Origin of the sequence: Mycobacterium avium subsp. avium, assembly GCF_009741445.1 — a bacterium.
In the GTDB taxonomy this organism is placed as follows: Bacteria; Actinomycetota; Actinomycetes; order Mycobacteriales; family Mycobacteriaceae; genus Mycobacterium; species Mycobacterium avium.
In genome coordinates this window covers 223,892-1,132,148 of sequence record NZ_CP046507.1, presented here as the reverse complement: position 1 = coordinate 1,132,148, position 908,257 = coordinate 223,892, and the positions used below count along the sequence as shown (strand labels likewise).

Genomic DNA, 908,257 nt, shown 5'->3' with positions numbered 1-908,257 from the left:
AGGTGCCACGCATCCACCAGGCCGTCGAATTCGGCAACCGGATGATCACCTTCGCGGTCGTCGTCGCCGCGGCGCTGGCCGTGCTGGCGGTGACCCGGGCGCGGCGACGGCCCGAGGTGCTCGTCTACGCCTGGCTGATGCCGGTGTCCACCGTCGTGCAGGCGGTCATCGGCGGCATCACCGTGCGCACCGGGCTGCTCTGGTGGACGGTGGCCATCCACCTGCTGACCTCGATGACGATGGTGTGGCTGTCGGTGCTGCTGTACGTGAAGATCGGCGAGCCCGACGACGGGGTGGATCAGCCGCGGGTGCCCACCCCGCTGCGGGTGCTCACGGCGTTGTCCGGCGTCAATCTGGCCGCGGTGCTGGTCACCGGCACGCTGGTGACGGCCGCCGGGCCGCACGCCGGTGACCGCAGCCCGACCCGGACGGTGCCGCGGCTCAAGGTGCAGGTCGACACCCTGGTGCACCTGCACTCCTCGCTGCTGGTCGCCTACCTGGCGCTGATCGTCGGGCTGGGTTTCGGCCTGCTGGCCGTGCGCGCCGCGCGGCCCATCCTGCTGCGGCTCGGCGTGCTGCTGGTGCTGCTGTGCACGCAGGCCGCCGTCGGCACCGCGCAGTACTACACGGGGGTGCCCGCCGCGCTGGTGGCCGTGCACGTGGCGGGGGCGGCCGCGTGCACCGCGGCCACCGCCGCGCTATGGGCGTCGATGCGACAGCGGGCCCAGGCCGAGCCGCTCACAGGCTGACTCGACCGCCAGCGCGAACCGGCGCTGCGCGGCCTCGCGGCCCGGGGTGTCGAGGTGTCGCCAGCCCAGTTCCGGCGCGACCAGGTCCAGCCGCACCAGCCGGTCCCCGGCCAGGTCGGCGCGCGCGAACAGCAACTCCGGCACGCCGATCCCGGTATGGTCGGCGGCCAGGGCGAGCGCGGCGTGGCCGAGGTCCCAGGACTCGAATTCCGGCTCGGCCGGCCAGGCGTGCGACTGCGCGCCGCCCAGGAAGATCAACGATGTCTCGGGCTGAGCGCCCGGCCGCGTCGGCACACCGCCGTCGCGCAGGTCGCGCAGATAATGCGCGTCGAGGTTCCACGCCAGCGCCGCGGGCGGGTTGAGCAGGTGGCGCGGGCGGCCGGTCCAGGCCAGGAACTCGTCGCGCCGCGCGGCATCCGGGCCGGCCCGCACGATCACCAGGTCGGCGTGCAGCGTCTCCGGATCCTCCCAGGGCAGCCGGCGCGCGTGCAGGCCACGCCGGCGCAGCGCGGACACCAGCCCGGGATCGTCGCGGCGACCCGCCAGCACGATGCGGGGATGGAAGACGTCCGGACGGGCGAGTTTCATGCCCGGGCATGATAAGCACATGCACGCAATCGAAGTCAGCGAAACCGGCGGCCCCGAGGTGCTGCGCTACGTCGAAACCCCCACGCCCACGGCCGGGCCGGGGCAGGTGCTGATCAAGGCCGAGGCCATCGGCGTCAACTACATCGACACCTATTTCCGCTCCGGGCAGTACCCGCGCGAGCTGCCGTTCATCATCGGCCAGGAACTGTGCGGCACCGTCGCCGCCGCCGGTGACGGCGTCGACGGCTTCAACGTCGGCGACCGGGTGGTCAGTGCCGCGGCGACCGGAGGCTACGCCGAATATGCAACGGCCCCAGCATCTTTGACCGCACACGTGCCGGACGGGGTGGCCGCCGACGTGGCGGCCTCGGCGCTGCTGAAGGGGCTGACCGCGCACTACCTGCTGAAGTCGGTGTATCCGGTGCAGGCCGGCGACACGGTGCTGGTGCACGCCGGCGCCGGCGGGGTCGGGCTGATCCTGACGCAGTGGGCGCACCTGCTGGGCGCGCGGGTGATCACCACGGTGTCGACGCCGGAGAAGGCGCGCCGGTCGGCGCAGGCGGGTGCCGACGAGGTGCTCTCCTACCCCGACGACGCCGACGAATTCGGCAGCCGGATCCGCGCGTTGACCGACGGCGCCGGGGTGGCCGCGGTGTACGACGGCGTGGGCGCGAGCACGTTCGACGCCAGCCTGGCCAGCCTGGCGGTGCGGGGCACCCTGGCGCTGTTCGGGGCGGCCAGCGGCCCGGTTCCGCCGTTCGATCCGCAACGCCTCAACGCCGCCGGCTCGGTGTTCCTGACCCGGCCGTCGCTGGCGCACTTCATCCGCACCGGCCAGGAATTCAGTTGGCGCGCAGAGGAATTGTTCGTGGCGATCGCCGCCGGCGACATCACCGTCGAAGTGGGCGGACGCTATCCGTTGGCCGACGCGGCCCGCGCCCACCGCGACCTGCAGGGCCGCAAAACCACCGGCTCGATCGTGCTGCTCCCCTAGGCATTTCACTCAGGCCACATGGGCCACGGCGCGAGGACGATGGACGAAGTGCCCGCCTTTGAGCGACAACCGTTGAGGCGAGCCGATTGTCGCTGCGAGGCGGGCACACGCGGTCCACTTCCGCGCAGGGACGGGCGTGACGGATGTGACGCGGGACCGGGCCCGGCGCCAACAACTCAGAACAGGTGCGGCAGCCCGATCGCCGAGTCGATCGCCAGCGCGCAGAACACCACCGCCAGGTAGTTGTTCGACTGCAGGAACAACCGCAGCGGCTTGACCGGCTCGCCGGCGCGCACCCCGGCATAGAGCTGGTGGGCCATCGCCAGGAACCACACCCCGGCCACCAGGGCGACCGCCGCGTACAGCCAGCCGGTCGCCAGCGCCAGCGCCAGCGTGGCCAGCACCGTCAGCCAGGTGTAGACCAGGATCTGCTTGGTCACCTGACGCTCGGTCGCCACGGCCGGCAGCATCGGGACGCCCGCCGCCTTGTAGTCGTCCTTGTACCGCATCGCCAGCGCCCAGGTGTGCGGCGGCGTCCAGAAGAAGATGATGGCGAACATCACCAGCGCCGGCCACTGAATCGTGCCGGTGACCGCCGACCAGCCGATCATCACCGGCATGCAGCCGGCCGCGCCGCCCCACACCACGTTCTGCGAGGTGCGCCGCTTGAGCAGCAGTGTGTAAACGAACACGTAAAACGCGATCGTCGCCAGCGCCAGCAGCCCCGACAGCAGATTCGTCGTCCACCACAGCCACAAGAACGAGCCGGCCGTCAGCACCAGCCCGAACACCAAGGCGTTGCGGGTGGGCACCGCCGCTCGGGCCAGCGGCCGGCGTGCGGTGCGCTTCATCACCTTGTCGATATCCGCGTCGGCCACGCAGTTCAGCGCGTTGGCGCCGCCCGCGGCCAGCATCCCGCCGATCAGCGTGTTGACGATCAACAGCGGGTTCACGGTGCCGCGCTGGGCGAGCAGCATCGCCGGAATCGCGGTCACCAGCAGCAGTTCGATGACCCGCGGCTTGGTCAGCGCCAGATACGCCAGCACGGTGCCTGGTATCCGGCTTGGCGTTTGGCTCGGCGCGACGCGCCCGCGAACGCTCACGCAATAACTCCTTGGGGTCGCAGCGGCGCGCAGCATCTACTACACACGATGGTAGACCGGGTGGCGGCGATGCCGGGCCCGTGGGTCCCTTCCCGGCCGACTTTTCCCGGATTCCCGAACTGAATGTTAAGGCCTGACGACGGGCGCGTAATTTTCACTCCTACCGGCCGCGGGTACCCGAAAACCTGCACTACACCAGCCGGCCCTCCCGCACTAGGGTGGGATCGATCAGCTCGATGACCCAAGGACTGAGTCTGTGACGACACTTGAAGAGATCTCTGCGCTGACCCAACCGCACCTTCCCGACGACTGGTCCGAGCTGGACTCGGCCGCCGTCGACACCATTCGGGTGCTGGCCGCCGACGCGGTGCAAAAGGTGGGCAACGGACATCCCGGGACGGCGATGAGCCTGGCTCCCCTGGCCTACACGCTGTTTCAGCGGGTGATGCGGCACGACCCCAGCGACACCCACTGGCTGGGCCGGGACCGGTTCGTGCTGTCGGCCGGGCACAGCAGCCTGACGCTGTACCTGCAGCTGTACCTGGGTGGCTTCGGTCTGGAGCTGTCCGACATCGAGTCGCTGCGCACCTGGGGCTCCAAGACGCCCGGGCACCCGGAGTTCCGGCACACCAAGGGTGTGGAGATCACCACCGGCCCGCTGGGCCAGGGCCTGGCCTCCGCGGTGGGCATGGCGATGGCCTCCCGCTACGAGCGCGGGCTGTTCGACCCGGACGCCGCCGCCGGCACCAGCCCGTTCGACCACTTCATCTACGTGATCGCCTCCGACGGCGACATCGAGGAGGGCGTCACGTCGGAGGCCTCGTCGCTGGCGGCCGTGCAGCAACTGGGCAACCTGATCGTGTTCTACGACCACAACCAGATCTCCATCGAGGACGACACCAACATCGCCCTGTGCGAGGACACCGCCGCCCGCTACGAGGCCTACGGCTGGCACGTGCAGCGCGTCGAGGGTGGCGAGAACGTCGTCGCCATCGAGGAGGCCATCGCCGCGGCCAAGGCCGTCACCGACCGGCCGTCGTTCATCGAGCTGCGCACCATCATCGGCTATCCGGCGCCCAACGCGATGAACACCGGCAAGGCGCACGGCGCGGCGCTGGGCGAGGAGGAGGTGGCCGCGGTCAAGAAGATCCTCGGCTTCGACCCGGACAAGACGTTCCAGGTGCGCGACGAGGTGATCGCCCACACCCGCAAGCTGGTCGACCGCGGCCGGGAGGCACACCAGAAGTGGCAGACCGATTTCGACGCCTGGGCGCAGCGCGAGCCCGAGCGCAAGGCGCTGCTGGAGCGGTTGACGGCCGAGAAGCTGCCCGACGGGTGGGACGCCGACCTGCCGCACTGGGAGCCGGGTTCCGACGCGATCGCCACCCGCAAGGCCTCCGGCGCGGTGCTCAACGCCGTGGCGCCGAAACTGCCCGAGCTCTGGGGCGGCTCGGCCGACCTGGCCGAGAGCAACCTCACCACCATCAACAACGCGGATTCCTTTGGGCCCCCGTCGATTTCCACCAAGGAGTTCACCGCCTCCTGGTATGGCCGGGTGCTGCATTTCGGTGTCCGCGAACACGCCATGGGGGCGATCCTGTCCGGCATCGTGCTGCACGGCCCGACCCGCGCCTACGGCGGCACCTTCCTGCAGTTCTCGGACTACATGCGTCCGGCGGTGCGGCTGGCCTCGCTGATGGACATCGACACCATCTACGTGTGGACGCACGATTCCATCGGGCTGGGTGAGGACGGGCCGACGCACCAGCCGATCGAGCACCTGGCGGTGTTGCGCGCCATCCCCAAGCTGTCGGTGGTGCGTCCGGCCGACGCCAACGAGACCGCCTACGCCTGGCGCACCATCCTGGCCCGCGGCAACGGCAGCGGCCCGGTCGGATTGGTCCTGACCCGCCAGGGCCTGCCGGTGCTCGAGGGCACCGACGCCGACGGTGTCGCCCGGGGCGGCTACATCCTGGGCTCGGACGGCGAGGAGGCCGGCCAGGAGCCCGACGTCATCCTGATCGCCACCGGCTCGGAGGTACAGCTGGCCGTCGAGGCGCAGAAGTTGTTGGCGGACAAGGACATTGTGGCGCGGGTGGTGTCCATGCCGTGCGTGGAATGGTTCGAGTCCCAGCCCGACGACTACCGCGACAGTGTGCTGCCGCCGTCGGTGTCGGCCCGGGTGGCCGTCGAGGCCGGGGTGGCGCAGAGCTGGCACAAGCTGGTCGGCGACACCGGGAAGATCATCTCGATCGAGCACTACGGCGAATCCGCCGACTACAAAACGTTGTTCCGTGAATTCGGCTTCACTGCCGAAGCCGTCGCTGCCGCCGCGGAAGAAGTCGTGGACAACTGAGGAAAGGGTAATTCACATGACCGCTCAGAACCCTAACCTCGCGGCACTGAGCGCCGCGGGGGTTTCCGTGTGGCTGGACGACCTGTCCCGGGACCGGCTGCGGTCGGGCAACCTGCAAGAGCTGATCGACACCAAATGCGTTGTCGGCGTGACCACCAACCCGTCGATCTTCCAGAAGGCGTTCGCCGAGGGCCACGCCTACGACAGCCAGATCGCCGAACTGGCCGCGCGGGGCGCCGACGTCGACGCCACCATCCGCACGGTCACCACGGACGACGTGCGCAACGCCTGCGACGTGTTGACCCGCGAGTGGGAGAACTCCGACGGTGTCGACGGCCGGGTGTCCATCGAGGTGGACCCGCGGCTGGCCGGCGACACCGACAAGACCATCGCCCAGGCCGTCGAGTTGTGGAAGATCGTCGACCGGCCCAACCTGTTCATCAAAATCCCGGCGACCCAGGCCGGGCTGCCGGCCATCACCGCCGTTCTGGCCGAAGGGATTTCGGTCAACGTCACGCTGATCTTCTCCGTCGAGCGGTACCGCGCCGTGATGGACGCCTACCTTGCCGGCATGGAGAAGGCGCGCGAAGCCGGCCACGACCTGTCCAAGATCCATTCGGTGGCTTCGTTTTTCGTGTCCCGGGTGGACACCGAGATCGACAAGCGGCTGGAGAAGATCGGCGGCGAGCGGGCGCTGGCGCTGCGCGGGCAGGCCGGCGTGGCCAACGCCCGGCTGGCCTACGCGGCCTACCAGGAGGTGTTCGAGGGCGGCCAGCGCTACCAGGCGCTCAAGGCCGACGGGGCCCGCGTGCAGCGCCCGCTGTGGGCGTCGACGGGGGTGAAGAACCCGGACTACTCCGACACCCTCTACGTCACCGAACTGGTCGCTCCCAACACGGTGAACACCATGCCGGAGAAGACGATTGACGCGGTCGCCGATCACGGCGTGATCCGCGGCGACACCGTCACCGGCACCGGTCCGGACGTCCAGCGGGTGTTCGACGAACTGGCCGCGGTCGGCGTCGACCTGCCGGACGTCTTCGTGGTGCTGGAGAACGAGGGCGTGGAGAAGTTCGTGGATTCCTGGACCGAGCTGATGGAGGAAACGCAGAAGCAGCTGGGCTCCGCCTCCAAATGAGCCCGGCTCGCACCGCGCAGCAATGGCATAACCCGTTACGCGACAAGCGCGACAAGCGGCTCCCGCGCATCGCCGGGCCGTGCGGAATGGTGATCTTCGGCGTCACCGGCGATCTGGCCCGCAAGAAGGTCATGCCCGCCATCTACGACCTGGCCAACCGCGGGCTGCTGCCGCCCAGCTTCTCGCTGGTCGGCTTCGCCCGAAGGGATTGGAGCACCCAGGATTTCGGCAAGGTGGTATACGAGGCCGTCAAGGAGCACTGCCGCACCCCGTTCCGGCAGGAGAACTGGGATCGGCTGGCCGAGGGATTCCGTTTCGTGCCAGGCGCTTTCGACGACGACGAGGCGTTCGGCCGGCTCGCCGAGACGCTGGACAAACTCGACGCCGAGCGGGGCACCGGCGGTAATCACGCCTTCTACCTGGCCATCCCGCCCAAGTCCTTCCCCGTCGTGTGCGAACAACTGCACAAGTCCGGGCTGGCCCGCCCGCAGGGCGACCGCTGGAGCCGAGTTGTCATCGAGAAGCCGTTCGGCCACGACTTGGAGAGCGCGCAGAGCCTGAACAAGGCCGTCAACGCCGTCTTTCCCGAGGAGTCGGTCTTCCGCATCGACCACTACCTGGGCAAGGAGACGGTCCGCAACATCCTGGCGCTGCGGTTCGCCAACCAGTTGTTCGACCCGATCTGGAACTCGCACTACGTCGACCACGTGCAGATCACCATGGCCGAGGACATCGGCTTGGGCGGGCGGGCCGGCTACTACGACGGCATCGGCGCCGCGCGCGACGTCATCCAGAACCACCTGATGCAGCTGCTGGCGCTGACCGCGATGGAAGAGCCGGTCAGCTTCAGCCCGTTGGCGCTGCAGGCCGAGAAGATCAAGGTGCTCTCGGCCACCCACCTCGCCCACCCGCTCGACGAGACCACCAGCCGCGGCCAGTACACCGCGGGCTGGCAGGGCGGCGAGAAGGTGGTCGGGCTGCTCGACGAGGAGGGCTTCGCCAAGGACTCGATCACCGAGACGTTCGCCGCCATCACCCTCGAGGTGGACACCCGCCGCTGGGCCGGGGTGCCGTTCTACCTGCGGACCGGAAAACGCTTGGGCCGCAGGGTGACCGAGATAGCCCTGGTGTTCAAACGCGCGCCGCATCTGCCGTTCGACGCGACGATGACCGATGAGCTGGGCGCCAACGCCATGGTGATCCGGGTGCAGCCCGACGAGGGTGTCACGCTGCGGTTCGGTTCCAAGGTGCCGGGCACCGCGATGGAGGTCCGCGACGTCAACATGGACTTCTCCTACGGGTCGGCGTTCGCCGAGGAATCACCGGAGGCCTACGAGCAGTTGATCCTCGACGTGCTGCTGGGTGAGCCGTCCCTGTTCCCGGTCAACGCCGAAGTCGAATTGGCTTGGCACATCCTCGATCCCGTGCTCGACAACTGGGCGAGCGGCGGCAGGCCCGAGCCCTACGAGGCCGGCACCTGGGGCCCGGATTCGGCGTTCGAGATGCTGCACCGGACGGGCCGCGAATGGCGGCGGCCATGACTCCTGGCGATGAAAAGGAGTGGCGCAATTGATACGCGCCACGACGATGCAGAGCGCAGCGATGAGGAGGAGTGGCGCAATTGATAATTGACATGCCGGACGCCACTACCACCGCGGTCAACAAGAAGCTGGACGAACTGCGGGAAAGGGTCGGCGCCGTCGCCATGGGCCGGGTGCTGACCCTGATCATCGCGCCCGACAGCGAGGAGATCCTCGAGGAGTCGCTGAAGGCGGCCAACGACGCCAGCCATGAACACCCCAGCCGGATCATCGTCACGCTGCGGGGCAACCCGTACGCCGACAAACCCCGCCTGGACGCGCAGCTGCGCGCCGGCGGCGACACCGGCGCCAGCGAGGTCGTGGTGCTGTGGCTGTCCGGGGCACTGTCCGGGCACGCCGCCAGCGTGGTCACCCCGTTCCTGCTCCCCGACATCCCGGTGGTGGTCTGGTGGCCGGACGTGGCGCCCGCGGTGCCCGCGCAGGATCCGTTGGGCCGGTTGGCGATTCGCCGCATCACGGACGCGACCAACGGGGCCGACCCGCTGGCGGCGATCAAGAGCCGGCTGCCCGGCTACACCGCGGGCGACACCGATCTGGCCTGGGCGCGCATCACCTATTGGCGGGCGTTGCTGGCCGCGGCCGTCGACTTGGCGCCGCACGAGCCGATCGAATCGGCGCTGGTGTCGGGTTTGAAGACCGAGCCGGCGCTCGACGTCCTGGCCGGCTGGCTGGCCAGCCGCATCGACGGCCCGGTGCGCCGGGCGGTGGGCGAGCTCAAGGTCGAACTGGCGCGCAGCAGCGAAACCATCGTGTTGAGCCGCCCGCAGGAGGGCCGCACCGCCACGCTGAGCCGCACGTCCCGCCCGGATGCCCTACTTCCGTTGGCGCGCAGGGAAACCGGCGAGTGTCTGGCCGAAGACCTGCGCCGGCTGGACGCCGACGAGATTTATCAATCAGCGCTGGAAGGCATCGAGAAAGTGCAATACGTGTGAGCACCCGCATCGAAATTTTCCCGGACAGCCAGGCCCTGGTCACCGCCGCCGCGGCGCGACTGGCCGACACCATCGCCGACGCCGTGGCGGCCCGGGGCCGGGCGCTGATCGTGCTGACCGGCGGCGGCAACGGCATCGGGCTGCTGAAGTCGCTGGCGGGGCGGCCGATCGACTGGTCGGCCGTGCACCTGTTCTGGGGCGACGAACGCTACGTCCCCGAGGACGACGACGAGCGCAACGAGAAGCAGGCGCGTGAGGCGCTGCTGTCCCATGTCGACATTCCGTCCAGCCAGGTGCACCCGATGCCGGCCAGCGACGGCGAATTCGGCAGCGACCTGGCCGCGGCGGCGCTGGCCTACGAGCAGCTGCTGGCCGCCAACGCCGCGCCCGGGCAGCCGGTCCCGAATTTCGATGTGCACCTGCTGGGCATGGGCCCGGAGGGCCACATCAATTCGCTGTTCCCGGACACCCCCGCGGTGCTGGAGTCCACCCGCATGGTGGTGCCGGTCGAGGACTCCCCCAAGCCGCCCCCACAGCGAATCACGTTGACGCTGCCCGCGATTGCGCGCTCCCGCGAGGTGTGGCTGATGGTGTCGGGCGCCGGCAAGGCCGACGCGGTGGCCGCGGCCATCAACGGCGCCGCCCCGGTCTCGGTGCCCGCAGCCGGGGCGGTCGGGCTGGACACCACGCTGTGGCTGCTCGACCGGGAGGCCGCCGCCAAGCTGCCGCCCGGCACCGCCGTCCAGGGCTAGCCGCACCGTCGGGGCCTGCCGCGGCCCGGGGCGGGTGATAATGACGGGCATGGCAGACAGAACCGTGCGCGGGGGCCAAGAGCGAAGCCGGATCAAGACGCTCACCCAGGCCGCGCTGAACGCCGACAAAACGGTCGAGCAGGTCGAAGACGTCCTCGACGGTTTGAGCAGCACGCTCAAGGAGCTCAGCAGTTCCCTCGCGGCGCTGAACGCCACGGTGGAGCGGATGGAGACCGGCCTGGACCACCTGGACGGCACCCTGGCCAGCCTGGACGATCTGGCCAAGCGGCTGATCGTGCTGGTCGAGCCGGTGGAGGCGATCGTCGCGCGGGTCGACGACTTGGTGAAGGTGGGCGAGACCGTGATGTCGCCGCTGTCGGTCACCGAGCACGCGGTGCGCGGCCTGGTGGATCGGCTGCGCAACCGGACCGCACAGTAGCCGCCCGGCGGAACCTCGATGGCCACCCTGCTGCTGCACCATCCCGACTTCGCCGCCCACCGGACCGCACCCGGCCATCCGGAGCGCCCTGATCGGTACCGCGCCGTGGCGGCCGCGCTGAGCCGGCCCGGGTTCGACGCGCTGGTGCGCGAGACGGCCGAGCCGGCCGAGTTGGCGGCCACGCGCTACGTGCATTCCAACCGCTACGTCGACGCGCTGGAAGCGGCGCGGCCGCAACACGGTTACGTCTACCTCGACGGCGGCGACACCATGATGGAGCCCTCGACCTGGGAGACGGCGCTGCGCGGGGTGGGCGCCACGCTGCAGGCCGTGGACCGGGTGCTGGCCGGTGACGTGCAGAACGCGTTCGTGGCGTGCCGTCCGCCGGGGCATCACGCCGAAACCGAACGGGCCATGGGCTTCTGCTTGTTCAACAACATCAGCATCGGCGCGCGGCACGCTCAGCGCAAGCACGGGCTGATGCGGGTGGCCATCGTCGACTTCGACGTGCACCACGGCAACGGCACGCAGCAGATCTTCTACTCCGACCCCAGCGTGCTGTACGCGTCCACCCACCAGATGCCGCTGTTTCCCGGCACCGGCGCGGCGGCCGAAACCGGGGTGGGCAACATCTTCAACTCTCCGCTGGCACCCGGGGACGGCGGCGCCGAATTGCGGGCCGCCTTCACCGATCGGATTGTGCCTGCGCTGCAAGCCTTCTCACCCGAGTTGATCATCGTGTCCGCCGGCTTCGACGCCCACGAACGCGATCCGCTCGGCTCACTGACCATGACGACCGACGACTTCGGCTGGGTCACAAGGGAATTGATGAAGTCGGCGGAAAAGCTCTGCGACGGCCGGCTGGTGGCGGTGCTGGAAGGCGGTTATGACCTGCAGGCCCTTGCCGATTCCGTCACCGCGCATGTCGGTGAGCTGCTGAAGGGCTGACTCAGCTCGCCTTCTGGTGCATCTCGGGATAGGGCCCGCCGACCGGTGTCGCCGCCGCCAGGATGTTGTCGACGGCGGCCAGGTCGGCATCCGACAGCGTGACGTCGGCCGCGCGGGCGCTCTCCTGCAGGTAGTGCAGGTGCTGGGCGCCCACGATGGCGACGTGCACACCCGGCTGCGCCAGCACCCGCGCGATCGCCAGCTGGCTGATCGTCACCCCCAGGTCGGACGCCAATTCCTGAAGCTGCGCAACGACTTCCAGGTTGCGCAGGAAGCCGTCACCGCTGAAGATGTCGCTCTTGGCGCGCCAATCCTGCGGGGCGAACCGGGTGTCCGGCTTGACCGTCCCGGTCAGCAAACCGTGCGCCAGCGGGCCGTACACCATCACCCCGATGTCGTGCTCGCGGGCATACGGCAGCAGTGTGTCCTCGATGTCACGCCGAAACAGGTGATACGGCGGCTGCACGACCTCCACCGGCAGCGTGGCCGAAAACTCCTCCACCTGCGCGGTGTCGTAGTTGGACACCCCGACATGCCGAATCTTGCCCTCCGACACCAATTCCGCGAGAGCCCCGGCGGTTTCGGCGGCCGGCATCCGGGGGTCGGGCCAGTGCACCAGGTACACGTCGATGTGGTCGATGCCCAGCGCGGTCAGGCTGGACTCCACGCCCTTGCGCAGCCATTGTGGGCTGGCATCGCGGACCAGTCCGCTGTCGGTGGCGCGCAGTCCACCCTTGGTGGCGATCACCACCTCGTCGCGCGCGCGGGCGAGGTCGTCGCGCAAAGCCTTGCCCAGCAGGCGTTCAGACGCCCCGAAGCCGTACTGCTGGGCGGTGTCGAAGAAGTTGATCCCGAGGTCGCGGGCGCTGCGGATCATGGTGATCGCGGCGTCCTCGTCGGCATGGCCCCAGTCACTGCAGAACTCCCAGGTGCCGAACGCCAACCGGGAAACCTCGAGCCCCGTCTTGCCGAATGTGATGGTCTTCAAATGCCAACCTCCCCCGTTGGTGTAGGCGCCCCCGGCACGCGGGCGGCGCGGCCAACTCAACCATAACGACGCCGCAGCGCGGTGACGCAACGCCAACGCTCAGCGCGGGAAGTAGCGGCTGTCGTTGTCGACGGCGTCGAAAATGTCCAGGGCGTGCTGGAACGGCCCGGACGTGATGCGCTGATCGGTGGCATACGAGTGGTCGAGTTCGAACACGGTGCACAGCAGCAGCGCAAGCAGCGCCGCGACGGTGCCGGACACCACGACGTGGCCGACGGTGCTGCCCAGCCGCAGGAAACCGGTGAAGGCGACCAGCACCACCGCGCCGAAGATCAGGCCCGCCCACAGCAGCGGGGGTATGCGCGGTTTGGTGCCGACGATCCGCTCGTTGCGGTCGGATGCCAGCTCGCTCAGCTGGTTGAGGAATTGCTGATTGATCGGCCGGGCGGCGATGTTGGGCTGCTGGCGACCGACGGTGCGATACATCCGGGTGATCGCGGCGCGGGCGCCCTCGTTGCGCTGCTTGTTCCACTCCGGACCGGCCACCGCGCCGGCGTATTTGCGCAGCAGCTCCTGGATTTCGGTGCGTTCCGGTTCCGGCATGGCCACGCTCTGGCGGTACATGGTGGTCAGCGCCGACGCCTCGGCGGACACCACGACCTGGGTGGACGAGAAGTGCTCCCAGGTGGCCACCACGGTGAAGCCCAGCAGCGCACCGTAGACGAACCCGACGACGGTGAGAGACGACGCGATCGCCGGGTTCTGTTGCCGGCCGTGCAGCAGCCGGCGCCCCAGCCAGATGGCACCCACCGCGACCGCGATCGCGGCGGCGACCGCGCACACCAGCAGCAGCCACAGGGGAAGGCCGGGTCCGCTCACGGGTCTCCTTGGTCGAGGTCGCGTCGGCTCAGCGTATGCGCGACCGGGCCGCCGGGGTGAGCAATTCGCGTGTCGTCAGCCGCTGTTTCGCAGCGCGCTGGCCAGTCCGTTCATCGTCAGCAGGATGCCGCGCTGCACCAGTTCGTCGTCGTCGCCGCTGCGGTAGCGGCGCAGCAGCTCCACCTGCAGGTGGTTGAGCGGCTCGAGGTAGGGGAAGCGGTTGAACACCGAACGCGCCAGCGCGGGGTTGTCGGCGAGCAGGTTGTCCTGGCCGGTGATCAGCTTGTGCATGGCGATGGTGCGGCGGTGCTCGTCGGCGATCTTGCCGAACACCCGCTGCCGCAGTGCCGCGTCGTCGACCAGCTCGGCGTACTGCGCGGCCAGGCCCAGGTCGCTTTTGGCCAGCACCTGGGCCAGGTTCGACAGCACGCTGCGGAAGAACGGCCAGCGACGGTACAGGTCGTGCAGGATGTCGACCCGCTCGGCCCGGCTCTGCGGGCCGGCCGCGATCCACTGCTCGAACGCTGAACCGGTGCCGTACCAACCGGGCAGCATCACCCGGGACTGACTCCAGGCCAGCACCCAGGGAATGGCGCGCAAATCCGCGATGGACTCGGTGGGCTTGCGTGAGGTGGGCCGGCTGCCGATGTTCAGCGAGCCGATCTCGCTGACCGGGGTGGAGGCCATGAAGTAGTCCACGAAACCCGGTGTCTCGTGCACCAATTCGGCGTAGGCGCGCTGCGCCAGCACCGCCACCTCGTCGAGCACGGCATACGCGGGTTCGGCGGTGTCGCCCAGGCCCTCGACGTCGAGCAGCGTCGACTCCAGCGTGGCGGCCACCAGGCTTTCCAGATTGCGTTGCGCCACTTGAGGTTCGGCGTATTTGGCGGCGATCACCTCGCCCTGCTCGGTGAGCCGCAGCGAGCCGTTCACCGCGCCGGGGGGCTGCGCCAGGATCGCTTCGTAGCTCGGTCCGCCGCCGCGCCCGACGGTGCCGCCACGACCGTGGAAGAGCCGCAACCGGATTCCGGTTTTGCGGGCCACCTCGACCAGCGCCAGCTCGGCGCGGTACACCGCCCAGCTCGACGCCAGGTACCCGCCGTCCTTGTTGGAGTCGGAGTAGCCCAGCATCACCTCCTGGCTCTGTCCGCGGGCGGCCACCAACGCCCGGTACAGCGGGAGCTCGAGCATCGCGTGCAGGATCGCCGCGCCGTTGTGCAGGTCCTCGATGGTCTCGAACAGCGGCGAGATGCCCACCGGGCAATAGGGTTCGGGGCCCGACGCGTCGATCAGCCCCGCCTCCTTGAGCAGGATCGCGGCCTCGAGCACATCGGAGACCGAGCGGCACATCGAGATGACGTAGTTGGGCACGGCGGCCGGGCCGTACCGCCGGATGGCGTGCGCCGCCGCGCGCACCACACCCAGCTCCTTGTCGGCCAGCTCGGACAGTTCCGCGCGGTCCCCGACCAGCGGCCGGCGGGTGCCCAGCTCGGCCGCCAGCAGCTCCACCCGCTCGTCCTCGGGCAGCGACCGGTAGTCCGGGTGCACGCCCGCCCAGGCCAGCAGCTCGGCCACCACTTCCTCGTGCACGTCGGAGTTCTGCCGCATGTCCAGGCCACACAGGTGAAACCCGAAGACCCGCACGCCTTCTCGCAGCAGGGCCAGGCGGTCGTCGGCCAGCAGCGCGCTGCCGTGCGCGCGCAACGACGCGTCGACGGTGTCGAGGTCGGCCCGCAGTTCGGCCGGCGTGGCGTACGGCGGCAAACCCAGGTCCAGCTCGTGTTGCGGTCGGCGGTCCAGGATCTCGCCGGCGGTGGCGGTGAGCCGGCCGCGGATCACCCGCAGCGCCCGCCGGTACGGCTCGTCGGCGCGGGCCTTCTCGGCGCAGTCCTCGGCCAGCGCGGCCAGCTCGGGGGTGACCGCGACCAGGCGCGCCGACATCGACAGCTCCTGCTCGCAGGCGGTCAGCTCGGCCAGATAGTGCGCCAGCGCGGTGTAGGCGGCGTCGCCGGTGGCCCGGCGCACCACGTCGGCCGTCACGTTGGGGTTGCCGTCGCGGTCGCCGCCGATCCAGGAGCCGGGTGCCACGATCGGCTCGTCGAGCAGGTCGGCGCCGGGCCAGCGGGCCCGCAGCGCGTTGCGGACCTCGGCGTTGACCTGCGGGATGACCTTGAAGAAGGCGGCGGCGTAGTAACGCAGCCCCACCTCGATCTCGTCGGTGATCTGCAGGCGGGACAGCCGGATCAGCGCGGTCTGCCACAGCGTGAGGACCTGGCGGCGCAACTCCAGCTCGATGTTGCGGCCGTCGTCGGTTTCGGTGTGCCCCTCGGCGTGCAGCCGCATCAGCTCGGTGATCCGGTGCTGGGTGACGAAGACGGTGCGCCGCCGGGTCTCGGTGGGGTGGGCGGTGATCACCGGGGACACCACCGCGCCCCGCAGCGCCTCGGCCACCGTGGCCGAATCGAGTTGTGCGCGATCGAGTTTGGCGTAGGTGGCGGCCAGGCTGCTGTCCTGCGGCGGTTCGCCGGCGGCGACGTGGATCGCCCGGCGGCGCTCCCGGTGGATGTCCTCGGCGACGTTGGCCAGCAGCGCGAAATGGCTGAAGGCGCGGATGACCGGGATGGCCTGGTGGATGTCGATGCCCGCGAACATCCGGGCCAGCTCGGCCCGGTCGATCTCGGAGCGCCGCACCCGGAACGATTCCACCCGGGCGCGTTCGACGAGCTCGAACACCTGCTGGCCGTTCTGCTCGCGCACCGTGTCGCCCAGGATGGCGCCGAGCAGCCGGATGTCGGCCCGCATCGGCTCGGTGGCCTCGCGCCCCACCAGGGTGCGCTGGACGGCGCCGATCGGTTCCAGCGTGCCCTCGGATGCCTCAACCATGGAACCCAGTATCGGTGCCGGCGCCGGCGGCCGCCCGTCGGCGCAATCGCGGCGCCCGGGGCCGCCCGGAATTGTCGCGCGGGCGCCCGCGTTGGTTGACGACATGTCCGCCGGAATCATTCTCATGGCCCACCCCGACGCCGCCAATCTGGTCGACGACGTGATCGCCCAGGCCCGACGCGCCCACGAGTTCGGGGTCGAGCAGGTGTGGCTGGCCCAGCAGCAGAGCTATGACGCGATCGCGCTGGCCGCGCTGGTGGGGACCGCGGTGCCCGGGCTCGGCGTCGGCACGTCGGTGGTGCCGATCAACCCGCGTCACCCGCTGATCGTGGCCTCGTTGGCGCAGACGGCGCAGGCCGCCGCGCACGGCAACTTCAGCCTCGGGCTGGGGCTGGGCGCGGCCGACCTGGAACGCCGGACGTTCGGCACCGAATGGCCCAACACGATCACGCGGCTGCGCGAGCACCTGACCATCCTGGGGTCGGTCTTTCACAGCGGCGCCGTCGACTTTCACGGCAGCGAACTGTGCGCCGCCCCCAGCTTTCCGGTGCGGGTCCCCGGCGGCACCCCGATCCCGGTGTACGTGGCGGCGATGGGACCCAAGGCGCTGCAGGTCACCGGCGAACTGGCCGACGGGACGCTGCCCTATCTGGCGGGGCCCCGGACCATCGAGGAGTTCATCGTGCCCCGGATCACCAAGGCGGCCGCCGAGGCGGCCCGCCCGGCGCCGCGCATCATCGCCGCGGTGCCGGTGCTGCTGTCCGACGACGTGGAGGGCGCCCGCGCCGCCGCCGCGCAGCAGCTGAGCTTCTACGAGACCATCCCGTCGTATCGCAATGTGATTGCCCGAGAAGGACTTTCCAATGCTGTTGAGCTCGCCGCGATCGGGCCGGAGGAGTCGGTGCTGCGCCAGGTGCGCCGCTATTTCGACGCCGGAGCAACCGATGTGGTGCTGAGCCCGCTGGACCGCTCGGCCTCCGTCGACCGCGAGGCGCTGTGGCGGCTCACCGCCGCGCTGTGAGCCGCGCGGGCAGCCGGTCAGCGGTACTTGATCAGCAGGGCCATGCCGATGATGCAGACCAGCCAAATGCCGGTGATGAACAGCGTCAGCCGGTCCAGGTTCTTCTCCACCACCGTGGACCCGGACAGGCTGGACTGCACGCCGCCCCCGAACAGCGTGGACAGCCCGCCACCCTTGGCGCGGTGCAGCAGCACCAGCAACACCACCAGGATGCTGGTGACGACCAGGGTGATCTGCAAAGCCAACTGCATGACGGCCAGCCTACCGGGGCGGGCTCGTTCTCACGGCAGCGGCCCGCCGGCGGCGATGGCGGCCAGCGTGGCGAACTGCTCGCCGTCCAGCGACGCGCCGCCCACCAGGCCGCCGTCGATGTCGTCCTGGGCGATCAGCTCCCCGACGTTCTTCGCGTTCACCGAGCCGCCGTAGAGCACCCGCACCGAGTCGGCGATCTGCGCTGAGGCGAGTGACGCCAACTCTTTCCGGATCGCCGCGCACACCTCTTGAGCATCGGACGCACTGGCCACCCGTCCGGTTCCAATCGCCCACACCGGCTCGTAGGCGATGACGACCTTGCCGATCTGCTCGGCGGACAGCCCGGCCAGCGAGCCGCGCAGCTGCTCCTCGCAGTGGATGACGTGGTTGCCCGCCTCGCGGACCTCGAGGTGCTCGCCGATGCAGATGATCGGGGTCAGCTCGTGCTTGAGCGCGGCCGCGGCCTTGGCGGCCACCAGCGCGTCGTCCTCGTTGTGGTAGGTGCGCCGCTCCGAGTGCCCGACGACGACGAACGTGCAGCCCAGCTTGGCCAGAAAGGCCCCGCTGATGTCGCCGGTGTAGGCGCCCGAGTCGTGCTGGGACAGGTCCTGGGCGCCGTAGCTGAGCCGCAGCTTGTCGCCGTCGACCAGGGTCTGCACGCTGCGCAGGTCGGTGAACGGCGGCAGCACCGTGACGTCCACCTTGTCGTAGTACTTGTCCGGCAGCGCGAACGCGATCTTTTGCACCAGCGCGATGGCCTCGAAGTGGTTGAGGTTCATCTTCCAGTTGCCGGCGATCAGTGGCTTGCGGCTCACGCGGCGCCTCCCGTCGGCTGCGGACGTCCCAGCACCTCGATGCCCGGAAGTGCCTTGCCCTCAAGGTATTCCAGCGACGCCCCGCCGCCGGTGGAAATGTGCGAGAAGCCGCTCTCCGGGATGCCCAGCGCGCGCACCGCGGCCGCCGAGTCGCCGCCGCCGACCACGGAGAAGGCGCCCTTGCCGGTCGCCGCCGCGATCGCTTCGGCCAGGCCCTTAGTGCCCGCGGCGAACGCCGGGAACTCGAACACGCCCATCGGGCCGTTCCAGAAGATCGTCTCGGCGTTGGACAGCAGCGCGGTGAACCGCTTGACCGATCCCGGCCCGATGTCCAGGCCCATCAGGTCGTCGGGGATGGCGTCGGCCGGCACGGTCTGCGGCGCCGCGTCGGCGGCGAACCTGTCGGCCGCCACGATGTCCACCGGCAGCCGCAGCACGTCGACGTAGGTGTCCAGCAGCCGGCGGCAGGTGTCCACCATCTCGGTTTCCAGCAGCGACTTACCGACCGAAAACCCTTGCGCGGCAAGGAAGGTGAAGCACATGCCGCCGCCGATGACGATGCTGTCGGCCTTGGTGGCCAGCGACTCGATGACGCCGAGCTTGTCGGACACCTTGGACCCGCCGAGCACCACCGCGTAGGGGCGTTTGGTGGAGCCGGTCAGCTGCTCCAGCACGGCGATCTCCTCGGCCACCAACGTGCCGGCGTAGTGCGGCAGCAGCGTGGCGACGTCGTACACCGAGGCCTGCTTGCGGTGCACCACGCCGAAACCGTCGGAGACGAAAGCGCCTGTGGGACCGACCAATTCGGCCAGCTGCCGGGCCAGCGCGAGCCGCTCGGCGTCGTCCTTGGACGTTTCGCGGGCGTCGAACCGGATGTTTTCCAGCAGCAGGACGTCGCCGTCGGTCAACCCCTCGGCGCGGGCCAGGGCGTCGGTGCCCACCACGTCCGAGGCCAGCTGCACGTGCCGGCCCAGCTGCTCGCCGAGCGCGGCGGCCACCGGGGCCAGCGACAACGCCGGGTCCGGCCCGTTCTTGGGACGCCCGAGGTGCGCGGCGACCACCACCTTGGCGCCCGCCTCGACCAGTGCGCTCAACGTCGGCACCGACGCGGTGATCCGGCCGGGGTCGGTGATCCGGCCTTGCTCACCATCGGAGTCCAGCGGCACGTTCAGGTCCGAACGCACCAGCACACCGCGTCCGGAAACACCTTCGGCGAGAAGGTCTTCGAGATTGTGGACAGCCACGGCTTACAGCGACTTGCCGACCAGGGCGACCAGGTCGACGAGGCGGTTGGAGTAGCCCCACTCGTTGTCGTACCAGGACACCACCTTGGCTTGGTTGTCGATCACCTTGGTCAGCCCGGAGTCGAAGATCGAGCTGTGCGGGTCGGTGACGATGTCGCTGGAGACGATCGGCGCGTCGTAGTACTTCAGGATGCCCTTGAGCCGGCCCTCGGCGGCGGCCTTGAACGCCGCGTTGATGTCCTCGACGCTGGCCGGCTTCTTCAGCTCGGCGGTCAGGTCGGTGACCGAGCCGGTGGGGATCGGCACCCGCAGCGCGTAGCCGTCCAGCTTGCCCTTGAGGTTGGGCATGACCAGCCCGATCGCCTTGGCCGCGCCGGTGGAGGTGGGCACGATGTTCAGCGCGGCGGCGCGCGCCCGGCGCAGGTCCTTGTGCGGCCCGTCCTGCAGGTTCTGGTCCTGGGTGTAGGCGTGGATCGTGGTCATCAGGCCGCGGACGATGCCGAACTCGTCGTCGAGCACCTTGGTCAGCGGCGCCAGGCAGTTGGTGGTGCACGACGCGTTGGAGATGATGTTCTGGCTGCCGTCGTACTTGTCGTCGTTGACGCCCAGCACCACGGTGATGTCCTCGTCGGTGGCCGGCGCGGAGATGATCACCTTCTTGGCGCCGGCGTCCAGGTGGCCCTTGGCCTTGGCCGCGTTGGTGAACAGCCCGGTGGATTCGACGACGACGTCGACGCCCAGGTCGCCCCAGGGCAGCGCGGCCGGGCCCTCGCGCACCTCCAGCGCCTTGATCTTGGCCGGGCCCACCACGATGGTGTCCTCGCCCTCCAGGCTGACGTCGTAGGGCAGCCGGCCCAGGATGGAGTCGAATTTCAGCAGGTGAGCCAGGGTGCTGTTGTCGGTGATGTCGTTGACCGCGACCACCTCGATGTCGGCGGTGCCCTGCTCCTGTTGAGCCAGCAAGGCCCGGTAGAAGTTGCGCCCGATTCGACCGAAGCCGTTGATGCCTACCCGGACCGTCACTTGTCTCTCCTCCGTCTTCTTTCCTGTGTCGGCTGATTTGCGCTCGTCGCCAGCCTAGATCAGTGCCGCGGCCGGTTGCCGCTCCGGTATCGCCCCGGTGACCTCGGCCACAGCCTGCGCAAGCTAGCCGCCGCGGCGGCGCAGCCAGCCCAGCGCGGCCTCGGCGGCGTGATAGCCACACAGCCCGTGGATGCCCGGTCCCGGCGGCGTGGACTGCGAACACAGATAGACACCGGGGACGCCGGTGGCGTACGGGCTGACCGAGACGCGCGGCCGCAGGATGACCTGCAGCCCGTCGTTGGCGCCGCCGAGGATATCGCCGCCGATGTAGTTGGCGTTGTAGGCGGCCAGGTCGGCGGTGCCCCTGCTGACGGTGGCGACGACGCGGTCGCGGAATCCGGGCGCGAACCGCTCGATCTGATCGACGACGAGGGCGGTGGCGTCGCCGGTGTAGCCGAACGGCACGTGCGCGTAGGCCCAGATCGGGTTGATGCCGCCGGCCGAGCGGGACGGGTCGGCCAGGTATTGCTGTCCCACCAGGACGAACGGGCGCGGCGCCAGCTTGCCCTGCGCGCGTTGGCGTTCGGTGTCGGCGATCTCGGCGAAGCTCCCGCCCAGGTGCACGCTGCCGGCCCGGGCGCAGTGCGGGTTGGTCCACGGGATGTCGCCCTCGACGGCGAAGTCGACCTTGAACGCCGAGGAGCCCTGCCGGTAGCGGCGGTAGGACCGCGCGATGCGCGCCGGCATCAGCTCGCCGTAGAGCCGCAGCGCCGCGGCGGGGGTCAGGTCGAGCATGACGATGTCGGCGTCCGGGATGTCGCGCCGGTCGCTGACCGTGACGCCGGTGGCGACGTCGCCGCCGTGCGCGCGCAGGGCGGCGACCAGGGCATGGATGATCGAGCCCGATCCCCCTTCGGCGACCGGCCAGCCGTACCGGTGCCCGCTGGCCAAAAACAGCAGGCCCAGCGAGGCGGTCAGCGGACGGTCCAGCCGGGTGTAGATGTGCGCGGCGGCGCCGCCGAACAGCGCCCGGGCCTGCTCGGTGCGAAACCAGCGGGCCAGCACGGTGGCCGGCAGCAGCGCGCGAGGCCCGAACTGGGCGAGGCGCACCGGATGGCGCGGGACGCGCAGCACCGGGCGCATCAAATCGCTTGCCAGCTGGTCGAATCCGGCCGCCAGGTCCCCGACGGCGCGCCGCCACCGGGTGGCGTCGGGCCCCATGCCGGCCGTCGTCTGCTCGATCGACCGGTACAGCACACCGGCGCTGCCGTCGTCGAGCGGATGGGCGCAGTCGATCTGCGGCCACTTCCACACCAGCCCGTAGCTCGGCAGGTCGATCTCCTTCCAGAACGGCGAGCCGACCCCGAACGGGTGGGTGGCCGAGCACAGGTCGTGGATGACCCCGGGCACCGTCAGCTCACCCGACCGCGCTCCCCCGCCGGGCGTCTCGCCGGCCTCGAGCACCTGCACCTCGACGCCGCGGCGGGCCAGCTGGATCGCCGCGGCCAGCCCGTTGGGCCCGGCCCCGACCACCACCGCCCTAGCCATGGACGTGGACGGGGTATTCGTCGCCGGGCTCGGGCCAGGGCTGCCGGCTCAGCATGCTCGCGACGTCGACGTGGCCCGCTTCGATCAGCCCGGTCTTGGCGTCGACGATGCGGTAGGCCTGCGTCTGGCGCTGGATGGGTTGGGCTTCCAGGATGATCACCCGCACCTCGCCCTCGTCGAAGTTGCAGCGGCGCTGCACGGCGGCCAGCAGCTGTTCGTTGTGCAGGTGGCCCTCGCCGAAGTTCCAGCCGATCAGCGGGCCGGCGACGATCTCGCCGTCGCGCAGCAGGTAGTCGGCCTCGTCGGCACCGCCGGGCAGGGCGCGCGGCACCAGCCCGCCCAGCGCCCGCCCGTGCGTGTGCATCGACCGCCAGCCCATCAACTTGTCGATCATCAGTTCGGCGGATTGCGGATCATAAAGGCGGGCAAGCTGATTGGGCACCAGCGCCGATGCCTTGGTGATGTTGGCCTCGATCTTGTCTTCGGCGCCCGTGCGGAAGCACCAGGTGCTGGTGGCCCAGTTGCCCGCGTAGTAGCGCATCGCCGGCAGGAACGAGATCTGTTGCGGGAAAAGGTTTCCCAGGATCGGCACCACGGCCAGCGCGGCGATCAGGATGACCAGCAGCAGCGGTGAGCTCAGCCCGGTGGCTGTGACGCCGGCGTAGTGCCCGAACAGGTAGAACAGCGAGAAGATGAAGAAGACGTTCCACTCCAGCGGGACTCCCATCGGAATGGTGGAGGCGATGTTGAGGTGGAACAGCACCATGAAGGCGATCAGGAACCAGGCCCAGCGGTGTCCGTCGGCGACGAACACCAGCACCAGCGGGACCAGGAATTCGGCGGTGGTGCCGCCGACGTGGGCCATCACCTTCGGGATCCAGGACGGCCGCAGGTCGTCGACGGGGTCGAGATAGAACCGGCGTTTGAACCAGTTGAACGCGCGGGCGCGCAGCAGCGGGCTGTTGCTCATCATGACCGCCACCACGTAGGGGAAGTGGTGGTTGAGCTTGGAGGTCGCCGCGCCCCACCACAGCGCCAGCATGATGATCTTGAAGGCGGCGATCTGGTCGGTGAAGCCGAAAAAGAAGACCAGCAGCGTCAATCCGTAGTGTTCGCCCCGCGCGGCCAGAAAGATCATCTTGTCCCGCAACCCCAGCAGTGCCAGCGCGACGATGGCCGGTACCACGAGGATGGGATCGATCAGGCCGACGTCGCCGGCCGCGGTGACCGGCCCGCCCCGCCCCGGCGACAGCAGCGCCGCGACGCCCGAGCCCAGCACCACCAGATACAGCGCGACGTCGACGACGGTGCGGCTGTCCCCGGCGGTGAACGGGACCTTGTCCGGCCACGGCGGCAGCCGAATCGTGTTGGGCCGCAACCAGTACAGGAAGCCGCCGAACGGCGGCCAGAACCGCGCGGTCAGCGGCCCCGATCCGCAGCCCAGGCCCAGGATCTCGAACAGCAGCGTGAAGACGACCAGCTTCTGGTACACGATGGGCTGCGTCCACCAGTCGGCGATGCGCCCGAGCCCGCCCAGGCCCGGCGTCAGCGAGATCACCGCGGCCGCGCCGGCGACGTAGCCGGCGATCTTGAACACGTAGAACAGGTACACCGCATACGGGGAGCCGAAGCCGTGCTCGACCCAGTGCCGGGTCATGATCTGCCGCCGGGTCGACCGCGGCAGGCCGGTCCAGGTTTGGGGGTCGACGTCGGGAAACTCCGGGGTCATGAATCCCATGGGAGGCCTCGTTCCTCTGCACCGAACAGCTGGCCCATCGAATGTATCGGCACCGCCGGGCGGGTGTGTCGATTCGGTGGGTGCCGGTCGCGGCCGCGCCCGCAATTGGTCGGCGACTGGTGGGCCGGCGGTGGCCGGGTGGTGGCGAAAAGCGCTGCGGGAGCGGCGGTTTCAGGCCCGCCGGGCGAATCGCCGGCGCAGCTTGTCGATCAGGCCGTCCACCGCCTGCCGATCCTGCTCGGCGATGCGGGTCAGGCGCCGCAATCCGGCCACCGCGTCGGCGTCGCCTTTTGCCTCGGCTTTCGCGATCTTCTGCCGATACCCGTCCAGGCGCTGGTCGATCAGGCCGCGCCGCCCGGTGAGCAGGCGCATGAAGTAGTCGGCCTGCTGCTGGTCCGCGGTGTCCGGCACGGTGTGCGGCTGGGTGACCGGCTTGGTGATCGGCACGGCGTCCGGCTTGGTGGCCGGCCGGCGCCCGCGCCGGTCGGGGGTGCCGGCCGTGCGGTGCGGAGCGCTCGAGCGCGCGCGGCGCTCGGGGGACAGACCGGCTACGTCCATCGCATTCCGTTTCTCCGGGGGTCAGTCGGGGCGTCGTAACAGTAACCTCCCGGCCGGGGCCGCGCCACGCGCCGGAACGAAAAAGGCGAAACACCATGACAGCGGCCCGCCGCCGGTCGCTACCATCGAGGGACTCGACGCGGCCCCGGCGGCCTCGGGCGAGCGTCAAGGGAGGAACGTGACCGACAGCGACAACGCCGACGGCGGGGACATCGGCAAATTCGACCCCGTCCTGACCCAGCGCCTGATGACGGTGATGCGCCCGGTCCTCAAGGCCTACTTCCGGTCGGAGGTGCACGGCCTGGAGTCGTTCCCGCCCGGCGGGGCGTTGGTGGTCGGCAACCACTCCGGCGGCATGTTCCCGATGGACGTGCCGATCTTTTCCGTGCACTTCTACGACAAATACGGCTACGACCGGCCGATCTACACGCTCAGCCACGACATCCTGATGACCGGGCCCACCGGGGACTTCTTCCGGCGCACCGGCTACATCCGGGCCAACCGGGAGAACGCGGCCGAGGCGTTGCGGTCCGGCGGCGTGGTGATCGTGTTCCCCGGCGGCGACTACGACGCCTACCGTCCCACCCTGGCCGAGAACGTCATCGACTTCGACGGCCGGAAGGGGTACGTGCGCACCGCGATCGAGGCCGGCGTGCCGATCGTGCCGGCGGTGTCCATCGGCGGGCAGGAGACCCAGCTGTACCTGACCCGCGGCACCTGGCTGGCCGAGCGGCTGGGCATCAAACGCCTACTGCGTAGCGCGATCCTGCCGGTGTCGTTCGGCTTCCCGTTCGGGCTGAGCGCGGTCATCCCGCCGAACCTGCCGCTGCCGGCCAAGATCGTGACCCGGGTGCTCGACCCCATCGACATCGCCAAGCAGTTCGGCGAGGACCCGGACGTCGACGAGGTCGACGAGTACGTGCGCTCGGTGATGCAGCAGGCGCTGAACGAGCTCGCCGCCGAGCGCCGGTTCCCGATCCTGGGCTGAGCCATGCCGAATCCTGTGCGCGAGACCCTGGGCCTGATCGCCACCATGCGCCGCGCCCGGCTGCTCGCACCCATGCGGCCGGACCGCTATCTGCGGATCGCCGCGGCCATGCGCCGCGAGGGCATGGGCATGACGTCCGGATTCGCCGCCGCCGCGCAACGCTGCCCGGACCGGCCCGGGCTGGTCGACGAGCGGGGCAGCCTGACCTGGCGGCAGCTCGACGAGCGGTGCGACGCGCTGGCGGCCGCGCTGCAGGCGCTGCCGTCCGGTGCGCCGGCGGTGATCGGGATCATGTGCCGCAATCACCGCGGCTTCGTCGAGGCGCTGGTGGCCGCCGACCGGATCGGCGCGGACATCGTGTTGCTCAACACCTCGTTCGCCGGGCCCGCGCTGGCCGACGTGATCACCCGCGAGGGTGTGGACGCCGTCATCTACGACGAGGAGTTCACCGCGACGGTGGACCGCGCGCTGGCCGGCAGGCCCGACGCGATCCGCATCGTGGCGTGGACCGACACCGAGCACCAGCACACCGTCGACAAGCTGATCGCTTCGAAGGCCGGGGCGCAGCCCATCCGCACCGGGCGCAAGGGCAAGATGATTCTGCTCACCTCCGGCACCACCGGAACTCCCAAGGGCGCCAAGCAATCCGGCGGCAACGCCGGCATCGGCACGCTCAAGGCGATCCTGGACCGCACGCCGTGGCGGGCCGAGGAGCCCGTCGTGATCGTGGCGCCGATGTTTCACGCCTGGGGCTTTTCCCAACTGCTGCTGGCCGCGTCGTTCGCCTGCCCGGTGATCACCCGGCGCAAATTCGACCCGGAGGCCACCCTGGACCTCATCGACCGGCACCGGGCCACCGGCCTGGTGGTGGTGCCGGTGATGTTCGACCGGATCATGGATCTGCCCGCCGGGGTGCGCCGCCGTTACGAGTGCCGGTCGCTGCGCTTCGCGGCGGCCTCGGGGTCGCGGATGCGTCCCGACGTCGTCGTCGCGTTCATGGACGAGTTCGGCGACGTGATCTACAACAACTACAACGCCACCGAGGCCGGCATGATCGCCACCGCCACCCCGGCCGACCTGCGGGCCGCCCCCGACACCGCCGGCCGGCCCGCCGGCGGCACCGAAATCCGGATCCTGGACCCGGAATTCAACGAGCTGCCCGCCGGCGAGGTGGGCACCATCTACGTCCGCAACAACACCCAGTTCGACGGCTACACCTCGGGCAGCAGCAAGGACTTCCACGAAGGCTTCATGTCCTCGGGCGACCTCGGGTACCTGGACTCCGCGGGCCGGTTGTTCGTGGTCGGCCGCGACGACGAGATGATCGTCTCCGGCGGCGAGAACGTCTACCCGATCGAGGTGGAGAAGACGTTGGCGACACATCCCGACGTGGCCGAGGCGGCGGTGATCGGCGTGGACGACGAGCAGTACGGGCAGCGGCTGGCGGCGTTCGTGGTGCTGGCACCGGAGGCGCGGGCGACGCCCGAGGCGCTCAAGCAACACGTGCGCGACAACCTGGCCAACTACAAGGTGCCCCGCGAAATTTCGGTCCTCGACGAGCTGCCCCGCAGCAGCACCGGCAAGATCCTGCGCGCCGATTTGCGGGCCCGGGTGGGCGGCTGATGCGGCTGATGCGAACGCTCCGCAAGCCCCGGCCGCTGGCGCGCGCCACACTGGAATTGGCCAACGCCGCCAATGGATTTCGGCCATTGGCCCGCAAGGGCTACAGCACCGTGCTGGTCTTCTGGTTCGGCTGGCCGGCCTCCGAGGTGCCGGGCATCTACTTCTCCGCCTCGCTGCTCGATGCGCTGCGGCGCGGGCGCCGGGGCGACTTCGCCGGCCGGCGCGGTAAGGCGGCGCTGGCCCTGACCGCGGCGTCCTGGGCGATCCTGGGCGTGATCAAGTATCGGGGCATCACCACCCCGGGCCCGGTGCTGGAGGCGGGGTTGCGCGACCAACTCGGTGACGACTACACCGAGGCGCTGAACAAGCTCCCCCAGTCCCGCCCGACCCGCAGCGGGCGGCGCACCCTGCCGCTCGGCAACATCGTGGCTCGGCGGCGCTATGTCGAGAAGACGAACGTGGTGTCCTACGGTCCGCACGGCCGCGCCAACCTGGCCGACATCTGGCGGCGCCGTGATCTGCCGCGCGACGGCAAGGCCCCGGTGCTGCTGCAGGTGCCCGGCGGCGCCTGGGCGATCGGAATGCGCCGGCCGCAGGCCTATCCGCTGATGAGCCATTTGGCCGCACGTGGTTGGGTGTGCGTGTCGATCGGCTACCGGGTGTCGCCGCGGCACACCTGGCCCGACCACATCGTCGACGTCAAGCGCGCGCTGGCCTGGGTGAAGGAGAACATCGCCCGCTACGGTGGTGATCCGAATTTCGTGGCGATCACCGGCGGGTCGGCCGGCGGGCATCTGTGTTCGCTGGCGGCGCTGACCCCCAACGACCCGAAGTACCAGCCGGGCTTCGAGGATGCCGACACCTCGGTGGTGGCCGCGGTGCCGGTGTACGGCCGCTACGACTGGTTCACCACCGAAGGCGAGGGGCGGCGCGAATTCGTCCAGCTGCTCGAAAAGTTCGTCGTCAAAAAGAAATTCGCCACCCACCGCGACATCTACGTCGACGCCTCGCCGATCCGGCGGCTGCGGGCCGACGCGCCGCCGTTCTTCGTCCTGCACGGCCGCGACGATTCCCTGATCCCGGTCGGCGAAGCGCAGGAGTTCGTCGAGGAGCTGCGCGCGGTGTCGAAGTCGCCGGTCGCCTACGCCGAATTGCCGCACGCCCAACACGCTTTCGACATCTTCAGCTCGCCGCGGGCGCATCGGTCTGCGGAGGCCGTGGCGCGGTTTTTGTCCTGGGTGTACGCGACAAATCCGCCCGAGCGCGACTGAGTCTCGTCGCCGGGGCATCGCACTTGTCACCGGCCCGGGTTTCTCTGGGGCTCGAGCGTCACGCCAGAGTGGCTCCCGGGCTCGAGCGTCACGCTGGCGTGACGCCCGGGGGTGTGGACAGGCGGGCCGCACTGAACTGTCGTTCGTTGCGGTTTATGCGACGCTGCCGCGATGGTGGAGCCATTCATCGGCAGTGAGGCCGTCGCGGACGGAGAAGTAGTCAAGAGCGCGTTGCGAACGCGCTACAAGAGATTGTTCCGCGATGTGTATATCCACCCCGGCGCCGAACTCTCGGCGCTGACTCGCGCCCGCGCCGGATGGCTGTGGTCGCGTCGGCGCGGCGTCATCGCTGGCCTGTCGGCTGCCGCCGTTCACGGCGCCCGGTGGGTGGACGCGACGGCACCGCTGGAGATTCTGCATAGCAACAGAAACCCGTTGCCGGGATTGCGGATTCACAGTGACCGTCTTGAAAGCGACGAATACGCCCTGATCGACGGTGTTCCCGTGACGACGCCGGCCCGGACGGCCGTCGACCTGGGATGCTGGCATCGGGTCAACGACGCGGTGGCCGTGATCGACGACCTGCTTCGCGCAACCGACTGCAAGGTAGCGGAGTGTCAGCTGCTCGCCGATCGGTATCCGGGCCGACGCGGCATGCAGTCGGCGCGCGCGGCGATTGGGCTCGCGGATGCCGGCGCGCAGTCGCCAAAGGAAACGTGGTTGCGACTGTTGCTGATTCGGGCGGGGCTTCCCCGACCACAAACGCAGATCCCGGTCAGTGACGAGTTTGGCGGCGTGACGTACTACCTCGACATGGGTTGGGAGGATCTCATGGTCGCTGCCGAGTACGACGGTGAGCAACATCGCCGGGACCGCTGGCAATACACGTGGGACATCAGGCGCCGCGAAACGCTCGAGCGCCTGGGCTGGATCGTCATTCAAGTGGTCGCTGGGGATCGCCCCGCCGACATTGTCAGCCGGGTCAGCGCCGCCTTGGCCCGGCGCGGCGTCACGCCAGCGTGACGCTCGCTTGCGGCGGTCACACTAGCGTGACGCTCGCCGAAGAGACTTCCGCTCGCTGAAGCAGACTCGCGCTCAGCCGGTCTCGCCCGCGGCGGCCTTCTCCAGATCGGTCAGGGCCGGCTCGATCCGATCGGCCATGTCGTCGATGTCATTGGCCACCTCCGGGGTGGTGACGAAACCGAAGTCCAGGTAGTCGGTGTAGGAGAAGCAGGTGATGTTCAGCGCGACGTCCATGACCGGCGGCCCCAGCGGCACCAGCGAGTCCAGCTTGGCGCCGGCCATGTACAACGGGAACGGCGGGCCGGGCACATTGGACACAACCAGGTTGATGGGAGCCAGGTTTCGCGACAACCCGCTGGCCGTGTAGGCCCGCGCGGCCAGGTGCAACAGCCCCGGCGGGGTGGTCTCCGTCAGCCCCATGATCTGATGCGCCGACAACGCCTTGGCCATCAGCTTGGCGCTCTGGGTGCTGTCGTGGATGGCCCGCAGCCGCTCGCCGGGATCCTCGATGTGGGTGGCCAACGACACCGTCATCGAGCTGACCTTGTTGCCGATGTCGTCCTTGTTCTCGTCGGTGCGGGTGGAGACCGGGATCTGCGCGATGAGCGGCTTGGCCGGCAGCTCACCGCGCTTCTGCAGATAGTCGCGGACGGCGCCGGCCACCAGGGCCAGCACCACGTCGTTGAGCTTGACGTCGTAGGCGTCCTTGATCGCCTTGGCGCGGGCCAGTTCCACCCGGCAGCCGGTGACCCGGCGGTGCGGCGAAACCGGCGCATTGAAGCGGGTTTTCGGCGCTTCGAAGTAGCGTGGCGGCCGGCTGCGCACGCCGAGCGTGGCAACCTGCTGGCGCACGGTCTGCTCCAGCAGCCGCGCGATGCGGAACGGCGTCTTGACGCCGACGTTGATCAGCGCCCCCACCGCGCGCCGCTCCAGCCCGGGCAGCTGGAACCCGACCAGCGATCCCACCGTCTCCTGTTGCGGCGGCCGGGGTTCCGGCGTGGCGTCCAACAGGATCTCGCCCAGCCCGGCGCCGGAGACACCGTCGACGATGGCGTGATGCATCTTGGTGAGCGTCGCGAACCGGCCGCCCGCGTTGCCGTCCAGGCCCTCGATCACCCACATCTCCCACAACGGCCGCGAGCGATCCAGCTTGTAGGACATCAACCGGCCCACCAGCTCCTCGAGCTCGCGGCGACCGCCCGGAGCCGGAACACCGATGCGGCGGAGGTGGAAATCGACGTCCAGCTCCTCGTCTTCGACGAACCACGGCCGGTCCAGTCCCAGCGGCGCGCCGGTGACCCGCCATCGCAACTGCGGCACCTCCGGCAGTCGCTCGATCAGTAATTGACGGAGTCGTTCAAAGCTGTACTCCGCGGACCCTTTCGGGTCGCAGATCGCCAACGCCCCCACATGCATATGCCAGCCGGCGGTTTCCGCCGACCAAAACGCCGCATCGACACTCGAAAGCCGTTTCATCACCCGACCGTAGCCCCCCAACCCCCGTCGCGACCAGCAATGGCAAACAAACTACCCGCCGCCTCGGCGCTGGAAGCGTCCACATGGCCAGCGGTCCGACGCGGCTACCGGCGGGCATCCGTACGGTCGGTAGCGGGCGGGTAGCTCACTGGCTCCGATCGAGGGGAGCCGCCGGCGAATTCGGCGACGCCGGGCTCGGCATCGATCTGGTCCACGCCGGTGGGACCGACAAGATCCCGATCGCCGCGCCCCGCCCGACGCTCACCCGGAGCGCCGCGGAATTCGTGCCGCCGCCCGCGCCGGGCCGCGGCGAGCACATCACCGCGGCCCTGCCCAGCGCGGCGGCCTTATTGAGGGCACTGAGGTGGTTGAGCGCGAAGTCCAGCGGCGCCGACAGCGAACTCAACTTGGACAGCGCCCCCGTCGCCGACAGCAAAGACGTATCGAAGGTGGCCAGCGGCGAGACGGACAGCGCGCCGAGCGCGTCGGAGATGGTCGAGATCACTTGTCGGCCAGTCGTTATGACCTCCGGCGCGGCGGTCAGAGCCCAGTTGCGCGACGGTGAGGTGACCCCGGCGGGCGCGGGGTCGGCGGCGGGTGGCGGCGAATCGAACGGTGTCAGCTTCCAGAAGCCGGCCGAGGCGCGGGCGTAGGCATACATGGCGGCGGCGTCTTGCGCCCACATCCGTTCGTAGTCGGCGTCGGCGTCGGCGACCGCCGGGCTGAGCTGGCCCAGACAGTTCGCCTCGGCCAGCGAGATCCGCCGTAGCCGGTTGGCAGCGATCACATGGGGTGCCACCACCGCCGCGAGCGCCAAGCCGTAGGCACCCGCGGCCGCCGTGGCCTGGGTGGCCGTCTGCCGGGCCCGCGCGGCGGTGGCGTCCAGCCAGGCCAGATAGGGCGCGACGGCCTGGGTGATCGCGCTGGTCGACGCGCGCTGGTCTCGCCGATCCAGCTCCGCGATCACCGCCCGGTAGGTCAGCGCCGTGTCCGCGAGTTGGGCGCCCAGCACACCCCAGGCCTTGGCGGCGTCCATCAGCGATCCGGCGCCGGGGCCCGAATGCATCCGCCCCGAATTGCTTTCCGGCGCACGGGTGCCGAAATCCATCACTGGCCCCAGTTCAAGGGCAGGCGTTTGGTGCTGCAACATCAGGCTTTTCTTTTCAACGGTGATGGATACGCCGCGGCAGTGGGTGTTGATCAGCCGCCGCCCTTACCGGCCTCGGCGGACTCGAGTTGACGTGGGCAGTACGACTTGGCCGACGCGAACTGGGCGGCGCCGTTGGTGGTCAGTGCGGGGTTGTTGTCCCGCAGGTCGTTGAGGAGTTGAAGGCCGGAGACGCCGCGAGCGAGCAAGCCGCACACCGCTTTTCCGGCGCTCACGGCTTGGCCCGGGTCCTGAAAGCTGATCCCCACCTTGTGCAGATCGGCGATGAAGACCTCATTGTTGTCATCGGCGGCCGCCTCGTCCTCTCCCGGGACGGCGTGCGCGGGTACCGCGGTGACGATGCCCAGCGCTACACCGAGAAGCGCTAGCAGCAGTTTCATGCATCCTCCTTCGATGCTCTATGGCGGTGTGCGGCGGCGACGCGGAAACCGTTGCGCTACCCCAGTTTCGATGCGGGCGATCCGACCGCGACTTGCTCTCCGTCCGTCACGTGCACGGCGTGCACGCCCGGCGTCGTCCTGAGCCTGGCGACCAGGTCGTCGAGGCCGGCCTCGTCGACGTTCCAGTGCTGCACCTGCTCGGGCATCTGCTGCAGTTGAGCGATGATGCGGTCGAGCTTGACCGGTCCCTGCCGGCGCTCGCCGGTGATCGCGCGGGTTGGGATGCCCGTTGTGCTGACGACGCGCGCCGCCGGGCTGCCCAGCGCGCCGCCCGCCAGGCTGCCCAGGGTCGCCTCGTTCACCACGCCCGAGAAATCCGTCGCCGCGGCCGCGGCCAGGCTGGTGGCCGGCAGCGCGGTGGAGGCCAGCCTGATCGCCGGGGCGGCCGTCGCCCAGCCGGCCGGCACCGACAGCTCGCCCACTGTCGGCGCATTACCCAGCACGGCCGATACCGGCTTTGCCGCGATGCCGGAAGCGATGTGGCCGGGCGACGCCAGCCCGGCGCCCAACGACGATTTGGCCATCGCGGCACTCCACGGCGCATAGATGAAGAAGTTCTTCCACTGCGAAACCCCAAGGCCGATGGTGGCATTGACGACGTTGGTCCACGTCGCCTGAGTGCCGACCTGCGAAATGCTCGAATACAGCGTCTCCCAGAACGGTGCTATCTCCGTGCTCCCCGTGGCACCGCCGATCAAGTTCTGCCAGAACTGGGTGTATTGACCGGTGAGCGAGGTGATGTAGGCCTCTAGCTGTTTCAGCCAGGACGACAGCGACGTTGACTCCGCCGCGGCCGCGGCGGCCGCCTGGGTCGCCGGTCCGGCGTCATTGGTGGTGGCCGGCGCCTGCTCGAACGGCGTCAGCTCACCGGCCGATTCCGACGCGGCGGCATAACTGAACATGGCGGCGACGTCTTGGGCCCACATCTGGCCGTACTCGTCCTCGGTCGCCGCGATCGCCGCGTCGTTCTGCCCCAGGATGTTGGTCTGCAACAGCGTGGCAAGCAGGCTGCGGTTCGCCGCCACCACCGCCGGCGGCACGGTGGCCGCGACGGCCGACTCGTAGGCCGCGGCCGCGGCCCGGGCCTGAGCGGCAGTCTGCTCGGCCAGGCCTGCCGTGGCCGACAGCCACGCCACGTAGGGCGCCGCCGCGGCGGCCATGGACTCCGACGACGAGCCCTGCCACGATTCGCCGACGAGTTCCGAGATCACCGAGGCGTAGGAAGCCGCGGTGCCGTGCAATTCGGCGGCCAGCCCGTCCCATGCCGCCGCGGCGGCCAGCAGCGGAACGGCGCCCGGGCCGACATGGATCTGGGTGGAGATGACCTCCGGTGGCAGCGTCGCGAAATCGCTGAAAACCATTGCTGTATCTCCTATTTCGCGTTCGGCGGAATGACGATGACGGTGGACGTGGTCGCGAGGTCGTCGACGGCCACGGCACCGGGCACACGCACGGTCGACCCGGCGACGGCGCGGGTCGCGGTCCCGCCGACCGCGCGTCCGGCCAGGCTCGACAGGGCCGTCGGGCCGAACATGCCCTGCTGACCGTTGACGGCCATCGCCGGGGCGGCGTCCAGCATGGTCTCCGGCAGCTCGGCGGCCACCGTCCGGACCGCCGGGACCGCCGAGGCCCAATTCGCCGGCACCGACAACGCTCCGACCAACCCGGCACGGCCCGCCGACGCCGAAACCGTGCCCGCACTCGACAGCGCGGTCGAGCCCGTCAGCAGATCGCTGCGCAGCAGCGGCGCCAACACCCCGGTGAGCGCTTTGGGGTGCAACAGGGGTCCGATTCCTTGGATGCCCGTCCCCACGCTCGGGATGCTGAGCGCGATCTGGTACCAGTTCTTCGCCAGATTGGCCACGCCGAGCGGCGTGTACGGCCCGGAGATGGTGCCCATGACGCTGTTGAAGGTCTTCAGAATCCCGGTGATGTCCGTCAGGCTCAGCGGGAGTTGAGCCGCCGCCGTCACCGCGGTCGCGTTCACCTGCGCCGCGACGGGGACTTGCGAAACGGCTTGTGACAGTGCGGATTCCACGCTGGATGCGGTCGACGACTGCAGCGCGGAGGCAGCCGCGGCCGATTGGTCGGCCGCCGCGTTGGCGTCGGCGGTCTGTGGTGGTGCGCCGAACGGGGTGAGCCGGGTCGCGACCGCCGACGCGCCGGCATAGGCGTACATCGCGGCGGCGTCTTGGGCCCACATCTCGGCGTAGTGGGCCTCCGTGGCCGCGATCGCCGGGGTGTTCTGGCCCAGCACGTTGGTCGCGATCAGCGACGCCAACAACGCCCGGTTGGCGGCGATCACCGGCGGCGGGACGGTGGCCGCGAAAACCGAGTCATAGGCCGCCGCCGCCGCCGTTGCCTGGGCGGCGGTCTGCTCGGCCTGCACCGCGGTGCCGTCGAGCCAGGCGATGAAGGGCGCCGCCGCGGCGGCCATCGCCGTCGACGAAGGCCCATGCCACAAGGTGCGCAGCTCCGCGATCGCCGAACCGTACGACGCTGCGGCCGAATGCATTTCGGCCGCCAGCCCGTGCCAGGCCGCCGCCGCTGCCAGCAACGGCGCCGACCCCGGTCCTGAGTAGATCCTGCCCGAGTTGATCTCCGGCGGTAACGACCCGAAATCCATGCATTCCTCCGCCTCCGGCCGTGTCGCCACGTCCGGCCCAATCCGTGCCGCCGCCAGCGCATCACCATGAGTTTGCTGGGCGGCGGTCATGTCCGCGTGTAGCCGAGACACTAGCCAGGGGTTACGGAATCGCCCTTCGCCACGATCGGCCGGCATCGCCGGCGCCGCCGGGCCGCGCCGCGAGCGCTGGGAGTCGGCGCTTCGGCGAACAAGTCGCCGATATACCTCTTTACCTCGGGCAAATCCGGCACGGCGAGGCGGTGAATGGGTGTCGCAAAGCCGGAGCGGGCGTTCCCCGGGCGGCTATCGGTGAATAAAAATCTCGATACCACAAATTGTGTTGGCCGCGGATTTGTTTAGCCAGCGCACCCGCACGGCGGCGCGCGACCGCCCATCGGAACGAGCCCGCCAGCGCGGCGTCAGCGGAAAAATGGGTGGTGGAGCACGTAATCCGACGTGGTGCAGCCGATATGCCCGTGACTCATATCGATTTCAAAGAAATTATGTCATCGCTATGAAATTTGCTGTCCAGGAGACTCGCCTTTAATCGGCACTTGACCGGACCGGCACGCCAAGTTACGCGCGGGAATTTACCCGATCAGCACACTATCGAATACGCCGACCCATATTCAATTCATAGAATTCGGCGCGGCAGGGACACGGCAGGGGCGAAAGGCGGACTCGGGGCGGCGTGCCCGCGGCCACGCACGCCGACATTCTCGGCGAATCGAGCACCGCGAGCCACGGTCGCCCGACGACTCCGCGCCGCGCCCCGGGCTTTGCCAGCGCGACGACGCGCCGTCGGCGCGCATCGCCACCGCGCTAGGCGTCCTCGAGCAGGTCCGGCGTCACCGCCGACTCGGTGTCGGGAATGCCCTCGATCTTGGCCTTGCGGTCGGCCATCGACAACAACCGCCGAATACGGCCCGCCACAGCGTCTTTCGTCATCGGCGGGTCGGCGAGGCGTCCCAGCTCCTCCAGCGAGGCCTGCCGGTGCTCGACGCGCAGCTTGCCGGCCGAGGCCAGATGGTCGGGCACGGTGTCGCCGAGGATCTCCAGCGCCCGCTCCACCCGAGCCGCCGCCGCCACCGCCGCCCGCGCCGAGCGGCGCAGGTTGGCGTCGTCGAAGTTGGCCAACCGGTTGGCCGTCGCGCGCACCTCGCGCCGCATCCGGCGCTCCTCCCAGATGAGCCGGGTGTCCTGGGCGCCCATCCGGGTCAGCAGCGCGCCGATAGCCTCGCCGTCGCGCACCACCACCCGGTCGGCGCCGCGCACCTCGCGGGCCTTGGCGCTGACCCCCAGCCGGCGCGCCGCGCCCACCAACGCCAGCGCGGCCTCCGGCCCGGGGCAGCTGACCTCCAGCGCCGACGAGCGGCCCGGCTCGGTCAGCGACCCGTGCGCCAAGAACGCTCCGCGCCAGGCGGCTTCGGCGTCGGCGATGCTGCCGCCCACCACCTGGGCGGGCAGCCCGCGCACCGGGCGGCCCCGGTTGTCCAACAGGCCGGTCTGGCGGGCCAGCGCCTCACCGTCGTTGGCCACCCGGAGCACGTACCGGGTGCTCTTGCGAATCCCGCTGGCGGACAACACATGCACGACCGCGTTGTAGCCGTAGAGCTCGAAAATGTCCTTGCGCAGCCGCCGCGCCACGTTGCCCAGATCCACCTCGGCCTCGACCACGACGCGACCGCCGACGATGTGTAGGCCGCCGGCGAACCGCAGCAGGGACGTGACCTCCGCCCGGCGCGCACTGACCGATTTCACGACCAGGCGGCTCAGTTCGTCCTTGACTTCGGTCGTCATCGCCACGCGTCGTCACCCCTTGGTCCGCTGCCGGCCGGTCCGTTGCCACCTGCCGGTGGGCTTGCACCGTCAACCCGAATATCCGCGGTGGCCGTGACCGGGGATGCGCCCGGGGCCTTGCGGGCCGCCCGGACCCCGTCCAGGGCCGCCGCGAGCTTGCCTGGATCATGTAAAGGTGTACCAGGTCTGGCCACGTCGGCGAAGTGGACCTCGGCCGAAAGCAGTGTGGCGGTGCGGCGCAATTGCTCGCGTTCCCGCTCGCTGGGCACCCGTTCGGCGTCGATGATGATGTCGTGCACGGTGAATCCCGGTGCGTGCTGGGCGAGTACGTGCAGATGACGCTCGACGGAGAAGCCCGCCGTCTCCCCCGGCTCGGCCACCAGGTTGAGCACCAGCGCGCGGCGGGCGGTGGTCGCCCGTAGCGCCGCCGCCAGCCCGGGCACCATCACGTGCGGAATGACGCTGGTGAACCACGAGCCCGGGCCGAGCACCACCAGGTCGGCGGCCATGATGGCGTCGACGGCCTGCCGGGTCGCCGGCGGGTTGTCCGGCAGCAGCCGCACCCGACGCACCTTGCCGGGCGTGGTCGCGATTGCCACCTGCCCGCGGATGACCCGGAACATCCGCGGATCGGCCTCCAGGCCCGACACGTCGGCCTCGATCTGCAGCGCGATCGGGCACATCGGCAACACCCGGCCCTTGACGCCGAGGATGCGGCCCAGCTCGTCGAGGGCGGCCACCGGGTCGGCCAGCACCTCCGAGAGCCCGGCCAGCATCAGGTTGCCGATCGGGTGCCCGGCCAGCGCGCCGCTGCCGCCGAACCGGTGCTGCAGGATGGTCGCCCACAGTCGGCCGTGCGGGCTGTCAGAAGCCAAGGCCGCCAACGCCATTCGCAGATCGCCCGGCGGCACCACGCCCAGCTCGCTGCGCAGCCGGCCCGAAGACCCGCCGTCGTCGGCGACGGTCACCACGGCGGTGACATAGGGGGTGAGCCGGCGGGCCGCCGAGAGCGTCGCGTACAGGCCGTGTCCGCCGCCCAGCGCGACGATGCCCCGGTTGATCGGCTCGCTCATTCGCGGCCCAGATCCCGGTGCAACACCCGCACCGACAGTTGGGCCTCACCGTGCTGGGCCTGCAGCCGTTGCATCAGCGCCTCGGCGATCGCCACGCTGCGATGCTTGCCGCCGGTGCAGCCGATGGCGACCGTCATGTAGCGCTTGCCCTCCCGGCGGTAGCCGTCGACGACCAGAGACAGCAACCGATGGTAGGCGTCGAGAAACTCGGCCGCGCCGGGCTGGCCCAACACGTAGTCGCGCACGGCGGGATCCTGCCCGGTGCGGGGCCGCAATTCGTCGACCCAGTGCGGGTTCGGCAGGAAGCGCACGTCCATCACCATGTCGGCGTCCATCGGCAGGCCGTACTTGAAGCCGAACGACTCGACGGTGACGCTGATGGTCGCGCTGGCGCCGCCGCCGAACGCCCGCTCGATGGTCTCGCGCAGGGCCCGCACCGACAGCGTCGAGGTGTCGATGATCAGATCCGCGGTGGCCCGCACCGGCGCCAGCATCCGCCGCTCGGCGGCGATGCCCTCGGCCAGCGTCTGATCGCCCTGCAGCGGATGGCTGCGGCGGTTCTGCTCGTAGCGGCGCACCAACATGTCGTCGGATGCTTCCATGAACACCACCCGCGGAGCGATGTTGCGGGTGGCCAGTTCGGTGCGCACCGAGTCCAGATCGCCGGTGAAACCGCGCGACCGCACGTCCATCACCACCGCCAGCTGGGTGATCCGCGAGCCGGCGTCCATGCCCAGGTCGACCATCCGGGTGATCAGCTGCGGGGGCAGGTTGTCGGCCACATACCAGCCCAGGTCCTCGAGCACCTTGGCCGCGGTACCCCGTCCGGCGCCGGACAATCCGGTCACCAGCACGACGTCGATGCCGGCCCCGTTTTCCAGGTGCGCGTCCACCGGCCGGCTCCCCGCGAGCTCACCCGGGCCCGTCACGGCGCGGCCTTGGACTCGTCGGGCCGCAACGCCTCCAGGACGGCGGTCGCGGTGGCCACCCCGATGCCGGGCACGGCGGTGATCTGGTCGACGGTGGCCTCCTTGAGGCGGGCTATCGATCCGAAATGGCTTACCAACGCCTTGCGGCGATGTTCTCCCAATCCTGGCACCGAATCCAGCACCGATGCCGTCATTCGCTTGGATCGCTTGCTGCGATGGTAGGTGATGGCGAACCGGTGCGCCTCGTCACGGACGCGTTGCAGCAGGTACAATTCCTCGCTGTTGCGCGGCATGATGACCGGATCGGGCTCCGAGGGCACCCACACCTCTTCCAGCCGCTTGGCCAGGCCGATCACCGCGACGTCGGTGATGCCGAGCTCCTCCAGCACCGCGCTGGCCGCATTGACCTGCGGCGCGCCGCCGTCGACCACGTACAGGTTGGGCGGGTAGGCGAACCGGCGCGATTTCCCTTCCGGCGAAAGCATATTCGGGTCGTTCTGCTCGCTCAGGTGTCGCGCGAACCGGCGCCGGGTCACCTCGGCGATGGAGGCGACGTCGTCGGAGCGCCCCTGCCCGGCGGCTTCCCGGATCGCGAAGTGGCGGTAGTCCGATTTGCGCGGCAGGCCGTCCTCGAACACCACCAACGACCCCACCACGTCGGTGCCCTGCACGTGGCTGATGTCCACGCACTCGATGCGTAGCGGCGCCTCGGACAGGCCGAGGGCCTCCTGAATGTTCTGCAAGGCAGCCGATCTGGCGTTGAAGTCGCCGGCCCGCTTCAGCTTGTGTTGCTGCAGAGCCTCTTTCGCGTTGCGCTGCACGGTTTCGGCCAGCGCCCGTTTGTCGCCGCGGCGCGGCACCCGCAACGCCACCCGCGACCCGCGCAGCCCGGACAGCCAGCTGGTCAGCTCGTCGGCGTTGGACGGCAGGCAGGGCACCAGCACCTCGCGCGGCACCGGGTTCACCGATTCGTCTGCGGCGCCACCCAATTCGGCCTGCTCGCCGTAGAACTGGGTCAGGAACTGCTCCACCAGCTGTTCCTCGCCGGAATCGCCGGGGTCGGCGGACTTCTCCACGATCCAGCCGCGCTGACCGCGCACCCGGCCGCCCCGCACATGGAACACCTGCACCGCGGCCTCGAGTTCGTCGTCGGCGAAGGCCACCACGTCGGCGTCGGTGCCGTCGCCGAGCACCACGGCCTGTTTCTCCATCGCCCGCTTGAGCGCGCCCAGGTCGTCGCGCAGCCGGGCGGCCCGCTCGAAATCGAGTTCGGCGGCCGCGGCGTTCATCTGCTGTTCCAGCTCCCGGGCGAACCGGTCGGTCTTGCCGGACAGGAAGTCGCAGAAGTCGTCCACGATCTGGCGGTGCTGCTCGGCGCTGACCCGACCGATGCACGGCGCCGAGCACTTGTCGATGTAGCCGAGCAGGCAGGGTCGGTCAATCTGCTTGTGCCGCTTGAACACTCCCGCGGAGCAGGTGCGGGCCGGAAACACCCGGGTGAGCAGGTCCAGCGTCTCGCGGATGGCCCAGGCGTGCGAGTACGGCCCGAAATAGCGCACCCCCTTGCGGCGCGGGCCGCGATAGACTATCAGCCGCGGGAACTCCTCGTTGAGGGTGACGGCCAGCACCGGGTAGGACTTGTCGTCGCGGTAGCGGACGTTGAAGCGCGGGTCGAATTCCTTGATCCAGTTGTATTCGAGCTGCAGCGCCTCGACCTCGGTGTTGACCACCGTCCACTCGACCTTGGCCGCGGTGGTCACCATCTGCCGGGTGCGCGGGTGCAGGTTGGCGACGTCGGCGAAGTAGGACGTCAGCCGGCTGCGCAGGCTCTTGGCCTTGCCGACGTAGATGACCCGCCCGTGCGGATCCCGGAATCGGTACACGCCGGGCTCGACCGGGATGGACCCGGGTGCGGGGCGATAGGTGGCGGGATCTGGCACAGATCCAGGCTAGTAGCCGGCGGCGACGCGGCCGGCACGGTGCGGCGGCCGGTCTACTGTGGGGCATACCGCTCGCCACGGGCGACCCGTTGCGACTGAGGGGTTGGGAGGGAATTGGCCGTCGAGTCCTCGCTTGCCTGGTTGCTGCGGCCCCTTGGGGTCGACGCCTTCCTGAACGAGATCTGGGCGACCCGGCACCATCACATCGACCGATGCCGGCCCGGCTACTTCGACGGGCTGTTGCCGGGACCCTCGGCCGTCGACGGGCTGCTGGAGCAGGTGCGGCCGGACCCCGCCGCGGTGCGGCTGGTCAAGGACGGCGAGGACCGGGATCCGGCCGGTTACCGTCGCGGCGACGGCACGCTGAACGCCGGCGGCGCCCGCGACGGCCTGGCCGACGGTTACACCCTGGTGCTCAATGGGCTGGAGCGGTATCTGCGCACGGTCGCCTCGCTGTCGCACGCGATCGAGGTCGAGCTGAACTTCCTCACCCGGGTCAACGCCTACGTCACTCCCCCGCACTCCACCGGGTTCGTCCCGCACTACGACCCGCACGACGTGTTGGTGCTGCAGATCGAGGGCTGCAAGACGTGGCGGGTGTCCGACGGGCCGGCCGTGCCACCGCAGCAGATCCAAAGCCGCAAGGGCGTCGGCGCCGACGGCCCGGCGTCGTGGACCGATGTGTGCCTGCGACCCGGCGACGTGCTGTATCTGCCGCGCGGCCAAGTGCATTCGGCCCGAACACATTCCGAGCCGTCGGTGCATCTCACCGTGGGGCTGCACGCACCGACGGTGCTCACCCTCGTCACCAGCGCGCTGCACGCGCTGAGCCTGCGCGATCCCCGGGTGCACGACCGGCTGCCGCCGCGTCATCTGGACGACGCGCGGGTTCGCGCCGGCTTGGGCGAGGCCGTGCGCGACGCGGTGCGGGCCCTGGACGACGACGCCGTCATCGCCGACGGTCTCGGCGCGATGGAGGAGGTGTTGGTGCGGCGCGGCCGGTGCCCACCGGTCGGGTCGGTGCGCGACACGGTCGGGGTGGACGGGCACACGCTGGTGCGCAAACACCAGCCGCTGTATGCCCGGGTGACGCGCGCCGGCGACGGCGTGGTGCTGCAGTTCGCTCAACTGTCGGTGAGCGCCGGATCCGACCACGAGGCCGCGATGCTGTTCCTGGCCGGCCGCGCCGAGCCGTTCCGGGTGGCCGAGCTGCCCGGGCTGAGCGCCGCGCAGCAGATCGGGCTGGCGCAGACGCTGATCCTGAACGGGTTTCTGGCCCGGCTGTCCGACGACTGACAGTTAGCTTCGCATTTCCGGTGAATCCGCCGGAATCTATCCGTATCTGCGGATCTACTCGGGTTACCCTCCATTACCTACGGGTCGCCTCGTTCGTCGGGGAGGAGCGCGTCATGGCAGCAGGGTCCGCCGCGGGCAGGCGCCGATGACCATGCCGATCTGGGCCGCCTTCCCGCCGGAGGTGCATTCGGCGGCGCTGTCCAGCGGACCCGGCCCCGGGTCGTTGCTCGCGGCCGAGCAGGCCTGGCAGGCGCTGAGCGCCGAATACGCCTCGGCCGCCGCCGAACTCGGCGACCTGCTGGCGGCGGTGCAGGCCGGCACCTGGCAGGGCCCCAGCGCCGAGGCGTTCGTGGCCGCCCACGTGCCCTATCTGGCATGGCTGTTGCAGAACAGCACCAACAGCACGGCCGCGGCCCGGGAGGCCGAGACGGTGGCCGCGGCCTACACCGCCGCGCTGTCGGCGATGCCGACGCTGGAGCAGCTGGCCACCAACCACGCCGTCTTCGCGCAGTTGGTGGCGACGAACTTCTTTGGCGTCAACACGATTCCGATCGCGCAGAACGAGATCGAGTATCTGCAGATGTGGCTGCAGGCGGCCACCACGATGGCGATCTACGAGGCGGTGTCGGAGACCGCGATGACGTGGAAACCGCCCACCGCCCCGCCGCCGCAGATCCAGAAAACCGGCGTCGCCAACCAGGACGCCGGCGGCGGCCCCACCCAGCTGAGCTGGTGGGTGACGCGGGTGCAGGAGGTGGCCAGGGCCATCAGCGGCGACCTGAGCCAGTCGCCGTCGAACCCGTCCGCGACGCTGTCGGACCTGATGAGCGATCCGCTGCTGGCCACCGAGGTGCCGCACTGGGCGGGCGAGTCGCTGCTGTACTTCACTCCGCAGGTGCCGCAGTTGACCCAGCTCTCGTTCGGTCTGATCGCGCCCTTCATCCCCGCCGCGGGGGCGCCGGGTGTGGCCGGACTGGCCGGACTGGCCGGGGGCACCCCCGCGCCCGTCCTGCCCGGGGTGGCGGCCGCGCCGTCCGGCGGTGGAGCCGCTGCCGTGCTGGCCCCCGGCCCGGGCGCCTCCGCCGCGACCGTGTCGCCGGCCCCGGCGCCCGCGGGCACGCCGGCCACCGCACCGGCCCCGGTCGGACCACCCACGCCGCCGCCGGCCACCGGCGTTCCCGGCTTCAGCGCCCCGTACGCGGTCGGACCGCCCGGCCTCGGGGCCGGCGGAAACCTGTCCGCCGGGACCCGCGCCGGACAGACGTCACCCGATTTCGCGACGGCGGCGGCGCCGGCCGCGGCGGACCGGCGCGAACAGGTCCGCCGCCGGCGGCGCCCGCGGCCGGGTCGGATCGACCCCGGATACCGCCACGAATACCTCGACACCGACCCCGGCGGGGACGCCGAATCCGTGACCGCCTCGGACCGGGGCGCCGGCCCGATCGGGTTCGCCGGCACCACCGGCGCGACCGGTTCGGCACCCGTGGGGTTGACCACAGTCGCCGGTGATGCGCTGGACGACGGCCCGCGAATGCCGCTGCTGCCCGGCAGCTGGAGCGCCGAAACCGAGGACCCGGAAAACGGGCAGGTCGGGGGCGGCTGAGCGGGCCGCGGGGCGGGGCGGCCGGTTTGGCCGGCCTCAGTTCCGGCTACCAAGCTTCTAGCTCAACGTAGAGTGGGTGCGAAGCGATGGAGGGAGTCCGTAAATGATGAAGCGCTCGTTGGCCAAACTGGCCGTCACCGTCGGCGGCCTGGCATTGGCGTCGACCGCTGGGGCCGGGGTCGCGTCGGCCGACCCCGATTACGGTCCGATGATCAACACCACCTGTAGCTACGACCAGGCGATGCGCGCGGTCCACGCGGAAAACCCGATGGCCGCGCAGTACCTCGACCAATCGCCGCCCAACCAGCAGTTCCTGCAGCAGTATCTGGCGTCGTCGCCCGATCAGCGGGTGAACCTGCTGCATGCGATCGAGCACAACCAGGGCGCCCAGCAGGCGCTGCCGATCTTCCAGCAGATGATGACGGACTGCACCCGGTACTGAGCGTCCGCTGACCCGGCCCCCTGCGCGGCCGGGTCAGCCCTGCAGGTCGGGGCGATAACGCGCCAGCAGTGAGCGCACGGTGTCCATGGCGTCCACGGCACGGCCCTTGTCGACGGCCTGGATGGCCATCACCGGGATGTACTCGTCGTCGGGCAGGTCGATGCGCGCCCACCGGTGACCCACCGGGAACGAGACGCCGACGACGTCGGGCCATTCGATCAGCTTGTCGCCCAACAGGTTTCGGACCGACACACCGGCCGGACCGATCCGCAGCCGGGGCCGCGCGAACAACAGCACCACGCCGGCGATCACCAGGCCCAACACCGCGATGGCCACCTGGTCGGAGGTGCGGAACACCACGCCGGTGGATCCGACCTTGAGCAGCAGGCCCAGGGCGATGTGCGCGGCGGCGATGAGAACCGCTGCCCCGTAGACGAATAACGGGGTGCGGTGCGGGCGCAGTACCACATCCCAGCGTTCGGGTTCCGGCGGGGTCACGACCGAGCGCGCAACTCACGCAGGGTGAGCGCGGCGGACAGCGCCGCCCCGGCCGCCTGCGCCCCCTTGTCCTCGGCCGAGTCCGGCAGCCCGGCCCGGTCCAGCGCCTGCTGCTCGTTGTCGGTGGTCAGCACGCCGTTGGCGACCGGCGTCGACGCGTCCAGCGAAACCCGGGTGATGCCCTGGGTGACGGCGTCGCAGACGTACTCGAAATGCGGTGTCTGCCCGCGGATCACGACGCCCAACGCGACGACGGCGTCGTGGTTGCGGGCGAGTTCCTGTGCGACCACCGGGATTTCGATGGCACCGAGCACGCGGACCACCGTGGGGTTCTCGACTCCCGAGTCGGCGGCGACTTTGCGGGCACCGGCCAGCAGCGCGTCACAGATCCGACTGTGCCAGGTGCTCGCCACGATGCCCAGCCGCACGCCGGACGCGTCGAGCGCCGGCATCTCCGGCACGCCGGCGGCTGGGCTCATGGGCGCCACTCCTCCTCATCGCTTCGCTCTGCATCGTCGCCGGCGCGACTCACAGGGCGCCGCCGAATTCGCCTGGCAGATGGACCGATTCGTGAAAATCATCCAGGCCGGCCAGATCGTGGCCCATCTTATCGCGCTTGGTCATCAGGTAACGAATGTTCTCGGCGTTGGCGCGCACCGGCAGCGGCACCCGCTCGATGATGTGCAGACCGTAGCCGTCCAGCCCCACCCGCTTGGCGGGGTTGTTGGTCAGCAGCCGCATCGAACGCACCCCCAGGTCGACCAGGATCTGCGCACCGATTCCGTAATCCCTTGCGTCAGCAGGCAATCCGAGTTTGAGGTTGGCGTCGACGGTGTCCTCGCCGGCGTCCTGCAGCTGGTAGGCCTGCAGCTTGTGCATCAGCCCGATGCCGCGGCCCTCGTGCCCGCGCATGTACAGCACGATGCCGCGCCCCTCGCGGGCCACCATGGCCATGGCGGCGTCGAGCTGGGGTCCGCAATCGCAACGGCGCGAACCGAACACGTCACCGGTCAGGCACTCCGAGTGCACCCGCACCAGCACGTCGTCGCCGTCGGAGTTGGGGCCGGCGATCTCGCCGCGAACCAGCGCGACGTGTTCGACCTCCTCGTAGATGCTGGTGTAACCGATGGCGCGAAACTCGCCGTGCCGAGTCGGGATCCGGGCCTCCGCGATGCGCTCGATGTGCTTCTCGTGCTTGCGGCGCCACTCGATCAGGTCGGCGATGGTGATCATGGCGAGGTCGTGTTCGTCGGCGAACACCCGCAGCTCGTCGGTCTGCGCCATCGAGCCCTCGTCCTTCTGGCTGACGATCTCGCAGATGGCGCCGGCCGGCTGCAGGCCGGCCATCCGGGCCAGGTCCACGGCGGCCTCGGTGTGACCGGGCCGGCGCAGCACGCCACCGTCCTTGGCGCGCAACGGAACCACATGACCGGGCCGGGTGAAATCCTCGGCGATGCTGGTGGGATCGGCCAGCAGGCGCATGGTGGTGGCCCGGTCCGAGGCCGAAATCCCGGTGCCCACACCGTTTCTCGCGTCGACCGTGACCGTGTAAGCGGTCCCGTGCTTGTCCTGGTTGACCGCGTACATCGGCAGCAGGCCCAGGCGGTCGCAGATCGCCCCGTCCAGCGGCACACACAGGTAGCCCGAGGTGTAGCGCACCATGAATGCCACCATCTCCGGCGTCGCCTTCTCGGCGGCGAAGATCAGATCGCCCTCGTTCTCCCGGTCTTCGTCGTCGATGACGATGACGGCCTTGCCGGCCGCAATGTCGGCAACCGCCCTTTCGACGGAGTCCAACCTCGTCATCTCTGCTACCTCGCCGTCCCCGCTTGGCGGCGGGAACACTGTAGAAACGGCTCACACGAGAAGCCCACGTGTTGCATTCAGTATGAACCACGGCGGCGCCGCGGTTATTGCCATGGCTTGATCAGCGGGACATCAGCCGCTCGACGTACTTGGCGATCACGTCGACCTCGAGATTGACCTGCGTCCCCACCGGGGCGCCGCCCAGCGTGGTCAGCTCCCGGGTGGTGGGGATCAGCGACACCTCGAACCAGTCGCGGGGCTCGCCGCCCAGCCCGGACACCGTCAGCGAGATGCCGTCGACCGTGATCGACCCCTTCTCCACCACGTAGCGGGCCACCTCCGGCGGCACCTCGATGCGCACCACCTCCCAGTGCTCGGACGGGGTGCGCGCCACGATCCGCCCGGTGCCGTCGACGTGGCCCTGCACGATGTGCCCGCCCAGCCGGCTGTTGAGGGCGGCCGCGCGTTCCAGGTTCACCCGGCTGCCGACCTGCAGCGCGCCCAGGTTGGACCGGTTCAACGTCTCGCCCATCACATCGGCGGTGAACCGGCCGTCGGGCAGCAGCTCGGCGACGGTCAGGCAGACACCGTTGACGGCGATCGAATCGCCGTGCCCGGCGTCGGCGGTCACCACGGCCCCGCGGATGGTCAGCCGCGCCGCATCGGCGAGCACGTCGCGGGCGGTCACCTCGCCGAGCTCCTCGACAATTCCGGTAAACATCCCCCCAGGCTAATTCGCCCCCGCGCAGGCTGGTGAGCAGGGCAAACACCGCCGCCTGTGAGACACCGGCCCCCCGCGTTCACCAGGGCAGTCACCGGCACCCTCTACGATGCTGGGTATGCAGACCCGCCGCCGCCTATCGGCCGTTTTCGCATCCCTGACCCTCGCCACCGCCTTGATCGCCGGCTGCTCGTCGGGCTCGAAGCAGAGCGGTGCGCCGCTGCCCGACCCCACCAGCCTGGTCAAGCAGTCGGCCGACGCGACCAAGAACGTCAAGAGCGTGCACCTGGTGCTGAGCATCCAGGGCAAGATCTCCGGGCTGCCCATCAAGACGCTGACCGGTGACCTCACCACCACGCCGGCCACCGCCGCGAAGGGCAACGCCACGATCACCCTGGGCGGCTCGGACATCGACGCCAACTTCGTCGTCGTCGACGGCACCCTGTACGCCACCCTCACCCCGAACAAGTGGAGCGACTTCGGCAAGGCGTCCGACATCTACGACGTGTCGGTGCTGCTCAACCCCGACAACGGGCTGGGCAACGCGCTGGCGAACTTCAGCAACGCCAAGGCCGAGGGCCGCGAAACCATCAACGGTCAGAGCACCATCCGGATCAGCGGGAACGTCTCGGCGGACGCGGTGAACAAGATCATGCCGCAGTTCAACGCCACCCAGCCGGTGCCGAGCACCGTGTGGGTCCAGGAGACCGGCGACCACCAGCTGGTTCAGGCCAACCTGCAGAAGAGCTCCGGGAATTCCGTGCAGGTGACGCTGTCGAATTGGGGCGAGCAGGTCCAGGTCACCAAGCCCCCGGTGAGCTCGTGACCGCTCAAACCGGGCGTCGCGTCGCGATCAGCGCGGGCAGTCTGGCGGTGCTGCTGGGCGCCCTGGACGCCTACGTGGTCGTGACGATCATGCGCGACATCATGACCGACGTCCACATCCCGATCAATCAGCTGCAGCGCATCACCTGGATCATCACGATGTACCTGCTGGGCTACATCGCCGCCATGCCGCTGCTGGGCCGGGCGTCCGACCGGTTCGGCCGCAAGCTGGTGCTGCAGGTCAGCCTGGCGCTGTTCATGGTCGGCTCGGTGGTCACCGCGCTGGCCGGGCACTGGGGCGACTTCCACCTGCTGATCGGCGGCCGCACCATCCAGGGTGTGGCCAGCGGCGCGCTGCTGCCGGTCACGCTTGCGCTGGGCGCCGACCTGTGGGCGCAGCGTAACCGGGCCGGCGTGCTCGGCGGCATCGGCGCCGCCCAGGAACTCGGCAGCGTGCTCGGCCCGCTGTACGGGATCTTCATCGTCTTCCTGTTCCACGACTGGCGCTACGTGTTCTGGATCAACGTGCCGCTGACCCTGATCGCCATGGTGATGATCCAGTTCAGCCTGCCCTCGCACGAAAAGGTGGAGCAGCCCGAGAAGGTCGACCTGGTCGGCGGCGTGCTGCTGGCGGTCGCGCTGGGCCTGGCGGTGATCGGCCTGTACAACCCGGAGCCCGACGGCAAGCAGATCCTGCCCAGCTACGGGTTGCCGCTGGTGCTCGGCGCGGTCGTGGTGGGGATACTGTTTCTGCTCTGGGAGCGCTTCGCCCGTACGCGGCTGATCGAGCCGGCCGGGGTGCACTTCCGCCCGTTTTTGGCCGCGCTGGGCGCGTCCCTGTTCGCCGGCGCGGCGCTGATGGTGACGCTGGTGGACGTGGAGCTGTTCGGCCAGGGAGTGCTGGGCCAGGACCAAACCCAGGCCGCCGGGCTGCTGCTGTGGTTCTTGATCGCGTTGCCGATCGGCGCTGTACTGGGCGGGTGGATCGCCACCCGGGTCGGCGACCGGGCGATGACGTTCGTCGGGCTGCTCATCGCCGCCTACGGCTACTGGCTGATCCACTACTGGCGCCAGGACGTGTTGAGCCAGAAGCACAACGTGCTCGGGCTGTTCAGCGTCCCCGTGCTGCACGCCGACCTGTTGGTGGCCGGCGTCGGCCTGGGCCTGGTGATCGGGCCGCTGACCTCCGCCGCGCTGCGGGTGGTTCCGTCCGCCCAGCACGGCATCGCCTCGGCGGCCGTGGTGGTGGCCCGGATGACCGGCATGCTGATCGGTGTGGCCGCGCTGAGCGCGTGGGGCCTGTACCGGTTCAACCAGATCGTGGCGAACCTGACCGCCGCGATCCCGCCCAACGCCAGCCTGCTGGAGCGCATCGCCGCGCAGGGAACGATGTACCTCAAGGCGTTCGCCATGATGTACGGCGACATCTTCGCGGCCACCGTGGTGATCTGCATCGCCGGTGCACTGCTGGGCCTGTTGATCGGCGGCCGCAAGGAACACGCCGAGGAACCGGAAATCGTTGAGCCGCAAGCGGTCTCGCTGGGTGAGCGTTAGCCGCTGCGCGGCACCAGGCTGAGCAGCAGGTCGGGGCCCACCCGGTCGACCCCGTCGAACTGCCAGCGCAGCGCCTTCGCGATCGCCGGCACCCCGACGTCGTCGACCGCGGTGACCGGGCCACCCAGCAGGGTGGGCGCGAGGTAGACCAGGATCCGGTTCACCAGCCCGGCCCGCACGAACGCGCCGGCCAGGGTAGGGCCGCCCTCCAGCAGCACGTCGGTGCGGTCCGACACCGCCTTGAGCACCTCGGCGGGATCATGCGTGCGGATCACCATGGTCCGCGAATCGTCGTTGAGAACCTTTGCCTCCGAAGGTATTTCGCGCATCCCGACGACCACTCGCAGCGGCTGCCGGTCGGCCAGCGTGCCGTCGGGCAGCCGGGCGGTCAACGCCGGGTCGTCGGCCAGCACCGTGCCGGTCCCCACCACGATCGCGTCGGCGGCCGCGCGGCGGCGGTGCAGGTCCAGCCGCGAGACTTCGCTGGAAATCCATCGGCTGGACCCGTCGGCGGCCGCGCTGCGCCCGTCGACGCTGCTGGCGTATTTCCAGGTCAGATGCGGCAGCCCGGTGCGCTGCTTGTGCAGCCACTCCCGCAGCGGGCCGCCGGACACCTCGTCGGCCAGCAGCCCCGAGCGCACCGTCACGCCCGCCTCCTGGAGCCGACCGGCGCCGCCGGCGGCCTGCGGGTTCGGGTCGGCGATGGCGTAGACCACCGTGCTCACCCCGGCCTCCAGCAGCGCGTCCACGCACGGCGGCGTCTTGCCGTGGTGGTTGCACGGCTCGAGGGTGACGACGACGGTTCCGCCGGCGGCCAGGTCGCCGGCGCGGCGCAGCGCCAGGATCTCGGCGTGGTCGCCACCGGCCGGTTCGGTGCCGCCGACGCCGACCACCTCGCCGCGGCCGTCCAGGACGACGGCCCCCACCGGCGGGTTGGGATAGGTGTTGCCCTTGACCTGATTGGACTGTTCGATCGCCAGGCGCATCGCGGCGTCCAGGCGGTCGCCCAGCGACGCGGTCATCGACGCAGGTGCTGGGACGCGCCCAGGGCCTGCCGGCGCAGCGCCTCGACCGCTGCGGCCGGGTCGTCGGCGCCGTACACGGCCGACCCGGCGACGAAGCAGTCGACGCCGGCCTCGGCGGCCTGCTCGATGGTGTCGGCGTTGATGCCGCCGTCGATCTCGACCAGGATGGTCAGCTCCCCCGCGTCGATCAGCTTGCGGGCGGTGCGCACCTTGCCGAGGACTTCGGGGATGAAGCTCTGGCCGCCGAAGCCGGGCTCCACCGACATGATCAGCAGGGTGTCGAACTGCGGCAGGATCTCCAGGTACGGCTCCAGCGGGGTGCCCGGCTTCACGCTGATCCCCGCCTTGGCGCCGGCGGCGCGGATGTCGCGGGCGACGCCGATCGGGTTGTCGGTGGCCTCGGCGTGGAAGGTGACGTTGTGGGCGCCGGCCTCGGCGTAGGGCGGCGCCCAGCGGTCCGGGTTCTCGATCATCAGATGGCAGTCCATCGGGATGGTGGTGGTGGCCAGCAGGCTCTGGACCACCGGCAGCCCGATCGTGAGATTCGGCACGAAGTGGTTGTCCATCACGTCGACGTGCAACCAGTCGGCGCCGGTCACGGCGGCGGCTTCGTCGGCCAGCCGGGAGAAGTCGGCGGACAGGATCGACGGCGCGATCAGCGGTCCCCGCGGCTGTCCCGTGTTGCAAGGCATGAGCGCCAGACTACTGAAGCGGCGCCGCTCGGTTCACATCCGGAGACCGCGCTACTCCGCTTCGCGGCGCAGCGCGGACGCGGCCAGGTCCATTTGTGTCGCATCCGCGCTACTCCGCTTCGCGGCGCAGCGCGGACGCGGCCAGGTCCATTTGTGTCGCGGCCGCCCTACCCCGCTTCGCGGCGTAGCGCGGCCGCGAACATTGCGTCGGTGCCGTGTCGGTGCGGCCAGAGCTGAACATGCGGCCCGTCGCCCAGGTCGGCGACCGGCTCGAACAGCGGCCGGGCGTCCAGCGCGCTGACCGGGTGGCGGCGCAACGCGTCGGCGACCACGCCGACCGTCTCGGCCAGGTGCGGCGAGCAGGTCGCATAGAGCACCACCCCGCCCGGCCGGGTCAGCGCGATCGCGGCGCCCAGCAACTCGCGCTGCAGCTTGGTCAGCGTCGGCACGTCGCCGGGCTGCCGCCGCCACCGGGCCTCCGGCCGGCGGCGCAGCGCCCCCAGCCCGGTGCACGGCGCGTCGACGAGCACCCGGTCGAACGCCGGCTGCAGGCCGGTGTGCCGCCCGTCCACCCGCAGCACCTCGACCGGCAATCCGCGGGTGTTCTCGACCACCAGGTCCGCGCGACGCGGCGCCGGCTCGACCGCGGTGACCCGGAACTGTGGCCCCGAAAACCTTTGGGCGCCAAGGGAAGCCAGCAGAGCCGTCTTGCCGCCCGGCCCGGCGCACAGGTCCAGCCACCGTCCGCAGTCGCCGTCCACCGGGGCCAGCGTCAGCGCCCGGGCCACCAGTTGGCTGCCCTCGTCCTGGACCAGGGCCAGCCCGTCGCGCACCGGCGCCAGCCGGCCGGGGTCGCCGCCGGCCAGATACACCGCGAAGGGCGAGTGGCGGCCGACCGTGCCGCCCACCGCGTCGGCCAGCTCGGCGGCGGTCAGCGCGCCCGGTCGCGCCGCCAGATGCACCTGCGGTCGTTCGTCGTCGCTGGCCAGCACCGCGTCGAGTTCGGCCGCGGCGGCGCCCAGCGCGTCGGCGAAGGCCTGGGCGATCCACCGGGGATGGGCGTGCACGAACGCGGCGTGTCCGATCGGATCGCGGGCCGGGTCCGGGGCTAGCTCCTGCACCCAGGACCGCTCGTCGCGGCCGGCGATCCTGCGCAGCACCCCGTTGACGAAACCTGCTCGCGCCGAGCCGAATTCGATGGCGGCCTGCTCGACGGTGGTGGACACCGCGGCGTGGGCATCCACCCTGGTGCGCAGCAACTGGTAGGTGCCCAGGCGCAGCAGGTCGAGCAGCACCGGGTCGATGGCTTCCGGCGGGCGCCCGGCCGCCGCGCCGATGACCGCGTCCAGCAGGCCCCGGGTGCGGCAGGTGCCGTAGGTCAGCTCGGTGGCGAATGCGGCGTCACGGCCGGTGATTCCGCGCTCGCGCAGCAGTGCGGGCAGCGCCAGGTTCGCATACGCGTCGCGCTCGCTGACCGCCCTCAACACCTCGAAGGCCGCACCCCGGGCCGGGTCCAGCGGCCGGCGCCTCTTGCCGCGCCCCCGCTGCTGTGGCCGGCTCATGTGGCCCGCGCCGCGGGATCGAGCCGGGCGCCGCGCGCCCAGTCCACGGCGTTCATGAATTTCTTTCCGGGCGGCTGGATTTGACCCAACCGCACCGGATCGGATGCGGTGCCCACCCAGACGCTCTTGCGGTCGACGTGAATGGCGCCGGGCGGCAACGGTTCCGGCGGAGCGGGCAGGTCGGAGGCCGCGCCGAGCCGCACGGGTCCGAGTTTGATGCGCAGGTCGCCGATCACCGTCCAGGCGCCCGGGTTGGGCGTGACGGCGCGGATGCGGCGCTCCACCACCGGGGCCGGCAGGTCCCAGCGCACCCTGGCCTGCTCGACGGTGATCTTGGGCGCGATGCTGACGCCCTCGGCTGGTTGCGGTCGCGGCGTCAGCGTCGAGTCGGCGATGCCGTCCAGGGTGGCGGACAGCAGCTCCGCACCCGAAACCGCCAGTCGCGCAAGCAGTTCCCCGGCGGTGTCGGTAGGGCGGATCGCCTCGGTCACGACCCCGTAGATCGGGCCCGAGTCCAGGGCCGGCTCGATTCGGAACGTCGACGCCCCGGTGATGGTGTCCCCCGCCGCGATGGCCGCCTGCACCGGCGCCGCGCCGCGCCAGGCCGGCAGCAGCGAGAAGTGCAGGTTGATCCACCCGTGCGGGGGAACCGCCAGCAGCTCGTCGCGCAGCAGCGCGCCGTAGGCCACCACCGCGCAGCAGTCCGGCGCCAACTGCGCCAGTTCGGCGACGAATTCGGGCGAGTTTGGCCGCGCCGGCCGCAGCACCGGGATCCCGCGGTCGAGCGCCTCGCGGGCCACCGGCGACGGCTCGGGCTTGCCGCGCCGGCCGGAAGCGGCGTCGGGCCGGGTCAGCACGGCGATCACCTCGTGGCGCGGCGAGTCGAGGAGGCGACGCAGCGCCGGCAGCGCGGGTTCGGGCGTACCGGCGAAGACGAGGCGCACCAGCACAGTCTAGAAAGCCCCGGCGAAGCACGGCCGCGGCGCCGCCCAGAAATTGCGTGCGTACACTATTGCTTGTGGCTACTATTGCTCAGAGCAATTGTTTGTCCTCGCGACATCGCCTTTCCGTCCCACCAGGAGGCCAGATGACCCTCGACACCACCACTGCCGACGCTTCGGTGGCCGCCCGCCATCGCACGGTATGGGCGCTGGGCGACTACGCCCTGATGGCCGAGGAGGTGATGGCCCCGCTGGGTCCCACCCTGGTCGAGGCCGCCGGGATCGGGCCGGGCGTGCGGATCCTCGACGTCGCCGCCGGCTCGGGCAACATCACGTTGCCGGCCGCCGCCGCCGGCGCGTCCGTCGTATCCACCGACCTCACCCCCGAGCTGCTGCAGCGGTCGCGGGCCAGGGCCGCCGGCTTGGGGCTGACGATCGACTACCGGGAGGCCAATGCGCAGGCGCTGCCGTTCGGCGACGGCGAGTTCGACGCGGTCGTCTCCGCGATCGGCGTGCAGTTCGCCCCCGACCACCAGCGCGCCGCCGACGAGCTGGTCCGGGTGTGCCGGCCGGGCGGACGGATCGGGCTGATCAGCTGGACCCCGGAAGGCTTCTTCGGCCGGATGCTGGCCACCATTCGGCCCTACCGTCCCAGCCTGTCGCATCCGGTGCCGCCGGCGGCGCTGTGGGGCCGCCCGGGTTATGTGCGCGCGCTGCTGGGCGAGCGGATCGGCGAGATCACCACCGCGCGGGGCATGTTGCCAGTGAACCGGTTTGGCAGCGCCGAGGACGTGCACGCCTACTTCAAGCAGCACTACGGCCCGACGATCGAGGCGTACGCGAACATCGGCCACAACCGGGTGCTGGCCGCCGAACTTGACGCCCAGCTCGTCGAACTCGCCGCGCAGCACCTTACCGACGGCACCATGGGCTGGGAGTACCTGCTCGTCACCGCCGAAAAGCGAAGCGGCTGAACGGTTTACAGGTCGATCTCGGCGTCCAGGTGGACGTCGGGCTCGCCCCCGGCAGCGGTGAAGGCGGTCAGCGCGCGCACCAGGCCGTGCCGCTCCGCGGGCGGCATCTTCGCCACGATGGCCGCGATCTCGGCGCGCCGGTGCGCGGTGACCTGGTGCACGACGTCGCGGCCGCGGGTGGTCAGCGCGGCGAGCAGCTCGCGCCGCGAGGTCGGGTGCGGCAGGCGATCGATCAGCCCCGCGGCCACCAACCGGTCGACCATCCGCCCGGTGGCCGACGGTTGCACACCCAGCAGCCCGGCCAGGGTGGCCAGGTTGACCGGGCCGCGGTTGGACAGGATGACCAGGGTCCGGAACTGCGGGATGGTGATGGTCTCGTCGACCTGCCCGACCGAGCGGGCCGAGATGGCCATCAGCAAACGGGAGGCCGTCAGCAAAGCGTCGGTGATCGCGTCCAGCGACTCGTCAACCGTGGTGTGGTCCGCGGCCATATCGCCCCTCTCGGGATGGTCTCCGGCCTGTCGGCGGCGAAGGAAAGAAAGTGTAGCAACCTTCTAATGTCGTAAACAGTGATTATTGCATGCGCATACTATCGCCTAGGTTAACGGTTTGTGGCGGTCAGCCGATGTGCAGCGGGTCGATCTGCACCCGGGCCGGTTCGTGGGTTTGCCGGGCGCTGAGCACGCCGACGCCGCGGCGCAGCGCCGCCGCCAGCGCCAGGCCGTCGCGGCGCGGCACCCGCACCAGCATCCGCGTCACCGGGGCGCCGGGCGGGGTTCCCGCCGGGCGGCGCGCCCCGGGCGGCAGGTCCACCGGCCCGAGCAGGTCGGCGTGCAGGGTTTGCCCGCCGGTCAGTCCGGCCTCATCCAGCAGCGCGTTCACCGCGGCCGGGGTTCCGTCGACGGCGGCCATGTGCACGCTGGGCGGCAGCCCGACCTCGGCCCGCGCGGTCAGCTCGGATTCCGCGTGGCCCACCGGATCCCAGCGGATCAGCGATTGCACGGTGGGAAGCGACGATTCGGCGACCACCATCACCACCCCGCCGTCCCCGCGGGGCCGCACCAGCGCGGCGGCGGTCATCCAGCGCCACAACGCGTCCTCGGCCGCGCGCAGGTCCTGCCGGCCCAGCAGCGCCCAGGTGTCCAACAGCAACGCCGCCCCGTAGTCGCCGCGCGCCCGCGGTTCGGCCCCCGGCGTGGCGACCACCAGCGCGGGCCCGTCGGCGACCTCGGGCACGACGGCGTCGCCCGACGAGGTGATCACCGTCGTGCCCGCAAACGCGCGGCCGAGCTCCTCGGCGGTGCGGCGGGCGCCGACGACGACGGCGCGCACCGCGTCGGAGCCGCACCGCGCGCACCGCCGCGTCGGGTCGACGCGCCCGCACCAGCGGCAGACCAGCCCCGCGTCGCCCTCCCCCGGCGACTCGGCCAGCGAGAGCGGCCCCGTGCAGTGCCGGCAGCGGGCGATGGTGCGGCAGCGCGCGCAGGCCAGCGACGGGACGTAGCCCCGACGCGGCACTTGCACCAGCACCGGCGCCCCGTCCTGCAGCGCCGAGCGGGCCGCGCGCAGCGCGACGGACGGGATGCGCGCGGTGCGCGCCGCCGGGTCGCGCTCGTCGGCGTAACCCGTGTCGTCGAGCGCGATCACCCGCGGGGTGCGGGCCCGCACCACCGGCCGGGCGGCGACGATGTCGTGCGCCCAGCCGCTGCGCACCAGCGCCTGGGCCTCCGCGGTGCGCGCGTAACCGCCGATCAGCGCGGCGCAGCGGGCCTGGTGCGCACGCAGCATCGCCACCTCGCGGGCGTGCGGATAGGGCGCCCGCGGCTCGGCCAGGCTGTCGTCGGCGTCGGCCCACACCATCACCAGGCCCAGGTCGCTCAGCGGCGCGAACACCGCGCTGCGGGTGCCGATCACCACCCGCGCGCTGCCGCGCAGCGCCGCCAGCCAGCGCCGGTACCGGGCGGCCGGGCCCAGCCCGGCCGACAGGGCGACCACGCCGGCCGCGTCGATGCGGGTCGTCACGGCGTGGCTGAGCGCGTCCAGATCGCGCTGGTCGGGGACGATCGCCAGCACCGACCGGCCGGCGCGCACGGTCTGGGCGGCGGCCTCGGCGAATCGGTCCGTCCACGGCTCGCCCGGCAGCGCCTGCCAGACCCCCCGGGCGGCCCGCGACTCGGCCAGCGCGGCCAGGAACTGGACGCCGCGGCCGTAGCCGTCCCAGCCGGACGGGTCGACCGGCGCCGGCATCGGTATGCCGGCCGCAGCCCGGGCCTCCCGCTCCACCCTGGCGTGCCGGGCCGGCACCGCCAGCCGCAACACGTCGGGGCGGGTCCCCGCGTAGCGGGCCGCCACCGCGTCGACCAGCCGGCGGATCTCCGCCGTCAGCACCGGCTCAGGCGACACCACCCGATCCAGCCAACCCAGCTTGCCCTGGTGGTCGGTGTCGTGGCGGCGCTCCAGCAGGAACCCGTCGACCAGCCGGCCGTGGAAGCGCACCCGCACCCGCACGCCCGGCTGGGCGTCGTCGGACTGCTCGGCCGACACCAGGTAGTCGAATTCGCGGTCCAGATGCGGCACCGACAGCATCGGCAGGACCCGGGCGATGGGTTCCACCTCGACCGGCGTGCGCGGACCCGGGCTCACGGCTTCCCTGGGCCGCGAAACACGTTGCTACTCAACGGGTTCCGCGGCATCACCGGTCGCGTCGCCGGTCGCTTCACCGGCCGCGTCGCCGGCCGCTTCGCGACCGAAGAAGAATCCCGCCGTGATCAGGATCTGGGCCGCCGCGTACGCCCACCAGATCGGCACCGCCAGCGCCTCGTTGCCCAGGATGAACCGGCCGATGGCGATCATCGAGTCCGACGCCGCGAAACACACCGCGCCCACCGCCGTCCAGATCGTCGGCAGTTTCGCCAGCAGCGCCGCGCACACCATGGCGGTCAGCACCACGATGTACAGCGTGACCGGCAGCGTCAGCTTGTCCGGGCCCAGACGCGGCCAGAACCAGACCAGCAACCCGATCGACGCCAGGCACATCAGGACCGCCGCGGCGATCCGCGGCGTCGACGGCCGACCGGGCCCGGACGCGCCGGAGGGCAGCGGGACCAGCGGCAGCAGGACGCCGATGAAACACATGTGCGCGAACAGAAACGCCGCCAGGCCGACCAGGAAGGACAGCGTCCACCACGGCAGGGCGAGCACCCAGTCGCCGACCGCCGACAGCAGCAGCGCCGGCATCAGCCAGCGCCGCTCCCGCACCTGTCCGTGCCCGGCGGCGGCCAGCGTCAGCAGCAACGCCATCGAGGCCTTGAACGCCGGCTGCAACACCCAGTGCCCGGTCAGCTCCACCCCCGGCGGGGAGCGCAGCGCCAGCACGGTCAGATAGATGCCGTAAGCCAGGGCCACCCAGCCGGCCACCACCCAGGCGCCGGCGACCAGACGGGGTGCGTACGGTACCTCCATGCCCCGCTTGGACAACCCTGCCGACGAGAAACCCGGGATCGACCCCATCCTGCAGAAGGTACTGGATGCGGTTCCCTTCCGGCTATCCACCGAGGACGGAATCGACGCAGCCCGGCAGCAGTTCCGCGACCTGCCGCGCCGGCCGCTGCATCCCGAGCTGCGGGTCGAGGACCGCATCATCCCCGGCCCGCAGGGCCCGATCGCGGTCCGGATCTATTGGCCGCCAAGCCATTCCGAGAACCGCCCGGCGCCGGTGGTGCTGTACTTCCACGGCGGCGGTTTCGTCATCGGCGACCTGGACACCCACGACGGCACGGCCCGCCAGCACGCGGTCGGCGCCGGGGCGATCGTGGTGTCGGTGGACTACCGGCTGGCCCCCGAACACCCCTACCCCGCCGCGGTCGAAGATGCTTGGGCCGCAACGCTTTGGGCGGCCGAGAACGCGGCCGGGCTGCACGGCGACCCGGGCCGGATCGCCGTGGCCGGGGATTCGGCCGGCGGCACCCTCGCCGCCGTGACGGCGCAGCGGGCCCGCGACTGCGGGGGGCCGCCGGTGCGGTTCCAGCTGCTGTGGTACCCGTCGACCATGTGGGACGCCTCGCTGCCCTCCTTCGCCGAAAACGCCACCGCGCCGATCCTCGACGTCAAGGCCGTCGCCGAGTTCTCCCGGTGGTACGCGGGCGATGTCGACCTGTCCGACCCGCCGGCCGACATGGCGCCGGGACGGGCGACGGACCTGAGCAATCTGCCACCGGCCTACATCGGGGTGGCCGGGTATGACCCGCTGCGCGACGACGGCATCCGCTACGGCGAGCGGCTGGCGGCCGCCGGTGTCGCCGCGCAGGTGCACAACGCCGAGACGCTGGTGCACGGCTACCTGGGCTATGCCGGTGTGGTGCCGGCGGCCACCGCCGCGATGGAGCGCGGCCTGGTCGCGCTGCGAACCGCCCTGCAGGGCTGAGGCCCGGGCGTACGGTGGATCCATGACACAGCCAGGCGGGCACCGATGAGCTCACCAGCAGTTCCCGACCACCACACGCTGATCATCGGCGCGGGATTCTCCGGCATCGGCGCGGCCATCAAGCTGGACAAGGCGGGGCTGCCCGACTACCGGGTGATCGAGGCCGGCGACGGGGTGGGCGGCACCTGGCACTGGAACACCTATCCCGGTATCGCCGTGGATATTCCGTCGTTCTCCTACCAGTTCTCCTTCGAGCAGAGCCGGCACTGGTCGCGCACCTACGCGCACGGCCGCGAGCTCAAGGCCTACGCCGAGCACTGCGCCGACAAGTACGGCATCCGCTCGCGAATCCGGTTCAACACCAAGGTGTTAGCCGCCGAGTTCGACGACGAACAGCGGCTGTGGCGGGTGCACACCGATCCCGGCGGCACTGTCACCGCCCGGTTCCTGATCAGCGCCTGCGGCGTGCTGACCGTGCCGAATCTGCCCGACATCGACGGGGTGGACTCGTTCGGCGGCATCACGATGCACACCGCGCGGTGGGACCACGGCCAGGACCTGTCCGGCAAGCGCGTCGCGGTGATCGGCACCGGGGCCTCGGCCGTGCAGGTGATCCCCGAGATCGCGCCAATCGTCAAGTCGCTCACCGTGTTTCAGCGCACCCCGATCTGGTGCTTCCCGAAACTGGACGTCCCGCTGCCGGCGCCGGCGCGCTGGGCGATGCGCATTCCCGGCGGCAAGTCCGTGCAGCGGCTGCTCAGCCAGGCCTACGTGGAGGTCACCTTCCCGATCTCGGCGCACTATTTCACGGTGCTTCCGCTGGCCAAGCGGATGGCCACGCTGGGGAAGTCGTATCTGCGCCAACAGGTTCGCGACCCGGAGGTGCGCGAGAAGCTCACCCCGAAATACGCGGTCGGCTGCAAGCGCCCCGGCTTCCACAACGGCTACCTGGCCACCTTCAACCGGGACAACGTGCGGCTGGTCACTGACAAGATCACGCCCGACGCGGTGGCCACCACCGACGGCGAACACCACCGGATCGACGTGCTGATCCTGGCCACCGGCTTCAAGGTGATGGACCCCGACAACGTGCCCACCTTCGCGGTGACCGGGCCCGGTGGGCGCTCGCTCAGCCGGTTCTGGGACGAGCACCGGTTGCAGGCCTACGAAGGGGTATCGGTTCCGGGTTTTCCCAACCTGTTCACGGTGTTCGGGCCGTACGGTTACGTCGGCTCGTCGTATTTCGCGCTGATCGAGGCGCAGACCCATCACATCGTGCGCTGCCTGAGGCGGGCCGAGCGCCTCGGCGCGGCCCGTGTCGAGGTCAGCGAGGAAGCCAACGCCCGCTACTTCGCCGAGATGATGCGCCGGCGGCACCGGCAGATCTTCTGGCAGGACAGCTGCAAGCTGGCCAACAGCTACTACTTCGACAAGAACGGCGACGTGCCGCTGCGACCCGGCACCACGCCCGAAGTGTATTGGCGCAGTAGGCGATTCAGCCTCGACGACTACCGGTTCAGCGCTTAGCGTCCGGCGCTTGACGAGCGTGCCTTGCTCGCCGTGCTCGACGAGCGTGAAGTTAAGTTCACGCTCGGAGCCGAGCGTGAAGCTAGCTTCACGCTCGGCACGATGCGGCAAGACGCGGCAGGGCGCGACGCGGCGCGACTCGGCGGAAGCCCGAGACGGGTCAGACGGCGCGCTTGAGCTCGTCGACCTTGTTCAGCTGTTCCCAGGGCAGTTCGACGTCGGTGCGGCCGAAGTGCCCGTAGGCGGCGGTCTGCGCGTAGATCGGGCGCAGCAGGTCCAGGTCGCGGATGATCGCGCCGGGCCGCAGGTCGAACACCTCGGGCACGATCTTCTCGATCTTGACCGGGTCGACGGTCGCGGTGCCGAAGGTCTCCACGAACAGGCCCACCGGGGCGGCCTTGCCGATGGCGTAGGCCACCTGCACCTCCACCCGCTCCGCCAGCCCGGCGGCGACGATGTTCTTGGCCACCCAGCGCATCGCGTACGCCGCGGACCGGTCCACCTTCGACGGGTCCTTGCCGGAGAAGGCGCCGCCGCCGTGGCGGGCCCAGCCGCCGTAGGTGTCGACGATGATCTTGCGGCCGGTCAGCCCCGCGTCGCCCATCGGGCCGCCGACGACGAACTTGCCGGTCGGGTTGACCAGCAACCGCGTCGAGGAGGTGTCCAGGGTGTCGTGCGCCAGGTCGTCGAGCACAGTGTTGAGCACCTTTTCCCGGATGTCGGGGGTCAGGGTGTTCTCCAGGTCGATGTCGGCCGCGTGCTGGGTGGACACCACCACGGTGTCCAGCCGGACGGGAACGTCGTCCTCGTATTCGATGGTGACCTGCGTCTTGCCGTCCGGGCGCAGGTAAGGCAGCACGCCGCTCTTGCGGACCTCGGTCAGCCGGCGCGACAGCCGGTGCGCCAGCGCGATCGGCAGCGGCATCATCTCCGGGGTGTCCTTGATGGCGTAGCCGAACATCAGGCCCTGGTCGCCGGCGCCCTGGGCGTCCAGCGGGTCGGCCGCGCCCTCGACGCGGGTCTCGTGGGCGGTGTCGACGCCCTGGGCGATGTCGGGTGATTGCGCGCCGATGCCGATGTTCACCCCGCAGGAGGCGCCGTCGAAGCCCTTGTCCGAGGAGTCGTAGCCGATGTCGAGGATGCGCTCGCGCACCGTGTTGGTGATGTCGGCGAACGCCTCCTTGGCCGTCGTCGTCACCTCGCCGACCACGTGCACCTGCCCGGTGGTGACCAGGGTCTCGACCGCGACACGTGAGCGGGGGTCCTGCGCCAGCAGCGCGTCGAGCACCGAGTCGCTGATCGCGTCACAGATCTTGTCGGGATGTCCCTCCGTCACCGACTCACTGGTAAACAGGCGACCCTTTTCGCTCACAATCCCAATCCTTCCAAATAGTTAGGTAGCCGAATTATATCGGCTGGCGTCGGCCCGGCCCACAGCGGTCCCGGCGCCGAGAAGCACTCGACCGTGTTATCCGCCGTCCCCGCGCAGAAAGGCGGCGATCGCATCCACGATACGACTGGCCATCAGCGTCTTGGAGCCGTGCTGCAGCGCCGACTCGGTCCCATCGGCCGCCAGCAGCCAGCCGTCGTTGCTGTCCACCTCGAAGGCCCGGCCCTCGCCCACCGCGTTGACCACCAACAGGTCACAGCCCTTGTTGCGCAGCTTGGCGCGGGCGTGAAACAGCACGTCCCCGTTGGCGTCTCCGGTCTCGGCGGCGAATCCCACGATGGCCCGCAGGTTGGGCAGCTCGCCGTGGGCGCGCGCCCGCACCGCGCCGGCCAGCACGTCGTCGTTGCGGACCAACTCGATCGTCGGTGCCTCGACACCCTTTTTGATCTTGGCGGCGGCAACCCGGGCGGGCCGGAAGTCGGCGACGGCGGCGGCCATCACCAGCACGTCGGCGTCGGCCGCGTGCTTGGACACCGCGTTGCCCAGCTGCTCCGCCGAGCTGACGTGCACCACCTCGACCCCGGCGGGGTCGATCAGTCCGGCGGTGTGCCCGGCGATCAGCGTGACCTCGGCGCCGCGCTGGGCGGCCACCCGGGCCACCGCGTAGCCCTGCTTGCCGGAGCTGCGGTTGCCGATGAAGCGGACCGGGTCGACGGGTTCGCGGGTGCCGCCGGCGGTGACCACCATCTTGCAGCCGGCCAGGTCGTAGGGCAGCGCGTCGTGGCGTTCCAGCAGCAGCTGGGCCAGGGTGGTGATCTCCTCGGCCTCGGGCAGCCGGCCCGACCCGCTGTCGGTGCCGGTGAGCCGCCCGGCGGCGGGCTCGAGCACCACCGCCCCGCGGCGGCGCAGCGTGGCCACGTTGTCGACGGTGGCCGGGTGCAGCCACATCTCGGTGTGCATCGCCGGCGCGAACAGCACCGGACATCGGGCGGTGAGCAGGGTGGCGGTCAGCAGGTCGTCGGCCCGGCCGTGCACCGCCCGCGCCAGCAGGTCGGCGGTGGCCGGTGCCACCACCACCAGGTCGGCCTGCTTGCCCAGCTGCACGTGCGGCACCTCGGGCACGTCGTCGAAGACGCCGGTGTGCACCGGCTGGCCGGACAGCGCCTCGAAGGTGGCGGCGCCGACGAAGCGCAGCGCGGACTCGGTGGGGATGACCCGGACCGAATGACCGGCCTCAGACAGCTGGCGGACGACGGTGCACGCCTTGTAGGCGGCGATGCCGCCGGAGACGCCGACGACGATCCTCGCGGCCCGTGTAAAAGCCCGATTGCGGTCGTACACAGCGCGCCCGGCCCGGCCCCGTTACTCGCCCTCGGTGTGCTCGAGCAGGTCGCCGTGGATCTCGCGCAGCGCGATCGAAAGCGGCTTCTCCTGCAGCCCCGGCTCGACGAGCGGGCCCACGTATTCGAGGATGCCCTCGCCGAGCTGGTTGTAGTAGTCGTTGATCTGGCGGGCCCGCTTGGCCGCGTAGATGACCAGCGCGTACTTGCTCGAGACGCGGTCCAGCAGCTCGTCGATGGGCGGGTTGGTGATGCCCAGCGGGGTGTCGTAGGCGCCCGGGCCCCCGGCGGACGGATCGAACCGGTCGGGGACGGCGGCCAGCGCCGCGTCGGACTGCGAGTTAGTCACGTAGGTCAATCTCCTGGCGGATTGGAGCGGCTCGTCGCTACCGGAAAGCCACTGAAAAATATTGAGGATTCGGTGCTCAATCGGGATGGGAGGTGGTCTGGCGCCCGGTCCGGCCAGACGTATCGTGCCGGTCCGGCGCAGTTCCCACCAGCAAGGATACCAATTCGGCGCAGGCAGACTCCAATCGACTGTTGACCACCACCCGGTCGAAGTCGTGTTGGGCCGCCATTTCGACGCGGGCGGTCTGCAGGCGCCGGGCGATGACCTCCGGGGTTTCGGTGCCCCGGCCGATCAGCCTGGCCTCCAGGTCCTCCCAGCTGGGCGGGGCCAGGAACACGGTGAGCGCCTCGGGCATCGCCTTCTTCACCGCCCGGGCGCCGGCCAGGTCGACCTCGATCAGCACCGGGCAGCCCCGCGCGACGGCGGCCCGCACCGGCGCGGCCAGGGTGCCCGACCGGTGCAGCCCGGAGTGGATTTCGGCCCACTCCAGCAGCGCGCCCTCGTCGATGAGCTGCTGGAATCGGGCGGGGCTGACGAAGTGGTAGTCGACGCCGTCGACCTCGCCCGGCCGCGGTGCCCGCGTCGTGGCCGAGACGGAGAAATGCAGGTTGGGGACCCGCTCGCGCAGGCACCGAACCACTGTCGATTTGCCGACCGCGGAGGGACCGGACAGCACGACCACACGTCCGTCACCTGATGGTTCGGGACGCGTCTCATGCCGGACGTCCGGTCCCCCGTCGGCAGTCACGGGCGCCCCCGGTCGGATGCGCCCACGGCTCGGGTCCGATGGCCCGCCTCCTCAGGCCGTGCGGCCTGCATCGTCGGCGGGCGGGTTAGGAGCCGAACTTTTCCAGCAGAGCCTTGCGCTGACGATCGCCGAGACCGCGCAGGCGGCGGGTGGGGGCGATCTCCAACTCAGTCATGATTTCCTGCGCCTTGACTTTGCCCACCTTGGGCAACGCCTCGAGAAGCGCCGAAACCTTCATCTTGCCCAAGACTTCGTCGGTCTCGGCGTCCTTGAGCACCTGACTGAGGTTGGTGCCGCCGCGCTTCAGCCGGTCTTTGAGCTCGGCTCGGGCTCGACGTGCGGCAGCCGCCTTCTCCAACGCGGCCGCGCGCTGCTCGTCGGTCAACTGGGGAAGGGCCACGATTCCTCCGTATCTGATCAATCAATCTCAATCGATCTCTTTGTGTCTCTGCCGGGTACTTCAGCCAGCGGAGACGACCGTACTCAGGCCTCCTGACGAAATCTAACCCGCCCCCCTGCTTAACGGGGCAAACTCCCAGCATGTACCGGCGTGTGGGGGGCCGCGGCGACGTGGCGTGCGACGTCGATCGAGGTTGCGCGCGGCGCCGCCGGGGCGGCTCCCGCATGGTCGTTTCGGGCCGCCGCCGCGCCCGCGACCTGCGGCTTTGACGTTTCCCGGCGGCGTGGGCCCGCGGCGCCGGGGTGGTTGCGCGACGCGGCACCGGCTGCTGCGGGCGCCCGGTGCGACGGATCACGCATTCGTCACGGCGTGTCGCGCGTGTCGCGCTGCTGGTCGATAGCGGGTCGATCGCCGGTCACGGCGGGTCTCGGCTTCGCTTGCGGCCGATCCGGGGGCCGCGATCGGATACCATCGGGGCGTGTCGAACCTGCGAATTCGCCAGGCGGCTGAGCTGCTCGGCGTCAGCGACGACACGGTGCGCCGCTGGATCAACCAGGGCGCATTGGAGGTCGGTCACGACGCCGCCGGCCGCAAGGTGATCGCCAGCGAGGACCTGGCCCATTTCTCCCGCACCAACGCCCCCGCCCCGCCGGCCGACCCGCTCAGCATCGGCAGTTCGGCCCGCAACCGGTTCGTGGGCCTGGTCACCTCTGTGGTCAGCGACAAGGTGATGACCCAGGTGGAGATGCAGTGCGGCCCGTTCACCGTGGTGTCGCTGATGAGCACCGAGGCCGCCGAGGAGCTGCAGCTGCGCCCCGGCAGCGTCGCGGTGGCCGTCGTCAAGGCCACCACCGTCATCGTGGAAACCGCCCGGCCCAGCACGACCGTCGCGTCGGACTGAGGCCGCTACACGTCCAGGTAGGCGACGGCGTCCAGCATCCGGTCGGCCGCCGCGCGCAGCTCCGCCACGTCGGGGCCGGCCCGCAGCACCTCGCGGGCCACCGCGGGCAGCAGCTGCCCCGGTTCCGCCCCGCCCAGCCCGGCCAGCGCCTCGGGCCGCCCGCCCTGCACGCCGAGCCCGGGCACCAGCACCGGGCCGCCCAGCGCGCTCAGATCGGGCGGCTGCAGCACCGTCGCCCCCACCACGACGCCGACGTAGCCGGGCCCGGCCGGGTTCGTCGACCGATTCACCACCGCCGCCTGGTCGACCACCAGCTGGGCCACCGTGCGGCCGTCGAAGGCGGCCCGCTGCACGGTGGCGCCCTCCGGGTTGGAGGTGGCCGCCAGCACGAACACCCCGCGGTCGTGCGCGGCGGCGGCTTCCAGCAGCGGCCGCAGCGAGCCGAACCCCAGGTAGGGCGAGGCCGTCACCGCGTCGGCGGCCAGCGGCGAGTCACCGGCCCAGGCGGCGGCGTAGGCGGCCATGGTGGTGCCGATGTCGCCGCGCTTGGCGTCGGCCAGCACCAGCACCCCGGCCGACCGCAGCGCGGCGATGGTGCGTTCGAGCACCGCGAATCCGGCCGCGCCGTAGGCCTCGAAGAACGCCACCTGCGGCTTGACGACCGCGAATCCGGCGAACGCCTCGACGCAGATGTCGCAGAAGGCGGCCAGCCCGTCGGCCGTGGTCGGCAGGTCCCACGCCCGCAGCAGCTCGGGGTGCGGGTCGATGCCCACGCACAGCGGCCCGCGTTGCGCTTTCGCGGCGGCCAGCCGGGCGCCGAACCCGGTCACCGCGGCCCCTTGTCCGAGGCGATCTGGCTGTGCAGTTCCTGCAGGCTGCGCACCCCGATGTCGCCGCGGATGCCGGCCTCGATGCCCTGCACGGCGGCCGAGGCGCCCTGCACGGTGGTCACGCAGGGAATGTTGACCGACACTGCGGCGGAACGGATTTCGTAGCCGTCGATGCGTGGGCCGGAGTTGCCGTAGGGCGTGTTGATCACCATGTCGACCTCGCCGGCCTTGATCGCGTCGACGGCCGACATCTCGGGGCGGCCGGGCTGCGGGTCCTCGAAGTGCTTGCGCACCTCGTCGCAGGGAATCCCGTTGCGGCGCAACATCTCCGCGGTGCCCTCGGTGGCCAGCACCCGGAAACCCAGGTCGGCCAGCCGTTTGACCGGGAACACCAGTGAGCGCTTGTCCCGGTTGGCGACCGACACGAACACGGTGCCCTGGGCCGGCAGCGACCCGTAGGCGGCGGTCTGGCTCTTGGCGAAGGCGCTGCCGAAGTCGCGGTCGATCCCCATCACCTCGCCGGTGGACTTCATCTCCGGTCCGAGCAGCGAGTCGATGCCGGCACCCTCCACGGTGCGGAACCGGTGGAAGGGCAGCACCGCCTCCTTGACCGCGATCGGGGCGTTCAGCGCGGCGTGCGCGCCGTCCCCGGACGCGGCCAGCATGCCCTCCGCGCGAAGCTGGGATATGGTGGCGCCCAACATGATCCGCGCACACGCCTTGGCCAGCGGGATGGCGGTGGCCTTCGACACGAACGGCACCGTGCGGCTGGCCCGCGGGTTGGCTTCCAGCACGTAGAGCACGTCGTCCTTGAGCGCGTACTGCACGTTGAGCAGCCCCACCACCCCGATGCCGTGCGCGATGGCCTCGGTGGCGCGGCGCACCTTCTCGATGTCGCTGCGGCCCAACGTCACCGGCGGCAGGGCGCACGCCGAGTCGCCGGAGTGGATGCCGGCCTCCTCGATGTGCTCCATGATGCCGCCGATGTACACCTCGGTGCCGTCGCACAGCGCGTCCACGTCGATCTCGACCGCGTCCTCGAGGAAGCGGTCGACCAGAACCGGGTGCTCGGGTGAGAGCTCGGTGGCGCGGGTGATGTAGTCGCGCAGCGTCTCCTCGTCGTAGACGATCTCCATGCCCCGGCCGCCCAGCACGTAGGACGGCCGCACCAGCACCGGGTAGCCGATGTCCTCGGCGATCCGGCGGGCCTGGGCGAAAGTCGTTGCGGTGCCGTACTTCGGCGCGGGCAGGCCGGCCGCGGTCAGCACGTCGCCGAAGGAGCCGCGGTCCTCGGCCAGGTCGATGGCCTCCGGCGGGGTGCCCACGATCGGCACGCCCGCGTCGGCGAGGCGTTGCGCCAGCCCGAGCGGGGTCTGCCCGCCGAGCTGCACGATGACGCCCACCACGCCCGGACCGCCGGCGCCGGACTGCTGCTCGGCCCGGAACACCTCGAGGACGTCCTCGAAGGTCAGCGGCTCGAAATACAGCCGGTCGGCGGTGTCGTAGTCGGTGGACACCGTCTCGGGGTTGCAGTTGACCATCACGGTCTCGAAACCGGCCTGGCTCAACGTCGTCGCGGCATGCACGCAGCTGTAGTCGAATTCGATGCCCTGGCCGATCCGGTTGGGGCCCGAGCCGAGGATGAGCACCTTCGGCCGCTGCGGCTGCGGGGCGACCTCGGTCTCGGCGGCCGGGTCGAGTTCGTAGCTGCTGTAGTGGTAGGGGGTCTTGGCCTCGAACTCGGCCGCGCAGGTGTCGACCGTCTTGTACACCGGGTGCACCCCGAGGCGTTCGCGCAGCGACCGCACCCCGTTCTCGCCGGCCAATTCCGGTCGCAGCGCGGCGATCTGGCGGTCCGACAGGCCGTGGTGCTTGGCCCGCCGCAGCAGGTCGGCGTCCAGCACGGGGGCGCCGATCAGCTCGCCGCGCAGCGCGACGAGTTCGCCGATCTGCGCGATGAACCACGGGTCCACGCCGCTGGCCTGCGCGACCCGTTCCACCGGGGCGCCCAGCCGCAGCGCCAGCTCGAGGTCGTAGAGCCGGCCCTCGGTGGGCGTCTGCAGCCGGGCCAGCACGTCGTCGAGGCCGCCGTCGGGGTCGGGCTTGGTCCAGAATCCGGCGCGGCTGGTCTCCAGCGAGCGCATCACCTTGCCCAGCGCCTCGATGAAGTTGCGGCCCAACGACATTGCCTCGCCGACGGATTTCATGGTGGTGGTCAGCGTGGGGTCGGCGCCGGGGAACTTCTCGAACGCGAACCGCGGCGCCTTGACCACCACGTAGTCCAGGGTGGGCTCGAAGCAGGCCGGCGTCTCCTTGGTGATGTCGTTGACGATCTCGTCCAGGGTGTAACCGATGGCCAGCTTGGCGGCGATCTTGGCGATCGGGAATCCGGTGGCCTTGGAGGCCAGCGCGCTCGAGCGCGACACCCGGGGATTCATCTCGATGACGATCAGCCGGCCGTCTTTGGGGTTCACCGCGAACTGGATGTTGCAGCCGCCGGTGTCCACCCCGACCTCGCGCAGGATCGCGATGCCCAGGTCGCGCATCCGCTGGTATTCGCGGTCGGTGAGCGTCATCGCCGGGGCGACGGTGACCGAGTCGCCGGTGTGCACGCCCATCGGGTCGACGTTCTCGATCGAGCACACCACGACGACGTTGTCGTTGCCGTCGCGCATCAGCTCGAGCTCGAATTCCTTCCAGCCGTAGATGGATTCCTCGATCAGCACGTTGGCGCTGGGGCTTTCGGCCAGCCCGGCGCCGGCCATCCGGTCGACCTCCTCGACGGAGCGCGCCATCCCCGAGCCCAGGCCGCCCATGGTGAAGCTGGGCCGCACCACCACCGGCAGGCCCAGCTCGGCGACGGTCTCGCGCACCTCGTCCATGGTGAAACACACTCGGCTGCGGGCGGATTCACCGCCGACCTTGGCGACGATGTCCTTGAACCGCTGCCGGTCCTCGCCGCGCTGGATGGCGTCGAAGTCGGCGCCGATCAGTTCCACCCCGTAGCGGTCCAGCGCCCCGTTCTCGTACAGCGCGACGGCGGTGTTCAGCGCGGTCTGCCCGCCCAGGGTGGCCAGCAGCGCGTCGATCTTGTTGCCCCGCTCGGCCTGCTGCGCGATCACCCGTTCGACGAAGGCCGGCGTGATGGGCTCGACGTAGGTGTGGTCGGCGTACTCCGGATCGGTCATGATCGTGGCCGGGTTGGAGTTGACCAGGCTGACCTGCAGGCCCTCGGCCTTGAGCACCCGGCAGGCCTGGGTGCCGGAATAGTCGAACTCGCAGGCCTGCCCGATCACGATCGGGCCCGAGCCGATCACCAGGACGTGGTTGAGGTCGGTGCGCCGGGGCACTAGCGGTCCCCTTCCATCAGCTCGATGAATTGGTCGAAGAGGTAGTTCGCGTCGTGCGGGCCGGCCGCCGCCTCCGGGTGGTACTGCACCGAAAATGCCCGTCCGTCAGCGAGTTTCACGCCCTCCACCACCCCGTCGTTGGCGCAGGTGTGGCTGACCACCGCCGCGCCGAACGGCGTGTCGAAGGCCTGGCCGGCCTCGCCCTGCAGCGCGAAGCCGTGGTTCTGCGCGGTCACCGCCACCCGCCCGGTGGCGTGGTCGATCACCGGGATGTTGATGCCGCGGTGACCGAACACCATCTTGTAGGTGGACAGGCCCAGCGCCCGGCCCAGGATCTGGTTGCCGAAACAGATGCCGAACAATGGGATTCCGGCGCCCAGCACCTCGCGGGTGACCGCCACGATGTGGTCGGCGGTGGCGGGGTCGCCGGGCCCGTTGGACAGGAACACGCCGTCCGGCCTGAGGTCGGCGATCTGCTCGAAGGTCGCCGACGAGGGCAGCACGTGGCTGCGGATGCCGCGACGGGCGAAGTTGCGCGGCGTGTTGGTTTTGATGCCCAGGTCCAGGGCGGCGACGGTAAACCGCGGCGGCCCTTCGGGTTCCACGATGTAGGCGTCCGGCGTGCTGACCTCGCCGGCCAGGTCGGCGCCCAGCATGGACTGCTGGCCGCGCACCCGCTGCACCAGTTCGTCCGGATCGGCCAGGGCGTCACCGGAGAACACCCCCGCCTTCATCGAACCGCGGGTCCGCAGGTGGCGCACCACCGCGCGGGTGTCGATGCGAGCGATGCCCACGATGCGCTGGCGGATCAGCTCGTCCTCCAGGCTTCCGGTGGCGCGCCAGTTGGACACGCGCGGCGACGGGTCGCGCACCGCGTAGCCGGCCACCCAGATCTTGTCGCCGCGGCTCTCGGCGTCCTCGCCGTTCCAGCCGGTATTGCCGATCTGCGGCGCGGTGGCCACCACGATCTGGCGGTGGTAGCTGGGGTCGGTCAACGTCTCCTGGTAGCCGGACATGCCGGTGGAAAACACGGCCTCGCCCAGGGTTTGGCCGATCGCCCCGAACGGTGTGCCGGTGAAGACGCGGCCGTCCTCGAGCACCAGTTGCGCCTTGCCACTCACGAACGCCGCTCCTCCCGCCCCGGCTGCAGCCAGCCGTCGTATTCGCCCCGGTTGTTGGCCCGGAAGCCGGTGTCGATCTCCACGCCCGACGGCAGCCGCCACCGGATCGCCAGAATCGAGTTGCGGGCCGCGACCTTTCCGGCCATGCCCCGCTCGGTGCGGACCGCGCTGATCGACTGCTGGGGGATCCAAATCGGGGTGGCGCGAATGCGTTCCAGCAGGATCCCCTCCGGGTAGCGGGTCAGCGCCGCCTTGCTCCGGTAGCCCAGATCGCCGGCCGTCACCCGGTCGTTCCAGGCCGGCGACAGGGTGCACCCGACATAGACGCCCTGCAGGGTGGCCGTCGCGGTGCCGACCTTGTCGGGCACCCCGGGCAGCTCGCCGATCAGCTCGGCCTGCCGCCGGGCGCGGCGCACCCAGCCGCGCATCATCAGCTGGATCACGACCGCGATCACCACCACCAGCACGGCCGCGAAGATCAGCGAGCCCACCAGCGTGCCGGAATTCATTGGCCCCGCTCCTCCTCAGTGCCGCCGCTCATGCGGCGCACCGCATCCTCGCCGGCGCGGTTCATACCGGGCACTTCCCATCGCGGGCGGTGACCTTGCCGCGCAGCAGGGTCGCGGTCACGGTGGCCGGCAGCGTCATCGCCTCGTAGGGGGTGTTGGCCGACCGGCTGGCCAGGTCCGACCCGGCCACCGTCCAGCTGGCGTCGGGGTCCACCACCGTCAGGTTGGCCGGCTCCCCCACCTCCAGCGGGCGGCCGTGATCGGGCAGATTTGCGATGCGCGCGGGGTTTTCGCTCATCACCTTGGCGACGTCCCGCCAGGTCAGCAGCCCTGGGCGGACCATCGTGTGGACCACGATCGACAGCGCCGTCTGCAGCCCCAGCATGCCGGGGCGGGCCGCAGAGAACTCCACGCACTTCTCGTGCTCGGCGTGCGGCGCGTGATCGGTGGCCACACAGTCGATCACGCCGTCGGCCAGCGCCCGGCGCAGCGCGGCCGCGTCGGCCGCCTCGCGCAGCGGCGGGTTGACCCGGTTGCGCCCGTCGTAACTGGCCAGCCGGGAGTCGTCCAGCATCAGGTGGTGCGGGGTGACCTCGGCGGTGATCGAGATGCCTTGCTGCTTGGCCCATTTCACGATCTCGACGGTGCCCGCGGTGGAGGCGTGGCAGATGTGCACCCGGGCGCCGGCGTCGCGGGCCAGCAGCGCGTCGCGGGCGACGATCGATTCCTCGGCCGCCCGCGGCCAGCCCGCGAGTCCCAGCCGGGCGGCGGTGGGCCCCTCGTGGGCGACCGCGCCGACGGTCAGCCGCGGCTCCTCGGCGTGCTGGGCGATGAGCACGCCCAGGCCGGTGGCGTATTCCAGGGCGCGGCGCATCACCAGCGGGTCGTGCACGCAGACGCCGTCGTCGGAGAACATCCGCACCTGCGCGGCCCCCGCCGCCATCATGCCCATCTCGGTGAGTTCCTTGCCGGCCAGACCCATGGTGACCGCGCCCACCGGGTGCACGTCGACCAGGCCGACCTGCTGGCCCCGGTGCCATACGTGGTCGGTGACCACCGGGCTGTCGGCGACCGGGTTGGTGTTGGCCATCGCGAACACCGCGGTGTAGCCACCCAAAGCCGCAGCGGCCGAACCGGTTTCGATGTCCTCGGCGTATTCGCGGCCCGGCTCGCGCAGGTGGGTGTGCAGGTCGACGAACCCGGGCAGCAGCACCTGGCCGGTGGCGTCGATGACGTCGGCGGTGTCGGGGATGTCGAGCCCGGCGCCGATGTCGGCGATCTGCCCGTCGTCGACCAGGACATCGACCCGGTCGCCCTCGCCGTACAACCGGACTCCGCGCAGCAACACGCTCATGCGGCGATCTCCTCCGCGCCCACCAGCACGTGGAACAGCACCGCCATCCGCACGTGCACACCGTTGGAAACCTGTTGCAGCACAGCAGATTGCGACGAGTCCGCCACCGAGGAGGCGATCTCCATGCCGCGCAGCATCGGGCCCGGGTGCAGCACCACGGCGTGGCCGGGCAGCATCGCCTGGCGGCGATCGGACAGCCCGTACAGGGACGAGTACTCGCGCACCGACGGGAAGAAGCCACCGTTCATCCGCTCGGCCTGCACGCGCAGCATGAGCACCGCATCGGCGGCGGGCAGCTCGGCGTCGAAGTCGTTCGACACGGTCACCGGCCAGCCCTCGACGCCGACCGGCAACAGCGTCGGCGGGGCGACCAGCACCACCTCGGCGCCCAGGGTGGACAGCAGCATCACGTTGGAGCGGGCCACCCGGCTGTGCAGGACGTCGCCGACGATCACCACGCGCCGGCCCTCGATGCCGCCGAGCCGCTGGCGGATGGTCAGCGCGTCCAGCAGCGCCTGCGTCGGGTGCTCGTGGGTGCCGTCGCCGGCGTTGATCACCGACGGCCCGGCGTCGCTGGAATCGCCGTTGCCGCAAGTCCATTCGGCAAGCAGGTGCGCGGCGCCGGAGGCCGGGTGCCGGATGATCAGCGCGTCGGCGCCGGCCGCCCGCAGCGTCAGGGCGGTGTCGCGCAGCGACTCCCCCTTGCCCACCGAGGACCCGGCGGCGCTGACGTTGATCACGTCGGCGCTCATCCACTTGCCGGCCACCTCGAAGGACACCCGGGTGCGGGTGGAGTTCTCGTAGAACATGGTGACGACGGTGCGGCCACGCAGCGTCGGCAGTTTCTTGATCTCGCGGCCCACCAGCGCCTGGGCGAACCGGTCGGCGTCGTCGAGGATGGCGGTGGCGTCGTCGCGGCTCAGGTCGCCGGCGGCGAGCAGGTGGCGGGTCATCGCGAGATCACCACCCCGTCGGCGCCGTCGTGCTCGGCCAGCAGCACGTGCACGCTCTCGCTGCGCGAGGTGGGGACGTTCTTGCCGACGTAGTCGGCGCGCAGCGGCAGCTCGCGGTGACCGCGGTCGACCAGCACCGCCAGTTGCACCACCCGGGGGCGGCCCACGTCGCGCAGCGCGTCCAGTGCCGAGCGCACCGAGCGGCCGGAGTAGAGCACGTCGTCGACCAGGATCACCAGCGCGTCGTCGATGCCGCCGGCCGGGATCGAGGTGGCCTCCAGCGGCCGCGGGGGTTTTTGCATCAGGTCGTCGCGATACAGGGTGATGTCCAGGGCGCCGTGGCCGACCTCGACCCCGCTGTATTCGCCGATGTTGCGGGCCAGCCGGTCGGCCAGGGTGACGCCGCGGGTCGGGATGCCCAGCAGCACCACCCGCGGCCCGTCCGGACCGTCCAGCGCGGTCTTTTCGATGATCTGATGCGCGATGCGGGAAACGGTGCGGCCGACGTCGGCCGCCGACATCAACTCCCGGGAATCACCGGACGAGCCGGTGTTGCCCGCAGCACCCATGCGAAACTTGACCTCCTTCTCCGCCTCACCGGACGGATCGTTAAAGGATGTCGACTGCACGGCAGCGTAGCACTAATTTCGCGGGCGACCGCGCGCGGCGGCCGTGGCGGCCCGCCCGCTAACCTGACCAGGTGAATCGCGTGACCCTCGACGCCAACAGCGTCTCCATCCGCGAAGTGTGCGACGCCGGCCTGCTGGCCGGGGCGGTGACGATGGTCTGGCAGCGCGGAGAACTGCTGCAGGTCAACGAGATCGGCTACCGGGACGTGGAGGCGGGGCTGCCGATGCGCCGCGACACCCTGTTTCGCATCGCGTCGATGACCAAACCGGTGACCGTCGCGGCGGTGATGAGCCTGGTCGACGCGGGCAAGCTGAGCCTGAAGGATCCGGTCACGCGCTGGGCGCCGGAGCTGGCCGGCGTGCGGGTCCTCGACGACCCGCACGGCCCGCTGGACCGCACCCACCCGCTCGACCGCGCCATCCTGATCGAGGACCTGCTCACCCACACCAGCGGGCTGGCCTACGGATTCTCGGTGTCCGGGCCGATCTCCAAGGCCTACATGCGGCTGCCGTTCCAGCACGGGCCGGACGCCTGGCTGGCCGAGCTGGCCAAGCTGCCGTTGGTGCACCAACCCGGCGAGAAGGTCACCTACAGCCACTCGATCGACCTGCTGGGTGTCATCGCCGCCCGCATCGAGGACAAGCCGTTCCACCAGGTTCTCGACGAACGGGTGCTGGGCCCGGCGGGCATGACCGACACCGGGTTCTTCGTCTCGCCGCAGGCGCGGCACCGGGCGGCGACCATGTACTCCCTCGACGAGCACAGCCGGCTGCAGCACGGCGTGATGGGCCCGCCGCACGTCACGCCGCCCGCGTTCTGCAACGCCGGCGGCGGGTTGTGGTCGAGCGCCGACGACTACCTGCGCTTCGTGCGAATGTTGCTGGGCGACGGGACGATCGACGGGGTGCGGGTGCTCTCGGAAGAGTCGGTCCGGCTGATGCGGACCGACCGGCTCACCGAGGCGCAGAAGCGGCACAATTTCCTGGGCGCGCCGTACTGGGTGGGCCGCGGCTTCGGGCTGAACCTGTCGGTGGTCACCGACCCGGCAAGGAGCATACCGCTTTTCGGCCCGGGCGGGGTCGGCACGTTCAGCTGGCCCGGCGCCTACGGGACGTGGTGGCAGGCCGACCCGACGGCCGAGCTGATCCTGATCTATCTGATCCAGAACCTTCCCGACCTCACCGTCGACGCCGCCACCGCCGTCGCCGGCAACACGTCGCTGGCCAAACTGCGCACCGCCCAGCCCCGGTTCGTCCGCACCACCTATCGCGCGCTCGGCCTTTGAACCGCACCGCCATGCCCGAATACCCTCCCGACCGCATCACCGGGCCCCGGCTGTCGCTGCGGCTGCCGGTGCTCGACGACGCCGGCCCGCTGTTCCAGCGGGTCGCCCGCGATCCGCAGGTCACCAAATACCTGCTGTGGGCGCCGCATCCGGACGTGGCGGCCACCCGGCGGGTGATCACCGAGAAGCTCAACGCCAGCGCGGACGAGAAGACCTGGGTGATCGAGCTGCGGCACCGCGGGGAGGTGGTCGGGCTGCTCAGCTGCCGGCGCACCGCGCCGCACTCGGTGGAGATCGGCTACTGCCTGGGCCGGCGGTGGTGGGGCAAGGGCCTGATGTCGGAGGTGCTCGGCATGCTGCTCACCGCGCTGGACGCCGACCGTGAGGTCTATCGCGTGTGGGCCACCTGCAGCGTCGACAACCAGCGCTCGGCGCGCCTGCTGGAGCACGCCGGGTTCTTCCTGGAGGGCCGGCTGGCCCGGCACGCCGTCTATCCCACCATGGGGCCCGAACCGCAGGACAGCCTGCTGTATGCAAAGATCCTGCGCTGACTAGCTTTTCACGGCCCGCTCGGGGTGTTCCAGCGCCCGGCGCGCGTACGCGCGCACGTCGGCGTCGGTGTCCTTGAGCGCGATCCCCAGGGCGTCGCGGGCGTCCGGCTCGCCGGCCCACCGGGTCAGGGCGAGCACCGCGGCCTTGCGCACGTCCAGGTGCGCGTCGCCCAGCGCCTCGCCTAGCAGCGGCACCGCGACCTCGGCGGCCGCACCGGCCAGCGCCCGCGCCGCGCCTTCGCGCACCTGCCACGCCGACGCGCGCAGCGCCTGCGTGATGGCCCCGTAATCGTCTGGGCCGCAGCCCAATTCGCCGAGCACGGCCAGCCCGGCGGCACGCACCAGCGGGTCGGGGTCGGCGACCAGCGCGCGCACCGCCCCGCCGGCCGGGCCCGTCCCGTCGCGCAGCGTCGCCAGCCCGGCGGCGGCCGCGATGCGCACCTCCCGGTTCTCGTCGCCGGCGGCGTCGACCACCCCGTCCACGTCGTCGACGGACACCAGCGCCCGCACCGCCTCGATGCGCACCCGGTGATCGGGATCGCCCAGGGCGCGCCGGTACCGGGCGGCGTCGCCGGCGCGGCGCGCGGCCAGCACGTACAGCGCGGCTGCCCGAACCACCCGGTCGAACGAATCCAGGTGGGCGCGAACCGATTCCGGTTCGGGCAGCACCTCGACCAGCTCCCGGACGCCCTCGGCGGCGGCGGCGCGCACCGCGGCGGCGTCGTCGCCCAGCGCGGCCAGCAGGGCGGGGGCGTATCCCTCGGGGGTGTTCTCGGTCAGCGTCGCCACCGCGGTGCGGCGTACCCCGGGATCCGGGTCACCCAGGTAGGGCGCCAGGTCGGCCACACTCGGCTCGTCGAGTGCCAGCACCGCGGCGATGCGCGGCGACGGCGGCTCGAAACCCGTTGCGGGGGAAGCGATGCGGGAGACAGCGCTGGCCGGGGCCTGGCCGCCGATCAGCGGCGGCTGCTGCACCGGGTGCACGGTCCGGTCGACCGGCGGCAGCCCGTCCAGCTCCGGAACCGGCACGAAATACGGTGCCACCGGCCGTTTGAGGAACACCATCCGGCCGTCGTCGCCCTTGCGCAGGTTGAGGTGATAGCCCCATTGATTGTCGTCGCGGCCGGGCAGGTCGGCCCGGTCGTGGTAGAGGCCCCAGCGCGATTCGGTGCGGGTGTGCGAGGACCGGGCGGCCATCTCGGCGCAGTCCCGGATGAACGACACCTCCACCGCGCGCATCAGCTCGTGCGGGTTGCGGGCGCCCATCTCGGCGATCTCGGCGCTCATCCGCTCGAAGGTGCGGATCGCGATGGACAGCTTGGCCGCCGTCTTGGGCGGCGCGACGTAGTCGTTGACGAACCGGCGCAGCTTGTACTCCACCTGCGGCTGCGGCGGCCCGTCCGGGTGGCGCAGCGGCCGGTAGATCAGCTCGTGCGCCTCGCGCAGCTGGTCGGCCGGAAGCTGTTGCGGCGCGGCCACATCGGCCAGGGTCGAGGCGGCATGGGTGCCGGCCAGGTCGCCGAACACGAACGCCCCGATCATGTAGTTGTGCGGGACGCAGGCCAGGTCGCCCGCGGCGTACAGCCCGGGCACCGTGGTGCGGGCATGCTCGTCGACCCACACACCTGACGCGGAATGCCCGCTGCACAAACCGATTTCGGAGATGTGCATCTCGATGTCGTGGGTGCGGTAGTCGTGGCCGCGGTTGGCGTGGAAGGTGCCCCGGGTGGGCCGTTCCGTGGTGTGCAGGATGTTCTCCAACGCGGTCAGCGTCTCGTCGGGCAGGTGCGACACCTTGAGATAGATCGGTCCGCGCGCGGAGTCGATCTCGCGTTTCACCTCGGCCATCATCTGGCCGGACCAGTAGTCGGAGTCCACGAACCGCTCGCCCTGCGCGTTGACCTGATACCCGCCGAACGGATTGGCGACGTAGGCGCACGCCGGGCCGTTGTAGTCCTTGATCAGCGGGTTGACTTGGAAGCACTCGATGCCCGAGAGCTCCGCGCCGGCGTGGTAGGCCATCGAGTAGCCGTCGCCGGCGTTGGTCGGGTTCTCGTAGGTGCCGTACAGGTAGCCCGACGCGGGCAGCCCGAGCCGGCCGCACGCCCCGGTCGCCAGGATGACCGCCTTGGCGCCGACCGTGACGAATTCGCCGGTGCGGGTGTGCAACGCGGCGGCGCCGACGGCGCGGCCACCGCTGTCGGGGTCGACCAACACCCGCACCGGCATCAGCCGGTTCTCGATGCGGATCCGCTCGCGCATCGAGCGTTGCCGCAGCACCCGGTACAGCGCCTTCTTGACGTCCTTGCCCTCGGGCATGGGCAGCACGTACGACCCGGAGCGGTGCACGCGGCGCACGGCGTATTCGCCGTGCTCGTTCTTTTCGAACTTCACCCCGTAGCGCTCCAGCCGCTGCACCATGGCGAAGCCGCGGGTGGCGGTCTGATAGATGGTGCGCTGGTTGACGATTCCGTCGTTGGCGCGGGTGATCTCGGCGACATAGTCCTCGGGTTCGGCCTTGCCCGGGATCACCGCGTTGTTGACGCCGTCCATGCCCATCGCCAGCGCGCCGGAGTGCCGCACGTGCGCCTTCTCCAGCAGCAGCACCTGCGCCCCGTGCTCGGCGGCCGACAGCGCGGCCATGGTGCCCGCGGTGCCGCCGCCGATCACCAGGACGTCACAGTCCAGCCGGAGCGGCGCGGTGGGGTCGGGTATCTGCATCAGGCGGCCTCCGCGTGGTTGAGTGCGTCGATGATCTGCGCCCGCAACTCGGCGTGCGGGCGGTCGCTGCGCGGCTCGGGCACCTCGACCGACGCCCGCGGCGGCTCGCCGGCGCGGCCCAGCACCACGATGCGGTCGCCCAGGGCCAGCGCCTCGTCGACGTCGTGGGTGACGAACACGATGGTGGTCGGGTGGGTGCGCCAGGTGTCGATCAGCAGCCGCTGCATGGCCGCGCGGGTCCGGGTGTCCAGCGCGCCGAACGGCTCGTCCATCATCACCGCGCGCGGCGCCCCGGCCAGGCCGCGGGCGAGCTGGACGCGCTGGCGCATCCCCCCGGACAGGCTCTTGGGCAGGTAGTCGCCGAACCCGGCCAGCCCCAGCTCGGAGATCCACCGCTCGGCGGCCGCGCGCCGGCCGGCCCGCGGCTGGCCACGCAGCCGCAGCGCCAGTTCGATGTTGGACCGCACCGTGCGCCACGGCAGTAAGGCGTTGTCCTGGAACACCATTGCGCGATCACCCGAGGTACCGGTGACCGGCACGCCGTCGGCCAGCACCCGGCCGCCGTCGGGGGTCAGCAGGCCGGCCAGGGCCCGCAGTACCGTCGACTTGCCGCAGCCCGACGGCCCGGTCAGCACCAGGATCTCCCCCGGGCGCACCACCAGGCTCAGCTCGTTGATCACCGCGGGGCCGTTGTAGGACAACCGAACTCGGTCCAGCTCGAGGCGCATGGCGGTCATCGCGCACCGTCCTGGGCGCGCGGCAGCCACCGGGTCACCCGCCGGCCCACCAGTTCGACGGCCGCCGACGTGGCGAACCCCAGCACGCCGATGGTGATGATGCCGACGAACACCTGCGGGTAGGCCAGCACGGTGTAGTCCTGCCAGGTGCGGTAACCGACCCCGAGACGGCCCGAGATCATCTCGGCGGAGATCACGCAGATCCAGGCCACGCCCATGCCGACGGACAGGCCGCCGAACACCCCCGGCAGGATGCCGGGCAACACCACCTGGGTCAGCACCTGCCAGCGGCCGCCGCCCAGCGTGCGCACCGAGTCCTCCCACAGCGTGGGCAGCGCCCGCACGGCGTGCCGGGTGGAGACCATGATCGGGAAGTAGGCCGCCAGGAAGGTGATGAACACGATGCCGGCCTCGTCGGTGGGGAACAACAGGATGGCCACCGGCACCATCGCGATGGCCGGGATGGGCCGGGCCAGTTCGGCCAGCGGCCCGAACACGTCGGCGAACAACCGCGAACGGCCCAGCAGCACACCGGTCGCCACCCCGATGACGGCGGCCAGCCCGAAGCCGGTCAGGATCCGCAGCAGCGACTGCGCCAGATCCAGCCAGTACTCGCCGGCCGCCAGCCGGCGGTGCAACGCGCCGACGATCTCGGTGACGGTGGGCAGCGTGTCGAAGCGCAGCAGCAGCCGCACCTTGTCGGCGGTGAGCAGCTGCCACAACCCGATGGCGGCGGCCACCGAGACCACCCGCAGCACCCGCGACTGCCACCGCAGCGTGCCGCGGCGGGGGCGGGCCAGCGGGGGCGCCGAAATCACGCCGCCCACCACCTGATCGGCCACCACTTGGGCTGTCATACCGAACCTCCCAGTGCCTGTTGGTAATTCACGGCGATGCCGCCGGGGTGCGCGGCCAGGTAGCGGCCCGCCCCGGCTGCAGTGCCGAACGGCAGATAGTTCTGCCCGTCTTTGACCCAGAACGCCTTGTCGGCGAACCAGCGGGTGCCGAACTCGGTGTCGGGGACGTAGGCCGCGCGGACCCGCGCGCCGCGGCCGAGCGCGTCGCGCACCGCCCGCAGCAGGCTCGCCGGGTCGGCGGTGGTCTGCGTCGTGTCGGCGCCGTCCAGCCACAGCTCGCCGGCCAGCGCCGGGTCGCCGCGCAGCGTGGACGGGTTGGTGGTGCGCGCCCGGGCGGCTTGGTAGTCGAGCCCGCGCGCAGTGAACACCGCCCGCAGTGGCTCGTCCACGACGAACTTGTCCACGTCCAGGTCGGCGAAGTCGCCGATCGACTTCAGGTAGGGCACATCGCTTTTCAGCGCTTCGGTCAGCGACGGCTTCAGCGTGGTGTCGAACGAGGTGCCGCCCGGGCCGTTGTAGAGGTACACCACCTCCGGGGGCAGCCCGCTGGCGTCGGCGACGATGCGGGCAGCCTGCAGCGGGTGCGCGTTGAGGAAATCGGTGGCGTCCAGTTGCGCCTGCAGGAAGGCGGCCAGCACCTCCGGGTGGGCCGCCGCGTAGGAGCGGCGCACCACCACACCGTGCAGGGTGGGCAGGTTCAGCTCGGCCCCGTCGTAGAGCAGTTTGGCCTTGCCCTGGAACACCAGCAGACCGGGCCAGGCCACGAACTGCGAAAGCGCTTGCACCTGACCGGATTCCAGCGCCGACGCCCCGACCTGGGGCTGCTGGTTGAGCACCTCGACACCGTTGACGCCGGCCCGGCTCAGGGCCCGCACCAGGGTGCCGTGGCCGGCCGAGCCCACGCTGGCCGAGACCTTGGCGCCGGCCAGGTCGGCCAGGTCCTTGGCCCGCGAATCCGGGCTGACCACCACCATGTTCAGCGCGCCCTTGGGGTTGTAGCCGGTGATGGAGACCATCTCGGTGCGGGCCAGCGGGTTGGCCTGCGTCTTGGAGCCGTTGATCAGCATCGGGTAGTCGCCCATCGAGCCGATGTCGATCTTTTCGGCGAGCATCTGCGCGGTGATCGGCGCCCCGGTGTCGTAATCCTGCCAGCGCACCGCGTATTTGGTGCCGGTGCGGGTGGTGATGTCGGCCAGGCGACGCTCCAGGTAGCCCTGGGCGCGCAGCAGCGTGCCCGCGGTGACGGTGTTGATGGTCTTGGACTGGTAGCCCACCACCACGTTGACCACCCCGGCCGACTGGGACAGGGATTCCAGCGAGCACCCGGTGCCCAGCGCGGCGACCGCGATCAGCACCGACGCCAGCAGGGCGGCATGTCTTCTCATGGAAGTTCCTGGGGGTGAACGCTTTTCAGCGAAGCAGGTAGGGCATGTTGACGGTGACCGCGCCGGTCGGGCAGCGGGCGGCGCACGGGCCGCAGTACCAGCATTCGTCGACGTGCATGTAGGCCTTGCCGGTGTCGGGGTCGATGGCCAGGGCGTCGAGCGGGCAGACCTCGACGCACAGCGTGCAGCCCTCGATGCACAGCGACTCGTCGATGGTCACCGGCACGTCGACGCGGGTGTTGTGGATCAGCGTCATGAGTTGCTCCTCATCGGCTCGGCTCTGAACAGGTTGCCGCGCATGGTGATTCGATCGCCCCGCATCCGGATGTACTCGAGGTCGACGGGAGTGCCGTCGGCCAGGCTGGTGAGCCGCTCCAGCATCAGCAGCGCCGCGCCGTCGGGCACCTGCAGCGTGGCCGCCGAATGCGCGTCGGCGGGGATGGCCTCGAGCGCCAGCGCCGCCGAGCCCAGCCGCTGCCCGCTGACCTGTTCGATGAGGGCGAACACGTCGTTGGTCTCCAGCGAATGCTCCAGCACCTGGCGGCCGATCGCGGGGGCCAGGTAGGTGAGGTCCAGGCTGAGCGGCAGCTCGCCGAGGTAGCGCAGCCGCTCGATGAACACCGCCTGCTCCCCCGGCGCCAGCCGCAGTCGGCGGGCCACCGACGGCGGCGCCGTGACCGGCATCGCCGCGCGCACCTCGTTGCGCACCTCGCCGAGGCCCTTGAACGTCTCCTTCAGCCCCAGCAGCGCGTCCAGGGCGTGGTCGTATTTGCGCTGCGCGACATGGGTGCCCACCCTGGGCCCGCGGTCGATCAGGCCTTCGCGCTTGAGCACGGCCAGCGCCTCGCGAATCGTGTTGCGCGACACCGAGAATTCGGCGGCCAGCTCCAGTTCGGTGGGCAGGCCGTCCGGGTAGGCGTCGGCGTGGATCTGCTGGCGCAACACGTCGGCCACCCGTCGGGCCCGGTCGGCCCGCGGTCCCCCGATCGGTACTGGATGCGCCACGACGGTCACGCTAACGCAGCTCAGGGGCGTTTTCCGGGCCGGCGACCGGGGTCGCAGCCGGCGACCGACGGCATTGCGCCGGGTGGCGTTCGGGCCCGACCAGCCAAAACCGCGGCGCGCCGGGTCATTGCGCCACCCGCGGCCACCGGGCGGGTTTGTGATCCGGATGAGCAGAACTGCCGGCCCGGTCACGCTACGGTGGGCATGCTGAACATCCCGATGACGGAGGATGACCGCACATGAGCGCAGCTGACGGGGTGTCGAGCCAGACCTGGACCAAGGTGCCCGCGATCACGCTGGGCTTCTGGGTGATCAAGGTGTTGGCGACGACGCTGGGCGAAACCGGCGGCGACACCGTCACGATGACGCTGGATTGGGGCTACGCGGCCGGGGTGGCGCTCTTCGGTGTCACGCTGGTGCTGCTGGTGGCGGCGCAGATCCTGGCCGCGCGCTTTCACCCCGTCCTCTACTGGGCGACGATCGTGGCGTCGACCACGTTCGGCACCGTGCTGGCCGACTTCGCCGACCGTTCGCTGGGCATCGGCTACACCGGCGGGTCGCTGCTGCTGTTGGCTTGTCTGCTGGCCACTTTGGGTCTGTGGCGCTGGTCGCAGGGCACGGTGTCGGTCGCGACCGTGCACACGCCGAAGGTCGAGGCCTTCTACTGGGCGACCATCACGTTCTCCCAGACGCTGGGCACCGCGCTGGGCGACTGGCTGGCCGACACCCGCGACTTCGGCTACCGGCGCGGCGCCCTGGTCTTCGCGGCGGGCCTGCTCGTGGTCGCCGGCCTGTACTTCTGGACGGGCGTGTCGCGGGTCACCCTGTTCTGGGTCGCGTTCATCCTCACCCGGCCGCTGGGGGCGACCGTCGGCGATTTCATCGACAAGCCCGTCGCCCAGGGTGGCCTGGCGTGGAGCCGCCCGCTGGCCACGGCGGTGCTGGCGGCGCTGATCGCCGTGCTGCTCATCGTGATACCGCAGCGGCCGGGCCGGCACCCCGGAAGGCCGGAAACCGGTGCGGCGCAATCCCCCACTGCGACCTGACTCTCAACGATTTCACAGCGAATTCTGCGTACCGTCGTCGGCGGCGAGACCAAATCAGGACCGGACGAAGGAGCGGGCATGCCACCCGTGCCACGGCAGCGGGTCGGGGCGCCGCTGATGATGCTTCCCCCGATGGGCTTGCGGGAACAGCCGATCCACGAATGCCCCACCATGTGGTTCAACCGCGATTTCTTCGAATCCCCTTGGCCCGGCTGGACGGTCGACGTCGATCTGACCCGGCCGACGACGTTCGTCAGCCACACCGATCCCGGCGAGACACTGCGCGGCCACCCGGTGCGCATCAGGCTGGAGCATCCGGGCGTGCTGTGGGTGGCGACGAACCGGTTCGCCCGGATGGGCGGCCCGTTCGCCGAGGTGCTCATCGAGGCCCGCTGGCCCGACTAGCGGGGGTCGACGTAGCGTGAACGCATGAAAGTCCTGCTCGTCGAGGACGAGCCCCGGCTGGCGGCGACGGTGGCGCGGGGACTCAAGGCGGAGGGATTCGTGGTGGTGACCGTCGGCAACGGCGTCGACGGCCTGGCCGAGGCCACCGAAAACCCTTTCGACGTCGTCATTCTCGACATCATGCTGCCCGGCCGCAGCGGGTACGAGGTGCTGCGGCGGATGCGGTCGAACAACGTGTGGACACCGGTGCTCATGCTGACCGCCAAGGACGGCGAGTACGACGAGACCGACGCCTTCGATCTGGGTGCGGATGACTATCTGACCAAACCGTTTTCGTTCCGGGTGCTGGTGGCGCGGCTGCGGGCGCTGGTGCGCCGCGGCGCGCCGGAGCGGCCGGTGGTGCTAACGGCCGGGTCGCTGTCGCTGGATCCGGCCCGGCACACCGTCCAGCGCGGCTCCACGCCGATCGCGCTGACGCCGCGCGAGTACGGGGTGCTGGAGTTCCTGATGCGCAACAAGGACGTGGTGGTGACCAAGGCCGACATCCTGGCGAACGTGTGGGACGCGCATCACCACGGGCCGGACAACGTGGTCGAGGTGTACGTGGGCTACCTGCGCCGCAAGATCGATGTTCCGTTCGGCACCAACACCATTGAGACGATCCGGGGGGTCGGTTACCGGCTGCTGTGCTGAGCCGGGTGTTGCGGCAGGGCCACCGTCAGGGTGGTGCCCCCGCCCGGCCGGTCCCCGATGGTGACGGTGCCGCCGTGCGCCGCGACCACCTCGGCGACGATGGCCAGGCCCAGCCCGGCCCCACCGCCGCTGCGCGCGCGATCGGTGTCCAGCCGCACGAACCGCTCGAACACCCGGCTCCGCTGCGCCGGCGGTATGCCCGGGCCGTCATCGCCGACGGTGAGCACCGCCGTCCCGTCACGGCTGCCGACCTCGATGGCGACGCACGAAACCGCGTGGCGCACAGCGTTATCCACCAGGTTGCGGATCATGCGCGTCATGGCTGCCGGGTCGGCGAGCAGCCGCGCGGGGCGGATATCGGTGTGGACCGCGCAGTCGGCGTCGCGGCGCACCCGGGCGGCTTCCGCCTCGGCGAGATCGTCGAGGGCCACCGGCTCCTTGCGCCGCAACAGGTTTCGCTCGTCGGCGCGGGCCAGCAGCAGCAGGTCGTCGATCAGGGCGCGCATCCGGTGCGCCTCGGGCAGCAGGGTGTTGACCGCCAGCTCGGCGTCCAGCAGCTCGGGGTGCGCCTCGGCCACCTCCAGCCCGGAGATGATGGTGGTCAGCGGGCTGCGCAGCTCGTGCGACGCGTCGCCGACAAAGCGTTGCTGCGCACGGTGTCCCGCTTCCAGCCGGGACAGCATCTCGTTCATGGTGACCGCCAGGGCCGCGATCTCGTCGCGGCCGTCCGGGACCGGCACCCGCTCGGCCAGGTCCGACGCCGAGATGTCGGTCACCCGGGCGCGGATCGCGTCCACCGACTTCAGCGATCGGCGCACCAGCCAGTACGTCGCGCCGGCCGCCACCGCGACGATGACCGGCGCGGTGGTGGCCAACAGGATCCCCAGGGTGCGTGCGGTCGCCTCGACCGCCTCGCTGCCCCCGCCGACCAGCACCGTGTACACCCCCGACCGTGTGGCGACCTTCTGGCCGCTGACCCGCATGTCGTCGCCGGACACCGCGTCGTCGGGCAGGCCGCGGCGCAGGGTGAAGTCGAAATCGGCGGTCGGCACCAACGGGGTGGCCGGCGCGGAGCCGGACCGCTTGACCACGCTGCCGTCCGGACCGATCAACTGGGTGGCCACCACCCGCTGGTCGGTGGTCAGGAGGGCGTTGTCGAGTTCCTCGCGCGAATCCGACTGCAGCGCCTTGGCGATGTCGCGAACCCGTTCGGCCGCAGCGTAATCCACGCCGGACAGCAACGACCGGTACAGGATGGCGTCCAATCCCGCGCCGGCCACCGTCAGCGCGCAGAAGACGACGATCGCCGCGACCGCCGCCGAGCGGGCGGAGATACCCAGGTGCACGCCTTCGATTCTGCAGGCCCGCGGCCCGCCGGAGAACACCGAGAACGGTGCGCTTCTCAGCGGCCTCTCAGCGGCCCCGTCCTAGGCTGGCACCGACATGGTTGGTACTGCACGCCCGCCGCGCCGTGAGCATCGAGCGATGGCCCGGATGCTGGTCGCCGCCGTCGTCGCGGTGGGCTCCGGGGTGCTGGTGGCGGCGCCGGCCGGCGCCGACCCGAGCCCGTTCGGCACGCTGAGTTCGAGTTGCCGGGACCAGGCCGCGGCCGGCCGGGACGCCCTCATCCGGGGCATCCACCGCGGCGTGGCCGACTGGCGGTGAGCGCCCCGCACACCTCGGCCCGCACCACCTGCCCCGCCGGGCCGACCCCGGCCACCGGCTGAGAGCTCAGCCTCCGTCGGCGACCGACGGCACCGCGCCGGCGCCGTTGTGCGCGCCGTTGCCGCCGGAGGCGTCCGCGGGCAACTCGAAGGCCGCGGTCACCGAACCCACCGCGGCGGTCGCGGCGTTGCGCTGCGCCTCCATCCGCGCCAGCGCGGTGTCGGTGAACACCGACAGCCCCAAATCCGGGTTGTAGCCGTGGATTTCCTTCACGTCGAGCTGGGCCAGGAAGTAGACGATCTCCTTGGACACCACCTGGCCGGGCACCAGCACCGGGAAACCCGGCGGGTAGGGCACCACGAAGGTGGTCGACACCAGGTTCTTGCCCTCGGCCAGCCGCCGCCCGGCCGTGCCGATCAGCACGTGCTCGCGGTCGGACTCCTCGTACCCGGCGTAGAACGCCGACCGCATGTCGCCGAAGTTGCATTCGTCGACCGGCCGGAAGGCGACGTCGAATTCGCTGAAGTCGGGCAGGTGCGGCAGGTCCTCGGTGATCTCCTCGACGTGGCGTCGTTGCAGCGCCCGGTCGGCGGCGCTGGCCTCCTTCTGGATGCGATCGAAATCCGTTGCCACCCTTCGTAACACGTCGAGCAGATAGTGGACGCTGGACCAGGTGACGCCGATGGTGAAGATCAGCAGCACGCTGTTGATCGAGGTCTTGTTGATCTGGATGCCGAAGCGCTCCATCAGGATCTTCTCCCGGAAGTCGTACCCGTTCATGCCGGTGGCGCCGACGAACAGGGTGACCCGGGTGGCGTCCAGCACGAACTGGTCGGAGCGCCACGCCTCGTTCCACTCGGCCAGCGCCCCCTGCCGAACCTCGCGGTAGGAGCTCACCGACGACGCCCGGAACTCCTCGGGCACCAGGTCGGACTCGTCGAGGATGCGGAACCACTTGCTGATCAACCGGTCCTTGCGGACCCGGTGCCGGAACACCAGCGCCATGTCGTAGACCTGCCGGACCAGCTGGAAGCCCTCGATGTCGACCTGGCGGCGGGCCAGATCCAGCGACGCCAGCAGCTGCTGGTTGGGCGAGGTCGAGGTGTGGGTCAAAAACGCCTCACCGAACGCGTCGCGGGTGAGCGCGTTGAAATCCTGGTCCCGCACGTGGATCATCGACGCCTGGCGCAGCGCCGAGAGCGACTTGTGCGTGGAATGGGTGGCGTAGACCCGCACCCGGGCGGTGGCCGGGTCGGGCAGCAGCTCCCGCTCGATCCACTCCGAACGGTCCACGCCCTGCATCGACGCGGCCCATTTCCGGTACTGCTCAACGTAATCCGGCGAGGCCAGCATCTGCTCGAGCCGCTCGGCGGCCACCATCGCGGTGCGCTGCCGGGCCCACGGCACGGCGGTGGCGAACGCGTACCACGCCTCGTCCCACAAAAAGCAGATGTCCGGCTTGATCGCCAGCACCTCCTGCATGACCTGCAGCGGGTTGTAGACCACGCCGTCGAAGGTGCAGTTGGTCAGCAGCAGCATCCGCACCCGGTGCAGCTGCCCGGCCGCCTCCAGGTCCAGCAGGGTCTGCTTGATGGTGCGCAGCGACACCGCCCCGTAGATCGCGAACTGCGGCAACGGATAGGCGTCCAGGTACAGCGGGTACGCCCCGGCCAGCACCAGCCCGTAGTGGTGCGATTTGTGGCAGTTGCGGTCGATCAGCACGATGTCGCCGGGCCGGGTCAGTGACTGCACGACGATCTTGTTGGCGGTCGACGTGCCGTTGGTGACGAAGTAGGTGTGGTCGGCGTTCCACGTCTTGGCCGCCTTGTCCATCGCCTTCTTGATGTTGCCGTGCGGGTCCAGCAGCGAGTCCAGGCCGCCGGAGGTGGTGGAGGTTTCGGCCATGAAGATGTTGCGGCCGTAGAACTCCCCCATGTCCTGCAGCGAGCGGGAGTTGAAGATGCTGGCCCCGCGCGCCACCGGCAGCGCGTGGAACTGGCCGACCGGGGCCGCCGCGTACGCCCGCAGCGCGTCGAAAAACGGTGTGGCATAACGGTTCCGCAGCCCGGCGAGCACCGTGCTGTGCAGGTCGGTGACGTCGTTGAGCCGGTAGAAGGTGCGGTCGTAGACGTCGGGTTCGGTGTCGTCGCCCGCCGCGATCGACTCGTCGGTGAGCAGATACAGGTCGATGTGCGGGCGCAGCTCGCGGATCCACTCGCCGCACTCCACCCAGTCGTTGGCGCGGTCGGGGATGACGCCGTCCGCGTCCTCGTTGGGCCCGAGCAGGGTGTTCATCAGCGGCAGCCGGTCGCGGGAGCGCAGCGGCAGGTCGTCGCGGATGATCGCGGCCTGGATCTCGCCGTTCAGCGCGACCGCGGTGATGGCGTCCTCGACGCTGGGCACCACCAGGATCTCGAACTGCACGTCGTCGGACGGGTTGCGCAGCGCCCGCAGGCATTCGGCCAGGCTGTCCGGTGCGGTGCTCGGGGCGTCGTCGGCCAGCAGCACGGTGTAGAAATGCTGCTGCTTGGCCTGGGCCACCAGCTCCTGGTCGTCCAGCGGCGCCGACGTGTCGAAAAGCCCTGCGCGATCGCCGTATTCGCTCAACAGCCGCACCGCCAGGGAGACCTCCTCGGTGAGCCGCACCGTGGACAGGCTCTCCAGGTGGGCGCGGAAGATCGCCAGGTTCTCCGCGCCGGGGTACAGCCAGTAGCGCTCGTAGGCGGCGATGCGGTCCAGCAGGCGCTTCACCCGGGCCACGTCGTGCGTCTTGTCCAGCCCGGCCAGGTCGACCTCGGCGAGGTGCCGGCAGGCGTCGTCGAGCAGGTTCCAGGTGTCCACCCGGGCGTACGACGGGTTGGCCACGGCCGCCAGCGCGGACACCCGCAGCCGTCGCGGCTGGGTGCTGTATCGGATCATGACCTCACCTGCTCTTCTCGCATCGCCGCCGCTGCAGTCCAGCTCGTATTGTCATCCCGCCGCGCCCCCGCCCGTGGTCGTTTCACCTCAGCTTGGTCAGCGATCCGGCTCGTCGTCACCGTCGATCACCCGCCGGTTACCCCGGCCGCCGTCCACCCAGCGCAGCACGGGCAGCTCCCAGCGGCGGGCCGGCAGCTCGGTGACGTCGGACAGTGAGCGCACCACGCCCTGGGTCAGGCCCATGATCGCGGCCATCACCGGCAGCAGCGGCCGCAGCGGCGTGGCCGCCGAGCGCACGGTGCTGATCCGGCGGGCCACCGCCACCCGTTCGACGCAGTGATACAGCCAGGCGCCCACGCCCAGGGCGTGGATCGCCAGCACCGAGGCGACGATGCTCAGGTGGTAGGCGGCGCACACCACCGCGCCCACCACCACCGTCGCCGCCAGCACGGCCGCGACGACCAGGCGCAGCTCCAACCGGGTCACGTGTCCCGGGGACCCCGCACCGCCCGGGCGGCCGCCCTGATCTGCGGCGTCACCAGCATGACCTGGCCCAGCACGCCGTTGACGAAGCCCGGCGAGTCGTCGGTGGACAGCTCCTTGGCCAGCTGGACGGCCTCGTCGACGGCGACCGGCTCGGGCACGTCGTCGGCGTACAGCAGCTCCCACACCGCCACCCGCAGGATGGCGCGGTCCACGGCGGGCAGCCGGTCCAGCGTCCAGCCCTGCAGGTGCGAGCTGATCAGGTCGTCGATGTGGGCGGCGTGGTCGCCCACCCCGCGGGCCACCGCGGCCGTGTACGGCTGCAGGGGCGCCACTTCGGGGTTGGTGTCGGCCAGGCCGGTCCGGACGTCGACCACCTCGGCCGGGCTCAACCCCCGCGCCTCGGCCTCGAACAGCAGGTCGACCGCGCGCTTGCGGGCCTGATGGCGTCCCCTCAGGGGTTTGCTCACGCGTTGACGCGCCCCAGGTAGCTGCCGTCGCGGGTGTCCACCTTCAGCTTGTCGCCGGTGTTGATGAACAGCGGCACCTGGATCTCCGCGCCGGTTTCCACGGTGGCGGGTTTGGTGCCCGCGCTGGACCGGTCGCCCTGCAGGCCGGGCTCGGTGTGGGTGACCTCCATCTCGACCGACACCGGCAACTCGATGTACAGCGGCGACCCGTTGTGGAACGCCACCTGCACCGGCATGCCCTCCAGCAGGAACCGGGCCGCGTCACCCACCAGCGACTCGGGCAGCGGGTGCTGCTCGTAGTCCTGGCTGTCCATGAAGACGAAGTCGCTGCCGTCGCGGTACAGGTAGGTGGTGTCGCGGCGGTCGACGGTGGCGGTCTCCACCTTCACCCCCGCGTTGTAGGTCTTGTCGACGACCTTGCCGGACAGCACGTTCTTCAGCTTGGTCCGCACGAACGCCGGGCCCTTGCCGGGTTTGACGTGCTGGAACTCGACGATCTGCCACAGCTGGCCGTCGATCACCAGGACCAGTCCATTCTTGAAATCGGCAGTGCTTGCCACGGTGCGCCTATATCTCCTCGGGGATGGACGGCCGGCGGTGCGGCCGTCGTGGGACTTGTCGGCCAGTTTAGAGGGCGCCGGCGGGCGTCAGGCCAGGACGGCCAGCTCCTTGGGGAACCTGGTCAGCAGCTCGGGGGGCTTGCCGGCGGTCTCCGGCGGCACCACCAACGTGTCCTCGATGCGCACGCCGCCGCGGCCGGGCAGATAGACGCCGGGCTCCACGGTCACCACCGATTCGGCGCGCAGCGTGCCGGTGGAGGTGGCGCCGATGCCCGGCGCCTCGTGGATCTCCAACCCGACGCCGTGGCCCAGGCTGTGGCTGAACTGCTCGCCGTAGCCGGCGTCGGCGATCACCCGGCGGGCCGCGGCGTCCACCTCGCGCAGGTCGGCGCCGGCCCGCAGCGCCTCCCGGCCGGCCCGCTGCGCGTCGGCGACCAGCCGGTAGATCTCCAGCTGCCAGTCGGCCGCCTTGGTCAGCACGAAGGTGCGGGTCATGTCGGAGTGGTAGCCGCCGACCAGCGCCCCGAAGTCGATCTTGACGAAGTCGCCGTCGGCCAGCACCGCGTCGGTGGGGCGGTGATGCGGGATCGCCGAGTTGGCGCCGGTCGCCACGATGGTCTCGAAGGAGATCCCGTCGGCGCCGTGGTCGAGCATCAGCGCCTCCAGCTCCCGGCTGACCTCGCGTTCGGTCCGGCCGGGCCGCAGCCCGCCGCCGTCCACCAGCGCGGTGAGCGCGGCGTCGGCCGCCTCGCAGGCCAGCCGCAGCAGCGCGACCTCGCCGGCGTCCTTGACCTCGCGCAACGCCTCGACGGTGCCGGCGGCCTTGACCAGCTCGGTGGCCGCCTTGCGGCCGTCCAGCTCACCCGTCAGGGCGTCGAATCCGTCGACGGTGACCACGTTGCTCTCGAAGCCCAGGGTGCGTGCGCCCGCCTCGGCGGCGCGGCCGGCCAGATAGCGGCCCAGCGCGCGTTCGATGGCGACGTCGAGGTCGGGGGCCTGCTCGGCGGCCTGGGTCCGGTACCGGCCGTCGGTCGCCAGCACCGGGGGCCGGTCGTCGGCGAACACCAGCAACGCGCCGTTGGAGCCGGTGAATCCGGACAGGTAGCGGACGTTGATCAGGTCCGTGACCAGCAGCGCATCCAGTCCGTCGGCCTCGAGTCGTGCCCTGAGCCGGTCCCGGCGTTGAGAATGTGTCACGGGTCTTGACGGTACTCGCTACGCTTTTGGGCCATGAGTAACTGGATGCTGCGCGGATTGGTGTACGCCGCGGCGATGGTCGTCGTCCGATTGTTCCAGGGTGCGCTGATCAACGCGTGGCAGACGCAGGCCGGGCTGTTCAGCGTGGTGCTGCTGCTGTTGTTCGTCATCGCGGTGGCGGTCTGGGGCGTGTTCGACGGCCGGGCCGACGCGATCGCCAACCCCGACCCGGACCGCCGCGGCGACCTGGCGATGACCTGGCTGCTGGCCGGCCTGGTCGCGGGCGTGCTCAGCGGCGCCGTCTCCTGGCTGATCGCCCTGGTGTACAAGGGCCTCTACACCGGCGGGCTGATCAACGAGGTGACGACGTTCGCGGCGTTCACCGCGCTGTGCGTCTTTCTGCCCGGCATCATCGGCGTGACCATCGGCCGCTGGCGGGTGGACCGCAACCCGCCGCCGCGCCGGCCCGGCCACGACGACGAGCGCGCCGACACCGACGTTTTCTCCGCGGTGCGCGGCGACGACGCGCCCACCGGCGAGATTCCCGCGGCCGGCGCCCAGACCGAGGCGCACACCGCGGCGGTCGCCACCGCCGAGCGGGAGGCCGAATCGCCCACCGAGACGATCCCCAGCGCCGGGGACGACCCGAAGACCGAGGTGATCCGCACCGAGCCCGAACCGGGCGGCGAACCCGGCAAGGCCTAGGCGGGCCGGCCGGCCAGGTAGCGCAGGGCGAGCAGATAGCCCTGCACCCCTAGCCCGACGATCACCCCGGTGGCCACCGGGCTCAGGTAGGAATGCCGCCGAAACTCTTCGCGCGCATGCACATTCGAGATGTGCACCTCGATCAGCGGGGCGCTCAGCTCCGCGCACGCATCACGCAACGCCACCGAGGTGTGGGTCAGACCGCCGGCGTTGAGGATCACCGGCTGGTTCGCGTCGGCCGCCCCGTGGATCCAGTCCAGCAGTTCGGCTTCGCTGTCGCTTTGCCGCACAATGGCTTTCAGCCCCAGCGCGGCGGCCTCGGCCTCGATCAGCGCGGCCAGCTGGTCGTGCGTGGTGTCGCCGTACACGTCGGGCTCGCGCCGGCCCAGCCGGCCCAGGTTCGGGCCGTTGATCACCTGCACGATCATGAGGCGTCCTCGTCGGCCAGGGCGGCATACGCCGCCGCCAGCAGCGACGGGTCCGGGCCGGCCAGCCGGCCCGGCTTGGCCAATCCGTCCAACACCACGAACCGCAGCACCCCGGCGCGGGACTTCTTGTCCCCGGCCATGTATTCCAGCAGCTGCGGCAGCGCGTCGGCGTCGTAGCTGACCGGCAGGCCGAGCGCGGACAAGATGGTGCGGTGCCGCCGCGCGGTGGCGTCGTCGAGCCGCCCGGCCAACCGGGCCAGCTCGGCGGCGAAGACCAGGCCCACCGACACTGCCGCGCCGTGCCGCCACCGGTAGCGCTCGCGGCGCTCGATCGCATGCCCCAACGTGTGCCCGTAGTTGAGGATTTCGCGCAGCTCCGACTCCTTCTCGTCGGCGGCGACGACGTCGGCCTTGACCGCGATGGCGCGCTGGACCAGCTCGGCCAGCACCTCGCCGGACGGGTCCACCGCGGCCCGCGGATCGGCCTCGATGAGGTCGAGGATCGCCGGATCGGCGATGAAGCCGGCCTTGACGACTTCGGCCATGCCGGCCACCAACTCGTTGGGCGGCAACGTGTGTAGCGTCGCGAGGTCGACCAGCACCGCGAGCGGCTGGTGGAAGGCGCCGACCAGGTTCTTGCCGGCGTCGGTGTTGATGCCGGTCTTGCCGCCGACGGCGGCGTCGACCATGCCGAGCAGGGTGGTGGGCACGTGCACGATGTCGACGCCGCGCAGCCAGGTGGCCGCCGCGAAACCGGCGACGTCGGTGGCCGCGCCACCGCCCAGGCTGACCAACGCGTCCTTGCGGCCGATTCCGATGCGGCCCAACACTTCCCACAAAAAGCCGACGACCGGGAGGTCCTTGCCGTCCTCGGCGTCCGGGATCTCGATGCGGTGCGCGTCAACACCTTTGTCCGCCAACCGCTTTCGGATCACCTCGGCGGTCTCGGCGAGTACGGGCTGGTGCACGACGGCGACCTTGTGCCGGGCGCCGAGCAGTTCGTCCAGCTCGCCCAGCAGCCCGGTGCCGATGATCACCGGGTAAGGCGGGTCGACGGCCACCTGCACGGTCACCGGTTCGCGGGTGGTTCTCATGTGGCGGCCCGGCAGGCATCGGTGGCGGGCAGCCGCGACACGATGTAGCGCACCACCGCGCCGGGGTTGCGCCGGTTGGTGTCGACCCGGATGGTGGCGGCCCGCCGGTACAGCGGGCTGCGCTCGGCCAGCAGCGCGCGGTACTTCTCGGCGCGATCCGGCCCGGCCAGCAGCGGGCGCACCGTGTTGCCCCCGGTGCGCCGCACCCCCTCGGTGGCGCTGATCTCCAGGTAGACGACGGTGTGGCCGGCCAGCGCCTCGCGCACCCCGGGGCTGGTGACCGCGCCGCCGCCCAGCGACAGCACGCCGTCGTGCTCGGTCAGCGCCGCGCGCACCACCTCCTCCTCGATGCGGCGGAACTCCCGCTCGCCGTCGGTGGCGAAGATCTCGGCGATGGGCCGGCCGGTGCGCTGCTCGATGGCCGCATCGGTGTCCAGGAAACCCACCCCGAGCGCCTTGGCCAGCCGCCGCCCGATGGTGGACTTGCCGGAGCCCGGCAGCCCGATCAGCACCGCTTTGGGCGCCATCACGCGGTTCCCCGGGCGGCCGGCGCCTCGCGCTCGGCGACCGCCCGCCGGTAGGCGTCGATGTTGCGGCGGGTCTCGGCCAGCGAGTCGCCGCCGAACTTCTGCAGCGCCGCGCGGGCCAGCACCAGCGCCACCATGGCCTCGACCACCACCCCGGCGGCCGGCACCGCGCACACGTCCGAGCGCTGGTGGATGGCGACGGCCTCGTCGCCGGTGGCCATGTCGACGGTGGCCAGCGCGCGCGGCACGGTGGAGATCGGCTTCATCGCGGCGCGCACCCGCAGCGGCTGGCCGTTGGTCATGCCGCCCTCCAGCCCGCCGGCCCGGTTGGTCGAGCGGACCACGCCGTCGGGGCCGGGGTACATCTCGTCGTGGGCCTGGCTGCCGCGGCGGCGGGCGGTGGCGAAACCGTCGCCGATCTCCACCCCCTTGATCGCCTGGATGCCCATCACCGCGGCGGCCAGCTGGCCGTCCAGCCGGTTGTCGCCGCTGGTGAACGAGCCCAGCCCGACGGGCAGCCCCAGCGCCACCACCTCGACCACGCCGCCCAGGGTGTCGCCGTCCTTCTTGGCGGCCTCGATCTCGGCGATCATCGCCTGTTCCGCCGCCTTGTCGTAGGCGCGCACCGGGCTGGCGTCGATCGCGGGCAGGTCGCCCGGGCCCGGGGGCGGCCCTTCGTACGGCGCCGACGGGCCGATCGCGATCACGTGCGAGAGCACCTCGACGCCGAGCGCCTGGCGCAGGAACGACCGGGCGATGGTGCCCGCGGCCACCCGCGCCGCGGTCTCGCGGGCGCTGGCCCGCTCCAGCACCGGCCGGGCGTCGTCGAACCCGTACTTGAGCATGCCGGCGTAGTCGGCGTGGCCAGGCCGCGGCCGGGTCAGCGGGGCGTTGCGGGCGCTGTCGGCCAGCTGCGCCGGGTCGACCGGGTCGGTGGCCATCACGGTTTCCCACTTGGGCCATTCGGTGTTGCCGATCTCGACGGCGATCGGTCCGCCCAGGGTGAGGCCGTGCCGCACCCCGGACAGCACGCTCACCGCGTCCCGCTCGAAGCTCATCCGGGCGCCGCGGCCGTACCCGAGGCGGCGCCGGGCCAACTGTTCGGAGATGTCGGTGGAGGTGATCTCCACCCCGGCGACCATGCCTTCCAGCACGGCCACCAGCGCGCGGCCATGCGACTCCCCGGCGGTGATCCAACGCAACACGGGTCCCATCTTCCCATGTCGAGTTCCGAAAGGCCGATTCGCGCAGGCCCCCCACGTTCAGGAGGGGGACAGCGCCGGATGCGCCAGCCGCCGGCCCGGGACCGCGTCGAGCAGCGCGCGGGTGTAGTCCGCGGCCGGCGCGGCGAACACCGCCGCGGTGTCCCCGGTTTCCACGACGCGCCCGGCGCGCAGCACCACGACGCGGTGCGCCAGTCGCCGCACCACCGACAGATCGTGCGAGACGAACAGATAGGTCAGCCCCAGCTGCCGCTGCAGCCGCAGCAGCAGGCCGACGATCTGGTCCTTGGTGACGACGTCGAGCGCGGACAGCGGTTCGTCGAGCACCACGATCTGCGGGCGCAGCACCAGGGCGCGGGCGATCGCGACCCGCTGGCATTCACCGCCGGAGAGCTCGCCCGGCCGCCGGTCCAGCTTGTCGTCACTCAAGCCGACACTGGCCAGGGCCTCGGCGATGCGCTGCGCGCGGCGGGCCCGGTCGTCCACCCGGTAGGACCGCAGCGGGCCGTCCAGGATCTGGCGCACCGTCCAGCGCGGGTCCAGCGCCGACCCCGGGTTCTGGTAGACGAACTGGATGTCTTGCCAGTGCCGGCGCCGGGCCCGCGCCGGCAGCGCGGCGACATCGCGGCCCAGCACCCGCACCGTGCCCCGGGTGGGGGTGAGCAGGCCGACGACCATTTTCGCCGTCGTCGACTTGCCCGACCCGGACTCCCCCACCAGCGCCAGCGTCTCGCCCCGCCGGACGGTGAAGGCCACCTCCGCCACGGCGGTGTGCCGGGCCCGGGCACCGAGCCGGAACTCCTTGGCGACGCCGGCGACCTCGATGACGTCCTCGGAGCCGGCGGGCGCGGCGGCCGGCGCCGGAGCCGTGAGCCGGCGGACGAGATGCGCGGCGTACTCGGTGCGCGGGGCCGCGACGATGGCCTCGGCCGGCGCGTCCTCGACGACGACGCCGCCGCGCATCACCACGATGCGCGACGCGTGATCGGTGGCCACCCCGATGTCGTGGGTGATGAAGACGACGGTGGTGCGCTGCTCGGCGACCAGCCGATCGAACACGGCCAGCACGTGCCGCTGGACGGTCACGTCGAGGGCGGACGTCGGCTCGTCGGCGATCAACAGCCCGGGGTTGAGGGCGAACGCGATCGCGATGAGCACGCGCTGGCGCATGCCGCCGGAGAGCTCGCCCGGATACTGTTTCAGGCGCTGCGCGGGGCGGTCGATCTCCACCCGGTCCAGCAGCTCGATGCAGCGCCGCCGCGCCTCGCGCCGGGACAACCGCTCGCCCTTCAGGGGGAAGATCTCGGCGATCTGGGATCCAATGCTGCGCACCGGGTTCAACGACGTGGCGGGATCCTGCGGCACCAATCCCACGGTGCTGCCGCGCAGCCGGCACCACTGCCGTTCGCTCAGGCCCAGCACGTCGCGACCGGCGATGGTTAACGACCCCGCGGTGATCCTCGCGGCCGCCGGCAGCAATCCGACCACCGCGTTGGCCAAAGTCGTTTTGCCCGAACCGGATTCACCGACCACGGCGACGAATTCGCCCGACGACACCGCCAGGTCGACGCGGTCCAGCGCCACCCTGGGCACCGCACCGGGATAGGTCACGGTCAGACCGGACACGTCGAGCAGCGGTGGACCCATTGTGCGTTCTCTTCTCGTTCAGATGCGGTGCGACGTCAGCGCCCGGCGGCTGAGCACGCCGAGCGCCAGGATCACCGACAGGACCACGGCGCCGGGCAGGGTGGACAGCCACCACGCGGTGGCCAGATAGCGGCGGCCCTCGGCGACTAGCAGTCCCCACTCCGGTGTCGGCGGCGGGGCGCTGTAGCCGAGGTAACCCAACGCCGAGATCAGTAGGATCGCACCGCTGAGATCGATCACCGCCAGCGCGATCACGGCGCCGGCGGCGTTGGGAACGATATGGCGGCGGATGACCGACCAGCGGGTCTCGCCGGACAGAAAGGCGGCCTCGACGTAGTCCAGCGCCCGCACCCGCAGCACTTCGGCGCGAAACACCCGCGCGAAGACGGCGATCGATCCGATGCCCACACCGATGCCGACCGACAGCGGTCCGGGGCCGTAGGCGGTGACGATCCACACCGACGTCAGGAACCCCGGCAGCGCCAGCAACACGTCGGACGCTCGCATGGCGACGGCATCGACCACGGGCCCGCTGACGCCGGCGGCGATGCCGACGGAACTGCCGAGCAGCAGCCCCACCGCCACCGCCAGCCCCGCGGTGGCGACGGTGTGCGAGGTTCCGTAGATGACCCGGGTCAGCACGTCGCGGCCCAGGTGGTCGGTGCCGAACCAGTGCGCCGCGCTCGGCGGCTGGAACTTGTCAACCGGCCTGCCCTTCAACGGGTTTCGATCGGTGAACAGCCCTGGAGCCGCCGCCCAGGCGGCGGTCAGGATCAGCACCGCCGCGGAGATCCGCACCGGCCAGGACGCCGTGCGCGCGCTCATCCGAACCTGCCCAGCCGGGTGGTGAACCCGCGGCGCTGCACCCGGGTGACCCGCGGGTCGAGCAGCGGATAGATCAGGTCCACCGCCAGGTTGGCCGCCACGATCGCCACCGCCGTCAGCAGCACCAGGCCCTGGATCAGCGAGATGTCCTGGCTGGACACCGCCTGCAGCAGCACCGCACCCACTCCGGAGCGGGAGAACACCGTTTCGGTGACCACCGAGCCGCCCAGCAGTGCACCGACGGTCGTCGCGGTCACCGTCAGCGCCGGCCCGGCGGCGTTCTTCACGACGTGCTTGCGGATCACCCAGCCCGGGGTGCCGCCCTTGGCCCGCGCGGTGTTGACGTGCGGCAGCGCCAGCGTGGCGTCGATGTTCTTGCCCAGCACCTGCGCGATCGGCGCCGAAACGGGCACCGCGAGCACCAGCGCGGCGACCAGCAGCGACGTCACGGATCCGTCCGGGAACAACGAGATCAGGCCGAGCTGCACCGAAAACACTTGCAGCACAACCAATCCGAGCCAAAACGTGGGGACCGCGCCGAACAGCGGCGGGATCGCGCGCAGCACCGACCGCACCGGCGCGCAGGTGGTCGCCAGCGCGGTGACCGACACCGCGAACAGCACCGCGAACGCGGTGGCGGTGGCCGCCAGTTTCAGCGTCTCGCCGATCACCCCGCCGATCCGGTCGGTGACGGCCTGACCGCTGGACAGCGAGAAGCCGAAATGCCCGTGCAGCACCTGGTTCAGCTGCGCGAAGTACTGCACCCACAGCGGCCGGTCGTAGCCGTAGAACGCCTTGACCTGCGCGACGATGTCGGGGTTGAAGTAGCCCTCCCCCTTGGCCACGAAGATCGCCGCCGGATCGGCCGGCAGGATGCTGACGCCCCAGAACACCAGGCTGAAGACCGCCAGCAGCACGATGGCCGACTGGCCGATCCGGGCGAGAACGTAGCCGAGCATCCCCCTCACGCCTTCCAGGCGCTCTGCAGCAGCGGCTCGGTGTAGCGGGTGAATTCCACGTGCACGTTGGGTGCGGCGGCGTGCACCTGCACCTCATCCCACAGCACCAACGCCAGCTGGTCGTCGATGATCCTGCGCTGCTCGCGGGCGACGACGTCTTTGAGCCGCGTCGGGTCGGTCTGCCGCAGTTCCTCCTCGGACAGCGCGAGCAACGCGTCGTTCTGCGCGAACGTCAGGTTGCTTTTCGGGCGGCCGAACAGCAGGCCCAGCCCGATGTTGTACTGAATCCTGGTGCCGAACAACGGGGTTGACGATTGACTGCTGGAGGCATTGAAGAACGTCGTGTCGCCTGCCCGGTTCTGCAGCACCACGCCCAGCTCCCGCCACTGCTGTTCGATGAACTCGAACGCCGGGCGGAACACCACGCTCTGGTTGGACGCCGCCAGCGTCAGAACAAGTTTCTTGCCGTCCTTTTCGCGCACCCCGTCACCGCCCGGCTTCCACCCGGCCGCATCGAGCAGGCCGGCCGCCCGCTGCGGCCGATACCCGATGTCGGCGCTCACATCGGCGAATAACGGATCGTCGTGTCCCAGCACGGAATCGGCCGCGCGATAGCTGTCGGAGAGCACGGTGTCCACCACCGCCCGACGGTCGATGCCCAGTTGCAGCGCCCGGCGCACCCTTACGTCGTCGACGACCTGGTTGTTGATCCGGAACCCGACCAGGTTCGCGGTCTCGGCGGGAGCCGCCACCGGGATCACCTGCAGGCCACCCTGTTTGAGCGCGGGTTCGTCGGTGGGCTGGATTCCGCGGGCCACATCCACCTGATGGGATTGGACCGCGCCCGCGCGCAGGCCCGGCTCGCCGATCACCCGGAAGACGACCTTGTCGACGTAGGCCGGCCCCTGGTTGGGCCACGACGACGGCGGCCACGCGTAGTCCGGGCGCCTGGTGAGCACCACCTGCTGGTCGGGGATCTGCGACTGGTACACGAAAGGGCCTGAGCCGATGACGTTTTCGACCTTGGCCTGGTGCTGGTAGTCGAGCGCCAGCGTGGCCGGTGCACGGATGCCCGCGCGGCTGTAGGACAGCACCTTGTAGAAGTTGGTGTTGGGCCGGTCGAGGAACACGGTGACGACGTTGCCGCTGACCTCGCTGTGGTCGTAGCCGACGAAATCGGCGAAGGCCGGCATCTTCTTGGCCGGGTCACCCTTGCCGAGCTGGTCGAAATTCGCCTTGACCACCTCGGCGGTCAGCGGTGTGTGGTCGCTGAAGCTCACCCCGTCGCGGATGGTGAAGGTGTACCGGGTGGCGTTCTGGTTGCGGGAGAAGGTTTTTGCCAGCCACCCGCGCACCGCGTCGGTTTTCGGGTCGACGTAGACCACCCGGTCGAGCAGCTGGAACATCAGGTTGTTGGCGCTGTAGTTGGCGGCCATGGTGTCGGTGACGAACTGCACGCCAGAGTAGGTCAGGGTGCCGCCGCGCACCGGCGGACCCGTGGGTCCGGTGCTCGCGGTGTGCCGATGGCCGGAACACCCCGCCGCCAGGACGCACAACACCGCGCCCAGCGCCGCGGTGCGCGTCGCTACCTTCGCCATCCGAGCGGGTCAGAAGAAGCTGGTGTCGGGCAGGGCGGCGCCGTTGACGGCGACATCGCCGAGCACCCGCGCCTTGTAGACCGTCGGGTTGTGCGAGAACAGCGTCCGCAGATTACGCCAGTGCCGGTCCAGCAGCGCCGACGCCTGGACGGCGGACGCGCCGCCGGCGTCGAACACGCGTGACGCCGCCCGCAGCGCGGGCTCCTGGATCGCCACCTTGACGCGGGCGGCGGCGATCGATGCCGCGGCTTCCAGTTCCGGATCGATCCCGGTGTCGCGGGCGGCCTGCAGCGCCGGGGCGAGCTCGGCCGCCGCGTTGCGCACCAGGGCGTGCGCGGTGTAGGCCACCGCGTCGATCTCGCCGACGATCTGCAGCAGTTGCGGGTCGGCGGTCGGGGTGTCGGCGCTGGCGAACGTGTAGGTCCGGCGCCGCCCGCGCACCAGCGCCGCGGCGTCCTCGGTCAGGCTGCGCAGGATTCCGGCGGCCACCGCGTGCAGGTAAAGCTGGACCAGCGCGCCGCGGGCCCGGTTGACGCCGATGGTCGAACCGAGCGGGAACACTTCGTCGTCGGCGACCGCAACGTCGTTGAATACCGTTGTGCCGCTTCCTGTCTGGCGCTGACCGATGCCGTCCCAGTCGTCGAGGTGCTCGACCCCGGCCCGGTCGACCGGAATCACCACGGCGGTCGGCGCGCCGTCGTCGTCCTGCGCGGTGATCCGCAGGTAGTCGGAGAACTGCGCGCCGGTGCTGTAGAACTTCCTGCCGCGCAACCGCAACCCGTCGGGAGTGGTGACCAGCCGGGTGTCACGGTGGTTGCCGCCCACCGACTTCTGGCTCTGTTCGGCGTTAGCGCCGCCGATCAACCCGCCCTCGGCGACCACCGCGATCCACCGGTCGCTGCCCGGGCGTCGCGGCGTGACTTGCAGCTCCTCGACCAGTGCGTAGTGGATCCGCAGGATGTGCGCCAGGTCGGGGTCGGCGGCGGCCAGCGCGACGAGGTAGTCGAAGAACTCCGGCGCCGTGTAGCCGGCGCCGCCCAGCTCGCGGGCCAACCGCAGCGCGCCGAGCCGATGGTCGCGAACGAGTTTGAGCCCACGCAGCGGCGGTTCGGTGCCCCCGTCGGCCAACCGCAGGCGGTAGTCCGCGGCGATCTCGGCCAGCACGGGCTGCACCGCCGCCGCGCCCGCGGGTGTGTCCTGCCGGTGAAATGCAACGGGCATACGTGTCAGAGCCTTCCGGATGCGTCCGCGCCGCGGCGGTCCGCGGCAACAGCGACCAAACCTAGGCGCCGCCGCGCAATGCCGGCAACGGTTTACCGCGTCACAATTTTTAAGCGGAACACGCTGTGGTCAGCCATCTTTCGGCCCGCGACGATCGCGGGAGTTGCATCGCGCAGGCGGCCACGTAGCGTCCTGGTTCATGGCTGTTGCGCTGTCCGTCGGGATCGAGCTGGCCGGCGACGGAATCGGGGAACGCTCGCCCGCTTCGGGTATCGCCGGTCTGGCGCACCGCCTGGAGTCCGCCGGCGTGCACTACTGGGTGATCGGCGCCGACCGGACCGAACCGCCCGCCGCGCCCAGCCTCGACGCGTCGGTGATCGCCACCGTCGCGGCCCGGCACAGCAGCCATCTGGGCCTGGTCGTCGCGGCGGCACCGCACCGCGACCACCCCTACAACCTGGCCCGCCGTCTGGTGTCGGTCGACCACGCGGCGCGCGGGCGGGTCGGGTGGTTCGCCCTGGACGCCGACCGGCGCATCGCCCTGGGCGCCGGCGCCGACACCTGGACCGGCGCCGCCCTGGGTCCGGCGCACACCGCGGAGGCGATCGCGGCCGTGCGAACGCTATGGCGCACTTGGCCTTTCGCGTCGGTGCTGGGCGACCACTCGACCGGCGTCTTCACCGACACCACCCGGCTCCGCCGGGCCGACGTGCGCGGTGCCTATCGCATCGCCGGGCCGCTGAACGTGCCCGGCTCGCGGCAGGGCGACCTGCCGGTGTGGCAGCACGCCGGTGCGGCCACAGCGGATGCGGACGTGGTCGTCGTCCAGGACGGCGCCCCGGTGCCCGACGGCGCCGTGGTCCGGGTCCGCTCGGTCGATCACGCCGCGCTCGACCGGGTGGCGGGCACGCCGGGCGCCGCCGGCGTGCTGCTGCGGGTGCCGGCCGACGCGCTGACCGCGGTGCTGGACGACGTCGTGGCGGCCGCGTACCGCCGCGGCGTGCTGGCCGCGCCGGGTGCGGGCACACTGCGGCAACGACTTTCGCTACCCGTCCCGGCCGCCCCCGACCTGTCGCATCATCCCCGCGCCTTCGACGGTGCGCCGAACGCGGGGGCCCGGCTGTGAGCCGCCGCGAGCGCGGCCTGACGCTCAACGTCAACGTGTTGAACCTGGGCATCCACACCGCGTCGTGGCGGCGATCGGCCGAGCCGCCGACCGCGTTCACCGATCCCGGCTACTACGTGCGGATGGCCCGGATCGCCGAACGCGGAACGCTGGATGCGCTGTTTTTGGCCGACGGGCCGGCGGTGCGCGATCATCCGGCGCTGCGCCCGTCGCAGGCCCTGGAGCCGAGCGTGATCCTGGCGGCCGTCGCCGCCGAAACCGAGCATCTCGGGCTGATCGGCACGTTCTCGTCGACGTTCAACGACCCTGTGGAGCTGGCGCACCGGCTGCTCAGCCTCGACCAGCTCTCCGGTGGTCGCCTGGCGTGGAACGTCGTCACCACGTATTCGGAGGCGGCGGGCGGCAACTTCGGCCTGGCTGATCTCCCGGACCGCTCGACGCGGTACCGGCGCGCCGCGGAGTTCGTCGACGTGGTGCTGGCGCTGTGGCGCGACGCCGCGACCGGCGGCGGCGTCGATCACCGCGGCGAATTCTTCGCCGTCACCGGCTCGTTGCCGCAGGGCCCGTCCCCGCAGGGGCATCCGCTGCTGGTCCAGGCCGGCGGGTCGCCGCAGGGCCGGGAACTGGCCGGCCGCGTCGCCGACGCCGTGTTCAGCGCCGAACTCGACCTGGACGCCGCGATCGAGCACTACCGCTACGTCAAGGACGCCGCCGTGGCGCACGGCCGCGGTCGCGACGCGGTGCGCATCCTGCCGGGACTGATCACCACCATCGGCAGCAGCCGCGCCGAGGCGCAGCGGCGCTACGAGGAGCAGAACGCGCTGCTGCCCGCCGGCCACGACGTCGAGCGGTTGTCACAGACCCTGGGCGCCGACCTGTCCGGGCTGCCGCTGGACGAACCCATCCCCGCCCGGCTGCTCGGCAGTGTGCCGGATCCGTCGAAATTCGTTGGCTCCCTGGGTTTTCGGGAGTCGGTGGTGCGTCTGGTCGTCAGCGGCGGGCTCACGCTGCGCCAGACGCTGCGGGCGTTCAGCGGGTCGGGTCACCGAGTGATCGTGGGATCGCCGGTCGACGTGGCCGATACCATCGAGCAGTGGTTCGGCGCCGGCGCCGCGGACGGCTTCAACCTGATGCCCGACGTCTTCCCCGACGGTCTGGAGGTGTTCGTCGACGAGGTGGTGCCGATTCTGCGGTCGCGAGGGCTGTTTCGCGCGTCGTACGCCGAGGCGACGCTGCGCGAAAGGCTCACCGGCGACCGGCACGTCGTCGCGGCATGAACGCAAGAAGGAAGGTGCGCGGTGCCCGCCGAGGCTAGCCGATTTCTCTGGTACATCCCGAACACCGTCGAGCCGGGCCATCGCGGTGACGACACCGTCGACGGCTGGGGCAGCCTGGACTACTCGGTGGACCTGGCGTCGCGCGCCGAGCAACACGGTTGGGAGGGCGCGCTGATCGGCACCGGCTGGGGACGGCCGGACACCTTCACGGTCGCCACCGCGATCGCCGCGCGCACCACCGCCTTCGCGCCGCTGGTGGCGGTCCGGCCCGGCTACTGGCATCCGGCGCATTTCGCCAGCGCGGCCGCCACCCTGGACCGGCTCAACGGCGGCCGGCTGTTGGTCAACATCGTCAGCGGGGCCGACGACGTCGCCGCCTACGGCGACACCGAGGTCGACAAGTCCCGCCGGTACGACCGCACCCGCGAATTCATCCGGCTGCTCCGCCGGTTGTGGACGCAGGACGACGTCACCTTCCACGGCGAGTTCTTCCGCGTCGAGCACTCGACGCTGAGGCCGCGCCCGCTCGGTGCCGAGCAGGGCCGGCACCCGAAGCTGTATTTCGGTGGGGCCTCGCCGGCCGCCGAGCAGGTCGCCGCGACCGACGCCGACGTCCAGCTGTTCTGGGGCGAGTCGCTGGACGGCATCGCCGAACGCATCGACCGGCTGAAGTCGTTGTCGGACAAGCTCGGTCGCGAGCACCCGCCGCTGGAGTTCGGCCTGCGGGTGACCACCCTGGTGCGCGACACCTCCGAGCAGGCCTGGCGCGACGCCGAGGCGAAGGTCGCCAAGCTGGCCGGCACGCCGACCATGATGCTGCTGCACGACCCGGCGGGCTCCGAGGGGCAGCGGCGGCTCAACGACCTGGCCGCGCGCGGCGAGGTGATCGATTCCTGCCTGTACACCACGCCGAGCAAGTACGGCGGCGAGGGCGCCGGGACGACCTGGCTGGTCGGCTCGGCCGCCGAGGTCGCCGCCGCGCTGCGCGCCTACGCCGACCTGGGGGTGAGCCATTTCGTGCTGTCGGATACCCCGTACCAGTCGGAGGTGGTCCGGCTCGGCGATCAGCTGTTGCCGCTGCTGCGCCATACCGCCCTGGCGAACTGAGGCCGATCAGAACAGGGCCAGCCCGGCGCCGGCCGCGGCGGCCAGGCACAGCGAGGGCCCGTGCGGCACCGCCGGGCCGGCCCGGCGCACCCGGGCGAGCACCCCGACCAGCGCGGTGAGCAGCGGCGCGGCCAGGGCAGCCAGAAACCACACGCCCACCCCGCCGCAGCCGGTCAGCGCGCCCACTCCGAGCGCCAGCTTGACGTCCCCGGCGCCCATCCCGCCCGGCGCCACCGCATGGACCAGCAGATAAATCGCGGCCAGCGCGGCGGCTCCGGCCAGCGCCGACGGCCCGCGCCCGGCCAGGCCGGCGGCCGCCAGGATCGCGGCGGCCCCGGTCAGGGTCAGTGCGTTGGGCAGCCGGTGTTGCCGGATGTCGTAGCAGCTCAACACCGCCAGCCAGGTCAGCACCGCGCCCGCGGCCGCAATCCGCATGCGCGGCAGCCTAATCCGCGTCGGCCGCCGCGCAAGTCATCGCTTCGCGCGGGGCGGGCAGCCCGGTGAACTGTTCCACCTGGGCGAAGGCCTGGTGCAGCAGCATCTGCATGCCGCTGATCACCCGGCCGCCGGCGGCGCTCACCGCGGCGGCCAGCGGGGTGGGCCAGGGGTCGTAGACGGCGTCGAGCAGCACGCCGACGCGCGCCAAGGTGCCGGCATAGCGTTCGGCCACCTCCGCCGGCAGGGTGCTGACCAGCACCTCGGCCGCGGCCACCTCGTCGGCCAGCCCCGCGCCGTCCAGGGCGCAGAACCGGGTCGGCACGCCCAGCTCGTCGCCGAGGCGCACCAGCCGGGCCGCCTTGTCGGGGTTGCGGGACACCACGGTGATGCCGGCGACGCCCAGCTGGGCCAGGCCCGCGACGGCCGCCGGCGCGGTGCCGCCCGATCCACAGACCAGCGCCCATCCCGAAGCGGCGCCCAGCGCGCCGGCGACGCCGTCGATGTCGGTGTTGTCGGCCCGCCAGCCCGTCGCGGTGCGCACCAGGGTGTTGGCCGATCCCACCCGCCGCGCCCGCTCGGTGCGCTCGTCGGCGAAGCGCAGCGCGGCGAATTTGCCGGGCATGGTCACCGACACCCCGACCCACTCGGGGCCGAACCCGCCGACCACGCCGGGCAGCTGGTCGGCGTCGCATTCGATGCGCTCGTAGGTCCAGTCGTGCAGGCCCAGCGCGCGGTAGGCGGCCAGGTGCAGCTGCGGGGATTTCGAGTGGGCGATCGGCTTGCCCAGCACGGCCGCCCTGCGGGGCCCGCCGCTAGCGGGGGGTGCTGTCGAGGACACCGTTGTGCTTAGCCAGCTCGATGTTGGCCAGGTGCTGCTGATAGTCCTTGGTGAACAGCGTCGTCCCGGCGGCGTCGATGGTGACGAAGTAGAGCCAGTCCCCCGGCGCGGGGTGCTCGGCGGCGTGCAGCGCGTCGATGCCGGGCGAACAGATCGCGGTGGCCGGCAGGCCCTGCGACACGTAGGTGTTCCACGGCGTCTTCTGGCCCCGGTCGGCGTCGCTGGTGGCCACCTCGCGGCGGTCCAGCGGGTAGTTGACCGTCGAGTCGAATTCCAGCGTGTGGTGGGCGTGCAGCCGGTTGTAGATCACCTGCGCGACCTTGGCGAAGTCCGGGGTGTTGGATTCCTGCTGCACCAGCGACGCCACCACCAGGATGTCGTAGGGCGACAGGCCCATCGCCTGGGCGGTGTCCACCAGCCCGGACTTCAGGTACTCCTCGGCCCCGGCGCTGATCAGCCCGGCCAGGATGCTCTCCGGGGACGCCGACGGGTCGACGTTGAAGGTACCCGGCGCGATCAGCCCCTCGATCCGGCGGTGGTCCCTGCCCAGCTCGTTGACCGGTTCCAGCGCCCACGGCGGCACCGACAGCGCCGCGGTGGTGCTGTTGGTCGCGGCCGCGCGCAGCTGCTGCACCGGCACGCAGCGCCGGTTGCCGTCCAGGTCCACGCAGGTGGCCTGGGAGATCAGGGTGAAGATGCCGGGGTTGACCTTGTTGGTCTTCATGTCGGTGGTGTCGTCGAGCTGACGGCCCTCCGGGATGACCAGCCGGCCCACCCGGCTGTTGGGGTCGGCCAGCCGGGCGACGGCGTCGGAGGCCGGGATCTCGGTGCGCATCCGGTAGAAGCCGGGCTGGATGGAGTCGATCTTGCTGTTGCCGTGCGCGGCGTTGACGAACGCCCGCACCGTCTTGACCACGTGCTGGTTGTGCAGCGTCTCGCCGACCATGGTGGTGGAGTCGCCGGCCTGGATCTGGATCACCAGGTCGCGCTTGCCGCTGCCGCTGTAGTCGTCGCCCGGCCCGAACACGGTGTGCCACAGCTTGCCGCCGGCGAACACCCCGGCCAGCACCACCACGACCAGCAGCGCCAGGGCGGCGCGCAGGGCGAAGCGCCGCCGGCGCCGGCCCCGCTCGGCCCTGTTCCGGGCCATCCGGCTGGACCTGCGCCGCGGCGGTCCCACCGCCTCGGGCTCGGCGCGCTCGCGGCGGGCGCTGTCAACCATCGCCGGCCTCCCGGGTCGCCGCGCGGCGCTGGTCCAGCCAGCTCTGCAGGATGGCCACCGCCGCCGCCTGGTCGATCACCGCACGCTGTTCCTTGGCGCGCACCCCGGCCGCGCGCAGCGAGCGCTGCGCGGCCACGGTGGTCAGCCGCTCGTCGGCCAGCCGCACCGGGGTGGGCGCGATCCGCCGGGCCAACTGGTCGGCCAGGTCGATGGCGTCCAGCGCCGACGTGCCGGTGCGGTCGGCCAGGGTGCGCGGCAGCCCGACGACGACCTCGACGGCCCCGAGCTCGGTGACCAGCGCAGCCAGCCGGCGCAGGTGTTTGCCGGAGCGGTCGCGGCGCACGGTCTCCACCGGGGTGGCCAGCACGGCGTCGGGGTCGCTGCAGGCCACCCCGATGCGCACGCTGCCCACGTCGATGCCGAGCCGCCGGCCCCGGCCGGGGTCCTGGTCAGGGTCGCCGGGCCGGTCGGGGACGCGGTGCTGTGTCAAGACCACTCAACCGACCCGCGCTATCGCGGCGATCTCGGAACGCACGGCGTCCAGCGCCGCGTCGATGCCGGCCGGATCCTTGCCCGATCCCTGCGCCAGGTCCGCCTTGCCGCCGCCGCGCCCGTCGACCGGCGCCGCCAGCTGCTTGACCAGATCGTTGGCCCGGATGCCGAGATCCTGGGCGGCGGGGTTGGCGGCGACGGCGTACGGCACCGACCCGCCCTCACCCTCGGCGATCAGCGCGACCACCGCGGGATCGCTGCCCAGCTTGCCGCGGATGTCGCCGACCAGCGAGCGCAGGTCGGCCGCCGTCATCCCGCCGGACATCCGCTGCGCCACCACGCGGACGTTACCGATCCGCTCCGCGCCCGCGGCGGCGTTGCCGGCCGCGGCCCGCGCGGAGGCCAGCCGCATCCGCTCGAGTTCCTTCTCCGCGGCCCGCAGCCGCTCCACCAGGTTGGCCACCCGGGCCGGCACCTCCTCCGACGGCACCTTCAGCGACGACGCCAGCCCCGCCATCAGCGCGCGTTCCTTGGCCAGGTGCCGGAACGAGTCCAGCCCGACGTAGGCCTCCACCCGGCGCACCCCGGAGCCGACCGAGGATTCGCCCAGGATGGTCACCGGCCCGATCTGCGCGGAGTTGTGCACGTGCGTGCCGCCGCAGAGCTCCAGCGAGAACGGGCCGCCGATCTCCACCACCCGCACCTGCTCGGGGTAGCTCTCGCCGAACAGCGCGATGGCCCCCATCGCCTTGGCCTTCTCCAGCTGCTCGGTGAAGGTGTGCACCTCGAAGTCGGCCTGCACGGCCTGGTTGGTCACCTCTTCGATCTGGGTGCGCTGCTCCTCGGTCAGCGGGCCCTGCCAGTTGAAGTCGAAACGCAGGTAGCCCGGGCGGTTCAGGGAGCCCGCCTGAACGGCGTTGGGCCCCAGCACTTGTCGCAGCGCGGCGTGCACCATGTGGGTGCCCGAGTGGCCCTGGGTGGCGCCGCGGCGCCACTGCGGGTCGACCGCGGCGATCACGGTGTCGCCCTCGACGAATTCACCGGACTCGACGTTGACCCGGTGCACCCACAGGGTTTTGGCGATCTTCTGCACGTCGGTGACGGCGGCCCGGGCGCTCTCGCCGGCGCCGGTGCCGCTGATGGTGCCCTCGTCGGCGATCTGCCCGCCGGACTCGGCGTAGAGCGGGGTGCGGTCCAGCACCAGCTCGACCCGGTCCGCGCCGTCGCCGCCGTGGGTGACCACCGGCACCCGTTTACCGTCCACGAAGATCCCCAGAATCCTTGCCTCCGAGGACAATTCGTCGAAGCCGGTGAACTCGGTGGGGCCGGCGTCGACCAGTTCGCGATACGCGGTCAGGTCGGCGTGCGCGTGCTTGCGGGCGGCGGCGTCGGCCTTGGCCCGGCGGCGCTGCTCGGCCATCAGCTCGCGGAAGCCTACCTCGTCCACCTGCAGCCCGGCCTCGGACGCCATCTCCAGCGTGAGTTCGATCGGGAACCCGTAGGTGTCGTGCAACGTGAACGCGTCGGAGCCCGAAATCGATTTCGCCCCAGTGGCTTTGGTGGTGCTGGCCACTTCGTCGAACAGTTTGGAGCCGGCCGCCAGGGTGCGGTTGAACGCGGTCTCCTCGGCGACGGCGATGCGGGCGATCCGGTCGAAGTCGGTGACCAGTTCGGGATACGACGGGCCCATCGCGTCGCGCACGGTGGCCATCAGGTCACCGACAATGGGCCCCTCGATGTCGAGCAGCCTGGCCGAGCGGATGACCCGGCGCAGCAGCCGGCGCAGCACGTAGCCGCGGCCGTCGTTGCCCGGGGTGACGCCGTCGCCGATCAGGATGGCCGCGGTGCGGCTGTGGTCGGCGATGATCCGGTAGCGCACGTCGTCGTCGTGGTTGCCGGCGTCGTAGGGCCGCGGGGCGCGGGCGGCGACCGCGTCGATGACGGGCCGCAGCAGGTCGGTCTCGTAGACGTTGTGCACGCCCTGCAGCACGAACGCGACCCGCTCCACACCCATGCCGGTGTCGATGTTCTTGCGCGGCAACGGCCCCAGGATCTCGAAGTCGGTCTTGGAGGTGCCCTCGCCGCGCTCGCTCTGCATGAACACCAGGTTCCACAGCTCGACGTAGCGGTCCTCGTTGGCGATCGGCCCGCCGCCCACGCCGAACTTCTCGCCGCGGTCGTAGTAGATCTCCGAGGACGGGCCGCACGGGCCGGGGATGCCCATCGACCAGTAGTTGTCCTCCATGCCGCGGCGCTGGATGCGCTCCGCGGGCAGCCCGGCGATCTCCTGCCACAGCCGCACGGCCTCGTCGTCGTCGAAATAGACCGTCGTCCAGATGCGTTCGGGGTCAAGGCCGTAGCCGCCCTGCTCGACGCTGCCCGTCAGCAGCGTCCACGCCAGTTCGATGGCCTCGCGCTTGAAGTAGTCGCCGAACGAGAAGTTGCCGGCCATCTGGAAGAAGGTGTTGTGCCGGGTGGTGATGCCGACCTCGTCGATGTCGGGGGTGCGGATGCACTTCTGGATGCTGGTGGCCGTCGGGTACGGCGGCGTGCGCGCGCCCAGGAAGTAGGGCACGAACTGGACCATGCCCGCGTTGACGAACAGCAGGTTGGGGTCGTCGAGGATCACCGACGCGCTCGGCACCTCGGTGTGGCCCGCCTTCACGAAGTGATCAAGAAATCGCTTCCTGATCTCGTGTGTCTGCACTTTCCAGCCCGCTTCTTCCCGTTGCTTTTCTGCGTTGACGTGTAATCCCAGCCTATTCGCTGGAATATTGGACCACCGCGCCGCTAGCCCTCCAAAAAGCTCAGCCGCACGGAGCGTTGCGGGTTGTCGCGGTTGAGGTCGACCAGCACGATGCTCTGCCAGGTGCCCAGCATCGGCTCCCCCGCCGAAACCGGGACCGTCGCCGACGGCGCGACCAGGGCCGGCAGCACGTGGTCGGCGCCGTGGCCCGGGGAGCCGTGCGCGTGCCGGTACCGGTCGTCGCGGGGCAGCAGCCGCTCCAGCGTGTCGACCAGGTCGTCGTCGGAGCCGGCGCCCGTCTCGATGACGGCCACCCCGGCCGTCGCGTGCGGGACGAACACGTTGCACAGGCCGTCACCGCGGGACCAGCAGAACCCGCGCACCGCCTCGGTGAGATCGACGATGCGGCGACGGGAGGTGTCCACGTCCAACATATCGGTATGCATTCGAACCAGCCTACGGCGCGGGCGTCGCGACCAGCCAATCGTTTGTGAGCGCGACCACATTTGGGCATTGCGGGCCGCCACCGGTGAGAGGAAGGTAACTGGTGGGACCGGTGGCGCCACCGGGGTGCCACCCCGACACGGAAGGGGTCGACCGTGTACGCACGCTCTACCACCATCCAGGCGCAACCCCTGTCGATCGACATCGGAATTGCGCACGTTCGCGATGTCGTCATGCCCGCCCTGACCGAGATCGACGGGTGCGTGGGGCTGTCGCTGTTGGTGGACCGGCAGTCCGGCACCTGCATCGCGACCAGCTCGTGGGAGTCGATCGACGCCATGCGGGGCAGCGCCGCGCGGGTGGCGCCCATCCGGGACCGGGCCGCGCTGATGTTCGACGGCAGCGCGCGGGTCGAGGAGTGGGACATCGCGCTGCTGCACCGTGACCACCCGTCCCGCGACGGCGCCTGCGTGCGCGCCACCTGGCTCAAGGTGGTGCCCGACCAGCTCAGCCGGTCGCTGGAGTTCTACCGGTCCTCGGTGCTGCCCGAGCTCGAGCAGCTCGACGGGTTCTGCAGCGCCAGCCTGATGGTCGACCACCCGGCCTGCCGCCGGGCCGTGGCCTGCTCGACGTTCGACTCGATGGACGCGATGGCCCGCAACCGCGACCGGGCCACCGAGCTGCGCAGCAGGCGGGTGCGCGAGCTGGGCGCGGAGGTGATCGACGTCGCCGAGTTCGAGCTGGCGATCGCCCACCTGCGGGTGCCCGAGCTGGTCTAGGGGGCGCGCTCGCGAGCGTCACGCCAGCGTGGCGGCGGCGGTCGAGCGTCACGCCAGCGTGACGCTCGGCGCGCTTAGGGCAAGGCGTCGCCGGGGAACCCGCGGCAGGCGTGCACCTCGTAGGTGAAGACGCCCGCCGCGACCCCGGGGTCCTCGCTCATGATCCGGGTGGTCTCGTCGACCGTCGCCGCGAACACCCCGACGCCGCAGACGTCGGACCCGTCGCTGACCGGCAGCACCACCGCGAGCACGCCGTCGTCGCGCAGCCCGAAATTGCGCCGGCCGTGCTCCCAGATCACGCCGGCCGCTGACTCGTCGCCGAACCCGGGGCCGCGCTTGAGGATGACGACGCTGTAGGGCTTGGCGGTGGTCAGCAGCCGGCCCATCTCCTCGTCAGTGAAGACTTTCATGACCGTCCCCTCTTGTTGCGGATGATCGCGCGCAGCCGGTCCAGCCGCCCGGCCATCTCCCGCTCGGCGCCGCGGCCGGTGGGCCGGTAGTAGTCCACACCGACCAGCTCGTCCGGCGGATACTGTTGTGCCACAACACCATCCGGGTGGTCGTGGGAGTACTGGTAGCCCTGGGCGTGGCCCAGCGCCGCCGCACCCGAATAGTGTCCGTCGCGCAGGTGAGCGGGCACCAGGCCGGCCTTGCCGGCCTTGATGTCGCTCATCGCCGCGCCCAGCGCGGTGGTGACCGCGTTCGACTTCGGCGCGGTGGCCAGATAGACGGTGCAGTGCGCCAGGGTGAGCTGCGCCTCGGGCATGCCGATCAGCGCCACCGTCTGCGCGGCCGCCACCGCCACCTGCAGCGCGGCCGAGTCGGCCATGCCGATGTCCTCGCTGGCCAGGATCATCAGCCGGCGCGCGATGAAGCGCGGGTCCTCCCCCGCCACCAGCATGCGGGCCAGATAGTGCAGCGCGGCGTCCACGTCCGAGCCGCGGACCGATTTGATGAAGGCGCTGATCACGTCGTAGTGCTGGTCGCCGTCGCGGTCGTAGCGCACCGCGGCCTCGTCCAGGGACTGCTCGACGGTCTGCACGGTGACCGATTCGCCGGCCTCGGCGGCCACCTCCAGCGCCGTCAGCGCCCGCCGGGCATCGCCTGCGGCCAGCCGCACCAGCAGGTCGACGGCCTCGGGCGCGACCGGAACCCGCCCGCCCAGGCCGCGCGGGTCGTCGATCGCGCGGCGCACCACGGTGCGGATGTCGTCGGCGCTCAGCGGCCGCAGCTGCAGGATCAGCGACCGGGACAGCAGCGGCGCCACCACCGAGAAGGACGGGTTCTCGGTGGTGGCCGCCACCAGCAGCACCACCCGGTTCTCCACCGCGGACAGCAGGGCGTCCTGCTGGGTCTTGGAGAACCGGTGCACCTCGTCGATGAACAGCACGGTCTGCTCGCCGCGCAACAGCGCGGTGCGCGCGCTCTCGATCACCGCGCGCACGTCCTTGACACCCGCCGACAGCGCCGAGAGCGCCTCGAACCGGCGGCCGGTCGCCTGGGAGATCAGCGCGGCCAGCGTGGTCTTGCCGCTGCCCGGCGGCCCGTACAGGATGGCCGATGCCACGCCCGAGCCCTCCACCAGGCGGCGCAGCGGCGACCCGGGGGCCAGCAGGTGGTCCTGCCCTACCACCTCGTCCAGCGACGTCGGGCGCATCCGGACCGCCAGCGGCGCACCGGCCGGCACGCCCAGGCCGTGGTCGCCCGGCGGCGGCGCGCCGGGCAGGTCGAACAGACCGTCGGACACGGCTTCAGGCATACCACGCGGCGGCGACGCGCAAGCCGGCTCGCGGCCGTCAACCCGCGCGCGCCGGCGTCATCTTTGCTAAGTTCCGGTTTGCCGAATCCGGTGCGCGTTCGCTCCCGGTAAGTCGAGCCGGCGGAAATCCAACAGCAAGGACGGACATGAGCCAGCCCCCCGAATATCCAGGCACGCCGCCCGACCCGCCGCCGGGGTACGGCCCGCCGCCGGGCTACGGCACGCCTCCCCCGCCGCCGCCGGGCTATGGCCCGCCGCCCGGCTACGGGGCACCCCCGCCCGGCTACGGCCCGCCCCGGGCTACGGCCCCCCACCCGGGTTCGGCGGCCCGCCCAAGCCCGCGTTCAGCGTGGGCGAGGCGTTCGGCTGGGCGTGGAACGCTTTCACCAAAAACCCTGTGGCGCTGATCGTTCCGACGCTGGTCTACCTGGTGGTGCTGGGCGGTGCCTCCACGCTGATCGGGCTGAGCCAGGACGTCGGCACCTCCGGCGGCGGCTCCGGCGACGACTACTTCACCTTCACCGCGAACCTCAACGGCGGCGGGATGGCGCTGCTGGTGCTGGGCTACCTGGTCGCCTACCTGGTGGGCGCGTTCGCCCAATCCGCCTACCTGTCCGGCTGCCTCGACCTGGCCGACGGCCGCCCGGTGACCATCGGGTCGTTCTTCAAGCCGCGCAACTTCGGCATGGTGTTCCTGGCCGCGCTGCTGGTCGGCATTCTCACCTCGATCGCCTCGGCGCTGTGCTTCCTGCCCGGCCTGATCCTGGGCCTCTTCGCCCAGTTCACCATCCCGTACGCCATCGACCGGTCGGAGTCGGCCGTCAAGGCACTCAGCTCCAGCTTCTCCACCGTCACCGCGAACTTCGCCAACGCCCTGCTGGTGTGGCTGGCCGAGTTCGCGCTGGTGGTGGTCGGCGCCCTGGCGTGTGGAGTCGGGCTGCTGCTGGCCGCGCCGGTCGCCGCCCTGGTCGGGATCTACGCCTACCGCAAGCTGTCCGGCGGCCAGGTGGCGCCGCCGCCGGGCTACCAGCCCGGCCCGCCGCCCGGCTATCAGCCCGGCCCGCCGCCGGGGGCCCCGCCGGCGTAGCGGCCGGCCGCGGCCACTCCCGGCGCGCCGGGCTCCCCCGGCCGCGCCGCGTGCGTACCGTGCAGCTGTAATGGCGTTTGCGGACAAGACATTCGGCACCGGTGGACCCTCGGCGGTCGCCGGCGGCTCCTACGACGCCGACCGCCTGCTGGCCGGGTACCGGGCGGCACGGGCCCAGCAGGCGCTGTTCGACCTGCGGCAGGGCCCGGCGAGCGGCTACGACGAATTCGTCGGCCCCGACGGCAAGGTGCGCCCGGCCTGGACCGAGCTGGCCGACGCCATCGGCGAACGCGGCCGCGCCGGGCTGGACCGGCTGCGCTCGGTAGTCCGCGGCCTGATCGACCACGACGGCATCACCTACACCGACGTCGAGCCCGGCGGCCGCGGCCAGGAGCCGCGGCCCTGGCAGCTGGACACCCTGCCGATCGTGCTGTCGGCGGCCGACTGGGAGCCGCTGGAGGCCGGGCTGCTGCAGCGGTCGCGGGTGCTCGACGCGGTGCTGGCCGACCTGTACGGGCCGCGCAGCCTGCTCACCGAGGGCGTGCTGCCCCCGGAGCTGCTGTTCGGCCATCCCGGCTACCTGCGCGCCGCCAACGGCATCGAAATCCCGGGCCGTCACCAGCTTTTCATGCACGCCTGCGATGTCAGCCGGCGCCCGGACGGCGGCTTCGCCGTCAACGCCGACCGCACCCAGGCGCCCTCGGGCGCCGGCTACGCGCTGGCCGATCGGCGGGTGGTGGCGCACGCGATTCCCGACCTGTACGAGCGGATCGCGCCACGGCCCACCACACCGTTCGCGCAGGCTCTGCGGCTGGCGCTGATCGACGCGGCGCCCGACGTCGCCCAGGACCCGGTGGTAGTGGTGCTGTCGCCGGGCATCTACTCCGAGACGGCGTTCGACCAGGCCTATCTGGCCACCCTGCTGGGTTTCCCGCTGGTGGAGAGCGCCGACCTGGTGGTGCGCGACGGCATGGTGTGGATGCGTTCGCTGGGCACCCTGAAACGCGTCGACGTGGTGCTGCGCCGGGTCGACGCCGAGTATTGCGATCCGCTGGACCTGCGCGCCGACTCCCGGCTCGGGGTGGCCGGCCTGGTGGAGGCGCAGCATCGCGGGACGGTGACCGTCGTCAACACCCTGGGCAGCGGAATTCTGGAAAACCCTGGGCTGCAACGTTTTCTGCCGGCGATGGCGCGGCACCTGCTGTCCGAAACGCTGCTACTGCCCAGCGCGCCGGTCTACTGGCGCGGCATCGACACCGAACGTTCACACCTGCTGGCCAATCTGGCTTCGCTGCTGGTGAAGTCCACGGTGGGCGGGAAAACGCTTGTCGGGCCGGCGCTTTCGTCGCGGCAGCTGGCCCAGCTGGCGGCCCGGATCGAGACGGCGCCGTGGCAGTGGATCGGCCAGGAGCTGCCGCAGTTCTCCTCGGCGCCGACCGACCACGCCGGCGTGTTGTCGTCGGCCGGGGTCGGCATCCGGCTGTTCACCGTGGCCCAGCGCGGCGGCTACGCGCCGATGATCGGCGGCATCGGCTACCTGCTGGCCGCAGGACCGGCGGCGTACACGTTGAAAAGCGTTGCGGCCAAGGATGTCTGGGTGCGTCCGACCGAGCGGGCCCGGGCCGAGGCGGTCGGCGTGCCCGCCGTGGAGCCGCCGGCGAAGACGGCCGCGGGCACCTGGGCCGTCAGCTCCCCGCGGGTGCTGTCCGAGCTGTTCTGGATCGGGCGGTACGGCGAGCGCGCGGAGAGCATGGCCCGGCTGCTCATCGTCACCCGCGACCGCTTCCACGTCTACCGCCATCACCAGCACAGCGAGGAAAGCGAGTGCGTGCCGGTGCTGATGGCCGCGCTGGGCCGCATCACGGGCACCGACACCGGCACCGGCGCCGCGGCCGGTGGCGATGCGGCCGAGACGATCGCCGTCGCGCCCTCCACGCTGTGGTCGCTGACCGTCGACCCGCAGCGGCCCGGCTCGCTGGTGCAGTCGGTGGAGGGGCTGGCGCTGGCCGCGCGGGCGGTGCGCGACCAGATGTCCAACGACACCTGGATGGTGCTGGCCGGGGTGGAGCGGGCGCTGGCGCTGGACAGCGAACCGCCGGACTCGCTGGCCGAGGCCGACGCGCTGCTCACCGCGGCGCAGACCCAGACGCTGGCCGGGATGCTGACCCTGTCCGGGGTGGCCGGCGAGTCGATGGTGCGCGACGCCGGCTGGACCATGATGGACATCGGCAAGCGGATCGAACGCGGCCTGTGGCTGACGGCGCTGCTGCGGGCCACGCTCACCGTGGTGCGCGGCGCGGCCGCCGAACAGACCATCCTCGAATCGACGCTGGTGGCCTGCGAGTCCTCGGTCAGCTACCGGCGCCGCACGGCGGGCAAGGTGAGCGTGGCCGCGATGGCCGAGCTGATGCTGTTCGACGCGCAGAACCCGCGGTCGCTGCTCTACCAGGTGGAGCGGCTGCGCGCCGACCTCAAGGGCCTGCCCGGCGCATCCGGGTCGTCGCGCCCGGAACGGCTGGTCGACGAGATCGGCACCCGGCTGCGCCGGTCGCATCCCGCTGAGCTGGAACGCATCAGCGATGACGGGCGGCGCGCCGAGCTCGCCGAGCTGCTCGATTCGGTGCACGCCGAGCTGCGCAGCCTGGCCGAGGTGCTCACCACCACCCAGCTGGCGCTGCCCGGCGGCATGCAGCCGCTGTGGGGTCCCGATGTGCGCCGCGTGATGCCGGCCTAACCGGCCCCGTCGACCACGGCGTGGATGAACTGCATCTTCTCCAGCACCGCGGCCGGCAGCACGAATGGGTACAGGTCGTCGTGGCCCATGGACCGGTTCACCATGTTCAGTGACCACGACAACGGCAGCCACGTGTCGATGATCGTCTGAAAAGCGCTGGGCCCCAACGCCGGACGATCGATGGTGGCCGACGCCGGGGCCAGCCCGCACCACGCCGAGGTGTCCAGCGTGTCGCGGATGTGCAGGTAGTGGGCAAACGTCTCGGCCCAGTCCTCGCTGGCGTGCATGGTGGCATACGACGAGACGAAGTTCTCCTGCCATCCCTCCGGCGCGCCCTCGCTGTAGTGCCGGTCCAGCGCCTGCTGGTAGTCGGCGTCGGGATCGCCGAACAGCTCGTTGAACCGGCGCAGGTGGTCGGGGTGCGGGGCGATCAGCCGGTAGAAGTAGTAGTGCCCGATCTCGTGCCGGAAGTGCCCGAGCAGCGTCCGGTACGGCTCGTCCATCTCGACCCGCAGCTGTTCGCGGTGCACGTCGTCGCCCTCGGCCAAATCCAGTGTGATGACCCCGTTCTGGTGACCGGTCAGCACGTTCTCGTGCGCGCTGGACAGCAGCCGGAAGGCCAGGCCGTAGTCGGGGTCCTGATCACGCCCGACGATCGGCAGCCGCAGCTCGTGCAGCTCGGCGATCAGCCGGCGTTTGGCCGCCTCGGCGCGGGCGAACTCGGCCAGCCCCACGGAGTCGGCGTCGTTGGGCCGCTCGGTGGTCAGCACGCAGGACGCGCACAGCAACCGCGGCTCGTTCACCGGGACCAGCCAATTGCATTCGGCGAGAAGCAGATTGGCGCACAACTGGTATTCGCTGGCGGGCACGAAGCCGGCGTGCCCGCTCGTCTCGTCCTCCGAGATCACCAGCAGTGCCATCTGCTCGATCGAAAACCCCAGCGCGCTACCGCAATTCAGGCAGGTGGAGTTCTCGAAGGTCAGGCGCTGGCCGCACTTGGGGCAGGTGAAGTCACGCATAGGGCACCACGTCGACGGACACGTCGATCACGCTGTGCTGTGAGTTGGTGTAGATGATGCCCCGCAGCGGCGGGACGTCGGCGTAGTCGCGGCCGCGTCCCACCACGATGTAGCGCTCGTCGATCATCTGGTCGTTGGTGGGATCCACTCCCAGCCACTCGAATTGACCGGGCTCGTGCGGGGTCCACACGGCGGCCCAGGCGTGGGTGGCGTCGATGCCGATCATCCGGTCCTTTCCGGGGGGGGTCGGTGGCCAGATACCCGGACACGTAGCTGGCCGCCAACCCGTGGGCGCGCAGGCAGGCGATCGCCAGCCGCGCGAAGTCCTGGCATACCCCTTCGCGGGCCGCCAGAACCTCGGCGACCCCGGTGGAGATCGTCGTCGACCCGGACCGGTAGGTGAAGTCGGTGAAGATCCGCGACGCCAGGTCCCGCAGCACCTCGATCAGCGGCCGCCCGGGCGCGAAACTGGGTGCGGCGTAGTCGCGCACCTCGTCGGTGATCTCCGGCGGGTCGAGGTCGAGGGTGAATTCGGTGGCCACCGCCCCGCGGCGGCCGGCCGGGCGGGCCGCCTCCCAGGGCTGTACCGCCGGCCCGGTGGTGTACAGGCCCGGCGCCGGCGGGTTGACGTCGACGATGGAATCGCTGGTCACCGTCAGGCTGTGGTGCGGTTGGGTGACGTGGAAATAGGAGCTGATGTTGCCGTAGCAGTCGGTGCTGGTGGAGCTGTCGGCCGGGGCCGGGTCGATGGTCAGCCGATGGGCGACGCAGCGCTGCCGCAGCGAGTCCCGCGGCGTCAGGAAACCCCGGCCGTAGGAGCTGGTCACCACGTCGGAGTAGCGGTACTCGGTGCGGTGGGTGACGCGGTGGCGGCGGGCGGCCCCGCCGTCGGCCTGCTGATCGGCTTCGGGCACAAGGCTGATCACATCACACCGGGGCCGCCTCCGCGGTCGCGATGCCGCCGCGTTTGCCGATCCGGCGGCGGCCGCGCCGAAACGGGAGCACAATCGAGAGCGTGGCCACGTGGTACGACGTCGCCCGCATCGTGGGTGAGCTGGCCCTCACCTCCGAGCCGTCACCGCACGACTGGCGGGTCGGCAAGAAGTTGCTGGCCTGGGAGCGCCCGCTGCGGCCCTCCGAGCGGGAAGCGCTGGCCCGCACCGGCGCCGAGCCCACCCCGGGCGACGTCCTCGGTGTCCGGGTGGCCGACGAGGGCGTCAAGTTCGCGCTGATCGACGACGCGCCGCAGACCTTCTTCACCACCCCGCATTTCGACGGCTATCCCGCGGTGCTGGTCAACCTGGACGCCATCTCGGTGCGCGACCTCGAGGAGCTGATCACCGAGGCGTGGCTGACCCAGGCGCCGCGGAAACTGGTGCAGGAGTTCCTGGCCGACTCGCGGTGAGCCCCTCACCCCGGCCGCAGGTCGATCACCCGTTGCAGGTCGTCGACGCAGGCGCCGACGGCGTCGGCCAGCGCGACGTGCGGCTCCCGGTCGCCGCCGTCGCCCGAGCGCAGCCGCGCGGCGTGCCGGCGCGCCGAGCCGAGGTACACGCACGCGCCGGCCGGATCGCGGTCGGCCAGCGCGGTCGCCGCCGCCAGCACCAGCAGTACCGTCGACACCGGCTGCCCCTGCCGGTCGCCGGGGCCGGGGGCCACCGCGCGGGCCAGCTGCAGCACCGAGCCGGCCAGCAGCGCGACGTGCACGGCCTGATGGTCGGCGGCGCGCACGGCGTCGCGCAGGCCCCAGCGTCGCGGCGCGATGGCGACGACGTGCCGGGCGGTGGTGCGCGCTTCCAGCAGGCCGCTGAGCTGTTCGTGCACCCGGTCGACGGCGCTCAGCGGCCAGTCGGGCGGGGCCGCCCGGCGGCCGGAGGAAACGTCGGCGGCCCGGGACAGCACGTCGTGCAGCACCGCCAGCACGCCGGCCCGGGCGGCGCCCAGCACGGTGCGCGGGTCGGCGGGGAACAGCAGCACGGCGACGACGATGGCCACCGCGCCGCCGATCAGCGCGTCGAAGATGCGTTCCGGCCCGGCGCCGCCGCGGTACAGGGCCAGCACCAACAGCGCCGAGACCACGGTCTGGTTGGCGAACATCATCCCGTGCCCAATGAAGCCGCCCCCGATGAACACCGCGGCGCCCAGCGCGACCAGCGCGGCGACCGCGATGGGCAGCGCGCCGGGACCGAGCATCCCCTGCACCACGGTGCCCAGCCCGATGCCCAGCGTCACCCCGATCATCATCTGGACGGCCCGTTGGGCGCGCAGCACGTTGCTGGTCGACAACGACACCGCGGCGGCGATCGGCGCGAAGAACGGTTGCGGATGGTCCAGCACGTCGTGGGCCAGGTACCAGGACAGGCCGGCGGCCAGCGACGTCTGCAGCAGGTTGAACCACACCGCACCCAGCCGCTTGCCGCCCGCCCGCACGGCGGTGCGCACCAACGAGGGCACCGCCGAGCCGCGCATCGGTCAGGTCCGGATCAGCTCGAACAGGGGGATCACCCGGCTGGTCTTGGCCTGGTACTCGGCGAAGCCGGGGGCAGCCGCGGCGACCTGGGCGAACAGCGCGTCGCGCTCCTCGCGGGGCAGCTCGCGCGCGGTCACGTCGAAGCTGTCGGTGCCGATCTCCACCCGCGCGGCGGGGTTGGCCCGCAGGTTGTGCACCCAGGCCGGGCTGACCGGGGCGCCGGCGAACGAGCCGATCACCAGGAGCTTGCCGTCGATGCGGAAGTAGGCCAGCGGCGACACCCGGGGCTGACCCGACTTGGCGCCGGTGGTGTGCAGCAGCAGCAGGTCGGCACCCTCGAACTGGCCGCCCACTTTGCCGTCGTTGGCCCGGAATTCGTCGATGATGCTCTGGTTGAACGCGTTGATGGTGCCGGTGTCCGGAATATCAGTCATGCCTGCTCAACCCGGTCCGGCTTGACGTCTATTCCGGACTCCTTGCGCTGCTGTTCGGTGATGGGCGCCGGCGCGTCGGTGAGCGGGTCGACGCCGCCGCCGGTCTTGGGGAAGGCGATCACCTCGCGGATGGAGTCGACCCGGGACAGCAGCGCGTTGATCCGGTCCCAGCCGAACGCGATTCCGCCGTGCGGGGGCGCGCCAAAGGTGAACGCCTCCAACAGGAATCCGAACTTCTCCCGAGCCTCGGCGTGGTCCAGGCCCATCACCGCGAACACCCGCTCCTGGATGTCGCGGCGGTGGATACGGATCGAGCCGCCGCCGATCTCGTTGCCGTTGCAGACGATGTCGTACGCGTCGGCGAGCACGTTGCCGGTGTCGGTCTCGATCGCGTCCTCGTATCCCGGCTTGGGTGCGGTGAACGCGTGGTGCACCGCGGTCCACGCCCCGGAGCCGACGGCGACGTCACCGGCGGCGGTGGCGTCGTCGGCGGGCTCGAACAGCGGCGGGTCCACCACCCAGACGAACGCCCACGCCTGCGGGTCGATCAGGCCCAGCCGGTGGGCGATCTCGCTGCGGGCCGCGCCCAGCAGCGCCCGCGACGGCTTGGCCGGCCCGGCCGCGAAGAAGATGCAGTCCCCCGGTGCGGCGCCGACGTGCCCGGCCAGCCCGGCGCGCTCGGCGTCGGAGAGGTTCTTGGCCACCGGCCCGCCCAGCTCGCCGTCCTCGCCGACCAGCACGTAGGCCAGGCCCTTGGCGCCGCGCTGCTTGGCCCACTCCTGCCAGCCGTCCAGGGTGCGGCGCGGCTGCGAGGCCCCGCCGGGCATCACCACCGCACCCACGTACGGCGCCTGGAAGACGCGAAATGTGGTGTCTTTAAAGAACTCCGAGCACTCGACGAGCTCGAGTCCGAACCGCAGGTCGGGCTTGTCGGAGCCGTAGCGGGCCATCGCGTCGGCGTAGCTGATCCGCGGGATCGGCCGGGGGATCTCGTAGCCGATCAGCGCCCACAGCGCGGCCAGGATCTCCTCGGAGATCGCGATGACGTCCTCGGCGTCGACGAAGCTCATCTCCATGTCGAGCTGGGTGAACTCGGGCTGGCGGTCGGCGCGGAAATCCTCGTCGCGGTAGCAGCGGGCGATCTGGTAGTAGCGCTCCATCCCGGCCACCATCAGCAACTGCTTGAACAGCTGCGGGCTCTGCGGCAGCGCGTAGAACGAGCCGGGATGCAGCCGGGCCGGCACCAGGAAGTCGCGCGCCCCCTCCGGGGTGGAGCGGGTGATGGTCGGGGTCTCGATCTCGACGAAGTCGTGCCGCGCCAGCACTTCGCGCGCGGCGGCATTCACCTTGGAGCGCAACCGGATTGCCGCGGCCGGCGCGTCGCGGCGCAGGTCCAGGTAGCGGTATTTCAGCCGCAGCTCCTCGCCGGCGGGCTCGTCGAGCTGGAACGGCAGCGGCGCGCTTTCGCCCAGCACGGTCAGCGACGACGCGTTGACCTCGATGTCGCCGGTGGCGATCTCGGGGTTGGCGTTGCCTTCCGGGCGGATCTCGACCAGCCCGGTCACCGCGACGCAGAACTCGGCGCGCAGCCGGTGCGCCTGCTTGAGGACGTCCGGGTCGCGGAACACCACCTGGGTAATTCCGGAGGCGTCGCGCAGGTCGATGAAGATGACGCCGCCGTGGTCGCGCCGGCGCGCGACCCAGCCCGCCAGCGTCACCTGCTGCCCGGCGTCGCTACTTCTCAGCGAACCGGCGGCGTGGCTGCGCAGCACAAAAACACTCCCCTTGGTCTGAAACGAAAGCCAAGTCTAGAGGAGGTAACTTTGGTCCTATTGCCACCACCATCGCACTCGTCGGTCCCGGCGCCGTCGGTACGACGGCGGCCGCGCTGCTGCACCGGGCCGGTCATTCGGTGGTGGTGTGCGGCCGCACCCCGCGCGAGCGCATCGAGCTGCGCCCCGACGGCGCCGACCCGATCGTCGTCCCCGGCCCGGTGCACACCGATCCCGGTCGGGTGAGCGGCCCGGTGGACGTGGTGCTGCTGGCGGTCAAGGCCACCCAGAACGCCGGCGCCGCCGGCTGGCTGGCCCGGCTGTGCGGCGAACACACCGTCGTCGTGGTGCTGCAGAACGGCGTCGAGCAGGTCGAGCAGGTGCGGCCGCTCTGCCCGGTCTCGCCGGTGATCCCGGGCATCGTCTGGTATTCGGCGACGACCCAGCCGCAGGGCTGGGTGAGGCTGCGGACCGAGCCCGCCCTGGTGCTGCCCAGCGGGCCGTCGGCGCAGGCGGTGGCCGCCCTGCTGCGCGACGCCGGCTGCCGGGTGGACTGCGACCCCGACATCATCACCGCGGCCTGGCGCAAGCTTCTCACCAACGCGCTGGCCGGGTTCATGGCGCTGTCGCGGCGCCGGTCCGGGATGTTCCGCCGCGACGACGTCGCCGCCCTGTCCCGGCGCTACGTCGCCGAATGCCTGGCGGTCGCGCGGGCCGAGGGCGCCCGGCTGTCCGACGACGTCGTCGACGAGCTGGTCGAGCTGTTCCGCAGGGCTCCCGAGGACATGGGCACCTCGATCCTGTCCGACGCGGAGGCTCACCGGCCGATGGAGTGGGACGTCCGCAACGGGGTGATCGCCCGCAAGGGACGCGCCCACGGGCTGCCCACCCCGATCAGCGACGTGCTGGTGCCGTTACTGGCCGCGGCCAGCGACGGCCCCGGCTAGATTGATCCCATGTTCGATTGCGAGCGCGTCGGCCTCGACTTCATCGACTCGGCGCCCGTGGTGTTCCGCAACAGTGTCGATTTGGCCATCACCCCCGAGCAGCTGTTCGAGGTGCTGTCCGACGCCGCGGCCTGGCCGCGCTGGGCGACGGTGATCACCAAGGTCACCTGGACCAGCCCCGAGCCGCGGGGCGTGGGCACCACCCGGGTCGTCGAGATGCGCGGCGGTATCGTCGGCAACGAGGAGTTCCTGGCCTGGGAACCGTTCACGCACATGGCATTTCGGTTCAACGAGTGCTCGACCCGGTCGGTGGCCGCGTTCGCCGAGGACTACCGGGTGCAGGTCATCCCCGGCGGTTGCCGGCTGACCTGGACCATGGCCCAGAAACCCGCCGGGCCGGCGAAACTGGCGATGGCGGTGGTCGGGCCGCTGCTGAACCTGGCCCTGCGCCGCTTTCTGCGCAACCTGCGCAGCTACACCGACTCCCTAGCGACCCGGCAACCTTAGGAGCGTGTCATGACCTTCAACGAGGGCATGCAGATCGACACCAGCACCGCGTCCTCGTCCGGCGGCGGCGGGATGGGAATGGCCGTCGGGGGCGGCGGCCTCGGGCTGATCATCCTGCTCGGCGCGTTGTTCCTCGGCGTCGACCCGGGCCGCGTCATGCCCCAGCAGCAGACCAACACCGGCGGCTACTCGGCGCCCGGGTTCGACCTGAGCCAGTGCAAGACGGGCGCCGACGCCAACAAGTACGTGCAGTGCCGCGTGGTCGCCACCGGGAACTCGGTGGACGCGGTGTGGCATCAGCTGATGCCGCGCTACACCCGACCGCACGTGCGGTTGTTCACCGGCCGGGTGAACACCGGCTGCGGCCCTGCCACCACCGCGGTCGGGCCGTTCTACTGCCCGGTGGACCAGACGGCGTACTTCGACACCGACTTCTTCCAGGAGCTGGTCGACCGATTTGGTTCCAGCGGTGGGCCTTTCGCGCAGGAGTACGTGGTGGCCCACGAGTACGGTCACCACGTGCAGAACCTGCAGGGCGTGTTGGGCCGCTCCCAGCAGGGCGCGCAGGGCGCCGGCGGCAACGGGGTGCGCACCGAGCTGCAGGCCGACTGCTACGCCGGCATCTGGGCGCACTACGCCTCCACGGTCAAGCAGGAGAGCACCGGTGTGCCCTACCTGGAGCCGTTGAGCGACAAGGACATCGCCGACGCGCTGTCGGCCGCCGCGTCGGTGGGCGACGACCGCATCCAGAAGCAGGCGACCGGCCGGGTCAACCCCGAGTCCTGGACGCACGGTTCCTCCGAGCAGCGCCAGAAGTGGTTCACCATCGGGTACCAGACCGGCGACCCGAAGCAGTGCGACACCTTCTCCGCGCCCGACTTGGGTTAGGCCGCAAGCAGTTTGCGCAACTCGGCGCGGCCCTGCTCGTCGAGCGGCAGCAACGGCGCGCGCGGGTCGCCGACTTTGAAATCGAGCAACTCCAGGCCGGCCTTGACGGTGGTGGCCAGCCCGCCGGCCACGATGAAGGTGAGCAGTGGCTTGAGGTCGTCGTAGAGTCGCTGCGCGGTGTCGAGGTCGTTCGCGCGCACCGCGTCGTACAGGTCGATGCATGGTTGCGGTCGCAAACACGGTGCGGCCGTGCACCATCCGGACGCCCCGGCCTTCAGCGCGTCGAGCACCAGCGGGTTGCTGCCGTTGTAGAAGGGCAGCCGGTTGCCGGACAGCTCGGCGATGCGCCGCATCCGGGTCAGGTCGCCGGTGGACTCCTTGACCATGGCCACGTTGTCGATGGATTCGAACATCCGCACCAGCAGCTCCGGTGGCATGTCCACGCCGCTGGTGGCCGGGTTGTTGTAGGCCATGATCGGAATCGAGATGGCGTCGCTGATGCTGCGGTAGTGATGGAAGATCTCCCGCTCGGTGAGCTTCCAGTAGGACACCGGCAGGATCATCACCGCGTCCGCCCCGGCTCGCTGCGCGTATTGGGCGCGCCGAATCGTCTTGGCGGTGGTCACATCCGACACTCCCACGATCACCGGCACCCGGCCGGCGACGGCGCTCAGGGTGGTGTCGATCACGGCGTCGACTTCGGGCTCCTCCAGGTAGGCCAGCTCGCCGGTGCTGCCCAGCGGCGCGATCGCGTGCACGCCGGCGGACACCAGCCGCTCGACCAATGCGGCCAGCCGCTGCGTGTCAATCCCGTTGTCGGCGAAGGGCGTAACCGGGTAGGCGATGATGCCGTGGATCTTGGGTTCGGTCAAGGGTTGGCTCCTCAGCTGGTCAGCGCGTCGGGATGGCGGGCCAGGGCCCGGCGGGCGTAGTAGGCGAAGTTGGCCCGGCTGCGCTGCGGCGACAGCGTCCAGTCGTGGGCCTCGCGGGCCAGCTCCTCGGGCAGCTGCTTGACGGTGCCGGCGGCCATCGCGGCCAGCTGCAGCTTGGCGGCGCGCTCGATGAGGATTCCCAACGAGCACGCCTCCTCGATGCTGGCGCCGGCGATGACGTGGCCGTGGTGGGCCAGCAGCACCGCCTTCTTGTCGCCCAGCGCGGCGGTGATGATCTCCCCCTCCTCGTTGCCGACGGGCACGCCCGGCCAGTCGGCCAGAAACGCGCAGTCGTCGTACAGCGGGGTGGTGTCCATGTGAGATACCACCAGCGGGACCTCCAGCATGGACAGCGCCGCCACGTGGAACGCATGGGTGTGCACGATGCACTGCACGTCGGGGCGGGCGCGATAGATCCAGCTGTGAAAGCGGTTGGCGGGGTTGGCCATTCCGTCACCCTCGAGGACATTGAGGTCCTCGTCGACCAGCAGCAGATTGCCGTCGGTGATCTCGTCGAAGCCCAGGCCGAGCCGCTGGGTGTAGTAGGTGCCGTCGGCCTCGGCGCGGGCGGTGATCTGCCCGGCCAGCCCGGAGTCGTGCCCGGCGTCGAACAGCGCCCGGCAGGTCAGGGCCAGCTTCTGGCGGGTGGTCAACGGCGATTCGGCGGCGTCCCGGCCCTGCAACGCCGTCAACTGCTCGGCAGCCCGGCGCATCAATTCCGATTTCGAATCGGTGAACGTGCTGGCCATGTGACACAATGTAGCAGGTTAGGAAACCTTGTGTCATAGGAGCCTCGTGACAGCACTGCTGCGTCCCGTCCGCAGGCAACGCGGCCTCACCCTGGAGGCGCTGGCTGCGCAGACCGGCCTAACCAAGAGCTACCTGTCCAAAATCGAACGCGGCCAGAGCACCCCGTCGATCGCGGTCGCGCTGAAGGTCGCGCGAGCCCTCGACGTCGACGTCGGGCGGCTGTTCTCCGACGAAGCGGCCCGGGAGAAGATCGCCGTCGAGCGCGCCGGTGGCCCCGGGGGCCGGCGCTACCGGGTATTGGCCTCGTCGATGCTGGGAAAGACCATGTCGCCGTTCGTGATTCGCCCCACCGAACAGCTGGCCGACGACCCGCACCCCGAGCACGCCGGCCAGGAGTTCCTGTTCGTGCACGCCGGCAGGGTCGAGCTCGACTACGGCGACCAGACGTTCACGCTCGGGCCCGGCGACAGCGCGTATTTCGACGCGTCGGTCAGCCACAAGGTCCGCTCGGTCGGGCCGGAACCCGCCGAGGTCGTCGCGGTGGCGCACGCCGAACCGGGAAGCGCGGCGTTCGCCGGCTGACTAGCTGGGCCGGCAGGTGACGGTGGTCGTTGCGTCCTGTTGCACGACCACCTGGCCGTCCACGGCGATCTCGCAGTGGAACTGGGCGGGGCCGTTGCCCGAGTCCGGCCAGTGCAGCATGCCGCTGGCCGTGATGCTGGCGAACTGGTTCGGGTTTGCCAACGTGGCGGTGTAGGTGACCGGCGTTCCGCCGCTGAGCGGGGCCTGCACGCTGGTCGAGAACTTCGACGGGTCGGCGTTGAAGGCGGCCTGGCTGGGCGGGTCGGCGTTCACGTAGGAGACGTTGGCGGTCACATTGTTGGGGCTCGTCACGGTGTAGGTCACCTGGTGGCCGTCCGCATGCGCCGCCGCCGGCGTGAGCACCGCCGCCACGGCCATCGTCACCGCTGAGATCGCGCTCGCTGTCCTGTGCACGTTCGTCATATCGAAAACGCTACCGGATTCGTTAGCGACGGTTCGCTGTTTACCGGCGGCTGCGGCCGCGCTCACCCGGCTCGGGTATGAAGCAGACATGAGCGATGAGCCCACCCAGCCCCCGAACCCGGCCGGCGCCGCGGCGCCCGGCGTCACCCGCCGCCGGTTGCTGACCACCGGCGCCGTGTCGGCGGCGTTGGGGGTGGGCATCGGCGGCGGCGCCACGCTGCTGTGGTCGCAGTCCGCGCGCTCGAGAGGGCCCTGGCCGTGGCTGCAGCCCGACCGCAACGGCGCACCGCCGGTGGCCGGGCTGCACCTGCAGTTCGGAAAGAATGCCGGCACCGAGGTGGTGGTGTCCTGGCACAGCACCGACGCCGTCCGCAATCCGCGCGTCGTGTTCGGAACTCCGGTGTCCGGGTTCGGCCGCACGGTGGCCGCCGACACCCGCACGTACCGGGATGCGAAGTCGGGCATCGAAGTTCGGGTCAACCATGCCCGGCTGACCGGCCTGACGCCGGACACCGACTATGTCTACGCCGCGCTGCACGACGGCGCGCAGCCCCAGCAGGGCACCGTGCGGACCGCGCCGATGGGCCGAAAACCCTTGCGCTTCACTAGCTTCGGTGATCAGTCGACGCCCGCGCTGGCCAAGATGCCCAACGGGCGGTACGCCACCGACAACATCGGCTCACCGGCCGCCGCGGACACCACCATGGCCATCGAGCGGATCGGCCCGCTGTTCAACCTGGTCAACGGCGACCTGTGTTACGCCAACCTGGCGCAAAACCGGATCCGCACCTGGTCCGACTGGTTCGAGAACAACTCACGCTCGGCGCGGTTTCGGCCGTGGATGCCGGCGGCGGGCAATCACGAGAACGAATTGGGCAACGGCCCAATCGGTTACGGCGCGTATCAGGCCTACTTCGCGGTGCCCGATTCCGGGTCGAGCCCCGAGACCCGCGGCCTGTGGTATTCGTTCACCGCCGGCTCGGTGCGGGTGGTCAGCCTGAGCAACGACGACGTAGCCTTTCAGGACGGCGGCAACTTCTACGTGCACGGCTATTCGGGCGGGGAGCAGAAGCGTTGGCTGGCAACCGAACTCGCCGCGGCCCGGCGCGACCCGGACGTCGACTGGCTGGTGGTTTGCATGCACCAGACGGCGATCTCCACCGCGGACCGGACCAACGGCGCCGACCTGGGCATCCGCGAAGAATGGCTGCCGCTGTTCGACCAGTATCAGGTCGATCTGGTGCTGTGCGGCCACGAGCATCACTACGAGCGCTCGCACCCGTTGCGCGGCGCGCTGGGCACCGACACCCGTACCCCGATACCGGTGGACACCCGCGGCGACCTCATCGACGCCACGCGCGGCACGGTGCACCTGGTCATCGGCGGCGGCGGCACGTCGGCGCCGAGCAACGCGATGTTCTTCCCCGAGCCCCGCTGCCGGGTGCTGACCGGCGTGGGCACGTTCGACCCCGGGCTGGGGCGCAAGGCGCCGATCTATGTCATCGAGGACGCGCCGTGGTCGGCGTTCCGTGACCGCGACAACCCTTACGGCTTCGTGGCTTTCGACGTCGACCCCGGCCCGGCCGGCGGCAACACCTCGATCAGGGCGACGCATTACGCGCTGACCGGCCCGCTCGGCGAGATGTCGGTGATCGACCGATTCACGCTGACCAAGCCGCGCGGCGACGGGGCGCGATGAGTTTTCGGAGTGTTCGGGTTTTCCGGCTTGTCAGAACAGCGTCGGCTGAGCGGGTTCGGGCGCCGGCGCGGCCGCAACCGCTCGGGCGAACGGGCGGTGATCGCCGCCCAGCCGGTACTTGGCGATCAGCGGGGCGGCGCGGTGCCGCAGCATGTCGCGATAGCTCGGCGGCAGGTAGGCGCGGCGGCTGTACAGCTCCCGGTAGCGGCCGACCAGCTCGGGATGCGAGCGGGCCAGCCATTCCATGAACCAGCCCCGCGTCGAGCCGCGCAGGTGCAGGCCGAAGACCGTGACGCTGCCCGCGCCGGCGGCCGCGATCTGGCCGAGCAGGTCGTCGAGGTGCTCGACGGAATCGGTGAGGTAGGGCAGCACCGGCGCGACCATCACGTGGCAGTCCAGCCCGGCGGCGCGGATCGCGCTGATCAGACCCAGGCGCGCCTGCGGCGTCGGGGTGCCCGGCTCGACGTCGCGGTGCAGGTCCGCGTCGCCCACCGCCAGCGACACCGCCACCGAAACCGGAACCTGCGCCGCGGCGTTCGCGATCAGCGGCAGGTCCCGGCGCAGCAGCGTGCCCTTGGTCAGGATCGACAGCGGGGTGCCCGATTCGGCCAGCGCGCCGATGATGCCGGGCATCAGCGCATACCGGCCCTCGGCCCGCTGGTAGGGATCGGTGTTGGTGCCCAGCGCGACGGTCTCGCGCCGCCACGACGGCCGCCGCAGTTCCCGGCGCAGCACCTGTGCGACGTTGGTCTTGACGACGACCTGGGTGTCAAAGTCATTGCCGCAGTTCAACTCCAGGTATTCGTGGCTGGGCCGGGCGAAGCAGTACCGGCAGGCGTGCGAGCAGCCTCGGTAGCCGTTGACGGTGTAGCGGAACAGCAGCGCCGAGGCATTCGGCACCTTGTTCAGCGCGGACTTGCACAGCACCTCGTGGAAGGTGATGCCCTCGAACTGGGGCGCGCGCACGCTGCGCACCAGACCGAGGCGTTGCAGCCCCGGCAGCGCCCCATCCTCGACGGGTTTCCCGTTGACCGCGACGGCCTGACTCGCCCACCGCATGCCAGTAATTCGAACACCAGTTCGAGATCGAGTCAAGGGCCTCTGCGGTCAGAAGGGTGGCGGCTCGTCGTCGGGGTCGGGTGGTGGTGCGGGTCCGGGTGTCGCGGGGTGGGTGGTGAGTCGGGTGCGGCGGTTGTGGTTGCGTTCGGTGGTGATGCGGTGGGCGCGGTTGTGGGCGCGGGTATGGCGGCGCAGCGGCATCATGGCGGTGCGCTCGCCGCAGCGGTGCTCGGTGTCGGGCTTGGCCGGCGACACGGCCCCGGTGGGTGTACATAGGGTGGGGAACAGCAGCGCGCTGCCCGGGGTGGTGACGTAGGTGTCGCCGTCGGGCAGGGTCCAGATCACCGTGCCGTCGGGCAGTTGCCGGTCGCGCCAGCCCCAGAACGTTTTCAGCAAATGATGGCCACGGCACAGGCATTTGAGGTTCGACGGGTGGGTGGGCCCGCCCTGGGCGTACGGGATCGTATGGTCCACATCGCAGTCGACGGCGGGGCGATCACACCCGGGCGCCCGACAGGTCAGGTCCCGGCAGCGGATGAAGTCGGCCAGCCGGGCCGACGGGGTGTAGCCGGGTTCGGGCCCGCCCTCGGGCACCGCCACCGGCACCAGCCGCGCCGAGGCGGCCAGCTCGGCGATGACCTGCGCCGGGATCAGCCCGTCGGGCCCGGCCACCACAGCGGGCGTAGCCCCGCGGCCGGCGACGGTGGCCTGTTCGGCGACCACGTGGATCACCACAGTGCTGCGCGGCGCCGGCGCGGCTGCGCTCGGGCAGTCCGGTGATCCGCAGCCACACGCCAGCCGCCCGGCACCGGCGGCCAGCGCCCCCAACGCGTCGGCGCGCCGCTGGGCGCGGCTGCGCGGATCCCCCGCACACACTCCACTGGCCAGCTCGTCGAGCCGGCGATCCAGGGCATGCCCGTCGGGCCCGAGGACGTTGCCTTCCACCCAGGCCATCCCCGACTCGTTGGCCCGCACATCCAGATACCGGCCGGTCAGCGCGTCGCGTGCCCGGCGCACCGCATCGGCATCCACGGCCGCCACCACCCGATCCACCGCGGCGGCCAGCCCACCGCGGGTCAGCGACGGCCGCCGCGACACCAACACGGCCAGCGTGGCGTCCACCCGGGCCAACGCCTGCGCATCGGTGATCAAATCGGTGCGAAACACCAGGGTCTGAAACGCCCGGTAATCGATGCCCCCGGCCGCGAACACCGCCCCGACCTGCGGCAACCGTTCCCGCATCGCCATCGCATAACGCAGATAGCTGTGCCCCATCGCCACGCTGCAGCCCAGCGCCGCCCCCACCTGCGCGGCCACCGCCTCCCAGGCATCGGCGGCCCAATCCGCCCGCTCCCCCGTCTCCCGGCAACGCAACACCAACAACTCGGCAACCGCCACCAGCCGGGCCGCGGCGGCCCGCGCCTCGGCCCGGGCCGCCTCCCACGCCCGATCCAGCAGCGCCACCGCCTCCGGCGTGGACCGCGACGCCACCACATACTCGAACATGTGTTCGACCATAGCACGGTCCACCGACCGCGTTGACTCGTCAGAAATGCGCGCGTATGGGTGGGTCGTTGCCTCATTGGAAATGCGCGCGTACGCCCAGTGGATGGGGTTGACGTTGGCACAGCGCAGAGCAATCACCGAGGCGGCTGCGACCCGCTACCAGCAGGCGAGCAAGCGCGGGAAGGGCCGGATTCTTGACGAGGTGTGCGCCAATACCGGGTGGCACCGAAATCACGCGCGCAAGGCGTTTAAAGCGGTGCTGCAGCCCAAGAGCATTCAGGAGCCTCAACCCACCCAGGAAGGTCAGGAAGCGGGTGTTGTATCGCTCCGGCTCACAAGTGATTACGAACGCTTGTTGTACGTCGTTTTGCCGGCGTTTCATCTGATGACCGACGTGCTCAAACTGTTCGATCAACTCTCAAAGACGCCGACATGAGATTAGGTCAAGTCCCGGGAAGTGGTGTAGTGCTGTGTGATCCGGTGGGTTAGGCGGTGAGTGCGGGCATGTCGTTGGCTCCTATGTCGGGGTTGTCGTCGGTGATGGTGGTCAGGCGGCAGCGGGTGAGGATGTCGAGGCCGAGGTAACGGCGGCCTTCGGCCCATTCGTCGTTCTGTTCGGCCAACACGGCGCCGACGAGACGGACGATGGCGTCGCGGTTGGGGAAGATCCCGACGGCGTCGGTGCGGCGGCGGATCTCTTTGTTGAGCCGTTCACTGGTTATCTGGAGCACTGTGTGCGATAGCTGTTGTGACCTGCAGGTTTGTGTCGTGGAGGGTGTCCATGACGCGGCTGGAGATCGATATCGGTTGGCGGTCAGCATGGCCCGATCGTTACCGAATCGCGATGCGTCCGTTCATGGTGTCTTCCGGTGTCGTCGCGGAGTTGGCCAAGGGCGCACGCGAGTTGGCGGCGTAGCCGCCGGTTCTCATCGGCGAGTTCGTGGTTGCGGCGGTTGGCGATTTCGAGGCGCTGCCGCAGGGAGTCGTCGCTGGCGCGTTGTCGGGCAGGTAACGGTGTGCTTGGCTCGGGCCGGTGCTGGGCGCGGAGCCGGCAGATCTCGTCTTTGAGGTCGATTTGGGTGTAGATCCACGAGCGGGAGACACCGGCATGGCGGGCGACGGATTCGAAGGTGAGCACGGCGCCGGTCCGGTCGAGTTCGTGCATCGCCGCGATCGCCTTGGCGCGGGTGTGTTCGTGCCGCTGCTGGGCCGCCCGGATGAGGTTGATGCTGTTGTCAGCCCGCATGTTTGGCCTTCCCTGGTTCTGAATCGTTGAGGGCGGTGATGATGGTGTCCAGGTTGTGCAGGACTTGACGGTTCATCTCGGCCAGACGTTGTTGGCCGCGGGCTTCGGCGGCGGTGATCAGCTGCAGAGTCTGTTGCCGCTGCTGGTGGTGCTGGGGCAGGAACTCGGCGGTGGTGAGGAACATCGGGCAGGTCAGGCAGGCGTTGGCGTGCGGGCAGCTCTGCTGCACCGGCAGTCCGCAGTAGCCGTTGGGTAGGGCCTGGGTGGCTCGGCCGAGGCGCTGTTTGGCCCAGGCGGCCTCCGCGATCGGCCCGGACGGGTCGAAAATGATTGTGGCGCCGTGGATGTCGACCTTTCGAGCTGCCTCCCACTGACGGCGCACGGTGGTGTCGTGCAGGCGGGCGTAGTGCCCGGTCATCTGCGCGGAGTCATGGTCGAGGATGCGTCGCACGACCTCTTGCGGGACGTCGCGGTTGATCAGCCGGGTGCCCAGGGTATGGCGCCACTGGTGCGGGGTGAGGTGCACCGGCTGGCCGTGCTCGTCGCGGATGTCGCAGACGGACAGCCAGCGCAACAGCGCCATCCGGTAGGTGGGACTCGCGATCGGGTGGGTGCCGTCAATGTTCTTCGTCGGCCGTGGGAACAACACCGGCGTGCCTGCCGGCCAACGCTGGGAGGTGTGGTTGCGATGTTCGGCGATGAGTTCGCGCAACTGCTCGTCGATGGGCACCAACGCGTCGCGTTTCATCTTGTGGTTGAGGTAGCGCAGATACGGTGCGCCTTCGGCATCGGCGACCACACAATCGCTGCGCAGCCGCAGCGCATCAGTGATCCGTAGCCCGCAACGCATCAAGATGATCGTGATCAACCGGTGAGCGGGGTCGGCGTATCGGGCAAGGTTGTCGGGATCCTCGAGCTGGGTCATGACCTGTTCGGCCAGTGCCCGAGGCAACCGTTCATCGCGTTTGGGGTAGTCCTCGGCGAAGAACATCGCGTCTGCGGGAAGGTCTGTGTCCCAACGGTGTTGGCGGACGGTAGCGAAGAATCGGTTGAGCAGCCCGATATGGGTCCCGCGGCGTTGGGCACCGATGGAGTCGCTGCGCAGGTTGGCCAAATAGCGCTCCAGCACCGGCCGGTTGATCCGGTCGATGCTCTCGACGCCGATGTCGGCGAGGTACCCGGCGAAGCGGGTGAGCGCAACGACCGGCCTGCCGCCGCCGGCTTCCAGACCCAATCCGGTCGATAGCCGCCACCGGACCCACCGCTTGGCCAGATCCCGCAGCCACGGCTGCGGAATACCGTCGAAGCGCAGCGTGCGGTCTCCGTCGTAGCCGAGCCGGCGCATGCGCCAGACTTCGCGCGGGTATTCGGCGTCCCAGCCGCCGGCCTCGGCCAGGTCGGCGATCACCCGGGATGCGTAGCTGAGGAATCCACGGGAGCGAGTGTCGTTGATCGTCGACCGAGCCCAGTCATGCCAGGTGTCCTCGTCGTGGTGGAGCAGGGAGCCCACGCCTGCGGCGGCCAGTGCCTTCACCACGCGCATGACCACGTCCGGGGTGAGCTTGCCCTGCCGATCGTCGTGGCGGCGTTGCAGCACGTACTGCAGTTCCAGCTTCAGCTGACCGATCAGCCGGTCGAGCCGTATCTGCTCACTGGCCAACGGGGCTTCGGCGGCGAAGCGGTCGGCGAACACGTCGATGTCGGGTCTGCCGTTGACCTTCCAGGTGTTGGTGTGGGTTTGGCAGAACGCAGACGTGCCCTGCGGCCAGAGCTCGCAGTGCGGAATCCGGCAGGTCACCCCGGCCGCTGGTTGCTTGAACGGCTGCGGTTCGGCCAGCCATCCGGCCAGGCTGGGGCGCCCGGCGCGTTCCCATCGTTGCGCGTGCAGCCCGCACATGCCGCCACGGGCAGAGCCGTAACCGCAACCGGGCACCCGGCAGCGCTGGTTGGGTTGTCGCCGCCGCCACCGCGGATCGGTCGACACGACAAACTGCTCCACCGACGGGCGTCCTTCGTCGTCCCACCGTTGCCGATGTCCTTCACACAGGCCGCGTCCGCGGGCGGTTCGCCCGCACCCCTCAACCCGGCACTCGGCTCCACCAAACACCGGATCATCGGCACCGAATTCCAGTACATCGCTGCGGAATTCGCTGCGGACCTCGGCCATCAGCTTGCCGATTAGCCCCGACGGGCCGGCGGGCTTCAGCGACGGCGTGCTCATAGCCGCACCTGCCCATCGGTGAACCAGCCTGCCTGTTCCATGACCCGCCGAGCGTCCTCCACGGTGAGGTGCCCATACGTCGTGGTCGTCGTCGCCACGTGCGCATGTCCGAGCAGGTGCGCGACCACCTCGATGCTGACTCCGTCGCGCAGCAGCCGGGTTGCGGCCGTGTGTCGCAGCCAGTGCGGGTCGAAGTCGATCCCGGTCCGCCGGCGCAGCCTCCGCACCAGGTCGTAGACCGCAGCGTAGGTCAGCGGATGCCCCTGCGGGCGGCCCCACAGGTTGACGAACACGTAGTCGCTGTCCAGATCGCCGTACTCGCTGTGAAGGTAGTCGGCGAACAATCGGATCAACGCGCTGCTGACTGGGATCGTGCGGACGGTCTGTGACTTGGCGCGCGCGCCATTGGCGTTATCGCGTCGCCGCACCGTCACCTCATGCTCGGCAGCGGCGATGTCGTTGTGCCGCAAACCAAGTGCCTCACCGATCCGCATCCCGGTGTCGTAGAGCACGGCGAACAGCAATCGGTCCCGCAGCCGACCGCAACCATCCAGGATCGCCTGCACCTCGTCCGGTGAGAGCACCCGCGGCAGCTTCTTCGGCGCCTTCAACGCGATCACCCGCCGCGACCTCGGCGCGCCCTTGCTGATGTGGTGCAAAAACGGCTTCCAACCACCGCGCGCGCCGCCGACCTGCCACGAGGTCAGCAGAGCGCTGACATCCAGCCCATCTCGTGCGGCGTGGGTGTAAAACGCCCCGACCGCCGAAAGCTTGCGGTTCACAGTAGATTCCGTGCAGTGATGCGGCACCGACGGCAACACCGCAACCTGCCCATGCCGGGCCCGCAGCGGCAGCCGCAGCCAGGCCACGAACTCACCTACGTCATCAAGCCGCACCGCCCGCCAGTCCAGCCCACGCTCGGCGAGAAAACCGAACCAGTCCTTGAGATCGTGCGCGTACGCCTTGACCGTGTTCGGTGATCGCTCGATATCGGTCAGATACGCCAGATACCGGTCAACCGCTGCTACCGGAGCGTCGTCGTCGCCGAGAACGGTCCACGACTCACGCAACGAGACCGGCGAGATAACTCGTGCAATCTGCATCGCCCCTCCGCAGGCTCTTGCCTCCTGGACGACTGCAGATAAACACGTCCACCACGCAGAACCTGGGACCTCAACGCCTCGTGTCGGACATCAAGGACACCGCCTGCAGGACTCCAGATAACTGCGGGGTTGTTGGACCAGATCTGGGACCAGACATCTTTGGGGAATGCAGTGAAGGCCAGGATATCTTCGCGGGCGGTGGCCAGGTGGTCGGCCACGGCGGGCAGTTTGTCGGTGACGTAGTCGATGAGCCGGTCGAACTGCGCGGCCACCGCGGGGGCATCGGGTTGGTCGTAGACGCTGTGCAGCATCGCTTTGACCGCCGGCCACATGCTCTTGGGGCAGATGCTCATCAGGTTGGCCGCGTAGTGTGTGCGACACCGCTGCCAGGCCGCTCCGGGCAGGTTGGCCGCGATCGCCTCGCGCAGCCCGGCGTGGGCGTCGCTGGTGACCAGGCGTACGCCGGCCAGCCCGCGGGCGACGAGGTCGGCGAAGAACTCGTTCCAGGCCGGGCCGGTCTCGCTGGTGACCACCCGCATGCCCAGGACTTCGCGGTGTCCGTCACCGTTGACGCCAGTGGCCAGCAGCACGACCCCGTTGACCACGCGGCCGCCTTCGCGGACCTTCATCGTCAACGCATCAGCGGCGACGAAGGTGAACGGGCCAGCAGAATCGAGTGGGCGGTGACGGAACGCCTCGACGTGCTCGTCGAGGTCGGTGGCCATGCGGCTGACCTGCGATTTACTCAGTGAGTCGATGCCCAGGGTCTTGACCAGCTTGTCCATCCGCCGCGTGGAGACGCCGGCCAGGTAGCAGTCGGCGACCACGGTGATCAGCGCGGATTCGGCCCGCTTGCGGCGTTCGAGCAGCCAGTCGGGAAAGTAGGTTCCCTTGCGCAGCTTCGGGACTGCGACATCGATGGTGCCCACCCTGGTGTCCAGGCCGCGGTGGCGATACCCGTTGCGCTGCGCTCGCCGTCCCGGGGTGGGCTGGCCCCATTCGGCGCCCACGACGGCATCAGCATCCGCCGACAGCAGAGCGTTGATCACGGTCTGCAGCAGGGAGCGCATCAGATCAGGTGAGGCTTCGGCCAGGGCCTCGCCAAGAAGGCCGGCAGGGTCGACAATGTGGGGTGCGGTCATCGTGGGACTCCTCGAGGATTCTGTGGAAGGTTGACTCGAAGGATCACGCGGTGGCCGCTTTACGTCCATCACCGACACGATGACGAACCCAGCAACCGCGCTACACCACTATGCGGGACTCAACTTGAGATTAGCGAATTCGGTACTCAGCCATGCGATCCGAGTGGCACCATTCCGGTATGACTTACTCGTTTCGCAACTGATTCAGGCTGGACGCTAGCCGGGTCGATTCCAAAGAGTCTGAGCTTGAACCGGATGGCGACGGCGGGGAAAAGATCGTTATCGGGAGAAACTACCGACTGCCCGCGAGGTTATGATCCGGATGGAAACTGTCCCTAACCTGCGGCGATGAGTTTTAAATCTGCTGGGGGCAACGCAATTCGTGGTCAGCTCAACGTGTGTTCCGAAGGGTCGAGAGGGTCAGGAATTCATAGCGATTGGTCGGCGCTCAGCCTTGGGCCACAACGTGTTTCGTCAGATCGCGGTGAGAGACGCTCGCCGAATCCCTACTCGGGAGTCGTGCTCGTGCGCGATCTATTTCTTGTCGCGCGGTAGTCGGCAGCCCGTGTAGCCCGACACAACGAGGTTTCCCCGGTAACCCACTTTGATGAAGATGCCGGTGGGGCCGTAGAAGCCGACGTCGTGGTTTCCGGGGTTGTTCTGCATCACCTGGATTTCAGTGGCGTCGATCTTGGCCGCGGCCTGTTTGGCGGCCTCTTGGATTGTTGCCCACTGCTGCTCGGAGACCGACACGTTGGCGGCAACTTGATCCGGCAGGAAGTAGCCTCGCCCGTCCGTTTGTTCATACGGTTTTTCGCAGCCTAAGCCTGATCCCTCGTGCGGTGTTTCCCACGTAACCGAGGGGACCACTTTGCCTGCTGCCGCAGTGATTTCGTTCATGGCGGCCTGGACCTGAGCTTGGGTGTCCTCGAACGACGGCAGAGATTTCAGCACTTGCAGGGCCTTGGCGGCGTCGTTGGGTGGTGTCGGCGCATCGGGTTGGTTCACGTGGCATCCTCCTGCGGCTAGTGCAATTGCGGCCACGGCCGTGCACAGGATCCGGTGGCGTTGTTGGTTCTGGCGTCGTGTCATCTGGTGGTCGCTCACTTCGTGGTAACCGCCTTGTCTCCCAGGCCAGCGAGGACGGCGGCGATGTTGTAGTTGGTCGTCCTGGTCCCGCCGTTGCCGGGGAAGCGCGGGTAGTCGCTGTGGCCGTGGGCGTCTTGGAGGGTGATGGTGCCGCCGTGGCCATCGGGCACGGTGGCCACGCCGGTGGCCAGGTGGGTGAAGTTGGGATTGGTGGCCGGGTTGTCACCGAAGTTGCCGAACTCTTCGTTGGCGTAGGAGCCCACGATTGGAATGCCTTGGGTGACGGCCCTGAGGTCATAGACACCCTGGATGGGGTCGTCGGGGGTCTCCATGGCGTAGACGTGGCCGGGCTGCAGGTGAAGTTGTTGGGGAGTGGAGGCTTCGATGCCCGGAGACCCGTAGAACAGTGCCCGTGAGACGCCGTGATCGCCCGGCTCTTGCAAGGCCAGCCCGGTGGTCAGTGACCCGTACGAGTGCCCGATCGCGGTGAGATCGGCGGGGCCTCCGTGGTGGGCTGCTTGTATCCCGTCGTAGAAGCGGGCCAAGTCGTGGGCACCGGCTCGGGCGACGGCGTCGTGAGTGACATCCCACCCACCGGTCAGTGATTTGCCGATGTCGTCGAAGCCGGGCACCTGCGGGGGGTCATAACCGATCCAGGCAATCGCTGAAGCTGTGTCGTGCTCGTGGCCGGGGGTGAGGCTCAGCTGTCGAAGGGCTTCGCTTCTGACTCGGGTTGCTTCATCGGCCATGCTTCCGATCGCGCCGTGCACGGTGGTGTTAAGGCCGGGCGCGGTGACCGATACGTGGGTGGAGGTATCGGGATCGCCGACCGCGATCGCCGCGCGGGCCTGCTTGCCAGTCTTGGTGTCTAGCAGCATAAGTTTGCGGTCGGGGCTCATCTTGACGGCCTTGTCGACAGCTTGTAGGTCGGGTAGGTATTTGGACCCGTCACGGGCGGCGTCGTATTGGCTTTTCCAGGATTCGTAGGCTTGGCGATCGGCGAAGATCGCTCCCGGCTCGTTGGGAGGCGGGATGTTTTTGCCGTCTGCCCAATCAGGGTGCTGGGCCTTCAATGCGTCGGCTTGGGCGGCCGCTGTCTGCGCGCTACTCAGTTCGCTGGCAAGTTCGAGTCGGTTGTAGTGGTCGCTATCCACCGCGGGCATCCCAGGATGGTTGCCGATCAGCGGGTTTCGCCGGAACTCCTCATCCTTCTGCGCAGGCGTAAGAGTGCTCCACACCTGCGTGAATTGCTTGGGATTATCCGGTAGGTCCGGCAGCGGCGAGAGCGGACCCTCCGCCGCCTGGATACCCGCCTGGTCGTACCCGTCGCCGTGCAGGCTAGCCAATGATTTCTGCAGCGTGTCTGAGTAGCCGTCGCGGATTGAATGCAGATCGTGCAGAGCATCCCTTGTGTCGTCGGCGGCGTCGGCTTTGGCATCGTTGATCAACTTCTCCAGAAAGGCCGTCTCCTGCGCGTTGGGGTGGCCGTGCTGCAGATCGTGTTCGGCCGCGTCAATGATGTTGTCGAGCCCCTCCAACGCATGTTCCAACGTAGAGATTCGTTGTGCTCCCGCTTTCTGCGCCTCGGCCAAGGCGGCGGCGATATTCTCGAGGTCAGCACCAATCTTGGGCAGCTGGAGAGATTGTGCCCCAAGCGATTTGACAGTGCGTTGCACCTCGGCGGAGTCGTTGATCGGGTGGTCGCCATTCTGGTGGTTCCAGGCCGCGTTGAAGCGGTCGCGGGCTTGTTGGAACGCGTCGTCGGCCTCCTCAGTACATCTGCCCGCGATATGAAATCGCTCCGCCAATTTAGAAATCTGGAATGGGCTACCCGCCTGCAGGCTTCGGTTGATCTCCCACGGATCACCACCGGCCTGGCCGACCAGTTCGGCAACGCTAAGCCATCTCAGCTGCATCGCACCGCCTGCAAATCCACACCCTGTTCTTCTAGAGCAGCTACGACGCTACCCCGCTGATCACCTCCACAAGCCGGTTCCACCGACGCTGCCGTGCAATTTACCGCCACGCGCTCATCCAGAAGCTGATCGATCAATGTCGTACTTGGCACGCTGCCTCTGAGTTGCCGAGCCCCGGCACGCACGGGTCACTAGCCGGGGTTCGCCGTCGATGGTTTGGTTGTCTCGCATAGCTGGTCAGCGTATGTGTAAGCATGTCCGGCCTCGGTGCAGTCTTCCGGCGGATTTATCGGGTTCCGCTGAATACGCGCCCTCGGTGGTTCATCGCGGGCGAAGTGACGCACGGGCCCGACATCATCGTGGCGATCGACTCGTCCTGGATGCTTCAGGACGCCGAGGGCGATCCGGTGCGCGCCGCCGGTGACCAGTTCGTCGTCCACATGGACCGCGAATCATTAAATGATTTCCCGGAATTGGGCAAATACGACGTCACCGTCGACATCAAGGAGTTCGAGCAGGATCGGCTGATTTCCTGGACGGTTCTCGGCCAGATTCAGCCGCCGATCGGCCATGTCTACGGTTACGCGCTCACCCCCACCGAGAATGGCTCGGCCACGATCGTCACGTCGTTCTACGACTGGTCGAACATCGACCCGAAGTGGCGGGAAGCCGGAATTTTCCCGATCCTCTCCGAGGGCGCGTTGCGCGCCACCCTCGGAATTCTCGACCGCATGGTGCGCCGCGCCTATCCGCACGGATAAATCACCCTCCGTGCGGGTATTACCCCGGGGCCCCTCACGAAAGGAATCTCAATGAGCGTGTCAAGCGGTGAGGACGCCCGGTGAGTGCGTCAGGCAGCTGCCACGGTTGGTTGCTGGGGTTGCCAGGTTCTGTTGTCGCGCAGCAGTGCCCACAGGACGTCGACGTGGCGGCGTGCCAGGGCAAGCAGGGCCTGGGTGTGGATATGGTTCTCGGATCGTTTGCGGTCGTAGAAAGCCCGCGAGGGACCTTCGATCTTGAGGCTGGACAGGGCGGCGAGGTAGAACACGCGGCGCAGGCGCCGGTTGTAGCGCTTGGGCCGATGCAGATTGCCGGTGATACGGCCGGAATCGCGTGGGACGGGTACCAATCCGGCGAACGATGCCAGTCGGCCGGGGTTGGTGAAGGCGGCCATGTTGCCGCCGGTGATTACGAGGAACTCAGCGCCCAGGTGTGGCCCCATGCCGGGCATCGACTCGATGATGGCGGCGCTGGGATGCTCACGAAATTTGTTGGTGATTTGCTTATCGATGTCCTTGATCTGCCGATCCAAGTCCAGCAGCCGTGCTGCGAGTTGCTTGATGAGCGCGGCGGTTCCGGCTTCGCCGGGAAGGGTGATTATCTGGCCTGCTGCCGCGGCGAGCGCCTTGTCGGCGATCGTGTCGATGTTGTTGGGCCATGCCCGGTTTTTCCGAAGGTGCTTGATCACGCCAGCTCTTTTTGCCGACCGGATTTCGCCCGGAGTGCACATAGCGGATACCAGGATCAACGGCGCGCGGGTGGAGTAGTCGAACGCAGCTTCCAGAGCAGGGAAGATGGCGGTGAGCATCGAGCGCAGCCGGTTCACGCCTCGCACCCAGTCAGCCATCAGATCCGACCGGTATGCGGTCAGCGACCGCAATTCGGCAACCAGGTCTTCGCCGGGTACGACCGGGGACAGATCTCGTCGGTGCCGAGCGGTTTCGGCGATTACCCGCGCGTCTTTGGCGTCGGTCTTGCCTTCGCCGCGGAACGCATGACTCATCGTGTTAACCGTGCGGCCCGGCACATACACCACCTCGGCTTTCGCGCTCAGCAGTACGGCGATCAGCAGCGCCGCCGGCGGCGAGGTCAAATCGATCGCCCACACCACGTGGTTAGCAATCCGGCCGCCCTGGGCGATCAGGTCTTCGATCGCGGCCTGTTCGTTCGGGATTTTCTTCGACCACACCACCTTTCCGGTGTCATCGATCGCGCACGCATGATGAGTGGACTTACCGACGTCGATACCCACCCACACTCGGTCGGGTTCGGCCATACCGCTACTCCTGTCGTCGCAGTCCCCGCGGACAACCCCGCCAACAGGTCCTTAGAGCAGCGTCATCGAGTACGCGTCAGATCTCAATCAGTGGCCAGGACCGTCCAAAACGGCAGGGCGGCCATTCCTTTCAAGCAACAACCGTTGCAACAACACATTAGCCACACCCCACCGTCCTGGGCATCCAGGACATCCAATCCCAGACCCCTTCAACCCTAAGGACCTGTCATGTTGCACTCGGTGATCTTGGCGAGTTCGGACCCCGTCGCGGCCGGCTTCATCCTCCGCGGCATCAAGGGAATTTTCGTCGCCATCGGCAGCATCATCGCCGCGATAATCTGCGGGGTCATCGCGATGATGAAGGGACGCAATCCGCTGGGCTGGGGAATCCTGGGGCTGTTCTTCTCGATCCTGACCCTGATCGTCGTCATCGTCATCCCCAGCAAGAAATGACGCGACGGCCGCAGCTAAGGCTAGCGGCTCAGTTGTGAAAGAACTTCGGCGACAACGGAATCCAGTTCCACCGACACCTGCGAGCCGGTCTGCAGATCCTTCACGCCCACCGTGCCGGCGTCGATGTCGCGATCGCCGAGAACCAGGGCGATGCGGGCACCGGAGCGGTCGGCCGCGCGCATCGCGCCCTTGAGCCCCCGCGCGCCGTAGGCCATGTCGACGCGCACGCCGGCGGCGCGCAGCCCGGCGGCCAGCACGGCCAGCCGCAGCTTGGCCTGATCGCTCAGCGGGACGCCGAAGACGTCGCAGCGCGCCGCCGAGCCCACGCTCTTGCCCTCGGCGCGCAGCGCCAGCAGGGTACGGTCCACGCCGAGCCCAAATCCGATGCCGGACAAGTCTTGTCCGCCGAGCTGACGCATCAGCCCGTCGTAGCGGCCACCGCCGCCGATGCCGGACTGGGCGCCGAGACCGTCGTGCACGAACTCGAACGTGGTCTTGGTGTAGTAGTCGAGCCCGCGCACCATGCGCGGGTTGATCACGTAGGGCACCCCGAGCGCGTCCAGGTGCGCCAGCACGGTGTCGAAGTGTTGTTTGGCCGCATCGGAGAGGTGATCGAGCAGCACCGGCGCGTCGGCCGTCATCGCCCGCACCTCGGGCCGTTTGTCGTCGAGGACGCGCAATGGATTCAGCCGAGCGCGCCGCCGGGTTTCTTCGTCGAGGTCGAGACCGAACAGGAAGTCCTGCAACAGTTCCCGGTATTGCGGACGGCAGCTGTCGTCGCCCAGCGAGGTGATCTCCAAGCGGAACCCGTCCAGCCCCAGCGAGCGGAACCCGGCGTCGGCGACGGCGATCACCTCGGCGTCCAGCGCCGGGTCGTCCACCCCGATCGCCTCCACACCGACCTGCTGCAGCTGGCGGTAGCGACCCGCCTGGGGGCGCTCGTAGCGGAAAAACGGTCCCGCATAACACAATTTCACCGGCAACGTGCCCCGGTCCAGGCCGTGCTCGATCACCGCGCGCACCACTCCGGCCGTACCCTCGGGCCGCAGCGTCACCGAGCGGTCGCCGCGGTCGGCGAAGGTGTACATCTCCTTGGACACCACGTCGGTGGATTCGCCGACGCCGCGGGCGAACAGCGCGGTGTCCTCGAAGATGGGCAACTCGATGTCGCCGTACCCGGCGCCGCGGGCGGCGTCCAGTAGGCCGGAGCGGACCGCGACGAACTGCGCCGAGTCCGGCGGCACGTAGTCGGGCACACCCTTGGGAGCGCTGAATTCCGGCACGGGCTACAGGCCTTCGAGGAACGGGTTGAGGCGCCGTTCGGCGCCGATGGTGGTGGCGTTGCCGTGCCCGGGCAGCACCACGGTGTCGTCGTCGAGCACCAGGAGTTTGTCGACGATCGACGTCAGCAGGTCGCGTCCGCTGCCGCCGAACAGGTCGGTGCGTCCCACCGAACGTTCGAACAGGGTGTCGCCGGTGAACACGACCTGCTTGTCCGACGACACCCGGAAGCACATCGATCCGCGGGTGTGCCCCGGCGTGTGGTCGACGTTGACGGTGACGCTGCCCAGGTCGAGCTTGTCGCCGTCCCGGTCCAGCTCGACCACCTGCCTGGGCTCCCGGAAGAAGGCGCCCGCCGCCAGCTGCGCCAGCCGCGGACCCAGGCCGTGGATGGGGTCTTTCAGCATGAACCTGTCCTCGGGATGGATGTAGGTCGGGCAGCCGTAGGTGTCGGACACCTTCTGCGCCGACCAGATGTGGTCGATGTGCCCGTGGGTCAGCAACACCGCCGCCGGGGTCAGCCGGTGCCGGTCCAGGATGCGCCGCAACGGGCCCATCGCCCGCTGCCCCGGGTCCACGATCACGGCGTCCGTCCCCGGCCGCTGCGCCAGCACATAGCAGTTGCACGCCAACATGCCGGCGGGAAATCCGGTGATCAACACGGTTCCCAGTTTCCCACGGGGCCCACTTGACACGGCTCGCGGCGCCCACATTAGCCTGAGCTGGCCAGCTGGGGCAGCAAGATTAACCGACCATGGAGGCATAGCGGCCGTGCCGACCAACGAACAACGACGCGCCAACGCCAAACGCAAGCTGGAACGGCAGCTGGAGCGCCGCGCCAAGCAGGCCAGGACGCGACGGATCCTGCTGATCGCGGCCGGCTCGATCGTGGCGGTGGCGGTGATCGCGGCGGTGGTCGTCACGGTCCTCAACAACAGGCACGAACACAAGGCCAGCACCGCGGCACCGTCCACCAGCACCAGCGCGCCGGAGACCACGACGCCCGGGCAGCCGAGCCAGGTTCCGCCGCTGCCGCCGTTCAAGCCGTCGGCCGACGTGGGCGCCAACTGTCAGTACCCGCCGTCGCCGGAGCCGGCGGCCAAGCAGGTCAAGCCGCCCCGCACCGGCAAGGTGCCCACCGATCCCGCACAGGTGAGCGCCAGCATGGTGACCAACCAGGGCCACATCGGCCTGATGCTGGCCAACAACGAATCCCCTTGCACCGTAAACAGTTTCGCGAGCCTGATCGGCCAGAAGTACTTCGACAACACCAAATGCCACCGGCTCACCACCTCGCCGTCCCTGGGCGTCCTGCAGTGCGGCGATCCCAAGGGCGAGGGCACGGGCGGACCGGGCTACCAGTTCGCCAACGAATACCCGACTGACCAGTACCCGCCCAACGACCCCAAGGCGCAGCAGCCCGTCCTCTACCCGCGCGGCACCCTGGCCATGGCCAACGCCAGGCCCGGCACCAACGGCAGCCAATTCTTCATGGTGTACAAGGACTCCCAACTGCCGCCGCAGTACACCGTTTTCGGCAAGATCCAGGACGACGGGCTGGCCACGCTGGACAAGATCGCCAAAGCCGGTGTCGCCGGGGGCGGCGAGGACGGGGCCCCCGCCACCGAGGTCACCATCACCTCGGTGCTGCTCGACTGATTCGCGCCGTCGACGGCTTATGGTCATGGGGTGACGCTGGATCCGGACTCGTTCGGTCACTACCGAATCCTGGAGTTGCTGGGTCGCGGCGGGATGGGGCGGGTGTACCGCGCCTACGACGCGACGACGGACCGGGTGGTCGCGCTGAAGGTGCTGCCGCCGCATCTGGCCGAAGACCAGGACTTCCAGCAGCGTTTCCGCCGGGAGGCACGCATCGCCGCCGGTCTCAACGACCCGCACGTGGTGCCGATCCACGGCTACGGCGAGATCGACGGCCAGCTCTATGTCGACATGCGGCTGATCGAGGGCCGCGACCTGGCGCACTACATCACCGAGAACGGTGGCCGGCTCAGCCCGCAGCGGGCGGTCGCGGTGATCGAACAGGTTGCGGCGGCGCTGGATAGCGCGCACCGGGCGGGGTTGATCCACCGCGATGTCAAGCCGATGAACGTCTTGGTCACCACCGCACGCGATTTCGTCTATCTGATCGACTTCGGCCTCGCCCGCGCGCAGGCCGACACGGCGCTCACCCAGACCGGCGCCACCATGGGCACCGTCGCCTACATGGCCCCCGAGCGCTTCACCGGCACCACCGATCACCGCGCCGACGTCTACTCGCTGGCCTGCGTCTTGCACGAATGCCTGACCGGGAAGCGCCCGTTCGCCGGCGACAGCCTCGAAGAACAGCTCAACGCGCATCTGAACACGGCGCCGCCGCGGCCGTCGGCAACCGCGCCGGAGGTGCCAGCGGCCTTCGACGCGGTGATCGCCCGCGGCATGGCCAAGGACCCCGAGCGGCGGTACCAATCGGTGACCGAGCTGGCCGAGGCGGCCAGGGCCGCCCTGGCGTCGGGGGCGGTCGAAAAGCCTTCCGCGCCAACGACGCAACCCCGGGCTGCGCGCCGGGTGCGGGCGGCCGTCGTCGGCGCGTCGGCCCTGACGCTGGCCGTGGTGGCGGCGGTGGTCGTCGCGATGGTGACGCACGGCCACGGCTCGCGCGGGGCGGCGCCGAAGACGCCCGGCTCCCCGGCACCCGGCCGACCCGCGCCGCCGCTGCCGGCCTTCGTGGCGCCGCCGGACCTGGGCGCCAATTGCCAATACCGGGCGGTGCCGGATCCGTCCTCGCGGCCGGTCAGCCCGCCCCCGTCCGGCCGGGTGCCGACCACGCCGGGACAGATCGGCGCGGTCATCGCCACCAACCTCGGCGACATCGGCATCAGCCTGGCCAACTCCGAATCACCCTGCGCTGTCAACAGTTTCATCAGCCTGGCCCGGCAGCGGTTCTTCGACAACACCCAGTGCGCCCGGCTGGTCGACTCCCCCGACGGCGGATCGCTGTTGTGCGGCGGCCCCGACGTGGACGGCTCCGGCGGCCCCGGCTACGAATTCGCCGACGAGTATCCCGCCAACCAGTACCGGCCCGACGACCCCGCGCTGCGGGCGACGCTGCTGTACCCGCGCGGCACCGTCGTGATGGCCACCGAGGGCCCCAACACCAACGGCAGCCAATTCGCATTGGTCTTCCACGATTCCGAGATGGACCCGCAGAGCACGGTTTTGGGCACCATCGACCCGGCCGGGCTGGCGACGCTGGACAAGATCGCCCGGGCCGGCATCGCCGGTAACCGGCCGAGCGGCCCGCCGGCCAACCCGGTGACCATCACCTCGGTGCGAATCGGCTAGGGGTCAGGCGGCGGAGGTCACCCGGTAGACGTCGTAGACGCCTTCGACGTTGCGCACCACGTTGAGCAGGTGGCCGAGGTGCTTGGGGTCGCCCATCTCAAAGGTGAAGCGGCTGATGGCAACCCGGTCACCGGAGGTGGTGACCGACGCGGACAGGATGTTGACCTTCTCGTCGGCCAGCACCCGGGTGACGTCGGACAACAGCCGGTGCCGGTCGAGCGCCTCGACCTGAATGGCCACCAGGAACACCGACGACGGCGACGGCGCCCAGTGCACCTCGATGATGCGCTCGGACTGCTGCTGCAGCGAGGCGGCGTTGGTGCAGTCGGTGCGGTGCACGCTCACCCCGCCGCCGCGGGTGACGAACCCCATGATCTGGTCCCCAGGCACCGGCGTGCAGCATTTGGCCAGCTTGGTCAGCACGCCCGGGGCGCCGGGCACCGACACGCCGACGTCGTCGCTGCTGCGCGGGCGGCGCAGCATGGTGGTCGGGGTGGACCGCTCGGCGAGGTCCTCCTCGGCCTGGTCGATGCCGCCGAGCTCGGCCAGCAGCCGCTGCACCACGTGCCGGGCCGACACATGCCCCTCACCGATCGCGGTGTAGAGGGCCGACACGTCGGCGTAGTGCAGTTCGCGGGCCACCGCGCTCATGGATTCGGCATTGACCAAGCGCTGCAACGGAAGTCCGCCGCGGCGCACCTCGCGGGCCATCGCGTCCTTGCCGGCCTCCAGGGCCTCCTCGCGCCGCTCCTTGGCGAACCACTGCCGGATCTTGGCCTTGGCCCGCGGCGATACCACGAACTGCTGCCAGTCCCGCGACGGGCCGGCATTGGCCGCCTTGGAGGTGAAAACCTCGACGACTTCCCCGTTTTCCAGCTTGCGCTCCAGCGCCACCAGCCGGCCGTTGACCCGGGCACCGATGCAGCGGTGCCCGACCTCGGTGTGCACGGCGTAGGCGAAGTCGATCGGCGTCGACCCGGTGGGCAGGGTGATCACGTCGCCCTTGGGGGTGAACACGAAGATCTCTTGTACCGCAAGGTCATAGCGCAGCGACTCGAGGAATTCGCCCGGGTCGGCGGCTTCCCGCTGCCAGTCGAGCAGCTGGCGCATCCAGGCCATGTCGTCGATCTCGGCGGCGGCGTGCGGGTGCGGAACGCCGTTGCGGCCCTTGGCTTCCTTGTAGCGCCAGTGCGCGGCGATGCCGTACTCGGCGGTGCGGTGCATGTCGCGGGTGCGGATCTGCACCTCCAGCGGCTTGCCCTCCGGCCCGACGACGGTGGTGTGCAGCGACTGGTAGACGCCGTAGCGCGGCTGGGCGATGTAGTCCTTGAACCGCCCGGCCATCGGCTGCCACAGTGAATGCACCACGCCCACAGCGGCATAGCAGTCCCGGATCTCGTCGCACAGGATGCGGATGCCGACCAGGTCGTGGATGTCGTCGAAGTCGCGGCCCTTGACGATCATCTTCTGGTAGATCGACCAGTAGTGCTTGGGCCGGCCCTCCACCGTGGCCTTGATCTTCGACGCGTTCAGCGTGTTGATGATCTCGGCCCGCACCTTGGCCAGGTAGGTGTCCCGCGACGGGGCCCGGCCGGCGACCAGCCGGACGATCTCGTCGTACTTCTTGGGATGCAGGATGGCGAACGATAGGTCCTCCAACTCCCACTTGACGCTGGCCATGCCCAGCCGATGGGCAAGGGGCGCAATGACTTCCAGCGTCTCGCGGGCCTTGCGGGCCTGCTTCTCCGGCGGCAGGAACCGCATGGTGCGCATGTTGTGCAGCCGGTCGGCGACCTTGATCACCAGCACCCGCGGGTCGCGGGCCATCGCGGTGATCATCTTGCGGATGGTCTCGCCCTCGGCGGCGCTGCCCAGCACCACCCGGTCCAGCTTGGTCACCCCGTCGACCAGATGACCGACCTCTTCGCCGAATTCCTCGGACAGCTGGGCCAGGGTGTAGCCGGTGTCCTCGACGGTGTCGTGCAACAGCGCGGCCACCAAAGTGGTGGTGTCCATGCCCAATTCGGCCAGGATGGTGGCGACGGCCAGCGGATGGGTGATGTAGGGGTCGCCGGAGTGGCGCAACTGGCTGGCGTGCCGCTGGTCGGCGACCTCGAAGGCGCGCTGCAGCAGCTGCACGTTGGCCTTGGGGTAGATCTCGCGGTGCATCGCCACCAGCGGCTCCAGCACCGGGTTGAGCGTGCTGCGCTGGGCGGTCATCCGCCGGGCCAGCCGGGCCCGGACCCGGCGCGACGCGCTGCTGGACGTCTTGAGCGATTCGGTCGGCGGCTCGGGAGTCTCGATCACCGGGTTGGGCGGCGACTCCGCCGGCGCGTCAAGCGCTTGCGCCGCGCTGTTTTCCTCCGCCACGATGCTCACCTCCGAATTCGAGGATATCTCCGATGTCGCGGGGCTACTGGCAAGTCAGGCTGTACACCGGCAACGGCGCCAGCGCCGCCCGCCCGCCCAGCGCACCGAGTTCGAACACCACCGCCGCCGCGGTCACGGTGGCGCCGGTGCGCCGCAGCAGTCGGGCCGCCGCGGCCAGGGTACCGCCGGTGGCCAGCACGTCGTCGATGATCACGATGCGCCGCCCACGCAGGTCGATGCCGTCGGCGGGGATCTCCAGGGTGGCGCTGCCGTATTCCAGGTCGTAGCGCTCGGCGTGCACCGGCGGCGGCAGTTTGCCGCCCTTGCGGATGGCCAGCACCCCGGTGTGCAGCCGGTCGGCCACGGCCGCCGCGACCAGGAACCCGCGCGAGTCGATGCCGGCCACCAGGTCGGCGCCGGACGCGTGCCGGGCCAGCGCGCCGGTGACGGCGGTCATCGCCGTCGCGTCGGCGAACAGCGGGGTGAGGTCCTTGAACTGGATGCCGGGCTTGGGGAAATCGGGCACCTGCCGGGTCAGCGACGCGATGAGCTCCGCGACCGGCGTCGCTTCGCCGGCGTCCGTCATGCCGACCTCACTGCACCAGGGCCCATCGGTCCATGTTCCACCCCGCGCCCCACCGGGTGGGGTTCTTGCTCACCGCGTACATCTTCTTGGAGATCAGCAGGGTGCGCTGCTGCCGGTACAGCGGCAGCGTGGGCAGGTCGCCCCACAGCACCGGGGCGGTCTCGGCCAGCAGCCGGACCCGCTCGGCGGGGTCGGCCGACACCGCCAGCGCCCCGATCGCGTTGTCCACCTGCGGATTGGAGTAGCCGGACAGGTTGTTGCCGTTGCCGGTGTGCAGGGCGTAGGCGTCCATGGCCGACGACCCGCTCGATCCGCTGCCGGTCGCGCCGCCGGTGCTGGCCAGCAGGGCGTCGATCTTGCCGTCCCGCAGCGCCTGCGGGCCCGCGCTGTCCAGGGTGACCCCGGAGACGGTGATGCCGGCCGGGGCGCAGGCCTTGGTGATGACGCCGACGTTGACCGCGAGCCGGGCGTTGGGCCCCTGGTAGCCGATGCGCACCGCGAGCGGCGCGCCGCCCAGCGCCTCGCGGGCGGCGACCGGGTCGGCCTTGCCGAACGGGGCGGCCTCGGCGGCGCCGTCGCCCGCGGAGACGGCGTCGTCGACGGCCGGGTCCAGGCGGGAGTTGGCGATCGGCGTCCCGGCGTCCTTGGCCAGCACGTCGCGGGGGGTGCACAGCGCGAACGCGCGGCGGGCCTTGGGCGCCGACAGCGGCCCCTGCGGGGCGAAGATCAGCTGCTCGATGCCGTCGGAGGGGGCGTCGGAGCGGTCGTAGTTGTCCGGCGTGGCCAGCGTGCCCGAGGAGCCGGCGGCCACGTCGACCACGTCGACGCTGCGGTTGTTGACCCGGTCCTGGATGTCGGGGCCCTGCGGCCACACGGTGATCCGCTTGGTGATGGCCTTGGGGCCCCACCAGCGGTCGTTGGCGACCAGCACCACCGCGCCGCCGTCCAGTACGGCCTGCAGCTTGTAGGGCCCCGACGACGGGAAGCGCTTGACGATCTCCTCACCCTTCAGCCCGGGTTTGAGGTCCCAGATGGTGTTCCACAGCCTGGCGATCTGCGCCACCAGCGGCGCGTTGTGGCTGAGCAGGGCCGCGGTGACGTCGACGTTGAGCTGGTCGGCGATGACGTGCGACGGCATCAGCGTGGTCGCGGTGAACAGCTGGTTGTAGTCGACGATGCCGCGGTCGGGGATGAAGGACACCCGGGCCTTCTTCTGCCCGGGCATGCATTCGACGTTGGCGATGTCGAGGTAGCCGGCCTGGGTGGCGGCGTTGAACTCCGGGTACCGGCCGGACTGGGCGGCCCAGGCCAGCACGATGTCGTCGCAGGTCACCGGCTTGCCGTCGGAGTAGACGGCGTTGTCGGCGATCTGGTAGTCGAGCACCAGCGGGGTGCCGCCGACCACCGATACGGTGCCGAAGTCGCGGTCGGGGACGGTTTGCCCGTCGGGGCCGTGATAGCTGAACCCGACGAGGGTGCGGGCGAACGCCTGCGCTCCGGCCGAGGCGGCGCCGACGACGGTGTTGGGGTTGTAGCTGCTCAGCGGCCCGTCGACGACGTAGTCGATCTCGGCCGCGGCGCTGCCCGCGCAGCCGGCCAGGGTGACGCCCGCGACGACCAGCACGGCCACACCGATGCCCACCCACCCCGTCAGGCCGCGACGGCCGATGCGGATGGCCACGTGTCTACCGCCGGCCGACGTTCCGCTTGCCGGTCGGACGCCGGGCCCCGGTGGGCCGCACCGGGCGGGCGCCCGGCGCCGGCTTGCTCGGCGCGGGCCGGGACGACGGCGACTCCCGCTCGGCCTCGGTGGCCTCGTCCCCGGACCCGGCGGGAGTCTCGGCGGCGTCGTCGGCGGTGCTCTCGGCGCTCGCCCGCGCGCCGCCGGCGCGCCGCTTGAGCACCCGGCGGGTGTGGGTGCGCACCAGCTCGGTGCGCTCGCGCAGCGTGACCAGCAGCGGGGTGGCGACGAAGATCGACGAGTAGGTGCCCACCAGGATGCCGACCAGCTGCACCAGCGCCAGGTCCTTCAGCGTGCCGACGCCCAGCAGCCAGACCGCCACCACCATCAGCGCCAGCACCGGCAGCACGCCGATCAGGCTGGTGTTGATGGAGCGCATGAACGTCTGGTTGATCGCCAGGTTGGCCTGCTCGGCGAAGGTGCGCCGGTTGGTGTGCTGGAAGTCGCGGGTGTTCTCCTCGACCTTGTCGAACACGATGACGGTGTCGTAGAGCGAGAAGCCCAGGATCGTCAGCAGGCCGATGACGGTGGCCGGGGTGACCTCGAAGCCCACCAGCGAGTACACGCCGGCCGTCACGGTCAGGTCGAAGAACATCGCCGCGATGGCGGCCAGCGTCATGTACCGCTCGTAGCGGACGGTTATGTAGAGCCCGACCAGCGCCAGGAACACCACCAGCGCGATCAGCGCCTTGTCGGTGATCTGGTCGCCCCAGGTCTCCGAGACCGCCGAGTCGCTGATGGCCTGCTTGCTGGGCTTGCCGTCGGCACCCTTGGGTCCGAACGCGTCGAACAGCGCGTTGCGCAGCTTGGTCGTCTGGTCGTTGGTCAGCGTCTCGGAGCGGATCTGCACGGTGGCCGCGGCGCCGTTGCCGACCACGACCACCGACTCCGGGTCGGTGCCGAGGGTCTTGCGGAACACCTCCTGCACCTGCGCGGTGTGCACCGTGCCGTGCGTCCCGGCGGCGGGCATCGACACCGTGGTGCCGCCGTTGAAGTCGATGCCGAAGGTGAAGCCGCGCAGCGCGATGGACAGGATCGCGACCGCGACGATCGCGCCGCTGATGCCGAACCACAGCCGGCGCCGCCCGACCACCTCGAACGCGCCGGTGCCGGTGTAGAGGCGGGACAGGAAGCTGTGCCGCGGCAGCCCGGCCGCGGCGGCGTCGCTGTCAGTCAATTCCGAAGCACCCGAAGAGGTTTCGGTGATCTCGGTCGCGCCCTTGGCGGCTTTGGAGGCCTTGGAGGAAGTCATCGCTATCCCTGTCCCGTGCTCACGTGCGCCGCCGCCCGGCGTTCGCGGGCGACCTGCTGAACAGCGCCCAGGCCGTTGTAGGCCGGCTTGGCCAGCGTCGGCGACTTGGACGCCAGGTATACCAGCGGCCAGGTCACCAGGAACACCACCACCAGGTCCAGGATCGTGGTGAGGCCCAGCGTGAACGCGAAGCCCTTCACCTGGCCGATGGCCAGGAAGTACAGCACGGCCGCGGCCAGGAAGGTGACTGCGTTGCCCGAGACGATCGTCTTACGCGCCCGCGTCCAACCGCGGGGCACTGCCGAGCGGAAGGTGCGGCCTTCGCGGATCTCGTCCTTGATGCGCTCGAAGAAGACCACGAAGGAGTCGGCGGTGGTGCCGATGCCGATGATCAGACCGGCGATGCCGGCCAGGTCCAGGGTGTAGTTGATGTACCTGCCCAGCAGGATCAGGATCGCGAAAACCATTGCGCCCGAAGCGGCCAACGACAGCGCGGTGAGCAGGCCCAGCACCCGGTAGTACAGCAGCGAATACAGCAACACCAGCAGCAGGCCGATGGCACCGGCGATCAGCCCGGCGCGCAGCGAGGTCAATCCCAGTGTGGCCGAGACGGTTTGGGCCTCCGATGACTGGAAGGACAGTGGCAACGACCCGTACTTGAGGACGTTGGCCAGCTGCTTGGCGGTGGCCGCGGTGAAGGGCGGGTCGCCGCCGCTGATCTGGGTGCGCCCGCCCGGGATCGCTTCCTGGATCATCGGGGCGCTGACGACCTGGGAGTCCAGGGTGAACGCGGTCTGGGTGCCGATATGGGCGGCGGTGAAGTCCGCCCAGGTGTTGGCGGCGGCGGGTTTGAACTGCAGGTCGACGACGAAGCCGATGCCGCGCTGGTTCTGGCTCGCGCTGGCGTCCTTGATCTGGTCGCCGCTGATGATCGACGGGCCGAGCAGGTAGGCCACCTTGTGGTCGGTCGAGCAGGTGATCAACGGCTGGGCGGGGTCGTCGTTGCCGGCCAGGATGTCGTCCTTGTCGCAGCGGGTGGCCTGGAATTGCAGGGCCAGGAACTGGATGCCCTGACGGGTGCTCTGCCGCCACTTCTTCTCCTCGGCGATGCGCTCGGCGAGGTCCTTGCGCGGATCCGGCGGGGCGGGTTGCTCGCCGGGCGGCGCCTCCCCTGGAGAGGGGGCCGGAGCGGGCGCCGGGGCCGGAGCGGGCGCCGGGCTGGGCGACGGCGGCGGGTCCTGCGGGTAGGGCCGCGGCTGAGCGGGTGCGGCGCCCGGCTGGGCGGGCGCGGGTACGGGCTGGCCGGGGGCCGGCTGCCCCGGCGCGGGCGCGGGCTGGCCCGGTGCGGGTGCGGGCTGGCCCGGTGCGGGCTGGCCGGGCGCGGGTTGCGCGGGCTGGCGCGGCGCGGGCTTGGGCTCGCCGCTTTGCGCCGGCATCGAGTTGAGCACCGGGCGGATGTAGAGGCGGGCGGTCTGGCCCAGGTTGCGGGCCTCGTTGCCGTCGTTGCCGGGGACCGTGATGATCAGGTTGTCGCCGTCGACCACCACCTCCGAACCCGACACGCCCAGCCCGTTGACCCGGGCGCTGATGATCTGCTGCGCCTGGGCCAGCGCCTCACGGCTGGGCGCCGAACCGTCGGGCGTGCGCGCGGTCAGCGTGACGCGGGTGCCGCCCTGCAGATCGATGCCGAGCTTGGGCGCGGCCCGCTTGTCCCCGGTGAGGAACACCAGCAGGTAGACGCCCACGAGCAGCAGCAAGAAGACCGAGAGGTAGCGGGCGGGGTGCACCGGCACGGACGACGATGCCACGTTCCTTCAATCTCCTCGAGAATCGGTTCCTTGCCCCGGACAGAGCCTAGAAAAGACTACGTGGCCGCGGCCCGACGGTTGCGCGAGCGGTCCGCCGGCGCGGCATTCTGCGCGGGATGACCGTCAGGAATCCTTGCTGACCGAGCCCTCGCCGGCGGAATCGTCGCCGTCGACCAGGTCGTCCTCGTCGTCGGGCACGATCCGGTCGCGGATCGCCAGCTTCATCCAGGTGGTCACCACACCCGGCGCGATCTCCAGGTCGACGGTGTCGTCGGTCAGCCCGACGACGGTGGCCTGCAGCCCGGACGTGGTGTGCACCCGGTCCCCCGGCCGCAACGACTCGTGCAGCTCGATGGTGGCCTGCATGGCGCGCCGCTGCCGGCGCGACGCGAAGTACATGAACCCGCCCATGATGAGCAGGAACGGCAGGAACAGGATCAGACTCTCCATGGACACGCCTGTCTTTCGTCGGGATTCTCGGGGCAATCGGGGGTCCAGTGTGCCCGTTCAGTCTGGCAGGCCGCGGGTCGCGCGCGGCCGCGGTGCCCGCCGGCGCCAAGCTCGATAGGCTTTGGACGCGACGTGACACGCGCGCCGCGGGGAGGAGCAACTGGTGGCCAGGCTCGAGCAGACTCGCCGACTGGTCACCGAGATCCCCGGCCCGGCGTCGCTGGAACTGAGCAAACGCCGCGCGGCCGCGGTGTCGCACGCGGTGAACGTCTCGGTGCCGGTGTTCGTCGCCCGCGCCGGCGGCGGCATCGTCGAGGACGTCGACGGCAACCGGCTCATCGACCTCGGCTCCGGCATCGCGGTGACCACCATCGGCAATTCGGCGCCCCGGGTGGTCGACGCGGTGCGCGCCCAGGTGGCCGAGTTCACCCACACCTGCTTCATGGTGACGCCGTACGAGTCCTACGTCGCCGTCGCCGAAACGCTCAACCGGATCACCCCCGGGGCCGGTGAAAAGCGCTCGGTGCTGTTCAACTCCGGCGCCGAGGCCGTCGAGAACGCCGTCAAGGTCGCCCGCGCCTACACCCGTAAGCCGGCCGTGGTGGCCTTCGACCACGCCTACCACGGCCGCACCAACCTGGCGATGGCGCTGACCGCGAAGTCGATGCCCTACAAGGGCGGCTTCGGCCCGTTCGCGCCGGAGATCTACCGGGCGCCGCTGTCCTACCCCTACCGGGACGGGCTGCTCGACAAGGAACTGGCCACCGACGGGGAGAAGGCCGCCGCGCGGGCCATCAACATCATCGACGGCCAGATCGGCGCCGACAGCCTGGCCGCGGTGATCATCGAACCGATCCAGGGCGAGGGCGGGTTCATCGTTCCCGCCGAGGGATTCCTGCCCACCCTGCTGGACTGGTGCCGCCGCAACGACGTGCTGTTCATCGCCGACGAGGTGCAGACCGGGTTCGCGCGGTCCGGCGCCATGTTCGCCTGCGAGCACGAGGGCCCGAATGGTTTAGAGCCGGACCTGATCTGCACCGCCAAGGCCATCGCCGACGGGCTGCCGCTGTCGGCGGTCACCGGCCGCGCCCAGATCATGGACGCCCCGCACGTCGGGGGCCTGGGCGGCACCTTCGGCGGCAACCCGCTGGCGTGCGCGGCGGCGCTGGCCACCATCGAGACGATCGAGAGCGACGGCCTGATCGAACGGGCCCGGCAGCTGGAACGCCTGATCACCGAACCGCTGCTGCGCCTGCAGGCCCGCGACGACCGGATCGGCGACGTCCGCGGCCGGGGCGCCATGATCGCCATCGAACTGGTGAAGTCCGGCACCGCCGAGCCGGACAAGGACCTGACCCAGCGGCTGTCCGTCGCCGCGCACGCGGCCGGCGTCATCGTGCTCACCTGCGGCATGTTCGGCAACATCATCCGGCTGCTGCCGCCGCTGACCATCAGCGACGAGCTGCTCGCCGAGGGCATCGACATTCTCGGCGGGTTGTTGGCCGACCTGTGAACCCCGTCGGGTCTCCGGCTCGGGTGCGCAATCTCACAGACACCACGGCGGCCGGGTCATGGTGGAATACCGTTACTTTAGCTAACGTTCTATACATCAGCGCCATGTCAATGCCGACAGCGCTCATTTGACTCGTTATTTTTCATTCGCAAGGGATCTGTTATGTCGACTGCCACCCATGACGAACGACTCGACCGTCGCGTCCACGAACTCATCGCCACCGACCCGCAATTCGCCGCCGCCCAACCCGACCCGGCGATCACCGCCGCCCTCGAACAGCCCGGGCTGCGGCTGCCGCAGATCATCCGCACCGTGCTCGACGGCTACGCCGACCGGCCGGCGCTGGGACAGCGCGTGGTGGAGTTCGTCACGGACGCCAAGACCGGGCGCACGTCGGCGCAGCTGCTCCCCCGCTTCGAGACCATCACGTACGGCGAAGTGGCGCAGCGTGTTTCGGCGCTGGGCCGCGCCCTGTCCGACGACGCGGTGCACCCCGGCGACCGGGTGTGCGTGCTGGGCTTCAACAGCGTCGACTACGCCACCATCGACATGGCGCTGGGCGCCATCGGCGCCGTCTCGGTGCCGCTGCAGACCAGCGCGGCAATCAGCTCGCTGCAGCCGATCGTGGCCGAGACCGAGCCCACCCTGATCGCGTCCAGCGTGAACCAGCTGTCCGACGCGGTGCAGCTGATCACCGGCGCCGAGCAGGCGCCCACCCGGCTGGTGGTGTTCGACTACCACCCGCAGGTCGACGACCAGCGCGAGGCCGTCCAGGACGCCGCGGCGCGGCTGTCCAGCACCGGCGTGGCCGTCCAGACGCTGGCCGAGCTGCTGGAGCGCGGCAAGGACCTGCCCGCCGTCGGGGAGCCGCCCGCCGACGAGGACTCGCTGGCCCTGCTGATCTACACCTCCGGGTCCACCGGCGCCCCCAAGGGCGCGATGTACCCGCAGAGCAACGTCGGCAAGATGTGGCGCCGCGGCAGCAAGAACTGGTTCGGCGAGAGCGCCGCGTCGATCACCCTGAACTTCATGCCGATGAGCCACGTGATGGGCCGAAGCATCCTCTACGGCACGCTGGGCAACGGCGGCACCGCCTACTTCGCCGCCCGCAGCGACCTGTCCACCCTGCTCGAGGACCTCGAGCTGGTGCGGCCCACCGAGCTCAACTTCGTCCCGCGGATCTGGGAGACGCTGTACGGCGAATTCCAGCGTCAGGTCGAGCGGCGGCTCTCCGAGTCCGGGGACGCCGGCGAACGTCGCGCCGTCGAGGCCGAGGTGCTGGCCGAGCAGCGCCAGTACCTGCTGGGCGGGCGGTTCACCTTCGCGATGACGGGCTCGGCGCCCATCTCGCCGGAGCTGCGCAACTGGGTCGAGTCGCTGCTCGAAATGCACCTGATGGACGGCTACGGCTCCACCGAGGCCGGAATGGTGTTGTTCGACGGGGAGATTCAGCGCCCGCCGGTGATCGACTACAAGCTGGTCGACGTGCCGGACCTGGGCTACTTCAGCACCGACCGGCCGCATCCGCGCGGCGAGCTGCTGCTGCGCACCGAGAACATGTTCCCGGGCTACTACAAGCGGGCCGAAACCACCGCGGGCGTCTTCGACGAGGACGGCTACTACCGCACCGGCGACGTGTTCGCCGAGATCGCCCCGGACCGGCTGGTCTACGTCGACCGCCGCAACAACGTGCTCAAGCTGGCGCAGGGCGAATTCGTCACGCTGGCCAAGCTGGAGGCGGTGTTCGGCAACAGCCCGCTGATCCGCCAGATCTACGTCTACGGCAACAGCGCCCAGCCCTACCTGCTGGCGGTCGTGGTGCCCACCGAGGAGGCGCTGGCCTCGGGTGACCCCGAGACGCTCAAGCCCAAGATCGCCGACTCGCTGCAGCAGGTCGCCAAGGAGGCCGGCCTGCAGTCCTACGAGGTGCCGCGCGACTTCATCATCGAGACCACCCCGTTCAGCCTGGAAAACGGTCTGCTGACCGGGATCCGGAAGCTGGCGTGGCCGAAACTGAAGCAGCACTACGGGGAACGGCTGGAGCAGATGTACGCCGACCTGGCCGCCGGACAGGCCAACGAGCTGGCCGAGCTGCGCCGCAACGGTGCCCAGGCGCCGGTGCTGCAGACCGTGAGCCGCGCCGCGGGCGCCATGCTGGGTTCGGCCGCCTCCGACCTGTCCCCCGACGCCCACTTCACCGATCTGGGCGGAGACTCGTTGTCGGCGTTGACATTCGGCAACCTGCTGCGCGAGATCTTCGACGTCGACGTGCCGGTGGGCGTCATCGTCAGCCCGGCCAACGACCTGGCGGCCATCGCGAGCTACATCGAGGCCGAGCGGCAGGGCAGCAAGCGCCCGACGTTCGCCTCGGTGCACGGCCGGGACGCGACCGTGGTGCGCGCCGCCGACCTGACGCTGGACAAGTTCCTCGACGCCGAGACGCTGGCCGCCGCGCCGAACCTGCCCAAGCCGGCCACCGAGGTGCGCACCGTGCTGCTGACCGGCGCCACCGGCTTCCTGGGCCGCTACCTGGCCCTGGAATGGCTGGAGCGGATGGACATGGTGGACGGCAAGGTCATCGCCCTGGTCCGGGCCCGCTCCGACGAGGAGGCACGCGCCCGGCTGGACAAGACCTTCGACAGCGGCGACCCGAAGCTGCTCGCGCACTACCAGCAGCTGGCCGCCGATCACCTGGAGGTCATCGCCGGCGACAAGGGCGAGGCCAATCTGGGCCTGGGCCAAGACGTTTGGCAACGACTGGCCGACACGGTCGACGTGATCGTCGACCCCGCCGCGCTGGTCAACCACGTGTTGCCGTACAGCGAGCTGTTCGGGCCCAACGCCCTGGGCACCGCGGAGCTGATCCGGCTGGCGCTGACGTCCAAGCAGAAGCCGTACACCTACGTGTCCACCATCGGCGTGGGCGACCAGATCGAGCCGGGCAAGTTCGTCGAGAACGCCGACATCCGGCAGATGAGCGCCACCCGGGCGATCAACGACAGCTACGCCAACGGCTACGGCAACAGCAAGTGGGCCGGCGAGGTGCTGCTGCGCGAGGCGCACGACCTGTGCGGGCTGCCCGTCGCGGTGTTCCGCTGCGACATGATCCTGGCCGACACCACGTATGCCGGGCAGCTCAACCTGCCGGACATGTTCACCCGGCTGATGCTGAGCCTGGTGGCCACCGGGATCGCGCCCGGCTCGTTCTACGAGCTCGACGCCGACGGCAACCGGCAGCGGGCGCACTACGACGGCCTGCCGGTCGAGTTCATCGCCGCGGCGATCTCGACGCTGGGTTCGCAGATCACCGACAGCGACACCGGCTTCCAGACCTACCACGTGATGAACCCCTACGATGACGGCATCGGTCTGGACGAGTACGTCGATTGGCTGGTGGACGCCGGCTATTCGATCGAGCGGATTGCCGACTACTCCGAATGGCTGCGGCGGTTCGAGACCTCGCTGCGGGCCCTGCCGGACCGGCAGCGCCAGTACTCGCTGCTGCCGCTGCTGCACAACTACCGCACGCCGGAGAAGCCGATCAACGGGTCGATAGCTCCCACCGACGTGTTCCGGGCAGCGGTGCAGGAGGCGAAAATCGGCCCCGACAAAGACATTCCGCACGTGTCGCCGCCGGTCATCGTCAAGTACATCACCGACCTGCAGCTGCTCGGGCTGCTCTGACGGTCAAGAACGCAATCGCCCAGTCCCGTTGCGGGACTGGGCGATTGGCGTTGATCGACGGATAACTACTGCTGCGGGTGCGGCCAGCGCAGGTACGCGGCGTTGCCGCCGGCGCGGTTCTTGCGCCATCCCCGCTTCGGCTCGGGGTCGGCCGAGGTCCGCGGTTTGGTCAGCGCCCCCGAGGAGACGTCGGCCGGGTCGTAGGCCGGATCCCGGTACGGCTCAACTGCCGGCGCCGCCGGGGCGTCGGACGCCAGTGGCTGCACGTCACGGGCCAGGCGCGCGCTGGTGCGGGCCAGCACGACGCCGCCCACGAAGATGATCAGCGCGCCCAGGCCCGAGAAATAGGTGACCTCGAGCAGCGCGCGCTTGCGCTCGGTCGCGGCGATCGGGTCACCGGCCGAGCCGATGCCCAGCAGCGGGGCGAGCTGGCCGCCCACCACGAACCAGGCGCCGGCCAGCACGGCCAGCCAGCCGCCCAGCATCGCCGCGACCCGGTTGCCGGCGACGATCAGCAACAGCCCACCCAGCGCGGTGGCCGCGCCCGGCGCCACCTCCAGCCAGCCGCGGGCCGAGCTCCAGGCCCAGTCTCTGTCCGGCGTGTAGGCGAAATTGAAGTGTGGACCCACAAACGGTATTAACGCCCCCCAAGCTCCCAGGATCACCAGGAGCAGTCCGCTGACCGCGCCGCGCGAGCGGGGCATGCTCAGCCCGCGGGTGTCGCCGTCCTCTGCGTATTTCATGACATCCCCTCGTTGAATACCGGCGTATTTCCGGCTGGACATGGGTACCCGGCGGTTTCCACTAGTAACCCACGCGGCGGGGTCAAAGCCACCGCCCCCGGTGGCCATTGAGGCTGGTGAGGCTGCTGTTACTGGTGAAGCCCGGCGACCCGCGGCCCTCGTCGGGGCCGCCGCGCAGCCGCCCGGGGACGGTACGGCCCGCGCCCCGCTCCGCGCAGACCCACCGGCGGCACCGCCGCCGCGGCCCTCGACCCGACACCGGCGCACACACCAATGGCCTTGTGCCCCAAGAGGATTGCGGCGGTTCCCGAGGCGCCGACGGCGGCCGGGGAACGGGTTGGTGGAAGCCGGGCGCCGCGGTGGTCTCGGTCCCCGCCGGCGGTGGCGCCGACGGCAGCCCGGGCGCGCGGCAAGGTCCAGGCCAACGATTCCATCACAAAGATGTGGAGGGGCAGTAACACCGCCGGGTGGTCGAGCCGGTCAGTCGAACAGACCGGGTTGACCCAGGCCGGCGGCCCCGGCCGGGGGGACCATGCCCAAGTGTGTCCAGGCCTGGGCGGTGGCCACCCGGCCGCGCGGCGTGCGGGCCACCATGCCGGCGCGGACCAGGAACGGTTCGCACACCTCCTCGACCGTGGCGGCCTCCTCGCCCACCGCCACCGCGAGCGTCGACACCCCGACCGGGCCGCCGCCGAAGCTGCGGGTCAGCGCGGTGAGCACGGCGCGGTCCAGCCGGTCCAGGCCGAGTTCGTCGACGTCGTAGACGGCCAGCGCGGCCTTGGCGACGTCACGGGTGATCACCCCGTCGGCGCGCACCTCGGCGAAGTCGCGGACCCGGCGCAGCAGCCGGTTGGCGATCCGCGGTGTGCCGCGCGAGCGCCGGGCGATCTCCTCGGCCGCCTCGGCGCCCAGCTCGATGCCCAGGATGCCGGCCGAGCGGGCCAGCACCTGCTGCAGCTCGGCCGGCTCGTAGAAGTCCATGTGCGCGGTGAAGCCGAACCGGTCCCGCAGCGGGCCGGTCAGCGCGCCGGACCGGGTGGTGGCGCCGACCAGGGTGAACGGCGCCACCTCCAGCGGGATCGACGTCGCCCCCGGGCCCTTGCCGACCACCACGTCGACCCGGAAGTCCTCCATCGCCAGGTAGAGCATCTCCTCGGCCGGCCGGGCGATGCGGTGGATCTCGTCGATGAACAGCACGTCGTGCTCGACCAGGTTGGACAGCATGGCCGCCAGGTCGCCCGCGCGTTCCAGCGCCGGGCCGGACGTCACCCGCAGCGACGAGCCCAGCTCGGCGGCGATGATCATGGCCAGCGACGTCTTGCCCAGCCCCGGCGGGCCCGACAGAAGGATGTGATCGGGGGTGCCGCCGCGGTTCTTGGCGCCCTCGATGACCAGCTGCAGCTGTTCGCGCACCCGCGGCTGGCCGATGAATTCCCGCAGCGAGCGGGGCCGCAGGCTGACGTCGATGTCGCCTTCACCGGGAACCAGGGCGCCCGAGACGTCGCGGTCCGACCAGTCGGCGTCATGGGCGGTCATCTGCGCCGCTCCTCCTCATCGCTTCGCTCTGCATCGTCGTCGGCGGCGGTCATCTGGACTTCCCGAGCAGCGACAGGGCGGCGCGCAGCGCGCCTGAGGTGCCGGCTTCGGGCTCGGCGGCCAGCACCTTGTCGGTGGCCTCCTCGGCCTGCTTGGCGGCGAAGCCGAGGCCGACCAGCGCCTCGACCACCGGGCCGCGCACCGCGTGGCCGTTGCGGGCCGCGCCCGCCGGCGCGCCCGCGGCCCCGGCCGCGCCGATCTTGTCGCGCAGCTCCAGCACCATCCGCTCGGCGCCGCGCTTGCCGATCCCGGGCACCCGGGTCAGCGCGGCGACGTCGCCGTCGTGCAGGGCCTGGCGCAGCGCGCCGGCGTCGTGCACGGCCAGCGTCGCCATCGCCAGCCGCGGGCCGACGCCCGACACCGACAGCAGGGTCAGGAACAGGTCGCGGGTCTCGGCGTCGGTGAAGCCGTACAACGTCATCGAATCCTCGCGGACGATCATCGCGGTGATCAGCCGGGCCTGCGTCCCGGTGCGCAGCGTGGACAGCGTCGAGGGCGTCGCGTTGACCCGGTAGCCGACCCCGGCGGCCTCGATCACCGCATGGTCGAGCGCCACCTCGAGCACCTCGCCGCGCACCGAGGCGATCATCGCGCGGCCCTCAGCGTGGCGTCCACCTTGTCCTTGTATTTCTGCCGCTGCTGGGCCGCCAGCGCCTCGGCCCGCGCCATCCGGGCGATCATCGGCGCCCGCCAGCAGTGGCAGATGGCCAGCGCCAGCGCGTCGGCGGCGTCTGCGGGTGTCGGTTTGGCTTGCAGCGCAAGGATTCTGGTGACCATCGCGGTGACTTGGGCCTTGTTGGCGGCGCCGTTGCCGGTCACCGCGGCCTTGACCTCGCTGGGGGTGTGGAAGTGCACGCCGATGCCGCGTTTGGCCGCCGCCAGCGCCACCACGCCGCCGGCCTGGGCGGTGCCCATCACGGTCGTCACATTCAGCTGGGAGAACACCCGCTCGATGGCCACCACGTCCGGCTGATGGGTGGCCAGCCAATGCTCGACCGCGTCGCTGATGCTCAGCAGCCGCTCGGCCAGCGGCGCTTCCGACGGGGTGCGCACCACGTCGACGTCCAGCGCGACGACGGTGCGACCGCGCCCGCTTTCCACCACCGACAGCCCGCACCGGGTCAGGCCGGGGTCGACGCCCATCACCCGCATTACCCGCTCCCACCTAGTAGAACAGCTGTTCGATAGCCTAGCGGCCGGCGCCGACCGGCCCGGGTAGGACACGCGGCGCGGGCGCCGATTCCCGGTCGAGACGTTACGGCGCCGCGGCCACCGAAAAGCTGTTAGCTTTAGCCCACGTTCGCTCGAGCAAGGTGGCAACGGAGGGGTTGGCGTGGGATCTCTGCTGGTCATGCTCGCCATCGTGCTGTTCATCGCGTCGATCGTGGTGCTCGTGGTGGCTTTGCGACGGCCCAAGCAACCCGCGCGCCCGGCCGGGCGGCCCGATCCGCTCGCCGCGGACGCGCTGCCGCAGTTCGGTCCGCGCCAACTCGGGCCGGGCGCCGTCGTCAGCTACGGCGGCACCGACTACATCGTGCGCGGCTCGGTCACCTACCGCGAGGGCCCGTTCGTGTGGTGGGAACACCTGTTGGAAGGCGGTGACCAGCCGCTGTGGTTCAGCATCGAAGAAGACGACGGGCGGCTGCAATTGGCCCTGTGGGTGACCCGCAAGGACCTCTCGCTGCGGCCCGGCGACAACTACGTGGTCGACGGCGTGACGTTTCACGAGTCCGAGCGCGGCCGCGCCTCCTACACCACCGAGGGCACCACCGGGCTGCCGGCCGGCGGCGAGATGGAATTCGTCGACTGCACCAACGCCGACGAGACGGCGCTGCTGTCGTTCGAGCGCTGGGCCCCGGACATGCCCTGGGAGGTGTCGACGGGCAGGCCGGTGTCGCCCGGCGAGATCACCGTGTATGCCGCGCCGCCACCGAGTTCGGCCTGACGCGCAGAAGGTCAACCCGGTGCCCCTTCATCAGCTCGCCGTGACCCCCGCGGACGTGTCCGGGGAGAAGCTGGGCCTGGCGCTCAACGCGCCGGTGCCGGCGCCGCTGGTCAGCCACCGGCTGGACCATCCCGGCGGCGGCGCGCTGTTGCTCGGGGTGCTGGGCGCGTCGCACGTCGTCGCGGTCGAGCATGCGTTCTCCGAGGAAATCTCGTGTACCGCACGCAGTTTCGGCGCCGACCTGCCCGAGCGCGCCGAGGCGCCCGGCTACCGCCTGCGCTCCCGCTCCGACGCCCGTGACGAGGCGAGCTTTCGCCGGCTCGCCGACGACCTTCGCGACCGGTGCGCGCGCCGGCCGGGCTGGCTGGGCGGCAGCTTCCCCGGCGACGGCGCCGCGCTGACCGTGCTGGCCGCCCGGCCCGACGGCGCCGGCTGGCGCTGGCGGACCTGGCACCTGTATCCCGACCGCCCCGCCGGCCGCGGCGGGACCGTCGTTCGCACCGCCAGCCGGTGGCATCCGTGAGCCGCAACCGCCTGTTCGTCATCGCCGGCGCCCTGGCCGTCGCCGCGGTGGTGTGCCTGGTGACCGGAATTATCTTGCTGCAGAAGAACATTGCGTCCTATGTGGCCGGCCACTACCACGAGTACGCCCGCGACGTGAACGGCACCCGCTACCAGTGCACCGGCTCGCCCGAGCAGGTGGCCGACACGCTGTCCGAGTACGCCGAGCCCGCGGCGCGGGCCGACGACAACAAGACCGAATACCTGCGCTACAGCAACGACATCGTGATCGTCGGCCCGGACGGCAACTACCCGTGCAGCATTCGCGTCGAGCCGCTGAGCGCCGGATACAGCCACGGCGCCTTCGTCTTCCTCGGCCCGGGCTTCTTCCCCGGGTCGCCGTCCGGCGGCGCCGGAGGCACCCCCGGCGGGCCGGGCGGCACCAAGTGACGGCCCGGCCGTAGCAGCGGATCCACAACGCAAAGGAGACAACCATGTACCTCGCCGTCGAGATCGGCACCGTCGACCTCAATCCCGTCCTCAAGGGCGCGGTCGCGACCATCCTGTACTTCGCGGTCGGCATGGCCGTGCTGCTGGTCGGGTTCTACGCGGTCGACCTGCTGACCCCGGGCAAGCTGCGCCAACTGGTGTTCATCGACCGCCGGCCCAACGCCGTCGTCGTCGCGGGCGCGATGTACATCGCGCTGACCGTGGTGATCATCACCGCCATCGCCAACAGCTACAGCCAGCTGGGCCAGGGCCTGGTCGGGGTGGCGGTGTACGGGCTGATGGGCGTCATCCTGCTCGGGGTGGCGCTGCTGGCGATGCACCTGCTGATCCCGGGCAGCTTCCACGAGCACGTCGAGGAGCCGCAGCTGCACCCGGGATCGTTCGCGGTGGCGCTGATCCTGCTCGCGGTGGGAGGAGTGACCGCCGCGGCGGTGTCATGAGCACCGTCGAGGTCAGCGCGCCCGAGGCGGCGCCGCCGTCGCCGGGGCGGTGGCGGGTGCTGCTGCTGGCCGCCGTCGCGGCGTGCGCGGCCTGCGGCATCATCTACGAACTCGCGCTGCTGACGCTGTCGGCCAGCCTGGACGGCGGCGGCATCGTCGCCACCTCGCTGATCGTGGCCGGCTACATCGCCGCGCTGGGGGTGGGCGCGCTGCTGGCCAAACCGCTGCTGGCGCACGCCGCGCTCGGCTTCATCGCGGTCGAGGCGCTGCTGGGCGTGGTGGGCGGGCTGTCGGCGGCCGCGCTGTACGTGGTGTTCGCGTTCCTGGACGGCTCGGTCGGGTCGACCTGGGTGCTGGCGGTCAGCACGGCGCTGATCGGTGGCCTGGTCGGCGCCGAGGTGCCGCTGCTGATGACGCTGCTGCAGCGCGGACGGACGGCCGGGCCCGCCGACGCCGGCCGCACGCTGGCCAACCTCAACGCCGCCGACTACCTCGGCGCGTTGCTCGGCGGGCTGGTGTGGCCGTTCCTGCTGCTGCCGCAGCTGGGCATGATCCGGGGCGCGGCCGCCACCGGCATGATCAACCTGGCGGCGGCGGCCGTGGTAGCGATTTTCCTGCTGCGGCAAGTGGTTTCGGCGCGGCAACTGGCGCTGGCGCTGTGCGCGCTGGCCGCCGCGCTGGCGCTGCTGGCCGGCCTGCTGCTGCGCTCGGCGGACGTCGAAACCACCAGCAGGCAAAGGCTTTACGCCGACCCGATCATCGCCTACCGGCACACGCCCTACCAGGAGATCGTGGTGACCCGCCGCGGTGACGACACCCGGCTGTACCTGGACGGCGGGCTGCAGTTCTCCACCCGCGACGAGTACCGCTACACCGAGAGCCTGGTCTACCCCGCACTCGGCAACGGCGCCCGGTCGGTGCTGGTGCTCGGCGGCGGCGACGGCCTGGCCGCGCGCGAATTACTGCGCCAGCCCGGCATTTCCAGGATCGTGCAGGTCGAACTCGACCCCGCCGTCATCGAGATCGCCCGCACCACGCTGCGCGCCGCCAACGGCGGTTCGCTGGACAACCCGCGGGTGCGGGTGCTGACCGGGGACGCGATGGCCTGGCTGCGCGGGCCGAACCCGGATCGGTTCGACGCGGTCATCGTCGACCTGCCCGACCCCGACACCCCGGTGCTGGGGCGGCTGTACTCCACCGAGTTCTACGCGCTGGCCGCCCGCGCGCTGGCGCCCGGCGGGCTGCTGGTGGTGCAGGCGGGCAGCCCGTTCTCCACCCCGACGGCGTACTGGCGCACGGTGTCGACCATCCGGGCGGCCGGCTACGCCGTCACGCCCTACCACGTGCACGTGCCCACGTTCGGCGACTGGGGCTTCGTGCTGGCCCAGCGCGGCGACACCCCGCCCGCGCCCAAGGTGCCGCCCGACGCGCCGCCACTGCGCTTCCTCGATCAGCGGGTGCTGCAGGCCGCGGTGGTGTTCTCCGGCGACGTCGGGCCGCGACCGCTGGAACCCTCGACGCTGGACAATCCGCGCATCGTCGGCGACATGCGGCACGGCTACGACTGATCGGCCTGCGTCACTCCTCGATCTGGGCCAGGATCTCGTCGGGAATGTCGGCGTTGGTCCACACGTCCTGGACGTCGTCGCTGTCCTCGAGCGCGTCGACCAGCCGCATCACCTTCTGCGCGCCGTCGGCGTCCAGCGGCACCGTCACGGACGGCTGGAATCCCGCCTCGGCGGAGTCGTAGTCGATGCCCGCGTCCTGCAGCGCCGTCCGCACCGCGACGAGATCGGTTGGCTCGCAGATGATTTCGAAGCTGTCGCCGAGGTCCTCGACCTCTTCGGCGCCGGCATCCAGCACGGCCGCCAGGATGTCGTCCTCGGTCAGGCCGTTCTTCTCACAGGTGACGACGCCCTTGCGGGAGAACAGGTAGGACACCGAACCCGGGTCGGCCATGGTGCCGCCGTTGCGGGTCATCGCCACCCGCACCTCGCTGGCGGCGCGGTTGCGGTTGTCGGTCAGGCACTCGATCAGCACCGCCACGCCGTTGGGCGCATACCCCTCGTAGGTGATGGTCTGCCAGTCGGCGCCGCCGGCCTCCTCGCCGGCGCCGCGCTTGCGGGCCCGCTCGATGTTCTCGTTGGGCACCGAGCTCTTCTTCGCCTTCTGGATCGCGTCGTAGAGCGTCGGGTTGCCCGCCGGATCACCGCCACCGACGCGGGCCGCGACCTCGATGTTCTTGATCAGCCGGGCGAACATCTTGCCGCGGCGTGCGTCGATGACGGCCTTCTTGTGCTTGGTGGTGGCCCACTTGGAATGGCCGCTCATCGGTGTGTCGTACCTCTTCTATCTCGTCGAAAGTCGCCAGACGAGTCTACGTGGGCGCCGAAAGCGCCAAGCGCCGAGCGTCACGCCAGCGTGACCGTCGTCGCCGAGCGTCACGCCAGCGTGACCGCCGGCGCTCAGACCACCCCGGTGACCAGGTCGACGAACAGCCGGTGGATGCGCCGGTCGCCGGTCATCTCGGGGTGAAACGCCGTGGCCAGCCTGGCACCCTGGCGCACCGCGACGACGTGACCGGCGGCGCGGGCCAGCACCTCGACGCCGTCGCCGGCGCGCTCCACCCAGGGCGCGCGGATGAACACCGCGCGCACCGGCCCGTCCAGGCCCGCGAACGCGATGTCACCCTCGAACGAGTCGACCTGGCGTCCAAAAGCATTGCGGCGCACCGTCATATCGATCGCCCGCAGCGGCAGCGCCTCCCGCCCGCCGGCGCCGGCGTCCAGGATCTCGCTGGCCAGCAGGATCATCCCGGCGCAGGCGCCGTAGGCGGGCAGCCCGTCGGCCAGCAGCCCCCGCAGCGGCTCCAGCAGGTCGAGGTCTTTGAGCAGGTGGCTCATGGTGGTCGATTCCCCGCCGGGGATGACCAGCCCGTCGACCGCCTCGAGCTCGCCACGCCGGCGCACCGGCATCGACTCGGCCCCGGCCTCGCGCAGCGCGGCCAGATGCTCGCGGGTGTCGCCCTGCAGCGCCAGCACCCCGATCCGCGGGGCGCTCACTGCCGATATCCCCGCTGGAAGCGGGTCAGCCCCTCCTGCATGACCGCGGCCACCATCTCGCCGGACTGGGTGAAGATCTTGCCCTGGCACAGCGAGCGGCCGCCGTTGGCCGACGGCGAGGACTGGTCGTAGAGCAGCCACTCGTCGGCGCGGAACGCCCGCATGAACCACATGGCGTGGTCCAGCGACGCCACCTGCAGGTGCTCGCGCACGTCGAGGTGGGTAACCTGCGCCGAGCCCAGCAGCGTCAGGTCGCTCATGTAGGCCAGCGCGCAGATGTGCAGCACCGGGTCGTCGGGCAACGGGTCGCGGTGGCGGAACCACACCTGCTGCTGGGACGCCTTGCCCGGGGTCAGCTGCAGCTTCTCCCGCGGCACGATGCAGACGTCCCACTCCTCGAACTGCTTGAACCCGGCGTCGTCGAACACCTTGATCGAGTCCAGCCCGGGCAGGCCGTCCGGGGGCGGCGCAGCCGGCATGGCGTCCTGGTGGTGGATGCCCTCCTGGTCGGTCTGGAACGACGCGCCCATGGAGAAGATGATCTCGCCGTGCTGAATGGCGTTGACCCGCCGGGTGGCAAACGAGCCGCCGTCGCGGGTGCGCTCGACGATGAACACCGTGCGCTCCTTGGCGTCCCCGGGCCGCAGGAAGTACCCGTGCAGCGAGTGCACCTGGTAGCGCGGGTCGACCGTGCGCACCGCCGACACCAGCGACTGGCCGGCCACATGGCCGCCGAAGGTGCGCTGGAAATATCCGGAATCCGGGCTGAAGACGCCCCCGCGGTAGATGTTGACCTCGAGTTGCTCGAGATCAAGGATCTGCTCGATCGACACGGATTGTTCTTACCAGCCGCGTTCCGCCAGGCGCTCGGGCTGCGCGATCTGCTCGACGTTGATGCCGACCATCGCCTCGTCCAGCCCGCGTGACACCTTGGCCAGCACGTCGGGGTCGTCGTAGAAGGTGGTGGCCTTGACGATCGCGGCGGCGCGCTGGGCGGGGTCGCCGGACTTGAAGATGCCGGAGCCGACGAACACGCCCTCGGCGCCGAGCTGCATCATCATCGCCGCGTCGGCCGGGGTGGCGATGCCGCCGGCGGTGAACAGGGTGACCGGCAGCTTGCCGGCCCGGGCCACCTCCACGACCAGTTCGTAGGGGGCCTGCAATTCCTTTGCGGCGACATACAACTCGTCTTCCGACAGCGACATCAGGCGGCGGATCTCGCCGCCGATCGCCCGCATGTGGGTGGTGGCGTTGGAGACGTCGCCGGTGCCGGCCTCACCCTTGGAGCGGATCATCGCCGCGCCCTCGTTGATGCGTCTTAACGCCTCGCCCAGGTTGGTCGCCCCGCACACGAACGGCACGGTGAACTTCCACTTGTCGATGTGGTGGGTGTAGTCGGCGGGGGTGAGCACCTCGGACTCGTCGATGTAGTCCACGCCCAGGCTCTGCAGGATCTGCGCCTCGACGAAATGCCCGATGCGGGCCTTGGCCATCACCGGGATGGTGACCGCGGAGATGATGCCCTCGATCATGTCCGGGTCGCTCATCCGCGACACCCCGCCCTGGGCGCGGATGTCGGCGGGCACCCGCTCGAGGGCCATCACGGCGACGGCGCCGGCGCCCTCGGCGATCTTGGCCTGCTCGGGGGTGACGACGTCCATGATGACGCCGCCCTTGAGCATTTCGGCCATGCCGCGCTTGACCCGCGCGGTCCCGGTTCGCCCGCTGCCGTCCGGTGAATGGGCGGTGTTCACTGCTCGATCTCCTTCAACGTTGTCGACCCAGTCTAGTGAGGCGACCCGGCCCCGCGTTGACCGGCGGAGTCAGCGGATCGACAGCAGCGGGCCGGGGGTGCGGCCGCTGGCCAGCGCGGCCGCGTCGGTGAGCAGCCCGGACAGCTGCAGCGGGTACACCGTCTCCCCCGCGGCGACGAGCTGGGCGATGTCGGCAGCGTCACACCAGCGGTGGCCGTGGATGTAGCTGCGTTCCAGTTCGGTTCGGCCCGTCCGGGACGGCTCGAAGCGCTGCGTGCGGTAGACGAAGTAGAACTCCTCGCTGTCGATCAGCGAGCCGTTGAACTCGAACACCTCGTCGCGCCGCCACACCGGTCCGACCAGCTCGGACGGCGCGACCCGCAGGCCGGTCTCCTCGGCCAGCTCCCGCGCGGCGGCCTCGGCCAGCCGTTCGCCCGGCTGCACCTCGCCGCCCACGGTGAACCACCACTTCGGTGCCGGCTGGCCGGCCAGCGCCGGGTCCGACCCGCGCAGCAGCAGCACGGCGCCGCGGTCGTCGAGCAGCACCACCCGGGCCGAGGTGCGGTGGTTGAGCACGCCGTGATCGCCGTGCGCCAGCGCGTGCGGCCGCTCCACGATCTCGAAATAGCTGGGCAGCGCGGCGGTTCCACCGAGATGCAGCAGCCGCACCAGGCGCCGCTCGGCCAGGGCCAGGGTGTCGCGGACCGCGTCGTTGTGGAAGCGGCGGGCCAGCAGCACCCGGGCCTCGGCGTCGGCCAGCTCGGCGATCAGCCCGGCCGGCAGCGACGCCGGGTCGACGGCGGCCAGCGCGGCCGACAGCTCGTTCTCGCGCGCCTCGCGGGCGGCCCGGGGCGCGGCCTCGGCGGCGTCGGCCAGCGCCGCCAGCCGGCGCCCCTCGGAGGCACCGCCGTAGGCGTCGATGGCCACCGCGCGCGCCACCACCGCGCGCCGGGCCAGCGCGCCATCCAGCGCCTGCCAGGACAGGTCGTAGCGCACGTGCAGCCGGTCCAGTCGGTTGGCGGTCCGATACGCCCAGACGCCGACCACCGCCAGCACCGCGACCAGGATCGCGATGCCGACCATCAGCCATGTCATCAACTGGCCACCTCAACCTTGGCGCCCGTCGCGGCGACCGTCTCGTACACCCGCATGATCTGGCTGGCCACCACCGACCAGTCGTAGCGCTGGACGGCCGCCTGCCCGGCGGCCACGTAGCCGTCCCGCAGCACATCATCCTCCAGCACCGCGATCAGCGCATCGGCGAGCGCGTCGCCGTCGCCGACGGGCACCAGAGCGCCCACCTCGCCGTCGCGCAGCACCCGCCGGAAGGCGTCCAGGTCGCTGGCCACCACCGGGGTGCCGGCGGCCATCGCCTCGACCAGCACGATGCCGAAGCTCTCCCCGCCCAGGTTGGGTGCGCAGTACACGTCGGCGCTGCGCATGGCCGACGCCTTGCCGGCGTCGTCGACCTGGCCGAGGAAGCGGATGTGCTTCACCAATTCGCCTGCCTGCGTGCGCAATTGGTCCTCGTCGCCGCGACCGACCACCAGCAGCTGCACGTCGGCGAACCGCTCGACCAGCCGCGGCAGCGCGTCGAGCAGCACCGCCATGCCCTTGCGCGGCTCGTCGTAGCGCCCCAAAAACAGCACCGTCTTGCCGGCCCGCGGGTAACCGTCCAGCCGCGGCGCCGAGGCGAACGAGGCGACGTCGACGCCGTTGGGGATCTCCACCGCGTCGGTGCCCAGCGCCTCCATCTGCCAGCGCCGGGCCAGGTCGGAGACCGCGATCCGGCCGACGATCTTCTCGTGCATCGGGCGCAGGATGCCCTGGAACACGGTCAGGGTCAGCGATTTGGTGGTCGAGGTGTGAAACGTCGCCACGATCGGCCCCTCGGCGATGTTCAGCGCCAGCATCGACAGGCTCGGCGCGTTGGGCTCGTGCAGGTGCAGCACGTCGAAATCGCCGTCCACGAGCCACTTTTTCACCTTGCGGTGGGTGGCCGGGCCGAACCGCAGCCGGGCCACCGAGCCGTTGTAGGGAATCGGGACGGCCTTGCCCGCCGAGACGACGTAGCCGGGCAGCACGGCGTGCGGCGAGGCCGGCGCCAGCACGCTGACGTCGTGCCCGCGGCGCCGCATCACCTCGGCCAGCTGCAGGACGTGCGACTGCACCCCGCCCGGAACGTCGAACGAGTAGGGGCAGACCATCCCGATCCGCATCAGCTGTCCCTCAACCGGGCCCGGGTGGAGTCGGGGAGGTCGGCCAGCCACTGCGGCTGCATCATGTGCCAATCCTCGGGGTGGGCGGCGATGTTCTTCTCGAAATGATCGGCCAGCACCTGGGTGATGGCGCCGACGTCGCCGCTGCTGCAGTCCAGCGCCGGGTAGATCAAAAACCGCCAGCCCTCGCCCTCGAAATGCACGTGCACCGGCAGCAGCGCCGCGCCGGTCGCGATGGCCAGCTTCGCGGGCCCGGCCGGCATCCGGGTGGCCTCGCCGAAGAAGTCGACCTGCACACCGGTGCGGGTCAGGTCGCGGTCGGCCATCAGGCACACCACCCGGTTGGCCCGCAGCCGGTCGCACAGCACCTCGAAGGGCGGCCGCTCGCCCCCGGACAGCGGCAGCACCTCGAACCCGAGCCGTTCGCGGTAGGCGATGAACCGCCGGTACAGCGACTCGGGTTTGAGACGTTCGGCGACGGTGGTGAAGGTGCCGTGCGATTGGGCCAGCCAGACGCCGGCCATGTCCCAGTTTCCGCTGTGCGGCAACGCGATCACCGCGCCGCGTCCCGCGCGCAGCGCGGCGTCCAGGTTGTCCTCGCCGCGCACCGAGTCCTGTAGCCGGCGGCCCAGCTCGGTCAGGTCCATGCTGGGCAGCCGGAATGCCTCGCGCCAGTAGCGGGCGTAGGAGGCCAGCGAGGCCCGCATCAGCGCGTCGGGGACGTCGGTGGGCGGCACCCGCAGCACCCGGGCCAGGTTCTTGCGCAGCTGGTCGGGGCCGCCGCCGCGGGCCGCGTAGCGCGCGGCGGCGTCAAAGGCGTTGCGGGCGGCGAACTCCGGCATCGCCCGCACCGCCATCCAGCCCGTCGCGTACGCCCAGTCGGCGCCGACGCCGCCCACCAGCCGGCCGGCCAGCCGGCCCGGCGCGGTGATCGCCCTCATCCCCGGCGGGGTGGGCATCACGGCGCGTCCGATCCTCGGTCGGTGGCGCCCGGCGAGGTCCGGACGGTGTGCAGCCGCTGCGCGCAGGTGACCAGGCTGGCCGCCGCCAGCGCCCACATCGCCACCGGCAGCGCCCACGGCAGCGGGTAGCCGGGAAGATCGGACAGCCCGGCGCCGACCAGCACGATGATCAGCCGCTCGGGCCGCTCGATGATGCCGCCGTCGCCGCGCAGGCCGCTGGCCTCGGCCCGGGCCTTGATGTAGGAGATCACCTGGGAGGTGACCAGGCAGATCAGCGTGGCCGCCGCCAACGGTTCGTCGTGCAGGCCGAAGGCCACCCACCACAGCAGCCCGCCGAACACCGCGCCGTCGCTGACCCGGTCACAGGTGGCGTCCAGCACCGCGCCGAACCGGGTGCCCCCGCCGCGCTCCCGGGCCATCGCCCCGTCGAGCATGTCGAACAGCACGAAGAACCAGACCACCAGCGTGCCGACGAACAGCTCGCCGATCGGGAACAGGATCAGCGCCCCGGCCACCGCCACGATGGTGCCCGCGACGGTGACGACGTCGGGGGTCAGGCCCAGCCGCAGGCAGGCCCGGGCGGTGGGAGTTGTCAGCCGCGCGAACGCCGCGCGGGATAAAAACGGCACCTTACTCATGGCGGTGTGGGCTCACGACTGCTTGGCCCACTCGGTGGCCAGCAGCTGGCGGGTTTCGCGCAGCAACTGCGGGATCACCTTCGACCCGCCGATGATGGTGATGAAGTTCGCGTCCCCACCCCAGCGCGGCACGACGTGCACGTGCAGATGCTCGGCCAGCGACCCGCCGGCCGAGGTGCCCAGGTTCAGCCCGACGTTGAACCCGTGCGGGCGCGACACGTTCTTGATGACGCGAATCGCCTTCTGTATGAACGACATCAGCTCCGCGCTCTCCGCGTCGGTCAGGTCCTCGAGCTCGGAGACCCGCCGGTAGGGCACCACCATCAGATGCCCCGGGTTGTAGGGGTAGAGGTTGAGCACGGCGTAGACCAGTTCGCCGCGCGCGACCACCAGGCCGTCCTCGTCGGTCAGCTGCGGAATGTCGGTGAACGGCTGCTCGCTCTTGCCCGACGAGTTGGGGCCGCGCTTCATCGGCGCCTCGGCCAGATAGGTCATCCGGTACGGCGTCCACAACCGCTGCAGGTGGTCCTGCTCGCCGACACCGCGGTCCAGGATGGTGCGCTCGGCGTCCTGCTCGGCCTGTTCGGGATCACTCACCACTGGACACTTTCACGAGTTCGGCGCTGGGGACGGAATTCTCGCGGTCGGCGATCCACTTGACGATCGCGTCGACCGCGCTGTCGCGGGGCACGCCGTTGATCTGGGTGCGGTCGCCGAACCGGAAGCTGACCGCCCCCGCGGCCACGTCCCGGTCGCCGGCCAGCAGCATGAACGGCACCTTCTGCGCGGTGTGGTGCACGATCTTTTTGGCCATCCGGTCGTCGCTGGCGTCCACCTCCACCCGCACCCCGTGCGACTTCAGCTGTGCGGCAACGCTTTCCAGGTACGGCACGTGCTCGTCGGCGACCGGAATGCCCACCGCCTGCACCGGCGCCAGCCAGGCCGGGAACGCGCCCGCGTAGTGCTCGGTCAGGATGCCGAAGAACCGCTCGATCGACCCGAACAGCGCGCGGTGGATCATCACCGGCCGCTGCCGGGTGCCGTCGGAGGCGGTGTATTCCAGCTCGAATCGCTCCGGGAAGTTGAAGTCCACCTGAATCGTCGACATCTGCCAGCTGCGGCCCAGCGCGTCGCGGGCCTGCACCGAGATCTTCGGGCCGTAGAACGCCGCCCCGCCCGGATCGGGCACCAGCTCCAGGCCGGACTCGGCGGCCACGTCGGCCAGCGAAGTGGTGGCCTGCTCCCACATTTCGTCGGAGCCGACGAACTTGTCCGGGTCCTTGGTGGACAGCTCCAGGTAGAAGTCGGTCAACCCGTAGTCGCCCAGCAGCTCGAGCACGAACCGCAGCAGCGACGCCAGCTCGCCGTGCAGCTGCTCGCGGGTGCAGAAGATGTGCGAGTCGTCCATGGTGAACCCGCGCGCCCGGGTCAGCCCGTGCACCACGCCGGACTTCTCGTAGCGGTACACGGTGCCGAATTCGAAGAGCCGCAACGGCAATTCGCGGTAGGACCGGCCGCGGGACCGGTAGATCAGCGTGTGCATCGGGCAGTTCATCGGCTTGAGGTAGTAGTCCTGCCCGGGCTTGCGCACCGTCCCGTCGTCGTCGTATTCGGCGTCGAGGTGCATGGGCGGGAACATCCCGTCGGCGTACCAGTCCAGGTGCCCGGAGGTGTGGAACAGCTGCGCCTTGGTGATGTGCGGGGTGTTGACGAACTCGTAGCCGGCCTCGATGTGCTTGCGCCGCGAATACTCCTCCAGCTCCCGGCGCACCACCCCGCCCCTGGGGTGGAAAACCGCCAAGCCCGAACCGATTTCGTCGGGGAAGCTGAACAGGTCCAGCTCGCTGCCCAGCTTGCGGTGGTCGCGCCGCTGGGCTTCCTCGATCAGCCGCAGGTGGTCGTCCAGCGCCTCCTGCGACTCCCACGCGGTGCCGTAGATGCGTTGCAGGCTGGCGTTGTTCTGATCGCCCCGCCAGTAGGCCGCCGAGCTGCGGGTCAGCTTGAAGGCCGGGATGTGGCGGGTGGTCGGGATGTGCGGCCCGCGGCACAAATCACCCCAAACCCGTTCCCGGGTACGGGGATTGAGGTTGTCGTAGGCGGTGAGCTCGTCGCCGCCGACCTCCATGATGTCGGGGTCACCGGACTTGTCGTCGACCAGCTCCAGCTTGTAGGGCTCGCCGGCCAGCTCGGCACGCGCCTGCTCCTTGGACTCGTACACCCGCCGCGAGAACAGCTGGCCCTCCTTGACGATCTGGCGCATCCGCTTTTCCAGCTTGTCCAGATCCTCCGGCGTGAACGGCTCGGGCACGTCGAAGTCGTAGTAGAAGCCGTCGGTGATGGGCGGGCCGATGCCCAGCTTGGCCTGCGGGAACAACTCCTGCACGGCCTGGGCCAGCACGTGTGCCGCCGAGTGCCGGATGACGCTGCGGCCCTCGTCGGTGTTGGCCGCGACGGGGACGACCTCGGCGTCGGTGTCGGGCACCCAGCTCAGGTCGCGCAGCGTGCCCGAGGCGTCGCGCACCACCACGACGGCGTCGGGCGCTCCCCGGCCCGGCAGCCCCGCGTCGCGCACCGCGGCGGCGGCGGTGGTCCCGGCCGGCACCCGGATCGGGGCTGGCCAGGAATCGGTTGCGGGGACGGTCATTGTGGCGGTCTCCAAGGCTCGCAGGGTCGACGACCATGCTATCGGGGCGGCCGAACGGCGAGCAGGGCCGTCGAGTAGCCACCGTCCGGTCCGGCACAATGAGGTCGATGGGCGCGCAGACGGCTTTGACCTTGCTGCTCGCCGCCATCGCGGTCATCGTGCTGGTCGACTGGATCAGCGAGCGCACCCGCCTGCCCAGCGCGACGCTGCTGGTCCTGGTCGGCATCGGGCAGGCGCTGCTGCCGGGGCCGACCATCGGCCTCGAGCCCGACGTGGTGATGACGTGCATCCTGCCGCCCCTGCTCTACCACGCGGCGCTGGAATCGTCGCTGGTCGGCATCCGCCGCAATCTGCGCACGGTGGTCAGCCTGTCGGTCGTCCTCGTGCTGCTGACCGCTGCGTCGGTCGGTGTCGCGTTCAGCCTGCTCGCGGGCGGCGCGACGCTCGCGGTGGGCATGGTGCTGGGCGCGGCGGTGGCGCCAACCGATCCGGTGGCCGCGCTCGCCGTCGCCCGCAAGGAGGGCCTGCCGCTCAACATCGTCACGCTGATCGAGGGCGAGGGACTGCTCAACGACGCGACCGCGCTGACCACGCTCGCGGTCGCCGTCACCGTGGCGCGCGGGGCCGCGTTCTCGGCGCCGTCGGCGATCCGGAAGTTCGTGCTGGCGGCCGTCGGCGGCCTGGTGGTGGGCCAGGTGTTCGCCTACGCCCGGCGCCTGCTGCGCCGGTGGCGGCACGACGTGCTGACCGCCAACGCCATCTCGCTGGCCACGCCGTTTCTCACCTATCTGGTCGCCGAAAAGCTGTCCGCCTCCGGCGTGCTGGCCGTCGTGGTGTGCGGGCTGATCGTCGGCCACGACTCGCCGCGGGTGGAATCCGGGGCGAGCCGCCTGCAGACCCGCGCCGTCTGGCGGCTGGTCAACTTCCTGCTCGAGGGCGTGGTGTTCCTGCTGATCGGCCATCAGGTGCCGGTGATCCTGGACGAGCTGGGCGGCTACGCGTTGTCGACGATCCTGGTGGCGGTCGGGGTGACCGTCGCGGTGGTTCTGCTGGTCCGGCCGCTGTGGCTGCTGCTCACCCAGTCGCTGCCCCGGTCGCTGCACACCCGGCTGGGCAACGTTGACGATTCGGCGACCGACGACGCCGAGCCGCGGCCCGAGCGCACCCGCGAGCGGCTCAGCGGCCGCGAGATCGTCGTGCTGAGCTGGGCCGGCACCCGCGGCGTGGTCAGCCTCGCCGCGATCTTCGCGGTGCCGGTGCTGACCGAGGGCAACGCGCCGTTTCCCGACCGCGACCTGCTGCTGTTCTGCACCCTGGTGGTGGTGCTGGTGACGCTGATCGGACAGGGTGTCACCTTCGGTCCGCTGGTGCGCGCCCTGGGCCTGCGCGCCAAGACCACCGACGAGCTGCGGCTGCGCAACCGGGCCCGGGCGGCCGCGCTGCGGGCCGCCCTGGACCGGCTCGACTCGCTGGACCCCGAGGACGGCGCCGACGTCGATCCCCGGGTGATCGACGGTGTGCGCCAACAGTTGTCGGCGCAGCTGGAGCGCTACGAACACCGGCTCACCCTGTTGTCGGACGTCGACGAGTTGCCCGCCGCCCCCGCCTACGAGGCCGCCGTGGGGCTGCGCCGGGTGGCCATCGACGCCCAGCGCGACGAACTCGTGCGCTGGCGCGACGCGGGCATGCTGCCCGACCAGAGCCTGCGCGCGATCGAACGCGAACTTGACCACGAGGAGAGCATGCTGCCGATGGGGTTGCCGCGATCCCCCCGACGCAGTCAAAAGCGTTGAGCCCCAGTTGATTTCAGGACGCGCTAGGGGCCAGCCAGGCCAGCGCGGCGACGGTCAGCGCCTCGGTGCCGGTGTCGAGGGTGGGCTGGATGACGGGGGCGAACCTCCCGGAGTGGTTGACGGGGATGTCCTCGGCCAGCCGGCCCGCCGCCTCGGCGCGCCGATACGCGCCGGGGTCGGCTCCCCCGAAACCCCAATAGCTGTACGGCGCGTCGAGCCCGGTGGCGATGTTGCTGAAGTCTTCGCTTCCGGTCTGCGCGGGAATCTCCGTCGCCCGGTCGCCGAAATGCTCGGCGAACACCGCCCGCACCCGCGCGGTGACCGCGGGGTCGTTGTCGGTGGCCGGGAAGTGGTTCATCATCTCGAACTCGGGGTCCCGCGGAGACCCGGACGCCTGGCATTCGGCGGTGACGATGCGCCGGACCGCGTCGAGCATCCGGTCGCGGGTCCGGCCGCTGAAGGTGCGCAGGTTCAGCTCCAGCACCGCGTGGTCGCCGATCACGTTGCTCTTGGCGCCCGACTCGATCCTGCCGATCGTCAGCACCGCGGTCTCGGTGGGCGCCACCTCGCGCGAGACGACGGTCTGCAACCGGATCACGATCATGGCGGCGAGCACGACGGGATCGACGGTCGTCTGCGGCATCGACCCGTGGCCGCCCCGGCCGTACACCGTGACCCGCATGCTGTCGGCGGTGGCCATGAAGGGCCCCGATCGGGTGACGATCTGGCCGGCCGGAAACGGCAGCACGTGCTGGGCCAGGGCGACGTCGACGTGACCGACCAGCCTCGCCAGCCCGTCGTCGACCATGCGGCGCGCGCCGTCGCCGAGCTCCTCGGCGGGCTGGAAGACCGCGACCAGGCTGCCGCGCCAGTGTTCGCGCGCCCCGGCGAGCAGCGACGCGGCGCCCAGCAGGCAGGTGACGTGGACGTCGTGCCCGCAGGCGTGCATGACGGGCCGTTCGTCGCCGCGCGGGTCGGTGGCGGTGACGGCGCTGGCGTACGGCAGGCCGGTGTCTTCGCGCACCGGCAGCGCGTCCATGTCGGCGCGCAGCAGGACGGCCGGGCCGGTGCCGTTGCGCAGCACCCCGACCACGCCGGTGCCTCCGACGCCCTCGTGCACGTCGTAACCGAAGCCGCGCAGCCGCTCGGCCACCACCGCCGCGGTGCGGTGTTCCTGGTGTGACAGTTCCGGATGCCGGTGCAGGTCGCGGTACAGGTCCTCCTGCCAGCCACGGATCCCGGGCAAACCCGCGAGCACCGGGCCGCGGGGCGATGCGGATCCAGTCATGCGGGGTGGGTACCCACTCGGATCACGGTTGGCCGGGTTTGAGCCGCACGAACAGCGCGTCGGCCTCGGTCAGCAACCGCTCGCCGTGGGTCAGCCGGCCGGACACGAAGATCTTGCGCCCGTCCACCCGGTCGACGCCGGCGTCGAACTGCAGCTCGGTCTCGATCGGGACGATGCTGCGGTAGTCGATCTTGAGGTAGGCGGTGCGCTGGCGCCGGCTGCCGGTGAGCACCGAGGCGGTCAGGCCCAGCACGGTGTCGAACAGCATCCCCAGCGACCCGCCGTGCACGGCGCCGTTGCGGCCCAAGTGAAAGCGGGCGAAGCGGGCCCGGCCGTGCATGCGGCCGTCCGCACCCTTCTGGGCCGACATCGGGATGGTCAGGATGTTGCCGCGCATCGGCAGATCCATCCGCCGGCCCGACGGCGACGCCCACTCGTCGGCGTCGAACGGCGCCAGCAGCGCCGACACCTTCTCCAGCTGGTCGGCGGCCTGGGTGATCACCTCGTCGGGGGCGTCGACGGCGCGAGCGTGATCCTGCAGCGCGCGCACGGCGTCGATGAACCGGCCGTAGTCGGGCCCGCCCTTGGTGGTCGGTTCGGGCGGATTGAACCCACCGCCGGGGTGTCGTTGATGTTCGGCCACCACCACACCGTATTGCCCGGCGGGCGCGGTTTCGCGCGCCGGCTACACCGTCTGCTGGGTCCCGGCCGTCGACAGCGCCTCGAATTCCTCGTCGGACAGCGTGATCCGGGCGGCGGCCACGTTCTCCTCCAGGTGCGCCACCTTGGAGGTCCCCGGAATGGGCAGCATCACCGGCGAGCGTTTCAGCAACCAGGCCAACGCCAGCTGCGACGGCGTCGCGTCGTGCTCGGCGGCGATGCGCTGCAGCGGGCCGTCGGGCGCGGCCAGCGGCCCGGCCGCCAACGGGAACCACGGGATGAAGGCGATGCCCTGCCGGGTCGCGGCGTCCAGCAGCGGCTCGGCGCGCCGGGCCGTCACGTTGTACATGTTCTGCACCGACACGATCTCGGTGATCTGCTGGGCCGCGGCGAGCTGATCGGGCGTGATCTCCGACAGCCCGATGTGGCGGATCTTGCCCTCGTTTTTCAGGGTGAGCAGCTCGCCCACCTGATCCTGCAGCGGGAAGTTGGGGTCGATGCGGTGCAGCTGGAACAGGTCGATGGTGTCGGTGCCCAGCCGGCGCAGGCTCATCTCGCATTCCTGGCGCAGATAACTGGGGTTGCCCAACGGGATCCAGATGTCGGGGCCGGTGCGCAGCAGCCCCGCCTTGGTCGCGATCACCAGGCCGTCGTACGGGTGCAGCGCCTCGCGGATGATCTCCTCGGACACGTACGGGCCGTAGGAGTCGGCGGTGTCGATGAAGTTCACCCCGAGTTCGACGGCCCGCCGCAACACCCGGACGCACTCGTCGCGGTCCGCGGGCGGGCCCCACACCCCCGCGCCGGTCAACCGCATCGCCCCAAAGCCGAGGCGGTTGACGGTCAGGTCGCCGCCGAGGGTCAACGTTCCGGATGCCTGGGTAATAGTCTGTGGCGCGCTCACCCCTCCGACCGTACCCGCCGAACCTCGCCGCGCGCCCCGGCGTGGCAAGCTGGCCGGGTGGACCTACGAGCGCTCGAGGAACTGCCGCTGACCTACTCCGAGGTGGGGGCGACGGCCTCCGGCGACCTGCCCGCCGGATATCACCAGCAACACGTCGAGCGCCAAATCGGTACGGGTGCAGCGCGTTTCGAGCAGGCCGCCGGGGCGGTGCTGCATTGGGGCATGCAGCGCGGCTCGGGGCTGCGGGTGCAGGCCAGCTCCGAGGTGGCCGTCGTCGACGCCGTGGTGGTGGTGCGGCTGGGGTTTGTGCCCGCCCCCTGCCGCGTCGTCTACGTCGTCGACGAACCCGACATCCGCGGCTTCGGCTATGGCACGCTGCCGGGCCATCCGGAGTCCGGCGAGGAACGCTTCGTGGTCCGCCACGACCCGGCCACGTCCGCGGTGTACGCGGAGGTGACGGCGTTCTCCCGGCCCGCAACCTGGTGGGCCAGGGCCGGCGGGCCGGTGCTGCGGGTCGGTCAGCGCGTCATCGCCCGGCGCTACCTGCGCGCGGTGTAGCCACCGCGGTTTCGTCGCCGAGCGTCACGCCAGCGTGGCGACCGCCGCCGAGCGTCACGCCAGCGTGACAACGGAGGCGGCGATCGCCGCCGAGGGTCACGAGCCCCAGCGGGACAGCAATTGCTCTGCGCCACTGCACATTTCGTCGATGACCTCCGCGACCGTCGCGTCATTGCGGATCATCCCCACCCCCTGGCCGGCATCCACCGGCGCGACCCGGCAGTCCCCGGCGGCGATCGCGGCGGCCAACTCCTCGCAGGCCCCGGCGTCCAGCGTTTCCTCCCGGCCGGTCCACCGCTCGACGAAGTCGTTGGCCAGCACCCGGGACGGGAACCGGGCCGGCCAGGGCAACCCCTTGGCGACGTCGAAGGCCCGGGTGACGGCGGTGTCGGTCTCGGCGGCCTCGACCAGGGCCCGCCGGTTGCCGTCGGCGGTCAGCGCCTCCGGGCAGGCCGACAGCCGGGTGCCCACCCACGCCCCGCTGGCGCCGGCGGCCAGCACCGCGGCCAGGCTGCGCGCCGAGGCGACGCCGCCGCCGGCCAGCACCGGCACCGAGACGGCGTCCAGCACGGCGTCGAGCAGCGGCAGCAGCCCCAGCTTGACCTCGCCGTGCCCGCCGCCCTCCGAGCCGCGCGCCACCAGGATGTCGACGCCGGCGTCGACCGCCTGCCGCGCGCCGAGGCTGTCGTAAACCTGTGTGACGGTGGGGATTCCGGCGTCGTGCGCCTTGGCGACCCAGGACCAGTCGGTGCCGAAACTGACCGACAGCAGGGCGGGCCGGGCGGCCAGGGCGTCCTCGAGCAGTCCCGCCTCGTTGCGCATCACCCAGTCGACCAGCCCGATCCCGAACCGGCCGTCGACGTATTGCAACTGCTCGGCCAGCAGCCGCCGGGTGGCCACGCTGCCCATCCCGACCATGCCCAGGCCACCGGCGGCGGTGACCGCCGCGGCCAGCCGGCCGCCGGCGACCCCGCCCATCGGGGCGTTGACGATGGGTACCCGCAGGCCGAAACCCGCGGACCAGGGTGTGGACAACATGGCCGGCTAGTGCGCCGACGGGATGGTTTTCAGCACGGTCAGCAGGACCACCGAGTCCTCCACCGCGTGCAGGGCGTGCCGTTCGGCCGGGATGGCGACATACTCGCCGGCCCTGCCCTCCCAAGCGTCGCCGCCGGTGGTCAGCCGCACATGACCCTGCAGCACCTGCAGCGTGGCCTCGCCCGGGCTGTCGTGTTCGGACAGGTCGTGGTCGGCCAGCAGCGCGAGCACGGTTTGCCGCAGCTCGTGGGTGTGCCCGCCGTGGATGGTGTGCGCGGCACGCCCGCTGTGCGATTGTTTTGCCTCGGCGAGCTTTTCGGCCGCAAGGTCGGTCAACGAGACGGAATCCATAATCGGGTCCTTCGAAGTCGCAAGGCCTTCGCCTTGAGGGTTGGCCGTCAACCGCTCAGTAGCAGTATCCCCGCCGCGATCAGCGCGACCACCTTGACCGCCTCCAGCGCGACGTAGCCGTAGTGGGCCCGGGAGCGAGGTCCGTCGTCCCCGGCCAGCACCCGGTCGGACCGGCGGGTCAGGGCGGGCCGGACCGCCACCAGCTGGACGGCCAGGGCGGCGACGGCCACGCCGATGGCCACCGCGACGCCCGCCCGGGTGGGGCCGGCCACCACGATCGCGCCGATGACGAGGGCGAAGACCACCTCGACGGTGTTGAGCGCGCGAAAGACCAAGCGCCCGATGCCCAGCCCGATCTGCAGAGTCACGTTGGGCGCCCGGAACTTCAGCGGCGCCTCCAGGAACGATATGGCCAGCACCATGCCGAGCCAGACGAAGGTGAGCGCGACGGCGATCGCGGTTCCGGTGCTCATCTGTCCGCCCCTTGCAGCGTCAGGTGAGCCAGACACAGGTCCGGCTCGACGAACGGGTCGAGCCGGTCCACCGAGACCGGCGCGCCCCAGCTTTCCATGGCCCCCTGCATCAGGCCCAGATGCACCGGGCACACCACATTCGAGGAGTTCTCGGCCAATTCCAGGAACGGGCAGTGCCGCAGGCCGACCTGCTGCTCTCCGTCGATCACCCGGCGCTCGGGTGCGAAGCCGAGCTCGTCGAGCACGTCGACCAGCTGGGCGATGGCCTGCTCGGCGCCGGCCGCGTCCCGCGGCAGCCGACGCCGTTCGGCGTCCAGCTGCTGCCCCCAGGCCCGGCCGGCGGCCAGCGCCTTGGGCGCGGGATCGGTTTCGGCGGCGAAGGCCTTCGCCAGGATTTCGGCCAGCAGCCGGTAGTGCCGCGTCCCGCCGCGGTCCATCTGCCGCACCGCCCGGAACATCAGCGGTGGGCGGCCCGGCCCCTTGCGGTCCAGCTCGACGTGCTCGACCTGGCCGTCGGCGACGAGGCTGTCCAGATGGAAGCGCACCGTGTTGGGGTGCACGCCCAGCACGTCGGCGATCCCGGCGATGCTCATCGGCTCGGGCGAGGCGCGCAGCAACCGCAGCACCGCGCGGCGGCGGCCGGCCGATTCCCCGGCCGAGGGGGCCAGCAACTTCCGTGACTTGGTCAACGGGTCCCCCACGCTCCTCGTCGGTCAGGAGCCGTCCGAATGGGCGGCACTGGGCTGGCTTGCCACCAGCGGGGTGTCGACGCCGAGCGGGCCCAGCTTGGCCGCCCCGCCCGGGGATCCCAGGGGCGCGTCGCGGCCCGGCAGCGGTTCGGCGAAGAACGCTTCATTGTCGGCCAGGTGCGGTTTGAGGTCCTCGGGCAGGTCATCTTCGTAGTAAATCGCCTCCACCGGACACACCGGCTCGCACGCGCCGCAGTCGACGCACTCGTCGGGATGAATGTAGAGCGCCCGGCCGCCCTCGTAAATGCAATCCACCGGACACTCGTCGACGCAAGCGCGGTCCATCACATCGATGCATGGCTTCCCGATCACGTAGGTCATGCGCTAGAGTTTACACAATCAATCTTGTAAAAACTAGCCTCAGCGTCGGAGAATCCATGGCCGCCAACGAACTTCGCACAGGTTCCGAACCTCCGCTCCCCGGGTCGCACCGCGCCGACGAGGCGGTGGCCGGGCATTGGCTGCTGGCGCGGCTCGGCAAACGGGTACTGCGGCCCGGCGGTGTCGAGCTGACCCGCACCCTGCTGTCCCACGCCCAACTGACCGGCGCCGACGTCGTCGAGCTGGCGCCGGGCCTGGGCCGCACCGCCACCGAGATCGTGGCCCGGGCGCCGCGCTCCTACGTGGGCGCCGAGGCCGACCCCGATGCGGCCAACGTGGTGCGCGGCGTGCTCGGCGATCTCGGTGCGCACAACGCCGCCGTGCGGGTCGCCGACGCGGCCGACACCGGATTGCCCGACGCCAGCGGCGATGTCGTCATCGGCGAGGCGATGCTGACCATGCAGGGCGATGCGGCCAAGCGGGCGATCGTCGCCGAGGCGGCGCGCGTGCTGCGCCCGGGCGGCCGCTACGCCATCCACGAACTCGCGCTGACGCCGGACACCGTCTCCGCGGAGGTCAGCACCGACATCCGCCGGGCGCTGGCCCGGGCCATCAAGGTGAACGCCCGTCCGTTGACCGTCGCGGAATGGTCGGCGCTGCTGGCCGAGCACGGATTGGTGGTCGATCACGTCGCGACCGCGCCGATGGCGCTGCTGCAGCCGCGCCGGCTGGTCTCCGACGAGGGGTTGTTCGGGGCGCTGCGGTTCGCCCGCAACGTGCTGGTGCACCGCGACGCCCGCAAGCGGGTGCTGACCATGCGCCGCACGTTCCGCAAACATCGCAGGCAACTGGCCGCCGTCGCGATCGTCGCCCACAAGCCGACGGCGTCGCAGACCGGCTGACCGCGGCCGACTTTGGGCCCTTTCCGCAATCGCGGCGTGACGAATTAGTGACGCCCCCTGACGTAACTTGGCTGCGGCGGTCGCGGGAGAACAAAGGAGCATGCCGGTTATGGGGGCCAGTCCAATGACGGAGTCCGACCTCGACGCGTTGGCGTCGGATTTCCTGCAGTCGCACTACCTCGGCTCGACGTACGCGGATTGGTCGCCCGATCGCCGGCTCGACATGTTCTTGCGGCGGCGGGGCCTGGCGCGGGTGGCCAACGACGGCGACCTGTCGCACAACGTGTTGCAACGCATCATGGCCCGAGCGGGCCGTGCCTCGTTGGCGCGGCACTGATCGGCCCGCTCGTCGCGACGGGAGAACCAGGTGGGCGATCACGATGACCGAAGAGCGGAAAAATCGGGATATTTCACGGCCAAAACAACGACCGGCGCAATGGTACACACGTACTATTGTGCTCGAGAGCTGGACGTGCCGCCGGAGTCGAATGAGTCGTTGAGGCTAGCGGGGAGGGGACGATGAATTCACCCAAATGGATGGTTCATTGGCCGCAGCGCAAACCGACGGCCACCATCTACCAGCTGACCGACCGACTGCACCGCGGGCATGTCGCCCGGGTGCCCGCCCACCAGATCACGGCGACGGTGTCGGCGTGGCTGGCCGATCTGGGCGCCGACAGCCCGCTGGTCGACGAACTCGAACGCGCGGTGCGTGGCGGCGACTGGGCGGCCGCGCACGCCCTGGGCGAGTGCCTGTCCATCGAGATCGCGGTGGCCGACTGAGGCGCCGGATCGCTCACCGCTCGGGACGCACCCGCGCGGCGCGGCGCAGCGTCTCGTCGATCACCCGGTCGACGGCGCCGAAGTAGGTCGGTGACGGTGCGCCGCCGGCCAGCTCGGCGATCGCCCGCTGTTCACCCAAAACGTCTGCGGCTGCGAGGTTTTCGGCTATCCGCGCGGCGTGCACGCTCAGCCCGGCCAGCAGTTCCGTGCACTGGGATGCGGCCACGGCGGTGCGCCGGCCCAGGGTGCGCAGCGTGTCCCACTCGGCATGCCAGGCGCCGTCCGGGCGTTCGTCGCCGGCCAGCGCGGCGGCGGTGTGCAGCGTCGCGGCCAGTGGCGGGCCCGCGATGGCCGCCCGGCGAATCAGGACGGACAACACCGGGTTTCGCTTGTGCGGCATCGACGACGAGCCGCCGCGGGTGGCGGTCGCCGGCTCACCGAGTTCGCCGATCTCCGGACGGGCCAGGGTGACGACGTCCGCGGCGATACGGCCCCAGCTGTCGGTGCAGCCGACGAGAGCGTCGGCGGCCGCGGTGATCGGTGCACGGGCGGTGTGCCAGGGCGGCCGCGGCGCCAGGCCCAGCGCGGCCGCTGCCGCGAGCGAGCTCGACGGAGACCGCCGCCGGGTCGACGGTACCGGTGCGCAGCGCCGCGAGTTCGGTGCTGGCGGCCAATGTTCCTGCCGCGCCGCCGATTTGGACCGGGGTGACCAGGGCTATCACGTTGTCGAAGGCGTCGATGACCCCGTTCAGCCAGCCGGCGGCCTTGGCGCCGAAGGTGGTGGGGGCGGCGTGCTGGGTGAGGGTGCGGGCCACCATGGGGGTGGCCCGGTGCCGGTCGGTCAGCGCGGACAGCACCCGGATCTGCTCTCGCAGTTCGGCGATCAGGTCGTCGGCGAGCGCGCGCACGCCCAGCATCAGGGCGGTGTCCAGCACGTCCTGGCTGGTGAGCCCGCGGTGAATCCACGGCGCGACGGCTGGGTCGGCGCGCTCCCGCAGCAGGCGCACCAGCCCGATGACGGGGTTGCCGCCGTCCTCGGCGCCGACCGCTAATGTCTCGGAGTCGTTGTCCGCCAACAGGTTCCGCAGGTCTGCCGCCGCGTAGTCGGCCGGTGCCAGTCCGGCGCCCGTCAGCGCGGCCAGCCACGCCGATTCCACCGCCACCATCGCATCCAGCAGCGCGGCGTCGGTCATGTGCTCACCGGCGCGGTGGTCCCCCGGCCACAACAGGTTGGTCATCGCTCGTCCGTCCGGTAGGCCAGGAACACCGTCTCGCCAGGTCCCTGCAGGCGGATATCGAATCGGTAAGCGCGGCCGCCGTTTTCGGCGACGCACAGCAGCGTGGTGCGGCGCTCGGGGGCGACACGGGCCAGCAGCGGGTCGGTGTCCGGTCCCGCGCCGGGCAGGTAGGCGCGGGTGAACAGCCGGTTCAGCAGCCCGCGGGCGAACACGGTGAGCGCGAAGAACGGCGCGCGGCCGTCGATCACCGATCCCGGCGCGAGCGTGGTGAACCCGTATCCCCCGTCCTCGCCGGTCGCGCACCGGCCCCATCCGGTGAACACCGCGGGATCGCGGCGCAGCGAACCGGCTTGGCGCACAATGCGTCCCGCGCCGTCGGGCTGCCACAGCTCCACCAGCGCGTCGGGAACGGCCGCGCCGACGCCGTCGTACACCGTGCCGTGCAGCCGGACGGCCCGCGGATCGCCGTCGTCGACCAACCGGGCGTCGCCGGGATACGGCAATCCCAGGTCCAAAAAGGGGCCGACGGTTTGCCCTGGCGTGCAGGCTGTTTCAGTCATTCCCGGCCCCGGTCGGGGTTCGCCCGCCGCCGGCCAGCACGATGTCCCACCGGTATCCGGTGGCGTATTCCGGCTGGGTGAGGTCGTGGTCGTAGTGGGCGATCAGCCGCCGGCGCGCCGCGGGGTCCAGGATGGACTGAAAGATCGGATCCAGTTCGAACATCGGGTCGCCGGGAAAATACATCTGGGTGATCAGCCGCTGGGTGAAGGCGGTTCCGAAGACCGAGAAATGGATGTGGGCGGGCCGCCAGGCGTTGTGGTGGTTGCGCCACGGGTAGGGGCCGGGCTTGATGGTCAGGAAGCGATACCAGCCGTCCGGCCCGGTCAAACAGCGCCCGGCGCCGGTGAAGTTGGGGTCCAGCGGGGCGGGGTGGCGGTCGCGCTGGTGGCGGTAGCGGCCGGCGGCGTTGGCCTGCCAGATCTCGACCAGCTGACCGGCCAGCGGCCGGCCGGCCTCGTCGACGACCCGCCCGGCGACGACGACCCGCTCCCCGATCGGCTCGCCGCGATGGCCGGCGGTCAGGTCGGCGTCCAGCGGGTCGACGTCGTCGCGGCCGAAGCACGGCGCCCACAGCTCGGCCGCCTCGGGATCGACCGCGACGAGCGGTTGCTTGGGGTGGCGCAGGATGGTGGCCCGGTACGGCGGATAGTCCAGCAGCGGCTGGCCGGCGCCCCCGTCGTCGGCGCGGTATTGCGCTGCGATGCGGGCGATCTCCGCGGTGATGTCGCCCTGAGAAGCGACACACTCGGGGTCCATGAGCCGTGAGGCTACTCCCGATCGGTCGCCGAACCCGGCAGGCGGGCGGTGTGGTCGACCGTCGGCCTCAGAGCGAACGCACCAGCGCCGCGCGTCCCTTGGTGCGCATCTTGTACAGCGCCGAGCCGCGGTACTGCTCCATCTTGGCGGCCATCTTGTTGCCCAGCTCCTCGAGCTCCGCGTCGGTGATGTGCACCTGCGGCGGGGCCGGGATCATGTCGCGTTCCTCCTCGTCGGCGTGCGCCTCGAGCACCGTCTTGAAGGAGTTCCATTCGTCCTCGTAGTTCGGCGCGCTCTGCGGGGTGCGCAGCAGCACCGAAAGCTGGTCGACGACCTGGCGATGCTCGGCATGGGCGACGGCGATCAGCTTGCTGGCCTCCTTGAGGGCCGGGTAGTACAGGTCATCCTCGATGCGGAAGTGGATGTCGAGCTCGATCAGCAGGTCGTCGAAAAGGGCATGGCGCTCTTCGGAATTCACCGGCGCCTCGCTGATCTTGCGGCCGAGGCCCTTGATCACGATGTGGTGTTCCTTCAAGACGTCGTAGGCGTTCAACTGGCTCCTCCTTTTGCGATTCCGACCGCGCCGCCGGGAGCGGGCTGCTGCTCGCCGCGGACCTCGACCACTCCGTCGACCACTCGGGCCTGGTAGCACGGCAGCGGCGCCGCCGCCGGCCCGCGCACCACCTCGCCGGACTCGGCGGCGAACCACGAGCCGTGCCACGGGCAGACCAACCGGCCCCGGTCCAGCCAGCCGTCGGCCATCGGGGCGGCCAGGTGCGGACAGAACTCCCCGTACGCGGCGACCTCGCCCGGCTTGGTCTGGCACACGACCAGGCCGACGCCGTCGACCTCGACGCGCACCGGTTTGCCGTTGAGCGAACTGGCCGGCAGCACCGGCGTCCAGGCCGAGGTGCGCAGCCGCGGGCCGGACTGGTCGATGCCGATGCCGGACTCGAAGACCAGCGCCCCGCCCAGATAGCTGCCGGCCACCGTGATGCCGTAGCCCAGCGCGGTGAGCAGGATGCCGCGTCCGTGCCGGCCCCGGCGCCGGTCGAACCACGACTGCACGTACAGCGCGGTGGCGGCCACGTTGAGCAGGCCGTGCACGGCGCCGACCCGGCGGTCCTCCTCGTGGGTGTGCTGCCAGTCGGTGACGCCGGTGACGGCCGAACCAAGGCTGGCCAGGATGCCCACCCCGAGCGCGCGGGTGGCGAACCGGGAGGCGTCGACGACCTCGGAGGCGGGTTGCCCGGGCAGCACGCTCAGCGCGTCCAGCGCCACCGTGGTGCCGAGCGCGCCGCTGGTCAGCGACGCCAGCGGCGGGTGCACCGGGTGACCGAGCCAGACCCCGTTGAGCGCGTTGGTGACGGTGTTGCGGGCGCTGCCCAGCCCGTTGTAGGCGAAGCTGAGCAGGTGTTCGAACCGGTAACTCGGCCGGTCCATCCACTCCTGGCGGCCGATCGCCGCCACCACCTTCGATCCGACCTTCTGCAATCGACCCGCTCGTGGTCGACCCACCATGACACCAGTCCTTTCTCACGCCGGCAGGCAGACGGCGATCATCACGCCGAACCGAACGGATACCCCTTAACGCGCCGCGCTCACATGCGCGGGATGGCTGACGTGAACAACCGTAACTGCGGCGTTGCGGCTTTCGATTGCGTGCAACCTGTGAATTAGCACCAAGCATTCTGGCGGAAAGCTGGTGGCGCGCGGGCCCGGAGATTGACCAGCGCTACCGACTGCGGGATTCTACTGAGCGGAAAGTATTTCTGTAGAACAGAGGCAGCGATGGCTGGGCCGGACGGCGGGTTGCTCGGGGTGCTCGAGAACGTGCGCCGCGGGATGATCCCCGCGCACATCTACAACGACCCCGAACTGTTCGCGCTGGAGAAGCGGCGGCTGTTCGCCCGGGCGTGGACGTTCGTGGGGCACGAGTCCGAGATTCCGCACGACGGCGACTACATGGTGCGCCGGGTGCTCGACGATTCGTTCATCATCACCCGCGGATCCGACGGCCGGGTGCGGGCCCTGTTCAACATGTGCCTGCACCGCGGGATGCAGGTGTGCCGCGCGGAGCTGGGCAACGCCTCCAATTTCCGCTGCCCGTATCACGGCTGGACCTACCGCAACGACGGCCGGCTCACCGGATTGCCGTTCCACCGGGAGGCCTACGGCGGCGACGACGGGTTCGTCAAGGACCAAACCCTTTTGCCCGCACCGAATTTCGCCGGCTACAACGGGCTGCTGTTCATCAGCCTGGATCCGGCCGCACCACCGCTGCAGGATTTTCTCGGCGACTTCCGGTTCTACCTGGACTACTACACCCGCCAAAGCGCGGGCGGCGTGGAGCTGCGCGGGCCGCAGCGCTGGCGGATCCGGGCGAACTGGAAGATCGGGGCGGAGAATTTCGCCGGCGACATGTACCACACCCCGCACACCCACGCCTCGATCGTCGATATCGGGCTGTTCCGCGAGCCGAAGGCCCAGAAGCGCAAGGACGGCGCTACCTATTGGGCGCACCGCGGCGGCGGCACCACCTACAAGCTTCCGCCGGGCGGCTTCGAGGAGCGGATGCACTACGTCGGCTACCCCGACGAGATGATCGGGCGGATCAAACAGGTGTGGACGCCGCGGCAGCAGCGGGTGGTCGGCGAGGACGGGTTCATGGTTTCGGCGGCGACCTGCTTTCCCAATCTGAGTTTCGTGCACAACTGGCCCAAGGTGCGCGACGGGCGCGACGACGAGACGCTGCCGTTCATCTCGATCCGGTTGTGGCAGCCGATCAGCGAGAACGAGACCGAGGTGTGTTCGTGGTTCGCGGTGGACTCCGCGGCTCCCGCGCACTACAAACAGGATTCGTACAAGGCGTATCTGATGTGCTTCGGGTCCACCGGCATGTTCGAGCAGGACGATGTGGAGAACTGGGTGTCGCTGACCACCACCGCGGGCGGGTCGATGGCGCGGCGGCTGCTGCTGAACAGCCGGATGGGCCTGTACGACGACGGCCGCCCGGTCGTCGAGGCGCTGGCGCCCAGCGCTTTCCACGGCCCCGGACGCGCGCAGGTCGGCTACAACGAGCACAACCAGCGGGCGCTGCTGGCCATGTGGGCCGACTATCTGCAGGAAGGCGACGCATGCGAAAACCGTTGACCTGCCTGCCCTTTGACGATGCCCGGCACCTGCAGGCGCACCAGTTCCTGGTGGACGAGGCCTACCTGCTCGACGCCCAGCACTACCAGGCGTGGCTGGACACGCTGACCGACGACGTCCGCTACGTCATGCCGGTGCGGGTGACCACCGCGCGCGGCGCGGGGTTCGACACCAGCCCGGGGATGGCGCACTTCGACGAGGACAAGTACTCGCTGAGCCAGCGGGTCGCGCGGTTCGCCACCGAGCACGCCTGGACCGAGGATCCGCCGTCGCGGCTGCGGCATTTCGTCACCAACGTGCGCACCTTCGTCGAGGACGACCGGCACCTGCTGGTCGAGTCCGCCGAGCTGCTGTTCCGCAGCCGCGGCGACGTCAACGAGAGCGCCCTGGTGTCCTGCGGCCGCGAGGACGTGCTGCGCTGGTGTGAGGATCGCTGGAAGTTGGCCCGCCGCAGCATCTTCGTCGACGAGTCGGTGCTGAGGATGCAGAACCTGGCGGTGTTTTTGTGAATCCCGCCGGCGAACCCATCATCCTCGGCAACGAATTCACCGAGGTGCGGCTGCAGCGGGTCGAGACCCGCAACGGGTCGCGGCTGCTGATCAGCGCCCCCAAGACCGGGCGCTCGATCACCCTGGACCCGCTGGAGGTCGAGGCGCTGACCTGGCAGAACCCCCGCACGCTGGCCGCCATGGTGGGCAACGGCCAGGCGCCGCTGCTGCCCGACGAACCGGAGGACGGCGATGACCGGCTGGCTTGACGGCAAGCGCGCCCTCGTCGTCGGCGCGGGGTCGGGAATCGGGCGCGCCGTCGTCGACGCCTTCGCCGCCGAGGGCGCGAAAGTCGCTGCGCTGGAACGCGATAGCGACAAGTGCGACCGGCTGCGCCGGCAGCTGCCCGAGGTGGCCGTCGCCGAGGGCGACGCCACCACCCGCGAGGCCAACGAACGGGCGGTGGCGCTCGCGGTGGACACCTTCGGCGGGCTGGACACCCTGGTCAACTGCGTCGGGGTGTTCGACTTCTACCGCGGGGTGGCCGACATCGACGCGGGCGCGCTCGCCGACGCGTTCGACGAGATGTTTCGCACCAACGTGCTGAGCCACCTGCAGTCGGTCAAGGCGGCGCTGCCCGCGCTGCGGGCCGCCGGTGCCTCCTCGATCGTGCTGACCGAGTCCGCGTCGTCGTTCTATCCGGGCCGCGGCGGGGTGCTCTACGTGTCGTCCAAATTCGCGGTGCGCGGGCTGGTTTCGGCGTTGGCGCACGAGCTGGCGCCGGGGATCCGGGTCAACGGCGTGGCCCCGGGCGGCACGCTGGGCACCGACCTGCGCGGCCTGGCCAGCCTGGGGCTGCAGGGCACCCGCCTGGACGACGCCCCGGACCGGGCGGCCGAGGTGGCCGCCCGCACTCCCCTGCGGGTCGCGCTGTCCGGCGCCGACCATGCCTGGAGTTTCGTGTTCCTGGCCTCCGACCGGTCCCGCGGCATCACCGGCGAAACCGTAAGGCCCGACGGCGGATTCGGGCTGGGGACGCCGCGGTGAGCGGCCGGCTGGACGAGCAGCGCGCCCTGGTGGCGCAGGGCTGCCGGGTGGCGGCGGCCCGCGGCCTGGTCGACGGCATCCTCGGGCATGTGAGCCTGCGGATCGACGACGAGCGCCTGCTGGTGCGCTGCCGCAGCGACACCGACGACGGGGTGGCGTTCACCCGGCCCGGTGACATCCGGCTGGTCCGGTTCGACGGAACCGCCGGCGCCCCAGGCGAACTCGACGGCTACCGGGTGCCCAACGAACTGCCGATCCATGTCGAGACCATGCTGGCCGACCCGCGGCACACCGCCGTCGCGCACCTGCACCCACCGGCCGTGGTCGCCGCCGACCTGGCCGGCATCACCCTGCGGCCGATCTACGGCGCCCACGACATTCCCGGCGCCCGGCTGGCCCGCGGCGGCGTGCCGGTGTACGAACGCGCCGTGCTGATCCACGATTCGCGGCTGGCCCGGGACATGGTGGCGGCGATGCGCGGCCGGCCGGTGGTGATCTGCCGCGGGCACGGCATCACCAGCGCCGCCGCCACCGTGCCCCAGGCGGTGCTGCAGGCGATCAGCGTCGACGCGCTGGCCCGGATGTCGTTGCGGGTGCGCGCGGCCGGCGGCACGCTGCGCGACATCGCCGACGCCGACTGGGACGACCTGCCGGACCTGGGGCCGGCGTTCACCGCCGAGGCGGCCTGGCGACACGAGGTGGCGCGGATCGGAGGCTAGCCGAGCTGATCGCCGATCTCCTTGGCGGCGGCCACAAGTGCGGCGGCCACCGCGGGGTAGCGGGCGGCGTCCAGCCGGTTCTGCGGGGCGGCGGCGTTCAGGGCCAGCCGCAGCCCGGGCGCCCGGGTGGGGATCGGCACGGCAACCGACGCGACACCCTCCTCGCTCTCCTCCCGGTTGGTGGCGTAGCCGCGCTCGCGGATCGCGGCCAGCTCGGCCTCCAGCGCGGCGCGGCTGCCGAGGGAATGCGCGGTGATGCGCTTGAGCCGCTCGCGCGGCAGCAGCGCCCGCAGTTCGGCCGCGGACAACTGGGCCAGCATCACCTTGCCCGTCGAGGTGCAATGCGCCGGCAAGGCGCGGCCCAGCCGGGAGGCCACCCGCACCGCGGCCGGGCCCTCGACGGCGGCGACGAACCGCACGCTGGCCCCGTCGAGCATGCCGACGTGCACCGTCTCGCGCAGCTGCTCGCTGAGCGCGCGCATGATGGGCGCGGCCGATCGCGCGATGTCGAGGCGGCCGAAGATGGCGAACGCCACCCCGGTCAGCGACGGGCCGGGCAGATACGCCTTGGACACCGGATCCTGCCGGACGAATCCGCGGTAGGCCAGCATCGCCAGCAGCCGGTGCGCCGTCGAGGACGCCACACCCAGATAGCGGGTGGCCTCGCTCAACCGGATCTCGGGTTGCTCGCCCAGCAGCAGCAACAGCTTGAGCGCGTTGTCGACCGATTCGATCGGATACTGCGGCGCAAGCGAATCGGCGGCCGGCGCGCCCGCGGCTGGCCCGGCGACTCGCGCACGCTTGGCTGGCATGGCTCCACGGTAACCAGTCGGCGGCCCGGCTTCGCGTTATTCTCGGCTTCGTGAGCGGGGCCATTCACCCTGGATACCGCCGTTACGTCGCCATCGGCGACAGCCAGACCGAGGGCCTGTGGGACGGCGACGACAGCACGGGCCTGCTCGGATTCGCCGACCGCCTCGCCGCGATGCTCGATTCGGCGTATCCCGGGCTGCAATACGCCAACCTCGCGATCCGCGGCAAACGGATAGGCCACGTGCTGGCCGAGCAGGTCCCGGCGGCCCTGGCGATGCGGCCGGACCTGATCACGGTGTGCGCCGGCATGAACGACGTCATCCAGCCCGGGCGCTCGTTCGGCCCGGCCCTGACCGACCTGGACCACATCTACGCCGCGCTGGCCGGATCGGGCGCGACGGTGGTGACGACGACCTTTCCGAACGTCGCGCAGTTCCTGCCGCTGGGCCGGCTGGTGGCCGGGCGGCTGACCCGGATCAACGCGGCCATCCGGGCGGCCGCGAACCGGCACGGGTTCCGGCTGGTCGACCTGTACAGCGCACCGTCGATGCGGGAGTTGGACACCTGGGCCGTCGACCGGGTGCACGCCTCGACCAAGGGGCACATCTTGTTCGCGGCCGCGGCCGCCGAGGCGCTGAATCTGCCTGACAGCAGCCATGATTGGGCCCTGGGCGGGCAGCAGCGGGCCCGGCGTTCGGTCGCGGCCGGCGCCTACGAGCAGTGGCGCTGGACGCAGGACAGCTTCGTCCCGTGGGTCTGGCGGCGGCTGCGCGGCCTCTCGTCGTACGACGGGCGCGAACCCAAACGTCCGCGGCTGCAGGGCGTGGGCAGCGCATCAGGCATCCTTGACGCATGAACGTGGAGCCCTTGCTGCACTCGATCCCGCCGCTCGCGGTTTATCTGGTGGTCGGCGGCGTGGTCGGGATCGAGAGCCTGGGCATTCCGCTGCCCGGCGAGATCGTGCTGGTCACCGCGGCGCTGATGTCGTCGCATCACGACCTGGCCGTCAATCCGCTCGGTGTCGGCGTCGCCGCGGTGATCGGGGCGGTGATCGGCGATTCGATCGGCTACGCGGTGGGGCGGCGGTTCGGCATGCCGCTGTTCGAGCGGCTCGGCCGGCGGTTTCCCAAACACTTCGGCCCCGGACACGTCGCGCTGGCCGAGAAGTTGTTCAACCGGTGGGGCGCGCGGGCCGTCTTCCTGGGCCGCTTCATCGCGCTGCTGCGGATCCTGGCCGGGCCGCTGGCCGGCGCGCTGAAGATGCACTACCCGCGGTTCCTGACGGCCAACGTCTCCGGCGCCATCTGCTGGGCGGGCGGCACCACCGCGCTGGTCTATTTCGCCGGGGTGGCCGCCGAGCGCTGGCTGGAGCGGTTCTCCTGGATCGGGCTGGTGGTCGCCGTGGTGGCCGGGCTGACGGCGGCAATCCTGTTGCGGGAGCGCACCTCCCGGGCGATCGCCGAGCTGGAGGCCGAGCACTACCGCAAGACCGGCAACACCGCGACCGACCCGGTCTGACTACACCGCCTCGCCGGTGTCGGACACCAGCGGCGGCCGGTGTTCCTCGATCAGGGTGCGGGCCATCCGGCGGGCGCGCCGCGCGGCGTCGAGGTCGCCGACGGCGGCCAGCACGATGGCGCCCTTCATCAGGATGTGCCAGGACGACGCGAAGTCCTCGACGTCGGTCAAACCCGCCGCCACCGCGCGGCGGCGCACGATGTCGCGGACGCGGTCGATGTGGGCGATGCAGGCCTTTCCGGCCGGATGCTCCGGGCCCAGCTCGAGCAGCACGTTGATGAACGAGCAGCCCTCGTACCGGTCGCCCTGCCGGAACCACTCGTCCATCACGTCGAAGATCGCCAGCAGCTGCTCCTCCGGCGTGGCGCCGCGCAGCCGGGACTGCTCCTCGATCAGCCCGTACGTCCACAGCTCCTCGCGACGCTGCAGCACGGCCAGCACCAGGTCGTTCTTCGTCGCGAAATGGCGGTACAGCGTCGCCCGGGCGACACCGGCCCGGGCGATCACTTCGTCGGTGCCCACCGCGCGGATCCCACGCCGGCTGAACAGCTCATATGCCGCGGTCAGGACGCGTTCACGTGCCGAGGCGCCGGACGATCCGGCATCCGGAGTTGTCATACGAGCCTTACCGTACTCTTAGGTCAGGACCCGTAGACAGACCGCCCTGTCTCGTTATACAAAAGAAATTCGCCTGCGAACAGTCTGTCTTCAGACAGAAGGACGGGCATCCATTCGAGGCGCTCCCGCGCCTGTCGATTAGGGGGTCCATCATGAATTCAGTCATTGTGGAACCGATGTCCGCCACGCACCTGACGCTGAGCACCAAACTCGTCTACGAACTGGGCGACCCCAACAGCACACTGCGGGCGACGACCGCGCGCAGCGGCTCCGCGGTGCTGATCTATGCGGGCGGCGAGATCGACGCGTGCAACGAGGACACCTGGCGCCACCTGGTCAGCGAGGCCGCCGGCGTCGTCACCACCCCTGGGCCGTTCGTGGTCGACGTCACCGGCCTGGAGTTCATGGGGTGCTGCGCGTTCGCCGTGCTCACCGACGAGGCGAAACGCTGCCGACAGCGCGGCATCGACCTGCGGCTGGTGAGCTGCGAGCCGATCGTCGGCCGCATCATCGACGCGTGCGGGCTGTCGGACATCCTGCCGATCTACCCCACGGTCGACTCCGCGCTGTCCGGCGCCGACCGCTGGTGAGCACCGGGTAGCACCAAAACCGTTGCCGCAGCGGCTGTTTCGTCATGCCACCGCGAGCAGGCGGTAGAGCCCGATCAGCCCCACCACCACGATGATGGCCCGCAGCGCGCCGCCGGACAGCCGGCGCCCGTACCGGGCGCCGAGCAGCCCGCCGACCAGCGAGCCCGCCGCGATCAGTCCGGCCGCCGCCCAGCTGATCCGGCCGAACGCCACCGACGTATAGGCAACCGCCGCAACCACATTCACCACCAGGGCCAGCAGATTCTTGGCGGCGTTCATCCGCTGCACCGATTCGGGCAGCAGTGCCCCCATCAGGCCGACCAGCAAAATGCCCTGGGCGGCAGTGAAATAGCCGCCGTAGACGCCGACGGCGAAGGTGCCGAACACCAGCGTCGCCATCCGCCCGGGTGGCACGTGTTCGGGTGAGCGGCCCGCCAGCTCGGCGCGCCGGGCCGTCCACGCCTGGATCCGCGGCCCGGTCACCACCAGGACCAGCGCCGCCACCAGCAGCACCGGCACGATCTCGGCGAACACCTTCTCCGGCAGATGCAGCAGCAGATAGGCGCCCAGCCCGGCGCCGGCAAGCGAGGCCGGCAGCTGCCAGCGCAGCCGGTCCCACTGACCGCGCAGCTCGGCGCGATAGCCCCAGGTGCCCGAGACGCTGCCGGCGACCAGGCCGGTGGCGTTGGACATGGTGGCCGTCACCGGCGGATAGCCGAGCGCCACCAGCGTCGGGAAGGTGATCAGGGTGCCGGACCCGACCAGCGCGTTGATCGCACCGGCGGCCAGCCCGGCCAGGCATATGACGAACATCTGAAATGGCGACACCGGAGAAAAACCTTAGCCTGCCGCCGATTTCGGCGGCAGGCTAAGGGGCCAAGGTCACACCGGCGGGGCTTGCGCGCCGCGGTCCACCCCGGTCCGCAACTTGACCGACGCCGAGTACACCAGGGTCCGGAACCGCAGCACCGGATCGTCGGAGGGCTCGATGCCGTCGGTGACGCGCATCGGGTCGAAGACGACGATGTCGCCGCCGTGCTCGCGTTCGGTGTCGGGGCCGGTGATCGTCACGGTGCCGACGGTGACGATCTGCGTGCTCTGCCAGGCCGACGAGGGGTCCACCGTCGAGTCCGTGGGCCCGGCGATCTGCACCCGGAAGTCGAACCGCACCGGCCCGTCCTGCAGTCGCGCCGCCAGCTCGTCGGTGAGAAAGTCCGGGTCCTTGCCGCGGGCGTCGGAGGCCGACAGGTATTCCTCGGCCGCGGTCGGAACCAGGTGGTAGCGAACGAATCTCGCGCTGCCGTCGGCGGCGATCCAGCGGAAGGCGTGCAGGCCGTGGTACTCGGTGGTGGCGTAGCTCGCCGGGATCCGGTTGGCCTCCCGCAGCAGGGGCAGCGCCCCGAGCAGCCGCGGATGGGTGAGCAGGTGGGTGGCCAACCGCAGCGGCGTGGTCAGGCCGGGCCGCATCGCCTTGAGCAGATCGATGAACCCCTCCGGGGTGCTGGAGACGAACAGCCGCGCGGTCTGTGCCGAGACGTCGGTGGTGGAGCCGTCCGGCAGGGTGAACTTGACCGCCATCCCGCGCACCCCGGGCGCGCCGTCGCGTTGCTTCGGGTTGCCCGATCCGTTGGAGAAGCGGATCAGCGCCGGGACCGTCGAGCCGTCGAGATGCGGTGCGGCCGAAAGCATCACCGCGTCCCGGGTGGCGGTGAACGTGCCGCGGTACAGCGTGCCCTTGGCGTGCAGTGCGCGGCAGCCGGGCTGGGCTCCCCCGGTCCCCCGGATCGCCTCGATCGCCTGGTCGGGAGTTAATCCACCGCTCATGGACGGATCTTAGTGGTAATTGAATCCAATTGGTATCAGCTGGGAAAGCCGAACAGTTCCACCACGCCGTGATCGCGGCCGGCGGTGTAGCCGCCGTCGACGGCGATGGCCTGGCCGCTGACGAACGAGGCGTCGGTGGACAGCAGGAAGGCGGCCATCGCGGCGATCTCTTCGGGCCGCCCCAGCCGCTGCAGGGCGTGCTCCCTGGTGATCGAGGCCAGCGGCGCCTCCATGCCGGGAATGCTGAACACGTTGTGCGCCATGGGCGTTTCGATGAAGCCGGGGCAGATGACGTTGGCGCGGATCCCGCTGGGCCCGTAGTCGAGCGCGATGTTCTTGGTCAGCAGCACGACACCGCCCTTGGCCGCGTTGTAGGAGCTGCCCCCGGCGGTGCCCTCCAGGCCCTCGACGCTGGCGACCGTGACGAGCGAACCGCGCTCGCCGTCGACGCGGGGCTGGTCGATCATCCGCGCCAGGGCCGCCTTGGCCACCAGGAAGGTGCCGGTGAGGTTGACCCCGATCACCCGGTCCCATTCGGAGCGGTCCAGCAGGTGCACCGGGCCTCCCCCGGCGACACCGGCGGCGTGAAAGACGCCGTCGAGGCGGCCCGGCACGGCGGCCAGCACCGCGGCGACGGCGGATTCGTCGGTCACGTCGGCGGGCACGAAGGTGAACCGGGGGCCCAGGCCGCCGGGCGGGTCGGCCAGGTCGGCGCCGACCACGGTGCCGCCCTCGGCCAGCAGCCGCCGCGCGGTGGCCAGGCCGATGCCGGAGGCGGCGCCGGTCACGACAAAGGTGCGGGAACGGGCACGATCGGGGTTCACCATGCCCGTCATGGTGGCACACCGCGCCGGTCCCGGGGTTGCCGATGGCTGGTTTCTGCTGAAATACGTTGGCGCACTGAGGTTTACCCGACCAGCGGCGGCGCCCTATCGAGCGTCCTTGGACATCGAGGCCCGGGCGGGGCACGATGAGGCCATCGGTGAAACCCGCACCGCCCGAGCGAGTTAGGAACAACGATGTCATCGACTCGACCTCCCCGCGCCCCGTCGCGCTCCGGCGGACGGCGGCTCGCTACCGCCGGCCTCGCCGCCCTGGCCGTGGCCGTCGTCTGGGCCGGCGCCGCGCCTCCCGGCGCGCCCAGGGTGGCGCTGGTTTCCGGCGAGGCGATCGCCATCGCCCAGGGCGTCTCGGTCACCCCCGCGCCCGGCTGGACGCTGGGCAACCGCGGCCCGAACTGGGTGGCGCTGAACAACTCCGACACCACCGCGCAGCTGCGGATCACGGTCAAACCCGGGGCCGGCACCGACGCCGCCGCGCTGCTGCAGGCCGACGTCGACCAGTACACCGGCGGCGCCTCGGCCATCCTGACCGATGTGAACCGGCTGGGCCCGCCGGAGACCACGCCGCTGCAAGGCCCCAACTTTCAGCAGCAAGCCTCGCTCAACTACACGGCCACGGTGGTGCATCCGCAGGGCTCGATCCCGGTGATCGGCACCTTCACCGAGCTGCTCAACACCTCGACCGGCCGCTCGGCGTTCGTCGACTTCCGGCAGGACAGCAGCGCGACCACCCAGGCCGCCGGCGAGGGTGCGGCGATGATCGCGTCTTTGCAATAGCGGCCGGCGCTCGCCGGGGCCGCCGTCGCGGGCCCGGGCCCGACCGCGTAGGAAGAACGGGGACAAACCGAACGCGGAGGGGTTCATGCCAGCAGCCGAGACCAGGGAGACGCTCGCCGGAATCGTGGAACGGCACGCGCAGCGCCGGCCCGACGCGATCGCCATCCGCTACGGCGAACGGCAGTGGTCCTGGGCGGAGTGGAGCTCGCGGATCCGGCGCGCGGCGGGGGCGCTGCGCGGCGCCGGCATCGAGCGCGGCCAGTGCGTGGCGTTCCTGGACAAGAATCACCCCGCCTGCCTGGAGGTGCTCATCGGCGGCGCGTCCGTCGGCGCGGTGACCACGGTGGTCAATTGGCGGGTGATCGGCGACGAGCTGGTGCACGTGCTGGCCGACAGCGGCGCCCGCGTGCTGGTGGTCGGCGCCGAGCTGCGTCCGGCGGCCGAGGCGGCCGCCCGTCGGGTGCCGAGCCTGGAACGCATCATCGAGGTCGGTGACGAGTACGAATCCTTACTCGCCGCAGCCGAACCGGCGCCGAGCGATGCGGGCGTAGACACCGACGAGACGGCGTTGGTGATCTACAGCTCCGGCACCACCGGGCGGCCCAAGGGCGTGCTGCTGAGCCAGTGCGCGCTGGTCAATCACGCGGCGAACCTGGCGCCTGCGTTCCCGTTCGGCGACGGGGACGCGAATCTTGTTGCGATGCCGCTGTTTCACGTCGGCGGAATCGGCTACGCGCTGTTCGGGATCCGGGCCGGGGCGCCGACCATCATGACCCGCGAGCCCGACGCGGCGGCGCTGATCGGGGCGGTGCGCGCCGGCGCCACCCACGCGTTCTTCGTCCCGCCGGTGATCGCCCGGTTCCTGGACGCGGGCGAGGCGGCGCGCGCCAGCATCGCCGGTCTGCGCTACATCGTGTACGGGGCGGCGCCGATGCCGCTGCCGCTGCTGCACCGGGCGCTGTCGACGTGGCCGGGCACCAAATTCGTCCAGGTGTACGGGCAGACCGAGTTGTGCGGTGCGGTCACCGCGCTGTCCGACGACGATCACCGCGATGCGGCGCGCCCCCAGCTGCAGCTCTCGGCCGGAAAAGCGGTGCAGGGCTGCGAGATTCGCATCGTCGACCCGGGCAGCGGCGCCGAGTTGCCGGCCGGGCGGTCCGGCGAGGTGTGGGTGCGCAGCAACCAGAACATGAGCGGATACCTCAACCGTGCCGAAGCGACGGCCGAGACGATCACCGCCGATGGCTGGGTGCGCACCGGGGATGTGGGACGTCTGGACGCCGACGGCTACGTGTACATCGAAGACCGGTTGAAGGACATGATCATCACCGGCGGCGAGAACGTGTACGGCCCCGAGGTGGAGAGCGTTCTCATCGAGCACCCCGCCGTCGTCGACGCCGCGGTGATCGGGGTGCCCGACGACTTCTGGGGCGAATCGGTCAAGGCGATCGTGGTGGCCGACGGTGACGTCGATGCCGCCGACGTCATCGAGTTCTGTCGCCGGCACCTGGCCGGGTTCAAATGCCCGCGCACGGTGGATTTCGTGGCGGAGCTGCCCCGCAACGCCAGCGGCAAGATTCTGAAAACCCAGCTGCGGGAACCGTTTTGGCGCGACCGGGACAGGCGGGTGTGAGCCTGCTACAGCCGTCCGTCGACCCGCAGATCCGGGTGCACCCAGTCGGGTGAGCGGCGTTGTTTGAACGCGCGGAAGCCCTCGATGGCCTCGGCGTCGGACAGGCTGGCGGTCATGCCGATGCGGTCGTACAGGCCCAGGTAGTTGTCCAGGCTGGACTTGATGACGCCGCGGGCGCGCGGCGCGGTCCGGCAGCATTGCGCCAGTAGGTCTTTGGCCGCGTCCAGCAGGTTCTCGTGCGGCACCACCCGGGTGACCAGGCCCCAGTCGAGCGCTTCGACGGCGGTGAGCACCCGGCCGGTGAACATCAGGTCGCGGGTGCGCACCGGCCCGATGACCCGGGCCAGCATCTGGCTGTAGTAGGTGTCGGCGTAGCCGCGGAACAACTCGGGCACCCGGAAGGTAGCGCGATCGCTGACCACCGACAGGTCGCTGCACAGCGCGATCTGGAATCCGCCGCCCTGGCACAGCCCGTTGACCGCGGAGACGATCGACTTGGCCGAGGTGCGCACCGCGTCGAACGGGGTCACGTCCATGCCCAGCGCGGAGCCGAAGGTGATCCAGTTGTCCTCGCCGCCCCCGCCGCCCATGTCGCCACCGGGGGCGAAGACGTCGCCGGTTCCGGTGAGCACCAGCCCGGCCAGATCCGGGTCCTCGTTGAGACGTCCGACGGCGTAACGGATTCCGAAGTACATCGCCGGGCTCAGCGCATTGCGCGCCTGGGGCCGGTCGATGGTGCACAGCGCGATGGGTCCGTAGCGCTCGAAGCGCAGGTACGGCGTGCCCAGCCAATCGCCTTCGGGCGGACGGGGGGTGTCGGGCGGTGTGGGGTTCTGCGCCACGGGGCTCCTTTCGGGTCGGCGCCGCCGCGGATGCGTCGCGCCGCAACGCAGCTACGGTAGCTCTTACAGTATCTGCGGGGGCCGGCGGCTACACATACGGCAGGGCGGCCGTCGCGGCGGTGGCGGCGGCGTCGGCGACCACCTCGGCGAGTTGGGCCTGCAGGGTGGCGGTGGCCTCACCCACCGGCTGGTCGCAGAACCGGCAGCGGGTGGTGAAGTTCGGTTGCTCGTCTTCGTCGGGCCAGAACCGGCGCGGCCCCACCTGGGCGCCGGGGTCGAACTGGACGGCCTGATGCGGGGCGTCCTTGAGGATCCTGCCGACGGGATGGTGTTGCGGGCATTCGAGTTTCAGCATGCCGATGCCTTCTTGATTGCCGGCCATGGTTCACCGTCCTCTCGCTGTCAGTGCAGGATCCGCGCGAGCCTGCGCCACCGCCGGTGCCGGTGGCGGAACATGACCCGGGCGAAGGCGCGGGTCGGCAGGCCGCGCAGGCCGTCGTCGGTTTCGATCTCGTCGGTGTAGCGGCAGCTGCCCTCGTCGATGGGCTCGAAGGTCAGGCGGTGGTTCCAGGTGCGGACGGGTCCGCCGTGCTCGTTGGTGTAGATCTCGGTCGGGTCGAGCCGCTCTATGGTGAGGTGATGCGTCCAGGCGGGGATCACTCCGAACAACCAGAATCGCGCTGATCCCTGGGTGCCGACCTCGATGCGCTCGGGGACGTCGAGGCGGTAGATCCGCAGCACCGGGCTGAGCACGTGGCGCATCATCTCGGGCTTGCGGGCCAGCGCCGACGCGGTTTCCACCGGGATCGCACCGACAGGTCGCGTTCGGCGGCGCCGACGAACATGCGCGGGATCAGGCCCCAGCGGTCGAACGCCTCCCGGTTGGCCCGCTGGGTGCGTTCGTCGCCGGCGCCGCCGGTGACGTAGGACCACACCGACGGCGACATGGCCCGCTCGGCGCGGGCCTCCAGCTCGGCGAAGGCCATCGGCAGCGACGGCGCCACCCCGCCCAGGCCGCGGAAGTAGATCTCGTTCTGGTAGTCGCCGAACGCCATGAGATAGAGGATGCCAGTCGGGCCGTCAGGCTTGCGCCGACTCCGCCTGGGCCAGTTCCTTCTTCCACTGCCGGAACGTCTCTTCGGTGCGGCCGCGGCGCCAGTAGCCCGAGATCGACGCCGCCCATTTCGCGTCGACGCCGCGCTCCTTGCGGATGTAGGGCCGCAGGTTGTGCATGACGGCTTGGGCCTCGCCGTGGATGAAGACGTGCACCTGCCCGGGCAGCCAGGGGGCGCTGGTGACGGCCTCGATCAGCGGCGCGTGATCGCCGGCGCGGTCCTCGGGAACCAGGTCGGCGCGGCCGCCGCGGTACACCCAGTGCACCTCGACACCGTCGGGCGCGGTCAGCGGGATCTCGTCCTCGTGGCCGGCGACCTCGATGAAGGCCTTCCCGACCGCGCTGGGCGGCAACGCCTCCAGGGCCGCGGCGATGGCCGGCAGCGCCGATTCGTCGCCGGCCAGCAGATGCCAGTCGGCGGCCGGGTCGGGGGTGTAGGCGCCGCCGGGACCCATCAGGTAGATCGGCTGGCCGGGCTGGGCCGTGGCCGCCCACTGCCCGGCGATCCCGTGTTCGCCGTGCACGACGACGTCCAGGGCGATCTGGCGGGACGCGGCGTCGACGTGGCGGACCGTCAGGGTGCGCACCGAAGGCTTCTTCTCGGCCGGTAGCTCGGCGAAGCTGTCCAGGGTCAACGGCTGGGGCAGCCCGGCCACGTCCACGTCGTCGGCGACGAAGGCCAGCTTGACGTAGGAGTCGGTGAACTTGCTCGGCACGAAGGCGTCGAAATCCTTGCCCCTCAGCACGACCCGCACCATATGCGGGGTGAGTTGTTCGGTCCTGACAACCTCGAAGCTTTGCAGTGGTCGGCCCGCCACGTGTCCTCCTGTCCAAACCTCGACCCGCCGTCGACTATACGAGTCACGCCGGTGGCGGGGCCGGGCCCGCGGCGGTCCGCACGATCCTCCAGCGCCCGTCCTGGCGGCGCACCAGCCCGGCCAGCTCGAGCATCGCCAGCGGCCCCAGCGCCTGCTCGGGCAGCAACCCGCAGCCGACCGCGAGCTGCTCGACGGTGGCCGCGCCGCGGCCCGGCAACGCCTCGTACACCCGGCGTTCGGCCTCGCCCAGGCCGTCCAGCGGCGTGACCGGGTGCGGCTCCTCGGCGGCCAATTCGCCGATGTGGCCGATGAGCTCGACGACGTGCTCGACGCGGGTGATCAGCTCGGCGCCGTTGCGGAGCAGCGCGTGGCAGCCCGCCGAGGCCGACGACGTCACCGGCCCCGGCACCGCCGCCACCACCCGGCCCAGCGCGCGCGCCCAGGCCGCGGTGTTGGCCGCGCCGCTGCGCAGCCCGGCCTCCACCACGACGGTGGCCCCCGCCATCGCGGCCACCAGCCGATTGCGGGTTAGGAAGCGGTAGCGGGCCGGGCGGACACCGGGCGCATATTCGGTGAACAGCAGGCCGTGCTGCCCGATCCGGTGCAGCAGCGCGGAGTGACCGCTCGGGTAGGCGACGTCGAGCCCGCCGGCCAGCACCGCCACCGTGACGCCGTCGCAGTCCAGCGCGGCGCGGTGCGCCGCGCCGTCGATGCCGTAGGCGCCGCCGGAGACGACCGCGACGTCGCGCTGCACCAACCCGGCCACCAGGTCGCCGGCGACCTGCTCGCCGTAGGCGGTCGCGGCGCGGGTGCCGACCACGGCGGCCGCGCGGTGGGCGACCTCGTCGAGCCGGGCGGGGCCCTGCGCCCACAGCACCAGCGGCGCCAGCATCGGCGCGGTGCCGGGCGGGCGGGGTGTCGCCGCGCCGAACGCGGCGAAGGCCAGCACCGGCCACTCGTCGTCGTCGGGGGTGACCAACCGCCCGCCGCGCCGGGCGATCAGCTCGAGATCGGCCGCCGCGCGGTCGATCTCGCGCCGGGCTTCGGTGTGTTTGGCCAGCGCGTCGTCGACCGCTGCGCGCCGGACCCGCTCGGCCGCCTCCACCGGCCCGACCCGGCGCACCAGGGCGCCCAGCCCGGGGCAGGGCGGTTCGGCGACCCGGGACAGGTAGGCCCAGGCGCGCAACGCCCGGGGGTCGGCGGCCGTCATCGCCGTGCTCCCGGTTCCAAGAATCCGCCAAGAATCCGTCCAGCCTCGCCCGCGACTGTGGTGTGGTCCGCCGACGGCCGCCCGCCGGCCCGCACCGAACGGAGCGAACGATGATCCTCGACCTGCCGCTGGGCTACGCCGCGTCGCAACGTCCCAAAAACCCGTGGGCGGTCGCGGCGTTCGCGCTGAGCCTGGTCGCCTGGCTCGGTTTTCCCATCCCGGTGATCGCCATCGTGCTGGCCTGCATCGCGCTGCGCGAGATCCAAACGCGCGGCGAAAGCGGCCGCGCCATGGCGCAATTCGCCCGCGCGTTCGCGATCCTGGTGACCGTCGCGATCGCGCTGCGCGGCGGGCACACCGACTGGCTGACCCTGCTGCGCTGGTGACCCGGCCCGTCGGCGCGCCGCCGCGTTCATCGCTGCGCCCCCGCCTGGCGAAAGCTCAGCGCGGCGGCGACCTCCTCGGGTCCCGGCGATGTGCGCCCGGCCAGGTCGGCCACGCTCCACGCGACCCGCAGGGTGCGGTCCAGGCCCCGGATGCTGAGCAGTCCGCGGTCCAGCGCCTTCTGCAGCGGATCCATCGCCGCGCTGCCCAGCCGGAACTTGCGGCGCAGCAGCGGCCCGCTCACCTCGGCGTTGGTGCGAAACCCGTACGGCAGCCAGCGCTGCGCCGCGGCTTGCCGCGCCTGCGCGACCCGCCGGCGGACCTGCGCGGTGGATTCGCCGTCGCCGCCGCCGAACGCGCCGGCCCGCACCGGATGCATCTGCACCCGCAGGTCCACCCGGTCCAGCAGCGGCCCGGACAGCTTGCCCAGGTAGCGCCGCTTGGCGACCGCCGCGCAGACGCAGTCCTGCGGATCGGCCGGCGCGCACGGGCACAGGTTGGCGGCCAGCACCAGCTGGAAGCGGGCCGGGTAGCAGGCCACGCCGTCGCGGCGGGCCAGCCGAATCTCGCCGTCCTCCAACGGTGTTCGCAGCGCCTCCAGCGCGCTGAGCCGGATCTCGGCGCACTCGTCGAGGAACAGCACCCCGCGATGGGCCCGGCTGACCGCGCCCGGGCGGGCCATCCCGGAGCCGCCGCCGACCAGCGCCGCGACGCTGGAGCTGTGATGCGGCGCCACGAACGGCGGCCGGGTGATCAACGGCGTGTCCCCCGACAGCAGCCCGGCCACCGAGTGAATCGCGGTGACTTCCAGCGACTCGCTCTCCGTCAGCGGCGGCAGCAGCCCCGGAAGGCGTTGCGCGAGCATCGTTTTGCCCACCCCCGGCGGGCCGGTGAGCATCAGGTGGTGGGCCCCGGCCGCGGCCAACTCCACCGCGAACCGGGCCTGCGTCTGCCCGACCACGTCGACCAGATCCGCCGTCGGCTCCGGGACGGTGGTGTCCGGCTCGATCCGGCCGTCCAGGGCGCCGATGCCGCTCAGCCAGTCCTGCAGCTGGCCCAGCGTGCGCACGCCCCACACGTCGATGCCGTCGACCAGGCTGGCCTCGGCCAGGTTGTCGGCCGGGACCACCACGGCCGGCCAGCCGTCGCGCTTGGCGGCCAGCACCGCGGGCAGCACCCCGCGCACCGGCCGGACCCGCCCGTCCAGCGACAGCTCGCCCAGCAGCACCGTCTTGTCCAGCCGGTGCCACGGGTTCTTCCGCTGCGCCGACAGCACCGCCGACGCCAGAGCGATGTCGTAGACGCTGCCCATTTTCGGCAGCGTCGCCGGCGACAGCGCCAGCGTCAGCCGCGCCTGCGGCCAGTTGTTGGTGCAGTTGCTGACCGCCGCCCGGACCCGGTCGCGCGACTCCTGCAGCGCGGCGTCCGGCAACCCCACCAGATGCACGCCGGGCAGACCGGACGTGATGTCGGCCTCGATCTCCACGATCTGTCCGTCCACGCCGCGCACCGCGACGGAGAACGCGCGTCCCAGCGCCATCAGCCGATCCCCTGCAGATGCGTGATCTCCGGGGTGCGGCGGCGCCCCACCCGCACGCCGATCACGTCGATGCGGATGGCCGCCCAGCCCCGGTCCTGGCCGGCCAGCCACAGCCCGGCCAGCCGGCGCAGCCGGCGGACCTTGCGCGGCGTGACGGCCTGCGGCAGCCCGCCGTAGCCGTCGCCGGTGCGGGTCTTGACCTCGACGAACACCACCGTGGACGTGGCGTCGTCGCAGGCGATGATGTCGAGTTCTCCGTAGCGGCAGCGCCAGTTGCGGTGCAGCACGCGCAGCCCCATCCGGGTCAGGTGGTCCACGGCGAGCGCCTCACCCATCGCGCCCAGCTGGATCCGGGTCATCGTCGTTTCGGTCGTCATGGCGGCCACCCTGCCCGGCGCCGCCGACGGGCGAGGCCGGGCCGCCGGGCGCGGCCGCCCGCACCGGCCGGTTATCCCCAGTGCGGCGCGCATCCACAGCCGCGCCGTGCCACCGGTGCGGTTCAGCCGATCCGGTCGGCCCGGGTGTAGATGTTCATCGAGTCCTCCCGCAGAAAGGCCACCAACGTGACTCCGGACTCCTCGGCCAGCGACACCGCCAGTGACGACGGCGCGGACACCGCCGCCAGCACCGGGATGCCGGCCATCACCGCCTTCTGGGCCAGCTCGAACGACGCCCGCCCGCTGACCAGCAACACCGTGGCGCGCAGTGGCAGCCGCTGCTGCTCCAGCGCCCAGCCGATCACCTTGTCGACTGCGTTGTGCCGACCGACATCCTCGCGCACCACCAGCATGGTGCCGTCGGCGCGGAACAACGCGGCCGCATGCAGACCCCCGGTGCTGTCGAAAACCTTTTGCGCCGAACGCAATTGGTGTGGCATCGCCTGCAGGGTGGCGGCCGCGACGGTGGCGGGGTCGGCGGCCGGCGAAAACCGGCTGACCGATCGCACCGCCTCGAGCGACGCCTTGCCGCACACCCCGCACGAGGAGGTGGTGTAGAAGTTGCGGGTGATGTCGAGCTCGGGGCGGCCGAGGCCGGCCGCCAGCGTGACGTCCAGCACGTTGTAGCTGTTCGCGCCGTCCTCGCCGCGCCCGGCGCAGTAGCGGATGCTGTGCACGTCCTCGCGGGCCCCGATGATGCCCTCGGTCAGCAGAAAGCCTTGGGCCAGTTCGAAATCCGAGCCCGGCGTGCGCATCGTCACGGTGACCGCGGCGCCGCCCACCCGGATCTCCAACGGCTCCTCGACGACCAGGGTCTCCGGCCGGGTGATCGCCTGCCCGGCGGTCAGATGCGTGACCCGCCGGCGCGACGTTACCTGCACCGCCTCAAACTACCGCGACCGGTGGGTCAGCGAGCCGCGGCAGACCCACGAGCCGATCACACCGCCGACGCCAGCGCCGCCAGCGCCTGCGCCGAGGTGTGCACAGGCCGCCAGCCCAGGTGGGTTTTGGCCTTGGTGGTGTCCATCACCATCGACGTGCGCGCGGTGTGCAGCCATTCCAGCATCGAGGGCACCAGCGGCGCCTTGGATATCGCCGCCGAGGCCGCCGTCGCCGCCACGGCCGGCACCCGCACCGGCCGCCCGCCCAGCGCCTTGGCTACGTCGGCCACCGTCACCACCCCGTCGCCGGCGATGTTGTACGCCCCCGGGGGCGCCGGCGCGGTGGCGGCCAGCGCGATGGCCGACGCCACGTCGTCGTGGTGGACCAACTGCAGCGGATAACCGGGGTCCGGCACCACCGGCTTGAGCACCGGGATCGCCTGCACCGCTTTGACGATGGCGCGCAGCGGGCCGGGCAGCTGGTTCCACGGCATCGCGTCGGCCAGCGCGGTCGCGCCCGGCCCGGCCACGATGCAGGGCCGCAGCACGAACACCTCCAGCGGCGAATCCTTGGTGATCTCGGCGAGCATCGCCTCGGACGCGGCCTTCTGCGCGGAGTAGTAATGCTCGGCGGACCCGCGGGCCGGCACGTCCTCGGTCAGCGGGACGGGGTTGTCGGAGTGGTAGCCGTAGGCCGCCACCGACGACGTGTACACCAGGCGCCTCGGCCGCCCGGCCGCCACCGTCGCCTCGAAGACGTTGCGGGTGCCCTGCAGGTTGACGCGGGCGCTCTCGTCGCGCGAACCCATGATGATGAAGGCCAGGTGGATCACCACGTCGGCCTGCGCGACCACCGCGTCGACGGCCTCCCGGTCCAGGATGTCGCCCTGCTGGTAGGTGGTCTTCTGCCAGCCGCGCGAGGACGGGGAGAACGGCCGGCGAGCCATCCCGATGATCGCGTCCACGCCCGGTTCGCGCTCCAGTGCCGTCACCGCGGAGCGGCCGATCTCCCCCGTCGGTCCGGTCACCGCGACGGTCACACCCACTCGGTCACCCCCATTCAGACGTCCTTCCCCCCGGCGGCCGGCCGAAACCGTGCGAGGCCGGCGTCGCGCACGCCCGCTCGGCGCGTGGTAGAACCATCATTCCAACCCGCGCGCGATCGCGCCCGCCGCCCACGGGCGGGCATCGCACCTCGTCGACGACCGGCGGTGACGGCGGATGCCGTCGGCAACCCGGCCAAACGGCATGTAAGGCTGGTGTCGGCGAGGAGATAATTTACGGCGTTGGGGAGCGGGTCATCCCGCCGGCACCGCAGGAAACGAGGCAGCAGCATGGCGGAACAATCGGAAGCCGGCGCGGTGGCATCCGCGGCGGGCGGGGAGAAAGCCGACCCCGCGACGGTTTTCGCGGCGCTGGCCGAGATCATCTACCAGGGCTCGGACGCCAACGAGATGTATGCCGCCATCTGCATCGCCGCCACCCTGACGGTGCGCGGCTGCGACCACGCCAGCCTGTTGGTGCGCGAGAACGACCGCTACGTCACCGTCGGCGCCAGCGACCAGCTGGCCCGGCACATCGACGAGCTGGAACGCCGGGCCGGCGACGGCCCCTGCATCGACGCGATCGAGGAGGAGACGCCGCAGATCGACCCCGACCTGACCACGCCGTCGCTGTGGCCCAAGCTGGCCTCCGTGCTGGTCGCCGAGACCCCGGTGCGCGGTGCGATGGGCTTTCGGCTGCTGGTCGACAAGCGCAAGGGCGCGGCGCTCAACCTGTTCAGCGACACCCCCAACATGTTCGACGCCGAGTCGGCCGGCCGGGCGGCGGTGCTGGCCGCCTTCGCCAGCGTCGCCATCAACGCCGTCGCCAAGGGCGAGGACGCCGCGAGCCTGCGCCGCGGGCTGCTGTCCAACCGCGAGATCGGCAAGGCGGTCGGCATGTTGATGCTGTTGCACGAGATGACCGAGGACGAGGCGTTCGACCTGCTGCGCCGCCACTCCCAGGCGCTCAACATCAAGCTGGCCGAGGTGGCGCGCGCCGTGATCGACAACCGCGGTCAGCTGCCACCCGAGATCGAGAACCAGCTGCCGCCCAACACCTAGGCCGGGCTATTCGGGCAGCCGCAGCTCGGGCTTTTCGACCTCTTCGATGTTGACGTCCTTGAAGGTGACCACCCGCACCTGCTTGACGAACCGCGCCGGCCGGTACATGTCCCACACCCAGGCGTCGGAGAGCCGCAGCTCGAAGTAGACCTCGCCGTCGGCGTTGCGCGGTGTCATCTCCACGCTGTTGGCCAGGTAGAAGCGCCGTTCGGTTTCCACGACGTAGCTGAACTGTCCGACGATGTCCTTGTATTCGCGGTACAGCGAGAGCTCCATCTCGGTTTCATACTTTTCGAGATCTTCTGCGCTCATCTGCCACTCATCTGCTCAGACGTCCTTCTTCGGAGACACTGCCCTCGCCATCCCATCTTTCCTCACCGGCCCTCGTCGCGCTGCAGCGGTAGGTCCGGTTTGCAGTCGGCCACCACCCGGCCGCCCGAGCCGTTGGCCACCCGCCGCACGTTGATGAACGAATGACGATGCTGCGGGCACGGGCCCAGCCGGGCCAGCGCCGCGCTGTGCGCCGGCGTGCTGTAGCCCTTGTGGTCGGCGAAGCCGTAGCCGGGGTGCTCGGCGTCCATCGCCACCATCAACCGGTCCCGGCTGACCTTGGCCAGCACGCTGGCGGCCGCGATGCACGCCGCGACGGCGTCGCCCCCGATCACCGGCAGCGACGGCACCGCCAACCCGGGCACCCGGAAGCCGTCGCTGAGCACGTAGCCGGGCCGCAGCGACAGCCCGGCCACGGCACGGCGCATCCCCTCGATGTTGGCGACGTGCACGCCGCGGCGGTCCACCTCCGCCGGCGGAATGAACACCACGTGGTAGGCCAGCGCATAGCGGCGGATCACCGGGAACAGCCGCTCCCGCACGCTCTCCGTCAGCTTTTTCGAATCATCAAGGGCAGCAAGGCTTTCCAGCTTCGCCGGGCCGAGCACGCAGGCCGCCACCACCAGCGGTCCGGCGCAGGCGCCGCGGCCCACCTCGTCGACGCCGGCCACCGGCCCCAGCCCGCTGCGGTACAGCGCCGACTCCAGGGTGCGCAGACCCGACGATTTACGAATCACCGTCCGGGGCGGCCACGTCGTGGCCATGGTTACTGCCCCTGTTGCGGGTTCACCGATCCCACCCCGCCCCAGCGGGACGGCGGCCACACGATGAACCTGGCCTTGCCGATCACGTTGGACACCGGCACGGTTCCCGACGCCGGATCCCCGGTGCACAACACGCCCTTGAGCGCCTCGGCCGGCACGCTGGTGCAGTGCGCGCGTGAATCCGCGGAGTGGGTCCGGTTGTCGCCCATCACCCACAGCCGCCCGGCCGGCACGGTGACCGGGCCGAACTCACTGCCCAGGCACGGGTACACCGACGGGTCGGCGGCCATGGTGTTGCGATCCAGGTAGGGCTCGCGCAGCGGCTTGCCGTTGACCGTCAGCCCCGTCTCGGCCCGGCACTGCACGGTCTGCCCCCCGACCGCGATCACCCTTTTGACCAGGTCGTTCTCGTCCGGTGGGACGAAGCCGACGAAGGACAGCGCGTTCTGCGCCCAGCGCAGCGCGGTGTTGTTGGACCGGATCGACTTGTAGCCGAGGTTCCACGACGGCGGGCCCTTGAAGACGATGACGTCGCCGGGGCGCGGGGCGCCGAAGCCGTAGCTGACCTTGTCGACCATGATCCGGTCGCCCACACAGCCGGTGCAGCCGTGCAGCGTGGGCTCCATGGACTCCGACGGAATCAGGTACGGCCGCGCCACGAAGGTCAGCATGACGTAGTAGAGCAGCACGGCGATCACCGCCAGGATGGCGAATTCGCGCAGCGTCGAACGCTTGGAGCCCTCGGTGGGAGCGGCTGCGTCGGGCTTGGTCCCCGGTTCGGGAACCGGTGCGGGCGCGCCAGCGTCGTCGTCGGGGCGGGTATCCGGGTTGCGGGTGGAGACCTTCGGATCTGCGTCGCCAGCGTGGGACTGGGGGTTAGAGGAATCCGCGGTGTCGGTCACGAGATCAGCGTAGCCAGCGCACGTTACGGCCCGGCAAGCGGCGAGCGGTCGGGCCGCTCAGCGCTTCTCCTTGATCTTGGCCTTCTTGCCGCGCAGTTCACGCAGGTAGTACAGCTTGGCGCGGCGCACGTCTCCGCGGGTCACCACCTGGATGTGGTCGATGTTGGGCGAGTGCACCGGGAAGGTCCGCTCGACGCCGACGCCGTAGCTTTCCTTGCGCACGGTGAAGGTCTCGCGCACGCCGCCGCCCTGGCGGCGGATCACCACGCCCTTGAACACCTGGATCCGCTCCTTGGCGCCCTCGATGACCTTGACGTGCACGTTGACGGTGTCGCCCGGGCCGAAAACCGGGATGTCGTCGCGCAGCGACGCCTGATCGACGAAGTCCAGCCGGTTCATGTGAGAGACACTTCCTTGAGGTCGCGGCCGGCGGCAGCCACCCACACGCGGGTGTGAGGCGGTCGCCCGGCCGATGGTTTCGGGCTTTCTGGCGCATCTCGCAGCAGGCGGGAAGTGGCCCAGCCGGCCTGCAACCGCTGGAGACAACTGGTCAATTGTGCCAGACGGGGTCCCTGGCGCGGAAATCACAGCGCGTCGGCGGTTCACAACGAGCCGAACTCGCTGGTGAATGGTACATATGACTGGGGTCAGAACGCGCTACCCGCACCACGGCGTGATGGCCGGTGCGAGTGCCGCGAGCGGGCCGCCGTAGGCACTGTGTCGAGTCGCGCGCAAGGAGACGAATGCGGGTACGGCCGCTGACGCTGTTCACCGCCACCGCGGCGGTGACGTTGCTGATCGCCGCCGGTTCCGAGGCGCTGGTCCAGGCCAAGGTGTACCACCTGCCCGTCGCCGCGCCGGTGCGGGTGCTCACCCAGCCGCCGCCCCCGCAGTCGGCCGCCCTGATGCTCGAGGCCGCCACCCCGCCGCAGCCGCCGCAGGCGCTGCCGAACGCCGGGTTCGCCCAGCTGCCGCCCCGCATCCAGCAGGCCGCCGACCAGGCCGCGGCCAGCGGCGCCGCGCTGTCGGTGGCCATCCTCGACCGCGGCACCCACCAGCTGGTGTCCAACGGCAACGGCCAGATCGTGGGCACCGCGTCGGTGGCCAAGCTCTTCATCGCCGACGATCTGCTGCTGCACCAGGCCGAGGGCAAGGCCGCGCTGAGCGCCGACGACCGCCAGGCGCTGGACATCATGCTGCAGTCCTCCGACGACGGCGCCGCCGAGCGGTTCTGGGGCCAGGGCGGCGGCGCGGCCATCATCTCCGAGGTGGCGAGCCGCTACGGCCTGACGTCCACCACCCCGCCCGGCGACGGCCGCTGGTGGAACACCATGAGCTCGGTGACCGACCTGATCCGCTACTACGACATGCTGCTGGACGGGTCGGGCGGCCTGCCGGCCGACCAGGCCAGGATCATCGTCAGCGACCTGGCCCAGTCGACCCCCAACGGCGTGGACGGTTATCCGCAGCGATTCGGCATCCCCGACGGCCTGTACGCCGAGCCCGTCGCGGTCAAGCAGGGCTGGATGTGCTGCATCGGCGCCGACTGGATGCACCTGTCCACCGGCGTGATCGGCGCCGACCGCCGCTACATCATGGTGGTCCAGTCGCTGCAGCCCGCCGACGACGCGACCGCCCGGGAGACCATCACCCGGGCGGTCAAGACGATCTTTCCCGACGGCCGCATCGAGGCCCCGCCGCACGGGCTCTAAAGGCCCGGATCGTCTTGCGGCCCAACCGGATCGGCTAGCAGGTCCGGTCGGCGCTCGCGGGTGCGCTGCAGCGAGACCTCCCGGCGCCACGCCGCGATCCGGGCATGGTCACCGGAGAGCAACACCTCCGGCACGTCCAGCCCGCGCCAGCTCGGCGGCCGGGTGTAGCTGGGCCCCTCCAGCCGCCGGTCCAGCGCCGGCGAGTGCGAATCATCGTGGCGCGACGCGGGATTGCCGAGCACCCCGTCGAGCAGCCGCAACACGGCCTCGATCATCACCACCGCCGCCGACTCCCCGCCCGGCAACACGTAGTCGCCGATGGAGACCTCTTCGACCCGCATCCGCCGGGCGGCGTCCTCGACCACCCGCTGGTCGATGCCCTCGTAGCGGCCGCATGCGAACACCAGATGCCGCTCGGCGCTCCAGCGGGCGGCGGTGGCCTGGTCGAACAGCACGCCGGCCGGCGTGGGAACCACCAAAAGTGTTTCCGCGGAGGAGATTTCGTCGAGCGCCTCACCCCACACCGGCGCCTTCATCACCATGCCCGGGCCGCCGCCATAGGGGGCGTCGTCGACCGAGCGGTGCACGTCGTGCGTCCAGCGCCGCAGGTCGTGCACCCGCAGATCGACCAGGCCGGACTGAATCGCCTTGCCCGGCAACGACTGCCGCAGCGGGTCCAGGTAGGCCGGAAAGATGGTGACGACGTCGATTCTCATGCCGGCCTACAGGTCCAGCAGGCCGTCGGGCGGATCGATCTCGATGAGCCCGTCTTCCAGCGACACCGCGGTGACGATCGCGCTGACGAACGGCACCAACACTTCTCGCGGCGCACCGTCCGCGTCGTCACGCACCGCCAGCAGCTCGCCGGCGGCGGTGTGCAGCACCTCGGCGACCGCACCGACCCGCCGGCCGCCGGTGGTGCGCACCTGCAGGCCCTCGAGTTGATGGTCGTAGTAGGTGTCAGGCTCGTCGATGTCGGGCAACTCGGCGGAGTCGACGACGAACAGGGTGCCGCGCAGCGCGTCGGCGGCGTCCCGGTCGGTGACGCCGGCCAGCCGCACCAGCAGCCGCCCGCCGTGCTCACGCGCGCTCTCGATGACGCAGCTGCGTTCCGGGCCGCCACGGGAAGGCTTGGCGCGCAACGTGTTACCCGGTGCGAGTCGGGCGGCGGGATCGTCGGTGCGGATCTCGACGACGATCTCACCGCTGATGCCGTGCGCTTTGACCACGCGCCCGACGGTCAACTCCAAGGGAGTTCCCTACTGGTCGGTGTCCACCACGTCGACGCGGATCCCGCGTCCGCCGATGCCGGCGACCAGCGTGCGCAACGCCGTCGCGGTGCGACCGCCGCGGCCGATCACCTTGCCCAGGTCGTCGGGGTGGACGTGGACTTCCACGGTCCGCCCGCGGCGGCTGGTCACCATGTCCACCCGGACGTCGTCGGGGTTGTCGACAATCCCGCGAACCAGATGCTCAACAGCGTGAACGACAACCGTGCTCATGACCGCGGTCAGCTCTCGGTGCTCGACTCGGCCTGCTCGCCACCCTCGGCCGGCGCGGCGGCCTCAGGCTCGGCTGCTTCCGGCGCGGCGGCTTCCGGCTCGGCGGCCTTCGCGGCCTTCTTGGCCCCCGACGTCGCGGCCTTCTTCTTCGGCTTGGCGGCCTCGGTGGTCGGTCCGCCCTCGGCCTCGGCCAGCGCGGCGTTGAACAGCTCCAGCTTGCTGGGCTTGGGCGGGGCGACCTTCAAGCGGCCCTCGGCGCCCGGCAGACCCTTGAACTTCTGCCAGTCGCCGGTGATCTTCAGCAGCTTGAGGACGGGCTCGGTGGGCTGAGCACCCACAGACAACCAGTACTGCGCGCGCTCGGAGTTGATCTCGATCAGGCTCGGGTCTTCCTTGGCGTGGTAGCGGCCGATGATCTCGATGGAGCGGCCGTCGCGCCGGGTGCGGGCGTCGGCGACGGCGATGCGGTACTGGGGATTGCGGATTTTGCCAAGCCGGGTGAGCTTGATCTTCACAGCCATGGTTAAGCGAATTCTCCTGTGTGGATCACGCTGCAATTCAGCAATCGGGGCGGGCTGCCCGGATCCGGTTTTGCCTCGCGTGCAGCCGCCTATTGTGCCAGAACGGCCGCGGCGATCAGAAATCGCGCGCGGTCACATCACCTTCTGGAACACCTTCGTCTCCACCCGCCGGGTCATCCGCCAGCCCCCGGGCGTGCGTACGAACTCGTCGTCGTACCAGAGCCCGCAGAACAGCACTTGATCGGTGTCGCCGCCCAGCACCATCGGGTTGAAGCAGATCACCCGCGACGAGGCGGTGTCGCCGTCGATGCGCACCGAGAAGTTGCCCAGCATGTGCGCGTATACCGGGAAGTTGGGCAGCACCTCGGCCAGCCACTTCTTCACCTCCGGGTACCGACCCTCGATGCCGCCCAGCGCCGTGTAGTCGATGTAGGCGTCCGGCGTGAAGACGTCGTCCAGGTCGTCGAATCGCCGGTTGTCGATCGCGGTCGAGTAGTCCACCAGCAGCTGCTGGATCTCCAGGCGGTCGGAGATCTCCTCCAGGCTCAACATGCATCGGACAGTAGACGAAAATCCCCTCCGAAATGGACCGGAAGTTAGACTTTGCGGCCATGCGCAAGCTCTGGACCGCGGCCGCGGCGCTGCTGCTCGTCGGCGCCTGCGGTGCCCCCACCGCCGCGGCGGACAGCACCCAGCCGGCCGGCTCGATCCCGATTCCCGACGGCCCGGCGCAGACCTGGATCATCGCCGACCTGGACAGCGGTCAGGTGCTGGCCGGCCGCGACCCCAACGTCGCGCATCCGCCGGCCAGCACCATCAAGACGCTGCTGGCCCAGGTGGTGCTGGACGAGGTGAGCCTGGACGCCACCGTGGTGGCCGACGCCGCCGACACCCAGGTCGAATGCAACTGCGTCGGCATCAAGCCGGGCCGCAGCTACACCGCGCGCCAACTGCTCGACGCCCTGCTGCTGGTGTCGGGCAACGACGCCGCCAACACGCTGGCGCACATGCTGGGCGGGCCGGAGGCGACGGTGGCCAAGATGAACGCCAAGGCGGCGGCGCTCGGCGCCACCAACACGCACGCGTCGACGCCGTCCGGCCTGGACGGGCCCAACGGGTCGGGGTCGTCGACGGCGCACGACCTGGCCGTCATCTTCCGCGCGGCAATGGCCAACCCGGTGTTCGCGCAAATCACCGCCGAGCCCTCGGCGATGTTCCCTGGCGACAACGGTCTGCAGCCGATCACCAACCAGGACGAGCTGCTGCAGCGCTACCCCGGCGCGATCGGCGGCAAGACCGGGTTCACCAACGCGGCCCGCAAGACCTTCGTCGGCGCCGCCGCGCGCGGGGGCCGGCGGCTGGTGATCGCCATGATGTACGGGCTGATCAAGGAGGGCGGGCCGTCGTACTGGGATCAGGCGGCGACGTTGTTCGACTGGGGATTCGCCCAGAGCCCGCAGGCCAGCATCGGCTCGCTGTAACACCGACGCTCGCCACCCCGCGCCACCGCCGCCACCCCGCGAGCAGACACAAAAGCGCCCGTTTCCCCGGCGTGTCGCGTGCTTTTGCGTCTGCTCGCCAGACTCACTGCGGCAGCGCGGCGTTCAGCAGCGCGGTCAACACCGGGATCCGCTGCGCCGCGATTTCCGGTTGCGGCAGCACACCTTCCACCACCGCGGCGCCGTCGAACACGTTGCGCATCAGCGCCACCAGCACCGGGAAGGTGTCGGCCGGGAAACCCTCGACGCCGGGCAGCGCGCGAGACACCTCGTCGATCTTCGCGGCGTACTGCGCGAGCTCGTGTTGCAAAGTCTCCCTGAGCTTTTCGTCGGTGCGCGCCGCAACCGTCAGTTCGTAGATCACGGCGTTGACTGGGCCGCTGGTAAGGTCGCGCAGGATGCCTAGCACCGCTTCCAGCACCGGCTGGTCGGCGGGTATCTCGGCGACCCGCTTGGTGAAGGACTCCAGTTGACGGCGCAACACCTCCGAGGCGGTGGCCGCCATGAAGTCGCCCATGGTGTCGAAGTGCCGGAACAGCGCACCCACCGACACCCCGGCCCGCTTGGTGATCACCGCCGCCGAGGCGCGGGCGTAGCCGACCTCGATGATGGTGGCGATGGACGCGTCCAGCAGCCGCGCGACGGTTTCCTCGCGGCGCTGTTGCTGGGTTCTGGCCATCTCAGGCGGTCACCCTCGGGGCGCCGCCTTTGGCCCGGACCCGCTGGCCGGCCCGCAGGTAGCGGCCCGACTTCACGGTGTGCCCGTAGCCGTCCCGGAATTCGCCCTTGCGGTGGCTGCCGCCGAAGACGACGACGCCGCCCACGCCGGTGGCGACGACGGCGTCGTCGTTGCGGTTGATCATGCGGCGTAGGCCGCCGTAGAAGGGCACCGCCTCCTCGTGGTAGGCGTCCACCGACTCGTCGAGGCCGGCCGGGTCGATCACCACGAAGTCGGCCCGGTCGCCCGGGCGCAGGGTGCCGGCGTCGATGCCGAACCAGTCCGCCAGTTCGCCGGTGAGGCGGTGCACGGCCCGCTCGATCGTCAAGAAGGGCGCGCCGGCGGCCTGCGCGTCGCGGGTGCGCTTGAGCATGCGCAGCGCGAAGTTGTAGAAGGCCATGTTGCGTAGGTGCGCGCCGGCGTCGGAGAAGCCCATGTGGATGCTGGGGTCGGCGGCGAGTTTGTCCAGCTGCTTGGGCCGGTGGTTGGCCACGGTGGTGGTCCACCGGACGTTGCGCTCACCGTTTTCCACCAGCACGTCGAGGAACGCGTCCAGCGGGTGCAGGCCACGCTCGTCGGCGATCGCGCCAAAGCTCTTTCCTATCAACGACTTATCCGGGCATTCGACGATGACCGCATCGTGGAAATCGCGGTGCCACAGCGACGGGCCGAGCTTGACCCGGTCGAATTCGCGGCGGAACCGCCGACGGTAATCGGTGTCGGCCAGAAGTTCGTTGCGCTGCAACTGATCCCGCAGATGCAGCGCGGCGGTCCCCGCGCCGAACTCCTCGAAGACCGGCAGATCGATTCCGTCGGAATACAATTCGAACGGCACGGGCAGGTGCTGGAAGCGCACGCTGGAGCGCAGCAGTTTGTTGAGGATGCGGGTGCCCAGCCCGAAGGTGTGCACGGCCAGCGGCATGGACTTGGCGTCGGCCGACACCAGCATGCTCATCCGGACTCCCCTGCCGCGACCGAAGATCCGGCTGCTGGTCAGAAAGAACATCAGCGCCAGCGCGGGGTTGTCCAGATCCGGTGCGCTCTGCAGGATCCGGCCGCGGCGGCGCAGCACCTCGATCAGCTTGCGCCGTTCCCGCCAGGTGGCGAAGGTGGACGGCAGCGCGCGGGACCGGAAGCGTTCCCCGTCGAGCTTGTCGATGGCCGCATCCATCCCGGACATGCCGAGCAGCCCGGCGTCCAGCGCCTCGTCCAGCAGCGCCGCCATTTTCTCCAGTTCGGCATCGGTGGGCCTGACGGTGGCGTCGGTGGCGCGATCGAGCCCCAGCACCGCGGCGCGCAGATCCGAATGACCAAGCAGCGAGCCGACATTGGGCCCCAGCGGTAATGCGTCGACGGCCTTGACGTAGTCGGCGGCCGTCGACCAGGTCCGGTTGGAACTCAGTGCGCCGTAAACGTATTCGCGCGGCACCGCCTCCACCCGGCTGAACAGGTCGGCGGCGTCCTGCGAATCGGCGTAGACGGTGGACAGCGAGCAGTTGCCCAGCAGCACCGTGGTGACGCCGTGCCGCACCGACTCGCGCAGGCCGGGATCGAGCAGCACCTCGGCGTCGTAGTGGGTGTGCACGTCGATAAATCCGGGCAGCACCCACTTCCCGGCGGCGTCGATCACCTCGGGGCAGCCGGCCTCGTCCAGCGACTCGGCCACGTCCACCAGCACGCCGTCCCGGATGCCGAGCGTGCGGGTCAGCGCCGCGCCGCCGGTGCCGTCGAACCACAATCCGTCGCGAATGATCACGTCGTAGGGCATGGCGTCCTCCAAGTCGCGGGCTGCCGGAACGCTAACATAGATAGCAAGCACTCGCAATCTTTTGCGCCGAGATCCGCCCGCCGCCGACCGGTCTGCCCCGGCGGGTGCGACGCGCCGGGTTAGGCAGGTGAACGAAAGATGTTGCCGCGCAACATGATCAGATCGGGATTTCGAAGTACGGCCGGCCCGGAGCGCGGATCCTCGGCGAAGCACAACAGGTCGGCCGACGCGCCGTGCTCGAGTCCGGGCCGGCCCAGCCAGCGCCGCGCGTCCCAGCACGCCGCCCCCAGCGCCTGCGTCGCCGTCATCCCGATGCCCTTGAGCGCTTCCACCTCGTCGGCGATGCGCCCGGGGGCGACCATGGTGCCGGCGTCGCTGCCGGCGTAGATCGGCACGCCCGCCTCGCGGGCCGCGGCGATCCGGGACGGGCCGCGCGCATACAGGTCGCGCATGTGGGCGGCATACGTCGGGTACTTGGCGGCGGCCTGGGCGATGCCGGGGAAATTCTCGACGACGTTGACCAGGGTGGGCACCAGCGCGGTGCCGCGGGACACCATCAGCTCGATGGTGTCGTCGGTCAGCCCGGTGCCGTGCTCGATGCAGTCGATGCCGGCGTTGATCAGCCCGGGCAGCGCGTCCTCGCTGAAGACGTGCGCGGTGACCCGGGCGCCGTGCGCGTGGGCGGTGTCGATGGCGGCCTTGAGCACCTCATCGGACCACAACGGCGCCAGGTCGCCGACGCTGCGGTCGATCCAGTCGCCGACCAGCTTGATCCAGCCGTCGCCCCGTTTGGCCTCCTGCGCGACCGCGTCGGGCAGCTGCCACTCGTCGTCCAGCTCGCGGGAGAAGCCCGCCGCGTACCGCTTGGGCCGGGCCAGGTGTTTGCCGGCCCGGATGATGCGGGGCAGGTCGTCGCGATCGTCGAGGCTGCGGGTGTCGGTGGGCGAGCCGCAGTCGCGCAACAGCAGCGCGCCGACGTCGCGTTCGATCTCGGCCTGGGCGATCGCCTCGTCGAGCGGGATCTCACCGTGCTCACCGAGCCCGACGTGACAGTGGGCGTCGACCAGCCCGGGCACGATCCAGCCGCCTCCGGAAGCCCCGAAGACGGTGTCGGCGCCGGCCACCGGTTCGGTGCTGATCCGCCCGTCGACGACCCAGAGTTCGATCGGGCCCTCGTCGGGCAGACTCCGACCGCGTAGGTGCCAGCGCACGGCGGCTACTTGTTGCCCGGGAACTTCAGCTTGGACAGGTCGAAGTCGGCCAGCCCGGGTGGCAGCTCGTTGAGGCCCTCGGGCAGCTGCGACAGGTCGGGGTACCCGGCCGGCATCCCGGGCCCCAGCGGGCTGCGCACCTTCGGCGGGGTGGGGCCGCGCGCGCCCTTCTTGCCCTTCTTGGCTTTACCCTTGGCGCCCTTGGCTTTTCGCGTCGCCGACTTGCGGCCCAGCCCGGGAATCCCCATGCCGCCGAGCATCGACGACATCATCTTGCGGGCCTCGAAGAAGCGGTCCACCAGCTGGTTGACCTCCGACACCGTCACGCCGGAGCCGTTGGCGATGCGCAGCCGCCGCGACGCGTTGATGATCTTCGGGTCGGCCCGCTCTTCGGGGGTCATGCCGCGGATGATGGCCTGCAGCCGGTCCAGCTGCTTGTCGTCGACGGCGGCCAGCGCGTCCTTCATCTGCCCGGCGCCGGGCAGCATGCCCAGCAGGTTGCCGATCGGCCCCATCTTGCGGATGGCGAGCATCTGTTCCAGGAAGTCCTCGAGGGTGAGCTCGCCGCTGCCGATCTTGACCGCGGCGGCCTCGGCCTGTTCGGCGTCGAAGACCTGCTCGGCCTGCTCGATCAGGCTCAGCACGTCGCCCATGCCCAGGATGCGGCTGGACATCCGGTCGGGGTGGAAGACGTCGAAGTCCTCCAGCTTCTCGCCGGTGGAGGCGAACAGGATCGGGACCCCGGTGACCTCGCGCACCGACAGCGCCGCGCCGCCACGGGCGTCGCCGTCGAGTTTGGTCAGCACCACGCCGGTGAAGCCGACGCCCTCGCGGAAGGCCTCGGCGGTGGTGACGGCGTCCTGGCCGATCATCGCGTCCAGCACGAACAGGATCTCGTCGGGGTCGATGGCGTCGCGGATGGCCGCGGCCTGGGCCATCAGCTCGTCGTCGATGCCCAGCCGGCCGGCGGTGTCGACGATGACGACGTCGTGGTGCTTGGCCCGGGCCTCGGCGAGGCCCTGTGCGGCCACCGCCACCGGGTCGCCGGGCCCGGACTCGGGCGAGGCTCCCGGATGCGGCGCGAACACCGGGACGCCGGCGCGCTCGCCGACGACCTGCAGCTGGTTCACCGCGGCGGGGCGCTGCAGGTCGCAGGCCACCAGCAGCGGGGTGTGGCCCTGCCCGCGCAGCCAGGCGGCCAGCTTGCCGGCCAGCGACGTCTTACCGGAACCCTGCAGACCGGCGAGCATGATCACGGTCGGTGGAGTCTTGGCGAACGCCAGCTGGCGGGTCTCGCCGCCCAGGATGCCGATGAGCTCTTCGTTGACGATCTTGACGACCTGCTGCGCCGGGTTCAGCGCGCCGGACACCTCGGCGCCCTTGGCGCGCTCCTTGATCCGGGTGACGAACGCGCGCACGACGGGCAGCGACACGTCGGCTTCCAGCAGCGCCAGCCGGATTTCGCGGGTGGTGGCCTCGATGTCGGCGTCGGTCAGTCGACCCTTGCCGCGCAGTCCCGCAAGGGCACCGGTCAATCGGTCGGACAGCGATTCAAACACGACGCCAGCCTAGTGGCACTGCAAGCGCCGCGAAGCGGGGCGCAGCAGGTGCCACGCAACCAGGCCTAGTGGCACTGCAAGCGCCGCGAAGCGGGGCGCAGCAGGTGCCGTTCGGCGCGAGCGTCACGCTGGCGTGACCCTCGGCGTCGAGCGCCACGCCGGCGTGACGCTCGACGGGGGTTGACGGCGCGACGCCGGCACAGAACAGTCAGCTCATGCTCGAGGTGATCGAGAAGGGGTCCGGCAGCGCCGAGCACCCGACGCCGCTGCTCTTCGTGCACGGCGGCTGGCACGCCGCGTGGTGCTGGGAGAACTTCCTGGACTTCTTCGCCGACGCCGGCTACCGCGCGGTCGCGCTCAGCCTGCGCGGGCACGGCGCCAGCCCCACGTCCAAGCCGCTGCACAGGGTCTCCATCGCCGACTACCTGGACGACGTCGCCGCGGTGGCCGGCGAGCTGGGCGGCGCGCCGATCCTCATCGGCCATTCGCTGGGCGGCTTCGTCATCCAGCGCTACCTGGAAACCCACCGGGTTCCCGCCGCGGTGCTGGTGGGGTCGGTGCCGCCGCAGGGCGTGCTCAGGCTGGCGCTGCGGGTCTGGCGCCGCCGGCCGTCGATGACCATGGAAGCCTGGAACGCCCCCACCCTGCTGAAATTCCTCGCCACCCCGGCGCTGGCCCGCGAGTACCTGTTCTGCGCCGCCACCCCCGAGGCGATCGTCGAATCCTGCCGGCAACGCGCCGGAGCCGAAAGCGTGCGCGCCGCCATGACCGATCCGATGCTGCGCCGGGTCAGGACCCGACGGGTCAGCACGCCGATCCTGGTGCTGGGCGCGACGCACGACGGCTTCGTCAGCGCCGCGGACGTGCGCGCCACCGCGCGGGCCTACCGCACCGATCCGGAGTTCTTTGACATGGGCCACAACATGATGCTGGAACCGGGATGGGTCGCGGTCGCCGAACGCATCCGCGACTGGCTGCAGGCCCCGACGGCGGCCCGTCACCGCTAGCCCGGTCGAGTCGCTCCCGCACCGAAAACCGTTGGCGTGCTAGATTTCACAGCCGCCGCTCAATCGAGCTGGCCGCGTCGAGGAGCAACGATTGGGGGCCTGTGTCGGTGCCGGTCAGCAGCTTGGATCCGCGCGCCGGCAACGACCACAGCGACCGCTCCGGTGCGCTGCGCGGCTGGCAGCGCCGGGCGCTGGTGAAATATCTCGCGGGGCAGCCCCGCGATTTCCTGGCGGTGGCGACCCCGGGCTCGGGCAAGACGACGTTCGCGCTGCGGGTGGCCGCCGAACTGCTCGGCCAGCGCGCCGTCGAGCAGGTCACCGTCGTGGTGCCCACCGAGCACCTCAAGGTGCAGTGGGCGCAGGCCGCGGAGCGGCACGGCCTGGCGCTGGACCCGCGGTTCTCCAACAGCAACCCGCGGATCGCGCCGGAGTACCACGGCGTGATGGTGACCTACGCTCAGGTCGCCGCGCACCCCACGCTGCACCGGGTGCGCACCGAGCAGCGCAGGACGCTGGTCATCTTCGACGAGATCCATCACGGCGGCGACGCCAAGACGTGGGGCGATGCCATCCGCGAGGCGTTCGGCGACGCCACCCGCCGGCTCGCGTTGACGGGCACGCCGTTTCGCAGCGACGACAGCCCCATCCCGTTCGTGCGGTACGAGGCCGGACCCGACGGGGTGCGCCGCTCGCAGGCCGACCACACCTACGGCTATCCCGAGGCGCTGGCCGACGGCGTGGTCCGGCCGGTGGTCTTTCTGGCCTACTCCGGGGAGGCACGCTGGCGCGACAGCGCCGGCGAGGAGCACGCGGCGCGGCTGGGCGAGCCGCTGTCGGCCGAGCAGACCGCCCGGGCCTGGCGCACCGCGCTGGACCCGGCCGGGGAATGGATGCCCGCGGTCATCGCGGCCGCCGATCAACGGCTGCGCCAGCTGCGTGCCCACATTCCCGACGCCGGCGGCATGATCATCGCCTCCGACCGGGTCGCGGCCCGCGCCTACGCGACCCTGCTGACCGAGATCACGTCTGAGACGCCGACCGTGGTGCTCTCCGACGACCCCGGATCCTCGGCGCGCATCAGCGAATTCGCGGCGAGCACCAGCCGGTGGCTGGTGGCGGTGCGGATGGTCTCCGAGGGCGTCGACGTGCCGCGGCTGTCGGTCGGCATCTACGCCACCAGCGCCTCCACGCCGCTGTTCTTCGCCCAGGCGGTCGGCCGGTTCGTGCGGTCGCGCCGCCCGGGCGAGACCGCGAGCATCTTCCTGCCGTCGGTGCCCAACCTGCTGCAACTGGCCAGCGAGCTGGAGGCCCAGCGCAACCACGTGCTGGGCGAGCCGCACCGCGTCTCCGAGGGCGACCCCCTCGACGGCGACCCGGCCACCCGCACGCAGAACGAGAAGAGCGAACTCGACAACGGCTTCACCTCGCTGGGGGCCGACGCGGAACTCGATCAGGTCATCTTCGACGGCTCGTCGTTCGGTACCGCCGCCCCGGCCCGCAGCGAGGAGGAGGCCGACTACCTCGGCATCCCGGGTTTGCTGGACGCCGAGCAGATGCGCGCCCTGCTGCACCAGCGCCAGGACCAGCAGCTGCAGCGGCGGGCCGGGCAGCCGTCGGCGGGCGACGCCCCGCCGGCCACGGTGCACGGCCAGCTGCGCGAGCTGCGCCGCGAGCTCAACACGCTGGTGTCGATCGCTCATCATCGAACGGGCAAGCCGCACGGCTGGATTCACAACGAGCTGCGGCGCCGCTGCGGCGGACCGCCGATCGCCGCGGCCAGCCGCGAACAGTTGCGGGCCCGCATCGACGCGGTGCGCCGGCTCAACGCCGAGCACTCCTGACGGCCCATCACGGCCGCTAGTCGCCGACCGGTTCCTCGAGCACTTCCACGGCCGGACCGCCCAGCACCGTGAGCAGGCTTTGCTCGACGGCGTCGCGGGCGCCGGCGTCGCCGGCCGTGACGCAGAAGGCGTCGGCCGCGGTCGAGCCGAAGGTGTTGACCTTCGCCCAGACGATGTCGGTGCCGGCCCGCTCCAGCGCCCGGGTCAGCAGGGCGAGCAGCCCGAGTCGGTCCATGGCGCGGACTTCGACGATCAGCTGGTCGGCCGCGGCGGTGTCGACCCACAGGATGCGCGGCGGCGCGGTCGAGCGGGTGACGGGCACCCCGACCTGGACCTCGCCGGCCCGCCTGGTGGCCGCGCCGACGGCGTCGCTGTCCCGCTTCTCCAGCGTGCCCAGCACGTCGACGTCGCCACCCAGCGCGCCGGTGAACTGCTGGCGCAGCAGGCCCGCCTCCGGCGGCGAACCGAACAGCGGCGACACCACGAATTCGACGACCGCGAATCCCTCGTGCGTGCTGGCCGAGGCCGAGTGGATCCGCAGCGAGTTCAGCGCCAGCACCGCGGCGGCCTTGGAGACCAGTCCGCGTTGATCCGGCGCGGCCATCACCACGTCCAGCCGCTCGCCGCCGCCGGGCTTGATCTGCACATGCACGCCGCGGTCGGCGGCGAGCGAAAGGTATTGGGGCGCAGCAGGTTCGACCTTCGGAAGCGGCTCCCCCGCCATCACCATCCGGCAGCGCCGAACCAGATCGTCGATCAGCGACGCCTTCCAGTCGCTCCACACGCCGGGCCCGGTGGCCTTGGAGTCCGCCTCGGTCAGCGCGTGCAGCACTTCCAGCAGCAGCGGGTCCTCACCGAGGGTTTTCGACACCCGCTCAATGGTTTTCGGGTCGTTGAGGTCGCTTCTGGTGGCGGCCACCGGCAGCAGCAGGTGGTGGCGGACCAGCTGCGCGAGCAGCTCGACATCGGCGGGCGCCATCCCCAGCCGCGGCCCGATCTCGAGGGCCAGCCCGGCCCCGAGCACGCTGTGGTCCACACCGCGGCCCTTGCCGATGTCGTGCAGCAGGGCCCCCAGCGCGAGCAGGTCGGGCCGGGCCACCCGGGTGGCCAGCGGCGCGGCGTTGACCGTGGTCTCGATGACGTGGCGGTCCACCGTCCACTTGTGCGCGACGTCGCGGGGTGGCAGGTCGCGGATGGCGTCCCACTCCGGCAACAGCCGGCCCCACAGCCCGGTGCGGTCGAGCGCCTCGATGGTCGCCACCGTGGTCGGCCCCGCCGACAGCAGCACCAGCAGGTCGTCCAGCGCCTCCCGCGGCCAGGGCTCCGGCATCTCGGGCGCGGCGGCGGCCAGCCGGCTCAGCGTGGCCGCGCCGATCGGTAAACCGGTGCTGGCCGACGCGGCGGCCACCCGCAGCACCAGGCCCACGTCGGTATCCGGGCGGGCGTCGCGGGCCAGCACGATCTCGCCGGCGTACTCCACCACGCCCTCGTCCAGGGGACGGCGCTTGGGCCGGCGCACCAGGGCCGACACCCCGCGGCGCGGCAGCGCGTTCTCCGCGGTGCGCAGCCCGGTCTCGGCGTGATAGGCGATGGTGCGGCTGGCGTCGGACAGCTTGCGGGCCAAGTCGAATCGGTCACCGATGTGCAGGGCCGCGCTCAGTTCGTCGCCGTACTGGGCCAGCAGCTGGTCCAGCCCGCGGCCGGACACCCGGTGCAGCTCGGTGCGCACGTCGAGCAACGTCAGATGCGCGTCGTCCAGCGAGCCCCCCGGCGACTCGGGCCGAGCCATGCCGTGCCGGTCGATCAGCTGCGCCACGCCCAGCGCGTCCAGCAGCTGCACATCGCGCAGGCCGCCGCGGCCCGACTTCAGATCCGGCTCGGCGCGCTGCGCGATCCGGCCGCACCGGTCCCAGCGGGCCTGGGTCATCTCCACCAGCTCGTCCATCCGGGAGCGAATTGCGCTGCGCCACTGGCGTCTTGCGCCGGCGATCAACTCGTCGCTCAACCGCGCGTCGCCGGCGACGTGCCGGGCGTCCAGCATGCCCAGCGCCGCGATCATGTCGCCGTTGGCGACACCGAGCGCCCCGGACACGGTTCGCACGCTGTGGTCGAGCCGAACGTTGGCGTCCCACAACGGATACCACAGCGCGTCGGCGACCCGCTGCAGCACCTCGTCGGACTTGTTGTCGTGCAACAGCATCAGGTCCAGATCGGAATACGGCAGCAGCTCGTGGCGGCCCAGGCCGCCGATGCCCACCAGGGCGAAGCCGCTGTCGTCGGCGATACCGATCTGGGCCGCCTTGGCGGCCAACCACGATTCGTGCAGATCCAGCCAGGCGTGCCGCAGTTCGGCGGCGTGCAGCTTGCCGCCCTCGGAGAGAAGCTGACGCCGCGAGGCAGCCAAATCGACTGCCCCGCAAGCGTTTTGGTGCCCGGACGGATCGGGGCCGGTCGGGGTCATGCCGCCGGCGCCCGCCCGGGGTGTATCAGCAATTGGCGAAAGGCGTCACAGCGCATCGGTTCCGCGCTCGCCGGTGCGCACCCGCACGATGGTTTCCACCGGACTCACCCACACTTTGCCGTCACCGATCTTGCCGGTGCGCGCCGCCCGGACGATGCTGTCCACCACCTTGTCGACGATCGAGTCGTCGACGACGACCTCGATGCGCACCTTGGGCACGAAGTCGACCGAGTACTCGGCACCGCGGTAGACCTCGGTGTGACCCTTCTGCCGTCCGTAGCCCTGGATTTCGCTGACCGTCATACCCAGGACGCCCGCGTCCTCGAGGCTGGTCTTCACGTCATCGAGCGTGAACGGCTTTACGATCGCGGTGATCAACTTCATGACTGCTCTGCCTCCACTTTGTCGCCCACTCGCTGCTCCTCCAGGCCGTTGCGGGTATCCGCCACAGCGACCCGGGGCGGGAGAACCGAGCCGGTAGCCACGGCGAAATCGTAACCACTCTCGGCGTGCTCAGCCTCGTCGATACCCGAGGCTTCGGCCTCCGGGTTGAGACGAAGCCCCATCGTGTACTTCAGGATCAACGCCAGGATCAGCGTAACCACACCAGAGTAGATGAGGACGCTGAACGCGCCGACCGCCTGCCGTTCCAGCTGCGCCCAGCCGCCACCGTAGAACAGTCCCTTGGAGACGCCGGTGACGCCGCTGATGGCCGGGCTCTCCGGGGCGGCCAGCAGGCCCACCAGCAGGGTGCCGGCCAGCCCGCCGACCAGGTGCACCCCGACCACGTCGAGCGAGTCGTCAAAGCCCAGCTTGAATTTCAGGCCGACCGCCAGCGCGCACACCACGCCGGCCACCAGGCCCACCACCAGCGCGCCCAGCACGTTGACCGACGAGCAGGACGGGGTGATGGCGACCAGCCCGGCGACGATCCCGGACGCCGCGCCCAACGTGGTGGCCTTGCCGTCGCGGATGCGTTCGGTGAGCATCCAGGCCAGCATCGCGGTGGCGGTCGCGATCGTCGTCGTCATGAACGTCGACCCCGCCGCGCCGTTGGAGCTGGTGGCCGATCCGGCGTTGAACCCGTACCAGCCGAACCACAGCAGCCCGGCGCCCAGCATCACGAACGGCAGGTTGTGCGGCCGGAACAACGTGGTGGGCCAGCCGCGGCGCTTGCCCAGCACGATCGCCAGCATCAGGCCCGCCACACCGGAATTGATGTGCACCGCCGTCCCGCCGGCGAAGTCGATCGCGTGCAGCTTGTTGGCGATCCAGCCGCCGTGCTCGGAGGCGAAGCCGTCGAATGCGAACACCCAGTGCGCCACCGGGAAATAGACGAACGTCGCCCACAGGCCGGCGAACACCAGCCAGGCGGCGAACTTCAGCCGGTCGGACACCGCGCCGGAGATCAGAGCGACGGTGATGATCGCGAACATCAGCTGGAAGGCCACGAACACGGTGGCCGGCAGCGTACCGGCCAGCGGAATGTCCGTTGCCGCAGTGCCTTTGCTCGGGTCGGCGGCCACCGCGTTGACGCCGATGAGACCCTTGAGGCCCCAGTAGGACGTCGGCTTGCCCATGAAGTTGCCGACGTCGTCGCCGAAGGCGACCGAATAGCCGTAAAGCACCCACAGCACGGTGACCACGCCCATCGCGCTGATGCTCATCATGAGCATGTTCAGCACGCTTCTGGCGCGCACCATCCCGCCGTAGAAAAACGCCAGACCCGGCGTCATCAACAGCACCAGCGCGGAACTGGCCAGCATCCAGGCGGTATCGCCGGTATTGGGCTGGCCCAGTATCGGGTATGTCACTCGCAATCTCCTCCGGTCGGCCCGCTTCTGGCCATCAGACATGCGTCCGATGACCTGATCCAGAACATTGCGCAATGGTTGTTTCGGCGATAGTGCCGCTGTGTTTCGGCGGGATTAACGTCCCGCCGGGGCCGCGGAGGGGTTTTCAGCCGAGCAGCGCGTCGACGAAGGCGGCCGGCTCGAACGGCGCCAGATCGTCGGGGCCCTCGCCGAGGCCGACCAGTTTCACCGGCACCCCGAGTTCCTGCTGAACGCGGAAGACGATGCCGCCCTTGGCCGTTCCGTCCAGTTTGGTCAGCACGGCGCCGGTGATCTCGACGACCTCGGCGAACACCCGGGCCTGGGCCAGCCCGTTCTGCCCGATGGTGGCGTCGAGCACCAGCAGCACCTCGTCGACGGCGGCGCGGCGGGTGACAACCCGCTTGACCTTGTCGAGCTCGTCCATCAGCCCGACCTTGGTGTGCAGCCGGCCCGCGGTGTCGATGAGCACCACGTCGGCGCCGGCGGCGATGCCCTGGTCGACGGCGTCGAACGCCACCGAGGCCGGGTCGGCGCCCTCGGCGCCGCGCACCACCTCCGCGCCCACCCGCGACGCCCAGGTCTGCAGCTGGTCGGCCGCGGCGGCGCGGAAGGTGTCGGCCGCGCCCAGCACGACGCGCCGCCCGTCGGCGACCAGCACCCGGGCCAGTTTGCCGACGGTGGTGGTCTTTCCGGTGCCGTTGACGCCGACGATCAGCAGCACCGACGGGTGGTCGGCGTGCGGCAGCGCCCGGATCGAGCGGTCCAGGTCGGGCCGCAGCTCGTTGATCAGCACGTCGCGCAGCACGGCCTTGGCGTCCGCCTCGGTGCGCACGTCGCTGCTGGCCAGCCGGCCGCGCAGCTGGGCGATGACCGATTCGGTGACCACCGGGCCCAGGTCGGCGACCAGCAGGGTGTCCTCGACGTCCTGCCAGGCGTCTTCGTCCAGGTCGCCGCCGCCGATCAGGCCCAGCAGGCTGCGGCCGAGCGCGTTCTGGGAGCGGGCCAGCCGGCCGCGCAGCCGCTCCAGCCGGCCCTCGGTGGGCGCGATCTCCTCGATCTCGGGAGCGGGGGCCTCCGGAGCCGGCGCCGCCGGCGTCTCGGGTTCGGGAAGCTCGACCTCGGAGATGGTGCGTCGCGGCGCGTCCCGGGGGACGGTGGCGTCGTCGCCTACCGCCGGCAAGCCGGTGGTGTCGAGCCGCTCAGCCGGCTGGGCGGTCGGTGCCTGGCTGAACGTGATGCCCGAGGACGCGGTGTATCCGCCGGACCGGTCGATCGCCCCGGGTTCGGGGCGGGTCGAGAAGCTGATCCGGCGCCGGCGGTACCGCGCCAGGCCCAGGACCAGTGCGGCGATGACGACCAGGACGGCGATGACGACGAGGACCGCGACGGCGATCCAAAGACCTTGGGACACGCTGACATTGTTTCAAGCGGACCCGTGCGCCCGGCCACCGGGCCTCGACCGCCCGCCATCCGCGCTGCTCAGGTGGTGACCAGCTGGTCCACCTGCTGACCGCGCATCCGCTGCGAGATCACCGCGGTGATGCCGTCGCCCTGCATGGTGACGCCGTAGAGTGCGTCGGCGACCTCCATGGTCGGCTTCTGGTGCGTGATGATGATCAGCTGCGAGCGCGCCCGCAGCAGCTCGAACAGGCTGATCAGCCGCCGCAGGTTGGTGTCGTCGAGGGCGGCCTCGACCTCGTCCATGATGTAGAACGGCGACGGGCGGGCCCGGAAGATGGCCACCAGCATGGCCACCGCGGTCAGCGCCTTCTCGCCGCCGGACAGCAGCGAGAGCCGGGTGATCTTCTTGCCCGGCGGGCGGGCCTCCACCTCGATGCCCGTGGTCAGCATGTTGCTCGGATCGGTCAGCCGCAGCCGGCCCTCGCCGCCGGGGAACAGCACGCCGAACACGTCGGAGAATTCCCGTTCGACGTCGGTGTAGGCCTCACTGAACACCTGCAGGATGCGGGCGTCGACCTCGTCCACCACGCCGAGCAGGTCCTTGCGGGCGGCCTTGACGTCCTCGAGCTGGGTGGACAGGAAGTTGTAGCGCTCCTCGAGCGCCGCGAACTCCTCCAGCGCCAGCGGGTTGACCCGACCCAGCTCGGCCAGCTCCCGCTCGGCCCGCTTGGCCCGCCGCTCCTGGGTGGGCCGGTCGAAAGGAATCGGTGCGGGCGCGAAGACCTGTTCGCCGCGCTCCTTGGCCTGCTCGTATTCGGCCATCTCCAGCTCGCTGGGCGGCAGCGCGATGTGCGGGCCGTACTCGGCGATCAGATCGGCCGGCGCCATGCCGAACTGCTCGAGCACCATCTGCTCGAGCTGCTCGATGCGCAGCGCCGCCTGGGCGTTGGCCACCTCGTCGCGGTGCAGCGAGTCGGTCAGGGCGGCCACCCGGGCGCTCAGCGCGTTCACCTCGTCGCGCACCGCCGTCATCGCCGTGGCGCGCTGCTGGCGTTCGGCGGCCAGCGCGTCGCGGATCCGCGACGCGGCGGCCACCACCGCGTTCAACCGCGTTGCTAGCAACCGCCCCGAATCGGCCACCGCCGCCGCGACCGCCGCGGCGCGCAGCCGCGCCTCGCGGGCCTGCTGGGCGCGCACCCGGGCCTCCCGTTCGGCGGCGGCGGCCCGGCGCAGCGAATCCGCCCGCCCGCGCACCGCGTTGGCCCGCTCTTCGGCGGTGCGCACCGCGAGCCGGGCCTCCACCTCGGCGCTGCGCGCGGCGTCGGTGGCCGCGGCGATCTGCTGGCGGTTCACCGGTTCCGCGGCCGGCTCCTGCGGGGTTTCCTGCGCGTTGCGCAGCCGGTTTTCCAGCTCGGTGACCTCGGCGACGGTCTGGGTGCGGCCCGCCTCGAGCTCCTCGCGCTGGCGCAGCAACCGGCTCCACTCGTCCTCGGAGGTCCGGGCTTCCTGCCCCAGCCGGCCCAGCTGCTCGTACATCCCGGAGATCGCGCTGTCGGACTCGTTCAGCGCGGCCAGCGCCTGCTCGGCCGAATCCTGCCGGGCGGCCTGTTCGGCCAGCGCGCCGGACAGCGCCGCACTGAGCTGGGCCACCTGGGCCTCGGCCGCGGCCAGCTCCGCGCTGGCCTTGTCGATCTCCGAGGTCACCTCCAGCGTGGACAGTTTTCGGTCGGAGCCGCCGCTCACCCAGCCGGCGCCCACCAGGTCGCCGTCGAGCGTGACCGCTCGCAACCGGGGGTGCTCCGCCACCAGCGCCAGCGCCCGGTCCAGGTCGTCGACCACCGCGACGCCGGAGAGCATGGCCGTGATCGCCCCGCGCAGCCGCTCGGGCGCGTCGATGAGGTCGAGCGCCCACAGCGCGCCCGCCGGGGCCGGCTGCGGTGCGGGCGGATCGGCGGGCCAGTCGCCCAGCACCAGCGCGGCCCGTCCACCGTCGGCCTGCTTGAGCGCACCCAGCGCCGAGCGGGCCGCGCCCAGCCCGTCGGCGGCCAGCGCGTCGGCCGCCGAGCCCAGCACCGCGGCCACCGCGGCTTCGTAGCCGGAGCGGACCTTGACCAGCTTGGCCATCGGTCCCAAAATCCCTGCGCCGGAATGGTTTTCGGTCAGCCAGGCGGTGCCGTCCTTGCGCTCGAGCCCCACCGCCAGCGCGTCGATGCGGGCCCGCAGCGAGGCCACCTTGCGTTCGGCGTCACGCTCGGCGGCCTGCAGTTCGGCCACCCGCTCGTCGGCCAGACGCAGCGCGGCGACGGTGCGCTCGTGGTGCTCGTCGAGGCCCACCTCGCCCTGGTCGAGCTCGCCGACCCGGCCCTGCACGGTTTCGAACTCCGCCTTGGCCTGCTGCGCGCGGGCGGCGGCCGCCTCGATGCGCTCGGACAGCCGCGCCACGCTGTCGTCGATCGACTCGACGCGGGCGCGCATCGTCTCGACCTGACCGGCCAGCCGGGCCAGTCCCTCGCGCCGGTCGGCCTCGGCCCGCACCGCCGCCATGTGCGCCCGATCGGCCTCGGCGGCTTCGCGTTCCCGCTCGGCGAGTTCGGCGCGCGCGGTTTCCAGCCGGCTGCGCGCCGCGGCCAGCTCGGCCAGCAGCTGCTGCTCGGCGGCCGCGACCCGCTCGGCCTCGGCGTCCAGCGCGTCGGGGTCGGTGTCGCCGGCAGTCACCGGCCCCAGGTCGAGGTGCTGGGCCCGCTCGCTGGCGATGCGGACCGTCGCCGCCACCCGTTCGGCCAGGGCGGACAGCGCGAACCAGGTCTGCTGGACCGACTCGGCCCGGCCGGACAGCTCGCCGAGCGCCTTCTCGTGCGCGGCGAGCTCCTCGGAGGCCACCGCCAGCCGCGCCGAGGCCTCGTCGTGCTCGCGGCGCATGGCGGCCTCGGCCTCGAAGATGGCCTCGCGCTCGCCCCGCCGGTTGACCAGGTCGTCGGCGGCCAGCCGCAGCCGGGCGTCGCGCAGATCGGCCTGGATGGTCTGCGCGCGACGGGCCACCTCGGCCTGACGGCCCAGCGGTTTGAGCTGGCGGCGCAGCTCGGTGGTCAGGTCGGTGAGCCGGGCCAGGTTGGCCGACATCGCGTCGAGTTTGCGCAGCGCCTTTTCCTTGCGCTTGCGGTGCTTGAGCACCCCCGCGGCTTCCTCGATGAACGCGCGACGGTCCTCGGGCCGCGACTGCAGGATCTCGTCGAGCTTGCCCTGCCCGACGATGACGTGCATCTCCCGGCCGATCCCGGAGTCGCTGAGCAGCTCCTGCACGTCCATCAAACGGCAACTGCTGCCGTTGATTTCGTACTCGCTGGCGCCGTCGCGGAACATCCGCCGGGTGATCGACACCTCGGAGTACTCGATGGGCAACGCGTTGTCGGAGTTGTCGATGGTGACGGTGACCTCGGCGCGGCCCAGCGGCGCGCGCGAGCTGGTCCCGGCGAAGATGACGTCTTCCATCTTGCCGCCGCGCAGCGTCTTGGCCCCCTGCTCGCCCATCACCCAGGCCAGCGCGTCGACGACGTTGGACTTGCCCGAGCCGTTGGGCCCGACGACCGCGGTGATGCCCGGCTCGAAACGCAGAGTCGTCGGCGAGGCAAAGGACTTGAAGCCCTTCAGCGTCAGACTCTTGAGGTACACGGCCAGCCAGACTACCGCTCAAATCGGCCCGCACCGCCGCAGCGCGGGGTGTCGGCCGGCTCGAAATCGGGCGGCGTTCCGCACATTCGACGCACTGGTCACAATGGTCACATCAGCCACCGCTTGGGTGCACGCTCGCCCTCCGAAACGCGCTGGTGCCGGCGCTAGCAGGGTTTCGAACTCGGCCGGGCGCGGAGCCTCAGCGCTCGACGAATCCCTCGAACCGCTCCTGCGGCGCCGACCAGTCGGCGACCACCTTGTCCACCCGCCCGGGCCGCGACGGCCACGTCGTGCCGCCCCGCAGCAGCTCCAGCAACTTCTCGCCGGCCGGCCGCGGCCCCTGGGCGACCACCAGCACCCGCCCGTCGGGCTGGTTGGCCGCGTAGCCGGTCAGCCCCAATTCCAGCGCCCGGCACCGCGTCCACCAGCGAAAACCCACGCCCTGGACGTGCCCGTGCACCCAGGCGGTGAGCCGGGCGTCAGGCTCCGGCATGGCCGGCCCCGGCGGCGATCTCGAAGTTGACCGTGGTGCCCGAGGTGAGCGTGCGCCCGACCGTGCACACCTGGTCGACGGCCCGGTGGACCACCAGCAGCAGGCGCTGCCTGTCCTCGTCGCTCAACCCCGACAGGTCCAGCTCCAGCGTCTCCTCGAGCAGTGGATAGCGCTCCTGCTCGCGGTCGGCGGCGCCGGAGACCCGGATGACCGCCCGGTAGTCGTCGCCCAGCCGACGGGCCAGCGGGGCATCGCTGGCCATCCCGCTGCAGGCCGCCAGCGCGATCTTGAGCAGCTCGCCGGGGGTGAACACGCCGTCGACGTCCTCGGAGCCGATCAGCACCCGGGCTCCGCGCGAGCTGTGTCCCGTGTAGCGGCGAGTTCCGGTGCGCTCCACCCAAAGTTCGGCCATGGCTCTTTTCTACCGGGCACCCGCCCGGCCACGCACGGGCATACTGCTGTGCATGGCCACCGTCGTCGCGTTCCACGCCCACCCGGACGACGAGGTCGTGCTCACCGGCGGCACCATCGCGCGGGCGGTGGCGGCCGGACACCGCGTCGTCGTGGTGACGGCCACCGACGGGCGGGTGCACAACGAGGACACCGACCACCGGCTCGACGAATTACGTTCGAGCGCAAGGATTCTCGGTGCACAGCGGGTGGAATGCCTCGGCTACGCCGACAGCGGCTACGGCCCGCTGTTCTACCCGGACCCGCCGGGGCGCACCCGGTTCGGGCGGGCCGACCTCGACGAGGCGGCCGGAAAGCTGGCCGGCATCCTCCGCGACGAGCATGCCGACCTGCTGCTCAGCTACCAGGCCAACGGCGGTTACGGCCACCGCGATCACGTCCGGGTGCATCACGTCGGCAAGCGGGCCGCCGAACTCGCCGCCGTCCCGCGGGTGCTCGAGGTGACGATGCCGCGCGAAATGCTGTTGCGCATCAGCGATCTGGCGCACCTGCTGCGGCTTCCCGGGCCGTACGAAGCCGACATCGTCGGCAGCGCGTACGCCCCGCGGGCCGCGATCACCCATCGCATCAACGTCTTTCGCTTCGCCCGCCAGAAGCGGGATGCCTTCGCCGCGCACCGATCCCAGATCGGGCGTTCCGGCCCGGCCGCCCGGCTGTTCGGGCTGCTGCTGCGACTGCCGCCGCAGGTGTTCGGCGCGCTGTTCAGCCACGAATGGTTCGTGGACCCGGCGTTGCCGACGGGCACCGTGCGCCGCGATATCTTCGACTGATCGTCCTCAAAGCCGCGGGCGCGGTTGGCATTTCGGGCAGTAGAACGACGAGCGGTTCATGAACTTCTCCCGGCGCATCACCGCGCCGCAGCGCCGGCAGCTTTCGCCCTCCCGGCCGTAGGCGTCCAGCGATCGGTCGAAGTACCCGGATTCGCCGTTGACGTTGACGTACAGCGAATCGAACGAGGTCCCGCCCTTGGCCAGCGCGTCACGCATCACGTCGGCGGCCGCGTCGAGCACGGCGGTCAACTGCTTGCGGGTCAGCGCGTCGGCGATCCGCGCCCCGTGCACCTTGGCCCGCCACAGCGCCTCGTCGGCATAGATGTTGCCGATGCCCGACACCACCTGCTGATCGAGCAGTTGGCGCTTGATTTCGGAGTGCTTGCGCCGCAAGACTTTTACGACGGCGTCGGCGTCGAAGCGGGGATCGAGCGGGTCGCGCGCCAGGTGCGCGACGGGTTCGGGCACCACGCTGCCGTCCACCTCGAGAAGGTCGGCGAGCATCCAGCCGCCGAAGGTGCGTTGGTCGGCGAAGCTGAGCACGGTGCCGTCGTCGAGCAGTGCCGAGATGCGGACGTGCTCGGCGCGCGGCACCGCGCCGAGCAGCATCTGCCCGCTCATGCCCAGGTGCACCACCAGCGCGGTATCGCGGCCGTCCAGCAGCAGCCACAGGTACTTGCCGCGCCGGTCGGTGCCGGTGATCCGCGCGCCCAGCAGCCGGGCGGTGAGGTCGGCGGGGCCGGCTTCGTGGCGGCGCACCGCGCGGGGGTGGTGCACCCGCACCGCGCCGATCGTCTTGCCCACCACGTGCGAGTGCAGGCCGCGGCGCACCACCTCGACTTCGGGCAGTTCGGGCATCGATCCGGGGCGGGCGCCGGCTAGGCGGACGTCTGCGCGGCGGGGTCGAGCACGTCGAGCGCCTTCCAGGTCGCCGCCGCGGCCTTCTGCTCGGCCTCCTTCTTGGAGCGGCCCACCCCGGTCCCGTATTCGGTGTCGGCGACGACGACGACCGCGGTGAACTCCTTGTCGTGATCGGGGCCGGTGGAGGTGACCAGGTAGGACGGGGCGCCCATGCCGCGCGCCGCGGTCAGCTCCTGCAGGCTGGTCTTCCAGTCCAGCCCGGCCCCCAGCGTGGGCGCGGCGTCGAGCAGCGCGCCGAACAACCGGAGGATCACCTCGCGCGCGGTGTCGATGCCGTGCTGCAGGTAGATCGCGCCCAGCAGCGACTCCATGCCGTCGGCCAGGATGCTCGACTTGTCCGCGCCGCCGGTGTTGGCCTCCCCGCGCCCCAGCAGCAGATGCGCCCCCAGGCCGCCGTCGCACAGCTTGCGGGCGACGTCGGCCAGCGCCTGGGTGTTGACCACGCTGGCCCGCAGCTTGGCCAGGTCTCCCTCGGTGCGGTCGGGGTGGCGGTGGTAGAGCGCGTCGGTGATGGTCAGGCCCAGCACGGCGTCGCCCAGGAATTCCAGCCGCTCGTTGGTGGGCAGCCCGCCGTGTTCGTAGGCGTAGCTGCGATGCGTCAGGGCCAACGACAGCAGCTCGTCGGGCAGCTCGACCCCGAGGGCGTCGAGCAGCGGCTGCCGTGAGCTCACCGCTCGTCCCGGGCTTCGTCGGAGGCGAACATGCCCGCCAGCTTCGCCCAGCGCGGGTCGATGCGGTCGTGCTGATGGCCGGGCTCGGCAGCCAGCGACACGCCGCATTCCGGGCACAGCCCCGGGCAGTCCGGCCGGCACACGGGCGAGAAGGGCAGCTCGAGGCCCACCGCGTCGATGATGGACTGCTCGAGGTCGACGGTGTCGTCGACGATGTGGCCGACCTCGTCCTCCTCGGTGGTCGCTTCGGTGGTGCTGTCCGGGTAGGCGAACAGTTCGGTCAGCCGCACCCGCACCTCGCCGTCCAGTGCGGTCAGGCAGCGCGCGCATTCGCCGACGGTGGGCCCGGTCACCGAGCCGGTCACCAGGACGCCCTCGGACACCGACTGGACCTGCAGGTCCAGATCCAGCGGGGCTCCCGCCTCGATCGCGATCATGTCCAGCCCGATGCGCGCCGGGCTGGGCACGGTCGTGCGCAGGGTGACCATCGCCCCGGGCCGCCGCCCCAGCCGGGTGATGTCGAACGTCATCGGGGAGGCTGGCCGGGGCGCTGCGCCGCGGACCGACGATGTGCTGTGCTGCCGCGTCATATCAGAAATCCTACGGCGCCGACCGCACAATTCCAGGGCGCGTCCGCCCCGCCAGGGTGGTGCTACCGCACCGCGTAGTCGTGCGTGCCGGCCGCCGTCCGCAGCTGGTGACGGCCGCGGCCCACCGAGCGCAGCGTGCCGTTGAGGAATTCCTCGAACTCGGCGAGCTTGTTGTCGACGTAGATATCGCATTCGCCGCGCAGCCGGTCGGCCTCGGCGTGCGCCGAGTCGATGAGCCGGGTGGCCTCGGCGTGGGCGGCCTCCACCACGCTGTTCTGCGACACCAGGCGTTGCTGTTCCTTGATGCCCTCCTGGACGGCCTTCTCGTAGGAGATGTTGCCGTTCTCCAGCAGCCGGTCGGCCTCGGCCTGGGCCCGGCTGACGCTGGCCTCGTACTCGCGCTTGGCGGCGGTGGCGATGCGGACCGCCTCCTCCCGGGCCTCGGCGACCATCCGCTCGCTGTGCTGACGCGCTTCGCTGACCATCCGGTCGGCCTGGGCCTTGGCGTCGGAGAGCACCCGGTCGGCCTCGGCGCGGGCGTGGTTGAGCATCGACTCGGACTCGGTGGTCGCCGAGGACACCATGGATTCGGCGTGCGTCTTGGCGTCGGACAGCATCGAGTCCCGCGCGTCCAGCACGTCCTGGGCGTCGTCCAGCTCGCCCGGGATGGCGTCCTTGATGTCGTCGATCAGCTCCAGCACGTCGCCGCGGGGCACCACGCAACCGGCCGTCATCGGGACGCCACGGGCTTCTTCGACGATCGCGCTCAATTCGTCCAGCGCTTCAAACACTCGATACACGGCCGTACCCTCCTGGCGTCTGCAAAGATCCTGTTGTTACCAGTGTGCCTGGTGTTGTCTCTGTGACAGCGGTGGCGACGCCGGTGTGTCGGGGATTTGCCCGTTCGGCACCCGTTAAACGCCGGAACGCACCCGCTTCTTTGCCGGCGATTCTATGTTCGGCGGGTCAGGAGTGAACTCCGCGGCGGGCAGTGGCTCTCGAGAGCCCTCACTTCGGTCACTAGCTGGCCGGCGATGGTGGCGTAGTCGTTTCGGCGCCGTTGCTGCCGCGGATCCTGCCAGTCGGCCGGATCGGCCCTTGCCTCCCGGACCACCGCTGTAGCCCGAGCCGACAGGGCGGCGGCGCTGCGGAGGCCCGGAGCGACGTCGCCGCCCGACAATGCCGCGTAACGGTCGAGTTGCTCGCTCCACAACTGGTAGTCGGCCAGGGTCGGTCCGCCGCTGTTCGCCGGAATGAACGCGGGGTCGAGCATATCGGGATGCGAGGCAACGAAGCGCGCCATGTCGTTGGCGGTGCGGCAGTCCGGCGACTGCCGGTGAGCCAGGTAGACCGCCGCCAGCGCCCCGGTCGTCACCAGCACCACGGCGGTCAATAACGCCACCGTCGTGCGCCAGCGCGGTGAGGCGGGTTCGGTGCGCGGCGCCGCGCGCAGGGCTGCCGCCGCGCCCGGCAAGCGCTGTGAGGCGTCCTGCAACAGGATGATTCGCCGTTCGACTCGCCGGGCAACGAGCCAGCCGCGAACCCCGGTAACCGCGAGGAACGCGGCGACCACGCCTTTCAGCGCCATGCGCCCGGGACCGTCGGCGTTGGTGGCTGTCAGCGCCAGCCAGCTGACCGTCAGCAGGCCGTAGCTGACGGCGATGCGGTTCGGAGTCGACCGGCCGAAGCCGAGCCGGAGGTGGGCGATGCGGATCGCCGCCACCAGAACGGCCGCCGACGCGGGGACGTCGCCGCGCACGCTCGCCGCGATCGCCTGCGCCCGCTCGGCGCGGTCGAGGCCGCGCGTCGCGGCCACGTACTCGTGTGACGCCCGCCGGCCGACGATTACCGCCTGCTGGGCGAACAGGGCGCTGACGCCCACCAGGAAGACCAGCCGCCACGGCCAGGCCATCCCGGCCATCAGGTCAGGCATGAGAAGAGGGGCCAACAGCCCGAACGTGACGGCGGCGACGCAGCAGTGCACCAGCCACCGCTGCCACCGCGGCGCCCCGAGAAGTCGGATCCACACGGGGTGGAGTCTGACAAACGCGTCGCCGATCCGCCTCACTTATACCCTCCCGGGGTATACTACGCCGGGAGGGTCAGCGCAGGAGGAATCGCCATGACGACGGTACTGTCGGCGGTCGGGCACGCCCTGGCCGTCGCCGGGTCGATGACCTGGGAAATCCTGTGGGCGCTGATTCTGGGGTTCGCCCTGTCGGCGGTGGTGCAGGCGGTGGTGCGCCGGACCACCATCGTGGCCCTGATGGGCGACGCGCGCCCGCGCACGCTTGCGGTGTCGGCGGGACTGGGCGCGGCCTCGTCGTCGTGCTCGTACGCCGCGGTGGCGTTGGCCCGTGCGCTGTTCCGCAAGGGCGCCGACTTCACCGCCGCGATGGCCTTCGAGATCGGTTCCACCAACCTGGTGGTGGAGTTGGGCATCATCCTGGCGCTGCTGATGGGATGGCAGTTCACCGCCGCCGAGTTCGTCGGCGGGCCGTTGATGATCGTAGTGCTGGCGCTGCTGTTCCGGCTGTTCGTGCGCCCGCGGCTGGTCGACGCCGCCCGCGCGCAGGCGCAGCGCGGCATCGCCGGGTCGATGGAAGGCCATGCCGCCATGGACATGTCGGTGGCCGGCGACGGCCCGTTCTGGCGACGGCTGCTCTCCCCCGCCGGCTTCACCGCGGTGTCGCACGTGTTCGTGATGGAGTGGCTGGCGATCCTGCGCGACCTGGTGCTGGGCTTGCTGATCGCCGGCGCGGTCGCGGCGTGGGTGCCCGAAAAGTTTTGGCAGAGCTTCTTTTTGGTGGACCACCCCGGCTGGTCGGTGCTGTGGGGACCGATCGTGGGCCCGCTGGTGGCGATCGTGTCGTTCGTGTGCTCGATCGGCAATGTGCCGCTGGCCGCGGTGTTGTGGAACGGCGGCATCAGCTTCGGCGGCGTGATCGCGTTTATCTACGCCGACCTGCTGATCCTGCCGATCCTGAACATCTACCGCAAGTACTACGGCACCCGGATGATGCTGACCCTGCTGGGCACGTTCTACGCCGCGATGGTCGCCGCCGGGTATCTCGTCGAATTGATCTTCGGCACAAGCGGTCTCATTCCGGCCGAGCGCGCCGCGACGGTGGCCGAGGCGTCCGTCTCGTGGAATTACACCACCTGGCTCAACGTGGCCTTCCTGGTGCTCGCGCTGGTCCTGATCGTTCGGTTCGTCCGCACGAACGGGCTGGCGATGGTGCGGATGATGGGCGGCTCCCCCGACCCCGCCGAGCATCGGCACTGAGTGCTTCAGCCGTGCCGGGCCGCTTCCCGGGCCGGGCGTCCCTAGGTTTGCGGCAGCCGTACGTCGAGCACCGCGCACCGGCCCTGGCCCGCCTCGTCCAGCGCCCACCCGATGGCCTCGCGCATCTGCGCCGGGGTGTGCACGTCGCGTCCGCTGCCCCCGCAGGCCCGGGCCAGCACGGCATAGTCGGTCTCCGGGGTCAGCCGAGTTTCGGGAAAGTCATTGTCGCGCACGGAGATTCCCTGCGGGTACAGCTCCGTCACCGGTGTCTTGGAGGCCAGGTAGGAGTGGTTGTTCAACACGACGGTCACGAACGGCGCGCCGTAGCGATGCGCGGACCACAGCGCAGCGGTGGGCACTCCGAAGTTGAACGAACCGTCGCCGCAGATCGCGACGACGGGTGCGTGCGGCCGGGCCAGTTTGATCCCGAAGGCGCCGCCCAGCGCCCAGCCCAAAGCCGGTGCGCCGGTGTCGAAGAGCTGCCCGGGCGGCCGCCGCACCTGGCGGGCCACCGCGGGCCGGTTGGTCACGGCCTCCTGGACGACGACAGCGTCGTCGGGCAGCGCGCCGCCGAGCGCGGCCAGCATCGCGTCGGGGGCATCGGCGTCGCTGTCGGACTCGGCCCGGCGCGCCGCTTCCCGGCGGCGTTGCGCCACTTGGGATTCCACCGCGCCGCGGCGGGTGCTCCACTTTTCGCGCAGCTCGTCGTTGGCCAGCCGCAGCAGGGTCTGCTCGAGCAGCAGCAGCGCGACCCGGGTGTCGGCGGTCAACGCGATTTCGACCGGGTAGGACCACAGCGGCATGCTCGGCTTGACCGGGTCGGCGTCGATCTGCACCACCCGGGCCGTCGCGGGCGGGGCCAACTGTGCGGGCACCCACGGCACTTCGCTGTCCAGCAGCAGCACCGTGTCGGCGTCCTGCAGCGGGGCCGCGTCGCCGGTGACGTGCAGCGGATGCCCGGGCGGCAGGTTGGCGCGGTCGCCCTGGTCGATCACCGGCGCTCCGAGGATCTCGGCGATGCGGGCCAGCACGGTCGCGGCGGCGGGGTCGGCGGCGGTGCGGGCGGTGACGATGACCACCCGCTGCCCGGCGACCAGGATCCCGGCCAGCCGGCCCAGCGCGGCGGGGTCGGGGCCGGGCGGAACGGCCGGCGGCAGCCGTCGCTGCAACGCCCGGCCGCCGGGCTCCATCAGGGCTTCGCGCGGCAGCATGACGTAGGCCGGTCCGGGCGGGCTGGACTGGGCGACCTGGAATGCCCGGCGGACGATGGGGGCCAGCTCACGCCCGCGCGGAACCTCCATGTGCCACTTGGCGTAATTGCGCATCACGGCGGGCTGGTCGAGTTGTTCCTGCTGCCAATGGATGTGGGTGTCGCGGTGGCCGCGGACGTCGGGCGCCGAGCTGTAGGGGGTGCGCCCGGCGAATACCACCACCGGGGTTCCGTTGCGCTGCGCGTTGTGCAGCTGGCAGCCCAGGTTCAGCGTCCCGGCGTCGACGTGCACCATGACCGCCTGCGGCCGGGCGCTGGCCATGTGGTGGCCGATGGCTGCCGCCAGGGCGACGCTTTCGTGCACGCACAGCACCGCCCGCGGGCTGGGCGTACCGGCGGCGCGCGCCGCCGCGAGCGCTTCCTGGATGGGCGCCGAGTCGGTTCCGGGGTTGATGAAGAAGTCCGCGACTCCCTCGTCGGCCAGGAGCGCGATCAGGTCCGCCGCCGCCTCGGGTCCGTCGAGTGGATTGTCTAGCGTCATGGCTGCCGTTCTCCTATCGACGTCGCCGACCTCGCAAATCCCCCTCGTGTCTCGGATGAGATCTTCAAGATACGTTCCGCGTCGGCGTTGTTGATCCTTTTTCGACGGGGCTCGGCGGTGCGGGGTCGAAGCCAACGGGTACCCCGGCAGCGGCCGGCTACTCCATACGGTGGTTGCCATGTCAAGGAGCTTGCCGCTTAACGGTTTCGATGTTGGATGGCGGGCTTTCGCGGGGCGGTCGGGCACCGCCGCGGTTTGACGGCCGAAACTTGTCGGACCCCGCTGTCATGATGTTGTCATGTCCTCGAGCGTGCTGGCAGCTGAGGTGGAGGTGCGTCCTTGCGATCGGTTGGCGGTGCTGTTTGACGAGTTGGCGGAGTTGACCGGGCAGCGTAATGCAATTGATGGGCGCATCGTGGAGATCGTCGCGCAGATCGAGCGCGAGCAGCTGTGGGGAGCCACCGGGGCGCGGTCTCTTGGCGCGCTGGTGGCCTGGAAGACGGGCTGCTCACCGGGCAATGCCGAGACGATCGCGGCCGTGGCCCGCCGGCTGGACTCGTTTCCCCGCTGCGCGGCCGGTCTGCGGGAGGGCCGGTTGTCGCTGGACCAGCTCGGAGTCATCGCGCAGCGTGCCGGGGAGGGATCCGATGAGCATTACGCGCAGCTGGCCGCGGTGGCCACGGTCAACCAGCTGCGCACCGCGGTCAAGCTGGAACCGCGGCCCCAACCCGAGGCCAAGCCGGCACCGCAGCCCGGCCTCACCAAGACCTCCGACGAGGAGCTCAGCTGCTGGCGGATCACGCTCGACCGCCTCGATGCCGCCACATTCGACGCCGCCCTGGCCGCGCACCGCGAAGCGCTGATCGCCGAATGGAAACGCGACCACAACCACCGGGCCGGCGAGCAGGTCCGGCCGTTGCCGGGCACGCTGGAGGCGTTTATCCGCCTGATCGAAACCGGCTGGGACGCCGAGGCGCACCGCCGCCCCCACGGCCACCACACCACCGTGGTGGTCCACCTCGACGCCGCCCAACGCGTCGCCGGCCTGCATTTGGGCCCGCTGCTAAGCGACGCCGAGCGCCGCTATCTGACCTGTGATGCCACCTGCGAGGTGTGGGTCGAACGCGACGGCCAACCCATCGGTGCGGGCCGCTCGACCCGGGTGATCAACCGGCGGCTACGCCGCGCCCTCGAACACCGCCACCGCGGCTGCGCGATCCCCGGCTGTGGCGCCACCCGCGGACTGCACGCCCACCACCTGCGGCACTAGGAAGACGGCGGCCCCACCGAACTGTCCAACCTGGTCCTGGTCTGCCCCTATCACCACCGCGCCCACCACCGCGGCGAGATCACCATCACCGGCCCCGCCGACACCCTCCTCGTCACCGACAGCTCCGGGCGCCACCTGAAACCAGGATCACTGGCCCGCAAACCGACCAGACCCCCACCCGCCGTCCCACCCTGTCCCGGACCCCTCGGCCAACGCGCCGACTGGTGGTGGTACGACCCCTTCCAACCCCAACCACCACCGGCGACGAATTAGGCGCGTAGCGTCTAACCGAAACCCTTGCGGGCCAATGCTTTACGTGTCGACCGAGCCGATTCAGGAACGCCCGGAAAGCTTTTCGCGCAAGCGGCGGTTGACCGGTTCGGGCAGCAGCTCCGACACGTCACCGCCGAGCATGGCGACCTCCTTGGCCAGCGACGACGACACGAACGAATAGCGCGGCGCGGTCGCGACGAAAAACGTGTCCACACCGGCGATGTGCTTGTTCATCTGCGCCATCTGCAGCTCGTATTCGAAGTCGGTGCCGGTGCGCAGGCCCTTGACGATGGCGGTCATGCCGCGCGACCTGACGAAGTCGACCACCAGCCCCTGTCCGGCCTCTACCCGCAGGTTGCTCAGATGCGTGGTCGATTCCTCGATCATCGCGATCCGCTCGTCGAGGTCGAACATGCCCTTCTTGGCGGGGTTGGTCAGGATCGCGACCACCACCTCGTCGAATTGGGCCGACGCGCGCTCGAAGACGTCGACGTGGCCCAGCGTCACCGGGTCGAACGACCCGGGGCACACGGCGCCGGTCATGCGGGCCGTCCCGGCCTGGCGGGAGAGTTCGCAGCGGCGCCCATGACGCGCGCCGACGACGAGGCAGAGCGAAAGCGATGCTGAGGAGCGGCGCCCATGACGAACGACGGTACACGCCCGCTCACAGCCGCTCGGCCAGCTCCAAACGAGTGTCGCCGTATACCCGTTGCGGCCAACCGGACCAGCCGGCGGGCCAGCTCAGCGGCGCGCTGCCGGCGGGGCGCTCCACCACCGCGACGCTGCCCGCGCGCACCCAGCCGTGCGCGGCCAGCGCCGCCAGCACGGCGTCGACCCCGGCGGCGCCGACGTCGTAGGGCGGATCGGCGAGCACCAGATCGACCGCGGTCGCGGCGCCGCCGGCCAGCACGGCCGCGACCGCGCCGCGGCGCAGCGTCGCACCGGGCAGCCCCAGGGTGTCGATGTTGCGGGCGATCACCGCCGCGGCGCGCGGGTCGGACTCGACGAACAGCGCGGTCGCTGCGCCGCGGGAGAGCGCCTCCAGACCCAGGGCGCCCGAACCGGCATAGAGGTCCAGCACCGCCAGGCCGGTCAGCTCGCGGCGCGCGGCCAGGATGTTGAACAGCGATTCGCGGACCCGGTCGGTGGTGGGCCGGGTGCCCCGGGGCGGCACGGCGAGGCGGCGCCCCCCGGCCACGCCGCCGATGATCCGGGTCATCCGCGCGCCCCTACAGCAGCGTCGACCAATAGTCCCAGAACCGGACCATGATCAGCAGAAACACCGCGGTGAACCACAGCGCGACGATCGACCACCGCCACTGGAACAGCAGCCAGCCCGGGCCGGACCGGCGGTCCCCCAGCGCGGGGCGGTAGGCGATCGAGGCGACCACCACCAGCAGCGCGATGGTCACCACCCACACCACCATGCAATACGGGCACAGCGCGCCGATGCGATACAGGCTCTGGAAGATCAGCCAGTGCACGAACACCGCGCCGACCACCAGACCCGCCGTCAGTCCCATCCAATACCATTGCGGCAGAACAACTTTCGTCACCGCCAGCAGGCCGGTGACCACCACCACGGTGAACGCCACCAGGCCGAGCAGCGGGTTGGGGAAGCCCAGCAGCGACGCCTGCGGCGTGATCATCACCGACCCGCAGGACAGGATCGGGTTGATGTTGCAGGACGGCACATACGCCGGGTCGAGCAGGATGTCGATCTTCTCCAGCGTCAGCGTCACCGACGCGACCAGGCCGATCACCCCGGCGACCAGCACCGACCAGGCGCTCAGCGCCGGCACCGCCGGCCCGGCCGGCGAATCCGGGGTCAGGCCGGTCGCTTCCGTCGCCACCGCACCGGTCACATGGCGGCCGGCGCGACCGCGCCGTCCAGCCCCGGGATGTCGCCCACGATCTCCTTGATCTTGCCGACCAGGGCATCGGGCGTGGACGGGTCGTAGTCCTCGCCGTTGATCTTGATCGTCGGCGTGGCGCGGATCTTGGCGGCCGCCGCCTCGCCGGTGACCTTGGCGATGTACTTGCCGCTGTTGATGCAGTCCGGAACCTTGCCCACCACGCCGGATTCGCGGGCGAGCTCGATCAGCCGCGCGTTGTCCGGGAACGTCTTGCCGGTCTCGCTGGGCTGGATGGCGGTGCTGAACAAAGCGGTGTGGAACCGCCGGAACGCGTCCAGGGACTCGTCGGCGACGCACAGCGCCGCGGCGCCGGCCCGCGACGAATAGTTCTGGTTTCGCGGGCTGTCGAGGATCGACACCATGGAGTAGTCGGCCGCGATGGCGCCGAGGTCGATCAGCTTGGACACCGTGGGGCCGAAGGTGCGCTCGAAGTTGCCGCAGGCCGGGCACAGGAAGTCCTCGTACAGGGTCACGACGGCCTTGGGGTTGCTGCTGCCGGGCTGGGTGATCAGCTTGCTCGACGTCACCCGCACCGTGTCGCCGGCGCCGGTGGGCCCGGCCTTCTTGTGGTGCGAGGTCACGATGTAGAAGACCAGGGCGACGGCGAAGATGACGACGAACGCGGTGCCGCCGATCTGGACGAGTCGCCCGGACTTACCGCCGGAGGCCGACTTCATGTCGAATCGCGGGGGACGTTTGGGGTTGTCGGCCACGGGTTCCCTGATCTTTCGTCACTCGAGTTGTCGGTCTGCCGACAAAGCGATCGGACAAGGCGCCTCTAGATTACCGGCGCCGCCCGTCGCACGGATCAGACCCGGCTCAGGTGCGCGCGCAGCGCCGAGATCAACTCGCTGGTGGCCACCATGCTGTCGCCGCCGAGCTGGAACAGGTTGGCGAAGCCGTGCGTCAGCGAACCCAGGTACCGCAGGTCCACCGGGGTGCCGGCGGCGCGCAGCGCCTCGGCGTAGCTCTGGCCCTCGTCGCGCAGCGGGTCGAAGCCGGCCACCGCGATCAGCGCCGGGGCCAGGCCGGCCAGCGATTCGGCCAGCGCCGGCGACACCCGCGGGTCCGTCCGGTCCAGCCCCGAGTTCCGCAGATACTGCGATTCGAACCAGTCGATGTCGCGCTTGGTCAGCAGGAAGCCGCGGGAGAACAGGCTCAGCGACCGGGTCCGGGCGGTGAAGTCGGTGCGCGGGTAGATCAGCCACTGCAGCACCGGTGCCGGGCCGCCCGCGTCGCGGGCCAGCTGGCTGACGACGGCGGCCAGGTTGCCGCCGGCGCTGTCGCCGCCGACCGCCACTCGCCCGGGGGCCGCGCCCAGCTCGCCGGCGTGCTCATGCGCCCAGGTGAAGGCGGCGTACGCGTCGTCGATGGCGGCCGGCGCGGGATGCTCGGGCGCCAGCCGGTAGTCGATCGAGAGCACGTGGATGCCGGCGTCGCGGCAGGTCAGCCGGCACAGCGAGTCGTGGGTGTCCAGGTCGCCGATCGACCAGCCGCCGCCGTGGTAGAAGACCAGCAGCGGGGCCTGGGTCTCGCCGCCGGCGGGCCGATAGTGCCGCGCCGGGATGTCGCCGGCCGGGCCGGGCAGCGCCAGTTCGGCGACGTCGACGTGGATCTGCGGGCCGGGGAACCCCACCGTGGACTCGTGCATCTGGGCGCGGGACAGCTCGGGGTCGTCGTCGACCACCAGGCCGTCGATGCCGACGGCGCGCAGACCGGACAGCATCAGCTGCAGGGTCGGGTCGAGCGTGTTGCCGTCGATGATGACCGAGCGGCCGCGCACCAGGCCGCGGCGCACGGCGGTCGGGATCCACGGGATGACCTTGACCCCGACGCTGGTGACCGCGCCCTGGATGCGGTTGGTCAGCGGCATCGACCCGCGCTGCGCGCCGGGGTCGACGGGTGCGGTGTCGGTCAGCGGCTTGGTCATGGAGCTACTCCCCCTCGCACGAACGTGGTACCGCCCGACGACGAACGGTTGTTCACTGCCGCGTCGTCGCCGTCGTCACGGAGGCTAACTGTACGTGGTGGCCCGCCCAGTGCTGAAGGGCGCGGATGGACACCTGCCCAGGTCGTGGTGAGGAGACATTTGCTCACTCGGTAAGATCGTGATCCCAAAGTCGGTGAAGCCTTCACGGATTGCGAGCAACTTCGACGTGTTCGATTTCGATTTCGGCGCCGAAACGGCGTTGACCTCCTCGCGCGATGACGGCCCCCGGCTCGATGCACACGAACGTTTGACTTCACAGGCAGGTGAATGAATTGACTGGCGAGTCGGGCTCCGCCGCACCCTCGATTGCTCTCAACGACGAAAACACGATGCCGGTGCTGGGCCTCGGTGTCGCGGAGTTGTCGGATGACGAGACCGAACGCGCGGTGTCGGCGGCGCTGGAGGTCGGCTGCCGGCTCATCGACACCGCCGCGGCCTACGGCAACGAGGCCGCCGTCGGGCGCGCCATCGCCGCCTCGGGGATCCCGCGCGCCGAGCTGTTCGTCACCACCAAGCTGGCCACCTCCGACCAGGGCTTCAAAGGGGCCATGGACGCCTGCGAGGCCAGCCTGGAGCGGCTCGGGCTGGACTACGTCGACCTGTACCTGATTCACTGGCCGGCCCCCGCGCTGGGCACCTACGTGAACTCCTTCGGCGGCATGATCCAGTCCCGCGGCAACGGCCACGCCCGCTCGATCGGCGTCTCCAACTTCACCGAGGAGTACCTGACGACGGTCATCGACCTCACGTTCGTCACCCCGGCGGTCAACCAGATCGAGCTGCACCCGCTGCTCAACCAGGAAGCGCTGCGCAAGACCAACGCCGAGCACAACGTGGTCACCCAGTCCTATACGCCACTGGCGCTGGGCAAGCTGAACGACCACCCGACGGTGAACTCGGTGGCCGCCGAATACGGCAAGACCGCGTCGCAGGTGCTGCTGCGGTGGAACCTGCAGTTGGGCAACGCGGTGATCTTCCGGTCGGCCAACGCCGAGCACATCGCCAGCGACTTCGACGTATTCGACTTCGAGCTGGCCGCCGAGCACATGGACGCCATCAACGCGCTCAACGACGGCACCCGGCTGCGCCCGGACCCCGACACCTACGAGGGCTCCTAACCGCTACCCCGTGGGGCAGGTGGCCGCGGCCTGACGCAGCACACCGGTGGACGCCTGGTCCACCGGCAGAGCATAGCCGCGCAGCACCGCGATGAACTGCATGGCGTACTGGCAGTGGAACGCCGCGTTCGGCGGCATCCACTGCGCGGGCGCCGCATCGCCCTTGTCCTGGTTGGCCTGCCCGTCGACGGCCAGCAGGTTGGCCGGATCGTTGGCGAACCGCAGCCGCTCGGGCCCCGGCCACGCGTAGGCGCCCATGTCCCAGGCGTAGGCGAGCGGGACGATGTGGTCGATCTGGACGGACTCGCCGACCTTGGGGCCGCGCTGGAAGGCGATGGTCTTGTTGGTGTACGGGTCGTGCAGCGTGCCGGTGGCCACCGCGTCCGGACACCGCTTGACCGACACATACGTCTTGTCGACGAGATCGCGGTTGAGGATGTCGTCGCGGGTGTCACATCCGTTGTGCCCCATGGGCGCATCGTTGTCGTCGTCCCAGGCGTCGCCGAACGCCGAGCGCAGGTAGTCGTAGCGATGCTGGCGCACCGGCAGCACCGCGATGCCGGCCAGCACGTCGGTGCCCGGCTGCACGGTCGGAACGTCCGCGCGCGCAGCGTATTCGGCGGCATGCCGGGTCGAGGAGCCGACGGCCTGGTAGGCGACCAGCACGGCCAGCGCGGCGGCCGCGGCCAGCCACAGCAGCACCTTGCGGTTGACGTTCATGACTTGTCCAGGTATTCGATGCGGTCGGTGTCGGTGAATCGTGCGGCCAGCACCGACAATCCGGGGTCGAAGCGGTTACCGGCGTAAGCCTGGACGCAGAAGTCGCGGGCGGCCTCGATGTACTCCTGGTGGTCGGCCAGACTCAGCAGCCGCAGCGTGACCGCCCTGCCGGACTGGTTGCGGCCCAACACATCTCCCTCCCGTCGCTCCTTGAGGTCGAGGTCGGCCAGCGCGAAGCCGTCCATCGTCTCGGCCACCGCGGTCAGCCGCCGGCCGGCCGGCGAGTCCGGCGCGGCCCAGCTGGCGAACAGGCACAGGCTGGGATGCTCGCCGCGCCCGATCCGCCCGCGCAGCTGGTGCAGCTGGCTGATGCCGAACCGGTCGGCGTCCATCACCAGCATGACGGTGGCGTTGGGGACGTCCACGCCCACCTCGATCACGGTGGTACACACCAGCACATCGATGTCGCCGGCGCGGAACGCGGCCATCACGGCGTCCTTCTCCTCGGCCGAGAGCCGGCCGTGCATCAGTCCGAGCCGCAGCTGCGCCAGCTCCTGGGAGCGCAGCCGGGCGTAGAGCCCCTCGGCGGTTTCGGGCGCCTTGGCGTTCTGGTCCGCCGCCCCGTCGTCGTCGCTCTCGTCGATGCGCGCCGCCACCACGTAGGCCTGACGCCCGGCGGCCACCTCTTCGCCGATGCGCCGCCACGCCCGACCCAACCAGGCGGGCTTGTCCTTGACGAAGATGACGTTGCTGGTGATGGGCTGGCGCCCGCGCGGAAGTTCGCGCAGCGTCGAGGTTTCCAGGTCTCCGTACACGGTGAGCGCCACGGTGCGCGGTATCGGCGTCGCCGTCATCACCAGCAGATGCGGCGTCACCCCGGGACGGGCCTTGGCGCGCAACCGATCTCGCTGCTCGACACCGAAGCGGTGCTGTTCGTCGACCACCACCATGCCCAGGTTGTGGAACTCCACCGCGTCCTGCAGCAACGCGTGGGTACCGACGACGATCCCCACCTGGCCGCCGGCCACCTCGTCGCGCACCTGTTTCTTCTGCGCCGCGGTCATCGACCCGCTGAGCAACGCCAACCTTGTGGCGTTGTCAGCCCCACCCAGCTGGCCGGCCATCGCCAACGGGCCGAGCACGTCGCGGATCGACCGAAGATGTTGCGCAGCAAGCACTTCCGTCGGCGCCAGCAGCGCGCACTGGTAGCCGGCGTCGACCATCTGCAGCATCGCCAGCACCGAGACGATGGTCTTGCCGGAGCCCACCTCGCCCTGCAGCAGCCGATTCAGCGGCCGGGTCGACGCGAGCCCGTCGGACAGCACGTCCAGCACCTCCCGCTGTCCGGCGGTCAACTCGAAGGGCAAGCGCCGCAACAGTTCCGCGGCCAGCCCGTCCGGGCGGGGCGGGGCCGGCGGCCCGGATTCGGAGAGCTCGCCGTGCCGGCGGGCCACCAGCGCCCACTGCAAACCCACGGCCTCGTCGAAGGTCAGGCGCTCGCGTGCCCGCTGCCGGCGGGCCTCGCTCTCGGCGAGATGGATGTCGCGCAGCGCCTGGTCCTCGCACACCAGGTCGAATTTCGCGCGCAGCGGCTCGGGCAGCGGGTCGGGCACCGGGTCGAGCACGTCGAGCACCAGGCGCACGCACGAAAAGATGTCCCAGCTCTGCATTTTCGTGCTGGCCGGATAGATCGGGAAGAAGTGGCGTTCGTAGGCGTCCAGCACCTCTTCGCCGCTGGCGCCGGAGGCGTTGGCGATGTTCATCAGGGATCGGGTGCCCTTGTTGCGGCCGTCCGGGGAGTCGAGGATGAGGAAGGCCGGGTGCGTGAGCTGCATGACGTTCTTGAAGAAGCCCACCTCGCCGGAGAGCATCACCTTGGTGCCCTCGGTGAGGCCCTTTTTCAGGTAGTTCGCGTTGAAGAAGGTGGCGGTCACCTTGTTGCGGCCCGCACCCAGCGTGATGCGGTGGCACACCTTCTTCGGGGTTTTCTTCATCGGCCACGTCTTGGTTTCGGTGATCGTGTCGATGATGGTGATGTGCTCGCCGGCCGGCGGCCGCTCGTCGTCGGCGCCCCAGCGGCTCGCCCCCTCGGTGTAGCTGCGCGGGTAGTGGCGCAGCAGGTCGTCGACGGTGCGGATGCCGAACAACTCCTCGAGCTGTTCGGCGGCCTTGGCTCCCACCACGAAGTCCAGCCGGTCGGTCAGCGAGGCCATCGCTATTCGACCCCGATCAGCAGCACGTCGCCGTGGTGGCCGGTGCGGTAGGTGACCAGCTCGGTGCCCGGGTGATGGTCGTGCATGTGTTCTTCCAGGATGTCGACGACCGCGCCGGCATGAGCATCCGAGCCGTCGGCGTCGAGGCCGGCGCCCAGCAACACCGTCACCAGGTCGCCGCCCGAGGCCAGCAGCAGATCGAGCAGGCCGATCGCCGCCCCGACCGCGTCGGCGGCCACGATCAGCACCTCACCGCCGGCGATGCCCAGGCCGTCGCCGGGCCGGCAGCTCCCCGCCCAGGTCAACGCGGTCTCGGTGGCGATGCGCACCGAGCCGTGCCGCGCCGCCCCGGCGGCGCGGGCCATGGTGTAGCCGTCGTCGACGGCCTGCCGGCCGGTGTCGTGCACGGCCAGCGCGGCCAGCCCCTGCACCATCGACTCGGTCGGGATGGGCACCACGTCGATGCCCCAGCCGATGGCCGCGGTGCAGCCGGCGACCAGCTCCTCGGCGGCCACATAACCGTTGGGCAGCACCATCACCTGCGCGGCGCCGGTGTCGACGACGGCCCGCATCAGCTGGTGCGCGCTGATCGTGGTCACCGGGTCGGCCGCGGCCGGGTCACGCTGCAGCACGCAGGCGCCCTCACCGGAGAACAGGCCGGCCGCGCCGTCGCCGTCGACGACGGCCAGCACCGCGCGTTCCCGCGTCCAGCCGCCCGCGGGCAGCCCGGGGCCGCCGGAGCTCAACGCCGAGATCACGATGCGGCTGAGCCGTCCGGCCGCCAGCCCGGCTTCCACGGCGGCGCCGGCATCGTCGGTATGCACGTGCACCGAATAGGTGTGCTGGGCCGACGACGGCGCCGAGGCGATGCCGACCGAATCGCCCAGCTCGGTGAGCCGGTCGCGCAGCGCGTCGGCCGCCGCGGGCGCGCAGTCGTCCAGCCGGTACATCACCTCGAACTGCGGCGCCGGGCGGGGCGCGGCGGCCTCCGGTGCGGCCGTCCGCGGCGCGAGCCGGTAGACGGTGCGGGCCGGCGCCTGCCCGGTGATGGTGGTGCGCAGGGCGTCCAGCAGCACCAGCAGCCCCCGCCCGCCTGCGTCCACGGCGCCGGCGTCGGCCAGCACGTCGAGCTGCTCGGGCGTCTTCTCCAGGGCGATCACCGCCGCGTCGCCGGCGGCGATGACCGCCGCGGTGACTCCCTCGCCGGCCCGTGCGCACTGCGCCACGGCGGTGGCGGCCGCGCGCAGCACCGAGACGATGGTCCCCGGGATCTCCTCACCACCCATCGAGGCGATGACCAGCTCCACGCCGCGCTGCAGCGCCGCACCCAGCACGGCCGCCTCGATGTGCGCCAGCTGACCGCCGGCCCGGGCGGCGGCCGTCGCGGTGACGTCGGCGACGCCGCGCAGGATCTGCGACAGGATCACCCCGGAGTTGCCGCGGGCGCCGTTCAGCGCGCCGGTGGACAGCGCCGCGGCGGCCCGGGCGACGCAGCCGGGGCCGCCGGCCGCCTGCAGCTCGGCCAGCGCCGAGCGCATGGTGAACAGCATGTTGGCGCCGGTGTCGGAGTCGGCGACGGGGAAGACGTTGAGCCGGTTGATCTCGTCGATGTGGGTGATCAGGTCACTGACGGCGGTGTGCGCCCAGTCCCGCAGGGCCGCCGCGTCCAGCGGACGATCGTGCGAGGTCCACGAACTGCCCAGGGTTACCCACCTCCTCTGCGCCGCCACCCGGTGGGCGCCAGCGTAGCCCGGCGACGCGGGCGCTGCGCCCGGTTACTCCCCGCCGGTGAGGAAGATCGGGTACCGCGGGCGCGGCTAATAACCCTGCCGGATACCGGGATTGGCCTGCCCCACCAGCAGCCGCTGATTGCTGCCGTCGGGGCTGACGCCGTAGCGGCTCATCTGATAGTTCATCGACGCGCACGCGGCGGCCACCGGATCCCACGCCGAATTCGACGTCCCCGGCTGGTGGAAGGCCGCGAACGTGTCCGGCATCAGCTGCCACGGGCCCCGCGTGGCGTGCAGCGGGCCGCCGTCGAGCTGGGCCGGCCCATACGCGTTGCTGTCGGCCAGGTTGATCGCCGCCGAGTGAAACTGGGATTCGTGGTCGGCGATCGTCATCATGCCGTCGATCCAGCGGCCACGGGCCGACGCGTCGGTGACCCCGATCCGCGTCAGCGCCTCCTCGAGGTAGCCGCGGATCGCCTCGGGGCCGTCCGCCCACGCTCCGCGACCGTCGAACGCGACCTGGCGCAGCTGGATACCGCCACGCACGGCGGCCACCTCGTGCACCGCGGGACGGGGCTCCGCGGGCGGCCACCACCATGTCGGCGCGGCCCGAGGGGCTCGCGATGCTCTCGGGCCGGGGCCGCCCTGGCCGATGTCGGACTGCCCGCCCACCGCCGTCGGGCAATTGACCGACTCGCTACCGATGGCGAGACTGCCCAGGGCCGCCACCACCGCGTAGGCCGTCGCCATTCGGCGCAGCCTCAAAACCCACCGTCGTACGTCCACCGGAGAGCCACGCCGGGTTTCGGCGCGGGCTGGACCGGCGGTGTTTTCGGCGCGCGCAACCACCCCGCGCACTCCCCTCGAACTGCCGATATTTGCTTCCCAGCCTCATCCGCAGCTCCGCGCGGGCCGGCACCGCCGGGAAGAAGACTTCAGCCCAACCGGCGCGCCGTCCGCGCCTGGTACAGGCAGCGACCGCGCCGACCATCGGCGGCGCCGCCATCCTAACGACCGCGCGCGCCGGCAACCTCGCTGCGAGCCGGTATTGTGATCGACTCCATGTCCGCGGCGGGCATGGCTCCAGCGCACAGTGACCGCACGTCAGCGTTTTGGTGGTTGCCCCGACAGTCGGTATCCTCGGTTGGGCCCGGGCGAACCCGGGCCGTCCCGGCCGCGGAGGCAGACCGCCGAGCCGGACCCCCGAGATTTGAGGAGCTTGAACCATGGCCGCTGTGTGCGACATCTGCGGGAAAGGCCCCGGCTTCGGCAAGTCGGTGTCGCACTCCCACCGCCGCACCAGCCGCCGGTGGAACCCCAACGTCCAGACGGTGCACGCGGTCGCCCGTCCGGGCGGCAACAAGCAGCGCCTCAACGTGTGCACCTCGTGCATCAAGGCCGGCAAGGTCGTCCGGGGCTGACCAGTCCCGTCGCTCACATGACGACGTGGCCGGCGTCCACCGGGATGGCCACCCCCGTCACGTAGCGTGACCGCGGCCCGGCCAGCCACAGCACCGCCTCGGTGACGTCGCGCGACTCGACCAGCGGCACCTCGGGCAGCAGGGTCTGCGACAGCGCCGGGTTCGGATTCTCCAGCATCCGGTTCACCACGAAATCGTTGAGGATCATCGGCGTCGCGACCCCGCCCGGGTGTACCGAGTTCACCCGAATCTTGTGCGGCGCATAGGCATTCGCCGCCGAGCGCATCAGGCCGACCACACCGTGTTTGGACGCGGCGTAGGCGAACATCGCCGCGCTGCCGTCGCCGCCGCGCCCGGTCAGACCCTGCGACGAACTGACCAGCACCACCGGGCCGCCGCGGCCCTTGCGCACGATCGAGGGCACCGTCGCCAGCATGGTGTGCCACACGCCCTTGAGGTTGGTGTCCACGATCGTGTTGAACACCGGTTCGGACTCGGCCTCGGTGACGCCGATGGCCACCACCCCGGCGTTGGCGACGACGACGTCGATGTCGCCGAGCCGGTCGATGCCCGCCTGCACCCCGGCCCGCAACGCCTGCAGGTCGCGGACGTCGGCGATCACCGGAACCGCTGCGCGGCCCCCGGATTCGACCAGCCGCACGGTTTCGGCGAGCTCGGCGTCGGTGCCCAGGGCGTAGGGAATGGCCGGCAGGTCGGCGCAGATATCGACGACGATGACGTCGGCGCCCTGCTGCGCCAGCGCGACGGCGTGGCTGCGGCCCTGCCCGCGCGCGGCGCCGGTGACGACGGCGACCGTGTTGTCGAATTCGCCCATGGCCGACCTCCCTAGACCCTCAGTTCCGTGCCGGTCTCGCGCTCGGCGAAGGCCACCAGCCGCGCGGCCGTGTCGTAATCGCAGGCCAGCGGGGTGCGCCCGATCAGCACCGGGCCGCCGCGCAGCCCGAACCTGCCGCTGACCCCGACGTAGCTGCCGGGCGGGATCGGCTCGCTGATGCAGTACAGGGTGGGCGCCGCGCCCTCGTCGATGTCGTTGGCCAGCCGGTCGGCCACCACTTTGACCGCCTTGTGCGCCGCCGCCTTCAGCGGCGCGTCGCCCAGGTTGGACAGGTTCGACGCCACCCAACCCGGGTGGGTCAGCTGAGTCACGATCGGCGACCCCGCCGCGCGCAGCCGGCGGTCCAGCTCGAGCCCCCACAGCATGACCGCGAGCTTGGACTGCGCGTAGGCGCCCAGCCGGGTCCACTTGTGCCGGCGCAGATGCAGGTCGTCGAGGTGCAGCGTCGCCGAGCGGTGCGCGTCGGAGCCGACGTTGATGATCTGGCTGCGCACCTTGGGCAGCAGCAGGTTGGTCAGCGCGAACGGCCCGAGCAGGTTGGTGCCCAGCGTCATCTCGAAGCCGTCGACCGTCTCGGTGCGCCGGTCGGTCAGGGCGCCGGCGTTGTTGATCAGGATGTCCACCGGCGCCTCGATCCGGTCGGCGAAGGCGCGCACCGACGACAGGTCGGCCAGGTCGAGCTTTTCCACGGCGGTCGACCCGCCCATCTGGGCCGCGCGTTGCTTCCCGAGTTCGGTGTTGCGCACGGCCAGGATCACCTCGGCGCCGGCCTTGGCCAGGGCACGGGCGGTGCCCAGCCCGACGCCGTTGGTGGCTCCTGTCACGATCACGCGTTTGCCGGTGAGGTCGCCCAGCCGGTCCGGGGTCCACGGTATGGTCACGGCGAACCAGAGTAATGGTCGGTTCTATGTAAGTTGGGCCGGTTCTGCCAACATAAGAGCCGACGACTCCCGAGGCGGTTCGACATGACTGACAGCGCCACCGAGATCACCAACCTCATCTACACCTACGCGCAGCTGCTCGACGGCGGCGACCTGGACGGGGTGGCCCGGCTCTTCGAACACGGCCGGATCTGCGGCGTGCAGGACGGCCCGCCGGAAACGGTGTTCGCCGGCTCGGCCCGGGTGCGCCAGATGTACGAGATGGCCACCCGCATCTACGAGGACGGCACCCCGAAGACCAAACACAACACCACCAACGTGCAGCTCGACATCGACGAGGAGCGGGGCACCGCGCGCAGCACCTCCTACTACTGCGTCACCCAGGCCACGCCCGAGCTGCCGTTGCAGGTCATCGTCACCGGGCATTACCAGGACACGTTCCACCGGGTGGACGGCGCCTGGTGCTTCGAGAGCCGGACCATGTTCGTCGACCAGGTCGGCGACGTCAGCCACCATCTGAAGTTCTGACCAGGTGAAGCCCTTCGACCCGGACGCCGTGCTGGCCGACTACGGGCTGCGGCCCGAGCAGGTGGACGAGCCATTTACCTTGTACCGCAAGCGTTTTGGTGAATATATTGGAGGAACAGCGGATGCCTGAGCACCCGGTCGCGACCCGCTCCCAGCACGAGCAGGAACTCGCCGCGCTCGATTTGATCGAGCACCCGACCGTCAGGGCCGCCTACCGGTCGGTGGCGCAGACCTGGCTGGGCCGGGCCAACGCGTCGGACGCGATGCGCGCACGGTTCGACGACGCGTTCGCCGAGGTGATGTTCTCGGCGGCGATCTGGTCGTCCAATCAGGACAAGCTGCGGCCGAAGGTCAGCTGCATCACCCGGCTGGCGCATCCCGTGGACGGCCGCCGGGTTCCCGGATCACGTTGGGGCATCGACAATCCCGACAGCGTGTACCGGGTAATCCCGATCTCCGGTGAGGAGCGCTACGAGATCCACGGGCGGGTCGGCGAACACCGGATGACCGAGAACTACTTCACGCTGTGGGACGCCCGGATGGGCACCATCGACGTGCTCAACGGCCGCACCATGCGGGTCGAGCCGGACGGCAGCTTCACCATCACCGTGGACGCGCAACCCGCCAACGGCCGCCCCAATCATGTGCGGACGTCGGCTGCGGCGCACGAGTTCTACATCCGCGACGTGCTGCTGGACTGGGACCGCGACGACCCCAATTACTTCGAGGTGCAACGGCTCGGTGGCCCGCCGGCGACACCGGCGCGCACCCTCGACGAGCAGGCCGAGGCGACCGCGGCGATGATGGCCTACTTCGCCGATTTCACCGGCAAGCTCAGCCACGGCGTGTACAAGATGCCGGCCAACCGTTTCGATCTGGCCTGGTCGGCGGAGAAGGCCGGCGCGATGCGCAACCAGGCGTACGTGATGGGCCGCTTCGACCTCGCACCGGACGAGGCGTTCGTCGTCGAGGTGAATGATGGTGGCGCGGAATACTTCACGGTGCCGCTGAGCAACATCTGGGGCACCACCCTGGACATCGTCGACCGCACCGGCAGCCTCAACAAGGCGCAGTCGGTCGCCAACGAGGACGGCAGCTACACCTACGTGATCGCGCCCACCGATCCGGGCGTGGCCAACTGGATCGACTCCGACGGCCTGCGCGAGGCCATCCTGACGCTGCGGATGGCCGAGTTCGGCGAGCACGGCCCCCGCGAAGACCTCGGCGCCCGCGGCCGCGTCGTCAAGCTGGACCGGCTCGACACCGAGGTGGCGCACCTGCCGCGGGTGAGCCCGCAGCAGCGGGCCGCCGAACTCGCGCAGCGCCGGGCCGGCTATCTGCGCCGCCTACCCGAAGGGACGATCTAGCGATGGCACGCTGGCTGATCACGGGATGCTCCACCGGCTTCGGCCGCGAAATCGCCGGTGCGGCACTGCAAGCCGGCCACCGCGTGGTGGTGACGGCACGACGGGCCGACGCCGTTCGGGGTTTTGCCGAGGAATTCGGCGAGCTGGCGCTGCCGGTCGCGCTCGACGTGACCGACCGCGACCAGATCGCCGCCGCGGTGGCCGCGGCCGACGCGGCGTTCGGCGGCATCGACGTGCTGGTGAACAACGCCGGGCACGGCTACCTGTCGGCGGTGGAAGAGGGCGAGGACGCCGAGGTGCGAAAGCTGTTCGACGTCAACTACTTCGGTGCGGTCGACATGATCAAGGCGGTGCTCCCGGGCATGCGCGCCCGCGGCTGCGGGCACATCGTCAACATCTCGTCGATGACCGGCCTGGTGGCCAACCCGCCCAACGCCTACTACTCGTCGACCAAGTTCGCGCTGGAGGCCGTCACCGAGGCGCTCGCCGCCGAGGTCCGCCCGTTGGGTATCAAGGTGACCGCGATCGAGCCGGGGGCCTTCCGCACCGATTGGGCCACCCGATCGATGAAGGAGTCCGGCACGCCGATCGCCGACTACACCGACGTCGCGGCGCGCAAGGACCTGATCAAGCAGTTCGCCGACCACCTGCCCGGCGACCCGCGCAAGGTGGCCGAGGCGGTGCTGATGGTGACCGGGCTGGACGAGCCGCCGCTGCGGCTGCTGCTCGGACGCGACGTGCTCAAGGCCATGCGGGACAAGATCGCCGCGATGTCGGCGTCGATCGACGAGTGGGAGGCCGTCACCAAGGACGTGAACTTCCCGGGCGCGTAGGCCGCTGTCGCCGCTGCGGCCCGCGAGCGTCACGCCAGCGTGACGGCCGCCGGCCCAGCGTCACGCCAGCGTGACGGCCACGGCCGCGCGTCACGCCAGCGTGACGGGCGCCGGCCCAACCGCGAGCGTCAGGGCAGCCGCCAGTCGATCTCGTCGGCGCCCATCTCGGCCAGCAGCTTGTTGGCCCGGCTGAACGGCCGTGACCCGAAGAACCCCCGCGACGCCGACAGCGGAGACGGGTGCGGCGACTCGATGGCCACGCAATTACCTTGGGCCAGAATCGGTTTCAGGGTCGAGGCGTCACGGCCCCACAGGATGGCGACCAGGGGCTGCTGGCGCGCGGTCAGCGCCCGGATGGCACACTCGGTCACCGGCTCCCAGCCCTTGCCCCGGTGCGACGCCGGGTTGCTGGGGCGCACGGTGAGCACCCTGTTCAGCAGCAGCACGCCGCGCTGCGCCCAGGGCGTCAGGTCGCCGCACGAGGGCGGGGGGTGGCCCAGGTCCGCGGTGTACTCCTGGAAGATGTTGGCCAGGCTGCGCGGCAGCGGCGACACGCCGGGTGCCACCGAAAAGCTCAGCCCCACAGCGTGTCCCGGCGTCGGATAGGGATCCTGCCCGACGATGAGCACCTTGACCTCGTCGAAGGGATAGGTGAACGCGCGCAACACGTTTGGGCCGGCCGGCAGGTACCGGCGCCCGGCCGCGATCTCGGCCCGCAGAAACTGCCCCATCCGGGCGACCTGCTCGGCCACCGGCTGCAACGCACGCGCCCAGCCGGGCTCGACGAGTTCACTCAGCGGGCGCGCCGTCATCGCCGGCCCCCGCCGGCCGCGGGATCGGTCACTTTGAGATCACCGGGCCACCCTAGTACGACTGCCAGCCGGCGGGGCCGCTCCACTCCCGCTCGTCGACCAGCACCCGGGCCGGGCCGTCGAGAACCCGCCCGATGATGCGCCAGCCGGCCGGCGCGGGCCCGGGGAAACAGGCCACCAGGGCGTGGTCCTCACCGCCGGTCAGCACCCACGGCCAGGCGTCGACGCCCACCGCGGCCGCCGCGGCCGCCACCGCGTCACGGTCGGCGGCCAGCGCCGCGGTGGATACGTCCATGCCCACCCCGGACGCCTCGGCGACGTGCCGCAGGTCGGCGATCAGGCCGTCGGAGACGTCGATCATCGCCTGCGCTCCCCCGGCCGCGGCCACCGCACCCTGGCCGTAGGGCGGCTGCGGCACCGCATGCCGGCGGCGCAGCTCGTCGAACCCGCCAATCTGATTGCGCCACAGGTCAAATCCCGCCGCGGATCGGCCCAGGTCGCCGACCACGGCGATCAGCGAGCCGGGTTCGGCGCCGGCGCGGCGCACCGGGGAGCGTCCGTCCAGCTCGCCGAGCGCGGTGACCGAGATGACCCACTGCGGGCAGCTGACCAGATCGCCGCCGGCGATGCCGGCCCCCACCCGCTGTGCCTCGTCCCACATGCCGTCCACCAGCGCGTCCACCTGCTCCGCCGCGGTCTGACCGGGAGCGCCGAAGCCCACCACGAACGCCGTGGGCCGCGCGCCCATCGCCTCGATGTCCGCGGCGTTCTGCGCGATCGCCTTGCGGCCGATGTCGTGCGGCGTCGACCAGTCGAGCCGGAAATGCCGGTCCTGCACCAGCATGTCGGTCGACACCACCACGCGGCCGTCGCCGGTCGTCACCAGCGCGGCGTCGTCGCCGGGCCCGAGGGTCACCGCGGCCGGCTGCCGGCGCCCGGCCACCAGCCGGTCGATGACGGCGAATTCGCCGAGTTGCCGCAGCGTCGATTCGTCCCGCACGCCACCACCATAGGGCTGTCGCCCGGGCGGGCCGACCGCCAATACTGGGAAGCCGGGTAACAGTGGCCCGACAGACAAGGAGGTGCGCGGGCGGTGGCAACCGAATCGGAGGCCGACGGCGGGCCCCCGCGGGCGGTGATCATGGTCGCGGTCGCGCTGGCGGTGACGACGATCGGGGTGATCCTGGCGATCGCGGCGACCCGTGAGGCGCCGCCGCAACCCGTTGCCGTAGCGGCCTTTCCGGCGCCGCACGCCGGGGACGCCGCCTGCCGGGCGTTGCTGGACGCGCTGCCGCAGCGGCTCGGCGACTATCAGCGCGCCCCGCTCGAGCAGCCGGCCCCGGCGGGCGCCGCGGCCTGGCGGACCGGGCCGGACAGCGAGCCGGTGGTGCTGCGCTGCGGCCTGGACCGCCCGGCCGAGTTCGTCGCCGGATCCCCCATCCAGGTCGTCGACCGGGTGCAGTGGTTCGCGGTGCGCCCCGACCCGCAATCCGCCGGGGACGCCGGCAGATCCACCTGGTACACGGTGGACCGCACGGTGTATGTGGCGCTCACGCTGCCGTCGGGCTCGGGCCCGGCGCCCATCCAGCGGCTCTCCGACGTGATCGCGCAGCGCATCGCGGCGGCGCCGGTCAACCCCGGGCCGCCCGCCGGCTAGCGCAGCCCGACGCCGCGGGCCAGGGCCGTCTCCACCATGGTGGCCAGCAGACTCGGGTAGTCCACGCCGCTGGCCGCCCACATCCGCGGGTACATCGAGATGGTGGTGAAGCCGGGCATCGTGTTGATCTCGTTGAGCACCGGCCCGGTCTCGGTGAGGAAGAAGTCCACCCGGGCCAGCCCTTGGCAGTCAACGGCCTTGAATGCGCGGATCGCCAATTCGCGTACCGCGTCGGCGATTTCGTCGTCGACCTTGGCGGGCACGTCCAATTCGGCTGTGTCGTCGAGGTATTTGGTCGCGAAGTCGTAGAACGAGTCCTCACGCCCCCGTACCCCGGCCACCCGGATCTCGCCGACCGTGCTGGCTTGCACTGTGCCGTCGGGCATTTCGAGCACCCCGCACTCCAGCTCCCGGCCGGCGATGGCCGCCTCGACGATGACCTTGGGATCGTGGTCGCGGGCGGCGGCCACGGCGGCGTCCAGCTCGTCCCAGCTCGAGACCCGGCTGACGCCGATCGAGGAGCCGCCCCGGGCGGGTTTGACGAACACCGGCAAGCCCAGCCGCTCGCGGTCCTGCAGCGACAATGTGGACTGCGACGGGCGCAGCACCGCGTAGTCGCCGATCGGCAATCCCTCGGCGGCGAACAGCTTCTTGGTGAATTCCTTGTCCATGCCCGCGGCGCTGGCGAACACGCCGGCCCCGACGTAGGGCACCCCGGCGAGTTCGAGCAGCCCCTGGATCGTGCCGTCCTCCCCGTACGGGCCGTGCAGCACCGGGAACACCACGTCGACGGAGGCCAACACCTCACTGGCGCCGGGGGGAAGGGAAACCAGTTGGCCGCTGCGCCCCGGATCCGCCGGCAGCGCCAGCTCGGTCCCCGACGCGGACGTCACCTCGGGCAGTTGCCGGTCGCTGATCGCCAGCGCGGCCGGGTCGCCGTCGGTGAGCACCCACGAGCCTTGCGGGGTGATGCCGATCGCGACGACCTCGAACCGCCGCGGGTCGAGGTTGCGCAGGATGCTGCCGGCCGAGACGCACGAGATGGCGTGCTCGTTGCTGCGCCCGCCGAAGACGACGGCGACGCGGACCCGCTGGCTGGCATTCACAATCTGAACAGGCTACCGGGTGGCGGCCAGGTCATTCGGGCTTGGTGCGCCGGCCCAGCAACAGCGCCATCGCCTCGTCGACGGACAGCCCCTTGTGACAGACCCGGTGCACCGCGTCGGTGAGCGGCATTTCCACGTCGTAGCTGGCGGCCAGCGCCAGCACCGACTGGCAGGACGTCACGCCCTCGACGACGTGCCCGTCGCCGCCGTCGGGGCTACCGGCGAGCACCGAACCGATGGTTGCCCCGCGGCCGAGCCGCTCGCCCAGCGAACGGTTGCGGGAGTGCGGCGAGCTGCAGGTGGCGACCAGGTCGCCCACCCCGGCCAGCCCGGCCAGCGTCGCGCCCTTGGCGCCGAGCGCGATGCCCAGCCGCATGATCTCGGCCAGCCCCCGGGTGATGATGGCCGCCGCGGTGTTCTCGCCGAGGCCCACGCCGGCGGCCATCCCGCAGGCCAGCGCGATCACGTTCTTGCACGCCCCGCCGATCTCGGTGCCGACCACATCGCTGTTGGTGTAGGGCCGGAAGTATCCGCTGTTGAGCATGCGCTGCAGGGCGACGGCGCGGCCGGAGTCGCTGCACGCCACCACCGTCGCGGCGGGCTGGGACGCGGCGATCTCGCTGGCCAGGTTCGGTCCCGAGATCACCGCGACCTGAGCCGGGTCGACGCCGGTCACCGAGACGATGACCTGGCTCATCCGCATCAGGGTGCCCAACTCGATGCCCTTGGCCAGGCTGACCAGGGTCGCCCCGTCCCGCAGCAGCGGCGCCCAGCGCTCGAGGTTGGCGCGCATCGCCTGCGCCGGCACGCCCAGCAGCACCGTCGTCGCGTCCCGCAGCGCCTCGCCGGCGTCCGCGGTGGCGTGGATGCCCGGCGGCAACGACGTCCCGGGCAGGTAGTCGGGGTTGGATCGGGTCGCGTTGATCCGTTCGGCGAGCTCGGGCCTGCGGGCCCACAGCGTGACCTCTGTTCCGGGGCCGCCGGCGTCGACGAGCACCTTGGCCAGCGCGGTGCCCCACGCCCCGGCGCCCATGACCGCGACGGCGCCGGCCGCACCGGCCTTCGGACCGCCCCCTGGGCCGGCCATGTACCACCCCCTGTCCGTGGTCGATGTAGCTCACGCGGCACTTGCAGCCGCTACACCCTAGATCAGCGGCCGACCGGGCGTCACGCAAGCCGGCTGCGCGCCGGCGCTGGCAGGATGACATCTCATGAGCGGCACACGAGCCGACGGCGGGCACGACGGTGCGGGCGATGTCGCCCTGATCATTGCGGTCAAGAGGCTGGCCGCGGCCAAGACCAGGCTGGCCCCGGTGTTCTCGGCGCGCACCCGCGAAAGCGTGGTGCTGGCCATGTTGACCGACACCCTGACCGCCGCCACACGGGTCCGGTCGCTGGGTTCGATCACCGTGATCACGCCCGACGAGGCCGCCGCGGCGGCGGCCGCCGGGCTGGGTGCCGACGTGCTGGCCGACCCGACCCCGGAGGGGCATCCGGATCCGCTCAACAACGCCATCGCCACCGCGGAGCGCGCGGTGAGCGGTTCCTTTACCAATATCGTTGCGCTGCAAGGGGATCTGCCGGCGCTGCAGTCCCAGGAGCTGGCCGAGGCGGTGGCCGCCGCGCGTGCGCACCGGCGCAGCTTCGTCGCCGACCGGCTGGCCACCGGCACCGCGGCGCTGTTCGCGTTCGGCACCCGGCTCGATCCCCGGTTCGGCTCCGATTCGTCGGCGCGGCACCGCAGTTCGGGCGCGATCGAGCTGACCGGCGCCTGGCCCGGCCTGCGCTGTGACGTCGATACCCCCACCGATCTGGCCGCCGCCCGCCGCCTCGGGGTGGGGGCCGCGACGGCCCGGGCCGTCGCCGCGCATTGATTTTCGCTCACCGCGGCAGAATCTGTCCGGCCGGTGAACGGCGGCCCAACGGCGAATGGATGTCCCGCGGGCGCTAGCAGCAGCCGCGCGTGATGCGCCATGATCGCAATGTGACTGAAATCGACGCTGAGACTCGACCCGACGAGAACCTGTGGCATTCGGGCGACTCGGCCGTGGGGGCGCCACCCGCGGCGACCCCGGCCGCGATGACCGACCTGCCGGAGGACCGTTATCTCAACCGGGAACTGAGCTGGCTGGATTTCAACGCCCGGGTGCTGGCGCTGGCCGACGACAACTCGCTGCCGCTGCTGGAACGGGCCAAGTTCCTGGCCATTTTCGCCTCCAACCTCGACGAGTTCTACATGGTGCGGGTCGCCGGGCTGAAGCGGCGCGACGAGATGGGCTTGTCGGTGCGCTCGGCCGACGGGTTGACGCCGCGCAAACAACTCGCCCTGATCGGCGAGCACACCCAGCGGATCGCGACCCGGCACGCGCGGGTGTTCCTCGACTCGGTGCGCCCGGCGCTGGCCGAGGAGGGCATTCACATCGTCACGTGGGCCGATCTCGATCAGGCCGAGCGCGACGAATTGTCGACCTATTTCACCGAACAGGTCTTTCCCGTCCTGACGCCCCTGGCCGTCGATCCCGCGCACCCGTTCCCCTTCGTCAGCGGGCTGAGCCTGAACCTGGCGGTGATGGTGCGCCAGACCGAGGACGGCGGCCAGCACTTCGCCCGCGTCAAGGTGCCCAACAACGTCGATCGCTTCGTTGAACTCGCGGCGCCGAGAGCGGGCGCCGAGGGCGAAAACCGCGGCGTCGTCCGGTTTCTGCCGATGGAGGAACTGATCGCGGCGTTCCTGCCGCTGCTGTTCCCGGGCATGGAGATCGTCGAACACCACGCGTTCCGCATCACCCGCAACGCCGACATGGAGGTCGAGGAGGACCGCGACGAAGATCTGCTGCAGGCGCTGGAACGGGAGTTGGCGCGGCGGCGCTTCGGCCCGCCGGTGCGGCTCGAGATCGCCGACGACATGACCGAGGGCATGCTGGAACTGCTGCTTCGCGAACTCGACGTGCATCCCGGCGACGTCATCGAAGTGCCCGGCCTGCTCGACCTTTCGTCGCTGTGGCAGATCTACGATTTGGATCGCCCCGCGCTCAAGGATCCGGCGTTCGTCCCGGACACCCACCCCGCCTTCGCCGACCGCGAATCCCCCAAGAGCATCTTCGCGACGCTGCGCGAGGGCGACGTGCTGGTGCACCACCCCTACGACTCGTTCTCCACCAGCGTGCAGCGCTTCATCCAGCAGGCCGCCGCCGACCCCAACGTGCTGGCGATCAAGCAGACGCTGTACCGCACCTCCGGTGATTCGCCGATCGTTCGGGCGCTGATCGAAGCGGCCGAGGCCGGCAAGCAGGCGGTGGCACTGGTCGAGATCAAGGCGCGCTTCGACGAGCAGGCCAACATCCGCTGGGCGCGCGCCCTCGAACAAGCGGGCGTGCACGTGGTTTACGGGCTCGTCGGCCTCAAGACGCATTGCAAGACATGCCTGGTGGTGCGCCGCGAAGGTTCGGCGATCCGCCGGTACTGCCACATCGGAACCGGCAACTACAACAGCAAGACCGCTCGCCTGTACGAGGATGTCGGTCTGCTGACGGCGGCGCCGGACATCGGCGCCGACCTCACCGATTTGTTCAATTCGCTTACCGGCTATTCGCGTAAGGTCTCCTACCGCAATCTGTTGGTGGCGCCGCACGGGATTCGCACCGGCATCATCGAACGCGTCGAACGCGAGATCGCCGCGCACCGCGAACGCGGGCAGGGCCGAATTCGGTTGAAGATGAACGCGTTGGTGGACGAGCAGGTGATCGACTCCCTGTACCGGGCGTCGCAGGCGGGGGTGCGGGTCGAGGTCGTGGTGCGCGGCATCTGCGCGCTGCGCCCGGGCGTGCAGGGTTACTCCGAAAACATCTTCGTGCGCTCGATTCTGGGACGTTTCCTGGAGCACTCGCGGATCATCCACTTCCGCAACATCAACGAATTCTGGATCGGCAGCGCCGATATGATGCACCGCAATCTCGATCGCCGCGTCGAAGTGCTGGCGCAGGTCAAGGATCCCAAACTCACCGCGCAGCTGGACGAGTTGTTCGAATCCGCGCTGGATCCGTCCACCCGGTGCTGGGAATTGGGACCCGACGGGCAGTGGACCCCGTCGCCGCAAGAGGGCCATACCGTGCGTGATCACCAAGTATCGTTGATGGAGCGGCATCGCAGTCCCTAGCCCTGCGGGTGAGTTCGGAGTTGTTTTTCCGGCCGCAGCGTGATCCAGCGTGCGACTTCACCGAATTGACCTGCAGGAGTTGAGGTGCCGACCCAGAATTCGTCGACTGCTCGACGCGCCGGAACCCGGGTGGTCTACGCCGCCGGCGCGGTGCTGTGGCGACCCGGCGACGCCGAGCCGGACGGCGGTGACGTCGAGGTCGCGATCATCCATCGCCCGCGCTATGACGACTGGTCACTGCCCAAGGGCAAGGTGGACCCCGGCGAGACGGCGCCGGTGGCGGCGGTGCGCGAAGTGCGTGAGGAGACGGGCCAGTGCGCCGTGCTCGGCAGAAGGCTCGACACGGTGCGCTATCCGATCGAACAGGGCGTCAAGAAGGTCTACTACTGGTCGGCGCGCGCCACCGGCGGCGAATTCGTACCCGGCGACGAGGTCGACCAGTTGCTCTGGTTGCCGGTGGCCGAGGCGATGCAGCGGCTCAATTACACACAAGACCGAAAAGTGTTGCGGCACTTCAGCAAAAAGCCCGCGGACACGCACACCGTGCTGGTGGTGCGGCACGGCACGGCCGGGCGCAAATCTCGTTTCTCCGGCGACGACGCCAAGCGGCCGCTGGACAAGCGGGGCCGGGCGCAGGCCGAGGCGCTGGTCCCGCAGCTGCTGGCGTTCGGTGCCTCGCAGGTGCACGCGGCCGACCGGGTCCGCTGCCACCAGACCGTGCAACCGCTGGCCGAGGAGCTCGACGTGCCGGTGCACAACGAGACCACGCTCACCGAGGAGGCGTACGCCAAGAACCCCAAGCGCGCTCGGCACCGGATGCTCGAGATCGCCGGGGAGCCAGGCACACCGGTTGTCTGCACGCAGGGCAAGGTGATTCCGGACCTGATCGCGTGGTGGTGTGATCGCGACGGGGTGCGGCCCGACAAGTCGCGCAATCACAAGGGCAGCACCTGGGTGCTGTCGTTGTCGGCCGGCCGGCTGGTGGCCGCCGATCACATCGGCGGCGCGCTGGCCGCCAACGTGCGCGCCTGAGTTCGCGGCGGCGTGCCCGCTCGCTAGCACACGAATACCCTCCGGGCGGCACCGCTGCCGGCCGAAGGGTATTCGTGTCTAGGACGTGCTCTGCCTACTTGCGGCCGCGACGCGCGGTCGTCTTCTTGGCCGCGGCCTTGCGAGCCGGAGCCTTGCTGGCGGCCTTCTTGGCCGGAGCCTTGGTCGCGGCCTTCTTGGCCGGAGCCTTCTTCGCCGCAACCTTCTTGGCCGGAGCCTTGGTCGCGGCCTTGCGCACCGGAGCCTTGGTCGCGGCCTTGCGGGCCGGAGCCTTCTTGACCGCAGCCTTCTTCGCCGGGGCCTTCTTGGCGGCGGCCTTCTTGGCCGGAGCCTTCTTCGCCGCAGCCTTCTTGGCGGGCGCCTTCTTGGCGGCGGTCTTCTTGGCCGCGCCGCCGACCACGCCGCGCTTGACGGCCGGGCCCTCGGACGGGAGACGCTGTGCCCCAGAGACAACCGCTTTGAATTGAGCGCCGGGGCGGAACGCCGGGACGGACGTCGGCTTCACCTTCACCGTCTCACCGGTACGCGGGTTGCGGGCCACCCGTGCGGCGCGCCGCCGCTGTTCGAATACACCGAACCCGGTGATCGTGACGCTGTCGCCCTTGTGTACCGCACGCACAATGGTGTCGACGACATTCTCGACCGCTGCGGTCGCCTGCCGACGGTCCGTGTTCAATTTCTGTGTGAGCACATCAATGAGCTCTGCCTTGTTCATCACTCCCTCCGACACTAGTGGTCCTCGATTTGAACCGACTAGTGGACACGGTAAACCCTCACCCAGCAAATTTCCAAGAGCCACGCGCAATTTCACGGCGGGGCGGGCGGCGTTTTCGCAATCCGGTTGCCGCCCTTGACCGGTGGAGGGCGTCGCAAATCGGGCCGGTTTAGTTAGCCCATCGAGCAGAAATTCGGCCCGGCTCAGCGGTTCACGCGACGGGCGAAGTGCGCGGTTTCCAATCGGGATACGCCGCTTCGTAGGATTCGATTCTGTCGAGTTTCCGCAGCGTAAGGGCTATATCGTCGAGCCCTTCGAGTAGTCGCCACGCGGTGTGGTCGTCAATCTTGAACGGCAGCACCGTCGTTCCCGCGGTGATATTTCGATCTTGAAGATTGGCAGTGATTTCCAAGCCGGGGCTCTGCTCGATGAGCTTCCAGAGCAGCTCCACCCCGTCCTGGGAAACTTCGGCCGCCAGCAGACCCGCCTTGCCGGCGTTGCCCCGGAAAATGTCGCCGAATCGAGACGAGATGACCACCCGGAACCCGTAGTCCATCAGTGCCCACACGGCGTGCTCGCGCGACGACCCCGTCCCGAAATCCGGTCCGGCGACTAGGACTGAGCCACGGTCAAAGGGGCTGAGGTTGAGCACGAATGACGGATCCGACCGCCAGCTGGCGAACAAGCCGTCCTCGAAACCGGTTCGGGTTACGCGCTTCAAATACACCGCCGGAATGATCTGGTCGGTGTCGACATTGGAGCGCCGCAGCGGCACACCGATGCCGGCGTGGGTGTGAAATGCTTCCATGCTCATCCCTTCACGGTCGAATACGTCAGTCCAAATCGGCCGGAGCGGACAATGTGCCGCGCACCGCCGTGGCCGCGGCGACGGCCGGAGACACCAAATGCGTGCGGCCGCCTTTGCCCTGGCGCCCTTCGAAGTTGCGGTTCGAGGTCGCCGCGCACCGCTCCCCCGGCGCCAGCTGATCGGGATTCATTCCCAAACACATCGAGCAGCCCGCCTGCCGCCATTCGGCGCCCGCGGCGGTGAAAACCTCGCCCAGCCCTTCGGCTTCGGCCTGCGCGCGCACCCGCATCGAGCCGGGCACCACGAGCATCCGCACCCCCGGCGCGACCTTGCGGCCGCGCAGCACGTCGGCGACGACCCGCAGATCCTCGATACGACCGTTGGTACAAGAGCCGACGAACACCGCGTCGACCGCGATGTCGCGCATCGGCGTGCCCGGTCGAAGGTCCATGTATGCCAACGCTTTCTCGGCGGCCTGGCGCTCGGCATCGTCGGTCATCAGTTCGGGATCCGGTACCGCGGCGGCCAACGGCACACCCTGCCCCGGGTTTGTGCCCCACGTCACGAACGGGCTCAGCGACGCGGCATCCAGATAGACCTCGGTGTCGAACACCGCGCCGGGATCGGTGCGCAGCTGCTGCCAATAGCGCATGGCCGCATCCCATTGCGCGCCCTTGGGGGCGTGCGGGCGGTCCCGCAGGAACTCGTAGGTGGTGTCGTCGGGAGCGATCATCCCTGCCCGGGCACCGGCCTCGATGCTCATGTTGCACACGGTCATCCGGCCTTCCATCGACAGCGATTCGATGGCGCTGCCGCGGTATTCGATGACGTGCCCCTGCCCGCCGCCGGTGCCGATCTTGGCGATCAGCGCCAGGATGATGTCCTTGGCCGTCACGCCGGCCGGCAACTCGCCGTCGACGTTGACCGCCATCGTCTTGAACGGCCGCAGCGGCAACGTCTGGGTGGCCAGCACGTGCTCGACCTCCGAGGTGCCAATTCCCATGGCCAGTGCGCCGAATGCGCCGTGCGTCGAGGTGTGACTATCCCCACACACCACCGTCATTCCCGGTTGGGTCAGGCCCAGCTGCGGCCCGACGACATGCACGATGCCCTGCTCCGCGTCGCCCATCGGGTACAGCCGGACGCCGAATTCGGCACAATTTCGGCGCAATGTCTCGACCTGGGTGCGCGACACCGGGTCGGCGATCGGCTTGTCGATGTCGATGGTGGGCACGTTGTGGTCCTCGGTGGCCAGCGTCAGATCGGGCCGCCGCACCGGCCGGCCGGCCAGCCGCAGGCCGTCGAACGCCTGCGGGCTGGTGACCTCGTGCACCAGGTGCAGATCGATGTAGATCAGGTCCGGCTCGTTGGCCCCGCCGGACACCACAACGTGGTCGTCCCAGACTTTTTCGGCCAGCGTGCGCGGCGTGGCCGTCGTCCCCGCGTCGATTCCCATCTCGAACTCGCCTCAATTCGCTTTGTCCGCGGCTCGCCGATCCGTCGGGCTGGTGATCTCATAATGCGAGACGCTAGTATCTCCTTGTGAGACAGCATAGCGGCATCGGCGTCCTGGACAAAGCGGTGGGTGTGCTGCACACCGTCGCCCAATCACCCTGTGGGTTGGCCGAACTGTGCGAGCGGACCGAGCTGCCCCGGGCCACCGCCTACCGGTTGGCGGCCGCGCTCGAGGTGCATCGCCTGCTGGCGCGCGGCGACGACGGGCGCTGGCGGCTGGGCCCGGCGGTCACCGAACTGGCGGCACACGTCAACGATCCGCTGCTGGCCGCCGGCAGCGCGGTGCTGCCGCTGTTGCGCGAGACCACCGGCGAGAGCGTGCAGCTGTACCGGCGCGAGGGCACCGACCGGGTGTGTGTGGCCGCACTGGAACCCGCTGCGGGCCTTAGGGATACGGTTCCGGTCGGGGCGCGGCTGCCGATGACCGCGGGGTCGGGCGCCAAGGTGTTGCTCGCCCACAGCGACGCCGCCACCCAGAAGGCGGTGCTGGCAAACGCGAAATTCACCGAGCGCACGCTGGCCGAGGTGCGGCGGCGCGGCTGGGCGCAAAGCGTGGCCGAACGCGAGCCCGGGGTGGCCAGCGTGTCGGCGCCGGTGCGCGACAGCCGCGGTGCTGTCATCGCGGCCATCTCGGTGTCGGGCCCCATCGACCGGATCGGCCGGCGCCCCGGAGCGCGCTGGGCCGCCGATCTGGTGTCCGCCGCCGAAGCGCTCACCCGCCGCCTCTAGTTCTTTCTCGCGAGCAGACACAAAAGTCCCCTTTTCGGACGACTTTCGCGTGCTTTTGCGTCTGCTCGCGAGGGGACACAGCGGACCTGACAGACTGACCGGCATGGGAACCAATCAGCGCGCGAGCATCGTCATGTCCGACGATGAGATCGCCGACTTCGTCGTCAAGAGCCGCACCGGCACGCTGGCCACCATCGGCCGGGACGGGCAGCCTCATCTGACCGCCATGTGGTACGCCGTCGTCGACGGCGAGATCTGGCTGGAGACCAAGGCCAAGTCGCAGAAGGCCATCAACCTCAAGCGCGACCCGCGGGTGAGCTTCCTCATCGAGGACGGCGACACCTACGACACCCTGCGCGGCGTGTCGTTCGAAGGGGTGGCGGAACTCGTCGACGATCCCGACGTCGCCCACCGGGTGGGGGTCAGCGTCTTCGAGCGCTACACCGGTCCCTACACCGACGAGATGAAGCCGTTCGTTGAGCAGATGATGAACAAGCGGGTGTGTGTTCGCATCGTGGCCCGCCGGGCGCGTTCCTGGGATCACCGCAAACTCGGCTTGCCACCCATGCCGGTGGGTGGATCGACGGCGCCGGCGGTGCTGGGCACCGACCGGTGACCGCGGTCTTGGTTTTGTAGCCCCGATGGGATTCGAACCCACGCTACCGCCGTGAGAGGGCGGCGTCCTAGGCCGCTAGACGACGGGGCCAGACACGATCCACAGACGATCCGAGGTGTCAGCATAGCTCACCCCGCTAAGCCCACCTAATCGCTTGGAACGGCGGGGTTTTGCTGGGGTACCAGGACTCGAACCTAGAACGGCTGAACCAGAATCAGCTGTGTTGCCAATTACACCATACCCCATTGGCTGCCTAAAACAGCTGGTCAGCGTCGATCTCAGGCTTTTGTTAGCGCTTCGGGGACCGCCGCCGCCAGTCGTTCTTCGGCCTTTGTGAACCGCAGTGCAGACTACCAAAGACTCGCCGGGGCCATCCGCACGTGTGGTGCTCGTCGCTCAGGCGCTGTGCTGACCGGCCCGCTCCCGCGCCGCGCGCAACCTCCGCAAGCTGCGGTCGCGGCCCAGCAGCTGCAGCGATTCGAACAGCGGCGGGCTGATCGTCGTCCCGGTGGCGCCCACCCGGATCGGCCCGAACGCCTTGCGCGGTTTGAGGCCCAGGCCGTCGATGAGCGCGGTCTTCAGCGCGGCCTCGATCTGCGGCGCCGCCCAGTCCGTCACGGCGTCCAGCGCGGGCAGCGCCGCGTCCAGCACCGCGGCGCCGTCGGGCCCCAGCTCCTTGGCGGCGGCCTTCGGGTCGATCGCGTACTCGTCGTCGTTGAGGAACTTCAACAGGTCCCACGCGTCGCCGAGCACCACGATGCGGGTCTGCACCAACTCGGCGGCGGTGGCGAACGCCGCGTCGTCGAGCGCGAGGCGATGCCCGTGGACGTCGAGGTAGTCGCGCAGCCTGGCGGCGAAGTCCGCGGCGGTCAGCATCCGGATGTGCTCGGCGTTGAGCGCGTCGGCCTTCTTCTGGTCGAAGCGGGCCGGATTGGAGTTGACGTCGACGACGTCGAAGGCGGCCACCATCTCGTCCAGGCTGAACACGTCGCGGTCGTCGGCGATGGCCCAGCCCAGCAGCGCAAGGTAATTGAGCAGCCCTTCGGGGATGAAGCCGCGGTCGCGGTGGGCGAACAGGTTGGACTGTGGGTCGCGCTTGGAGAGCTTTTTGGTGCCCTCCCCCAATACCGTTGGCAGGTGGGCGAACTGCGGGATGCGCTCGGCCACTCCGATCCGGATCAGCGCCTGATACAGCGCGAGCTGACGCGGTGTCGAGGGCAGCAGGTCCTCGCCGCGCAGCACGTGGGTGATCTTCATCAGCGCGTCGTCGCACGGGTTGACCAACGTGTACAAGGGATCTCCGTTGGCGCGGGTCAACGCGAAGTCGGGCACGGAGCCGGCGGCGAAGACGGTGCTGCCGCGGACCAGGTCGTCCCAGCCGAGATCTTCGTCGGGCATCCGCAGCCGCACCACCGGTTGGCGGCCCTCCGCCAGGAAGGCGGCGCGCTGCGAATCGGTGAGGTGGCGATCGAAGTTGTCGTAGCCCAGCTTGGGATTACGGCCGGCGGCGATGTGCCGCGCCTCGACCTCCTCCGGGGTGGAGAAGGCGTAATACGCCTCGCCCGCCTCGACCAGTTTGGCCACCACGTCGCGGTAGATCTCGCCGCGCTGTGACTGCCGGTAGGGGCCGTACGGGCCGCCCACCTCCGGCCCCTCGTCCCAGTCCAGGCCGAGCCAGCGCAGCGCGTCCAGCAGCGCCAAGTAGCTTTCCTCGCTGTCGCGCGCCGCGTCGGTGTCCTCGATGCGAAACACGAAGGTGCCGCCGGTGTGTCGGGCGTATGCCCAGTTGAACAGCGCCGTGCGGACCATGCCGACGTGCGGGGTGCCGGTGGGCGACGGGCAGAATCGGACCCGGACGTTTGCGGGTGCAGTCACGATTTTCCTTTGCGGACCACGGGATTGGTCAGGGTACCGATGCCCTCGATGGTGATGGAGACGGTGTCGCCGTCCTCGATGGGACCCACGCCCGCCGGTGTTCCGGTGAGGATGAGATCACCGGGCAGCAGGGTCATCACGGCCGAGATCCATTCGACGATGGAGCCGATGTCGTGGATCAGCAGCGACGTGCGGCTGCGTTGTTTGACCTCGCCGTTGACCTCGGTGCGCAATTCCAGGTCGCCCGGGTCCAGCGGATTGAGGTCAGTGACGATCCACGGCCCGACCGGGCAGAAGGTGTCATGGCCCTTGGCCCGCGTCCACTGACCATCGGATCGTTGTTGGTCGCGCGCCGACACGTCGTTGCCGATGGTGTAGCCGAGGATGTTCTCGGCGGCCTGGGCGGCCGAGACGTCCTTGCAGGGCCGGCCGATCACCACCGCCAGCTCGCCCTCGAAGTGCACGGGTGATGCGTTGGCCGGCAACCGAATCGGCACGTTCGGTCCGATGATGGCGGTGTTGGGTTTGAGGAAGATCACCGGGTCGGCCGGCACGGGGCCGGTCGCCTCGCCCATCTCGGCGATGTGGTCGGCGTAGTTCTTGCCGACGCACACCACCTTGCTGGCCAGTATCGGGGCGAGCAGCCGGACGTCGGCGAGCGGCCACGACCGGCCGGTGAAGTTGGGGGTGCCGAATGGATGCTCGGCGATTTCGCGGGCGATCATCTCGGCGGGGTTGTCGAGTTCGCCCTCGATACTGACGAAGGCGACACCGTCGGGGCTGGCGATTCGACCAAGGCGCATTTGGCTCAGCCTAGTGAGGGCCGCGAGCGCGGCGTAGCCGGGCGTGGCGGGCCGTCACCATCGAGCCCCGTGACGGCCGCGAGCGCGGCGTAGCCGGGCGTGGCGGGCCGTCGACCCCAAGCACCGATGACCGGCAACGGCACACGTCCTACCCCTAAATATCCCGGCGGTATGCAAGCATGGGGAATGCAGACCGACCCCGTCGCCACGCCCGACGTCGGCGCCGGCACCCGCTGGTCGATCATGGTCGTTTCGCTGCTGGCGACGGCGAGTTCCTTTCTGTTCATCAACGGCGTCGCATTCTTGATCCCGTCGCTGCAAGGCGCGCGCGGGATTCGGCTCGACGAAGCCGGTCTGCTGGCCTCGATGCCCAGCTGGGGAATGGTGGTCACGCTCGTGGCGTGGGGCTACGTGCTGGACCGGGTCGGCGAGCGGGTGGTGATGACCACCGGCTCGGCGCTGACCGCACTGGCCGCCTACGCCGCGTCGTCGGCACACTCCATGGTACTGATCGCGGTGTACCTGTTTCTCGGCGGCATGGCGGCGGCCAGCTGCAACACGGCCGGCGGCCGACTGGTGTCGGCCTGGTTCCCCCCGCACCAGCGCGGGCTGGCGATGGGCATCCGCCAAACCGCGCAACCGTTGGGAATCGCGTTGGGCGCCATGGTCATTCCCGAGCTGGCCGAACACGGTCCGCAGGCGGGACTGCGCTTCACCGCGCTGGCATGCGTGTTCGGCGCGGTCGCCAGCGTGATCGGTATCGTCGACCCGCCGCGCAAGCCCCGCGCCAGCGCCAGCGATCAGGAACTCGCCAGCCCGTATCGAGGGTCGTTGACGCTGTGGCGAATTCACGCGGTGGCGGGCCTGATGATGATGCCGCAGACGGTGACGGTGACGTTCATGCTGGTGTGGTTGATCCGGAACCTGCACTGGTCCGTCGCGGCCGCCGGCGCATTGGTGACGCTCTCCCAGCTGCTCGGTGCGCTCGGCCGGGTCGCGGTGGGTCGCTGGTCGGACCGGCTCGGCTCGCGGATGCGGCCCGTCCGCTACATCGCGGCCGCGGCGGTGCTGGTTCTGCTGCTGTTGGCCTGGGCCGACTACCTCAATTCGCGGTGGCAGGCCGGCCTGATGGTGGCCATCTCGGTGATCGCGGTGCTCGACAACGGGCTGGAGGCCACCGCGATCACCGAATTCGCCGGGCCGTATTGGAGTGGACGCGCCCTGGGCATCCAGAACACCACCCAGCGGATGATGGCGGCCGCCGGTCCGCCGTTGTTCGGCGCGTTGATTTCGGCCGCGAAATATCCACCGGCATGGCTGTTGCGCGCGTTGTTCCCCTTGGCGGCGATGCCGCTGGTGCCGACGCGGCTGCTGCCGCCCGGCTTGGAAACTAGAGCGCGGCGGCAATCCGTTCGCCGACTTCGGTGGTGGCGGGCCGTTCGTTCCCACGCGTTGCCAGATATCGTTCGACGGCCCGGTCAACCCGGGTAGCGGCGGCGTCCTCGCCGAGGTGGGCGAGCAGCAGCGCCACCGACATGATCGCGGCCGTGGGATCGGCGACGCCTTGGCCGGCGATGTCGGGCGCGCTGCCGTGCACGGGCTCGAACATCGACGGATTGGTCCGGGTGCCGTCGATATTTCCACTGGCGGCCAAGCCAATTCCGCCGCACACCGCGGCCGACAGGTCGGTGATGATGTCGCCGAACAGGTTGTCGGTGACGATCACGTCGAAGCGGCCCGGATCGGTGACCATGAAGATGGTGGCGGCGTCGATGTGCTGATATGCCACCTCGACATCGGGGTAGTCCCGGCCGACCTCGGCCACGATGCGTGACCACAACTTGCCGGCGAAGGTCAGCACGTTCGTCTTGTGCACCAGCGTCAAATGCTTGCGGCGCCGCCGGGCGCGCTCGAAGGCGTCAACGACCACCCGGCGCACCCCGAAAGCGGTGTTCTGACTGACCTCGGTCGCGACTTCGTTGGGCGTGCCGACGCGGATGGCGCCGCCGGTCCCCGTGTAGGGGCCTTCGGTGCCCTCGCGCACCACCACGAAATCGATGTCGGGGTTTCCGGCCAGTGGGCTGCTCACTCCCGGATACAGCCGGCCGGGTCGCAAGTTGATGTGATGGTCCAGCTCAAAACGCAAGCGCAGCAACAGACCTCGCTCCAGCACGCCGCTGGGCACCGACGGATCGCCGATGGCGCCGAGCAGGATCGCGTCATGCGCGCGCAACTCGTCGATCACCGAGTCCGGCAGCAGCTCACCGGTGGCGTGGTAACGCCTTGCGCCCAGGTCGTATTCGGTCTTGTCCACACCGGGCAGCACCGCGTCGAGCACCTTGAGCGCCTCGGCCGTCACCTCCGGGCCGATCCCGTCGCCGCCGATCACCGCGAGTTTCATCGGCGCCGCTCCTCCTCATCGCTACCCTCTGCATCGTCGCCGGGGCGGTTCACGAGAGATCAACCACCTCAAGCTTGTTCGCGCCGACCGCCGCGCCGATGGCCGACCGCACATCGGCCGGCACGTCTTGATCCAGCCGCAGCAGAATCGTCGCGCCTGGGCCCTCGGCGTCCTCGGACAGCTGCGCGGCTTGGATGTTCACCCCGGCCGAGCCCAACAGGGTGCCGATCTTGCCCAGCGCACCGGGCTGGTCGACATAGTTGATCACCAGGTTGATGCCGCGGGCGCGCAGGTCGAAGTTGCGGCCGTTGATCTGCACGATCTTCTCGACCAGCTGCGGCCCGGACAGCGTTCCCGCGACGTTGACGACGGTGCCGTCGTGCGACACCGCGCGGACGTCGACCACGCTGCGGTGGTTGGGGCTTTCCGAGGCGGTGCTGATCTCGGCGGTGACGCCGCGCTCTTCGGCCAGCGCCGGCGCGTTCACGAACGTCACGGGCCCCTCCACGACGGCGGAGAACAACCCCCGCAGAGCCGAAAGTTTCAGCACCTCAACGTCTTCCGACGCCAACTCGCCGCGCACCTGCACCGACAGCGACACCGGCGGGCCGTCGGACAGCGTGGCGGCCAGCAGGCCGAGCTTGCGCACCAGGTCCAGCCAGGGCGCCACCTCCTCGTTCACCGTGCCCCCGGCGACGTTGACCGCGTCGGGAACGAATTCCCCGGCCAGAGCGAGCTTTACGCTCGCGGCGACGTCGGTGCCCGCCCGATCCTGCGCCTCGGTGGTGGACGCACCCAGATGCGGCGTGACCACCACCTGCGGCAGCTCGAACAGCGGGCTGTCGGTGCACGGCTCCTTGGAGAACACGTCCAGGCCGGCCGCGCGCACGTGGCCGCTGCGCACCGCGTCGGCCAGCGCCGCCTCGTCGACCAGGCCACCGCGGGCGGCGTTGACGATGATGACGCCCGGCTTGGTCTTGGCCAGCGCGTCCTTGTCGATCAGCCCCGCCGTCTCGGGGGTCTTGGGCAGGTGCACGGAGATGAAGTCGGCGCGGGCCAGCAGCTCGTCCAACGACAACAGCTCGATACCCAGCTGCGCGGCGCGGGCCGGCGACACGTACGGGTCGTAGGCGATGAGGTGAGTGCCGAAGGCGCTGAGCCGCTGGGCAACCAGCTGCCCGATCCGGCCCAGCCCGACGACGCCGACCGTCTTGCCGAAGATCTCGGTGCCCGAGAAGGACGACCGCTTCCAGGTGTGCTCGCGCAGCGAGGCGTCGGCCGCCGGGATCTCGCGCGCGGCGGCCAGCAGCAGCGCCAGCGCGTGCTCGGCGGCGCTGTGGATGTTCGAGGTCGGCGCGTTGACCACCAGCACCCCGCGCTCGGTGGCGGCGTCCACGTCGACGTTGTCCAGGCCCACCCCGGCGCGCGCGACGATCTTCAGCTTGGGCGCGGCCGCCAGCACCTCGGCGTCGACGGTGGTGGCCGAGCGCACCAGCAGCGCGTCGGCCTCCGGCACGGCCGCCAGCAGCTTCTCCCGGTCGGGCCCGTCTACCCAGCGCACTTCGACCTGGTCACCCAGGGCCGCGACGGTTGATTCGGCGAGTTTGTCGGCAATGAGTACAACTGGCAGATTCACCCGGCCAGCCTATCGGCTGTAATTGACGGGTGGACGTCACCATCGTCGGCAGCGGACCCAACGGGCTGACCGCTGCGCTCATCTGCGCCCGGGCCGGCCTGAAAGTGCAGGTCGTGGAAGCTCAACCGACCTTCGGTGGCGGCGCGCGCACCGCGGCCGACCCCGACTCAGCGGGAGTTTTGCACGACATCTGCTCGGCGGTGCATCCGCTGGCACTGGCCTCGCCGTTCTTCGCCGAGTTCGACCTGCCCGCCCGCGGCGTGCAACTGGCGGTGCCGGAGATCTCCTACGCCAACCCGCTGCCGGGCCGCCCGGCGGCGATCGCCTACCGCGATCTGGACCGCACCTGCGCCGAACTGGAGCACGGCGCGTCCTTCCGGCGGTTGCTCGGCCCGTTGGTCGCCCGCTCCGAGGACGTGGTGGCCCTGCTGCTGGGCGACAAGCGTTCGCTGCCGAACTCGCCGACGTCGGCGTTGCGGCTCGGGCTGCGGATGCTCGCCCAGGGCACGCCCGCCTGGGGGACGCTGGCCGGCGAGGACGCCCGCGCGCTGTTCACCGGCGTTGCCGCCCATATCATTTCGCGGATGCCGTCGTTGACGGCGGCCGGCGCCGGGTTGATGCTGGCCACGCTGGCGCATTCGGTCGGCTGGCCGATCCCGGTCGGCGGCAGCCAGGCGATCACCGACGCGCTGATCGCCGACCTGCGCGCGCACGGCGGCGAACTCACCGCGGGCGCCGAGGTCACCAAACCTCCGGGCGGTGTGGTCGCCTACGACACAGCGCCGACCGCCCTGCTGCGGATCTACGGTGACGCTCTGCCACCCCGGTACGCGAAAGCGTTGCAGCGCTACACCTTTGGGCCCGGCGTCGCGAAGGTCGACTTCGTGCTTTCCGACGAGATCCCGTGGTCGGACCCGCGGCTGCGGCAGGCCCCCACCCTGCACCTGGGCGGCACCCGGGAGCAGATGGCCCGCGCCGAAGCCGACATCGCCGCCGGCCGGCACGCGCAGTGGCCGATGGTGCTGGCCGCCTCCCCGCACGTCGCCGACCCCGGCCGCATCGACGCCGCCGGCCGTCGCCCGTTCTGGACCTACGCCCACGTGCCGGCGGGGTCCACACTCGACGCCACCGAGGCCGTCACCGCGGTGGTCGAGCGGTTCGCGCCCGGTTTCCACGACGTCGTGGTCGCGGCGCGCGCGATACCGGCCGCCCGGTTGTGCGATCACAACGCCAACTACGTGGGCGGCGACATCGGGATCGGCGGCAACTCCGCGTGGCGGGCGATCGCGGGGCCCACGCCACGGGTAAACCCTTGGAGCACACCGATTCCCAAGGTGTATCTGTGCTCCGCGGCCACCCCGCCCGGCGGGGGCGTGCACGGCATGGCCGGCTACTACGCCGCCCGCACGCTGTTGCGCCGCGAGTTCGGCCTCGACATGCCTAGGCTGGCTCCATGACCAAACTCGCGATCATCTACTACTCGGCCACCGGACATGGCACCACGATGGCGCGACGCGTCGCCGCGGCCGCCGAGTCGGCCGGGGCGCAGGTCCGGCTGCGGCACGTCGCCGAAACCCAGGACCCGGAATCGTTCGCCCACAATCCGGCCTGGACGGCCAATTACCAAGCGACGAAAGACCTTCCGGCGGCCACCGGCGACGACATCGTCTGGGCCGACGCGGTGATCTTCGGCTCCCCGACCCGCTTCGGCTCGCCCGCCGCGCAACTGCGCGCGTTTCTCGACTCGCTGGGCGGACTGTGGGCGCAAGGCAAGCTCGCCGACAAGGTGTATGCGGCGTTCACCTCGTCCAACACCCTGCACGGCGGCCAGGAAACCACGCTGCTGTCGCTGTACATCACGCTGATGCATTTCGGGGGCATCATCGTGGCGCCGGGCTACACCGATCCGTCCAAGTTCGTCGACGGCAACCCGTACGGGGCAAGCCTGGTCACCACCCACGACAACATCCACGAGTTCGACGAGCCCACCGCGAACGCCCTCGACCATCTGGCCCGCCGGGTGGTCGAGACGGCGGGACGGCTGGCTTCCTAGCTGACGAACGTCACGCCAGCGTGACACCGGTGACCGAGTGTCACGCCAGCGTGACGGTCGACGAAAGCGCTAGGCCGTCTCGGTGATCGGCCGGTCGACCCAGCTCATCAGGTCGCGCAGCCGCTTGCCGACCACCTCGATCGGGTGCTCGGCGTTCTCCTTGCGCAGCTGCTCGAGTTGCTTGTTGCCGCCCTCGACGTTGGCGACCAGCTTCTTGACGAAGTCGCCGTTCTGGATGTCGCGCAGGATCTCCCGCATCCGGTCCTTGGTCCCGGCGTCGATGACGCGGGGCCCGGACAGATAGCCACCGAACTCCGCGGTGTCGGACACCGAGTAGTTCATCCGCGCGATGCCGCCCTCGTACATCAGGTCGACGATCAGCTTGAGCTCGTGCAGCACCTCGAAGTACGCCATCTCCGGCGGGTAGCCCGCCTCGACCATCACGTCGAAACCGGCCTTCACCAATTCCTCTGTGCCACCGCACAACACGGCCTGCTCACCGAACAGGTCGGTCTCGGTCTCGTCCTTGAAGGTGGTCTTGATGACGCCGGCCCGGGTGCCGCCGATGGCCTTGGCGTAGGACAGCGCCAGCGCCTCGCCCTTGCCGGTCGGGTCCTGGTCGACGGCGATCAGGCAGGGCACGCCCTTGCCGTCGACGAACTGGCGGCGCACCAGGTGGCCGGGCCCCTTGGGGGCGACCATCGCGACGGTGACCTCGGCGGGCGGCTTGATCAGGCCGAAGTGGATGTTGAGCCCGTGACCGAAAAACAATGCGTCGCCGTCCGACAGGTTCGGCTCGATGTCGTTTTTGAAGATGTCGGCCTGCGCGGTGTCGGGGGCCAGCAGCATGATGACGTCGGCCCACTTGGCCACCGCGGCCGGGGTGTCGACGTCGAGGCCCTGCTCGGAAACCTTGGCGCGCGACTTCGAACCCTCCTTCAGGCCCACCTTCACCTGCACGCCGGAGTCGCGCAGGCTCAGCGAGTGCGCATGCCCCTGGCTGCCGTATCCGATGACGCCGACCTTGCGACCCTGGATGATGGTCAGGTCCGCATCGTCGTCGTAGAACATCGGCAATGTCTCCCCGGACGGGTTAGCCACTTCACTATCTCCTTCTCGTTGCAGCTGAAAACTTACTTGGCCGTGCCGATTCCGCGCGGACCGCGGGACAGCGACACCACTCCCGATTGGACGATCTCACGGATGCCGAAGGGCTCCAGCACCCGCAGCAGCGCCTCGATCTTGCCGCGGTCACCGGTGGCCTCGATCGTCAGCGCCTCCGGCGAAACGTCAATCACCTTGGCGCGGAACAGGTTCACCGCCTCGATCACCTGACTGCGGGTGCCGGCGTCGGCGCGCACCTTGATCAACGCCAATTCCCGCGACACCGAGTTGCCGTCCTCCAGCTCAACGATCTTGATGACGTTGATCAGCTTGTTGAGCTGCTTGGTGATCTGCTCGAGCGGGGTCTCCTCGGCGGAGACCACGATCGTCATCCGCGACATGTCCTTCTGCTCGGTGGCACCGACCGCAAGCGATTCGATGTTGAAACCGCGCCGGCTGAACAGCGCCGCCACCCGGGCGAGCACACCCGGTTTGTCTTCGACCAGCACCGACAGCGTGTGCGTCTGCGGACTCATCAGGCGTGCCCTTCGGTCTCGTCGTCGAACAGCGGGCGGATCCCGCGGGCGGCCTGGATCTCGTCGTTGCTGGTGCCGGCGGCCACCATCGGCCACACCTGCGCGTCGGCGCCGACGATGAAGTCGATCACCACCGGCCGGTCGTTGATCGCCCGGGCAGCGTTGATCACGTCGACGACGTCTTCCTCACGCTCGCAACGCAATCCGACGCAGCCCAGCGCCTCGGCGAGCTTGACGAAGTCCGGGATGCGGTGCGAGTGGGTGGCCAGATCCGTTTGCGAATACCGCTCTTCGTAGAACAGGGTCTGCCACTGGCGCACCATGCCCAGGTTGCCGTTGTTGATCAGCGCCACCTTGATCGGGATGCCCTCGACGGCGCAGGTGGCCAGCTCCTGGTTGGTCATCTGGAAACAACCGTCGCCGTCGATCGCCCACACCTCGGCCTCCGGACGGCCCATCTTGGCGCCCATCGCGGCCGGAATGGCGAACCCCATGGTGCCCAGGCCGCCGGAATTGAGCCAGGTGCGCGGCTTCTCGTAGGAGATGAATTGGGCCGCCCACATCTGATGCTGACCCACGCCCGCCACGTACAGGGCGTCCGGCCCGGCGATCTGGCCCAGCTTCTCGATGACGTACTCGGGCCCGAGGCTGCCGTCGCTCTGCGGGCCGTAGCTCAGCGGATAGGTGGACTGGACGTCGTCGAGGTAGGCCCACCAGTCGGCGATGTCGAGATTGCCGGGCGCCCCGTCGTGGCGCAGCATCTCGACCAGTTCGGCGATGACGGCCTTGACGTCGCCGACGATCGGCACGTCGGCATGCCGGTTCTTGCCGATCTCGGCCGGGTCGATGTCGGCGTGGATGACCTTGGCTTCCGGGGCGAAGGTGTCCAGCTTGCCGGTCACCCGGTCATCGAACCGCGTACCCAGCGCGATCAGCAGGTCGCTGCGCTGCAGGGCCGCCACCGCCGCGACGGTGCCGTGCATCCCGGGCATGCCCAGGTGCTGACGGTGGCTGTCCGGGAACGCGCCGCGGGCCATCAGCGTGGTCACCACCGGGATGCCGGTCAGCTCGGCCAGTTCGCGCAGCTGCTCGCTGGCCTCCCCGCGGATGACACCGCCGCCTACGTACAGCACCGGTTTGCGGGCGGCCGCGATCAGCTTGGCGGCTTCCCGGATCTGCCGGCTGTGCGGTTTGGTGGTCGGCTTGTACCCGGGCAGGTGGATGCGCGGCGGCCAGCTGAACGTGCACTGGCCCTGCAGCACGTCCTTGGGGATGTCGACGAGCACCGCGCCGGGGCGGCCGGAGGCGGCGATGTGGAACGCCTCGGCAAGCACCTGCGGGATTTCGTTGCCGGAGCGGACCAGGAAGTTGTGCTTGGTGATCGGCATGGTGATGCCGGAGATGTCGGCCTCCTGGAAGGCGTCGGTGCCGATCAGCGTGCGTCCCACCTGGCCGGTGACGGCGACGACGGGGATCGAGTCCATCTGGGCATCGGCCAACGCCGTGACCAGGTTGGTGGCGCCCGGACCGGAGGTGGCCATGCAGACACCGACCTTGCCGGTGGCGTGCGCGTAGCCGCTGGCGGCGTGACCGGCGCCCTGCTCGTGGCGGACCAGCACGTGCCGCAGCTTCTTGGAGTCGAACAGCGGGTCATAGACCGGCAGCACCGCGCCGCCGGGAATGCCGAAGATCACCTCGACGCCGAGCTCCTCCAGCGATCGGATCACCGATTGCGCGCCGGTAACTTGTTCGGGCCCAATGCGTTTCGGCTTGCCGGCGGCGGGCTTCGCGGCCGGGGCCGGCGGGGCCGGGGCGATGCCGGCAGCGCCGGGTGCGTCGGGGGCGGGCCGCCTGGTGGGAGCGCTCACTGTCGATCAGTCCTTATTCACTCTGGGAGTCTCGCGGGGCAACAAAAAACCCCCGACAGCTTGTGCTGCACGAGGGTTGCGCGTTGGTGCTGGATTGCTTCACATGCTGACGGGCAACTCAGGCACCAACGCGCCTAATTACTACGAGCATCCCGGGCTTTCCGGCGGTATCCATAGCGCTCGACGGTAGTCTTCGCACAGCTCAGCAGTCAAATCCGTGGCCGTGGGCGCCCCGCTGCTCAGGGTGAAATGATGGTCGGGTGGCCCGTGGTTCGTCGTCCCCAGTACCGTCCCCACCGCCCGCTGCGGCCCCGGTGGTGATCAAGGTGTCACCCGTCGCGCACCTGGCCGTCGGGTTTTTGACCTTGGGCCTGCTGATACCGGTGATGCTCTGGCCGCCGTCGGCGCCGTTGCTGCTGCTGCCGGTGCTGCTTTCGGCGCTGATCGTGCGGTTGCGGACCGTCGCCGACGATCACGGCGTGACCGTGCGCACGCTGCTGGACAGCCGGACGGTGCGCTGGGACGACATCGACGGGCTGCGTTTCCATCGTGGTTCCTGGGCGCGCGCCCGCCTGAAAAGCGGCGACGAGCTGCGCCTGCCGGCGGTCACGTTCGCGACGCTGCCGGAGCTGACCCGGGCCAGCGCCGGCCGGGTGCCCAACCCGTACCAGTGAAACCGGTGAAAACGCCGCTCAGCCGATCGGATTCACGCCGTTGAGCGCCACCCACACCCCGACACCGGCGGCGATGCCGGCCAGCAGGGCGACGAACGACCCGATGAAGGGCCGGTGCGCCCAGCCGCGCCGCGCGTCCAGGCCGTAGCGGCCCGGTCCGCACAGGATGACCGCGGTCGCCATCACGATGAGGGTGATCTGGTATTCGTGCCCCTGGGGCAGGAAGAACGAGAAGGTGTGCGCGTGCGGCCGCGCCGAGATCGTCGCCAACAGGCCGTTGATCAAGAACGCCAGCGCGCCCGCCGCGGCCAGCGGGGTGAACAGGCCCAGCACCAGCAGCACCCCGGCCACCAGCTCGCCGCCGGCACTGACGTAGGCCAGGATGTCGGCGTGCTGGTAGCCGACGTCGGACAGTGAGTTCCGGAGTCCCGTCACGCCCGAGCCGCCCCACCAGCCGAACAGCTTCTGCAGCCCGTGGGCGCCCAGCACCACGCCCAGCCCGGCCCGCAACACCAGCAAACCCAGGTGCTGGGTTCCGCGCCGGCCGACGTCGAGCAACCGGTCGTGGTGCTCGTCGTCGTCGTCGGTGGGCTCGGGGGCCGCGTGCCGGGCCGCCGAATGCGGCTGGACGTAGGGCAACGGCTCCTGCTGTTCGAGCAGGTGGTAGCCCGCGGCCCCGGAGCCGGCGACCGCTGCGGCGCCGCCGTAGGGGATGACGGTGGTGGTCCCGGTGGACGGATTGAAGTCGCCGGGGTATCCGACCGGGGTCAGGTCATCTTCGGGATCGACCAGCCGTGCCGAGGCGGGGCGTCCCGGGGTTGGCTCCGGGGATTCGCCGGGCCGCTGCCAATGTGCGTCATTCGGTTGACTGGTCACGGGTGTCAGGGTAAGGGCAGTTGGCCCCGAATTGGGGATTTGAGCGGCGCTTTCGCCAGGCAATCGGCGGTTTGCCCGCCAAATGGGCCCGCCGGGGCCCGAAATCGGCCCGCCGGCCCGTTTTGAGGGCCGGTGCCGGGCGGGCCGAACGCGCTCTCAATGCCGCTTTCGGGGCCGGACATGCGGGACGCGTGTGGCGGCGGGGTCGGCAATGTCCGTAGCCTGACGGTCATGCGAGGAGGGCGATCAGGGCGGTCGGTGCGGCGCGGGCTCGCTGCGCTGTGCGGCCTCGTGCTGCTGACGAGCGGGTGCGCACGCTTCAACGACGCGCAGTCGCAGCCGTTCACCACGGCCCCCGAGCTCAAGCCGCAGCCGAGCTCGACGCCTCCCCCGCCGCCGCCGCTGCCGCCCACCCCGTTCCCCAAGGCCTGTCCGGCTCCCGGGGTGATGCAGGGCTGCCTGGAGAGCACCAGCGGCCTGATCATGGGCCCCGACAGCAAAACCGCCCTGGTCGCCGAGCGCACCACCGGCGCGGTCAAAGAGATCTCGGTCAGCGCGGAGCCGAAGGTGAAGACGGTCATCCCGGTCGATCCGTCCGGGGACGGCGGGTTGATGGACATCGTGCTGTCGCCGACGTATCAGCAGGACCGCCTGATGTACGCCTACGTCAGCACGCCGACCGACAATCGGGTCATCCGGGTGGCCGACGGCGACATCCCCAAGGACATCCTGACCGGGATTCCCAAGGGCGCCACCGGCAACACCGGCGCGCTGATGTTCACCAGCCCCACCACGCTGGTGGTGCTGACCGGCGATGCGGGCAATCCCGCGCTGGCCGCCGATCCCAAGTCGCTGGCCGGCAAGGTGCTGCGCATCGAGCAGCCCACCACCGTCGGGCAGGCGCCGCCGACCACCGCGCTGTCCGGGGTCGGCTCCGGCGGCAGCCTGTGCACGGACCCGGTCGACGGCTCGCTGTACGTCGCCGACCGCACCCCGACGGCGGACCGGTTGCAGCGCATCACCAAGACCTCGGACGTCTCCACGGTGTGGACCTGGCCGGACAAACCCGGCGTGGCCGGGTGCGCGGCGATGGACGGGACCGTGCTGGTGAACCTGATCAACACCAAGATGACGGTCGCGGTGCGGCTGGCGCCGAACACCGGCGCGGTCACCGGCGAACCCGACGTGGTGCGCAAGGACACCCACGCGCACGCCTGGGCGCTGCGCATGTCGCCGGACGGAAACGTCTGGGGCGCAACGGTCAACAAGACGGCCGGGGACGCCGAGAAGCTGGACGACGTGGTGTTCCCGCTGTTCCCGCAGGGCGGCGGCTTCCCGCGCAACAACGACGACAAGACCTAACTGTCGACGCGTCGAGCGTGGGCCCTGGGTACGAAATTTGTTGATTAGTGGGCCTTTTCCCACACGCTCGGCGAGCTGCGGGTGCTCAGCCTAGCCTTGGCCGCAGGCGGCCAGCACCAGTTCGCGCACCCGCGCGGCGTCGGCCTGCCCGCGGGTGGCCTTCATCACCGCCCCGACGATCGCGCCGGCCGCCGCGATCTTGCCGCCGCGGATCTTCTCCGCCACATCGGGATTGGCGGCCAACGCCTCGTCGACCGCGGCCTGGGTGACCGAGTCGTCGCGCACCAGCTCGAGGCCTCGGGCGTTCATCACCTGGTCGGGTTCGCCCTCCCCGGCCAGCACGCCTTCCACGACCTGGCGGGCCAGCTTGTTCGAGAGTTTGCCCTCGTCGACCAGGGCGATCACCGCGGCCACCTGGGCGGGGCTGATGTTCAGTTCGTCCAGCCCGATGTTGGCCTCATTGGCCTTTTGCACCAAGAAGTTTCCCCACCAGGCGCGGGCCTGCTCACTGGGTGCGCCGTGCTTGACGGTCTCGATGACCAGGTCCACCGCGCCGGCGTTGACCAGATCGCGCATCACCTCGTCGGAAACGCCCCACTCCTGCTGAATCCGCTTGCGGCTCAACCACGGTAGCTCGGGGATGGTCAGCCGCAGCCGCTCCACCAGTTCGCGGCTGGGCGCAACGGGCTCCAGGTCGGGCTCGGGGAAGTAGCGGTAGTCCTCGGCGGTCTCCTTGACGCGCCCGGGGCTGGTGTAGCCCGCTTCGTGAAAGTGGCGGGTTTCCTGGGTGATCCGGCCGCCCGAGGCCAGAACCGCGGCCTGGCGCTGCATTTCGTAACGCACCGCCACTTCGACGCTCTTGAGCGAGTTGACGTTCTTGGTTTCGGTGCGGGTTCCGAACTCGGCGGTGCCGATCGGTTTCAGCGACACGTTGGCGTCGCAGCGCATGGAGCCCTGATCCATCCGGACGTCGGATACACCCAAGGCGCGCAACAGGTCTCGTAAAGCCGTCACATACGCCCGGGCGATCTGCGGTGCGCGCTCTCCCGCGCCGACGATGGGTTTGGTGACGATCTCGATCAACGGCACACCGGCACGGTTGTAGTCGATCAGCGACGTCGTCGCGCCGTGAATGCGGCCCGTCTCGCTGCCGATGTGGGTGAGCTTGCCGGTGTCCTCCTCCATGTGCGCGCGTTCGATGTCCACCCGCCAGGTGGTGCCGTCGTCCAGCGGCGCCTCCAGGTAGCCGTTGATGGCGATGGGCTCGTCGTACTGCGAAATCTGGTAGTTCTTCGGCATGTCCGGGTAGAAGTAGTTCTTCCGGGCGAACCGGCACCAGGGCACGATCTCGCAATTGAGTGCCAGCCCGATCCGGATGGCCGACTCGACCGCGGCCTGGTTGAGCACCGGCAGCGAGCCGGGCAGCCCCAGGCACACGGGGCACACCTGGGTGTTGGGTTCGGCGCCGAACGCGGTGGTGCAGCCGCAGAACATCTTGGTCACCGTGGACAGCTCGACGTGCACCTCGAGCCCGAGCACCGGATCGAAACGCGCGATGACGTCGTCGTAGTCCATAAGCTCGGCGTTGGCGGCAACACTCATGGCGTCGATCCTAGTGGGGACCGCGACCGCGCTGCTCTCCCCTGCCCGGGAACATATCGGCCAGTGCGGCCGCCATCTCGAGGTAGCTGCGCCGGCTTTCCTTGCTCAACCGGTCCAGCGCGATCTTTCTGCCCTCGTGCACGTGCCGGTCGAACGGCAACACCACGGTGGCGCCGACCCGGGCGGACAGCCGGTCGAGTTCGGTGACGGCCACCGCGTCCACCTTGGCCGGCTCGACATGGTTGACGGCCAGCACGGTCGAGCGCATCAGTTGCTGATACCCGTTGTGGCGCAACCACTCCAGCGTGGTCTGGGTCTTGCGGATGGCGTCGATCGCCGGGCTGGTGACCACCACCAGCGCTCGCGACTCCGGCAGGACCGCTTCCATCACACTGGAATTGAGCGCCTTGACACAATCGACCAACACCACCGAGTAGTGGTTGCGCAGCATCGAAAACGCCTTGACGACGTCCTGGCGCTCCAGCCGCCAGTCGGTGCGCGCATAGTCCGGCAACCCGAGCACTTCCAGCCCGAAGCCGTTCATGTAGGTCAGCGCCCGGATGTCCTCGTACCGGGTCGCCGGGCCGTCGCGCAGCAGGTCGGCCATGCTGTGCGGGTTGTGCCGGCCGTGCCGCTCCGCGAGATCTCCGGCGTCGATGTCCAGGGCGAGCACCCGGTCGTCGCGCACGGCGGCGAAGGTGGAACCGAGCGCCTCCACCACCGCCGTCTTGCCGACCCCGCCCTTGAGGTTGAGCACGGCGATGGGAAAGGCGGCGCCGACTGCCGCCCGAATGCGGGCCCGGAGTTCGTTTTCGTAGGTGGCTTCCTTGCCCGGGCCGAGGTCGATTCCGGTGAGGCGATGCACCAGGCCCCGCCAGTCGAACCGGGCCGCCTCGTCCTCCCGCTGGTCGAAGCGGTCCAGCGCGGTGGCGCCCAGCGTCGGCGTCGGCCGAGCGGGCGGCGAAACCCGCTGGGACGGCGCGGGCGGCCGGCGACCGGCCGGGCCGTGCGGTTGCGGGACGGTGGCGGCCGCCGGGTCGTTGCCGGGGCGCCATCCGGGCGAGCGCGGCACGCCCGGCGGCCCCGCCGATGCAGCGGGCTGCTGAACGGCTCCGCGAATCGCACCGCGGTTGCGCATACCCCCGGTATAACCCTTATGACCGGGTCCGGAAACCACAAATAGGCGGTCAGTGCGTCAACCTGGACCGTTCGCCGGCGAATTCAGGCCGCGGTTGACTCGCCGCCACCGATTGTTTGCCCGGACCGCCTAACCGAAGAACGCGGCGGCGTCGTCGTAGCGGCTTTCGGGCACCAGCTTGAGCTGACGCACCGCGTCGGCCAGCGGCACCCGTCCGATGTCCTGCCCGCGCAGCGACACCATCTGGCCGTACTCCCCGGCGTGCGCGGCGTCGGCCGCGTTCACACCGAACCGGGTGGCCAGCACCCGGTCGTAGGCGGTCGGGGTGCCGCCGCGCTGCACGTGGCCCAGCACCGTCACCCGGACCTCCTTGTTGATCCGCTTCTCCACCTCGGCACCCAGCTGCGCGGCCACCCCGGTGAAGCGCTCATGGCCGAATTCGTCAATCCCGCCTTCCCGCAAGGAAATCGAACCGGGGATGGGTTTGGCACCCTCGGCGACGACGCAGATGAAATGCGAATCCCCGCGCTGGAAGCGACGTTTGACGAGCCGGCAGACTTCTTCGACGTCGAAGGGCTGCTCGGGGATCAGGGTCATGTGTGCGCCGGAGGCCAGTCCGGCGTTGAGCGCGATCCAGCCGGCGTGCCGGCCCATCACCTCCACCAGCATCACGCGTTGATGCGATTCGGCCGTGCTGTGCAGGCGGTCGATCGCGTCGGTGGCGACGGTCAAGGCGGTGTCGTGGCCGAAAGTCACGTCAGTGCAATCGATGTCGTTGTCGATGGTCTTCGGCACCCCGACCACGGGAACGTTCTCCTCGGAGAGCCAGTGCGCGGCCGTCAGCGTCCCTTCGCCGCCGATCGGGATGAGGACGTCGATCCCGTTGTCGTCGAGGGTCTGCTTGATCTGGTTCAGCCCGGCCCGCAATTTGTCCGGGTGCACGCGGGCGGTGCCCAGCATGGTCCCGCCCTTGGCCAGCAGCCGGTCGTTGCGGTCGTCGTTGTGCAACTGGATGCGCCGGTTCTCCAGCAACCCGCGCCAGCCGTCCTGGAATCCGACCACCGACGAGCCGTACCGGGAGTCGCAGGTCCGCACCACCGCCCGGATGACGGCGTTGAGCCCGGGGCAGTCGCCGCCTCCGGTGAGCACTCCGATCCGCATGACCTCATCTTGCCTGGGGCGGCGGCTTCATGGCGAGCGGCTTAGATCGCGCTGCGCAGCGGGCCGCGCGCGGCCTCGTAGGCGGCGCCGACCCGGTACAACCGGTCGTCGGCCAGCGCGGGCGCCATGATCTGCAACCCCACCGGCAGGTCGTCGTCGGGCGACAATCCGGATGGCACCGACATGCCGCAGTGCCCGGCCAGGTTCAGCGGCAGCGTGCACAGGTCGAACAGATACATGGCCAGCGGGTCGTCGACCTTCTCCCCCAGCCCGAACGCGGTGGTCGGGGTGGCCGGCGAGACCACCACGTCGACGGACTCGTACGCGGCGTCGAGATCGCGGGCGATCAGGGTGCGCACCTTCTGGGCCTGGTTGTAGTAGGCGTCGTAGTAGCCCGCGGACAGCGCGTAGGTGCCGATCATGATGCGCCGCTTGACCTCCGGGCCGAACCCGGCGGCCCGGGTCAGCGCCATCACCTCCTCGGCGCTGTGGCTGCCGTCGTCGCCGATGCGCAGCCCGTAGCGCATCGCGTCGAAGCGGGCCAGGTTGCTGGACACCTCCGAGGGCAAAATCAGGTAGTAGGCGGCCAGCGCGTACTCGAAGTGCGGGCAGTCGACCTCGCTGACCTCGGCGCCCAGCGCGGTCAACTGCTCGACGGCGGCCTCGAAGGAGGCCAGCACGCCGGGCTGATATCCCTCGCCGCGCAGCTGCTTGACCACCCCGACCCGAACACCCTTGAGGTCACCGGCCGCGCCGGCCCGGGCGGCGCCGACGACGTCGGGCACCGGCGCGTCGACGGAGGTGGAGTCGCGGATGTCGTGGCCGGCGATCACCTGGTGCAGCAGCGCGGTGTCGAGCACGGTGCGCGCGCACGGGCCGCCCTGATCCAGCGATGACGCGCAGGCCACCAGGCCGTACCGGGACACCGTGCCGTAGGTGGGCTTGACCCCGACGGTCGCGGTCAGCGCGGCGGGCTGCCGGATCGAGCCGCCGGTGTCGGAGCCGATCGCCAGCGGCGCCTGGAACGCCGCCAGCGCGGCCGCGCTGCCGCCGCCGGAACCGCCGGGCACCCGCTCGACATTCCACGGGTTGCGGGTCGGGCCGTAGGCCGAGTTCTCGGTCGAGGAGCCCATCGCGAACTCGTCCATGTTGGTCTTGCCCAGGATCGGGATGCCCGCGGCCCGCAGCTTCGTGGTGACGGTGGCGTCGTACGGCGAACGCCAGCCCTGCAGAATCTTGGACCCGCAGGTGGTGGGCATGTCGACGGTGGTGAAGACGTCCTTGAGCGCCAGCGGCACCCCGGCCAGCGGCGAGGGCAGCCGCTCGCCCGCCGCCACCGCCTCGTCGACGACCGCGGCCGCGCCCAGCGCCTCATCGGCGGCGACGTGCAAAAAGGCGTGGTAGCGCTCGTCGGTCGCCGCGATCTGGTCCAAACAGGCCTGGGTGGCCTCGACCGAGGACAGCTCCTTGGCGGCGATGCGGGCGGCCAGCGTCGCGGCGTCCGACCGGATGATCTCGTTCACTCGTCCCCCAGGATCTGCGGGACGGCGAACCGGCCGTCGACGGCTTCGGGCGCTTCGGCCAGCGCTTCGGCCTGCGTCAGGCAGGGCATCGGCTCGTCCGGGCGGGTGACGTTGAGGTCCTTCAGCGGGTTGTCGGTCGGTTCGACGCCGGTGACGTCGACCGCCTGCACCTGGCTGACGTGGGTGAGGATGGCGTCGAGCTGGCCGGCGAAGCTGTCGAGCTCGGCGTCCGTCAGCGCCAGCCGGGACAGCCGGGCCAGGTGCGCCACCTCATCGCGGGAGATCTGGGACACGATCGGAAAGCCTAGCCCGCCGCGTCCGCCGCGCTGGCGTGACGTTCGGCGGCCACCGCCACGCTGGCGTTACGCCCGGTTACGCCCGGCGGGCAGAACACCCCGGGCTGTGCAACAGTGTTGGCCGTGCCGTCCTATCTGTTGCGCATCGAGCTCCTCGACCGTCCGGGCAGCCTGGGATCGCTGGCAGTGGCGCTCGGTTCGGTGGGAGCCGACATCCTCTCGCTGGACGTGGTGGACCGCAGCTCGGGTTATGCGATCGACGACCTGGTGATCGAGCTGCCGGCCGGGGCCATGCCCGACACGTTGATCACCGCCGCCGAGTCACTGTCGGGGGTGCGGGTGGACAGTGTGCGTCCGCACACCGGTCTGCTGGAGGCCCACCGCGAGCTGGAACTGCTCGACCACGTCGCCGCGGCCGACGACAAGACGGCCAGGCTGCAGGTGCTGGTCGACGAGGCGCCCAAGGTGCTGCGGGTCAGCTGGTGCACGGTGTTGCGCAGCGCCGGCGGCGAGCTGCACCGCCTGGCCGGCAGTTCGGGCGCTCCGGAGACCAAGGCGGATTCGGCTCCCTGGCTGCCGCTGGAGCGGGCGATGACGCTGGACAGCAGCGGGGACTGGGTGCCCAAGGCGTGGCGCGATATGGACATGACGATGGTCGCGGCGCCGCTGGGTGACCCGCACACCGCGGTGGTGCTGGGCCGGCCGGGCCCGGAATTCCGGCCGTCGGAGGTCGCCCGGCTGGGCTATCTGGCCGGGATCGTGGCCACGATGCTGCGCTGATTCCCGCGCACGCCCGAATGATGTTGTCCCACTTAGGTTTTACTCGCCGCCACCACATTGGCCCTCGGCAGACGCCTTTTCAGGGCAGCGACCCGCAGTAGCTGAACGGTCAGGTTGGTGGCTCCCAGTATCGGGAACAACCCGATGTAGATGCGCAGCGATCTGACCCCGTGCAGTTCGAGGGTGCTGAACACGATGAAGCATCCGATGGTGAACACGGCGGCCGGGATCGAAAAGGCCAGCGGGGAACTGCGATCGGCGATTGTCTGCGCCGCGCAATCGAATTCCTCCTGCGACATCGGTTCGCCTTTGCGCAATTTGTCCAAAGCCCTTCTGGTGCCGCCGATCTCCTCACCGATCGGCGTGGGCTGGCGCCCCAGCAGCCGCTTCACGAAGGCGAAGACGAAGACGGCGAGCACCAATTCGGTCACGCCGGCGAGCACCGCCAGATAACCAAACAGGCCCAAGTTCCTTCACTCCTTTGCCGGACAAGGCGGTGTGGCATCGCCGGAGAACTAGCCGCGGGAATGCCTTGCTGCTGACGGTGTCTCGGGCGCGACGGCGGGGTCGCCGTCTTCCCAGAGCAGCAGCTGGCGAACCGCCGGCCGCGGACCGTACGGCCGCAGCATCGTGCTGGCCGGCCGGGGACGCACCCGCTGGGGCCACCAGAACCACCGGCCCAGCAGCGCGGCGACCGACGGCGTCATGAACGACCGCACGATCAACGTGTCGAACAACAGCCCCAGCGCGATCGTCGTCCCGATCTGACCCAGCACCAACAGCGAGGCGGAGACGAAGGAGGCCATGGTGAAGGCGAACACCAGTCCGGCGGAGGTCACCACCGCCCCGCTGCCCGCCATGGACCGGATGATGCCCGTGTTCAAGCCGGCGTGGATCTCCTCCCTGAACCGGGAGATCAGCAGCAGGTTGTAGTCGGATCCCACCGCCAGCAGGATGATGACGGACAGTGCCAGGCAGATCCAGTACAGCTTGATGCCGAGGATGTCCTGCCAAACCAGCACGGACAGGCCGAACGAGGCGCCCAACGACAGCGCCACCGTGCCGACGATGACGATCGCGGCGACCAGGCTTCGGGTGATGAGCACCATGATCAGCAGGATGAGGCTCAGCGCGGCGATCCCCGCGATCAGCAGGTCGTATTTGGCGCCCTCGGCGATGTCCTTGTACGTTGCGGCGGTGCCGGCGAGATAGATGTTGGAGTCCCCCAACGGCGTGTTCTTGACGGCCTGTTTGGCGGCGTTGCGAATCGGCTCGATGTGCGAAATGCCTTCGGGGGTGGCCGGATCGCCCTCGTGCGAGATGATCATGCGGGCGGCCTTGCCGTCCGGCGAGAGGAACAGTTTCAGTCCTCGTTTGAATTCGGGGTTGGTGAAGGCCTCCGGCGGCAAATAGAACGAATCGTCGTTCTTCGCGGCGTCGTACGCCTGGCCCAGTGCGGTGGCGGTATCGGTGTTCGCCCGGGTCTGGGCGTTGATCCCGAGGTTGGTGGCGTAGTTGGACAGTGTCAGCGCGAGGTTCTTCTCCTGATCGGCGATCTGGGGCGGCAACAGGGTCACCAGTTTTTGTTGGCCCGCGTCCAGCTTGTCCAGGCTGGCGGTGAGCTTTTCAAACTGCGCGCTCAGCTCGTCGATACCGTCGAGCGCGTCGAAGACGGATCGGAACGCGAAGCACGCCGGAATGTCGAAACAGTGCTTCTCCCAATAGAAATAGCTGCGCACCGGCCGGAAGAAATCGTCGAAGTTCGCGATCTTGTCCCGCAGGTCGTTGATGATGGCGATGGTGTCGTGAAAGCTCTGCGTCTCATCGTGGGTGGAGGCCGCGAGCTGCTTTTGCAGCGCATACTGCTGGTTGAGAATGCCGATCGTGTCTTTGAGGTTGTCGGCCTGTTTGAGCAGATCCTCGGCGCGCTCCTTCTGGTATTGCAGGTTTTCGATGCTGCCGATGCTGCCCGCGCTGATCTGGAATGCCAACGAGGTGTGTTCGATCGGGGTACCCAGGGGCCGGGTCATGGACTGGACCTGGGCGATGCCGGGAAGGTGCGCGATCGCTTTGGCGACGCGCTCCAAGTTGATCATGTCGGCCGGATTGCGCATGTCGTGATCGGTCTCGATCATCAACAGCTCGGGATTGAGCCGGGCCTGCGAGAAGTGCCGCTCGGCGGCCGTGTAGCCGGTGTTCGCCGGGGCGCTGGCCGGCATGTAGGGGCGGGCGTCGTAGTTCGTCCGATAGCCGGGCAGGGCGAGCAGGCCGACGAGGGCAACCCCGGTGGCCACCACCAGGATCGGGCCCGGCCAGCGCACGATCGCGGTGCCGATGCGCCGCCACCCCCGCGTCGCCATCTGGCGCTTGGGGTCGAAGAGCCCGAACAGGCTGCCCACCGTGATCACCGCGGGGGTCAGGCTGAGCGCGGCCGCCAGGGCGACCCCGATTCCTATCGCAGCCGGAATCCCCAGGCTCTGAAAGTAATTCAGCCGCGTGAAGCGCAGACACAACACCGCACCCGCCACCGTCAGCCCCGACCCCAGCACGACATGGGTGGTTCCGCGATACATGGTGTAGTAGGCGGTTTCGCGATCTTGCCCTTCGTGGCGTGCCTCGTGGTAGCGGCCGACGAAGAAGATCGCGTAGTCGGTGCCGGCGGCGATGACGAGCAGCGTGAGCAGGTTCGTCGCATACGTCGACAGCCCGATCAACCCGACGCTGCCCAGAAACGCCACGATGCCCCGGGCGGCGGCCATTTCGACGATCACGGTGACCAACACGAAAACCGCTGTGACGGAACGGTAAACCCATAGCAGCATGGCCAGGATCACCAGCACGGTGATCACGGTGACCTTGAAGATGCCCTTGCTGCCCACCTCGAACTGATCGGTGACCAGCGGCGCCGCCCCGGTCACGTACGCCTTGACCCCCGGTGGCGGCGGCGTGTGCTCCACGATATTGCGGATGGCGTCGACGGACTCATTGGCCAACGCATCGCCCTGGTTGCCGGCGAGATAGACCTGCACATAGGCGGCCTTGCCGTCCTTGCTTTGCGAGCCCGCCGCGGTCAGCGGATCGCCCCAGAAGTTCTGTACGTGCTCGACGTGTTTGGTGTCGCGTTCGAGCTTGCCGACCAACGCGTCGTAGAACCGGTGGGCGTCGTCGCCCAGCGGCTTGTCGCCCTCCAACACGATCATCGCCGCACTGTCGGAATCGTATTCGTGGAACACCTTGCCGATGTGCTGCATCGCCTGAAACGACGGCGCGGCCGGGGTGTTCAGGGACACGTTGTGGGCCTTGGCCACATCCTCCAGGTTCGGCACGGCGATGTTGGAGATGGCGGCCACCGCCACCCACACCAGCAGTATCGGTACCGAGAGACGACGAATCGTCTGCGCCACAACGGATCTGGTGGCCTGATCCGTGGTCATGCGGACTTCACCAGACAGAAGGTGTAGGCGTTCACCTGGTTGACGATCCTTTCGTCCTTGACGTCACCGTCCACCGTGATGCGACAGCCGAGCGAATCACTGTTGCCCTGCGCCACCAGGTTGCTGAAGGCCCCGGGCTGGGTCGTCACCATGGTCAACGACCATGGCAGGGCCGCGTTGAGCACCTGCCGCGGCTGGACATTGATGTCCACGTAGTTGATGGTCGCCACCGCCCCCGGGTTGCCGAACACCTCGAGGGTGATGTGCTTGGGGCTGAACGGCTCGGTCTGGTCGGAGATGCCGCCGGCGGCCGACGTGTTGTTGTGCGAGCCGAAGATGCCGTGCAGCCGGTAAACGCAGAACCCGGCGACGCCGACCACCACGACGACGACCAGCACCATCCACCCTCGCTTGACCAGCGACGCTATCGAAAAGCCTTTCACCCGTTAGCCTTTCGAATTCGGGTGACGGCTCACGCCCTAGGGCGAGCGCGGCTGCCAACGTCATCAGCGGGATCGACAGGTATCACAGTACGGTACGGGACCGTACTGTACAAGAGGGGCGCGGCGGGCAGTGGCGGGCGATGAATTCCGGTGCCGCCCCGGGTCGATAGCTGTATCCGCCCGGCCAACTGCGAGGAGTATTGATGCTGCCCACCCCGATTTCGGCGACGGACCTGAACATCTACGGCGACGCGGAGCTGCCATGGAGCCGGGTCCTCGAGGCGATGCGGGCCCTGCCCTCCCCCGAGACGCCGCAGTTCCTCGGCACCGTGCGACCCGACGGCAGTCCGCACGCGGCCGGCGTCGGCTCGATCGAGCATGCCGGCAACATCTATTTCACCAGCGGGCCGGCGACGCTGAAGTCCCGCAACCTGGTCGCCAATCCGGCCTGCACCCTGTCGGTGCGGCTGCCCGGGGTCGACCTGATCCTGCAGGGCGACGCGCACCGCACCACCGACGCCGGTGAGCTCGACGCGGTCACCGCGCTGTTCCGCGACGCCGGCTGGCCCTGCGAGCGCGACGGCGACGCCGTCGTGGCCCCCTACAGCGCCCAGAGCGCCGGGCCGCCGCCGTGGCACCTGTACCGATTCGTGCTGCGCGCCGCGGTCGGGGTCGCGCTCACCGAACCGCACGGCGCGACGCGCTGGGCCTTCTCCCCGTAGCCGCGTCGGGTCAGCGCGCGGTCAGGCCGGGGATGAGGAACCCGTCGACCAGCGCCTGCACGGTGCGGCGGCTGGGCGGCCGGGTGGGCACGATCGACCGGAAGATCAGGTAGCCGGGCAGCAGGTCCCAGAGTTCGTCGGAGATGGCGTCGGCGCTGATCTCGCCGCGGTCGACGGCCTGATGCAGCACGTGCTCGATCAAAGCCCGGCGCTGGTCCAGGAATTGGTGCTGCAGCGCGTCGTTGAGCGCCGGGTGCCGCGACACCTCGAACATCACCGCGCGGATGGTGCTGGCGTGGTGGCCGACCTGCTCGCAGACCGTCTCCCCCAGGGCCAGCAGGTCGCCGCGCAGCGTGCCGGTGTTCGGCGGGACGGCTACCTGGCGCACGCCCTCGATGAAGGCGGCCAGCACCAGTTCGGCCTTGGAGGGCCAGCGCCGGTACACGGTGGCCTTGCTGGCGTGGGCGGCGCCGGCCACCGCGTCCACCGTCAACTGGTCATAGCCGTGTTCCTGCAGCAACCGCAGGGTCACCGCCAGGATCTCGGCCTCGCGCGGCGACCACGGCGAGGCCTGCTCGCAGCGGTCGGCCGTCTGGGTCATAGCGCCCACCATAGATGCGCTCGGCCGGTGCCGACGAATTTCGGCGCCGCGAACCTCGCCGGATGGCCACGGCTGCAAAGGTCCGTCAGCGCAGGGTCAGCAGGGCCCGCTCGATGTCGGCGAGCAGGTCGTCGGTGTCCTCGATGCCCAACGAGATGCGCGCGAACCCGTCGGGGACCGCGTCTCCCCAGCGGGCCCGCCGGTCCACCGAGGTGTGCAAACCGCCGAAGCTGGTGGAGGCGATCAGCAGCTCGCTGCCGTCGAGGAGAGCGCGCACCGCGGCGGCGTCGGCCAGTTCGACGGCGACCAGGCCACCGAACCGGCGCATCTGGGCCCTGGCCACCGCGTGCCCCGGGTGCTCGGCCAGCCCGGGATAGCGCACCGCACGCACCGCCGGGTGGCGGGCCAGCAGCGTCGCCACCGCCCGCGCGTTCTGGCACTGGCGCTCGAAGCGCAGTCCGGCGGTTCCCAAGCTGCGCAACAGAAGCCACGCCTCGAACCCGCCCAGGATCGCCCCGGCGAGCAGCCGTTGGCGTTCCACCGCGGCCAGCAACTCGGGCCGGCTGCTGGCGACGTAGCCGGCCAGCAGGTCGCTGTGACCGGCCAACGCCTTGGTGGCGCTGGCCACCACCGCGTCGGCGCCCAGCGACAGCGGCTGCTGACCCAACGGCGTGGCCGCGGTGTTGTCGACCACCAGCCGCGCTCCCCGACCGTGACAGACGGTGGCCAGCCGGTGCAGATCGACCACGTCCAGCGCCGGATTGGTCGGCGTCTCGGCCAGCACCACGTCGGCGGTCGCGGCGGCGTCATAGATCTGCGCACTCGACGCCTCGATGACCGTCACACCCGCGGGCGCCAGGTCTTCGGCGGCGTGGCGGCGCACCTGGTAATAGCCGTCGGCCGGCACCACCACGGTCGACCCGGGCGGGGCGAGCGCGCGCAGCACGGCGCTGATGGCCGCATGCCGGAACCGAACACCAGCGCGCCGACGGCACCCTCGAGCTCGGCGAGCGCCGACTCCAGTTGCCGCCAGGTGGGATTGGAGTTGCGGCCATAGCTGTCCACGCCCGCGGTTTCGTCGCCGGACAGGTGATAGGTGGCGGCCAGCACCGGCTGCGGCGCCACCGGCTGGCCCGAAACAGCTTGAGGATCAACAGCTTTGAGGCTACGGGTGGAGTCACCGTAGTTGCCGCTCATCGGCTCAGTCCGCCGGGGTTTCCGGCGGGCCCTCGGCCAGCAGCTTGCGGAAGCCGTCCTCGTCCAGGATGGGCACGCCGAGCTCGACCGCCTTGTCGTACTTGGAGCCCGGCGAATCGCCGGCCACCACGTAGTCGGTCTTCTTCGACACCGAACCGGCGGCCTTGCCGCCGCGCGCCAGGATCGCCTCCTTGGCGTCGTCGCGGGAGAAACCGGCCAGCGACCCGGTGACCACCACCGTCAGCCCCTCCAGCGTGCGCGGCACGCTGGCGTCGCGCTCGTCGGCCATCCGCACGCCGGCGGCCCGCCACTTGTCCACGATCGCGCGGTGCCAGTCGACGGTGAACCATTCGGTGAGCGCCGCCGCGATCGTCGGGCCGACCCCCTCCACCGCGGCGAGCCGCTCGGTGGACGCCGACATGATCGAGTCCAGATCGCCGAACTCGGTCGCCAGGGCGCGCGCCGCCGTCGGCCCCACGTGCCGGATCGACAACGCCACCAAAACACGCCACAGCGCAACCTTTTTCGCCTTCTGCAGGTTCTGCAGCAGCCGTGTGCCGTTCGCGGACAACGTGCCGGCCTTGGTCCGGAACAGCTCGGTGCGCAGCAGGTCGTCCTCGGTGAGCGCGAACAAGTCGCCCTCGTCGGCGATCACCCCGGCCGTGAGCAGCGCGGTGGCCGCCTCGTAGCCCAGCCCCTCGATGTCGAGTGCGCCGCGGCCGGCGACGTGAAACACCCGCTCTCGCAGCTGCGCCGGGCAGGACCGGGCGTTGGGGCAGCGGATGTCGGCGTCGCCCTCCTTGGCCGGCGCCAGCGGGGTGCCGCACTCGGGACACGTTGTGGGCATGACGAATTCGCGTTCGGTGCCGTCGCGCAGGTCGACGACCGGGCCCAGCACCTCGGGGATCACGTCGCCGGCCTTGCGGATCATCACGGTGTCGCCGATCAGCACGCCCTTGCGCTTGACCTCGGCGGCGTTGTGCAGGGTGGCCAGCCCAACCGTCGACCCGGCCACCTTGACCGGGGTCATGAACGCAAACGGGGTGACGCGCCCGGTGCGCCCGACGTTGACGCGGATGTCGAGGAGCTTGGTCTGCGCCTCCTGGGGCGGGTACTTGTAGGCGACCGCCCAGCGCGGCGCGCGCGAGGTGGCGCCGAGCCGGCGCTGCAACGCGACGTCGTCGACTTTGACCACCACACCGTCGATCTCGTGTTGCAGTTCGTAGCGGTGCTCGCCCCAGTAGCCGATCCGCTCCTGCACCGCGGCCAGCCCGCGCACCCGCGCGGTCTGTTCGGCCACCGGCAGCCCCCACACACTCAGCGCGGTGTAGGCCTCGTGCTGGGTTTTCGGCGAAAACCCCTCGGTGCGGCCGATGCCGTGGCAGATCATCCGCAGCTTGCGCCGCGCGGTGACGGCCGGGTTCTTCTGGCGCAGCGACCCGGCCGCGCTGTTGCGCGGATTGGCGAACGGCGCCTTGCCGTCTTCGACCAGGCTGGCGTTGAGCGCCTCGAAGTCGGCGAGCAGGAAGAACACCTCACCGCGCACCTCGAGCAGCGCCGGAACCGGGAAGTCGTCGCTGGGCGAGAGGCGTTCGGGCACGTCGTCGATGGTGCGGGCGTTGAGCGTCACGTCCTCGCCGACCCGGCCGTCGCCCCGGGTGGCGGCGCGTTCCAGCCGGCCGTCGCGGTAGACCAGCGACAGGGCCACCCCGTCGATCTTGAGCTCGCACAGGTAGTGCGGGTCCTTGCCGATCTCGTTCTCGACGCGATTGCTCCAGGCGATTAGCTCGTCGGTGTCGAAGACGTCGTCGAGGCTCAGCATCCGCTCCAGGTGCGCCGCCTCGGCGAAGTCGGTGGCGAAACCCGCCCCGCCGACCAGCTGCGTGGGCGAATCGGCCACCCGCAGCTCGGGGTGACGCTCCTCCAGGGCGAGCAGCTCGTTGAACAGCGCGTCGAACTCGGCGTCCGAGATGATCGGCGCGTCCTTGATGTAGTAGCGGAACTGGTGTTCGCGGACCGTTTCGGCCAGCTCCTGCCACTGCCGCCGCACCTCGGGCGGTACCGAATCAGCCTCTGCCGAGCTCACCTTGGCAGGCTATCCGAGCCGACCGACGCAAAACCCGGCAACCTTGCGGGTTGCCTATTCGATGGCGTCGGGGTCCTCGGCGAACAGTTCGGCCGCCCGGCGGGCGAGCCCGATCGCGGTGCGCGCCCACTCGGGCGTGGCGCCGGCCAGGCCGCACGCCGGGGTGACGCCGATCCGGTCGCGCAGAGCCGAGCGGGTGAAGCCGAGCCGATCGGTCACCGCGACCACGGCGCCGGCCACCTGCTCGGCCGACGGCCGCCGCGGCGGGACGCCGACGGCGACGACGCCCAACGCCACCGCCCGGCCCGACTCCACGAACGCGGCCATCCCGTCGAGATCCGCGGCGCCCAACGCGCTCGCATCCACCGACACCGCGCTGAACGCGCTGTCCTGCAACAGGTTCCATGGCATATCGGGGCCGCAGCAGTGCAACAGCACCTCACCGCCGACGGTGTGGACGCAGCCGTCGAGCAGGCCGCGCGCCAGGGCCTCATCGAGAGGCGGCACCGGACTGAGCGCGGTCACCCCGGGCAGCCCGCCGCCCAACGCCGCCGGCAGCGACGGCTCGTCGAACTGGACCACCACCGGCGTCTCGAGGCGGCGGGACAGCCGCGCGCGGTGCGCGGCCACGCCCTCGCCCAGCGAGGCCGCCAGATCGCGCAGCGCCCCGGGGTCGGTGATCGCCCGGTGCCCGTTGGCCAGCTCGATCTCGGCGGCCAGCGTGACGGGCCCCGGGGCCTGCACCTTGACCACCCGGCCGTCGTTGCGCAGGCCGGCGGCCTCCCAGGCCTCCTCCAGCGCGTCCATGTCCTCGTCGAGCAGGCTGATGGCGCGGCGGGTGACCGCGCCCGGCCGGGCCACCAGGCGGTAGCCGCGCGGCACGGTGTCGATGGCCACGTCGACCAGCAGCGCCCCAGCCCGGCCGAGCATGTCGGCGCCCACCCCGCGGGCGGGCAACTCGACGATGTGGGCCAGCGCGCCCGCCAATTCCCCGACGACGACCTCGGCGGCCTCCCGCGCGACCGTGCCGGGCCACGATCCGACGCCGCTGGCCGTTGCGAAGGGGCGGGCGAAAGCACTCACCGGGCAACCGTATTCGACGTCGGCCGATCCGGCGGCCGGCAGGGGGCTGGGGGCCCGGGCGCGGCGCGGGTAGGTTCGAGCCGAAGGGGTGCGAAACGGTGTCGCAGAAGGCGAATGGTCGGTGGCTGCCGCTGCTGGGCGCGGTGGTGCTGCTGGCCGCGGCGTGCAGCCGGGTGGTGGACGGGGCGGCGGTGCCGGGACCCGGCGCCAACCACCGGGTGGTGCAGGGCGTCGACGTCGACGCCATCCTGCTGGACCAGTCGCGGATGCGGGCGATCACCGGCGCCGGGGAGCACCTGAGCATCATTCCCTCGATGGACGGCACCAGCCCGGTGGACATCGAGGCGCTGGCGCAGACCGCGCCGCCGGAGTGCCGGTTCATCTACGCCGAGACGGCAACGTTCGGGCGCGATCTCGAGGCGTTTCACAAGACCACCTTCCAGGACCCGCCCGACGGGGCGTTGATCTCCGAGGGCGCGGCGGCCTATCGCGACGCCGACACCGCGCGGCGCGCCTTCGGCTCCCTGGTGGGTGCGGTCACGGACTGCGCGAACGGCTCGGGCGGTCAGCTCTACGTCGGCGACTGGAACGCCGACGCCGGCTCTCTGCACCTGCGGCCCGGCGGCTGCGGGCGCGACTACCGGATCCTGTCGGTGGCCATGCTGGAAGTCACCTTCTGCGGCTTCGCGCAATCGGTGTCCGACATCGTGATGACGAACATCGCCGCGAACGTGCCGCGTTAGGCCCGGCTCAGCGCGACGTGCCGGCGATGGTCGCGCTGCCGAGCACCTCGTCGCCGTCGGGGTCGCGCCGGTAGAGCGCCAGGGTCTGGCCCGGTGCGACGCCGCGCAGCGGGGCGCGCAGGCGCACCACCAGCTCGTCGCCGACCAGTTCGGCCACCGCGTCCGCGGTTTCACCGTGCGCGCGCACCTGAACCGCGCACTCGAACGGCCCGGACGGAGCCGTTCCCGAGGTGAATACCACTGCGCGCCCGAGCATTTCGCGCACATCGAGGTCGGCCGCCTCCCCCACCCGCACGGTCGCGGTGTCGGCGTCGATCGCCGTCACGTAGCGCGGCCGCCCGTCGGGGCCCGGCCCGGCGATGCCGAGCCCTTTGCGCTGCCCGATGGTGAAGCCGTGCACGCCGTCGTGCTCGGCGAGCACCGTGCCGTCGGCGTTGACGACGGCGCCGCGTCGGACCCCGATGCGCTCACCCAAAAAGGCGCGGGTGTTGCCGGAGGGGATGAAGCAGATGTCGTGGCTGTCCGGCTTTTCGGCGACGGCCAGCCCCCGCCGCGCGGCCTCTTCGCGGATCTGCGGCTTGGGGGTGTCACCGATGGGGAACGCCGCGTGCCGCAACTGCTCGGCGCTGAGCACGGCCAGCACGTAGGACTGGTCCTTGTCCTTGTCGACGGCGCGGCGCAGCCGCCCGCCGGACAGCCGGGCATAGTGCCCGGTGGCCACCGCGTCGAACCCGAGCGCAACGGCTTTGGCCGACAGCGCCGAGAACTTGATCTTCTGGTTGCACGTCACGCAGGGGTTGGGTGTTTCGCCGCGGGCGTAGGCCGACACGAACGCGTCGATCACGTCCGCTTGGAACTTCTCCGCGAAATCCCAGACGTAGAACGGGATTCCGAGCACATCGGCGACCCGGCGCGCGTCGGAGGCGTCCTCCTTCGAGCAGCACCCCCGCGAACCGGTGCGCAGCGTGCCGGGAGCGGTGGACAGCGCCAGGTGCACTCCCACCACGTCGTGTCCGGCGTCGACCATCCGGGCGGCGGCGACCGACGAGTCGACGCCACCGCTCATGGCGGCAAGCACTCTCACTTACGAAGCCCCCGCTGCGGCCAGCGCGGCCCGGCGAGCGCGTTCCACCGCCCCGGGCAACACCCGCAGCACGGCGTCGACGTCCGCGTCGATGCTGGTGTGCCCCAACGACAGTCGCAACGAGCCGCGGGCGCTGGCCGGGTCCACGCCCATCGCCACCAGCACGTGCGACGGCTGCGCCACACCGGCGGTGCACGCCGAACCGGTTGAACACTCGATCCCGTTGGCGTCCAACAACATCAACAGCGCATCGCCCTCGCAGCCGCGGAAGGTGAAGTGCGCGTTGCCGGGAAGGCGCAACGGATCGCGGGCGCCGTTGAGGGTGACGTCCTCGATGCCGGCCAGCACCCCGTCGACCAGCCGGTCCCGCAACGCGCGCAGCCGGGCGCTGTTGGTTTCCAGCCCGTCGACCGAGATCCGGGCCGCCGCCGCCATTCCGACCGCCCCGGCGACATCGGCTGTGCCCGAACGGATGTCGCGTTCCTGCCCGCCGCCGTGCGCCAGCGGCACGCACGCGACGTCGCGGCGCAGCAGCAGCGCGCCCACGGCCGGCGGGCCGCCGAACTTGTGCGCGGTCACGCTCATCGCCGACAACCCGCTGGCGGTGAAGTCGACCGGCAGCTGGCCCACCGCCTGGACCGCATCGCTGTGCATCGGGACACCGAATTCCGCTGCGACAGCAGCCAATTCCGCGACCGGCTGCACGGTGCCGACCTCGTTGTTGGCCCACATCACCGAGACCAGGGCGACGTCGTCGTGACGGGTGAGCACCTCGCGCAGCGCGGGGGGGCTCACCGAGCCGTCGGCGGCGGTCGGCAGCCAGGTCACCTCGGCGCCTTCGTGTTCGACGAGCCAGTTCACCGAGTCCAGCACGGCGTGGTGTTCCACCTCGCTGGTCACGATGCGCCGCTGCCGCGGCTCGGCGTCGCGGCGGGCCCAGTAGATGCCCTTGACCGCCAGGTTGTCGCTCTCGGTGCCGCCCGCGGTGAAGATCACCTCCGAGGGGCGCGCGCCCAGCTTGTCGGCGAACAGCTCGCGGGACTCCTCGATGCGCCGCCGCGCCGCCCGGCCGCTGGTGTGCAGCGAGGAGGCGTTGCCGACCGTGCCGAGCACAGCCGTCATCGCCTCGACGGCGGCGGGGTGCATCGGGGTGGTGGCGGCGTGATCCAGGTAGACCATGACCCGACCCACGATACCGGCCGGCCGGCGGGCTCAGGCCACCAGCACGCGCACGTGACCAGCGCGCCGGGCCGCCGCCACGCCCACCGCGGACTGGCAGCGCCCGGCCAGGGCGCGCCGGTCGGTCCCGGGCAGCTGCAGCGACTCGACCTGCACCCGCGCCAGCGTGCGTCGCACGGTGAGCAGCCGGCGGATCGAGCCCAGCAGCGTCTCGTCGCCGACGAAGGCGGGCGCGGTCGAGGTGCTGCCGTCCACGTGCTGGTAGGTCAGCCGCAGCGGCTGCACCGGCCGCCCGGCGTCGATCGCCGCCTGGAACATGGCCGGATAGAAGGCGCCGCGGCCCCTGTGCGATGGTCCGCCTCCTCCTCCGGCCGCTCCCCGGCCGGCATCGTCGCCGGACGTGTGCGACGGTCCGCCGCCTCCCCCGGCATCGTCGCCGTCGCGACCGCACCAGGTGGTGCCCTCCGGGAAGGCCACCACCGTCTGGCCGGCCCGTAGCCGGTGGGCGACGGCGTCCACCACGCCGGGCAGCCGCCGCAAGCTGGACCGCTCGATCGGGATGATCTCCAGAATCCGGGCCACCACCCCGGTCGCCGGTCCGCTGAACATGTCGGCGCGCGCGACGAACGACCCGGGCAGCACCGCGCCGATGGCGAAGACGTCCAGCCATGACGTGTGCGGGCTCACCACCAGCACCCCGCGCAGATTGCGAATCGGGTTGCCCGACACCGTGATCCGGACACCGAAGCAGCGCAGCACCAGCCGGCAGTAGATGCGCTGCACGCGGGTGCGCCCCGGCAGCGGCACCGCCAGCAGCGGCCAGCCCGGTGCCAGCAGCACCGCCAGCAGCAGCCGCAGCGTCACCCGCACCACCACCCGCAGCCGCCGCTCGGCCGCCGGCCGGCCGGCGGCCACGCAGCGGGCGTCACACGAGGCGCGCGGCAGCCAGGAGTGCCCGCCGCCCGCGGGGGCCTGCATCACCGGCCGCCCGCCAGTTCCGCGGCCGCCGACACCGATCTCAGTCGCTTCAGGTACCGGGTGTCGGCATCCTGTTTGCCCAGCAGCACGCAGAAGTCGCCGACCCCGAAGTCGGGGTCGTGCGCGGGCTCGCCGCACACCTGGGCGCCCAACCGCAGGTAGCCGCGCATCAGCGCCGGAACCGACGGCCGCGCGGGCGGCTGGATGTCGTCCAGGGCGGTGCCGTCGACGACCACCGGCCGGTGCGGTCGCACCCGGTACCGCGCCGGCGCGCCGTGCCGGCTGACGACGAAGTCACGCACGCCCCGCAGCCGGCTGCCCGGGGGCGCATCATCGGCGTCCCCGATGGGCACCGACACGCATCCGGTCACGTAGTCGTAGCCGTAGCGGTCCAGGTAGGCCAGGATGCCCGCCCACATCAGCAGCACCACGCCGCCGTTGCGGTGCCCGTCGCGCACCACGGCGCGGCCCATCTCCACCAGCGACGGCCGCAGCGGGTCGAAGGCGCGGATGTCGAACTCGGTGGCGGTGTAGAGGCCGCCGGCCGCGATGGCGCCCGCGGGCGCCAGCATCCGGTAGCAGCCCACCAGCTCGCCGGTGTCGTCGTCGCGGACCAGCAGGTGGTCGCAGAATTCGTCGAACCGGTCGACGTCGCGGCCGGACCCGTCGGCCGACGGCAGGGCGAAGCCCGGCGTGCTAGTGAACACCTCGTAGCGGAGCCGCTGCGCCGCCTCGATCATGGCGGGGTCGGCCGACAGCAGCAGGGAGTAGCGCGGCGCGGCGGACGACCCGGTCGCCGGACCGCTGGGGTGGTCGCTGGGTATGAGGACCGAAGCAATGCTCATGGCACCCAACGTGGCGCAGCCGATGAGCGAGTCGGCGTCGACGCTATGACGTGTCGGTGCACGTCAGATGACGAACTGTGGCGAAAAGCGTGACCGCCGTTACCTCGGGCCCAGCAGATGCAAAAGCCCCCGACACGCCGGGGCGTCGGGGGCTTTTGCGTCTGCTCGCGCGGCTATCAGCCCTTGCGGGCCTTGATCGCCTCGGTCAGCTGCGGGGCGACCTTGAACAGGTCGCCCACCACGCCGTAGTCGGCGATCTCGAAGATCGGCGCCTCTTCGTCCTTGTTGACCGCGACGATGGTCTTGGACGTCTGCATGCCCGCGCGGTGCTGGATCGCGCCGGAGATGCCCAGCGCGATGTAGAGCTGCGGCGACACCGTCTTACCGGTCTGGCCCACCTGGAACTGGCCCGGGTAGTAGCCGGAGTCGACGGCGGCACGCGAGGCGCCGACGGCCGCGCCGAGCGCGTCGGCCAGCTCCTCGACCACCTTGAAGTTCTCCGCGCTGCCCACGCCGCGGCCACCGGAGACCACGATGCTGGCCTCGGTCAACTCGGGGCGGTCACCGGCGACCGCGGGCTCGCGGGCGGTGATCTTGGTGGCGTTCTCGGCGGCGGCCGGGACCTCGACGGTGACCTGCTCGCCCGCGCCGGCGGCCGGCTCGGCGTCGACGGCACCGGCGCGCAGCGTGATCACCGGGGTGTCGCCGTTGGCCTGTGCCTCGACGGTGAACGCGCCACCGAAGATGGAGTGCACGGCCTTGGCGCCCTCCTTGACCTCGACTACGTCGACCAGCAGCCCGGAGCCGATCCGGGCGGCGAGCCGGCCGGCGATCTCCTTGCCGTCGGCGTTGGCGGCCAGCAGCACGGCCGCCGGGGCGTTCGACTCGGCCAGCGATGCCAGCACGTCGACCACCGGGGTGATCAGGTACTTGTCGACGTCGTCGGACTCGGCGACGTAGATCTTGGCGGCGCCGGCCTCCTTCAGCCCGTCGACCAGCGGCGCGGCCGTTCCCGGCGTGCCGACCACGACGGCCGACGGCTCGCCCAGCGCCCGGGCGGCGGTGATCAGTTCGGAGGTGACCTTCTTCAGTGCACCCTCGGCGTGCTCCACGAGCACCAATACTTCAGCCATGGTTTATCGCTCTTCTCGTCTGTGGGATGTGGGCTCGTCTTAGATGATCTTCTGGCCGACCAGGTACTGGGCGATCTGGTTGCCGCCCTCGCCCTCGTCGGTGACCTTCTCACCCGCGGTCTTCGGCGGCTTCGGCGTCGAGGACAGCACGCTGGAACCGGCGTTGGCCAGCCCGACCTCGTCGGGCTCGACCCCGATCTCGGCCAGCGTCAGCACCGTGACCTCTTTCTTCTTGGCGGCCATGATGCCCTTGAACGAGGGGAAGCGCGGCTCGTTGATCTTCTCGGTGACGCTCACCACCGCGGGCAGCGTGGCCTCCAGGTTGAAGACGCCGTCGTCGGTCTCCCGCTCGCCGGTGACCTTGCCGTTCTCGATGGACAGCTTGCGCAGGTGGGTGAGCTGCGGCAGGCCCAGGTACTCGGCGATGATGGCGGGCACCGCCCCGCCGGTGCCGTCGGTGGACTCGTTACCGGCGATCACCAGCTCGGTGCCCTCGATGGTGCCCAGCGCGCGCGCCAGCGCCCAGCCGGTCTGCACCACGTCGGAGCCGTGCATGCCGTCGTCCTTGAGGTGGACGGCCTTGTCGGCACCCATGGACAGCGCCTTGCGGATCGCCTCGGTGGCCCGCTCGGGGCCCGCGGTCAGCACGGTGACCGAGCCCTCGCCGCCCTCGCGCTCGCGGATCTGCAGGGCCTCTTCCACCGCGCGTTCGTTGATCTCGTCCAGCACCGCGTCGGCGGCCTCGCGGTCGAGCGTCCAGTCGCCGTCTGTCAGCTTGCGCTCCGACCAGGTGTCTGGGACCTGCTTTATCAGGACCACGATGTTCGTCATGAGTGTGGTTCGTCCTCCTCGAAGGGGTCCGCAGCGATCGACTGCCAGACCTCGGTACGCGTTTTTCGCAACGCACAGCGGTGTTACTACCCGGTAACTTCGTGCGGTATGCCTTCACACCATAGCTGGTAGTACTGCAGGTTCCTGCAGCCCGTCCGCCGCTGCGCAGCGGGGCCAGACTTTCCCCGGTTCGCGAATCCGACACTTCGCGTTAGCCTGCCTATGCAATGAGCGCACTGGTTCCCGACGTTCCCCCGCACCCGCCCGCCGGCACCGCACCGGCCGGCGACGCGGTGATGATGCTGACGGGCGAGCGCACCATCCCGGGCCTGGACATCGAAAACTACTGGTTCCGCCGCCACGAGGTGGTCTACCAGCGGCTCGCCCGGCATTGCGCGGGCCGCGACGTGCTCGAGGCCGGCTGCGGCGAGGGATACGGCGCGGACCTGATCGCCGGCGTCGCCCGCCGCGTGATCGCCGTGGACTACGACGAGGCCGCCGTGGCCCACGTCCGCGGCCGCTACCCCCGGGTGGACGTCATGCAGGCCAACCTCGCGCAGCTGCCCTTGCCGGACTCGTCGGTCGATGTTGTGGTCAACTTCCAGGTGATCGAGCATCTGTGGGACCAAACACAATTCGTCGTCGAGTGCGCGCGGGTGCTGCGCCCGTCCGGGCTGCTCTTGATGTCCACGCCCAACCGGATCACCTTCTCGCCGGGCCGCGACACCCCGATCAACCCGTTCCACACCCGCGAACTCAACGCCGTCGAGCTCACCGAACTGCTTGTCGGCGGCGGATTCCGCGACGTGTCGATCAGCGGCCTGTTCCACGGCCCGCGGCTGCGCGAGATGGACGCCCGGCACGGCGGCTCGATCATCGACGCCCAGATCGCCCGCGCGGTCGCCGACGACCCGTGGCCGCCGCAGCTGGCGGCCGACGTCGCCGCGGTCACCGTCGACGACTTCGAGCTGGTGCCCAGCGGCGCCGACGCCGCCTCCGGCCACCACATCGACGACAGCCTGGACCTGATCGCGATCGCGGTAGCACCGTGAATTCCTCGCACGACCGGGTTCCCGGCCTGTTCACCCTGGTTTTGCACACCCACCTGCCGTGGCTGGCCCACCACGGCCGCTGGCCGGTCGGCGAGGAATGGCTGTATCAATCCTGGGCGGCGGCCTACCTGCCGCTGCTGAGGGTGCTGGACACGCTGGCCGGCGAAGACCGCCGGGGACTGCTCACGCTCGGCGTCACACCGGTGGTCAACGCGCAGCTCGACGACCCGTATTGCCTTGACGGCATGCATCATTGGCTGGCCAACTGGCGGCTGCGCGCGATGGAGGCTGCCAGTGTGCGCTCGGCGCCGCGGTCCAAGTCGGCCGGATACCAGGCGTGCACACCGGAAGCGTTGCGCGCCTTGGGTATTCGCGAATCGGCCGAGGCGGAACGAGCCCTGGACGATTTCGCCACGCGGTGGCGGCACGGCGGCAGCCCGCTGCTGCGCCGGCTGCTGGACGCCGGCACGGTCGAGTTGCTGGGCGGCCCGCTGGCCCACCCGTTCCAGCCGCTGCTGGCACCGCGGCTGCGTGAGTTCGCGCTGCGCGAGGGGCTGGCCGACGCAGCGTTGCGGCTCGGGGCGCGAAAAGGCCGGGGCCCCGGCGGGATCTGGGCGCCCGAATGCGCCTACGCGCCCGGCCTCGAGCACGACTACGCCGCGGCCGGCGTCACCCATTTCATGGTCGACGGCCCGTCGCTGCACGGCGACACCGCGCTGGGCCGGCCCGTCGGCGACACCGACGTGGTGGCGTTCGGGCGCGACCTGCAGGTCAGCTACCGGGTGTGGTCACCTAAGTCCGGCTATCCGGGCCACCCGGCGTATCGCGACTTCCACACCTACGACCACCTCACCGGTCTCAAGCCGGCCCGGGTGACGGGCCGCAACGTGCCCTCGGAGGGCAAGGCGCCCTACGATCCGGACCGCGCCGACCACGCGGTCGACCTGCACGTCGCCGACTTCGTCGACGTGGTGCGCAACCGCCTGACCAGCGAGTCGGAGCGGATCGGGCGTCCGGCGCACGTGGTGGCCGCGTTCGACACCGAGCTGTTCGGGCACTGGTGGTACGAGGGCCCGACGTGGTTGGCGCGGGTGCTGCGCGCCCTGCCCGAGGCCGGGGTCCGGGTGGGCACCCTGCACGACGCGATCGCCGGCGGCTTCGTAGGCGACCCGGTGGACCTGCCGCCCAGCTCCTGGGGGTCGGGCAAGGACTGGCAGGTGTGGGCCGGGGACCAGGTCGCCGACCTGGTCCAGCTCAACTCCGAGGTGGTCGACACCGCGCTGAGCACCGTCGACAAGGCCCTCTCGCAAGCCGGGTCGCAGCCCGCCGCGCTGGACGGGCCGGTCCCCCGCGACCACGTGGCGGACCAGATCCTGCGCGAGACCCTGCTCACCGTCTCCAGCGACTGGCCGTTCATGGTGAGCAAGGACTCGGCCGCCGATTACGCCCGCTACCGCGCCCACCTGCACGCCCACGCCACCCGGGAGATCGCGGGCGCGCTGGCGTCCGGCCGGCGCGACACCGCGCAGCGGCTGGCCGACGGGTGGAACCGCGCCGACGGGCTGTTCGGGGCGCTGGATGCGCGCAGGCTGCCGCGATGAGGAGGCGGGCCGTCGCATGAAGATCCTGATGGTGTCGTGGGAGTACCCGCCGGTGGTCATCGGCGGGCTGGGCCGGCACGTGCATCACCTGTCCACCGCGCTGGCCGCGGCCGGCCACGACGTCGTCGTGCTGTCCCGCCGCCCCACCGGGACCGACCCGCGCACCCACCCGTCGACCGACCAGATCAGCGAGGGCGTCCGGGTGATCGCGGCCGCGCAGGACCCGCACGAATTCACCTTCGGCACCGACATGATGGCCTGGACGTTGGCGATGGGCCACGCCATGATCCGTGCCGGGCTGCCCCCCAAACTGCACGACAAGAAGCCGGGCGGCAACCGCCCCTGGCGTCCCGACGTCGTGCACGCGCACGACTGGCTGGTGGCCCATCCCGCGATCGCGCTCGCCCAATTCTACGACGTGCCAATGGTTTCCACCATCCACGCCACCGAAGCGGGTCGGCATTCGGGTTGGGTCAGCGGGCCGATCAGCCGTCAGGTGCACGCGATCGAGTCGTGGCTGGTGCGCGAATCCGATTCGCTGATCACCTGTTCGGCGTCGATGGCCGACGAGATCACCGAACTGTTCGGCCCCGGGCTGGCCGAGATCACGGTGATCCGCAACGGTATCGAGACCGCCCGCTGGCCGTTCGCGCCGCGCCGGCCGCGCACCGGGCCGGCCGAGCTGCTGTATCTGGGACGGCTCGAGTACGAGAAGGGCGTGCACGATGTCATCGCCGCGCTGCCGCGCATCCGGCGCACCCACCCGGGCACCACGCTGACCATCGCCGGCGAGGGCACGCAGCAGGGCTGGCTGGTCGAACAGGCGCGAAAACACCGGGTGCTCAAGGCAATCCGATTCGTCGGCCACCTCGAACACTCCGAGCTGCTGGCGATGCTGCACCGCGCCGACGCCGCGGTGCTGCCCAGCCACTACGAGCCGTTCGGCATCGTGGCGCTCGAGGCGGCCACGGCCGGCACTCCCCTGGTCACGTCGAACATCGGCGGCCTGGGCGAGGCGGTGATCGACGGCCAGACCGGCGTCTCGTGCCCGCCCCGCGACGTGCCCGCGCTGGCCGCGGCGATCCGCACCGTGCTCGACGATCCGGAGGCCGCGCAGCGGCGCGCCTGCGCCGCCCGGGAACGGCTCACCTCGGACTTCGACTGGCACACGGTGGCCGACAAGACCGCGCAGGTGTACCTGTCCGCCAAGCGGGCGGAACGGCAGCCGCAGGCCCGGCTGCCCATCGTCGAACACGCCTTGCCCGACCGGTAGCCCGTCCCTACCGTCGAGGGATGGGGCTGCACTACGCAAGCGTCGTGGACGCCGCCATCACCGAGGTCTTCGACTGGCACGCCAGGCCGGGCGCGTTCGAGCGGCTCTCGCCGCCGTGGTCGCCGATACGGCTGCTCACCGAGGCCGCCTCGCTCAAGGACGGGCGCGCCACCCTGGCGCTGCCCAGCGGTCTGCGTTGGGTGGCGGTGCACCAGCCGGACGGCTACGACCCGCCGCGACGTTTCATGGACAGCATCGGCGGCGACGGCCTGGCCGCGCTTCCGGCGCGAATCGCGGTGCGCTGGCGGCACATTCACGAATTCGAGGACGTCGGCGGCGACCGCACCCGGGTGATCGACCGGGTCGAGACGCCGGTGCCCGCGTCGCTGCTGCGACCCATGTTCGACTACCGGCACCGCCAACTCGCCGGCGACCTGGCCGCCCACCGGCTGGCCGCCCAGCACGGGTTGCGGCCACTGACGGTCGCGGTCACCGGATCGTCGGGTCTGGTCGGTTCGGCGTTGACCGCGTTCCTGCGGACCGGCGGGCACCGGGTCATCCGGCTGGTGCGGCGCGCCGCGCGCGGGGACGACGAGCGGCGGTGGGACCCCGAGGATCCCGACCCGGGGCTGTGCGACGGTGTCGACGCGGTGATCCACCTGGCCGGCGCCTCGATCGCCGGGCGGTTCACCGACCGGCATCGAGAAGCCGTCCGGGACAGCAGGATCGGGCCCACCCGGCGGCTGGCCGAACTGCTGGGCCGCGGCCGGCCCCGGCCCGCCGCGCTGATCTCGGCGTCGGCGATCGGCTACTACGGGTACGACCGGGGCGACGAAACGCTCACCGAGGACAGCGACCGCGGCGACGGGTTCCTGGCCGATGTGGTGGCCGACTGGGAACAGGCGACCACGCCGGCGCTGGATGCGGGCGTGCGGGTGGTGCAGGTGCGCACCGGCATCGTGCAGTCACCGCGCGGCGGCACGCTGAAGCTGATGCGCCCGTTGTTCAGCGCCGGTCTCGGCGGCCGACTGGGCGACGGGCGGCAATGGCTGTCCTGGATCGGCATCGACGATCTGATCGACGTCTACCACCGGGCGTTGTGGGACAGCAGACTCAACGGTCCGGTCAATGCCGTTGCGCCGCAACCGGTCCGAAACAGGGAGTACACGACCGCGCTGGCCGCGGTGTTGCACCGGCCCGCGGTGCTGCCGGTGCCGTCGCTGGGGCCGCGGCTGTTGCTGGGCGGTCAGGGCGCCCGCGAACTCGCGGGCGCGAGTCAGCGGGTGGCCCCGGCCAAGCTCGCCGCGGCCGGGCACCGGTTTCGCCACCCCGACATCGAGCGGGCCCTGCGTCACCTGTTGGGCCGCGGCGGCTGACGGCTTGGACGAACGACCGGGACCACAACACTACCTCCTCACCATGTTCGGCTACTGGTCGGCATCTCGGCCGTCGCGGCTGTGCCGGTAGGCGCGGGCGCGCAGATCGGCCAGCCACCGCGGATGCAGGGACACGCCCGGCGCCGTGTTGACGACGGGATCGAACGACACGTCGTCGTCGATCACTGCGGTCAGGCTGACGCGGGCCAAAGGCGTGAAATCACCTCTGCCGCAGGCTTGGTCGAGCGACACCTCGATGCCGCCGCGTTCCAGACGGCGGCGGACGTCGTCCAGCGCCAGGCCGGCGCCGCCGATGTCGCTCGCGGTGCGGGCCCGCAGCCACCAGTTGGCGTCCTGATAGCGCAACGGCATCAGGGTGGTCAGCGTCTGGGCGTTCCACGAGGTGGCCGGTCGCAGCGCCACCGCGCGCGACAGCACGCCCGACCCGGCGGAGACCAGCAGGATGTCCCACGGCGTGCCCGCCGGCTGCGGTGCGTTCACCCGCAGGGCCAGGCCGATGAAGTCCGGCAGCGCGCCCGGTGTGCCGGTGGCCTTGGACAGCCGGGCGACGATCCGCGACGGCGGGATCGGCAGGCCCCGGCCCGCCGGGCCGACGCGTTCGACGACGCCTCCGGCAAGCACCCCGTCGGGATGGAAGAACCGCTTGCCGCGGATCGCGGAGCCCCAGCCAAACGGCGCCGTCGCCAGCTCGAAAACGTTCACCGGCCGCGGATTCCCGTTCTGGGTCGACGGAAACCCGCCCGCGCGCACGACCTTCGGCCGACCGCAGGCACGAAACTTACGCTGCCGCAAACGAACCGGTGCGCCAATTGATCATGCGTAGAGCGGGCAGCTGTTGCTGGGCCCCGGGCGAGCGGCCGTCGACGTAGACCTGAGCCATGACCGCCTGCCATGACTCGAACTGGGGTGACGACCGGACCATGCCCTCGAACAGGCCCACGATGACGGCGTTGCCGTCGTCGGTCAGGGCGTAGACCGGACCGCCGACGTCGCGACCGTCCACCACCATGTCGGCGATGGCGAAACGACCGCCGGTGACCGTGCCGACGGAACCACAGTGCTGGCCGGTCGATCGGCGCAGCTGACACACCGGCAGCCCCGGCACGGCGCGCAGCCCGGGCGCGGCCAGCAGCCGGCGGCCCGTCGGCAGCAGGTCCGAGGCCGTCACATCCCTTGCCAGAGCGATGACTTCGTATTCCACCGGCAGCGTCGAGGCGTCGGCGGAGTCGGTGTCGAGCTGGCGACGGCCGAGCACCACCTCGCCGATCGGGTGGTGGTCACGGTCGGTCACCGCCGACTGCCCGCCGTCGCACTGCCCGCTGGTGATGGCAACCCGCAGTCGCGGCTCCACCAGTCCCACCATGCAGACGGCGTGGCCCTGATGGATTTCCATGCCGGGGGACGCGGTGACGGCCGGGTCGGCGGTCGCGTGGCCGGGCGCCGCCCAGAGCAGTATCACCGCGAGGGCCGACGCGCCCGCCAACCGCCCGCACCGCCGGCCGAGCTTTTCCATTGGGCCGCACCACCCCTCGTGTTCCTCAGGGGATCGAACGCGCACGTCACTGAACACGGGTATACCCCGCGGGCGGACCGGCAAACTCCTGGTCGGCGCTGGCCGTTTAGCGAAGAAGCGCTGTTCGCACTGGCCGGCAAACGAACACTTCCCCGCCCGCCGGGCGGCCGGGCCACCACGGGCGGCGTCGGGAGCCGGCAACCGCGGTAGGCTGCTGCTCAGGTTGAGTTCACAGCTACGTGTCTAACGGGAGCGGTGTTCGGACACTGTTCACTCCCTTTCTCATCACCAATCGATAGGCGCTTTCATGGCTGTTCTTCATCCCGCACGGTCCGCGGACCGATTCGACCCGGCGGACTGCCGGTACATGGCCGACTTCGCCCGGGCCCACCTGTTCGTCTACGCGCGCAGCCTCGGCACGGTGTTGCGGGTGGACGGCGAGGTCGACGCGTCGAATGCGCGGGACCTCACCGCGACCATCCGCCGCTTCGGCCGGCTCAAGACTCCGTTGGTGCTCGACCTGAGCCGGCTGCGCTTCATCAGCGTCGAGGGCTTCCGCGCGCTGCTGCTGCTCAACGACGAGCTGCGCAAATCGCGGGTGCACTGCTGCGTGGTGCCCGGCGCGGCCATCCGGGCCCTGCTGCGCCTCGTGCACGACAACGGGTTGGCCCTCGCCGACTCGGTGCCGGAGGCGTTCCAGAACATCGAAGACATCGTGCGGGCCCGGCGGGAGTTCCTGTCCGACCTGGCCCGGCCCCGGCCGGCCCGCACCCATGCGGGCAGCAGCGCGGCATCCTGATCGCGGCGCGTGAAGCGTTAGCGGCGTTGGCTTTTCGCCGCGCCACGGGCCTCACACGGTCACGTGGCGGGCCAAGCGCGCGCCGATTCACCGCTTCGTCTGGCGCAAACCAGTCAAGTTCATTAAGTTAATGTTTAAGTTACTGAACTAGATGGTATCTGATAGCGGACCGCGCCGAGCGGGCCTGACGTCAGGGCTGTGGTTTTGTCCGCGTCATCGAGGGTATGACCGGCGGTGTTCGGCCCGGGCGGGACTGGGCAGGCCGTGCCGTCCGGGAGGGAGCGCTGGGACACCATGGGAGCTTTGTCGTTTTCGCCCACCACCACGGTGGCGGCGCCGGCCTGGACGCGCATCGACGACTTCGGCGGGTGGCGGGCACACGTTCGGGCGATGGTGTTGGACGAGGTCGCCGACTTCGTCGGAGTGCGACGCGCCGACGAACTCGACCGGGCGGGGATCGGGGCCGCGGGCGACATCCTGGTTCAGTTCGTCTCCGGCGGCAAGTGCCTGCGGTCGACGTTCGTCTACCTGGGCTGGCTGTGCGGGGCACCGCGCGACCGGGCGGCGCTGCGGGCCGCCGCCAGTTTCGAGCTGCTGCACGCCTTCGCACTGCTGCAAGACGATGTGATGGACGGTGCGCAGGAACGGCGGGGCCGTCCGGCCGCGCATCTGCAGTTCGGCCGCTGGCATCAGGACCGCGGATTGTCCGGCTCGCCGCGGCGATTCGGTGAATCGGCCGCCATCCTGTTGGGCGATCTCTGCCTGATCTGGGCCGAACAGATGCTGCGCGACAGCGGACTCGAAGCGCGCCGCCTGCAACGCGCGTTTCCACGCTATGACGCCATGCGCGTCGAGCTCGCGGTGGGCCAGTTCGCCGACCTGACCAACGACATCCGGCAGTCACCGGGGCTGGACGCCGTGCTGGAGGTGGCGCGCCGCAAATCGGGTAACTACACGGTGCGCCGGCCGCTGGAAATCGGCGCGACGATGGCCGGGTGCGACGACCGGACGGTGGCCCGGCTGAGCCGCTACGGCGCGGCGGTGGGTGAAGCCTTCCAGCTGCGCGACGACGTGCTGGGCGTCTTCGGCTCGCCGGCGGTCACCGGCAAGCCCTGCGCCGCAGATCTTTTCGAGCGCAAGGCCACCGCCGTGGTGGTGAGCGCCCACCAACTCGCCGATCCGCCGGTCCGGCGTGAGCTCATCGAGCTCGCCACTCGTGACGTGCTGGACGCGGCCGCGATCGAGAGGTGGAAAGCGCTGATCGTCGAGACCGGAGCGGTGCGGCTGATCGAGCGGATGATCAGCGACCGCGTCGCGTCGGCACGCGAGCAGCTGTGCGGCCTGCCCGTCGACGAATCGGTGCGCGCCGCGCTGGCCGAGATGGCGGCCGTCTGTACGGATCGCGCCGAATGACCGTCGCCGGGACGGGAGTTCGGTGAGCATGCGGGCCATCGAGGGCTCCGCCGATCACGTCGTGGTGATCGGGGCCGGTCTGGCCGGCCTGTCCGCGGCGCTGCACCTGGCCGGTCGAGGGCGGGCGGTCACGGTCGTGGAGCGCGAGGCATGGCCGGGCGGTCGGGCGGGCCGGCGCGACATCGACGGATATCGGATCGACACCGGCCCCACGGTGCTCACCATGCCGGACATCATCGAGGACACCTTCGCCGCCGTCGGCGACAGCCTGGCCCGGCGACTGGAGCTGTGCACGCTGGATCCCGCGTACCGCGCCGTGTTCGCCGACGGCAGCAGCCTCGACGTCCACCGCGATCCGGACCGGATGGCCGACGCCGTCGCCGAGTTCGCCGGCCGCGAGCAGGCGACGGGCTACCGGCGGCTGCGGGCATGGCTGACGCGCCTGTACCGCACCGAGTTCGACGGATTCATCGCCGCCAATTTCGATTCACCGCTGTCGCTGCTCACCCCCCGGCTGGCGCAGCTGATCGCGATCGGCGGTTTCCGCAACTGGGACCGGATGGTCAAGCGCTATCTCAGTGATCCGCGGCTGCAGCGCATCTTCACCTTTCAATCGCTGTATGCCGGCGTGGCCCCGCGCGACGCCCTGGCGGTGTACGCGGTGATCGCCTACATGGACACGGTCTCGGGCGTGGTGTTTCCGCGCGGCGGCGTGCGGGCGCTGCCCGACGCGCTGGCCGCCGCCGCCTCCGACGCTGGGGTTCAGTTCCGTTATGGCACAACGGTTACCGCGCTCGAGAAGACCGGTGGGCGGGTCGGCGCCGTACTCACCGAACAGGCCGGACGCATCTCCTGCGACGCGGTGGTGCTGACCACCGAGCTGCCGCAAACCTATGCGCTGCTGGGCCGCACACCGCGTCGCGCGCTGCGGTTGCGGCACTCCCCCTCGGCGGTGGTGGCGCATGTGGGTTGTCCCGCGGTGGCATCGCAGACCGCGCACCACACCATCTTGTTCGGCGACGCCTGGGATCACACGTTCGCCGACATCATCGGCGCCGGCCAACTCATGCGGGATCCGTCGCTGCTGGTCACCCGGCCGACGGCCAGCGACCCGACGCTGGCTCCGCGAGGACGCGACCTGCTCTATGTGCTCGCCCCGGCGCCGAACCTGGAGTCGGGCGGCATCGACTGGGACAGCGTCGGGCGCGGCTACGTCGACGACCTCATCGCGCTCGTCGGTCAGCGGCTTCTTCCCGGTTTGCCAGGCAGCGCAACGGTTTTGGATGTCGTCACGCCCGCGGACTGGGCGCGCCGGGGCATGGCCGCGGGCAGTCCGTTCGCGCTCGCGCACACGTTCGCACAAACCGGCCCGTTCCGCCCGGCCAACATGGTGCGCGGCATCGACAACGCGGTGCTCGCCGGATCCTCCACGGTGCCCGGGGTCGGGGTGCCGACCACCTTGATCTCCGGGCGACTCGCCGCGGACCGCATCACCGGCGTCAGCAAGCGAACGCCCGCGCGCATCGACATGAAAGCCGGTTCGCCATGATGCGCAGCGAATGGGCTGCGGCCGGAATCGAGGATCCGCTGCTGCGCGAGGGGTATCGCCGATGCCGCGAGCTCAACGCCGCGCACGGCCGTACCTTCTTCCTGGCCACCCGGTTGCTCGCACCCGACCAGCGCCCGCCCGTGCACGCACTGTACGGCTTCGCCCGCTACGCCGACGACATCCTCGACGACCTCGACCCGCGGGTGGCCCCCGCGGTGCGCGCCCGGCGGCTGCAACGGCTGTCGGAGCGTCTCTTCTCCGGCGGTGCGCACACCGACGATCCGTTGGTGGCCGCGGTCACCCACACCGCGCGGCGCTACCGAATCAGCTCCCAACTGTTCGCGGACTTTTTGGCCTCGATGCGGATGGACCTGACCGTCACCGACTATCCGGACCGGGAAGCGCTCAACCGCTACATGCGCGGATCCGCGGAAGCCATTGGGCTGCAAGTGCTCCCGATACTGGGTACCGTGACGCCGGTGGACGAGGCCGCACCCTATGCGGCGGCCCTGGGCCGGGCGTTCCAGCTCACCAACTTCCTGCGCGACGTCGACGAAGATCTGGCGCGCGGTCGGGTGTACCTGCCGGCGGACGAACTCGCCGCCGACGGCGTCGACCGGGAGCTGCTGATGTGGTGCCACGAGCACCGCCGCACCGATCCGCGGGTGCGCCGGGCGCTGATCGCACAGCACCACATCGCCCGTCAGACATACCGATTCGCCACCGCCGGGATCGCGGTCCTGCAGCACCGCTCACGGCCGTGCGTGGCGGCCGCGGCGGCGTTGTATTCGGAGATCCTGGACTGCATCGAGAAAAGCGATTTCGCGGTCTTCGGCCACCGGGCCACCGTGGGCACAGCGCGACGGCTGCGGGTCGGCGCGGTGGGGCTGATCCGCTCGTGGCGGGCGCGCAACAGCGGTCGGGGTATTCGGTCGGGGGCCGCATGAGCGATCGGTGGCAATACCTGGTGGTGCTCGCCGCCTGTCTGGTGGTCACCGCGCCGCTGGAGATCGCGGGTACGGGCGTCTACCGGAGGTGGCGACGGCTCGCCGCGGCGGTGCTGCCGGTGGCCGCGGTGTTCTTGCTCTGGGATGAGATCGCCGTGGCCGCGCGGGTGTGGATGTACGACCACGCCTACCTGTGCGGGCTGAGCATCCCCGTTCGGGTGCCGATCGAAGAGTTGCTGTTCTTTCTCATCATCCCGGTGTGTGCGGTGCTGACCTACAACGCGGTGAGCACCATCCTGGGCAAGGTGCGCCGCCGATGACCGGCCTGGGCTACACCCTGCCGGCCGCACTGGCGGTGGTGATCGTGTGCGCCGCGGAGTTGACGGTGCTGCGGACCGGGCTCTTTCGCCGGCCGGCCTACTGGCTGTCGATGCTCATCGTGCTGGGATTCCAGGTGCCGGTGGACGGCTGGCTGACCAAACTCAGCTCGCCCGTGGTGATCTACGACGACCGGCAAATCAGCGGGTTGCGTTTCCCGTTCGACATCCCGGTAGAGGATTTTCTGTTTGGCTTCGCGATGGTCACCGCGGTGCTGCTGCTCTGGGAACGACGACGTGCGCGCCGGTGACACGCGCCCTGCCCCGGGCAACCTGGCGGCCGCGTTCGACGCCGGCGCCGCGACCTACGACCGGCTGGTCGGCGCCAGCCCGGGCTACCACGCGCAGCTGCTGCTGTCGGCGCGCAGGATGCGAATCCCGCACGACGGCAAGGGCTTACGCCTGCTCGACGCCGGGTGCGGAACCGGTGCGTCGACGGCCGCGCTGCTCGCCGTCGCGCCGGCGGCCGACATCGTCGCGGTCGACGCGTCGCGCGGCATGCTGGACGTGGCGCTGGCCAAACGGTGGCCGGCCTCGGTCCGGTTCGTGCACGCTCCCGTCCAGCGACTGGCAGAACACGGGATCACCGGGCCGTTCGACGGCGTGCTGGCCGCCTACCTGATCCGCAACGTCGCCGACCGCGACGAGCAGCTACGGCGGTTCCGCACCCTGCTGCGGCCCGGCGCAACCCTTGCGGTGCACGAATATTCGGTGCGCGACTCCGCCGCCGCCACGCTTGCCTGGCACGCCCTCTGCTGGGGCATCATCATTCCCGCCGGGTGGTGGCGCAGCGGGGATACCGCGCTGTACCGCTACCTGTGGCGCAGCGTGCTCGCATTCGACGGCGCCACCCGGTTCCGGGCCCGACTGGCCGACGCCGGCTTCACCGCCGTCCACAGCGAGACCATGCCCGGCTGGGAAGCCGGCATCGTGCACACCTTCCTCGCGGACGCACCCTCATGACCGCGCGTGCCACCGACCGCCGCCGTCGGATACTGCCCGCGCCCACCGGATTGCCGGATGCCGGTGCGCTGCCGTCCCGCCCACGGGTGGCGGTGGTGGGCGGCGGGATCGCGGGCCTGACCGCCGCCACCGGGCTCGCCGAGCGCGGCGTCGCCGTCGAGGTCATCGAACGTGAACACTACCTCGGCGGCCGGGTCGGCGGCTGGACCGAACACCACGACGGAACCGACCTCGCGATGAACCGCGGCTTCCACGCGTTCTTCCGGCAGTACTACAACCTGCGCGCGTTGCTCGCGCGCCTCGATCCGCGCCTGCGAATGCTGGTGCCGGTCAACGATTACCCGCTCATCGACGCGGCGGGACGACGAGACAGCTTCCGCGGCCTGCCGCGTACCCCGCCGCTGAACGCCATGGCCTTCGCCGTGCGCAGTCCCACCTTCCGGCTGCGTGACTTCGCCCGCATCGACGCTCGTGCCGCCGCGCCACTGGCCGCGGTGTCGGTGCCCGGAACCTACCGGCGCCTGGACCACATCGATGCCGCGACGTTCCTCGAGGACATCCGATTCCCCGAGGCCGCACGGCATCTGGCATTCGAGGTGTTCTCCCGCAGCTTCTTCGCCGACCCGGCCAAACTGTCGGCCGCCGAGTTGGCGACCATGTTCCACATCTATTTCCTGGGGTCGGCCGAGGGCCTCATCTTCGACGTTCCGAGCGCCAACTACGACAGCGCACTGTGGCAGCCGTTGCGCAGCTATCTCGAACAACGCCACGTCCGGTTCCGGCTGGGCACCAGCGTCGGAAGCATCGACGCGGCGAATCGCTTTGCCGTGCATACCGATACCGATGAGGAGCTGGAGGTGGACGCCGTGGTGCTGGCCACAGACGTCGCCGGCCTGCAGCGGATCGTCGCCGCCTCGCGCGGCCTGGCCAACGGGGAGTGGCGCGATCGGATCGCGGGGTTGCGCACCGCGCCGCCGTTCGCCGTCCATCGGTTCTGGCTCGACCGCCCGGTCTCGCCGCGGCGCCCGGCGTTTCTGGGCACCGCCGGGCACAAGCCGCTGGACAACATCAGCGTGCTGGACCGGTATGAACGCGAAGCGCGCGCCTGGGCCGGAGCGCATCATGGTTCGGTCGTCGAATTGCATTCCTACGCCTTGGATTCGGCGCCGTCGGGGGCGGCGGCGCTACGTGAACTGAGGCGGATCTATCCCGAGACCGCCGCCGCGCAGATCGTGCACGAGACGCTGTTGCACCGCAGCGACTGTCCGCTGTTCGCCCCGGGCGGCTACCCGCACCGGCCCACGGTGGTGACGCCCACCCCGGGCCTGCTGCTGGCCGGCGACGCCGTACGGATCGACCTGCCGGTGGCCCTCATGGAGCGCGCCGCGACCACGGGCTGGTGCGCGGCCAACCATCTGCTCAAGCGCTGGGGATTGGCCGGGCACCCGCTGGTCACCGTCCCCACCGAAGGCCGGTCACGCCTGCTGCGCTGGCTGGCCAACCGCGAAGGGGCCACCCGATCATGAACATCCGCGCACAGCTGCGACACTTGCGACCGTCCGTCCGCGCCAAAGACTGGCCGCTGCAGGTCATTCCGCACACACCCTGGGCCGATCAGCGTCCGACCTTTCGCGAGGCGCAACCCGCCGTCATCGACGCCGCGCTGCAGCGCTGCCGCCGGCAACCCACCGGGAACTGGTACGCGTTCGCCGCCAGCACGCACGTCGAGCGCGGGCGGCCGTTGGGGGCGCGCGTCGCCGGCGTCGATCTCGTCGCCTGGCGCGACGCCCGCGGTGCGCTGTGCGTCGGGCCGCGCAGTTGCCCCCACCTGGGGGCCGACCTGGCCACCGGGACCGTGTGTGGGGGCACGCTGATGTGTCGGTGGCACGGGCTGCCCCTGGACGGCCGCGCACGCGAATTCGGTTGGGCGCCAGTGCCCAGTCACGACGACGGCACCTTGGCCTGGGTGCGCCTCGATGCGGTGGGAGGCGAGACGCCGTCACCGCGACCGGTGATACCGCCGAGGCCGGCCGGCCACACGCTGGCCTCGGTCGCTCACCTGGTGGGCGTGTGCGAACCTGCCGACATCATCGCCAACCGGCTCGACCCCTGGCACGGCGCATGGTTTCACCCCTACTCATTCACCCGGCTGGAGGTGCTGGCCACGCCCACCGAAGACGCCGACCGCTTCCTGGTGGCGGTGACCTTCCGGATCGGACGGCTGGGTGTGCCGGTGGTCGCGGAGTTCGATTGCCCGGAGGCGCGCACCATCGTGATGCGCATCGTGGACGGCGAAGGGACCGGGAGTGTCGTCGAAACCCACGCGACCCCAATAGGTTCCGGCCCGGACGGCCGTCCCCGCACCGCGGTGTTGGAAGCGGTCATCGCGCATTCGGACCGGCCCGGGTTCGCGCGCGCCTTGTGGGCGGCGCCGCTGCTCACCCCGGTGATGCGCTATGCGGCCGGCCGGCTGTGGCGGGACGATCTGGCCTACGCCGAACGCCGCTACGAGGTCCGCAGCCAGAACCGTTAGGACGCGTCGAGCGACGTATTCGCCGTCGCCGCCGGGTCATGGTGCGTAGTTGTTCAGCGGAAATTCCGTGCCGCATGCCGAAGACGACGACGGCTACTACCACTGTTCCAAGAGATCGAGCAGCTGGTGCGCGGCCGGCTCGCCGACGGGCAGCGGCACCGTCACGAGACTGCGTTGAAAGAGCGGCGGCGAACCGGCGGGCACCCGGCGCACACCGCCGCCCCCGGACGATTAACGCGAGAAAGGCGAAACCGCCGTAGGGTAATGTCCACCGCCTGGGCCCACAACACTGCGGGTTTGCCCGGGGTCCGAAAACGCCCGCGTGGTTCGCGGGTCGCCGGTGGCGGTCGCCGATACGCTGGTCAGCGTGTCGGGCCGGAAGGATGCGGGTAAGTGACCAAGCGCGGCGCCGCTGATCGGCGACTGGATCGGACCGAACTCGAGAAGTTGATGTCGGCCGACATGCGTGCGATCACCGCGCAGTCCGACCGCATCGGCCGGCACTTCGCTCGCCAGAACAACGTCAGCGGCACCGACTTCCACGCGTTGCTGCATATCATGGTCGCCGAAACCGCGGGAACGCCGTTGACGCCGGCCCAGCTGCGCCAGCGGATGGACGTGTCGCCGGCGGCCATCACCTACCTGGTGGATCGCATGATCGATGCCGGGCACATCCGCCGCGAACCCGACCCGCAGGACCGCCGCAAGACGCTGCTGCGCTACGAGAAACCGGGCATGGCGCTGGCGCATTCGTTCTTCACCCCGCTGGGCGCCGAGCTGCGCGACGCCCTCGCCCATCTGTCCGACCGTGACTTGGCGGCAGCACATCGGGTCTTCACCGCGATGATCGAGGCGATGTCCGCCTTCGAATCCCGGCTGGCCGCATCGACTTCCAAACCGCCCGCCGCTCCCGGCCGCAAGCGTGCGACGACCGCGGGACGTCGCGGCGCGCCACGCTGAGCACGGTCGCTACTGCACCTTCGACCGCCACGCCGCCGGCCCTAGGCGGGGCGGATCAGCTCGACGGCACGCAAGCCCGCCAGGTCGGCGACACCGCAGCCGTGCAGACACACCCGCAACTCGTCGATGAACGGCTGCAGCCAATCGACCACGGCCGCAGACGATTCGATCGCCGCCGGCAACAGTGGCCGCGCTACCGCCACCACGTCGGCACCCAACGCGATCGCCTTGGCCGCGTCCATGCCCGTCCGAATACCACCGGAGGCCACCAAGGGGATATCCGGCAGCAGCCGGCGCACCTCGACGATCGCGCGCGCGGTGGGCACACCCCAGTCCGCCAGGTCCGGATAGCGTAGCTCGCCGTACCGAACGAACTGTTCGACGCGCGACCAGGAAGTGCCTCCGGCACCCGCCACGTCAATACCGGCCACCGGCGGTTGTCCTTCTCCCCCAACAAGTTCCGCGGCCGCCGCACCGCCGATGCCGTGGCCGACCTCTTTGAAGCAGCACCGGATAATCGAGCGCGGCGGCGGCTTCGCGCAGCCTGCTCAGCGAGCCGGAGAAGTCGGTGTCCCCGTTGTGCTGCATCGCCTCCTGCAACGGATTGGTGTGCACGGCCAAGGCGTCCGCACCCACCCGATCGAGCGCCTTCACCAGATGAGGAACCGCCGTCTTCGCCAGCTGCGACAAACCGATGTTGCCGAACAGCAAGACATCCGGGGCCACATCGCGAACCGCGAAGCTGTCCGCGGCGCGTTCGCCCAGCGCGCTGTCGAGCATGATCCGTTGCGACCCCAGCATCATGCCGATTCCCAGCTGCTGAGCGGCTGCGGCCAGATTCCGGTTGATCGTCTTCGACATCTCGGCGCCCCCGGTCATGGCGCCGATGAGGATCGGCGCCCGCAGGTTCGCCCCGAAGAACGAGGTGGACACGTCGATGTCGCCCAGGCTGGTCTGTGTCAGTGCGTGGTAGGGCAATCGGTAGCGGTCCAACCCGGTTGTGACGCCGTCGAATTCCACCGGGTCGCTCAGACACACGTCGATGTGCCGCCGTTTCCGGTGTGTCATCGCGTCCATCGGGGCCCCCGCCGGGTGTCCATAATGTCCATAGTGCCCCTTTTCGGGTGCCGCCGACGCATCGGCGTTCGACGCGTCATTTCAGTTGATTAATGTTTAACAAACTGAAAGGCTTGATTTCGTGGTGTGGGAACGCGTGGCCGCCGCCGTGACCGGTCCGCGTTCCTGGCTGCTGGCCGCGGTCACGGTGCTGGCCGGCGTCGGCGTGATGGCTCTGGTCGGGCCGAACGCGGCGGCGGGCCAGGCGCCGCAGTCACTGCCGCAGCACTCGCCGTCCGCCCGGGTCACCGCGCTGGCCGGGCAGTTCCCCGGCGGCGACCGGACCCCGCTGATCGTGGTGGTCAGCCGCGCCGACGGCGCCGTGCTCGGCCCCGCCGATCTCGACGCGGCCCGGGCGGCCCGTGACCGCGCCCAGGCCGCCGCGCAACCCGGCGCCGCACCGGCGCAGCCGCTGACGCCCTCGCAAGACGGCAAGGCCGCCCCGGGCGTCGTGCCGCTGAGCACCACCTTGTCGGGTCTGGCCCTCAACGATGCGGTCAGCGCGCTGCGCACGGCCGCCGCGACGGGGCTGGCGGCGGATTTGCAGGTGCACGTCACCGGCGGCCCGGCGTTCGGCGCCGACATCGCCGGCGCGTTCACGCACGCCAACGTCACCCTGCTCGCGGTGACCGCCTCGGTGGTGGCGCTGCTGCTGATCGCCACCTACCGCTCCCCCGTGCTGTGGCTGGTCCCGCTGCTGGTGGTCGCCTTCGCCGACCGGGTGGCCGCGGCGGTGGGCACCGCGGTGGCGTCGCTGACCGGGTTGAGCTTCGACGGCGCCACCTCCGGGATCACCAGCGTGCTGGTTTTCGGCGCCGGCACCAATTACGCGCTGTTGCTGATCTCGCGCTATCGCCAGGAACTGCGCCGCCATGCCGGCCATCGTGACGCCCTGCGCCGGGCCGTGCACCGGGCGGGACCGGCCATCGTCGCCAGCAACGCGACCGTGGTGCTGGCGCTGCTCACCCTGCTGCTCGCCGCCACCCCCAGCACCCGCAGTCTGGGCGCGCTGGCGGCGTGCGGTCTGGTGATCGCCGCGGTTTCGGTGCTGGTGGTCCTGCCCCCGCTGTTGGCGGTGTGCGGCCGGCGGTTGTTCTGGCCGTTCATTCCGGTGGACCGGCCGGCGACCGAGTCCGGGGCGTGGCGCCGGGTCGCGGAATGGGTGGCCGGGCGTCCCGCGCTGGTCGCGGTGGCCGCGGTCGCGGTGTTGGCGGCCCTGGGTGGTGGATTGTGGGGGACCCGGATCGGGTTGTCACAGACCGAACAGTTCCGTGTCCGGGCGGATTCGGTGGCCGGTTATCACGTGCTGGCCCAGCACTTTCCGGCCGGGTTGGCCAACCCGACGCTGGTCGTCGCCGACACCGGCCATGCTGCGGCCGTGCACCAGGCGATGGCGGCCACCCCCGGTGTGGTCTCGGCGACCGAGTCCGGCCGTTCGGCGTCCGGGTTGACGCAGTGGTCGGTGGTGATCGACGCGCCACCGTCGTCGGTTCGCGCGTTCGATATCGTTGCCGCGCTGCGGGATTCGACGCGAGCCGCCGACTCCGGCGCGCTGGTGGGCGGGGCCGACGCGGCGGCCCTCGATGTTCGCGATGCCGCCACCCACGACCGAGTGCTGTTGATCCCCGCGATCCTGGCCGTCATCCTGATCGTCCTCGCCGTGCTGCTGCGGTCGGTGATGGCGCCGCCGGTCCTGCTGGTCGCGACGATGCTGGGCGCGCTGGGCGCACTCGGCCTGGGCGGCTGGGTCAGCCTGCACCTGTTCGGTTTTCCGGCGCTGGACTACACTACGCCGCTGTTCGCATTCCTGTTCCTGGCCGCCCTCGGCGTGGACTACACCATCTTCCTGGTCACCCGCGCCCGCGAGGAAGCCGCCCGGCACGGGACCCGGCAGGGCATGGTCGAGGCGGTGGCGGCCACCGGTGGCGTGATCACCAGCGCCGGAATCGTTTTGGCCGCGGTGTTCTGCGTGCTCGCGGTGTTGCCGCTGGTGGTCCTGACGCAGTTGGGCATCATCGTCGGCCTCGGCATTCTGCTGGACACCTTCGTGGTGCGCACTTTGGTCATCCCGGCGTTGTTCACCCTCGTCGGCGACCGAATCTGGTGGCCCAACAACCCCTCTCGACACGAACGGAGCACGCCGTGAACAGGTCGATACTCGGCGCAACCAGCCTGGCCGTCGCCGCGGCCGCCGGCGCCGGACGCCTGGCCGGCGCCAAGGCCGTCCCCCGGTGGTATGCGCGGCTGCGCCAGCCCGCCTATCAACCGCCCCGCGCCGCGTTTCCCCTCGCGTGGACCACGCTGTACGCCGATATCGCGGCCACGTCGCGCGGCGCTCTGACGTTGTCGCCCTATCCGTTGTGGTGCGGCTTCGCCACCGTGTTGTCCACCCACATCTGGCGCCTCAACGGTTAGCCCGCACCGCCGATGCCCGCGCTGTTGTGGTTCCGCCGCGACCTTCGCCTGCACGATCATCCGGCGCTGTCGGCCGCGGCGGACAGTGACGAGGTGCTCGCCTGCTTCGTGCTCGATCCGCGGCTGCAGAGGTCGTCCGGGCCGCGCCGGCTGCAGTTCCTGGGCGACTCGCTGCGGGTGCTGCGCGACGAGCTGGACGGTCGGCTGCTGGTCACCCGCGGGCGGCCCGACATCCGAATTCCCGAAATCGCCAAGGCAATCGGCGCCTCGTCGGTGCACGTCTCGGAGGACTTCACGCCGTTCGGGAAGCGCCGGGACGCCCGGGTGCGCGCGGCGCTGGCGTCGGTCCCGCTGGTGGCGACCGGATCGCCGTATCTCGTCGCGCCGGGCCGCGTCACCAAGCCGGACGGCTCGCCCTACCAGGTGTTCACCCCGTTTCTGCGGCGGTGGCGCGACACCGGCTGGCGACCACCGGCCAAAACCGGCGCCGCATCCGCGCGCTGGCTGGATCCGGCGCGGCTGGGCATCACCGCCTGCGAAATCCCCGACCCCGGCGCCACGCTCGACCTGGCGGCCGGTGAGGCTGCGGCGCGAAACCAGTGGAAGACGTTCGTGGACAACGGGTTAGCGAACTACGCCGACGATCGCCACCGGCCCGACATCGAGGGCACCAGCCGGATGTCGGCGCACGTGAAGTTCGGCACCATCCATCCGCGCACGCTGGTCGCCGATCTCGACCTACGTGCCGCCGGAGCGCGAACGTACCTGCGGGAGTTGGCCTTTCGCGACTTCTATGCCGACGTGCTGCATCACCGGCCGGCCAGCGCGTGGCGCAACTGGAACAGCGCCTTCGACGCCATCCGCACCGACACCGGCGACGAGGCCGGCCGCCGCTTCGAGGCCTGGAAGGCCGGCGAAACCGGTTTTCCGTTCGTCGACGCCGGAATGCGCCAGCTGCGCCAGACCGGATTCATGCACAACCGGGTGCGCATGACCGTTGCCTCTTTCCTGGTGAAGGACCTTCACCTGCCCTGGCAGTGGGGCGCGCACTGGTTTCTGCAGCAGTTGGTGGACGGCGACCTGGCGAACAACCAGCATGGCTGGCAATGGTGTGCGGGCTGCGGCACCGACGCCGCACCCTACTTCCGGGTGTTCAACCCCGCCGCCCAGGGCGAAAAATTCGATCCCTCCGGCGACTACATCCGCCGCTGGGTGCCCGAATTGCGGTGCGCCGACGACCCACACCTGCGCACCGGCGAGCGACCGCCCGGTTACCTGGCGCCGATCGTCGACCACGCGACCGAACGCGCCGAAGCGCTGCGCCGCTATCGGAGCATGTGAACCGCCGTCCGGGCACCCGACGTCGTCGGAGTCCTTCGAAAAGCGCTGTGCGGATTCATATTTCGACACCGGCGCCCGCGGCGGTACCCGGCGCCGCGCACCCGCCTCGGTGAATTGTTTGCTGAATGGCCACCCGAAACCGATTGGCGTGCCATTATCAGCCGATTCAGGAGTTGCGAGCCATTCGGGAGGCGATAATGACCAACTTCATCATCCGCACGCTGTTGATCGGCGGTCTCACCGCGGGCGTCGGCGCCTGTTCCTGTTCGATCGGACCGTCGCATTCGGTGAGCAAGAGCGACGTCGCCGGCCAGATCACCGCCAAGATGACCGACGCGGCGGGCAACAAGCCCGAGTCGGTGAACTGCCCCGGCGACCTGCCGGCGAAAGTCGGGGCGCAGCTGAACTGTGAAATGAAGGTCAAGAACCGGCCGTTCAACGTCAACGTCACCGTGACCAGCGTCAACGGCAACGACGTCAAGTTCGACATGGTGGAGACGGTCGACAAGAACCAGGTGGCCGGCGCGATCAGCAGCCAGCTCGGCCAGCAGTTCGGCAGGCAACCGGATTCGGTCACCTGCCCGGACAACTTGAAAGGCGTTGCGGGAGCGACGCTGCGGTGTCAGCTCACCGACGGCAGCGACAAGTACGGCGTGCTGGTGACCGTCACCGACGTCGACGCGGGCGACGTCAACTTCCATTTCAAGGTGGACGAGCAGCCGCAACCAAAAAGCTAGCGGGAGGCCTTCTTTCGTTCGATGTCGGCCAGCGCGGCGGCCAGCTCGGCCCGCTGCGCGGCCGAACTCTCCCAGGACAGCTGACGATTCTTGACCACCTTGGCCGGTGCGCCGACCGCAATCGAGTAGTCCGGGATGACACCGCGGACCACCGCGTGCGAGCCGAGCACGCAGCCGCACCCGATGGAGGTGCCGCGCAGCACCGTCACCTTCACCCCCACCCAGGTGTCCGGCCCGATGCGGACCGGGGACTTGACGATCCCCTGGTCCTTGATAGGGACGTTGATGTCGTCCATGCGGTGGTCGAAATCGCAGACGTAGCACCAGTCGGCCATCAACACCGAATCGCCGAGCTCGATGTCCAGATAGGCGTTGATCACGTTGTCGCGGCCCAGCACCACCTTGTCACCGAACCGCAGCGAGCCCTCGTGCGCGCGGATGGTGTTCTTGTCGCCGATGTGCACCCAGCGGCCGATCTCGAGCTGCGCGAGCTCGGGCGTGGCATGGATCTCCACGCCCTTGCCCAGAAACACCATGCCGCGGGTAATGATGTGCGGGTTGGCCAGCTTGAACTTCAGCAGCCGCCAATACCGCACCAGGTACCAGGGGGTGTAGGCGCGGTTGCGCAGCACCCATTTCAGCGAGGCCAGGGTGAGGAATTTGGCCTGGCGCGGGTCGCGCAGATTCGATCCACGCCAACGGCGATGGAGTGGAGCGCCCCACATGGTCGTCATGGCCGGACAGCCTATCGAAGCAGCCACGGGTTACCCTCACCTGTACTCGATCGCTGCTCATCGAGGCGAGTCAAGCCGACGGCCGCGGAAGGATTTGGGAAATCGAGGTGCTTGCCCGACAACTCCTCAGCCGTCTTCGGCGATGGTCATCGATGCTGCTGGCGGCGGTCGTCACGGCGGGGGCCGGCGCGTGCGGCAACACCGACTCGTGGGTGGAAGCGTCGGCCGCGCAAGGCTGGCCGGCCCAGTACGCCGATGCCGCCAACAGCGGCTACACCAGCACCGGCGGGGCCAGCAAGCTCGCGTTGCAGTGGACCCGCTCGGTCAAGGGCAGCCTGGCCGCCGGGCCGGCGCTGAGCGCCCGCGGTTACCTCGGCCTCAACGCCCAGACCCCGGCCGGCTGTTCGCTGATGGAGTGGGAGAACAACGACAACGGCCGGCAGCGCTGGTGCGTGCGGCTGGTCCAGGGCGGCGGCTTCGCCGGCCCGCTGCTCGACGGCTTCGACAACCTCTACGTCGGCCAGCCCGGGGCGTTCCTGTCGTTTCCGGTGACTCAGTGGACCCGCTGGCGCCAGCCGGTGATCGGCATGCCCACCACCCCGCGGTTCCTCGGGCACGGCCAGTTGCTGGTGGTCACGCATCTGGGACAGGTGCTGGTCTTCGACTCCCATCGCGGCCAGGTGGCCGGCAGCCCGCTGGATCTGGTGGACGGCGTCGATCCCACCGACGCGACGCGCGGGCTGGCCGATTGCGCGCCGGCCCGCCCGGATTGCCCGGTGCCGGCCGCCCCCGCCTTCTCGGCGGCCACCGGGATGGTGGTGCTCGGCGTCTGGCAGCCGGGCGCGCCCAGCGCAGGCCTGGTGGGGCTGAAGTATCACCCCGGGCAGTCCCCGCTGCTGACCCGGGAGTGGACCAGCGACGCCGTGGGCGCCGGTGTCATCGCCAGCCCGGTGCTGTCCGCGGACGGGTCGACGGTCTACGTCAACGGGCGCGACCAGCGGCTGTGGGCGCTGCGCGCGGCGGACGCGAAGGTGAAGTGGTCCGCACCGCTGGGGTTTTTGGCGCAGACGCCGCCGGCGGTCACCCCGCAGGGGCTGATCGTGGCGGGCGGCGGCCCGGACACCCGGCTGGCGGCGTTCCGGGACGCCGGCGACCACGCCGACCAGGTGTGGCGCCGCGACGACCTGATCCCGCTGTCGTCGTCCAGCCTGGCGGGTGTCGGCTACACGGTGGTCAGCGGGCCCCCGGCCAACGGCGCGCCGGGGATGTCGGTGCTGGTCTTCGATCCCGGTGACGGTCACACGCTGAACAGCTATCCGCTGCCGGCGGCGACCGGCTATCCGCTGGGCGTTTCGGTCGGCACCGATCGCCGGGTGGTGGCCGCGATCAGCGACGGCCAGGTTTACGGTTTCGCACCGGCCTGAGCCGGCCATACTGTTGGCGTGCCGATCGACGACCCAACGACCAGCCCCCGGACCGGTGACGTCGCCACCACCAACACCGCCGACCTGGTGGCCACGCTGGTGTTGCTGGTCGTGCACGGCGGCCTGTTCGCGGCGACCTACGTGCTGCTGGGACTGCTGGTGATGAGCACCGACCCGTGCGGCTACCAAAAGTGCGGCGACCCCGCCTGGATCGACCGGGCCATGAACCTGAACATCTGGGCCGGCGCCGCCCTGCTGGTCCTCGACATCGCGGTCGCGGTGGTCTTACTGGTGCGCCGCAAGCGGGCGTTTTTCGTCCCGATCATCGGCTGCCTGGCGCAGGTGGCGTTGGCGGTCGCCGCCGCGGCGATGGAGCTGCGGGCCGGACCGGTCTGAGCCGGTTAGATCGCCAGCGGTGGGATCGCGTTGCGCGGCACCTGGGCCTGCACTGGCCCGCCGAACGCCGGCAGCATCTCGCCGGGGGCGAAGTAGAAGATCAGCTGGTCGTCGGTGATGGCGAAGTTCTGGTAGTGCGACGGGTCATGCCCGGTGGAGGGCAAAATCGCGGCGCCCAACGGGGTTTGGCGTTCCAGGTCGCGCTGCACGATCGGGAAGATCGCGTCCAGCGGGGCGGTGTTGGGCGCAAACAGATTGTCGAAGGTCAGCGGCTGCTTGGTGCCCAGGTTGTAGTTGAACGCCTTGTACCAGATCGACGACCGGGTTCCCCCGACGTCCTGGAAGAACTTGAGCACGACGCTGCGGGTGTTGTGCGGCGGCTGCCCGGCGCTGTGCTGCTCGGTGGTGGCCTCCAACTGGTAGGGCTGATCCCGCCCGCCGGAACTCTGCGCGACGTTGACGAAGCCGTCCCGGTTCTGGGTGATGTAGTCGGTCAGGGCCTGCTCGTCGGGGTAGTCGGCGGGAAACACCATATTGATGGTGTAGTTGGGCCCGGCGGCGCGCAGCCGGCACATCTGCCCGTCCTCGAGGCTGCCGCCGAGGGCGGCGCACGACGGGGGCTCGGCGGCGGCCGGCCAGCCCAACAAGACCGCCGGCGCGAGCAACGCAGCGGCTAGCAGATAACGCATCGTGGATTTGTCCTCGCAGACGTGCCAGGGCGGGGGCGGCGGAAATGGGACCGCCGCCAGCGTACCCGGGCGCTACCGGGAGGGTTGGCAGACGAACGCCGTCACCTGCCCGGAGGTCCGTGCGCCGATCCGGGTGATCACCACCGACAGCGGGCGACTCCCGCGCAGCCGCATCCGTTTGCGCAGCGCGTCGGGGTCCACCCGCACCCCGCGCACCAACACCTCCAGCGCCCCGCAGTCCGAGGCCGTCAACGCCTGCCGAAGCCGTCGTTCGTCGAAGGCCAGCTGCTCGAGCACCCGCAACCCGCGCACCGTCGCGGGCAGCCGATCGCCGGAGAGGTAGGCGATGTCGGGGTCGAGCTGCCACAGCTCGTGCCGGGCACCGTAGTGGCGCACCAGCCCGGCCCGCACCACGGCGCCGTCCGGGTCGACGATCCAGCGCCCCACCGGGCGCACTGGGCAGTCGTCCGGGTCAGTGTCGGTGATCTGTTCGCCGCGATCGAGCACCGTCGCCCGCCGCCGCACCCCGGACTGGGTCAACCCCGCCGACCACAGGCACGCCTCCCGGACCGAACCGCGATACGACGTCACCTCGATCTCCCCGGCGAAGCCGAGCCGTCGCACCTGTTCGAAATCGATTCCGGGAGCACACTTTACGACGAAATCCCGGCCGCGGTAGCTGTCCAGCAGCGGGCTGAGGCCGGGCTGGTAGTCATCGATGCGCAACCGCCGCCGACCGTCAACGCGTCGCGCGGGGTCGACGATGAGCACCGCGTCGCGGGTGACCGGGTGCAGCGCGTCGGCGCGGCACAGCCAGGCCGCCGAGCCGATGTTGTGGCGCGCCATCGCCAGCCGCACCGGATCGATGTCGCTGCCCACCGCCGTCACCCCACGGGCGCGCAGCGCGGCCAGTTCGGTGCCAATCGAACAGGTCACGTCGTGCACAACGACGCCCGGCCCGGCCAGCCGCCCGGCCCGGTGCACCGCCACCGGCGCCGCGGTGGCCTGCTGCAACGCCTCGTCGGTGAACAGCCAGTCCGACACGCCTAGCTCGCCCAGTTTCTCCGAGGCGCGGCGGCGCAACAGCACGGTCTCCACCAGCAGCGGGGTCCGCTCGCCGAATCGGGCGCGGGCGGCCGCGATGTCAGCGATCCGGGTCGCGTCGCTCAACTCGAGTTCGGCGACGGCCGCCAGGGCGCCCACACCCGCATCGGACCGCAGGTAAGCGACGTCGGGGAGGCTGAACACTCAGGTGGGTTTGACCCCGGTCACCATCACGTTGTAGAACCAGCCCTTCGGGACCACCCGGCGCCAGATGTTGGCGTCCACCCAGCTCAGCGTCTTCCAGCCGTTGAACGCGAATTTCGCCCAGCCCCAGCCCAACCGCCCGGGCGGCACCGATGCCTCGAAGGTGCGCACCGGCCAGCCGAACATCGCGGCGGTGAACTCCTCGCTGACGGTGCGCACCTCGGTGGCGCCGGCGTTGGCCGCCATCCGCTCCAGGTCGCCGGGGGTGAAGGTGTGAAGGTCGACGATGGCCTCCAGCGCGGCGGCCCGGGAGGATTCGTCGAGTTCGGCCTGCGGGCGCCGCCAGCTGCCCAGCCCGGGAAGCTTGGTGACGTTGGTGGCGATCCGCCAGGTCAGCGTGGACAGCTCGCGGGCGTAGACGTCGCCGGCGCTGGTCGGCTCGCCGGCGAAGACGAACCGGCCGCCCGGGCGCAGCACCCGGATCACCTCCCGCAGCGACAGCTCGACGTCGGGGATGTGGTGCAGCACGGCGTGGCCGACGACCAGGTCGAAGGTGTCGTCCTCGTAGGGGATGCCCTCGGCGTCGGCGACCCGGCCGTCGATGTCCAGGCCCAGCGACTGCCCGTTGCGGGTGGCGACCTTGACCATGCCCGGCGACAGGTCGGTCACCGACCCGCGCCGCGCCACCCCGGACTGGATCAGGTTGAGCAGGAAAAACCCTGTGCCACAACCCAATTCGAGTGCCCAGTCGTAGGGCAGCTCGCGCAGCACGTGCTCGGGGACGATGGCGTCGAAGCGGCCGCGCGCGTAGTCGATGCAGCGCTGGTCATAGGAGATCGACCACTTCTCGTCGTAGGTCTCGGCTTCCCAGTCGTGGTAGAGCACCTGGGCCAGCTTGCTGTCGTGCCGGGCGGCTTCCACCTGTTCGGCGGTGGCGTGCGGCGTCGGAACGGCGTCGGTCGATCTGGTCATGAAGGGCAAGCCTAACCGCCGTGCGGATCCGCCCCCGCGTCGCCGCCCTGACCAGCGGAGAACACCTCCACGTAGCGCCGCTGTTCGGCGGCGAGCCGCTCGGCGCGGGGCAGCTCGAACACGGCGTCGACACCGGCCTTGGCGGCGGCCAGCGCGTGCCGCGGGCCGTCCAGAAACCGGCGCGCCCACGCCGCGGCGGCGTCGTACACGTCGTCGGGGGCCACCATTTCGTCGATCAGCCCCAGCGCCAGGGCCTCCTCGGCGTCGAAGAACCGGCCGCTGAACACCAGCTCCTTGGCCTTGCTCGCGCCGGCCACCCGGGTCAGGCGGGCCAGCGCGTCACCGCCGGGCACCAGGCCGGCCAGGATCTCGGTCGCGCCGAATTTGACGTTGTCGCCGCTGATCCGCCAGTCGGCGGCCAGCGCCAGGGTGAGCCCGGCGCCCAACGCGTAGCCGGTGATCGCGGCCACGGTCGGCTTGGGGATGGCCGCCACGGCGTCGATGGCGTCGCGGCGGACCCGGGCCGCGGTCTCGGCCTCGACGCCGCGCAGCGTGCGCAGCTCGGGCATGTCGTCGCCGGCGGAGAAGATCTCGTGGCCGCCGAACAGGATCACCGCGGCCACGTCGTCGCGCCGCCCGAGCTCGTCGGCCGCCGCGATCACCTCGCGGTACACCTGGCGGCTCAACGCGTTGGTCGGCGGGCGCGACACCAACAACATCGCCAGCCCGGCGTCCCGGGAGCCGTCGCTGACCACGACGCTGACGAACTCGTTCAATGCCGCCACCCCAGCCCGCCGGCCTCCCGCGCCCGGTGGTAGCGGTCGGAGTCGAAGAACTCGAACACCCAGTTGTCGCCCCGGATCTCCACATGCGGCTGCACCGGAGCGATCTGGCGCTGCACCGCCAGCACGTCCGCGACGGTCCGCCCGGCCAACGAGTCCAGCTGTGTCCACGTCGGCGGCAGCAGGAAGCTGCGGCCGGCCGAGAAGTCCTCGAGCGCGGCCTCCGGCGTCGTCCAGCCCGCCCGGTCGGATTCGGTGTTCTGCCCGTCGGCGCGCTGACCCTGCGGCAGGGCCCCGACGAAGAAGTAGGTGTCGTAGCGGCGGGTGCGCTCGGCCTCCGGGGTGACCCAGTTGGCCCACGGCCGCAACAGATCCGAACGCAGCTCCAGCTTTTCGGTGCGCAGGAAGTCCGCGAACGACAGCGTCCCGTCGGCCAGCGCGCGGCGGGCGTCGCGGTACACCGAGGCGTCGCCGACGATGCTGTCCGGCGCACCGGCCGGCCCGGCGAACAGCACCCCCGACTCCTCGAACGTCTCGCGGGCCGCCGCGCACACCAGCGCCTCGGCCAGGTCGGGTTCGATGCCGAAGCGCTGCGCCCACCACTGCGGCGGCGGTCCGGCCCACGCCCCCAACCCGCCCAGGTCGGCGTTGCGGTCGCGCTCGTCGACGCCGCCGCCGGGAAACACCATCACCCCGGCCGCGAACTCCATCCGGGAGTGCCGTCGCATCAGGAACACCTTCAGGCCGGCTGGGGCTTCGCGGACCAGCATCACGGTGGCCGCGGGCCGCGGGACGAGCGGGGCTTCCTCGGGTGAGGTCATAGCTGCCTCCGGTGGGCTGCGCGGGTGCGGACGCGCCGCGCGAAGTAGCGCCCGTCGACGACGTCGAGCGCGATCGCCTGGCCGAACGCGGTGGACAGATTCTCCGAGGTGAGCACGTCGGTCAGCAGTCCGGCGGCGACCACCCGCCCCTCCGAGAGCAGCATGCAGTGACTGAAACCCGGCGGTATCTCCTCGACGTGATGGGTGACCAGCACCAGCGCGGGTGCGTCGGGGTCGGCGGCCAGGTCGGCCAGCCGCGCCACCAGCTCCTCACGGCCGCCCAGGTCCAGGCCCGCGGCGGGCTCGTCGAGCAGCAGCAGCTCGGGGTCGGTCATCAGCGCGCGGGCGATCAGCACCCGCTTGCGCTCGCCTTCGGACAGCGTCCCGTAGCTGCGGTCGGCCAGGTGCTCGGCGCCCAGGCTCTCCAGCATGTCGACGGCCCGGCGGTAGTCGATGTCCTCGTAGCGCTCCCGCCACCGGCCCAGCACCGCGTAGCCGGCCGACACGACCAGATCGCGCACCACCTCGTCGCTGGGCACCCGCTGCGCCAGCGCCGAGGACGACAGACCGATCCGCGACCGCAACTCCGTCACGTCAACCCGGCCCAGCCGCTCGCCGAGCACGAAAGCCACCCCCGACGAAGGGTGTTCGGCCGCCGCGGCGATCCGCAGCAGCGAGGTCTTGCCGGCCCCGTTGGGCCCGACGATCACCCACCGCTCGTCCAGTTCGACCGCCCAGTCCAGCGGCCCGACCAAGACGTTGCCGCCGCGCCGCAGCGACACGTCGCGCAACTCGATCAGCAGATCGGGGTCGGCTGCCGCACTGTCGTTTTCGGGCACCCGACCATCGTGCCGTACCGCGACGCCCGCACACCTGCCGGGTCGCCGCGATTACTCGCCGCGCTTACTCCGGCGGGATCTCCACCCGGCGCACCTCGCCGTCGATCGCGTCGGCGGCCTCGATCTCGCCGCGGGTCACCCCGAGCAGGAACAGCACCGTGTCCAGATACGGGTGGCTCAGCGACGCGTCGGCGACCTCGCGCAGCGCCGGCTTGGCGTTGAACGCGATGCCCAGCCCGGCCGCGGCCAGCATGTCGATGTCGTTGGCGCCGTCGCCCACGGCGACGGTCTGCGCCATGGGCACCCCGGCCCGCTGCGCGAATTCCCTTAGCGCCGTGGCCTTTCCGGCCCGATCGATGATGGGACCGACCACCCGGCCGGTGAGTGTGCCGTCCACGATCTCCAGCTCATTGGCCGCCACGTAGTCCAGCATCAGCTCCTCGGCCAGCGGCTCGATGATCCGGCGGAAGCCACCGGACACCACGCCGCAGGCATACCCCAGCCGGCGCAGCGTGCGCAGCGTGGTCCGGGCGCCGGGCATCAGCTCCAGCTGGCCGGCCACCTCGTCGATCACCGTGGCGGGCAGGCCGGCGAGCGTGGCCACCCGCTGCTGCAGCGACTGCGCGAAGTCCAGCTCGCCACGCATCGCGGCGTCGGTGATCGCGGCGACCTGGCCCTCGGCGCCCGCCTTGGCCGCCAGCATCTCGATGACCTCGCCCTGCACCAGCGTCGAGTCCACGTCGAACACGATGAGCCGCTTGGCCCGCCGTTCCAGGGTGTAGTCCTCGACGGCGACGTCGACGTGCTCCTCGCTGGACACCCGGTTCAGCGCGGTGCGCAGCGCCTCGTCGGCTCCCGGCGGCACCGAGACCCGCAGCTCCAGCCCGATCACCGGATAGTCGGACACGCCGCGGATCAGGTCGATGTTGACACCCAGCGCGGCCACCTCGCGGGCCACCGCGCCGAACGCGGCCGCGGTGATGGGCCGGCCCAGCACGAAGATGGTGTGCGTCGAGGGCTCCCGGATGATCGGCACGTCGTCGCTGCGTTCGATACTGACGTCCAGGCCGACCTTGCGGATGGCCGCCTCCACGTCGTGGCGCAGCGCGGGCCCGTCGGCGACGTCGGCGGGGCAGCACACCAGCACCCCCAGCGTCAGCCGGTGCCGGATCACCACCTGTTCGACGTTGAGCAGCTCGACCCCGTGCCGCGACAGCACCTCGAACAGGGTCGCCGTCACGCCCGGCTGGTCCACGCCGGTGACGGTGATCAGCACCGACACCTTGGGTGGTGAGTTCACGCCCGGCAGCCGCCCGTCAGGCCATCAGCTGCGAACCTGGACGTCGTCCAGCCGGGTGACGTCCTTGTCCGCCGGGCCGTGCGCGCGACCCACGTGCGCCTCGGCGCGCAGCCGTTCCACCATGTGCGGGTAGTGCAACTCGAATGCCGGCCGCTCCGAACGGATTCGGGGCAGCTCGGTGAAGTTGTGCCGCGGCGGCGGGCAGCTGGTCGCCCACTCCAGCGAGTTGCCGTAGCCCCACGGGTCGTCGACGGTGACGACCTCGCCGTAGCGCCAGCTCTTGAAGACGTTCCAGACGAACGGGAACATCGAGGCGCCCAGGATGAACGCCCCGACCGTGGAGGCGACGTTGTAGGGCTGGAAGCCGTCGCTGGGCAGGTAGTCGGCGTAGCGGCGCGGCATGCCCAAATCGCCCAGCCAGTGCTGCACCAGGAAGGTGGTGTGGAACCCGATGAACGTCAACCAGAAGTGCAGCTTGCCCAGCCGCTCGTCGAGCAGGCGGCCGGTCATCTTCGGGAACCAGAAGTAGACCCCCGCGAAGGTGGCGAACACGATGGTGCCGAACAGCACGTAGTGGAAGTGCGCGACCACGAAATAGGTGTCGGTGACGTGGAAGTCCAGCGGCGGGCTGGCCAGCATCACGCCGGTCAGACCACCCAGCAGGAAGGTGAGCAGGAAGCCGACGCAGAACAGCATCGGCGTCTCAAACGTCAACTGCCCCTTCCACATCGTGCCGATCCAGTTGAAGAACTTGATCCCGGTCGGCACCGCGATCAGGTACGTCATGAACGAAAAGAACGGCAGCAGAACGGCTCCGGTGGCGAACATGTGGTGCGCCCATACCGCGACCGACAGCGCCGCGATCGACAGCGTCGCGTACACCAGCGTGGTGTAGCCGAACACCGGCTTGCGCGCGAACACCGGGATGATCTCGGTGATGATCCCGAAGAACGGCAACGCGATGATGTACACCTCGGGATGGCCGAAGAACCAGAACAGGTGCTGCCACAACAGAACTCCGCCGTTGGCGGCGTCGTAGACATGGGCGCCCAGATGGCGGTCGGCGGCCAGCCCGAACAGCGCCGCGGTCAGGATCGGGAAGGCGATCAGGATCAGGATCGAGGTCACCAGGATGTTCCAGGTGAAGATCGGCATCCGGAACATCGTCATGCCGGGCGCGCGCATGCAGACCACGGTGGTGATCATGTTGACCGCACCCAGGATGGTGCCCAGACCGGCGACGATCAGGCCGGTGATCCACAGGTCTCCCCCGGCGCCGGGCGAGTGCACGGCGTCAGACAGCGGGGTGTAGGCGGTCCAGCCGAAGTCGGCGGCCCCGCCCGGCACGATGAAGCCGGACGCCGCGATCAGCCCGCCGAACAGGAACAGCCAGAACGAGAAGGCGTTGAGCCGCGGGAAGGCCACGTCGGGCGCGCCGATCTGCAGCGGCAGCACCAGGTTGGCGAAACCGAACACCACCGGGGTGGCGTACAGCAGCAGCATGATGGTGCCGTGCATGGTGAACAGCTGGTTGAACTGCTCGTTCGACAGGAACTGCAGCCCCGGCGCGGCCAGCTCGGTGCGCATCAGCAACGCCATCAGCCCGCCGATGAAGAAGAAGGCGAAGCAGGTGACGGTGTACATGATGCCGATCATCTTGTGATCGGTCGTCGTGATCAGTTTGTAGACGAGGTTCCCTTTGGGACCGGTGCGGTCCGGGTACGGACGAACGGCCTCGAGTTCTCCCAAGGGGGGCGCTTCGGCTGTCAACAGCTTCTCCAAACATCCGGATCGGACACTGGCCCAACATCACTATTCCAACGAATCTTAGCCGTCGATCATGACGACGTCAGGGCTGGTCCTACAAACTGTCGTAAACGGCTGACCGGCGCGGCGGGTCCGTCGGCGCGGCGGGACCACGCTGGCCGGATGTTAGCGTCTGAGCCGTGTTGTTCGGCGTGATCAGGCCGGCCCGGCTGGCCGCGGTGACGGCGGCGCTGGTGGTGGCGTGCGGCGGCTGCGGATCCGACAGGCCCACCGCGACGACGACGCGTTCGCTGGTCACTCCCACCACCCAGATCGCCGGCGCCGGGGTGCTGGGCAACGACCGCCGGCCCGACGAGTCGTGCGCCCGCGACGCCGCCGAGGCCGATCCGGGTCCGGCGAAGCGGCAGGTCCACAACGCGGCCGGCGGCGACCCGGCGCCGGTGCAGGTGTCCGCCGATCCGCAGCGCATCGTGGTGCTCGCCGGTGACCAGCTCGACGCGCTGTGCGCGCTGGGTCTGCAGTCGCGGGTGGTCGGCGCCGCCCTGCCGGACGGCGCCTCGGGCCAGCCCGCCTACCTCGGCGGCGCCGTGCGCGGCGTGCCCGGCGTGGGCAGCCGATCGCACCCCGACGTGAAGGCCATCGCGGCCGCCCACCCCGATCTCATCCTGGGCTCGCAGGGGCTGACGCCCGCGTTGTACCCGCAGCTGGCCGCGATCGCCCCCACGGTGTTCACCGCGGCGCCGGGCGCGGCGTGGCGGGACAACCTGCGCGCCGTCGGCGCCGCCACCGCCCGCGCCGGCGCGGTCGACGGGCTGCTCAGCGGCTTTTCGCAACGGGCCGGCGACGTGGGCGCACGCCATGACGCCTCCCATTTCCAGGCGTCGATCGTGCAGTTGACGACCGGCAGCATCCGGGTGTTCGGCGCCAACAACTTCCCGGCCAGCGTGCTGGGCGCGGTCGGGGTGGACCGGCCGGCCGCCCAGCGGTTCACCGACAAGCCCTATCTCGAGATCGGCGCCACCGACGCGGACCTGGCCAAGAATCCGGACCTCTCGGTCGCCGACGCCGACGTCGTCTACCTGTCCTGCGCCACGCCGGCCGCGGCCGACCGGGCCGCCACCGTCCTGGACAGCGGCCCGTGGCGCAAGCTGTCCGCCAATCGCGACAACCGCGTCTACGTCGTCAACGACGAGATCTGGCAGACCGGCCAGGGCCTGATCGCGGCCCGCGGCATCGTCGACGACCTGCGGCTGGTGAACGCCCCGATCAACTGAGCCGCCGGCGGGTATCCCCCACGCGACAACGTGATCTTCGCCGCGCCGGTTGGCGCCAGAACCATTACCTTAGCTAAACTTTTTGGGAAAGCACGGCTGGAAGAGGGACATTCATGAGCACCGTTTCGGCGTACGCCGCCACGTCGGCGACCGAACCATTGACCAAGACCACCATCGAGCGGCGCGACCCCGGCCCGCGCGACGTGGCCATCGACATCAAGTTCGCCGGCATCTGCCACTCCGACATCCACACCGCGAAAGGTGAATGGGGCCACACGAATTACCCGGTGGTGGTGGGCCACGAGATCGCCGGCGTCGTCACCGAGGTGGGCGCGGAGGTCACCAAGTACAAGGTGGGCGACCACGTCGGCGTGGGCTGCATGGTGAACTCCTGCCGGCAGTGCAGCAGCTGTACGGCCGGGCTGGAGCAGTACTGCAAGCGCGGCGCGACCTTCACCTACAACTCGATCGACAGGGACGGCTCGGTCACCCAGGGCGGCTACAGCCAGGCGATCGTGGTCGACGAGGACTTCGTCGTGCGCATCCCCGACTCGCTGCCGCTGGACAAGGCGGCCCCGCTGCTGTGCGCGGGCATCACGCTGTTCTCGCCGCTGCGGCACTGGAAGGCCGGGCCCGGCACCCGGTTGGCGATCGTCGGCCTGGGCGGCCTGGGGCACATGGGCGTCAAGCTGGGTGCGGCGATGGGCGCCGAGGTGACGGTGCTGTCGCAGTCGCTGAAGAAGATGGAGGACGGGCTGCGGCTGGGCGCCAAGCACTACCACGCCACCGCCGACCCCGACACCTTCACGAAGCTGCGCGGCAGCTTCGACCTGATGCTCAACACCGTGTCGGCGAACCTCAAGCTCAACGACTATCTGAGCCTGCTCGACGTCGACGGCACGCTGGTCGAGCTGGGCATCCCCGAGCACCCGATGGAGGTGGGCGCGTTCCCGCTGGCGCTGGCGCGGCGCAGCCTGTCCGGGTCGAACATCGGCGGCATCGCCGAGACCCAGGAGATGCTGGATTTCTGCGCCGAGCACAACGTGACGCCGGAGATCGAGCTGATCGAGCCCGACTACATCAACGAGGCCTACGAGCGCGTGCTGGCCAGCGACGTGCGCTACCGCTTCGTCATCGACATCTCGAAGCTATGAGGCTATGAGCCTATGAGGCGACCCCCGGTGCCTGACCTCGCGCCGCGATCTCGGCGGACTCGGCAAAGTCATCACCGGGGATCACCTCGCTGACGTCGATGCCGGCCAGCGGCCAGCCCGCGGCGGCCAGCCTGGCGGCGACCCGAATGATGTTCTCCGGCCCGGCATCGTAATGCGTCATGCCGGAGATGAATTCGGCGATCTCGTCGCGGTTGATCACGCCGTCGGCGATCGCCGGGGATCCGTCCTTGGTGATTTCGCGCACCACCTCGGCGATCTGCTCCTCGGTCAGCGGCGTGCTGCGCAGCAGCGCCAGCAGCGGCACCCGGTCCGGCCCGGGGACACCCTCGGGGTAGCCGGCCCGCAGCCAGCGCAGCACTGAGCGGCAGAAGTTGACGGTCTGGGAGGCGGCGGTATTCGTCACCCCACCAGTGTCAGGGCAGCGGTGTCACCGACGCCAGCGGGCCGTGCCGCCATACCCACAATTCATGCGCCGTTCAGCTGCTAGAAGTCCCAGTCCTCGTCCTCGGTGACGACGGCCTTGCCGATCACGTAGCTCGACCCCGACCCCGAGAAGAAGTCGTGGTTCTCGTCGGCGTTGGGCGACAGTGCCGACAGGATCGCCGGGTTCACGTCGGTCTCGTCGCGCGGGAACAGCGCCTCGTAGCCGAGGTTCATCAGCGCCTTGTTGGCGTTGTAGCGCAGGAACTTCTTGACGTCCTCGGTCAGCCCCACCTCGTCGTAGAGATCCTGCGTGTACTCCACCTCGTTGTCGTAGAGCTCGAACAGCAATTCGTACGTATAGTCCTTGAGCTCTTGACGTTTGGCGTCGTCGACCAGCGCCAGGCCGCGCTGGTACTTGTAGCCGATGTAGTAGCCGTGCACGGCCTCGTCGCGGATGATCAGCCGGATCATGTCGGCGGTGTTGGTCAGCTTGGCCCGGCTCGACCAGTACATCGGCAGGTAGAAGCCGGAGTAGAACAGGAAGCTCTCCAGCAGCGTGGAGGCGACCTTGCGCTTGAGCGGCTCGTCGCCCTTGTAGTACTGCATCACGATCTCGGCCTTGCGCTGCAGGTTGGGGTTCTCCTCCGACCAGCGGAACGCGTCGTCGATCTCGGCGGTCGAACACAGCGTGGAGAAGATGTTGCTGTAGCTGCGCGCGTGCACCGACTCCATGAAGGCGATGTTGGTGTAGACGGCCTCCTCGTGCGGGGTCAGCGCATCGGGGATGAGGCTGACCGCGCCGACGGTGCCCTGGATGGTGTCCAGCAGCGTCAGGCCGGTGAACACCCGTATGGTCATCTGCTTCTCGTGGGCGGTCAGGGTGGCCCACGATTGCAGGTCGTTGGACACCGGCACCTTCTCGGGCAGCCAGAAGTTGCCGGTCAGGCGGTCCCACACCTCGGCGTCCTTGTCGTCTTGCAGCCGGTTCCAGTTGATCGCCGAAACGCGGTCAATCAGCTTCATGTTTTCGCTCACCAGAACCCCACTTCACGCGCCGTAGTGCCGGAGGACGTCAGGCTCCAAACACTACCCCTGGGGTACGACAACGCGGTGCAACACAAGAAGTTGTGTTTGCGTGTCGCCGACGCCGTTCGATCGTTTCCCCTCCAGTATGCGGTGCGCGTGATGTACCATCTGGTACATGTTTACCGAGGACAGCGTCGAGATCGACGCGCCGCCGCGGTTGGTTTGGGACGTCTTCACCGACGTCGAGCGCTGGCCGGAGTGGACGGCGTCGGTGACGTCGCTGACCGGCCTGGACGGGCCCGCCCTGGCTGTTGGCCGACGGTTCGCCATCAAGCAACCCGGCATGGCCAAGCTGGTCTGGCAGGTCACCGAGCTCATACCCGGCGCGTCGTGGACCTGGGTGCAGCGCTCCCCCGGCGCGCGGGTCGCCGCCACCCATCACGTCAGCGCGCGACCCGGAGGCGGTACCCTGGTGCGCCAGCAGCTGGATCAGCGCGGCGCGCTCGGCGCCCTGGTGGGCCGGCTGATGGCCAAGAAGACCAAGCGCTTTCTGGCGCTCGAAGCCCGGGGCCTCAAGGCCCGGGCCGAGCTACTCAGCCGCGCCGATGGCGCGCACCCCTGACCTGCAGCGGCGCCGGGAACTGCTCGATGGCCTGATCGCCGAGTTCGCCGCCGGCGGCATCGGCGACCGATCGCTGCGCCGGGTGGCCGAGGCCGTCGGCACCAGTCATCGAATGCTGTTGCACCACTTCGGATCCCGGGAAGGCCTGCTGCTGGCGATCGTCGAGGAGGTGGAGCGCCGGCAGATGCGGGTGCTGACCGAACTGCCCCGCGAGCCGGCCGAGGGCTTCGCCGCGATGTGGGCCGATCTGCGCCGACCCGAGCTGCGCGAATTCGAGCGCCTCTTCTTCGAGTGCTACTCGCGCGCCGCCCAGGGCGAAAAGCCTTTCGCCCGAATGCTTCCCGACGCCGTCGACGACTGGCTGCGCCAAGCCGAAACCCACGCCGGGGCGCCGTTCGACCCGGCGATGGCACGACTCGGCCTGGCCGTCATCCGCGGCCTGCTGCTGGATCTGGTGGCCACCGGCGACGAGGCCGGCGTGGACGCGGCCGCCCGGGCGTTCGTCAACCTGTTAGACGCCGGGGCGTGAGCCGATCCCGTAGAACTGGTACTCCTCCGGTTTGACCGCCCGGGTCGCCCGCCAGTACTCCCAGGTGTAGCCGCCCCAGAGCACGGTGTTCTTGCCGTGCTCGTCCAGATACCAACTGCTGCAGCCGCCGCTGTTCCACACCGACGGGCCCAGCCGGCGCTGCAGCTCGTCGTTGAACCTGTCCTGCGCGGCCCGGGTCGGGGCCAGCGCCTGGGCGCCCAGCTTGTCGCAGGTGGCGATCGCGTCTGCGACGTAACGGATTTGGGATTCGATCATGAACACCACGGAGTTGTGCCCCAGCCCGGTGTTGGGGCCCAGCAGAAAGAACAGGTTGGGCACGTCGGCCACGGTGATGCCGCGGTGCGCGCCGATGCCCTCGCGGTTCCAGCGGTCCACCAGATCCTCGCCGTGCAGTCCCTTGATCTGGACGTAGGTGTAGGAGTCGGTGACGTGAAAACCGGTGGCGTACACGATGACATCGACCGGGCGGTGCGTTCCGTCGGCGGTGACGATGCCGTCGGGCGTGATCCGCGCGATGTGATCGGTGACCAGTTCGGTCTTGGGGTCGGCGACCGCGCCGTAATAGGTGGAGGAGTTCAGGATTCGCTTGCAGCCGATCCGGTAGTGCGGAGTCAGCTTGCGCCGCAACTCCTTGTCCTTGACCGAGCGGCGGATGTTGTATTTCGCGTAGGCCTCGATGACCTTGAGCAGGTTCGGCCGCTTGGTCATGCCGAACGCCAGTGCCTCCTGCCCCCAGTAGATGGCCAGGCGCACCAGCGCGCGCAGCCCGGGCACGTTCTCCATGGCGGCGCGCACGGCCGGCGGGATCTCCGGGTTGGACCGCGGCACCACCCACGGCGGAGTGCGTTGGTAGAGCTGAAGTTCGGCGACCTGGCCGACGATCTCCGGCACGATCTGGATGGCGCTGGCGCCGGTGCCGATCACCGCGACCCGCTTGCCGGTCAGGTCGACGGTGTGGTCCCACTCGGCGGAATGGAAAGCGGGACCGGCGAATTCGTCGCGCCCCTCGATGTCGGGCAGCGACGGGATGTGCAGCGCGCCGGCGCCCGAGATCAAAAGCTGCACGACGTATTCGCGCCCGTCGGTGGTGAACACGTGCCAGCGGTGCTCGTCGTCGTCCCAGTGGGCGCGATCGACCAGCGAGTTGAACTCGATGTAGCGGCGCAGGCCGTACTTCTCGGTGACGCCCTTGAGGTAGTCCCAGATCTCCGGCTGGTAGGAGAACGGGTTCTTCCAGTCGGGCTTGGGCTCGAACGAGAACGAGTAGAGGTGCGACGGGATGTCGCAGGCGCAGCCGGGATAGCTGTTGTCTCGCCAGGTGCCGCCGATGTCGTCGGCCTTTTCCAGGATGACGAAGCCCACGCCCTGCTTCTGCAGCGCGATCGCCATCCCCAGGCCGGAGAACCCGGTGCCGATGATGACGGCGCGGGTATGCACCGGCTTGGCGGCCTTGGCCGCCGGGGTGGGCGCGGTTTCGGTGTGTGTCACGACGTCGGTCACGGTCGTTCGGTCCTTCTATCCAGGCCTGTCTCAGGTCGGCGCTCGCTGGCATCGTCGGCCGTAGCCACCCCGCTGGCGCAGATACCCGGTACCCAGGGTATCGGTTTGGACGAGTTTTATCGATATGCCCCGGCGCTGTCAACGCCGGGGCGCGGCTCAGCTCACCGCGGGCTTTCTCACCACGGCGTCGTGAATCGGCTGGTCAGGGTTCATGGTGATGCCCAGTGTCTCCGCGGTGCCGATGATCACCGCCATCATGATGGTGCTCAGGTGCGCGACGAACTGGGCCCGCGACATCAGCCGCGGGCTGTCCGGTTCCGGCCCCAGCCACCACTCGGTGGCCGAGGCCGCCGACCCGAAGGCGGCATGGGCGGCCAGCTCGACGGCCGCGTGGTCCAGCTCCATCTCGCGCAGCTCGTTGTCGAACAGGTCGGCCATGGCCAGGGTGATCTCGCGGCCCTCGTTGAGGATGGTGACCGTCGACTGGGGGGTGCCCGTCGAGCGCCCCTGGATGAACACCCGCAGCACATTGGGATGCTTGTCGACCAGGGTGACGTACTCCTCGACGCTGCGCCGGATCACCTCGCGCGCCGAGTCGGTCTTCAGGTCGATGGACGGGAAGATCGCCGTCCACAGCATGTCGCGCAGCCGCTCGCCGATGGCCTGGAACAGGTCGGACTTGTCGTGGAAATGCCGGTAGATCTTGGGCTTGGCGGTGCCGGCCTCTTCGGCGATCTCGCGCACGGACAGCTCGGGTCCGAGCCGGTCGATGGCGCGAAACGCAGCGTCGACGATCTCGTTGCGGACCTTCTTGCGGTGCTCGCGCCAGCGTTCGCTGCGCGCGTCGACCTTGGCCCCCGGCTTGGTAGCCGAGTGGGGCCTGGCAGGTCGGGGCATTCTCACCACGTCAAGCACTGTACCCGGTGGCGGCTTCTGACCTGGGCAGATCGGCGCGTCCGCACCTCGCCGAACGTGCACTGGTTGCGAAATTCGAGCCGAAAAGTCGCAACAGCTACACGTTCGGCGGGAGGGATCACAGCATGCAGGACACGCAGCCCTCGACCTCGGTTCCCTCCAGCGCCATCTGGCGCAACCGGATGTAGTAGAGCGTCTTGATGCCCTTGCGCCAGGCGTAGATCTGCGCCTTGTTGACGTCGCGGGTGGTGGCGGTGTCCTTGAAGAACAGCGTCAGGCTCAGCCCCTGGTCGACGTGCTGGGTGGCCGCGGCGTAGGTGTCGATGATCTTCTCGTAACCGATCTCGTAGGCGTCCTGGTAGTACTCCAGGTTGTCGTTGGTCATGTAGGGCGCCGGGTAGTAGACCCGCCCGATCTTGCCCTCCTTGCGGATCTCGACCTTCGACACGATCGGGTGGATCGAGCTCGTCGAGTGGTTGATGTAGGAGATCGACCCGGTCGGCGGCACCGCCTGCAGGTTCTGGTTGTAGATGCCGTGCGCCTGCACCGACTCCTTCAGCCGCTTCCAGTCGTCCTGCGTCGGGATGCGGATGCCGGCGTCGGCGAAGAGTTGGCGCACCTTCTCGGTCGCCGGCTCCCACACCTGCTCGGTGTACTTGTCGAAGAACTCCCCCGATGCGTACTTGGAGCGCTCGAAACCCTTGAAGTGCGTGCCGCGTTCGATCGCGATGCGGTTCGACGCGCGCAGCGCGTGATAGAGCACCGTGTAGAAGTAGATGTTGGTGAAGTCGATGCCCTCTTCGGAGCCGTAGAAGATGCCCTCGCGGGCCAGGTACCCGTGCAGGTTCATCTGCCCGAGCCCGATCGCGTGAGAATCGTTGTTGCCCTGCTCGATTGAGGGCACCGAGGTGATGTGCGTCTGGTCGCTGACGGCGGTCAGCGCCCGGATGGCCACCTCGATGGTCTGGGCGAAGTCGGGCGAGTCCATCGTCTTGGCGATGTTCAGCGAACCCAGGTTGCACGAAATGTCCTTGCCCACTTTGGCATACGACAGGTCGTCGTTGAACAACGACGGCGTGGAGACCTGCAGGATCTCCGAGCACAGGTTGGAGTGGGTGATCTTGCCGTCGATGGGATTGGCCCGGTTCACCGTGTCCTCGAACATGATGTACGGGTAGCCCGACTCGAACTGCAGCTCGGCCAGCGTCTGGAAGAACTCCCGCGCCTTGATCTTGGTCTTGCGGATGCGGGCGTCGTCGACCATCTCGTAGTACTTCTCGGTCACCGAGATGTCGGCGAACGGCAGCCCGTACACGCGTTCCACGTCGTACGGCGAGAACAGGTACATGTCCTCGTTCTTCTTGGCCAGCTCGAAGGTGATGTCGGGGATCACCACGCCCAGGCTCAGCGTCTTGATCCGGATCTTCTCGTCGGCGTTCTCCCGCTTGGTGTCCAGGAAACGGTAGATGTCGGGGTGATGGGCGTGCAGGTACACCGCGCCGGCCCCCTGGCGCGCCCCGAGCTGGTTGGCGTAGGAGAACGAGTCCTCCAGCAGCTTCATGATGGGGATGACGCCCGAGGACTGGTTCTCGATGTTCTTGATCGGCGCGCCGTGCTCGCGAATGTTGGTCAGCAGCAACGCAACTCCGCCGCCGCGCTTGGACAGCTGCAGCGCGGAGTTGATCGAACGCCCGATGGACTCCATGTTGTCCTCGATGCGCAGCAGAAAGCAGCTCACCGGCTCGCCGCGCTGCTTCTTGCCGGAGTTCAAAAACGTCGGCGTGGCCGGCTGGAAACGGCCCTCGATGATCTCGTCGACCAGCTTCTCGGCCAGCCCGGTGTCGCCGGCGGCCAGGGTGAGCGCGACCATCACCACCCGGTCCTCGAAGCGCTCCAGGTAGCGCTTGCCGTCGAAGGTCTTCAGCGTGTAGGAGGTGTAGTACTTGAAGGCGCCCAGAAAGGTCGGGAAGCGGAATTTCTTGGCGTAGGCGCGGTCCAGCAGCGCCTTGACGAAGTTGCGCGAGTACTGGTCGAGAACCTCACGCTCGTAATAGTTTTCGCGGATCAGGTAGTCGAGTTTCTCGTCCTGATTGTGGAAGAAGACGGTGTTCTGGTTGACGTGCTGCAGAAAGTACTGGCGCGCGGCGAGGACGTCCTTGTCGAACTGGATCTTGCCGTCCGCGTCGTACAGGTTCAGCATCGCGTTCAGCGCATGGTAGTCCGTTTCGTCGGGCAAGCCATGAGCGCCGGCGGTTACAGGCTCTGCAGCGACGGTTGGTGACACGTCTGTTCCTTCCAAAATTCAGCTAAGCCCGCTCGGACGGCGTCCACGTCGTCCTGGGTTCCCATCAGTTCGAAGCGGTAGAGGTACGGAACGCCGCACTTGCGCGAGACCACGTTTCCCGCGTAGGCGAATTCGGCGCCGAAGTTGTTGTTGCCCGCGGCGATGACGCCGCGGATCAACGAACGGTTGTGCTCATTGTTCAAAAAGGCGATGACCTGTTTGGGGACATAGCCCCCGGCGTTGAGGTCGGGAGTGGCCCGCCCGCCGCCGTAGGTGGGCAGCAGCAGGACGTACGGGTGGTCCACCTCGATCCGCCCGTGCAGCGGTATCCGGATGGCCGGGATGCCCAGCTTCTGCACGAAGCGGTGGGTGTTCTCCGAGACCGAGGAGAAATAGACCAGGTTGCGTCCCGTGCTGTCCATGGCAGCGCAACCTCCTTACCTGACGTCTTGCCGCTCTGTTGCCTAGGCGCTCAGTTCCGCCCCGGCCAGCGCCTTGATCCGATCGGGCCGGAAACCCGACCAGTGGTCGCTTCCGGCCACCACGACGGGAGCCTGCAGGTATCCCAGCGCCATCACGTAGTCACGCGCCTCGGGGTCGAGCGTGATGTCGACCTTTTCGTAGGCGATGCCGTGCTTGTCCAGCGCCTTGTAGGTGGCGCTGCACTGCACGCATGCCGGCTTGGTGTACACGGTGATGGTCATCGCATGCCGCTCCTTCGCGGAAGAGGGGGAACCCAACGGACTGGCAACTACTTTTGGACTGCTTGTTTGCTACCTTCAGCGATCCGGCAGGCCCCCGGATTCCCGTCCTGCGGCGGTCGGGTGCCGAAGACCTGTCTTCGACAACTCGGCGCCGATTTCGGGGGTTCCGCCGCGCCCGCGGGGCTCGGTGGTCCTGGGATCTGCCGGTGCTCGAAACACTACACCTAGTGGCTCACTAGATGTCGAGATACAAGATGTTCTGAATAACAATTTTGAAATTCCCTGGTCGTAAGGCCTGTGTCGGACAAATTCGGACACCCGCCCCGGCGTGTCGCAGATCACACGCCGGGGGGACGCCGTCTCTGCCCATCGGTATAGCAGCGGGCACCGACAAGGCCCGGATCACGCCGCGAGCCGCGCCGGGCCCACCCGCAGCCAGCAAAGCCGCCAGCCGAAGCTGGCGGCTTCTGCCATGCCGGTCTCACAACCTCGCTGGTCGCCCGGTGACCGGGTTGTCGATTTCCGCCAATCAGCCGACCTCGGCGGCCAGCTTGCCGACCACGTCGCGCACGTTCGCCGACAGTTCGGCATGCTCGGCGGGCGCCTTGCCGGCCAGCGTCTTGAACGGCACGGACAGCTTGATCGACTCGACCACCCGCGCCCCGGCGATCCCGAAGGACTTGCGGGTCTCGTCGTGCGCCCACACTCCCCCGTACTGGCCGAAAGACCCCCCGATGACGGCCAGCGGCTTGCCCTTCAGTGCGCCGTCGCCGAACGGGCGGGACAGCCAGTCGATCGCGTTCTTGATGACCGCCGGGATGCTGCCGTTGTACTCGGGGGTGACCACCAGCGCGGCGTCGGCGTCGGCCGCCGCGGCGCGCAGCGCGGCCACCGGGGCCAGCGGCGGCGCGTCGCTGGTCATCGCGTCGTCGATCTCCTCGTTGTAGAACGGCAGCTCGCCGAGCCCCTCGAAGACGGTGACGACGACGTCCTCGCCGGCGACAGCGCTCGCCAGCTCCGCGATCTGGCGGTTGATCGACGCCGAGCGCAGGCTTCCCACTAATGCCAAGATTTTGATTGCCACGATTCGCCAGTTCCCTTCGGTTGTTGGTGTCCATCCTCGCACGGGCCAACCGGACTATGGTCCGTTTTATTCCGGCAGCGTTAAAGTGCAGGAGTGAGCGGTGTCGAGCAGCGGGGTCAACTGCGGTTCTGCGATCCGCGGGTTCCCGCGCCGGAACGCGGCGACGCCGCCCGCAATCGCGCACTCCTGCTGGACGCGGCTCGCCGCCTCGTCGCCGAGCGCGGGGCCGACGCCGTCACGATGGACGACGTCGCCGCGGCCGCCGGCGTCGGCAAGGGAACCTTGTTCCGCCGGTTCGGCAGCCGGGCGGGTCTGATGATGGTGCTGCTGGACGAGGACGAACGCGCCATCCAGCAGGCGTTCCTGTTCGGTCCGCCGCCGCTGGGGCCCGACGCGCCACCGCTGGATCGGCTGGTGGCCTTCGGCCGGGAGCGGCTGCGCTTCGCCCACACCCACCACGCGCTGTTGTCGGCGGCCAACCGCGACCCGCGGACCCGCTACGGCCCGCCGTCCGCCGTGCTGCGCCGCCACGTGCGGGTGCTGCTGGCCGCGGCGCACACCACCGGCGACCTCGACGCCCAGGCCGACGCGCTGCTGGCGCTGCTCGACGCCGACTATGTGCACCACCAGCTCAGCGACCACGGCCACACCCTGCAGACGTTGGGCGACGCGTGGGAAAGCCTGGCGCGCAAGCTGTGCGGTAACTGATGAGCCCCCGCTGGGTGCTGCACGTCGACCTCGACCAGTTCCTGGCGTCGGTCGAGTTGCGGCGCCGTCCCGAACTGGCCGGCCTGCCCGTCATCGTCGGCGGCAACGGCGACCCGAACGAACCGCGCAAGGTCGTCACCTGCGCCTCCTACGAGGCACGCGAATTCGGCGTCCGCGCGGGCATGCCGCTGCGCGCCGCCGCCCGCCGCTGCCCGCCAGACTCGGGGGTGACGTTCCTGCCGCCCGACCCGGCCGCCTACGACGCCGCGTCCGACCAGGTGATGGGGCTGCTGCGCGACCTCGGGCATCCGGTGGAGGTGTGGGGCTGGGACGAGGCCTACCTCGCGGTGACGGCGACGGACCCGATCGAGGTCGCCGAACAGATCCGCGGCGTCATCTCCTCGGAAACCGGCCTGTCCTGTTCGGTCGGCATCAGCGACAACAAACAGCGCGCCAAGATCGCCACCAGCTTTGCCAAACCCGACGGCGTCTTCGTGCTCACCGACGCGAACTGGATGGCGCTGATGGCCGACCGTCCGGTCGACGCGCTGTGGGGTGTGGGGCCCAAGACCGCGAAAAAGCTTGCGGATCTTCAGATTACGACGGTGTGGCAATTGGCCCACAGTGACGCGGAACTGTTGACGGCCACCTTCGGGCCGCGCACCGGGTTGTGGCTGCTGCTGCTCGCCAAGGGTGGCGGCGACGACCACGTCAGCGCGCAACCGTGGGTGCCGCGCTCGCGCAGCCACGTCGTCACGTTTCCCCGGGATCTCACCGATCGCGCCGAAATGGAAACGGCGGTAACGGATTTGGCCGATCAGGCGGTGGCGGAGGTGCTGGCGGCGGGCCGGGTGGTGACCCGGGTGGCGGTGACCGTGCGCACGGCCACCTTCTACACCCGCACCAAGATTCGCAAGCTCGACGCGCCCAGCACCGATCGCGACGTCATCGTGGCCGCGGCGCTGCGCGTGCTGGACCTATTCGAGCTCGACCGGCCGGTCCGGTTGCTCGGGGTGCGTCTCGAGCTGGTCATGCCGGACTAGCGTCGCCGGGGCGGGCCGCAGCGCGCGGGTGAAGATCACGTTCACCTGGCGCATCGCCACGCTGTAGGGCCACCACGCCAGCCTCTTGAACGCGTACAGCGCCCGGATGTCGGGCGAGGTGTAGATCAGGTACCGGTTCCGGGCCACCCCGGCCAGGATCTTGTCGGCGGCCTTTTCCGGCGACACCGCATGGCCGGCGAACCGCCGCACCCAGCGGGCGACGTCGGGGTCGTCGCGGTCCACGCCGGCGATCTCCACCGTGTTCACCAGCGGGGTGTTCACCGCGCCGGGCACCACCACCGACACCCCGATGCGGTGCCGGGCCAGGTCGAAGCGCAGCACCTCCGACAGCCCCCGCAGCCCGTACTTGCTGGCGCTGTAGGCGGCGTGCCAGGGCAGCGCGACCAGCCCGGCCGCCGAGGACACGTTGGCCAAATGCCCGCCCCGCCCGGCGGCCACCATGGGCGGGACGAATGTCTCGATGACGTGGATCGGACCCATCAGGTTGATGTCGATCATCTTGCGCCACTGTTCGTGGGTGAGCCGGTCGACGGTGCCCCAGGCCGACACGCCGGCGATGTTGAGCACCACGTCCATCGGCGGGTGGGCGGCATGAATGTCGGCGGCGAAGGAGGCCACCTGGTCGTAGTCGGCGATGTCCAGCGCGCGATGCTCGGGGACCGACGCGCCCAGGGCGCGGGCGTCCTCGACCGTGAGCCGCAGGCCGTCGCCGTCCCGGTCGGTCAGATAGAGCTCGGCGCCGTGGGCGGCGAGCCGCAGTGCCGTGGCGCGGCCGATGCCGCTGGCCGCGCCGGTGACCAAACACCGCTTTCCCGCGTAATACCGCCCGGATGCCTTCTGCGCCATGGCGGTGACGATACCGGCGGTACCACCCGCGCTAGGGACGGCCGGCCCACAGCGCGTGCAGCCACAACTGCTCGAGCACCGCCACCCGGCGGTCGCGATCGCTGTCCGGCCCGGTCAGCACCGGGTCGCCGGTCAGCATCAGCGCGGTGGTGCCGGCCAGGGTGCGGATCAGCGTCGGCAGGTCGTCGCTGATCGGCCTGGCCGTCCCGGCCTTCATCTCGGCCTCGACGATGCCGACGATCTGGGCCAGCACCACCTCGAACTGCTGGTCCATCAGGTTGCGGATCTCGACGTCGGTGTGGCGGGCCTCGTTGCAGGCGGTCATCACCGGGTCGTTGTGCGCGTAGACGGCCGCGGCGCTGCCGACCATCCGCTTGGCGAACTGCTCGGGCGACTCGCCCGGCTGGCGCGGGGCGAAGTACTGGGTGAGTTCCTCGAGCTCCTCGGTGGCCTCGGCCATCAGCTGCGCCAGCACCGCGTACTTGGAGTCGAAATAGAAGTAGAAGCCGGATCGGGCCACCCCGGCGCGCAGGCTGATGGTGCTGACCGACAGCTCGGCGAACGGCTTTTCCTGCAGCAGTTCACGCACCGCGGCCAGGATCGCCTGGCGTTGTTTGTCGCCTCGCCGTCGCGCGCCCGGCTCCGGATTGGCGGGGTGGCTGGTCACTCCCCGACCTTGCACCACGCCACGCAAAAAGCAAACTTGACAGCCGTCAAGTTTTTCGGAGAAGGTTAGGAATCAGTGACCGCTGTCACCCCGGAAGGGCACGCGAAGGAGCGTCAATGACCGCCACCATCAGCACTCCGCAGTATCTGCTGGACCAGGCGCGGCGCCGGTTCACCCCGACGCTGAACACCATCCCGGGGATGGGGGCGATCGAGAAGCGCCTGCTGGCCCACGAGTGGCAGACCAAGGTGCTGGCCGAGCCGCCGGCCGGCAGCGGACTCAAGCCGGTGCTGGGCGATGCCGGGCTGCCGATCCTCGGGCACATCATCGAGCTGTTCCGCGGCGGCCCGGACTACGCGTTGTTCCTCTACCGCAACCACGGCCCGCTGATCTACCTGGATTCGCCGATCATGCCGGCGGTCACCGCGCTGGGACCCGACGCCACCCAGGCGGTGTTCTCCAACCGGAACAAGGACTACTCGCAGAAGGGCTGGCACCCGGTGATCGGGCCGTTCTTCAACCGCGGCCTGATGATGCTCGACTTCGACGAGCACATGTACCACCGGCGCATCATGCAGGAGGCGTTCACCCGCAGCCGGCTGACCGGCTACGTCGAGCACATCGACCGGGTGGCCACCGACATCGTCGCCGACTGGCCCACCAATGACGCGCGGTTCCTGTTCCACCCGGCGATGAAGGAGCTGACCCTCGACATCGCGTCCCTGGTGTTCATGGGACACGAGCCGGGCACCGACCACGACCTGGTCACCAAGGTCAATCAGGCGTTCACGACGACCACCCGCGCCGGCGGGGCCATCATCCGCCAGCCCATCCCGCCGTTCAAGTGGTGGCGCGGCCTGCGGGCCCGCCAGCTGCTCGAGGACTACTTCAGCGAGCGGGTCAAGGAGCGCCGCAACGCCACCGGCAACGACATGCTCACGGTGCTGTGCCACACCGAGGACGACGACGGCAACAGCTTCACCGACGACGACATCGTCAACCACATGATCTTCTTGATGATGGCCGCCCACGACACCTCGACCTCGACCACCACCACGATGGTCTACAACATGGCCGCGCATCCGGAATGGCAGGAACGGGCGCGCGAGGAGTCGACCCGGCTCGGCGACGGGCCGCTGGACATCGAGGCGCTGGAGAAGCTGGAAACGCTCGAACTGATCATGAACGAGTCGCTGCGCATGGTGACGCCGTTGCCGTTCAACATGCGCCAGGCGGTGCGCGACACCGAGCTGCTGGGCCACTACATCCCGGCCGGGACCAACATCACCATCTGGCCCGGCATGAATCACCGGCTGCCCGAATTGTGGACGGACCCAGACAAATTCGACCCTGAACGGTTCGCCGAGCCGCGCGCCGAGCACAAGAAGCACCGGTATGCTTTCGCCCCGTTCGGCGGTGGTGCGCACAAGTGCATCGGCATGGTGTTCGGTCAGCTGGAGGTCAAGACGGTGGTGCACCGGCTGTTGCGCCGGTACCGCCTGGAGCTGGCCCGGCCGGGGTATCAGCCGCGGTGGGACTACGGCGGCATGCCGATCCCGATGGACGGCATGCCGATTGTGCTGCGTCCGCTGTGATCGTCCTCGAAGGCTCGCCGTCGAGGTAGGGACCACCGATCACCGAGAGCCGTCCGGCCACTCGGGCGCGAAAAGCCGGTTGGCGCAGGCGATCACGGCGCGCAGCGCCGAGCGTGTCGGATCGGGCGACCAGCCCATCGCCCACTCGGCGCGCCCGCCGTTGCCGCCCCGGATGAAAGTGGCTGTGGCCGTTGCCGATCGCATCTGATGGAAGTTCAGGATCTCGAGGTTGATCCCGCGCTCGTGCAGCATCGCGGTCAGGGCGGCGATCGGCCCGGCGGCGGCCGCCGTCGCGGTGCCGATCTGGTCGCCGACGGCGATCACGGCCCGGTAGTTGCCGGCCCGCGACCCCAGTCCCGTTGCGGCGCAATCGGAGTCGGTGCGCTCCCAGGGGCCCAACCGCAGCGGACCGCCGCTGCGGCCGTAGGTCGCGACGAAGGCGTCCCAGCTCATCGCCTCGGCCCGTTCGCGCAGGCCGCGGGGCAACGGGACGCCGAAGCGATCACCGAACCACGCGGTGGCGGACTCGGGATGCGGCAGCCGGTTTCGTTCGGGAATGGTCATGACGGTCTTCTCCGGTCAGCAGGAACGACCGACCGCAGTAGCTTCCGACCCGCAGCGGGGGGTCGGTCCGGATCAGACCCCGCTGCGGGTGCTGGCTACTACGGCACGCTCAAGAAGACGCACGAGACACGAGGTTAGTCGCCCGCGCGCCGCACCCGCAACCGGGTTACAGACGGACCGTACAAAAAAATATCGAAAACGAATCTGAAAGTTTGGTTTACCCGTGTCTAACAGGGGGTATGTCGCCGTCGACAGTCAATTAGACGGCTGTTCAACTACCCCTCACCGGAAAGGCACGAACATGAAGGCGAAGAGCACCAAGTAAACCCTCAAAGCTGCCGTCGCGGCCGTCGGGGCGGCCGCGGTGTTGGCAGTACCCGGGTGCGCGACGACCATCACCGGCGGCGCCGGCGGCTCGGGTCTCATCGGCGGGGCCGGCGGTTCGGGTGTCGGCGGCCTCGGCGGCATTCTGGGCAGCATCGGCCTTTAATCCGGGACGACGAGCGACCCGCTGCCCGCCGCGTCGGGGGCGCTCGCAAGGGGCAGCGGGTCGCAATATCCGCTAATAACGGATCGCAACGCCGCGCGTTTCCGCGCGGGGCCGGGCATCGCAATTACGGCGTATTAACTCGCCGTATTCGATGCCTCTTGGCGTTGTAATTCCGCGCGCATTCAGCGGCCGAATTCGGCATTCGACGGTGTCGTTTGTGTGCTGAAAGTTGTTGCTGTCCAAGGTTTCTGCGTGCCCGCCGCCGTGGCGGACAGCGCTAACCAAACATCGAGAATAAGTCTTTACATGTGTCTAATAGGGGTTATAGCATCCGTTTTCGTCAGCCGTTTTGCACACGCCGGGCGATGCCGCCGGAGCGAAAGGATGTGAAAATGAATTCAACGGGGACGAAAAAGGTCCTTAAAGGCGCCGCAGCCGCTGCGGGATTTGTCCTGGTGTTGTTCGCGCGACCGGATGCCTGGTGACCGGAACCACCGCGGGGACCACCACCGGCGGCACGCTCGGCGGCACCACGGGCGGCACGGTGGGCGGCACCGTCGGCGGCGCCATCGGTGGAATCGTGGGCGGCATCACCGGGGCCCTCGGCGGACTCTGACCAACCAAGACCCGCGGCCCGCCGGATCCCCTTGCCGGCGGGCCGCTTGCCGTCAGCCCGTCGGCCGGACCGCCGGCTCGAAACGCAGATACGCCTGAATCGTCGTGCCGGTGGAGGTGGTGTGCGTGCGCACCAGATCGGAGATGGCGTTCACCAGGTACAGGCCGCGGCTGGCCGGACCGCAGGGCCCCGGATCCAGCCGCCCCACCAGCGGGTCGTCGAACCGCCCGGTGTCGCGCGCCTCGCACACCAGATACCTGTCGTCCTGCCAGAACGCCAGCCGGCAGGCGCCCCCGGTGTACATCAGGCTGTTGGTGGCCAGCTCGGTGGCCACCAACTGCAGATCCTCGATGCTCTCCTGGGACAGCCCGACCCAGCCCGCGTAGTCGACGGCGAACGAGCGGGCCGGCCGCAGGTCCGCCGACCTGCGGACCAGGTAGGTCACGGCCCCGGGATTGGCGGGCAACGGCTGGTTGCAGCGTTCCAGCACCTCGCCCGGGGCGTAGTCCGGACTGCGTTGCAGCGCACCGGATTTGCACAGCAGCGGGTGCGTCGCGCGCGCGTCGGCCAGCACACCGTCGTCGAGCGTGCTCGCGTCGTACAGACACAGGGCCGTGGCCGGGTAGCCGTCCATCGCCTCGTTGACCAGCGCCTCGTGCTCGATGCAGGCGACGAACTCCTCCCGACTCCGGCCCGGCCACGCCAGCTGGCTGACGATGCGCACCCGCCGGTCCGGGTGTTCGTCGACGAACGCGCCCTGCATCGCCATGAACCGGCTGGGATTACGGGCGGACTCGGTGATGTCGGCCATGCGGACGCCGGCGGGCGGCTCCCCGCCGGCGTACAGTTCGTCGCGCAGCAACGCCATCAGGGCGGGCGGCACGGCCAGCAGCACGGCCTCGTTCCCCGCCAGCCCGTCGCCGACGAAACCGGCGACCACGTCCAAAAACTCCTGCTGAGAGCGGTAGATCAGCGCGGCGTGAACGAAACCGTACTGTCTGGTTTCGTCATCTGCCGTCACTTCCGCGCTCTCGCTTTCGATCACTTGGGCCAACCCCCTGCTGGGCCGGCCCACGCCGCCCCCTGTTCCAGTACCCCAGAGCGGCCCGCGCTATGCGGCGCAACAGATCACATTTGCGCGCTACAGCCACCAGGAGGCGGCCGCGTCCAGATGACGGCGCAGCCGGTAGCTGGCGACGCTCAGGTCGCCGGCCGCGACCGCGTCGGCGATCCGCAGGTGCGCGTGGTGCACGGCGCGCACGTCCGACCAGGTCGGTAGCGCCTGTCCGGTGCTCGACCAGTGCCGGCGGAACAGCTCGACGATGATCCGCAGGAACAAATCCAGCGGGGCGTTGCCGGCGAGTTGTGCCAACCCGACGTGGAAGTCGAACTCCTCGGCGATCGCCCGCCGCACGTCGTCGGGGGTTTGTCGGGAGTCGTCGGGCAGCCCGGAGCGGCGGCTGGCCACAAATGCCGCCACCTGCGGCTCGGCCAGCCGTTTGACGACCTTGGCGACGTTGTCGATCTCGATGGCGTCCCGGACGCAGCGCAGGTCTTCCCGGCTCGGGTCGCGGTATTGCAGGTACAGGGCGATGGTGTCGATGCTGGCCTGCGCCGCCGGCTCGGCGATCACCAGCCCGCCGCCCGGGCCGCGCCGCATGTGGGCGATCGAGTGGTACTCGAGGAGGCGCACGGCTTCGCGGAACACCGCGCGGCTGACCCGGTAGCGCTGCAGCAGGGCCGTCTCGGTGCCGAAGACCGAGCCCACCCGCCAGCCGTCGGCGGCGATGTCGTCGCCGATGGTGGCGGCCAGCATTTCGGCCAATTTTCCTTGCGGCACTTCGGAATTGAGCGGTCGGCGCGGCGTCCGCCCGCGGTTGCGGTCACCGGCGTGATGCCGTTGCAGCCAGGCCGTCACCGCCTCGACGTGGCGCTCGGACAGCGTCTTGGCCCGCGCCGGGTCGCCGGCCGTGACCGCCGCGACGATCCGGGAGTGGTGAGTGTGCAGGTGGTCGACCGCCTCGAGGGCCTCGGTCTCGGAGTCCGTTCGCGATTGCAGGGCGTAGCGGGTGGTGAGCCGCATCAGGACCTTGATGAACAGTTGCAGCACCGGGTTTTTGGATTGCTCGGCCAGCGCGATGTGGAACTCGTCGCGCGGCATCGGCAGGCCGGGCCTCCACTGCTGCTCGGCGTGCAACACCGCGCGCAGCCGGGCGATGCCGGCCTCGTCGATCCGCTCGGCGGCCAGCGAGGCCGCCAGCGGCTCGAGCACCAGCCGCGCGTTGAGCAGATCGGCCAGTGTGGTGCCCAGGTATTCGAGGTAGATGACGACGGCGCGGGTGGCCGGCCCGGCGTCGGGCTCGCAGATGTACAGCCCCCCGTTGGGGCCGCGGCGCATCCGGGCGACCTGGTGATGTTCGACCAGGCGAACGGCCTCCCGCAGCACCGAGCGGCTCACCCCGAAGCGCTGTTGCAGCGCCGGTTCGGAGCCCAGCGATTCGCCGACTGCCCACCCGCGCCGGACGATCTCGGCTTCGATGTCCCGGGCGAGGGCCGACGCGAGCGTTTTCGCCGGACCGGTTCTGGGCTCCGCGTTCATCGATCGCCCTACCGGCAGGTGAGCAGCATGCATCCCGCGACGGGCCCGCCGCCGACGGACACCACGCCCACCTGCGGGCGGCGCGCCACCTGCCGCTCCCCCGCGTCGCCGCGCAACTGCAGGCACCCCTCGTGCAGCGCCCAATAGCCGTGCATGCGCCCCGCGGAGAGTTGACCGCCGTAGGTGTTCAACGGCAGCTCGCCGTCGCGGGCGATGCGCGCCCCGCCCTCCACGAACGGTCCGGCTTCGCCGTCGCCGCAGACCCCGAGGGCTTCCAGCCAGGCCAGGGTGAGAAAGGTGAACCCGTCGTACAACTGGGCGACGTCGAGGTCGGCGGCCGTCAGGTCGGTGCGCGACCACATCTGCGCCGCCGCGTCCGACATCGCCATCTTCGGGTAGTCGGCGCGGTGGAACCAGCCGCCGGCGCCGTCGGAGCCGCCGATCGCCTCGACCTGCACCGCGCGGTGCGGGCAGTCGGGCGCGTACTCGAGATGCGAGACCACCACGGCGATCGAGCCGTCGATCGGGACGTCGCAGTCCAGCAGCCCCAGCGGGGTGGACACCGGCCGAGCACCCAGGTAGTCGGCCATGGTCATCGGATCGCGGTACACCGCAAGGGGATTCAGTGCGGCGTTGCGCCTGCCGTTGAGGGCCACCCAGCCCAGCTGTTCCTTGCGGGTGCCGTACAGCTGCATGTGGCGGCGGCAGTTCAGCGCCAGCCAGTTGGCGGCGGAGTAGGCGTGCGCGGCGACCAGATCGTTGACGTCGTCCATCGCGCCGACGGCGGGCTTGGGCTCGCCCTCGGGGGTCTCGAACATCCGGGCCAGCGGGGGGGCCGCCGCGTTGGGTTCCTGCTTGACCGGGACGGTGCCGCCGAGCATCTGGATGGTCCGGTAGACGACCACGTGGCGGGCGCGGCGTTCGGCCACGGCGCGGCAGGCCGACATCACCGGGGAGAGCAACCCGCCGGTGCCGAACCCGGAGCCGCAGTCGGCGGCGTCGATGCCCAGCTGGGCGTTGACGTCGGCGGCGGGCGTGTCGCCCAGGGTGGCGATGCCGTCGATGTCGGTCGGGGCCAGGCCGGCGTCGGCGACGGCGGCCCGGACCGCCTCCATGGTCAGCTCCAGGCCCGGTATGCCGGTGCGGCGTCCGATCCGGGAGATCCCGATGCCGGACAGGATCGCGTCCTTCTCGAAATGCGCCATGCACACCGCCCGTCAGACCACACCGTCGCCGCGTCGAACCAATTGAGTGTACTGTATTCGTCGTGTCGGACGGGCCGCTGCGCATCGAGTACTGCGACGGCTGCGCGCGCTGGGTGCATCCGGCCAGCGGCCGATGCCGCGACTGCGGCGGCGCGCTGGTGGCCCGCGAGGTCTGCGGGCGCGGCACGGTGTTCACCTACACCGTCAACCATCACCCCTACAACCCGGAGATCCCTACCCCGTATGTGATCGCCATCGTCGAGCTCGCCGAGCAGAGCGATCTGCGGGTTGCCGGCAATATCGTTGACTGCGAACCGGATTCGGTGACCTGCGGGATGCCGGTGACGCTGCTGCCGGAGCGCGGCAGCGGCGGCGCCCCGCGGTTCGCCCCGGCCTGAGCCGCGGGCCGACGCGGCCCGGTCGCTAGTTGATCAGCGGGTCGCGCGGCATGCCCAGGATCCGCTCGGCGATCTGATTGCGCGTCACCTCCGAGGTGCCGCCGGCGATCGCCATGCCGCGGGCCCCCATCATCAGCCGGCCGGACAGGGCACCGGGACCGTCGGTCAGCGCGACCTCGGGGCCCAGCAGCGCCGCCATGATCGCCGCGCCCTCCACCATGTGTTCGGCCAGCTTCAGCTTGGTGACGTTGCCCTCCGGGCCGGGCCCCGTGCCCTCGACGCTGCGCGCGGCGCGCCGCAGGTTCAGCAGCCGCAGCGCGGTCTCCTCGGCGAGGTAGGAGCCGACGCGAATCTTCCCGCCTGCCAACCGATCCGGCCGCTGCTGGGCCAGCTGCACCAGTTGGTCGGCCAGGCCTTCGTAGAACGACCCGCTGCCGCCGATGCTGACCCGCTCGTTGCCCAGCGTCGCACGGGCGACCGTCCACCCGGAGTTGGGCGTTCCCACCACGTCCTCGTCGGGCACGAACAGGTCGTTGAAGAAGACCTCGTTGAAGTCCGATCCGCCGGTGATCTGCCGCAGCGGCCGCACCTCGACCTCGGGCGCCTTCATGTCGACGATCACCGTGGTGATGCCGGCGTGCTTGGGTGCGTCGGGGTCGGTGCGCACGGTGGCCAGCCCGCGCGCGCAGTAGTGCGCCCCGCTGGTCCACACCTTCTGCCCGTTGATCTTCCAGCCGCCCTCCACCCGGGTGGCGCGCGTCTTGATCGACGCCGCGTCCGAGCCGGCGTCCGGCTCGGAGAACAGCTGGCACCAGATTTCGTCTTTGCGCAGCGCCTTCTCCACGAATCTTTCTATTTGCCAAGGGGTTCCGTGCTGGATGAGGGTCAGGATCACCCAGCCGGTGATGCCGTAGTCGGGCCGCTTGATGCCGGCCGCGCGGAATTCCTCCTCGATGACCAGTTGCTCGACGGCGTCGGCCGCCCGGCCCCACGGTTTGGGCCAGTGCGGCATCACGTAACCGGTCTCGATGAGCTTGTCGAGCTGGGCGTCTTTGTCCAGGGCGGCGATCGCGGCGGCGTCGGCCCGGATCTTGGTGCGCAACTCCTCGGCCTCCGGCGGCAGGTCGAGGCTGTTGTCCCGGACGGTGCCGGCGGCGGTGCGTTCGAAGACGTCGGCGGCCGGTGCGTCCCCGCCGAACAGGGCCGCGGTCACCACCGCCCGGCGCAGGTGCAGGTGCGCGTCGTGTTCCCAGGTGAAGCCGATGCCGCCGTGCACCTGGATGTTGAGTTCGGCGTTGCGCACATACGCCGGGAAGGCCAGCGCCGCGGCGACCGCGGCGATCAGGTGGAACTGGTCTTCGTCCTCGCCCGCCGCGCGGGCGGCGTCCCACACCGCGGCGATCCCGGACTCGGCGCCCACCAACATGTTTGCGCAGTGATGCTTGACCGCCTGGAAGGTGGCGATGGTGCGGCCGAACTGCTGGCGCACCTTGGCGTAGGCGACGGCCGCGTCGACACAGTCCGAGGCCCCGCCCACCGCCTCGGCGGCCAGCAGGGTGCGGGCCCGGGCCAGCGCCGAGGGCCGCGCGCCGGCGAGCACGTCGGCGTCGGACACCCGCACGTTGTCCAGCCGCACCCGCCCGGACCGGCGGGTCGGGTCGAAGTTGTCCGGCACGTCGACCGAGACGCCGTCGCGGTCCCGCTCGAGCACCAGCACGTCGTCGCCCGCGGCGATCAGCAACAGCCCGGCCAGCCCGGCGCCCAGCAGGATCCCGGCCTCGCCGTCGGCCACCCCGTCGCCCAGCCGCACCCGGCTGTCCAGGCCGATGCCCGCGGTGACGGTTCCGTCGATCAAGTCGGGCAACAGCCGCGACTTCTGTTCTGCCGTACCGTTTTTGGCGATCACCGCCGACGCGATGACGGTCGGCACGAACGGGCCGGGCGCCACCGCGCGGCCGAGCTCCTCGACGACCACGACCAGTTCGGGCAGCCCGAAGCCGGAGCCGCCGTACTCTTCGTCGATGTGCAGGCCGAGCCAGCCCAGCTCGACCAGGTTCGGCCAGAACCCGGGCCGCGGCTCGTCGGTGGCATCCAGCAGCGACCGCGCCGCCCAGCGCGCCTTCTGCGACGTCAGAAACCCGCGGGCCACCTCGGCGAGTTCACGATGGTCGTCGGTCAGTGCGATACCCATGCGGGAGCCCTCCTCGCCGTACCGGGATGGGTGCCTGCCCCGCTTCGAGGGGAAGCGGGGCGGCTGCCTAAAGAGTGTACTTAATGCGAGGAGGGTTCCGGCGGGGGGCGCCTACTTGGGCGCGAACCGCTGACCGGCGTCCAGCCGCAGGCACTGGCCGTTGAGCATCGGGTTGTCCACGATGGCCAGGGCCAGCTTCGCGTACTCCTCGGGACGGCCGAGGCGCTTGGGGAAGGCCGCGTCCTTGGTCAGCTGCGTCGCGAACTCGTCGGGAATGCCCTGGGTCAAACCGGTGGCGAACAGGCTGGGGGCGATCGCCAGCACCCGCACCCCCACCGAGCCGAGGTCACGCGCCATGGTCAGGCACATCCCGGCGATGGCGGCCTTGGCGGCGGTGTAGGCGACCTGCCCGATCTGGCCCTCGAAGGCGGCGATGGAGGCGGTGTTGATGATGACGCCGCGCTCCTCGTCCTCGGGCTCGTTCTTAGCCATGTGCGCGGCGGCCAGCCGGCTGATGTTGAAGGTGGCGATGAGGTTGAGGTCGATCACCGACTGGAAGGATTCGAGGTCGTGCGGGCCGTTCTTGGTCAGGGTCCGTTTGGCGATCCCGCCTCCGGCGGTGGTGACGATGACGTGCAGGCCGCCCAGCTTGTCGACCGCGCTCTGCAGGGTCTCCTCGGTGCCGGCGAAGTCGGTGACGTCGACGGGGTAGAACGCGGCGCCGATGCCCTCGGCCATCGCCTTGCCGTCGGAACTCTCGCGGTCGAGGATGGCCACGTCGGCGCCGCGCGCCGCGAACAGCTCGGCGCTGGCGCGTCCCATTCCCGATGCACCGCCGACGACGACGGCTTTCTTCCCGTTGATCTCCATCCGGACCTCCCATTGTCAGGCTTGTCAGAATCCATGCGATTTGTAACGTTACGTAGGCACGCTAGCGTGTCCGCTCCAGGCGCTTGTCACCGAGCCATGCCAAGCTGGCGACCGTGCTGCTTTTCGACGTGGCGACGGCGTCGGCCGACGTCGGGGGCACGCCGTCGCGGCTGACCAAAGTCGCCCGCATCGCCGACCTGCTGCGCCGGGCCGCACCCGACGCCGCCCTGGTCGCGATCGTCGTGTCGTGGCTGTCCGGTGAGTTGCGGCAGCGCCAGATCGGGGTCGGCTGGGCGGCGTTGCGCTCGCGCCCGCCCGCGGCCGCACATCCCACGCTGACCGTTGTCGCGGTGGACGCCGCCTTCGCCGAGATCGGCGCCGTGGCGGGCAAGGGCGCCCAGGCGCGCCGCGCGGCCCTGCTGAACGCGTTGTTCGCCGCGGCCACCGAGACCGAGCAGACGTTTCTGCTGCGGCTGCTGGGCGGCGAACTGCGCCAGGGCGCGCTGGCCGGGATCATGGCCGACGCCGTCGCCAGGGCCGCCGGGATACCGGCCGCCGCGGTGCAGCGCGCCGCGATGCTGGGCGGTGACCTGCCGGCGGTGGCGGCGGCCGCGCTGTCCGGGGAGGCGGCCGCGCTGTCCGGTGAGGCGTCCGCGCTGGACGCCTTCACGCTGCGGGTGGGCCGGCCGGTCGCGCCGATGCTGGCCCAGACCGCGGCGGGTGTGGCCGAGGCGATCGAACGCCACGGCGGGCAGGCGATTTTCGAGGCCAAGCTGGACGGGGCGCGGGTGCAGATCCACCGCGCCGGCGACCAGGTCACCGTCTACACCCGAAGCCTCGACGACGTCACCGCCCGGCTGCCCGAGGTGGTGACCGCGACGCTGGCGCTGCCGGTCGAGGCCCTGATCGCCGACGGTGAGGCGATCGCGCTGCGGCCGGACAACTCACCGCAGCGCTTCCAGGTCACCGCCTCACGCTTCGGCCACTCGGTAGATGTCGCGGCAGCCGTTGCGGCGCAACCACTTTCGGTGTTCTTCTTCGACATCCTGCACTGCGACGGCGTCGACCTGCTGGACGCGCCGACCACCGACCGGCTGGCCGCGCTGGACGCCCTGGTGCCGCCCGCGCAGCGGGTCGACCAGCTGCTCACCGCCGACCCCGACGCGGCGGGCCGGTTCCTGGAGGCGACGCTGGCCGCCGGGCACGAGGGCGTGATGGCCAAGGCGCCGGGCGCGCCCTATCAGGCGGGCCGGCGCGGGGCGGGCTGGCTCAAGGTCAAGCCGGTGCACACGCTGGATCTGGTGGTGCTCGCCGTGGAGTGGGGCTCGGGGCGGCGCCGCGGCAAGCTGTCCAACATCCACCTGGGCGCCCGCGACCCGGCCACCGGCGAATTCGTCATGGTGGGAAAGACTTTCAAGGGCATGACCGACGCGATGCTGGACTGGCAGACGGCCCGGTTCACCGAGCTGGCCGTCGGCGGCACGGACGGCTACGTGGTGCGGGTGCGACCCGAGCAGGTGGTCGAGGTGGCGGTGGACGGTGTGCAGAAATCCTCGCGCTACCCCGGCGGGCTGGCGCTGCGGTTCGCCAGGGTGCTGCGCTACCGCGACGACAAGGGACCCGCCGAGGCCGACACCATCGACGCCGTCCGCGCGCTGTACTGATCACCCGCTCGACGCGCGCCGGTGCTCTTGCGCGCGTAGGGTTTCCGCCGTGGCAATCACCGAGCGCGACGACGGCGTCAGCTACGTGCACACCGACCACAACCTGCCACCCGTCGCCATCGTCGACCGCTCCCCGATCACGGCCCGGCACCGGATCGTGTTCGCGGTCATCGCCGTGCTCGGGGCGATCGCCTGGGCGGTCATCGCGTTCGCCCGGGGTGAGCCGGTCAACGCGGTGTGGTTCGTCGTCGCGGCGATCTGCAGCTACCTGATCGGATTCCGGTTCTATGCCCGGCTGATCGAACGCAAGATCGTGCACCCGCGCGACGACCACGCCACGCCGGCCGAAATCCTGGACGACGGCGCCGATTACGTGCCGACCGACCGCCGGGTGCTGTTCGGCCACCACTTCGCCGCCATCGCCGGGGCCGGGCCGCTGGTCGGCCCGGTGCTGGCCGCCCAGATGGGCTACCTGCCGTGCACCATCTGGATCGTCGCCGGGGCGGTGTTCGCCGGGGCGGTGCAGGATTACCTGGTCTTGTGGATCTCCACCCGGCGGCGCGGGCGTTCGCTGGGCCAGATGGCCCGCGACGAGCTGGGCGCCACCGGCGGGCTGGCCGCGCTGCTCGGGGCGTTCGTCATCATGGTGATCATCATCGCGGTGCTGGCGCTGGTGGTGGTGCGGGGACTGGCCCAAAGCCCGTGGGGCGTGTTCTCCATCGTCATGACCATCCCCATTGCGGTGTTCATGGGCTGCTACCTGCGCTTCCTGCGGCCGGGCCGGGTGGCCGAGGTGTCGGTCCTCGGCTTCGCGCTGCTGCTGATCGCCGTGGCCACCGGCAGCTGGGTCGCCGAAACACCTTGGGGCGCATCGTGGTTGAGCCTATCGCCGGTGACGGTGTCGTGGTTGATCATCGGCTACGGCTTCGTGGCGTCGGTGCTGCCGGTGTGGCTGCTGCTGGCGCCGCACGATTACCTGTCGACCTTCATGAAGGTCGGCGCCATCGCCTTGCTGGCGGTCGGCATCTGCATCGCGCGACCGGTCATGCAGGCGCCCGCGGTGTCGCACTTCGCCTCCCGCGGCGACGGGCCGGTGTTCTCCGGCGCGCTGTTCCCGTTCCTGTTCATCACCATCGCCTGCGGGGCGCTGTCCGGATTCCACGCGCTGATCTCGTCGGGGACGACGCCCAAGCTGCTGGAGAAGGAAAGCCAGATGCGGCTGATCGGCTACGGCGGCATGCTGACCGAGTCGTTCGTGGCCGTCATGGCGCTGATCAGCGCGGCCGTCCTCGACCAGCATCTCTACTTCACCCTCAACGCCCCGGCCGCGCAGACCGGCGGCACCGCGGCCACCGCCGCGCACTACGTCAACGGGCTCGGATTGCCCGGCGCCCCAACGACTGTCGACCAGCTGAACCGGGCCGCCGCCGCGGTCGGCGAGAAGTCCATCGTGTCGCGCACCGGCGGGGCGCCCACGCTGGCGGTCGGCATGGCCGAGGTGCTGTACCGGGTGTTCGGCGGCGCCGGGCTCAAGGCGTTCTGGTACCACTTCGCGATCATGTTCGAGGCGCTGTTCATCCTCACCGCCGTGGACGCCGGCACCCGGGTCGCGCGGTTCATGCTCTCCGACACCCTGGGCAACATCGGCGGCCCGCTGGCCCGGCTGCGCAACCCGAGTTGGCGGCCCGGTGTCTGGCTGTGCAGCCTCGCGGTGGCGGCGGGCTGGGGCGGCATCCTGCTGATGGGGGTGACCGACCCGCTGGGCGGCATCAACACGCTGTTCCCGCTGTTCGGCATCGCCAACCAGCTGCTGGCGGCGATCGCGCTGACCGTCATCACCGTGATCGTCGTCAAGAAGGGGCTGCTGAAGTGGGCGTGGATTCCCGGGGCGCCGCTGCTCTGGGATCTGGTGGTGACGCTGAGCGCGTCGTGGCAGAAGATCTTCTCCGCCGACCCCGCCGTCGGCTACTGGACCCAACACTTCCAATACCTGGCCGCGAAGAGCGCCGGCCGGACGTCGTTCGGGTCGGCCCGTAACGCGCATCAACTCGACCAGGTCATCCGCAACACCTTCATCCAGGGCAGCCTGTCCATCGCGTTCGCGGCGGCCGTGGTCGTCGTGGTGATCGCCGGGGTGCTGGCCGCGCTCGGCGCGATTCGCGGGCCGGCCAGCCGGCTGAGCCGGCCGCTGACCGAGGACGAGCCGGTGCCGTCGGCGTTGTTCGCGCCGTCGGGTCTGATCGCCACCGCCGCCGAGCGGGAGGTGCAACGGCGATGGGACGCGCCCGGCGGAAAGGTCGTGCCCAAGCCGGCGCCGCGGTCCTAAACTTGCGCGATGAGAGTCGGAATCGACTTCGGCACAACCCACACCGTCGTCGCCGCCGTCGACCGCGGCAACTATCCGGTCGTCTCCTTCGACGGCACAGACGCGTGGCCGTCGATCATCGCCGCCAACGCCGCCGGGGAGCTGCGCTACGGCGCGGACGCGGCCGCCGTGCGCCACGACCCGTCGTGGTCGGTGCTGCGCTCGTTCAAACGTCTGCTCAACGACGCCGGGCCGCAGACCCGGGTCAAGCTGGCCGGCCGTGACTACCGGCTGGCCGAACTGCTGACCGGCTTTCTGGCGCGGCTGAAAACCGATCTGCAGCAGCACTCCAACGCCACCGTGGCCCCCGGGGAGCCCATCGAGGCCGCGATCAGCGTGCCGGCCAACGCCTCCAGCGCCCAGCGGCTGCTGACCCTGGACGCCTACGTGGCCGCCGGTTTCCACGTCGTCGCCCTGCTCAACGAGCCGTCCGCGGCGAGCCTGGAATACGCGCACCGGTACCGCTCCACCATCACCGCCAAACGGGAGTACGTGCTCGTCTACGACCTCGGCGGCGGAACCTTCGACGCGTCGCTGCTGAAGATGACCGGGCACTCCAACGAGGTGGTGGTCAGCGAGGGCATCCAGCGGCTCGGCGGCGACGACTTCGACGAGGCGATCGTCGAGCTGGTGCGCGCCGGTGCGGACCTGCCCGGCCTCGACGCCGCCGGCCGCGCGCTGCTGGCCGAGGAATGCGCCGCCCGCAAGGAGGCCGTCGGGCCGCAGACCCGCCGCTTCCTGGTGGACCTGTCGCCGTTCGACCGGCCCCCGTTCTCCTGTCCGGTCGACGACGTGTACGCGGCGTGCGCCCCGCTGGTCGATCCGACGATGCGGCTGCTGGAGCGGGTGCTGCGCGACCCGAGCCGCGGCCGCGCGGACGTGGACTGGTCGGAGGTGGCCGGCATCTACGTGGTCGGCGGGGCCGGCGGCTTCCCGCTGGTGTCCCGGATGCTGCGCGCCCGGTTCGGGGACAAGCGGGTCATGCGCTCACCGCACCCGTTCGCCGCGACCGCCATCGGGCTGGCGGTGTTCTTGGACAAGGAATCGGGTTTTGCGCTGTCCGAACGCTTTTCGCGGAATTTCGGGGTGTTCCGGGAGGCGGAGGCCGGCGCCGGGGTGGTGTTCGACCCGATCGTGTGCAAGGACGTGTCGCTGCCGGCCGACGGGCAGACCCCGCTGGTGGTCAAGCGGCGATACCGCGCCGCGCACAACATCGGGCACTTCCGGTTCGTGGAGTGCAGCCGGCTGGTCGACGGGCGACCCGACGGCGACATCACCCCGTATGACCCGGTGCTGTTTCCGTTCGACCCGGCGCTGCGCGACCGCGACGACCTGGGCCGCCAGCCGGTCGGCCGGTGGCGGGACGGACCCGACGTCGAGGAGCGCTACGTGATCGCCCCCAGCGGTGCGGTGGAGGTGACGTTGACGACGCAGCCGGCCGGCTTCGAACGCACCTTCCGGCTGGAGCGGTGCGCATCGGCGAGCTGAGCCGCGGCCGCTAGTTGCGGACCGCGGGCAGCACGGCCTGCTCCCAGGCCGCGAAGAACCCGTCCATGTCCGGGCCGATCTGCTGCACGTAGACCTCGTCGATGTCGGCGTCGGTGTAGCGGCGCAACTGGGCGATGTGCCGATCGGGGTCGGGCCCGCAGGCGACGCTCTGGGCGACGGTGTCCGGCGGCACCAGCGGCATCAGCGCGGCGAAATCCTTGGGGCGGGGCAGGATTTGGGACGTCTGGCCGGGCAGCCCCTCGTTGCCCCACAGCCGGTGCGCGGTTTTCAGCGCGGCGTCGGCGTCGGCGTCCCAGCACACCTTGGTGCCGCCCTGCACCGGCTTGTCGCCGCCGCCGGCCTCCCGGAACTGTTTGACCAGCTCGCCGTCGGGCATGGAGATGCTGTATCCGTCGCCGATCCGGGCGGCCAGCCGCACCGCCTGCGGCCCGAACGCCGAGACGTAGATGGGCACCGGCTGCTCGGGGCGGGTGTAGATCCGGGCTTCCTGCACCTCGTAGTGCTTGCCGTGGTGGCTCACCTCGCCGCCCTGGTGCAGCTTGCGGATGACCTCGACGGCCTCCTCGAGCATCTGAAGCCGGACCCCGGCGGACGGCCAGGGATCGCCCAGAATGTGCTCGTTGAGGGCCTCGCCGCTGCCCACCCCCAGCACGAACCGGCCCTGCAGCTGCACGGCCGCGGTGGCCGCCGCCTGCGCGATGATCGCCGGGTGTATCCGGATGGTCGGGCAGGTGACGGCGGTGCTGACCGGCAGCGACGTCGCCTCGGAGAGCGCGCCGATCACCGACCACACGAACGGGCTCTGGCCCTGCTCGTCGTTCCAGGGATGGAAGTGGTCGGAGATCCACAGCGCCTCGAACCCGGCGTCCTGCGCCCGCTTGGCCTGGTCGACGAGTTCCTTCGGCCCGAACTGCTCGCAGGAAAGAAAGTATCCGATCTGGGTCATGGCGCCCCGGCTACCCGCTCGGCGGGCGCTTAAGCATTAGGCAGCACCCGCGAGAACAGGCCGGCCAATTCGGGAGAAGACAGTTCTCGATAACCGAGAGACGATTTACGATCGCTGGTGACCTGAGCGGTCCCTGACGATCGGAGTTCCCCATCGACGCCTGGATTCTCGACGCCGTCGACGACGTGATCGCCGGCGGCGGCATGGGCACCGCCATCATCGAGCGGCTGTGACGATGCCGAGCACGCTGGAGCTGGCCGCGCCGGGCGACGGGGTGCGGGTGCTGCGGCTGAATCGCCCGCACCGGCTCAATGCCATCGACGAGGCGATGCAGACCGAATTGCGGTTGGTGCTCGACGATTTGGCCGCCGACCACGCGGTACGCGCCGTGGTGCTGACCGGCGCCGGGCGGGGCTTCTGCGCGGGCATCGACATGCGTGACTTCGGGCCGTCGATGGTCGGGGCCGACGCGCCGGCGCTGGAGCGGATGCGGTTTCAGGAGCGGATGGCCGCCCTCGCGGAGGCGGTGTGGGCACTGCCGCAACCCGTCATAGCGGCGGTCAACGGGCCCTGCGTCGGCGCGGGACTGGCCCTGTGTCTGGCCGCCGACATCCGAATCTGCTCGGCGGCAGCGACTTTCGCCAACGCGGCCATCCTGCTCGGGCTGTCCGGCGCCGAGATGGGCATGAGCTATCACCTGCCCCGCATCGTCGGGACCGGCGTCGCCGCCGACTGGATGCTCACCGGCCGTACCGTGTCGGCCGCCGAAGCCGACCGGCGCGGGCTGGTGAGCGAGGTTGTCGAGCCGGACCGGCTGGTCGAGCGGGCGGTGGAGTTGGCGCGGCTCATCGCCGGGCACGCGCCGCTCGGCGCGCAGCTGACCAAGCGCGCCCTGCAGGTCAACACCGACGCCGCGAGCCTGGCGTCGGCGATGGAGCTGGAGAACCGCAACCAGGTGATCGCGCACGCAACCGACGAGGCGGCGGCGCGCCGGCAGAAGTGGTCGCGGTGAACCGCAACCCGGAGAGGACGGCAGATGTCGTGGGACTTTTCCACCGAACCCCAGTGGGCGCGGCAACTCGAATGGGTCGAGGACTTCGTGCGCGAGGAGTGCGAGCCGATCGACCTGATCGTCAAGGAATCTCACGACCTCGATGACCCGGTGCGCCAAGCGCTGATCCCGCCGCTGCAGAAGATCGTCAAGGAGCGCGGATTGTGGGCCACCCACCTGGGTCCCCACCTGGGCGGCCCGGGCTACGGGCAGGTGAAACTCGCGCTGCTCAACGAGATCCTGGCCCACTACGGCACACCGGAACTCAAGGCCCGCTACCTCGAGCCGCTGCTGGACAACCGCATCGTGTCGTGCTTCTCGATGACCGAACCGCAGGGAGGGGCCGACCCGAAGGTGTTTCGCACCACCGCGGTGCCCGACGGCGACCACTGGGTGATCAACGGCGAGAAGTGGTTCTCGTCGTTCGCCTCGATGGCCTCGTTCATCATCGTGATGGCGATGACCGACCCGGAAGCGCCGCCGTATCAACGCTATTCGATGTTCGTCGTTCCCGGCGACACTCCCGGCATCACCGTGCTGCGCGACGTCGGGCTGGGCTATCAGCCCCTCGGCGGCAGACGGGAGGGATACGTCCGCTACGAAAACGTCCGGGTGCCGGCCGATCACATGCTGGGCCCGCGCGGCGGCGCGTTCGTCGTCGCGCAAACCCGGCTGGGCGGCGGGCGGATTCACCACGCCATGCGCACCGTCGGCCTGGTGCGCCGGATCTTCGACATGATCTGCGAGCGGGCGGTGTCGCGCTACACCCAGGGCGAGGTGCTGGCGAACAAGCAGCTGGTGCAGGAGATGGTCGCCGACTCCTGGATGGAGATCGAGGCGTTTCGGCTGCTGACACTCCAAACCGCTTGGAAGATCGACCAATTCAACGATTACCGGGCGGTGCGGGCCGACATCTCGGCGGTGAAGGCGATGATGCAGAGGGTGCTGCACGACGTGTCGGCGCGGGCGCTGCAGCTGCACGGCTCGCTGGGGACCACGCACGAGATGCCGTTCGTGCAGTACCTGGTGGAGTCCTTCGTGCTCGGCCTGGCCGACGGCCCGACCGAGGTGCACAAGGTGACGCTGGCCCGGCTGCTGCTCAAAGACCGTGCGCCCGCGCCGGATCTGTTCCCCTCCGAGCATTTGCTGCGGCTGCGCGCGGCTGCGGAGGCGAAATTCGCCGACAAGCTGGCGGGAATTCCCCGTGGCTAGACGGCTTTGGTGACGCCGACGTAGGACAGCACCACATCGGATTCGTCGGTCACCCGGTTGAGCACCGCATAGGACCGGATGAAGGACTGGCCCACGCAGCCGTCGATCTTGACGTGGAAATTGCTGACCATGACCCACGGGTTGGGGCCGCGGAATTGCTTTTTGACCACCGGCACCACGATCACCAGACCGGGTTTGAGGCCCACGTTGAGCACGCCCGCGATCGGCGCCACGACCAGCGGCAGCACGTCCCCGGGCACCCCGGTCACCGGTCCGGTCACGCCCGGGGTGATGCCGGCGGTACCGCCGATCGTGACGCCGTCCGACGTGCTCATGTCGATGCCGCAGCCGATCTCGTAGCCCACCTCGAGCACGCCCTGCGGCTGGGTCGGTCCCGACAGGGAGCCGACGAAGATCCCGCTGGCCAGGTATTCGCGGGAGGACAGCGCGGTGGTCAGCGGCGCCACCGGGACCTGCTGCTCGTCGCGGGCGCCGAGTCCGAGCGTCCAGCCGTCGGGAGTCTTGAGGATTGCGGGCGGATTGGAGGGCAGCGCCCCCTCGGCGGCCGGCGCGGCTTCCGGAGGCGGCGGCGCGGCGTCGGGGTCGGCGCCCGTCGTGGGCGCCGTGGGCAGCGACAGCGCCAGGCAGACGGCGGCCACCAGGGCGCGACGAACGACCACGGCAATCGGCCTCACGGGCGACACCGTACGCACCGGGCAATTCCGGTAGCGAAATTTGCTGGGCGCCCGGTCGAAGTCGTTGTGGGTCCGTGACTGTTATGCGACGTGCACGCAAATGTAGACTGGGATTTTCGATAAGCTTCCCAGGCCAACGATCCGGGCGGAAACCGAGGAGGCGGCGATGACGTTTCGCAGCTGCGGTCGCGGACTGCTCGCCGCGGCGGCGACGGCGATTGCCCTGGGGTGCGCCGCCGGGGCGGCGCATGCCGACCCCAACGTCGATCCGCGCCCGCAGCCGCCGGGGATCGACGACGTGTGGAGCCCGTTCCCGACCACCTGGACCAACCCGTCCAACGAGGGCCAGCCGGTGAACGACTCGGGCGACGTCGGGATGATCTGCGAAAATCTGCTGGTCCGCTGCCAGTAACACTCATCGGCGCCGAGCCAGTAGGGCCCCGGCGCGATCCAACAGCCTCGGCAAAGTCGTTGTCATAGACTCTAATTCGGCTCGCGGCGAGGATCGGCGCCGATTGTGCTTGACGATCAGCGACCAGGTGGCCGCCGACTTGAAGCACGCTAGCGCGCTGAACCAATCCAGATCGCCGGCATCGCAACACAATTCGTGAAGGTAGAGGTCGGCGAGTTCGGCGGTCGAGGGAACCGCACCGTCCGGCGGCGTCACCCGCCGGTAGGTGTCCGGGTCGCAGTTGATCAGGAACCAGCCCACGTCGATGCGCGGGTCGCCGATCGACCAGATTTCCCAGTCGATGACCGCGTTGATCCGCGGGCCGTCGGCGAGCAGGTTGCCCAGCCGGAAGTCGCCGTGTACCACGGCGGGTGGCATCGCGCGCGGCGCGCAATCCAGCAGCGCGTCACGCACTTTCGGCCAGCCCGGGGCCAGCGCCGGGTCGACGGTCCCCAGCGTGTCGGACCAGCGGTGGACTTCGGCCACCGGATCGATGACCGGTTCGCCGCCCAACCCCAGTTCGGTCGGCGGGATGCGGTGCAGCGCGGCCATGGTCCGGCACGCGTTGCGGTACCGGTCGGCCAGGCCGGGCACGGCCGGCCAGCCGTCGAATAACGGTTCCCCACTGTCGCCTTCGACGCGCGACATCACGTACAGCGGCGGCGTGTACGGTGGCCGCCCGGCGTCCTCCCAGCACACCCGGGGAACCGGAACATCGGTCGGCGCAAGCGCTTTGATGATGCGGGCCTGACGCAGCACATCGCGGTGCGCAACCGGTGCGACACCCGGCGGAGCGACCTTGATCACCACCGGCCGGCCGTCGCGAATGCCGGCGAAGGTGAGGCCGGACGCGCCGCCGGACAGCGGGGTGACGTCGGTGATACCCGCGCCGGCCAGCCGGCCGCGCAGGACGTCCAGGTCCGGCTCGGCGCTGCTCATGTGACCGGCGGGCCGGTGCCGGGCCAGCCGACCTCGGCGAGGAAGGGTTGGGTGTGCGCGATGCGACCGGTCAACGTCTTCGGATCACCGGTGCACAACCGGAACACCGTCTCGGTGATCAGCGCGATGTCCTCGGTGTCGGTCTGGGCCAGATCGAGGGTGCCGGCGCCGGGCGTGGCGACGGGGTTGGACGGGGCGGCGGCGTTGACGGCGATCCCGTCGTCGTACAGTTCGGCCGCAAGGCTTTTCGTCAACCGGTTCAGGGCGGCCTTGGCCGTGCCGTAGATGCCGAAGCCGGCGGTCCGGTCGAATTCGGAGAACGGCGGGCCGGGCGGCAGGTCGCCGCCCACCGAGGTCAGGTTCACGATCCAGCCGCGGCCGCGCTCACGCATCGCGGGGATCGCCAGCTGGCACAGGTGCAGCGGCCCGAGCACGTGCATCTCCATCATCAGCCGGGCGCGCCGTTGCGGGAACCCGTCCAGCGGCCGCAGGAAGGTGACCGCGGCGTTGTTGACCAGGATGTCCGGCGCGCCGACTGTGTCGACCACCTCGGCGAACAGCCGCTCGCGTTCGTCGGGTTGCGACAGGTCCGCCTGCACCGCAACGGCTTTCCCGCCGGCGGCCAGGATCTCGTCGCGGGTCTGGCGCAGCGACCCCTGATATTTCGGGTCGGGGTCCAGGGTGCGGGCGGTCAGCGCCACGGTGGCGCCGCGTTCGGCCAGCCGCGCGGCGATCGCCCTGCCCAGCCCCCGGCTGGTCCCGGTGACCAGCGCCACCATCCCGTCGCACCGCTGCCCGCTCATCGTCGTCCTCCTCGGTGACCGTCGGAAATGGCTTCTCCGCATCAGAGAATGCCATTATCGCCGGTGCGGGAAAAGCGGCTAGTCGTCGATCGCCGTCGCCGCCCAGGCCAGCAGCCGCCGCCACAGTCGATGCCGGCTCGAGGCCATGTTGTGGCAGTGCGCGCTGCCGGCCAGCACCACGGTGGTGATGTCGGGGCTGCTGCGGTACAGGGCGGCCTCGGCGCGCGGATCCGGGGAGACGTCGACGACGCCGTACCCGAGCAGCACCGGGACGTCGATGCGGGCGGCGTGCTCGGCCACGATGCCGGGGATCATCGCCGTGCCGAACACCCGCGGCACCACCGACACCGCGGTGACCGCGTCGGCCGCGACGATGTCGGCGGGCACGTCGGCAAGGTGGAACCAGCCTTGCAGGTGCTCGCGCGGCCCCGCGAAATACGGCTGCGCCAGCGCGGCGAGGATCTCGGCGGCCAGCTCGGCGCGGCCCTGCGGGGTGGCCGCGCGGGCGCGGAATGCCGGGTCCAGGTTCAGCGGCGCGACGTGCTGGTTGGTGCACCCGAGCATCGCCATGGCGGCGTAACCGCCGAACAGCGCCTGCTGGGTGAGGGCGAGGTAGCCGCCCAGCGAATGCGCCACCGCCACCGCCGGCGCCTGCACGCCGGTGGTTCCGGGCAGCGCGCGCAGCGCACAGTCCAGCGCGGCGCCGATCTCGGCGAAACCGAAATCGGATGCCGGCTGCGAACTGTCGCCGGTGCCCAACGGATCGACCGTCAGCACGGCGTAGCCGTTGCCGGTGGCGAAATCGGCGAAGCTGTAGCCGTCATGGCCGGCGATGTCGAGGTCCCAGTACTCGCGGCTGTAGGTGCCGCCCGGCAGGCAGACCAGCACCGCGGCCGCCGCACCGCCGCGCGCCGGATAGTAGGTCGCCGCCAGCGACGCCTGCTCCCCGACCGCGCTGCTGACGTCGAAGCGGACCGGGTGCCCGGTAGCGGCCATAACCTGCGCTTCCTTTCCTGTCCTGTACACACATACCTGTACATGCGTGCGCGAGGAGGCGTCTTGACCTATCTGTTCTTGATCTGCGCGATTTTGGCCGAGGTGGTCGCGACCAGTCTGCTCAAGAGCACCCAAGGTTTCACCCGGCTGTGGCCCACCGTGATCTGTCTGCTCGGCTACGCCGCGTCATTCGCGCTGCTGGCCGTGTCGATTTCGCGCGGCATGCAGACCGACGTCGCCTACGCGTTGTGGTCGGCCATCGGCACGGCGCTGATCGTGCTGATCGCCGTGCTGTTCCTTGGCTCGCCGATATCGATGACCAAGGTCGTCGGTGTCGGGCTGATCATCGCCGGCGTGGTGACGCTGAACCTGACCGGGGCGCACTGACCGGGTCCGGCGCCGGGCCGAAGGTGCCGTCTCGAGTGGACGATTCGCCGGTGCGCCGCAAGGATCGACAGCACAACTCGTGGCAGGGAGGGAAGTGACATCACGATTCGCCGGCCTGACGCTGGCGCCGGTGGCCATCGCGCTGGCCATGCTGTTCGCCCCGTTCGCCGGGGCCGACGGCTACACCGATCAGCTGGTGGCGAGGTTCGACAGCCAGACGCATGTGGTGGCCGACCCGGGGGCACGGCCACCGCTGCAGAACCCGGACGGGCTGAACCGGCAGATCCTGGCGGGCCCGTGGCGGTGGAGTTCCGGCCCGCCGATCTGGGTGGCGGCGGTGGCGCCCGCCCAGAGCGGGGTGACCACGGCCGATTCCATCCACGAGGCCATGCTGCGACGAGACGCCCAGTTCAGCGGGGTCATCCTGGTCATCGACTCCCGCGGCTACCACGTGCGGGCCTACCACGTGCCCAAGGTCGTCGCGGACAACGTCGACGAATTCATGAACCAGTCGGCGCAAGATCATCGCAACGATCCGTACGGCGCGGCCAGTGAATTCGTCGGCAAGCTGTCGGGCGTCAGCGTGCCCACCCGCGCACCGGTGTCCACCTCCCCGCTGGTGCAACAGCAGCGCGACGACTGGGCCTGGCTGAAGGCGGCGTTCGTCATTGCCGGGATCGCGTTGGCGACGGCCGGCCTGATCTGGTTCGCGGTGAGTCGAAATCGCAAGCACCGCAAGGACATCGAGAACCGCGAGCAGATCAAGCAGGAGCTGATCACCGCCGCGTCGAACGTCGGCGACCTCGACAACGAAGTGCTCACCGACGGCAACACCGATGTGAGCGCCGAGTCGCTGAAGGCCAATGCCAGCCTGCACGACGCCCGAAAAGCCTACGAGAAGGGCGATTACGGCGCGGCCCGCGCCCACCTGCGGGTGGTGGAGTCCACGGTGGCCAAGGCCAACCGCAAACTGCACCCGGGGCAGCGCGAACCCGAAGGGGCCGCGGCGGATTCGTCGGTGCCCGCGCCGGAGCGCAAGCAGGCCAGCGTGCGCACCACCGACCCCGCGACCGGTCAGACGGTGACGATCAGCAACGCCGACTACCGCACCACCGCGCAGCCCGGCTACCCGCACTACTTCGGCGGCGGCTACCACAACGGGATCTTCTTCCAGCCCGGCTTTTACCCGTACCCGTTCTGGGGCCCGGGCTGGGGTTGGGCGTTGGGCGACGTGCTGCTGATGGACGCGCTGCTGGACGACCATTGGGGCGGCGGATTCGAGCGCGGTTTCGAGGCCGGCCGCGACGCGGCCTTCGCGGACGCCGGCAGTCACAATGCTGCCGCCAACTACGAAGCCGCCAACTACGAAGCCGCTAACTATGACGGCGCAAACTACGACGGTGGCTATGACGCAGGCGGCGACATCGGCTTCGACGGCGGCTGGGACTCGGGAGCCGGGTGGGATTCGGGTGGCTCCGACTCCGGCGGCGATATCGGCTTTTGAGCTCTCCCGGCCCAGGCGTTAGGTTCCTTCGATGAGCACGGACAAGATCAACCGCGGCATCCTGCTCGCCATGGTGGCAATCGGGGCGGGCGCCTACGGCTTGCTGTACGGCCACGCGTCGGCACTCTTCAAGCTGCTGGTGCCGGTTGCGCTCATCGTCCTGCTCGGACTGGTCGTCCGCGACGTCATCAAGGACCGGGCGGGGAACGATGAGTGAGGCCGTCTACGGTCTGGCGACCGTCATCGCCCTGGCGCTGGCGTCGACGTTGGCGCTCGTCGCGGCGGTGCACGTGCACCGGCTGGAGGGCCGGGCGACCGCGCCGATCAGCGAGGAAATCGGCAGCGCCAAGGCGGTTTTGCACAAGGTCCGCAAGGGCGAACCCATGTCGCCGGCGGAGGTTGACTACGCCAAGCAGGTCGTCGCCGACCGGGGCTCGCTGATGACCCTGTGCATCCCCGGCGCCCTGTTCATGCTGGGGTGCTTCTTCGTCTTCGGCAGCCTCTACCACCTGCACGGCGCGACTCCCTCGGAGCGCACCTTCCTCGGCGTGATCCCCATGTTGACCTCGACGAACCTGGCCATCCAGATTCGCCGCAGTGCACGGCTGAGGAGGCGGCTGCGGCACCTGTCCTGACCGAGGACGGGTTCGGGTTGCGGTGTTCGGACCCTTTGCACGATGATGTGTCAATTGGGCACATGAGCGTCTACTATTCGACGGGCACGAAGGCGAGAGCGGGGGGCAGCAGCACGATGGCCGGACCGGGTCGCAGGTGATCGCATGAGCCCTCGCTCCACCGGGCGTGCTGTGCTGGCGCGGATCTGGATGCCGCTGGTGGCCGTCGTCGCGGTGGGCGTGGGCCTGCTCTGCATGTACAAGGTGCACCAGTTCTCCGAACCGGGGCCGGTCATCACCGTCAACGGTCCGCAGGCACCCGAGCAGTTCAACCTCAAACGGATCACCTACGAGGTGTTCGGCTCCGTCGGGCAGGGCGGGAAACTCGTCTACGTCGACATCGACGGCCATCCGCACCAGGTCGACATCACCACGCTGCCGTGGACCCACACCGAGAGCACCACGCTGTCGGTGGCCTCCGGCAGCATCTCGGTGCACGTCCACGGCGGTCAGGTGGGGTGCCGGATGCTGGTCAATGACGTTGTCCGCGACGAGCAGTCGGGCAACCACCAGGACGCCGACGTCCAGTGCCGGGTGAAGTCGGCATGACCGAGCATCGCCTCGGCGCCTCCCGGGTCAAACGTCCCCTCATCCCCAGGATGGTCCGCGCCTTCGCGATACCAATCATCTTCTTCTGGGGACTGCTCGCCGTCACCACGAATACCTTTATGCCGCAAGTGGAACGGGTCGCCGAAGAGCTCGCCGGGCCGATGGTCCCGCACTATGCGCCCTCGCAGCGCTCGCTGCTGCACATCGGCGAGAAGTTCCACGAATCCAACTCGACCAACCTGACCATGGTGGTGTTCGAGGCCAACCGGCCGCTGGGAGACTCCGACCACCTCTACTACGACGACCTGATGCGCCGCCTGCAGCGCGACACCAAACACGTGCAGTACGTGATGGACCTGTGGGGCAAACCGTTCACCGCGGCCGGGGCGCAAAGCGTCGACGGCAGGTGCACCTACGTGCTGCTGCGGCTGGCCGGCGACATCGGCCAGATCCAGGCCAACCAGTCGGTGGACGCGGTCCGCGACATCATCAAAAACGACACTCCCCCACCGGGTCTCAAGGTTTACGTCAGCGGCGCGGCGCCGCTGGCCTCCGACACGCTGTCCATCGCCAACGCCAGCCTGAACAACGTCACCATCGTCACGATCATCCTCATCGTGGTGATGCTGCTGCTGGTGTACCGCACGCCGTCCACCCTGCTGGTGCCCCTGCTCGGTGTCCTCATCGAAATGCTTGTCGCCAAAGGGATTACCTCCACCCTCGGGCATCTGGGCTACATCGAGTTGTCGTCGTTCGCGGTGAACATCGTCATCGCGTTGACCCTGGGGGCCGGCACCGACTACGGCATCTTCCTGATGGGCCGTTACCACGAGGCGCGGCAAGTCGGTGAAAGCAGGGAAGACAGCTTCTATATCGCCTACCGGGGTGTGGCGCCCATCATCATCGGGTCGGGGCTGACGATCGCCGGGGCGTGTTACTGCCTGACGTTCGCGCGGCTGAACTATTTCCACACCATGGGGCCCGCGGTGGCGATCACCATGCTGTTCACCATCGCCGCGGCGATGACGCTGGGTCCGGCGCTGCTGACCGTCGGCAGCCTGTTCGGGATGTTCGACCCGCGGACCGACAGCAAAGGGCGTCTGTACCGGCGCATCGGGGCCAGCGTGGTGCGCTGGCCGGTGCCGATCTTGGTGGCCAGTTCCGCGATCGTCATGGTCGGGGCGATCTTCGTGCCCACCTACCGGCAGAACTACGACGACCGGCAGTACCAGCCGCGAAATGCCCCGGCGAATCTGGGTTTTCAGGCCGCCGATCGGCACTTCCCGAAAAGCAAGCTGTTCTCCGAGATGCTGATGATCGAGACCGATCACGACATGCGCAACTCGGCCGACTTCATCTCGCTGGACCGGGTCGCCAAGGCCCTCATTCGGCTGCACGGGGTGGCGATGGTGCAGGGCATGACCCGGCCGCTGGGCCGCGCGCTCGAGCACGCCAGCATCCCCTACCTGTTCACCACGCAGGGCAGCGGCAACGGACAGCAGCTTCCGTTCAACCGGGAACAGAACTCCAACACCGACGCGCAGGCCGAGATCCAGGCGCACTCTGTTGCGGTGCTGCGCAAGGAGATCGGCTTTTTCCAGAAGGTGTCCGACGAGCTGCACCAGACCGTGCTCACCGTGGAGGACCTGCAACGGGTCAGCGACGAGATGAACGAGGAAGTTTCGAATCTCGACGACTTCTTCCGTCCCATCAAGAGCTACTTCTATTGGGAGAAGCACTGTTTCGACATTCCCCTGTGCTGGGCGTTCCGATCGCTGTGGGACACCATCGATCACATCGACCACCTGGCCGAAGACATCAACCAGGCCAGGATCTCGCTCACCGAGGTGGACAAGGCGTTCCCGCAGATCATCGCCCAGCTCAAGGCCACCGCCGACGACACCGAGGCGTTGCAGTTGAAGTTGGTCAACAGCTACGGGTCGGCGGATCTGCAGTCCATCCAGACCGATCAGACCTACGACGACCTGATCAACGTCGGTAACGACTTCGACCGGTCCCGCAGCGACGACTACTTCTACATCCCGCACGAGGGTTTCGACAACGACGACGTGAAGACCGGCATGAAGCTGATGATGTCGCCGGACGGCAAGGCGGCCCGCTTCATCGTCACCCACGAGGGCGACGCGATGGGTCCCGAAGGGGTGGAACACGTCGAACAGTTCCCCGAAGCGATCAAGACGATCCTGAAAGAGACGTCGCTGGCGGGCGCCCGGATCTACATCGGCGGTTCGGGCTCCAACGACAAGGACATCAAGCAGTACGCGATGTCGGATCTGCTGATCGCGGCGATCGCGGCGTTCGTGCTGATCTTCTTGATCATGTTGTTCATCACCCGAAGTCTGGTGGCCGCGTTGGTGATTCCCGGCACCGTGGCCTTCTCCTACGCCGGGGCGTTCGGCCTGTCCATCCTGTTCTGGCAGCACCTCATCGGCCTGCATCTGCACTGGCTGGTGCTACCGTTGACGTTCATCATCCTGGTGGCCGTCGGTTCGGACTACAACCTGCTGCTGATCAACAGGGTCAAGGAGGAGCTGCACGGCGGCATCCACACCGGCCTGATCCGCGCGCTGGGCAGCACCGGCGGCGTGGTGACGTCGGCGGGCTTGGTGTTCGCCTTCACCATGCTGGCCATGCTCACCAGCGAGCTCAGAACGATCGGTCAGGTCGGCTCCACCGTGTGTATCGGCCTGCTGCTCGACACGCTGATCGTGCGCTCGTTCGTGGTGCCGTCCATCCTGCGGATCCTCGGGCCGTGGTTCTGGTGGCCCACCCTGGTGCGTTCCCGGCCGCTGCCCCAGCGATAGCTACCTGAAGATCCGATGAGAGAGACGGCCGGGCCCACAGCGGCCGCGGGCATAATCGTGGCGTGACGGCGCCGGGCGCGGCGAGGCCGCAGAAGCGGGCCGGATCGCTACGACCCGGCGAACTGGCGCAGGCCTCGGTGATGGGCGCGCTGTGCGCGGCGATCGCCATCATCGCGGTCGTTCTTCCGCACGGCGGCGGGCTGGGGCTGCTCGGCAGCGTGCCCACCGGCCTGCTCGCCTACCGCTACCGGATCCGGGTGCTGATCACCGCGACGGTCGCCGCCGGCGTGATCGGCTTTTTGGTCGTCGGGTTGAGCGGCTTGGCGGCGATCGCGTTGTGCGCCTACACCGGCGGGCTGGCCGGAATCGTCAAACGGCACCGCCGCGGCACACCCACCGTGCTGGCGGTGTCATTGGTGGCGGCCGGCGTCGTCGGCGCGGGCATGGTCATCGCGCTCACCGTGTTGACCCGGTTGCGCCAGTTGGTCTTTCATGCCATCGGCGCGGCGGTGGACGGCGCCGCGTCGGTGGTGGCGCGGGTGCCGCCGCTGCACGCGGCCGCCGTGCGGTTGGCCGAGTTCTTCGCCGCGGCGTTGCAGCACTGGCAGTGGCTGGTGCTCGGGTACGCGCTCGTCGCGATCGTGGGCGCCTCGCTGGTCGGTTGGTGGGCGTTGTCGCGGGTGCTGGAGCGGCTGCGCGGGATTCCCGATGTGCACAAGCTGGACGCGCCGGCACGCAACGGTCCGACCCGGCCCGTCCCGGTGCGACTGGACCGGGTGCGGCTGCGTTACCCGCACGCCGACCGCGACGCGCTGCGCGCCGTCAGCCTGGACGTGCAAGCGGGTGAACACGTCGCGGTGACCGGCGCCAACGGCGCGGGGAAAACCACCCTGATGCTGGTCCTGGCCGGCCGCGAACCGACGTCGGGCACGATCGAACGCCCCGGGTCGGTGGGCCTGGGTGAGCTCGGCGGGACCGCCGTCGTCATGCAGCATCCGGAGAGCCAGGTGCTGGGCACCCGGGTCGCCGACGACGTGGTCTGGGGTCTGCCGCCCGGCACCACCACCGACGTGGGCCGGCTGCTCGGCGAAGTCGGGCTGGCGGGCCTGGCCGACCGCGACACCGGCAGCCTGTCCGGCGGCGAACTGCAGCGCCTGGCGGTGGCCGCGGCGCTGGCCCGGGAGCCGGCGCTGCTGATCGCCGACGAGGTCACCAGCATGGTGGACCGGCAGGGCCGGGAGCAGCTGCTGACCGTGTTGTCCGGACTGACCGAGCGGCACCGCACCGCCCTGGTGCACATCACCCACTACAACGACGAGGCCGAATACGCCGACCGCATCATCAATCTCGGTGATACGCAAGGCGATACCGCCCTGATCCGAACGGCGACCGCGCCCGCGCCGACGTGCCCGGCGGGCCGGGGGCGCCGGGCGCCGGTGCTCGAACTCGCCGGCGTCGGGCACGAATACGCCAGCGGCACGCCGTGGTCCCGAACCGCGCTGCGCGACGTCAGCTTCACCGTGCACGAGGGCGACGGGCTGCTGATCCACGGCGGCAACGGCTCGGGCAAGTCCACCCTGGCGTGGATCATGGCCGGACTGACGGTGCCGACCACCGGGACCTGTCTGCTCGACGGCCGTCCCGCCGCCGAACAGGTCGGAGCGGTGGCGCTGCAGTTCCAGGCCGCCCGGCTGCAGTTGATGCGCAGCCGCGTCGACCTGGAAGTGGCCTCGGCAGCGGGCTTTTCGCCCGACGACCACGACCGGGTCAGCGCAGCGCTGGCCGCGGTCGGCCTGGATGCCGGGCTGGCCGAGCGGCGCATCGACCAGCTCAGCGGCGGCCAGATGCGGCGCGTGGTGCTGGCCGGTCTGCTGGCGCGGTCACCCCGGGTGTTGATTCTCGACGAACCGCTGGCGGGGCTGGACGCCGCCAGTCAGCGCGGCCTGGTCGAGCTGCTGGCCGAGCGGCGCCGCGAGACCGGGCTGACCGTGGTGGTCATCTCGCATGACTTCGCCGGGCTCGAGCAGCTGTGCCCGCGCATCCTGCACCTGCGCGACGGCTCTTTGGATGCTAATCCTGTTGCGGCCCAGCATGTTCCGGCGCCCGTTACCCCTCCGACTAAACGTCCGGCGGCGCGCCGCCGGCCCGTGGTGCTGCTGCGCCCCGTCCCGGGCAGCTCGCCCATCCACGAGCTGTGGGCCGGAACCAAACTGCTGGTGGTGTTCGCCATGTCGTTGCTGCTCACGGTGTTTCCCGGATGGGTGGCCATCGGGCTGGCGACCGCGCTGGCGGCGGCGGGACTGCGGCTGGCCCACATCCCGCGCGGTGTGCTGCCCTCGGTGCCGCGCTGGCTATGGATCTTCCTGGGCGTCGTCGGCGTCACCGCGGCGCTGGCCGGCGGGGCCCCGACGATGCACCTGGGCACGGCGTCGCTCGGGCTGGGCGGACTGCTGGACTTCCTGCGCGCGACCGCGCTGACCGTGGTGCTGCTCGGCCTGGGCGCACTGGTGTCATGGACCACCAACGTCGCCCAGATCGCCCCGGCCGTAGCGACTTTGGGCAGGCCGCTGCGAGTCCTGCGGATCCCGGTCGACGACTGGTCGGTCGCCCTGGCGCTCGCGCTGCGCACCTTCCCGATGCTCATCGACGAGTTCCGGGTGCTCTACGCCGCTCGGCGGTTACGGCCCCGCCGGCCGGCGCAGACCCGCTGGGCCCGCCTGCGCCGGCCGGCGACCGACCTGATCGACGTGGTCGTCGCCGTCATCACCGTGACGCTGCGGCGCGCCGACGAGATGGGCGACGCGATCACCGCGCGGGGCGGCACCGGGCAGATCTCGGCGGACCCGTCGCGTCCGAAACGCAATGACTGGATAGCGCTTTCGATCGCGTCGGCGGTGTGTGCGGCCGCGGTTGCGGCCGAGCTGGCGTTGCTGGCCGGCCACTAGAGCGCCGCTTTTAGAACCGGGCCAGCGCCGGCACATCCGCCAGCGCGCAGTCCGGGATGCCCTCGGCCGCGCGCAGCAGGAAGTTGAGCTTTTCGATGCGTTCGCCCGAGCGCGGTGCGCCGTTCTTCTGCAACGGCGCACCCAGCCCCACCGCCAGATCCATCACCACGTCGTCGATGACGCCGCCCGACCGACCGGACGGAATCGCCAGAAGCCTGTTCTGTGAGGCATATTCGAAGCAGTCCAGCGCCTCGGCGATGGTGCCGACCTGGTTGGGCTTGAGGATGAACCCGTCGACGGCCGATGTCTCGACGGCGCGCCGCAACCGGTCGCGGTTGGTCACGATCAAATCGTCCCCGACGATGATCGAACGGTTGACCGTCTGCACCGCTTTGGTGAACCCGGCCCAGTCGTCGCCGTCCAGCAGATCCTCGATGAACAGCATCGGGAACTCCTGCGACAGGGCGCGGGCGTAGTCGATCAACGCCTCCGCGGTCACCCGACCGCCGTTGAAAGCGTAAGTGGCGGAACCGTTGTCGTACACCTCGCTGGACGCGCAGTCGAGTGCGAACGCCATGACGTCGGCGCAGCCGGCGCGCTCGACCGCCTCGGCCAGCAGTTCCAGGACGGCATGCGGGTCACCGGACGGCGCGATATAGCCGTAGGACGACGCCAACAGCGGTGTGCGGCCCAGATGTTCGGCGAGCACCTCGCCGAGCACCTCGAACAGGCTCACCCCCTTCTCGACCGCCGCCTGGATCGACTCCGCCCGATACGGCACGACGAGGAACTCGCTGAAACTCTGCTCGACGTCCCCGTAGGCCGCCGTTGATCATGTTGAAGCTGGGCATCGGCACGGTGGTCGGTGGTGTCAGCCCGAGCAGGGCGCCGACGTAGGCGTAGGTGGGTGTGCCCGCTGCCGCGGCGGCCGCTCGCAGCAGCGCGATCGACGTGGAGTAGATCGCGTTGCCGCCCAGCCGGTGTTTGTCGGGCGTGCCGTCGAGTTCGATCATGACCCGGTCCAGCGACCGCGGGTCGTCGAGTTCGGCGCCGGTCAGCACGGGGGCGATCTCGTCTCTGACCGCTGCGACGGCGCGGTGCACGCTGCGCCCGCGGTATCGGGTGGGCTCCCCGTCCCGCAGGACGAACGCCTCGTGCGCCCCGACCGAGGTGCCGGTCGGCGCCGCGCCGCGGCCGACATGGCCGGTGTCGGTGGTGATTTCGACCTCGACCAGCGGCCGGGCCTTGCAGTCCAGCAGTTGGCGGGCGACGACGGAAGCGATCCGCACCATCGACCTCCCGGACCCTGTCGAGGCCTATCGAGAGCGCCAGCCTAAGACGAATCCGCTGAGAGCTCGCTGAGAACTCCCCGCCTAGGGGGTCTCCTCCTCCTGGACACCGAAGGTGTTGACCGCCAGCGCCAGCAGCAGGTAGCCGCCAATGGTGAAGATCAGGTCCATGCACTGCCGCTGCGTGAACAGCTCGCACAGCCGGTCCCAGGTCTGCCGGCTCAGGGTGCTGTCACCGGTGAGCTCGTCGACGGCCCGGACCACGGCCGCATCGGTCGGGTCGGCGCAGCGGCCTCGCCGGATGTCGTCGATGTCGGATTCGCTCAGGCCGGCGCGCCGCGCGATGGGGAGGTGATGTGACCACAGGTAGCCGCACTTGCTGCGGTGTACCACCCGAAGCAGCGCGACTTCGCGTATCCGGGGCGACAGCGTCGACCGGGTGAGCAAGTACGCGTTGAACGGCAGGTAGGCCGCGGTGAGGTCGGGGTGGTGGACCAGGGTCGACAAAACATTGCCCGCCCCAACGGGATTGGCGCGCTCGGCGGGGATCAGCGAGGCCAGCGCCGCGCGGGTGTCCTCGTCCCACTCGTCGGCGGGCAGCGGTGTCAGGCGCTGCGGATACCGGTCGGACGCGGCCATGCTATTGGATCGGCTCGTCACCGAGCACGGTGGTGCGCAGCATCTCTCGCGACGAGTCCGGGTCGTAGGGCGCCGCCCGGTGCAACACCCCGCGGTTGTCCCAGATGACGGTGTCGCCGATCGACCAGCCGTGGCTGTAGACCCGTTCGGGCACCGTGGCGCGCTGCAGCAGTTCCTCGAGCAGGGCGCGTCCTTCGTCGAGGTCCATGCCCACGACGTAATCCGCGGAGGCACCCAGCACCAGCGATTTGCGCCCGCTGCGATGCGTCCACACCAGCGGGTGTTCATGCGTGCGCCGAGACCGCCAGCGCGCTACGAGTTCCGGTGACGGATCGGGATAGACCCGGCGCTGGGAGGCCTCCAGCGAGTGCACCACCCGCAATGCGCCGAACCGCCGTTTCTCGTCGTCGGTCAGTGCGTCGTATGCGGCGTAGGAATTCGCGAATTCGGTTTCGCCGCCCCGCTCAGCGACCCGGACCGCCGACAGCACGGTGGCCTTCTGCGGACACTCGTCGCCCAGCGGTGTGCAGCCGTCGATGTGCCAGTCGAAGGTCGCCTTCAGGTAGGCCGCCGAGGCGTTCTTGGACTTGTCCAGCGTGATCGGGTAGATGCCGGGCACCGGGTGGTGGCCGTCGGAGGAATGATCGACCTCGCCGAGGCGGCCGCAGAAGGCGACCTGCGCCGCCGGGTCGAGGTAGAGCCCGCGAAAGACCAGAACTCCGTTGTCTTCCAAGGCATCCAGCACCGCCTCACCCACCGAGTCGTCGTGTGCCAGGGCGGCCGGATCCAGGCCGGTGACTTCGGCGCCGACCGAGTCGGTGAGTTTGGTGATGGTGAGCAGACTCATGGCCGCTCCTTTCCGCAGCAGGGTTGGACGGTCTTGGCCGCCGGGTCAGGGCACCGGGCCGCCGGTCCGGATCATGACCGCGTCGGCGGCGTCGACCGGGGCGGGTTGATGCATGATCTCCACCGCCATGGCCACCATGATCAGCGAGTAGATCATGTGCAACAGGTTGACGACGTCGTCGGGCAGGTTATCGAGGGGAAACTTGTCGCAGTAGTCGATCGCCTCCTCGAGGCGGGGGAAGAACGCGTCGTAGAAGTCGCGCAGCTGCGGCATCGACGCGTTGACCCTGGCATTCCACCGCTCGGTTTCGGTTGGCAGGCACCACGTTTGGGCATAGCCCTCCAGCTCGGCGAAGGCGCTGGGCAGCATGGACGCCATGGTCACACCCCCACCGTTTCGCGTTCGCGGCGATACGCGTCGACCCAGTCCACGACCACCTTGTGCAGATGGCGCACCAGGATCTCCTGGTCGTTGAGTGGAAAGTCCTCGACCACACCGTATTCCAGCGCCGCCTGGGTCCCGCCGAGCATGCCGGCGTCCTGCAGCGCGAACTCCTTGAGCACCACCGCGGCGACCTCGTGCTCGATGCGCTCCCGCACGCTGCGCGCCGGGTGGAAGTAGGTATACGCCTCGAACCGGTGGGTGTTGTGCGAGGTGGGCCAGTACCGGTACAGCAGATACCAGCCGCCGTAGATCAGGATCTCCAGGTTGGGGAAGATCTGGAAATTGCTGATGCCCCACTGCTCGATCCGGCCCGGGTTGAGCCCGGCCGGCAGCTCGCCGATGTCGGGCGTCCGCCACGGCCCCACCAGGCCGCTGCGGGTGGCCCGCTCGATCGGATACATGTATTCCGGTGGCATCAGCCAGCGGCGCCGCCCAGCCGTGGAAACCAGCCGGTGCGGCCCGTCGAGTTGGAAGTGCCCACAGGTGAATACGGCGTTGCTGTCGCGCACCTCGGGAGGCACCTGTTGGGAGTGTAGGGCGGGCACGTGGTAGTACTCCTGGAAGGCGTCGGCGAAGATCTTCCAGTTGCTGTTGTTGTGTGCCACCCAGTCGTACCGCTCGGTCAGCTTGTCGAACGGATAGCCGTCCAGCCCGGTGATCATCGGGCCGAGGAACTCGCGCAGGCTCTGGCGAGGTTGGGGGTCGAAGTTGATGAAGACGAAGCCGTTCCACACGTCGCAGTGCACCGGCCGCAACCCGTACTCGGCCGGATCGAGGTCGAAGAATTCCGATTCCTGCTGGACGAATTTCAGCGCACCCGTCAGGTCGTACCGCCAACCGTGGTACTTGCAGGTGAATTGGCGGCAGGTGCCGCGGGTCTCCTCACCGGGAAAGTCGTTCCACACCAATTTGTTTCCGCGGTGGCGGCACACGTTGTAGAAGGCGCGGATGCGCTCGTCCCTGCCCTTCACCACGATCACCGAGGTGCGGGCCGCCTCGATCTCCTTGGTGAGGTAGCTGCCCACCCGGGGCAGCTCCTCCACCCGGGCGACGTTGAGCCAGGCCCGTTTGAAGATGGCCTCCCGCTCGAGTTCGTAAAACTCCGGTGACGTCGAATCCTTGAAAGAGACCGGCCCCGTTCCCAATTCGGGGTAGTGCTCGGTCCACGAGCCTTCCGGTGGTCTACCTGATCTGGTCATCGAATCCTCACTGTCACATCACTGCTCCGCCGTTGACACCCAAGACCTGGCCGGTGATGTACCGCGCCTCGTCAGACGTCAAAAACCCCACCGCCGCGGCGATATCCGCCCCGGTGCCCAGGTAGCCCAGCGGGATGTTCGCCGCGATCTGCTCGTTGGAGGGCAGGTAACCGGCCGCCTGGCCCTGATGCTGCATCGGCGTCTCGATGCCCGACGGCGGAATGTTGTTGACCGTGATGCCGTGCGGCGCGTATTCGCGGGCCAGCGATTTCGTCAACGTGATCACCGCCCCCTTGGACGCCGCATAGTGGGCGGCGAACGGCGACCCGCGCTGAGCACTCGACGAGGAGATCATCACGATCCGCCCCCAGTTCGCCGCCACCATGTCCGGCAGCGCGACCTGACAGCAGTGAAACGTCCCGGTGAGATTGACATCGATGATCCGCGACCAGGATTCGGCGGTGATGTCCAGGAACGGCGAGAACCCGAACATCCCGGCGCTGGTCACCAGGACGGTCACCGGCCCCAGCTCGCTGCGCACCTTCGCGAAGGCCTGCTCGACGGCGGCCCGGTCGGTGACGTCGGCGCCCACCCCCAGCGCGGTCGCGCCGCCGGTGCGCAGGTCGTCGGTGACGCGTTGCGCCGCATGCTCGTCGACGTCGAGCACGGCGATTTTCATGCCGCGCCGACCCAGCTCGTGGCAGGTCGCCTCGCCCATGCCCGACGCGCCGCCGGTCACCACCGCCACCCTCATTCGTAGACCACCCGCACCGTCGGGCTGGTGGGCAGCGCCTGACAGGTCAGCACCCAGCCGTCGTCGACCTCCTCCGGATCGAGCGCGTCGTTGTTGATCATCCGGGCACTCCCCTGCGTCAGGCGTGCCATACACGTTCCGCACGAACCGATTTCGCACGACGAGGGCGCCCGCAGCCCCGCCATGCGGGCGGTCTGCAGCAACGTGTTGCCCGCTTGGTACGGGGCGGTCGTGGTGGCCCCGTCCAACACGATGGTGACCTCGCCGGGCTGCACCTGACCCTCGGCCGGCGCCGCGGCGCCGACGTCGGTGACGTCGAAGTGCTCGACGTGCACCCGCTCGGCCGCGATGCCCGCGTCGCGCAGCGCGGTGCACACCGTGTCCATGAACTCATTCGGCCCGCACACATAGAAGTCGGCGTCGCCCGCGGTCGCGATGAACGCCGAAATGTCCTCCTGCGTGGCGAACCCGCGTTGGTCGTCGAGATGGTGGTGCAGCGTGAAGCGCTCGGCATGTCGTCGTTGCAGGTCCGCCAGGTCCTCGTCGAAGATCACCGCGTCGCGGCTTCGGTTGGCGTAGAACAACCGCGCGCGGCGGGTGCCGGCCGTCAGTGCCGTGCGCAGCAGCGAGAACACCGGTGTGATGCCGCTTCCGCCGGCGAACGCGACCAGCTGCCGGTCGGTGTCGGTCAGCACGAACCGGCCCCGCGGTGGCAAGGCGTACAACCGACCGCCGGGTCCGGCGGTGTCGGTACCGCCCGATTCGGGGGCGGTCACCGTCGCCGGACCGTCGTGCGTCGCGGTGCGCTGCTCGGCCATCCCCGTGAGAGTATCAACTACTTGCGATTGATCTCAAGTACTAGATACAGCCCTGGTGGCGGCCGGTCAGCCGTCGACGTGATCGGTGAACAACTCATGGCCGGTGCCCTTTTCGACCACGCGGCCCAGCAGTTCGCGCAGCGTCTGCTGCTCCTGCTCGGTCAGCACGCCGAACACCTCCTGATGCGCGGCGATCGCGTCGTTGACGACGGTTTCGGCGACCTTGCGGCCCTCTCCGGTCAGGTGGGCCTGCAGGATGCGCGCGTGCTGGGGGTCCCGTTTTCTTTCCACCAGCCCGCGGCGTTCCAGTGCGGTGAGCGCGAGCTGGACACCCTGCGGGCTGATCAGCAGGCGGCGCGCCAGCTCGGCGCCGGACAGGCCGGGCTCGTTGGCCAGCTGGCGCAGCACACCGATCTGGGCGGTGCTCACGCCGTGTTCCCGCATCGCCTCGTTGATGGTGGTCAGCGAATAGTAGAAAGCCTGCTTGAGCAACCACAGGATGTTGTCGGTGAGTTCCATGCCTGCCTCCTGCTAGGCCGCAGGGGTTTTGTAGATCTGTCCATTCTTCATGACGAAGCGGACGTCGAGGGTGGCGGCGATGTCGTCGAACGGGTTGCCGGGCACCGCGATGATGTCGGCGAGGTAGCCGGGCGCCAGCCTGCCCAGCTCGTCGTCGGCCTCGATCAGCTCGGCGGCCACCACGGTCGCCGCCCGGATCGCCTGGGCGGGGGTCATGCCCCGCTGCACCAGCGCGCCCAGTTCCTTGGCGTTCTGGCCGTGCGGGATGGCCGGCGCATCGGTGCCGCAGGCGATCCGGACGCCGGCCTCGATCGCCTTGGGCAGCATGGCCTTTGCCCGCGGGAAAACCTCGAGCGCCTTCTTGCGCAGTTCCGGCGCGATGCGGTCGATGGCCATGGCGTCGGTCAGGTAGGTGGTCGACACCAGGAACGTGCCGTGATCGACCATCACCTGGATGGTCTCGTCGCTGGCCAGAAAGCCATGTTCGATGCAGTCGATGCCCGCACGGATGCAGGCCTGGATTGCGCTGTCCCCCACCGCATGTGCGGCCACCCGGACACCGGCCCGGTGGGCCTCGTCGGCGATCGCGGCGAATTCGGCGTCGGAGTACTGCTGCGCCCCGGGCGCGGTGCTGTGCGACATCACCCCGCCGGAGGCGGACACCTTGATCAGCTTGGCGCCGTGCCGGATCTGGTAACGCACGCAGGCGATCACGTCGGGCACCCCGTTGGCGATGCCCTCGGCCACCGACAGCGGCATGATCCCGGGGGCCAGCCGCTGAAACACCGTCGGGTCCAGATGCCCGCCGTACGGAGTGACGGCATGGCCGGCCGGATAGATCCGGGGCCCGGCGTGCCAGCCCGCGTCGACGGCGCGTTGCAGCGCGACGTCGAGCAGATACCCCCCGGTCTTGACCATCAGCCCGAGGTTGCGCACGGTGGTGAACCCGGCCTCCAAGGTGGTGCGCGCGTTGACCGCCCCGCGCAGGGTGCGGTAGGCGGGGTCGTCCTGCACGCCGTGCATCGGCGACGGCAGACCCTCCGGCCCACCCGGCCCGCCGATGAGCAGGTTGAGTTCCATGTCCATCAGGCCGGGCAGCAGCGTGGTGTCCCCGAGGTCGACGGTGGTCGCCGAATCCGGCAGCGGCCCTTCGGGATTCATCGCTGAGATGCGTTCGCCGTCGACCACGATCACCGCCGGTGCGTGGATCTTTCCGGCCACCACGTCCGCCCATCGGGCCGCCCGCAGCACGGTGGTCATGGCACGGGCTCGGATACGCAGTCCAGGGTCGAGGCGCCCGAATCGGGGACGCGGGGCTGTTTCCAGCACTCCACCGGGAAGGACACCATGATCATCGAATAGAGCAGGTGCATCAGGTTCAGCACGTCGTCGGGCAGGTCGTCGAGGGAGAACTTGTCGCAGAACGCCAGCGCCTCCTCGGCCCGCGGGGTGATCGCGTCGTAGAAGGCCTTCATCTCCGTCATGGAGCTGGCCAGCCTCTTGGCGTAGCGTTCGGGCTCGCTGGGCAGGCACCAGTCGGCGAACGGTTCGAGGTCGGCGAACTCGGCGGGCAGCATCGACATCGTGTTCACACTCCCGCGGTGGACATCCGGCGATAGTCGTCGATCCACGCCGCGGTCTCCTTGTGCAGGTGACGCAGCAGGATCTCCTGGTCGTTGAGCACGAACTTGTCGACCACCCGCGATTCGAGCATGGTCTGGGTGGCCTCCAGGGTGTTGGCGTCCTGCAGCCCGTATTCCTTGAACGACACCGCCGCCAGTTCCTGGGCCACCCGCTCGCGCGGGGTGCGCGGCGCCGGGAAGTACAGCGTGCCCTCGAAGACGTGGCTGTGATACGACGTCGGCCAGTAGTGGTAGGTCAGGTACCAACCCTGGCCCCAGAACAGGATGACGAAGTTGGGGAACAGCTGGAACGAATCCAGGCCCCACGGATCGCATTTCGCGGGGTTGAGCCCGTCGGGCATCGGCCCCAGATCGGGCTTGTCCCACGGCCCGAACAGTCCGCTGCGGCAGATGTCCTCGATCGGCTTGCGCATCTCCGGCGACATCTCCCAGGCCCGCACCCCCGAGGTGCTGACCAGCCGGTGCGGACCGTCCAGCCGGTAGTGCGGCGCCTCGAAACCGGCCTCGGCGGCGGCTTTCGAGTAGGCGGTCGGCGACTGGTTCGCGTGCAGCACGGGCGCGTGATAGAACTCCTGGAACGCGTCTATGTAGAGCTTCCAGTTCGCCTTGACCTCCGACCGGTAACACCAGCGCGACGTCATCTTGTCGAACGGGTAGCCCTCCAGGGCGGTGATCATCGGCCCCAGGAACTCCCGCAGCGACTGTTCCGGTGTCTTGGCGAAGTTGACGAAGACGAAACCCTCCCACACGTCGCAGTGCACCGGCACCAGCCCGTAGCGGCTCTTGTCCAGGTCGAAGAACTCTTCCTCCTGCTGCACGAAGGTGAGGTTGCCGTCCAGGTCGTAGCGCCAGGCATGGTATTTGCAGGTAAACTGCCGGCACACGCCCCGCGTTTCCTCCAGCGGCATGTCGTTCCACACCAGCTTGTTGCCCCGGTGCCGGCACACGTTGTGGAACGCCTTGATCTCTCCGGATCCGTTGCGGACCAAGATGATTGAGGTGTTGACGACCTTCAGTTCCCGGGTGAGGTAGCTGCCCTTGCGTGGAAGTTGTTCCACCCGAGCCACATTGAGCCAGGCCCGTTTGAAGATGGCCTCACGCTCCAGCTCGTACACCTCGGGGCTGATCGAGTCCTCGTAGGACACCGGCGCGGTGCCCAGCTCGGGGTAATGCTGTGTCCAGCTGCCCTCCGGCGGTTTGGGAAATCGCGCCATGCTCGCTCCTTCAGCAGTCCGACCTCACCGGAACCCCGGGCGCCGCCCGCGCGAAACAACCAGCTGCGCACCGGTTTCACCGGTCCCGCGGAGCTCCGTCACGGGCGACGGTATATCCTCGACCCGTCATTAGCAAGTAGTTGATATTGGCCCGGGAGGCGCGGATGGACCACGACGCCGCAGTGCGAACCGACGGACACGGCCGGCGCGCCGACGTCATCCGCGTCATCTCGCCGCACACCGAGCAGCCCGTCGCCGAGGTCGATGCGGCGACACCGTCCGACGTCGACGGGGCGGTGGCCGCGGCGCGAGCGGCCTTCGACGCCGGACCGTGGAGCCGCGGCGCGCCGTCACACCGCATCGCCGCGATCCGCCGGCTGGCCGACATCTACGACCGGCGCCGCGCCGAGATGGCCGACACCATCACCGCCGAGATCGGCGCCCCGATCAGCTTCGCCCGGCGTGCCCAGGTGGGCCTGCCCGCCTTCATGATCCGCGCGTTCTGCGATCTGGCCGAGCGCCATCCCTGGCAGGAGACCAGGCCCGGGTTCTTCGGGAGCGACGTGTACGTGCGCAGGGAACCCGTCGGGGTCGTCGCGGCGATCGTGCCGTGGAACATGCCGCAGTTCCTCATCGTCACCAAACTCATCCCGGCCCTGCTGGCCGGCTGCACCGTCGTGCTCAAGCCGGCACCCGAAAGTCCTTTGGACGCACTGCTTTTAGCCGAGATGATCTCCGAGGCCGACCTGCCGCCCGGCGCGGTCAGCGTGCTGCCCGGCGACGCCGCGCTGGGCGCCTACCTCGCCGGGCACCGTGGCGTGGACAAGGTGTCCTTCACCGGCTCGACGGCCGCGGGGCGCGCCGTCGCCGCGGCCTGCGCGGCCAACCTCACCAAGGTCAGTCTGGAACTGGGCGGCAAGTCCGCCGCCCTGGTGCTCGACGATGCGCCGCCGGACAAGGTGGCCGCCGGGGTGCGCGCGGCCAGCCTGTCCAACAGCGGCCAGATCTGCAATGCGCTGACCCGGGTGCTGGTTCCCCAAGCGCGCCATGACGATTACGTCGACGCGCTCGCCGCCCAGATGAGCGGCCTGCGGGTCGGCGACCCCGCCGACCCGGACACCGACCTCGGTCCGCTGGTGTCGCGCCGCCAGCAGCAGCGGGTCCGCGACTACGTCCGGATCGGCCAGCAGGAGGGGGCGCGGTTGGTGGTCGGCGGTGCGGATATGCCCGACGGGCTCGACCGCGGCTGGTATGTCCGGCCCACCCTGTTCGCCGCCGCCGGCAACGCCATGCGCATCGCACGCGAGGAGATCTTCGGTCCGGTCATCACCGTCATCCCATACCGCGACGACGACGAGGCGGTGGCGATCGCCAACGACTCCGATTACGGCCTGGCCGGGTCGGTGTGGAGCGACGACACCGACCGCGCGCTGGCGCTGGCCACCCGGATTCGCACCGGCACCGTCGGCGTCAACCAGGGCTACACCATGGACCCGTTCGCGCCGTTCGGCGGTGTCAAGGCCAGCGGCTACGGCCGCGAGCTGGGGCCCGAGGGGCTCGACGGCTATCTCGACACGAAATCGATCGCGGTCGCGCCGAGCGGCTAGCGAGCCTCGCTCACCACGTGGACGGCGACGTAACCGATCGGGATGCCGGTCCAGGTGGCGATGCACTCGCGGGCGGCCACCTCGACCGTGGCCCGGCTGGCGGCGCGGGCGACCCTGCCCAACTCGGGGATCCGGATCATCCATCCGTCGGCGTCACGAGTGACTTCGATGTCGAAGCACTGGCCGACCATCGGGCACTTCAGGCGGGGAGCGACCCGCTGTCGGCGGGCACTGCGCAGTGCTTGTCGGCGCAGCAATGTGGGCTGAACAGGCATGGCTGCTTTCCTGAGTCGCGGACGAACCGCCGGAAAGAGTAATGCTCTTCGCGGTGAAAACCTAATCGGCGGTCTCGCAGTATAGTGATGTAAGTCACACATCGGCGCGCTCTGTTGCAGGCGTCACACCGGAGGAGATTTCATGGTTGGCGTGGATCGCTCTCGTAAGGCCGTCATCGCCCCCCGTGCCGGTGCGGCTGTCAATTCACATCGCGTGCTCGTCGCCTTCCTGACCGTCACGGTCCTGATCAGTGCAATCGTGGGCGCCATCGCGGCCGCGGCCATGGGGCAACCCACCGCCGCGCTGCTCATCGCGCTGGTGGCCGGCGGGTGGTTCTCGGCCGCAGTCCTCTGCTAGCCGTCGTCTGACTCCGTCGCGGCCGTCGTCGAGATTGCCGTCGGACTCAGTCCTCTTGGTAGCTCCACCTGCGCAGTCGTTCCGCGATCTCGTCCAGACTGGTCAATGCACCGGTAGCGACTCCGATCACGAAGTCGAAGCGCTCATCCTCCGGCGCTTCAATCCAGTGCGCATTGATGGCCAGGAAGGTCCGGCAGGCCGTCCAAGCGAGTCGCTTGTTGCCGTCCACCAGCGCGTGATTCCGGGCCAGGGAGTGCAGCAGTGCGGCGGCCTTCACGTGCAGATCCGGGTAGGCATCCCGGCCGAACGCCGAGGCGCGAGGCCGTGCCAGAGCCGATTCAAGCAAGCCGTAGTCCGCGACCACGACATTGGTCCCGACGGCCGCGCGGGCAATGTCTAGCAAGTCTTCGAGGTTCAGGAACTCGGTCACGCGTCCTTAAGACGCTCCAAAACCCCGGCCTCCTCGCGGACGACCCGTTGCAGCGCCGCGGCAACCTTAGTCTTGTGCGCTCGTCGGGCGATGTACTCGTCGATGGCCGATAACGCAACAGCCTGCATCGAGCGCCCTTCGGCCGTGGCCTGCCGGCGCAGCGCTTCTGCCTGCTGCTCGCTGGGGCGCAAGGTCATTCCCATGAGGATCGATGATACCAGAGTGATACCACCGCGGGCGCGAGCAAAATCGGCACAGACGAGTGCGAAAAAGCTAATGCCGGAATCAAACTGAGTGGAGCTAAGGGGACTCGAACCCCTGACCCCCACACTGCCAGTGTGGTGCGCTACCAGCTGCGCCATAGCCCCGAGAAGTCGTGCCCATCGAAGCTACACCACCGGTAACCGTCCTTCAAAGTTGCTGTTCACACCGGCTCGACGTCCGACTCCGCCGCCATCAGATCGGCCTCCAGCTCCGTCGCCGTCCGCGTTTCCGGCGCCATCACCCAGCCGACGGCGGCGATCAGCAGGACCACCCCGCTGATGAAAAAGCCGCAGCCGTAGCCGATCTGCTCGGCCGCCCAGCCCACCGCCATGGACCCGACGATGGCGCCCAGGTCCGACATCATCTGCACGGTGGCCACCGGCAGGCCGGCGCGCGCCTCGTTGCCGAGGATGTCGGCGACCGCGGCCTGCAGCGGCGACATGTAGATCCCGGTGACCACGCCGACCACGCCGGCCGCCACCAGGAACACCGGCAGCGACGCGACAAAACCCAGCCAGACCGTCGCCGCCCCGGACGTCACCAGCCCGACGATCAACAACGTCCGCCGCCCCATCCGATCCGATAGGTAGCCACTGGGCACCACCGCCAGCGCGTTGCCGCCGGCGAACGCGGCGAGCACCACGCCGATGGTGCCGATACCCCGACCCATGACGTCGGAGATGAACAGCGGGACCAGTGCCATGCGCAGCCCGAAGGCCGACCAGCCGGTCGCGAAATTGGACAGCAGCGCCGACCGGTACGCGCGTACCCGCAGCGCTTCGCGCATCGTGACCGTCGATCGCGTCGGGGGTGGCGGTGCGGCCAGCGCGGAATTGCGCAGGCCGAGGAACAGCACCAGCGCCACACCCAACATCGCGACGCCGTACACGACGAACGGGGCGGTCAACCCCCACCCCGCCGCCAGGCCGCCGACCGCCGGACCGCCGACCGCGCCCACCATGAACGAGGTGGTGAACAGTCCCGCGATCCGGCCACGCGCGTCGGCAGGGCTGATGTGGATCATCAGCCCCAGCGCCGAGACGTAGAACATCGTCGACCCGACGCCGCTGAACACCCGGCACAGCATCAACTGCCAATACGCCTGGGAAAAGGCGCACGCGGCGGTGGACACCGCCACGATCAGCAAACCCCCGATATAGATTCGCCGCTCCCCCAATCGTTCGGTGAGCAGCCCGCTGATCGGCGCAAAACACAACCGGCTCAACGAAAAGACGGTGACCAGGAAAGTCACCGCCTTGATGCTCACCCCGAAGCTGCGTGCAAAGGTCGGCAGCGCCGGCGAGATGACCCCGTAGCCCAAGGCGACCATGACGTTCGCCCAGCTCAGGATCCAGACTTCGCGCGGCAGCGGACCAGGACGCGGCGCACGCTCCCCCAAGCGCGCAGGACGGAGGGAAAAAGTCACCCGATGACTTTATTAACCACCTCGCGCGCGGTTTCCTGCACCTCGGCCAAATGCTGCGGCCCGTTGAAGGATTCGGCATAAATCTTGTAGACGTCCTCGGTGCCGGACGGCCGCGCGGCAAACCAGGCATTGGCCGTCGTCACCTTCAATCCACCCAGCGGGGCGCCATTGCCCGGCGCCGCGGTCAGCTTCGCGGTGATCGGCTCCCCGGCCAACTCGGTCGCGGTCACCTGCTCGGCGGAGAGCTTCGACAACCGGGCCTTCTGGTCGCGGTCGGCGGGCGCGTCGACCCGCGCGTAGCACGGCGTCCCGTACTGCGCGGTGAGCCGCTGATAACGCTGGGACGGAGTCGATCCGGTGACCGCCAGGATCTCCGAGGCCAGCAACGCCAGGATGATGCCGTCCTTGTCGGTGGTCCACACCGAGCCGTCGCGCCGCAGGAACGACGCCCCGGCCGACTCCTCGCCGCCGAATCCGAGGGTGCCGCCGATCAGTCCGTCGACGAACCACTTGAAGCCGACGGGCACTTCGATCAGCTTGCGGCCGAGGCCGGCCACCACCCGGTCGATCATCGACGAGCTCACCGCGGTCTTGCCGACGGCGATGCCGCCCGGCCAGGACGGCCGCTGGGTGTAGAGGTATTCGATGGCCACGGCCAGGTAGTGGTTCGGGTTCAGCAGGCCCCCGTCGGGGGTGACGATGCCGTGCCGGTCGGAGTCGGCGTCGTTGCCGGTGGCGATCTGGAAGCGGCCGGGGTCGGCGGTCACCGTCCGGATCAGGCCCGCCATCGCATCCGGCGAGCTGCAGTCCATCCGGATCTTGCCGTCGTGGTCGAGCGTCATGAACCGCCACGTCGCGTCGACCAGCGGATTGACCACGGTCAGGTCCAGGTTGTGCCGCTCGGCGATCTCGCCCCAGTAGTCCACGCTCGCCCCGCCCAGCGGGTCGGCGCCGATCCGCACGCCGGCCGACCGGATGGCGTCGATGTCGACCACGTTGGGCAGGTCGTCCACGTAGTTGCCGAGGTAGTCGTGGCGTTGCGCGGCCCGCCGGGCCCGGGCCAGCGGCACCCGCTTGACGCCGGCGCCGTCGCGCAGAATCTCGTTGGCGCGCTTGGCAATTGCGTTGGTGACGTCCGAGTCGGCGGGCCCGCCGTTGGGCGGGTTGTATTTGAAGCCGCCATCCGAGGGCGGGTTGTGCGAGGGCGTGACGACGATGCCGTCGGCCAGCGCCTCGGTGCGGCCGCGGTTGTAGCTCAGGATGGCGTGGCTGACCGCCGGGGTGGGCGTATAGCGGTCGCGGGAGTCGATCATGGCGACGACGTCGTTCGCGGCCAGCACCTCCAGCGCCGATACCCAGGCCGGCTCCGACAGGCCGTGCGTGTCCCGGCCGATGAACAACGGGCCGGAAATGCCGTGCGCGGCGCGGTACTCGACGATGGCCTGGGTGATCGCCAGGATGTGCGCCTCGTTGAACGCCCCGGCCAGCGCCGAACCTCGATGACCCGACGTGCCGAACGCCACCTGCTGGGCGACGTCGCCGGGATCGGGCTGAATCGAGTAATAGGCCGTCACCAGGTGGGGCAGGTCGACAAGGTCTTCGGGTTGGGCCGGCTGACCGGCGCGAGAGTTGGCCACCATGATTTCCAATTCTGCCCGTCTCCGTGTCGCCCCGGCGGCGCCGGTGTTGCGAGCCCCCATACGCTGCATAGCGCAGCGGCGAACGAAGGGAATTCACGCCAGTGGCGCAACACGACTACCGCGAGTTGGCCGCGGTGTTCGCCGGCGGGGCGCTGGGTTCGCTGGCCCGCGCCGCGCTGAGCGCGCTGGCGGCGGGCGACCCGGCGAGCTGGCCGTGGCCGACGTTCACGGTCAACATCGTCGGCGCCTTCCTGGTGGGTTACTTCACCACCCGGTTGCTGGAGCGATTGCCGACGTCGAGCTACCGGCGCCCGCTGCTGGGCACCGGATTCTGTGGCGGACTCACCACGTTCTCCACGATGCAGGTCGAGACGCTGACCATGCTCGAACACCACCACTGGGGCCTGGCGGCCGGCTACACCCTGACCAGCATCGCGGCCGGGTTGTTGGCCGTGCACCTGGCCACCAAACTGGTGCGCCGGGTCCGGGTGCGCCGATGGCGACGGTCGCGGTCTGGGTCGGCGTCGCGCTCATCGGCGGCGTCGGATCGGTGCTGCGGTTCGTCGTCGACGGTGCGGTGGCGCGCCGGGCATCGCGGCCGTTTCCGCTCGGCACCCTCGTCGTGAACCTCAGCGGCGCAGCGCTTCTCGGCTTCCTGGGTGGCCTGGCGCTGAGCAGGGAGGCGGCGCTGTTGGCCGGCACCGCGTTCGTCGGCGCCTACACCACCTTTTCGACCTGGATGCTGGAGACGCAGCGCCTGGGCGAGGAGCGTCAGCTGCGCGCGGCGCTGGCCAACATCGTGGTCAGCGTCGTGCTCGGTGGGGCGGCGGCGTTCATCGGACAGCAGCTGGCCCAGTTGGTGTGAGCGCGCGCCGTCAGGCGTCGCGGCGCCGGGGCACGTCGTCGGGGGTCCGTGGCAGCACGTAGAGCGCCATGCGCCGGTTCGCCATGTCATGCTCGCCGAGAAACGTGCACCCGCCACGTTCACAGAACCTGCGCGCCAACACATTACGGTGGTCGGGATCGAACATGATCCGCCGGCAGCGCGGATCGAGCGAAAACAGGCTGACCACCAGATGCGGCAGCAGATAGCTGACGTGGCCGCGCTCGATGTGGTCCAGATCCGCCACCGCGACGTGCAACCCCAGATCATGCGGGTGGTGCTCATATCGAGTGGCGATGGAATCCTTTGCCGCCCGGTACAATTCGAGATACGCGCGGTCCACCCCGTCCAGCGTGGCTATCAGCGGGCGAGAGAACTCTCCGTCCAGCTGGGCCCGCAGATAACGCCGCCACCGGGCCAGCGGCCAGTTGGACTCCCATGCCTGCACCAGATGCGGGCGGCTCATCCACTCGCACACCGTCTCCGCGTCGGCATCGGGGTCGACGACCCGCAACCCGTAGGGCTGCGGCAATGCCGGAACGGGCGGCGCCGGGACACCGCGAATCGCCTCGGGAAGATCGGTCAACTCCCGCGGCAGAATGGGCTCGACGCCGCTCATCCGCCCGACCGTTGCCCGTGCTCAGCCGCTTTTCAGCAGCTCGGCCAGCACGGCCGCCTGGCTGATGTCCAGGTCGCGGGTCGCGGTGACCAGGGTGACCGAGCCGCGCTTGGCGAGCGCGCGCAGCTCGTCGAGCGCCGGGTTGCCCCGCAGTTCGCTCTTGTATCGCGACGTGAATTCGTCGAACCGCTCCGGTTCGTGGTGGTACCACTCGCGCAGCTGCTTGGACGGTGCGACGTCCTTGCACCAGATGCCCACCCGCGGATCGTCCTTGCGCACGCCACGCGGCCAGATCCGATCGACCAGCACACGCTGTCCCTCGTCGGGACCGACCTTGTCATAGACCCGCGCCACCTGGATCCGCCTGCCGGCGCTCACCCATCCAGGCTAGCGACGGGCGGGCGTCAGCGGAACCTGCTAAGATCGAACACGTGTTCGAATCACGGATGGCGGTCGACCCGGCGGCCGGCGAATCGGCGCTGATAGAGCGCATCTCCGAGCTGGAGACGCTCAAGTGCGCCGCCGCCGCGGCCCAGGCCCGGGCGGCGGCCGCACTGGACGCGGCGCGCCGAGCGGCCGAAGCGGCCGCCGGGGTGCCCGCCGCGCGCCGCGGACGCGGGGTGGCCAGCGAGGTCGCGCTGGCGCGGCGGGATTCGCCGGCGCGCGGCGGTCGGCATCTGGGCTTCGCCAAGGCACTGGTGCACGAAATGCCGCACACGCTGGCGGCGCTGGAGTGCGGGGCGCTCTCCGAATGGCGGGCCACACTGATCGTGCGCGAGAGCGCCTGCCTGGACGCCGAGGACCGTCGCGCCCTGGATGCGGAGCTGTGCGCCGACCCGGCGGGCCTGAGCGGCATGGGCGACGCGCGGGTGGCCGCGGCCGCCAAGGCGATCGCCTACCGGCTCGATCCGCATGCCGTCGTGGAGCGGGCGGCCAAGGCGGAGAACGACCGCACGGTCACCATCCGGCCCGCGCCCGACACGATGACGTACCTGACCGCGTTATTGCCCGTGGCCCAAGGGGTTTCGGTGTATGCCGCGCTGCGCCGCGAGGCCGACACCCGCGGCGACGGGCGCCCGCGCGGACAGGTCATGGCCGACACCCTGGTGGAAAGGGTCACCGGCCGCCGCGCGACGGTGCCCACCCCGGTCGCGGTCAACCTGGTGCTGTCCGACGAAACGCTGCTCGGCGGTGCGGATGCGCCGGGCGAGATCAGTGGCTACGGCCCGATTCCCGCGGCGGTCGCCCGCCGCATGGTCGCCAACGCGGCCGCCGACCCGAGGTCGCGGGCCACCCTGCGCCGGCTCTACGCGCACCCGCGGGCCGGGGCGCTGGTGGCCATGGAGTCGCGGGCGCGCCTGTTCCCGCAGGGGCTGGCGCGGTTCATCGGGCTACGCGATCAGCGCTGCCGCACCCCGTACTGCGACGCGCCGATCCGGCACCGCGACCACGCACAGCCGTGGGCCGACGGCGGCGCGACCAGCGCGGGCAACGGCCTGGGGCTATGCGAGCACTGCAACTACGTCAAGGAAACCGCCGGCTGGACGGTGAGCGCCGGCGTTGACGAAACCCACATCCACACAGCGCTTTTCACGACGCCCACCGGCCAGACCTACCGGTCGACGGCCCCGCCGCGGGCTCCCGCGATCACGATGAGCAAGGTCGAAGTCCGCGTCGCCGTCGCGTTCGCACGACATGCCGCCTGACGCCTCAGTAGTGGTAGGTGTCCGACGGCGCGGGTGAGTGGTCGCGTTCTTCCTCGTCGATGTCCAGCGCCTCGATGCCGTACGCGCGAGCCAGCTCGAGGATCTTGGTGGCCCGGGCGATGCGGGGCAGGTCGGAGCCGTTGCGGATCTCTCCCCCGTCACGCTCGAACTCGGCGAAAAACTCTTTCGCCCAAGCTATTTCGTCCTGCGACGGCGACAGGCCCTCGTTGACGACGGAACATTGGTCCGGGGTCAGGCAGATCTTGCCGGTCATCCCGAATTGGGTGGACACCGCGGTGGCCTCGATCAGCTTCAGCGGATTGGAGCCGATGGTCGGCCCGTCGATCGCACTGGGCAGGTCGGCGGCCTTGGAGGCGATGGTGAAGCGGGAACGAGTGTAGGCGAGCGTGGCCGGGTCCTCCCCGAAACCGGTGTCGCGGCGGAAGTCACCGATGCCGAAGGCGAGCCGGAAGGTGCCCTTGGTGGCGGCGATCTCGGTGATGCGCTCCAGGCCCCGGGCCGTTTCGACCAGGGCGACGATCGGCACGTCGGGCAGCCGCTTCGCCGTCTCGGTGACGTGATCGACCGATTCGACCATCGCCAGCATCACCCCGCCGACCGGTGTGCCGGCCAGGGCGGTCAGGTCATCCGCCCACCAGGGCGTGCCGAACCCGTTGATGCGCACCCAGTCGACGTTGCCGGCGCGCAGCCAGCTCACCACGTTGTCGCGGGCGGCGTTCTTGTCCTTGGGCGCGACGGCGTCCTCGATGTCGAAGACCACGATGTCAGCGCGGGAGTCCACCGCGGACTGGAAACGGTCGGGATGCGTGCCGTTGACCAGGAGCCAACTCCGGGCCAGGACCGGGTCGATGCGAGAGCCGATGTCGTCGGGCTCGGCGGCGCTGCTGTTGACCTGTTCGTACATTTCGGCTGATCTGTCGTCTCTGTGTGTTCCGGACGGGCGTGTTGTCCCTAACCGTAGCGAGTATCCCGGACCCGTGGTTTCGGTTACCCTGCCCAGTCGCCACTCGAGGTCACTTATGGCAGCGCACCACGAGCCGCCAAGACCGCCGCCAAGGATGAAACCGGCTGTGCAGCAACGCGATACGCGCCACCGTTTAGCGACTCGGCCGGCGGGTATGCCTGGGCCAGCCGCACGCAGCCCGAACGTGCGTATCCCACTCTGCCGACACAGGAGGTATCGGCGATGGCCGACATGATTGTCAAATCGCCCGACGAAGTCGTCGCGTTCCTGAAAGCACAGCACAACCTCATCGAGGACATGTTCGACCAGGTGCTGCACGCGACCGATCCCAAAGCGCGCGAAGAGCCCTTCGCGACGCTGCGCCAATTGCTGGCGGTGCACGAAACCGCCGAGGAAATGCTCGTGCATCCGCGGGCACGCAAGGAAGCCGACGCCGGCGACGCGGTCGTCGACGCCCGCTTGCACGAAGAGCACAGCGCCAAGGAACTGCTGTCGGCGATCGAAAAGCTGGACAGCACCACGGACCAGTTCCTCGACGAGGTGACGAAGTTGCGAGAAGCCGTGCTCGAACACGCCACCCGGGAGGAAAACGAGGAATTCCCGGCCCTGCAGCGCCTCGACAGCGACGACCTCAAGCGGATGGGCACCGCGGTGCGCGCCGCCGAGGCCATCGCCCCGACCCACCCGCATCCCGGTGTGGAATCGGCGACGCTGAATTTCGCGGTCGGCCCGTTCGCCTCGATGCTCGATCGCGCCCGCGACCTGATCGGCCGGGCCATCGGTTAGCCCGGGGCCGACCCGAGTTTCCGTACCCTCGGTGAGATGAGCGTCGCACCGGAGACCACCGTTGCCCTGCAGGACCGGTTTTTCCGCGAATTACCGGAACTGGCGGTCCGCTGGCAGGCCGAGACCTTCCCCGAGCTGCGGCTGCTGGTGCTCAACGAACCCCTGGCCACCCAGCTTGGCCTCGACACCGGCTGGTTGCGCGGTCCCGACGGGCTGCGGTTCCTGACCGGAAACCTGGTGCCCACCGGCGCCGCCCCGGTCGCCCAGGCCTACTCCGGGCATCAGTTCGGCGGCTTCGTCCCCCGGCTCGGCGACGGGCGCGCCCTGCTGCTCGGTGAGCTGGTCGACGACGAGGGTCGGCTGCGTGACATCCACCTCAAGGGATCCGGTGCGACGCCGTTCGCCCGGGGTGGCGACGGGCTGGCCGCGGTGGGCCCGATGCTGCGCGAATACGTCGTCAGCGAGGCGATGCACGCGCTGGGCGTGCCGGCCACCCGATCGCTGGCCGTGGTCGGCACCGGGCGCCCGGTGTACCGGGAGGCCACGCTGCCGGGCGCGGTTCTGGCCCGAGTGGCCGGCAGTCACCTGCGGGTGGGCAGCTTCCAATACGCCGCCGCGACCGGCAACAGGGACCTGCTGCGCCGGCTGGCCGACCACGCGATCGCCCGCCACCATCCCGGCGCCGCGGACGCCGAGCAGCCCTACCTGGCCCTGTTCGAGGCCGTCGTCGCGGCCCAGGCGTCGCTGATCGCCCAGTGGATGCTGATCGGGTTCGTGCACGGCGTGATGAACACCGACAACATGACCATCTCCGGGGAAACGATCGACTACGGGCCGTGCGCGTTCATGGAGGCCTACGACCCCGACACGGTGTTCAGCTCCATCGATTTCTGGGGCCGCTACGCCTACGGCAACCAGCCGGTCGTCGCCGGATGGAACCTCGCCCGCTTCGCCGAGACCCTGCTGCCGCTGTTCTCGGAGAACACCGAGGAGGCGATCGCGCTCGCCGAGCGGTCGTTCGGCGTCTTCCAGACCCGTTATGACGCGGTGTGGGCCGCCGGGATGCGGGCCAAACTCGGCCTGCCCGCGCAGGTCGACGCGGAATTCGCGGCGGCGTTGATCGACGAACTGCTGGCCCTGCTCAAGGCCAACCACGTCGACTACACGTCCTTCTTCCGCCAGCTCGGCCGGGCGGCGCGCGGCGACGACAGGTCGGCCGCCGAACCGGCCCGCGAAATGTTCATGGACCTGCCCGGCTTCGACGCGTGGTTGGCGCGCTGGCGGGCGCTGAGTCCCGACGCCGACGCGATGGATCGCGTCAACCCGATCTACATTCCGCGCAACCATCTGGTCGAGGAGGCGCTCGCCGCGGCGACCGATGGCGACCTCGACCCGCTCGACCAACTGCTCGCCGCGGTGACGGCGCCCTACACCGAACGCCCGGGCTTCGAGCGCTACGCCAGCCCCGCCCCCGAGGATTTCGGAAAGTACCAAACCTTCTGCGGCACTTGAGGTTACGTTAGCCGGTTTCTTCGGCCACGACCCGGGCTGGCCGGCGCATGGCCGGGCGTACCGCGCCCCACAACCCGGTGGCGATCCCGACGGCGGCCCCGCCCAGGCCGATGATCTTCTGCGACGCCTGCAGCTGGTCGTGCACGCTCAGCCCGCCGACCAGGTCGGACACGTCCGCGCCGGCGGAGGCCAGGAACCAGCCGCGGGTGTTCTTGCCGCGCAGGGCCGACCCGGCGAGCAGCGCACCGATCAACGCGTCGCGATAACCCATGGACCGCAACAACAGTCGCGCGGTGGGCGTCGGCTCCTCGGGATCGCCCCACAACTTGTTGGCGCGCAGCGGATCGACGAGGAAGGAGACGCCGGAGGCCAGCCGGATGGTGCCCGCAAGGAGGCCGAATCGGTCGATGGACATGGTGTGTCAGCCTAGGAGCAAACGGTGCCGTCGCGCACGTGTTCGGAGCGAAAGTCGGCTACGGCGCCGGGCACGCGTCGGCGATTTGCAGCGACGCCGGCCACAACGCCGTGGCCACCCCGAAGGCCGCGACGTCGGCGCCGGCGGGCCACACCGCCTCGATCCGCGCCTGGATTCGGTGGGACTGATCGGCGTGAAAAACGGTCCACGCGAAGCCGATACACAGGTAGGGGATCGCCAGCCACACCGCCAACTCGATGAGCGCGCCGACGCTGATCTGGTGTCGCAGCACGCGCCGCACCGGGTCCATCGCATTGTCGATCCGCGCCATGACCGCACTCCCCGCTACCGCAGCACCAGCTTCGAAGCGTAATCGACGACGGCGTCGAGATCACCGCCCAAATGACCGGCCAGCCACTGCTGGGCAAGCTCGGCCATGGCGCCGGTGTACATGGCCGCGGCCACCTCGGCGGCCACCGGATCGGAGCGCGGATTCAGACGCCAGCCCTCGCTCAGCACCCCCTGGCGCAACATGTCCTGGGTGGCGCGGCGCCGGGCTGCCAGCACCGGGTTGGTGCGGGCATCGGTGAACAGCACCCGGCCGCGGCGCGGATCGGCCGAGGAGAAGCCCAGCACCGCCGCGATGCCGGCCCGGGTCCGGGCGCGCAGCGAATCCCCGGCCTGCTCGATGGCGGCCGCGATCACTTCTTCGAGTTGCTCGCTGACCCGGTCGTAGACCGCGCCGAGCAGGTCGTCGGTATCGCGGAAGCTTTCGTAGAAGTACCGGGTGTTCAACCCGCACTCCCGGCACACCGAGCGCACCGAGACGGCCGCCTCTCCCTCGCTGCCGAACAGCCGATACGCGGCCTCGACCAGCAGCGCACGTCGCTCGGCGCGGCGGTCCTTGAGCGGTACACCGGCCCACCGGCTGGGGCTGGACATCCCTACAGCCTAAGTCGACATCGCCCCGGTCTTGTCACACCTGTAGCCAGAAACATATTCTGGTCACAGCCGTGACCAAAGTTTGAGGGAGTGCGCTGTGTTCCTGCCACACCAGATCATCGGGCAGCTGATCAACAAGCAGTTGGACGACAACATGCGGCGGTATTTCTTCCGCGGCATGGAGTTCGCGGCGCCCGTTGGCGATCCGGGCTGGTTCGGTCCGGACAGCGCCGTGTGGCGGGTGCATTCGCACCTGCCGGCCTTGATCTTCGGCCTGCAGTGTGCGGCCTTCATGGAAACCCTCGACCCGTCGATCTACTGGATGGGCATGCATCACTCGCGACTGATCAAGCGGGACAGCAACGGCAACCCGGTGTCCCACGTGCCGGTCATCGATCCCGAGGGTGCGGCGACCCGGCTGGGCCACTCGGTGGCGTTCTTCATCGGCACCGCCTACGGGTCGACCGAAACCGCCGAACGGCTGGCGAAATCCGTGCGGGCGATGCACCACACCATCAAGGGCACTCGCCCGGACGGGGCCCGCTACGACGCCGACGATCCCGTATGGCTGCGCTGGAACTACGCGACGGTCGTCTGGGGCATCGCCACCGCGCACGAGCTGTATCACCCAATGCCGTTGCGCGGCAAGGCACTCGACCGCTATTACGGCGAGTTCGTCCGCGTCGGGCACGCGCTGGGAGGCACCGATCTGCCCGCCACCAAGGCCGAGACACTCGAGTGCCTGGAATCCTACTTGCCGAAACTGGCTGTCACGCATGGCAAAGCGATGGGCACGGGCCCCAACGTGGCCATGCCGCAGGCCGCCGTCGACTGGGCCATCCGCGACACCATGCCGAAATGGGCCAAGCAGATGTTGCAGCACCGCGACTGCAACATCATCGAGCGCACCGCCCGTCGCAGTGCGGTGTGGGCGATCATCAACGGCATCCATGCCGCGTCGGGCCCGGCCCCCGAGTTCCGGCAGGCTCAGGCCCGGGTCAGGGGTGGCACCACCGTCCCGCACACGGTGCCGAGCTACGTGCTGGGCACCGACCAGGTGCGCAGCCGCGCCGAGGTCGAGCGCAGCTTCCAATCGGTGTAGCGCCGGCAGCTAGCCCGGCCCGACCCGCTGCCCCAGATGCTGGGGACAGTAGGCACTGGCCGCAATCATGGTGAACTGGGCGGCGCCGTCCACCGTGAACCCCGGATTGCTCGACGACACGTTCTTGATGACCTCGACCTGAGGGCTGCCCTGGTCCATCAGCTCGCACGCCCGTTTGCCCACTTCAATGGCGGTCGCCGGGTTCTGGTAGGTGATGCCGGCCTGGTTGAGCGCGGCCAGGAAGCTGGCGTCGGATCCCGTGGTGCCGGCCGGATCGGCGTGCGCCGGCGCGGCCATCCCGGCCAGCACGGCGAAGCCGGCGAGCAGCGCAAGCATTCGCATCGCTTCATCCTCGTACAGACGGGCCGCCGACGCATCCCGGCCCCCGGCTGGGGTGTGGTACACAGTCGTATGCCCGCGCTGCTGACCCCCGGCCAGACGTGCTGGCGCACGGCGCGCGCCGATCGGTTCGCCGCCATCATCGACGCGGCCGACTACTTCCGGCACGTCAAGGCGGCGATGCTGCGCGCCCGCCATCGAATCATGCTGGTCGGCTGGGACTTCGACTCCCGCGTGACCTTCGAACGCGGCGACAAGACACTGCCCGGCCCAAACCAGTTGGGCGCCTTCCTTTTCTGGATGGTGCGCAAACGCCCCGCCCTGCAGATCCACCTGCTGAAGTCCAACCTGCGCCTGCTTCCGGCGCTCGACGGACTGTGGTTCGGGCTCACCCCGGTGTCGCTGCTGAACCAGATCAGCAGCAGGCGAATGCACTTCGCCATCGACGGCGCCCACCCGGTCGGCTCGGTGCATCATCAGAAGATCGTCGTCGTCGACGACGCGGTGGCGTTCTGCGGCGGTATCGATCTGACCCTCGACCGGTGGGACACCCGCGCGCACGAGCACACCAGCCGGCGCCGCCGCACGGCCGGGCGCGGCTACGGGCCGCGGCACGACGTCGGGGTGGCGGTCGACGGCGCGGCGGCACGGGCCCTCGGCGAGCAAGCCCGCACCCGGTGGCAGACCGCCACCAAGCAATCGCTGTCACCGGTCACCGCCAAACACAGCGCGTGGCCCAGCAAGCTGCGGCCGACCCTGCACAACGTCGACGTCGGAATCGCGCTCACGCTGCCGGATCTCGACGATCGGCCCGAGGTGCGCCAGGTCGAGGCGCTCAACCTGGCCGCCATCGCGGCAGCCCGCGACACCATCTATGTGGAAAACCAATACCTGGCGTCGCGAACCATTGCCCAGGCGCTGGCGCAGCGGCTGCGCGAGGAACACGGCCCGCAGATCGTCATCGTGCTCGCGCGCAAAGGCAACAACCCGCTGGAACGCGGAACCATGGACAGCGCGCGCCACCGCCTGATCCGACTGCTGTGGGACGCCGACGAGCACCATCGCCTCGGTGTCTACTGGCCGGTGACCGACGGCGGTGCGCCGATCTACATCCACTCGAAGGTGCTGGCGGTCGACGATCGGCTGTTGCGCATCGGCTCGTCGAATTTCAACAACCGGTCGATGGGGTTCGACAGCGAATGCGACGTGGCCATCGAGGCGCGCGGCTCGCAGCACGACGACGTGCGGCGCGAAATCACCTCGGTGCGAAACGAATTGGTGGCCGAGCATCTCGGTGTACCGGTCGCCACCCTGCAGGAGGCGATCGCCGATCGCGGGTCGCTGCTGGCCGCGGTCGAGGAACTTCGCGGCGACGGCAAGACGTTGCGGCCGTTCACCGAGCGCACCGTGGCCAACGAGGCCGGCCCGCTGGCCGAAAACGAGCTGATGGACCCCGACCACGTTCCCCGGTCGCTGACGCGCAGCGTGCAGCGGCTCATCACCGGCCGGCGGGGCTGACCCGCGGCGATTCGGGTGGGGGTCGGGCCGAACCCGGCCTACTGTGGACAGCAGCGCCGGCGGACTAAGGACGAGCAACATGAGCATCGACGACGAATCCGTGACCACGCTGGAGGACCTCAGGGGCGATCTGGCGCAACGGTACAAGCGGACGCCGACCGGCGGGAGTTCGGTGGACAGCGCGATCGTCGGGACCGACATGGCCGCACTCGACCGCGACGGCTACGTCATCTGGGAGAACCTGCTCAGCACCGAGCAGTGCGCGCAGATTCGCGAGACCGTGCGGCCCTGGCTCGGGCACACCGGGCGCAACTCGTTCGAGGGCCGGCGCACCCAGCGCGTCTACAGCGTGCTGAGCCGCACCCGAGTGTGTGATCGGCTGGTCGACCATGCCCGGGTGCTCGCGGTGCTCGACCGGTTGCTGATGCCCAACTATCTGCTTTCGGCGTTGCAGGCCATCAACATTCAGCCCGGCGAGGCCGCGCAGCTGGCGCACCACGACGACGGCTTCTACCCGGTTCCGCGGCCGCGGGCCCCGTTGGCGGCGGCCACCATCTGGGCGATCGACGAGTTCACCGCCGACAACGGCGCCACCGTGCTCTACCCGGGCAGCCACCGCTGGGGCAAGCGCCGGCCGGGCCCGGACGACGAGGCGATACCCGTCGTGATGCCCGCCGGTTCTTGCGTCTTGTTCGTCGGGACGTTGTGGCACGGCGGCGGCGCCAACACCACCGACCGCGATCGCCTCGCCGTCACCGCCCAGTACTGCCAACCGTGGCTGCGGCCGATGGAGGCCTTCACCCTGTCGGTGCCGCGCGACATCGCGCGGACGGTCTCCGACGACATTCGCCGCATGCTGGGCTACAGCATCCACCCGCCGTTCGTCGGCGCGGTCGACGGCCTGCATCCATTGCGGCTGCTTGAAATGGAGCCGGACGCATAGCTTTTGGGTCTTCAGCGCTACGGCGGGGCGGCGCCGTAAAGGTGTAGGGCCCGGGCGGCGGCGGTGGCCACGTCACCGCGCAGATTCGAGATCGGCGGGCTGCCCCGCAGGTGGATCGAGTTGGACAGCAGGATCACGTAGGTGTCCGAGCCCGGGTCCATCCACAGCGTGGTTCCGGTGAATCCGGTGTTGCCGAAGCTGCCGATGGGAAAGACGCGTCCCCGCGGCCTGGAGTAGCCGGTGTCGATGTCCCAGCCGAACCCGAACAGGTTCTGCCCCTTGATCGCCGGATAGTTCGGCGTGCCTGACCGGGCGGCACGGTTGGCCGCTTCCAGTTGTCGGGGGTCATGGCCCGGTTGCTGCGGGGTCGTCATCAGCTCGACAGTGTCCTGCTGCAGTGGAAAGTCACTCGGGCGCCCGGCCAGCCGATCCAGCAGGGCCTGCGCATAGACGCCGACGTCGTGCGCCGTGGAGAACACGCCGGCGTTGCCGGCCACGCCGCCCATCCGGCGGGCCGTCGGGTCGTGCACCGTACCCCGCAGCAGGGCATAGTAATCCGGGTTCTTGCTCGGGTCGTCCCTGCTTTCCTCGTCACGTGCAGTCGGCGCGATGCGCGGCAAAAGTGTTGTGCGCCAAGTCCATTCGTGGTACTCCGTCGTCGGCTCGCCGTTCGGCGCCCAGGCGATCGCGGCTCCCCGGATGATATGCGGGCCGCACGCCTTGGCCGGCGGAAGATACCGGGTGTCGTGCATGCCGAGCGGCCCGAACACGTGGTGCTGCACGTAGTCGTCCTCGTCCTCGCCGGTGATCTTCTCGAGCAGCGCGCCGAGCAGCAGGTAATTGATGTCGGAGTAGCGGAACTCCCCGGCGGGTGCCGACTGTAGCGGCGTGGTGAGCGCGCGATGGATGCCCTCTGCCTTGTCGGGTCCAGCCAGCCCCCACGGATCCCGCAGGCTGACGTCGATGCCCTCTCCCGAGGTGTTCGTCAGCAGCATGCGAATCGTGACCTTCGCGCGCTGGGGATCGTTCGTGGTGTTGAAGTCGGGCAGATACTTCTGCACGGGATCGTCGAACGCGACCTTGCCCTGTTCGTAAAGCTGCATCACCGCCACCGCGGTGGCCAGGCACTTGGTCAGCGACGCCAGGTCGAAGATCGTGTCCTCGGTCATCGGCTCCGCGGGTGCGGGCGCCCCGTCCAGCCCGGGTTCGCCGGCGAGCTTGCGCGACCCGTACGCCTGGTGGAAGACCACCTTGCCGCCGTGGCCGACCATCACCACGGCGCCCGGCAGCCCGCGCGCGGCGATCGCGTCGTTCACCAGCTTGGAGATGGTTGTGAAATCTTCTGCGGGAGAAGTCGATTCGGGAACCAGCGACGCATGTGGCGTCATCGACGCCGGCGGGGCCTCGCTCGGCGAGGTATGCACCACACGGCCGGTCGAGGAAGCCGCCACCAGAGTGAGCAAGATGGTTGCCAGGACCAGGACATTTCGCACCGATGGGTGACCGGGCATGAGGCAAGCGTAGGTCGCGGTGGGCGCGGCAGCACAGGGCGGAAACAAGCGCGCGGGCGCACCGTCGCTGCTGCCCGGCGGACGCTGGGCGGCGGTGCTGGCGGGCGCGGTCATGCTGGCGCAGTGCACCGCTTCGTCGGCCGCCGCCGACCCGACGGTCCGGCCGGTGACCGCCGCCGAACTGGGCGCGAGCTGGCACCCGGGCTGCCCGGTGGAACCCGGGCAACTGCGACGGGTCGACGTCGACCACATCGGTTTCGACGGCCAAACCCACCGGGGCGAGCTGATCGTGCACCAAGACCTGGCGCCGCAGGTCGTCACGATCTTCGCTCGGCTGTACCGGCTGGGCTTTCCCATCGAGAAGATCCGCACGGTCGATCACTACCGCGACGCCGACGACGAGCTGTCCATGGAGGACGACAACACCTCGGCGTTCAATTGCCGGGGCATTCCGGGCAGCGACCGCTGGTCGCAGCATGCCTACGGCCGGGCGATCGACCTCAACCCGCGTCTCAACCCGTGCCTGTACCCCACCGGCGCCTTCCAACCGCAGAACGCCGAGGACTTTCTGGACCGCGACCGCACCGACCCGGGCCTGCTGCACGACGGCGACCCGGCCGTGCGCGCCTTCACCGACAGCGGGTGGCGCTGGGGTGGACAGTGGACGGCGCCCGTCGACTACCAGCATTTCGAGCGGCCCTGAAGCAGCCTCGGTAGCCTGGGTTCGATATGTCGCGCTCCATTGACGTCTCGACCGAGTCGCCCGCCAGCGTCGAGCAGATCCACGCGGCGTTCGGTCGCGAGGACTATTGGCTGGCACGGATCGCTCCCGCCGCCGCCACTACCACGTTGGACTCGCTGGTGGTCGACGGCGACGGCACGGTGACGGTGCGCGTCACCCAGCACCTCGGTCGTCAGTTGTTGCCGGGCGCGGTGGCCAAATTCGTTCGCGGTGACGTCAAGATCGTGCAGACCGAGACGTGGCGACGGGACGGTGACGGCCAGGTGCGCGGCCAGGTCGACGTCTCGGCGTCGGGCGGATTGGGGTCGGGTCGCGCGGAAAGCTGGCTGGAGCCGGCCGAAGACGGGGGCTCGCGATTGCGTTCCGCCGTGCGCGTCGAGGTCAAAATCCCTTTGGTGGGCCACAAACTCGAGAAGACCATCGGAGCCGATCTGGCCAAGGGCATTCCCGAGATGCTGCGCTTCACCACCACCTGGATCGACGAGAACGCGTGACGCCCCGGCAATGAGATTTGCACTCGCGACCATGGGAACCCGCGGGGATGTCGAGCCGTTCGCCACGATCGGCCGGGAGCTCCAGCGCCGGGGTCACGAGGTACGGATGGCGGTGCCGCCCAACTACATTCGCTTCGTCGAGTCGGCGGGGCTTTCCGCGGTTCCCCACGGCCCGGACCAGGTCAAGCAGAACGAGGACATCGTCCGCAAATACGGCACTGCGCCGAACCCGATGTTTCTGGCGTGGGTGATTTCGGAGGATCTCAAGCGGCTCTGGCCCTCATTGGGCACCGCGCTGACGTCGCTGGCCGACGGGGCCGACTTGCTGTTGACCGACACCAGCGAGCACGGCCTGGCCGCCAATGTCGCTGAGTACTACGACATTCCGGCGGCCACACTGCACTATTACCCCAGCGGTGGGGCCGCGCAGTTGACCCAGGAAGCCGAATCCGCCCAGCGCCGGGCGCTGGGCCTGTCGGGGCCGACCGCACCGGCGGCGCGACGCCCGATGGAGCTGCAGGCCTATGACGAATTCTTCTTTCCCGGGCTGGCGGCCGAATGGGCGCAATGCGAGGTCCGACGCCCTTTCGTCGGTGCGCTGACGCTGGCGTTGCCGACCGAGGCCGACGACGAGGTGCTGTCCTGGATCGCTGCGGGGACGCCGCCGATCTACTTCGGCTTCGGCAGCAGCGCGCGGGTCGCATCGCCGGGTGATGTGATCGCAATGATCAGCGCGGCGTGCGCCGAGCTGGGCCAGCGGGCGCTGATTTGCAGCGGCGTCAGCGATCTCACCCAGATCCCGACCGGCGACCACGTCAAGGCGGTGAGCGCGGTGAACCACTCGACCGTGTTTCCCGCGTGCCGCGCGGTCGTCCACCACGGCGGTCCCGGCACCACGTTCGCGGGGATCCGGGCGGGAGTGCCCAGCCTGGTGCTCGCCGTCTCGGTCGACCAACCGTTGTGGGCCGCGGTGATCAACCAGCTGGAAGTCGGCATCGGACGGTATTTCTCGGAGACGACCCCGGATTCGCTGGTGGCGGATCTGCGGTCGGTCCTCGATCCCCGTTACGTCGCCCGTACCCGTGCGGTGGCCGCGCGGATGAGAACACCCGCCGAAAGCGCGTCGGCAGCGGCCGATGTCTTGGAAGACGCAGCGCGCCAAGGTTCTTGCGGCTGACCGCTCAGCGATCGAGGGGGCGAAGCTGCGCCTCGGAGATGCTCCGATAGGAGGGGAACTCGAAGTCGGGGAAGGCGCAGATGTCACCGCGACCACGGACCTGTTCCAACCAGTAATGCTGGTCGGCGGGCGACGCGCAGGCGTAGAGCTTCATGTACGTCGCCGCGAACGGGAACAAGACACCGTTGCCGACAGCCTGCCAGACGGCCGCGGCGACGCCGGGGGTTTCGACGCCCCGGTAATCGTCCAGCACGACCACTCCCCGGTCGGCCGTGTGTCTCACGGCCAGCTCGATGTCATGGGCGACGCACGGGTAGGCGTGGCAGCCGTCGATGTGGGCCAGGCGCAGGGCGCGCTCTCCCAGGTCGAGCTGCGATGATTCGCAGACCTCGATGATCGGCCGGCGAGTGTGGAAGCGGTCCCAGTTGGCCAGGAACTGCTGTTGGTCCAAGCCCGAGTATTGGTCGCGTGAGCTCGGCGACCCGTGGGTGTGGTCCACCACCGCTTCGAACAAATCGCAGATCACCAGTTCTTCGTCGTCGCGGAGACCGTAGCCCATCAGGATGGCCGACTTGCCTTGGTAGGTGCCGATTTCCAGCATGTCGCCGCTGATCCCCTCGGCCGTCTGGCGAGCGAGCAGATGACTGAAGAGCTCGACGTCGGCCTCGAAGAACCAGCCGTCGACCTTGTCCACCTTCTCGGCATAGGCGGTCCACAGGGGATCCGTCATGACCCGCTCCTGCGCATGAACTCCTCCGCGGCGATCGGCAGGCCGAGCATATCGACATCGACTTGCCGGGCGACCCGCGGCTGGAAGTGGTGCGTGAGGACACCGTGTGCGGTGCGCAGCCGCTTCCGGATGAGACGCGCTGTCGCGAAGCACCTGCCGGCGGATCCGTCATGGCGAATCAGCCAGGCCGGCAACGTGATTCGAGGAGCTCAGATATTTGGTCCACCCATTCCTAAGACGCCTTGGTGCGCGACGGGAAAGTATTTTTGGATGCGATCTCGGACGGACTCAAGCCACTGATGCGTTGCCGGAAAATCGACCGTTCGGCTGTCGCTCATGATTTCGTCAAGCGAAACACCTTGCCTGATGGCAAAACGGGGAAGATATTGCCACTTCCCGGAACGATCGTACAAACCGATCACATTCGCAGCATCCAATGGCGCGATCTTTCCGTCCATGCACATCCACGTCGCCGTACTCGTCTGGCTGGAATCCAAGCTGGATCAACAGAGGTTCCACAACGGCACGGACCCCATTCAAGAACTCTTCTCTCATTTTCGTCCATCGGTCGCACGTACCCAACTTGCTGGTAGCGAGTGTCAGAGCGGTTCACCAATGTCGGGGAGCAAGGAAATATCTTCTGGCTGACCATATCTGCGAAATAACTCCGCCGTCTCCCGGACATTTCTTTTTGCCCATTCGCTATTCAAGGCGCTTAGCACCTGGTACTCGTATTTGAAGCGTTCCGCGCGATCGCCCACCGATTTGGCCGCTTGGCCCGTGACCACGCTCTGGGTGTACCAGTACAGCAGGTCGTCGAGATTGCCCACGCGGTCGAAGCCAAGTTGTCCGCGTTCGTAGAAGGTGAAGTGATAAGAACCGTCATCGGCGACATAAACGTTCAGGCCGTCGTTGGTTCGCAAGCCGACGAGCATAGGGCGGACCCCTAGCTTTTCTGATAGCTGGTCGATCTCAGTTTGAAGTTGCGCAGATCTATCGTCCAAGGCGCGGTCCGTATCTCGCGTAAGTTTCAGCAGCCCCAGCGGCCTGGAAACCGACGGCCGGGGAACCACCTCGGACGGTGCCCTTGATGCACGCGTCGGCGGGCGCAGTGTTCAAGTGGTGGAGCTGCCGGGAATCGAACCCGCGTATAAAGCGACTGAACTGCGAAAACGGTGAACGCTCCGCCATGGCTCGACATGGGAAAACGTGGCTGAGCAGGGAAATGTGCTGACCGCCGTCAGCACGGCACCCGCTCGTTTCCGATCCAGGTCGCCCCGAAAGCTTTAAGCTGCCCTCAGCGGACCTTCACCACTACCACAATATGTTGTGGTGCACACATTCGGGGTGCTGCTCAGTTGTAGGACACGCGCAAACTTTGGGTTCGGCATCTTGTCGGCACTAGCACCCATACTGGACGTGCAGAACACCCCGCATCGGCGCGGTGTTGAGCGCCGATGCGGAGTGCGGTAGTGCGCGTAGGAAACGCCTACTGTAATCCACTTGGCCGCTCCGTCAACCCACGACGCGCGCTCTCCCCTAGCGGAGACTCCCAAGCTGCACGGGAGAGCGTCTGAGAAAAGGAGATTAGCCAAGATGGCTAAGAACCAGAACCTGAAACCAGGAGATCGCACTCCCAAATCGGGTCAGTATCCGGTCATCGGGCCGCGTGGCGGCAAGACTGGTCGGGAGGTCACGTCTGTCGAGGGAAGGCCGTTACCGCCGACCCAGAAACCTGGCGAAAGCTACGGCAAGCCGGACGTGACCAAGCACAAGAAGCCGTGAACTTTTAACGCGTTCGCGACAGGGGCGCCCGTGGCCTACTTGGCCACGGGCGCTTTCTGTTCTCGACGCTGGGGCCGCCAAGCGATTCGGTACACGCAACGCAATGCGATTCGATTCGCAACGTATTACGTTGTACCGCAACATTTTTAGGCGCGTCGATGGTTGACCGCCCGGACCCGATGTCCGTACTGTCGTGCGCCAAGGGGGCCGACGACAGGAGACGACTCGTGATCGACCTAGACGCCATCCCCGCGCCCGCGCCCGACTGCACCGACTGGCGCCAGTCGCCTAACGGCGTAAGCCAGTACCGATGGTTTGACGGGCGGCATGGTCTTCAGGTCGCGTATTGCGATGGCCGCGTGATGATCCTGGACCTGCGGTAATTTTCCGGGATCGCAGAAAGTTGCTGGTCAGGATCACTTTGTCGGCTCCGCCAAGGCGATAGCCAGCGACCGTTGGGGGCGCCGCGAAGATTTTTTAGGCAGTGCGCCGGGCGGTGTCTTCGTCCACCACCCGGCGCCAAGGCCGCACTTGAAGCATCGACGGCTAACAACTAAATCCGCCACGCGACCCGCCCCGGATAAATGACTCACAAACCCGGTTGACCCGTTTTGTGAGCGTCCGGCAGGTGCACCCGCGTGTTGCGGAGGCGACTTCCCCCTTTGCGGGTTTTGCGCCACGGATGCCCTTGCCGCTTTTGCCGCACAGTTCCTTGCTATGCGACAAGACCTAAAATGTATGCTGACCAGCAATTTTACGCGATCCCGTAAGTTTCCGGCGGTCCGAAAACTGTCAGCAGGCGCGTACGCGGTACCTGTTAAGCGCCGCCAGCTCGGCCACCGACCAGCCGTCAAACCCGGCCCGGTATTGCACGCTGAACGGACCCATTTCGTCGGCCGCGACGATCTGGGACGGCTCCGCCAGTAACCGCGCTGACGCGGTGAGGATTACGGCTCGAATGTCATCGTTCGGCACGCCGGCCATGAATCCCACCGCGCGGGTGTACGCGGAAGCCATAGCGGTGACGATGCCGAGCACGGCCGTAGCCTGCTCAGCGTTCACGTCATCGCGTCCCAGCAGCGCCGACAAGTCGTTTACTGTCGGCGCCCCCATTAGCTGCCGACTTCGGTCAGAACCGTGACCGCCTGCGGGTGCAGTAGCCCCACGTCGTAGCGGGTCACGACCCGGATGCCAACGCTGTCGTAGTCGCCCCAGGTCTGATCAAGAATCTTGACCTCGGCGTCAACGTCTCGCGCCACGGCAACGAGCGAGAAGTCGACCAGCGCCACGCGGGCCTTGGTCGACACGGCCGGAATGTTGTCGGTGATGATCACCGGCAGGCCGAGCAGCCGGAAAGCGGTGCCGTTCTGGATCGTTGACGGGTCGAAAATGTATCGCTTGTCGTCGGTGCCGACCTTGAGCTTGCGCAGCGCCGAGAAGCTTGCGGAAGTCATCACCCAATGTGTCGGGTTGACCTTATTGCCCTGAGCGGTCGCCAGCCCGTCAATAAGGCTGTCGGCGTCGGTCAGCTCGAGCGTTCCGGTAGCGATACCCGTCTGCTGAAAGATGCCCTTAACGGTGTTGCTTGTTCCGGTGCCGTCGTACAGCGCGGCGTCGAGCGCCTGCGCAACATTCGTCACCAGCGTGCTTTGCAGGGTCGCGTTCAGCGGAACGACCGACTGACGCACCATCTCATTGCTAAATCGGACCAGCAACTTCAGTGACTTCAGCGTGGACGGCAGTAGGTCAATCTCGTCAAAGCTCACGCTGCGGTCCGAGATTTGGGCACCCTCGCCCACAAAGCCAGCAGACACGCCCGACGCAATTCGCGGAATGCGAAGCGGATTGGGGGTGTCAAAGATGCGGGGGCCGGCCGCTAGGAAAGTGCTCTGCTGGGCAAGCGGCTGTACCAATAGGTCGGCCACTTGCGACTGTAGTAGCGCAGCGTTGCCGCTGGTTACTTGAATTGCCATTTTTCTGTTTTCCTTATTAAGTTGTTTATTCAGTTATACCCGCCGCCGGGACGGGTTAGAGCAAGTGCGCTCCGGGCGCTGTATTAGCTGTTCGTTGATTCGATCTGGAAAGTCATCCAGCCGAAATCGCGTCCGGTCATGGGGGACGCCTGGTCCCATAGAGAATGTCCGACAATCGCGTATTGCTCGCCGTTAGTCCGCTGAATGCGGTCACGGGGCTTAAGGTCGGCGCCCCGCTTAACGTAGAGTTGCGCGGTTACGCCTGCGGACTCGCCGGACTTGTCGTTGCTTAGGTTGAACTTGGCAGAGCTTTTACCTGACGTGCCCCACGCGAGTACACCCGTGATCGCGCCATGTGGCTGTTTGTTGGGCTCGCCGTATTTGTCGGTTGCGCCACGGTAAATCGTCAGGGTTTCCGTGATCATCGGCCACCGCGCAGCATGCCGAGCAAGTCAACCTCGGCCGGCGCGCCGCCGCGCGGACCCTGCCCGGCATCCCCGCTCACCTTGCGCTTAGCGAAATAAGGCCGGTCGGCTAGCAATGCGTCGATAGCGGCGCTCAGCTTGTCGGCGTCGTCCAGGTGCTCGGCGTCGAACGCGAGGTCTGCCGGATTTTCCAGTCGGCCCGTCGCGGTAACTAACTCCTGGTGTAGTCGCTTAGCCAGCGCGTCGGCGCGCTCCTCGGCTTGCTTAGCCTTGTCGCGATACCCGGCTGATTCTTTACGCAAATCCTCGACGTATGTACGCGGGAAAACGTCATTAGAGCCATCTGTCGGCGTTTCTGGCGCTTCTGGCGCCGTTTCCGCATTATCGGTATTACCCGCAGCCATTTCGTCTGTCTGCGTGTTAATGATTGTGCCGTTTGCGGCGTCGGGCCGCGCGTCGTCATTCATTGATTCTCCTGCCAGTAGTTCGCCATTTGCGCTGTCTGTTGGTGACCGTCTAAAAGCTCGCTGGCCCGTTCGCTGTTATTCTGTGCAATTTCATCATCCGAATATCCGAGTTTCCTTAGGGTCGCGGAGCGGCTTAATAGACCCGACTGGTAAAGCTTCGTCGCGGCGTCGGCTTCTGCTCCGACAGACCGCGAGCCAGCATCGCCCCACTGCACATGTGTGGTTACCGAGTCCACGGCCACGCCATCGCGGATAGCGACGATGAGCTTTGCGACCTGTTCCCACGATCTGCCGAATACGGCTTGGCGCTGCTCGGCGCGGGCGGTCAAGCTTGCCTCGCTGGCCCGCAACGCGTCCGCACTCGACGGGTTCTCTGTGGTGATCCCGACAAAGTGGGCCGGCAGCGCTGACACGGCCATGATCTGGCCAAGCCAGATGTTCACGGCGTTGGCGAAGCCCTGCAAATTGGCGCCGTCGAGCTGGCCGAACTTCGCTTGATCGTTCTCGGACAGCATGAGACGGTTGCCCTCGGGAATCGGGTTAACCGTCTCCATCACCGGGTCGCCGTCTTCGTCTAGGACCGGCTGGCCGTTGTTCTCCAGCTTCGGGCGCTCGACCAGCTCGATGCCGGTAGCCCACCGACGAGGGCGGGCAGTGTATTCCTGCGCCACTGCAAGGTCCGCGAGGGTTTTGTTCAAGCCATCCACGAGCGGAATAAGGTCGTCTATCTCGGAATGTCCGAATTGCCGCGTGAGCAGCGCGTCCCCGATGCTGAGCAAGATGCGGTCGGCGTTGCAGAAGTTCACCACCGGGACCACGCCTAGCGGGTTGTCGAGCACTTCGAGCCGGTCGAACGCGGGCGCCGCCGCGCCCGTAGTGTTAGCCCGCCAACGCTCCACCCGATCCGGCAGATAAACCATCGCCTCGGTCGTCGTCCGGGTACGCCACCGCTTTACCGCGCTCGTAACCTCACGCGTCGCCGGGTCTTTAACCACCGCGACCTGACGCGGACTCTCCACAGTCACCAGCGGTGAGCCGTCCGAGCGTGCCCAACAGATCACGTACGCATCCCCGAAAAGCAGCGCCTCGCGATGCAAAACCACACTCTGTTGGTCAAGATCGTTGGCCAGCCACTCCGGCCATACGTAGGTGCCTTTGAAGCCGATAATGCGTAGTCGTTCGGCAAGGCTCGACACCGCAAGTCTTGGGATGTTGGAGACGATGCGGTTTAGTGCCGGTAGCGCGATCTTGGCTTCGGGGCTTAAGTAGGCCAGCGCTTGCCGACCCGACGCGTAGCGCTCCAATTCGGCATATCGGCCCTGCGGCAAGTCGAGCGTTTGGCACAACTCGACAAGAAGGTCAGAAGTCATTATTCAGTTGTTCTTTCTGCATATTTAGTGGGCGAACGATACTGTTCGCGTACGCGGCCTAGCTTGGCTCGCCAACCAAGTAGCGCGAGAATGCGCCATCATCAGGGCAGTACACAAGTCAATCTTTGGTGCGTGCTTACTCCGATTAACCTTCGCAATACGGATACCCTTATCCGACTCCAAAACCGTCGCCGCAAGAACATGCCGGCGCAAAACCTCATCGCCGGAATGCGTCAGTTGCTCATTCACGGCCGCGCTGCGCAAGTCGTTAGTCGCGGCCGTCTGCCGCGCCGGTGACTGGCGAAATTCCACCATCGGTAAACCCTCTGCGGCAAGTATCTGCGCCGAGCGGGTAAATAAGTACGGGTCAAACGCAATCTCGCGCACTCGCCACCGTTTAGCGGCCTCCCTGATGGCTTGCTCAACGTCGAGCACCGGCACGCGCCAAGCCTCATCGCCGGGGTTCTCCCACGCGTCGAGCCTGTCGAAATGTGGAACCTTGCCCACAGTGCCCACGACAAGAGCGGTGCTGTCGTCCTTCAAGCTGCCATCAAGCGCGATCACAACGTCGGCGCCATCGGGCACAGGGTGCGGCGCCTTCAGCCCATCCCACGTATCCGCGTCGACAAACGGTGACTCATTGGTGGTCACCACCTGGCACAACCGCTTGCGCCGATACTCACCCTCGGTCGTCTGCTTAAGCAACGCCGTAGCGCGGTCCCGGCTCAACAAGTCATCTAGTTGCGGGTTCGCCAGCTCTAAGCAGTGGACACAACTCACCGGGTGATGCTCGAATCCGTCTGCGCTGAACTCATAAAACGCCATCGTCCGGTCGTCCGGGTTCGCGCGGCACGCTTCCCGAAGATCGGTCAATACCGACGTTTCCCGGTTCGGTGGCGTCCCGATGCCCAATGCCATTGCACCGTCGAGCTTTCCGGCACCGAGCAGCAACGTCGACCACGTATCCGGGTCAATCTCGCCCAGCTCGTCAGCCAATGCCAGCGTCCAGGTTCCCAAGCCTTCGATGCGCTTAGCCTCGGCTGGTAGCGCCGTCAAGGTGCTTCGCTTACCCGGCACTTCGATACGGTCCCGATAGACGACGGCTCGGGCCGCCAGCTCGTCGTTAAGTTCGACCATCTGCGCAGCAGGCTTAAGCAACCGCCCCGCCATGCGCTCGTCTACCGCGACGATCGGAATCTCGTTGCCGTCCGGGCCGCAGAACAATTCGTACAAGCCCAGTGCTGCGAAGATGCCCGTCTTGCCCAACCCGCGCGGACCCATGATCGCACCGACCAGAGGGCGCGGGTCCGGGTCGAGAAACGGCCGCAGCATCCCCATCTGCCACGGGCGTAGCCGCATCTTCTGCCCGGCGCCCTTACCCTTGGGCACCACCAGATAGCGCGACGCAAACGCCGCGAAGCGCTCGACACCGAGCTTGCGAGACCGGAAAGGTAACGGCGATTCCTCCACGCCCCCCTTGGGCCCACGGCGCATAGACATATTAGCCGCTCCTTATTCAATTATGGTGGTCATTAAGCATCTAATATGCGCCCGTCCCGTTCCGCTACAATCTAAGTCATGGCAACGGCAGCCCAACGGTTCAATGCGCGCTCACAACCACTCGGCTATGAAACCACGGATGTCAATGGTTTCTATTTCGTCCGTCGTTTAGATAATCCAGACCGAATGCGCGTGTTCCGGGAGCTTGAACACCTCGAACAGTTCATTGAGGCGCTCGAAGAAACCCCGTCATGGCGCCTCGATCTTGAACATGGAGACGTAGACGTGGACCGCGCAACCGGCGTCGTCACCCCGCGCGACGGAAGTGCCTCGTTCAGCGTTCGCGATGCACAGGGTTGGAGCGGGTCCAGAAAACGCCTGTCTGACGACATTATGTTGAACGCCCACTTCTTACACATCTACAGGAATGATCGGCCGCCATACGGCGGAGCTTGGCATAAGTTCGGCGGGCTCTGAATTAATTCGTCCCTGCGCTGGCTGTTCGAGCGGAGCGTTTGCGCCGGTCGGGGCAACCCCCCACCCTCGCGGACCTAAGGTCGTCGATGACTTCACGTTCTACTCTTGCTCTGCTCAACGGCGTTTCGCTCCTGGAACCTGTCACCCTGGCGGCGTAGCTTGACGCTTATGCCGAGTACCGAGGTCAAGGCTTTCGCATGGCTCCCGACTGACGCGGTTTGTGAGTTCGGGGTCCGGATCGAAGAACGCACCGTGCGGACCTATATCGGGTCTGGCCGTTTCCGGGACGAGACCGAGGAACGGTGTTGCCCGAAGTGTGATCCCACGTGCAGTGAGTTTGTGCCGCCCGACGATATGCGAGGAACGCCCAGTGCCGGATGAGCGAAGTGGCAAAGAGAGCCTCAGGATGGCGATTGCCCTCATACGCGCCCGAATGGGCGAACCGAAGCCGCCGCCGTATTCTCTCGAAGACTCGCAGCCCGAAGTAGAGGAGTTGCTTGCCGACTTCAAACGGACGTACGTCGATTACGACGGCATGCTTAAGGGCGGTATGCAGAGCCTCGTCGTGGGGCTACTCATTGAGGTCAGTAGGGCGACGGACAGGAGTCCCGACGAGGTACTGCGGGACCTGGAACAACAGTGGGCCACATAAGGCGTCGGCGCGGTGGAGTCTGCGACAAGTGCGGCGCGCAGATCACCGAGGTAGTCGATGACATGTACGTGCTTGGTCAGACGCCCGGCGTTGATCAGCCGTACGACACCGAGGTTCAGCGTGCTTGGTGCAGTCCGGGTTGTCCTGGACCTAACCCAGCCTGAGCTTGGCAAGCGCGCCGCCATCGTGCCGTGCGTGCTGCGATGGCGTCGAGCACCTGACCGCGTTCCGCGTCAGTGCATCGGTTGCCGCGTCGTCCGTTGCAGGATCGGCAGCGCGTCGTCAGGTTCAGCGGCTCCCATGCGAGGTCGGGTCGCTCGGCTACGGGAATGATGTGATCGCACGTTAGGTCGGTTGTCGAGCGGCAGTCGAGACACCACGGCTGCGCCTTCCGAGTTGCCTTGCTTAGCCGTTTCATGCGCCCGGTGTTTGTGTGGGGATGCCCTTGTGGCCGTAGCCGTTTTGGTGCGCATTGTCCGCATCGGCTGCCCTTGGGTATCAGCATTCCACACCGAATGCATGGCCGGTTCATTGCTTGATCGGGTAGCGCATGAGCGGCGGCCGAGGCTTCGGCCGGCATTCGTTACACCGCGACCCGCTCGCGATTAGGCATCCGCAGCCGATGCAAGGCCGTTGGATGCCCGTGGACATCTAAGCCCACTTGCGTACCGGCCGCTGCTCTAGGAAATCTGAGTGCGCCACCAAACCGCGCCCAATCGCGAAAGCGTCCTGGCTCGTCATAGGCACGATAATTCCGCCATCGGGCGTGTCAATGCGCAATCCGATAAGCGCTTTGTCGTCGCCCTTTGAGACCAGGAAGTCATAGCGAAGCGGTTCAAGCAGCGTGTCATTGTTAGGCGTCATCTTTAGTGTCCCGTTCTAGTTAGTCGGTTAGGTATCTATGCCATGCGATAGCGCATCAGTCGGGCCTTAGCTGGCGAGGCAGAACGCGTGTCATGTTGTGCCACTCGTATTAGCTCGGCTAGTTCGCTGTCGCTTAGGTCGGTGATCGTTAGGCTCAGCCTGCCGTCCTGGTCCCGGCCGACTTGCACATTTGCCATTTGGTGTTCTCCCTTTTTTATTGTGTGCGTGAACGGCGCCGCGTGCCGGAGGATTAAGGCGCGGCGCCGTTCGGGTCTTGTGACGCCCATACGGGCGATAGCGGCGCCCATGACGGGAGCGTGCCAATGCCCGGCTCGTCCCGCAATCCTCGCGGTGCTTTTTGCCGGCTCGGCGCGTAAGAAAACTCTCCTCCATGCCCTCTAACGCCGAGCTCCCATGCGGTCCGTGAAGCGTCAACCATCATCCACTCGGCTATCTGGCGCGCTTTGTTGGCTTCTCGCCATTCCTCGTCCAGCTCGCGTACAAGGTTGTCTGCTGCACAGTTCAGCCAGTCGCCGTCAAGGTGACGTACGTGCGTAAACAGTTGGAGTGTCGGCGAGATTGGGCCGTGGAAATGCCAGCACACTAGCTCGTCAACGAAGCGCTCCCGGCCACCGTCATATTCGTTGTACGCCGGGAGTATCGGCGGGTAGGCAGACGGACCTAGATCAATGATCGGCGGATTCCCGTGCGGCTCAACTTCTCGCCGCTGGTAGTAGAGCTTTCCGTCTGCGTCTATCTGCCAGTGTGGCGCGTTCGCAACGTTCTTACGTTTGGGGCGAGGCTTGCAATTACGGCCGCGACTATTGTCGCCAAAAAGTCCTTCTACCTCTAATCTATCGAGGCGACCCTCAGATTCATGCGCTTTTGGGACATTTGTGACGGATGTCACGGTAAGTACTCTTAAGTCGCATTTTTTTGTCATTATCGAGCCTGCTATACGTTCAGCAGCGAACGCTTGCCTAAAGGCTTAAAGATCGACCCGGCATTGGGGGGCGCCCCCTTGCCAGATTGGTTGAATTGTTCATCGATCCACGCCAGCACATCGACCTTGCGGTACATAACCCGACCACCGATAACCGCAGAACGCGGGCCCTTTATCCCCTTGGCCCGCCAATCCTTGAGGGTGTTAATCGGTACGCGCGTAACCGCTGACGTTTCCTTTTGATCCATCAGAACATAATCATCGCTCGACATTCGGTGTTCTAATCTGGTGAATGCTGGTCGGCGCCCCCGCGCCGCTCCCCCGGGCCGTTCACCCCGTATCCCGTTGCTCCGTATCATCACATACGAGTGCTGACAAATAGATGAGATGCCAAGGGGTTTGTGATGGGGGCCACGCTACCCAAGCATTTTGCCGATAGCCTCAGCGGCAACAACGTGGTCGTTCCTGTCCAAGTGCCCGTAACAGTCCACCGTCGTCTTGATCGACTCGTGCCCTAAATGGTCACGGATCAGCGGCAACGGGGCGCCGTTTTGGATCATCCATGACGCGCACGTATGCCGCAGGTCATGGACTCTGGGTCGCTTCGCTAAGCCGTTCTTCTGCGCCTTCGCGAGTGATTTGTACCAGACGTTCGAACGCCACGAGTAGATACGGACCGGCCCGCCATTCGTGCCGGTAAATAGCCACTCGCCGCCGTAGTCAAGTTGATCTAGAACCGATTTGGGGACGTTGATCGTACGCACCGACCTTTTGGTCTTCGGGGGACCCAGCTCGTAGCCCGACCCGGCACGCTTCCACGCACGAGCGATTCGCACAGTCGACGCTTCGCGGTCAACGTCAGATGGCCTAAGCGCCAACGCTTCGCTAGCCCGACACCCGGACGCCACCAGAAACTCCACCAACGGCCGGTAGTGAGCACTAAACGCGGCCTTAAGGGTCTGGAACTCGTCACGGGTCAGGCACACCATTTCCTGCTCCTCAGTGCGCGGTAGCCGGATGCCCTGGCATGGGTTGGCGGCTAGGTGCCCATCTTCGACTGCCCGCTTTAGCGCTCCTGACAGAAATCCGTGCTTGTTCTCAATGGTGCCGCCAGCGGCGCCCGCCTCAAACATCTCGTTGACCCACTCGGCTATGTCTTCGCGGGTGAGCTTGCCTAGCGGGATCGCGCCGAGCGGCGGCCCAATGTCGCGAGTCGCGTACCGCTGGTACTCGGAGATGGTTTTCTTCTCGACACCGGTCAAGCTCCCGATGTGGCGATCTAGCCATTCCGCTACCGTGAGTGCCGACACCGCCCGCTGGGTGTCTGCGATGCCGGCCAGTTCTAACGCGCGCTCCGGGCCATGCGAGTCCACCAGGGCGCAGAAGCGCTTCGCCTGCTTTTCGTCGGGAAAAGTTACGGACGACTGGCGACTGCCACGGCCGCCGAGCCGGTAGGTGACTCCGTAAACCGTGGTGCCGTCGTTGTGCTGACGCGCGCGGATGAATGCCATGCCGCAGCATCATAGCGCCATCCCGTGCTGACGCGGTGCTGACTGCTTTTGTACTTACTATTGTTTGTGCAGTTAGAGCAGTGGAGCTGCCGGGAATCGAACCCGGGTCCTACGGCATTCCCTCAAGGCTTCTCCGTGCGCAGTTCGCTATGCCTCTACTCGGATCTCCTGGTCACGCGAACAAGCCAGGATGACGATCCCAGTCGCTGTTGGTGTCCCGATGAGTCCCGCGACCGAACTCATCGGTGGATCCCTCTAGCTGACGCCAGGCTCCGGGTCGAGGGCGTTCCCGGGCTGACGGACTAGCTGTCGCTTAGGCAGCGAGAGCGTAGTCGCGCTGATGTGAATCGGCGCTTATCTATTTGCAACGACGCTTACGGTGGTCAGTTGCCTGCACCGGCACGCTTCCCTTGATTCGATGCGCGAAGTCGAAACCTTTCAGCCCCTCGCATCCCCGCCGACTTTCGGCAGGACTATCAATGGTACATGCCTATCAACCAGCGGCAACGGCATTATGTTCCCCGCCGGGCGGCGATCAGATCACGAAATTGAGGCGCGCCACGACATGGCTGGCCAGGCCTTTGTCTCCGCCGAGTTCGACGGTTTGGTCGCGCGCGGGGCACATCGGGCGCCCGCCGGCGAGCCGGGTGAACTGCAGCCCGTCGCACCGGATCGTCGCGGTCGCCTGCTCGCCGGCGAAATCGTCGACCACCGTGGCGCGGCCGTCGACGCTGACCCGGATAACGCGGGCCAGCGGACCGGTGAGCTCGAACTGCACGCGGGCGCCCTGCGGGGCCTTGGCCAGCTTGCCCACGACGTAACCCATGGTGGCGGCGATCTCGTCGACGGCCAGCGACGCCGCCGGGCCGGCGAGATCCGCGTCCGAGGGCGGCCGCCCCAACGCCACGCGGATGTCCTGCTCGTGCATCCAGCAGTCGAACACCCGGATCCGCATGAACCGGCCGTAGCTGTCCGGGCCGGTGGGCGTCATCGTCACCGCGTCCCACTCCTCGTCGGACATGCTCGTCAAGGCCGCGCGCCGATCATCGGTGATCGCGCGGAAACTTTCCAGCACGTCGGCGTCGGCGTGCGCGCTCAGATGACGCACCCAGCACTCGTTCATCGCGCCGATGTCGTTGCGCACATGCTCCAGCGCCGAGACGTCGACGTCGGGTTCGGGTGCGGCGATGCCGGCGAGGAAGGACTCGGTGCCGATCATGTGCGACACCACGGCCTTGACGTCCCAGCCCGGCAGCGGACTCGGCGCGCGCCATTGGGTCTCGGACAAGCCGGCCAAAGCGCATCGATGCCGTCCCAGACGGCGAAAAGGCCGGCCAGCACGGCGGACTTGTCGACCTTGGTGACGAGACGATCGGCCATGGTCACCGATCGTAGGCCGCGGGACTCGCCGCCGACACCGGCCGTCGGGCCGACGCGTTAGACCGACACCAACCGTCAGGCCGACGCGATCATCGCCACCGACCCCATGGCCAGCACCATGCCGATGCCCTGCCAGCGGGTCACCCGCTCACGCAGCACCACCATCGCCAACACCACCGTCGCGGCGGGATACAACGAGATCAGGATGCTGGCCAAGGACAGCAGCCAGGTGTGCAGCGCGGCCAGCATGGTGATGTTGGCGAAGATGTCCAGCACGGCCACCGCCACCGCCAACCGCAACGGCCGGCCGCGCGGCATCTTCAGGTTCTGGCTCGTTCCGGCCATCGCGAACACCACCAGGCTGGCGGCCACCCGTGCGAAGACCAGCGGCCAGAGTTTGCAGGCGTGCGGCGCCTGATGCAGGAACACCAGGTTCAGGCCCATCGCCGAACCCGCAACTACTGTGAGCCAGGCCACTTTTGGGGTGAACCGATACGGCGTCCCCTCGGCGGGGGCCTCGCGGCTGACCAGCATCACCGCGGCCAGCGCCAGCACGACGCCCACCAGGGCCGCCTGGCCCGGCCGCTCCCCCAACGCCATCCCGACCGCGACGGGCACCGCGGCGTTGAGCACCGCCGCCAGCGGTGAGACCACCGAGATCGGCCCGGATCCCAGCGCGGCGAAGAACGCCCACATGCCGAACGCCATGCCGATGCCATACAGGCCGCCCCACAGCAGGGCACCGGGATGAATGGGCCCGCCGACGAAGATGGCCAGCGCGCCCAGCAGCAACGTCTCGATCGGGTAGGCGACCAGCATCACGCGCAGCGCGGCTACCCGCCGAGCTGCGACGCCGCCCACGAAATCGCTGACGCCGTACGTGACGGCCGACAGCTGGGCGTAAGCGGCCCCGATCAGATCATCCCCTTTGTTCGGCGTCCCAGTTGACGAACGACTTCGCGCTGTGCGTCGCGCTGGGCCAGGTCCTGGCGTTTGTCGTAAGCCTTCTTGCCGCGCGCGAGAGCGAGCTCTACCTTCACTTTGCCCTCGGAGAAGTACAGCGACAGCGGCATCAAGGCGAGGTTACCATCCCGGATCTTGCCGACCAGTCTGTCGATTTGTTGCCTATGTAACAACAACTTTCGGTTCCGGCGTGGGTCGTGATTGGTCCAGCTACCGTGTTGATACTCCGGGATGTACAAGTTGCGCAACCAGACTTCACCGTCGTCGATCGTTGCGAACGCGTCAGCTAACGACGCTTGGCCCTCCCGCAGGCTTTTGACCTCGGTTCCTTGCAACGCCACCCCGGCCTCGTACGTTTCGATGATCGAATAGTTGTGCCGCGCTTTGCGATTGGTGGCAATGATCTGTTTGCTGCCACCTTTGCCGCCCGCCGCTTTGGCCCGGCCGGAACCCTTGGCCACAGCTACCGCCGGATGTAGAGGCGCAGGGTGGCGTAGGCGGTCAGGCCGGCGATCGACACGCCGAGCACGAACAGCCACGGCGAGATGTAGAGGATGTCGGCATAGTCGACCTTGGCGATCAAATGTGCTTGGTAGAACTGGCTCAGCGCGTTGTCCAGGAACCAGGCCCGCACCAGAATCAAGCCGACCACCGCGATGGCCACACCGATGGCCGCGGCCAGCATCGCCTCCACCAGGAACGGCAGCTGGGTGTACCAGCGGCTCGCGCCGACCAGCCGCATGATCCCGATCTCGGTGCGCCGGGTGTGCGCCGCGACCTGGACCATGTTGGCAATGAGCAGGATCGCGCCGACGGCCTGCACCAGCGCGACCGCGAACGCGGCGTTACGCAGCCCGTCCAGCACCGCGAACAGCCGGTCGATCAGATCCTTCTCGTTGAGCAGGCTGCGCACCCCGGGCTGGCCCTGCATCGCGGCGTCGAATTCCGCGTGCTGCTCGGGGTTGTTCAGTTTGACGATGAACGACGCCGGAAACGAGTCCTTGCCGGCGACGTCCTTGAACTCCGGGAACTTCTTGATGGCGTCGTTGTAGGCGTCCTGCCGGTTGACGAACCGCACCGATTTGACGTCTTGACGGGCATCGATCTTGTCCCGCAACGCCTTACACGGCGCGGATCCACAGGTCGCGTCGTTGGCGGAGATGTCGTCGGTCAGGAACACCTGCGTCTCGACGCGGTCGAGGTAGATCTCCCGGGAATTGTCGGCCAACCGGACCACCAGCAGGCCGCCGCCGAACAGGCCGATCGAGATCGCCGTCGTCAGGATCATCGCGGCCGTCATGGTGACGTTGCGGCGAAGCCCGGTCAGGACCTCATTGAGCAGGAAGCCGAAGCGCACTTACCGGTCCATCCCGTAGATGCCGCGCTGCTCGTCGCGAACCAGCCTGCCCAACGACAGCTCGACGACGCGCTGGCGCATCGAGTCGACGATGTGATGGTCGTGCGTCGCCATCAGCACCGTCGTCCCGGTGCGGTTGATCCGCTCCAACAAATCCATGATGTCCTTACTGGTGTCGGGGTCGAGGTTGCCGGTCGGCTCGTCGGCCAGCAGCACCAGCGGCCGGTTGACGAACGCGCGGGCGATCGCGACCCGCTGCTGCTCGCCACCGGACAGCTCGTGGGGCAGCCGATTGGCCTTGCCGGACAGGCCGACGGTCTCGAGCACCTCGGGCACCACCCGGTTGATCGCGTCGGTGCGTTTGCCGATCACTTCCAGCGCGAACGCGACGTTCTCGTACACGGTCTTTTGCTGCAGCAGCCGGAAGTCCTGGAACACGGTGCCGATCACCTGGCGCAGCTTCGGAATGTGGCGGCCGCGCAGCTTGTTGACGTGGAATTTCGATACCCGGATGTCGCCGGTGGTCGGGTTCTCCTCGCCGAGCAGCAGTCGCATGAACGTCGACTTACCCGAACCCGACGGGCCGATCAGGAAGACGAATTCACCCTTGTCGATCTTGACGTTGACGTCCTCCAGCGCCGGGCGCGCCGACGCTTTGTATTTCTTGGTGACGTGGTCCAGGGTGATCATCACGGCACGCCAGTGTAGCGGTGAATTTCGCTGGCAAGCGAAAGTCAACTGGCCGGTGGTGGCGACGTCGGCGTGGGACCCGGCCCTGGCTGAGGTTGCTCCGGAGCGGGCGTGGACGGCGTGGTACTGGGCGGGCAGAACGGCGCCGGAAGGATGCACGGCAGCTTCGGCAACTGGAACGGCGGCGTCGTTGTCGTCGTTGTGGTGGTCGTCACCGGCGGTGGCGGGGGCGGTGGTGTCGGCGTGCTGGTCGGGGTCGGCGTGTAGGTGACGGTGGCCGGCGGCTGCTGCAGCCGGCTGCGCGGCACCCAGGTGTAGTTGGGGTCGGGCACGAAGCCCGGCGGCACCACCTGCTGGGCCGGCGGCTTGGGCGCCGGTTCCGGGCGGTAGGTGTCGTAGACCCACCACACCAGCAGGAAGGCGACGATCAGGACGAACGTCGAGGTGCGCATCCGCCCGCCGAAGACGTACTGCGGCCAGCGGTGTTCGGCCTCCGTGTCATCGTCGCTGCCGCGCTTTTCCAGGATGTTCAGGGTGAACTCCAACGCTTCTGCACCGCACCTTGGACGTCATCGTCGGATTGCTGTTCGGCGGCCTGGGCGGCCGGCACGCTGGCGTCTTCCACCAGCCCCACCCGCGCGTCGGCCGCGGTGACGATGCCGGCACGGGCCAGCGCCCGAATCACCAGCACGCGCAGCTGCCGGCCCACCTCGAACTGCTTACCGGGCAACGTGCGCGCCACCAACCGCAGGGTGACGGTGTCGACCTCGATGCTTTCCACACCCATCACCGTCGGCGAGTCCAACAGCAGCTGGCCCAGCACCGGGTTGTCCATCGCGCGGTCGCATTCCTGGTGCAGCACCTCGTTCACCCGGTTCAGGTCGGCGGTGGTCGACACCGGGATGTCCACCACCGCGCGCGCCCAGTCCTTGGACAGGTTGACCACCTTGACGATCTGCCCGTTGGGGATGGTCAGCACCTCGCCGTCCGGGGATCGCAGCCGGGTGACCCGCAATGTCACGTTCTCGACGGTGCCGCTGGCCTCGGTGGCGGCGACGACGGTCAGGGTGACCAGGTCCCCGAAGCCGTACTGCCGCTCGGCGAGGATGAAGAAGCCGGACAACAGATCCTTCACCAACTGCTGGGCGCCGAAACCCAGCGCGGCACCGACCACGGTTGCCGGCGCGACCAGCCCGCCCACCGAGAACTGCAGGATGCTGGCGATCTGCAGCATCACCCAGATGCCGATGATCACGACCGACACCCAGGAGATCACCGACGCCACGGCCTGACGGTGCTTGGAGGCTTCCGAGCGCACCAGCGCGTCGCTCTCGACGAAGCCGGTGGTGAGCTGGCGGCTCACCTGCAGGGCCACCCAGTTGACGAACCGGGCCGCCAGCACGGCCGCGATCAGCACCATGACGATCCGCAGACCCCTGGTGATGATCCACTCACCGAGTTCCCCCCGCCAGAAGTCATGCCAGCGGTGCGCCGCTGTCGTCATGGCTCCGGCGAGAACGCTTGTGTTATCCGTCATCTTTTCTGTTGCGCCAACGGATTCCCGCTTCCAGGAAGCCGTCGATGTCTCCGTCCAGGACGGCCGCGGGATTGCCAACCTCGTACTCGGTTCGCAGATCCTTGACCATCTGATAGGGGTGCAGCACGTAGGAGCGCATCTGGTTGCCCCACGAACTGCCACCCTCGCCTTTTAACGCGTCCAGCTCAGCGCGTTCTTCGGATCGCTTGCGCTCCAACAACTTTGCCTGAAGCACCCGCATCGCCGAGATCTTGTTCTGCAACTGCGATTTTTCGTTCTGGCAAGTCACGACGATACCCGTTGGGATGTGCGTTAAACGTACCGCGGAGTCGGTGGTGTTCACCGATTGGCCGCCCGGCCCGCTGGAGCGGTAAACGTCAACGCGCACATCGCCTTCCGGGATGTCGATGTGGTCGGTGGTCTCCACCACCGGCAGCACCTCGACTTCGGCGAACGACGTCTGACGCCGGCTCTGGTTGTCGAACGGGCTGATGCGCACCAGCCGGTGCGTGCCCTGCTCCACCGACAGCGTGCCGTAGGCGAACGGGGCGTGCACGGCGAACGTCGCGCTCTTGATGCCGGCCTCTTCGGCGTAGGACGTGTCGAACACCTCGACGGGATACTTGTGCTGCTCGGCCCACCGGATGTACATGCGCATCAGCATCTCGGCCCAGTCGGCGGCGTCCACCCCGCCCGCGCCGGACCGGATGGTGACCAGCGCCTCGCGCTCGTCGTACTCGCCCGACAGCAGGGTGCGCACCTCGGTGGCCTCGATGTCGGCCCGCAGCGCCTTGAGCTCGGCGTCGGCCTCCGCCAGCGCCTCGGCGGCGCCCTCGCCCTCCTCCGCGGCCAGCTCGTAGAGCACCGGCAGATCGTCCAACCGCGCGCGCAGCTCCTCGATGCGGCGCAGCTCGCCCTGGGCGTGGGACAACTCGCTGGTCACCCGCTGGGCGCGGGCCTGGTCATCCCACAGCTGCGGATCGGACGCCTCGTGCTCGAGCTTCTCGATGCGGGCGCGCAGACCGTCCACATCGAGCACCCGCTCCACCGTGGTAAGGGTGGAGTCGAGGGCGGCGATGTCGGCTTGACGGTCGGGTTCCACAGCCGACAACGTTACCGGGGACCGCCAAGCGGCCCCGCCACCGGCGAGTGCTGAGGTCACGACCAGCGGTCATGCGTTTAGAGTCGAGTCACGATCATGTGCGCCCGCGTTGCGCGCCCGCCAATCCTGGCAGCCCCCGGCGCGCGAACCGGGCCCGAATAGAAGGTCGAGAATGCGCCCATACCACGTTGCAATCGTCGGCTCCGGACCGTCCGGCTTCTTCGCCGCGGCCTCGCTGCTGAAGGCGGCCGACGGGTCCGAGCACCCCGACATCGCCGTCGACATGCTCGAAATGCTGCCCACCCCGTGGGGGCTGGTGCGCTCCGGGGTGGCGCCCGATCATCCCAAGATCAAGTCGATCAGCAAGCAGTTCGAGAAGACGGCCGCCGATCCCCGCTTCCGTTTCTTCGGCAACGTCTCGGTCGGCGAACACGTGCAGGCCAGCGAGCTCGCCGAGCGCTACGACGCGGTCATCTACGCCGTCGGGGCGCAGTCCGACCGGGCGCTGAACATCCCCGGCGAGGACCTGCCGGGCAGCATCGCCGCCGTCGATTTCGTGGGCTGGTACAACGCGCACCCCAACTTCGAGGAGGCCACCCCCGACCTGTCCGGTTCGCGGGCGGTGGTCGTCGGCAACGGCAACGTCGCACTCGACGTCGCCCGCATCCTGGTCACCGACCCCGACGTGCTGGGCCTGACCGACATCGCCGACCACGCGCTGGAGTCGCTGCGGCCGTGCGGGGTCGACGAGGTGGTGGTGATCGGCCGGCGCGGGCCGCTGCAGACCGCCTTCACCACGCTCGAGCTGCGTGAGCTCGGCGAGCTGGACAACGTCGACGTGATCGTCGACCCGGCCCAGCTGGAGGGCGTGACCGACGAGGACGTGGCCGCGGCCGGCAAGACGGCCAAGCAGAACATCAGCGTGCTGCGCGATTACGCGAAACGCTCGCCGCGTCCCGGGCACCGCCGGATCGTGCTGCGGTTCATGACCTCGCCGATCGAGATCAAGGGCGACGGCCGGGTGGAAAGCATCGTGCTGGGCCGCAACGAGTTGGTCACCGACGAGACCGGGCGGGTGTCGGCCCGCGACACCGGCGAGCGCGAGGAACCGCCGGTCCAACTGGTGGTGCGCTCGGTCGGCTACCGCGGCGTGCCCACCCCCGGGCTGCCGTTCGACGAGAAGACGGCGACCATCCCCAACACCGGCGGCCGGGTCGAGGGCAGCCGCAACGAGTACGTGGTGGGGTGGATCAAGCGCGGGCCGACCGGCGTCATCGGCACCAATAAGAAGGACTCCCAGGACACCGTGGACACGCTGCTCGCCGACCTGGCCAACGCCGGCCCGGACGGGCTGGCCGACTTTCCGGACGACCACGCCGACCGGCTGGCCGACTGGCTGGCGTCACGTCAGCCGAAGCTGGTCACCACCGCGCATTGGGAGCTCATCGACGCGCACGAGCGGGCGGCCGGCGAGGCGCGCGGGCGCCCCCGCGTCAAGCTGCCCAGTTTGGCCAAGTTGCTGCGGGTCAGCCACGGCTGAGCGGCCGTCGTCGCCGCCGAGAGGACGAACGGCTCTACTGATTCGCGGTGATTCTCCGTAGCTTTGAGGGCGTGGGTAGCGACGAGCCGGTGCAGGTGCTTTCCGAGGACGAGAACTGGCGGCTGTTGGGCAGCGTCGCGCTGGGCCGGCTGGTCACCAACTTCGCCGGCGAGGCCGAGATCTTCCCGGTCAACTTCGTTGTGCAGGACCGCACCGTGCTGTTCCGCACCGCCGAGGGCACCAAGCTGTTCTCGGCAGTGGCCAATCACGCGGTGGTCTTCGAGGTGGACGACCACAACCTCGTCGAGGGCTGGAGCGTCATAGTCCGCGGTCGTGCGCGGCTGCTGAAGACCGACACCGACATTCAACGGGCCGAGCGGGCGCAGTTGTTGCCGTGGACCGCGACGCTCAAGCCGCACTATGTGCGGATCACCCCGACCGAGGTCACCGGTCGTCGCTTCCGGTTCGGTCCGGAGCCCGATCGTCACGAACCCGTTGCGTGACAAGCAATTCGGGTGAATCGGCACCGGTCAGCCGGCGGTGCATGGCCCACGCGATGCGGGCGGCCTGAATCTTGGCCCGATCGGCCGCCGGTCCGCGATACATTTCGTCGACGGTGATGTGCCACAAGGTGAGCCAGCGTCGGAAGTGACGATCCGACAGTGGCGCGCGCCGGTGGATGTCACGGTGCGCCTGCAACGCGCTGCCCCGGTAGCGTCCCGCCCGGAACAGCACCGTCTCCCAGAAGTCGCACATCGTCGGGACATGGTCGTCCAGCCCGGTCGCCCGCAATCGGGCGAAAGGCTCGGCCAGCACCTCGTCGTCCAGCGCCCGGCCGTAGAACCGGCGCAGCAGCGCCTCCACGTCGGCGCGGTCGCGCAGATCCGGCATCGTCAGTCCGCTCACCAACCCCCTCGATCCGTCCCGCTCACAAGTTGCCGCAGCGCACTGCCAGCACGGAATGACCGGCGTGGCAGAGGGCCTCGGCCCGGTAGGCGTCGGTGACCAGCAGCCGGCCCGCCCGGTGGTCGGCGCGCAGGTGCTGCTCCACGCCGCCGGTCAGCACCGCCGACTCGGCCTGCACGTCGGGATACAACCGCATCCACCGCGCCAGCCTGCGCTCCAATTCCACTCGGGCAGAAGGGTTTCCCACCGCGCACAACCCCACCCCGCGCAGCCGCGCCTCCTCGAAGGCGTGCCGCAGCACCGTGCCGTTGTCCACTTCGGCGACCACGCCGCTCACCCGGGCCGCCGCCGGCAGGCTGGGCGCCTGCTGGACCACCGCGACGGGGCACAGCGCCGAGCGGACCAACGACGTCGCGATCGCGGGCCCGCCGTGGCAGGCATGGTTGAGCCCGATCTGCCCGACGCACAGCATGACCGCGGACCGGGACTGCTCGAGCAGCTGGAAAGCGGTATTGCCCCAAAGGATTTCGGTCTCCACCTTGACCGGTTGAGCGAAGGCGTCGACGGCGCGATGCGCATCGGCCAGCGCGGCCCGGGCGGCGGCGAGCCGGGTGTCGGGCTCGTGCCCACCGGGCGCGCCGTGCGGATCGATCACGTAGACCAGGCGTAGCGGAATGTCGCGGCCGACCGCCTCGTCGATCGCCCAGACCGCCGCGTGCATTGCCGCCCGCGATCCGTCGACGCCGACCACGATCGCCGGGGCCGGATACGCAGTGCTCATCGCGACTTCCTTCACAGGGCGGTTCGTGGGGCGTTTCGCCACACCGTTCGCATTCAGGCTATTGCGCGTAAACCGCTCTCCCCCAGAGGCGTTGGTCCCCAAACAGGTGCCATAAGACCCTAGGGAACCCCGACACGCGCCGAATTCACTGTTGCCATCGCACCACCGGCCATCGAATATTGGTTGCGGACGTAACCAGGTTCGATATGCGAGACAGCGAGACCACCGCGGCCCCTAGACGAAAGAGACCTCGCGCATGACCGCTCCCGAGACCTCCGCTCAACAGACGTCGTCGCAGCCGCTGGTTTCAAGGGGCTGGATCCAAGGTGTCGCCCTGGTCATGATTTTCGGCTTCCTGGTGATGGGCATCCTGGCCTATCGCACCTACTCGGCGTCGATGCCGATGCCGGACAAGGTGGTCAGCGAGTCCGGGCGGCTGCTGTTCACCGGCGCGGACATCACCCGCGGCCAGGAGCTTTACCAGGCACGCGGGCTGATGGAATACGGGTCGGTGCTGGGCCACGGCGCCTACCTGGGGCCCGACTACACCGCCGAATATCTGCGGACGGCAACGCAGGATGTCGCCGACCAACTGCGGGCGCAGGGCGTCGCCGACCCGCGCGAGCGGGTAGTCACCGAGTTCCGCACCAACCGCTACCACCCCGACACCAAGACGCTGGTGTTCACCGACCGGCAGGCCGCCGCGTTCGACCACATCCAGGATCGCTACGGCGCCTACTTCGGTGAGAACTCGACGAAATACGGCCTGCTGCCGCACATGATCACCGAGAAGGTGCAAATCCGCGACCTGACGGCATTCTTCGCCTGGACGGCGTGGGCCGCGGCTGCCGAACGGCCCGGCCACAAGTACACCTACACCAACAACTGGCCCGCCGAGCCGCGAGTCGACAACGGGCCGACCGCAGCGGTGATCGTCTGGTCGGCGCTGTCGCTGGTGGCGCTGCTGGGCGGCATCGGGGTGACGTTCGCCGTGTACGGGCGGTGGAGCCAGAAGGTGGGCTGGCACAGCGCCGAGACGTCCACCCTGTCCTTCCGCCAGCCCGGCGACGTGGGCCTGACGCCGGCCCAACGCGCCTGCGTCTGGTTCTTTGCGATCGTGTCGGTGCTGTTTTTGGCCCAAACGCTGCTGGGCGCGGCGGCCGAGCACTACCGGGCCGACCTGTCCAACTTCTTCGGCCTGGATCTGGCCCGGGTGCTGCCCTACAACCTGGCCCGCACCTGGCATCTGCAGCTGTCGCTGTTCTGGACCGCCGCCGCCTTCCTGGCCGGCGGCATCTTCCTGGTGCCCTTCATCGCGCGCCGCGAGCCCAAGCGCCAGGCGCTGCTGGCCTACATCCTGCTGGGGGCGGTCGCGGTGGTGGTGTTCGGCTCGCTGATCTGTGAGGCGCTGTCGATCTACGGTGTCATCCCGGCCGGCGGGCTGTTCTCCCAGCAGTGGGAGTACCTCGACCTGCCGCGGCTGTGGCAGATCCTGCTGATCGCCGGCATGTTCATGTGGATCGCCATCATCTGGCGCGGCATCCGCGGCCGGCTCAAGGGCGAGTCGAAGATGAACATGCCGTGGCTGTTCTTCTTCTCCGGGCTGGCCATCCCGGCCTTCTACACGGTGGGCCTGCTGGCCGGCAGCGACGCCCACTACACCGTGGCCGACTTCTGGCGGTTCTGGGTGGTGCACCTGTGGGTGGAGGACTTCCTCGAGCTGTTCACCACCGTGATGGTGGCCTACATGTTCGTTCTGCTCGGCGTGGTGCGCGAGAAGATCGCGCTGGGCGTGATCTTCCTCGACGTCATCCTGTATTCCGCCGGAGGCGTCATCGGCACCATGCACCACCTGTACTTCTCCGGCACCCCGGTGGAACACATGGCGCTGGGCGCGTTCTTCTCGGCCGCCGAGGTCATTCCGCTGACCTTCCTGACCGTCGAGGCGTGGGCGTTCCTGCAACTCGGCGCACGCCAGCAGTCCGGCGACGCCAACCCGTTCCCCCACCGCTGGGCGGTCATGTTCCTGGTCGCGGTCGGCTTCTGGAACTTCTTGGGGGCGGGCATCTTCGGCTTCCTGATCAATCTTCCGGTGGTGTCCTACTACCAGATCGGCACCGCCCTGACCGCCAACCACGGGCACGCGGCCATGATGGGCGTGTACGGCATGCTCGCCGTCGGCCTGGCCATGTTCGCCTTCCGCTACGTGATCCCGGCCGACAAGTGGCCGGAGAAGCTGGCGCGAATCTCGTTCTGGTGCATGAACATCGGGCTGGCGTGGATGGTGTTCGCCACGCTGCTGCCGTTGGGCGTGCTGCAGCTCTACCACTCGGTCAACGACGGCTACTTCGAGGCCCGCTCGCTGGGCTACATCACCAAGCCCGGCAACGCGGTCCTGGAATGGCTCCGGCTGCCCGGTGATGTCATCCTGATCGCCGGCGGCGTGCTGCCGTTCGTCTGGATCGCCTGGACCGCGCTGCGTAACTTCCGGTCCGGCACCACGGTTCAGGAGTTGCCCGAGCACCCGCTCTACACCGAGTCCCCGGTCATGTCCGAGGCCGGCGCCGCTGCGGCGAAGGATTGACCGGTGGGTGCACCGGCCACCACGGTCTGGTTGATCGCCGGGTATTCGCTGGCCCTGCTGGTCCTCGGCTGGGGCTTCGACGTCATGGCGCGCCGGGCCTCGGCGCACGCCGCCCGCTGGCGCACGGGCCGATTCACCTACCGGCCCGACCACGACGCGTGGATCTGCCCGCAGGATCATTGGCTGTGGCCGACGTCCTTCGACCCGAAGCACCGGGTGATGCGCTACCGCGCCCTGCCTGTGGTGTGTAACAGCTGCCCGGTGAAAGCGGAGTGCACCAGCTCCGAGCACGGCCGCGAGATCAGCCGCGAGGTCGACCCCTGGCCGCATTCGGATGCCGGCCGGTTCCATCGCGGGATCGCTTGCTGCGTAGCCGGATTGGGGATCGTGTTGCCGCTGGCCACCTTGGTCACCAACCACTCGGCGGCGGACGCGCTGGTGTTGACGGCCACCGTGCTGCTGGTCGCGCTGCTCGGCCTGCCGCTGGCGCGTCACCTGTGGAACACCCCCTCCAACGCGCCGCAACACCTGCCGCACCGCACCGCGATCGAGGACCAGGTGGCCGCGGCGATCGACCGGTACTCCACCCGCTGGGGCGGCTGGAAGAGCAAGGAGGACAACGCAACATGACCACCTTGGTGATCGCGCTGATCGGCGCCGGGATCGTAGTGCTCGTCGTCCTGGGTTTCTGGTCGCTGGTGGTGCTGCGCGAATACGAACGCGGCGTGGTGTTCCGGATGGGGCATGTCCGCCCGCTCTACGGTCCCGGATTGCGGTTTCTGATTCCGCTGCTGGACAAGATGATTCGGGTCGACCAGCGGCTGGTGACACTGACCATCCCACCACAAGAGGTGATCACCCGCGACAACGTGCCGGCCCGGGTCAACGCGGTGGTGATGTTCCAGGTGGCCGATCCGCGCAAGGCGATTCTGGCGGTGGAGAACTACGCGGTCGCCACCTCGCAGATCGCCCAGACCACGCTGCGTTCGCTGCTCGGCCGGGCCGACCTGGACACGCTGCTGGCGCACCGCGAGGACCTCAACAACGACCTGCGCACCATCATCGACAAGCAGACCGAACCGTGGGGCGTGCAGGTGCACGTGGTGGAGATCAAGGACGTGGAGATCCCCGAGTCGATGCAACGGGCGATGGCCCGCGAGGCCGAAGCCGAACGCGAACGGCGCGCCAAGGTCATCAACGCGCGCGGCGAGCTGCAGGCGTCCGAGGAGCTGCGCGAGGCCGCCGAGACCCTGTCGAAGAGCCCGGCCTCGCTGCAGCTGCGCTACCTGCAGACGCTGCTGGAGTTGGGCGCCGACCAGAACTCGACGGTCGTCTTCCCGCTGCCGGTCGACATCATCACCCCCTTTCTGCGCAACCCGGAGCTGCTACAGGGCGTGGTCGACAACGTCGGCCGTCCCGGGTGACCGCTGCCGCCGACCTCTTAGGCGCACGCCAAATAACAAGCGTGCCAAACACTTTGGGTATCAGTGGGGCGCCGGGCGGGTCGGGCAGTAGGTTAACGGACAGTGAACGTAGGATGAATTAAGGCTGAATTCACCCCGGGTGGTCGTGGGGAAATGGGGAAAACGCCGCACGCGTCGTCCGCACCTGCGACGTTTGAAGGGCCCGAGACCGAAAGCCTGCTGCGATGCCCTGTGCGCATGCCCCGCCGACCCGATAAGCGCCACGCCCGTTAAGCCGCGTGGCGCCATCGCGCCGGGCTGCCCATCACCGACGCGGGGTGAGCTTTGCCGGGCGGCAAAGCGGACACGGACGCGGCCCACTATTCGAGATCAACGCCGATGCGGCGAGCGCCGGCGCTACCGGCGTTTGCCGACACACCGCACTGTGAGGGGACACAACACGATGGATTGGGCTTTTCTACCACCAGAAATCAACTCGGCCAGGATGTACACCGGCGCCGGCGCGGCCTCGCTGCTGGCGGCCGCGGGCAGCTGGGACGCGCTGTCGGCCGAGCTGACGGCCACCGCCGACGGGTACGAATCGGTGCTCTCCGGCCTGGGCCTGCAATGGCACGGACCGGCCGCCGACGCGATGGCCTTCGCGGCGGCCCGCTACCTGACCTGGCTGCGCGCGACCGCCGAGCAGACCAAACAGACCGCCATGCAGGCGCGCACCGCCGCGGCGGCCTACGAGCAGGCCTACGCGATGACGGTGCCGCCGCCGGTGATCGCCGCCAACCGCACTCTGCTGGCGTCGCTGGTGGCGACCAACATCATGGGCCAGAACACCGCGGCCATCGCGGACACCGAGGCGCAGTACGCCGACTTCTGGGCCCAGGACACCGCCGCCATGGCCGGCTACTCGGCGTCGTCGACGGCGGCAACGCAGCTGCCGCGGTTCGCCTCGGCGAACAATTCCACCAACGAGTCCGGGGTGACCGCCCAGAACGCCGCGGTGACCGCCGCCAACGCCAACGCCGCCGCGAACAAGGCTGTGACACAGTCGTTTTCGCCGCTCGCCGACAACCCGCCGGGGACGACGATCAACAACTACTACGTGGACGCATCGTCGACCAGCGCGGCCAACAGCAACGCCTTCCGGGTCCTCGACGTCATCCAGGGCACCGGGCTGGGCTTCAGCGCCCCCTACAACATGGAACAGTTCGTGTCCGGGATCATCGGGGCCGAGAACAACCTGGGCATGCTGGCCAAACCCGGTGCGGCCGCGGCCAATATCGCCCCGGCGCTCGCCGCGCCCGCGCTGCGCGGCGCCACCGCCGGCCTCGGCGGCGGCCTGGGCGGGGATCTGGGGAACGTCACCGCAACCCTGTCGCACGCCGGCACGATCGGGCCGATGTCGGTGCCGGCAACCTGGTCCGCTCCCACCAGCACGCATGTCTCGCCGTTGGCACCGGCCGGCTTCACCACGCTGCCGGGCACCGAGGAGCCGATGGCGTCGGGATATCCCGGCTACCCCGGCATGCCCGGCGGTGGCGCCGCGCGATCCGCCGGCGCGGGTGTCCCGCCCCGCTACGGCGTGCGGCTCACCGTGATGCCGCGCCCGCCGGCCGCCGGCTGACCCGGCCACCAGCAGACCCCGTCGTCGCACCCAGTTCGTGCGCCGCTCATCAACGCTCATCGACCGCTCACCGACGCTTATAGAGATGTAGGGCAATGGATTTCGGCTTCCTTCCGCCAGAGGTGAACTCTGCCCGGATGTATGCCGGCCCCGGGTCGGGTTCGCTGTTGGCCGCCGCGGGGAGCTGGGACTCGTTGGCGGCGGAGTTGAGCATCACGGCCGCGGTGTACGAATCGGTGCTCGGCGGCCTGACGGGCCTGTACTGGCACGGGCCCGCGTCCCGGGCGATGGCGGCCGGCGCCGCCCCCTACGTGGGCTGGCTGCACACGACCGCCGAACGGGCACAGCAGACCGCGACGCAGGCCCGCGCCGCCGCGGCGGCCTACGAACTGGCGCATGCCATGACGGTGCCCCCCGCCGCCGTCGCGGCCAACCGCACCCAGCTGGCGGCGCTGGTGGCGACGAACTTCTTCGGCCAGAACACCGCGGCCATCGCGGCCACCGAAGCGCAGTACGCCGAATACTGGGCCCAGGACGCCGCCGCGATGTATGCCTACTCGGCCAGTTCTGCTGCGGCAGCGCAGTTTTCGCCGTTCGCCTCGCCCCGCCGCACCACCGACCCGGGCGGGGTGACGGCCCAGCAGGCCGCCGTCGCCGCGGCCGAGACCGGCAGCACCGGCACGGATTCGGGGGCGCAGGTGATCCCCCCGACAGCCGGGGGCTCAGAAATCCCGCTCGATTTCCGGATCCTGGACACCATCCTGGGAGCCCAGACCACGTTCAGGTCGATCTTCACCACCGAGGGGATCCCGGCCGGAATCATCCAGGCCGACGAGAACTTGGGCATTCTGCCCAATCTCGCGACGGTTCCGGCCGCACTCCCCCGGACACCCGCGCTGAGCGCCTCGCCGACCGGGCTGGGCAGAATCGACGCGGTGCTGGCCCGGGCCGCACGGATCGGCCCGATGTCGGTGCCCGCCGGCTGGACCGCCGCGACGGGCAATCCCGTTGCCGCAGCGCCGGTCACCGGCTGGTCCGAGCCGAGCGCGGCCGACGCGCGTCCCGGTGTGACCGCGCCCGGTCTTCCCGGGATACCGGGCGCCACGCTCAGACGCGCGGCGCTGGTGGTGCCCCGCTACGGCGTGCGGATCACGGTCATGGCCCGCCCGCCCGCTGCCGGCTGAATCTCAGACGCCCGGCTGGGGCGGCGGGGACGGCTCGGGCGGCGCCGGCGGGGCGAACCTCCAATTGTCTGGATTCTCCGACGAATACAGCACCGGGAACAGCTGACCGATGGTCGGCCATTGATTCACGTCGACGGCCATCCGCTGATACACGGCGTGTTCGTTGACGGTGGGACCGTTGATCACGCCGGCGATGGTGACGTACTGCTCGCCGGTGGCCTCGGGCCGCGGGCTGACGCCGGTCACCAGCAGGGTGCCGCTCAGCAGCTCGCCGCGGGGCCCGCGCGGAACGAACCGCTGGACGAGGAACACCGCCAACACGGCCACCAACAACACCAGCAGTCCGAATTCCCACACCCGGCCATGGTAGGACTGCTCACATGAATCGCACCCGCGGCGATGCGCCGCCCGGCGAACCAAGGGAGCGGCGCGGGTGAGCAACGACGATCTGGCGCTGGCGTTGCTGCTGGCCGACCGGGCGGATGCGGTGACCTCGGCCCGGTTCGGCGCGCTGGACCTGCGCATCGACACCAAACCGGACCTGACCCCGGTCACCGACGCCGATCGCGCCGCCGAGGCCGAGCTGCGCGCGGTGCTGGCGCGGCAGCGCCCGCACGACAGCATCGTCGGCGAAGAGTTCGGCGGAGACACCGCCTTCACGGGGCGGCAATGGATTATCGACCCGATCGACGGCACCAAGAACTTCGTCCGCGGGGTGCCGGTGTGGGCCACCCTGATCGCGTTGCTGCACGACGGCGTTCCCGTCGTCGGCGCGGTGAGCGCCCCGGCGCTGGCCCGCCGGTGGTGGGCCGCGCACGGCCGGGGAGCGTTCGTCGCGGTCAACGGGGCCGCCGCCCGTCGGCTATCGGTTTCCTCTGTGGCACAACTGGATTCGGCCAGTCTTTCGTTCTCCAGCCTGTCCGGGTGGGCGCAGCTGGGCCTGCGGGATCGATTCCTGGCGCTGACGGATGCGGTGTGGCGGGTGCGCGCCTTCGGCGACTTCCTGTCCTATTGCCTGGTGGCCGAAGGGGCCGTCGACATCGCCGCCGAACCGGAGGTGTCGGTGTGGGACCTGGCCGCCCTCGACATCCTGGTGCGCGAGGCCGGCGGGACGCTGACCGGGTTGGACGGCACCCCCGGGCCGCATCGCGGCAGCGCGGTGGCCAGCAACGGACTGCTACAGCGACAGGTGCTCGAGCGCCTCGCACTGTGAATTAGTTAACAAGTGTTCTCCATGATCTTACTCCGGAGTAAGATCGGCTCTATCCGCACTGCCCATCAACCTGAGGCTGCTGAAAATGACCGATTCCGGTTCCACCAAGACCCCCGCCCGCGTCAAACGGCGTGACCGCCAGTCCGGCGTCGGGCTGCAACCGCACAAACGCACGGGCATCGACATCGCCATCGCGCTGCTCACCCCGCTGGTCGGGCAGGAGTTCCTGGACAAATACCATCTGCGCGACCCGCTCAACCGGGGCTTGCGGTACGGCACCAAGACCATCTTCTCCACCGGCGCCGCCACGTCCCGGCAGTTCAAGCGGGTACAGAACCTGCGCGGCGGGCCGACCCGGCTCAAGTCCAGCGGCAAGGACTACTTCGACCTGACCCCCGACGACGAGCAGAAGATGATCGTCGAGACGCTCGACGAATTCGCCGCCGAGGTGCTGCGGCCAGCCGCCCACGACGCCGACGAGGCGGCGACCTACCCGCGCGACCTGATCGCCAAGGCCGCCGAGCTGGGCATCACCGCGATCAACATCCCCGAGGACTTCGACGGCATCGCCGCGCACCGCTCCAGCGTGACCAACGTGCTGGTCGCCGAGGCGCTGGCGTACGGCGACATGGGCCTGGCGCTGCCGTTGCTGGCCCCGGGCGGCGTCGCCTCCGCGCTGACCCACTGGGGCAGCGCCGAGCAGCAGGCCACCTATCTGCCGGAGTTCGCCGGCGAGAACGTGCCACAGGCCTGCGTGGCCATCGCCGAACCGCAACCGCTGTTCGACCCCACCCGGCTGAAGACCACCGCGGTGCGCACCCCGAGCGGATACCGCCTCGACGGGGTGAAGTCCCTGGTGCCCGCCGCCGCCGACGCCGAGCTGTTCATCGTCGGCGCGCAGCTGGACGGCAAGCCGGCCCTGTTCATCGTCGAATCCTCGACGAAAGGCCTTACCGTGAAAGCGGATCCGAGCATGGGAATCCGGGCGGCGGAGCTGGGCCACGTCGAACTGTCCGGGGTGACGGTGCCGCTGGGCGCCCGGCTCGGCGAGGACGAGGCCACCGACGACGACTATTCCGAGGCGATCGCCCTGTCCCGGCTGGGCTGGGCGGCACTGACCGTCGGGACGTCGCACGCGGTGCTCGACTATGTGGTGCCCTACGTGAAGGAACGCGAGGCCTTCGGTGAGCCGATCGCGCGTCGGCAGGCGGTCGCCTTCATGTGCGCCAACATCGCCATCGAGTTGGACGGGCTGCGGCTGATCACCTGGCGCGGCGCGGCGCGCGCCGAACAGGGCCTGCCGTTCGCCCGCGAGGCGGCGCTGGCCAAACGGCTCGGCGCCGACAAGGGCATGCAGATCGGCTCCGACGGCGTCCAGCTGCTCGGCGGCCACGGCTACACCAAGGAGCACCCGGTCGAACGCTGGTACCGCGACCTGCGGGCCATCGGCGTCGCCGAGGGCGTCGTGGTCATCTGAGTCGTTAATGCAAGAACCGAGCTGAAAGTTCAATCATGGCAATCAATCTGGAACTTCCCCGCAAGATGCAGGCGGTGACCACGAAGACGCATCAGGGCGCCGCGGAGTTGATGCGCCCGATCGCGCGCAAGTACGACCTGAAGGAACACGCCTACCCGGTCGAGCTGGACACGCTGATCAGCCTGTTCGAAGGGGCTTCGGAGTCAATCGAATTCGCCGGGGCGAACGCGCTGGGCGGCGAGGACGAAGAACGGGACAAGAACCACAACGGCGCCAACATGGCCGCGCTGCTGCAGACGCTGGAAGCCAGCTGGGGCGACCTCGCGATGATGCTCTCGGTGCCCTACCAGGGGTTGGGCAACGCGGCCATCTCCGCGGTCGCCAACGACGAGCAGCTGCAGCGGCTGGGCAAGGTGTGGGCGGCGATGGCCATCACCGAGCCCGGCTTCGGATCGGACTCGGCGGCGGTGTCGACCACCGCCACCCTGGACGGCGACGAGTACGTGATCAACGGCGAGAAGATCTTCGTCACCGCCGGCTCGCGGGCCACCCACATCGTGGTGTGGGCGACGCTGGACAAGTCGAAGGGCCGCCCGGCGATCAAGTCGTTCATCGTGCCGCGCGACCATCCCGGCGTCACCGTCGAGCGGCTCGAGAAAAAGCTCGGCATCAAGGGTTCCGACACCGCGGCCATCCGGTTCGACAACGTCCGCATCCCCAAGGAAAACCTGCTCGGCAACCCGGAAATCGAAGAGGGCAAAGGCTTTTCGGGGGTGATGGAGACCTTCGACAACACCCGGCCCATCGTTGCCGCCATGGCCGTCGGGGTGGCCCGCGCCGCGCTGGAGGAGATCCGCAAGATCCTCACCGACGCCGGCGTGGAGATCTCCTACGACAAACCCGCGCACGTCCAGAGCGCGGCCGCGGCCGAGTTCCTGCGGATGGAAGCCGACTGGGAGTCGGCCTATCTGCTGTCGCTGCGGGCGGCGTGGCAGGCCGACAACAAGATCCCCAACTCCAAAGAAGCGTCCATGAGCAAGGCCAAGGCGGGCCGGATGGCCACCGACGTCACCCTCAAGACCGTCGAATTGGCGGGCACCGCAGGCTATTCCGAGCAGTCACTGCTGGAGAAGTGGGCGCGTGACTCCAAGATCCTGGACATCTTCGAGGGCACCCAGCAGATCCAGCAGCTGGTGGTGGCCCGCCGCCTGCTGGGCCTGTCATCGGCCGAACTCAAGTAGCGGGCTATCGGCGTTGCGCGCCGAGCGTGCAACCACCGCGAGATATCGGCCGTTTTCTCGCCGCGAGTACACGTTCGGCGACACTCAAGCGCGCCGGCGATTCTCCGGCCGGGCCGTGGTGCGGGTCATCGACGGTTTTTGAGCCGGCAGTACGCTGTTCGACCATGCGTGCTGCACGAGTGACTCGACTGGACGGTCCGGACGCGATCGAGGTGACGGACGTCGACGAACCGGCCGGCGACGGCGTCGTCGTCGACGTGCACGCGGCCGGGGTGGCCTTCCCGGACGCCCTGCTCACCCGCGGCCTCTACCAGTACCGGCCGGAGTTGCCGTTCGTGCTCGGCGCCGAGATCGCCGGCGTGGTGCGGTCCGCACCCGAGGGCGCGCACGTGCGTTCCGGCGACCGGGTCGTCGGCCTCACCATGCTGTCCGGCGGCATGGCCGAGGTCGCGGTGCTGGCCCCCGACCGGGTGTTCAAGCTGCCCGACAACGTCAGCTTCGAGGCCGGCGCCGGCCTGCTGTTCAACGACCTGACGGTGTACTTCGCGCTGACCGTGCGGGGCCGGCTGCAGCGCGGCGAGACGGTGCTGGTGCACGGCGCGGCCGGCGGTATCGGCACCTCGGCGCTGCGACTGGCGCCGGCGCTGGGCGCCGCCCGCACCATCGCCGTGGTCAGCACGACGGACAAGGCCGACATCGCCACGGCGGCCGGCGCGACCGACGTCGTGCTGGCCGACGGCTTCAAGGACGCCGTGAAGGAGCTGACCCACGGCCGCGGCGTCGACATCGTCGTCGACCCGGTCGGCGGCGACCGGTTCACCGATTCGCTGCGCTCGCTGGCCCCCGGCGGGCGGCTGCTGGTGGTCGGCTTCACCGGCGGCGAGATCCCCACGGTCAAGGTAAACCGGTTGCTGCTCAACAACATCGACGTGGTCGGCGTCGGCTGGGGCGCCTGGACGGGCACCCATCCCGGCGCGCTGGCCGAGCAGTGGGCCGGGCTCGAGCGACTGTTCACCTCCGGTGAACTGGCCCCGCCCGAGCCGGTGGTCTATCCGCTCGACGAGGCCGCGGCGGCCGTGGCCTCGCTGGAGAACCGCACCGCCAAGGGCAAGGTCGTGCTGCGCGTGCGCGGTTAGGCGCTCGGCGGCCGGCGGCACCCGGGCGGCCTTGTGCCCGCCCAAAAGAAAAAGTAATGTCACTTTCAGTTTTGTGCGCCGAGCTTGGCCCCACCGGAGGAGCCACCATGGAATCCTTTATTCACCTGCGCAAAGGCCGGACACCGGGCCGGCTGCACGCCGATCTCGACGGGCTCAAGGACGACGAGCTGGGCCGCGGCAGCTTCACCGGCCGCACCGCCAACATGTACCGCCGCCACGACCCCACCGCCTACCGCGTGCAGGGCCCGCTGCGACCCATCGACGTGTTGACCACCGAACTCAAACCGAGCGACACCAGCGACGCCACGGGCGGGCCGTTGCTGATGTTCGCCAACCCCGACTGCCGCATCTCGCTGTCGCGCCGTAGCGAGCCGATGCCGTTCTACGTCCGCCACGTCGACGGCGACCTGCTGTGCTTCGTCCACGGCGGCGCAGGGCTGCTGCACACCGAGTTCGGGCCCATGCCCTACCGCCAAGGCGACTGGGTGTATCTGCCCAAGGCGACGACGTGGCGCCAGCTTCCGGATGCCGAGACCACGCTGCTGATGATCGAGGCCACCGACGAGTTCCGCGTCCCGCCGCCCGGGCCGCTGGGCCGGCACTTCCCGTTCGACCCGTCGCAGGCCACCATCCCCGAGCCGCAAGCACTCGATGACGATCCCGCCCGCGACGAGTACGAGGTCCGACTGGTGCATGAGGGCGGCCCGACAACGCTGCTCTACCAACACAATCCGCTCGACGTCGAGGGCTGGCGCGGTGACAACTTCGCGTTCACCTTCAACATCGCCGACTACAACGTGGTGACCTCCGACAGCGTCCACCTACCGCCGACGGTGCACCTGTTCATGCAGGCCACCGGCGTGTACGTGATGAACTTTCTGCCCAAACCGGCCGAGGGCGTACCGGGCACCGAACGCACCCCCTGGTATCACCGCAACGTCGACTACGACGAGATCGCCTTCTTCCACGGCGGCTCGCTCTACGGCATCCCGATGCCGCCCGGGCTGATTTCCCATGCGCCGCAAGGGGTTCACCACGGCGCACCGGAGAAGGCGCGGGAGCGGGCCCGCCGCAAGTTCGACGAGTACGCCCGGGTCGACTGGCAGGTGATCGCCGTCGACACCCGCCGCCGGCTGACGCCGTCGGCGGAGGTACTGGCCCACGACCTAGGACAGCACTGATGAAACACGAATACGACCGCATCCCCTATCTGGTTGCCTTCCAGAACAATTCGGGCGTCCGGGATGTCTACGGCGGGCTGGCCGAGATCACCGTGCTGGAGAGCTACCTGCTCAAGCCGAAGAACAAGCCGAGCGACACCGTGCTGGTGTTCATGCACCCGATCGGCGGCGGCGCCTACCTGCCGATGATCAATGCGCTGGCCCGCGCCGGCCACCACGTCATCTACTGCAACAGCCGGTTCCGCGGCACCGACTCGGCCCTGCTGATGGAGAAGGTGGTCGAGGATCTCGGCGAGTGCATCAAAGACGCCAAGAAGCGACTCGGCTACACCAAGGTGGTGCTGGCCGGATGGAGCGGCGGCGGCTCGCTGTCGGTGTTCTACCAGCAGCAGGCGCAGAATCCGACCATCACGTCCAGCCCGTCCGGCGACGGCCCGGACCTGACCAAGCTCGACCTGACCCCCGCCGACGGCATCATGCTGCTCGCCGCGCACATCAGCAGGCACGGCACGCTGACCGAATGGCTGGACGCGTCCATCCTCGACGAATCCGACCCCACTAAGCGCGATCCCGAGCTGGACCTGTACGACCCCGACAACCCGAACCAACCGCCCTACAGCCAGGAGTTCCTGGACCGCTACCGGCAGGCCCAGATCGAGCGCAACCGCCGCATCACCGCGTGGGTCAAAGCCAAGCTGGCCGAGTTGAAGGCCGCCGGCCGCCCCGACGACGAATTCGGGTTCGTCGTGCACGGCACCATGGCCGACCCGCGCTGGCTGGACCCGACCGTCGATCCCAACGAACGCACCCCGGGAACGTGCTACCTGGGGGATCCTCGAGTGGTGAACATGAGCCCCGTCGGGTTGGCGCGGTTCTGCACGCTGCGCGGCTGGCTGTCGCAGTGGAGCTACGACGACGCCCGCGGCGACGCGCTGGCCTGCGGGCCCGACATCGCCATCCCGGCGCTGGTGATCGGTAACCTGGCCGATGACGCCTGCACCCCCAGCCACACCCGGCGGCTGTTCCAGGCGATCGGACACCACGACAAGGAGATGCACGAAATCCCGGGCGCCACACACTATTACGCGGGACCGGATCAGCGCGACGCGCTGCGCTCGGCGGTCGGCATCGTCACCGACTGGCTGGTCCGGCACGACTTCGCGGAGAAGGCATGAGCGCTGCGGGTGCGGCCGGACCGCTGGACGGCATCCGGGTGCTCGAGCTGGGCACCCTGATCGCCGGCCCGTTCGCCAGCCGGCTGCTGGGCGACATGGGCGCCGACGTGATCAAGGTGGAGCTCCCCCGGGCGCCGGACCCGCTGCGCACCTGGGGCCAGGCCGAGGTCGACGGGCACCACGTGTTCTGGACGGTGCACGCCCGCAACAAACGAGCGATCACCCTCGACCTGCGCCACCCGCGCGGCCGCGAGCTGTTCTGCGAGCTCGTCGAGAAGTCCGACATCGTGGTGGAGAACTTCCGTCCGGGCACGCTGGAGAAGTGGAACCTGGGCTATGACGTGCTGTGCGAACGCAACCCCGGCATCATCCTGGTCCGGGTGTCCGGCTACGGGCAGACCGGACCCGACGCCGCCAAGGCCGGGTACGCCTCGGTCGCCGAGGCGGCCAGCGGACTGCGCCACCTCAACGGCTTTCCCGGCGGCCCGCCGCCCCGGTTGGCGCTGTCGCTCGGCGACAGCCTGGCCGGCATGTTCGGCGCCCAGGGCGCGCTGGCCGCGCTGTACCGCCGCAGCGTCACCGGCCGCGGCCAGGTGGTCGACGTCGCGCTGACCGAATCCTGTTTGGCCGTCCAGGAATCCACGATCCCGGATTACGACGTCGGCGGGGTGGTGCGCGGTCCGTCGGGCACCCGGCTCGAGGGCATCGCCCCGTCCAACATCTACCGCAGCGCCGACGGCTCGTGGGTGGTGATCGCCGCCAACCAGGACACGGTGTTCGCCCGGCTGTGCAAGGCGATGGGCCGCGCCGAGCTGGCCACCGACGAACGGTTCGCCACCCACGTCGCGCGCGGCCGCAACCAGGACGAACTCGACGGGATCATCGGCGAGTGGGCCGCACAGCGCCAGCCGGACGAGATCATCGAAACCCTTTCCGCCGCAGGCGTGATCGCCGGACCGATCAACACGGTCGCCGAGGTCGTCAACGACCCGCAGCTGCGGGCCCGCGACATGCTGGTCGAGCATTACGACGAGCGGCTGCGGCGCAACGTGCTGGGCCCGGGCATCGTGCCGGTGCTCTCGGAATCGCCGGGCCGGGTGCGCAACGCGGGTCCGGCGCGGCCGGGCCAGCACAACGACGAGGTGTACCGCGGGCTGCTGGGCAAGACCGCCGAGGAACTCGAGGAGCTGCGGGCACAGGAGGTGCTGTGAGCACACATGTGGCCATCCGCGAGGTGGCGCTGCGCGACGGCCTGCAGATCGAGGCGCCGATCCCGTTGTCCGCCAAGCTCGAACTGCTGGCCGCGGTGGCGGCCACCGGGGTGCGCGAGGTCGAGGCCACCGCGTTCGTCTCCCCGTCCAAGGTGCCGTCGATGGCCGACGCCGCCGACCTGGCCGCCCACCTGGCCGACTATCCCGACATCGAATTCTCCGCCCTGGTCGCCAGTCCCAACGGCGCCAGGCGGGCGGTGGCCGCCGGGTTGCGCACCATCGAATACGTGGTGGCCGCCGACGACACGTTCAGCGCGGCCAACGTCGGGCGCACCAGCGCCGAGGCCACCGAACAGATCGCCGACATCGTCGCCATCGCCCACGACGGCGCGGGCCCGCCGGTCACCGTCGAAGTCGTCATCGCCACCGCGTGGGACTCACCGTTCGAAGGCCCCACTCCCCCGCAGCGGGTGCTCGACATCGCCGCCGCGGCCCGCGACCGCGGGGCCGACCGGCTGTCGATCGCCGACACCATCGGCACGGCGACCCCCGGCCGGGTGAGTTCGCTGATCGCGCAACTGCTTCCGGTGGTCGGGGACATGCCGCTGGGCGGTCATTTCCACAACACCCGCGGCTGCGGGCTGGCCAGCGCGTACGCGGCGGTCGGCGCCGGGGTCACCCGGCTGGACGCGTCGGTCGGCGGGCTGGGTGGCTGCCCGTTCGCGCCCGGGGCCACCGGCAACATCGCCACCGAGGACCTGGTGTACCTGCTCACCGACAGCGGATTCGACGTGGATGTCGACCTGCAGGCCGCCATCGCCGCCGCCGGTGTCGCGAAAACACTTGTGGGGCATGACCTTCCCAGTGCCCTGCTGCGCGCCGGGGACCGGCGGAGAAGTTGACAGCGGGGTCCCTGATGCCTGCCGAACTGCTGACCGCCAAGGGCCGCCAGACCAGGCAGGCCATCGAGCAGGCCGCCCGCAAGCTGTTCGCCGAGCGGGGTTTTCACGGCACCACGCTGGCCGACATCACGTCGGCGGCCGGGAAATCCCCGGCGGTGTTCTACCGGTATTTCGCCGACAAGGAAGACCTGCTGGCCGCGCTCGCGGAGTCCTTCCTGCACGAGGTGGTCACGCCCTCGGGGCTCAGCGTCCACCTGCCGGACTCCCCCGACGACGACGCGTTCTTCACCGCGGTGGTCACCGGTTACTGGAACATGTTCAAGCAGAACATCGGCATCATGATCGCGGTGGCCCAGCTGGCCGCCACCCAGCAGCGGTTCGCGGCGGTGCAGAACGAATTCCGGCGCTTCGGCATCGATCTGGTGGCGGCGTCGGTGCGCCGCGCCCAGGAGCAGGGTTACGGCGCCGAGCTGCACCCCCAGCACACCGCGGCGGCCATCGCGCTGCTGTTCGAGAACTTCACCACCGTGTTCGTCGGCCCGTCCGGTCTGGGTATCGAGATCAGCGACGAGGACGCCATCGCCACCCTGTCGACGATCTGGAAGAAAACTCCCTACGGCGTGTAAGGAGACAGCTGTGGATTTCACCCTGCCCGAACACCTTCCGGGCGTGCTCGCCGAGATGGACGCGTTCATCGAGAACGAGATCAAACCGCTGGAGCGCGAGCACATCCAGTATTTCGACCAGCGCCGCGAGCATGTCCGCACCGATTGGGACAACGACGGGATCCCCACCCGCGAATGGGAGGACCTGCTGGCCGAGATGCGCCGGCGGGCCGACCGGGCAGGCTGGCTGCGGTACGGATTGCCCGCGTCGCTGGGGGGTCGCGACGGCAGCAACGTCGACATGGCGGTCATTCGAGAACACCTGGCGCACAAGGGTCTTGGCCTGCACAACGACCTGCAGAACGAGTCGTCGATCGTCGGGAACTTCCCGCAGGTGATCATGATGGAGCGGTTCGGCACCGACGAACAGCGCCGGGAGTGGTCGCAGGCGCTGATCACCGGGGAACGTTCCATGGCGTTCGGCCTGACCGAGCCGCAGCACGGCTCGGACGCCACCTGGCTTCAGACCCGCGCCGAACGCGACGGTGACGGCTGGGTGATAAACGGCGCCAAGCGATTCAACACCGGCGTGCACCGCGCCACCCACGACCTGATCTTCGCCCGCACCTCCGGTGAGCCCGGGACCGCGGTGGGCATCACCGCGTTCCTGGTGCCGACCGACGCGCCCGGATTCACGGTGCCCTACTACTGGTGGACGTTCAACATGCCCACCGACCACGGCGAGGTCGAGCTGACCGATGTCCGGGTGCCCGCCGACGCGGTGCTCGGTGAGGTGGATCGCGGACTCGAAGTCGCGCAAACCTTCCTGCACGAGAACAGGATTCGGCAAGCGGCCAGCAGCCTGGGTGCCGCCCAGTACTGCATCGACCGGGCCGCCGAATACGCCGGCAGCCGAACGGTGTTCGGCAAACCGCTGTCGGTCAACCAGGCCGTGCAATGGCCGCTGGCCGAACTGCAGACCGAAGCCCAGATGGTGCGGCTGCTCGTGCAGTACGCGGCCTGGCACCTGGACCGCGACCACCACATGGAGGTATCCGACAAGGTGTCGATGGCCAACTACCGGGCCAACCGGCTGGTCTGCGACGCCGCCGACCGGGCCATGCAGATCTTCGGCGGCCTCGGCTACAGCCGGCACGAACCGTTCGAGCACATCTACCGCCATCACCGCCGCTACCGGATCACCGAGGGCGCCGAGGAGATCCAGATCCGCCGGGTGGCGCAGCGGCTGTTCAAATTCGGCAAGAAGTGATGGACAGCGACGCGGCCGAACTGCGCCCCAAACTGGAAGGGGTGCTGGCCACCGCGCTCGGCGCCGGCACAGCCGTCGAGCAGCTGCGCACGCTGACCGGCGGGGCCAGCAGAACCACCTGGGCGTTCGACGCCGTCACCGGCGGGCGGCGCCGCCCGCTGATCCTGCGCACCGGCCCGCCCGACGACGTGCACGCCGGCATGGAGCTCGAAGCCCAGGCGCAAGCCGCCGCCGCGGCCGCCGGCGCCCCGGTCCCCCACATCCTGGTCGCCGACAATTCGCCTGTCGCACTGGGCAATCCGTTCCTGATCTGCGACGAGATCAAGGGCGAGACCATCGCGCGGCGCATCCAGCGCCGGCTCGACGCCGCCGACGGCCACGCGGCCCGGGCCCACCTGCTCGGGCAATGCGCGCACGCTGTGGCCGCCATCCACCGCGCCGAGATAGACCGGATCCAGGACCCGGGCCTGAGGCGCCAGGACCAACTCGCCGAATGGCGGCAACGCCTCGACGACATGGGCGACACCACCGCCACCTTCGAATGGGCGTTTCGCTGGCTGGCCGCCCGCCGGCCCCGTGCGGCGCCGGCGGTGTTGGTGCACGGCGACTTCCGGATGGGCAATCTCATCGTCGACGGCGCCCAGCTTGCCGCGGTGCTGGATTGGGAGCTGGTGCATGTCGGCCAGGCGTATGAGGATCTGGCCTGGTTCTGCATCCGCGCCTGGCGATTCGGCGCCCCGGCCGGCCTCGGCGCCGGCGGCCTGGGCAGCATCGAGAGCTTCCTGCGTGCCTACGAGCAGGCCAGCGCGACGACCGTGGACCGGGCGGCGTTCCACTGGTGGCTGGTGCTGGCCACGCTGCGCTGGGGGGTGATCTGCCGCTACCAGGCGGAGCGGCACCTGAGCGGCCTGCACCGCTCGGTCGAGCTGGCCACCATCGGCCGGCGCGTCTGCGAGACCGAGTGGGATCTACTCAACCTGCTCGAAGGGGCCGCCTGATGATCGGCCCCTATGGCCGCCCGCTGGCCGCCGAACTCGTCGCCGCCGTGGCCGAATTCCTGGAGACCGACGTGCGCGCGGCGACCGAGGGGCAGGTCAACTTCCACGCCCGGGTGGCCGCCAACGCGTTGCGCATCGTCGAGCGTGAACTGCTCGACGAGAGCGAAGCGCAATCGCGTGCCGCCCTGGCCGCCTTGGGTTTCGCCGAGGAGGAGCAGCTCGCCGCCGCGATACGCGCCGGGGAGATGGACGGGCGGGCCGACGACGTCATCGCCTGCCTGCGCGCGCTGGTGCGACGCCGGTTGGCCGTCGCCCATCCCGGCTACGACAACGAATAGTAAACAGATCGGAGGGGAGCGGGTGCCATGACCGCCAGCGGTGCGAAAACCGTCGTCGACACGGCCGACCGGCTGTTCGCCGCCATCGAGCGCGGTGACGTGACCGCGGTCGCGGCGATGTGGAGCGACGATATCGCGGTGTGGCGGGTCGGCTCCCGCCGCGACGACGACAAGGCCCGCGCCGTGCGGGTGATCGACTGGTTCATCGGCGCGACCGCCCGGCGCCGCTACCAGATCCTGGACCGGCAGCTGTTCGACGGCGGCTTCGTCCAGCAGCACGTCTTGCACGCCACCGGGCATGGCGGGCAAGCGATCTCGCTGCGGGTGTGCATCGTGATCAGGGTGGGCGCGCACGGCATGATCGAGCGCATCGACGAATACTTCGATCCCGCCGGGATCGCGCCGCTGATGTGATAGGCGCTAGATTCGCCACGACAGTTGGGGGTGATCGATGACGACCTTGGAGACACTGCTGCACGATCCGGAGATGGCCGGCGTGTGGAACCTGGTGCCGGACCGCTCGGCCATCACTTTCAGGATCAAGAACATGTGGGGGCTGCTGACCGTCCGGGGCCGCTTCACCGACTTCACCGGTGACGGCCAACTGACCGGCAAGGGAGCGGTTTTCGGGCGCGTCGACATCCGGGCCGCGTCGCTGGACACCGGGATCGGCCGCCGCGACCAGCACCTGCGCTCGCCCGACTTCTTCGACGTCGAACGCTTCGAGAAGATCAGCGTGGTGGTCACCGGGCTGCAGCCGACCAAGGGCAAAAACGCCGACCTGCGCACCGACTTCACCGTCAAGGGCGTCACCGCACAACTGCCGCTGCCCGTCACGATCCTCGAGCTCGACGACGGCTCGATCCGGATCACCGGCGAAACCACGCTCGATCGCGCCCGATTCGACCTGGGCTGGAACCGGTTCGGCATGATCGGCCGCACCGCGACGGCCGCGGCCGACGTCATCTTCGTCCGAGATTCGCAATAGATTCGCAACAGATTTGCGGGCACCCCGATAAACCCACTGCGGCACCAGTAGCATCTGCAGCGTGTCGGACTCCACGCCCCAATCCAGCGTCGCCCTGCGGATCCTCGTCTACAGCAGCAACGCCCAGACCCGGGAACGGGTGATGCGGGCACTGGGCAGGCACCTGCATCCCGACCTGCCCGAGCTGAGCTACGTGGAGGTGGCCACCGCCCCGATGGTGGTCAAGACGATGGACCAGGGCGGCATCGACCTGGCCATCCTGGACGGCGAGGCCACCCCCACCGGGGGCATGGGAATCGCCAAACAGCTCAAGGACGAACTCGACACCTGCCCACCGCTGGTGGTGCTGACCGGGCGGCCCGACGATGCCTGGCTGGCGTCCTGGTCGCGCGCCGAAGCCGCGGTGCCGCATCCGATCGACCCCATCCTGCTCGGCCGCACGGTGCTGAACCTGTTGCGCACCCCGGTTCGCTGACCGGATCCACGCGTCCTCGTTGCCGCCGGGGCAATCGCCCGGCCGTCGCCCCCTGACTTTGCGCTGGACAGCGCGAGCACGGCGGCGTCAATACTGCAAAACGCCCACCCCGGGCAAGCGCGCCGCGCGCCGCGATGCTATGTTGAAGATCACTGTGACGGTCCCGAAACCGGGTTCGTCACAGCAGCCCGGTTACCGCCTGGCCGCTGCAGGCGGCTCGCACGACGGATCATGGAGCGAGTTGAACGTCTACATACCCATCCTGGTGCTGGGGGCGATCGCCACCGCCTTTGCCGTGGGCTCGGTGGTGATCGCGAGCCTGGCCGGCCCGTCACGTTTCAACAAATCGAAGATGGCGGCCTACGAGTGCGGCATCGAGCCCACCGAAACCTCGGTGAGCGGCCCGCGCGCCACGGCCGGACAGCGGTTTCCGGTGAAGTACTACCTGACCGCGATGCTGTTCATCGTCTTCGACATCGAAATCGTGTTCCTGTACCCGTGGGCGGTCAGCTACGACGCGCTGGGCACCTTTGCTCTGATCGAGATGGTGGTCTTCATGCTCACGGTTTTCGTGGCCTACGCCTACGTGTGGCGCCGCGGCGGCCTGACGTGGGACTGAGGGCCGAGAGGGGATTGAGGTAAGCGTGGGTCTTGAGGAACAGCTGCCCGGCGGGATCCTGTTGTCGACGGTCGAGAAGGTCGCCGGCTACGTCCGCAAGAACTCGCTGTGGCCGGCGACGTTCGGGTTGGCCTGCTGTGCCATCGAGATGATGGCAACCGCCGGGCCAAGATTCGACATCGCGCGGTTCGGCATGGAGCGGTTCTCGGCCACTCCCCGCCAGGCCGACCTGATGATCGTCGCCGGTCGGGTGAGCCAGAAGATGGCCCCGGTGCTGCGCCAGATCTACGACCAGATGGCCGAGCCGAAATGGGTGCTGGCCATGGGGGTGTGCGCGTCATCCGGCGGGATGTTCAACAACTACGCGATCGTGCAGGGCGTCGACCACGTCGTCCCGGTGGACATCTACCTGCCCGGCTGCCCCCCGCGCCCGGAAATGCTGTTGTACGCAATCCTCAAGCTGCACGAGAAGATTCAACAAATGCCGCTGGGCGTCAACCGGGAAACCGCCATCGCCGAAGCCGAGCAGGCGGCGCTGTCGGCCCGGCCCACCATCGAGATGCGCGGACTGCTGCGATGAGCTCGCCCGACCAGGACCCCCGCGAGGCGATAGCCCAGGGCGACGACGAGGTGATCGACGTTCGTCGCGGCATGTTCGGGGCCGCCGGCACCGGCGACACGTCCGGCTACGGGCGGCTGGTGCGCACGGTCACCCTGCCCGGCAGCAGCCCGCGACCCTACGGCAGCTACTTCGACGACGTCGTCGACACGTTGACCGAGTCGTTGCAGAGCAACGGCATCGAATTCCACCAGGCGATCGAGAAGGTCGTGGTGTACCGCGACGAGCTCACCCTGCACGTCGACCGGGCGGCACTGCCGCACGTGGCCCAGCACCTTCGCGACGACCCGCGGCTGCGTTTCGAGATGTGCCTGGGCGTCAGCGGCGTGCACTACCCGCACGAGACGGGTCGCGAACTGCACGCCGTCTATCCGCTGCAGTCCATCACGCACAACCGCCGCGTCCGCCTGGAAGTGGCTGTGCCCGACGAGGATCCGCACATCCCGTCGCTGTACCGGATCTATCCGACCACCGACTGGCACGAGCGCGAGACCTACGACTTCTTCGGCATCATCTTCGACGGGCACCCGTCGCTGACCCGCATCGAGATGCCGGACGACTGGCACGGGCATCCGCAGCGCAAGGACTACCCGCTCGGCGGGATCCCGGTCGAATACAAAGGCGCACAGATACCCCCGCCCGACGAGCGGAGAGCGTACAACTGATGAGCACCACCACCGAATCGACGCACGACGGCGCCGGCGAGACCCTCGTGGTCGCGGGCGGCCAGGACTGGGACAAGGTCGTCGAGGCCGCCCGCAGCGCCGACCCCGGCGAACGCATCGTCGTCAACATGGGACCCCAGCACCCGTCCACCCACGGGGTGCTGCGGCTGATCCTGGAGATCGAGGGCGAAACGGTCACCGAGGCGCGTTGCGGAATCGGCTACCTGCACACCGGCATCGAAAAGAACCTCGAATACCGGTACTGGACCCAGGGTGTCACGTTCGTGACCCGAATGGATTATCTCTCACCGTTTTTCAACGAGACCGCCTACTGCCTGGGCGTGGAGAAGCTGCTCGGCATCACCGACCAGATACCGGAGCGGGTCAACGTCATCCGGGTGATGATGATGGAGCTCAACCGGATCTCCTCGCATCTGGTGGCCCTGGCCACCGGCGGCATGGAGCTGGGCGCGATGACGCCGATGTTCGTCGGCTTCCGCGGCCGCGAAATCGTGCTCACCCTGTTCGAGTCGATCACCGGGCTGCGGATGAACAGCGCCTACATCCGGCCCGGCGGCGTGGCCCAGGACCTGCCGCCGAATGCGAAAACCGAAATCGCCCAGGCGCTCGACCAGTTGCGCCAACCGCTGCGCGAAATGGGCGACCTGCTCAACGAGAACGCCATCTGGAAGGCCCGCACCCAGGACATCGGCTACCTGGACCTGACCGGCTGCATGGCGCTTGGCATCACGGGGCCGATCCTGCGCGCCACCGGGCTGCCGCACGATCTGCGCAAGAGCGAACCGTACTGCGGTTATGAAAACTACGAATTCGACGTGATCACCGCCGACACGTGTGATGCTTACGGGCGCTACATGATTCGCGTCAAGGAGATGTGGGAGTCGATCAAGATCGTCGAGCAATGTCTGGACAAGTTGCAGCCGGGCCCCATCATGGTCGAGAACGGAAAGATCGCCTGGCCCGCCGATTTGAAGGTCGGCCCGGACGGCCTGGGTAACTCGCCGGAGCACATCGCCAAGATCATGGGCGGCTCGATGGAGGCCCTGATCCACCACTTCAAGCTGGTCACCGAGGGCATCCGGGTCCCGCCGGGCCAGGTGTACACGGCGGTCGAATCGCCGCGCGGCGAGCTCGGCGTGCACATGGTCAGCGACGGCGGCACCCGCCCCTACCGGGTGCACTACCGCGACCCGTCGTTCACCAATCTGCAGTCCGTCGCCGCGATGTGCGAGGGCGGCATGGTCGCCGACCTGATCACCGCGGTCGCCAGCATCGACCCGGTGATGGGCGGGGTGGACCGATGACCGGCCCACAGGGGCAGCCGGTGTTCCTCCGGCTCGGCCCGCCGCCCGACGAGCCCAACGCGTTCGTGGTCGAGGGCGCGCCCACGTCCTACCCGCCCGAGGTGCGGGCCCGGCTCGAGGTCGACGCCAAGGAGATCATGGGCCGCTACCCCGACAAACGCTCGGCGCTGCTGCCGCTGCTGCACCTGGTCCAGTCGCAGGACTCCTACCTGACCCCGGCGGGACTAGAGTTCTGCGGCGAGCAGCTGGGTTTGACCGGGGCCGAGGTGTCGGCGGTGGCCAGCTTCTACACCATGTACCGGCGCGGGCCGACCGGTGACTACCTCGTCGGGGTGTGCACAAACACGTTGTGCGCCATCATGGGTGGCGACGCCATCTTCGATGCGCTGAAGGAGCATCTGGGCATCGGCAACGACGAGACCACGCCCGACGGGTCGGTCACGCTGCAACACATCGAATGCAACGCGGCCTGCGACTACGCGCCGGTGGTGATGGTCAACTGGGAGTTCTTCGACAACCAGACACCCGAGTCGGCGCGCGAACTCGTCGACTCGCTGCGCGCCGGTGAGCCCCGGCACCCCACCCGCGGCGCGCCGCTGTGCGTCTTCCGGGAGACCTCGCGCATCCTGGCCGGGCTGCCCGACGAGCGCCCCGACCAGGGGCAGGGCGGCGCCGGCGCGGCGACCCTGGCCGGGCTGAAGGTCGCCAAGGAACACGGCATGCAGGCACCGAAACCGCCGGAAGGCCAGCAATGACAACGACTTCGGAGACTTCGGAGGCCTCCGGGGCCCCGCAGGCGACGCCGCTGACGCCGGTGATCAGCCGCTTCTGGGACGATCCCGAGTCGTGGACGCTGCAGACGTACCACCGGCACGGCGGCTACGCGGCGATGAAGAAGGCGCTGGCGATGGAGCCCGACGCGGTCATCGGGATGGTCAAGGACTCCGGGCTGCGCGGGCGCGGCGGCGCGGGCTTCTCGACCGGCACCAAGTGGTCGTTCATCCCGCAGGGCGACACCGGCGCGGCCGCCAAGCCGCACTACCTGGTGGTCAACGCCGACGAGTCGGAACCCGGTACGTGCAAAGACATTCCGTTGATGCTGGCCACCCCGCACGTCCTGATCGAGGGGGTGATCATCGCGGCGTATGCGATCCGGGCCAACCACGCGTTCATCTATGTGCGCGGCGAGGTGCTGCCGGTGCTGCGCCGGCTGCAGAACGCCGTCGCCGAGGCCTACGCCGCCGGCTATCTGGGCCGCGACATCGACGGCTCGGGCTTCGATCTGGAGCTGGTGGTGCACGCCGGCGCCGGCGCCTACATCTGCGGCGAGGAGACCGCGCTGCTGGACTCGCTGGAGGGCCGCCGCGGCCAGCCCCGGCTGCGGCCGCCGTTCCCGGCGGTGGCCGGGCTGTACGGCTGCCCCACGGTGATCAACAACGTCGAGACCATCGCCAGCGTGCCGTCCATCATCGGCAACGGCGTGGACTGGTTCCGCTCGATGGGCAGCGAGAAATCGCCGGGCTTCACGCTGTATTCGCTGTCCGGCCACGTCACCCGGCCCGGCCAGTACGAGGCGCCGCTGGGAATCACGTTGCGCGAGTTGCTCGATTACGCCGGCGGGGTGCGGGCCGGGCACCGGCTCAAGTTCTGGACCCCCGGCGGCTCGTCGACCCCGCTGCTGACCGACGAACACCTCGACGTGCCACTGGATTACGAGGGCGTGGGCGGGGTCGGCTCGATGCTGGGCACCAAGGCGCTGGAGATCTTCGACGAGACCACCTGCGTGGTGCGTGCGGTGCGCCGCTGGACCTACTTCTACAAGCACGAGTCGTGCGGCAAGTGCACGCCGTGCCGCGAGGGCACGTTCTGGCTCGACCAGATCTACGAACGGCTGGAGACCGGTAAGGGCACGGCCGAGGACATCGACAAGCTGCTGGACATCTCCGACACCATCCTGGGAAAGTCGTTCTGCGCGTTGGGCGATGGCGCCGCCAGCCCGGTGATGTCGTCGATCAAGTACTTCCGCGACGAGTACGTCGCCCACGTCGAGAACGGCAGATGCCCGTTCGACCCGCGAGACTCCATGCTGACACCGAACGGGAGCGACTCGTGACCCAAACTGCGGACACCGAAGGCCGCGTGACCCAGCCGGAGATGGTGACGCTGAGCATCGACGGCAACGAGATCAGCGTCCCCAAGGGGACTCTGGTGATCCGCGCGGCCGAGTTGATGGGCATCCAGATCCCCCGGTTCTGCGACCACCCGCTGCTGGAGCCGGTCGGGGCGTGCCGGCAGTGCCTGGTCGAGGTCGAGGGGCAGCGCAAGCCGATGGCCTCGTGCACCACGGTCGCGACCGACGACATGGTGGTGCGCACCCAGCTCACCTCCGAGGCCGCCGACAAGGCCCAGCACGGCGTGATGGAGCTGCTGCTGATCAACCATCCGCTGGACTGCCCGATGTGCGACAAGGGCGGCGAATGCCCGCTGCAGAACCAGGCAATGTCCAACGGCCGCAGCGATTCTCGCTTCACCGACGTCAAGCGCACCTTCGCCAAGCCGATCAACATCTCCGCGCAGGTGCTGCTGGACCGGGAGCGCTGCATCCTGTGCGCCCGCTGCACCCGGTTCTCCGAGCAGATCGCCGGCGACCCGTTCATCGACATGCAGGAGCGCGGCGCGCTGCAGCAGGTCGGCATCTACGCCAACGAACCGTTCGACTCCTACTTCTCGGGCAACACCGTGCAGATCTGCCCGGTGGGGGCGCTCACCGGCACCGCCTACCGGTTCCGGGCCCGCCCCTTCGACCTGGTGTCCAGCCCCAGCGTCTGCGAGCACTGCGCGTCCGGGTGCGCCCAGCGCACCGACCACCGCCGCGGCAAGGTGCTGCGCCGACTGGCCGGCGACGACCCGGAAGTCAACGAGGAGTGGAACTGCGACAAGGGCCGGTGGGCGTTCAGCTACGCCACCCAGCCCGACGTGATCACCACTCCCCTGGTCCGCGACGCCGACGGTTCGCTGCAACCGGCCTCCTGGTCGCACGCGATCGCCGCCGCGACCCGGGGGCTGGAATCCGCGCTGGGCAACACCGGGGTGCTGGTCGGCGGTCGGGCCACCTGGGAGGACGCCTACGCGTACTCGAAATTCGCCCGAATCGTGTTGGGCAGCAACGACATCGACTTTCGGGCCCGGCCCAGCTCGGCCGAGGAGACCGACTTTCTGGCCGCCCGGATCGCCGGCCGGCCGATCACCGTCAGCTACTCCGACCTGGAGTCCGCACCGGTGGTGCTGCTGGCCGGGTTCGAGCCCGAAGACGAGTCGCCGATCGTGTTCCTGCGGCTGCGCAAGGCGGCCCGCAAGCACGGGGTGCCGGTGTACGCGGTGGCGCCGTTCGCCACCCGCTCGCTGACCAAGATGTCGGGTCGGCTGATCAAAACCGCGCCCGGCGCCGAGGCCTCGGCGTTGGACCGGCTGGCCACCGGCGAAGTGGGTGACCTGCTGTCCACCCCGGGCGCGGTCATCATGGTCGGCGAACGGCTGGCCACGGCGCCGGGCGGACTGTCCGCCGCCGCCCGGCTGGCCGACACCACCGGCGCCCGGCTGGTCTGGGTTCCGCGGCGCGCCGGCGATCGCGGCGCCCTGGAGGCCGGGGCGCTGCCCGGGCTGCTGCCGGGCGGCCGGCCCGTCGCTGACGACGACGCCCGCGCGCAGATCGCGTCGGCCTGGAACGTGTCCGAATTGCCTTGCGGCCCTGGGCGTGACGTGCAGGAGATGCTGGCTGCCGCCGCCGACGGCACGCTGGGCGCACTGCTGGTCGGCGGTGTGGACCCGGACGACTTCGCCGATCCGCAGGCGGTGCTGGCGGCGCTGGACGGGGTGGGCTTCGTGGTCAGCCTGGAGCTGCGGCACAGCGCCGTCACGCAGCGCGCCGACGTGGTGTTCCCGGTCGCGCCGACCACCCAGAAGGCGGGCGCCTTCGTCAACTGGGAGGGCCGGTTCCGCCCGTTCCAGGCCGCGCTGCGCGGCAGCATGACGCAGGCCGGCCAATCCGATCACCAGGTGCTCGACACTTTGGCCGACGAGCTGGGCGTCTACCTGGGGACGGCGACCGTCGAGGAGATCCGCACCGAATACGCCGCGCTGCCCTACTGGGAGGGCAAACGCGCGGCCGGCCCGGACGTCGCGGCCGCCGAGCCGACGCCGCCCGGGGCGGGTGAAGCGGTGCTGACCGGTTGGCGGATGCTGCTGGACAACGGTCGCATGCAAGACGGCGAACCGCATCTGGCCGGCACGGCGCGCAAGCCCGTGCTGCGGCTGTCGGCCGACACCGCCGCCGAGATCGGCGCCGCCGACGGCGATGCGGTCACCGTGAGCACGCCGCGCGGATCGATCAGCCTGCCGCTGGTGATCACCGACATGCCCGACCGGGTGGTGTGGCTGCCGCTGAACTCCTCCGGCTCGGCGGTGCACCGCCAGCTCGGCGTCACCGTCGGCGCCACGGTGCGGATTGGAGTTGGCTCGTGACGACCCCACTGACCGCCTTCGGGCACGACCCCTGGTGGCTGGTGCTGGGCAAGGCGCTGGCCATCTTCGTGTTCCTCATGCTCAACGTGCTTGTCGCGATCCTGCTCGAACGCAAGATCCTCGGCTGGATGCAGCTGCGGCCCGGCCCCAACCGGGTGGGCCCGTGGGGTGTGCTGCAGAGCCTGGCCGACGGAATCAAGTTGGCGCTCAAGGAAACCATCACCCCGGGCGGCGTCGACAAATTCGTCTACTTCGCGGCGCCGGTCATCTCGACCATCCCCGCCTTCACCGCGTTCGCGTTCATCCCGTTCGGCCCGGTGGTGTCGGTGTTCGGCCACCGCACCCCGCTTCAGCTCACCGACCTGCCGGTCGCGGTGCTGTTCATCCTGGGCCTGTCGGCGATCGGGGTGTACGGAATCGTGTTGGGCGGCTGGGCATCCGGCTCCACCTACCCGCTGCTGGGCGGGGTGCGCTCCACCGCGCAGGTGATCTCCTACGAGGTGGCGATGGGATTGTCGTTCGCGGCGGTGTTCCTCTACGCCGGCTCCATGTCCACCTCGCAGATCGTGGCCGCCCAGGACCGGGTCTGGTTCGTGTTCCTGCTGCTGCCGTCGTTCGTGATCTACCTGATCTCGATGGTCGGTGAAACCAACCGGGCGCCTTTCGATTTGCCCGAGGCCGAGGGCGAGCTGGTCGCCGGGTTCCACACCGAGTACTCGTCGCTGAAGTTCGCCATGTTCATGCTGGCCGAGTACGTCAACATGATGACGGTGTCGTCACTGGCCACCGCGTTGTTCTTCGGCGGCTGGCATGCGCCGTGGCCGCTGAACACGTGGGCGGGCGCCAACACCGGCTGGTGGCCGGTGCTGTGGTTCACCGCGAAGATGTGGACCTTCCTGTTCATCTACTTCTGGCTGCGGGCCAGCCTGCCGCGGCTGCGCTACGACCAGTTCATGGGGCTGGGCTGGAAGCTGCTGATCCCCGCCTCGTTGGTGTGGGTGCTGATCGCGGCGGTGATCCGCACGCTGCAGAACCAGGGGTACGCGCACTGGACGCCGATCCTGGTGATCTCCAGCATCGTGTTCGCCGCCGCCCTGGTGCTCTCGCTGCGAAAACCGTTCACCACGCCGCATATTCGCGCGCTGCGACGGCAGCTGCGCCGCCAGGCCAAGCAGCTGCCCACCGCGCCGGATTCCACCCCGGTATTCCCGACACCGCCGCTGCCGGCGAAAGCGCTGGCGGCCGCGAGTAAGGAGAAAGCACGTGGCTAAATTCTTGGACGCAGTCGCCGGATTCGGCGTGACGTTCGCGTCGATGTTCAAAAAGCATGTCACCGAGGAGTATCCGGAGAAGCCGGGCCCGGTCGCGCCGCGCTACCACGGCCGTCACCAGCTCAACCGTTACCCCGACGGGCTGGAGAAGTGCATCGGCTGCGAGCTGTGCGCGTGGGCCTGCCCGGCCGACGCGATCTACGTCGAGGGCGCCGACAACACCGAGGAACTGCGGTATTCGCCCGGGGAACGCTACGGCCGGGTGTACCAGATCAACTACCTGCGCTGCATCGGCTGCGGGCTGTGCGTCGAGGCCTGCCCGACCCGGGCGCTGACGATGACCAACGACTACGAGATGGCCGACGACAACCGCGCCGACCTGATCTACGAGAAGGATCGGCTGCTGGCCCCGCTGCTGCCCGAGATGACCGCGCCGCCGCATCCCCGCGCCCCCGGCGCCACCGATAAGGACTACTACCTGGGCAATGTGACCGCGCACGGGCTGCGGGAGGCCCAGCGGGCCGGGGAGCCGCGGTGAGTGCCTTCGCCGGCCACGCCGTCGCCGCCACGCTGGCCTCCAGCTATTCCCAGGACACCATCGTCCGCACATCCACCGGCGAGGCGGTCACCTTCTGGGTGCTGGGCGCGCTGGCCGTGATCGGTGCGCTCGGGGTGGTGCTGGCCGTCAACGCCGTCTACTCGGCCATGTTCCTGGCCATGACGATGATCATCCTGGCGGTGTTCTACATGATCCAGGACGCGCTGTTTTTGGGAGTCGTCCAGGTCGTGGTGTACACCGGCGCGGTGATGATGCTGTTCCTGTTCGTGCTGATGCTCATCGGCGTCGACTCGGCCGAATCGCTCAAGGAGACGCTGCGCGGCCAGCGCGTCGCCGCGGTGGCCGCCGGTGTCGGGTTCGGCATCCTGCTCATCGCCGCGGTCGGCAACGTGGCCAGCGGCGGGTTCGCCGGGCTGACCACCGCCAACGCCAACGGCAACGTGGAAGGGCTTGCCGCCCTGATCTTTTCCCGCTACCTGTGGGCCTTCGAGCTGACCAGCGCGCTGCTGATCACCGCGGCCGTCGGGGCCATGGTGCTGGCGCACCGGGAGCGTTTCGAGCGCCGCAAGACCCAGCGCGAACTTTCCCAGGAGCGTTTCCGGGCCGGCGGGCACCCCACCCCGCTGCCCAACCCCGGTGTCTACGCCCGCCACAACGCCGTCGACGTGGCCGCCCTGTTGCCGGACGGCTCGTATTCGAAGCTGTCGGTGTCGCCCATCCTGCAAAGCCGCGGCGGCGACGGCAAGGACGTCGCCGCACCGGAGCCCAGCCCGAGTCTGTCGCAAGGCGGTGCGTCGTGAATCCCATCAACTACCTGTATCTCTCGGCGCTGCTGTTCACCATCGGGGCGGCCGGTGTGTTGTTGCGCCGCAACGCCATCGTGATGTTCATGTGCGTCGAGCTGATGCTCAACGCGGTCAACCTGGCGTTCGTCACGTTCGCCCGGATGCACGGCCACCTGGACGGGCAGATGATCGCGTTCTTCACGATGGTGGTCGCCGCCTGCGAGGTGGTCATCGGCCTGGCCATCATCATGACCATTTTCCGTACCCGCAAATCGGCGTCCGTCGACGACGCGAACCTACTCAAAGGCTGAGCACGCCAACATGACTCACTACACTCCGCTGCTGGTGGCGCTGCCGCTGGCGGGTGCCGCGATCCTGTTGTTCGGCGGGCGACGCACCGACCGGTGGGGGCATTGGCTGGGTTGCGCCACCGCCGTGGCGGCGTTCGTGGTCGGCGTCGGCCTGCTGGATGAGTTGCTCGGCCGTCCCGCCGACCAGCGCGCCATCCACGAAAGGGTGTTCAGCTGGATCCCGGTCGGCCAGCTGCAGGTGGACCTGGGGCTGCAGATCGACCAGCTGTCGGTGTGTTTCGTGTTGCTGATCACCGGCGTGGGGTCGCTGATCCACATCTACTCGGTGGCCTACATGGCCGAAGATGCCGACCGCCGAAGGTTTTTCGGCTACCTCAACCTGTTCCTGGCGTCCATGCTGCTGCTGGTGATCGCCGACAACTACGTGGTGCTCTACGTCGGCTGGGAGGGCGTGGGCCTGGCGTCCTACCTGCTGATCGGGTTCTGGTACCACAAGCCGACGGCGGCCACCGCGGCCAAGAAGGCGTTCGTGATGAACCGGGTCGGCGACGCCGGGCTGGCATTGGGAATGTTCTTGATGTTCAGCACTTTCGGGACGCTGTCCTACGCCGGGGTGTTCGCGGGGGCGCCGGCGGCCGGTCGGGGCGCGCTGACCGCGATGGGTCTGCTGTTGCTGCTGGGGGCCTGTGCCAAATCCGCACAGGTGCCGCTGCAGGCCTGGCTGGGCGACGCCATGGAGGGCCCCACCCCGGTGTCCGCGCTGATCCACGCCGCCACCATGGTGACCGCGGGCGTGTACCTGATCGTGCGGTCCAACCCGCTGTACAACCTGTCGCCGGATGCGCAACTGGCGGTGGTGATCGTGGGTGCGGTCACCTTGCTGCTGGGTGCCTTCATCGGCTGCGCCAAGGACGACATCAAGCGGGCGCTGGCGGCTTCGACCATGAGCCAGATCGGCTACATGGTGCTGGCCGCCGGGTTGGGCCCGGCCGGCTACGCGTTCGCGATCATGCATCTGCTGACCCACGGGTTCTTCAAAGCCGGCCTGTTCCTCGGCTCCGGCGCGGTGATCCACGCGATGCACGAGGAGCAGGACATGCGGCGCTACGGCGGGCTGCGGGCCGCGCTGCCGGTCACGTTCGTCACCTTCGGGTTGGGCTACCTGGCCATCATCGGGGTGCCGCCGTTCGCGGGCTTCTTCTCCAAGGACGCCATCATCGAGGCCGCGCTGGCCGCCGGCGGCGTCCGCGGGTACCTGCTCGGCGGGGCGGCGCTGCTGGGCGCCGGCGTCACCGCGTTCTACATGACCCGGGTGATGCTGATGACCTTCTTCGGCGAAAAGCGTTGGGCCCCAGGCAGCCATCCGCACGAGGCGCCGGGGCTGATGACCTGGCCGATGATCCTGCTGGCCGTCGGGTCGGTGTTCTCCGGCGGACTGTTCGCGGTGGGCGGCACGCTGCAGCGCTGGCTGGAGCCGGTGGTCGGCAGGCACGAAGAGGTGACTCACGCCGTCCCGGTGTGGATCAGCACCGCGCTGGCGCTGGGCGTCGTGGCCGTCGGCATCGCGGTGGCCTACCGGCTCTACGCCACCGCGCCCATCCCCAGGGTGGCGCCGTTGTCGGTGTCGCCGCTGACCACGGCGGTCCGTAACGACTTCTACGGCGATGCCTTCAACGAGGAGGTGTTCATGCGCCCCGGCGCGCAACTGACCCACGCGCTCGTCGAGGTCGACGACGCGGGCGTCGACGGCTCGGTCAACGCACTGGCGGCGTTGGTGAGCGCGACGTCGAATCGCTTGCGGGGCCTGCAAACCGGCTTCGCCCGCAACTATGCCCTGTCGATGCTGACCGGCGCCGTGCTGGTGATCGCGCTGATCCTGGCGGTGCGGCTGTGGTGAATCAGCTGCCCTGGCTGAGCATCCTGTGGCTGGTGCCGCTGGCCGGCTCGGTACTGATCATCCTGATGCCGCCCGGGCTGCGGCAGCTCGCCAAGTGGACCGGCCTGGTGTTCGGGGTGCTGACCCTGGCGGTGGCGATCGTGGTCACCGCCGGCTTCAAAACCGGCGGCGCCCCCTATCAGTTCGTCGAAAAACACCAGTGGATCCCGGCTTTCGGCGCCGGCTACACGCTGGGCGTGGACGGCATCGCGGTGGTGCTGGTGCTGCTGACCGCGGTGCTGATCCCGGTGCTGCAGGTGGCCGGCTGGAACGACGGCGGCGATAGGCAGCGCGGTGTGCACGCCTACGTCGCCCTGACGCTGGCCATCGAGTCGATGGTGCTGGTCTCGGTGATCGCCCTGGACGTGTTGCTGTTCTACGTGTTCTTCGAGGCGATGCTCATCCCGATGTACTTCCTGATCGGCGGCTTCGGCGCCGGATCGGGCAGGTCGCGGGCGGCGGTGAAGTTCTTGCTGTACAACCTGTTCGGCGGGCTCATCATGCTGGCCGCGGTGATCGGGCTGTACGTGGTGACTTCCCAGCACGGGGCCGGCACGTTCGACTTCCGCGACATCGTGGCCGGGGTGGCCTCCGGCCGCTACGGCGCCGACCCGGCGGTGTCCAAGGCGCTGTTCCTCGGCTTCATGTTCGCGTTCGCGATCAAGGCGCCGCTGTGGCCGTTCCACCGCTGGCTGCCCGACGCCGCGGTCGAGGCGACGCCGGCGACCGCGGTGCTGATGATGGCGGTGATGGACAAGGTCGGCACGTTCGGCATGCTGCGCTACTGCCTGCAGCTGTTCCCCGACGCCGCAACGTATTTCCGCCCGCTGATCGTGGTGCTGGCGGTCATCGGGGTGATCTACGGGGCGATCGTCGCCATCGGTCAGGCCGACGTCATGCGCCTGATCGCCTACACCTCGATCTCGCACTTCGGGTTCATCATCCTGGGCATCTTCGTGATGACCAGCCAGGGCCAGAGCGGCTCGACGCTCTACATGCTCAACCACGGCCTGTCCACCGCGGCGGTGTTCCTGATCGCCGGGTTCCTGATATCGCGGCACGGCGGCAGCCGGGCTATCGCCGACTACGGCGGCGTGCAGAAGGTGGCGCCGGTGCTGGCCGGCACCTTCCTGGTTTCGGCCATGGCCACCCTCTCGCTGCCCGGTCTGGCGCCGTTCGTCAGCGAATTCCTGGTCCTGCTGGGCACTTTCAACCGATATTGGCTGGCGGCCGCGTTCGGGGTCACCGCGCTGGTGCTCTCCGCGGTGTACATGTTGTGGCTCTACCAGCGCATGATGACCGGACCGGTGGCCGGCGGCAACGAGAAGATCGGCGATCTGCGGGCCCGGGAGTTGGTCGTGGTGGCGCCGCTGATCGCGCTGCTGCTGGTGCTCGGCATCTATCCCAAGCCGGTGCTCGACATCATCAACCCCGCCGTCGAGAACACCATGACCACCATCGGTCAGCACGACCCCGCTCCGAGCGTGCCGATGGGCACGCCGCGGACAGCCGAAGGACGGCGATGATGACCCTGCCCACCCCGAGCATCCAGTACTTCCTGCTGTGCCCGACGCTGATCGTGTTCGGCGTCGCCGTGGCCGGTGTTCTGGCGGAAGCGTTCCTGCCCAGGCGGATTCGCTACACCGCCCAGGTGACGCTGGCTCTGGGCGGTCTGGTCGCCGCACTGTTCGCCGTGATCGAGGTGGCCGAGTCCCTCCCGGCCTCCGGGCGGGCCGCGGTGCTGGGCGCCATGGCCATCGACCGCCCGACGCTGTACCTGCAGGGCACCGTGCTGCTGGTCGCGGTGATGGCGGTGATCTTCATCGCCGAACGCACCCAGACCAAGTCGGACAGCAAGGTTGCGGTGGTGGCGGGATCGGGCGGCCTGGACTCGTTCACCCCGCAGGCCTCGGCGGTGCCCGACAGCGACGCCGAGCGGGAGGCCGAGCGCGCCGGCGCGGCCCAGACCGAGCTGTTCCCGCTGGCCATGCTGTCGGTCGGCGGCATGATGGTCTTCCCCGCGTCCAACGATCTGCTGACCATGTTCGTCGCGCTGGAAGTGCTGTCGCTGCCGCTGTATCTGATGTGCGGCCTGGCCCGGCACCGGCGGCTGCTGTCGCAGGAAGCGGCCATGAAATACTTTCTGCTGGGCGCCTTTTCGTCCGCGTTCTTCCTCTACGGTGTGGCGCTGCTCTACGGTGCGACCGGCACCCTGCTGCTGACCGGTATCCGCGATGCGCTCATCACCCGCGGTGACACCTCGCTGGCCCTGGTGGGCGTCGCGCTGCTGTCGGTCGGACTGCTGTTCAAGGTCGGCGCCGTCCCGTTCCACTCCTGGATACCCGACGTGTATCAGGGTGCGCCCACGCCGATCACCGGGTTCATGGCGGCGGCCACCAAGGTCGCGGCTTTCGGTGCCTTGCTGCGGGTGGTCTACGTCGCGCTGCCGCCGCTGCACGATCAGTGGCGTCCGGTGCTGTGGACCATCTCGATCCTGACCATGGCGGTGGGCACCATCACCGCGGTGAATCAGAGCGACGTCAAACGGATGCTGGCGTATTCGTCGGTCGCCCACGTCGGGTTCATCCTGACCGGGGTGATCGCCGACAACCACACCGGCCTGTCGGCCACCCTGTTCTACCTGCTGGCCTACAGCTTCTCCACCGTCGGCGCGTTCGCCATCGTCGCCCTGATCCGCGACGCCGACGGGGTCGAGGACGCCACCCTGTCGCACTGGGCGGGGCTGGGTCAGCGCTCTCCCATTGTGGGCGTGATGTTTTCGATGTTCTTGCTGGCGTTCGCCGGGATCCCGTTGACCAGTGGCTTCGTCAGCAAGCTGGCCGTGTTCAAGGCCGCCGCCCAGGGCGGCGCCGTGCCCCTGGTGATCGTCGGTGTGGTCGCCAGCGGGGTCGCCGCCTACTTCTACGTGCGGGTGATCGTGTCGATGTTCTTCACCGAGGCCACCGAGGATACCCCGCACGTGGTGGCGCCGGGCATCTTGAGCAAGGCCGCGATCGCGGTGTGCGCCGCGGTCACCGTGGCGCTGGGCGTCTTCCCGCAGCCGCTGCTCGACCTGGCCGACCAGGCGGCCCAGCTGCTGCACTGAGTCGGCCGGCGAGGTCGTCGCGGGCAGACTTGGCCTGCTCGGGCGTCAACAACGGATTCGAATAGATGTCGACCAGGATGGCCGCGACCCGCAGATCGCCCTGCTCTGTGCTGATGTCCACGCCCAGGCCGCGCGAGACGTGTTGCCGCAGCAGCGGTATGGCAAGAGCCATCGCGGTGATGAGGGTGGCGCGCGACTTGGCGTCGACATCGGCGGGCTCGGCCCGATGTTCATCGGCCGAGGCAAGCCATTCCTCGGTCATCGACACCAGCGCGTCGAACAACTCACCGGCGCCGCCCTCAACCAGGGCGCGGGTGATGTAGTCCTGGTATTGGCCGAGGCGAATACGGGCTGAAACGTAGTGCACGTCACCACGTTTGGCGTTGTCCTGCACCTGGGCGTTGAGGTCGCGCATGGTTTTGACGAGGTAGTCGTCGCAGGCTTGACGAAGCTCCTGCTTGGAGCCGAAGTGGTGCCGCAGCAACCCGGACGACACCCCTGCCGCCGCGGCGATGCTGCGGATGGTCGCCCCTTCGTATCCCTTTTCGCCGAACTCGCGCAGCGCCGCGTGCCTGATGCGGGCGCGGGCGGTGAGATCGTCGGGATCTGTCGTGGTCATTGCGTCAGACTACACGATTGGACAATAAACTACACGGCTGTATAGTCGAGGAAGCCGGAGTTCAGGGAGGCACGGATATGGGCATTGACACCAGCGCCATCACCCCGGAGGAAGAGACCGCATTTTTGACGTTGCAGGCCCGCGCGATCAACAACGGGTGGGCACGCCCCATCCTGCCCGACCCGGGTGCCGCCGATGCCGTGACAAAGATCGACTACGACTTCGACGGCCTGGGGCTCGTGACGCCCGTCGTTTGTCAAACATCCCTGCGCGCAAAACTTCTCGACGACCGGGTGCGCGCGTTCATCGCCCAACACGCCGATGCCGTGGTGGTCGATCTGGGCGCCGGGCTCGACGACGGGTACGCCCGTGTCAATCCGCCGGACACCGTCGACTGGTACAGCGTCGAGCTGCCCGGGCTGGCGGCCCTGCGCGACAAAGTGATGCCACCGGGACCTCACGAACACACCATCGGAATCTCCGTGACCGACCCCGAGTGGATATCGGCGATTCCGGCGGACCGCCCCGCCATCGTCATCGCCGACGGATTGTTCCCCTTCCTCAACAAGGAGCAGATCATCGCGGTGATGCGCGCGATCACCGATCACTTCCCCGCCGGACAGCTGGCGTTCAACGACTACGGACGCATGGTGATTGGCGTATGGATCTCGAAGTTGTTCCCGCAGCGGATGTTCAAGAAGGTGAACCAGCTCCGTGCGTTCGAGGGTTACAACGACCCGCACACGCCGGAACGCTGGAACCCCAAACTCACCCTCGTCGAGGAGACCAGCCTGGCGAGTGTGCCCGAGGTGGACCTGTTTCCGACGTGGTTGCGGATCGCGACACGGATGGCGGGGTGGAGCAAGCGGACGGCACGGTCCGCGCGCATCCTGAGGTTCAGCTTTTAGCGCCTTCCGCGCGTCGGGGGTGCCGCTCCGGTCGCGTCGTGCGGCCGGCGCCGGCGGTCAGCTCAGGAACGGCCGAATGGCCAGCAGGTAGATCGCCAGCGCCCCCAGCGGGGCAAGCAGCGGCAGCCACGGCAGCTGCAGCGGAAACGACGTCGCCACCAGACCGGCGAAGCTAAACCCCACGGCCGCAACGGCGGTCGTGCGGCTGCCCAGGATCACCGGGACGGGTGTGCCGACCGCGTGTCGGCACACCAGGTAGGCGGTGGCGCACAACCCGGACAGCGCGACGCACGCCGGCGGAGGGTTCGACGTCACGACGGTCACGGCCGCCAGCAGCACGGCAATGGTTGCGGCGGGCCGCAATACGGTGCCCGCCGCGACCGCGATCAGGGCCGCGGCGACCGCGACGGCCGCCGATTCCGGCCGGCCGCCGGCGGCCAATCCCACCATGAGCAGACCGAATCCGGGCGCGCCCACCCGCACCGGCAGATTGGTTCGGCCGCTATCCACGCAGCCTCCCCCGGACCCGGCGGCGGCGATCGGGCAGTACACCCATCGACTGTTCCAAACCGCGGTCGCCCGGCCACCACACGATGTCCACGCCGACGGTGGCCATGTCGCGGTACATCGCCGAGCGCTGCAGCGCCCACATCCGATCCACCAGCGGATCCTGTTCGTCCTCGAACGGCGAACCCTCGAGGATGTCGACCGCCAGCACGACGTGGCCGCGCCGGCGCAGATCGATGAGGGCGAGGGCGAATTCGGTGTCGAGCAGGGTGGAGAATGCGATGACGATGGCCCCGGCGGGCACCGCCGCGCGCGGCGCCAACGTGCCGGTGGTGTGCTCGAATCCGTCGCCGGCGGCCAGCACGGTGTCGAGCACCCGGTAGAACTGGCGTTGCCCGATATCGGCGCCGAGCCAGCGCGGGCGGTTGCCGCCCAGGGCGACGATCCCGGCCCGATCACCGTGCCGCAGCGCGGTTTGCACCACCTGGGCCGCGCCCCGCACGATGCGCTCGGTGGCCTGCGTCGCCGGACCCGCCGGCTGCCGGTATCCGTCGATCAGCACCACCACGTCGGCCGCGCGGTCGGTCAGCCGCTGGGTCACGTGCAGCTGGCGGCGGCGCGCGCTCACCGCCCAATTCACTGCGCGCAGTTGGTCTCCGGGCACGTAGGGGCGAATGTCGGCGTATTCCACGCCGGGCCCGACATGCCGGGTCAGGTGGGCGCCCAACCGGTCCAGCAGCTCGGTGCGCGGGATCGGCGTCGGCTGCGGCGGCGTCAGCGGAAACACGATCACCTCGGCGGCGTCCACCAGCGCGGTCCCGCTCAACAACCCGCCGCGGGCCAGCACGTCCACCCGCGCCGCGACGTGGTAGCGGCCCCAGCGCTGCGCGGTGGCCCGCACGGTTTTGCCGCGGCGCGAACCGGATTCGCCGAACTGCAGTTCCATTCCCTCGACGGGCGGAACCGTCAGCCGGACCGCGCACGGGCCCTGCTCTTCGATCCCCCACACCGTCACGTGCGCCGGCTCGCCCTCGAAGCAGCGCTGCGTGTCGGGTTCGGCGTGCACGGCGACCGCCGGCACCCGTGGCTGCCAGCTGATCGTGCCCAGCACCCCGAGCAGCGGCGCGGCGAAGGCGATCAGCTGCCACCGGGCGCCGATCACGGCCGCGGCCAACGCGAACGCCGCGCAGGTGGCCATCGCCCGCGTCAATTCCGAAGCGCGCCAGCGGAACTCGGCTGCACGGGGTGCGGTCACGCCGCGCTCATCCGGTTTGCCCGGGCCCGGCGCCGGTACGGGGCACCGGGAGCCGGTGCAGCAGCTCGCCGATCACGTCGGCGCCCTGGATCTTGCGCACCCACATCTCCGGGCGCAGGGTGATCCGGTGCGCGACGGCCGCGGTGGCCAGCGCCTTGACGTCCTCGGGGATCACGTAGTCGCGGCCGAGCAGCAGCGCCCGGGCGCGGGCCAGCTGCACCAGGTCCAGTTCGGCGCGCGGGCTGGCGCCCACCGCGACCTGCGGGTGGTGCCGGGTGGCGTTGGCCAGCGAGACCACATAGTGCAGCACGTCCTCGTGCACGGTCACCTGCTCGACCGATTCGCGCATCGCCAGCAGGTCGTGCGCGTCGACGACCTGGTTGACCGCCGGTTCGGCCGATCCGCGTTCCAGGCGCCGGCGCAGCATCGACGTCTCGTCCCGTTCGGACAGGTAGCGCAGCTCCAGCCGGATCGCGAACCGGTCCAGCTGCGCCTCGGGCAGCGGGTAGGTGCCCTCGTACTCGATCGGGTTGTCGGTGGCCAGCACGATGAAAGGCTTTGGCAGCCGGTGTGTTTCGCCGTCGATGCTGACCTGGCCTTCGGCCATCGCCTCCAGCAGCGCCGCCTGCGTCTTCGGCGGGGTGCGGTTGATCTCGTCGGCCAGCAACAGGTTGGTGAAGATGGGCCCGGCCCGGAACGCGAAGCGGCCCGACTGCATGTCGTAGATCGTCGAGCCGAGCAGGTCGGCGGGTAGCAGGTCGGGGGTGAATTGCACGCGGGTGAATTGCAGGCCCAGCGCGGCGGCGAAGGACCGCGCGATCAGCGTCTTGCCCAGTCCCGGAAGGTCTTCGATGAGGATGTGGCCGCGGGCCAGAACCGCGGTGAGGATCAGCCGCAGCGCGTTGCGTTTCCCCACCACCACGCGTTCTATCTCGTCGAGAATCGCCTCGCAGTGTGCCGTCGTGGTTGCGGCCGGCAGAGTCATGGTCGGATCGCGCCCCCTGTCATACCTGCTCCAGCTTTCGCAGAATCTCTTCCAGCGCCGCGCGTCCCGGGCCGGGTTGACGCCCACCGGTGCGGGTGACGTTGTTGGGGTTGACCCACTCCCACAGTTCGGCGCCGAAGAGCATCTGCCCGGTCGCCTGGAAGGACGCCGGGTCCTTGGCTTGCCGTTGGCCGGTTGCGATCGCGTAGCGGCGGGCGAGCATCGGGCGCAGGTGCCGGTCCCAGTCGGCCCGGGTGGACTCCGACCACCGGATCGTCGTCTCGGTGGCCGCAAGCCAGCGGCGCAGTGAATCGCCGAGATCGTCGGCGTCGTGCTCGGATTCGCGTTCGGCGCCGCGGCCGAGCGCACGCCGCAGGCTGAGCAGCACCAGGGCCAGCCCGACGCCGGAGGCCGTCAGCACCAGCCGGCGGTCGTGCTGGGTCAGCGCCAGCAGCTCGATCCCGATGATCAAGCAAAGACCCAGGGCCACAGTCTTTTTCATGCGACACTCCGGCTCCCCAGTTCGTCGAGCACCAGCCGCAACACCCGCACCGCCACGTCGCGGTGGCCCTCGTTCATCACGTGCGGGCTGAACCGCGCCTCGGTGAACAGGTTCACCAGCTGGACGGCGTTGTCGGCGTGCAGCGCATGGTGTTCCACCGCGCGGGCCAGCACCTCGCTGGGGGTGTCGAAGTCCTGCGGCACGGCACCGGGAACGTGCGCCAGTTCGCGTTCCATCGCGGCGTAGCAGGCGATGATGGCCTCGCGGGGGTCGCGGCGCAGGTCGGCCATCTCGGCCAACCCGCGTTCGGCCGCACGCGCCAGCGACTCCGAATGTGGTTGCGGCGCCGGGTTTTCGGCCGGTTCGTCGGGGACAGCCGGTGCCGGCGACCGCCACCGGCGCCGCGCGCCGGCCACCGCTGAGGCGACGACCATCAACAGTATCGCGACGGTGCCGGCGAGCAGGATGCCCAGCGTGTCCTGCGACCCGTCGCGCGGACGCTGCGGGTGCTGCGGCGGCGGTGCCGGGGGTGCCGCCGGGTGCGGTGGCGGCGACGCACCGGTGCCGGGCGGCGGGGCGGGCGCGAGCCCGTGCGACGCGAACAGCCGGGCCAACAGCATCACGATCAGCAGCCAGGCCACGATCACGCCGAGCCCGATCAGCAACACCCGCCAGGTCGGGCGGCCCCTGCCGGCGCCCAGCGTCTCCGACAGCGCGCCGGCGGGCGGGGCCGGCGCCCGCGGGTCCTTCAACCGCGCGACGATCGCGACCGCGATCAGCGCCAGCGTCACCGCGAGGATGGCCACCACCAGGCCCAGCGCCGCCCGGCCGCCCGCCTCGCTGCGCGTCGCGTCGTGTTGGGCGGGCAGGTACCCGCGCAGGGCGGCGGCGACCACGAGCAACAGAACGATCAGGGCGACGACCCGCCCCGTCGGCTTGTCCATCCCGGGCATCGGCACACCACTCGACCGGTTGCCTGCCGCTGGTGCGGCACTGGCTTTGCTCATACTTGCACGTCAGGCGGTCCCGGGGCCAGAACCGCCCGCACCGCTTATGCACAGTTGGCGGTTCATCCACAGATTGGCCGCGGACCGGTTCTGTTCGAACATTTGTTCTATACGGTGGTGGCGTGGGCGTTTTCCTGTCATCGGAACAGGCGCGGCAGCGCATCGGCGCCGCGCTCGACGCGATCGACGCTGCCCACGACGTGCTGCGGCGGACGTCGTCGGATCTGGTCGGCACTGGCTTTCGGATCGACGTCGCCGAACGACTCGAAACCCAGGACCGCACCAATCGGGGGCTGATGTACCGCTTCTTCGGCGAAATCGCCGACCCTCCCGACGAGGCAGGGTCGTTGCCGGTGGCGCGCTCCATGCTGTGGGCGCGGCTGCGCGTCAGCCCGGGAGAACTCCGGCGCCGCTTCGCGCTCGCGGCCCGCATCCGACCGCGCCGTTCGCTGACCGGCCCGCCGCTGGACCCCGAGCTGCCGGCATTGGCGGCGGCGGTCGCCTCGGGCGCGGTCGGCGAGGACCACATCCGGGCGGTGTGCGCCGCGGTCGATGCCTTGCCCTGTGCGGTCCCCCGCTCCGCCGCGTCGGACGCTGAGCGCACGCTGGTACGGCATGCGGCCAAACTCGATGCCGCCGTGATCACCAAGCTGGGCCGGCGAATCGCCGACTATCTCAATCCCGACGGCGAGTTCAGCGACGTCGATCGCGCCCGCCGCCGCGGTCTGCACCTGGGGCCGCAGGGCGTCGACGGGATGTCGCGGCTGTCCGGGCTGCTGGATCCCGAGACCCGCGCCTACTTCGAGGCCGTCGCATCGGCGGTGCGGCCCGGCCGTCACCAACCCGAAGGCGGCGGCGATCCGCGGGCACGCGATGAGCGCACGCCGTCGCAGCGTTGCCATGACGCGCTCAAGCTCGGCCTGGAAGTCGCCATCGCCTCGGGCGGTCTCGGCGTGCATCGCGGCCATCCGGTCACCGTGATCGCCAGCACCACGCTGGCCGAGCTCGACCAGGCCGCGCGCGCGGTGGCCGACCCGTCGATTCCGATGCCGGCGCCGGCGCTGACGGGCGGCGGTTCACGATTGCCGATGCCGGACCTGATTCGCATGGCAACCAAGGCAATTCACTATCTGGCGGTGTTCGACGAGCACACCGGCCGGCCCTTGTATCTGGGGCGGCAGAAGCGCGTCGCGACCGCGGATCAGCGGCTCATCTGTTATGCCCGTGACCGCGGCTGCACCCGACCCAATTGCCTTGAGCCCGGTTACCACTGCGAAGTGCATCATGCGCCGGACTGGGCGGACGGCGGCCGGACCGACGCGGACAAGCTGTTTTTCGCCTGCGGTCCCGACCATGGCGCGGTCAGCCGGGGCGAGTGGCGCACCAGTGTCGGCGACGATGGGCGATTGGCCTGGACCGACGGCAACGGGCCACCTCAGACCAACCGGGCACACCATCCCGACGAGCTGCTGCGCGGCGATCCCGACCCGCCCGAAAACGATTGACGGACGCGGCGATCGGCCGTCAAGCCGGTGTCGGCCCCCGGGCGAAGGGATTGCCGGAGTTTTTCCGGTGGTCGTTTTGGTGCCGATCCGCCGGGTAGCCGACGGGAGTCCATCCAATCGACATTGGGGGAAACACATATGGACGACCGAAAGATTCACCTTGTGATCGCGCGCCGCCCACTGGCAGCGCTCGGCGCCGGTGTGGCTGCGCTGGCTGTCAGCGGAGCACTCGGCGCGGGGGTCGCGTCGGCAACCGTGTCCCACGCGATGCCGGGCACCGCAACCGGCCCCGCGGTGAGCTTCCTGCCGAACAACCCGCCGCCACCCGGGCCACCTGGACCGCCCGGTCCTCCCGGGCCGCCCGGACCTCCCGGAGCGCCGGGCGCTCCGGGCGCGGTGGGGCCACCCGGCGGGCCAGGGGCGGTAGGACCTCCCGGCGGGCCGGGGGCGGTAGGACCTCCCGGCGGGCCGGGCGCACCCGGCGCTCCGGGGCCGGTGGGTCCGCCCGGCGGACCGGGCGCACCTGGCGCACCTGGACCTGCCGGGCCTCCGGGTCGCTAAACCCGTGAGCCGCGGTGGGGGACGGTGCAACGCCTCCCCCACCGCGGTGATGCGGGCCAGAAGAACCTAGTCCAAGCTGCCAGAACCTAGTCCAAGCCGAAGGGACGGAAGCTGCCGTCCAGCACCTGCAGGTGACCGATGGTGCGGCCGGTGACCCTGCCGGGATCTACCAGCGCCAATTCCACTGCGGCCCGGGCGAATTCGTCCGCCGACGCGGTGTCGTCGAAATCGCGGGCGTAGTAGGAAAGCCCCGGCGTGAGGATCGGTTTGGACGGCGACAGCGCATTGACCGCGATGCGATGGTCGGCGAGATCGTATGCCACACACTGGGTCAGGTGTTCGAGCGCGGCCTTGGACCCGCCGTACCCGGGCAGCACCCCGCCGCTGCGATCGGCGTACGGGCAGTCACCCGGCAGCCGGGAGGCGACCGAGGTGATGTTGATGATCGCTCCGCCGCCCGCCCCGATCATGTCCGGGCACACCCTCTGCATCAGTTCGTAGGCGGCGAAGACGGCGATGTCGAAATGCCGCCGGTAGGCGTGCAGCGGCGTGCTGACGAAGCCCGGCCAGCCCGGTTTGGCGCCGCCGGACGCCGGTTTGGCGCCGCCCGACGCTGGTTTGGCGCGCGCCTCGCCGCCGGCCGCCGGTTTGGCGCGCGCCTCGCCGCCGGGCGCCGGCGGCCTGCCGGGCGCGGTGAAGGCCGCATTATTGACCAGAATCGTGATGGGGCCCAACGCCTCTCGAGCCGAATCCACCAGCCGCGCGACGTCGTCGCGGTCGGTCAGATCGGCCCGCACCGGCACCGCGCGCCCACCGGCGGCCTCGATGTCGGCGACCGTGGACCCGATGGTGCCCGGCAACCGGTCGTCCCAGACTTGCTCGGTCCGCCCGGCGACCGCCACCGCGGCGCCCTCGCTCGCCAGGGCCAGCGCGATGGCCCGGCCCAGGCCACGGCTGGCGCCGGTGACGATCGCGGCGCGGCCGGCCAGCCGGCCCGTCACCGCCGCACCCCGTGCACCACGATCGCCGTCGTCTGCTCCACCCACGCGTCGTCGAGTTCCTCCTCCGGGCGCAGCAGCATCCGCAGCATCGTCGCTCCCCCGATCAACTCGATCAACCGGTCCGGATCCACGTCGGGATGCGCCTCGCCGCGGTCCACCGCCTCGCGCAACCGCACCCGCACCGCGGTGAACAGGTCCGCGAACCGCGACATCACCCGGGCGTTGAGCGCGGGATCGGCCGTCATGTCGGCCACCAGGCCGGGCAGCGCGGCGCGCACCACGGGCGTGGTGAACACGTCGCGCGTGGCCTCGATCATCATCCGCATGTCGGCGGCGATGTCGCCGGCCGGCGCCTCCAGCGCGGTCGGGGCCGTCGGGAAGGCCGCCTCGTGCACCAGTTCGGCCTTGCTCGACCAGCGCCGGTACAGCGCCGATTTGGTGGTGCCGGCACGCTCGGCGACCGCCGCCAGACTGATATTCGAATAGCCCGTTTGGACAAGCAGTTCCGCGGTCGCCGATAGGATGGCCGAGTCGATGCGCGGATCGCGGGGGCGGCCGGCGCCGGGGGCCTTGTCAAGGCCGGACGGGTCTGCTTTCATAACGCTACCTACCGTATCGTAATTGCCGCGAAAAAGTCTCAAGGAATGGAGGCACCCGTGGCTACAGAACCGGCGGTCGACAACGTCGACCGGCTGCAGCGCTCGAGCCGCGACGTCACCACCGTGCCGGCGGTGATGTCACGCTGGCTTTCCACCGTACTGCCGGAGGGCGCCGAACCCGAGGTGACCGTGGAAAGCGGCGTGGATTCGACGGGCATGTCGTCGGAGACCATCATCCTGACCGCCCGGTGGCGGCAGGACGAACGCCCGACCGAGCAGAAGCTGGTGGCGCGGGTGGCCCCGACCGCCGAGGACGTCCAGGTCTTCCCGACCTACCGGCTCGACCACCAATTCGAGGTGATCCGCAAGGTCGGTGAGCTGACCGACGTGCCGGTGCCCCGGGTGCGCTGGCTGGAGAACACCGGCGAGGTGCTCGGCACCCCATTCTTCGTGATGGACTACGTCGACGGGCTGGTGCCGCCCGACGTCATGCCCTACACGTTCGGCGGCAACTGGTTCGCCGACGCGCCCGCCGAGCGGCAACGCGAACTGCAGGACGCCACCGTCGGCGTGCTGGCCAAGCTGCACTCGATTCCCAACGCGGCGAACACCTTCGGCTTCCTCACCGAGGGGCAGACCGGCGACACGGCGCTGCGCCGGCACTTCAACTGGGTGCGGTCCTGGTATGACTTCGCGGTGCCCGACATCGGCCGGTCGCCGCTGCTGGAGCGCACCTTCGACTGGCTGGAGGCGCACTGGCCGGCCGCGGCGGACGCCGCCGAGCCGGTGCTGCTGTGGGGCGACGCCCGGGTGGGCAATGTGTTGTACCGCGACTTCGTCCCGGTTGCGGTGCTGGACTGGGAGATGGTGACCCTGGGGCCGCGCGAGCTCGACGTGGCGTGGATGATCTTCGCGCACATGGTTTTTCAGGAGCTCGCCGGTCTGGCCACGCTGCCCGGCCTGCCCGGGGTGATGCGCGAGGACGACGTGCGCGCCACCTATGAACGGCTGACCGGCGTCGAGATCGGGGACCTGCACTGGTTTTACGTGTACTCCGGGGTCATGTGGGCGTGCGTGTTCATGCGCACCGGCGCGCGCCGGTGCATTTCGGCGAGACCGAAAAACCCGACGACGTCGAATCGCTGTTCTACCACGCGGGATTGATGAAAAGACTTATAGGAGAAGAGTGATGCTCGGACCGCTCGACGAATACCCGGTACATCAGATCCCGCAGCCCATCGCGTGGCCGGGCTCCTCGGACCGCAACTTCTACGACCGCTCCTACTTCAACGCCCATGACCGAACCGGGAACATCTTCGTCATCAGCGGCATCGGATACTACCCCAACCTCGGGGTCAAGGACGCGTTCTTCCTCGTCCGGCGCGGGGACACCCAGACCGCGGTGCACCTGTGCGACGCCATCGACCAGGACCGGCTCAACCAGCACGTCAACGGCTACCGGATCGAGGTGAAAGAGCCGCTGCGCAAGCTGCGTCTGGTGCTCGACGAAACCGAAGGCGTGGCAGCCGATCTCACCTGGGAGGGGCTGTTCGACGTGGTGCAGGAGCAGCCGCACATCCTGCGTTCGGGCAACCGGGTGACGCTGGACGCGCAGCGCTTCGCCCAGCTGGGCAGCTGGAGCGGGCGCATCGTCATCGACGGCCAGGAGATCGCGGTCGACCCCGCGACCTGGATCGGCAGCCGCGACCGGTCCTGGGGCATCCGGCCGATCGGGGAGCCCGAGCCGGCCGGCCGGCCCGCCGACCCGCCGTTCGAGGGCATGTGGTGGCTGTACGTCCCGATGGCGTTCGACGACTTCGCGATCGTGCTGATCATCCAGGAGCAGCCCGACGGGTTCCGCTCGCTCAACGACTGCACCCGGATCTGGCGCGACGGCCGGGTAGAGCAACTGGGCTGGCCGCGGGTCAAGATCCACTACCGCTCCGGCACCCGCATCCCAACCGGCGCGACCATCGACGCCAGCGCCCCCGACGGCACGCCGGTGCACTTCGACGTGGAGTCCAAGCTGCCGGTGCCGATCCACGTCGGCGGCGGCTACGGCGGCGACTCGGACTGGCTGCACGGCATGTGGAAGGGCGAGAAGTTCACCGAGCGGCTGACCTACGACATGACCGACCCGGCGATCATCGCGCGCTCGGGCTTCGGGGTGATCGACCACGTGGGCCGGGCGATCTGCCGCGACGGCGACAAGGCCCCGGTGGAGGGCTGGGGCCTCTACGAGCACGGCGCGCTGGGGCGCCACGACCCGTCCGGATTCTCCGACTGGTTAACGGTCGCGCCGTAACCGGTACGCCGCCCCGGGGTGGTCGTCGCCGAGCAGCGGCCCCGCGGCCCCCAGGCGTTCGCGCAGCGTCGAACCCGGCACCTGCTCGGGCACGTGCCCGCGCCGGCGTAGCTCGGGCACAACGAATTTCGCGAAATCGACGAAGGTGCCCGGGGTGGTCACGTAGGCCACGTTGAACCCGTCGACGTCGGCGTCGTCGACCCAACGCTCGAGTTCGTCGGCGACCTCGGTCGGTGACCCCACCAGCACCGGGCCGCGCCCGCCGATGCCGATCTCGGCGGCCAGCTCGGCCACCGTCCAGGCCCGCCCCGCGGTGGTGAACGACGCCAGCGCCGAGCGGTTGGCGTCGGTTTCGACGTAGGTCAGCGGTTCGTCGGGGTCCAGCTCGGCCAGATCCACCCCGGTCCAGCCGCCGAACAGGGCCAGCGCCCCGCGGGGGCTGACGAAGCGCCGGTATTCGGCCAGTTTGGCGACGGCCGCGTCGTGCGTCTCGGCGACCACCGGGGTCACCATGGTGAACACCTTGACCGCCCGCGGGTCCCGGCCCAGCTGCGCGGCGGCCGTCCGCAGCGCCCGCACGGGCTCGCGCACCACCTGCGCCGTCGGCCCGGAGACGAAGACCGCCTCGGCGTGAGCCGCGGCGAAGCGGATACCGCGCGGTGAGGCCCCGGCCTGGAACAGCACCGGGGTGCGTTGCGGCGACGGCTCGCACAGGAACGGCCCGGGCACCGAGAAGTAGCGGCCCTTGTGCTCGATGTCGTGCACCTTGGCGGGGTCGGTGAACACGCCGCGCTGCCGGTCGCGCAGCACGGCGCCGGCCTCCCACGAGCCCTCCCACAGCTTGTAGCAGACCTCCAGATATTCGTCGGCGATCTCGTAGCGCTGGTCGTGCGGGATCTGGGCGTCCAGGCCCAAATTGCGTGCGGCACTGTCCAAATAGGATGTGACGATGTTCCACGCCACCCGGCCGCCGGTGAGGTGGTCCAGCGTGGAGAGCCGGCGCGCCAGGGCATACGGCTGCTCGTAGGTCAGCGACAGGGTGATGCCGAATCCCAGCGTCTCGGTCACCGCCGCCATCGCCGAGACCGCGGCGCTCGGTTCGTTGACCGGGAACTGCGCGGCGTCGACGACGGCGGCGTCGCGGGAGGCGCCGTAGATGTCGTAGACGCCGAGCACGTCGGCCAAAAACAGCGCGTCGAACCCGCCCGCCTCCAGCGTGCGGGCCAGCTCCGTCCAGTAGCTCAGCTCGCGGTACCGGTGGCCCTGGTCGTCGGGGTGCCGCCACAGCCCGGCCGACTGATGCCCGACGCAAGCCATGTCGAAGGCGTTGAGGTAGATCCGGCGGGCCGCGCTCATCCGATCGGCTCCCCGCGCGTCTCCCGGGCCGCGCAGGCGGCGCCCACGGTGATCGCCGCCAGCACCGCGAAATAGCCGACGATCAACCACGGCCGGCCGCCCCCGGCGACCAGCAACGACGCCGCGATCAACGGCGCGAACCCGCCGGAGAGCACGGCGCCGATGTGATATCCCAGGCTCGATCCGCTGTAGCGCACCCGGGTGTCGAACAGTTCGGCGAACCAGGCGGCCTGCGGACCGTACATCGCATCGTGAACGACGTTGACGCCGAACACGATTGCCACGACCACCAGCACCGCCGAGCCGGTGCCGGCGGCGACGAAGAACAACACCAGCGCCACGACCGACGCCAGCGCGCCGAACAGATACGGCGGCCGCCGCCCGACCCGGTCCGACAGCAGCGCCCAGCCCGGCGTGCTGAGAAACCCCAGCGCCGACGAGATCAGCACCGCGACCAGCCCCACACCGCTGCCCTTTCCGAATGAATCCTGAAGGTAGCTAAGCGAATACGTGGTCAACAGCACGAACAGCCCGATCTGCGACAGGCGCAGGCCGGTGGTGATGACGACGTTGCGCGCGTCGGTGCGCAGCACCTGCACGATCGGCAGCCGGGCCAGCTCGTCGCGGCTTCTGAGCCGGTCGAAGACTTCGGCGTCGGTGAGCCGCAGCCGCACGAACAGACCGACCGCCACCAGAAAGATGCTGAGCAGGAACGGGATTCGCCATCCGAAGCCGAGGAAGGCGGCGGGCCCGGTGGCCTTGCGGACACCGAAGAACACCGACGTCGCCAGCAGCATGCCGGCCGGGGAGCCCAGCTGGGTGAAGCTGCCGAACAGGCCGCGGCGGCCCGGCGGCGCATGCTCCACCGACAGCACCGCGGCCCCACCCCATTCCGCGCCCACGGCCAGCCCCTGCACCACCCGCAGCGACGCCAGCAGGGCCGGCGCCGCCAGCCCGGCCTCGGCGTAGGTCGGCAGCGCCCCGATCGCGGTGGTGACCAAACCCATCACCAGCAGCGCGGCCACCAGCACGGTCTTGCGGCCCAGCCGGTCACCGAAGTGGCCGGACAGCACCGCACCGAGCGGGCGGGCCCCGAATCCGGCGGCGTAGGTGGCGAACGAGGCCAGCGTCCCGGCGGACGGCGAGATGTTGGGGAAGAACAGCGGTTTGAACACCAGCGCCGACGCGGTCGCGTACAGGTAGAAGTCGTACCACTCGATGGTGGTGCCGATCATGCTGCCCGCAGCGACGGTGCGCAGCCCCGGCCGGGCGGGAAGGTCGCCGGCCGAAGCGGCGGCCGGGCTGGTCAGAGTCACGCGGTTGCAGGGTAATGAACCCGTCGGCGCCGGCGAATGTTTGCCATCGCCGTGATGCGAACGCCGGGCGGATGCGCTGGGGCTTTGCCACAATTCGCCGACAAACCCCGCGAAATGCGGTTCACTAGAGCGCGTGTCAGGGCCGCCGCGGATCGTCGACGTCGTCGTGGTCGGCGCCGGCTTTGCCGGGCTGGCCGCCGCCCGCGAGCTCAACCGGCAGGGCCATGACGTGGTGGTCTTCGAGGGCCGCGACCGGGTGGGCGGGCGGTCGTTCACCGGCAGCGTCGCCGGGCTGCCGGCCGATCTGGGCGGGACGTTCGTCGGGCCCACCCAGGACGCGGTGCTGGCGTTGGCGGCCGAACTCGAGGTGCCGACCACCCCGACGCACCACGAGGGCAAGAACCTGATCCACTGGCGCGGCTGGACGCACGCCTACCACGGCACCATTCCCAAGCTGTCCCTGACCGGCCTGCTGGACATCGGCCGGCTGCGCTGGCAGTTCGACCGGATCGCCCGCAGCATTCCGCTGGCGGCGCCGTGGGAGGCCCGGCGGGCGGCCGAACTGGACGGCCTGTCGCTGGGCGGCTGGCTGCGCTCGGTGCGCGCCACCGCCTCGTCGCACGCGCTGCTAGCGATGGTGGCCCGGGTGACCTGGGGATGTGAGCCCGACGAGGTGTCGATGCTGCACGCCGCCCGGTACGCGCACGCGGCCGGCGGGCTGGACCGGCTGCTCGACGTCGAGGACGGCGCCCAACAGGACCGCTTCCCCGGCGGCACCCAGCAGATCGCCGCGGCCGCGGCCGCCGAACTGGGCGCACGGGTGGTGCTGGGCGCGCCGGTGCGCCGGATCGAGCGGCACGGCGCGGGCGTGACCGTGCGCACCGACCTCGGCGACACCGAGGCCGGGTTCGTCATCGTGGCCATCCCGCCGGCGCATCGCGCCGCGATCGAGTTCGCCCCGCCGCTGCCCGCCGAGTACGAGCAGCTGGCCCGGCACTGGCCGCAGGGCCGGCTCAGCAAGGCCTACGCGGCCTATTCCACCCCGTTTTGGCGGGCCGACGGCTTCTCCGGGCAGGCGCTGTCGGACGAGGGCCCGGTTTTCATCACCTTCGACGTCAGCCCGCACCCGGACGGCCCAGGCATCCTGATGGGTTTCGTGGACGCCCGCACCTTCGACTCGCTGCCCGCCGACCAGCGCCGCCGCGACGCATTGCGTTGTTTCGCAACGCTTTTCGGCGACGACGCGCTCAAGCCCCTCGACTATGTCGATCACCGTTGGGGCGCTGAGGAATTCGCGCCCGGCGGACCCACCGCGGCGGTGCCGCCGGGCTCGTGGACCCGGTTCGGGCGGTGGCTGCGCGAACCCGTCGGGCCGATCCACTGGGCCGGCACCGAAACCGCCGACGAGTGGACCGGATTCCTCGACGGCGCCATCCGCTCCGGCCGGCGCGCCGCCGCCGAGGTGACCGCCCTGCTATGAGCTGATCCGGTGGGTGGGCAGGTTGCGGGTCGCAGATTCGGCGAGCGCCCGCAGCCGCCGGTTCACCTCCCGCGGGTGTTCCAGCATCGAGCAGTGCCCGCCGGGCAGCTCCACCAGCTCGATCAGGTTCGGCAGGCCCTCGGCGATCCTGCGGGACTGGCGGATGGGTGTCAGCCGGTCCCGTTCGCTGCCGATGACCAGCGTCGGCACCGTCAGCCCGGCCAGGTCCAGGTAGCGCGACCCCAGGGCGGAGACCAGCGCCCGCGCGCAGCCGGCCCGCCCCGCCGGCGCGGTGTTCTCGAACAGCTCGTAGACCAGCCGGGCGATGGCCGGGTCGGCGTCGCGGCCGGTGGCCAGCAGCGCGACCAGATGGCGGCTCGGGACGCGGGCCGCCCGCGGGACCGCGAACCCGGCGAACGCGCCGATCAGCACGCGCCCGGCCAGCACCCGGGCCGGCGACAGGCTCGGCGGCACCGAGAGCAGCTGCACCTGCCGGATCAGCTCACCGCTGGTGGTGTTGATCAGTGCGACGGCGTCCGCGCGCCGGGAAACCTTGTGCCGGTAGCGGTTTGACCATGCGGCGATGGTGATGCCGCCCATCGAGTGCCCGGCCAACACCGCCCGCTCGTGCGGCGCTAGCGTCGCCTCCAGCACCGAATCCAGATCGGCGGCAAGGTGTTTGAGGCTGTAGCCGGTGGCCTTCGGCACGCCGCTGCGGCCGTGGCCGCGATGGTCGTAGGCGATCACCCGGTAGTCACGGGCCAGGTCGTCGATCTGGTATGCCCAGGCGCGGATGGCGCAGGTGATGCCGTGGGTCAGCACGATCGGATACCCGTCCGGCGGACCGAACACCTGCGCGTGCAGCCGGGTGCCGTCGACCGCCCGGACCGTGACGGTGCGACTCGGCGGCAACCGGTCGGGGAACGGGTCCGTTCGAGCCCTCATCGCCGCTCCCCCTTCGAACGCGGCCCCGTCGCCGCAGCTAAAGGATCAGACGATCTTATCGCCAAGTTCGGTTCGCTTTTGGTAAATCGGGCAAACGATTCTTCTCTCGCGCTTCCGTCACACCGCCGTCTGCTGCCGCAGCGTGGTGTGCGGGCTCTGGCCGTAGGTCTGCCGGTAGAGCACCGCGAACCGTCCGGTGTGCGCGAACCCCCAGCGCTGGGCGATCTCGGTGACCGTCGAGGAGGCGGTCGTCGCGGCCACCAGCTCCTGGTGCGCGCGGCTGAGCCGGACCCGGCGCATGTACTCGGTCGGGGTGGTGTCGAGCTGGCGGCGGAACAGGTACTGCACCGCGCGCGGCGTCAGGTGCACCGCGGCCGCGACATCGTTGATGCCGATGTCCTCGGCGGCGTGGCGGTGGATGAAAGACACCGCCTCCTTGAGGGTTTCGGGCAGGGCGAGATCGCTGACCGGATCCTGCTCGGTCAGGTTGGACGGATAGCACTCGAGCAGCGCGCCGGCCAGCAGGCCGGCCATCCCGGCGGCGATCAGCGGTTGCCGGGCGGTGTCGGGCGAGGCGAGCGTCAACATCGCGTAGTCCAGCGCGCGATGCCAGGCCCGCACCGCGGCCCGCGAGCGCGGCCGCCAGTTCAGGAACTGGGTCTGTTGCGACAACGCGGTGTGCCATTCCGCGGCGACTTTCTGCAGCACCTCCGCCGCGATGGTCACCACATCGAAACGCGCTCCGTGGCAATGCAATACGCAGGCCATGCCGTGGGCGACGAGGAGCGGGAAGTCCGGGGTGGCCAGCGGGCCGCCGGCCACGTTGAGCGCACCGGCCCGCGGCTGGATCACGACGACGGTGTCGCCCGCCGGGATCTCGAGGGTCATCCTGCCCTGGATGGCCACCTCGTCGACCGTCATCGATCCGGTGTCGCTGCGCCGATGCGACACGACGCAGTGGTTGGTCACCCCGGCGATCCGCCAGCCCGGGTCATAGGCCGTGGCGAAGAACCGGCGCGCCGACTGCGCGTCGGCGCCGCGAAACTGCTTGTATTCCACCGCAACGGGGCGGGCCCGGCGCTCGCCGTTGACCGCGAGCACCGGATCGACCGGACCGTAATCGGACCGGGCCGCCTCGGCCGGCGCACCGACCGGCGCGCCGTCGTCGCGGACCGTCATGGTGGTCAGGCCCATGACCGGCCCGGGGGGAAGACCGTGGGCGGGCGCGTCATCGCAGCACCGCGTCGCCGTCGAGGGGCGCGGCCGGCTCGTGCACCCCGAGGCTTTGGTAGATGTTCAGCGCGTCCAGCGCGATCCGCTGCCAGGCGAAGCGCGACTGCGCGCGGCTGCGTCCGGCCGCACCCATGCTTTCGCATTGAAACTTCTGGGCCAGCAGCCTTCTCAGCGCGGCGGCCAATCGCGCGGGATTCTCCGGCGACACCACGATGCCGGTGATGTCGTCGAGCACCACGTCGGACAGCACCCCCACGGTGGCCACGACCACCACCACCCCGCTGGCCATCGCCTGCAGCACCGGGGTGGGGCGCGGCGGCCGGCGCGGCGTGCACACCAGCACGTCGGCCGAACGGAGCAACCGGGGCAGCTCGTCGCCGCCGACCGGTCCGGCGAAGCGGACCCGGTCCGCCACCCCGAGGTGCACCGAAAGGCGCAGCAACCGGGCTCGCGCGCCGTCGTGCCCGTCGCCGCCGGGGTCGGTCTCGGCGATCACCAGCTCCGCACCGCGAACCTTGGGCAGTGCCCGGATGGCGAGATCGATACCGTTGTGCCACAACGGGTTTGGCGCCACGTACAGGATGCGCTGCAGGGCCCCACGGGAGTCCGCCGGGCCGGTCGGGGTGTAGCGCTCGGCGTCCACCCCGCAGGTCAGGGCGGATACCCGCACCCGGCGCCGGCGCAGCCGGGCCAGCGCGTCGACGTCGGCGCTGCTCTCCCCGGTCACCCAGTTCGCGCTGCGGGCCAGCAGCGGCTCGATGCGTTGGCGTTCGGTGCCGCGTTCGCCGTCGTGGCCGCGCGCCGTCGCGGCCAGGCCCAAAAACGACTGCACGGTCGGAATGTGGCGCCGCCGGGCGGCCAATTGGGCGGCCAGCCCGCCCAGCCAGCCGTAGGCGTGCACCACGTCGGGCCGGTCCTTGGACCAGATCCGCTCGAGGGCGCCCGCCCAGTCCCCGACGTAGGGCAGCACGTCGACCGGCGCGGCCGCGTCGCGCGGGCCCACCGGCACCGACACCCGCCGGTAGCCGTCCGGGGCGCTGCCCCCGCGTCGCCGCCCGGCCCGCCGCAGGCAGGTGGTGACGTCATGGCCCTGGGCCGCCAGCGCGGCACCCAACTGTTCGGGGTCCTCCCCGACGACGTCATCGCCGCTGACAATTGCAATTCTCAACTGCAATTCCCTCCGCGCGCCATCGTCCGTCCGCCAACATCGGGTGGCATACCCCGGCCCGGGACGGACAAACGGCCCGGATCACCTCTTCGGCGCGCACCCGTCACGGCCAGCGCCGCCGGAAATGCGCCGACGGGTGGAGACTGAACGGGTGACGACTGAGGCGGATCGGCCCGGAGTCGAGCTGGTGGCGCTGGTGGCGTCGGCGGGCGGCTTGGAGGCGCTGACCACCGTGCTGCGGGATCTGCCGCGCGATTTTCCCGCCGCCGTCGTCGTCCAGCAGCACCTGGCCGGTCATGACAGCCTGCTGGCCACCATCCTGACCCGGCAATCGGGGCGGCCGGTCGGCTGGGCGGCCAACGGGCGAGCCGTCACGCCCGGGGAGGTGGTCATCTGTCCGCCGGGCAAGGCGCTGGAGCTGACGCCGCAGGGCCGCTGGCGGCTGCACGGCGCACAGCAGCACGGGGCGCGGGGCGCCGACGTGTTGTTGACCTCGATCGCCGGCTCCTACGGACCGCGAGGCGTCGCCGTCGTGCTGTCGGGGTCCGGGCGCGACGGCGCGGCGGGCACCGTCGCGATGCGCCGGGCCGGCGGCGTGGTGATCGCCGAGAGCCCGGCCACCGCCCTGTACCCGTCGATGCCGATCGCGGCCGCGCAGGCCGGTGCCGATCTGGTGCTCGGGATCGGCGAGATCGCCCCCGTGCTGGCCGACCTGGTCCACGGGTTGCCGCTGCCGCGACGATCGCCGCCGGCAGACGCGCCGGACGAGGCCTACCTGAATGGCGGCGTCGACCCGGACGGCATCTTCGCCCGGCTGGCGGCCCGGTTCGGCGCCAACACCCCGGCAGCGCGCGCCGAACTCGCCCGGCTGCGCGCGGCCGAACTGCGCCGCCGCCGCCAGGAGCTGTCCGCCGGGGTCGGCGCCACCCGGGAGACGGTGGCCACGGCGCGGCGCCGGGCCGAGGAGTCGCGCCGGCGCGCCCTGCTGGCCCACCGGGCCGCCGACGAGGCGTGGGCGCGCTCCGAACAGGAGCACCGCGACCGGGACGGCTAGCCCACCACGTCCATCAGCAGCAGCGCCCCGCCGACGGTTCCCTCGTTGCCGCGAAACGACGTGCAGGTGACCCGCACCCGGGCCGGGCGGCCGCGCCGGTTGACCGCATCCACCACGACCTCACCGGAGCCGTCCGGGTCGACGAACGCGTTGCCGATCAGCGGACGCACCGCGTCCAGCGGCAGCCCGATGTCCAGCGCGGTCAGCATGGTGCCCGTCGTCTCGTCGGCCCGCAGCCCCCACAGCTCTTCGCAGCCCCGGTTCCACAGGACCACCTTCATCTCGCGGTCCACCACCACCATGCCCATCCGCACCGAGTCGACCAACGAATCCAGGAAGCTCTTCGCGTCGTCGAGTTCCAGGCTGCGTTCGCGCAGCATGTCGTTGATGGTGTGCAGTTCGTCGTTGGTGGACTGCAGCTCCTCGTTCATCGTCTCGAGTTCTTCGTTGGTGGACTGCAGCTCCTCGTTGGTGGTCTCGAGCTCCTCGTAGGCCGCCTCCAGCTGGCGGTTGGTCTGCACCACCTTGTCCAGCAGCGCGCGCGTCGCGGTCACGTCGAAGAACACGATGGACACGCCGAGCAGGCCGTTCTCGGCGTCGACGAGCGGGTTGACGTGGATCTCGAACCACACCGTCTCGGCGCCGGGCCGCTGCCATTTGACGTCCTGGATGCGCGCCGAGCGCCGCTCCACCTTCGCCTGCTCCAGGTAGGCGCGCAGCTCGACGGGACGGTAGGACACCTCGAGATCGCGCAGCAGCCGGCCGATGTCGCGCGCCGAGAGCCCGAAGACCGTCTCGGCCTGCTGGTTGATCATCGCGACGGTGTCCTCGCCGGTCACCACGATCTGGGCCACCGGGCTGGCCCGGAACGCCAGATCGCGCACCGTCGCCAGCCCCGGCAGGTCAGCGTGGCGTTCGTAGAACGCGCCCGCCGGGTCGTAGTGGTCCAGGCCGCTGTGGCTGCCGACCGCCTTGCGGAAGATCCGGTGCTTGAGGCTCAGCGGGGTGAACCGGTCACCGTGGCTGAGCAGCATCTCGGCGTGCCCCAGAAACAGCGTGCCCTGCGGGGCAAGCGCAAAATGCAAGCGCCCCAACACATTTCGCTGGGTCTCGGCGTTCAGATACATCAGCGTGTTGCGGCACACCAGCAGGTCCACCCGGGAGATCGGCGCATCCTTGACCAGGTCGTTGCGGCCGAAGATCACCGCCCGGCGCAGATCCTTGTGAAAAACGTAGCGGCCGTTGACCTGTTCGAAGTAGCGGGCCAGCAGATCCGCCGGCACCGACTCGACCGCCCGGGCGTCGTAGGAGGCGCCGCGCGCCTCGGTCAGCGCGTCCTCGTCGACGTCGGTGGCATAGATCTTCACCCGCTGCCGGAACGCGTCGAAGCCCAGCGCCTCGGCCAGCAGCATCGCCAGCGTGTAGGCCTCCTGGCCCGAGGCGCACCCCGCACTCCACACCCGGATCGGATCGTTGGGCCCGCGTTCGGCCAGCAGCCGCGGAATGACTTCGGCGGCGACGAACTCCCAGGCGTCCGGGTCGCGGAAGAACGAGGTGACGTTGATCAGGATGGTGTTGAACAGCGCGGTGAACTCGTCGGAGCTGGCCTGCAGGAAGTCCAGGTACTCGTCGAAGGCGGTGTAGCCCGCCTGGTCCATCCGGTGCCGGACGCGGCGCATCAGCGAGGTGCGCTTGTAGCCGGTGAAGTCGAAGCCGCGCGAATCCCGCATGTACCGCAACAAGGCCTCGAATGCCTCGTCGGCCTCGTCAGTCGTGGAATTCATCCAAGTCCCGTCTGATAAGGGTGCCGAAGGACTTGAACACTACTCGCGGGACTCAGATCCGGTCTTCCCTGCCGACCGATCCCCACACGGTCTTGCCGGACGACGTGGGGGTGGCTCCCCACACCCGGCACAGCGCCGACACGATGGCCAGCCCGGAGACGATGTCGGCGCCGCGGTCGGCGTCCTCGTGCCGGCCGGGCAGCGCAAAGCTGTTGTCCTCGACCGCGACCGTGACGGTGTCGCGATGGCTCTCGACGATCAGCACCGGCGCGCTCTCGGTGTGGTCGAGGACGTTTTCGACGAACACGGTCGCCACCGTCGCCGCGACGGGGATGACCTCCCGGATGTCCCACTGGGTGAGCCAATCGGTGAGCACGGCGCGGGCCAGGTGCAGGCTGGTGTCGGAGCGCGGCAGTTCGGTGCGGGCCCGCCGCCGCACCTGCAGGGTCCGGCCGTGCACGGCCCGCACGGCCAGCTCGCGGGTGGGATGCACCGGCACGTAGCGGGTCACGCCGGCGGTGGTGATCTCGCGCCGCGTCTGCGGGTGCGCGCACACCAGCAGGATCGGGACGTCGGGCCAAATGCTGACGTGCCAGCGCGCGCTGGTGAACACCGTCCAGGCGGAGGCGGACGGGGCGCGCACCCGGTCGACGTCGACGACGACGGCGCGGGGTTCGTCGATCGCGGCCTTGATGACGGTGTCGCGCACGGTGCGGTAGGTCGAACTGTCGAGCACGCCGTCGACCGTCAGGACCGGCACGTCCCGGTCCTGTTCGGACGCGATCTGCACCGCGGACCGCTGCTCGTTCACCGGGTTTCACCCTCGGCGGCGCCGGCCAGCCGGTGGCTGAGCACGTGCAGCGCGCGTTCGCTTTCCTCGGCGATCTGGGTGTAGCGCCGCGAGAGCAGGCCCGCCCCGGCCTTGCCGGCCATGTCACGGGCCAGCCGGGCCTTCTCCTGCAGGCTGCGCACCGCCACCCACAGGGCGCCCTCGAGCTCGTTGTCCCGCGCGCTCAGCAGGGCCTCGGCCGTCCAGGCATGACCGACCCGGCAGCGGTAGTTGCCCTCGCTGAGCGAGACCAGCGAGCCGTTGCAGTCGGGACAGGTGTAGCCGGACGGCGGGCCCAGCTTTTCGGTGTCGAAGTCGGTGGCGAACCGCGACATCATGGCGATGCGGTTCTCCAGCTCCATCCCGGGGTCGCGTTGCATGTCGGGATCCTCTATCTCTCGGTGCGCCAGCTCCTTGAGCACCACGCCGATGTCGGCCGCGGCGGCCTGCCGGTCCACCACACCGGCGTCCAGGGCGTTGGCCGGCATCGCCGGGAACAGTGCGTCGTCGGGTGATTGGCAGACGGTGACCCCGCCGCGGGAGCGGATGGCCGCCATCCCCAGCACGCCGTCGTCGAGCACACCGGAGAGCAGCACGCCGATCGCGCGCGGCCCGAACGTCAGCGCCACCGACCGGAACAACGCGTTGATGGCGGGCCGGTGGCCGTTCTCGGTCGGCCCCTGCGACAGCAGCACGTGCGCGCCGTCGACCAGCAGATGCCGGTCCGGGACGCCGACGTAGATGTGCCCGGGTTGCAGCGGCGCGCCGTCCTGCGCGGCGGAGGCGGGCAGCGGACCGCTGCGGTCGATGATGCGGGCCAGGATGCTGGGCGCTCCCGCGGGCACGTGCAGCACCATCAGATACGCGAACGGCACGTCCGGCGACAACCCGGCGGCGAGGTTCGACAGCGCCTCGACGCCGCCGGCCGACGCACCGATCGCTACCGCGCCACGAAGGTCGCTCTGAAGGTCGCCGTCTGCCGCCGCAATCACCACTTTCGACTACCCCTATCGATCGTAGGCAACCCACCCACCGATGGATAGGGGCACAGCCGCGCCGTTTGCGCGGGTGAGCCGGTGGTACTCCCCCACGGTCGAAAGGGTCGAAAGGAATCTCCATGAGCGTGTCAAGCGGTGAGGACGCCCGGTGAGTGCGTCAGGCAGCTGCCACGGTTGGTTGCTGGGGTTGCCAGGTTCTGTTGTCGCGCAGCAGTGCCCACAGGACGTCGACGTGGCGGCGTGCCAGGGCAAGCAGGGCCTGGGTGTGGATATGGTTCTCGGATCGTTTGCGGTCGTAGAAAGCCCGCGAGGGACCTTCGATCTTGAGGCTGGACAGGGCGGCGAGGTAGAACACGCGGCGCAGGCGCCGGTTGTAGCGCTTGGGCCGATGCAGATTGCCGGTGATACGGCCGGAATCGCGTGGGACGGGTACCAATCCGGCGAACGATGCCAGTCGGCCGGGGTTGGTGAAGGCGGCCATGTTGCCGCCGGTGATTACGAGGAACTCAGCGCCCAGGTGTGGCCCCATGCCGGGCATCGACTCGATGATGGCGGCGCTGGGATGCTCACGAAATTTGTTGGTGATTTGCTTATCGATGTCCTTGATCTGCCGATCCAAGTCCAGCAGCCGTGCTGCGAGTTGCTTGATGAGCGCGGCGGTTCCGGCTTCGCCGGGAAGGGTGATTATCTGGCCTGCTGCCGCGGCGAGCGCCTTGTCGGCGATCGTGTCGATGTTGTTGGGCCATGCCCGGTTTTTCCGAAGGTGCTTGATCACGCCAGCTCTTTTTGCCGACCGGATTTCGCCCGGAGTGCACATAGCGGATACCAGGATCAACGGCGCGCGGGTGGAGTAGTCGAACGCAGCTTCCAGAGCAGGGAAGATGGCGGTGAGCATCGAGCGCAGCCGGTTCACGCCTCGCACCCAGTCAGCCATCAGATCCGACCGGTATGCGGTCAGCGACCGCAATTCGGCAACCAGGTCTTCGCCGGGTACGACCGGGGACAGATCTCGTCGGTGCCGAGCGGTTTCGGCGATTACCCGCGCGTCTTTGGCGTCGGTCTTGCCTTCGCCGCGGAACGCATGACTCATCGTGTTAACCGTGCGGCCCGGCACATACACCACCTCGGCTTTCGCGCTCAGCAGTACGGCGATCAGCAGCGCCGCCGGCGGCGAGGTCAAATCGATCGCCCACACCACGTGGTTAGCAATCCGGCCGCCCTGGGCGATCAGGTCTTCGATCGCGGCCTGTTCGTTCGGGATTTTCTTCGACCACACCACCTTTCCGGTGTCATCGATCGCGCACGCATGATGAGTGGACTTACCGACGTCGATACCCACCCACACTCGGTCGGGTTCGGCCATACCGCTACTCCTGTCGTCGCAGTCCCCGCGGACAACCCCGCCAACAGGTCCTTAGAGCAGCGTCATCGAGTACGCGTCAGATCTCAATCAGTGGCCAGGACCGTCCAAAACGGCAGGGCGGCCATTCCTTTCAAGCAACAACCGTTGCAACAACACATTAGCCACACCCCACCGTCCTGGGCATCCAGGACATCCAATCCCAGACCCCTTCAACCCTAAGGACATGGCATGATGACCCGCATGCCCGACTTGAGCCGACGCGCCGTGCTCCGTCTCGGCGCCGGTGCCGCCGTGGGCGCGGTGGGCGCCTACGGGCTCGACATCCTGTTACAACCCCGGGCATCTCAGGCCATGCCGGCGGCCGGCACCGGGACGCCACTGGCGCCCCCACCGCCCGCCCCGGGTCCGCCCCGCGATCCGGCTCCGCCGGCGGCGGCCGCCCCCACCATGGTCACCGGCTCGTTCGTGTCGGCCGCGCGCGGCGGGGTCAACACCAACTGGGCCATCGCGCGTCCGCCGGGTCAGACCAAACCGCTGCGGCCCGTGATCGCGCTGCACGGCAAGGGCAGTGACGCCGCGACCGTGATGGCCGGCGGCGTCGAGCAGGGTCTGGCCCAGGCCGTCAATGCCGGGCTGCCGCCGTTCGCGGTGGTCGCCGTCGACGGCGGCGGCAGCTACTGGCACAAGCGGTCTTCCGGCGAGGACAGCGGCGCGATGGTGCTCGACGAGCTCATCCCGCTGCTGGGCAACCAGGGCTTGGACACCTCGCGGGTGGCGTTCCTGGGTTGGTCGATGGGAGGTTACGGCGCGCTGCTGCTCGGCGGCCGGCTGGGGCCGGCGCGGACGGCGGCGATCTGCGCGGTGAGCCCGGCGCTGTGGCTATCCTCGGGTGCGGCCGCGCCGGGGGCCTTCGACGGACCCGACGACTTCGCGGCCAACTCGGTGTTCGGGATGCCCGCGCTGGGATCGATCCCGATCCGGGTGGATTGCGGCGACAACGACCCGTTTTACGCTGCGACAAAGCAATTCATTGCACAGCTGCCCAATCCGCCCGCCGGCGGGTTCTCGCCCGGCGGCCATAACCCGGAATTCTGGAGTTCGCAGTTGCCGGCCGAGCTGAGCTGGATGGCCCCGCTGCTGACGGCCTGATCGCACGGGGCCCGCGAGCGTCACGCCAGCGCGGCGCTGGGCCCCGGGCGTCACGCCGGCGTTACGCTCGCGAAGGTGAACCAACCGTTCGGATGGGACTTCCCGTACGCCTGGCCCCGCAAGCCGGTCCTGGCCGACAACGTGGTGTGCACATCGCAACCGCTTGCCGCCCAAGCGGGTCTGCGGATGCTCGCCGAGGGCGGCAGCGCGGTCGACGCGGCCATCGCCACCGCCATCACGCTGACCATCGTGGAACCGGTTTCCAACGGAATGGGCTCCGACGCGTTCGCCATCGTCTGGGACGGCGAGAAGGTGCACGGCCTCAACGCCTCCGGCCGCTCACCGGCGGCGTGGACCCCGGAATACTTCGGCGGCAACGCCGTTCCCGTCCTCGGCTGGAATTCCGTCACCGTGCCCGGTGCGGTGTCGGCGTGGACCGAACTGCACGCCCGCTTCGGCAAGCTGCCGTTCGAGCGGCTGTTCGCACCGGCAATAGCGTACGGCCGCAACGGCTTTCCGGTATCGCCCGTGGTCGCGGAGCAATGGGTGGCGCAGGTGCCGCTGTTCGCCGGACAGCCGGGTTTCGCCGAGGCGTTCGCACCTGAGGGTCGGGCCCCCAGGCCCGGGGAGCGGTTCCGGCTGCCCGCGCACGCGGACACGCTCGAGGCCATCGCGGCGAGCCGCGGCGAGGCGTTCTACCGCGGCGCATTGGCCGCCCGCCTCGCGGAGCACGCGGCGGCCAACGGCGGCGCCATGACGGCCGACGACCTGGCCGCCCACCGCGCCGACTGGGTGGAGACGATCACCGGCGACTACCGCGGCTACACCGTGCACGAGATTCCGCCAACGGCCACGGCATCGTCGCGCTGATCGCGCTGGGCATCCTCGAGCGATTCGACATGGCTTCGCTGCCAGTCGATTCCGCCGACAGCGTGCATTTGCAGATCGAGGCGGTGAAGCTGGCCTTCGCCGACGCCCAGGCCTACGTCGCCGATATCGAGCACATGCCGTTGCGGCCGGAACGCCTGCTGGACACCGAATACCTCGAGCGACGGGCGGCGCTGATCGACCCCGCCCGGGCCAAGCCGGTGTCGGCGGGGGCGCCGGCGGGCGGAACGGTATATCTGACCGCGGCCGACGCCGCGGGGATGATGGTGTCGATGATCCAGTCGAACTACATGGGCTTCGGGTCGGGCGTGGTGGTGCCGGGAACCGGGATCTCGCTGCAGAACCGAGGCGCGAATTTCACTGCGGGGCTTGGTCATCCGAACAGTGTCGGCCCGAACAAGCGGCCCTACCACACCATCATCCCGGGCTTCGTGACCAAGGGCGGCGCGCCGGTGATGAGCTTCGGGGTGATGGGCGGCATGATGCAGCCGCAGGGACACGTGCAGGTCATGGTGCGCATCGCCGACCACGGCCAGAACCCGCAGGCGGCCTGTGACGGCCCCCGGTTCCGCTGGGTGCAGGGCACGCAGGTGAGCTGTGAAAACGGTTTCCCGGCCGCGACGCTGGACGAGTTACGCCGGCGCGGACACGATCTGGTGGCGGTCGACGACTACAACCAGTTCGGCAGCTGCCAGGCGATCTGGCGGATGGATACCGGCTACGTCGCGGCCAGCGACCCGCGCCGCGACGGCCAGGCCGCCGCGTTTTAGACCCGGATCTTGCCGTCGGCCGCCGACTGTGCGATGTCGGTGCGAAAATGGCTGCCCGGCAACCGAATCGATCCGAGGATCTGGTATGCCTTGGCCCGCGCGGCCGCCAGGTCGGGGCCCGTCCCCACCACCGACAGCACCCGGCCCCCCGAGGAGACGATCTCGCCGTCCTCGCGCCGCGCGGTTCCCGCGTGCAGCACGCCCTCGGCTTCCGAGCCGGTGATGACGTCGCCCACCCGGGGCCGTCCGGGATAGTTCTCCGCCGCCAGCACCACGGTCACCGCCGCACCGTTGTGCCAGCGCAGTTCACCGAAGTCCGCCAGGGTGCCGCTGCCCGCCGCGTACAGCAGCTGCCCGAGCGGCGACTCCAGCAGCGCCAGCACCGCCTGGGTCTCGGGATCGCCGAAGCGGCAATTGAATTCGACCACGGCCGGTCCGTTGGAGGTGATCGCCAGCCCGGCGTACAGCAATCCGCTGAACGGGCAGCCACGCGCAACCATCTCCGCCGCAACGGGTTCGACGATGCGGTGCACGATGTCGCGATACACCCGATCGGGCAGCCACGGCACGGGGGCGTAGGCGCCCATCCCGCCGGTGTTGGGTCCGCTGTCGGCGTCGCCGACCCGCTTGAAATCCTGCGCCGGCAGCAGCGGCACCACGGTCTCGCCGTCGACGATGCAGAACAGCGACACCTCCGGGCCGTCCAGAAACGACTCCAGCAGCACCGGGTGGCCGGCCTCCAGCAGCGCGGCGGCGTGGGCGCGCGCCACCTCGCGGTCGGCTGTCACCACCACGCCCTTGCCCGCGGCCAGCCGGTCGTCCTTCACCACCCAGGCCGCCTCGCCCGCCGGCGGGCCGAACCGGTCCAGCGCGGCGTCCAAATGCGCAGGGGTATCGACGATTTCACTGGCCGCGGTGCGGACCCCGGCCGCGGCCATCACCTCTTTGGCGAACGCCTTGGAGCCTTCGATGCGGGCGGCGTCCTTGCCCGGTCCGAAGCACACGATGCCGGCCGCCCGCAGCGCGTCGGCTACTCCGAGGACCAGCGGCACCTCGGGGCCGATGACCACCAGGTCGGCGCGCACCGCGCGGGCCAGGGCCACGACGTCGGGCGCCGAGGTGATGTCGACGTCGTGCTGCTCGGCCAGCCGGGCGGTGCCGGCGTTGCCGGGGGCGATGGCCAGCCCGGTGACTTGCGGGTCTTTGCGCAGCGCCAGCAGCAGCGCATGCTCACGGGCACCGGAGCCGATCACCAGGACGCGCACGACACGCCACTCTAGCGGGCGATCAGCCCCGCTCACCGCCCGAGTGCATCTTCAACGCGGCGTCCACGTTGGCCTTCTTGTCCTCGCCGGCGCCCTTGGCCGCGGCCTTCCTGCGCTTGGCCACCACGGCGTCGACCGCGCCGTTGAGCGCCGAGCCCAGCGGGAAACCGAGGTAATGGGTGAGGAAGACGGCCATCTCCTTGAGCTCGGTCTCGGTGAGCTCGCCGTTGAGCAGCGCGGCGTTGATCTGGATCTCGGCCAGATCGCGGTTGCCGATCGCGGTCACCGCCGTCAGCGTCATGATGCGCTTGTCGCGCATCGACAAGCCCGGCCGCGTCCAGATGCTACCGAACAGGTGGTCGACGGTCAGGTCGAAATAGGCGTCGCCCTCGACGTTGGGCATCTCCCAGCCGTAGACCTCGTTCATCTTCTCGAGGCCCTTGCGCCGCCGTTCGTCCATCACGCCTCTTTCTCCTTGTGTGGCACGCCGAGCCCGGCCGCCAGTCCCTCGTACGCCAGCCGGGCCAGCGGCAGGTCGACCGAGACCGCCTCACCCAACGCCAGCGCCAGGCTCAGATCCTTCTCCCCCAGGCCGCGGGTGTGCAAGAACGGCTGGTAGAGGAAGTTGTCCGGCTCGAGGTCTTTCATGTTGTCGCGCACCATGATCGCGCCCGGACCGCCGGTGAGCGCGTCGGTATGACGCACCACCCGGCCCAGCGCCTGCAGGTCCAGCCCGGCCGCCTCGGCCAACTTCATCGCCTCGCACGCTGCGGCATACGAGGTGAACGTCAACATGTTGCGGGCCAACTTCATTCGGGTTCCCGCACCCGGTTCACCGGCGTGGATGACCACCGCCGCCCAGTGTTTGAACGCCGGCTTGATCCGCTCGTAGACCTCGCGGTCGGCGCCCACCATGGTGGCGAGCTCACCCCGGGCGGCGGCGGCCGCGCCGCCGCTGACCGGGGCGTCGACGATGTGAATGTCCCGCGCCTTGAGATCGCGGGCCAGTTCGACGGCCGTGGTGTCGCTGATGGTCGAGTGGATCGCGATGACGGTGCCGGGCTTGGCGTGCGCGGCCAGCTCGCCGACCACCTCGCGCACCTGGGCGTCGTTGAGCACGGTGATGTGGATCAGGTCGGCGGCGGCGACGTCGGCCACGCTGTCGGCAAGGGTGGCGCCCGCCTCGGCCAGCGGCGTCATCGCCTCGATCCGGATGTCGTAAACCGTTACCCCGCCGGGCCATTCGGTCATCCTGGTGGCCATCGGCGCGCCCATATTGCCCAGCCCGATGTAGCCGAGCTTCAGCTGCTCGGTCGTGTGCGCCGCGTTCGTCGTCATGATCGGATTATCTGCCCGCCGTCGACGTTGAAGATCTGCCCGGTGATCCACGACGCCTCGTCGGACAGCAGGAACAGGCACATGCCGACCAGGTCGTCGGGAGTTCCCATGCGCGACAACGGAAGTCCCTTGACGATGTCGTCGACCATCTCTTTGGGTGTGGTGGTCCGGTTGGCCTCGGTGTCGATGGGCCCGGGCGCGATCGCGTTGATCCGGATGTTGCGCCCGCCCAGTTCGCGGGACAGCTGCTGGGTCAGGCCGTTGATGCCGACCTTGGCCAGGCCGTAGTAGTTCGAATACAGCCAGGCCGCGGTGGAAGACTGGTTGACGATCGCCCCGCCGCCGCGCTTGGTCATCTTCTTGTACACCGCGCGGGTGCACCACAGCGCCCCGTCGAGGTTCACGCTCATGAATTTCTTGTAGTACTCCGGGTCGATGGTGAGCAAAAAGTCCAGCTTCATGCCCCCGAAGATCGCGGCGTTGTTGACCAGGTAGTCGATGCCGCCGAATTCGGCCAGGGTGCGGTCGGCCATCGCCTTGGCCGACTCGGGGTCGGACACGTCGACCGCGACGCTGATGGCCGTACCGCCGTCGGCGACAATCTGTTTGGCGACGGCCTCGGCCGCCTCGGCGTTGATGTCGGCGACCACCACCGCCGCGCCCTCGCGGGCCAGCGCCTCGGCGTACGCCTGCCCGATGCCGCCCCCGGATCCGGTGACGATGCCGACTTTGTTCTCGAATCGCATGTTTTCCTCTCGGTCAGCCGCGCGGCGCGGTCACTGCACGGCCGTGGCGATGGTCTTGATTTCCAGGTATTCCTCGAAGCCGGCCAGGCCCATTTCGCGCCCGTTGCCGGATTGCTTGTAGCCGCCGAACGGCGCATCCGCGGAGTACCAGACACCGCCGTTGACGTTGACGGTGCCCACCCGCATCCGGGACGCGAAGTTGGCGGCGCGTTCCGGGTCGGCGCTGAACACCGTGCCGGACAAGCCATATGGCGAGTCGTTGGCGATCCGCAGGGCGTCCTCCTCCCCGTCGTAGGCGATCACGGTGAGCACCGGGCCGAAGATCTCCTCACGGGCCGGCCGGGCATCGTTGGTCAGGCCCGCGATGACGGTGGGCTCGATGAAAAAGCCGACGTCCTTGTCGGCCGGGCGGCCGCCGCCGCAGGCGAACGTGCCGCCCTCGGCGATCGCCAGATCGAGATAGCCCTGCACCCGGTCGCGTTGCCGCGCCGAAATCACCGGGCCGCAAACGGTTCCGGGGTCGTTGGGATCGCCAGGCTTGATCGATCCCATGGTGCCGGCCGCGGCGGCGACGGCCTCGTCGTAGCGGTCGCGGGGCACCAGCAGCCTGGTGGTGATGGCGCAGCCCTGCCCGGCGTGCATGGCCGCGGTGAACGCCGACATCGAGCACGCCCCGCCCAGGTCGGCGTCGTCGAGCACCACGAACGCCGACTTGCCGCCCAGCTCCAAAAACACCCGCTTGATGGTGGCGGCGGCATCGCTCATCACGCTGCGCCCGGTGGCCGTCGACCCGGTGAACGAAACCATGTCCACCCGAGGGTCTTTCGACAGCAGCGCTCCCACGCCGTGGTCGTCGGAGGTGACGATGTTGACGACGCCGGGCGGGAAGTCGGTGTGCTCGGCGATCAGTTGACCGAGCACGGCGGCGCACCACGGGGTGTCCGGCGCGGGCTTGAGGACGACGGTGTTTCCGGCGGCCAGGGCGGGCCCCAGTTTGGCGAGGTTGATCTGGTGCGGGAAGTTCCACGGCGTGATCGCCCCGACCACACCGACGGCTTCCCGCGCGATGGTGCGCCGGGTGGGGATGCCCATCGGCGATGCCTGACCGAGATCCTGATTCCACTCGTAGGACTCGGCGGTGTCGGCAGCGAAGCTCAAATCGCCGACCGGACCCTCCAGCTGGGCGGCCGAGGTGAGCATCCGCGGGGCGCCGACCTCGGCGATGGTGATGTCGCGGAGTTCCTCGATGTGTTCGCGCATGGCGTCGCGCAGCTGGCGCACGCAGCGCACCCGCAACTCGGTGTTGCGCGACCAGTCCGTCTCGTCGAACGCCCGCCGCGCGGCGTCGATCGCGCGGTCCATGTCGGCGGCGTCGGCGTTGGCGGCCACGCCGAGCACTTCCTCGGTCGCCGGATTGACCGTCGGGAAGGTGCCGGCGTTGCCGGCCGACATCTTGCCGTCGATGAACAGTTCACTCACGCCCTCGGCCAGCAAGGCCATCTCGTGCTCCCGTCTGCGCGACCGTCGAAGCCGGCCCGCCAAGCTAGTGGACAGTTGTCCGATATTGTCCGATCGAACCATAGTCTCCCGCCCATAGGCGGTGCAAGGGGCGACCGCGGCAAGCCACCCGAAACGGCGCGAAAACAGCTGATTAACCGGTGTCTTTCCGGATCGGGCTTGCTTCGTGGCGAACCGGTCCGCTAGCTTGGACATGTGTCCAGCGACGCCCTGGTGACTATCACATCCGATGCCGGCGGTGAGACCGGTCAGCCGCCGCGCAACCGGCGCCAGGAGGAGACCTTCCGCAAGGTGCTGGCCGCCGGGATCGAAACGCTGCGGGAGAAGTCCTACTCCGACCTGACGGTGCGTGCGGTGGCGGCCCGCGCCAAGGTCGCCCCCGCCACCGCCTACACCTACTTCTCGTCGAAGAACCACCTGATCGCCGAGGTCTACCTGGACCTGGTGCGCCAGGTCCCCTACTTCACCGACGTCAACGACCCGATGCCGACCCGGGTCGAACAGGTGCTGCGGCACCTGGCCCTGGTGGTCGCCGACGAGCCGGAGGTGAGCGCGGCCTGCACGACGGCATTGCTCAGCGGCGGCGCCGATCCCGCGGTGCGCGCGGCGCGCGACCGGATCGGGGTGGAGATCCACCGCCGGATCACCTCGGCGATGGGCCCCGACGCCGACCCGACCACGGTGTCGGCGCTGGAGATGTCGTTCTTCGGCGCGCTGGTCCAGGCCGGCAGCGGCGAGTTCAGCTACCGCGAGATCGCCGATCGGCTGGCCTACGTGGTGCGGCTCATCCTGACCGGCACCACACAGGCAAGCCCAGAGACAGAGGCTGGAGACACACGATGACCGTCCATGTGGGCGACCACGAGTTGGTGCTCGATCCCTACGATTACGACTTCCACGAAGACCCCTACCCGTACTACAAGCGGCTTCGCGATGAGGCCCCCCTGTACCGCAACGACGAACTGAAGTTCTGGGCGCTGTCCCGGCATCAAGACGTGCTGCAGGGATTCCGCAACAGCACAACGCTTTCCAACAAGTACGGCGTCTCGCTGGACCCGGCATCCCGCGGCCCGCACGCCTCCAAGACGATGTCGTTCCTGGCGATGGATGACCCCGCTCATCTGCGGCTGCGCACGCTGGTCTCGAAGGGGTTCACGCCCAGGCGGATTCGCGAACTGGAGCCCCGGGTCACCGAGATCGCCACCCAGCACCTCGACACCATGCTGGACAAGGCGGGCTCTGCGGCCGGCGGCGCCGTCGACTATGTCGACGAATTCGCCGGCAAGCTGCCCATGGACGTCATCTCCGAGCTGATGGGTGTGCCCCAGGCCGATCGAGTTCAGGTGCGGGCCTGGGCCGACGGCGTGATGCACCGCGAGGAGGGGGTCACCGACGTGCCGCCGGAGGCGGTCGAGGCCTCGCTCAACCTCATCGTCTATTACCAGGGGATGGTCGAGGAGCGGCGCAAGAAGCCCACCGGGGACCTGACGTCGGCGCTGCTGGAGGCCGAGATCGACGGCGATCGGCTCACCGACGACGAGGTGCTCGGGTTCATGTTCCTGATGGTGATCGCCGGTAACGAGACCACCACCAAACTGCTTGCCAATGCCGCGTTTTGGGGCCACAAGAACCCCGACCAGCTGACGCCCGTCTACGACGACCTGTCCCGGGTGCCGTTGTGGGTCGAGGAGACGTTGCGCTACGACACCTCCAGCCAGATCCTGGCCCGCACCGTCTCCGGGCCGCTGACCCTGTACGACACCACCATTCCCGAGGGCGACGTCCTGCTGCTGTTGCCCGGGTCCGGGCACCGCGACGAGCGGGTCTTCGACAACCCCGACGATTATCTGATCGGGCGCGAAATCGGGCCCAAACTGTTGAGTTTCGGTAGTGGCGCACACTTCTGCCTGGGCGCGCATCTGGCGCGGATGGAGGCCCGAGTTGCGCTCACCGAGTTGTTCAAGCGAATCCGCGGATATGAGGTGGACGAGGCCAACGCCGTCCGCGTCCACTCCAGCAATGTCCGCGGATTCGCTCACCTACCCATGAGCGTGGAGGTCCGCTGAATGCCCCGGTTTGATCCGTTGCCCGAACGTCGCCCGGCCATCGTGGCCGGGGCCTCCTCCGGGATCGGCGAGGCCACCGCGATCGAGCTCGCGGCGCACGGCTTCCCGGTCGCGCTGGGCGCCCGGCGGGTGGAGAAGCTCAACGACATCGTCGGCAAGATCAACGCCGACGGCGGCGAAGCGGTGGGATTCCACCTGGACGTCACCGACCCGAACTCGGTGAAATCCTTTGTCGCACAGGCGGTGGACGCGCTGGGCGACATTGAGGTGCTGGTCGCCGGCGCGGGCGACACCTACTTCGGCAAGCTCGCCGAGATCGCGGGCGACGAATTCGAGTCGCAACTGCAGATACATCTGGTCGGCGCCTTCCGGTTGGCCTCGGCCGTGCTGCCGGGCATGCTCAAGCGGCAACGCGGCGACCTGATCTTCGTCGGCTCCGACGTGGCCCTGCGCCAGCGGCCGCACATGGGCGCCTACGGCGCGGCCAAGGCCGCGCTGGTGGCGATGGTCAACAACTTCCAGATGGAGCTCGAGGGCACCGGGGTGCGGGCCTCGGTCGTGCACCCGGGGCCGACGAAGACGGCGATGGGATGGAGCCTGCCGGCCGAGAAGATCGGCCCGGCCCTGGAGGACTGGGCCAAATGGGGCCAGGCACGCCACGACTACTTCCTGCGCGCGGCGGACCTGGCGCGAGCCATCACGTTCGTCGCCGAGACACCGCGCGGCGGCTTCATCGCGAACATGGAGCTTCAGCCCGAAGCGCCGTTGGCGGACAACAAGGATCGCCAGAAGCTCGCACTCGGCGAAGAGGGGATGCCAGGACAATGACGACCAGCACCGTGGTGCCCCGGGTTTCCGGCGGCGAGGAAGAACACGGCCACCTCGAGGAATTCCGCACCGACCCAATCGGTTTGATGCAGCGCGTGCGCGACGAGTGCGGCGACGTCGGCTGGTTCCAGCTGGTGGACAAGCACGTCATCCTGCTCTCGGGCGCCCAGGCCAACGAGTTCTTCTTCCGCTCCGCCGACGAGGATCTCGACCAGGCCGAGGCGTATCCGTTCATGACGCCGATCTTCGGCAAGGGCGTGGTGTTCGACGCCAGCCCCGAGCGGCGCAAGGAGATGCTGCACAACTCGGCGCTGCGCGGCGAGCAGATGAAGGGCCACGCCAGCACCATCGAGGGCGAGGTCAAGAAGATGATCGCCGACTGGGGGGACGAGGGCGAGATCGAGCTGCTCGACTTCTTCGCCGAGCTGACCATCTACACCTCGACGGCGTGCCTGATCGGGCTGAAGTTCCGCGAGCAGCTCGACCACCGGTTCGCCGAGTACTACCACGACCTGGAACGCGGCACCGACCCGCTGTGCTACGTCGATCCCTACCTGCCGATCGAGAGCTTCAAACGACGCGACGAGGCGCGGGTGAAACTCGTTGCGCTGGTGCAGGAGATCATGGACCAGCGGCTGGCCAACCCGCCCAAGGACAAGGCCGACCGCGACATGCTCGACGTGCTGGTGTCGATCAAGGACGAGGACGGCAAGCCGCGGTTCTCCGCCGACGAGATCACCGGGATGTTCATCTCGCTGATGTTCGCCGGGCACCACACCAGTTCCGGGACCTCGGCGTGGACGCTGATCGAGTTGATCCGCCATCCAGACGTGTACGCCGAGGTGCTGGCCGAGCTCGAGGAGCTCTACGCCGACGGCCAGGAGGTGAGTTTCCATGCGCTGCGGTCGATTCCGAAGCTCGACAACGTGGTCAAGGAGACGCTGCGGCTGCACCCGCCGCTGATCATCCTGATGCGGGTGGCCAAGGGCGAGTTCGAGGTCGAGGGCTTCCCCATCCACGAGGGCGACTACGTCGCGGCCTCCCCGGCGATCAGCAACCGCATCCCGGAGGACTTTCCCGACCCGGACGCGTTCAAGCCCGACCGCTACAACAAGCCCGAGCAGGCCGACATCGTCAACCGGTGGACCTGGATTCCGTTCGGCGCGGGCCGGCACCGTTGTGTGGGTGCGGCGTTCGCGCAGATGCAGATCAAGGCGATCTTCTCGGTCCTGTTGCGCGAGTACGACTTCGAGATGGCGCAACCCGCGGACAGCTACCGCAACGACCACTCCAAGATGGTGGTGCAGCTCGCCCGGCCGGCGAAGGTCCGCTACCGCAAGCGCAATGCGTAAGGAGTACGTCCGATGAGCGGATTCAGAATCGAAGCGGATCTGGATTTGTGTCAGGGCCACGCCATGTGCGAACTCGAGGCCCCGGACTACTTCCGGGTTCCCAAGCGGGGCAAGGTCGAGATCGTCGACCCCGAGCCGCCCGAAGACGCCCGCGATGAGGTCGAGCGCGCGGTCGAAATGTGCCCAACCCAAGCACTGTTCATCAAAGAGAAAGAAGACTGACCCATGACAGCAACGGCGTCACGCGAAGAACTCGAGGCCTGGGTCGACCGCTGGTTGCAGGCCAACAAGGACTGTGAGAAGGCCGGAGACTGGCGGCCGCTGGCGGACTTCTACGCCAAGGACGCCACCTACGGCTGGAACATCGGCCCCAAGGAAGACGTGATGTGCGTCGGGGTCGACGAAATCCGGGATATCGCACTGGGTTTGGAGATGGAAGGCCTGGAGAACTGGGTCTACGAATACCAGAAGGTGCTCATCGACGAGAAGCAGGGCGAGATCGTCGGCTTCTGGAAGCAGATCGTCAACAAGGCCGACGGCACCCAGGACGAGATCTACGGCATCGGCGGCAGCTGGTTTCGGCTCAACAGCGACAACCTCATCGAATGGCAGCGCGACTTCTTCGACTTCGGTCACGTCGCGAAGATGTTCGGCAAGCTCATCGAATCCGGCGATCTGTCCGCGGGCATGCAGAAGCGGATCGAGCGCAGCGTCGCCGGCGAGAAGCTGCCGGGCTACTACCCGCTCGGCCAGGCGCCCGTTCCGATCTGGTGAACACCGATCGCCCCGCAGAAGATCGCCGCGGTGTCGATGGCGGCGACCCGCGGCGCCCGGCTCCGCCGCGCTTGCGATCGCCGCGGGTACCAACCAAGCATTTGATTCGTTGCACGCGCTATGCTGACGCGACAAGGGTGCCTGTGGCACCCGTCACCTAGCTGGCCGGCATGAAGGGGCCGGTCGGTCTCAATTCAAAGGCGAAATGGGGTCAGGACCATCGTGAAGACAAAAGGCGCACTGATCTGGGAGTTCAACCAGCCCTGGTCCATCGAGGAAATCGAGATCGGCGACCCGCAAGCGCATGAGGTCAAGATCCAGATGGAAGCGGCGGGCATGTGCCACTCCGACCATCACCTCGTCACCGGCGGCATCCCGATGGCCGGCTTCCCGGTGCTCGGCGGGCACGAGGGCGCGGGCATCGTCACCGAGGTCGGCCCCGGCGTCGAGGACATCGCCCCGGGCGACCACGTGGTGCTGTCGTTCATCCCGTCCTGCGGCTCGTGTCCGACCTGCCAGGCGGGCATGCGCAACCTGTGTGACCTGGGTGCGGGTCTGCTGGGCGGCGAAGCGGTGTCCGACGGGACCTTCCGCATCCAGGCCCGCGGCCAGAACGTCTACCCCATGACGCTGCTGGGCACGTTTTCTCCGTACATGGTGGTGCACCGCAGCTCGGTGGTGAAGATCGACCCGTCGATCCCGTTCGAGGTGGCCGCGCTGGTCGGCTGCGGCGTCACCACCGGTTACGGGTCGGCGGTCCGCACCGCCGACATCCGGCCGGGCCAGGACGTCGCCATTGTCGGCGTCGGCGGCGTGGGCATGGCGGCGCTGCAGGGCGCGGTCAACGCCGGCGCCCGCTACATCTTCGCGATCGACCCGGTGGAGTGGAAGCGCGACCAGGCACTGAAGTTCGGCGCCACCCACGTCTACCCCGACATCATGGCCGCCATGGCCGGCATGGCCGAGGTGACCTACGGCCTGATGGCCCACAAGGTCGTGGTCACCGTGGGCGAGCTGCAGGGCGCCGACGTCGACAACTACCTGAACATCACCCAGAAGGGCGGCACCTGCGTGCTGACCGCCATCGGCAGCCTGCTGGACACCAACGTGACGCTGAACCTGGCGATGCTGACCCTGATGCAGAAGAACTTGCAGGGCACCATCTTTGGTGGCGGCAACCCGCAGTACGACATCCCGCAGCTGCTGTCGATGTACAAGGCCGGCAAGCTCAACCTGGACGACATGATCACCCGCCAGTACCGGCTCGAGCAGATCAACGACGGCTACCAGGACATGTTGGACGGCAAGAACATTCGCGGCGTCATCCGCTACACCGACGCCGACCGGTAACCCGTTTTCGGCCACCCCTTGGCGCCGGGACGAATCGGCGCCATGGGGTGCGCAACATCAGGAGTACAGATGACCGAAACCGCAGCGGCATCCCCGGCGCTGGCCGCGTCGCAGGCCTCGTGGCGGTGCGTGCAGGCGCACGACCGGGCGGGCTGGTTGGCGTTGATGTCCGACGACGTCGTCATCGAGGACCCGATCGGCAAGTCCGTCACCAACCCGGACGGCACCGGGGTCCGCGGCAAGGAGGCCGTCGGCGCGTTCTTCGACGCCAACATCGCGGCCAACCAGCTCTCCATCACCTGCGAGGAGACCTTCCCGTCGTCGTCGCCCGACGAGATCGCCCACATCCTGGTGCTCAACAGCAGGTTCGACGGCGGCGTCACCAGCTCGGTACGCGGGGTGTTCACCTACAAGGTCGACGAGGCGGGGCTGATCACCAACATGCGCGGGTACTGGAACCTGGACATGATGCAGTTCGGCCAGGAGTCGTGAGCCGCGCCGAATCCGGCGCACCTATGCTGGGCCCATGGCGTCGATCTTCACCAAGATCATCAACCGCGAACTCCCCGGCCGCTTCGTCTACGAGGACGACGACGTCGTCGCATTCCTGACGATCGAGCCGATGACGCAGGGCCACACGCTGGTGGTGCCGCGCGAGGAGATCGACAACTGGCAGGACGTGGACAGCGCGGCCTTCAACCGGGTCATGGGTGTCAGCCAGCTGATCGGCAAGGCCGTGTGCAAGGCGTTCCGGACCGAACGGTCCGGCCTGATCATCGCCGGGCTGGAGGTGCCGCACCTGCACGTGCACGTCTTCCCCACCCGCAGCCTCAGCGACTTCGGCTTCGCCAACGTGGACCGCAACCCTTCCCCGGAGTCCCTGGACGAGGCCCAGGCCAAGATCAGGGCGGCCCTGGCTCAGCTGGCCTGAACCGCGGGCACGTCGCTGATCCGCGGCAACGTCACCCGGAAGCAGCAACCCTGGCCGGGCGCGGTCGTCACGCCGACGGTGCCGCCGTGCGCGCGCACCAGCGACTCGACGATGGACAGCCCCAGCCCGGTACCGCCGCTGGCCCGCGCCCTTGACGAGTCGGTGCGGTAGAACCGCTCGAACACCCGCGACGCGTCCTGCTCGTTCATTCCGGGACCCCGGTCGGCGACCTCGAGGACCGCGTCGTCGCCGTCGGTGCCCACCCGCACCGTGACGTCGGCGCTTTCCGGGGTGTGCTGCAGGGCGTTGGCGATCAGGTTGCCCAGCACCTGCCGGATGCGGGGCTCGTCGCCGAACACCTCCGGGGTGCCGGGGCCGTCGAGGACCTCCAGGGTGATGGTGCGCTTGGGGTCCATCGCCTGCGCGTCGTGCACGGCGTCGCTGGCCAGCGCCAGCAGGTCCACCCGGTGGTGTTCCAGCGGCCGCTGCACGTCCAGCCGGGCCAGCAGCAGCAGGTCGTCGACCAGCAGGCCCATCCGCGAGGCCTCACTTTCGATGCGCGACAACAACATCGCGACGTCGCGGGCCGCGCCCTGGCGATACAGTTCGGCGAATCCCCGGATGGTGGTCAGCGGGGTGCGCAGCTCGTGGCTGGCGTCGGTGATGAAGCGCCGCATCCGGTCCTCGGAGCCGCGGGCCTTTTCGGCCGAGGACTCCGAGGACGCCAGCGCCTGCTGGATCTGCGCGAGCATGCCGTTGAGCGCGAGCGAAAGCCGGCCCACCTCGGTGCGCGGATCACGTTCCGGCACACGGCGATCCAGCTGGCCGGCAGCGATCGCCGCCGCGGTCTGTTCGACTTCGACCAGCGGCCGCAGGCTGCGCTGCACCACCGCGAAGCTGGCGATGCCCACCACGGCCAGCACCGCGACCCCGATGCCGATCTGCAGCCAGACCAGCGAGCTGACGGTGTGCTGGACGTCGGACAGGTCGATGGCCACCGTGGTCAGCCCGTGCGGGCCGCGCACCGACACGGCGCGCCACTGGATGTCCGAACCGTTCACCGAGGGCAACGTCGTCGGGTTGGGTCCGACGTCGTTGTTGGCGGGCAGCGCCGGTTCGGCGTTGCGGTCGTTGATGGCGGTGAACGGCGTCCCGTCGGTGCTGACGCCGCGCACGTAGAACTTCGACGGCGGGCGGCCCGGGTCCGGGCCCTCGTAGGCCGAGGACGACTGGCGCCGCGGTGCCTGCGCCCAGCCGCGGGAGGCGTCGAGCAGGGTGGAGTCGATGCGGCTGACCAGGCTGTGCCGCAGGATCGACGTGACCGCGATGCCGGAGACGGCCAGACCGCAGGCGACCAGGGCCAGGGTGGCGGCGACCAGCCCCACCCGCAGGGGTAGTCCGCGTCGAGGCCTTGTCACCACCATCTGACCGATTCCTCGCTACCGCCGGTGGCCGAGCGCGCGCTCAGCGCGGTTCCCGCAGCACATAGCCGACGCCGCGCAGCGTGTGCAGCAGCCGCTTCTCGCCGGTGTCGATCTTGCGGCGCAGGTACGACACGTAGGACTCGACGACATTGACGTCACCTCCGAAGTCGTAGCGCCACACGTGGTCGAGGATCTTCGGCTTGCTCAACACCGTGCCCGCGTTGATGACAAAGTAGCGCAGCAGCGTGAATTCGGTCGGCGACAGCGAGACCGGTTGACCGGCCTTCCACACTTCGTGGGTTTCCTCATCGAGTTCGATGTCGGCGAAAGTCAGTCGGGCGCTGCGTGGTTCGGCCCCGCCCTTGCCGGCGCGCCGCAGGATGACCCGCAGCCGGGCGACCACCTCTTCCAAGCTGAACGGTTTGGTCACGTAGTCGTCGCCGCCCAGGGTCAGCCCGGCGATCTTGTCCTGCAAGGAATCTCGCGCCGTGAGGAACAACGCGGGCGCGTCGATGCCGTCGGCGCGCAGCCGGCGCAGCACCCCGAACCCGTCCATGCCGGGCATCATCACGTCCAGGATCACCGCGTCGGGACGGGCCTCGCGCGCCCGGTCCAGGGCTTGGGCGCCGTTGGTGGCGGTGTGGACCTCGAACCCCTGGAATTTCAGGCTCACCGAGAGCAGTTCGACGATGTTGGCCTCGTCGTCGACGACGAGAACGCGGGCCTCCGGTTTGGCGTCAGTGGGGGTGGCCGATGTCATGAGGTGCTGGTGTCCCTTGCTTGAACGTTTGCTATGGAAAGATTGTGTGATTCCTGCGAGCTCAGTGCCAACAGACTGATAGTAGTCTGCCAGGAATCATCGCATTGCCTTGGGACGGATCGGGGTTTTCCGGGCCTCATCGTGCATAGACTCGGGGAATGAACCTCGCCAAGAACATCGTGTCGGCCGCGACCGCTCCGGCCCGGGCGGGGCTGGCCGCGGCGGACGCGGGTCTGAGCGTGGCCAGCGCGGCCGTCGGCGTGGCGAAGCGGGCGCTGGGCGACAGCGGCACCGCCGGCACCAACGCGATGACGTCGATGCTGGGCATCGACGACGCGATCGTGCGGGCCAACCGGCTGGCCCGGCTGCTCGACGACGACGCGCCGCTGGGCCGGGCGGTGGCGCCGGACGGGCCGCTCGACCGTTTGCTGCGCCCGGGCGGGGTGGTCGACATGCTGACCAGCGAGGGCGGACTGCTGGACCGGTTGACCGCCGAGGGCGGCGCCCTGCAACGCACCCTGCAGCCCGGCGGGCTGGCCGACCAGCTGGTCGCCGAGGACGGGCTGATCGAGCGGCTGCTGGCCGAGGACGGGCTGGCCGACCGGCTGCTGGCCGAGGGCGGGCTGATCGACAAGCTGACCGCCAAGCACGGGCCGCTGGACCAGCTCGCCGACGTCGCCGACACCCTGGCGCGGTTGACGCCCGGGATGGAGGCGCTCGAGCCCGCGATCGCCACGTTGCAGGACGCCGTCGTCGCGCTGACCATGGTGGTCAACCCGCTGAGCAACATCGCCGACCGGATCCCGTTGCCGGGCCGGCGGCGCCCGTCGTCGCGCGCGGTGCGATCGGCACGCGTGATCGACACCGACGAGTGAGCGATTAGGCTGGGGTCCGGTTTTACCCCGCCTCCTTAGCTCAGTGGTAGAGCACTCGCCTTGTAAGCGAGCGGTCGTCAGTTCAATCCTGACAGGGGGCTCGCATCATCGGTCGCCTTCGGGCGGCCTTCGATTGGCCTTGCCCCGCAACGGCTTCGGGTCCGCACACCCTTCACGCGCAGCCTAGAGGCGATCGAGGTTTCGGTAGCCGGTGCCGCCGAACCAGTGCCGGGCCAGCTCGGCGTCGGCCGCCTTGACGACCTCCGGTGGGGAGCCGTCCCGCGTCGCGATCTCCAGCAGCCCGTAGTACGCCCAGCCGTTGCCGGGGTAGGTCCCGATCGGGGTCTGCTCGGGGTCGTTGCCCTTGCCCTTGTTGAGGCTCTTCAGCAGCAGCTCCTTGGCCGCCGCCAGGTGCAGGGCCCGCTCCATCGGGTTGCCGGCGGCGATCGCCCGGCGGATCAGGATCGACGCCAGCGTCTGGCGCACGGGGTAGGGCCACAGGGGCGGCTCGTCGTAGGGCAGCTTGTCCTGGATGTCGACGGCTTCGTTGGCGACATCGGCCGCGGCGCCCCAATCGGCCTTGGCCGCCAACGCCCGCGCATGCCCCAGGTCACGCAGGATCGCGGCCAGGCACAGCTCGGGTTTCGGGAGCTCCAGCCTCGGATCGCAGTCCGCGTTCGGTTTGCCGCTGGCGGTTGCGTGTTGGCGGTATCTGGCGACGTCGCCGTCCAGCGTGTCCAGCCAGTGTGGGGAATTGTTTTTATCCCAAATATCGGCCATCAGCCGCGCGAAGTCGTAGGCGATGGTGGCCAGCGGTTGCTGATTGAACGGGCTCGGCGGGTCGAAGCCACGGATGTCGGCCGTGCTGGAGAAATTGATCTTGGCCAAATAGTAGGCGGACCGGTAGACGTCGGCGCGGAAACCGCTGGCGTTGTCGGGCAGCCACTGCAGCAACTTATCCGCGTAACGGTTGACGTCGTGTTCGTCGTCGTCTCCGCTCAACGCGGCGGCGGCGATCACGAAATGGATGTTGTGCAAATAATATCCGTACCGGTAGCGGTCGCCGTCCGGGCGGTACAGATGCGGTTCGGTCGCGAAATACCTTTCGTCGGCGTCGATCGCCTCTTTGTTGGCCCTGATCGCCTTCGGCATGTCGCCCATCCGGTAGTAGATGTGCGACGGCATGTGGACCAGATGACCGGAGTTCGGCGCCAGCGCCGCCAGCCGGTCCGCGTACTTGCCCGCCGCGCCCGGTGTGCGGGACTGCTCCATCAGGTGGATGTACCAGTGGATGGGGCCCTCGTTCGGCGGGTATTGGCTTAATTCCAAAGCCTTTTCGAGATACTCCCGCGCCTGCGTGGTCCGCGGGGACACGGGGTTCCCGTCCTTCCAGTACGCCCACGGCGTCATGTTCATCGCCGCGTCGGCGAACAGGGTGATGACGTTGGGGTCGTCGCGGCCGAACTCGTCCACCACCGCCTTCATCCCGTCGTAGTAGGCCTGGTTGCGGCCCGCCTGGCATTTCCTGGGGTCGTCGGTTTTCGGGCAGTCCCGATAGCGTCCGGTTAGGGCGGCGATGATTTTGTCGTCTTCCCCGTTCGGCTTTTGCCGGGCGGCGCGGCGCAGCGCGTTGTTCGCGGCGTCGCGGTCGGGCTCCAATTCCCTCGGCATGTTCAGGTCGACGCCCAGGACGAGGGCCTGCGCCCAATAGCACGCCGAGCAGGCAATGTCGTTGTCCTCGGCGTCACGCGCCGCTTTCTTGAATGCGCGATAGGCCTCGCGGTTGTTGAACCCGAAGTAGAAGCGCAAGCCCTGATCGAAATACTCCTGCGCCCAGGGCACGTGCCAATGCGCGCTTCCGAGGTAGGGATACAACGGGGGGTCGGGATCGTTCTCGGTCAGCCGCACCAGCGGACAGGCCTCGGTCGCCATCGCCATGGCATCCATGCCCTGCGACTCGTCTGCCGCGCCGGAGGCGACCATGCAGGGATCCGCCGGTTCGGACGGCGCACAGCATGCGGCGACGGTGACAGCGACGGCCATCGCGCCCGCCGACAAACGCCAGCGGACTGCATCGAACATGATTTCCCCCGTCGCGCGCCGGCAGAATCATCGGGACGAAGGGGACTTTATGCCGCAAACCGGTAGCGCTGCGGCGATATGACCGAACCGCTGCGCGCCGGCTACGGTTACCGGTGGCCCGGGATGTTGTCCAGGTCCCGCTGAATTCCCTGCAGATCGCCCTCGATGCCCTGCAGCTTTCCCTCGATGGCCTGCAGATCCGAGAGGGTGTTCTGATAGGCCGGGCCGGTCAGGTCGGCCGCGGTGGCTTGCGACTGCGGGCAGTAGGCGACGATGGCGCCGGCGGTGACTTCGGCGCTTTGCTCGGCGTTCCAGATCGACGAGCGCTGCACGAACCCGATGGCGTCGGCGAAATTGTGTTGCTGGGCCAGAAAGTCGCACACCGCGTGCCCCTGCTTCATCACGTAGTCCTGGCTGGGCACCGGCACGCCCTCGTGCTTCAGCGCGGCGACGAACGCCATGTCGGCCATCTCGATTCTCGGCGCGGGCGGTTTGGGCGCCGCCGCTTTGGGCGGCGCGGCCGACGGCGCGGGTTCGGTCGCCGGTGCCGTCGAATCGCGTTGGTGGACAAAGAAAATCATCACCGCGGCGGCTGCGACGGCGATCAGCGACAGCGGCAACGCCGCGAGTAGGCCGGCGCGGTGCAGCGCGCCGCCGTGCCGGCGGGGCGTGGCGGCCGCCGCGGTTTCCGGCGATGCCGCCTGGTCGGGGACGGCCTGGCCGGCGCTGTGGGCCAGTAGCTCGTCGAGCAGTTCGTCGACCTCGCGCGATGACAGTTGGCCGCCTTGCCGGTGAATCGATCGGCGCGCGAGGGCGATGCGCCGCAATTCCGCGTCGATGGTCTCGCGGTCGCGCATATCAACCAGTTTGAGAGTGTCGCGGCGTTGTCACAAGCCCCGGGCGCCGACCAATCCCGATCGATCGCCGCCGCGGCATTGATGTGGCGCGCCCGGATGCGAAAGACTCGCTGTGAACCCGTCGGCCCTAAGGATTCACCGTGAGCAATCGGCGCACCGCACCGCTCGTCGCCGCCGCGGTCCTGGTCGCGCTCGCCGGCTGTTCGCCGTCGCATCCGTCGGCCGCGCCGCGCCCAACGGCGACGCGGACCGCCGCGCCCTCGGCGCCGGCGTCGCGAATGGTGCCCGCCGACGCGGACACGCCCGGTGGCGCGCAGCCGCGGCTGGCCTCCGACCCGGCCCAGCTCGGCGACGACCTCGTCGCCGACGAGCGCGCCCTGCGCGACCCGGGTACGTCCGAGCCGGCCCTGACGGCGGCCGCGCACCGCGAACAGGCGGCCTACCGCGCCATCGCCCGCCATCCGGAGTGGGAGGCGGCCGCGCGGGGGCGGATCCCGGCCGAGCTCATCGACGTCTACGACCGCAACGTCGACGCCCGCCGGCAGCTCACCGCGTTGACTCCGGCGCGAAACACCTTGCCGGCGTGGCGAATCGAGCCGCCGGCCCCCGCCGACGAGCTGCTCGGCTACTACCACCAGGCCGAGGCGGAGTCCGGTGTCGGCTGGAACTACCTGGCGGCGATCAACTTCATCGAGACGCGGTTCGGCAGCATCGTCGGCGCGAGCACCGCGGGCGCGCAGGGGCCGATGCAGTTCCTGCCGTCCACCTTCGCCGGCTACGGGCAGGGCGGCGACATCCACTCGCCGCGCGACAGCATCCTGGCCGCGGGCCGCTACCTGGCGGCCAACGGTTTCGCCGCCGATCGGGACCACGCCATCTACGCCTACAACCACGCGAGCGAATACGTGCGCGCGGTCGACCAGTATGCGGCGCTGATGGCCGCCGACCCCGCAACCTTCGCCGCCTACTACCGGTGGGACGTCTACTGCTTCACGACGGCGGGCGACGTGTTGCTGCCCATCGGTTACGACGCGTCGTCACCGATCCCGGCCGCCGACTACGTGGCGGCGCACCCGCAGTGACGCGGATCAGTACAGCGGCACCCACACACCGAAGAACCAGTAGCCCCAACCGCCGTACTGCCAGTTGAAGACCGGGATCACGGTGAAGGTGTTGTAGCTGAAGGGCCCGAAGTCGGCCCGCGCCACCGCCACGTCACGCGGCGGTCCGTCCCACGGCCGGTTCCAGCCACCGGGAGGCGGCGGACCGTCCCAGCCGCCGGGAGGCGGCGGCCCATACCAGTTCGGCGGCGGGTGGTGCGGCGGCGGGCCGTCGTTCCAGCCGTAGCCGTGCTCGCGCGGCGGCGGGGGCGCGCCGCGACCCACAATGCTGAATTGGACGTCGGCACCGGCCGGGCCGCCGATCTGGGCGCTGGCGGTGACGACGTCGTGACGCGGCACGTACGGCGGGTGCGGCGGCTGGGTGTTGGGCGGGTTCAGCGCCGCGTAGCGCTGCCGCTCCGGTGGCGGCGGCGGGTTCTGGGTGTTCGCCGGCGCATTGGTCGGTCCGCCCGGCGTCGGCGGGTTCTGGTCGTGGTCGTAGGGCGGCTGGTTCTGCCCGTTCTGCGGCGGGTTCTGGCCGTGCTGGTTCGGCGGGTACTGGCCGCCGGGCTCGTTCTGCCCGCCCTGTGGCGGGTTGTTCGGGCCGTTCTGCGGCGCGTTGTTGGGGCCGCCCTGCGACGGGTTGTTCGGGCCGCTCTGCGGCGCGTTGTTGGGACCGTTCTGCGGCGCGTTGTTCGGGCCGTTCTGCGGCGGGTTGTTCTGCCCGCCCTGCGGCGGGGTGTTGCCGCCATGCTGGCCGCCGGCGCCGCCCCCGGGACCGGCCGGCTGGCCGCCGGGCCCACCGCCCGGCCCGCCGGGGTTGCCACCGCCACCGTGGCAGTTCGGGCACGGCGGCGGGGGGTCAAGCGGAGCCGAGTAGGCCGATCCGGCGTTCAGCGACGCCGCGGAGATGCCTAGGCCGGCCGCCACCGCGGCGGCGCCGACCACACGTTTCATTGACATAGCTGCGTCCCCCTTGGGTGTCCGACGGCCTGCACTACGGGCAGGTGGCGTCCAACTCGAATGACTTGGTTACCTGCTGTGGTTGCTGCGGGTTGCTCATGTCGACGCCGGTCGCGGTGCCCTTGATCGCCCACGTCTTTCCGTTCACCGCGGCCCCGGCGTTGCCGCCCTGATTCGGGGCGGCGTCGGAGAAGCCGAGCGCGACGCCGTTGACGGTGCCCAAGCCGACCGAATGCACCAGGGGCGGATTGCCGTTGCTGACCACGGCGCCCAGGCCGGCGGTCGGGTCGCCGATGCCGATGGTGGTCTTGTCACCGTTGGTGGTGCAGGTGACCTGCCCGCTGACGTTCTGGGTTTGACCGTCGACGATGAGCTGCGGGGCCGCCGCTGCCGGCGCGCCCGACGAACCGGACGCCCCGGTGTTCGACTTGTTGCTCGAACAACCGGCGCTCGCCCCGATCACCAGGGCCACTCCGGCCACCCCCACTACGATCCCACGCTTCACTACTGTTCCCTTCGTGTCGCTGGTTCCGCCCGCCTCTTGCCGTTGGCCGCGCCGACAGCCCGTCCACGGTCCCGGGGCCGACGCGTTCGAGGCCGGTGCGGCGGATACCCCATGCCCCAGATGCGCAAACGTCACGGCAGAATCCGCAGGCCCCACCGGTCCAGCAGCGGATTGACCAGCATGAAGTAGGTGGTGTAGTCGTCCCCGTCGGGCGAGGACATCAACAGGCCCACCGCGCTCACGCTGCCGTCGGGATTCATCACGAACCCCGGGCTGCCGCTGTCGCCGTCCAGGCTGAACACGCTGGCCTCGACGACGTCGCCGTCGACGCCCTTGATGGCACCGCACGTCTCCCCGGTGACCGCCCCGATCTTGCAGAACGGCATGCCGACCTGAATCTGCGGGCGGCTCAACACATCCCGCACCTGATACCTGCCACCGACGTCACCGACGGGCATGCCGACGCTCGGCTCGAGCCGGATGATCGCGGCGTCCCGCTTGTCGCCCTCGTGTTCACTGGCCGAGATCCTGCCCAGCGGAGCGTCGTTCCCGTACGTCCACTCCGCGCCGTCGTGCGCGTCGCAGTGCCCACTGGTCATCAGGTAGTAGCTGCCGTCGGAACCCTGGGCGGCGAATCCGGCTGTGCACCCGCCGTTTTCGTGATCGACGCCGATGCCCGGCGACGGCGGCGGGGCCGGCAGGGCCGGAGGCGGTGCCGCGCCCGCGGTTTTCGCCACCGCCGTGGCGGCCACCAACACCGCCCCGACGAGCCCCGACCCCCGCAGCCACGACACGGTCACGCCGCCCTCCTCCGCTTGCGCCCGGCAGATAGTAGCAGCGCCGCCCGGCCGAAAGAGGCCGGCGCCCAGCCCTTCCCATGGTTCATTCGACGTCGAGGCGGCGGGCCAGGAAATCCAGCACGGCGTCGGCGAAAACGTCGTTGCGGTCGCCGGCGACCATGTGCCCCGCCCCGCGCACGTCGGTGAATTCGACCTGGGGGAAGCGCGCCAGGAACTCGTCGGCGCGCTCCTGGCTGACCAGGTCGCTCATCTGGCCGCGGATCAGCAGGATGGGCACGCCGTCGCGCAGGATCGCCTCGACGGCCGCGTGCATCCGATCCGGGTCGGTGACCTCGAACGGCGGGAAAGCCGCTGTGCCGCTGATGAATTGCGGATCCCAGTGCCAATACCAGCGATCGCCGCGGCGACGCAGGTTGGTGGTCAGGCCCTCCAGATCGGTTGGCCGCGGCCGGTGTGGGTTGTATTCGGCGATCGCGTCGGCGACCTCGTCGAGCGAGGCGAATCCCGAGTCCACCCGGTCGGCCATGAAGGCGTGAATCCGGTTGGCCCCGGACTGATCCATGTTCGGCACGATGTCCACCAGCACGACCGCGCTCGCGATGCCCGGGGACAGTTCGCCGGCGAGCAGCATCGAGGTGAAACCGCCGAGAGAGGCGCCGACCAGCACCGGCTTCGGGGGCAGCGTGCCCAGCACCGCCTGCACGTCGGCGGCGAAGCTGACGACCCGGTAGTCGCCGTCGCCGGACCAGTCCGATTCGCCGTGCCCGCGCAGGTCGACGGTGACCGCCTGCCACCCGCGGGCGGCGACGGCGGCGGCCGCCTTGCCCCACGACCGCCGCGTCTGCCCGCCGCCGTGCAGGAACACCACGGCGCGCGCGCGAGGATCCCCGAGACGGTCGGCGACGATCTGAACGCCGCCGGGGCCGCGGATCGTGAAGGGTTCGGCTGCCATGGGCACCAGGTGATACTAAGGCGGCCCCCGGCCGGGCCCGCGGTGGCTTAACGTCAACGGCATGCGTCTGGACGAGTACATGGCGTTGGATGCGACCGCCCTGGCCGGGCTGGTGGCGGACAAGCAGGTCACGCCGGCCGAACTGCTCGCGCTGGCACGGCAGCGCGCGGACGCGGTGAATCCGCGCCTGAACGCCATCGTGTGCCGGCTCGACGACGTCGCCGACCGGCAAGCCGCCGACCCGAACCTGAGCGGGCCGTTCGCCGGGGTGCCGTTCCTGCTCAAGGACCTCGGCCAGGAGTATCGCGGCTTTCCCACCTCGTGCGGGTCACGGTCGCTGGCCAACGACGTCGCCGACCGGCACGCGCTGGTCACCCAGCGGTTCCTGGACGCGGGGCTGGTGATCTTCGGCAAGACCAATACGCCCGAGTTCGGGGCCAAGGGGGTGACCGAGCCCGATTACTGGGGACCCGCCCGCAATCCGTGGGACACCGAACGCACCCCCGGCGGCTCGTCGGGCGGATCCGGCGCGGCGGTGGCGGCCGGCATTGTCCCGGCCGCGGGCGCCAACGACGGTGGCGGGTCGATCCGCATCCCGGCCGCCTGCAACGGCCTCGTCGGCCTCAAGCCCAGCCGGGGGTTGGCGCCCTACGGCCCGCAGACCGGCGAGCTGATGCTGGGCATGGCCACCCAGGGTGTGGTGACCCGCACGGTGCGCGACAGCGCCGCGCTGCTGGACTCGATCATCGGGCACCACCCCGACGCGTCCTACCGAGTTGCGCTGCCGGACAAGCCCTTTGCCGAACAGATCACGCGTCCTCCGCGACCTCTGACAATCGGGTACTCGGCCCGTTCGGCGCTCAACCCGCGCCCGGACCGCGAGGCCGTCGCCGCCGTCGAGAACAGTGCGGCCCTGCTGAGCGAGTTAGGCCACCGGGTGCGCGAGGTTGCCCCGCCCTACGACGACGCCGCGCTGGGGCGTGACTTCCTGACCATCTGGTTCGCCCAGCTGCACCAGCAGGTCGCCGACATCAGGAGGCGAACCGGGGCCCGCGACAACGACTTCGAGGCCGACACCTTGGCAATCAGTGAGCTCGGCCGGTCCGGCGGGGTGCTGCCGGTGATGTCCGCCCTGGAGAACAGGAACACCTACATCCAGTCGCTGGCGGCGTTCCACGAGGGCTACGACTTCTTCCTCACGCCCACCCTGGCCACCCCTCCCCTGGTGGTCGGTGCCACCTCGACGTCGGCGGCGCTGCAGCGCGCGGCCCGCCTGGTCAGCAGGGTGCGCGGCGGTAAACTGATGCGGCTCAGCGGGATTCTCGATGACCTCATCCGGGAGAGCCTGGGCTGGGTGCCCTACACGCAGCTGGCCATCCTGACCGGGCGGCCCGCGATCAGCGTGCCGCTGCACTGGACCGACGACGGCCTTCCGCTCGGTGTGCAGTTCGTCGGGAAGCTCGGCGCCGACGGGGATCTGCTGCAACTGGCCGCGCAACTCGAGCAGGCCCGGCCGTGGGCGCAGCGCCACCCGGCGCCGGTCACCCCACCGAATTAGCCTGTGGCCCAAGCGCTTACGCGCTCAGCGGGCGGGACCGGCGTCCTCCGGTCCGCGGGGTCCGCGCCACAGCCGCGCGAAGCGGCGGGCGATGGCACCGAGCCGGCCGCCGCCATGTTGGGAAGCCTTGATGCGACCCAGGGTTTCCCGGCTTTCCTTTGCATAGTCCTTGACGGATTCGTCGCCTTCCTCGGCGCGCATGCCTGCCCTCCAATCCTGTCCGCGTCCGCCTCGCGCTCGGGCGGCTCGGAATTTCGCGGCCGCGCCGCCGGGAGCGGCCGCAAGCGTGTCTCGGCCCTTCGCTCGGCTCAGGGCCGCGTACCCGCGGGGTCTGCCGCTTACACTCCAGCCGTGAATCTGGCGCGAACGGGGTCACCGGTGCACCGAATCCCGCTGACCATCGGCATCGCCGTGGTCGTGCTGCTCGCCGCCCTCGCGGCGCCCATCAAGCAGCGCTGCGGCGCGCCGGGGCTGTCCTGCGCCTCGACGCTGGACACCGAGGGCAACGCCCACTACTACTACGAGGTCGAACCCGTCGGCGTCTACCTCGCCGAGATCGTCACCGGCAGCAACATCGCGCTCTTCTACCAATCGGGCGAAGACCTGGTCAAGGCCCGCTAGCGCGGCCAGGTGCGGTGTCCGCGCGGTAACGAATGCGAGTCGATCCGGACAGCGCCGTGTTCGGCCCGAGACCTCCCGGAGATCGGCGCGGCCCCACCCGGCCCCAGACCGGGGGTAAACCCGCAGGTGGGGCGGCGATCGCCGGCGCAAACCGGCGCCACCCACGCGCCCGGTTGCCCCTGGTGACGGGTGCTCTCGATTGGGGGCTTCACAGCGAGCTAACGCATACTTGTCACCATGCTTGGAGCAACATCGCCGCAAACCGCCGTCACGGCGCCCGGCGATGTGCTGGGTGTGGGCAGAGGGTTGTGATGGCCCGCTCGGGCGGTGCCCATCGCCGCCATCGAGCCGTCCGTCAGCCCTCCCGTTTCCGTAAGGGGCTGACGCGCACCCTGGGTGCGCTGGTCTCCGTGGCGGCGATCGGGCTGACCGGCGCCGGATACTACGTCGCGCACGGCGCGCTGGGCGGCATCACGGTGTCCAACGCGCTGCAACCCGACGATCCCCGCTCCAGCGGCGACAACATGAACATCCTGCTGATCGGGCTGGACTCGCGGAAGGACCAGGACGGCAACGACCTACCGTATTCGATCCTGAAGCACCTGCACGCGGGCGATTCCGACGACGGCGGCTACAACACCAACACGCTGATCCTGGTGCACGTCAGCGCCGACAACAAGGTCGTCGCGTTCTCCATCCCCCGCGACGACTGGGTGCCGTTCAGCGGGGTGCCCGGATACAACCACATCAAGATCAAGGAGGCGTACGGGCTGACCAAGCAGTACGTCGCCCAGAAGCTGGCCAACCAGGGCACCAGCAGCCAGAAGGAACTCGAGACCAAAGGCCGCGAAGCCGGTCGGGCGGCGACCCTGCGCGCGGTGCGCAACCTGACCGGGGTGCCCATCGACTACTTCGCCGAGGTCAACCTGGCCGGCTTCTACGACCTGGCGCAGACCCTGGGCGGCGTCGAGGTGTGCCTGAACCATCCCGTCTACGACTCGTATTCCGGCGCCGACTTCCCGGCCGGGCGCCAGCGGCTGGACGCGTCCGAGGCGCTCTCGTTCGTCCGGCAGCGGCACGGCCTGGACAACGGCGATCTGGACCGCACCCACCGCCAGCAGGCGTTCATCTCCTCGGTCATGCAGGAGCTGCAGGCGGCGGGCACCTTCACCAACATCGACAAGCTCAAGAATCTGATGGCGGTGGCGCGCAAGGACGTGGTGCTGTCGGCGGGCTGGACCGACGACATGATCCAGCGGCTGGGCGGGCTGGCCGGCGGCAACATCGAATTCCGCACGCTGCCCGTGGTGCGCTACGACAACATCGACGGTCAGGACGTCAACATCGTCGACCCCGCGGCGATCAAGGCGGAGGTAGCGGCCGCGATCGGCGCCGACGCGCCGACGTCCGCGCCCACCAGCACGTCCGTCGCACCCGATCCGTCCACGGTGGTCGACGTGGTCAACTCCGGCAGCATGAGCGGGCTGGCCAGCGAGGTGTCGCACGCGCTGAAGAAGCGGGGCTACACCACGGGCCAGGTCCGCGACCGCGAGTCCGGCGACCCGGCCGCCACCACCATCGAGTACGGCGCCGGCGCCCAGAACGACGCGCGCAACCTGGCCAACCTGCTCAGCCTGGACGCGCCCAACCAGCCCAGCCCCAGCATCGCGCCCGGCCACATCCGGCTGACGGTGGACACCAACTTCACGATGCCCACCACCGACGACACCCAGCTGGACGACACGACCAGCACCAGCAGCACCACCACGTCGAGCAAGGCCAAGACCTACTACTACAACGGCACCACCACCACGTATCCGACGCCGGATCAGGGGAAACCGATCGACGGCGGCAGCGTGCCGTGCGTGAACTGAACTCTCAGGCGTGGGTTCCGCCGTCGATGCGGATCTCGGTGCCGGTGATGAACGCGCCGTCGTCGGACACCAGCATGGCGATCACCCCGGCGACGGCGGTGGGCTCGGCCATCCCCGTGCCGCTGGATTCCACCGTGGTCGGCAGCACCGGCAGCAACCGCGAAAACAGCGACCAGTCGGCGTCTTCGGGGATGTAGCCGCCGGTGGCGTCGGTGATGCCGGACTTGATGCTGCCCGGCGCCACGCACACCGCGCGCAGGCCCCGGCGCGCGTATTCCAGCGCCAGCGAGTGGGTGAAGGCCTGGATGCCGCCCTTGCTCGCGGCGTAGGCAGCCATATAGGGGTGGGCGAACGAGGCCGACGTGGAGCTGAAGTTCACCACCGCGCTGCGCGCGTTGTCCAGCAGCGCCGGCAGCGCCTCCCGGACCACCAGGAAGGTCCCGGTCAGGTTGACGCCGATGATCTGGTTCCACAGCTGCAGGCTGGTCTGGTGGGTGTGCGCGGCGCGCAGCATGCCGGCGGCGTTGACCAGCGAATCCAGGCCGCCCAGCTGCTCGACGGCGACGCGCACGCCGTCGACCACCGCGTCCTCGCGGCCCACGTCCATGGTCACGGTGACCAGCCGCTCGGCGGTGCCGGCCTGCGCCGCCCGGTCGCGGGTCCGCTCCAGCCCGTCGACGGCGACGTCGGAGGCGGCCACCGCGGCGCCCTCGTCCAGCAACCGCAGCGCGGTCGCCTGGCCGATGCCCGACGCGGCGCCGGTCACCAGAATCCGTTTGCCCTCAAGCCTTTTCATGCGATTCTCCCGGCTCAGACCACGCCGCGCAGCGCGTCCTGGCCGAACATCTGCACCATCATCGACGAGTAGTCGGGGCCGCGACGCAACATGTGGCCGCCGTCGACGTTGATGCACTGGCCGGTGATCCAGCCGGCGGCGTCGCTGAGCAGAAACATCGCCAGGTTGGCGACGTCCTCGACCTCGCCCACGCGGGCCAGCGGCGTGCACTGGGCGTAGTCCGCGCTGATCTCCGGCGACTGAATCACGCTGGCGTCAACGAGATCCGTGCGGATCAGGCCCGGGCGGATGCTGTTGACCCGCACCCACGACTCCCCGAGTTCGTCGGCGGCCAGCATCATCATGTGGTCGATGGCCGACTTGGTGACGCCGTAGGGCCCGAACCAGCGGTGGGTGTTGCTGGCGGCGATCGAGGAGATCCCGATGAACGAGCCGCCGCCCCCGCGCACCAGTTCGCGCCCGACGTGCTTGAGCACGTACATGGTGCCGTTGACGTTGAGGTCGACGGTGTTTCGCCATGCCTCCGAGTCGGTGTGGGTGATCGGCCCGACCGTCAACGAGCCTCCGGCGCAGTGCACGGCCCCGTGCAGCCGGCCGTGCCATGCCGTCGCGGCGTCGACCGCGCGGACCACCTCGTCCTCGTTGGTGACGTCCGTGGGCTCGTAGCGGATCGCCCCGCCGTTCCCGGCGCGGTCGGCCAGCGGTGCGATCTCCTCGACGGCGCCGGCCAGCCGGTCCGGGTTGCGGCCGACGATCATCACGGACGCCCCGGCCGAGACCAGGCCCGCGGCCACGCCCTTGCCGATCCCGCTGCCGCCGCCGGTGATGAGATAGGTCCGGTCTTGGAAGGAAAGCTGCACGCGAGGCCCTTTCGAACTGGAACAGGTTCTAGCTATAGAAGCATGTCCCCTCGGGGTGAATATCGCTACCCCCGGTCTCGTTAGGGCTCGCTACGGGGTGTCGCGGCGGGCCAGCCTGGTCGGCTTGGCGTTGCGCCAGTCCTCGACGTCGGGCGGCAGGCCGACCGGATAGCGGTTCTCGTTGTGCGCCGCCCAGTGCGCGTGACCCAGCTCGTGGATGTGGAACGCGTGCCGCAGCGCCTCCGTGAAGCCCATCGCGTCCGAGGCGGCGTTGACCGAGTCCTTGATCAGCAGGGCGGCCATAGTCGGCCGCTCGGCGATGCGGCGCGCGAATTCCAGTGTCTTGTCGGCCAATTCGTCGGCCGGGAACACCTTGGACACCATGCCCAGCCGGTAGGCCTCGTCGGCGTCCAGCGCATCACCGGTCAGCAGCAGCTCTTTGGCCTTGCGGGGGCCGAATTCCCAAGGGTGCGCGTAGTATTCGACGCCCGGCATGCCCATCCGGACGCCGACCACATCGCTGAACTTGGCGTTGTCGGCGGCCACGATCAGATCGCACGCCCAGATCAGCATCAGGCCGGCCGAGATCGCGTTGCCCTGCACCTGGGCGATGGTGATCTTGCGCAGATCGCGCCAGCGGCAAGTGTTTTGGAAGAAGTAGTGCCACTCCTGCAGGTAGGTCTTCTCCGCGATAGGATCGCGGGTGGCGCCGTTGAACCGGAAGGTCGGATGCTGGCCCGGCCCGGGCTGGCGTTCGGCGAGCGCCAGCTCCGAGCCCAGGTCGTGACCGGCGGAGAAGTTTTTGCCGCGCGCAGCCAGGATGACCACCCGAACGGCGTCATCGGCCTCGGCCCGCACGAACGCCTCGTCGAGCTGAACGAGCAACCCGCGGCTCTGCGCGTTGTGGGCGTCGGGCCGGTTGAGCCAGATGCGCGCGATGCGGCCCTCGTCGAGGGTTTCGTAGGTCACCAGCTCCTCGGCCGGCCGGGCGCCGGGCTGCGCCCCCGCTTGTTCGGAGAGAGTCATTGCGCCCACCTCGCTTGTCGTCGGCTCAGGATTGTTTACACATTACGGCCAGTGTGTAACCGGAACGCCCCGGGGTTGACGGTCAATCCGGCGGCCGCTGATCCAGCGGCCGCAGCCGATGGTCGCGGGTGAACACCAGCCGGACGATGCCGAGCGCGACGACCACCGTGGTGGCCGCGACCGAACCCAGGATCAAGAACATCACCACGGCCTGCACCAGCACCGCCTGCAGCGGCGGCACGCCGGCCAGGATGAGCCCGGTCATCGCGCCCGGCAGGAACACCAGGCCGGTGGCCTTGGTCGTCTCGATCTGCGGGGATATCGCCGACCGCAACGCGATCCGCAGGTAGGGGGAGGCGGCCTGGCCCGACGGCTGCCCCAGTGCCAGCCTGGCCTCGACCTCGTCGCGCTTGTCGCGCAGCTCGTCGACCAACCGCCGGGCCACCAGCACCATGGCGGTCATCGAATTGCCGATCATCATCCCCGCCACCGGCACCAGGGTGCGCCCCTGCAGCGGGAACACCCGCAGCCCGAAGAGCACCCCGAGCGTCACCACCGCGGCGGCGGCGAACGCCGCCACCGCCAGCGGGGCGAACCGCGGCACCTCGGGCGCCCGCCGCCGGGCCACGTCCCCGGCGTAGCCGACCATCCCCGCGACCCAGGCCCACGACCACCACAGCGACCGGCCCGGCTCGAACAGCAGCGTCAGCGCGCCGCCCACCAGCAGCAGCTGCACCAACGCGCGGGAGGCCGCCCACAGCAGCTGGCGCTCCAGGCCCAACCGCCGCCACAGCGAGATCGCGCCCGCGAACGCCACCAGGATCAGCGACGTCGCCAGGCCCAGCCAGCCGACCTGGCCGTTCATCGCGGCACCGCGCCGTCGTCGGGCCCGCCGCCGACTTGGCTGAGCCCCAGGCTGCGGCCGCGCTCCAGCCGCAGCACCCGGTCGGCCGCCCGCGTCACCTGCGCCGCGTCATGGGTCACCCACAGCGCCGGCGTGCCGTCGGCGGCCAGCTCCCGCACCGCCCGCTCGATGACTTCGGCCGCTTCGGCGTCGACGGCGGAGGTGGGTTCGTCCAGCAGCAACACCTGTGGGCGGGCCATCAGCGTGCGGGCCAGGCACACCCGCTGCGCCTCGCCGCCGGACAGGGCGAGCACGTCGCGGTCCAACCACGCACCGGTAAGCGCCACCCGGTCCAGCGTCTCGCGCATGCGCGCCTCGTCGGCGTCCGGGTCGGCCACCCGCAGGTTGTCCGCGACGGTGCCCGGGAACGGGGTCGGGCGCTGGAAACACATGCCGACCCGGCGCCGCAGCCACAGCGGGTCCAGCCCGGCGATGTCGGAGCCGTAGAAGGACACCCGCCCGCTGGTCGGCAGCTCCAGCCGGTTGCACAACCGCAGCAGGGTCGATTTGCCCGATCCCGACGGCCCGAACACCGCCGTCACCCCGCGCCCGGGAATCGCGGCGGTCAGCCCGTCCAGCGCCCGCAGCCCGCGCCGTTCGACGACGACGTCGACGAACTCGAACACCGGCTCCTCAGCGGTCACCCGCTCATCCTGCAACACCGCGGCGCCGGCCGACCGTGTCTTCGCGCGCGGCGCGGCGAATCCCTGCAAACCGGCGATAAATACGCTCGACGCCCGTTAGCTGGTGAGACACAGCTGCGGCCGCTCGCGCGCGTCGCTTACAGTTAAGTCATGCCTACGAAATCTGATCCGGGCGAAATCGGCGACGTCGAGCCGGTCGCCGACAGCACTGCGAGCCAGGCCAGGCGGGTCGTGGCGGCGTACGCCAACGACGCCGACGAGTGCCGGGTCTTCCTGTCCATGCTCGGTATTGGGCCGGCGAAGCTCGACACGTAAATGGCTCCCGGGGGAGGGCGAGGCTCGAAGACGGCCAGCTACGGCAATTCCGACTTCGTCGTGGTCGCCAACCGGCTGCCGGTGGATCAGGAGCGACTTCCCGACGGCAGCACGGCCTGGAAGCGCAGCCCCGGCGGCTTGGTCACCGCCCTCGAACCGCTGCTGCGCCGCCAGCGCGGGGCATGGGTGGGCTGGCCCGGGATCGTCGACGAGGACGTCGACCACGAGGACGACCCGATCGTCCAGGACGACCTGGAGCTTCGGCCGGTCAAGCTGAGCGCCGACGACGTCGCCGAATACTACGAGGGCTTCTCCAACGCCACGCTGTGGCCGCTGTATCACGACGTCATCGTCAAACCGATCTACCACCGCGAATGGTGGGACCGCTACGTCGCCGTGAACCGCCGCTTCGCCGAGGCCACCTCGCGCGCCGCCGCGCGCGGCGCGACCGTGTGGGTGCAGGACTACCAGCTGCAGCTGGTGCCGGCGATGCTGCGCGAACTGCGGCCCGACCTGACCATCGGCTTCTTCCTGCACATCCCGTTCCCGCCGGTGGAGCTGTTCATGCAGCTGCCGTGGCGGACCGAGATCGTCAAGGGCCTGCTCGGCGCCGATTTGGTCGGGTTCCATCTGACCGGCGGCGCCCAGAATTTCCTGTTCCTGTCCCGGCGGTTGATCGGCGCCAACACCTCCCGCGGCGCGGTGGGGGTGCGGTCACGCTACGGCGAGGTGGAGCTGGAGTCCCGCGTGGTCCGGGTGGGCGCCTTCCCCATCTCCATCGACTCCACGGCGCTCGACCAGACGGCCCGGCACCGCGATATCCGGCGCCGCGCCCGCGAGATCCGGGCCGAGCTGGGCAACCCGCGCAAGGTGCTGCTCGGCGTCGACCGGCTGGACTACACCAAGGGCATCGACGTTCGGCTGAAAGCCTTTTCGGAGCTGCTGGCCGAGGGCCGCGCCAAGCGCGACGACACCGTGCTGGTGCAGCTGGCCACCCCGAGCCGGGAGCGGGTGGACAGTTATCAGCAGCTGCGCAACGACATCGAACGCCAGGTCGGCCACATCAACGGCGAATACGGCGAGGTCGGGCATCCGGTGGTGCACTACCTGCACCGGCCGGTCCCCCGCAACGAACTCATCGCGTTCTTCGTGGCGGCCGACGTCATGCTGGTCACGCCGCTGCGCGACGGGATGAACCTGGTCGCCAAGGAGTACGTGGCCTGTCGCAGCGACCTCGGCGGGGCGCTGGTGCTGTCCGAATTCACCGGCGCCGCAGCCGAACTCCGGCAGGCGTATCTGGTCAACCCGCACGACCTGGAGGGCGTCAAGGACACCGTCGAGGCCGCGCTCAACCAATCCGTCGAGGAGGGCCGGCGCCGGATGCGGTCGTTGCGCCGGCAGGTGCTCGCGCACGACGTCGACCGCTGGGCGCGTTCGTTCCTCGACGCGCTCGCCGAGTCGGGGCCGCGTGACGGCTGATCGGGCGCTCTCGCCGGGGGCACCCATGGTGCCGGCGCGGCAACGCTGTGATACTCAGAGGCGGCGTCGAACGTGAAGGAGAGGCGGTTGCGATGAAGCTCCGTCACGGCCTGGCCGCAGGCGCCGCCGTCGTCATGGCGGTGGGCACCGGACTCGCGGTGCAATCCGGGCAGCCGGCCAAAGCCGTCGGCCCGCCGGCGGACGGCACCTACAACTACAACGAGGCCGGCGTTTCCGGGGTCACCTGGACCATCTCGGCGCTGTGCGATCAGCCGTCCGGAACCCGCAACATGAACGACTACTCCGACCCGATCGTCTTCGCGTTCAACTGCGCGCTGAACATCGTCAGTTCGACGCCCGAGCAGATCAGCGCCGCCGACAAGCTGCAGAACTTCAGCGGCCGCGCGCGGATGTCGAGCATGCTGTGGACGTTCAAGGTGCAAAAGGACAACGGGGTGTCCTGCCCGGGCGGGGGCACCGCGCCCACCACTGAGACCTACGCGTTCAGCGACGAGACCATGAGCGGCACCCACACCACGCTGCACGGCGCGGTGTGCGGGCTGCAGCCGGAGATGAAGAAGCAGCCGTTCTCGCTGCAGATGACCGGTCCGCCGCCCAGCCCGATCGAGCGATACCCGTTGTACTGCAACGGTATTGCGATGTGCTACTGAACCGGTGCGGGGCTAGATCGGCGTGATGTAGGCGATCAGCCACTGCTTGCCGATCTTTTTGAAGTCCACCCGCAGCCGGCTGCCGTCGTAGAGCGGCTGGCGGGACTTGTCGGTCACCGTCCGGTTCATGTACACCATCACCGACGCCGAATCCCGTTGGGCAGACATGACTCCCACGCCGACGACGTTGGCCTGCACCACCACTTCGCGCTTCTTGGCCTCGGGGATGATCTGGTTGTTGACGCTCTTCTGGAACTCGGCGCGATAGTCCGGCGTCAACAACGGGTACGCGGCCGACAGGCTGCGCTCGACGGTCTGGTAGTCGTAGGCGAAGACCTCGGGGATCTCCTTGGCGGCCAGGCCGGGCAGCACCGCGCGCGCCGCCTGCTCACCGCGGGTCTGGACCCGGTCCCAATACATCGCGCCGGCCACCGCGGACAGCCCGACGAACGCCACGGCCAGCAGGTAACCCGCGGCGACGAGCAGCCGGCGCCGCCATCGCATCAATTGCCCCCGTCTGGATACTTCAGGTCGTAGCCGGTCATCCGCCCGGCGTCGTCCTCGTGCACGATCACCCGCAACCGGTACGGCATGGACGGCTTGTTGACCCCGTCGATGTCGGCGACAGTGACCCGCACCGACACCAGCACCGACGCGTTATCGGTAACGGCGTCAACGCCTTCCAGCGCGGCGCCGTTGACGACGGCCTCCGACGTGGCGTTGGTGGAGCGGAACAGCCCCTTGAGGTTCTCGACGTTGTTGTTGGCGCTGAGCATGCCGCGCAGCGGCCCGCTGGTGCCGTTGACGAACCGGTTCACGCTCTCGTCGATGTTGTCCTGCTTGTAGCTGAACATGTTGACCACCGTCTGCGTGGCGGTGTCGACGAAACGCTGGTCGCGGGACTGTTTGGCCTGGGCGTCGCGCTGCTGGACAAACAGCACCGCCACCCCACCGGCCAGCGCCCCCACCGCCAACACGGCCGCCGCGAACGAGATCCACGCCACCAGCGTCCGGTGCGGCTGGCGCCGCGGCGGCGGCTTGAGCGACTTGAGCGTCTTGCCGGATTTGGCCGACGGTTTCGGGGCGGGCGCCGGTGCGGCCACCTCGGTCGCGACGGTCACGGCCTGGGTCGACTCGCTCTTGGCCGGGCCCGCCGCGCGGGAGGCGCGCCGACGAGCACGCGGCCTGCTCGTCGGTTGGTCGGCCGCGGCGGCGTCCGCCCCGGCAGGGTCCATTACCGGCTCCATCACATAGGCCTTGGATCACGCATCAGGTCCACCCAGTTCTCGGCGCCGGAGGTCCCGGTCGCGCCGGCCGCGAAGATACCAGTGCCACCGGCCGGATCGACAAACGCGCCGGTCTTCTCGTCATAGGTGGCGTACGCCGGGCCGCTGGCCTGCGGCTGCCCGCCGGGCGGCGGCCCCCACGGCTTCTCCGGCCCCGGACCCGCCGGCGGCGGATTGATGCCCTCCGGCGGCGCCGGCGGCGGCAGCCACTTGGGGTACGGCAGCTGTGGCGGCACCGGCGGCACCCCCGGCGGCTGCCACGAGGTGAACGGCGGCGGCGGCCCGTTGTCGTTGGGGGGCGGCGGGGCGTAGGCCGGCTGCTTGTTGGGCAGCGGCCCCGGCCCGGGCACCACCCCCGGCGGCGGCGGCCCGACGATCGGCGTGCCGGGGTCGGGCTCGGCATCCGGCGGGATGTACGGGAACTTGTTGGGCGGCAATACGTTCAGCCCGTTGGTGACCGGGGTGTCATAGGGCACCGGCGGGCCGCGCCACGGGTTGCGCCCGATCGGCACATAGCCCTTCGGGTCGCGGCACAGTTGCACCGTCGGGGCGCGTTTGCCGGGGAATTCCTGGCAGGGGTAGTTGCGCGCGCCGCGCACGGTGCTCGGATCGTTCTGCGCGGTCTTGCAGTACATGTCCTTGGGCAGCTCGCGCACCGTCTCGTCGGCGGGGGTGCGCATCAACGGCGGCGGCAGGAACCCGACGGCGCACGGCGGCGGGTCGTTGAGGTCGAGCTTGAAGTCCAGCTTGGCGCCCTCGTCCTGCGGCCCGCCGCCGGCCGCGGTGGTGATCGCGGCGAACAGCGCCGGCAGCACGACCAGCAGCTGCTCGATCGACTTGTGGTAGATGACGCCCACCCGGCCCAGGTTGGCCAGGCTGGCGGCCAGCGCCGGGAAGGAGGGACGGATGCCGGAGAACGCGGTGCTGGCCTCGTCGGTGGCGCCGGGCGCGGTCGCCAGGGTGTCGCGCAGTTGCGGATCGGCTTGCCGCACTTCGGAAGTGAACCGGGCCAGCCCGTCGGACAGCGACTTGATGTCGGCGCCGGCGCGGATCTGGGCCTCCAGGAACGGGCCGGCCTGATCGATCAACTGCGACACCTGCGGATAGTTGGCGTTGGCCTCGTCCACCAGCAGCCGGGCCGACTCGAATAGCCGGGCCAGCTCGGGGCCCGAGCCGTTGGCCGCGATGAACGTCTCGTGCAGCAGCTCCCGCAGCCGGGTGTCGCCCAGGCTGTTGACCAGCGTCTCGGACCGCCGCAACAGCTCGGCCACATCCTGGCCGATCCGGGTGTTCTGCCGCTCGATGCGAGATCCGTTGCGCAGCTTGGTCGATGCCGGCGCGCTCGGGGGCACCAGGTCGATGTACTGCTCGCCCACCGCCGACACGCTCTTGACGGTGGCGGTGACGTTCGACGGGATGGCCGTCTCGCTGTTGAGCCGCATCTGCGCGATCACGCCGTTGGGGCTCAGCCCCACCGACTCGACCCGGCCCACGGCCACGCCGCGGTAGGTGACGTTGGCGTTCTTGTACAGGCCGCCGCCGGCCACGAAATCGGCGCTCACACCGTAGGTTCCGATGCCGAACGTGGCGGGCAGCCGCAGGTAGAAGACCGCCATGACGGTCAGCGTGATGACCGTGATGACGGCGAAGATCGCCAGCTGGATCTTGGTCAGTCTGTCATGCATCGCGTCCGCCCCTTACTGTCCCGAAGCCGTGCCGGGCGGAATCTTGAACGGGTCGGCCGCCTGTCCGGACAGGTTGGCCATCTCGCCGACCAGGAAGTCGGGCGGGTTGAGGATCTCGTTCATGTGGGCCATGTTCGGGTCGAAATACGCCGTGGTGAAGAAGGTTTCGCCGAGCCGGCGCAAGGTGAGGTCGAAGGTGGTGAACACGTTGAGGTAGTCACCGCGCACCGCCTGCTTGATGCCGAAGTTGGGGAACGGGAAGGTCAGCAACAACTGCAGCGAGGTGACGAAATTGCGGCGGTTGTCGTTGAGGGCCTTGACGGCGGCGTACAGGTCCTTGAGGTCGGCGGCGAAGTCCACCTTGGTCTTGGCCAGGATGTGCGAGGTGACGTCGGCCAGTTTGTGCAGCGCGCTGAACGCCTCGACGATGTGGTCCCGGTTTTTGTTGAGCACCCGGATCGCCTCAGGCAGCGTGTCCAGCGCCCGCCCCAGGTTGTCCTTGTCGCGGGCCAGGCTCGCCGAGAACCGGTTCAATCCGTCGACCGCGTCGATGATGTCGTTCACCTGACGGTTGAGCCCCGAGGTCAGCTCGGCCAGCCTGGGCACCAGGTCGACGAACTGGTCCTGGCGGCCCGCGACGGCCCGGTAGGTCTCGTCGGTGATCTCTTCCAGCGCACCGACATTGCCCTTGTTCACCACGACACCGAGCGCCGAGAGCACCTCTTCGGTGGTGGGGTAGCGACCGGTGTTGGCCTCGGCGATCTTCGACCCGTCGGTCAGCCGGCCGACGGCCGGCCTGTCCTTGGGGCGGTTCAGGTCGATGTGCATCGAGCCGAGCAGCGAGGTCTGGGCGACCGTCGCGGTCGAGTTGGCCGGCAGCACCACGTTCTTGTCCAGCGCCAATTTCACTGCCGCATAGAACGATCCGTCGGAGCGCTGTTCGGCTGAAATACCGGCGACGCTGCCGACGGTGACGTCGTCCACCATCACCGGGGAGTTCTGCGGCAGCGTCGCCACGTCCGGCAGTTCGACGGTGATCGAGTAGGCGCCGCTGCCGTGACCGGCGGTGCCGGGCATCGCCAGCGAGTTCAGCCCGCCGAACTGGCAGCCGGCCAGCAGCATGCTGCCCGTCGCCAATCCGCCGGCGCGCAACCACATTCGGCTCATCCGCCACCGCCCAAGTCGGCGCCCAGCCCGCCGGGCGCCTGGCCCGGCGGCGGGCCGGGCCGCGGGCCGAACGCGCTGCCCGGGGCGGGGCCCGGGGCTGGAGCGCCGCCGGCCGGCGCCGGACCGGATTGCGGGGCCGTCGGCACCAGCAGGGCCTGCAGGTCCGCCGGGTTCTGCACGGCCGGCGGGGTCTGGGCGCCCTTGGCGGGAATCCAGGTCAGCTGCGGCACCGGGGTCGCCGACTTGGCCTGGGTCTCCGGGGTGTCGTAGATGATCTGCCCCTTGTAGGCGGTGATCGTGTTGAGCGGGTGGAACATCAGCGGCGGATAGTTCACCGTGAGCCGGCGCAGCACCGGCCCCAACCGCTCGCGGCACAGTTCGGCGCGCTTGTAGTAGTCCGGCGCCCGGGGGCCGCCGGCCGTCTCGAAGGACCCACCGCAGATGAACTGAACCGGGTTGGCGAATTCCGGGATGGACAGCAGCCCGTTGAGCGTGCCCTGCGCGGGGTCGTAGATGTTGTAGAAGTTGGCGATACCCGGACCCGCGACGTGCAGCACCTGCTCGATGTTGTCGCTCTGGTCGCTGAGCGTCTTGGCGAAGTCGTTGAGGTTGTTGACCGTATCGACGATGGTCGAGTTGTTCTCGTGCAGGAACCCGCGGATGTCCGACAGCGCCTTGTTGAGGGTGCCCAGGGTGGTGTCCAGGTGCCGCGAGCTGTCGGCGAGCACCTGCGACACCGAGGCGACGTTGCCGGCGAACTGGACGATCTGTTCGTTGCTGGACGACAGCGCGTTGACCAGTATCTGCAGGTTCTTCACCGTGCCGAAGATGTCGCCGCGCGAATCCCCAAGCCGCCCAGCGGCTTGCGAGAGTTCACGCAGCGCGCTGTGGAACGACTCGCCCTTGCCGTCGAAGGTGTCCGCGGCCTGGTTGATCGCCGCGCCCAACGGTCCCTGCATCGATCCGGCCGTCGGTCCGAGTTGGACGGCCAGCTGGGTCAGCGACTGTTTGACCTCGTCCCACTCCACCGGGACGGCGGTGCGGTCCAGGCCGATGCTGGCGCCGTCGGCCAGCACCGGCCCCCCGGTGTAGGCCGGCGTCAACTGAATGAACCTGGCCGCCACCAGGTTTGGCGACATGATGATGGCCTTGGCGTCCTTGGGCACCTTGACGTCCTGGGACACCGACATGGTGATCTTGACGTCGGTGGGCCGCGGGTCGATCGTGTCGATGGTGCCGACCGGGACGCCGAGGACGCGCACCTGGTCGCCGGGATACAACCCGACCGCCGAGGTGAAGTAGCCGACGATCTTGCGCGTTTTCGCTTGCGACGTCAGCACATACACGCCACCCACCAACACCGCGACCAGCGCGATGATGGTGGTGTAGCGCAGCCCCCTGCTGCCGGCCAACCGCTGCATCATGGTGACTTCGGCCTGATGATCCAGCGTTCCTGAATCAGGCCGCGCAGGTAGTCGGCCAGGCTGGCCGGCATCTTGCCCGGCTGATAGAAGAAGTCGAACATCGTCGCCAGCAGCGGCGCCGGGATGACGCCGTAGACGTTCACGTTGAACCCGGGGCCCGAGCCGACCACCTCGCCCAGCTCGGTGGCGTAGGTGGGCAGCCGCTTGAGGGCCTCGGTGATGTAGTCGCGTCGCTCGTTGAGGTTGGCCAGCACGTCGTTGAGCTTGTTCAGCGCCGGGCCGAATTCCTTGCGGTTGTCGGCGACGAAGCCCGAGATCTGCGCCGACAGGCCTTGAATCCCCGAGATCAGCCGGCCGAGGGCGGCCCGCCGCTCGTCGAGCGCGGCGAACAACTCGTTGCCGTCGTCGACCAGCTTGTTGACCTGTTCGGCGCGCTGGGACAGCACACCGGTGACCGACTTCGCGTGCGCCAGCAGGCTTTGCAGCGCCTCGTCGCGGCGGTCCAGGGCGCGCGACAGCGAGGTCACACCGTCCAGCGCACCGCGCAGCTCCGGGGTGGCGTCGTGCAGGGTGTCGGTCAGCACGTGCAGCGCCTGCTCGAACTGGGGCTTGTTCAGGTTGCTGGCGTTGGATCCCAAGTCCTCGAGCGCACCGGCCAGCGTGTAGGGGGTCGTGGTCCGGCTCAGCGGGATGGTGGTGGCCTTGCCGCCGCCGGCCGGGGTCACCGCGATGGAGCGTTCGCCGAGGATGGTGTCGGTGCGGATGGCGGCCAGCGACTGGTCGCCGACGGCCACGTGCCGGTCGACGCTGAAGCTGATCTTGGCGCTGTCGCCGGCCAGGCCGACGTCGGTCACCTTGCCGACCTTGAGGCCCGAAACGTACACGGCGTTACCGGGATTGATGCCGCCGGCGTCGGTGAAGTAGGCGTCGTAGATCTTGCCCTGCGGCCAGAACGGCAATCCGGCGTAACCGAACGCGATGAGCACGACGCACACCACCAGCACCACACCGAAGATGCCGGTGCGCAGTGGATCGCGCTCACGCGGTGCGTTACTTGACAAAAGCGCACCTCCCCTTGCTGGGATCCACCTGGCCGCCGAGCGGCAGCAGGATGTCGCTACCGGCCGGGCCGTTGATCTTGATCGTCACGGAACAGAAGTAGATGTTGAAGAACGAACCATAGGCGCCGAGTGCGGCCAGCCGCAGATAGTCCTCGCCCAGCTGCTCGACGTCGTTGTTCACCTCGGCCTTGCGGTTGTCCAGCTCGGTGGCCAACGGGCGGGTGTTCTCCAGCACGCCTTGCAGCGGCCGGCGCGAATTCTGCAGCAGCTCAGTCAGATCCGTCGTCGTCGAGGCCAACGGCGGGATGGCTCCCGCAATGTCGTCCTTGTGCTTGGCCAGCCCGGTGATCAGCTGCTGCAACTGGTCGACGCTGGCCGAGAACTGTGCGCTGCGCTGGTCGACGGTGGTCAGCACCGTGTTGAGGTTGTTGATCACGTCACCGATGAGCTGATCGCGCTGGCCCAGCGCCGAAGTGAACGCGCTGGTGTCGGCCAGCACGTTGGACAACGCGCCGCCCTGGCCCTGCAGCAGCTGGATGACCGCGCTGCTGATGGTGTTGACCTTGTCGGCGTCCAGGCCCTTGAGCACCGGCCGCAGTCCGCCCAGCAGCGCGTCGAGATCCAGTGCGGGCTGGGTGTGCTGGCTGTTGATGGTCCCGCCCGCCGGCAGCTTGCGCAGCTCGCCGGGGCCCGACGTGATCTCCAGATGCCGGTCGCCGACCAGGTTTTCGTAGCGGATCACCGCGCGGGTGGACGAATACAGGGTGTAGCGCTTGTCCACGCCGAAGGTCACGTCGATGGTGTTGTCCCGGTTGAGCTTCACGGCCTCCACCGCACCGACCGGTACACCGGCGATGCGCACCTTCTGGCCGGCCTTCAACCGGGACACGTCGACAAACGTTGCGTGGTAAGTGCTTTCGGGGCCGAACCGGAAGTCGCCGAAGACCACCACCAGTCCGGCCGACACCAACAGCATGGCCGCCGCGAAGATGCTGACCTTGATCACCATCGAGCGGTGCGAGGGCATTCCCGAGCCGGCCATCAGAAGTCGTCCCGTTCCGCGAAGGCGCCGTGGAACAAGAACTGCAGCGTGGAGGGCGCGTCGACCTGCAGTTCGGTGAACGGCTCGTACGGGATGTTGGCGTTGTCGGTGACCAGGAACGGCGCCCGGTAGAACGAGCCGCCGGTCTGCTTGGTCGGGATGTCCGGCAGCCCACGGCAGTTCGGCCCGCCGGAGGCGTTGACGATCGGCAGCGATTCGGGATAGGTGTACGACGGCGCGCCCAGCACGAAGCTGGACGAGGTGAACAGGCCCGCCTTGCGGACGCCGAGCAGCGGGGCGAATTCCTTGATGCCGCGCTCGATGCCGGCGAACAGGCAGCCGAATTCCGGTGAATAGTCGGCGGCCACCTTCAGCGGGGCGCGCACCCGGTTGATGGTGTCGATGAAGTCCTGCTCGGCCGGGGCCAACGTGTCATAGGCGTTGTTCGCCAGGCCGATGGTGGCCAGCAGCGTGGTGTCGAGGTTCTTCTGCTGGTCCACCACGGTCTTGTTGATCGTGGGCAGGTTGTCGAAGACGGTGTTCAGGTCCGGCGCGGCGTCGGCGTAGACGTTGCTGACGACCGCGGTCCTGCGGAAGTCCTCCTGCAACGCCGGCAGCTTCGGATTCGCTTGGCGGGTCAGCGTATTCAGCCCCGACAGGATGCCGCCCAGGTCATCACCGTGGCCGCGCAGGCCTTCGGAGAAGGCGCTCAGCGTTCCGTTGAGTTCGACGGGGTCGATCTTGTGCAGCAGGTCGATCAGCGACTGGAACAAGGTGTTGACCTCCAGCTGCACCGAGGTGGCCGCGACGTGGGCGTCCGGGCGCAGGGAGGTCGGCGAAGGTGTTTGCGGCGGAATGAATTCCACCGCCTTGGCGCCGAAGATGGTGTTGCCGGCGATGTGCACGGTGGCGTTGGACGGGATGAAATGCATGTCCTTGCTGTTGATGCCCAGCGTCAGCCGCGCCTGGTCGCCGGAGTACTCGATGGCCTCGACTTTGCCGATCTGGATGCCGCGGTATTTGACCTTGGCGCCCTGCTCCATCACCAGCCCGGCGCGGGGCGCGGACACGGTGACGGTGTCGATCGGCGCGAAGGCCACCGTGTACGAAAGATAGGTCAGCACAGCGAAAGCCACCATCAGGCCGGCCAGCACTGCTGCGGCCAGCCGGACGGTGGTGCGTCGCGCTCCTGTGTCTGCCATGTCCCTTGTTAAGCGGTTCTCTTATCCGGAGAGGTTGAAGTTACCCGATGCCCCGTAGACGGCGAGCGAGATGAACAAAGTGATGACGACCACGACAATCAGCGAGGTGCGCACGGCCTGGCCGACGGCGATGCCCACGCCGACCGGGCCGCCGTGCGCGTTGTAGCCGTAATAGGTGTGCACCAGCATGACCGCGATGGACATCACGATGGCCTGCAGGAACGACCACAGCAGGTCCGAGGGGATCAGGAAGGTGTTGAAGTAGTGGTCATAGAGGCCCTTTGACTGCCCGTTGATGTAGACGGTGGTGAAGCGGGCGGCGAAGAACGCGGCCAGCACCGACAGCGAGTACAGCGGAACGATCGCGATCAAGCCGGCGATCAGCCGGGTGGAGACCAGGTAGGACACCGAGTGCACCGCCATGCACTCGACGGCGTCGATCTCCTCGGAGACCCGCATCGCCCCCAACTGCGCGGTGGCGCCGGCGCCGATGGTGGCCGCCAGCGCGATGCCGGCGATCACCGGCGCGACCACCCGCACGTTGAGGAAGGCCGACAAGAACCCGGTCAGCGCCTCGATGCCGATGTTGCCCAGCGACGAATACCCCTGCACGGCGATCACCCCGCCCGAGGCCAGGGTCAAAAAGGCCGCCACCCCCACCGTGCCGCCGATCATCACCAAAGCGCCTGCGCCCATGGTCATCTCGGCGATCAGCCGGATCGTCTCCTTGCGGTACCGGGTGAGCGCGTTGGGCACGTAGCGCATGGTCTGCCCGTAGAACAGCGCCTGCTCGCCGAAGTCGTCGACCGGTTCCTGCAGCCGCGAGAACCACCGCCGAAATCGCAGCGTGGCGTCATAACTCATGGCGTGCCCACCCGTCCCATCACTTCGCCGAGATTCGCACGCCGATGGCGGTCATCACCACATTGATCACGAACAGACAAATGAACGCATAGACAACGGTCTCGTTGACCGCGTTGCCCACCCCCTTGGGCCCGCCCTTGACGGTCAGCCCGCGATAACAGCCCACCATCCCGGCCATCACCCCGAACAGCAGTGCCTTGACCTCGGCCAGCACCAATTCACGCAGACCGGTCAGCACCGTCAGCCCGTTGATGAACGCACCCGGGTTGACGCCCTGCAGAAAGACCGAGAACACATACCCACCGGAAAGCCCGATGGCACAGACCAATCCGTTGAGCAGCAACGCCACCACCGTCGACGCCAGCACCCGGGGCACCACCAGCCGGTGGATCGGGTCGATGCCCAGCACCCGCATCGCGTCGATCTCCTCGCGGATGGTGCGCGCACCCAGATCCGCGCAGATCGCCGTCGCACCCGCGCCGGCCACCACCAGCACCGTCACCACCGGACCCAGCTGCGTGATGGTGCCGAACGCCGTGCCGGCCCCCGAGAGGTCCGCCGCGCCGATCTCGCGCAGCAGGATGTTCAAGGTGAACGCCACCAACACCGTGAACGGGATCGACACCAACAGCGTGGGCACCAGCGACACCCGGGCGATCATCCACGTCTGATCCAAGAACTCGCCGAACTGGAACGGCCGGCGAAACGCCGCCCGGCCGGTATCGATCATCATTTCGAAGAAACCGCCGACGGCGCGGGCGGGGACCGCAAGTTGTTCGATCAACTTGAGTTCCCCCCTCGATAGGTCTCGGCGAAGTCTATGGCTGGCCTTTGCGTCGTTTAGGTTCGCACCCGGGCCGGTGTGAGCCGGATCATATTAACTCAGAACAAGTTCACCATGTCAATGAACAGCATTTCTTTATCCCAACCGTTAATTCAGCAGGTCAGACGCACTTGTCACGTGTCAAACTGACACACGTTCTACCTGCTGATTTCCCCCCGCCGATTAGCTGCCCCCAGCTATTGCTCCATCAGTGCGCTCGCCGAAAAATTGTGCTCGGGATCACGTCCAGCAAAGTAATCCTGCAACGTCGCGCTGAGTTCGGCGGGGTCCCACGCGGGGCCTTGCGCGCTGAATTTGTGCTCGGCGGTCGGCGCAGCGACAAGTGTCACCTGTGGACCGTAGACGATGAACACCTGCCCGTTCACTTCGGCGGCGGCCGGCGACGACAGGAAGGTGACCAGGTTGACCACATGCTCGGGCGACAGCGGGTCGACCCCGCCGGCCGGGACCTCGGGCGCATCGCCGAACACGTCGGCCGTCATCGCGGTGCGCGCCCGGGGGCAGATCGCGTTGGCGCACACGCCGTAGCGGCCCAGCGCGCGGGCGGCCGTCAGGGTCAGCGAGATGATGCCGGCCTTGGCGGCGCCGTAGTTCGCCTGCCCGACCGGGCCGACCAGGCCGGCCTCCGACGCGGTGTTGACGATGCGGCCGAAGATCCGGCCGCCGGCCTCCTTGGCCCTCGAGCGCCAGTAGGCGGCGGCGTTGCGGGTCAGCAGGAAGTGGCCGCGCAGGTGCACGGCGATGACCAGGTCCCACTCCTCGTCGGACATGTTGAACAGCATCCGGTCGCGGGTGATGCCGGCGTTGTTCACCACGATGTCCAGCCCGCCCAGCCCGTCGGCCTGAGCAACCAATTCGTCGGCGGTGGCGCGTTCGCTGATGTCGCCGGCCACCGCGACGGCCTTGGAGCCGGCGGCGTTGATCTCGTCGATGACGTCGGAGGCGTCCAGCGCGGTGGCGATGTCGTTGACGACGACGGTCGCGCCCAGGCGTGCCAGCCCGAGCGCCTCGGTGCGTCCCAGGCCCGCGGCCGCACCGGTGACCACCGCGACCTTTCCGGACAGATCGGTCGCGTTCGTGCTGCTAGTCAATTTATGAATACCTCTAGTTTCTGTGTTCCGCCCGGTTCAGTCGCCGCGCGACAGCGCCGCGCGCGGGCATTCGGCGATCGCCTGCTCGGCCAACTGCTCCTGATCGGCGGGAATCGGGTCCAGCTTCACCACGGCGTAGTCCTCGTCGTCGAGGTCGAAGATATCTGGGGCAATTCCCAAGCACACTGCATTACCTTCGCACCGGTCACGGTCCACGATCACCCGCACAGCACCCTCCTTGAACCTGGCCTTCGAACTGAGGACACGCCTCATCAGTATGTAGGTCCACCATAGGACCCCGACACCTCTGGGGAAACGGTCGCTGGATTCCCAGACTAGAACGTGTTACAACCGGGAAGACGAACGGGTAGCCGTTGGTCGAGCCGCACCACGCGACGTGGCTTGTCACTCCGAACGACGTTGACCTCAAGGACGGCCGAAATGCGCATCAGTTATACCCCGGAGCAGGAGGACCTGCGTCGCGAGCTGAGGTCGTACTTCACCAAGCTGATGACGCCCGAGCGCCGCGAGGCGCTGAGCTCGACGCAGGGCGAATACGGGGTCGGCAACGTCTATCGCGAAACCGTCGCCCAGATGGGCAAGGACGGCTGGCTGACCCTGAACTGGCCCAAGGAGTACGGCGGCCAGGACCGCTCCCCGATGGACTCGCTGATCTTCACCGACGAGGCCGCCATCGCCGGCGCGCCGGTGCCGTTCCTGACGATCAACAGCGTGGCGCCGACGATCATGGCGTTCGGCACCGACGAGCAGAAGAAGTACTTCCTGCCCAAGATCGCCGCGGGCGAGCTGCACTTCTCCATCGGCTACTCCGAACCGGGCGCCGGCACCGACCTGGCCAACCTGCGCACCACCGCGGTGCGCGACGGCGACGACTATGTGATCAACGGCCAGAAGATGTGGACCAGCCTGATCGCCTACGCCGACTGGGTGTGGCTGGCGGTGCGCACCAACCCCGAGGCCAAGAAGCACCGCGGCATCTCGATGCTGGTGGTGCCCACCACCGCGGAGGGTTTCTCCTGGACGCCGGTACACACCATGGCCGGCCCGGACACCAGCGCCACCTATTACTCCGACGTGCGGGTGCCGGTGACCAACCTGGTCGGCGAGGAGAACGGCGGCTGGAAGCTGGTGACCAACCAGCTCAACCACGAGCGCGTCGCGCTGGTCTCGCCGGCGCCGATCTATTTGGCGCTGCGCGAGGTGCGGGAATGGGCGCAGAACACCAAGGACGCCAGCGGCGCCCGGCTCATCGACTCCGAGTGGGTGCAGATCAACCTGGCCCGGGTGCATGCCAAGGCCGAGGTGCTCAAGCTGATCAACTGGGAGCTGGCCTCCTCCGACGGCCACGCCCTGGGGCCGGCCGACGCCTCGGCGGCCAAGGTGTACGGCACCGAGCTGGCCACCGAGGCCTACCGGCTGCTGATGGAGGTGCTGGGTACCGGGGCCACCGTCCGTCAGGACTCGCCCGGCGCCCTGCTGCGCGGCCGGGTGGAGCGGATGCACCGGGCGTGTTTGATCCTGACCTTCGGCGGCGGCACCAACGAGGTGCAGCGCGACATCATCGGCATGGTCGCGCTGGGACTGCCCCGCAACCGCTGAGCCGCATCTGCAGACAAGGACGGACGTTCATGGACTTCACCACCACCGAAGCGGCGCACGATCTCGGCAACCTGGTCGACACCATCGTGGACTCGGTCTGCACACCCGAACACCAGCGCGAGCTCGACGGCCTCGATCAGCGCTTCGACCGCGACCTGTGGACCAAGCTGATCGACGCCGGCATCCTGTCCAGCGCGTCGGCGACGTCGCTGGGCGGCGACGGCTTCGGCGCGCTCGAGCAGATCGCGATCCTGGTGGCACTGGGTCACCAGCTGGCCGCGGTGCCCTACCTGGAGTCGGTGGTGCTGGGCGCCGGGGCGCTGGCCCGGTTCGGCACCGAGGAGCTGCAGCAGGGCTGGGGCGTGCCGGCGGTCAGCGGCGAAAAGACGCTGACCGTCGCCCTCGACCCGGAGATGGGCGAGGGACCGGTGCAGGCGGTCAGCGCCGGCGCCGGTTACCGGCTGACCGGCACCCGCACCCAGGTCGGCTTCGGCCCGGTCGCGGACGCCTTCCTGGTTCCGGCCGAAACCGATTCCGGGACAGCGGTTTTCCTGGTTGCCGCCGACGATCCGGGCGTCACGGTGACCGCGCTGGAGACCACCGGCCTGGGCAGCGTCGGGCATCTGGCGCTGGACGGGACCCAGGTGGACGGCACCCGCCAGGTCGGAGGCGCCGAGGTCGCGGCCTGGCTGGGCACGCTGGGCACCTTGGGGCGGGCCGCTTTCCAGCTCGGGGTGCTCGAGCGCGGCCTGCAGATGACGGCCGAATACGCCCGCACCCGTGAGCAATTCGACCGCCCGATCGGCAGCTTCCAGGCGGTGTCGCAGCGGCTGGCCGACGGCTACATCGACGTCAAGGGCTTGCGCCTGACGCTCACCCAGGCCGCCTGGCGGGTCTCGGAGGACCTGCCGGCCGAGGTCGACGTCGCCACCGCGGCGTTCTGGGCCGCCGACGCCGGGCATCGGGTGGCGCACACCATCGTGCACGTGCACGGCGGCGTCGGCGTCGACACCGATCACCCGGTGCACCGCTACTTCCTGGCCGCCAAACAGGCCGAGTTCGCGCTGGGCGGCGCCACCGGGCAGCTGCGCCGGATCGGCCGCGAGCTGGCGGAGACGCCCGCCTAGGCGCAATGGAACTCAGCGACGATCTGACGGTCACCGAACTGCTGGTGCCGCTGACCGAGATCGACGATCGGGGTGTCTACTTCGAGGACTCGTTCACCAGCTGGCGCGATCACCTGCAGCACGGTGCCGCGATCGCCGCGGCGTTGCGGGCGCGGCTCGACCCGGCCCGCCCGCCGCACGTCGGCGTGCTCCTGGAGAACACCCCGCTCTTCTCGGCGGTGCTGGTGGCGGCGGGAATGTCGGGGATCGTGCCGGTGGGGCTCAACCCGGTGCACCGCGGCGATGCGCTGCGGCGCGACATCGCCAGGGCCGACTGCCAATTGGTGCTGGCCGACGCGAATTCGGCTGGGACGCTGGGCGATATCGAGCACCTGAACGTCGACTCCGCCGCATGGGCCGACGAGGTGGCCGCACACCGCGGCGCCCCGATCGTTTTTCGATCCGCCTCGCCGGCCGACCTGTTCATGCTGATCTTCACCTCGGGCACCAGCGGCGAGCCGAAGGCGGTCAAGTGCAGCCACGGCAAGGTCGCCATCGCCGGCGTGACCATGACGCAGCGCTTTGGCCTGGGCCGCGACGACGTCTGCTACGTGTCGATGCCGCTGTTCCATTCCAACGCGGTGCTGGTCGGCTGGGCGGTGGCCGCGGCCTGCCAGGGCTCAATGGCGTTGCGGCGCAAGTTCAGTGCCTCGGGATTTTTGCCGGACGTGCGCCGCTACGGGGCCACCTACGCGAACTACGTGGGCAAGCCGCTGTCCTACGTGCTGGCCACGCCGGAGCGGCCCGACGACGCCGAGAACCCGCTGCGCGCGGTGTACGGCAACGAGGGCGTGCCCGCCGACATCGAGCGCTTCGCCCGCCGGTTCGGGTGCGTCGTGCAGGACGGGTTCGGCTCCACCGAGGGCGGTGTGGCCATCGCCCGCACCCCCGACACCCCGCCCGGCTCGCTGGGCCCGTTGCCGGCGGGTATCGACATCGTCGATCCCGATACCGGCGCGTCCTGCCCCCCGGGGGTGGTCGGCGAGCTGGTGAACACCGCCGGGCCGGGGCGTTTCGAGGGCTACTACAACGACGAGGCCGCCGAGGCCGAGCGGATGGCCGGCGGGGTGTACCACAGCGGCGATCTCGCCTACCGCGACGAGGCCGGCTACGCGTATTTCGCCGGGCGCCTTGGTGATTGGATGCGGGTCGACGGCGAAAACCTGGGGGCCGCACCGATCGAGCGGGTGCTGCTGCGCCATCCCGACGTCACCGAGGTGGCGGTGTACCCGGTGCCGGACCCGACGGTCGGCGACCAGGTGATGGCCGCGCTGGTGCTCGCACCGGGCGCCGAGTTCGACGACGAGAAGTTCCGCGCCTTCCTGGCCGAACAACCCGACCTGGGGCCCAAGCAGTGGCCGTCGTACGTGCGGATCAGCACCGAACTCCCGCGGACGGTCACCTTCAAGGTGCTCAAGCGGCAGTTGGCCGCCCAGGGCGTCGACTGCGGTGACCCGGTGTGGAAGATCGGCCGCTGACGCGGCGGCGCCGAATACGCTTCGGCCGCAACGAGAAAGGGCTCGGACGGATGACGAAGGTGCACAAGCTCATCGCCGGTTCGCTACTGGTCGGGTCGCTGGCCGGCGGCCTCGGGCTGGGCGCCGGCCGCGCCCCGGCCGACCCGCCCCCGCCGCCTCCGATGCCGCCGCCCCCGCCGCTGGTATGGGCGCCGCCGACGCCGGAATCCGAACCGCCGGAAGCTCCTCCCGCCGCCGAGCTCCCGCCGCCGCCGTCGGGCTAGCGGTCGCCGGCGGCCGCACTGTGCGACACTGCATGAACGTGCCGCCGACACGAGGAGACGCGATGGTTGCTGCGCCGGCCCCATGCTCCGGCGGCATCGTCACGCGCGCCGACACCGGAAGCGGCGCATGACTTCACGTCCTCTCGAACTGGCGCTCGAGGCCAGCTTCGACCAGCTTGCCGCGACGGTGCCGGCGAAGGTCGGGGTGGCCGTCGCCCGCCCGGACCGCACGTTCTCCCTGGGCAGCTGGTGGTCGGGGGTGGCGTGGTCGACGATCAAGGTGCCGCTGGCGATCGCGGCCCTGCGCAAGGACTGGCTGGGCGCCCGCGAATTGGCCACCAAGGCCGTCACCGAATCCGACAACCGCGCCTCCGAGCAGTTGTGGTCGCAACTGGGCGAACCGGCCGAGGCGGCGCGGCAGGTCCAGGCCGTGGTGGCCGAGGGCGGCGACACCGCGACGGTGGTGGAGTCCCGCCGGCTTCGCCGTGGCTTCACCGCTTTCGGTCAGACCCAGTGGAGCTTGCAGCGCCAGGCGCGGTTCGCCGCGGAGCTGTCGACCATCCCGGACGCGGCCGAGGTGATCGACATGATGCAGCGCCTCAGCCCTACCCAGCGGTGGGGGCTGGCCGCCAAAGGGCTTGCCGCCAAGGGGGGTTGGGGCCCCGGCGGCCGCGGTGAATACCTGGTCCGGCAGTTCGGCGTCGTCCCCACCCCGACGGGAAACTGGGGGGTGGCGCTGGCGGCGGACACCCACGACGGCGTGTTCGAGACCGGCGTCGACGTGCTCGACACGTTGACCGACTGGCTGCTCAGCCGGCTGCCGAGCCTAGCCCGCTATTGAGGGCACCACGGCATCGATCAGGTGCGGCCCCGGTTCGGCGAGGGCGGCGCGCAGCGCGTCGGCGAATTCCTCCGCGGTGCTGACCCGCCGGGCCGGCACGCCCATGCCTTCGCTGATCTTCACGAAATCCATTGCGGGATCCGACAAATCGAGCAGGGAAAGCGCTTCGGGCCCGGGGGCCGATCCGGCGCCGACGCGTTGCAGCTCGATGCGCAGGATGTCGTAGGCACTGTTGTCGTACAGCACGGTGGTCACGTTGAGGTTCTCCCGGGCCTGGGTCCACAATCCCGAGATCGTGTACATCGCCGAGCCGTCGGATTCCAGGCAGAGCACCGGACGATCCGGGGCGGCGACGGCGGCACCGACCGCGGCCGGAATGCCGTAGCCGATCGCCCCGCCGGTCAGGGTCAGCCAGTCGTGCGCCGGCGCGCCGGCGGTCGCCTGTGCCAGCAGCACGCCGGAGGTGTTCGACTCGTCGACGACGATCGCCCGTTCCGGCAGCAGCGCCCCGATCACGTCGGCCGCCGACGCCGACGTCAGCGGGCCCGTCGGCAAGGCCGGGCGCGACGCCGCCGCCACCGGCGCCGCGGTCCCGGGCGCGAGCTGATCCGCCAAGGCGCTCAACGCATCCGCCGCGCCGGTGTGCCCGGCGAGCACGTGCACCTCGCAACCGGCGGGCACCAGATCGCTCGGCATGCCCGGGTAGGCGAAGAACGACACCGGCGACTTGGCGCCGGCCAACACCAGATGCTTGGCGCCGTCCAGCTGGGCGGCGGCGGCTTCGGCGAAATAGGCGAGCCGCTCGACGGCGGGGATGCCGGCGCCGCGCTCCAGCCGGGTGGGGAAGGTTTCGCACAGCACCCGGGCGCCGGTGGCCGCGGCGATCCGGGCGGCCGCGGCCAGCCCGGCGCGGCGGGTAGCGTCGCCGCCCACCAGGATCACCGTCGGCTCCCCCGAGCGCAGCACCTCGACCACCTCCGGCGCCAGCAGCGGGTCGGCACCCGCCGGCCGCGCGTCCATGGTGGAGAACAGCTGCGCGCCGTCGGACCAGGACACGTCGGCGGGCAGGATCAGCGTGGAGATCTGCGATCCCCACCGGCTGGCGGCGATGCCCTCGACGGCGTCGGCCGAAACCTGGGAGGCGTCGCTGGTCCGGCGCACCCATCCCGAGACGCTGCCGGCGAGCGCGTCGATGTCGGATTCCAGTGGGGCGTCGTACTTTTTGTGGTAGGTGGCGTGGTCACCGACGACCACCACCATCGGCACCCTCGCGCGGCGGGCGTTGTGCAGGTTGGCCAGCCCGTTGCCCAACCCGGGGCCCAGATGCAGCAGCACCGCGGCCGGCCGAGCGGCGATGCGGGCGTACCCGTCGGCCGCGCCGGTGGCCACGCCCTCGAACAGCGCCAGCACGCCGCGCATCCGCGGAACGCTGTCCAGCGCCGCGACGAAGTGCATTTCCGACGTGCCCGGGTTGGCGAAACACACGTCGACGCCGCCGTCGACCAGGGTCCGGATCAGCGCCTGAGCACCGTTCACGTGGCTGCCTCCAGTCTGAACACCCGCTCGGCGTTGCCGTGCAGGAAATCCCGCCGGGCCTCGTCGGACAGCCCGAGTCCGTCCAGTCCCGCCAGCGCGTGCTCGGCGGTGATCATCGGATAGTTGGTGCCGAACAACACTTTTCGCTGCCCGGTCCCGGTTTTGATGAACCTGACGAGTTCGTCCGGCAACCGCTCGATGGTGTAGGCCGAGGTGTCGATGTAGACGTTCTCGTGCTTGCGGGCCACCGCGACCATCTCCTCGGTCCACGGGTAGCCGACGTGGCCGCAGACGATCACCAGCTCCGGGAAGTCCAGGGCCACCTGGTCGATGTAGGGAATCGGGCGGCCGGTCTCCGACGGCCGCAGCGGGCCGGTGTGCCCGACCTGGGTGCAGAACGGCACTCCGGCCTCCACGCACGCGGCGAACAGCGGGTAGTAGCGGCGATCGGTGGGCGGGGCGTTCCACAGCCACGGCACCACCCGCAGGCCGACGAATCCGCCGTCGGCGATCCGGCGTCGCAGCTCGCGGACGGCTTCCATCGGGCGGTCCAGGTCGACGGCGGCCAGGCCGGCGAACCGATTCGGGTGCGCGGCAACCCATTGCGCCACCTCGTCGTTGGACACCAGATCCTGCCCGTTGGGACCGCGCCAGGCGCTGAGCAGCCCGTAGCGCACGCCGGCGGCGTCCATCGATGCCAGGGTCGCCTCGATGGGGATGTCGGTGTCGGGGATCGACCCGCCGGTCCAGCGCCGCAGCGAGGCCAGCATGTCGCTGCGCAGGAACCTGACGGTGGGATGCTGCATCCACACATCGATCGTCATGCGACCCGACTCTAGACCCGGGTCATGCGGCCAGCGCGGCGCGGGCCGCGGCGTCCGTCTGGCCCGCGTAGCCGCCGCCGAACAGCACCACGTGCGCCAGCAGCGGATAGAGCTGGTGCAGCCCAATCCGGTTGCGCCAGCCCGGTTTCAGCGCTCGCACCTGTTGGTAGCCGGCCAGCACGGCGTCGTAGTGCGGGCAGCCGAACAGCGCCAGCATCGCCAGGTCGGTTTCGCGGTGCCCGCCGTGCGCGGCCGGGTCGATCAACACCACGCCGTCGGGCGTCCACATCACGTTGCCGCTCCACAGGTCGCCGTGCAGCCGGGCGGGACCGTCGTCGTCGTCGAAGTCACCGGCCCGGCAGCGGGCCGCCACGGCGCCGATCGCGTCGCGGGTGGAGGCCGCCAGCCTCGGCGCGGCGCGCTCGGCCATCGGCACCAGCCGCTCCTCGGCGTAGAAGCTGCCCCAATGCCGGTGCCGCCGCAGCGACATCGGCAACGGCTGCGACAGCGGCCCGAAGTATCCCGGCCCGTCCCATCCGTCGGGGCCCGCCCCGAACGCGGCCGCGCCGGCGTCATGCGTGACGGCCAGCCGGCGGCCGAACTCGTGCGCCGCGTCCCGGCCGGCGGGCACCGACTGCAGCCGGCGCAGGGTCAGGCTGGTCGCGTCGACCGCCACCACCCGGGCGCAGGGCACGCCGCCGTCGACGCTCGACAGCCAGCGCAACCCGGCGGCCTCCCACCCGAAGAAGCCCTCGGGCGGCCGGGGGTGCTGCTTGACGAAATCGGTCACCCAGCCGGATCAGGCGGAGACGTGGGCGGCGTGCACGTCATCGGCCGGGCGGGCCTCGGTCTGCTCCTTGGCCCAGCGGTAGTCGGGCTTGCCCGCCGGCGACCGCTTTACCTCATCGACCAGCCAAAGACTACGCGGCACTTTGTATCCCGCGATCTCCGAACGCACGAAGCGGTCCAACTCGGCCAGCGACGGCCGGGTCCCCGGCCGGGGCTGCACCACGGCGGCCACGTGCTGGCCGTACCGCGGATCGGGCACGCCGACCACCAGCGCGTCGAACACGTCGGGATGCCCCTTGAGCGCGCCCTCGACCTCTTCGGGGTAGATCTTCTCGCCGCCGCTGTTGATCGACACCGAGCCGCGGCCCAGCATGGTGACCGTGCCGTCCTCCTCGACCAGTGCGTAGTCGCCGGGGATGGCGTAGCGCACGCCGTTGAACGTCTTGAACGTCTCGGCGGTCTTCTTCTCATCCTTGTAGTAGCCGACCGGGATGTTGCCCTTCTTGGCGATCAGCCCGCGCACACCGGAGCCCGGCTTGACCTCGTTGCCCTCCTCGTCGAGCACCACGGTGCGGTGGTCGATCGTCACCCGCGGCCCGCCGGCGTGCGGCGCGTCCTTGGCGACGATGCTGGTGCCGCCGAACCCGGTCTCCGAGGAGCCGATCGAGTCGGTGATGACCCGGTTGGGCAGCAACTCGAGCAGGCGCTCCTTGATGCTCGGCGAGAACAGGGCCGCGGTGCTGGCCAGCAGGAACAGCGACGACAGGTCGTAGTCGTGGTCCTTGTTCAACGCGTCCAGCAGCGGGCGGGCCATCGCGTCGCCGGTGAAGAACAGCAGGTTGACCTTGTGCTCGTGGATGGTGCGCCACACCTCGTCGGCGTTGAATTCCGGTGCCAGCACCGTGGTTTGGCCGGAGAAGATCGACATCCAGGTGGCCGACTGCGTGGCGCCGTGGATCATCGGCGGAATCGGGTAGCGGATCATCGGCGGATTTTCGGCGGCGGCCTTGGCCAAGTCGTACTCGTCCTTGACGAATTCGCCTGTGGCGAAGTCGGTTCCGCCGAACAGCACCCGGTAGATGTCCTCGTGGCGCCACATCACGCCCTTCGGGAACCCGGTGGTGCCGCCGGTGTAGAGCAGGTAGATGTCGTCGGCGCTGCGCGGGCCGAAATCCCGCTCGGGCGAGCCCTTTTCCAGCGCCGAGTAGAACTCGACGCCGCCGTAGCGCTGGTAGTCCTTGTCGCTGCCGTCCTCGACGACCAGGATGGTCTTGACGTTGGGGGTGTCGGGCAGCACGTTGGCCACCCGGTCGGAGTACTGGCGCTCGTGGACCAGCGCCACCATGTCGGAGTTGTCGAACAGGTAGCGCAGCTCGCCCTCGACGTAGCGGTAGTTGACGTTGACCAGGATGGCGCCCGCCTTGACGATGCCGAGCATGGCAATGACGATCTCGTTGCGGTTGCGGCAGTACAGCCCGACCTTGTCGTCCTTCTTCACCCCCTGGTCGAGCAGGTAGTGGGCGAGGCGGTTGGCCTTCTCCTCCAGCTCGGCATAGGTCAGCTTCTCGTCGCCGCAGATCAGGGCGACACGGTCGGGCACAGCGTCGATGGCGTGCTCTGCAAGATCGGCAATATTCAGGGCCACGGCCACCAAATTAGAACGTGTTACATTTCGAGGCAAGCTCATGCCCGATGTCGAGTGAGAGGCGGTACCCGTGGCCGAGGCGTCAGCAAACGAAAAAACCGGTCCCGACGCGCTGGTCGAGCAGCGCGGTCACACCCTCATCGTGACGCTGAATCGGCCGCACGCGCGCAACGCGCTGAGCACCGAAATGATGGAGATCATGGTGCAGGCCTGGGACCGCGTCGACAACGACGACGACATCCGCTGCTGCATCCTGACCGGCGCCGGTGGCTACTTCTGCGCCGGCATGGACCTCAAGGCGGCGACGAAGAAACCGCCGGGCGAATCCTTCAAGGACGGCAGCTACGACCCGTCGCGAATCGATGCCCTGCTGAAGGGCCGGCGGCTGACCAAGCCGTTGATCGCGGCCGTCGAGGGCCCCGCGATCGCCGGCGGCACCGAGATCCTGCAGGGCACCGACATCCGGGTGGCCGGCGAGAGCGCCAAGTTCGGCATCTCGGAGGCCAAGTGGAGCCTGTACCCGATGGGCGGCTCGGCGGTGCGACTGGTGCGCCAGATCCCCTACACGGTGGCCTGCGACCTGCTGCTGACCGGGCGACACATCACCGCCGCCGAGGCCAAGGAGATGGGGCTGATCGGGCACGTCGTCCCCGACGGGCAGGCGCTGGCCAAGGCCCTCGAGATCGCCGAGGTGATCGAGAACAACGGGCCGCTGGCCGTCCAGGCGATCTTGCGGGCGATCCGCGAGACCGAGGGCATGCACGAGAACGAGGCGTTCAAGATCGACACGCAGATCGGCATCAAGGTGTTCCTGTCCGAGGACGCCAAGGAAGGCCCGCGCGCATTCGCCGAGAAGCGCAAACCCAACTTCCAAAACCGTTAGCCCGGTCGGGTCGCTCGGCGCGCGGGCGCGCCTTCTTGGCGAGCGCCCGGCGTCCTCTCGGCGTGCGCCCCGGCGTCCTCTTCTCGCCGAGCGTGTACCTACTGCGACTTTCGGGCCCGATTTTCGCGCTCAGTGCACGCTCGGCACGCTTGTCGGGGTTCCCCGGCACACTCCTGCCATGGCGGAGCCTTTCATCGGAAGCGAGGCCGTCGCGTCCGGCCTGGTGACCCCGTACGCGCTGCGGAGCCGGTTCGTCAGGGTCCATCCCGACGTGTACGTCCCGGCCGGCACCGCGCTGTCCGCCGGACTGCGCGCCCGGTCGGCCTGGTTGTGGTCTCGTCGGCGCGGCGTCGTCGCGGGCAGATCCGCGGCCGCCCTGTACGGCACGAAATGGATCGACGACCGCGCCCCCGCCCAGCTGCTGTACCCGTACCGCCGCCCGCCGGATGGCATCCAGACGTGGTCGGACCGGCTGGTCGGTGACGAAATCCAGACGATCGGAGGCATGCCGGTGACGACGCCCGCACGGACGGCTCTCGACATCGCCTGCCGCTCCCCCGTCGACAAGGCCGTCGCCGCGATCGACGCGCTGGCGCGCGCAACCGAGCTGAAGGTGTTGGAGATCGAGTTGCTCGCCGATCGCTACCGGGGCCGCCGCGGCATCACCCGTGCCCGCAGCGTGCTGCCGCTTGTCGACGCGGGCGCGGAGTCTCCCCGGGAAACGTGGCTGCGGCTTCTCCTGCTCCGCGCGGGTTTCCCGCGGCCGCGCACGCAGCTACCGGTTCGCCAATACGGTGCGCTGATCGCCTGTCTCGACATGGGCTGGGAGGACATCAAACTGGCGGTCGAGTACGACGGCGACCAACACCGCACCGACCGAAGACAATTCACCAAGGACATTCGGCGCGCGGAGGTTCTCGCCGAGTTGGGGTGGACGGTCGTCCGGGTCACGGCCGAGGACACGCCCGCCGGCATCATCGCCCGGGTGTCGACGGCCTGGACGCGCCGAGCGTGCACTGGCAGCGAAAAACCGGCCCGAAATTCGCGGTGAGTACACGCTCGGGAAGGAGCGGCGCTCGGGGAGGAGCGGCGCTCGGGAAGCCAGCGGAGCTCGCGGAGCCAGCGGAGCTAGCGGATCTGGCGCAGCCGACCGGGCCCGCTCAGCGCAGCAGCGGCGCGCTCGGGGTGAACACCACCGGCATGGCCTCCAGGCCGCTGACGAAGTTCGCCGGGCGCAGCGGCAGATCGCCGTCGTCGGCCAGCCGCAGGTCCGGCAGCCGCTTGAGCACCCGCTCGGTCATCATCGACAGCTCGAGACGGGCCAGCTGGTTACCCAGGCAGAAGTGAGTGCCGAAGCCGAACGCCATGTGGCTGTTCGGGTTTCGCCGGATGTCGAAGCTGTCCGGGTCGTCGAACACCGACTCGTCGAAGTTGCCCGACTCGAACAGCAACATGATCTTCTCCCCGGCCCGCAGCTCGGTGCCGTGGAATTCGGTGTCGGCGGTCAGGGTGCGGCACATGTTCTTGACCGGCGATGTCCAGCGCAGCATCTCCTCGATGGCGCCCGGCAGCAGCGACGGGTCGCGCACCAGCGCGTCCCACTGGTCGCGGTGGCGCAGCAGCTGTTCGGTGCCGCCGGACAGCGTGTGCCGGGTGGTCTCGTCGCCACCGATCAGGATCAGCAGCGTCTCCATGACGATCTCGTCATCGGACATCCGCTGCCCCTCGACCTCGGCGTTCACCAGGATGGAGAACAGGTCGTCGGTGGGCTCGGCCCGCCGCTTGGCGATGATGTCCATGGTGAAGGCGGTGTAGGCAGCGAAAGCGTCCATCACCGTTTGGAATTCGGCCGACGTGGGGTCGATGTGCGAACTCAGGCCGCACACCAGGTCGTCGGACCACTTCAGCAGCATGCCGCGTTCGGTAGGCAGCACGCCCAGCATGTCGCCGATCACCGCCATCGGCAGCGGGGCGGCGATGTCGCGGACGAAGTCACATTCGCCGCGCTCACACACCGCGTCGATCAGGGTGTCGCACAACGTGCCGATGGACGGCTCCTTCTCCTTCACCCGCTTGCGGGTGAAGCCGGCGTTGACGAGCTTGCGCCGCAACAGATGTGCGGGATCGTCCATGTCGATCATGTAGGGCATGCCGGGCTGGTCGGGACGGATGCCGCCGGTGGAAGAGAACAGCTCCGGATTGCGCTCGGCGTCCTGGATGGCCTGATAGGTGGTGGCGCCGGCCAACCCGTTGCGATCCCGGAACACCGGCTGGTTGGCGCGCATCCAGCGATACGCCTCACGCGACGCGCGCCGGTCGGCGTAGAAATTTCCGTCGGCCAGATCGATGTTCGCGATCGCTTCCGGGATGGTCGAAGTCATCTACAGCCTCCAAATGTTGACGAAAGGATTACAGTAACCGGCATGACCGAGTCACAACACATCGTTGCGGGGACAGTCCTCACCATGCCGGTGCGGATCCGAAAAGCGGACGTCCACACCGCGATGTTTTCGGTGGATGCGCAAGCGGCACAACGGCTTATCGACTACAGCGGCCTGAAGGTCTGCCAGCACCGGCCCGGCCGGGCGGTGGTCAACCTGATGCTGGCCCGCTACATCGACGGCGACCTGGGCCAGTACCACGAATTCGGCACCTGCGTGATGGTCAACCCGCCCGGCTCGACGGCGCGCGGCTGGCGGGCGCTGGGCGAGGCGGCCGCCTTCATCCATCACCTGCCCGTCGACCAGAGCTTCACCCTGGAGGCCGGACGCTCGATCTGGGGATTCCCGAAGATCATGGCGGACTTCACCGTTCGCGAACAAGGCCGCTTCGGGTTCGACGTCAGCGCCGACGGCGCGCACATCGCCGGCATCGACTTCGCGCCCGGATTGCCGGTGCCGTCGCTGTTCACGTCGCGGCCGCAGGTGCTCAAGACCTACACCTTCGCCGAAGGCACCACCCGGGAGGTGCCCTGGGAGATGCGGGTGCGCGGGCTGCGCGGCCGGCCCGGCGGGGCCACCTTGCGGCTGGGCACCCACCCCTACGTCCAGGAGCTGGCGTCGCTGGGCCTGCCGACGCGCGCGATGATCTCCGGATCGGTCGGCCACGTCGAGATGACCTTCGGCGACGCCCACCCGCTGGGCTGACTGCATCGTCGTCGGGCCTGCCATCCGGCCAATCTAGAACGTGTTCTAGGCCACTGGCAAGAAAACTAGAACGTGTTCTAGTTGGTGGTGCGCCGGGTTCAGATCAGCGTGGCCAGCTCGCGGACCTGCTCTGTACTGCGCCCGGACACCACCATCATGGTGACGCCGGCGGCCTCCCAGGCCTTGATCTGCTTACGCACGTAGTCGACGTCGCCGACGATCGCGGCGTCGTCGATCACCTCGTCGGGGATGATCTTGGCGGCCTCGTCCTTGCGTCCGCTGCGGAACAGCCTGGTCACATCGTCGACCACCTCGGCGTAGCCCATCCGACGGTAGACGTCGGCGTGGAAGTTGGTGTCCTCCGCGCCCATCCCGCCCATGTAGAGCGCGATGTAGGGCTTCATCGCGGCGAACGCCGCGCCGCGGTCCTCGGTGATGACGATGTTGGCGGTCGCGCAGATCTCGAAGTCCGCGCGGCTGCGGCGCGCGCCCGGCCGGGCGAATCCCTCGTCCAGCCATTCGTTGTACATGTCGGCCAGCCGCGGGGTGTAGAAGATCGGCAGCCAGCCGTCGCAGATCTCGGCGGCCAGCGCGACGTTCTTCGGCCCCTCGGCACCCAGGAAGATCGGGATGTCGGCGCGCAGCGGGTGCGTGATGGGTTTCAAAGCCTTGCCCAGACCCGTTGTGCCCGTGCCGGTCAACGGCAGCGGGTAGTGCGGGCCGTCGCTGGTCACCGGCTTCTCCCGGGCCCACACCTGCCGGATGATGTCGATGTATTCGCGGGTGCGGGCCAGCGGCTTGGGGAACCGCTGTCCGTACCAGCCCTCGACCACCTGCGGGCCGGACACGCCCAGGCCCAGGATGTGCCGGCCGCCGGAGAGGTGGTCCAGCGTCAGCGCCGCCATCGCGCAGGCCGTCGGGGTCCGGGCGGACAGCTGGACCACCGAGGTGCCCAGCCGCACCCGCGACGTCGACGAGCCCCACCAGGCCAGTGGGGTGTAGGCGTCGGATCCCCACGCCTCGGCGGTGAAGACGGCGTCATACCCGGCTTCCTCGGCGGCGGCGACGAGCTCGCCGTGGTTTTCCGGCGGCGCGGCGCCCCAATATCCCAGCTGCAGTCCCAGCTTCATGGTCTTCGCCCTTCGGTAGTAGACCCGATGTTGAATCCGTTCTTAGAACCTGTTCTACTCGATGGCGTGACAGCCAGCTCGAGTAGCCCGACCTTGACGGATCACCCTGAGCCACCGCTCTCCGCGCCGTTGACGTTGTCGTTCGACTACACCCGTTCAGTCGGCCCCACGCTGAGCAAGTTCTTCACCGCACTGCGTGAGCGCCGCGTCCTGGGTGTGCGCGGATCGGATGGCCGGGTACACGTGCCGCCGCCGGAGTATGACCCGGTCACCTATGAACCGCTGGGCGAGATGGTACCGGTGTCGCCGGTCGGCACCGTCGTCTCGTGGGCCTGGCAGCCCGACCCGATCGAAGGTCAGCCGCTGGACCGGCCGTTCGCGTGGGCGCTGATCAAGCTCGACGGCGCGGACACCCCGCTGCTGCACGCGGTCGACGCCGGCGAGCCCAAGGCCATCAAGTCCGGCACCCGGGTGCACGTGCACTGGGCCGACGAGCCGGTGGGCGCCATCACCGACATCGCCTATTTCGCGCTGGGCGAGGACCCCGAGCCGGTGGCCGAGCAGCCCGACGCCGACAAGGACCCGGTGGGCATGATCGTCACGCCGATCTCGCTGACCATTCAGCACACCGCCTCGCACGAGGAGAGCGCCTACCTGCGCGCCATCGCCCAGGGCAAGCTGCTGGGCGCGCGCACCGGCAAGAACGGCAAGGTGTATTTCCCGCCGCACGGCGCCGACCCGGCCACCGGCCAGCCGACCACGGAGTTCGTCGAGCTGCCCGACAAGGGCACGGTGACGACGTTCGCGATCATCAACATCCCGTTCCAGGGGCAGCGCATCAAGCCGCCGTACGTGGCGGCCTACGTGCTGCTCGACGGGGCCGACATCCCGTTCTTGCATCTGGTCGCCGACGTCGACGCGCACGAGGTGCGGATGGGCATGCGGGTGGAAGCGGTGTGGAAACCCCGCGAGCAGTGGGGCTTTGGCATCGACAACATCGAGTACTTCCGGCCGACCGGGGAACCCGACGCCGACTACAACACCTACAAGCACCACCTGTAAAGGGCATACCTGTCAAATGAGCGCTCGCAATGTTGCGGTGGTCGGCTTTGCCCACGCGCCGCATGTCCGCCGCACCGACGGCACCACCAACGGCGTCGAGATGTTGATGCCGTGTTTCGCCCAGCTCTACCAGGACCTGGGCATCACCAAGGCCGATATCGGCTTCTGGTGTTCGGGATCCTCGGATTACCTTGCCGGACGGGCGTTTTCCTTCATCTCGGCGATCGACTCGATCGGCGCGGTGCCGCCGATCAACGAATCGCACGTCGAGATGGACGCGGCCTGGGCCCTGTATGAGGCCTACATCAAGCTGCTGACCGGCGAGGTCGACACCGCGCTGGTGTACGGCTTTGGCAAGTCCTCGGCCGGGGTGCTGCGCCAGATCTTGTCGCGGCAGACCGACCCCTACACCGTCGCGCCGCTGTGGCCCGATTCGATCTCGATGGCCGGGCTGCAGGCCCGCATGGGGCTCGACACCGGCAAGTGGACCGAGGAGCAGATGGCGCGGGTGGCCTTCGACTCGTTCGCCAATGCGCGCCGGGTGGACAACGTGGAGGGCTCGATCACCGTAGCCGAACTGCTCGAACGGCCGTTCTTCGCCGAGCCGTTGCGCCGTCACGACATCGCGCCGATCACCGACGGCGCCGCGGCGATCGTGCTGGCGGCCGGCGACCGGGCCCGCGAGCTGCGCGAGAACCCCGCCTGGATCACCGGGATCGAGCACCGCATCGAATCCCCGGCGCTGGGCGTGCGTGACCTCACCGATTCGCCGTCCACCAAGGCCGCCGCCGAAATCGCCACCGGCGGGCGGACCGACAACCTCGACGTGGTCGAGATCTGCGCGCCGTTCACCCACCAGCACCTGATCATCGCCGAAGCCATCCGGATACCGGGGCCGACCAAGGTCAATCCGTCCGGCGGTGCGCTGGCGGCCAACCCGATGTTCGTGGCCGGCCTGGAGCGCATCGGCTTTGCCGCACAACACATCTGGGATGGTTCGGCCGAGCGGGTGCTGGCGCACGCCACCAGCGGGCCCGCGCTGCAGCAGAATCTGGTCGCGGTCATGGAAGGGAAGAACTGATGGCCGGTGCAGGGCCGAACATCGCCGCGGTACTGGGTACCGGACAAACGAAGTATGTGGCCAAGCGCCAAGACGTTTCGATGAACGGCCTGGTGCGCGAGGCTATCGACCGCGCACTGGCCGACTCGGGTTGCACCTTCGACGACATCGACGCCGTGGTGGTCGGCAAGGCACCCGACTTCTTCGAGGGCGTCATGATGCCCGAGCTGTTCATGGCCGACGCCGTGGGCGCCACCGGCAAGCCGCTGATCCGGGTGCACACCGCCGGGTCGGTCGGCGGCTCCACCGGGGTGGTGGCCGCCAGCCTGGTGCAGTCCGGTAAGTACCGCCGCGTGCTGGCGATGGCCTGGGAGAAGCAGTCGGAGTCGAATGCCATGTGGGCGTTGTCGATTCCGGTTCCGTTCATCAAGCCGGTGGGCGCGGGTGCCGGTGGCTATTTCGCCCCGCACGTGCGGGCCTACATCCGCCGCTCCGGCGCACCGACGCACATCGGCGCCATGGTCGCCGTCAAGGACCGGCTCAACGGATGCCGCAACCCGTTGGCGCACCTGCATCAGCCCGACATCACCCTGGAGAAGGTGATGGAGTCGCCGATGCTGTGGGACCCGATCCGCTACGACGAGACCTGCCCGTCGTCGGACGGTGCCTGCGCGGTGGTGATCGGTAACGAGGAGGCCGCCGAAGCCCGTCTGGCGCAAGGCAATCCGGTGGCGTGGATCCATGCCACGGCGTTGCGCACCGAGCCGCTGGCCTACGCCGGGCGCGACCAGGTCAGCCCGCAGGCCGGGCGTGACGCGGCCGCCGCGCTGTGGAAGGCCGCCGGCATCAAGAGCCCCATCGACGAGATCGATGCCGCGGAGATCTACGTGCCGTTCTCCTGGTTCGAGCCGATGTGGTTGGAAAACCTCGGCTTTGCTCCCGAGGGCGAGGGCTGGAAGCTCACCGAGGCGGGCGAGACCAAGATCGGCGGCCGGCTGCCGGTCAACCCGTCCGGTGGTGTGCTGTCGTCGAACCCGATCGGCGCCTCGGGGCTGATCCGCTTCGCCGAAGCGGCCATCCAGGTGATGGGCAAGGGCGGCGATCACCAGGTGCCCGGCGCCCGGAAGGCGTTGGGACACGCCTACGGTGGCGGCTCGCAGTACTACTCGATGTGGGTGGTCGGCGCCGACAAGCCCGCCGCCGAGAAGGTCTGAGCGTGCATCCCGCGCACGAAGCCGGCCGCCGGTCCCGCGAGGCGGTGACGGCCAGGGACAAGGATGCCTGGCTGACGGTGTTCGCCGACGACGCCGTCGTCGAGGACCCCATCGGCCCTTCGGTTTTCGACCCCGAGGGCAAGGGGCATCGGGGCCGTGCGGCGATCTCGGCCTTCTGGGACAAGGCGATCGCGCCCACCACCAAGATCGAGTTCGTCTTTCGCGACACCTATCAGTGCGGCAACGAGGAAGCCAACGTCGGGCACATCCTCATCACGACGGGTGACTACCAGACCACCGCCGAGGGCGTATTCACCTACAAGGCCGACGACGAGGGCAAGCTGGTCGCGCTGCGCGCCTACTGGGAGATGGACCGCGCGGCCGCCAACACCAAGAAGATCTCCGGCTAGCGCGGGGCCGCTAGATCGGTTCCAGCCCGGCCAGATGCCGCTGGGCGAGGTCGCGGTAGGCCTGCGGATTCAGCTTGACCCACAGCTGCGCGTCGGTACCGGCGACCGGGCCCTTGATCTGGGCCGGCGCGCCCATGGCCAGCATCCCCGCCGGAATCTGGGTGCCCGCGGTGACCAGCGAATGCGCCGCCACCAGGCTGCCCGCGCCGATCACCGCGCCGTCCAGCACGGTGGCGTGGTTGGCGATCAGCGCCTCGGGGCCGACGTGCGCGCCGTGGATGACGCACAGATGCGCCACCGTCGCCCCCGGACCGATGTCGACCGGGATGCCGGGGGGCGCGTGCAGCACCGAACCGTCCTGGACGTTGGCGCCCTCGCGCACCACGATGGGCCCGTAGTCGCCGCGCAGCACCGCGTTGAACCAGACCGAGGCTCCCGCCTCCACGACCACGTCGCCGATCAGGGTGGCCGTCGGCGCCACGAACGCGGTGGGGTCCACCCGCGGCGAGCGGCCCTCGAAAGCAAACAGCGGCATCGTCTAGATATACCCGAGCGCCGCCGAACTCGCGGAACGGCCCAGGCAGGCTTGCCTTCGTTGCGCGGGCCCGGCGCAAAACTGTAACGTGTTCTAGTTAGAGGGCCAGCGAGTTGGAGGTGACAGGTGGCTACCGACACCAAGCCGGTCGGCATCCGGGAGATCGATCCCGGCGCCCTGCCGACCAGATACGCCCGTGGCTGGCACTGCCTGGGCGTCGCAAAGGACTTCCAGGACGGCAAGCCGCACTCGATCGAGGCGTTCGGCACCAAACTGGTCGTCTTCGCCGACTCACACGGCGACATCCACGTGCTCGACGGCTACTGCCGGCACATGGGCGGTGACCTGTCGGAGGGCACCATCAAGGGCGACGAGGTCGCCTGCCCGTTCCACGACTGGCGCTGGGGCGGCGACGGCCGGTGCAAGCTGGTGCCGTACGCCAAGCGCACGCCGAAGACGGCGCGCACCCGGTCGTGGACCACCGATGTGCGGGGCGGGCTGCTGTTCGTCTGGCACGACCACGAGAACAACCCGCCGGACCCGGCCGTCCGCATCCCGGAGATCCCGGAGGCGCACAGCGACGAGTGGACCGACTGGCGGTGGAACCGCATCCTCATCGAGGGCTCCAACTGCCGCGACATCATCGACAACGTCACCGACATGGCGCACTTCTTCTACATCCATTTCGGGTTGCCGACGTACTTCAAGAACGTGTTCGAGGGCCACATCGCGTCGCAGTACCTGCACAACGTGGGCCGCCCGGACGTGAACGACCTCGGCACGTCTTACGGTGAGGCACATCTGGATTCGGAGGCGTCCTACTTCGGTCCGTCGTTCATGATCAACTGGCTGCACAACAGCTACGGCGACTACAAGGCCGAGTCGATCCTGATCAACTGCCACTACCCGGTGACGCAGAACTCGTTCGTGCTGCAGTGGGGCGTGATCGTGGAGAAGCCCAAGGGCATGGACGAGGAGATGACCGACAAGCTGTCCCGGGTGTTCACCGAGGGGGTCAGCAAGGGCTTCCTGCAGGACGTCGAGATCTGGAAGCACAAGACCCGCATCGACAATCCGCTGCTGGTCGAGGAGGACGGCGCCGTCTACCAGCTGCGCCGCTGGTACCAGCAGTTCTACGTCGACGTCGCCGACATCGAGCCGGAGATGGTGGAGCGCTTCGAGATCGAGGTGGACACCACCCGGGCCAACGAGTACTGGAATGCCGAGGTCGCGCAGAACCTGAAGGCCAAAGAGTCCGAAGACGTTCCCGCCGAACAACACTGACCGCCATGACCGACGATCAGCCGGCGGTTCCCGACGTCGATCGACTCGCTCGGTCGATGTTGTTGTTGCACGGCGATCATCACGACCACGACGAGCGGCCCGCCGCGTCGCCGGCCAACGGTGGATCTTGGTCGAAGTCAAGGGATTTCACCGATGACCCGCAGCGTGCGGCCGCCGTCGCCGAGGCCAGCCGCGCCGACCGGGAGCGCTATCTCAACTCGGGTCTGCTGCCGGTGGACTGCCGGTTCTGCCACGCGCGGGTCGCCGTCCGCCGGCTCGGGCCGGGGCACACCGCGGTGCAGTGGAACACCGAAGCCTGGCAGCGCTGTGCGTATTTCACCGAGGTCCGCCGGGCCGGGGGCGACACCGCGCGCACCAAGTCCTGCCCGAAGCTCGGCGACAGCATCGAGCATGCCGTCGCCGAGGGATATCTGGACGACTGACTGCGCGGGCGATCACAGCCCGGCGAACCGCTCCTTGACCGTCTCCACGCTGAGGCCGTAGTCGGCCAGCGAGTAGCTGTGCTTGGGCGCCCGCTCGCCGGACTGGCTGTCGGCGTGGGTCTTGGCCATGGCCGCCTTCGCCTCCTCCGTCAGCGTCAGGCCGAAGTGCCGGTAGATGTCGGCCACGGTGCCCAGCGGGTCGGCGATCAACTCCTTGTAGTCGACGTCGTAGAACTGCGCCGGGTTGTACTTGGCCCGTGCGGTGTTGAACCGCTCCAGCCCCCGCGACCAGGTATCCATTGCGTCAGCGCCGATTTGGGCCCCGACGAACGTGGTCGACCATCCTTCGGCGGTGTGCTGGGCCAGCGAGCACATCGACGCCATGATCGTTTCGACCGGGCGATGAGTCTGGATCACCAGCGCATCCGGGTAGGTGGCCATCAACGCGTCCAGCGCGAACAGGTGACTGGGGTTCTTCAGCACCCAGCGCTTGTCGGCGTCGTTGAGCCCGATCAGCTGAAGGTTGCGGCGGTGGCGCTGATACGACGGCGTCCAGTCCTGTTCGGACAGCCACTGCGCGTAACTGGGGACGTGCGCCAGCGTTTCATACGACACCGAGTGCAGCGACTGCCGCAGCAGCTGCCAGCACTCCTCCAGCTCGTAGGCGGCCATGAAGTGCAGCCCGGTGTAGCCCGGGTTGTCCCGGTGGTGCTGGGTGAATTGCGTGTCGAGCTGGCGGTACAGCGGGTTGGACTCCCAGGTCTCGCGCGGCGGCCGCGGCTGCGGGAATTCGGCCAGCCACATGTGCAGGCCCTGATGCGCGGGATCGGCGCCCAGCAGCCGGTGCAGCGCCGTGGTCCCGGTGCGCACCAGGCCGGTGACGAAGATCGGCCGTTGGATCGCGACGTCGGCGTACTGCGGGTATTGCTTCCAGGCCGACTCCGACAGCAGGCGCGCCACCAGGGCGCCGCGCAGAAAGAAGCGATTCATCTTGCTGCCCAACACCGTAAGGCCGGCTTCCCGCCGGTAGGAGTCCAGCAGCACCTCCAGCGCCTGCAGGTAGTTGTCGTCGTCGGTGCCGAAGTCGTCGAGCCCGGTCAGCTTGGTGGCCGATGCGTGCAGCTCCTCGACGGTGCCGATGTCGGTGCGATCGCTCACGTGTGGTATTCCCCGCAGTTGACGTCCAAGGTCTGCCCGGTGATGCCGCTGGACAGGTCACTGGCCAAAAACATGATGGCCGAAGCGACTTCGTCCTCGGTGGGCAGGCGTTTGAGGTCGGAGTTGGCGGCGGTGGCCGCGTAGATCTGCTCGACCGTGGTGCCGTACTTGCCCGCCTGGTGCTCGAAGTAGGCCTGCAAGGTATCGCCCCAGATGTAGCCCGGCGCAACCGAATTGACCCGGATGCCCTTTTCGCCCAGCTCGGTGGCCAGCGACTGCGACATGGACAGCAGCGCCGACTTGGCCATCTTGTACGCACCGTACTTGGCCTGCGAATGACGCAGCACCATGGAGTTGACGTTGACGATGGATCCGTGCGCCGTCTCCAGCGCGGGCGTGAAGGCCTGGATCAGCCGCAGCGCGCCCAGCGCGCTCAACTCGATCGCGTCACGGATGTGCTGAAAACTGGTTCCCGCCAAGGGTTTCATCGACGGTACCCGGAACGCGTTGTTGATCAGCACGTCGGCCCTGCCGTAGGTCGCCATGGTGGTCTCGACCAGGTAGGCGACTTCGTCGTCGTCGGTGATGTCGGTGCGCACCGCCAGCGCCCGGTGGCCGCCGTCGTTGACCTCCTTGGCCACCTTCTCCAGCCGCTCGGCGGTACGCGCCGCCAGCACCAGGTCGGCCCCGCTGTCGGCGCATCGGTGCGCCAGCGTGGTGCCCAGCCCCGGCCCCACGCCGCTGATGACCACCACCTTGCCGTCGAGCATCCCTGCCATCGTCACCCCAGCATCCTTGCCGCAACCTGTTGTTGGCGCAACGCGATTCGCGCCCGCCATTCGTCGTCGGAGATCTTGTTGTGCTCGTAGTAGGGCAGCTTGGCCGGTACGGCGTCGAAGTCGACCAGCTCGACGGTGGGGCCGTCGGCCTCGGTGAGCTGGCGCGACACCCGTTGCCAGCGGAACTGCAGGAAGCCCTTCCGATGCCCGACCGTCTCCACCCAGTTCGTCACGCCCGGGTTCTGCTCGGCGACGACGATGCGCACCTTGCCGTCCGGATCCGCTTGCGCCTGAGTGTTGTTCAGCGACGTCTGATGGTTGATGTAGTCCAGCGAGATGTACCACAGGCTGCCCAGTTGGAACCCGAGGTAGGGGGCGTCGGTGACCGGGATGGTGATCAGCAGCGCCTGGTCGGGCTGCAGTTCGTAGTGCCCGGCCGACGAGTACTGCGTCGCCAGCCCGCCCGGCGTCAACCGGGGCGCGACCATGGTGTTGACCGGGATGTTGAAGTAGAACCACTGCGGGAACTGCAGCCAGGTCTTCACCCGGTTCACGAGTTGTTTTCCGGCTGTGGCATAACGCTTTTCGATCGTCTCGCGGGTCAGCGGCGGCGGCGCCGTGCCCGCGGTGTCCTCCCGTGCGATGGCCAGGGTGCCGCGCTGGGCGGCCCAGTCGCCGTACACCTCGCGGATCACCAGCTGACCGTTGCTGGTCGGTCGCACCCGCCACTCGAAGCTGCCGTCGGGCGCGATGTCGAGCTCGCGGTCGTCGAACGCGGCCTGGCTGGCCGGCACGTTGTCGTCGGTGTACTCGCCGCCGAGCAGCTGAAAACTCAAATCGGTGGTGGTGCCGCGGCGGCCGGTGACGACGTAGTCGTAGCCGGCGTGCACCCGGGTGCCGAAGTACAGCGTGTCGGGGTTGTCCAGGCCCATCTTGGTGAACGGCCCGGTGCCCGATTGCAGGAAGGGGTGGTCGCGCTCGTAGTCGACCGCCAGGTGGATACAGGCCGAGATGCAGCCGGCCAGGTACTGCAGTCCCTCCAGCAGGTCGGCTTCGGTCTCGATGTGCGGCGCGGCGGCCACCAGATTTTCGGCCTCGGCGATCGCGGAGGTGAGCGGATCAGAGAACACGCCTAGACGCTAGAACGTGTTCTACTTTTTCGTCAATGGCGAACGTTCCCGCGCGTCGCCCACGGCGTCGCGCGACGAGGCCGGCTCACCTAGGGCGGGCAGGAGTGCGACAGGTCGATCAGGTGCTGGCGCACGTCGGGATGCCGATTGAGGTAGTCGATGACGTTGCCGTTGCCACCCTCGGCCTGCGACCTTTGCTGCAGCTGCTGGTGCAGGTCCGGGTGCTTCTGCAGGTACGAGTCGATGGACTGACCGACGTCCTGATTGCATTCCGCGTGGGCGACGCCCGCCACGGGTAGCGCGATCACCGTCGCGGCGGCAGCGGTGAGTAACCCCTCGGCGAGCAGGCCGTACAGCCCGCGGCGACGGGCGCCGACTGTGTTGGATGTGCTCATGCGCGCCAGGTTACCCGCGCAAGCTTTGCGTCGGCTGTGCGAACGCGGCGGCTCAGCGCGCCGCCGCGGCCCCGCTTTCCTGCTCGCGCTTGATCTCCAGCGCGATGTCGATCAGCTGGTCTTCCTGACCGCCGATGAGTTTGCGTTGACCGGCCCGGTGCAGCAGCTGGTGCGCGGGCACCCCGTAGCGCTCGGACTGGCGGATGGCGTGCTTGAGGAAGCTCGAGTACACCCCGGAATAGCCCATGATCAGGGCGTTGCGGTCGAGCAGGCACTCGGCGGGCATGGCCGGCGCGACCACCTCCTCGGCGGCGTCGGCGATGTCGAAGAAGTCGATGCCGGTCTTGACGCCGATCTTGTCGAACACGCCGATCAGCGCCTCGACGGGCGCGTTGCCCGCCCCGGCCCCGAACCGGCGGCACGAGCCGTCGATCTGCTTGGCGCCGGCCCGGACGGCCTCGACGCTGTTGGCCACGCCGAGCCCGAGGTTCTCGTGCCCGTGGAAACCGACCTGGGCGTCGTCGCCGAGCTCGGCGACCAGCGCGGCCACCCGGTCGCGCACGCCCTCGAGCACCAGCGCGCCGGCCGAGTCGACCACGTAGACGCACTGGCAGCCGGCGTCGGCCATGATGCGGGCCTGCTGGGCGAGCTTTTCCGGCGGGATGGTGTGGCTCATCATCAGGAAGCCGACGGTCTCCAGCCCGAGTTCGCGGGCCAGGCCGAAGTGCTGGATGGACACGTCGGCCTCGGTGCAGTGCGTGGCGATCCGGCAGATCGAGCCGCCGTTGTTCTGGGCCTCCTTGATGTCCTCCTTGGTGCCCACCCCGGGCAGCATCAGGAAGGCGATCTTGGCCTCCTTGGCGGTCTCGGCGGCCAGCTTGATCAGCTCCTGCTCGGGGGTCTTGGAGAACCCGTAGTTGAAGCTCGAGCCGCCCAGCCCGTCGCCGTGGGTGACCTCGATGACCGGCACCCCCGCGACGTCCAGGGCCGCGACGATGGCTTGCACCTCGTCCTTGGTGAACTGGTGGCGCTTGTGGTGCGACCCGTCGCGCAGGGACGTGTCGGTCAGCCGGACGTCCCACATCGGGTTGAAGAAAATATCGGTAGTCATCGCGTGCCTCCTGCCACCGACAGCGTCTCCTTGGCGATCTCCTCGCCCACCTTCGTGGCCGCGGCGGTCATGATGTCCAGGTTGCCCGCGTACGGGGGCAGATAATCGCCGGCACCCTCGACCTCGACGAACGTGGTGACCAGCGCCTGGCCGCCGGAGTTGAGCGACGGGTCGTCGAACTGCGGCTCGTTGAGCAGCCGGTAGCCGGGCACGTAGCTCTGCACCTCTTTGACGACGTCGTGAATCGACTGCGCGATCGCGTCCCGGTCGGCGTCCTCGGGGATGGCGCAGAAGATGGTGTCGCGCATGATCATCGGCGGGTCGGCCGGGTTGAGGATGATGATCGCCTTGCCCCGCTTGGCGCCGCCGATGGTCTCCACGCCCCGGCTGGTGGTCTTGGTGAACTCGTCGATGTTGGCGCGGGTGCCCGGGCCCGCCGACACGCTCGCCACCGACGCGACGATCTCGGCGTAGGGCACCTCGACGACGCGGCTGACGGCGTAGACGATCGGAATCGTGGCCTGCCCGCCGCAGGTGATCATGTTGACGTTCGGCGCGTCCAGGTGCTGGCGCAGGTTCGCCGGCGGGATGACGGCCGGGCCCACCGCGGCGGGCGTCAGGTCGATGGCCCGGATGCCGGCGGCCTCGTACTTGGGGGCGGCGTCGCGGTGCACGTAGGCGCTGGTCGCCTCGAAGACCAGGTCGGGTTTCTCCGGCTGCGCCAGCAGCCAGTCGACCCCCTCGTGGGTGGTCTCCAAGCCCAGCTTGCGGGCCCGGGCCAGGCCCTCGCTCTGCGGGTCGATGCCGACCATCCAGCGCGGTTCCAGCCAGTCGGATCGCAGCAGCTTGTAGAGCAGGTCCGTGCTGATGTTCCCCGACCCGACAATCGCCACTTTTGCTTTAGTCGGCATGACGCTCCTTACGAAGCTGTTGAGATTTAAGTTGGTCGATTTAACTCGAGCCTATTCGAACGACAGACGCACCGAACCCAGGCCCGCGAAGTCGGCGACGAACTCGTCGCCGGGGTGCGCGTCGATCGCCTTCGTGCACGAGCCGGGCAACACCACGTCGCCCTTGCGCAGCCGCACCCCGAAGCCATCCACCTTGCGGGCCAGCCAGGCCACCGCGGTCACCGGGTTGCCCAGCACCGCGTCGGTGCGGCCCTCGGCCACCACCTCACCGTTGCGGCGCAGCACCGCGTCGATCCCCTTGATGTCAATGTCTTGCGGGGACACCCGGGCCGCACCCAGGACGAAGCCGGCCGACGAGGCGTTGTCGGCGATGGTGTCGCACAACTCGATCTTCCAGTCGGTGATGCGGGTGTCGATCAGCTCGATGGCCGGAACGAACGCCTCGGTGGCCGCCATCACGTCGTCCTCGGTGCAGCCCGCCCCCGGCAGGTCGGCGTTCAGGATGAAGCCGACTTCGACCTCCACCCGCGGGTAGAGGTAGCGGTTCGTCTTGACCGGGGTGTCTTCGAACAACTGCATGTCGTCGAGCAGATGCCCGTAGTCCGGCTCGTCGACGCCCATCATTTGCTGGATCGCCAACGACGACAACCCGACCTTGTGGCCCAGCACCCGGGCGCCCTCGGCGACCCGCTGCCGGATGTTGATCAGCTGAATCTCATACGCGTCGACGACGTCGATTTCGGGGTAGGCGGCGGTCAGCGGTGGGATGGGCTCACCGCTCCGCTCGGCCTGCGCCAACTCGGCAGCCAGCTCGTCGCGGGTGGCAACACTGAGCATTTTCTTGCAGTCTCCTCGTACGGTCGACCGGGCCAGTAGCGGCCGCCCCGGGCAATTCTATAACGTGTTCTACATGTCAGCGCAGGAGTACGACGTCGTCGTGGTCGGGAGCGGCGGAGCCGGTATGGTGGCCGCACTTACCGCCGCTCACCGGGGTCTTTCCACCATAGTCATCGAGAAGGCCCCCCACTTCGGCGGCTCGACCGCGCGGTCGGGCGGCGGTGTTTGGATCCCAAATAACGAAGTGCTCAAGCGTGATGGGGTGAAGGACACCCCGGAGGCGGCCCGCACCTATCTGCACGGGATCATCGGCGACGTCGTCGAGCCGGAACGCATCGACACCTACCTGGAACGCGGGCCGGAAATGCTGTCCTTCGTGCTCAAGCACACGCCGTTGAAGATGTGCTGGGTGCCGCGGTACTCCGACTACTACCCGGAGTCGCCGGGCGGACGCGCGGAGGGCCGGTCGATCGAGCCGAAGCCGTTCAACGCCCGCAAACTGGGGCCCGACGAGGCCGGCCTGGAACCGGCGTACGGCAAGGTGCCGCTGAACGTCGTTGTCATGCAACAGGACTACGTGCGGTTGAACCAGCTCAAGCGCCACCCGCGGGGTGTGCTGCGCAGCCTGAAGGTCGGCGCCCGCACCATGTGGGCCAAGGCGACCGGCAAGAACCTGGTCGGCATGGGCCGGGCGCTGATCGGGCCGCTGCGCATCGGTTTGCAGCGGGCCGGCGTTCCGGTGGTGCTCAACACCGCGCTGACCGACCTGTACCTCGAAGACGGCGTGGTGCGCGGGGTCTATGTCCGCGACAGTCAGGCGGCCGAGTCCGCCGAGCCGCGGCTGATCCGGGCGCGCCGCGGTGTGATCCTGGCCAGCGGCGGCTTCGAGCACAACGAGCAGATGCGGGTGAAATACCAGCGCGCGCCCATCACCACCGAGTGGACCGTGGGCGCCAAGGCGAACACCGGTGACGGGATTCTGGCGGCCGAAAAGCTGGGCGCCGCACTGGAATTGATGGAAGACGCCTGGTGGGGTCCGACCGTGCCGCTGGTCGGCGCGCCGTGGTTCGCGCTGTCCGAGCGCAATTCGCCGGGGTCGATCATCGTCAACATGTCGGGCAAGCGGTTCATGAACGAGTCGATGCCCTATGTCGAGGCCTGCCATCACATGTACGGCGGCGAATACGGTCAGGGTCCCGGGCCGGGCGAGAACATCCCGGCGTGGCTGGTGTTCGACCAGCAGTACCGGGATCGCTACATCTTCGCCGGATTGCAACCGGGGCAACGTATTCCGCGTAAATGGCTGGAGTCCGGCGTCATCATCCAGGCCGAAACGCTCGAGGAGCTGGCCTCGCAGGCGGGCCTTCCGGTCGACGAATTCCTGGCCACCGTGCAGCGGTTCAACGGCTTCGCGCGCACCGGCATCGACGAGGACTACCATCGCGGCGAGAGCGCCTACGACAGGTACTACGGCGATCCCACCAACAAGCCCAATCCCAACCTCGGCGAGATCAGCCACCCGCCCTACTACGCCGCCAAGATGGTGCCGGGCGATTTGGGCACCAAGGGTGGCATCCGCACCGACATCCACGGCCGTGCGCTGCGCGACGACGGCAGTATCATCGAAGGTCTCTACGCCGCGGGCAATGTCAGCGCGCCGGTGATGGGCCACACGTACCCGGGTCCGGGTGGCACCATCGGTCCGGCCATGACATTCGGCTACCTGGCGGCGCTGCACATCGCGGGAGAGAACTGACATGCCGATCGACGTAGACGTCGCGCTGAACGCCGCGCTGGATCCCATCGAATTCTCTTGGGCCAGCAGTGATGTCCAGCTCTACCACCTGGCGCTGGGCGCGGGGTCCGACCCGATGGATCCGCGCGAGCTGCGCTACCTGGTCGACGACACCCCGCAGGTGCTGCCGACGTTCGGCAACGTGGCCGCCACCTTCCACGCCACCAAGCCGCCGACCGTGCAGTTCCCCGGCATCGACATCGAGCTGGGCAAGGTGCTGCACGCGTCCGAGCGGGTCGAGGTGCCCGCTCCGCTGCCGCCTTCGGGCTCCGCGCGCGCCGTCACCCGGTTCACCGACATCTGGGACAAGGGCAAGGCCGCGGTGATCTGGAGCGAGACGAAGGTGACCGCGCCGGACGGCACCCTGTTGTGGACGCAGAAGCGCTCGATTTTCGCCCGCGGCGAGGGCGGCTTCGGCGGGGAACGCGGCCCGTCGGGGGGCGACGCCGCGCCGGAGCGGGCCCCCGACCTGGAGGTCGACGTGCCGATCCTGCCGCAGCAGGCGCTGCTGTACCGGCTGTGCGGCGACCGCAACCCGCTGCACTCGGATCCCGAATTCGCCGCTGCCGCAGGGTTTTCCCAGCCGATCCTGCACGGGTTGTGCACCTACGGCATGACCTGCAAGGCGATCGTCGACGCCCTGCTCGACGGCGACGCCGGCGCGGTGGCGGCCTACGGCGCGCGTTTCGCCGGGGTGGCGTTCCCCGGCGAAACGCTGAAGGTCGGCATCTGGAAAGAGGGTGGGCGATTTCTGGCCAGCGTTGTCGCGCCTTCGCGCGACAACGCCGTCGTGCTCTCCGGCGTCGAGCTGGTCCCGGCCTAGGGCTCGCGCTGCTTGCCTTCTCGCCGTTTTGCCGCCGAACGTGAAGTTAGTTTCACGTTCGGTGCCGAGCGTGAAACTAACTTCACGCTCGGCGGGCGCGCGCCTCGCGTACCCGGGCAATGATGTCGGCGGGCCGGTCCCCGGCGACCACCCTCACCACGATCCAACCGAGTCGCTGCAGCATTTCCGAGCGACGAATATCCCAGCCATACTGACGCCGGTCGCTGCGATGATGATCACCGTCGTACTCGACCGCGACTTTCAGGTCCTCCCAACCCATATCGAGGTAGGCCACCGCGTCGCCAAGGTCGTCAACCACCCGGATCTGCGTCTGCGGTGGCGGTAATCCGGCCCGGGTCAAAACAACGCGCAGCCAGGACTCCTTGGGAGACTGCGACCCACCGTCGAAGAGTGCGATAGCTTCCCTTGCCCGGACGATGCCGCGGCGTCCCGGGTATCTCTGCGCGAGCAGCTCGACATCGGCCGCCTTGATTCGGGTTTCGCGGGCTAATGCATCGATGCCGGCAACCGCTGCGGTGGTCGGATACCAGCAACCGAGATCGAGAGCCGTCCTGGACGCCGAGGTCACCAGAATCCCCTCTACGACCGCAATTTCATCTTCTTCGATCCGCTCTTCATGAACCCTGATCCCGGGCTGGCGGTGGCGGTTGTGGTGGATGAGGTCCACCACCGTCATGGCGTCGACCCATTTGCTTCCGTGCAGCGCCGCCGCGGAGAACCCGGCGACCACACCCCGACGCCCGCTCCACAGCCACCCGGCCCTCGCGCGTAGCACGGCGGTAACCTCGTGGTCTCTGCTGACATACACGTCTCGGAACAGCCGGGTGTAGCCAGTGCTCAGCCGACTTCTCGTCAACACGCCGCGCGCTACGGCCTCACTGCCGAGGAACGGCTCACCCACGACGGCAGCGTCGCACGCGACCCGCGCACCGTCACTTCACTCGTCGAGCGTGATGTTAATTTCACGCTCGGCCGCGAGCGTGACGCTAACTTGACGCTCGAGCGAAGGCGGGAAGCTAGCCCAGGATCAGGCCCGAGGTGGGCACACCGGTGCCCGCGGTGACCAGCACGTGCTCGACGTCGGGCACCGGGTTCACCGAGGTGCCCCGCAGTTGCCGCACCCCCTCGGCGATGCCGTTCATGCCGTGGATGTAGGCCTCACCGAGCTGGCCGCCGTGCGTGTTGATCGGCAGCCGCCCGCCGATCTCGATGGCGCCGTCGGCGATGAAGTCCTTGGCCTCACCCTTGCCGCAGAATCCCAACTCCTCCAACTGAATCAGCGTGAAGGGCGTGAAGTGGTCGTAGAGCACGGCGGTCTGAATGTCGGTCGGCTTCAGGCCGGACTGCTGCCACAGCTGCCGGCCCACCACGCCCATCTCGGGCAGGCCGAGCTCCGAGCGGTAGTAGCTGACCATCGTGTACTGGTCGGGGCTGGAGCCCTGCGCCGCCGCCTCGATGACCGCCGGCCGCTGCTTGAGGTCGCGTGCCCGCTCGACGGACGTCACCACGACCGCCACCGCACCGTCGGTCTCCTGGCAGCAGTCCAGCAGCCGCAACGGTTCGGCGATCCACCGCGAATTCTGGTGGTCCTCAATGGTTATCGGCTTCTCGTAGAAGTACGCCTTCGGGTTCTTGGCCGCGTGCTTGCGGTCGGCCACCGAGATCGCACCGAAGTCCCGGCTGGTCGCACCGGACAGGTGCATGTAGCGCCGCGCGATCATGGCGACCTGCGCAGCCGGCGTGGACAGCCCGTGCGGGTAGGAGAACGAATTGTCCGCCGCGGTCGAATCCGCCTGCGCGCGAGCATCTCCCGCCAGCCGCGTCTGCACCTGACCGAACCGCATGCCCGAGCGCTCGTTGAACGCCCGGTACGCCACCACGACGTCGGCCACCCCGGTGGCCACCGCGATCGCGGCCTGCTGCACGGTCGCGCAGGCGGCCCCGCCGCCGTAACCGATCTGGGAGAAGAACTTCAGGTCACCGATGCCGACGGCGCGGGCGACGGCCGTCTCGTTGTTGGTGTCCATCGTGAAGGTGGTCAGCCCGTCGACGTCCGCCGGCGAAAGCCCGGCGTCGTCCAGGGCGTCCAGCACCGCCTCGGCCGCCAGCCGCAGCTCACTGCGGCCGGAATCCTTCGAAAAGTCGGTCGCGCCGATGCCGACGATCGCCGCCTTGCGGGAAAGCATCAGGCATCCCCCATCGTCAGCGTCACCGTCGCGATGACGTGATCGCCAAGGCTGTTGCGGCCGAACACCTTTAACGTCACCAGGCCGTCCTGGACGGCGGTCACCTCGCCGGAGAACGTCACCGTGTCGTAGGCATACCACGGCACACCGAGACGCAGGCCGATCGACTTGATCAGCGCCGACGGCCCGGCCCAATCGGTGACGTAGCGCTGCACCAGGCCGGTGTCGGTGAGGATGTTGACGAAGATGTCCTTCGACCCCTTGGCCTGCGCCTTGTCCCGGTCGTGGTGCACGTCCTGAAAGTCCCTGGTGGCCAGGGCGGTTGAGATGATGAACGTCGGGTCGCCGTAGAGCTTGAGCTCGGGCAACGTGGTGCCGACTTCGATGACGGGTGCGCTCATGCGTCAGGCTCCCAGGCGTAGAGGCTCCACTCCGGACCGTTGTCGTCGGCCGGGAAATCGAGGTAGGTGGCCCGCACCGGCAGCCCGATCCGCACCCGGGCCGGGTCGATGCCGCGCAGCTCGCCCAGCATCCGGACACCCTCGGCGAGTTCGACCAGTGCGATCACGAAAGGCAGTGTGCGGCCGGGCACCTTGGGCGCGTGATGCACCACGAAGCTGTACACCGTGCCCTTGCCGCTGGCCACCACGTAGTCGATGGGGGCGGTCTTGTCCTGCCACACCGCCGGCACCGGCGGGTGCTGCAGGCTGCCGTCCGGCCGCCGCTGGATCCGCAGCTCGTGCGCCTTGACACCCTCCCAGAAGAAGGCGGTGTCGCGCGACGACGCGGGCCGCATCATGGTGGCCGGATCGAGGTCGTCGGGCACCGGCGACGCCGCCGCGTCGGATTCGCGGGGCCTGAATTTGAGGATGCGCCAATTCATCTCGGCCACATCCTCGTCGCCGACCCGCCAGATGATGTGCTGGTTGATGAACCAGCCCTCGCCGAGCGCCGTCTGCTTGGGCCCGATCACATCACCCATCTCCGAGGTGATGCTGACCTGCTCACCGGGCCGCAGGTAGCGGTGGTAGGTCTGCTCGCAGTTGGTGGCGACCACACCGACGTACCCGGCGTTGTCGAACAACTCCATGATGGGCCCCATGGGGTCGTCCTTGGGACGCTCCCCGCCCAGGCCGAACATGGTCCACACCTGAATCATGGCCGGCGGGGCCACGATCCCGGGATGTCCGACGGCGCGGGCCGCGGCCTCGTCGACATAGATCGGGTTGCGGTCGCCGATGGCCTCCACCCAGTTGTTGATCATCGGCTGATTCACCGGGTCGCGCCCGGCGCGCGGTTTCGGCCCGCCGGCGGCTTTGATCTCCGCGATGGCTTCGGCGATGTCGGTCATCGGGGCACCCTCGGCACTTTGAGCCCGGCGGCGGCGATCATCTCGCGCATCACTTCGTTGACACCGCCGCCGAACGTGATCACCAGGTTGCGCTTGGTTTGCGAGTCCAGCCACCTGAGCAGTTCGCCGGTCTCCGGGTCGGCGGGGTTGCCGTACTTGCCGACGACTTCCTCGGCGAGCCGGCCGATGTACTGAATCCGCTCGGTGCCAAAGACTTTCGTCGACGCGGCGTCGGCGACGTTGATGTCCTCACCGGCCGCCGCCACCTGCCAGTTGAGCAGCTCGTTGATCCGCCACATCGCATAGATCTCACCGAGCGCCCGCTGGACGTCGGCGTGGTCGATCGGGGTGACCCCGTCGCTGCCCGGCTTGGACGCCCATTCGCGCACCCGGTCGTAGATGCCGGCGGTACGGCCGGCCGGGCCCAGCATCACCCGCTCGTTGTTGAGCTGGGTGGTGATCAGCTTCCACCCGCCGTTCTCCTCGCCGACCAGCATGTCGGCGGGCACCCGCACGTCGTTGTAGTAGGTGGCGTTGGTGTGGTGGGCGCCGTCGGACAGGATGATCGGCGTCCAGGAGTAGCCGGGGTCCTTGGTGTCCACGATCAGGATCGAAATGCCCTTGTGTTTCACGGCTTCCGGATCGGTGCGGCAGGCCAGCCAGATGTAGTCGGCGTCATGGGCACCGGTGGTGAAGATCTTCTGCCCGTTGACGATGTACTCGTCGCCCTGCCGCACGGCCGTGGTGCGCACCGACGCCAGGTCGGTGCCGGCCTCCGGCTCGGTGTAGCCGATCGCGAAGTGCACCTCGCCGGCCAGGATCGCCGGCAGGAACTTCTTCTTCTGCATCTCGCTGCCGAACTGTTGCAGCGTCGGCCCGACCGTCTGCAGGGTCACCGCGGGCAGCGGCACGTCGGCGCGATGCGCCTCGTTGACGAAGATCGACTGCTCGATCGGGCCGAAGCCCAAGCCGCCGAACTCCTTTGGCCAGCCCACCCCGAGCTTGCCGTCCCGGCCCATCCGCCGGATCACCGCCCGGTAGGCCTCGTTGTGGCGGTCCTGCTCCATCGCCTTCATCTCGTCGGACGAGATCAGGTTCGAAAAGTATTCCCGCAGTTCGGCTTGCAGCTGACGCTGTTCGGGGGTCAGGTCTATGAACATTGCGCTCCCACCAGGTCGTCTGCGTGCCGACCCGCTGCGCCCGGCTGCGCCGCGCTTGCGATCGCCATGAGGTCCAGGCGATGCGACGGCCCGCCCAGCAGCCGGGTCAGGTCCTTGATCGTGGAGTAGTACCGATGCATCGGATAGGTGATGTCCATGCCCATGCCGCCGTGCAGGTGGTGGCAGAGCTGCATCGCCGGGGGCGCCTGCGACGCCACCCAGTATCCCAGCACGCCCAGGTCGTGATCGACATCCCGGCCCTCCGACAGCCCCCACACCACCGACTTGGCCACCAAATCGATGGTGCGCGAGGCGATGTAGACCTCGGCGAGCTGCGCGGCCACGGTCTGGAAGGTGGACAACGGCTTGCCGAACTGCTTGCGGTTGGCCACGTAGTCGGCGGTCAACCGCAGCGCCCCGCTGACCAGCCCGTCGGCGTAGGCGCCCACGGCCGCCAGCGCCAGCTGGTTGACCCGCGCCGCCGTGGCGCCCGCCAGCACGTCGGAATCGGCCACCGCGACGCCGGTGAAGCTGACCGTGTACTCGTCGGAGCCGTTCGAGGTCGGCGTCTGCACCACCTGGACGCCGTCGGCCTTGGGCGAGACCACGACAACCGCACTGTCGGCGGTGACGATCATCCAATCCGCTTGTGCCGCATAGCCGACGCCGATCTTGGTGCCCGACAACCGGCCGTCGGCGAAGGTGGTCGCGGGCCGGTCCGGCAGCGGGGTACCGGGTTCGTTGAGCGCGGCCGTCAGCACCCCGCCCCTGGCGACCCCGGCCAGGAACCGGTCCTGCTGCTCCTCGGAGGCCAGCTCGAGCAACGGAAGCACCGCAAAACCCAACGTGGCCAGCGCCGGCGTGATGGCGCCGCGGCGACCGACTTCGGTGAGCACCGTGGCGACCTCGGGCAGACCCACCCCGTCGCCGCCGAGACGCTCGGGCACCGGCAGCGCCGTCACACCCCCGTCGACCAGTGCCTCCCAACTCAATTCGCGATCCAGCACCGACGTGACGACGTCGGCGACCGCCTGTTGTGTCGGACTGGGGTCGAAGTCCATCGTCGTTTCTGACGCCATATCAGTGCGCCACCGGGCACTTGCCGGTGTAGTCGACCTGCCAGTGCTTGATGCCGTTGAGCCAGCCCGACCGCAACCGCTCGGGCGCCGACAGCGGCTTGAGGTCCGGCATGTGGTCGGCCACGGCGTTGAAGATCAGGCTGATGGTCATCCGGGCCAGGTTGGCGCCGATGCAGTAGTGCGCACCCGTACCGCCAAAACCGACGTGCGGGTTGGGGTTTCGCAAGATGTTGAAGCGGTGCGGATCCTCGAAGACCTCTTCGTCGAAGTTCGCCGAGCGGTAGAACATCACCACCCGCTGGCCCTTCTTGATCTGCACCCCGGACAGCTCGTAATCCTCGAGCGCGGTGCGCTGGAACGCGGTGACCGGCGTTGCCCAGCGCACGATTTCGTCCGGCGCGGTCTCCGGGCGCTCCTTCTTGAACAGCTCCCACTGGTCGGGGTTGTCGGCGAAGGCGATCATGCCGTGCGTGATCGAGTTCCGGGTGGTCTCGTTGCCGGCGACCGCGAGCATCACCACGAAGAAACCGAATTCGTCGTCGGAGAGCTTCTCGCCGTCGAGGTCGGCCTGGATCAGCTGGGTGACGATGTCGTCGCCGGGGTTCTTGGCCCGCTCCTCGGCCATCTTCATCGCGTACATGATCAGCTCGGCCGACGACATCGCCGGGTCGATGTGCGCGTACTCGGGGTCCTCGTTGCCGGTCATCTCGTTGGACCAGCGGAAGATCTTGTCCCGGTCCTCCTGCGGAACACCCAGCAGACCGGCGATGGCCTGCAGCGGCAGCTCGCAGGAGACCTGCTCGACGAAGTCGCCGGCGCCGGCCGCGGCCGCGGTCTTGGCGATGTTCTGCGCGCGGGCGTCCAGCTCGTCACGCAGCCGGCCGACGGCCCGCGGGGTGAAACCGCGCGAGATGATTTTGCGCAGCCGGGTGTGGTGCGGCGCGTCCATGTTGAGCATGACGTTGCGCTGCAGGTCGATCTGCTCGCGCGTCATCTCCTTCGGCCAGACCGGGATGGCGCAGTCCTGCTGCGACGAGAAGATGTCGCTGCGCACGGAGATCTCTTTGACGTCCTTGTGCTTGGTGATCGCCCAATAGCCTTTGTCACCGAACCCGCCGGTCCCGCCGGGGACGTCCATCCAGTAGATTGGCGCGGACTTGCGCAGTTCGGCTAATTCGGCGACCGGCAGGCCCTTGACGCAGACGTCCGGGTCCAGAAGGTCGAACCCGGGTGGAAGATTCGGACTGGGCACGCTCTTCTCCTAACTACAGTCCTCGCTGACTTGCGATCCCAGGACACTAGCTGTCCTAGTGATGCTCTGGTGCCAGTAAAACATGCCTCCACCGCAGACAAAAGGCGGCGACATATCCTCGCTTGTCATAGTAATGAAACGTGTTCTAGCCTGACGGGCATGGGTAACCCGGTAATCGTCGCAGCCACCCGCAGCCCGATCGGCAAGCGCAACGGCTGGTTGTCAGGGCTGCACGCCACCGAGCTGCTCGGGGCGGTGCAGAAGGCCGTGGTCGAGAAGGCCGGCATCGACGCCGGCGACGTCGAACAGGTGATCGGCGGTTGCGTCACGCAGTACGCCGAGCAGTCCAACAACATCAGCCGGACGGCGTGGCTCACCGCCGGATTGCCCGACCACGTCGGCGCCACCACCGTGGACTGCCAGTGCGGCAGCGGGCAGCAGGCCAACCACCTGATCGCGGGTTTGATCGCCACCGGCGCCATCGACGTGGGCATCGCCTGCGGCATCGAGGCGATGAGCCGGGTCGGGCTGGGCGCCAACGCGGGCCCCGACCACAACTGGCGGGCCGAGTCGTGGGACATCGACATGCCCAACCAGTTCGAGGCGGCCGAGCGGATCGCCAAGCGCCGCGGCATCACCCGGGAAGACATCGACGAGTTCGGTCTGGCCTCCCAGGCCAAGGCGAAACAGGCCTGGGACGAGGGCCGTTTCGACCGTGAGATCTCGCCGATCGTGGCGCCGGCCCTCGACGAGAACAAGCAGCCCACCGCCGAGCGCGTCACCATCAGCCGCGACCAGGGCCTACGCGAGACCACCCTGTCGGGTCTGTCCGCGCTGAAACCGGTCATCGAGGGCGGGATCCACACCGCGGGCACGTCCTCACAGATCTCCGACGGCGCGGCCGCCGTGCTGTGGATGGACGAGGACAAGGCCAAGGCGCTCGGCCTGCGGCCGCGGGCCCGCATCATCAGCCAGGCGCTGGTCGGCGCCGAGCCGTACTACCACCTGGACGGCCCGGTGCAGTCCACCGCCAAGGTGCTGGAAAAGGCCGGCATGAAGATGGGCGACATCGACATCACCGAGATCAACGAGGCGTTCGCCTCGGTGGTGCTGTCCTGGGCGCGGGTGCACGAGCCCGACATGGCCCGGGTCAACGTCAACGGCGGCGCCATCGCGCTGGGCCACCCGGTGGGGTGCACCGGCAGCCGGCTGATCACCACCGCCCTGCACGAGCTGGAGCGCTCCGATCAGACCACCGCGCTGATCACGATGTGCGCGGGCGGTGCGCTGTCCACCGGCACCATCATCGAACGCATCTAGGTCCCCGGTCCGGCTTCGGTGGTGAGCGTCTCGGACGAAAGCCGCATCGCCGCGGCGCAGGCCTACATCGACGCCCTGGTCAGCCATGACGGCGACGCCGTTCCGTTCGCGCCCGGCTGCACCCGCGTCGAGCAGGGAATCAAGAACGGGTTCTCGGGAAATCACCTGCGCCGCAGCCTCAATCGCGGTCCGCAGTACCGGTTGCTCGCGCACACCACTACCCCGGACTACCGCATCGACGGCGACCGGGTGCACGCGTCCTACCAGGTGCTGACCAAGGCGGCGCTGGGCGGACGCCGACTGGCCGCGCACGTCACCGAGACCTTCCTGATTCCGGCCGAAAGCCCAAGCGGCAGAGCCGAAATCCAGCACATCAAGGTTCGCTTCCAACCCTTCATCCAGACGCGAGGACGGCAGTAGCGCAGTGGAAAAACCCAAATCCTTGAATTCGCCGATGACCGGGTTCTTCATCAAGTGGATGTCCCGGGTCAACACCTGGATGTACCGCGTCAGCAGGGGCAAGTGGGGCGGCACGTTCCAGAAACGCCCGGTGGCGCTGCTGACCACCACCGGCCGCAAGACCGGGCAGCCGCGGGTGAGCCCGCTGCTGTACCTGCGCGAGGGCGATCGGGTGATCCTGGTTGCCTCGCAGGGTGGCCGCGACAAGCATCCGCTGTGGTACCTCAACCTCAAGGCGAATCCGAAAGTGTCCGTGCAGATCAAAGACGAGGTGCTGCAACTTCAGGCGCGCGACGCTACGCCCGAGGAACGCGAACAGTACTGGCCGAAACTGGTGGCCATGTATCCCTCGTTCGACGACTATCAGTCGTGGACCGACCGGGTGATCCCGGTCGTGATCTGCGACCCGTGAACCGGATCGGCAACTAGGCACCTCGCCGTCGTCGAGCGTGCACTGGTAGCGAAGAATCGGCGGAATTCTCGCGGTGGGTGCACGTTCGGCGGCGAGGGTGCGTCGGGTGCCTTGGTGCGTCCGGCGCGTCCGGTGCGTTAGGCGCCGTAGACCGGCACCGGCGGGCGGGCCTTGCCGAGCAGGTCGGCGACGACGGGCCCCAGCTCGGCGGGATCCCACCTCGCGCCCTTGTCGATCTGCGGGCCGTGCGCCCAGCCCTCGGCGACCCGGATCTTGCCGCCCTCGACCTCGAACACCTTGCCGGTCACGTCGCGGGCTTCCGCACTGCCCAGCCAAACCACCAGGGGCGACACGTTTTCCGGGGCCATCGCGTCGAAATCCTGGTCCTGCGTTGCCATCATCTCGGCGAACACGGTCTCGGTCATCCGGGTGCGGGCCGACGGCGCGATCGCGTTGACGGTGACGCCGTAGCGGCCCATCTCCGCCGCGCCGACCAGCGTCAGCGTCGCGATACCGGCCTTGGCGGCGCTGTAGTTGCCCTGCCCGACGCTCCCCTGCAGGCCGGCGCCCGAGCTGGTGTTGATGATCCGGCCGTCGACGGCCTTGCCCGCCTTGGACAGCCCCCGCCAGTACGCCGCGGCGTGCCGCATGGTGGCGAAGTGCCCCTTGAGGTGCACCGCGATGACGGCGTCGAACTCCTCCTCGCTGGTGTTGGCGATCATCCTGTCGCGCACAATGCCGGCGTTGTTCACCAAAACGTCGAGACCACCGAAGGTTTCGACGGCGGTCTGGATCAGACCGGCGGCCTGGTCCCAGTCGGCGACGTTGGATCCGTCGGCGACGGCTTCCCCGCCGGCGGCGGTGATCTCGTCCACCACGCTCTGGGCGGCGCTGCCGCCGCTGGCCGGTGAACCGTCGAGGCCCACCCCGATGTCGTTGACCACCACACGCGCCCCTTCGGCGGCGAAGGCCAGTGCGTGCGCGCGACCGATACCGCCGCCCGCTCCGGTGACGATGACGACGCGGCCGTCAACCACTCCCATAGTCCTTGTCTCCTCTACTTGATCGCGCTCGCGTTCGTGGTGGCCAGATAGTGCGGCGGCTCACCGCCGCCGTGCACCTCCAGCGAGGCCCCGCTGATGTAGCAGGCCGCATCGGAGGCTAAAAATGCTGCGGCCCAACCGATGTCGGCCGGCTTGGCCAACCGGCCCAGGGGCACGTTCTTCGAGATCGCGGCGATGGAGTCGGCGTCGCCGTAGAACAGCTCCGACTGCTCGGTCTCCACCATGCCCACCACGCAGGCGTTCACCCGGACCTTGGGCCCCCACTCCACCGCCAGGGTCTGGGTGAGGCTTTCCAGGCCGGCCTTGGCCGCCCCGTAGGCGCCGGTGCCCGGCGAGGGCCGGCGGCCGGACAGGCTGCAGATGTTGACGATCGACCCGCCCTGGGCCTGCTTCTGCATGTGAGCGTTGGCGTGCTGCGAAACCGACAGCGCGCCAATGAGGTTCAGCTCGATGATCTTGCGGTTGAACTTGGCGCTGGATTCCGCGGTCAGCACGTAGGGCGATCCCCCGGCGTTGTTGACCACGACGTCGAGCCTGCCGTGCCGGTCGGCGATGGTGTCGATCAGCGCCTTGACGGCGTCGTCGTCGCGGACATCGCAGGAGTGGAACTCATACGGCAGCCCCTCGACCGCCCGTCGCGCGCAGGTGACGACGGTGGCGCCCTGTGCGGCGAAAACCGAGCTGATGCCGGCACCGACCCCGCGAACTCCGCCGGTGACCAGGACCACCCGACCGGTCAGCCCCAGGTTGATGGCTTCTGCAAACGGGGGGCATGCTTCGGCGCGAGTCACTGTGCTAGCGTACCAAGCAAGTGCTTGCTTAGGTAGTTACCCCACAAGGAAGTGGCACCTTGCCCATCACATCCAAAACCATCGAACCGGGCATCGTCGCGGTCACCGTCGACTTCCCGCCCGTCAACGCCATCCCGTCGCGCGGCTGGTTCGACCTCGCCGACACCGTCACCGCGGCCGGCCAGGACCCCGAGACCCACGTGGTGATCCTGCGGGCCGAGGGCCGCGGCTTCAACGCCGGGGTGGACATCAAGGAGATGCAGCGCACCGAGGGATTCACCGCGCTGATCGACGCCAACCGCGGCTGCTTCGCCGCGTTCCGGGCGGTCTACGAGTGCGCGGTGCCCGTCGTCGCGGCGGTCAACGGATTCTGCGTCGGCGGCGGCATCGGCCTGGTCGGCAACTCCGATGTCATCGTCGCCTCCGACGACGCCACCTTCGGGCTGCCCGAGGTGGAGCGGGGCGCGCTCGGCGCCGCCACCCACCTGTCCCGGCTGGTGCCACAGCACCTGATGCGCAGGCTGTTCTTCACCGCCGCCACCGTCGACGCCGCCACCCTGCACCACTTCGGGTCGGTGCACGAGGTGGTGCCGCGCGGCGAGCTGGATGACGCGGCGCTGCGGGTCGCGCGCGAGATCGCCGCCAAGGACACCCGGGTCATCCGGGCGGCCAAGGAGGCGCTGAACTTCATCGACGTGCAGCGGGTCAACTCGAGTTACCGGATGGAGCAAGGCTTTACGTTCGAGCTCAATCTGGCCGGGGTGTCCGACGAGCACCGCGACGCATTCGCCGGCACCCAGAAGGGCAAGAAATAGTGGCCGACAAACGCACCTCTTTGGACGAGGCCGTCGCGCAGCTGCGCAGCGGCATGACCATCGGCATCGGCGGCTGGGGATCGCGGCGCAAGCCGATGGCCTTCGTGCGCGCGCTGCTGCGCACCGACGTCACCGACCTGACCGTGGTGACCTACGGCGGGCCGGACCTGGGGCTGCTCTGCTCTGCCGGCAAGGTCAAGCGCGTCTACTACGGGTTCGTCTCGCTGGACTCGCCGCCGTTCTACGACCCGTGGTTCGCCAAGGCGCGGACCAGCGGGGCGATCCAGGCCCGCGAAATGGACGAGGGCATGCTGCGCTGCGGGTTACAGGCCGCCGCGAACCGGTTGCCGTTCCTGCCGATTCGGGCCGGGCTGGGCAGTTCGGTGCCCGACTTCTGGGAGGGCGAGCTGCAGACGGTCACCTCGCCCTACCCGACGGATGGGGCGCACGAGACGCTGATCGCCATGCCCGCACTGCGGCTGGATGCCGCCTTCGTGCACCTCAATCTCGGTGACGCCCAAGGCAATGCGGCCTACACCGGGATCGATCCGTACTTCGACGACCTGTTTTTGATGGCCGCGGACAAGCGCTTCCTGTCGGTGGAGCGGGTCGTCTCCACCCAGGAGCTGGTCAAGGCGGTGCCGCCGCAAGCGCTGCTGGTCAACCGCATGATGGTCGACGCCGTGGTCGAGGCGCCGAACGGCGCTCACTTCACCACCGCCGCACCGGATTACGGCCGCGACGAAAAGTTTCAGCGGCACTACGCCGAGGCGGCCTCGACGGAGGAAGGCTGGCGACAGTTCGTGCAAACCTACCTGCCCGGCAACGAAGACGACTACCAGGCCGCGGTTCGCGCATTCGCCGAGGAGGCCGCCAAGTGACCAGCACCCGCGCCGAGATCTGCGCCGTCGCCTGCGCCGAATTGTTCAGGGAAGCCGGCGAAATCATGGTCAGCCCGATGACCAACATGGCCTCGGTCGGCGCGCGGCTGGCCCGGTTGACGTTCTCCCCCGACATCCTGTTGACCGACGGCGAGGCGCAGTTGCTGGCCGACACCCCGGCGCTCGGTGCGGCCGGGGCCGTCGAAGGGTGGATGCCGTTCGGCCGGGTGTTCGAGACGCTGTCCTGGGGCCGGCGCCACGTGGTGATGGGCGCCAATCAGGTTGACCGGTTCGGCAATCAGAACATCTCAGCGTTCGGACCGCTGCAGCAGCCCACCCGTCAGATGTTCGGGGTGCGCGGCGCGCCCGGCAATGCCATCAACCACGCCACCAGCTATTGGGTGGGCAACCACTCCAAGCGGGTGTTCTGCGAGAAGGTGGACGTGGTGTGCGGGATCGGCTGGGACAACGTGGATTCCGACAACCCGGCGTTCCGCTTCGCCAACACCCATCGGGTGGTGTCCAACCTGGGGGTGTTCGACTTCGGCGGCCCGGACCGGACCATGCGGGCGGTGAGCCTGCACCCCGGGGTGTCGCCGCAAGACGTGCGGGAAGCCACCTCGTTCGAGATCCACGGCCTGGACGAGGCCGACGAGACCCGGCTGCCCACCGACGACGAGCTGCGCCTGATCCGCGAGGTGATCGACCCGAAGTCGCTGCGGGACAGGGAGATCCGTTGATGATTATTCCGCCTCCTCCTCATCGCTGCGCTCTGCATCGTCGGCGGTGGATATGAGACTACGCACGCCGCTGACCGAGCTGGTCGGTGTCGAGCACCCGGTGGTGCAGACCGGGATGGGCTGGGTGGCCGGCGCCCGGCTGGTGTCGGCCACGGCCAACGCGGGCGGGCTGGGCATCCTGGCCTCGGCCACCATGACCCTGGACGAGCTGGCCACGGCGATCGCCAAGGTCAAGGCCGCCACCGACAAGCCCTTCGGCGTCAACATCCGCGCCGACGCCGCCGACGCCGCCGACCGGGTGGATCTGATGATCCGTGAGGGCGTCAAGGTGGCGTCGTTCGCCCTGGCGCCCAAGCAGGAGCTCATCGCCCGGCTCAAAGAGGCCGGCGCAGTGGTGATTCCGTCGATCGGCGCGGCCAAGCACGCCCGCAAGGTCGCCGGCTGGGGCGCCGACGCGATGATCGTGCAGGGCGGCGAGGGCGGCGGGCACACCGGGCCGGTCGCCACCACGCTGTTGCTGCCGTCGGTGCTGGATGCGGTGCGGGGCACCGGGATTCCGGTGATCGCGGCGGGCGGATTCTTCGACGGGCGCGGCCTGGCGGCCGCGTTGAGCTACGGCGCCGCCGGCGTGGCGATGGGCACGCGGTTCCTGCTGACCTCGGATTCGACCGTGCCCGACGCGGTCAAGAAGCGCTACCTGGAAGCGGCGCTGGACGGCACCGTCGTCACCACCCGGGTCGACGGAATGCCGCACCGGGTGCTGCGCACCGGGCTGGTCGAGAAGCTGGAAAGCGGTTCGCCGGTGCGGGGTTTGACCGCGGCCGTGCGCAATGCGGCGAAATTCAAGCACATGTCGAAGATGACCTGGCGGTCGATGATCAGCGACGGCCTGGCCATGCGCCACGGCAAAGAGATGACCTGGTCGCAGGTGGTGATGGCGGCCAACACCCCGATGCTGCTGAAAGCCGGTCTGGTGGAAGGCAACACCGAGGCCGGGGTGCTGGCGTCGGGTCAGGTGGCCGGCATCCTCGAAGACCTGCCGTCGTGCGCCGAACTGATCGACTCGATCGTCCGGGACGCGATCGCGCACCTGCGGTCCGCGTCCGGTCTGATCGAGGAGTAGGCCACCGCGCGATCGCCTCCGGGTCACGCTTCCGTTAAGGATATTGCTAAATATCTTCTGCATGAAGCTATGATCTTCATATGGCGAGGGTGAAGGCTAAACCTTCACCACGGGCGACCGTGATCGGCGACGTGGTGGGATCCCGGCGCGCCGCCGACCGACCCGCCCTGCATCGCCGCGTCGCCGCCGCTCTGCGGGAAGTCGCCGACGGCGCGATCGACCCGCCGGCCTTCACCGTGGGTGACGAGTTCCAGGGCAGCTATCCCAGCGTCGGGGCCGCCATCGACGCGGCGCTGACGGTGCGCCTACTGCTCGCCCCCGAGATCGACGTCCGCTTCGGGCTCGGCTGGGGCGCCGTCACCGTCCTCGACGCCGCCGCGGGAATCCAGGACGGGCCGGGCTGGTGGACCGCGCGCGCGGCCATCCAGCAGACCGCCCACGCGCAGCGACAGCCCGGGTTGGCGCTGGTGCGCACCACCTTTCGGGCCGACGACGGCACCCGCGCCGACGCCGACGCGGTCAACGCGGCCCTGATCTGTCGGGACCATCTGCTTGGATCACTCGACGAGAGATCGCTGCGGATTGTGAGGGGCCTGATGACCGGCCGGAGCAAAAGGGAACTCGCCGCGGCCGAGGGCATCAGCCCGTCGGCGGTGTCCCAACGCGCCGGCCGCGACGGCCTGGATCTGATCGTCCTGGCCAGCCAATACCTTCGGGAGCTGCCGTGAGCGCTGTCGCCGTCCTGCTCACCGCGCTCGGCGTGGCCGACCTGTGCCGGCGTGCGGTGGCTGCGGCCTGGGTGCCGCTGGCGGCCGGGCCGATCGTGGTGGCGGCGTGTGCGGCCCTGGGCGGGCTCTGGCGCGGCGCCGACATCGCGCTGCTCGCGCTGGCGGCCGTCGCGGTGGTCGCGTGGGAATGGCTGTGCGCGCGAAGCGAACTCAGCGGTGCCCAGCAAGCCGCCCCGGTGGCGGTGTTGGCCGCGGCGCTGATGTTGCTGACGGTGTTGTCCGGCTGGTCCTCCCCGGTCGCCGGCGCGATCTCGCGGTGGTCGGCCTGGGCGCACCTGCCGCTGAGCCACGTCCCGCCCACCCGTGCGCTGATGGTCGTCGGTGTCGTGCTAGTGCAGTTCGCCACCGCGAATCAGCTGGTGCGCCTGGTGCTCGGCTCCGTCGGTGCCGTCCGCCCGGCCGGCCAACCGCAGCCGTCGGACCGGCTCAAGGGGGGCCGGCTGCTGGGCCCGATGGAACGGCTGCTGATCCTGAGCCTGGGCGTCGGCGGGCAGCTGGCCGCGGCCGGCGCCGTCGTCGCCGCCAAGGGCATCATCCGGTTTCCCGAACTGAACGCCCAGAAGGGTCAGAACGGCGACGTGGGGATCGACGAGGTGACCGAGTACTTCCTGGTCGGCAGCTTCACCAGCTGGCTGCTGGCCCTCGGCGGCATCGGGCTGGTGCTGGCCACCCGGTAGACGCCCCGACGAGATTGCAACCACGCACACCCCGATCGGCGTGTCGGGTGCGTAGTTGCAGTGTCGCGAAGGGGCAGCTCGCGGGAAAACCGCTACAGCCGCTCGATGATGGTGACGTTGGCGGTGCCCCCGCCCTCGCACATCGTCTGCAGACCGTACCGGCCACCGATGCGCTCCAGCTCGTTGAGCATGGTGGCGAACAGCTTGGCGCCGGTGGCGCCCAGCGGGTGACCGAGCGCGATCGCCCCGCCGTTCGGGTTGACCTTCTCCGGGTCGGCCTTGATCTCCTTGAGCCAGGCCAAAACCACCGGCGCGAAGGCCTCGTTGATCTCGACGGTGTCGATGTCGTCGATGGACAGCCCGGTCTTGTCCAGCGCGTAGCGGGTGGCCGGGATGGGGCCGGTGAGCATGAACACCGGGTCGGCGGCGCGGGCGCTGATGTGGTGGATCCGGGCGCGCGGTTGCAGGCCGTGGTCCTTGACGGCCCGCTCGGAGGCCAGCAGCACCGCGCTGGCGCCGTCGGAGATCTGACTGGCCATCGCGGCGGTCAGCCGGCCGCCCTCGACCAGCGGCTTGAGGCCGGCCATCTTCTCCAGCGACGACTCGCGCGGACCCTCGTCGACCCGGAACGGCCCGGATTCGGTTTCCACGGTGATGATTTCGTTGTCGAAGTGGCCGCCGCGGATGGCCGCGAAGGCGCGCTCGTGGCTGGTCAGCGCGTAGCGTTCCATCTCCTCGCGGGACAGGTTCCACTTCTCGGCGATCAGCTCCGAGCCACGGAATTGCGAGATCTCCTGATCGCCGTAGCGGTGCAGCCACTGCTTGGACTCGTTGGTGGGCGAGGTGAAGCCGAACTGCTCGCCGACCGTCATCGCCGACGAGATCGGGATCTGGCTCATGTTCTGCACGCCGCCGGCCACGATCAGGTCGGCGGTCCCGGACATGATCGCTTGCGCGCCAAAGGAAATCGCCTGTTGGCTGGAACCGCACTGCCGGTCCACGGTGACGCCGGGCACCTCTTCGGGATAGCCGGCGGCCAGCCAGGACAGCCGGGCGATGTTGCCGGCCTGGGCGCCGATGGCGTCGACGCAGCCGGCGATCACGTCGTCGACGGCGGCGGGGTCGACGTCGACCCGGTCCAGCAGCCCGCGCCAGCCCAGGGCGCCCAGGTCGACCGGATGGATTCCGGCCAGCGATCCACCGCGCTTGCCGACCGCGGTGCGTACAGCGTCGATGACGTACGCCTCAGGCATTTTCAGACTCCTTCGTTAGTCTTTCTTCGCGTCCACCGTGATCCCGCCCAACACGATGGCGAGGTACTGCTGACCCACTTGCTCGGCGGTGAGCGGTCCGCCGGGCTGATACCAGCGCACCGACACCCAGGTGGTGTCCCGGATGAATCGGTAGACGAGGTCGACGTCGAGGTCGGGCCGGAAGTAGCCCTCGTCGACGCCCTGGTTGAGCACCTCGAGCCACATCTTGCGTTGCTGGCGGTTCATGTCCTCGATGTAGGAGAACCGCGGCTGCGACAGCAGCCGTTTGGCCTCGTCCTGATAGATGACGACCTGCGCGTGCCGGTGCTCGATCGCCTCGAACGACGCCATGAACAGGCCCTTGAGCCGCTCCAGCGGGTTACTCTCGCTGTCGATGATTTCGCGATAGCGGGCGAACAACCAGTCCAGGAAGCTGCGCAGCACCTCGTCGACCATCTCCTCCTTGGAGGAGAAGTGGTGATACAGGCTGCCGGACAGGATCCCGGCGCTGTCGGCGATGTCGCGCACCGTGGTGGCACGCAATCCGCGCTCGGCGAACATGGCCGCGGCCAGCTCCAGCAACTCGTCTCGCCGGCTGTTGGCCGGACCGGTCACTCGGTCCACCCGGACAGGGTATCAACCAAGCGCTTGCTTGGCCAGCGGGAGGGACGCCGGTCCCGGCTGACCACGCCGGCTCACGGATGCTGGCTGGACACCGAGATGACCTCGCCGGTCAGGTAGCTGGAGTAGTCGCTGGCCAAAAACGCGATGGTGGCCGCGACCTCCCAGGGCTCGGCGGCGCGACCGAACGCCTCACCGGCCGAGAGCCGGTCGAGCAGGTCGGCCGACGACGTCTTCTCCAGGAACTTGTGCCGGGCGATGCTCGGCGACACCGCGTTGATCCGCACGTCGTACTCGGCGGCTTCGATTGCGCTGCACCGGGTCAACGCCATCACCCCGGCCTTGGCGGCGGCGTAGTGCGACTGGGAGTGCTGCGCCCGCCAGCCCAGCACGCTGGCGTTGTTGACGATCACCCCGCCGTGCGGCGCGTCGCGGAAGTAGCGCAGCGCGGCACGGGTGGCGCGGAAAACCGAGGTCAGGGTGACATCGAGCACCCGGTCCCACTCGTCGTCGGTCATGTCGACCACCGGGGTCTGCCCGCCCAGCCCGGCGTTGTTGACCAGCACGTCGATGCGCCCCATCCGCGCGTGGGCCGACGCGAACAGCGCATCGACCTGGGCGGTGGACGTCACGTCGCACAGCACGCTTTCCACCCGGCCCTGGCCGAGCGCCGCGAGCTGGTCGGCGGTCTCGCCCAGCCGACGCTCGTGGTGGTCGGAGATCACCACGTCGGCGCCCTCGGCGAGCGCTCGTTTGGCCGTCGCCGAGCCGATACCCGTGCCGGCCGCCGCGGTGACGATCACCACCTTGCCTTCCAGAAGCCCGTGTCCCGCAATCTCTTTCGGAGCTTCGGACAGGCTCATCCCTTTACCTCCCGGGGCAGGCCGAGCACCCGCTCGGCGATGATGTTGCGCTGGATCTCGTTGGAGCCGCCGTAGATGGTGTCGGCGCGGGTGAACAGGAACAACCGCTGCCACTCGTCGAATTCGCCGTCGGGCATGGTCATGCCGGGCTTGCCGATGACGTCCATGGCCAGCTCGCCGAGAGCCCGATGCCAGTTGGCCCACAACAACTTCGACACGTTGTCCTGCCCGGGCTGCTCGACGTCCATGGTGGCCAGGGCATACGACCGCATCGCGCGCAGCCCGGTCCAGGCGCGGGTCAGCCGCTCCCGGATGAACGGGTCGTCGGCGGCGCCGTTGCGCCGCGCGAGCTCGGCAAGGTTGGAAAGCTCACGCGCGTAACGGATCTGCTGCCCGAGCGTGGACACGCCGCGCTCGAAGGTCAGCGTTCCCATGGCGACCCGCCACCCGTCGCCGGGCTGGCCGACCACCATCGACGCGTCGGTGCGGGCGTCGTCGAAGAACACCTCATTGAACTCCGCGGTGCCGGTGATCTGCACGATGGGCCGGATCTGCACCCCCGGCTGGTCCAGCGGCACCAGCAGATACGACAGCCCGGCGTGCCGCTTGGAGCCCTTCTCGGTGCGCGCGACCACGAAGCACCACTGCGACAGGTGCGCCAGCGAGGTCCACACCTTCTGGCCGTTGATCACCCACTGGTCGCCGTCCAGTTCGGCGGTGGTCGACACGTTGGCCAGGTCGCTGCCGGCGCCGGGCTCGGAATACCCCTGGCACCACAGCTCGGTGACGTCGAGGATGCGGGGCAGGAAGCGCTGCTGCTGCTCGGGGGTGCCGAACGCGATCAACGTGGGGCCGAGCAGCTCCTCGCCGAAGTGGTTGACCTTGTCCGGCGCGTCGGCGCGGGCGTACTCCTCGTAGAAGGCCACCCGGTGCGCGGTGGACAGCCCGCGCCCGCCGTGCTCGACCGGCCAGCCCAGGCAGGTCAGCCCGGCCTTGGCCAGGTGCTGGTTCCAGGCCCGGCGTTCCTCGAAGGCCTCGTGCTCGCGGCCGGGGCCGCCGAGGCCCTTCAGAGCGGCGAATTCGCCGACCAGATTGTCGGCGAGCCAAGAGCGGACCTCGGCCCGGAACTCCTCGACGTCCTGCATGCCTTGTAGGCTAACCTACCAAGCACTTGCTTTGTTACAGGCATTCGAGGAGCGCCGCCGTGACCACCGATCCCCGCACCGTGCCCGCGGCGCTGGATCGTCTCGCGCGCCGGCTGCCCGATCACGACGCCCTGATCACCGAGGACCGATCCTTCACGGCCGCCGCCCTGCGCGACGAGGTGCACCGGGCTGCCGCGGCCCTGATCGAGCTGGGGGTGCGGGCCGGCGACCGGGTGGCGATCTGGTCGCCCAACACCTGGCACTGGGTGGTGGCCTGCCTGGCGATCCACCACGCCGGGGCGGCCATGGTCCCGCTGAACACCCGCTACACCGCCGCGGAGGCCGGCGACATCCTGGCCCGCGTCGGCGCGCCGGTGCTGTTCGGCATGGGCAGGTTCCTCGGCCACGACCGCCTGGCCGACCTGGATCGCGCCGCGCTGCCCGCGCTGCGCCACATCGTGCGGATACCGATCGAAACCGACGATCCCGTTCCGGGCAGCTGGGACGAATTCATCGCGCACGGAACGGATCTCGGCGCGGTGGCCGAGCGCACGGCCGCCGTGACGTCCGACGACGTCAGCGACATCCTGTTCACCTCGGGCACCACCGGCCGCAGCAAGGGCGTGCTGTGCGCGCACCGGCAGTCGCTGTCGGCGTCGGCGTCCTGGGCGGCCAACGGCAAGATCACCAGCGACGACCGCTACCTGTGCATCAACCCGTTCTTCCACAACTTCGGCTACAAGGCCGGCATCCTGGCCTGCCTGCAGACCGGCGCCACGCTGATCCCGCACCTGACGTTCGACCCGCTGCGCGCGCTGCAAGCGATCGAGCAGCACCGCATCACCGTATTACCCGGTCCCCCAACGATTTACCAGACCCTGCTGGACCATCCGGCCCGCCGCGATTACGACCTGAGCTCGCTGCGCTTCGCGGTGACCGGCGCGGCCACCGTACCCGTCGTGCTGGTCGAGCGGATGCAGTCCGAGCTCGACATCGACATCGTGCTGACCGCCTACGGGCTGACCGAGGCCAACGGGATGGGCACCATGTGCCGCGCCGACGACGACGCGGTCACCGTGGCCACCACCTGCGGGCGCCCGTTCGCCGACTTCGAGCTGCGCATCGACGATTCCGGTGAGGTGCTGCTGCGCGGGCCCAACGTGATGCTGGGCTATCTCGACGACCCGGACGCGACGGCGGCGGCCATCGACGCCGACGGGTGGCTGCACACCGGCGACATCGGCGTTCTCGACGAGGCCGGCAACCTGCGCATCACCGACCGGTTGAAAGACATGTACATCTGCGGCGGATTCAACGTCTACCCCGCCGAGGTGGAGCAGGTGCTGGCCCGGATGGAGGGCGTGGCCGACGCCGCGGTGATCGGCGTTCCCGACGAGCGGCTCGGCGAGGTGGGCCGCGCGTTCGTGGTCCCCCGCCCCGGGGCTCAACTCGACGAGCAATCCGTGATCGCTTACACCCGTGATCATTTGGCGAATTTCAAGGCACCCCGGTCGGTGCGGTTCGTCGACGCGTTGCCGCGCAATTCCGGCGGCAAGGTGGTCAAACCACAACTGCGAGAGCTGGACTGATGGATCTTGATCTGGACGAGGGCACCCTGGCGTTTCGGGACGAGGTGCGGCAATTCCTGTCGGCCAACGCCGAGGCGATCCCAACGAAGTCGTATGACAACGCCGAAGGCTTTGAGCAGCACCGGCGTTGGGACCGGGTGCTCTACGACGCCGGGCTGTCGGTGATCACCTGGCCGAAGAAGTACGGCGGCCGGGACGCGCCGCTGCTGCACTGGGTGGTGTTCGAAGAGGAGTACTTCCGCGCCGGGGCGCCCGGCCGGGCCAGCGCCAACGGCACCTCGATGCTGGCCCCGACGCTGTTCGCGCACGGCACCGAGGAGCAACGCGACCGCATCCTGCCGAAAATGGCCAGCGGCGAAGAGATCTGGGCGCAGGCGTGGTCGGAGCCCGAGTCCGGCAGCGACCTGGCGTCACTGCGGTCCACCGCGACACCGACCGACGGCGGCTGGCTGCTGAACGGACAGAAGATCTGGAGCTCGCGGGCGCCGTTCGCCGAGCGGGGCTTCGGGCTGTTCCGGTCCGACCCCAGCGCCGAGCGGCACCATGGCCTGACCTATTTCATGTTCGACCTGAAGGCCGAGGGCGTCACGGTGCGGCCCATCGTCCAGTTGGGCGGCGACACCGGGTTCGGTGAGATCTTCCTCGACGACGTCTTCGTGCCCGACCGGGATGTGATCGGCACCCCGCACCAGGGCTGGCGGGCGGCGATGAGCACGTCGAGCAACGAACGCGGCATGTCGCTGCGCAGCCCGGCCCGTTTCCTGGCCACCGCCGAGCGGGTGGTGCGGCTGTGGCAGGACCGCGGGTCACCGGCCGAGTTCGCCGACCGCGTCGCCGACGGCTGGATCAAGGCGCAGGCCTACCGGCTGCAGACCTTCGGCACGGTGACCCGGCTGGCCGCCGGCGGTGAGCTGGGCGCCGAATCGTCGGTGACCAAAGTGTTCTGGTCGGACCTCGACGTCGAATTGCACCAGACCGCCCTGGACATCCTGGCCGCCGACGGCGAACTCGCCGGCCCGTGGACCGAGGGGCTGCTGTTCGCTCTGGGCGGCCCGATCTACGCCGGCACCAACGAGATTCAGCGCAACATCATCTCCGAGCGGTTACTGGGGCTGCCGCGCGAGAAGTCCGGGAGCAAGAAGTGAAATTCGCGCTAGACGAACAGCAGCGGGACTTCGCGGCCAGCATCGACGCCGCGCTCGGCGCGGCCGACCTGCCCGCGGCGGTGCGCGCCTGGGCGGTGGGCGACACCGCGCCCGGCCGCAAGGTGTGGGAGCAGCTGGCCAACCTCGGCGTCACCGCGCTGGCGGTGCCGGAGAAATTCGACGGCATCGAGGCCGAGCCGATCGATCTGGTGGTGGCCATCGAGCGGCTCGGGCGCTGGTGTGTGCCCGGCCCGGTGGTCGAATCCATCGCCGTGGCACCGGTATTGCTGGCCGGCGACGAGCACGCCGAACGCTGCGCCGCTCTGGCCTCCGGTGAGCTCATCGCCACCGTGGCGCTGCCGCCGCAGGTGCCGCGGGCCGTCGACGCCGAGGAGGCCGGGCTGGTACTGCTCGCCGACCAGGACGGGGTGGCCGAGGCCGCCGCGGGCCGGCAGCACGCGTCCGTCGACCCCAGCCGCCGGCTCTACGACGTAGAGCCGACCGGCGACCGCTGGCAGGCGGACGTCGGGCGCGGCTACGAATTCGGCGCGCTGGCCACCGCTGCCCAGCTGGTCGGTGCGGCCGAGGCGCTGCGCGACGCGGCGGTCGACTACGCCAAGCAGCGCACCCAGTTCGGCCGCGTGATCGGCTCGTACCAGGCGATCAAACACAAGCTGGCCGACGTGCACATCGCGATCGAACTGGCCCGGCCGCTGGTGTACGGCGCGGCCCTGACGCTGCAACCGCGGGACGTCAGCGCGGCCAAGGCGGCGGCGTCCGACGCGGCCCTGCTGGCGGCGCGCTCGGCGCTGCAGACCCACGGCGCGATCGGTTTCACCCAGGAACACGACCTGTCGCTGTTGCTGTTGCGGGTGCAGGCGGTGCGGTCGGCGTGGGGTCCGCCGCAGGTTCACCGGCGGCGAGTGCTGGAGGCGCTATGAGTGCGATCAGTGAAGAACGGCAGATGCTGCGCGAGACCGTCGCCGCGCTGGTGGCCAAGCACGCCGGTCCGGCGGCGGTGCGCACGGCGATGGAGTCCGAGCGCGGTTACGACGAATCGCTGTGGCGGCTGCTGTGCGAGCAGGTCGGCGCCGCGGCGCTGGTGATCCCCGAGGAGTTGGGCGGCGCCGGCGGTGAATTGGCCGACGCGGCAACGGTTTTGCAGGAGCTGGGCCGCGCCCTGGTGCCCTCCCCGCTGCTGGGTACCACGCTGGCCGAGCTGGCGCTGCTCGGCGCCGCCGAGCCCGACACCGCCGCGCTGCAGGCCCTGGCCGAGGGCAGCGCGATCGGCGCGCTGGTGCTCGACCCCGACTACGTGGTCAACGGGGACATCGCCGACGTGGTCATCGGCGTCGAGGACGGCCGGCTGAGCCGCTGGACCGGCGTCACCGCGCAACCCGTGACCACCATGGACCCGACCCGGCGGCTGGCGCGGGTCCGGGCGCAGCAGACCGAGCCGATCGGCACCGACCCGGGCCTGGCGGACACCGCGGCCGTCCTGCTGGCCGCCGAGCAGATCGGCGCCGCCGAGCAGTGTCTGGCGCGTACCGTCGAATACGCCAAGGACAGAGTGCAATTCGGCCGGCCGATCGGCAGCTTCCAGGCGCTCAAGCACCGGATGGCCGACCTCTACGTCACCGTCGCCGCGGCCAAGGCCGTGGTCGACGAGGCCTGCCTGGATCCCTCGCCCACCAACGCCGCCACCGCCCGGCTGGCCGCCACCGAGGCGCTGAATGTCGTGGCCGCCGAGGGCATCCAGTTGCACGGCGGCATCGCGATCACCTGGGAGCACGACATGCACCTGTACTTCAAACGCGCACACGGCAGCGCGCATCTGCTCGACACGCCGCAACAGCTGCTCACTCGGCTCGAACCGGAGGTGCTCGCGACACCGTGACCGACCGCGTCTCGCTGCGCGCCGGCATCCCGCCGTTCTACGTGATGGATGTCTGGCTGGCGGCCGCCGAAAGGCAGCGCAGCCACGGCGATTTGGTCAACCTGTCGGCGGGCCAGCCCAGCGTGGGCGCACCCGAGCCGGTGCGCGCGGCCGCGGCGGCGGCCGTGCATTCCAACGAGCTGGGCTACTCGGTGTCGCTGGGCACGCCGGAGCTGCGGGCCGCGATCGCCGCGGACTACCGGCGCCAGCACGGGCTGGAGGTGGAGCCCGACGCGGTGGTGATCACCACCGGCTCCTCCGGCGGGTTCCTGCTGACGTTCCTGGCCTGCTTCGACGTCGGCGACCGGGTGGCGGTGGCCAGCCCCGGCTACCCGTGCTACCGAAACATCTTGTCGGCGTTGGGATGTGAGGTGGTGGAGATCCCCTGCGGGCCGCAGACCCGGTTCCAGCCCACCGCGGCGATGCTCGCCGAACTCGACCCGCCGGTGCAGGGCGTCATCGTGGCGAGCCCGGCCAACCCCACAGGAACCGTGATCGCGCCGGAGGAGTTGGCCGCCATCGCGTCCTGGTGCGAGGCGTCCGGGGCCCGCCTCGTCAGCGACGAGGTCTACCACGGCCTGGTCTACGAGGGGGCGCCACCCACCAGCTGCGCGTGGCAGACCTCGCGGAATGCCGTGGTGGTCAACAGCTTTTCGAAGTACTACGCGATGACCGGCTGGCGGCTGGGCTGGCTGCTGGTGCCGGTCGAACTGCGCCGCGCGGTGGAATGCCTGACCGGCAACTTCACCATCTGCCCGCCCGTGCTGTCGCAGCTGGCCGCGGTGGCCGCCTTCACCCCCGAGGCCACCGCCGAGGCCGACGGCCACCTGCACCACTACGCCAAGAACCGCGCGCTGCTGCTGGACGGCCTGCGCGGCATCGGCATCACCCGCCTGGCCCCCACCGACGGCGCCTTCTACGTGTACGCCGACGTCTCGGACTTCACCGACAACTCCATGGAGTTCTGCTCGAAGTTGTTGGAGCAGACCGGCGTTGCCATCGCACCCGGGATCGACTTCGACACCACACGGGGCAACTCGTTCGTCCGGCTGTCCTTCGCCGGCCCCACCACCGACATCGAGGAGGCGGTGCGACGGCTGGGCTCGTGGCTGCGCGCCCGCTAGCCAAATCCCGCCCTCAGGCGTCCAGCACCTGCTCGATGCGCGCCAGCAGCGCGCCGCGCTGGCCGATCCCGTCCACGTCGATGCCGAACCGCTCCCCGAGCACGTCGAGCACCGCGTCCGCGTCGTCGAGGCGGATCTTCTCGCTGCCCTGCGCGCGGTGCACGGTCAGCTCGCGCCCGGCCAGGTTCCACCGGGCGTCGGCGGTGGTCCGCGCGACCATCAGCCCGGTGACGAACATCGACGACGGGTGGGTGGAGACGTACCAGCTGCCCACCAGCAGGTCGATCTGCGGCACGGTGCGGGTGCCGAACACGTACAGCGGCTGCCATTCATCGCGCACCAGGGCCTGCAGCACCAGGCCCTCGCCGCGGTCATCGAGCCGGTAGGGCTCGTGGGTGGTCTGCTGGGCGTTGCCGGTCTCGAAACGGATGGGCGAGGGCAACGTCTGGCCACCGAAGCCGACGTCGACCAGGTAGGCGCCCTGCGAGCCCGGGAACGTCACCGCCAACACCGTGTGCGTCTGGGCGCGCGGCGGCGTGTCGGGCGGCTGCATCCACACCACCCGGCCGGCCAATCGGCGCACCCGGAAACCGATTTCGGCCAGCGCGTAGCCCAGCAGGCCGTTCTGCTCGTAGCAGTAGCCGCCGCGGCGCCGGTGGACCAGCTTGTCGGCCAGCGCCGCCGGGCTCAGGTCGTCGACCGGCACCCCCATCAGCGGGTCGAGGTTCTCGAACGGGATCGACCCGGTGTGCGCGGCCATCAGGGCCCGCAGCACCTCGAGGTTGGGCGCGGCCTCGCCGCCGTAACCGATGCGGTCGAAATACGCGCCCAGATCCAGCGTCATGCCACCATTGTCCGCGCCCGGCGCGTTACAGCCAGGTGTCCTGGGTGGTGGTGGTCAAAAACGCCTCCAGGTCGTCGCGCCACTGCGCCGGGGTCGTCTTGTCCGGCTCGATGCCGGTGTATTCCCCGCGATAGAACAGCAGCGGCCGCGGCTTGATCTTCGGTGCCTCCGAAAGGGATTGGACCGCACCGAACACCACGAAGTGATCGCCCCCCTCGTGCACCGAGGCCACGGTGCAGTCGACGTGGGCCAGCGCCCCGTCGATGATCGGCGAGCCGAGTTCGGAGGGATGCCAGTCGATGCCGGCGAACTTGTCGGGTTCCTTGGACCCGAACCGCGCCGAGACGTGCTTCTGCTTCTCGGTCAGCACGTTGACGCAGAACCGGCCGGTGGCCTCGATGGCCTTCCAGGACCGCGACACCTTGGTGGGGCAGAACAGCACCAGCGGCGGGTCCAGCGACAGCGCCGCGAAGGACTGGCAGGCGAAGCCGACGGGCACCTCGTCGTGCACCGTGGTGATGATGGTGATGCCCGTGCAGAACTGGCCCAGCACCTGCCGGAAGGTCCGCGGATCGATCGGCGCAGCCATGGTCAGCCGCGCATGCCGACCGTGAAGTCGTGGCCCCACAGGCTGACCGCGGTGCTTTCCCGGGCGACCCAGTCGTCGTCTTCGACCTGCCTTCCCTCGCAACCGAATTCGACGTCGAATCCGCCCGGCGTCTTCATGTAGAAGGACAGCATCAGGTCGTTGACGTGCCGGCCCAGGGTGGCCGACATGGGCACCTTGCGGCGCAGCGCCCGGTCCAGGCACAGCCCCACGTCGTCGGCGTTCTCCACCTCGAGCATCAGGTGCACGATTCCGCTCGGCGTGGGCAGCGGCAGGAACGCCAGGCTGTGGTGGCGCGGGTTGCAGCCGAAGAAGCGCAACCAGGCGGGCGCGCCGTCGGCGGGCCGGCCGACCACCTGCGGCGGCATCCGCATCGAGTCGCGCAGCTTGAACCCCAGCACGTCGCGGTAGAAGTGCAGCGACTCCTCGTCGTCGCGGGTGGACAGCACCACGTGCCCCAGGCCCTGCTCGCCGGTGACGAACTTGTGCCCGTACGGGCTGACCACCCGGCGGTGTTCGAGGGCCACCCCGTGGAACACCTCCAGGCAGTTGCCCGACGGGTCGGAGAACCGGATCATCTCGACCACCCGGCGGTCGGCCAGCTGCGCGGCGGTGGCCTCCTTGTACGGGACGCCCTCCACGTCGAGCCGATCCCGGATCTCTTGCAGGCCTTCGGCATTCGCGCATTCCCAGCCGGCCTCCAGCAGGTGGTCGCGCTCGCCGGGCACGATCACCAGCCGGGCCGGGAAATCGTCCATCCGCAGATACAGGGCGCCTTCGGTGTCGCCCTTGCCCTCGACCATGCCGAGAACCTTCAGGCCGTAGTCGCGCCAGGCCGCCATGTCGGTGGCCTCGATGCGCAGATAGCCCAGCGACCTGATGGCTCCGTTGCTCATCACGCACCTCCCAGGAAATCGATGGTGAGCTTGTTGAACTCGTCGAATTTCTCCACCTGCGCCCAGTGCCCACACTGCCCGAACACGTGAAGCTGGGCGCGGGCAATCGTTTTCAGCGCGACCAGCGCGCCATCGAGCGGGTTGACCCGGTCCTCGCGACCCCAGATCAGCAGCACCGGTTGGCGCAGCCGGTGCACCTCGCGCCACATCATGCCCAGCTCGAAGTCGGCCCCCGCGAACGACATTCCCATCGCCCGGGTGGCCGCCAGCGATTCCGGCGTGCTGGCCAGCGCGAACCGCTCGTCGATCAATTCGTCGGTGATCAGCTTCTGGTCGTAGACCATCACCCGCAGGAACGCCTCGAGATTTTCCCGCGTCGGCTCGGCGGAGAACTTTCCCAGCCGTTTGACGCCCTCGGTGGGGTCAGGCGCGAACAGGTTGATGCTCAACCCGCCGGGGCCCATCAGCACCAGCCGCCCGGCCTTGTCCGGGTAGTCCAGGGCGAACCGCACCGCGGTGCCCCCGCCCAGCGAATTGCCCACCAGCGGAACGCGTCCCAGACCCAGCTGCTCGAACAGCCCGTTGAGCGCCCGGGCGGCGTAGCGGTTGAACTGTCCATGCTCGGAGCGCTTGTCGGACAGGCCGTAGCCGGGCTGGTCGACGGCCAGCACGTGGAAGTGCCGGGCCAGCACCGGGATGTTGCGGCCGAAGTTGGTCCAGCTGGCCGCGCCCGGGCCGCCGCCGTGCAGCAACACCACCGTGCGCCCGGTGCCATTGAAGGACAAACCGGCCTCGTGGTAGTGCAGCTTGAGCGGCCCGTCGACGTCGACTTCGGCGAAGCGCGAGGTCGACTCGAACGTCAACTCCTCGGTCGCGGTCATACCATCGTGTCGCCCGGCGGCAACCCGAACTCGTGGTTTCCGAAGATCTGGTAGGCCCGCTCGGGGTCGTTGGCCGCGTGCACCCGGCCGGCGTGCGCGTCACGCCAGAAGCGTTGCACCGGTTGGTCATTGGCCAACGCGGTGGCCCCGGAAGCCTCGAACAGCCGGTCGATGGAGGCGATCGCGCGCCCGGTGGCGCGCACCTGGTCGCGGCGGGCGCGGGCGCGCAGTTCGAACGGGATCTCCTTGCCGGCGGACAGCAGCGCGTACTCGTCGGCCACGTTGCCGGACAGCTGGCGCCACGCCGCGTCGATGTCGCTGGCCGCCTCGGCGATGCGGACCTTGGCGAACGGGTCGTCCTTGGCCTTCTCGCCGGCGAACGCCGCGCGCACCCGCTTGCCCTGATGCTCGACGTGGGCGGCGTACGCCCCGTATGCCATGCCGACGATGGGCGCCGAGATGGTGGTGGGATGCATTGTGCCCCAAGGCATCTTGTATACCGGCGCGGTGTTGGTCTGATAGCCGCCGGCGGTGCCGTCGTTCATCGCCTTGTAGGACAGGAACCGGTGCCGCGGCACGAACACATCCTTGACGACGACGGTGTTGCTGCCGGTGCCGCGCAGGCCGACCACGTGCCACACGTCGTCGATGCGGTACTCGCTGCGCGGGATCAGGAAGCTGCCGAAGTCGACCGGGCGGCCATCCTTGATCACCGGGCCGCCGAGGAACGCCCAGGTGGCGTGGTCGCAGCCGGAGGACCAGTTCCACGAACCGTTGACCAGGTAGCCGCCGTCGGTCACCACGCCCGCGCCCATCGGCGCATACGACGAGGAGATCCGCACGTTGGGGTCCTCGCCCCAGACCTCCTCCTGGGCCTGCTGGTCGAACAGGGCCAGGTGCCAGTTGTGCACGCCGATGATCGAGCTCACCCAGCCGGTGGAACCGCACGCGCTGGCCAGCCGGCGGACCGCCTCGTAGAACAGCGTGGGGTCGCACTGCAGCCCACCCCACTGCTCGGGCTGCAGCAGGGTGAAGAACCCGACGTCCTGAAGGTCGGCTACGGTCTCGTCGGGCAGCCGGCGCAGATCCTCCGTGGCCTGAGCGCGCTCCCGAATCCGCGGAAGCAGATCGTCGATGCCCGCCAAGACGGACTGGGCATCACGCTGTTGAATGGACGTCACTAGGTTTGCCTTCCTGGGCCAAACTTACTCAGCGGACTTACCCCAGAGACTAGAACACGTTCCGATTCGTGTCGAGCAGGGTATTCCTGCGGCTGGTAGCGATACGAATCTGCTTTTCTGTAACATGTTCTAGTTGCCCGTGGCGATCGCAAGAGCGGCGGAGCCGGTCGCAGCGGGTCGACACGTTTTGCCACGAAAGGAAGGGACGGGCCTTGACCGAGGCTGATTCGGCCCAAGCACTCGACGAGCCGCTCGGTGACCACGTCCTCGAACTGCAGATCGCCGAGGTCATCGCCGAGACCGACGACGCGCGGTCGCTGGTGTTCGCGGTGCCGGACGACGACGGGGACCCCGACATCCCGCCCGAGCGGCTGCGCTACGCCCCGGGCCAGTTCTTGACGCTGCGGGTGCCCAGCGAGCGCACCGGATCGGTGGCGCGCTGCTATTCGCTGTGCAGCTCACCGTTCACCGACGACGCGCTGACTGTGACGGTCAAGCGGACCGCGGACGGCTACGCGTCCAACTGGCTGTGCGACAACGCGCGCCCGGGGATGCGGATCCACGTGCTGGCGCCGTCGGGCAACTTCGTGCCCAAGACGCTGGGCGACGACTTCCTGTTGATGGCCGCGGGCAGCGGGATCACCCCGATCATGTCGATCGCCAAGTCGGCGCTGTCGGAGGGCAGCGGGCAGGTGACTCTGCTCTACGCCAACCGCGACGAGCGTTCGGTGATCTTCGCCGACGCGCTGCGCGAGCTGTCCGCCAAATATCCCGACCGGCTCACCGTGCTGCACTGGCTGGAATCGCTGCAGGGCCTGCCCAGCGTGACCGCGCTGGCCCAGCTGGCCGCCCCCTACACCGACCGGCCGGTCTACATCTGCGGCCCGGGCGCCTTCATGGACTCGGCGCGTGAGGCCCTGGAAACGCTGAAAGTGCCTGCGGCGCAAATACATATCGAGGTGTTCAAGTCGCTGGACTCCGACCCGTTCGCGGCGGTCAAGATCGAGGACACCGCCGAGGGCGACGAGCCGCCGGCCACCGCGGTGGTGGAGCTCGACGGGGAAACCCACACCGTGTCGTGGCCGCGCAACGCCAAGCTGCTCGACGTGCTGCTGGCCAAGGGCCTCGACGCGCCGTTCTCCTGCCGCGAGGGCCACTGCGGCGCGTGTGCCTGCACCCTGCGCAAGGGCCAGGTCAGCATGGAGGTCAACGACGTGCTCGAGCAGCAGGACCTGGACGAGGGCCTGATCCTGGCCTGTCAATCTCACCCGGAATCTGATTCGGTGGAAGTCACCTACGACGAGTAGTCGCGGGTTAAGTTCACCGGTGGGATCCACAGGGAAGGGAAGCAGCGATGATGCGGCTGGTGTCGGGCTTCGCGGTGGCGGCGGCGCTGCCGATGTTTCTGCCCGCCGGGGTGTGCGCCGCCGCCAGCAACACCGCCACCACGCTGTTCCCGCTGGACGGTCCCAACCAGCTGGAGACCCGGGCCCTGCTCAACTGCTTCAAGTCCGACGGCCACTGCGATTTCACCGCCGGGGCGGACATGCTCACCCCCGACGGTGTGACCGGCTTCCCGCCCGGCCTGTGGGCCCGGCAAACCAGCGAGATCCGGTCCTCCAACCGGCTGGCCTACCTCGACGCGCACGCCGACGGCCAGTACGAGCGGGTGCACAAGTCGATGGGATCCGACGAGATCACCACCATTTACATGGGCGAGGGCCCGCCGGACAAGTACGAAACCCATGGCCGCATCGACTCCACCGACTGGCAGACCGGCCAGCCCAAGACCGACAACAACGTCATCCTGTGCACCCACATCCAGGTGGTCTACTCCGGGGTCAACATCACCTCGCCCAGCACCTGCGCGGTGACCACCTTCTCGTGACCTATTCCGGGTAGACGCCGGTTTCGAGGTCGTCCAGCAGGCCGGGGCCGACGGGCTGCCACCCGAAGCGCCGCTGGGTCAGCGCGCTGGACGAGGGCTGGTCGACGGCGAAGACTTGGCCGAGCGGACCGAAGGTGTCGGCCGGGGCGGACTCGACGGGCACGCCGAGCCGGCGGCCGATCATCTCGGCGATCGCGCGCAGCGGAACGCCCTCGTCCCCCACCGCGTGCAGCACCGAGCCGGCCGGGGCCTGCTCGAGGGCGAGCCGGAACAACGCCGCGGCGTCGTCGCGATGCACGGCCGGCCAGCGTTGGGTGCCGTCGCCGGCGAAGGACGACACGCCGCGCTGCCGGGCGAGCTGGATCAGGATGCCGGCCAGGCCGTAGCGGCCGCCGGCATCGTGCACCGCGCGCGGCAGCCGCACCACGGCCGAGCGGACACCGCGCCCGGCCAGCTCGACGACGGCCTGGCCGGTGCGGCCGCGCCCGGCCAGCGGCCCGTCGGCGATGAAGGGGTCGTCCTCGGTGCTCACCGAGCCGGGCCGGGCCGGGGTCCCGCTGGCCAGCACCAGCGGTTTGCCGGTGTCGGCGAGCGCGGCCCCCAGCGCGTCGATCGCGCGGGCCTCGTCCGCGATCGCGTCCCCGACGTCGCTGAAGTCGTGTGAGAAGGCCAGGTAGGCGACGCCGTCGGTGTCGACGGCCGCCTTCTGCAGGACGTCGAGGTCGGCGATGTCGCCGCGCAGCGGTTCGGCGCCGAGTCCGCTGATGGTTGCGGCCGAAGCCTCGGAGCGGGCCAGGCCGATGGCGTGATGACCGGCGGCGAGCAATTCTTTGACGACGGCCGAGCCGATTCCTCCGCTGGCGCCGGTGACGAGTACGCGCACGAGCTGCTCCTTCGAGTGATGAGACAATGGTCCCATCACCCTACACCAGTGACGGGACAAAGGTCGCATCACTAAGGTGGGGCCATGGCTCGCTGGGAACCCGACGCGCGCGCACGCCTGGTCGCCGCGGCGCTGGACCTGTTCAACGAGCGCGGCTACGACCAGACGACCGTCGCGGAGATCGCCGAGCGCGCCGGCCTGACGAAAAGCACGTTCTTTAGACACTTCCCGGACAAGCGGGACGTGCTGGCCGCCGGCCAGGACGCCATCGCCGCGCTGCTGCGCGAGGGCATCGCCGCGGCGCCCGCCGACGCGACACCGCTAGCCTTGGTGTGCTCCGGCCTGAAGTCGGCAGCGGCGGCGTTCACGCCGTTCAACAAGGAGCTCGCGCCGCGGCTCAGGGCCGCGATCGCAGCCAGCGCCGAGCTGCAGGAGCGCAACGCGCTCAAGCAGATCGGGCTGGCCCTGGCGGTGTCCGAGGCGCTGCAAGCACGCGGCGTGCCCGAACCGGCGGCGGCGTTGGCCGCCGAGCTGGGCGCGCTGGCGTTCAAAACCGCCTACGCTCGCTGGGCCGAGCCGGACGAAAGCGGCGACCTGGGCGACATGGCATGCCAGGCGCTGCGCGAATTACACGCTGCCGCAGCCGATCTCGGTTAACGCGGCAGACCCAGCAGCCGCTCCGCGGCGACGGTGAGCAGAATCTGCTCGGTGCCGCCGGCGATGGTCAGACAGCGGGTGTTCAGGAAGTCGTACACCGCCCGGTTGTGCACCAGGCCGCCGCCCTCGGACACATCCATCGTGTATTCGGCCAGCGCCTGGCGGTAGCGCACCCCGATGAGTTTGCGCACGCTGGACTGCGCGCCGGGGTCCTGGCCACCGACGGCGAGCTGGGCGATCCGCTGGTCCAGCAGCGCACCGGTCTGCGCGGTGACGATCAACCGCCCCAGCCGATCCTGCTGAGCGCTGTCGAGGGGCAGCGTCGACAGCAGCTCGAGCAGCTCCTCCATCGGGTTGCCCAGCGCCGTGCCGCTGGCCATCGCGACCCGCTCGTTGGCCAGCGTCGTGCGGGCCAGCCGCCAGCCGTCGTTCACCTCGCCGACCACCATCTCGTCGGGGATGAACACGTTGTCCAGGAAGACCTCGTTGAACAGCGAGTCACCGGTGATCTCGCGCAGCGGGCGGATCTCGATGCCCGGGGCGCTCATGTCCACCAGGAAGTAGGTGATGCCCTTGTGTTTCGGCGCATCCGGATCGGTGCGGGCCAAACACACCCCCCAGCGCGCCTTGTGCGCCGCCGACGTCCACACCTTCTGCCCGGTCAGCAGCCAGCCACCGTCGGTGCGTACCGCCTTGGTGCGCAGCGAGGCCAGGTCGGAGCCGGCGCCGGGCTCGGAAAACAGCTGGCACCAAAGGAATTCGCCGCGCAAGGTGCCGGGCACGAAGCGCTCGATCTGCTCGGGTGTGCCGTGCTCGAGAATGGTCGGCGCCGCCCACCACCCGATCACCAGGTCGGGACGGGCCACCCCGGCGGCGGCCAGCTCCTGATCGATCAGCAGTTGCTCGGCCGGCGAGGCGCCGCGTCCGTACGGCGCCGGCCAGTGCGGGGCCTGCAGCCCGGCCTCGGCCAGCGCGGCCTGCCGCTGCTCGGCGGGCAGCGCGGCGATGCGGGCGACGGCCTCGGCGATCTGGGGCCGCTGGTCCTCGACCTCGGTCAGGTCGATACCCAGCCGGCGGCGCACGCCCGCCTGGGTGAGCGCGGTGATACGGCGCAGCCAGCGTTCCGCCCCGCCCAGGAAGCGGCCGATGGCGTGTGCACGGCGCAGGTACAGGTGGGCGTCGTGTTCCCAGGTGCAGCCGATGCCGCCGAGCACCTGGATGCAGTCCTTGACGTTGGCCTTCACCGCGGTGATGGCGGTGGCCGCGGCCAGGGCCGCCGCGAGGGAGAACTGGGCCGGGTCGTCCTCGGCGGCCGCGCGGGCGGCGTCGGCGGCGGCCACCTCGGCCTGCTCGGCGCGGCACAGCATTTCGGCGCAGAGGTGTTTTATGGCCTGGAAGCTGCCGATCGGCTTGCCGAACTGCTCGCGGACCTTGGCGTAGTCGACGGCGGTCTGCAGCGACCAGCGGGTGATCCCGGCGGCCTCGGCCGCCAGCACGGTCGCGGCCAGCTCCTCGACCCGCTCGGGGGTTTGCGCCAGCACGGTGGCCGGGGCCGAGTCCAGCACCACCCGCGCCAGCGGCCGGGAGAAGTCGGTCGCGGCCAGCGGCTCGATGTGCACGCCGTCGCTTGCGGTGTCGACCACCAGCCACCTGCCGTCGGCCGGCAGCAGCAGCACCCCGCCGTCGGCGGCACCCAGCACGAACGGCAGCGTGCCCGAGGCCGTCGACGCCGCCCCGTCGAAGGTGATGTCGCCCTGCAGCGCCAGCCCGGCGAACCGCTCGCCGGCGGCCAGCGCGGCCAGCAACTCGGCATCGGAGAGCACCAGGGTGGCCAGCGCGGTGGTGGCGACCGGACCCGGGATCAGCGCCTTGGCCGCCTCCTCGACCATGGCGCACAGGTCCTCGACGCTGCCGCCCGCCCCGCCGGCCTCTTCGGGAACCGCCACCCCGAAAATGCCCAGCTCGGCCAGCCGGGCGAACACCGGCCGCCAGGCGTCGGGGTTGCCCTGCTCGACGTCGCGGATGGCGGCGGTCCCGCCGGGCCCGGTGCTGGCGTTGCGGGCCCAGTCGCGCACCAGGGCGCGCGCGGCGAACTGCTCGTCGGTGACGGTCGCTACCACCGTGGGGACCTCCGCGTCCTTGACTCGACGTGACCAGGCGCCCGGCACCCGTGTCCTGATTGTCCGATCTCGCCGCGAGCGGGGACATCCGCGCCACGTGTTGGCGCGCAACTCGCTCACCGGAGACTAGAACGTGTTCTAATAGTGCCAGTGATCGACCGTCAAGTCGAACGCCATCGCAGCAGCACATGCGCTTGTCCCCGGCGGTACGGAGGTGGGAAATTCACACGCAGAATGCGTATCGTTTGCAGACGAACCGCCCGGAACAGGAGCACACCGCCACATGCCAGCTAGGGCCACTTCGAAGGCAGAGTCGAAGGCCGATTCCAGCCGCGTCTCCGACTCGCAGCCGCGCGAGGTCATGAACGTGGCGGTACTGGCGGAGTCCGAACTCGGCTCGGAGGCGCAGCGGGAACGCCGCAAACGCATCCTGGACGCCACCATGGCGATCGCCTCCAAGGGCGGCTACGAGGCGGTCCAGATGCGCGCGGTGGCCGATCGCGCCGACGTCGCGGTGGGCACGCTGTACCGGTATTTCCCGTCGAAGGTGCACCTGCTGGTGTCCGCGCTGGGCCGCGAGTTCAGCCGCATCGACGCCAAGACCGACCGCGCGGCGCTGACCGGGGGCACCCCGTTTCAGCGGCTGAACTTCATGGTGGGCAAGCTCAACCGGGCCATGCAGCGCAACCCGCTGCTGACCGAGGCGATGACGCGGGCCTACGTGTTCGCCGACGCGTCGGCGGCCAGCGAGGTCGACCAGGTGGAGAAGCTCATCGACTCGATGTTCGCCCGCGCGATGGCCGACGGCGAACCCACCGAGGACCAGTACCACATCGCCCGGGTGATCTCCGACGTGTGGCTGTCCAACCTGCTCGCCTGGCTGACCCGGCGCGCCTCGGCCACCGACGTCAGCAAGCGCCTCGATCTGGCGGTGCGGTTGCTGCTCGGCGAGCACGGCTAGGCCGGCGGACCGGCGGTACGGCCGCGAATCAGCTCGGTGTCGAGCAGCTCCACCACCGGCAGGCCCGACCGTGCCGGCTTGAGCAGCAGCTCACCGGCCCGGCGGCCCTTGTGCAGGCTGGACTGCGACACCGTGGTCAGGCCCCGGCTGATCCCGTCGGGCACGCCGTCGAATCCGGTCACCGTCAGCTGCCCGGGCACGTAAACACCATGGGCGCGTAGGTAATCCATGGCCGACAGGGCCAGGATGTCGGCGGTGCACATCAGCGCGGTGATCCGCGGGTTGGCCTCCAGCGCCACCTTGGCGGCCGCGCCGCCCGACTCGGGCAGGTGTTCGTAGCTCTCCACCACGGTCAGCGAATCCGGGTCGACGCCGGCGGCCGTCATCGCCTCCCACACCCCGGTGATGCGCTCGCGCTGCACGTCGAAGGCGGGCGAACGCAGCCGTTCGGCGTCCACCAGGCCCTGGCGGCGGTCCCGGCCCAGCCGCATGGTCAGCAGCCCGATCTCGCGATGCCCCAAGCCGAGCACGTAGTCGGCGAGCTCCCGCATCGCCGCGCGGTCGTCGATGCCCACCCGCGACACCCCGGTCAGTCCCTTGGGCTGGTCGACCACCACCACCGGCAGCCGCCGCTGCAACACGGCCTGCAGGTAGGGGTCGTCGTCGCACACCGAATACACCACGAAGCCGTCCACCCCGGCCGACAGCACCGCCGCGGTTCCCTCATCCAGGCTGCGGCTGGGCCCGACGGCGACCAGCAGCAGCCCCTGCCCCAGCGCCTCGCAGGACTGCGCCACCCCGGTGACGAAGTCGCGGGCGGCGGGGTCGCTGAAGAAGTAGGTCAGCGGTTCGGCCATCACCAGTCCGACCGCGCCGGCCTTGCGGGTCCGCAACGACCGCGCCACCGGGTCGGGGCCGGGGTAGCCCAGCCGCTTGGCCGTCGCGAGCACCCGCTCACGCAGGTCCGCGGACAGCTGATCGGGCCGGTTGAAGGCGTTCGACACCGTCGTGCGCGAGACCTTGAGTTCGTCGGCCAGCGACGCCAGAGTCGCCCGCCGGCGCGGGGTGGGACTCACGCTCGGTGACGCTACAGCGGATCGGTGCGCTCGCGTACGCGCTTCTCCGGCCGGCTTTGTAATGGAAACGATTTTCATTAGTATTGTGCATCGGCTGGCTGGCCGGCGGGAGGACATCGGACGTGGGCACGGCACTGACGCGGGACGCAACGCGGGTCGGCCGCACGACGCGGTGGCTGGCGACCGTGCTGGCGGTGACCGGCTGGGCGGCGCTGACCGGGTGCACCGGTCCGGCGCATCCGCACGCGACCGCCGTCGTCGCGTCCACCGACGTGTGGGGCAGCGTGGCGCGGGCGGTGGCCGGCGGCCACGTGGCGGTCGCGTCCATCCTGAGCGGGTCCGACCAAGACCCGCACTCCTATGAGGCCAGCCCGTCGGATGCCGCCGCGATCGCCGACGCCGGCCTGGTCGTCTTCAACGGCGGCGGCTACGACGGCTGGGTCGACGACGTGCTGGCGCATCATCCCGGCGTCGCGCGGGTCGACGCCTACGCGTTGCTGCCCGACGCCGGCCGCCCCCGAAACGAGCACGTGTTCTACCACCTGGGCGTCGCCAAGGCGGTGGCCGCCGCCGTCGCCGACCGGCTGGCGGCGATCGACCCGGGCAACGCCGCGGACTACCGGCGCAATGCGGCCGCGTTCGGCCGCGACGCCGACGCCATCGCCGGCATTGAGCACACCATCGCGGCCGCCCACCCCGGCGGCTCGGTCGTCGCCACAGAGCCGGTCGCCTTCTACCTGCTCGAGGCGTCGGGCCTGGTGAACCGGACGCCGCCGGCGCTGGAAGCGGCCGTCGAGAACGAGACCGACCCCGCGCCCGCCGACCTGGCGCGGGCCCTCGACCTGCTCGACCGGCACCAGGTGTCGGCGCTGGTGGTCAACCCGCAGACGTCGGCGTCCGCGGTCAACGGCCTGCGCGAGGCCGCCCGGCGCGCCGGCGTCCCGGTCGTCGAGGTCCGCGAAACATTGCCCGACGGCGCGGATTACCTGAGCTGGCAACGCAATACGGTGGGCCAGCTGCAGACGGCGCTGCAACCCGTACGGTCGTTGCAGCCGTGAGCCTGCAGGCCGCCGCGGCCGTCGACCACGACGCCGACACCGTCTCGCTGCGCGGCGCTCGGCTCGCGTTCGGCGACCGGGTGCTGTGGGAGGACCTGGACCTGTCGGTGTCGCGGGGCGAGTTCGTCGCGGTGCTCGGCCCGAACGGCAGCGGCAAGACGTCGCTGCTGAAGGTGCTGCTGGGCCAGCTGCCGCTGAGCGCCGGGGTGGGGCTGGTGGACGGGAAGCCGATCACCTCGGGCAGCGGGCGCATCGGCTACGTGCCGCAACACCGCCCGATGGAGCGCGACGTGATGCTGCGCGGACGCGACCTGGTCCGGCTCGGCCTGGACGGCGGGCGCTGGGGCGCCGCGCCGCTGCGGCCCCGGGAGCGGGCCCGCCGCCGCGCCACGGTGGACCAGGCGCTGCGCCAGGTCAACGGCGAACACCTGGCGGACGTGCGGGTCGGAGTGATGTCGGGCGGCGAGCTGCAGCGGATGCGCGTCGCTCAGGCCCTGGTCAGCGACCCGCTGCTGCTGCTGTGCGACGAGCCGCTGCTGACCCTGGACCCCGCCAACGCCAAGCTGGTGTCGGCGCTGCTGGAGCGGCGCCGTCGGGACGCCGCGACCACGGTCATCGTCGTCACCCACGAGATCAACCCGATCCTGCCGTACGTGGACCGGGTGCTGTATCTGGTCGACGGCCGATTCCGGATCGGCACCGTCGAGCAGGTGATGAACAGCGAGACGCTCTCGGCGCTGTACCGGGCCGACATCCAGGTGGTGAAGGTCAAGGGCGGCTACGTGGTGGCCGGCGAGCACACCGACGGGCACGGCTGATGGAGCATCGCCTCGCCGACATGGCCGACCACCTGTTCTCCTTGGACATCACGGTGCACCTGCTGGGCCACGACTTCGTGCAGCAGGCGCTGGTCGCGGCGGCCCTGCTGGGTTTGGTGGCCGGGCTGATCGGGCCGTTCATCGTGATGCGGCAGATGTCGTTCGCGGTGCACGGCTCCAGCGAATTGTCGCTGACCGGGGCCGCATTCGCGCTGCTGGTCGGGATCGGCGTCGGGGTGGGCGCGCTGATCGGCAGCGCGCTGGCGGCCGCGCTGTTCGGGGTGCTGGGCCGGCGCGCCCGGGAACGCGACTCGGTGATCGGCGTGGTGCTGGCGTTCGGGTTGGGGCTGGCGGTGCTGTTCATCCACCTCTACCCGGGTCGCACCGCGACCAGTTTCGCGTTGCTGACCGGCCAGATCGTCGGGGTCGGCTACACCGGGCTGACCATGCTGGCGCTGGTGTGCCTGCTGGTGATCGCCGTGCTGGCGACGTGTTACCGCCCCCTGTTGTTCGCCACCGTCGACCCCGACGTCGCCGCCGCGCGCGGGGTGCCGGTGCACGCGCTGGGCATCGTGTTCGCGGCGCTGGTCGGTGTGGTGGCGGCCCAGGCGGTGCAGATCGTCGGCGCGCTGCTGGTGATGTCGCTGCTGATCACCCCGGCGGCCGCGGCGGCCCGGGTGGTCTCCTCGCCCGGGGCTGCGATGCTGGCCTCGGTGGCCTTCGCCGAGGTGTCGGCGCTGGGCGGGATCGTGCTGTCGCTGGCGCCGGGCGTGCCGGTGTCGGTGTTCGTCGCGACCATCTCGTTCCTGATCTATCTGGCCTGCTGGCTGATCGGGCGCCGCCGGGAGGCCGCCACCTAAGCTGGGCGGGTGGCCGGTATCGACCTCAACGCCGACCTGGGCGAGGGCTTCGGCGTCTGGCGCCTCGGTGACGACGACGCCATGCTCGGCATCGTCAGCAGCGCCAACGTGGCGTGCGGTTTCCACGCCGGCGACCCCGCCGGGCTGCTGCGGGTGTGCCGGTCGGCCGCCGAGTGCGGGGTGCGGGTCGGCGCGCAGGTCAGCTACCGCGACCTGGCCGGGTTCGGCCGGCGTTTCATCGACGTCGCCGCCGACGAGCTGCTCGCCGACGTGGTGTACCAGATCGGCGCGCTGCAGGCGATCGCGCACGCGGCGGGTTCGTCCGTGTGCTACGTCAAACCGCATGGCGCGCTGTACAACACGATCGTGACGCACACCGCGCAGGCCGCCGCCGTGGCCGAGGCGGTCCGGCTGGTGGACCCCGGCCTGCCGGTGCTGGGCATGGCCGGCTCGGTGTTTTTCGACGAGGCCGCCCGCCGCGGTCTGCGGGTGGTCGCCGAGGCGTTCGCCGATCGGGCCTACCGGCAGGACGGCCGGCTGGTCTCCCGCCGGGAACCGGGCGCGGTGCTGGCAGACCCGGCGGCCATCGCCGAGCGGGTGCTGGCCATGGTCGACACCGGGGTGGTCACCGCCGTCGACGGCACCCGGCTCGCGCTGAGCGTGGAATCGGTTTGCGTGCATGGCGATTCGCCGGGGGCGGTGCAGATCGCCACCGCGGTGCGCGATCGCCTGCGGGCGGCCGGCGTCGAGATCCGGGCGTTCTGCTGATGCGGCTCAGGCTCGGTCGCCCCGACATCACCCGCTACGCCGACAGGTTCGACGTGCCCGCGGCCGGCCCCGGTGGGCTGTCGGTGACCTGGCTGGGGGTGGCGAGCCTGCTGATCGACGACGGCTCGTCGGCGCTGCTGACCGACGGCTACTTCTCCCGGCCCGGCCTGGCCCGGGTGGTCGCCGGCAAGGTGTCGCCGTCGCCGCCGCGCGTCGACGGCTGCCTGGCCCGGGCCAAGGTGTCCCGGCTGGCGGCCGTCATCCCGGTGCACACCCACTTCGACCACGCGCTGGACTCCGCGCTGGTGGCCGACCGCACCGGCGCGCTGCTGGTCGGCGGAGAGTCCGCGGCCAACGTCGGACGCGGCTACGGGCTGCCCGAGGACCGCATCGTCGTCGCGGCCGACGGCGAGCCAATCCGGTTGGGCGCCTTCGACGTAACGCTGGTCAAGTCCCACCACTGCCCGCCCGACCGGTTCCCCGGCGTGATCGAGGAGCCGCTGATCCCGCCGGCGCGGGCGTCGGCGTACCGCTGCGGCGAGTCCTGGTCGACGCTGGTGCGGCACCGGCCGACGGGGCGCCGGCTGCTGATCTGCGGCAGCGCCGGCTTCGTGGCCGGCGCGCTGGCCGGGCAGCGCGCCGAGGCGGCCTATCTGTCCGTCGGGCAGCTGGGGCTGCGGCCGCGGTCGTACCTGGACGAGTATTAGGACCAGACCGTGCGCACGGTCGGGGCGCGCCGGGTGATCCTGATCCATTGGGACGACTTCTTCCGTCCGCTGTCAAAACCGTTGCGGGCGTTGCCTTATGCGGGCGATGACCTGGACTCCTCCATCCGCGTCCTGGACGAGCTCGCCGAGCGCGACGGTGTCGCGCTGCACCTGCCGAGCGTGTGGCGACGCGAAGACCCTTGGGCGTAAAGCGTTTTCGATGGCATTGACCGTTGCGCTGGTGCTGCTTGCGGTGGTGCTCGGGTTCGCCGTCGCGCGCCCGCGGGGTTGGCCGGAGGCGGTGGCGGCGGTGCCGGCGGCGCTGCTGCTGGTGGGTGTCGGCGCGATCCCGGTCGCCGCGGCCGAACAGCAGATCGCCGACCTGTCCGGGGTGGTCGCCTTCCTGGGCGCGGTGCTGGTGCTGGCCAAGCTGTGCGACGACGAGGGCCTGTTCGAGGCGGCGGGTGCGGCGATCGCGAGGGGCCGCGTCGGGTCGGCCGGCATGCTGCGGCGGGTGTTCGTCATCGCCTCGGCCATCACCGCGGTGCTGAGCCTGGACGCCGCCGTGGTGTTGCTGACCCCGGTGGTGCTGGCCGCGGTGCGCCGTCAGCGCACCGCGGTGCGGCCGTACGCCTATGCCACCGCCCACCTGGCCAACGGCGCCTCGCTGTTGCTGCCGGTGTCCAACCTGACCAACCTGCTGGCCTTCCACACGGCCCAGCTGTCGTTCACCAGGTTCACGCTGTTGATGGCGGCGCCGTGGCTGGCCGCGGTGGCCACCCTCTACGCCGTCTTCCGCGGGTTCTTCGCCAAGGACCTGCGGGTGCAGCCCGACCCGGCGGCGCTCGGCGCGCCGCCGCGCCCGCCGGTGTTCGTGTTGGTGGTGGTCGCGCTGACGCTCGCCGGGTTCGCGGTCGCCCAGTCGGTGGGGATCGCCCCGGCGTGGGTGGCGCTGTGCGGCGCGTCGGTGCTGGCGGTGCGCAGTCTGGCCCGCGGGCACACCACGGTGACGGAGATCGCGCGCTCGGTCCACGTGTCGTTCCTGGTTTTCGTGCTGGCGCTGGGTGTGGTGGTGCAGGCCGTCATGCGCAACGGGATGGACCGGGCGATGTCGGCGGTGCTGCCGTCGGGCTCGGGCCTGCCCGCCCTGCTCGCGATCGCCGCGACGGCCGCGGTGCTGGCCAACGTCGTCAACAACCTGCCGGCCACGCTGGTGCTGCTGCCGCTGGTCGCGCCGGCCGGGCCGGTGGCGGTGCTGGCGGTGTTGATCGGAGTGAACATCGGCCCCAACCTGACCTATGTCGGTTCGCTGTCGAACCTGTTGTGGCGCAGGGTGTTACGCCAACACGGCGTGGACGCCGGGGTGGGCGAATACACCCGCCTCGGCGTGTGCACGGTGCCGGTCTCGCTGCTGGTGGCCGTGCTGGCGCTGTGGGCGTCGGCGCGGCTGCTGGGCGGCTAGCTCTCGCGGCCGGCCGGCCTGGAGCGGATGATGGTGGCCAGTTCGTCGCGCGACTGGGCGCCCACCCGTTGGCAGGCCCGGTAGATATGGCCCTCCACGGTGCGCACCGACATCACCAACCGCTCGGCGATCTGGCGGTTGGACAGGCCGGCGACGGCGAGTTCGATGACGTCGCGCTGCCGGCCCGATAGCTTGAGCCCCGCCGGGGTCCGCAACGCCGGCGTGCACAGGCCGCCGCATTCCTCGGCCAGCTCACCGGCCAGGGCCGCCGCATACCGCCCGCGCTGGTGCTGCTGCCCCTCGACGAACGAGGCGGAGGCCTGCGCGGCCGCGTCGGCGGCGGCCGCCGCGTCGCCGATCGCCCGGTAGGCCGCCGCGACCGTCAGCAGGGCCTCGCCGTTGCCGGCCCGCAGCGCCTCGGCGTGGCAGGCGATGGCGTCGGCCAGCGGCAGCGACAGCGCGTCGGCCAGCGCGCGGGCGCGCGCCGCCCCCGCGGCGTCCCCCCATAGCGCCGCGGCTTGGATGCAGGCCAGTTCGTGGGTGGGCTGGCCGCGGTCGCGGGCGAGCCGCGCCGCCGCCTGCGCGGTGGCCACGGCCTCGCGCAGCTGGCCGCCGGCGGCCAGCGCCCAGCCGGTGGCCAGCGCCAGACCGGTGTGCATGAACAGGAAGTCCGGCGGCACGCAGGATCTCGCCCCGGCGATCGCCTCGTTGGCTTGCGCCGGGTGCCCGAGCCTGCCGTGCGCCTCGGCCAAGGCGAAGTAGCTGGCCGGCCGCAAACCGCTGGTGACTTCGTGTATCTGCGCACCGGCGAGCGCTTCCTGCACCAGCCGGGCCGCCTCGGCCGCGGCCCCGCGGGCCAGCTCGGCGTTGCCCAGCAACAGGGCCAGGTTCGCGTACGCCAAACCGGGGACGTCACGGCCCGAGTCGGCCAATCGTCTTGCGGTGCTGACGAATTCGTCGATGCGTCCGGTCAGCCGGCACGCCCGCCCGTACACGGCGCCGAACCAGAACCGCATGTGTGACGCCTCGAACGACGTCGTCGCGCGGCGCAGCGCCTGCTCGGCCACCGCGGTCAGGTCGTCGACCTGTCCCAGCGCCCCCATCGCCATGATCAGCGCCAGCGACGCCATCATCGCGTGGAAATCCGGCAGCGACTCGGAATCCAGTGCGGCCCTTGCCCGTTCAGCGGCGAGCTGGCAGCGCGCGGCCACCGCGTCCAGGCAGGCCTGCACCGCGCAACGGGCCGCGGCCTGCGCCGGAGTCTCGGGCCGCGCGGCGAGGCCGTCGAGGACCAGCGCGGCATCGGCCGGCCGGCCCAGCATCCACACCAGGTTGGCCGCGCGCACCGTCGCCCAATAGTGCCGATCGGACGCGTCGCCGTCGGCGCCGTCGGTGATGGCCCGCAACGCCTCCTCGGCCTGCTCGCCCCGGCCCAGCAGCACCAGGTTCATCGCCCGCACCCCGGCGGCGCCGGGCGCCCCGGCCCGCGCGGCGGCGTTGGCCAGCCGGTCGGCCAGGTCCAGGTCCAACAGCGTCATCGCGTGCCGCGCCGACTCCAGATACAGCTCGGGTTGCGGGTCCAGGTCGGACTCCAGGGTCAGCAACGCCCGGCGCACCGTGGCCTGCATGTCGGCGTCTTGGTCCTGCGCCAGCCGGGTCGCCAGCCGGCCCCGGATCGTCGACAGGTACATCTCGCCGGCGCCGGCCCGGCGGAGCTCACCGAACAGCGGGTGCGCGAGCCGGGCCATCAAGGCGCGCGGGGTGCGTTCGACGGTCACCAGTCCCATCGCCTCGGCCGCAACCAGGTCTTCTCGAGACGCCAAGTCGCACAACAGGTCTACCGGCAGCGGCTCGCACTGCGACAATGTGTCCACCACCAGCGCCAGCGGTGGGGTGAGCCGGCCCAGCTGGCGTCCCACCGTGTCGGACAGGCTGGCCGAGACGGCGACGTCGCCGTCCCACATCCACACCCCGGCCACGCGGCGCATCCGCCCGGCGGCCATCTGGTCGCTCAGCAGCTGCCGCAAAAACAGCGTGTTGCCCCCGGTGAGCCGCCGGAACCGCGCCGCGCACCGCGCATCGACCGGGCCACCCAGCGTGCTCTCGATCACCTCGCGGGTCGCCGCGGCCGAAAGTGGTTCCAGATCAAGGCGAGTCAGCAGGTCGTCCTTCCACAGCGCCGTCACGGCGTCGGGCTGGTGGCTGCCGGTGCGCACAGTCACCACCAGCCGGACCCCACCGGACTGCGCCAGCTGGTGCACCACCAGGGCCGACAACCCGTCCAGCAGGTGCGCGTCGTCGACGCCCACCACCACCCGGCCCCGGCGTTGCCGGGCCACGAACGTCTCGATCACCCGCCGCACGCTGGTGAGCGGCTCCGACATCGCGTCGCCGAGCAGGCCGATGAACGCCCCGAGCGGCAGGGCCTGGGCGGACTGGGTGCCGACGATCCATTTGATCTGCTCGCCCGACGCCCCGGCGCGCCGCAGCGCCGCACGGGCCAGCCAGGTCTTGCCCACGCCGGCGGCCCCGGCGATCACCACCCCGCGGTGGTGGTCAGCCCCGTTCAGGGCGCGGCGAATGGCGGCCAATTCGCTGTCGCGCCCAATCAGCAGCTCGCCGCCGATCACGCGGCGAGCATAGCCGCGCGGGGGCGCCGCGCGGGCGGGATTGCCCGCCTTCGGTCGCGCGGCCGCGGGACCGGCGGCGGCGCGGCCACCCGAGGTGGAGTACCCGACTACGCTATCGGCGCCCGCCGGTGCCCGTGAGCATTGTTTTTGTCAGCTAACAGCTCGGAAAGGCGGCGACATGACGACCAAGGTGGGTGAGCACGCGGTGGTGTTGGGGGCGAGCATGGGCGGTTTGCTGGCCGGGCGCTCGCTGGCCGACTTCTTCGACCGGGTCACCGTGGTGGAGCGCGACCCGCTGCCCGACGCCCACGGCGCTCGGCGGGGTGTGCCGCAGGGCCGGCATCTGCACGCCCTATTGTGCCGCGGCGCCCAGGCGATCGAGGAGTTGTTCCCGGGTGTTCTCGACCAGATGGTCCGCGACGGCGCCCAGTACTTCGACGGCCAGGACCTCTCGCAGCTCTACTACAACATCGGCGGGCATCTGATGACGCGCAGCGGCGCCGCCCCCGGACTGACCGCCTACAGCGCGACCCGGCCGTTCCTCGAGGACCACGTCCGCGGGCGGCTGCGCGGCATTCCCAACGTCACCCTGCGCGACGAGCACTGCGTCACGCGTCTCGTCTCGACCGCCGACCGCCGGCGCGTGGTGGGGGCGTGGGTGGCCGACGGCCGGACCGGCGAAACCACCGCGATGCCCGCCGATTTGGTGGTCGACGCCACCGGGCGCGCCGCCCACACGCCCACCTGGCTGGACAGCCTGGGGTATGACCGCCCGCGCGAGGACCGCGTCACCGTGCAGCTCACCTACGCCAGCCAGGCGTTGCGCATGACGGGCGAGGCGCCGCGCGAACTCGGCTTGCTGATCGGGATCGTGCCGGGCAGGCCGCGCGGCTGCGGGCTGCTGCACTGCGAGCACGACACCTGGCTGCTCACCGTGATGGGGGTCGGCGGCGAGGAGCCCGCGACGCTGGACCTCGCCACCCTGTGCGATTTCATCGCCGACTGCGCACCGGCGCACCTGCTCGCCGCGGTGCGCGGCGCCGAACCCGTCGGGGAGCCGGTGCGGCACCGGATGCCGTGCAGCCGCTGGCGCCGCTACGACAAGCTGCGGCGTTTCCCGGACGGCCTGCTGGTCACCGGCGACGCGATCTGCAGCTTCAACCCGATCTACGGCCAGGGCATGTCGGTGGCCGCGTTGGAGGCACTGGCGCTGCGCGACTGCTTGTCAAGCGGCACAACGGATCTGGCGCGCCGATTCTTCCGCGCCGCGGCGGCGCCGATCCGGCAGGCCTGGCAGCTGTCCACCAACCCCGACCTCGCCCTGCCCGAAATCGAGGGCACCCCGCCGCTGATAGCCCGGGCGTTCAACAAGTACGTCGATCGGGTGCTCACCGCGGCCGAAACCGACACGGTCGCGCTGAACCAGTTCATCAGGGTCACCTCGCTCGTCGACCCCGCGACCCGGCTGTTGCGGCCGAGCATCATGTGGCGCGCCGCGCGCGCCCGCGGCGCCGATCACCCCGGCACGGCCGGCGGCAGCGGCACGCCGAGTTCGGCCAGCACCCCGCGCGCCAACGTCGGGAAGTCGGTGATGAGCCCGTCGACTCCGTAGTCGATCTGGCGCCGCATGTTCTCGGCGTCGTCGACGGTCCACGGAATGACCTTGAGCCCCAACGCATGCGCGCGGTCGACGTACGGTTTGCCGGTGACCAGCCGGTAGTCCGGGGAGACGATGTCGGCACCGGCCGCCCGCGCCCCGAGCACCGGGTCACCGGCGGCCCGCTCGTCGTACAGGGCCACCAGCGGGATGGACGGCTCGGCCCGCCGTACCAGCGGCAGGGTGCGCCAGTCGAAGCTCTGGATCTCCACCCGCGCGAGCTTGTCCGCCGACCTGACCGCGGCCAGGATCACGTCGACGAACTCCTGGGGCGGCGCCGACGCGCCGGTGTCGTCGGGCTCCACCTTGGTTTCGATGTTGTAGCGGATCGCGTCGGCGCGGTGCGAGTCGGCCACCGCGAAGACCTCAGGAAGGGTCGCGATCTTGTTGCCGCGCACCACTTCCGCGTCCGGGAACTCTTTCAGCCGGTGCCCGCAGTCCAGGGTGTGGATCTGCGCGACGGTGAGCTGGTGCACCAGCTTGCCGACATACGGGTAGCCCGGGTCGCCGGGGAACGCCGGGCCGGTGTCGCTGCATTTGTCGGCCTGGATCGTCGGGTCGTGCCACACCAGCGGTTGGCCGTCGCGGGTCACGACGATGTCGAGTTCCAGTGTGCTGACGCCGGTTTGGATCGCCTTGGCGAAGGCGCGCAGCGACTCCTCCGTCGTCTCGCCGCGGCCGCCGCGATGGGCCTGCAGATCAAAGGTCGCCGGCTGCCCATACACCGGCGCCGCCGACAGCAGCACCGCCATCAGCAGCGCCACCGCCGCCGCCACCGCCCACCGCGAGCCCAGGGAACTCAACCCCTGCGCTGCCTGGAGATCTCGGCCAGCACCACCCCCGCGGCCACCGAGGCGTTCAGCGATTCGGCGCTGCCGGCCATCGGGATGGACACCACCTCGTCACAGTTCTGCCGCACCAGCCGGGACAGCCCCTTGCCTTCCGAGCCCACGACGACCACCAGCGGGTCGCTGCCGTCCAGGTCGTCGAGCGTGGTGTCCCCGCCGGCGTCCAGCCCGATCACCCGCAGCCCGCGGTCGGCCCAATCCTGCAGTGTGCGGGTGAGATTGGTGGCCCGCGCGACCGGGATGCGGGCGGCGGCCCCGGCGCTGGTGCGCCAGGCCACCGCCGTCACCGACGCCGACCGCCGCTGCGGGATCAGCACACCGTGGCCGCCGAACGCGGCGACCGACCGGACGATGGCGCCCAGGTTGCGCGGGTCGGAGATGTTGTCCAGCGCGACCAGCAGTGCCGGCGGCGAACCGGCCGCGGCCTCGAGCAGGTCGTCGGGGTGGGCGTAGATATACGGCGGCACCTGCAACGCGATGCCCTGATGCAGGTGGTTGCCGGTCATCCGGTCCAGGTCGGCGCGCGGCACCTCGAGGATCGAGATGCCCGAATCGGCTGCGCGAGAGACGGATTCGGTGAGCCGTTCGTCGGCCTCGGTGCCCAGCGCCACATACAGCGCGGTCGCCGGGACGCCGGCGCGCAGGCATTCCAGCACCGGGTTGCGGCCCAGCACCGTCTCGGTCTCCTCGGTGCGCTTGGCGGGGCGGCGGGGCGGCGATTGGGCGCGCTTGGCGGCGGGGTGGTTGGGCCGCAGGTGCGCGGGCGGCGTGGGACCGCGGCCCTCCAGCCCGCGGCGGCGCTGGCCCCCCGAACCCACGGTCGGGCCCTTCTTGGTGCCGGCTTTGCGTACCGCGCCGCGGCGTCGCGAGTTGCCCGCCATCTACTTGCCGTCTCCGCCCAACGTCCACTGCGGCCCGTCGGCGGTGTCGGTGACCTCGATGCCGGCCTGCTTGAGCCGGTTTCGGATCTCGTCGGCGAGCGCCCAGTTGCGCTGCTCGCGCGCCTTCTCCCGATTCTGCAGCTCCGCGCGCACCAGCACGTCGACGGCGGCCAGGGCCGCCGATGACTCGTCGCGGGTCTCCCAGCGTTCGTGCAGCGGGTCGCAGCCCAGGATGCCCATCATCGCGCGGATGGAGCGGGCCTGCCGCAGCGCGCCCTCGTGATCGCCGCTGTCCAGGGCGCGGTTGCCTTCGGCGCGGGCCTGGTGCACCTCGGCCAGCGCGGCCGGCACCGCCAGGTCGTCGTTGAGCGCGTCGGCGAACCGCGGGGTGGGCTCGCCCGGCTCCACCGCGCCGACCCGCACCCGCACCCGGTGCAGGAATTCCTCAACTCCCACATAGGCTTTCACGGCGTCCTGCAGCGCGGTGTCGGAGAACTCCAGCATCGACCGGTAGTGCGCGCTGCCCAGGTAGTAGCGCAGCTCGGCGGGCCGCACCCGCTGCAGCATCGCCGGGATGGCCAACACGTTGCCCAGCGACTTGCTCATCTTCTCCCCGCCCATGGTCACCCAGCCGTTGTGCAGCCAGTAGCGGGCGAACCCGTCCCCGGCCGCGCGGCTCTGGGCGATCTCGTTCTCGTGGTGGGGGAACACCAAATCCATTCCGCCGCAATGGATGTCGAATTCGGGGCCGAGGTACTCGTGGGCCATGGCCACGCATTCGGTGTGCCAGCCGGGGCGCCCGCGGCCCCACGGCGTGGGCCAGGACGGCTCGCCGGGCTTGGCGCCCTTCCACAGCGTGAAGTCGCGTTGGTCGCGCTTGCCGCTGGCCACGCCCTCGCCCTGGTGGACGTCGTCGATCCTGTGCCCGGACAGCTGCCCGTACTCGGGGTAGCTCAGCACGTCGAAGTAGACGTCGCCGTCGCCGGTGTAGGCGTGGCCCTTTTCGATCAGCCGCTCGATCAATTCGACCATCTGGGTGATGTGCCCGGTGGCGCGCGGCTCGGCCGACGGCGGCAACACGTCCAGGGCGTCGTAGGCGGCGCTGAACGCGCGTTCGTAGGTGGCCGCCCACTCCCACCACGGCCGGCCCGCCGCGGCGGCCTTGTTGAGGATCTTGTCGTCGATGTCGGTGACGTTGCGGATGAAGGCGACGTCGTAGCCGAGGGCGATCAGCCAGCGGCGCAGGATGTCGAAGGCCACCCCGCTGCGGACGTGGCCGATGTGCGGCAGGCCCTGCACGGTGGCGCCGCAGAGGTAGATGGAGACGTGGCCGTCGCGCAGCGGCACGAAATCACGCACAGCACCGGCTGCCGTGTCGTGTAGCCGCAAGCGGGGGCGATCGGTCACGACGTGCCAGCTTACCGGGTGGTTCCGCGGCGTCCGCGCCGCGCGGGCTCAGCCGGTGGGGACCACCAGCGCGGTGGCGATGGCGGCCAGGCCCTCACCGCGCCCGGTCAGCCCGAGCCCGTCGGTCGTCGTCGCCGCCACCGACACCGGCGCCCCCAGCAGCTCCGACAGCACCCGCTGCGCCTCGGCGCGGCGCGGCCCGACCTTGGGCCGGTTCCCGATCACCTGGACGGCGGCGTTGCCCACCCGAAAGCCGTGGCGCGCCGTCAGATCGGCGACGTGGCGCAGCATGTCGGCGCCGCTGACACCCGCCCAGCGCGGATCGTCGACGCCGAACACCGCACCCACGTCGCCCAGTCCCGCCGCCGACAACACGGCGTCGCACAGCGCGTGCGCGCCCACGTCGCCGTCGGAGTGGCCGGCGCAGCCGTCGGCGTCGTCGAAAAGCAGGCCCAGCAGCCGGCACGGCCGCCCGGGCTGGATCGGGTGCACGTCGACGCCCAGGCCGATCCGCGGGGTGGTGTTCACCGGCGCACGATGGTCTCGGCCAGCAGCAGATCGAGCTGGGTGGTGATCTTGAAGGCCAGCGGGTCGCCGTCGACCACCTGGACCTGGCCGCCGACGTGCTCGACCAGCGACGCATCGTCGGTGAAACCCGCCGTGCCGGCCCCGGCGGCGTAGGCGCGCAGCAGCAGGTCGGTGGCGAAACCCTGCGGTGTCTGCACCGCCCGCAGCCCGTCGCGTTCCGGCGTGCCGAGCACCACCCCGTTGGCGTCGACGGCCTTGACGGTGTCGTGCAGCGGCAGCGCCGGCACCACGGCGCGGTGACCGTCGTGCAGCGCCTGCACCACCCGGGCGATCAGCGCCGGCGGCGTCAGGGCGCGGGCGGCGTCGTGCACCAGCACGAACGCGGGGTTGCCGGGCACGGCGGCCAGGGCCAGGCGCACGGATGCGGTGCGGTCGGCTCCGCCGGCGACGACGGTGGCCTGCGCGGCCAGCAGTCGTTTGGCCTCGTCGACGCGGTCGGCGGGCACCGCCACCACCACGTGGTCGACCACCTTGGAGTCCAGCAGACCGGCGACGGCGCGGGCCAGCATGCTGGCACCGTCGATCTCACAGAATGCCTTGGGAATTCCCGCTGCCAGTCGCTCCCCCGACCCGGCAGCCGGGACGACGGCGGCTACGGCGCCTGAGCTGCCCGTCTCCGGGGCCAACCCCGTCTCCGGGACCAATGAAGTGTCAGGACCTTCAGGAAGCGGCGGCCAGAACCTCGTCGAGGATGGTCTCGGCCTTGGCGTCGTCGGTGCTCTCGGCCAGCGCCAGTTCACCGACCAGGATCTGGCGGGCCTTGGCCAGCATGCGCTTCTCGCCGGCCGACAGGCCGCGCTCCTGGTCGCGGCGCCACAGGTCGCGCACCACCTCGGCGACCTTGTTGACGTCACCGGAGGCGAGCTTCTCCAGGTTGGCCTTGTAGCGGCGCGACCAGTTGGTCGGCTCCTCGGTGTGCGGGGCGCGCAGCACCTGGAATACCTTGTCGAGGCCTTCTTGTCCGACGACGTCGCGCACGCCGACGTATTCGGCGTTCTCGGCGGGAACTCGAACGGTCAGGTCGCCCTGCGCCACCTTCAAGACGAGATACTCTTTTTGTTCCCCTTTGATCGTCCGGGTTTCGATCGCCTCGACTAACGCAGCACCGTGATGTGGGTACACAACGGTGTCGCCGACCTTGAAGATCATCTGATTCGAGCCCCTTTCGTTACTTCATCCTAACACGTCCGCCTAACCACGCGCGAAGCAACGATGCAGGTCAGGGGCACAACACGCGCAGATTAGGGGTTGACATGAGGAGCAAGTCGTGCAGTGCAGCACATTACCAATGCCCGCCGTCGGCCCCGGAAGCGGCCTGTGCGAGCGCTCCCGCGCTGGTCTGGCGCCCCGCGCTACCGCGCCGAAGACGTTCCTACTACTGTGCATAGTTGCATTCAGTCGCACGGCTCAGCAGGAGGCTCGAGAGAGTGAACCGCTTCAAGATCCGCCTCGGCCTTCCCGCGCGCGCCGTCCGGGTCGCCCTCGCCGGGGCGGTGGCCGTGCCGGCCGTCCTGCTCAGCGGTTGCGGGGCCGGTCAGGTCTCGCAGATGGCGGTGCAGGAACCCGCCATCAACGGCAACAAGGTCACCTTCAACAACGTGGCGTTGCGCGACATCCGGATCCAGGCCGTGCAGACCGGCGACTTCCTGCAGCCGGGCCGGGCGGTGGAACTGGTGGCGGTGGCCGTCAACCAGTCCCCGAACACCCCGGACAAGCTGGTGGGCATCACCACCGACATCGGCACGGTGACGCTGAGCGGCGACACCCGGCTGCCGGCCGGCGGGATGTTGTTCATCGGTACGCCGGAGGGCCAGAAGGTGGCGCCCGGCCCGATCGGCTCCAACACCGCGGCCAAGGCGACGGTCACGCTGGCCAAGCCGATCACCAACGGCCTGACCTACAACTTCACCTTCTCGTTCGAGAAGGCCGGGCAGGCCAGCGTGCTGGTCCCGATCTCGGCCGGGGTGGCGCCGCAGCCGGATCACGCCGGCTGACCGCCTGTCGCGGCGCGGTCTTGTCGTAGCCGCTCGCTACCGTCATCACGTGGCAACCGCACGCTCCCAATACCGCTGCTCGGAATGCCGGCACGTGACGGCGAAGTGGGTCGGCCGCTGCCTGGAATGCGGCACCTGGGGCACCGTCGACGAGGTTCCCGCGCTCAGCGCGGTGGCCGGCCGTCGCCCGCGCCTGACGGCCGCGTCGCAGGCCGTGCCGATCACCTCCATCAAGCCCGACGCCAGCCGGCACCGCTCGACCGGTGTGGACGAGCTCGACCGGGTGCTCGGCGGCGGCGTGGTGCCCGGTTCGGTCACGCTGCTGGCCGGCGATCCGGGCGTGGGCAAGTCGACGCTGCTGCTCGAGGTCGCGCACCGCTGGGCGCAGTCCGGCCGGCGCGCGCTGTACATCTCCGGTGAGGAGTCGGCCGGCCAGATCCGGCTGCGGGCCGACCGCATCGGCTGCGGCGGGGACCAGGTGTATCTGGCTGCGGAATCCGACCTGCACACGGTGCTCGAGCACGTCGCCACGGTCAAGCCCGCGCTGGTGATCGTGGATTCGGTGCAGACCATGTCCACCACCGAGGCCGACGGCGTCGCCGGCGGGGTCACGCAGGTGCGGGCGGTGACGGCGGCGCTGACCGCCGCGGCCAAGGCCAACGGGGTGGCGCTGATCCTGGTCGGGCACGTCACCAAGGACGGCGCCATCGCCGGGCCGCGGTCGCTCGAGCACCTGGTCGACGTGGTGCTGCACTTCGAGGGCGACCGCAACGGCTCGCTGCGGATGGTCCGCGGCATCAAGAACCGGTTCGGCGCCGCCGACGAGGTCGGGTGTTTTCTGTTGCACGACAACGGGATCGCCGGCGTCACCGACCCGTCGAACCTGTTTCTGGATCAGCGCTCGGCCCCGGTGCCGGGCACCGCGATCACGGTGACGCTGGACGGCAAACGGCCGCTGATCGGCGAGGTGCAGGCGTTGCTGGCCAGCCCGTCGGGCGGCTCCCCGCGCCGTGCGGTCAGCGGCATCGACCACTCCCGGGCCGCGATGATCACCGCGGTGCTGGAAAAGCACGGAAAGCTGCCGGTCGCGGTCAACGACATCTACCTGTCCACGGTCGGCGGCATGCGGCTGACCGACCCGTCGTCGGATCTGGCCGTCGCGATCGCGCTGGCGTCGGCGCTGTCCGAGCTGCCGCTGCCGACGACGGCGGTGATGATCGGCGAGGTGGGGCTGGCCGGGGACCTGCGGCGGGTCAGCGGCATGGCGCGGCGGCTGAGCGAGGCCGCCCGGCAGGGGTTTTCCATCGCGCTGATTCCGGACGGCGACGACCCGCGGCGCGAGATCGTGCCCAGCGGGATGCGGGCGCTACGGGCCCCGACCATCGGTGCGGCCCTGCAGCACATGGTCGACATCGCCGAGCCCCGCAAAGGCTGGACGCATCGTGCACTGGGGCCGCAGAATGACACGCTGTGACTCGTCCGACGCTGCGTGAGACCGTCGCCCGGCTGGCCCCGGGCACCGGGCTGCGTGACGGCCTGGAGCGCATCCTGCGCGGCCGCACCGGCGCGCTGATCGTGCTCGGCAACGACGAAAACGTCGAGGCCATCTGCGACGGCGGCTTCGCGCTGGATGTGCGCTACGCGCCGACCCGGCTGCGCGAGCTGGCGAAGATGGACGGCGCCGTGGTGCTGTCCACCGACGGCAGCCGCATCGTGCGGGCCAACGTGCAGCTGGTCCCCGACCCCTCGATCGCCACCGACGAGTCGGGGACCCGGCACCGCTCGGCGGAGCGGGCCGCGATCCAGACCGGCTATCCGGTGATCTCGGTGAGCCATTCGATGAACATCGTGACCGTCTACGTGGGCGGGGAGCGGCACGTGGTGGCGGATTCGGCGACCATTCTGTCGCGGGCCAATCAGGCCATCGCCACCCTGGAGCGGTACAAGATCCGGCTGGACGAGGTCAGCAGGCAGCTGTCGCGCGCCGAGATCGAGGACTTCGTCACGCTGCGCGACGTCCTGACCGTGGTGCAGCGCCTGGAGCTGGTGCGGCGGATCGGCCAGGTGATCGACAACGACGTGGTCGAGCTCGGCACCGACGGCCGGCAGCTGCGGCTGCAGCTCGACGAGCTGCTGGGCGGCAACGACAACGCCCGCGAGTTGATCGTGCGTGACTACCACGCCAGCCCCGAGCCGCTGTCCGAGGCCCAGATGACCGCCACCCTCGACGAGCTGGATGCGCTCTCGGACACCGAGCTGCTCGATTTCACCGCGCTGGCAAAGGTTTTCGGCTACCCGACAACGACGGAGGCGCAGGACTCGGCGGTCAGCCCGCGCGGCTACCGGGCGCTGGCCGGGATTCCCCGGCTGCAGTTCGCTCACGCCGACCTGTTGGTCCGGTCATTCGGGACGCTGCAGAACGTGCTGGCGGCCAGCGCCAGCGACCTGCAGTCGATCGACGGCATCGGCGCGATGTGGGCCCGCCATGTGCGAGAAGGACTTTCGCAGCTGGCGGAGTCGACGATCACCGACTCGCTGAGCTGAGTCGCGTTGAGCTGAGTCGCCGGTGCTTCAGCCGGCCGGCGGCTGGGGCACCGGCGGCGCCTCGGGCTGCGGCACCGCCCCGGGCTGACCGGGTCCGGGCACCGGGCCGGGCGGCGGTGGCGGCTGGTTCATGATGAACGGAACCGGCTGCGAGCGCAGATTGCCCAGCTGCACGACGAGGTTGTAGGTGCCGGGCCCGATCGCCGGCCGCGGCAGCGGGCAGTGCGGCGCCGAGCCCATGCCCGTCCAGGTCACCGCGGTGGTTACCTGCTCGCCCGGGGTGAAGGTCTTGATCAGCGTCTCGTTGGACGGCGCGCAGTCCAGGTTCGACCACAGCCGCTTGTTGTCCAGCGAGTAGACGTAGGCTGCCAGCACCGCGGCGCCCACGTCGCGCTTGCAGGCCACCAGCCCGATGTTGGTGACGACCATGGTGAACTTCGGCTGGTCACCGATGAAGTATTGCGGCGCGTTGGTCAGCCCCTTGACCGCCAGCGTCGAGTCGGGGCAGTCGTCGCCCTCCTTGAGCACCGGCGGCGGCTGCACGGCGGCGGTGGGTGTGGGCGTCTCGGGGTTCTGGCCCTGCGCCGGCGGCACCGCCGGGGCGGGGCCCTCCGGGCCGGGGGGCGGCGGCGCCTGCGGCGCCGGTGATCCCGGCTTGCTCTGCGCGGAGTTCGGCTTGTCGGCGTTGGCGGGCTTGGCTCCCGCGCTGTGTCCCATGAAGGCGATGACCGCGGCGGCCACGACCCCCATCACGACGACCGCGATGCCCACGGCCAGGCCTCTGCGCCGCCAGTAGATCTCGGTGGGTAGCGGGCCACGCGGTTCCAGATCGAGCACGTTCGCAGCGTAGGCCCAGGTCACGCCGATTCGGCTGACCCGCCCCGGCGTGTCGCGAGGTTTGCTGGCTGACCCCGGTGTAAGGGTGGCCCGCCGACCCGGCCGCTCGGGCGGGATCGGCGGGCCGCTCGCCCGTTATTCGCCGATGTCGCCCACGTGGTCGCACAGGGCCGCCCGCCCGTCGGCCAGGTGGTAGGTGACGCCGGCCACCGCGACCGTGCCGTCGCCGATCCGCTCGGCGATGGTCGTGGACCGCGACACCAGCTGGGCCACGGTTTCGCGGACGTGCCGCTCCTCGAACTCGTCGACGCGGCTCAGGCCCTCGCGGCGGCCCATCAGGATCGACGGCGCCACCCGCTCCACCACGTCGCGGACGAAACCGCCGGGGATGGCGCCCTCCTCGATGGCGCCCAGGGCGGCCTTGACCGCGCCGCAGCTGTCATGGCCCAACACCACGATCAGCGGCACGTTGAGCACGCTCACCGCGAATTCGATGGAACCCAGGACCGCGGTGTCGATGGCCTGGCCCGCGGTGCGCACCACGAACATGTCGCCCAGGCCCTGATCGAAGATCAGCTCGGCGGCGACCCGGCTGTCCGAGCAGCCGAACACCACCGCGGTGGGGCTCTGCCCGGCGGCCAGGCTGGCGCGATGCTCGACGCTTTGGCTCGGATGCTGCGGCTTCCCGGCGACGAATCGCTCGTTACCCTCTTTGAGTGACTTCCACGCGGTTACCGGACTGGTGTTAGGCATGGCTGACATCATGCCGCAGCCGCCGGCCGTCGACAGCCCACTCATATCGGTTACCGATCTTCTCGAGTGGTATCGGGTTGCGCGCCGCGATCTGCCGTGGCGCGCCCCCGGCGTCAGCGCATGGCAGATCCTGGTCAGCGAGTTCATGCTGCAGCAGACGCCGGTGTCGCGGGTGCTGCCGATCTGGCCGGACTGGGTGCGGCGCTGGCCCACCCCGTCGGCCACCGCGGCGGCCAGCGCCGCCGACGTGCTGCGTGCCTGGGGCAAGCTGGGATATCCGCGGCGCGCCAAGCGATTACACGAGTGCGCCACCGTGATCGCGCGCGATCACGGTGACGTGGTTCCCCGCGACGTCGACACCCTGCTGACGCTGCCGGGGGTCGGCGGCTACACCGCCCGCGCCGTCGCCTGCTTCGCCTACCGACGCCCGGTGCCGGTGGTGGACACCAACGTGCGCCGGGTGGTGGCCCGCGCGGTGCACGGCCAGGCCGACGCCGGAGCGCCGTCCGCCGGCCGCGACCACGCCGACGTGGCGGCGCTGCTGCCGGGCGACGGCAGCGCGCCGGAGTTCTCGGTCGCGCTGATGGAGCTGGGGGCCACGGTGTGCACCGCCCGCGCCCCGCGCTGCGGGTTGTGCCCGCTGCGCCGGTGCGCCTGGCGCGAGGCCGGTCATCCCCCGCCGACCGGGCCGGCGCGGCGGGTTCAGACCTACGCCGGAACCGACCGGCAGGTGCGCGGACGCCTCATGGATGTGTTGCGCGGCAACGATTCTCCGGTCACCCGGGCCGAGCTGGATGTGGCCTGGCTGACCGACACAGCGCAGCGGGACCGGGCGCTGTATTCGCTGCTGGCCGACGGCCTGGTGACGCAGACGGCCGACGGCCGGTTCGCCCTAGCCGGCGAGGAATGACTCGACGGCCTGCCGGTACGCCTCCGGCGCCTCGTCGTGGACCAGGTGCCCGGCCTGTGGGACGTGCAAATAGGTTGCGGCGACGGCCCTTTCGGCCATCTCGAGCATCTGGCCGGGCGGGGTGACCGAATTGCCGGCCTCGATCAGCAGCGCCGGGACGCGCACCGCGCGCCACTGCGCCCAGTAGTCCCGGGTGCCCCATTCCGCGGCGATCTCGATCCATCGCGAGGTGTGGCCGTGCAGCCGCCAACCCGTTTCGGTGCGGTCGAACGCCTCCAGGAAGTACTGCCCGGCGACCGGCCCGAATTCGGCGAATACCTGTTCGGCGGAATCGAATTCGACCGGCAGGGCGTGCAGCCACGGCTCCCACGGGCCGGTGGTGCGGCCGCGGAAGTCCGGGGCCATGTCCTCGACCACCAGGGCCGACACCAGCTTGGGATGCTGCGCGGCCAGGCACCACGAGTGCAGGGCGCCCATCGAATGCCCGACCATCCGGGCCGGCGCATCCAGGGTGCCCACCGCGTCGGCCAGGTCGGCCACGAAGCGTTCGGTGCTGATCGGGTGCGGGTCCTCGACGTCGCGGCCGCGGTGCCACGGCGCGTCGTAGCTGTAGACGGTGCCCAGCCGGGTCAGCCACGGCAGCTGGCGCGTCCAGGTGCTGCCCCGGCCCATCAGGCCGTGCACCAGCACCAGGGGCTCGCCGTGGCCGCCGTGGCGAGTCAACACCGTGCTGGGCATGCCACCATCTTGCGTGCACCGCGCCGGTTGTCCCGGGCGGGGGCCGGGGTAGCCTAGCGGCATGCCGCCAGTGGTGAAGATCAACGCAATCGAAGTGCCCGCCGACGCGGGCCCGGAACTGGAGAAGCGGTTCGCCCACCGCGCCCATGCGGTGGAGAATCAGCCCGGCTTCCTCGGCTTCCAGTTGCTGCGTCCGGTCCAGGGCGAGGACCGCTACTTCGTGGTGACACACTGGGAGTCCGACGAGGCGTTCCAGGCGTGGGCGAAGGGTCCCGCCATCGAAGCGCACGCCGGCCATCGGGCCAACCCGGTGGCGACCGGGGCGTCTCTGCTGGAATTCGAGGTTGTGCTGGACGTTGCCGCAAACAAGCAGGCTGGCTAGCGGGCTGTTCGCCTGGCGCCGCGCACTGGTGCTGAGCGCTGCCGCCGCACTGGTGGCGACCTTGGCGCCCGGGTGCGCCTCCTCCCCCTCCCCGCAGGCGAACGCGGCCAATCCGGGACGCCAGATCGACACCCGGACGCCGCCCGGCATCCGGGCCCAGCAGACGTTGGACATGCTGAATTCGGACTGGCCCATCGGTCCGGTCGGCGTTCGCACCCTGGCCGCCGCCGACAAGGTGGAGTCGGTGCAGACCACGCTGGAGGCGCTGTGGTGGGATCGCCCGTTCACCCTCAACGGTGTCGACATCGGGGCCAGCGTGGCCACCCTGCACCTGACGTCGTCCTACGGTGCCCGCCAAGACATCCGGATCCACACCGACGACGGCGGCTGGGTGGACCGCTTCGACCTGGACACCCGGGCGCCCACGGTCAACTCGTGGCATGACGTCGATGCGGTGTTGAGCAAGACCGGCGCGCGCTACTCGTATCAGGCCGCCAAGGTCTACCCGCAGGGCCGCTGCGAACCGGTGGCGGGCACCAACACCGGCGAATCCCTGCCGCTGGCATCGATTTTCAAGCTCTACGTGCTGCACGCCCTGGCCGGCGCCGTCACCGCCGGAAGGGTGTCCTGGGACGACCAGCTGACCGTCACCGACAAGAGCCGGGCCGTGGGTTCGTCGGGTCTGGCGCTGCCCGCCGGGGCGCAGGTCTCGGTGCGCACCGCCGCCGAGAAGATGATCGCCACCAGCGACAACATGGCGACCGACCTGCTGATCGACAAGCTGGGCACGCACGCCATCGAGGAGGCGCTGGCCACGGCCGGCCATCACGACCCGTCCAGCATGACTCCGTTCCCCACCATGTACGAGCTGTTCTCGGTCGGCTGGGGCCGACCCGATCTGCGCAGCCAGTGGGAGCACGGATCCCCGCAGGTTCGCGCCCGGCTGCTGGCGCAGGCGAATTCGACGCCGTACGACCCGGATCCGATGCGCGCCCACTCGCCGGCGTCCTCCTACGGCGCGGAGTGGTACGGCAACGCGCAGGACATCTGCCGGGTGCACGCGGCGCTGCAGGCCGACGCGGTGGGCAAGGCCGCACCGGTGCGCGACATCCTGTCCGCGGTGTCGGGCATCCAGCTGGACCCGGCGGTGTGGCCCTACATCGGCGCGAAAGCCGGTGGGCTGCCGGGGGATTTGACGTTCAGCTGGTACGCGGTCGACAAGACACACCAGCCGTGGGTGGTCAGCTTCCAGCTGAACTGGCCGCGCGATCACGGCCCGACCGCGACGGGCTGGATGCTGCAGGTGGCCAAACAGGCCTTCGCGCTGATCGCGCCGCGCTAGTCGCGGCGGCCGCTAGTTGCTGCTGGGCACCCAGTTGCCGTGGAAACCGGCGGGAACTCGATGCGGCAGCTTGATGCTGGCAACGTCCTCAAGGGTTTGAGCATCGAGGATCGCCAACTCGCTGCGATTGGTGGCCCGGTCGTACACATAGCCCATCAGCACGCCCTCGTCTTCCGCGGCGGTCGGCGATGAAGGATGAAACACGAACTCGCCCAATGCTTTTTGCGGGCCCAGGCAGCGCGACTGGGTGCTCCCGCCAATAAGATCGTGCTTGAGCAAGCAGTCCCCGCCTTCGATGCCCTCCAGCACCGTCGGCGTGTAGCCGTAACGATGCCGCTTTCCAACCAGGCGCTCGTCGATGCGCGGAAACTCCTGGCCCCGATCATCAATGCGGGATTCGCGCACCTTCCCGGCCGCCAGATCGATCACCCAACGGTCCAACGTGGGTGGCCCCTCATTGGGACCGGTGCGGTCCCGGTCGAACATCTTGGGGTTTCGCACTACGTCGAGCACGATGGTGCCATCCTCTTCGTAGGCATTCATCGGATGGAATACGTAGCACGGTTCGACGTCGAACCAGCGCACATCAGCATCTTCACCGTCGCGTGGCATCACGCCGACACGGGCCGGGTAGTTCGGGTTCCACGAGTAGGGCATTCGCCGGTCCGTGGTCGCCGCCGGCAGCCGCGCGGCGATGGGATCGGGAATGGCGACCCGGCCGATCAGCGCCGACAGCATCAGCCGGGCGATCGGCCGAAGCCCGCGCGGCGCCGTCATGGCCGCGCCCACCGCCGCATCGAAGGTGACCGGCAGGTCGTAGAACACGACATAGCGTTCAGTCAGGGAAAAGTCATGCATCATCGGGCTGCCGCCAACGGTGACGTTGACGGTCCGTCGCGCTCGACCCTCGACGTCGATCACCGAATACTGCACCCTGTTGCCGCGATAGGGGTTGTACGAAACCGCATGCAGCTCACCCGTCTCGGGGTCACGATGGGGGTGCGCTGCGTACCCGCCGGTGAGCGTTCCGGCGAAGTCGCACACGCCGACGGTGTCCAATTCCTCGGTGAGTTCATAGTTGGCGATGCCGCCTTCGATCAATGCGAGTGTCTTGCCGGCATGCCCGATTACGTTGGTATTGGCGCCGATTGGAAAAAAGCCGAAGTGACCCGGCGGTGCGGGCTGGCCGAGGGCTTTCGAGGTGGCTGGGCTGCGCACCCAACGGTTGCGGTACCACTCGGCCTTGCCGTCACGGATTCGGATGCCGTGCACCATGCCGTCGCCCAGGAACCAGTGATAACGCTCAGGATCGACGTCTCCGATTGGGTTGGCACCGTTGCGCAGATACCGCCCATCCAGGTAATCCGGGATCGTCCCGACGACCTCCAAACCGGTCAGCGTGTACTCGTGATGCATCGGGGCGAATGGACCCTGCAGGTAGCGGTTGGCCATAACAGACCTCCTACCTGAGCGACACGCTGTTGGTTGCGCTCGTGGACGACCATCCTGCCGCCAAACTTGACATGTGTCAAGTTTGGCGTACGCCGTCCCGATGGGTCGGGTCGTGGTGTCTCACCCGGATAGCGTCGGCGCTATCGCCGTTGCGAGAAGCCGCATGGTCCCGCAGCGCGGGCGGCGTAACGATTCACAACCGCAGCGTCCACCGACCGCCCCGGTGATGCATGACGACGCAGGCCGCCGGTGCGACATCGACGCGCCAAAACGACGCCGGGTCGGCGTCCAGCGCCGCCAGCAGCGCCGCCCGGATCACCGCCGGATGCGTCACCGCCACGGTGCGTAAGGGGTTGGCGGTCAACGCATTCAACCAACGCGACGCCCGCTCGATCAGGTCGGCGATCGACTCGCCACCGTGCGGCGCCCCGGCCGGATCGCTCAGCCACGCCGCCAGGTCGGCTTCGTCCACGGTCTGCAGCGCCCGCCCGCGCCACCGCCCGCAATCCAGGTCGGCCAGCAGCGGTTCGGGCGCCCCGTCGAAGCCGAGCAGCCCGGCGGTCTGCCGGGTGCGCAGCTCGGGTGCGACGAAATAGCTTGCGGCGCCGCCGAGTTGGGCGGCGATAGGTTGCACCTGACGGCGGCCCAGCTCGTTCAGCGGCTCGTCGGCGGGAAAACGCCCGTCCGCCATGGCATCCGTCATGCCATGCGAAACGAGCGTCAGCCGCACGACCCCGGTCACGCCGGGACGCGTGGCGCCCGCGCCCCGAGCAGCCGCCCGCTGACCGCCGCGAAAACCAGGCCGATGCCCGCCCACAGCACCAGCTGCGCGGCCAGCGACACCAGCCGGAATTCGTAGAGCACGTCGGCGGGGAACCCCGGATAGACGATGGAGCCGGCGGCATCGCGCAGCGGCGCCGGCGTCTCGTCCACCGACGGCGCCAGCACCGCCACCGCGACGATCGCCACCAGATACGCCGCGGCCGAAAGCAGCCGCGCGTTCCACGGGCCGAGCCGGACCTCCAGCCGGCGCGCCAGCCACACCGCGCCGATCGTCAGCGCCGTCGACGCCGCGACCAGCGCCAGATACCAGCCGGTGCGCGCGCCGATGGTGTCGGCCTGACCGACCGCCGGGGGGTTCGGCGGATACTTCACGAACGGCACCAGGTACACCGCACCGAACGCACCGGCCGCCAACAGCAGCGAAAGCGCTTGCGGGGAAATGCTTTCCGTGCGCGCATAGACCACGCTGAACAGCACCGCGAACAACGCGCCCATGGCCAGGCCAAAGATCAGCACCCCGAACCCCAGGCCGGGTCCCGATTGCACCCCACGGCTGAACAACTCGGCGCCATGCTCGTGCACGCCGTGCGCGTTCTCCGCGTCGGCGCGGCCGTCCTCAAAGGCGATGGCGCGGGCGATGACGGGCTCGGCGCACAGCCGGGCGAACACGAACGCCAGCACCGCCCCGACGGCGCCCGCCAGCAGGCCGGCCCCGATCAGGCGTTTTTCCACGCCGCCGCTCCCCCGTTAGTGGCAGGGGAAGCCGAGCAGGTGCCGGGCGTCGTGCATGAATTCGTGCACGTGCGAGTCGCTGCCGAACAGCGACACCGCCCCCTGGTCGACGCCGACGAGGTAGAGCGCCAGCAACGCGAAAAAGACGGTGGCGGCCAGGGAGAGCGCGGTTCCTGCGGCGGACAGATCGACCGACCTGGTGCGGCTGCGCGTCGGCTGCGGGTGGGACACAATCGACTCCTTCCGGGGATTAACGCGTCCCCGTGGGGGATGACGGGCCTCGGGTCTGACTGTGGACAGTGGCGCGACCGTTTTGGAGTTTCACCAAATTCCGTGGCACGTCGATGACAGCCGTCAGTGTAGAGCACAGCGAAAACGGGCGGCAGTCCCGGAAGACCACCGCCCGTTTCCGTTGATGCGCTACTGCGGGTCGGCGCTGTGCGCCCCGGCCTTGGCCAGGTCCGGCTCGGCCGGCGGCTTGCGGGTACCGGTGAAGGTGAACACCGCGTCCTCGCCGGCGCTTTCGCCGTCCCAGTTGTCGACGTCGACCGTGACGATCTGACCGGGCCCGACCTCCTCGAAGAGGATCTTCTCGGAGAGCTGGTCCTCGATCTCGCGCTGGATGGTGCGCCGCAGCGGGCGGGCACCCAGCACCGGGTCGAAGCCGCGCTTGGCCAGCAGGGCCTTGGCCTTGTCGGTGAGCACCAGGTCCATGTCCTTGCTCTTGAGCTGGCCGGCGACCCGGGTGATCATCAGGTCGACCATCCGGATGATCTCGTCGCGAGTCAGCTGGTGGAAGACGATGATGTCGTCGATGCGGTTGAGGAACTCCGGGCGGAAGTGCTTCTTCAGCTCGTCGTTGACCTTCTGCTTCATCCGCTCGTAGTTGTTCTCACCGCCACCCTGGGTGAAGCCCAGGCCGACCGGCTTGGAGATGTCGGACGTGCCGAGGTTCGAGGTGAAGATCAGCACGGTGTTCTTGAAGTCGACCGTGCGGCCCTGGCCGTCGGTGAGCCGGCCGTCCTCGAGGACCTGCAACAGGCTGTTGTAGATCTCCTGGTGAGCCTTCTCGATCTCGTCGAACAGCACCACCGAGAATGGCTTGCGCCGCACCTTCTCGGTGAGCTGGCCGCCCTCCTCGTAGCCGACGTATCCCGGCGGGGCGCCGAACAGCCGCGAGGCGGTGAACCGGTCGTGGAACTCGCCCATGTCGATCTGGATGAGCGCGTCGTCGTCGCCGAACAGGAAGTTGGCCAGCGCCTTGGACAGCTCGGTCTTACCGACACCGGACGGGCCGGCGAAGATGAACGAGCCCGACGGCCGCTTGGGGTCCTTCAACCCGGCGCGGGTGCGGCGGATCGCCTTGGAGACCGCCTTGACGGCGTCCTCCTGGCCGATGATCCGCTTGTGCAGCTCGTCCTCCATGCGCAGCAGGCGCGTGGTCTCGGCCTCGGTCAGCTTGAACACCGGGATGCCGGTCCAGTTGCCCAGCACCTCGGCGATCTGCTCGTCGTCCACCTCGGCGACCACGTCGAGGTCGCCGGAGCGCCACTGCTTTTCGCGCTCGGCGCGCTGCGCGACGAGCTGCTTCTCCCGGTCGCGCAGGCTGGCCGCCTTCTCGAAGTCCTGGGCGTCTATCGCCGATTCCTTCTCCCGGCGCGCCTCGGCGATCTTCTCGTCGAACTCGCGCAGGTCCGGCGGCGCGGTCATCCGGCGGATCCGCATCCGCGCCCCCGCCTCATCGATCAGGTCGATCGCCTTGTCCGGCAGGTAGCGGTCATTGATGTAGCGGTCCGCCAGCGTCGCGGCCGCCACCATCGCCGAGTCGGTGATGGACACCCGGTGGTGCGCCTCGTAGCGGTCGCGCAGCCCCTTGAGGATCTCGATGGTGTGCTCCACCGTCGGCTCACCCACCTGCACCGGCTGGAACCGACGCTCCAGCGCGGCGTCCTTCTCGATGTACTTGCGGTACTCGTCGAGCGTGGTGGCGCCGATGGTCTGCAGCTCGCCGCGAGCCAGCTTCGGCTTGAGGATGCTGGCCGCGTCGATCGCGCCCTCGGCGGCACCCGCACCGACCAGCGTGTGCAGCTCGTCGATGAACAGGATGATGTCGCCGCGGGTGTTGATCTCCTTGAGCACCTTCTTCAGGCGCTCCTCGAAGTCACCGCGGTAGCGCGAGCCCGCCACCAGCGAACCCAGGTCCAGGGTGTAGAGCTGCTTGTCCTTCAGCGTCTCGGGCACCTGGCCGTGCACGATGGCCTGCGCCAGGCCCTCGACGACGGCCGTCTTGCCGACGCCGGGCTCGCCGATCAGCACCGGGTTGTTCTTGGTGCGCCGGCTCAGCACCTGCATCACCCGCTCGATTTCCTTCTCGCGGCCGATGACCGGGTCCAGCTTGCCCTCCATCGCGGCGGCGGTCAGGTTGCGGCCGAACTGGTCGAGCACCAACGACGTGGACGGGCTGCCGGACTCGCCGCCGCGCCCACCGGTGCCGGCCTCGGCGGCCTCCTTGCCCTGGTAGCCGGAGAGCAGCTGGATCACCTGCTGGCGCACCCGGGTCAGCTCGGCGCCCAGCTTGACCAGCACCTGGGCGGCCACGCCCTCACCCTCGCGGATCAGGCCCAGCAGGATGTGCTCGGTGCCGATGTAGTTGTGGCCGAGCTGCAGCGCCTCGCGCAGGCTCAGCTCCAGCACCTTCTTGGCGCGCGGGGTGAACGGGATGTGTCCGGACGGCGCCTGCTGGCCCTGGCCGATGATCTCCTCGACCTGGCTGCGGACGCCCTCCAGCGAGATGCCCAGCGACTCCAGCGACTTGGCCGCCACGCCCTCGCCCTCGTGGATCAAACCCAGCAGGATGTGCTCGGTGCCGATGTAGTTGTGGTTGAGCATCCGGGCCTCTTCTTGCGCCAAGACGACGACCCTGCGGGCACGGTCGGTAAATCGTTCAAACATCGGTGGTTACCTGCTCTCCCTCACCATCGGTACAAACCTGTTAGCGGCCCTTCTGGCAACCCTGCCGGTCCCTTGTGGCCGGAATCGCGTACCTGCCATCCACTGTAATGGTCGGCTTGCCGGCGGGCCTAACCTTGCGCCGCCTTGCTCGTAGTCGGACGTGCGCCGTCGTTGCGATGCAATCACGGCCGCGGCTGCCTGCGGCGTTGTGCGCGTAACTGAAGAAACGCCGCGGCGCGCCAATTCGTTTCCGGCGCCACCCGCCGACCATTTCGCGGCCAGCGAAACGACAAACCGGCGCCCGGACTGCACGCCCGGGCGCCGGCTGCAGGACGGTCAGGTTGCGGCGTGGAAGGCGTCGATGACGTCGGCCGGGATGCGGCCGCGGGTCGACACGTTGTGCCCGTTGCGACGGGCCCATTCGCGGATCGCCGCGCTCTGCTCGCGGTCGATGGCGCCGCGGCCGCGTCCCGAGCCCGAGCGCCCGCGCCGGCGGCCGCCGACGCGACGGCCGGCTTCCACCCATTGCTTCAGATCATTACGAAGTTTCGCGGCATTCTTGGACGAAAGGTCAATCTCGTAGGTCACCCCGTCAAGCCCGAATTCCACTGTTTCGTCGGCTGCGCCGGCACCGTCGAAATCATCGACCAAGGTGACGGTCACTTTTTTTGCCATTGGCTTACCCTCGCATTTCGTCCTGAGCAGTTGCTGAGCAGATTGGATCGACCTCCCCGGTCACCAATCTGCCATAACAGCGCAGCATACTCAATCTGTACGGACGCCGCATGGTTGGACTTTCTGCGGCGTTGCACTTTCAACTACGAATGCGGCCGAACGATGGGGAACAAAACTGTCTCCCGAATTGACAGCCCGGTCAATGTCATCAACAACCGGTCGATACCCATTCCCGTTCCGGTGCAGGGCGGCATCCCATACTCGAGCGCGGCGAGAAAGTCTTCGTCGAGCACCATGGCCTCGTCGTCGCCGGCGGCCGCCGCACGCGCCTGGGCGGCGAACCGCTCGCGCTGCACCACGGGATCGGTCAACTCCGAGTAGCCGGTGGCCAGCTCGACCCCACGCACGTACAGGTCCCATTTCTCGGTGACGCCGTCGATGCTGCGGTGCTGACGCGTCAAAGGCGTTGTCTCGACCGGGAAATCCCGCACGAACGTGGGCGCGGTGAGCGTGTCGCCCACGGTGTGCTCCCACAGCTCCTCGACGATCTTGCCGTGCCCGTAGCCGCGGTCGCGGGGGATCTCGACGCCCAGCCGCTCGGCGATGCCGAGCAGCTTTTCCACCGTGGTCTGCGGGGTGATCTCCTCACCGAGCGCCGCCGACAGCGACGGGTACATTTCTATAGAAGCCCATTCTCCGTCTATGTCGTAGACGCTGCCGTCGGGCAGCGGTAGTTGTCGGGTTCCGATGGCCTCGTCGGCCACCTCTTGAATAAGCTCGCGCGTCACCACCGCCGAATCGTCATACGTTCCGTAGGCCTGGTAGGTCTCCAGCATGGAGAATTCCGGAGAATGGGTGGAATCCGCACCTTCGTTTCGGAACACGCGATTTAGTTCGAAAACCTTATCGAAACCACCGACGACGCAGCGCTTGAGGAACAGTTCCGGGGCGATCCGCAGGTAGAGATCGATGTCGAGCGCGTTGGAATGGGTGACGAACGGCCGTGCAGCCGCGCCCCCGGCCAGCGTCTGCAACATTGGGGTTTCGACTTCGAGAAACCCGCGCCGTTCCAAGGCGTTGCGGATCGCCCGGATCACCGCGATCCGCTGCCGGGCGACCGTGCGCGCCTGCGGGCGCACGATCAGGTCGACGTAGCGCTGCCGCACCCGCGCCTCTTCGCTCATCTCCTTGTGCGCGACGGGCAGCGGACGCAACGACTTGGACGCCATCCGCCACGAGTCGGCGAGCACGGACAGTTCGCCGCGCCGGGAGCTGATCAGGGTGCCGTGCACGGAGACGATGTCGCCCAGGTCGACGTCGGCCTTCCACGCGTCCAGGGCTTCGCGGCCCACCTTGTCCAGGCTGACCATCACCTGCAGGGTGGTGCCGTCGCCCTCCTGCAGCGTGGCGAAGCACAGCTTGCCGGAGTTGCGCGCGAAGATCACCCGGCCGGCGACGCCGACCACGTCGTCGGTCGCGGTGTCGACGGGCAGGTCGGGGTGGGCGGCGCGCACCTGCGCCAGCGTGTGGGTGCGTTCGACGGCGACCGGGTACGGGTCGTGCCCCTCGGCGAGCAGCCGCGCGCGCTTGTCCCGGCGGATCCGGTACTGCTCGGGAATGTCGGCGTCTGGGGCGGGACTCACGACGTGCCAGCTTAAATGACGCGGCCGCCAGGCCGCGCCGACGCCGTCACCGGGCCGTTTTCAGCCGCCCGCGCTGCGCGTCCCGGTTGCGTTCGAAAACCAGCCGCAGGCCGTGCAGGGTCAGGTGCTGGTCGTAGTGGCTGACGGTGTCCAGTTCGGGCAGCAGCAGCGGCGCGGTGTGCCCGGTGGCCACGATCGCGACGTCGTCGCCGCCGAATCCCGGCACGTCCTCGCGGATGCGCCCGACCAGGCCGTCGACCAGCCCGGCGAAGCCGAACACCGCGCCCGCCTGCATGCATTCGACGGTGTTCTTGCCGATCACCGAGCGGGGACGGGCCAGCTCGACCCGGCGCAGCGCGGCGGAGCGGGCCGCGGCGGCATCGGAGGAGACCTGCAGTCCGGGCGCGATCGCGCCGCCCAGGAATTCGCCCTTGGCCGACACGACGTCCACGCAGATCGAGGATCCGAAGTCGATGACGATGGCGGGGCTTTGGAAACGGTGAAAAGCGGCCAGGCAGTTGACGATCCGGTCGGCGCCCACTTCCTTGGGGTTGTCCACCAGCAGCGGGATGCCGGTGCGCACCCCGGGCTCGATCAGCACGTGCGGCACCGACGGCCAGTACTGGTCGAGCATGAGGCGCACCTCGTGCAGCACCGACGGCACGGTCGACAGCGCGGCGGCGCCGGTGAGCCGCTCCGAGTCGTCGCCGATCAAACCGTCGATGGTCAGCGCCAGCTCGTCGGCGGTGATCTCCGACTCGGTGCGAATCCGCCACTGCTGCACCACTTTTGCGTGCTCTTTGGAACCGGATATCAGCCCGACGACGGTGTGGGTGTTACGGACGTCGATGGCCAGCAGCACGGCTACCGCGCAACGATCCGGGGATCGAGCAACTCGGCCGCCCCTGCTATCTCGAAGTCCGGCACGAATGCCGGATCGTGGCCGAGGTCGACCGGCTTGTTGTCGGCGTCGACGAAGACGATCCGCGGCTGATACGCCCGCGCCTCGGCCTCCTCCATGGTCCCGTAGGCGATCAGGATGACCAGATCGCCCGGGTGGACCAGATGCGCTGCGGCACCGTTGATCCCGATCACCCCGCTGCCACGCTCACCGGTGATCGCGTAGGTGACCAGCCGGGCGCCGTTGTCGATGTCGACGATGGTCACCTGTTCGCCCTCGAGCAGGTCGGCGGCGTCCATCAGGTCGGCGTCGATGGTCACCGAGCCCACGTAGTGCAGGTCGGCCTGCGTGACGGTGGCCCGATGGATCTTCGACTTGAGCATCGTCCGTAACATCAATTCCTCCAAGGTGATTGGGCGTATTGGCGGTCGCCGTCCGGCCCAGCGGTGCCGGCGGGTGTTTCGATCTGCATTTCGATGTTGTCCAGCAGTCGGGTGTTGCCCAGCCGGGCGGCGACCAGCAGCCGCGCCGAGCCGTGGGCGGGTGCCGGGCCCAGCCCGGCGTCGCGCAGCTCGAGATAATCGACGGTGAGCTCGGGCACGGCGTCCAGCACCGCCCGCGCGGCCCGCAGCGCGGCCGCACCGCCCAGGTGGGCGGCGTGCGCGCCGGCGGTCAGGGCCGCCGAAAGCGTCACGGCCAGTTCGCGTTGCGTGGCGTCCAGGTAGCGGTTGCGCGACGACATCGCCAGGCCGTCGGCCTCCCGCACGGTAGGCACCCCGACCACCTGCACGTCGATGTTGAGGTCGGCGACCATCTGACGGATCATCACCAGCTGCTGGTAGTCCTTCTCGCCGAAGAAGATTCGGTCGGGGCGCACGATCTGCAGCAGCTTGCACACGACGGTCAGCACGCCGGCGAAATGCGTCGGCCGGGGCCCGCCCTCCAGCTCGGCGGCCAGCGGGCCGGGCTGCACGGTGGTGCGCAAACCATTCGGGTACATCGCCGCGGCCGTTGGGGTGAAGGCGATTTCGACGCCCTCGGAGCGCAGTAGCGCCAGGTCGTCGTCCAGGGTGCGGGGGTAGGCGTCCAGGTCTTCGCCGGCGCCGAATTGCAGCGGGTTGACGAAGATCGACACCACCACCACCGAACCGGGCACCCGCTTGGCCGCCCGCACCAGCGCGAGGTGGCCGTCGTGCAGCGCACCCATGGTGGGCACCAGCATCACCCGGCGACCGGTGTGGCGCAGCGCGCGGCTGACGGCGGTGACGTCGCCCGGGCTGGTGTAGGTGTTGAGTTCGCCCGCGGTGAAGGCGGGTTTCACGGTGCCAGCACCTCGACGACCTCCTGGGGAGCGTGTGCCCGCTGGGCGGTCCGCAGGGCGTTGACCCGATAGGCCTGTGCCAGCTCGGGTGCCACCCGGTGCAGCGCGGCCAGATGCCCGGCCACCGCGGCCGCGTCGCCGCGCGCGACCGGGCCGGTGAGCGCGGCCTGCCCGCGCTGCAGGGTGTTCTCCAGCGCGGCCCGGGCCAGCGGCCCGACGATGCGTTCGGCGATGCCGCCGGGCTGCTCGTCGACGGTCTGCTGGCCGAGCAGTTCGCTGCCGCGCAGCGCGGCCCGCAACGCCTCGAGCGCGTCGGACAGCACCGTCACGAGGTGGTTGCTCGCGTGCGCCAGCGCGGCGTGGTAGAGCACGCGGGCGTCCTCGGCGACGCTGAACGGCTCCCCGCCCATCTCCAGCACCAGCGACTGGGCGATCGCGTAGCCGACCTCGTCGGCCGCCGTGATGCCGAAGCAGGTGTCCGGCAGCCGGCTGATGTCCTCGTCGGAGCCGGTGAACGTCATCGCCGGGTGGATCGCCAGCGGGATGCAGCCCTGCCGGGTCAGCGGCGCGAGGATGCCCACCCCGTTGGCGCCCGAGGTGTGGGCCACGGTGGTCCCGGCCCGCACCGCCTCCGTCGCCGCCAAACCGGAGACCAGGCCGGCGAGTTCGCTGTCGGGAACCGCCAGCAGCAACAGCTCGGCACCGGCCGCCACCTCCGGCGGCGACGCCACCGGGGTGTCGGGCAGCCGGCGCTGCGCCCGCTGCCGGGACGCATGGGAGATGGCGCTGCACGCCACCACGACGTGGTCCGCGCGCTCCAGCGCGACACCGAGCGCGGTGCCCACCCGGCCGGCCGAGATGATGCCCACCTTGAGCCTGGCCGGGCGCAGACCGTCGAACTGCACCATCGCAGACGACCTCACAGATTTCTGGTTCGTTCCGGTCCCACGCAGGTGGGTACCGTTCGGTCACTCGAATCCTAGTCGATCGGGTCGCATCCCCCAATGTGAGGAAGCTCCCAGCTCAGCCCTCGCGGCGCCGGCGCCGGCCGCCCTCGGACGGCTGCACCTGCAGCCGGGCCAGCAGGTCGGCCACCGACTGGCCCCCGGTGCCGGAGGCGTCCCGCGCCCGCCGCGGGTCGGCCGGTTCCGGCTCCCCGCCGTGCCGCGGCGTGTGCTCGGCGGCCGGCGGCGGCGCCAGCCGCGGTGGTGGGGGTGCACCGGCGGCCGGTCCGGACGGCGCCGGAGCGGCCGGGGGCGGCGGTGTGGCCGCGGCGGGCGGAGGCGGCGCGGGGGCCGGTCCGGCCGGCGGCTCGCTGCCGGGCGCGAAGTTGCGCACCCCGTAGTCGCGGTACTCCGCGGAATGGCGCGAGCGGGCCCGGCGACCGGACTCGGCGTACGGCGGCGGGGGCACGGGCTCGACGGGCATGCCGTCCCAGGCCTCGTCGGCGCCCGAATGCCGGGCACGCCGGCGTCCACCCGTCGACTCCGCGTCGGCGCCGGCCCAGTTGCTGCCCGGTGATCCGGGCGGCAACCACTGCCCCTCGGCGCCCACGGGCTGCCAGTCGCGGCCCTGCGGCTGGGGCTGGGGTTCGGGTTGCGGTTCCGGCTGGGGTTCGCGCGGGGGTTCCGGCGGCATTTCCGGCGGAGGTGGCGTCGCGGCGGCGGCCGGCGGGGGTTGATACCGGGGCTCGAACCGCGGCTCCGCCGGCCCCGGGGGCTCCTGGTAGCGGGGACGCTCGCGCCGCGGCGGCGCTGGCTGCTGCGGGCGGGGCGGCATCAGCGGCTCCTCGGGCACGTCGATGATGGCCGTCTCGTCGTGCCGTCCGGGCGGATGCTCCTGGGGTGCCGAGGTCACCCGATCGCTGGGCACCCAATCCACCGGCGTGTCGCGGGGGTTCTCGCCGTTGCGCTCCCACTCGCTGTACGCCCGCTCGGGTTGCGGCTCGCCCTCGAACGCCCCGAGCGCCGGGCGCTGCCCCAGGTCGGTGTCGAACAAGATTTCCAGGCTGGTCCGCAGGGCGCTCAGCTCGGCGCGCAGCTCGGCCAGGTCGTCGGCGGCCTGGGCGCGCAGCTCGGAGGCGAGCTCGCGGCGCAGCTGGGACTCCACCGTGAGCTCGTATTCGCGCCGGGCCGAGATCTCGCGGTCCAGCTGCAGGTCGTAGACCAGTTTGAGGTCGCGGACGCGGGACTGGTCGGCGTCGCTTTGGCGGCGATACAGCACGGAGACGAAAGCGCCGGCGACTGCGGCCCACAGCGCCAGGATTACAGCGAGCTTGAGGAGTTCCACCCGATTGGTGAAAACCAATGCGGAACTGGCCCCCATCGCGAGGACCAGCAACGCGGTCAAGAGCACCCAACCCGGCCTGCGGCCGCCGCGCCGGACCCGGGCGCCGCGGGACAGAACGGTCATGGCCAAACTGTACCTGCGCGAGGTCAATCAGCGTGTCGGCCGACTCCGGCGATTCTTTGCGGGTTGCCCGCGCCGCGGCCGGGTCGGCTAGGTTTCCGCGCCCTCGCCGTGCTCGCCGGAGTCCGGCGGGGATTTGCAGCAATGTTGCAGCCACAGCGCGGCGACGAGCAGAGCCAGCGCGCTGACGGCCGCCACCACCGCCCCCGAGGTGTCCTCGGAGGCTGCCCGCAGCCAGGAGCGGCGCGGCAGAAAGTACACCAGCACTCCGATCCACCAGCCCAGCATCAGCGCGCCCACCCATGCCGACGCCTTGGCCACCATCAGGCTGCGTGCCACCGCCAGCGGATGCAGCCAGCCGGGACCGGAGCCGATCTCGCCGTCGTTGATCTTGGTGCGCACGTAGCGCGCCCACAGCGCCTCGATGACGGCGACGGCCAGCAGCGACAGCCCGGTCCACACCGTGATCGGCGGAAACCACCGATACAGGCCCTGGACCAGCAGATACCCCACGACGGCAGCGCCGACCACCGCGGCCGTCAGGTCACGTTTGCGGGTGGGGCCCATCAGCTGCCCGCCCCCGAATCGGCCGACGAGCCCGCGGGCGGTGTCAGCGTCAGGCCGGTCGGCCGGACACCGTCCCGGTCGGCTTGGTCCAGCTGGGCCAGCAGGCGGGCGACCGGTTGCGGCCCGTCGGCCACCGTCAGCCGCGCGTCCGGGTCGACGGCCAGCCAGGGGATAAGGACGAAGGCCCGCAGATGCGCCAGCGGATGCGGCAGGGTCAGGTTGTTCTCCCGGGAGATCACCTCGCCGTCGCCGTAGCAGGCGATCAGGTCGACGTCGAGGGTGCGCGGGCCCCAGCGTTCGCCCCGCACCCGGCCCGCGGCCCGCTCGAATTCCTGCGCCCGGCGCAGCCAGCCCTGGCCGTCGCAGGCCGGGTCGTCGGCGATCAGCACCGCGTTGAGAAACGGCGCCTGATCCACCCGGCCCCAGGGTTGGGTTTCGTACACCGGCGAGATGGCGCGCACCGCGCCGCCGAGCCCGTCGACGACGGACTGCAGCCGCGCCAGCCGGTCCCCCAGATTGGAGCCAATGGATAAGACAACGCGTGTCATAGCGCCCCGCCCGCCGGGACCACCGAACCGCGGCCGCCGCGCCGGGACCGCCGCACCACCACCGCGACGTCGGCGAACTGCTGCGGGATCGGGGCCTGCGGCTTGTGCACCATCACCTCGACGGCGTGCACACGTTCGTCGTCCATCACCTGGTCGGCGATCTGCGCCCCGACGGTTTCGATCAGATTGCGCGCCGGGCCGGCCACCACGTCGGCGGCCAACTGCGCCAGCGCGGCGTAGTCGTAGGTGTCGGCCAGCTCGTCGCTGGCCGCGGCGCCCACCAGGTCGATCCAGACCGTGACGTCGATGACGAAGTCCTGCCCGTCGACGCGCTCGTGGTCGAACACTCCGTGTTGTCCGCGAACCCTCAAGCCGCGCAACTCGATTCGATCAGCCATCGTCTCCCATCCAAGCGCCGAGCACCTTGAGCGCATCGACCGTGGCCCGCACGTCGTGCACCCGCACCCCCCACGCCCCGTGCAGCGCGGCCAGCGCGGAAATCACCGCGGTCGCCGTCTCCCGCCCGTCGGGCGGCCGCGGCGCGCCGTCGGGCCCGGCCAGCAGCGTGCCGAGGAACCGTTTGCGGGAGGCGCCCAGCAGTACCGGGATCCCGGTGGCGACCAACTGCGGCAACGCGTGCAGCAGGGCCCAATTGTGTTGTCCGGTCTTGGCGAATCCCAACCCCGGATCGATCATCAGCCGGGCGGAATCGACGCCGGCTGCCACCGCGGCGTCGACGCTGGCCAGCAGTTCGGCGCGCACCTCGGCGACCACGTCGCGGTACTGCGGGGCCGCGTGCGGGCGCTCGGCCGACACCGATCGCCAATGCATCAGCACCCAGGGCACTTTCGCCTCGGCCAGCAGCGGCGCCATCGCCGGATCGGCGCGCCCGCCGGACACGTCGTTGACGATCCGCGCGCCGCTGCCCAGCGCCGCCCGCGCGACGTCGGCGTGCATGGTGTCGATGCTCACCGTGACACCTTCTGCCGCAAGCGCTTTGACGACGGGGACGACGCGGGAGGTCTCGACGCGCGGGTCGATCCGGGTGGCGCCGGGGCGGGTGGATTCGCCGCCCACGTCGACGATGCCGGCGCCCTCGGCGACCAGCGCCAGTCCGTGTGCGACGGCCTTGTCGGGGTCGAGGTAGCGGCCGCCGTCGGAGAACGAATCGTCAGTGACGTTCAAGACTCCCATTACCTGCAAGGCGCCGGACTCACTTACGCAGGATCAGGTCGAGCGCCTCCGCCCGAGAAGCCGCGTTGGTCTTGAACAGCCCGCGCACCGCCGAGGTCGTGGTGACGGCACCGGGTTTGCGGACACCGCGCATCGCCATGCACAGGTGCTCGGCCTCGACCACCACGATCACCCCGCGCGGATTGAGCTTTTTCACCAGGGCGTCGGCGATCTGACTGGTCAGCCGCTCCTGCACCTGGGGCCGCTTGGCGTACAGGTCGACCAGGCGGGCGATCTTGGACAGGCCGGTGACCCGGCCGTCGTTGCCGGGGATGTAACCGACATGGGCCACCCCGTGAAACGACACCAGGTGGTGCTCGCAGGTGGAGTACAGCGGGATCTCCTTGACCAGCACCAGTTCGTCGTGTTCCTCGTCGAACATGGTGTTCAGCACGCTGTCCGGGTCGGTGTACAGGCCGGCGAACATCTCCCGGTAGGCGCGGGCGACGCGGGCCGGGGTTTCGGCCAGGCCGTGCCGGTCGGGGTTCTCGCCGATGGCGAACAGCAACTCGCGGACGGCGGCCTCGGCGCGCGCCTGGTCGAACTGCCGGACCTGGTGCGTCGCGGTGTCCGGCGCTGAACCGTTCCCGGCCATCACATCCTCCGTTTGCTCAGCCGTGGGCCGGCGGGTTGGACCGGCTCACGTCGTCATCCTGCCGGTCCGGCGACCCACCCTCGGGGGCGGGCTGACCGGGCGGGGGGTACGGCGGGTACGGCGGGTACGGCGGACGCGCCTGGGGTGGGCCGGACTGAGCCGGTCCGCCCGGCTGGCCGGGATAGGGCTGCTGGCCCGGGTAAGGCTGCTGGCCCGGGTAGCCGTGCGCCGGTTGCTGCCAGTAGGGCGGCTGGGCGGGCGGGTGCCAGTAGTTGGGCTGCTGCGACTGCTGCGGCGGCCAGCCCGGCGCCCGCCAGCCGGCCGGCGCACCGTAGTCCGGTTGGGTGGGACCCTGCCGATTACCGCCCTGGTTGGCGTGAGAACCGTTGCCGCCGTTGACGTTTCGGTCGGCCTCCAGCCGGGCGGCCGCGGCGGCCTCGCTGGCCTTGGCGATGGCCGCCTTGAAGGCCGGCTCGGGGGCGGGCGGGGGCCACGGCTCGCCGCGCTCGATGGCCAGTTCGCCGGGTGTCTTGATCGGCGGCTTGTCCGACGGGATGCGGCCACCGAAATCGTCGAACATCGTGAGCCGGGGCCGCTTTTCGACGCCGGCGAAGATGCTCTCCAGCTCGGCGCGGTGCAGCGTTTCCTTCTCCAGCAGCTGGCCCGCCAGCGTGTCGAGGATGTCGCGGTATTCGGTGAGGATCTCCCAGGCCTCGGTGTGGGCGGCCTCGATCAGCTTGCGGATCTCGTCGTCGATGTCACGGGCGACCTCGTGCGAGTAGTCGGCCTGGGTGCCCATGGTGCGGCCGAGGAACGGGTCGCCGTGTTCCGAACCGTATTTGACCGCACCGAGTTTGGAGCTCATGCCGAACTCGGTGACCATCGCGCGGGCGATCTTGGTGGCCTGCTCGATGTCGGACACCGCGCCGGTGGTCGGCTCGCGGAAGACCAGCTCCTCGGCGGCGCGGCCACCCATCGCGAACACCAGTTGCGCGATCATCTCCGAGCGGGTCCGCAGGCCCTTGTCCTCCTCGGGCACCGCGACCGCGTGCCCGCCGGTGCGGCCGCGCGCCAGGATCGTCACCTTGTAGATGGGTTCGATGTCGGGCATCGCCCAGGCCGCCAGCGTGTGGCCGCCCTCGTGGTAGGCGGTGATCTTCTTTTCCTGCTCGCTGATGATGCGGCCCTTGCGGCGCGGCCCGCCGATCACCCGGTCGACCGCTTCCTCCAAAGCGGCGCTGGTGATGACGGTGCCGTTCTCCCGGGCGGTCAGCAGCGCCGCCTCGTTGATCACGTTGGCCAGGTCGGCGCCGGTCATGCCGACGGTGCGCTTGGCCAGGCCGTCGAGGTCGGCGTCGGGGGCGATCGGCTTGCCCTTGGAATGCACCGCCAGCACCGCGCGACGGCCGGCCAGGTCCGGGTTGGACACCGGGATCTGGCGGTCGAAGCGGCCGGGCCGCAACAGCGCCGGGTCCAGGATGTCGGGCCGGTTGGTGGCGGCGATCAGGATCACGCCGGCCCGCGGGTCGAACCCGTCCATCTCGACCAGCAACTGGTTCAGCGTCTGCTCGCGCTCGTCGTGACCGCCGCCCAGGCCGGCGCCGCGCTGGCGGCCCACCGCGTCGATCTCGTCGACGAAGATGATGCACGGGTTGTTCTGTTTGGCCTGGTCGAACAGGTCACGAACCCGGGACGCGCCCACCCCGACGAACATCTCGACGAAGTCGGACCCGGAGATGGTGAAGAACGGAACCCCGGCCTCGCCGGCCACCGCCCGGGCCAGCAGCGTCTTACCGGTGCCGGGTGGCCCGTAGAGCAGCACGCCCTTGGGGATCTTGGCGCCCAGCGCCTGATAGCGGCCCGGGTTCTGCAGGAAGTCCTTGATCTCGTAGAGCTCCTCGACCGCCTCGTCGACCCCGGCGACGTCGGCGAAGGTGGTCTTGGGCATGTCCTTGGACAGCTGTTTGGCCCGCGACTTGCCGAACCCGAAGCCCATCCGGGCGCCGCCCTGCATGCGCGAGAACATCACGAACAACCCGACCAGCAGCAGCAGGGGCAGCACGTACACCAGCAGCTCGCCCAGGATGCTGCCCTGGTTGACGACCGTGCTGACCTTCGCGTTCTTGGCGCTTAGCGCGTTGAACAGGTCGACCGCATAGCCGCTGGGATATTTGGTGATGACCTTGTCGGAGTTGTCGGTGTCGCCGTTGCCCTTCTTCAGGGTCAGGCGCAGTTGCTGTTCGCGGTCGTCGATTTGCGCGCTCTTGACGTTGTCGCCATTGATCTGGGCCATCGCCACCGAGGTGTCGACGGGCTTATAGCCGCGGGTGTCGTCACTGAAGTAGAAGAACGACCAGCCGAGCAGCACCACGACAGCAATCGCCGTGATGGTGCGAATAACGTTTTTCCGGTTCATCAATCATCGGCCCTTACTGGGCAGGTCCTTCCCCGATATACACGCAGCTGGAAAAGTCCAGGCTACCGCTAGCGGCGATCGCCAGCTCCGGCAGAGCCGGAGCGCAGCGTCCTCGTCAATAGCAACGACCGGCGGTTCCCGAGCGTCACGCTGGCGCTGCCGTCGGCGGCCGGTGTCACTCCTGCGTGACGCTCGGCGCTGCGGCCGGGCCCGTCACTCGTAGTAGCGGGCCTCGACGACGTTGCCGTCCGGGTCGGCGAAGTAGTAGGTGTGCGGCGACCAGCCCCGCGCGCCGAAACTCCGGCTCAGCCGCACGCCGGTGTCCACGCCCTCGGCCTGCAGGCGCGCCTCCAGCGCGTCGTATTCGGCCTTGGACAAGGCAATACAGACGTGGTTGACGGGGTTACCGGCACTGCCCTCGGCGACCCCGGACGACGCGGCGCCCGAAACCATCTCGAGCGGCATCAAGTCGATGATCGAGTCCGCGCAGATGCGCACGCTGGGGAACGGCGCCTCGCCGGCCTCGAATTCGGCGAACCGAACCGGTTCCAGCCCGACGACGCGCGTGTAGAAGTCCATCGACACCCGCGGATTTCTGGTCCACAGCACGACATGGTCCAGGCGCATAAACCCGAGTATTGCGGTGTTGCGGCCATTTGATGCGCAACCTACCGCCATTCGCGTCAATTGGGCCCTTCTCTGTCCGCGACCGTTGTGCTTTGGTGAGACGGTGCCCCCTACCCAACGGTTAGTAGATACCAATGGTGTGCGGCTGCGGGTGACCGAAGCGGGCGACCGCGGCGCACCCGTGGTGATCCTGGCCCACGGATTCCCCGAACTGGCGTACTCCTGGCGACACCAGATCGACGTCCTCGCCGACGCCGGCTACCACGTGCTGGCGCCCGATCAGCGCGGCTACGGCGGCTCGGATCGCCCGGATGCCGTCGAGGCCTACGACATTCACCAGTTGACCGCCGACCTCGTCGGCCTGCTCGACGACGTCGGCGCCCAGCGCGCTGTGTGGGTGGGGCACGACTGGGGTGCGGCGGTGGTGTGGAATGCGCCGCTGCTGCACCCGGACCGGGTCGCGGCCGTCGCCGCCATGAGTGTGCCGGTGACGCCCCGGCCGCGGCTGGCGCCGACGCAGGCGTGGCGAAAGATGTTCGGCGAGAACTTCTTCTACATCCTGTACTTCCAGGAGCCCGGGGTGGCCGACGCCGAGTTGAACGCCGATCCCGCGCAGGTGATGCGACGGATGATGGGCAGCCTGCGGACCGACGGCGACAAGGCGGCGGGGCTGCGGATGGTGGCGCCGGGTCCGGAGGGTTTCCTCGAACGCCTTCCCGAGCCCGACGGGCTGCCGGAGTGGATCAGCCAGGACGAGCTGGACCACTACATCGCCGAATTCTCGCGCACCGGCTTCACCGGCGGCCTGAACTGGTATCGCAATTTCGACCGCAACTGGGAGACCACCCCCGAACTCGACGGCGCCAAGATCGCGGTGCCGTGCCTGTTCATCGGCGGGACGGCCGATCCCGTCCTGTCCTTCACCCGGGCCGACCGCGCGGCGGAGGTGATCTCCGGCCCGTACCGGCACGTGATGATCGACGGCGCCGGGCACTGGCTGCAGCAGGAGCGCCCCGCCGAAGTGAACGCGGCCTTACTGGACTTCCTCAACGGATTGGAGCTGCGATGAGCGCGCCCCTGCGGTTCGGTGTCTTCATCACCCCGTTTCACCCCGTCGGCCAATCCCCAACGGTCGCACTGGAATACGACCTGGAACGGGTGGTAGCACTGGATCGGCTCGGATTCGACGAGGCGTGGTTCGGCGAACACCACTCCGGCGGCTACGAACTGATCGCCTGCCCGGAGGTGTTCATCGCCACCGCGGCCGAGCGGACCAAACACATTCGGTTGGGCACCGGCGTGGTGTCGCTGCCCTATCACCATCCGCTCATGGTGGCCGATCGCTGGGTGCTGCTCGATCACCTGACCCGCGGCCGGGTGATGTTCGGCACCGGGCCCGGCGCGCTGCCGTCGGACGCCTACATGATGGGCATCGACCCCGTCGATCAGCGGCACATGATGCAGGAGTCGCTGGAGGCGATCCTGGCGCTGTTCCGCGCCGCCCCCACCGAGCGAATCGACCGTCACTCCGACTGGTTCACGCTGCGTGACGCCCAGTTGCACATCCGGCCCTACACCTGGCCGTACCCCGAGATATCCACGGCCGCAATGATTTCCCCCTCGGGTCCGCGGTTGGCCGGCGCGCTGGGCACCTCGCTGCTGTCGCTGTCGATGTCGGTGCCCGGCGGTTACGCGGCGCTGGAGACCACCTGGGACGTGGTGCGCGAGCAGGCCGCCAAGGCCGGCCGGGACGAACCGGACCGCGGCGACTGGCGCGTCTTGAGCATCATGCACATCGCGGACAGTCGCGAGCAGGCGATCGACGATTGCACTTACGGGCTACAGGATTTCGCGAACTACTTCGGCGCGGCCGGCTTCGTCCCGCTGGCCAACAGCGTGGAGGGCACCCAGACGCCGCACGAGTTCGTCGCCGAGTACGCGGCCAAGGGCAACTGCTGCATCGGCACGCCCGAGGACGCCATCGCCCACATCGAGGACCTGCTGGACCGGTCCGGCGGTTTCGGCACCCTGTTGATGCTGGGCCATGACTGGGCCTCACCGGAAGCGACATACCACTGCTATGACCTGATGGCGCGCAAGGTGATTCCGCACTTCAAGCGGCAGCTCGACGCCTCGCGCGCATCGCACGACTGGGCGAAGGGCATGCGCGACCAGTTGCTCGGCCGGGCGGGTGAGGCCGTGGTCAAGGCGATCAGCGAACATGTCGACGAGCACAAGGACGCGGTGCACTGATGCGCGCGGCGGTGTTGCGCGACGGTCGCATGGTCTACCGCGACGACGTGCCCGAACCGATACCCGAAACCGGCCAGGTGCTCGTCGGGGTGCGGGCGTGCGGGATTTGCGGCTCGGACCTGCATTTCGCCGCCCACGGCGCCCAGGTGCTTCAGATGAGCGATCGGGTGGCCGGCGGCGCGGCCGGCATGCGCGTCGACCTGGACCACGACATCTTCATGGGACACGAATTCAGCGCCGAGATACTCGAAGCGGGCCCCGACACCGAAACCCATCCCCCGGGCACTTTGGTCACCTCGCTGCCGGTGTTGTTGTCCGCCAAGGGCGTCGAGCCGATCGTCTACAGCAACACCACGATCGGCGGCTATGCCGAGCGGATGCTGCTCTCGGCGCCGCTGCTGCTGCCCATCCCCAACGGCCTGGACGTCAAGCACGCGGCGCTGACCGAACCCATGGCGGTCGGACTGCACGCGGTCAACAAATCGAACATCACCCCGGCCGAGACCGCCCTGGTGCTCGGGTGCGGCCCGATCGGGATCGCCATCATCGCCGCCCTCGCCACGCGCGGTGTGGAATCGATTGTGGCGTCCGACTTTTCGCCCAAGCGCCGCCAGCTGGCCACCGCGATGGGGGCCCACCGGACGCTGGATCCCGCGCAGGGCTCGCCGTTCGACAGCGTCAAGCCCGCGGTGGTGTTCGAGGCGGTCGGCGTACCCGGCATCATCGACGACGTGCTGCTGCGCGCCAGGCCCGGCACCCGGCTGGTGGTCGCCGGCGTGTGCATGCAGCCCGACACCGTCCACCCCTTCTTCGCGATCGCCAAGGAGATCAACGTGCAGTTCGTGCTCGCCTACACCCCCCGAGGAGTTCGGCGATTCGCTGCGCGCGCTCGCCGAGGGTGACATCGACGTGGCGCCGCTGATCACCGGCGAGGTCGGGCTGGACGGGGTCGGCGCGGCGTTCGACGACCTCGCCGATCCCGAGCGGCACTGCAAGGTTCTCGTCACGCCCTGATGTCTTAGCGACGGGCTATGATCGAACACATGTTCGAATTGAGCCCGGATCCGGCTGCGCTGGTGGCGGTGGTCGAGTCCACCCATCGCGAGGAGTCGATGCTGGTGGCGCGCCGGTTCGCGGCCGTGGCGGCATTGCTTCGCCACCGGGTGGCCACCGCCGACCGCCCTGAGCCGGAGTATGCGGAGATCGACGGCTTCGAGCAGACCGCCGCCGAGGTGGCCGCGGCGATGAACCTCTCCGCGGCGGCAGCCAGCTACCTGGTGTCCTACGCCGAGACGCTCGACACCAGGCTGCCGGAGGTGGCGGCGCTGCTCGCCGAGGGCCGAACCGATTGGCGCACAGTACGATTGATCATCACCCGCACGAGTCTGGTCACCGACGCGGAATTGATCGCCAAGCTTGACCGGTCGCTCGCCGCCCGCATCGGCAACTGGCACGGCTGGTCGCGGCAGCGGATCGTCAACGCCGTCGACGCCGCCGTGCGCACCGCCGATCCCGACGCCGCGCGCGAGCGCCGGCTGGCCGCCGAAGAGGACCGGCACATCGGGATCAGCGCCGCGGAGAACGGGATGGCCGAGGTGCACGGCTCGGTCGCCGCCGCCGCGGCGACGGCGTTCGACCGGCGGTTGTCCCAACTCGCCAAGCAGGTATGCCCGGCGGATCCCCGGACGCTGGATCAGCGCCGCGCCGACGCGTTGGCCGCGCTGGCCGAGGGCCGCCGATTGCCCTGCGCCTGTGGACAACCCGACTGCCCGGCTCGAACCCGCGACCAGAATGCAGACGACCGGACCGGGGCGCGGGTGGTCATCAACGTGGTGGCCAGCGACCGAACCGTATACGCCGATGGCGCCGAGCCGGGCTACCTGGAAGGCTACGGCGTCATCGACGCCGACCAGGTGCGCCGACTGGCGGCGGCCGCGCACCTGCTCGTCGCCAATCCCGCGACCAGCCCGGCGGCGGCCCTGCGCTACCAGCCGTCGGCGGCGCTGGAGCGGGCCGTTCGGTGCCGGGATCTCACCTGCCGCTTCCCCGGATGCAGCCGTCCGGCGGTGATCTGTGACCTCGACCATTCCGTGCCGTTCAACCATCAGAATCCGGTGGCCGGCGGGTGGACGGTGCTGGAGAACCTCAAATGCCTGTGCCGCCAACATCATCGGCTCAAAACCTTCGGCGGGTGGCGCGACAGGCAACTGGCCGACGGCACCGTGGTCTGGACCTCGCCGAGCGGACGGACGTACCGGACGTCGCCCGCGGGGGCCGACCTGTTCGCCCAGCCGCGCGGTCCGGCATGCGCGGCCCCGACACCCAACCGGCGAAGCAGATCGAAACAGCGAAACGGCCGGATCATGCGGGCGCGCAAGCACAATCGTGAGCAGCGTCCGATCAACGAGGCCCGGATCCGGCTGGAGCAGGCCCGGCAGCGCGAGATCGCGGACCGAAAGTTCCGAAATCACATGCGCGACATGCTTTTCCTGTTCAAAGGCGGACCAAGCACCAGCCCCTTCTGCGCCTGGGTCAACGATCCCCGAGAACCGGAAGAACTGCCGCCGGACTGGGCGCCCGACGAGCCGGCGTATCAGCCGCTGCCCGACGACCCGCCCTTCTGATCCGCCGGATCATCCTCCGGCCGGCGGTTGAGCGATGACCGTGGGTTTGAAACCGTAACGGGGAACGACGAAGTGGGCGCCCGCGCCGCGGCCCGCGGCACCGGCGGGCATCATCGGCACCCCGCCCACCGCGCTGGCGGCGTGCTCGGCGGCGCCGGCCGTCGTGGCCCCGTTGAGCGCCACGGCGACCGAGGGCGGCGTGGGGGCCGCGCTCGCCCACGAAGCCGGGACCGACAACCCGCCGATCGATGCCGCCTTGCCGACCGACCCGCCGATCGAGCCCAGCGAGCCCAACGAGCCTAGGCCGGCGCCCGGGACGGCCGCGGGCAGGACCGCTTCGGCGGCTTTGGCCACGCCCTCGCCGGCGGACTTGGCGGCGGGCATCATGCCCTGGGCAATGCCCTGGATGTCCTTGAACGAGGTGGTGAACAGTCGCGTCGGGGAGATCAACCGAATGAACGCGTCGAAAGGCGTGCTGGCGTCCAGGGTTTGCGACCCGGTCAGCCCCTCCAGCAGATCGCCCAGCGGTCCCCCGATGACGAGCCCGTCGCCCTCGGGATTCAGGCTGATCCCGCCCAGCGAGAACCCTGGATTGGCCGGCGGCGGATTGTTGGTCCCCGCGGCCAGCGTGGACATGGATTGCGGCGCCGCGCCGAGTCCTTGGGCTCTGTCACCGGCGCCGGTCCCGGCCGCCTGCGCCGTCGCGGCGGCCTGACGGGCCAGCCCCGCCGGGTCGGTTGCGGGTTTCGCCGGCTCGAACGGTGGCAGCGTCGACGCCGCGGCCGACGCGAGCGCATACCCGTACATGGCCGCGGCGTCCTGAGCCCACATTTCGCCGTATTGCGCCTCGACGTCTGCGATGGCCGGGGTGTTCTGGCCGAGGAAGTTGGTGGCCAGCAACTGCAGCAGCAGCGCACGGTTGGCCGCGATCACCGGTGGGGGCACCGTCTCGGCGAAGGCCGTCTCATAGGCGCTCACCGCCGCGAGGGCCTGACCGGCGGCGAGCTCCGCCCGTCCGGCGGTGCCGCTGAGCCACGCCAGCTGCGGCGCCGCCGCGGCCAGCATCGACGACGCGGCCGGCCCCTGCCACCCGGCGTCGCCCACGCCGGTGATCGCCGACCCGAAGGACGCTGCGGCGGAACGTAATTCGGCGGCCAGTCCGTTCCAGGCCGCCGCAGCGGCCAGCAGCGGCCCCGCGCCGGGTCCGGAATACATCAGCCCGGAGTTGATCTCCGGCGGAAGCTGCGCGAAATCCAGCTGCCCGAAGTTCAGCATCGTGCTTCCTCAGCCGACCGCGGCGGTGTTGGCGATCTCGGCGGCGGCATACGAACCGGCGCTGATGCCAAGGGTTGTCGCGAACTGGTCGCGCAGCTGCGCGGCCTGCGCACTGACCTCCTGGAAGGCCAGCCCGTGCCGGGAGAACCGCGCCGCCGTCACCAGCGACACCACATCGGCGGCGGCCGGAGCCACCGCCGTCGTCGGCGCTGCGACGGCCGAATTGCTCTGCAGCACCGCGGCATTGATGCCGTGCAGCTCCCGGGCCGCCGCATCCAATATTTCCGGGCGCACCACCAGAAATGACATATCCCCTCCTCAAAACCCGTTCAGCCGAACACTTTTCGGCTACCGGCTGGACACGTTAGGTCAGTCGCGTCCAGTGAGAACAGCCCCTATAGACCCAATTCATGGCCGATTCGGCAACTGTTCACTTAGCTGGACCGCGCTGCTGCGACTTTCGGATTTGTCATGAATAGCCCTGTATTCCAATATGTTTGGAGTCATATATGTCCTTTTATGAGTCGCGCACGCCACCCCAACCCGGTTTGCCGGCGGCGGCGGCACCACGCGGGGGTGACGTCCAAGCAAACCGGACGACGCCGCGGCGGCTAAGGTGCCAGACATGCCGGTCGCAACGAACGCCCCGAAGTGTGTCCGCTCAGCGATCGCGGCGGCCGCCGCCGGGCTGGCCGTCGTCGCGATCTCGGCGTGCGACAAGCACGGTCCGCCGCCGTCCGGCGCCGCGCCCCGGCAGGTGACGGTGGTGGGTTCCGGCCAGGTCCAGGGCGTTCCGGACACCCTGACCGCCGACGTCGGCATCGAGTTCACCGCGCCCGATGTCACCACCGCGATGAACGAGACCAACGAGCGTCAGCAGGCCGTCATCAACGCGCTGGTCGGCGCGGGCATCGACCACAAGGACATCAGCACCACCGAGGTCGCGCTGACACCCCAGTACAGCAACCCCGAGGCCGGCGGCAGCGCCGCGATCACCGGCTATCGCGCCAGCAACGCCGTCGCCGTCAAGATCCACCCGCCCGACGCCGCGTCACGACTGCTGGCGCTCATCGTCGGCACCGGCGGCGACGCCACCCGGATCCGGTCGGTCAGCTACTCCATCGCCGACGATTCGCAGCTGGTCAAGGACGCCCGCACCCGCGCGTTCAACGACGCCAAAAGCCGCGCCGAGCAGTACGCCCAGCTGTCCGGTCTGCACCTGGGCAAGGTGCTGTCCATTTCGGAGGCGACGGGCAACGCCCCGCCACCCGGCGGCCCGCCACCGTCGCCGCGCGCGATGCCGATGGCGGTGCCGCTGGAACCGGGCCAGCAGACGGTGAAGTTCACCGTCACCGCGTCCTGGGAGCTGGACTGAGCGGGAGCTACTGCTGGTAGACCCTGGGGTCCAGGGTGCCGATGTAGGACAGGTCGCGGTAGCGCTCGTCGTAGTCGAGGCCGTATCCCACCACGAAGTCGTTGGGGATGTCGAAACCCACGTAGGCGATGTCGACGTGGGCGCCCCTGGCGTCGGGCTTGCGCAACAGCGTGCACACCCGCAGCGACCGCGGATGACGGGTGCTCAGGTTGCGCAGCAGCCAGGACAGCGTCAGCCCCGAGTCCACGACGTCCTCGACGATCAGCACGTCGCGGCCCTGGATGTCACGGTCCAGGTCCTTGAGGATGCGCACCACGCCCGACGACGACGTCGACGACCCGTAGGAGCTGACGGCCATGAATTCGAACTGGGTGGGCAGCGGAATCGCCCGGGCCAGGTCGGTGACAAAGATCACAGCGCCCTTGAGCACGGTGATCAGCAGCAGGTCCTGTCCGGTCTCGGCCGCGGCGTCGCGGTAGTTGTCCCCGATTTCGCGGCCGAGTTCGGCGATGCGGGCCTGAATTTGCTCCGCCGTCAGCAGGACAGACTTGATATCCCCGGGGTACAGCTCCGCGGGCTGGGCGGGGGTGATCGCCGAGGAGATCTGGGCCACGCCCACAGCGTGCCACGCCGGCGGGCGAATAACCAACGGCGGCTCCGGCATTGCGGTTAACGGACCGGCTCGCGCCACAGCGTCAACACGCCGTCGCGGCGCCCCGCGAACAGCCGCTCGCCGGGCTGCGACGACCCGACCGCCACCCCGCCCTGACGGCGCCAGGCGGTGACCAGGTTGTCCACCCCGCGAATCTGCTTGTCGGTCAATCCCGTTGCACCGCCGGCCAGCAGCCAGGCCCGGATCACCCGGCGCCGCACGGGCGCGTCCAGCCCGGCCAGCGCCGCCACCTGCAGCCCCGCCCCGGCCCGAGCGGCGGGCAGCGCCCGCTCGGCCAGCGCGTCGAGCAACTCGTTGTCCTCGCGCAGCGCCGTCGCGGTGCGGGCCAGCGCCTCGGCCACGCCGCCGCCGAGCACCTCTTCCAGCAGCGGCAGCACCTCGGCGCGCAGCCGGGCGCGGGTGAACCGGCGGTCGCTGTTGTGCGGGTCCTGCCACGCCGTCAGGCCCAACTCCGCGCATGCCGCGTGCGTCACCGCGCGCCGCTGCCCGAGCAGCGGCCGGCACCATGGCGGATCGTGGGGACGCATGCCCGCGATCGAGCGCACCCCCGACCCGCGGCCGAGCCCCAACAGCACCGTCTCGGCCTGATCGTCGAGGGTGTGACCCAACAGCACCGGCCCGTCGCGGTGCGCGGCCAGCGCCGCGTAGCGGGCCCGCCGCGCCGCCGCCTCCGGGCCGCCCTCGCCGTCGACGTGAACCGAAATGACTTGCGCCGCAACACAACCCAACGCAATGGCCTGGGCCCGGGCCGTTTGCGCGACGGCGGCCGAGTCCGGTTGCAGACCGTGGTCGACGATCACCGCGGTGGTGGGCCGCAGCCGGGCCGCCACGGCGGTGAGCGCCAGCGAATCCGGGCCGCCGGACAGCGCCACGCACCAGCGTTCGACCGCACCGAGGTGGGCCGTGCTGAACGCCTCGACCGCGGTGCGCAGCCGGTCTAGAGCACCCGGTCGATCCATCGCTGGGGCTCTTCGATTTCGACGGGCAGCGGCAGCGTTTCGGGCCCCGTCCAAATGGCGTTGAACCGCGCCATACCGACCCGGCCCACCACCTGGTCGACGAACGCCTTGCCCCGGGTGTACTGGCTGAGCTTGGCGTCGAGCCCCAGCAGGGCGCGCAGCAACCGCTGCAGCGGCGGCTGCTTGCGGTGCCGGCGCTCGTCGAAGCGGCGGCGGATGGTGGCCACCGACGGCACCGCCATCGGGCCGACGGCGTCCATCACGTGGTCGGCGTGGCCCTCCAGCAGGGTGCCCAGCACCAGCAGCTGGTCCAGGGCCTGGCGCTGGGGCTCGGACTGCACGGCCCGCACCAGCCCGAGGATCCCGGTCGAGTTCGCGTCGGCCTGTGACGCCGGATTGCCGCGGTTGCGCGCGTAGTCGGCGAGCCGGCTCAGCACCTGCCCCAGGTCGTCGCCGGTGTCGCGGGTCAGCAGGGCCAGCGCCTGCGACATGTAGCCGGGCAACCAGGGGTTGGCGGTGAACTGGACGCGGTGGGTGACCTCGTGCAGGCAGACCCACAGCCGGAAATCCGACGGCTCGATCCGCAGCTGCCGCTCGACGGCGATGACGTTGGGGTAGACCAGCAGCAGGCAACCGCGGGCGAAACGTTCGAACACGGTGGCGCGCTCGGACTCCGGAATCCCGCTGCCGTCGTCGTCGATGGCGATCTCCACGCCCTCGCCGGAGCTGCTGACGGTGAGCTGGATCTTGCCGGCGTTGCCGTGCTTGACGGCGTTGGCGATGGCGTTGTCGATCACCAGCCGCAGCCCAGTGGGCAGCCCGATCATCAGCACCGTCGGCGAGGGCACCAGCGACACCTCCACGTCGGGGTAGACGCGCAGCGCGTCGTGGGCGGCGCGGTCCAGCAGCTCGGTGATGTCGAACGGGACGAAATCGTCGACGGTGGTCAGCTCGCCCTGGGCCAGCCGCTCCAGCGCGGTCAGCGTGGCCTCGATGCGGCTCTGGGTGCGGATGACGTCGCCGATCACCTCCTGGCGCTGCTCGTGCGGCAGGTCCAGGGTGGACAGCACCTCCAGGTTGGTGCGCATGGCGGTCAGCGGCGTGCGCAGCTCGTGGGAGGCGACGGCCGCGAAGTCGCGGGCCGACTCGAGCGCGGCCTTGGTGCGCTGCTGTTCCTTGCCGATGCGGGCCAGCATGCCCTCGACCGCCTCGGCGATCTCGACGGCCTCGCGCACCCCGCGCACCTGGACCTCGTCCGGGCTGGACTGGGCGTTGATGGCGCGCGCCTGCTGGGCCAGCAGCAGGAACGGATTGACCATGATCAACGAGATCACCCAGCCCACCACCACGGTGCCGCCGATCACGCTGGCGCAGATCAACAACACCCGCAGGTGCAGTTCGTTGATCCGGTGCTGGGCTTCGGCCAGCGGCGCGGCGAGCGCGATCGAGGCGGGGCCCGCGGTGAAGGTGCGGACCCGGTACTGCACCCCGTTGATCGTGGTGTTGGCGTAACCGTCGGGAAGTTGCGGCAACACGATGTTGCTCGGCACCGACACGGTCACGCCGCCGATGCGCGCGGTGCGCACCAGGTTGCCGTCCGGGGTAGCGCGGTCCGGGCTGTTGTGCTGCGGGTTGGTGAGCAGGCTGCTGATGTCGCCCAGGCTGCTGACCGAATCGAGCCGGCGGTCCAGCTGGTTGTACTGGTCGTTGGTGACGCCCACCCACACCCAGGTGCCCAGCAGGACGACCAGGGTCATCACCGAGATCGCGGCCACGATGACGATGGTGCGCAGCGACAGCACCCGCATCGGCAGCTGTATGCGCGGTAAGACGCGAATGTCAGGCTCCTTCAGTTCGGCAAGAATCTAACGCTAACCGCATCGCCTTCTCCCCCTCGCGCGCCGAGCGCGGGCACCATTTTGCCCCGTTGATGGTGAGTGAGTACTCTCTCACCATGCTCAGCTCGGGACGGGACCGGCTGCTGTCCGCGGCGCTGCGGCTGTTCGCCGCGAAGGGATACGCGGCGACGTCGGTGGCCGACATCCAGCGCGAGTCGGGCCTGGCGCCGGGGTCCGGGGCGCTCTACAAACACTTCGGCTCCAAGCGCGAGCTGCTCGAGGCCGCGGTCGCGCACCGGATCGAGAGCATCGTGACCGCGCGAGAGCAGTACGACGCGGGGCAGCCGGGCAGCGTCGAGCAGGCGGTGCGCACCGCCGGGCAGCTGATCTGGAACAACCTCAAACAAAGCGAGGATCTGCTCAAGGTCATGTTGCGCGAGCCCGACGAGCTCGGCGATCTCGACGAGAAGACCTGGCAGGTGATCACCGACAACGCCTACCAACGCTTCGCCGACGAATTGGCCGCATCCAATCGTGCCGGGCGGACCAGCATCCCCGATCCCGAAGCGGCCGCCGCCGTGGCGATCGGGTCGCTGTCCTATGCCGCCACCCTGCAAGCGCTCACCGGCCGGCTGCCCGGCAACACCGACGAGGACCGCTACTTCGAGGCCTGGGTCAACCAAACGGTCAGCGTCCTCGCACAGTACACGAACCGGCGAAAACCTTTGAACGACAACGACAATGATTCAGGAGCACAGACGTGACGTTTTCCCTGCAGCTGTCCGATGACGTGATCGAGGTGCGCGACTGGGTGCACCAGTTCGCGGCCGACGTCGTCCGCCCCGCCGCCGCGGAATGGGACGAGCGTGAGGAGACCCCCTGGCCGGTGATCCAGGAGGCCGCCAAGGTGGGGCTGTACTCGCCCGACCTGTTCGCCCAGCAGGCGGCCGAGCCGACCGGCCTGGGCATGTTGACGGTGTTCGAAGAGCTGTTCTGGGGGGACGCCGGAATCGCGCTGTCCATCATGGGCACCGGGCTGGCCGCGGCGGCGCTGGCCGGCAACGGCACGCCCGAACAGCTGGGCCGCTGGTTGCCCGAGATGTTCGGCACCGCCGACGAACCCAAGCTGGGCGCGTTCTGTTCGTCGGAACCCGATGCGGGCTCCGACGTCGGCGCCATCCGCACCCGCGCCCGCTACGACGAAGCCACCGGCGAGTGGGTGCTCAACGGCACCAAGACCTGGGCCACCAACGGCGGGATCGCCAACGTGCACATCGTGGTGGCGTCGGTCTATCCGGAGCTGGGCGCCCGCGGGCAGGCCACCTTCGTCGTCCCGGCCGGGGTGAAGGGGCTGGCGCAGGGGCAGAAGTTCAAAAAGCACGGGATCCGCGCGTCGCACACGGCCGAGGTGGTGCTCGACGACGTCCGGCTGCCGGCAGACCACATCCTGGGCGGCCGGGAGAAGTTCGAGGAGCGGATCGCCCGGGTCAAGTCCGGCGCCTCGGCCCGCGGGCAGGCCGCGCTGAAGACCTTCGAGCGCACCCGGCCCACGGTCGGCGCGATGGCCGTCGGGGTGGCGCGGGCCGCCTACGAGTATGCGCTCGAATACGCTTGCCAGCGCGAGCAATTCGGCCGCAAGATCGGCGAGTTCCAGGCGGTGGCGTTCAAGCTGGCCGACATGAAGTGCCGTATCGACGCCGCCCGGATGCTGGTGTGGCGGGCCGGCTGGATGGCCCGCAACAACCAGGCCTTCGACGCCGCGGAGGGCTCGATGGCCAAGCTGGTGGCCAGCGAAACCGCGGTGTACGTCACCGACGAGGCGATCCAGATCCTGGGCGGCAACGGCTACACCCGCGACTACCCGGTGGAGCGGATGCACCGCGACGCCAAGATCTTCACCATCTTCGAGGGCACCAGCGAGATCCAGCGGCTGGTCATCTCCCGGGCACTGACCGGCCTGCCCATCCGGTGACCGGGTAGCGACCTCCCGCGGGCGGCGCCACCGGCCGCGCGCGACATGATGGCGGCATGGCTATCGAGATCCGGGTTCTCGAGGACGAAGACGACCTGATTGCCGCCGCCAACGTGTTCCGCACCGCCATGGTCGGGTTCGCGCCGCTGGCGGGGCTGGCACCCGGCCAGATCGGCACGCTGCTCGAGCCGGGCCGCACGATCGGGGCCTACGCCGGCGGGCAACTCGTCGGCACCGCCGACGCGGTGACCAGCCGGTTGACGCTGCCCGGCGGGGCGCTGGTGGGTCACGCGGCCGTGACCCACATCGGGGTGCTGCCGTCGTTCACCCGGCAGGGCATCGCCACCGCCCTGGTGCGCCATCAGCTGCGCGACTTCGCGGCACGCAACGAGGTGGTGGCGACGCTGCGGGCCTCGGAGGCGACGATCTACGGTCGTTACGGCTACGGCGTCGCGAGCTCGTCGCAATCGGTGACGGTGCACACCGCGCGAGCGGCGCTGCGCCGCGACGTCGGGCCGGGCGGCCCGGTGCGATTACTGGATACCGCGCAGGCGTGGGAGGTGCTGCCCCGGATCTACGCCGAGCATCGCCCGGCGCGCCCGGGCACCATCGACCGCCCGCGGGTGTGGTGGCAGGGTGTGCGGTTGCGCACCGAATCCGCCCCGGGTCCAACGTATGTCGCGGTGCATGGCGCGCCGGGGTCCGAAACCGGTTTCGTCCGTTACCGCCCGATCGACACCGCGCGGTGGTTCGTCAGCGACGAGCGCACCATCGTGGTCGAGGACTTCTTCGCGCCCACCGCCGAGGCCTACCTCGGGTTGCTGCGGTTCCTGCTCGGCCTGGATCTGGTTGACCGCGTGCAATTTTGGATGCTGCCATTGGACGATCCGCTGCCCTGGCTGCTGGCCGACCGGCGGGCGGTGCGGGTCACCGCGGTACACGACGAGACGTGGCTCCGCGTGGTCGACGCGCGGGCGGCGCTGGCCGCCCGCGGCTACTGCGGCGACGAGACGCTCACCGTCGCGGTCAACGACCCTCTGCTGCAGGACAATTCGGTGTGCCTGCGCATCGCGGGTGGCGGTGTCGCGGTGGCCGACGGGCCGGCCGACGTCGATGTCGACGTCGAGGGGCTGGCCGCCGTGCTGCTCGGCGGCACCACGTGGCGCGACCTCGCCGTGGCCGGGCTGGCCCGGGCCCGCGATCCGGGGGCGCTGGCGGTCGCCGATCGGCTGTTCGCGGTGCCCGAGGCGCCGCACGCCGGGTTCTTCTTCTGATGATCGTGGTCATCGGTGCGGGGGTGTGCGGCCTCGCGGCCGCCCAGGAGCTCTCGCGCCGCGGACACGACGACGTGGTTGTGCTGGAAAAAGGGCAGCCGTTCGGCGAGCAGTCCGCCGGGCTGGCCCGGATCTTCCGGATCGCCCACCGGCGAGAGGCGTTGTGCCGGTTGGCTTTTGCCGCGCGGGCGGGCTGGCAGCGGTGGGAGGCCGAGTTCGGGGTGGGGCGGCTGCTGGGTTCGGAGGGCTTCATCGCCGCCGGCGCCGCAGCGGATGGGGTCGCGCAGGCCATGAAGCGGGCGGGCGCCGCGTTCTCCCGGCTGGATCGGGATGGCATCGCCGAGCGGATCCCGTTCGCCGACGTGCCCTGGGAGACAGGAATTTTCGATCCGCTGGGCGGCAGCCTGCGGATCCGCCGCGCGCTGACCGCGTTGGCACGCCGCGTCGTCATCCGGTGCGGTGAGGTGGTGTCGGTGGCCGACGACGGCCGCACGGTGCTCGCTGACGGCACCGTGCTGCGCGCCGATCGGGTGCTGATCTGCGCGGGGGTGGCGACGCCGAAGCTGTTCGGCCCGCTCGGCGTCGGCTTCGTGCCGCACACCCGGTTCACCTACCGGGGCGCGGATGCGACCGGAGCGGCGTGCCTGTCGGCGCCCGAGGGCTACGGGTTGCCGCTCGGCGGCACCGGGCGGTGGGCGTTCGGGCAGGAGGTCGCCGACCCCGCGACGGTGCGCGCCCTGTTCCCGTCGCTGGTGGCGGTGGACCGGGTGGACTGCGTCAGTGTCCGCGCGCCGTGGCTGGATTCGGGTGGCGACGGCTGGACCGTGGCGCGGCGGGGCCGGGTGCTGGCGTTCGTCGGCGCCAACCTGATGAAGTTCGGTCCGCTGCTCGGCGAACTGCTGGCGCGGGCCGCGCTGTCCGGCGACATACCCGCGGAGCTGCTGCTCGATTAGCCGCGCCGCCGGGCGATCCGGGTCTCGACGGCGCCCAGCGCGGCGTCGCTGAGTTTGCCCAGCCCGGCCAGCAGCACGATCGCCAGCAGCATCACGTCGGTGCGCCCGCTGTTCTGACTGTCGATCAGCAGGAAACCGAGTCCCTTCGAGGAGGCGATCAGCTCGGCCGCCACCACGAACAGCCAGGCATTGGCCAGGCCTAATCGCAACCCGTTCACCAGTTCCGGCGCCGCGGCGGGCAGCAGCACCGCGGTCAACAGCGACACCCCGTGCCGACCGTAGGCTCGCCCCACCTCGACCAGGTGGGCGTCGATGTGGGACAGCGCCGAGGCCGTCGTCGTGTAGACCGGAAAGAACGCGCCGACGGCCACCATCAGAATCTTGGGTGTCTCGTCGATACCGAACCACAAGAGCAGCAACGGAACCCAGGCCAACGAGGGCACGGTGCGAAATGCGGCCACGGTTGGCGCCAGCAGCCTGCGCGCGGCGGCCGACAGCCCGACGAGGGAACCCAGCGCCAGCCCCGCGGCCGCCCCGGACGCATATCCGGCCAGCACCCGCCAGCCGCTGGCCCTCAGGTGCGTCCACAGTTCGCCGTGCCGCGCCAAGTCGCTCAACGCGGCCACCACGTCGCCGGGAGGCGGAAGTTGGCTGGGCGCAAAGAATCCGGTGACGGCGGTGGCGAGCTGCCACGCCACCAGCAGCAGCGCCGGGACGATCAGGCCGATCGAGAGCCCGCCCAGCCGCCGGGAGCGCGGCGTCAGCGGGCTTGCCGAGCGTACTTCGGCTCGATCAGAGTGTTCAGTGCGTTGCGTCCGGCGTCGTCGGATTTGATGTCGCCGTCGGCCACCGCCAGCGGCTCGATCCGGGTCAGCACGGCGCGCAGCCAATCCCCCGGCACCGGGTCGATGTCCAAAGCCGTTCGACCCAGCTCCTCCTGGGCCACGCTCTGGCTCACCTTCGCCTGCGAGGCCAGCAATGCCGCCAGCTCGGCCGGGTGCGTCTTCGCCCACTTGCGGGCCTCCTCATAGGTGTCGACCACCAACTGGACGGAATCCGGGTGGGCGGTGATGAAATCCTCGCGAGCGTTCAGCACACCGCCGGAGTTGAAATCCGGGTTGCGGTAGATGATGCGGGAGCCCTGCTGCTGGATCGTCTCGGCCATGAACGGGTCCAATCCGGACCATGCGTCGACGTCGCCGCGTTCGAGCGCGGTCTTGCCGTCGGCGTGCTGCAGGTTGACGATCTCGATATCGGCGGGCGAAAGCCCCGCTGTGGCAAGCGATTGCAACAGGAAGAAGTACGGGTCGGTGCCCTTGGTGACCGCGACCTTCTTGCCCTTCAGATCGGCCACTGCGTTGATGGGCGAGTTCTTGGCGACCACCAGCGCGGTCCACTCGCCCCGGGCGTAGACGTCGACCGTCTTGATCGGGGTGCCGTTGGCCCGCGCCAGCAGTGCGGGGGAACCGCCGGTGGAGCCGAAGTCCAGGGCCTTGGACCGCAGTCCCTCGTTGGCCTTGTTGCTGCCCTGGGAGAGCACCCAGGTGACGTGGTAGCCCTTCTTCTCCAGCAGCTGCTGGTCGCGGATCACCAGGCTCAGCGGGTTGTAGTACGCGTAGTCGAGGTGCAGGTCCTTGGTAGTCGTGGTGCCGCTGCTCGAACCGCAGCCGGACACCGCGGTGACCGCGGCGACCACCGCCAATGCCGTCAGATGCCTTGGCCTCACGACGTTTTCGCCTCCTGTTCGATGGCGTATCCGCGTCGCGGCACACCGACTTCCTCCAACAACTGTTCGCGCAGCGCGGCGATGCGCGGATCACCGCGGTCGCGCGGCTTGGGGATCGCCACGTCGTGCGTCGCCGCGACGGTCGCCGCGCCGCCCTCCTCGCCGCGCAGGATCAGCACCCGATCGGCCAGCAGCACGGCCTCCTCCACGTCGTGCGTCACCAAAATCGTTGTGGTACCGGCCCGTTGCTGCACCGCGTCGAGCAGGTCTTGCATCCGCAACCGGGTCAGCGCGTCCAGCGCGGCCAGCGGTTCGTCGAGCAACAGGACGCTGGGCTGCCGCGCCAGGGCACGCGCCAGGCCGGCGCGTTGGGCCATGCCGCCGGAGACCTGACGCGGGTAGTGGCCGGCGAATTCGCGCAGGCCGACGACGTCGAGCCAACGCTGCACGGCCGCAGTTCTTTCCGGCCGCTCGGTGCCGCGCGGCAGTCCGAAGGCGACGTTGGCCGCCAACGACCGCCACGGCAGCAGCCGCGGTTCCTGAAACACCACGGCGCAGCGCGGGTCGATCCCGCGAACCGCCTTGCCGTCGATTTCGATCCGGCCCCCGCTGGGCCGGTCCAGCCCGGCAACCAGCCGCAGCAGCGTCGATTTGCCGCTACCGGACGCTCCGAGCAGCGCGACCACCGCACCCGGTTCGATCTCGACGTCGACGTCGCGCAGCACGGTGTGCGTTCCGAACGTCCGATCGACGTGGCGAAGCGTCACACGTGCCGGCGCCGGGTTGGTCGAGACCACCCGGGCAGCCTAGGAACCCGCGGCAGCGCCCACTAGATTTGCGGTGATCGTGATTCGAAGACCGGCCGGCCGTCAGCCGTGCGGCGCCTCGGAGATCTTGGTGTCCGGCTTCCCGACCGTCTGGCAGTACGTCATCGCCGACAGCCGCGTCGCAGAGATCTCGACGTTGCTCGGATCGGTGCCGCTCTTGTCCTTGAGCATCTTGCTGACTTCGTCGTTCTGCTTCTTTTCGTCCTGTGTGGTGAAGTCCTTGCACTTGGTGTCGCCGCCGGTGTTGATGACCTGTGAGGCCGAACACGCGCTGGACAGCAGGACGGAGAGCGCGATCGCGGCTGCCGCAATGTACTTCATCATTTGCCTTCCTCCGGGACGAGTAGTGGTATCTGTACACCGAATTGCCTGATTTCAAACCCCGCGGTGCGGTGCGCACCGACCGAAGCCATGTTTGCACGCCGGCCCCCGGCGGGACGGTCGGCCGGCGCGGGAATAACCGGCCCGGTGACCGTGTGTTACTACCGTCAGTGATGTCGTCGAACGTGCGCGCCGCCCGCAACCGCCCCGGCCGAACGGACCCCCAGCCACCCACCGGTGCACCGCTGTTCGTCGGCGTGCTGGGCCTGCTGCTGGCCACGGGCTGGGTCGCCAATCACTTCGTCGGGCTGATGCCGGCGATCAGCGACCGCGACCACCTCGCCACCACCACGCTCGACGGGATCTTCGGGATCTACGCGCTGGGCCTGCTGCCCGGGCTGCTGGTCGGCGGCCGAACCTCGGACGCGCTCGGGCGCCGGCCGGTGGCGCTGACCGGTTCGGCGGCCGCGCTGGTGGGGACGGTGGCGATGCTGCTGTCCCAGCACAGCCCCGCGTTGTTCGCGGGACGCCTGATCGTCGGGCTCGGTGTGGGCCTGGCCATCAGTGCAGGCACCGCCTGGGCGTCCGATCTGAGAGGTCCCGCCGGCGCCGCGACCGCCGGAGCGGTGCTCACCGCCGGTTTCGCCGTGGGGCCGTTCGCCGGGGGCGTGCTCGCCTGGGCCGGACCCTCGGGCGTCCGGGCGTCGTTCGCGCTCGCCGCCGCGATCCTCGCGCTGGCGGCGTTCGCCGTCGTCGCCGCGCCGCAGCCGTCCCCGGTGACGGCGCCGGCGGATCCTGACGGCGAGGAGACGGCGGATGCTGCGCCGCAGGGTATTTCGCGGGCGTTGAGTTGGGCGATGCCACTGGCGCCGTGGGTGTTCGCCTCGGCCACATTGGGTTTCGTCACCATTCCCGGCCGGCTGCACACCGCGTTGGCCGCTCCGGTGGCCGCCGGCACCGCCACCCTGATCGTCAACGGGGTCAGTGGCGCGGTCCAGGTGCTGGCCCGGGCGCTGCGCTGGGGGCCTCAGGCGGGCACCGCCGGCGCGGTGCTGGCCGCCCTCGGTTACGCGGTGGCCGCCGCGGCGCCGTCCACCCTGACCCCGGCGCTGGGCGTACCGCTGTTCGTGGTCCTGGGGTGCGCGTCCGGATTGTGTCTGCGCGAAGGGCTGATCGATCTGGAGGCCGCCGCGCCGCAACGCCTGCGCGGCGGCCTGACCGGGCTGTTCTACGTGGTCACCTACATCGGCTTCGGGCTGCCGCTGATACTGGCCAGCGTTCGCCCCGGGGTCGCGACGGCGATCCTGTCCGGCATGGCGGTGCTGGCCGTAACGGCGGCGGTCGGCAGAGCGGCCCGGCTGCGACGAGATGACCACCGGCAGAACTGATTTCGTCGAGCCGACGCGCCTGCCCGGTACGCGTCACACCAGTTGGCGCAGGGCCTCGATCAGCTTGACCCGCTCGGCGGGGGTGGACGCCATCGGCGCCACGTTCAAGGTGGTCACCCCGGCCTCCCGGAACGCCGCCACCCGCTCCTTGACGAACTCCCGGCTGCCGATCAGGTTCACGTCGCGCACCAGATCATCCGGCACCACCTTGGCGGCCCCGTCCTTGTCGCCGGCCAGGTAGAGCTCCTGGATCCGGTCGGCTTGCGGGCCGTATCCGTACTTGGTGGCCAGCGCATGGTAGAAGTTCTTGCCCTTGGCGCCCATCCCACCGATGTAGAGGGCCAGGTGCGGCTTGACGAATTCCCTTAGCGGCTCGGTGTTTTCGCCGATGGCCAACACCGGGCCGGCGTAGATCTCCAGCTCACCCAACTCGGCGGCGCGCTTGGCCCGGCCGGCGGCCAGCGACTCGCCCCACACGTCGCGCGCCTTCTCGGGCAGATAGAAGATCGGCTGCCAGCCCTCGGCGATCTCGGCCGCCATCTCGACGTTCTTGGGCCCCAGCGCGGCCACTAGAATCGGAATCCGTTCGCGGACAGGCGAATTGATGAGCTTGAGCGGTTTACCCAGCCCCGTTCCCCGGTCGGCGGGCAGCGGGATCGTGTAGTGCTTGCCCCGGTGCTGCACCGGCTCGCGCCGCCACACCTGGCGGCAGATCTCGATCACTTCGCGGGTACGCCCGATCGGGGCGTCGTAGGGCACGCCGTGGAAGCCCTCGATCACCTGCGGACCCGACGCTCCCAGGCCGAGGGTGAACCGTCCGTCGGAGACGTAGTCCAGGCCGGCCGCGGTCATCGCGGTCAGGGTGGGCGTCCGGGTGTAGAGCTGCAGGATGCCCGACGCGAGCTCGACTCGCTGGGTGCTCGCCGCCAGGTAGCCCAGCGCGCTCACCGCGTCGAACGAGTACGCCTCGGGCACGAAAACGATGTCCAGCCCGGCGTTTTCCAGGTCGGCCACCTCGGCGGCCACGTCCTTGAAACCGCCCGCATAGTTGATGCTCAATCCGATCCGCATGGTCACTACTTCTACGCGGTGCCGAATCGATTGGCCAATTCGACCGCCTCCTGCTGGATGCGCGCGAACTGGGCGCCCATCGCCTCGGACAACGGCGTCGCACCCGACAGCGGCCGCACCATCACCATGAAGTCGTCGATCAGACCGTCGTCGTCGCAGTGCAGGAAGTCGCAGCCGGTGATCCTGATCCCGGGTGCCCCGGCGATGCCGGTCTCGAACACCAGGGCGTGGTCGCGGCCGCCCGGGTCGCCGATCTCGCGGAGGTACCGGAAGTCCTCGAAGATCTGCATGACCCCGCGCAGGATGGCCGCGGTGATCGGCTTGCCGACGTAGGGCTTGAACGCCACCGGGCTGGTGAACACCACAGTGTCGGCCAGCAGCGCCTGGATGGCCTGCTCGTCGCGCTCTTCGACGGCCCGGCGGAACGGATGCATCGGCGACCTCGCATAGTCAACTTGTTGAGTAGGTGGGGTTGACGCTAGGCCGATCGGCCGCATATGTCCAGCGTGCGCTTAGTCACTTTATTGATTATTCATGTGGTTGTATGATCGTCCGGTGTCGCTGCGTGACGCGGTGTTGGCCGCCCTCCTGGAGGGCGAATCGTCGGGATACGACCTGGCCAAGGACTTCGACGCCTCGGTCGCGAACTTCTGGCCGGCCACCCCTCAGCAGCTGTATCGGGAGCTCGACCGGCTGGCCGGGCAGGGGTTGATCCGGGCGCGGGTGGTGCACCAGCAGCGCCGGCCCAACAAGCGCATGTTCTCGCTGACCGCGGCCGGGCGCGCGGCGATCCGGCGGTTCACCGCGACGGCGCCGCGGCCGTCGGTGATCCGCGACGAACTGCTGATCAAGGTCCAGGCCGCCGACGCCGGCGACATGCGGGCGGTCCGCGACGCCATCCGCGAGCGACGGGACTGGGCCACCGCGAAATTGGCGCGCTACCAACGACTGCGGGCCCGCCTGCTGGACGGCCGCAGCGAAGAGGACTACCTGGCCCGCGCCGAACGGATCGGCCCGTACCTCACGCTGATCCGCGGAATCTCCTTCGAGGAAGACAACATTCGCTGGGCCGAGCACGCGCTGGCCGTCATCGCACGACGGCTCCCGACCACCGACGCCGACTCCGACGCCGGGGATTCGCGCTTGGTGGGTCCGGCAACCAATGGTTAACTGCCAGCATGCGACGACAACCGCTGCTGGCCCGACGCTTCTTCGATCGCTACGAGCCGGTGCACGCGGTGACGTACTTCGCGCCGGAGGCGCGGGCCGCGCTGGACGCCCTGGGCTACCGCGGATTCTGGATGGGCTATTTCGCGGCCCGCTCGGCGCCGCTGGGTGCGGTGCCGCGCGAGGTGGTGGCCGCGATCTTCTACAACTTCGCCCCCGAACGGGTGGCCAAGGCGCTGCCGGCGGCCTGGGAGATCGCGGGCCCGCAGGCCGCGCTTCGGGCGCGGCAGGAGTCCGCGGTCGCCGCGCTGCGCCGCTATGGCCTGCGCCCGGATGAAAACGTCGCCGTGGCAGCCGAACTCGCGGCCAAGGCGGCCCGGGGAGCACCGCTGGACGGGCGCCCGCTGTTCGCCGCCAATCTGGCGCTGCCCTGGCCGGAGGATCCGCTGGCCGCGCTGTGGCACGCGACGACGCTGTTGCGTGAGCAGCGCGGTGACGCGCACGTGGCGGTGCTGGCCGCCGCCGGCATCTCCGGTCGCGAGTCCAACGTCCTGCACGCCGCGGCGGGCAACGTGTCGCGCGACTACATCGCCCGCACCCGCGATTACGACGAGGCATCCTGGCGCCGGCACGAACAGCGCCTCGCCGAGCGCGGCCTGCTCGACGGCGACGGCGCGCTGACCGCCGCCGGCCGACAGTGCAAGGACCACATCGAAGCGACCACCGACGCGCTGGCCCTGTCGGCGCTCGACGCGCTGACCGACGACGAGGTGGAGACGCTGTTCGAGGCGCTCACCCCGATCACCCGCGCGGTGATCGCCGGCGGCGACATCCCCGCCGCCACCCCGATGACGTTGCGCCGCGACGAATTACACGACGACAGCGCGCATTTGGTGGCCCGATGAGCGGCCGGCCACTGCCCGGCGGGGTGGTGCACAAGCTACCCGCCGACCTGCGCGAATCGTTGATCGGCAACGCCACCGCGCTCGTCGCGTGGAACGACATCACGCCGCTGGCCCGAAACGAGTTCATCTGCTGGGTCGAGGACGCCAAGCAGCAGGCGACCCGGGAGCGCCGCATCCGCCGCACCGTCGAGGAGTTGGAGGAAGGCAAGCGGCGGCCCTGCTGCTGGCCGGGGTGCAAACACCGCGAGCGCACCGGAAAGTAGTCGCGCGCCGGCACTCTCGCGCGCGAGCGCCGCTACCGGCCCAACGGTTTGTAGAAGACCAGGCCGTTGCCCTTGTTGTCGTAGACCACGGCGCGTCGTTCGTGAGCATCGTCGTAGGGGCCCTTGACGATGCCGCCGCCGCTGGCCTCGACGGCCCTGGCCGCGCCGTCGACGTCGGCGGTCTTGATGCCCACCACCACCTGGCCGGGGATCGGGTGGTCCACCGCGGTCGCCAGCGCCAGGGTGACCGGGCCCGCGTCGAGCGCGGCGAAGTGCGCCCCGTCGCGGAACTTCAGCGGCATACCCAGGGTCTCGCTGTAGAACCGGATCGACTCGTCCAGGTCGTCGGTCGACAAGATGATCATCTTCGCTTCGTGCTCGCTCATGGCGCCTCCCGTGGCCGGATCGGCTATCAGGGTAATGGAAACACCCGTCGCGCATGAAGATTCGGCCAATCGCGGTCAGGCCGCGACCGCGACCACCCGGTCGTTGACCGTGAAATACGCTGCGCAAAGCGGGGATTGGGGTGTTGCCTTGGAGCTACCTACCGGAATGCGCCGGTAAACCGCGCCGGGCGCAGGCCCGACGTCAGCCCTTGGTCAGGGTGAATTGCGCGACGTCGGTGTAGCCCTCACGGAACAGGTCCGCGCAACCCGTCAGGTACTTCATGTAGCGGTCGTAGACCTCTTCGGACTGGATCGCGATGGCCTCGTCGCGGCGCGCCCGCAGCGCGGCGGCCCAGGTGTCCAGGGTGCGGGCGTAGTGCGGGCGCAGCGCCTGCACCCGCTGCACACCGAAGCCGGCCCGCTGCGCGTGCTCGATGACGCCCTTGGCCTGGGGCAGGTCTCCACCCGGGAAGATCTCGTCCATGATGAATTTCATGAAGCGCAGCTTGGTCATGGTGATGGGCAGGCCGCGCTCGGCGAACTCCTCGTCGCTGGGCTTGATGATGGTGTGCAGCATCATCACGCCGTCGTCCGGGAGCGCCGCGTAGGCCATCTTGAAGAAGTCGTCGTAGCGGTCGCGGCCGAAATGCTCGAAGGCACCGATCGACACGATGCGGTCGACCTTCTCGTCGAACTGCTCCCAGCCCTGCAGCAGCACCCGCTTGCTGCGCGGGGACGGATGGTTGTCCAGCCGGCGCTGCACGTGCGCCTGTTGGTTGCGGCTCAGCGTGAGGCCGACGACGTTGACGTCGTAACGCTCCAGCGCGCGCACGATCGTGGTGCCCCAGCCGCAGCCGATGTCGAGCAAGGTCATGCCCGGCTGCAATCCCAGCTTGCCCAGCGACAGGTCGACCTTGGCGATCTGCGCCTCTTCCAGCGTCATGTCGTCCCGCTCGAAATACGCGCAGCTGTAGGTCCGGGTCGGGTCCAGGAACAGCGCGAAGAACTCGTCGGACAGGTCGTAGTGCGCTTGGACGTCGTCGAAATGCGGTTGCAAGTTGACGGCATCGCCGGTGTTCTCGGACAAGGCACAACCTCTGACTTATTCTGATCGGGTTTGACGGGCGCGACCGTGGCTGGTCGCCTCGCGGCTGCCTCAGTGTATCCGCCGCGTCGGCGGCCCCCGGCCGGCAGATCGCTTACCTGGGCGTCAATTGGGTTGATCCTCGGGGCGCGGTGTTAGCCGGGCCGGAAAGCCGGGTAGGCCAGCCCAGATCGACCGGCGGAAGGCAGGACGCGGATGGCCGACATCACCATGCTGATCCTCGCCGACCACGACTGGTTCCGCGAGCAGTTCGCCCGGCTCGACTACCTGCAGGCCCAGGCCGCCGACGACCGGGACGCGCTGCAGCGGGTGTGGCGGCCGCTCGCCGACAAGCTCGACGTGCACGCCTACATCGAGGAGAAGATCTTCTATCCCCAGCTGCTCAAGCGCGGCAGTGCGGACGCCGAGGGCGAGACCCTCGACGCGATCGGCGATCACAACGACATCCGCGACGGGGTGCGTGCGGCGAACGCGGCCCAGCCGGGCACCGAGCAGTGGTGGGCCGCGGTGGGACGCACCCGCGAGGCCAACGACGACCACATGGCCGAGGAGGAACGCGAAGGGCTGTCGGATTTCCGGCGCACCGCCCCGATCGGCCTGCGCGAAGCGCTCGGGCGCCAGTACGCCGAGTTCATGGCCGAGCATCCCACCACCGAGGGCTTGCCGATCATCGATCGCGACCCGGCCGGTTACGTCGAGCAGGTCCAGAACGCCCAGCCGCCCAAACCGGCCGAATTCTCGCTGCGCATCGGCAGCCTCAAGGGCCAATGACCGGCCCGATCGAGCCAAACGTGACGCGAATAACCGGACGCCGCCGCACACCGCGCGCGACACCGTCGCCGCCGAACCGCAGTACCCCGCCCTAGCTGGCCTTTGACGCCCCCGCGGCGCGTGTCGCCCGAGGTGGCCGAGCGGCTGCGACCGGGCCCGGTCGCAGCGCGGTCACCGCTGTTAGCCCACCCCCGCTGGTTCGTGCCCGGAAAGTTTCGGGTAAGCCATCAGTCAATGGGTATTCGCCGCCGCCGGAGGAAATGGGCACGTAAAGAAATCAGGGTCGCCGATCCAGCGATGCGTCAAACCATCATGGGCACCGCGATCGGAAACTTCATGGAGTGGTACGACTTCGGTGTCTACGGGTACATCGCGACCACGCTCGCCGAGGTGTTCTATCCGGGTAAGAGCGTCAGCGGCCTGCACCTGATCGCGACCTTCAGCACGCTGGCCGCGGCGTTCGTCGTCCGTCCGCTCGGCGGGTTCATCTTCGGCCCGCTGGGCGACCGCATCGGCCGCCACCGGGTGCTGGTCGTCACCATCCTGATGATGACGGTCAGCACCACCACCACCGGCCTGCTGCCCACCTACAGCAGCATCGGCATCTGGGCGCCGATCCTGCTCGTCATCGCCCGGATATTCCAGGGTCTGTCCACCGGCGGCGAGTACGTCGGCGCGATGACCTACCTGGTGGAGCAGGCCCCCGACCACAAGCGCGGCATGATGGTCGGCTTCCTGCCGATGGGGAATCTGGTGGGGTTCGTGCTGGCCGGCATGCTGGTCACCGGGCTGCAGACCTGGCTGCCCGACCAGGACATGTTGAGCTACGGCTGGCGAATTCCGCTGCTGCTGGGGCTGCCGTTCGGTCTGGTCGCGCTGTACCTGCGGCTGCGGCTGGAAGAGTCCTCGGCCTACCAGAGCGCCAACGACAGCCCGCACACGCCGGGCGGCCAAGGCCGCCAACAGATCCGGCGCACGGTGGCGCAGCAGTGGCGGCCGATGCTGATCTGCGCGGCGCTGGTGCTGACCTCCCAGGTCGCCGACTTCATGCTCACCGGCTATCTGCCCACCTATCTCCGGCTGTTCGTGCGCGTCGGACACACGGCCGGGCTGGTGATGATCGTGACCACGCTGGCCATCCTGATGGCCACGGTGGTGGCCGTCGCCAGCCTGTCCGACCGCATCGGCGTCAAACCCATCATGTGGACCGGGTGCGCGCTGCTGATCGGGGCCTCGGTGCCGGCGTTCCTGCTGATCCGATTCGGCGGCGTGTATCCGGTGATCTTCATCGGCGTGCTGCTGATCGGGCTGATGGAACTGTGCTTCGACAGCACCGGACCGGCCATGCTGCCGGCGCTGTTTCCCACCAACGTGCGCTACGGGGCGCTGGCCATCTCCTACAACATCTCGATATCGCTGGTCGGCGGCGTCACCCCGCTGATCGCCCAGGCGCTGGTGTCGGCCACCGGCAACGTGATGGTGCCGGCCTACATGCTGATCTTCGGTGGCGCGGTGGGGGCCGTCACGCTGCTGTTCACCCCCGAGGTCGCCGGCAAACCGTTGCCGGGCTCGGGGCCCGCGGTGGAAACCGAACGGGAGGCCCGCGCGCTGGCCAACGACGTCCGCTAGGACGGGCACGTTTATCGCGCACACGTTTATTTGGCGGTGACGGGTTATCCGTCACGGATGAGGTCCGGTTTCCACCGGCGGCTGTGTCTGCTCAACGCGCGGCTCGCCGAGATGTGCGCAATGGCCGCCGACGCGATCGCGCAGGCCACCCACGCGCTGCTGGACGCCGACCTGTTGAGGGCCGAGGGCGTCATCACCCGCCAGCACAGCATCGCCGCCCTGGGCCTGCAGGCCGAGGAGACCGCGTTCGCGTTGTTGGCGTTGCAGGCGCCGGTGGCCACGGATCTGCGCGCGGTGGTCAGCGCGCTGCGGATAGCCGCCGACGCCCAGCGGATGGTCGAGCTGGCGGTGCACGTCGCCGAGATCGCCCGCCGGCGCCACCCCGACAGCGCCGTGCCGGCGGAGGTGCGGCCGATCATCGCGGCCATGGGTGAGGCGGCCGAGGCGCTGGCCGCCGGTGCGCGCGAGGTGCTGCTGTCCCAGGACCCGCGCCGGGCGGCGCAGATCCGCCGCGACGACGACACGATGGACGAGTTGCATCGCCGGCTGTTGTCGGTGCTGATGGACCCGGCGTGGACGCCGGGCGTCGCCGCCGCGGTGGACGCCACGCTGCTGGGCCGCTTCTACGAACGCTTCGCCGACCACGCCGTCGAGATCGCGCGGCGCGTCATCTTCCAGGCCACCGGGCGTTAGACACCGGCACATTCGGGTGTGGCCGACGCGCGCTCGGGCTATTAGGAGGTAGGCCGTCCAGACCGCGGGCGGCGATCACGGCGCCACAGGCGACAGAGGCGACAGGCGGGTGCGACAACCATGGAACCGATTTCACCGACGGATGCGTTGTTCCTCATCGGCGAGTCACGCGAGCATCCGATGCACGTGGGCTCGCTGCAGCTGTTCGAGCCGCCGCCGGACGCCGGCCCGCATTTCGTGCGCGAGAGCTATCAGGCGATGCTCGAGTGCACCGACGTGCAGCCCACCTTCCGCAAGCACCCGGCGTTCTTCGGCGGCGTCACCAACCTGGCCTGGTCGGTCGACAAGGAGGTCGAGCTCGACTACCACCTGCGCCGCTCGGCGCTGCCCGAACCCGGACGGGTGCGCGACCTGCTGGAGCTGGCGTCCCGGCTGCACGGCAGCCTGCTCGACCGGCACCGCCCGCTGTGGGAGGCCCATCTGGTCGAAGGCCTCCAGGACGGCCGGTACGCCGTCTACACCAAGTACCACCACTCCCTGATGGACGGGGTGTCCGCGCTGCGGCTGGTGCAGCGGGCCTTCACCCCCGATCCGGACGACGACGAGGTCCGGGTGCCCTGGAGCCTGGCGCCGCGCCAGCGCGGCCCACGCCGACGCCCGTCGCTGCTCGAGCGGGCCGGCCGCACCGCCGGGTCGGCGCTCGCCCTGGCGCCGTCCACGCTGAAGCTCGCCCGGGCCGCGTTGCTCGAACAGCAACTCACCCTGCCGTTTCAGGCGCCGCGCTCGATGTTCAACGTCCGCATCGGCGGCGCCCGGCGGGTGGCCGCGCAGTCCTGGCCGCTGGAGCGCATCAACGCGGTCAAGGCGGCCACCGGCGCCACGGTCAACGACGTCATCCTCGCGATGTCGTCGGGCGCGCTGCGCGCCTACTTGCTCGACCAGAACGCCCTGCCGGACGCCCCGCTCACCGCGATGGTTCCGGTCAACCTGCGCAAGCCCGACGACGACCGCGGCGGCAACCTGGTCGGCACCTTCCTGTGCAACCTCGCCACCGACCTGGACGACCCCGCCAAGCGGCTGGAGATCATCAGCGCATCGATCCGCGACACCAAGGAGGTGTTCTGGCAGCTGCCGCCGGTGCAGCAGTTGGCGCTGTCCGCCTTCAACATCGGCGGGCTGTTCTTCGGGCTCATCCCCGGCTACCTGTCGACGGCCTCGCCGCCGTTCAACATCGTCATCTCGAACGTGTCGACCGGCCGCTCGGAGCGGTTGTACTGGCGCGGCGCCCGGCTGGACGGCAACTACCCGCTGTCCATCCCGCTGGACGGTCAGGCGGTCAACATCACCGTGACCAACAACGCCGACAACCTCGACTTCGGCCTCGTCGGCTGCCGGCGCAGCGTGCCGCATCTGCAGCGGATGCTCGGCCATCTGGAGGCGTCCTTGAAGGAATTGGAGCTGGCCGCCGGCGTCTGAGAAGCGCTGCGCCGCTTACCCGTTGCGGCCCGGCCGGTTTCCGGTGCAGCACTGTCTGCCCGACATGGCGCTGGCCTGCGACGACCCGTTGCCGGTGAAGTTCACCCCGTCGGCACCCGTTGGCAGCTAATCGCCTTCAAACCCGTTGAGCACCAACGGGATTCGGGTCGAGAGCGTAATCCAGGTAGACGTTGGTACCGTCCGGGCGGGCGTGGATGGTGCAGTGCTCGGCCAGGTTGTGCATCAGCATGATGCCGCGGGACGCGCGTGGGTCGCTCGACAGCCGGCACGACGGGCTCTGCCACCGGCCGCGGTCGCTCACGCACACCCGGATCGACTCGGCGCCCGGGTCGTAGCTGGCCTGCAGCTTCATCGCGCCGGTTCCGCGGTGCGAGCGGTAGGCGTGCTCGACGCAATTGGCCAGCGCCTCGTTGACTCCCAGCACCACGTCGTCACGCACGTCGTCGGGCGCCCGCACCTCGTGCTGCAGCCACCGGTGCAGGGCGCGGCGCCACGCCGTCACGGTGTCGGGGCGGGCGCTGCCGGCCAGCGTCAACCGCACCGGCGTGGCAGTCTGCGACGGTAGTGGGCTCATGAGTGCCGCATACCCCGTTGCGGGGGCGGCGATAACCTTTTCCGGGTATCGCTTCGACCACGGATCAGTTGCGGTCCGGAATCCGGCGGCGCGGCCGCAGCACCGGCGTCACCAGTTGACCCGTGGCCAGGTAGCTGTCGAGATTGCGCAGCGCCAACGAAGCCATCGCCCGCCGGGTCCGGGCGGTGGCGCTGCCGACGTGCGGCAGCAGCACCACGTTGTCCAGGCCGACCAACTCGGCGGGCACGTGCGGCTCGTCGGCGAACACGTCCATCCCCGCGCCGGCCAGTTCACCGCCGGCCAGCATCTCCACCAGCGCCTCCTGGTCGACGACGCTGCCCCGGGCGATGTTGATCAGGTAACCCTCGGGGCCCAGGGCGCGCAGCACGGCGCGGTCGACGAGTTTGTGGGCCTGGTGGTCGCCGGTGGTGGCGACCACCAGCACGTCGACCAATTCGGCGAGCTCGACGGCGGAGGCGGCATAGCGATACGGGGAGCCGTCGATGCGCCGGCGGTTGTGATAGGCGATGGCGCAGTCGAATCCGCGCAGCCTGGTCGCAATCGCCGAGCCGATGCGACCCAGGCCCAGGATGCCGACCTGGAGCCCGCTGACGTCCCGGCCGTACGGGAACGGCCCCTCGCGCGCCCACCGCCCGGCCCGCACATACCGATCGGCGGCGCCCAACCGGCGCAGCGTCATCAGGATCAGGCCCAGCGCGGTGTCGGCGACGGTATCGGAGAGCACGTCCGGGGTGTTGCTGACGCCGATTCCACGGCGGTCGGCGGCCGCGGTGTCGATCAGGTCCACACCGGCGCCGTTGTTGACGATGACCTCCAGGTTGGGCAACGCCGCGATCAGGGCGGCGTCCACTCCGGGCCGTCCCCAGGTCAGCAGCGCCCGCACCTCGGCGGCATGCTCGGCCAGGAACCGGTCGCGCGCGGCACCGTCGGGCAGTCTCGGGACGTCGTAGCGCGCGGCCAGCTCTTCTGCGAACGCCGGCTCCAATTCGCCGACCCGGAACACGCCGCTGAGCTTTGTCACCGCCACGCCTCCATCATCGCCGACGCGGCAACGCGGGAAGGAATCGCGTCGGGACGCGGTTGAACCGCGAATGCGCATCGGAGTCGTCTTCCCCCAGACCGAGATCGGATCGGACCCCGCGGTGCTGCGCAGCTACGCGCAGCGGGTCGAGGAGCTCGGGTTCACCCACATCCTGGCCTACGACCACGTCGTCGGCGCCGACCCGCGGGTGCACCGGGGGTGGCGGGGACCCTACGACATCGACTCGACCTTTCACGAGCCGTTCGTGTTGTTCGGCTACCTGGCGGCGATCACCTCGCTGGAACTGGTCACCGGCGTCATCATCCTGCCGCAGCGCCAGTCGGTGCTGGTGGCCAAGCAGGCCGCCGAGGTCGACCTGCTCACTGGTGGCCGCTTCCGGCTCGGCATCGGATTGGGTTGGAACGCCGTCGAATACGAAGCGCTCGGTGAGACGTTCACCAATCGCGGCAAGCGCTCCGAGGAGCAGGTCGAGCTGATGCGCAGGCTGTGGACCGAACGCTCGGTCACCTTCGACGGCAAATACCACACCGTGACCGCGGCGGGACTGGCCCCGCTGCCGGTCCAGCGGCCGATCCCGGTGTGGTTCGGCGCCGCCTCCGATCGCGCCTTCGAACGCGCCGGCCGCCTCGGCGACGGCTGGTTCCCGATGACCGAACCGGGACCCGGCCTGGACCACGCGCTCGAGCAGGTGACCCGCGCGGCCGAGGCGGCCGGCCGCGACCCCACGAGCCTCGGGATGGAAGGCCGGGTCAGCTGGACCGACGACCGCGACAAGCTGGCCGGCGACATCGCCGCGTGGAGAGCCGCTGGGGCCACGCATCTTTCGGTGAACACCATGAAGGCCGGGTTCGCCGGCGTCGACGAGCACCTCGCCGCGCTGGAGCGGGTGGCCGCCGACCTGAGGTAGCGCGCGCAGGTCACGCGCCCCCGGGCGCCGGCGTCACGCGCCCCCGGGCGAAGAGACCTGTTCGACCAGGCTCAGGTGCGAGTTGCGGCGCCGCGCCGCCGGCTCGGTCGTGTCGCGGACCTCGACCGTTCCACCGGTGGCGCAGTGCCGTCGTTGCCAGTCGCCGATCGCCTGATGCGCGGCGTGATCGAGATAGTTGGTGAGCAGGTGCACGGTCACCGAGGTGCGCTCGGGGATGGAGGCCAGCACGCCGGTCAGCCGTGGCAACGCCAGGAAGGTGCATGCCCCCTCGATGACGACGTGCCATCCGTCGCCCACCGGTTCGGCCTCGATCCTGGCCCGCACCACCCGCCACCCGGTCACCACCACGGCGAGCAGCAGACCGATCAGCACGCCGTGCAGCAGGTTGAGGAAGATGACGCTGGTGACCGTGACCAGATAGATGGCGAGATCGCCGTTGCGCAAAGCGGTTTCGATGTGCGCCGGCTTCAGCAACTCGATCCCGATGACGATCAGCAGGCCGGCAAGCGCGGCGGTGGGGATCTTTTCGACCAGCCCGGCAAAAGGCACCGCGAACACCAGCACCCAGAAGCCGTGCATGATGGTCGAAGCGCGGGTTTTCGCACCGGCGTTGACGTTCGCCGAGCTGCGCACGATGACCCCGGCGATGGGCAGCCCACCCAGCGCGCCCGACGCGATGTTCGCGGCGCCCTGGCCGATCAGCTCGCGGTTGAAATCGGTTCGGGGGCCGGTGTGCATGCGGTCGATCGACACCGCGGTGAGCAGGCTCTGCACGCTGGTGATCAGGGTGACGGTGATCACGGCGATCGCGACGGCCCCCCAATTCCCGTGCGGCAGGGACGGCAACCGCACCGCGTCCAGCACCGAGCCGTCCAGCTCGATCCGGGATACCTTGAACGGCAGCACCATTGAGATGATCGTGACCACCACGATGGCGACCAGCGGGCCGGGGACGATGGCCAGCCGGGCCGGGACCCAGCGCCAGGCCACCAGGATCGCGATCACCAGCAGGCCCAACACCAGTCCCGGGCGGTGCGCACCGAGAATCTGCGCGGGCAGGCCGGTGACATTGCTCCAGGCCGAACTCTTGGATGACCCGCCCAACAGCACGTGCACCTGCTGCAGGGCGATCGTGATGCCGATACCGGCCAGCATGGCGTGCACCACGACGGGCGAGATGGCCAGGACGGCGCGGGCGATCCTGCTGAACCCCAACAAGACCTGCAGGACTCCCGCGACGACGGTGATGAAACAGGTTACACCCCAGCCGAATTCGGCCACCACGTCGGCCACCACGACGGTGAGCCCGGCGGCGGGCCCGCTGACCTGTAGCGGCGATCCCCCGAGCCATCCGCCGACGATGCCCCCGACGATCGCGGCGATCAGGCCGGCGAGAACCGGGGCGTCCGAAGCGATCGCGATCCCCAGCGACAGCGGAAGTGCCACCAGGAAAACCACCAACGAGGCGGGCAGATCGTAGCGGAGCACCTCGCGGAGCCGTTCGCTTCGCGACGTCGACACACCTTGCCGCTCTGGTGATCCGGCTCGTTGCATGGGGCCCTCCCCTGAATTCGTCAATGGCGGTGGGCTTTTGGATATCCACCCGGTAACGACACGCCGAAGGTTCGAATATCCGTACAGCGCAGGCGATTACAGATACCAGGAACGTCGTTGTCCAGCTGGCCAGACCTCGGCCGCTGGGTACGAAGGTAGGCGGACGCCCGACAACGGGTCAACCGGACCGGCCGGGCGCATACCGAATCCAAATGTTTTTGGATTACTCCAAAACAAAGACCGGGATCTGCCTGGCCGTCTTCGTCGGGTACTCGGCGTAGGGAGGATAGGCCTGGACCGCGCGTCGCCACCACTGCTCGCGTTCGGCTCCGGCCAGCTCCCGCGCCCGCAGAGTGACAACCTTGTCGCCGTCCTGCAGCGTCACCTCCGGGTGGGCCTTGAGATTGAAGTACCACGCGGGATGTTCCGGCGCGCCGCCCTTGGACGCGACGACGGCGTACCGGCCGTCGTGTTCCACCCGCATCAACGGCACGTAGCGCCTCTTGCCCGACTTCGCCCCGGTCATGGTCACCAGCACGACGGGCCGGTCGAAGACCTCGACCCCGTCGGTCGTGCCCTGCCGCAGAATCCGTTCGGTCTGTTCGCGCACCCAGTCGGTGGGGCTCAGTTCGATGTCGTCGGCCATACCAGCATTGTCACGGGCGCGTGCAGTGAAAGCCAATCGCTTAAATCAGCTAACTGGTTGCCGTTTCGGTCACGGCTCGGGCGCAACAGCCTTGCACCATATATCAGGCGCGTTGACATATATCAGGCTGGTTGATATAAAGTGGGCATGTCTCAACCAACGCACGAGATGTTCGAAGCGGCCTACCGGGGCGAGTCACCCGAGATGGGCGAGGGCGCCCGGCCGCCGTGGAGCATCGGCGAACCGCAGCCCGAGATCGCGGCCCTCATCGAGGCCGGCAAGTTCCACGGCGACGTGCTGGACGCCGGGTGTGGCGAGGCCGCGGTCTCGCTGTACCTGGCGGAGCGCGGGTTCACCACGGTGGGCCTGGACCAATCGCCCACCGCGATCAAGCTGGCGCGTGAGAAGGCCGCCCGTCGCGGCCTGACCAGCGCCAGCTTCGAGGTCGCCGACATCAGCGACTTCACCGGCTACGACGGTCGTTTCGGCACCATCGTGGACAGCACCCTGTTCCATTCGATGCCCGTCGAGCTGCGCGAGGGCTATCAGCGATCGATCGTGCAGGCCGCCGCGCCGGGGGCGTCGTACTTCGTCCTGGTCTTCGACCGCAACGCGATGCCGGCCGAGGGCCCGGTCAACGCGGTCACCGAGGACGAGCTGCGCGAGGTGGTCGGCAAGTACTGGGTGATCGACGAAATCCGGCCGGCGCGCATTCACGCCAACGTGCCGGAGAACTTCCTGGCCGCCTTCGAGGCATTCGCCGGCGCCGACATTCGCGACGAGGACAACGGACGTAAGTCCGTGGGCGCCTGGTTGCTGTCGGCGCACCTCGGCTGACCGCACCACGGAGCGCGCGGCTTACGGGCCGTCCCAGCTCTCCGGCAGCATCGGTATGCGGGCGCCGTCGCCGGATTCGTTGCCGGCCAACGTGTTCAGACCCGAAGCGCGCACGCCCGACTTGGGCAGCGTGCCGGCGAAGCCCTGTATCGACCCGCCGGAGTCCGACGGCCGATACCGATCCGGCACTGTCGGCGTAACCGCGACCGGTTCGTCGTCGGACTCGATGAATTCGTAGCGGTATCCGGGGTCGATGACCGATCGTGGACGCCGGCGGGAGCGTCCCTGCTCCTGCTCCGCCGTCGCAGCGCCGGCGCTCGAGGCCGCCGGCCGCCCGGCGGCTAGCGCGCTTCTGGCCCAGGTTTGCGCCTTCGAGTCCATGCCGAGCCCGAAGCTGCCCACCATGTAGCAGAAACCCTCGGCTCCGGTCACCGGGGCCGGGGGTACGGGCGGGGTCGCCGGCGGGGCAATCGCGGAGGCTACGGGCGCAGGGGTGGACACCGCCGATGTCGCCGGTGCTACCGGGCTGGTCGGGGCCATCGGAGCCATCGCCGGAGCGGCCGACACCACCGGCGGTTGCGCGCCCATCGCGGCAGGCTGCGGCATGGCAGCGGGCGCCGGAGCGCTCGCCGGAGCGTCCAATCCGGCCAACCCTGCCAGGCCCGCCAGTCCGGCCAGCCCTCCCAGGCTGGTGATGGACAGGCTCAAGCCGACCTGCAGCAGCAGCGGCAATTCTTGGAGGATGAACCGCAGTGTTCGGATGGTCCAGTTGATGATCCGGTAGGTCTGCCACGCGATGAAATAGTTGATCAGCGCCGGGAACTGGGACGGGTTGAGCAGGCCCGAAAGGTTCTGCTGGAGCCAGGCCACGGCCTGAGCGTTGCCGTTGAAGAAATTCCCGAGATTCTGCAGGTACTCCGACGGGCTCCAGTTCGGCTGGCCCTGACCGGGGATCTGCTCACCGTCGGGCCCGAACAGCATCTCCCAGATCTCTTCTGGGGTGGGCAGCTGAAAGGAACCCGTACCGCCGCCGCCACCGGCGCCGGTCCCACCGCCGGTGCCACTTCCGGCTCCCGTACCGGTGCCGGTTCCGGTCCCGGTCCCAGTGCCGGTGCCCGTTCCGGTCCCCGTGCCCGCTCCCGTTCCGGACCCGCTGCCGCTGCCGGCCTTCCCTCCGGTGCTCGACCCGGCGACGCTGCTCATTTGCACGGCTTCGGTCGTCGCCTGATAGGTGGTCATGGTGGTGGCCGCCTGAGTCCACATCCGCGCGTAGTCGGCCTCGTTGACCGCGATCGGAATCGTGTTGACCCCAAAGAAATTCGTCGCCACCAAGGCCGCGTGGGTCGCATGGTTGGCGGCCAGCTCCGGCAGCGTCGGCATCGTGGCCAGCGCGGCGGTGTACGCGGTGGCCACCCCCTGATGTTGGGCGGCCGCTTCGGCGCTCAACGCGCCGGCAAGCTGGAGCCATGCCAGATATGGCATGTGCGCGGCCACGTACCTGTCGGCGGTCGGGCCGTCCCAGACCGGCATGGATCCGGTCAGCACGGCCGTCAATTCGGTTGCCGCCGAATCATACTGGGTGCTCAACCCCGTCCAGGTTGCTGCGGCCGCGAGCAGCGGGCCGGGCCCCGGGCCGCTGCTCAGCAGCGTCGAGTGCACCTCTGGCGGAAGGGCCATCCACACCGGCGCGGTCATCGTCAGCCCGCGCTCAGGTAGGTCGACGCGGACGCCGCATCGCCGGCGACGTAGTTGACGCCGGCCAGACTCACCCCCAACCCGGCCCGCCCCAACACTTCAACACCCTTGGTCGCCGCGGCCGAATGCTGGCTGCCACGTTCACTGAACACTGCGGCGGCAGCCAGCGATACGGGGTCGGCTGCCGGTGGAACCACCACCGAGACCACCGGGGCCGCGGCCGCATGCACGGCCGCCAGTTGAGCGGTGATCACGTCGACCGCCGCGCTCGTCGCGGCCAGGCCCTCGGGAATAACTCGCAGCGTCATAGCGGCCGCTCCTTAGTATCGGCTTCCATATGCGCCGACCCGCACCGACGGCGGTCGACCCAGACCAAGCGCCACCACCCAGGCGAGCAGGCCGGCGACGAACCCGAAAACCAGATGCCAGCCCCCCGCTCGAGCATCCCGTGCGATGCCCAGGCTGACAGGTTGGCTCCGGAGTGCCACGTCAAGACCGAACTGGCAAGCGCCACAAGGTGAACGGGCGCGGCTGCGACCGCGAGTACCCACCGGCGCGTCCGCACCGCGGGAAGGGAAGCCACGGCATACAGCAACACGGCGGCGGCCACATAGCGACTGCTCCACAACGGATCGGTCAACCCGTGCACCGGCAACGCCGCGATCGATGACGCCGCACCGACCGCGAGCACCGTCTCGCGCCGTGCCGTCACCAGCGCAACCGCCGCCAGCATGGTCAGCCAGACCAACCCGCGGTGTCCCGGCAGAGCCAGCGGAATCCGGACGTCGGTGCAGGCGACGATGATGCCGACCGCGAGCAGGGGGAACGCCACCTCCCGGACGCCAGTGAGCCCGCCCGCCGGTCGCTGCATCACGGCCATGCGGGAATCATAAGCGGCCAGGACCTACACTTATCCGTATTTACGGCGTATTCACAGGATGGGATCCGTAAATGCGCAGCAATAGACGGGTGGCTCGGGTGGTTGCGGTTCTGGTCGTGAGCGCCGGGCTCGTCGCGTGCGGCGGGTCGGGCGGGCTGCAACTGGTCGTGCAGGAGAACCAGCACGTGCTGCAACGATTCACCATCTCGCAGCTTCAGCAGCTCCCTCAGGTGGAGGTCGAGACGCCGCAATCACACGGCGCACAAATCCAAAAGGGACCCAGCGTGCGTTCGATCCTCAATGCCGCGGGCGCGACCGGCGTCGTCCGGGTGCGGGTGGAAGGCCGCGACCCGGCCCAGTCCCTGACGGCGGCCGAGCTCGATGATCGGACCATTCTCGGCTTCACCAAACACGACACACTCAAGCTCACCGGCGCAAAACTCGGCCGTGATCAGTGGGTTCGCGATGTGACCGACCTGGTGATCAATCCATGACCGGCCGGGCCGCGCTGGCCGATGTGGACCTGCTGATCGGCATCGACGACACCGATAATCCCTATACGCCCGGCACGGGCCGGCGGGCCCGGGCCCTGCTGCACGAGTTGCAGGCGGCGGGCCTCGGCTCCCCGGCGGGCGCCACGCGTCATCAGCTGCTGGTCGACGACCGGATCCCGTATACGTCCCATAACTCGAGCGCCTGCCTGGCCTGGCGGAGCCCCGACGGCGATCCACACGCGGCGCGAACCGGGATCATCGAACTCGCTGGGCGATTCCTCGAACGGGTATGCCCTCCCGATGCGGACCCCGGGCTGGCCGTCGTCGTTCCGGGCGAACTCGCCGGCGCCGCGCCGCGCCTGATCGAATTCGGACGCCGCGCTAAGCGAGAAGTGTTGCATCCCAACGAAGGCCGCGAACTCGCCGCGGCGGTGGGTGTGCATCTGTCCGGTCACGGAGGCACCCGGGAGGGCATGACCGGCGCGCTCGCGGCGGTCGGACTGCATTTGTCCGGCAACGACGGGCTGTTCATCACGTTGCCCGGCATCCGCGAGCTGCCCGACCGGGCCACCGTGGAGACGGTTTTCGCCACGGCGCCCATCGACCTCGTCCGCGACGCCATGTACCGTCAGCCCCGTTCCGGCGAGGTGATCGAACTGGGCGACTGGGTACGCCCGGTGTTGCTCGACGGGCTCGCCGTCTTGCTCCTCGAGCCGCCGCGCCAACAGGACAACGGCGGCAGGACATGGCGAACGGCACCGCGCGCGGTGGTCAAGCAATACTGACTCCACGCGCCGTGAGCAGGGCGATCGGCTTCGACGGCATTCGCCGGGTTTCGGGCCCGTCATTCGGGAGATCCTGATTGGAGGCAGTGCAGACGTTCAGAGGAGATCTCGGTGGATCAGCAAGTCAACTCCGACCCGCCCGCTAGGCCCGAGGACGCTCAGAAGGCAACCGAGGAACAGCGCAAGCTGCAGGAACAACTCGATCACCAGGACGAAGATCCGGACGGCCCGGGATTGCACCAATCTCGGCACGACCTTCCCGACGAGAGCACACGATAGTCCGCGAAAGCCAGTGATTCGCAACGTGTTTGATCCGTCTAACAAGGCGTCGGACTCAGGATGGGGATTGCGCCGCGGATTGTGACGGCGCCGGCCGCCGGTGGTCATGGGCAAGCGCCGCGGCCGCCTGCCAGGTCAGCGCCATCCCGCCCAGAACCGCGGTCGGAATGGCCCACAGCCGTCGCACCATCAGCGCGCTACCGCATTGGTCAACGTAGCTGGTGCCCGCCGGGCCGACCGCGCTCGCCGCCTGGGTCAGCTCCGTCGTGAAGCCGCTGCCGCACTTGACCTGCAGGCCGAACTGATCGTAGGCATCGATGAAGACCGGGAACCGCAGCGCCAGCAGGCCGCCGGCCAGGCACACCACGGCCGCGAAGACGATCAGCGGACCGCGGTGCATCACGCCACCCCCTAGGTCATGCACACGTTGGCGAACAGCAGCACCGGCCAGGACACGATCGAACCCAGGAACGACACCACCAGATCGACCCCGTGCATGTCGTGCAGATGCGCCGTGTGGGTGCTCGACCAGATGACGCCGACGATCAGGTACGGCGTGCCCAGCAGGATGCCCAGGCCCAGCAGTTCGGCGATGGTCAACTGATAGTCCAGGACTTTGCGAATCGTGCTGAGCATGGGCCTGCCTTCCCGCGGGCGCTGCGGACTGGACGGCAATTATGTTAATAGCCATTCGGACGGTCCGGTAGTACCCCGGGGATACTTGTCACCCGTGGCATCGGCCCGGTGCAACCGAAGATGCGGGGCCGCATGGGCGGTCCGGGGACAGGCGTTCCCGCCGCGCGCCTGAGCCGGCCGAAAAGTGGAGCGCGGTTCGCCAACCCATCAGCGGCGTTGCCGGCCGGCGCCGCGAAGTCCGTCGCGCGATGCGGCCGCGGGTCGTCCCAGCACCGTGACCTCCATCAGCCGCCGAACCGTGGTGCTGGCGGGCGCGCCGGTGTTGGGGTAAACCAGCCGGCCGATGTCCACCGCCAGGGCGAACGCGGCGTGCACGGCGTAGCGGGCGCGGCCCAGGGTCAGTTCCGGTCTGGCCGCCACGGCGAGCCGGGCCCAGGATTCGACGGTGGAGCGCTGAATGTTGTAGAGCAGCACCGCGTCTGTCTCCGGCAGGTTGTGCCGCTCGGTGTAGTACACGCACGCCAGCTCGGGGTTGGCGAAGGACCGCGTGACGTAGGCCTCGATGAGCCGCGCCAGCGCCTGCTCCGGGTCGCTGCTGGTGGCCAGGATGCTGGACAGGTCGGCGGAGAGCTGGTCGGCGGCGCGCCGGTAGTAGACCGCCAGGATCGCGGCCTTCCCCGGAAAGTATTGGTAGATGCTGGCAACCGGGATGCCGACCGCCGCGGCAATGTCTTCCATCCCGGTTTCCCGGTAGCCGCGCTCGTTGAACAGCCGCATCGATTCGTGCAGCAGCAGTTCGTAGCTGCCGGCGGCGCTGGTCAGCGTCGGCGCCCGCGCCGGTTCGGCGCCGCGGCCCCGCTGTGTCGGCAGCTCGGCCTTCAGCACGGCGGCGGCGATGTCGCTCAGCGTCGCGCGGATCTCGGCGTTGCCGAGCCGGGACCGGTGGTCGGTGACGCTGCCGATGACGCTCAGGGTGGCCGCCGACAGGATCCAGCGTTGCCGCGACGTGAGTTTCGGCCGGAGCTTGATCAGCGGACGCTGCAGCCGCCGGTTGATCACCTTGATCTGCTCGGCCAGCTTGCGCTGGTCGTCGCCGCGCAGATAGCGACCCTCCCAGCGATAGAGCCCGCCGGCGGTGCGGTTGACGATGGTGGTGTCGATCAGCGCGGTGGTGAGCGCGCTCAGGGTTTCCCCCGGATCGGCGTCGGCGGGCAGGTCGTCGGCGAACGCCGTGGCGTCCACCAGTTGCTGGCCCAGCGCCAGGAAGACCTCACGGAACAAGTCGTATTTGCCCTGGGAATGCCGGTACAGGGCGGCGGCCGAGATGCCCACCCGCGCCGCGATGTTCTCCATGCTGACCGCGTGGTAACCGAGCTCGCTGAACGCGTCGGCGGCGGCCCGGGCGATCTGGACCTTGCGATCCTTCGGGCGCCGCTTCACCGGATCCGCGGACGCTCGGCTGGCCGATGGCATACAGATCACCGTAGCCGCAGCAGCGGCTGACCGGGCGATTGGTGGACGGCCGGCCGGGCGCAGCCGGTGAACCGAGCGCACCCGGTTGGGCGCAGCGTGATATCCGAGGTCACTGGCCGGCCGACCTCGTTACGCCCCGCCGAATTCCGGCCGCAGCACCGGGGCGAGCACGCCGAGTGGGATGTGCGGCTGGGCGGTGCCTCCGTCCATCGACCACTGCTCGGATTGCCCGTACTGGATCGGGGAGTCGTGGCCGACCGGGTAATCCGGCAGGTACAAGATCAGCTCGTCGGGCGTCAGCGCCCACGCCTTGTAGCCGCCCGAGAACACCTTGTCCGGTGTCCAACGATCGACGGTGAACGGATACGTTCCCGGCGAGTGCTGCCATGCGGCGCGGTCGAGGGCCTCCTGGATGAACGGTTCGGCCAACGGCGGGATGGCGGCCAACGGGTCCACACCGGGTTTGGTGATGTCGGCCAGCTGTAGCTGCCTGCCGTTGGCCATGTCGAAGGTGAAGGTGCGGTAGGCGTTGTTGAAGGCCGGACCGTCGGCGTGGTAGTCCTCGTGGAACACCACGCTTTGGGCCGGGCCGTGTCCGAAGACCTGAAAGTTCTCCTCGCCCCAGCTGTCCTGGACCATCGAGGCGCCCTTGCTGCGCCAGTTGGTCATCAGGGTGCGCAGATATTGGCGAATCGGCGGGCCGCTGGTCGGGTTGTCGATCAAATCGCCGGGCATCGCCATCTTGATGTCGCGGACGGCTTTTCGTTCCGACAGCACCGAGGTGTGGCAGTACTGCCCGTCCCAATCGCCGCCGAGATCGCCGCAGAACGACTGCGCCGACGCCGCCGCCACGGGTGCGGTGAGCGCCGCCATCGTCACCGCCGCCGCGCCGGCCGAGAACTGGAAGATGCGCATCGCCCGAAACGCCTTACGGCAGTTCGACTTTGCTGGCCAGCCAGCGGCCGCCGACATTTTCCATGGTGATCTTCATCCGGCTGTGGTCGACGCGGCCGTCGGGTCGCACCTTATTGCTGACCGTCTGGTCCACCATCAGCAACACCACCACCCTGTTCCTGCTCTGCGATTGGATCGCCGAGTCCACGACCGTGCCGTGCGCCGTGGCCTTGTTGTCGATGAGCAATTGCCGAAGCTGCACACTGGCTTTGGTGTAGGTGTCTTTGAACTCGCCGGTGGCTCCGCCGAGCACGGCCGCGAAGTTCCGGTCCACCTGGTTGGCGTCGATGCTCGTCAGCACCTGGGCATAGTCGACCGCGGTGCGCTGCGCCGCCTGCCCGGCCTGGGCCACCGCACGCTGGTCCCACAGTTTCCAGCCCAGCCCCCCGGCCAGGCCGAACGCGCCCGCGTAGACGGCGACGACGAGCGCGGCGCGACCGTACCGTTTCCATTGCCGCGCCGCGGTTTTCGGCTGAGATTCGGTGCGGTCCGCCGTGGCTTTTCGGTCATCGTCGGGCGGCTGCTCGACATCGTCGGCGGTGGCGCGTTCCTGGTCGGCGGTGACGGTCACGCTGGTGTCTCCTTGCGGTCTTGAGGTGGGTTCAGTGCGGCGGCTCGATGGGCAGCACCGGCCCGCCGTAGGGCGTCGGAATGGTGAAGCGGCCCTTGGGTGTTGGGTCGGTGGTTTGACCGAGATCCGCGCCGGGGGGCGGCCCCGCGGTGTCGTCGCCGCCCGGGCGGGGCGCATTCTTGGCCCCGCGGACCAGCACCTGTGGGTCGTCGTCTCGGCAGTAGGTGTACAGGAACGGTTCGGGGTAGTCCGCCGATGACGACGGGCGCCGGGGGGTGCCGTAGTCGCAGGTGTACCGAGGGTAGATGTCGGCGGTGGCCCACAGCCCATGTTCGTGCATGGTGGTCATCAGCGCCTCGAGCGTGGACCCGCGGTAGTTGGGGAAGACCGCGTTGAGCGCCGGGACTCGCAGGTAGACGACCCGCGCGGTGGTGACCAGGTTGGCCAGCAGCCCGACCATGGTGTCGGAATTGTCGTCGAACAGGTTGTCCACCGTGGACAACGCATGCGGGGTCTGGTCGACGAGTCGGCGGTAGCCGCGGTCCATCTTGTTCACACCGGCCATCAGGTCGCCGACGTTGCGGGCGGCGACCGAGAGGCCGGCGTTCTTGTCGGAGAGGGTGGTCAGCACGACGCGGCTGGTCTTGAGCATGCTGACCGTCTGCGGCAGCACCGGGTCCATGGTGGAGAGCAGGAAGGTGGATCCGTCGATGATGTCGGTGAGTTTTTGCGGACCCTCGTTGCTCAAACTCAGCTCCCGCTTGACGATTTCGAGTTTCTTCGGGTCGGTCTGGGCAAGCAGCCCGTCGGCGTCGGCCAGCACCTGCGACAGCGGAATGGGCGTGGTGGTGTGTTGCGGGCCGATCACGCTGCCGTCCGATAGGACACGGGCCGGTGTTGGAGGTGGGCTCGAAGTCGATGTACTGCTCGCCCGCGGGGGACAACCCGGACACCCGCACCGGGCTGGATGCGGGAATCCTGGTGTGCGCGTTGATGTTGGCGACGACCTCGACACCGCTCGGGATCGGTCGCAGCGATGTGATCCGCCCGACCCGGATGCCGCGGACGGACACGTCCTGGTTGGCCAGCAGTCCGCCGGATTCGGGCAGCCGGATGGTGACCTGGTAGGTCGACTCCAGCGGGTTGACCCGCAGGGCGCCGAGCGCCAGGTAGGCCGCGCCGACCACGAGCGTGACCAGCAGGGCGAGCCCGGACAGCCAGGTCCGTTGGCGGTGGCCGGCTTTCACCACGCCGACGACGAGACGGCCGAGGGTGTCGATCACCGCGGTGGCTCCGGGACCATGGGATCCGGGGGCGCCTGCCCGGCGGGGGCCGGCGGCAGCGGCGGACCGGACGGCGTCCACGGGCTCTGGCCCATCGGGGTTTGCGGCCCGCGGCCCACCACCCGTTCCTGCAGCCGCCACAACACGTACTTGATCGAGCCGATCAGGTAGTTCCAGTCGCGGCGCATCGGCCCGTGGAAGGCCGGATCACCCTTGAATCCCCCGGTCTCGGCGCCGGTGCCGGGGCGGGATCCGAGTACCAGCCGGTCGAAGCTGCCGCGGACCGAGATGGCTTGGCTGGGCGTGGCTTTCACGAACGGCGGGATCAGCCGGTTCAGGCCGGCCAGGCTGGTGTCGGGGCTCAACACGACGTCGTTCCAGGCGGCGGCGATGGCGTTGGCGTCCTTGATGACGCTGCGGCCGGTCTTGTCGGTGCCGGCGATCGACGGGAATTTGGAGAGCTGGCGGGTGGTGGCCCCGAGTTCGCCGACCACGTCGGCGATGTCGTCGGCGTTGCCGGACAGCACGTCGGTGGCGGGGCCGACGGCCCGCAGCACGTCGGTGATCGCCTGGTTCTTGGCGTCCAATCGGTCGGCCAGCGCCGCCGTTTCGGTGACTGCGGCGTCGATTTGGTCGGAGCGGGCATTGAGCTTGGTCAGCAGCGAATTGGTCCGGTTGATCAGGTCGCCGAAGGCGCGGCCCTGGTCGCCGGTTGCCTTGCCGGCTCCGTTGACGATGTTGGTGAAGTTGCGGACCGCGCCGCCGTTGACGCGCAGGGCCGCCGAGCTGAGCACGCTTTCCACGGTGGCGGCGGCGCGGGTGGCCGGCAGCCCGATGGTGTCGCCGGCCTTGAGCAGCGGGGCGCTGGGATCGGCCGGGACGGGTGGCTTGATCGCGACGAACACGTCCCCGAGCGGGGTGGCCGAACGCAGTTCCGCGGTGCTGCCGACGGGGACCCGGACACCGTCCATGATGCGCAGCGTGGTCACCGCGGTGTAGTTGCGCGCGACCATCGATTCGAGCTGCCCCACATCGGCGCCGGCAAGTTTGACCTTCGCGTGGGCGGGCAGGTTCAGCGCGTTGGAGAAGACGGCGTTGAGCAGGTATCCGCCCGAGCCGATCCCAGGTGCCGGCAGCGGCAGGCTGGCCAGCCCGTTGGTGGCGCAACCCGAGCTGGCCATGACCGCGCTGCACGCCACCGCCAATGCCTTGCGCTTGCCTGCCTTCATCGCTACTGCCCCATCGCCGAAAGACCGTCGAGTATGTAGGTCAGCCCGAAGTCGGGGCCGTAGTCCTGCAACGTGCCCGTGCTGCAACCTAATTGGCGCAGATGCATCAGATTGCACAGCTCCTTGGCGGACTGGCTGTCGGTGAGCGCCTTGTCGAGCAGGCCGTGCACCCGGATCGCGCCGTTGTTCTGGTCGACGGTGTTGTAGAGGTTTTCCAGGGTCAGCGGCAGCACGTCGAGCAGCTCGGCCACGCCGCGCTGATCGTCGACGAGTGTCTTGGCGGCGGTGTCTCCGTTGCGGACGGCCTGTTTGAGGTTGTCCCGGTTGTTCTCCATCAGCGTGGTGACCTCTTCCAGGATGCGGTTGATGGTGCGACCGGTGGCGCCGGTGCCGAACTTCTCGTCGGCCAGGATCTGGCTGAGCTGGCGTGTGGTGGAACCGAATTCGCGCACCTTGGCGTCGTTGCGTGCGGCGGCCTCGGTGATCGAGCTGAGGTCGGTGACGATGGTGGTCAACTGCTCGCGGGTGGTGACGCCCCGCTCGGAGCTGAGGCGCAGCGCCTTGGAAAGCTCATCGAGGGCGGCCAGGATCTTCTTGCCGTTCCCGTCGGTGATGGCCACCGCCGCGTCGCTCACGTCGGCGATCGGCCCGCCGCCCTTGCCGTCTCCCTTGAGCGATTTGGACACCTTGTCGAGCATGTCGAGCACCCGGTCGAAGGCGACCGGCGTCTTGGTCCGGGTGAGCCCGATGGTGTCGTGGTTCTTCAGCACCGGCCCGCCGCGATACGGCGGCGTCAGTTCCACCTGGCGGTCGGTGAGGATCGACGTGCTGATGGTGACGGCTCGGACCGCCGCGGGGATCTTCACCTTCTTGTCCACCGTCAGCTCGGCCTCCACATAACTGCCCTTGGACGTGACCTTGCTGACCTTGCCCACCGGCATGCCGAGCACCGCCACGACATTGCCCTCGTATAAGCCTGCCGCGCTGTCGAATTGGGCCGTCACTGTCATGGTGTCGAGGCGGGCCTTGACGTAGTGGCCAACCACCCCGATGGCGACGGCGGCCAGCGCCGCGGCGGCGGCAGCCAGGGCGATGAGTTTGCGTCGCCGGAACGTCATTTGCAGTCCTTGAAGTACTGGATCATGTTGAATTCCTTGGCCCGGCCGCTGATCGCGCACATCCAGGAGTCGATGGCCAGCCCATTGGGCAGGTTGAACTCGACGACCGGGCCGTAGCCGGTGGCGTTGGTCAGGCCCCGCAGCGTCACCGGGGCGACCTGCAGGGTGTTGCGCACCAGGTCGTCGTGCTGGCCGACCATGTTGGTCAGCTGGTGCAGGTTCGCGAACAACTCGTCGAGCATCGGCCGGTTGTTGACGACGATCTTGTCGAGTTGGTCCACGAGTTCGGTCAGCGCCGCGAACATGGCGTGGAAGGTGGCCTGTCGCGCCACCAGGTGGCCGAGCAGATCCTGACCCTGATCCATCAGATGCCCGATGTTGCTCTGCTGATTGCGCAGCGTATTGACCACGCGCTGAGTGCTTTTCAGCAGCGCACCCAGCTGGCCGCGCCGGTCCGCGGTGATCGTCGACAACGTCTGCAGGTTTGCGACGGCCTGAGGTACCAGCGGCGGCACCCCGCCGAGTTGCTTGCCCAGCACGGCCAGTGACTGCGCGAACTGGTCGGAGTCGACCTGCTCGAAGGTGGTGGTGGCGTCCTCCAGCAGCGACTGCAGGTCGTAGGGCCCCTCGGTGTGGGCGAGCGGGATCGTGTTGGCCGGTAGGGAACCCGGGCCGTCGGGCACCAACTCCAGATAACGCGACCCGAGGATGGTCATGACCTTGATCACCGCTCGGGTGTCCTTGCCCAGCGGCACGTTGTCGCGCACGCTCAGACCGGCCTCGACGTGATCGCCGGCGAGTTTCATGCTGGTGACGTGCCCGACCTCGATGCCGGCGACGGTGATGGGGTTGCCGGGCCGCAGCGTTGCGGCTTGCAGGAATTCGGCGGTGTAGTGGGTGTATCCGACGCCGAGCAGCTTGATTCCCAGCGACACCGCGACCAGGACGGCGACCACCACCAGCCCGGCCAGCCCGAGCCATGTCCGGTTGTAGGACTCCAGCGGGCGCCGACGCAGCCACCGCAGTTTGCGTGTGTCAGCCATTGGCCATGTTCCTGCATCGCGGGGTGTGCCACCCCAGGTTTTTCGTGGTGATCGGATACGCGTTGCCGGGCGTGGCCGCGTTGACGATAAAGGTGGTGATGTCGTTGAGTCCGGGGAAGAATCCGGTGGCGTTCAGGTCGCACGCGTAGGCGTTGCCGTAGGAGCCCTCACTGACGGCGCGGGCAAATCCCTTGAGCAGCAACGGCAGGTTGTCTCCGGTGAACGCCAGCTGGGGCTCGATCCCGACCAGGTGCTTGCTGAATCCCGGCTCCCGGGTTATCAGTTCGTTCAGCGACGGGTCGACGTCGTCGGCGATCGCCGACAGCCGCCGGGTCACCCGGGCGATCGAGCCCACGTCGTCCTGCAGCGCCGCGCGGCGGTCGTCGAAATTGGCCACCGCGTCTCGTGTTTGGTTCAGGGCCTGGTCGAGGTCGTCGTTCTGCCGGGCGACGGTGTCGGTGACTCTGGTCAGGCTGCTGATCAGATCGCCCAGCGACTGGTCGCGCGCCGACAAGGTCTTGGTGATCGTCGGCGTCTGTTCCACCAGCAACGGAATGGAGGCTTGGTCGCCTTGTAAGGATTGCAGGACACCCTTGGTCAGGTCGTCGGCGTCTTTGGGGTTGAGCAAGGTGAACAGCGGCTCGAAACCGTTGAGCAGCTTGCCGACGTCGAAGGAGGGATCGGTCTGCTGCACCGGTATCACACTGCCTGCGGACAGCGTTGTCCTGCTTCCGGTTTCACCGAGCGACAGCCCCAGATACCGCTGCCCGATGATGTTCTGGTAGGTCACCGAGGCTACGGTGTTGCCGTACAACCGCTGGTCGTTTTCGACGATGAACGACACCTTCGCCAATTTCCCGGCCAATTCCACCTTTTCGACCCGGCCGACCCGCACGCCGGCCATCCGGACGTCGTCGCCCACCCGTAGCCCGTACACGTCGGTGAACATCGCCGCGTACGGCGTGGTGGGGCCGGCCACATCGCGCCGCAGGGTGGCATACACCATCCAGGTCACGGCGATGGCGATCGCCATGAACAGCGACAGGCCGATCAGCGGTCCGCGCACCCTCATGTCGGTCCGCCCGGCGCCGGCCGTGGCTGCAGGGAGACCGCGCTGCCGCGCGCCACCGGCCCCAGGAGCAGCTGCGTCGCCACGGACGCCGGGCGGCCCTGGCCGGTGATCAGACCCAGCTGGTCGCGTTCGCGTTGGCTACCAACGGGACCGACGTTGCCGCCGTACGCCGCTGGTGCGACCGCACCCGGCGGGGCCGGGCTCGGCGGGGGCGCCGGCGCCGGCGCCGGCGCGTCGTCGGGGTCGGCGGTGCCCGGCACGCGGGGCGCGGGACCGATCTGCCACGGCCACCACGGCAAGGGCGGGTTGGGGTCGGCCAGGCTGGGATTCGGGTTGTACAGCGGGGGGCCGGTCGCCACCAGGTTGCCGTCGGGTCCGATCCGGGTGCCCGGCGGCGGCGCCAGATCCGTGGGTGGGTGGTAGTTCTGCGGTAGCAGCACCTCGGGCAGGTCCGGCCGCACCGCGATCGTCGGCGCGGTGAAACAACTGGGCCCCTGCAGCTGGCCATATCGCGGGCAGTCGGCCCGGGTGTAGGTGTAGGTCGGTGTCAACGCCAGATTGACGCGCATGTTCCCGGTGTCGAGCTCGGGATCCCATACCTCTTGAAAGAACTTGTCGGACAGACGATTCAGCCTGGTGAAGATGGGCACGAATTTATCGCTGTTCATCGCGAAGACGCCGAGGACCGGGGTGAGATTCTGCGTCATCTCGATCAGCTGGTCGGTGTGGTTGTCGAAGGCCTGCCGGTTGACGCTGAAGGTGTGGTAGGAGCCGGTGACCAGCGACCGGAACTGCTCGCGCTTCTCGACCAGGGTCTGCATCGGTCTGACCGCGTCGTGCAGGACGTCGACCAGGTCCGGCGCGGTGGACTGCAACCCACGGGTGGCGTCCAGCAGCGCCGAGACCGTGGACGGCCCGGGATCGGTGGCGACGATGGCGTTGAGCTCGTCGAGCACCCGGGTCAACTGTGCACCGGCGGTGAGCAGCGGACCGCGGCGGTTGTTGGTGGCCGCGGCGACGGCGGCCAGGATGCCGACGCTGTGGTCTTCGCGGCCCCGGCCGGTGGCGGCCAGGATGTCACGCAGCTTGCTGATGGTGGTCTGGAAGATCACCGTCGACAGCTGCAGGTCTTCGGGGATGCGCGCACCGTTGCGGATGCTGGGGCCCGGCGCGCCGTCGACGAGTTGCACCGACGACACCGCGAACACGTTGCTGGGCACCACCCGCGCCGTCACCGCGCTCGGAATATCCTGGGCGTATTCGGGTTTCAGGTTGATGTGCACGTAGTTGGGCTTGCCGTAGGCCGCGGGAATGACGTTGTCGACCGCGCCGACGAGCAGCCCGTGATACTTGACGTCGGACCGGGCCGGCAGCCCGTCACCCACGTTGGTCAGCTCGGCGACCACGCGGACGTAGTCGTTGAGCCGCCCGGTGGACTTCAGCAGCAGGCCGCCGGTGATCAGCCCGGCGATCAGCAGCACCGTCGCCCCCAGGGCCAGCAGCTGGTGGTCGGTGGGGCCGCGGCCGTCGAAGTCTAACGAATTCGCCATTCAGCCACCGAATCTCGCGCCCGCGTCGATGCTCCACAACGCCATGGTGAGCAACATGTTGACCATGATCACGACGGTGATGCTGGCCCGCATCGCATGCCCGGCGGCTACTCCCACACCCTCGGGGCCGCCGGCGGCGTAGAACCCGTAGTAGCACTGCACGGTGGAGGAGAGCCAGACGAATACCACGCATTTGAGCACCGAGTAGGCAATGTCCTTGGCGCTCAGCATCATCGTGAAGTAGTGCAGGTACGGACCGATGGATCCGCCGCTGATGATGTTGGCCACCACCTGGCAGGTCAGGTAGGTGACCGCCAGGCAGGCGATGTAGAGCGGAATGACGGCGATCACCGATGCCATCAGCCGCGTCGTGACCAGAAAGGGGATGGGGCGGATGGCCAATGATTCCAGCGCGTCGATCTCTTCGGCGATGCGCATGGCGCCGAGTTGCGCGGTGAACCGGCAGCCGGCCTGCATCGCGAAGGCCAGCGAGGCCATGATCGGCGCCAGTTCGCGGGTGTTGACCAGTGACGAGATGATGCCGGTCGCGGGGCCCAACCCGAGCAGGTTCAGGAAGTTGTACCCCTCGACGGCCACCAGCGCGCCGGCGGTGAAGCCGAGCACCACCGCAACGCCCGCGGTACCGCCACCGACCACGATCGAGCCGTTGCCCCACGCGATGTTGGACAGCAACCGCAGGAATTCGGTCCGGTATTGCCGCAGCACGGTGGGCACCGCGAGCACCGCCCGGACGAAGAAGACCAGCATGTGTCCCAGCCGCATGGTGGGCGCGGCGGCGACCCGATAGGCACCGACGAACGGTCGCGCCAGCCCGGGGATGTAGGTCGAGGCCGTCATGTCACAACCCGGTCCTGGGGAACAGCGTGTTGTACAACTCGCTGATGCCGACGTTGACGATCATCAGCACCAGGATCGACTCCACCACGGCCGCGTTCACCGAGTTGGCCACGCCCGCCGGTCCGCCCTTGGTGAAAAGGCCTTTCTGGCAGGCGATCACCGCGACGATCGCGCCGTAGATCACGGCCTTGAGCAGCGCGACGATCATGTCCTCGGTGGTGGCGAAGGACGAGAAGGTCGCCACGAAACTGCCCGGCGCGCCGCGCTGGAAATACACGTTGAACAGATAGCTGGCCAAAAAGCCGACGAAGCAGGTGATTCCGGTCAGGGCGACACCGACCATGATCGCCGCGGCGAAGCGCGGCACCACCAGTCGGCGGATCACCGAGACGCCCATCACCTCCATCGCGTCGGTCTCTTCACGCATGGTCCGCGAGCCTAGGTCGGCGGTGATGGCGGAGCCGACGGCCGACGCCATCAGCACCGCGGCCACCAGCGAGGCGGCCTGGCGGATCACGGCGAGCCCACTGGCTGCGCCGGCGAGCGACGTCGCACCGACCTGGTTGGCCAGCAGGGCGAACTGGATGGACAGCGTCACGCCGATCGGCAGCGCCACCAGCACGGTGGGCAACACCGCCGTGGCCGCCATGAATGCGCCCTGGCGCACGAACTCCGCCCATTGGAAGCGCCCGGTAAACAGATCGACCACGCAGTACTCGACGGTGCGTACCGCGAGAATGTATTGCTCGCCAAGGGTATTGAGTGAGGCAAGCGGGTGGCGCACGACATATCCGGCCGACCACTCCTGGATGGTGGCCACGCTGTCGGGTGCTCGGTCCTCGTCGAGCGCGCGCTCGTCCTGGGCGGTCATCGCCGGATGCGCCCCGGGGCAGCCACTCGCGGCTGCCGGTGTTCGTCACTGAGCGTTCGCTGTGCCCCCACGGGCGGATATGTTAACGGCTACTCAGCTTCGGCGGAAGATCTTCGTTGTCGGTCTCAGCGGCAGCGCTGTGGGGACGCGTGCGCTGAACTGGTGATGACCCACGGTCATCTCCGTTACAGACCTGGTGGCGGTGCCTTGACGTGGCGATCGCTTCGGGGGAAGATCGCCTTCCACGCGGCCGATGTTAATGATGATTTGTCGCAAATGTAGATGCTTCGATATTCGGTGGCCGGACGATATCGTGTTCCTGGGGGAAGGCGGGATGTTTCTGACGAGGTTGCGACGGGCAGGCAGCGGCCTGGCGGGCGCCGCGCTCGCCGCCGCTGTCGTGCTGTCGGGTCACGCCCACGCCGATCCGGGGCAGCCTCCCCCGCCGCTGCCGGTGTTCACGCCGTCGCCGAGCGATTGGTCGCCGAACTTCGACATCTGGCCCTACAACACCTTCACCTCTCGGGTGACGCCCGAGATGATCTCCGGCATGTCGGACTCCTGCCAGTGGTTCAAGAGCCAATTCGACCCGCTGATGGGCCAGATCAACGACTTCAATACCTATCTCGGTGACCAGCACGACGACTATGCGGCCGCTGCGGTGCAGCGGAATGCGGACGCCGTCGTCGGCAACATCGACCGGTCGACGGCCTTTCTGACCCCGCGGGTCAAACCGTTGATCATCACCAACCAACCCGACAACTTCGGGCCGTATTCGCCGGTATACGGCGGTGAATCCATGACCCACTTGGCTTTTCAGCTGTCGCGGATCAGCGACAGCATCAAGAGAAAGGATCCGTCGGGCGTTACCCACGCGAACATCGTCTCGGCCACCGGCTGGGCGAACGCGCTTCGTGACTCCGGCGCATGCAACTGATGAACGACCGCAAACCACTGCAGACCGTCGGCAACCGGGGAACCTGGTTGGTGCGCCGCTTCCGCGTCGCGGCGGAAGGCATCGCCGACGACGAGGTCGCGCCGGCCGACGAACCCGACGTGGCCGAGGACTCGCCTGACCAGAGCGAACAGACCGACAAAGCCGCCGAGGGCGAGGGTGAACCGCCGCGGCCGCGAAAAAGACGGCGCCTCAAGCTCGTTCGTGCGATCGCCGCCGGCATCCTGGCGGCGGTGCTCGCCACCGCCGGATACGAGGGCTGGCTGCTGTTCGAGCAGCATCAGAAGGACGTGGCCGCGGCGCAAGCCCTCGATGCGGCGAAGAAATACATCCTCGCGCTGACAAGCGTGGACACGAACGCGATCGACAAGAACTTCGCCGAGGTTCTCGACGGGTCCACCGGTGAGTTCAAAGACATGTACACCAAATCCAGTGCCCAGCTGCGCCAGACGCTGATCGACAACAAGGCGGCGGCGCACGGGCATGTGGTCGACGCCGCGGTGCGCTCCGCCACCGAGGACAAGGTGGAGGTTGTGCTGTTCGTCGATCAGTCGGTGAGCAACGGCGCCGCGCCGGCGCCTCAATTGGATCGCAGCCGGGTCAAAATGACCATGGAGAAGGTGGACGGCCGGTGGCTGGCCAGCAAGGTCGAGCTGCCATGACGCCCCGCCCGGTCATTGTGCGGGATGAACCGCCAGCGCGGAATTGATCGTCGGCGCGGGTAGTCGGGTCCACGGCCGCGGCTCCTCCGGTACTGCCGGCGGGTCGGCCAATCGGCGATGCCACCAACCGACGTCCCACCACCGTTGCTGTTTGAATCCGACCCGAGGGAAGACGCCAACGCGTCTGAAGGCCAACGCCTCATGCAAGCCGACGCTGGCGGCGTTGGGGAGGGTGATGGCCGCATAGGCGTTGATGTAGCCCTGTGCGCCAAGCAGATTCAGCAACGCGGTATACAGCCGGCGTCCTTGTCCTTGGCGGTGTATCGATGCGTCCAGGTACAGCGATACGTCCACGGACCAGCGATACGCCTCACGTGCCCGGTGCGGGCTGGCGTAGGCATATCCCTTGACGCGTGGGCCGTCCGTGATGACAAGCCAGGGCAATGTCGCGAGGGTGGTGGTTAGCCTCGACCGCATTTCTTCCACACTCGGCTGCTGCGTCTCGAAGGAAATGGCCGTGTCGCGCACATAAGGCAGATAGACCGCGGCGACGGCCGCTGCGTCGTCCGACGTCGCCATTCGTAGTGTCATTGCCTTAGCAACGGTAATCCATCGGTGCCGGATCTCAGGAAAACAACTTGGCCAAGAGCATTTCGGCGACGCGCCGGTGAGTGGTGTTCTGCGAAGCCGCCAGCAGCCATCGATTGTCGGTCCGCACGGCGACACTGGTATTCACCCGTGCATTGCGTCGATTGCGCTGTCGCGGCGTCTTCACCACCGCGGCACGGGCATGGATCAGCGCTACGTCGGGAGTGAGAAACCTGACCTGGGTGACATCCACCTCTAGACGGGTATTTCTGAGTAGCTTTCTGAACAGCGGAACGTACGATGCCGCAATGGCTTTGCGTCCCTTGTGGTGGCTGCCCAGGAAGGTCACGTAGTCCGCGTCCATCGTGAAGACGCTGGCATAGCCCTCGGGATCGCCCGCGGCCCATGCCTTTTCCTGTCGATCGATCAGCGCGCGGATCGCATCCTCATCGGACCGGTGATGCCCGCTCGTCATAAGCCTGCCCCAAGTTGCTCACGTCGGTGCTGCATCTGCATTCGCCGTCGGGTCGCTTGCCAGATACGGGATCGCCGTCCGACGAATCATGGCACCGCAGCATACCTCAAAATAAGAGGCCAGTGAGGATATTAAGGGGCCGCTGAGGCTCGGGCCGATGACGCCCGGCCCGGTCCGTCGGCGCCACTATGCGATGCCGGGGCTGATCAACGGCGCGATCGCGCTGCGCAAGACGGAGACCCGAGTGGCTTCCATGGCCGGCTGCAGCGCGTTCTGGTCGAAGAAGAACACGATGGCGTCGTCGGTGATGGCGAAACTCTGGTAGTTCGCCGGGTCGAGCCCGGTGGCGGGCGGAATCGAGACGGTAGCCCGGTACCGGTCGGCCAGCGTCTTCTGCACGATCGGCAAGATCTCCTGCAGCGGTTGTGTTCCCGGCCGGAACAACGCGTCGAACGTGACGGGCTGCTGGCTGGCCAGGTTGTAGTTGAACGACTTGTACCAAACCATCGGGTGCGCCGCGCCCAGGTTCTGATAGATCTCGGTCACCACCGACTGGGTGCCCGCCGCCTGCGAGCCGGAGCTGTACCGGGTGCCGGTAACCTTCAGCGCCGTCGGCGACGTCGACGTCTGACCCGCTGAGCGGGCATTGCGAAAGTCGTTGTCGACCTTGGTCAAATAGCCGATCATCGTCTGCTCGTCGGGATAGTTGGCGGGAAACACCATCCGGACATCCGGTGACGGGGTCTCGTAGTGGCACATCTGAGTGGAATCGACGCTCGACGGGTCGCACAATTGGGTGTCCGCGTGGGCCGGCGCCGGGCAACACAGCACGGCGCCCGAAGCAAGGACCGCCCACAGCGCCGTGATTGGCCGCGATCCCGCCCGGCCACCGTCCGAATGCACCACCGCATTCTCACAGATCGGCGACGGCGCGCAACCGGATGGTGCGCAAGCCTATTGGCGATGCCCACCGGCCAGGACAGTTCCAGCGCTCACCGCGATACCGACTGCAATTCGGCCGGAGCAGCAGCCGGGACGCCATCGCGTTGGGTGCGCGGCCGACTCGCCGCCCTGGTGTTGATCCAGCAGGCGAGCCCGCCCAGCACCAATCCCGCCGCCACCCCCTGGTCGGGCCGTTGACCGAGGATGATCCATGACAGCACGGCCGCCACTGCGGGGATGACGGCGAACAGCATCGCCACTGCCGCCGCGCCGTGGGTGTTGATGGCGCGCACATACAGGCTCACCGCCAGCGTGGCGTTCAGCAGCACCATGGCGGCCACCGCAACCAGCGCCTTGCGGCCGTCGTGCACCCCGAAAGGTGTCAGCATCGCGAGCCCGGCCGCCGGTAGCAGGGCGACCCCGTTTTGCAGGGCGCTCATCGCACGGAAATCGACACCGCCGCAGAATCGCTGCTGGTAAACACCTCCGGCCGAAAGGCCGAGCAGCGCAACGAAAAGCAGCACGATGACCGGGTCGACCCCATGCGTGCTCATCAACCGCTGTGAGCAGGCGGCGAGCACCGCGAGCACGCCCAGCACCAGCGCCACCGTCCGCTGCACACCGAGCGGTTCGCGAAGGAACGTCGCCGCCAGGATCGCGGTGGCCACCGGATTCATCGCGATCATCACCGCGCAGAGCACCGCCGGTGCGCCCAGCTGCACGGCCTCGTAGAGACAGCAGAACTGCACGCCCTGGATCAGCAGCCCGGCGACGATGACGTGGCCGAGTCGGGCGCCACGCGGCCAGCCCGCCTTGGCGATCGCGGTCCACACCGCCAAAACCATTGCGGCCAAACCGAACCGCAGCACCAGGGCGGCCATCGGCGTCATGGCGACCACCGCCAGCGTTCCGATCGGGTAACCGAGCGCGTAAAAGAACGTCACCGCCGAGGCGGTGGTCAGGGGCATGCGCGGCCGAGTCATGCACCCATGCTCGCGTGATCGACCAGAGCCGTCCAACGATTATTTGGGATCGCCACCGATCATGCTTACTTATCAACGCTGCGCCCAGCAGCTGTGATTCGAGGCACAATACAGCGGATTGATCGAGAGATCGAATCGGATTAAGCTGCTGGCCGTGGGCCAGGTGCTGGACATCGCGCCGTTGCGCAGCCTCGTCGCCGTCGCCGACTGCGGCGGCTTCCACCGGGCTGCCGCCGCCCTGCACCTGAGCCAATCCGCGGTCAGCCAGCATCTGCGCCGAATCGAGGCCGTCGTCGGCGAACCGATCGTTCAACGTTCCGGCCGCGGCGTGGTTTTCACCGAAGTCGGGCAGAAGGCGCTGCGGCATGCCCGGACCATTCTGGCCGCACATGACACCGCGCTCGACGACCTCGGGGCCACCGAGAATAAGGTCCTGACCATCGGCGCCACCGAGCACGGCGCCGACGTCATGCTGGCCGGCCTGTCGGGCGCGCTGCGTGATCGCCTTCCCGACCTACGGGTGCGTTTCCGGCTCGACCGCAACGTGTCGCTGGCCGACTCCATCGACCGCGGATTGGTCGACGTGGCGATCATGCTCGACGGCGCCGGCCTGGACCGGGCCAACGCGTCGGGACTGGTTCGCCTGCAATGGGTTTCGGCGCGCACGCTGACCATCGCGCCGAAAGACCCGCTGCCGCTGGTGATCTTCTCCGAGCCGTGCACACTGCGTGAGCCCGCCTTCGCGATCTTGGACAGCCACCGCATCGACTACGAGATCGCCGCCGAGTGCGGGGATCTGTCCGGCCTCTACGCAGCGGTGCGCTCCGGGCTAGGGGTGGCGCTGCTGCCCATGATCGGGAAGTTCCCGGACGGCCTCGGCCCGGCCGAGGGGCTGCCGCCGGCCAACAACGCGTCCATCCTGGTCCGCGGGCGCACCGGCATCGATCCGGCGCTGCTGAGCACCGTCGACACCGCGGTGCGCGACTTGCTGGCCACCGCAACCTGAATCCGCCCTTCGCTCCCAAAACCCTGGGCGCCCGCAGGATGGGCCGTTCTTCCGAAAACGTTCCGCTGCAGCTAAAGTGGTACGCCGGGCGTGCTGTCCTGCATGGCGAACAGGGAGGGTCAAAAACTGTTTTCCCGTTCGCGCCAGATGCCGGCTACGCCATCGTGGTTCACCGCCGCGCTCGATCAAAAGCCCGAACGCTGTGACGTCGAAGTCGACGGTTGCCGCATCCGGATGCGGGTATGGGGAGCCGCGGATCAACCTCCGGTGGTGCTCGTGCACGGCGGCGGAGCGCACTCCGGGTGGTGGGACCACATCGCGCCCTTCTTTTCGCACACCCACCGGGTGATTGCGCCGGATCTGTCCGGGCACGGCGACAGCGACCCACGCGACAGCTACGACCTGCGCATCTGGGCCGGCGAAGTGATGGCGGCAGCGGCCGCCGCCGGACCCGCGGGGCGACCGACCATCGTCGGTCACAGCATGGGCGGCTGGGTGGTGTCCACGGCCGCAATGCATTACAGCTCGAAGATCAACAGCATGCTGGTGATCGACTCACCGCTGTGGGAGCGGGCGCCCGAGGAGGGCCGGCTGCGCCGGCGCAAGCACACCGAATACCGGACTCGGGACGAGATCCTGGCCCGCTTCACGGCCGTTCCCTCGCAAGAGCTCATCCTGCCCTATGTTCGGGAGCACATCGCGGCCGAGTCGATTCGCAAGACCAGCGCGGGATGGGTGTGGAAGTTCGATCCGGCCATTTTCGGCGGTGAGTTCCTGCAGCCGACGCCCGCCGACGAAGAGTCGCTGGAGAGCATGCTGACCGCAATGCGTTGCCGCGTAGGCTATTTGCGCTGTGAGGCGGGCTTGGTGCCGCCTGCCATGGCAGAACGGATCCGCTCCCTGCTCCAGTTGCGAGGACCCTTCGTGGAGTTGGCCCAAGCGGGGCACCACCCGATGCTGGACCAACCACTGCCGTTGGTCGCGACCCTGCGCACGCTGCTGGAATTCTGGTCGATCACCTGAGGGGCGGGAAGGGAGTCCACATGGTTGAGCCGAGCACCGGCGCCTGGCCGGCGCAGCTTCCCGCGGTGCAAGTGCGGTTCGCCCGACCCACCGCCCAGCTCGACCGGATCGTCGAATTCTACCGGGACGTACTGCATTTGCCCCAGCTGCACTCTGCGGGCGACGACGAATGGTCGGTGGTCATGTTCGGACTGCCCGGCGATCAATACCACCTCGAATTCGTGGCCCGCCGCGACGGGATCGACGGCGCGGCGCCCACCCGGGAAAACCTGCTGGTGTTCTACTTCGAGTCGGCGGCCCAACAGCAATCCGTGGCCGCCCGCTGCCGAGAGGCCGGAGCCGAGGAAGTCGTGCTCGACAACCCGTGGTGGCGGCGCAACGGAGCGGACGCCTTCTTGGACCCGGACGGGTGGACGATCGTGCTCATGCCGAGACCGGTGCCGTTGCCGGCGCCGACAGCTTAGGCTCGAGCGCGCCGAGCCAACTTCGCGGGCTGGTCGATGATCAGGGCCTTGCCCTGCTGGCGGATCCACCCCCGCTGGGCGAAGTCCGCCAGCGCCTTGTTGACCGTTTCCCGCGAGGAGCCGACCAGTTGGGCGAGCTCCTTTTGGGTGAGGTGATGCTCGACGCGCACCGGGCCGCCGCTGTCGGTGCCGAATCGCATTGCCAGGTCCAGGATTTGCTTCGCAACCCGGGCAGGAACGTCGGTGAAGATCAAGTCGCACAAGGTGTTGTTCGTGTGCCGAAGCCGGCGCGCGAGCACCCGCAGCAGTTGCTCGGCGATTTCGGGCCGTTCGATGATCCACGTCCGCAGGGCATTGCGGTCCATCCGGAGGGCTTCCACCTCGGTCAGGGTGATCACCGTCGAGGTTCGGGGGCCCGGGTCGAAGAGCGCGAGCTCACCGAACACGTCGCCGGGGCCTAACACCGCGAAGACGGTTTCGCGGCCGTCCGCCGTCTGATGGCGAAACTTCACCGCGCCCGACACGATGACGTAGAGGTCGTCGCCCGGCTCGCCTTCGACGAATACGGTGCGCCGGCGCGGGAAGGACACGTGTTGCAGGTGCCGCGACAACGCGGCGACCGCCTCCGGGTCGATTCCCTGGAAGATGGTGGCCTGCGCCAAAATGTCGTCCACGCCGCCCCTTTCAACGCGTTCCGCACGGCGTTTGCGCGCACTAGGCGCTGCTCCGAAGGGGGCGTCTTGGCTCGCAGTCCTCGACTTTACACGAGTACCAACATCCGTAATGCGGCAGGTGCGACGGCGGCCCGGACCGGGCTACGCGGCCGGCGTCGTGGCGGTCACCTCGGAGTAGTGGTTGCCGCATTCATCGCAACTAACCTGATATTCGAGCTTGCTGTCGTCGCGTTCCAGAAACCGGTACTGCGCCCATGCCATGCATCGCGGGCACCGTGCACGACCGTGCTCCACTGCCATTCGCCAACCCTTCATCCACACAGATGCAGAGGAAGTACCCCGTACCAAGGCGGGCTAATCATCGATTGGCGACGGCGGCGCCGCCGCCTAGTAATTGAGCCCGGAGAACATGACCCGGCCGGGATCGTACTTCTGGCGCACCGCGCTCAGCCGGGACAGGTTGGGGCCGAAGTAGCGCGCCGGTGACTGGTTGGCCTCCAGATAGTTCACATAGCCGCCGACCGAATACTGTTGCACCGCTTGGTGTGCCGAGGCGAGCCAGTTGGTTGCGGCCGCGGGGTCACCGGAGGTTTCGACGTACCACTGCACCAGCGCCGACTGCCGTCGCCACGGAAACGCCGTCGCGGCGGGCGCCACGGTGGCCAGCGCGCCGTCCAGCGCGTGCATGATGGCCAGCATCCGGCCCGCGTTGCGGGGAAACGCGTTGACCGCCGCGGCGATGCCCTGCGCCACGGCCGCATTGACGGTGGGGAACACGTCGGACCCGCCGACGTATCCGAGGGGCTGCGGGTTGAGGTTGCCCACGGCCAGGTAGTTCACCAGGTCCATGTAGTTGAAGGTGTGGGTCTCCACCCCGGAGGGTTGTATTCCCACCGCCTGCGTGATGGCCGCCGCGGCGCTGTTGCCGGACCCGGCCGGGCAGGTCGCCAGGATGCGGCAGTGCACGCCCATCGCGTCGACGGTGGCGTCCGCCAACGCCCAGCTGTTCGGGTCCGCGGTGCGCAACCAGTTCTGCCAGCCCACCAGCACCTGCGCGAACGACTGCGGCGGGAAGTTGAGGTTGACGGCATCGACGTCCTTGGTGGGGAACGTGGCGAAGGTCAGCGAGGTGGTCACACCGAAGTTGCCCCCACCGCCGCCGCGTAGCGCCCAGAACAGGTCGGGGTTGCTGGCGGTGGACGCGGTGACCGCCTGGCCGCTGGGCAGCACCACCGACGCCGACGTCAACTGATCGCAGAGCAGGCCCGCATGCCGCGACTGAGCACCCATCCCCCCGCCCAGCGCGTGACCTGCGGCGCCGACCGACGGGCAGGTCCCCGTCGGGACGCCCCGGCCGACGGCCGCCAGCGTCCGATGCATGGTGTAGAGGCTGGTGGCCGGCGTCACGGTGACCTGTCCCGTGGCGGCGTCGTAGTTGGCGTCGCCGGGCAGTTGACGCAGGTCGAGCACCATGGTCCCGTTCGCGGTGGACGCGCCGGTATAGGAGTGCCCGCCGCTGCGCGGAGCGACCTTGAGGTTGTGGGCGGCGGCGAACGCCATCGCCTTCTGCACGTCCGCCGCCGACGTCGGCGTGACAACCGCAGCGGGCGTGGAGCCGTTGTAGTTGGTGTTGAAAACCTGCTTGGCCCCGGCGAATTGGGGGCTGTCCGGGAGCAACACCTTCCCGCCGAGGGCGGTCGACAGACCCTCCCAGCCCGAGGGTCGCGGATCGGCTCCAACCCGGGGTGCGCCGAGCATCGCGCCGGCCGCCAACGCTCCCACTGCTCCGCGCAGAAACGTCTGCCGCGAGATTTCACGCGCCATCGTCGGACTTCCGCGATTGCGTCATGCCCCGAATTGTCAATCACGCCAAACGCGGTGCGACGCGACGTGTCGAGGGTTGGCCGAAACGTGCTGGAACCGTTATCCAATCCGGCCCGTTCGCCGACACCCGATCCCCCGTTGGTTTCGATACCCCGCAGGGGTACTGTGGCGCCATGGATGCAGCGCAGCCGCGGGCGGTCTTCGCCAGGTCACGATGTGGCGCGCCATGATCGGCGAGCTCACGGTGCGCTGGGCCGTCACCGCGCTGTTCGGCGCGAGCCTTGCGGCGTACGCCTATCTTGCTGTGTCGCAACGCGGTCGGTGGAGCTGCGCGGTCAATCACCTGCTGCACCTGGCGATGTCGGCGGCGATGATCCTGATGGTGTGGCGTGTCGGCCTGGGCCTTCCCGCGGTTGCGCCGACGCTCTTTTTCCTGCTGGCGGGGGCTTGGTTCGTGTTCTTGGCCGTGCGGGCATCGGCGGAATCCCGAGAGCGACTCAAAACCTGCTATTACGCGGCGATGATGGCGGCGATGGCGTGGATGTATGCGTTGATGAGCAGCGGCACGACGGGTGCGCACGCGCATGGGCACTCGGCGTCGGATTCGGTGGGCGCGAACATGCCCGGCATGCGGCTACCCGAGCATCCCGCGTCCCCAGGCGCCGGCGGATTCTCCTGGGTGGCTGCGGCAAACTGGTTGGGGGCGCCGGGATTTGCCGCCCTGGCGGTCTATTGGCTCTATCGCTTTGTCGGCCAGCGCCGGCTGGCCCGGGTACCCGCGCGGCTCGCCCGCATGGAGCCGCTGTATCAGGCGTTCACCGCCGCCGGCACGGCGCTGATGTTCGACACGCTGCTCCGGTAGCGCACGCACGATGCCGGCGTCGGGCCCGTCAGCCGGCGCCCTTGCCGTTGTCCACCCGATAGACGGCGCCGTGCACGGCAGCGGCCGCGTCGCTGGCGAGGAACGCGATCACATTCGCGACGTCGAGCGGTCGCATCATGCCGCGCGGTGCGGCGGTGCGCAGGATCAAGTCGTAGTTCGGATCGTCCGGCGCGCTGAACCGTTCGATCTGCGGGGTGAGCATGCCACCCGGGCATACCGCATTGACGCGCAGCCGGTCCGCGGTGTATTCCACTGCCAGCGCGCGGGTTAGACCGATCAATCCATGCTTGGCCGCGCAGTAGCCGGCCGAATACGCCTGTCCCTCGACGCCGGCGATGGAGCTGACGTTGACGATGTTGCCGCCGCGTTCCAGCAGCTGCGGCAGCGCCGCCCTGCACAGGAAGAACGGCCCGTTCAGGTTCACCGCGAGGTCGTGCTCCCAGTCCTCGTCGGTCATCGATTCCGTCCGGCGCATCCGGTGTATCCCGGCGACGTTGACGAGCACGTCCAGTCCGCCGAAATCACGCACGCACTGCGCGACCGCCTCGGTGCAGGCCTGCGGTGAGGCGATGTCCACCGACGCGAATCCGCCGCGTTCGATGCCGGCGAACACCTCGGCCAGGCGGGCGGTGTCGCGGCCGATGCCGAAAACCGTTGCGCCCCGGCTCGAGAACAGTTTGGCGGTTTCGGCGCCCAGTCCCGACGACGCCCCGGTCACCAACGCCACCTTGTCCTGCAGTGCAGCCATCTAGTTGTGTTCCTCTTGTCTAGTAGCACCGGATCCGCGTTACGCCCGCACGCAAAATACCGAGCGGTGCAACCAGTCTCGATGCGTGGGTCGCGGCGCGCCCGCGCTCGGCCCGGAGGCGCTGCTGGATCCGACGCGCCGCGATCATCGCGATCAGGGTGATCGCCAGCCTGCCCAACGCGGGCCTGCTGGTGCGCTTCGCCCAGGTCGGCCGCGGCGAGCCCGCGCGGCGGCCGACGTGGTAGCCGAGGAAGGCCGCCGTCGCGAGCGCGCCGATGGCCGCAATTACCGTCACCTGATGAGCGTCCTTGGCCGCCGTCGCGAGAAGGTCACGAGCGGGCTACGCCTCGGCCACCAACTGACCGCCGGGTGCCGTCCTAGGCGGTGTCCGCCAGGCGGGCGGCCAGGCCCATCTTTTCGACGAGGCTCTGCCAGTCGGCCGCCGAGACCGCGTAGGTCGGGGGCTCGTGGGTGGTGGGAACGTCTGGCGACCACGAGCAACGCTGCTTGAGCCCGTCGAACGCGCGACAGCCGACGGTCAGGGGTGGCATGCCGGCAATGTCGATCCGTAGCGCCGGCATGGTCGAAAAGTACTGGCCCACAGCGTCGCTCGCGATATGCTGGGCGGACGGGACGGCATGTCCGGCCGAGAGCCGGTAGGTGGCCGGGGTGGCCGTCACCCGTGCCACCCAGGTCATCGCCATGACGGCGTCGTTGTTCGGGTCGATGACCCGGATACTGTCGGCGTCCAGGTCGATGAGCAGTTGCGGTTGCGAGAGCGACCGGATCAGGCGTTGCTTCTTCCGCAGCGCGAACGAACCCATCCGTTGGGTCTCCAACGGGTTGGGGAACAGCAGACACCGAATCGGTTCCCCGGTGGCGGGCCCGCGTGCCGCCGACCAGCCGCCCAGGGCAAGCAATTCGTCGAAGTCGGCCGCGCCGAGCGATGCGTCGACGAGTGGGACCGGCGGCGCGGCAAGCGGTGTCCCCGGCCCGATGCGACGGTCTCGACCGCCCAACACGAAGCGGCGTCGGCCGGAGTGCAGATGAAGGGCGACGCCGTTGTCCACCCACAGGCCCAGCTGCGCGTCAGCCAGTGGATAGACCTCGGGGCGCCGCCGGCCGATGGTGAGACTGTCGCCGGCGACGGTGAGGAGGTAGGTGCGGCGCGACCGCCACCACAGGTAGCTACCGATCGCCGCGCCCACCACAACCAGCCCGATCGGCAGGGCGTAGACGGCCGCGGCGCCGATGTGCGGCGTGCGGAGATTGACCATCTTCAAGGTGCCCAACATCTTCACCGCGATGAACACGACGAACGCGATGAAGACCGCGGTGTAGCCGGCCTGCCAGTAGCGAATTCCCTTGGTCCACTTGGAGGAGAAGGCGGCAGCGGAGGCGACGAACTGGCGCGACGCCGTCGATTCGCTGTCGATGCTCATATCGATAGCGTCCTTTCGCCGGCCCCCTACCGATCGCAACAATGTAGTCCCCCGGGGCCGCTGCCGGAGGTGTTATGCGAGTAACCGGCGAACCCGCCGGCGGCGTCAGCGGACAGCAGCTACCCGTAAGCGGCCGCACATCACGGTAATCGTGCTGCGGCATAAGGGTTGTCGCGCGCGCTGACCTACCTGTTGCCAAACGCGTCAAGGTCGTCGACGGCGGCCTGCGCGGTCGGCCGCGCTGACCCCCGGCCGGGGCTATGTCGTCGGTGGGGGCGGGACCGCGTGGCGCGGCTGGTGCAGCAGAGCGCGAACCAGCGGCCGCGGCCCCACGGAGCGAAGCATCTGGCTGGCCGGACGCACCCGTACCCGCTTCGGCCACCAGAACCAGCGACCCATCGCCGTCATGATCGAGGGCGTGATGAGGGATCGGACGACGAAGGTGTCGAACAACAGGCCGATGCCGATCGTGGTGCCGAATTGGCCGATCGCCCGCAGGTCGCTGGTGATCATCGCGCCCATGGTCACGGCGAACACCACGCCCGCGGCGGTCACCACCGGGCCGGTGACTCCCATGCCGCGGATGAGTCCGGTTTTCAGGCCGGCACCGATCTCCTCCTCGATCCGCGACACCAGCATCAGGTTGTAGTCCGACCCCACCGCCAGCAGCACGATCAACGCGAATTCGGTTGCTACCCAGTGCAACTGGAAATCGGCGAGGTGCTGCCAGATCAGCGTCGAGAACCCGAAGGCGGCGCCCAGCGACAGCACGATCGTGCCGACGATGACGCCCGCGGCGACCAACGCGCGGGTGACGATCACCATGATGATGAAGATGAGCACGATCGAGGCCACCGCCGCGATCATCAGGTCGTACTTGGCGCCGTTGGCGATGTCGTAAAACGTTGCGGCCGTGCCGCCGAGATAGATGTCGGCGTTCTCCAGCGAGGTCAGCTTCAGCGCCTCCTTGGCCGCTTGCCGCTCCTGATCGACCGACGCGATGCCCTTGACCGTCGCCGGATCCGTCGCGTGGGTGATGATGAAGCGGGCGGCCTTGCCGTCCGGTGACACCATCAAGCTCAGGCCCAGCTGGAAGTCGGGGTTCTGGAAGATCTCGGGCGGCAGGTAGAACAGACTCTCCACCTGAGAGTCGTTGAACGACTTGCCCATCACGGCGTTGGTGTCGGTCAGCCGGTCGAACTGGGCGATCAGGCTGTCGAACGAGCTGTAGATGGTCAGCGTCGTATCCCGGATCGACTTCGACACGGCGATGTTCTCCGGAATGATCGCCAGCAGTTCGCGCGTGGCCTTGGCCGTGTCGGTCAGGTCGCTGGTGAGGGCGTGGAACTTTTCGGCCAGCTGATCGAACCCGTCCAGGGCGTCGAACAGGCTGCGCAGCGACCAGCAGATCGGGATGTCATAGCAGTGCTTCTCCCAGTAGAAGTAGCTGCGAATCGGTCTCCAGAAGTCGTCGAAATCCGCGATGTGGTCCCGGATCTGGTCGGTGATGGCCGCCGTCTCCCCGGTGGTTTTCGAGCTGTCGTCCGCGGCGTTCGCGAGCTTCTGGGTCACCGCGTACTGGCGCTCCAACAGGGCAATCTGGGTGTCGAGGAACCCGGTGATCTTCTTGATGTCGCCGACCCGGGCCTTCAGATAATCGAGGTTGCTGCGGATCGGCGCGCTTTGCACGCTGAGCTGAAACGGGACCGATCCGTCTTGAATCGGCGGCCCCAACGGCCGGGTGATGCTTTGCACCCGTTCGATTCCGGGCACCCGGAAGATGGCACCGGCAACCTTGTCCAGCACCAGCATGTCCCGGGGATTGCGCAGATCGTGGTCCGATTCGATCATCAGCAGGTCCGGATTCAACCGGGCCTGGGTGAAGTGCCGATCGGCCGCGTTGTACGCCTGCACCGACGACGCGCTCTGCGGTAGGTAGTAGAGGTCGTTGTAGCGCGGGGTGAAGCCCATCAACCCGATGGCGCCGACGATGGCCAGGATGACCGAGGTGGCCAGAATGGGTGCGGGCCACCGCACGATGGCCGTCGCCAGGCGGCGCCACCGCGTGTAGTTGAACTTGCGCTTCGGGTCGAACAGGCCGAAGCCGCTTGCCAGCGCGATCAGCGCGGGCGTCAGCGTCACCCCGGCGGCCACCACCACAAGCAGACCGACCGCGCACGGAAACGCCAGCGAGCTGAAGTAGGGCAGCCGGGTGAACTTCAGACACGCCAGCGCCCCGACGATCGTCAGGCCCGAGCCCAGCACCACCTTGGTGACGCCGGCGAAGGTGTCGTAGTAGGCGGCTTCCCGGTCCAGCCCGCGTTCGCGGCCCTCCTGATAGCGGCCGACCATGAAGATCGCGTAGTCGGTGCCCGCCGCGATGGCCAACGCCGTCAACAGGTTTACGGCGAACGTCGAGAGCCCCATGATGCCGGTTTCGCCCAGCAGCGCCACCACGCCTCGCCCGGTCGCCAGCCCGACGAACAGGATGACCATCGTCAGCAACACCGTGCCGATGGACCGGTACACGAACATCAGCATGATCGCGATGATGATGATGGTGATGATCGTCATCTTGGCCAGGCTCGCGTCGCCGACGACGATCGTGTCGGCGGTCAGGGCGCCCTGACCGGCCACATAGGCCTTCACCCCCGCCGGCGGCTTGGAATCCGCGACGATTTTGCGGATCGCGGCCACCGACTTGTCACCGACGGCACCGCCCTGATCACCGCGCAGGTTGACCTGGACGTAGGCGGACCTGTGGTCGTAGCTCTCCACGCCAGAGGACGTGAAGCGCTGCCCCCAGAAGTTCAGCGCGTGCTCGACGTGCGGGTCCTGCTTGAGCTTTTCGACCAAGCCGTCGTAGAAGCGGTGCGCGTCCTCGCCGAGGGGTTTATCCCCGACCAGGGTCACCAGCACGAGGTTGTCGGAGTCGTACTCCTTGAACTTCTCCCCGATGTGCTTCATGCCGGTCACCGACGGCGCGTCCGACGGCGACAGCGGCACCGAGACCTCCTCGGCCACCTTCTCCAACTGCGGGACAAAGACATTGACCCCGACCGCGAGCACCAACCAGCCCAGCACGATCGGCAGCGCCAGCACCCGAATCGTGCGTGCCAGACGGGGTTTGTGTTCGACGTGGGTGCGGTGCGCGACGGGGATTTCGTCCGTGTCGCTCATGTCGTCGCTCACGCGGACTTGTCCAAGCAGGAAACCTGCGCGTCCCTGTTGTGGGACTCCTGCTGATCGACCAGCCTGCCGTCAACGGTGATCCGGCAGCCGATGAACGGGCCATCGCCCTGGGCCACGACATAGGCGAAGATGCCGGGCATCTCCGCCACGATCGTCTTCGACCACGGCAACGTGGTGAAACTGGCCCGCTGCGGCAGTGACTCCGCGTCCATCCAGTTGACGACGCCCGTCGTCCCGGGCGGTCCCAGGATTTCGTAGATGGCCGTCTTGGAGGCATACGGCGGGGTCGCATCCCGCGGATCGGGCTTGGGCAGACCCGGCCCGGGGAACACGCCGTTGAGTCGGACCACCGCAACCCCACCGACGATCAACGCCACGATTACCACCAACAGAACCCATCCCCGCTTGAGAAACGTCACGACCGCCCCTCCCGATTACCAAAGCTCGACAGGCCGACATCAAGGCATGTAATCGTGTGCGCCACCGCAAGCGCAACGCGATTACTGCCGCGTTAATTCCTGCGGCGCGCTACCAAGTTGCCGCCGATCGCCCGCCCGCACCCCTTGTCGCACTGCAGCGACCAGTTTGCTAGAGGTGGCGGTGACGCCAGGACGGACCGGTCGCGTGCTGCCGGCACACAGCGACGGCTCAACATCGTAGGCAGTGACGCCGGTGCAGCGCTAATTCAGTGGGCAGGCGTCCGTTGGAGTTGCAGACATAGATGCGTTGTGCTACACGGATTTTCGCTGTTGAGATCAACCGCAAGCCGGGCTTCACTGAGCACCAACCGCGCTCCGGGTACCGGGCTGCAGCGATACCGACGCACCGTCCATAAGTGAGTTAGTTTTGCAAAGCAATTCGCTGGCGTAGCGGCACCATTTAAATTCGATACCGTTAATTTTTGGCGACGTCGATTGCCGCCGTCGCGCCGAAAAATAGCGCCGATTTGGCGGTGTCGCGCGTACCCTGAGCGATATGGCTACCAAGGTCAGGACCTGCGCACATTGCGGCCACGCGTTCGATCCGAATGACCGAGGGCGTGACCTGTCCGATCCGGATTGGCTCCCGGCCGCGTCGATTTTTTGTTCGCATGAGTGCAGTGACCGATTCCATTGCGATCTCGGGCATTGCTGCTCCTCCCATGCGAAAAAGAAGGCGCATCACGAGCCCGCCAAAGCGGGGCGATGAATCGAAATTCGATGACGTGAATGGCGCCGCCATTTCACCTGAAATCTAGGCGCGCCAACCGGGCCCGGGACACGCAGCCGGTCGGGCGAGGCTTTCGTCACCGGTGACCTCGATAAGGTGGATCGAGTCCGATCACGACCAGCGGCAGGTTCAGCCGAGCCCTGCCTGTAGAGCAATCGCGACAGAAGCCGCTCGCCCCAGTTGACAGGTACGGACGACACGAGAAATGAGCAGGGCCGACCGTTTACCGGTAAGTTGAGCTCGACTCGGGCGACCAATTGGATTTTCTATGACGGCAAGCCCGTCGAGGTGCGGTATGCGCCGCGCAATCCGCGGCGAAACACGTTGACGTCGATCTGAGTGGCTCTGCGAGGGCAGCAAAGACGTTGCGCAACAAGGACTATCCGCCGCATTACCGGCGACCCACTGCCTGTCGATGACGGCTAAGCGTGACGCCTGTTCTCGGCGGCCCATACTCGAGCGTCACAGTGGCGCCGGTTTCAGGACTTATCTGCGACTAAGTACTGAAGATTCTCTAAAATGTTGCGCGCCAGCCCAATTCAGATCGCGCTTGGTCGTCCGACAAGGTGCGCGATCGTGTACTACACTGCTGGCCGTCGCGCGTCGACGCCGCGGCCCCGATTGAGTCGTGTTCTCTGCCTGCGAGCTGAAGCCGAGAAGCGCTGGGTGGCAATGGGTTCCAGACGCCACAACCGGCTACTTCGATGGGGCGATGATACGGCGCGCAGCTTCGACGGCGGCGGCGCGGCGGCGCGCATTGGCGTCGGGGTCATTGGTCGCGGCGTCGGGGTGCGGTGAGTTGGCCCATGCCAGTGCGATGCCGAAGAGCACAATCAGCAGGTCGTCGGGCTGCCAGGCGCCGTCGACGTGGCCGTCGGCCTGGGCGGCTTCGATGGCCGCGACATGCTGAGCGAAGGCAGGTTGGCCCTCGGCGTGGGGTTCGTCGAGTGCGATGCCCTCCAGCTGGGCCCAGCTGATCATGCGGTGGTGTTCCGGGTGCTCGCGCGCCAGATCATAGATGCCGCCGACGAAGTCGGGAACAGCGTCGGGGCGCAACGTGACCGCGCTGAAGAACTCGCGGTTGCCGGCGGCCACCACCTCGCGGAACAGAGTTTCCTTGTCGCGGAAGTGGGCGTAGAGGCGTTCCTTGCTGGCCTGGGCGACGCGCGCAATGCGGTCGATGCGCGCGCCGGCCAATCCGTACTGGGCGAACTCTGCCCCGGCAGCCTGCAAGATCTCGCCGCGCAGCTCGGTGGCGGTTCTCACATAAACAACGTACCAAACGAACTAGTTCGTCTGCTACTGTCGTGGCTGTCAGCTTACCTCGGCTAAATATGGAGAGGGTGCGATGAGCGAGGCACTAACAGTGGATCCGGCGATCGCGTCGATGCCCAGGGGTGGTCCGGATGCTTCCTGGCTCGATCGGCGGTTGCAGACCGAGAAGTTGGAGTACACCGACCGTTACGACATCCCCGACGAGGTCAAGCAGACCGTGGTCGCAGCGCTGGATCGGATGGGCACCCGTGCGGGGTATCACGAAAGGAATGCCCGCACGGCCCTGGACATCGTTGCCGACATCGCCAACCCGCGCATTCTGGAGCTGGGCGCCGGGCACGGCAAGCTCTCCGCCGAGATCCTCACGTCCCATCCCACCGCGACGGTCACCGTCAGCGACCTGGACCCGACCTCGGTCGCCAACATTGCTGCCGGTCCCCTGGGTGCTGATCCCCGGGCGCGAACCCAGGTCGTCGACGCCACCGCCATCGACGCGCCCGACGACAGCTACGACTTGGTGGTATTCGCTCAGGCATTCCACCATTTGCCGCCAGCGACTGCGGTGCGCGCGATCGCCGAAGCCACCCGCGTCGGCAAGCGCTTCCTGGTGATCGACCTGCCCCGGCCGCGGTCGGTGCAGCTCTTGCTCACACCGCTGATCTTGGCGCCGTTCGCGGCCGCACTCGCGCTGGTGCGGCCGTCGTTGAAACACGTCATGCACGACGCGTACATCAGCGCGCTGCGCGCCTACAGCCGCTCGGCGTTCATCGCCCTCGGCAAAGCCGCCGATCCGCGCATGGGCGTCGAATTCCTGCCGTTGTCCGCTTGTCGGCTGCGACCGGGACACGTCGGCATAGTGTTCACTCGACCGCGGGCCAGCTGATGTGGACAGACGCCTCGATCGCCCTCTCCACCAACGGTTTTCACAAAGGACGCAACGATAAGCCCCCGTATTTAGGGACGAAGAGATGAATTCACCAGCAAGACAACTACTCTCGGCAACGGCTGATGACCAGCGCGCGCGCCGACAAGCCGCGATCGAACGTGCCCTCTTCGGATTGGCACACCAATGGGATCGGGTACGCCCCGTCTACAAGCCCTATGTTGACGGGTTGGAGAACCTGCCTTCAGACGGCAGATTCCTGTTGGTGGCCAATCACAGCTATACACCATCGAGTGAAATCCTGCTGCTGCTTTATGAGGTTCAGCGGCACCTGGGCCGGCGAGTACGTGCGTTGATGGATCGTCGGTTCGGCCGGTTCGCAGGCTTGGCGGCCGATGTGCTGGCCGCCGGTGGAGGCATCGTCGGCACCCGCGAAGGCACCGCCGAACTCATGCGCGCTAACGAGCCCATCCTGGTATTTCCCGGTGGTGCACGAGAAATCGGTAAGGGAAAAGACCAACTCAACACACTGCAGTGGGGTGACCGGGCAGGGTTCGCACGCCTCGCCATCGAGCACAACTACCCGATCGTCACGGCTGCCGTTGTCGGTGGCGACGACATGTACAAGATTCTCACCACCAGCGATGGCACGTGGGCGCAGCTCAACAAGAAAGTCAGCAGATGGCTGGGCAGTGACGCCGATCTGCTGCTGCCCCTGTCACGCGGTATAGGCCCGACGCTGCTGCCCCGCCCTCAACGCCTTTATGCGCGCTTCTCGCGTCCCATCGACACGACAAGGCCGAAGGGCACCCCTCACGACGAGTGGCTGACAAAAGTCAGAGAGACCGCGAAGACGGATCTAGAATCCAATCTTGCCGCTCTGCTTGCGATTCGCGCAACCGACCCCTTTCGGAATCTGGCGCCCTGGGCGTGGCGGAAGGCCGTGATGCCACATCCCGCACAAGATAGATAAGGCCGCCAGACGTGTTGTCACACAATTGGCGCGGCTGCTGCGGCAGCAGCAGCTCTGGGGTCGTCTCATTCAGGATGTCCAATTGGACATCGGGTGGACATTTCATATGAGATTTGGACATCGGAAATGAGAATCTACACTCAGCGCGCCATGTTGGCGAAGCGTGATAGATGCAGCTGATGCGCGACGGTCACCGTCTTGGTCGGACCGTTACGGTGTTTGGCCAGAATGAAATCCGCCTCTCCCCCACGCGGATCGTCCCGCTCGAACGCGTCGGGCCGATTCAGCAGGATCACCATGTCCGCATCCTGCTCCAGCGATCCCGACTCGCGAAGGTCGGACAGCATCGGCTTCTTGTCGGTGCGTTGCTCGGGACCGCGGTTCAGCTGGCTGATCGCCACGACGGGAACCTCGAGTTCCTTGGCCAAAAGCTTGAGCTGACGGGAGAATTCGGAGACCTCGAGCTGCCGGGACTCGACCTTCTTTCCCGACGACATCAGCTGCAGGTAATCGACCACCACCAGCCGCAGATCGGCTTTCTGCCGCAGCCGGCGCGCCTTGGCGCGGATCTCCATCATCGTCAAGTTCGGCGAATCGTCGATATACAGTGGCGCCTCGCTGATTTCGCTCATCCGCCGCGCCAACCGGGTCCAGTCCTCGTCGCTCATGCGACCCGAACGCATATCGGAGAGTTTGATTTTCGCCTCCGCCGACAACAGCCGCATCACGATCTCGGACTTGCTCATCTCCAGCGAGAAGATGACGCTGGCCATCCGGTGCTTGATCGAACACGACCGCAAAAAGTCGAGACCGAGGGTGGAGTTGTGTGTGGGCACCATCGCCCTGCTCGCCAGATACATGTGGCTGTCGTTGTCCACCTCGACGCAGCGCACGGCCACCGGCTCGATCGGGCGGACGTCCACGATGAAGCGCGACCCACCGCGTGAGGTGCCTGTTACGGCCCGGCGCTCCTTGTGCGCGATGGCCTTTCGCTCCAACGCGAACACTTTGTCTGCGGTGGAAAAGGTCAGGGTGTAGGCGATGCTCGACGTTTCGGAGCGGCCCTGGACACGTTTGGTCGAGGTCTGGCAGCGATAGCCGAGGCTGACAATAAGCTCGTTGACATCACGCGCCAGCCGTTGGTTGGTAACCGAAAATTGGACGGCACCGCCGACCGTCACGGTTCCGTCGGTGTCGAGCAAGCCGGCGAGCAAGGCACGCCGCTGCGCCTCGGACCCCCGCAGGTATTCCGTCGGAATGTGCTTGTTGCCGAGCACGCCGATGGTGCGCAGCCGCGCCTGCAACGTCCCCACGCCAGCGCCTGAGTCTTCCGCTTCAATCCGCATGATGATTTCGGGATCGGCAGCGGTGATCTGCGCGGCGGCGCTGGTGCCATCCCCGAGCCAGGCGCCGAGTGTGTAAGGGGGCACCAGGAATTCGCGGTCCGGGAGCTCGAGCGCGCGCGCATTGACCACGCTGTGGTTCAACCGCCGGTCTTGGGCGGGGCAGCGCAGGGTTTCGGCGATCTCGGCAGTCGTTCGCACCGCCGCAAAGGTGCGCTGATTCTTGTACCGGTTGTAGCCAACGGCCGCTGCCTGCGCTGACTTTCGGGATACGCGTGTTTCGGTCAGCCACTGATGCGCAGCGTCGGCGACGATCACCGTCCCATCAGAAAACTCGACCTCGTAGCATGGCCGTCCCAGCATCACGTCGGTCGCCGCTACCACCCGCGTCGGCCGCCCGTCGTCGCCGAGCAACTCGTCACCGACCGCGACATCGCCCATCGTCGTCCACCCGGTCGGCGTCGGCAGCGGCGTATCCAACGCCAGCGCCTTGCCCACTCCAGGCCTGGCCGCCACGATGATCATCTGACCGGCGTGCAGGCCGTTGGTCACCTCGTCGAGTTCGGTGAAACCGGTCGGCACGCCGCGCGCCACACCACCGTTGGAGGCGATGGCGTCGATCTCGTCCATCGTCGGCTGCAGCAGATCCTCGAGCGGAACGAAATCCTCCGTCGTCCGGCGCTCGGCCACCTCGTAGATCTCGGCCTGTGCGCGATCGACCACCTCGGCCACATCGGCGCCCTCGGCGCCCGCGTAGCCGTACTGCACCACCCGGGTGCCGGCCTCCACCAGGCGGCGCAACAGCGCCTTCTCGGCCACGATCGTCGCGTAGTAGCCCGCGTTCGCCGCGGTCGGCACCGTCGAGATCAGCGTGTGCAGATACGGCGCACCGCCGATGCGGCGCAGCAGATTACGGCGGTCCAGCTCCGCGGCGACGGTCACGGCGTCGGCCGGCTCACCCCGCCCGTACAGGTCCAGGATCGCGTCGTAGACGTTCTGGTGCGCGGGACGGTAGAAGTCGCCGGGCCGCAGCCGTTCCAGCACGTCGGCGATGGCGTCCTTGCTCAGCAGCATGCCGCCCAGCACGGCCTGCTCGGCCGCCAGGTCCTGCGGTGGCTGTCGCCCGAAATCCTCACTGGGCGACGACGAATCCATGCCCGACGTCAAGTCATCGACGACCGCCACGGATTCCCTCCTCCCCTGATCCACGCAATCCGAACATACATTCGACAGTTGACATTGAGCGTAGGTCAAGGTGCTGACATCTTGGCCGTATCGCACCCGCTCGCCCGGCGCCGGGACGACGTTAGACGTTGCTGGCTAGTGGGTGAAGGGGGTGCTGTTCATGAAGCTGTGCATGGTGTGTGCATATCCGTCGACACCTGTGTTGAGCGGGGTGTGGAAAACCTGTGGATTAATGCAAAGGGCAAGGACATCGGCGCAGATACCGGCCATACAACGCCACGAAATCCGTGTGGACAAGAATCTCTACGGCGTGTCGGGCCAGGTTACCGTCCCGGGCGTGTTGGCTTTCCGCCATATTTTCGCTGCGTTACGGCCCGGTAACACGGGCCCGTCCGGAGGGCCCCCCAAATAGTTCGCCAGAAGCCGTGTCCGCGACCGCCCCGGACGGCCCTCGAGCGCAAGCCCGCAGCGCAACGAAACCCGGCGGCGGCCCATCATGGCCACCGCCGGGAATGAGCAAATGCCTGCCGCTTAGCTCTGCGGGACGACCTCGAGCGCGACCTCGACGTCGACCTCGGGGTGCAGGTGCACGGCCACCGGGTGGGTACCAAGAGCCTTGATGTGCGCCTTGGGCAGCCGCACGATCCGTTTGTCCAGGTTGGGGCCGCCGGCCTTCTTGATCGCCGCGACGACGTCGCCGGCGGTCACCGAGCCGAACAGCTTCCCGGAATCCCCGGCCGTCTTCACCGGCAGCGTCACCGGCCCCAGCGCCTCGATCGCGGTCTTGAGCTCGTTGGCGTGGTCGAGGTCGCGCACCGCCTTCGTCTCGCGGGCCCGGCGAATGTCGTCGGCCTGCTTCTGCGCGCCGCGCGAGGCCACGATCGCCAAGCCCCGCGGCAGCAGGAAGTTGCGGCCGTAGCCGTCCTTGACCTCGACAGTGTCGCCGACGGCGCCAAGATGGTCGACGTCAGCCGTCAGAATCAGCTTCATCGTTTCGTACTTTCGGTTGGCCTTCGGTGCTTAACGCGCCGAGGAGGTGAAGGGCAGCAGCGCCACCTCGCGGGCGTTCTTCACCGCGATGGCGATGTCGCGTTGGTGCTGCACGCAATTGCCGGTGACGCGACGCGCACGGATCTTGCCGCGCTCACTGATGTAAGTGCGCAGCAGCGCGGTGTCCTTGTAATCGATCGCTTGATCCTTCTTCGCGCAGAAGACACACTTCCGTGCCTTCACCGGCTTTTCCGGAGCCGGGCGCCGCTTGTTGGACTTGGCCATGTCTGTCTTTCTTTCCGTTTCCTACTGCTGAAAGTTTCTTCTTAGAACGGCGGTTCGTCATCGCCGCCACCGAACGAGCCCGACGCCGACGCACTGCCCCACGGGTCGTCGGCGGGTGCGCTGCTGGCCGGCGCGGACTGCTGGCGGGATCCCCCGCCGAAGCCGCCACCGCCGCCGCCGCTGCGGGAGGCCTTGTTGACCTTGGCGGTGGCATACCGCAACGACGGGCCGATCTCGTCGACCTCGACCTCGACCACGGTGCGCTTCTCGCCCTCCCGGGTCTCGAACGAACGCTGCTTGAGCCGGCCGGTGACAATGACGCGGGATCCCCGGGTGAGGCTCTCCGCGACGTTCTCGGCGGCCTCCCGCCAGATGTTGCACCGCAGGAACAGCGCCTCGCCGTCCTTCCACTCCCCGCTCTGGCGGTCGTAGATGCGCGGCGTCGACGCCACGGTGAAATTCGCGACGGCAGCACCCGACGGCGTGAACCGCAGCTCGGGGTCAGCGGTCAGGTTTCCGACAACGGTGATAGTGGTGTCACCAGCCACAGTTTCCTCCTCGTTCCGCCCTGCTCCGCGCCGCTCCGGTGGTGGATGTCATGAGCGTGTCCTCGCTGAGCCTACGCAGGTGCCTCCCCCGGTGGGCCCGCGGCGCGGCCACGACTGTTAGTGCTTGTCGGTGCGCATCACCTTGGTGCGCAGCACCGACTCGTTGAGGCTGAGCTGGCGGTCGAGCTCGGACACTGTCGCGGGCTCGGCCTTCAGGTCGATGACGACGTAGATGCCTTCGGCGTGCTTGGCGATCTCGTAGGCCAGCCGGCGCCGGCCCCAGATGTCGACCTTTTCGACGGATCCACCGTCCTTGCGGACGACGTTGAGGAACGTCTCCAAGGACGGGGCAACGGTGCGCTCGTCGAGCGTGGGGTCAAGAATGACCATGATTTCGTATGGACGCATGGAAACCTCACCACCTCCTCTGGTCTCAAGCGGCCACGGTCGATCCGTGGCAGGAGGGTCGCCTGCGTCGGCAACCGCCCCAGGCTACCGGATAGCGGGCTGACCAGAAAAATCCGCGCGGTCGGGCAATCGCCTCAGCGCCGGCCGGTCAGGTATTCCTCGGCCCGGGCCACCGTCGCCGCATCGGCCTTGCCGAGCGCACCCGAGTCGAAGGGCGGCTGCGGGTCGTATTCGATGAGCAGCTGGGCGGCCTGCGCGGCCTGGCGGTCGACGAGCAGCTCCACCAGCCGCAGGGCCATGTCGATGCCGCTGGACACCCCGGCCGCGGTGATGATGCGCTGCGGCAGGTGTTCGACGACTCGTTGCTCCACGTAGCGGGCGCCCAATCCCTTGAGCAGGTCGGCGGCCCGCCAGTGCGTGGTGGCGGTGAGTCCGTCGAGCAGACCGGCCGCGGCCAGCAGCAGCGCGCCGGTGCACACCGAGGTGGTGAACCTGGTGTGCGGGTGCACCGCTTGCAGCCAGGCCCGGACTGCCTCGTCGTGAATGAGCTGCCGGGTGCCGATGCCGCCGGGGAACACCACCACGTCCGGTGCGCTCACCTCGTCGAAGGTGGCGTCGCAGGCCAGGCCCAGCATCCCGTTCTCGGTGCGCACCTCGCCCCGGCGCTGCCCGATGAACACGACCTGGACAGACGGAATCCGTTGCAGCACTTCGTAAGGTCCCACCGCATCCAGTGCGGTGACCCGCGGGAACAGCGGGATGGCGATCAGCGTCATGTCGCCCCGGCCAGCGCGGGTTCGGGCTCCGCGGCCTGCCCGCGGCGCGATCCGGCCGGCCGCAGCCAGTCCGGCAGCCAGCCCGGTGGCGCGTCGGGTGCGCGGTTGAACGGTCCGCCCGCCGGGTCGTCCACCCGTCCGCCCCACCGCACCAGATCCTCGTCCGGCCGGTAGATTTGGCGAATCACCAACGCGCACAAGGTGATAACCGCGATGTCGCGCAGCAGGACCGTGGTGGTGAATACTTGCTCGGGCAGCGAACGGTTCGGGTTGCCGTACAGGTAGTACATCCGCGGCACCCACACCAGGGCGTCGACGGTCATCCACGCCAGCAGCACCCGCCGGTGCGGCAGCGCCAGCACGGCCAGCGGCACCAGCCACAGCGAGAACTGCGGGCTCCACACCTTGTTCGTCAGCAGGAACGCGGCGACCACCAAGAACACCAGCTGCGCCGCCCGCGGCCGTCGCGGGGCAGTCAGCGCGATGAATGCGATTGCCGCACAACAGGTCACGAACAGCACCGCGACGACCGTGTTCAGCACGGTGGGCGGCTGCCAGAAACCGAGCTTCGGATCGAATCCCCGCCAGCCGGTGAACGACTTGACGACGTTGTACAGCGAGTCCATGTCCTCGGCGCGCCGGGTGTTGAGCCGGAAGAACTCCGACCAGCCGCGCGGAAAGAACACCAGCACAGGCAGATTCACCAGCAGCCAGGTCGCCACGGCCACCACCGCAGTGCGCGCCCAGGCGCCCAGGCGTCCGGTCCGGATCCCCAGCACCAGCATGGGACCCAGGAACAGCAGCGGGTACAGCTTGGCCGCCGCGCCCAGCCCGATCAGGACACCGGCGAGCACCGGCCGCCGCCGCGCCCACGCGAGCAACCCGGCCATGGCGAATGCCGTTGCCAGCGCGTCGAAGTTGGTGAAGATCTGAAAGATCAGCAGCGGGGATCCTGCCACCAGGGCCGCGTCCCAGATCCGCCGGCCGGCCAGGCCCGCGCTCGCCCACACGGTGGCCAGCCAGGCCAGCGCCAGCCCGAACGCGGCGATGTTGAAGAACATCACCACCTCGGCGACCACCGGAAGCGGGGCCAGCTTGCTCAGCGCGGTGTAGGTCTTGGCCAACGCCATCGACACGTACTGATACATCCCGGTCAGCACCGGATATTCCATGTAGCGCACCGCGGGCTGACCGTCGTAGCGGATCTGCTGGGCGCCGGTGGAATCGGTCTCGATCCAGCTCGACTTGTACGGAAACTTGCCCTGGCTCAACAACTCCGCGCCGTAGAGCGGCACCGTGTCGGAATAGCACAACTCGTAGTAGGCGCGCTGGTTGTCCCAGTTGGCCACCCGCTGATCGCCGGTGCCGGTGCCGGTGCTTTGCAGACAGGCCGCTTTCGTCGACCAGCCGAGCGCCAGGAACACCAGCGCGATCAAGAACATCACCCGCAGCGGGGTCATGATCCGCGCCCGCCCGATCAGCGCGTGCCGGCCCACCGGCCCGCCGATCACCTCGGCGAACGCGGCACCCAGAAAGTCGTTGCGGCTCGGGCAGTCTCGATTGTCGGCGCTACGCCGATCCGCGGCCAACGGCCCCGGTGAAATGGTGGTGCTGGGCTCGGCAGCGCCGGTCACGGCGGCGGAGGCGGTGCTTGGGGACCACCCGGCGGAACACCGCCGCCCGGCCCCGGCGGGACACCGCCACCCGGCTCGGGTCCCCCCGGCGGGCCGCCCGCGGGCGGGGCAGGCGCCAGCGTGACCGTCGTCGGCGGGCCGACCGGGATCGTGATGCCGGGCGCCACTTCGATGGTGGGTTGGATGACGGTCTCCGACGGCGGCGCCTTCGGCGGGGGCGGCGGTGCGGGCACACCGGCGTAGCCGCCGACCTCGGCCGGCTTCGGGAACGATTCGTTGGGGGTGCCCTTCAGCGCCCCGTCCATGGTGGCCTTCCAGATATCCGAGGGCAGCCCGGACCCGTAAACCGGTCCGCCGGAAGCGGTTACCAGCGGCTGGTCGCCCTTGGCCGTGCCCAGCCACACCGCCGTCGACAGCGACGGCGTGTAGCCGACCATCCAGGCGTCCTTGTTGGAGGTGGTGTCACCGAGCTGCGTGGTGCCGGTCTTGGCCGCCGACGGCCGGCCGCCGGCCAACGCGTGACCCCGCGAGTAGCCGGCGATCGGTTCCATGGCCGCGGTGACGTTGTCCGCGACGGCCTTCGGGATCCGCTGCTCGCCGTTGTTGTCGGACTTGGCGGCGTCGAAGAGCACCTGGCCGTCCGAGTTGACCACCTTCTGCACGAAATGCGGCCGGTGGTAGACGCCCGAGGCGGCCAGCGTGGCGTACGCCGAGGCCATGTCGATCACCCGGGTTTGGTACTGGCCCAGCACAATTCCGTTGTTCGGCGGCCCGCCCTTGCCGTCCTCGGACAGCGTGTGGTCCACGCCGGGGAAGCTGGTGGCCACCCCTGCCTGATGCGCGGCGTCGGCGACGGCCTGCGGCCCGCCCTTGAGTTTGAGCATCAGCCGGTAATAGGAGGTGTTCAACGACATCTTGAGCGCCTGCGCGATGTTGCAGGTCCCGCAGCTCTCGCCCTCGACGTTGGTGATCTTGATGCCGTCGACCGTCAGCGGCGAGCTGTCCACCTGGTAGCCCAGGCCGATGCCCTGCTCGAGCGCGGCGATCAGGCAGAACACCTTGAACGACGAGCCGGTCTGCAATCCCGCCTGGGCGAAGTCGAAACCGTTGGCGTCGCTACCGCCGTAGTAGGCGCGGATGGCGCCGTCGTGCGGATCCACCGACACCACCGCCGCGCGCATGTCTGGGTCTTGCCCGTCAAGGTATTTCGACACCGCCTTCTCGGCGGCCTGCTGGGCCTTGGGGTCGATGGTGGTGGTGACCTGCAGGCCCTGCGTGTTCAGCGTCCGCTCGTCGATGTTGAAGAGCTCCATCAGCTCCTTGGTCACCTGACGCTCGATCAGGCCGTTGGGCCCGGTCGTCTGGTTCTGCGCGCGCGCCTGGTCGGGCGGCACGGTCTGCGGGAAGACCTGCGCGGCACGGTCCTTGGCGGGCAGCGCCTTGGTCTCCACCATGCCGTCGAGCACCCAGTTCCAGCGCGCCAGCGCGCCCTTGGGATCGACGGCCGGGTCCAGGGTGGAGGGCCGGCGGATCAGCGCCGCCAGCAGCGCACCCTCGGACACGGTGAGCTGCTCGACGGGTTTGTCGAAATACGCCTTGGCGGCGGCCGAGATGCCGTAGGCGCCCCGGCCGAAATAGATGATGTTCAGATAAGACTGCAGCACTTCGTCTTTGGACCACTCGCCGGACATCTTGGTGGCGATGACCAATTCCTTGGCCTTGCGCATCAGGCCGCTGACCCCGTGCTGCGCCGAACCGACCAGTGCGTTCTTCACATACTGCTGGGTGATCGTCGACCCGCCCTGCAGATCCCCGTTGCCGAACAGGTTGTTGTTCACCGCGCGCGCGAAACCGCTGAAGTCGAAGCCCGGGTTGGAGTAGAAGTTGCGGTCTTCGGCCGCGATCACCGCCTGGCGGACGTGCACGGGCACCTGGTTGAGATTGACGTCGACCCGATTGCCTTCCGGCGGAATGATTTTCGCGATCTCCGAACCGTCGCTGGCCAGGATCGTCGAAACCTGGTTGGTGCGAAGGTCACCCGGCTTGGGGATGTCGACGATGAAGTAGGCCATCGCGAACGTGACGATCGGCAACAACACCAGCACCGCCGCGCACAGGTAGGCGGCGCGGCGCACCCACAGCCAGTTGATCTGCTGGGTCCAGCTCCAGTCGCGCCACGGTCCACTCCCCCGGCCGCCCGGGCCGCCGGGCCCACCGGACCAGCCGCGGCGCGGAGGCGGCGGCGGGGGCCCCACGGGCGGGCGGCCGCCGAGGCCGGCGCGCTGCTGGCGACCCGACGCAGGGCCCCGGCTGTCCAGGGCGGCCTTGACCTCGTCGAGCGCGTCGCGGCGCAACGGCGTCGACGGCGGACCCGCCAGCGCGGCCTTGACCTCCTCGATCGGGTCGGAGCGCCGGGGCGCCCGGTCGTCGTCGACCGGCGGCAGGATCGTGGTCAGCCGATCGTCGGGCGGGGCCTGCCGGCGACGGCTGGACGTCGACGGGCCGTTGCGCCGCTGCGGGTCGGCGTCCGGACGCGCCGTCTCCCGGCGTTCGCCGGCACCCTGCTCGGCCGCGGGCCCACGTTGATCACCGGACGACTGGCTGTGGCGTCCTTCGTTATTCGAGCTCATTCAGTGGCCGTGCGGGCGCCGTTGCGCGCCGTCCGCGTAGTCGTCCGGGTGCCCCTGGGCGGAGGCGCCGGGCGCGCCGCACCGAGCACATATGACTTGACGAGGTGATTCCAGCTGCAGGTTCGGCAGACCTCCACCACGTGGACCGCGAACTCCTCGAAACGGGTTGCCAGCATCACCAGCTCCTCGGCGGTGCGCGCCGAGCCCGACACGGGGCCCAGGTGTTCGCCGAACACCCACGACACCAGCGTCAGCTGCTCCTTGCGGCAGATGGGGCACATGATCTGGCTGGGTTTCCCGTGAAACTTGGCGGCGCGCAGCAGATACGGGTTCGCGTCGCACACCTCGGACACGCCGGTGCGGCCGGAGTACACCTCGGCCAGCAGGGAGCGCCGCCGGAGCGCGTAATCCACCACCTGTCGCTGCAGTCGCACGCCCACCAGAGTACGTCGCCATCCCGACCGGGGATACGCAACCAAAACCGTGGCGGTCGCGCCCCGCTGCCCGACGGTGGTTCGCCCGCCGAACCGCGGCCGGACTTCTACGATCGTCCCCGTGGCGAAATGGCTCGGGACACCACCCGCCGGCACCGCGCCGCCGTCCGGCCGGGCGAGCACCCGCGCCAAGGACAGCGACCGGCAAAGCACCTGCACCATCCTCGACAACGCGCTCAACGACGGCGAGCTGTCCGCCGAGGAACATCGGGAACGCGTCAGCGCGGCCACCAGGGCGGTGACGCTGGGCGACCTGCAGACCCTGGTGTGCGATCTGCAAACCGGGCCGCAGCCGCCCGCCCTCGACCCGTCACCGCCGTCGGGGCGGGTGCGCGGCTGGGGGACGCTGGCCGCCGCCTTCGTGGTGTCGGTGCTGCTCGGCATCGGCATCGGCTGGGGGTTGTACGGCAACACCAGCTCGCCGCTGGACTTCACCAGCGACCCCGGCGCCAAACCCGACGGCGTCAACGCCGTGGTGCTCACGCCGCCGACCCAGCTGCACTCGGTCGGCGGGCTGACCGGGCTGCTCGAACAGATGCGCAAACGGTTCGGCAGCACCCTCGGCTACCGGCTGGTGATCTACCCGACCTACGCGGCGCTGGACCGTCCGGACCCGTCCGACGACCGCCGGGTGCTGGCCTACACCTACCGCGGCGGCTGGGGCGATCCGACCAGCTCGGCCAAGAGCTCCTCGGACGGTCCCGTCCTGGTGGACTTGAGCAAATTCGACGTCACCGCCGCGGTGGGCATCATGCGCGGCGCCCCCGAAACCCTGCGGATGAAACCGTCCGACGTCAAAACCAGCTACCTGATCGTCGAACCGGCGACGGACCCGACGACCCCCGGCGCGCTGTCGCTGTCGGTGTACGTCTCCAGCGACTACGGCGGCGGCTACATCGCCTTCACCGGTGACGGCACCGTCAAGCAGATGAATTTGCCCACGTAACGGCGGCTCCCGCGGCCCGACCGGTGTGACGAACTGCAAGCCAACAGCGAGTGGTGTTGTGGCTAATATATCGAGACGATACGATTGCGCGAGGCGTCGGACCGTCGTAACAAGCTACGCAAATCCTTTTCGAGGGGGTGATTCGATTGCTGGAGCTCGCCATCCTGGGTCTCCTGATCGAGTCGCCCATGCACGGCTACGAGTTACGCAAACGGCTGACCGGTTTACTCGGTGCGTTCCGGGCGTTTTCGTACGGTTCGCTCTACCCCGCCCTGCGGCGCATGCAGGCCGAAGGGTTGATCGCCGAGGACGCCGCGCCGGCCGGGACGCCTGTCCGGCGGGCCCGCCGCGTCTACCAGCTGACCGACGAGGGCCGTCGGCGCTTCGGTGAGCTGGTGGCCGACACCGGCCCCCACAACTACACCGACGACGGCTTCGGGGTACACCTGGCCTTCTTCAACCGGACTCCGGCAGAGGCGCGGATGCGCATTCTGGAAGGTCGCCGCCGCCAGGTCGAGGAAAGGCGGGAAGGTCTGCGCGAAGCAGTGGCGCGGGCCAGTAGCTCGTTCGACCGCTACACCCGCCAACTTCACCAATTGGGGCTCGAGTCCAGTGAGCGCGAAGTCAAGTGGCTCAACGAGCTCATTGCTGCGGAGCGGGCGATGCCCGGCCTCTCCGAGCAAACGTAAATCCCGGTACGAAAACCCAGCATCCCAGACAGAAGGTTAGAGGTTAGGAGAACGCCCGTATGAGTGATCACCAACCGCCGCAGGCGGAAGACGCGCAGTCGGAGGTACGAGTCGCCATCGTCGGCGTCGGTAACTGCGCATCTTCGCTCGTCCAGGGCGTGCAGTACTACTTCGACGCCGACGAGAACAGCACCGTGCCCGGCCTGATGCACGTGAAGTTCGGCCAGTACCACGTCCGCGACGTCAAGTTCGTCGCCGCGTTCGACGTGGACGCCAAGAAGGTCGGCTTCGACCTGTCCGAGGCGATCTTCGCGTCGGAGAACAACACCATCAAGATCGCCGACGTGCCGCCCACCAACGTCACGGTGCAGCGCGGCCCGACGCTGGACGGCATCGGCAAGTACTACGCCGACACCATCGAGGTGTCCGACGCCGAGCCGGTCGACGTGGTCCAGGTGCTCAAGGAGGCCAAGGCCGACGTGCTGGTGTCCTACCTGCCGGTGGGTTCGGAGGAGGCCGACAAGTTCTACGCCCAGTGCGCCATCGACGCCGGTGTGGCGTTCGTCAACGCGCTGCCGGTGTTCATCGCCTCGGACCCGGTGTGGGCCAAGAAGTTCACCGACGCCGGCGTGCCGATCGTCGGCGACGACATCAAGAGCCAGATCGGCGCGACCATCACCCACCGGGTGATGGCCAAGCTGTTCGAGGACCGCGGCGTGCAGCTGGACCGCACCATGCAGCTCAACGTCGGCGGCAACATGGACTTCCTCAACATGCTCGAGCGGGAGCGGCTGGAGTCCAAGAAGATCTCCAAGACCCAGGCCGTCACCAGCAACCTGCAGCGCGAGTTCAAGACCAAGGACGTGCACATCGGCCCGTCCGACCACGTCAGCTGGCTCGACGACCGCAAGTGGGCCTACGTCCGGCTGGAAGGCCGGGCCTTCGGCGACGTGCCGCTGAACCTGGAGTACAAGCTCGAGGTGTGGGACTCGCCGAACTCCGCGGGCGTCATCATCGACGCGGTGCGGGCGGCCAAGATCGCCAAGGACCGCGGCATCGGCGGCCCGGTGATCCCGGCGTCGGCGTACCTGATGAAGAGCCCGCCGCAGCAGCTGCCCGACGACGTCGCGCGCACCCAGCTCGAAGAGTTCATCATCGGCGGCTAGCAGCCTCGTCGATCCGCGGGCGTAACGCCACGGCGATTTTCCCGGCCGGATTTCGCCACGGCGTTACGCCCGCGGTCGCTGGAGCCGATTCATCGACAGAACGCTGTGCAGGTGCTTAGCATCATCTCTCGATGACCGTTCAGCCCGCGGCGTTCCTGCGCACCACGCTGCCCCTCGACCTGTCCCGGCTCGACGAGTTCGACAGCGGGCGCTACCACTCCGTCTGGCTGCCCGACCACATGGTCAGCTTCTGGCCCGACTCGATCTGGGCGCCCGAATTCACCGATCTGGCCACGGCCTCCGCCTCGCCGCACCGGCACCTGGACGGGCTCGCGGTCGCGGCCGCGGCGGCAGTGCTGACCGAGCGGGTGCCGCTGGTCAGCGCCGTGGTCGACACCGTGCGCCGCCATCCCGCCCTGCTCGCGCAGACCGCATTGACCCTCGACCACCTGTCCAAGGGTCGCTTCATTCTCGGCCTGGGCAGCGGCGAAAGCGAAAACACCGTGCCCTACGGCTTCGATTTCGCCCGTCCCGTCAGCCGCTTCGAGGAAGCCCTGCGGGTGATCCGGCTGCTCTGGGACACCGACGGCCCGGTCGACTTCAACGGCGAGTTCTACTCGCTGCACCAGGCCCGCCTGGACACCGAGCCCTACCACGACCGGCTGCCGCCGATCTGGATCGGCGCCAGCGGCCCCCGGATGCTCGACATCGCCGGCCGGTACGCCGACGGGTGGTGGCCGGCCGGGGCGTGGACACCCGAGCACTATGCCGAGATGCTCGGCGCGGTACGGGTTTCCGCCGAGCGTGCCGGGCGCGATCCGATGGCGATCACCCCGTGCTTCATCCAGGTGTGCCTGATCGGGGAGGACGACGACGCCCTCGCCGAGATCCTGCGCGCTCCCCTGGTCAAGGCGTTCCTGCTGCAGGTGTCGGCGAAGACCCTGGGCGAGTTCGGGTTTGACCACCCGATGGGCGATGGCTGGCGCGGATTCCAGGACATCGACCCGGCGGCACTGGGCAGGGACCGCATCGTGGAGTTCCTGCACCGGGTGCGACCCGAGATGGTGTTGGCGGTCGTCCCGCACGGCACACCCAAGCAGGTCGCCAAGATCGTCAAGAGCTACGTGGACGCCGGGCTGCGGGTACCCAAGATCCTGGACTACGGCGCCATGGCCGGCCTGAGCCACGCGCAGAGTTCGGCGGCCAACGTGCGGGCCACCGAGGACGAACTCATGCGGCTGTGCAGAGACGGGTCGTGACAACGCCTTTGGACGCCGCCGAGATGCTCGCGGCCGCCGAGGCGGAGACCGGGCTGCACGACTACGGCGATCCGACGTTGCCGCAACGCTTCACCGTCGCCGTCGAACACCTGAACGCCCTGGGGCTGGACGCCGACGGCCGCTTCGAAGCCGCGCAGGTGTGTCGCTGGCTGCTGACCTCCCGCCTGGAACTCATCGAGGACCGCAACCGCTACCCGATCGGGGCCGAGGTGGTCGAGGCGCCGATGTTCGTCACCGGTGAACCTCGTTCGGGCACAACGCTTATGCACGCGCTGATGTCGGTCGACCCGCACGCGCGGGCGTTGCGGTTCTGGGAGGTGATGTACCCGTCGCCGCCGCCGGGGCTGGCGGGGCCCGACGACGACCGCCGGGCGCGGGCGGACGCCGACTGGCGTGAGATCAACGCGAGGATGCCGAAGTGGCTGCACAGCCACCCCTACAACGACATGCTGGGCGACGGCCTGCCCGAAGACGAACGCACCTGGGCGTTCGACTTCCGGGTGATGACGCCCACCGCGTGGTGGCGGGTGCCGATGCAGTCGCTGGTCGCCGGCCTGCCCACCGACCCGGCCGCGCAGTACCGGCTGCACAAGGCGATGCTGCAACAGCTGCAATACAACAGGCCGCGAAAGTATTGGGTGCTGAAGGGCTTTCATGGGTTTCGGCTCAAGGAGCTGTTCGACACCTACCCCGATGCGCGGATGGTGTGGCTGCACCGCGACCCCGTCCAGGTCGCCGCGTCGCGCACCATGATGATGGCCGACATCGCCGAGGGCATGGTCGGGGCGGTCGACCTGCACGCAGAGGCGAAGAAGCACCTCGAGATGACCCGGGCCAGCATCGCCAACACGATGACCAATCCCCTGGTCGACGATCCGCGCATCCTGCACCTGCGCTACACCGACTTCATCGCCGATCATGTTGGGGCCGTGCGGCGTTATTACGCGTTCTGCGGGCGCGAGCTCACGGCCGAGGCCGAGTCGGCGATGCGGGCCTACCTGGCCGACAACCCCGGCGACCGGTACGGAAAATTCCGCTATTCCACGCAATTGCTGACCGACATCGGCGAGGACCTCGACGCGCTGCACGCCGAATTCCGGCCGTTCCGGCAGCGGTTCGGCGTCCCGATCGAAAACCGGGGCTGAGATGACGGGCGCACACAAACGGCTGTCCGTGCACAACGTCACGTTCTATGGCGCGCCGGCGGCCGAGCTGCAAGCACATTGGGCGGCGCTGGGGGTGTCCCGGCTGAGCATCCTGGACAACCAGCTGCTCGATCCGCAGTTGCCAATGCTGTTGGGGCGCAACGACTACACCGTCGAAGCGGTGTACCACCTGTTCGCCGGTGGCCGCCTGACCAGCGACCCCGGCGCCGCCCGGGAGGCGCTGATTGCGGTCATCGACGCCGCCGCGAGCGTAGGCGCGCACACCGTCTACCTGCTCACCGGGGGCCGTGCCGGGCTCACCTGGCCGCAGGCCGCCGAGCGGTTCGCCGCCATGGTCGCGCCGTGCGCCGTGCGGGCGAAGGCGGCGGGCGTGGTACTGGCGATCGAGAACGCGTCCAGCCTGTACGCCGACATCCACATCGCGCACACGTTGCGCGACACCGTCGCCCTGGCCGAGATGAGCGGCCTGGGAATCTGCATCGACCTGTTCCACTGTTGGGCCGAAGGGGATTTCGAGGCGCAGCTGCCGCGGGCGCTGCCGCGCACCGCGCTCATCCAGTTGAGCGACTACGTGCTCGGCGACCGCGCGCTGCCGGGCCGAGCCGTGCCCGGCGACGGCGCCATCCCGATCGAGGCGTTCGTCGCGCAGGCGCTCGCGACGGGCTACGCCCACGGCTTCGACCTGGAACTCATCGGCCCCCGCATCGAGCGGGAGGGCCGGCTCGAATCCGCCCGCCGCGCTTGCGATGTCGTCGGCGCGATGCTGGACAAGCTGGGTGGGTGAACATGGCCTTCGGTGACGGCCCGCACGACGCGGCGCTGCGGGCGGCGTGGACCGAATTCTGCGCCCGGCTGCAACGCGCGGGCGAGCGGGCCTTCAAAGACCACAACCCGGCCTCCGGACCGCATCGGGTCGACGCCTTCCGGTTCCTGACCCAAAACCTCGGGCAGGCCTTCGATCTGGCCCTGGAGACCCGCGACACCAATTATCCTGTGCTGCACAGTTTCTGCGGCCCCACCCGCAAGCTGGGCGGCGACTGCGCCGACTTCACCTACCAGCAGGCGTGGATCGACGGGCGGTCCACCTACCGGATCACCGGCACCCGCGGCACCTCGCGCTTCTTCAACGTCACCGTGCAGGGACGGCGCACGCCCGGAGAGGGTGTGCTGCATGAACCCTTCGGCGACACACCGCAGGCCAATCTGTTCGGCCAGCAACTCCGCGTCGGCGCCGACGGCCGCTTCGAGCTGTACGTCGGCGGAGCCGAGCGTGGGCACAACTGGCTGCCCACCACGCCCGAATCCCGAAAACTGTTCATCCGCCAGGGTTTCGACCGCTGGGACGAAGCGCCCGCGCAGCTGCGCATCGAACGCGTCGACATGGCCGTCCCCAAACCGTTGCCCACACCCGGCGAAATGGTCGAGGCGATGCGGTGGGCGGGCGATTTCGTCACCGGGCTGATGTCGGACTGGCCGGAATACCCGTTCCGCCACGGCGGGGTCGACGCCGAGAGCCCGAACACCTTCCCCCGGGCCGCCGCGACCGACGCCGACGGCAAGCGCGGTCGAGCCGCCGCCAACATGTACTGGGAACTGGCGCCCGACGAGGCGCTGATCGTCGAATTCGACGCCCACCCCGGATTGTGGATGTTCACCAACATGGGCGTCTTCTTCAACAGCATGGACTACCTGTACCGCCCGGTCAGCTACACACCGAGCCGCACCACCGTCGACGGCGACGGACGCATCCGGCTGGTCATGGCCCATCGCGATCCCGGCGTGCACAACTGGCTGGACACCCAGGGTTTCGAGCGCGGCAACCTGACCTACCGGCACATGCTGGAGGGCGAACCCGCCGTGCTGGACACCCGGGTGGTCGGGCACGACGAGCTGCTCGACGCCCTGCCGAAAGACACCGTGATGGTGACGCCGTCGCAGCGCGCCGACGCGATGTGGGAACGCTTCCGCGGCATTCGCCGCCGCTACGTGCTGTAGACACCGGGGCTAGGGTCGAGAACGTGACCGACGTATCTGAGGACGAACTGGCGGGCCTGTCCGAATTCGCGCTGTTGCACGAAAACGTCGAGCAGGCCGGGGTATCCGGTCCCCTGCCCGAGGTCGCCCGGGTCGAATCGGGCAGCGGCGACGCCAAAGTCAGCGCGCTGCGCTGGGGCAGCACCGACCCCCGCATCGTGTTCGTGCACGGCGGCGGGCAAAACGCGCACACCTGGGACACGGTGATCGTCGGCGTCGGCGAGCCCGCGCTGGCGGTCGACCTTCCCGGACACGGACACTCCGCCTGGCGCGCGGACGGCGACTACTCGCCGCAGCTGAACGCCGACGCCCTACTGCCGATGCTGCGCGAGCACGCCGCCGGCGCCGACCTCGTCGTCGGCATGTCGCTGGGCGGGCTGACCGCGATCCGGCTGGGCGCCGTCGCACCCGATCTGGTCAAGGAACTGGTGCTGATCGACGTCACCCCCTCGGCGCTGCAACGGCATTCCGAGATGACCAAGGAGCAGCAGGGCACGGTAGCGCTGATGCACGGCGAACGCGAGTTCGACAGCTTCCAGGCCATGCTGGACCTGACGATCGCCGCGGCGCCGCACCGCGAGGTGAAGGCGCTGCGCCGCGGGGTGTTCCACAACTCGCGCAAGCTGGACAACGGCAAATGGACGTGGCGCTACGACGCCATCCGCAAATTCCCGGACTTCGACGGCCTGTGGGCGGACGTCGACGCCCTGTCCGCGCCGGTCACCCTGGTCCGCGGCGGTTCCTCGGGCTTCGTCAGCGACGAGGACGCGGCCGAGCTGAGCCGTCGCGCAAAGCATTTCCGCACCGCGCACGTGGTGGCGAACTCGGGGCACTCCGTGCAGAGCGACCAGCCGCGCGCGCTGATCGACATCCTGCGTGGGGTGCTCGACGGGCGCTGAGCCTACGGTGGACGTTATGACCCACCCCATCCGTATCGGTGTGCAGTTACAGCCCCAACACGCCCCGCAGTACAACCAGATCCGCGACGCGGTGCGCCGTTGCGAGGACATCGGCGTCGACATCGCCTTCAACTGGGACCACTTCTTCCCCCTCTACGGCGATCCGGACGGCGCGCATTTCGAGTGCTGGACGATGCTCGGCGCCTGGGCCGAGCAGACCTCGCGCATCCAGATCGGCGCGCTGGTGACCTGCAACTCCTACCGCAACCCAGAGCTGCTGGCCGACATGGCGCGCACCGTCGACCACATCAGTGAGGGCCGGCTGATCCTGGGCATCGGATCGGGCTGGAAGCAGAAGGACTACGACGAGTACGGCTACGAATTCGGCACCGCGGGCAGCCGGCTGGACGACCTGGCCGGCGCGCTGCCCCGGATCGAGGCGCGGCTGGCCAAGCTGAATCCGGCTCCCACCCGCGACATCCCGGTGCTGATCGGCGGCGGGGGGGAACGCAAGACGCTGCGGCTGGTCGCCCAGCACGCCGACATCTGGCACAGCTTCACCTCCGCCGAGGAATACCCGGCGAAGTCGGAGGTGCTCGCCCGGCACTGCGCCGACGTCGGCCGCGACCCGGATCGCATCGAGCGTTCCGCGGCGGTCAAGGGCGGTGCCGAACTGCTCGCCAATGCCGAAGCACTGGTCGGCCTCGGCGTCACCCTGCTGACGGTGGGGTGCGACGGCCCGGATTACGACCTCCGCGACGCCGAGGCGTTGTGCAAATGGCGCGACGGCCGCTGAGCGGGCCCGCCCGCGTCCGGTTCCGAGTTCGTCGGCCAAACGCATGAACGCGTGCGTTAATTCGTGAGAAACTCTCAGCGCCAGAGCTGTTCGGTGTGAAAGAGACTGAAGCGAAAAGATGCCGAAGAAATACGGGGTCAAGGAAAAGGACCTGGTTGTTTCGCACATTTTGCACCTGTTGCTGACCGGGAAGCTGCGCACCGGGGACCGGGTGGACCGCAATGAAATTGCGGTGGGCCTGGGAGTCAGCCGGGTGCCGATTCAAGAGGCATTGGTGCAACTCGAGCACGACGGCATCGTGTCCACCCGCTACCACCGCGGCGCGTTCGTCGAGCGGTTCGACGAAGCCACCGTGCTCGAGCACCACGAACTGGACGGGCTGCTCAACGGGATCGCGTCGGCCCGCGCGGCGACCAGTCCCACCCCGCGGATCCTCGGCGAGCTCGACACGCTGCTGCGCTCGCTGCGCACCGCCAAGGATTCGCGCGCGTTCACCGACATCGCCGCCGAGTACCGGCGCACCGTCAACGACGAATACGCCGGACCGCGGCTGCACGCGACCATCCGCGCCTCGCAGAACCTGATTCCCCGCCTGTTCTGGACCACCTATCAGGGCGGTCGCGACGACCTGCTGCCGTTCTACGAGGACGAGACGTCGGCCATTCACCGGCGCGATCCCGAATCGGCGCGCGCGGCGTGCGTCGAGCGCTCCTACCGGATGGCCCAGACGATGCTGGGCGAGCTGTTTCGCCGCCGGGTGTTCACGCCGCCCGACGATGCCGGCCGCGTCGTTGCCGGCCCGCTGCCGGTGCTGGCCGACGCGGACACCATCTGCGGCGGGGCGTCGCTGGCCCTGTAGCACCGGCTCTGGGCGGGCCGCGCCGCCGACCAGTCGATACGGTAGCAGTGATGAATTTGCTCGTGGGCCGGCGCGGCACGCGCCGGGGAAAGCTACTCGCACTGACCGCGACCGTGCTGATGGTGTGCGGGTCGTCGGCGCTGCTGGCCCCGCCGGCGGCGGCCGACCGGAATCAGTGCGCGCCGGCCGGCCCGAAAAGCGCGGCCGTGCTGCCCGAGAACCTGACCCGCGGCGGCTCCATGAGCCAGCCCGACGAGCACACGACGCCCACCGTCGAGCCGCTGAGTTCGGTGCGCATCGACACGTTGGGTCTGGGCACCCCGGGGGTGTTGACAGTGGGGACGCTCTCGGGCGCCCCGCCCAACGTGTGCATCACCCCCACCGGCCAGTACAGCGGCTTCGACAACCAGCTGCTGCGCGCGATCGCCGGCAAGCTCGGCCTCCAAGTCCGTTTCGTCGGCACGGATTTCGCCGGGCTGCTGGCCCAGGTGGCGTCGCGCCGCTTCGACGTCGGGTCGTCGTCGATCAAGGCCACCGACGAGCGGCGCCAAACCGTGGCCTTCACCAACGGCTACGACTTCGGCTACTACGCGCTGGTGGTGCCGCCCGGTTCCGCGATCAAGGAATTCACCGACCTGGCCGCCGGGCAGCGCATCGGGGTGGTGCAGGGCACCGTCGAGGAGTCCTACGTGGTCGACACGTTGCATCTGCAGCCGGTGAAGTATCCCGACTTCGCCACCGTGTACGCCAGCCTCAAGACCCGCCAGATCGACGCCTGGGTGGCGCCCGCCGGTCAGGCCGCGACCACCATCCAGCCGGGCGATCCGGCGGTGGTGGTGGCGAACACGATCAGCCCGGGCAATTTCGTGGCCTACGCGGTGGCCAAGGACAACAAGCCCTTGGTGGATGCGCTGAACTCCGGCCTCGATGCCGTCATCGCCGACGGCACCTGGTCGAACCTGTACTCGCAGTGGGTGCCCCGCACCCTGCCCCCGGGCTGGAAACCCGGCTCCCAGGCCGTGGCGCCCCCCAAACTGCCGGACTTCGCGGCGATCGCGGCGAGTCAGCATCACAAGGCGGTGGGACCGGCGGCGCCGAAATCGACGCTGGCGCAGCTGCGCGACTCCTTCTTCGACTGGGACATGTATCGGCAGGCCATCCCCACGTTGTTGCGCACCGGGTTGCCCAACACGCTGATCCTGACCTTCAGCGCCAGCGTGATCGGGCTGGTGCTGGGCATGGTGCTGGCCGTCGCCGGCATCTCGCATGCGCGGTGGCTGCGCTGGCCGGCCCGGGTGTACACCGATGTGTTCCGCGGGCTCCCGGAAGTGGTGATCATCCTGCTCATCGGGCTCGGGATCGGGCCGATCGTGGGCGGATTGACGAACAACAATCCCTACCCGCTCGGCATCGCCGCGCTGGGGATGATGGCGGCCGCCTACATCGGTGAGATCCTGCGCTCCGGGATCCAGAGCGTGGACCCCGGCCAGCTGGAAGCGTCGCGCGCGCTGGGGTTCAGCTATGCGACGGCGATGCGACTGGTGGTGGTGCCGCAGGGTGTCCGGCGGGTGCTGCCGGCACTGGTCAATCAATTCATCGCGCTGTTGAAGGCCTCCGCGCTGGTGTACTTCCTGGGTCTGGTCGCCGATCAGCGGGAGCTGTTCCAGGTGGGTCGCGACCTCAACGCCGAGACCGGTAACTTGTCGCCGCTGGTCGCCGCCGGCGCCTGCTACCTGATATTGACCGTGCCGTTGACGCATTTGGTGAACATGATCGACGCCCGGCTGCGCCGCGGCCGCGCCGCGGTCGACCCCGAGGAGCCTGCCGAAATGCTCACCTTCGGGCAGGAGATCACGTGAGCAATCCCGCCTCCCGCGCGTCGGTTTCGTTGGCGTGCAAAGACATTCACCAAACCCTCAACGGCAACGCGGTGCTGCGCGGTGTCGATCTGGACACTCCCGCGGGCAGCACCGTGGCGGTGATCGGGCCGTCCGGCTCGGGCAAGTCGACCCTGTTGCGCACCCTGAACCGCTTGTACGAGCCGGACCGCGGCGACATTCTGCTGGACGGCAGGTCGGTGCTGCACGACGATCCCGACCAGCTGCGCCAGCGCATCGGCATGGTGTTCCAGCATTTCAATCTCTTCCCGCACCGCACCGTGCTGGACAACGTGGCGCTGGCGCCGCGGAAACTTCGGCGGCTGCCCGCCGAGGCGGCCCGCGAGCTGGCGCTGACCCAGCTGGACCGAGTTGGCCTGAAACACAAGGCCGGTGCCCGGCCGGCGACGCTGTCCGGGGGGCAGCAACAGCGGGTGGCGATCGCCCGCGCGTTGGCGATGTCGCCGCAGGTGATGTTTTTCGACGAAGCGACCTCGGCGCTGGATCCCGAAATGGTCAAAGGAATTCTGCAACTCATCGCCGACCTCGGCGCCGAGGGCATGACAATGGTTGTGGTGACCCACGAAATGGGATTCGCCCGGTCGGCGTCCGACGCGGTGATATTCATGGATCACGGCAAGGTGGTGGAATCGGGCCCGCCCGAGCAGATATTCGAAGCCGCCGCGACCGAACGGCTGCAGCGATTCCTGTCCCAAGTGCTTTGATCCGAACCGACCATCGGGGCAATGGCTCCCTTGTACGCCTCTGATATCGGGTTAGACTCCCGATTTATGGCAGACAGCGAATCGAACGCGGCCGAGGTTGCCGAGCTCGCCGAAGGTTTGCACCGAGCGCTGTCCAAATTGTTTGCGATGCTGCGGCGGGGCGATCCCAGCGGGGCGGCGGCCGGGGATTTGACGTTGGCGCAACTGTCGATTCTGGTCACCCTGCTCGATCAGGGCCCGATCCGGATGACCGACCTGGCGGCGCACGAACGGGTGCGGACTCCCACCACCACCGTGGCGATCCGGCGACTGGAGAAAGTGGGGCTGGTCAAGCGTTCTCGCGACCCGTCCGACCTGCGCGCGGTGCTGGTCGACATCACGCCGCGCGGCCGCGCCGTTCACGGTGAGTCCCTGGCCAATCGGCGCGCGGCGCTGGCGGCGATGCTGAGCCAGCTCCCCGCGTCCGACCTCGACACGCTGATGAAGGCGCTGGCGCCGTTGGAGCGGCTCGCCTCCGGCGACCCGACGTCCGGGCCCGCCGGTGTGCCCCCGGCACGCAAGGAAGCCTGAAACAGGCTGCAGTTCAACCCTTTTCGACGGGCGATGCGGGATCGGTAGACTCCACCGCATGCCCAATGCACTCATCACCGGCGCCGGGGGCGGTATCGGTTCGGCGATCGCCACGGCGCTGGCTCCCACGCACACCCTGTTGTTGGCGGGCCGGCCGTCGGACCGGCTCGACGCGGTCGCCCGGCGGCTCGGTGCCACCACGTTCCCGCTGGACCTCACCGACGGCGGCGACATCGAAGCGGCCTGTGAAATCGTGGACGAACTCGACGTGCTGGTGCACAACGCGGGGCTGTCGATACCCGGCAACGTGGCCGACTCGAACGTCGACGAGTGGCGTGCCACCTTCGCGGTCAACGTCTTTGGACCGGTGGAGCTCACGCTGGCGTTGTTGCCGGCGCTACGGCGGGCCCGCGGTCAGGTGGTTTTCATCAACTCCGGCGCGGGACGCAACGTCTCCCCCGGCATGGCTTCCTACTCCGCCAGCAAGTTCGCGCTGCGCGCCTTCGCCGACTCGCTGCGCAACGACGAGCCCGAGTTGCGGATCACCACCGTGTATCCGGGTCGCACCGACACCGGCATGCAGCGCGAGCTCATCGCGTTCGAAGGCGGAAGCTACGACCCGGACAGGTTTTTGAAGCCGGAAACCGTCGCGGCCGCGGTCGCCAATGTGGTGGCCACCCCGCCCGACGGGCATGTGCACGAGGTGGTGCTGCGGCCCGCCCGGCGGTAGCCGCCGCTACACCACCAGGTTGACCAGCCGGCCCGGCACCACGATCACCTTGCGCGGCTGGGCGCCGGCCAGGAACGCCAGCACCTTCTCGTCGGCCAGCGCGGCGGCCTCGAGGGTGTCCCGATCGGCGTCGGCCGCCACCGTCACCCTCCCGCGCACCTTGCCGTTCACCTGCACCGGGTATTCGACGGTGTCCTCGACGAGGTACGCCGGGTCCGCCACCGGGAACGGGCCGTGCGCCAGCGAGGTGGTGTGGCCCAGCCGCAGCCACAACTCCTCGGCCATGTGCGGCGCCAACGGCGCCAGCATCAGCACCAGCGGCTCGACCGCCGCGCGGGGCACCGCGTCGCGATGTTCCTTGGTGAGATGGTTCGTGTACTCGATCAACTTGGCCACGGCGGTGTTATTGCGCAGTCCCGCATAGTCTTCCGAGACTCCGGCGATGGTGCGGTGCAGCAGCCGCAGGGTACCGGTGGGCAGATCCCGTCCGGCCCCGTCGACCACCCGCGTCTCGCCCGTCTGCTCGTCGACGACCAGTCGCCACACCCGCTGCAGGAACCGGTGAGCGCCCACCACATCCTTGGTCGCCCAGGGGCGGGACGCCTCCAGCGGGCCAATCGACATCTCGTAGACCCGCAGCGTGTCGGCGCCGTAGTCGTCGCAGATCTCGTCGGGTGAGATCGAATTCTTCAGGCTCTTCCCGATTTTCCCGAATTCCTGGAAGACCTCGATCTCCCCGTCGGGACCGCGGTAGAAAAACCGGCCGTCGCGTTCGACGACCTCCTCGGCCGGCACGTACGAGCCGCGCGAGTCGGTGTAGGCGAACGCCTGAATGTAGCCCTGGTTGACCAGCCGGCGGTACGGCTCGCGGGAGCTGACGTGGCCCAGGTCGTAGAGCACCTTGTGCCAGAACCGGGCGTAGAGCAGATGCAACACCGCGTGTTCGGCCCCACCGACGTACAGGTCGACGCCGCCGGGATCCTGCGGCCCGTGCTCGGCGGGCCGCGGCCCCATCCAGTAGGCCTCATTCTCCTTGGCGCAGAAGCGTTCCGAGTTGTGCGGATCGGTGTAGCGCAGTTCGTACCAGGAGCTGCCGGCCCATTGCGGCATCACGTTGGTGTCGCGGCTGTAGGGCTTCAGGCCGTCGCCGAGGTCCAGCTCGACGTGCACCCAGTCGGTCGCCTTGGCCAACGGTGGCGACGGTTCGCTGTCGGCGTCGTCGGGGTCGAACAGCACCGGCGAATAGTCCGGCACGTCGGGCAGTTCCACCGGCAGAGCGGCTTCGTCGAGGGCATGCGGACGCCCGTCGCTGTCGTAGACGATCGGGAACGGCTCGCCCCAGTACCGTTGCCGGGCGAAAAGCCAGTCACGCAACTTGTATTCGACCCGCGCGCAGCCACGGCCTTCGGCTTCCAGCCGGGCGGTGATCGCCTCCTTGGCCGCCGCCACATCCAGTCCGTCCAGGTAGCCGGAGTTGACCAACACCCCGTCGCCGGCGTAGGCGCCCTCCGAAATATCGCCTCCGGCAATGACTTCCACGATGGGCAGGCCGAATTCGTGCGCGAAGTCCCAGTCGCGCTGGTCGTGGCCGGGCACCGCCATGATCGCGCCGGTGCCGTATCCGGCCAGCACGTAGTCGGCGATGAAGATCGGAACCGGCTTGCCGTTGGTGGGATTGGTGGCGTAGCTGCCCAGGAAGACACCGGTTTTGGCCTTGCTCTCCTGGCGCTCGAGGTCCGACTTCGAGGCGATCGCCCGCCGGTAGGCGGCGACCGCCTCGCCCGGAGTGGCGGCGCCGTATGTCCAGCGCGGGTCGGTGCCGTCCGGCCAGGCGGGCGCGACCAGCTCGTCGACCAGCTCGTGCTCGGGGGCCAGCACCATATAGGTGGCGCCGAACAGCGTGTCCGGTCGGGTGGTGAACACCTCGATGTCGAGCGCCGCGCCGTCGGCGCCGGTCGCCGCGAACAGGGCCTTGGCGCCGGTGGAACGGCCGATCCAGTTGCGCTGCATGGTCTTCACCGGCTCCGGCCAGTCCAGCAGGTCGAGATCGTCGAGCAGCCGGTCGGAGTAGGCGGTGATCCGCATCATCCACTGCCGCAAGCGCTTTCGGAACACCGGGAAGTTGCCGCGGTCGCTGCGCCCGTCGGCGGTGACCTCCTCGTTGGCCAGCACGGTGCCCAGTCCGGGACACCAGTTGACCATCGAGTCCGCGCGGTAGACCAGCCGGTGGCTGTCGATCACGTCGGCCCGCTCCCCCGCCGACAACTCGGACCAGTTGCGCCCGTCGTCGAGGCCGCGCGCGCCGGAATCGAATTCGGCGACCAGCTCGGCGATGGGTCGGGCCTTGTTGGCGGCGGGGTCGAACCAGGCGTTATAGATCTGCAGGAATATCCACTGCGTCCACTTGTAGAACTCGACGTCGGTGGTGGAGAAGCTGCGCCTGCTGTCGTGGCCCAGCCCCAGCCGGCCCAGCTGGCGGCGGAAGTTGACCACGTTGGCCTCGGTCCTGGTGCGCGGGTGGGTGCCGGTCTGCACCGCGTATTGCTCGGCGGGCAGGCCGAAAGCGTCAAAACCCAACGCATGCAACACGTTACGGCCGGTCATCCGGAAGTAGCGGGCGTACACGTCGGTGGCGATGTAGCCCAGCGGGTGGCCGACGTGCAGCCCCTCCCCCGATGGGTAGGGGAACATGTCCTGCACGAAAAGCTTGTCCTCGGGGACCGGGGTCCCGTCCGTCGGGGCCAACGAACCGACCGGGTTGGGCACGTTGAACGTCCCGAGCTTGGCCCAGGTGTCCTGCCAGCTGCCCTCGATCCGGCCCGCCAGCGCCGCGGTGTAGCGATACGGCGGCGCGTCGGAGTCCGGCGCGGCGGCACCGGAGCCGGTGGCGGACGAAGTGGTCGGGGATTCGGTCACCTGAACAGGGTATAAGGGCCGACGCGGCGGCTTCGCCGGCCACAGGCTGGTCTCGGTTGCGTTGCGCACCGATCAGGGGTTCATCCCAGCTGTATTTCGAGCCTGTTCACCGCCTTTGACCTGTAGTTACAGTCAGCCACTATCGACGGCTTCTGGTAGGCAGCCATGGGAAGGACCGACGCAGATGATTGAGATCGTCCCCGGCCACCGGGCACTTCTCGGCGGTATGGTCGCCGGCCTGATCGGCCTGGCGGTTGCTGCGGGCGGTACGGCATCGGCAGACCCGTTGCCGCCGGCTCCCGCGCCCGTCCCCGCGCCGGCGCCGGCGAACCTCGGGCCCGAGCTGGTGCCGCCGAGCAGATACCTCGCCGCGCCGCAGGCCACCACCGCGGCCACCCAGGTCACCCCGGCCACGCCGGGCACCCCGGGCCCCGCTCCGGCCCCGGCCCAGGCCCCGGCTCCCGCTCCCGCGACGTCGGGCACGATCCGGGAATTCCTGCAGTCCAAGGGCGTGAAGTTCGAGGCGCAAAAGCCCCAGGGGTTCAAGGCGCTCGACATCACCTTGCCGATGCCCGCCCGCTGGACCCAGGTGCCCGACCCGAACGTGCCCGACGCGTTCGCGGTGATCGCCGACCGGCACGGCAGCAGCATCTACTCGTCGAATGCCCAGGTCGTGGTGTACAAGCTGGTCGGCAACTTCGATCCGAGGGAAGCCATCACCCACGGCTACGTGGACAGCCAGAAGCTTCCGGCGTGGCAGCCCACCAACGCCTCGATGGCCGATTTCGGCGGATTCCCGTCGTCGATCGTGGAGGGCACCTACCGTGACGGCGACCTGACGCTGAACACCTCGCGTCGTCACGTCATTGCCACCTCGGGGCCGGACAAGTACCTGGTTTCGCTGGCGGTGACCACCGACCGTGCGGTCGCCGTGGCCGACGCCCCGGCCACCGACGCCATCGTCAACGGATTCCGGGTGACCGTGCCCGGCGCGAGCGCCCCGGCACCCACGGCCGCCCCGGTCGCGCTGCCCGCCCAGGCGCCGGCCGTCGCTCCCGTCGCACCGGCACCCGTCGCCCCCGCCGCCCCCGCCGCCCCGACCGCGCCGGCACCTGCCGCGGCTCCGCTGGTGCCGCTCGCCCAGACCGCTCCGGCGGCCCCGGCCGGGTTGCCCGCGCAGCCGCTGCCCAACCAACAGCACACCCCCAGCCTGCTGGCCATGGTGCCGGGCCTGCCCCCGCTGCCGAACTTCTCGTTCCTGCAGCACTGAGAACGACTACCCGGCCCGCTGCGCGCGGCGGTGACCCGGCTCGTATTGTGAGGCCATGCTGATTGCGGGCGTGCTGTGCATCTGTGCGGCGGTGGCCTCGGCGGGGTTCGGCACCTGGTCGCTTGCGCACAACCGGAACTACGGAGCCACCGCGCTGGCGCTGCGCGCCATGGCGCCCACCCAGTTGGCGGCCGCGGTGATGCTGGCCGCCGGCGGCACGGTGGCGCTGGCCGCGGTCCCGCACACCGCGCTGGTCGTGCTCATCGTCTGCGTCGCCGGGGCGTTGGGGACCCTGGCCGCCGGCTCGTGGCAGAGCGCCCGCTTCGCGGTGCGCCAGCAGTCCGCCGCGCCGGCCTGCGCCGGCAGCTGCACCGGCTGCACGCAGTCGTGCGCGTGACGGCGGGGGAGCCAGCTAGTTGCGGCTGATGTCGATGGGGTGGGTCGCGAGCAGCGACAGCGGCAGCGGCTGGCGGTGCAGAACCTGCCCCCACAGATCCGACCTGGGCCCCACCAGAACGTCGGAAGGCAAGGCGGACAAGACAATCCAGTCGTCACGCTCGATTTCGCCTTCGAGCTGACCGATGGTCCAGCCGGAGTAGCCCGCGAAGATCCGCACGCCTTCCACCAACGGCGCGATCGCGTCGGGGTCGGCGTCCAGGTCGACCATCACCACCCGGCCGTCCACGTGCCGCAGGCCTGGTGCGCCTTGCGGATCGGCGCCCACCCGCAACGTCGCCAGGCACAGCGCCGCGTCCCGCTTGACCGGCCCGCCGATGAACATCGTCTTCGGCTTGGCCGCCAGCGTGGTCCACTGCGGCAGCACGTTGTACACGGCGGTGTCGCTGGGCCGGTTGAGCACGACGCCCAGGGTGCCGCCGTCGTTGTGCTCGACGATGTAGATCACGCTGCGCCGAAACGTCGGCTCCAGCAGGTCGGTGTTGGCGAGCAGCAAGGTGCCCGCCCGCACCCGTTGCGCGGCGGGTGCGACGTAGTCCTCGGGATCCTCCGGCGGCGGCACCCCACCATCATGGCATCCGCCCGATCGTCGCCCAGGGCAATCGGGAGCGTGGGGCACGAAGATTTGTACTGTTGTTGGCACGGCCCTGACCACGCCAGCGTTCCAGCCCCAATCGTGGAAGTCGGTTTCGGTGATTCCAACCCGGATGCAGTCCAGCGCACCCGTCGAAATCTGGCGCTCGGTGCGCGCGTTGCCGGATTTCTGGCGGCTGCTGCAGGTGCGGGTGGCGAGTCAGTTCGGGGACGGGTTGTTCCAGGCGGCGCTGGCCGGGGCGCTGCTGTTCAACCCGGATCGGGCCGCCGACCCGCTTGCCATCGCGCGCGCCTTCACGGTCCTGTTCCTGCCGTACTCGCTGCTGGGGCCGTTCGCCGGCGCGCTGATGGATCGCTGGGACCGGCGGCTGGTGCTGGTCGGCGCCAACGTGGGCCGGCTGGTGCTCATCGCCGCGATCGGCACGATCCTGGCGGTGCGGGCCGGTGACCTGCCGCTGCTGCTGGGCGCGCTGTTCGCCAACGGTTTGGCCCGGTTCGTCGGGTCCGGCCTGTCGGCGGCGCTGCCGCACGTGGTGCCGCGTGAGCAGGTGGTGACGATGAACGCGGTGGCCACCGCGGCCGGGGCCGTTGCCGCGTTTCTCGGCGCCAACTTCATGCTGGTGCCGCGGTTCCTGTTCGGCGCCGGCGACCGGGGCGCCGCGGCGATCGTCTTCCTCACCGTGGTTCCGGTCTCGATCGCGTTGCTGTTGTCGTGGCGGTTCGCCCCGCGGGCGCTGGGTCCCGACGACACCTGGCGGGCGATCCACGGGCCGGTGCTCTATGCGGTGATCACCGGCTGGCTGCACGGGGCGCAGACGGTGGCTCAGCGCCCGACGGTCGCGGCCACGCTGTCCGGCCTGGCCGCCCATCGGATGGTGGTGGGTATCAATTCGCTGCTGGTGCTGTTGCTGGTCCATCACCTGCCGGGCCTCGAGGGCGGGGGATTCGGCACCGCATTGCTGTTCTTCGGCGCCGCCGGCCTGGGCGCGTTCTTGGCCAACGTGCTGACGCCGCCCGCGATCCGCCGGTGGGGCCGCTACGCCACCGCGAACGGCGCGCTCGCCGCGTCGGCGATCGTCGAGGTCGCGGGCGCCGAACTGCTGCTTCCGGTGATGGTGGTGTGCGGTTTCTTGCTCGGGGTGACCGGGCAGATGGTCAAGCTGTGCGCCGATTCGGCGATGCAGATGGACGTCGACGACGCGCTGCGCGGACACGTGTTCGCGGTGCAGGATGCGCTGTTCTGGGTGGCGTTCATCGTCGCGATCACCGTGGCCGGCATGGTGATTCCCGACGACGGGCACGCCCCGGTGTTCGCGCTGTTCGGGTCGGTGCTCTATCTGGTCGGGCTGGCCGTGCACGGCATCGTCGGGCGGCGCGGCGAGTGATCGCTAAGGTGGCGACGTGAATTGTCCGACGGCCGGCACCGACCGGCGGGGGCGGCAATGACCGGTCCGGCCCCGATAGCGGCGGATCTGCGCGCCGAGAGCGATGCGCTGGACGCCCTGGTCGCACCGCTGCCGCCGGGCCGCTGTGTCGACCCGACGCCGGCGGCCGGCTGGACGATCGCCCACCAGATCGGGCATCTGCTGTGGACCGATCGGGTCGCGCTGATCGCGGTTACCGATGAATCCGGGTTCTCCGAGGTGCTGGCCGGCGCGGCCGCCGACCCGGCCGGCTTCGTCGACAAGGGCGCCGAGGAGCTCGCGGCCGTCGCCCCGGCGGAGCTGCTCGCGGATTGGCGCGCCACCCGCGACCGGCTGCATCGGGCGCTGCTGGGGGTGCCGGCCGGTCGCAAACTCCCGTGGTTCGGCCCGCCGATGAGTGCCGCGTCGATGGCGACCGCGCGGTTGATGGAGACCTGGGCGCACGGCCTGGACGTCGCCGACGCGCTGGGGGTCATCCGTCCGGCGACCGACCGGCTGCGATCGATCGCTCATCTGGGCGTGCGCACCCGCGATTACGCGTTCGCCGTCAACAATCTGACGCCGCCGGCCGAGCCGTTCCTGGTCGAGCTGCGCGGCCCCCGTGGCGACACCTGGTCGTGGGGGCCGCCGGAGGCGGTGCAGCGGGTCACCGGCTCCGCGGAGGATTTCTGCTTCCTGGTCACCCAGCGGCGGCCGCTGAGCGCGCTCGACATCACCGCCGACGGCGCCGATGCGTAGCGCTGGCTGGAGATCGCGCAGGCCTTCGCCGGCCCGCCCGGCCCCGGGCGATGAGCGCGTGAAACGCGCGAAGAGAGCCGGGGCCAACAACCTCAGCCCCGGGCGATGAGCGCGTGAAACGCGCGAAGAGAGCCGGGGCCAGCAGACCATGCCCCGGGCGATGAGCGCGTAAAACGCGCAAAGCCGTGGCGGCGCGTCAGTGCAGGGGACCGCCGTAACTCGCCCGGTTCTCGGCCTCCGCCTCCTCGCGCAGCGCGGTGATCGCGAGGTTGAGCCGGTCGGCCAACTCGCCGTGGCCGTACCCGGTCATCACCCCGGGATGCAGGGTCAGCTTCAGCAGCCGGCCGTCGGAATTGGCCACGGCGTAGATGTCGCCCAGGTCGACGCTGTAGGTGACGGCCTCGGCCTGCGCCACCAGGGCTTCCCACTTGTCGGCCGCCTCGCTCAGTTCGCGAAGAACCGATTCGACGAGATCCTTGTCGCTGAGATTCGCGCGACTGCCCGAATCCGACACCTGCCCAGTATCGTCGAGCCCTCCGACCAGCGTCAATTCATACGACGGGTTGCCGGCTCAACCACCGGAGGCCGGCGCGGCCAGAGTGCGGTACCAGGCCAGGTGGTAGTTCGCGGACACCGGGTCGCCGCTGGCGATGCCTTCGGTGGCGGCCATCAACAGGCACTTGAGCAGCAGCGCCGGGTTGACGTTCGGATACTGCACCAGCAGCTGATAGCGGGCCGTGTCCAGGTGCACCCGCAAGACGTCGACCTCCTGGTCGACGATGACCGCGCCCGCGGCCGCCGCGTCGGCCAGCCGCGGCACGATCTTGGGCAGGTCGGCGCGCCCGCGGATGGCCCGGCTGATCGCTGTCGCCAAGTCGTCGATGGGGGGCAGTTCACGCGGCTGCGACGACGATTGCGTGGCGGCGAAGTCCGCCGAGCGGCGCAGCGTATCACCGGGTGTGTAGGTGACGCGGCGTACCGTCTCGCCGATCAGCGCGACCACGTCGCCGCTGCGCCGCTCGGGTTCCAGCAACCGCACGCCCGCCGGCAGGGCGATGCCCGACGGTATCCATCCGTGGGCGAGATCGGTCACCAGGATCGTCGTCCCGTCGGCGCGATCGCCGATCGCCCAATTCAGCCGCGGCTCTTGCCGGACCACGAATTCCAGCAGCCGGTTCAAGCGGTTGTTGTCGAATGCCGTTGTGGCCGCGGGCTTTTCGACGCGGGGCTGGGCGGTATCGGTGTCGGCGACGGCGGGCCGGCCTTCGGTCGCCGGCTCGTCGCCGTCCGCCGGCGCGTGGTGCCGGCCGCTGTCCGCGGGCTCCTCGGCCGGCTCCGGTGGGGCAACGACCGGCGGCTCGGGGACCGGCTCGTCTCGCCTGACGACCGGGATGACCTGGGTCTGCTCCAGGTCGGCCGCCTCGGCGGGTGCGGCGATGTCCGGTTCGACGCGCTCGGCGACCGGTTCGGGCACCGGCGCGTGGTGACGACCGCGGGTGGTGGGTTCGCCGAGCGGCTCCGGGACTTCGGCGGCCGGCGCTTCCGGGGCCGGCGCCTCCGGGACAGGTGCTTCGGCGGCCGGCGCCTCCGGGACAGGTGTTTCCGAGGCCGGCGTCTCCGGGACCGAAGCGTCCGCGGCCGCCGCGTCGTCGCGAATGGCCGGAAGCACCCGGGTCTCCTCGAGTTGCGCCGGCTCGTCCTCGGCCGCCCGCCGCCGGGTCGGTCGCGGGCGCGCTTCGGGCGTCTGCTGCGCTGGCGGGCCGGCGGTGTGCTCGGCGTCGCCGACCGCGGGCAGCACCTGCGTCCTTTCCAAGTCCGCGCCGGGAGCATCGAGGGTCGGCGGCGGAGCCGGCGGCCGGGCGCCGCTTTGCACCGCATGCAGGTAGCGGATCGTCGATTCGACCCGTCGCACCGCACGCGTGCGGGCCTGCTCGATGACTCGCGCCTCGGCAGCCTGCCGGGCGGTGTCGGTCATACCCGCGCGCTTGAGCTTGCGCAATTCATCGTTGGCGCCGTCGGCAATTCGCTGCAGGTCGGCCTTGAGATACTCTGCGAGCGTGGCGGTTTCGGGCGTGACCGTGGACAATTCGGCAGGCCACAGCCCGCCTGTCACCCACGGGGTGCAGTCGACGGGAGAGCTGAAGGCCGGAATCGACAGTGATTCCCGGGTAGCTCTCCGGAGGCGCTGACGCGCCGTCATCCGACCGAAGATCGCCACCGGCTAAGCCTAGCGGCAGCCGCCCGGCGAGTTGTGCAGTCAGTGAATTGTGCGGCCGTCAAGGCCTGGGTAGCGTGGGGACATGGCTGATTCTGCACTGCAGCAGCAACTCGACGAGGTGCGCACGTTGCTCGCCCGAGCGCGAGAGTTGTTCGGCCCCAATCCGGTAGAGCCGCCGACCGGTATCGCTCCCGATCCCAGCGCGGCCAAGCCGTGGCTGCGCTAACCGAACACCTCGGCTGAGACCGGTCCGAGCCGTCTACTTGGCGTGCGTGCGGCGGCGCAACTTGTGCGCCAGCAACTTTTCGATGGCCGCATCGAGGTCACGCGGGGTCGGAACTTCCGCCGACGGTGTGTGCCCGGCGGCGACGATCTCGTCGCGGATTTCCAGCAATGCCTTGAGACAGGACACGTCGGCGGTCAGCAGAATGCCTTGTGCCAGCGTCTCGGCGTCGGTTTCCATCGCCTCTTCGCTCAGCGCGACGCTGTGCATGTAGCCGCCGCGGCACGAGCGGACCAGGATGTGTCCGCTCGGGTGAACAGTGTCGAAAGCGGGATTCGCGTCCGTCATCGACCGCGGTCGACGATGCTGCCGAACTTGTCTGCCGCCTCCTGCTCGTGCTGCTCCCACATCGCAGCCGAAACCGTCAGTTGGTCGGCCAGGTCGGCGTGGTCAGCAGCTTGCTGCTCGTAACACTGGCGCCGCAGCTCGAGAAGTTCGCGGCCGGCGTCGCGCAGTTCACTAAAAATCGGCCCGAGCGAATCCAGGCTCTCCTGGATCGCGGCGTGCGACGACGGGACGGTGCGCAGGTACTCCGAGGTGTCTTGGTGATGCGCAGCGGCCTGACGCAGGTGCGCGGGCACTACATGGATCGAATCTGCCATCCGCTGTCTCCTGTTGAGGACCGCCGGTCCTGCCGGCGAGTTCATTTTTCTCAGGTGGTCGACGAGCTCGCCGGCCGGGTCGGTGTCGGTGGGTCGGGCTTAGCCGGCGCGGTCACGCTCGCGGCCGCCGCCGGCGGGTGCTCCCAGCCTAGGAAGCTCGGCCCGCTCACGGTGGCGATGTGTTGAATTTGCCCGTCCAGAAGCGCTTTGCCGGGGCCGAGCGCCAGGGCGTGGCGATCGGTGAACATGCCGATGTCGCCGGGACTCACCCGCACAACGTCGACGGGGTTGGCCACCGCCGTCCCGGGTGCGGGGAGGGTCATTCCCTGTTGTTGGAAGGCTTCCGCGATCGGGGTTCCGGCGACGGCGGCCTTGATCGCCGCCGCCAGCTGTGGGCTGGCCGCGGTCACCGTTTCGCCGTCGGGCAGCGTCACCGATGTCGGCCCGGCCGGCGGCTCGTCGGCTGACGCGTTCTCGTCGTCGGCCTGTTCTGTCGAACCGTCGGCGGGCGAATCGTGTTGCTGGCCTTGGTCTTCCGGTAGGTCTTCGTCGGCCAGGTCCTGCAGCGCCGGATCGCTGGCGTCGCCGGCCTGCAGCCCCGAAAGCGGAAGCCCGCCGGGCGTCTCCCAGCCCGACATGGATGCCGGTGTCGCGCCGAGCCCCGGAAGCGAGCCACCGCCGAAACTGGGCAACGCGGGCGCCATCGCAGGCGGTGGTGCCGGTGGAATGGTGTTGCCGCCCAATGGATCCAGGGCGGCCGCGGGATCGATCGGCGATCCGTCGTCGTCGGCCAACAGCGAATCCAGCAGCGGATCCCACTCGTCGTCGAGGTCCTCGTCCGGCTGATCACTCGTGCCCGCCGCGGCAGCATCGGCAGCGGCGCCGGCAGACGACGCGTGATCGCCGGGTCGATCATTCTTGGCCGCGTCGTACAGCGAGGTCCACGCGGCCATCAGCGCCGACTTCGAGGTGTCGTCTAGGCTGGCGTTCAGCACCACCGCCCGGATATCTCGCAGCTTGCCGATGAGGAACCGTTGGAAATCGCGCGCTCCCGCCGGGGTGTCCAGGTCCGACCTGGTCCGGACGGCCGCCTCGGTTTCCTGCTGCAACTTGGTGAGCGCTTCTCTGCCGTCAACCGCCTTCAGGTGTGCGTTGAGGATGGCCGTCACCACTTGCATGTCCAGCTGCGAGCTCACTGAATTCTGCTGTGCCAGAGCGGCTTCCGCGCTGGCGATGGCATCGGCCGCCGCGCCCGACTCCCGGTCCGGAGCAGGCCCGGCATCGGCGGGTGGGCGTGCGACGCCCGTCGGTGCGGCCCCGAACAGCTCCGCGTGCTGCCGGCGGATCTTGGCCAGGATGGCCTGCAGCTGTTCGGGGCGTGTGCTCGGGGTGATCACCGCCGACACTTCGGCCGGCGCCAATCCCGTTTGCCACGCGTTCGGGTCGCCGGTGCGGTCCCGGACGTCCTTGACCGCGGCCAACAGGTCGTCGTAGGCCGACATCAGCCCGCCCGGAAGCGCTGCAGCCCCTGACGCGACCCCTCCATGCCCGGCGACAGTACTCAGGAGTGTTGCTGCCGACAATTCACTGCGCTCCCACGGTGTGGACTAATTTTGCTCACCTGTTGCCGGCGCTGTACTGCGCCCGAAGATTCTCCAACACAACCCTTTTCGCCCGGCTGAGTTCCTGGGCCTCGGTGACCACCGACGCGATCTCGTGCTGCTTGGCGAGCAGAAACTTGTGGAACTCCCGCGCGCCCAGCGGCGTATCGACGGCCAGATCCGCTTGATGCGCCACGGCGCGGTCGATCTGCTCGGCGATGGCGTCCAGCCGCCGGGCGCTCTCCTGCGCCGCCGCGTGAGCACTGGCGAGCACCTCGGCGAGCACACGGTCGGCTTCCGACGCCGCGCCGTGCTGATCGGCCAGCGCCGATCGCCGCGCCTCGACGGCCTCTAACGAGAATCCGGGTTGTTCCGGCATCGGCTCACCCTTTTCGTCGTGCCCGCTGGGCCGGGCGATGTTGGCAGGTCATATCGGTCGGCGTATCGCAACGTTGTTGCCCAGCCGGCTGATTCGCACCGAGGCGCCCGAGTAGGGCGCCTCGACGACGAGGTTGTTGCCGATCGCGAGCTGCACGTGGCCGGCGTGGGGAAACACCAGATCACCCGGCCGCACCTGCGACCGCGGCACCGGGATGCCCTCGTTGATCTGTTGATAGGTGGTGCGGTCCAAATGAATTCCGGCCTGCGCGTAGCTCCACTGCACCAGGCCGGAGCAGTCGAACTGGTCGGGACCGGTGGCCCCCCACACGTATGGGCGGCCGAGCCGTGACAACGCGGCCCGCACCGCGAGCGCCGCGCGGTCGCTGCCCGGCCCGCGCAGGCCGGCCATCCCGACACCGTGCCGCAGCCGGTACCGCAGGGCCAGCAGCCGGGCACGGTGGTGTCGGGCTCGCGCTGCCGCCGACACCACGTGGGCATGTTGGGTCCGCAGCCGCATCACCCGGCGCCGCATCGCCTCGCGCTGAGCCAACGGCGTCGTCGGGATCGCGGCGGCATCGGCGCGGCCGGCATCGAGCACGGCGCCGGTCAGCTCGCGAGCCTGCGCCCGATCTCGGTGCGCGCCGGCCAGCAGGTCGGTCACCGCGGCGTCCGTGTCCGACGTCGACGCCAGGCGCTGCCGGCTGTGCTGCACCGCCAGCCGGTAGCCGCCGTGCGCGAATCCGTCGTTCAGCCGGGCCGCTCGCCCCAACAGGTCGCGGTAGTGCCCACTTCCGGTGTCCAGGGATGCGGGCCGCGTGCCGCCGGCGAAAAGTTGATGAGCACGGTTCAACGCCTCGAGTTCGCTGTGGCTCACGACCCCTCCTCGTCGTCGCCCTGGCTCGCCCCATTCCGGCTCGCCGACTCGACCGCGTCGGTGAAGGCACGCACCCGGGGGAGGGCGCTCGGCGAGATGACCCCCCGGTTCCGGATGTCCCACATCTCGTCGACATCCACCCCGACCAGTGCGGCGATGATGGTCTCCGGCAGTGACGACTGGGCGCAGGCCCGGTCGAAGCGCGCGCTGAGGCTGGTGGGCATCCGCTTCAACAGGGCCACCCGCGTCGCCTCCAGGGCCTGCAGGTGTTCCATCAGCCGCCCGGTCGAGTCGGTGCCGGCGTTCACCGCCACCCGCCATGAGCTGGCGGCGAGCAGCTCCGCCTTCACGCACTGAGCGATCACAGACAGAATATACGTCTCATATTCGTTTGATGTTGTCGCCGGCAATCGATCGATGACCGATTTGAGGGCATCCAGCTGCGCTTCGGCGTAGCCCTCCAGCACTTCGGTGTCACTGTGACGATCGACCACCACCGGTCCGGTGCGCCGCGCCGGCATCTCGGCCGCCGGCTGAGCGGCCATCAGGCGGGCCAGCTCGGCCTCCGGGTCGGCGGCCACCAACAGCCGCGAATACGTGCCCGGCGGCAGCCCGAGCCCGTTTTCGATCTTTTGAACTGTGCTTTTGTGGGGTTTACGGGCGCCGCGCTCCAGGTAGCTCAGACCCATGATGCTGACACCGGTCGCGGCGGCAAGGTCGGCCAGCGACCAATCCCGCGATTCTCTCAACGCGCGGATCGCTGCGCCGGCCGATTCACGGCTCACCGCACGCTCCGGCCATAGGCCGGATATTACACAGCTGAGGTCCCGAACCTCTGTGTATACGTTTTTGTCACGTTTCTCTTGCGCTGCTGCCGTTCGGGTTATACGCTTTTGCCTACGTTTCACGCTCGACAAGGAGACCGACATGGGACACCCGTGCGCAGCCAACCCGGAACTTTGGTTCGGCTACCCCGACGACGACGGCGGTGACGGCGCGGCCAAGGCCCGCGCGTACGAGCGGTCGGCCACCGAGGCGCGCATCCAATGCCTGCGCCGGTGCCCGCTGGCCCAACAGCGGCGCTGCGCCCAGCACGCCGTCGCGCATCGCGAGGAGTACGGCGTCTGGGCCGGGGTGAAGCTGCCGGGTGGCCAGTACCGCAAGCGTGAGCAGCTGGCACACGCCCATGAGGTGCTGCGGCGCATCGCATCCGGCGAGATCAACTCCCGGCAGCTGCCAGAGAATGCGGCGCTGCTGGCGCGGCACGAACACGAGACCGTCGCCGCGCCCGCAGTCGTGCTGCATCTGCCGCTGGCCAAGGTCGGGCCGCGTTCGGCCGCCTGACATTTCGCCGCAGTCCCGGGCCGCAGTTTGCTGACCGGGTCAACGGGGTAGTCCGGGTCGGCAAGACCAGTCCGTCGACCTAGAGGCGCATCCATGACGTTCGACCTGACCCCGACGGCAGCGCAACACGACCTGGCCCGGCGTACGCACGAGTTCGCCGAATCCGTAATACGCCCAGTGGCCCTCGAGTACGACCAGCGCCAGGAGTTCCCGTGGCCGGTGCTGGAGGAGGCGGCCCGGCGCGGCTTCTACAGCCCGCTGTTTTATCGCGATCTGATCGGTGATCCGACCGGCATCTCGCTGCCGATGTTCATGGAGGAGCTGTTTTGGGGCTGCGCCGGGATCGGCTTGGCGATCGTCATGCCGGCGCTGGCGCTGTCGGCGATCGGCCAGGCGGCATCCCCGGAGCAGATGCTTGAGTGGGCGCCCGAATGTTTCGGCACCCCAGGGGATCTCAAGCTGGCGGCCCTGGCCATCTCCGAGCCGGAGGGCGGCAGCGACGTGCGGAACCTGCGCACCCGTGCTCGCCGCGACGGCGACGATTGGATCATCGACGGCCACAAGATGTGGATCGGCAACGGCGGCATCGCCAATGTGCACGTGGTCAACGCGGTGGTCGACGAGGAGCTTGGCCACCGCGGTCAAGCGCTGTTCGTGGTGCCCGGCGGCACCCCGGGGCTCAAAATGGTGCGCAAGCTCGACAAGCTGGGCTGCCGCGCCTCCCACACCGCCGAATTGCTGTTCGAGGGTGTGCGCGTTCCGGCCGCCAATCTGCTGGGCGGACAGGAGAAGCTCGAGCACAAGCTGGCCAAAGCCCGAGAGGTCGTGGCGGGTGGAAAGCGTTCCGGCTCAGCGACATTGGGCACCTTCGAACAAACCCGGCCGATGGTGGCCGCACAGGCCATCGGGATCGCCCGGGCGGCACTGGAATACGCGACCAGCTATGCCACCGAGCGTGAGGCGTTCGGGGCGCCCATCATCGACAACCAGGGCATCGCCTTCCCGTTGGCGGAATTGGCCACCCAGATCGACGCGGCTCGACTGCTCACCTGGCGGGCGTCCTGGATGGCGGCCAACAACGTGCCCTTCGAGCGGGGAGAGGGGTCGATGTCGAAGATGGCCGCCAGCGAGGTCGCGGTCAAAGCCACCGAGCGCGCCGTCCAAACCCTGGGTGGGTGGGGATACATCACCGATCATCCGGTCGAGAAGTGGTATCGGGATGCCAAGCTGTACACCATCTTTGAAGGCACCAGCGAGATCCAGCGGATGGTCGTCTCCAACGCGCTGGGGGCCGCCGTCGGAACGCCGCCGCTGCACGTGGTGCTCGAGCCGTCCGGGGGAGCGCTGAACCGGGTGTTCGGGCGCGGCACCCCGCTGCGATCCCGGGCCGCCGAAGCCGCCCTGTCAATGCAGGATCGCATCCCCGAACCCGTCATGCGGCTGGCCATGAAGGTGCTGCGGCCGCCGGGTAGGTAAGCACGATGAGCAACCTTGAAGCCGCACCGGCCGAAGTCGCCTGCGCCGCTTCGCGGGATCGCGACGCCTCGCCGGCCGTGCAGATCCTGCGTCCGCGCGAGGTTCCCCTGGGCGGGCCGAGGGCGCTGCGGGTGCAACGCACGTTGCCGCAACGCGAACGTTCGCTGATCGGGGCATGGTGCTTCATCGATCATTACGGACCGGCCCACACCCGGATGGACGTGCCGCCGCACCCGCACACGGGACTACAGACAGTGAGTTGGTTGTTCAGTGGGGAAGTGGAACACCGCGACAGCGCCGGCGTACACGCGGCCGTTCGGCCCGGCGAGCTGAACCTGATGACCGCGGGCGCCGGTATCTGCCATTCCGAAGTGTCGGTGGGCTCGGGGGCTTTGCACGGCGTCCAGCTGTGGGTGGCGCTGCCCGACTCCGATCGCGACACCGCGCGGGACTTCGCGCATCATGCGCCCGCGCCGATCTCACTACCCGGCGCGCAGGCGCGGGTGTTTCTCGGCGAGCTACACGGAAGCCGTTCGCCGGTAAGGACTTTCACGCCGCTGGTCGGCGCCCAGATCGATCTCGGCGCCGGCGCCCAGCTGGACCTCGACCTCGACCCCGACTTCGAACACGGGCTGCTCTGCGATGCGGGCGCGGTTCATGTCGACGAGAAGCCCCTGTCCGTCGCCGAATTGGCATATCTGGGGCCGGGACGCGCCGCGGTGCAGCTGCGCAACGCCGGGGATACGCCCGGGCGGGTGCTATTGCTCGGCGGCACACCGTTTTCCGAACAGTTGGTGATGTGGTGGAACTTCGTCGGGCGAAGCCACGAGGACATCGTCGGTTACCGCCGATTGTGGGAGGACGGCGACGAGCGGTTCGGCGCGGTGCGGGGATACCGTGGTGCGCTGAGCCGGCTGCCCGCCCCGCCGTTGCCGACCGCTCGGCTGCGGCCCCGACCGATGCCGGAAAGAAAGGGAAGCACAAATGACAACCGATAAGACCGGAGCACAAACCACGGTCAGCCTTCAGGACGGCAAGTACACCATCGCCGTCGAGGGTAAACCCGTGGGACTGGCCGATTTCAAGGACCGCGGTGACCAGCGCGTCTTCTACCACACCGAAATCGATCCGGCGTACGGCGGACGCGGCCTGGCGACCATTCTGGTCGAGGAGGCGCTGAACGAGGCCCGGAATGAGGGCAAGCGCATTGTCCCGGTGTGCTCGATGATCGGCACCGTGCTCAAGAAGCATCCGGAATTCGACGACATCACCGATCCCGTCACTCCCGAGATCACGCGGTGGGTGCATTCGTAGCTGGCGCAGATCGAGCCGACGCGACTTGTCGGACCCCGCTGTCATGATGTTGTCATGTCCTCGAGCGTGCTGGCAGCTGAGGTGGAGGTGCGTCCTTGCGATCGGTTGGCGGTGCTGTTTGACGAGTTGGCGGAGTTGACCGGGCAGCGTAATGCAATTGATGGGCGCATCGTGGAGATCGTCGCGCAGATCGAGCGCGAGCAGCTGTGGGGAGCCACCGGGGCGCGGTCTCTTGGCGCGCTGGTGGCCTGGAAGACGGGCTGCTCACCGGGCAATGCCGAGACGATCGCGGCCGTGGCCCGCCGGCTGGACTCGTTTCCCCGCTGCGCGGCCGGTCTGCGGGAGGGCCGGTTGTCGCTGGACCAGCTCGGAGTCATCGCGCAGCGTGCCGGGGAGGGATCCGATGAGCATTACGCGCAGCTGGCCGCGGTGGCCACGGTCAACCAGCTGCGCACCGCGGTCAAGCTGGAACCGCGGCCCCAACCCGAGGCCAAGCCGGCACCGCAGCCCGGCCTCACCAAGACCTCCGACGAGGAGCTCAGCTGCTGGCGGATCACGCTCGACCGCCTCGATGCCGCCACATTCGACGCCGCCCTGGCCGCGCACCGCGAAGCGCTGATCGCCGAATGGAAACGCGACCACAACCACCGGGCCGGCGAGCAGGTCCGGCCGTTGCCGGGCACGCTGGAGGCGTTTATCCGCCTGATCGAAACCGGCTGGGACGCCGAGGCGCACCGCCGCCCCCACGGCCACCACACCACCGTGGTGGTCCACCTCGACGCCGCCCAACGCGTCGCCGGCCTGCATTTGGGCCCGCTGCTAAGCGACGCCGAGCGCCGCTATCTGACCTGTGATGCCACCTGCGAGGTGTGGGTCGAACGCGACGGCCAACCCATCGGTGCGGGCCGCTCGACCCGGGTGATCAACCGGCGGCTACGCCGCGCCCTCGAACACCGCCACCGCGGCTGCGCGATCCCCGGCTGTGGCGCCACCCGCGGCCTGCACGCCCACCACCTGCGGCACTAGGAAGACGGCGGCCCCACCGAACTGTCCAACCTGGTCCTGGTCTGCCCCTATCACCACCGCGCCCACCACCGCGGCGAGATCACCATCACCGGCCCCGCCGACACCCTCCTCGTCACCGACAGCTCCGGGCGCCACCTGAAACCAGGATCACTGGCCCGCAAACCGACCAGACCCCCACCCGCCGTCCCACCCTGTCCCGGACCCCTCGGCCAACGCGCCGACTGGTGGTGGTACGACCCCTTCCAACCCCAACCACCACCCACAACCAACTAGCCGGGTGGGGCTCAATTACCCGGTGTGACAACGTGTTTCGCGATCTGTTGCTCCCGCGGACCATCGGTCCGACCAGGCCGTGGAACGTTTGAACGGCCCCGGGGATGGTTCGTCACTGAAGTTGAGCGGGTGTTCGGCTGCCCAGTTTCGACCGATTATGCGATGCCTTCTCTGACCATCTGCTCGGCGCAACGCCACGTGTGCTCGAGACGCATCCAAACTCGAGGACTTCATAGATCCGGCCACGCCGGAAGTTCCGCAGTGGCTGCATTGGTAGCCCCTCGCGCGGCGGGTTAGGTACAGGCGCATAATGAACGCTCTTTCACCGCCAGCACCTGGTCGCCGTTCGGCAGCAGCTTCACTCCTGTGATGAGCCGAAGTACTTTGTTGCAAGGGCCTTTGCGAGATCAATGAGTTGCTCACACGAATGCTCCGCTTGGCCGCGGTGAAGAATTGCTCGATGCGGCTCAAGTTGCTTCGGATCCATGCAATGGTCTCGTCCGGCGATACCGCATTCGTTTCATCATCCGAACTGGCCCCTGTCATTAATCAGCTCCCAACTGACAACCGGGCCAGTCAAAGTCAATGAAGATTTGCTTGTCGGACTTCCGGATGTCGTCGAATCGGCGAGGCGATATCGAGCGTCTAAATACAGGAAGTGAAGTATGTAAAAGCCACCGTAGCAAGCTCTGTATTATCGGCCGCGGACTCCACTGGTCTAGGATTTGCCGCTAGTCGGTTTCCTCCGGTTTGGGCCATCCCCATTTTTTGAATGAATTGGAGCGTCGTAGATCGGCAAGTTCGTCGCAGACGCGCGCAGCGTTCGATTCATCGGTAAATAGCCGCTCGATCCGGCTCAAGTTTGCGCTCAACCAGCTCGCCTCGTCGATCGCGGGGCCAGCACCGACATCCTCGCCGCGTTCTAGGTATTGACGAATAAGGGAAAGTGCATACGAATCGTCGGACACACCTTGTGACGGCGCCGCAGCAAAGTAGATGAGCCCGCGATCATTAATGATCTGCCACCCGATCTCCTCGCCGGTGAACGTAATCGATGCGTCGATGTCGGCCAAGCCTCGGGTGGCCGAGTTCGTGATTCTGTAGCCGGGGTTGAGGTAGAGGAAGCCACAGTATTGAACGATAAATTCAAGGAGCGCTTTCATCCGCGCTAACCTCCGATCTTGGGTGGAACTAGGGTATAGCCGTCGACGACTTGGTAGCCATGAGCCTTTAGATAGCGGAGTTCCGCGGCGGTATACGTGTTGTCCAGAACCCTATCGATTGAAGTTGACAGCTTTATGGTGTCTCGGTTGGCGATTGCGAAGTCGAGAACAGGGAACGTCCCGGGGCGTGGTGTAAATAGTGGCGGCGTGTCGGTGCTGATGTAGAGGGCCATCGCGTGAGTCTCTGTGGTGAAACGACCAAGGATCACTACCGAGAGGAACATCGCGATGGCCCTGGACCAGTCTGCCTTGCTGGAGGTGCTGGACGCATTACGCAATGCCGATGCCGCTGATCGGATCAAGCAGGCCGCCGAGACGATTTATCAGGCACTCATCGATGCGGAGCTGACGGCGGTGATCGGCGCCGGTCCGCATGAACGGAGCGCATCACGAACCAACCAGCGCAACGGGTCTCGGCCGCGCACACTGTCGACGATCGCTGGCGATTTGGAGTTGCGGATTCCCAAGCTTCGGTCGGGCTCGTTCTTCCCGGCGCTGCTGGAGCGGCGCCGCCGGGTCGATCAGTGCTTGTTCGCGGTGGTGATGGAGGCCTATTTGCACGGCACCTCCACCCGCAAAGTCGACGATTTGGTTAAAGCCCTCGGCGCGGACGCCGGCATCTCCAAAAGCGAGGTCTCCCGGATTTGCGCCGATCTGGACACCGAGGTAGGCGCCTTTCGGGACCGGCCTCTATCCGAGCAGCACTTCCCGTATGTGTTCCTCGACGCCACTTATTGCAAGGCTCGGGTCAACCATCGGGTGGTCTCCCAAGCGGTCGTCATCGCCACCGGTGTCGCGGCTGACGGACGCCGTGAAGTGCTCGGCTTCGACGTCGGTGACTCCGAGGACGGCGCGTTTTGGACGGCGTTTCTGCGCTCACTGAAAACCCGCGGCCTGTCCGGGGTGCAGCTGGTGATCTCTGATGCCCACACCGGGTTGCGCAGCGCCATCGAGGCCATCCTCATCGGCGCATCTTGGCAACGATGCCGGGTGCACTTCCTGCGCAACGTGCTCGCCCAGGTGCCCAAGGGATCAGCCGAGATGGTCGCCGCAGCGATCCGCACCATCTTCGCCCAACCCGACGCCGAACATGTGCGAGAGCAACTCGACACCATCGCCGGCATGCTCGGCCGCCAACTGCCCAAGGTCGAAACGATGCTGCGCGAGGCCGCCGACGACATCACCGCATTCGCCGATTTCCCTGTCCTGCACTGGAAAAAGATCTGGTCCAACAACCCCGCAGTTATCTGGAGTCCTGCAGGCGGTGTCCTTGATGTCCGACACGAGGCGTTGAGGTCCCAGGTTCTGCGTGGTGGACGTGTTTATCTGCAGTCGTCCAGGAGGCAAGAGCCTGCGGAGGGGCGATGCAGATTGCACGAGTTATCTCGCCGGTCTCGTTGCGTGAGTCGTGGACCGTTCTCGGCGACGACGACGCTCCGGTAGCAGCGGTTGACCGGTATCTGGCGTATCTGACCGATATCGAGCGATCACCGAACACGGTCAAGGCGTACGCGCACGATCTCAAGGACTGGTTCGGTTTTCTCGCCGAGCGTGGGCTGGACTGGCGGGCGGTGCGGCTTGATGACGTAGGTGAGTTCGTGGCCTGGCTGCGGCTGCCGCTGCGGGCCCGGCATGGGCAGGTTGCGGTGTTGCCGTCGGTGCCGCATCACTGCACGGAATCTACTGTGAACCGCAAGCTTTCGGCGGTCGGGGCGTTTTACACCCACGCCGCACGAGATGGGCTGGATGTCAGCGCTCTGCTGACCTCGTGGCAGGTCGGCGGCGCGCGCGGTGGTTGGAAGCCGTTTTTGCACCACATCAGCAAGGGCGCGCCGAGGTCGCGGCGGGTGATCGCGTTGAAGGCGCCGAAGAAGCTGCCGCGGGTGCTCTCACCGGACGAGGTGCAGGCGATCCTGGATGGTTGCGGTCGGCTGCGGGACCGATTGCTGTTCGCCGTGCTCTACGACACCGGGATGCGGATCGGTGAGGCACTTGGTTTGCGGCACAACGACATCGCCGCTGCCGAGCATGAGGTGACGGTGCGGCGACGCGATAACGCCAATGGCGCGCGCGCCAAGTCACAGACCGTCCGCACGATCCCAGTCAGCAGCGCGTTGATCCGATTGTTCGCCGACTACCTTCACAGCGAGTACGGCGATCTGGACAGCGACTACGTGTTCGTCAACCTGTGGGGCCGCCCGCAGGGGCATCCGCTGACCTACGCTGCGGTCTACGACCTGGTGCGGAGGCTGCGCCGGCGGACCGGGATCGACTTCGACCCGCACTGGCTGCGACACACGGCCGCAACCCGGCTGCTGCGCGACGGAGTCAGCATCGAGGTGGTCGCGCACCTGCTCGGACATGCGCACGTGGCGACGACGACCACGACGTATGGGCACCTCACCGTGGAGGACGCTCGGCGGGTCATGGAACAGGCAGGCTGGTTCACCGATGGGCAGGTGCGGCTATGAGCGCGCCGTCGCTGAAGCCCGCCGGCCCGTCGGGGCTAATCGGCAAGCTGATGGCCGAGGTCCGCAGCGAATTCCGCAGCGATGTACTGGAATTCGGTGCCGATGATCCGGTGTTTGGTGGAGCCGAGTGCCGGGTTGAGGGGTGCGGGCGAACCGCCCGCGGACGCGGCCTGTGTGAAGGACATCGGCAACGGTGGGACGACGAAGGACGCCCGTCGGTGGAGCAGTTTGTCGTGTCGACCGATCCGCGGTGGCGGCGGCGACAACCCAACCAGCGCTGCCGGGTGCCCGGTTGCGGTTACGGCTCTGCCCGTGGCGGCATGTGCGGGCTGCACGCGCAACGATGGGAACGCGCCGGGCGCCCCAGCCTGGCCGGATGGCTGGCCGAACCGCAGCCGTTCAAGCAACCAGCGGCCGGGGTGACCTGCCGGATTCCGCACTGCGAGCTCTGGCCGCAGGGCACGTCTGCGTTCTGCCAAACCCACACCAACACCTGGAAGGTCAACGGCAGACCCGACATCGACGTGTTCGCCGACCGCTTCGCCGCCGAAGCCCCGTTGGCCAGTGAGCAGATACGGCTCGACCGGCTGATCGGTCAGCTGAAGCTGGAACTGCAGTACGTGCTGCAACGCCGCCACGACGATCGGCAGGGCAAGCTCACCCCGGACGTGGTCATGCGCGTGGTGAAGGCACTGGCCGCCGCAGGCGTGGGCTCCCTGCTCCACCACGACGAGGACACCTGGCATGACTGGGCTCGGTCGACGATCAACGACACTCGCTCCCGTGGATTCCTCAGCTACGCATCCCGGGTGATCGCCGACCTGGCCGAGGCCGGCGGCTGGGACGCCGAATACCCGCGCGAAGTCTGGCGCATGCGCCGGCTCGGCTACGACGGAGACCGCACGCTGCGCTTCGACGGTATTCCGCAGCCGTGGCTGCGGGATCTGGCCAAGCGGTGGGTCCGGTGGCGGCTATCGACCGGATTGGGTCTGGAAGCCGGCGGCGGCAGGCCGGTCGTTGCGCTCACCCGCTTCGCCGGGTACCTCGCCGACATCGGCGTCGAGAGCATCGACCGGATCAACCGGCCGGTGCTGGAGCGCTATTTGGCCAACCTGCGCAGCGACTCCATCGGTGCCCAACGCCGCGGGACCCATATCGGGCTGCTCAACCGATTCTTCGCTACCGTCCGCCAACACCGTTGGGACACAGACCTTCCCGCAGACGCGATGTTCTTCGCCGAGGACTACCCCAAACGCGATGAACGGTTGCCTCGGGCACTGGCCGAACAGGTCATGACCCAGCTCGAGGATCCCGACAACCTTGCCCGATACGCCGACCCCGCTCACCGGTTGATCACGATCATCTTGATGCGTTGCGGGCTACGGATCACTGATGCGCTGCGGCTGCGCAGCGATTGTGTGGTCGCCGATGCCGAAGGCGCACCGTATCTGCGCTACCTCAACCACAAGATGAAACGCGACGCGTTGGTGCCCATCGACGAGCAGTTGCGCGAACTCATCGCCGAACATCGCAACCACACCTCCCAGCGTTGGCCGGCAGGCACGCCGGTGTTGTTCCCACGGCCGACGAAGAACATTGACGGCACCCACCCGATCGCGAGTCCCACCTACCGGATGGCGCTGTTGCGCTGGCTGTCCGTCTGCGACATCCGCGACGAGCACGGCCAGCCGGTGCACCTCACCCCGCACCAGTGGCGCCATACCCTGGGCACCCGGCTGATCAACCGCGACGTCCCGCAAGAGGTCGTGCGACGCATCCTCGACCATGACTCCGCGCAGATGACCGGGCACTACGCCCGCCTGCACGACACCACCGTGCGCCGTCAGTGGGAGGCAGCTCGAAAGGTCGACATCCACGGCGCCACAATCATTTTCGACCCGTCCGGGCCGATCGCGGAGGCCGCCTGGGCCAAACAGCGCCTCGGCCGAGCCACCCAGGCCCTACCCAACGGCTACTGCGGACTGCCGGTGCAGCAGAGCTGCCCGCACGCCAACGCCTGCCTGACCTGCCCGATGTTCCTCACCACCGCCGAGTTCCTGCCCCAGCACCACCAGCAGCGGCAACAGACTCTGCAGCTGATCACCGCCGCCGAAGCCCGCGGCCAACAACGTCTGGCCGAGATGAACCGTCAAGTCCTGCACAACCTGGACACCATCATCACCGCCCTCAACGATTCAGAACCAGGGAAGGCCAAACATGCGGGCTGACAACAGCATCAACCTCATCCGGGCGGCCCAGCAGCGGCACGAACACACCCGCGCCAAGGCGATCGCGGCGATGCACGAACTCGACCGGACCGGCGCCGTGCTCACCTTCGAATCCGTCGCCCGCCATGCCGGTGTCTCCCGCTCGTGGATCTACACCCAAATCGACCTCAAAGACGAGATCTGCCGGCTCCGCGCCCAGCACCGGCCCGAGCCAAGCACACCGTTACCTGCCCGACAACGCGCCAGCGACGACTCCCTGCGGCAGCGCCTCGAAATCGCCAACCGCCGCAACCACGAACTCGCCGATGAGAACCGGCGGCTACGCCGCCAACTCGCGTGCGCCCTTGGCCAACTCCGCGACGACACCGGAAGACACCATGAACGGACGCATCGCGATTCGGTAACGATCGGGCCATGCTGACCGCCAACCGATATCGATCTCCAGCCGCGTCATGGACACCCTCCACGACACAAACCTGCAGGTCACAACAGCTATCGCACACAGTGCTCCAGATAACACTGGGGTTGGTTGACCAGATCTTTTTCCAGTGGGCCACCGGGAAGTCGGCGAAGGCGGTGATGTCGGCGGCGGCCTCGCGCAACATGGTTTCGACCTTGGGGAACTGGCGGCCGAGCATGCCGGCGATGGTGTCGAGTTGTTCGCGCACGTGCTCGGCGTCTGGCTGGGCGAAGACGGTGCGGATCGCGGCGGCGACCATCTCTGCGGAGCCCTTGGGCACTTGGGCGAGCACGTTGCGCAGGAAGTGCACTCGACACCGCTGCCAGGCGGCCCCGATCAGCACGGCGTCAATGGCACTGCGCAGTCCGGCATGGGCATCGGAGATGACCAGTTGGACTCCGGCCAGACCGCGGGATTTCAACGACCGCAAAAACGCGGTCCAGAACGCCCCGTCCTCGGAGTCTCCGACCTCAAAGCCCAGTACCTCGCGGCGCCCGTCAGCGGCCACCCCGGTGGCGATGACCACCGCCTGCGACACCACCCGATGATTCACCCGGGCCTTGCAGTAGGTGGCGTCGAGGAAGACATACGGAAAGCGCTGATCACCCAACGGCCGGTCCCGGAAGGCCGCGACCTCGGTGTCGAGGTCTTTGCAGATCCGGCTGACCTCGCTTTTGGAGATCCCGGTATCGGTACCCAGTGCCTTGACCAGATCGTCGACCTTGCGGGTGGAGGTGCCGTGCAGGTAGGCCTCCATCACCACCGCGAACAAGCACTGATCGACCCGGCGACGCCGCTCCAACAACGCCGGGAAAAATGACCCGGTGCGCAGCTTGGGAATCCGCAGTTCCAGGTCCCCTGCGACCGTGGACAGCGTGCGCGGACGCGAGCCGTTGCGCTGATTGGAGCGGGTCTCGGTGCGCTCATGGGGAGAAGCCCCGATGAACGCGGTCAACTCCGCGTCGATCAAGGCTTGGTAGATCGTTTCGGCGGCTTGAGTGATCCGCTCACCGGCATCGGCGGTGCGCAGTGCGTCGAGCACCTCCAGCAAGGCAGACTGGTCCAGGGCCATCGCGATGTTCCTCTCGGTAGTGATTCTTGGTCGTTTCACCACAGAGACTCACGCGATGGCCCTCTTACGTCAGGGACCGACACGCCGCCATCACTTACACCACTCCCCGGGACGCTCCCTACCCGCGCGGTTTGCGACGGATTGCGGGCGGCGCTGGCGGCTTACGGGGCCCCCCAGCAGATTTTGACTGATAACGGCAAGGTGTTCACCGGCCGGTTTAACCATCCCCCGGTGGAGGTGCTCTTCGACGCGATCTGCCGGCAAAACGGCATCGACCACCTGCTCACCCAGCCGCGTAGCCCGACGACGACAGGCAAGATTGAGCGGTTCCACCGCAGTCTGCGCGCCGAATTCCTCAGCAACACAAGGGCTTTCTCAAATCTGAAGACGGCTCAGCAAGCCCTCGACGAATGGGTGCACTACTACAACACCGCCCGTCCGCATCAATCGCTGAACATGACCACCCCAGCCGAACGGTTCACCGCCACCGCCTCGCCGGTGAGCCCTGGCGACGACGTACCCGCCAGCATCGACCGAGACGGCCAGGACTGGGTCAGCCGCCGGGTAACGACCAACGGGGTGGTCAGTGTGGCCTGGCAGCAGGTCTGCGTGGGAGCCCACTACGCCGGGGCCCGCTGCGATGTCCACGTCGACGGTGAGCTGCTGCGGTTCTGGATCGGCGACCAGTTAGTCAAGACCGCTGCGCGCACCAACCATGCAGAGGTAAGAAACAAACGGGCCTTCCGCACCCGCGAACAGGCCTAACCACTAACCCAGAGTGTCAAGGATCAACCGACATAGAAATGTCACCCATCAACCGACTCTGAACAGTGGCTCCGTTTGTCTGGCGCCGAGCGTCACGCCAGCGTGACCGTCGGCGCCGAGCGTCACGCCAGCGTGACGGCGGCGGGCGAGGCGCTCACGCCGGGGCCAGAAACCCGACCGGGCCCGACGCGAGGCACAGCGCCAGCGCGGTGGTGTTGGCCCGCACCGTGATCGCGTCCCCGGCGCCGGGCAGCCGGGCGAAGACGCGGTTGAGCCCCGGATGCACCGGCACCTTGACCGGGGGGCCCTGCGTCATCGACAACGTCATCGATCCGTCGCTGTTGGCCAGGTAGTTCAGCTCGACGGTCCAGTCGGCCGGCAGCAGCGGCCCGTCCAGGACCAGGCGGGCCGGTCGGTCCGGCTGCGCGAAATACCCGCACTGCGGCATCGGCCCCGGCGTGATGGTGCGCACCCAGGTCACCCGCGCCCTGATGAGCCGCCCCGAGCTGTCCAGCATTCGCAATTGCGTTGTCGCCGAAGCGAATTCGGGCCTGTCGCGGAGCAGCGCGAACAGGTGGCTGGCCAGGTTCTCCGGCGCGGCCACCCGTTGCAGCACCAGCGGATCGACCTCCTGGTCCAGCAGCGGCGCGTCGCTGGCCGCATGCGCCGCCGCCAGCGCGGCCCGGGCGTTGCGCAGATAGGGCTGGGCGGGGTTGTCGCGCCAGCTGGTCAGGAACGTGGCCGTCGAGTACAGGCTGCTGGCCAAAAACAGCGCCGCCAAACCACACGCGACTATCGTGCGTTTCGGTGAGGCGTCCAACCAGCGCGGCCCGGCGGGCCGGTTGGGGGCGCTGAGCGCGACGGCGGCCAGCAGCGCCAGCACGACGACGAGATCCGGCAGATACCGCAGCGTCTGGGCGAGTTCCAGCGCGGTCTGCTTGGACGACCGCATCAGATAGATCGGCACCTGGCAGGCCACCGCGTAGCCGGCCGCGGTCAGCCACACCGGCCCGATCCGCCGCTTGCGCAGCAGCGACACCGCCAGCACGCCGGCCAGCGCCAGCCAGCCGAGCGCCATCACCAGCGGCGGCGGCGTGGCCCACGGCGAGGCCGGCGCCCAGCGGTCCCAGTGCCACGGCCCGCCGGCCAGCCCCGGCACGATGCCGTGCGTGATCGAGCGCACCAGCAGCCGGCCCGTCATCACCACGTCCGAACTCCACCGCCGCTGGTTGACCACGGCCAGGTACAGCCCCACCCAGGCGGCGGTCAACGCCAGCGACGGCACCCACAGCCGCAGGCCGGCCCGCCACACCGCGCGCAGCGCGGATCCCGGTCCGGCGTCGCCCGCCACATGACGCAGCAGCGCGGCCACCGCGAACGCCACGAACGGGATCACCGCGGACTTCTCGAAGAACAGCAGCCCGCCGAGGTAGACCAGCACCCCGGTCAGCGCGTAACGCCGGTTCCCGGTGCGCACCAGCAGGATCGCGTCGCCGCACACCCAGGCCAGCGCCGCCAGTAGCGGCAGCGAATTCAGCGCCGCCGCCCACCACGCGAACCCGGGCACCGCCAGCGGGGTGAACAAGGCGAACGTAAACGGGATCAGCAGCACCGGCCGCCAGCCCAGGATCACGTGCAGCGCGCGCAACAACGCCAGCGACGCCAGCAGCTGCAGCACCAGCAGGCTGACCGCCGGCCAGGTCCAGTCCAGCGGCGCGGCCCGGATGATGGTGCCGGCGAGCAGGAATGCCCCCGGCATGAGGTGCCCGTCGTGGTCGTCGAACAGATACGACGGCGCCAGCAGGTTGTGGGTGCCGGCCTTGCCGATCAGGATCAGGTCGTCCCAATAGAAGTAGCCGCCGAACGCCAGCACCGCGCGCACCGCCAGCTGCACCACGACGAGCGCGGCGGCCGCCAGGGCTATGTATGGTGGGCCGGTGCGCGCACTGGTTACCGGGGCAGCCGGATTCATCGGCTCGACGCTAGTCGACCGCCTCCTGGCCGACGGTCACACGGTGGTGGGGCTGGACAACTTCGCGTCCGGCCGCGCGAGCAACCTCGAGCATCTGGTCGGCAACCCGGCGCACGTGTTCGTCGAGGCCGACATCGTGACCGCCGACCTGGAGGCCATCCTCGACGAACACCGCCCGGAGGTGGTGTTCCACCTGGCCGCCCAGATCGACGTGCGGCACTCGGTGGCCGACCCGCAATTCGACGCCTCGGTCAACGTCATCGGCACCGTGCGGCTGGCCGAGGCCGCGCGCCGCACGGGCGTGCGCAAGATCGTGCACACCTCCTCCGGCGGCTCCATCTACGGCACCCCGCCGACCTATCCCACCCCCGAGACGGTGCCCACCGACCCGGCCTCGCCGTATGCCGCGGGCAAGGTGGCCGGCGAGATCTACCTGAACACCTTCCGCCACCTCTACGGCCTGGACTGCTCGCACATCGCGCCGGCCAATGTCTATGGGCCGCGCCAGGATCCGCACGGCGAGGCCGGTGTGGTGGCGATCTTCGCCCAGGCGCTGCTGTCGGGCAAGCCCACCAAGGTTTTCGGGGACGGCACCAACACCCGCGACTACGTTTTCGTCGACGACGTGGTGGACGCCGTCGTCAAGGCATCCGGGGACGCCGGCGGCGGCCAGCGCTTCAACATCGGCACCGGCGTCGAAACCTCGGACCGGCAACTGCATTCGGCCGTCGCGGCCGCCGTCGGGGGACCCGACGACCCGGAGTTCCACCCGCCGCGGCTCGGCGACCTGAAGCGGTCCTGCCTCGATATCGGCTTAGCCGCAAGGGTTTTGGGCTGGCAACCGAAGGTCGGCCTGCAGCAGGGGGTGGCCCGCACGGTCGAGTACTTCCGCAACCAGCACAACTAGTTCGGGTCGGGCGGCAGCGCGGATTCCAGCGCGACCGCCCGGGCCAGGCGCGCGTAGCGCAGCTCCAGGTCCTTGAACCGCATATAGGTGCTGAGCGTGGTGAAGCAGAACGCCATCACCAGCGCGTAGAGCATCAGGTCTGTGCCGCGGCGCACCCCGAACCAGTTCGCCACCACGGTGGTGTCGTCGGGCCGCAGCACGGCATAGATACCGGCCAGCACGAACACCACGTAGCCGACCTTGACCCAGGCCCGGGATCGGGCGTTGCGCCGCGAGCGCAGCAGGTAAACCAGCAGCGCCACAATGGATCCGATCAGCAGCACCTGGATCCAGTTCATCGTGGAATCCTTCCTCGCAGAAATCCGTCGAAAATGATGTTCACCCCGTTGAGCAGCGGTTGGCCCTTCGACCTCGAGTACTCGGTGTAGAGCACCTCGATGGGTTCTTCGACCACGCGCCAATGGTTTTCGTCGATCAGCATGACGAACTCGTTGGCGTGGCTCATGCCGCTCATGGTGATGTCCAGCCCGTCGGCGACCTTCTTGTTGAACACCCGCAGCCCGTTGTTGGTGTCGGTCAGGCCGAGCCGGCGGCCGCGCCGGCTCAGCCGTGCCGCGGTCTGCAACACCATGCGCTTCACCAACGGCGGCCGGGCCCCCTGCCGGGTGCCGAACCGGGTGCCGATGACGACATCGACGTCACCGACCCGCAGCCGGTTGACCATCGCGGCCAGGTCTTTGACCCGGTGCTGGCCGTCGGCGTCGAAGGTGGCGAAGACCTGGGCGCCTGGCTGCCGGCGGGCGTACTCGACCCCGGTCTGAATGGCCGCGCCCTGCCCGAGGTTGATCGGATGGCGCACCAGATGCGCCCCGGCCCGCCGGGCGATCTCGCCGGTGTCGTCGGTGCTGCCGTCGTCCACGCAGACGACGTTGTCGAATACCGAACGCACATCGGCTATCACCTCGCCGATGACGGCGGCTTCGTTGAAGGCGGGAATCACGACCCAGACGGCCGAATAATGCGTGTCAGTACCCATCTAAGCCCACAAGGTACACGCCGGTGCAGGTCGGATCAGCCGGTTAGGCGCGCGGCGCGCGACAACGCCACCAGATGCACGCCGATACCCACCAGCGGCCCGCACAACAGCCCGACCACGGTCCGGGTCTGCAGCGACAACGGCAGCGCCAGCAGCAATCCCGATGCGACCGTGGCGCCCACCCACCCCAGCGCGTAGGCCCGGTGCAGCGCGGCGGCCACCGCGGCCGCGCCGGTCAGGGTGAGCATCGCGATGGCCACCGCCGCCGCGGTCAGCCAGGCCAGCAGCGCGCTGCCGGCCTGGTACTGCGGGCCGAAGGCGACCCGTAACACCCACGGGCCCAGCACGCCCGCGGCCAGCACTCCGACCGCGCCGATCGCCCCGACGATGGCCGCCGGGCCGATCAGCGCCCGAACCCGGTCGCTGCGCTCGTCGACGAAATGCGCAATCAGGTTGCCCTGCATGGCCGTCAGCGGCACCAGCAGCGGCGCGCGGGTCAGCGTGACGGCGAGGATGATCACCCCGCCCTGCGCGCCGAGCTCGGCGCTGGTCAGCTTCAGCAGCACCGGAAACCCCATCACCAGGATGGCGCTGGCGCCCGCGGCGGTGATCGAATGCGCGGCGCCGCGCAGGAACGTCGCGGTGCCGCCCGGGGTCAGCAGCCGCGCGGTGGCGCGGGTGGCGGGCGAGGCCGCCAGCAGGATCAGCCACGCGACCGCGCCGGCGACCGTCGCCCACAAGAAGCCGACCAGGCGCCAACCCAGCACCACGGTGGCCGCGGCCACCATCACCCGGATGACGGCGTCGGTCACCATCAGCGCGCCGTAGCGGGTCCACTCGTTGGTGCCGGCCAGCATGCCCAGCAGGGTGGCGTGCACGCAGAACCCGGCCAGCCCCACGGACAGCAGCAGCACCGACAGCGGCCGCGCCTCGACGAACACCCGGCCGCTCCACAACGGCGAGCTGCCGGCGATCACGACGGCCGCGGCCGCCCCGAGCAGCATGGCGACCCGCAACGGATGGGTGCGCTTGACCGGTGCGACCTCGAGGTAGGGCATCACCCGGACTTCCCGGGTGGTCTCCTGCAGCAGCCCGTTGGCCGCGCCGGTGACCAGCCCGAAAGCCCCCCAGAACACCCCGAACACCGAAAAGCCGCTCGGCGCCAGGTCGCGGGCGGCCAGGTAGATCACCGCGTATCCGCACAGTGCCGTGACGGCCGTGGCGGTCCCGACCCGGGCCATGCTGCCGCGCGCCACCGGCCCCTGCGAGGCACTGATCTCGGTCATCGGGGCGGCGCTTTCGGCCCGCTGCCCCGAGGTATCGCCACAATTTGAAAATAGTAAGCGGCCCACAGCGTGCGCCGCGGCGGCGATCGGTGTTGGTTAGGGTGGGCGGCGGCCGGAAAGGATCGCAGTGCCCGCTTTGCGCACCTTCGGGGTCTCGCTGTTGGTCACCGCGGCGGCCCTGGTCCTCGGATACGCCTACGGCGGCCCCAAGAGTCTGTACCTGCTGCTGGTGCTGGCGGCCCTCGAGGTGTCGCTGTCCTTCGACAACGCCGTCATCAACGCCGCGGTGCTCAAGCAGATGAGCCGGTTCTGGCAGCGGATGTTCCTGACGATCGGGATCCTGGTCGCCGTGTTCGGGATGCGGCTGCTGTTCCCGTTGCTGATCGTGTGGGCGACCGCGGGCCTCGACCCGGTGCGCGCGCTCGAGTTGGCGCTGCGCCCGCCCCCGCACGGCGCGCTGGAATTTCCCGACGGCTCGCCCAGCTACCAGAAGCTGCTCACCGCCGCCCATCCCCAGATCGCCGCGTTCGGCGGCATCTTCTTGCTGATGCTGTTCTTGGACTTCCTGCTAATCGATCGAGATATCAAGTGGCTCAAGTGGATTGAGGTTCCGTTCGCCCGCATCGGGCGGCTGGGTCAGGTGTCGGTGGTGCTGAGCGGCCTGACGCTGGTGCTGGTCGGCACCGGGTTGACGCACTCCAGCCAGGAGGCGGTGACGGTGCTGACCGCCGGACTGCTGGGCATGGTCGCCTACCTGGTGGTCAACGGTTTGAGCCGGGCGTTTCGGCCGTCCGGGGTGGGGCAACCGCAACCGGCAGGCCCGGCGACCGGCTGGGCCGGGCTGAGTCTGTTCCTCTATCTGGAGGTGCTCGACGCCGCCTTCTCGTTCGACGGGGTCACCGGCGCGTTCGCGATCACCTCGGACCCGGTCGTCATCGTGCTGGGGCTGGGCGTGGTGGGCGCGATGTTCGTCCGGTCGATCACCATCTACCTGGTGCACCAGGAAACGCTGGACCGCTACGTGTACCTGGAACACGGCGCGCACTGGGCGATCGGCGCGCTGGCGGTGATCATGCTGGCGTCCATCGAGCCGCGGCTGACCGTTCCCGAGCCGGTGACCGCGTCGGTCGGGGTGTTCTTCATCGGAACGGCGGTGGGCTTCAGCGTGCTGCGGCGCCGCCGCGAATCCGGGCGGGCTAGTGCCCCTGGGCCTTGAACCGTTCGATCGACCGCTGCACCTCGGCCTCGGCCTCGGCGCGGCCGACCCAGTCCGCGGCCTTGACGAACTTGCCCGGCTCCAGGTCCTTGTAGTGCACGAAGAAGTGCTTGATCACGTCGAGCTCGAACTCCGGGACGTCGCCGATGTCCTGGATGTGCTCCCAGCGGTGGTCGCCGGCCGGCACGCACAGCACCTTGTCGTCGCCGCCCTTCTCGTCGGTCATCCGGAACATGCCGACCGGGCGCGCCTCGACGATCACCCCGGGGAACACCGACTGCGGCAGCAGCACCATCGCGTCCAGCGGGTCGCCGTCCTCACCCAGGGTGTCCTCGATGAAGCCGTAGTCGGTCGGGTAGGCCATCGCGGTGTACAGGTAGCGGTCCAGGCGCAGCCGACCGGTCTCGTGGTCAACCTCGTATTTGTTCCGCTGGCCCTTGAGGATCTCGATGGTCACGTCGAATTCCACCGCGTCGGCTCCTTGTCTGGGTAGGCAGTCTGGGAAGGCAGGCCAATTTTGCTCTGCTACACCCTAGTCGAGCCCGGCGGCGCCGATTCGGCAGAATGGCGTGCAGACAGTCAGGAGAGTGATGGCCCGTACTCGCTGGCAGAAATCCACCCCAGTGTTCATCGGGTTGGGCGTGCTGGCGTTCGTCGCTGCCGTGGTGGTTGCGGCAACGTTTTTCACCACGACCGGGCACGGCGCGGGCAACGCGCACGCCCCGATACCGGCTCCGCATGCACCCACGGTCAAGCCGGGCATGCTGCCGGTCAGCGACACCGCCGAGCTACCCACCGGACCCGGGGTGAGCGCCGCGCTGGCGCCGGTGGCTGCCGACCCCAACCTGGGCCGGCTGGGCGGCCGGATCACCGACGCCATCACCGGCAAAGAGCTGTGGCAGGTTGCCGACGACATGCCGTTGGTGCCGGCGTCCACCAACAAGGTGCTGACCGCCGCGGCCGCGCTGCTGACCCTGGACCGGCAGGCCCGGATCAGCACCCGGGTGGTGGCCGGCAGCCAGAACGCGCAGGGGCCCGTCGTGCTGGTGGGTGCGGGCGACCCGGTGCTGTCGGCGGCCCCGCCCGGGCAGCCGACCTGGTATCGAGGCGCGGCCCGGATCAGCGACCTGGTCGAGCAGATCCGCCGCAGCGGGGTGACGCCGACCGCGGTGCAGGTGGACACCTCGGCGTTCAGCGGGCCGACGATGGCGCAGGGCTGGGATCCCTCCGACGTGGACAACGGCGACATTGCGCCGATCGAGTCGGTGATGATCGACGCCGGACGCATCCAGCCCACCACGGTCAACTCCCGCCGCACCCGCACACCGGCGCTGGACGCGGGCCGGGAGCTGGCCAAGGCGCTGGGGTTGGACCCCAACGCGGTGACGGTCGCGACGGCGCCGTCCGGGGCGCGGCAGCTGGCCGTCGTGCAGTCGGCGCCGCTGGTGCAGCGGCTGTCGGAGATGATGGACCACTCCGACAACGTGCTGGCCGAGTGCATCGCCCGGGAGGTCGCGGCGGCCATCAACCGGCCGCGCAGCTTCGCGGGTGCGGCCGACGCGGTCACCAACCGGCTCAGCACCGCCCACGTCGACACCGCCGGCGCGACGCTGATGGATTCCAGCGGGCTGTCGGTCGACGACCGGCTGACCGCCAAGACGCTCGACGGCGTGCTGCAGGCCGCCGCCGGGCCGGACCAGCCGGCGCTGCGGGCGCTGCTGGATTTGCTGCCGATCGCCGCCGGCAGCGGCACCCTGGGCGACCGGTTCACCGACGCCTCGACCAACCAGGGCCCGGCCGGCTGGCTGCGCGCCAAGACCGGCTCGCTGACCGCCATCAACGCGCTGGCCGGCGTGCTCACCGACCGCAGCGGGCGGGTGCTGACGTTCGCGTTCATCTCCAACGATGCCGGCCCCAACGGCCGCAACGCGATGGACGCGCTGGCCACCCGGCTCTGGTTCTGCGGGTGCTCATGACGCCGGCGCCCGATCTGACGCTGGGTACCGCCGTCGACTGGCGATTCGCGGCCACCGTCGGCCGGCGGCTGGCCCGGCCCGGCCCGCCGTCCACCGACTACACCCGCCGCCAGGTGATCGACGAACTCGCCGGCGCCGCCACCAAGGCCGAGCCGTTGGTGCGCCAGGTCACCGGCCTGCTCACCGACGGCGCCGACGACGGCCGGGTGCCCGCCGCCCGCATCGTCGACCGCCCGGAGTGGATCGCCGCGGCGGCGGAGTCGATGCGGGTGATGATGAACGGCACCGAGCGGCCGCGCGGATTCCTCACCGGCCGGGTCACCGGCGCGCAGACCGGCGCGGTGCTGGCCTACGTGTCGTCGGGGATCCTCGGCCAGTACGACCCGTTCGCCACCGACCGGGGCGCCGGCGCGGGGTCGACGGCGTCGCGCTCGGGATCCGGGCTGGGCCTGGCGCTGGTGGCCCAGCAGGCCGAATTACACGGCGGCACAGCCGAATTGCAGAACAGCCCGCTGGGCGGTACCCGGCTGCTGTTGCGGCTCGCCGGGGACGGGCGCGGACCGGCGTAGCGGGCCGATCAAGACAGGGCACTCGACGTCAAGCCACGCGCCCTTGTATTAGTAGAGCGCTCTATATAATCTGCTGCCCGGGGGCAGCGGATCCGAAAGGTACATCGATGAACGCCAGCGCCGAACACATCCGGTATGAGAAGCGGGGCCGGATCGCCACCATCACCCTGGACCGGCCGGCCTCGCGCAACGCGATCGATCCGGCGATGGACCGGCGGCTGCGCGACATCTGGGCCGAATTCCGCGACGACGACGGCGTCGACGTCGCGATCCTGACCGGGGCGGGTGAGGCGTTCTGCGCCGGCGCCGACCGCAACACCTGGTTTCACCAATGGCTCGATGCCGACGCGGCGGCGGTGCGCCGCAACGCCAAAGGCGTTGGCTTCGGCGGCATCACCCGCGGACTGCACCGCATCACCAAGCCGGTGATCGGGGCGGTCAACGGCTGGGCGCTGGGCGCCGGCCTGGAGCTGGCGCTGGCCTGTGACATCCGGATCGCCTCCGAGCGGGCGATGTTCGGTGCGCCGTTGGTGGGCCTGGGTTTTCATCACGGCGACGGCGGCATCTCACGGCTGGTCGATACCTGCGGGCTGGCCGTCGCGCTGGATCTGGAATTGAGCGGCGAACCCATCGGCGCGCAGCGCGCGCTGCAGGTCAACCTGGTCACCCGGGTGGTGGCCCACGACGACTTGATGACGGCGGCCCACGCCCTGGCTGAGCGCATTGCCGGTTATCACCAGGCCGCGGTGCGCTCGGCCAAGGACACGGTGCTCGACGTGGTCGGGCGACCGCTGGACGAGCAACTCGAGCGGGAGGCGATGAGCGCCTACTCCATCGATCGGCACAGCGCCCGCGAGATCATCGCCGCGGTCGGGATGCGGGGCCACTGATGGCCACGGCGACCCGCGAACGGTTCCTGACCGCGGCCACCGGACTCTTTCGGCGCCAAGGCTATTCGGGCACCGGCCTCAAACAGATCGTCGCCGAGAGCCGGGCCCCGCTGGGCTCGTTGTATCACTTCTTCCCCGGCGGCAAGCAAGACCTGGCCGTGCAGGCGATCGCCCACACCGCCGAGCGCTACCGGGAACTGCTCGACCGGGTGTTCGCCAGGTCCACCGACATCGGGCAGGCCACCGTCACGTGGTTCAACTGGGCCGCCCGCGCCCTGCAGGAAACCGACTACGCCGACGGCTGCCCGATCGGCACGGTGGCCTGCGAGGTCGCCAGCAGCAACGAGGCGCTGCGGCAAGCCACCCAGGCGGTGTTCGCGTCCTGGCAGTCCCGGGTGGCCGCCGAACTGATCGGCGCGGGCGTCCCGACCGCGCAGGCCCGCCGGCTGGCGACGTTCGCGGTGGCCAGCCTGGAGGGGGCGATCCTGCTCGCCCGGGCGCACCGCAGCACCCGGCCGCTGCGCGAGACGGGCCGCGTCGTCGCCGACACCCTGCGCGCGGCCACCGACCGCGGCTGACCGGGCGACTCGACTCATGCTCGGCCACCTCGGCATCAACGTGCCCGACCTGTCCGTCGCCAAGCGGTATTACGACGCGCTGATGCCGCTGGTCGGATTCGAGCCGTTCTTTGCCGCCGCCGACGAATTCTCCTATCGACCGGCCGGCAACAAGCCGGGCACCTACCTGTTCTTCTATCCCGCGGCCGAGCCGCACGAGTACTCGGCACAACGCACCGGCCTTCAGCACCTGGCATTCATGGTGCGAGGACGCTCGGCGGTGCACGAGGTGCACACCCATGTAATTCGAATTGGCGGCACCGTCATTTACCCGCCGCGCCATTTCCCGCAATATCCCGGCCACTATTACGCCACCTTCTGGTACGACCCCTTCGGCATCAAACTCGAGGCCGTCTGCCACCACGACCGGGATTAGCCGACGGCCCCGACCGCACGACTTCCGGGATTTTTGTGACAGCCGAGTCCGGAGTGGTCGTTGAGGTTTATCGCCGACTCCTTATGGGAACTCAGGAATTTCACGTTTGGGAGCCGTTTGGAAGGCGTGTGGAAGCCGGTTGAGAGCAGAGTTGAGCATCGAAATTCCGGGCCGGGTGCCCGGCAGGATCCGTACCGAATACAAGATCAGCGAAAGCGCACTACACTATGGCCCCAAGCACGTCGGTTGGCGTTGAGCATTCGGAGGGAAACCATGGTTGTGTCGGTGCAGTCAGAGATGGTTCTGGCGTCGGCTGGCGCCGAGTCGGCGATCAGCGCCGAGACCGAGGCGGCCGCCTCGGCGGCGTCGCCCGCACTGCTGGGCGTGATGCCGATGGGCGGTGACCCCGACTCGGCCATGTTCGCGGCGGCGCTGAACGCCTGCGGGGCCAGCTACCTGGGGGTCGTCTCGGAGCACGCCGCCCAGCGCGGCCTGTTCGCCGGCGCGCAGGGGATGGCGTCCGGGGTGTACACCACCACCGAGGCGATGCGCTCGCTGGCCATGGGAATCAGCAGCGTCCTCTAAACCTGGTCAAAGGGGGAAGTACGCATGGCCGATCCCGGATGGGCTGCGCGTACGCCCGAGGACAACGACATGCTGCTCAAGGCAGGCGTCGGGGTGGGCACTCACGTGGCCAACCAGACCGCCTGGACGACCTTGGCCGCCACCCACCATGCCTCGGGCGTCGCATCGGCGATCAACACCGCCGCGACCTCGGCGAGCTGGCTGGGCGCCGGGTCGGCGGCCTCGGCGGCCAACGTCACCATGCTCAACGCGTCGCTGCACGGCCTGGCCGGCTGGGTCGACGTCAAGCCGGCGGTGGTGGCCACCGCCATCTCGGCTTACCAGATGGCCTACGGCTCGATGCGCCCGGCGCCCGAATGCATCGCCAACCGGACCGAGACCGCGACCGACTACGGCATCAACCCGCTGGTCCTCGGCGCGCTGACGCCGCGGATCGCGTCGCTGGAACTCGAGTACTACGGCTCCATGTGGCCCAACAACTCGGCCGTCGGCGCCAGCTACGGGGCGGTGCTGACGGCGCTGGCCGAAAGCCTGGCGATCGCGCCGCCGATCGCGTCCATGGGCGCCTCACCGGCCGCGCCGGCCGAGGCGGTCTCGGCGATCGGCGAGTCCGCGGCCAACGTCGCCGCCGGCGACGGCATGCGCGCCGCCTACCAGGGCGTGCAGACCGGCACCCAGGGCGCGGGGCAGGCCGCGTCGAGCGGCCAGGACCTGGGCGGCCAGATGAGCAGCCTGATGCAACCGGTGCAGGAGCTGATGGGAGCGGTGCCGCAGGCGATGCAGGCCTCCATGCAGATGATGCAGGCCCCGATGCAGATGATGCAGCCGCTGCAATCGATGATGGGTATGTTCGCCAACCCCGGCGCCATGGGCATGGGTGGGGCGGCGCCGGGAGTCTCGGCCGTCTCCGCCACCACCGGGCTCTCCGCCGCGGAAGCCGGTGCCGGTGGCGCCGGATCCCTGGGCAGCGCGGGCGTGCCCGCAACCAGTTTCACCCGTCCGGTCAGCGCCTTCGAGCCCGCCACCAGTGGCCGGCCGGTGGGGCTGCGGCCGGCCGGGGCGTTAGGCGCCGAGGCTCTGCGACCGCAGACCACGACGATGAGTGGAGCCCCGATGGGCGGTATGCCCGTCGGGCACGGGGCGGGAGGCCAACGCGGATCCCGTGACAAGGCCGAAGAGCCCGCGACCGTGCGGGTCGTCGACGACCGAGTGTGAGCAGACCCCCTGGTGAAGGGTGAATCGACAGGTACACACAGCCGCCATACACTTCGCTTCATGCCCTTACGGGGGGCGGCCAACCCAGAAGGAGAATTCCGTGACAATCAAGGTGACCCCGCAAATGCTTCGCGATACTTCCAACGCGATTCAGGCGAATATGGAACATGCCATCGGCATCGGTCAGGGTTACGTCGCAAATCAGGAAAATGTGATGAACCCGGCCACCTGGTCCGGTGACGCGGTGGCCGCGTCGCACGCGACGGCCATCGAGGTGCAAAACGATTTGAACAAGGTGCTCACCGGTGGCACCCGGCTGGCCGAGGGCCTCACCAAGGCGGCCGCCCTGATGGAAGGCCACGAGGCGGATTCCTCGCACGCATTCAGCGCCCTATTCGGCGGCCACGGCTCCTGACCCACCAAATCCATTCCCATAACAGGCTTTTGAAAGGAATCTCAATGAGCGTGTCAAGCGGTGAGGACGCCCGGTGAGTGCGTCAGGCAGCTGCCACGGTTGGTTGCTGGGGTTGCCAGGTTCTGTTGTCGCGCAGCAGTGCCCACAGGACGTCGACGTGGCGGCGTGCCAGGGCAAGCAGGGCCTGGGTGTGGATATGGTTCTCGGATCGTTTGCGGTCGTAGAAAGCCCGCGAGGGACCTTCGATCTTGAGGCTGGACAGGGCGGCGAGGTAGAACACGCGGCGCAGGCGCCGGTTGTAGCGCTTGGGCCGATGCAGATTGCCGGTGATACGGCCGGAATCGCGTGGGACGGGTACCAATCCGGCGAACGATGCCAGTCGGCCGGGGTTGGTGAAGGCGGCCATGTTGCCGCCGGTGATTACGAGGAACTCAGCGCCCAGGTGTGGCCCCATGCCGGGCATCGACTCGATGATGGCGGCGCTGGGATGCTCACGAAATTTGTTGGTGATTTGCTTATCGATGTCCTTGATCTGCCGATCCAAGTCCAGCAGCCGTGCTGCGAGTTGCTTGATGAGCGCGGCGGTTCCGGCTTCGCCGGGAAGGGTGATTATCTGGCCTGCTGCCGCGGCGAGCGCCTTGTCGGCGATCGTGTCGATGTTGTTGGGCCATGCCCGGTTTTTCCGAAGGTGCTTGATCACGCCAGCTCTTTTTGCCGACCGGATTTCGCCCGGAGTGCACATAGCGGATACCAGGATCAACGGCGCGCGGGTGGAGTAGTCGAACGCAGCTTCCAGAGCAGGGAAGATGGCGGTGAGCATCGAGCGCAGCCGGTTCACGCCTCGCACCCAGTCAGCCATCAGATCCGACCGGTATGCGGTCAGCGACCGCAATTCGGCAACCAGGTCTTCGCCGGGTACGACCGGGGACAGATCTCGTCGGTGCCGAGCGGTTTCGGCGATTACCCGCGCGTCTTTGGCGTCGGTCTTGCCTTCGCCGCGGAACGCATGACTCATCGTGTTAACCGTGCGGCCCGGCACATACACCACCTCGGCTTTCGCGCTCAGCAGTACGGCGATCAGCAGCGCCGCCGGCGGCGAGGTCAAATCGATCGCCCACACCACGTGGTTAGCAATCCGGCCGCCCTGGGCGATCAGGTCTTCGATCGCGGCCTGTTCGTTCGGGATTTTCTTCGACCACACCACCTTTCCGGTGTCATCGATCGCGCACGCATGATGAGTGGACTTACCGACGTCGATACCCACCCACACTCGGTCGGGTTCGGCCATACCGCTACTCCTGTCGTCGCAGTCCCCGCGGACAACCCCGCCAACAGGTCCTTAGAGCAGCGTCATCGAGTACGCGTCAGATCTCAATCAGTGGCCAGGACCGTCCAAAACGGCAGGGCGGCCATTCCTTTCAAGCAACAACCGTTGCAACAACACATTAGCCACACCCCACCGTCCTGGGCATCCAGGACATCCAATCCCAGACCCCTTCAACCCTAAGGAAATTGATCATGTCCGACCCGATCACTTACAACCCGGGCGCGGTGGCCGACTTCGCCACCGACGTCGCCTCCCGCGCCGGCCAGTTGCAGTCCATTTTCGACGACACCTCCAACCGCACGCATGCCCTGCAGGAATTCTTCGCCGGGCACGGCGCGTCGGGCTTTTTCGAGGCGCAGGCGCAGATGCTGTCCGGGCTGCAGGGGCTCATCGACACGATCCGCCAGCACGGGCAGACCACCTCGCACGTGCTGGACAGCGCGATCAGCACGGACCAGCACATCGCCGGCCTGTTCTGAGCCGGCACGACCGGAACGAGGGTGGGGCAGATGCGCCGAGCGTGTGCCCCACCTTTCGTCTTTCTTCCCCGGTTGGGGATCCCGCGCGGTGAGGGCAGGGCGACATGCTGACCACGACGGTCGACGGCCTCTGGGTGTTGCAAGCGGTCACCGGGATCGAACAAACCTGCCCTGAGCTGGGGCTGCGGCCGCTGCTGCCGCGGCTGGACACCCCCGAGCGGGCGCTGCGGCACCCGGCGGCCGCCGAGCTGGTGGCCGCCGGCGCGCTCGACGAGGCCGGCAACGTCGACCCGATGATTCGCGAGTGGCTCACCGTGTTGTTGCGCCGGGACCTGGGCCTGCTGGTGATGATCGCCGTCCCGGGCCGCGAGCCGAGCCGGGCGTCGATCTGCCGCTTCGCCACCTGGTGGGTGGTGTTGGAACGCCACGATCAGCTGGTGCGCCTCTACCCCGCCGGGACGGCCAGCAGCGAGGCCGCCGCCAGCGAGATCGTGGTCGGCCAGATCGAGCGGTTGTGCGGCGTGGCCGAGGCGGCGCCGCTGCGGCCCATCACCCTGGACACCGAGCAGCTGCTGGCCTCGGTGCACGACACCGCCAGCCTGCGGGCGTTCCTGCTCGAGCAGCGCCTCGACGCCGACCAGCTGCAGACGGTGCTCACCGCCGCCGACTCGGCCCGCTCGGCGCACGCCAACATCGTCGCGCTGCAGGCCGGCGTCGGGCCCGACGAGCTGGCCCGCGTCGCCGTCGGCGATTCGTCGGTGTCCATCGTGGACACCCCCGGCGGCCGGGTCTGTATCGAAAGCGTGGTATCCGGGCAGCGCCGCTACCAGATCCTGTCGCCCGGCTCGCGCAGCGACATCGGCGGAGCGGTGCAACGGCTGATCCGACGGCTGCCCGCCGGCGACGAGTGGTACTCGTATCGGCGGGTGGTGTGACGGTGCGGCCCCGTTATCGCGTCAAACTAACTTGGTCAACCAAAGTCTTGGAATAGCAACGCCTGTCGTACTTGAAAGGTTTGTGATCGGGTAAACGCGGTATCGCAAAGCGTGTTAGCATCGCGTCGTGACGAGCCCTTGGAATGACCCGAATATGTCGGACGAAGGAGCGCTCAGACGGGGGGATCCGTCAGGGGGCAGCAACTTCCCGGATTCGGTATCGGACACGATGCGTATTACCGATCTGGCCGCGCCGCGAAAAATTCCACCGGGGTCCGGCTGGCGGAAATTCATTTACACCATCTCATTTCACAAAATAAATCCCGGTGAATCTCCCCGCGAACGGCACTACCGCGACCTGCAAAATCGCATCCGGCGCCATATTCGACGGCAATACGTCATCACCGTCGTCTCCGGCAAGGGCGGCGTGGGGGTCACCACGCTGGTCGCCTGCATCGGCGGTGTGTTCCGGGAATGCCGCCCGCAGAACGTGATTGCCATCGACGCGGTCCCGGGTTTCGGCACGCTGGCCGACCGCATCGACGAGTCCCCGCCGGGCGACTACACCGCCATCATCAACGACACCGACGTGCAGGGCTACGCCGATATTCGAGAACACTTGGGGCAGAACGCAGTTGGGCTGGACGTGCTGGCCGGAAACCGGACCTCGGACCAGCCGCGGCCGTTGGTGCCCGCGATGTTCTCCGGGGTGCTGTCGCGGCTGCGGCGTACTCACACCGTGATGATCGTCGACACCTCGCCCGACCTCGAACACGAAGTGATGAAGCCGGTCCTGGAGAACACCGACACCCTGGTATTCGTCTCCGGCATCACCGCGGACCGCTCGCGTCCGGTGCTGCGGGCGGTGGATTACCTGCGCTCGCAGGGCTACCACGAGCTGGTCTCGCGCAGCACCGTGATCGTCAACCACACCGACCAGATCACCGACAAGGATGCGCTGGCGTACCTGACCGAGCGGTTCACCAAGGTCGGCGCGACGGTCGAGGCGCTGCCGTTCGACCCGCACCTGGCCAAGGGCGGCATCATCGACACCGTCCACGAGCTGAAGAAAAAGACGCGGCTGCGGCTTTTCGAGATCACCGCCGGGCTGGCCGACAAATACATTCCTGATGCCGAGCGGGCGGTGCCGTGACATCGCCGCATAAGGTCGCCTTTCCGGCGCGTTGTGCGGTCAACATTTCTTACGAGAAGCACCTGTGTTCCCAAGTCTTTCCGGCCGGAATTCCGGTGGAGGGATTCTTCGAGGGAATGGTCGAGCTCTTCGACGCCGACCTGAAGCGCAAAGGTTTCGACGGCATTGCTTTGCCGGCCGGCAGCTACGAACTGCACAAGATCAATGGGGTTCGGCTCGATATCAATAAGAGCCTGGACGAGCTTGGCGTCCAGGACGGCGACACCCTGGTGCTGGTGCCGCGGGTGGCCGGCGAGTCGTTCGAACCGCAGTACGAGTCGCTGTCCAGCGGGTTGGCCGCCATGGGCAAGTGGCTGGGCCGCGAGGGCGGTGACCGGATGTTCGCTCCGGTGACGCCGCTGACCGCCGCGCACACCGCGGTCGCGGTGATCGCGATGGCGGTGGCGGTGGTGGTGGGGCTGTGCCTGCGGGCGCGGACCTTCACCGACGGCCCGATCCCCGCGGCGGTGGCCGGCGGCATCGGTGCGCTGCTGCTGATCGCGACGCTGGTGGTGCGCAGCGGGTGGCGCGAGCGCCGCGACCTGTTCAGCGGGTTCGCCTGGCTGGCGGTGGTGGCGCTGGCCGTGGCCGGCGCCTGCGCTCCGCCCGGCGTGCTGGGCGCCGCGCACGCGCTTATCGGGGTCGTGGTGGTGATCCTGGGGGCCATCGCGATCGGGGTGACGGCACGTAACCGGTGGCAGACCGCGGTGGTCACCGCGGTGGTGACGGTGTGCGGGGTGCTGGCCGCGGTGGCCGCGGTCCGGATGTTCCGTCCCGCCTCGGTGCAGGTGCTGGCGATCTGTGTGCTGGTGGGATTGCTTGTGCTGGTTCGGATGACGCCGCTGATCGCGCTGTGGGTGGCCCGGGTCCGGCCGCCGCACTTCGGCTCGATCACCGGCCGCGACCTGTTCGCAAGGCGCGAGGGCATGCCGGTCGACACCGTGGCCCCGGTCAGCGAGGACGAATCCGAGGAGCAGGACAACGAATTGACCGACATCACCGCGCGCGGCGCCGCGATCGCCGCGTCGGCGCGGTTGGTCAACGCGGTCCAGGTGGGGCTGTGCGTCGGGGTGTCGATCGTGCTGCCCGCCGCGGTGTGGGGCGTTTTGACGCCCGGACGGCCGTGGGCGTGGCTGGCGCTGGTGGTCGCCGGGCTGGTGGTGGGCATCTTCATCACCCAGGGCCGCGGCTTCGCCGCCAAGTACCAGGCCGTCGCCCTGGTGTGCGGGGCGTCGGCCGCGGTGTGCGCGGGAGTGGTCAAATACGCGCTCGCCGCGCCGCACGATGCGATGACCGGGCTGCTGTGGCCGGTGGTGGCGGTGACCACCTTCGCCGCATTCGGTTTGGCCGCAGCGCTTTTGGTGCCGGCGATGCGGTTCCGGCCGTTCATCCGGTTGACCGTGGAATGGGTGGAAGTGCTCGCGTTCATCGTCCTGCTGCCGGCGGCGGCGGCCCTGGGAGGGCTCTTCACGTGGATTCGCCACTGAGACGGGCGGCGGCGCTGGCCGCCGCCCTGACCCTGGTCGCACTATCAGCCAATGTTCCTGCCGCACAAGCGATTACACCCCCCTCGGTGGATCCGGGCATGGCGCCACCGGACGGGCCGCCGCGGCCCGATCAGCCGATGCGGCGCGCCAACAGCTGTTCGGCGCCGATCACCGTGCGAAACCCGGACGTGGCGCAGTTGGCGCCCGGGTTCAACCTGCTCAACATCGCCAAGGCCTGGCAGTACAGCACCGGCAACGGGGTGCCGGTCGCGGTGATCGACACCGGGGTGTCGCCGAACCCGCGGCTGCCCGTGGTGCCCGGCGGCGACTACATCGTGGGCGAGGACGGCCTGTCGGACTGCGACGCCCACGGCACCATCGTCAGTTCCATCATCGGCGCTGCGCCGCAAGGGATCCTGCCGATGCCACGGCCGATGCCGGCCACCCCGGCGTTCCCGCCGCCGGCCGGGCCGCCGCCGGCCGTGGGCGCGCCACCCCCGCCGGTCGAGGTGCCGCCGCCGGTGGCGCCCCCGCCCCCGCCGCCGCCGGTGACCATCACCCAGGTTCTTCCGCCGCCTCCACCTCCGCCGCCCCCGCCGCCGGAGGGCGGCGGCGCCACCGCCGCATCCAACGGGCCGCCTGATCCGCAGACCGAGGACGAACCCGCGGTGCCGCCGCTTCCGCCCGGCGCGCCCGACGGGGTGGTGGGCGTGGCCCCGCACGCGACGATCATCTCGATACGGCAATCCTCGCGGGCCTTCGAACCGGTCAACCCGCCGCCGGGCGACCCCAACTCCGACGAGAAGGTCAAGGCCGGCACGCTGAATTCGGTGGCGCGCGCGGTGGTGCACGCGGCGAACATGGGCGCCAAGGTGATCAACATCTCGGTCACCGCGTGCCTGCCCGCGGCGGCTCCCGCCGATCAGCGCGCGCTGGGTGCGGCGCTGTGGTATGCGGCCACCGTCAAGGACGCGGTGGTCGTGGCGGCCGCCGGCAACGACGGCGAAGCCGGCTGCAACAACAACCCGATGTTCGACCCGCTGGACCCGTCCGACCCGCGGGACTGGCATCAGGTCAAGGTGGTCTCGGCGCCGTCCTGGTTCTCCGACTACGTGCTGTCGGTGGGCGCCGTCGACGCCAGCGGCGCCGCGCTGGACAAGAGCATGTCCGGCCCGTGGGTGGGGGTGGCCGCGCCCGGCACCCACATCATGGGGCTCTCGCCGCAGGGCGGCGGGCCGGTCAACGCCTACCCGCCGTCGCGGCCGGGCGAGAAGAACATGCCGTTCTGGGGAACGAGTTTCTCGGCGGCCTACGTCAGCGGTGTCGCGGCGTTGGTGCGCGCGAAGTTCCCCGAGCTGTCCGCGCATCAGGTGATCAACCGGATCGTGCAGTCCGCGCACAATCCGCCGGCCGGGGTCGACAACAAGGTCGGCTACGGGCTGGTGGATCCGGTCGCCGCGCTGACCTTCAACATCCCCCCGGGTGACCGGATGGCGCCGGGCTCCCAAAGCCGGATCATCACTCCGGCCCCGCCGCCCCCGCCGCCCGATCACCGGGCCCGCAACATCGCCATCGGATTCCTGGGGACCGTCGCGGCCGGGGTGCTGGTGCTCGCGATCGCGGCGCGATTGCGGAGGGCCCGATGAGACCCAACCTCACCGGGTTCAGCCGCGGCAGCAACCGCCGGGTGGTCGGGGTGTGGGTGGTGTTCGTGCTCGCGCTGGCGAGCTGGCTGCTGGGCGGCTACATCGCCGCCGCGGTGGCCGTGCTGGTGGGCGTCGCGCTGGTGTTCGTGCGCTGGTGGGGTCAGCCGGCCTGGTCGTGGGCGGTGTTGTGGCGGCGCGGCCGGCGTCCCATCGACTGGTCGGCCCCGATCACGGTGGCCAACAACCGATCCGGCGGCGGCGTGCGGGTGCAGGACGGCGTCGCGGTGGTCGCGGTCCAACTGCTGGGCCGGGCGCACCGGGCCACCCTGGTGACCGGCTCGGTGACCGTCGAGACCGAAAACGTGCTCGACGTCGTCGAATTGGCGCCGATGCTGCACCAGGCGCTGGGTTTGCAGCTCGATTCGATCAGCGTCGTCACCGTCGGGTCCCGGCACGGCAACGTGGGCGATTACCCGCGGGTGTACGACTCGGAGATCGGCACCCCGCCGTACGCCGGCCGGCGCGAGACCTGGCTGATCATGCGGTTGGCGGTGATCGACAACGCGCAGGCCCTGCGCTGGCGCACAACCGTTGGCGCGGCGGCGATTTCGGTTGCCCAGCGGATCGCCGGGCTGCTGCGCTGCCAGGGGCTGCGGGCGAAGGTGGCCAACGCCACCGACCTGGCCGAGCTGGACCGACGGCTCGGCTGGGATGCGGTGTCCGGCACCGTGCAGCGCTGGAAGGCCATCCGCGGGGAAGCCGGCTGGATGACCACCTACGCCTATCCGCCGCAGGCGATCACCTCACGCAACCTGTCCCAGGCGTGGACGCTGCGCGCCGACGAGGTGATCCAGAACGTGACCGTCTATCCCGACGGGCACTGCAGCGCGACGATCACGGTGCGCACCCCGACCCCCGCCCCCACGCCGCCCAGCGTGATCCTGCGCCGGCTCAACGGCGAGCAGGCCGCCGCGGCGGCCGCCAACATGTGCGGCCCCCGACCACACCTGCGCGGGCTGCGGCGCAGCCGGCTGCCCGCCGAGCTGATCACCGAGATCGGCCCGTCGGGCGTGCTGATCGGCAAGCTGCCCAACGGCGATCGGCTGCTGATGCCGGTCACCGACGCCGGCGAGCTGTCGCGCGTCTTCGTCGCCGCCGACGACCCGATCGCCAAGCGCATCGTGATCCGTACGGCCGGCGCCGGCGAACGGGTCTGCGTGCACACCCGCGACATGTCGCGCTGGGTCAGCGTGCGGATGCCGGAGATCAGCGTCGTCAACAGCTCCCGCCCGGCCCCGCGGACCACCGTCAGCGTGGTGGAGTACGCCCCGCGCCGCGGCGAGGGCGTCGAGGCCGCGATCTCGCCCACCCCGCGGCCGGCGACCGTGATCACCGTCGCCCCCGCCGGCACCACCCTGTCCGAGGCGCAGCGGCACGGCTTCGAGGTGATCATCGAACAAGTCAGCCCCGCGGTGGTGAACGTCAGTGCGGCGGGGAAGAATTGGCTTGTCGAGATGGACATGTTCCGCGCCGAGCACCGCTACGTCAGCCTGGAGCCGGTCAGCATGTCCGTCGGCATGTAGCGACGCCGGTGCTCTGATGGGGGAATGTGATGGGTGATTTGCAAACTGCCCGAAGGCATTTCGACCGCGCCATGGCGATCATGAGCCGCCAGGGGCGGGCGGCCGCGTTGCCGGAGTTCGTCGCCGCCACCGACGCCGACCCGTCGATGGCCGACGCGTGGCTGGGGCGCATCGCGTGCGGCGACAGCGACCTGGCGTCGCTGCGCAAGCTCTACGCCACCAGCGAATGGCTGCACCGCGAGACCACCCGGATCGGGCAGACCCTGGCCGCCGAGATCCAGCTGGGCCCCTACATCGGCATCACCGTCACCGACGCCTCGCAGGTCGGGCTGGCGCTGTCGTCCGCGCTGACCATCGCCGGGGAGTACGCCGAGGCCGACAAGCTGCTGGCCAACCGCGACCTGCTGGACTCGTGGACCAACTACCAGTGGCACCAGCTGGCCCGCACCTTCTTGATGTACCGGACGCAGCGCTGGCCGGATGTGTTGTTGACGGCCGCGGAGGAGTTGCCGCCGCAGGCCATCATCATGTCGGCGGTGACGGCCTCGATCTGCGCGCTGGCCGCGCACGCCGCCGCCCACCTGGGCCAGGGGCGGGTGGCGCTGGACTGGCTGGACCGGGTCGACGTCATCGGGCAGACCCAGGCGTCGTCGCGCTTCGACGCCGATGTGCTGACCGCGTCCATCGGCCCGGCCGACGTCCCGCTGCTGGTTGCCGATCTGGCCTACGTGCGCGGGATGGTGCACCGCCAGCTGGGCGAGGAGGACAAGGCCCAGATCTGGCTGTCCAAGGCCACCATCAACGGCGTCCTCACCGAGGCCGCCAAGGAGGCGCTGGCCGACCCGAACTTGCACCTGGTCATCACCGACGAACAAACCATCGACAGCCGCACCGACCGGTGGGACGCCTCGTCGGCCAAGAGCCGCGACGAGCTCGATGACGACGCCGCCGCCGAACGGCGCGCCGAGCTGCTGGCCGAGGGCCGCCGGCTGCTGGCCAAACAGGTGGGGCTGGCCGCGGTCAAACAGGCGGTCGCCGCGCTGGAGGACCAACTCGAAGTGCGGATGATGCGCCTCGAGCACGGCCTGCCGGTGGAGGGCCAGACCAACCACATGCTGCTGGTCGGCCCGCCGGGCACGGGTAAGACGACCACCGCCGAGGCGCTGGGCAAGATCTACGCCGGCATGGGAATCGTGCGCCACCCCGAGATCCGCGAGGTGCGCCGATCGGACTTCTGCGGGCACTTCATCGGCGAGTCGGGCCCCAAGACCAACGAGCTGATCGAAAAGTCGTTGGGCCGAATCATTTTCATGGACGAGTTCTACTCGCTGATCGAGCGCCATCAGGACGGCACGCCCGACATGATCGGCATGGAGGCGGTCAACCAGCTGCTGGTCGCCCTGGAGGCGCACCGCTTCGACTTCTGTTTCATCGGCGCCGGTTACGAAGACCAGGTGGACCAATTCCTCACCGTCAACCCGGGTTTGGCTGGCCGGTTCAACCGCAAGCTGCGGTTCGAGTCCTACTCGCCGGCCGAGATCGTCGAGATCGCGCACCGCTACGCCACCCCGCGCGCCAGCCTGCTCGACGAGGCCGCGCGCGAGACGCTGCTGGACGCGGCGACCACCATCCGCAACTACACCACTCCCGGCGGCCGGCACGGCATCGACGCGATGCAGAACGGCCGGTTCGCCCGCAACGTCGTCGAACGCGCCGAGGGCTTCCGCGACACCCGGGTGGTCGCGCAGAAGCGTGCCGGCCAACCGGTCACGGTGGACGACCTCAAGATCATCACCGCAGCCGACATCGAGGCGGCGGTGCGCAGCGTGTGTTCGGACAACCGCGACATGGCCGCCATCGTCTGGTGAGCGGCGCCCGCCGTCACGCCGGGTCGAAGCGGAAGACGGCGAGTTGCCCTGCCAGCGCCTCGAATTCGTCGGCCGTGCCGTCGCGCACCAGCCCCGACCGTTTCGCGAACCCCACCCCGACCGGGACCTTGGCGGGGAACTCGCGCAGCACCGGCCGGGCTTCGTCGGCGGACAGTTCGACGATGCGGACGCGCCGGGACCGCCGGCCCCGGCGCAGCGTGCCGGTGCCCGCGGCCCGGGCGTTGGCCGCCCAGTCGGCGCCGGGATAGCCGGCCACCACGTACAGGCCGCCCCGGAACTCGAACGGCGTCATCGGCGTGCTGCGCGGCTGACCCGACTTGCGCCCGGGCACGGTGAGCACCATGGCCGGCCCGGTCGGGATGCCCAGCCGCTGCACGGCCATCATCACCTTGTTCATCGGTTTGAGGTAACGCGGGGGACGTAGTGCGGTCATGTCAGACTCCTTCCTTGCGTTCATTGCGGCGGTCGAACAGGTCGCGGTGCGTGGCGACCCAGTGGGCGAACGGAACTGCCGGGCGCCCAAGGATTTTCTCGACGTCGTGGGTGACCAGGGCGGGTTTGTCCAGGGTTTCGGCGAGCATGGCGAGGTAGGCGTCGGCGAAACCGGCGCCCAGGCCCAACCCGACGAACCGCCGCCGCACGGCTGCGGCGGGGATCTCCCGGTACCGCAGCGACCGGCCCAGCACGGTCCCGATCACCTCGACCAGCTGGGCGTTGCTCAACGCCTGCGGCCCGGTCAGCGGGATCCGTTGTCCGACAAGGTCATCGGTGAGCAGGGCGTGCGCTGCGACGTCGGCGATGTCGGTCTCGACGATCGGCGCCGAGGACGCCGCCGCATACGGCCCGGCGACCACGTCGCCTTCGCGCAGCTGCGCCGACCACATGCCGGCGAAGTTCGTCGCGAACACGGTGGGCCGCAGGCTCACCCACGCCAGACCGGAGCCGACGGCGAGCTGTTCTACCTCCCTGTTGCGGTCGCCGCGAAATCGGGACGGCTGGCGGGAGAAGTCGTCGTCGGCGTTGATCGCCGACAGCGCAACCAGTTTCGTGACCCCGCCGCGCGCACCGGGCCACGACGTCCTCGAGCTGCCCGCCCAGCGCCCGGGCGTTCAGGAAGACCGCGGAGGCGCCCGGTAGCGCGTCGGCGGCGGTATCGAAGAGCTCGACCTGTGCCGGGAATCCGGCCGGTCCGGATCGGCGGGTGACCGCCCGAACCGGTGCGCCGGCGGCGAGCAGCGCGGTGACCAGCGGGCGCCCCACGTTGCCGGTGGCCCCGGTGACGACAATTGTCATGTGCGTGTTCCTTCCAGGTGTTTCGTCCACTGCTGCAAGGACGGGGCCAAAGGTGGGAAAGTTACACCGGGAGAACGGGTAACTTTTTGCGGCAGCAGATCGTCGAAGAATCATGAACCGGTCGCAATCAGCCGACGACCAGGTCGCCAAGGCCTGGCGTCGTCACCGTCCCTACCTGGTCAACCTCGCCTACCAGATGCTGGGCGACATCGGCGACGCGGAAGACGTTGCGCAGGAGGCATTCCTGCGGCTGTCCGCCGCGGGCGACATCGACGACGTGCGGGGCTGGCTGACCGTGGTGGCCAGCCGGCTCTGCCTGGACCAGCTGCGCTCGGCCCGCGCGCGGCACGAACGTCCGGGCGATGTCGGCGAGCAGCCGGCCCCGCCGCGGTTCGACCCGGCCGACCGGATCACCCTCGACGACGAGGTCCGCACCGCGCTGCTGGAGGTGCTGCGCAGGCTCAGCCCGGGGGAGCGGGTCAGCTTCGTGCTGCACGACGTGTTCGGGGTGCCCTTCGAGGCCATCGCGCACACCGTGGGCCGCCCGGTTGGCACCTGCCGCCAGCTGGCCCGGCGCGCCCGGGCGAAATTCGTTGCCGCGCAACCGAAGCTGAACGCCGTGGGCGCGGCCGAGCATCAGCGGGTCACCGAGAAGTTCATCACCGCATGCGCCAATGGGGACCTGGCCGGGTTGGCCGCCGTGCTGGATCCGACGGTCTGGGGTGTGGGCACAGTCCTCGCCGACCCGGCCCCGCCGCCGCAGGTCAACCACGGCCCGGATGCGGTGGCCACCAACCTGCTTCGCTACCTGTGGCCGGACGTCACCCTGGTCGGCGGGCCGGCCGGGGCGCCGGTGCTGCTGGCGTTCAGCCGACGCCGGTTGTTCGCCGTCATCGTGCTCAGCATCCGCGACGCGCGGGTGGTCAAGATCGAGGCGATCGCCGACCCGGCGGCCCGCAGCGCCGGCTAGTGTTGCGGCGGGTGCCGGTCGGCGGAACGGTCGGGGCGGCGGGCGAAGTAGCCGGCGATCGTCGCCGTCACCTCGAGGAACTTGCGCCGGGTGGCCGGGGCCATCTCACCGTTCACGTCGATCACGCCGCCGGGGCGCAGATGGGGATCGAACGGCACCTCGATCACCGGGCGGCCGTGGTCGATGAACTCGCGGGCGAGCAGCGCCCGGGTGCGCTTGTCGGCGTGGCCGTCCGAATCGTTGAGCACCACGAGGCTGTGGGCCAGCAGCGTCGTCAGGCCGTGATCGGCCAGCCACTCCAGGGTTCTCGCGGCGGCCGACGCGCCGTCGGCCCACGGGGAGGACACCACGATCAGCGCGTCGAGGTCGCGCAGCACCTCCTGGGTGAGCGGCGCGTCCATGGTCGAGCCGCAGTCGATCACCGAGATGGTGAAGTGCCGGTCCAGCCGCCGCGTGGCCTCCCGGTAGATCGCCGGATCGAGCACCCGGCGCGGACCCGACGCCGGCTCGCCGCCGAGCACGTGCAGGCCCGCGGCGTTGCGGCCCAGCCGGGCCACCACGTCGTCGAACGACCGCAGGTTCTGGTCGGCGGTGAGCTCCCAGAACGAGCCCGTCGACGCCGGATCGATGCGGCTGCCCAGCCGCCCGAACGCGGTGTCGGCGTCGATCGCCACGACGTGGTCCTGCCGGCGCAGCTCGGCGAACAGCGAGCCGACGCTGGCGGCCACCGACGTCTTTCCCACCCCGCCCTTGCCGAGCACGCCGACCTTGTAGTTGCCGTACAGGCGGGCCTGGATGGCCTGCTCGAATTGCGCCTCGCGGCGTTGGGCGGGGGATGGGCCCAGGTCGATCAGGCCGAACGTGGCGAGCCGCAGGGCGCGTCGCCAACCGCGGTCGGGCAGTTGCGGCGCGCCGGAAGGCTGCGGCCGCGGGGTGGGGGGCGCCGCGGGAGCCGGGGCCGCGGCGGGCGGGTGCGGGCGAAACGTGGGCGGTGCCGGCGGCCGGGTCGGGGGCGTTGGGGCCGGCGTCGGGGGCCGCGGCGGCGCGGGGCGCGAGGCGACCGGGGGCGGCGGCGGCGCGGGCGCGGGCCGGGCGCTCGGCCGCTCGGGCTGCAGACGGTCCCGCAGGAATTCGTCGCGCTCGTTCATGGGCTCCTCGGATGCCAGGCCGTCGATCGTCGCGGCGGTGGCCCGGCCGCGGCGGGCTCGTCACGTGATGAGCGCCACGGTCCACCGTGCGACGCCGGATGTGACCGATACCCGTCCAGTATCGCCTCACTGGCCCGCGCGCCCTACCTGGTCGGCACCTGCAAACCCCGCCGGGACACCGCCCGGGCAGATACCCGCGTGCCAAAGCCGCCGCCGGCGCCCACACGCCGCTCACCAGCAAACTCGCGTCGGCGAGGGCCGCCCGCCGCGCCTCACCCGGGATCGGCGCTGTTGCGCCGAGAATTCCCGGCCCCGGTTGGCGGCCCGGCCGCCGCGGCGGCGGGTGGCGGCAGCGAAATTTTTCGGCGTCGCCCACCGGCGGTTAGACTTGTCGAAGTTGGCATGTCAGGCGGGTATTGTCATATCGTTTTACGACTTGTCGAGACCGGTTCCAGGCCACCGTTCAAAGCTGCACGGACGTCCCCAACAGGATCATCTCCGCCTGGCGCACAGCCCATCGAGACAAGGCCGACGGGGTTCTACCGCAACCTCCGGTGTGACCTCGTCGGGGCCGCTGCCAACGGCCGCGCAGAACGTTCAGGTGAAGGGTCAGGTGCATATGACGCCCAAGCGCGCCGGGTTGTACAACCCCGCGTTCGAGCACGACGCGTGCGGGGTAGCCATGGTCGTCGACATGCACGGCCGACGCAGCCGCGACATCGTCGACAAGGCGATCACCGCGTTGCTCAACCTCGAACACCGGGGTGCCCAGGGCGCCGAGCCGCGCAGCGGTGACGGCGCCGGCATCCTGATCCAGGTTCCCGACGCCTTCCTGCGCGAGGTGGTGGACTTCGAGCTGCCGCCCGAGGGCAGCTACGCCACCGGCATCGCGTTTTTGCCGCAGTCGTCCAAGGACGCCGCGACCGCTTGTGCCGCAGTGGAAAAGATCGCCGAGGCCGAGGGCCTGACGGTGTTGGGCTGGCGCAACGTCCCCACCGACGACTCGTCGCTGGGCGCGCTGTCGCGCGACGCCATGCCCACCTTCCGGCAGGTGTTCATGGCCGGCGCCTCGGGGATGACGCTGGAGCGCCGCGCCTACCTGGTGCGCAAGCGCGCCGAGCACGAGCTCGGCACCAAGGGCCCGGGTCAGGACGGTCCCGGACGTGAAACCGTTTACTTCCCAAGCCTTTCCGGTCAGACCTTCGTGTACAAGGGCATGCTGACCACCCCGCAGCTCAAGGCGTTCTACCTCGACCTGCAAGACGACCGGTTGACCAGCGCGCTGGGCATCGTGCACTCCCGCTTCTCCACCAACACTTTTCCGTCGTGGCCGCTGGCGCACCCGTTCCGGCGCATCGCGCACAACGGTGAGATCAACACCGTCACCGGCAACGAGAACTGGATGCGGGCGCGCGAGGCGCTGATCAAGACCGACGTGTTCGGCACCGAGGCCGACGTCGAGAAGCTGTTCCCGATCTGCACCCCGGGCGCCTCGGACACCGCGCGTTTCGACGAGGTGCTCGAGCTGCTCCACCTCGGTGGGCGCAGCCTGGCCCACGCGGTGTTGATGATGATCCCCGAGGCCTGGGAACGGCACGAGTCGATGGACCCCGCCCGGCGGGCGTTCTACCAGTACCACGCCTCGTTGATGGAGCCCTGGGACGGCCCGGCGTCGATGACCTTCACCGACGGAACCGTCATCGGCGCGGTGCTCGACCGAAACGGCTTGCGCCCCTCGCGGATCTGGGTCACCGAGGACGGCTTGGTGGTGATGGCGTCGGAGGCCGGTGTGCTGGATCTGGACCCGGCCACGGTGGTGCGCCGGATGCGGTTGCAGCCCGGCCGGATGTTCCTGGTGGACACCGCCCAGGGCCGGATCGTCTCCGACGAGGAGATCAAGGCGGAGCTGGCCGCCGAGCACCCCTACCAGGAGTGGCTGGACCGCAACCTGGTCCCGCTCGACGACCTGCCGCAGGGCGACTACAAGCGGATGCCGCACGACCGACTGGTCAAGCGGCAGCAGACCTTTGGCTACACCTACGAGGAACTGAACCTGTTGGTGGCGCCGATGGTGCGTACCGGCGCCGAGCCGATCGGGTCGATGGGCACCGACACCCCGGTCGCGGTGCTCTCGCAGCGGCCGCGGATGCTCTACGACTACTTCCAGCAACTCTTCGCGCAGGTGACCAACCCGCCGCTGGACGCCATCCGCGAGGAGGTGGTGACCAGCCTGCAGGGCACCACCGGCGGCGAGCGCGACCTGCTCACCCCGACCGAGCTGTCGTGTCACCAGATCGTGTTGTCCCAGCCGATCCTGCGTAACCGTGAGCTGGCGAAGCTGGTCAACCTGAACCCCGACGACGAGGTCAACGGGCGCCCACATGGCATGCGTTCCAAGGTGATTCGCTGCCTGTACCCGGTGGCCGAGGGCGGCGCCGGGCTGGCCGCGGCCCTGGAGGACGTGCGCGCGCAGGCCTCGGCGGCGATCGCCGACGGCGCGCGGGTGATCATCCTGTCCGACCGCGAATCCGACGAGAAGATGGCGCCCATCCCGTCGCTGCTGGCGGTGGCCGGGGTGCACCACCACCTGGTGCGCGACCGCACCCGCACGCACGTCGGCCTGGTGGTGGAAAGCGGTGACGCCCGCGAGGTGCACCACATGGCCGCCCTGGTCGGCTTCGGCGCCGCGGCGATCAACCCCTACATGGTGTTCGAGTCGATCGAGGACATGCTCGACCGCGGCGTCATCGAGGGCATCGACCGCAACACCGCGCTGAACAACTACGTCAAGGCCGCCGGCAAGGGTGTGCTGAAAGTGATGTCCAAGATGGGCATTTCGACGCTGGCCTCCTACACCGGCGCGCAGTTGTTCCAGGCGGTCGGCATTTCCGAGGACGTGCTCGACGAGTACTTCACCGGGCTGAGCTGCCCCATCGGCGGCATCACCCTGGACGACATCGCCGCCGACGTCGCCGCCCGGCACGCGCTGGCCTACCTGGACCGCCCCAACGAACGCGCGCACCGCGAGCTCGAGGTGGGCGGGGAATACCAGTGGCGCCGCGAGGGCGAGTACCACCTGTTCAACCCGGAGACGGTGTTCAAGCTGCAGCACGCCACCCGCACCGGCCAGTACAAGATCTTCAAGGACTACACCCGGCTGGTCGACGACCAGAGCGAGCGGATGGCGTCGCTGCGCGGCCTGCTCAAGTTCCGCGCCGGGGTGCGGCCGCCGGTTCCGCTGGAAGAGGTCGAGCCGGCGAGCGAGATCGTCAAGCGCTTCTCGACCGGGGCGATGAGCTACGGCTCGATCTCCGCCGAGGCGCACGAGACGCTGGCCATCGCCATGAACCGGCTGGGCGGACGATCCAACAGCGGCGAGGGCGGCGAGGACGTCAAGCGCTTCGACCGCGACCCCGACGGCAGCTGGCGGCGCAGCGCCATCAAGCAGGTCGCCTCGGGCCGGTTCGGTGTCACCTCGCACTACCTGACGAACTGCACCGACATTCAGATCAAAATGGCCCAGGGCGCGAAACCCGGTGAGGGCGGCCAACTTCCGGGGCACAAGGTGTACCCGTGGGTGGCCGAGGTGCGGCACTCCACCCCCGGTGTCGGCCTGATCTCGCCGCCGCCGCACCACGACATCTACTCCATCGAGGACCTGGCCCAGCTGATCCACGACCTGAAGAACGCCAACCCGGCCGCCCGGGTGCACGTCAAGCTGGTCTCGGAGAACGGCGTCGGCACAGTGGCCGCGGGCGTGTCCAAGGCGCACGCCGACGTGGTGCTGATCTCCGGTCACGACGGCGGCACCGGCGCCACCCCGCTCACCTCGATGAAGCATGCCGGCGCGCCCTGGGAGCTGGGGCTGGCCGAGACGCAGCAGACGTTGCTGCTGAACGGATTACGCGACCGGATCGTCGTCCAGGTCGACGGCCAGCTCAAGACCGGACGCGACGTAATGATCGCGGCGCTGCTGGGCGCCGAGGAATTCGGCTTCGCCACCGCGCCGCTGGTGGTGTCCGGCTGCATCATGATGCGGGTCTGCCACCTGGACACCTGTCCCGTCGGCGTGGCCACCCAGAACCCGGTGCTGCGGGAACGGTTCACCGGCAAGCCCGAGTTCGTGGAGAACTTCTTCATGTTCATCGCCGAAGAAGTCCGGGAATACATGGCGCAGTTGGGATTCCGCACCCTCAACGAGGCCGTCGGCCAGGTGAAGTCGCTGGACACCACGCTGGCGCGGGCGCATTGGAAGGCGCACCGGCTGGACCTGGGCCCGGTGCTGCACGAGCCGGAATCGGCGTTCATGAACCAGGACCTGTACTGCAGCTCACGCCAGGACCACGGCCTGGACAAGGCGCTCGACCAGCAGTTGATCGTGATGAGCCGCGAGGCGCTGGACTCCGGCAAGCCGGTGCGGTTCTCCACCACGATCAGCAACGTCAACCGCACGGTGGGCACCATGCTCGGCCACGAGGTGACCAAAGCCTATGGCGGCCAAGGGTTGCCGGACGGCACCATCGACATCACCTTCGACGGGTCGGCGGGCAACAGCTTCGGCGCGTTCGTGCCGCGCGGCATCACCCTGCGGGTCTACGGCGACGCCAACGACTACGTGGGCAAGGGCCTGTCCGGTGGCCGGATCGTGGTCCGGCCGTCGGACAACGCGCCGGCCGACTACGTCGCCGAGGACAACATCATCGGCGGCAACGTGATCCTGTTCGGCGCCACCAGCGGGGAGGCGTACCTGCGCGGTGTCGTCGGCGAGCGGTTCGCGGTCCGCAACTCCGGGGCGCACGCCGTCGTCGAGGGCGTCGGCGACCACGGCTGCGAATACATGACGGGCGGCAAGGTCGTCGTGCTCGGCCGCACCGGCCGCAACTTCGCGGCCGGGATGTCCGGCGGTGTGGCCTACATCTACGACCCGCCCGGCGAATTCCCGCAACATCTCAACGCGGAGATGGTCGAACTCGAGAGCTTGGACGACGATGACATCGAGTGGCTGCACGGCATGATTCAGGCACACGTCGACGCCACGGATTCCGCTGTGGGCCAGCGGATTCTGGGCGACTGGGCGCAACAGCAGCGGCACTTCGTCAAGGTGATGCCGCGCGACTACAAGCGGGTGCTGCAGGCCATCGCCGAAGCCGAACGTGACGGCGGCGATGTCGACAAGGCGATCATGGCGGCCGCGCATGGCTGATCCGAGCGGCTTCCTGAAATACACGCGTCGGGAACTGCCGAAGCGCCGGCCTGTCCCGCTGCGGTTGCGCGACTGGCGCGAGGTCTACGAGGAATTCGACCACGGGACCCTGCGCGAGCAGGCCACTCGATGCATGGACTGCGGTATTCCGTTCTGCCACAACGGTTGTCCGCTGGGGAACCTGATCCCGGAGTGGAATGACCTGGTGCGCACCGGGCGGTGGCGCGACGCCATCGAGCGGCTGCACGCCACCAACAACTTCCCGGACTTCACCGGGCGGCTGTGCCCGGCTCCGTGCGAGCCGGCCTGCGTGCTCGGCATCAACCAGGACCCGGTGACGATCAAGCAGATCGAGCTGGAGATCATCGACAACGCCTTCGACGAGGGCTGGGTGCAGCCGCTGCCGCCGGACAAGCTGACCGGCAAGAAGGTCGCCGTGGTCGGCTCCGGCCCGGCGGGTCTGGCCGCCGCCCAGCAGCTGACCCGGGCCGGGCACAGCGTCACCGTCTTCGAGCGGTCCGACAAGATCGGCGGGCTGCTGCGCTACGGCATCCCGGAATTCAAGATGGAAAAGCGGGTCCTGGACCGCCGGCTGGACCAGATGCGCGCCGAGGGAACCGAATTCCGCGCCGGCGTCAACGTCGGCGTCGACATCACCGCGGACCAGCTGCGCGCCGATTTCGACGCCGTCGTGCTGGCCGGCGGCGCCACCGCCTGGCGGGATCTGCCCATTCCCGGCCGGGAGCTGGACGGCATCCACCAGGCGATGGAGTTCTTGCCGTGGGGCAACCGGCAAGCCTCGGGCGACCTGGACGAGGCCGACATGGACGCCGACGGGCAGCCGCCGATCACCGCCAAGGGCAAGAAGGTCATCATCATCGGCGGCGGCGACACCGGCGCCGACTGCCTGGGCACCGTGCACCGGCAGGGCGCCACCGAGGTGCACCAGTTCGAGATCATGCCGCGTCCGCCGGACACCCGCGCCCCGTCCACCCCGTGGCCGACCTACCCGCTGATGTACCGGGTGTCCTCGGCGCACGAGGAGGGCGGCGAGCGGGTGTTCTCGGTCAACACCGAGGAGTTCGTCGGCGAGAACGGTCGCGTCACGGCGCTCAAGGCGCACGAGGTGACCATGGAGGACGGCAAGTTCGTCAAGGTCGAGGGCTCGGAGTTCGAACTCGAGGCCGACCTGGTGCTGCTGGCGATGGGATTCGTCGGCCCCGAGAAGGAGGGCCTGCTCACCGACCTCGGGGTGAAGTTCACCGAGCGTGGCAACGTCGCGCGCGGCGCCGATTTCGACACCTCGATTCCGGGCGTGTTCGTGGCCGGGGACATGGGTCGCGGCCAGTCGTTGATCGTCTGGGCGATAGCTGAGGGCCGGGCGGCCGCGGCGGCGGCGGATCGGTTCCTGATGGGCGCCACCGCGCTGCCGGCGCCGGTCAAACCCACCGCGGTACCGCTGCAGTAGTAACACCAGTCACACCAGAAACACGACCGGTTTCGCTCGGCGCGTCTTCCACAGTTTGCCAGGACGTTGGTGTCTAATAACCCGTTGTGAGCCCGCTCACAGGGGGGTCACACCGGTTTCCCGGTTGAAGGACCGACCGCAGGAGTGTTCGTTGTGCATATCAATCCAGTACCTCGGTCGCGGATGGGGCGAATCGCCTGGTCATGGCTGCGTCATCCGGTGAAGAGCCGTGAGTTCCCCGCCAAGCACGAGCGTCTGGTCACCGCGCAGGACCTTCTGCTGTTCGGTGTGTGATCGCCGGGCCGACGTGGCGTCAGACCCCCGGTGTGTTTGCTCGCGGCGGGCCCGGCGGGCGGGTGCCTCAGGAACGCAATAAACCCGAGTCGCGGATCGCCTCGGCGAGCGGCTCCAGCACCGCGGGGTCGTGCGGCGGCGGCAGGTAGACGATGCCGAGATCCAATCCCTCGGCGGCCAGCGCGGCCGCGCCGTCGATGACCTTGCCGTAGTCCAGGTCCGGCTCCAGCCGCAGGTGCGCCGAGAGCAGGATCTCCTTGGGATCGCGCCCGATGTCCGCGCAATGCGAGGCCAGCACGTCTCGCTTGTGGGCGAAGACGTCCGGCGGGCCGCCGACGAAGTTCCAGTGCTGGGCGTAGCGGGCGGTGATCCGCAGGGTGCGCTTCTCCCCGCTGCCGCCGATGCAGATCGGCGGGTGCGGCCGCTGCGGTCCCTTCGGCTCGTTGCGGGCCCCCTTGAGCTGGTAGAACTTGCCGTCGAAGTCGGTGGTCTCCTGGCTGAGCAGGCTGGTCAGCACCGCGCACGCCTCCTCGAAGCGGTCGAAGCGTTCCCGGATGCTGCCCAGTTCGATGCCGTAGGCGCCGGACTCCTCCTCGTTCCAGCCGGCGCCGATACCGAGCTCGAGCCGGCCGCCGGAGATGATGTCGACCGCGGCGGCCATGTTGGCCAGCACCGCGGGGTGGCGGTAGTGGATCCCGGTGACCAGGGTGCCCAGCCGCAGCCGCTTGGTGGCCTGCGCCAGCGCGGTCAGCGTCGTCCAGCCCTCCAGGCAGGGGCCGCTGCTGTCGGAGAAGATCGGGTAGAAGTGATCGAACGTCCAGCCGGATTCGTAGACGTCGATGTCGTCGGCCGCTTGCCAGACGGCCAGCATCTGGGCCCAGGTGGTGTTCTGCGGGGAGGTCTTGAAGGCGAATCGCATGACGCCGACGTTAGTCGGTCTTTATGAAGGACAACTAAACTCGACGTTCTGATGACGTTCGGTTGTGGCTCCCTGGGACTCGACACCAAGATCACCCTGCTGGCCGCGGGGCAGATCTTTTTGCTCGCGCTGATCCTGGGCGTGTGGAAGTACCGCGAGATGATGACCTCGGAGAACCACCTTGCGCATCCCTACGTCGACATCGCGCACCGGGCGGCCCTGCTGTACTCGTTCGCCACGCTGCTGATCGCGGTGTTCGTGCAACTGAGCGCCTGGCCGGTGTGGGTGAACCTGGCCGCGGCCGGGGTGCTGGTCTTCTTCTTCCTGGCGGCCATCCTGGCCTACATCGGCCACGGCGCGCGGCGCGACACCGTCAACCAGTTCGAGCGCCCCACCGCCGGACTGCGGTGGTCGATGGCCGCGCTGATCGTCGGGGAGATCGGCGGATTCGGCGTGCTGTTCGCCGGGTTCGTCGCCGGACAGCTGTGGTGATCCGCGCGGGGGTTCGGCGGTGATCTGCGGCGCCCGGCCTCTCCGCGCTGGCGGTCACCGCGCGGGCACACTGGAGTCATGGACCCGGTAGTTGCGCTGCGGCAGATCGCGTACTACAAGGACCGCAGCCGCCACGACCCCAGGCGGGTGATGGCCTACCGCAACGCGGCCGACATCATCGAGGGCCTCGACGAGGCGACGCGGGAGCGCCACGGGCAGGCCAACAGCTGGCAGTCGCTGCCGGGCATCGGACCCAAGACCGCCAAGGTGATCGCGCAGGCCTGGTCCGGTCGCGAACCCGACATGCTGGTCGAATTGCGTTCTGCCGCAGAGGATCTCGATGGCGGCGATATCCGTTCGGCGCTGCGCGGCGATCTGCATGTGCACTCGAACTGGTCGGACGGTTCGGCGCCGATCGAGGAGATGATGGCCGCCGCGGCGGCGCTCGGTCACGAATACTGCGCGCTGACCGACCATTCGCCACGGCTGACCATCGCCAACGGCCTGTCGCCGGAGCGGCTGCGCAAGCAGCTCGACGTGATCGACCGGCTGCAGGACACCGTCGCGCCGATGCGCATCCTGACCGGGATCGAGGTGGACATCCTCGAGGACGGCGGGCTGGACCAGGAACCCGAACTGCTGGAGCGGCTCGACGTCGTGGTGGCCAGCGTGCACTCCAAGCTGTCGATGGATTCCGCCGCGATGACCCGCCGGATGCTGCGCGCCGTGCAAAATCCGCACGCCGACGTGCTCGGCCACTGCACCGGCCGGTTGGTGTCCGGCAACCGCGGCATCCGGCCGGAGTCCAAGTTCGACGCCGAGGCGGTGTTCACCGCCTGCCGCGAGCACGGCACCGCGGTGGAGATCAACTCCCGGCCGGAACGCCGCGACCCGCCGACCCGGCTGCTGAACCTGGCGCTGGAGATGGGCTGCGTGTTCAGCATCGACACCGATGCGCACGCGCCGGGCCAGCTGGAATTCCTCGGCTACGGCGCCCAGCGCGCCCTGGACGCCGGGGTGCCCGTCGACCGGATCGTCAACACCTGGCCGGCCGAACGGCTGCTGGAGTGGACGGCCGGCTAGGTCCGATCAGTCCGGCAGGTGCGGCATCTCGAGTCCCGGGTCGCGGCCCAGCAACACCGCCGGCGTCAGCGCCGCCTTGCCGTAGCGGCGCCGCACCCGGTCGATCGCGGCGTCGATGGCATCTGGCGGCCGACCCTCGAACGGCAGCATCAACTGCTGGGCGCCGTCGCGGTCGATGCCCGACACGGCGAAGCCGACCAGCGTCAGCCCGCGCCGCGCGATCATCGGCGCCGCGCCCGCCACCAGCCGCCGGGCGGCGGCCAGGATCGGCGCGGTGGACGACGTGGCCCACGGCAGGGTGTGCGAGCGGGTCGTCCGGGTGAAGTCGTCGAAGCGCAGCCGCAGCACCACGGTGCGACCGGTGCGCCCGGCGGCGCGCATCCGCCCGGTGATGCGGTCGATCAGGTTGACCACCACGGCGTCGATCTCGCTGTCGGACATGGTGTTTCCGGCCCGGCCCAGCGCCCGCTGGGCGCCGACCGACCGGCGCCGCACACCGGTGCTCACCCGCCTGCGGTCGATGTTGCGGGACAGCGCGTAGAGCTGCCGGCCCATCGCGGCGCCCACCATCGAGCCCAGCGTCGACTCGCTGAGCTCGGCCACGTCGGCCACGGTGGCGATGCCGTGCGCGCGCAGCTTCTCGGCCGTCACCGCCCCCACGCCCCACAGCCGGCGCACCGGCAGCGGGCGCAGGAAGGCCAGCTCCTGATCGGGCGGCACCAGCAACAGGCCGTCCGGCTTGGCCTGCTGGCTGGCCACCTTGGCCAGGAACTTGGTCCGGGCGATCCCGACGGTGATCGGCAGCCCGACCCGGTCGCGCACGTCGGCGCGCAGCCGCTGCGCGATGGCCACCGGCGTGCCGGACACCCGGCGCAGCCCGCCCACATCGAGGAACGCCTCGTCGACCGACAGCGGCTCCACCAGCGGGGTGCACTCGCGGAACACCCGGAAAACGGCGTCGCTGGCGCGGGTGTAGGCGTGCATCCGCGGCGGCACCACCACGGCGTGCGGGCAGAGCCGGCGGGCCTGCGCCCCGCCCATCGCGGTCCGCACGCCGTAAGCCTTGGCCTCGTAGCTGGCCGCCAGCACCACGCCGCCGCCGACGATCACCGGCCGGCCGCGCAGCGTCGGGTCGTCGCGCTGTTCCACCGACGCGTAGAAGGAGTCCAGGTCGGCGTGCAGGATGGACGCATCACACCGCACGAACATATGTTCGCATGCGGTGCCGACAGGCGGCGCTAGCCGGATTCGCCGTAGATGCTGCTGACCCAGATGTGGGTGAGGGTGTCGACCACCCGGTCCTCGGCGACGGCCGGGGTCTCGGCGGACAGGGCGGCCATCATGGTGCGCTCGTTCATCTGGTTCAACGACGTGGCCAGGTCGGCGGCGGGAATGGTGTCCGGCGCCGCGCCGCGCTCGCGTTCGGCGGTGATCATGGCCGCGGTCTGGTCGATCCACTTCTGCATGAATCCCGACCACACCGAGCGCAGCTCGGAGCTGGTGGCCAGCGCCTCGGTGGCCGCGCGGGCCAGCGCGCGATGCGAGCTGAACGCGGTGAAGAACGCCTTGATGCCGTTGCGCCACACCCGCCGGGGGTCCGTCGGCAGCCGCTGCACGGCACCGTCGAACTCGGCGTCGGCCCGGGCGATCACCGGCTCGAGCAGCGAGAGCACCACCGCCTCTTTGGACTTGAAATAGAAGTAGAACGTGGGCCGGGATAGCCCGGCGCCCTTGGCCAGGTCGTCGACCGAGATGCCGGCGAACGGCCGAGTCTCCAGCAGTCGCTCGGCGGTGGCGAGGATGGCCTGCTCGCGCTCGTCGCCGGTGGGGCGGATGGCGCGACGGCCCCGCAGGGCGCGCGTCTGGCCGACGGTAGTCACGGCCGCTACCTTACACGCCGTCGATAAATTCGACAGGGTGTTGACCGCTTCGACACGGTGTTGATAGCGTGGTTTTCATGACTGAACACCTTGACGTCCTCATCGTGGGCGCCGGAATCTCCGGCGTGAGTGCCGCCTGGCACCTGCAGAACCGCTGCCCCACCAAGAGCTACGCCATCCTGGAACGCCGCGCCGACCTGGGCGGCACCTGGGACCTGTTCAAGTACCCGGGCATCCGGTCCGACTCCGACATGTTCACGCTCGGCTTCCGCTTCAAGCCGTGGCGGTCGGCGAAGTCGATCGCCGACGGCGCGTCGATCAAGGCCTACATCAAGGAGGCCGCGGTCGAGAACCGGATCGAGCCGCACATCCGCTACCGGCACCGGGTGGTGGCCGCCGACTGGTCCGATGCCGACAACCGCTGGACGGTGACCGTGGAACACGACGGCCAGCGCAGCGAGATCACCTGCTCGTTCCTGTTCGCCTGCACCGGCTACTACAACTACGACGAGGGCTACTCGCCCACCTTCCCCGGGGCCGAGGATTTCGGCGGCACCATCGTCCACCCGCAGCACTGGCCCGAGGACCTCGACTATGCGGGCAAGCGCATCGTGGTCATCGGCTCCGGTGCCACCGCGATCACCCTGATCCCGGCCCTGGTGAACTCCGGCGCCGGGCATGTGACGATGCTGCAGCGCTCGCCGACCTACATCGGCTCGCTGCCCGGGGTCGACCCGTTCGCCGAGCGGGCCAACCGGCTGCTGCCCGACCGGCTGGCGCACATGGCCAACCGCTGGAAAGCCATCGCGTTCAGCACCTTCCAGTACCAGCTGTCCCGCAAGGCCCCGGCCTACATGCGCAAGACGCTGATGACGATGGCCAAGCGCCGCCTGCCCGAGGGCTACGACGTGGAAAAGCACTTCGGGCCGCGCTACAACGTGTGGGACGAGCGGCTGTGCCTGGCCCCCGACGGCGACTTCTTCCGCACCATCCGGCACGGCAAGGCCGACGTCGTCACCGACACCATCGACCGGTTCACCACGACCGGCATCAGGCTGAACTCCGGCGAGGAACTGCCGGCCGACATCATCGTCACCGCAACGGGATTGAACATGCAGCTGCTCGGTGGGGTGACGCCGACCCGCAACGGCGACCCGGTCGACCTGACGTCGCTGATGACCTACAAGGGGCTGATGTTCTCCGGGATGCCGAACTTCGCCATCACGTTCGGCTACACCAACGCATCGTGGACGCTGAAGGCCGACCTGGTCTCCGAATTCGTCTGCCGGCTGCTGAACTACATGGACGCCAAGGGGTTTGACTTCGTGGAGCCGCAACACCCGGGCGAGGACGTCGACGCGCTGCCGTTCATGGACTTCACTCCGGGCTACTTCCGCCGGTCGATGCACCTGCTGCCCAAGTCTGGGTCGCGGGCCCCGTGGCGGCTCAAGCAGAACTACTTCTTCGACATGCGGACCATCCGGCGCGGCAGGGTCGACGACGAGGGCCTGAAGTTCGCGAAAAAGCGTGCGCCGGTAGCGGTTTAGTCTCCTGCAGCGACGACGACGATCCCGTCGTCGTCGCTGTAGGCGATGTCGCCGGGCGTGAACGTCACACCGCCGAGGGTGATGTCGACGTCGCGCTCGCCGGCGCCGGTCTTGGTGCTCTTGCGCGGATTGGTGCCCAGCGCCTTGACGCCGATGTCCATGCCGCGCAGGGCGGCGCTGTCGCGCACCGCACCGTTGACGATCAGCCCGGCCCAGCCGTTGGCGCGGGCCAGCTCGGCGATGGCGTCGCCGACCAGCGCGGTGTGCAGCGAGCCGCCGCCGTCGACCACCAGGACTCCGCCGCCACCCGGCTCGGAGAGCACCGATTTGAGCAGCGCGTTGTCCTGGAAGCAGCGCACCGTGCTGATCGGCCCGGCGAATTCGGTGCGCCCGCCGAGCTGACGGAATTGCAGGTCGCAGCTGCGCACGTCGGGCCCGATGTCGTCGACCAGGTCGGCGGTGGGCCGAAAGGAAACGGTCACGTCGGCGCTCAGCGGCGGCGCAGCTGGCGGATGAGCAGGATAGCCAGCAGGCTGACGGCGACGGCGACGATCAGCGGCACCGGCGACTGACCCGCCGCCGGACCGACCACCGCGGGAGCCACCGGGTTATCCGCGGCTTCGACGGTCGACTTCGCTTGTGCGGCAGCATCTTTGGCGGCGGCGGTCAGGTCCCCGTTGGTGTCGGCCCGCTGCCCGCCGCCGGTGGGGGTGTTCTTGGCCGGCGCCTTCTTCGCGGGGGCCTTCTTGGCGGGTGCCTTCTTGGCGGGCGCCTTCTTCGCAGGTGCCTTCTTGGCCGGCGCTTTCGCGGTCTTCTTGGCCGCCTTGGCGGGCGGTTTCTTCTCCGGCGGGTCGCCGGCGCCGTCGGCTGCGCTGTTGGTGGGGTCCTGCGGGTCTGCCATGCGGCCGCTCCTCGACCTTCCTCTGTCGTCGTTCCCTGGCTCACCGGGGTCTTCGACCCATCATGCCAGGACGCCTCCCGCCGCCCGGGCCGCCGGTCACCGCCCGCGCCGGGCCGCCCACCAGGCGCCCCCGGCGATCAGCGCCGCCGCGGCCGCCACGAACGGCCAGACCGGCACCGCGCCGCCACCCCCGCCGGCGTGCCCGGCCGCGGCGGGCCCCGGTGTGCCGGTGCCGGGCACGGTCAGCCGGAACGACCAGGATCCCGCCACCACGTGGCCGTCCGCGGAGGTCACCCGGTAGTTCGCCGTGTACGTCCCGGCCGGCCCCAGCGGTCGCACCGCCACGCTGACCACCGCGCCCTGCACGGTGGGCTCTCCGGTGGACCACACGTTGCCGTCCGGCCCGACCACCGTCATCGCGGCGAAGGTGGTTTGCAGCTGCTCGTTGAAGGTCGCGCTGACCCGGTGCGGCCCGGTCGTCAGCGCCGCGTCGGCGGCGGGGTCGGTCGCCACGCGGGCGGCGTGCGCCCACGCCGCGGGCGCGGTCAGCCCGGCGATCAGGACCAGGGCGCCGACGCACGCGCCAACCGCCCAGCGCCTCATGCCCGCCGGCGGACCAGGGCGATCGCGATGCCGAGCGCGGCCAGCACCAGCGCGGCGCCGCCCAGCCACCGCGCGGCGTTGTCGGCCGCGGCGGGCCCGCCGGGGTGCTGGTGGCCGGCCGCCGGCCCGGCGGCCAGGGCGAGCGTCGGGGCCGGGTGCTCGGGCTCGCCGCCGTCGGGCAGCGGCGGCTGATCCCACTTGACCACGGTGCCGTCGGCGTAGGTCTGGGTGGCCGGAAAGCTGACGGTGTCGGCGTCGGGCAGCTTCACCGACAGCCGGAACAGGGCGAACTGGTCGGGCCCGATGCCGCCGCCCGCGGCGGCGGTCCAGGTGACCGAGCGGACGGTGCCGGATGCCGCGTCCCGGTCCAGCCGGGCCGTCCAGCCCGGCATGGTCTCGGTGTGCGCCGCGGCCACGTTGGGCAGCGCGACGGTCAGCGCGGTGGTGGCGGCCCCGGTGTTGGATTCGTTGGGCACCTGGAAGGTGACGACGGCCATGGCGCCGCGCACCGGGTTGTCGCTGCCGGCGTGCACGTGCGCCGACGCGATCGGGGACCAGGCCACCGATCCGAGGCACAGGGCGGCGACGGCGACCAGCAGGCGCGGGGCCCGGCGCTTGCGCGGCGGCATGCGGGTCAGCTCAACCCGAGGCGGGCCATCAGGTCCGCCTCGATGCCGTCGAGCTGCGAGGAGATGGCGGCGTGTGCCGCCCGGCGTCGGGCGGCGGGCATGTTCTCCGCGGCGGTCACCGCGGCCGCCAGGTCGGTGAGCCGCTCGGAGATGGCGGCGACGAACTGCTTCGTCTCGCCGTCCTTGGGTTTGCGTTCCTGCACCATCCGCAACGACTTCTCCGCCCCGGCGATGCGGGCCGACAGCTGGGCGCCGTGGCCGGAGAACTGGCCGATCTTGGCCAACGGGACGCCCAGCCGATCGGCGCGGCGCTGGTCGATCAGCGCGCGCGCCGAGACGGCGGCGCGGTAGACGAGCGGGGTGAGGATCGGGGCGAGCAGCCGGGACACCGTGAGAATCCGCCGGATTCGGGTGGGCGACAAGATCTTGCCCTCCCGCGCGGCCTTGAGTTCGGCCTCGGCGACTTTAAGGGCGTTGCGGTCGCTGTCGCGCTGCGCCTTGATCTGCGCCTTGAGCGCCTTGTCCTGGGCGCGCAGCGCGGATTTGGCGCGGCGGGCCTCGTTCTTGGCGGCCAGCTTGGCCTCCAGCTTGGCGCGGGCCTTGATCGCGCGGGCTTCGGCGCGACGCGTCGCGCGGCTCTTTCGCTTGCGGAACAGGCCCATTCCCTCACCGCTCCCCGGTAATTTCGCTGGCAATCGTTCTCTGACGCTCTCGCGTTGCGCGATCCGTGAGCCAACCCTAATGGGAATGGGCGGGCGGCAGCCCGCCAGGGCAGGCCGGGACGGGCGCTGCCGGGCCGGGGTGGGCGTCAGGCGTCCAAGTGCTCCGCGCGACGCAGCTCGTTGACCCGATCCATGACCTCGCGCTGGGCCTCGGGCGAGAGCTCGGCGGTGCGCATCGCGATGCGGCGCACGTTGTCATCGCGCGACATGGCCAGCCAGGACAGTTCCGCATCGAGCTTTTCGTAGTACTCGTCGTCGGTGAAGTAGGCCGGCTTGATGCGGAAGAAGTTGGCCAGCGCGGCCATGGTGGCCGACGACGGGTTGGTGCGGTTGCCCGAACGCAGCTGGGACAGGTAGGGAGCCGACATCGTGATGCCCTCCGCCTTGAGCGCCGCGATCACTTCCGCGGAGGTGTGCGGACCCCGTCCGGGCGGATACACCGTGTCGAACAGGCGGTTCAGGCGAGCAGCGAATGTCGTGCTCATGGATATGACCTCCACAGGGCTGTAGAAGTTAACTGTTACCTAGGTGTATTTGCTGATCATGGTAGCGAGGCTTGGTAACGGTAACCAGGTGCAAACCCATGGCGATTCCCGAGCCGCATAGCTGACGCCCGCCAACTCCCCACTCAACGAGCGTCTAACTGATTCGCTGGGGTGTCCACTAAATCGCTGAAACTCACAGGTTATCCGCAGAATTGGACACCCGTCCCGAAGTGGCGGGCATCCGGCCCGTTGACGGTCGTGCTGATTACCGCGCCGGTGCTGGGCAATTGCGCCGCAACGAGCCGCGGAGCGGGGACGAACCCGGGGACCCTTTGCTGCCGAACGTAACCACGGGGCCGGTCAGCCCCGTCGCGCGGCGCCGCACGGGCCGTCGGGCATCGAAAAGGGGGAACGGCGCAGTCGCTAGGCGGCGAGCAGCATCGCCAGGATCGCGGTGTCCGGGTGGCTGATCGGGTCGACGCCCACCCGGCTCACCATCGAGGTGATGGTGCCGTCGGCCTCGGCTTCCACCCAGGCGGCCCGGTGTTCGAGCCCGAGGTAGGGCAGGCCGGGCAGCAACACGCATCCCGACGCCGCGCCCGTGCATTCGGGCAGCGACGGCATGGTTTCCGACGGCGGATGCAGCATCAGCAGGGCGGGGGGTTGGTGGTCGGCGAAATGGCCTGGCGGGATTGCTGATTCACCGAAAACGGTGCCTTCGGCCAGCACCAGGCCGACCGTGCCGGGCTCGGGTTCGTCGGGCAGTTCCTCGCGGGCGCCGAACACCGTTGTGGTGGAGAGCAATCCGGGCAACGACGCGACCCGGACCGCGACCATGAGCAGCTGCGCCCACTCCTTGGTGGAATCCGGCCAGCGTCCGGAGATCACGAACCCTTTCAGGGCACCACGAGAATGGAAGGGGGACACCCCGATAGGCCGATCCGACCCTGTTTCCATTTCGACCTCCGCGCGACGCCTCCGCTATGGAAATGACCACACTGGCAGCTCGAATAATCAAGCATGCCTGCGGTTTCGGCGGCTGGCAACACGACACGGCCGCGAAACGACGAGGGCGCCGCGTAGCGCGCGACGCCCCCGCCGATCGAGAGGAAAGTCAGCCGAAGATCAGGCCTTGGGCCTTGGAAGTGGCGGCGGCGTACCGCTTCTGCACGTCCGCCCAGTTGACCACGTTCCAGAACGCCTTGACGTAGTCCGCCTTGACGTTCTTGTACTGCAGGTAGAACGCGTGCTCCCACATGTCGACCTGCAGCAGCGGGATGATGCCCAGCGGGACGTTGGCCTGCTGGTCGTAGAGCTGGAAGGTCAGCAACCGGCTGCCCAGGGTGTCATAGCCCAGCACCGCCCAGCCGGAGCCCTGCAGGCCGTTGGCGGCGGCGCTGAATTGCGCTCGGAACTTGTCGAAGGACCCGAACGCGTCGTCGATCGCGGCGGCCAGCTCACCGGTGGGCTTGTCACCGCCGTCCGGCGACAGGTTCTTCCACCAGATCGAGTGGTTGACGTGGCCGCCCAGGTGGAAGGCGAGGTTCTTTTCGTTCAGGAAGATCGCAGCGTGGTCCTCGTTGGCGCGGGCCTCTTCGAGCTTGGCAAGAGCGTCGTTCACGCCTTTGACGTAGGTGGCGTGGTGCTTGGTGTGGTGGATCTCGTTGATCTGCCCCGAGATGTGCGGTTCCAACGCTGCATAGTCCCAGTCCAGGTCGGGCAGGGTGTATTCAGCCACGGCATTCCTTTCTTCGATTGTCGTCTTGACGCTCAGTCGCGCGGGCCACCTCGCGGCGGCCGGGCGTTATCAACCCTGCTCCATGACCGCGCGCACCGCAAGAACGAGCCCGCTGAGCCGGAAGGCGGATACCCGCTCAGCGGTGTTTCAAGACAGGACTTCAAGACAAGACGATGAGGGCCAATACCGCCAGCAGCGCCAGTGCGATCAATCCGGCGCGCAGTGCCGCGACGCTGTAGCTGTGGTTCCACGCGGGCGAGCCGCCATACGACTTCGACGGGGCCGGTGATCCCGGACCGAACGAATGCGTGGCCATCAAACGCCTTTCACCCCCGGTCACCTCGCCAAGTGAGGTGAGTCACAAACACCTTTCGAGAACGCGATCATAGCGCTTTGTCACGAGGTTGCGAAATAAGCCCCTGACCTGCGAGTTGCTCGATAACGGCAGGTGCGCGGGCGCCGCCGGGCCGAAGGTGCGGCGCCGGAGCGGAGGTGGCGTCGGCGGTGGTTAGCCGGCCAATCCATTTCGCTCGATCGCAGGCTTGCGGCAACGCGACGGCGTGTATAAGAAACCGGGTGTTATCCACAGTGACACCGCGGTTAGCCGCCAGAGGCAGTAGCGATGCCTATCCATACCCCCTGGGGCGGTGTGGATAAACCTGTGGAAACTGTGGATAGTGTGCGGCGGTCGGCGGCGTTGCCCGGCCGGGCGGCGATCGTCGGCGACGCTAGTCTGGTCCGGTGATCCAGGTGTGCTCTCAATGCGGCACCCGCTGGAATGTGCGCGACCGGCAGCGCGAGTGGTGCCCGCGCTGTCGGGGTGCCCTGATGGCGCCCCTGCCCGACGCCCCGCCGGCCGGTCCCGCGCGGGCCCCGGGGTGGCAGCGCACGCCGCCGCGGCTGCCCCCCGGCTACCGGTGGATAGCGGTGCGTCCCGGCGCGGCGCCGCCGCCGCGGCGCGGCCGTCGTCCCCTCGGGCCCACCCCCCGCTACGCGGTGATTCCGCGCTGGGGGCTGGCCGACCGCGTCGAGCCGCCGCCCGCCGTCGCCGCCGCGTCCGCGCACCCGGGACCGCCGGCGCAGCTGGTCCGCAGCACGTCCTTCGTCGGCGTGCTGGTGCTCGGCATCGCCGCCCTGGTCTACGTCGTGCGCTACCTGCTGCTGGTGATCAACCGCGATACTTTGCTGTACTCGTGGGTGGCGATCGGCGCCGACTGGCTCGGCGTGCTGGCCAGTGTGGGCGCGGTGGGGGCGGTGATCGCCTCCGGCGTGGCGCTGATCCGCTGGATGATCGCGCGGCGCGCCGCGGTGTTCGCCCACCACGGCCTGCCCGACCCGCGCTCGGCGCGGGCGTTGGGGGCCGGCTGCGTGGTGCCGCTGGCCAACCTGCTGTGGGCGCCGGTGTTCGTGATCGAGCTGGCCCTGCTGGAGGAGCACTACCACCGGCTCAAGGGGCCCATTCTGCAGTGGTGGATCACCTGGGTGTGCAGCTACGCGGTGTCCGTCTCGGCCATCGCGACCAGCTTCGTCACCGACGCCCAGGGCATCGCCAACAACACCATCCTGATGGTGTTCGGGTATCTGTTCGCCGCCGCCACCCTGGCCGCGGCAACCCGCATTTTCGAGGGATTCCAGCGCAAACCCGTGGCGCGGCCCGCGCACCGCTGGGTGATGGTTCCCGACGACGGCCCGCCCCCGCCGGCGCCGGGCGCCCCGGTTGAGTTCAAGGGCCAGGAACCGGCAGCATAGGGGTATGACGTGGGCCGACGAGGTGCTCGCCGGGCATCCCTTTGTCGTTGCCCACCGCGGCGCGTCGGCCGCCCGGCCCGAACACACCCTGGCCGCCTACGACCTCGCCCTCAAGGAGGGCGCCGACGGCGTGGAATGCGACGTGCGGCTGACCCGCGACGGCCACCTGGTGTGCGTGCACGACCGCCGGCTGGACCGGACCTCGACGGGGGCCGGGTTGGTCAGCACGATGACGCTGGCGCAGCTGCGTGAGCTCGAGTACGGGGCCTGGCACGACAGTTGGCGCGAGGACGGCGCGCACGGCGACACCAGTTTGCTGACGCTGGACGCGCTGGTGTCGCTGGTGCTGGATTGGCGCCGGCCGGTGAAGCTGTTCATCGAGACCAAGCACCCGGTCCGGTACGGCTCGCTGGTGGAGACCAAGCTGCTGGCGCTGCTGCACCGGTTCGGCATCGCCGCGCCCGCCTCCGCCGACCGGTCCCGCGCGGTGGTGATGTCGTTTTCGGCGTCGGCGGTGTGGCGGATCCGGCGGGCCGCGCCGCTGCTGCCCACCGTGCTGCTCGGCAAGACCGCCCGCTATCTGATCAGCGGGGCGCCGACGGCGGTCGGGGCGACCGCGGTGGGGCCGTCGCTGCCGACGCTGAGGGAGTATCCGCAGCTCGCCGACCGCGCCATCGCGCAGGGCCGGGCGGTCTACTGCTGGAACGTCGACGACTACCAGGACATCGACTTCTGCCGCGACGTCGGCGTGGCCTGGCTGGCCACACACCACCCGGGCCGCACCAAGGCGTGGCTGCAGGGCCACCGCGACGGCAACGGCTAGCTCGACGGCTGCTGTTCGTCCGTGCTGCCCGCCGGCAGCTGCCCGTCGGAGGACAACGCGTCGAACAGCCGGGCCGCCCGCGCGTGGTCCCACACCACCACCGAGCCGGCGTCGCCGCTGGTGAACTCGCCGATCGGGACCGTCACCGTGGCGGGGGAGCCGTGCAGCGCCCAGCCGAGCCGGGCCAGGTCCCAGGCGTGGTCGGCGCGGTCCACGGTCAGCGAGTCGGCGACCGCGCGCGGCGCCGCGTACCAGCGCCACGGGTTGAGCCAGACCGCGGGGCTGGCCGCACGGTGCAGCAGCGCCGCGACGAACTGCCGTTGATTGACCATCCGGTCCAGATCGGCGCGCGGGGTGTCGCGGCTGCGCACGTAGCCCAGCGCGTTGCGGCCGTCCAGCGTCTGGCAGCCGGCCGGCAGGTCGAGGCCGGCCAGCGGGTCGTGCATCGGCGCCTGCGGGCACACCCTCACCCCGCCCAGCGCATCCACCAGGGCGGCGAACCCGCCGAACCCGATCTCGGCGTAGTGCGCGATGCGCAGCCCGGTGGCCTGCTCCACCGTGCGGACCAGCAGCGTCGCCCCGCCCATGGCGAACGCGGCGTTGATCTTGTCCTTGCCGTGCTCGGGGATCGGCACGTAGGAGTCGCGCGGTATCGACACCATCGTCGGCGCCACGCCGGACCCCACCCCGGGAAGGTGGACCAGCAGGATGGTGTCGGTGCGGCCGTCGCCGATGTCACCGCCGGTGGCCAGCTGCTGTTGCTGCTCGGCGCTCAGACCCTGGCGGCTGTCCGAGCCGACGATCAGCCAGTTGCTGCCGCGGCCCGGCTCGGGCCGGCCCGGGTAGTCGGCGAGCACCGGCTCGCGGTGCAGCTTGGTGTCGAACCAGGCCACCCCGGCGCCCAGGCCGACGCCGGCCAGCAGCAGCACCACCAGCAGGGCCGAGGCCACCGCCCGGACCCAGCGGCGCTTGCGCCGGGGGCGTGCCGGGCCTATGGCTGATGCGGGTGGCGCGGGCCGTGCGGGTGGGGCGGGCGGGGGCCGGTGCAGCGGCTGGGTGGGCGCGTGCGGCGAGGGCGCCGGACCGCCGGGCCGGGGGATCACCGGAGACGGCTCGGGCCCGGGTTGACGCGGCGGGCCCTGACGGCCCGGCCGCCGGCCCCGCGGGGGGAAGTCGCCGTTCACCCGGCCAACCTACGTGGCTGGGGCCGCCCCGCGCGCAGACGACGCCGTCCGGGTCAGCCGCGGGCCCGCAACCCGTTGATGAACGGGCAGCCCATCAGCACCCGGATGGCCTGGCTCAGCCCGGTCATGTCGTCCACCGGTTTGTGGAAGGGCAGTCGCACGTCGTGGTCGCGGTCGTTGCCCTCGACCCGGAACCGCACCCCGTAACGGTCCAGGCCCAGGGGTCGCACCTGCCCGCGCCGTAACGGCGCGGGCAGCCGGGACACCAGCCGGGACACCACGTCGCCGTGGGCGGTGTCCAGATGCCACAGCAGGTCGGACTCGAGCGCGCAGAACGGGTCGGGCCTGGCCGCGAGCAGATCCGCCACGTCGACCGGCTCGGCGCCGGTCGCGTCGGTGACCACCACGGACGCGATCTCCAGCCGCCGCAGCACATACCGCGGCTCCGTCCCGTCCGCGCGGCGCGGGGTGTCGACGTTCAGCAGGGCGGGGTTGGGGCATTCGGCGGCGATGACGTCGAGCGTTTCGAGGATCTGCGCCGGGTCGACCTCGCGCAGCCGCCCGCGCACCCAGACTAGCGACCGGACCGGCTCGCGCAGCGGCAGCGGCGCGTAGTCGGTCAGCTCGAGCAGCGCCGGCGCCCCCGCGACGGGCCGCAGCCGGTGTTCCCGCGCGACCGGCAGCGCCAGCGCGAAGGAGCCGGCAAACGGGCCGGCGCCGATGAGGTGATGGACGGGCGTGGGAACCGGGTCGTCGTGTTCGATCGCCAGCAGCGCGCCGCCGGCGCGGACGCACGCGCTGCGGATCCGTTCGGCAGTGGACGGGGCGGGGCAGGTCTGCGGTAACACGATTCTCCTTTGCTTAGGTAAGCCTAAGTTAACTTACCGCGTGTGGCGTGGCAAGAGTCTTCCCGCCGGCCCGCCGCTAGGGTTGGGTCCGTGGCCCGCATCGCTTACCTCGGTCCGGAAGGGACCTTCACCGAGGCGGCGCTGCGGCAGATCACCGCCGCCGGCCTGGTCCCCGGACAGGGGGCGGACGGTGTGCGGCCCACGCCGGTCGACGGCACGCCCGCGGCGCTGGACGCGGTGCGCGACGGCGCCGCCGACTACGCGTGCGTGCCGATCGAGAACTCCATCGACGGCTCGGTGACGCCCACCCTGGACAGCCTCGCGATCGGCTCGCCGCTGCAGGTGTTCGCGGAGACGACGCTGGACGTGGCGTTCAGCATCGTGGTCAAGCCGGGACTGTCCGCCGCCGACGTGCGGACCCTGGCGGCCATCGGGGTGGCCGCCGCCCAGGTGCGCCAGTGGGTGGCCGCCAACCTGGCCGGCGCGCAGCTGCGCCCGGCCTATTCCAACGCCGACGCCGCCCAGCAGGTGGCCGAGGGGCGCGCCGACGCCGCGGTGACCTCCCCGCTGGCCGCCGCCCGCTGGGGGTTGGACACCCTGGCCGACGGCGTCGTCGACGAACCCAACGCCCGCACCCGCTTCGTCCTGGTCGGGCCGCCCGCGCCGCCGCCGGCCCGCACCGGCGCCGACCGGACCTCGGTGGTGCTGCGCATCGACAACGCGCCGGGCGCCCTGCTGGCCGCGCTCGCCGAGTTCGGCATCCGCGGCATCGACCTGACCCGCATCGAATCCCGGCCCACCAGAACGGGTTTGGGCATCTACCGGTTCTTCGCCGATTGCGTGGGCCACATCGACGACGAACCCGTCGCCGAGGCGCTCAAGGCGCTGCACCGCCGCTGTGCCGACGTGCGCTACCTGGGTTCGTGGCCCACCGGCACCCCTGCGGGGGCGCTGCCGCCGTCGACGGAGGAAGCGGTGCGCTGGCTGGCGGCGGTGCGGGACGGCAAACCCGAACCCCCCGGGGAGTCGCGGCGGTGAGCGGCCGGTTGATCCTGGTGCGGCACGGCCAGTCGTACGGAAACGTCGAGCGCCGCCTCGACACCCGGCCGCCCGGCGCCGAGCTCACGCCGCTGGGCCGCGACCAGGCCCGCGAGTTCGCCCGCCGGTCGGGCCGGCCGGCCATGCTCGCGCACTCGGTGGCCACCCGGGCCTCGCAGACCGCGGCGGTGATCGGCGGGCAGCTTGCGCTGCCGCCCGTCGAGCTGGGCGGCATCCACGAGGTGCAGGTCGGGCGGCTGGAAAACCGCAACGACGACGAGGCGGTCGCGGAGTTCAACGCCATCTACGAGCGGTGGCACCGCGGCGAGCTCGAGGTGCCGCTGCCCGGCGGCGAAACCGGCAGCGAGGTGCTGGACCGCTACCTGCCGGTGCTCACCGAGCTGCGGCTGCGCTACCTGGACGACCACGATTTCCACGGCGACATCGTGGTCGTCAGCCACGGCGCGGCGATCCGGCTGGCGGCCGCCGTGCTCGCCGGCGTCGAGGCCGACTTCGCGCTGGACCATCACCTCGACAACGCCCAGTCGGTGGCGCTGACTCCGATCACCGACGGGCGGTGGAGCTGTGTGCGCTGGGGCACGCTGACGCCGCCGTTCTACCCCGAGGCCGCCGAGATCCCCGCCACCCCGGTGGCCGACGCGGTGCGCTCCACCACCGACCCGATGGGCTGAGCCCGCCGATCAGACGGCGAGCGCGATGACTTCGGTGCAGGCGCAACCGACTGCGTCGCAGTCGATGACGAAGGCGTGCGGCATCAATTCGGGCGTGAAGCAGTCCGGCTCGGTGCATTCGGACCGGTGCAACGCATGGCGAATGATGGTGCCGTGACAGTGATCCAAGCCTGCCCGGCAGTCGCGGCAGTCTGTGCTCATAGGTGAGTTCATAGCACCGCGGGCCGACAAATCCGGGATGCCGCGCCCGGGGTGTCAGGCCCAACCCAACTGATGCAGCCGCTCGTCGTCGATGCCGAAGTGGTGGGCGATCTCGTGGATCACCGTGACCGCGACCTCCTCGATCACCTGCTGCTCGGATTCGCACACGTCCAGCAGCGCCGCCCGGTAGATGGTGATGGCGTCCGGCAGCGCGCCGGAGTAGTCGCGTTCGGTCAGCGCCACGCCCTCGTACAGCCCGAGCAGGTCGGGCTCCTCGGGGTGGCGGTCGTCGACCAGGACGACGACGTTGTCCATGGCCGCGGCCAGCTCGGGCGGGATCAGGTCGAGGGCGTCGGAGACCAGTTCGTCGAACCGCTGCGGATCCATCCGCACGGGCACGGCGGCTAGCCTGCCGGCGGGGGCCCGCCCGGCGGGGCCTCTGGCGCGGGCGGGGGAGGCGGAGGGGGCGCCGCGGGCGGGGCCTCGGGTGCCGGGTTGGCCGGGGGCGGGGCGCCGTTGTCGACCGGCGGCGGCGGGGCCTGCGGGGGCTGGGTCACCACCGGCTGCTGGCCGGGCAGGTGCTGGTTGTTCGGCGGCATCTCCGGGGCGGCGGCGGAGCCGGACTGGGTCGACGGCGACTGCGCCGGAGCCTGCAACGGGATGGGCGGCATCGACAGCCGCTCCTCGGGAATGTCGGGCGGCGGCACCGGGGGCTGGCCGTTGATCAGCAGCTGCCCCTTGGCGCTGTTCAGCAGCGTGGCCCAGCCGCCGTTGCCCAGCGTCGCGCCGATGCTGCAGGCCACCTCGCGGCTGCCGGCCGTCCAGCTGGCCAGCGGCACGGTGGGGTAGATCAGCGTCAGCGTGGTGGTGCGCAGCTTGACCGGCGCCAGGTACGCGTCGGTCATCTTGGTGCAAGAGTCCTTGATGAAGGCGTCCTGGTCCGGCTCGGCGGGCAGCGCGCCGGGGAACTTCTCGGCCAGGTTGACCGTGCCGGTCACCTCCATCGCGTGCGGGGCCGCGCAGTCCACCGGCACATCGGTGGGCTGGTTGGTCGCCGAGTCGATGCCCAGGCAGGTGCCGGTCGGCCAGATCTTGGACTGGTCGACGTCGGCGACCTTGCCCTTGAACACCTGCTGCTGGTTGTTCGCGCCGGGCAGTTGCAGGCCGCACAGCATGCGGCGATCCCCACCCTGGCGCCAGGCCCGGTCGCCGGGCCACAGCAGGCTGACGGTGAACTTGCTGTTCGGGTCGAACTTGGGGCCCAGGTAGTTGCGGACGGCGGCCTCGCACTGCTCCTGGGTGATCTGCTGGATGCGGGCCGGGGTCGGTGGCGCGGCGTTGGGCCCGTACTCCGAGCCGGGGAAGGTGCGCATGTCGATGGATTCGGCGACCTCGAACTTGTGGTCGTCGCCGCAGTTGACGATCTTCGCCGACTCCGGGGTGGTGTCGGGCCACATCAGGCATTCCCCGCTGGCGGCCCGGTTGAAGGCGGCGTCGCTCTTGGCGCCGGTGCTGCGCACCGGACTGGCGTCCAGCAGCCGGCCGGACCCGGTGCCGCCGCCGACCGGGATCGCGGTGACCAGCCCGGCGATCAGCAGGCCGCCGAGCGCGGTCAGCAGCAGCGCGCGCCGGGTCGCGCGGGCCTGCAGGCTGCGCGGCCACAGGAAGGCCGAGGCGGCGGTCGTCTCGACCGCGGGGGCTTCCCCGGCTTCCGGAAGGTCCTTCTCGGGCGCTTGCGACATCGGCTCCATTCTGACAGCAGCGCCGCAGCGCCGTTACAAAAGTTACTGATGTGAGTCCTGAGGCCCCCGCGGGGTGCTGCGCCGGTCGGCCGGACCGGGTGAAAGTAGGCTTCGGGCCGTGATCGACCTGAAGCTGCTCCGGGAAGACCCCGACGCCGTGCGCCGCTCCCAACAAAGCCGCGGCGAAGACCCGTCGCTGGTGGACGCCCTGCTGGCCGCCGACGCCGCCCGCCGGGCCGCCATCTCGACCGCCGACACGCTGCGCGCCGAACAGAAGTCGGCCAGCAAGAGCGTCGGCGCCGCCTCGCCCGAGCAGCGCCCGGCCCTGCTGGCCCGCGCCAAGGAGCTGGCCGAGCAGGTCAAGGCCGCCGAAACCGCCCAGGCCGAGGCCGAGGCGGCGTTCACCGCCGCGCACCTGGCCATCTCGAACGTCGTCATCGACGGCGTCCCCGCCGGCGGCGAGGACGACTTCGCCGTGCTGGACGTCGTCGGGGAGCCAACGGCGCTGGAAAACCCCCGCGACCACCTGGAACTGGGCGAGTCGCTGGGCCTGATCGACATGGCCCGCGGGGCCAAGGTGTCCGGTTCGCGGTTCTACTTCCTGACCGGCAAGGGCGCGCTGCTGCAGCTCGGCCTGCTGCAGCTGGCGCTGCGGCTGGCCGTCGAGAACGGCTTCGTGCCGATGATCCCGCCGGTGCTGGTGCGCCCGGAGGTGATGGCCGGCACCGGATTCCTGGGCGCGCACGCCGAGGAGGTCTACCGGATCGAGGCCGACGACCTCTATCTGGTGGGCACCTCCGAGGTGCCGCTGGCCGGCTACCACGCCGACGAGATCCTGGACCTGTCCGCCGGCCCGCTGCGCTACGCGGGCTGGTCGTCGTGCTTTCGCCGCGAGGCCGGCAGCTACGGCAAGGACACCCGCGGCGTCATCCGGGTGCACCAGTTCGACAAGGTCGAGGGCTTCGTCTACTGCACGCCTGCCGACGCCGAGGCCGAACACCAGCGGCTGCTGGGCTGGCAGCGCGAGATGCTGGCCCGCATCGAGGTGCCCTACCGGGTGATCGACGTGGCCGCGGGCGATCTCGGCTCGTCGGCGGCGCGCAAGTTCGACTGCGAGGCGTGGGTGCCCACCCAGCAGACCTACCGCGAGCTGACGTCGACGTCGAACTGCACCACCTTCCAGGCGCGCCGGCTGTCCACCCGCTACCGCGACGGCGGGGACGCCAAGGGCAAGCCGCAGATCGCGGCCACGCTGAACGGCACGCTGGGCACCACCCGCTGGCTGGTGGCGATCCTGGAAAACCACCAACGGCCCGACGGCAGCGTGCGGGTTCCCGAGGCGCTGGTGCCGTTCGTCGGCACCGAGCTGCTCGAGCCCGTCGGCCCGCGCGGTTAGGACGGGCGGGGGGCGAGCCGGCCCGGGGTGTGCCCGAACGCGCGCCGGTAGGTGTCGATGAACGCACTCGGTGTGGCCCAACCGCATTCGGCCGCCACCGAGGTGACGTCGCGCCGCTCGGCCAGCAGCACCAGGGCGTGTTGCAGGCGGACCTGGGTGCGCCACTGCGGGAACGTCATGGCCAGCTCGTCGCGGAACAGCCGGCTCAGGGTGCGCTGGCCGACCCCGATGCGCTCGCCGATCTGGCGCAGCGTCAACGGCTCGCGCAGGTTGTCGGCGATCAGCGCGCAGGCGGCGCGCAGCCGGCCGTCCACGGCGGTGGGAATCCACAGCGGTTCGGCGACGCTGGTGGCCTGCAACTGGTCGTGCAGCACCGCCAGCATCCGGTGGTGCGCGCCGGCGTCGGTGTCCCGCGCCCGCGAACACGCGATGATCAGCTCGCGCATCAGCGGAGTGACCGCCAGCACCGCGGGGGCGGCCGGGCCGCGGCGGTAGCGGGCGGGGTCCAGCGCGACGCCGTGAAAGTTGGTGTGGCCGTGGAACTTGTGCTCGTGCCAGCAGCCCGCCGGGATCCAGATGGCACGGTTAGCCGGGGTGATCCAGGTCCCCGCCGGCGTGGTCACCGACACCGCGCCCGTGGACGGATACACGATCTGGTGCAGCGGATGCCGGTGCCGTGCGATCCGCGCTCCCGGCGGCAGCGTCTGCGCCGAGGTCGCCAGCCCGTGCTGGCCGATTTCCGACATATCGAGGCAGGATATCGGAAGCCCGCAGCATTGCGTCCGCCTAACGTCGAGATCGACCGACAGAAAGGCGTGATCGCGATGGCGATGAATCTCTTGCACCGGCACCGGTGCAGCTCGGCCGGCTGGGCGAAGGAGGTGGCCGACGAGCTGCTGCCCTGGGCGCTGGACGGTGTCGAATTGGGTTCCCGCACTTTGGAAATCGGCCCCGGCTACGGTGCGACGCTGAGCGCCCTGCTGGATCGCACCGCCTCGCTGACCGCGGTCGAGCTCGACCCGGTGATGGCCGATCGGCTGCAGCGCCGCTACGGCGACCGGGCCCGCGTCATCCAGGCCAGCGGCACCGAAACAGGTTTGCCCGCAAACCATTTCACCTCGGTGGTGTGCTTCACCATGCTGCACCACGTGCCCAGCCCGCAGTTGCAGGACCAGCTGTTCGCCGAGGCGTTGCGGGTGCTGCAACCCGGTGGGACGTTCGCCGGCAGCGACGGCGTGCCGTCGTGGGTGTTTCGCCTGCTGCACGTCGCCGACACCTACAACCCGATCGCGCCGAAGGACCTGCCGGGCCGGCTGGCGGCCGCGGGCTTCGCCGACATCCACGCCGACGCCCGGGGCGGCCGGCAGCGCTGGCGGGCCGTCAAACCGATCGACTAGGCGGGCACCGTCTCGCGGGCCTGCTCGTGCCGGCGCTGGCGTTCCATCGTCGCGAAGTAGAAGGCGAACGCGAACGCGAAGCTGGTGAACAGGCTGGACACGAAGTACAGCCAGGGCCGGCGCAACCCGCGGCGGTAGCCGTCCACGATGGTGAACAGCGGCAGCAGCACCACGTTCGCGATCGTGTAGTCCTGGCTGGCCGAGCTGGCGGCCGGGTTGGTGAACATCAGCCGGATGTATTCGGCCCAGCTGCCGTGCTCGCCCCACAGCGGGTTGGTCGATCCGTGCGAATACTGCTGCACGAAGGTGATGTTGAAGTACCAGCCGAGCGCGACCGAGGCGATGCCGACGAGGTAGTACACGACCTCCATCGGCGAGAACAGCGGACCGCCGGCCGGGCGGGCGAACACCTTCGCGTTCGAGGCGACGATCCAGGCGATGACGGAGAACCCGAGAACTGCGTGCACGAGAAGCGAGACCATGCGCGCAGTCTCACCCCGGCCGTAAAGTTTTGTCAATATTGTCAAAAGGTTTCTTGGTACCTTACTGCCATGGTCAGGCCGGCGCAGACGGCGCGCAGCGAGCGCACCCGGGAGGCGTTGCGCCAGGCCGCGCTGGTGCGATTTTTGGCCCAGGGCGTGGAGGACACCTCGGCCGAACAGATCGCCGCCGACGCCGGGGTGTCGCTGCGCACGTTCTACCGCCACTTCCGCTCCAAGCACGATCTGCTGTTCGCCGATTACACCGGGCTGCACTGGTTTCGGGCCGCGCTGGACGCCCGCCCGGCCGACGAGCCGATCATCGACTCGGTGCAGGCCGCCATCTTCTCCTTCCCCTACGACGTGGATGCGGTGACCAAGATCGCCGCGCTGCGCCACGAGGAGCTCGACCCGGGCCGCATCGTCCGCCACATCCGCGACGTGCAGGCCGACTTCGCCGAAGCCATTGCGGCGCAACTACAACGGCGCGGCCGCGGCGCCGGCGCGCCGACGGCCGACCAGCGGGTGCGCGCCGCGGTGACCGCGCGCTGCATCGCGGCCGCGGTGTTCGGCGCGATGGAGGTGTGGATGGTCGGCGACGAACGATCGCTCGGCGAACTCGCGCGGCTGTGTCACGCGGCGCTGGAGTCGCTGCGCGCGGGGATCACCGACTCCTGGAGCACCGCCACCGCGCCCCAAGTTTCGTCATAATTGACAAAACTTGGGGCGTCGTGCGAGCCTCCTTGCGGAGGTCGGGACATGAATGACTACGACGCGATCGTCATCGGCGCGGGCCACAACGGGCTGACCGCCGCGGTGCTGCTGCAGAAGGCCGGGCTGCGCACCCTGTGCCTGGACGCCAAGCTCTACGCCGGCGGGATGGCCTCCACCGTCGAGCTTTTCGACGGCTACCGGTTCGAGATCGCCGGGTCGGTGCAGTTTCCGACCTCGCAGGCGGTGGTCGACGAGCTGGGCCTGGACACCATCCCGACGATCGATTTGGACGTGATGTCGGTGGCGGTGCGCGGTGTCGGGGACGATCCGCTGGTCCAATACAGCGACCCGGTCAAGCTGTTCACCCACCTCAACGAGGTGCACGGGGCCGACGCCGTCAACGGGATGGCCGGCCTGATGGCGTGGGCCCAGGCCCCGACCCGCGCGCTGGGCCGGTTCGAGGCCGGCACGCCGCCCAAGAGTCTCGACGAGATGTATGCCTGCGCCACAAACGAATTCGAGCGCTCGGCGATCGACGACATGCTGTTCGGGTCGGTCACCGACATCCTGGACCGCTACCTGCCCGACCGCGAGAAGCACGGCGCCCTGCGCGGCTCGATGACCGTGCTGGCCGTCAACACGCTCTATCGCGGCCCGGCCACCCCGGGCAGCGCCGCGGCGCTGGCGTTCGGCCTCGGCGTGCCGGACGGCGACACCATGCAGATGAAGAAGCTGCGCGGCGGCATCGGCGCGCTTACCTCGCACCTGTGCGACGTGCTGGAGCGCCACGGCGGCGAACTTCGGTTGCGCACCAAGGTGACCGAGATCCTGGTCGAGCACGCCGGGTCCGGGGGACGGGTGACCGGGGTGCGCACCGAGTCGGGCGAGACGCTGAGCGCCCCGATCGTCGTCTCCGGCATCGCGCCGGACGTCACGCTCAACGAGCTGCTCGATCCGGCCGCGCTGCCCGCCGACCTGCGGGCGCGCTATGCGCGCATCGACCACCGCGGCAGCTACCTGCAGATGCATTTCGCGCTGCAGGAGGCGCCGGTGTTCGCCGCGCCGTACCAGGTGCTCAACGAGCCGGCCATGCAGGCCTCGATCGGCCTGTTCTGCACGCCCGAGGAGGTGCAGCAGCAGTGGGAGCAGGCCCGGCGCGGCGTCGTTCCGGCCGACCCGACCGTCGTGCTGCAGATCCCCTCACAGAACGATCCCGGCCTGGCGCCGGAGGGCAAGCACGCCGCGTCGGCGTTCGCGTTGTGGTTCCCGATCGAGGGCGAGGTGGACTACGGCCAGGCGAAAATCGAGATGGGGCAACGGGTGATCGACAAGATCACCCGGCTGGCACCGAATTTCGAGGACAGCATCATCCGGCACACCACCTTCACGCCCCGGCACATGGGCGTCATGTTCGGCGCCCCCGGCGGCGACTACTGCCACGGCCTGCTGAACGCGAACCAGGTCGGGCCCAACCGGCCCGGTCCGCGCGGCTTCCTCGGCCAGCCGATCCCGATCGAGGGCCTGTATCTGGGCAGCGCGGGCTGCCACGGCGGTCCGGGCATCACCTTCATCCCCGGCTACAACGCGGCGCGGCAGGCACTGACCGACCGCAGCGGCTGAGTCAGGAGCCGCGCCGGGCGAGCAATTCGTCCAGCAGGGCGGTGAACTCGTCGGGCCGCGCCGGCGTGAAGGCCGGGGCGGGCCGGGTGCCCGGCACGTCCAGCGTGATCAACGTCGACTTGAACGGCCGGCCGATGTCCAGCGGAAGCCAGCGGCGCAGATCTGAGCTGCCCCAGACCCGGAACCGGTGCATGAAGATGCCCAGCGGCTCGGCTTTATACCCGCGGATCGCGTCCAGCGCGATCACCTTGGACGTGCCCGACGGAAAATGGTAGCGGCGCAACGTGATCGCCGCCCGGTCCAACTGGACCAGGCCGTCGTCGTAGGTCTCGTTCACGCCCGCGAACTCCGCAGCTGGTGCCCCTTCGCGGTCAGGCAGCGCCCGTCGTCCAGCCGCCACTGCCACCCGTGCAGGTTGCAGGTCAACGTGTTGCCCTCTACCACACCGAATTTCGAAAGATCGGCCTTCAGGTGGGGGCAGCGGCGCTGAATCTGCCAGCCGTCCAACGTGATCGACGCCGAGTTGTCGTGGGTTTCGGCGAACCAGCCGTCGGCGTAGGCGATTCGTTCGTCGGTCAGGCATTTGAAGAAGGTGTACAGGTATTCGTTGTAGCCGCCGACGCGCCAGGCCTTGAACCGGGTGGACAGGAAGATGGTGTTGACCCAGTCCGGCTCCCGATCGCGCAGCACGGTGCGCACCAGCTCCGGTGCTATGGTAAAGCCGTAGCGGACCTTCTCGTCCGGAATCGGTTCTCGCACCGTGCGTTTCGGGAAATCCAGGATCACCCGCTCGGGCCCGAGCACCAGCTCCACCGGGTAGCCGATGCCGTCGCAGATCTCGTCGCTTTGCGACATGACCGGTTCGAACAGGGCGCGCAGCGGCTCCAGCAGCGGCTCCCCGGTGGCCGGCGCCCACCCGGCCCGCTCCGCGGCGATCACCGGCGCCATCCGCTCGGCGTAGGCGGCGATGTAGTCGGCCTTGCCGGTGGTGAAGATGGCCTCCACCTCGGCGGTGGGCAGCGGATGATGCAGCGAGTTCAGGGTGGATCCGCTGAAGTCGGCGGTCGAGCCGGGGATCATCAGCAGGCCGCCGCCTTGCCCGTGGGCGCGCATCTGCTCCAAAAACACCATCTGGTCGGGGAAGATGTTGGCCGGGTCGCCGTGGTCGTCGTTGAGGTGGCGCAACTCCGGATCCAAGAAGCAGGGCGGCCCGGCCGAGGGCACCACCCACGTCGCCCCCACCTGGGCGAGGTACTGGCGGGCGCGGTCCATCTGGCGCTGCCGCTTCTGGATGCCGAACGACTCCTTGGCGCGGGCCGGCATGTCGTAGACCATCGGATACCAGATGGCCCCGGAGTACTGCAGCAGGTGCACGTCGATGTGCCCGAATTCGGACGCCAGCACGTCGAGTTCCACCGGCCGGGCGTCGTTCATGTTGAAAAGCGTTGTGCTGCCGTCGGATACGACCAGCGCCGAATCGCCGATCGGGCCGTCGGCGGGGGCGCGCAGGGCGATGATCATCACGTCGAGGCCGCCGACCCGGTGCTTGACCGAGTCGGCCGTCTCGAAGAACCGGTGAAACCCGAGCTCCTGCAACGCGTTTCGCAGATCCGGCACCGGAAACTCCGGCAGCAGCACCACCGCGTCCTTGTTGACGTGCTCGGCCAGGTTCTTCGCGTCGAAGTGGTCCTTGTGCAGGTGCGACACGTAGAGGTAGTCGCAATCGCCCAGCTGGTCCCAGTCCAGGGTGCTGTTGTCCGGGAACGGGAACCAGGACGCGAAGTAGGCGGGATTGACCCAGGGGTCGCACAGGATGCTGCCCGCCTGGGTCCGGATCAGAAATCCGGCGTGGCCTACGCTGGTGACCTGCACAAATACCTTCCGGGGGACGTCGGGCCTGCCGAGGGGTGTACGGCGTCTGCGCCCCCGAGCCTAGCGCGCGGCGACGTCCCGGTCCTCGTCGTCGGCCTGCCACAACCGCCGGTAGAAGCCGTCGGGCTCGACGCCGCCCAGCTGATCGACCCGCACGGACGGCAAGTCAGCGGTCGGCTCTTTCCGGCGCTTGAGGCGGCTCACGGTCCGGCGCACTAGGCTGGACGGCTGTGGAACCGGTGTACGGGACTGTCATACAGCTTGCCCGCCTGATCTGGCGCGTCCAGGGCCTGAAGATCACGATCACGGGCGTGGAGAACCTGCCGAAGAGCGGCGGTGCCGTCATCGCCATCAACCACACCGGCTACCTGGACTTCACCTTCGCGGGTCTGCCCGCCTACAAGCAGGGCCTTGGCCGCAAGGTGCGGTTCATGGCCAAGCAGGAGGTCTTCGACCACAAGATCACCGGGCCCATCATGCGCAGCCTGCGCCACATCTCGGTGAACCGCCAGGACGGGGCCGCCTCCTACGAGGCGGCGGTGCGCAACCTCAAAGACGGCGAGCTGGTCGGGGTTTACCCCGAGGCCACCATCAGCCGCAGCTTCGAGATCAAGGAGTTCAAGTCCGGTGCGGCCCGGATGGCCGTCGAGGCCGGGGTGCCGATCGTCCCGCACATCGTCTGGGGCGCCCAGCGCATCTGGACCAAGGACCACCCCAAGAAGCTGTGGCGGCCCAAGGTGCCGATCATCGTGCTGGTCGGCGAGCCCATCCAGCCGACCCTGGGCGTCGAGGAGCTCAAGGGGCTGCTGCACTCGCGGATGCAGCACCTGCTGGAACGCGCGCAGGAGATGTACGGCCCCCACCCGGCCGGGGAGTTCTGGGTGCCGCACCGGCTGGGCGGCGGCGCCCCGTCGCTGGCCGAAGCGGCCCGGTTGGACGCCGAGGAGGCGGCCGCGCGGGCGGCGCGCCGGGGACAGTCCGCAGGGGCGCCGGAGTAGTGATCGATGGTGGAGCCGACCTTCCGCGCCCTCGAGCTCCTGGCTGTGCTGGCGGTGAAGGCCACCGGCACCGAGATCACCTACCACGGTGAGGAGAACATCCCCGAGCGCGGCGGCGCCGTGGTGGCGATCAACCACACCAGCTACGTCGACTTCCTGCCCGCCGGGCTGGCCGTGCATCGCCGGGGGCGACGCCTGCGGTTCATGATCAAGGCCGAGATGCAGCAGGTGAAGGTGGTCAACTTCCTGATCAAGCACACCCGCACCATTCCGGTGGACCGCGGCGCCGGCGCCGGCGCCTACGCGGTGGCCGTGCAGCGGCTGCGCGAGGGCGAGTTGGTGGGCGTCTACCCGGAGGCCACCATCAGCCGCAGCTTCGAGCTCAAGGAGTTCAAGACCGGCGCGGCCCGGATGGCCATCGACGCCGACGTGCCGATCATCCCGCTGATCGTCTGGGGCGCGCACCGGATCTGGACCAAGGACCATCCACGTACACTGGGCCGGGCCAAGATACCGATCACCGTGCAGGTAGGCGCGCCGTTGCGGGCGCGCGAGGACATCGCGCAGACCGACGCCGCGCTGCGCGACGCGATGACCACGCTGCTGCACCAGGCGCAGCAGCATTACCCGATGCAGCCCGGGGCGTACTGGGTGCCGCGCCGGCTGGGCGGCACGGCGCCGACGCCGGCGGAGGCGGCCCGGATGGAGGCAGACGAGGCGGCGGCCCGAGCGGCCGCAGCAGCGGCGAAGAAGGCCGCGAACCGGGCCGGGCGTCCGGGCCGGTAGCGAAGGAGAAGAGATGGCCGAGGGGTTCTACCGGCTGGGGGAGTGGGTTGTTCCGCCGCTGGTCGCGATGCAGGGAACCAAGTTCACCTACCAGGGTTTGGAGAACATTCCCGCCCACGGCGGCGCCCTGCTCGCCCAGAACCACACCAGCTACCTGGACTGGCTGCCGACGCTGATGGCGGTGCGGGAGCGGCACCGCCGCGCCTACTTCATGATCAAGGCCGAGATGGCCGACGTGAAGGCGGTCAATTACGTCATCAAGCACGCCCGGCTGATCCCGGTGGACCGCAGGTCGGGACACGACGCGTTCGACGTGGCCGTGCAGCGCATGCGCGAGGGTGAGCTGATCGGCATGCATCCCGAGGCCACCATCAGCCGCAGCTTCGAACTGCGCGAGTTCAAGACCGGCGCGGCGCGCATGGCGCTGGCCGCGCAGGTGCCCATCGTCCCGATCATCGTGTGGGGCGCCCACCGGATCTGGCCGAAGGACCACCCGAAGAAGGTGTTCCGCAACAAGGTGCCGATCACCGTGGCGGCCGGGCGGCCGCTGCCGCCGCGGGGCACCCCCGAGCAGCTCAACGCGGCGCTGCGGGAGGCGATGAACGCCCTGCTGTACCGGGTGCAGGAGGAGTACCCGCACCCCAAGGACGAGTTCTGGGTGCCGCGGCGGCTGGGCGGCGGCGCGCCCACCCAGGAGGACTCCCGGGCGCTGCGGCTCTCCGAGCTGCAGGAGCGGATGCGCAAGTACGGCACCGACGGCGTCACCCGGCCGGGACAGCGCCAGAGCGGACTGCATTGAGCGCCGGCCGGCGAGGCGGGCGGTTTCGATGACGCTGCCGCGGCTCATCGCCTGCGACGTCGACGGCACCCTGTTCGACGACGACGAGCGGATCACCCCTCGCACCCGGGCCGCGGTCCGCGCCGCGGTGGCCGGCGGCGCGCGGTTCGTGGTGGCCACAGGCCGCCCGCCGCGGTGGATCCGCCCGGTGGTCGACGCGCTGGGCTTCGCGCCGATCGCGGTGTGCGCCAACGGCGCGGTGATCTACGACCCGGCGAACGACCGGGTGCTGTCCGCCCGCACGCTGGACGTCGACACCCTGGCCGAGCTGGCCGAGCTGGCCACGCGGGTCATCCCGGGGGCGGGGCTGGCCGTCGAGCGGATCGGGGAACGCGCCCACGACACGGCGACGCCGCAGTTCATCAGCTCGCCGGGTTACGAGCACGCCTGGCTGAATCCGGACAACACCGAGGTGTCGATCGAGGACCTGCTCAGCGCCCCGGCGATCAAGCTGCTGATTCACCGGGCCGGGGCGCGCAGCTCCGACATAGCCGCCGAGCTGGCCAAGCACGTCGGCCTCGAGGGTGACATCACCTACTCGACGGACAACGGCCTGGTCGAGATCGTGCCGCTGGGGATCAGCAAGGCCACCGGCATCGAAGAGATCGCCCGGCCGCTGGAGATCGCCCGCGAGGAGGTGGTGGCGTTCGGCGACATGCCCAACGATCTGCCGATGCTGCGCTGGGCGGGCCACGGCGTGGCGATGGGCAATGCCCATCCCGAGGTGCAGGCCGCCGCCGACGAGATCACCGCCGCCAACAACGACGACGGCGTGGGCCGGGTGCTGGAACGCTGGTGGCTTTAGCGGGGGGCAGCGGCCTTAGCGCCTCGCTACGTCGCCGCCGGGTGGGTCGGCAGCGAGAAGTGTTCGGCCGGAACCGTTGGGCCGCTTGGCAATTGGGTGGCCAGCGGGGTGGTGATCCCGTCCAGCACCTCGGTCACGTTACCGGTCAGCCGCTCGTAGTTCAGCGTGCCGTGCTGGAAGTTCTGGGTAATCTGCAGCGGCTCTTGGATTTCCGCGCTGGTGGGCAGGCCGAGCGGGCCGCGCTCGTAGCTCTGTGAGCCCCAGGCGTCGTAGATCGCGCCGGTGACCGGCTGGGCGCCGGTCTGCGGCGACCAGTACATCGCGCCCCGGACGAAGGTGACGAAGCGGGCGTCGTCCGCCGCGCTGTCCTCCGGCGCGGTCGGCGCCCCCAGCACGCTGTTCATCCCGCCGATCTCCTGCCAGTGCGCGTAGATCGCCCCACCCTGCAGCGCCTTGATCAGCTCTTCCGGCGGATCGTTGACATGCGCTGCGATATCCCGTATCTCGTCCATCAGCGCGTAGGCCGCGTTGCCCGGGCAGTCGGTGTTGCCCACGTCGCGGTGGGTGAAGATGGTCGGCAGCGTGGCGACGGTGCCGGCCGCGTAGGTGGTGTAGTGGCTGCCGGCGGACTCCAGTTGCACGGTGCCCTTGGGGTCGACGCCGTCCATGCCCAGGCGCCAGCCGAGCAGCCGGCCCACGGCGCGCAACTGCACCGGCGTCGGCGGCACGTCGTCGAAGTTGCCGATCATCGCCACGCCCCAAGTGTTGCGGTTGAACCCGCCGGTGTGGAACGCCTCGACCGCCTTGGTGAGGCCCCCGGCGCTGCCCTCGAACACCTGGCCGTACTTGTCGACCAGCGCGTTGTAGGCGATGTCGCACCAGCCCAGCGTCTTGCTGTGGTAGGTGTAGATGGCCTTGACGATGCCGGCCGATTCCAGCGGCGAGTAGTCGTTGCTGCCCGCGGTGTGGTGCACGACTGCGGCGCGAATCCCGTTGTCGTACTGCGGACTTCCGCAGCGCAGCGATTCGTCGGCGCCCCACTCGGCCCGGCTGATGATCGGTGGCGCCTGCCCGGGCATCACCACCCCGGACGGGGGCGTCCAATGCGTTTCGGACGGCGCTTGCGGCGGCGAGATGAGCACGGCCGAGATGTTCTGCCCGAACGGTTGCTCCCGCGAGGCCGGCCTGTAGCCCAGGTCGTCGGCCGGGCGCGGGGGCGGCTGGGTCGCCGGCGCGTCGAGCGGGCGGGTGACCGCGATCTGCACGGTGGTGGTGATGCCGACGAAGACCGGGTCCGTCCCGCGCGGCCCCTCGGTTGCCCCGCCGGCGTGGCCGGGGTCGGGCGCGGCGGTTTCGTACTCGGTCTGATACCAGGGCCCCCAGGAACCGTCGCGACGCCGGGCGCGCACCCTCGTCGACGTGCCGGCAAGGTCACCGGTCAGGGCGACCAGGGAAAACGGCGTCTGCTGGCTGATCTCGCGAACCGTGACGCCGGCCCCCAGCCCGATCAGCGGCTGCTCGGTGAGCTGGGTGCCGCGGGCCGGTGGCGCGCCGGCGGCGCCGCGGTCCCGGGTGGCGTCGCCCACCCACGAGACGAGGACGACCGTCGCCGCGATGGCGGTGAGCAGCGTCGTTGGCGCGCGACTGCGGGACACCAGCCGATGTTACGTGTGATTCTGATGTTATCTATGAGACGACACGACGTTGAGCGACGCCGAAATCCGCGGCAAAAATCGACGGCACCGCAGAACCCTCTGCGGTGCCGTCTGGTGGATGGTTTGGAAAGGGTCTAGACCGGGGGCAGTGCCGGCGCGGCGCCGGCGGCCGCCGGCAACGCACCCGCGGCGCCCGCTGCGGCCGGCAGCGCACCGGCCGCGCCCGGCAGCGCACCCGCCGCACCCGGCAGGGCGCCGGCCGCACCGGGCAGGGCGCCGGCCGCACCGGGCAAAGCACCCGCGGCCGCGCCGCCGTGCATGCCCTGCGTGATCGCCGGCATCACCAGGCCCTTGAGCAGGTCGATCGCCTGACCCGCGCCGAGCTGGTTGGCGGCTTGCATCACGTCGTTGACCAGGCCGCCGCTGCCACCCGAGCTCGAGCCGCCGCCCAGACCGGTGCCACCGCCGCCGATCGGCGAGGCGTTACCGAAGGTCGACGGGTCGCCCAGGATCGGGTACGTGCCACCGGCGCCCGGGTCCAGGCCGGCCCCGGAGTCGATCGGCACCTCACTCGGCGCCACGGTCGGGCTGCCCAGCCCCGGCGCCGTCCCGGCCGGGCTGGTCAGCCCGGGGTTGGACAGCGCGGGGTTGAGCCCGGCGCCGGGGGTGGCGACCCCGCCGCCCGGCGTGGTCGGCAGCGCGCCGGGCGCGGTGAGCCCGGGCGTCGTCGGCGCCGCACCCGGGCTGGTCAGACCGGGGCTGGTCAAACCAGGACTGGTCAGGCCGGGACTGGTCAGGCCGGGACTGGTCGCACCGGGGCTCGTCAGACCGGGATTGGTCAGGCCCGGCGTTCCCAGGCCGGGCGTGCCCAGGCCGGGGCTACCCAGGCCGGGGCTACCCAGGCCGGGGCTGGCCAGACCGGGAGTGCTGGTGGCGCCGCCGCTCAGGGCGGGCACCGGGGGCAGGTTGATCCCAAACTGCGACAGGCCCTGCGACAGCGCACCCATCAGCTCGCCCGGCAGATCGCTCATTACCGCGGCCTGCTTGAACTCATGGTGCTCGGGCGCCTTGTTGCCGGCCGTCGATTCGTAGACAAGGAAGTATGCGCAAGGACTCGCCACTGCCAGGGCGGCGACCGCGCTCATGGCTGTCGAAAGCTTGCGTCGGCGTCGGTTCGGCACGGAAGTCTCCTCTATCTGACTATGTGTTGTGTCGGCGCGCCCCGCCGATGCTGTCTGGCAGGAATCACACACAGTCGATGGTACGAGTGGGAATCCTGTTACTAGAGTGGTGATATTGAATCGTGAGGCAATTGCGACCAGGACTGTGATCGCCGGGCCGGCACGCTCCGCCGGCCGCCCCGAATCAGCCGGGCCCTGGTTGCTGGCCTCGCCAAATGGGTTCGGGCCACGCCGTCGGATACCCTAAGCAACCGATGACCGCTCGTTTCGATCTTTTCGTCGTCGGCTCTGGATTCTTCGGACTGACCATTGCCGAGCGCGTCGCTACCCAGCTCGGGAAGCGCGTGCTCGTGGTGGAACGCCGCCCGCACATCGGCGGCAACGCCTACTCGGAACCCGAGCCGCACACCGGCATCGAGGTGCACAAGTACGGCGCCCACCTGTTCCACACCTCTAATAAAAGGGTCTGGGACTACGTGCGGCAGTTCACCGACTTCACCGACTACCGGCACCGGGTCTTTGCCATGCACAACGGCCAGGCCTACCAGTTCCCGATGGGCCTGGGCCTGGTGTCGCAGTTCTTCGGCAAGTACTTCAGCCCCGAGGAAGCCCGCAAGCTCATCGCAGAGCAGGCCGCCGAGATCGACACCGCCGACGCGCAGAACCTCGAGGAGAAGGCGATCTCGCTGATCGGCCGGCCGCTCTACGAGGCCTTCGTCAAGGGCTACACCGCCAAGCAGTGGCAGACCGACCCCAAGGAACTGCCGGCGTCCAACATCACCCGGCTGCCGGTGCGCTACACCTTCGACAACCGCTACTTCTCCGACACCTACGAGGGGCTTCCGGTCGACGGCTACACGGCCTGGCTGCAGAACATGGCCGCCCACGAGAACATCGAGGTCCGGCTGAACACCGACTGGTTCGACGTGCGCGACGGGCTGCGCGCGGGCAGCCCCGAGGCGCCGGTGGTCTACACCGGCCCGCTGGATCGTTACTTCGACTACGCCGAGGGCCGATTGGGTTGGCGCACACTGGATTTCGAGGTCGAGGTGCTGCCCATCGGGGACTTCCAGGGCACCCCGGTGATGAACTACAACGACCTCGACGTGCCCTACACCCGCATCCACGAGTTCCGGCACTTCCACACCGAACGCGACTACCCGACCGACAAGACGGTGATCATGCGGGAGTACTCGCGGTTCGCCGAGGACGACGACGAGCCCTACTATCCGATCAACACCGAGGCCGACCGCGCCCTGCTGGCCGCCTACCGGGCCCGGGCCAAGGCCGAGACCGCGTCGGCGAAGGTCCTGTTCGGCGGCCGGCTGGGCACCTACCAGTACCTGGACATGCACATGGCCATCGCCAGCGCGCTGAACATGTATGACAACGTCCTCGCGCCGCACCTGCGCGACGGCGCATCCCTGACAGAAGCCCAGAGCAAACAGGAGAGCGGCGCCTGATGCGCGCCACGACGATGCAGAGCGGAGCGATGAGAAGGAGTGGCGCCTGAATGAGTGCCGTGAGCCTGCTGTCCCGGATCATCCTGCCGCGTCCCGGCGAGCCCCTCGACGTGCGCAAGCTGTATCTGGAGGAGTCGACGACCAACGCCCGGCGCGCGCACGCCACCAGCCGCACGTCGCTGGAGATCGGCAAAGAGTCCGAGGTGTCGTTCGCCACCTACTTCAACGCGTTTCCGGCCAGCTACTGGCGGCGCTGGTCGATCTGCGAATCGGTGGTGCTCAAGGTCGAGCTGACTGGAACCGGTCGCGTCGACGTCTACCGCACCAAGGCCACCGGGGTGCGGATCTCGGTGCAGGGCCGCCAGTTCGTCGGCACCGACGACCAGCCGGCCGTCGTCGAGATCGAGGTGCCGTTGAAGCCGTTCGAGGACGGCGGCTGGATCTGGTTCGACATCACCACCGACACCGAGGTCAACCTGATCAGCGGCGGCTGGTATGCCACCGAACCGGCACCGGGGACGGCCAACATCGCCGTCGGCATCCCCACCTTCAACCGGCCCGCCGACTGCGTCAACGCGCTGGCCGACCTCACCGCAGATCCGTTGGTGGACAAGGTGATCGGTGCGGTGATCGTGCCCGACCAGGGCACCCGCAAGGTGCGCGACCACCCGGACTTCCCGGCGGCGGCCGCGGGTCTGGGCAACCGGCTGTCCATTCACGACCAGCCCAACCTCGGCGGCTCCGGCGGATACAGCCGGGTGATGTACGAGGCGCTGAAAAACACTGACTGCCAACAGATTCTGTTCATGGATGACGACATCCGCATCGAGCCCGACTCGATCCTGCGGGTGCTCGCGTTGCACCGCTTCGCCAAGACGCCGATGCTGATCGGCGGCCAGATGCTCAACCTGCAGGAGCCCTCGCACCTGCACATCATGGGCGAGGTCGTCGACCAGTCGAACTTCATGTGGACCGCGGCGCCGCACGCCGAGTACGACCACGACTTCGCGCAATTCCCGTTGAACGACAAGAACCCTCGCAGCGCGCTGCTGCACCGGCGCATCGACGTCGACTTCAACGGGTGGTGGACGTGCATGATCCCGCGGCAGGTCGCCGAGGAGCTGGGCCAGCCGCTGCCGCTGTTCATCAAGTGGGACGACGCCGAATACGGCCTGCGCGCCGGCGAGCACGGCTACCCCACCGTCACCCTTCCCGGCGCGGCCATCTGGCACATGGCCTGGAGTGACAAGGACGACGCCATCGACTGGCAGGCCTACTTCCATCTGCGCAACCGGCTGGTGGTCGCCGCGCTGCACTGGGACGGCGACATCACCGGGCTGGTCCGCAGCCACCTGAAGGCCACCCTGAAACACCTTGCCTGCCTTGAATATTCGACGGTGGCCATCCAGAACCGGGCCATCGACGACTTCCTGGCCGGGCCCGAGCACATCTTCTCCATCCTGGAATCCGCGCTGCCCGAGGTGCACCGGCTGCGCAAGGAGTACCCGGACGCGGTGGTGCTGCCGGCGGCCAGCGAGCTGCCGCCGCCGCGCTACCAGAGCAAGGCGATGAAGCCGCCGGTGAACCCGCTGTCGATCGGCTACCGGCTGGCCCGCGGGATCGCCCATAACGCGACCAAGGCCGACCCCGAGGCGCACCGGCGCCCGCAGTACAACGTGCCCACCCAGGATGCGCGGTGGTTCCGGCTGTGCACCGTCGACGGCGTCACGGTGACGACGGCCGACGGCTGCGGTGTGGTGTACCGGCAGCGGGACCGGCGAAAGATGTTCTCGCTGTTGTTCGCATCGCTGCGCCGTCAGCGCAAGTTGCTGACCCGGTTCGACGAGATGCGCAGGGTGTATCGCGGTGCGCTGCCCGTGTTGTCCAGCAAGCAGAAGTGGGAGACGGCGTTGCTGCCAGCTGCCGAACATGCCTGAGTCCCCTGCTGCGCAGGCCCCGCGCGGTGAGGTGGCCGCGCTGGTCGCCGTCCAGGCGGCACTGAGCAAGCGCCCCGGGGTGCTGACCGTGGCGCGCGCGCTGTCCCACTTCGGCGAGCACAGCATCGGCTGGGTGGCGGCGGCCGCGCTCGGCGCGCTGTGCTCACCGCGGCGCCGCGCCGATTGGCTTGCGGCCGGGGCCGGGGCGTTCGTCGCGCACGCCGCCGCCGTCGTCGTCAAGCGCATCGTGCGGCGCGAACGGCCGCATCATCCCGCCGTCGTGGTCAACGTCGGCACCCCCAGCCGGCTCAGTTTCCCGTCCGCGCATGCCACCTCCACCACCGCCGCAGCGATCCTGCTGGGCCGGATCACCGGCCTGCCGCTGCCCGCGGTCCTGGTGCCGCCGATGGCGTTGTCCCGGATGGTGTTGGGGGTGCACTATCCCAGCGACGTGGCCTGCGGCATCGCCCTGGGGGCCGGCGTCGCCGCCGTCGCGCGCCGCGCACCGCAGCTGGCAAGAGGTGACCAATGACCGAGGAAACGCAGGAAGCGGTGGCCGGACCGCCGGCCAACGTGGTCTCCGGGGTGATCAAGGCGATCCGCCCCCGGCAATGGGTGAAGAACGTGCTGGTGCTGCTGGCGCCGGTGGCGGCGCTGGGCGGCCCGGTCCAGTACGACTACACCGACGTGCTGGGCAAGGTGTCGGTGGCGTTCGTGGTGTTCTCCCTGGCCGCCTCGTCGATCTACCTGGTCAACGACGCGCGCGACGTCGAGGCCGACCGCGAGCACCCCACCAAGCGGTTCCGGCCCATCGCGGCCGGCGTGGTGCCCGAATGGCTGGCCTACACCCTGGCCGTGCTGCTGGCGGCGGCGTCGCTGGGCATCGGCTGGTGGCTGACCCCGAACCTGGCGGCGGTGATGGCCGTCTACATCGCCATCCAGCTGGCCTACTGCTTCGGCCTCAAACACCAAGCGGTGATGGACATCTGCATCGTGTCGTCGGGGTTCCTGCTGCGCGCCATCGCCGGCGGCGCGGCCACCAACATCCGGCTCACCCAATGGTTCCTGCTGATGATGGCGTTCGGGTCGCTGTTCATGGCGGCCGGCAAGCGCTACGCCGAGCTGCAACTGGCCGAGCGGACCGGGGCGAAGATCCGCAAGGCGCTGGAGAGCTACACCAGCACCTACCTGCGGTTCGTCTGGACGTTGTCGGCCACCGCGCTGGTGGTCTGCTACGGCCTGTGGGCCTTCGACCGCGAGCACGGCGAGGCGCGCTGGTTCGTGGTGTCCATGGTCCCGTTCACCATCGCGATCCTGCGCTACGCGGTCGACGTGGACGGCGGCCTGGCCGGGGAGCCCGAGGACATCGTGCTGCGTGACCGGGTGTTCCAGCTCCTGGCGCTGGCGTGGATGGTGACGGTCGGAGCCGCCGTTGCCTTCGGTTAGCCCCGAACTGCAGGCGCTCAAGGCGCGCATCATGGGCAGCCGGCCGGTGATGAGGCGGCCCGGCTGGCCGGTGTTCCCGTACACGACGATGGTGCGCTCGAGCCTGTGGATCGGCGTGGCGGTGGTTGCCGTGCTGTTCGCCTGGGGCGGCTGGCAGCGGCGCTGGATCGCCGACGACGGGCTGATCGTGCTGCGCACCGTGCGCAACCTGCTGGCCGGCAACGGGCCGGTGTTCAACCAGGGCGAGCGGGTGGAGGCCAACACCTCGACGGCGTGGACGTATCTGATGTACGCCGGCAGCTGGGTGGGCGGCCCGCTGCGGATGGAGTACGTGGCGCTGGCGCTGGCGCTGACGCTTTCGGTGCTCGGGGTGGCGCTGCTGATGCTGGGCGCGGCGCGGTTGTACGCGCCCAGCCTACGCGGCCGCCGGGCGATCATGCTGCCCGCCGGGGCGCTGGTCTACATCGCACTGCCGCCGTCGCGGGACTTCGCCACCTCCGGCCTGGAAAGCGGTTTGGCCCTGGCCTACCTGGGGTTGCTGTGGTGGATGATGGTGTGCTGGGCGCAGCCGGTGCGCAACCGGCCGGACCGCCGGGAGTTCGCCGGTGCGCTGGCGTTCGTCGCCGGGTTCAGCGTCCTGGTGCGTCCGGAGCTGGCGCTGATGGGCGGGCTGGCGCTGATCATGATGCTGGTCACGGCCCGCACTTGGCGGCGCCGGGCGCTGATCGTCGCCGCCGGCGGTGCGCTGCCGGTGGCCTACGAGATCTTCCGGATGGGCTACTACGGCCTGCTGGTGCCGGGCACCGCCCTGGCCAAGGACGCCGCCGGGGACAAGTGGTCGCAGGGCATGACCTACCTGTCCAACTTCGACGCGCCGTACCTGGTGTGGGTTCCCGCGGTGCTGCTGGTGCTGCTCGGGGTGCTGCTGGCGGCCGCCCGGCGGCGGCCGTCGTTCCTGCGGCCCCCGCTGGCGCCCAACTACGGCCGGGTGGCCCGGGCGGTGCACAGCCCGCCGGCGGTGGTGGCCTGGGTGCTGGTCAGCGGTTTGCTGCAGGCCCTGTACTGGATTCGCCAGGGCGGGGACTTCATGCACGCCCGGGTGCTGCTGGCGCCGCTGTTCTGCCTGCTGGCCCCGGTGGCCGTCGTCCCGGTGATGGTGCCCGACGGCCAGGACTACTCCCGCGAGACCGGCAACTGGGTGGCCGGCGCGGCCTGCGCGCTGTGGCTGGGGATCGCCGGATGGGCGCTGTGGGCGGCCAACTCGCCCGGCATGGGCGACGACGCCACGCACGTCACCTACTCCGGGATCGTCGACGAACGCCGCTTCTACGCCCAGGCCACCGGCCACGCGCACCCGCTGACCGCCGCCGACTATCTGGGCTATCCGCGGATGGCCGCCATCCTGACCGCGCTGAACAACACCCCCGAGGGTGCGCTGCTGCTGCCGTCGGGCAACTACACCCAGTGGGACCTGGTGCCGATGGCCCAGCCGCCGCCCGGCACCCCGCCCGACAAGTTTCTGCAAAAGCCGCAGCACACCGTGTTTTTCACCAACCTGGGCATGGTGGGGATGAACGTCGGGCTCGACGTCCGGGTGATCGACCAGATTGGTCTGGCGAATCCGCTGGCGCAGCACACCGAACGCCTCAAGCACGGCCGGATCGGGCACGACAAGAACCTGTTCCCGGACTGGGTGATCGCCGACGGGCCCTGGGTGAAGGTGTATCCCGGGATCCCGGGCTACCTGGACGCGCAGTGGGTCGCCGAGGCCGTCTCGGCGCTGCAGTGCCCGGACACCCGGGCGGTGCTGGCCTCGGTGCGGGCCCCGATGACCCCGCACCGGTTCCTGTCCAACGTGCTGCACTCCTTCCAATTCACCGGCTACCGGATCGATCGGGTGCCGCGCTACGAGCTCGCCCGCTGCGGGCTGCCGGTGCCGGAGGAAGCGCCACCGCCGCCGCGCGAGTGAGCGCCGCGCAGAAGAATTTTCGGCCGATCCGCCACCGGTCGGGCCGCGGCCTCCGCGACAAATTGGCAGCAACATCACATCTGACCCCCGACCAGCTCGCCACGGCGGTCAAGCACATGCGCCGACGTCGACTTTTGTACACGTGTTGGATGTGAAAACCGCTGGGTTCCAGGGCCGCTCGGCCGCAGGCGGGCTCGCCTCGATGCGACCGAACGGCCACCGGTGTGGTTGACTACACGAGCACTCCTGCGCTTCATGCCATCGGTAGGCGCAGGCGGTTCGAACCAATCAAGAAAGCGGCCGAGCGGACGAACGCGCCGGAACGCCGCAAGAAGGATGAGGAAGCAAGGATGACGCTTGTCGACAGATTGCGCGGCGCCGTGGCGGGGATGCCGCGCCGGCTCGTGGTGGGGGCCGCTGGGGCGGCGCTGCTCTCGGGCCTGATTGGCGCCGTCGGGGGCTCGGCGACCGCCGGGGCCTTCTCGCGCCCCGGTCTGCCGGTGGAGTACCTGCAGGTTCCCTCCGCCGCCATGGGACGGGACATCAAGGTCCAGTTCCAAAGCGGTGGGGCCAACTCGCCCGCGTTGTACCTGCTCGACGGGATGCGCGCGCAAGACGACTTCAACGGCTGGGACATCAACACCCCGGCGTTCGAGTGGTACAACCAGTCGGGCATCTCGGTCGCCATGCCGGTCGGCGGCCAGTCCAGCTTCTACTCCGACTGGTACAAGCCCGCCTGCGGCAAGGCCGGCTGCACCACCTACAAGTGGGAGACCTTCCTGACCAGCGAGCTGCCGCAGTACCTGTCGGCGCAGAAGCAGGTCAAGCCGACCGGCAGCGGTGTCGTCGGGCTGTCGATGGCCGGCTCCTCGGCGCTGATCCTGGCCGCCTACCACCCCGACCAGTTCGTCTACGCCGGCTCGCTGTCGGCGCTGCTGGACCCGTCGCAGGGCATGGGCCCGTCGCTGATCGGGCTGGCCATGGGTGACGCCGGTGGCTACAAGGCCGCCGACATGTGGGGTCCGAAGGAGGACCCGGCCTGGGCCCGCAACGACCCGTCGCTGCAGGTCGGCAAGCTGGTCGCGAACAACACCCGGATCTGGGTGTACTGCGGCAACGGCAAGCCGTCCGACCTCGGTGGCGACAACCTGCCCGCCAAGTTCCTGGAGGGCTTCGTGCGGACGTCCAACCTGAAGTTCCAGGACGCCTACAACGGCGCCGGTGGCCACAACGCGGTGTGGAACTTCGACGCCAACGGCACCCACGACTGGCCCTACTGGGGCGCGCAGCTGCAGGCGATGAAGCCTGACCTGCAGTCGGTGCTGGGCGCCACCCCGGGTGCCGGTCCGGCCACGGCCGCGGCCACCAACGCCGGGAACGGCCAGGGCACCTAACCAATACCGAGCATGACGCCGGCGGCGGGAACCCTTCGGGGCTCCCGCCGCCGGTCGTTTCGCGACGGTGTGACGAGTTTCACTACCCGGCGCGCGGGGGAACTACGGCCCTGGCTAATGTGCTCTCAGCGACTAGACGATGGAGGGTGGACATGACGGTCGTGCGGGGTGTGTCGGCGCTTCTTCGGGTGTTCTGCATCGCCATGCTGGCGGCGGGGCTGGGCGTGGCGTTGCAGCCCGCCGCGGTCACCGGCGCGGCCCGGGCCGCGGGGTACGAGAGCCTGATGGTGCCGTCGGCGGCGATGGGCCGCGACATCCCGGTGGCCTTCCTGGCCGGCGGCCCGCATGCGGTCTACCTGCTGGACGCCTTCAACGCGGCGCCCGACGTGAGCAACTGGGTGACCGCAGGCAACGCGATGAACACCCTCGGCGGCAAGGGCATCTCGGTGGTGGCCCCGGCCGGCGGCGCGTGGAGCATGTACACCAACTGGGAGCAGGACGGCAGCAAGCAGTGGGACACCTTCCTGTCCAGCGAGCTGCCCGACTGGCTGGCCGCCAACAAGGGGCTGGCCCCGGGCGGGCACGCCGCCGTCGGCGCCTCGCAGGGCGGCTACGGCGCGATGGCGCTGGCCGCCTTCCATCCCGACCGCTTCGGCTTCGCCGGCTCGCTGTCCGGGTTTCTCTACCCGTCCAGCACCAACTACAACGGCGCCATCCTGGCCGGCCTGCAGCAGTACGGCGGCGTGGACGGCAACGGCATGTGGGGGGCGCCGCAGCTGGGCCGGTGGAAGTGGCACGACCCGTACGTGCACGCCTCGCTGCTGGCCCAGAACAACACCCGGGTGTGGGTGTGGAGCCCGACCAACATGGGCGGCGACGACGCCGCGATGATCGGCCAGGCGGGCGCGGCGATGGGCAGCTCGCGGGAGTTCTACCAGCAGTACCGCAGCAACGGCGGGCACAACGGGCACTTCGACTTCCCCGGCGGCGGCGACAACGGCTGGGGCTCGTGGGCCGGCCAGTTGGGCGCGATGTCGGGCGACATCGTCGGTGCCATTCGCTAGACGGCGATCGCCAGCGCGGCGCAGCCGGGCGCCGCGGGTCGCCGCCACATGGCTAGCCGCTCGCGGCCGGGCTGACCACCCAGGGCGAGCCGGTACGGTGTAGAGCGTGCAGCAGAGCGCGGGCGTCGCGCCGCTGCGTCCACCCGCTCTGCCAGCAGGAGAACATGCCTACCAACGCCCGGCGCAAGCGCCGTCGCACCCTGGCCTGGATCGCCGCCCTGTCGGTGGCCGGCGTCGTGTTGTTGGTCATCGTGGCCGCGGTCGTGGTGCTGCGCGGCCGTGAGGCGCCGCCCAGCGCGGTGCCGCCCGGCGTGCTGCCGCCCACCTCGACGACCGGCCATCCGCACAAGCCGCGGCCCGCGTCGCAGGATGCCTCCTGCCCGGACGTGCTGCTGGTCAACGTGCCCGGCACCTGGGAATCGGCCCCGCAGGACGACCCGGGGAACCCGCTGCAGTTCCCGAACGCGTTGCTGCACAAGGTGACCGCGAGCCTCACCGAGCAGTTCCCGCCGTCGCGGTTGCAGGCCTACACCACTCCCTACACCGCGCAGTTCCACAACCCGTTGAGCGGTGACACGCAGATGACCTACAACGCCAGCCGGGCCGAGGGCACCCGGGCCACCGTCGCGGTGATGACCGACATGAACAACAAGTGCCCGCTGACCAGCTACGTGCTGATGGGCTTCTCGCAGGGCGCAGTGATCGCCGGCGACATCGCCAGCGACATCGGCAACGGCCGCGGGCCGGTGGACGACGACCTGGTGCTGGGTGTGACATTGATCGCCGACGGCCGCCGCCAGCAGGGGGTGGGCAACGACATCGGGCCCAACCCGCCCGGGCAGGGCGCCGAGGTGACTCTGCACGAGGTGCCCATCCTGTCGGGGCTGGGCCTGACCATGACCGGCGCGCGGCCCGGCGGGTTCGGCGACCTCAACGCCAAGACCAACGAGATCTGCGCGCCGGGCGACCTGATCTGCGCCGCGCCCGAGGAGGCCTTCAGCGTCGCCAACCTGCCCGCCACGCTGAACACCCTGGCCGGCGGTGCCGGCCAACCGGTCCACGCGCTGTACGCCACCACCCAGTGCTGGAGCCTGGACGGGGTGCCGGCCACCGACTGGACATTGAACTGGGCTCACGGATTGATCGCGAATGCGCCACAACCCAAACACGGATGATCGGGGCGGCCGGACACAGCCGTCAGGTGGCCGTTGCCGGTGGCCATCGGCGGTACCTTGTGATTTGGTCTGCCGTGGGCGGCCCCGTAACATTAAGAGGAATTTAAGAGCTGCCAGACTTTGTCGCGGGCCCGGTCGGGGTCGATGCCGGCTGGGGCTGCGGGGGCTGCCCGTGCGTGAACCGTGCGTGGACATTGCGTAGACATGTAGCCGTCGGCGCGCGCCGACCGGACAACAACGTCGGCCTGGCCGACCGAACACAGGTGTGACAGGAGAGCGGAATGGCGTACCACAACCCGTTCATCGTGAATGGAAAGATCAAGTTCCCCGAGAACACGAACTTGGTCAAGCACGTTGAGAAATGGGCGAGGGTTCGTGGCGACAAGCTCGCTTACCGATTCCTGGACTTTTCCACCGAGCGCGACGGCGTCGCCTGCGACATCTCCTGGTCGGAGTTCAGCGCCCGCAACCGCGCGGTGGGCGCCCGGCTGCAGCAGGTCACCGAGCCCGGCGACCGCATCGCGGTGCTGTGCCCGCAGAACCTGGACTACCTGATCGCGCTGTTCGGCGCCCTGTACGCCGGCCGGATCGCGGTGCCGCTGTTCGACCCCAGCGAGCCCGGTCACGTCGGCCGGCTGCACGCCGTGCTCGACGACTGCACCCCGTCGACCATCCTGACCACCACCGAGGCCGCCGAGGGCGTCCGCAAGTTCATCCGCGCCCGCTCGGCCAAGGAGCGCCCGCGCGTCATCGCCGTCGACGCGGTGCCCAACGAGGTCAATTCCACCTGGGTGCCGCCGGAGGCCGACGAGAACACCATCGCCTACCTGCAGTACACCTCCGGCTCCACCCGCACCCCGACCGGCGTGGAGATCACCCACCTGAACCTGCCCACCAACGTGCTGCAGGTGCTCAACGGGCTGGAGGGCAAGGAGGGCGACCGCGGCCTGTCCTGGCTGCCGTTCTTCCACGACATGGGGTTGATCACCGCGATGCTGTCGCCGGTGCTCGGCCACAACTTCACCTTCATGACCCCCGCCGCGTTCGTGCGCCGTCCCGGCCGGTGGATCCGGGAGATGGCCCGCAAGCCCGACGACGCCCCCGACTGCGAGGTGTTCACCGTCGCGCCCAACTTCGCGTTCGAGCACGCCGCCGTGCGCGGGGTGCCCAAGGAGGGCGAGCCGCCGCTGGACCTGAGCAACGTCAAGGGAATCCTGAACGGCAGCGAGCCGGTGTCCCCGTCCTCGATGCGCAAGTTCTACGAGGCCTTCAAGCCGTACGGCCTGCGCGAGACCGCGATCAAGCCGTCCTACGGCCTGGCCGAGGCGACGCTGTTCGTCTCCACCACCCCGATGGACCAGGCGCCCACCGTCATCCACGTCGACCGCGCCGAGCTGAACAAGCAGCGCTTCGTCGAGGTGCCCGCCGATGCCCCCAACGCGGTGGCCCAGGTGTCCGCCGGCGTCATCGGCGTCGACGAGTGGGCGGTCATCGTCGACCCGGAGACCGCCAGCGAACTGCCGGACGGGCACATCGGCGAGATCTGGTTGCACGGCAACAACATGGGCATCGGCTACTGGGGCAAGGAAGAGGAGACCAACGAGGTCTTCCGCAACATCCTCAAGTCGCGGATCAGCCAGTCGCACGCCGAGGGCGCCCCGGACGACGCGATGTGGGTCAAGACAGGCGACTACGGCACCTATTACAAGGGCCACCTCTACATCGCCGGCCGGATCAAGGACCTGGTCATCATCGACGGCCGCAACCACTACCCGCAGGACCTGGAGTACTCGGCGCAGGAGGCCAGCAAGGCGCTGCGCACCGGGTACGTGGCCGCCTTCTCGGTGCCGGCCAACCAGCTGCCCAAAGAGGTGTTCGACAACCCGCACACCGGGCTGAAGTACGACCCGGACGACACCTCCGAGCAGTTGGTGATCGTCGCCGAGCGCGCGCCCGGCACCCACAAGCTGGACTACCAGCCGATCGCTGACGACATCCGGGCCGCCATCGCGGTGCGCCACGGCGTCACGGTCCGCGATCTGCTGTTGGTGCAGGCGGGGACGATTCCGCGGACCTCCAGCGGCAAGATCGGGCACCGCGCCTGCCGCGCCGCCTACCTCGACGGCAGCCTGCGAAGCGGTGTCGGCTCCCCGACGGCCTTCGCCAACTCAACCGACTGAGCATCAGGACCATGGCTGACATAGACGAACCTCAGGAGAACACGCCCGCCAAGAAGAGCGATATGCGCGCCGGCGACGATGCAGAGCGAAGCGATGCTGAGGAGCGGCGCCCGACAACCGTGCCCGAGATGCGCGAGTGGCTGCGCAACTGGGTGGGCCGGGCCGTCGGGAAGTCACCCGACGAGATCGACGAGTCGGTGCCGATGGTCGAGCTGGGTCTGTCGTCGCGGGACGCGGTGGCGATGGCCGCCGACATCGAGGACATGACTGGCGTCACCCTGTCGGTGGCGGTGGCCTTCCAGCATCCGACCATCGAGTCGCTGGCCACCCGCATCATCGAGGGCGAGCCGGAGGCCGTCGACGCCGGCGACGACATGGACTGGTCGCGCAGCGGGCCGGCCGAGCGGGTCGACATCGCGATCGTGGGGCTGTCCACCCGGCTGCCCGGCGACATGAACAGCCCCGACGAGACCTGGCAAGCGCTGATGGAGGGCCGCGACGCCATCACCGACCTGCCCGAGGGCCGCTGGTCGGAATTCCTCGAGGAGCCGCGCATCGCGGCGCGGGTGGCAGGCGCCCGCACCCGCGGCGGCTACCTGAAGGACATCAAGGGCTTCGACTCGGAGTTCTTCGCGGTCGCCAAGACCGAGGCCGACAACATCGACCCGCAGCAGCGGATGGCGCTGGAGCTCACCTGGGAGGCGCTCGAGCACGCCCGCATCCCGGCGTCCAGCCTGCGCGGCGAGGCGGTCGGCGTGTACGTCGGCTTCTCCAACAACGACTACCAGTTCCTGGCCGTGTCCGACCCCACGGTCGCCCACCCCTACGCGATCACCGGCACCGCCACCTCGATCATCGCCAACCGGGTGTCCTACTTCTACGACTTCCGCGGCCCTTCGGTGGCGGTGGACACCGCCTGCTCCAGCTCGCTGGTGGCGACGCATCAGGCCGTGCAGGCGCTGCGCAACGGCGAGTGCGACGTGGCGATCGCCGGTGGGGTCAACGCGCTGCTCACCCCGCTGGTGACGCTCGGTTTCGACGAGATCGGCCAGGTGCTGGCACCCGACGGCCGGATCAAGTCGTTCTCCGCCGACGCCGACGGCTACACCCGCTCCGAGGGTGGGGGCATGTTCGTGCTCAAGCGGGTCGACGACGCCCGCCGGGACGGCGACCAGATCCTGGCCGTGATCGCCGGCAGCGCGGTCAACCACGACGGCCGGTCCAACGGCCTGATCGCCCCCAACCAGGACGCCCAGGCCGAGGTGCTGCGCCGGGCCTACAAGGATGCCGGCATCGATCCGCGCACCGTCGACTACATCGAGGCGCACGGCACCGGCACGGTGCTGGGTGACCCGATCGAGGCCGAGGCGCTGGGCCGGGTGGTCGGCCGCGGCCGGCCCGCCGACCGTCCGGCGCTGCTCGGAGCGGTGAAAACCAATGTGGGACACCTGGAGTCGGCGGCCGGCGCGGCCAGCCTGGCCAAGGTGGTGCTGGCGTTGCAGCACGACAAGCTGCCGCCGTCGATCAACTTCGCCGGGCCCAGCCCCTACATCGACTTCGACGGCATGCGCCTGAAAGTCATTGACAGCCCGACGGATTGGCCGCGCTACGGCGGCTACGCGCTGGCCGGGGTGTCCAGTTTCGGGTTCGGTGGCGCCAACGCGCACCTGGTGGTGCGCGAGGTGCTGCCCCGCGACGTCATCGAGCGCGAGCCGGAACCAACGCCCGCCCCGCAGGCCGCCGCCGAGCCCACCGAATCGCCTGAGCCGCAGGCCCACGCGCTGCGGTTCGACGACTTCGGCAACGTCATCCCCGACCCCGAAGCACCCGAGGAGGAAGAGCACGAGCTTCCCGGGTTGACCGAGGAGGCGCTGCGCCTCAAGGCGATCGCGCTGGAAGAGCTTGCGGCGCAACAGGAGTCCGAGCCCACCAAGCCGCTGATCCCGCTGGCCGTGTCGGCGTTTCTGACGTCACGCAAAAAGGCGGCCGCCGCCGAGCTGGCGGACTGGATGGAAAGCCCGGAGGGGCAAGCGTCGTCGCTGGAATCGATCGGCCGCGCCCTGTCCCGGCGCAACCACGGCCGCTCCCGCGCGGTGGTGCTGGCCCACGACCACGAGGAGGCCATCAAGGGTCTGCGGGCGGTCGCCGAGGGCAAGCAGCGGCCGAACGTGTTCAGCACCGACGGCCCGGTCACCAACGGCCCGGTGTGGGCGATGGCCGGTTTCGGTGCGCAGCACCGCAAGATGGGCAAGAACCTGTACCTGCGCAACGAGGTCTTCGCCGAGTGGATCGAGAAGGTCGACGCGCTGATCCAGGACGAGCGCGGTTACTCGGTGCTCGAACTGATCCTCGACGACTCGCACGAGTACGGCATCGAGACCTCCAACGTCGTCATCTTCGCGATCCAGATCGCGCTGGGTGAGCTGCTCCGCCACCACGGCGCCAAACCCGCTGCGGTGGTTGGCCAATCGCTCGGCGAGCCGGCGTCGGCGTATTTCTCCGGCGGGCTCTCGCTGGCCGACGCCACCCGGGTGATCTGCTCACGCTCGCACCTGATGGGCGAGGGCGAGGCGATGCTGTTCGGCGAGTACATCCGCTTCATGGCCCTTGTCGAGTACTCCGCCGACGAACTCAAGACGGTGTTCGCCGACTTCCCCGGCCTGGAGGTGTGCGTCTACGCCGCGCCCAGCCAGACCGTCATCGGCGGGCCGCCGGAGCAGATCGACGCGATCGTCGCCCGCGCCGAGGCCGAGGGACGTTTCGCGCGCAAGCTACAGACCAAGGGCGCGGGCCACACGTCGCAGATGGACCCGCTGCTCGGCGAGTTCTCCGCGGAATTGCAGGGCATCAAGCCGATGAGCCCGGCCGTCGGGATCTTCTCGACGGTGCACGAGGGCACCTACATCAAGCCCGGCAGCGAGCCGGTCCACGACGTCGCCTACTGGGTCAAGGGGATGCGGCATTCCGTCTACTTCACCCACGGTATCCGCAACGCCGTCGACAGCGGCCACACCACGTTCCTGGAGCTCGCCCCCAACCCGGTGGCGCTGATGCAGATCGGCCTGACCACCGCCGCCGCGGGATTGCATGACGCCCAACTGATTCCGACGCTCGCCAAAAAACAGGACGACGTCGAGTCGATGATCTCGGCCATGGCCCAGCTCTACGTCTACGGCCACGACCTGGACATTCGCACGTTGTTCACCCGGGCGAAGGGTCCGCAGGATTACGCGAACATCCCGCCGACCCGGTTCAAGCGCAAAGAGCACTGGCTCGACGTGCACTTCTCCGGCGACGGTTCGGTGATCATGCCGGGCACCCACGTTGCGCTGCCGGACGGCCGGCACGTGTGGGAATACGCGCCGCGCAACGGCGAGACGGACCTGGCGGCGTTGGTGAGATCGGCTGCCACACAAGTGCTTCCGGACGCGCAGCTGGTGGCCTCCGAGCAGCGGGCGGTGCCCGGCCCGGGAGCCCGGCTGGTGACGACCATGACCCGTCATCCGGGTGGGGCGTCGGTCCAGGTGCATGCCCGCATCGACGAGTCCTTCACCCTGGTCTACGACGTGCTGGTGTCGCGGGCCGGCCAGAACGTGGCGGCGCTGCCGACCGCGGTCGGCGCCGGCGCGGCCATCGCCGCCGCCCCGACCGTCGCGGCGCCCGAGCAGCCGGCGCAGACCCCCGTCGAGGAGGACACCAACGCCGAGACGCTGTCGGACAGCCTGACCGCCCGCTACCTGCCCGCCGGTACGGGCAAGTGGTCACCGGATTCGGGCGAGACCGTCGCCGAGCGGCTGGGCCTGATCGTCTCGGCGGCAATGGGTTACGAGCCCGAGGACCTGCCGTGGGAGGTGCCGCTGATCGAGCTGGGCCTGGACTCGCTGATGGCGGTGCGGATCAAGAACCGGGTCGAATACGACTTCGACCTGCCGCCGATCCAGCTGACCGCGGTGCGTGATGCCAACCTCTACAACATCGAGCAGCTGATCACGTACGCGATCGAGCACCGCGACGAGGTCGAGGCGCTGCACGAGCATCAGAAGACGCTGACGCCCGAGGAGATCGCCAAGGAACAGGCCCAGCTGCTCAGCGGGGCGACGCCGGCCTCGGTGGCCGCGCCCGCCCCCGACCCGCAGGCCGAGCCCGAGACCCAGCCGGCCCCGCCGCCGCCGTCGGACACCCCGATTCCGCCGCCGCCGACGGACCCGTCGGGTCCCTCCGCCAACGGCGGGCAGCCCAAGCCGAGCCTGGCCGAGGCGCTCAGCTCCGAAGCGGTGACCAAGGCGCTGAACTCCGACGTGCCCCCGCGCGACGCCGCCGAGCGGGTCACCTTCGCCACCTGGGCGATCGTCACCGGCAAGTCGGCGGGCGGCATCTTCAACCCGCTGCCCAAGCTGGACGCCGACACCGCCGCCAAGATGGCGCAGCGGCTGTCGGAGCGGGCCGACGGGCCGATCACCGTCGAGGACGTGCAGGCCGCCGAGACCATCGAGGCGCTCGCCGAGCGGGTGCGCACCTACCTGGAGGCCGGCCAGATCGACGGGTTCGTGCGCACCCTGCGGGCCCGGCCGGAGGGCAGCACCAAGATCCCGGTGTTCGTGTTCCACCCGGCCGGCGGTTCCACCGTGGTGTACGAGCCGCTGCTCAAGCGGTTGCCGCCGGACACCCCGATGTACGGCTTCGAGCGCGTGGAGGGGTCCGTGCAGGAGCGGGCCGCCCAGTACGTGCCCAAGCTGCTGGAGCTCAACGGGGACAACCCGTTCGTCCTCGTGGGCTGGTCGCTCGGCGGCGCGCTGGCCTACGCCTGCGCGATCGGGCTGAAGCGGGCCGGCGCCGACGTCCGTTTCGTCGGGCTGATCGACACCGTCCGCGCCGGCGAGGAGGTCCCGCAGACCAAGGAGGAGACCCGCAAGCGCTGGGACCGCTACGCGCGGTTCGCCGAGCGCACCTTCAACGTCGAGATCCCGGCGATCCCCTACGAGCAGCTCGAGGAGCTCGACGACGAAGGGCAGGTCAAGTTCGTGCTGGACATCGTCCAGCAGAGCGGGGTGCAGATCCCGGGCGGCATCGTCGAGCACCAGCGGACGTCCTACCTGGACAACCGGGCGCTCGAGACCGTCCAGATCGAGCCGTACGACGGGCACGTGACGCTGTACATGGCCGACCGCTACCACGACGACGTCATCGAGTTCGAGCCGCGCTACGCCATCCGCCAGCCCGACGGCGGCTGGGGCGAGTACGTGGCCGACCTGGAAGTGGTTCCGATCGGCGGCGAGCACATCCAGGTCATCGACGAACCGATCATCGGCAAGGTCGGCGCCCACCTCACCGACGTGCTGAATAAGGTGGAGGCGCAAACCAGTCAGACAAGTGAGGTAGGCAAGTAGTGACGGAGATGGCGCCGGCCCCCATCCAGCACACCACCGCCGAGAAGCTGGCCGAGCTGTACCGCCGGCTGGAGTTGGCCAAGGAGCCCGGAGGCGAGAAGGCCGCCGCCAAGCGGGACAAGAAGGGCATCCCCAGCGCCCGGGCCCGCATCCACGCGCTGGTCGATCCGGGCACCTTCCTGGAGACAGGGGCGCTGGCCAAGACACCCAACGACCCCAACGCCCTCTACGGCGACGGCTGCGTCACCGGCCACGCCATGATCGACGGCCGGCCGGTCGGGGTATTCTCCCACGACCAGACGGTGTTCCAGGGCACGGTCGGCGAGATGTTCGGCCGCAAGGTGGCCCGGCTGATGGAGTGGTGCGCCATGGTCGGCTGCCCGATCATCGGCATCCAGGACTCCGGCGGCGCCCGCATCCAGGACGCGGTCACCTCGCTGGCCTGGTACGCCGAGCTGGGCCGCCGGCACGAGGCATTGAGCGGGCTGGTGCCGCAGATCTCGCTGATCTTCGGCAAATGCGCTGGGGGAGCGGTGTATTCGCCGATCCAGGACGACCTGCTGGTCTCGGTGCGCGATCAGGGCTACTTCTTCGTCACCGGCCCGGACGTGATCCGGGAGGTCACCGGCGAGGAGGTCACCCTCGACGAGCTCGGCGGCTCCGACGCGCAGGCCCGATACGGCAACATCCACCACGTGGTCAACACCGAGGCCGAGGCGTTCCAGTACGTGCGGGAGTACCTGTCCTTCCTGCCGTCCAACTGCTTCGACCAGCCGCCGATCGTCAACCCCGGGCTGGAGCCCGAGATCACGCCGACCGACCTCGAGCTCGACTCGATCGTGCCGGACTCGGACAACATGTCCTACGACATGCACGAGATCCTGCTGCGGATCTTCGACGACGGCGACTTCCTCGAGGTGGCCGCCCAGCACGGCCCGGCCATCATCACCGGCTACGCCCGCGTCGACGGCCACCCCGTGGGCGTGATCGCCAACCAGCCCATGCACCTGTCCGGGTCGATCGACAACGAGGCCTCGGACAAGGCCGCGCGGTTCATCCGGTTCTGCGACGCGTTCAACATCCCGCTGGTCTTCGTGGTGGACACGCCCGGCTTTCTGCCCGGGGCCGAGGAGGAGAAGCGGGGCATCATCAAGCGCGGCGGCCGGTTCCTCTACTCGGTGGTGGAGGCCGACGTGCCGAAGGTGACCATCACCGTCCGCAAGTCCTACGGCGGCGCCTACGCCGTGATGGGCTCGCGGCAGCTGACCGCCGACTTCAACTTCGCCTGGCCGACCGCGCGGATCGCGGTGATCGGCGCCGAGGGGGCGGCGCAGCTGCTGATGAAGCGGTTCCCCGATCCGACCACGCCCGAGGCGCAGCAAATCAAGAAGGACTTCATCGAGGGCTACAACCTCAACATGGCGATCCCGTGGACGGCGGCCGAACGCGGCTTCATCGACGCGGTCATCGACCCGCACGAGACGCGGCTGCTGCTGCGCAAGTCGCTGAAGTTGTTGCGGGACAAGCAGTTGTGGTTCCGCGTCGCCCGCAAGCACGGGCTGATCCCGGTCTAGTCGCCCGCGGCCTGCTTGGTCGCCTGCACGAAATAGCCGCGCGGCACCCCCGCGACGTCCATCGGGACCGCGGGCGCATACCAGCGCTGGTACCGGTTGCCCGGTTCCGCGACATCGGTGACCGTCGCCGACCAGCCGAGGCGCTCGCACAACCCGCCCGGGTCGTCGGTGCCGAAGCGCCACGGGGCGCCGCTGCGGGCCATCGACTCCAGCACCGGCGCCATGAAGTCCGACTCCAGCAGCGCCTTGCCGACGACGTCGTAGAGAAGGACCGAGGCGCGCGCCGAGAGCGCGTCGACGCGGTCCAACAACGCGGTGACTGCGGCCTCGTCGAGGTACTGCAGCAGCCCCTCGATCAGCCACACCGCCGGCGCGGACGGATCGAGTCCGGCGCGGCGCAGGGCGGCCGGCCAGTCCTGGGCCAGATCGACCCCCACCGCGACACGTCGACACGCCGGCCGTTCGCCGGCCAGCACGCCGTCCTTGGCCGACAGCACGTGCGGCTGGTCCAGTTCGTAGACGACCGTGCCGTCGGGCCACGCCAGCCGGTAGGCGCGGGCATCCATGCCGGCGGCCAGGATGACGACCTGGCTGATTTGCTGCGCCGCCTCCAGCAGGGCGTCGTCCCAGAACCGGGTGCGCACGACGATCTGCGCGGTGGCGCTCTCGCCGGTCGCGGCCAGCGCCCCGGCGAGCAGCTCGTGCCCCCGGATCGCCGGCCAGCCGTGCCGCGAACGGATCGGCGAAAAGCCGGTCGTCGCGGGTGGTTTCGTGGGCGCGGATGGCGGCCACCAGCAGTGCGGTGTCGGCGACCGCGGCGAGGTTTGCGTCCATCACCCCATCATCGGCGCCGGGCGCCGGCCGCGGCTTGGATATTTTGGCCGCGTGCACTCACCGGGCGAGTTCGACGTGACCGGGCATCGACGAGCGTCGCCGCGCGTACTGGGTGGGGGTGGCGCCGGTGAAGGCGCGGAACTCGCGCACGAAGTGGGCCTGATCGAAGTAGCCGAGGTCGGCCGCGATCGTCGCGCCCCGCGCCGGGGTGTCGAGCGCGCGCAGCGCGGCCTGCAGCCGGCGCACCCGAAGATAGGCCTTCGGTGACAGGCCGACCTCGCAGCGGAACAGCGCGGCGAACCGCTTACGCGAAAGACCGCTCAGCTCTTGGGCTTTCGAGACGCGCATGGACGGGTCGAGATCCGCGCCGCGCAACACCGGCGCCAGGCGCGCAGGCGGCCACACGGCGTTGCGGCGCATCCGGCGGACCAGAAACGCCTGCAGCAGCGCCACGCGGCGCGGTGGCGAGCCGGCGTCGATGAGTTGCTCGCGCAGCAGCGCCGCGTCCCGGCCCCAGAGGTCTTCGAGGCCAACCAGCGCATCCTCCAGATCGCTCAGCGGGGAACCCAGGAATGCCAGCGCCCCGGCGGGCCGGAAGTGGATGGTCATCACGGTGTGGGCGGGGGCGACCCGCACGACGTAGGCCGTCGCGCCCGCCCCGGCGGCGAAGGCGGGCGGGACCGTCAGCGGCGTGCGGGCATCCGAGGCGTAGAAGCCGAGGTCGGTGCGGCCGCCGACGTCGATGATCGCGGTGACCGCGCCGCGCGGCAGCGCCCGGCTGGTATGCACCCCCAAGGCCTCGTCGCCGCGCCAGTAACCGAAATACTCGATGTGCTCGGCGAGCGGCGGGCTCGGCCGGTACAACCGCGGAGCAGTCATGGTGCGGCCTAGGGACGGAACGCGCCGTCGACCAGTTCGTCGAAGCGCTGCAACGCCTCGTCGGAGTCGGCGTCGATGCCGCGCAGCGCGCCCCGGTCGGCGAGGTAGCGCTGCGCGTAGAGCCGCGCGACCAGCGCCTTGCGGTCACCGCCACGGGTGGCCCGCTCCCAGGCGGCCTGCTCGACCAGCAACGCGCCGCCGTAGATGTCACCCATGAATTGGGCCAGCGCGAACAGCCGCGCCTCGGCCAGCGGCTTGTCGAGCTTGCCCCAGGCGGTGATCGCCGCGTCCAGGTCCTCGATCCGGCCGGCCACCAGGCGGGTGGCTTCGTCGTCGTCGGCCACCGACACCGCATCGCGCAGCCGGGCCAGCAGCGTCTCGTGCGCCCGGGTCTGCTCGATGCCGCGCCGCACATCCAGGCACAGGATGTTGTCCGGGCCCTCCCAGATGGTGTTGACCTGGGCGTCTCGCAAAAGCCTTGCCACCGGCCAGTTTTCGATGTAGCCGTTGCCGCCGTGGATCTCGATCGCATCCGAGGCCGCGGTGATGCCCAGCCGGCACACCCGGAGCTTGGTGACCGGCACCGCGATGCGCTGGCGCATGCCGCGCGGCTGGCGATGGTTGGTGGCGCCGGTGCCGTCGAACACCATCGCCTGCGCCGCCTCGACGTCGACGATCAGCTCGGCGAGCTTGCGCCGCATCAGCGGCTTGTCGATCAGCGCGCCGCCGAACGCCCGGCGCTGCCGCGCGTAACACAGCGACTCGACCAGGGCGCGGCGCGCGTTGCCGAGCCCGAACAACGCGATGCCCAGCCGCGCGGCGTTGGTCAGCTCCATCATCCGGCCCAGCCCCTTGCCGTCCGACGCGGCGCCGTCGGTGGGCTCGCCGGACAGCAGGAACGCCTCGGCGTCGACGAACTCGACCTCGCCGGAGGCCACCGAGCGGGTGCCGAGCTTGTCCTTCAGCCGGCGCACCCGCACCCCGTTGCGGGAACCGTCGCGGCGGGTGCGCAGCACCAGGAAGTTGGCCACGCCACGCGAATTGTCCGGTGCGCCTTCGGGTTTGGCCAGTACGATGAACGCCTCTCCGGCGCAGTTGGAGGCGAACCACTTGAAGCCGTTGAGCAGCCAGCTGTCGCCGTGGCGCGTCGCGGTGGTCTCCAGCGCGCCCAGGTCGGAGCCGCCGGTGCGCTCGGTGAGCAGTTGCGCGGTCTCACCGGCCCACTCCCCGGAGGCGAACTTGGCCAGCACGTGCTCGCGCACATCGGCGGGCGCGTAGGCGGCCACCAGCGACTGCACCATGCCGCCGCCGGTGCCCAACGCACACCCCATCCCGATATCGGCTTGGTTGAGCAGGTAATTCGAGGCGAACAGCGGCAGCGACGAGCTCATCTTCGCCGCCCGCGCTTCGGTGCGCAGCGCCCGCTGGGCCTCCAGCACGGCCCGCTTGGACTGGACGAAGGACGGCGGCATCACCACCCGGCTGATGTCGTGGCCCCACCGGTCGTAGCGCTCCAGCCGGGGCGGGTTGCGGTCGGTCTCCTCGGCCCAGCGGGCCACCGGGCCGCCCATCAGCTCACCGATGCGCGACAGATGCCGCTCGGCCAGCGCCAGCTCGTCGGGCTGCAGGTAGTAGGACATGGTGAACTGCAGCGTCGGATCGGTGTCATACCAGTTGAGACCCACGGCCCCGCAGTAGTTCTCGGTCGCGTAGCGCTGGGATTTCTCCGCGGTGGAAAAGGGCAGCCGATCCACCGCCTCGACGGCGTAGTCGCTCATCGTTGAGACGTTACGCGCCCACCGGCACCACGAACTCCGACGTGTAGAACTCGGCCGGATTCTGCGAGTTCGGATTCGGCCGCTCGATGATCAACCATACCCCGGTGGTGCCGGGCCGGACGGTGTCGGAAACGGTCGCCGTGCCGCGGCCCGCGCCGTCGAGGTCCATACCGGTGAAAGCGGTTCCCGGGTCGCCGGGCCCGCAGCCGGCCGACGACGGCCGCGGTTCTTCGATAAGGCCGACGTCGAAATGCATTCCGGGCTCGGGCGCGTCCACCAAATGCACCTCGGCCACGGCCGTGGACCCATTGACGCGGACGACGGCCGAGCCGGTGCCCAGCATCGGGCTGGGCACCTTGGGCGCGATGCTCACCTTGCTGAAATCGCAACGGCGCAAGTAGTTGTCGAAAACGACGGTGGTGCCGCCACCCTCGGCGGCCGCGGTGGCCGGGGATGACACCGCGGCCGGGAGGATCAGCGACGTGACGGCGGCCGCGTGAGTTCCCAGGCGAATCAGCGTGTGCATCGGGCCATCCTTTTCCGGGTGTGAACTGGATCACGGCGGAATTAGTATTGACCCGGAAATGGATTGCCGAAACCCATTATCGGTAATTACTCGATCGTTAATTCGGCGCGTTATTCGACCGGTGAATAATTACGGCTAAACCATTTATGGTTTTATTCGTATCGGGCCCGGCGACCACCAACCGGTGCGGGTCGCGGTGCCCAGATCGAGTTGCGCGGGATGCGCATCGGCGATCGTTTCGAACCGGCGCAACGATCCCCAGTCCCGGCCCCAGTCGTGCGACAGGTACGTCGACATCACGTGCGCCCGCAGCAGCAGGTCGGTGATCCCCAGCAGGCCCCCGTTGGTGCCGTCCTCCCAGGTGTCGGTGTCCATCTTCTTGGCGGTGTAATCCGGGGTGATGCGGAACTTGGGGATCTCGGTGACCCCGTTGACGTGCAGCATCGGCTGCTGGCAGGGGAAGGCCAGCCCCACCGCCCAGTCCATCAGCACCGGCTGGGTCGAGCCGACGTACTCCTGCAGCGAGCGCATCTCGGGCACCCGCGGCGGGGTCACCGCGATCCAGTCCTCCGGCGTCAGCGACAGGTCCTCGGCCACCACCCGCACGGCCACGGTGTCCGCGGGCATGTCGGAGCGGGCGAAGCGCAGGTTGCGCCAGGCCTTGGGCTGCTCGCCGTACAGGTCGTAGGGCACCAGCCGGCCGGCGGGCACGATGTCACCGCCGGGCCCGGGCCGGCCGTACTCGAGCACCACGGTCTGCCCGTCGGTGTGGTGGTGCAGCACGCTGTTGCCGGCGATCTTGCCAGCGGCGGTCACCACCACCAGCGGGTGACCGTCATCGGGTGCGGGCAGCCGGTACCACGCCGAGGTCAGCCGGCTCTGCTGTTGCGCCCCGGTGGTGTAGCTGCCGGCCAGCGGCACCCGGGCGGCGTCCAGGCCGTACGGCAGCGGCACGGTCGAGCCGTTGATGCCCGGCGCGCTCAGCTTGGTCGGCGCGTCCCAGTCGTAGTCGGTGCCGGGCTGGTTGGGGGTGATCCGAATCGCTTCGGCGACAGTGTGTTCGGGCACCCCGTTCGGGGAGAAGCCCACCGGGTGCTGGCCGCCCAGCGGGCCCAGCGGCCCGTAATCGCCGCCGAGCGGCGTCATGTAGCCGACGTTGCTGTCCGGTTCGACGAGCACGTCGTCGGCCAGTCCGCAGCCGCCGCTGAACTCGCGCAGGTTGTCCCAGGCGTTGGAGTAGGTGGGGTACTGGCGGACGATGCCGGCCACCATCGACGCGATGAACACCAGCGCCATGAAGCCGGCCGCGAGGGGCACCGGCGCTGCCGTCAGCGCCCGGGCCAGCCGGCCCTCGCCGTGCTCCCGGGAGGCGAAGTGCAACCAGATCGCGTACAGCGCGGCCGCGACGAACATCGAGAAAAAGACTGTGCTGACCGTGATTCCGCCGATCTTCGGCATGGTGCTGTTGAACGGCACCCCGTAGCTGGACACATACCACCAGCCGTTGGTGGTGGCGAAGCACAGCGCCATCATGAACAGCAGCGCGGCCAAGAACGCCATCCGGTTGCGCGACCAGCGCAGCACCGCCGGCGACACCAGCACGGTGGTCAGCGCGGCCATCGCCGCCCCCACCGCGGCGAACAGGCCGAAATGGTGCACCCACTTGGTGGGGGTGAACATCAAAAAGAACATGGTGCCGAAGATGACACCCATCAGCCGCCACGCCGGCCCGCGGGCCACCCCGGGAATTCGCTTGCGCCGCAACATGATGAACACCGCGGTGAACAGGCACAGCGCGGTGATCAGGAAGCCGAACCGCCGGGACAGCGAGCCGTCGACGGTGGGCAGGATCAAGTAGTAGTAGCGCAGGTTCTCGGTGTACCAGGCCTGGCTGGGTCCGATCGCGGTGCGAATCCTGGTGGCTTCCAACACCGTTGCCAGCGTCTGGTCGGCGAACACCACCGTCAGGATCACCGTGCCGGCGGCCAGCATGGGCGCCACCAGCGGCCAGGTGCCCACCACCCGGTGCCGGCGGACCAGAATGCGCAGGATCGGGCGACCACCGGCGACCAACGCGGCCACCGCGATCAGGCCGGTGGGCTGCACGCCCAGCGTGAAGGCGGCCGTGATGACGGCCAGCGCGGCCGGGGTGAGCCGGCTGTAGCGCATCGAACGCTCGATCAGCACATAGGTGACCAGCGATCCCAGCGCGATGATCGGCTCGGGGCGCAGCCCGTTGTCGAACGGCATCCACGCCGTCAGCAACACCATGCCCGCCGCCCAGTTGGCCGGCCTGCTGGCGGCCACCGCCGGTCCCAGCCGGGGCAGCACCTCGCGGGACAGCAACAGCCAGCACACGATTCCGGCGAACAGGTCCGGCAACCGCATCCACAGGCTGGCGTCGCTGACATGCGTCATCAGCGCCAGCAGGTTGTAGTACCAGCCGAACGGATCCTCGGGGCTGCCGAACCAGCGGAAGTAGTTCGACATGTAGCCGGCGCGGTCGGCCACCCGGGCCATGCCCAGGATGTAGCCGTCGTCCGACGAGTTCGCCCCGATCACGTGCCAGAGCACGAACCCGAAGATCACCGCGACGTCGGCCAGGGTGAACGTGCGCCAGTTCGCCGGAATGAGCCGGCGCATCCGGTGCCCGTCCAGCTGGTCGAGCCGCCACAGCGCGACCAGCGCGACGATGGTGGCCAGGATCGCCGTCACCATCGCCGCCAGCTTCAAAGTGGTTGGCGTGGTGGAGAATCGGGTGTCGATGGTCGCCGACAGCTTCAGGCCGGCCGGGGCGGGCCCGGTCAGGTCGGTGAACACGCCGACGATCTGGGGCCGCAGGTTGGGGTCGGGGAATCCGCCGCCGAGTGGTTTGCCCGCCGGGTCGGTGAGCCCGACGAAGGTGGCGAAGGTGCCGGCGCGGGTCGAGGCGATCTCGATGCGGGAACACCCGGCTCCGGCCACCTGATCCCGGGATGCGCTGGCGATCACCACGTTGCGGTCGGTGACGTCGACGCGCTTGCCGTGGGCGACGACGAACAACGCGTTGAGCGCGGCGTCCTTGCCCTTCTTGGGCCCGGTGGACAGGATCACCCCGCCCCCGGGCGGCAGGTCGCGCACCAACGAGCAGGGCACCGTCGCGGTCAGGTCCACCGGGGTGAGCGAAATCAGCGGTGCGGTAACGCTGTTCAACTGACCGCCCTGCGGCCAGTTCAGCGTCGCGGTGGTCTGCACGACGGGCAGCAGCGGGGTGGCGACCGACAGCACGAACCCGATCAGCCCGGCGATGGTCGCCACCCAGCGCGTCACCCGCACGTCGCCGCCGACGGTCGAAACGCTCATGGGAGTGCCCGAATCGGTCCCTGCCGGCTCCAGCCGTGCACTGTCATCACACCCTGTTCGATAGCGGCGTCCGGCGCCTGATCGGCCGGCACCAACCGGAAGTACTGCTCCACCGATCCCCAGTCGCGATACCAGTCGCCGCGCAGATAGGTCGGGATGGTCGAGGTGCGCAGCAGCGCCTGCAGGAACAGGAACGGCCCGCCGGCTTCGCTGGACTGCCACAGGTTCGACGACGCCGCGGTCTGCTTGCGGTCCGGCAGGATGCGGTAGGCCGGAAGTTCAGCCACGCCAAGGTGTTCGGAGAAGGGCCGCTGGCACGGGAAGTTCGCCGCGGTCGCGATGTCCATCATCACCGGCGTCTGCGAGCCGATCAGCTGCTGCAGGGTTTCGGTCACCGGCACCCGCGGCGGGGTGAACGCGAACCACTGCTCGGAACTCAGGTTCGGGTCGTAGGCGACGATGCGCGCCACGTTGGCCTCCGGCGGCGCCCAGGCCAGCGGGAAGCGCAGATTGCGCCACGCCGGCTGCGGGCCGATGTCGATCGGCTGCACCTCAGCCAGCGGCACCGTGCTGCCGTCCGGGCGGGCCACGCCCCACTGCAGTTTCAGCGACTGGCCGTAGGTGAACGTGCCGTCCTCCTTGTAGGACCAGATCGCGCCGGCCGCCGACACCACCACCAGCGGGCGGTCCGGCGTGCGGGGCGGCAGCTGGTACCAGGCCGAGGTGGCCGTGGCGGCCAGCGAGTTCTCGCCGTAGCTGCCCATCACCGGGGTGCGGGCCGGGTCGAGGCCGAACGGGAGCGCCGCGTGCGAGCCGTTGACGCCCACCGGCCCCTTGCCGCCGGCGGTGCCCGCCGAGTCGCTGTAGGCGACGTTGGGTTTGTTGGGGGAGGCGTCCGAGTTGACCAGCCCGGGCTTGGTCACCACGGGGTCGGACTGCAGGTCGTCGCCCACGCCGTCGGGTTTGAAGCCGACCGGGTTGACCCCGCCGAGCGGCCCGTCCGGCCCGAACGTCTGGCCCGGCAGCGGCTGCAGCATGCCGGCGTTGGCGTCCGGCTCGGCCAGCACGTCGTCGGCCATCGCGCAGCTGGTCGGCGACAGCCCCGACGCGATGGCGGCCAGGTTGGCCTTGCCGGTGGTGTACAGCGGGTAGCGGAACACCGCGCCCTTGGTCAGCGAGGCGACCTCGCCGACCACCATGATGGTCGCGACCACCAGCAGCGGGGTGGACGCCAGCACGCGGTTGCGCCGGCTGTCCTTGACCTCGGTGTGGCCCGCATAGTCCATCCGGAAGTGCTGCCAGGCCGCCAGCAGCCCGGTGATGATGGACAGCGTCAGGAACATCGACGTCACCGGGTGGCTGGCGATGACCGGCTGGATGTCGTACCACGGCACCCCGTAGTTGCCGACGTAGAACCAGCCGTTGATCCCGGAGGTGGCCCAGGCCAGCACGAACAGCAACGCCGTCACGTACAGCGTGAGATTGCGGCGGTTGTGCAGGCCGATCCGCGAGCAGGCGAACGCGGTCAGCGCGCCCAGCGCCCCGGCCAGCCCGGCGAAGGCGCCGAACTGGACCGCCCACTTGGTCGGCGTGAACGTCAACAGCAGCAGGCCGACGGCGGTGGTGCCGATCAGCCGCCAGGCCGGGCCGCTGGCCACCCCGGGGACATGGCCGCGGCGCAGCAGGATGACCAGCATGCCGAACAGGCACAGCAGCATCACCAGCACGGCGAAGCGCCGCGCCATCGACCCGTCGGGGTTGGACTCGACCGTCAGGAAGTAGTAGCGCAACCAATCCTGGTACCAGGCGATCGTCGGGCCGACCTTGTATTTGATCCGGGCCGACTCCAGCACCGTGGCCACGGTCTGGCTGCGGAACACCACCACCAGGATCAGCGACAGCGCCGCCGCCAGCACCGCCAGCGGCGCCAGCAGACCGTCGCTGGCCCGGCGCCGCCGGATGGCCTGGGCGACGGCCCGGGCGCCGGTGAGCAGCGCGGCGACCGCGATCAGGCCCTGCGGCGCCAGGGTGGCGGTCAGCAACGCCACCACGACGGCCACCGCCGCCGGCGCCAGCCGCTGCAGCGCGATGGCCCGTTCCACCAGCATCCAGGTGACCAGCACGCCCAGCGCGATCAGCGGTTCGGGCCGCAGCCCGTTGTTGAACGGCAGCCAGGCCGCGACGAACACCGCGCCCGCGGTGAAGACCGCCACCCGGTTGGCCGCCAGCCCGCCCCGGCCCGGGCCCAGCCGGCGCAGCACCCAGTGGCTGATGATCAGCCAGCAGCCGATCCCGGCCAGCGTCGCGGGCAGCCGCATCCACACGCCGGCCGTGCTCACCGAGGCCAGCCGGGACAGCAGGCCCAGATACCAGTCGAAGGGCGCGTCGGTGGTGCCGAAGTAGCGGTAGTAGTCGACGAGGTAGCCGGCCTTCGGCGCGACCCGGGCGATGGTCAGGTTGTAGCCGTCGTCCGACGAGGTCGCCCCGACGACGTGCCACAGCAGCAGGGTGGCGAGCACCGCGGCGTCGGCGATCCAGGTCGCGAACCCGACCCGGCGCCAGTTGGCCAGGTGGGTGCCGGGGCGGTACCGGGACAGCCACGCGATCGGGGAGCGCCAGTTGATCAGGGTGCCGCCGCCGCGGCTGCGCCGGTCCAGCACCGCCAGCGCGACGATGGCGGTCAGCACCGCCAGCGTGCCCAGCACCATCACGATCTGTTTGAGGACCGTCGGCGCGGTGATGAACCGGGTGTCGATGTCGACGCGGGCCGAAAGCCCCGGCCCGGCGGGCACCTTGAGGTCGGTGAAGATCCCGCCGACCTGGGGCTTCTTCTCGGCGGGCAGGGTTCCCGCGGCGCCGGGGATGCCGACGAACTCGGCACCGGCCGCGCCGGCGTCGGCCCAGGCGTGCAGCACGCTGCAGGCCCCGGCGGCGACGGCCGGGCGCTGCGCCACCGCCGCGACGGTGTCCCGGAAGGCGACGACGACCACGTCCTTGTTGGCCCGCACGAACAGCCCGTTCTTGCCGGCGTCCATGCCGCCGGGCGGCAGCGTGGAGACCACCAGGCCGCCGTCGGCGGGCAGGGTGGCGACGGCCGGGCAGGGGATGGAGATGTCCAGCGCGCGGGGCGCCCCCGACACCAGGGGCGCGGTGATCTGGCTGACGTGTCCGTCGACCGTGCCCTGCGGCCACAGCACGGTGGCCGTGGTCTGGCGCACCGGGAGCAGCGGGACGGCCAGGCACAGCAGCAGGCCGGCGATGCCCGCGACGGCGGCCACCGACCGGGGGATCCGCTGCGATCGCTGTTTACCGTCGTGGGGCACGAGGCTCGATCGTAAGCGACGCGGCTTTGTCCGCCCGGGATGCGGGGCTGCGCGGGGGCGATCTCCGCCGCGCGCCGGTGCGAACCCGGGGGTGATTCACAGCGAACATCCGCCCGCCAATTCAGCATTCGCCGCGTGCGTGCGGTCAAAATGGACTGCTGAGGAGGCTGACAGCGCGTGGCGAACGCAGGTCTGGGGTTCGGTGTCCTGGGTCCGTTGTCGGTGACCGCCGGCGGCGCCCAGCTGCCGTTGGGTGCGCCCAAACGGCGGGCGGTGCTGGCCATGCTGCTGATCCACCGCAACCGGCCGGTGTCCGTCGACGCGTTGATCGACGGGGTGTGGGGCGCGGCGCCGGTGCCGGCGGCGCGCACCAGCATCCAGTCCTATGTGTCCACCCTGCGCCGGCTGCTGCGCAGCGCGTTGCCCAACCCCAACGGGTTGCTGGCCAGTGTCCCGCCCGGCTACCAGCTCAACGTCGCCGACGCGGACTGCGACCTGGGACGCTTCCGCGGGCACAAGACCGCGGGGGTGCAGGCCGCCAGCCGGGGACGCTTCGAGGAGGCCAGCGGCCACCTGGCGGCGGCGCTGCGCGAATGGCGCGGACCGGTGCTCGACGATCTCCACAACTTCGCGTTCGTCGACGCGTTCGCCAACCTGCTGCTCGAGGAGCGCGTCGCGGCGCACACCGCCCGCGCCGAGGCCGAGATCGCCTGCGGGCGCGCCGATGGCGTGATCGGGGAGCTCGAGGCGCTGGTCGCCCAGCATCCCTACCGCGAACCGCTGTGGGCGCAACTGATCACCGCCTACTACGTCACCGAACGCCAATCCGATGCGCTCGGCGCCTACCGGCGGCTCAAGACCGCGCTGGCCGAGGGGCTGGGCATCGACCCGGGGCCCACCGTCAAGGCGCTGCAGCAGCGCATCCTGCGCCAGGAGCCGCTCGGGCCCGGCCAGCCCGGGAAGGCCGCCAGGCGGGCGATGCTGAGCACCCACAAGCAGAGCACGGTGCGGTCCGAGTCGGCGGCGGCGGTGGTCGACAATCCCGTCGTCGCCCGGTTGCGGGACAAGGCCGGGCGCCACTATCAGCTCAACGGGGTGACCACCCGGATCGGCCGGCTCGACGACAACGAGATCGTGCTGGACGACACCGAGGTCAGCCGCCACCATGCCGTCATCATCGACACCGGAACGGATTTCCTGATCACCGACATGAAATCGACCAACGGCGTCCAGGTGCGGGGCCGGCGGGTGCAGCGCAGCGCCACCCTGGTCGACGGTGACCACATCCGCATCGGCAACTCCGAGTTCGTCTTCGAAATCCGGCCCGCCTGAACGCTATTGGCCGAGCCGGGCGGCCAGCGTGGCGCGCCCAGGCCCGTCCAGATCTGCCAGCGCGGCCGGGCGCCCCGACATCGCCATCAGCAGCGCCTCGCCGGGCCCGCTCACCTGCGGCCCGTCGCCGTGCGTCCAGTCGATGTCGGTGGCGCGCAGTCGCAGGCCCCGGATCCGTCGCCCCGCACCGAGCCTGGGATTGCCGGGCACCAGCGACAGCACCCGCTGCAGCCGGTCCGGCGGCACCACCCGCGGCCGGCCCAGCGCGCGGCGGATGTCCTGGTGATGAATCGTCCCGTCGACCAGTGCGATCATTCCGCCGAAACCCGCTGTCAATCCCCGCGGTTCGAGGTGCTCGCGCAGGAACTCCAGCAGCTGTTGCGGCGTCAGGTCCGCGAACTCGTCGACGCCCACCTGGTTGGCCCGCACCACCCAGCCCTTGGCGAAGCGTTTCAGCAACCCGAAAGCCCCCAGCTCTTCATAGCTGATCACATGGGCGACAACGTCTTTCACGCTCCACCGGCTGCACAGGCTGGGCGCCTCCCAATCCCGCGGCCCCAGGGTGGCCAGGAATTCGGCGAGGTCGGCCCGCTCGGCGCGGGCCATCGCCATCAGCTCGGAGGTCATCGCGGTCGGCCGGTGCTCACAAACGCCAAACCTAGGCCGACGGCCGCCCGGCCTCAAGGGCGCTACCGGGGACGCAAGGATTTCCCAAGAATCTCTCGACCGTCCGGCAAGCCGGCCGTCGCAACCTGGTGTTGCCGGTCGGCGCGACCGGCCCTAGAGAAATACGGCAGATAGGAATCACCATGAAGGAGAAGGTCTCCAAGCTCCGCATCGCCGCGGGTGTCGGGTTGGGCGCCATCGGCTTGTCCATCGCCGGTTCGCTGATGCCGGCCGTCGCCTCGGCGAGCCCGTACGTCCCGCACAGCGGACCGCTGCACCCGGTGCGTCACTACGCCGCCAACTTCTTGAACCCGGGCTGGGCGCTCACCCACCCGCTGCGGGCCTCGGTTCCGTGATCTGAAATCGCTGACGCTGCCCCGTTTTTGGCTGTCGCCGGAGGCGGGGCAGCGTTCGTCAGTGCCGCAGCGGCGCGGGGTTCCACAGCCCGCTGCGCGTCGCCGTGCCCAGCAGCAGCTGGGCGGGCCGGGCGTCGGGATAGTACGGGGTCAGCCGTTGCAGCGAGCCCCAGTCGCGGGACCAGTCGTCCTTCAAGTAGGTGGCCATGGTGGTGGCCTTGGCCAGCAGCTCGGTGACGCCCAGCGGGCCGCCGCCGTTGTTGTCCATCACCGGCGAGTTGGCCTCGGCGCCGAATCGGTCCGGCAGGATGCGCCATTTCGGCGTCTCGTCCACGCCGTTCTGATGGCCGAACGGCCGCTGGCAGGGGAAGGCCAGGCCGACCAGCCAGTCCAGGAACACCGGGTCCTTCGACCCCACCACGTCCTGCAGGGTGCGCAGCTGGGGAATACGCGGCGGCGTCAGCGCAATCCAATGCTGCGGGGCCAGGTCTTCGTCGTCGGCGACCAACCGGACCTGGGTGGCGGCGGCCGGGATCGCCGACAGCGGCAACCGCAGGTTGCGCCAGGCCGGTGACGCGCCGACGTCGGCGAATTGGAACGAGCCGCCCGGGTGCCCGCCGGCCGCCTGCTCGTCGGTGGCCCACTGCACCTGGACCTCGCGCGGGTCGAAACGCCCGGCCGCGCTGACCACCAGCAGCGGCCGCGCCTTGTCGCGGGCGGGCAGCCGGTACCAGCCGGACCGCAGGTGGGCGGGCACCTGGATGCCGGAGCGCCAGCTGCCCAGCACCGGCGTGCGCGCCGGGTCGAGGTTGAACGGCAGCTGGGCCGACGACCCGTTGATCCCCGGCGCCGGGGTGGTGCCGCCCTCGGTGCCGGCCTGGTTGCTGCCGGTTTTCTCCTCGTCGTTGACGAAGCTGCGGTCACCCGGGCGTTCCATCACCGGGTCGGCGCGCACGTCGGCGGGAATCCCGTTGGCGGTGAAGGCTTCCGACAAACCCGCGCCCAGCGCGTCGGCTGCCGACGAGCCGGCCGGGCCGCCGACCGGCGACAGCAGGCCGGCGCTGGGGTCCTGTTCCACCAGCACGTCCTCGGCCAGGCCGCACGTCTTCCCGGTCAACGCCTGCAAATTGGAGCGGCCGACCGACCACGCCGGATACTGGTCCGTCATCGCCAAGGTCAGCGACGCCACCTCGAACACCACCAGCGCCCAGGTCGCAATTGCCAAGGGGGACTGGATGATTCCGGCCAGCCGCGCCCCCCAGCGGGTTTTCGGCGGGCCGTCGTCGGGCGCCACGAAATGGAACCAGGCCGCCAGCAGCAGCACCAGCACGGTCAGTCCGAGCAGCGCGGTGGCGAACGCGTAATGCCACGCCGGGAACGCATTCGACCACGGCACCCCGAAATTCGAGACGTACCACCAGCCGTTGACGCTGGCGAACGACAGTGCCACCAAAAACAGCACCACGGCGGCGTAGACGGTGCGGTTGCGCCGGGACCGCATCGCCGCCGCGGTCACCGCGACCGCGGCCAGCGCACCCAGCGGCCCGGCCAGCCCGGCGAACACCCCGAAGTGGTGCGTCCATTTGGTGGGGGTGAACATCATCGCGACGAACGAGATGATGGTGATCCCGACGATGCGCCGGCTCGGCCCGGTGGCGGTGCCGGGAATTCGGCCCTTGCGCAACGACATTGCGACGGTCACCGCGAGCGCGAGCACCAGCGCCAGTACGGCGAAGCGGCGGGCGACCGACCCGTCCGGGCTGGCCATGAACAGCCGCTCGTAGCGGATGTGTTCGTCGAACCAGCTCAGGCTGGGCCCGACGGCGCGCTTGAGCATGCTGGCCTGAACCTCGCCGGCCAGCGTCTGGTCGCGGAAGATCAGGATGGCGGTGACGGTGGCCGCGGCCAGCAGGGGCGCGATCAGCGGGAGCGCGCCGAATCGCGTGATCCGGCGGTGCAGGATCGTGCGCAGCGGCCCGATCGCGACCAGCAGCGCGCCGATCGAGGCGATGCCCGTCGGCCCGGAGAACAGGGTCAGCGCGCCGATGATGCAGGCGACCGCGACCGGCAGCAGCCGGCTGGTGGCCACCGCGCGTTCCACCGAGCACCAGGTCAGCAGGATGCCCAGGGCGATGATCGGCTCGGGCCGCAGGCCGTTGTCCAGTGGCAGCCACACCGCCAGGAACATGCCCGCCGCCGTCCAGGCCGCCGCCCGGTTCTGCTTGACGGCGTGACCCAGCCGCGGCATCACCTCGCGGCTGATCACCCACCAGCAGGTCAACGCCATCGCCAGGGTGGGCAGCCGCATCCAGATGCTGGTGGTGCTGACGTGCGCCCACAGCGCCAGCAGGTCGTAGTACCAGCCGAACGGCGCCTCGGGCGTGCCGAACCAGCGGTAGTAGTTGGCCATGTAGCCGGCGTGCTCGGACACCCGGGCCATGGTCAGGATGTAGCCGTCGTCGGAGGTGTTGGCGCCGACGAAATGCCACCACGTCAGCACGGCGATGACCAGCGCGTCCAGCCCGCCGATCGACCACCAGCGGGCAGGCAGGAAGCGGCGGTGCCGGGTGCCGTCGGCGGTGTCCAGGATGTGCAGCGCGACCAGCGCCGCGCCGGTCAGCACCAGGCCGAGGATCATCGCGGCCATCTTCAGCGGGGTGGGGCTGCTGCTGTAGCGGGTGTCGATGGTCGCCGAGAAGCTCAGGCCCGGCGGCGCCGGTCCGCTCAGGTCGGTGAAGACGCCGACGATCTGCGGCCGGAAGTCATAGCCGCTCTTCTCGCCGCGCAGCGGCGCGCCGGGATGCTCGGTGTTGGGGCCCTGGGTGAGCCCGACGAACTCGGCGGTGACCTTGTCGGCGTGCGCGGTGAAGGTCAACCGCTGGCAGGCCGGGCCCAGCACCTGGCTCAGCGGGGCCGTCACCACCGGGACGTTGCGCACCACCAGCACCAGGTCGTCGTTGGCCCGCACGATCAGCAGCCCGCGGTCGACCGCCTTGGGCGCCTGCTTGGGCACCGTCGACAACAACACCGTCTTGCCGGGGTTGCCCCGGCCGGCCAGCCCGGCGGCGGCCTGGCACGGGACGGTGATGTTCAAATCGGTGGCCACGTAACCGATCAGCGGCGCCTCCACGCTGCCGAAGCTGCCGTTTTGGGGCCAGTTCAGCTGGGCGGTGGTCTGGTCGACCGGCAACAGCGGGGTGGCCACCGCCAGCAGCACCCCGAGCAGCCCCGCGACAGAGGCAACCCACCGAGCGATCCGGTGATTTGCCTCCGTGTCGTGCACGGAGCTAGATGCTAGTTCTTCGGCGATGCGGGACCCGGTGTCGGTGCTCATCAGTCGTTACGCCGCCGGCTTGCGGACGGCCAGCACGAAGGGGCCGACGCGGTGGACCGCGAACCGCGGGCTGTCGAACAGCGCGGCGCGCAGCTCGACGGTGTAGCGCCGCACGTTGGGCTGGTTGGGGTAGACGTCCTCGGCCAGCCGCAGGGTGTAGGTGTTGTTCGCGCCGTGGCGCATCAAAAACACCGTCGGCGGCGGCCATGGGCAGGTGTCCAGGGCGTGCAGCAACTCGTCGGCGGTCTTGAGCTTGGACCACTTGTCGATCTGCGCGGCCCGCAGGTCGAACTGCGCGAGCGGGTTGGCGTAGTGCGAGGTCAGCCCCTGGAATCCCCAGTAGGGGTAGAAGGACAGGAAGCTGTAGTCGGCGGTCATCACCACGGTCTGGTCGCGGGGCCGGCCGGTCTCGCGGGTGATGACGTCGTCGATGCTGGCGTAGAACTTCTCCGCGCTGGGCGGCCGCCGGTCGCCGCGCTGCCCGTGGCCGTCGGTGTCGGTGTAGGCGATGGTCAGGTCCGGCCGCAGCACGTCGGGGATGTCCTGGCTGAACGCGATGGCCGCGGCCAGCCCGATCGCGCCGGCCACCGGGATGACGGCGCGGCTTCGGCGCCGCAGTGCGAGCGCGGCCTCCACGAGCCCGAACGCCCCGGCCGCCACCAACAGCACGCTCAGCGTCGGCTGCAGCCGGAAGGACAGCAGCGTGGTGCGGGCCAGCGTGGTGAGCATGGACAGCAGCGACCACAGGTAGACGGCCAGCACGCCGATGGCCAGGGCGCCCGCGCGCACCGACGCGCGGGCGCGCAGCACCAGCCACAGCGTGCCCGCCATGCAGACGACGCCGAGCAGCGTGAACTGCAGCATCGGGAAGGTCAGCTCGGCGCCGTCGGCCGGCAGGTAGTGCTGGGCGCTGCCGGTGTTGCTGACCGGATTGCGGGCCGCGCGAACCAGGAACGGCAGCCAGGTGGTGCACCCGATCGCGACCGCGATGCCGACGATGACGGCCAGCCGGCGCAGCGGCTCGAGCGCCGCGCGGACCCCGTGCCGCCGCCAGCGCAGGCCCGCCAGCCACAGCGCCATCAGCCCCACCGCGAACGCGGTGAACCCGAACAGCAGCGTGTACCAGGTGGCCGTGAAGCCCAGGAACAGTCCGGCTCCGACGACGGCGGCCCAGCCGCTCCGCGGCGTCTCGCCTGGGGCGCTCGGCGTCTCGCCTGGGGCGCTCGGCGTCTCGCCCGCCGCGAGCGTGAAGTTAGTTTCACGCTCGGCGCCGACCGTGAAGTTAGTTTCACGCTCGGCGGTCTCGGGCGCCTGGCCAGCCGCGCTCCCGGGCGCCCCGCCAGCCCGGCACTCACGCGCGCGCAGGCCCGACCAGGTGAGCACCAGCACCGGCGGCAGCAGCACGGTGATCATCGCCGAGTACGGCTCGGGTGAACCGTAGGCCAGCGTCACCGCCGCCGTCGCGGTGGTGACGATCAGCGCGTACTCGAACCGGACCATGCGCCACCACAGCACCAGCGCCACCGCGACGGCGACGGTGATCGAGGTGATGGCCCACGGCTTGAACACCTCCCACGCCGGTGTCCCGGACAGCGCGGCCGCGCGCCCGCCGATCCAGAACCAGCCTGGCGGGTAGAACGGCGGCAGCCCGAGATAGGTCATGTCGCGCAGGGCGGGACTGTCGGCCAGCCGCGTCAGGTACTCGGTGCGGAACTGCTGGTCGACGGAGATGCCGAACAAATACAGCTTGGTGGCGCCCAGCGGCATGCCGAGCGTCACCACGGTGAACGCGGACACGAACACCAGCCCACCCAGTTGAGCGAGCCGCCGGACTCGGCCGGTGAACGAGTGCCACACCCAGCCGACGGCGACCAGACCGGCCAGGCAACCGACCTGCCCGACGGTGGTCAGCGCGTGCAGTTGATTCGACGACGGGAAGGCCGGCCACTGCACCCCGGCGATGGCGGTCAGCGACACCACCGCGACGACGACGGCGACCAGCACGGCCACGGCCATCTGGCCGAGGGTGGCCAGCGCGCTACGCATGATCAGATCGGCAGTTTGCGGAAGATGGGGCGCGGGATGTGTCGCAACACCATCATCACGTAACGGAATGCTGCTGGCGCCCAAACCAATTCCTTACCTTTTGCGGCCGCGGTCACCGCTAGGTTGGCGACGTACTCCTTGTCCACGGTCAGCGGCGCTTCCTTGACGTGCGCGCTCATCCGAGTCCGCACCTGGCCGGGTCGGATCACCAGCACGCGAACGCCGTACTCGCGCAACGCCTCTCCCAGGCCCAGGTAGAAGCCGTCCAAGCCGGCCTTGGTGGACCCGTAGACGAAGTTGGACCGCCGCACCCGCTCGCCGGCGGCCGAGCTCATCGCGATGATCTGGCCGAAGCCCTGGCCGCGCATCTTCTCGGCGAGCAAGACGCCCACCGAAACCGCTGCGGTGTAGTTGATTTCGGCAGCCTGCACCGCCTTACGCTGGTCCTGCCACAGCTCTTCGGCGTCGCCGAGGATGCCGAAGGCGACGATGGCCACGTCGACGTCACCGCCCGCGAACGCCTGCTCGATCATCTTGGGGTGGGTGTCGGTGTCGGTGGCTTCGAAGTCGATCACCTCCACCGATCGCGCTCCGGCGGCCTTCATCTGCTCCACCGCGGCGTCCCGCCCCGGGTCACCGGGCATGGCGGCCAGGATGATTCGCGCGTGCGCGTTCTGCAGGTAACGCTCGCAGATGGCCAGCCCGATCTCGGAGGTGCCACCGAGCAGCAGGATGGTCTGCGGATTTCCCACGGCGTCCAGCACCATCTAGAGCAGCTCCAAACGTCGGGCCATGTCGGAGGCGAACACCCCCGTCGGATCCACCTTGCGGCGCACCGCGATCCACTCGTCGATGCGCGGGTACATGGCGTGGAAGGTTTCGGCGTTGGTGCGGGAGTCCTTGGCGGTGTACACCCGCCCGCCGAATTGCAGGACCCGCCTGTCGAGCTCGTTGAGGAACTCGTTGACCCCGGGCTTGTTGGGGAAGTCCATCGCGACGTTCCAGCCGGCCATCGGGAAGCTCAGCGGCGCGCGGTTGCCCGGGCCGAAAAGCTTGAACACGTTGAGCGCCGAGTAGTGGCCGCGGGTCTGGATCCAGCGGATGATGGCCTTGAACTCGTCCATCGCGTCCGGCGGGACCAGGAACTGGTGTTGCGCGAAACCCCTTGGGCCATAAGCATTGTTCCAGCCGCTGACCAGGTCGAGCATGTGATAGAACTGCGACAGGTTCATGATCTTGCCGGTGTAGGTGCCGCCCAGCCGGTAGTACACCTCACCGATCGCCATGAACGACAGCTTGTTCATCGCGCTGACCGGGAACACGTCGGGCACCGTCAACAGCTGCGGCGCATCGAATTTCAGCGGGTTCTTGGCCAGCTTCTTGGGCAGCTGGTCCAGCCGGGCCAGGCTGCCGCGGCTCACCGCGGCCCGGCCGAGCTTGGGCGGCGGGCTGATCAGGTCGAACCAGGCGCTGGAGTAGGTGTAGTCGGCTTCGCTGCCGTCCAGGTGCACGGCGACGGTTTCGTCGAGGTCCTTGGTGGCCATCCCGTCGGCGATGAAGTACGCCGTCTCGGTCGGGGTCATGGCGATGGTGGCGCGCAGCACGATCCCGGTCAGGCCGTTGCCGCCGACGGTGGCCCAGAACAGCTCGGCGTCGGAAGCGTCCGGGCCGTCGGGGGTGATGGTGCGCACGGTGCCGTCGGCCATCAGCAGCTCCATGGAGCGCACGTGGTTGCCGAAGCTGCCGGCGCTGTGGTGGTTCTTGCCATGGATGTCGCAGGCGATCGCGCCGCCGACGGTGACCTGGCGGGTGCCGGGCAGCACCGGGACCCACAGCCCGAACGGCAGCGCCGCCTTCATCAGCTGGTCCAGGCTGACGCCGGCGTCGACGTCGACCAGCCGGGTGTCGGCGCTGATCGAGTGGATGCGGTTGAGCCCGGTCATGTCGATCACCAGGCCGCCGCCGTTTTGGGCGTTGTCGCCGTAGGAGCGGCCCAGCCCGCGCGCGATCACGCCGCGGCTCTTGGAATGACCCGAATCGGCGACCCGGGCGACGGCCTTGGCGATCACCTCGGGGTCGCGGGTTCTGAGCACCTGGGCCACCGACGGGGCGGTGCGCCCGAAGCCCGTCAGCCGGGCGGGCGTGATGAGGGGATCGGTGCTCGACATCGTGAAAGAGGGTACCGCTCGCACAAGAAGCCTCAGCGGATGCGGAAGATGACGGCCCGCTGCACGACGAAGTTGATCACCGTCGCGGTGCCCTGCGCGATCACGAAGGCGACGGGGATCGCCCAGCCCCGGTAGTGCAGAAACGCCAGGCACAGATGGTTGAGCCCGACCTGCACGGCGAAGGTGACGGCGTAGAGCGCCATCACCGCGACGAACCGGGCGGTGCTGGGAGCCGCCTGGAAGGTCCACCGGCGGTTGATCAGGTAGGCGGTGATGGTGCCGACGATGAAGCTGATCGCCTTGGCCACGTCGACCTGCACACCCACGACCTTGTAGAGCGTCGCGTACAGGCCGAAGTCGACGATGCCGGCCAGGCCGCCGGTGACGACGAAACGCATGACCTGGGTGGTCAGTTTCAGGTTCGGGCTGGCAACCATCGAGGGGAGTCTAGGGCAGCTTGACCGCGATCAGCTCGACCTGCTTCTCGCCCTGCGGCGTCGGATAGGTCACCGTGTCGCCGGGTTGGCGTCCGGCAAGGGCCTGAGCCAGCGGGCTGCGGGCGGTCAACGTCTCGCCCTCGCGGCCGACCGGTGTCTCTTCGACGATGGAGATCACTTGCATGGTGACCACTTCGCCGTCGGCGAACCGCAAGGTCACCTCGGTGCCGCCGGGCAGCGTCGCCGAGGTGTCGGCGTCCGGCGGCCCGGCCCGCAGCCGCCGGTCCAGCTCGTTGATCCGGTCGGACAGCACCACCAGCTCGTCGGCCCGCTGGATCGCCTCGGCCGCATCGCCGTGATCGCCCACCATCCCGCGGTCATTCTTGACCTCGACCTCGAGGCGGTCGCGACGCTGCCGCAGCCGGTCCAGCTCGGCTTCCAGGTTTTTGCGCGCCGCGTCCGCCGGCGATTGGCGTTTGTTGGTCACGTCGGTGGACCTTTCGTCCCGCTTGCTCAGGTGGCGTTTCAGTGTGACACCACGGCGTGGCGGCCCGCCACTGTCAAAGCCCTCGAAACGACAAGGGCGGCGGATCGTTGTTGGGCAACGACCGCCGCGCCTCGGCGCTGATGCGCGACTCATTGAGCCGCGCACCCGGGCGGCGTGCTCCTGGGCCCGGGTTCGTTGCCGGACAGGCATCATCGCGCCGCGGTCCCGCTGCGATGCGGGCAGCGAGGTGGGCAACGTCGGAGTTCCGGGCAGGCGGTCAACGCTGGAAAGTAAAGTCCGCCAGGGGGTTTGGTGGTGTAGCCGTGCCCGGTCGGCAACGTCGAACGCACTGTGCCGTCGGTGGCGGCAGAGCAGCTTGAGGTTCGACGGATGCGTCGGGAAGGGCGGAAACGGCAGGTCGACGGCCGCAGACCAACTGTCTCACCGGGCTACGGCATGCCACGGCGGATACATGGCCTCCAGCCCGTCGGCGGCGGTCGCCGCGATGGTGCTGCGCACCATGCAGCGCGGCTGGTGCGCCGGCCACGGCCGGCCGCGATGCATGGTCGCCCGGTTGTCCCACATCACCACGTCGCCCGCCCGCCACGAGTGCAGGTAGCTCGCACCGGGGGCGGTCGCGGCCTCGGTCAGCGCCGCCAGCAATTCTCGCGCCGCGGCCGGCTCCATACCCTCGATCCCGTACGCGTGCGACGCGAGGTAGAGCGCCTTGCGGCCGTTGACCGGGTTGCGCCACACCAGGCGCCAGCATTGCGGCGGCAAGGCCGCCCGCTCCTCCGGGCGGGCCAGGTCGGGCGCGATCTTGCCGCGCGAATAGGCGTATTCGTGCCAGGCGAACGAATTCTCCACCCGTTCCCGCAACCCGGGATCGAGCCGTTCGAACGCGATCCGGGTGGAGACGTACTCCGTCTCGCCGCCGCGCCCCGGAACGATGCGTGACGACAGCACCGACGCCAGCGCCGGCACCCGCTTGAACGAACTATCGGTGTGCCACAGCTGATTCGCCTTGTTTTCCAGGGCGAGCCGGTGATCGGCTGGCACCACGTTGCCGTCGTCGTCGAGGGTCTTGAGGACCACGAGGTGGCTGCCGTGGCCCACCGCACCCACCTTGGTCACCCTCAGCGGGCCGAACCGGCGCGAAAAGGCAAGCTGCGCTTCATCACTGACGTGCTGGTCCCGGAAGACCAGCACCGAATGCTCCTCGAACGCCGCGCGCACCTGCGCGTAGACGTCCGGCGAAGCCGCGACATCCGCGATCGTCACCCCGCGCAGTTCCGCGGCAAAGCCCGGTCCCGACGCCACGATCTCCATCGGCGTCCTCCGTCCTGTCGCCGGTTACACCCAGTAGGGCACCCGCGCCCGGTACTGGCGCATGGCGAAGGCCGCCAGCAGCCACCCCACCGCCGTCAACACCAGCACCACCGCCCAGTGCCGCAGCTCCTGATGCGACCCCAGCAGCGGCGCGCGCACGATGTCGAGGTAGTGCAGCAACGGGTTGAGCTCGACGATGCTCGACCAGCGTCCGGCGCCCTGCTGCCGCAGGGTGTCGTCGTTCCAGATGATCGGCGTCATGAAGAACAGCAACTGCACGACCGAGAAGAGCAGCGGGCCGATGTCGCGGTAGCGGGTGGCCAGGATGCCGAAACACAGTGATACCCAAATGCAATTGAGCACGATCAGCGCCAGCGCCGGGATCACCGACAGGTCCGCCCACGACCACGGCTTGGGATAGATCATCGCGATGACGACGTAAATCACGATGTTGTGCGCGAACAAGATCATCTGCCGCCACACCAACCGATAGACGTGCACGCTCAGCGGCGTCGGCAACTGCTTGATCAGCCCCTCGTTGGCGACGAAGACGTCGGCGCCCTCCAGGATCGCGGCGTTGATCAGGTTCCAGATGATCAGCCCCAGCGTCACGTACGGCAGGTGCACGGACAGCTCCAGGTGGAACAGCTTGGAATACAACCCGCCCATCGCCACCGCCGTGGTTCCCGTCGCGATGGTGATCCAGAACGGCCCCAGCACCGAACGGCGGTAGCGCTGCTTGATGTCCTGCCAGCCCAGGTGCAGCCACAGCTCGTGCCGGCGGAAGCCGTCGACCAGGTCGCTGCGGGCTCGGCGCAGGGTGCGCGACTGGGCCGCGGCGTCAAGGAAAGTCATCGAGATCCTCCAGGCTTGCCGAACAGCTCGCGACGTCCCAAGCGCCGCAACCGGATCCATTCGGCCAGCCCCCTCGGGTCGCGACGCGTCACCAGGAAGAACCAGCCGAACCGGACCCACTCCTGCACCAGCAGCTTGCGCAGCCCCGGCTGCGAGAGCAGGTAGCCGCGGTTGCGGTAGGTGAAGAACCGCTTGGTCGCGTCGTCGGGATACTGGGTGTGCATCCGGCCACCGAGGATCGGCCGGAACTCGTCGGATCCGCACGGATGCAGGTAGACCGCGTCCAGGCAGGTGCCGAACGGCAGCCCCGAGCGCACCAGCCGCCGGTGCATCTCCACCTCGTCGCCGCGGATGAACAGCCGCAAATCCGGGACGCCGATCGACTCCAGCGCCGACGCCCGGAACAGCGCGCCGTTGAACAACGACGCAATCCCAGCCAGCAGGTCCTGCCCGGCCTCGGTGCGCAATTCGCTTGCCCGCCTGCGCCATACCAGGCCGCGGCGCAACGGAAACGCCAACCGTTCCGGGTCGTCGAGGTTGCACACCATCGGCGACACCTCGGCCAGGCCGTGTTTGTCGGCGCAGGCCAGCAGCGTGGCCAGCACCCGCGCGTCCTGCGGCCGGCCGTCGTCGTCGGCCAGCCATACCCAGTCGGCGCCCTGGGCCAGCGCATGCAGCATGCCGAGCGCGAAACCGCCTGCGCCGCCAAGATTTCGGCGGGACTGCAGATAGGTGGTCGGAATAGGTTGCGCCGCAACCAGTTCACGGACCCGGCCGTCGTCGCACGCATCGTTGTCGATGACGATGAGGTGGTCCGGCAGCCGGGTCTGGCTGCTCAGCGCGTCGAGGGACTTGGCCAGCTCGTCGGGGCGCCGGTGGGTGACGACGACGGCGAAGACGGTGTCGTTCATGGCTGTTCGGCGGTCTCGGCCAGCACCTCGCGCACGTGCCGGGCGGCGTCCTCGCCCTCGTACGCGCGCACCACGTCCTCGATGCCGCCGGACATGCGGATCTCGCCGTGGTCAATCCACATCGCCGTCTTGCACAGCCGGGCCAGGAATTCGTTGGAGTGGCTGGCGAACACCAGGATTCCGGACCGCTCGACGAGGCCCTGCAGCCGCGACTGGGCCTTCTTCATGAAGTCGGCGTCCACCGCGCCCAATCCCTCGTCGAGCAGCAGGATTTCGGGGTCGATGCTGGTGACCACGCCCATCGCCAGCCGAACCCGCATGCCGGTGGAGTAGGTGCGCAGCGGCATCGACAGGTAGTCGCCCAGCTCGGTGAACTCGGCGATCTCGTCGACCTTGGCCAGCATCTGTTTGCGGGTCTGCCCCAAGAACAGGCCGCGGATGATGATGTTCTCGTAGCCGGAGATCTCCGGGTCCATCCCGACGCCCAGATCGAAGATCGGCGCCACCCGCCCGGTGACCTGGGCCCAGCCCCGGGTGGGTTCGTAGATGCCCGAAAGTAGGCGCAGCAGAGTCGATTTCCCGGCCCCGTTGTGGCCGACCAGGCCCACGCGGTCGCCAAGCTCGAGGGACATGGTGATATCGCGCAGCGCTTCCACCACCACCACGTTGGAGTTGTTACGCCCGATCGTGCCGCCCGCCTTGCCCAGGAAGGCCTTCTTCAGCGACCGCGACTTGGCGTCGAAGATGGGAAACTCCACCCACGCGTTGCGCGTCTCGATATGAGGACCAGAACCCGGCGCCATCGGTGTCGCGTCTGCTTACAGGTACTGGCCGTGCCCGGGCGCGCTGCCCGGCTTGCCGATGCCCGAGGGCAGCGCGCCCTGTCGCATTTTCTCCAGCTGCGCGCGGGCGGCCATCTGCTGGGCGAACAGCGCGGTCTGGATGCCGTGGAACAGTCCCTCCAGCCAGCCGACCAACTGCGCTTGGGCGATGCGCAATTCGGCGTCCGACGGCGCCGCGTCCTCGTTGAAGGGCAGCGTGAGGCGGTCGAGCTCCTCGCGCAGCTCGGGCGCCAGACCCTCTTCCAACTCCCGGATGCTGGTCGCGTGGATCTCGCGCAGCCGGTTGCGGCTGGCGTCGTCCAGCGGTGCGGCCCGCACCTCCTCGAGCAGCTGCTTGATCATGGTCCCGATCCGCATCACCTTGGCGGGCTGCTCGACCAGGTCGGTCAGCGAGCGCTCGTCGGCGTCGTCGTCGTCGACCCCCATCATCCGCGGGTCGACACCACCGATGACTTCGACGCCGTCATCATCGTTGCGGGTACTCAATCCTTCACCATCCTTTGCGGACTATGGGTGTGGCGTCGTGCCTTCTGCGCGCCATTCGTAGATCCGGGCACCGCCATTGTCGTAGATCAGCGCCCACGACTTCGACTTATCCAGTGACACTAGTCCTTCGGGTACGGCGAACCCCCGGACAGTCGGCGTGCTGGTGAGTATGTACCTGATATTGAGGGCTTTAATCGCCGCGACCACGCGCGGATCGGAATCGCCGCGGCGCGCGTACGCCCAGAAGATGAATCGGTTGGGACCCGGGCCCATCTGCTGGGGGTAGTCGTAGTGGGTCCACAGCGGGTGCAGGTCGGCGACCGCGTACATCCACGCCGTGCCGTCGGTGTTGCCGTTGCCGATCAGGGTCTCGTGCGCGCCGGGCAGCTTGGCCAGATAGGCCATGGCCATCAGGTCGCGTTGGTCGATCATCACCGAGTCGTACTTGTCCCCGAACAACACCAGGTGCCGGTACAGGTAGTGGCGGGCGGACAGCATGGTGGTGGCCACCAGCAGCACCGCGGTGGCCGACACCCAGACCGGGGCGGGCAGCGGCCGCCACCGGCGGCCGATCCGTTTGGCGCCGGCCACGCAGGCCGTCACGACCAGAAACAGCGCGAGGCCGGCCATCGGTTCGAGCAGTAGGGTGATGGCGGCCGAGATGCGGCGCGGATCCTTGTAGAAGAACTCGCCGAAGGCGCCGGCCAGCGCGCCGATCGGGCCGCCCAGCGGGTTCCCGGCGTCGACGTTCACCACCACCAGGAGCAGCCACACGGCCAGCGGCCACCAGATCTTCTTGACCAGCAGCACGATTGCGCCGATGGCCGCCAGCGCGATCAGCCCGTACTGGACCGGGAAGTCGTTGAGGTGACGGGAGTGCTGGAACACGGCGTCGAACAGTCCGCGCTTCTTGCTCAGGTAGGTCAGGAAGGAATGCCCGGCGATGATGTCTTCCTGCTGCTGCACGCTGATGAACTGCGGCAGCAGGATCAACCCGGAGATCGCCGTCACGCAGACCAGGGCCGCGACATCGGCCAGCCGGCCGCGCACCGGATGCCACAGCGCGTCCAGCAGCCACCAGGCGATCAGGAACAGCAGCACGATGACGCCGCCGGTGATGTGCACCGACATCACGCCCACCAGCGCCAGCACGGCCGCCGGGATACGGTCCCGGTGCCGCATGGTGGAGGTGATCAGCACGAACGTCGGGATCGCGACGCCGTAGGCGGCCAGGTTGGGCATCGCCGCGACGCCGAACTCGACGTAGGGCACCGCGGTGAAGGACGCGGACAGCACGCCGGCCGTCGCGGCGGCGCCCGCGGTGCGCCATTCGCCCCAGCTCGGACGCAGCAGCCGCCAGGTGAGCAGCGCCGCGCTGGTCGGGACCAACCACACCGACGCCGCGACCGAACTCAACGTGTAGCCGGTGGTGGGCGCCGCGCCGGTGAGTTGGCAGAACACCGCGATCAGGGCATGGAACACCGACGGGTAGTACAGCATCTGGTGCGTCTCCACGTTGCGCAGCTCGCCCATGTGGGTGGACGACGCCTGGCCGGTGTCCAGGATGAACCGCACCTCGTTGGCGTGCCAGACCGCGTCCCAGG

859 protein-coding genes, 4 tRNA genes, 1 other RNA gene and 36 pseudogenes (2 of these 900 cut by a window edge) are annotated in these 908,257 nt (G+C 69.6%); 374 read left to right on the top strand and 526 right to left on the bottom strand.

Features of this window, described 5'->3' with window-relative positions; all coding sequences use genetic code 11:
* On the top strand, window positions 1-749 hold the 3' portion of the coding sequence (locus MAA44156_RS05630) for a COX15/CtaA family protein (protein WP_009977577.1). 205 nt of this gene lie to the left of the window's left edge; 749 of the gene's 954 nt are visible here — the last part of the coding sequence; its start codon lies beyond the left edge, outside the window; its stop codon occupies window positions 747-749.
* On the opposite strand, the gene MAA44156_RS05625 is transcribed toward MAA44156_RS05630, so the two are convergent.
* The gene (locus MAA44156_RS05625) at window positions 699-1,337 is read right to left on the bottom strand and encodes a DcsG N-terminal domain-containing protein (protein WP_009977578.1); all 639 of its coding nucleotides are present in this window, start codon (window positions 1,335-1,337) and stop codon (window positions 699-701) included. The genes MAA44156_RS05630 and MAA44156_RS05625 overlap by 51 nt on opposite strands.
* Window positions 1,338-1,356: 19 nt before the next feature.
* Between MAA44156_RS05625 and MAA44156_RS05620 the strand changes: the two genes are divergently transcribed.
* On the top strand, window positions 1,357-2,331 hold the full coding sequence (locus MAA44156_RS05620; RefSeq protein WP_009977579.1) for a quinone oxidoreductase family protein: 975 nt from the start codon (window positions 1,357-1,359) through the stop codon (window positions 2,329-2,331).
* Window positions 2,332-2,507: 176 nt separating this feature from the next.
* Here MAA44156_RS05620 and MAA44156_RS05615 read toward each other — a convergent pair whose 3' ends face one another.
* Window positions 2,508-3,434: a heme o synthase gene (locus MAA44156_RS05615; RefSeq protein ID WP_009977580.1), complete on the bottom strand. Its 927-nt coding sequence runs from the start codon at window positions 3,432-3,434 to the stop codon at window positions 2,508-2,510.
* Window positions 3,435-3,690: 256 nt separating this feature from the next.
* Between MAA44156_RS05615 and tkt the strand changes: the two genes are divergently transcribed.
* The 7 genes from tkt to MAA44156_RS05580 all read left to right on the top strand — a co-directional run bounded on the left by tkt (window position 3,691) and on the right by MAA44156_RS05580 (window position 11,600).
* On the top strand, window positions 3,691-5,790 hold the full coding sequence (gene tkt, locus MAA44156_RS05610; RefSeq protein ID WP_009977581.1) for a transketolase: 2,100 nt from the start codon (window positions 3,691-3,693) through the stop codon (window positions 5,788-5,790).
* A 16-nt stretch (window positions 5,791-5,806) separates the two neighbouring features.
* Window positions 5,807-6,928, top strand: coding sequence for a transaldolase (gene tal / locus MAA44156_RS05605; RefSeq protein ID WP_009977583.1), 1,122 nt, complete (start codon window positions 5,807-5,809; stop codon window positions 6,926-6,928).
* A complete protein-coding gene (zwf, locus tag MAA44156_RS05600) occupies window positions 6,925-8,469 on the top strand; it encodes a glucose-6-phosphate dehydrogenase (protein WP_009977591.1) in 1,545 nt (514 codons plus the stop codon). The genes tal and zwf overlap by 4 nt, the downstream gene beginning before the upstream one ends.
* 80 nt (window positions 8,470-8,549) lie before the next feature.
* Window positions 8,550-9,461 carry a glucose-6-phosphate dehydrogenase assembly protein OpcA gene (gene opcA, locus MAA44156_RS05595; RefSeq protein ID WP_009977592.1) on the top strand — a complete coding sequence of 304 codons (912 nt, stop codon included), beginning with the start codon at window positions 8,550-8,552 and terminating at the stop codon, window positions 9,459-9,461.
* A complete protein-coding gene (gene pgl / locus MAA44156_RS05590) occupies window positions 9,458-10,213 on the top strand; it encodes a 6-phosphogluconolactonase (RefSeq protein ID WP_009977594.1) in 756 nt (251 codons plus the stop codon). Before opcA ends, pgl begins: the two co-directional genes overlap by 4 nt.
* Window positions 10,214-10,253: 40 nt before the next feature.
* On the top strand, window positions 10,254-10,652 hold the full coding sequence (locus tag MAA44156_RS05585) for a hypothetical protein (protein ID WP_003876065.1): 399 nt from the start codon (window positions 10,254-10,256) through the stop codon (window positions 10,650-10,652).
* 18 nt (window positions 10,653-10,670) lie between these two features.
* The gene (locus MAA44156_RS05580; protein WP_009977596.1) at window positions 10,671-11,600 is read left to right on the top strand and encodes a histone deacetylase family protein; all 930 of its coding nucleotides are present in this window, start codon (window positions 10,671-10,673) and stop codon (window positions 11,598-11,600) included.
* A gap of 1 nt (window position 11,601) precedes the next feature.
* Here the strand turns inward: MAA44156_RS05580 and MAA44156_RS05575 are convergent, their stop codons facing one another.
* From MAA44156_RS05575 to ppc, 3 genes are all read right to left on the bottom strand, one after another.
* Complete coding sequence (locus MAA44156_RS05575) at window positions 11,602-12,588, bottom strand: aldo/keto reductase (RefSeq protein WP_009977598.1); 987 nt, start codon at window positions 12,586-12,588, stop codon at window positions 11,602-11,604.
* Window positions 12,589-12,687: 99 nt separating this feature from the next.
* Window positions 12,688-13,467 carry a bestrophin-like domain gene (locus tag MAA44156_RS05570; RefSeq protein ID WP_009977601.1) on the bottom strand — a complete coding sequence of 260 codons (780 nt, stop codon included), beginning with the start codon at window positions 13,465-13,467 and terminating at the stop codon, window positions 12,688-12,690.
* Window positions 13,468-13,542: 75 nt separating this feature from the next.
* The gene (ppc, locus tag MAA44156_RS05565) at window positions 13,543-16,350 is read right to left on the bottom strand and encodes a phosphoenolpyruvate carboxylase (RefSeq protein WP_009977603.1); all 2,808 of its coding nucleotides are present in this window, start codon (window positions 16,348-16,350) and stop codon (window positions 13,543-13,545) included.
* Here ppc and MAA44156_RS05560 point away from each other — a divergent pair.
* Window positions 16,349-17,371 (top strand): LLM class F420-dependent oxidoreductase, encoded by a 1,023-nt coding sequence (locus MAA44156_RS05560; protein ID WP_009977605.1) that lies wholly within the window; start codon window positions 16,349-16,351, stop codon window positions 17,369-17,371. The genes ppc and MAA44156_RS05560 overlap by 2 nt on opposite strands.
* 17 nt (window positions 17,372-17,388) lie before the next feature.
* Here MAA44156_RS05560 and secG read toward each other — a convergent pair whose 3' ends face one another.
* From secG to MAA44156_RS05525, 7 genes are all read right to left on the bottom strand, one after another.
* Window positions 17,389-17,622, bottom strand: a complete 234-nt coding sequence (gene secG, locus MAA44156_RS05555; protein WP_003876059.1) for a preprotein translocase subunit SecG — start codon at window positions 17,620-17,622, stop codon at window positions 17,389-17,391.
* 30 nt (window positions 17,623-17,652) lie between these two features.
* Entirely contained in the window at window positions 17,653-18,438 is a 786-nt protein-coding gene (tpiA, locus tag MAA44156_RS05550) for a triose-phosphate isomerase (RefSeq protein ID WP_009977607.1), read from the bottom strand.
* Complete coding sequence (locus MAA44156_RS05545; protein WP_009977609.1) at window positions 18,435-19,682, bottom strand: phosphoglycerate kinase; 1,248 nt, start codon at window positions 19,680-19,682, stop codon at window positions 18,435-18,437. Before MAA44156_RS05545 ends, tpiA begins: the two co-directional genes overlap by 4 nt.
* 3 nt (window positions 19,683-19,685) lie before the next feature.
* Complete coding sequence (gene gap / locus MAA44156_RS05540) at window positions 19,686-20,705, bottom strand: type I glyceraldehyde-3-phosphate dehydrogenase (protein WP_003876056.1); 1,020 nt, start codon at window positions 20,703-20,705, stop codon at window positions 19,686-19,688.
* 123 nt (window positions 20,706-20,828) lie between these two features.
* Entirely contained in the window at window positions 20,829-22,253 is a 1,425-nt protein-coding gene (locus tag MAA44156_RS05535; RefSeq protein WP_009977612.1) for a phytoene desaturase family protein, read from the bottom strand.
* Window positions 22,246-23,991, bottom strand: coding sequence for a DUF3556 domain-containing protein (locus tag MAA44156_RS05530; protein ID WP_009977613.1), 1,746 nt, complete (start codon window positions 23,989-23,991; stop codon window positions 22,246-22,248). Before MAA44156_RS05530 ends, MAA44156_RS05535 begins: the two co-directional genes overlap by 8 nt.
* Before the next feature lie 171 nt (window positions 23,992-24,162).
* Window positions 24,163-24,549, bottom strand: coding sequence for a hypothetical protein (locus MAA44156_RS05525; protein WP_009977615.1), 387 nt, complete (start codon window positions 24,547-24,549; stop codon window positions 24,163-24,165).
* A 178-nt stretch (window positions 24,550-24,727) separates the two neighbouring features.
* Between MAA44156_RS05525 and MAA44156_RS05520 the strand changes: the two genes are divergently transcribed.
* From MAA44156_RS05520 to MAA44156_RS05505, 4 genes are all read left to right on the top strand, one after another.
* Window positions 24,728-25,537 carry a lysophospholipid acyltransferase family protein gene (locus MAA44156_RS05520; RefSeq protein WP_009977616.1) on the top strand — a complete coding sequence of 270 codons (810 nt, stop codon included), beginning with the start codon at window positions 24,728-24,730 and terminating at the stop codon, window positions 25,535-25,537.
* A gap of 3 nt (window positions 25,538-25,540) precedes the next feature.
* Window positions 25,541-27,160 carry an acyl-CoA ligase FadD12 gene (gene fadD12, locus MAA44156_RS05515; protein ID WP_023869487.1) on the top strand — a complete coding sequence of 540 codons (1,620 nt, stop codon included), beginning with the start codon at window positions 25,541-25,543 and terminating at the stop codon, window positions 27,158-27,160.
* Complete coding sequence (locus MAA44156_RS05510; RefSeq protein ID WP_009977618.1) at window positions 27,160-28,431, top strand: alpha/beta hydrolase; 1,272 nt, start codon at window positions 27,160-27,162, stop codon at window positions 28,429-28,431. Before fadD12 ends, MAA44156_RS05510 begins: the two co-directional genes overlap by 1 nt.
* 171 nt (window positions 28,432-28,602) lie before the next feature.
* Window positions 28,603-29,454 (top strand): type IV toxin-antitoxin system AbiEi family antitoxin, encoded by an 852-nt coding sequence (locus tag MAA44156_RS05505; RefSeq protein WP_009977619.1) that lies wholly within the window; start codon window positions 28,603-28,605, stop codon window positions 29,452-29,454.
* A gap of 72 nt (window positions 29,455-29,526) precedes the next feature.
* Here the strand turns inward: MAA44156_RS05505 and MAA44156_RS05500 are convergent, their stop codons facing one another.
* From MAA44156_RS05500 to uvrC, 9 genes are all read right to left on the bottom strand, one after another.
* Window positions 29,527-30,930: a WS/DGAT/MGAT family O-acyltransferase gene (locus MAA44156_RS05500; protein ID WP_003877642.1), complete on the bottom strand. Its 1,404-nt coding sequence runs from the start codon at window positions 30,928-30,930 to the stop codon at window positions 29,527-29,529.
* Between the two features lie 145 nt (window positions 30,931-31,075).
* Window positions 31,076-32,038, bottom strand: a complete 963-nt coding sequence (locus MAA44156_RS05495; protein ID WP_009977622.1) for a PPE family protein — start codon at window positions 32,036-32,038, stop codon at window positions 31,076-31,078.
* A gap of 92 nt (window positions 32,039-32,130) precedes the next feature.
* Window positions 32,131-32,478, bottom strand: a complete 348-nt coding sequence (locus MAA44156_RS05490) for a DUF732 domain-containing protein (protein WP_009977624.1) — start codon at window positions 32,476-32,478, stop codon at window positions 32,131-32,133.
* Between the two features lie 56 nt (window positions 32,479-32,534).
* Window positions 32,535-33,899 carry a PPE family protein gene (locus MAA44156_RS05485; RefSeq protein ID WP_009977625.1) on the bottom strand — a complete coding sequence of 455 codons (1,365 nt, stop codon included), beginning with the start codon at window positions 33,897-33,899 and terminating at the stop codon, window positions 32,535-32,537.
* A gap of 11 nt (window positions 33,900-33,910) precedes the next feature.
* The gene (locus tag MAA44156_RS05480) at window positions 33,911-35,164 is read right to left on the bottom strand and encodes a PPE family protein (RefSeq protein WP_011725420.1); all 1,254 of its coding nucleotides are present in this window, start codon (window positions 35,162-35,164) and stop codon (window positions 33,911-33,913) included.
* An 822-nt stretch (window positions 35,165-35,986) separates the two neighbouring features.
* On the bottom strand, window positions 35,987-36,964 hold the full coding sequence (gene whiA / locus MAA44156_RS05475) for a DNA-binding protein WhiA (RefSeq protein ID WP_003872529.1): 978 nt from the start codon (window positions 36,962-36,964) through the stop codon (window positions 35,987-35,989).
* The gene (gene yvcK / locus MAA44156_RS05470) at window positions 36,961-38,025 is read right to left on the bottom strand and encodes a uridine diphosphate-N-acetylglucosamine-binding protein YvcK (RefSeq protein WP_024637268.1); all 1,065 of its coding nucleotides are present in this window, start codon (window positions 38,023-38,025) and stop codon (window positions 36,961-36,963) included. Before yvcK ends, whiA begins: the two co-directional genes overlap by 4 nt.
* Window positions 38,026-38,033: 8 nt before the next feature.
* Window positions 38,034-38,930: an RNase adapter RapZ gene (gene rapZ / locus MAA44156_RS05465; RefSeq protein WP_009977630.1), complete on the bottom strand. Its 897-nt coding sequence runs from the start codon at window positions 38,928-38,930 to the stop codon at window positions 38,034-38,036.
* A gap of 32 nt (window positions 38,931-38,962) precedes the next feature.
* On the bottom strand, window positions 38,963-40,906 hold the full coding sequence (gene uvrC / locus MAA44156_RS05460; protein ID WP_009977632.1) for an excinuclease ABC subunit UvrC: 1,944 nt from the start codon (window positions 40,904-40,906) through the stop codon (window positions 38,963-38,965).
* Between the two features lie 114 nt (window positions 40,907-41,020).
* Between uvrC and MAA44156_RS05455 the strand changes: the two genes are divergently transcribed.
* From MAA44156_RS05455 to MAA44156_RS05445, 3 genes are all read left to right on the top strand, one after another.
* Window positions 41,021-42,202: a cupin domain-containing protein gene (locus tag MAA44156_RS05455; RefSeq protein ID WP_009977633.1), complete on the top strand. Its 1,182-nt coding sequence runs from the start codon at window positions 41,021-41,023 to the stop codon at window positions 42,200-42,202.
* A 145-nt stretch (window positions 42,203-42,347) separates the two neighbouring features.
* Window positions 42,348-43,805, top strand: a complete 1,458-nt coding sequence (locus MAA44156_RS05450) for a PPE family protein (protein ID WP_121035586.1) — start codon at window positions 42,348-42,350, stop codon at window positions 43,803-43,805.
* A gap of 103 nt (window positions 43,806-43,908) precedes the next feature.
* Window positions 43,909-44,247 (top strand): hemophore-related protein, encoded by a 339-nt coding sequence (locus MAA44156_RS05445; protein WP_003872536.1) that lies wholly within the window; start codon window positions 43,909-43,911, stop codon window positions 44,245-44,247.
* A 33-nt stretch (window positions 44,248-44,280) separates the two neighbouring features.
* On the opposite strand, the gene MAA44156_RS05440 is transcribed toward MAA44156_RS05445, so the two are convergent.
* The 4 genes from MAA44156_RS05440 to MAA44156_RS05425 all read right to left on the bottom strand — a co-directional run bounded on the left by MAA44156_RS05440 (window position 44,281) and on the right by MAA44156_RS05425 (window position 47,272).
* Window positions 44,281-44,745, bottom strand: a complete 465-nt coding sequence (locus tag MAA44156_RS05440; protein ID WP_003872537.1) for a PH domain-containing protein — start codon at window positions 44,743-44,745, stop codon at window positions 44,281-44,283.
* Window positions 44,742-45,224, bottom strand: coding sequence for a 6,7-dimethyl-8-ribityllumazine synthase (ribH, locus tag MAA44156_RS05435; RefSeq protein ID WP_009977644.1), 483 nt, complete (start codon window positions 45,222-45,224; stop codon window positions 44,742-44,744). The genes MAA44156_RS05440 and ribH overlap by 4 nt, the downstream gene beginning before the upstream one ends.
* Window positions 45,225-45,273: 49 nt before the next feature.
* Complete coding sequence (locus tag MAA44156_RS05430) at window positions 45,274-46,551, bottom strand: bifunctional 3,4-dihydroxy-2-butanone-4-phosphate synthase/GTP cyclohydrolase II (protein WP_003872539.1); 1,278 nt, start codon at window positions 46,549-46,551, stop codon at window positions 45,274-45,276.
* 121 nt (window positions 46,552-46,672) lie between these two features.
* Window positions 46,673-47,272, bottom strand: a complete 600-nt coding sequence (locus tag MAA44156_RS05425) for a riboflavin synthase (protein WP_009977646.1) — start codon at window positions 47,270-47,272, stop codon at window positions 46,673-46,675.
* A 118-nt stretch (window positions 47,273-47,390) separates the two neighbouring features.
* Here MAA44156_RS05425 and MAA44156_RS05420 point away from each other — a divergent pair, with 118 nt between their 5' ends.
* Window positions 47,391-48,098 (top strand): LppX_LprAFG lipoprotein, encoded by a 708-nt coding sequence (locus MAA44156_RS05420; RefSeq protein WP_003877628.1) that lies wholly within the window; start codon window positions 47,391-47,393, stop codon window positions 48,096-48,098.
* Entirely contained in the window at window positions 48,095-49,651 is a 1,557-nt protein-coding gene (locus MAA44156_RS05415; protein WP_003872542.1) for an MFS transporter, read from the top strand. The genes MAA44156_RS05420 and MAA44156_RS05415 overlap by 4 nt, the downstream gene beginning before the upstream one ends.
* Here the strand turns inward: MAA44156_RS05415 and ribD are convergent.
* The 4 genes from ribD to fmt form a co-directional block, all read right to left on the bottom strand.
* A complete protein-coding gene (gene ribD, locus MAA44156_RS05410) occupies window positions 49,648-50,673 on the bottom strand; it encodes a bifunctional diaminohydroxyphosphoribosylaminopyrimidine deaminase/5-amino-6-(5-phosphoribosylamino)uracil reductase RibD (protein ID WP_009977647.1) in 1,026 nt (341 codons plus the stop codon). The genes MAA44156_RS05415 and ribD overlap by 4 nt on opposite strands.
* Complete coding sequence (gene rpe, locus MAA44156_RS05405; RefSeq protein WP_003872544.1) at window positions 50,670-51,368, bottom strand: ribulose-phosphate 3-epimerase; 699 nt, start codon at window positions 51,366-51,368, stop codon at window positions 50,670-50,672. Before rpe ends, ribD begins: the two co-directional genes overlap by 4 nt.
* 167 nt (window positions 51,369-51,535) lie before the next feature.
* On the bottom strand, window positions 51,536-52,930 hold the full coding sequence (locus tag MAA44156_RS05400) for an RsmB/NOP family class I SAM-dependent RNA methyltransferase (RefSeq protein ID WP_121035584.1): 1,395 nt from the start codon (window positions 52,928-52,930) through the stop codon (window positions 51,536-51,538).
* Window positions 52,927-53,874, bottom strand: coding sequence for a methionyl-tRNA formyltransferase (fmt, locus tag MAA44156_RS05395; RefSeq protein WP_009977652.1), 948 nt, complete (start codon window positions 53,872-53,874; stop codon window positions 52,927-52,929). Before fmt ends, MAA44156_RS05400 begins: the two co-directional genes overlap by 4 nt.
* A 143-nt stretch (window positions 53,875-54,017) precedes the next feature.
* Here fmt and MAA44156_RS05390 point away from each other — a divergent pair, with 143 nt between their 5' ends.
* Window positions 54,018-54,845: a class I SAM-dependent methyltransferase gene (locus MAA44156_RS05390; protein ID WP_009977653.1), complete on the top strand. Its 828-nt coding sequence runs from the start codon at window positions 54,018-54,020 to the stop codon at window positions 54,843-54,845.
* A 5-nt stretch (window positions 54,846-54,850) separates the two neighbouring features.
* On the opposite strand, the gene MAA44156_RS05385 is transcribed toward MAA44156_RS05390, so the two are convergent.
* The 3 genes from MAA44156_RS05385 to MAA44156_RS05375 form a co-directional block, all read right to left on the bottom strand.
* Complete coding sequence (locus MAA44156_RS05385; RefSeq protein ID WP_003872548.1) at window positions 54,851-55,336, bottom strand: MarR family winged helix-turn-helix transcriptional regulator; 486 nt, start codon at window positions 55,334-55,336, stop codon at window positions 54,851-54,853.
* Window positions 55,337-55,463: 127 nt separating this feature from the next.
* The gene (locus MAA44156_RS05380) at window positions 55,464-57,488 is read right to left on the bottom strand and encodes a primosomal protein N' (RefSeq protein WP_196770369.1); all 2,025 of its coding nucleotides are present in this window, start codon (window positions 57,486-57,488) and stop codon (window positions 55,464-55,466) included.
* Window positions 57,489-57,515: 27 nt separating this feature from the next.
* Complete coding sequence (locus tag MAA44156_RS05375; RefSeq protein ID WP_009977660.1) at window positions 57,516-58,307, bottom strand: lysoplasmalogenase; 792 nt, start codon at window positions 58,305-58,307, stop codon at window positions 57,516-57,518.
* Here MAA44156_RS05375 and MAA44156_RS05370 point away from each other — a divergent pair.
* Window positions 58,306-59,268 (top strand): esterase LipI, encoded by a 963-nt coding sequence (locus MAA44156_RS05370; protein WP_009977662.1) that lies wholly within the window; start codon window positions 58,306-58,308, stop codon window positions 59,266-59,268. The genes MAA44156_RS05375 and MAA44156_RS05370 overlap by 2 nt on opposite strands.
* 45 nt (window positions 59,269-59,313) lie before the next feature.
* Window positions 59,314-60,795 (top strand): flavin-containing monooxygenase, encoded by a 1,482-nt coding sequence (locus tag MAA44156_RS05365; RefSeq protein WP_009977664.1) that lies wholly within the window; start codon window positions 59,314-59,316, stop codon window positions 60,793-60,795.
* Between the two features lie 160 nt (window positions 60,796-60,955).
* On the opposite strand, the gene metK is transcribed toward MAA44156_RS05365, so the two are convergent.
* From metK to mihF, 5 genes are all read right to left on the bottom strand, one after another.
* A complete protein-coding gene (gene metK, locus MAA44156_RS05360) occupies window positions 60,956-62,167 on the bottom strand; it encodes a methionine adenosyltransferase (RefSeq protein WP_003872553.1) in 1,212 nt (403 codons plus the stop codon).
* 96 nt (window positions 62,168-62,263) lie between these two features.
* On the bottom strand, window positions 62,264-63,526 hold the full coding sequence (gene coaBC, locus MAA44156_RS05355) for a bifunctional phosphopantothenoylcysteine decarboxylase/phosphopantothenate--cysteine ligase CoaBC (RefSeq protein ID WP_009977665.1): 1,263 nt from the start codon (window positions 63,524-63,526) through the stop codon (window positions 62,264-62,266).
* 21 nt (window positions 63,527-63,547) lie between these two features.
* Window positions 63,548-63,874: a DNA-directed RNA polymerase subunit omega gene (gene rpoZ, locus MAA44156_RS05350; RefSeq protein ID WP_009977666.1), complete on the bottom strand. Its 327-nt coding sequence runs from the start codon at window positions 63,872-63,874 to the stop codon at window positions 63,548-63,550.
* A 76-nt stretch (window positions 63,875-63,950) separates the two neighbouring features.
* Window positions 63,951-64,622: a guanylate kinase gene (gene gmk, locus MAA44156_RS05345; protein ID WP_023885675.1), complete on the bottom strand. Its 672-nt coding sequence runs from the start codon at window positions 64,620-64,622 to the stop codon at window positions 63,951-63,953.
* A gap of 85 nt (window positions 64,623-64,707) precedes the next feature.
* On the bottom strand, window positions 64,708-65,022 hold the full coding sequence (gene mihF, locus MAA44156_RS05340; protein WP_003872557.1) for an integration host factor, actinobacterial type: 315 nt from the start codon (window positions 65,020-65,022) through the stop codon (window positions 64,708-64,710).
* A 478-nt stretch (window positions 65,023-65,500) separates the two neighbouring features.
* On the opposite strand from mihF, the gene MAA44156_RS05335 reads away from it, so the two are divergent.
* Window positions 65,501-65,923 (top strand): TOBE domain-containing protein, encoded by a 423-nt coding sequence (locus tag MAA44156_RS05335; protein WP_003872558.1) that lies wholly within the window; start codon window positions 65,501-65,503, stop codon window positions 65,921-65,923.
* A gap of 5 nt (window positions 65,924-65,928) precedes the next feature.
* Here MAA44156_RS05335 and pyrF read toward each other — a convergent pair whose 3' ends face one another.
* The 7 genes from pyrF to pyrR form a co-directional block, all read right to left on the bottom strand.
* Window positions 65,929-66,753, bottom strand: a complete 825-nt coding sequence (pyrF, locus tag MAA44156_RS05330) for an orotidine-5'-phosphate decarboxylase (protein ID WP_062897207.1) — start codon at window positions 66,751-66,753, stop codon at window positions 65,929-65,931.
* Window positions 66,750-70,103 carry a carbamoyl-phosphate synthase large subunit gene (gene carB, locus MAA44156_RS05325; RefSeq protein ID WP_009977670.1) on the bottom strand — a complete coding sequence of 1,118 codons (3,354 nt, stop codon included), beginning with the start codon at window positions 70,101-70,103 and terminating at the stop codon, window positions 66,750-66,752. The genes pyrF and carB overlap by 4 nt, the downstream gene beginning before the upstream one ends.
* Window positions 70,103-71,224 carry a glutamine-hydrolyzing carbamoyl-phosphate synthase small subunit gene (carA, locus tag MAA44156_RS05320; RefSeq protein ID WP_009977672.1) on the bottom strand — a complete coding sequence of 374 codons (1,122 nt, stop codon included), beginning with the start codon at window positions 71,222-71,224 and terminating at the stop codon, window positions 70,103-70,105. Before carA ends, carB begins: the two co-directional genes overlap by 1 nt.
* A complete protein-coding gene (locus MAA44156_RS05315) occupies window positions 71,221-71,733 on the bottom strand; it encodes a PH-like domain-containing protein (protein ID WP_009977674.1) in 513 nt (170 codons plus the stop codon). Before MAA44156_RS05315 ends, carA begins: the two co-directional genes overlap by 4 nt.
* Before the next feature lie 61 nt (window positions 71,734-71,794).
* Window positions 71,795-73,087 (bottom strand): dihydroorotase, encoded by a 1,293-nt coding sequence (locus tag MAA44156_RS05310; protein WP_009977676.1) that lies wholly within the window; start codon window positions 73,085-73,087, stop codon window positions 71,795-71,797.
* Window positions 73,084-74,040: an aspartate carbamoyltransferase catalytic subunit gene (locus MAA44156_RS05305; protein WP_003872564.1), complete on the bottom strand. Its 957-nt coding sequence runs from the start codon at window positions 74,038-74,040 to the stop codon at window positions 73,084-73,086. The genes MAA44156_RS05310 and MAA44156_RS05305 overlap by 4 nt, the downstream gene beginning before the upstream one ends.
* The gene (gene pyrR, locus MAA44156_RS05300; protein WP_009977677.1) at window positions 74,037-74,609 is read right to left on the bottom strand and encodes a bifunctional pyr operon transcriptional regulator/uracil phosphoribosyltransferase PyrR; all 573 of its coding nucleotides are present in this window, start codon (window positions 74,607-74,609) and stop codon (window positions 74,037-74,039) included. Before pyrR ends, MAA44156_RS05305 begins: the two co-directional genes overlap by 4 nt.
* Window positions 74,610-74,749: 140 nt before the next feature.
* Here pyrR and MAA44156_RS05295 point away from each other — a divergent pair, with 140 nt between their 5' ends.
* Window positions 74,750-75,955: a serine hydrolase domain-containing protein gene (locus tag MAA44156_RS05295; protein WP_009977678.1), complete on the top strand. Its 1,206-nt coding sequence runs from the start codon at window positions 74,750-74,752 to the stop codon at window positions 75,953-75,955.
* A gap of 11 nt (window positions 75,956-75,966) precedes the next feature.
* Window positions 75,967-76,506 carry a GNAT family N-acetyltransferase gene (locus tag MAA44156_RS05290; protein WP_003872612.1) on the top strand — a complete coding sequence of 180 codons (540 nt, stop codon included), beginning with the start codon at window positions 75,967-75,969 and terminating at the stop codon, window positions 76,504-76,506.
* On the opposite strand, the gene MAA44156_RS05285 is transcribed toward MAA44156_RS05290, so the two are convergent.
* The 6 genes from MAA44156_RS05285 to MAA44156_RS05260 are packed head-to-tail and all read right to left on the bottom strand — an operon-like array spanning window position 76,507 to window position 83,220.
* Window positions 76,507-79,227, bottom strand: coding sequence for a fumarate reductase/succinate dehydrogenase flavoprotein subunit (locus MAA44156_RS05285; protein ID WP_121035582.1), 2,721 nt, complete (start codon window positions 79,225-79,227; stop codon window positions 76,507-76,509).
* Window positions 79,227-79,964, bottom strand: coding sequence for an ABC transporter ATP-binding protein (locus MAA44156_RS05280; protein ID WP_003877618.1), 738 nt, complete (start codon window positions 79,962-79,964; stop codon window positions 79,227-79,229). Before MAA44156_RS05280 ends, MAA44156_RS05285 begins: the two co-directional genes overlap by 1 nt.
* Complete coding sequence (locus MAA44156_RS05275; RefSeq protein WP_003872615.1) at window positions 79,961-80,821, bottom strand: ABC transporter permease; 861 nt, start codon at window positions 80,819-80,821, stop codon at window positions 79,961-79,963. Before MAA44156_RS05275 ends, MAA44156_RS05280 begins: the two co-directional genes overlap by 4 nt.
* The gene (locus tag MAA44156_RS05270; RefSeq protein ID WP_003872616.1) at window positions 80,818-82,206 is read right to left on the bottom strand and encodes an ABC transporter substrate-binding protein; all 1,389 of its coding nucleotides are present in this window, start codon (window positions 82,204-82,206) and stop codon (window positions 80,818-80,820) included. Before MAA44156_RS05270 ends, MAA44156_RS05275 begins: the two co-directional genes overlap by 4 nt.
* Before the next feature lie 25 nt (window positions 82,207-82,231).
* Window positions 82,232-82,462 (bottom strand): 4Fe-4S dicluster domain-containing protein, encoded by a 231-nt coding sequence (locus MAA44156_RS05265; RefSeq protein WP_003872617.1) that lies wholly within the window; start codon window positions 82,460-82,462, stop codon window positions 82,232-82,234.
* A complete protein-coding gene (locus MAA44156_RS05260) occupies window positions 82,459-83,220 on the bottom strand; it encodes a GntR family transcriptional regulator (protein WP_029248524.1) in 762 nt (253 codons plus the stop codon). The genes MAA44156_RS05265 and MAA44156_RS05260 overlap by 4 nt, the downstream gene beginning before the upstream one ends.
* 230 nt (window positions 83,221-83,450) lie before the next feature.
* On the opposite strand from MAA44156_RS05260, the gene MAA44156_RS05255 reads away from it, so the two are divergent.
* From MAA44156_RS05255 to MAA44156_RS05245, 3 genes are all read left to right on the top strand, one after another.
* Entirely contained in the window at window positions 83,451-84,257 is an 807-nt protein-coding gene (locus MAA44156_RS05255) for a COG4705 family protein (RefSeq protein WP_029248525.1), read from the top strand.
* 87 nt (window positions 84,258-84,344) lie between these two features.
* Entirely contained in the window at window positions 84,345-84,662 is a 318-nt protein-coding gene (locus tag MAA44156_RS05250; RefSeq protein WP_009977687.1) for a hypothetical protein, read from the top strand.
* 24 nt (window positions 84,663-84,686) lie between these two features.
* Entirely contained in the window at window positions 84,687-85,355 is a 669-nt protein-coding gene (locus MAA44156_RS05245; RefSeq protein WP_009977689.1) for a response regulator transcription factor, read from the top strand.
* Here the strand turns inward: MAA44156_RS05245 and MAA44156_RS05240 are convergent.
* Window positions 85,337-86,740 carry a HAMP domain-containing sensor histidine kinase gene (locus tag MAA44156_RS05240; protein ID WP_029248526.1) on the bottom strand — a complete coding sequence of 468 codons (1,404 nt, stop codon included), beginning with the start codon at window positions 86,738-86,740 and terminating at the stop codon, window positions 85,337-85,339. The genes MAA44156_RS05245 and MAA44156_RS05240 overlap by 19 nt on opposite strands.
* A gap of 100 nt (window positions 86,741-86,840) precedes the next feature.
* Here MAA44156_RS05240 and MAA44156_RS05235 point away from each other — a divergent pair, with 100 nt between their 5' ends.
* Complete coding sequence (locus MAA44156_RS05235) at window positions 86,841-87,020, top strand: hypothetical protein (RefSeq protein WP_009977693.1); 180 nt, start codon at window positions 86,841-86,843, stop codon at window positions 87,018-87,020.
* Between the two features lie 66 nt (window positions 87,021-87,086).
* On the opposite strand, the gene MAA44156_RS05230 is transcribed toward MAA44156_RS05235, so the two are convergent.
* From MAA44156_RS05230 to MAA44156_RS05210, 5 genes are all read right to left on the bottom strand, one after another.
* Window positions 87,087-89,939 (bottom strand): aminotransferase class I/II-fold pyridoxal phosphate-dependent enzyme, encoded by a 2,853-nt coding sequence (locus MAA44156_RS05230; protein WP_009977695.1) that lies wholly within the window; start codon window positions 89,937-89,939, stop codon window positions 87,087-87,089.
* 96 nt (window positions 89,940-90,035) lie between these two features.
* The gene (locus MAA44156_RS05225; protein WP_009977697.1) at window positions 90,036-90,425 is read right to left on the bottom strand and encodes a hypothetical protein; all 390 of its coding nucleotides are present in this window, start codon (window positions 90,423-90,425) and stop codon (window positions 90,036-90,038) included.
* Window positions 90,422-90,892: a transcription antitermination factor NusB gene (gene nusB / locus MAA44156_RS05220; protein WP_003872626.1), complete on the bottom strand. Its 471-nt coding sequence runs from the start codon at window positions 90,890-90,892 to the stop codon at window positions 90,422-90,424. Before nusB ends, MAA44156_RS05225 begins: the two co-directional genes overlap by 4 nt.
* Window positions 90,889-91,452 carry an elongation factor P gene (gene efp, locus MAA44156_RS05215; RefSeq protein ID WP_003872627.1) on the bottom strand — a complete coding sequence of 188 codons (564 nt, stop codon included), beginning with the start codon at window positions 91,450-91,452 and terminating at the stop codon, window positions 90,889-90,891. The genes nusB and efp overlap by 4 nt, the downstream gene beginning before the upstream one ends.
* A gap of 87 nt (window positions 91,453-91,539) precedes the next feature.
* Window positions 91,540-92,649, bottom strand: a complete 1,110-nt coding sequence (locus MAA44156_RS05210; protein ID WP_003872628.1) for a M24 family metallopeptidase — start codon at window positions 92,647-92,649, stop codon at window positions 91,540-91,542.
* 33 nt (window positions 92,650-92,682) lie between these two features.
* Between MAA44156_RS05210 and MAA44156_RS05205 the strand changes: the two genes are divergently transcribed.
* The gene (locus MAA44156_RS05205) at window positions 92,683-93,354 is read left to right on the top strand and encodes a B-4DMT family transporter (protein WP_003877611.1); all 672 of its coding nucleotides are present in this window, start codon (window positions 92,683-92,685) and stop codon (window positions 93,352-93,354) included.
* Here MAA44156_RS05205 and aroQ read toward each other — a convergent pair.
* From aroQ to MAA44156_RS05160, 9 genes are read right to left on the bottom strand one after another with little or no spacing between them, the layout of a single operon-like run.
* Window positions 93,351-93,782 (bottom strand): type II 3-dehydroquinate dehydratase, encoded by a 432-nt coding sequence (gene aroQ, locus MAA44156_RS05200; protein ID WP_003872630.1) that lies wholly within the window; start codon window positions 93,780-93,782, stop codon window positions 93,351-93,353. The two genes, MAA44156_RS05205 and aroQ, sit on opposite strands and share 4 nt — an antisense overlap.
* Entirely contained in the window at window positions 93,779-94,876 is a 1,098-nt protein-coding gene (aroB, locus tag MAA44156_RS05195) for a 3-dehydroquinate synthase (RefSeq protein ID WP_003877609.1), read from the bottom strand. Before aroB ends, aroQ begins: the two co-directional genes overlap by 4 nt.
* Window positions 94,873-95,403, bottom strand: a complete 531-nt coding sequence (locus tag MAA44156_RS05190; protein ID WP_003872632.1) for a shikimate kinase — start codon at window positions 95,401-95,403, stop codon at window positions 94,873-94,875. Before MAA44156_RS05190 ends, aroB begins: the two co-directional genes overlap by 4 nt.
* A complete protein-coding gene (gene aroC / locus MAA44156_RS05185; RefSeq protein WP_029248527.1) occupies window positions 95,403-96,608 on the bottom strand; it encodes a chorismate synthase in 1,206 nt (401 codons plus the stop codon). Before aroC ends, MAA44156_RS05190 begins: the two co-directional genes overlap by 1 nt.
* Window positions 96,609-96,665: 57 nt before the next feature.
* Window positions 96,666-98,273, bottom strand: coding sequence for an ABC transporter ATP-binding protein (locus MAA44156_RS05180; RefSeq protein ID WP_009977701.1), 1,608 nt, complete (start codon window positions 98,271-98,273; stop codon window positions 96,666-96,668).
* Between the two features lie 18 nt (window positions 98,274-98,291).
* Window positions 98,292-99,098, bottom strand: a complete 807-nt coding sequence (locus tag MAA44156_RS05175) for an ABC transporter permease (protein ID WP_009977702.1) — start codon at window positions 99,096-99,098, stop codon at window positions 98,292-98,294.
* On the bottom strand, window positions 99,095-100,057 hold the full coding sequence (locus tag MAA44156_RS05170; RefSeq protein WP_009977703.1) for an ABC transporter permease: 963 nt from the start codon (window positions 100,055-100,057) through the stop codon (window positions 99,095-99,097). Before MAA44156_RS05170 ends, MAA44156_RS05175 begins: the two co-directional genes overlap by 4 nt.
* Window positions 100,058-100,062: 5 nt before the next feature.
* Window positions 100,063-101,655, bottom strand: a complete 1,593-nt coding sequence (locus tag MAA44156_RS05165) for an ABC transporter substrate-binding protein (protein ID WP_009977705.1) — start codon at window positions 101,653-101,655, stop codon at window positions 100,063-100,065.
* 9 nt (window positions 101,656-101,664) lie between these two features.
* On the bottom strand, window positions 101,665-102,876 hold the full coding sequence (locus MAA44156_RS05160) for an acyl-CoA dehydrogenase family protein (protein ID WP_003877606.1): 1,212 nt from the start codon (window positions 102,874-102,876) through the stop codon (window positions 101,665-101,667).
* A gap of 199 nt (window positions 102,877-103,075) precedes the next feature.
* On the opposite strand from MAA44156_RS05160, the gene MAA44156_RS05155 reads away from it, so the two are divergent.
* The 3 genes from MAA44156_RS05155 to MAA44156_RS05145 are packed head-to-tail and all read left to right on the top strand — an operon-like array spanning window position 103,076 to window position 106,386.
* Window positions 103,076-104,002: an LLM class oxidoreductase gene (locus MAA44156_RS05155; protein WP_065371056.1), complete on the top strand. Its 927-nt coding sequence runs from the start codon at window positions 103,076-103,078 to the stop codon at window positions 104,000-104,002.
* A gap of 35 nt (window positions 104,003-104,037) precedes the next feature.
* A complete protein-coding gene (locus MAA44156_RS05150) occupies window positions 104,038-105,279 on the top strand; it encodes an NtaA/DmoA family FMN-dependent monooxygenase (protein WP_029248528.1) in 1,242 nt (413 codons plus the stop codon).
* A 21-nt stretch (window positions 105,280-105,300) separates the two neighbouring features.
* Window positions 105,301-106,386: an LLM class flavin-dependent oxidoreductase gene (locus MAA44156_RS05145; protein ID WP_009977711.1), complete on the top strand. Its 1,086-nt coding sequence runs from the start codon at window positions 105,301-105,303 to the stop codon at window positions 106,384-106,386.
* A gap of 6 nt (window positions 106,387-106,392) precedes the next feature.
* On the opposite strand, the gene MAA44156_RS05140 is transcribed toward MAA44156_RS05145, so the two are convergent.
* The 6 genes from MAA44156_RS05140 to MAA44156_RS05115 all read right to left on the bottom strand — a co-directional run bounded on the left by MAA44156_RS05140 (window position 106,393) and on the right by MAA44156_RS05115 (window position 112,556).
* On the bottom strand, window positions 106,393-106,821 hold the full coding sequence (locus MAA44156_RS05140) for a prepilin peptidase (protein ID WP_009977712.1): 429 nt from the start codon (window positions 106,819-106,821) through the stop codon (window positions 106,393-106,395).
* Between the two features lie 10 nt (window positions 106,822-106,831).
* Window positions 106,832-107,662 carry a shikimate dehydrogenase gene (locus MAA44156_RS05135; protein ID WP_023880236.1) on the bottom strand — a complete coding sequence of 277 codons (831 nt, stop codon included), beginning with the start codon at window positions 107,660-107,662 and terminating at the stop codon, window positions 106,832-106,834.
* Complete coding sequence (locus MAA44156_RS05130; RefSeq protein ID WP_003877602.1) at window positions 107,637-108,884, bottom strand: endolytic transglycosylase MltG; 1,248 nt, start codon at window positions 108,882-108,884, stop codon at window positions 107,637-107,639. Before MAA44156_RS05130 ends, MAA44156_RS05135 begins: the two co-directional genes overlap by 26 nt.
* Window positions 108,877-109,380, bottom strand: coding sequence for a Holliday junction resolvase RuvX (gene ruvX / locus MAA44156_RS05125; RefSeq protein ID WP_003872645.1), 504 nt, complete (start codon window positions 109,378-109,380; stop codon window positions 108,877-108,879). The genes MAA44156_RS05130 and ruvX overlap by 8 nt, the downstream gene beginning before the upstream one ends.
* The gene (gene alaS, locus MAA44156_RS05120) at window positions 109,381-112,083 is read right to left on the bottom strand and encodes an alanine--tRNA ligase (protein WP_009977716.1); all 2,703 of its coding nucleotides are present in this window, start codon (window positions 112,081-112,083) and stop codon (window positions 109,381-109,383) included. It abuts the gene before it with no gap.
* An 83-nt stretch (window positions 112,084-112,166) separates the two neighbouring features.
* A complete protein-coding gene (locus tag MAA44156_RS05115; protein WP_009977717.1) occupies window positions 112,167-112,556 on the bottom strand; it encodes a secondary thiamine-phosphate synthase enzyme YjbQ in 390 nt (129 codons plus the stop codon).
* 165 nt (window positions 112,557-112,721) lie between these two features.
* Here MAA44156_RS05115 and MAA44156_RS05110 point away from each other — a divergent pair, with 165 nt between their 5' ends.
* Entirely contained in the window at window positions 112,722-113,345 is a 624-nt protein-coding gene (locus tag MAA44156_RS05110) for a hypothetical protein (protein WP_009977718.1), read from the top strand.
* Between the two features lie 74 nt (window positions 113,346-113,419).
* Here MAA44156_RS05110 and MAA44156_RS05105 read toward each other — a convergent pair whose 3' ends face one another.
* Window positions 113,420-113,755: a hypothetical protein gene (locus MAA44156_RS05105; RefSeq protein WP_009977719.1), complete on the bottom strand. Its 336-nt coding sequence runs from the start codon at window positions 113,753-113,755 to the stop codon at window positions 113,420-113,422.
* Window positions 113,752-115,104, bottom strand: a complete 1,353-nt coding sequence (locus MAA44156_RS05100; RefSeq protein ID WP_156649241.1) for a replication-associated recombination protein A — start codon at window positions 115,102-115,104, stop codon at window positions 113,752-113,754. The genes MAA44156_RS05105 and MAA44156_RS05100 overlap by 4 nt, the downstream gene beginning before the upstream one ends.
* 146 nt (window positions 115,105-115,250) lie before the next feature.
* On the opposite strand from MAA44156_RS05100, the pseudogene MAA44156_RS05095 reads away from it, so the two are divergent.
* Window positions 115,251-116,191: pseudogene (locus MAA44156_RS05095) on the top strand (hypothetical protein).
* A gap of 70 nt (window positions 116,192-116,261) precedes the next feature.
* Window positions 116,262-118,925, top strand: coding sequence for a circularly permuted type 2 ATP-grasp protein (locus MAA44156_RS05090; protein WP_009977722.1), 2,664 nt, complete (start codon window positions 116,262-116,264; stop codon window positions 118,923-118,925).
* On the opposite strand, the gene MAA44156_RS05085 is transcribed toward MAA44156_RS05090, so the two are convergent.
* Together MAA44156_RS05085 and MAA44156_RS05080 are read right to left on the bottom strand one after the other, a co-directional pair.
* A complete protein-coding gene (locus tag MAA44156_RS05085; protein ID WP_009977724.1) occupies window positions 118,922-119,944 on the bottom strand; it encodes a zinc-binding metallopeptidase family protein in 1,023 nt (340 codons plus the stop codon). The genes MAA44156_RS05090 and MAA44156_RS05085 overlap by 4 nt on opposite strands.
* Window positions 119,937-120,858: pseudogene (locus tag MAA44156_RS05080) on the bottom strand (transglutaminase family protein). The gene MAA44156_RS05085 and the pseudogene MAA44156_RS05080 overlap by 8 nt, the downstream one beginning before the upstream one ends.
* A gap of 101 nt (window positions 120,859-120,959) precedes the next feature.
* On the opposite strand from MAA44156_RS05080, the gene MAA44156_RS05075 reads away from it, so the two are divergent.
* Window positions 120,960-121,349, top strand: a complete 390-nt coding sequence (locus tag MAA44156_RS05075; protein WP_009977728.1) for an MmcQ/YjbR family DNA-binding protein — start codon at window positions 120,960-120,962, stop codon at window positions 121,347-121,349.
* A gap of 5 nt (window positions 121,350-121,354) precedes the next feature.
* Here MAA44156_RS05075 and MAA44156_RS05070 read toward each other — a convergent pair whose 3' ends face one another.
* The 3 genes from MAA44156_RS05070 to aspS are packed head-to-tail and all read right to left on the bottom strand — an operon-like array spanning window position 121,355 to window position 124,620.
* Window positions 121,355-122,413 (bottom strand): FUSC family protein, encoded by a 1,059-nt coding sequence (locus MAA44156_RS05070; RefSeq protein ID WP_009977729.1) that lies wholly within the window; start codon window positions 122,411-122,413, stop codon window positions 121,355-121,357.
* Window positions 122,414-122,416: 3 nt separating this feature from the next.
* Window positions 122,417-122,848 (bottom strand): nitroreductase family deazaflavin-dependent oxidoreductase, encoded by a 432-nt coding sequence (locus MAA44156_RS05065; RefSeq protein WP_003872657.1) that lies wholly within the window; start codon window positions 122,846-122,848, stop codon window positions 122,417-122,419.
* The gene (aspS, locus tag MAA44156_RS05060; RefSeq protein WP_009977730.1) at window positions 122,845-124,620 is read right to left on the bottom strand and encodes an aspartate--tRNA ligase; all 1,776 of its coding nucleotides are present in this window, start codon (window positions 124,618-124,620) and stop codon (window positions 122,845-122,847) included. Before aspS ends, MAA44156_RS05065 begins: the two co-directional genes overlap by 4 nt.
* Window positions 124,621-124,679: 59 nt before the next feature.
* Between aspS and MAA44156_RS05055 the strand changes: the two genes are divergently transcribed.
* The 3 genes from MAA44156_RS05055 to ypfJ are packed head-to-tail and all read left to right on the top strand — an operon-like array spanning window position 124,680 to window position 126,962.
* Complete coding sequence (locus MAA44156_RS05055) at window positions 124,680-125,567, top strand: oxidoreductase (protein ID WP_196770396.1); 888 nt, start codon at window positions 124,680-124,682, stop codon at window positions 125,565-125,567.
* A gap of 9 nt (window positions 125,568-125,576) precedes the next feature.
* Window positions 125,577-126,074, top strand: coding sequence for an SRPBCC family protein (locus MAA44156_RS05050; RefSeq protein ID WP_003872662.1), 498 nt, complete (start codon window positions 125,577-125,579; stop codon window positions 126,072-126,074).
* Between the two features lie 9 nt (window positions 126,075-126,083).
* Window positions 126,084-126,962, top strand: coding sequence for a KPN_02809 family neutral zinc metallopeptidase (gene ypfJ, locus MAA44156_RS05045; protein ID WP_003872663.1), 879 nt, complete (start codon window positions 126,084-126,086; stop codon window positions 126,960-126,962).
* Here the strand turns inward: ypfJ and MAA44156_RS05040 are convergent.
* Window positions 126,959-127,834 carry a dihydrodipicolinate synthase family protein gene (locus MAA44156_RS05040; RefSeq protein ID WP_009977732.1) on the bottom strand — a complete coding sequence of 292 codons (876 nt, stop codon included), beginning with the start codon at window positions 127,832-127,834 and terminating at the stop codon, window positions 126,959-126,961. The two genes, ypfJ and MAA44156_RS05040, sit on opposite strands and share 4 nt — an antisense overlap.
* Before the next feature lie 11 nt (window positions 127,835-127,845).
* A complete protein-coding gene (locus MAA44156_RS05035) occupies window positions 127,846-128,643 on the bottom strand; it encodes an aldolase (protein WP_009977734.1) in 798 nt (265 codons plus the stop codon).
* 46 nt (window positions 128,644-128,689) lie between these two features.
* Between MAA44156_RS05035 and MAA44156_RS05030 the strand changes: the two genes are divergently transcribed.
* Window positions 128,690-129,226 (top strand): helix-turn-helix domain-containing protein, encoded by a 537-nt coding sequence (locus tag MAA44156_RS05030; protein WP_009977735.1) that lies wholly within the window; start codon window positions 128,690-128,692, stop codon window positions 129,224-129,226.
* On the opposite strand, the gene MAA44156_RS05025 is transcribed toward MAA44156_RS05030, so the two are convergent.
* Window positions 129,227-129,649, bottom strand: a complete 423-nt coding sequence (locus MAA44156_RS05025; protein WP_016705509.1) for an Rv2576c family protein — start codon at window positions 129,647-129,649, stop codon at window positions 129,227-129,229.
* 88 nt (window positions 129,650-129,737) lie between these two features.
* On the opposite strand from MAA44156_RS05025, the gene MAA44156_RS05020 reads away from it, so the two are divergent.
* The gene (locus MAA44156_RS05020; protein WP_009977736.1) at window positions 129,738-131,348 is read left to right on the top strand and encodes a purple acid phosphatase family protein; all 1,611 of its coding nucleotides are present in this window, start codon (window positions 129,738-129,740) and stop codon (window positions 131,346-131,348) included.
* Between the two features lie 30 nt (window positions 131,349-131,378).
* Here the strand turns inward: MAA44156_RS05020 and MAA44156_RS05015 are convergent, their stop codons facing one another.
* Both MAA44156_RS05015 and MAA44156_RS05010 read right to left on the bottom strand, forming a co-directional pair.
* Window positions 131,379-132,407: an Rv2578c family radical SAM protein gene (locus tag MAA44156_RS05015; protein WP_009977738.1), complete on the bottom strand. Its 1,029-nt coding sequence runs from the start codon at window positions 132,405-132,407 to the stop codon at window positions 131,379-131,381.
* A gap of 48 nt (window positions 132,408-132,455) precedes the next feature.
* Window positions 132,456-133,925 carry an HNH endonuclease signature motif containing protein gene (locus tag MAA44156_RS05010; RefSeq protein ID WP_121035578.1) on the bottom strand — a complete coding sequence of 490 codons (1,470 nt, stop codon included), beginning with the start codon at window positions 133,923-133,925 and terminating at the stop codon, window positions 132,456-132,458.
* A 91-nt stretch (window positions 133,926-134,016) separates the two neighbouring features.
* Here MAA44156_RS05010 and MAA44156_RS05005 point away from each other — a divergent pair, with 91 nt between their 5' ends.
* Complete coding sequence (locus MAA44156_RS05005) at window positions 134,017-134,349, top strand: transposase (RefSeq protein WP_227974620.1); 333 nt, start codon at window positions 134,017-134,019, stop codon at window positions 134,347-134,349.
* A gap of 49 nt (window positions 134,350-134,398) precedes the next feature.
* Here MAA44156_RS05005 and MAA44156_RS05000 read toward each other — a convergent pair.
* The 7 genes and pseudogenes from MAA44156_RS05000 to MAA44156_RS04970 form a co-directional block, all read right to left on the bottom strand.
* Window positions 134,399-134,629 (bottom strand): annotated as a pseudogene (locus MAA44156_RS05000) (transposase); the annotation flags it as partial.
* Window positions 134,630-134,727: 98 nt separating this feature from the next.
* Complete coding sequence (locus MAA44156_RS04995) at window positions 134,728-135,159, bottom strand: DUF6262 family protein (protein WP_009980034.1); 432 nt, start codon at window positions 135,157-135,159, stop codon at window positions 134,728-134,730.
* The gene (locus tag MAA44156_RS04990; RefSeq protein ID WP_031351936.1) at window positions 135,149-137,380 is read right to left on the bottom strand and encodes a tyrosine-type recombinase/integrase; all 2,232 of its coding nucleotides are present in this window, start codon (window positions 137,378-137,380) and stop codon (window positions 135,149-135,151) included. Before MAA44156_RS04990 ends, MAA44156_RS04995 begins: the two co-directional genes overlap by 11 nt.
* Entirely contained in the window at window positions 137,377-138,483 is a 1,107-nt protein-coding gene (locus MAA44156_RS04985) for a site-specific integrase (protein ID WP_029248429.1), read from the bottom strand. Before MAA44156_RS04985 ends, MAA44156_RS04990 begins: the two co-directional genes overlap by 4 nt.
* Before the next feature lie 122 nt (window positions 138,484-138,605).
* Window positions 138,606-139,625 (bottom strand): annotated as a pseudogene (locus tag MAA44156_RS04980) (IS256-like element IS1601 family transposase); the annotation flags it as partial.
* Between the two features lie 534 nt (window positions 139,626-140,159).
* On the bottom strand, window positions 140,160-140,633 hold the full coding sequence (locus MAA44156_RS04975) for an LppA family lipoprotein (RefSeq protein ID WP_011725481.1): 474 nt from the start codon (window positions 140,631-140,633) through the stop codon (window positions 140,160-140,162).
* 95 nt (window positions 140,634-140,728) lie between these two features.
* Window positions 140,729-142,630, bottom strand: coding sequence for a putative alpha/beta hydrolase (locus tag MAA44156_RS04970; RefSeq protein ID WP_009977749.1), 1,902 nt, complete (start codon window positions 142,628-142,630; stop codon window positions 140,729-140,731).
* Between the two features lie 380 nt (window positions 142,631-143,010).
* On the opposite strand from MAA44156_RS04970, the gene MAA44156_RS04965 reads away from it, so the two are divergent.
* Window positions 143,011-143,391: an SRPBCC family protein gene (locus MAA44156_RS04965; protein ID WP_394818191.1), complete on the top strand. Its 381-nt coding sequence runs from the start codon at window positions 143,011-143,013 to the stop codon at window positions 143,389-143,391.
* An 89-nt stretch (window positions 143,392-143,480) separates the two neighbouring features.
* Here the strand turns inward: MAA44156_RS04965 and MAA44156_RS04960 are convergent, their stop codons facing one another.
* Window positions 143,481-144,686, bottom strand: coding sequence for an IS110-like element IS901 family transposase (locus MAA44156_RS04960; RefSeq protein ID WP_009974923.1), 1,206 nt, complete (start codon window positions 144,684-144,686; stop codon window positions 143,481-143,483).
* A 228-nt stretch (window positions 144,687-144,914) separates the two neighbouring features.
* Here MAA44156_RS04960 and MAA44156_RS04955 point away from each other — a divergent pair, with 228 nt between their 5' ends.
* On the top strand, window positions 144,915-145,139 hold the full coding sequence (locus tag MAA44156_RS04955; RefSeq protein ID WP_023866340.1) for a hypothetical protein: 225 nt from the start codon (window positions 144,915-144,917) through the stop codon (window positions 145,137-145,139).
* Window positions 145,140-145,159: 20 nt separating this feature from the next.
* Here MAA44156_RS04955 and hisS read toward each other — a convergent pair whose 3' ends face one another.
* Together hisS and MAA44156_RS04945 are read right to left on the bottom strand one after the other, a co-directional pair.
* The gene (gene hisS, locus MAA44156_RS04950; RefSeq protein WP_009977754.1) at window positions 145,160-146,422 is read right to left on the bottom strand and encodes a histidine--tRNA ligase; all 1,263 of its coding nucleotides are present in this window, start codon (window positions 146,420-146,422) and stop codon (window positions 145,160-145,162) included.
* A 3-nt stretch (window positions 146,423-146,425) separates the two neighbouring features.
* Window positions 146,426-147,082 carry an MBL fold metallo-hydrolase gene (locus tag MAA44156_RS04945; protein ID WP_009977755.1) on the bottom strand — a complete coding sequence of 219 codons (657 nt, stop codon included), beginning with the start codon at window positions 147,080-147,082 and terminating at the stop codon, window positions 146,426-146,428.
* A gap of 109 nt (window positions 147,083-147,191) precedes the next feature.
* Here MAA44156_RS04945 and MAA44156_RS04940 point away from each other — a divergent pair, with 109 nt between their 5' ends.
* Together MAA44156_RS04940 and MAA44156_RS04935 are read left to right on the top strand one after the other, a co-directional pair.
* Window positions 147,192-148,079: a peptidylprolyl isomerase gene (locus tag MAA44156_RS04940; protein ID WP_009977756.1), complete on the top strand. Its 888-nt coding sequence runs from the start codon at window positions 147,192-147,194 to the stop codon at window positions 148,077-148,079.
* Window positions 148,080-148,109: 30 nt separating this feature from the next.
* The gene (locus MAA44156_RS04935) at window positions 148,110-149,762 is read left to right on the top strand and encodes a protein kinase domain-containing protein (protein ID WP_009977757.1); all 1,653 of its coding nucleotides are present in this window, start codon (window positions 148,110-148,112) and stop codon (window positions 149,760-149,762) included.
* Window positions 149,763-149,765: 3 nt separating this feature from the next.
* Here MAA44156_RS04935 and MAA44156_RS04930 read toward each other — a convergent pair whose 3' ends face one another.
* The 6 genes from MAA44156_RS04930 to yajC all read right to left on the bottom strand — a co-directional run bounded on the left by MAA44156_RS04930 (window position 149,766) and on the right by yajC (window position 157,969).
* On the bottom strand, window positions 149,766-152,132 hold the full coding sequence (locus tag MAA44156_RS04930) for a RelA/SpoT family protein (RefSeq protein WP_009977758.1): 2,367 nt from the start codon (window positions 152,130-152,132) through the stop codon (window positions 149,766-149,768).
* A gap of 43 nt (window positions 152,133-152,175) precedes the next feature.
* A complete protein-coding gene (locus MAA44156_RS04925) occupies window positions 152,176-152,718 on the bottom strand; it encodes an adenine phosphoribosyltransferase (RefSeq protein ID WP_009977759.1) in 543 nt (180 codons plus the stop codon).
* A 7-nt stretch (window positions 152,719-152,725) separates the two neighbouring features.
* Window positions 152,726-154,393, bottom strand: a complete 1,668-nt coding sequence (locus tag MAA44156_RS04920) for an ABC transporter substrate-binding protein (protein WP_065371203.1) — start codon at window positions 154,391-154,393, stop codon at window positions 152,726-152,728.
* Between the two features lie 10 nt (window positions 154,394-154,403).
* Window positions 154,404-155,711 (bottom strand): protein translocase subunit SecF, encoded by a 1,308-nt coding sequence (gene secF, locus MAA44156_RS04915; RefSeq protein WP_065371052.1) that lies wholly within the window; start codon window positions 155,709-155,711, stop codon window positions 154,404-154,406.
* Between the two features lie 2 nt (window positions 155,712-155,713).
* Window positions 155,714-157,519, bottom strand: coding sequence for a protein translocase subunit SecD (gene secD / locus MAA44156_RS04910; RefSeq protein ID WP_062886427.1), 1,806 nt, complete (start codon window positions 157,517-157,519; stop codon window positions 155,714-155,716).
* Between the two features lie 123 nt (window positions 157,520-157,642).
* On the bottom strand, window positions 157,643-157,969 hold the full coding sequence (yajC, locus tag MAA44156_RS04905; RefSeq protein ID WP_003872680.1) for a preprotein translocase subunit YajC: 327 nt from the start codon (window positions 157,967-157,969) through the stop codon (window positions 157,643-157,645).
* Between the two features lie 163 nt (window positions 157,970-158,132).
* Between yajC and gabT the strand changes: the two genes are divergently transcribed.
* Window positions 158,133-159,482 (top strand): 4-aminobutyrate--2-oxoglutarate transaminase, encoded by a 1,350-nt coding sequence (gene gabT, locus MAA44156_RS04900; RefSeq protein ID WP_009977768.1) that lies wholly within the window; start codon window positions 158,133-158,135, stop codon window positions 159,480-159,482.
* Window positions 159,483-159,644: 162 nt separating this feature from the next.
* Window positions 159,645-163,166, top strand: coding sequence for a carboxylic acid reductase (car, locus tag MAA44156_RS04895; RefSeq protein WP_009977771.1), 3,522 nt, complete (start codon window positions 159,645-159,647; stop codon window positions 163,164-163,166).
* Between the two features lie 65 nt (window positions 163,167-163,231).
* Here the strand turns inward: car and MAA44156_RS04890 are convergent, their stop codons facing one another.
* From MAA44156_RS04890 to ruvC, 4 genes are all read right to left on the bottom strand, one after another.
* A complete protein-coding gene (locus tag MAA44156_RS04890) occupies window positions 163,232-163,909 on the bottom strand; it encodes a hypothetical protein (RefSeq protein WP_009977772.1) in 678 nt (225 codons plus the stop codon).
* Between the two features lie 480 nt (window positions 163,910-164,389).
* Window positions 164,390-165,445, bottom strand: a complete 1,056-nt coding sequence (gene ruvB, locus MAA44156_RS04885) for a Holliday junction branch migration DNA helicase RuvB (RefSeq protein WP_003872684.1) — start codon at window positions 165,443-165,445, stop codon at window positions 164,390-164,392.
* Window positions 165,446-165,494: 49 nt separating this feature from the next.
* Window positions 165,495-166,094 (bottom strand): Holliday junction branch migration protein RuvA, encoded by a 600-nt coding sequence (gene ruvA, locus MAA44156_RS04880; protein WP_003872685.1) that lies wholly within the window; start codon window positions 166,092-166,094, stop codon window positions 165,495-165,497.
* Window positions 166,091-166,657, bottom strand: coding sequence for a crossover junction endodeoxyribonuclease RuvC (ruvC, locus tag MAA44156_RS04875; protein WP_009977776.1), 567 nt, complete (start codon window positions 166,655-166,657; stop codon window positions 166,091-166,093). The genes ruvA and ruvC overlap by 4 nt, the downstream gene beginning before the upstream one ends.
* Window positions 166,658-166,838: 181 nt before the next feature.
* On the opposite strand from ruvC, the gene MAA44156_RS04870 reads away from it, so the two are divergent.
* From MAA44156_RS04870 to MAA44156_RS04850, 5 genes are read left to right on the top strand one after another with little or no spacing between them, the layout of a single operon-like run.
* The gene (locus MAA44156_RS04870; protein WP_009977777.1) at window positions 166,839-167,450 is read left to right on the top strand and encodes a DUF4178 domain-containing protein; all 612 of its coding nucleotides are present in this window, start codon (window positions 166,839-166,841) and stop codon (window positions 167,448-167,450) included.
* Between the two features lie 19 nt (window positions 167,451-167,469).
* A complete protein-coding gene (locus MAA44156_RS04865) occupies window positions 167,470-167,973 on the top strand; it encodes a DUF2617 family protein (protein WP_065371202.1) in 504 nt (167 codons plus the stop codon).
* Entirely contained in the window at window positions 167,970-168,401 is a 432-nt protein-coding gene (locus tag MAA44156_RS04860; RefSeq protein ID WP_003872689.1) for a DUF4247 domain-containing protein, read from the top strand. The genes MAA44156_RS04865 and MAA44156_RS04860 overlap by 4 nt, the downstream gene beginning before the upstream one ends.
* A gap of 44 nt (window positions 168,402-168,445) precedes the next feature.
* Window positions 168,446-168,901, top strand: coding sequence for a DUF350 domain-containing protein (locus tag MAA44156_RS04855; protein ID WP_003872690.1), 456 nt, complete (start codon window positions 168,446-168,448; stop codon window positions 168,899-168,901).
* A complete protein-coding gene (locus tag MAA44156_RS04850; RefSeq protein WP_009977787.1) occupies window positions 168,898-170,469 on the top strand; it encodes a polyamine aminopropyltransferase in 1,572 nt (523 codons plus the stop codon). Before MAA44156_RS04855 ends, MAA44156_RS04850 begins: the two co-directional genes overlap by 4 nt.
* A 10-nt stretch (window positions 170,470-170,479) precedes the next feature.
* Here the strand turns inward: MAA44156_RS04850 and MAA44156_RS04845 are convergent, their stop codons facing one another.
* The 10 genes from MAA44156_RS04845 to thrS form a co-directional block, all read right to left on the bottom strand.
* A complete protein-coding gene (locus MAA44156_RS04845) occupies window positions 170,480-171,232 on the bottom strand; it encodes a YebC/PmpR family DNA-binding transcriptional regulator (protein ID WP_009977789.1) in 753 nt (250 codons plus the stop codon).
* Window positions 171,233-171,366: 134 nt separating this feature from the next.
* Complete coding sequence (gene pdxT, locus MAA44156_RS04840; protein WP_009977791.1) at window positions 171,367-171,963, bottom strand: pyridoxal 5'-phosphate synthase glutaminase subunit PdxT; 597 nt, start codon at window positions 171,961-171,963, stop codon at window positions 171,367-171,369.
* Entirely contained in the window at window positions 171,960-172,796 is an 837-nt protein-coding gene (gene tesB, locus MAA44156_RS04835) for an acyl-CoA thioesterase II (RefSeq protein WP_003875361.1), read from the bottom strand. Before tesB ends, pdxT begins: the two co-directional genes overlap by 4 nt.
* A gap of 9 nt (window positions 172,797-172,805) precedes the next feature.
* Window positions 172,806-173,717 carry a pyridoxal 5'-phosphate synthase lyase subunit PdxS gene (gene pdxS / locus MAA44156_RS04830; RefSeq protein WP_009977793.1) on the bottom strand — a complete coding sequence of 304 codons (912 nt, stop codon included), beginning with the start codon at window positions 173,715-173,717 and terminating at the stop codon, window positions 172,806-172,808.
* Between the two features lie 69 nt (window positions 173,718-173,786).
* Window positions 173,787-174,812: an NUDIX hydrolase gene (locus tag MAA44156_RS04825; RefSeq protein WP_033726206.1), complete on the bottom strand. Its 1,026-nt coding sequence runs from the start codon at window positions 174,810-174,812 to the stop codon at window positions 173,787-173,789.
* Window positions 174,812-175,936, bottom strand: a complete 1,125-nt coding sequence (locus tag MAA44156_RS04820; protein ID WP_009977797.1) for a glycosyltransferase family 4 protein — start codon at window positions 175,934-175,936, stop codon at window positions 174,812-174,814. Before MAA44156_RS04820 ends, MAA44156_RS04825 begins: the two co-directional genes overlap by 1 nt.
* Window positions 175,936-176,877, bottom strand: a complete 942-nt coding sequence (locus MAA44156_RS04815) for a phosphatidylinositol mannoside acyltransferase (RefSeq protein WP_031355414.1) — start codon at window positions 176,875-176,877, stop codon at window positions 175,936-175,938. Before MAA44156_RS04815 ends, MAA44156_RS04820 begins: the two co-directional genes overlap by 1 nt.
* 17 nt (window positions 176,878-176,894) lie before the next feature.
* Window positions 176,895-177,536: a phosphatidylinositol phosphate synthase gene (pgsA, locus tag MAA44156_RS04810; protein ID WP_003875355.1), complete on the bottom strand. Its 642-nt coding sequence runs from the start codon at window positions 177,534-177,536 to the stop codon at window positions 176,895-176,897.
* Window positions 177,537-177,548: 12 nt separating this feature from the next.
* Entirely contained in the window at window positions 177,549-178,133 is a 585-nt protein-coding gene (locus MAA44156_RS04805) for an ATP adenylyltransferase (protein ID WP_003878557.1), read from the bottom strand.
* Window positions 178,126-180,180: a threonine--tRNA ligase gene (gene thrS, locus MAA44156_RS04800; RefSeq protein WP_009977800.1), complete on the bottom strand. Its 2,055-nt coding sequence runs from the start codon at window positions 180,178-180,180 to the stop codon at window positions 178,126-178,128. The genes MAA44156_RS04805 and thrS overlap by 8 nt, the downstream gene beginning before the upstream one ends.
* Before the next feature lie 98 nt (window positions 180,181-180,278).
* Here thrS and MAA44156_RS04795 point away from each other — a divergent pair, with 98 nt between their 5' ends.
* A complete protein-coding gene (locus tag MAA44156_RS04795; RefSeq protein ID WP_029248534.1) occupies window positions 180,279-181,973 on the top strand; it encodes a Na+/H+ antiporter in 1,695 nt (564 codons plus the stop codon).
* A gap of 13 nt (window positions 181,974-181,986) precedes the next feature.
* Here MAA44156_RS04795 and MAA44156_RS04790 read toward each other — a convergent pair whose 3' ends face one another.
* From MAA44156_RS04790 to MAA44156_RS04780, 3 genes are read right to left on the bottom strand one after another with little or no spacing between them, the layout of a single operon-like run.
* Entirely contained in the window at window positions 181,987-183,231 is a 1,245-nt protein-coding gene (locus MAA44156_RS04790) for an amidohydrolase (protein WP_009977803.1), read from the bottom strand.
* A 52-nt stretch (window positions 183,232-183,283) separates the two neighbouring features.
* Entirely contained in the window at window positions 183,284-183,910 is a 627-nt protein-coding gene (locus tag MAA44156_RS04785) for a PaaI family thioesterase (RefSeq protein WP_009977804.1), read from the bottom strand.
* A gap of 36 nt (window positions 183,911-183,946) precedes the next feature.
* On the bottom strand, window positions 183,947-184,825 hold the full coding sequence (locus MAA44156_RS04780) for an aldo/keto reductase (RefSeq protein WP_029248535.1): 879 nt from the start codon (window positions 184,823-184,825) through the stop codon (window positions 183,947-183,949).
* A gap of 57 nt (window positions 184,826-184,882) precedes the next feature.
* On the opposite strand from MAA44156_RS04780, the gene MAA44156_RS04775 reads away from it, so the two are divergent.
* Window positions 184,883-185,383 (top strand): DUF1990 domain-containing protein, encoded by a 501-nt coding sequence (locus MAA44156_RS04775; protein ID WP_009977805.1) that lies wholly within the window; start codon window positions 184,883-184,885, stop codon window positions 185,381-185,383.
* A 96-nt stretch (window positions 185,384-185,479) separates the two neighbouring features.
* Here the strand turns inward: MAA44156_RS04775 and MAA44156_RS04770 are convergent, their stop codons facing one another.
* The 5 genes from MAA44156_RS04770 to fdxA are packed head-to-tail and all read right to left on the bottom strand — an operon-like array spanning window position 185,480 to window position 188,315.
* Window positions 185,480-186,421, bottom strand: coding sequence for an NAD(P)H-dependent flavin oxidoreductase (locus MAA44156_RS04770; protein ID WP_009977806.1), 942 nt, complete (start codon window positions 186,419-186,421; stop codon window positions 185,480-185,482).
* 6 nt (window positions 186,422-186,427) lie between these two features.
* The gene (locus tag MAA44156_RS04765) at window positions 186,428-186,772 is read right to left on the bottom strand and encodes a cupin domain-containing protein (RefSeq protein WP_003875345.1); all 345 of its coding nucleotides are present in this window, start codon (window positions 186,770-186,772) and stop codon (window positions 186,428-186,430) included.
* 47 nt (window positions 186,773-186,819) lie between these two features.
* Window positions 186,820-187,245, bottom strand: coding sequence for a hypothetical protein (locus tag MAA44156_RS04760; RefSeq protein WP_003875344.1), 426 nt, complete (start codon window positions 187,243-187,245; stop codon window positions 186,820-186,822).
* On the bottom strand, window positions 187,242-187,946 hold the full coding sequence (locus MAA44156_RS04755) for a helix-turn-helix transcriptional regulator (RefSeq protein ID WP_009977808.1): 705 nt from the start codon (window positions 187,944-187,946) through the stop codon (window positions 187,242-187,244). The genes MAA44156_RS04760 and MAA44156_RS04755 overlap by 4 nt, the downstream gene beginning before the upstream one ends.
* Window positions 187,947-187,958: 12 nt before the next feature.
* A complete protein-coding gene (gene fdxA / locus MAA44156_RS04750) occupies window positions 187,959-188,315 on the bottom strand; it encodes a ferredoxin (RefSeq protein ID WP_003875342.1) in 357 nt (118 codons plus the stop codon).
* A gap of 56 nt (window positions 188,316-188,371) precedes the next feature.
* Between fdxA and MAA44156_RS04745 the strand changes: the two genes are divergently transcribed.
* The 3 genes from MAA44156_RS04745 to MAA44156_RS04735 all read left to right on the top strand — a co-directional run bounded on the left by MAA44156_RS04745 (window position 188,372) and on the right by MAA44156_RS04735 (window position 190,000).
* The gene (locus MAA44156_RS04745) at window positions 188,372-189,217 is read left to right on the top strand and encodes a class I SAM-dependent methyltransferase (RefSeq protein WP_009977809.1); all 846 of its coding nucleotides are present in this window, start codon (window positions 188,372-188,374) and stop codon (window positions 189,215-189,217) included.
* Between the two features lie 124 nt (window positions 189,218-189,341).
* Window positions 189,342-189,554: a hypothetical protein gene (locus MAA44156_RS04740; RefSeq protein WP_003878561.1), complete on the top strand. Its 213-nt coding sequence runs from the start codon at window positions 189,342-189,344 to the stop codon at window positions 189,552-189,554.
* Window positions 189,555-189,736: 182 nt separating this feature from the next.
* Window positions 189,737-190,000, top strand: coding sequence for an Rv2628 protein family (locus MAA44156_RS04735; RefSeq protein ID WP_011725503.1), 264 nt, complete (start codon window positions 189,737-189,739; stop codon window positions 189,998-190,000).
* Between the two features lie 13 nt (window positions 190,001-190,013).
* Here the strand turns inward: MAA44156_RS04735 and MAA44156_RS04730 are convergent.
* From MAA44156_RS04730 to MAA44156_RS04710, 5 genes and pseudogenes are all read right to left on the bottom strand, one after another.
* Window positions 190,014-191,238 (bottom strand): annotated as a pseudogene (locus MAA44156_RS04730) (lyase family protein).
* A complete protein-coding gene (gene pcaG, locus MAA44156_RS04725; protein WP_023861177.1) occupies window positions 191,235-191,798 on the bottom strand; it encodes a protocatechuate 3,4-dioxygenase subunit alpha in 564 nt (187 codons plus the stop codon). Before pcaG ends, MAA44156_RS04730 begins: the two are co-directional and overlap by 4 nt.
* The gene (gene pcaH, locus MAA44156_RS04720; RefSeq protein WP_009977813.1) at window positions 191,791-192,555 is read right to left on the bottom strand and encodes a protocatechuate 3,4-dioxygenase subunit beta; all 765 of its coding nucleotides are present in this window, start codon (window positions 192,553-192,555) and stop codon (window positions 191,791-191,793) included. Before pcaH ends, pcaG begins: the two co-directional genes overlap by 8 nt.
* Window positions 192,556-192,622: 67 nt before the next feature.
* Window positions 192,623-193,108: a hemerythrin domain-containing protein gene (locus MAA44156_RS04715; RefSeq protein WP_003875335.1), complete on the bottom strand. Its 486-nt coding sequence runs from the start codon at window positions 193,106-193,108 to the stop codon at window positions 192,623-192,625.
* A complete protein-coding gene (locus MAA44156_RS04710) occupies window positions 193,105-194,076 on the bottom strand; it encodes a Rieske (2Fe-2S) protein (protein WP_011725507.1) in 972 nt (323 codons plus the stop codon). Before MAA44156_RS04710 ends, MAA44156_RS04715 begins: the two co-directional genes overlap by 4 nt.
* Before the next feature lie 270 nt (window positions 194,077-194,346).
* On the opposite strand from MAA44156_RS04710, the gene MAA44156_RS04705 reads away from it, so the two are divergent.
* From MAA44156_RS04705 to phtC, 5 genes are read left to right on the top strand one after another with little or no spacing between them, the layout of a single operon-like run.
* A complete protein-coding gene (locus tag MAA44156_RS04705) occupies window positions 194,347-195,708 on the top strand; it encodes an aromatic ring-hydroxylating dioxygenase subunit alpha (RefSeq protein ID WP_023879868.1) in 1,362 nt (453 codons plus the stop codon).
* A complete protein-coding gene (locus MAA44156_RS04700; protein ID WP_029248536.1) occupies window positions 195,693-196,217 on the top strand; it encodes a 3-phenylpropionate/cinnamic acid dioxygenase subunit beta in 525 nt (174 codons plus the stop codon). Before MAA44156_RS04705 ends, MAA44156_RS04700 begins: the two co-directional genes overlap by 16 nt.
* Entirely contained in the window at window positions 196,214-196,465 is a 252-nt protein-coding gene (locus MAA44156_RS04695; RefSeq protein ID WP_009977819.1) for a hypothetical protein, read from the top strand. The genes MAA44156_RS04700 and MAA44156_RS04695 overlap by 4 nt, the downstream gene beginning before the upstream one ends.
* A complete protein-coding gene (hcaB, locus tag MAA44156_RS04690) occupies window positions 196,449-197,243 on the top strand; it encodes a 3-(cis-5,6-dihydroxycyclohexa-1,3-dien-1-yl)propanoate dehydrogenase (protein WP_009977820.1) in 795 nt (264 codons plus the stop codon). The genes MAA44156_RS04695 and hcaB overlap by 17 nt, the downstream gene beginning before the upstream one ends.
* Entirely contained in the window at window positions 197,240-197,962 is a 723-nt protein-coding gene (phtC, locus tag MAA44156_RS04685) for a 3,4-dihydroxyphthalate decarboxylase (RefSeq protein WP_009977821.1), read from the top strand. Before hcaB ends, phtC begins: the two co-directional genes overlap by 4 nt.
* Here phtC and MAA44156_RS04680 read toward each other — a convergent pair.
* Complete coding sequence (locus MAA44156_RS04680; protein ID WP_009977823.1) at window positions 197,959-198,774, bottom strand: IclR family transcriptional regulator; 816 nt, start codon at window positions 198,772-198,774, stop codon at window positions 197,959-197,961. The two genes, phtC and MAA44156_RS04680, sit on opposite strands and share 4 nt — an antisense overlap.
* Before the next feature lie 50 nt (window positions 198,775-198,824).
* On the opposite strand from MAA44156_RS04680, the gene MAA44156_RS04675 reads away from it, so the two are divergent.
* Together MAA44156_RS04675 and MAA44156_RS04670 are read left to right on the top strand one after the other, a co-directional pair.
* Window positions 198,825-199,631 (top strand): SGNH/GDSL hydrolase family protein, encoded by an 807-nt coding sequence (locus MAA44156_RS04675; protein ID WP_009977824.1) that lies wholly within the window; start codon window positions 198,825-198,827, stop codon window positions 199,629-199,631.
* Window positions 199,628-200,293 carry a DedA family protein gene (locus MAA44156_RS04670; protein WP_003875326.1) on the top strand — a complete coding sequence of 222 codons (666 nt, stop codon included), beginning with the start codon at window positions 199,628-199,630 and terminating at the stop codon, window positions 200,291-200,293. Before MAA44156_RS04675 ends, MAA44156_RS04670 begins: the two co-directional genes overlap by 4 nt.
* Here MAA44156_RS04670 and MAA44156_RS04665 read toward each other — a convergent pair whose 3' ends face one another.
* A complete protein-coding gene (locus MAA44156_RS04665) occupies window positions 200,294-200,911 on the bottom strand; it encodes a TetR/AcrR family transcriptional regulator (protein WP_003875325.1) in 618 nt (205 codons plus the stop codon).
* Between the two features lie 152 nt (window positions 200,912-201,063).
* On the opposite strand from MAA44156_RS04665, the gene MAA44156_RS04660 reads away from it, so the two are divergent.
* Window positions 201,064-201,501, top strand: coding sequence for an anti-sigma factor antagonist (locus MAA44156_RS04660; RefSeq protein ID WP_003875324.1), 438 nt, complete (start codon window positions 201,064-201,066; stop codon window positions 201,499-201,501).
* A gap of 42 nt (window positions 201,502-201,543) precedes the next feature.
* On the opposite strand, the gene MAA44156_RS04655 is transcribed toward MAA44156_RS04660, so the two are convergent.
* The 3 genes from MAA44156_RS04655 to MAA44156_RS04645 form a co-directional block, all read right to left on the bottom strand.
* A complete protein-coding gene (locus tag MAA44156_RS04655) occupies window positions 201,544-202,314 on the bottom strand; it encodes a sulfite exporter TauE/SafE family protein (protein ID WP_009977827.1) in 771 nt (256 codons plus the stop codon).
* 69 nt (window positions 202,315-202,383) lie between these two features.
* On the bottom strand, window positions 202,384-203,325 hold the full coding sequence (locus MAA44156_RS04650; RefSeq protein WP_009977829.1) for a catalase family peroxidase: 942 nt from the start codon (window positions 203,323-203,325) through the stop codon (window positions 202,384-202,386).
* A gap of 35 nt (window positions 203,326-203,360) precedes the next feature.
* Window positions 203,361-204,161, bottom strand: a complete 801-nt coding sequence (locus tag MAA44156_RS04645) for an SDR family NAD(P)-dependent oxidoreductase (RefSeq protein ID WP_009977830.1) — start codon at window positions 204,159-204,161, stop codon at window positions 203,361-203,363.
* 183 nt (window positions 204,162-204,344) lie between these two features.
* On the opposite strand from MAA44156_RS04645, the gene MAA44156_RS04640 reads away from it, so the two are divergent.
* Window positions 204,345-204,944: a hypothetical protein gene (locus tag MAA44156_RS04640; RefSeq protein ID WP_023884101.1), complete on the top strand. Its 600-nt coding sequence runs from the start codon at window positions 204,345-204,347 to the stop codon at window positions 204,942-204,944.
* Window positions 204,945-205,029: 85 nt separating this feature from the next.
* Window positions 205,030-206,577, top strand: a complete 1,548-nt coding sequence (locus MAA44156_RS04635) for a long-chain-fatty-acid--CoA ligase (protein ID WP_009977831.1) — start codon at window positions 205,030-205,032, stop codon at window positions 206,575-206,577.
* Between the two features lie 5 nt (window positions 206,578-206,582).
* Here the strand turns inward: MAA44156_RS04635 and MAA44156_RS04630 are convergent, their stop codons facing one another.
* The 6 genes and pseudogenes from MAA44156_RS04630 to dprA all read right to left on the bottom strand — a co-directional run bounded on the left by MAA44156_RS04630 (window position 206,583) and on the right by dprA (window position 210,561).
* On the bottom strand, window positions 206,583-207,419 hold the full coding sequence (locus MAA44156_RS04630; protein WP_009977832.1) for an enoyl-CoA hydratase/isomerase family protein: 837 nt from the start codon (window positions 207,417-207,419) through the stop codon (window positions 206,583-206,585).
* A gap of 88 nt (window positions 207,420-207,507) precedes the next feature.
* Window positions 207,508-207,801, bottom strand: a complete 294-nt coding sequence (locus MAA44156_RS04625) for a hypothetical protein (RefSeq protein WP_009977834.1) — start codon at window positions 207,799-207,801, stop codon at window positions 207,508-207,510.
* Between the two features lie 20 nt (window positions 207,802-207,821).
* Window positions 207,822-208,220, bottom strand: a complete 399-nt coding sequence (locus MAA44156_RS04620; protein ID WP_009977836.1) for an Rv1443c family protein — start codon at window positions 208,218-208,220, stop codon at window positions 207,822-207,824.
* Window positions 208,221-208,225: 5 nt separating this feature from the next.
* Window positions 208,226-208,474, bottom strand: a pseudogene (locus MAA44156_RS04615) (alpha-hydroxy-acid oxidizing protein); the annotation flags it as partial.
* A 25-nt stretch (window positions 208,475-208,499) separates the two neighbouring features.
* On the bottom strand, window positions 208,500-209,351 hold the full coding sequence (locus MAA44156_RS04610; RefSeq protein WP_009977839.1) for a siderophore-interacting protein: 852 nt from the start codon (window positions 209,349-209,351) through the stop codon (window positions 208,500-208,502).
* A 43-nt stretch (window positions 209,352-209,394) separates the two neighbouring features.
* Window positions 209,395-210,561, bottom strand: coding sequence for a DNA-processing protein DprA (gene dprA, locus MAA44156_RS04605; protein ID WP_033726171.1), 1,167 nt, complete (start codon window positions 210,559-210,561; stop codon window positions 209,395-209,397).
* Window positions 210,562-210,671: 110 nt separating this feature from the next.
* Between dprA and MAA44156_RS04600 the strand changes: the two genes are divergently transcribed.
* Window positions 210,672-210,947, top strand: coding sequence for a DUF4190 domain-containing protein (locus MAA44156_RS04600; protein ID WP_003875087.1), 276 nt, complete (start codon window positions 210,672-210,674; stop codon window positions 210,945-210,947).
* A gap of 26 nt (window positions 210,948-210,973) precedes the next feature.
* Here the strand turns inward: MAA44156_RS04600 and MAA44156_RS04595 are convergent, their stop codons facing one another.
* The 4 genes from MAA44156_RS04595 to MAA44156_RS04580 all read right to left on the bottom strand — a co-directional run bounded on the left by MAA44156_RS04595 (window position 210,974) and on the right by MAA44156_RS04580 (window position 214,849).
* Window positions 210,974-212,485 (bottom strand): YifB family Mg chelatase-like AAA ATPase, encoded by a 1,512-nt coding sequence (locus MAA44156_RS04595; RefSeq protein ID WP_009978152.1) that lies wholly within the window; start codon window positions 212,483-212,485, stop codon window positions 210,974-210,976.
* The gene (locus MAA44156_RS04590) at window positions 212,485-212,862 is read right to left on the bottom strand and encodes a YraN family protein (RefSeq protein ID WP_029248554.1); all 378 of its coding nucleotides are present in this window, start codon (window positions 212,860-212,862) and stop codon (window positions 212,485-212,487) included. Before MAA44156_RS04590 ends, MAA44156_RS04595 begins: the two co-directional genes overlap by 1 nt.
* A 122-nt stretch (window positions 212,863-212,984) precedes the next feature.
* The gene (fdhD, locus tag MAA44156_RS04585; protein WP_009978155.1) at window positions 212,985-213,803 is read right to left on the bottom strand and encodes a formate dehydrogenase accessory sulfurtransferase FdhD; all 819 of its coding nucleotides are present in this window, start codon (window positions 213,801-213,803) and stop codon (window positions 212,985-212,987) included.
* Between the two features lie 56 nt (window positions 213,804-213,859).
* Entirely contained in the window at window positions 213,860-214,849 is a 990-nt protein-coding gene (locus MAA44156_RS04580) for an SDR family oxidoreductase (RefSeq protein WP_009978157.1), read from the bottom strand.
* A 288-nt stretch (window positions 214,850-215,137) separates the two neighbouring features.
* On the opposite strand from MAA44156_RS04580, the gene MAA44156_RS04575 reads away from it, so the two are divergent.
* Window positions 215,138-215,908, top strand: a complete 771-nt coding sequence (locus tag MAA44156_RS04575; protein WP_003875078.1) for a GAF and ANTAR domain-containing protein — start codon at window positions 215,138-215,140, stop codon at window positions 215,906-215,908.
* Between the two features lie 6 nt (window positions 215,909-215,914).
* Here MAA44156_RS04575 and MAA44156_RS04570 read toward each other — a convergent pair whose 3' ends face one another.
* The 4 genes and pseudogenes from MAA44156_RS04570 to rplS all read right to left on the bottom strand — a co-directional run bounded on the left by MAA44156_RS04570 (window position 215,915) and on the right by rplS (window position 218,303).
* A complete protein-coding gene (locus MAA44156_RS04570; RefSeq protein ID WP_003875077.1) occupies window positions 215,915-216,220 on the bottom strand; it encodes a DUF2469 domain-containing protein in 306 nt (101 codons plus the stop codon).
* Between the two features lie 7 nt (window positions 216,221-216,227).
* Window positions 216,228-217,002 (bottom strand): annotated as a pseudogene (locus MAA44156_RS04565) (ribonuclease HII).
* Between the two features lie 2 nt (window positions 217,003-217,004).
* Entirely contained in the window at window positions 217,005-217,904 is a 900-nt protein-coding gene (gene lepB / locus MAA44156_RS04560; RefSeq protein WP_009978161.1) for a signal peptidase I, read from the bottom strand.
* 57 nt (window positions 217,905-217,961) lie between these two features.
* The gene (gene rplS, locus MAA44156_RS04555) at window positions 217,962-218,303 is read right to left on the bottom strand and encodes a 50S ribosomal protein L19 (protein WP_003875074.1); all 342 of its coding nucleotides are present in this window, start codon (window positions 218,301-218,303) and stop codon (window positions 217,962-217,964) included.
* A 344-nt stretch (window positions 218,304-218,647) separates the two neighbouring features.
* Here rplS and MAA44156_RS04550 point away from each other — a divergent pair, with 344 nt between their 5' ends.
* Window positions 218,648-219,616, top strand: coding sequence for a serine hydrolase (locus tag MAA44156_RS04550; RefSeq protein ID WP_009978162.1), 969 nt, complete (start codon window positions 218,648-218,650; stop codon window positions 219,614-219,616).
* Here MAA44156_RS04550 and trmD read toward each other — a convergent pair.
* The 5 genes from trmD to MAA44156_RS04525 all read right to left on the bottom strand — a co-directional run bounded on the left by trmD (window position 219,613) and on the right by MAA44156_RS04525 (window position 222,191).
* Complete coding sequence (trmD, locus tag MAA44156_RS04545) at window positions 219,613-220,332, bottom strand: tRNA (guanosine(37)-N1)-methyltransferase TrmD (protein ID WP_009978163.1); 720 nt, start codon at window positions 220,330-220,332, stop codon at window positions 219,613-219,615. The genes MAA44156_RS04550 and trmD overlap by 4 nt on opposite strands.
* Window positions 220,333-220,338: 6 nt before the next feature.
* The gene (gene rimM / locus MAA44156_RS04540; protein WP_009978164.1) at window positions 220,339-220,866 is read right to left on the bottom strand and encodes a ribosome maturation factor RimM; all 528 of its coding nucleotides are present in this window, start codon (window positions 220,864-220,866) and stop codon (window positions 220,339-220,341) included.
* A 9-nt stretch (window positions 220,867-220,875) separates the two neighbouring features.
* Window positions 220,876-221,118 carry an RNA-binding protein gene (locus tag MAA44156_RS04535; protein ID WP_009978166.1) on the bottom strand — a complete coding sequence of 81 codons (243 nt, stop codon included), beginning with the start codon at window positions 221,116-221,118 and terminating at the stop codon, window positions 220,876-220,878.
* 8 nt (window positions 221,119-221,126) lie between these two features.
* The gene (rpsP, locus tag MAA44156_RS04530; protein ID WP_029248555.1) at window positions 221,127-221,639 is read right to left on the bottom strand and encodes a 30S ribosomal protein S16; all 513 of its coding nucleotides are present in this window, start codon (window positions 221,637-221,639) and stop codon (window positions 221,127-221,129) included.
* 132 nt (window positions 221,640-221,771) lie between these two features.
* Complete coding sequence (locus tag MAA44156_RS04525) at window positions 221,772-222,191, bottom strand: nuclear transport factor 2 family protein (RefSeq protein ID WP_003875068.1); 420 nt, start codon at window positions 222,189-222,191, stop codon at window positions 221,772-221,774.
* Between the two features lie 59 nt (window positions 222,192-222,250).
* On the opposite strand from MAA44156_RS04525, the gene MAA44156_RS04520 reads away from it, so the two are divergent.
* Entirely contained in the window at window positions 222,251-223,120 is an 870-nt protein-coding gene (locus MAA44156_RS04520; RefSeq protein ID WP_003878716.1) for a D-alanyl-D-alanine carboxypeptidase family protein, read from the top strand.
* Between the two features lie 103 nt (window positions 223,121-223,223).
* On the opposite strand, the gene MAA44156_RS04515 is transcribed toward MAA44156_RS04520, so the two are convergent.
* From MAA44156_RS04515 to ffh, 4 genes and pseudogenes are all read right to left on the bottom strand, one after another.
* On the bottom strand, window positions 223,224-223,817 hold the full coding sequence (locus MAA44156_RS04515) for a TetR/AcrR family transcriptional regulator (RefSeq protein ID WP_009978170.1): 594 nt from the start codon (window positions 223,815-223,817) through the stop codon (window positions 223,224-223,226).
* Window position 223,818: 1 nt separating this feature from the next.
* Window positions 223,819-225,662: pseudogene (locus tag MAA44156_RS04510) on the bottom strand (N-acyl-D-amino-acid deacylase family protein).
* A gap of 81 nt (window positions 225,663-225,743) precedes the next feature.
* Entirely contained in the window at window positions 225,744-226,835 is a 1,092-nt protein-coding gene (locus tag MAA44156_RS04505; protein WP_003875064.1) for a metal-dependent hydrolase family protein, read from the bottom strand.
* A 5-nt stretch (window positions 226,836-226,840) separates the two neighbouring features.
* Window positions 226,841-228,394, bottom strand: a complete 1,554-nt coding sequence (gene ffh, locus MAA44156_RS04500) for a signal recognition particle protein (RefSeq protein WP_009978173.1) — start codon at window positions 228,392-228,394, stop codon at window positions 226,841-226,843.
* A 215-nt stretch (window positions 228,395-228,609) separates the two neighbouring features.
* On the opposite strand from ffh, the gene MAA44156_RS04495 reads away from it, so the two are divergent.
* Window positions 228,610-229,401, top strand: coding sequence for an alpha/beta hydrolase (locus tag MAA44156_RS04495; RefSeq protein ID WP_009978174.1), 792 nt, complete (start codon window positions 228,610-228,612; stop codon window positions 229,399-229,401).
* A 101-nt stretch (window positions 229,402-229,502) separates the two neighbouring features.
* Window positions 229,503-231,242 (top strand): DEAD/DEAH box helicase, encoded by a 1,740-nt coding sequence (locus MAA44156_RS04490; RefSeq protein WP_009978175.1) that lies wholly within the window; start codon window positions 229,503-229,505, stop codon window positions 231,240-231,242.
* 16 nt (window positions 231,243-231,258) lie between these two features.
* Here the strand turns inward: MAA44156_RS04490 and MAA44156_RS04485 are convergent, their stop codons facing one another.
* The 7 genes from MAA44156_RS04485 to MAA44156_RS04455 all read right to left on the bottom strand — a co-directional run bounded on the left by MAA44156_RS04485 (window position 231,259) and on the right by MAA44156_RS04455 (window position 241,513).
* Entirely contained in the window at window positions 231,259-233,703 is a 2,445-nt protein-coding gene (locus MAA44156_RS04485) for a [protein-PII] uridylyltransferase (protein WP_011725667.1), read from the bottom strand.
* Between the two features lie 45 nt (window positions 233,704-233,748).
* The gene (glnB, locus tag MAA44156_RS04480) at window positions 233,749-234,087 is read right to left on the bottom strand and encodes a nitrogen regulatory protein P-II (protein ID WP_003878721.1); all 339 of its coding nucleotides are present in this window, start codon (window positions 234,085-234,087) and stop codon (window positions 233,749-233,751) included.
* Window positions 234,084-235,559 carry an ammonium transporter gene (locus MAA44156_RS04475; RefSeq protein WP_042632831.1) on the bottom strand — a complete coding sequence of 492 codons (1,476 nt, stop codon included), beginning with the start codon at window positions 235,557-235,559 and terminating at the stop codon, window positions 234,084-234,086. Before MAA44156_RS04475 ends, glnB begins: the two co-directional genes overlap by 4 nt.
* 103 nt (window positions 235,560-235,662) lie before the next feature.
* On the bottom strand, window positions 235,663-236,949 hold the full coding sequence (gene ftsY, locus MAA44156_RS04470; protein ID WP_009978180.1) for a signal recognition particle-docking protein FtsY: 1,287 nt from the start codon (window positions 236,947-236,949) through the stop codon (window positions 235,663-235,665).
* 68 nt (window positions 236,950-237,017) lie between these two features.
* Window positions 237,018-240,608, bottom strand: coding sequence for a chromosome segregation protein SMC (gene smc, locus MAA44156_RS04465; protein ID WP_011725669.1), 3,591 nt, complete (start codon window positions 240,606-240,608; stop codon window positions 237,018-237,020).
* A 199-nt stretch (window positions 240,609-240,807) separates the two neighbouring features.
* Window positions 240,808-241,101 (bottom strand): acylphosphatase, encoded by a 294-nt coding sequence (locus MAA44156_RS04460; RefSeq protein WP_003875053.1) that lies wholly within the window; start codon window positions 241,099-241,101, stop codon window positions 240,808-240,810.
* The gene (locus MAA44156_RS04455) at window positions 241,088-241,513 is read right to left on the bottom strand and encodes an OsmC family protein (protein WP_009978188.1); all 426 of its coding nucleotides are present in this window, start codon (window positions 241,511-241,513) and stop codon (window positions 241,088-241,090) included. Before MAA44156_RS04455 ends, MAA44156_RS04460 begins: the two co-directional genes overlap by 14 nt.
* Window positions 241,514-241,565: 52 nt before the next feature.
* Here MAA44156_RS04455 and MAA44156_RS04450 point away from each other — a divergent pair, with 52 nt between their 5' ends.
* A complete protein-coding gene (locus tag MAA44156_RS04450) occupies window positions 241,566-242,342 on the top strand; it encodes a PIG-L deacetylase family protein (RefSeq protein ID WP_003875051.1) in 777 nt (258 codons plus the stop codon).
* A gap of 6 nt (window positions 242,343-242,348) precedes the next feature.
* Here MAA44156_RS04450 and mutM read toward each other — a convergent pair whose 3' ends face one another.
* The 5 genes from mutM to MAA44156_RS04425 form a co-directional block, all read right to left on the bottom strand.
* Entirely contained in the window at window positions 242,349-243,200 is an 852-nt protein-coding gene (mutM, locus tag MAA44156_RS04445) for a DNA-formamidopyrimidine glycosylase (RefSeq protein ID WP_009978189.1), read from the bottom strand.
* A 20-nt stretch (window positions 243,201-243,220) separates the two neighbouring features.
* Window positions 243,221-243,934 carry a ribonuclease III gene (gene rnc, locus MAA44156_RS04440; protein WP_009978190.1) on the bottom strand — a complete coding sequence of 238 codons (714 nt, stop codon included), beginning with the start codon at window positions 243,932-243,934 and terminating at the stop codon, window positions 243,221-243,223.
* Window positions 243,931-244,524 carry a YceD family protein gene (locus MAA44156_RS04435; protein ID WP_179143985.1) on the bottom strand — a complete coding sequence of 198 codons (594 nt, stop codon included), beginning with the start codon at window positions 244,522-244,524 and terminating at the stop codon, window positions 243,931-243,933. The genes rnc and MAA44156_RS04435 overlap by 4 nt, the downstream gene beginning before the upstream one ends.
* A gap of 62 nt (window positions 244,525-244,586) precedes the next feature.
* Window positions 244,587-245,324 carry a cell division protein SepIVA gene (gene sepIVA / locus MAA44156_RS04430; RefSeq protein WP_009978193.1) on the bottom strand — a complete coding sequence of 246 codons (738 nt, stop codon included), beginning with the start codon at window positions 245,322-245,324 and terminating at the stop codon, window positions 244,587-244,589.
* Window positions 245,325-245,476: 152 nt separating this feature from the next.
* Complete coding sequence (locus MAA44156_RS04425) at window positions 245,477-246,457, bottom strand: hypothetical protein (RefSeq protein WP_227974621.1); 981 nt, start codon at window positions 246,455-246,457, stop codon at window positions 245,477-245,479.
* A 189-nt stretch (window positions 246,458-246,646) separates the two neighbouring features.
* Between MAA44156_RS04425 and MAA44156_RS04420 the strand changes: the two genes are divergently transcribed.
* Entirely contained in the window at window positions 246,647-247,810 is a 1,164-nt protein-coding gene (locus tag MAA44156_RS04420) for a permease (protein ID WP_009978196.1), read from the top strand.
* A gap of 41 nt (window positions 247,811-247,851) precedes the next feature.
* Here MAA44156_RS04420 and MAA44156_RS04415 read toward each other — a convergent pair whose 3' ends face one another.
* Window positions 247,852-249,561 carry a thiamine pyrophosphate-requiring protein gene (locus MAA44156_RS04415; RefSeq protein ID WP_009978197.1) on the bottom strand — a complete coding sequence of 570 codons (1,710 nt, stop codon included), beginning with the start codon at window positions 249,559-249,561 and terminating at the stop codon, window positions 247,852-247,854.
* 298 nt (window positions 249,562-249,859) lie between these two features.
* On the opposite strand from MAA44156_RS04415, the pseudogene MAA44156_RS04410 reads away from it, so the two are divergent.
* Window positions 249,860-251,104, top strand: a pseudogene (locus tag MAA44156_RS04410) (HNH endonuclease signature motif containing protein).
* 60 nt (window positions 251,105-251,164) lie between these two features.
* On the opposite strand, the gene coaD reads toward MAA44156_RS04410, so the two are convergent.
* From coaD to MAA44156_RS04385, 5 genes are all read right to left on the bottom strand, one after another.
* Window positions 251,165-251,647 (bottom strand): pantetheine-phosphate adenylyltransferase, encoded by a 483-nt coding sequence (coaD, locus tag MAA44156_RS04405; RefSeq protein ID WP_003875043.1) that lies wholly within the window; start codon window positions 251,645-251,647, stop codon window positions 251,165-251,167.
* A gap of 121 nt (window positions 251,648-251,768) precedes the next feature.
* Window positions 251,769-252,323 carry a 16S rRNA (guanine(966)-N(2))-methyltransferase RsmD gene (gene rsmD, locus MAA44156_RS04400; RefSeq protein ID WP_033726158.1) on the bottom strand — a complete coding sequence of 185 codons (555 nt, stop codon included), beginning with the start codon at window positions 252,321-252,323 and terminating at the stop codon, window positions 251,769-251,771.
* Window positions 252,324-252,333: 10 nt separating this feature from the next.
* A complete protein-coding gene (locus MAA44156_RS04395; RefSeq protein ID WP_009978200.1) occupies window positions 252,334-252,969 on the bottom strand; it encodes a vitamin K epoxide reductase family protein in 636 nt (211 codons plus the stop codon).
* Window positions 252,966-253,733 carry a DsbA family protein gene (locus MAA44156_RS04390; protein WP_003875040.1) on the bottom strand — a complete coding sequence of 256 codons (768 nt, stop codon included), beginning with the start codon at window positions 253,731-253,733 and terminating at the stop codon, window positions 252,966-252,968. The genes MAA44156_RS04395 and MAA44156_RS04390 overlap by 4 nt, the downstream gene beginning before the upstream one ends.
* 95 nt (window positions 253,734-253,828) lie before the next feature.
* Window positions 253,829-254,950: an alpha/beta hydrolase gene (locus MAA44156_RS04385; RefSeq protein ID WP_009978201.1), complete on the bottom strand. Its 1,122-nt coding sequence runs from the start codon at window positions 254,948-254,950 to the stop codon at window positions 253,829-253,831.
* A 111-nt stretch (window positions 254,951-255,061) separates the two neighbouring features.
* Here MAA44156_RS04385 and MAA44156_RS23715 point away from each other — a divergent pair.
* Both MAA44156_RS23715 and MAA44156_RS04380 read left to right on the top strand, forming a co-directional pair.
* A pseudogene (locus MAA44156_RS23715) lies at window positions 255,062-255,277 on the top strand (aldo/keto reductase); the annotation flags it as partial.
* A 5-nt stretch (window positions 255,278-255,282) separates the two neighbouring features.
* Entirely contained in the window at window positions 255,283-256,128 is an 846-nt protein-coding gene (locus MAA44156_RS04380) for an aldo/keto reductase (protein ID WP_162096997.1), read from the top strand.
* A gap of 3 nt (window positions 256,129-256,131) precedes the next feature.
* On the opposite strand, the gene MAA44156_RS04375 is transcribed toward MAA44156_RS04380, so the two are convergent.
* The 4 genes from MAA44156_RS04375 to MAA44156_RS04360 all read right to left on the bottom strand — a co-directional run bounded on the left by MAA44156_RS04375 (window position 256,132) and on the right by MAA44156_RS04360 (window position 261,541).
* Window positions 256,132-256,848 carry an HNH endonuclease family protein gene (locus MAA44156_RS04375; RefSeq protein WP_009978203.1) on the bottom strand — a complete coding sequence of 239 codons (717 nt, stop codon included), beginning with the start codon at window positions 256,846-256,848 and terminating at the stop codon, window positions 256,132-256,134.
* Window positions 256,845-259,061, bottom strand: coding sequence for an ATP-dependent DNA helicase RecG (gene recG, locus MAA44156_RS04370; RefSeq protein ID WP_011725694.1), 2,217 nt, complete (start codon window positions 259,059-259,061; stop codon window positions 256,845-256,847). The genes MAA44156_RS04375 and recG overlap by 4 nt, the downstream gene beginning before the upstream one ends.
* 2 nt (window positions 259,062-259,063) lie before the next feature.
* The gene (locus MAA44156_RS04365; RefSeq protein ID WP_011725695.1) at window positions 259,064-260,791 is read right to left on the bottom strand and encodes a DAK2 domain-containing protein; all 1,728 of its coding nucleotides are present in this window, start codon (window positions 260,789-260,791) and stop codon (window positions 259,064-259,066) included.
* Window positions 260,792-260,878: 87 nt separating this feature from the next.
* Window positions 260,879-261,541, bottom strand: a complete 663-nt coding sequence (locus MAA44156_RS04360) for a lysozyme family protein (protein WP_003875034.1) — start codon at window positions 261,539-261,541, stop codon at window positions 260,879-260,881.
* 476 nt (window positions 261,542-262,017) lie between these two features.
* On the opposite strand from MAA44156_RS04360, the gene rpmB reads away from it, so the two are divergent.
* Entirely contained in the window at window positions 262,018-262,212 is a 195-nt protein-coding gene (rpmB, locus tag MAA44156_RS04355; protein WP_003875033.1) for a 50S ribosomal protein L28, read from the top strand.
* 13 nt (window positions 262,213-262,225) lie between these two features.
* Here the strand turns inward: rpmB and MAA44156_RS04350 are convergent, their stop codons facing one another.
* Together MAA44156_RS04350 and MAA44156_RS04345 are read right to left on the bottom strand one after the other, a co-directional pair.
* Window positions 262,226-263,047 carry a mycofactocin-coupled SDR family oxidoreductase gene (locus MAA44156_RS04350; RefSeq protein WP_009978211.1) on the bottom strand — a complete coding sequence of 274 codons (822 nt, stop codon included), beginning with the start codon at window positions 263,045-263,047 and terminating at the stop codon, window positions 262,226-262,228.
* An 11-nt stretch (window positions 263,048-263,058) separates the two neighbouring features.
* Window positions 263,059-263,949, bottom strand: coding sequence for an SDR family NAD(P)-dependent oxidoreductase (locus MAA44156_RS04345; RefSeq protein WP_009978212.1), 891 nt, complete (start codon window positions 263,947-263,949; stop codon window positions 263,059-263,061).
* Between the two features lie 84 nt (window positions 263,950-264,033).
* On the opposite strand from MAA44156_RS04345, the gene MAA44156_RS04340 reads away from it, so the two are divergent.
* Genes MAA44156_RS04340 through MAA44156_RS04330 form a run of 4 tightly spaced genes read left to right on the top strand, consistent with a single transcriptional unit; the run spans window position 264,034 to window position 266,677 of the window.
* Window positions 264,034-264,477 carry a nuclear transport factor 2 family protein gene (locus MAA44156_RS04340; protein WP_009978214.1) on the top strand — a complete coding sequence of 148 codons (444 nt, stop codon included), beginning with the start codon at window positions 264,034-264,036 and terminating at the stop codon, window positions 264,475-264,477.
* 4 nt (window positions 264,478-264,481) lie between these two features.
* On the top strand, window positions 264,482-264,607 hold the full coding sequence (locus MAA44156_RS23670) for a hypothetical protein (protein ID WP_255250784.1): 126 nt from the start codon (window positions 264,482-264,484) through the stop codon (window positions 264,605-264,607).
* Entirely contained in the window at window positions 264,600-265,844 is a 1,245-nt protein-coding gene (locus MAA44156_RS04335) for a DUF1214 domain-containing protein (protein ID WP_009978216.1), read from the top strand. Before MAA44156_RS23670 ends, MAA44156_RS04335 begins: the two co-directional genes overlap by 8 nt.
* Window positions 265,845-265,846: 2 nt before the next feature.
* The gene (locus tag MAA44156_RS04330; RefSeq protein ID WP_003875028.1) at window positions 265,847-266,677 is read left to right on the top strand and encodes an oxidoreductase; all 831 of its coding nucleotides are present in this window, start codon (window positions 265,847-265,849) and stop codon (window positions 266,675-266,677) included.
* 128 nt (window positions 266,678-266,805) lie between these two features.
* Here MAA44156_RS04330 and MAA44156_RS04325 read toward each other — a convergent pair whose 3' ends face one another.
* Window positions 266,806-267,489: a uracil-DNA glycosylase gene (locus tag MAA44156_RS04325; RefSeq protein WP_009978218.1), complete on the bottom strand. Its 684-nt coding sequence runs from the start codon at window positions 267,487-267,489 to the stop codon at window positions 266,806-266,808.
* Between the two features lie 52 nt (window positions 267,490-267,541).
* Window positions 267,542-268,489 (bottom strand): thiamine-phosphate kinase, encoded by a 948-nt coding sequence (locus tag MAA44156_RS04320; RefSeq protein WP_009978220.1) that lies wholly within the window; start codon window positions 268,487-268,489, stop codon window positions 267,542-267,544.
* A gap of 141 nt (window positions 268,490-268,630) precedes the next feature.
* Here MAA44156_RS04320 and MAA44156_RS04315 point away from each other — a divergent pair, with 141 nt between their 5' ends.
* On the top strand, window positions 268,631-269,146 hold the full coding sequence (locus tag MAA44156_RS04315; RefSeq protein ID WP_080555759.1) for a DUF3515 domain-containing protein: 516 nt from the start codon (window positions 268,631-268,633) through the stop codon (window positions 269,144-269,146).
* Here MAA44156_RS04315 and MAA44156_RS04310 read toward each other — a convergent pair.
* Together MAA44156_RS04310 and MAA44156_RS04305 are read right to left on the bottom strand one after the other, a co-directional pair.
* Window positions 269,143-270,252, bottom strand: a complete 1,110-nt coding sequence (locus MAA44156_RS04310; RefSeq protein ID WP_003875024.1) for a D-alanine--D-alanine ligase family protein — start codon at window positions 270,250-270,252, stop codon at window positions 269,143-269,145. The genes MAA44156_RS04315 and MAA44156_RS04310 overlap by 4 nt on opposite strands.
* A 31-nt stretch (window positions 270,253-270,283) precedes the next feature.
* Complete coding sequence (locus MAA44156_RS04305; RefSeq protein ID WP_009978224.1) at window positions 270,284-271,339, bottom strand: NAD(P)H-dependent glycerol-3-phosphate dehydrogenase; 1,056 nt, start codon at window positions 271,337-271,339, stop codon at window positions 270,284-270,286.
* A gap of 124 nt (window positions 271,340-271,463) precedes the next feature.
* Here MAA44156_RS04305 and cofC point away from each other — a divergent pair, with 124 nt between their 5' ends.
* From cofC to mutT1, 3 genes are all read left to right on the top strand, one after another.
* Complete coding sequence (gene cofC, locus MAA44156_RS04300) at window positions 271,464-272,126, top strand: 2-phospho-L-lactate guanylyltransferase (protein WP_009978225.1); 663 nt, start codon at window positions 271,464-271,466, stop codon at window positions 272,124-272,126.
* A gap of 89 nt (window positions 272,127-272,215) precedes the next feature.
* Entirely contained in the window at window positions 272,216-274,408 is a 2,193-nt protein-coding gene (locus MAA44156_RS04295) for an RNA degradosome polyphosphate kinase (protein ID WP_019733494.1), read from the top strand.
* Window positions 274,409-274,492: 84 nt separating this feature from the next.
* Complete coding sequence (gene mutT1, locus MAA44156_RS04290) at window positions 274,493-275,440, top strand: 8-oxo-(d)GTP phosphatase MutT1 (protein WP_009978229.1); 948 nt, start codon at window positions 274,493-274,495, stop codon at window positions 275,438-275,440.
* A 94-nt stretch (window positions 275,441-275,534) separates the two neighbouring features.
* Here the strand turns inward: mutT1 and MAA44156_RS04285 are convergent, their stop codons facing one another.
* The 3 genes from MAA44156_RS04285 to leuC form a co-directional block, all read right to left on the bottom strand.
* Window positions 275,535-276,173, bottom strand: coding sequence for an HU family DNA-binding protein (locus MAA44156_RS04285; RefSeq protein WP_009978231.1), 639 nt, complete (start codon window positions 276,171-276,173; stop codon window positions 275,535-275,537).
* 211 nt (window positions 276,174-276,384) lie between these two features.
* Window positions 276,385-276,981 (bottom strand): 3-isopropylmalate dehydratase small subunit, encoded by a 597-nt coding sequence (gene leuD / locus MAA44156_RS04280; protein ID WP_009978233.1) that lies wholly within the window; start codon window positions 276,979-276,981, stop codon window positions 276,385-276,387.
* Window positions 276,982-277,006: 25 nt separating this feature from the next.
* The gene (leuC, locus tag MAA44156_RS04275; protein WP_009978235.1) at window positions 277,007-278,437 is read right to left on the bottom strand and encodes a 3-isopropylmalate dehydratase large subunit; all 1,431 of its coding nucleotides are present in this window, start codon (window positions 278,435-278,437) and stop codon (window positions 277,007-277,009) included.
* Between the two features lie 86 nt (window positions 278,438-278,523).
* Between leuC and MAA44156_RS04270 the strand changes: the two genes are divergently transcribed.
* Together MAA44156_RS04270 and MAA44156_RS04265 are read left to right on the top strand one after the other, a co-directional pair.
* Entirely contained in the window at window positions 278,524-279,225 is a 702-nt protein-coding gene (locus tag MAA44156_RS04270; RefSeq protein WP_003875015.1) for an IclR family transcriptional regulator, read from the top strand.
* 103 nt (window positions 279,226-279,328) lie between these two features.
* Window positions 279,329-279,841: a pyridoxamine 5'-phosphate oxidase family protein gene (locus tag MAA44156_RS04265; protein ID WP_003875014.1), complete on the top strand. Its 513-nt coding sequence runs from the start codon at window positions 279,329-279,331 to the stop codon at window positions 279,839-279,841.
* 17 nt (window positions 279,842-279,858) lie between these two features.
* Here MAA44156_RS04265 and MAA44156_RS04260 read toward each other — a convergent pair.
* The 4 genes from MAA44156_RS04260 to MAA44156_RS04245 all read right to left on the bottom strand — a co-directional run bounded on the left by MAA44156_RS04260 (window position 279,859) and on the right by MAA44156_RS04245 (window position 282,519).
* A tRNA-Glu gene (locus MAA44156_RS04260) sits at window positions 279,859-279,931 on the bottom strand.
* A gap of 83 nt (window positions 279,932-280,014) precedes the next feature.
* Window positions 280,015-280,086: transfer RNA gene (locus MAA44156_RS04255), tRNA-Gln, on the bottom strand.
* Window positions 280,087-280,237: 151 nt separating this feature from the next.
* Window positions 280,238-281,716, bottom strand: coding sequence for a glutamate--tRNA ligase (gene gltX / locus MAA44156_RS04250; protein WP_023861067.1), 1,479 nt, complete (start codon window positions 281,714-281,716; stop codon window positions 280,238-280,240).
* Window positions 281,713-282,519 (bottom strand): fumarylacetoacetate hydrolase family protein, encoded by an 807-nt coding sequence (locus MAA44156_RS04245; RefSeq protein ID WP_003878741.1) that lies wholly within the window; start codon window positions 282,517-282,519, stop codon window positions 281,713-281,715. Before MAA44156_RS04245 ends, gltX begins: the two co-directional genes overlap by 4 nt.
* A 186-nt stretch (window positions 282,520-282,705) precedes the next feature.
* Here MAA44156_RS04245 and MAA44156_RS04240 point away from each other — a divergent pair, with 186 nt between their 5' ends.
* Window positions 282,706-284,010: an MFS transporter gene (locus MAA44156_RS04240; RefSeq protein ID WP_009978238.1), complete on the top strand. Its 1,305-nt coding sequence runs from the start codon at window positions 282,706-282,708 to the stop codon at window positions 284,008-284,010.
* Here MAA44156_RS04240 and MAA44156_RS04235 read toward each other — a convergent pair.
* The gene (locus tag MAA44156_RS04235; protein WP_009978239.1) at window positions 283,910-284,920 is read right to left on the bottom strand and encodes a 3-isopropylmalate dehydrogenase; all 1,011 of its coding nucleotides are present in this window, start codon (window positions 284,918-284,920) and stop codon (window positions 283,910-283,912) included. The genes MAA44156_RS04240 and MAA44156_RS04235 overlap by 101 nt on opposite strands.
* A 49-nt stretch (window positions 284,921-284,969) precedes the next feature.
* Window positions 284,970-286,556, bottom strand: coding sequence for a phosphoglycerate dehydrogenase (serA, locus tag MAA44156_RS04230; protein ID WP_009978240.1), 1,587 nt, complete (start codon window positions 286,554-286,556; stop codon window positions 284,970-284,972).
* A gap of 29 nt (window positions 286,557-286,585) precedes the next feature.
* On the opposite strand from serA, the gene MAA44156_RS04225 reads away from it, so the two are divergent.
* Together MAA44156_RS04225 and wrbA are read left to right on the top strand one after the other, a co-directional pair.
* Complete coding sequence (locus MAA44156_RS04225) at window positions 286,586-288,013, top strand: phytoene desaturase family protein (protein ID WP_009978241.1); 1,428 nt, start codon at window positions 286,586-286,588, stop codon at window positions 288,011-288,013.
* Complete coding sequence (gene wrbA, locus MAA44156_RS04220) at window positions 288,010-288,609, top strand: NAD(P)H:quinone oxidoreductase (protein ID WP_003875007.1); 600 nt, start codon at window positions 288,010-288,012, stop codon at window positions 288,607-288,609. Before MAA44156_RS04225 ends, wrbA begins: the two co-directional genes overlap by 4 nt.
* Window positions 288,610-288,678: 69 nt before the next feature.
* Here wrbA and ilvC read toward each other — a convergent pair whose 3' ends face one another.
* From ilvC to MAA44156_RS04205, 3 genes are all read right to left on the bottom strand, one after another.
* Window positions 288,679-289,680, bottom strand: coding sequence for a ketol-acid reductoisomerase (gene ilvC, locus MAA44156_RS04215; RefSeq protein WP_003878743.1), 1,002 nt, complete (start codon window positions 289,678-289,680; stop codon window positions 288,679-288,681).
* 62 nt (window positions 289,681-289,742) lie between these two features.
* Window positions 289,743-290,249: an acetolactate synthase small subunit gene (ilvN, locus tag MAA44156_RS04210; protein WP_003878744.1), complete on the bottom strand. Its 507-nt coding sequence runs from the start codon at window positions 290,247-290,249 to the stop codon at window positions 289,743-289,745.
* On the bottom strand, window positions 290,249-292,117 hold the full coding sequence (locus MAA44156_RS04205; RefSeq protein WP_009978243.1) for an acetolactate synthase large subunit: 1,869 nt from the start codon (window positions 292,115-292,117) through the stop codon (window positions 290,249-290,251). The genes ilvN and MAA44156_RS04205 overlap by 1 nt, the downstream gene beginning before the upstream one ends.
* 314 nt (window positions 292,118-292,431) lie before the next feature.
* Here MAA44156_RS04205 and MAA44156_RS04200 point away from each other — a divergent pair, with 314 nt between their 5' ends.
* Window positions 292,432-292,791, top strand: a complete 360-nt coding sequence (locus MAA44156_RS04200) for a PH domain-containing protein (protein ID WP_009978245.1) — start codon at window positions 292,432-292,434, stop codon at window positions 292,789-292,791.
* Window positions 292,792-292,809: 18 nt separating this feature from the next.
* On the opposite strand, the gene MAA44156_RS04195 is transcribed toward MAA44156_RS04200, so the two are convergent.
* A complete protein-coding gene (locus MAA44156_RS04195; RefSeq protein ID WP_009978246.1) occupies window positions 292,810-293,667 on the bottom strand; it encodes a DoxX family protein in 858 nt (285 codons plus the stop codon).
* A 231-nt stretch (window positions 293,668-293,898) separates the two neighbouring features.
* Between MAA44156_RS04195 and MAA44156_RS04190 the strand changes: the two genes are divergently transcribed.
* The gene (locus tag MAA44156_RS04190; protein ID WP_080555758.1) at window positions 293,899-295,029 is read left to right on the top strand and encodes a PQQ-dependent sugar dehydrogenase; all 1,131 of its coding nucleotides are present in this window, start codon (window positions 293,899-293,901) and stop codon (window positions 295,027-295,029) included.
* 90 nt (window positions 295,030-295,119) lie between these two features.
* Here the strand turns inward: MAA44156_RS04190 and gatB are convergent, their stop codons facing one another.
* The 5 genes from gatB to gatC form a co-directional block, all read right to left on the bottom strand.
* Window positions 295,120-296,631: an Asp-tRNA(Asn)/Glu-tRNA(Gln) amidotransferase subunit GatB gene (gatB, locus tag MAA44156_RS04185; RefSeq protein WP_003874999.1), complete on the bottom strand. Its 1,512-nt coding sequence runs from the start codon at window positions 296,629-296,631 to the stop codon at window positions 295,120-295,122.
* Window positions 296,632-296,641: 10 nt separating this feature from the next.
* Window positions 296,642-297,769 (bottom strand): MinD/ParA family ATP-binding protein, encoded by a 1,128-nt coding sequence (locus MAA44156_RS04180; protein ID WP_011725712.1) that lies wholly within the window; start codon window positions 297,767-297,769, stop codon window positions 296,642-296,644.
* Between the two features lie 129 nt (window positions 297,770-297,898).
* Window positions 297,899-298,930: an ATP-dependent 6-phosphofructokinase gene (locus MAA44156_RS04175; protein WP_003874997.1), complete on the bottom strand. Its 1,032-nt coding sequence runs from the start codon at window positions 298,928-298,930 to the stop codon at window positions 297,899-297,901.
* A gap of 41 nt (window positions 298,931-298,971) precedes the next feature.
* Window positions 298,972-300,453, bottom strand: a complete 1,482-nt coding sequence (gene gatA, locus MAA44156_RS04170) for an Asp-tRNA(Asn)/Glu-tRNA(Gln) amidotransferase subunit GatA (protein WP_009978254.1) — start codon at window positions 300,451-300,453, stop codon at window positions 298,972-298,974.
* Entirely contained in the window at window positions 300,450-300,746 is a 297-nt protein-coding gene (gene gatC / locus MAA44156_RS04165; RefSeq protein WP_003874995.1) for an Asp-tRNA(Asn)/Glu-tRNA(Gln) amidotransferase subunit GatC, read from the bottom strand. Before gatC ends, gatA begins: the two co-directional genes overlap by 4 nt.
* 126 nt (window positions 300,747-300,872) lie before the next feature.
* On the opposite strand from gatC, the gene MAA44156_RS04160 reads away from it, so the two are divergent.
* On the top strand, window positions 300,873-301,529 hold the full coding sequence (locus MAA44156_RS04160; RefSeq protein ID WP_085978616.1) for an ACT domain-containing protein: 657 nt from the start codon (window positions 300,873-300,875) through the stop codon (window positions 301,527-301,529).
* A gap of 32 nt (window positions 301,530-301,561) precedes the next feature.
* Here MAA44156_RS04160 and MAA44156_RS04155 read toward each other — a convergent pair whose 3' ends face one another.
* Genes MAA44156_RS04155 through MAA44156_RS04145 form a run of 3 tightly spaced genes read right to left on the bottom strand, consistent with a single transcriptional unit; the run spans window position 301,562 to window position 305,406 of the window.
* A complete protein-coding gene (locus tag MAA44156_RS04155) occupies window positions 301,562-301,996 on the bottom strand; it encodes a hypothetical protein (protein WP_003874993.1) in 435 nt (144 codons plus the stop codon).
* A 48-nt stretch (window positions 301,997-302,044) separates the two neighbouring features.
* Window positions 302,045-304,963 (bottom strand): MMPL/RND family transporter, encoded by a 2,919-nt coding sequence (locus MAA44156_RS04150; RefSeq protein ID WP_023861060.1) that lies wholly within the window; start codon window positions 304,961-304,963, stop codon window positions 302,045-302,047.
* Window positions 304,960-305,406, bottom strand: a complete 447-nt coding sequence (locus tag MAA44156_RS04145; protein WP_011725713.1) for an MmpS family transport accessory protein — start codon at window positions 305,404-305,406, stop codon at window positions 304,960-304,962. Before MAA44156_RS04145 ends, MAA44156_RS04150 begins: the two co-directional genes overlap by 4 nt.
* 203 nt (window positions 305,407-305,609) lie before the next feature.
* Between MAA44156_RS04145 and MAA44156_RS04140 the strand changes: the two genes are divergently transcribed.
* Window positions 305,610-306,128 carry a pyridoxamine 5'-phosphate oxidase family protein gene (locus MAA44156_RS04140; protein ID WP_009978260.1) on the top strand — a complete coding sequence of 173 codons (519 nt, stop codon included), beginning with the start codon at window positions 305,610-305,612 and terminating at the stop codon, window positions 306,126-306,128.
* A 10-nt stretch (window positions 306,129-306,138) separates the two neighbouring features.
* On the opposite strand, the gene MAA44156_RS04135 is transcribed toward MAA44156_RS04140, so the two are convergent.
* The 4 genes and pseudogenes from MAA44156_RS04135 to MAA44156_RS04120 all read right to left on the bottom strand — a co-directional run bounded on the left by MAA44156_RS04135 (window position 306,139) and on the right by MAA44156_RS04120 (window position 311,095).
* Complete coding sequence (locus MAA44156_RS04135) at window positions 306,139-306,741, bottom strand: TetR/AcrR family transcriptional regulator (RefSeq protein ID WP_003874988.1); 603 nt, start codon at window positions 306,739-306,741, stop codon at window positions 306,139-306,141.
* A 73-nt stretch (window positions 306,742-306,814) separates the two neighbouring features.
* A pseudogene (locus MAA44156_RS04130) lies at window positions 306,815-307,926 on the bottom strand (cystathionine gamma-lyase).
* A 4-nt stretch (window positions 307,927-307,930) separates the two neighbouring features.
* Window positions 307,931-310,012, bottom strand: a complete 2,082-nt coding sequence (gene ligA, locus MAA44156_RS04125; RefSeq protein ID WP_019733778.1) for an NAD-dependent DNA ligase LigA — start codon at window positions 310,010-310,012, stop codon at window positions 307,931-307,933.
* A gap of 54 nt (window positions 310,013-310,066) precedes the next feature.
* A complete protein-coding gene (locus tag MAA44156_RS04120) occupies window positions 310,067-311,095 on the bottom strand; it encodes a uroporphyrinogen decarboxylase/cobalamine-independent methonine synthase family protein (protein WP_003878753.1) in 1,029 nt (342 codons plus the stop codon).
* A gap of 98 nt (window positions 311,096-311,193) precedes the next feature.
* Between MAA44156_RS04120 and MAA44156_RS04115 the strand changes: the two genes are divergently transcribed.
* Window positions 311,194-311,838, top strand: a complete 645-nt coding sequence (locus MAA44156_RS04115) for a sensor domain-containing protein (RefSeq protein ID WP_003874984.1) — start codon at window positions 311,194-311,196, stop codon at window positions 311,836-311,838.
* A 7-nt stretch (window positions 311,839-311,845) separates the two neighbouring features.
* Here the strand turns inward: MAA44156_RS04115 and mnmA are convergent, their stop codons facing one another.
* The 6 genes from mnmA to MAA44156_RS04085 all read right to left on the bottom strand — a co-directional run bounded on the left by mnmA (window position 311,846) and on the right by MAA44156_RS04085 (window position 317,888).
* Window positions 311,846-312,922: a tRNA 2-thiouridine(34) synthase MnmA gene (gene mnmA, locus MAA44156_RS04110; RefSeq protein ID WP_009978263.1), complete on the bottom strand. Its 1,077-nt coding sequence runs from the start codon at window positions 312,920-312,922 to the stop codon at window positions 311,846-311,848.
* Window positions 312,923-314,101: a cysteine desulfurase family protein gene (locus tag MAA44156_RS04105; protein ID WP_009978265.1), complete on the bottom strand. Its 1,179-nt coding sequence runs from the start codon at window positions 314,099-314,101 to the stop codon at window positions 312,923-312,925.
* Between the two features lie 33 nt (window positions 314,102-314,134).
* Entirely contained in the window at window positions 314,135-315,079 is a 945-nt protein-coding gene (locus tag MAA44156_RS04100) for a lysophospholipid acyltransferase family protein (protein WP_121035563.1), read from the bottom strand.
* Entirely contained in the window at window positions 315,079-315,924 is an 846-nt protein-coding gene (locus tag MAA44156_RS04095; RefSeq protein WP_023879629.1) for a GNAT family N-acetyltransferase, read from the bottom strand. The genes MAA44156_RS04100 and MAA44156_RS04095 overlap by 1 nt, the downstream gene beginning before the upstream one ends.
* A gap of 176 nt (window positions 315,925-316,100) precedes the next feature.
* Window positions 316,101-317,057 carry an electron transfer flavoprotein subunit alpha/FixB family protein gene (locus MAA44156_RS04090; RefSeq protein ID WP_003874979.1) on the bottom strand — a complete coding sequence of 319 codons (957 nt, stop codon included), beginning with the start codon at window positions 317,055-317,057 and terminating at the stop codon, window positions 316,101-316,103.
* A gap of 39 nt (window positions 317,058-317,096) precedes the next feature.
* On the bottom strand, window positions 317,097-317,888 hold the full coding sequence (locus MAA44156_RS04085) for an electron transfer flavoprotein subunit beta/FixA family protein (RefSeq protein ID WP_003878760.1): 792 nt from the start codon (window positions 317,886-317,888) through the stop codon (window positions 317,097-317,099).
* A 227-nt stretch (window positions 317,889-318,115) separates the two neighbouring features.
* Here MAA44156_RS04085 and MAA44156_RS04080 point away from each other — a divergent pair, with 227 nt between their 5' ends.
* Genes MAA44156_RS04080 through MAA44156_RS04065 form a run of 4 tightly spaced genes read left to right on the top strand, consistent with a single transcriptional unit; the run spans window position 318,116 to window position 323,190 of the window.
* Window positions 318,116-318,940, top strand: coding sequence for a class I SAM-dependent methyltransferase (locus MAA44156_RS04080; protein ID WP_009978276.1), 825 nt, complete (start codon window positions 318,116-318,118; stop codon window positions 318,938-318,940).
* Window positions 318,937-320,541 (top strand): 1,4-alpha-glucan branching protein domain-containing protein, encoded by a 1,605-nt coding sequence (locus tag MAA44156_RS04075; RefSeq protein ID WP_009978277.1) that lies wholly within the window; start codon window positions 318,937-318,939, stop codon window positions 320,539-320,541. The genes MAA44156_RS04080 and MAA44156_RS04075 overlap by 4 nt, the downstream gene beginning before the upstream one ends.
* 16 nt (window positions 320,542-320,557) lie before the next feature.
* The gene (locus MAA44156_RS04070) at window positions 320,558-321,814 is read left to right on the top strand and encodes a glycosyltransferase family 4 protein (protein ID WP_009978278.1); all 1,257 of its coding nucleotides are present in this window, start codon (window positions 320,558-320,560) and stop codon (window positions 321,812-321,814) included.
* Between the two features lie 20 nt (window positions 321,815-321,834).
* Window positions 321,835-323,190 carry a TIGR01777 family oxidoreductase gene (locus tag MAA44156_RS04065; RefSeq protein ID WP_009978279.1) on the top strand — a complete coding sequence of 452 codons (1,356 nt, stop codon included), beginning with the start codon at window positions 321,835-321,837 and terminating at the stop codon, window positions 323,188-323,190.
* A 51-nt stretch (window positions 323,191-323,241) separates the two neighbouring features.
* On the opposite strand, the gene MAA44156_RS04060 is transcribed toward MAA44156_RS04065, so the two are convergent.
* A complete protein-coding gene (locus MAA44156_RS04060) occupies window positions 323,242-323,913 on the bottom strand; it encodes a hypothetical protein (protein ID WP_029248564.1) in 672 nt (223 codons plus the stop codon).
* Window positions 323,914-323,989: 76 nt separating this feature from the next.
* Window positions 323,990-324,724 (bottom strand): Rv1815 family serine proteinase, encoded by a 735-nt coding sequence (locus MAA44156_RS04055; RefSeq protein ID WP_009978281.1) that lies wholly within the window; start codon window positions 324,722-324,724, stop codon window positions 323,990-323,992.
* Between the two features lie 367 nt (window positions 324,725-325,091).
* Here MAA44156_RS04055 and MAA44156_RS04050 point away from each other — a divergent pair, with 367 nt between their 5' ends.
* The 10 genes from MAA44156_RS04050 to MAA44156_RS04005 all read left to right on the top strand — a co-directional run bounded on the left by MAA44156_RS04050 (window position 325,092) and on the right by MAA44156_RS04005 (window position 334,265).
* On the top strand, window positions 325,092-325,523 hold the full coding sequence (locus MAA44156_RS04050; protein WP_003874971.1) for an STAS domain-containing protein: 432 nt from the start codon (window positions 325,092-325,094) through the stop codon (window positions 325,521-325,523).
* A gap of 234 nt (window positions 325,524-325,757) precedes the next feature.
* Window positions 325,758-326,936 carry a polyprenyl synthetase family protein gene (locus MAA44156_RS04045; protein ID WP_011725728.1) on the top strand — a complete coding sequence of 393 codons (1,179 nt, stop codon included), beginning with the start codon at window positions 325,758-325,760 and terminating at the stop codon, window positions 326,934-326,936.
* 28 nt (window positions 326,937-326,964) lie between these two features.
* The gene (gene crtI, locus MAA44156_RS04040) at window positions 326,965-328,485 is read left to right on the top strand and encodes a phytoene desaturase family protein (RefSeq protein WP_009978286.1); all 1,521 of its coding nucleotides are present in this window, start codon (window positions 326,965-326,967) and stop codon (window positions 328,483-328,485) included.
* Complete coding sequence (locus MAA44156_RS04035) at window positions 328,482-329,432, top strand: phytoene/squalene synthase family protein (protein ID WP_011725730.1); 951 nt, start codon at window positions 328,482-328,484, stop codon at window positions 329,430-329,432. The genes crtI and MAA44156_RS04035 overlap by 4 nt, the downstream gene beginning before the upstream one ends.
* A complete protein-coding gene (locus MAA44156_RS04030; RefSeq protein WP_009978288.1) occupies window positions 329,429-329,752 on the top strand; it encodes a lycopene cyclase domain-containing protein in 324 nt (107 codons plus the stop codon). The genes MAA44156_RS04035 and MAA44156_RS04030 overlap by 4 nt, the downstream gene beginning before the upstream one ends.
* A complete protein-coding gene (locus MAA44156_RS04025; RefSeq protein ID WP_009978289.1) occupies window positions 329,749-330,060 on the top strand; it encodes a lycopene cyclase domain-containing protein in 312 nt (103 codons plus the stop codon). The genes MAA44156_RS04030 and MAA44156_RS04025 overlap by 4 nt, the downstream gene beginning before the upstream one ends.
* Window positions 330,047-330,772 carry a class I SAM-dependent methyltransferase gene (locus MAA44156_RS04020; protein ID WP_009978290.1) on the top strand — a complete coding sequence of 242 codons (726 nt, stop codon included), beginning with the start codon at window positions 330,047-330,049 and terminating at the stop codon, window positions 330,770-330,772. The genes MAA44156_RS04025 and MAA44156_RS04020 overlap by 14 nt, the downstream gene beginning before the upstream one ends.
* A complete protein-coding gene (locus MAA44156_RS04015; protein WP_009978291.1) occupies window positions 330,769-332,298 on the top strand; it encodes a hydroxysqualene dehydroxylase in 1,530 nt (509 codons plus the stop codon). The genes MAA44156_RS04020 and MAA44156_RS04015 overlap by 4 nt, the downstream gene beginning before the upstream one ends.
* Entirely contained in the window at window positions 332,295-333,305 is a 1,011-nt protein-coding gene (locus MAA44156_RS04010) for a DUF5914 domain-containing protein (RefSeq protein WP_009978293.1), read from the top strand. Before MAA44156_RS04015 ends, MAA44156_RS04010 begins: the two co-directional genes overlap by 4 nt.
* Window positions 333,306-333,698: 393 nt before the next feature.
* Window positions 333,699-334,265 carry a MarR family winged helix-turn-helix transcriptional regulator gene (locus tag MAA44156_RS04005; RefSeq protein WP_009978296.1) on the top strand — a complete coding sequence of 189 codons (567 nt, stop codon included), beginning with the start codon at window positions 333,699-333,701 and terminating at the stop codon, window positions 334,263-334,265.
* Window positions 334,266-334,306: 41 nt separating this feature from the next.
* Here the strand turns inward: MAA44156_RS04005 and fni are convergent.
* A pseudogene (gene fni / locus MAA44156_RS04000) lies at window positions 334,307-335,342 on the bottom strand (type 2 isopentenyl-diphosphate Delta-isomerase).
* 121 nt (window positions 335,343-335,463) lie between these two features.
* Between fni and MAA44156_RS03995 the strand changes: the two are divergent.
* The 4 genes from MAA44156_RS03995 to MAA44156_RS03980 all read left to right on the top strand — a co-directional run bounded on the left by MAA44156_RS03995 (window position 335,464) and on the right by MAA44156_RS03980 (window position 339,874).
* Entirely contained in the window at window positions 335,464-337,527 is a 2,064-nt protein-coding gene (locus MAA44156_RS03995) for an MMPL family transporter (RefSeq protein ID WP_029248565.1), read from the top strand.
* On the top strand, window positions 337,524-337,796 hold the full coding sequence (locus tag MAA44156_RS03990) for a tryptophan-rich sensory protein (protein WP_009978298.1): 273 nt from the start codon (window positions 337,524-337,526) through the stop codon (window positions 337,794-337,796). The genes MAA44156_RS03995 and MAA44156_RS03990 overlap by 4 nt, the downstream gene beginning before the upstream one ends.
* 12 nt (window positions 337,797-337,808) lie before the next feature.
* The gene (locus MAA44156_RS03985) at window positions 337,809-339,137 is read left to right on the top strand and encodes a cryptochrome/photolyase family protein (protein ID WP_009978299.1); all 1,329 of its coding nucleotides are present in this window, start codon (window positions 337,809-337,811) and stop codon (window positions 339,135-339,137) included.
* A 197-nt stretch (window positions 339,138-339,334) separates the two neighbouring features.
* On the top strand, window positions 339,335-339,874 hold the full coding sequence (locus MAA44156_RS03980; protein WP_009978301.1) for an anti-apoptotic protein: 540 nt from the start codon (window positions 339,335-339,337) through the stop codon (window positions 339,872-339,874).
* Here MAA44156_RS03980 and MAA44156_RS03975 read toward each other — a convergent pair.
* The gene (locus MAA44156_RS03975; RefSeq protein ID WP_009978302.1) at window positions 339,871-340,608 is read right to left on the bottom strand and encodes an acyltransferase; all 738 of its coding nucleotides are present in this window, start codon (window positions 340,606-340,608) and stop codon (window positions 339,871-339,873) included. The genes MAA44156_RS03980 and MAA44156_RS03975 overlap by 4 nt on opposite strands.
* 152 nt (window positions 340,609-340,760) lie before the next feature.
* Here MAA44156_RS03975 and MAA44156_RS03970 point away from each other — a divergent pair, with 152 nt between their 5' ends.
* Together MAA44156_RS03970 and MAA44156_RS03965 are read left to right on the top strand one after the other, a co-directional pair.
* Window positions 340,761-342,032, top strand: a complete 1,272-nt coding sequence (locus MAA44156_RS03970; RefSeq protein ID WP_009978303.1) for an outer membrane protein assembly factor BamB family protein — start codon at window positions 340,761-340,763, stop codon at window positions 342,030-342,032.
* Window positions 342,033-342,050: 18 nt separating this feature from the next.
* Window positions 342,051-342,428, top strand: a complete 378-nt coding sequence (locus MAA44156_RS03965; protein ID WP_009978304.1) for a DUF6264 family protein — start codon at window positions 342,051-342,053, stop codon at window positions 342,426-342,428.
* A gap of 5 nt (window positions 342,429-342,433) precedes the next feature.
* Here the strand turns inward: MAA44156_RS03965 and MAA44156_RS03960 are convergent, their stop codons facing one another.
* The 8 genes from MAA44156_RS03960 to ctaD all read right to left on the bottom strand — a co-directional run bounded on the left by MAA44156_RS03960 (window position 342,434) and on the right by ctaD (window position 350,849).
* Window positions 342,434-343,117 (bottom strand): esterase, encoded by a 684-nt coding sequence (locus MAA44156_RS03960; protein ID WP_009978305.1) that lies wholly within the window; start codon window positions 343,115-343,117, stop codon window positions 342,434-342,436.
* A gap of 72 nt (window positions 343,118-343,189) precedes the next feature.
* On the bottom strand, window positions 343,190-344,365 hold the full coding sequence (locus tag MAA44156_RS03955; protein ID WP_009978307.1) for a THUMP-like domain-containing protein: 1,176 nt from the start codon (window positions 344,363-344,365) through the stop codon (window positions 343,190-343,192).
* Window positions 344,366-345,337 carry a class I SAM-dependent methyltransferase gene (locus MAA44156_RS03950; RefSeq protein ID WP_009978308.1) on the bottom strand — a complete coding sequence of 324 codons (972 nt, stop codon included), beginning with the start codon at window positions 345,335-345,337 and terminating at the stop codon, window positions 344,366-344,368.
* Between the two features lie 11 nt (window positions 345,338-345,348).
* Window positions 345,349-346,113, bottom strand: coding sequence for an enoyl-CoA hydratase (locus MAA44156_RS03945; protein WP_050427684.1), 765 nt, complete (start codon window positions 346,111-346,113; stop codon window positions 345,349-345,351).
* Window positions 346,110-346,940: an NUDIX hydrolase gene (locus MAA44156_RS03940; protein ID WP_009978310.1), complete on the bottom strand. Its 831-nt coding sequence runs from the start codon at window positions 346,938-346,940 to the stop codon at window positions 346,110-346,112. The genes MAA44156_RS03945 and MAA44156_RS03940 overlap by 4 nt, the downstream gene beginning before the upstream one ends.
* Window positions 346,937-347,779 (bottom strand): ABC transporter ATP-binding protein, encoded by an 843-nt coding sequence (locus tag MAA44156_RS03935; protein WP_003874946.1) that lies wholly within the window; start codon window positions 347,777-347,779, stop codon window positions 346,937-346,939. Before MAA44156_RS03935 ends, MAA44156_RS03940 begins: the two co-directional genes overlap by 4 nt.
* Window positions 347,780-347,843: 64 nt before the next feature.
* The gene (serB, locus tag MAA44156_RS03930) at window positions 347,844-349,079 is read right to left on the bottom strand and encodes a phosphoserine phosphatase SerB (protein WP_009978312.1); all 1,236 of its coding nucleotides are present in this window, start codon (window positions 349,077-349,079) and stop codon (window positions 347,844-347,846) included.
* A gap of 24 nt (window positions 349,080-349,103) precedes the next feature.
* Window positions 349,104-350,849, bottom strand: a complete 1,746-nt coding sequence (ctaD, locus tag MAA44156_RS03925; protein WP_003878775.1) for an aa3-type cytochrome oxidase subunit I — start codon at window positions 350,847-350,849, stop codon at window positions 349,104-349,106.
* A 176-nt stretch (window positions 350,850-351,025) separates the two neighbouring features.
* Here ctaD and MAA44156_RS03920 point away from each other — a divergent pair, with 176 nt between their 5' ends.
* Together MAA44156_RS03920 and MAA44156_RS03915 are read left to right on the top strand one after the other, a co-directional pair.
* Complete coding sequence (locus MAA44156_RS03920; RefSeq protein ID WP_009978313.1) at window positions 351,026-352,120, top strand: iron-siderophore ABC transporter substrate-binding protein; 1,095 nt, start codon at window positions 351,026-351,028, stop codon at window positions 352,118-352,120.
* A 113-nt stretch (window positions 352,121-352,233) separates the two neighbouring features.
* Window positions 352,234-353,274, top strand: a complete 1,041-nt coding sequence (locus MAA44156_RS03915) for an NAD(P)-dependent alcohol dehydrogenase (RefSeq protein WP_009978314.1) — start codon at window positions 352,234-352,236, stop codon at window positions 353,272-353,274.
* 10 nt (window positions 353,275-353,284) lie between these two features.
* Here the strand turns inward: MAA44156_RS03915 and MAA44156_RS03910 are convergent, their stop codons facing one another.
* Both MAA44156_RS03910 and nrdF read right to left on the bottom strand, forming a co-directional pair.
* Entirely contained in the window at window positions 353,285-353,698 is a 414-nt protein-coding gene (locus MAA44156_RS03910; RefSeq protein ID WP_011725751.1) for a DUF3349 domain-containing protein, read from the bottom strand.
* A gap of 80 nt (window positions 353,699-353,778) precedes the next feature.
* The gene (gene nrdF, locus MAA44156_RS03905; protein ID WP_023879621.1) at window positions 353,779-354,753 is read right to left on the bottom strand and encodes a class 1b ribonucleoside-diphosphate reductase subunit beta; all 975 of its coding nucleotides are present in this window, start codon (window positions 354,751-354,753) and stop codon (window positions 353,779-353,781) included.
* A 166-nt stretch (window positions 354,754-354,919) separates the two neighbouring features.
* Between nrdF and MAA44156_RS03900 the strand changes: the two genes are divergently transcribed.
* Both MAA44156_RS03900 and MAA44156_RS03895 read left to right on the top strand, forming a co-directional pair.
* The gene (locus tag MAA44156_RS03900) at window positions 354,920-355,366 is read left to right on the top strand and encodes an SRPBCC family protein (RefSeq protein WP_009978319.1); all 447 of its coding nucleotides are present in this window, start codon (window positions 354,920-354,922) and stop codon (window positions 355,364-355,366) included.
* Window positions 355,350-355,895 (top strand): TetR/AcrR family transcriptional regulator, encoded by a 546-nt coding sequence (locus MAA44156_RS03895; RefSeq protein WP_009978320.1) that lies wholly within the window; start codon window positions 355,350-355,352, stop codon window positions 355,893-355,895. Before MAA44156_RS03900 ends, MAA44156_RS03895 begins: the two co-directional genes overlap by 17 nt.
* On the opposite strand, the gene MAA44156_RS03890 is transcribed toward MAA44156_RS03895, so the two are convergent.
* The 6 genes from MAA44156_RS03890 to MAA44156_RS03865 all read right to left on the bottom strand — a co-directional run bounded on the left by MAA44156_RS03890 (window position 355,878) and on the right by MAA44156_RS03865 (window position 362,403).
* Window positions 355,878-357,416: a flavin-containing monooxygenase gene (locus tag MAA44156_RS03890; RefSeq protein WP_009978321.1), complete on the bottom strand. Its 1,539-nt coding sequence runs from the start codon at window positions 357,414-357,416 to the stop codon at window positions 355,878-355,880. The genes MAA44156_RS03895 and MAA44156_RS03890 overlap by 18 nt on opposite strands.
* Window positions 357,417-357,572: 156 nt before the next feature.
* Window positions 357,573-358,313 (bottom strand): TetR/AcrR family transcriptional regulator, encoded by a 741-nt coding sequence (locus tag MAA44156_RS03885; protein WP_003874936.1) that lies wholly within the window; start codon window positions 358,311-358,313, stop codon window positions 357,573-357,575.
* Between the two features lie 136 nt (window positions 358,314-358,449).
* Window positions 358,450-360,615: a class 1b ribonucleoside-diphosphate reductase subunit alpha gene (gene nrdE / locus MAA44156_RS03880; RefSeq protein ID WP_024636978.1), complete on the bottom strand. Its 2,166-nt coding sequence runs from the start codon at window positions 360,613-360,615 to the stop codon at window positions 358,450-358,452.
* The gene (gene nrdI / locus MAA44156_RS03875; protein ID WP_003874934.1) at window positions 360,585-361,037 is read right to left on the bottom strand and encodes a class Ib ribonucleoside-diphosphate reductase assembly flavoprotein NrdI; all 453 of its coding nucleotides are present in this window, start codon (window positions 361,035-361,037) and stop codon (window positions 360,585-360,587) included. Before nrdI ends, nrdE begins: the two co-directional genes overlap by 31 nt.
* Before the next feature lie 42 nt (window positions 361,038-361,079).
* Window positions 361,080-361,319 carry a redoxin NrdH gene (locus tag MAA44156_RS03870; RefSeq protein WP_003874933.1) on the bottom strand — a complete coding sequence of 80 codons (240 nt, stop codon included), beginning with the start codon at window positions 361,317-361,319 and terminating at the stop codon, window positions 361,080-361,082.
* 529 nt (window positions 361,320-361,848) lie between these two features.
* Complete coding sequence (locus MAA44156_RS03865; protein WP_003874932.1) at window positions 361,849-362,403, bottom strand: NAD(P)H-dependent oxidoreductase; 555 nt, start codon at window positions 362,401-362,403, stop codon at window positions 361,849-361,851.
* 93 nt (window positions 362,404-362,496) lie between these two features.
* Here MAA44156_RS03865 and MAA44156_RS03860 point away from each other — a divergent pair, with 93 nt between their 5' ends.
* Both MAA44156_RS03860 and MAA44156_RS03855 read left to right on the top strand, forming a co-directional pair.
* Entirely contained in the window at window positions 362,497-363,111 is a 615-nt protein-coding gene (locus MAA44156_RS03860; RefSeq protein ID WP_009978325.1) for a TetR/AcrR family transcriptional regulator, read from the top strand.
* The gene (locus MAA44156_RS03855) at window positions 363,111-364,154 is read left to right on the top strand and encodes a DNA polymerase IV (RefSeq protein WP_009978326.1); all 1,044 of its coding nucleotides are present in this window, start codon (window positions 363,111-363,113) and stop codon (window positions 364,152-364,154) included. The genes MAA44156_RS03860 and MAA44156_RS03855 overlap by 1 nt, the downstream gene beginning before the upstream one ends.
* Here the strand turns inward: MAA44156_RS03855 and MAA44156_RS03850 are convergent.
* Both MAA44156_RS03850 and MAA44156_RS03845 read right to left on the bottom strand, forming a co-directional pair.
* Window positions 364,089-365,021, bottom strand: coding sequence for an SDR family oxidoreductase (locus MAA44156_RS03850; RefSeq protein ID WP_009978328.1), 933 nt, complete (start codon window positions 365,019-365,021; stop codon window positions 364,089-364,091). The two genes, MAA44156_RS03855 and MAA44156_RS03850, sit on opposite strands and share 66 nt — an antisense overlap.
* 31 nt (window positions 365,022-365,052) lie before the next feature.
* Window positions 365,053-365,688: a TetR/AcrR family transcriptional regulator gene (locus MAA44156_RS03845; RefSeq protein WP_003878783.1), complete on the bottom strand. Its 636-nt coding sequence runs from the start codon at window positions 365,686-365,688 to the stop codon at window positions 365,053-365,055.
* Window positions 365,689-365,804: 116 nt separating this feature from the next.
* Here MAA44156_RS03845 and MAA44156_RS03840 point away from each other — a divergent pair, with 116 nt between their 5' ends.
* Window positions 365,805-367,283 carry a cytochrome P450 gene (locus MAA44156_RS03840; RefSeq protein ID WP_009978330.1) on the top strand — a complete coding sequence of 493 codons (1,479 nt, stop codon included), beginning with the start codon at window positions 365,805-365,807 and terminating at the stop codon, window positions 367,281-367,283.
* 39 nt (window positions 367,284-367,322) lie between these two features.
* Here MAA44156_RS03840 and MAA44156_RS03835 read toward each other — a convergent pair whose 3' ends face one another.
* Window positions 367,323-367,847, bottom strand: coding sequence for a 2-isopropylmalate synthase (locus MAA44156_RS03835; RefSeq protein WP_009978332.1), 525 nt, complete (start codon window positions 367,845-367,847; stop codon window positions 367,323-367,325).
* A 971-nt stretch (window positions 367,848-368,818) separates the two neighbouring features.
* On the opposite strand from MAA44156_RS03835, the gene MAA44156_RS23665 reads away from it, so the two are divergent.
* Complete coding sequence (locus tag MAA44156_RS23665) at window positions 368,819-368,953, top strand: hypothetical protein (protein WP_009978334.1); 135 nt, start codon at window positions 368,819-368,821, stop codon at window positions 368,951-368,953.
* Window positions 368,954-369,005: 52 nt separating this feature from the next.
* Here the strand turns inward: MAA44156_RS23665 and MAA44156_RS03830 are convergent, their stop codons facing one another.
* From MAA44156_RS03830 to MAA44156_RS03820, 3 genes are all read right to left on the bottom strand, one after another.
* Entirely contained in the window at window positions 369,006-369,998 is a 993-nt protein-coding gene (locus MAA44156_RS03830) for a sensor histidine kinase (protein ID WP_009978335.1), read from the bottom strand.
* Window positions 369,999-370,094: 96 nt separating this feature from the next.
* Window positions 370,095-371,552, bottom strand: a complete 1,458-nt coding sequence (locus tag MAA44156_RS03825; protein ID WP_003874923.1) for a FadR/GntR family transcriptional regulator — start codon at window positions 371,550-371,552, stop codon at window positions 370,095-370,097.
* An 8-nt stretch (window positions 371,553-371,560) separates the two neighbouring features.
* Window positions 371,561-372,757, bottom strand: a complete 1,197-nt coding sequence (locus MAA44156_RS03820) for a thiolase family protein (protein ID WP_009978336.1) — start codon at window positions 372,755-372,757, stop codon at window positions 371,561-371,563.
* 62 nt (window positions 372,758-372,819) lie between these two features.
* Here MAA44156_RS03820 and MAA44156_RS03815 point away from each other — a divergent pair, with 62 nt between their 5' ends.
* Window positions 372,820-373,155, top strand: coding sequence for a Zn-ribbon domain-containing OB-fold protein (locus MAA44156_RS03815; protein WP_019732092.1), 336 nt, complete (start codon window positions 372,820-372,822; stop codon window positions 373,153-373,155).
* Between the two features lie 25 nt (window positions 373,156-373,180).
* On the opposite strand, the gene MAA44156_RS03810 is transcribed toward MAA44156_RS03815, so the two are convergent.
* Together MAA44156_RS03810 and MAA44156_RS03805 are read right to left on the bottom strand one after the other, a co-directional pair.
* A complete protein-coding gene (locus MAA44156_RS03810) occupies window positions 373,181-375,346 on the bottom strand; it encodes an acyl-CoA dehydrogenase family protein (RefSeq protein ID WP_009978339.1) in 2,166 nt (721 codons plus the stop codon).
* A 111-nt stretch (window positions 375,347-375,457) separates the two neighbouring features.
* The gene (locus MAA44156_RS03805) at window positions 375,458-376,216 is read right to left on the bottom strand and encodes an SDR family NAD(P)-dependent oxidoreductase (protein ID WP_009978341.1); all 759 of its coding nucleotides are present in this window, start codon (window positions 376,214-376,216) and stop codon (window positions 375,458-375,460) included.
* 113 nt (window positions 376,217-376,329) lie between these two features.
* Between MAA44156_RS03805 and MAA44156_RS03800 the strand changes: the two genes are divergently transcribed.
* The 3 genes from MAA44156_RS03800 to MAA44156_RS03790 are packed head-to-tail and all read left to right on the top strand — an operon-like array spanning window position 376,330 to window position 381,733.
* Window positions 376,330-377,880, top strand: coding sequence for an ATP-dependent DNA ligase (locus MAA44156_RS03800; RefSeq protein WP_065371200.1), 1,551 nt, complete (start codon window positions 376,330-376,332; stop codon window positions 377,878-377,880).
* Window positions 377,881-377,929: 49 nt separating this feature from the next.
* Window positions 377,930-380,206 carry a carbon starvation CstA family protein gene (locus tag MAA44156_RS03795; protein WP_009978346.1) on the top strand — a complete coding sequence of 759 codons (2,277 nt, stop codon included), beginning with the start codon at window positions 377,930-377,932 and terminating at the stop codon, window positions 380,204-380,206.
* Window positions 380,207-380,215: 9 nt separating this feature from the next.
* Window positions 380,216-381,733, top strand: a complete 1,518-nt coding sequence (locus MAA44156_RS03790; protein WP_009978347.1) for an Hsp70 family protein — start codon at window positions 380,216-380,218, stop codon at window positions 381,731-381,733.
* Window positions 381,734-381,743: 10 nt separating this feature from the next.
* On the opposite strand, the gene MAA44156_RS03785 is transcribed toward MAA44156_RS03790, so the two are convergent.
* The gene (locus tag MAA44156_RS03785; RefSeq protein WP_009978348.1) at window positions 381,744-382,700 is read right to left on the bottom strand and encodes an LLM class F420-dependent oxidoreductase; all 957 of its coding nucleotides are present in this window, start codon (window positions 382,698-382,700) and stop codon (window positions 381,744-381,746) included.
* A gap of 229 nt (window positions 382,701-382,929) precedes the next feature.
* On the opposite strand from MAA44156_RS03785, the gene MAA44156_RS03780 reads away from it, so the two are divergent.
* Window positions 382,930-383,712 carry an enoyl-CoA hydratase/isomerase family protein gene (locus tag MAA44156_RS03780; protein ID WP_009978349.1) on the top strand — a complete coding sequence of 261 codons (783 nt, stop codon included), beginning with the start codon at window positions 382,930-382,932 and terminating at the stop codon, window positions 383,710-383,712.
* Window positions 383,713-383,736: 24 nt separating this feature from the next.
* Complete coding sequence (locus tag MAA44156_RS03775; RefSeq protein WP_009978350.1) at window positions 383,737-384,963, top strand: acyl-CoA dehydrogenase family protein; 1,227 nt, start codon at window positions 383,737-383,739, stop codon at window positions 384,961-384,963.
* On the opposite strand, the gene MAA44156_RS03770 is transcribed toward MAA44156_RS03775, so the two are convergent.
* A complete protein-coding gene (locus tag MAA44156_RS03770; RefSeq protein WP_003874912.1) occupies window positions 384,960-385,643 on the bottom strand; it encodes an MspA family porin in 684 nt (227 codons plus the stop codon). The genes MAA44156_RS03775 and MAA44156_RS03770 overlap by 4 nt on opposite strands.
* A gap of 181 nt (window positions 385,644-385,824) precedes the next feature.
* Here MAA44156_RS03770 and MAA44156_RS03765 point away from each other — a divergent pair, with 181 nt between their 5' ends.
* A complete protein-coding gene (locus MAA44156_RS03765; RefSeq protein ID WP_003874911.1) occupies window positions 385,825-386,070 on the top strand; it encodes a hypothetical protein in 246 nt (81 codons plus the stop codon).
* A 3-nt stretch (window positions 386,071-386,073) separates the two neighbouring features.
* On the opposite strand, the gene MAA44156_RS03760 is transcribed toward MAA44156_RS03765, so the two are convergent.
* From MAA44156_RS03760 to MAA44156_RS03750, 3 genes are all read right to left on the bottom strand, one after another.
* Window positions 386,074-387,048: a phosphotransferase family protein gene (locus MAA44156_RS03760; RefSeq protein WP_009978353.1), complete on the bottom strand. Its 975-nt coding sequence runs from the start codon at window positions 387,046-387,048 to the stop codon at window positions 386,074-386,076.
* Window positions 387,045-387,851, bottom strand: coding sequence for an SDR family NAD(P)-dependent oxidoreductase (locus MAA44156_RS03755; protein WP_009978355.1), 807 nt, complete (start codon window positions 387,849-387,851; stop codon window positions 387,045-387,047). Before MAA44156_RS03755 ends, MAA44156_RS03760 begins: the two co-directional genes overlap by 4 nt.
* Before the next feature lie 78 nt (window positions 387,852-387,929).
* On the bottom strand, window positions 387,930-388,847 hold the full coding sequence (locus MAA44156_RS03750; protein ID WP_009978357.1) for an alpha/beta hydrolase: 918 nt from the start codon (window positions 388,845-388,847) through the stop codon (window positions 387,930-387,932).
* A 63-nt stretch (window positions 388,848-388,910) separates the two neighbouring features.
* On the opposite strand from MAA44156_RS03750, the gene MAA44156_RS03745 reads away from it, so the two are divergent.
* The 7 genes from MAA44156_RS03745 (at window position 388,911) to MAA44156_RS03715 (ending at window position 397,731) form a co-directional block, all read left to right on the top strand.
* Window positions 388,911-389,234: a DMT family transporter gene (locus MAA44156_RS03745; RefSeq protein WP_009978358.1), complete on the top strand. Its 324-nt coding sequence runs from the start codon at window positions 388,911-388,913 to the stop codon at window positions 389,232-389,234.
* A 94-nt stretch (window positions 389,235-389,328) separates the two neighbouring features.
* On the top strand, window positions 389,329-390,738 hold the full coding sequence (locus MAA44156_RS03740; protein WP_009978360.1) for a hypothetical protein: 1,410 nt from the start codon (window positions 389,329-389,331) through the stop codon (window positions 390,736-390,738).
* A gap of 31 nt (window positions 390,739-390,769) precedes the next feature.
* Entirely contained in the window at window positions 390,770-390,955 is a 186-nt protein-coding gene (locus MAA44156_RS03735; protein ID WP_003874905.1) for a hypothetical protein, read from the top strand.
* Window positions 390,948-391,373 (top strand): hypothetical protein, encoded by a 426-nt coding sequence (locus MAA44156_RS03730; protein WP_003878798.1) that lies wholly within the window; start codon window positions 390,948-390,950, stop codon window positions 391,371-391,373. The genes MAA44156_RS03735 and MAA44156_RS03730 overlap by 8 nt, the downstream gene beginning before the upstream one ends.
* Window positions 391,374-391,517: 144 nt before the next feature.
* Window positions 391,518-391,961 carry an MmpS family transport accessory protein gene (locus MAA44156_RS03725; RefSeq protein ID WP_023879616.1) on the top strand — a complete coding sequence of 148 codons (444 nt, stop codon included), beginning with the start codon at window positions 391,518-391,520 and terminating at the stop codon, window positions 391,959-391,961.
* The gene (locus MAA44156_RS03720; RefSeq protein WP_023879615.1) at window positions 391,958-394,786 is read left to right on the top strand and encodes an MMPL/RND family transporter; all 2,829 of its coding nucleotides are present in this window, start codon (window positions 391,958-391,960) and stop codon (window positions 394,784-394,786) included. The genes MAA44156_RS03725 and MAA44156_RS03720 overlap by 4 nt, the downstream gene beginning before the upstream one ends.
* 62 nt (window positions 394,787-394,848) lie before the next feature.
* Complete coding sequence (locus tag MAA44156_RS03715) at window positions 394,849-397,731, top strand: ATP-binding cassette domain-containing protein (protein ID WP_009978365.1); 2,883 nt, start codon at window positions 394,849-394,851, stop codon at window positions 397,729-397,731.
* A 10-nt stretch (window positions 397,732-397,741) separates the two neighbouring features.
* Here the strand turns inward: MAA44156_RS03715 and eno are convergent.
* The 11 genes and pseudogenes from eno to MAA44156_RS03660 form a co-directional block, all read right to left on the bottom strand.
* Window positions 397,742-399,023 (bottom strand): annotated as a pseudogene (eno, locus tag MAA44156_RS03710) (phosphopyruvate hydratase).
* An 81-nt stretch (window positions 399,024-399,104) separates the two neighbouring features.
* A complete protein-coding gene (locus MAA44156_RS03705; protein WP_009978367.1) occupies window positions 399,105-399,659 on the bottom strand; it encodes a carboxymuconolactone decarboxylase family protein in 555 nt (184 codons plus the stop codon).
* 1 nt (window position 399,660) lies between these two features.
* Window positions 399,661-400,506, bottom strand: coding sequence for a TauD/TfdA dioxygenase family protein (locus MAA44156_RS03700; RefSeq protein ID WP_009978368.1), 846 nt, complete (start codon window positions 400,504-400,506; stop codon window positions 399,661-399,663).
* 45 nt (window positions 400,507-400,551) lie between these two features.
* Complete coding sequence (locus MAA44156_RS03695; protein ID WP_009978369.1) at window positions 400,552-400,890, bottom strand: hypothetical protein; 339 nt, start codon at window positions 400,888-400,890, stop codon at window positions 400,552-400,554.
* A complete protein-coding gene (locus tag MAA44156_RS03690; RefSeq protein WP_009978370.1) occupies window positions 400,887-402,149 on the bottom strand; it encodes an aromatic ring-hydroxylating oxygenase subunit alpha in 1,263 nt (420 codons plus the stop codon). The genes MAA44156_RS03695 and MAA44156_RS03690 overlap by 4 nt, the downstream gene beginning before the upstream one ends.
* Before the next feature lie 13 nt (window positions 402,150-402,162).
* Window positions 402,163-402,903, bottom strand: coding sequence for an SDR family NAD(P)-dependent oxidoreductase (locus MAA44156_RS03685; protein WP_009978371.1), 741 nt, complete (start codon window positions 402,901-402,903; stop codon window positions 402,163-402,165).
* Entirely contained in the window at window positions 402,900-403,721 is an 822-nt protein-coding gene (locus tag MAA44156_RS03680; RefSeq protein ID WP_009978372.1) for a flavin reductase family protein, read from the bottom strand. Before MAA44156_RS03680 ends, MAA44156_RS03685 begins: the two co-directional genes overlap by 4 nt.
* A gap of 66 nt (window positions 403,722-403,787) precedes the next feature.
* On the bottom strand, window positions 403,788-404,240 hold the full coding sequence (locus MAA44156_RS03675; protein ID WP_009978373.1) for a MarR family winged helix-turn-helix transcriptional regulator: 453 nt from the start codon (window positions 404,238-404,240) through the stop codon (window positions 403,788-403,790).
* Window positions 404,241-404,252: 12 nt separating this feature from the next.
* A complete protein-coding gene (locus MAA44156_RS03670) occupies window positions 404,253-405,500 on the bottom strand; it encodes a metal-dependent hydrolase family protein (RefSeq protein WP_009978375.1) in 1,248 nt (415 codons plus the stop codon).
* Window positions 405,497-405,832 carry a hypothetical protein gene (locus MAA44156_RS03665; protein WP_003878804.1) on the bottom strand — a complete coding sequence of 112 codons (336 nt, stop codon included), beginning with the start codon at window positions 405,830-405,832 and terminating at the stop codon, window positions 405,497-405,499. The genes MAA44156_RS03670 and MAA44156_RS03665 overlap by 4 nt, the downstream gene beginning before the upstream one ends.
* Window positions 405,829-407,097: an aromatic ring-hydroxylating oxygenase subunit alpha gene (locus MAA44156_RS03660; protein ID WP_009978377.1), complete on the bottom strand. Its 1,269-nt coding sequence runs from the start codon at window positions 407,095-407,097 to the stop codon at window positions 405,829-405,831. Before MAA44156_RS03660 ends, MAA44156_RS03665 begins: the two co-directional genes overlap by 4 nt.
* 164 nt (window positions 407,098-407,261) lie before the next feature.
* Between MAA44156_RS03660 and MAA44156_RS03655 the strand changes: the two genes are divergently transcribed.
* Window positions 407,262-408,704 (top strand): aldehyde dehydrogenase, encoded by a 1,443-nt coding sequence (locus tag MAA44156_RS03655; RefSeq protein ID WP_009978378.1) that lies wholly within the window; start codon window positions 407,262-407,264, stop codon window positions 408,702-408,704.
* On the opposite strand, the gene MAA44156_RS03650 is transcribed toward MAA44156_RS03655, so the two are convergent.
* The gene (locus tag MAA44156_RS03650; protein ID WP_009978379.1) at window positions 408,701-408,895 is read right to left on the bottom strand and encodes a hypothetical protein; all 195 of its coding nucleotides are present in this window, start codon (window positions 408,893-408,895) and stop codon (window positions 408,701-408,703) included. The two genes, MAA44156_RS03655 and MAA44156_RS03650, sit on opposite strands and share 4 nt — an antisense overlap.
* Before the next feature lie 226 nt (window positions 408,896-409,121).
* Here MAA44156_RS03650 and MAA44156_RS03645 point away from each other — a divergent pair, with 226 nt between their 5' ends.
* Window positions 409,122-409,337, top strand: coding sequence for a hypothetical protein (locus MAA44156_RS03645; RefSeq protein ID WP_003874885.1), 216 nt, complete (start codon window positions 409,122-409,124; stop codon window positions 409,335-409,337).
* Between the two features lie 46 nt (window positions 409,338-409,383).
* Here MAA44156_RS03645 and MAA44156_RS03640 read toward each other — a convergent pair whose 3' ends face one another.
* The 5 genes from MAA44156_RS03640 to pgm all read right to left on the bottom strand — a co-directional run bounded on the left by MAA44156_RS03640 (window position 409,384) and on the right by pgm (window position 413,097).
* Complete coding sequence (locus tag MAA44156_RS03640; RefSeq protein WP_009978380.1) at window positions 409,384-409,767, bottom strand: type II toxin-antitoxin system death-on-curing family toxin; 384 nt, start codon at window positions 409,765-409,767, stop codon at window positions 409,384-409,386.
* Window positions 409,764-409,970 (bottom strand): hypothetical protein, encoded by a 207-nt coding sequence (locus MAA44156_RS03635; RefSeq protein WP_009978381.1) that lies wholly within the window; start codon window positions 409,968-409,970, stop codon window positions 409,764-409,766. Before MAA44156_RS03635 ends, MAA44156_RS03640 begins: the two co-directional genes overlap by 4 nt.
* A gap of 92 nt (window positions 409,971-410,062) precedes the next feature.
* Window positions 410,063-410,135: transfer RNA gene (locus tag MAA44156_RS03630), tRNA-Ala, on the bottom strand.
* A gap of 56 nt (window positions 410,136-410,191) precedes the next feature.
* Complete coding sequence (locus MAA44156_RS03625; protein ID WP_009978382.1) at window positions 410,192-411,361, bottom strand: MFS transporter; 1,170 nt, start codon at window positions 411,359-411,361, stop codon at window positions 410,192-410,194.
* Window positions 411,362-411,453: 92 nt separating this feature from the next.
* Window positions 411,454-413,097 (bottom strand): phosphoglucomutase (alpha-D-glucose-1,6-bisphosphate-dependent), encoded by a 1,644-nt coding sequence (gene pgm, locus MAA44156_RS03620; protein WP_009978383.1) that lies wholly within the window; start codon window positions 413,095-413,097, stop codon window positions 411,454-411,456.
* A gap of 101 nt (window positions 413,098-413,198) precedes the next feature.
* On the opposite strand from pgm, the pseudogene crcB (MAA44156_RS03615) reads away from it, so the two are divergent.
* Together crcB (MAA44156_RS03615) and crcB (MAA44156_RS03610) are read left to right on the top strand one after the other, a co-directional pair.
* Window positions 413,199-413,594 (top strand): annotated as a pseudogene (crcB, locus tag MAA44156_RS03615) (fluoride efflux transporter CrcB); the annotation flags it as partial.
* Entirely contained in the window at window positions 413,594-413,962 is a 369-nt protein-coding gene (gene crcB / locus MAA44156_RS03610) for a fluoride efflux transporter CrcB (protein WP_029248568.1), read from the top strand. The pseudogene crcB (MAA44156_RS03615) and the gene crcB (MAA44156_RS03610), both read left to right, overlap by 1 nt.
* A gap of 10 nt (window positions 413,963-413,972) precedes the next feature.
* Here the strand turns inward: crcB (MAA44156_RS03610) and MAA44156_RS03605 are convergent, their stop codons facing one another.
* Together MAA44156_RS03605 and MAA44156_RS03600 are read right to left on the bottom strand one after the other, a co-directional pair.
* Window positions 413,973-414,599 (bottom strand): GNAT family N-acetyltransferase, encoded by a 627-nt coding sequence (locus MAA44156_RS03605; protein ID WP_009978387.1) that lies wholly within the window; start codon window positions 414,597-414,599, stop codon window positions 413,973-413,975.
* Window positions 414,600-414,620: 21 nt separating this feature from the next.
* A complete protein-coding gene (locus MAA44156_RS03600) occupies window positions 414,621-414,977 on the bottom strand; it encodes a DUF488 domain-containing protein (protein ID WP_009978389.1) in 357 nt (118 codons plus the stop codon).
* Window positions 414,978-415,030: 53 nt separating this feature from the next.
* Here MAA44156_RS03600 and MAA44156_RS03595 point away from each other — a divergent pair, with 53 nt between their 5' ends.
* A complete protein-coding gene (locus MAA44156_RS03595) occupies window positions 415,031-416,305 on the top strand; it encodes an HNH endonuclease (RefSeq protein ID WP_065371003.1) in 1,275 nt (424 codons plus the stop codon).
* Between the two features lie 4 nt (window positions 416,306-416,309).
* Here MAA44156_RS03595 and MAA44156_RS03590 read toward each other — a convergent pair whose 3' ends face one another.
* Complete coding sequence (locus MAA44156_RS03590) at window positions 416,310-417,230, bottom strand: HpcH/HpaI aldolase/citrate lyase family protein (RefSeq protein WP_009978392.1); 921 nt, start codon at window positions 417,228-417,230, stop codon at window positions 416,310-416,312.
* Between the two features lie 282 nt (window positions 417,231-417,512).
* On the opposite strand from MAA44156_RS03590, the gene MAA44156_RS03585 reads away from it, so the two are divergent.
* Complete coding sequence (locus tag MAA44156_RS03585; protein ID WP_009978394.1) at window positions 417,513-418,076, top strand: hemerythrin domain-containing protein; 564 nt, start codon at window positions 417,513-417,515, stop codon at window positions 418,074-418,076.
* 36 nt (window positions 418,077-418,112) lie between these two features.
* On the top strand, window positions 418,113-419,588 hold the full coding sequence (locus MAA44156_RS03580; RefSeq protein ID WP_009978395.1) for a protein adenylyltransferase SelO: 1,476 nt from the start codon (window positions 418,113-418,115) through the stop codon (window positions 419,586-419,588).
* Window positions 419,589-419,595: 7 nt separating this feature from the next.
* On the opposite strand, the gene MAA44156_RS03575 is transcribed toward MAA44156_RS03580, so the two are convergent.
* From MAA44156_RS03575 to MAA44156_RS03565, 3 genes are read right to left on the bottom strand one after another with little or no spacing between them, the layout of a single operon-like run.
* On the bottom strand, window positions 419,596-420,003 hold the full coding sequence (locus MAA44156_RS03575) for a DUF4267 domain-containing protein (protein ID WP_009978397.1): 408 nt from the start codon (window positions 420,001-420,003) through the stop codon (window positions 419,596-419,598).
* Window positions 420,004-420,061: 58 nt separating this feature from the next.
* On the bottom strand, window positions 420,062-420,334 hold the full coding sequence (locus MAA44156_RS03570) for a hypothetical protein (protein ID WP_009978398.1): 273 nt from the start codon (window positions 420,332-420,334) through the stop codon (window positions 420,062-420,064).
* Between the two features lie 14 nt (window positions 420,335-420,348).
* Entirely contained in the window at window positions 420,349-420,945 is a 597-nt protein-coding gene (locus MAA44156_RS03565; RefSeq protein WP_009978399.1) for a TetR/AcrR family transcriptional regulator, read from the bottom strand.
* 97 nt (window positions 420,946-421,042) lie between these two features.
* Between MAA44156_RS03565 and MAA44156_RS03560 the strand changes: the two genes are divergently transcribed.
* Window positions 421,043-422,047: an oxygenase MpaB family protein gene (locus MAA44156_RS03560; RefSeq protein WP_009978401.1), complete on the top strand. Its 1,005-nt coding sequence runs from the start codon at window positions 421,043-421,045 to the stop codon at window positions 422,045-422,047.
* Between the two features lie 9 nt (window positions 422,048-422,056).
* Here MAA44156_RS03560 and MAA44156_RS03555 read toward each other — a convergent pair whose 3' ends face one another.
* Window positions 422,057-422,389, bottom strand: a complete 333-nt coding sequence (locus MAA44156_RS03555) for a DUF732 domain-containing protein (RefSeq protein WP_033715299.1) — start codon at window positions 422,387-422,389, stop codon at window positions 422,057-422,059.
* Window positions 422,390-422,458: 69 nt separating this feature from the next.
* On the opposite strand from MAA44156_RS03555, the gene MAA44156_RS03550 reads away from it, so the two are divergent.
* Together MAA44156_RS03550 and MAA44156_RS03545 are read left to right on the top strand one after the other, a co-directional pair.
* Window positions 422,459-423,904 carry a phospholipase D-like domain-containing protein gene (locus MAA44156_RS03550; protein WP_009978404.1) on the top strand — a complete coding sequence of 482 codons (1,446 nt, stop codon included), beginning with the start codon at window positions 422,459-422,461 and terminating at the stop codon, window positions 423,902-423,904.
* Window positions 423,905-423,983: 79 nt separating this feature from the next.
* On the top strand, window positions 423,984-424,847 hold the full coding sequence (locus MAA44156_RS03545) for a phytanoyl-CoA dioxygenase family protein (RefSeq protein WP_009978405.1): 864 nt from the start codon (window positions 423,984-423,986) through the stop codon (window positions 424,845-424,847).
* 17 nt (window positions 424,848-424,864) lie between these two features.
* Here MAA44156_RS03545 and MAA44156_RS03540 read toward each other — a convergent pair whose 3' ends face one another.
* Entirely contained in the window at window positions 424,865-426,358 is a 1,494-nt protein-coding gene (locus MAA44156_RS03540; protein WP_033716585.1) for a serine hydrolase domain-containing protein, read from the bottom strand.
* A 19-nt stretch (window positions 426,359-426,377) separates the two neighbouring features.
* Here MAA44156_RS03540 and MAA44156_RS03535 point away from each other — a divergent pair, with 19 nt between their 5' ends.
* Genes MAA44156_RS03535 through MAA44156_RS03525 form a run of 3 tightly spaced genes read left to right on the top strand, consistent with a single transcriptional unit; the run spans window position 426,378 to window position 428,771 of the window.
* On the top strand, window positions 426,378-427,061 hold the full coding sequence (locus MAA44156_RS03535) for a M15 family metallopeptidase (protein WP_009978407.1): 684 nt from the start codon (window positions 426,378-426,380) through the stop codon (window positions 427,059-427,061).
* Window positions 427,062-427,087: 26 nt separating this feature from the next.
* Window positions 427,088-427,594 carry a DUF2505 domain-containing protein gene (locus MAA44156_RS03530; RefSeq protein WP_009978409.1) on the top strand — a complete coding sequence of 169 codons (507 nt, stop codon included), beginning with the start codon at window positions 427,088-427,090 and terminating at the stop codon, window positions 427,592-427,594.
* 10 nt (window positions 427,595-427,604) lie between these two features.
* On the top strand, window positions 427,605-428,771 hold the full coding sequence (locus MAA44156_RS03525) for a glycosyltransferase (protein ID WP_023879605.1): 1,167 nt from the start codon (window positions 427,605-427,607) through the stop codon (window positions 428,769-428,771).
* Window positions 428,772-428,775: 4 nt separating this feature from the next.
* Here the strand turns inward: MAA44156_RS03525 and MAA44156_RS03520 are convergent, their stop codons facing one another.
* The 3 genes from MAA44156_RS03520 to MAA44156_RS03510 all read right to left on the bottom strand — a co-directional run bounded on the left by MAA44156_RS03520 (window position 428,776) and on the right by MAA44156_RS03510 (window position 430,436).
* Window positions 428,776-429,501, bottom strand: a complete 726-nt coding sequence (locus tag MAA44156_RS03520) for a class I SAM-dependent methyltransferase (RefSeq protein ID WP_009978413.1) — start codon at window positions 429,499-429,501, stop codon at window positions 428,776-428,778.
* A gap of 209 nt (window positions 429,502-429,710) precedes the next feature.
* Window positions 429,711-429,959, bottom strand: coding sequence for a hypothetical protein (locus MAA44156_RS03515; protein WP_128971798.1), 249 nt, complete (start codon window positions 429,957-429,959; stop codon window positions 429,711-429,713).
* A gap of 141 nt (window positions 429,960-430,100) precedes the next feature.
* On the bottom strand, window positions 430,101-430,436 hold the full coding sequence (locus tag MAA44156_RS03510) for an Imm63 family immunity protein (RefSeq protein ID WP_009978415.1): 336 nt from the start codon (window positions 430,434-430,436) through the stop codon (window positions 430,101-430,103).
* Between the two features lie 661 nt (window positions 430,437-431,097).
* Between MAA44156_RS03510 and MAA44156_RS03505 the strand changes: the two genes are divergently transcribed.
* Window positions 431,098-431,286, top strand: a complete 189-nt coding sequence (locus MAA44156_RS03505) for a hypothetical protein (protein WP_023879604.1) — start codon at window positions 431,098-431,100, stop codon at window positions 431,284-431,286.
* Between the two features lie 792 nt (window positions 431,287-432,078).
* Here the strand turns inward: MAA44156_RS03505 and MAA44156_RS03500 are convergent.
* Genes MAA44156_RS03500 through MAA44156_RS03475 form a run of 6 tightly spaced genes read right to left on the bottom strand, consistent with a single transcriptional unit; the run spans window position 432,079 to window position 436,991 of the window.
* On the bottom strand, window positions 432,079-432,375 hold the full coding sequence (locus MAA44156_RS03500) for a hypothetical protein (protein WP_227974623.1): 297 nt from the start codon (window positions 432,373-432,375) through the stop codon (window positions 432,079-432,081).
* 23 nt (window positions 432,376-432,398) lie between these two features.
* Window positions 432,399-433,292: a phage major capsid protein gene (locus MAA44156_RS03495; protein WP_227974654.1), complete on the bottom strand. Its 894-nt coding sequence runs from the start codon at window positions 433,290-433,292 to the stop codon at window positions 432,399-432,401.
* Between the two features lie 50 nt (window positions 433,293-433,342).
* A complete protein-coding gene (locus MAA44156_RS03490; RefSeq protein ID WP_023879602.1) occupies window positions 433,343-433,684 on the bottom strand; it encodes a hypothetical protein in 342 nt (113 codons plus the stop codon).
* Window positions 433,681-434,151 carry a hypothetical protein gene (locus tag MAA44156_RS03485; RefSeq protein ID WP_023879601.1) on the bottom strand — a complete coding sequence of 157 codons (471 nt, stop codon included), beginning with the start codon at window positions 434,149-434,151 and terminating at the stop codon, window positions 433,681-433,683. Before MAA44156_RS03485 ends, MAA44156_RS03490 begins: the two co-directional genes overlap by 4 nt.
* Window positions 434,148-435,521 carry a phage portal protein gene (locus tag MAA44156_RS03480; RefSeq protein ID WP_009978425.1) on the bottom strand — a complete coding sequence of 458 codons (1,374 nt, stop codon included), beginning with the start codon at window positions 435,519-435,521 and terminating at the stop codon, window positions 434,148-434,150. The genes MAA44156_RS03485 and MAA44156_RS03480 overlap by 4 nt, the downstream gene beginning before the upstream one ends.
* A 24-nt stretch (window positions 435,522-435,545) precedes the next feature.
* A complete protein-coding gene (locus tag MAA44156_RS03475; protein WP_317188407.1) occupies window positions 435,546-436,991 on the bottom strand; it encodes a terminase TerL endonuclease subunit in 1,446 nt (481 codons plus the stop codon).
* Between the two features lie 108 nt (window positions 436,992-437,099).
* On the opposite strand from MAA44156_RS03475, the gene MAA44156_RS03470 reads away from it, so the two are divergent.
* Complete coding sequence (locus MAA44156_RS03470; protein WP_128971797.1) at window positions 437,100-437,498, top strand: hypothetical protein; 399 nt, start codon at window positions 437,100-437,102, stop codon at window positions 437,496-437,498.
* A 370-nt stretch (window positions 437,499-437,868) separates the two neighbouring features.
* Complete coding sequence (locus MAA44156_RS03465; protein WP_009978428.1) at window positions 437,869-438,150, top strand: hypothetical protein; 282 nt, start codon at window positions 437,869-437,871, stop codon at window positions 438,148-438,150.
* Window positions 438,151-438,265: 115 nt separating this feature from the next.
* Here MAA44156_RS03465 and MAA44156_RS23765 read toward each other — a convergent pair whose 3' ends face one another.
* The 12 genes and pseudogenes from MAA44156_RS23765 to prfB all read right to left on the bottom strand — a co-directional run bounded on the left by MAA44156_RS23765 (window position 438,266) and on the right by prfB (window position 448,497).
* Window positions 438,266-438,568 (bottom strand): HNH endonuclease, encoded by a 303-nt coding sequence (locus MAA44156_RS23765; RefSeq protein WP_023879599.1) that lies wholly within the window; start codon window positions 438,566-438,568, stop codon window positions 438,266-438,268.
* A 1,400-nt stretch (window positions 438,569-439,968) separates the two neighbouring features.
* A complete protein-coding gene (locus MAA44156_RS03455; protein ID WP_128971796.1) occupies window positions 439,969-440,229 on the bottom strand; it encodes a helix-turn-helix domain-containing protein in 261 nt (86 codons plus the stop codon).
* Window positions 440,230-440,373: 144 nt separating this feature from the next.
* Window positions 440,374-441,468: a tyrosine-type recombinase/integrase gene (locus MAA44156_RS03450; protein WP_009978430.1), complete on the bottom strand. Its 1,095-nt coding sequence runs from the start codon at window positions 441,466-441,468 to the stop codon at window positions 440,374-440,376.
* A 78-nt stretch (window positions 441,469-441,546) separates the two neighbouring features.
* Window positions 441,547-441,914: a transfer-messenger RNA gene (gene ssrA / locus MAA44156_RS03445) on the bottom strand.
* Window positions 441,915-442,003: 89 nt separating this feature from the next.
* Window positions 442,004-442,848 (bottom strand): annotated as a pseudogene (locus tag MAA44156_RS03440) (maleylpyruvate isomerase family mycothiol-dependent enzyme).
* Between the two features lie 75 nt (window positions 442,849-442,923).
* Window positions 442,924-443,766, bottom strand: coding sequence for an EamA family transporter (locus MAA44156_RS03435; RefSeq protein ID WP_073578835.1), 843 nt, complete (start codon window positions 443,764-443,766; stop codon window positions 442,924-442,926).
* The gene (smpB, locus tag MAA44156_RS03430; protein ID WP_003874853.1) at window positions 443,763-444,272 is read right to left on the bottom strand and encodes an SsrA-binding protein SmpB; all 510 of its coding nucleotides are present in this window, start codon (window positions 444,270-444,272) and stop codon (window positions 443,763-443,765) included. Before smpB ends, MAA44156_RS03435 begins: the two co-directional genes overlap by 4 nt.
* Before the next feature lie 2 nt (window positions 444,273-444,274).
* Window positions 444,275-445,168 (bottom strand): permease-like cell division protein FtsX, encoded by an 894-nt coding sequence (gene ftsX / locus MAA44156_RS03425; protein WP_003874852.1) that lies wholly within the window; start codon window positions 445,166-445,168, stop codon window positions 444,275-444,277.
* Window positions 445,169-445,858, bottom strand: a complete 690-nt coding sequence (ftsE, locus tag MAA44156_RS03420) for a cell division ATP-binding protein FtsE (protein WP_003874851.1) — start codon at window positions 445,856-445,858, stop codon at window positions 445,169-445,171.
* Window positions 445,859-445,902: 44 nt separating this feature from the next.
* The gene (locus MAA44156_RS03415; RefSeq protein WP_009978439.1) at window positions 445,903-446,403 is read right to left on the bottom strand and encodes an Rv3103c family proline-rich protein; all 501 of its coding nucleotides are present in this window, start codon (window positions 446,401-446,403) and stop codon (window positions 445,903-445,905) included.
* Window positions 446,388-447,395 carry a mechanosensitive ion channel family protein gene (locus MAA44156_RS03410; protein WP_029248571.1) on the bottom strand — a complete coding sequence of 336 codons (1,008 nt, stop codon included), beginning with the start codon at window positions 447,393-447,395 and terminating at the stop codon, window positions 446,388-446,390. Before MAA44156_RS03410 ends, MAA44156_RS03415 begins: the two co-directional genes overlap by 16 nt.
* Window positions 447,385-448,497 (bottom strand): peptide chain release factor 2, encoded by a 1,113-nt coding sequence (prfB, locus tag MAA44156_RS03405; protein WP_009978442.1) that lies wholly within the window; start codon window positions 448,495-448,497, stop codon window positions 447,385-447,387. The genes MAA44156_RS03410 and prfB overlap by 11 nt, the downstream gene beginning before the upstream one ends.
* A gap of 172 nt (window positions 448,498-448,669) precedes the next feature.
* On the opposite strand from prfB, the gene MAA44156_RS03400 reads away from it, so the two are divergent.
* On the top strand, window positions 448,670-450,037 hold the full coding sequence (locus MAA44156_RS03400) for an FAD-dependent oxidoreductase (protein WP_009978444.1): 1,368 nt from the start codon (window positions 448,670-448,672) through the stop codon (window positions 450,035-450,037).
* Window positions 450,038-450,108: 71 nt separating this feature from the next.
* The gene (locus MAA44156_RS03395; protein ID WP_003878829.1) at window positions 450,109-450,540 is read left to right on the top strand and encodes a pyridoxamine 5'-phosphate oxidase family protein; all 432 of its coding nucleotides are present in this window, start codon (window positions 450,109-450,111) and stop codon (window positions 450,538-450,540) included.
* Here MAA44156_RS03395 and MAA44156_RS03390 read toward each other — a convergent pair.
* Both MAA44156_RS03390 and MAA44156_RS03385 read right to left on the bottom strand, forming a co-directional pair.
* A complete protein-coding gene (locus MAA44156_RS03390; RefSeq protein ID WP_011725811.1) occupies window positions 450,482-450,946 on the bottom strand; it encodes a group III truncated hemoglobin in 465 nt (154 codons plus the stop codon). The two genes, MAA44156_RS03395 and MAA44156_RS03390, sit on opposite strands and share 59 nt — an antisense overlap.
* A gap of 19 nt (window positions 450,947-450,965) precedes the next feature.
* Window positions 450,966-451,724 carry a universal stress protein gene (locus MAA44156_RS03385; protein ID WP_029248572.1) on the bottom strand — a complete coding sequence of 253 codons (759 nt, stop codon included), beginning with the start codon at window positions 451,722-451,724 and terminating at the stop codon, window positions 450,966-450,968.
* 256 nt (window positions 451,725-451,980) lie between these two features.
* Between MAA44156_RS03385 and MAA44156_RS03380 the strand changes: the two genes are divergently transcribed.
* The 5 genes from MAA44156_RS03380 (at window position 451,981) to MAA44156_RS03360 (ending at window position 458,534) form a co-directional block, all read left to right on the top strand.
* Window positions 451,981-454,308 carry a nitric-oxide reductase large subunit gene (locus MAA44156_RS03380; protein ID WP_009978451.1) on the top strand — a complete coding sequence of 776 codons (2,328 nt, stop codon included), beginning with the start codon at window positions 451,981-451,983 and terminating at the stop codon, window positions 454,306-454,308.
* 3 nt (window positions 454,309-454,311) lie between these two features.
* The gene (locus MAA44156_RS03375) at window positions 454,312-454,938 is read left to right on the top strand and encodes a hypothetical protein (RefSeq protein ID WP_009978453.1); all 627 of its coding nucleotides are present in this window, start codon (window positions 454,312-454,314) and stop codon (window positions 454,936-454,938) included.
* The gene (locus MAA44156_RS03370) at window positions 454,935-455,732 is read left to right on the top strand and encodes a slipin family protein (RefSeq protein ID WP_009978454.1); all 798 of its coding nucleotides are present in this window, start codon (window positions 454,935-454,937) and stop codon (window positions 455,730-455,732) included. Before MAA44156_RS03375 ends, MAA44156_RS03370 begins: the two co-directional genes overlap by 4 nt.
* Window positions 455,733-456,174: 442 nt before the next feature.
* A complete protein-coding gene (locus tag MAA44156_RS03365) occupies window positions 456,175-457,350 on the top strand; it encodes a PPE family protein (RefSeq protein WP_023883997.1) in 1,176 nt (391 codons plus the stop codon).
* A gap of 95 nt (window positions 457,351-457,445) precedes the next feature.
* Window positions 457,446-458,534 (top strand): PPE family protein, encoded by a 1,089-nt coding sequence (locus tag MAA44156_RS03360; RefSeq protein ID WP_121035556.1) that lies wholly within the window; start codon window positions 457,446-457,448, stop codon window positions 458,532-458,534.
* Window positions 458,535-458,537: 3 nt separating this feature from the next.
* Here the strand turns inward: MAA44156_RS03360 and MAA44156_RS03355 are convergent, their stop codons facing one another.
* On the bottom strand, window positions 458,538-458,891 hold the full coding sequence (locus tag MAA44156_RS03355) for a hypothetical protein (RefSeq protein ID WP_009978458.1): 354 nt from the start codon (window positions 458,889-458,891) through the stop codon (window positions 458,538-458,540).
* A 76-nt stretch (window positions 458,892-458,967) separates the two neighbouring features.
* Here MAA44156_RS03355 and hisN point away from each other — a divergent pair, with 76 nt between their 5' ends.
* The 29 genes from hisN to nuoN all read left to right on the top strand — a co-directional run bounded on the left by hisN (window position 458,968) and on the right by nuoN (window position 488,482).
* Window positions 458,968-459,747: a histidinol-phosphatase gene (gene hisN, locus MAA44156_RS03350; RefSeq protein WP_009978460.1), complete on the top strand. Its 780-nt coding sequence runs from the start codon at window positions 458,968-458,970 to the stop codon at window positions 459,745-459,747.
* Between the two features lie 85 nt (window positions 459,748-459,832).
* Window positions 459,833-461,224 carry an acyl-CoA dehydrogenase family protein gene (locus tag MAA44156_RS03345; protein ID WP_003874836.1) on the top strand — a complete coding sequence of 464 codons (1,392 nt, stop codon included), beginning with the start codon at window positions 459,833-459,835 and terminating at the stop codon, window positions 461,222-461,224.
* A 35-nt stretch (window positions 461,225-461,259) separates the two neighbouring features.
* Window positions 461,260-462,465 (top strand): acyl-CoA dehydrogenase family protein, encoded by a 1,206-nt coding sequence (locus MAA44156_RS03340; protein WP_009978461.1) that lies wholly within the window; start codon window positions 461,260-461,262, stop codon window positions 462,463-462,465.
* Window positions 462,466-462,629: 164 nt separating this feature from the next.
* Window positions 462,630-463,601, top strand: coding sequence for an NADPH:quinone oxidoreductase family protein (locus MAA44156_RS03335; RefSeq protein WP_009978463.1), 972 nt, complete (start codon window positions 462,630-462,632; stop codon window positions 463,599-463,601).
* 107 nt (window positions 463,602-463,708) lie between these two features.
* On the top strand, window positions 463,709-464,803 hold the full coding sequence (locus MAA44156_RS03330) for a homogentisate 1,2-dioxygenase (RefSeq protein WP_009978464.1): 1,095 nt from the start codon (window positions 463,709-463,711) through the stop codon (window positions 464,801-464,803).
* Window positions 464,803-465,978, top strand: coding sequence for an alpha/beta hydrolase family protein (locus tag MAA44156_RS03325; RefSeq protein ID WP_009978465.1), 1,176 nt, complete (start codon window positions 464,803-464,805; stop codon window positions 465,976-465,978). The genes MAA44156_RS03330 and MAA44156_RS03325 overlap by 1 nt, the downstream gene beginning before the upstream one ends.
* Window positions 465,975-467,189: a CaiB/BaiF CoA transferase family protein gene (locus tag MAA44156_RS03320; RefSeq protein ID WP_009978468.1), complete on the top strand. Its 1,215-nt coding sequence runs from the start codon at window positions 465,975-465,977 to the stop codon at window positions 467,187-467,189. The genes MAA44156_RS03325 and MAA44156_RS03320 overlap by 4 nt, the downstream gene beginning before the upstream one ends.
* Window positions 467,186-468,091, top strand: coding sequence for a hydroxymethylglutaryl-CoA lyase (locus MAA44156_RS03315; protein ID WP_023885117.1), 906 nt, complete (start codon window positions 467,186-467,188; stop codon window positions 468,089-468,091). Before MAA44156_RS03320 ends, MAA44156_RS03315 begins: the two co-directional genes overlap by 4 nt.
* 14 nt (window positions 468,092-468,105) lie before the next feature.
* A complete protein-coding gene (locus MAA44156_RS03310) occupies window positions 468,106-468,717 on the top strand; it encodes a TetR/AcrR family transcriptional regulator (RefSeq protein WP_009978472.1) in 612 nt (203 codons plus the stop codon).
* 10 nt (window positions 468,718-468,727) lie between these two features.
* Complete coding sequence (locus MAA44156_RS03305) at window positions 468,728-469,966, top strand: acyl-CoA dehydrogenase family protein (protein ID WP_009978473.1); 1,239 nt, start codon at window positions 468,728-468,730, stop codon at window positions 469,964-469,966.
* Complete coding sequence (locus tag MAA44156_RS03300; RefSeq protein ID WP_009978474.1) at window positions 469,966-470,964, top strand: phosphotransferase family protein; 999 nt, start codon at window positions 469,966-469,968, stop codon at window positions 470,962-470,964. The genes MAA44156_RS03305 and MAA44156_RS03300 overlap by 1 nt, the downstream gene beginning before the upstream one ends.
* The gene (locus tag MAA44156_RS23420) at window positions 470,964-471,302 is read left to right on the top strand and encodes a DUF6285 domain-containing protein (protein ID WP_009978475.1); all 339 of its coding nucleotides are present in this window, start codon (window positions 470,964-470,966) and stop codon (window positions 471,300-471,302) included. Before MAA44156_RS03300 ends, MAA44156_RS23420 begins: the two co-directional genes overlap by 1 nt.
* A 27-nt stretch (window positions 471,303-471,329) precedes the next feature.
* Window positions 471,330-471,716, top strand: coding sequence for a nuclear transport factor 2 family protein (locus MAA44156_RS03290; RefSeq protein ID WP_003874825.1), 387 nt, complete (start codon window positions 471,330-471,332; stop codon window positions 471,714-471,716).
* A 37-nt stretch (window positions 471,717-471,753) separates the two neighbouring features.
* Window positions 471,754-472,290: a YceI family protein gene (locus MAA44156_RS03285; protein ID WP_023863298.1), complete on the top strand. Its 537-nt coding sequence runs from the start codon at window positions 471,754-471,756 to the stop codon at window positions 472,288-472,290.
* Window positions 472,291-472,351: 61 nt separating this feature from the next.
* Window positions 472,352-472,765, top strand: a complete 414-nt coding sequence (locus MAA44156_RS03280) for an Rv3143 family two-component system response regulator (protein ID WP_009978479.1) — start codon at window positions 472,352-472,354, stop codon at window positions 472,763-472,765.
* A gap of 241 nt (window positions 472,766-473,006) precedes the next feature.
* A complete protein-coding gene (locus MAA44156_RS03275; protein WP_004571437.1) occupies window positions 473,007-473,384 on the top strand; it encodes an NADH-quinone oxidoreductase subunit A in 378 nt (125 codons plus the stop codon).
* Window positions 473,385-473,409: 25 nt separating this feature from the next.
* Window positions 473,410-473,964 (top strand): NuoB/complex I 20 kDa subunit family protein, encoded by a 555-nt coding sequence (locus tag MAA44156_RS03270; protein ID WP_003874821.1) that lies wholly within the window; start codon window positions 473,410-473,412, stop codon window positions 473,962-473,964.
* Window positions 473,961-474,668 (top strand): NADH-quinone oxidoreductase subunit C, encoded by a 708-nt coding sequence (locus MAA44156_RS03265; RefSeq protein ID WP_009978483.1) that lies wholly within the window; start codon window positions 473,961-473,963, stop codon window positions 474,666-474,668. Before MAA44156_RS03270 ends, MAA44156_RS03265 begins: the two co-directional genes overlap by 4 nt.
* Window positions 474,668-475,993 (top strand): NADH dehydrogenase (quinone) subunit D, encoded by a 1,326-nt coding sequence (gene nuoD / locus MAA44156_RS03260; protein ID WP_003874819.1) that lies wholly within the window; start codon window positions 474,668-474,670, stop codon window positions 475,991-475,993. The genes MAA44156_RS03265 and nuoD overlap by 1 nt, the downstream gene beginning before the upstream one ends.
* Window positions 475,990-476,748 (top strand): NADH-quinone oxidoreductase subunit NuoE, encoded by a 759-nt coding sequence (nuoE, locus tag MAA44156_RS03255; RefSeq protein ID WP_009978484.1) that lies wholly within the window; start codon window positions 475,990-475,992, stop codon window positions 476,746-476,748. Before nuoD ends, nuoE begins: the two co-directional genes overlap by 4 nt.
* Window positions 476,745-478,106 (top strand): NADH-quinone oxidoreductase subunit NuoF, encoded by a 1,362-nt coding sequence (nuoF, locus tag MAA44156_RS03250; protein WP_009978486.1) that lies wholly within the window; start codon window positions 476,745-476,747, stop codon window positions 478,104-478,106. The genes nuoE and nuoF overlap by 4 nt, the downstream gene beginning before the upstream one ends.
* Window positions 478,103-480,514, top strand: coding sequence for an NADH-quinone oxidoreductase subunit G (locus MAA44156_RS03245; protein WP_023861011.1), 2,412 nt, complete (start codon window positions 478,103-478,105; stop codon window positions 480,512-480,514). The genes nuoF and MAA44156_RS03245 overlap by 4 nt, the downstream gene beginning before the upstream one ends.
* Before the next feature lie 8 nt (window positions 480,515-480,522).
* Window positions 480,523-481,785 (top strand): NADH-quinone oxidoreductase subunit NuoH, encoded by a 1,263-nt coding sequence (gene nuoH, locus MAA44156_RS03240; RefSeq protein ID WP_029248573.1) that lies wholly within the window; start codon window positions 480,523-480,525, stop codon window positions 481,783-481,785.
* Window positions 481,706-482,323, top strand: coding sequence for an NADH-quinone oxidoreductase subunit NuoI (nuoI, locus tag MAA44156_RS03235; RefSeq protein WP_370445528.1), 618 nt, complete (start codon window positions 481,706-481,708; stop codon window positions 482,321-482,323). Before nuoH ends, nuoI begins: the two co-directional genes overlap by 80 nt.
* A gap of 32 nt (window positions 482,324-482,355) precedes the next feature.
* Window positions 482,356-483,144, top strand: a complete 789-nt coding sequence (locus tag MAA44156_RS03230; RefSeq protein ID WP_085978469.1) for an NADH-quinone oxidoreductase subunit J — start codon at window positions 482,356-482,358, stop codon at window positions 483,142-483,144.
* Window positions 483,141-483,440: an NADH-quinone oxidoreductase subunit NuoK gene (gene nuoK / locus MAA44156_RS03225; RefSeq protein ID WP_003874812.1), complete on the top strand. Its 300-nt coding sequence runs from the start codon at window positions 483,141-483,143 to the stop codon at window positions 483,438-483,440. Before MAA44156_RS03230 ends, nuoK begins: the two co-directional genes overlap by 4 nt.
* A gap of 10 nt (window positions 483,441-483,450) precedes the next feature.
* Entirely contained in the window at window positions 483,451-485,337 is a 1,887-nt protein-coding gene (gene nuoL / locus MAA44156_RS03220) for an NADH-quinone oxidoreductase subunit L (protein ID WP_009978491.1), read from the top strand.
* Window positions 485,334-486,902 (top strand): NADH-quinone oxidoreductase subunit M, encoded by a 1,569-nt coding sequence (locus MAA44156_RS03215; protein ID WP_009978493.1) that lies wholly within the window; start codon window positions 485,334-485,336, stop codon window positions 486,900-486,902. The genes nuoL and MAA44156_RS03215 overlap by 4 nt, the downstream gene beginning before the upstream one ends.
* On the top strand, window positions 486,902-488,482 hold the full coding sequence (gene nuoN / locus MAA44156_RS03210; protein WP_009978494.1) for an NADH-quinone oxidoreductase subunit NuoN: 1,581 nt from the start codon (window positions 486,902-486,904) through the stop codon (window positions 488,480-488,482). Before MAA44156_RS03215 ends, nuoN begins: the two co-directional genes overlap by 1 nt.
* On the opposite strand, the gene MAA44156_RS03205 is transcribed toward nuoN, so the two are convergent.
* A complete protein-coding gene (locus MAA44156_RS03205) occupies window positions 488,409-489,101 on the bottom strand; it encodes a TetR/AcrR family transcriptional regulator (protein WP_009978496.1) in 693 nt (230 codons plus the stop codon). The genes nuoN and MAA44156_RS03205 overlap by 74 nt on opposite strands.
* A gap of 77 nt (window positions 489,102-489,178) precedes the next feature.
* Between MAA44156_RS03205 and MAA44156_RS03200 the strand changes: the two genes are divergently transcribed.
* Window positions 489,179-490,009: a class I SAM-dependent methyltransferase gene (locus tag MAA44156_RS03200; RefSeq protein WP_009978497.1), complete on the top strand. Its 831-nt coding sequence runs from the start codon at window positions 489,179-489,181 to the stop codon at window positions 490,007-490,009.
* 57 nt (window positions 490,010-490,066) lie between these two features.
* On the opposite strand, the gene MAA44156_RS03195 is transcribed toward MAA44156_RS03200, so the two are convergent.
* The 5 genes from MAA44156_RS03195 to MAA44156_RS03175 form a co-directional block, all read right to left on the bottom strand.
* Entirely contained in the window at window positions 490,067-490,459 is a 393-nt protein-coding gene (locus tag MAA44156_RS03195) for a hypothetical protein (protein WP_179868901.1), read from the bottom strand.
* Window positions 490,460-490,511: 52 nt separating this feature from the next.
* Window positions 490,512-491,714 (bottom strand): DUF58 domain-containing protein, encoded by a 1,203-nt coding sequence (locus tag MAA44156_RS03190; protein ID WP_009978499.1) that lies wholly within the window; start codon window positions 491,712-491,714, stop codon window positions 490,512-490,514.
* 64 nt (window positions 491,715-491,778) lie between these two features.
* Window positions 491,779-492,756, bottom strand: coding sequence for an AAA family ATPase (locus MAA44156_RS03185; RefSeq protein ID WP_003874803.1), 978 nt, complete (start codon window positions 492,754-492,756; stop codon window positions 491,779-491,781).
* Window positions 492,757-492,775: 19 nt separating this feature from the next.
* On the bottom strand, window positions 492,776-493,258 hold the full coding sequence (locus MAA44156_RS03180; protein ID WP_003874802.1) for a hypothetical protein: 483 nt from the start codon (window positions 493,256-493,258) through the stop codon (window positions 492,776-492,778).
* Entirely contained in the window at window positions 493,255-494,202 is a 948-nt protein-coding gene (locus MAA44156_RS03175; protein ID WP_121035554.1) for a DUF4129 domain-containing protein, read from the bottom strand. Before MAA44156_RS03175 ends, MAA44156_RS03180 begins: the two co-directional genes overlap by 4 nt.
* A gap of 185 nt (window positions 494,203-494,387) precedes the next feature.
* Here MAA44156_RS03175 and MAA44156_RS03170 point away from each other — a divergent pair, with 185 nt between their 5' ends.
* Complete coding sequence (locus tag MAA44156_RS03170; RefSeq protein WP_009978504.1) at window positions 494,388-495,770, top strand: HNH endonuclease signature motif containing protein; 1,383 nt, start codon at window positions 494,388-494,390, stop codon at window positions 495,768-495,770.
* 647 nt (window positions 495,771-496,417) lie between these two features.
* Here the strand turns inward: MAA44156_RS03170 and MAA44156_RS03160 are convergent.
* The gene (locus MAA44156_RS03160) at window positions 496,418-497,332 is read right to left on the bottom strand and encodes an SDR family NAD(P)-dependent oxidoreductase (protein WP_009978506.1); all 915 of its coding nucleotides are present in this window, start codon (window positions 497,330-497,332) and stop codon (window positions 496,418-496,420) included.
* Window positions 497,329-497,931: a TetR/AcrR family transcriptional regulator gene (locus MAA44156_RS03155; protein WP_009978507.1), complete on the bottom strand. Its 603-nt coding sequence runs from the start codon at window positions 497,929-497,931 to the stop codon at window positions 497,329-497,331. The genes MAA44156_RS03160 and MAA44156_RS03155 overlap by 4 nt, the downstream gene beginning before the upstream one ends.
* Window positions 497,932-497,988: 57 nt before the next feature.
* On the opposite strand from MAA44156_RS03155, the pseudogene MAA44156_RS03150 reads away from it, so the two are divergent.
* A pseudogene (locus tag MAA44156_RS03150) lies at window positions 497,989-499,121 on the top strand (phosphotransferase family protein).
* The gene (locus tag MAA44156_RS03145) at window positions 499,121-500,236 is read left to right on the top strand and encodes an Rv3169 family protein (protein ID WP_009978511.1); all 1,116 of its coding nucleotides are present in this window, start codon (window positions 499,121-499,123) and stop codon (window positions 500,234-500,236) included. Before MAA44156_RS03150 ends, MAA44156_RS03145 begins: the two are co-directional and overlap by 1 nt.
* On the opposite strand, the gene MAA44156_RS03140 is transcribed toward MAA44156_RS03145, so the two are convergent.
* Window positions 500,219-501,592 (bottom strand): LLM class flavin-dependent oxidoreductase, encoded by a 1,374-nt coding sequence (locus MAA44156_RS03140; RefSeq protein WP_009978513.1) that lies wholly within the window; start codon window positions 501,590-501,592, stop codon window positions 500,219-500,221. The two genes, MAA44156_RS03145 and MAA44156_RS03140, sit on opposite strands and share 18 nt — an antisense overlap.
* Window positions 501,589-502,908 carry an MFS transporter gene (locus tag MAA44156_RS03135; protein WP_009978514.1) on the bottom strand — a complete coding sequence of 440 codons (1,320 nt, stop codon included), beginning with the start codon at window positions 502,906-502,908 and terminating at the stop codon, window positions 501,589-501,591. The genes MAA44156_RS03140 and MAA44156_RS03135 overlap by 4 nt, the downstream gene beginning before the upstream one ends.
* A 133-nt stretch (window positions 502,909-503,041) precedes the next feature.
* Between MAA44156_RS03135 and MAA44156_RS03130 the strand changes: the two genes are divergently transcribed.
* A complete protein-coding gene (locus MAA44156_RS03130; protein ID WP_023879584.1) occupies window positions 503,042-504,388 on the top strand; it encodes a flavin monoamine oxidase family protein in 1,347 nt (448 codons plus the stop codon).
* Here MAA44156_RS03130 and MAA44156_RS03125 read toward each other — a convergent pair.
* The 3 genes from MAA44156_RS03125 to MAA44156_RS03115 all read right to left on the bottom strand — a co-directional run bounded on the left by MAA44156_RS03125 (window position 504,383) and on the right by MAA44156_RS03115 (window position 507,734).
* Window positions 504,383-505,333, bottom strand: a complete 951-nt coding sequence (locus MAA44156_RS03125) for an alpha/beta fold hydrolase (protein WP_033716586.1) — start codon at window positions 505,331-505,333, stop codon at window positions 504,383-504,385. The genes MAA44156_RS03130 and MAA44156_RS03125 overlap by 6 nt on opposite strands.
* Window positions 505,334-505,450: 117 nt before the next feature.
* A complete protein-coding gene (locus MAA44156_RS03120) occupies window positions 505,451-506,527 on the bottom strand; it encodes a helix-turn-helix transcriptional regulator (RefSeq protein WP_009978518.1) in 1,077 nt (358 codons plus the stop codon).
* A 34-nt stretch (window positions 506,528-506,561) separates the two neighbouring features.
* Window positions 506,562-507,734 carry a glycosyltransferase gene (locus MAA44156_RS03115; protein ID WP_011725851.1) on the bottom strand — a complete coding sequence of 391 codons (1,173 nt, stop codon included), beginning with the start codon at window positions 507,732-507,734 and terminating at the stop codon, window positions 506,562-506,564.
* Window positions 507,735-507,858: 124 nt separating this feature from the next.
* On the opposite strand from MAA44156_RS03115, the gene MAA44156_RS03110 reads away from it, so the two are divergent.
* Window positions 507,859-508,788, top strand: a complete 930-nt coding sequence (locus MAA44156_RS03110) for a chemotaxis protein CheB (protein ID WP_063967173.1) — start codon at window positions 507,859-507,861, stop codon at window positions 508,786-508,788.
* Here the strand turns inward: MAA44156_RS03110 and MAA44156_RS03105 are convergent.
* From MAA44156_RS03105 to MAA44156_RS03090, 4 genes are all read right to left on the bottom strand, one after another.
* On the bottom strand, window positions 508,785-510,572 hold the full coding sequence (locus MAA44156_RS03105; RefSeq protein WP_009978521.1) for a CheR family methyltransferase: 1,788 nt from the start codon (window positions 510,570-510,572) through the stop codon (window positions 508,785-508,787). The two genes, MAA44156_RS03110 and MAA44156_RS03105, sit on opposite strands and share 4 nt — an antisense overlap.
* 52 nt (window positions 510,573-510,624) lie before the next feature.
* On the bottom strand, window positions 510,625-511,383 hold the full coding sequence (locus MAA44156_RS03100; RefSeq protein WP_003874786.1) for an STAS domain-containing protein: 759 nt from the start codon (window positions 511,381-511,383) through the stop codon (window positions 510,625-510,627).
* Window positions 511,380-512,396, bottom strand: a complete 1,017-nt coding sequence (locus MAA44156_RS03095; RefSeq protein ID WP_009978522.1) for a chemotaxis protein CheB — start codon at window positions 512,394-512,396, stop codon at window positions 511,380-511,382. Before MAA44156_RS03095 ends, MAA44156_RS03100 begins: the two co-directional genes overlap by 4 nt.
* Window positions 512,397-512,556: 160 nt before the next feature.
* Window positions 512,557-513,762, bottom strand: a complete 1,206-nt coding sequence (locus MAA44156_RS03090) for an IS110-like element IS901 family transposase (protein ID WP_009974923.1) — start codon at window positions 513,760-513,762, stop codon at window positions 512,557-512,559.
* Between the two features lie 228 nt (window positions 513,763-513,990).
* Here MAA44156_RS03090 and MAA44156_RS03085 point away from each other — a divergent pair, with 228 nt between their 5' ends.
* Both MAA44156_RS03085 and MAA44156_RS03080 read left to right on the top strand, forming a co-directional pair.
* Complete coding sequence (locus MAA44156_RS03085) at window positions 513,991-514,911, top strand: alpha/beta hydrolase-fold protein (RefSeq protein ID WP_121035552.1); 921 nt, start codon at window positions 513,991-513,993, stop codon at window positions 514,909-514,911.
* Between the two features lie 75 nt (window positions 514,912-514,986).
* Window positions 514,987-516,569: pseudogene (locus MAA44156_RS03080) on the top strand (gamma-glutamyltransferase family protein).
* On the opposite strand, the gene purD reads toward MAA44156_RS03080, so the two are convergent.
* The 5 genes from purD to MAA44156_RS03055 are packed head-to-tail and all read right to left on the bottom strand — an operon-like array spanning window position 516,566 to window position 521,418.
* On the bottom strand, window positions 516,566-517,834 hold the full coding sequence (purD, locus tag MAA44156_RS03075) for a phosphoribosylamine--glycine ligase (RefSeq protein ID WP_009974887.1): 1,269 nt from the start codon (window positions 517,832-517,834) through the stop codon (window positions 516,566-516,568). The pseudogene MAA44156_RS03080 and the gene purD overlap by 4 nt on opposite strands.
* A gap of 22 nt (window positions 517,835-517,856) precedes the next feature.
* On the bottom strand, window positions 517,857-518,294 hold the full coding sequence (locus MAA44156_RS03070; RefSeq protein ID WP_009974886.1) for a carboxymuconolactone decarboxylase family protein: 438 nt from the start codon (window positions 518,292-518,294) through the stop codon (window positions 517,857-517,859).
* On the bottom strand, window positions 518,294-519,172 hold the full coding sequence (locus MAA44156_RS03065) for an NAD(P)-dependent oxidoreductase (protein WP_009974884.1): 879 nt from the start codon (window positions 519,170-519,172) through the stop codon (window positions 518,294-518,296). Before MAA44156_RS03065 ends, MAA44156_RS03070 begins: the two co-directional genes overlap by 1 nt.
* Complete coding sequence (locus MAA44156_RS03060; RefSeq protein ID WP_003875764.1) at window positions 519,169-519,918, bottom strand: SDR family oxidoreductase; 750 nt, start codon at window positions 519,916-519,918, stop codon at window positions 519,169-519,171. Before MAA44156_RS03060 ends, MAA44156_RS03065 begins: the two co-directional genes overlap by 4 nt.
* Before the next feature lie 30 nt (window positions 519,919-519,948).
* Entirely contained in the window at window positions 519,949-521,418 is a 1,470-nt protein-coding gene (locus MAA44156_RS03055) for an aldehyde dehydrogenase (protein WP_009974881.1), read from the bottom strand.
* Between the two features lie 213 nt (window positions 521,419-521,631).
* Between MAA44156_RS03055 and MAA44156_RS03050 the strand changes: the two genes are divergently transcribed.
* The 9 genes and pseudogenes from MAA44156_RS03050 to MAA44156_RS03010 form a co-directional block, all read left to right on the top strand.
* Window positions 521,632-522,279 carry a TetR/AcrR family transcriptional regulator gene (locus MAA44156_RS03050; RefSeq protein WP_003875762.1) on the top strand — a complete coding sequence of 216 codons (648 nt, stop codon included), beginning with the start codon at window positions 521,632-521,634 and terminating at the stop codon, window positions 522,277-522,279.
* Window positions 522,276-523,502, top strand: coding sequence for a cytochrome P450 (locus MAA44156_RS03045; protein WP_003875761.1), 1,227 nt, complete (start codon window positions 522,276-522,278; stop codon window positions 523,500-523,502). The genes MAA44156_RS03050 and MAA44156_RS03045 overlap by 4 nt, the downstream gene beginning before the upstream one ends.
* Window positions 523,503-524,330, top strand: coding sequence for an SDR family oxidoreductase (locus tag MAA44156_RS03040; protein WP_009974880.1), 828 nt, complete (start codon window positions 523,503-523,505; stop codon window positions 524,328-524,330).
* Window positions 524,327-525,682: a lanosterol 14-alpha demethylase gene (locus MAA44156_RS03035; protein ID WP_009974879.1), complete on the top strand. Its 1,356-nt coding sequence runs from the start codon at window positions 524,327-524,329 to the stop codon at window positions 525,680-525,682. Before MAA44156_RS03040 ends, MAA44156_RS03035 begins: the two co-directional genes overlap by 4 nt.
* 12 nt (window positions 525,683-525,694) lie before the next feature.
* Window positions 525,695-525,904, top strand: a complete 210-nt coding sequence (locus tag MAA44156_RS03030) for a ferredoxin Fdx (protein WP_003875758.1) — start codon at window positions 525,695-525,697, stop codon at window positions 525,902-525,904.
* A gap of 3 nt (window positions 525,905-525,907) precedes the next feature.
* Window positions 525,908-526,456, top strand: coding sequence for a nuclear transport factor 2-like protein (locus tag MAA44156_RS03025; RefSeq protein ID WP_003875757.1), 549 nt, complete (start codon window positions 525,908-525,910; stop codon window positions 526,454-526,456).
* A gap of 222 nt (window positions 526,457-526,678) precedes the next feature.
* On the top strand, window positions 526,679-527,806 hold the full coding sequence (locus MAA44156_RS03020) for an NDMA-dependent alcohol dehydrogenase (protein ID WP_003875756.1): 1,128 nt from the start codon (window positions 526,679-526,681) through the stop codon (window positions 527,804-527,806).
* Between the two features lie 69 nt (window positions 527,807-527,875).
* Window positions 527,876-528,298: a ketosteroid isomerase family protein gene (locus tag MAA44156_RS03015; protein WP_003875755.1), complete on the top strand. Its 423-nt coding sequence runs from the start codon at window positions 527,876-527,878 to the stop codon at window positions 528,296-528,298.
* A gap of 34 nt (window positions 528,299-528,332) precedes the next feature.
* A pseudogene (locus MAA44156_RS03010) lies at window positions 528,333-528,629 on the top strand (HIT family protein); the annotation flags it as partial.
* Between the two features lie 79 nt (window positions 528,630-528,708).
* On the opposite strand, the pseudogene MAA44156_RS03005 reads toward MAA44156_RS03010, so the two are convergent.
* Window positions 528,709-530,155: pseudogene (locus tag MAA44156_RS03005) on the bottom strand (sensor histidine kinase).
* 46 nt (window positions 530,156-530,201) lie between these two features.
* Entirely contained in the window at window positions 530,202-530,921 is a 720-nt protein-coding gene (gene phoP / locus MAA44156_RS03000) for a two-component system response regulator PhoP (protein WP_003875752.1), read from the bottom strand.
* A gap of 158 nt (window positions 530,922-531,079) precedes the next feature.
* Between phoP and MAA44156_RS02995 the strand changes: the two genes are divergently transcribed.
* Window positions 531,080-531,796 carry a hypothetical protein gene (locus MAA44156_RS02995; protein WP_003875751.1) on the top strand — a complete coding sequence of 239 codons (717 nt, stop codon included), beginning with the start codon at window positions 531,080-531,082 and terminating at the stop codon, window positions 531,794-531,796.
* Window positions 531,797-531,825: 29 nt separating this feature from the next.
* Window positions 531,826-531,897, top strand: a tRNA-Thr gene (locus MAA44156_RS02990).
* An 82-nt stretch (window positions 531,898-531,979) separates the two neighbouring features.
* Here MAA44156_RS02990 and MAA44156_RS02985 read toward each other — a convergent pair.
* Window positions 531,980-533,839, bottom strand: a complete 1,860-nt coding sequence (locus MAA44156_RS02985; RefSeq protein WP_029248370.1) for a tetratricopeptide repeat protein — start codon at window positions 533,837-533,839, stop codon at window positions 531,980-531,982.
* 146 nt (window positions 533,840-533,985) lie between these two features.
* Entirely contained in the window at window positions 533,986-534,735 is a 750-nt protein-coding gene (locus MAA44156_RS02980) for a DUF732 domain-containing protein (RefSeq protein WP_009974871.1), read from the bottom strand.
* A 140-nt stretch (window positions 534,736-534,875) separates the two neighbouring features.
* Between MAA44156_RS02980 and MAA44156_RS02975 the strand changes: the two genes are divergently transcribed.
* Window positions 534,876-535,817: a lytic transglycosylase domain-containing protein gene (locus MAA44156_RS02975; protein WP_009974870.1), complete on the top strand. Its 942-nt coding sequence runs from the start codon at window positions 534,876-534,878 to the stop codon at window positions 535,815-535,817.
* A 6-nt stretch (window positions 535,818-535,823) separates the two neighbouring features.
* On the opposite strand, the gene MAA44156_RS02970 is transcribed toward MAA44156_RS02975, so the two are convergent.
* From MAA44156_RS02970 to MAA44156_RS02955, 4 genes are all read right to left on the bottom strand, one after another.
* The gene (locus MAA44156_RS02970) at window positions 535,824-536,792 is read right to left on the bottom strand and encodes an MAP_0585 family protein (protein WP_029248369.1); all 969 of its coding nucleotides are present in this window, start codon (window positions 536,790-536,792) and stop codon (window positions 535,824-535,826) included.
* A 40-nt stretch (window positions 536,793-536,832) separates the two neighbouring features.
* Complete coding sequence (locus MAA44156_RS02965; protein ID WP_023866584.1) at window positions 536,833-537,303, bottom strand: lipoprotein LpqH; 471 nt, start codon at window positions 537,301-537,303, stop codon at window positions 536,833-536,835.
* Window positions 537,304-537,434: 131 nt separating this feature from the next.
* Window positions 537,435-538,103 carry a S1 family peptidase gene (locus tag MAA44156_RS02960; protein ID WP_009974865.1) on the bottom strand — a complete coding sequence of 223 codons (669 nt, stop codon included), beginning with the start codon at window positions 538,101-538,103 and terminating at the stop codon, window positions 537,435-537,437.
* Between the two features lie 82 nt (window positions 538,104-538,185).
* A complete protein-coding gene (locus MAA44156_RS02955) occupies window positions 538,186-539,055 on the bottom strand; it encodes an alpha/beta fold hydrolase (protein ID WP_023869798.1) in 870 nt (289 codons plus the stop codon).
* Between the two features lie 61 nt (window positions 539,056-539,116).
* Here MAA44156_RS02955 and MAA44156_RS02950 point away from each other — a divergent pair, with 61 nt between their 5' ends.
* Window positions 539,117-540,613 carry an amidase gene (locus MAA44156_RS02950; protein WP_009974861.1) on the top strand — a complete coding sequence of 499 codons (1,497 nt, stop codon included), beginning with the start codon at window positions 539,117-539,119 and terminating at the stop codon, window positions 540,611-540,613.
* 24 nt (window positions 540,614-540,637) lie between these two features.
* Here the strand turns inward: MAA44156_RS02950 and MAA44156_RS23240 are convergent, their stop codons facing one another.
* Window positions 540,638-540,814, bottom strand: a complete 177-nt coding sequence (locus MAA44156_RS23240; protein WP_003875741.1) for a hypothetical protein — start codon at window positions 540,812-540,814, stop codon at window positions 540,638-540,640.
* 150 nt (window positions 540,815-540,964) lie between these two features.
* Between MAA44156_RS23240 and MAA44156_RS02945 the strand changes: the two genes are divergently transcribed.
* Both MAA44156_RS02945 and MAA44156_RS02940 read left to right on the top strand, forming a co-directional pair.
* Window positions 540,965-541,234: a hypothetical protein gene (locus MAA44156_RS02945; RefSeq protein ID WP_003877168.1), complete on the top strand. Its 270-nt coding sequence runs from the start codon at window positions 540,965-540,967 to the stop codon at window positions 541,232-541,234.
* A 311-nt stretch (window positions 541,235-541,545) separates the two neighbouring features.
* Window positions 541,546-543,108 carry an LCP family protein gene (locus MAA44156_RS02940; RefSeq protein ID WP_009974858.1) on the top strand — a complete coding sequence of 521 codons (1,563 nt, stop codon included), beginning with the start codon at window positions 541,546-541,548 and terminating at the stop codon, window positions 543,106-543,108.
* Between the two features lie 4 nt (window positions 543,109-543,112).
* Here MAA44156_RS02940 and MAA44156_RS02935 read toward each other — a convergent pair whose 3' ends face one another.
* From MAA44156_RS02935 to MAA44156_RS02915, 5 genes are all read right to left on the bottom strand, one after another.
* Window positions 543,113-543,904 carry an SDR family NAD(P)-dependent oxidoreductase gene (locus tag MAA44156_RS02935; RefSeq protein ID WP_009974856.1) on the bottom strand — a complete coding sequence of 264 codons (792 nt, stop codon included), beginning with the start codon at window positions 543,902-543,904 and terminating at the stop codon, window positions 543,113-543,115.
* A gap of 14 nt (window positions 543,905-543,918) precedes the next feature.
* Window positions 543,919-544,764, bottom strand: a complete 846-nt coding sequence (locus MAA44156_RS02930) for an SDR family oxidoreductase (RefSeq protein ID WP_009974854.1) — start codon at window positions 544,762-544,764, stop codon at window positions 543,919-543,921.
* A gap of 90 nt (window positions 544,765-544,854) precedes the next feature.
* Window positions 544,855-545,790: an enoyl-CoA hydratase gene (locus tag MAA44156_RS02925; RefSeq protein WP_003875736.1), complete on the bottom strand. Its 936-nt coding sequence runs from the start codon at window positions 545,788-545,790 to the stop codon at window positions 544,855-544,857.
* Window positions 545,791-545,872: 82 nt separating this feature from the next.
* Window positions 545,873-546,655, bottom strand: coding sequence for an ABC transporter permease (locus tag MAA44156_RS02920; protein ID WP_003875735.1), 783 nt, complete (start codon window positions 546,653-546,655; stop codon window positions 545,873-545,875).
* On the bottom strand, window positions 546,652-547,407 hold the full coding sequence (locus tag MAA44156_RS02915) for an ABC transporter ATP-binding protein (protein WP_009974853.1): 756 nt from the start codon (window positions 547,405-547,407) through the stop codon (window positions 546,652-546,654). The genes MAA44156_RS02920 and MAA44156_RS02915 overlap by 4 nt, the downstream gene beginning before the upstream one ends.
* Window positions 547,408-547,488: 81 nt before the next feature.
* Between MAA44156_RS02915 and MAA44156_RS02910 the strand changes: the two genes are divergently transcribed.
* The 3 genes from MAA44156_RS02910 (at window position 547,489) to MAA44156_RS02900 (ending at window position 549,803) form a co-directional block, all read left to right on the top strand.
* The gene (locus MAA44156_RS02910) at window positions 547,489-547,653 is read left to right on the top strand and encodes a hypothetical protein (protein ID WP_003875733.1); all 165 of its coding nucleotides are present in this window, start codon (window positions 547,489-547,491) and stop codon (window positions 547,651-547,653) included.
* On the top strand, window positions 547,654-549,132 hold the full coding sequence (locus MAA44156_RS02905; protein ID WP_009974848.1) for an alpha,alpha-trehalose-phosphate synthase (UDP-forming): 1,479 nt from the start codon (window positions 547,654-547,656) through the stop codon (window positions 549,130-549,132). It begins immediately after the preceding gene.
* A gap of 92 nt (window positions 549,133-549,224) precedes the next feature.
* Entirely contained in the window at window positions 549,225-549,803 is a 579-nt protein-coding gene (locus MAA44156_RS02900; RefSeq protein ID WP_009974845.1) for a hypothetical protein, read from the top strand.
* A gap of 12 nt (window positions 549,804-549,815) precedes the next feature.
* On the opposite strand, the gene MAA44156_RS02895 is transcribed toward MAA44156_RS02900, so the two are convergent.
* The 12 genes from MAA44156_RS02895 to MAA44156_RS02840 form a co-directional block, all read right to left on the bottom strand.
* Window positions 549,816-550,307, bottom strand: coding sequence for a mammalian cell entry protein (locus MAA44156_RS02895; RefSeq protein WP_009974843.1), 492 nt, complete (start codon window positions 550,305-550,307; stop codon window positions 549,816-549,818).
* On the bottom strand, window positions 550,307-551,038 hold the full coding sequence (locus MAA44156_RS02890) for an Rv1363c family protein (protein WP_011723691.1): 732 nt from the start codon (window positions 551,036-551,038) through the stop codon (window positions 550,307-550,309). Before MAA44156_RS02890 ends, MAA44156_RS02895 begins: the two co-directional genes overlap by 1 nt.
* 11 nt (window positions 551,039-551,049) lie before the next feature.
* Window positions 551,050-552,774, bottom strand: a complete 1,725-nt coding sequence (locus MAA44156_RS02885; RefSeq protein ID WP_003875728.1) for a virulence factor Mce family protein — start codon at window positions 552,772-552,774, stop codon at window positions 551,050-551,052.
* A gap of 12 nt (window positions 552,775-552,786) precedes the next feature.
* On the bottom strand, window positions 552,787-553,941 hold the full coding sequence (locus MAA44156_RS02880; RefSeq protein WP_009974841.1) for an MCE family protein: 1,155 nt from the start codon (window positions 553,939-553,941) through the stop codon (window positions 552,787-552,789).
* Window positions 553,938-555,365, bottom strand: coding sequence for a virulence factor Mce family protein (locus MAA44156_RS02875; RefSeq protein ID WP_009974839.1), 1,428 nt, complete (start codon window positions 555,363-555,365; stop codon window positions 553,938-553,940). The genes MAA44156_RS02880 and MAA44156_RS02875 overlap by 4 nt, the downstream gene beginning before the upstream one ends.
* Entirely contained in the window at window positions 555,362-556,426 is a 1,065-nt protein-coding gene (locus tag MAA44156_RS02870) for a virulence factor Mce family protein (RefSeq protein ID WP_019732616.1), read from the bottom strand. Before MAA44156_RS02870 ends, MAA44156_RS02875 begins: the two co-directional genes overlap by 4 nt.
* Entirely contained in the window at window positions 556,416-557,468 is a 1,053-nt protein-coding gene (locus MAA44156_RS02865; RefSeq protein ID WP_009974835.1) for a virulence factor Mce family protein, read from the bottom strand. The genes MAA44156_RS02870 and MAA44156_RS02865 overlap by 11 nt, the downstream gene beginning before the upstream one ends.
* Window positions 557,468-558,670: a virulence factor Mce family protein gene (locus MAA44156_RS02860; protein WP_009974834.1), complete on the bottom strand. Its 1,203-nt coding sequence runs from the start codon at window positions 558,668-558,670 to the stop codon at window positions 557,468-557,470. Before MAA44156_RS02860 ends, MAA44156_RS02865 begins: the two co-directional genes overlap by 1 nt.
* 21 nt (window positions 558,671-558,691) lie before the next feature.
* On the bottom strand, window positions 558,692-559,534 hold the full coding sequence (locus MAA44156_RS02855; protein WP_003875719.1) for an MlaE family ABC transporter permease: 843 nt from the start codon (window positions 559,532-559,534) through the stop codon (window positions 558,692-558,694).
* Between the two features lie 19 nt (window positions 559,535-559,553).
* The gene (locus MAA44156_RS02850) at window positions 559,554-560,318 is read right to left on the bottom strand and encodes an MlaE family ABC transporter permease (RefSeq protein WP_003875718.1); all 765 of its coding nucleotides are present in this window, start codon (window positions 560,316-560,318) and stop codon (window positions 559,554-559,556) included.
* A gap of 236 nt (window positions 560,319-560,554) precedes the next feature.
* Window positions 560,555-561,469: a 3-oxoacyl-ACP reductase gene (locus MAA44156_RS02845; protein ID WP_023880369.1), complete on the bottom strand. Its 915-nt coding sequence runs from the start codon at window positions 561,467-561,469 to the stop codon at window positions 560,555-560,557.
* A gap of 36 nt (window positions 561,470-561,505) precedes the next feature.
* Window positions 561,506-561,697: a ferredoxin gene (locus MAA44156_RS02840; RefSeq protein ID WP_003877155.1), complete on the bottom strand. Its 192-nt coding sequence runs from the start codon at window positions 561,695-561,697 to the stop codon at window positions 561,506-561,508.
* Between the two features lie 213 nt (window positions 561,698-561,910).
* On the opposite strand from MAA44156_RS02840, the gene MAA44156_RS02835 reads away from it, so the two are divergent.
* The 5 genes from MAA44156_RS02835 (at window position 561,911) to MAA44156_RS02815 (ending at window position 566,837) form a co-directional block, all read left to right on the top strand.
* Entirely contained in the window at window positions 561,911-563,089 is a 1,179-nt protein-coding gene (locus tag MAA44156_RS02835; RefSeq protein WP_009974832.1) for an acyl-CoA dehydrogenase, read from the top strand.
* Window positions 563,090-563,118: 29 nt separating this feature from the next.
* The gene (locus MAA44156_RS02830) at window positions 563,119-564,216 is read left to right on the top strand and encodes an acyl-CoA dehydrogenase family protein (protein WP_009974831.1); all 1,098 of its coding nucleotides are present in this window, start codon (window positions 563,119-563,121) and stop codon (window positions 564,214-564,216) included.
* Window positions 564,217-564,221: 5 nt separating this feature from the next.
* Window positions 564,222-565,733, top strand: a complete 1,512-nt coding sequence (fadD17, locus tag MAA44156_RS02825) for a long-chain-fatty-acid--CoA ligase FadD17 (protein ID WP_009974830.1) — start codon at window positions 564,222-564,224, stop codon at window positions 565,731-565,733.
* Between the two features lie 50 nt (window positions 565,734-565,783).
* Entirely contained in the window at window positions 565,784-565,996 is a 213-nt protein-coding gene (locus MAA44156_RS02820) for a hypothetical protein (RefSeq protein WP_065370978.1), read from the top strand.
* 127 nt (window positions 565,997-566,123) lie between these two features.
* A complete protein-coding gene (locus MAA44156_RS02815; protein WP_009974825.1) occupies window positions 566,124-566,837 on the top strand; it encodes a serine hydrolase in 714 nt (237 codons plus the stop codon).
* Here MAA44156_RS02815 and MAA44156_RS02810 read toward each other — a convergent pair.
* From MAA44156_RS02810 to MAA44156_RS02795, 4 genes are read right to left on the bottom strand one after another with little or no spacing between them, the layout of a single operon-like run.
* Window positions 566,823-568,373, bottom strand: coding sequence for an acetolactate synthase large subunit (locus MAA44156_RS02810; protein ID WP_065370977.1), 1,551 nt, complete (start codon window positions 568,371-568,373; stop codon window positions 566,823-566,825). The genes MAA44156_RS02815 and MAA44156_RS02810 overlap by 15 nt on opposite strands.
* A complete protein-coding gene (locus MAA44156_RS02805; protein ID WP_003875709.1) occupies window positions 568,370-569,197 on the bottom strand; it encodes an amidohydrolase family protein in 828 nt (275 codons plus the stop codon). The genes MAA44156_RS02810 and MAA44156_RS02805 overlap by 4 nt, the downstream gene beginning before the upstream one ends.
* 22 nt (window positions 569,198-569,219) lie before the next feature.
* On the bottom strand, window positions 569,220-569,987 hold the full coding sequence (locus MAA44156_RS02800) for a fructosamine kinase family protein (RefSeq protein WP_009974821.1): 768 nt from the start codon (window positions 569,985-569,987) through the stop codon (window positions 569,220-569,222).
* 9 nt (window positions 569,988-569,996) lie between these two features.
* Entirely contained in the window at window positions 569,997-571,637 is a 1,641-nt protein-coding gene (locus MAA44156_RS02795) for an acyl-CoA synthetase (RefSeq protein WP_003875707.1), read from the bottom strand.
* Window positions 571,638-571,701: 64 nt separating this feature from the next.
* Between MAA44156_RS02795 and MAA44156_RS02790 the strand changes: the two genes are divergently transcribed.
* Both MAA44156_RS02790 and MAA44156_RS02785 read left to right on the top strand, forming a co-directional pair.
* On the top strand, window positions 571,702-572,514 hold the full coding sequence (locus MAA44156_RS02790) for a crotonase/enoyl-CoA hydratase family protein (RefSeq protein WP_003875706.1): 813 nt from the start codon (window positions 571,702-571,704) through the stop codon (window positions 572,512-572,514).
* A 178-nt stretch (window positions 572,515-572,692) separates the two neighbouring features.
* Window positions 572,693-573,565: a type IV toxin-antitoxin system AbiEi family antitoxin gene (locus MAA44156_RS02785; RefSeq protein ID WP_009974820.1), complete on the top strand. Its 873-nt coding sequence runs from the start codon at window positions 572,693-572,695 to the stop codon at window positions 573,563-573,565.
* A 109-nt stretch (window positions 573,566-573,674) separates the two neighbouring features.
* Here the strand turns inward: MAA44156_RS02785 and MAA44156_RS02780 are convergent, their stop codons facing one another.
* The gene (locus MAA44156_RS02780; protein ID WP_003875704.1) at window positions 573,675-574,895 is read right to left on the bottom strand and encodes a cytochrome P450; all 1,221 of its coding nucleotides are present in this window, start codon (window positions 574,893-574,895) and stop codon (window positions 573,675-573,677) included.
* A gap of 42 nt (window positions 574,896-574,937) precedes the next feature.
* Between MAA44156_RS02780 and MAA44156_RS02775 the strand changes: the two genes are divergently transcribed.
* Window positions 574,938-575,660: an acetoacetate decarboxylase family protein gene (locus MAA44156_RS02775; RefSeq protein ID WP_009974819.1), complete on the top strand. Its 723-nt coding sequence runs from the start codon at window positions 574,938-574,940 to the stop codon at window positions 575,658-575,660.
* Window positions 575,661-575,758: 98 nt separating this feature from the next.
* On the opposite strand, the gene MAA44156_RS02770 is transcribed toward MAA44156_RS02775, so the two are convergent.
* Window positions 575,759-576,790: an LLM class F420-dependent oxidoreductase gene (locus tag MAA44156_RS02770; RefSeq protein ID WP_009974818.1), complete on the bottom strand. Its 1,032-nt coding sequence runs from the start codon at window positions 576,788-576,790 to the stop codon at window positions 575,759-575,761.
* Between the two features lie 66 nt (window positions 576,791-576,856).
* Here MAA44156_RS02770 and MAA44156_RS02765 point away from each other — a divergent pair, with 66 nt between their 5' ends.
* From MAA44156_RS02765 to MAA44156_RS02750, 4 genes are read left to right on the top strand one after another with little or no spacing between them, the layout of a single operon-like run.
* Window positions 576,857-577,852, top strand: a complete 996-nt coding sequence (locus MAA44156_RS02765) for a Zn-ribbon domain-containing OB-fold protein (protein ID WP_009974817.1) — start codon at window positions 576,857-576,859, stop codon at window positions 577,850-577,852.
* Between the two features lie 16 nt (window positions 577,853-577,868).
* Window positions 577,869-578,933 carry a thiolase family protein gene (locus MAA44156_RS02760; protein WP_009974815.1) on the top strand — a complete coding sequence of 355 codons (1,065 nt, stop codon included), beginning with the start codon at window positions 577,869-577,871 and terminating at the stop codon, window positions 578,931-578,933.
* The gene (locus tag MAA44156_RS02755; protein WP_011723676.1) at window positions 578,933-580,126 is read left to right on the top strand and encodes a thiolase family protein; all 1,194 of its coding nucleotides are present in this window, start codon (window positions 578,933-578,935) and stop codon (window positions 580,124-580,126) included. Before MAA44156_RS02760 ends, MAA44156_RS02755 begins: the two co-directional genes overlap by 1 nt.
* Before the next feature lie 2 nt (window positions 580,127-580,128).
* Window positions 580,129-580,536 carry a nuclear transport factor 2 family protein gene (locus MAA44156_RS02750; RefSeq protein WP_009974812.1) on the top strand — a complete coding sequence of 136 codons (408 nt, stop codon included), beginning with the start codon at window positions 580,129-580,131 and terminating at the stop codon, window positions 580,534-580,536.
* A 10-nt stretch (window positions 580,537-580,546) separates the two neighbouring features.
* Here the strand turns inward: MAA44156_RS02750 and MAA44156_RS02745 are convergent, their stop codons facing one another.
* Window positions 580,547-581,071 carry a gamma carbonic anhydrase family protein gene (locus MAA44156_RS02745; protein WP_009974811.1) on the bottom strand — a complete coding sequence of 175 codons (525 nt, stop codon included), beginning with the start codon at window positions 581,069-581,071 and terminating at the stop codon, window positions 580,547-580,549.
* A gap of 126 nt (window positions 581,072-581,197) precedes the next feature.
* Here MAA44156_RS02745 and MAA44156_RS02740 point away from each other — a divergent pair, with 126 nt between their 5' ends.
* A complete protein-coding gene (locus MAA44156_RS02740; protein WP_009974810.1) occupies window positions 581,198-582,355 on the top strand; it encodes a 3-ketosteroid-9-alpha-monooxygenase, oxygenase component in 1,158 nt (385 codons plus the stop codon).
* A 5-nt stretch (window positions 582,356-582,360) separates the two neighbouring features.
* A complete protein-coding gene (locus MAA44156_RS02735) occupies window positions 582,361-582,798 on the top strand; it encodes a hypothetical protein (RefSeq protein WP_009974809.1) in 438 nt (145 codons plus the stop codon).
* A gap of 12 nt (window positions 582,799-582,810) precedes the next feature.
* Here MAA44156_RS02735 and MAA44156_RS02730 read toward each other — a convergent pair whose 3' ends face one another.
* The 7 genes from MAA44156_RS02730 to MAA44156_RS02700 form a co-directional block, all read right to left on the bottom strand.
* A complete protein-coding gene (locus MAA44156_RS02730; RefSeq protein ID WP_009974806.1) occupies window positions 582,811-583,956 on the bottom strand; it encodes a sulfotransferase family protein in 1,146 nt (381 codons plus the stop codon).
* On the bottom strand, window positions 583,953-584,735 hold the full coding sequence (locus MAA44156_RS02725) for an SDR family oxidoreductase (RefSeq protein WP_009974805.1): 783 nt from the start codon (window positions 584,733-584,735) through the stop codon (window positions 583,953-583,955). Before MAA44156_RS02725 ends, MAA44156_RS02730 begins: the two co-directional genes overlap by 4 nt.
* Window positions 584,736-584,737: 2 nt before the next feature.
* Complete coding sequence (locus MAA44156_RS02720; RefSeq protein ID WP_009974804.1) at window positions 584,738-585,865, bottom strand: hypothetical protein; 1,128 nt, start codon at window positions 585,863-585,865, stop codon at window positions 584,738-584,740.
* Window positions 585,866-585,954: 89 nt separating this feature from the next.
* A complete protein-coding gene (locus tag MAA44156_RS02715) occupies window positions 585,955-586,260 on the bottom strand; it encodes a hypothetical protein (protein ID WP_009974803.1) in 306 nt (101 codons plus the stop codon).
* A gap of 52 nt (window positions 586,261-586,312) precedes the next feature.
* Window positions 586,313-587,371: a 4-hydroxy-2-oxovalerate aldolase gene (gene dmpG / locus MAA44156_RS02710; RefSeq protein ID WP_009974802.1), complete on the bottom strand. Its 1,059-nt coding sequence runs from the start codon at window positions 587,369-587,371 to the stop codon at window positions 586,313-586,315.
* A complete protein-coding gene (locus tag MAA44156_RS02705) occupies window positions 587,368-588,282 on the bottom strand; it encodes an acetaldehyde dehydrogenase (acetylating) (protein WP_009974801.1) in 915 nt (304 codons plus the stop codon). Before MAA44156_RS02705 ends, dmpG begins: the two co-directional genes overlap by 4 nt.
* Window positions 588,283-588,333: 51 nt before the next feature.
* Window positions 588,334-589,119: a 2-keto-4-pentenoate hydratase gene (locus MAA44156_RS02700; RefSeq protein WP_003875689.1), complete on the bottom strand. Its 786-nt coding sequence runs from the start codon at window positions 589,117-589,119 to the stop codon at window positions 588,334-588,336.
* Between the two features lie 73 nt (window positions 589,120-589,192).
* Between MAA44156_RS02700 and kstD the strand changes: the two genes are divergently transcribed.
* The gene (kstD, locus tag MAA44156_RS02695) at window positions 589,193-590,875 is read left to right on the top strand and encodes a 3-oxosteroid 1-dehydrogenase (RefSeq protein ID WP_009974800.1); all 1,683 of its coding nucleotides are present in this window, start codon (window positions 589,193-589,195) and stop codon (window positions 590,873-590,875) included.
* A 1-nt stretch (window position 590,876) separates the two neighbouring features.
* Complete coding sequence (locus tag MAA44156_RS02690; protein ID WP_009974797.1) at window positions 590,877-591,737, top strand: enoyl-CoA hydratase ChsH3; 861 nt, start codon at window positions 590,877-590,879, stop codon at window positions 591,735-591,737.
* Window positions 591,738-591,819: 82 nt separating this feature from the next.
* Here the strand turns inward: MAA44156_RS02690 and MAA44156_RS02685 are convergent, their stop codons facing one another.
* The 7 genes from MAA44156_RS02685 to MAA44156_RS02655 form a co-directional block, all read right to left on the bottom strand.
* Complete coding sequence (locus MAA44156_RS02685; protein WP_009974796.1) at window positions 591,820-592,659, bottom strand: putative endonuclease domain-containing protein; 840 nt, start codon at window positions 592,657-592,659, stop codon at window positions 591,820-591,822.
* 115 nt (window positions 592,660-592,774) lie between these two features.
* Window positions 592,775-593,944, bottom strand: coding sequence for a 17-hydroxy-3-oxo-4-pregnene-20-carboxyl-CoA lyase (locus MAA44156_RS02680; RefSeq protein ID WP_009974795.1), 1,170 nt, complete (start codon window positions 593,942-593,944; stop codon window positions 592,775-592,777).
* Window positions 593,944-594,345: a MaoC family dehydratase gene (locus MAA44156_RS02675; protein WP_003875684.1), complete on the bottom strand. Its 402-nt coding sequence runs from the start codon at window positions 594,343-594,345 to the stop codon at window positions 593,944-593,946. The genes MAA44156_RS02680 and MAA44156_RS02675 overlap by 1 nt, the downstream gene beginning before the upstream one ends.
* A complete protein-coding gene (locus MAA44156_RS02670) occupies window positions 594,342-595,295 on the bottom strand; it encodes a bifunctional MaoC family dehydratase N-terminal/OB-fold nucleic acid binding domain-containing protein (RefSeq protein WP_003875683.1) in 954 nt (317 codons plus the stop codon). Before MAA44156_RS02670 ends, MAA44156_RS02675 begins: the two co-directional genes overlap by 4 nt.
* Complete coding sequence (fadE29, locus tag MAA44156_RS02665) at window positions 595,292-596,455, bottom strand: acyl-CoA dehydrogenase FadE29 (RefSeq protein ID WP_009974793.1); 1,164 nt, start codon at window positions 596,453-596,455, stop codon at window positions 595,292-595,294. Before fadE29 ends, MAA44156_RS02670 begins: the two co-directional genes overlap by 4 nt.
* The gene (locus MAA44156_RS02660; protein ID WP_009974791.1) at window positions 596,446-597,516 is read right to left on the bottom strand and encodes an acyl-CoA dehydrogenase family protein; all 1,071 of its coding nucleotides are present in this window, start codon (window positions 597,514-597,516) and stop codon (window positions 596,446-596,448) included. Before MAA44156_RS02660 ends, fadE29 begins: the two co-directional genes overlap by 10 nt.
* A gap of 19 nt (window positions 597,517-597,535) precedes the next feature.
* Window positions 597,536-598,786, bottom strand: a complete 1,251-nt coding sequence (locus MAA44156_RS02655) for a cytochrome P450 (RefSeq protein ID WP_009974790.1) — start codon at window positions 598,784-598,786, stop codon at window positions 597,536-597,538.
* A gap of 159 nt (window positions 598,787-598,945) precedes the next feature.
* Between MAA44156_RS02655 and MAA44156_RS02650 the strand changes: the two genes are divergently transcribed.
* From MAA44156_RS02650 to MAA44156_RS02640, 3 genes are read left to right on the top strand one after another with little or no spacing between them, the layout of a single operon-like run.
* Window positions 598,946-600,106 (top strand): steroid 3-ketoacyl-CoA thiolase, encoded by a 1,161-nt coding sequence (locus MAA44156_RS02650; protein ID WP_003875679.1) that lies wholly within the window; start codon window positions 598,946-598,948, stop codon window positions 600,104-600,106.
* An 18-nt stretch (window positions 600,107-600,124) separates the two neighbouring features.
* A complete protein-coding gene (locus tag MAA44156_RS02645; RefSeq protein ID WP_003875678.1) occupies window positions 600,125-600,526 on the top strand; it encodes a DUF8021 domain-containing protein in 402 nt (133 codons plus the stop codon).
* A 34-nt stretch (window positions 600,527-600,560) separates the two neighbouring features.
* Window positions 600,561-600,977: a nitroreductase family deazaflavin-dependent oxidoreductase gene (locus MAA44156_RS02640; RefSeq protein ID WP_003875677.1), complete on the top strand. Its 417-nt coding sequence runs from the start codon at window positions 600,561-600,563 to the stop codon at window positions 600,975-600,977.
* 137 nt (window positions 600,978-601,114) lie between these two features.
* Here the strand turns inward: MAA44156_RS02640 and MAA44156_RS02635 are convergent, their stop codons facing one another.
* Both MAA44156_RS02635 and MAA44156_RS02630 read right to left on the bottom strand, forming a co-directional pair.
* Entirely contained in the window at window positions 601,115-602,020 is a 906-nt protein-coding gene (locus MAA44156_RS02635; protein WP_011723666.1) for an SDR family oxidoreductase, read from the bottom strand.
* A 14-nt stretch (window positions 602,021-602,034) separates the two neighbouring features.
* Complete coding sequence (locus tag MAA44156_RS02630) at window positions 602,035-602,832, bottom strand: SDR family oxidoreductase (protein ID WP_003875675.1); 798 nt, start codon at window positions 602,830-602,832, stop codon at window positions 602,035-602,037.
* A 59-nt stretch (window positions 602,833-602,891) separates the two neighbouring features.
* Here MAA44156_RS02630 and echA20 point away from each other — a divergent pair, with 59 nt between their 5' ends.
* From echA20 to MAA44156_RS02600, 6 genes are all read left to right on the top strand, one after another.
* A complete protein-coding gene (gene echA20, locus MAA44156_RS02625) occupies window positions 602,892-603,647 on the top strand; it encodes a (7aS)-7a-methyl-1,5-dioxo-2,3,5,6,7,7a-hexahydro-1H-indene-carboxyl-CoA hydrolase (RefSeq protein ID WP_009974786.1) in 756 nt (251 codons plus the stop codon).
* Window positions 603,647-604,528: a cholesterol ring-cleaving hydrolase subunit IpdA gene (gene ipdA / locus MAA44156_RS02620; protein ID WP_009974785.1), complete on the top strand. Its 882-nt coding sequence runs from the start codon at window positions 603,647-603,649 to the stop codon at window positions 604,526-604,528. The genes echA20 and ipdA overlap by 1 nt, the downstream gene beginning before the upstream one ends.
* Complete coding sequence (gene ipdB, locus MAA44156_RS02615; RefSeq protein WP_009974784.1) at window positions 604,525-605,268, top strand: cholesterol ring-cleaving hydrolase subunit IpdB; 744 nt, start codon at window positions 604,525-604,527, stop codon at window positions 605,266-605,268. The genes ipdA and ipdB overlap by 4 nt, the downstream gene beginning before the upstream one ends.
* 46 nt (window positions 605,269-605,314) lie before the next feature.
* Window positions 605,315-606,391 (top strand): (3aS,4S,5R,7aS)-5-hydroxy-7a-methyl-1-oxo-octahydro-1H-indene-4-carboxyl-CoA dehydrogenase, encoded by a 1,077-nt coding sequence (gene ipdC / locus MAA44156_RS02610; protein ID WP_011723665.1) that lies wholly within the window; start codon window positions 605,315-605,317, stop codon window positions 606,389-606,391.
* Between the two features lie 80 nt (window positions 606,392-606,471).
* Window positions 606,472-607,119, top strand: coding sequence for a SatD family protein (locus MAA44156_RS02605; RefSeq protein ID WP_023861935.1), 648 nt, complete (start codon window positions 606,472-606,474; stop codon window positions 607,117-607,119).
* Window positions 607,116-607,856 (top strand): hypothetical protein, encoded by a 741-nt coding sequence (locus tag MAA44156_RS02600; RefSeq protein WP_009974782.1) that lies wholly within the window; start codon window positions 607,116-607,118, stop codon window positions 607,854-607,856. Before MAA44156_RS02605 ends, MAA44156_RS02600 begins: the two co-directional genes overlap by 4 nt.
* 92 nt (window positions 607,857-607,948) lie before the next feature.
* Here MAA44156_RS02600 and fadA6 read toward each other — a convergent pair whose 3' ends face one another.
* From fadA6 to ipdE1, 4 genes are all read right to left on the bottom strand, one after another.
* Window positions 607,949-609,109 (bottom strand): steroid 3-ketoacyl-CoA thiolase FadA6, encoded by a 1,161-nt coding sequence (gene fadA6, locus MAA44156_RS02595; protein WP_009974781.1) that lies wholly within the window; start codon window positions 609,107-609,109, stop codon window positions 607,949-607,951.
* Between the two features lie 15 nt (window positions 609,110-609,124).
* Window positions 609,125-609,733, bottom strand: a complete 609-nt coding sequence (gene kstR2, locus MAA44156_RS02590; protein ID WP_010948879.1) for a TetR family transcriptional regulator KstR2 — start codon at window positions 609,731-609,733, stop codon at window positions 609,125-609,127.
* Window positions 609,734-609,804: 71 nt separating this feature from the next.
* Window positions 609,805-610,593 (bottom strand): (5R,7aS)-5-hydroxy-7a-methyl-1-oxo-2,3,5,6,7,7a-hexahydro-1H-indene-carboxyl-CoA reductase, encoded by a 789-nt coding sequence (gene ipdF, locus MAA44156_RS02585; protein ID WP_003875665.1) that lies wholly within the window; start codon window positions 610,591-610,593, stop codon window positions 609,805-609,807.
* Window positions 610,590-611,738, bottom strand: a complete 1,149-nt coding sequence (gene ipdE1, locus MAA44156_RS02580; RefSeq protein WP_003875664.1) for an acyl-CoA dehydrogenase IpdE1 — start codon at window positions 611,736-611,738, stop codon at window positions 610,590-610,592. The genes ipdF and ipdE1 overlap by 4 nt, the downstream gene beginning before the upstream one ends.
* Window positions 611,739-611,797: 59 nt before the next feature.
* Here ipdE1 and fadD3 point away from each other — a divergent pair, with 59 nt between their 5' ends.
* Genes fadD3 through MAA44156_RS02555 form a run of 5 tightly spaced genes read left to right on the top strand, consistent with a single transcriptional unit; the run spans window position 611,798 to window position 617,532 of the window.
* Entirely contained in the window at window positions 611,798-613,327 is a 1,530-nt protein-coding gene (gene fadD3 / locus MAA44156_RS02575; RefSeq protein ID WP_009974780.1) for a 3-((3aS,4S,7aS)-7a-methyl-1,5-dioxo-octahydro-1H-inden-4-yl)propanoate--CoA ligase FadD3, read from the top strand.
* Window positions 613,327-614,472, top strand: coding sequence for an acyl-CoA dehydrogenase family protein (locus MAA44156_RS02570; protein WP_003875662.1), 1,146 nt, complete (start codon window positions 613,327-613,329; stop codon window positions 614,470-614,472). The genes fadD3 and MAA44156_RS02570 overlap by 1 nt, the downstream gene beginning before the upstream one ends.
* Window positions 614,469-615,413, top strand: coding sequence for an acyl-CoA dehydrogenase family protein (locus tag MAA44156_RS02565; protein ID WP_009974779.1), 945 nt, complete (start codon window positions 614,469-614,471; stop codon window positions 615,411-615,413). The genes MAA44156_RS02570 and MAA44156_RS02565 overlap by 4 nt, the downstream gene beginning before the upstream one ends.
* A complete protein-coding gene (ipdE2, locus tag MAA44156_RS02560; protein ID WP_009974778.1) occupies window positions 615,410-616,369 on the top strand; it encodes an acyl-CoA dehydrogenase IpdE2 in 960 nt (319 codons plus the stop codon). The genes MAA44156_RS02565 and ipdE2 overlap by 4 nt, the downstream gene beginning before the upstream one ends.
* Window positions 616,366-617,532 (top strand): pyridoxal phosphate-dependent aminotransferase, encoded by a 1,167-nt coding sequence (locus MAA44156_RS02555; protein WP_009974777.1) that lies wholly within the window; start codon window positions 616,366-616,368, stop codon window positions 617,530-617,532. Before ipdE2 ends, MAA44156_RS02555 begins: the two co-directional genes overlap by 4 nt.
* A gap of 13 nt (window positions 617,533-617,545) precedes the next feature.
* On the opposite strand, the gene MAA44156_RS02550 is transcribed toward MAA44156_RS02555, so the two are convergent.
* The 5 genes from MAA44156_RS02550 to hsaA are packed head-to-tail and all read right to left on the bottom strand — an operon-like array spanning window position 617,546 to window position 621,941.
* Window positions 617,546-618,376 (bottom strand): arylamine N-acetyltransferase family protein, encoded by an 831-nt coding sequence (locus MAA44156_RS02550; RefSeq protein WP_009974776.1) that lies wholly within the window; start codon window positions 618,374-618,376, stop codon window positions 617,546-617,548.
* A 25-nt stretch (window positions 618,377-618,401) separates the two neighbouring features.
* Window positions 618,402-618,965 (bottom strand): 3-hydroxy-9,10-secoandrosta-1,3,5(10)-triene-9,17-dione monooxygenase reductase subunit, encoded by a 564-nt coding sequence (gene hsaB, locus MAA44156_RS02545; RefSeq protein ID WP_009974775.1) that lies wholly within the window; start codon window positions 618,963-618,965, stop codon window positions 618,402-618,404.
* Between the two features lie 2 nt (window positions 618,966-618,967).
* Complete coding sequence (hsaC, locus tag MAA44156_RS02540; protein WP_009974774.1) at window positions 618,968-619,879, bottom strand: iron-dependent extradiol dioxygenase HsaC; 912 nt, start codon at window positions 619,877-619,879, stop codon at window positions 618,968-618,970.
* Window positions 619,879-620,760 carry a 4,5:9,10-diseco-3-hydroxy-5,9,17-trioxoandrosta-1(10),2-diene-4-oate hydrolase gene (gene hsaD / locus MAA44156_RS02535; RefSeq protein ID WP_009974773.1) on the bottom strand — a complete coding sequence of 294 codons (882 nt, stop codon included), beginning with the start codon at window positions 620,758-620,760 and terminating at the stop codon, window positions 619,879-619,881. The genes hsaC and hsaD overlap by 1 nt, the downstream gene beginning before the upstream one ends.
* Window positions 620,757-621,941 carry a 3-hydroxy-9,10-secoandrosta-1,3,5(10)-triene-9,17-dione monooxygenase oxygenase subunit gene (gene hsaA / locus MAA44156_RS02530; RefSeq protein ID WP_003875654.1) on the bottom strand — a complete coding sequence of 395 codons (1,185 nt, stop codon included), beginning with the start codon at window positions 621,939-621,941 and terminating at the stop codon, window positions 620,757-620,759. The genes hsaD and hsaA overlap by 4 nt, the downstream gene beginning before the upstream one ends.
* A gap of 212 nt (window positions 621,942-622,153) precedes the next feature.
* Here hsaA and MAA44156_RS02525 point away from each other — a divergent pair, with 212 nt between their 5' ends.
* On the top strand, window positions 622,154-623,248 hold the full coding sequence (locus MAA44156_RS02525) for a ferredoxin--NADP reductase (protein WP_003875653.1): 1,095 nt from the start codon (window positions 622,154-622,156) through the stop codon (window positions 623,246-623,248).
* A gap of 47 nt (window positions 623,249-623,295) precedes the next feature.
* Entirely contained in the window at window positions 623,296-623,829 is a 534-nt protein-coding gene (locus MAA44156_RS02520) for a hypothetical protein (protein ID WP_011723660.1), read from the top strand.
* A 1-nt stretch (window position 623,830) separates the two neighbouring features.
* On the opposite strand, the gene MAA44156_RS02515 is transcribed toward MAA44156_RS02520, so the two are convergent.
* Window positions 623,831-624,712 (bottom strand): SDR family oxidoreductase, encoded by an 882-nt coding sequence (locus tag MAA44156_RS02515; protein WP_121035548.1) that lies wholly within the window; start codon window positions 624,710-624,712, stop codon window positions 623,831-623,833.
* Between the two features lie 84 nt (window positions 624,713-624,796).
* On the opposite strand from MAA44156_RS02515, the gene MAA44156_RS02510 reads away from it, so the two are divergent.
* Window positions 624,797-625,369 (top strand): TetR/AcrR family transcriptional regulator, encoded by a 573-nt coding sequence (locus MAA44156_RS02510; protein WP_003875650.1) that lies wholly within the window; start codon window positions 624,797-624,799, stop codon window positions 625,367-625,369.
* Here the strand turns inward: MAA44156_RS02510 and MAA44156_RS02505 are convergent.
* Window positions 625,366-627,489: an acyl-CoA dehydrogenase family protein gene (locus MAA44156_RS02505; RefSeq protein ID WP_029248367.1), complete on the bottom strand. Its 2,124-nt coding sequence runs from the start codon at window positions 627,487-627,489 to the stop codon at window positions 625,366-625,368. The two genes, MAA44156_RS02510 and MAA44156_RS02505, sit on opposite strands and share 4 nt — an antisense overlap.
* 367 nt (window positions 627,490-627,856) lie before the next feature.
* Between MAA44156_RS02505 and kstR the strand changes: the two genes are divergently transcribed.
* On the top strand, window positions 627,857-628,450 hold the full coding sequence (gene kstR / locus MAA44156_RS02500; RefSeq protein WP_009974770.1) for a cholesterol catabolism transcriptional regulator KstR: 594 nt from the start codon (window positions 627,857-627,859) through the stop codon (window positions 628,448-628,450).
* On the opposite strand, the gene MAA44156_RS02495 is transcribed toward kstR, so the two are convergent.
* Complete coding sequence (locus MAA44156_RS02495) at window positions 628,447-629,526, bottom strand: Rv3575c family transcriptional regulator (protein ID WP_009974769.1); 1,080 nt, start codon at window positions 629,524-629,526, stop codon at window positions 628,447-628,449. The genes kstR and MAA44156_RS02495 overlap by 4 nt on opposite strands.
* A gap of 122 nt (window positions 629,527-629,648) precedes the next feature.
* Between MAA44156_RS02495 and MAA44156_RS02490 the strand changes: the two genes are divergently transcribed.
* The 6 genes and pseudogenes from MAA44156_RS02490 (at window position 629,649) to MAA44156_RS02465 (ending at window position 635,199) form a co-directional block, all read left to right on the top strand.
* Window positions 629,649-630,584, top strand: a complete 936-nt coding sequence (locus MAA44156_RS02490; protein ID WP_023880385.1) for a metal ABC transporter solute-binding protein, Zn/Mn family — start codon at window positions 629,649-629,651, stop codon at window positions 630,582-630,584.
* Window positions 630,581-631,402 carry a metal ABC transporter ATP-binding protein gene (locus MAA44156_RS02485; protein WP_009974767.1) on the top strand — a complete coding sequence of 274 codons (822 nt, stop codon included), beginning with the start codon at window positions 630,581-630,583 and terminating at the stop codon, window positions 631,400-631,402. Before MAA44156_RS02490 ends, MAA44156_RS02485 begins: the two co-directional genes overlap by 4 nt.
* Entirely contained in the window at window positions 631,402-632,262 is an 861-nt protein-coding gene (locus MAA44156_RS02480; protein WP_009974766.1) for a metal ABC transporter permease, read from the top strand. The genes MAA44156_RS02485 and MAA44156_RS02480 overlap by 1 nt, the downstream gene beginning before the upstream one ends.
* A 9-nt stretch (window positions 632,263-632,271) precedes the next feature.
* Window positions 632,272-633,030 (top strand): LamB/YcsF family protein, encoded by a 759-nt coding sequence (locus MAA44156_RS02475; RefSeq protein WP_009974765.1) that lies wholly within the window; start codon window positions 632,272-632,274, stop codon window positions 633,028-633,030.
* Window positions 633,030-633,947 (top strand): annotated as a pseudogene (locus MAA44156_RS02470) (MBL fold metallo-hydrolase). The gene MAA44156_RS02475 and the pseudogene MAA44156_RS02470 overlap by 1 nt, the downstream one beginning before the upstream one ends.
* 10 nt (window positions 633,948-633,957) lie before the next feature.
* On the top strand, window positions 633,958-635,199 hold the full coding sequence (locus MAA44156_RS02465) for an SLC13 family permease (RefSeq protein WP_003875641.1): 1,242 nt from the start codon (window positions 633,958-633,960) through the stop codon (window positions 635,197-635,199).
* Here the strand turns inward: MAA44156_RS02465 and MAA44156_RS02460 are convergent.
* Window positions 635,196-637,829 (bottom strand): helix-turn-helix transcriptional regulator, encoded by a 2,634-nt coding sequence (locus tag MAA44156_RS02460; RefSeq protein ID WP_033725378.1) that lies wholly within the window; start codon window positions 637,827-637,829, stop codon window positions 635,196-635,198. The two genes, MAA44156_RS02465 and MAA44156_RS02460, sit on opposite strands and share 4 nt — an antisense overlap.
* Window positions 637,830-638,007: 178 nt before the next feature.
* Between MAA44156_RS02460 and MAA44156_RS02455 the strand changes: the two genes are divergently transcribed.
* Window positions 638,008-639,441 (top strand): FAD-dependent oxidoreductase, encoded by a 1,434-nt coding sequence (locus tag MAA44156_RS02455; protein ID WP_009974762.1) that lies wholly within the window; start codon window positions 638,008-638,010, stop codon window positions 639,439-639,441.
* On the opposite strand, the gene MAA44156_RS02450 is transcribed toward MAA44156_RS02455, so the two are convergent.
* Genes MAA44156_RS02450 through carD form a run of 6 tightly spaced genes read right to left on the bottom strand, consistent with a single transcriptional unit; the run spans window position 639,345 to window position 644,359 of the window.
* Window positions 639,345-640,250, bottom strand: coding sequence for a glycerophosphodiester phosphodiesterase (locus tag MAA44156_RS02450; protein WP_024637591.1), 906 nt, complete (start codon window positions 640,248-640,250; stop codon window positions 639,345-639,347). The two genes, MAA44156_RS02455 and MAA44156_RS02450, sit on opposite strands and share 97 nt — an antisense overlap.
* A 35-nt stretch (window positions 640,251-640,285) precedes the next feature.
* On the bottom strand, window positions 640,286-641,215 hold the full coding sequence (gene rlmB, locus MAA44156_RS02445) for a 23S rRNA (guanosine(2251)-2'-O)-methyltransferase RlmB (RefSeq protein WP_009974760.1): 930 nt from the start codon (window positions 641,213-641,215) through the stop codon (window positions 640,286-640,288).
* Window positions 641,216-642,622, bottom strand: a complete 1,407-nt coding sequence (gene cysS, locus MAA44156_RS02440; RefSeq protein ID WP_009974759.1) for a cysteine--tRNA ligase — start codon at window positions 642,620-642,622, stop codon at window positions 641,216-641,218.
* A 48-nt stretch (window positions 642,623-642,670) separates the two neighbouring features.
* The gene (gene ispF, locus MAA44156_RS02435; protein WP_003875634.1) at window positions 642,671-643,150 is read right to left on the bottom strand and encodes a 2-C-methyl-D-erythritol 2,4-cyclodiphosphate synthase; all 480 of its coding nucleotides are present in this window, start codon (window positions 643,148-643,150) and stop codon (window positions 642,671-642,673) included.
* Window positions 643,147-643,836: a 2-C-methyl-D-erythritol 4-phosphate cytidylyltransferase gene (ispD, locus tag MAA44156_RS02430; protein ID WP_029248365.1), complete on the bottom strand. Its 690-nt coding sequence runs from the start codon at window positions 643,834-643,836 to the stop codon at window positions 643,147-643,149. The genes ispF and ispD overlap by 4 nt, the downstream gene beginning before the upstream one ends.
* Before the next feature lie 34 nt (window positions 643,837-643,870).
* Complete coding sequence (gene carD / locus MAA44156_RS02425; protein WP_003419482.1) at window positions 643,871-644,359, bottom strand: RNA polymerase-binding transcription factor CarD; 489 nt, start codon at window positions 644,357-644,359, stop codon at window positions 643,871-643,873.
* A gap of 278 nt (window positions 644,360-644,637) precedes the next feature.
* Here carD and MAA44156_RS02420 point away from each other — a divergent pair, with 278 nt between their 5' ends.
* Genes MAA44156_RS02420 through disA form a run of 3 tightly spaced genes read left to right on the top strand, consistent with a single transcriptional unit; the run spans window position 644,638 to window position 647,748 of the window.
* A complete protein-coding gene (locus MAA44156_RS02420; protein ID WP_009974757.1) occupies window positions 644,638-645,204 on the top strand; it encodes a copper chaperone PCu(A)C domain-containing protein in 567 nt (188 codons plus the stop codon).
* Window positions 645,205-645,253: 49 nt separating this feature from the next.
* The gene (gene radA, locus MAA44156_RS02415) at window positions 645,254-646,678 is read left to right on the top strand and encodes a DNA repair protein RadA (RefSeq protein WP_023861940.1); all 1,425 of its coding nucleotides are present in this window, start codon (window positions 645,254-645,256) and stop codon (window positions 646,676-646,678) included.
* A complete protein-coding gene (disA, locus tag MAA44156_RS02410) occupies window positions 646,675-647,748 on the top strand; it encodes a DNA integrity scanning diadenylate cyclase DisA (protein ID WP_009974755.1) in 1,074 nt (357 codons plus the stop codon). The genes radA and disA overlap by 4 nt, the downstream gene beginning before the upstream one ends.
* Before the next feature lie 27 nt (window positions 647,749-647,775).
* On the opposite strand, the gene MAA44156_RS02405 is transcribed toward disA, so the two are convergent.
* Both MAA44156_RS02405 and MAA44156_RS02400 read right to left on the bottom strand, forming a co-directional pair.
* On the bottom strand, window positions 647,776-648,585 hold the full coding sequence (locus MAA44156_RS02405) for a hypothetical protein (protein WP_085988237.1): 810 nt from the start codon (window positions 648,583-648,585) through the stop codon (window positions 647,776-647,778).
* A gap of 135 nt (window positions 648,586-648,720) precedes the next feature.
* The gene (locus MAA44156_RS02400) at window positions 648,721-649,338 is read right to left on the bottom strand and encodes a carbonic anhydrase (protein WP_003877107.1); all 618 of its coding nucleotides are present in this window, start codon (window positions 649,336-649,338) and stop codon (window positions 648,721-648,723) included.
* On the opposite strand from MAA44156_RS02400, the gene MAA44156_RS02395 reads away from it, so the two are divergent.
* Window positions 649,337-650,248: an HhH-GPD family protein gene (locus MAA44156_RS02395; RefSeq protein WP_065370970.1), complete on the top strand. Its 912-nt coding sequence runs from the start codon at window positions 649,337-649,339 to the stop codon at window positions 650,246-650,248. The two genes, MAA44156_RS02400 and MAA44156_RS02395, sit on opposite strands and share 2 nt — an antisense overlap.
* On the opposite strand, the gene MAA44156_RS02390 is transcribed toward MAA44156_RS02395, so the two are convergent.
* On the bottom strand, window positions 650,231-650,986 hold the full coding sequence (locus MAA44156_RS02390) for an alpha/beta fold hydrolase (RefSeq protein WP_009974751.1): 756 nt from the start codon (window positions 650,984-650,986) through the stop codon (window positions 650,231-650,233). The genes MAA44156_RS02395 and MAA44156_RS02390 overlap by 18 nt on opposite strands.
* 61 nt (window positions 650,987-651,047) lie before the next feature.
* Between MAA44156_RS02390 and mhuD the strand changes: the two genes are divergently transcribed.
* Window positions 651,048-651,368 (top strand): mycobilin-forming heme oxygenase MhuD, encoded by a 321-nt coding sequence (mhuD, locus tag MAA44156_RS02385; RefSeq protein ID WP_003875625.1) that lies wholly within the window; start codon window positions 651,048-651,050, stop codon window positions 651,366-651,368.
* Window positions 651,343-652,710, top strand: a complete 1,368-nt coding sequence (locus MAA44156_RS02380) for a serine hydrolase (RefSeq protein WP_024637102.1) — start codon at window positions 651,343-651,345, stop codon at window positions 652,708-652,710. The genes mhuD and MAA44156_RS02380 overlap by 26 nt, the downstream gene beginning before the upstream one ends.
* A 12-nt stretch (window positions 652,711-652,722) precedes the next feature.
* Here MAA44156_RS02380 and MAA44156_RS02375 read toward each other — a convergent pair whose 3' ends face one another.
* From MAA44156_RS02375 to MAA44156_RS02285, 19 genes and pseudogenes are all read right to left on the bottom strand, one after another.
* Entirely contained in the window at window positions 652,723-654,162 is a 1,440-nt protein-coding gene (locus MAA44156_RS02375) for a carotenoid oxygenase family protein (protein WP_009974749.1), read from the bottom strand.
* A gap of 193 nt (window positions 654,163-654,355) precedes the next feature.
* A complete protein-coding gene (locus MAA44156_RS02370) occupies window positions 654,356-654,904 on the bottom strand; it encodes a histidine phosphatase family protein (protein ID WP_009974748.1) in 549 nt (182 codons plus the stop codon).
* Window positions 654,901-655,677 carry a CbtA family protein gene (locus MAA44156_RS02365; RefSeq protein ID WP_009974747.1) on the bottom strand — a complete coding sequence of 259 codons (777 nt, stop codon included), beginning with the start codon at window positions 655,675-655,677 and terminating at the stop codon, window positions 654,901-654,903. Before MAA44156_RS02365 ends, MAA44156_RS02370 begins: the two co-directional genes overlap by 4 nt.
* Before the next feature lie 15 nt (window positions 655,678-655,692).
* On the bottom strand, window positions 655,693-655,908 hold the full coding sequence (locus MAA44156_RS02360; RefSeq protein ID WP_009974746.1) for a CbtB domain-containing protein: 216 nt from the start codon (window positions 655,906-655,908) through the stop codon (window positions 655,693-655,695).
* 189 nt (window positions 655,909-656,097) lie between these two features.
* A complete protein-coding gene (gene clpC1 / locus MAA44156_RS02355) occupies window positions 656,098-658,629 on the bottom strand; it encodes an ATP-dependent protease ATP-binding subunit ClpC (RefSeq protein ID WP_019684762.1) in 2,532 nt (843 codons plus the stop codon).
* Window positions 658,630-658,965: 336 nt separating this feature from the next.
* Window positions 658,966-659,304 (bottom strand): histone-like nucleoid-structuring protein Lsr2, encoded by a 339-nt coding sequence (gene lsr2, locus MAA44156_RS02350; protein WP_003875617.1) that lies wholly within the window; start codon window positions 659,302-659,304, stop codon window positions 658,966-658,968.
* Window positions 659,305-659,447: 143 nt separating this feature from the next.
* A complete protein-coding gene (gene lysS, locus MAA44156_RS02345; RefSeq protein ID WP_009974742.1) occupies window positions 659,448-660,947 on the bottom strand; it encodes a lysine--tRNA ligase in 1,500 nt (499 codons plus the stop codon).
* A gap of 46 nt (window positions 660,948-660,993) precedes the next feature.
* On the bottom strand, window positions 660,994-661,809 hold the full coding sequence (locus tag MAA44156_RS02340; RefSeq protein ID WP_003875614.1) for a type III pantothenate kinase: 816 nt from the start codon (window positions 661,807-661,809) through the stop codon (window positions 660,994-660,996).
* 2 nt (window positions 661,810-661,811) lie between these two features.
* Window positions 661,812-662,243, bottom strand: coding sequence for an aspartate 1-decarboxylase (panD, locus tag MAA44156_RS02335; RefSeq protein ID WP_003875613.1), 432 nt, complete (start codon window positions 662,241-662,243; stop codon window positions 661,812-661,814).
* Window positions 662,243-663,169 carry a pantoate--beta-alanine ligase gene (gene panC, locus MAA44156_RS02330; protein ID WP_003875612.1) on the bottom strand — a complete coding sequence of 309 codons (927 nt, stop codon included), beginning with the start codon at window positions 663,167-663,169 and terminating at the stop codon, window positions 662,243-662,245. The genes panD and panC overlap by 1 nt, the downstream gene beginning before the upstream one ends.
* On the bottom strand, window positions 663,166-664,077 hold the full coding sequence (locus MAA44156_RS02325; protein WP_121035546.1) for a Rossmann-like and DUF2520 domain-containing protein: 912 nt from the start codon (window positions 664,075-664,077) through the stop codon (window positions 663,166-663,168). Before MAA44156_RS02325 ends, panC begins: the two co-directional genes overlap by 4 nt.
* Before the next feature lie 115 nt (window positions 664,078-664,192).
* The gene (locus tag MAA44156_RS02320; RefSeq protein ID WP_062893409.1) at window positions 664,193-665,581 is read right to left on the bottom strand and encodes a DUF6779 domain-containing protein; all 1,389 of its coding nucleotides are present in this window, start codon (window positions 665,579-665,581) and stop codon (window positions 664,193-664,195) included.
* An 87-nt stretch (window positions 665,582-665,668) separates the two neighbouring features.
* Window positions 665,669-666,145 carry a DUF3180 domain-containing protein gene (locus MAA44156_RS02315; protein WP_009974368.1) on the bottom strand — a complete coding sequence of 159 codons (477 nt, stop codon included), beginning with the start codon at window positions 666,143-666,145 and terminating at the stop codon, window positions 665,669-665,671.
* Window positions 666,145-666,693, bottom strand: a complete 549-nt coding sequence (gene folK / locus MAA44156_RS02310) for a 2-amino-4-hydroxy-6-hydroxymethyldihydropteridine diphosphokinase (RefSeq protein WP_009974366.1) — start codon at window positions 666,691-666,693, stop codon at window positions 666,145-666,147. The genes MAA44156_RS02315 and folK overlap by 1 nt, the downstream gene beginning before the upstream one ends.
* Window positions 666,690-667,091, bottom strand: coding sequence for a dihydroneopterin aldolase (folB, locus tag MAA44156_RS02305; RefSeq protein ID WP_011723632.1), 402 nt, complete (start codon window positions 667,089-667,091; stop codon window positions 666,690-666,692). Before folB ends, folK begins: the two co-directional genes overlap by 4 nt.
* A pseudogene (gene folP / locus MAA44156_RS02300) lies at window positions 667,084-667,910 on the bottom strand (dihydropteroate synthase). The gene folB and the pseudogene folP overlap by 8 nt, the downstream one beginning before the upstream one ends.
* Window positions 667,907-668,521 carry a GTP cyclohydrolase I FolE gene (gene folE, locus MAA44156_RS02295; RefSeq protein WP_011723631.1) on the bottom strand — a complete coding sequence of 205 codons (615 nt, stop codon included), beginning with the start codon at window positions 668,519-668,521 and terminating at the stop codon, window positions 667,907-667,909. Before folE ends, folP begins: the two are co-directional and overlap by 4 nt.
* Before the next feature lie 16 nt (window positions 668,522-668,537).
* Window positions 668,538-670,937: an ATP-dependent zinc metalloprotease FtsH gene (ftsH, locus tag MAA44156_RS02290; protein WP_009974361.1), complete on the bottom strand. Its 2,400-nt coding sequence runs from the start codon at window positions 670,935-670,937 to the stop codon at window positions 668,538-668,540.
* Window positions 670,938-671,150: 213 nt separating this feature from the next.
* Window positions 671,151-671,564 carry a VOC family protein gene (locus tag MAA44156_RS02285; RefSeq protein WP_003875603.1) on the bottom strand — a complete coding sequence of 138 codons (414 nt, stop codon included), beginning with the start codon at window positions 671,562-671,564 and terminating at the stop codon, window positions 671,151-671,153.
* Window positions 671,565-671,667: 103 nt separating this feature from the next.
* On the opposite strand from MAA44156_RS02285, the gene MAA44156_RS02280 reads away from it, so the two are divergent.
* The 4 genes and pseudogenes from MAA44156_RS02280 (at window position 671,668) to MAA44156_RS02265 (ending at window position 676,441) form a co-directional block, all read left to right on the top strand.
* The gene (locus tag MAA44156_RS02280) at window positions 671,668-672,633 is read left to right on the top strand and encodes an alpha/beta fold hydrolase (RefSeq protein WP_176213662.1); all 966 of its coding nucleotides are present in this window, start codon (window positions 671,668-671,670) and stop codon (window positions 672,631-672,633) included.
* The gene (locus MAA44156_RS02275; RefSeq protein ID WP_003877096.1) at window positions 672,630-673,817 is read left to right on the top strand and encodes an LLM class flavin-dependent oxidoreductase; all 1,188 of its coding nucleotides are present in this window, start codon (window positions 672,630-672,632) and stop codon (window positions 673,815-673,817) included. The genes MAA44156_RS02280 and MAA44156_RS02275 overlap by 4 nt, the downstream gene beginning before the upstream one ends.
* A pseudogene (locus MAA44156_RS02270) lies at window positions 673,817-674,831 on the top strand (zinc-binding dehydrogenase). Before MAA44156_RS02275 ends, MAA44156_RS02270 begins: the two are co-directional and overlap by 1 nt.
* A gap of 29 nt (window positions 674,832-674,860) precedes the next feature.
* Window positions 674,861-676,441, top strand: coding sequence for an HNH endonuclease signature motif containing protein (locus tag MAA44156_RS02265; RefSeq protein ID WP_029248338.1), 1,581 nt, complete (start codon window positions 674,861-674,863; stop codon window positions 676,439-676,441).
* Window positions 676,442-676,450: 9 nt separating this feature from the next.
* Here the strand turns inward: MAA44156_RS02265 and MAA44156_RS02260 are convergent, their stop codons facing one another.
* A complete protein-coding gene (locus tag MAA44156_RS02260; RefSeq protein WP_009974356.1) occupies window positions 676,451-677,716 on the bottom strand; it encodes a PPE family protein in 1,266 nt (421 codons plus the stop codon).
* A gap of 9 nt (window positions 677,717-677,725) precedes the next feature.
* On the bottom strand, window positions 677,726-678,025 hold the full coding sequence (locus MAA44156_RS02255) for a PE family protein (RefSeq protein ID WP_009974354.1): 300 nt from the start codon (window positions 678,023-678,025) through the stop codon (window positions 677,726-677,728).
* Window positions 678,026-678,341: 316 nt separating this feature from the next.
* On the opposite strand from MAA44156_RS02255, the gene MAA44156_RS02250 reads away from it, so the two are divergent.
* Window positions 678,342-679,091, top strand: a complete 750-nt coding sequence (locus MAA44156_RS02250) for an SIMPL domain-containing protein (protein ID WP_009974353.1) — start codon at window positions 678,342-678,344, stop codon at window positions 679,089-679,091.
* A gap of 7 nt (window positions 679,092-679,098) precedes the next feature.
* Here MAA44156_RS02250 and hpt read toward each other — a convergent pair whose 3' ends face one another.
* The 4 genes and pseudogenes from hpt to MAA44156_RS23410 form a co-directional block, all read right to left on the bottom strand.
* A complete protein-coding gene (gene hpt / locus MAA44156_RS02245) occupies window positions 679,099-679,755 on the bottom strand; it encodes a hypoxanthine phosphoribosyltransferase (RefSeq protein ID WP_085988233.1) in 657 nt (218 codons plus the stop codon).
* A gap of 5 nt (window positions 679,756-679,760) precedes the next feature.
* Window positions 679,761-680,723 (bottom strand): tRNA lysidine(34) synthetase TilS, encoded by a 963-nt coding sequence (gene tilS / locus MAA44156_RS02240; protein WP_009974349.1) that lies wholly within the window; start codon window positions 680,721-680,723, stop codon window positions 679,761-679,763.
* A pseudogene (locus MAA44156_RS23415) lies at window positions 680,702-681,361 on the bottom strand (zinc-dependent metalloprotease); the annotation flags it as partial. The gene tilS and the pseudogene MAA44156_RS23415, both read right to left, overlap by 22 nt.
* Window positions 681,356-682,531, bottom strand: a pseudogene (locus MAA44156_RS23410) (sensor histidine kinase); the annotation flags it as partial. The pseudogenes MAA44156_RS23410 and MAA44156_RS23415, both read right to left, overlap by 6 nt.
* Before the next feature lie 146 nt (window positions 682,532-682,677).
* Between MAA44156_RS23410 and MAA44156_RS02230 the strand changes: the two are divergent.
* The 4 genes from MAA44156_RS02230 to MAA44156_RS02215 are packed head-to-tail and all read left to right on the top strand — an operon-like array spanning window position 682,678 to window position 686,760.
* A complete protein-coding gene (locus MAA44156_RS02230; protein ID WP_009974345.1) occupies window positions 682,678-683,325 on the top strand; it encodes a TetR/AcrR family transcriptional regulator in 648 nt (215 codons plus the stop codon).
* Window positions 683,322-684,533 carry an acyl-CoA dehydrogenase family protein gene (locus tag MAA44156_RS02225; RefSeq protein WP_003876359.1) on the top strand — a complete coding sequence of 404 codons (1,212 nt, stop codon included), beginning with the start codon at window positions 683,322-683,324 and terminating at the stop codon, window positions 684,531-684,533. The genes MAA44156_RS02230 and MAA44156_RS02225 overlap by 4 nt, the downstream gene beginning before the upstream one ends.
* 56 nt (window positions 684,534-684,589) lie before the next feature.
* Complete coding sequence (locus MAA44156_RS02220) at window positions 684,590-685,807, top strand: GNAT family N-acetyltransferase (RefSeq protein ID WP_009974344.1); 1,218 nt, start codon at window positions 684,590-684,592, stop codon at window positions 685,805-685,807.
* A complete protein-coding gene (locus tag MAA44156_RS02215; RefSeq protein WP_009974343.1) occupies window positions 685,807-686,760 on the top strand; it encodes an NAD(P)/FAD-dependent oxidoreductase in 954 nt (317 codons plus the stop codon). Before MAA44156_RS02220 ends, MAA44156_RS02215 begins: the two co-directional genes overlap by 1 nt.
* Here MAA44156_RS02215 and MAA44156_RS02210 read toward each other — a convergent pair.
* The 4 genes from MAA44156_RS02210 to MAA44156_RS02195 form a co-directional block, all read right to left on the bottom strand.
* Window positions 686,757-687,458, bottom strand: coding sequence for an ABC transporter permease (locus tag MAA44156_RS02210; protein WP_009974342.1), 702 nt, complete (start codon window positions 687,456-687,458; stop codon window positions 686,757-686,759). The two genes, MAA44156_RS02215 and MAA44156_RS02210, sit on opposite strands and share 4 nt — an antisense overlap.
* Before the next feature lie 62 nt (window positions 687,459-687,520).
* Window positions 687,521-688,486 carry an aliphatic sulfonate ABC transporter substrate-binding protein gene (locus MAA44156_RS02205; RefSeq protein WP_011723364.1) on the bottom strand — a complete coding sequence of 322 codons (966 nt, stop codon included), beginning with the start codon at window positions 688,484-688,486 and terminating at the stop codon, window positions 687,521-687,523.
* The gene (locus MAA44156_RS02200) at window positions 688,483-689,253 is read right to left on the bottom strand and encodes an ABC transporter ATP-binding protein (protein ID WP_009974339.1); all 771 of its coding nucleotides are present in this window, start codon (window positions 689,251-689,253) and stop codon (window positions 688,483-688,485) included. The genes MAA44156_RS02205 and MAA44156_RS02200 overlap by 4 nt, the downstream gene beginning before the upstream one ends.
* Before the next feature lie 102 nt (window positions 689,254-689,355).
* On the bottom strand, window positions 689,356-689,637 hold the full coding sequence (locus tag MAA44156_RS02195; RefSeq protein ID WP_003876352.1) for a hypothetical protein: 282 nt from the start codon (window positions 689,635-689,637) through the stop codon (window positions 689,356-689,358).
* Between the two features lie 167 nt (window positions 689,638-689,804).
* Between MAA44156_RS02195 and MAA44156_RS02190 the strand changes: the two genes are divergently transcribed.
* The gene (locus tag MAA44156_RS02190) at window positions 689,805-691,022 is read left to right on the top strand and encodes an MFS transporter (RefSeq protein ID WP_011723362.1); all 1,218 of its coding nucleotides are present in this window, start codon (window positions 689,805-689,807) and stop codon (window positions 691,020-691,022) included.
* 33 nt (window positions 691,023-691,055) lie between these two features.
* On the opposite strand, the gene MAA44156_RS02185 is transcribed toward MAA44156_RS02190, so the two are convergent.
* A complete protein-coding gene (locus MAA44156_RS02185) occupies window positions 691,056-692,093 on the bottom strand; it encodes an LLM class F420-dependent oxidoreductase (protein WP_009974337.1) in 1,038 nt (345 codons plus the stop codon).
* An 11-nt stretch (window positions 692,094-692,104) separates the two neighbouring features.
* Entirely contained in the window at window positions 692,105-692,527 is a 423-nt protein-coding gene (locus MAA44156_RS02180; RefSeq protein WP_009974336.1) for a nuclear transport factor 2 family protein, read from the bottom strand.
* A gap of 121 nt (window positions 692,528-692,648) precedes the next feature.
* On the opposite strand from MAA44156_RS02180, the gene MAA44156_RS02175 reads away from it, so the two are divergent.
* From MAA44156_RS02175 to MAA44156_RS02165, 3 genes are read left to right on the top strand one after another with little or no spacing between them, the layout of a single operon-like run.
* A complete protein-coding gene (locus tag MAA44156_RS02175) occupies window positions 692,649-693,263 on the top strand; it encodes a PadR family transcriptional regulator (RefSeq protein WP_011723359.1) in 615 nt (204 codons plus the stop codon).
* An 8-nt stretch (window positions 693,264-693,271) separates the two neighbouring features.
* Window positions 693,272-694,165, top strand: a complete 894-nt coding sequence (locus MAA44156_RS02170) for an SCO6745 family protein (RefSeq protein WP_009974334.1) — start codon at window positions 693,272-693,274, stop codon at window positions 694,163-694,165.
* Complete coding sequence (locus MAA44156_RS02165) at window positions 694,162-694,428, top strand: YdeI/OmpD-associated family protein (protein WP_009974333.1); 267 nt, start codon at window positions 694,162-694,164, stop codon at window positions 694,426-694,428. Before MAA44156_RS02170 ends, MAA44156_RS02165 begins: the two co-directional genes overlap by 4 nt.
* Window positions 694,429-694,460: 32 nt before the next feature.
* Here the strand turns inward: MAA44156_RS02165 and MAA44156_RS02160 are convergent, their stop codons facing one another.
* Both MAA44156_RS02160 and MAA44156_RS02155 read right to left on the bottom strand, forming a co-directional pair.
* Window positions 694,461-694,814 carry a VOC family protein gene (locus MAA44156_RS02160; protein WP_003876345.1) on the bottom strand — a complete coding sequence of 118 codons (354 nt, stop codon included), beginning with the start codon at window positions 694,812-694,814 and terminating at the stop codon, window positions 694,461-694,463.
* A gap of 202 nt (window positions 694,815-695,016) precedes the next feature.
* Window positions 695,017-695,901 carry a cyclopropane mycolic acid synthase family methyltransferase gene (locus MAA44156_RS02155; RefSeq protein WP_009974331.1) on the bottom strand — a complete coding sequence of 295 codons (885 nt, stop codon included), beginning with the start codon at window positions 695,899-695,901 and terminating at the stop codon, window positions 695,017-695,019.
* Between the two features lie 213 nt (window positions 695,902-696,114).
* Between MAA44156_RS02155 and MAA44156_RS02150 the strand changes: the two genes are divergently transcribed.
* The 4 genes from MAA44156_RS02150 to MAA44156_RS02135 all read left to right on the top strand — a co-directional run bounded on the left by MAA44156_RS02150 (window position 696,115) and on the right by MAA44156_RS02135 (window position 700,488).
* A complete protein-coding gene (locus MAA44156_RS02150) occupies window positions 696,115-696,690 on the top strand; it encodes a hemerythrin domain-containing protein (protein WP_009974329.1) in 576 nt (191 codons plus the stop codon).
* Window positions 696,691-696,987: 297 nt separating this feature from the next.
* Window positions 696,988-698,319, top strand: a complete 1,332-nt coding sequence (locus MAA44156_RS02145; protein ID WP_029248337.1) for an MFS transporter — start codon at window positions 696,988-696,990, stop codon at window positions 698,317-698,319.
* 57 nt (window positions 698,320-698,376) lie between these two features.
* The gene (gene phoU, locus MAA44156_RS02140) at window positions 698,377-699,012 is read left to right on the top strand and encodes a phosphate signaling complex protein PhoU (RefSeq protein WP_009974326.1); all 636 of its coding nucleotides are present in this window, start codon (window positions 698,377-698,379) and stop codon (window positions 699,010-699,012) included.
* 120 nt (window positions 699,013-699,132) lie between these two features.
* Window positions 699,133-700,488, top strand: coding sequence for a WS/DGAT/MGAT family O-acyltransferase (locus MAA44156_RS02135; protein WP_009974325.1), 1,356 nt, complete (start codon window positions 699,133-699,135; stop codon window positions 700,486-700,488).
* Window positions 700,489-700,624: 136 nt separating this feature from the next.
* Here MAA44156_RS02135 and MAA44156_RS02130 read toward each other — a convergent pair whose 3' ends face one another.
* Together MAA44156_RS02130 and MAA44156_RS02125 are read right to left on the bottom strand one after the other, a co-directional pair.
* On the bottom strand, window positions 700,625-701,050 hold the full coding sequence (locus MAA44156_RS02130) for an ATP-binding protein (RefSeq protein ID WP_009974321.1): 426 nt from the start codon (window positions 701,048-701,050) through the stop codon (window positions 700,625-700,627).
* A gap of 97 nt (window positions 701,051-701,147) precedes the next feature.
* Complete coding sequence (locus MAA44156_RS02125) at window positions 701,148-702,131, bottom strand: 2-hydroxyacid dehydrogenase (RefSeq protein ID WP_009974320.1); 984 nt, start codon at window positions 702,129-702,131, stop codon at window positions 701,148-701,150.
* A gap of 64 nt (window positions 702,132-702,195) precedes the next feature.
* Here MAA44156_RS02125 and MAA44156_RS02120 point away from each other — a divergent pair, with 64 nt between their 5' ends.
* The gene (locus MAA44156_RS02120) at window positions 702,196-703,053 is read left to right on the top strand and encodes an LLM class F420-dependent oxidoreductase (RefSeq protein WP_009974319.1); all 858 of its coding nucleotides are present in this window, start codon (window positions 702,196-702,198) and stop codon (window positions 703,051-703,053) included.
* A 33-nt stretch (window positions 703,054-703,086) separates the two neighbouring features.
* On the opposite strand, the gene MAA44156_RS02115 is transcribed toward MAA44156_RS02120, so the two are convergent.
* A complete protein-coding gene (locus MAA44156_RS02115; protein WP_050427649.1) occupies window positions 703,087-704,628 on the bottom strand; it encodes a SulP family inorganic anion transporter in 1,542 nt (513 codons plus the stop codon).
* A gap of 223 nt (window positions 704,629-704,851) precedes the next feature.
* Window positions 704,852-705,274, bottom strand: a complete 423-nt coding sequence (locus tag MAA44156_RS02110; RefSeq protein WP_009974316.1) for a nitroreductase family deazaflavin-dependent oxidoreductase — start codon at window positions 705,272-705,274, stop codon at window positions 704,852-704,854.
* A gap of 147 nt (window positions 705,275-705,421) precedes the next feature.
* Here MAA44156_RS02110 and MAA44156_RS02105 point away from each other — a divergent pair, with 147 nt between their 5' ends.
* Window positions 705,422-706,111, top strand: a complete 690-nt coding sequence (locus tag MAA44156_RS02105; RefSeq protein WP_031348204.1) for a class I SAM-dependent methyltransferase — start codon at window positions 705,422-705,424, stop codon at window positions 706,109-706,111.
* A 21-nt stretch (window positions 706,112-706,132) separates the two neighbouring features.
* Here MAA44156_RS02105 and MAA44156_RS02100 read toward each other — a convergent pair whose 3' ends face one another.
* The 3 genes and pseudogenes from MAA44156_RS02100 to MAA44156_RS02090 form a co-directional block, all read right to left on the bottom strand.
* The gene (locus MAA44156_RS02100; protein ID WP_009974313.1) at window positions 706,133-707,806 is read right to left on the bottom strand and encodes a PPE family protein; all 1,674 of its coding nucleotides are present in this window, start codon (window positions 707,804-707,806) and stop codon (window positions 706,133-706,135) included.
* A gap of 2 nt (window positions 707,807-707,808) precedes the next feature.
* Window positions 707,809-708,114, bottom strand: a complete 306-nt coding sequence (locus tag MAA44156_RS02095) for a PE family protein (RefSeq protein WP_009974312.1) — start codon at window positions 708,112-708,114, stop codon at window positions 707,809-707,811.
* A 12-nt stretch (window positions 708,115-708,126) separates the two neighbouring features.
* Window positions 708,127-708,686 (bottom strand): annotated as a pseudogene (locus tag MAA44156_RS02090) (hypothetical protein).
* Between the two features lie 98 nt (window positions 708,687-708,784).
* Here MAA44156_RS02090 and MAA44156_RS02085 point away from each other — a divergent pair.
* The 3 genes from MAA44156_RS02085 to MAA44156_RS23235 all read left to right on the top strand — a co-directional run bounded on the left by MAA44156_RS02085 (window position 708,785) and on the right by MAA44156_RS23235 (window position 710,244).
* Window positions 708,785-709,180 carry a hypothetical protein gene (locus MAA44156_RS02085; RefSeq protein ID WP_009974310.1) on the top strand — a complete coding sequence of 132 codons (396 nt, stop codon included), beginning with the start codon at window positions 708,785-708,787 and terminating at the stop codon, window positions 709,178-709,180.
* A complete protein-coding gene (locus MAA44156_RS02080; protein ID WP_009974308.1) occupies window positions 709,177-709,965 on the top strand; it encodes a hypothetical protein in 789 nt (262 codons plus the stop codon). Before MAA44156_RS02085 ends, MAA44156_RS02080 begins: the two co-directional genes overlap by 4 nt.
* Before the next feature lie 111 nt (window positions 709,966-710,076).
* Window positions 710,077-710,244, top strand: coding sequence for a hypothetical protein (locus MAA44156_RS23235; RefSeq protein WP_023880491.1), 168 nt, complete (start codon window positions 710,077-710,079; stop codon window positions 710,242-710,244).
* A 55-nt stretch (window positions 710,245-710,299) separates the two neighbouring features.
* Here the strand turns inward: MAA44156_RS23235 and MAA44156_RS02075 are convergent, their stop codons facing one another.
* The 13 genes and pseudogenes from MAA44156_RS02075 to MAA44156_RS02015 all read right to left on the bottom strand — a co-directional run bounded on the left by MAA44156_RS02075 (window position 710,300) and on the right by MAA44156_RS02015 (window position 722,902).
* Complete coding sequence (locus tag MAA44156_RS02075; protein WP_009974306.1) at window positions 710,300-710,644, bottom strand: hypothetical protein; 345 nt, start codon at window positions 710,642-710,644, stop codon at window positions 710,300-710,302.
* 11 nt (window positions 710,645-710,655) lie between these two features.
* The gene (locus MAA44156_RS02070) at window positions 710,656-710,880 is read right to left on the bottom strand and encodes a hypothetical protein (protein ID WP_003876034.1); all 225 of its coding nucleotides are present in this window, start codon (window positions 710,878-710,880) and stop codon (window positions 710,656-710,658) included.
* Between the two features lie 207 nt (window positions 710,881-711,087).
* Window positions 711,088-712,320: a TetR/AcrR family transcriptional regulator gene (locus MAA44156_RS02065; protein WP_009974304.1), complete on the bottom strand. Its 1,233-nt coding sequence runs from the start codon at window positions 712,318-712,320 to the stop codon at window positions 711,088-711,090.
* 162 nt (window positions 712,321-712,482) lie between these two features.
* Entirely contained in the window at window positions 712,483-713,268 is a 786-nt protein-coding gene (locus MAA44156_RS02060; RefSeq protein WP_009974303.1) for a mannan-binding family protein, read from the bottom strand.
* 13 nt (window positions 713,269-713,281) lie between these two features.
* Entirely contained in the window at window positions 713,282-713,878 is a 597-nt protein-coding gene (locus MAA44156_RS02055; protein WP_009974302.1) for an Rv1363c family protein, read from the bottom strand.
* A 31-nt stretch (window positions 713,879-713,909) separates the two neighbouring features.
* Window positions 713,910-715,161, bottom strand: a pseudogene (locus MAA44156_RS02050) (MlaD family protein).
* Window positions 715,158-716,390 (bottom strand): MlaD family protein, encoded by a 1,233-nt coding sequence (locus tag MAA44156_RS02045; protein WP_009974300.1) that lies wholly within the window; start codon window positions 716,388-716,390, stop codon window positions 715,158-715,160. The pseudogene MAA44156_RS02050 and the gene MAA44156_RS02045 overlap by 4 nt, the downstream one beginning before the upstream one ends.
* Before the next feature lie 2 nt (window positions 716,391-716,392).
* On the bottom strand, window positions 716,393-717,508 hold the full coding sequence (locus MAA44156_RS02040; RefSeq protein WP_009974299.1) for an MCE family protein: 1,116 nt from the start codon (window positions 717,506-717,508) through the stop codon (window positions 716,393-716,395).
* A complete protein-coding gene (locus tag MAA44156_RS02035; protein ID WP_009974298.1) occupies window positions 717,505-718,551 on the bottom strand; it encodes an MCE family protein in 1,047 nt (348 codons plus the stop codon). The genes MAA44156_RS02040 and MAA44156_RS02035 overlap by 4 nt, the downstream gene beginning before the upstream one ends.
* Window positions 718,544-719,623, bottom strand: a complete 1,080-nt coding sequence (locus MAA44156_RS02030) for an MCE family protein (protein WP_029248336.1) — start codon at window positions 719,621-719,623, stop codon at window positions 718,544-718,546. Before MAA44156_RS02030 ends, MAA44156_RS02035 begins: the two co-directional genes overlap by 8 nt.
* Entirely contained in the window at window positions 719,620-721,173 is a 1,554-nt protein-coding gene (locus tag MAA44156_RS02025) for an MlaD family protein (RefSeq protein WP_009974296.1), read from the bottom strand. Before MAA44156_RS02025 ends, MAA44156_RS02030 begins: the two co-directional genes overlap by 4 nt.
* Window positions 721,174-722,031 (bottom strand): ABC transporter permease, encoded by an 858-nt coding sequence (locus tag MAA44156_RS02020; protein WP_009974294.1) that lies wholly within the window; start codon window positions 722,029-722,031, stop codon window positions 721,174-721,176. It abuts the gene before it with no gap.
* A 1-nt stretch (window position 722,032) separates the two neighbouring features.
* Window positions 722,033-722,902 carry an MlaE family ABC transporter permease gene (locus MAA44156_RS02015; RefSeq protein ID WP_009974293.1) on the bottom strand — a complete coding sequence of 290 codons (870 nt, stop codon included), beginning with the start codon at window positions 722,900-722,902 and terminating at the stop codon, window positions 722,033-722,035.
* A gap of 313 nt (window positions 722,903-723,215) precedes the next feature.
* Between MAA44156_RS02015 and MAA44156_RS02010 the strand changes: the two genes are divergently transcribed.
* Both MAA44156_RS02010 and MAA44156_RS02005 read left to right on the top strand, forming a co-directional pair.
* Complete coding sequence (locus tag MAA44156_RS02010; RefSeq protein ID WP_009974292.1) at window positions 723,216-723,839, top strand: hypothetical protein; 624 nt, start codon at window positions 723,216-723,218, stop codon at window positions 723,837-723,839.
* Window positions 723,830-724,519, top strand: coding sequence for an Rv1363c family protein (locus MAA44156_RS02005; protein ID WP_009974290.1), 690 nt, complete (start codon window positions 723,830-723,832; stop codon window positions 724,517-724,519). The genes MAA44156_RS02010 and MAA44156_RS02005 overlap by 10 nt, the downstream gene beginning before the upstream one ends.
* A 12-nt stretch (window positions 724,520-724,531) precedes the next feature.
* On the opposite strand, the gene MAA44156_RS02000 is transcribed toward MAA44156_RS02005, so the two are convergent.
* The 4 genes from MAA44156_RS02000 to MAA44156_RS01985 form a co-directional block, all read right to left on the bottom strand.
* Complete coding sequence (locus tag MAA44156_RS02000) at window positions 724,532-725,098, bottom strand: arsinothricin resistance N-acetyltransferase ArsN1 family B (protein ID WP_009974289.1); 567 nt, start codon at window positions 725,096-725,098, stop codon at window positions 724,532-724,534.
* Between the two features lie 46 nt (window positions 725,099-725,144).
* Window positions 725,145-725,582, bottom strand: a complete 438-nt coding sequence (locus MAA44156_RS01995; protein ID WP_009974286.1) for an SgcJ/EcaC family oxidoreductase — start codon at window positions 725,580-725,582, stop codon at window positions 725,145-725,147.
* A 186-nt stretch (window positions 725,583-725,768) separates the two neighbouring features.
* Window positions 725,769-726,488, bottom strand: coding sequence for an esterase (locus MAA44156_RS01990; protein WP_003874711.1), 720 nt, complete (start codon window positions 726,486-726,488; stop codon window positions 725,769-725,771).
* 86 nt (window positions 726,489-726,574) lie between these two features.
* The gene (locus MAA44156_RS01985) at window positions 726,575-727,507 is read right to left on the bottom strand and encodes a DMT family transporter (protein WP_009974280.1); all 933 of its coding nucleotides are present in this window, start codon (window positions 727,505-727,507) and stop codon (window positions 726,575-726,577) included.
* Window positions 727,508-727,625: 118 nt separating this feature from the next.
* Between MAA44156_RS01985 and MAA44156_RS01980 the strand changes: the two genes are divergently transcribed.
* The 3 genes from MAA44156_RS01980 to MAA44156_RS01970 all read left to right on the top strand — a co-directional run bounded on the left by MAA44156_RS01980 (window position 727,626) and on the right by MAA44156_RS01970 (window position 730,000).
* On the top strand, window positions 727,626-728,513 hold the full coding sequence (locus MAA44156_RS01980) for a LysR family transcriptional regulator (protein ID WP_019731905.1): 888 nt from the start codon (window positions 727,626-727,628) through the stop codon (window positions 728,511-728,513).
* A 90-nt stretch (window positions 728,514-728,603) separates the two neighbouring features.
* On the top strand, window positions 728,604-729,536 hold the full coding sequence (locus MAA44156_RS01975) for an alpha/beta fold hydrolase (RefSeq protein WP_011723333.1): 933 nt from the start codon (window positions 728,604-728,606) through the stop codon (window positions 729,534-729,536).
* 20 nt (window positions 729,537-729,556) lie between these two features.
* The gene (locus MAA44156_RS01970; RefSeq protein ID WP_009974274.1) at window positions 729,557-730,000 is read left to right on the top strand and encodes a VOC family protein; all 444 of its coding nucleotides are present in this window, start codon (window positions 729,557-729,559) and stop codon (window positions 729,998-730,000) included.
* On the opposite strand, the gene MAA44156_RS01965 is transcribed toward MAA44156_RS01970, so the two are convergent.
* Both MAA44156_RS01965 and MAA44156_RS01960 read right to left on the bottom strand, forming a co-directional pair.
* A complete protein-coding gene (locus tag MAA44156_RS01965) occupies window positions 729,997-730,674 on the bottom strand; it encodes a Crp/Fnr family transcriptional regulator (RefSeq protein WP_009974271.1) in 678 nt (225 codons plus the stop codon). The genes MAA44156_RS01970 and MAA44156_RS01965 overlap by 4 nt on opposite strands.
* Window positions 730,675-731,061: 387 nt before the next feature.
* Window positions 731,062-732,498 (bottom strand): FAD-binding oxidoreductase, encoded by a 1,437-nt coding sequence (locus tag MAA44156_RS01960; protein ID WP_009974267.1) that lies wholly within the window; start codon window positions 732,496-732,498, stop codon window positions 731,062-731,064.
* 226 nt (window positions 732,499-732,724) lie between these two features.
* Between MAA44156_RS01960 and MAA44156_RS01955 the strand changes: the two genes are divergently transcribed.
* The gene (locus tag MAA44156_RS01955) at window positions 732,725-733,360 is read left to right on the top strand and encodes a DUF5134 domain-containing protein (RefSeq protein WP_023880496.1); all 636 of its coding nucleotides are present in this window, start codon (window positions 732,725-732,727) and stop codon (window positions 733,358-733,360) included.
* A gap of 28 nt (window positions 733,361-733,388) precedes the next feature.
* Here MAA44156_RS01955 and MAA44156_RS01950 read toward each other — a convergent pair whose 3' ends face one another.
* The 7 genes from MAA44156_RS01950 to MAA44156_RS01920 form a co-directional block, all read right to left on the bottom strand.
* Window positions 733,389-734,129, bottom strand: a complete 741-nt coding sequence (locus MAA44156_RS01950; RefSeq protein WP_009974263.1) for an SDR family NAD(P)-dependent oxidoreductase — start codon at window positions 734,127-734,129, stop codon at window positions 733,389-733,391.
* Window positions 734,130-734,148: 19 nt separating this feature from the next.
* Window positions 734,149-734,424 (bottom strand): hypothetical protein, encoded by a 276-nt coding sequence (locus MAA44156_RS01945; protein WP_009974261.1) that lies wholly within the window; start codon window positions 734,422-734,424, stop codon window positions 734,149-734,151.
* A gap of 82 nt (window positions 734,425-734,506) precedes the next feature.
* A complete protein-coding gene (locus MAA44156_RS01940) occupies window positions 734,507-735,571 on the bottom strand; it encodes a hypothetical protein (protein ID WP_009974259.1) in 1,065 nt (354 codons plus the stop codon).
* 258 nt (window positions 735,572-735,829) lie between these two features.
* A complete protein-coding gene (locus tag MAA44156_RS01935) occupies window positions 735,830-738,751 on the bottom strand; it encodes an MMPL/RND family transporter (RefSeq protein ID WP_009974257.1) in 2,922 nt (973 codons plus the stop codon).
* Window positions 738,752-738,759: 8 nt separating this feature from the next.
* The gene (locus MAA44156_RS01930) at window positions 738,760-739,182 is read right to left on the bottom strand and encodes an MmpS family transport accessory protein (RefSeq protein WP_009974255.1); all 423 of its coding nucleotides are present in this window, start codon (window positions 739,180-739,182) and stop codon (window positions 738,760-738,762) included.
* A gap of 475 nt (window positions 739,183-739,657) precedes the next feature.
* Window positions 739,658-739,891 (bottom strand): hypothetical protein, encoded by a 234-nt coding sequence (locus tag MAA44156_RS23405; protein WP_155267609.1) that lies wholly within the window; start codon window positions 739,889-739,891, stop codon window positions 739,658-739,660.
* 777 nt (window positions 739,892-740,668) lie between these two features.
* Window positions 740,669-741,238 carry a TetR/AcrR family transcriptional regulator gene (locus MAA44156_RS01920; RefSeq protein ID WP_009974253.1) on the bottom strand — a complete coding sequence of 190 codons (570 nt, stop codon included), beginning with the start codon at window positions 741,236-741,238 and terminating at the stop codon, window positions 740,669-740,671.
* A gap of 82 nt (window positions 741,239-741,320) precedes the next feature.
* Between MAA44156_RS01920 and MAA44156_RS01915 the strand changes: the two genes are divergently transcribed.
* Together MAA44156_RS01915 and MAA44156_RS01910 are read left to right on the top strand one after the other, a co-directional pair.
* Window positions 741,321-742,130, top strand: a complete 810-nt coding sequence (locus MAA44156_RS01915) for a class I SAM-dependent methyltransferase (protein WP_011723329.1) — start codon at window positions 741,321-741,323, stop codon at window positions 742,128-742,130.
* An 85-nt stretch (window positions 742,131-742,215) separates the two neighbouring features.
* Complete coding sequence (locus MAA44156_RS01910) at window positions 742,216-743,103, top strand: lysophospholipid acyltransferase family protein (protein ID WP_009974249.1); 888 nt, start codon at window positions 742,216-742,218, stop codon at window positions 743,101-743,103.
* Window positions 743,104-743,243: 140 nt separating this feature from the next.
* Here MAA44156_RS01910 and dnaB read toward each other — a convergent pair whose 3' ends face one another.
* The 9 genes from dnaB to MAA44156_RS01865 form a co-directional block, all read right to left on the bottom strand.
* Complete coding sequence (gene dnaB / locus MAA44156_RS01905) at window positions 743,244-745,631, bottom strand: replicative DNA helicase (protein WP_011723327.1); 2,388 nt, start codon at window positions 745,629-745,631, stop codon at window positions 743,244-743,246.
* A 531-nt stretch (window positions 745,632-746,162) separates the two neighbouring features.
* On the bottom strand, window positions 746,163-746,621 hold the full coding sequence (rplI, locus tag MAA44156_RS01900; protein ID WP_009974245.1) for a 50S ribosomal protein L9: 459 nt from the start codon (window positions 746,619-746,621) through the stop codon (window positions 746,163-746,165).
* Window positions 746,622-746,651: 30 nt separating this feature from the next.
* On the bottom strand, window positions 746,652-746,906 hold the full coding sequence (gene rpsR / locus MAA44156_RS01895; protein ID WP_003874730.1) for a 30S ribosomal protein S18: 255 nt from the start codon (window positions 746,904-746,906) through the stop codon (window positions 746,652-746,654).
* A 41-nt stretch (window positions 746,907-746,947) separates the two neighbouring features.
* The gene (locus tag MAA44156_RS01890) at window positions 746,948-747,454 is read right to left on the bottom strand and encodes a single-stranded DNA-binding protein (protein ID WP_009974241.1); all 507 of its coding nucleotides are present in this window, start codon (window positions 747,452-747,454) and stop codon (window positions 746,948-746,950) included.
* A gap of 117 nt (window positions 747,455-747,571) precedes the next feature.
* On the bottom strand, window positions 747,572-747,862 hold the full coding sequence (rpsF, locus tag MAA44156_RS01885; RefSeq protein ID WP_003874732.1) for a 30S ribosomal protein S6: 291 nt from the start codon (window positions 747,860-747,862) through the stop codon (window positions 747,572-747,574).
* A 134-nt stretch (window positions 747,863-747,996) separates the two neighbouring features.
* Entirely contained in the window at window positions 747,997-748,638 is a 642-nt protein-coding gene (locus tag MAA44156_RS01880; RefSeq protein WP_009974240.1) for a DJ-1/PfpI family protein, read from the bottom strand.
* Window positions 748,635-750,272, bottom strand: a complete 1,638-nt coding sequence (locus MAA44156_RS01875; RefSeq protein WP_009974238.1) for a glycosyltransferase family 87 protein — start codon at window positions 750,270-750,272, stop codon at window positions 748,635-748,637. The genes MAA44156_RS01880 and MAA44156_RS01875 overlap by 4 nt, the downstream gene beginning before the upstream one ends.
* Window positions 750,269-752,902 carry a transglycosylase domain-containing protein gene (locus MAA44156_RS01870; RefSeq protein ID WP_033725484.1) on the bottom strand — a complete coding sequence of 878 codons (2,634 nt, stop codon included), beginning with the start codon at window positions 752,900-752,902 and terminating at the stop codon, window positions 750,269-750,271. The genes MAA44156_RS01875 and MAA44156_RS01870 overlap by 4 nt, the downstream gene beginning before the upstream one ends.
* Window positions 752,899-753,336, bottom strand: a complete 438-nt coding sequence (locus MAA44156_RS01865; protein ID WP_029244975.1) for a DUF5318 family protein — start codon at window positions 753,334-753,336, stop codon at window positions 752,899-752,901. The genes MAA44156_RS01870 and MAA44156_RS01865 overlap by 4 nt, the downstream gene beginning before the upstream one ends.
* Before the next feature lie 121 nt (window positions 753,337-753,457).
* Here MAA44156_RS01865 and MAA44156_RS01860 point away from each other — a divergent pair, with 121 nt between their 5' ends.
* From MAA44156_RS01860 to MAA44156_RS01795, 14 genes are all read left to right on the top strand, one after another.
* Window positions 753,458-754,342, top strand: a complete 885-nt coding sequence (locus MAA44156_RS01860) for a DUF1707 SHOCT-like domain-containing protein (protein WP_009974233.1) — start codon at window positions 753,458-753,460, stop codon at window positions 754,340-754,342.
* A 146-nt stretch (window positions 754,343-754,488) separates the two neighbouring features.
* Window positions 754,489-755,031, top strand: coding sequence for a PadR family transcriptional regulator (locus MAA44156_RS01855; protein ID WP_003874738.1), 543 nt, complete (start codon window positions 754,489-754,491; stop codon window positions 755,029-755,031).
* 59 nt (window positions 755,032-755,090) lie between these two features.
* On the top strand, window positions 755,091-756,197 hold the full coding sequence (locus tag MAA44156_RS01850; protein ID WP_009974232.1) for an inositol-3-phosphate synthase: 1,107 nt from the start codon (window positions 755,091-755,093) through the stop codon (window positions 756,195-756,197).
* A 131-nt stretch (window positions 756,198-756,328) separates the two neighbouring features.
* On the top strand, window positions 756,329-757,456 hold the full coding sequence (locus tag MAA44156_RS01845) for an LLM class flavin-dependent oxidoreductase (RefSeq protein WP_009974230.1): 1,128 nt from the start codon (window positions 756,329-756,331) through the stop codon (window positions 757,454-757,456).
* Window positions 757,453-758,622 carry a sulfotransferase family protein gene (locus tag MAA44156_RS01840; RefSeq protein ID WP_023880499.1) on the top strand — a complete coding sequence of 390 codons (1,170 nt, stop codon included), beginning with the start codon at window positions 757,453-757,455 and terminating at the stop codon, window positions 758,620-758,622. The genes MAA44156_RS01845 and MAA44156_RS01840 overlap by 4 nt, the downstream gene beginning before the upstream one ends.
* 1 nt (window position 758,623) lies before the next feature.
* Complete coding sequence (locus MAA44156_RS01835; protein WP_009974226.1) at window positions 758,624-759,427, top strand: sugar phosphate isomerase/epimerase family protein; 804 nt, start codon at window positions 758,624-758,626, stop codon at window positions 759,425-759,427.
* A 2-nt stretch (window positions 759,428-759,429) separates the two neighbouring features.
* Entirely contained in the window at window positions 759,430-760,638 is a 1,209-nt protein-coding gene (locus MAA44156_RS01830) for a DUF1214 domain-containing protein (RefSeq protein WP_009974225.1), read from the top strand.
* 23 nt (window positions 760,639-760,661) lie between these two features.
* Window positions 760,662-761,576 carry an Rv0045c family esterase gene (locus MAA44156_RS01825; protein WP_009974223.1) on the top strand — a complete coding sequence of 305 codons (915 nt, stop codon included), beginning with the start codon at window positions 760,662-760,664 and terminating at the stop codon, window positions 761,574-761,576.
* 16 nt (window positions 761,577-761,592) lie between these two features.
* Window positions 761,593-762,372 (top strand): LLM class F420-dependent oxidoreductase, encoded by a 780-nt coding sequence (locus tag MAA44156_RS01820; protein WP_009974222.1) that lies wholly within the window; start codon window positions 761,593-761,595, stop codon window positions 762,370-762,372.
* Between the two features lie 118 nt (window positions 762,373-762,490).
* Complete coding sequence (locus MAA44156_RS01815) at window positions 762,491-763,231, top strand: GntR family transcriptional regulator (protein ID WP_009974221.1); 741 nt, start codon at window positions 762,491-762,493, stop codon at window positions 763,229-763,231.
* 50 nt (window positions 763,232-763,281) lie between these two features.
* A complete protein-coding gene (locus tag MAA44156_RS01810; protein ID WP_009974220.1) occupies window positions 763,282-765,090 on the top strand; it encodes an ABC transporter substrate-binding protein/permease in 1,809 nt (602 codons plus the stop codon).
* The gene (locus tag MAA44156_RS01805) at window positions 765,087-765,833 is read left to right on the top strand and encodes an amino acid ABC transporter ATP-binding protein (RefSeq protein ID WP_009974219.1); all 747 of its coding nucleotides are present in this window, start codon (window positions 765,087-765,089) and stop codon (window positions 765,831-765,833) included. Before MAA44156_RS01810 ends, MAA44156_RS01805 begins: the two co-directional genes overlap by 4 nt.
* 66 nt (window positions 765,834-765,899) lie before the next feature.
* On the top strand, window positions 765,900-766,403 hold the full coding sequence (locus MAA44156_RS01800) for a MarR family winged helix-turn-helix transcriptional regulator (protein WP_009974218.1): 504 nt from the start codon (window positions 765,900-765,902) through the stop codon (window positions 766,401-766,403).
* A 58-nt stretch (window positions 766,404-766,461) separates the two neighbouring features.
* Window positions 766,462-767,133, top strand: coding sequence for an SDR family oxidoreductase (locus MAA44156_RS01795; protein WP_009974217.1), 672 nt, complete (start codon window positions 766,462-766,464; stop codon window positions 767,131-767,133).
* Window positions 767,134-767,139: 6 nt separating this feature from the next.
* Here the strand turns inward: MAA44156_RS01795 and leuS are convergent, their stop codons facing one another.
* Window positions 767,140-770,049 (bottom strand): leucine--tRNA ligase, encoded by a 2,910-nt coding sequence (gene leuS / locus MAA44156_RS01790; RefSeq protein ID WP_009974216.1) that lies wholly within the window; start codon window positions 770,047-770,049, stop codon window positions 767,140-767,142.
* 184 nt (window positions 770,050-770,233) lie between these two features.
* Between leuS and MAA44156_RS01785 the strand changes: the two genes are divergently transcribed.
* Window positions 770,234-771,319, top strand: a complete 1,086-nt coding sequence (locus MAA44156_RS01785) for an LpqN/LpqT family lipoprotein (RefSeq protein ID WP_033725488.1) — start codon at window positions 770,234-770,236, stop codon at window positions 771,317-771,319.
* A gap of 55 nt (window positions 771,320-771,374) precedes the next feature.
* The gene (locus MAA44156_RS01780) at window positions 771,375-771,716 is read left to right on the top strand and encodes a hypothetical protein (RefSeq protein ID WP_003874755.1); all 342 of its coding nucleotides are present in this window, start codon (window positions 771,375-771,377) and stop codon (window positions 771,714-771,716) included.
* A gap of 15 nt (window positions 771,717-771,731) precedes the next feature.
* Here the strand turns inward: MAA44156_RS01780 and MAA44156_RS01775 are convergent, their stop codons facing one another.
* Window positions 771,732-772,337 carry a YqgE/AlgH family protein gene (locus MAA44156_RS01775; protein ID WP_009974212.1) on the bottom strand — a complete coding sequence of 202 codons (606 nt, stop codon included), beginning with the start codon at window positions 772,335-772,337 and terminating at the stop codon, window positions 771,732-771,734.
* Between the two features lie 63 nt (window positions 772,338-772,400).
* Here MAA44156_RS01775 and MAA44156_RS01770 point away from each other — a divergent pair.
* A pseudogene (locus MAA44156_RS01770) lies at window positions 772,401-773,754 on the top strand (MFS transporter).
* A gap of 57 nt (window positions 773,755-773,811) precedes the next feature.
* The gene (locus MAA44156_RS01765; protein ID WP_009974210.1) at window positions 773,812-774,531 is read left to right on the top strand and encodes a TIGR03084 family metal-binding protein; all 720 of its coding nucleotides are present in this window, start codon (window positions 773,812-773,814) and stop codon (window positions 774,529-774,531) included.
* A gap of 196 nt (window positions 774,532-774,727) precedes the next feature.
* On the opposite strand, the gene MAA44156_RS01760 is transcribed toward MAA44156_RS01765, so the two are convergent.
* Together MAA44156_RS01760 and MAA44156_RS01755 are read right to left on the bottom strand one after the other, a co-directional pair.
* Window positions 774,728-775,045 (bottom strand): DUF2710 family protein, encoded by a 318-nt coding sequence (locus MAA44156_RS01760; protein ID WP_009974208.1) that lies wholly within the window; start codon window positions 775,043-775,045, stop codon window positions 774,728-774,730.
* 57 nt (window positions 775,046-775,102) lie between these two features.
* Window positions 775,103-776,749: a DUF5632 domain-containing protein gene (locus MAA44156_RS01755; RefSeq protein ID WP_023884737.1), complete on the bottom strand. Its 1,647-nt coding sequence runs from the start codon at window positions 776,747-776,749 to the stop codon at window positions 775,103-775,105.
* 82 nt (window positions 776,750-776,831) lie between these two features.
* On the opposite strand from MAA44156_RS01755, the gene MAA44156_RS23225 reads away from it, so the two are divergent.
* Window positions 776,832-776,975, top strand: coding sequence for a hypothetical protein (locus MAA44156_RS23225; RefSeq protein ID WP_011723308.1), 144 nt, complete (start codon window positions 776,832-776,834; stop codon window positions 776,973-776,975).
* A 33-nt stretch (window positions 776,976-777,008) separates the two neighbouring features.
* On the opposite strand, the gene MAA44156_RS01750 is transcribed toward MAA44156_RS23225, so the two are convergent.
* The 6 genes from MAA44156_RS01750 to MAA44156_RS01725 all read right to left on the bottom strand — a co-directional run bounded on the left by MAA44156_RS01750 (window position 777,009) and on the right by MAA44156_RS01725 (window position 781,275).
* Window positions 777,009-777,320 carry a DUF2694 family protein gene (locus MAA44156_RS01750; protein WP_009974204.1) on the bottom strand — a complete coding sequence of 104 codons (312 nt, stop codon included), beginning with the start codon at window positions 777,318-777,320 and terminating at the stop codon, window positions 777,009-777,011.
* The gene (locus tag MAA44156_RS01745) at window positions 777,317-777,634 is read right to left on the bottom strand and encodes an ESX-1 secretion-associated protein (protein WP_003874762.1); all 318 of its coding nucleotides are present in this window, start codon (window positions 777,632-777,634) and stop codon (window positions 777,317-777,319) included. The genes MAA44156_RS01750 and MAA44156_RS01745 overlap by 4 nt, the downstream gene beginning before the upstream one ends.
* Before the next feature lie 50 nt (window positions 777,635-777,684).
* On the bottom strand, window positions 777,685-779,136 hold the full coding sequence (locus MAA44156_RS01740; protein WP_009974203.1) for a DUF4226 domain-containing protein: 1,452 nt from the start codon (window positions 779,134-779,136) through the stop codon (window positions 777,685-777,687).
* A gap of 115 nt (window positions 779,137-779,251) precedes the next feature.
* On the bottom strand, window positions 779,252-779,614 hold the full coding sequence (locus MAA44156_RS01735; protein ID WP_009974202.1) for a DUF4226 domain-containing protein: 363 nt from the start codon (window positions 779,612-779,614) through the stop codon (window positions 779,252-779,254).
* A gap of 48 nt (window positions 779,615-779,662) precedes the next feature.
* Window positions 779,663-780,490: a C40 family peptidase gene (locus MAA44156_RS01730; protein ID WP_009974201.1), complete on the bottom strand. Its 828-nt coding sequence runs from the start codon at window positions 780,488-780,490 to the stop codon at window positions 779,663-779,665.
* Window positions 780,487-781,275: a helix-turn-helix domain-containing protein gene (locus MAA44156_RS01725; RefSeq protein WP_023880509.1), complete on the bottom strand. Its 789-nt coding sequence runs from the start codon at window positions 781,273-781,275 to the stop codon at window positions 780,487-780,489. The genes MAA44156_RS01730 and MAA44156_RS01725 overlap by 4 nt, the downstream gene beginning before the upstream one ends.
* Before the next feature lie 142 nt (window positions 781,276-781,417).
* Here MAA44156_RS01725 and MAA44156_RS01720 point away from each other — a divergent pair, with 142 nt between their 5' ends.
* The 5 genes and pseudogenes from MAA44156_RS01720 to MAA44156_RS01700 all read left to right on the top strand — a co-directional run bounded on the left by MAA44156_RS01720 (window position 781,418) and on the right by MAA44156_RS01700 (window position 785,923).
* The gene (locus MAA44156_RS01720) at window positions 781,418-781,834 is read left to right on the top strand and encodes a WhiB family transcriptional regulator (protein WP_009974199.1); all 417 of its coding nucleotides are present in this window, start codon (window positions 781,418-781,420) and stop codon (window positions 781,832-781,834) included.
* Between the two features lie 93 nt (window positions 781,835-781,927).
* Window positions 781,928-783,310, top strand: coding sequence for an acyl-CoA dehydrogenase family protein (locus tag MAA44156_RS01715; protein WP_003875500.1), 1,383 nt, complete (start codon window positions 781,928-781,930; stop codon window positions 783,308-783,310).
* A gap of 5 nt (window positions 783,311-783,315) precedes the next feature.
* Complete coding sequence (locus tag MAA44156_RS01710) at window positions 783,316-784,308, top strand: pirin family protein (RefSeq protein ID WP_009974196.1); 993 nt, start codon at window positions 783,316-783,318, stop codon at window positions 784,306-784,308.
* Window positions 784,295-784,624 (top strand): GNAT family N-acetyltransferase, encoded by a 330-nt coding sequence (locus MAA44156_RS01705; protein ID WP_003875502.1) that lies wholly within the window; start codon window positions 784,295-784,297, stop codon window positions 784,622-784,624. Before MAA44156_RS01710 ends, MAA44156_RS01705 begins: the two co-directional genes overlap by 14 nt.
* A gap of 54 nt (window positions 784,625-784,678) precedes the next feature.
* A pseudogene (locus MAA44156_RS01700) lies at window positions 784,679-785,923 on the top strand (HNH endonuclease signature motif containing protein).
* A gap of 731 nt (window positions 785,924-786,654) precedes the next feature.
* Here MAA44156_RS01700 and MAA44156_RS01695 read toward each other — a convergent pair.
* Complete coding sequence (locus tag MAA44156_RS01695) at window positions 786,655-787,086, bottom strand: hypothetical protein (RefSeq protein ID WP_080679922.1); 432 nt, start codon at window positions 787,084-787,086, stop codon at window positions 786,655-786,657.
* Window positions 787,087-787,374: 288 nt separating this feature from the next.
* Between MAA44156_RS01695 and MAA44156_RS01690 the strand changes: the two are divergent.
* From MAA44156_RS01690 to MAA44156_RS23485, 4 genes and pseudogenes are all read left to right on the top strand, one after another.
* Window positions 787,375-788,385: pseudogene (locus MAA44156_RS01690) on the top strand (IS256-like element IS1311 family transposase); the annotation flags it as partial.
* Window positions 788,386-788,510: 125 nt separating this feature from the next.
* Window positions 788,511-789,617, top strand: a complete 1,107-nt coding sequence (locus MAA44156_RS01685) for a site-specific integrase (protein WP_029248429.1) — start codon at window positions 788,511-788,513, stop codon at window positions 789,615-789,617.
* The gene (locus MAA44156_RS01680; protein ID WP_024637620.1) at window positions 789,614-791,845 is read left to right on the top strand and encodes a tyrosine-type recombinase/integrase; all 2,232 of its coding nucleotides are present in this window, start codon (window positions 789,614-789,616) and stop codon (window positions 791,843-791,845) included. The genes MAA44156_RS01685 and MAA44156_RS01680 overlap by 4 nt, the downstream gene beginning before the upstream one ends.
* Window positions 791,835-792,266, top strand: a complete 432-nt coding sequence (locus MAA44156_RS23485; protein WP_009980034.1) for a DUF6262 family protein — start codon at window positions 791,835-791,837, stop codon at window positions 792,264-792,266. Before MAA44156_RS01680 ends, MAA44156_RS23485 begins: the two co-directional genes overlap by 11 nt.
* Window positions 792,267-792,366: 100 nt before the next feature.
* Here MAA44156_RS23485 and MAA44156_RS01675 read toward each other — a convergent pair.
* A pseudogene (locus MAA44156_RS01675) lies at window positions 792,367-793,377 on the bottom strand (IS256-like element IS1245 family transposase); the annotation flags it as partial.
* 120 nt (window positions 793,378-793,497) lie between these two features.
* Here MAA44156_RS01675 and MAA44156_RS01670 point away from each other — a divergent pair.
* Window positions 793,498-794,142 (top strand): annotated as a pseudogene (locus MAA44156_RS01670) (IS481-like element ISMav5 family transposase); the annotation flags it as partial.
* A 154-nt stretch (window positions 794,143-794,296) separates the two neighbouring features.
* Here the strand turns inward: MAA44156_RS01670 and MAA44156_RS01665 are convergent.
* Complete coding sequence (locus MAA44156_RS01665) at window positions 794,297-796,114, bottom strand: hypothetical protein (protein ID WP_029248363.1); 1,818 nt, start codon at window positions 796,112-796,114, stop codon at window positions 794,297-794,299.
* Here MAA44156_RS01665 and MAA44156_RS01660 point away from each other — a divergent pair.
* Window positions 796,080-797,021: an NAD-dependent epimerase/dehydratase family protein gene (locus tag MAA44156_RS01660; protein ID WP_009974723.1), complete on the top strand. Its 942-nt coding sequence runs from the start codon at window positions 796,080-796,082 to the stop codon at window positions 797,019-797,021. The two genes, MAA44156_RS01665 and MAA44156_RS01660, sit on opposite strands and share 35 nt — an antisense overlap.
* Here MAA44156_RS01660 and MAA44156_RS01655 read toward each other — a convergent pair.
* Genes MAA44156_RS01655 through MAA44156_RS01645 form a run of 3 tightly spaced genes read right to left on the bottom strand, consistent with a single transcriptional unit; the run spans window position 797,018 to window position 799,343 of the window.
* Window positions 797,018-797,359, bottom strand: coding sequence for a DUF2304 domain-containing protein (locus tag MAA44156_RS01655; RefSeq protein WP_003873266.1), 342 nt, complete (start codon window positions 797,357-797,359; stop codon window positions 797,018-797,020). The two genes, MAA44156_RS01660 and MAA44156_RS01655, sit on opposite strands and share 4 nt — an antisense overlap.
* Window positions 797,356-798,057, bottom strand: coding sequence for a polyprenyl-phospho-N-acetylgalactosaminyl synthase PpgS (locus MAA44156_RS01650; protein WP_003873265.1), 702 nt, complete (start codon window positions 798,055-798,057; stop codon window positions 797,356-797,358). Before MAA44156_RS01650 ends, MAA44156_RS01655 begins: the two co-directional genes overlap by 4 nt.
* 35 nt (window positions 798,058-798,092) lie before the next feature.
* Entirely contained in the window at window positions 798,093-799,343 is a 1,251-nt protein-coding gene (locus tag MAA44156_RS01645; RefSeq protein ID WP_009974726.1) for a hypothetical protein, read from the bottom strand.
* Window positions 799,344-799,470: 127 nt separating this feature from the next.
* Here MAA44156_RS01645 and MAA44156_RS01640 point away from each other — a divergent pair, with 127 nt between their 5' ends.
* Entirely contained in the window at window positions 799,471-800,559 is a 1,089-nt protein-coding gene (locus MAA44156_RS01640) for a DUF475 domain-containing protein (RefSeq protein WP_011723621.1), read from the top strand.
* Here MAA44156_RS01640 and MAA44156_RS01635 read toward each other — a convergent pair.
* Window positions 800,540-801,028, bottom strand: coding sequence for an inorganic diphosphatase (locus tag MAA44156_RS01635; RefSeq protein ID WP_009974729.1), 489 nt, complete (start codon window positions 801,026-801,028; stop codon window positions 800,540-800,542). The two genes, MAA44156_RS01640 and MAA44156_RS01635, sit on opposite strands and share 20 nt — an antisense overlap.
* A gap of 121 nt (window positions 801,029-801,149) precedes the next feature.
* Here MAA44156_RS01635 and dacB point away from each other — a divergent pair, with 121 nt between their 5' ends.
* The 9 genes and pseudogenes from dacB (at window position 801,150) to MAA44156_RS01595 (ending at window position 807,202) form a co-directional block, all read left to right on the top strand.
* Window positions 801,150-802,535 (top strand): D-alanyl-D-alanine carboxypeptidase/D-alanyl-D-alanine endopeptidase, encoded by a 1,386-nt coding sequence (gene dacB, locus MAA44156_RS01630; RefSeq protein WP_010948859.1) that lies wholly within the window; start codon window positions 801,150-801,152, stop codon window positions 802,533-802,535.
* Window positions 802,532-802,951 (top strand): annotated as a pseudogene (locus MAA44156_RS01625) (zinc-dependent metalloprotease); the annotation flags it as partial. The gene dacB and the pseudogene MAA44156_RS01625, both read left to right, overlap by 4 nt.
* A pseudogene (locus MAA44156_RS23400) lies at window positions 802,949-803,104 on the top strand (ATP-binding protein); the annotation flags it as partial. The pseudogenes MAA44156_RS01625 and MAA44156_RS23400, both read left to right, overlap by 3 nt.
* 107 nt (window positions 803,105-803,211) lie before the next feature.
* Window positions 803,212-803,994 (top strand): enoyl-CoA hydratase/isomerase family protein, encoded by a 783-nt coding sequence (locus MAA44156_RS01620; protein WP_009974735.1) that lies wholly within the window; start codon window positions 803,212-803,214, stop codon window positions 803,992-803,994.
* Window positions 803,994-804,572, top strand: a complete 579-nt coding sequence (locus tag MAA44156_RS01615; RefSeq protein WP_009974737.1) for a TetR/AcrR family transcriptional regulator — start codon at window positions 803,994-803,996, stop codon at window positions 804,570-804,572. Before MAA44156_RS01620 ends, MAA44156_RS01615 begins: the two co-directional genes overlap by 1 nt.
* A gap of 16 nt (window positions 804,573-804,588) precedes the next feature.
* A complete protein-coding gene (locus tag MAA44156_RS01610) occupies window positions 804,589-804,987 on the top strand; it encodes a VOC family protein (RefSeq protein WP_009974739.1) in 399 nt (132 codons plus the stop codon).
* A gap of 273 nt (window positions 804,988-805,260) precedes the next feature.
* Window positions 805,261-805,572 (top strand): PE domain-containing protein, encoded by a 312-nt coding sequence (locus MAA44156_RS01605; protein WP_003876365.1) that lies wholly within the window; start codon window positions 805,261-805,263, stop codon window positions 805,570-805,572.
* A 24-nt stretch (window positions 805,573-805,596) separates the two neighbouring features.
* Window positions 805,597-806,787 carry a PPE family protein gene (locus tag MAA44156_RS01600; RefSeq protein ID WP_156649240.1) on the top strand — a complete coding sequence of 397 codons (1,191 nt, stop codon included), beginning with the start codon at window positions 805,597-805,599 and terminating at the stop codon, window positions 806,785-806,787.
* A gap of 100 nt (window positions 806,788-806,887) precedes the next feature.
* Window positions 806,888-807,202, top strand: coding sequence for a WXG100 family type VII secretion target (locus MAA44156_RS01595; protein ID WP_011723369.1), 315 nt, complete (start codon window positions 806,888-806,890; stop codon window positions 807,200-807,202).
* A gap of 82 nt (window positions 807,203-807,284) precedes the next feature.
* Here MAA44156_RS01595 and MAA44156_RS01590 read toward each other — a convergent pair whose 3' ends face one another.
* Window positions 807,285-808,490 (bottom strand): IS110-like element IS901 family transposase, encoded by a 1,206-nt coding sequence (locus MAA44156_RS01590; protein WP_009974923.1) that lies wholly within the window; start codon window positions 808,488-808,490, stop codon window positions 807,285-807,287.
* 230 nt (window positions 808,491-808,720) lie between these two features.
* Here MAA44156_RS01590 and MAA44156_RS01585 point away from each other — a divergent pair, with 230 nt between their 5' ends.
* The 7 genes from MAA44156_RS01585 to eccA2 all read left to right on the top strand — a co-directional run bounded on the left by MAA44156_RS01585 (window position 808,721) and on the right by eccA2 (window position 817,719).
* Window positions 808,721-809,008 (top strand): WXG100 family type VII secretion target, encoded by a 288-nt coding sequence (locus tag MAA44156_RS01585; protein WP_003876587.1) that lies wholly within the window; start codon window positions 808,721-808,723, stop codon window positions 809,006-809,008.
* Between the two features lie 104 nt (window positions 809,009-809,112).
* Window positions 809,113-809,943, top strand: coding sequence for an ESX secretion-associated protein EspG (locus MAA44156_RS01580; protein ID WP_003876588.1), 831 nt, complete (start codon window positions 809,113-809,115; stop codon window positions 809,941-809,943).
* A 127-nt stretch (window positions 809,944-810,070) separates the two neighbouring features.
* The gene (locus MAA44156_RS01575) at window positions 810,071-811,096 is read left to right on the top strand and encodes a MinD/ParA family ATP-binding protein (RefSeq protein WP_003876911.1); all 1,026 of its coding nucleotides are present in this window, start codon (window positions 810,071-810,073) and stop codon (window positions 811,094-811,096) included.
* A complete protein-coding gene (eccD, locus tag MAA44156_RS01570; RefSeq protein WP_023880478.1) occupies window positions 811,093-812,622 on the top strand; it encodes a type VII secretion integral membrane protein EccD in 1,530 nt (509 codons plus the stop codon). Before MAA44156_RS01575 ends, eccD begins: the two co-directional genes overlap by 4 nt.
* Window positions 812,607-814,268 (top strand): type VII secretion system ESX-2 serine protease mycosin MycP2, encoded by a 1,662-nt coding sequence (mycP2, locus tag MAA44156_RS01565; protein WP_156649239.1) that lies wholly within the window; start codon window positions 812,607-812,609, stop codon window positions 814,266-814,268. The genes eccD and mycP2 overlap by 16 nt, the downstream gene beginning before the upstream one ends.
* Complete coding sequence (gene eccE, locus MAA44156_RS01560; RefSeq protein WP_003876914.1) at window positions 814,265-815,851, top strand: type VII secretion protein EccE; 1,587 nt, start codon at window positions 814,265-814,267, stop codon at window positions 815,849-815,851. The genes mycP2 and eccE overlap by 4 nt, the downstream gene beginning before the upstream one ends.
* 29 nt (window positions 815,852-815,880) lie before the next feature.
* On the top strand, window positions 815,881-817,719 hold the full coding sequence (eccA2, locus tag MAA44156_RS01555) for a type VII secretion system ESX-2 AAA family ATPase EccA2 (protein WP_050427650.1): 1,839 nt from the start codon (window positions 815,881-815,883) through the stop codon (window positions 817,717-817,719).
* A gap of 13 nt (window positions 817,720-817,732) precedes the next feature.
* Here eccA2 and MAA44156_RS01550 read toward each other — a convergent pair whose 3' ends face one another.
* Together MAA44156_RS01550 and MAA44156_RS01545 are read right to left on the bottom strand one after the other, a co-directional pair.
* Window positions 817,733-818,173 (bottom strand): nitroreductase family deazaflavin-dependent oxidoreductase, encoded by a 441-nt coding sequence (locus MAA44156_RS01550; protein WP_011723374.1) that lies wholly within the window; start codon window positions 818,171-818,173, stop codon window positions 817,733-817,735.
* A 1-nt stretch (window position 818,174) separates the two neighbouring features.
* A pseudogene (locus MAA44156_RS01545) lies at window positions 818,175-819,033 on the bottom strand (NmrA family NAD(P)-binding protein).
* A 112-nt stretch (window positions 819,034-819,145) separates the two neighbouring features.
* Here MAA44156_RS01545 and sigI point away from each other — a divergent pair.
* Complete coding sequence (gene sigI / locus MAA44156_RS01540) at window positions 819,146-820,003, top strand: RNA polymerase sigma factor SigI (RefSeq protein ID WP_009974390.1); 858 nt, start codon at window positions 819,146-819,148, stop codon at window positions 820,001-820,003.
* On the opposite strand, the gene MAA44156_RS01535 is transcribed toward sigI, so the two are convergent.
* Window positions 820,000-821,151, bottom strand: a complete 1,152-nt coding sequence (locus MAA44156_RS01535; RefSeq protein ID WP_011723377.1) for a MinD/ParA family ATP-binding protein — start codon at window positions 821,149-821,151, stop codon at window positions 820,000-820,002. The genes sigI and MAA44156_RS01535 overlap by 4 nt on opposite strands.
* A gap of 619 nt (window positions 821,152-821,770) precedes the next feature.
* On the opposite strand from MAA44156_RS01535, the gene gltB reads away from it, so the two are divergent.
* Together gltB and MAA44156_RS01525 are read left to right on the top strand one after the other, a co-directional pair.
* Window positions 821,771-826,354 (top strand): glutamate synthase large subunit, encoded by a 4,584-nt coding sequence (gene gltB / locus MAA44156_RS01530; protein WP_009974399.1) that lies wholly within the window; start codon window positions 821,771-821,773, stop codon window positions 826,352-826,354.
* On the top strand, window positions 826,347-827,822 hold the full coding sequence (locus MAA44156_RS01525) for a glutamate synthase subunit beta (RefSeq protein WP_009974400.1): 1,476 nt from the start codon (window positions 826,347-826,349) through the stop codon (window positions 827,820-827,822). Before gltB ends, MAA44156_RS01525 begins: the two co-directional genes overlap by 8 nt.
* A gap of 361 nt (window positions 827,823-828,183) precedes the next feature.
* On the opposite strand, the gene MAA44156_RS01520 is transcribed toward MAA44156_RS01525, so the two are convergent.
* Window positions 828,184-829,035, bottom strand: coding sequence for an LLM class F420-dependent oxidoreductase (locus MAA44156_RS01520; RefSeq protein WP_009974401.1), 852 nt, complete (start codon window positions 829,033-829,035; stop codon window positions 828,184-828,186).
* Between the two features lie 51 nt (window positions 829,036-829,086).
* Here MAA44156_RS01520 and MAA44156_RS01515 point away from each other — a divergent pair, with 51 nt between their 5' ends.
* The gene (locus MAA44156_RS01515) at window positions 829,087-829,527 is read left to right on the top strand and encodes a hypothetical protein (protein ID WP_009974403.1); all 441 of its coding nucleotides are present in this window, start codon (window positions 829,087-829,089) and stop codon (window positions 829,525-829,527) included.
* A 78-nt stretch (window positions 829,528-829,605) separates the two neighbouring features.
* Window positions 829,606-830,610 carry a PHP domain-containing protein gene (locus tag MAA44156_RS01510; RefSeq protein WP_009974404.1) on the top strand — a complete coding sequence of 335 codons (1,005 nt, stop codon included), beginning with the start codon at window positions 829,606-829,608 and terminating at the stop codon, window positions 830,608-830,610.
* Between the two features lie 6 nt (window positions 830,611-830,616).
* Here MAA44156_RS01510 and dinB read toward each other — a convergent pair whose 3' ends face one another.
* Window positions 830,617-831,819 carry a DNA polymerase IV gene (dinB, locus tag MAA44156_RS01505; protein WP_009974407.1) on the bottom strand — a complete coding sequence of 401 codons (1,203 nt, stop codon included), beginning with the start codon at window positions 831,817-831,819 and terminating at the stop codon, window positions 830,617-830,619.
* 29 nt (window positions 831,820-831,848) lie between these two features.
* Window positions 831,849-832,490, bottom strand: a complete 642-nt coding sequence (locus MAA44156_RS01500) for a TetR/AcrR family transcriptional regulator (protein WP_009974408.1) — start codon at window positions 832,488-832,490, stop codon at window positions 831,849-831,851.
* 77 nt (window positions 832,491-832,567) lie between these two features.
* Between MAA44156_RS01500 and MAA44156_RS01495 the strand changes: the two genes are divergently transcribed.
* Window positions 832,568-834,037: a flavin-containing monooxygenase gene (locus MAA44156_RS01495; RefSeq protein ID WP_009974409.1), complete on the top strand. Its 1,470-nt coding sequence runs from the start codon at window positions 832,568-832,570 to the stop codon at window positions 834,035-834,037.
* Here the strand turns inward: MAA44156_RS01495 and rraA are convergent.
* From rraA to MAA44156_RS23215, 9 genes are all read right to left on the bottom strand, one after another.
* Window positions 834,034-834,519: a ribonuclease E activity regulator RraA gene (gene rraA, locus MAA44156_RS01490; protein ID WP_009974410.1), complete on the bottom strand. Its 486-nt coding sequence runs from the start codon at window positions 834,517-834,519 to the stop codon at window positions 834,034-834,036. The two genes, MAA44156_RS01495 and rraA, sit on opposite strands and share 4 nt — an antisense overlap.
* Window positions 834,520-834,527: 8 nt before the next feature.
* On the bottom strand, window positions 834,528-834,938 hold the full coding sequence (locus MAA44156_RS01485) for an Rv3852 family protein (RefSeq protein ID WP_003872288.1): 411 nt from the start codon (window positions 834,936-834,938) through the stop codon (window positions 834,528-834,530).
* Window positions 834,939-835,034: 96 nt separating this feature from the next.
* Entirely contained in the window at window positions 835,035-835,541 is a 507-nt protein-coding gene (locus tag MAA44156_RS01480) for a copper resistance CopC family protein (RefSeq protein ID WP_011723387.1), read from the bottom strand.
* Window positions 835,538-836,170: a YcnI family copper-binding membrane protein gene (locus MAA44156_RS01475; RefSeq protein ID WP_011723388.1), complete on the bottom strand. Its 633-nt coding sequence runs from the start codon at window positions 836,168-836,170 to the stop codon at window positions 835,538-835,540. The genes MAA44156_RS01480 and MAA44156_RS01475 overlap by 4 nt, the downstream gene beginning before the upstream one ends.
* Window positions 836,171-836,175: 5 nt before the next feature.
* A complete protein-coding gene (locus MAA44156_RS01470) occupies window positions 836,176-836,832 on the bottom strand; it encodes a DUF6474 family protein (RefSeq protein WP_009974419.1) in 657 nt (218 codons plus the stop codon).
* 146 nt (window positions 836,833-836,978) lie between these two features.
* Window positions 836,979-837,377 carry a helix-turn-helix transcriptional regulator gene (locus MAA44156_RS01465; RefSeq protein WP_003872292.1) on the bottom strand — a complete coding sequence of 133 codons (399 nt, stop codon included), beginning with the start codon at window positions 837,375-837,377 and terminating at the stop codon, window positions 836,979-836,981.
* 423 nt (window positions 837,378-837,800) lie between these two features.
* Window positions 837,801-838,334 (bottom strand): hypothetical protein, encoded by a 534-nt coding sequence (locus tag MAA44156_RS01460; protein ID WP_003872293.1) that lies wholly within the window; start codon window positions 838,332-838,334, stop codon window positions 837,801-837,803.
* A 157-nt stretch (window positions 838,335-838,491) separates the two neighbouring features.
* Entirely contained in the window at window positions 838,492-839,115 is a 624-nt protein-coding gene (locus tag MAA44156_RS01455) for a superoxide dismutase (RefSeq protein WP_003872294.1), read from the bottom strand.
* 160 nt (window positions 839,116-839,275) lie between these two features.
* Window positions 839,276-839,431 (bottom strand): hypothetical protein, encoded by a 156-nt coding sequence (locus MAA44156_RS23215; RefSeq protein WP_003872295.1) that lies wholly within the window; start codon window positions 839,429-839,431, stop codon window positions 839,276-839,278.
* Window positions 839,432-839,856: 425 nt separating this feature from the next.
* Here MAA44156_RS23215 and MAA44156_RS01450 point away from each other — a divergent pair, with 425 nt between their 5' ends.
* Together MAA44156_RS01450 and MAA44156_RS01445 are read left to right on the top strand one after the other, a co-directional pair.
* Entirely contained in the window at window positions 839,857-840,864 is a 1,008-nt protein-coding gene (locus MAA44156_RS01450; RefSeq protein WP_076221098.1) for a DUF4328 domain-containing protein, read from the top strand.
* A gap of 4 nt (window positions 840,865-840,868) precedes the next feature.
* Window positions 840,869-841,687: a glycerophosphodiester phosphodiesterase gene (locus tag MAA44156_RS01445; protein WP_009974423.1), complete on the top strand. Its 819-nt coding sequence runs from the start codon at window positions 840,869-840,871 to the stop codon at window positions 841,685-841,687.
* Here MAA44156_RS01445 and MAA44156_RS01440 read toward each other — a convergent pair.
* Entirely contained in the window at window positions 841,684-842,637 is a 954-nt protein-coding gene (locus MAA44156_RS01440) for an LCP family protein (RefSeq protein ID WP_009974425.1), read from the bottom strand. The two genes, MAA44156_RS01445 and MAA44156_RS01440, sit on opposite strands and share 4 nt — an antisense overlap.
* 287 nt (window positions 842,638-842,924) lie before the next feature.
* Window positions 842,925-843,719: a DUF2470 domain-containing protein gene (locus MAA44156_RS01435; protein WP_009974426.1), complete on the bottom strand. Its 795-nt coding sequence runs from the start codon at window positions 843,717-843,719 to the stop codon at window positions 842,925-842,927.
* Window positions 843,720-843,809: 90 nt separating this feature from the next.
* Here MAA44156_RS01435 and pheA point away from each other — a divergent pair, with 90 nt between their 5' ends.
* Window positions 843,810-844,757, top strand: a complete 948-nt coding sequence (gene pheA, locus MAA44156_RS01430; protein ID WP_003872300.1) for a prephenate dehydratase — start codon at window positions 843,810-843,812, stop codon at window positions 844,755-844,757.
* Entirely contained in the window at window positions 844,754-845,449 is a 696-nt protein-coding gene (locus MAA44156_RS01425) for a histidine phosphatase family protein (protein WP_003872301.1), read from the top strand. Before pheA ends, MAA44156_RS01425 begins: the two co-directional genes overlap by 4 nt.
* Before the next feature lie 9 nt (window positions 845,450-845,458).
* Here MAA44156_RS01425 and MAA44156_RS01420 read toward each other — a convergent pair whose 3' ends face one another.
* The 3 genes from MAA44156_RS01420 to MAA44156_RS01410 are packed head-to-tail and all read right to left on the bottom strand — an operon-like array spanning window position 845,459 to window position 847,401.
* Window positions 845,459-845,650, bottom strand: coding sequence for a hypothetical protein (locus MAA44156_RS01420; protein ID WP_003872302.1), 192 nt, complete (start codon window positions 845,648-845,650; stop codon window positions 845,459-845,461).
* Window positions 845,651-845,704: 54 nt separating this feature from the next.
* Window positions 845,705-846,049, bottom strand: coding sequence for a metallopeptidase family protein (locus MAA44156_RS01415; protein WP_009974429.1), 345 nt, complete (start codon window positions 846,047-846,049; stop codon window positions 845,705-845,707).
* A gap of 5 nt (window positions 846,050-846,054) precedes the next feature.
* Window positions 846,055-847,401 (bottom strand): septum formation family protein, encoded by a 1,347-nt coding sequence (locus tag MAA44156_RS01410; protein WP_011723395.1) that lies wholly within the window; start codon window positions 847,399-847,401, stop codon window positions 846,055-846,057.
* A 109-nt stretch (window positions 847,402-847,510) separates the two neighbouring features.
* Here MAA44156_RS01410 and serS point away from each other — a divergent pair, with 109 nt between their 5' ends.
* Entirely contained in the window at window positions 847,511-848,788 is a 1,278-nt protein-coding gene (gene serS / locus MAA44156_RS01405) for a serine--tRNA ligase (protein WP_009974433.1), read from the top strand.
* On the opposite strand, the pseudogene MAA44156_RS01400 reads toward serS, so the two are convergent.
* Window positions 848,745-849,534, bottom strand: a pseudogene (locus MAA44156_RS01400) (AraC family transcriptional regulator); the annotation flags it as partial. The gene serS and the pseudogene MAA44156_RS01400 sit on opposite strands and share 44 nt — an antisense overlap.
* 78 nt (window positions 849,535-849,612) lie before the next feature.
* On the opposite strand from MAA44156_RS01400, the gene MAA44156_RS01395 reads away from it, so the two are divergent.
* A complete protein-coding gene (locus tag MAA44156_RS01395; RefSeq protein ID WP_009974436.1) occupies window positions 849,613-850,185 on the top strand; it encodes a class I SAM-dependent methyltransferase in 573 nt (190 codons plus the stop codon).
* Here the strand turns inward: MAA44156_RS01395 and MAA44156_RS01390 are convergent.
* Entirely contained in the window at window positions 850,182-850,667 is a 486-nt protein-coding gene (locus tag MAA44156_RS01390) for a DUF2834 domain-containing protein (RefSeq protein ID WP_003872309.1), read from the bottom strand. The two genes, MAA44156_RS01395 and MAA44156_RS01390, sit on opposite strands and share 4 nt — an antisense overlap.
* Window positions 850,668-850,736: 69 nt before the next feature.
* Between MAA44156_RS01390 and MAA44156_RS01385 the strand changes: the two genes are divergently transcribed.
* The gene (locus MAA44156_RS01385; protein WP_003872310.1) at window positions 850,737-851,375 is read left to right on the top strand and encodes a TetR/AcrR family transcriptional regulator; all 639 of its coding nucleotides are present in this window, start codon (window positions 850,737-850,739) and stop codon (window positions 851,373-851,375) included.
* Window positions 851,376-851,423: 48 nt separating this feature from the next.
* Complete coding sequence (locus MAA44156_RS01380) at window positions 851,424-852,998, top strand: phytoene desaturase family protein (RefSeq protein ID WP_009974437.1); 1,575 nt, start codon at window positions 851,424-851,426, stop codon at window positions 852,996-852,998.
* Window position 852,999: 1 nt separating this feature from the next.
* On the opposite strand, the gene MAA44156_RS01375 is transcribed toward MAA44156_RS01380, so the two are convergent.
* Both MAA44156_RS01375 and MAA44156_RS01370 read right to left on the bottom strand, forming a co-directional pair.
* On the bottom strand, window positions 853,000-853,335 hold the full coding sequence (locus MAA44156_RS01375) for a hypothetical protein (protein WP_003872312.1): 336 nt from the start codon (window positions 853,333-853,335) through the stop codon (window positions 853,000-853,002).
* A complete protein-coding gene (locus MAA44156_RS01370; RefSeq protein ID WP_009974439.1) occupies window positions 853,332-854,870 on the bottom strand; it encodes an MBL fold metallo-hydrolase in 1,539 nt (512 codons plus the stop codon). Before MAA44156_RS01370 ends, MAA44156_RS01375 begins: the two co-directional genes overlap by 4 nt.
* A gap of 230 nt (window positions 854,871-855,100) precedes the next feature.
* On the opposite strand from MAA44156_RS01370, the gene MAA44156_RS01365 reads away from it, so the two are divergent.
* Genes MAA44156_RS01365 through MAA44156_RS01350 form a run of 4 tightly spaced genes read left to right on the top strand, consistent with a single transcriptional unit; the run spans window position 855,101 to window position 858,297 of the window.
* Window positions 855,101-855,868 carry a lysophospholipid acyltransferase family protein gene (locus MAA44156_RS01365; RefSeq protein ID WP_003872315.1) on the top strand — a complete coding sequence of 256 codons (768 nt, stop codon included), beginning with the start codon at window positions 855,101-855,103 and terminating at the stop codon, window positions 855,866-855,868.
* Window positions 855,869-855,874: 6 nt separating this feature from the next.
* Window positions 855,875-856,654 carry a lysophospholipid acyltransferase family protein gene (locus MAA44156_RS01360; protein WP_011723400.1) on the top strand — a complete coding sequence of 260 codons (780 nt, stop codon included), beginning with the start codon at window positions 855,875-855,877 and terminating at the stop codon, window positions 856,652-856,654.
* A 13-nt stretch (window positions 856,655-856,667) separates the two neighbouring features.
* Complete coding sequence (locus tag MAA44156_RS01355; RefSeq protein WP_009974442.1) at window positions 856,668-857,453, top strand: lysophospholipid acyltransferase family protein; 786 nt, start codon at window positions 856,668-856,670, stop codon at window positions 857,451-857,453.
* Between the two features lie 28 nt (window positions 857,454-857,481).
* Entirely contained in the window at window positions 857,482-858,297 is an 816-nt protein-coding gene (locus MAA44156_RS01350; RefSeq protein ID WP_009974443.1) for a Cof-type HAD-IIB family hydrolase, read from the top strand.
* 26 nt (window positions 858,298-858,323) lie between these two features.
* Here MAA44156_RS01350 and MAA44156_RS01345 read toward each other — a convergent pair whose 3' ends face one another.
* Window positions 858,324-859,952 carry an LGFP repeat-containing protein gene (locus tag MAA44156_RS01345; RefSeq protein WP_009974444.1) on the bottom strand — a complete coding sequence of 543 codons (1,629 nt, stop codon included), beginning with the start codon at window positions 859,950-859,952 and terminating at the stop codon, window positions 858,324-858,326.
* Between the two features lie 134 nt (window positions 859,953-860,086).
* Entirely contained in the window at window positions 860,087-861,133 is a 1,047-nt protein-coding gene (locus MAA44156_RS23480) for an Erp protein (protein ID WP_011723403.1), read from the bottom strand.
* A gap of 254 nt (window positions 861,134-861,387) precedes the next feature.
* Here MAA44156_RS23480 and glf point away from each other — a divergent pair, with 254 nt between their 5' ends.
* The 11 genes from glf (at window position 861,388) to MAA44156_RS01280 (ending at window position 880,722) form a co-directional block, all read left to right on the top strand.
* Complete coding sequence (gene glf, locus MAA44156_RS01330; protein WP_003876945.1) at window positions 861,388-862,596, top strand: UDP-galactopyranose mutase; 1,209 nt, start codon at window positions 861,388-861,390, stop codon at window positions 862,594-862,596.
* Window positions 862,597-862,646: 50 nt separating this feature from the next.
* Window positions 862,647-864,533: a glycosyltransferase gene (locus MAA44156_RS01325; protein WP_009974449.1), complete on the top strand. Its 1,887-nt coding sequence runs from the start codon at window positions 862,647-862,649 to the stop codon at window positions 864,531-864,533.
* Window positions 864,526-865,065 (top strand): phosphatase PAP2 family protein, encoded by a 540-nt coding sequence (locus MAA44156_RS01320; RefSeq protein WP_003872570.1) that lies wholly within the window; start codon window positions 864,526-864,528, stop codon window positions 865,063-865,065. Before MAA44156_RS01325 ends, MAA44156_RS01320 begins: the two co-directional genes overlap by 8 nt.
* Window positions 865,062-865,979 (top strand): decaprenyl-phosphate phosphoribosyltransferase, encoded by a 918-nt coding sequence (locus MAA44156_RS01315; RefSeq protein WP_003872571.1) that lies wholly within the window; start codon window positions 865,062-865,064, stop codon window positions 865,977-865,979. Before MAA44156_RS01320 ends, MAA44156_RS01315 begins: the two co-directional genes overlap by 4 nt.
* Window positions 865,966-867,948, top strand: a complete 1,983-nt coding sequence (aftB, locus tag MAA44156_RS01310) for a terminal beta-(1->2)-arabinofuranosyltransferase (protein ID WP_009974451.1) — start codon at window positions 865,966-865,968, stop codon at window positions 867,946-867,948. The genes MAA44156_RS01315 and aftB overlap by 14 nt, the downstream gene beginning before the upstream one ends.
* A gap of 350 nt (window positions 867,949-868,298) precedes the next feature.
* Window positions 868,299-869,342, top strand: a complete 1,044-nt coding sequence (ag85A, locus tag MAA44156_RS01305) for a diacylglycerol acyltransferase/mycolyltransferase Ag85A (protein WP_011723409.1) — start codon at window positions 868,299-868,301, stop codon at window positions 869,340-869,342.
* Between the two features lie 161 nt (window positions 869,343-869,503).
* Window positions 869,504-870,406 (top strand): esterase family protein, encoded by a 903-nt coding sequence (locus MAA44156_RS01300; RefSeq protein WP_009974454.1) that lies wholly within the window; start codon window positions 869,504-869,506, stop codon window positions 870,404-870,406.
* 164 nt (window positions 870,407-870,570) lie between these two features.
* Complete coding sequence (gene culp6 / locus MAA44156_RS01295) at window positions 870,571-871,581, top strand: carboxylesterase Culp6 (protein ID WP_009974456.1); 1,011 nt, start codon at window positions 870,571-870,573, stop codon at window positions 871,579-871,581.
* Between the two features lie 281 nt (window positions 871,582-871,862).
* The gene (gene fadD32, locus MAA44156_RS01290; RefSeq protein WP_009974458.1) at window positions 871,863-873,761 is read left to right on the top strand and encodes a long-chain-fatty-acid--AMP ligase FadD32; all 1,899 of its coding nucleotides are present in this window, start codon (window positions 871,863-871,865) and stop codon (window positions 873,759-873,761) included.
* Window positions 873,762-873,772: 11 nt separating this feature from the next.
* Complete coding sequence (gene pks13, locus MAA44156_RS01285) at window positions 873,773-879,148, top strand: polyketide synthase Pks13 (protein WP_029248343.1); 5,376 nt, start codon at window positions 873,773-873,775, stop codon at window positions 879,146-879,148.
* Window positions 879,149-879,156: 8 nt separating this feature from the next.
* Window positions 879,157-880,722, top strand: a complete 1,566-nt coding sequence (locus MAA44156_RS01280) for an acyl-CoA carboxylase subunit beta (RefSeq protein WP_031344660.1) — start codon at window positions 879,157-879,159, stop codon at window positions 880,720-880,722.
* Here MAA44156_RS01280 and MAA44156_RS01275 read toward each other — a convergent pair.
* The 6 genes and pseudogenes from MAA44156_RS01275 to MAA44156_RS01250 all read right to left on the bottom strand — a co-directional run bounded on the left by MAA44156_RS01275 (window position 880,719) and on the right by MAA44156_RS01250 (window position 891,404).
* Window positions 880,719-881,613, bottom strand: a pseudogene (locus MAA44156_RS01275) (SAM-dependent methyltransferase). The gene MAA44156_RS01280 and the pseudogene MAA44156_RS01275 overlap by 4 nt on opposite strands.
* Window positions 881,614-882,435: a helix-turn-helix domain-containing protein gene (locus MAA44156_RS01270; RefSeq protein ID WP_023880461.1), complete on the bottom strand. Its 822-nt coding sequence runs from the start codon at window positions 882,433-882,435 to the stop codon at window positions 881,614-881,616.
* 8 nt (window positions 882,436-882,443) lie between these two features.
* Window positions 882,444-884,213 (bottom strand): acyl-CoA dehydrogenase family protein, encoded by a 1,770-nt coding sequence (locus MAA44156_RS01265; RefSeq protein ID WP_009974464.1) that lies wholly within the window; start codon window positions 884,211-884,213, stop codon window positions 882,444-882,446.
* Between the two features lie 10 nt (window positions 884,214-884,223).
* The gene (locus MAA44156_RS01260) at window positions 884,224-884,739 is read right to left on the bottom strand and encodes a hypothetical protein (RefSeq protein ID WP_009974465.1); all 516 of its coding nucleotides are present in this window, start codon (window positions 884,737-884,739) and stop codon (window positions 884,224-884,226) included.
* A 144-nt stretch (window positions 884,740-884,883) separates the two neighbouring features.
* Complete coding sequence (gene embB, locus MAA44156_RS01255) at window positions 884,884-888,081, bottom strand: arabinosyltransferase EmbB (protein WP_009974467.1); 3,198 nt, start codon at window positions 888,079-888,081, stop codon at window positions 884,884-884,886.
* The gene (locus MAA44156_RS01250) at window positions 888,078-891,404 is read right to left on the bottom strand and encodes an arabinosyltransferase domain-containing protein (protein ID WP_029248344.1); all 3,327 of its coding nucleotides are present in this window, start codon (window positions 891,402-891,404) and stop codon (window positions 888,078-888,080) included. Before MAA44156_RS01250 ends, embB begins: the two co-directional genes overlap by 4 nt.
* Before the next feature lie 177 nt (window positions 891,405-891,581).
* Here MAA44156_RS01250 and MAA44156_RS01245 point away from each other — a divergent pair, with 177 nt between their 5' ends.
* Window positions 891,582-892,736, top strand: coding sequence for a BTAD domain-containing putative transcriptional regulator (locus MAA44156_RS01245; protein WP_009974470.1), 1,155 nt, complete (start codon window positions 891,582-891,584; stop codon window positions 892,734-892,736).
* A gap of 3 nt (window positions 892,737-892,739) precedes the next feature.
* Here the strand turns inward: MAA44156_RS01245 and MAA44156_RS01240 are convergent, their stop codons facing one another.
* Window positions 892,740-893,363, bottom strand: a complete 624-nt coding sequence (locus MAA44156_RS01240; protein ID WP_003872588.1) for a maleylpyruvate isomerase family mycothiol-dependent enzyme — start codon at window positions 893,361-893,363, stop codon at window positions 892,740-892,742.
* Window positions 893,364-893,545: 182 nt separating this feature from the next.
* Between MAA44156_RS01240 and MAA44156_RS01235 the strand changes: the two genes are divergently transcribed.
* Entirely contained in the window at window positions 893,546-893,758 is a 213-nt protein-coding gene (locus MAA44156_RS01235; RefSeq protein WP_003872589.1) for a hypothetical protein, read from the top strand.
* Between the two features lie 58 nt (window positions 893,759-893,816).
* Here MAA44156_RS01235 and MAA44156_RS01230 read toward each other — a convergent pair whose 3' ends face one another.
* The 12 genes from MAA44156_RS01230 to MAA44156_RS01175 all read right to left on the bottom strand — a co-directional run.
* Window positions 893,817-897,092 carry an arabinosyltransferase domain-containing protein gene (locus MAA44156_RS01230; protein WP_009974473.1) on the bottom strand — a complete coding sequence of 1,092 codons (3,276 nt, stop codon included), beginning with the start codon at window positions 897,090-897,092 and terminating at the stop codon, window positions 893,817-893,819.
* Between the two features lie 6 nt (window positions 897,093-897,098).
* Window positions 897,099-899,138, bottom strand: coding sequence for a galactan 5-O-arabinofuranosyltransferase (locus tag MAA44156_RS01225; protein ID WP_009974481.1), 2,040 nt, complete (start codon window positions 899,136-899,138; stop codon window positions 897,099-897,101).
* 2 nt (window positions 899,139-899,140) lie between these two features.
* A complete protein-coding gene (dprE2, locus tag MAA44156_RS01220; RefSeq protein WP_003876962.1) occupies window positions 899,141-899,905 on the bottom strand; it encodes a decaprenylphospho-beta-D-erythro-pentofuranosid-2-ulose 2-reductase in 765 nt (254 codons plus the stop codon).
* Window positions 899,906-901,306 carry a decaprenylphosphoryl-beta-D-ribose oxidase gene (gene dprE1 / locus MAA44156_RS01215; protein WP_009974485.1) on the bottom strand — a complete coding sequence of 467 codons (1,401 nt, stop codon included), beginning with the start codon at window positions 901,304-901,306 and terminating at the stop codon, window positions 899,906-899,908. It abuts the gene before it with no gap.
* 32 nt (window positions 901,307-901,338) lie between these two features.
* Window positions 901,339-901,704 carry a GtrA family protein gene (locus tag MAA44156_RS01210; RefSeq protein ID WP_024636663.1) on the bottom strand — a complete coding sequence of 122 codons (366 nt, stop codon included), beginning with the start codon at window positions 901,702-901,704 and terminating at the stop codon, window positions 901,339-901,341.
* Window positions 901,705-901,753: 49 nt separating this feature from the next.
* On the bottom strand, window positions 901,754-902,230 hold the full coding sequence (locus MAA44156_RS01205) for a GreA/GreB family elongation factor (RefSeq protein ID WP_009974487.1): 477 nt from the start codon (window positions 902,228-902,230) through the stop codon (window positions 901,754-901,756).
* Between the two features lie 441 nt (window positions 902,231-902,671).
* Complete coding sequence (locus tag MAA44156_RS01200) at window positions 902,672-903,559, bottom strand: TauD/TfdA dioxygenase family protein (protein WP_009974489.1); 888 nt, start codon at window positions 903,557-903,559, stop codon at window positions 902,672-902,674.
* A gap of 24 nt (window positions 903,560-903,583) precedes the next feature.
* On the bottom strand, window positions 903,584-904,414 hold the full coding sequence (wzm, locus tag MAA44156_RS01195) for a galactan export ABC transporter permease subunit Wzm/RfbD (protein ID WP_003872597.1): 831 nt from the start codon (window positions 904,412-904,414) through the stop codon (window positions 903,584-903,586).
* On the bottom strand, window positions 904,411-905,325 hold the full coding sequence (gene glfT1, locus MAA44156_RS01190; RefSeq protein WP_009974491.1) for a galactofuranosyltransferase GlfT1: 915 nt from the start codon (window positions 905,323-905,325) through the stop codon (window positions 904,411-904,413). Before glfT1 ends, wzm begins: the two co-directional genes overlap by 4 nt.
* Window positions 905,322-906,128 (bottom strand): galactan export ABC transporter ATP-binding subunit Wzt/RfbE, encoded by an 807-nt coding sequence (gene wzt / locus MAA44156_RS01185; RefSeq protein ID WP_023862039.1) that lies wholly within the window; start codon window positions 906,126-906,128, stop codon window positions 905,322-905,324. The genes glfT1 and wzt overlap by 4 nt, the downstream gene beginning before the upstream one ends.
* Window positions 906,129-906,143: 15 nt before the next feature.
* The gene (locus MAA44156_RS01180) at window positions 906,144-906,596 is read right to left on the bottom strand and encodes a bacterial proteasome activator family protein (RefSeq protein WP_224110940.1); all 453 of its coding nucleotides are present in this window, start codon (window positions 906,594-906,596) and stop codon (window positions 906,144-906,146) included.
* Window positions 906,597-906,674: 78 nt separating this feature from the next.
* A protein-coding gene (locus MAA44156_RS01175; protein ID WP_029248345.1) for a DUF6541 family protein crosses the window boundary here: on the bottom strand, window positions 906,675-908,257 show its 3' portion. Its footprint extends 391 nt past the window's final position; only the last 1,583 of its 1,974 coding nucleotides appear in the window; its start codon lies beyond the right edge, outside the window; its stop codon occupies window positions 906,675-906,677.

Bases quoted from the DNA above. Each gene is read 5' to 3' on its own strand.
- MAA44156_RS01380 (WP_009974437.1), top strand. From the start codon at position 851,424: ATGAATGACTACGACGCGATCGTCATCGGCGCGGGCCACAACGGGCTG.
- ipdE1 (WP_003875664.1), bottom strand. From the start codon at position 611,738: ATGCAGGACGTCGAGGAGTTCCGGGCCGAGGTCCGCTCTTGGCTCGCC.
- MAA44156_RS04535 (WP_009978166.1), bottom strand. From the start codon at position 221,118: ATGAGCACGGTTGTCGTTCACGCTGTTGAGCATCTGGTTCGCGGGATT.
- MAA44156_RS01280 (WP_031344660.1), top strand. From the start codon at position 879,157: ATGGCGCCGGCCCCCATCCAGCACACCACCGCCGAGAAGCTGGCCGAG.
- MAA44156_RS02675 (WP_003875684.1), bottom strand. From the start codon at position 594,345: ATGAGCGCACCCGTCATCGAAGTCGGCACCACGTTGCCCGAGCTCAAG.
- glf (WP_003876945.1), top strand. From the start codon at position 861,388: ATGACCGCTCGTTTCGATCTTTTCGTCGTCGGCTCTGGATTCTTCGGA.
- rplI (WP_009974245.1), bottom strand. From the start codon at position 746,621: ATGAAGCTGATTCTGACGGCTGACGTCGACCATCTTGGCGCCGTCGGC.
- MAA44156_RS02550 (WP_009974776.1), bottom strand. From the start codon at position 618,376: ATGACGCTGGATCTGGGCGCGTATTTCGACCGCATCGGTTACGGCGGC.
- MAA44156_RS03805 (WP_009978341.1), bottom strand. From the start codon at position 376,216: ATGGAGATCAACGGGAAGAAAGCCGTCGTCGTCGGCGGTGCATCGGGA.
- MAA44156_RS04105 (WP_009978265.1), bottom strand. From the start codon at position 314,101: ATGGTCTACCTGGATCACGCCGCCACCACCCCGATGCACCCCGCCGCC.
- MAA44156_RS03400 (WP_009978444.1), top strand. From the start codon at position 448,670: ATGCGCCCATACCACGTTGCAATCGTCGGCTCCGGACCGTCCGGCTTC.
- MAA44156_RS03285 (WP_023863298.1), top strand. From the start codon at position 471,754: ATGACGACCTTGGAGACACTGCTGCACGATCCGGAGATGGCCGGCGTG.
- MAA44156_RS01610 (WP_009974739.1), top strand. From the start codon at position 804,589: ATGCTCGGCCACCTCGGCATCAACGTGCCCGACCTGTCCGTCGCCAAG.
- MAA44156_RS01915 (WP_011723329.1), top strand. From the start codon at position 741,321: ATGAGCGAGGCACTAACAGTGGATCCGGCGATCGCGTCGATGCCCAGG.
- MAA44156_RS04070 (WP_009978278.1), top strand. From the start codon at position 320,558: ATGAAGATCCTGATGGTGTCGTGGGAGTACCCGCCGGTGGTCATCGGC.
- MAA44156_RS02110 (WP_009974316.1), bottom strand. From the start codon at position 705,274: ATGGCCGACGACATCGAACTGAGCCCCACCGACTGGGTGCGCGAACAG.
- MAA44156_RS04680 (WP_009977823.1), bottom strand. From the start codon at position 198,774: ATGCCAGCCAAGCGTGCGCGAGTCGCCGGGCCAGCCGCGGGCGCGCCG.
- MAA44156_RS02670 (WP_003875683.1), bottom strand. From the start codon at position 595,295: ATGACCGACATCGCCGAAGCCATCGCGGAGATCAAAGCCGCCGGCGGG.
- MAA44156_RS05445 (WP_003872536.1), top strand. From the start codon at position 43,909: ATGATGAAGCGCTCGTTGGCCAAACTGGCCGTCACCGTCGGCGGCCTG.
- MAA44156_RS01750 (WP_009974204.1), bottom strand. From the start codon at position 777,320: ATGACGGACGCGAATCCCGCTTTCGACACTGTTCACCCGAGCGGACAC.
- MAA44156_RS05585 (WP_003876065.1), top strand. From the start codon at position 10,254: ATGACGGGCATGGCAGACAGAACCGTGCGCGGGGGCCAAGAGCGAAGC.
- ftsH (WP_009974361.1), bottom strand. From the start codon at position 670,937: ATGAACCGGAAAAACGTTATTCGCACCATCACGGCGATTGCTGTCGTG.
- MAA44156_RS03385 (WP_029248572.1), bottom strand. From the start codon at position 451,724: ATGAGCACTGCGTATCCGGCCCCGGCGATCGTGGTCGGCGTCGACGGA.
- MAA44156_RS02635 (WP_011723666.1), bottom strand. From the start codon at position 602,020: ATGGGAGTGGTTGACGGCCGCGTCGTCATCGTCACCGGAGCGGGCGGC.
- MAA44156_RS03520 (WP_009978413.1), bottom strand. From the start codon at position 429,501: ATGACGGATCCCCTGTGGACCGCCTATGCCGAGAAGGTGGACAAGGTC.
- MAA44156_RS03015 (WP_003875755.1), top strand. From the start codon at position 527,876: ATGACCGAAACCGCAGCGGCATCCCCGGCGCTGGCCGCGTCGCAGGCC.
- ppc (WP_009977603.1), bottom strand. From the start codon at position 16,350: ATGGTTGAGGCATCCGAGGGCACGCTGGAACCGATCGGCGCCGTCCAG.
- MAA44156_RS05265 (WP_003872617.1), bottom strand. From the start codon at position 82,462: ATGACGCTGATCCACAACACCCGCGTCGACGTGCCGGTGACCATCGAC.
- MAA44156_RS02950 (WP_009974861.1), top strand. From the start codon at position 539,117: ATGCGTCTGGACGAGTACATGGCGTTGGATGCGACCGCCCTGGCCGGG.
- MAA44156_RS02075 (WP_009974306.1), bottom strand. From the start codon at position 710,644: ATGCACCGCGGTCCGCTGATCGTCTTCGCGGCCGTGGTGTGCCTGGCC.
- MAA44156_RS04985 (WP_029248429.1), bottom strand. From the start codon at position 138,483: ATGCAGATTGCACGAGTTATCTCGCCGGTCTCGTTGCGTGAGTCGTGG.
- pcaH (WP_009977813.1), bottom strand. From the start codon at position 192,555: ATGGACCCCGAGTGTGTCGCTTCTCAGGGCGACATCACCGCGGAGATC.
- secF (WP_065371052.1), bottom strand. From the start codon at position 155,711: ATGACTTCCTCCAAGGCCTCCAAAGCCGCCAAGGGCGCGACCGAGATC.
- MAA44156_RS01470 (WP_009974419.1), bottom strand. From the start codon at position 836,832: ATGGGCCTGTTCCGCAAGCGAAAGAGCCGCGCGACGCGTCGCGCCGAA.
- MAA44156_RS03970 (WP_009978303.1), top strand. From the start codon at position 340,761: ATGCTGCTGGCGGCGGTCGTCACGGCGGGGGCCGGCGCGTGCGGCAAC.
- mhuD (WP_003875625.1), top strand. From the start codon at position 651,048: ATGCCGCCAGTGGTGAAGATCAACGCAATCGAAGTGCCCGCCGACGCG.
- MAA44156_RS02395 (WP_065370970.1), top strand. From the start codon at position 649,337: ATGGCTGACATCATGCCGCAGCCGCCGGCCGTCGACAGCCCACTCATA.
- MAA44156_RS01325 (WP_009974449.1), top strand. From the start codon at position 862,647: ATGAGTGCCGTGAGCCTGCTGTCCCGGATCATCCTGCCGCGTCCCGGC.
- MAA44156_RS02895 (WP_009974843.1), bottom strand. From the start codon at position 550,307: ATGCGATGGCGGCGCCGGCTGCTCGTCGCCGCGGGTTACCTGCTGGCC.
- MAA44156_RS23765 (WP_023879599.1), bottom strand. From the start codon at position 438,568: ATGAAACGGCTAAGCAAGGCAACTCGGAAGGCGCAGCCGTGGTGTCTC.
- MAA44156_RS01180 (WP_224110940.1), bottom strand. From the start codon at position 906,596: ATGATGGGGGTCGACGACGACGACGCCGACGAGCGCTCGCTGACCGAC.
- MAA44156_RS04425 (WP_227974621.1), bottom strand. From the start codon at position 246,457: ATGCCTGACCTGATGGCCGGGATGGCCTGGCCGTGGCGGCTGGTCTTC.
- MAA44156_RS01955 (WP_023880496.1), top strand. From the start codon at position 732,725: ATGATCGGCGAGCTCACGGTGCGCTGGGCCGTCACCGCGCTGTTCGGC.
- MAA44156_RS03060 (WP_003875764.1), bottom strand. From the start codon at position 519,918: ATGCGATTCGAGAACAAAGTCGGCATCGTCACCGGATCCGGGGGCGGC.
- MAA44156_RS01815 (WP_009974221.1), top strand. From the start codon at position 762,491: ATGCCGAAGAAATACGGGGTCAAGGAAAAGGACCTGGTTGTTTCGCAC.
- MAA44156_RS03555 (WP_033715299.1), bottom strand. From the start codon at position 422,389: ATGCGAATGCTTGCGCTGCTCGCCGGCTTCGCCGTGCTGGCCGGGATG.
- MAA44156_RS04700 (WP_029248536.1), top strand. From the start codon at position 195,693: ATGCGAAAACCGTTGACCTGCCTGCCCTTTGACGATGCCCGGCACCTG.
- MAA44156_RS01605 (WP_003876365.1), top strand. From the start codon at position 805,261: ATGGTTGTGTCGGTGCAGTCAGAGATGGTTCTGGCGTCGGCTGGCGCC.
- MAA44156_RS03750 (WP_009978357.1), bottom strand. From the start codon at position 388,847: ATGGCCGCTACCGGGCACCCGGTCCGCTTCGACGTCAGCAGCGCGGTC.
- MAA44156_RS02770 (WP_009974818.1), bottom strand. From the start codon at position 576,790: ATGAAGCTGGGACTGCAGCTGGGATATTGGGGCGCCGCGCCGCCGGAA.
- MAA44156_RS02830 (WP_009974831.1), top strand. From the start codon at position 563,119: ATGGACTTCACCACCACCGAAGCGGCGCACGATCTCGGCAACCTGGTC.
- MAA44156_RS01420 (WP_003872302.1), bottom strand. From the start codon at position 845,650: ATGAGCACAGACTGCCGCGACTGCCGGGCAGGCTTGGATCACTGTCAC.
- MAA44156_RS23405 (WP_155267609.1), bottom strand. From the start codon at position 739,891: ATGCCCGAGATCGCAATGGAATCGGTCACTGCACTCATGCGAACAAAA.
- MAA44156_RS03505 (WP_023879604.1), top strand. From the start codon at position 431,098: ATGGCTAAGAACCAGAACCTGAAACCAGGAGATCGCACTCCCAAATCG.
- MAA44156_RS04415 (WP_009978197.1), bottom strand. From the start codon at position 249,561: ATGACGCTAGACAATCCACTCGACGGACCCGAGGCGGCGGCGGACCTG.
- MAA44156_RS01480 (WP_011723387.1), bottom strand. From the start codon at position 835,541: ATGAGGCGCTGGGCGGTTGGCGCGTGCGTCGGCGCCCTGGTCCTGATC.
- MAA44156_RS02805 (WP_003875709.1), bottom strand. From the start codon at position 569,197: ATGACGATCGATGTGTGGATGCAGCATCCCACCGTCAGGTTCCTGCGC.
- MAA44156_RS03410 (WP_029248571.1), bottom strand. From the start codon at position 447,395: ATGACGGATAACACAAGCGTTCTCGCCGGAGCCATGACGACAGCGGCG.
- hsaC (WP_009974774.1), bottom strand. From the start codon at position 619,879: ATGAGCAACGGAGCCATCAGGTCGCTGGGCTATCTGCGCATCGAGGCC.
- MAA44156_RS02995 (WP_003875751.1), top strand. From the start codon at position 531,080: ATGAACCTCGCCAAGAACATCGTGTCGGCCGCGACCGCTCCGGCCCGG.
- MAA44156_RS04100 (WP_121035563.1), bottom strand. From the start codon at position 315,079: ATGCAGGCCCCCGCGGGCGGCGGGCACTCCTGGCTGCCGCGCGCCTCG.
- MAA44156_RS03735 (WP_003874905.1), top strand. From the start codon at position 390,770: ATGAGCACGGACAAGATCAACCGCGGCATCCTGCTCGCCATGGTGGCA.
- MAA44156_RS03950 (WP_009978308.1), bottom strand. From the start codon at position 345,337: ATGACCAGATCGACCGACGCCGTTCCGACGCCGCACGCCACCGCCGAA.
- MAA44156_RS03870 (WP_003874933.1), bottom strand. From the start codon at position 361,319: ATGACCATCACCGTGTACACCAAGCCGGCATGCGTGCAGTGCAGCGCC.
- MAA44156_RS03675 (WP_009978373.1), bottom strand. From the start codon at position 404,240: ATGGAACTCACCGACAACATCCTGTGGTTGCTCAAGCAGGCTTTCTAC.
- MAA44156_RS03045 (WP_003875761.1), top strand. From the start codon at position 522,276: ATGACCGTCCATGTGGGCGACCACGAGTTGGTGCTCGATCCCTACGAT.
- MAA44156_RS03835 (WP_009978332.1), bottom strand. From the start codon at position 367,847: ATGACCATTCCCGAACGAAACCGGCTGCCGCATCCCGAGTCCGCCACC.
- MAA44156_RS01350 (WP_009974443.1), top strand. From the start codon at position 857,482: ATGACGCTGCCGCGGCTCATCGCCTGCGACGTCGACGGCACCCTGTTC.
- MAA44156_RS03810 (WP_009978339.1), bottom strand. From the start codon at position 375,346: ATGGGTATCGCACTGACCGACGACCATCGTGAACTCGCCGAGGTGGCC.
- MAA44156_RS02100 (WP_009974313.1), bottom strand. From the start codon at position 707,806: ATGACCGCGCCGGTGTGGATGGCCCTTCCGCCAGAGGTGCACTCGACG.
- MAA44156_RS04265 (WP_003875014.1), top strand. From the start codon at position 279,329: ATGGGAACCAATCAGCGCGCGAGCATCGTCATGTCCGACGATGAGATC.
- MAA44156_RS01995 (WP_009974286.1), bottom strand. From the start codon at position 725,582: ATGACGAGCGGGCATCACCGGTCCGATGAGGATGCGATCCGCGCGCTG.
- MAA44156_RS02700 (WP_003875689.1), bottom strand. From the start codon at position 589,119: ATGCTCAGTGTTGCCACCCGCGACGAGCTGGCTGCCGAGTTGGCGCAG.
- tal (WP_009977583.1), top strand. From the start codon at position 5,807: ATGACCGCTCAGAACCCTAACCTCGCGGCACTGAGCGCCGCGGGGGTT.
- MAA44156_RS01200 (WP_009974489.1), bottom strand. From the start codon at position 903,559: ATGGAGATCGTGGCGTCGGGACCGGGCTTTGCCGCGGAACTGCGCGGG.
- MAA44156_RS01385 (WP_003872310.1), top strand. From the start codon at position 850,737: ATGGTCAGGCCGGCGCAGACGGCGCGCAGCGAGCGCACCCGGGAGGCG.
- MAA44156_RS03825 (WP_003874923.1), bottom strand. From the start codon at position 371,552: ATGAACGCGGAGCCCAGAACCGGTCCGGCGAAAACGCTCGCGTCGGCC.
- MAA44156_RS03450 (WP_009978430.1), bottom strand. From the start codon at position 441,468: ATGGCATTCATCCGCGCGCGTCAGCACAACGACGGCACCACGGTTTAC.
- MAA44156_RS01460 (WP_003872293.1), bottom strand. From the start codon at position 838,334: ATGGAAACAGGGTCGGATCGGCCTATCGGGGTGTCCCCCTTCCATTCT.
- MAA44156_RS01765 (WP_009974210.1), top strand. From the start codon at position 773,812: ATGACCGGTCCGGCCCCGATAGCGGCGGATCTGCGCGCCGAGAGCGAT.
- MAA44156_RS04055 (WP_009978281.1), bottom strand. From the start codon at position 324,724: ATGGAAAAGCTCGGCCGGCGGTGCGGGCGGTTGGCGGGCGCGTCGGCC.
- MAA44156_RS05560 (WP_009977605.1), top strand. From the start codon at position 16,349: ATGGAACCCAGTATCGGTGCCGGCGCCGGCGGCCGCCCGTCGGCGCAA.
- MAA44156_RS04850 (WP_009977787.1), top strand. From the start codon at position 168,898: ATGAGCACCGTCGAGGTCAGCGCGCCCGAGGCGGCGCCGCCGTCGCCG.
- MAA44156_RS01355 (WP_009974442.1), top strand. From the start codon at position 856,668: ATGGCCGAGGGGTTCTACCGGCTGGGGGAGTGGGTTGTTCCGCCGCTG.
- MAA44156_RS01580 (WP_003876588.1), top strand. From the start codon at position 809,113: ATGCTGACCACGACGGTCGACGGCCTCTGGGTGTTGCAAGCGGTCACC.
- MAA44156_RS03565 (WP_009978399.1), bottom strand. From the start codon at position 420,945: ATGTCCAGCCCCAGCCGGTGGGCCGGTGTACCGCTCAAGGACCGCCGC.
- crcB (WP_029248568.1), top strand. From the start codon at position 413,594: ATGGCGACGGTCGCGGTCTGGGTCGGCGTCGCGCTCATCGGCGGCGTC.
- MAA44156_RS02815 (WP_009974825.1), top strand. From the start codon at position 566,124: ATGACTTCACGTCCTCTCGAACTGGCGCTCGAGGCCAGCTTCGACCAG.
- MAA44156_RS02900 (WP_009974845.1), top strand. From the start codon at position 549,225: ATGAAGCTCCGTCACGGCCTGGCCGCAGGCGCCGCCGTCGTCATGGCG.
- MAA44156_RS01880 (WP_009974240.1), bottom strand. From the start codon at position 748,638: ATGACGCTGATCGCCATCCCGCTGTTCCCGCGGGTCACCGCACTGGAT.
- fadD17 (WP_009974830.1), top strand. From the start codon at position 564,222: ATGGAACTCAGCGACGATCTGACGGTCACCGAACTGCTGGTGCCGCTG.
- MAA44156_RS01585 (WP_003876587.1), top strand. From the start codon at position 808,721: ATGTCCGACCCGATCACTTACAACCCGGGCGCGGTGGCCGACTTCGCC.
- MAA44156_RS03320 (WP_009978468.1), top strand. From the start codon at position 465,975: ATGAGCGCTGCGGGTGCGGCCGGACCGCTGGACGGCATCCGGGTGCTC.
- MAA44156_RS01820 (WP_009974222.1), top strand. From the start codon at position 761,593: ATGACCCACCCCATCCGTATCGGTGTGCAGTTACAGCCCCAACACGCC.
- mutM (WP_009978189.1), bottom strand. From the start codon at position 243,200: ATGCCCGAACTGCCCGAAGTCGAGGTGGTGCGCCGCGGCCTGCACTCG.
- MAA44156_RS03325 (WP_009978465.1), top strand. From the start codon at position 464,803: ATGAAACACGAATACGACCGCATCCCCTATCTGGTTGCCTTCCAGAAC.
- MAA44156_RS04600 (WP_003875087.1), top strand. From the start codon at position 210,672: ATGATCCTCGACCTGCCGCTGGGCTACGCCGCGTCGCAACGTCCCAAA.
- MAA44156_RS04095 (WP_023879629.1), bottom strand. From the start codon at position 315,924: ATGAGCATTGCTTCGGTCCTCATACCCAGCGACCACCCCAGCGGTCCG.
- MAA44156_RS03175 (WP_121035554.1), bottom strand. From the start codon at position 494,202: ATGGACAAGCCGACGGGGCGGGTCGTCGCCCTGATCGTTCTGTTGCTC.
- MAA44156_RS03585 (WP_009978394.1), top strand. From the start codon at position 417,513: ATGGCCGACATGATTGTCAAATCGCCCGACGAAGTCGTCGCGTTCCTG.
- MAA44156_RS04590 (WP_029248554.1), bottom strand. From the start codon at position 212,862: ATGACGACCGAAACGACGATGACCCGGATCCAGCTGGGCGCGATGGGT.
- MAA44156_RS03575 (WP_009978397.1), bottom strand. From the start codon at position 420,003: ATGTCCATCGACCGATTCGGCCTCCTTGCGGGCACCATCCGGCTGGCC.
- MAA44156_RS04825 (WP_033726206.1), bottom strand. From the start codon at position 174,812: ATGACATGGCTGATGGTCGGCATCGCGATCCTGGTCGCGGTGCTGGCG.
- MAA44156_RS03330 (WP_009978464.1), top strand. From the start codon at position 463,709: ATGGAATCCTTTATTCACCTGCGCAAAGGCCGGACACCGGGCCGGCTG.
- MAA44156_RS02875 (WP_009974839.1), bottom strand. From the start codon at position 555,365: ATGATGCAGCGGTTGGCCGGCAGCAGGGGGCTGCGCTACACCACCATC.
- MAA44156_RS01960 (WP_009974267.1), bottom strand. From the start codon at position 732,498: ATGGCGCGTGAAATCTCGCGGCAGACGTTTCTGCGCGGAGCAGTGGGA.
- MAA44156_RS04855 (WP_003872690.1), top strand. From the start codon at position 168,446: ATGTACCTCGCCGTCGAGATCGGCACCGTCGACCTCAATCCCGTCCTC.
- MAA44156_RS04645 (WP_009977830.1), bottom strand. From the start codon at position 204,161: ATGACGGGCATGGTGAACCCCGATCGTGCCCGTTCCCGCACCTTTGTC.
- MAA44156_RS03525 (WP_023879605.1), top strand. From the start codon at position 427,605: ATGAGATTTGCACTCGCGACCATGGGAACCCGCGGGGATGTCGAGCCG.
- MAA44156_RS02215 (WP_009974343.1), top strand. From the start codon at position 685,807: ATGATCGTGGTCATCGGTGCGGGGGTGTGCGGCCTCGCGGCCGCCCAG.
- MAA44156_RS01935 (WP_009974257.1), bottom strand. From the start codon at position 738,751: ATGAGCGACACGGACGAAATCCCCGTCGCGCACCGCACCCACGTCGAA.
- MAA44156_RS03485 (WP_023879601.1), bottom strand. From the start codon at position 434,151: ATGAATGACGACGCGCGGCCCGACGCCGCAAACGGCACAATCATTAAC.
- MAA44156_RS02325 (WP_121035546.1), bottom strand. From the start codon at position 664,077: ATGGTGCAGTTCGACGGTCTGCGCCCGGCCAGGCTCAAGGTGGGCATC.
- MAA44156_RS02030 (WP_029248336.1), bottom strand. From the start codon at position 719,623: ATGAGGGTGCGCGGACCGCTGATCGGCCTGTCGCTGTTCATGGCGATC.
- MAA44156_RS02775 (WP_009974819.1), top strand. From the start codon at position 574,938: ATGACCGAGTCACAACACATCGTTGCGGGGACAGTCCTCACCATGCCG.
- MAA44156_RS04635 (WP_009977831.1), top strand. From the start codon at position 205,030: ATGCCAGCAGCCGAGACCAGGGAGACGCTCGCCGGAATCGTGGAACGG.
- MAA44156_RS04090 (WP_003874979.1), bottom strand. From the start codon at position 317,057: ATGGCTGAAGTATTGGTGCTCGTGGAGCACGCCGAGGGTGCACTGAAG.
- MAA44156_RS05490 (WP_009977624.1), bottom strand. From the start codon at position 32,478: ATGAAACTGCTGCTAGCGCTTCTCGGTGTAGCGCTGGGCATCGTCACC.
- MAA44156_RS03635 (WP_009978381.1), bottom strand. From the start codon at position 409,970: ATGGGAATGACCTTGCGCCCCAGCGAGCAGCAGGCAGAAGCGCTGCGC.
- MAA44156_RS23240 (WP_003875741.1), bottom strand. From the start codon at position 540,814: ATGCGCGCCGAGGAAGGCGACGAATCCGTCAAGGACTATGCAAAGGAA.
- MAA44156_RS04375 (WP_009978203.1), bottom strand. From the start codon at position 256,848: ATGAACGTCAACCGCAAGGTGCTGCTGTGGCTGGCCGCGGCCGCCGCG.
- MAA44156_RS01210 (WP_024636663.1), bottom strand. From the start codon at position 901,704: ATGCGTTTCGTCGTCACCGGCGGCCTGGCCGGCATCGTCGACTTCGGC.
- MAA44156_RS04670 (WP_003875326.1), top strand. From the start codon at position 199,628: ATGAACGTGGAGCCCTTGCTGCACTCGATCCCGCCGCTCGCGGTTTAT.
- ypfJ (WP_003872663.1), top strand. From the start codon at position 126,084: ATGACCTTCAACGAGGGCATGCAGATCGACACCAGCACCGCGTCCTCG.
- MAA44156_RS04845 (WP_009977789.1), bottom strand. From the start codon at position 171,232: ATGAGCGGCCATTCCAAGTGGGCCACCACCAAGCACAAGAAGGCCGTC.
- MAA44156_RS03365 (WP_023883997.1), top strand. From the start codon at position 456,175: ATGGATTGGGCTTTTCTACCACCAGAAATCAACTCGGCCAGGATGTAC.
- MAA44156_RS01535 (WP_011723377.1), bottom strand. From the start codon at position 821,151: ATGAACGAGCGCGACGAATTCCTGCGGGACCGTCTGCAGCCCGAGCGG.
- MAA44156_RS01410 (WP_011723395.1), bottom strand. From the start codon at position 847,401: ATGGAGCCGATGTCGCAAGCGCCCGAGAAGGACCTTCCGGAAGCCGGG.
- ilvC (WP_003878743.1), bottom strand. From the start codon at position 289,680: ATGTTCTACGACGACGATGCGGACCTGACCATCATCCAGGGTCGCAAG.
- dprE2 (WP_003876962.1), bottom strand. From the start codon at position 899,905: ATGGTGCTGGACGCCGTGGGAAATCCGCAGACCATCCTGCTGCTCGGT.
- MAA44156_RS02940 (WP_009974858.1), top strand. From the start codon at position 541,546: ATGGCCCGCTCGGGCGGTGCCCATCGCCGCCATCGAGCCGTCCGTCAG.
- ipdF (WP_003875665.1), bottom strand. From the start codon at position 610,593: ATGAGCCTGTCCGAAGCTCCGAAAGAGATTGCGGGACACGGGCTTCTG.
- MAA44156_RS03940 (WP_009978310.1), bottom strand. From the start codon at position 346,940: ATGACCTCACCCGAGGAAGCCCCGCTCGTCCCGCGGCCCGCGGCCACC.
- MAA44156_RS03590 (WP_009978392.1), bottom strand. From the start codon at position 417,230: ATGTACGAACAGGTCAACAGCAGCGCCGCCGAGCCCGACGACATCGGC.
- MAA44156_RS05065 (WP_003872657.1), bottom strand. From the start codon at position 122,848: ATGACTGATATTCCGGACACCGGCACCATCAACGCGTTCAACCAGAGC.
- MAA44156_RS05310 (WP_009977676.1), bottom strand. From the start codon at position 73,087: ATGAGCGTGTTGCTGCGCGGAGTCCGGTTGTACGGCGAGGGCGACCGG.
- MAA44156_RS02170 (WP_009974334.1), top strand. From the start codon at position 693,272: ATGCGACGACAACCGCTGCTGGCCCGACGCTTCTTCGATCGCTACGAG.
- MAA44156_RS04815 (WP_031355414.1), bottom strand. From the start codon at position 176,877: ATGAGGGCGATCACCGCGCCGGGCCGGCTGGCCGGCCGGCTGGTGGGC.
- MAA44156_RS03765 (WP_003874911.1), top strand. From the start codon at position 385,825: ATGACGTTTCGCAGCTGCGGTCGCGGACTGCTCGCCGCGGCGGCGACG.
- MAA44156_RS05495 (WP_009977622.1), bottom strand. From the start codon at position 32,038: ATGGATTTCGGCACCCGTGCGCCGGAAAGCAATTCGGGGCGGATGCAT.
- MAA44156_RS03190 (WP_009978499.1), bottom strand. From the start codon at position 491,714: ATGGCCACCTGCGCGGCGTTCGCGTTGGCCGCGGCCGTGATCGGCGCC.
- MAA44156_RS02080 (WP_009974308.1), top strand. From the start codon at position 709,177: ATGACCGGCCGGGCCGCGCTGGCCGATGTGGACCTGCTGATCGGCATC.
- MAA44156_RS05160 (WP_003877606.1), bottom strand. From the start codon at position 102,876: ATGCCCGTTGCATTTCACCGGCAGGACACACCCGCGGGCGCGGCGGCG.
- MAA44156_RS05235 (WP_009977693.1), top strand. From the start codon at position 86,841: ATGGCCCGGATGCTGGTCGCCGCCGTCGTCGCGGTGGGCTCCGGGGTG.
- MAA44156_RS02035 (WP_009974298.1), bottom strand. From the start codon at position 718,551: ATGGCTGACACACGCAAACTGCGGTGGCTGCGTCGGCGCCCGCTGGAG.
- MAA44156_RS03885 (WP_003874936.1), bottom strand. From the start codon at position 358,313: ATGCCCCGACCTGCCAGGCCCCACTCGGCTACCAAGCCGGGGGCCAAG.
- MAA44156_RS02755 (WP_011723676.1), top strand. From the start codon at position 578,933: ATGGCCGGTGCAGGGCCGAACATCGCCGCGGTACTGGGTACCGGACAA.
- clpC1 (WP_019684762.1), bottom strand. From the start codon at position 658,629: ATGTTTGAACGATTTACCGACCGTGCCCGCAGGGTCGTCGTCTTGGCG.
- MAA44156_RS01830 (WP_009974225.1), top strand. From the start codon at position 759,430: ATGGCCTTCGGTGACGGCCCGCACGACGCGGCGCTGCGGGCGGCGTGG.
- MAA44156_RS02835 (WP_009974832.1), top strand. From the start codon at position 561,911: ATGCGCATCAGTTATACCCCGGAGCAGGAGGACCTGCGTCGCGAGCTG.
- MAA44156_RS02315 (WP_009974368.1), bottom strand. From the start codon at position 666,145: ATGGGCCCCACCCGCAAACGTGACCTGACGGCCGCGGTGGTCGGCGCT.
- MAA44156_RS02605 (WP_023861935.1), top strand. From the start codon at position 606,472: ATGGCGAGGGTGAAGGCTAAACCTTCACCACGGGCGACCGTGATCGGC.
- MAA44156_RS03975 (WP_009978302.1), bottom strand. From the start codon at position 340,608: ATGACGACCATGTGGGGCGCTCCACTCCATCGCCGTTGGCGTGGATCG.
- MAA44156_RS01520 (WP_009974401.1), bottom strand. From the start codon at position 829,035: ATGCGATTCGCCTTCAAGACCTCCCCGCAGAACACCACCTGGGCCCAG.
- MAA44156_RS05285 (WP_121035582.1), bottom strand. From the start codon at position 79,227: ATGCAGATACCCGACCCCACCGCGCCGCTCCGGCTGGACTGTGACGTC.
- MAA44156_RS02275 (WP_003877096.1), top strand. From the start codon at position 672,630: ATGAGCGCGCCCCTGCGGTTCGGTGTCTTCATCACCCCGTTTCACCCC.
- MAA44156_RS01315 (WP_003872571.1), top strand. From the start codon at position 865,062: ATGACCGAGGAAACGCAGGAAGCGGTGGCCGGACCGCCGGCCAACGTG.
- fadD12 (WP_023869487.1), top strand. From the start codon at position 25,541: ATGCCGAATCCTGTGCGCGAGACCCTGGGCCTGATCGCCACCATGCGC.
- MAA44156_RS04285 (WP_009978231.1), bottom strand. From the start codon at position 276,173: ATGAACAAGGCAGAGCTCATTGATGTGCTCACACAGAAATTGAACACG.
- MAA44156_RS03570 (WP_009978398.1), bottom strand. From the start codon at position 420,334: ATGGCGCGGATCGACAATGCGATGGACCCGGTGCGGCGCGTGCTGCGA.
- MAA44156_RS03380 (WP_009978451.1), top strand. From the start codon at position 451,981: ATGACCGCTCCCGAGACCTCCGCTCAACAGACGTCGTCGCAGCCGCTG.
- MAA44156_RS01870 (WP_033725484.1), bottom strand. From the start codon at position 752,902: ATGAGCTCGAATAACGAAGGACGCCACAGCCAGTCGTCCGGTGATCAA.
- MAA44156_RS03545 (WP_009978405.1), top strand. From the start codon at position 423,984: ATGAGCATCGACGACGAATCCGTGACCACGCTGGAGGACCTCAGGGGC.
- MAA44156_RS02865 (WP_009974835.1), bottom strand. From the start codon at position 557,468: ATGGCCGGCTCGGGAATGCCCTCGCACCGCTCGATGGTGATCAAGGTC.
- MAA44156_RS04660 (WP_003875324.1), top strand. From the start codon at position 201,064: ATGAATTCAGTCATTGTGGAACCGATGTCCGCCACGCACCTGACGCTG.
- MAA44156_RS03200 (WP_009978497.1), top strand. From the start codon at position 489,179: ATGGGCATTGACACCAGCGCCATCACCCCGGAGGAAGAGACCGCATTT.
- MAA44156_RS02250 (WP_009974353.1), top strand. From the start codon at position 678,342: ATGCCGGTCGCAACGAACGCCCCGAAGTGTGTCCGCTCAGCGATCGCG.
- MAA44156_RS02925 (WP_003875736.1), bottom strand. From the start codon at position 545,790: ATGACTCTCTCCGAACAAGCGGGGGCGCAGCCCGGCGCCCGGCCGGCC.
- nuoF (WP_009978486.1), top strand. From the start codon at position 476,745: ATGACAACGACTTCGGAGACTTCGGAGGCCTCCGGGGCCCCGCAGGCG.
- ruvA (WP_003872685.1), bottom strand. From the start codon at position 166,094: ATGATCGCCTCGGTGCGCGGCGAGGTGCTCGAGGTGGCGCTCGACCAT.
- MAA44156_RS03915 (WP_009978314.1), top strand. From the start codon at position 352,234: ATGAGCACCGTTTCGGCGTACGCCGCCACGTCGGCGACCGAACCATTG.
- MAA44156_RS05535 (WP_009977612.1), bottom strand. From the start codon at position 22,253: ATGGCTAGGGCGGTGGTGGTCGGGGCCGGGCCCAACGGGCTGGCCGCG.
- MAA44156_RS03895 (WP_009978320.1), top strand. From the start codon at position 355,350: ATGGCGCGCACCCCTGACCTGCAGCGGCGCCGGGAACTGCTCGATGGC.
- MAA44156_RS05505 (WP_009977619.1), top strand. From the start codon at position 28,603: ATGGTGGAGCCATTCATCGGCAGTGAGGCCGTCGCGGACGGAGAAGTA.
- MAA44156_RS01715 (WP_003875500.1), top strand. From the start codon at position 781,928: ATGACGTTCGACCTGACCCCGACGGCAGCGCAACACGACCTGGCCCGG.
- MAA44156_RS02680 (WP_009974795.1), bottom strand. From the start codon at position 593,944: ATGCTTTCCCGCAAGGCGGCGATCGTCGGCATCGGCGCGACCGACTTT.
- MAA44156_RS03180 (WP_003874802.1), bottom strand. From the start codon at position 493,258: ATGAAAAAGACTGTGGCCCTGGGTCTTTGCTTGATCATCGGGATCGAG.
- MAA44156_RS01260 (WP_009974465.1), bottom strand. From the start codon at position 884,739: ATGCACACGCTGATTCGCCTGGGAACTCACGCGGCCGCCGTCACGTCG.
- yajC (WP_003872680.1), bottom strand. From the start codon at position 157,969: ATGGAGAGTCTGATCCTGTTCCTGCCGTTCCTGCTCATCATGGGCGGG.
- MAA44156_RS05070 (WP_009977729.1), bottom strand. From the start codon at position 122,413: ATGCGCGGCTCGGCGGTGCCCTCGTTGGTGCGCACCGCCGTGCGGGCG.
- MAA44156_RS05385 (WP_003872548.1), bottom strand. From the start codon at position 55,336: ATGGCCGCGGACCACACCACGGTTGACGAGTCGCTGGACGCGATCACC.
- MAA44156_RS01735 (WP_009974202.1), bottom strand. From the start codon at position 779,614: ATGCCGGAACAACCCGGATTCTCGTTAGAGGCCGTCGAGGCGCGGCGA.
- MAA44156_RS04640 (WP_023884101.1), top strand. From the start codon at position 204,345: ATGTCATCGACTCGACCTCCCCGCGCCCCGTCGCGCTCCGGCGGACGG.
- MAA44156_RS02115 (WP_050427649.1), bottom strand. From the start codon at position 704,628: ATGCAACGAGCCGGATCACCAGAGCGGCAAGGTGTGTCGACGTCGCGA.
- MAA44156_RS01705 (WP_003875502.1), top strand. From the start codon at position 784,295: ATGACAACCGATAAGACCGGAGCACAAACCACGGTCAGCCTTCAGGAC.
- pks13 (WP_029248343.1), top strand. From the start codon at position 873,773: ATGGCTGACATAGACGAACCTCAGGAGAACACGCCCGCCAAGAAGAGC.
- MAA44156_RS02785 (WP_009974820.1), top strand. From the start codon at position 572,693: ATGGCGGAGCCTTTCATCGGAAGCGAGGCCGTCGCGTCCGGCCTGGTG.
- MAA44156_RS04080 (WP_009978276.1), top strand. From the start codon at position 318,116: ATGAGCGCACTGGTTCCCGACGTTCCCCCGCACCCGCCCGCCGGCACC.
- pcaG (WP_023861177.1), bottom strand. From the start codon at position 191,798: ATGACTGAAACAGCCTGCACGCCAGGGCAAACCGTCGGCCCCTTTTTG.
- MAA44156_RS02820 (WP_065370978.1), top strand. From the start codon at position 565,784: ATGACGAAGGTGCACAAGCTCATCGCCGGTTCGCTACTGGTCGGGTCG.
- MAA44156_RS05090 (WP_009977722.1), top strand. From the start codon at position 116,262: ATGGCGTTTGCGGACAAGACATTCGGCACCGGTGGACCCTCGGCGGTC.
- MAA44156_RS01985 (WP_009974280.1), bottom strand. From the start codon at position 727,507: ATGACTCGGCCGCGCATGCCCCTGACCACCGCCTCGGCGGTGACGTTC.
- pgsA (WP_003875355.1), bottom strand. From the start codon at position 177,536: ATGAGTAAGGTGCCGTTTTTATCCCGCGCGGCGTTCGCGCGGCTGACA.
- MAA44156_RS05230 (WP_009977695.1), bottom strand. From the start codon at position 89,939: ATGATCCGATACAGCACCCAGCCGCGACGGCTGCGGGTGTCCGCGCTG.
- MAA44156_RS05390 (WP_009977653.1), top strand. From the start codon at position 54,018: ATGACCCTCGACACCACCACTGCCGACGCTTCGGTGGCCGCCCGCCAT.
- MAA44156_RS04765 (WP_003875345.1), bottom strand. From the start codon at position 186,772: ATGGATTCCGTCTCGTTGACCGACCTTGCGGCCGAAAAGCTCGCCGAG.
- MAA44156_RS02255 (WP_009974354.1), bottom strand. From the start codon at position 678,025: ATGTCATTTCTGGTGGTGCGCCCGGAAATATTGGATGCGGCGGCCCGG.
- MAA44156_RS04820 (WP_009977797.1), bottom strand. From the start codon at position 175,936: ATGCGGATCGGGATGGTCTGCCCCTACTCGTTCGACGTTCCGGGCGGG.
- MAA44156_RS04190 (WP_080555758.1), top strand. From the start codon at position 293,899: ATGCGAGGAGGGCGATCAGGGCGGTCGGTGCGGCGCGGGCTCGCTGCG.
- MAA44156_RS02890 (WP_011723691.1), bottom strand. From the start codon at position 551,038: ATGGACCCTGCCGGGGCGGACGCCGCCGCGGCCGACCAACCGACGAGC.
- MAA44156_RS02465 (WP_003875641.1), top strand. From the start codon at position 633,958: ATGGCATTGACCGTTGCGCTGGTGCTGCTTGCGGTGGTGCTCGGGTTC.
- sigI (WP_009974390.1), top strand. From the start codon at position 819,146: ATGAACCGGTCGCAATCAGCCGACGACCAGGTCGCCAAGGCCTGGCGT.
- MAA44156_RS04625 (WP_009977834.1), bottom strand. From the start codon at position 207,801: ATGGCCGGCAATCAAGAAGGCATCGGCATGCTGAAACTCGAATGCCCG.
- MAA44156_RS03980 (WP_009978301.1), top strand. From the start codon at position 339,335: ATGACCAACTTCATCATCCGCACGCTGTTGATCGGCGGTCTCACCGCG.
- car (WP_009977771.1), top strand. From the start codon at position 159,645: ATGTCGACTGCCACCCATGACGAACGACTCGACCGTCGCGTCCACGAA.
- MAA44156_RS02095 (WP_009974312.1), bottom strand. From the start codon at position 708,114: ATGACGCTGCGAGTTATTCCCGAGGGCCTGGCCGCGACGAGCGCGGCG.
- MAA44156_RS01940 (WP_009974259.1), bottom strand. From the start codon at position 735,571: ATGAGCATCGACAGCGAATCGACGGCGTCGCGCCAGTTCGTCGCCTCC.
- MAA44156_RS01800 (WP_009974218.1), top strand. From the start codon at position 765,900: ATGGCAGACAGCGAATCGAACGCGGCCGAGGTTGCCGAGCTCGCCGAA.
- MAA44156_RS02480 (WP_009974766.1), top strand. From the start codon at position 631,402: ATGGAGCATCGCCTCGCCGACATGGCCGACCACCTGTTCTCCTTGGAC.
- MAA44156_RS03660 (WP_009978377.1), bottom strand. From the start codon at position 407,097: ATGGCGCGATTTCCCAAACCGCCGGAGGGCAGCTGGACACAGCATTAC.
- MAA44156_RS05430 (WP_003872539.1), bottom strand. From the start codon at position 46,551: ATGACGAGGTTGGACTCCGTCGAAAGGGCGGTTGCCGACATTGCGGCC.
- MAA44156_RS03685 (WP_009978371.1), bottom strand. From the start codon at position 402,903: ATGAGGGTGGCGGTGGTGACCGGCGGCGCGTCGGGCATGGGCGAGGCG.
- MAA44156_RS05510 (WP_009977618.1), top strand. From the start codon at position 27,160: ATGCGGCTGATGCGAACGCTCCGCAAGCCCCGGCCGCTGGCGCGCGCC.
- MAA44156_RS01740 (WP_009974203.1), bottom strand. From the start codon at position 779,136: ATGTCGGCCTACGACGACCTGTTGGCCGCGGTCAAGGACGTCCGGGAC.
- MAA44156_RS05425 (WP_009977646.1), bottom strand. From the start codon at position 47,272: ATGTTTACCGGAATTGTCGAGGAGCTCGGCGAGGTGACCGCCCGCGAC.
- MAA44156_RS04035 (WP_011725730.1), top strand. From the start codon at position 328,482: ATGATGCGCAGCGAATGGGCTGCGGCCGGAATCGAGGATCCGCTGCTG.
- hpt (WP_085988233.1), bottom strand. From the start codon at position 679,755: ATGCCGGAGCCGCCGTTGGTTATTCGCCCGCCGGCGTGGCACGCTGTG.
- MAA44156_RS01665 (WP_029248363.1), bottom strand. From the start codon at position 796,114: ATGAATCCGGCTGCCCCGGTAACCAGTGCGCGCACCGGCCCACCATAC.
- MAA44156_RS01230 (WP_009974473.1), bottom strand. From the start codon at position 897,092: ATGAGCACCGACACCGGGTCCCGCATCGCCGAAGAACTAGCATCTAGC.
- MAA44156_RS04990 (WP_031351936.1), bottom strand. From the start codon at position 137,380: ATGAGCACGCCGTCGCTGAAGCCCGCCGGCCCGTCGGGGCTAATCGGC.
- MAA44156_RS01850 (WP_009974232.1), top strand. From the start codon at position 755,091: ATGAGTGATCACCAACCGCCGCAGGCGGAAGACGCGCAGTCGGAGGTA.
- MAA44156_RS02910 (WP_003875733.1), top strand. From the start codon at position 547,489: ATGCCTACGAAATCTGATCCGGGCGAAATCGGCGACGTCGAGCCGGTC.
- MAA44156_RS04025 (WP_009978289.1), top strand. From the start codon at position 329,749: ATGACCGGCCTGGGCTACACCCTGCCGGCCGCACTGGCGGTGGTGATC.
- MAA44156_RS03755 (WP_009978355.1), bottom strand. From the start codon at position 387,851: ATGAGCGGGCAGCGGTGCGACGGGATGGTGGCGCTGGTCACCGGGACC.
- MAA44156_RS05205 (WP_003877611.1), top strand. From the start codon at position 92,683: ATGAGTAACTGGATGCTGCGCGGATTGGTGTACGCCGCGGCGATGGTC.
- MAA44156_RS04325 (WP_009978218.1), bottom strand. From the start codon at position 267,489: ATGACGGCGCGCCCGCTGAGTGAACTCGTCGAGCCCGGCTGGGCGCGT.
- MAA44156_RS04240 (WP_009978238.1), top strand. From the start codon at position 282,706: ATGCAGACCGACCCCGTCGCCACGCCCGACGTCGGCGCCGGCACCCGC.
- MAA44156_RS04305 (WP_009978224.1), bottom strand. From the start codon at position 271,339: ATGGCCGGCCCAGGGGGCGGTCCGAAGGCCGGTGCGGCCGGCGCCGTC.
- rpsR (WP_003874730.1), bottom strand. From the start codon at position 746,906: ATGGCCAAGTCCAACAAGCGGCGCCCGGCTCCGGAAAAGCCGGTGAAG.
- MAA44156_RS03730 (WP_003878798.1), top strand. From the start codon at position 390,948: ATGAGTGAGGCCGTCTACGGTCTGGCGACCGTCATCGCCCTGGCGCTG.
- MAA44156_RS04570 (WP_003875077.1), bottom strand. From the start codon at position 216,220: ATGAGCGCAGAAGATCTCGAAAAGTATGAAACCGAGATGGAGCTCTCG.
- MAA44156_RS02985 (WP_029248370.1), bottom strand. From the start codon at position 533,839: ATGGCCGTCGCTGTCACCGTCGCCGCATGCTGTGCGCCGTCCGAACCG.
- MAA44156_RS01685 (WP_029248429.1), top strand. From the start codon at position 788,511: ATGCAGATTGCACGAGTTATCTCGCCGGTCTCGTTGCGTGAGTCGTGG.
- MAA44156_RS02780 (WP_003875704.1), bottom strand. From the start codon at position 574,895: ATGACTTCGACCATCCCGGAAGCGATCGCGAACATCGATCTGGCCGAC.
- zwf (WP_009977591.1), top strand. From the start codon at position 6,925: ATGAGCCCGGCTCGCACCGCGCAGCAATGGCATAACCCGTTACGCGAC.
- MAA44156_RS01910 (WP_009974249.1), top strand. From the start codon at position 742,216: ATGAATTCACCAGCAAGACAACTACTCTCGGCAACGGCTGATGACCAG.
- MAA44156_RS02455 (WP_009974762.1), top strand. From the start codon at position 638,008: ATGACGACCAAGGTGGGTGAGCACGCGGTGGTGTTGGGGGCGAGCATG.
- embB (WP_009974467.1), bottom strand. From the start codon at position 888,081: ATGAGCGTTTCGACCGTCGGCGGCGACGTGCGGGTGACGCGCTGGGTG.
- MAA44156_RS04575 (WP_003875078.1), top strand. From the start codon at position 215,138: ATGGCGGAACAATCGGAAGCCGGCGCGGTGGCATCCGCGGCGGGCGGG.
- MAA44156_RS04960 (WP_009974923.1), bottom strand. From the start codon at position 144,686: ATGGCCGAACCCGACCGAGTGTGGGTGGGTATCGACGTCGGTAAGTCC.
- MAA44156_RS02120 (WP_009974319.1), top strand. From the start codon at position 702,196: ATGCGCATCGGAGTCGTCTTCCCCCAGACCGAGATCGGATCGGACCCC.
- MAA44156_RS05290 (WP_003872612.1), top strand. From the start codon at position 75,967: ATGCCCGAATACCCTCCCGACCGCATCACCGGGCCCCGGCTGTCGCTG.
- MAA44156_RS04550 (WP_009978162.1), top strand. From the start codon at position 218,648: ATGCGGGTACGGCCGCTGACGCTGTTCACCGCCACCGCGGCGGTGACG.
- MAA44156_RS03040 (WP_009974880.1), top strand. From the start codon at position 523,503: ATGCCCCGGTTTGATCCGTTGCCCGAACGTCGCCCGGCCATCGTGGCC.
- carD (WP_003419482.1), bottom strand. From the start codon at position 644,359: ATGATCTTCAAGGTCGGCGACACCGTTGTGTACCCACATCACGGTGCT.
- MAA44156_RS02970 (WP_029248369.1), bottom strand. From the start codon at position 536,792: ATGAAACGTGTGGTCGGCGCCGCCGCGGTGGCGGCCGGCCTAGGCATC.
- MAA44156_RS02745 (WP_009974811.1), bottom strand. From the start codon at position 581,071: ATGCCGCTGTTTGCTTTCGAGGGCCGCTCGCCGCGGGTGGACCCCACC.
- gltB (WP_009974399.1), top strand. From the start codon at position 821,771: ATGACGCCCAAGCGCGCCGGGTTGTACAACCCCGCGTTCGAGCACGAC.
- MAA44156_RS01390 (WP_003872309.1), bottom strand. From the start codon at position 850,667: ATGGTCTCGCTTCTCGTGCACGCAGTTCTCGGGTTCTCCGTCATCGCC.
- MAA44156_RS04335 (WP_009978216.1), top strand. From the start codon at position 264,600: ATGCCTGAGCACCCGGTCGCGACCCGCTCCCAGCACGAGCAGGAACTC.
- MAA44156_RS05420 (WP_003877628.1), top strand. From the start codon at position 47,391: ATGCAGACCCGCCGCCGCCTATCGGCCGTTTTCGCATCCCTGACCCTC.
- MAA44156_RS04965 (WP_394818191.1), top strand. From the start codon at position 143,011: ATGCTTCAGGACGCCGAGGGCGATCCGGTGCGCGCCGCCGGTGACCAG.
- MAA44156_RS03025 (WP_003875757.1), top strand. From the start codon at position 525,908: ATGACAGCAACGGCGTCACGCGAAGAACTCGAGGCCTGGGTCGACCGC.
- MAA44156_RS05170 (WP_009977703.1), bottom strand. From the start codon at position 100,057: ATGCTCGGCTACGTTCTCGCCCGGATCGGCCAGTCGGCCATCGTGCTG.
- rpmB (WP_003875033.1), top strand. From the start codon at position 262,018: ATGGCCGCTGTGTGCGACATCTGCGGGAAAGGCCCCGGCTTCGGCAAG.
- aroQ (WP_003872630.1), bottom strand. From the start codon at position 93,782: ATGATCGTGCAGGTGATCAACGGCCCGAACCTGGGCCGGCTGGGCCGG.
- MAA44156_RS01710 (WP_009974196.1), top strand. From the start codon at position 783,316: ATGAGCAACCTTGAAGCCGCACCGGCCGAAGTCGCCTGCGCCGCTTCG.
- MAA44156_RS03680 (WP_009978372.1), bottom strand. From the start codon at position 403,721: ATGGCCGAGCAGCGCACCGCGACGCACGACGGTCCGGCGACGGTGACC.
- MAA44156_RS03055 (WP_009974881.1), bottom strand. From the start codon at position 521,418: ATGGCCTTGCTGGCCGAGGGCGTGAGTGAACTGTTCATCGACGGCAAG.
- gatB (WP_003874999.1), bottom strand. From the start codon at position 296,631: ATGAGTGTTGCCGCCAACGCCGAGCTTATGGACTACGACGACGTCATC.
- MAA44156_RS05115 (WP_009977717.1), bottom strand. From the start codon at position 112,556: ATGTTGGACGTGGACACCTCCCGTCGCCGCATCGTCGATCTCACCGAG.
- MAA44156_RS01655 (WP_003873266.1), bottom strand. From the start codon at position 797,359: ATGAACTGGATCCAGGTGCTGCTGATCGGATCCATTGTGGCGCTGCTG.
- MAA44156_RS05280 (WP_003877618.1), bottom strand. From the start codon at position 79,964: ATGACCGCCATGCGCCTCGAGCTGGACCGAGTTCGGTTGTCCTACAAC.
- MAA44156_RS03140 (WP_009978513.1), bottom strand. From the start codon at position 501,592: ATGAGCGCGGCCCGCCGGATCTACCTCAACGCCTTCGACATGGCTTGC.
- MAA44156_RS05315 (WP_009977674.1), bottom strand. From the start codon at position 71,733: ATGAATTCCGGCACGCTGGTGGGCTCGCTGATCTTCGCGGCCGTGCTG.
- MAA44156_RS01745 (WP_003874762.1), bottom strand. From the start codon at position 777,634: ATGGCAGATTCGATCCATGTAGTGCCCGCGCACCTGCGTCAGGCCGCT.
- nuoL (WP_009978491.1), top strand. From the start codon at position 483,451: ATGACTCACTACACTCCGCTGCTGGTGGCGCTGCCGCTGGCGGGTGCC.
- MAA44156_RS03145 (WP_009978511.1), top strand. From the start codon at position 499,121: ATGCTCGGACCGCTCGACGAATACCCGGTACATCAGATCCCGCAGCCC.
- leuD (WP_009978233.1), bottom strand. From the start codon at position 276,981: ATGGAAGCATTTCACACCCACGCCGGCATCGGTGTGCCGCTGCGGCGC.
- culp6 (WP_009974456.1), top strand. From the start codon at position 870,571: ATGCCTACCAACGCCCGGCGCAAGCGCCGTCGCACCCTGGCCTGGATC.
- MAA44156_RS03195 (WP_179868901.1), bottom strand. From the start codon at position 490,459: ATGGTGGGATTGGCCGCCGGCGGCCGGCCGGAATCGGCGGCCGTCGCG.
- MAA44156_RS03070 (WP_009974886.1), bottom strand. From the start codon at position 518,294: ATGGACGAACGGCGGCGCAAGGGCCTCGAGAAGATGAACGAGGTCTAC.
- eccA2 (WP_050427650.1), top strand. From the start codon at position 815,881: ATGGGTGATTTGCAAACTGCCCGAAGGCATTTCGACCGCGCCATGGCG.
- MAA44156_RS03155 (WP_009978507.1), bottom strand. From the start codon at position 497,931: ATGAAAGCAGACCCGTCCGGCCTTGACAAGGCCCCCGGCGCCGGCCGC.
- MAA44156_RS04710 (WP_011725507.1), bottom strand. From the start codon at position 194,076: ATGGTGGGTCGACCACGAGCGGGTCGATTGCAGAAGGTCGGATCGAAG.
- MAA44156_RS02760 (WP_009974815.1), top strand. From the start codon at position 577,869: ATGAGCGCTCGCAATGTTGCGGTGGTCGGCTTTGCCCACGCGCCGCAT.
- eccE (WP_003876914.1), top strand. From the start codon at position 814,265: ATGAGACCCAACCTCACCGGGTTCAGCCGCGGCAGCAACCGCCGGGTG.
- MAA44156_RS04460 (WP_003875053.1), bottom strand. From the start codon at position 241,101: ATGCCGGAGCCTGACGCCCGGCTCACCGCCTGGGTGCACGGGCACGTC.
- phoU (WP_009974326.1), top strand. From the start codon at position 698,377: ATGAGGTCCGGTTTCCACCGGCGGCTGTGTCTGCTCAACGCGCGGCTC.
- MAA44156_RS04760 (WP_003875344.1), bottom strand. From the start codon at position 187,245: ATGAGCACCGGAACCGCGATCGCCGTCGCGCTCACCTTCGTCTGGCTC.
- MAA44156_RS04515 (WP_009978170.1), bottom strand. From the start codon at position 223,817: ATGGCCAGAACCCAGCAACAGCGCCGCGAGGAAACCGTCGCGCGGCTG.
- ribH (WP_009977644.1), bottom strand. From the start codon at position 45,224: ATGAGCCCAGCCGCCGGCGTGCCGGAGATGCCGGCGCTCGACGCGTCC.
- MAA44156_RS04650 (WP_009977829.1), bottom strand. From the start codon at position 203,325: ATGAGCGGTGGATTAACTCCCGACCAGGCGATCGAGGCGATCCGGGGG.
- MAA44156_RS02390 (WP_009974751.1), bottom strand. From the start codon at position 650,986: ATGCCCAGCACGGTGTTGACTCGCCACGGCGGCCACGGCGAGCCCCTG.
- MAA44156_RS03725 (WP_023879616.1), top strand. From the start codon at position 391,518: ATGAGCCCTCGCTCCACCGGGCGTGCTGTGCTGGCGCGGATCTGGATG.
- MAA44156_RS03205 (WP_009978496.1), bottom strand. From the start codon at position 489,101: ATGACCACGACAGATCCCGACGATCTCACCGCCCGCGCCCGCATCAGG.
- ipdE2 (WP_009974778.1), top strand. From the start codon at position 615,410: ATGAGTGCGATCAGTGAAGAACGGCAGATGCTGCGCGAGACCGTCGCC.
- MAA44156_RS04705 (WP_023879868.1), top strand. From the start codon at position 194,347: ATGGCTGGGCCGGACGGCGGGTTGCTCGGGGTGCTCGAGAACGTGCGC.
- MAA44156_RS02570 (WP_003875662.1), top strand. From the start codon at position 613,327: ATGGATCTTGATCTGGACGAGGGCACCCTGGCGTTTCGGGACGAGGTG.
- MAA44156_RS23215 (WP_003872295.1), bottom strand. From the start codon at position 839,431: ATGGCCACGCATTCGTTCGGTCCGGGATCACCGGCCCCGTCGAAGTCG.
- MAA44156_RS03790 (WP_009978347.1), top strand. From the start codon at position 380,216: ATGAGAGTCGGAATCGACTTCGGCACAACCCACACCGTCGTCGCCGCC.
- MAA44156_RS04245 (WP_003878741.1), bottom strand. From the start codon at position 282,519: ATGCGCCTTGGTCGAATCGCCAGCCCCGACGGTGTCGCCTTCGTCAGT.
- hsaD (WP_009974773.1), bottom strand. From the start codon at position 620,760: ATGACCGCGACCGAGGAGTTGACGTTCGAGTCGACCTCGCGCTTCGCC.
- MAA44156_RS02980 (WP_009974871.1), bottom strand. From the start codon at position 534,735: ATGCGCGACCGCGAGACCATCGACGCGGAATTGCGGCGCATCGCCCTC.
- MAA44156_RS02640 (WP_003875677.1), top strand. From the start codon at position 600,561: ATGACCGGGTTCTTCATCAAGTGGATGTCCCGGGTCAACACCTGGATG.
- MAA44156_RS03785 (WP_009978348.1), bottom strand. From the start codon at position 382,700: ATGACCCAGATCGGATACTTTCTTTCCTGCGAGCAGTTCGGGCCGAAG.
- MAA44156_RS02650 (WP_003875679.1), top strand. From the start codon at position 598,946: ATGGGTAACCCGGTAATCGTCGCAGCCACCCGCAGCCCGATCGGCAAG.
- MAA44156_RS04015 (WP_009978291.1), top strand. From the start codon at position 330,769: ATGACCGCGCGTGCCACCGACCGCCGCCGTCGGATACTGCCCGCGCCC.
- MAA44156_RS05370 (WP_009977662.1), top strand. From the start codon at position 58,306: ATGCCCCGCTTGGACAACCCTGCCGACGAGAAACCCGGGATCGACCCC.
- ftsE (WP_003874851.1), bottom strand. From the start codon at position 445,858: ATGATCACCCTGGACCACGTCACCAAGAAATACAAAGCGTCGGCGCGC.
- MAA44156_RS05305 (WP_003872564.1), bottom strand. From the start codon at position 74,040: ATGACCCGCCACCTGCTCGCCGCCGGCGACCTGAGCCGCGACGACGCC.
- MAA44156_RS01785 (WP_033725488.1), top strand. From the start codon at position 770,234: ATGATTGAGATCGTCCCCGGCCACCGGGCACTTCTCGGCGGTATGGTC.
- MAA44156_RS01510 (WP_009974404.1), top strand. From the start codon at position 829,606: ATGGACCCGGTAGTTGCGCTGCGGCAGATCGCGTACTACAAGGACCGC.
- MAA44156_RS02690 (WP_009974797.1), top strand. From the start codon at position 590,877: ATGCCGATCGACGTAGACGTCGCGCTGAACGCCGCGCTGGATCCCATC.
- MAA44156_RS01495 (WP_009974409.1), top strand. From the start codon at position 832,568: ATGACTGAACACCTTGACGTCCTCATCGTGGGCGCCGGAATCTCCGGC.
- MAA44156_RS05050 (WP_003872662.1), top strand. From the start codon at position 125,577: ATGTTCGATTGCGAGCGCGTCGGCCTCGACTTCATCGACTCGGCGCCC.
- MAA44156_RS05625 (WP_009977578.1), bottom strand. From the start codon at position 1,337: ATGAAACTCGCCCGTCCGGACGTCTTCCATCCCCGCATCGTGCTGGCG.
- MAA44156_RS03550 (WP_009978404.1), top strand. From the start codon at position 422,459: ATGCCCGCGCTGCTGACCCCCGGCCAGACGTGCTGGCGCACGGCGCGC.
- MAA44156_RS03580 (WP_009978395.1), top strand. From the start codon at position 418,113: ATGAGCGTCGCACCGGAGACCACCGTTGCCCTGCAGGACCGGTTTTTC.
- pgm (WP_009978383.1), bottom strand. From the start codon at position 413,097: ATGGTGGCCAACTCTCGCGCCGGTCAGCCGGCCCAACCCGAAGACCTT.
- MAA44156_RS05180 (WP_009977701.1), bottom strand. From the start codon at position 98,273: ATGGGTCCACCGCTGCTCGACGTGTCCGGTCTGACCGTGACCTATCCC.
- MAA44156_RS03300 (WP_009978474.1), top strand. From the start codon at position 469,966: ATGGACAGCGACGCGGCCGAACTGCGCCCCAAACTGGAAGGGGTGCTG.
- MAA44156_RS02375 (WP_009974749.1), bottom strand. From the start codon at position 654,162: ATGGCCAACCGCTACCTGCAGGGTCCATTCGCCCCGATGCATCACGAG.
- nuoD (WP_003874819.1), top strand. From the start codon at position 474,668: ATGAGCACCACCACCGAATCGACGCACGACGGCGCCGGCGAGACCCTC.
- MAA44156_RS02860 (WP_009974834.1), bottom strand. From the start codon at position 558,670: ATGGCAGACACAGGAGCGCGACGCACCACCGTCCGGCTGGCCGCAGCA.
- MAA44156_RS05130 (WP_003877602.1), bottom strand. From the start codon at position 108,884: ATGGTTGACAGCGCCCGCCGCGAGCGCGCCGAGCCCGAGGCGGTGGGA.
- MAA44156_RS03655 (WP_009978378.1), top strand. From the start codon at position 407,262: ATGGACCACGACGCCGCAGTGCGAACCGACGGACACGGCCGGCGCGCC.
- MAA44156_RS01360 (WP_011723400.1), top strand. From the start codon at position 855,875: ATGGTGGAGCCGACCTTCCGCGCCCTCGAGCTCCTGGCTGTGCTGGCG.
- MAA44156_RS02195 (WP_003876352.1), bottom strand. From the start codon at position 689,637: ATGATGAAGTACATTGCGGCAGCCGCGATCGCGCTCTCCGTCCTGCTG.
- folB (WP_011723632.1), bottom strand. From the start codon at position 667,091: ATGGCTGATCGAATCGAGTTGCGCGGCTTGAGGGTTCGCGGACAACAC.
- cofC (WP_009978225.1), top strand. From the start codon at position 271,464: ATGAGCGGCACACGAGCCGACGGCGGGCACGACGGTGCGGGCGATGTC.
- MAA44156_RS04770 (WP_009977806.1), bottom strand. From the start codon at position 186,421: ATGTTGTCCACACCCTGGTCCGCGGGTTTCGGCCTGCGGGTACCCATC.
- MAA44156_RS02045 (WP_009974300.1), bottom strand. From the start codon at position 716,390: ATGAAGGCAGGCAAGCGCAAGGCATTGGCGGTGGCGTGCAGCGCGGTC.
- MAA44156_RS05140 (WP_009977712.1), bottom strand. From the start codon at position 106,821: ATGCGGATTGCGGCCGCGGGCGCGGTGCTGACCTGGCTGGCGGTGTTG.
- MAA44156_RS03530 (WP_009978409.1), top strand. From the start codon at position 427,088: ATGTCGCGCTCCATTGACGTCTCGACCGAGTCGCCCGCCAGCGTCGAG.
- MAA44156_RS05400 (WP_121035584.1), bottom strand. From the start codon at position 52,930: ATGAGCCGGCCACAGCAGCGGGGGCGCGGCAAGAGGCGCCGGCCGCTG.
- rlmB (WP_009974760.1), bottom strand. From the start codon at position 641,215: ATGGCGGGCAACTCGCGACGCCGCGGCGCGGTACGCAAAGCCGGCACC.
- MAA44156_RS02220 (WP_009974344.1), top strand. From the start codon at position 684,590: ATGGCTATCGAGATCCGGGTTCTCGAGGACGAAGACGACCTGATTGCC.
- tilS (WP_009974349.1), bottom strand. From the start codon at position 680,723: ATGGATCGACCGGGTGCTCTAGACCGGCTGCGCACCGCGGTCGAGGCG.
- MAA44156_RS03035 (WP_009974879.1), top strand. From the start codon at position 524,327: ATGACGACCAGCACCGTGGTGCCCCGGGTTTCCGGCGGCGAGGAAGAA.
- dacB (WP_010948859.1), top strand. From the start codon at position 801,150: ATGGCCCGTACTCGCTGGCAGAAATCCACCCCAGTGTTCATCGGGTTG.
- MAA44156_RS05005 (WP_227974620.1), top strand. From the start codon at position 134,017: ATGGGGTTGACGTTGGCACAGCGCAGAGCAATCACCGAGGCGGCTGCG.
- MAA44156_RS02885 (WP_003875728.1), bottom strand. From the start codon at position 552,774: ATGCATGACAGACTGACCAAGATCCAGCTGGCGATCTTCGCCGTCATC.
- hsaB (WP_009974775.1), bottom strand. From the start codon at position 618,965: ATGGCTGCGCCGATCGATCCGCGGACCTTCCGGCAGGTGCTGGGCCAG.
- MAA44156_RS04030 (WP_009978288.1), top strand. From the start codon at position 329,429: ATGAGCGATCGGTGGCAATACCTGGTGGTGCTCGCCGCCTGTCTGGTG.
- MAA44156_RS02905 (WP_009974848.1), top strand. From the start codon at position 547,654: ATGGCTCCCGGGGGAGGGCGAGGCTCGAAGACGGCCAGCTACGGCAAT.
- MAA44156_RS01600 (WP_156649240.1), top strand. From the start codon at position 805,597: ATGGCCGATCCCGGATGGGCTGCGCGTACGCCCGAGGACAACGACATG.
- rpsF (WP_003874732.1), bottom strand. From the start codon at position 747,862: ATGCGTCCATACGAAATCATGGTCATTCTTGACCCCACGCTCGACGAG.
- ribD (WP_009977647.1), bottom strand. From the start codon at position 50,673: ATGACCGCGTCGCTGGGCGACCGCCTGGACGCCGCGATGCGCCTGGCG.
- wrbA (WP_003875007.1), top strand. From the start codon at position 288,010: ATGACCAAACTCGCGATCATCTACTACTCGGCCACCGGACATGGCACC.
- MAA44156_RS01650 (WP_003873265.1), bottom strand. From the start codon at position 798,057: ATGGGTACTGACACGCATTATTCGGCCGTCTGGGTCGTGATTCCCGCC.
- whiA (WP_003872529.1), bottom strand. From the start codon at position 36,964: ATGACGACCGAAGTCAAGGACGAACTGAGCCGCCTGGTCGTGAAATCG.
- ruvC (WP_009977776.1), bottom strand. From the start codon at position 166,657: ATGCGGGTGATGGGCGTCGACCCCGGCCTGACCCGGTGCGGGCTGTCG.
- MAA44156_RS05245 (WP_009977689.1), top strand. From the start codon at position 84,687: ATGAAAGTCCTGCTCGTCGAGGACGAGCCCCGGCTGGCGGCGACGGTG.
- dinB (WP_009974407.1), bottom strand. From the start codon at position 831,819: ATGTTCGTGCGGTGTGATGCGTCCATCCTGCACGCCGACCTGGACTCC.
- kstD (WP_009974800.1), top strand. From the start codon at position 589,193: ATGTCAGCGCAGGAGTACGACGTCGTCGTGGTCGGGAGCGGCGGAGCC.
- MAA44156_RS01810 (WP_009974220.1), top strand. From the start codon at position 763,282: ATGAATTTGCTCGTGGGCCGGCGCGGCACGCGCCGGGGAAAGCTACTC.
- MAA44156_RS23225 (WP_011723308.1), top strand. From the start codon at position 776,832: ATGGCTGATTCTGCACTGCAGCAGCAACTCGACGAGGTGCGCACGTTG.
- MAA44156_RS01615 (WP_009974737.1), top strand. From the start codon at position 803,994: ATGGCCACGGCGACCCGCGAACGGTTCCTGACCGCGGCCACCGGACTC.
- MAA44156_RS03480 (WP_009978425.1), bottom strand. From the start codon at position 435,521: ATGACTTCTGACCTTCTTGTCGAGTTGTGCCAAACGCTCGACTTGCCG.
- MAA44156_RS03515 (WP_128971798.1), bottom strand. From the start codon at position 429,959: ATGGACGGAAAGATCGCGCCATTGGATGCTGCGAATGTGATCGGTTTG.
- MAA44156_RS04450 (WP_003875051.1), top strand. From the start codon at position 241,566: ATGGCCACCGTCGTCGCGTTCCACGCCCACCCGGACGACGAGGTCGTG.
- MAA44156_RS04925 (WP_009977759.1), bottom strand. From the start codon at position 152,718: ATGACGGACGCCGGCGAAGCGACGCCGGTCGCGGAGCTCATCGCGTCG.
- MAA44156_RS02715 (WP_009974803.1), bottom strand. From the start codon at position 586,260: ATGAGCACATCCAACACAGTCGGCGCCCGTCGCCGCGGGCTGTACGGC.
- MAA44156_RS03470 (WP_128971797.1), top strand. From the start codon at position 437,100: ATGGCAACGGCAGCCCAACGGTTCAATGCGCGCTCACAACCACTCGGC.
- MAA44156_RS02185 (WP_009974337.1), bottom strand. From the start codon at position 692,093: ATGCGGATCGGATTGAGCATCAACTATGCGGGCGGTTTCAAGGACGTG.
- MAA44156_RS01525 (WP_009974400.1), top strand. From the start codon at position 826,347: ATGGCTGATCCGAGCGGCTTCCTGAAATACACGCGTCGGGAACTGCCG.
- MAA44156_RS05525 (WP_009977615.1), bottom strand. From the start codon at position 24,549: ATGGACGTAGCCGGTCTGTCCCCCGAGCGCCGCGCGCGCTCGAGCGCT.
- MAA44156_RS01950 (WP_009974263.1), bottom strand. From the start codon at position 734,129: ATGGCTGCACTGCAGGACAAGGTGGCGTTGGTGACCGGGGCGTCGTCG.
- MAA44156_RS03125 (WP_033716586.1), bottom strand. From the start codon at position 505,333: ATGAGGGCTCGAACGGACCCGTTCCCCGACCGGTTGCCGCCGAGTCGC.
- MAA44156_RS05580 (WP_009977596.1), top strand. From the start codon at position 10,671: ATGGCCACCCTGCTGCTGCACCATCCCGACTTCGCCGCCCACCGGACC.
- MAA44156_RS05105 (WP_009977719.1), bottom strand. From the start codon at position 113,755: ATGAAAGTCTTCACTGACGAGGAGATGGGCCGGCTGCTGACCACCGCC.
- MAA44156_RS02705 (WP_009974801.1), bottom strand. From the start codon at position 588,282: ATGCCGACTAAAGCAAAAGTGGCGATTGTCGGGTCGGGGAACATCAGC.
- MAA44156_RS02265 (WP_029248338.1), top strand. From the start codon at position 674,861: ATGTTCGAATTGAGCCCGGATCCGGCTGCGCTGGTGGCGGTGGTCGAG.
- MAA44156_RS02510 (WP_003875650.1), top strand. From the start codon at position 624,797: ATGGCTCGCTGGGAACCCGACGCGCGCGCACGCCTGGTCGCCGCGGCG.
- MAA44156_RS04655 (WP_009977827.1), bottom strand. From the start codon at position 202,314: ATGTTCGTCATATGCCTGGCCGGGCTGGCCGCCGGTGCGATCAACGCG.
- MAA44156_RS04740 (WP_003878561.1), top strand. From the start codon at position 189,342: ATGACGGAGTCCGACCTCGACGCGTTGGCGTCGGATTTCCTGCAGTCG.
- MAA44156_RS04995 (WP_009980034.1), bottom strand. From the start codon at position 135,159: ATGCGGGCTGACAACAGCATCAACCTCATCCGGGCGGCCCAGCAGCGG.
- phoP (WP_003875752.1), bottom strand. From the start codon at position 530,921: ATGACATCGGCCACCCCCACTGACGCCAAACCGGAGGCCCGCGTTCTC.
- MAA44156_RS05100 (WP_156649241.1), bottom strand. From the start codon at position 115,104: ATGCCTGAAGCCGTGTCCGACGGTCTGTTCGACCTGCCCGGCGCGCCG.
- MAA44156_RS03490 (WP_023879602.1), bottom strand. From the start codon at position 433,684: ATGATCACGGAAACCCTGACGATTTACCGTGGCGCAACCGACAAATAC.
- MAA44156_RS03030 (WP_003875758.1), top strand. From the start codon at position 525,695: ATGAGCGGATTCAGAATCGAAGCGGATCTGGATTTGTGTCAGGGCCAC.
- MAA44156_RS04420 (WP_009978196.1), top strand. From the start codon at position 246,647: ATGACGACGGTACTGTCGGCGGTCGGGCACGCCCTGGCCGTCGCCGGG.
- MAA44156_RS04665 (WP_003875325.1), bottom strand. From the start codon at position 200,911: ATGACAACTCCGGATGCCGGATCGTCCGGCGCCTCGGCACGTGAACGC.
- glfT1 (WP_009974491.1), bottom strand. From the start codon at position 905,325: ATGAACGACACCGTCTTCGCCGTCGTCGTCACCCACCGGCGCCCCGAC.
- folK (WP_009974366.1), bottom strand. From the start codon at position 666,693: ATGACACGCGTTGTCTTATCCATTGGCTCCAATCTGGGGGACCGGCTG.
- MAA44156_RS04475 (WP_042632831.1), bottom strand. From the start codon at position 235,559: ATGTCTGATGGCCAGAAGCGGGCCGACCGGAGGAGATTGCGAGTGACA.
- MAA44156_RS05500 (WP_003877642.1), bottom strand. From the start codon at position 30,930: ATGAAACGGCTTTCGAGTGTCGATGCGGCGTTTTGGTCGGCGGAAACC.
- MAA44156_RS01240 (WP_003872588.1), bottom strand. From the start codon at position 893,363: ATGACCTCCGAGCTGATGGCGATGGCCCGCGCCGAGCGGGCCGACCTC.
- fadA6 (WP_009974781.1), bottom strand. From the start codon at position 609,109: ATGCCTGAGGCGTACGTCATCGACGCTGTACGCACCGCGGTCGGCAAG.
- MAA44156_RS03840 (WP_009978330.1), top strand. From the start codon at position 365,805: ATGACCGCCACCATCAGCACTCCGCAGTATCTGCTGGACCAGGCGCGG.
- pyrR (WP_009977677.1), bottom strand. From the start codon at position 74,609: ATGGGTGCTGCGGGCAACACCGGCTCGTCCGGTGATTCCCGGGAGTTG.
- MAA44156_RS04795 (WP_029248534.1), top strand. From the start codon at position 180,279: ATGAGGTCGATGGGCGCGCAGACGGCTTTGACCTTGCTGCTCGCCGCC.
- dprA (WP_033726171.1), bottom strand. From the start codon at position 210,561: ATGACGGCCGCCGACCCCCGGGCGTTGCGCGCCTGGGCCTACCTGTCC.
- MAA44156_RS01515 (WP_009974403.1), top strand. From the start codon at position 829,087: ATGACGTTCGGTTGTGGCTCCCTGGGACTCGACACCAAGATCACCCTG.
- MAA44156_RS02150 (WP_009974329.1), top strand. From the start codon at position 696,115: ATGGCCGACATCACCATGCTGATCCTCGCCGACCACGACTGGTTCCGC.
- MAA44156_RS03290 (WP_003874825.1), top strand. From the start codon at position 471,330: ATGACCGCCAGCGGTGCGAAAACCGTCGTCGACACGGCCGACCGGCTG.
- MAA44156_RS01395 (WP_009974436.1), top strand. From the start codon at position 849,613: ATGGCGATGAATCTCTTGCACCGGCACCGGTGCAGCTCGGCCGGCTGG.
- MAA44156_RS01270 (WP_023880461.1), bottom strand. From the start codon at position 882,435: ATGACTGCTCCGCGGTTGTACCGGCCGAGCCCGCCGCTCGCCGAGCAC.
- MAA44156_RS04495 (WP_009978174.1), top strand. From the start codon at position 228,610: ATGCTCGAGGTGATCGAGAAGGGGTCCGGCAGCGCCGAGCACCCGACG.
- nuoN (WP_009978494.1), top strand. From the start codon at position 486,902: ATGACCCTGCCCACCCCGAGCATCCAGTACTTCCTGCTGTGCCCGACG.
- MAA44156_RS02260 (WP_009974356.1), bottom strand. From the start codon at position 677,716: ATGCTGAACTTCGGGCAGCTGGATTTCGCGCAGCTTCCGCCGGAGATC.
- MAA44156_RS01845 (WP_009974230.1), top strand. From the start codon at position 756,329: ATGACCGTTCAGCCCGCGGCGTTCCTGCGCACCACGCTGCCCCTCGAC.
- MAA44156_RS03065 (WP_009974884.1), bottom strand. From the start codon at position 519,172: ATGACGACGAACGCGGCGCACACGACCGAGCAGCTGAAGCTCGGCTAC.
- MAA44156_RS05530 (WP_009977613.1), bottom strand. From the start codon at position 23,991: ATGGGATTCATGACCCCGGAGTTTCCCGACGTCGACCCCCAAACCTGG.
- MAA44156_RS02935 (WP_009974856.1), bottom strand. From the start codon at position 543,904: ATGAAAAGGCTTGAGGGCAAACGGATTCTGGTGACCGGCGCCGCGTCG.
- MAA44156_RS05020 (WP_009977736.1), top strand. From the start codon at position 129,738: ATGAGCGATGAGCCCACCCAGCCCCCGAACCCGGCCGGCGCCGCGGCG.
- MAA44156_RS03265 (WP_009978483.1), top strand. From the start codon at position 473,961: ATGAGCTCGCCCGACCAGGACCCCCGCGAGGCGATAGCCCAGGGCGAC.
- MAA44156_RS02015 (WP_009974293.1), bottom strand. From the start codon at position 722,902: ATGACCGCCCAGGACGAGCGCGCGCTCGACGAGGACCGAGCACCCGAC.
- MAA44156_RS02320 (WP_062893409.1), bottom strand. From the start codon at position 665,581: ATGACCGTTCTGTCCCGCGGCGCCCGGGTCCGGCGCGGCGGCCGCAGG.
- MAA44156_RS03900 (WP_009978319.1), top strand. From the start codon at position 354,920: ATGTTTACCGAGGACAGCGTCGAGATCGACGCGCCGCCGCGGTTGGTT.
- MAA44156_RS04330 (WP_003875028.1), top strand. From the start codon at position 265,847: ATGGCACGCTGGCTGATCACGGGATGCTCCACCGGCTTCGGCCGCGAA.
- rpe (WP_003872544.1), bottom strand. From the start codon at position 51,368: ATGCCTTGCAACACGGGACAGCCGCGGGGACCGCTGATCGCGCCGTCG.
- MAA44156_RS04180 (WP_011725712.1), bottom strand. From the start codon at position 297,769: ATGCGCAACCGCGGTGCGATTCGCGGAGCCGTTCAGCAGCCCGCTGCA.
- MAA44156_RS04010 (WP_009978293.1), top strand. From the start codon at position 332,295: ATGAACATCCGCGCACAGCTGCGACACTTGCGACCGTCCGTCCGCGCC.
- MAA44156_RS04135 (WP_003874988.1), bottom strand. From the start codon at position 306,741: ATGGTGGGCGCTATGACCCAGACGGCCGACCGCTGCGAGCAGGCCTCG.
- MAA44156_RS03645 (WP_003874885.1), top strand. From the start codon at position 409,122: ATGGTTGGCGTGGATCGCTCTCGTAAGGCCGTCATCGCCCCCCGTGCC.
- MAA44156_RS03510 (WP_009978415.1), bottom strand. From the start codon at position 430,436: ATGCTCGTCGGCTTGCGAACCAACGACGGCCTGAACGTTTATGTCGCC.
- MAA44156_RS05085 (WP_009977724.1), bottom strand. From the start codon at position 119,944: ATGCGTGACTTCACCTGCCCCAAGTGCGGCCAGCGCCTGACCTTCGAG.
- MAA44156_RS05375 (WP_009977660.1), bottom strand. From the start codon at position 58,307: ATGGAGGTACCGTACGCACCCCGTCTGGTCGCCGGCGCCTGGGTGGTG.
- MAA44156_RS02855 (WP_003875719.1), bottom strand. From the start codon at position 559,534: ATGAGTTATGACGCCACGCTGCGATTTCGGCGGTGGTTCTCGCGGCTG.
- MAA44156_RS03625 (WP_009978382.1), bottom strand. From the start codon at position 411,361: ATGGTCGCCTTGGGCTACGGGGTCATCTCGCCGGCGCTGCCGACCTTT.
- MAA44156_RS04525 (WP_003875068.1), bottom strand. From the start codon at position 222,191: ATGTTGAGCCTGGAGGAGATCTCCGACCGCCTGGAGATCCAGCAGCTG.
- dprE1 (WP_009974485.1), bottom strand. From the start codon at position 901,306: ATGTCGAGCACCGATCCCCTCATCACGCCCGCCCGGCTGACGGGCTTC.
- MAA44156_RS03360 (WP_121035556.1), top strand. From the start codon at position 457,446: ATGGATTTCGGCTTCCTTCCGCCAGAGGTGAACTCTGCCCGGATGTAT.
- MAA44156_RS01835 (WP_009974226.1), top strand. From the start codon at position 758,624: ATGACGGGCGCACACAAACGGCTGTCCGTGCACAACGTCACGTTCTAT.
- panD (WP_003875613.1), bottom strand. From the start codon at position 662,243: ATGTTACGGACGATGCTCAAGTCGAAGATCCATCGGGCCACCGTCACG.
- MAA44156_RS02180 (WP_009974336.1), bottom strand. From the start codon at position 692,527: ATGCATCCGTTCCGCCGGGCCGTCGAAGAGCGCGACGAGCAGGCCATC.
- rpsP (WP_029248555.1), bottom strand. From the start codon at position 221,639: ATGGCTGTGAAGATCAAGCTCACCCGGCTTGGCAAAATCCGCAATCCC.
- MAA44156_RS03850 (WP_009978328.1), bottom strand. From the start codon at position 365,021: ATGGCGCAGAAGGCATCCGGGCGGTATTACGCGGGAAAGCGGTGTTTG.
- MAA44156_RS03370 (WP_009978454.1), top strand. From the start codon at position 454,935: ATGACCACCTTGGTGATCGCGCTGATCGGCGCCGGGATCGTAGTGCTC.
- MAA44156_RS03650 (WP_009978379.1), bottom strand. From the start codon at position 408,895: ATGGTCGGCCAGTGCTTCGACATCGAAGTCACTCGTGACGCCGACGGA.
- MAA44156_RS03335 (WP_009978463.1), top strand. From the start codon at position 462,630: ATGCGTGCTGCACGAGTGACTCGACTGGACGGTCCGGACGCGATCGAG.
- MAA44156_RS01445 (WP_009974423.1), top strand. From the start codon at position 840,869: ATGACGTGGGCCGACGAGGTGCTCGCCGGGCATCCCTTTGTCGTTGCC.
- lsr2 (WP_003875617.1), bottom strand. From the start codon at position 659,304: ATGGCAAAAAAAGTGACCGTCACCTTGGTCGATGATTTCGACGGTGCC.
- MAA44156_RS05025 (WP_016705509.1), bottom strand. From the start codon at position 129,649: ATGACGAACGTGCACAGGACAGCGAGCGCGATCTCAGCGGTGACGATG.
- ruvB (WP_003872684.1), bottom strand. From the start codon at position 165,445: ATGACCGCCCATGACGCCGACTGGTCGGACCGCGACGTCTCGGGCGCC.
- MAA44156_RS02005 (WP_009974290.1), top strand. From the start codon at position 723,830: ATGCAACTGATGAACGACCGCAAACCACTGCAGACCGTCGGCAACCGG.
- MAA44156_RS04435 (WP_179143985.1), bottom strand. From the start codon at position 244,524: ATGACGCGGCAGCACAGCACATCGTCGGTCCGCGGCGCAGCGCCCCGG.
- secG (WP_003876059.1), bottom strand. From the start codon at position 17,622: ATGCAGTTGGCTTTGCAGATCACCCTGGTCGTCACCAGCATCCTGGTG.
- MAA44156_RS03705 (WP_009978367.1), bottom strand. From the start codon at position 399,659: ATGGCCGCGTCCGACCGGTATCCGCAGCGCCTGACACCGCTGCCCGCC.
- MAA44156_RS04970 (WP_009977749.1), bottom strand. From the start codon at position 142,630: ATGCAGCTGAGATGGCTTAGCGTTGCCGAACTGGTCGGCCAGGCCGGT.
- MAA44156_RS05165 (WP_009977705.1), bottom strand. From the start codon at position 101,655: ATGGCGAAGGTAGCGACGCGCACCGCGGCGCTGGGCGCGGTGTTGTGC.
- MAA44156_RS05015 (WP_009977738.1), bottom strand. From the start codon at position 132,407: ATGCGGTGGGCGAGTCAGGCCGTCGCGGTCAACGGGAAACCCGTCGAG.
- MAA44156_RS02070 (WP_003876034.1), bottom strand. From the start codon at position 710,880: ATGCTCAGCACGATTCGCAAAGTCCTGGACTATCAGTTGACCATCGCC.
- MAA44156_RS03455 (WP_128971796.1), bottom strand. From the start codon at position 440,229: ATGTCGAGCGATGATTATGTTCTGATGGATCAAAAGGAAACGTCAGCG.
- MAA44156_RS04150 (WP_023861060.1), bottom strand. From the start codon at position 304,963: ATGACCACGGATCAGGCCACCAGATCCGTTGTGGCGCAGACGATTCGT.
- MAA44156_RS03540 (WP_033716585.1), bottom strand. From the start codon at position 426,358: ATGCCCGGTCACCCATCGGTGCGAAATGTCCTGGTCCTGGCAACCATC.
- MAA44156_RS03345 (WP_003874836.1), top strand. From the start codon at position 459,833: ATGACCGATTCCGGTTCCACCAAGACCCCCGCCCGCGTCAAACGGCGT.
- MAA44156_RS02660 (WP_009974791.1), bottom strand. From the start codon at position 597,516: ATGGACTTCGACCCCAGTCCGACACAACAGGCGGTCGCCGACGTCGTC.
- MAA44156_RS01225 (WP_009974481.1), bottom strand. From the start codon at position 899,138: ATGCGTAGCGCGCTGGCCACCCTCGGCCAGATGGCCGTGGCCGTGCTG.
- MAA44156_RS23485 (WP_009980034.1), top strand. From the start codon at position 791,835: ATGCGGGCTGACAACAGCATCAACCTCATCCGGGCGGCCCAGCAGCGG.
- MAA44156_RS02145 (WP_029248337.1), top strand. From the start codon at position 696,988: ATGCGTCAAACCATCATGGGCACCGCGATCGGAAACTTCATGGAGTGG.
- MAA44156_RS02040 (WP_009974299.1), bottom strand. From the start codon at position 717,508: ATGACGTTCCGGCGACGCAAACTCATCGCCCTGGCTGCCGCCGCCGCG.
- MAA44156_RS05190 (WP_003872632.1), bottom strand. From the start codon at position 95,403: ATGGCGCCCAAAGCGGTGCTGATCGGGCTGCCGGGCTCCGGCAAGTCC.
- MAA44156_RS03720 (WP_023879615.1), top strand. From the start codon at position 391,958: ATGACCGAGCATCGCCTCGGCGCCTCCCGGGTCAAACGTCCCCTCATC.
- wzm (WP_003872597.1), bottom strand. From the start codon at position 904,414: ATGACTTTCCTTGACGCCGCGGCCCAGTCGCGCACCCTGCGCCGAGCC.
- MAA44156_RS02920 (WP_003875735.1), bottom strand. From the start codon at position 546,655: ATGAACGGCCAGGTCGGCTGGCTGGGCCTGGCGACGTCGCTGATCCTG.
- trmD (WP_009978163.1), bottom strand. From the start codon at position 220,332: ATGAGAATCGACGTCGTCACCATCTTTCCGGCCTACCTGGACCCGCTG.
- MAA44156_RS04340 (WP_009978214.1), top strand. From the start codon at position 264,034: ATGACTGACAGCGCCACCGAGATCACCAACCTCATCTACACCTACGCG.
- MAA44156_RS04735 (WP_011725503.1), top strand. From the start codon at position 189,737: ATGAATTCACCCAAATGGATGGTTCATTGGCCGCAGCGCAAACCGACG.
- MAA44156_RS02955 (WP_023869798.1), bottom strand. From the start codon at position 539,055: ATGGCAGCCGAACCCTTCACGATCCGCGGCCCCGGCGGCGTTCAGATC.
- MAA44156_RS03960 (WP_009978305.1), bottom strand. From the start codon at position 343,117: ATGCGTTATCTGCTAGCCGCTGCGTTGCTCGCGCCGGCGGTCTTGTTG.
- MAA44156_RS03185 (WP_003874803.1), bottom strand. From the start codon at position 492,756: ATGACTCTGCCGGCCGCAACCACGACGGCACACTGCGAGGCGATTCTC.
- MAA44156_RS02165 (WP_009974333.1), top strand. From the start codon at position 694,162: ATGAGCGGCCGGCCACTGCCCGGCGGGGTGGTGCACAAGCTACCCGCC.
- MAA44156_RS04485 (WP_011725667.1), bottom strand. From the start codon at position 233,703: ATGACCCCGACCGGCCCCGATCCGTCCGGGCACCAAAACGCTTGCGGG.
- glnB (WP_003878721.1), bottom strand. From the start codon at position 234,087: ATGAAGTTGATCACCGCGATCGTAAAGCCGTTCACGCTCGATGACGTG.
- MAA44156_RS04360 (WP_003875034.1), bottom strand. From the start codon at position 261,541: ATGGCGACGGCCTACGCGGTGGTGGCGGCCCTGGGCAGTCTCGCCATC.
- MAA44156_RS04890 (WP_009977772.1), bottom strand. From the start codon at position 163,909: ATGAAATACGCAGAGGACGGCGACACCCGCGGGCTGAGCATGCCCCGC.
- MAA44156_RS05485 (WP_009977625.1), bottom strand. From the start codon at position 33,899: ATGGTTTTCAGCGATTTCGCGACGCTGCCACCGGAGGTCATCTCCACC.
- MAA44156_RS02285 (WP_003875603.1), bottom strand. From the start codon at position 671,564: ATGCGCCTGGACCATGTCGTGCTGTGGACCAGAAATCCGCGGGTGTCG.
- MAA44156_RS05155 (WP_065371056.1), top strand. From the start codon at position 103,076: ATGGCTGTTGCGCTGTCCGTCGGGATCGAGCTGGCCGGCGACGGAATC.
- MAA44156_RS01620 (WP_009974735.1), top strand. From the start codon at position 803,212: ATGAACGCCAGCGCCGAACACATCCGGTATGAGAAGCGGGGCCGGATC.
- MAA44156_RS02025 (WP_009974296.1), bottom strand. From the start codon at position 721,173: ATGGCGAATTCGTTAGACTTCGACGGCCGCGGCCCCACCGACCACCAG.
- MAA44156_RS02400 (WP_003877107.1), bottom strand. From the start codon at position 649,338: ATGCCTAACACCAGTCCGGTAACCGCGTGGAAGTCACTCAAAGAGGGT.
- MAA44156_RS04065 (WP_009978279.1), top strand. From the start codon at position 321,835: ATGGGGCTGCACTACGCAAGCGTCGTGGACGCCGCCATCACCGAGGTC.
- MAA44156_RS04385 (WP_009978201.1), bottom strand. From the start codon at position 254,950: ATGACCAAGCCGCTGACCGACACCGCACCCGTCGACCCCGGCGCGCAG.
- MAA44156_RS03110 (WP_063967173.1), top strand. From the start codon at position 507,859: ATGCGCCGACGGGTGGAGACTGAACGGGTGACGACTGAGGCGGATCGG.
- crtI (WP_009978286.1), top strand. From the start codon at position 326,965: ATGCGGGCCATCGAGGGCTCCGCCGATCACGTCGTGGTGATCGGGGCC.
- folE (WP_011723631.1), bottom strand. From the start codon at position 668,521: ATGGCCGGGAACGGTTCAGCGCCGGACACCGCGACGCACCAGGTCCGG.
- MAA44156_RS04595 (WP_009978152.1), bottom strand. From the start codon at position 212,485: ATGGCGCTGGGACGCGCGTTCTCCGTCGCGGTGCGCGGCGTGGACGGA.
- MAA44156_RS02160 (WP_003876345.1), bottom strand. From the start codon at position 694,814: ATGAGCGAGCACGAAGCGAAGATGATCATCTTGTCGACCGACGACCTG.
- MAA44156_RS05450 (WP_121035586.1), top strand. From the start codon at position 42,348: ATGACCATGCCGATCTGGGCCGCCTTCCCGCCGGAGGTGCATTCGGCG.
- MAA44156_RS05275 (WP_003872615.1), bottom strand. From the start codon at position 80,821: ATGACAGCCCAAGTGGTGGCCGATCAGGTGGTGGGCGGCGTGATTTCG.
- aroB (WP_003877609.1), bottom strand. From the start codon at position 94,876: ATGAGAACCACCCGCGAACCGGTGACCGTGCAGGTGGCCGTCGACCCG.
- MAA44156_RS02060 (WP_009974303.1), bottom strand. From the start codon at position 713,268: ATGCGCATCTTCCAGTTCTCGGCCGGCGCGGCGGCGGTGACGATGGCG.
- MAA44156_RS01475 (WP_011723388.1), bottom strand. From the start codon at position 836,170: ATGCCGCCGCGCAAGCGCCGGGCCCCGCGCCTGCTGGTCGCCGTCGCC.
- MAA44156_RS01265 (WP_009974464.1), bottom strand. From the start codon at position 884,213: ATGAGCGACTACGCCGTCGAGGCGGTGGATCGGCTGCCCTTTTCCACC.
- MAA44156_RS05480 (WP_011725420.1), bottom strand. From the start codon at position 35,164: ATGGATTTCGGGTCGTTACCGCCGGAGATCAACTCGGGCAGGATCTAC.
- MAA44156_RS03605 (WP_009978387.1), bottom strand. From the start codon at position 414,599: ATGAGCGGCGTCGAGCCCATTCTGCCGCGGGAGTTGACCGATCTTCCC.
- MAA44156_RS03670 (WP_009978375.1), bottom strand. From the start codon at position 405,500: ATGACCACCGTGCTGCGGGCGGCCCGATGGGCGGACGTGGTGGCCGGA.
- MAA44156_RS04745 (WP_009977809.1), top strand. From the start codon at position 188,372: ATGGCCGCCAACGAACTTCGCACAGGTTCCGAACCTCCGCTCCCCGGG.
- thrS (WP_009977800.1), bottom strand. From the start codon at position 180,180: ATGACCGTCCCCGCAACCGATTCCTGGCCAGCCCCGATCCGGGTGCCG.
- MAA44156_RS01795 (WP_009974217.1), top strand. From the start codon at position 766,462: ATGCCCAATGCACTCATCACCGGCGCCGGGGGCGGTATCGGTTCGGCG.
- MAA44156_RS04175 (WP_003874997.1), bottom strand. From the start codon at position 298,930: ATGCGGATCGGAGTGCTCACCGGAGGCGGCGACTGCCCCGGGCTCAAC.
- MAA44156_RS03340 (WP_009978461.1), top strand. From the start codon at position 461,260: ATGGCAATCAATCTGGAACTTCCCCGCAAGATGCAGGCGGTGACCACG.
- MAA44156_RS05035 (WP_009977734.1), bottom strand. From the start codon at position 128,643: ATGGCCAGCACGTTCACCGATTCGAAATCGGAATTGATGCGCCGGGCT.
- fdxA (WP_003875342.1), bottom strand. From the start codon at position 188,315: ATGACCTACGTGATCGGGAAGCCATGCATCGATGTGATGGACCGCGCT.
- MAA44156_RS04050 (WP_003874971.1), top strand. From the start codon at position 325,092: ATGGCCGACTTCGCCCGGGCCCACCTGTTCGTCTACGCGCGCAGCCTC.
- MAA44156_RS02000 (WP_009974289.1), bottom strand. From the start codon at position 725,098: ATGGCGACGTCGGACGACGCAGCGGCCGTCGCCGCGGTCTATCTGCCT.
- MAA44156_RS03985 (WP_009978299.1), top strand. From the start codon at position 337,809: ATGCCCGCGCTGTTGTGGTTCCGCCGCGACCTTCGCCTGCACGATCAT.
- MAA44156_RS04235 (WP_009978239.1), bottom strand. From the start codon at position 284,920: ATGAAACTCGCGGTGATCGGCGGCGACGGGATCGGCCCGGAGGTGACG.
- MAA44156_RS02520 (WP_011723660.1), top strand. From the start codon at position 623,296: ATGATGCGGCTGGTGTCGGGCTTCGCGGTGGCGGCGGCGCTGCCGATG.
- wzt (WP_023862039.1), bottom strand. From the start codon at position 906,128: ATGGCGCCGGGTTCTGGTCCTCATATCGAGACGCGCAACGCGTGGGTG.
- MAA44156_RS02020 (WP_009974294.1), bottom strand. From the start codon at position 722,031: ATGACGGCCTCGACCTACATCCCCGGGCTGGCGCGACCGTTCGTCGGT.
- rsmD (WP_033726158.1), bottom strand. From the start codon at position 252,323: ATGACCCGGATCATCGGCGGCGTGGCCGGGGGGCGCCGCCTCGCCGTG.
- MAA44156_RS02135 (WP_009974325.1), top strand. From the start codon at position 699,133: ATGGAACCGATTTCACCGACGGATGCGTTGTTCCTCATCGGCGAGTCA.
- rplS (WP_003875074.1), bottom strand. From the start codon at position 218,303: ATGAACCGGCTGGACTTCGTCGATCAGGCGTCGCTGCGCGACGACATC.
- MAA44156_RS01680 (WP_024637620.1), top strand. From the start codon at position 789,614: ATGAGCGCGCCGTCGCTGAAGCCCGCCGGCCCGTCGGGGCTAATCGGC.
- nuoE (WP_009978484.1), top strand. From the start codon at position 475,990: ATGACCGGCCCACAGGGGCAGCCGGTGTTCCTCCGGCTCGGCCCGCCG.
- MAA44156_RS04315 (WP_080555759.1), top strand. From the start codon at position 268,631: ATGGTCGCGGTCGCGCTGGCGGTGACGACGATCGGGGTGATCCTGGCG.
- MAA44156_RS05255 (WP_029248525.1), top strand. From the start codon at position 83,451: ATGAGCGCAGCTGACGGGGTGTCGAGCCAGACCTGGACCAAGGTGCCC.
- MAA44156_RS04140 (WP_009978260.1), top strand. From the start codon at position 305,610: ATGCTGCCCACCCCGATTTCGGCGACGGACCTGAACATCTACGGCGAC.
- MAA44156_RS04520 (WP_003878716.1), top strand. From the start codon at position 222,251: ATGCGCAAGCTCTGGACCGCGGCCGCGGCGCTGCTGCTCGTCGGCGCC.
- MAA44156_RS01465 (WP_003872292.1), bottom strand. From the start codon at position 837,377: ATGAGCACGACATTCGCTGCTCGCCTGAACCGCCTGTTCGACACGGTG.
- MAA44156_RS03700 (WP_009978368.1), bottom strand. From the start codon at position 400,506: ATGAGTCTGCTCACCATCACCAAACTCACCGACTCGGTCGGCGCCGAA.
- MAA44156_RS01550 (WP_011723374.1), bottom strand. From the start codon at position 818,173: ATGACCGCACTACGTCCCCCGCGTTACCTCAAACCGATGAACAAGGTG.
- fadE29 (WP_009974793.1), bottom strand. From the start codon at position 596,455: ATGTTCATAGACCTGACCCCCGAACAGCGTCAGCTGCAAGCCGAACTG.
- dmpG (WP_009974802.1), bottom strand. From the start codon at position 587,371: ATGACTACCGATATTTTCTTCAACCCGATGTGGGACGTCCGGCTGACC.
- MAA44156_RS01590 (WP_009974923.1), bottom strand. From the start codon at position 808,490: ATGGCCGAACCCGACCGAGTGTGGGTGGGTATCGACGTCGGTAAGTCC.
- MAA44156_RS05365 (WP_009977664.1), top strand. From the start codon at position 59,314: ATGAGCTCACCAGCAGTTCCCGACCACCACACGCTGATCATCGGCGCG.
- MAA44156_RS04455 (WP_009978188.1), bottom strand. From the start codon at position 241,513: ATGGCCGAACTTTGGGTGGAGCGCACCGGAACTCGCCGCTACACGGGA.
- MAA44156_RS03105 (WP_009978521.1), bottom strand. From the start codon at position 510,572: ATGAATTCCACGACTGACGAGGCCGACGAGGCATTCGAGGCCTTGTTG.
- MAA44156_RS01235 (WP_003872589.1), top strand. From the start codon at position 893,546: ATGAAGGAGAAGGTCTCCAAGCTCCGCATCGCCGCGGGTGTCGGGTTG.
- MAA44156_RS04955 (WP_023866340.1), top strand. From the start codon at position 144,915: ATGTTGCACTCGGTGATCTTGGCGAGTTCGGACCCCGTCGCGGCCGGC.
- ag85A (WP_011723409.1), top strand. From the start codon at position 868,299: ATGACGCTTGTCGACAGATTGCGCGGCGCCGTGGCGGGGATGCCGCGC.
- MAA44156_RS01970 (WP_009974274.1), top strand. From the start codon at position 729,557: ATGGTTGAGCCGAGCACCGGCGCCTGGCCGGCGCAGCTTCCCGCGGTG.
- MAA44156_RS02880 (WP_009974841.1), bottom strand. From the start codon at position 553,941: ATGAGCCGAATGTGGTTGCGCGCCGGCGGATTGGCGACGGGCAGCATG.
- MAA44156_RS05270 (WP_003872616.1), bottom strand. From the start codon at position 82,206: ATGAGAAGACATGCCGCCCTGCTGGCGTCGGTGCTGATCGCGGTCGCC.
- MAA44156_RS01485 (WP_003872288.1), bottom strand. From the start codon at position 834,938: ATGGCAGACCCGCAGGACCCCACCAACAGCGCAGCCGACGGCGCCGGC.
- MAA44156_RS05620 (WP_009977579.1), top strand. From the start codon at position 1,357: ATGCACGCAATCGAAGTCAGCGAAACCGGCGGCCCCGAGGTGCTGCGC.
- MAA44156_RS03855 (WP_009978326.1), top strand. From the start codon at position 363,111: ATGAGCCCCCGCTGGGTGCTGCACGTCGACCTCGACCAGTTCCTGGCG.
- MAA44156_RS01780 (WP_003874755.1), top strand. From the start codon at position 771,375: ATGCTGATTGCGGGCGTGCTGTGCATCTGTGCGGCGGTGGCCTCGGCG.
- ilvN (WP_003878744.1), bottom strand. From the start codon at position 290,249: ATGAGTCCGCAGACGCACACGCTGTCGGTGCTGGTCGAAGACAAACCG.
- MAA44156_RS05010 (WP_121035578.1), bottom strand. From the start codon at position 133,925: ATGGTCGAACACATGTTCGAGTATGTGGTGGCGTCGCGGTCCACGCCG.
- MAA44156_RS02105 (WP_031348204.1), top strand. From the start codon at position 705,422: ATGTCTCAACCAACGCACGAGATGTTCGAAGCGGCCTACCGGGGCGAG.
- MAA44156_RS01720 (WP_009974199.1), top strand. From the start codon at position 781,418: ATGGGACACCCGTGCGCAGCCAACCCGGAACTTTGGTTCGGCTACCCC.
- MAA44156_RS04085 (WP_003878760.1), bottom strand. From the start codon at position 317,888: ATGACGAACATCGTGGTCCTGATAAAGCAGGTCCCAGACACCTGGTCG.
- MAA44156_RS01645 (WP_009974726.1), bottom strand. From the start codon at position 799,343: ATGACCGAGATCAGTGCCTCGCAGGGGCCGGTGGCGCGCGGCAGCATG.
- MAA44156_RS04350 (WP_009978211.1), bottom strand. From the start codon at position 263,047: ATGGGCGAATTCGACAACACGGTCGCCGTCGTCACCGGCGCCGCGCGC.
- MAA44156_RS23420 (WP_009978475.1), top strand. From the start codon at position 470,964: ATGATCGGCCCCTATGGCCGCCCGCTGGCCGCCGAACTCGTCGCCGCC.
- MAA44156_RS03085 (WP_121035552.1), top strand. From the start codon at position 513,991: ATGATGACCCGCATGCCCGACTTGAGCCGACGCGCCGTGCTCCGTCTC.
- MAA44156_RS02725 (WP_009974805.1), bottom strand. From the start codon at position 584,735: ATGGCAGGGATGCTCGACGGCAAGGTGGTGGTCATCAGCGGCGTGGGG.
- hcaB (WP_009977820.1), top strand. From the start codon at position 196,449: ATGACCGGCTGGCTTGACGGCAAGCGCGCCCTCGTCGTCGGCGCGGGG.
- MAA44156_RS02735 (WP_009974809.1), top strand. From the start codon at position 582,361: ATGACCGACGATCAGCCGGCGGTTCCCGACGTCGATCGACTCGCTCGG.
- nrdI (WP_003874934.1), bottom strand. From the start codon at position 361,037: ATGGACAGCACGGGACGCAACCTGGTCTATTTCTCCTCGGTCTCGGAG.
- MAA44156_RS01320 (WP_003872570.1), top strand. From the start codon at position 864,526: ATGCCTGAGTCCCCTGCTGCGCAGGCCCCGCGCGGTGAGGTGGCCGCG.
- MAA44156_RS03310 (WP_009978472.1), top strand. From the start codon at position 468,106: ATGCCTGCCGAACTGCTGACCGCCAAGGGCCGCCAGACCAGGCAGGCC.
- fadD32 (WP_009974458.1), top strand. From the start codon at position 871,863: ATGGCGTACCACAACCCGTTCATCGTGAATGGAAAGATCAAGTTCCCC.
- MAA44156_RS03775 (WP_009978350.1), top strand. From the start codon at position 383,737: ATGTCGTGGGACTTTTCCACCGAACCCCAGTGGGCGCGGCAACTCGAA.
- MAA44156_RS03090 (WP_009974923.1), bottom strand. From the start codon at position 513,762: ATGGCCGAACCCGACCGAGTGTGGGTGGGTATCGACGTCGGTAAGTCC.
- MAA44156_RS03690 (WP_009978370.1), bottom strand. From the start codon at position 402,149: ATGACCAGATCAGGTAGACCACCGGAAGGCTCGTGGACCGAGCACTAC.
- MAA44156_RS01695 (WP_080679922.1), bottom strand. From the start codon at position 787,086: ATGAAAGCGCTCCTTGAATTTATCGTTCAATACTGTGGCTTCCTCTAC.
- recG (WP_011725694.1), bottom strand. From the start codon at position 259,061: ATGGCCTCGCTGACCGACCGGCTGGACTTCGTGGTGGGAGCCAAGGCC.
- coaD (WP_003875043.1), bottom strand. From the start codon at position 251,647: ATGACCGGCGCCGTGTGCCCCGGGTCGTTCGACCCGGTGACGCTGGGC.
- MAA44156_RS03820 (WP_009978336.1), bottom strand. From the start codon at position 372,757: ATGGCGCATTTCGAGAAGGACGCGATCCTGTCCGGCATCGGGATCTCC.
- MAA44156_RS05175 (WP_009977702.1), bottom strand. From the start codon at position 99,098: ATGAGCGCGCGCACGGCGTCCTGGCCGGTGCGGATCTCCGCGGCGGTG.
- leuC (WP_009978235.1), bottom strand. From the start codon at position 278,437: ATGGGAATCGACGCGGGGACGACGGCCACGCCGCGCACGCTGGCCGAA.
- MAA44156_RS03760 (WP_009978353.1), bottom strand. From the start codon at position 387,048: ATGAGCAGCGCCGAGCCGGACCTGGACGTCCTGCGCGGCCGGCTGGCC.
- MAA44156_RS02230 (WP_009974345.1), top strand. From the start codon at position 682,678: ATGCTCAGCTCGGGACGGGACCGGCTGCTGTCCGCGGCGCTGCGGCTG.
- MAA44156_RS03120 (WP_009978518.1), bottom strand. From the start codon at position 506,527: ATGGGCCTGACCACCATGACGGTCCGCGACGACGGCGCGCCGGTCGGT.